We start from the raw sequence: 899,143 nt of genomic DNA on the forward strand, positions 1-899,143 counted from the left end.
AGGGCCGGCCGATCCCGCGCTCGCCGCCACCCGGGACGCCGCCCGCCGCGCCGGCCTGCGCCCCGGCGAGGCGGGGCGCCGCATCGGCCGGACCCTCGCCGTCGCCCTGCGCCGCATCCTGGACGAGGCGCGGCTGCCCCGCGTCGCGGTCGCGGGCGGCGACACCTCCGGCGAGGTGGCCGGCGGGCTCGGCCTCTTCGCTCTGACCGCCCTCGCCCCGCTCGCGCCGGGCTCCCCGCTCTGCCGCGCCTGGTCCGACGATCCCGGCCGCTCCGGCCTGGAGGTCGCGCTCAAGGGCGGGCAGGTGGGTCCGCCGTCCTTCTTCGGCGCCGTGAAGGCCGGCGCGCCCCTGACCTGACACGAGAGGAGAACCCCGTCCATGCAGAAGATCGCACTGCTCGGCGCCGGCGGGAAGATGGGAAGACGGCTCGCCACCAACCTGCGCGGCGGCCCCTGGCAGGTCGACCACGTCGAGGTGAACCCGACCGCCCGCGCGGCGGTCGAACGCGACCTCGGGGTCGCCTGCGTGCCCGCCGACAACGCCCTGGCGGACGCCGACGCCATCCTGATGGCCGTCCCGGACGCCCTCATCGGCAAGATCGCCAAGAGCTTCATCGAGCGGGTGAAGCCGGGCGGCGCCATCGTGATGCTCGACGCCGCCGCCCCGCATGCCGGCGAGCTGCCGAGGCGGGACGACGTCACCTACTTCGTCACCCATCCCTGCCACCCCTCGATCTTCAAGCACGAGCCGACCGCCGAGCGCCACGCCGACTATTTCGGCGGCATCGCCCCGCAGGCGATCGTCTGCGCCCTCATGCAGGGTCCGGAGGCGCACTACGCCGAGTGCGAGGCGATCGCCAGGGCGATCTATGCGCCGGTCACCGTTTCCCACCGCGTCACGGTCGAGCAGATGGCGATCCTGGAACCCGGCCTGTCGGAGACGATCGGCGCCACCCTGGTGACGGCCCTGCGCGAGGCGACCGACGCGGCGGTCAAGCGCGGCGTGCCGGCCGCGGCCGCCTTCGACTTCATGCTCGGCCACCTCGGCATCGAGCTCGCGCTCCTCTTCGACCAGTACCCCGGCCAGTTCTCGGACGGGGCGAAGCTCGCCATCGCCAAGGCCAAACCGCGGCTCCTGCGCGAGGACTGGCTGTCGGTGCTGGAACCGGCCGCCATCACGGACAGCGTCAAGGACATCTGCAATCCGGCCGGATGAGCCGGAAGCCTGAAGACAACCGGAGGAAACGCCATGTCGACGTCCTGGAACCGCCGCAGCTTCACCCTCGCTCTCGCCGGCGCCCTCGCGGCCGGCGTGCCGGTCCTCCCCGCCTCCGCCCAGACCGTGCCGTCCGGCAAGGTCACGGTCGAGCTCTTCGGCCTCGTGACCAACGGCTTCGACCCGGTCATCGAGGCCTTCCAGAAGGACTATCCGAACATCACCGTGAAGTGGACGAAGTTCGGCACCGACGAGTTCAAGCAGGCGCTGCGCGTCGGCGCCGCCTCCGGCAAGATGCCCGACCTGTGGTTCAACTGGGGCGGCAGCCTCGCCTACCCGTACAGCCGCGCCGGCCTCACCCTCGACCTCACCGGCCGCATCCAGGATCTGAAGCTCGACCAGACTCTGGTGCCGACCGCCATTGTGCTCGCCCAGGATCGCGGCAAGCTTTACGGCGTGCCGAACCGCATCGTGCCGATGACGATCGTCTACCGGAAGGAGATGTTCGAGAAGGCTGGCGTCAAGGTGCCGAACACCTTCGCGGAGCTCGAGGAGGCCTGCGCCAAGCTGAAGGCCGCCGGCATCACGCCCTTCTCGCTGGGCGGCAAGTTCAGCTGGATGACCATGCGCTTCACCGACTTCTTCATGGAGCACTACGCCGGTCCGAAGCTGCATGACCAGATCAAGGCCATGGAGGCGAGCTGGGACCAGGACGCGGTCGTGAAGTCCTTCGCCAAGCTCAAGGAATGGAACGACAAGGGCTGGTTCAACCAGGGCTTCCTGAACGTCGACCCGGCCACCAACATGCAGCTCGTCTACCAGGGCAAGGCCGCCATGGTGCTGGAGGTGCCCTCCATCGAGGTGACTCGCCTGAAGCGCGAGAACATCGACCCCTCGACCTACGGCACCTTCCTGATGCCGACCGACCAGACCCCGCGCCGCGTCTCCGGCTTCCAGCAGCAGCTGCAGGTCTCCGCCAAGGCGCCGAAGGACGTCCAGGACGCCGCCCTGCTCTTCGCCACCTACGTGGTGCGCCCGGACCTCGCGGCGAAGCACATGGCGAGCATCGGCGGGCCGAGCGCCGCCAGGGGCGTGGTGCCGGGCGCCGACTCCCCCCTCCAGGCCCAGTACGCCACCTGGCTGCAGGAGGGCCTGCAGCTCTTCCTGCCGGGCGACCAGGCGCTCCCGCAGGAGATGGTGGCCGCCTATTTCGAGGCCCAGGATTCGGTGATCCTCGGCGCCATGACGCCCGCCGAGGCCGCCAAGAGCGTCCAGCAGGCGATCACCGGCTTCAAGGCCCGCCAGCAGTGAGCCTCGGCGGGGCCGATACCGCGGCGGCGACGCCGGCGGCCGGGCGAGGGGGCTCCAACCCCCTCCGCACCGAGTGGCGGATCGGCGCGCTCTTCCTCGCGCCGGCCCTCCTCCTCTACGTGACCATCATCATCTACCCCCTGATCTATTCCTCCTGGCTGAGCCTCTTCGAATGGGACGGCATCAGCCCCACCCGGCGCTTCGTCGGCCTCGACAACTACGCGACGCTCTGGAGCCAGAACCGGGTCTTCTGGATCGCCTTGAAGAACAGCGCGCTCTGGACCGCCGTCGCCCTGGTGGTGCCGACGAGCATCGGCCTCGGCCTGGCGCTCCTCCTCAACCGCTCCTTCGCGGGCCGCGGCTTCTACCGGGGCCTCTTCTACTTCCCCGCCATCCTGTCGCTGAGCCTCTGCGGCCTGATCTGGACCTGGATCTACCACCCGACGCTCGGCTTCCTGAACCAGTTCCTCGGCTGGGTCGGCCTGGAGTCCCTGCACCGCGCCTGGCTGTCGGAGCCCTCCATCGCGCTCTTCGCCGTCATGGTGGCGGCCGGCTGGCACAACACCGGCCTGCCGATGCTGCTCTACCTCGCCGGCCTGCAGACCATCCCCAGGGAGGTGCTCGAGGCCGCCGAGGTCGACGGCGCCACGGCCTTCCAGCGCTTCCGGCACGTGACCTGGCCGATGCTGAAGGACACCACCTTCGTGGTTCTCGCCATCACCTTCATCAACTCCCTGAAGGTCTACGACGTCGTCTACGTGATGACCTTCGGCGGCCCCGCCAACCAGACCCAGGTGCTCGGCACCTGGATGTACTTCCTGACCTACAACTTCAACCGGATCGGCCTCGGCACCGCCATCGCGGTCGTGCTCTTCGGTCTGACCCTGATCTTCGCCATCCCGTACACCCGCAAGCTGGGACAGGAGTCATGAGCCTCGTGGTCGCCGGACGGGACTCGGGCTCCGCCGTCCTGCCCCATGCCGGCCGGGCCGCGATCCCGCGCATCGCCTTCTATGTCGGCCTCTCCCTCTTCGCCCTGGTCTGGATCGCGCCGGTCTTCATCCTGGTCTTCACGGCGCTGAAGTCCGCCTCCGACTTCGCCCACGGCGGCACCTTCGCGCTGCCGGAACGGATCGAATGGGCGAACTTCGCCAAGGCCTGGGACGTCGGCATCCGGACCTACTTCGCCAACTCGGCCCTGATGACCCTGGTCAAGGTCCCGGCCGGCGTGCTGATCGCCGCCATGGCGGCCTTCGCGCTGACCTTCCTGCGCCTGCCCGGCAGCCGCGCGCTCTTCACCTTCTTCATCGTCGGGCTGGTGGTGCCGATCCAGATGACGCTCGTGCCGCTGACGCTGCTGCTGCGCAACCTCGATCTCATCGACAGCCTCTTCGGCCTGTTCTGGCTCTACCTCGGCTTCGGCCTGCCCTTCGCCATCATGGTGATGCGCGGCTACATGCGGTCGATCCCGCGCGAACTGGTCGAAGCCGCGCTGATCGACGGCTGCTCCTGGTTCGGGGTCTTCCGGCGCATCGTGCTGCCCTTGTCCACGCCCGCCGTGGTGTCGCTCCTGATCTTCGACGGCATCGCCACCTGGAACGAGTTCATCCTCGCCCAGATCTTCCTGCGCCAGAACTCCAACCGCACCCTGCCGCTCGGCCTCGTCAACTTCCAGACCGAGTTCTCGACCGCCTACGAGCTCCTCGCGGCGGCCCAGTGCATCACCATCGTGCCGCTCGTCGTCGTCTACCTCTTCTTCCAGAGGTACTTCGTCGACGGCCTGTCCGGCTCGATCAAGTCATGATCCTCGGAGGGGACCCCGTCATGCCGCTGCCGCCCGAAAAGATGCACCGCGTCATCATCAACACCGACGCCAAGAACGAGGCCGACGACCAGTACGCCATCGTGCATGCCCTGCTGACCCCCTCCTTCGACCTGCACGGCATCGTGCCCGCCCACTTCGGCAGCGTGAAATCCAAGACCAGCCTGAAGGATTCCGCCGACGAGGTGGCCAGGATCCTCGACCTGATGGAGCTTTCCGGCCGCGTCCGCGTGGCCGACGGCGCCGCGGGGCCGATCCCCGACGAGGCGACCCCGGCGCCCTCGCCGGGCGCCGAGATGATCGTCCGCGAGGCCATGCGGGACGACCCGCGACCCCTCCACGTCGCCTTCCTGGGCCCGCTCACCGACATGGCCTCGGCGATCCTGATGGAGCCGCGGATCGTCCGGCGCAACGTTCGCGTGGTCTGGATCGGCGGCGGCCACTGGCCGGTCGGCGGCCGCGAGTACAACCTCTCCAACGACATCGCCGCCGCCAACGTGGTCATGCGTTCGGGCATCGAGGTCTGGCAGATCCCGATGACCGTCTACCGCCTGATGGCCGTCTCGTATGCCGAGCTCTACGAGCGGGTCTACGACAAGGGGGCGATCGGCCGCTATCTGGTCGAGCAACTGATCGACTGGAACAGCCGTATGGTCGCCGGCCCGATCGAGCACCGTTCGCTCGGCGACAGCCCGGCCATCGGCGTCATCATGTACCCGGACTGCGGCAAGTGGGAGTACCGACCCGGACCCGAGTGGAACGCCGTGATGAACTATGTGCACACCGGCCAGAACCGGCCCGTGAAGGTCTATGAAAACGTCGACCAGCGCTTTATCCAGGAGGACTTCTTCGCCAAGCTGGCACGCTTCGCCAGGGGCTTGCGCGAATTCGCCAAATTCGACGGATGACGCCATGCGGCCGGAGCCGATCCTTCGACGGAAGCTCTACCAGGAGGTTCTCGAGCGGCTTCTCGGCCGGATCGAGAGCGGCGAGATCGCGCCCGGCGATCCGCTGCCCTCCGAGCGCGAGCTGATGGAGGCCTACGGGGTCGGCCGGCCCGCGATCCGCGAGGCCCTGCAGTCGCTCGAGCGCTGGGGCATCGTCACCATCAGCCACGGCGAGCGGGCGCGCCTGGTCGTGCCCTCCGCCGACAACCTCATCGCGCAGATCCAGGAGGGCGCCCGCCACCTGCTGCGCTCGGAGCCGCATTCGCTCGGGCACCTGAAGGACGCCCGGCTGTTCCTGGAGACCGGCCTCGCCCGCCTGGCGGCCGAGCGCGCCGACGAGGCCGGCATCGCGGAGCTTCGCGCGCGCCTCGACGAGCACAAGGCGGCGCTGGCGCGCCTCGACGAGTTCATCGACCGCGACATGGCCTTCCACCGGCAGGTGGCCCGGCTGACCGGCAATCCGATCTTCCCGGCCATCATCGAGGCCATGTTCAGCTGGCTGGCCGCCTACTACCGCTCGCTCGTCCGCGCCCCCGGCGCCGAGATGCTGACCATCGCCGAGCACGAGCGCATCCTCGCGGCGATCGCGGCCCGCGATCCGGATGCCGCCGCGGCCGCCATGCACGATCACCTGAGCCGCGCCAACGCGCTCTACCGCCGCTTCGAGGCCGGCGGCGAGGACGCGGGCGAGGACGGCCGGGGCGGCGGCGGGCCGCCGTCGTGACGCCCGAGCGGCGCCTCGCGCTCTTCGGCACCGCCGAGCCCCCGCCGGCGACCCTGTCCCTGCAGGCCGGCGCGCTCACGCTCGATCTCGTCGACGGCGCCGTCGGGACCGTCACGCGGAACGGCGTCGAGATCCTGCGCGGCATCGCCTTCCTGATCCGCGACGAGGCCTGGGGGACGCCCGCCGCGGAGTTGGAGCCGCTCGCCGTCGAGACCCGCCCGGACGGGTTCCGGGTCGCGTGGCGCGGGCGCATCGCGGTCGCCGGCGCCGCCTTCGCCTTCACGGCCCGCCTCGAGGGCGACCCCGACGGGCACCTGCTCTTCGCCGTCGAGGGCGCCGCGGACGCCGACCTGAAGACCAACCGGGCCGGCTTCGTCCTCCTTCACCCGGCGGGCTTCGCCGGCCTCCCCGTCACCCTGCACACTGTCGACGGCGGCCGCACCGACGCGGTCTTCCCGACCGTGATCAGCCCCGGCCAGCCCTTCTTCGACCTGCGCGCCCTGGAGGTCCGGCTCGACGGCGTCGGCCGGGTGACCTGCCGGATGGAGGCCTCCCTCCCCGGAGACCCGCTCGGCCGCTTCGAAACCGAGGACCAGCGCAACTGGGGCGACGCCTCCTACAAGACCTACGTCGGCTCCCTCCTCGACCCCTGGCCCTACGTCCTGCAGGCCGGCCGCCCCCTGGCGCAGCGCATCGGGATCACCGTCGAGCCGGAGGCGCCGCAAGCGCGCGTCCGCTCCCGCTCCGCGCCGGCGGCCGCGGCGGTCCCTGCCCCCGTCCGCCTTCCGGTCTTCGGGCTCGGCGTTCCCCACGGCCTGGACCGGGCCGACCCCGCCGACCGCGATCGCGTGGCGGCCCTCGGGCTCCGCCGGCTTGTGGTCGAGGCGGACCTGCGGCGGCCCGGCGTCGAGGGTCACCTGCGCGCCGCGGCGGCCCTCGCGGCCCGGACCCGGGCCGACGTGCAGGTCGAACTGGTCACCCCCGCCGCGTCGCCGGCCCGCACGGAGCTCGAGGCCGCGGCCCGCCTGCTCGCTGCCGCCGGGCTCGCGCCGGAGTCCGTCCTGGTCTGCCCGGCGCCGCTCCTGAAGAGCTACCAGCCGGTCGGCCCCTGGCCCGACATCGAGCCGCTGGAGGCCTGGTACGCCGCCGCCCGGGCCGCCTTCCCGGGCGCGCGCCTCGGCGGCGGCATGCTGACGAACTTCACCGAGCTGAACCGGAAGCGCCCCGACCCTTCCGGCCTGGACTTCATCTCCCACACGACGACCGCCATCGTGCACGCCGCGGACGACCGCTCCGTGATGGAGACCCTCGAGACGCTGCCCCAGATCGCCGCCAGCGTCGCCGTGCTCTGGCCCGGCCTGCCCTACCGGCTCGGTCCCTCCTCGATCGCCATGCGGTCGAACCCCTACGGCGCTACCCTGCCTGAGAATCCGGGCTGGACGCGCATGCCGCTCGCCGACCGTGACCCGCGCCACCGCGCCCTCTTCGGCGCCGCCTGGACGGTCGGGTATGTGGCCGCGCTCGTTCCCTCGGCCCTGGAGGCGATCGCCCTCCATGCGAGCCACGGCCCCCTCGGCCTCGGCGAGGGCGCCCGCCTCTTCCCGGTCTTTCATGTGATGGCCGCCCTCGCGGAGGCGTCGGGCCGGGAGGCGGTCGCGTTGGACCTGCCGAAGTCGCTCGCCGGCCTCGCCTGGCGCGGGCCCGCCGGCACCACGGCGCTGGTCGCCAACCCGACCGCCGAGCCGGCGGACTGGCCCTTTGCGGCCCGGCCCGCCCGGGTCCTCGACGCCGCGAGCCTGGCGCCTGCGGGCGCGGACCCTGCCTGGATCCGGGCCGCGCCCACCCCCGCGCCCGCCCGCCTCGACGCCTTCGCGGTCGCGCTCGTGGCGATCGGCTAGAGCCTTCGGTCGCTCAGTCCCGTTCGGCGAGGACGAGGTAGTCGGCATTGAGCGCCGGCTGCAGGATCGTCGACGCTGCGCCGGGCAGGACCTCCGGCCAGAAGGCGGCCCGCGCCTCCAGGTCGATCGCCGTCACACGCCAGCCGGCGAGGTCGGCCGCGAGGACGAGGTCGGTCGGCGCGGGGCAGTAGACCGCGATCCGGCGGCCGTCCGCCGACGCCATGGCACGCGCCTCGGGACCGCCCGTCGTCAGGAGCCCGGTGGGGTCGAGGGCGAAGAGGGCGTGGGTCTCGAAGAGGTGCCGGGCGAAGCCCATGTCGACGGCCCCGGGAAGCTGCAGGGCGTCCTCCCAGTCGAAGGGCTCCAGCGAGCGCGCCCGGGCCAGGAAGTCGAAGCCGCGCCGGTGGAAGCTCCACACGCCGTGCGCCCCGTAGGCCACGCCCATCTTGGCACCCGACATCAGGCTCTGCCACGCGGCGCGCCGCACCTCGGCGCGCGACCAGCGGCTGCCGTCGGGCGCGATCCGCCCGTGGCCCTCGTAGCAGGGCTCGGAGTTCAGGACCGGGATCGGCTTCGGGTAGGCCCGGAACTTCTCGGCGAGCCGCCAGGCCCGGTCGGCGTGGGCCACGTGGTGCCCGGACTGGAAGGAGTAGAAGTCGACCGCCGTGTCGAAGGGCGGGGGAAGGTCGCCCTCCGGGTGCAGGTGCATGGAGATCGTCGCCTCCGGCCAGACGGCCCTTACGGCGTCGAGGGCGGCGCCGTAGTAGGGAGCCTCCATCTCGGACTCGAATCGGGTGTCGCCGCTGATCACCATCACGGGCTCGAAGCGCCGGAACCGCTCCGTCACGTGCCGCGCGTAGGGGGCGACGTTCGCCAGCGCCATCGCGGAGGCGATCGGGCTGCCGCGCGAGCAGCGGGTATCGGGCACGTAGCTGCACCACAGCACCGTGAGCACGGGGAGGAAGCCGGCCTCCACGGCCATGCCGACCATCCGCTCGGCGCGATCGAAATAGGCCGGGTTGGGCCTCGCGAAATCCCAGCGCCCGTCCGGGTGGAGTTCGAAGGGCGGGATCTCGCTCGGCGGCACGCTGCGGTCGTGGGTGATCGGCAGGATGCTGATCTGCAGCGCCGTGAAGCCCTGCCGCCTGCGCACCGCCAGGTAGCGCGCCCATTCGTCGTAGTCGACATTCGAGAAGGTCGCCCAGACGGTATCGGCCAGGTAGAAGAAGGCCTTGCCGTCCTTCAGGAAATGATCGCCGGTGGGCGCGCGCGTCAGACGAGCCATGGGGGCCTCCGGGCCGGACCGGTTGCGCCGACCTATCATGTCATCATACCAGCGCATGGGTCTATGTCCATGGCTGCCCGGAGCTCGGCGCAGCCCGGCGAGATCTCCAAAGGGAACGGGGGCGCTCCGAGCGAAATCGGACGAAGGGTCCCAATCGCTTTGAATCATCCCGAAGTTTTTACCTTAATTTCCGACCCGGTGCAGTCAGACGTGCTACGCCAAGTTGCTGGGGGTGGAACCTCTAGAACGACACCTAAATTCTGATATACTGGCGCAAAATGGCTCAGCTGCAGAATTCCGGTGAACATGGTACCCCGCCCCGTATCCGTGATCGTCCCTGCCTACAATGCATCCCAGTTTTTAGAGAGAACCCTGGACTCTGCGCTCAAGCAGACGATTTCTCCGGTCGAAATCCTTGTGGTCGACGATGGGTCGAAGGACCGGACACCGGAAATTGTTCGGCAATACGAGAAACGCGAGGCCCGTGTACGCCTGATCCAACAAACCAACGCGGGTGTCGCTGCGGCACGCAATACGGGTATACGGCTCAGCCAGGGGGAATACATCGCGCCCCTGGATGCGGACGACCTCTGGGCTCCCCACAAGCTGGAGCGGCAAGTGGCCCGGCTCGAGGCGGGCGGCGCGGACGTCGGGTACGTCTACACCCTGTATCGCCTTATCGAGGCCGACGACACGGTCGTGTTCGACCGCAAGCCCTACCGCCCGGAGGGCTGGGTCTTCCTCCAGCAGGCGATCCAGAACTTCATCGGCTGCGGCAGTTCGGTGCTGATGCGGCGCTCCGCCGTGTTCGAGATGGGCGGCTATTCGAGCCGCCTCCGCGAGGAGGGCCTGGAGGGCTGCGAGGACTTGTTTCTGCAACTCTCGATCGCGGCCAGCTACCGGGTACTCGCGGTGCCGGAGCATCTGCTGGGGTACCGGCGCACGCCCAACAACATGTCGAGCGATTGGTACCGCATGGCCCAGTCGCGCCGGGCCGTTCTGGAGAGCTTCCTCGCCCGGTCGTCCGGCGAGGTCGCCGAGGTTCTGCAGGACGCCCTGTTCCGGACCGACCTCAACGTGCTGCGCGTCGGGCTGAAGCGGATGAAGCTCGCCGCCGTCGCCCGGGTCGTGTCCGACCGCGCCCGGATCCACGACGTCCGCCTCGCCGAGTTCGCGGGTGAGTTGAAGAAGATGACCATGCGCCGGCTCGGCCGCGCCGTCCCGTCCGGGGATGCGGGCCGACCTCAGGGCCGCCGCTTCGAGGACTACGAGCCGGACGAACTGGTCGACGGCGGCCCCGATCCCGACCTCGCCGTCCTGATGGCGCGTGCCCGCGCGGTCGACGCCGTCCGTGGCGGCCGCTACCTGGACAGCCCGCCCGAGCTCGGGCACCTCGCGGCGGATCCGTCGTGAGCGCGAACCCCTCGAAGGTGCTCGTGGCCGGCGGGGCCGGCTTCATCGGCTCGCACCTGGTCGACCGCCTCCTCGGACGCCCCGACGTCGGCCGCCTCGTGGTGGTCGACAACCTCTGGACGGGCGCCCGGGAGAACCTGGCCCATGTCGACGACGGCCGCTTCGCGCTGGCGGTGACGGACGTCGAGCGCTTCGCCACCGAAGAGCGCTTCGACGAGATCTACCAGCTCGCCTCGCCGGCATCGCCGCAGTGGTACATGTCGGACCCGGTCCGCACCATCTCGGCCAACGTCATGGGGACGATGCGCCTCCTCGACCTGCTCGCGCCCGGGGGGCGGATCTGCTTCACGTCGACCTCCGAGGTCTACGGCGATCCGCTCGTCACACCGCAGCCGGAGAGCTACCGCGGGTCGGTCGACTGCACCGGTCCGCGCTCGTCCTATGACGAGGGCAAGCGCTGCACCGAGGCGCTCCTCTCCGAGGTCGCCCGCGTCCACGGCACCGATGTCCGCATCGCGCGCCTCTTCAACGTCTATGGCCCGCGCACCAAGCCGGACGACGGCCGGGCGATCTCGAACTTCATCACCAGCGCGCTCTCCGGGGAGCCCATCACGATCTACGGCGACGGCCTGCAGTCCCGCAGCTGGGGCTACGTGGACGACATCATCGACGGGCTGGAGAAGCTGTTCTGGTCGGTCCCGCACGGCTATGCCGGTCCAGTCAACATCGGCAACGACCGTGAGGTCCCGGTCCTGACCGTGGCCCAATATGTCGCGAGCCTGATCCCCGGCGCCCGCATCGTGCACGGCGAGCCCGCCCCGCAGGACCCGAGCAACCGCTGCCCCGACCTCACCCTCGCCCGTTCGCTCCTGCCCGGCTGGTCCTGCGAGATCCCCTACGAGGAGGGCGTGCGCAGGACCCTCGAGTGGTTCGCGGCCCGCCTGTCGCCCCCCGCGGCCGAGGGAGGCGCGACGCCGGACCCCGGGGCATGAGCGCAGCGGCCAACAGCGCGGCTGTGCCCCCCTGCACGGTGACGGTCGTCGTCGCGACCTACAACCATGTCCGGACCATCGGGGCGGCCATCGAGAGCGCCCTGGCGCAGCGTCTCGAAGAGCCCGTGGAGATCATCGTCAGCGAGGACCGGTCCACGGACGGGACCCGCGAAATCGTCGAGGCCATGGCGGCCCGGTCCCCCGACCGGATCCGCACCCTGCTCTCGACGGAGAACCTGCATTCCAACGAGGTGATCGCCCGGGCGCTGCGCGCCGCCCGCGGCCGTTATGTCGCCCTCCTGGACGGCGACGACCTGTGGACCGATCCCGACCGGCTCCGCCGCCAGGTGGCCTTCCTGGACGCGCATCCGGACTGCGCCGCCGTCTTCATGAACGCCCTCGTGGCGGAGGGCGACCGGGTCACCGACCGGCGCTGGACGCGCGCGGACCTGCCGCCCCGCTTCGGCCCGGACGAGATCTGGGCGGGCAACCCCTACGCCACCTGCGCCGGCCTGTTGCGCCGGTCGGCCCTCCTGCCCGTTCCCGACTGGTATGCCGGCTTCTTCCCGGTCACCGACTGGCCGCTCTATGTCCTCGCCGCCCGGCACGGCTGGCTCGCCTTCCTGGACGAGCCTGTCGGCGTCTACCGGCTCCACGCCGACGGGCTCTACTCGCGCCTCTCGGAAGACGCCAAGCTCACCGCGGTGGAGCGTTTCTACCGGCGCATGATCGCCGAGGCGGGGCCGGATTTCGCCGACCGGGCGCGACGGGGCGGGGCGCGCTTCTTCCTCGACTGGGCGGAAGCCTTCCTGGAGCGCGGCGAGCCGGCCCGCGCCTGGTCCTGTCTCGCCCGCTCGCTCCGCTTCGCCGTCGCCCGCGGCCGCCTGCCGTCGCGTCGGGCCTTCGGGCTCGGCCTCGACCTGGTCCGCCGGGCCGTGAGGTCCGCATGAGCGCGGCGGCGGGCCACCGTGATCCCGTTCCGCCGGTCGCGCCCGGCGTGCCGCGCCCGCGCTGGTCGGTGATGATCCCGGCCTACCGGAGCGCCCGCACGATCGGCGCCACGCTGGAGAGCGTCCTCGCCCAGGCGCCCGGGCCCGACGAGATGCAGATCGAGGTGGTCGACGACGGGTCCGGCGACGAGGCGGAGCGCATCGTCCGGGCCCTGGGGCGGGGCCGGGTCGGCTTCCGCGCCCATGACAGCAATCTCGGCCACATCCGGACCTTCCACGATTGCCTTCTCGCCGCGCGCGGCCAACTCGTGCATCTGCTCCATGCCGACGACCTCGTCCGGCCCGGATTCTACGCGGCTCTCGGCGCCGCCTTCGAGGCCTGCCCCGACCTTGGCGCCGCCTACTGCCGCGCCGTCTACGTCGACGAGGCCGGCCGGGAGCTCGGCATGGTCCCGGAAGCCTTCCCGGCCGCCGGGCCGATCCCGGACGCGGCCGCCTTCCTGGCCGCCGAACAGCGCATCATGACGCCCGCCATCGTGGTCCGCCGCGCCGCCTACGAGGCGCTCGGCGGCTTCGACCGGCGCTTCGACTGCGCCGAGGACTGGGAGATGTGGGTGCGCATCGCCGCGAGTTACCCGATCTGGTACGAGCCGCGGCCGCTCGCCCTGTACCGCATGCACCCGGACTCTAACACCGGCCGTCACGTCCGCTCGGCGGCCGATGCCGCGGCCAACCGGCTGGCCATCTCGGTGATCTCCGGCTATCTGCCGCCCGACCGCGCCGGCGCGGTCGCCCGGAGCGCCCGGCGCACCTACGCGTCGAGTGCGATCGACAGCGCGGCCGCCCTGCTGAGGGCGGGCGATCCCGGCGCCGCGCTGGCGCAGGCTCGCGAGGCGCTCCGCCTTTCGCCCGCCGCCGCGCTCCGCCGCGCCGTCCGCATCCTCGCATCCCGGGGGACCCCTGTTGCCAGACGCTCCTGACCGCCCGGCCGCCCCGCCTCGCCTCGCGCTTGCGGGCTGCGGGGCGGTCGCGCGCCTCTATGCCGGCCCGGCGCTCGCCCGCCTCGCCGGGCAAGGGGTGCTCGCGGTCTCCGCCCTCTACGACCCCGACCCGGCGGCGGTGGACGCCCTGAAGGCCCTGCTGCCGGGGGCCGAGGCCGTCCCGCGCTTCGATGCCCTGCTGCCGAAAGCCGACGTCGTCCTGCTGGCCGGACCGCCGCGGACCCGGGCCGAGCAGGGCCTGGCGGCCCTCGCGGCCGGCCGCGCCGTCTTCGCCGAGAAGCCGCTCGCCGCCGGCGCGACCGCCGCCCGCACCCTGGTCGAGGCGGCCGAAGCAGCCGGCGTGCCGCTGGGCGTCGGCCTCGTGCGCCGCTTCTTTCCCGCAACCGCCGCGGTCCGCTCCCTTCTCGCCGCCGGCGCGATCGGGACCGTCCGCCGCGTGACCTGGTTCGAGGGCGGCCCCTTCGCCTGGCCGGTCGCCTCGCCGGCCTACTTCTCGCGCAGCGCCTTCGGGGGCGGGGTGACGGAGGACATCGGCACCCATGTGGTCGACCTGCTCGCCTGGTGGCTGGGACCCCTGACGCTCGTCGACGCCGCCGACGACGCGATGGGCGGGGTCGACGCCAACGCCCGGATCCGCCTCGCCGCCGGGGAGGCCGCGATCGACGTCCGGCTCAGCCGCGACTGGGCCCGCCCGAACCGCGCCGTGCTGGAGGGGGATCGCGGACGGCTGGTCTGGGACACCGAGGACATCGGCGCGGTCGCCCTCGAGCCGCTGGACGGCCCGCCCGGGCGCCTCGTCCTCGACGGCGCGCCGGATTTCGTCGACGCCTACGCGGCCCAGATCGCCGACTTCGCCGCCGCCGCCCGTGCCGGCCGGCCGCCGCGCGTCCCGGCCCGGGCCGGGCTCGACGCCGCCCTCCTGGTCGAGGCGTGCCGGGCGCGTCGTCGGCTGATGGACATGGGATGGCTCACGGACGGTGAGCGCGCCGCCGCCGCGCGGCTCGCGGAGGCCGCGCCATGACGCGGACCGCGGTCCTGGGCGCGGCCGGGTTCATCGGCAGCCGTGCGGTCGAGATGCTGCATCTGGAGCGCCCGGGCTCGGTCGTGCCGATCGCCCGCCGTCCCGAGCGGCTCGCCGGCGCCGCCCGCTTCGCCCTCGACATGCGGGTCGCCGACGCGCGCGACGAGGGTGCCCTGACGGCCGCCTTCGCGGGGATCGATGCCGTCGTCCATGCGGTCGCGGGCGATCCGGCCACCATCCTGGGCGCGGTCGCGCCGGTCTACCGCGCCGCCGCCGCGGCCGGCGTCCGCCGCATCGCGGTCCTCAGCACCGCCTCGGTGCACGGCCAGGACCCCGAGCCGGGCACCGACGAGACGAGCCCGCTCTCCGACCGCCAGTCGATCCCCTACAACAACGCCAAGGTCCGCGCCGAACGCCTCTGGTTCGACCTCCGGCGCGGCGGGTCCGTGGAGGTCGTGCTTCTGCGCCCCGGCATCGTCCACGGGCCCCGCTCCTCCTGGATCGCCGGCTTCGCGGACGAATGCCTGGCCGGCACCGCCTATCTGGTGGACGGCGGGCGCGGCGTCTGCAACGCCGCCTATGTCGACAACGTCGTCCATGCCGTCCGGCTGGCCCTGGCGGTCCCGGAGGCGGACGGGCGCGCCTATATCGTCGGGGACGCCGAGCTCGTCACCTGGGCGGACCTGCTCTGCCCGGTCGCCGCCGCACTCGGCCGCGAGATCGACGAAATGTCGGTGTCCCTGGAGCAGGCCCGGGCCACCCTGCGCCGGCCGTCGCCCCGCGACGCCATCAGCGCGGCGCTTCACCGCCGCCTGCCCCGGCCGGTCGTCGCCGGCCTGAAGGCGGCCTACCGGGAATGGCGGGGCCGCCGCCCGGCCGCGTCCGGCCCCGGCCGGGAGATCACGGAGGAGCGCATCCTGCTGCACACCGCCCGCACCCGCCTCGGTTTCGACCGCGCCCGCCGCGAGCTCGGCTACGAGCCGCCCGTCGCCTTCGACGAGGCGACGCGGAGGACGCTCGCCTGGCTCGACTTCGCCGGGTATCCGGTCGTCCGAGACTTCGCCGGCTATCCGGTCGCGCTTCCCGGGAGGCGGCAGCCATGACGCGCGTCTCGGCGGTCGTCACCACCTACGACCACGCCCGCTTCCTGGGCGAGGCGATCGACAGCATCCTGGCCCAGACCCGCCCGGCCGACGAGATCATCGTGGTCGACGACGGCTCCGCCGACGACCCGGCTGCGGTGGTCGCCCGCTACGGTGCGCCCGTCCGTCTGATCCGCCAGGCGAATGCCGGCCTGTCGGCGGCCCGCAACACCGGGCTCGCGGCCGCGACGGGCGACATGATCCTGTTCCTCGACGCCGACGACCGGCTTCGCCCGGAGATGATCGCCCGGACGCTGGAGGCCCTCGCGGCCTGCCCGGACTGCGCCTTCGCGTACGGCGCCTATGCGTTCGTGGACGAGGCCGGCAACGACCTCGGCACGGTCCGCCTGAAGCCACCGGGCGACGATGCCTATGCCGACTTCGTCTCCGGCAACATCGTGGGCATGCACGGGACCGTCCTGTACCGGCGCGCCGCGGTGTTGGCCGCGGGCGGCTTCGACCCGAGCCTCAGGGCCTGCGAGGACTACGACCTCTACCTGCGCCTGGCGCGCTCGCATCCGGTCCGGGCCGTTGACGCCGTTCTGGCCGACTACCGCCGCCACGGGACAAACATGTCGCTCGGCATCCCGCGCATGCTGGACGCCGCCCTGACGGTCGTCGGCCGTCACCGGGAGCCGCCGCCGGGCCGCACCGGCTGGGCCGAGCGCCACGCCGCGTCGATTGCGGCCTGGAAGGCCTTCTACGCCGCCCAGCAGCTCGGCCAGCTCGCCGGGGCGCTGAAGCGCCGGAAGGGCGTCGCCGCCCAGCTCGCCGCCAGCGCCCGCATCGCCCGCATCGCGCCGGGCCAGGTCCTCCGCGACCTGCGGCGCCGGGCCGGCGGCCTCCGCCGCAAGCTGCGCCGGCGCCTCCCCGGCGCCCGCATCCGCTTCGGCGACCTCGCCCGGACCACACCGGTCAGCACCGCCTTCGGGTACGACCGCGGCAAGCCGCTCGACCGGCGCTACATCGAGGCCTTCCTGGCCGCCCACGCCGCCGATATCCGCGGCCGCGTCCTGGAGATCGGCGACGCCGCCTATTCGACCCGCTTCGGCGGACCGGCCGTCACACGGCAGGATGTGCTCAACCGCCATCCCGGCCACCCCGCGACGACCTTCGTGGGCGACCTCGCCGACGGCGCCGGCCTACCCGCCGACGCCTTCGACTGCATCGTCCTGACCCAGACCCTGCACCTCGTCTTCGACATGCCGGCCGCGGTCGCCACCCTGCACCGCAGCCTGAAGCCGGGCGGGGTCCTGCTGGCGACCGTGCCCTGGGCGAGCCCCATCGACCGCGGCGAATGGGGGGCGGAATGGTACTGGTCCGTCTCCCCCGCCGCGCTCCGCCGCCTGCTCTCCGGCCCCTTCGCGCCCGAACGGACCGAGGTGGTCCCCTACGGCAACGTCATGGCCGCCGCCGCCTTCCTGTACGGGCTCGCCGAGCACGAGCTCAGGCCGGATCAGCTCGACGTCCACGACCCGCACTGCCCGGTCGTCGTCGCGGGCCGCGCCGTCAAGACCGAGGTGTCGCGGTGAGCCTGCGCGGCAGGGCGGCGGCCTTGGCGCGCCGGATCCGGCTCCTGATCGGGGCGGAGCGACCGATCGTCCTGATGTACCACCGGGTCGAGACGCTGCAGGTCGACCCCTGGCGGCTCGCCGTCGCCCCGGACCGTTTCGCCCGCCAGATCGCGCTCCTCTCCCGCCGCCGCCGCGTCGTGCCGCTGTCCTGGCTGGCCGGCGAACTCGCGGCGGGCCGCCTGCCGCGCCACGTGGCGGCCGTCACCTTCGACGACGGCTATGCCGACCTTTACCGGAACGCCCTGCCGGTGCTGGCCGCGGCGCGCTGCCCCGCCACCGTCTTCGTTACCACGGGCGCGACCGACCGCCCCGACGGCTTCTGGTGGGACGCCCTCACCCGCCTGGTGCTGGAGACCCCGGTCCTGCCGCCCCGCCTCGACCTCGCCGCCGGCGGCCTGCGCGTCGCCGGCGCGGTGCCGGAAGATCCCGCCGGGCGCGGCGCCCTCCTGGCCGCGATCCACGGACCGTTACGTGTCGCCGGCGAGGCCGCCCGCCGCGATGCGATGGCGGCGCTCCACGACTGGGCCGGGCTCGCGCCGGAGCCCCGCCCGCGCGACCGCGCCATGACCTCGGCCGAGATCGCCGCCATGGCGGCGAGCGGCTGGGTCGAGATCGGGGGCCACACCGTCACCCATCCCTCCCTGCCGGCCCTGTCGCCGGAGGCGGCGGCGGCCGAGGTCCGCGAGGGCCGGGAGTGCTGCCGGGCCCTCTCCGGCCAGCCGGTCACCGGGTTCGCCTACCCGTTCGGTGACCAGGACCCCGCCGTGCGCGCGGCGGTGCGCGAGGCCGGCTTCGGCCATGCGGTCACCACCGTGGCCGCCCCCGCCCGTGCCGGCACGGATCCGCTGGCGATCCCCCGCCTCCTGGCCGCCGACTGGGACGAGGAGACCTTCGCGCAGGAGGTGCTCCGCCATGGCTGACCCCGCGGCCGCGCCGGCCGTCACAGCGGCGATCGTGGTGCTCGACGGCGAGCGTTTCATCGGCGAGGCGCTGGCGAGCATCCGCGACCAGACCTTCCGGGACTGGGAGCTCGTGGTGGTGGACGACGGCTCGACCGACCGCACCGCTTCGCTGGTGGAGGCCTTCGGGGCGGAGCGGCCCGGCCGCGTCTGCCTGCTCCGCCACCCGGGCGGCGGCAATCGCGGCATCGCGGCCTCCCGCAACCTCGCGATCGCCCGCGCCCGCGGTCGCTACGTCGCCTTCCTGGACGCCGACGACGTGTGGCTGCCGGAGAAGCTCGCCGAACAGGTCGCGATCCTGGATGCCGACCCGGAGCTCGGGCTCGTCTACGGCCGCAGCCTCATCTGGTACGGCTGGTCCCCCGCCGCGCCCCGCGCCGACCACTACTATCCCCTCGGCGTCGAGGCCGACCGCCGCCACGAGCCGCCGGTGCTGTTCGAGCTCCTGATGCGCAACGAGGCCCAGACGCCGACCACCTGCAACGCCATGATCCGCCGGAGCCTGTTCGACCGCCTCGGGCCGTTCGATCCGCGCTTCCGCACGATGTTCGAGGACCTGACCTTCTTCGCCAAGGCCCTCGCCACCACGCCCGCCTATGTGTCGGACCGGACCTGGGCGAAATACCGCCAGCATCCGGAGAGTTGCACGGCGGTCTCCGCCGCCCGCGGGGCCGACGACCTGCGGCGTCTGCGCTTTCTCCTCTGGCTCGGCCGCTCCCTCCCCCCGGAGGCCCGCGGGCCGCGCGTCCTGGCGGCGCTCGCCGCCGAACGACGCCGGGCCGCCCGAGCCGTGGCGCGGGGCTTCGGCAGGCGCCTGCGCCGGCGGCTCGCCGGCTGGATCCGGTGACGCCGATGCCCCGGGTGTCGATCGTCACGCCGTTCCTCGACGCCGAGCCGTTCCTGGCGCAGGCGATCGACAGCGTCCGGGCCCAGACCGTCCCCGACTGGGAGCTGCTGCTGGTCGACGACGGCGCGCGGGACGGCAGCCGCGCCGTCGCGGAGGCCGCCGCGGCCGAGGACCCTCGCATCCGCCTCCTGCCCGCGCCTGCCGGGCCGGAGGGCCCGGCGGCGGCCCGCAACCGCGGCCTCGCCGCGGCGGGTGGGGAGTTCGTGGCCTTCCTGGACGCGGACGACCGCCTCGAGCCGGCCATGCTGGCCGTCACCCTCGACGTCCTCGAGCGCCGTCCGGACGTCGCGATGGTGTACGGCCCGACCGTCTGGTGGCACCCGGACGACCCCGCCCGCGACTGGACCGAACCGATGGACGGACGCGCCGGACGGGTCTTCCCGCCGCCGCGCCTCCTCGTCGACGTCCTCCTGCTGCAGGACGGCCAGGTCCCCTGCATCGGCTCGGTCCTGGTCCGCCGCACGGCCCTGGAGGCGGTCGGCGGCTTCGAGGAGAGCCTGCGGCTCTACGAGGACCAGACCCTCTGGGTGAAGCTCTTCCTCCGCTTCCCCATCGCGGTCGTGGCCGAGCCGCTGTCGCGCTACCGCCAGCACCCGGCTTCCGCGTCGGCGGCGGCCGCCGCCGCGGGCCTCTACCGCCGGACGGGCGAGCACCCGGCCCGCGCCGCCTTCCTGGACTGGGTTGGCCGCCACCTGGAGGAAGCGGGGGACGTCGCCCCGGCGGTCCGCCGCGCCCTCGCCCTCGCCAGGTCCCCCTATCGCGAGGACGCGAGCCTCGCCGGCCGGCTGCTCCGGTTCCGGTTCCGGCTCCTGCGGGCGTGGCATCGGCGGCGGCGCCGGCTCCGCCGCCGCCTTGGCTTTGGCTGAGTCGGTCAGGCCCTCAGCGTCCAGACATGCGGGATCACGGCGGCGCCGAAGCCTGCGGCCGCCCTCACCGGCCGGTCCCCCACGTGCCCCTCGGCGATGTCGAGATAGGCCGCCGCCTCCACGTGGTCCTCCACCCCGTGGTCGGCGATGAGCGCCACGTCGAGGCGGTAGCGGCCCGGCCGGATCAGCAGCGCCGGCAGGTGCAGCGCGAATCCCGCCCCGCCGCGGTCGGCCTCCGAATGGTCCTGCGTGTCGAAGGTGACGGCCGGGTCGCCGTGGTCGTCGATCAGCGTCAGCTGGCAGCGGCAGGGGCCGCGCGGCCCCTCCGCCTCGACCCGGATCGTCGCCGGCGCCCCGGCGGCGAGCGGCGCGCCCGCCTCGCCGGACGCGTCGATCGCCCGTACCCGGAGCCTTCCCCGTCCCGCCCGATCCGTCCGCTCGCCCACCGGCGTGCCGGTCCGTGACTCCAGGCCGGCGAGGTAGCGCGCCACGATCTCGCCCGTCGCCCCGTCCGCCGTCAGCCGCCCGCCCTCCAGCAGGATCGCGCGACCGCAGACCCGCTGGACGAGCGACATCTGGTGGCTGACGAACAGGACCGTCCGCCCGCTCCGGGCGCTCTCCTCCGCCTTGGCGATGCACTTGCGCTGGAACGCCGCGTCGCCGACCGCCAGCACCTCGTCGATGATCAGGATGTCGGGATCGAGGTGCGCCGCCACCGCGAAGGCGAGGCGCAGATACATGCCGCTCGAGTAGCGCTTGACCGGCGTGTCCAGGAAGGCCCCGACCCCGGCGAAATCGACGATCTCGTCGAGCTTGGAGCGGATCTCGGCGCGGCCCATGCCCAGGATGGCGCCGTTCAGGAAGATGTTCTCCCGTCCCGTGAGTTCGCCGTGGAACCCGGTCCCGACCTCGATGAGCGCGCCGAGGCGCCCGTGGATCTCGGCCCGCCCGGTCGTGGGCTCGACGATGCGCGCCAGGATCTTGAGGAGCGTGCTCTTGCCCGCCCCGTTCGGCCCGATGATGCCGAGCACCTCGCCGGTGCCGACCTCGAAGGAGACGTCGCGGAGCGCCGTGAAGTCGAGCGGCGTCGCGGCGGGCGGCCTCGGCGACGGCCCGCGTCCGAGGAGGCGGCCGGGGAGGCCGGCGGCGAGCTCCCGCAGGCTTCCCGGGCCGGACCGGTCAACGCCCAGCCGGTAGGTCTTGCCGAGGCCCTCCGCCCGGATCGCGATCGCGCCCATGCTCAGACCACGTCCGCGAAGGTCTTCTCGGCGCGCGCGAAGACCGCGAGGCCGGCCGCCAGCAGGACGGCGCCGATCGCCGCCGAGCCGATCGCCAGCGCCGGGTCGAGCGGCGTGCCGAGGAGGCACCAGCGGAACCCCTCCACGACCCCGACCATCGGGTTGAGGCCGTAGACGAGCCGCCAGCTCGCTGGCAGCAGGCTGCCCGGATAGACCACCGGGGTCAGGAACAGCAGGATCTGCAGCCCCATCGGGACAAGGTGCCCGACGTCCCGGTATCGGGCGTTGACGGCCGCCAGGATCAGCCCCAGGCCGACCAGCACGGCCAGCAGCACGACGAGGACGACCGGCAGAAGCAGCACCTGCGCGGAAGGCGCATGGCCGGTCGCCAGGATCGCCAGCAGCACCAGGCCGAGGCCGACCGCGAGGTCGACCAGGCACGATCCGACCGCCGCCAGCGGGATGGCGAGGCGCGGGAAGTAGACCCGCTTGACCAGGTCCTGGCTGCTCACCAGGCTGCCGGTCATGTTGGTCAGCCCGCGCGCGAAGAAGGTCCAGGGAACGAGGCCGCAGAGCACGAAGAGCGCGTAGGGCGCGCCCTCCGACGGCACGCCGACCAGCCGGCCGAAGACGAGCGTGAAGACGGCGGTGCCGGCGAGCGGCTGCAGCACCGCCCAGGCGACGCCCAGGAGCGTCTGCCGGTACCGCACCTTGAGGTCGCGCCAGACCAGGAAGTAGAGGAGTTCGCGGTAGGCCCAGAGCTGGGCAAGGTCGATCACCGGGCGCGTGCTGGCTTCGATGACGTGGACCGGCCTCGGCGAGGCGGGCGCGCCGGTGTCGGACAGGCTGGACGGCAACGGGGATCTCCTCGGTCGCGGTGCCGCCACCCTAGACCATGCCGCTGCCCTGCGCACGCGTCTCGGGGACCGTCGTCCCTCGACCGGCCGGGCCGCCCTTGTTATGGGGAGGGCCCGCCGCTTCCCACCCGGCCCCGCGGCGGGACCCGATCCTCGATGCGCGAAGCCCGGTGACCCCCATGACCGACGCCAACCTGTTCTCCCGCCTCGCCGCCACGGTCCGCGAGCCGGGCCGGCCGGCGATCGAGCGCCCCGGCCGCCCTGCGATGACGTATGGCGACCTCCTCGACGGCACGGCGCGCCTCGCCAACCGGCTGGTGCGCCTCGGCCTCCGGCCCGGCGACCGGGTCGCGGTGCAGGCCGAGAAGTCCGTCGAGGCGCTCCTGCTCTATCTCGCGGTCGTCCGCGCCGGCGGCGTCTACCTGCCGCTCAACACCGCCTACACGCTGCCCGAACTCGCCTATTTCCTCGGCGACGCCGAACCCGGCATCGTCGTCTGCGATCCGGGGCGGCGCGACGGCGTCGCCGGAATCGCCGGTCCGGTCGGCGCCACGGTGGAGACGCTCGGGCCGGGCGGGGAGGGCAGCCTTCTCGACGGGCTCGACCGCGAGCCGGCCGATTTCGCGACCGTGCCGCGGGCCGGCGACGATCTCGCCGCGATCCTCTACACGTCCGGAACGACGGGCCGCTCGAAGGGCGCCATGCTGACCCACGACAATCTGGTGTCCAACGCCCTGACGCTGATCGACGTCTGGCGTTTCAACGCCGCCGACGTGCTGATCCACGCCCTGCCGATCTATCACACCCACGGCCTCTTCGTGGCCTCCAACGTGGTGCTCTTCGCCGGCGCGCGCATGATCTTCCCGGCCCGCTTCGACGCCGCCGAGGTGCTCGCCCTGATGGACCGCGCCACCACGCTGATGGGCGTGCCGACCTTCTACGTCCGCCTCCTGCAGCAGCCCGGGCTCGGCCGGGAGACCACCGCCGGCATGCGCCTCTTCGTCTCCGGGTCCGCGCCGCTACTCGCCGACACGCACCGCGAATGGCAGGCCCGCACCGGCCACGCCATCCTGGAGCGTTACGGCATGACCGAGACCGGCATGAACACGTCGAACCCCTACGAGGGCGACCGCGTGCCCGGCGCCGTGGGATTCCCGCTGCCCGGCGTGTCGCTGCGCATCGCCGACCCCGAGACCGGGGCCCCGCTCCCCTCCGGCGAGATCGGTATGATCGAGGTGAAGGGCCCGAACGTCTTCACGGGCTACTGGCGCATGCCTGAGAAGACCGCCGCCGAATTCCGTCCGGACGGCTACTTCGTCACCGGCGACCTCGGCCTCGTCGACGAGCGCGGCTACGTCCACATCGTCGGCCGCGGCAAGGACCTGATCATTACCGGTGGCTTCAACGTCTACCCCAAGGAGATCGAGGCGGAGATCGACGCGATCCCGGGGGTGGTCGAGAGCGCCGTCATCGGTGTGCCGCACGCCGACTTCGGCGAGGCCGTCACCGCCGTGGTGGTCCTCGCGCCCGGCGCGGCGGTCGACGAGGCGGCCGTGCTTGGCGCGCTGGCCGGCCGTCTGGCCCGCTTCAAGCAGCCGAAGCGGGTCGTGTTCGTCGACGACCTGCCGCGCAACACCATGGGCAAGGTGCAGAAGGCCGTGCTGCGCGACACCTGCGCGAGCCTCTACGGCGCGCCCGCGCCGCGCTGAGCGGGCCGCGCCGGAAGGGGCGGGCGGAGCCCCCCGAGGAGGCCCCGCCCGGTCTCTCGTCAGCCCGGAAGCCGCCGGTCGTACTCGGCCTGCAACCGCGCCCAGCCGTCCCAGAAGGGCTCGGTCCGCCCCTCCGACAGGCGGGCCGCCATGATGTCGAGATGCATGTGCCAGCCGGCCGCGATCTTGAGCATGTTGGGCCGGTCGGAGATCCGGCGGTGCGTCACGGTGAGCAGCACCTTGGCGCCGCGCGGCTCCAGCTCGAAGGAGACGCTGCCGCTCTCGCCCCACGTGAAGGCGAGCCTGCGGGGCGGGTCGAGATCGGTGATGCGGCTCATCATCCGGTGCTCGTCCGGGAAGCCGGCCGGCCGCCGGCCCGGCGGGTCGGTCAGCTCGTCGTTGCGCCAGACGAACTCGAACGGCGCCCCGACCCGCATCTCCATGTCACCCGCGGCGAGCCACTGGCGGCGCAGCTTGCCGTCCGTGAGGTAGGCCCAGACCCGCTCGGCGGGTCCCGGCAGCAGCCGCTGGATGGTGAGCGTGGCGGGCTCCGACAGGGTCCCGTAGGCGTCCAGCGTGGCGGTCTCGGTCATGGGTCGTCTCCTCTCTCGGGGTTGGTCGGTGGGCGCGCGTCCTCCTCGCGGAGCAGGCGCTCGAGCACGTCCAGACGCTCGGTCCAGAAGCGTTCGTAGAAGCTCAGCCAGTCATGTGCGCTGGCGAGCGGTCCGGGGTCGAGACGGCACAGGTGGGTGCGGCCCCGGACTTCGCGGCGGATCAGCCCGGCGCTCTCCAGCGCCTTGATGTGCTTGGAGGCGGCGGCGAGCGAGATCGCGAAGGGCTCCGCGAGCTGGCCCACGCTGCGTGCTCCGCCGGCGAGCTCGCGCAGCATCCGCCGCCGCGTGGCGTCGCCGAGGGCATGGAAGACGGCGTCGAGCTGGGGTGCGTGAAGTTCAACCATGTGGTTGAATATGCCCCGAGCCCGGCCGACTGTCAACCGATTGGTTGAATATTCGTCGAAGGGCCTGCCGACGTGCGCGAGGCCCGGGACGCGGAGCGCATCCCGGGCCTCGCGTGGTTCTGGAGCCGTCGGCCGGTCAGGCCTTGAGCTGGTCGCCGAGCGGCAGTCGGCGGATGCGCTTGCCGGTGGCCGCGAAGATCGCGTTCATCAGGGCCGGGGCGTAGGGCGGCACGCCCGGCTCCCCGATGCCGCCCGGCGGCACGTCGTAGTCGGCGGCCTTGAGATGGACCCGGATCTCGCGCGGCGCCTGGTCGATGCGCGGGATCAGGTAGCTGTCGAAGTTCGACTGCTTCGCGGCGCCTTTCTCGAAGGTGATCTCGCTCAGCGTCGCCAGCGCGTGCCCCATGATGCAGGCGCCTTCGATCTGCGAGCGGATCCGGTCAGGGTTGACCCAGGCCCCGCAGTCCACCGCCACGTCGACCCGCGGCACCGACAGGGAGCCGTCCTCCCCGATCTCGACCTCCACGACGGTCGCCACGTAGGTGACGAAGCTGCGATGCACCGCGAGACCCAGCGCCCGACCCTTCGGCCGCGGCCGACCCCAGCCGGCCTGCTCGGTGGCGACCTCGACGACGCCCCTGAGCCGGCCCGTGTCGATCGGGTAGATCGAGAGGTTCTCGCCGTAGTTCCAGATCGTCGACACGCCCGTGAGGTCGATGTGCCGGGGCGGGCCGATCAGGTCCAGCAGGTAGTCGCGGTGGTCCCGGCCCGCCGCCGCGGCGAGCTCGGCCGCGAAGCTCTGGATCGCGAAGGCGTGCGGGATGTTGGACACGGAGCGGAACCAGCCGATCCGCGTATGGGCGGCGGCCTCGCCGTTTTCGCATTGCAGGTCGGGGATCGCGAAGGGTACGTCGACGAAGCCCATGCCGAGCTCGAAGGGCGCCTCGTGCTTCTGGTCCGGGGCGAAGATCGACGCGATGGTGGGCGCTACGCTCCGGTGCCGCCAGGCCACGGCCTTGCCGGCCTGGTCGAGGCCGCCCTCCAGCCGCTCCACCGAATGGGTGTGGAAATAGGCGTGCCGGATGTCGTCCTCGCGCGTCCAGGTCACCTTCACAGGGGCGCCGTCCATGGCCTTCGACAGGAGCGCGGCCTCGTTGACGAAGTCCGGCTTCGACTTCCGCCCGAAGCCGCCGCCGAGCAGGGTCACGTGGACGGTCACGTTCTCGACCGGCATCTTCAACGTCGCCGCAACCTCGGTGCGGGCGAGCTGCGGCGCCTGGATCGGGCACCAGACCTCGCACTTGCCGTCCCGGATGACCGCGAGCGCCGAGGGCGGCTCCATCGGCGCCTGCGCGAGGTGGGGGATGACGTACTCCGCCTCGACCCGCTTCGCCGCCCGCGCCAGCGCGGCCTCCGCGTCGCCGTCCTTGCGGACGACGGTCCCGGGCTTGGCCGCGGTCCTGCGAAGCTCTTCCGTGTAGGCGGCGCTGTCGTAGCCGCCGTTCGGCCCGTCGGTCCAGACGATCCTCAGGGCGTCGCGCCCCTTGATGGCCGCCCAGGTGTTGCGGGCGATCACCCCGACCCCGCCGAGCGGCGCGAACTTGCTCGGGAGCGTCGGCACGGGCAGCGGCACCACCTTGACGACGCCCGGGACCTTCAGGGCCTCCCTGTCGTCGAGGCTCGCCACGGACCCGCCATAGACCGGCGGATGCGCCACCACCGCGAACAGCATGCCGTCGAGCCTGGCGTCAATGCCGTACTGGGCCCGTCCGGTCGTGATGTCGGCCCCGTCGACGAGCCCGAGCGGCTTGCCGATGTAGCGGAACTCGGCCGGGGATTTCAGTGCCAGCTTGTCCTTCGCGGGCGGCTCCAGGCGCGCCGCCTCAGCCGCCACATCGCCATAGGACAGGGTCCGCCCTGATCCGGCGTGGCTGAGGACGGAGTTCCGCGCCTCCACCTCGCCCTCCGGCACGCCCCAGCGCTTCGCCGCCGCCGCGACCAGCATCATCCGCGCAGCGGCGCCCGCCTCCCGCATCGGCTGCATGAAGTGCCGCGTGGAGCGCGAGCCGTCCGTGTCCTGGTTGCCGTAGCGCGCCTCGTCGCCGTCCGCCTGGACCACCCGCACCTTGGCCCAGTCGGCCTCCAGCTCGTCGGCGGCGCACATGGCGAGCCCGGTGCGCACGCCCTGGCCCATCTCGGCCCGGTGGCAGACGAACCGGACCGTCCCGTCCGGCTCGATGGCGATGAACACGCGCGGGTCGTTGATGACCCCGTGCGGCATCGCGGCCGCCCCGTAGGCGGCCGGCTTCTCCGGATCCTGCGCGAGCGCGGGGAGCCGGGCCGCGAGCACGAGGCTGCCGGCCGCGACGGTGCCGGCCAGGAAGGAACGGCGGGAGACGTTTTCGATGAGCGCGGTCATGGTCAGGCCTCCCCGGCGGCACGCTTGATGGCGGCGCGGATGCGCGGATAGGTCCCGCAACGGCACAGGTTGCCTGCCATGGCGGAGTCGATGTCCGCGTCGGTGGGCTTCGGCGTCGTCTGCAGGAAGGCGGCGGCCTGCATGATCTGGCCGACCTGGCAGTAGCCGCATTGCGGCACGTTCAGCTCCCGCCAGGCCCGCTGCACCGGGTGGTCGCCGGCCGGATCGAGCCCCTCGATCGTGGTGACTTCCTGGCCGGCGACGTCGCCGACCGACGTCTGGCAGGACCGCACGGCCATGCCGCCGACATGTACCGCGCAGGCCCCGCAGACCGCGATGCCGCAGCCGTACTTGGTCCCCGTCAGGCCGAGCTCGTCGCGCAGGTACCAGAGAAGGGGCATGGCGGGGTCGCCCGAAAAGTCGTGGTCGCGACCGTTGACGGTGATCTTGGGCATGGGCTGTCTCCAGGAAGGCGGATGCGGAGGCCGGGCGGCGGCGCTGAGCTCAGCCGGCGTTGCGGGGGGGCATGACCACGTAGACGATGTCCTTGACCGCCAGGTCGGCACCGTCGCGGCCGATGTCGCCGGAGTCCTCCCACTCGAACACGATCACCCGTCCGGCGAGGTTCTGCAGGTCCATCGGCTTGCCGGCCAGGGTGGGGCGGCGCACCGTCCGACCCATCTTCTCCTCGCTCGAGTAGAGGATCTCGATCATGCCGTCCGGCCGGGCGACGGCGATGCCGCAGCGTGCCGCCGGGCACCAGACCACCTTGGGGCAGGGCACCGAGTAGGTCCCCTGGGCGCAGACGGTCTCTTTGATGTCCTCGGCCAGGGCCGGCAGCGACAGGAGGAGGGCGGCCGCGGCACCGGCGGCGGCTATGAAGGTCCTGGTCATGGTCGTGGTCTCCCGGCCGTCTGCCATCGTGGCCCCGCCTAACGCCCCTGCCCGGCGCCGGTTCCGCAGCACACACGCCGCAGCCGCAACCCTGGCGGCCGTTCGGGCATTGGGACTAGGATGACCCCCCGGTCGCGGCGGCCGGTGCGAACGGGAGACGGCCGGTGAACGCGGACTGGGACGTGCCGATCGTCGGGGGCGGAGCGGCCGGGATCGGCGCCGCCCGGCGGCTCGCCGGGACCGCAGTCCGGGCACTCCTGGTGGAGGCGGGCCCCCGGCTCGGCGGGCGGGCCTGGACCGCGGAGCTCGCCGGCCTTCCCCTCGACCTCGGCTGCGGATGGCTGCACTCCGGCGAGCGCAACGCCTGGACGGCGGTCGCGGAGGCCTCCGGCGTGGCGGTCGAGCGCGGTCCGGCGGCCTGGCGCCAGCAATTCCGCGACCTGGGCTTCCCGCCCGACCAGCAGGACGCCGCCGACGAGGCCTTCGCGGCCTGGTACGAGCGCCTTCCGGTGGTGGCGCGGGCGGGCGACCGCGCCGCCGACGCGCTCGCGCCCGGCGGCGCCTGGAACGCCTACGTGCAGGCGATCGTCGGCTATATCAGCGGCGCCCGCCTCGACCGCCTGTCGGCCGCCGACTACGTCGCCTACGACTCGGCCTCGACCGAGCAGAACTGGCGGGTGCCGTCCGGCTACGGCGCCCTCGTGGCCGCGAGCGTGCCGGTCGGCTTTCCGGTGCGGCTCGCCACGCCGGTGCTGTCCCTCGATCTGGACGCCGGCGGCATCGCGGCGGCGACCCCGGCCGGAACCATCCGCGCCCGCGCCGCGATCCTCACCGTCTCGACCGCCGTCCTGGCGCGCGGCGCCCTGCGCCTGCCTGCCGCCCTGGAGCCCTGGCGCGAGGCCGCCGCCTGCCTGCCGCTCGGCGACAACGAGAAGCTCTTCCTCGAGATCGTCGGCCCGTCCCCGTTCGAGCCCGAGACCCACGTCATCGGCGACCCGCGCGACCCGGCGACCGGCAGCTACTACATCCGCCCCTTCGGCCGGCCGGTCGTGGAGGTCTTCCTGGGCGGGGAAGGCGGTCGGCTCGTCGCCGACCGGGGCCCCGCGGAGGCTTTCGCGTTCGCGCAAGACCAGCTGGCGACGCTCTTCGGCGCGCAGGTCCGCCGCAGCCTCCGGCCGCTCGCCGCCTCGTCCTGGTCGCGCACCACCCATGTGGGGGGCGGCTACAGCTACGCGGTGCCGGGGGAGGGCGCCGCGCGGCGGCGGCTCGCGGCGCCCTTCGACGACCGCGTCTTCTTCGCCGGCGAGGCGAGCCACGAGACCGACTTCTCGACCGCCCACGGCGCTCACGACACCGGCCTGCGCGCCGCCGAGGAGGCCGTCGCCGTACTCCGCGCCCGCCGCCCGGCCTGAGCGTCCGGCGCAGAGGCCGGCGCGGACACGGGATCGAAACCTTCTCGCGCTAAGAACGTTGGGAGACAAACGGGAGCATCGCCATGCGGTCGGAGATCGACGTCGTCAAGGGCCAGGAGAAATGGCTGATCCGCCTGGACGGCATACCCGTCCACCAGGCCGCCTCGCTCGACGAGGCCCAGCGCGCCGCCGCCAGCATCCTGCGCGTCGAGAAGCGCCGCGCGGCCGCCCTGCAGGACTATTTCGGCTGATCGGAACGCCGCGCAGCCCGGCGCCCTTCGGAAGGCGCTTGCGGCCCGCCCGCCCCTCGACATAGACCGTCGCGACATCCTGACGACGGCGGCCGTCCCCGGCCCCGGGGAGACCGCGACCTTGACCAACTCCGCTGCCGGCGCGCCCCCGCTGCCCATCGAGGCTGCGCTCCCGGAGCTCGCCGCCGCCCTGGAGCGCTCGGCGAACGCGGTGCTGGTGGCGCCGCCGGGTGCCGGCAAGACGACCCGCGTGCCGCTGGCCCTGCTCGACTCCTCATGGCGCGGCGACGGGCGCATCGTGGTCCTGGAGCCTCGCCGCATCGCCGCCCGCGCCGCGGCCGCGCGCATGGCCGCGACCCTCGGCGAGGACATCGGCCGCACCGTCGGCTTCCGGGTCCGCATGGAGGCCCGCGTCTCGGCCGCGACCCGCGTCGAGGTGGTCACCGAGGGCGTCTTCACCCGCATGATCCTGGACGACCCGGAGCTCTCCGGCGTCGCCGCCGTCCTGTTCGACGAGTTCCACGAGCGCAGCCTCGAGGGCGACCTCGGCCTCGCCCTGGCGCTCGATGTCCAGGCGGCGCTGCGGCCCGACCTGCGCCTCCTGGTCATGTCCGCCACCCTCGACGGCGCCCGCGTCGGCGCGGTCCTGGGCGACGCCCCGGTGGTGGTCAGCGAGGGCCGCGCCTATCCGGTCGACACGCGCTATCTGGGCCGCGCCGCCGGGGCCCGCATCGAGGCGGAGGTGGCGTCCGCCGTTCGCCGCGCGCTCGCCGAGGAGGACGGCTCCATCCTGGCCTTCCTGCCCGGCCAGGCCGAGATCCGCCGCGTGGCGGACGAACTCGCCGGCCGCGTCGGCGCGGATGTCGACCTCGCCCCCCTGTACGGCGCGCTGACGCCCCGCGAGCAGGACGCCGCCATCCGGCCGGCCGCCCCCGGGCGCCGCAAGGTGGTGATCGCGACCGCGATCGCCGAGACCTCGCTGACCATCGAGGGCGTCCGCATCGTGGTCGATTCCGGCCTCGCGCGCGTGCCCCGCTACGAGCCCGCGACGGGGCTGACGCGGCTGGAGACCGTGCGGGTGAGCCGCGCCTCCGCCGACCAGCGGCGCGGCCGTGCCGGCCGGACCGGCCCGGGGGTCTGCTACCGCCTTTGGGACGAACCCCAGACGGCGGCCCTGCGCCACTACGAGCGGCCCGAGATCCTGGAGGCCGACCTCTCCTCGCTGGTGCTCGACCTGGCGCTCTGGGGCGCGACCGACCCGTCCGGCCTGCGCTTCCTCGACACGCCGCCCGCCGCCGCGTGGGACGAGGCCGTGGTGCTTCTGAAGGCCATGGACGCGCTCGACGCGGAGGGTCGCATCACGGCCCGCGGCCGAATCCTGCAGCGGCTGCCGCTGCCGCCCCGCCTCGCCGCCATGGTGGCCGACGCGGCGGCGGGCGGCGGCGCCCGCCTCGCCGGCGAGATCGCGGCGGTGCTGACGGAGCGCGGACTCGGCGGGACATCCACCGACCTGGAGGAGCGCATCCGCCGTTTCCGCGCCGAACGGGGGCCGCGCGCCGACGCCGCCCGCCGCCTCGCCGCCGGATGGGCGCGCGCCGCGGGTCCGCCGTCGGGTCCGGCCCGCTATGCGGACGATCCCGCCGAGGCAGGCCGGATCCTCGCCCTCGGCTATCCCGACCGGGTCGCCGAGGCGCGCGGCCAGCCCGGCGCCTACCGCCTCGCCAACGGGCGAGGCGGCGCGCTGGAGGCGCACGATCCGCTGGCGCGCTCCCGCTATCTCGCCGTCGCGGAGCTCCAGGGCAGCGCCGGTAGCGCCCGCATCCTGCTTGCCGCCCCGCTCACCCGCGAGGACATCGAGGCCGACTTCGCCTCGCACATCGAGGAGGAGGTGCTGATCCGCTTCGACGAGGCGACCGACTCGGTCCGCGCCCGCAAGGTCCGCCGCTACGGCCCGGTCGTCCTCGCCGAGGCCCCCGCCGAGGCGCCGGACCCGGCCGCGGTGGCGGCTGCGCTGCTCGACGGCGTGCGCGGGCGCGGCCTCGCCTGTCTGCCCTGGTCGAAGGCCGCGCACCAGCTCCGCATGCGCGTCGGCTTCGCCCGCCGGGCCGAACCGGACGCCTGGCCCGACCTGTCGGACGATGCGCTCCTCGCAAGCCTCCCCGATTGGCTCGGCCCCGCCGTCGCGGGCCGCCGCTCGATCGGCGAGATCCGGCCCGAGGACCTCTCCGCCGGCCTCGACGGCCTCCTCGACTGGAATGCCCGGCGCGCGCTGGACCGCCTCGCCCCGACCCATTTCGTCGCCCCGACCGGCAACGCCGTGCCGATCGACTACGAGGCCGAGAATGGGCCGGTCCTGTCGATCCGCGTGCAGGAGCTGTTCGGGCTCGACGTCCACCCGGCCATCGCGGCCGGCAAGGTGCCGCTGCTCGTGGAACTGCTGTCGCCCGCCCACCGTCCGATCCAGCTCACCCGCGACCTGCCCGGCTTCTGGCGCGGCTCGTGGAAGGACGTGAAGGCCGACATGAAGGGCCGTTACCCGAAGCACGTCTGGCCGGACGACCCGCTCGCCGCCGCCCCGACCGCCCGCGCCAAGCCACGCGGCACCTGAGAGCCGGTGCAAGACGTCTCGCCCTCATGCGCGGTTTTCGTTCCCGCCATGCCCGGACTGGTCTCCGGCAGCCGAGGGAGGCGTTCGGACCGTCGATGGTCCGCTGTGCGCCTCAGCCGCCGAGGATGTCGGCGAGCCGCGTGTCCGGCCGCTCCGGCTCGACGAGGTCCAGGCCCTGCTCGATCTCGTCCAGATGCTCCACCATCAGCCGCGCCGCCGCCGGCCCGTCGCGCTCGGCGATGGCGGCCGCGATCGCCTCGTGATGGTCCGTGCCGCAGAAATGGGCACGCCGGCTGCGGTACAGGAGGATGATCAGCGACGACCGCGTGATCAGCTCGGCCAGGATGTCGGCATAGATGCCGTGCTGGGCGAGGCGCGCCACGAGCCCGTGGAATTCGCCGGAAAGACGGATCGCCGCCCGGTCGTCGCCCTCGGCCAGCGCCTTGCGCTCCTCCGCGAGGTGCAGGGCGAGGAGGCGGGACCAGTCCCCGGTGAAGCGCTCGGCGGCCCGCATCGCCACCGCCGGCTCGATCAGCCGGCGCGCCTCGAACACCTCGCGGGCCTCCGCGGGCGTCGGGCGGGCCACGAAGGCGCCCCGGTTCTTCTCGATGACCACGATGCCCTCGTGGGCGAGCGCCTGCAGGGCGGAGCGGACGATGGTGCGGCTGGCCCCGTAAATGGCCCCGATCTCGTCCTCCCCGAGCTTCGTGCCGGGGTGCAGGCGGTGCTCCAGGATGGCGGTCACGATCCCCTGGCGGATCTGCTGCCCCCGGTCCTGGGACTGGGCTTTCGCGGCTGCATCCCCGTCGATTGCGCTCATCGCGGCCCTCTCCCGACGCGCGGGGGGCCGCTCCGCCTCCCGCGCTCTCCGGGGCCGAGTATAGGGCGGACCGCCATTGCGCCCACGCCCAGATCGTATACGATCCTAGCGTAAATCGTGTCCATAATGCCTCTTTTTCAGGCACAGCGAGCGGCCTCCCGGCCGGCTCGCCGGGCCCGGCGCCCCGCAAGGCCCTGTAAACGCGAGGGCCGCGGCACTTGGCATGTCGCTTGCCAACCTTTCGGCTTCGCAGCGAGGAGTCTCCCGACGCATGAGCCACCCGGCGGCCCTGGAACTGGTGCGCGTGACAAAGCGCTACGGCGCGACCGTGGCGGTCGACGCCATCGACCTGAAGATCCCGGCTGGCACCTATTGCTGCCTCCTGGGCCCCTCGGGCTGCGGCAAGACGTCGACGCTCCGCATGATCGCCGGCCACGAGGCCGCGAGTGAGGGCGACATCATCCTCGGCCCCGCCAATGTGACGGACCTCGAGCCCGCCAAGCGCGGCACGGCCATGATGTTCCAATCCTACGCGCTGTTCCCGCACTTGTCCGTGCTCGACAACGTGGCCTTCGCGCTAAAGATGCGCGGCGTCGACCGGAAGACCCGTCATGCCCGCGCGATGGAACTGCTCGACCTCGTCGCCATGGCGTCCTTCGCGGAGCGCCTGCCCGCCCAACTCTCCGGCGGCCAGCAGCAGCGCGTCGCCCTCGCCCGCGCCCTGATCACCGAGCCGCAGATCCTGCTCCTCGACGAGCCGCTCTCCGCCCTCGACCCGTTCCTGCGGATCCGGATGCGGGCCGAACTGAAGAAGCTGCAGCGCGAGCTCGGCATCTCCTTCATCCACGTGACCCACGGCCAGGAGGAGGCGATGGCGCTCGCCGACCTGGTCGTGCTGATGAACCACGGCCGCATCGAGCAGCAGGGCAGCCCGCGCGACATCTTCAACCGCCCGCGCACCGAGTTCGTCGCCCGCTTCATCGGCGGCCACAACGTGGTGGCGGTCAATGGGGCGAAGTTCGCCGTCAGGGTCGACCGCCTGCGGCTCGCGCGCGCCGACCGGCCCGTGCTCGGACCCGCCGTGGCGGGCGTGGTCACGGAGGTCGAATACCAGGGCACCTACGTGCAGGTGACCGTGGGAACCGAGGGCGGCGGCGAGCTGACCGCCCAGATCGCGGAATCCGACTTCGACGCCGATCCTCGACAGGTGGGGGCGCCGGTCGTCGCCACCTGGGAGCCGGCGCTCGCGCATCCGATCGCGTGACCGGGATCCAGGACTGCGCCGGTCCCGACGGCCGGCGCCAAAACGGGGAGCATACCAGTATGAACGACAAGACGACTTCCGCCCTCAGCCGCCGTACTCTGCTCAAGGGCGCCGCCGGCGCCGCCGGCCTCGCCGCCGGCTCGGGCGCCATCACGGGATTTCCCTACGTGATGAGCCAGGAGCCGAAGGTGCTCCGCTACCTCGGCACCGCGGTGAACGAGGGCGACGACATCGCCAAGAAGTGCCTGGCCGACACGGGCATCAAAATCGAGTACATCACGGCGACCACCGACGACGTGACCAAGCGCGTCATCACCCAGCCGAACTCGTTCGACGTGCTCGACACCGAGTACTTCTCGCTGAAGAAGCTGGTTCCGTCGGGCAACATCCTGCCCCTCGACGCGAAGAAGATCAAGGAATTCGACAACATAACGCCCGTCTTCACCAAGGGCCAGTTGCCGAACGGCAAGAAAATCGGTGACCAGGGCACCGCGCCTTGGAAGGTCCTGTACCTCGAAGGCAAGGACTCGAAGGTCTTCTCGAAGACCCAGACCGAGTTCGTCACCCTGATCCCGACCGTGTACAACGCCGACACCCTCGGCATCCGTCCGGACCTGATCAAGCGTCCGATCAACTCCTGGGCCGAGCTGCTGAACCCCGAGTTCAAGGGCAAGGCCGCCATCCTCAACATCCCGTCGATCGGCATCATGGACGCCGCGATGGTCGTGGAAGCCACCGGCCAGTACAAGTATGGCGACAAGGGCAACATGACCAAGGCCGAGATCGACCTGACCATGAAGATCCTGACCGAGGCCAAGAAAGCCGGTCAGTTCCGCGCCTTCTGGAAGGACTTCAACGAGTCGGTCAACCTGATGGCCTCGGGCGAGACCGTCATCCAGTCGATGTGGTCGCCGGCCGTCACCAAGGTCCGCTCGCAGGGCATCCCCTGCATATTCCAGCCGCTCAAGGAAGGCTACCGCTCCTGGGCCTCGGGCTTCTGCGTCTCCAAGGGCGTCTCGGGCAAGAAGCTCGACTGGGCCTACGAGTTCGTGAACTGGTTCCTCTCGGGCTGGGCCGGCGCCTACCTGAACCGCCAGGGCTACTACTCGGCCGTCCTCTCCACCGCCAAGGCCAACATGGAGCCCTACGAGTGGGCCTACTGGATGGAGGGCAAGGCGGCCGAGAAGGACATCAAGGCGCCGGACGGCTCGCTCCTCGAGAAGGCCGGGGCGGTGCGCGACGGCGGCTCCTACGACGACCGCATGGGCTCGGTCGCCTGCTGGAACGCCGTCATGGACGAGAACGACTACATGGTCCGCAAGTGGAACGAGTTCATCGCGGCCTGACGCGCTGACCCCGCGGCGCGGCCCCGAGCGGGCCGCGCCGTCCTCCCGCCCACGCGAAAGATCGGGGAACCGGCCGGGACCGGCCCCGCCGACCTCCGCCCCTCCTGTCCGGAGCCCCCATGGCGCTCAGAGACCGCCCGTCCCAGTTCGTCGCGTGGCTCCAGGCCGGGCCGATGATGCTCGTCTTCCTGGCCTTCTTCCTGATCCCGCTCGCCTTCGTGGTGATGGTGAGCTTCTGGGACTACAACGAATACGAGATGATCCCGAGCTTCACGACGCGGGGCTATCATGAGACATTCGAGGGCTGCTGGGACAAGCTTCCGGAGCTCTGCACGATCCTGAAGACCTACATAAAGACCCTGAAGCTCTGCTTCCTGGTCTGGGCCATCACGCTCCTGATCGGCTTCACCATCGCGTATTTCCTGGCATTCCACGTGCGCAGCAAGACCTGGCAGATCGTCCTGTCGCTCCTCTGCACGATCCCGTTCTGGACCTCGAACGTCATCCGGATGATCGCCTGGATCCCGCTCCTTGGCCGCAACGGGCTCGTCAACACCGGCCTGATCGACCTGGGCCTGATCGACAAGCCGCTGGAATGGCTGCTCTTCTCCGAGTTCGCCGTGGTGCTGGCGCTCGTCCACCTGTTCACCTTCTTCATGGTCGTGCCGATCTTCAATTCCATGATCCGCATCGACAAGCGGCTGATCGAAGCCGCCTACGACGCCGGCGCCAGCGGCTTCCAGACGCTCGTCAACGTGGTCGTCCCGCTCGCCAAGCCGGGCATCGTCATCGGCTCGATCTTCGTCATCACCATCGTGATGGGCGACTTCGTCACCATCGGCGTCATGGGCGGCCAGCAGATCGCCGCGGCCGGCAAGATCATCGAGGTCCGCCTCAACGCCCTGCAGTTCCCCGCCGCCGCCGCCAACGCGGTGATCCTGCTCGGCGTCACCTTCATGATCATCGCGATGCTCTCCAAGCTCGTCGACGTGCGCAAGGAGCTCTGACATGCGCGAGGGCCGGCCGAAGTCCTTCTACGTCCTGGCGCTCGTCTTCGCGCTCTACGTCCTGTTCCTGTACGGGCCGATGATCGCCATCTACGTGCTCTCCTTCCAGGGCCCGCAGGGCGGCCTCACCTTCCCGATGGACGGCGTCTCGCTCTTCTGGTTCGGGAAGCTCTTCGGCGGCGGCGGCATCGTCGACATCGGCGCGGCCTTCTGGCGCTCGCTGAAGCTCGGCCTCGTGGTCATGCTCGTCACGGTGGTCCTGTCGGTCGCCGCCGGCATGGCCTTCCGCAAGCGCTTCGCCGGCTCCGCGCTGCTCTTCTACACGGCGATCGCCAGCCTGATCGTGCCCTCCATCATCACCTCGCTCGGCATCGCACTGGAGTTCCGCGTCCTCGACGACGCGATCAAGAAGCACGCGGGCGACTGGGGCTTCCAGGAGATCGCCGACGGCTGGACGACCGCCATGGGCCTCTTCACCTCCGGCCTCGGCGCGCACCTGACCTGGACGCTGCCCTTCGGCCTCCTCATCATGTTCGCCATCTTCAACCGCTTCGACCCGCGCCTCGAGGAGGCCGCGCGCGACCTCGGCGCCACCCCCTGGCAGACCTTCCGGCACGTGGTGCTGCCCATCATCCTGCCGAGCGTCGTCGGCATCGGCCTCTTCGGCTTCACCCTCTCGTGGGACGAACTCGCCCGCTCGTCCCAGGCGATCGGACCCGTCAACACCCTGCCGCTCGAACTGCAGGGCCTGACCACGACCGTCACCAAGCCGGACATCTATGCGCTGGGGACGGTGGTCAGCGCGGTGTCTTTCGTGGTCATCTTCGTCGCCCTGTTCGCCATCCGCATCCTGCAGAACCGGCAGGCCCGCTTCGGCTCCGACGCCGGCAAGGGAGTGTGACGTGCTGATCCACGTGGTCAATCCGAACACCACGCGATCGATGACCGACAAGATCGCGTCGGCCGCCCGCGCGGTGGCGGGCGGCACCGCCGAGATCCTCGCGACCCAGCCCGACATGGGGCCGGTCTCGATCGAGGGCTACTACGACGAAGCCTACGCCATCCCGGGCATGCTGCAGCGGATCCTGGAGGCCGAGGCGGCCGGCGCCCGGGCCCACGTCATCGCCTGCTTCGACGACACCGGCCTCGATGCCGCCCGCCAGGCCGTCGCCTCCCCGGTGGTCGGCATCGGCGAGGCCGCCTACCACGTGGCGAGCCTGGTGGCCGGCCGCTTCTCGGTCGTCACCACCCTGCCGGTCTCGATCCCGGTCATCGAGCACAACCTCGTCCGCTACGGCCTCGCCGCCCGCTGCGCCCGCGTGCGCGCCGCCGGCATCCCGGTCCTCGCCCTCGAGGATCCGGCCTCCGCCGGCCGCGCCCGCATCTCAGCCGAGATCGAGGCCGCCCTGCGGGACGATCACGCGGAGGCGATCGTGCTCGGTTGCGCCGGCATGGCCGACCTCGCCGCCGACCTCGCGGCCCGCCACGGCCTGCCGGTGATCGACGGCGTCGCGGCCGCGGTGGCGCTGGCCGGCGGCCTCGTCCGCCTCGGCGTCAGGACCTCCAAGCAGGGCGGCTACGCCCCGCCGCCGCCCAAGCCCTATGCCGGCAGCTTCGCCGCCTTCGCGTTCCCGCCCGCGCGCTGACGGGCGCGCCCGATCATTCCGAGGAGAGCCTGATGCCCGAGTTCGACCTGGTCATCCGCGGCGGCACGGTCGTGACCGCCTCCGACACGATGCGCGCCGACGTCGGCATCCGGGGCGGCAAGATCGTCGCGATCGCCGAGGCCCTGGCGGACGGCGCCCGCACCATCGACGCCGGCGGCCTGCTCGTCATGCCGGGCGGCATCGACAGCCACGTGCACCTCGCCCAGCCCGCCTTCGGCGGCCCGAAGATGGCCGACGGCTTCGAGACCGGCACCCGCTCGGCCATCGCTGGCGGCAACACCACGCTGATCCCCTTCGCGCTGCAGCCGCGCGGCGCCTCGCTCCGGGCCTCGGTGATGGACTATCACAAGGAGGCCGACGGCCAGTCCTACTGCGACTACGGCTTCCACCTGATCATCTCCGACCCGTCCCCGACCGTGCTGGGCCAGGAGCTGCCAGCCCTCGTGGAGGACGGCTACTCCTCCTTCAAGGTCTTCATGACCTACGACGACCTCGTGCTGAACGACCGCCAGCTTCTCGAGGTCTTCGACTGCGCGCGCGGCTGCGGCGCGCTCGTCATGGTCCACTGCGAGGGCTACGACTCCATCAAGTTCATGACCGAGAAGCTCGAGGCGGCTGGCAAGACGGCGCCCTACTACCACGCCGTCTCGCGTCCCCAGGTGGTCGAGCGCGAGGCGACCCACCGGGCGATCAGCCACGGCGAGCTACTCGACGTGCCTATCATGATCGTGCACGTCTCCGGCCGCGAGCCCATGGAGCAGATCCGCTGGGCGCAGCAGCGCGGCCTCAAGGTCTACGGCGAGACCTGCCCGCAATACGTCGCCCTAACGGCCGACGATCTGAAGGGCCTCAACATGGACGAGACGGGCGGCAAGTACGTCTGCTCGCCGCCGCCGCGCGACCAAGCCTCCTGGGACGCGATCTGGGAGGGCATCCGCGGCGGCGTCTTCCAGACCTTCTCGTCCGACCACTGCCCCTTCTTCTACGAAGGCAGCGAGGGCAAGCTGAACCCGAAGGCGCGGACCTCCTTCAAGTGGGTGCCGAACGGAATCCCGGGGGTCGAGACGCGCCTGCCGATCCTCTACTCCAAGGGCGTCGCCGAGGGCCGCATCACCGTCAACGAGTTCGTGGCGCTGACCTCGACCAACCACGCCAAGATCTACGGCCTCTATCCGGAGAAGGGGTCGATCGGCATCGGCTTCGATGCCGACATCGTGCTCTGGGATCCGAACCGCAAGGAGGTGATCCGCCAGGAGATCCTGCACCACGGCTCCGACTACACCCCCTACGAGGGCCTCGCCGTGACCGGCTGGCCGGTGATGACCATCCTGCGCGGCGAGCCCGTCTGCGAGGAGGGCCGCATTCTCGGCGCCCCGTCCGACGGCCGCTTCCTGAAGCGCAAGCTCTCCCCCTACGCGGTGCCGCGCGGCGGTCCCGGCCCGGCCTGACCGCCGCTCAGGCCCCGATCAGGTAGCGGGAAAACCCACCGAGAAGGCGCCGGCTCACGCCGATCACCGCCCAGCACGCCACCAGGGACAGACCGAACACGAGCGCGATGGCGAGCGGATCCGAGAGCGCGCCCGGCTCCGGCCGAAGACCCATGCGCAGGAGCGCGACGAACCCTCGCTCGATCGGAGCATGCAGGAAATAGAGCCCGAACGCGGTGGCACCGGCCCTGTCGAGAAGGGCGGCGGCGAACCGGTTGGGCGCGCGGTCTGCGTGGAAGGCCTGAAGCACCAGACAGCCGGCCGAGACCTTCTGGACGTAGAACAGCGCCTCGCGGATCGATACGGGCCCGAGATGATCGATGCCGTCCAGGTGCACGACGACGAGCGCGACGGTGGCGATCCCGGTACAGGCGAGGAGCCAGGTCCTCGCGTCCCGGACCCTGCCGATTTGGCCCTCGAGATCGGCCCCGATCCACAGCCCGAGGACATAGGGCCCGAGGAAATAGAAGAAGATCGGGACGCTCAGCTCGGTACCGGTGCGGGAGAACACCAGCGGCAGCGCGACCAGGGTGACCAGCACCAGGTTGCCCGCGCGGCGGACGAGATCGAGCAGGAGCGGGCTGAGCACGTAGAAGGCAAGGATCAGCGGAACATACCACAGCGTGTACCACGCCTCGCCGGTCGCGAGATTGACGGCAAGCTCCCGTGCCATGTCGCCGGGCGGCCGCCACGTCCCCGAGCGGAGCCGGTCCGCGATCCAGCCCCCGCCGGTGAGGACCACGCTGACGAAGACGTAGGGCGGAACCAGCCTCCCCACCCGCTGCCGGAGGAAGGTCCGATAGGGAAGGGGCGCGAAGAGGCGGGCGTACAGGACGCCGGAGATCAGCGTGAAGAAGATCGTCGCGCCGTGGAAGACAACGTCCAGCACGACCAGGCCGGCGTAGTCGGGTGCCGCCGGCGGAACCAGCCCGCGCAGCATGTAGGTTCGGCCCGCATGGTAGAGGACGATGCACAGGATCGAGAAACCGCGAAAGCGATGGATGTAGTCGAGATACGCCTTTCGCGTCTCCGGCCCGGGGGCTCGGACGGCGGAGGCGGCCGCGCCCCGGCCGGCATCGTGCATGGCGCTATGCCCCGGGACGGAGCATGAGGGCGATCGCGAGCATGACGGCGGCCGCCCGTGTCACGAGGAGGTCCAGCCATGGAAGCCGCCCCATGCGCCGGTCACCCGTACAGGCGGTGCATGAAGTCGGGCGCATCGCGGTCCTTCTCGGAGATGACCAGCGGCTCGAACGGCCATTCGATCGCGAAGAACGGATCGCAGTAGCGGACGACCTGTTCGAGGCTGGGCCGATACGGCCGGGAGGCGGTGTAGATGACCTCCGTGTCGGCCTCGAGCGTCATGTAGCCGTGGGCGCAGCCGGCGGGAACGTGGACCATGCGGCGGTCGGCCGCTGCGAGTTCGACCGCGACCCACCGGCCGAAGGTCGCAGATCGCGGTCGCAGGTCGGCCAGGACGTCGTAGACGCGTCCGCGGACGCACGAGATCGTCTTCGCTTCGGAAGCCGGGTGCCGTTGCAGATGCAGTCCCCGGAGGGTGCCCCGATCCGGCGAATGGGAGGCGTTCACCTGCGCGACGCGGGCGTCCAGACCATGCTCCAGGAAGTCCTCCGCCGAGAAGAGCTTGGTGAAGCTTCCCCGCGTGTCCGTCCGATGGTGGGGGGTGATGATCCAGGCGCCCTCGAGGGCCAGGGGCGTAAAATCCATAGGGTCCTCGATCGAGGGGATACGCGACAGCTCAGCCCAGGCGGGCTTCGGGGCCGGCCCTGTCACGCACCGTGCCCGCATCGCTGCAATCGAAAAACCCTTACAGGATTCCCGCGATCGCTCCTATATGCCGGGAGATAGAGGCAGTTCGCGCTGACCCGGCCGAAGCACGGTCCGGGGCTGTGAGGCCCCGTCGCTCGACAAGCCGGCGCGACCGCGGCCGTGTCGGCTCGGCCGCCTGCGTGGCCGCAAGGCCGCTGAGGGAAAATGGCTCGGCGGCCTCGGCACACCGCCCCTGTCCGCTGCCCGCATCGGCCGGGCGGTCAGAGGCGCAATCGCGAGACCGTGACCGAACAGGACGAGGGCTGAGGGCGTTGTAGCCCGGTGTGGGTGGGGCCTGTCCGGACGGGCCCCGAGGCCGGGGTTCCGATGCAGACCGAAAAGCGCAACGCCGCCGTCGACTTCTGGCGGGGCTTCGTGCTCATCTCCATTTTCATCAATCACATACCGGGCAACGTCCTCGGCTATGTGACGCCGCGCAACGTGGCCTTCTCGGATGCCGCCGAGGCCTTCGTGTTCCTGTCGGGCGTGTCGGTCAGCATGGCGTACGGCGCCCGCATCGCCGGCGCCCCCGGCCGGACCGCCGCGACCCTCTGGCGCAGGGCGGGCAAGCTCTACCTCGCCCACGTGGTGCTCACGCTGGTGGGGCTCGCGCTCTTCGGCCTCGCCTACGAGGCGACCCGCAACCTCGCCTTCCTGATCGACGACGGTCGCGACGTGGCCCTGATCGAGCCGGTGGTCGGCCTGGCCGGCGTGCTCTCGCTCGGCCACCAGATCGGCCACTACAACATCCTCCCGCTCTACGTGCTCCTGCTCGTCGCCGCGCCCGCCTTCCTGCTCGCGGCGACGCGCAGCCCCCTCGGCATGCTGCTCGCGTCCGTCGGCATCTATGCCGCGGCGCGCTGGTTCGCCCTCGCGCTGCCGTCCTGGCCGACGCCGGAGGGCGGGTTCTTCTTCAACCCCTTCGCGTGGCAGCTCGTCTTCGCCTTCGGGCTCTACGCCGGAAGCTGGATGCGCGCCCGCTCCATCCCGCTCGTCGGACCGGCCTACGCGGTCGCCTTCGCGGTCGTGCTCGTCTCCGCCGTGCTCAACTCCAACGTCTTCGGACTGCTGCCCGGGCTCGTCGACGCCGCGGGCCTCTATCTCGATTGGGACAAGACATGGCTCGGGACCGTTCGGCTTCTGAATTTCCTCTCCCTGGCCTACGTGCTATACCATTCGCCGATCACGGCCGCGCTCAGGGCCACGCCGGTCTTCGCACCGGTCGCCCTTCTCGGCCGCCACAGCCTGGAAGTCTTCTGCGCCGGAACGCTTCTGAGTTCGATCGGCCTTATTCTGACCGAAACTCTGCCGCGCTCGATCCTTTTCGACGTGGCCTACGTGGCGATCGGTATCGTCCTGCTTCACCAACTGGCCAGACGTCTCGAATGCTCCGATCAAGCGACCCGCTCCTCCGCGACCGCCGGCGCTCCCGGCTCCGCACCGGCCTCCGCGCGCTCCTGATCGCCGCCGCCGTGATGATCCGCCCGCCCCTGGCGGCCGCCGAAGGCCCGGACGGGTCGGCCGCCCCGCCCGCCGCCGCCCCGTTCAAGTGCGGCGAAGCGTCCGTCCGCCTGCCCCTCGACGGCGCACTGGCGCGCACCGGGCGCCTGCTCGCCGCCCATGCGCATGTCCAGGTCCTGGCGATCGGCTCGTCCTCGACGCAAGGGGTCGGCGCCTCCGCCCCCACCAAGGCCTATCCGGCCCAGCTGCAGGCCGAGCTCCGGCGCCGCTTCCCCGGCGCCGACATCGCGGTCCGCAACGCCGGCATCGGCGGCGAGACGATCGAGAGGACCTACGCGCGCCTGCTGGCCGAGCTCGACACCACGAAGCCCGACCTCGTCATCTGGCAGGTCGGCACCAACGACGCCCTGACTGCCGACGCCGCGGAGGACAAGTTCGCGGCCGTCCTGCAGGCCGGCCTGGACGCCATCCAGGAGCGCGGCATCGACATCGTCGTCGTCGACCAGCAGTTCTACAAGACCGTGCGCGACCCCGCCCGCTACGAGCGCTTCGTCCGCATGGTCGAGAAGGTCGCGGCCGACGAGAAGATCTGCCTCTTCCCCCGCTACCGCATCATGCGCAGCTGGGCGGCGGAGAGCAGCGGCCGCCTGGAGACCATGCTGGCCGCCGACGGCTTCCACATGAACGACAACGGCTACGCCTGCGTGGCCGATCTCCTCGCCGAGCAGATCTACCGGATCGTCAGCGAGAAGCGGTCCTGAGGCCCCGTGCGGCTCAGCGGTCCTTGTCGAGGTAGATCGCCCAGTAGCTGAGCGCCACGCCGCCCGCGCCGCCGACCAGGTTGCCGACCGACACGAGCGCCAGGTTCTCCAGGAACCCGCCTGCCGTCACCGCGCCCCCGGCGAGCCAGCCGGCCGGGATCAGGTACATGTTGGCGACCGAGTGCTCGAAGCCCATCGCCACGAAGCCGGTGATCGGCCAGAGGATCGCCAGAATCTTGCCGCCCACGTCGCGGGCCGCGAAGGTGAGCCAGACGGCGAGGCAGACGAGCGCGTTGCACAGGATCGCCCGCGCGAAGGCGGCTCCCGGCGCGAGCGCGACCTTGGCCTCCGCGATCTTCGCCGCCGTCCGGCCGACGCCGCCGCCGCCGAGCGCCGCGAAGTCGGCCATATGCGCCAGCATCACGACCCCGAGCGCGCCCGCCAGGTTGGCGACGAACACGATCCCCCAGTTGCGCAGGAGCGCCGCGGTCGTGACCTTGCGGTCGACCCAGGCCATGACGATCAGCGCGTTGCCGGTGAAGAGCTCCGCGCCGCCGACCACCACCAGGATCAGGCCGAGCGAAAAGGCCACCCCGCCGAGAAGGCGGACCGGACCGAAGCCGTCCCCGGCCCCGGTGGCGACCAGGGTATAGAACATCGCCCCGAAGGCGATGAAGGCCCCCGCCAGCGTGCCCAGCATGGCGAGCGCGCGGACCGGCAGCTTCGCCTTGGCGACCCCGGCGGCCTCGACCCGCTCCGCCATCTCGGCCGGCCGATAGGCCTCGATCCCGGTCGGCCCGAGCGGCAGGGGGCCGGGAGCGGCGGGGGAGGAGGGCAGGGGCGCGGGCCTGGCCGGCTTGTTCATGCGGGGCGTCTCCGGACGGAATGCGGCGTGAGCCTACCGGCCCGCGGAAGCCGGCCGCAACATGGGAGCCTTGCGGACGGGCGGGGTGCAGACCGCCCGGCCACGCAGGCCTCCCCACTGTTGGCCGCGGTCCGGAAGGCCTATATCGTCCGGACCGCGAGAGATCTGCCGGGAGGCTGCCATGGGCGACGCGCTGGACCTGACCGAGAAGGACGTGCTGGGGATCGCCGAGGGCTGGCGCCGCGACGGCCGTGCCGTGGCGCTCGCGACCGTGGTGGAGACCTGGGGCTCCGCCCCGCGGCCCGTCGGGTCGCATCTGGTGATCGACCGCGAGGGCAACTTCGAGGGCTCCGTGTCCGGTGGCTGCGTCGAGGGCGCGGTCGTCGGGGAGGCGCTCGAGGTGATCGAGGACGGCCGGCCCCGGCTCCTGGAATTCGGCGTCGCCGACGAGACCGCCTGGCGCGTCGGGCTCTCCTGCGGCGGCAAGATCGCCGTCTATGTCGAGCGCGTGAACTGAGGAGCGGGAGCCGCATGGACGCCGCCCTGCTCGCCGCCCTGAACGCCGAACGCCGCGCCCGCCGCGCGGTGATCCGGGTGACCGATATCGAGACCGGCGCCGAGCGGCTCGTGCGCGAGGCCGAGCTCGATCCCGCCGACCCGCTCTTCGCCGAACTCGAGACCCGCTTCCGGACGGCCAAGTCCGGCATGGCCGAGGGCCCCGACAACGTCCGGCGCTTCCTCACCGTCCACGTGCCGCCCCCGCGCCTCGTCGTCATCGGGGCGGTCCACATCTCCCAGGCGCTCGCCCCGATGGCGCGCCTCGCCGGCTTCGACGTCACCGTCATCGACCCGCGCACCGCCTTCGCCACCGAGTCCCGCTTCGAGGGCGTGAGCCTCTTGGCCGAGTGGCCCGAAGAGGTGATCCCGAGCCGCGTCGCGCTCGACGCCTACACGGGACTGGTCGCCGTCACGCACGACCCGAAGATCGACGACTGGCCGATCGCCGAGGCGCTGCGCGCCGGGGCCTTCTACGTCGGCGCGCTCGGCAGCCGGAAGACCCATGCCAAGCGCGTCGGCCGCCTCGGCGCCCTCGGCATCGCCGAGGACAGCATCGCCCGCATCGCCGCCCCGATCGGCCTCGACATCGGCGCCCAGTCGCCGGCCGAGATCGCCGTGGCGGTCCTCGCCCAGGCGATCGAGGCCCTGCGCCGCCGTCCCGCCCATCTCGCGCCGCGCCGGACCGCGGCGCCCGCGGACGTCACCCCGTGAGGTTCGGACCCGTCCCGGTCGACGAGGCGGCGGGGGCGGTCCTCGCCCACGCGGTCGCGGCCGGCGGCCGGACCCTGCGCAAGGGCCACGTGATCACGCCCGAGGACGTGGGGGCCTTCCGGGCCGCGGGCCTGGACAGCGTGGTGGCCGCCGTCATCGGCCCCGACGACCTCGACGAGGACACCGCCGCGGGCCGCATCGCCGCCGCCCTCGCCGGGCCGCATGTGACCGTCGAGGCGCCCGCCACCGGCCGCTCCAACCTCTTCGCCGAGGTCGCCGGCCTGCTCGTGGTCGACCGCGAGGGAATCGAGGCGCTGAACGCCCTCGACCCCGGCATCACCTTCGCGACGCTCCCCGACCATGCCCCGGCCGAGCCCGGCCGCATGGTCGCGACCGTGAAGATCATCCCCTTCGCGCTCTCCCGCATGCTCGTCGACCAGGCCGTCGCGGCGATCCGGGCACGCGGACCGCTCGTCCGCATCGCCCCCTTCGCGCCCAAGACCGTCGCGGTCGTCTCCACGCTGCTGCCGAGCCTCAAGGCCTCGGTGGTCGACAAGACCCTCCGCGTCATGGCCGACCGGCTGAAGCCCGCCGGCGCCCGCATCGTCTCCGACCGCCGCGTGCCCCACGCCGAGGCCCCCCTCGCCGAGGCCATCCGCGCCGGGATCGAGGAGGACCGGGCCGACCTCGTCGTCGTCTTCGGGGCCTCCGCGGTGGTGGACCGGCAGGACGTGATCCCCGCCGCCATCGAGCGGGCGGGCGGCACCGTCGACCATTTCGGCATGCCGGTCGATCCCGGCAACCTGCTCCTCGTCGGCCGGCTCGGCGGCCGGCCGGTGGTCGGCGCGCCCGGCTGCGCCCGCAGCCCGCGCGAGAACGGCTTCGACTGGATCCTGCAGCGCATGCTGGCCGACCTGCCGGTGGCCAGCCGCGACATCGTCGGCCTGGGCGTCGGCGGCCTCCTGATGGACATCGTCTCCCGCCCCGCCCCCCGTGCGGCACCGCAGGAGGCGGAGGCGCCGGCCGAGCGCCGGATTGCGGCCGTCGTGCTCGCCGCGGGCCGGTCGACCCGCATGGGCGGCCCTAACAAGCTGCTCGCCACGATCGACGGGAAGCCCCTCGTCCGCCGGGCCGCCGGGGCCGCCTGCGGCAGCCGCGCCGCCTCCGTCACGGTGGTGACCGGCCACATGGCCGAGGCGGTCGCCGCCGCGCTCGAGGGGCTCGACGTGACGATCGTCCACAATCCGGACTACGCCGAGGGCCTCTCGACCTCCATGAAGGCCGGCATCGCCGCGGTCCCGGCGGACGCGGAGGCCGCGGTCGTGCTCCTGGGCGACATGCCGCAGGTCACCGCCGCCATCGTGGACCGCCTGATCGCCGCCTACGACCCGGCCCGCGGCGCCCTGGCGGTCGTCGCGACCGCGGAGGGCCGGCGCGGCAACCCGACCCTGATCTCCCGCCGCTTTTTCCCCGACCTGATGGCCGTGTCCGGGGATGTGGGGGCCCGGCAGGTGCTGCAAGGCTACCCGGAAGCCGTCGTCGAGGTGGAACTGGGCGAGGCCGCGGGCCTGGATCTCGACACGCCCGAGGCCTTGCGGAGGGCGGGCGGCACGCTCGTCTGACCTGCATTGCGCGGGACTCTGCCACCCGGTCACGGGTTTGCCGCGACTTGGGCTGGAGAAAGCCTTCGTGTCCATGTATGAAGCCCGTCATGAAGATGACTGTTGACCTCGCGGACCGCCGCAAGAACGCCGCCGAAGCCAAGGCCCTGCTGCTCCAGAAGTTCAAGGCCGGCATAGACCCCAACGATCCCGCCGCCATCGCCCGCGCCGCCGAGCGCAAGGCCGTGGCCGAGGCCCGCGCCGTGCGCGAGGAAGCCCGCCGTCGCGAGCGCGAAGCCGCGGCGGCAGCCAAGGCCATCGCGGACGAGGAGGCCCGCAAGGCCGCCATCGCCGAAGCCGCCGCCGCGGAAGTCCGCCGCGAGGAGGCCGAGCGCCTGGCCGCCGAGGAGGCCGTCGCGGACGAGGCCCGCAAGAAGGCGGCCCGCGACGAACGCTACGCCGCCCGCAAACTGCGCAAGCAGCAGGGCGACCAGCACTACCAGCCGGGCCGCAAGTCCGGGCGGTACTGAGCGGGGCGGCTTTCGAGCCTTCCAGGGATTTCGATCGATAAGGGCCGGGGCCTGCTCCCGGCCCTCGTTGTCGTGCGGGCGCGCCTGGACGGCGCGAGGACCGCGCCTAAGCCTCCACCTTCAGCACCTGGATGAAGGCCTCCTGGGGGATCTCGACCTTGCCGAACTGGCGCATGCGCTTCTTGCCCTCCTTCTGCTTCTCGAGGAGCTTGCGCTTGCGGGTGGCGTCGCCGCCGTAGCACTTGGCGGTCACGTCCTTGCGGAGCGCCCGGATCGTCTCGCGGGCGACGATGCGGCCGCCGATCGCCGCCTGGATCGGGATCTGGAACATGTGCGGCGGGATCACGTCCTTCAGCTTCTCGCAGATCGCCCGGCCGCGGCTCTCCGCGCGCGTCCGGTGCACCAGCATGGCGAGCGCGTCGACGGGATCGCCGTTGACCAGGATCTGCAGCCGCACGAGGTCGGACGGGCGGTAGTCGGTGATCGTGTAGTCGAAGGAGGCGTAGCCCTTCGAGACCGACTTCAGCCGGTCGTAGAAGTCGAACACCACCTCGTTGAGCGGCAGGTCGTAGACCACCATGGCCCGGTTGCCGACGTAGGAAAGGTCCGCCTGGATGCCACGCTTGTCCTGGCATAGCTTCAGGACCGAGCCGAGATACTCGTCGGGGGTCAGGATCGTCGCCCGGATCCAGGGCTCCCGGATCTCCTCGATCTTGACCACGTCCGGCATGTCGGCCGGGTTGTGCATCTCCAGCTCGGTGCCGTCCGTCAGGGTCATCCGGTAGACGACCGACGGCGCCGTGGCGATCAGGTCGAGGTTGAACTCGCGCTCCAGCCGCTCCTGGATGATCTCCAGGTGCAGGAGGCCCAGGAACCCGCAGCGGAAGCCGAATCCGAGCGCCGCGCTGGTCTCCATCTCGTAGGTGAAGCTCGCGTCGTTGAGGCGGAGCTTGCCGACCGCCGTGCGCAGGTCCTCGAAGTCGGCCGCGTCGACGGGGAAGAGCCCGCAGAAGACGACCGGCTGCGCCGGCCGGAAGCCCTCGAGCGCCTCCGCGGTCGGCTTGCGGTCGTCCGTGATGGTGTCGCCGACGCGCGTGTCCGCGACCTCCTTGATGGAGGCGGTGATGAAGCCGACCTCGCCGGGGCCGAGCTCGCCCATGTCCTTGAGCTTGGGCGTGAAGACGCCGACCTTCTCGACGTCGTAGGTGGCCCCCGTGCCCATCATGCGGATCTTCTGGCCCTTCCTGAGGGTCCCGTCGATGACGCGGACGAGCACGACGACGCCCAGGTAGGTGTCGTACCAGCTGTCGACCAGCATGGCCTTGAGCGGCCCCCCGACGTCGCCCTTGGGCGGCGGCAGGCGCTTGACGATGGCCTCCAGGACGTCCGGGATGCCGAGGCCGGTCTTGGCCGAGATCGGGATCGCCTCGGAGGCGTCGATGCCGATGACCTCCTCGATCTGCTCCTTGACGCGGTCCACGTCCGCCGCCGGCAGGTCGACCTTGTTGAGGATCGGCACGATCTCGTGGTCGTTGTCGATCGCCTGGTAGACGTTGGCGAGCGTCTGCGCCTCGACGCCCTGGGAGGCGTCGACGACCAGGAGCGAGCCCTCGCAGGCCGCCAGCGACCGCGAGACCTCGTAGGCGAAGTCGACGTGGCCGGGCGTGTCCATCAGGTTCAGGACGTAGGTCTCGCCGTCCGCCGCCTTGTATTCGAGCCGGACCGTCTGCGCCTTGATGGTGATGCCGCGCTCGCGCTCGATGTCCATGCTGTCGAGCACCTGCTCGACCATCTCGCGGCTGTCGAGGCCGCCGCAGGACTGGATCAGCCGGTCGGCGAGCGTCGACTTCCCGTGATCGATATGGGCGATGATCGAGAAGTTGCGGATGTTCGCGAGCGGCGTGGTCATCGGGATCCGGTCTGGTCGTGGGGTCGGGCGGGTAGATAACACCGGAACCCCCCGAGGCAAAGCGTGGAAGCCCCGAATTCGGCCGCGCCCGGCCCGCTTCGGGGCTCCGGCCGCCGCCGTGGCGCCGGCGGAGCGCCGCCGCGACCGGCTAGCCCGTTGAGATCGCTCGCCGAACGGGATGGATCCGCCGCCGGCTCCGTGCCGCCGCCTCCGACGCCGTCGTCGCGCTGCCGGCCGGTGCCGTCGGGCGTCCCGCGCCGCGGTCCTGTCCGCCTCTCGATCCGGAATGTGCGCGACCCGCCCGCCCGCCTCGAGGGGCGCCGGGACGGAACCGACGGCGGCAGGGTCGGGGCCCTGTTCCGGTGACGGCCCGCTGGACGCCGCGGCCCGGGCGTGGAAGGATCGCGGCCCTTTCGAACGGAGGCGAACAGGCAATGAGCAAGGGCTACTGGATCGCGCGCGTCGACGTGACCGACGCGGAGGCCTACAAGCGCTACCTCGCCGCCAACGGGATCGCCTTCGCCAAGTATGGCGGGCGCTTCCTGGTCCGCGGCGGGCCCTTCGACAACCCCGTCGGCACCGCGCGCGAGCGCAACGTCGTGATCGAGTTCGACAGCCTCGAACAGGCCCGCGCCTGCTACGCCTCGCCCGAATACGCCGCCGCCATAGAGGCCCGCAGCGAGGGCGCGGTGGTCGACCTGATCATCATCGGCGGCTACGACGGCCCGCAGCCCGGCGCCTGACGGATTCCCGGATACAAACCCACGGATCCGCTTCGTCAGCGCCGCCCCGGGCCTTGCCAAGGTGGCCGTGACGATCCAAGTTTCGAAGTCCCGGTTCCCACACCTGGGACCGCCCACCCGACCGGCCGGAGACCTGCCCGGCCCAGCATCAGAGTCCGGAGATCATGAAAGTCACCGTCGAGCGGGCGCACCTCCTGAAATCGCTCAACCACGTCCACCGCGTCGTGGAGCGCCGCAACACGATCCCGATCCTCTCCAACGTGCTCCTGCGCGGGGAGGGCGGCGAGCTGAAGCTCAAGGCGACCGACCTCGACCTCGAAGTCTCCGAAGCGATCCCGGCTCTGGTGGCGGAGACCGGCGCCACCACGGTGCCGGCGCACATGCTCTACGACATCGTCCGCAAGCTGCCGGACGGCGCCCAGGTGGAGCTCGCCACCCGCAACGACGGCGCCACCCTGGACCTGAAGTCGGGCCGCTCGAAATTCTCGCTGCAGATGCTGCCCGAGCAGGATTTCCCGGACCTGACCGCCGGCACCTTCACGCACCGCTTCGCGCTGCCCGCCGCCGACCTCAAGCGGCTCGTCGACCGCACCCAGTTCGCGATCTCCACCGAGGAGACGCGCTACTACCTGAACGGCATATTCTTCCATGCGGTGGAACGCGGCGGCGACCTGCAGTTCCGTGCCGTCGCCACGGACGGCCACCGTCTGGCCCAGGCCGAGATCGTCGCCCCGCACGGCTGCGAGGGCATGCCGGGCATCATCGTGCCGCGCAAGACCGTCGGCGAGATCCAGAAGCTCGTCGAGGACCCGGACGCGCAGGTCGGCATCGAGCTCTCCGACACGAAGATCCGCTTCACCTTCGCGGGCAAGGGCGAGGGGGAGGCCGGCGCGGTGGTGCTCACCTCCAAGCTGATCGACGGCACCTTCCCGGAATACGGCCGCGTCATCCCGCAGGCCAACGACAAGGAGCTGAAGGTCGACCGCGACGAGTTCGCCGCCGCGGTGGACCGAGTGTCGACCATCTCGTCGGAACGGGGCCGCGCCGTGAAGCTGACCGTCGGCGACGGCCGGCTGGTGCTCTCCGTGGTCAACCCGGATTCCGGATCGGCCACCGAGGAACTCGGCGTCGAGTACGAGTCCGAGCCGCTCGACATCGGCTTCAACAGCCGATACCTCCTCGACATCGCCAGCCAGCTGGAGACCGGCACCGCCGTCTTCCGTCTCGCCGACCCGGGCTCCCCGACCCTCATCCACGACTTCGGCCAGACCAACGCCCTCTATGTGCTGATGCCCATGCGGGTGTGAGCCGAACGGGCTAGCGTGCCGGCCGCTCCGCCTCCCCGGCACGCCCCCGCAAGGACGCCAGGGCGGACTCCGCCGCCTCGGCGTTCGCCGGGCAGGCCAGGCGCCGGCGCATCTCCTCGACCTGCCGCAGGTTGCCGGCCCGCGCGGCATTGTCCAGGTCGCGGCGCTCCCGTTCGCAGGCCTCGGTCGTCACCCGCCGCTTGCCCTCCTCGCCGCGCAGCCGCTCCACCTCCCTGAGGCCGGTCTCCACCCGCCCGAGGCTCGCCGGACAGAGGATCTGGTTGCGCAGCGCCGCGAGCCCGGCGGCGTCGCGCGCCGCCACCAGGGCATCGATCCGTTCCGCCTCCGTGCCGCAGGCCCGGTCCTGCCGCGCCCGCACCTCCCGGTCCAGGACGTCGAGCCGGAAGCGCGCGTCGGCGGCGTAGTCGGAGCGCGGGAAGCGGGCAAGGAAGTCACGCAGGTCGTCGCTGCGGCTCGAGAAGCGCAGCCGTGCCCAGGCCGTCCCGTCCGTCTCCGCCGGGTTCAGCACGTAGGCGGCGTCGAGCGTCCCGGCGACATCGGGCACCTGCCGGCCGGCGGTCGCCTCCCGGACGTCGGCGGAAACCCGCCGGAAGAGGTCCGCGATCTCCAGATTGGGTTCGCGCAGGCGCTTGAGGAAGGCCCGGGTGAAGGGGCTGTTGCGGCTGCGCCCGTCCTCTGCGACATCGAGCGGCGCCGTCGCGTAGACGGTCAGCAGGCCGCGCGGCGCGGCGGCGCGCTGCAGCCCCCGCGGCACCGCCCCGGGTCTGGCCTCCGGGCGGGTCGACGGCGGCGGTCGACCTCCGAACGGATCGTTGCGGCAGGCATCGAAGATCATGATGCGCAGCCCGGGCACCCGGTCCTGCAGCAGCGCGCGGACGTCGTCGGCCGGCATGGCGTCGAAGCGGAGCGCGTCGGCGTCGTCGATCTTCACGTCGACGGGCATGAGGTAGTAGCGGCCCTCATGCTCGAGGGCATGCCCGGCATAGTAGACGAGGGCCACGTCGGCCCCGGCGGCCAGGCGCGAGAAGTCCCGGAGCACGTCGCGGGCGCCCGCCCGCTCCACGTCGAGGCGCGTCATCACCTCGAAGCCGAGGTCGCGCAGGGCCGCCGACACGTCCTCGGCGTCCGCGCGCGTATTCTTGAGCGCCACGATGGAACGGTAGGCGGCGTTGCCGATCACGAGCGCGACGCGGCGCTCGGACGCGGCCCAGGCGGCCGAGGACCACAGGCACGCCACGAGGGACAGGAGGACCGCGAGGGTCCGCAGAGGGCCGGGCCGGGGCCTCGGCGTCATTCACGCGACTCCGACGGAGAGGCCGCGATCCCGCGGCCGACCCTCAACCAATAGCCGGAGCCCCCGGCCGCATCAATCGCCGGGGTCGCTTGCGACGCCGGCGTGATCGCCCGGGGCGCCGGCGGGACGGTCAGGTGAAGACGAAGTCGGCCGCCGAGAAATTCGCCGCCGTGAGCGTGCCGTTCGGGTCGTCCACCAGGATGTTGATGACATGGCCGGCCGAATCGATCGCCTTGATCAGCACGTCCCCGTCCGCCCTGTTGGTCGCGAAGGCGGTCCCGGGCGCCCCCGAGCTCGAATAGCTGGTGATGCCGAGCTTCTCGAGCACGATCCGGTCGAGCCCGTCCTGCCAGTCCATGATCGTGTCCTGGCTGCCGAGTGCGCCCGCACCCTTGAACACGAACCAGTCCCCGTCGCCGCCGCCCCACAGGTTGTCGTTGCCGCCCTCGCCGAGCAGCCGGTCGAACCCGATTCCGCCATTGATGGTGTCGGCCCCATTGCCGCCGTAGAGGATGTCCCGGCCGTCCCCGCCCCACAGCTTGTCGTCGCCGTCCTCGCCGCTGATGAAGTCGTCGCCCGCATCCCCGTAGGCGAGATCCGCGCCCGAGCCGACGGAGATCCGGTCGTTGCCGTTGCCGCCGTGAGCCTCGTCCATCCCGTACTCGGAATCGAGGATGTCCGTGCCGTCGCCGCCGTCAAGGAAGTTGTTGCCGTCGCCGCCGTCGACGCTGTCGTCGCCGATGCCGCCATAGACTCGGTCGTTGCCGGACTGGCCCTTCAAGGCGTCGTTGCCGGCTTCGCCGTAGATCGTGTCGTTGCCGGCCCCCCCGCCGACCGCCTGCTGGGTGAGGACGCCGGTCGCCGGGTCGATGCGGTTGTTGAAGCCGTCGTTGCCGTCCCCGGCATAGATGAGGTCGTCCCCGTAGCCGCCGACGATGTAGTCCTCGCCGGCGCCGGCGCGAATGGTATCGTTGCCGGCCCCCGCCAGGATGTGGTCGTGGCCGTCCCCGGCGTCGATCAGGTCGAACCCGTCGTAGGTCACCAGGAGGTCGTTTCCGAGCCCGCCGTTGAGCTGGTTGTTGCCCGCGCCGCCGTCGAGCGTGTCGTTGCCGTCGAGGCCGAAGAGCGTGTCGTTGCCGTCGGACCCGGAGAGGCTGTCAGCCAGCAAGGTGCCCGTCAGGTAATCGTTCAGCAGCGTTCCCTTCAGGATCATCGAGTTCCCTCCCCCGTTCCAACCGGCGCCCGATGATCCGGCCAATTGAGGCTTCTTCGCGACCGTCCTGTGTAGTCCTGGTCGGGCCGCGGATCTGCTTTATCTGTCAAGCACGATGCCATTCTATTACCCGATTTCGACGAAGAGAACTGAAGCGGATCATCGACATCTGGACCGCTGCGCCGCGGGGGCGGCCGCTCGAACGGAGGTGATTCGGCTTCGGCCCCGTGGTGACGCCGGCCGGGATCTCCGGCGACCGGCCCCCTTGCCCGCGTCGCCGCGCCGGCCGCCGCGGCAGGTGGCGGGCAGCCCGTCGGGCGTCAGTCTATCGTCAGTCTAGACAGGCCGGCCGGCGCCGACCGACCCCTGTATTGCTCGTATTCTTGACTATCGCGGCGATCTCACTAAAATTTTTGATATGCACGATCTGTCTCGCGTTCTGCGCATCATCCGATTGAACCTGACGGCCGACCTCCGCCGTGCCTTGCGGTCCCTGCGCAGCTTGCGGCAGCCGCCGCCGCGACGGCGATACCGTTAGGGTTCGATCGGACAGAACCAGAGTCTTCCCGAAAACTCCTTACATCCGCTGGGCAACAGCGAGGTCAGGCGTTCCGTCTTGATCGGAACGTACGTCAGCCCCGACCCGCGGCGGTCGCATCCGGCCCGTAGGCTTCGCTCGCGGCCAGGAGTTCGCGCGCATAGTCGTGCCGCACGTCGCCGCTGCGCAGCGCATCCGCCGCGAAGGCGTCGACCACCTGCCCCTGCCGCATCACGGCGACCCGGTCGCACATGTGCGCCACCACGGCGAGGTCGTGGCTGACGAGCACGTAGGTGAGCCGCCGCTGCTCGCGCAGATCCGAAAGGAGATTCAGCACCTCGGCCTGCACGGAGACGTCGAGCGCCGAGGTCGGCTCGTCGAGCAGCAGCACCTCCGGCTCCAGCATCAGCGCCCGCGCGATGGCGACTCGCTGCCGCTGCCCGCCCGACAGCTGGTGCGGATAGCGGAAGCGGGCGGAGCGCGGCAGGCCGACCGCGTCGAGCGCCGCCTCCACGGCGCCGGGCGACCGGGCGAGGCCCTGGTTGTGAAGCGGCTCCAGGAGCTGCGCCTGGATGGTCTGGCGCGGATGCAGCGAGCCGTAGGGGTCCTGGAACACCATCTGGACCCGCTTGAAGAACCCGCGCGGCCGGTGCGGCGGCAGTGTCGTGCCGTCCAGCCGGATCTCCCCCGTGTAGTCGGGGTTGAGCCCCGCTAGCGCCCGCAGCACGGTGGACTTGCCGCTGCCGGACTCGCCCACGAGCCCGAAGGCGCTGCCGCCCTCGACCGTGAAGCTCACCCGGTCGACGGCCGCCGGCCCGTCCGGGGCGAAGCGGACCGTCAGGTCCCTGACCTCGATCACGGGCCCGCCTCCCCGCCGGTCAGCCAGGACGGGTCGCGGACCATCACCGGCAGGCGCCGCTGAGGGTGGCGGATCGACGGCAGCGACGCGAGGAGCGCGCGGGTATACGGATGCCCGGCCCGGTCCAGGTCGGCGGCGGCCAGCGTCTCCACGATGCGGCCGGCATACATGATGATCACCCGGTCGCAGAAGCGGCGCACCAGGTTGAGGTCGTGGCTGATGAAGATCAGCCCCATGCCGCGACTGGCGATCAGGTCGTCGAGCAGCGCCAGCACCTCCAGGCGCACCGTCACGTCGAGCGCCGAGGTGGGTTCGTCGGCGATCAGCAGGTCGGGCCCGGAGACCAGCATCATGGCGATCATGACGCGCTGCCCCATGCCGCCCGAGACCTCGTGCGGATAGAGGCCGGCCACGCGCGCCGGGTCGCGGATCTTCACCGCCTCCAGGATTGCCAGCGTCCGCTCCCGCGCCTCGCGCGCCGCGGCGCGCCCGGGATGGTGCAGCCGCCAGGACTCCGCGATTTGCTCGCCCACCGTCATGACCGGGTTCAGCGAGTATTTCGGATCCTGCATGATGAGCCCCATGCGGCGCCCGCGCAGGTCCATCATCTGCCGCTCGCTCGCCGCCACGAGGTCCACGTCCCGGAAGCGCAGCCGGTCGGCCGAGAGCTGCGCGGCCGGCGGCAGCAGGCGCATGACCGCGCGGCCGACGGTCGACTTGCCGGCCCCGGATTCGCCCACGATGGCGACCTTCTCGCGCCCGACCGTGAAGGACACGTCCCGCACCACCGGCACGGGGTTCGCGCCGCGCCCGAAGGCGATGCGCAGGTTGCGGGCCTCGACGAGCGGCGCCTCCGGCATCACGACCCCCGCGGGTCGAGGACGTCGCGCAGCGCGTCGCCGACCAGGTTGAAGGCGAGGCTCACGGCCGCGATCGCCAGGCCCGGGGCCATGACCACCCAGGGGCTGTCGATCATGAACTCCCGACCGGTGGAGACCATCGCGCCCCATTCCGGCATCGGCGGCTTGGCGCCCAGCCCCAGGAAGCCGAGCCCGGCCGCGGTCAGGATCACGCCCGCCATGCCGAGCGTGACGCGCACCACCACGGACGGCAGGCACATGGGCACGACGTGCCGGACGATGATGCGTGCCGGGCTCGCCCCCTGCAGCCGCACGGCGGCGATGAAGTCGGCCTGCCGGAGCCCGAGCGCCTCGGCGCGGGCGAGCCGCGCGATAGGCGGCCAGGCGGTGAGCGCGATCGCGATGATGGCATTGGTGATGCCGGCCCCGAGCGCGGCCGCGAAGCCGAGCGCCAGGACTAGGCCGGGCAGGGCGAGGAAGACGTCCGTGATGCGCATCAGGATCTCGTCGGCCCAGCCGCCGAGATAGCCGGCGCAGACGCCGACTACGAGCCCGATGGGGGCGACGATGACGGTGACGAGGACGATGATGGTGATCGTCGTGCGGGCCCCGTAGACGAGCCGGGCGAAGATGTCCCGGCCGAACTCATCGGTGCCGAGCCAGTGCGCCGCGGAGGGTGGCGCGAGCCGGCCCATCATGTCCTGGACGGCGGGATCGTAGGGGGTGAGCCAGGGCGCCGCCGCGGCGGCGAAGACCAGCAGCAGGATCACCGCCAGCCCGACGACCCCGAGCGGGTGCAGCGCGAACTGGACGGCGCCGCGCCAGGCCTGCTGGGCGGCGGCCTGCAGGACGCCGTCCGGCGTCTCCGACCGGAGCCAGGCCGAGAGCCCGGTGGGCGGCGGGGTGGCGTCGGTCAGCATCAGCGCGTCCTCGGGTCGAGGATCCGGTAGAGCCGGTCCGACACGATGTTGATGACGAGGACCAGGATGCCGGTGAGCAGGACCGAGCCCATGACCACGTTCATGTCGTTCATGGTGAGCCCGCGGGTGAGATACTGGCCGAGGCCCGGCCAGCCGAACACCGTCTCGATCAGCACCGCCCCCTCGATCAGCCCGCTGAAGGTCAGCGCCAGAACGGTCAGGAGCTGGACCCGGATGTTGCGGAAGGCGTGACCCCAGATCATGCCCCGCCGGGACACGCCCTTGGCCCGGGCGGCGACGATGTATTCCTGGCCGAGCTGCTCCAGCATGAAGCTGCGGGTCATCCGGCTGATATAGGCGACCGAATAGTAGCCCAGGATGGAGCCCGGCAGGACGATGTGCCCGAGCGCGTCCCGGAAGATCTCCCATTCGCGGGCGAGCGCGGTGTCGACCAGCAGCAGCCCCGTCACCGGCTCGACCAGGCCCTCGTTGAGGACGTCGATGCGGCCGGAGGCGGCGACCCACTGCAGCTTCGAATAGAAGACGAGGAGGCCGACGAGGCCGAGCCAGAAGATCGGCACCGAATGTCCGGCGAGCCCGACGACGCGCGCCACATGGTCGACGAGGCGGCCCCGGTTCGCCGCCGCCGCGACGCCCAGCGGCACGCCCAGGAGGGCTCCGACCGCGATCGCCACGAAGGCGAGCTCCAGCGTCGCCGGGAAGACCGCCATCAGGTCGGTCAGCACCGGACGGCCGGTCGTCAGCGAGTTGCCGAGATGCCCGGTCAGCACGTTGCCAACATAGGAGAAGAACTGCTGCCAGACCGGGCGGTCGAGGCCGAGCTGCTGGTAGACCCGGTCGTAGGTCGCCTTGTCGACCTCAGAGCCCGTCACGGCCAGCACCGGATCGGCCGGCAGGAGGCGGCCCATCAGGAAGGTCAGCAGCAGGAGCCCGGCGAGCGTGACGGCGACCGACGCCGCCTTGCCCGACAGGGCCCTGAGGCCGGGCGCACGCGCGGGGCCGGTGAGGGCCGTCGCCATGGTGAACCTCCCTGCGCGGGCCGCGTCAGTTCTTCTTCACGTCGAACCAGCGGGTCGACCAGGTCGGATGCCCGACGTAGCCGGTGACGCCCTTCTTCAGCACGTAGGGGTCGGTCCGCTGCATCACCACGATGATGGGCGGCTTCAGGGCCTTGAAGTCCGTGTCAATCTTCTCGAACAGGGCCTTGCGCTTCGCCGGGTCGGTTTCGCCCTTGCTCTGGTCGACCAGCTTGGTCAGCTCAGGCGCGTCGAAGGCGGAGCGCCAGAGATAGTAGCCACCGAGCTTCGCCTCGTCGCGGTTGTCCGGGTTGTAGGCATACTGGCTGAGCGTGCCGAACGGGTCCGGCAGCCGCGAGCCGGAGTTGCCGACCAGGACCTGGTACTTGCGGGCCCGGTAGTCCGGCACGTGCTCGCCGGGCACCACCTCGAAGTCGACGCCCGCCTTCCTGGCGCTCGCCTGCAGGGCCACCGCCATCTTGAGGAGCGGCTCGCCGGACGGGAACAGCACCTTCTTGAGGCCGTCCGGGTAGCCCGCCTGGGCCAGCAGGGCCCGGGCCTTCTCGGGGTCGTACTCGTAGCCGGCCGGCTCGCCCGCGGGCGCGCCCGGCATGCCCTTCGGGATGATCGACTGCCAGGGGAAGCCGTTGTACTTCATCGTGGTGGCGGTCAGCGCCTTCCAGTCCAGGATGTGCTGGAAGGCCTCGCGCACCAGCGGCTTTTGCAGGTCGGGGTCCTGCATGTTGAGCGCGATGTAGTAGAAGCCGAGGCCCGGGCCGGGATCGACGGTCGCGCCCTTCGCCTCCAGGGCCTCCACGTCGCCGCTCGCCACGTACTGGCCGACGTCGACGTCGCCGGCCTCGAGCTGCAGGCGCAGGTTGCCGGACTCCGGGATGTGGCGCATGACCACCCGCCGCATCGCCGGGGTCCCGCGCCAGTAGTCGGTGCGCGCGTCGCAGAGCAGGATGTCGTTCGGACGCCACTGGGTCAGCTTGTAGGGGCCGCTGCCCGCGCTGTTGCTCTTCAGCCAGTTCTGCGCCAGGTCGCCGTTGGTCTCGTTCTTGAGCGCCGTCTGCTTGTCGATGATGCCGAGCGAGGCGCCCGCCAGCGAGAAGAGGACGAGGTCGATCGCCACCGGCTGGGGCAGCTTGACCACCAAGGTCTGCGGGTCGGGCGCCTGCACCAAGCCCTCGACATTGTCCTTGGTGAAGCCCCAGAGCATGAAGTCGGCCGCCCCGACCCCGCCCATCCTGACGGCCCGCTGCAGCGTCCAGGCCGCGTCCTCGGCCGTCACCGGGTTGCCGGACGAGAAGGTCGCGCCCTTGCGCAGCTTGAAGGTGATCGTCCGCTTGTCGTCCGAGACCGCCCAGGACTCCGCCAGCATCGGCCGGATCTGCGTCAGGTCGCCGGGCGGCACCTCGACGAGGTTGTCGTAGAGGTTGGACAGCACCTCGGAGGGCGTGCGCGCATTGATGGCGGCGGGGTCGAGCGACGGGACCGCGCTGAGCGTCGTGCCGATCACCAGCGCGTTCGGGGGCGACGCCGCGGAGGCGGGCGACGCGGAAAGGAGCGCGGCCGCCGCCGCGCCGGCCAGGAAATGGATCTTCAAGGGGTATCCTCCCGATGCTCCGCCCCTCGGGCGTTGTTCGCGCCGGATCTCCGCCCGGCTCGACGGTACGGACCGGCCCAGCCGCTCCCCACCCGGGACAACTTTCCCGAACCCCGCAAAGCTGTCAATAGTTGACTGGCCTGTCAATTGACGCCGATACTCGATGAGATCAACAAAAACACCATAAAACAGATACTTAAGAGAATATCGAACCAGCCGCCAAGAACAGCTTATGACAAGTGAATGGCGCGGGTCGGCACCCGCCGCGGGTGGATCGGCCGGGTCCGGCGCACCGACGCCGCGCGGACCCGGCCTTTCGGCCTCAGCCCCAGACCTCCCGGGCGATCTCGACGATCATGGCGAGCTTCGCCCACTGCTCATCCTCGGCCAGCACGTTGCCCTCCTGGGTCGACGCGAAGCCGCACTGGGGCGACAGGCAAAGCTGGTCGAGGCCGACATACTTCGTCGCCTCCTCGATGCGGCGCTTCACGTCGTCCTTGTTCTCCAGCACGCCGGTCTTCGAGGTGACGAGGCCGAGCACGACCGTCTTGCCCTTCGGCAGGAACCGCAGGGGCTCGAAGCCGCCGGCGCGGTCGGTGTCCCACTCCATGAAGTAGCCGTCGACCGGCATGGTATTGAAGAGAATCTCGGCGACCGGTTCGTAGCCGCCCGACGCGATGAAGGTCGAACGGAAGTTGCCGCGGCAGAGATGCATGGTGATCGTCAGGTCGGCGGGCTTTTCCGCGAGCGCGGTCCGGACCATGCCGGCATAGATCTCCGGCTGGTGCTCCGGGTCGTCGCCGCGGGCGCGCAGCATCTCGCGCTGCTCGGGGTCGCAGAGATACGCGAAGGAGATGTCGTCGAGCTGCAGATAACGGCAGCCGGCGCCGTAGAAGTCCTTCACGGCCTTGGCGTAGGCGGCGCCGACGTCGCCGTAGAAGGCGTCCATCTCCTTGTAGACACCGGCGTTGATCATCTTCCGGCCGCCCCGGTAGTGCAGCATGCTCGGGCCCGGAATGGTCATCTTCGGCGTCGAGCCGGCCGAAACGTTGTCCTTCAGGAACCGGAAGTGCTCGATCATCGGATGGCCGGAATAGCCGACCTTGCCGGTGATGCGCAGGGCCTTGGGGACGCCGACGCCGCCCTTGAAGTTCATGCCGCTGTCGCCGTCGATGGAGACGACGCCGTCGAGCTGCTCGAGGAAGTCGAAATGCCAGTAGGCACGGCGGAACTCGCCGTCCGTGATGCCCTTCAGGCCGATCTCCTCCTGGCGGCGGATGATCTTGCGGATCTCCTCGTCCTCCACGGCCTTCAGCGCCGCGGCGTCAATCTGCCCGGCGGCGCGTTTCTCGCGCGCCTCCTTGAGCGGGGCGGTGCGCAAGAGACTGCCGACCATGTCGGCGCGGAACGGCGGGCGGGTGCGTTGCATCGGGTTTCCTCCCTCGATGGGTTCAATGGGCGGCGGCGCGGGCCGGCCCCTTGCGGGCCGCCACGCCGAGGTGCAGTTCCAAGGGCGCCGGATCCTCGATCAGGGCGCGGCTGGAGCTCGCGTGCACGATCGTCCCGCGGTCGAGGATGACGGCGTCGTCCGTGACCCCGAGGATCTTCTGCGCGTGCTGCTCGACGACGATGGCCGACAGCCCCTCGTCGCGGATGATCCGCTTCAGCGCCCCGAGCAACTCCTCCACGATGATCGGCGCGAGCCCCTCGGTCGGCTCGTCGAGCAGGATCAGCCGCGGGTTCAGCACCAGCGCCCGGGCTACCGCCAGCATCTGCTGCTCGCCGCCGGAGAGCTGGTTGCCCATGTTGCGCCGGCGCTGCTCGAGCCGGGGGAAGAGGCCGTAGACCCGCCGCACGTCCCACGGACCCGGCCGGGCGACCGCGGTCAGATTCTCCTCGACGGTCAGCGACTTGAAGATGTTGCGCTCCTGCGGCACCCAGCCGATGCCGGCCACGGCCCGCCGGTCCGGCCGGACGCCCGTGATGTCGCGGCCGTCGAGCGCGATCGTCCCGCCCCGGTGGCGCGTGACCCCGATGATGGTGTTGAGGAGCGTCGTCTTGCCGGTGCCGTTGCGGCCGAGGACGGCCAGCGACCGCCCCGGCGCGAGGGCGAGGTCGATGCCGGAGACGACCACCGCCTCGCCGTAGCCGGCCGAGACGCGCGAGAGCGTCAGGAGATCAGGCATCGACCGCCTCCCCGAGATAGACCGCCTTGACGCGCGGGTCGGTCGACACCGCCGCGACCGTGCCCTCCGTGAAGAGCCCGCCGTTGACCAGAACCGAGATCCGGTCCGCAAAGGAGAAGACCAGGTCCATGTCGTGCTCGATCAGGAGGACGGAGACGTCGCGCGGCAGCGCCGCGACGGTCGCCAGCAGCTCCTGCCGCTCCGCCTCCGGAACGCCCGCCGCGGGCTCGTCCAGGAGCAGCACGCGCGGCCGGCACGCGAAGGCGACTGCGATCTCCAGGAGCCGCTGCTTGCCGTACGCGAGCGTCTTCGTGGGCTCGTGCAGGACGTCGGTCAGCCGGAACCGTTCGGCGATCTCGACCACCTCCTCGGTGACGGCCCGCTTGGAGCCGATCACGCGCCACCAGTCCCGCCCGCTGCCGAGCCGCTCCGACACCGCGAGCCCGATCGTCTCGACCGGCGTGAAGGTGGGGAAGAGCTGGTTGATCTGGAAGGTGCGCGCGATCCCCCGGGCGACGCGCCGCTCCGGGCCGAGGCGCGTGATGACCTCGCCGTCGAGCAGGATCTGACCGGCGCTCGGGGCCAGCACGCCGGTCAGGAGGTTGATGAAGGTCGTCTTGCCGGCCCCGTTCGGACCGATCAGCGCATGCCGCGCGCCCGTCTCGAGGCGGAACGACACATTGTCCGTCGCCGTGATGCCGCCGAAGCGCTTGATCAGGCCGCGGGTCTCCAGGACGGTCGTCATGCCCGCGCCCTCTCGGGCTCGTCGGCGGCGGTCCGGCCGCGGCCGGTGCGAAGGCCGCCCGCCAGCCCCCGCAGCCTCTCGGTAATACCCTCCCGGCCGGCGAGCACCAGCACGACCAGGATCAGGCCTATCCAGAATTGCCAGTATTGCGGCGTCCAGCCCGACAGGACGTCCTGCAGCACCTTGAAGACGATCGCCCCGACGAGCCCGCCGTACAGATAGCCGACCCCGCCGATCACGAGCACCAGGAGCACGTCCGCCGACCGGTGGAACGCGAGAACGTCGAGGGACACGAAGGCCGTCGTCTGCGCCAGCAGGCCGCCCGCCACCCCCGCATAGGCGGCCGCCAGCGTGTAGACGGCGACGAGCCGCCGGTTCACCGGAATGCCGACCGCCCGGGCCCGCAGTGGATTGTCCCGGATGGCCCTGAGCGACAGCCCGAACGGGGACGCCACGATCCGCCGGGCGAGCACGAACAGCACGAAGGTGACCGTCAGGCTGTACGCGAACGCGACCGTGCCGAAGATGTCGAACTCGAAGCGGCCGAGGATCGGCCCCATGGCGATCCCCTGCAGCCCGTCCGCGCCGCCGGTCAGCCAGGACTCGCGGTTGGCGACCTCGGCGAGGATGAGCGCTACCCCGAGCGTGACCATCAGCTTGGTCAGGTCCGCCCCACGCAGCACCAGGAAGCTCGTCAGGAGCCCGAGCACGGCGGCCGCCGCCGCGGCGACCAGGAGCCCGACGACCGGTTCCCCCACCCCGTGCTTGGCGAGGAGCCCGGCCACGTAGGCGCCGAGCCCGAAGAAGGCCGCGTGGCCGAGCGACACGATCCCGGCGTAGCCGAGGATCAGGTCGAGCGACACCGCGAAGAGGCCGATGATGGCGATCTCGTTCAGGATCAGATGGCGGTCCGGGAGGAGCCACAGGGTCGAGGCGGCGGCGAGCCAGAAGAGGACCTCCAGCACGCCCCACCGGCCCCTGCGGGCGAGGGCGCGGCCGACGGCGGCGACGGTGTCGGAGGGCATGCGCGGTCCTCGGTCTAGCGGGCGCGGGCGAACAGGCCCTGCGGACGCAGGACCAGGACGACGATCATGAGCGAGTAGATGACGAAGCCGCCGAGGCCCGGCACGTAGTACTTGCCGGCGACGTCGGCGATGCCGAGCAGGAGCGAAGCCAGGAAGGGGCCCGTGATGCTGGTGGTCCCCCCGACCGTGACGACGATCAGGAAGTAGATCATGAACTTCAGCGGGAAGGTCGGGTCGAGCCCGAGGATCTCGGCCCCGAGGGCGCCGCCGAGGCCGGCGAGCCCGGACCCCACCGCGAAGGTGGTGGCGAAGATCATCGAGACGTTGATGCCCAGCCCGCGCGCGACCCGCGGGTCGTCGACGGCCGCCCGGAGCCGGCTGCCGAACCGGGTCTTCGACAGCACGAGCTGGAGGAGGACGACGAGCACGCCGCAGACCGCGATGATGAAGCTGCGGTAGAGCCCGACCTGGATGCCGAGCACCTCCACCCGGCCCTGGAGCCAGGACGGCAGGGTGATAAACTGCTGCTGCGATCCCATCGTCCAGTCGACCGCCGCGACCGCCATGAAAACGAGCCCGATCGAAAACAGCACCTGGTCGAGGTGGGTGCGGTTGTAGAGCCGCACGTAGAGCGTCCGCTCCAGCACGAGCCCGATCGCCGCCGGCACCAGGAACGCGAAAGGCAGGGTGGCGAGGAACGGCAGCCCGCCCCGGTTCATCAGGATCGCGGTCACGTAGCCGCCCGCCATCGCGAAGGCGCCGTGCGCGAGGTTGACGAAGTTCATGAGCCCGAGCGTCACCGCGAGCCCCGCCGCGAGCACGAAGAGCAGCATGCCGTAGGCCACGCCGTCGAACAGGATCGTGAGCACGCTCGGACCTTCCTTCTTTCCGCCCCGTCCCCGGCCGGGCCCGCCGGTCAGTTCGCCTTGGCGGCCTTGACCGGGTCCTTGACGTTCGGGATCGTCGCGAATTCGACGTTGAAGAGCTCGCCGCCGACCCGTTCCACCTTGCGCACGTAGATGTTCTGCACGATGTCGCGCGTCTGCGGGTCGATCGACACCGGCCCGCGCGGGCTCGTCCAGCTCATCCCCTTCATGGCCTCGACCAGCGCCTCCCCGCCGGCGCCGTTGGTCTTCTTCAGCCCCTCGTAGACGAGGTGCATGCCGTCGAAGCCGCCGACCGCCATGAAGTTCGGCCGGAACCCGGCCGCCTTCCGGAAGGCCTCCACGAAGGCCTTGTTCTCCGGGCTGTCATGGGCGGCGGAGTAGTGGTGGGTGGTGATCGCCCCGAGGGCCGCGTCGCCCATGCCGTTGAGGAGGTCGTCGTCGGTCACGTCGCCGGGGCCGATCAGGCGGATGCCCGACTTGTCGAGGCCGCGCTCGACGAACTGGCGCATGAACTGCGCGCCGACGCCGGAGGGCACGAAGACGAAGAGCGCGTCCGGCTTGGCGTCCGCCACCTTCTGGAGGAAGGGCGAGAAGTCCGGGTTGGCGAGCGGCACCCTCAGCGTCTCCACTTGGCCAGTCTTGCCGAAGCTCCCCACGAAGGCCTTCTCGGCGTCGATGCCCGGGCCGTAGTCGGAGACCAGCGTCACCACCTTCCTGATGCCGTTCTGCGCCGCCCATTCGGCCATCGGCTGGGTCGCCTGCGGCAGCGTGAAGCTCGTCCGCACGATGAAGGGCGAGGCCTCCGTGATGGTGGCGGTGGCGGCCGCCATGACGACCTGCGGCACCTTGGCCTGGGTGGCGAGCGGCGCGGTGGAGAGCGCCAGCGGGGTCAGGCCGAAGCCGGCCAGCACCGACACCTTGTCGTTGACGATCAGCTCCTGGGCGAGGCGCTTGGTGACGTCCGCCACCCCGGTGTCGTCTTTGACGATGAGCTGCACCTTGCGGCCCGCGACCGTGTCGCCCTTCTGCGCCATGTAGAGCTTGGCGGCTGCCTCGATCTGCCGGCCGGTCGACGCGAAGGGCCCGGTCATCGGCAGGATCAGGCCGATCTTCAGGGCGTCCTGCGCGGCCGCCGGGCCGGCGAGGCCCGCCACGAGCGCGGCGCCGGCCAGGGTCATCAGGGTCCTGCGGTCCATGGTCATTCCTCCCGTGCTGGTCGGCCCTCTCGCGTGGCCGTTTCGGATGCCCTTCAGCGCTCGGCCCCGCGCCGGATCAGCGCGGCGCCGGGGACGAGGTCGAGGGCGCCCTCGCTGGTGAGCGCCCGTTCGAGATTGCGATGCGCGATCCGCGCGTGCTCGCGCATGATCGCTTCCGCCCGCGTGCCCTCGCGCCGCTCGATGGCGGCGAGCACGGTGCGGTGCTGGTCCTGCGCCACGGTCAGGATGTGGTGCGATTCCGGCGAGCGCGTCTGCACTGGCACGAGAGCGCTCGGCGACGCGAAGGGGAGCGCCCCGGCGAGCTCGATCTCGCGGGCGAGCGTCCGGCTCTGCGCCATGGCGATCACGCCGGCATGGAAGCGGGCGTTGAGCTCGACGTAGCGCTGGATGTCGACGTCGACCGTCTCGCGGCGGACGACGCCGTCGATCTCGTCCAGCACCTCGCGCGCCCGGCGGATCTCGGCGGCCGGAACCCCCCGCTCGGCGGCGAAGCGGGCCGCGAGCCCCTCGAGCGTGCCGCGGATCTCGATCGCGACCATCACCTCGCGCTCCGAGAAGGCCTTGACGGCATAGCCGCCGGACGCGATCGCCTCGACGAGCCCCTCCTGTTCGAGCCGGACCAGCGCGGCGCGCACCGGCGTGCGCGACACCCCGAGCCGGTCGACCATCTGCAGCTCGGAGACGCGCTCGCCCGGCTTCAGCGCGCCCTTGACGATCAGGTCGCGCAGGAGGAGCAGCGTCTTCAGGGTCTGCGACGGCGATTTGTCGCCCGCAGGTACGGGGCGGGCCGTCGGGGCTTCGGCGACCGGCCGGCTCATGGCGCCGCCCTGTCGCCGGTGTCGAGCACGAGCGCGCCGCCCGAGGCCCGCGACACGCAGGTGCACAGCTTCCGGTTCTCGGCCTTCTCGGCCTCCGAGAAGAACACGTCGCGGTGGTCGACCCGGCCCTCGGCGGCGAGGATGGGCAGGGCGCAGAGCCCGCATTCGCCGCGGCGGCAGTCCGAGATCATCTCCACGCCGGCCGCCTCCAGGGCCTCCAGGAGCGTCCGGTTGGCGGGCACCAGGATCTCGCGGCCGAGCCGTGGGATGCGCACCGTAAAGGCCTCGGTGGCGTAGCGCCCGCTGTTGCCGAAGGTCTCGAAGCGGAGTTGGTCCGCCGGCCGGCCGCTCGCCGCCCAGGCCTGCTTGGCCGCCTCGAGGAGCCCGATCGGGCCGCAGACGTAGAACTCGCCCCCCGGCACGAGCCGCGCGATCTCGGCCGAAAGGTCGACCCGCCGCCCCTCCGCGTCCACGAAGGTCTCGAGGCGAGTCCCGATGCGGGCGCGCAGGTCGTCCGCGAAGGCGAGGTCGCGGTTGGCGCGCACCGCGTAGAGGAGGCGGAAGTCCGCGCCGGCTTCGGCGAGCGCGAGCGCCATCGAGTAGATCGGCGTGATGCCGATGCCGCCGGCGAGCAGCAGGTAGCCCGGCCGGTCGCGGCCGAGCTCGAAGTGGTTGCCGGGCGTCGAAACCGTCATCCGGGCGCCCGGTGCGAGGGTCCACATGTAGGCGGAGCCGCCGCGGCTCTCCGGCAGGCGCTTCACCGCGATGCGCCAGCGTCCGTCGCGGCAGGGCCCAACGGTGGAATAGGAGCGCATGTCGGCGCGCTCCCCGATCCTGACCGTCACATTGACGTGGCTGCCGGGGGTCGGCGCCACGAAGGGACCCGCCGGCTCGATTTCGAAGAGCCGGATGTCGGGGGTCAGGTCCCGTGTCGCGATCAGCCGCGCGTCGCGCCAGTCGAGCCGCTCCGCCATCGCCGCCTCACTCGGCCGCCTGGCTCGGCACCAGGGCCGGCCCGCCGCCCTCGCGCTCGAGCATCCGGTCGATCAGCCGCCGGGCCCAGAGCGCGCCCGCGTCGATGTTGAGGTTGTAGAAGGGCAGGCGCGGATTGCGGTCGATCGCCTTCTGCTGCGCCTCCAGCACCGTGAAGTCCTGGTCGTAGACGCCCTCGCCGTCGTTGACATGGGCGCGCTGGATGGCGCGGGTCAGCGCCTCGTCGTCCGTCCTGAAGGTACGCACGAAGTTCCAGAAATAGTGGCAGGTCGTCTCGGTCTCCGGCGTGATGGCGGCCAGGAACGTGCCGTTGACCCCCTGCGAGCGGTCGCCCTCCGGTGCGCCCGTGCCGGTGACCGCCACGCCGACGTCGCCGGCGATGACCGACGGGGCCTGGAAGTGGATGATCTGCCAGCGGTCCACCTTCGCGCCCGGCCGGTCGAGCTGCTTGGCCCAGAAGGGCGGCGGGTCGATGCCGATCATCCAGCGGGTGACCGTCGCGGTCCTCTCCGTGTGGGTCACCTCGAAGGGCGTGCCCGTGATCGCCTCGTCGCCGATGGAGCCGGCATGCACGTAGGTCTCGTGGGTCAGGTCCATCAGGTTGTCGACGACGAGCCGATAGTCGCATTTCAGCGAATAGGCGGTCCCGCCCTCGCCGACCCAGTCGGTGCCGTCGTTCCAGTGGAAGTCCGGGACCAGCGCCGGATCCGCCAGCGCCGGGTCGCCCGGCCAGATCCAGACGAGCCGGTGCCGCTCGACCACCGGGTAGGCGCGCACGCAGGCCGAGGGGTTGATGGTCTTCTGCGCCGGCATGTAGGTGCAGCGGCCGGCCGCGTTGAACACGAGCCCGTGGTAGCCGCAGACGACCTCGTCGCCCTGCAGATGGCCCATGGAGAGCGGCAGCAGCCGGTGCCAGCAGGCGTCCTCGAGGGCCGCCACGATGCCGTCCTGCCGGCGGTAGAGCACCACGTCCCGGCTGCACACGGTGCGGGCCGCGAGGCTCCGGCCGATCTCGTGCCCCCAGGCGGCGGCATACCAGGCGTTCAGCGGAAACGTCTTCGCGTCGGGCATGGGTGGATCCTCCTGGCCGGCAGGATGTATACAGGTCCGGGCCGTTTCAAGCCCCGTCTACGTGATTTTCGTGCTGCAGGGCAGCATGGAGCCGCACCGGCCACAAGGCTGTGTACAGCGACTGTCCGGTGCGGCACGCAAGCCAGAGGCCGCCGGGCCACGGGAGCCCGGCGCCGCGTCGTCATCAGCGCCCCCGGGGGAAACCGAGGTCCGGGCGTCAGTTCGCCTTGGCGGCCTTGGCCGGGTCCTTGACGTTGGGGGTGGTGGCGATCTCGACGTTCCAGAGTTCGCCGCCGACCCGCTCGACCTTGCGGATGTAGATGTTCTGGATCGGCTCGCGCGTCTGCGGGTCGATCGACATCGGCCCGCGCGGGCTCGTCCAGGCGAGGCCCTTCATGGCGTTGACGAGCGCCTCGCCGCCGGCGCCGTTGGTCTTCTTCAGCCCCTCGTAGATCACGTGCATGCCGTCGTAGCCGCCGGCCGCCATGAAGTTCGGCCGGAAGCCCGCCGCCTTCTTGAAGGCCTCTACAAAGGCCTTGTTCTCGGGGCTGTCGTGGGCGGCCGAGTAGTGGTGGGACGTGATGGTGCCGAGCGCCACGTCGCCGACGCCGTTGAGCAGGTCGTCGTCCGTGACGCTGCCTTCCGCGATCAGGCGGATGCCCGACTTGTCGAGGCCGCGCTCGACGAACTGGCGCATGAACTGCGCGCCCACGCCCGACGGCACGAAGGCGAGCAGCGCGTCCGGCTTGGCATCCGCGACCTTCTGCAGGAACGGCGCGAAGTCCGGGTTGGCGAGCGGCACGCGCAGGTTCTCGACCTTGCCGCCGGCCTTCGTGAAGGTCTCCGTGAAGGCCTTCTCGACGTCGATGCCCGGGCCGTAGTCGGACACGATGGTGACGACCCGCTTGATGTCGTTCTTCGCCGCCCACTCGGCGAGCGGCACGGTCGCCTGCGCGGCCGTGAAGCTCGTCCGCACGATGTAGGGCGAGGCCTCCGTGATGATGGACGTCGCCGCCGCCATCACCACCTGCGGGGTCTTGCCCTGGGTGGCGAGGGGCGCGGTGGCGAGCGCCAGCGGGGTCAGGCCGAAGCCCGCCAGCACCGTCACCTTGTCGTTGACGATCAGCTCCTGGGCGATGCGCTTGGTGACGTCGGCGGTGCCGGTGTCGTCCTTGACGATGAGCTGCACCTTCCGGCCCGCCACCGTGTCGCCGTTCTGCGCCATGTAGAGCTTGACGGCGGCCTCGATCTGGCGGCCCGTCGACGCGAAGGGCCCGGTGAGCGGCAGGACGAGGCCGATCTTGACGGCGTCCTGCGCGGCTGCCGGGCCGGCGCCGAGCGCGAGCGCGAGTGCGGCCATGCCGGCCTTCAGGGCTGTTCTGCGCTGCATGTTTCCTCCGTGTCGGTTCGTCTCTTCGGGGACGTCTAGGATGCGAATGGCGGCGTCATCGGGTCGATCCGATGCGCCTGGAACTGGGCCGGCAGCGCCGTGATCTCGATCGTCTCGACGAGGCCCGCGAGCGCGTAGGGGTCGGTCGCCGCGAAGGCCTCCACGGCCTCCCGGTTCGCGGCCTCCATGACGCCGAAGTTGCCGACCGGCGTGGTCCCGTCCTCCCCCACGAGCGCGCTGCCGATCAGCACGCGCGCCAGGCCGTTGCCGCCCGTCGCCACGTGCCGCCGATGCGCCTCGCGGTTCGCCTCGCGCACGTCCTGCAGGCCCGCCCGGTGCCGGCACACCATGAGGAAATGCGCCGTCATGCCGCCGCCCGCGCGGCGTCGGCGGCGTTCTCCATCACGATCATGCCGGCGCCCGTCATGGAGGCGGGGACGAAGTAGTGGGTGTGGCGGACGACCACGTCCCGGTCCATCGCGCCGCGCATGACGAGCCACATCATGAGCTCCGCGCCCTCGCTGCCGAAGGTCGCCACGTAGTCCTCGCGCGACAGGGCGGCGAGCCGGTCCGGGTCGGTGGCGATGTCCTTCAGGAAGGCCCGGTCGGCCTCCGGGTTGACGAAGCCGGCCCGCGCGCCCTGGAGCTGGTGGGAGAGGCCGCCGGTGCCGAGCACCACGACCCGCTCGTCGCCCGGGAAGCTGTCGATCGCCTTGCGCAGCACCCGGCCGAGTTCGTAGCAGCGGCTCGGCAGCGGGATCGGGTACTGGATGACGTTGACGAAGATCGGCACGACCTTCACGGGCCAGGCCTTCGGCCGGCCGAAGAAGAGCTCCATCGGCACCTGCAGGCCGTGGTCGACCTCGATCTCCTGGATGATGGTCGGGTCGAACCGGTTCTCCACCATGGTGTCGACGAGATGCCAGGAGAGGTCGGCGGCACCCTCGAAGGGCGGGATCGCACGCGGGCCCCAGCCCTCGTCGACCGGCCGGTACTCCTCGGCGCAGCCGACCGCGAAGGTCGGCACCCGGTCGAGGAAGAAGGAATTGCCGTGGTCGTTGAAGATCACGACCGCGATGTCGGGCCGCGCGGCCTTCATCCAGGCCTTGGCGGGAATGTAGCCGTCGAAGAAAGGCTTCCACGCCGGCGTCTCGGCGAGACCCTTGTCGATCGCCGCCGCGATGGAGGGCACGTGCGAGGTGCCGAGGCCGCCGATGAGCTTCGCCATGCGCTAGTTCTTCCCCAGTCGCTCGCGCAGGAACGCGTCGTGGTCCATGCCGGCCTGGTGCGCGCCGATCTCGGTGATGCGCACCGGGTCCACGGCCGAGATCTTCAGGATGAAGAAGAGGTTGCCGCCGAGCCGCACCATCTCGCGCCAGTCCCGGCCCATGACGGCCCGCTTCTCCTCGGCCGAGAGGCCGAAGCGGTCCAGATAGGCCTCCTCGTTCTGCAGGAACGCGGCCCGGTTCTCCGGCCGCGACAGGCCCATCGCCATCTTGTTGATGCGGTAGCCGCGGCGCGACCGCGCGCGGTCGAAGAGCGGCACGTCCGGGATCCGGTCCCGCTCGGCGAAGCCCAGGAAGCCGAGGAGCGCCGCCGTCACCTGCTCGGGGCGCTCGACCGGCGACATGTGGCCGCTGTCCTCGATCACCACGAGTTCGGCGCCCGGGATCGCGGCGGCCATCTCCTCGTGCTGGGCGAGCGGACTCCAGCGGTCCTGCCGGCCGACGGCGACGAGCGTCGGGCAGGTGATGGTCGGCAGCAGCGGGCGGGCGTCCGGCCGCTCCAGGAGCGCCTTGATCTGCCGGTGGTGCAGGGCGGGATCGGCGCGCATCACCATGGCGCGCAGCGGCGCCATCAGGGCCTCGTCCGCGACCCGGGCCTCGTGCACCATCGGGGGCAGCCACTTGTCGGCGAGCGCCGCCATGCCGTCCCGGTCGGCGAGGTCGAGCATGGCCTGCCGCCCGGCCGCCTCCCCGTCCCGCGCCGGATGCGCGCCCGTGTCCAGCACGGCGAGCCTGACGATCCGCTCGGGCGCCGCGCGGACCATCTCGAAGGCGACCCGGGCCCCCATCGAATGCCCGACCACCGCGATCGGTCCCGGCCGCAACGCCAGCGCGTCCCGGGCCATGGCGACGATCGAGTCCTGGGTCGTGCAGTCGGCCACCACCACGTCGTCATGCGGCCTCAGCGCGGCGATCTGGTGCGCCCAGACGCTCGCGTCGCAGAGGAGGCCTGGGATCAGGATGATCGGCAAGGTCGGGGCCCGTCGGTCTGGCGGCATGCGGTCCCCGTCAGATGTTCGTAAGCCCGTATGTGAAGCAAATGGTTTCTTTGTTGCCTTTCATGAATTAGTTTCATGCACCGAGGCCGCACCTGCCCGCGCCGGCCGATCAAGGACGCCCGCCTTGCGCATCGATTTCCTCGGTCTCCACGCCTTCGTGGCCATCGCCGAGCGCGGCAGCTTCCAGCAGGCCGCCGCGCACCTGAACCTGTCGCAGACCGCGCTCAGCCACCGGATGAAGAAGCTCGAGGACGACCTCGGCGTCCGCCTCCTGTCGCGGACCACCCGCGAGGTGGCCCTCACCCCCGCCGGCCTGGAGCTCCTGCCGAAGGTGAAGGGCATGATCGAGGGGCTCTCGGCCTCCCTGCAGGATCTCCGGCAGCACGGCAAGTTGCGCCAGGAACGGCTGGCGATCGGCTGCCTCCCGACCATCGCGGCCGGCCGGCTGCCGGGCGTGCTGGCGCGCTTCCGGGCCGCGCACCCGGACGTCACGATCCGGGTCTTCGACAATTCGGCGACCGAGATCGCCGACCTTGTCGACCAGGGGACGGCCGAGTTCGGCATCACGCTGCTCGCCGCCCACCGCTGGGACTTCGAGGTCGAGCTGCTCGCCCGCGAGCCCTTCGTGCTGGTCTGCCCCGCCGGCCACCCCATGGCGGCCGCCGCGGCCGCCGGCTGGGCGGAGCTCGAGGGTGTGCCGCTGATCCGCATCAGCCCGCACACCGGCAACCGCATGATGATCGACGACGCGCTCGGCAGCCGCCGCGAGCAGCTCTCCTGGCGCTACGAGGTCCAGCATGTCCACACCGCCGTCTCGCTCGTCCGCGCCGGCCTGGGCATGACGGTCGTCCCCCGGCTCGCCCTCGACACGGTGGAGCGCGAGGGCCTCGCGGTGCTGACCTTGCGCAACCCGCAGGTGGTCCGCCAGATCGGCATCGTGTCGAAGCGCAGCGCCCCCCTGTCGCCCCTCGCCGACGAGCTCCGCCGTCTGGTCATCCAGGCCTTCGCGGCCGCCGAGGTGGCTCATTCCTGAATGCGGCTCATGAAAGACGTCAAACAAAGCATTTGATGCATGGCGGCCGGCCGGTCAGAACTCGTACCCGACGAAAGACAGCCGAGACCGGGAGGCGAGCCATTCAACCGCGTGTCCCCTGCATGGTGCTCCGGGGCGGGACGTCCAAGGGCGCCTACTTCCTCGCCTCCGACCTGCCCGCCGACCCGGCCGCCCGCGACCGGCTGATCCTGTCCATCATGGGCTCGCCGGACGCCCGCCAGATCGACGGCATCGGCGGCGCGCACCCGCTGACCAGCAAGATCGCCATCGTGTCGCGCTCCGCGAAGCCGGGCAGCGACATCGACTTCCTGTTCGGCCAGGTGGTCCTCGCCGAGCCGCGCATCGACTACACGCCGAATTGCGGCAACATCCTCGCCGGAATCGGCCCCTTCGCGATCGAGCGTGGCCTCGTCGCCGCCGAGGACGGTGTGACCCGCGTGCGCGTCCACACCGTCAACACGGGCACGCTCGCCGAACTCGCCGTCGAGACCCCCGGCCGCCGCGTCCGCTACGGCGGCGACGCCCGCATCGACGGCGTGCCCGGCACCGCCGCCCCGATCGCCATCGACTTCATGGACGCCGAGGGCTCGGTTTGCGGCACTCTCCTGCCGACCGGCAACGCCGTCGACCGGGTGGCCGGCGTCGACGCGACGCTCATTGACAACGGCATGCCGGTCGTGGTCCTCGCCGCCGCGGACCTCGGCCGCACCGGGCGGGAGCCCCGCGACCAGCTCGACAAGGACACCGCCCTGAAGGCCCGCCTCGAGGAGATCCGCCTGGAGGCGGGCCGGCTGATGGGGCTCGGCGACGTGTCCGCCAAGGTCGTGCCGAAGATGTGCCTGGTCGCCCCGCCGGTCGCCGGCGGCACCCTGTGCACCCGCAGCTTCATCCCGCACGAGTGCCACGCCTCGATCGGGGTCTTCGCCGCCGTGACGGTCGCCACCGCCGCCATGCTGCCGGGCTCGCCCGCCGCCCGCGTCGCCGCGATCCCGCCGGGCCGGGACAAGACCCTGTCGATCGAGCATCCGACGGGTGAGTTCAGCGTCATCCTGCGGGTCGGGGGCACGCCGCAGGAGCCCGTCGTCGAGCGCGCCGGCCTCCTGCGGACCGCCCGGCTCCTGTTCGACGGCGTCGCCTTCGCCCGCGAGGACCTCGCCGAGGTGGCCGAAGCCGCGCGCGACGCCGCCTGACCCTTGAAGAACTCCCGAACCGCGAAGGTCGCGCCCATGTCATCCGGAAAGTCCGGTCTCGTCGTCACCGCCCACCCGGGCGACTTCGTCTGGCGCGCCGGGGGCGCCATCGCGCTGCACGCCCGGCGCGGCTACCGCATGAAGATCGTCTGCCTCTCCTACGGCGAGCGCGGCGAGAGCCAGTGGGCCTGGAAGAAGGGCGACATCGGCCTCGAGGAGGTGAAGGCGCAGCGCCGGGACGAGGCCGAGCGCGCCGCCGCGACGCTCGGCGCCGAGATCGAGTTCTTCGACGCCGGCGACTATCCCCTCCGGCCGACCGCCGAGATGCTCGACCGGCTGGTCGACGTCTACCGCGCGCTGAAGCCCGCCTTCGTGCTGACCCACTCGCTCGAGGACCCCTACAACGTCGACCACCCCGAGGCGACCCGCTTCGCCCAGGAGGCCCGCATCATCGCCCAGGCCGCCGGCCACAAGCCGAGCCCGGACCTCGCCTACGCGGCCCCGCCGGTCTTCCTGTTCGAGCCGCACCAGCCCGAGCAGTGCAATTACAAGCCCAACGTGATCCTCAACATCGACGAGGTCTGGGAGACGAAGCGCGCCGCGTTCGAGATCCTCGCCGCCCAGAAGCACCTCTGGGAGTACTACACCCGCGTGGCGCTGAACCGCGGGGTCCAGGGCGGCCGCAACTCCGGCAAGGCCATGACGTATGGCGAAGCCTACCAGCGCATCTTCCCCGAGATCGTCGAGGTCCTGGCATGAAGCCCGTCGTCGTCACCGGCTGCCCGCGCACCGAGGAGGACCTGGTTGCCCGCCTCGGCGCGCTCGGCGTGGCCACCGCCCACGAGGCGCTCGGCCGCTCCGGGCTGATGAAGCCCTACATGCGGCCCGTCTGGCCGGGCGCCGCGATCGCCGGCAACGCCGTCACGGTGCTCGCCCAGCCCGGCGATAACTGGATGATCCACGTGGCCGTCGAGCAGTGCCGCCCGGGCGACGTCATGGTGGTCGCCTGCACGGCCGACAACACGGACGGCATGTTCGGCGACCTGCTGGCGACCTCCCTGAAGGCCCGCGGCGTGGTCGGGCTCGTCATCGACGCCGGCTGCCGGGACGTGGCGACCCTGCGGGAGATGGGCTTCCCCGTCTGGTCCCGCGCCGTCTCCGCGAAGGGCACCGTCAAGGCGACGCTGGGCGCCGTCAACGTGCCCGTCGTTTGCGCGGGCGCCCTGGTGCGGCCCGGCGACGCGGTGGTGGCGGACGACGACGGCGTGCTGGTGGTGCCGCGCCGGGACGCCGCCGCGACCGTGCAGGCCGGCGAGGACCGGGTCGCCAACGAGGGCGCCAAGCGCGAGAAGCTCGCCGCCGGCGTCCTCGGCCTCGACCTCTACGGCATGCGCGAGCCGCTCGCCAGGGCGGGCCTCCGGTACGTGGCGTACACGGGCGAGGAGTGAGCGGACCGGCGCCCGCCGGTCCGGGAGGAGCGGGAATGACCCTGAGCATCGCCATCATCGGCTTCGGCGAGGTCGGCCAGCTGTTCGGCCGGCAGTTCCGCGAGCGAGGCGCCCGCGTCGCGGTCCACGACCGCCTCTTCGACGATCCCGGCCGTGGCCCCGCCCTGGCGGACCGTGCCGGCACCCTCGGGCTGCGGGCCGCGGCGAGCCACGGCGAGGCGGTCCGCGGGGCCGGGTTGGTGATCTCGGCGGTGACCGCCGACCAGGCCGTCGCGGCCGCGCAGCAATGCGCCCCGTACCTCGAGCAGGGGCAGGTCTACATCGACCTCAACTCGGTGTCGCCCGCCACCAAGGGCAGGGTCGCCGCCGCCCTGCCGCCGACCGGGGTGCACTTCGTCGAATGGGCCGTGATGGCCCCCGTCGCCGAGCCCGGCATCGCCGTGCCGATCCTGGCGGGCGGACCCCGGGCGGCGGCGCTCGCGGCCGACCTGAACCGGCTCGGCATGCGCATCGACCCGGTCGGCGAGGAGATCGGCATCGCCTCCGCCACCAAGCTCTGTCGCTCGATCGTCATCAAGGGCATGGAGGCGCTGATGGTCGACCTGTCGCTCGTCACCGCCCGGAACGGGGTCCTGCCCGCCGTGCTGAAGAGCCTGTCGGCCTCCTACCCGGGCATGGACTGGGCCGAGGTCGTCAAGGTGATGCCCGGCCGCGTGCGCCGGCATGGGCGGCGCCGGGCCGCGGAGATGCGCGAGTGCGCCGCGATGCTGCGCGAGGCGGGCCTGGCGGGCGACCTCGCCGAGGCCATCGCGGTGCGGCACGAGACCTTCGCGGGCGCCCCAGCCCCCGAAGGCAAAGCCTAAGCTGCTGACTTGAAAAAGTTTTCTACGCAATCGTCCGGATCGGCGGGTGCGTTTTCCGGGCGAATCGTGTGAGCCTCCGGGGCGTGCCAACCGGGAGTGCCGCCGTGGACCTCGCCCCTCCTCCGCCGGCCGTCGTGATCCAGATGGATCCGGGCGGCCGCATCGACTCGCGCATGCAGGAGATCGCCCGCCTGAGGGCCAACGGGACGAGGGTCGTCATCGACGGCTACTGCGCCTCGGCCTGCACCATGTACCTCATGCTGTCGGGCCAGATCTGCGCCACGAAGCGCGCCGTCCTCGCCTTCCACGCGCCCTATCGGTGCCGGACGGGGGGAGCGCCCTGCCCGGAAGACCTCAAGGTCTTCGATCCGGCCGTCACCTATGCGCAGCTGAGGTCCAGTCCGGCGCCGGTCCAGCGCTGGATCCTGGCCCGGGGCGGCCTCACCGCCCAGAACCTGACCATGCCGAACCGGGATGTCCTGCGCTTCGTTCCGCTCTGCGGGGCGTGACCGGCCGTCCCGCCCGGTCCGGGCTCAGTAGCCCGCCGCCAGCGTGCCGCGCTGGCGCGGGTCGGCGGCGCCGAGCAGGCCTTCCGGGGTCACGTGGATCGAGTTGGCCGAGCCCGAGGTGGTCCCGACCACGACCTTGTGGCCCCGTCCCTTCAGGATCTCGATCGTGTCGGGCGACAGCCCGGCCTCGGTCAGCAGCGCGTCCGGCCGCCACTGGTGGTGGACGCGCGGCGCCGCGACCGCCTCGGCGACGTTCATGCCGTTGTCGACGACGTTGACGATCACCTGCAGGGTCGTGGAGATGATCCGGCTCCCGCCCGGGCTGCCGGTCACCATGGCGAGCTTACCGTCGCGGAACAGGAAGGTCGGCGTCATCGAGGAGAGCGGGCGGGCGCCCGGAGCCACGCTGTTGGTGTCGCCGCCGACCAGCCCGTAGGCGTTCTGGGCGCCGGCCTTGGCCGAGAAGTCGTCCATCTCGTTGTTGAGCATCACCCCCGTGCCCTCCGCCACGAGCCCGAGCCCGTAGGTGAAGTTGAGCGTGTAGGTGTTCGCGACCGCGTTGCCGTCCCGGTCGACCACCGAGAAGTGGGTGGTCTGGTCGCTCTCGTACGGCAAAGGGTCGCCCGCCCGGATCGCGTCGGCGGGCCGCGCCGCGGCCGGGTCGATGGCGGCGCGCAGCTTGGCCGCATAGGCCTTCGAGGTCAGGCCCTTGACGGGAATCTTGACCCGGTCCGGGTCGCCCAGGAACTCGGCGCGGTCCGCGTAGGCCGGCTTCATCGCCTCCGCCAGCAGGTGGATCTGCTGGCCGCTGCCGGCCCCCGCCTTGGCGATGTCGAAGCCCTCCAGGATGTTGAGGATCTGGATCAGGTGGACGCCGCCCGAGGACGGCGGCGGCATGGAGACGACGTCGTAGCCGCGGTAGGTGCCGCGCACCGGCTGGCGCGTCACCACCTTGTAGCCGGCGAGGTCCTCGGCGGTCATCACGCCGCCCGCGCCCTTGACCGCGGCCGCGATCCTCTCGGCGACCGGTCCCTTGTAGAAGCCGTCCGGCCCCTGGGCGGCGATCGTCTTCAGCGTCGCGGCCAGGTCGGCCTGCACCAGCGTCTCGCCGCGGCCGAGCGGCTGGTCGCCCCGGTAGAAGATCGCCCGGGTCGACGGGTACTGCTTCAGCCGGGTGGCGGTCGGCAGCGAATCGGCGAGGTCCTCGGCGACCGGGATGCCGTCGGACGCGAGCGCCACCGCGGGCGCGATCAGGTCGGCGAGCGTGAACTTGCCCGAGCCGTAGCGCCGGTGCGCCTCGGCGAGGCCCGCGACCGTGCCGGGCACGCCGACCGCGAGGCCGGAGTCGCGCGACTTCTTGGGATCCGGCTCGCCCTTGGCGTCCAGGAACATGTCCCGGAAGGCGGCTGCCGGGGCGGTCTCGCGGTAGTCGATGGCGACGGTCTCGTTGCGGGACGCCATGTGGACCATCATGAAGCCGCCGCCGCCGAGGTTGCCGGCGCGCGGCAGCGTCACCGCGAGCGCGAAGCCGACCGCCACCGCCGCATCGACCGCGTTGCCGCCGCGCTTCAGGATCTCGACGCCGACCTTCGTGGCCGTGCCCTCCTGGGAGGCGACCATGCCCTTGGTGCCGATCACCGGCAGGAGCCGGCTCGCCGCGGACTGGATCGGCTGGCCGGGCTGGGGCATGCCGGGAGGCGCACCCTGAGCGAAAGCCGCATTCTGGAGCGAGAGGCACAGGGCCGCCGCGGCGGCGAGGCGGATCGGACGGGCGAGGCGTTGCGGCATGGGAGGCTCCTCCTGAGCCCGGCATGATGGCGCGGGACGCCGCTCCGCGCCAGCCCGCCGTCCTTCCTTGGCGTCAGCCGGGGGCTGGTCCGGGTTGCCGGGGAAATCTGCGGGAAAACACGCACTTACCGCAGTGCACCGCGTCCCACCAAAGTCGCACGACCAAGTACGGGGTCCAGCCGGCGGTCACGATCGGTTAAATCTGGCCTCCAGAGCGGCGGACCTCGGGCCCGCCGGTCGGGTCGGCGGGAGCGACACCCGGACAAGCGGAAGCGGCGATCGGCGTGCCGGCGGGCGGAGGGCCCGGGGCGCGAACGGGCCGTCGCGTGTCCGCTCGCCCGCCCCCGGCACCTGTCAGACGCGGGAGGTCGAACGTGCAAAGCGATGTGGTCGAACGGGTTCGCGCGAATCCGAAATTCCAGGAGCTCGTCTCCAAGCGCACCAGCTTCGGCTGGCAGCTGACGATCCTGATGCTGGTCATCTACTACGGGTTCATCCTCGTGGTGGCCTTCAAGAAGGAATGGCTCGCCGTGAAGCTCGGCGCCGGCGTCATGACCGTCGGCATCCCGGTGGGCGTCGCCGTCATCCTGTCGGCCTTCGTGCTGACCGGCATCTACGTGGCCCGGGCCAACCGGGACTACGACGCCCTGATCGCGTCCATCAAGGAGGAGGCCACGAAATGAGCCGCACCCAGACCATCCTCGCGGGCGGCCTCGGCCTCGCCCTCCTGTCCGGCGCCGCGCAGGCCGCGGGTCCGGACATCGGCGCCGTGCAGCAGCAGGCGACCAACTGGACCGCCATCGGCATGTTCCTGGCCTTCGTGCTCATGACGCTCGGCATCACCAAGTGGGCCGCCGCGCAGACCAAGTCGGCCGCCCAGTTCTACACCGCCGGCGGCGGCATCACCGGCTTCCAGAACGGCCTGGCCATCGCGGGCGACTACATGTCGGCCGCCTCCTTCCTGGGCATCTCGGGCCTCGTCTACACCTCCGGCTACGACGGCCTGATCTACTCGATCGGCTTCCTGGTCGGCTGGCCGATCATCATGTTCCTGCTCGCCGAACCCTTGCGGAACCTCGGCAAGTTCACCTTCGCGGACGTCGCCTCGTTCCGCCTCGGCCAGACCCAGATCCGCACGCTCGCGGCCTGCGGCTCGCTGGTCGTGGTCGCCTTCTACCTGATCGCCCAGATGGTCGGCGCCGGCAAGCTGATCCAGCTCCTGTTCGGCCTGCCCTACAGCTACGCGGTCGTGATGGTCGGCCTCCTGATGATCGTCTACGTCACCTTCGGCGGCATGGTGGCCACCACCTGGGTGCAGATCATCAAGGCGGTCCTGCTCCTCGCCGGCGCCTCCTTCATGGCCTTCATGGTCATGGCGCAGTTCAACTTCTCGCCCGAGGCCGTCTTCGCCAAGGCGGTCGAGGTCAAGAAGACCGACGCCATCATGGCTCCGGGCGGCATGGTCAAGGATCCGATCGAGGCGATCTCGCTCGGCATCGGCCTGATGTTCGGCACCGCCGGCCTGCCCCACATCCTGATGCGCTTCTTCACGGTCGCGGACGCCAAGGCGGCGCGGAAGTCCGTCTTCTACGCGACCGGCTTCATCGGCTACTTCTACATCCTGACCTTCATCATCGGCTTCGGCGCGATCGTGCTGGTCGCCACCAACCCGCAGTTCCTCGACGCCAAGGGCGCGATCATCGGCGGGACCAACATGGCGGCCATCCACCTCGCCAACGCGGTCGGCGGCAACCTCTTCCTGGGCTTCATCTCGGCGGTCGCCTTCGCGACGATCCTGGCGGTCGTCTCGGGCCTGGCGCTCGCCGGCGCCTCGGCGATCAGCCACGACCTCTACGCGTCGGTGCTCGCCAAGGGCAAGGTGAGCGAGGAGAAGGAGATCAAGGTCTCCAAGATCTCGACCATCTTCCTCGGCATCCTGGCCATCGGCCTCGGCATCGCCTTCGAGAACATGAACATCGCCTTCATGGTCGGCCTCGCCTTCGCGGTCGCGGCCTCCTGCAACTTCCCGGTCCTGCTGATGAGCATGTTCTGGAAGGGCACGACCACGACCGGCGCGCTCGTCGGCGGCTTCGTCGGCCTGATCGCCTCGGTCGCCATGGTGGTGATGGGCCCGGCCGTCTGGGAGGGCGTCCTCCTCAACCCGAAGGGCTCGGCGCCGATCGCCTACAACAACCCGGCGCTCTTCTCCATGACGCTCGCCTTCGCGATCATCTGGCTCGTCAGCCTGGTCGACCGGTCGCGCCAGGCGGCGGCCGAGAAGCAGGCCTTCGACGCCCAGTATGTCCGTTCGCAGACGGGCATCGGGGCGGCGGGCGCCAGCGCCCACTGATCCGGAGGGGCTCCGGCTCCAACCCCGAGGGCCGGGCCGCCGACGAGGTGGCCCGGCCCTTTCCCTGTCCGCTCCGCCGGCCCTTGATCGAGCGCATGGCGGCGCCGGTCCCCGCCGCCGAGGATGCCCCATGCCGAAGGCCTTCGACGCCCACAACCCGCCCTTCGACCGCCTCGCCCACGCCGAGGTGGAGGACCTGCGCGCCCGGCTCGACATCGGCTATGCCGGCCCGGGGACCACGATCGTGGCCGCCGGGAAGGCCTCCGAGAGCCTCCACGTTATCATCAAGGGCGCGGTCGAGGAGCGCGACCCGGCCGGCGAGCTCAGCGCCGTGCTGGGCCCCAAGGACAGCTTCGACGCCCGCGCGGTGGTGCACGGCGCTGCGGATTCCGACTTCGTCGCCGCCGAGGAGACGCTCTTCTACATGATCCCCCGCGAGGTCGTGCTCGACCTCGTCCGCCGCAACCGCGGCTTCGCGGCCTTCTTCTATTCGGAGATCTCCCGCAAGCTCGAGGCGATCGCCCGCGAGGAGAAGACCGGCGGCGTCGACGCGGTGCTGCGCGCCCGGGTCAGCGACGCCCGCCCGCGGCCCGCCGCCTTCATCGACGGGCAACGGACCATCGAGGAGGCCGGGCACCTGATGCGCGAGCGGGACGTCAACGCCCTCTTCGTGCGCGACGGCGACCGCACCGGCATCGTCACCGGCATGAACCTCTCCAAGGGCGTGGTGCTCGGCCGCCTGCCGCTGGAGACCCCGGTCCGCGAGGTCACCCGCTTCGACCTCGTCGCCGTCGAGGAGACGGACTTCGTCTTCGAGGCGCTGATGCGGATGACCAAGGCCAACAAGCGCCGGCTCGCCGTCACCCGCGGCGGCGAGATCGCCGGCGTCCTGGAGGACATCGACATCCTCGGCCTGTTCGCCGGCAACTCCCAGCTGATCCCCGGCCGGATCGACCGCGCCCACGGGCTCGACGACCTGCGCATCGCGGCGCGCGACATCCAGAGCCAGGTCGACCTGCTGCACCGCCAGGGGGTCAGGGTCGAGGACATCGCCGAGATGACCTCCGACCTCAACCGCCAGCTCTTCGCCCGCCTGTTCGACATGATCGCCCCGCCCTCGATCCGCGAGGCCGGCTGCCTGATGATCATGGGCTCGGAGGGCCGCGGCGAGCAGACCGTGCGGACCGACCAGGACAACGGCCTCATCCTCGCCAGGGCCGTGCCGGCCGACGACCTCGCCCGCTTCCGCCGTGACTTCTCCGGGGCGCTCGCCGACTTCGGCTTCCCGCCCTGCCCCGGCAACGTCATGGTGTCGAACCCGGTCTGGTCGCAGACCGTCGACGACTTCCTGGCCCAGATCCGCCAATGGGTCCTCGCGCCCGACGCCGAGAGCCCGATGAACCTCGGCATCTTCTTCGACGCGGTCGCGGTCGCCGGCGACGGGAGCCTGCTCGCCCGCGCCAAGGCGCAATTCGTCTCGCTGATGCGCGGCGAGACCGCCGCGATCGCCCATTTCGCCAAGGCCATCGACCAGTTCCCGGGACCCGGCGGCGTGATCGGCACCATCATGGCGACCGTCGGCCGCGAGGAGGTCATCGACATCAAGAAGTCCGGCACCTTCCCGATCGTGCACGGCATCCGCAGCCTCGCGATCGAGGAGGGGCTGACCGAGACCTCGACGGTGGAGCGGATCGCGCGCGTCCGCCAGACCGGCATCTTCGGCGAGGCGTTCGCCCGCGAGCTGGTCGGCGCCTTCCGGTACTTCTCCGAGCTGCGCCTGCGCGCGCAGCTGGACGCGGTGCGCCGCCGGGAACCGGAATCCGAGCGCCTGGTCCGGCCCTCGCAGCTCTCCTCCCTCGACCGCGACCTGCTGCGGGACGCGCTGCGGGTGGTCCGGCACTTCCGCGAGATCGTCCGCAACCACTACAAGCTGGGGCTCTTCTGATGGGGATCCTCGGCGCCGTCACCAAGCTCGTCGACCAGCAGCGGCTGTGGGACAAGCAGTGGCTCTGGATGTTCGAGCCGGACCGGACCGGCGAGGTCGTGTCGGTCGACTGCGAGACGACCGGCTTCGACACCCGCAAGGACGACGTCGTGTCGATCGCCGCCATCCCGATCCGCGGCAGCCGCATCCTCACCAGCGAGGCCTTCCGGGCGGTGATCCGGCCCGAGGCGGCCATGCGGGCGGAGGCCATGAAGGTGCACCGCCTGCGCGGCTCGGACGTGGCGGACGCCCGCGTCATCCGCGAGGTCCTGCCCGACTTCCTGAAGTTCGTCGGCACGCGGCCGCTGGTCGGCTACTGGATCGACTACGACGCCACGATGCTGAACCGCTACACCATCGAGTATTACGGCCTGAGGCTGCCCAACCGGCGCATCGAGGTCTCTCGGCTCTACTACGACCGGAAATACGCCAAGGCCCCGCAGGGGACCGAGGTCGACCTGCGCTTCGCCTCCATGATGGCGGATCTCGGCCTGCCCGAGCGCGAGGCCCACGATGCCTTCGAGGACGCGCTGGCGGCCGCCGAGATGTATGTCGTGCTGAAGGACATGATCGCCCGCGGCGCCTACATCCCGCGTCGCGACCGCGTCCGCGCCGAAGTGGCCGTCGGGGTGTGAACGCCCGGCCGCCCCGGTCTCACCACATGGCTCGCCCGTGCCGCCCGGGCGCCAGCCCCAGATGCGCCGCCAGCGTCTCGCCGACGTCCGCGAAGCCCCGCCCGCCCAGGGCGGCCGGCCCGAGGCCGGGGCCGAAGGCGAGGATCGGGACCTGCTCGCGGGTGTGGTCCGTGCCCCGCCAGGTCGGATCGCAGCCGTGGTCGGCGGTGATCAGTGCCAGGTCGCCCGGCCTGAGCCGCGCCTCGAGGTCCGGCAGGTCGCGGTCGAAGGCCTCCAGCGCCGCCGCGTAGCCGGGAACGTCCCGTCGGTGTCCGAAGAGCATGTCGAAGTCGACCAGGTTGGAGACCACCAGGTCGCCGTCCGGCGCCTCCGCGGCGGCCGCCAGCGTGGCGGCGAAGACCTCGGCGTTCGGGCCCGCCTTGACCTTCCGGGTCACCCCCGACCCCGCGAAGATGTCCGAGACCTTGCCGATCGCCGTGACGCCGCGTCCGGCAGCCTGGGCCCGGTCGAGCAGCGTCGGCTCGGGCGGCGGCACCGCGAAGTCTCGCCGGTTCGCCGTGCGCGCAAAGGCGCCGCGGCGCTCGCCCGTGAAGGGCCGGGCGATGACCCGGCCGATGTTGAGCGGATCGCACAGGGTCCGCGCCGCCTGGCACACCTGGTAGAGGCGCTCCAGGCCGAAGCGCGTCTCATGGGCGGCGATCTGCAGGACGGAATCCGCCGAGGTGTAGAGGATCGGCCGGCCGGTCGCCAGGTGCGCCTCGCCGAGCCGCTCGATGATCTCCGTGCCCGACGCGTGGCAGTCGCCGAGGATGCCGGGGATGCCGGTCCGCTCGACCAGGGCCGCGACCAGGTCCGGCGGGAAGGCCGGCACCGTCTGGGGAAAGTAGCCCCAATCGAACGGGACGGGCACGCCGGCGAGTTCCCAATGGCCGGACGGCGTGTCCTTGCCCTTCGAGCGCTCGATTCCGAAGCCCCAGCGCCCGCGTCCCGGCGCCGCAGCGAGCCCGGGCGGACGGCCGCCCGACGAGGCCGCGGCGGCGGCGCCGAGGCCGAGGCCGTCCAGATTCGGCAGGCGGAGCGGTCCCGACCGGAGGCCGGCCCGGTCCCCGGCGCCGGCCGCGCAGGCCTCGGCGATGTGGCCGAGCGTGTCCGCCCCGGCGTCGCCGTACTGGGCCGCGTCGGCGGCGCCGCCGATGCCGAAGGAGTCGAGGATGATCAGGAAGGCACGCGGCATCCGATGTCTCCCGATCAGCCGTCGACGCGGTCGAGCAGCGGCGAGGCCGGCGGCGGCGTCGGCGCGCCGGGTTCGGCGAGCATGTAGGCGCCGCGGATCCGCTCCGCCACTGCGGCGGCCGCGCCGGGGCTGCGCGCATGCACGAGGCAGAGCGGCGCATCCGGCCCGACCGCGGCCCCCAGGCCGGCGAGCGCCGTCAGCCCGACCGCGTGGTCGATCGGGTCGCTCGCCCGCGTCCGCCCGCCGCCGAGCTCGATCACCGCGACTCCGAGCGACCGGGTGTCGATGCCGGCGACCCGCCCGGCCCGGACGGGCAGGATCGGGACGGCGTGCGGTGCGGCCCCGAGATGGGTGCCCGCGCGCTCCACGAAGTCGGCCGGTCCGCCGAGCGCCGCGACCATGCGTCCGAAGATCTCCGCGGCCCGCCCCGAGGCGAGCGCCTCCCGCTGGGCCGCCCGTCCGGCGTCGAGATCCGGCGCGAGTCCGCCGATCACCAGCATCTCGGCGCCGAGCTCGACCGTCACCGCCTCGATGCGCCGGTTCTCCGGCCGGGCATGGCCGCCGGTCAGGAAGTCGACCGCATGCGCGACCTCCACGGCGTTGCCGGCCGCGGGGGCGAGGGGCTCGTTCATGTCCGTGACCAGGGCGCGCGTCGGCAGGCCGGCCCCGTTCGAGACCGAGACGAGGCTCTCCGCCAGCCCGCGCGCCGCCGCGAAGTCCGCCATGAAGGCGCCGTTGCCGCACTTGACGTCGAGGACCAGGCCGCCGAGCCCGGCGGCGAGCTTCTTCGACAGGATGGAGGCCGTGATGAGGTCGATGGACTCCACCGTCGCGGTCACGTCCCGGATCGCGTAGAAGCGCTTGTCGGCGGGCGCCAGGTCCGCGGTCTGGCCGATCACCGCGCAGCCGACCGATCGCACCACTGCGGCGAAGAGGTCGTTTTCGGGCTGGGTGCGGTAGCCGGGGATCGAGTCGAGCTTGTCGAGGGTGCCGCCCGTGTGCCCGAGGCCGCGACCCGAGATCATCGGCACGTAGCCGCCGCACGCGGCCACCATGGGTGCGAGCATCAGCGAGACGTTGTCGCCGACGCCGCCGGAGGAATGCTTGTCGAGCGCTGGCCCGGGCAGGTCCCAGCGCAGCACCGTGCCGGAATCCCGCATCGCCCTCGTCAGCGCCACCCGCTCGGCGAGGGTCATGCCCCGGAAGAACACCGCCATCGCGAAGGCGGCGACCTGGCCCTCCGTCACCGAGCCGTCGGTCAGGCCGCGCACCATGAAGGCGATCTCGGCCTCGCCGAGCTCGTTTCCCTCGCGCTTCCGGCGGATGATCTCCTGCGGCAGCATGGCGGTCCCTCAGTAGGCCAGCCGGGGCGCGGACGGGTCCGGCGCGCCGCCGTCGAGATGGGCGAGGAGGTCGGCGAGGAGCCCGCTGGCGCCGAACCGGAACGTCGCCGGGGTCGCCCAGCCCGCCCCGAGGATGCGGTCCGCCAGTCCGAGGTAGTGGCCCGCGTCCGCCGTCGTGCGGATGCCGCCCGCGGCCTTGAAGCCCGCCCGCCCTCCCGCGTCGCGGATGGCCTCCAGCATCAGGGTCGCCGCCTCCGGGGTCGCGTTGACCGGCACCTTGCCGGTCGAGGTCTTGATGAAGTCCGCCCCGGCCGCGAGCGCCAGGTCGGCGGCGCGGCGGATCGCGTCGGGGGCGGCGAGCCGGCCCGTCTCCAGGATGACCTTCAGCCGCACGGGCGCCGCGCAGGCCTCGCGCACTAGGCGGATCTGCGCGTCGGCCACCTCCGGCTGCCCCGCCAGGAAGGCCCGGTAGGGCATGACCAGGTCGATCTCGTCCGCCCCGTCGGCGATCGCCGCCCGGGTCTCGGCCAGCACCGCCGGCGTGTCGGTCCCGCCCGCCGGGAAGTTCACCACCGTGGCGACCCGGACCGGCGTGCCGGCGAGCCGCGCCTTGGCGAGCCGCACGAAGCGCGGCCACAGGCAGACCGCCGCCACCGGCCCGTGCGGCGTCACCGCGCGGGCGCAGAGGTCGGCGACTGCCGCCTCCTTGCAGTCGTCCGCGAGGTCGGTCAGGTCGAGGAGCGGCAGGGCGCGGGCCGCGGTTGCGCGGCGCGCCGCCTCGGCGAGGGGAAGCAGGGGGTCCGACATGGTGCTGGCTCTCACGCGTCGCCGATCTCGGCCAGGATGCCGAGCAGGAGGTCCCGGAAGCGGGCCGCACCCCGCGCCGCCTCGTCCTTGGTCTCCTGGTGGCTGAGGGGCCGGCCCGTCATGCCGGCGGCGAGGTTGGTGATCATCGACAGCGCCAGGACCCTGAGGCCGTGGTAGCGGGCGAGGATGACCTCCGGCACGGTCGACATGCCTACCGCGTCGGCGCCGAGGACGCGCGCCATGCGGATCTCCGCCGGCGTCTCGAAGGAGGGGCCCGAGAACCACATGTAGACGCCTTCCGGCAGCGCGATCCCGAGGTCCGCCGCCACGCCGCGCGCCACGGCGCGGAGCGCCGGGTCGTAGGCGTCCACCAGGTCGACGAAGCGCCCGTCGCCCTCCCGCCCGATCAGCGGGTTCATGCCCGACCCGTTGATGTGGTCGGCGATCAGCATCGGGCTCGCGGGCGGGACCTCCTCCCGCAGCGATCCGGCCGCGTTGGTGAGGACCAGGATTCCCGCGCCGAGGCCCTTCAGGGTCGCGATCGGCATCTCCATGGCGCGCGGGTCGCCGCGCTCGTAGGCATGCACGCGGCCGGCCATCACCGCCACCGGCGTGCCGGCCAGCCGGCCGAGCACCAGTTCGCCGCGATGGCCCGAGACGGCCGCCTGCGGGAAGCCGGGCAGGTCGGCATAGGGGATGCGCACGGCTTCGGCGACCTCGTCGGCGAGGCCGGAGAGGCCCGAGCCGAGCACGACGCCGACGCGCGGGGCCGGCGCGGCCGGCGCCCATTCGCGGATGACGGAGACGAGGTCCCGGACGCTCATGATGCTCCTTCGGGCGGTTCGGCGGCGATCTTAGCCGGTCCGGGGGGCACCGCGCCACAGGGGAGGGGCGGTCGCCGTCCGACCCGCCGTTCGTGCGGGCCGGCGCGGCTCCGCGCGCCGTTGACAGCGAGGCCGCGCCCGGTATGGTCCCGCGCGCCTCTCGTCAGCTTCCGGAGCCCGTCCATGTCCACGACCGCCGACCTCGCCCAGCTCGAACGCGTCATCGAGGCCGCCTTCGAGGCGCGGGCGACCGTGGACGTCTCGACCCGGGGCGAAATCCGCGACGCGGTCGAGACCGCCCTGGCGCTGCTCGACGCCGGCGAGGCGCGCGTCGCCGTGAAGGGCCCGGGCGGCTGGACCGTCAACCAGTGGCTCAAGAAGGCGGTGCTGCTCTCCTTCCGCCTGAACGACATGAGCCTCGTCCCGGGCGGCCCGAACGGCGCCCCGTGGTGGGACAAGGTGCCCTCCAAGTTCGAGGGCTGGGGCGAGAACCGCTTCCGCGCCGCCGGCTTCCGCGCCGTCCCGAACTGCGTCGTCCGCCGCTCCGCCTACATCGCGCCGGGCGTGGTCCTCATGCCCTCCTTCGTCAACCTCGGCGCCTATGTGGACAGCGGCACCATGGTGGACACCTGGGCGACGGTCGGCTCCTGCGCGCAGATCGGCAAGAACGTCCACCTCTCGGGCGGCGTCGGCATCGGCGGCGTGCTCGAGCCGCTGCAGGCCGGGCCGACCATCATCGAGGACAATTGCTTCATCGGCGCCCGCTCGGAGATCGTCGAGGGCGTCGTCGTCGGCGAGGGCTCGGTCGTCTCCATGGGCGTCTTCATCGGGGCCTCGACCAAGATCGTCGACCGCGAGACCGGCGAGATCCACATGGGCCGCGTGCCGCCCTATTCGGTCGTGGTCTCGGGCTCGATGCCCGGCAAGCCCTTCCCGAACGGCACGCCGGGTCCCAGCCTCTACTGCGCGGTCATCGTCAAGAAGGTCGACGAGAAGACGCGCTCGAAAACCTCCATTAACGAACTTCTGCGCGACTGACGCGCCGTTAAATCCACGGTAGGCGCTCCCCGGCGAGGCTCTTCGCGTCGCGCGACGGGCCCGGGAGCGCCGCCATGAACGTCTTCGACTACCTGTTCTCCTATGACGGCCGCATCGGCCGGCTGTCCTTCCTGGGCGGCACGATCGTGCTCGCGGCCGTGCAGGGCCTGATCACGGCCGCCGTCGATCCGGTGCTGGAGAGCGGCAGCGCGATCGGGATCGGCGGGCTGGTGGTCGGGGCGATCCTGGCCTTCTGGGCCAACCTCTGCCTCCAGGTGAAGCGCCTGCACGACCGCGACCAGTCCGGCTGGCGGCTGGTCGTCTCGGTCATCCCCCTGATCGGCTGGATCTATCTCCTCGTCGTCCTCTTCCTCCTCCGCGGCAGCGACGGCGCCAACCGCTACGGCGAGCCGGAGTCCGGCGGCCTCTTCGCGGGCGGTTTCGCGGCCGATCCGGGCGGCGAGGAGGCCTGGTCGAGCCGACTGGCGGAGCGCGTCGCGCCTCCCGCCGAGCCCGCCCCCACGGTGCTGCGCAAGCCGGCCGTCGACCGCCGGCCGTCCGGCCCGCGCGGGTTCGGGCGACGCGGCCAGGCCTGACGTCCCCCGCCCGTTGACCCGGCCTCGACCCTGCGGCACCCTGCCGCTCCGCCCGCGCTCTTCACCCCCGTGACCTGACCATGGCCGCCGAAACCCTCGATCCCGCGGCGCTGATCCGCACCGCCGAGCAACTCCGCGCCCGCATCGAGGCGCGCTTTCCCGGCGCGAGCCTTGCGGGAATCGCCGGCGAGGTCGTCGCCCTGATCCGGGAGACCGCCGAAAAGGCCGAACGCCTCGCCCGCCCGGACTGGGTGATCCGCCTTCTCGTCGCCGCGGTCCTGCTCGGCGGCGGCGCGCTCGCGGTGGCGGCCGCGCGGAGCGTCGACTACCAGGCCGAGACCAGCAACCTCTTCGCCCTGGTCCAGAGCATCGAGGCCATCTTCAACATCGTCATCCTCGGGGGCGCAGCCGTCGCCTCGCTGGTCACCGTGGAGGCCCGGCTGCGGCGCGGGCGCGTGCTGGCGGCCCTGCATCCCTTCCGGGCGGTCGTGCACGTCATCGACATGCACCAGCTCACGAAGGATCCCGCCATGGTCGGCGACGACGGGCACCGTACGCCGGTCTCCCCGAAGCGCGACATGTCGGCCTTCGAACTGTCGCGCTACCTCGACTACTGCTCCGAGCTCCTGTCGCTGACCGCCAAGGCCGCCGCCCTCTATGCGCTCGCGAGCCGCGACCCGGTGATCGCCACCAGCGTCGCCGAGGTCGAGCGCCTGACCGCCAACCTCAGCCAGAAGATCTGGCAGAAGATCATGATCGTGGAGGCCCGCCGGTCCGACACCGCGCTGGCCCAGGCCCTGGCGGCGGGCGGCCCGGCGCCGCTCCGCCCCGTGCCGCCCGCGCCCGCCGCACCCCCGACGAGCGTCGCCGTCGATTGACGTGGCCTCGGCCGGGACGCTAAACCCCGCTGATGGCCCGCTCCTCCGCTCCCGCAGACCCCGTCGCGATCGCCCGCGATCTCATCGCCTGCCCGTCCGTGACCCCGGATGCCGAGGGCGCGATCGACCGGCTGGCGGCGATCCTGGACGGCGCGGGCTTCGCGGCCGAGAAGATCGTCTTCTCGGAGCCCGGCACGCCCGATGTCGTCAACCTCTATGCCCGCATCGGCCAGGGTGCCCCGCACCTCACCTTCGCGGGTCATGTCGACGTGGTCCCTCCCGGCGATCCGGCGCGGTGGCGCCACCCACCCTTCGCCGCCGCGATCGAGGACGGGGAGCTTTACGGCCGCGGCGCCGTCGACATGAAGGGCGGCATCGCGGCCTTTACGGCCGCGGCCCTCGACCACCTGGCCGAGGGCGGCAACCGCGGCACGATCTCGTTCCTGATCACCGGGGACGAGGAGGGCCCGTCGATCAACGGCACCGTCAAGCTGCTGCGGTGGGCGCACGACCGCGGGGAGCGCTTCGACGCCTGCATCGTCGGCGAGCCGACCAATCCGGAGAGGCTCGGCGACGCGATCAAGGTCGGCCGCCGCGGCAGCCTGTCGGGCACCGTCACGGTGACCGGGCGGCAGGGCCACGTCGCCTATCCGCACCTCGCCGAGAACCCCGTCCCGGGGCTGGTCCGGCTGATCAGCCGCATCCTGGCCGAGCCGCTCGACGCCGGCAACGCGCGCTTCCAGCCGTCCAATCTCGAATTCGTCTCCGTCGACGTCGGCAACCCGGCCTGGAACGTCATCCCGGCCGAAGCGCGGGCGCGCTTCAACATCCGCTTCAACGACGGCTGGACGCGCGCGTCCCTGGAGGACTGGCTGCGCAGCCGGCTCGCCGAGGCCGCCGCCGGCGCGGTCTCCTGGCGGCTCGACCTGGAATCCCCGTCGAGCGATTCCTTCCTGACCGTCGACGAGGCCCTCGTCGGCACCCTCTCGGGGGCCATCGAGGCCGTCACGGGGCGCTGTCCGGAGCTCTCGACGAGCGGCGGCACCTCCGACGCGCGCTTCGTCAAGGACTATTGCCCGGTCGTCGAGTTCGGGCTGGTCGGCAGGACCATGCACCAGGTGGACGAGCGGGTGCCCCTGGAGGATCTCCGGACCCTGACGGCGATCTACCGGCGTTTCCTGGACGACTTCTTCGCCGGCGGGCGGCCCGCCGGATGATCAGCCTCGGCGAAATGCGCAACGGCTTCGCCGGCAGCTGGCGCATCCTCAAGGGCGACCCCCAGGGGATGCGCTACTTCGACGTCTCGGTGGACGGCTTCTGGCGCTCCTTCGGGCTGATCGTGCCGCTGCTCCTGCCCGTCCTGGTCGGCGTGGCGGCCGAACGCGCCCTGATCCTGTCCCGCACCGGCATGGACGCGCGCGATTTCCCCAATCTGCTCTTCATCCTGATGCAGATCCTGTCCTACGCGGGCGCCTGGTTCGGCTTCCCGCTGCTGCTCGCCGCGGTGGCCGGGCCGCTGGGCCTGGCGACCCGCTACTCGCCGCTCGTTGTGGTGCGCAACTGGTCGAGCCTGCTCGGCATGGTGCCCTTCTTCGTCTCGACGCTCCTCTACGCCGTCGGGCTCGTCTCCACCCAGGCGCTCGCCTTCCTGACGCTCGTCTCCCTGATCTTCAATCTCTACCTCGGCTATCAGGTGACCCGCATCGCCGCGCTGGTCCCGCCCGCCACCGCGGTCGGCATCGTGTTTATGGACCTCGTCTTCACGCTCCTGGTCGCCAACCTGTGCGACCGGCTGGTCGGCGTGTGACCGGCTCACTCGATCCGGAAGGGCAGCCGCGCGCTGGCGGTCTTGCCGGTCGAGACGTCGCGCAACTCGGCGACGAGCACGTAGTCGCCCGCCTGCAGCCCCTCCGGCGTGTAGGCGAAGTGCAGCATGAACTCCCGGTTCCGCCGCCGCGAGGTCAGCGACAGCGGCCCGGAGCGGGGCGGGATGATCTCCGCGCCGGCCGGGCTCGCCACCGACAGGCGGACCTCGAAGGCGATCCGGTTCAGATCGCCGTCCCGCCCGTAGCCGTACCCGAAGGGCTCGCCGTAGACGAGCAGGGTCTCGCCCGCCTTGAACACGTTCGAGGCGCGGGGCTGATAGACGCCGTAGCCCTGCGGCTCGCCGGCGACGAACAGCGTCTCGCGGATCTCGAGCGGCGCCACCGCCCAGACCGCGTCGGCCGCCCGGACCAGGATCTCCCAGGCGGAGCGGTTCTTCCCCGCCTCCGCGAGCCGCTCGGCCTCCGCCCCCGCCTCGGCGGTCGGCCCGGCGAGGGCCGGGCCTGCGGCGAGACCGGCGAGGATGGCGAGCGGGGCGGCGGACGAGCGGAGGCGGCGCATGATTCGGGAGCTCCTGGACCGTGAGCGAGGATAGGCCTCCGCCCGCCCCCGTCCAATCCGGCCCGCCGCCTGCCGGCTTCTTCGAGGCCGGCGCGGTCGCGGTGGCGCGCGCCCTGATCGGCGCCGTGCTGACCGTCGACGGTGTCGGCGGCGTGGTGGTCGAGACCGAGGCCTACGAAGCCGACGACCCCGCCTCGCACAGCTTCCCCGGCCCGACACCCCGCAACGCCGCCATGTTCGGCCCGCCCGGCTGCGCCTACGTGTACCGCTCCTACGGCATCCACTGGTGCCTCAACGTGGTCACCGGCCCGTCCGGCCACGGCGCCGCGGTCCTGATCCGGGCGATCGAGCCGACCCTCGGCCTCGACGCCATGCGGGCCCGGCGCGGCATCGGCGACCCGCGGCGGCTCTGCGCCGGCCCCGGTCGGCTCTGCCAGGCCCTCGGCATCACCCTGGCGCAAAACGGGCTGCCCCTCGACCGCCCTCCCTTCGCGCTCGACCTGCGTCCCGCCGGCGCCCCGGTCCTGGCCGGCCCCCGGATCGGCATCAGCAAGGCCGCCGAGCGGCCCTGGCGCTTCGGCCTCGCCGGCTCGCCCTACCTGAGCCGCCCCCTGCGGCCGGCCGCTCCCGCCTCCGTCGTCGGCCCGAATTGACGCGGGGCGGGCCGGCCGCCACCCTGCCGGCGTCGCCGCGCCGAGGTTTTCATGCGTGTTGTCCGCTGGCTCCTGATCGTCCTCCTCCTGGCCGGCGCCGCCGCGGGAGCCTGGATCTGGCACGACCGGCCGATCGCGGTCACCACAGTGGCGGTCCGCAAGGGGACGGCGGCCGAGGTCGTCTACGCGACGGGGGTCGTCGAGCCGCAGCGCTGGGCGAAGGTCCAGCCGGTCGTGCGCGGCCGGATCGTCGATCTCTGCCGCCATTGCGAGGGCGATACCGTCAAGGCCGGCGAGGTGATCGGCCGTCTCGACGACGGCGTGGCGCGGGCGAGCCTGAAGGAGCTGCAGGCCCGCGAGCAGTTCGCCCGCGGCGAGCTCGACCGAAGCGTCGAGCTCCTGGCCCGCAAGGTCGTCAGCCAGCAGGCCTACGACCGGGCCTCCAGTGAGCTCTCCGCCATCCAGGCCGCGATCGCGGCCCAGACCGCCCGGCTCGACGACTTCATCCTGCGCGCGCCCATGGACGGCACGATTCTGAGGCGCGACGGCGAGATCGGCGAGGTGGCGGACACCGGCACGGTGCTCTTCTGGATCGGCCTGGAGAAGCCACTGGAGGTGGTCGCGGAGGTGAATGAGGAGGACATCCCCCGGGTCGAGGCCGGCATGACGGCTCTGCTGCGCTCCGACGCCTTCCCGGGGCGCGGCATCGAGGGCACCGTGGCGCGGATCACCCCGAAGGGCGACCCGGTCGCCAAGACCTACAGAGTGCGCATCGGCCTGCCGGACGACACGCCGCTCAGGATCGGCATGACGGTCGACGTCAACGTGGTGGTCCGGCGCGTGGCCGACGCGGTGGTTCTGCCCCGCATCGCCCTCGACGGCGACCGCGTGTTCCTGGTCGGCGCCGACGGGCGGGCGGTGCTGCGGCCCGTGAAGGTCGGCATCCGCAGCGCGTCCGAGGTCGAGATCCTCGAAGGCGTCGGGCCCGGCGAGCGCGTCGTGGCGCCGGTGCCGGCCGGGCTCGCGGCCGGGCGGCGGGTCACCGCCGATGGGGGAGGCGGATCGTGAGGCTCCTGCTCGACATCGCCTATACGCACGTGGCCGGCCGCCTGCGGCAGACCCTCGTGTCGATCGCCGGGGTGGCCCTCGGGGTCGGCTTCTCGATCGCCATGGCGGCGCTCATGCAGGGCTCGCAGGAGGACTTCGTCACCCAGCTCATCGACGCGATGCCGCATGTCAGCGTCTCCGACGAGAGCCGCGAGCCGCCGCGCCAGCCGGCCGAAGACCGCTTCGACGTGGTCGAGATCCAGGGCCTCCGGCCCGAGGACGACCGGCGCGGCATCCGCAACCCGACGCTCGTCATGGCGGTGCTGAAGGCCCTCGTGCCCGGTCGGCTCGCCCCCGCGCTGACCGGCCAGGCCGTCGTCCGCTACGGCGGCGGCGATGTCGGGCTGGCGCTCTCTGGCGTCGATCCTTCCGCCGAGCCGCGCGTCTCCAAGATTGCCGAGGACATGCGCGAGGGCTCGCTGGAGGCGCTGCAGGCGGACCAGAACGGCATCCTGGTCGGCGACGGCGTCGCCAAAAAGCTCGGCGCCGGCCTCGGCGACCAGATCGCCGTGACCTCCAGCCGCGGCCTCCTGAAGCGCTTCAAGATCGTCGGCCTGTTCCATACCGGTGTCACCAGCCAGGACGACGCCTCCGGATTCGTGAACCTGAAGGCCGCCCAGATCCTGTTCGAGCGGCCGAACGTCATCAACCAGATCAGGATCCGCCTCGACGACGTCGACCAGGCCCGGGCCGTCGCGGCGCGGGTCGAGCGGGAGACCGGCTACAAGGCGGTCGCCTGGGAGGAGGCGCACGAGGGCCTTCTGGAGGCCTTCCGGGTCCGCAACGTCATCATGTTCACGGTCGTCGGCGCGATCCTGCTGGTCGCCGGCTTCGGCATCTACAACATCGTCTCCACCATCGTGCACGAGAAGGCGCGCGACATCGCGATCCTGAAGTCGCTCGGCTTCGCCGAGTCGGACATGCGGCGTATCTTCCTGCTGGAGGGCCTGATGATCGGGGTCGTCGGGTCCGTCGCCGGCTGGCTGCTCGGCTTCGGGCTGACCGAGCTGCTCGGCACGATCAAGTTCGAGTTCAAGGCCGGCGTCACGGAGGTCACCCACCTGCCCGTGGCCCGCGATCTCCGCCACTACCTCGTCGCGGCCGCCTTCGCGCTCGCCTCGGCGGGCGTCGCCGGCTACCTGCCGGCCCGCAAGGCCGCCAAGGTGAAGCCGGTCGACATCATCCGGGGGGCGACGTGAGCGCGGACGCCGGGCCGGCGCTGATCGAGGCGCGGCGGGTGACCCGCATCCTGCCGGGCGTTGTGCCGACCACGCTCGTGCGCGACATCGACCTGGCGATCGGGGAGGGCGAGTTCGTCGCCGTCACCGGGCCGTCCGGATCGGGGAAATCGTCGTTGCTCTACCTGCTCGGCCTGCTCGACCTGCCGACCGAGGGCGACGTCCTGATCCGCGGCCGGTCGACCCTCCTCATGGACGAGGCGGAGCGGGCCGCCACGCGGCTGTCCACCCTCGGCTTCGTGTTCCAGTTCCACTTCCTGTTGCCGGAGTTCACCGCGCTCGGCAACGTCATGATCCCCATGCGCAAGCTCGCGCGCCTCTCGGACCGCGCAATGCGCGAGCGCGCCGCCGAACTCCTCGAATCCCTCGGCCTCGCCGGGCAGCTCGGCAAACTGCCGGACCAGCTCTCCGGCGGTCAGCGGCAGCGGGTCGCGATCGCGCGGGCACTCGCCAACGATCCGCCGGTGGTGCTCGCCGACGAGCCGACCGGCAGCCTCGACACCAGGTCCTCCGCCCAGGTGCGCGAGATCCTGGCGCGTCTGGTCGCCGACCAGGGCCGCACCGTCGTGGCCGTGACGCATGACCTGACTTTCGCGGAGGCCATGCGCCGGCGCATCCACCTCGTCGATGGCCGGATCGTCTCCGACGAGCGCCGGGCCGCGGGCGCGCCCGTCAGCGTGACGAGCTGAGCGCCCGCGCCGGCCGGCTCACGCCGCCGCCGCCACGTCGTAGCCGGCGGCCTCGACCGCCGACACGACCGCGTCGCGGCCGAGCTTCGTGTCGACCTCGACCTTGCCGGTCTCCAGGTCGACCGAGACGGCCGCGGCCGGGTCGGCCGCCCCGATGGCGTTCTTGACGCTCTTGACGCAGCCCATGCAGGTCATGCCTTCCACCTTCAGCGTAATCATGTGCGGATCTCCGGTTCGCAGTCCCTGCCGGACGATATGGACCTTCCCCTCGGGGCAAGGTCAATGGGTCGCCGCCCCGGAAAATCACGGACCCGGTCGGGCCCGCGAAGGGCACCGGCCGGATGGCGCGGCGGGCCCAGATCGCGCATAGTCGGCGAGGTGATTCTCGAGGAGCCTGGCCAAAGGACCGCGCACCCACCGATGAGGCGCATCGCCGATCTCTACATCGCGGGCTGCATCGTGGCCGTCGCGCTCTCGGCCGGCGCGGTGATGCGCTTCCAGCTGGGTTTCGGCTGGGACACCACGGGGCTCCTGTCCCTCGGCCTGCTCCTCGCCCTCCTGATCCTGCAGATGCAGACCGGCCGCACGCGCGAGCGCGAACGGCTGTCGGCGGACCTCGCCCGCATCGGCGGCCAGCTCGGCCGGCTCGTCGAGGACCTTGCCAATCTCGACCGCCGGGTGTCCGGCCTGGAATCCGCCGGAGCCCGGCGGCCCGGCAGGGAGCTGGAGCCGGTCATCGCCGAGATCGAGGTGATCGGCACGCTGGTCCGGCAGGTCGTCGAGACGGTCGCCGACCTGGAGCAGCGCGCCGCCCAGGGCATGGCACCCCGGGCCTCGGCGATCCCGGCTGCGCCCCCGGCCCGGGTCGCGCCGCCGCCCGCCGCACCGCCCGCCCCGGAGCCGCCCCGCGCGCTCGACGAGAACCCGCTGGTGCCGAAGCGCTTCGCGCATCTCGGCGAGGCCGGCCTCGCCGAGGAGGTGCGCCGCGCCGTCGAGGCGGGCCGCATCGAGATCTATCTGCAGCCGGTCGTCACCCTGCCGCAGCGGCGGATCCGCTTCTACGAGGCGCTGACGCGCCTGCGCACCGAGGACGGCGAGACGCTCTATCCGGCCGACTACATCGGCATCGCCGAGAAGACCGGGGTCTTGGCCGTGCTCGACCAGGAGATCGTGGTCCGGGCGGTGCAGATCCTGCGCCGCCTCTCGGCCCGTTCGAAAGATGTCGGGCTGTTCTGCAACGTCTCGCTGGCGAGCTTCGCCGACGGGCGCTTCGCCCGCGAGCTGGTCGCCGTGCTGGAGGCCAACCGCGCGCTCGCCGACAGCCTCGTCCTGGAAGTCTCCCAGCGCGGCCTGAAGCAGGGCGGACCGATCGAGTTCGAGACCCTGCGCAGCCTGCAGGGGCTCGGCTACCGCTTCTCCATCGACCAGGTGACGGACCTCAAGTCCTCGTTCCAGCTCCTCGCCGATCGCGGCTTCCGCTTCGCGAAGATTTCCTGCGACCGCCTGCTGAACCGCATGGACGAACTGGCGACCGACATCCATCCGGCCGACCTCGCCAACTACTTCGCCCGCTTCGGAATCGAGCTCGTCATCGACCGCATCGAGACGGAACCGCAGGTGGTCGACGTCCTGGACTACGGGGTGCGCTACGGGCAGGGCTTCGTCTTCTCGCCGCCGCGCCCTGTGCGCAGCGAGGTCCTGCAGACCGCCGAGCCCGAGCCTGCCGCGGCCGCCCCGTCGCGGCCCGCCGCGGCGCCGGCCGGGCGGCCGGTCCCGCCGGGCGGGCGGGCCGGGGCGGGCGAGCCGCGTCCGGCCGAGCCGCGCAATCCGGCCGACCCGCGCCGCAGCGCGCTCGGCCGCGCGATCCTGCAGAGGCAGTAGGACCCGCCATCGAGTCCTAGGGCTCGCCTGCGGGTCGCTCCGTGCCCGAGGCCCCCGTTACGAGAACAGCTTGTCGATGTCGTCCTGGTCGGAGCTCGCGAAGAAGTCGTCGACCGCCGTCTGGCTGACGCCTTGGCCCTTGTGCTGGGGCCCGTGCAGGATGAGCTCGCGCATCCGCCGCTCGTCCTCGGTCTCCTCGATATCTTCCGCGGGCCCGTCCGCGATGTTCAGCTTGCGGCCGATGTTGGTGATGCGGCTCTCGATCCAGTTCAGGGTCTTGACCACCTTGCGGATGCGCTGCCCGGTCAGGTCCTGGAACGAGCAGGCCTCGAAGACCAGGATCATCTTCTCGTCGACCAGCGCCTTGTAGGCCTCCGGGTCGGACGCGTCCGCCCCCATGATGGCCTCGGCGGCCGACATGATGGTCTCGGTCGCCTCCTGGGTGGCTTCTACGACCGCGTCGAGCTCGCGCCCGGCCTCGGGGATGCGGTCGAAGCGGAACTGGTCCGGGCCGAGCTGGGCGACCTCGCGCTTCAGGGTCGAAATTTCGGCCAGGATGGCGCGGAATTCGCCGTACAGCATGGCGTCCGTGCCCGCGACCGCGTCGTCGAGCACCTGCGCCATCCTCTCAGCGAGATCGATGACGTCGTGCAGCCTGACGTCCTCGCGGCCCTTCTGCAGGAACTCGACGAGGCGTTCGATTTGGGCCGTCGCGGCCTCAGCCATGATGTGACTCCTCGCCCGACCGGCGGGTATGGCACCCGCCGCGGTCCCTCGCGCGCCCCGCAGGGTCGAGCTCGTCAGTCGTTGAAGACCGCTTCGATCTTGCCCTTCAGCGTCTGCGCGTTGAACGGCTTCACGATGTAGTTGTTGACGCCCGCCTTCTTGGCGGCGATCACGTTCTCGGTCTTGGATTCCGCCGTGACCATGATGAACGGCGTCTTGCCCAGCGACGTATCGGCGCGGACGTGCTTCAGGAGCTCGTATCCGGTCATCGGCTCCATGTTCCAGTCCGAGATGACGAGGCCGTAGCGGCGCTCCTTCATCTTGGCGAAAGCCTCGGTGCCGTCGGCGGCCTCGTCCACGTCCTCGAAGCCGAGCTGCTTCAGGAGGTTCCGGATAATCCGGATCATGGTTTTGTAATCGTCAACCACCAGGATCGGCATCGAAAGATCGAGCGCCATCTGCATACTCCACTCTTGGGCTTCGGAAATCCCCTTTACTCCGAAGTCCGGTCATTCAATCGGTCCTGGTCGAGGGCTCCTAGCGTGCCCCCTCCCTCTGCCCGCCGCCAACATACGACTGACCTTCAGAAAATTCCGTTAATAGGAGAAATGACGTTGGGTCATGAGAGAAAGCCGCGCGACCACGCGCCGCCGGGACACGACAATATGTCGACTTGCGCGGCCCCCACCCCGATCCTAGCCTCCGCGCCATCCCGGCCGAACGCGGACCCAAGGCGACATGACGATCCCCATCCTGAAGACCTATCATTTCGAGGACCTGAAGGTCGGCATGCGCGAAACCATCATGAAGACCGTGATGGACTCGGACGTCGTCGGCTTCGCCCAGATCTCCGGCGACGACAACCCGCTGCATCTCTCCGACGTCTATGCCTCGAAGACGCGCTTCGGCCAGCGCATCGCCCACGGGCTCTACACCGCGAGCCTGATCTCGGCGATCCTCGGCACCCGCCTGCCCGGGCCGGGCGCCGTCTACATGTCCCAGACCCTCAACTTCAAGGGCCCCGTCCGCATCGGCGACGTTGTGGTGGTCGACGTGGAGGTGATCGAACTCGTCGAGAAGGGCCGCCGTTGCCGGCTGCACTGCGAATGTTCGGTCGACGGCCAGGTGGTGCTCGAGGGCGAGGCGACCGTCATGGTGCCGAGCCGCCCGCAGGCGGCCTGACCGCCCTTCGCACGGCTTGACCGGAGAAACCCGGCGGGGCAGGGTCCGGCCGACCCGTTCGTCAGCCGGACAGCCGAAGCGACATGCATGATCCCGCCGCCGCGGACCGGCGCCCGTTCCATCTGGTCGAGACCCTGGACGCGATCCCGGCCGCGCTGACGGGCGGCGTCGTCGCCATCGGCAACTTCGACGGCGTCCATCGCGGCCACCAGGCGGTTCTCGCGGAGGCGCTGGATCGCGGGCAGGCCGCCGGCCGGCCGGTGCTGGCCATGACCTTCGAGCCGCATCCGCGCACCGTCTTCAGGCCCGACCAGCCCGTATTCCGGCTGACCCCGCCCGGCCCCAAGGCCCGCCTGATGCGGGCGCTGGGCCTCGACGGCCTCCTGGTCGTCCCCTTCGACCGCGCCTTCGCATCCATCGAGGCGGACGCCTTCGTGTCCGACATCCTGCTCGGCCGCCTGGGCATCACCGACGCGGTGGTCGGCTACGACTTTCACTTCGGCCGCGCCCGTGGCGGCTCGCCGGCCTTCCTGGCCGCGCGCGGCGCCCGGGACGGCTTCTCGGTGGAGATCGTCGAGGCCTTCGCGGACGAGGGCGCCGAGCCGGTCTCGTCGAGCCGCATCCGCGACGCGCTCGCGGCGGGCGATCTCGGCCTCGCCCAGGGCCTGCTCGGCTACCGCTGGTTCGTCGAGGCCGAGGTGGTGCACGGCGAGAAGCGCGGCCGCGAGCTCGGCTTCCCGACCGCCAACATGCGCCTCGGCCCGGACTGCCGCCTGCGCCACGGGATCTACGCCGTCACGGTCGCGGTCGGCGCCGCGGTCCACCAGGGCGTCGCCAGCTACGGCCGGCGGCCCCAGTTCGACAACGGCGCCCCGCTGCTCGAGACCTACCTCCTCGATTTCGCCGGCGACCTCTACGGCCGCACCGCGGTCGTCACCTTCGTGTCCTGGCTCCGGCCCGAGCAGCGCTTCGACGGCGTCGAGGCGCTCGTGGCACAGATGCACCGGGACACCGCCGAGGCGCGCGCGGTGCTCGGCGCCGTCGGCCCCGGCACGGCCCTCGACCGCGCCCTCGGCGAAGACCCGTGAGCCTCGCCGCCGCCGGCCCGGCGCGGGATGCGCAGACGCTCCGCGGCATGGGGCTGATGACCGCCGCGATGGTGATCGTGCCGGCCATGGACATCCTCGCCAAGCTGCTCGCCCAGCGCCTGCCGCCCCTGGAGGTCGCCTTCGGGCGCATGCTCGTCCAGATGCTGCTCGCCCTGGCCTTCGCGGCGGCCACCGGCGCGCTCCGCACGCTCCTGCCGCCCCGCTTCGGGGTCCACCTCATGCGCGGCTTCTGCCTCGCCGGGGCGACGCTCCTGTTCTTCACCGCGCTCCGCGTCATGCCGCTCACCGACGCCCTGGCGGTCTTCTTCGTCCAGCCCATGATCCTGACCGCCCTGTCGGCCCTGGTTCTCAAGGAGCGGGTCGACCGCCGCCGCTGGCTGGCCTGCGCGGTCGGCTTCCTGGGTGCGCTCGTCATCGTGCGCCCGAGCTGGCAGGTCTTCGGCATCCACGCGCTGATGCCGCTCGGCACCGCCTGCCTGTTCTCCGGCTACCTCCTGATCACCCGCATCCTGGCCGGCACCGGCACCCTGATGGCGACCCAGTTCGTCACCGGCCTCGGCGGCACGCTCCTGCTCGGCGCCGCGCTCGCGGTCGCGACCCTCCTCGGCCTCGAGGGCGCCGCGGCGCGCATGCCGGCCGGCTCCGACTGGCTGATGTTCCTCGGCATCGGCCTGATCTCGCTCGTCACCCACGGGCTCGTGGTCAAGGCCTTCGAGAGCGCGCCGGCCGCCGTGCTGGCGCCGCTCAACTACCTGGAGATCATCAGCGCCACGACCCTCGGCTTCCTGGTCTTCGGCGACTTCCCGGACGGGCCGACCTGGGCCGGCATCGTCCTGATCGTCGGCTCGGGCCTGGCGATCGTGCGGCGCGAGGCGGGCAAGGCCGCGTGACGAGGCGCGATCCGGGCTTCCCCAACCGCCCCGGCGCTGGTAGAACCGCCGCCATCCTTCGACCTCGGGAACGAGCACGCATGCGTCGGCTTCACGCGACCGGGCGGGACCTCCGCCGAATTACGGGCCCGGCCTCCTCCGGGCGCGCCTGATCGCGACCCGGTCGAGGTCCGGGACTTCCTAAGCCTCGCCCCGCGGCGCGGCCCCTCGAGGCCGCCGCCCCTGTCCCGTCCGATCCGAGTTGACCGATGAACGACACGTCCGCCTCCGCGACCCGAGACTATTCGGAGACGCTCTTCCTCCCCGTCACCGACTTCCCCATGCGCGCCGGCCTGCCCGAGAAGGAGCCGAAGATCCTGGAGCGCTGGCAGTCGACGGGCCTGTACCGCCGCCTGCGCGAGGCCGCCAAGGGCCGCCCCCTGTTCGTGCTGCACGACGGCCCGCCGTACGCCAACGGCAACCTCCACATCGGCCACGCGCTCAACAAGATCCTCAAGGACGTCATCACGCGCTTCAAGCAGATGGAGGGCTACGACTCCAACTACGTCCCCGGCTGGGACTGCCACGGCCTGCCCATCGAATGGAAGATCGAGGAGCAGTACCGCGCCAAGGGCCGCAACAAGGACGAGGTGCCGGCGGTCGAGTTCCGCAAGGAGTGCCGGCAGTTCGCCGAGCACTGGATCGGCGTGCAGGCGGCCGAGTTCAAGCGGCTCGGCGTCGAGGGCGACTTCGAAAACCCCTACCTGACCATGGCCTACGAGGCCGAGGCCGTGATCGCCACCGAGCTGCAGAAGTTCGCGGTCTCGGGCCAGCTCTACCGCGGCTCCAAGCCGGTCATGTGGTCGGTCGTCGAGAAGACCGCGCTCGCCGAGGCCGAGGTCGAGTACCAGGACTACCAGTCGGACACGATCTGGGTGAAGTTCCCGGTGGTGGTCGGCCCGGCCGCAGTGGCCGGCGCCTCGGTGGTCATCTGGACGACGACCCCCTGGACCATCCCGGGCAACCGCGCCATCGCGTATTCGTCCAAGGTCGCCTACGGGGTCTACGAGGTGACGGCCGCGCCGGAAGGCAATTGGGCGAAGGCCGGCGACCGCCTGATCCTCGCCGACCGGCTGGCCGAGGAGGTGATGCGCGCCGCGAAGGTGGACTCCTTCGAGAAGCGCGAGGCGCTCTCGGAGCATGATCTCGCCGGCATCGCCTGCAAGCACCCGCTCGCCGCTCTCGGCTACGGCTTCATGGTGCCCATGCTCGAGGGCGACCACGTCTCCGACGATGCGGGCACCGGCTTTGTCCACACCGCCCCGGGCCACGGCCGCGAGGACTTCGAGGCCTGGATGCACCATGCGCGGACCCTGCAGGCGCGCGGCATCGACCCGACGATCCCCTTCACGGTCGACGACGACGGCTATTTCACCGCCCAGGCCCCCGGCTTCGAGAACCGCCGGGTGATCACCGACAAGGGCGAGAAGGGCGACGCCAACGGGGCGGTCATCCAGGCGCTGGCGGACGCCGGCGCCCTGGTGGCGCGCGGCCGCCTGAAGCACCAGTACCCGCATTCCTGGCGGTCGAAGAAGCCGGTCATCTTCCGCAACACGCCGCAATGGTTCATCCACATGGACCGCGACATCGACGGCCAGGGCGACACGCTGCGCGCCCGGTCGCTCAAGGCCATCGCGGAGACCACCTTCTACCCGCCGCAGGGGCAGAACCGGCTGGAAGGCATGATCGCCGGCCGGCCGGACTGGGTCGTCTCGCGCCAGCGCGCCTGGGGCGTGCCGATCGCCGTGTTCCGCCACGAGGACACCGGCCGCCTCGCGCCGGGACCGGACTTCGCCCACAACGACGCGCTGACCCGCCGCGTCTACGACGCCTTCAAGGCCGAGGGCGCCGACGCCTGGTACGCCGAGGGCGCGGAGGAGCGCTTCCTCGGCGGGCTCGTGGACGACCTGCCGAAGTGGCGGAAGGTGAACGACATCCTGGACGTCTGGTTCGACAGTGGCTCCACCCACGCCTTCGTGCTGGAGAAGCGGCCGGACCTGAAGTGGCCGGCGGACATGTACCTGGAGGGCTCGGACCAGCACCGCGGCTGGTTCCACTCCTCGCTCCTGGAGAGCTGCGGCACCCGCGGCCGGGCCCCCTACGACTCGGTCCTGACCCACGGCTTCGTCATGGCCGAGGACGGCCGCAAGATGTCGAAGTCGCTCGGCAACATCGTCGCCCCGCAGGACGTCATCAAGACCTCCGGCGCCGACATCCTGCGGCTCTGGGTCGTCACCTCCGACTATGCGGACGACCTCCGCATCGGCCCAGAGATCATGAAGACCAACGCGGAGGCCTACCGCAAGCTGCGCAACACGCTGCGCTGGATGCTCGGCACCCTCGCCCACCACGAGCCCGGCGACGAGGTCCCGCTCGCCGAGATGCCGGAGCTCGAGCGCTTCATGCTGCACCGCCTCGCCGAGGTCGGCGACGAGGTGCGCGCCGGCTACGCGGCCTACGACTTCAAGCGCATCGTGCATGTGCTGATGAACTTCATGGTCGTCGACCTGTCGGCCTTCTACTTCGACATCCGCAAGGACGCGCTCTACTGCGACCCCTATTCCTCGGTCCGGCGGCGCGCGGCCCTGACGGTGGTCGACCGGCTCTTCGACGCGATCGTCACCTGGCTCGCCCCCATGCTGCCCTTCACCATGGAGGAGGCCTGGACGCTCCGGCACCGGTCGGAGGAGCGCTCCGTCCACCTGGAGCTCTTCCGCGAACTGCCCGCCGACTGGCGCGACGACGCGCTCGCCGCCAAGTGGGCGCGGGTCCGCCGGGTCCGGCGGGCCGTCACCGGCGCCCTCGAACTGGAGCGCGCCGCCAAGCGGATCGGCTCCTCCCTCGAGGCCGCCCCCGTCGTCTACGTCGCCGACGAGGCGCTGCGGACGGCGGCCTGTTCGGTCGACATGGCCGAGATCGCCATCACGAGCGGCCTCACCGTGCTGGCCGGCGAGGGGCCGGCCGACGCGATCCGGATCGACGAGGTCGCCGGCGTCGCGGTCGTGCCGAAGCCCGCCGAGGGCCGCAAGTGCGCCCGCTCCTGGAAGATCAGCACGGAGGTCGGCGCCGACCCGGCCTACCCGGACCTCACGCCCCGCGACGCCGCCGCGATGCGCGAGTGGGAAAGCCGCCGGGGACGCGCCGCGTGAGCGGGCGCTTCCGGCACGAGGGTCGGCCCGCGGGGCCCGGCCGATGACGCCCCGCGTCCTCGGCCTCCTCGTGGCCGCCGTCGGGCTGGCCCTCGACCAGGCCTCCAAGCTCTACGTCCTGCGCGTCGCCGATCTCGGCGAGACGGGCCCGGTCGCGATCGCCCCCTTCGCGGAGTTCCGCCTTGTCTGGAACTACGGCATCTCGTACGGGCTCCTCCGCCAGGAGGGCGACCTCGGCCGCTGGCTCCTGGTGGTGCTCTCGCTCGCCGCCTCGGTGCTGATCGTGGTCTGGCTCGGCCGCACCGAGCGGCGGCTCGAGGCGCTGTCGCTCGGGCTGATCCTCGGCGGCGCGGTCGGCAACGCCATCGACCGCTCCGCCTACGGCGCGGTCGTGGATTTCGTGCACCTGTTCCTGCCGGATCGGTCCCTGTCCTGGTACGTGTTCAACCTCGCCGACGTGTGGATCGTTGCCGGTGTGGCGGGTCTCCTGTATGAGATGGCCTTCTCCGGCCCCACGGGCGCCACAAAGTCGGGGTCTTCGTGACTTCGCAAGACTTCCGCCCCGATGCTGCCGAGACGGCGCGGCCTTGCTGATTCTCTGAGGCGGGCGCCCGGCCGCCGCGGCCCGAGCATGAGGTTTCCGGTGACGATGTCCGCCTGCCCCCGCCTACTTCGTCCGGCCATCCTGGTCCTGGCCCTCGGCCTCGCCGGTTGCGCCAGCTCCACGTCGGGCTTCGTCGACGAGGGACAGGAAGACGAGGCGATCGACAAGAATCTGATCAAGGGCCTGATGTCCAGCATGGGCGCGATCGACCCGAAGGAGCGGCCGATCGAGTACAAGCCGCGCGCCCCCCTGGTCGTCCCGCCGAAGCGCGAGCTGCCGGCCCCCCAGGACCCGAACGCGCTGACCGGTAATTTCCCGCGCAATCAGGAGGACGTCGACCTCGCCATGGCGAAGGCCGCCGAGAAGGGCCAGCCCGATCCGGGCCGCGCCTGGACCCCGGACGAGCTCGCCCGCTACAGGATCGAGGGCGCGGGCCGCACCCGCTACGACACGGACGACCGGGCCGCCGGGCGCCGGCTGACGCCGGAGGAGATGAGGGGCCAGTCCGTTCGCAACCAGGAGGCCCTCGCCCTCGCCAAGAACCCGGGGCCGCGCCGCTCGCTGGTCGAGCCGCCGGTCGAGTACCGCAAGCCGTCCCCGAACGCGCCGCTCGAGCCGGCCGAGGAGAAGTCCTCCTGGAAGCCGAGCTGGTGGCCGCTCTGAGGCGTGGCGTCTCCACATCCGGACTCACGCAAGCGTGACGGGCGCCACATGGGCGCCCGATTGACCGTCGCTATATGGTGTCGGCGATCGTTCCCGTCGTCCTGCCACGAGGATCCATGACCTTGCAGCGTCCGCAGCGGCCCCGTGCCCGGATATCCGCGTTCCTGCCGGCCTCCTCCGGGCTCCGCCCGGCCCTGGCCGCCCTCCTCCTCGCCGGCTCGCTCGGCCTCGCCGCGCCCGCCGGGGCCCAGACCGACCTGAAGGTGGCGAACCAGACGGCCGCCACCCTGCCGGCGGCGACCGACCCCCTCCCGCCTGCCCCCGTGATCGGCGGCAACGTGGCGACCTTCACGCTCGCCAACGGCCTGCAGGTGGTCGTCATCCCGGACGGCCGCGCGCCCGTCGTCACCCACATGGTCTGGTACAAGGTCGGCTCGGCCGACGAGCGTCCGGGGCAGTCGGGCATCGCCCACTACCTCGAGCACCTCATGTTCAAGGGCACGAAGGCCAATCCGGCCGGCGCCTTCTCGCGCACCGTGTCGACCCTGGGCGGCCAGGAGAACGCCTTCACGTCCAACGACTACACCGGCTACTTCCAGCGCGTCGCCAAGGAGCACCTGCCGCTGATGATGAAGCTGGAGGCCGACCGCATGGCGAACCTCGAGCTCGTCGAGGCGACCGCCAAGCCGGAGCTCCAGGTCGTCCTCGAGGAGCGCAGCCAGCGCACCGACAACGACCCGTCCGCCCAGCTCGGCGAGGCGATGGACGCCGCGCTCTATCGCTCGAGCCCGTACCGCATCCCGGTCATCGGCTGGCGGCACGAGATCGAGACGCTGACCGCCAAGGACGCGATCGACTTCTACAATCTCTGGTACACGCCCAACAACGCCATCCTGATCGTGGCGGGGGACGTGCAGCCGGCCGAGATCCGCAAGCTGGCCGAGGACACCTACGGCAAGGTTCCGCGCCGGGCCGAGCCGGGCGAGCGCGTCCGGCCCACGGAGCCGCCGTCGCTCGCGAGCCGCACGGTCACGCTCGCCGACGAACGCGTCACCCAGCCGAGCCTGCGCATGGGCTGGGTGGTGCCCTCCTACCGGACCGCCGAGAAGGGCGAGGCCGAGGCGATCGACGTGCTCGCCGAGATCATCGGTTCCGGCTCGACGAGCCGCCTCTATCGCGACCTGGTGGTCGGCAAGGGCCTCGCCTCCTCGGCGGGCGGCTACTACCAGTCGACCGCCTGGGACGACACCAAGCTGCTCTTCTACGCCACCCCGCGCGACGGCGTGACCCTGGATGCCCTCAAGGCCGCCCTCGACGAGGCTCTCGCCGCGGTCGTCCGCGACGGCGTCAACGAGGCGGAGCTGACGCGCGCCAAGCGCAAGATCGTCGCAACCGCCATCCACGCCCAGGACAGCCAGGCCTCGCTCGCCCGCATCTTCGGCACCGCGCTGACCACCGGCTCCACCGTCGAGGACGTCCAGAGGTGGCCGGGCCGGGTCTATGCGGTCACGGCCGCGGACGTGAAGAAGGTGGCCGAGAAGTATCTCGTGCCGGAAGGCAGCGTCACGGCCTACCTGCTCCCCGCCCCGCCGACCGGCAAGAGGCCGAGCGCGCGGGCGCAATGGCCGGTGGCCGGTCCGGGCGCCGGCGCGATCCGCTGAGCCCCGCAAGGGCGCCCGTCCCCGAGCGCCGGCCCGTTCCGCCGCCCCGGCGGCGGCATCCCGTTTCCGACCGATCAGGATGCGAATCCCCATGATGGCCGTTTTCCGCAGCCTCCGTCCCCTGGCCCTGGCGGCCGCCCTCGCCGTCGCACCCCTCCTCGGGGCCGCCCCCGCCGGCGCGGTCGAGATCCAGCGCGTCGTCAGCCCCGGCGGCATCGAGGCCTGGCTGGTCGAGGAGCACACGGTGCCGCTGGTGGCGGTGAACTTCGCCTTCCGCGGGGGCTCCGCGCAGGATCCGGCCGGCAAGGCCGGGCTCGCGAACCTGCTTTCGACCCTGCTCGACGAGGGCGCGGGCGAACTCGACAGCCAGCAGTTCCAGGAGCGCCTGTCCGACCTCTCCATCCGGCTCTCCTACGAGGACAGCCGGGACGCCTTCTTCGGCGAGATGAAGACCCTGTCGCAGAACCGCGACGCCGCCTTCGATCTCCTGCGCCTCTCGGTCTCGAAGCCCCGCTTCGACGCGGAGGCGGTGGAGCGCATGCGCGTCCAGGCGATCGCCGGGCTCCGGCGCGAGTTGCGCGATCCGGAATCCATCGCCGGGCGGGTCTGGGCGCGGACGCTCTTCCCCGACCATCCCTACGGTCGCCCCTCCAACGGCGACGAGGCGTCGGTGGCGGCCATCACGGCGTCCGACATCCGCGACTACCACGCCCGCGTCTTCGCCCGGGACAACCTCAAGATCGCGGTGGTCGGCGCCATCGACGCCAAGACGCTCGGCCCCCTGCTCGACCGCACCTTCGGCGACCTGCCCGCCACAGCCCGCCTCACGCCCGTTCCGGACGTCACCCCGCGCACCGGCGTGACCGTCGCCGAGAGCCTGCCGATCCCGCAGACGGTCATCCGGCTCGCCACCGAGGGCCTGAAGCGCAAGGACCCGGACTTCATCCCGGGCTTCGTGATGAACCATATCCTGGGCGGCGGTTCCTTCTCGTCCTGGCTCTACGAGGAGGTGCGCGAGAAGCGCGGCCTCGCCTACTCGGTCTTCACCGCGCTCGCCCCCTACGACCACGCCGGGCTCTTCTACGGCGGCCTCGGCACCCGCGCGGACCGCGCCGGGGAGAGCATCGAGGTGATCCGCCAGCAGATCCGCCGCATGGCCGAGGTCGGACCGACCGCCGCCGAGCTCGACAAGGCCAAGGCCTACCTGACCGGCTCCTACGCGCTCCGCTTCGACACCTCCGACAAGATCGCCGGCCAACTCCTCGCCATCCAGATGGACGACCTCGGCATCGACTACATCGACCGCCGCAACGCCCTGATCGACGCGGTTACGCTCGACGACGTCAAGCGGGTCGCCCGTCGGCTCCTGTCCAAGGACCTCACGGTCGTGACGGTGGGCCCGAGCGGCAGCTGATCCCAGGCTAATGGCGTCTCGACCCGTTGCCGGGACTTCGTTTCTGTCATGCCCGGGCATGTCCCGGGCATTCACGACGGGAGTTTCTTACTCGTGGAATGGATTGCCGGGACAAGCCCGGCAATGACAGATCGAAAGGTGGGCACTTCGCGCGACCGGTATGAGCCGCCCGCGCCCTATCGGCCGGACCGGATCGCCTCCAGGAAGCCGGAGAGGTGGTCGGTGACGAAGTCCACGTGCGGCGCGTCGCGGCCGTCCATCTCCCAGGCCTCGCGGAACACCTCCCGGGTCCGCTGCGGGACCACCAGCACGGTGCGCATGCCGAGCCCGTGCGGCACCGCGAGGTTGCGCGACAGGTCCTCGAACATGGCCGAGCGCTTCGGTTCGATGCCGTGCAGCTTCAGAAAGATGTCGTAGGCGTCCCGGTGCGGCTTCGGCAACAGGCCGGCCGCCACGATGTCGAACACGTCCTCGAAATGGTGCGCAATGCCGAGCGCGCGGGCGGTCTTCTCCGCGTGCTTGCGGCTGCCGTTGGTCATGATGAACTTGCGGCCGGGCAGGGCCTCGATGGCGTCGCCGAGGGCGGGGTCGGGGGCCAGGACCGAGTGGTCGATGTCGTGGACATATTCCAGGAAGGCGTCCGGCGAGATGCCGTGCTCGATCATCAGGCCGCGCAGCGTCGTGCCGTACTGCTGGTACCACCCGCGCTGGAGCCGCTGCGCCTCCTCCTCGTCGGTGTCGAGAAGCACGCGGACATAGTCGCGGATGCGCACGTCGACCTGGCCGAAGAGGTTGGAATGGGCCGGGTAGAGCGTGTTGTCCAGGTCGAAGACCCAGGTGTCGACATGTGCGAAGCGGGCCGCACGGTCCTCGGGCTTCGGGGCGGAGACGGGTGTTTCTGTGCTCAGCATCATGGGTCCGATGGCAGCACGGAACCGGTTAGGGTTCCGTTCGCGGGCGGCGAGGGGCCGCCCGCCGGGGTCGGACCATCCAATGTCGGCCTGTTCCGACCGTCCGGCAACCCCCGGGCGGCCGAAAAGACGCACTACTGCGTGATGAGCGTGCCGGCCCCGTGCTCGGTGAAGAGCTCGAGCAGGACCGCGTGCGGCACCTTGCCGTTCAGGATGACGACCGCCTCGACGCCGCGGTCGAGCGCCTCCAGGCAGGTCTCGACCTTCGGGATCATGCCGCCCGAGATCGTGCCGTCCTCGATCAGCCGCAGGGCGTCGGCGCGCGACAGCTCCTTGATGAGGTTCTTGTCGCGGTCCAGCACCCCGGGCACGTCGGTCAGGAACAGGAGGCGCGACGCCCCGAGCGCGCCCGCGATGGCGCCCGCGAAGGTGTCGGCGTTGACGTTGTAGGTCTCGCCGTCCTCGCCCGGGCAGACCGGGGCGAGGACCGGGATGATCTCCGAGCGCGCGAGCACCTGCAGGACGGCGGTGCGCACGGTCTTCGGGTCGCCCACGAAGCCGAGGTCGACCTCGGTCTCGGCACCGGTCTTCGGGTCGCGGACCGTGCGGGTCAGCTTGGTCGCCGTGACCATGTTGCCGTCCTTGCCGGTGAGGCCGATCGCGCGGCCGCCGGCCTGGCCGATCGACTGCACGATCTCCTTGTTGATCGAGCCGGCGAGGACCATCTCGACCACCTCGACGGTCGCCCGGTCGGTCACCCGCATGCCGCCGGCGAATTCCGACTTGATGCCGAGCCGGTCCAGCATGGCGTTGATCTGCGGCCCGCCGCCGTGCACCACGACCGGGTTCACGCCAGCGAGCTTGAGGAGCGTGATGTCCTCCGCGAAGGCGCGGCCGAGCGCCGGGTCGCCCATCGCATGCCCGCCGAACTTCACCACGACCGTCTTGTCGTCGTAGCGGAGCATGTAGGGCAGCGCCTTGGAGAGGATCCCGGCCTCGGCGACGAGTTCGGCCTCGGACTTCTCGGACAAGGTCTTGACGACGGTCATGGGCGGGCTCCGGCGGGAGGGGACGGAGGTCTCTTAAGCAAAGGTGCGCGCGGACACAACCGCCGGCCCGGCAGGGCTCCCCGCCGGCGGCGCGCCCCGCCGGCCCGGCGGCGCGATGTCACATGCCGGCGACCGCCGGCCGGTGCCGGGCGGCCTCGCCGTCGCGCACCCGCTCGCGGAACGGGCTCGCCCGGTAGACCCCGAGGATGCGGTACTGGGCGAAGAAGCCGAGCTCCTCCAGCGCCAGCGCCAGCGGCCGCTCCTCCGGATGGCCGTCGACGTCGGCCAGGAACTGGGTCGCCGTGAAGGTGCCGCCGACCATGTAGCTTTCCAGCCGGGTCATGTTGATGCCGTTCGTGGCGAAGCCGCCGAGCGCCTTGTAGAGCGCCGCCGGCACGTTGCGCACCTCGAACACGAAGGTCGTGACGATCGGCCCGATGCCGGGCGCCGCGCGCAGGTCCTGGCGCGACAGGATGATGAAGCGCGTGGTGTTGTGCGCCTCGTCCTCGATGTCGGACTTCAGGATGTCGAGCCCGTAGATATCCGCGGCGAGCCGCGACGCGATGGCGCCCTGGCTCGGATCGCCGCGCTCGGCGATCTCCCGGGCCGAGCCGGCGGTGTCGGCGCCGACGACCGCCGTCAGGCCCAGGCTCCGGAGCGCGTTGCGGCACTGGCCGAGCGCCTGCGGGTGGCTCTGTACCGTCTTGAGGTCGGCGAGCGCCGTCCCCTTCAGCGCCATGAGCTGGTGACGGATCGGCAGGAAGTACTCGCCGATGATGTGCAGGCTCGACTGCGGCAGGAGATGGTGAATGTCGGCGACCCGGCCCGCGATCGAGTTCTCGACCGGGATCATGCCGAGATCGGCGCTGCCGCCCTCGATCGCCGCGAAGCAGTCTTCGAAGGTCTGGCAGGGCACCGCCTCGTAGTCGGGATAGACCTCCCGGCAGGCGATGTGGGAATTCGCTCCGGGCTCGCCCTGGAAGACGATCTTCTTGCGGCCGATCATTCCGTGCTTCCTTCCTGCTTGCCCCGCGGCGTGCGCTTCAGCGCGCGAGCATGCGGCGGGCTTTTTCCAGATCCTCGGGCGTGTCGACCCCGAGCGGCACCGTGTCGACGATGCCGACGTCGATGCGCATGCCGTTCTCCAGCGCGCGCAGCTGCTCGAGCTTCTCGCGCGTCTCGAGCGGCGCCGGCGGCAGCGTGACGAAGCGCTCCAGGGCGGCGCGGCGATAGGCATAGAGGCCGATGTGGTGGTAGAGCGGCCCGGCGCCGGTGGGCGCCGTGGCGCGCGTGAAATAGAGGGCGCGCAGGCGGTCGGGTCCGATCGGGGTGCCGACCACCTTGACGACATTCGGGTTGGTGCGCTCCTCCTCGACGGCGATCTCGGCCGCGATGGTGGCGATGTCGACGCTCGCGTCGTCCAGAGGCGCGAAGGCGGCGCGCACCGCCGAGGCCTCGATGGTCGGCAGGTCGCCCTGCACGTTGACGACCACGTCGAAGCGGCCGTCGGGATCGTAGCGGCGCAGCGCCTCGAAGATGCGGTCGGACCCGGTCGGGTGCGCCGGGCTGGTCATGACGGCCTCGCCGCCGGCGGCCCGCACCGCCTCGGCGATGCGCTCGTCGTCGCAGGCGACCACCACGGGCCCGATGTCGGCCTCGCGGGCGCGCCGCCAGACATGGACGATCATGGGATCGCCCAGGATGTCGGCGAGCGGCTTGCCCGGCAGGCGCGTGGCGCTCAGGCGGGAGGGAATCAGCACCAGGGCGGACAGGGACATGGGCGGCCTTCTCGGGCGACGGGCACGGGACGGATTAGACGGAAGAGGGTCTGGTCTGGACCGGCGGCCGCTTTATACGTATGGACACGTGCGCTGGAAAGTGTAGTTTCCGCGCGCAACGCAGAACCCCAGGTCCCATCCGGGCTTTCCCGGACCGCGGCCGCGAGGGCCGGCCCCCGGCCCGGACGCGGATCCGCCGGCGGACCGCCAGACCGGATCACCGGAGCATCGACCCGATGGATTCCTTCGAACTGAACAAGATGGCCGGGGCCCTGCTCGGCGCCGGCGTCTTCGCGATGGGCATCGGCCTCCTCGCCGAGGCGATCTTCCATGTCGAGAAGCCCGCCCAGCCGGGCTACGTGGTGGCGGTCCAGGAAGGCGGCGCGGCAGCCGGCGGACAGGCCGCCTCGGGCGCCGCCGCGGCGGCCCCGATCGGCGAGCGGCTCAAGGTCGCGACCGCCGATGACGGCAAGAAGGTCTTCTCCAAGTGCAGCTCCTGCCACAACGTGGAGAAGGGCGGCAAGAACGGCACCGGCCCGAACCTCTGGGGCGTGGTCGGCGGTCCGCTCGCGCACGCCGACGGCTTCGCCTATTCGGGCGGCATGAAGGAAGGCGCATCCGCCGGCCAGAAGTGGGACTTCGACCACCTCGACAAGTTCCTCGAGAACCCGGCCGGCGTCGTGAAGGGCACCAAGATGTCCTTCAAGGGCCTGCCCAAGCCCGAGGAGCGCGCGGCCGTCATCGAGTTCCTGCGCAACCAGGCCGACAGCCCCCTGCCGAAGCCCTGACGGGCGCCGGCATCAGCGGATCTCCAGGCCGGGCCGTCGCGCCCGGCCTTTTCGCATGGGCCTCGTGCTTTCCGAGGCGCCGCGACGGGTCCCGGGAACGCGGCCCGACTATTTTCGTCATAATCTCGTGACCCATGTGGACATGCAGATCGGGCGGCTCATATCGTCGCCCGACTGACGACAGGACAGGAGTGACTCCGCCCGATGGTCCAGCCCGCCGCCCGCCCGCTCTTCGCCCTCGCCCTCGCGCTCCTGACGGCCGTGGCCCTGCCCGGTCGGAGCCATGCCGAGGAGCCGGCCTGGCGGCACGGCGCGTCCCTCATGGGGGACATCAAGTATCCGGCGGACTTCAAGCGCTTCGACTACGTCAACCCGAACGCCCCGAAGGGCGGCACGGTGCGGTTCGCCGCCCAGGGCACCTTCGACAACCTGAACATAGCGGTCACGCTGAAGGGCAATCTCGCGGCCGGCATCGGCAACCTCTACGACAGCCTGATGACGAGTTCGCTCGACGAGCCGTCCAGCCAGTACGGCGAGATCGCCGAGGCGCTGCGCTATCCCGCCGACTTCTCCTGGGTATCCTTCCGGCTCGACCCCAGGGCCAAGTGGCACGACGGCAAGCCGATCACGCCCGAGGACGTGCTCTGGTCTTACGAGATCCAGCGCGAGACCAACCCGAATTTCGCCAAGTACTACAATCACGTGAAGGAGGCGAAGGTCACCGGCGAGCGGGAGGTCACCTTCACGTTCGACCAGGCCGGGAACCGGGAACTGCCGCAGATCGTCGGCCAGATCACCGTGCTGCCGAAGCACTGGTGGGAGGGCAAGGGTCCCGACGGTCAGCCGCGCAACGTGCGCAACACCAGCCTGGAGGTCCCGCTCGGCAGCGGCCCCTACCGGGTCAAGTCCTTCGAGCCGGGCCGCACGATCGCGTACGAGCGCGTGAAGGACTACTGGGGCGAGGGCCTGCCGGCCAAGGTCGGGCAGAACAATTTCGACGAGATCCGCTACGACTACTACCGCGATCCGCAGGTCGCCCTTGAGGCCTTCAAGGGCGACAACTACGACTTCCGTGTCGAGACCTCGGCCAAGAACTGGGCGACGGCCTACGAGTTCCCGGCCAAGTCGGACGGGCGCGTCATCCTGGAGCGCTTCGAGCAGAAGAGCTCGGGCGGCATGCAGGCCTTCGTGGTCAACCTGCGCCGGGACAAGTTCAAGGACGTCCGCGTCCGCCGCGCCCTCAACCTCGCCTTCGACTTCGAGACGCTGAACCGCACCGCCTTCTACGACCAGTACCAGCGCACGAACAGCTACTTCGCCCCCATGGAGCTCGCCGCCACGGGCCTTCCCGGACCCGACGAGCTGAAGTTCCTGGAACCGCTCAAGGCCAAGATCCCGCCCGAGGTGTTCACGACCGAGTACAAGAACCCGGTCGGCGGCGACCAGACCGCGATGCGGGCGAACCTGCGCCAGGCCCTGACGCTCCTCAAGGAGGCGGGCTACGAGAATCAGGGCGGCCGGCTGGTCAAGACCGACACCAAGCAGCCGCTCACCATTGAGTTCCTGCTCGACGCGCCGACCTTCGAGCGCGTCGCGGTTCCCTATCGCGAAAGCCTGAAGCTGCTCGGCATCGACCTCGTGGTCCGCATCGTCGACGACGCCCAGTACGAGAACCGCACCCGGGCGCGCGACTTCGACATGATTATCAACTCCTTCGGCCAGTCGCTCTCGCCCGGCAACGAGCAGCTCTATTACTGGGGCTCGGAAGCCGCCGACATCCAGGGGTCCGCCAACGTGGCGGGCATCAAGAACGAGGCGGTCGACAGCCTGATCCGCTCGATCATCTACGCGCCGAACCGCGAGGACCTGGTGGCCGCCACCAAGGCCCTCGACCGCGTGCTGCTGTGGAACCAGTACATGATCCCGCAGTGGCACTACGGCTACCTGCGGACGGCCCGTTGGGACCGCTTCGGCAGGCCCGAGACCATGCCGGACTATTTCCCGCCCGGCTTCCCGACGACCTGGTGGTGGGACGCCGACAAGGCCGCCAAGGTGGGGACCCGCAAGTGAACGGCCCCCGGCTCGACCGCCGGCAGGTGACGGGCGGTCTCGCGGCCGCCCTCGCGCTGCCGGCCGGGGCCGCCCTGCTCGGGCCGATGCCGGCGGCCGCGCAGGGCGAGGGCGAGCGGCACGGGCTCTCCTATTTCGGCGACCTCAAGTACCCGGCCGACTTCCGCCATTTCGACTACGTGAACCCCGCGGCCCCGAAGGGCGGCCGGCTCGTCACCGTGCCCTCCCAGTGGGCCTTCAACCAGAACCCGAGCACCTTCAACTCGCTCAACACGCTGATCCTGCGCGGCGACGCGGCGGTCGGACTGGAAGGCACCTTCTCGGCCCTCATGGTGCGCGGCCTCGACGAGCCCGACGCGGTCTACGGCCTCGTGGCGCGCTCGGTCTCGATCCGTGACGGCGGCAACAGCTACGTGTTCCGGCTCAGGCCCGAGGCGCGGTTCCACGACGGCTCCCCGATCAGCGCCGAGGACGTCGCCTTCTCGCTCAACACCCTGAAGGAGAAGGGCCACCCCGCGATTTCGCTGACCATCCGCGAGATGGCCGGCGCCGAGGCGACCGGATGGGATACGGTGGTGGTCCGCTTCACGGGGCGGCAGTCGCGCGGCCTGCCGCTCGTGGTCGCGACGCTCCCGATCGTCTCGAAGGCCTACTACGCGACCCGGCCCTTCGACCAGACCACCATGGAGCCGCCGCTCGGCTCCGGACCCTACCGGGTCGGCCGCTTCGAGGCCGGGCGCTACATCGAGTACGAGCGGGTGGCGGACTGGTGGGGCCGGGACCTGCCGGTCTCGGTCGGCCAGAACAATTTCGACGTCATCCGCTACGAGATGTTCCGCGAGCGCAACGTCGCTTTCGAGGCCTTCAAGGCGGGGCAGTACCTGCTGCGCGAGGAGTTCACCTCGCTGACCTGGGCCACCCAGTACGACTTCCCGGCCATTGCCGAGAAGAAGGTGGTCCGCTTCGAACTGGAAGACCAGTCGCCCTCCGGCCGGCAGGGCTGGTACCTCAACACGCGGCGCGAGAAGTTCGCCGACCCGCGCGTGCGCGAAGCCCTCGGCCTCGCCTTCGACTTCGAGTGGACCAACAAGAACGTCTTCTTCGGCAGCTACACGCGCGTCCACTCCTTCTTCGTCAACACCGAGTACGAGGCGACCGGAACGCCGTCGTCGGCGGAGCTGGCGCTCCTGGAACCCTACCGTGGCAAGGTCTCCGACGAGGTCTTCGGCGAGGCCTGGCGGGCGCCCGTCTCCGACGGGTCCGGACGCGACCGTGCCACGCTCCGCCGCGCCAGCCAGCTTCTCGCCGAGGCGGGCTGGACCTTGCAGAACGGCGCCCTGCGGAACCGGCGCGGCGAGGCGCTGACCATGGAGTTCCTGGACAGCGACACGAGCTTCCAGCGCGTGGTCGGGCCGTTCCAGGAGAACCTGAAGCGGATCGGCGTCGACAGCACGAGCCGCATCGTCGACCCCTCGCAATACCAGAAGCGCATCGACGAGTTCGACTTCGACGTCGTCTCCCGCCGCACCTCGATGGCGCCGACGCCCGAGGAGAGCATGCGCGAGGCCTGGTCGAGCGCCACGGCCGACAAGCCCGGCTCCGCGAACCTGCCCGGCATCAAGGACCCGGTCGTCGACGCCCTGGTCGACAAGGCGCTCGCCGCGACCACCCGCGAGGATCTCGTCACGATCTGCCGCGCCCTCGACCGGGTGCTGCGGTCCGGGCGCTACTGGATCCCGCACTGGTACAAGGGGTCGCACTGGATCGCCATGTGGGACGTCTATGCGCGGCCCGCCGTGAAACCGCGCTATTCTCGCGGCATCCAGAACACCTGGTGGGTCGACCGCGACAAGGCGGCAGCCCTCGGCAAGGGACTCTGATGGGCGCCTACATCCTCCGCCGCATCCTGCTCATGATCCCGACCATGATCGGCATCATGGCGATCAGCTTCGCGGTCATCCAGTTCGCCCCCGGCGGGCCGGTCGAGCGCGTCATCGCCCAGCTGACCGGCACGGACTCGGGCGCGACCTCGCGCGTCTCCGGCGGCGGCGGCGACTTCGCCGGCCAGCAGCCGGGCGGCGCCCAGCAGGGCGGCGGCGACGTGAGCTCGAAGTACCGCGGCGCCCAGGGCCTCGACCCGGAGTTCATCAAGAAGCTCGAGAAGCAGTTCGGCTTCGACAAGCCCCCGCTCGAGCGCTTCCTCCTGATGATGAAGAGCTACCTGACCTTCGACTTCGGGCAGAGCTACTTCCGCGACGTGTCCGTCATGAAGCTGATCGCCGAGAAGATGCCGGTGTCGATCTCGCTCGGCCTGTGGATGACCCTGCTCACCTACCTGATCTCGATCCCGCTCGGCATCCGCAAGGCGGTCCAGGACGGCTCCCGCTTCGACGTCTGGACCAGTGGGGTGCTGGTCATCGGCTACGCCATCCCGAGCTTCCTCTTCGCCATCTTCCTGATCGTGCTCTTCGCCGGCGGCTCCTTCTGGTCGATCTTCCCGCTCCGCGGCCTGTGGTCGGACAACTGGGCCTCCCTCACCTGGGGCGAGAAGGTCGTGGACTACTTCTGGCACCTCGTCCTGCCGCTGACCGCCATGGCGCTCGGCGCCTTCACGTCCTCCGCCTTCCTGACCAAGAACTCGTTCCTGGACGAGATCCGCAAGCAGTACGTCATGACGGCGCGCATGAAGGGCCTCACCGAACGCCAGGTGCTCTACGGCCACGTCTTCCGCAACGCCATGCTGCTCGTCATCGCGGGCTTCCCCGGGGCCTTCATCGGCGCCTTCTTCGGCGGCTCGCTGCTGATCGAGACGATCTTCTCGCTCGACGGCCTCGGCCTGCTCGGCTTCGAGTCCGTCGTCAACCGCGACTACCCGGTCGTCTTCGCCACCCTCTACGTCTTCTCTCTCGTGGGCCTGGTGGTCGGTCTCGTCTCGGACTTGACCTACACGTGGATCGACCCGCGCATCGACTTCGAAAGCCGGGAGGTCTGACGTGGACGCCCGGACCCGCGATTCCATCGTGCGCAAGAGTCGCTTCGCCCTGTCGCCGCTGAACCAGCGGCGCCTGCGCAACTTCAAGGCCAACCGGCGCGGCTACGTCTCGCTGTGGGTCTTCATGATCCTCTTCGTCCTGTCGCTCTTCGCCGAGTTCCTCGCCAACGACCGGCCGATCCTGGTCGTCTACAAGGGCGAGTGGCTGACGCCGGTCTTCGTCGACTACCCGGAGGAGAAGTTCGGCGGCTTCCTGCCGCGCACGGACTTCCGCGACCCGGTGATCCGCGACGAGATCGCCGCCAACGGCTGGGCGCTCTGGCCGCCGATCCGCTACTCCTACAACACCGTCAACCGCGAGATTCCGGATCCGGCGCCCGCCAAGCCGTCCTGGCTCTACGACAAGGACAAGCGCTGCGAGCGCTACGCCAAGGGCGCCGACGACCCGGACTGCGTGGTCGGCAACTGGAACTGGCTCGGCACCGACGACCAGGCCCGGGACGTGGTGGCGCGGCTCATCTACGGCTTCCGCATCTCGGTCCTGTTCGGCCTGATCCTGACCATCATCTCGTCCGTGGTCGGCATCGCGGCGGGCGCCGTGCAGGGCTACTTCGGCGGCTGGACCGACCTCCTGTTCCAGCGCTTCATCGAGATCTGGACGTCGATCCCGTCCCTCTACCTGCTGCTGATCATCTCCTCCATCCTGGTGCCGAGCTTCTGGGTCCTGCTCGGGATCATGCTGCTCTTCTCCTGGGTCAGCCTGGTCGGCGTGGTCCGCGCCGAGTTCCTCAGGGCCCGCAACTTCGAATACGTGCGCGCCGCCCGCGCCCTCGGGGTCGGCAACCTGACGATCATGTGGCGCCACCTGCTGCCCAACGCCATGGTGGCGACCCTGACCTTCATGCCCTTCCTGCTGAACGGCTCGATCACCACCCTGACCTCGCTCGACTTCCTCGGCTTCGGCCTGCCGCCCGGCTCGCCGTCCCTCGGCGAGATGCTGGCCCAGGGCAAGAACAACCTCCAGGCGCCCTGGCTCGGCCTCTCGGGCTTTTTCGTCATCTCCATCATGCTGAGCCTGCTCGTCTTCGTCGGCGAGGCCGTCCGCGACGCCTTCGACCCGCGCAAGACCTTCTCGTGATAGGATTGGCGGAAAGGAGTTCGGCGATGAACGAGACGCTCAGAAAAGTGACGGTCGCGTCCGCGCTGCCGGACGATCTCAGAGGCAAAATCGAGCCCGGAAACGCAGTCCGGGTCACGGTCGAGGATCTCGGTCGGCCGCTGCTGCCCGTGGATCGTGTGCTCGCGCTGCAAGGCGCGGGCTCGTACATGAAGACCTCCATCGACCAGGCCGTGGCGCGAATCCGCAGCTTGCGGGATGACGACTGAAAAATGCGGATCTACCTCGATGCGAATTTCTTCATCGCCTATGTGGAGAACCCTGAGCTCGATCTGAGCCCGGTCGTCCGGTGGTGCGCTCGCGACGGTTGGCGGCTTGTCACGAGCGAGTTCACCTTGGCGGAGGTGCTAGTCCTGCCGCTGAAGATCGGAGATGCTTCGTTGGCACGATCCTACGAGGAACTGATGGCATCGGAGCAAGTGATCCAGGTCATGTCCGTGTCTCGGGCTGTGTTGATGAAGTGCGCCGAAGTCCGGGCCACGATCGGGAACCGGACGCCGGATGCCATTCACATCGCGACCGCGCTGTTGGCGGGATGCGATGTCTTTCTGTCGTCGGATCAGCGCATCCGACTGCCGGCTGGGCTGAGACGCGTTCCACTGGGCAACATCGCGGAACTGGACTCGAAATCGTGACCGACTCCGCGCCCCTCCTGTCCGTCCGCAACCTCGGCGTCGTGTTCCGGCAGAACGGCGAGGACAGCGTCGCCGCCCAGGGCGTCTCCTTCGACATCGCCAAGGGCGAGACCGTGGCGCTGGTCGGCGAGTCCGGCTCCGGCAAGTCCGTGACCGCCTTGTCGATCCCGCGGCTCCTGCCGCCGTCGGCCAGCCATCCTGCCGGCGAGGTCCTGTTCAAGGGCCGCGACCTCCTCAAGGCGAGCGAGGCCGAGCTGCGCGCCGTGCGCGGCGACGACATCACGATGGTGTTCCAGGAGCCGATGACCTCACTCAATCCGCTGCACGTCGTCGAGGACCAGGTTGCCGAGATCCTCAGGCTGCACCGGGGCATGGGCGAGCGGGAGGCCCGCGCCCGCGTCCTCGAGCTCCTGACGTCCGTCGGCATCACCGAGCCGGAGAAGCGGTTGCGCGCCTACCCGCACCAGCTCTCCGGCGGCCAGCGCCAGCGCGTGATGATCGCCATGGCGCTCGCCAACGAGCCCGACCTGCTCATCGCCGACGAGCCGACGACGGCGCTCGACGTCACCGTGCAGGCGCAGATCCTCAAGCTTCTCGACGACCTGAAGCGCGAGCACAGCATGGGCGTACTGCTCATCACCCACGACCTCGGGATTGTGCGGAAGTTCGCCCAGAAGGTCTGCGTGATGACCAAGGGGCGGGTCGTCGAGTCCGGGACCGTCGAGGAGGTCTTCGCCGCCCCCCAGCACCCCTACACGCGCCATCTGCTCGCCGCCGAGCCGCGCGGCAACCCGCCGACCGCCGACGCCGGCAAGCCGGTCATCGCCGCCGCCACCGACCTCAAGGTCTGGTTCCCCATCAAGCGCGGCTTCCTGAAGCGCACGGTCGGCTACATCAAGGCGGTCGACGGCGTCTCGGTGGCGGTCCGCGAGGGACAGACCGTCGGGGTCGTCGGCGAGTCGGGCTCCGGCAAGACCACCCTCGGCCTCGCCATCCTGCGGCTGATCTCCTCGGAGGGCCGGATTGTCGTCATGGGCCGGGACATCCAGGGCCTGCGCTTCGCCGAGACCCGGCCGCTCAGGCGCAACATGCAGGTCGTCTTCCAGGATCCCTTCGGGTCCCTGTCGCCCCGCATGTCCGTCGGCGACATCATCGGCGAGGGGCTCGGCGTGCACATGCCGCAACTCTCCGAGGAGGAGCGCGAGGCGCGGGTCACGGCCGTCCTCCAGGAGGTCGGCCTCGACCCGGAGACTCGCCACCGCTACCCGCACGAGTTCTCGGGCGGCCAGCGCCAGCGCATCTCCATCGCGCGCGCTCTCGTGCTGGAGCCGAAGTTCATCATGCTCGACGAGCCGACCTCGGCGCTCGACATGTCCGTCCAGGCCCAGGTGGTCGACCTCCTGCGCGACCTGCAGACCCGCCACGGCCTCGCCTACCTGTTCATCTCGCACGACCTCAAGGTCGTCCGCGCCCTCGCCAACGAGGTGATCGTGATGCGGGACGGCAAGGTGGTCGAGCAGGGGCCGTCCGAGAAGATCTTCTCCCGGCCTGAGACCGCCTACACCAAGGCCTTGATGGCGGCCGCCTTCAACCTCGAGGCCGTCGAGGGCGCCGTCCGGCAGTGACGGCCGCCCCGGCGCGCCAGCGGACGGTCGCGCCCCGCGCTTTTGCAGTGCGGAACCATCCCTGTCCTCACCGGTTCTGAGCCCCGACCGCCCCTGACCCGCGCGAGCGCCGGGGGCGGTCGCGGGTCCGGCGGATCGTCGCCGCCCGCCGTCGTCGGGCAGGACCGGGGCCGTCGCGTGTCAGATCGAGAAGCCAGCCCTCGCCGCCTCCAGGCCGGACCGGACCGCATGGGCGCCGCACCCCCGGTGGACTCCGACCTCCGCCTCGGCGTCACGCGCTTCGGCCCCCGCGTCCAGGCGGAGGGGACGCTGTTCCGGCTCTGGGCGCCCTCGGCCCCGGCCGTCGAGCTGGTGCTCGCGAACGGGACGCTCCCGATGGCGGCGCGGGGCGGCGGCTGGTTCGACGTCCTCGCCCCGGGCACCGGCCCCGGCGCGCGCTACCGCTTCCGTATCGGCGACCGCGACTGGCCCGACCCGGCCTCGCGCCTGCAGGAGGGCGGGCCGGACGGCTGGTCCGTCGTCCCCCATCCGTCCCTCGCCTGGCGCAGCCGGCGCCTCGGCCGGCCCTGGGCCGAGATGGTGATCTCGGAGCTGCATGTCGGCACCGCGACCCCCGAGGGGACCTTCCGGGCCCTGGCGAAGCGCCTCGGGCACTATGCGGAGGCCGGCGTGACGGCGATCCAGCTCATGCCCGTCGCCGAGTTCGCCGGCAGCCGCGGCTGGGGCTACGACGGGGTGCTGCCCTTCGCCGTCAAGGCCGACTACGGCCGCCCGGAGGATCTCGCGGAGCTCGTCCGCCGCGCCCACACGCTCGGCCTCTCGGTCTTCCTGGACGTGGTCTACAACCACTTCGGCCCGACCGGGAACGGGCTCGAGACCTACGCCCCCGAATTCTTCGCGGCCGGCGTCCTGACGCCCTGGGGCCCGGCGATCGATTTCGAGCGTCCGGAGGTCCGGCGCTTCTTCATCGAGAACGCCCGCGGCTGGGTCGAGAACTTCGGCATCGACGGCCTGCGCTTCGACGCCGTCCACGCCTTCCAGGGCCCGGCGCGGGCGGTCTTCCTGCGTGAACTGGCCGAGACGCTGAACGCCCTGGAGCCGCGGCCGCACCTGGTTCTGGAGAACGAGCACAACGAGGCCAGTCTCCTCGGTGGGGCGCACGACGTCGCCGCCCATCTCTACCGCGCCCAGTGGAACGACGACTTCCACCATGTCTTCCACGTCGCCGTCACGGGCGAATCGGATGGCTACTACGCCGCCTACGCGGAGGGCACCGCCGCACGGGTCGCCCGCGTGCTCCAGCAGGGCTTCGACTACCAGGGCGACCCGAACCCGCTGCGCGGCGGCGTCCCCCGGGGCGAAGTCTCCGCCGGCCTGCACCCGACCGCCTTCGTCAGCTTCCTGCAGAACCACGATCAGGTCGGCAACCGCGCCTTCGGGGAACGGCTCACTGATCTGGCTCCTCCGGAGGCCGTGCGCCTCCTGCGCTTCGCCCTCCTGCTCGCCCCGCAGGTGCCCATGCTGTTCATGGGCGAGGAATACGACGAGCGCCGGCCGTTCCGCTTCTTCTGCGATTTCGAGGGCGACCTCGCCGAGGCGGTGCGGTCCGGCCGCCGGGCGGAGTTCGCCCAGTTCGCCGCCTTTGCGGGCACCGAGATCCCCGACCCGCTCGATCCGGCCACCCGCGATGCCTGCCGGCTCGACTGGGCGCGCCTGGACACGCCCGAGGGCGCCGAGGCCTTCGCGTTCACCCGTCGCTGCCTGCAGTGGCGGCGCCGCTTCGTGACCCCGCTCCTCGGCTCGGCCTTCCGCGGCGCCGAAGCCGGCGCGGTCGGCCCCATCGTGGTGGCGCGCTGGGACTTCGAGGCCGGCAGCTACGGACTTGCCCTCAATCTCTCGCCCGCCACCCGCTTCGCCCGCGTCCCCGCGCCCCGCGCGGAGGCGGCGGCCGGCGAGGTCAGGCCAGGCTCGGGGCACTGGGTCTTCGAATCCTTCTCGGGGGCGCTATGGCTGCCGCAGTGATCCGCAACCGCCTCCGCGCGACCTATCGCCTCCAGTTCGAGAAGGACTTCACCTTCGCGGATGCGGAGCGCCTGGTACCCTACCTGGTCGACCTCGGCGTCTCGCATCTCTACGCCTCGCCCATCTTCCAGGCCCGGCCGGGCTCGCGGCACGGCTACGACATCGTCGACCACGCGGCCGTCAACCCGGAACTCGGCGGCGAGGCCGCCTTCCGCAGCTTCGCCCGCGCCTGCAAGGCCGCGGGCCTCGGCATCATGCTCGACATCGTCCCGAACCACGCCGGGATCGCCGGATCCGACAACGCTGCCTGGCTCGACGCCCTCGAGTTCGGCCCGCGCTCGCTCCTCGCGTCCCGCTTCGACATCGACTGGCGCCGCGGACCGGTGACGCTCGCGGTGCTCGACGCGCCGCTCGCCGACGTGGTCGCGGCGGGCCGGATCCGCGCCGAGGTCGACGCCCCCGCCGGGCGCATTCTGGCCGTTTGGCACGACACCCGCCTGCCGCTGAGGCCGGCGAGCTATGCCGGCCTCGCCGATCCCGGACAGGACGGGGAGGGCGCGGAGGCCTTCGCGGCCTGGGCGGCCACGGACGACCTCGCCCTGCCGGCCGAGGAGCGCGACCGCCTGCGCGACGGGCTCGCTGCGGCCCTCGCCGATCCGGTCTTCATGCGCGCCGTGCAAGCCCGCCTCGCCGACCCCGACCGGCTCGCCGACCTCCTCGGGCGGCAGAATTTCCGCCTCGTCCCCTGGCAGCTCGGCGCGGCCGCCCTGACCTACCGCCGCTTCTTCGACATCACCGACCTCGCCGGCCTCAGGGTCGAGGATCCCGACGTGTTCGAGGCGCTCCATCGCCTGCCGCTCGGCTTCGTGCGGGAGGGGCTCGTGGACGGGCTCCGCGTCGACCACGTCGACGGTCTCGCCGACCCGGAGGGTTACTGCCGCCGCCTGCGCGCGGCGGTCGGATCAGACGTCACCATCCACCTGGAGAAGATCCTCGGGCCCGACGAGGAGCTGCGCGACTGGCCGGTCGACGGCACCACCGGCTACGAGTACCTGAACCGCATCAACGGGCTCTTCGTCGACCCCGACGGCTACGCGCGCCTCGCCGGCTACGCGGGCTCCCTCGGCCTCCCCGGAACCCCGGAGGAGCGGGTCGCCGACGCCAAGCGCGAGATCCTGGCCACCGGACTTCGGGGCGAGCTGCGCACCCTGGCGGCGCTCGCGGCCGGGCTGGTCAAGGGCCGCGGTGCGGAGGACCTGCCCAGGGCCGCCCTGCGGCGTGCCCTCGTCGAACTGATCGCCGCGCTCCCGGTCTATCGGACCTACATCGCCGGCGAGGTCTCGGCCGAGGACCGCCGGCTGCTGGCGACCGCCGCCGAGGAGGCGGCCGCCCGGCTCGGGCCGATCGGCCGGCGCGCCCTGGAGGCGGTGCTGGGTCTCCTGCTGTTCGCGCCGGGCCGGCCCGGCCCCGACCGGTTCCGCCGTCGCTTCCAGCAGCTCTCCGGCCCCGCCATGGCCAAGGGCTACGAGGATACCGAGCTCTACCGCTTCCCCGGCCTCCTCTCGGTGAACGAGGTCGGCAGTCACCTGACCCATCCCGCCACGGCTCCCGAGGCCTTCCACGCCGCCGCCGCCCGCATCGCCGAACGCCACCCCGCCTGCCTGGTCGCGCTCTCCACCCACGACACCAAGCGCGGGTCGGACACGCGCGCCCGCCTCAACCTCCTCTCGGAGATGCCGGACGACTGGCTCGCCCTCTGCCGCGCCTGGTCGGAGCGGCACGCGCCCCTGCGGCGTCGGGTCGAGGGCGGGCCGGCGCCCGACGCCGTCGACGAGGCCTTCCTCTACCAGACCCTCTTCGGGGCCTGGCCCGTCTCGGCCGACCGCGTCGCGGAATACTGGACCAAGGCCCTGCGGGAGGCGAAGCGGCACACGGCCTGGGTCGGCGGCGACCCCGCCTACGAGGCGGCCGCGATGGACTTCGCGCGGGCCCTCCTCGAGGGGCCGGACGGCGAGGCCTTCCGGGCCGACATGGCCGGGCTCGTCGAAAGGACCTGCGTGGCGGGACGCCGGAACGGACTGTCCCAGACGGTCCTGCAGCTGACCATGCCGGGCGTGCCCGACGTCTACCGGGGCTCGGAGCGCTGGGACCCGGTCCTGGTCGACCCCGACAACCGCCGGCCGCTCGACTGGGAGGCGATCACCGCCGGCCTCGCCGCCGAGGTCCTCCCGGATCTCGAACGCGACCACGACGGGCTCGCCAAGCAGCGGGTCGTTGCGGACCTGCTCGCGCTGCGCGGGGCCTCCCCGCACCTCTTCGTCGGCGCACCGTACCAGCCGCTCGCGCCGGTCGGGGCGGGGGGCGTGGTCGCCTTCATGCGGCGGACCCGCGACGAGGCCCTCGTCGTCGCGGTCTCGACCCGGGCGCTGGCCCCCGGCGAGGACGTCGTCGCCGTGCCGGTGCCGCTGCAACGCTGGTCGCTGCGCCAGTCGATCGTCGGCGGACCCGCGGAGGTGGCCGATAACGCGCTACGCCTCCGCAGGTCGGCCCTGCCGCTCGCGGTCGTGCTCGATTGCCTGCCTGATTGACGTCGGCGGGAACCGGACGGCCGCGCTCACGATTGGTCTGCCGAGAAACCCAGAGTCAGGAGTCCGACCATGACCGCCGACATGACCGACCGTGTGGTGGCGAACACCACGCCCGACGTGAACGCCAAGATCCAGAAGCGCATGCGCCACAGCTTGCGCTATCACGCCAGGCACCCGCACAAGATCGAGCGCCGCCTCGTCGAGCTCGACCTCGAATGGGACATCGAGCGGGCGCTCGAGGCCAATGCGGCGACCGTGTCGCTCGCCGGCGTCGTCTTCGGCATCTTCGGGTCGCGCCGCTGGTTCGTGGTCCCCGGCGTCGTCGCCGGCTTCCTGCTGCAGCACGCGACCGAGGGATGGTGCCCGCCGCTCCCCGTCCTGCGCCGGCTCGGCTTCCGCACCGCGCGCGAAATCGAGATGGAGCGCACGGCGCTGAAGGCCTTGCGCGGCGACTTCGGCCCGCTTGAGACCGCTTCGGCGGAGGACAAGCCCGACCTCGCCCTCGCAGCCGCGCGTGTTTGACCGCGCGGCTCTCGACTGCGCCGTCGTGGGCGGCGGGCCGGCGGGGCTGACCGCCGCCCTCTACCTCGCCCGCTACCGCCGGCGCGTCGCCGTGTTTGACGGCGGCGCCAGCCGGGCCGCCTGGATCCCCTGCTCGCACAACATCGCCGGCTTCCCGGACGGCCTCTCCGGCCCGGACCTGATCGCCCGCATGCGCGACCATGCCGAGCGCTACGGGGCGGAGATCCGCTTCACGGCTGTCCGCGGCGTGCTGCGCGGGGACGGCGGGTTCGAGCTGCGGCTCGCCGGCGGGGACCGCGTGCGCGCCCGCACCCTGATGGTCGCGACGGGGGTCGTCGACCGCGAGCCGGACCTGCCCAACCTGGACCGCGCGGTCCGTCGCGGCCTCGTCCGGCAATGCCCCGTCTGCGACGGCTACGAGGCGATCGACCGGCGCCTGGCGGTGCTCGGTCCCGGCGACCACGGCGCCCGCGAGGCTCTCTTCCTGTCGCGCTTCTCCGGCGACGTCACCGTCATGACGCTCGGTGGGGCGGCCCCCGACCCAGGTCTCCTCGACGCCCTGGCGGCACGCCGCATCCCCGTTATATCGGCCCGGCCGGAGCGCATAGACCTCGCCGCGGACGGTCGGATCGCAGCGCTCGCCATGCCGGACGGCGGCCGGCTGGCCTTCGACCTCCTGTATTCCGCGCTGGGCGTCCGCCCCCGCAACCGCATTCTCGTCCGGCTGGGCGCGGCGCTTGCGGCGGACGGCCGGGTCCTCACGGACGATCACCAGCGGGCGTCCGTGCCGGGGGTCTACGCCGCGGGCGACATCGTCGCCGGACTGAACCAGGTGGCGGTCTCGACGGGCCAGGCCGCCATCGCCGCCACGGCGATCCACAACGACCTCGACTGAAGCGGAGCGGAACCGGGGCGCCCCCCGCCCGTTCTTGCCCGGATACCCGACCGAACGGACCCGAGGAGACGGCCCATGCTGCCGAGACTGAAGACGACGCTCGCCGCCGCGCTGCTGGCGACGTCCGCCGCGGCCCAGACCGCGGCCCCGCCCGCCGGGGCGCCCGCCACGCCCCCGCCCGCCGGCTCGCCGGAAAACCCGGCCGGGCTCATCGGCGACGCCATGTTCGTGCAGCGCCTGAAGGAGACCAACGAGTTCGAGATCGAGTCGAGCCGCCTCGCCATGGAGAAGGCCGCGACCGGGGCCGTCAAGGAATTCGCCCAGACCATGATCGTCGACCACACCCGTGCGGGGGAGCGGCTGCAGGCGATCCTCGACGATCCGAAGTGGAAGCTGCCCGAGACGCCCGTCAAGCCGAGCGACCGCAACGCCGACTATTCGAAGATGCTCGAGGAACTCGGCAGCCTCGCCGACACCGGCTTCGACCGGCGCTACGTCGCCGCCCAGACCCAGGTGCACGAGGAGGCGGTCGCCCTCATCCGCGACTACGCCGCGCGCGGGTCGGACGCGGCCCTGAAGGCCTTTGCGGCCGAGATCCTGCCCGAGATGGAGAAGCACCTGGAGGCGATCAAGCGGGTGCCGCTGCCGGCCTGAGCGATCGGGAGGTCGCGACGTCGCCAGTCCGGATGGGAGGCGGCCCCCTTGCGGGACGCTTCTCCTCCCGCATGCCGGCCGCAGCGAAGCGGGGCCCGAGCCGGCGTCATCCACCCGCCGCAGCACTGTGATCCGGCGCCCGCGCGCCTTCTCGGTGGGGCAGGGGGAAGGCACAGGAGATGGGAATGGGATTCGGGGAAAAGGGGGTGCCCCCGCGGGTCACCCCCTTATCCGTTCAGCGCCGCGGTCGCGGACTGACCGGGATCGGCCTCACGGCGAGCCGGCCCGGGCCGGCGCCCGGCCCGTCGTCCCGCAGGCTCATCACCGCGGTCGCGATCCCGAAAGTCGCGAAGCCCGCCGCGACGCCCAGCATCCAGAGCGCGCCCGCCGCGACCGGGCTCGCGTCGGCCGCCAGAAGGCTGCCGAGTCCGGCCCCGTCGCTCGCCAGGACGCCCGCGGCGAACAGGCTTCCGGCCAGGGCACCGCCGGCGCCGTTCGCCAGGATCAGGTCGATGCTGCGGCTCCTGGGCTTCCGTCCGTCTCGATGTGTGGGCATCTCGCACCTCCTCGTCGGTCAGGGCAACGCCGGCGCCGCGAGGCGGGTTCCGCGCGGCCGTCGCCGGCGGTCCGTGGAGGCGAAGAAGGCGATCTCGTCGAGGCTCGGCTCGTCGTCGCGCGCGACCGGCCGGCGCATGAACCAGGCGCGGTCGCGGTCGGTGCCGATGAAGCGGAGCACGGTGGGTCGGCCGCTCTCGTCGTAGCCGACGAGGGCGACCGCGGTGCCGTCGGTCGCGGAGGCCTGCGCGACGAGCTCGGCGTCCTCCCGGTCGATGAACCAGTAGGAGAGCGGCGGCGGGCTCGGTTCTGGGGCGGCGGGCGACAGGATCAGGACGCGGAAACGAATCGGGGACACGGGTCTGCCAGCCTCTTGTTGCGGCGCGGGCGGCGCGCCGGCCGGATCGGCATGACAAACGTCGGCGTCGCCGCCCTGGTTCCGGTCTTTCGGCGGGCGCGAAGGGCCCGTGCCTGACGGCCGTTAGGCCCGGCTTAACACCCGTGTCGTCATCATGGCGCGGGGCGCGGAATCCGGCCGGTTCAGGGCGAAGCTCGAGGCCGCCCGGCATGTCTCGTCTGCCGACTTGTCTGTATCGGCGCGGGCACGAATGTCGGACAACGTCCGGCATGCTTCGCCCGGGCCTCCCGCTCTCGATCGAGCGCGACGGTCCGACGCCGATTTTCAGGTCGAGAGAGTTGCCATGAGCCCGCCGCCCGCCGCGTCCGCGTCCCTGCAGCCTGCCGCCGACCTCGAGGGCCTCCTCGGGGCCCCGCGGCCGGGTGTCGCGAACCCTCCGGCGAGGACCGGCATGATCGAGAAGGACGGCCTCCTGTCCGCGGCCCCGAGCGTCGAGCGCCCGCTCCTCGGCATCGGCATGATCCTGCTCTCGACCCTGTTCTTCGCGGCCTCCGACGCCTTCGGCAAGATGCTGACCGCGACCCTGCCGGCCGTCGAAGTCGCCTGGATCCGCTACCTGGTCTTCGTCTCGCTGGTCGTCCCCGGCGCGCTCCTGTTGCGCGGCCCCGAGGTCTTCGCCGCCCGCCGGCCCGGGCTCCAGGTCGTGCGCGGCTTCGGCATGGTCGGCTCCTCGCTCCTCTTCATCCTCAGCCTGCGCCAGCTCCAGGTCGCCGACGCCACCGCCACGAACTTCGTCGCCCCGATCTTCATCACCGCCCTCTCGGTGCTGATCCTCGGCGAACGCGTCGGCGTGCGCCGCTGGACCGCCACCGCGGTCGGGCTCGTCGGCGTTCTCATCGTGGTCCGGCCGGGCGCCGACATCCTGCACTCGGCCGCGCTGCTGCCCATGGCCGCCGCCTTCATCTGGGCGCTCGCCGCCATCGCGACCCGCGTCATGGCGGGCAGCGACCGGCCCGAGACCACCCTCGTCTACTCGGCCATCGTCGGCTTCACGGTCCTCAGCGCCTTCATGCCGTCGACCTTCGTCATGCCGACCCGCACCGAGATGCTCGTCGGCGTGGTGTTCGGGGCCACGTCGACGATCGGCCACGTCTTCGTCGTGCAGGGGTTCCGGCACGGATCGGCCTCGGTGCTGGCGCCCTTCTCCTACGCCCAACTCGTCTGGGCGACCGCCTTCGGGTGGCTCCTCTTCGGCGTCTTCCCGACGATCTGGACCCTGGTCGGCGGCGCCATCATTGCGGCGAGCGGGCTCTACATCGCCCACCGCGAGCACGTCCGCGCCCGCGACGCCAAGGTGACGTCGGTCTGAGCCCTCAGGTCGCCGCGCCGATCTCCGCCACGATCGCCTCCGCGGCCGCGCGCCGGTCGGCGGCGCCGAGGATCGGGCGGCCGACCACCAGCAGGTCGGCGCCGGCCCGGATCGCATCCCCGGGCGTCATCACCCGCTTCTGGTCGCCCGCCGCCGATCCCACGGGCCGGACCCCCGGGGTGACCAGCAGCATGTCGGGCCCGACGATCGGCCTCAGCGCGGCCGCCTCCTCGGGCGAACAGACGAGCCCGTCCATGCCCGCCGCCCGCGCCTGCGCGGCGCGCGTGGCGACGAGGCCCTTGACAGTCCCCGCGTAGCCGGCTTCCGCAAGGTCGCCGTCGTCCATCGAGGTCAGCACCGTGACGCCGAGCAGCGCCGTCGAACCGCCCGCCTTGCGCTTGGCGGCCACCGCGGCCCGCATCGCCTTCGGGTAGGCGTGGAGGGTCACGAAGGCGGGGCCGAGCGCGGCGATCGACTCGATCCCGTGCGCGACCGTGTTGTCGATGTCGAGAAGCTTGACGTCCAGGAACACCTTCTCGCCCGAGGCCATCAGGCGCTCGGCGAGCGCGAGGCCCCCCGAGAAGACGAGCTGGTGGCCGATCTTGTAGACCCCGACGCTGCCCCGCGTCTCGGCCACGACCTGCTCGGCGTCCGCCACGGTCGGCACGTCCAGGGGCAGGATCAGGCGCTCGCGCGGGTGGTTCGGGGCGAAGGGCATGGCGGGCTCCGGTCGGATGGCACGCGCTGCATAGCCCCTGGGCCCGTCCCCCGCAACCGCCGCGCCTTGCGTTCCCGCGCCGGCCGGCCTACCGCATCCGATGATCGAGCCAGGAGCCACAGCCATGACGCCGCCCGTCGCCAGCACCCTCACCGTCGGGACCGGACCCGAGGCGCGCGACATCGCGATCCTGAAGCGCGGCGGGCGCGCGCCCGGCATCGTCTGGCTCGGCGGCTTCAAGTCGGACATGACCGGCACGAAGGCGGCCGCGCTCGACACCTGGGCACTGGAGACCGGCCGCGCCTTCACGCGCTTCGACTATTCCGGCCACGGCGCCTCGGGCGGGCGCTTCGACGACGGCACCATCTCGCGCTGGCTCGAGGAGAGCCTCGCGGTCTTCGAGCGCGAGACGGCGGGGGACCAGATCCTGGTCGGCTCCTCGATGGGCGGCTGGATCGCGCTCCTGCTCGCCCGCGCCGAGCGCGCGAAGGCCGGGGCGGCCTCCCGGGTCCGCGGCATGGTGCTGATCGCGCCGGCGCCCGACTTCACCGAGCGGCTGATGTGGGCCCGCTTCCCCGAGGCGGTCAGGGCCGAGATCCTGGACAAGGGCGTCTGGTCGCAGCCTTCTCCCTATGCGGACGAGCCCTACCGCATCACCCGCGCCCTCATCGAGGACGGCCGGCGGAACCTCCTCATGGACGGACCGATCGAGACGGGCTGCCCGGTGACGATCCTGCAGGGCGTGAAGGACGAGGACGTCCCCTGGCGCCACGCCGTCGACCTCGTCACCTGTCTGGCGCGCGACGACGTGGTGCTGACGCTCGTCAAGGACGGCGACCACCGCCTGTCCCGGCCGGAGGACCTGAAGCGTCTCCTGGACGCGGTCGAGGCCCTGGCCACGGGCGCCGAGGGCCTGCCTTCGCCGGCCGAGCGCCTGCCCTGACCGGGCCGGCCCTGTGCGGGAGCTCGGTTCAGGACCGGGCGACCACGGCCGCCGCTGCGCCCGCCATCATGGTCCCGGCCGCGCGGTCGAGCCAGCGCAACGTGCCGGGGCTGCGGAAGAGGTCCCGCGCCCGCGCCGCCGCGGCCGCATAGCCGCCGATCACCGCCAGGAGGACCACCACGACCACCCCGGCGAGCTCGGCGAAACCGGTCGTCGTCAGGGCGGGCAGGTCGACCAGGCTCGGCAGCAGGGCGAGGTAGAAGACCATCACCTTCGGGTTGCCGAGGGTGAGCGCGAGGCCGCCCAGGAAGGTGCGCATCGCGCCGGTCTCGCCCGCCGCCTCCAGCCGGGCCCCCGTGGGCGCCGCCGTCCAGAGCCGGACCGCCAGCCAGGCGAGATAGCCGGCGCCGACCCACTTCACCGCCAGGAAGACTGTGCCGAAGGTCTGCGCCAGGGCGGCGAGCCCGAAGGCCGCGAAGCTAAGGTAGGTCAGGTCGCCGAGGACGAGGCCGAGCACCATCGGCAGGGCGCCGCGGAATCCGGTTCCGAGCGCCTTGGCGACGACCGCCACGACGCCCGGCCCGGGCGAGGCCGCCGCCAGCGCGAGCGCGATCGTGAAGGCGACGAGGGTCGCGGGATCCATGGCGGGCCATCCTCCGGTCGGGACGGGGACCGTCGGCCGCGCGGGTCCGCCTGTCAAGCCGGCTTGTCAGCGGATGTAATGCAAGGTCCGGAACCGGCTCCGGAAGGCGGTCATGTCGGGCGCCACCCGCTCGGGGGCCTCCCCGTCGACCAGCACCCGGGCGATCAGCCGCCCGAGCGCCGGCATGTCGCCGGCGTCCATGCCCCAGCGGACGATCTCCGGCGTGCCGAGCCTGAGCCCCGGCAGGTCGTCGCCCACCGGCGCGATCGGCAGCCCGATCCCGCAGGCCAGCAGGTTCGCCCGCCGAAGCAGCTTGGAGACCGTCTGCCCGCCGCCCCAGCGCGCCGCCTCGACGGCGAACTGGTGCGAGGTCGTGAATCCGCGCCGGGCGGCGTGGACGGGGATCCCCTCGGCGTCGAGCGCCGCCGCGAGCGCCTTGGCGGTCCTCGCCATGGCGGCCCCGTAGGCTTCCCCGTGTACCTTCCAGTCGAGCAGCGCGACCGCCAGCGCCGCCGACTTGCCGGCGTCGAAGTTGGCCGTCAGGCCCGGGAACGCGATGCCGTCGAGCCGCTCGGCGAGATCGGCCTCGTCGGTCAGGATGAGCCCCGACGGCGGCCCGCCGAGGCTCTTGTAGGTGCTCATGGTCATGAGGTGGGCGCCCTCGGCCAGCGGCTGCTGCCAGGCCCGCCCGGCGATCATCCCCGACATGTGCGCGGCGTCGTACAGCACCTTGGCGCCGACCTCGTCGGCGATTCGGCGGATCTCCGGCACGGGATGCGGGAAGAGGTTGAGACTGCCGCCGATGGTGATGAGCTTCGGGCGGAGCGCCTGCGCCATCGCGCGCAGCCGGTCGAGGTCGACCGTGAAGCCGGCCGCGTCGACCGGCGCCTCGTGGATCTCGATGCCGTACCAGCCGGCCGCCCCGGCCCGGTGGTGCGTCACGTGTCCGCCGATCGCGGCCGGGGGTGCGATGATCCGGTCGCCCGGCCGGCAGGTGGCCATGAAGGCGTAGAGGTTGGCGAGCGCCCCCGAGCCGACGCGGATCTCGGCGTAGCGGGCGCCGAAGACCTCGGCGGCGAGCTCGGCCGCGATCACCTCGATCCGCTCGATCGCCTCCAGGCCCATCTCGTACTTGTCGCCCGGATAGCCCAGCGACGGGCGCGCGCCGATGCCGGCCGAAAGAAACGCCTCCGCGCGCGGGTTCATGGTGTTGGTCGCCGGGTTCAGGTTGACGCAATCGCGCTCGTGGATCTCGCGGTTCCAGGCCGCCAGCCGGCCGAGCTCCGCCTCGATCGCGGCCGGCTCGTCCTGCGCGGTGCGGTCGGCGATCCGGCCGACCAGATCTTCCGACGTCTCCGGCACCCAGCCGCGCCGCGCCAGCATCGCCATTCGCCTGTTCCCCTGCCGCGATCCCCGGGCCTGTCGCCCTTCGGGTACTTGACCGGAGCAGGCGTGCGATTGCAATCGCCGGCCGGTCCCGCCATGACCCGGACCAGGGAGGCACCGGCCCGGGAAGGCCGCATTTCCGACGCGGTCGGACGCCAGACAGGACCGGGGCCGTGCTCGCCGCCCGGCCGAGCCGCCCCGCCGTCCCACCACCAGGAGCCGAGACCCGTGAAATCGACCGCCGCCCTCGCCGCCCTCGCCCTTCTCGCCACCGCGTCCGCGGCCAGCGCCGCCGAGCCGCTCGGCTGCCGGACCGTCGGCCTCGACGTCGATCGCGACGTGATCGCGGTCGGCAAGCAGGAGGGACGCTGGACCGCCGTCAAGCTGACCGTCGCCGGCAACGACGTCGAAATCTATGATCTCAAGATCGTGTACGGCGGCGGCAAGGCCGAGGACTTCTCGGTGCGCAGCGTGATCCCGAAGAACGGCGAGACCCGCTGGATCGACCTCAAGGGCGACGGCAAGGCGATCCGCCAGATCGAGCTCGTCTACCGCTCGGTGAAGGAGCGGAAGGGCCAGGCCGTCATCTGCGCCTACGGCCGCTGAAGGCCGCGCCCATGGAGCCTTGGCGGGCCTGGCGCAAGGCTGAGCGCGAGCGGCTGCTGGCCGGCCGGGCCGCACTGTCGAGCGCGGAGCGCGAGGCCGCCACGGCCGCGATCGCGTCGGCGCTCGAGGGAGTCCTGCCGGAGGGGCCCGGGCGCGTGCTCGGGCTCTACTGGCCGATCAAGGGCGAGCTCGACCTGCGCGCCTGGGCGCTCGGGACGGCGGAGCGCCGCGGCTGGTCGCTGGCGCTGCCGGTCGTCGTCGAGCCGCGGACGCCGCTCGTCTACCGGCCCTGGAGCCGGGGCACCCCCATGGAGCGGGGCTTCTGGAACATCCTGGTGCCCGCCGGCTCCGAAACGGCGGTGCCCGACGTCGTGATCGCCCCGCTGGTCGGGTTCCGGGCCGACGGCCTCTGGCGCCTGGGCTACGGAGGCGGCTACTTCGACCGGACGCTCGCGAGCCTCTCGCCCCGCCCCCTCGCGATCGGCATCGGGCTCGCCGCCACCGAGGTCCCTGGCTACGCGCCGGAGCCGCACGACATCCCCATGGACGCGATCGTGACCGAGGCGGGCGTCCTCCGGCGCTGAGCGGCCTTGCGCCCCCGCCCCGGATCCGGGATAGCTCGCGCCTCGCGACGGGGGATGGCTTCATGGACGACGCGCGCGGCGAGGTTTGGGTGATCGGCGGCGGCCCTGCCGGCCTGATGGCGGCAGAAACCGCGGCCCGGGCGGGCGCGGCCGTGACCGTCGTCGAGCGCATGCCGTCGCCGGCCCGCAAGTTCCTGCTCGCCGGACGGGGCGGCCTGAACCTCACCCATTCCGAAGAGGCGGAGCGCTTTCTCGCCCGCTACGGCGACGCCGCCCCGCAGCTCCGCGCCGCTGTCGAGGCCTTCCCGCCCGAGCGGCTCCGGGCCTGGGCCGCGGATCTCGGCGAGGAGACCTTCGTGGGGTCCAGCGGCCGGGTCTTCCCGAAATCGTTCAAGGCGTCGCCCCTGCTGCGCGCCTGGCTGCGCCGGCTGGACGGCCTCGGCGTCCGGCTGCGCGCCAGGACCCTCTGGACCGGGTTCGCGGGCACGGACGGCCTTCGCCTGCAGGGCCCGGACGGCAGCGAGGCGGTCGTGACGCCCGGGGCCACCGTCCTGGCGCTCGGCGGCGCGAGCTGGGCCCGGCTCGGCTCCGACGGCCGCTGGGTGCCGGCCCTGGAGGCGGCGGGTGCGCCCGTGACGCCGCTCTCGGCTTCGAACTGCGGCTTCGAGATCGCCTGGTCGGACCACGTCCGCGACCGCTTCGAGGGCGAGCCGCTGAAGCGCGTCGCGCTCGCCTGCGGGGACCTCGCGGTGCGCGGCGAGGCGGTGATCACCCGCGAGGGGCTGGAGGGCGGCGCCGTCTACGCGCTGTCCGCGCCCTTGCGCGACGGCCTCGTCGCGGGGCCCGTGCGCGTCCTCGTCGATCTGAGGCCCGACCGGTCCGAGGCCGACCTCGCCGCCGCGCTCGCCCGCACCCGGCCGCGCGACAGCCTGTCGAACCGGCTGCGCAAGGGCGCGCAGCTCTCGCCCGCCGCCGTGGCGCTGCTGCGCGAGGGCCACGGCCGCGATCTGCCGTCCGACCCCGCCGCGCTCGCTGCCCTGATCAAGGCCGTGCCGCTCACCGTCACCGGCATGCGGCCGGTCGAGCGCGCGATCTCGACCGCCGGCGGCCTCGCCTTCGCGGGCCTCGACGACCGGCTCATGCTGCGCGCCCGCCCGGGCGTCTTCGCGGCCGGCGAGATGCTCGACTGGGACGCGCCGACGGGCGGCTACCTCCTGCAAGCCTCGATGGCGACCGGCTTCGTAGCCGGCCGGGCGGCGGCCGAATGGGCGATGCGGCACGCCGGCCACGCCACGCCGTGAATCGCCGGGGGCGAGTGGTGCCGCCGCGCCCGCCGCGTTAGCATTCACGGTTCGATATCTCAGGTGCCCCAGCGTGACCCGATCCCTCGCCCGCCCTCGCCTCGTGGCCGTCTTCGCTGCCGTCCTCCTTCTCGCGGGATGCGCCACCCGGCCCTTCGAGTCCGAGGAGGTCCGGACCGAGCTGCCGGTCGCCGCCGTGGCGCTGTTCGACGCCGACGGCAAGTCCGCCGCCGAGCCGATCCCGGCGATCGAGGCCGCCCGGACAGACTTCAACGTGCTGGCGCTCTCCGGCGGGGGCGCCGACGGGGCCTTCGGGGCCGGCGTGCTGGTCGGCTGGAGCGAGAGCGGCCGCCGTCCGCGCTTCGACGTCGTGACCGGCGTCTCGACCGGCGCGCTGGCCGCCACGCTCGCCTTCCTGGGGCCCGAATACGACGCGGTCCTGACCGACGCCTACACCAACACGCGCAACCGGGACGTCTTCATCCCGAAGGGCATCACGGGGCTCTTCTCCGACAGCGCGCTCGACTACACCCCGCTCAAGGAGCGCATCGACGGGATCGTCGACGAGGCGCTGCTCGACAAGGTCGCCGAGGAGCACCGGCGCGGCCGGCGCCTCTACGTCGCCACCACCAACCTCGACGCCGGCCAGCTGGTCGTCTGGGACATGGGGCGGATCGCGGCGAGCAACCATCCGGCGCGCGTGCCCGTCTACCGCAAGGTGCTCCGCGCCTCCGCGGCCGTCCCTGGCTTCTTCAAGCCGGTCTATATCCAGCCCTCCGACCAGACCACCGCGCGCCAGATGCACGTCGACGGCGGCGTCAAGGCGCCGATCCTGCTGCGCAGCTTCATGGTCGACAGCAGGGCCAGGCACCGCAACGTCTGGGTGCTGGTCAACGGCAAGCTGAAGCTCCAGGACGCCGATGCGGCCGTGAAGCCGGAGGTGCTGGACATCACCCGGAAATCGATCACCGAGCTCCTGCGCGGGCTCCTCTACAAGACCATCTACCAGGCCTACGTGACGACCCGGCAGTCCAAGGCCGGCTTCCACCTGATGGCGATCCCGGACGACGCGCCCACTCTCGGGGACGGGCTCACCTTCGACCCGGCCGCCATGTCGCGCCTCTACGAGGCCGGGCGGCAGATCGGGCGCGCCGGCACCTGGGCGAACGAGCCGCCCCGGCTCGAGACCTTCGAGCGCATCCGGAGCTGACGCTGCGCAACCGTGGCGCGCATGCCACGGTGCGGAAATCCTCCACACGAGCGGGAACTAATCCTTGCCCTGCCGCCGCCCCGATCGGATCCTCCGTTCGGTCGCACAGGAGGAGGTCGTCCGTGTTCGAGATCGTGCTTACCGTCTGCCTCGTCGCCGCGCCGGCCAAGTGCCACCAGGAACGCTACGGCGGCTACCAGTACGCCCGCTTCTGCTTCGACCTGCAGGTCGAGAAGGCGGTCGACTACATGCGCCGCAACCCGCACGCGACCGTCACCGAGTCCCAATGCCGGGCGGTGGTGACCGTCTGAGAACGGGCCAGGGAGCTTGGGAGGGAGGGCGCCAGGTCCGTCCCGGGAACGGGAGAGGCCGGGTGTCGCCCTCCGGCGCCCCTCACTTCATGGTCGGGATCGCGAACTCGGCGCCCGTGCGGATGCCCGAGGGCCAGCGCGACGTGACCGTCTTGGTCTTGGTGTAGAAGCGCACCGAGTCCGGGCCGTGCTGGTTCAGGTCGCCGAAGGCGGAGCGCTTCCAGCCGCCGAAGGTGTAGTAGGCGAGGGGCACCGGGATCGGCACGTTCACGCCCACCATGCCGACCTGGACCTTGGAGGCGAAGTCGCGGGCGGCGTCGCCGTCGCGGGTGTAGATCGCGACGCCGTTGCCGTACTCGTGGTCGTTGGCGAGCTGGATGCCCTCGTCGTAGCTCTTGGCGCGGACCACCGAGAGGACCGGCCCGAAGATCTCCTCCTTGTAGATCCGCATGTCCTTGGTCACGCGGTCGAACAGGCAGCCGCCCATGTAGAAGCCCTTCTCGTAGCCCTGCATGGTGAAGCCGCGCCCGTCGACCACGAGCTCCGCACCCTCCTTGACGCCGAGGTCGACGTAGCCGCGCACCTTGTCCAGGTGCGCCTTGGTGACGAGCGGGCCGAAGTCGGCGTCGGGCGCCGTCGAGGGGCCGATCTTCAGGCTCTCCACCCGCGGCACGAGCTTCTTCATCAGCGCGTCCGCGGTCGCCTCGCCGACCGGCACCGCCACCGAGATCGCCATGCAGCGTTCGCCCGCCGAGCCGTAGCCGGCCCCGATGAGCGCGTCGACCGCCTGGTCCATGTCGGCGTCGGGCATGATGATCATGTGGTTCTTGGCGCCGCCGAAGCACTGCACGCGCTTTCCGTGCGCGCAGCCGCGCGTGTAGACGTACTCGGCGATCGCCGTGGAGCCGACGAAGCCGACCGCCTGGATGTCCGGGTCGTCCAGGACCGCGTCGACCGCTTCCTTGTCGCCGTTGACGACGTTCAGGATGCCGGCCGGCAGCCCCGCTTCCAGGAAGAGCTCGGCGATCCGCATGGGCACGCCCGGGTCGCGCTCCGACGGCTTGAGGATGAAGGCGTTGCCGCACGCGATGGCGGGCGCGCATTTCCACAGCGGGATCATGGCCGGGAAGTTGAACGGGGTGATGCCGGCCACGACGCCGAGCGGCTGGCGCATGGAGAAGATGTCGATGCCCGGCCCCGCGCCGTCCGTGTACTCGCCCTTTATCAGGTGCGGAATGCCGGTCGCGAACTCGACCACCTCGAGCCCGCGCTGGATGTCGCCCTTGGCATCCACGATGGTCTTGCCGTGCTCGCGGGCGAGCAGCTCGGCGAGACTGTCGTAGTCGCGCGCCACCAGCTCCAGGAACTTCATGAGCACGCGCGCGCGGCGCTGCGGGTTGGTGGCCGCCCAGGCCGGCTGCGCCGCCTTGGCGTTCTCCACCGCGGCCCGCACCTCGGCGGCGCTGGCGAGCGCCACCTTGGCGACGACGTCGCCGGTCATCGGCTGGTAGACGTCCGCGCTGCGGCCCGAGGTGCCCTCCACGTGCTGGCCGCCGATGAAGTGTCCGATCATGCGCATCGCTGGTCCTCCGGTCGCGACGCCGAGGCGCCGCCGTCTTCTGTCGCAATGGGTTACCAGCCCGGGCGCCTCCGCGCTACTGCCCGCGCGGCCGAGCGAGCCGGGAGCTAACTCGATTGAGTTGCCCCATTTGTGAATAGCTCGTTAATAGTTTCGGCTTGCGATATGACCAGATAGCATAGCTGCGCTGTGGCGTAGCCGCTACCGCATTGCAACATGCAGGCCTACCTTCGCCTTCGTTGAATGTTGCAACGCGGCAAGTCCTTGACCTTCCTGACGGTCGGGCGTGCCGCCCATCACGGGGACCGATCATGACCAGCCTCACCGAGAAGCTCACCAAGTCCTACAAGCGCTATCGCGCCTATCGCGCGACTGTCTGGGAGCTGAACAGCCTCGACGACCGCGAGCTCGCCGACCTGGGCATCGCCCGCGCCGACATCGGCCGCCTGGCCCGCGAAGCCATCCGCTGAGCGCATCGCGGCCCGACCGCGCTGTTTTTCGAAGAGCCGCCCGCCCCCGGGCGGCTCTTCGCGTTTCGGGGGCGGCACGCCGTGTCCGATTCTCCGCTCACGCGGTCTTGAAACGTGGCCCGGCCGGGGCCACCTCGATGTCTGTGCCCAGGACGGGCCATCACGGGTCGGACACGCTGAGCGTGTGAGACCCGATACCGTCCCGGACGCCCCGGCAGGGTTCTGCAAGCCGGAACGGGTGGTCCGCGCCTTGCCGAATCCTGTCGGAGAACCCTTCGAGGAGCCGAAGCCATGCATTGCAACATCGCCACCCGCCCGGGTTTCACGCCGCTGACGATCGGCCTGATGGTGCTCGGGTTCATGATCGCCTGGCCGCTCGGCCTCGCGATGCTCGCCTACATCTTCTGGGGCCACCGCTTCCGCGGCTTCTACGAGGGCCTGAGGTCCGGCGTCGAGCGCGCCGGCTTCACGATGCCGGGGGCCTGGAACGGCCCGCAGCGCGCCCGCCCCTTCGCGTATCGGACCGGCAACTCGGCCTTCGACGAGTACCGCCGCCGCGAGATGGAGCGTCTCGACGAGGAGCGTCGCCGCCTCGACGAGGAGCGCCGCGAGTTCGAGGCCTATGTGCGCGATCTCCAGCGCGCCAAGGACCAGGAGGAGTTCGACCGCTTCATGGCCGAACGCCGCCGCCGCTCCGATGGACCGGCCACCGCCTGATCCGGCACGAACGATGACCGACGCGAGCGGGAAGCCCGGCTTCCCGCTCGTTTTTCGTTCGAGGCTTCTGCGCGCGCCTTCAGCGCATCAGCCCGAGCGCGACGATGACCAGGACGGCGAGCCCGGCGAGCCAGACCCAGCGCGGGACCTCCCGGCGCGGCGGCGGCAATCCCCCGACCGGCCCTTGCGCCGGCCTGACCGTACCCGGGGGCCTGACGGCGTCGACCGGCTCGGGGGCGAGCCGCGGGCCGGTTCCTCCCTGGTCGGCCGGGCCGCCCGGGATGGGCCTCGTCAACGGATCGGGCTCAGCTGCGGCCGCCATCGGAGCGGCCGTGATGTCGTCCGCCGGGGACGGCTCGAGGGCGACCACCGGCCGGTCGAGGATCGTCCCGGCCTCGGGCAGGGGCGGCGGCGCGGCGGCGAGCTCGCCCGCCACGTCCGGCCCGGGGCCGACCGGGAGCGGCGCGGCGGCAGCCGGCGCCTCGGCGCCCGCCAGGGCCGAGAAGCGGGAGAAGAACTGGTCGGCCATCATCTTGGCCGTGGAATCGACGAGCCGTGCGCCGAGCTGCGCCAGCTTGCCGCCGATCTGCGCCTTCGCCGTATAGGTGAGGAGCGTGCCGTCGCCGTCCTCGGCGAGGTGCACGTCCGCCCCGCCCTTGGCGAAGCCCGCGACCCCGCCCTGGCCCTCGCCGGCAATCCGGTAGCTCTCGGGCGGCACCATGTCCTCGAGCCGGACCCGGCCGTTGAACGTGGCCTTCACGGGGCCGATCTTGGCGACCACGCGGGCCGTCATCTCGTCCGGCCCCACCCGTTCCAGGGTCTCGCAGCCGGGGATCGAGGCTCGCAGGATCTCCGGATCGTTCAGCGCCGCCCAGACGCGCTCGCGCGGCGCCGGAATGCGGTATTGGCCGGTCATGTCCATGGGTGTCCCCCGTCTCGTCGCCGGCCCGCTCGGATCGGCGCTGACGGAAGAACCGCGACGGAGCGCAACCGTTCCGGTCGAGCTCGCGCTTTCGCGGGCGGTTGACCCGTTCCGCGCGATCCGCGATGACGGACGGCATGAAAGCCTCCGCGCCTCCCCGCCCCCGGCTGCAGCCGGCCCCGATCGTCCCGCTCATGCTGGAGACCCCGGGCTGGGCCGACTATGCCCTCCTGGACAGCGGCCACGGACGCAAGCTGGAGCGCTACGGGCGTGTGCGCCTGGTCCGGCCCGAGGAGCAGGCCCTGTGGACGCCGCGCCTCCCGGCCGAGGTCTGGGACGGCGCCGATGCCCACTTCACCGGCGACGTCGAGGAGGAGGGGGCCGGTCGCTGGCGCTTCCCCAAGCCGATCCCGGAGACTTGGCCCATGCGCTACGGCCCGGTCGCCTTCGGCTGCCGATTTACCGCCTTCCGCCACACCGGCGTCTTCCCCGAGCAGGCGGCCCACTGGGACTGGATGGCGGACGAGATCCGGGGCGCGGGGCGGCCGCTGAAGCTCCTCAACCTCTTCGGCTACACCGGCATCGCCTCGCTGGTGGCCGCCGAGGCGGGCGCCGCGGTCACCCATGTGGACGCCTCCCGCAAGGCGATCGCCTGGGCGCGGGAGAACCAGGCCGGGTCCGGGCTCGAAGCGCTGCCGATCCGCTGGATCTGCGAGGATGCCGGCAAGTTCGTCGCCCGCGAGGTCCGGCGCGGCAACCGCTACGACGCCATCGTCCTGGACCCGCCGAAATACGGCCGCGGACCCGCCGGCGAGGTCTGGCAGATCTTCGAGCACCTGCCCGAGATGCTGCGGCTCTGCGCGACTCTCCTCGCCGACAGGCCGCTCTTCCTGATCCTCACCGTCTACGCCATGCGGGCCTCCTTCGTGTCCTTCCACGAGCTCGCCGCCGAGATCCTGGCGCCGCGCGGCGGACGGCTGGAATCCGGCGAGCTGCTGCTGGTCGAGGAGGCGGGCGGGCGCCGGCTCGCCACCTCGCTTTTCGTGCGGTGGCGCCCGTGAGGGGGCGCTTCGACCGGCCCGCCCCGGGCCGCCGGTCCCCGCCGGGCCGCCGGCCTCTCCCGGGTGGCGGCGCGCCGCCCGCGCACCCGGCCGGCTCGGCCCCCGCCCCGCCGCGCGAGGGCGGCAACCGCGTCAAGGAGGTGACCAGCCTCGCCAACCCGGTCGTCAAGGACATCCGCGCCCTGCAGCTCAAGAAGGAGCGGGCGCGGACCGGCCTCTTCCTCGCCGAGGGGCTGAAGCTCGTCGCCGACGCCATCCAGGAGGGCTGGCCGCTCAAGGTCCTGGCCTTCGCCGCCAAGGTACGCCAGCAGCCGATGGTGCAGCGGACCGTGGAGGCGGCGCTCGCGGCGGGCGCGCTCGTCATCGAGGTGAACGAGGCGGTCCTGGAGAAGATCAGCCGCCGCGACAATCCGCAGATGGTGGTGGCCGTCTTCGAGCAGCGGACCTTGCCGCTCGACGCCGTCGACCTCGCGGGCACGACCGTCTGGGTCGCGCTGGAGACCGTGAAGGATCCCGGCAACCTCGGCACCATCATCCGGACGGTCGATTCGGTCGGCGGGGCGGGCGTGATCCTGGTCGGCGACACCACCGACCCCTTCGCGCTCGAGGCCGTGCGCGCCACCATGGGGTCGATCTTCCACGTGCCGCTCGCCGTCGCCGACAAGGCTGGCTTCCTGGCCTGGACGCGCCGGACCGGCGTATCGGTGGTCGGCACGCACCTGAAGGGCGCGGTCGACTATCGCTGCCCCGCCTATGCCGAACCGATGGTCCTGCTCATGGGCAACGAGCAATCCGGCCTGCCGGACGATCTCGCCGCGGCCTGCGCCACGCTCGTCAAGATCCCGATGGCCGGCCGCGCCGACAGCCTCAACCTGGCGGTCGCCACCGGGGTGATGCTCTACGAGATCCGCCGGTCGCGGCTCGGCTCCGCGCGCTGACCGGCCGGTCGCGCCGCCTCCGTCCCAAGTCGTCATGGACCGGGCGACCCGCAAGCGCTACGGTGCCGGCCGGAGGGGGCTGCGGCGGCCGCGAGGCGGCCGGCGATGGGGCACGACCTTGAAGCAAGACACCGCCAGCCTCCGACCCGCCCGGCGGCCCGCCAACTGGTCCCTCGTCCTGGCGCTCGCCGCCGCGATGTCGGCGCTCGCCTACTACCTGTGGCTGGAGCGCGTCGAGGCGCAGCTGCCCGACGGCATCGTGGTCTCCGACGGGATCCTCAACGCCACCGAGGTGCCGGTCGCGACCTCCGCGGCCGGAGAGATCGCCGCCCTGTCGGTCGAGCCCGGAACCACCGTCACGGCCGGCACCGCCTTGCTCCGCTTGCGCACGGCCGCGGGGGATACGATCGCGGTCGCGGCCCCGCGCGGCGGCCGCGTCGAGCGCCTGCAGGTGCGCGCCGGCGACAGGGTCGAGGCCGGACAGGTGGTCGCGGTGGTGACCGACCTCGCCGACCTGACCATGGTGGCGCCCTTCCCGGCGACGCTGGGCATCCCCGTCGGGGCCGAGGCACGGCTGAACTTCCGCGAATTCCGCGAGACGCCGATCCCGGCGCGCGTCACCACCGTGGCGCAGCCGGACGGCGGCACCGACCCGGCCGCGCAGGGCCGTACCGCCACCGTCACGGTCGAGGTCACCGACACCCGCAGCGCGCCGCTCAAGGCGGGCCTGCGCGGCCGCGTCTACCTGCGCCTGCGCGAGGGCGCGCCCTGGCCGCCGCGGATCCGGTGATCCGTCAGAGGTGCTGGCCGCCGTTGATGTGGATCTCCGCGCCCGTCACGTAGGAGCTCGAGTCCGAGCACAGGTAGTAGATGATGTCGGCGACCTCCTCGGGCCGGCCCAGGCGCCGCATCGGGATCTGCTCGACGATCTTCTCGGTTCCGGGCGACAGGATCGAGGTGTCGATCTCGCCCGGCGCGATGGCGTTCACGCGCACGCCGTGGGGGCCGAAATCATGCGCCATCTCGCGGGTGAGGCCGGCGAGCGCCGCCTTGGAGGTGGCGTAGGCGCTGCCCGCGAAGGGATGCACCCGGGTCCCGGCGATCGACGAGACGTTGACGATGGACCCCTGCGCCGTCTTGAGCTCCTTGAAGAGTCCGCGGGCGAGCAGGAGGGGCGCGTAGAAGTTGACGTGGAAGACCTTGTGCCAAAGGTCCACGGGCGTCTCGAGCGTGTCGAGCCGCAGGCGGTCCCTGTTCTTCGGGCTGATCGCCGCGTTGTTGACGAGCGCGGCCAGGCGCCCGCCGGAATCCTCCAGCCGCCGCCGCATCTCGACGATCGCCATCCCGACGTTGACCGGGTCGGCGAGATCGACCTGGATGTGGTCCTCCGGCCCCATCGGCCAGGGGCACTTGTCGGAGAAGGGCTGGCGCGAGCACGTGATGACGCGCCACCCGGCGGCGGAGAAGCGTTTCACGGTCGCGTGCCCGATGCCGCGGCTGGCCCCGGTCAGGATGAGGGCCTTGCGGTCGTCGAGCGTGGTCGTCGGCATGGGGGGTCCTTCCTGTCCGGCGTCCCGCCCCGGCATCGTCGGCGGGATGGGAGCCTCGGCAAGACCCTAGAGCATTTCGCGGCGAGGCGGAATGCTCGGCGGCGGCGACCCGCCTGCGCGTCAGGCGGCGACCCGCCTCAGGAAGTCCTCGACCGCGCGGCGGAGCGCGTCCGCCCGCGCCGCCGCCTCGGCCGACACGCCCGCGACCTCCTCGGCCGCCTGGCGGGTATCCAGCACGCTGCCGCCCATGCCGGCGACCGAGTGCGCCACCGCGGTCGCCCCGTCCGACGCGATCGAGATGCCGCGGCCGATCTCCGCGGTGGCGGCCGACTGCTGCTCGACTGCCGCCGCGATCGAGGCCGTAACCGCGTCGACCGCCGCCATGCGGTCCGCGATCGCCCGGATCGCCTCCACGGCCTCCGCTGTCGAGCCCTGGATGGCCGCCACCTGGTCGGCGATGTCGCGGGTCGCCCGGGACGTCTGCCCGGCCAGCGACTTGACCTCCGCGGCCACCACCGCGAAGCCGCGCCCGGCCTCCCCGGCGCGCGCCGCCTCGATGGTGGCGTTGAGGGCGAGGAGGTTGGTCTGCTCCGCGATCTCGCTGATCAGCCCCACCACCGCGCCGATCCGCTCGGCCTGGCCGGACAGGTCCGCCATGGTGGACCGGCTCGACGACGCCGCGGCCGCCACCTCGGCGACCGCCGCGGTCGCCTCCCGGACCTGCGCGGTCACCGCCGCGATCGTCACCGTCAGCTCCTCGGCCGCGCCCGCCACCGATCCCACGCTCGCGGAGGCCTCCTCGGACCCGGAGGTGATGCGCGTGGCCTGGTCCGCCGACAGGGCCGCGATCGCGGACAGGCGGTCGGAGGTCGCCTCCAGCCGCCGCATCCCGGACCCGACCGCGTCGAGGGCCGGCAGGCTTTCGGCCCGGAACGCCTCGATGAGCGCGGTGAGCTCGGACCGGCGCCGCGCCTCGGCCTCGAGCCGCCCGGTCTCGGCGGCCTCCGCGTCGCGACGGGCGAGCGCGTCCGACCGCCAGGCCGCGAGCGCATCCATCAGCGCGGCGATCTCGGCCGGGTGCCGGCCCTCGATCGGGTCCCCGTACTGGCCCCGCGCGAAGGAGCGGGCGACCTCGGCCGCGCGGCTGATCGGCCGGACCACCATCCGGCCGATCGCGACCTGCAGGATGACGACGAGGATCACGGCCAGGAAAGTGCCCGCCAGGGCCGTCGCCGTGGCGCGGGCGGCCTGGCCGGTGCTCTCCGCCTCCGCGGCTTTGGCGGCCTCGTCGATCGCGTCGGAGACCTCCGCCAGGCTGTCTTCCAACTCGGCGAAGCGGCTGTCGAAGGCGGCCAGCACCGCCTCCAGGCGGGCCGGGTCCTCGTAGGCGGCGCGTACCGCGGCGTGGGCCAGGTCCGCATAGGCACGGACGGGCTCCGCCAGCCGCCCCAGCCGCCGGCGGACGTCCTCGGCGAGCGGCAGGGCGCCGTTGGCGGCCATGCGCTTCAGGAACTCGTCCCGGTGGGCCGTCACGTCGCGCTCGATCTCGGCCCGGTCGGCGCCCGCGCTCCGGGCGTCGTTGAGGGCGCGGTAGACGTCGCCGCGCAGCGCGTCGTGCATCATGTCGGCGGCGCCCTGGTTGCGCTGGGCGGCGCCCGTCAGCACCAGGTCGTCGACGATGAGCTCGAACCGCGCGGCGGTCCAGAGCGACAGGGCGGCCCCGCCGGCCACCAGCACGAAGACGAACAAGCCCACCGCCGCGCAGCGCCTGCGCAGCGATCCCATCCCGATCATGTGTGATCTCCCCCTCGCCAAGGATGGCGCGAGGGCGAAAGTCACATGTAAATGCGAACAAATGCTCAATAAATAGCCGCGGGGTGAGTAGATACACCCATGTCACAATAAGCAGGGGCTATGAAGACAGCGTCGAGGACGGACATCAAAAGGTTTCGGATAGATGTCAAGGTCAGGGTGCCGGCTCGCTACAACGGAAGCGTGTCGGCGGCCTTGACCTCTTCCATCACCGCATAGGTGCGGGTCTCCCGCACCCCCGGCAGGGCCAGGATCACGTCGGCCAGGAAGCGACGGTAGGCGGCCATGTCGCGCACCCGCGACTTGATCAGGTAGTCGAAGCCGCCCGCCACCATGTGGCACTCCATGACCTCCGGCGCCCGCGCCACCGCGCCCGCGAAGGCGTCGAACACGTCGGGGCTCGTGCGGTCCAGCAGCACCTCGACGAAGACCAGGAGCCCGCGGCCGAGCTTCGCCGGGTCGAGCCGCGCCCGGTAGCCGAGGATGTAACCCTCGCGAGTCAGCCGCTTCAGGCGCTCCGAGACGGCCGTGGCCGAGAGGCCGACACGTTCGGAGAGCTCGGTCGTGGTAATGCGCCCGTCGGCCTGCAGGATGCCGAGGATCCTGCGGTCGATCCGGTCCAGTCCGTCGAGATCGCTATCCATGACCGAATCGGTAGCGGAAACATCGGGGCATGTCATCGATCTTTGGTGAGGATCGCGGCCGACCCTGGCGTATGATGCGATTGTCCTCGGTCGCCCCCTGCCGATCCCCTGGAGCCGCCGCCATGCCGAGCCCCGTCGCTGTTCCCCCGCCCTTCCGCGCGCCCTATGCGCCGGAGGACCGCACCCTGGTGTCCCGCCTGATCGCCGAAACCCGGCTCGCCGAATCCGCGGACGCGCGCATCGACGCCGAGGCGACCCGGCTGATCGAGACGATCCGCACGGACCGCAGCGCCTTCGGGGTCGAGGAGTTCCTCCGCGAGTACTCGCTGTCGACCAAGGAGGGGCTCGCCCTCATGGTGCTCGCCGAGGCCCTGCTGCGCGTGCCCGATCCGGAGACGACCGACCGGCTGATTGAGGACAAGCTCGCGCAGGCGAATTTCGAGGCGCACGAGCGCCGCTCCGACGGCTGGCTCGTCTCCGCCTCGACCTGGGCCATGGGCCTGACGGCCCGCATCATCCAGCCCGGGGAGACGCCGGAGGGCATCCTGGGCGGCCTCGTCAAACGCCTCGGGCAGCCCGCGGTGCGCACCGCCGCCCGGCAGGCGATGCGGGTCATGGGCCACCAGTTCGTGCTCGGCGAGACGATCGATGACGCGCTCGCGCGCGCCCGCGCGCTCGAGGCCCGCGGCTACCGTCACTCCTACGACATGCTCGGCGAGGGCGCCCGCACGGCCGCCGATGCGGAGCGCTACCTGGAGGCCTATGTGGGCGCCATCGAGCGCATCGGCCGCTCGGCCGGCGCGGGCGCCCTGCCGGCGCGGCCGGGGATCTCGGTCAAGCTCTCCGCCCTGCATCCCCGCTACGAGGCGGTGAACCAGGAGCGCGTCATGCGCGAGCTGGTACCCAAGCTGATCGACCTCTCCCGCGCCGCCAAGGCGCACGACCTCAACCTGACGGTCGACGCCGAGGAGGCGGACCGCCTGGAACTCTCGCTCGACGTCTTCGCGGCCGTGCTGGCCGATCCCTCGCTCGCCGGCTGGAACGGCTTCGGGCTCGCCGTGCAGGCCTACCAGAAGCGCGCCGTCGACGTGGTGGACTGGGTCGGCGACCTGGCGGAGGCGCGCGGGCGTCGCCTGATGGTGCGTCTCGTCAAGGGCGCCTACTGGGACACCGAGGTGAAGCGGGCGCAGGAGCGGGGCCTCGCCGGCTATCCGGTCTTCACCCGCAAGGCCGCCACCGACCTCTCCTACATGGCAGCCGCCCGCCGCCTGCTCTCCCGGCGGGAGCGGATCTACCCGCAATTCGCCACCCACAACGCCCTGACGGTCGCGGAGATCATGGAGCTCGGCGGCCACAACGCGCGCTCGGCCGGGCGGCCGGACCCGGCGGCACTCGGCTTCGAGTTCCAGCGGCTCCACGGCATGGGCGAGAGCCTCTACCGCGCGGTGACGGAGCAGGAGGGCATCCCCTGCCGCATCTACGCACCCGTGGGCGGCCACCGCGACCTCCTCGCCTACCTGGTCCGCCGCCTCCTCGAGAACGGCGCCAACTCGTCCTTCGTCTCCAAGGTCGGCGACACGGCCGTCCCGATCCGCACCCTGCTGACCCGCCCGGCCGAATGGCTGGAGGGCGGCGCCCGGGCGACCCACCCACGCATCCCGCTGCCCCGCGACCTCTACGGCCCTGCGCGCCGAAACTCGCGCGGGGTCGAGTTCGGCCACGCCTTCGAGCGCGACATGATGCTGAAGGACATCTGGGCCTTCCGGGGCGAGGAGATCGAGGCGGCGCCGATCGTCGACGGCAGGGCCCGCGCCGGGACCGCGCGGCCGGTGTTCTCGCCGGTCGACGGCAAGACCCGGGTCGGCAGCGTCGTGGAGGCGACGCCCGCGGTCGCCGCCGACGCCATGGCGGCCGCCGCGCGCGGCTTTCCGGCCTGGTCCGCGACCCCCGTCGAAATCCGCGCCGCCGCCCTGGAGCGCGCCGCCGACCTGCTCGAGGGCAACCGCGACCGGCTGATGGCCCTGCTCGCCCGCGAGGCCGGCAAGACCCTCGCGGACGGGCTCGCCGAGCTGCGCGAGGCGGCCGACTTCTGCCGCTACTACGCCGCCGAGGCGCGCCGGGTCTTCCGCGACGGCGGCACCGTGCTGGCCGGCCCGACCGGCGAGGAGAACCGGTTCCGCCACCGCGGCCGCGGCGTCTTCGTCACTATCGCGCCCTGGAACTTCCCGCTCGCCATCTTCCTCGGCCAGACCGCGGCCGCGCTGGTGGCCGGCAACAGCGTCGTGGCCAAGCCCGCCGAGCAGACCCCCCTCGTCGCCCACGAGGCGGTTCGGCTTCTCCATGCGGCCGGCATCCCCGATGGGGCGCTGCACCTCGTCCCCGGAGACGGCGCGGTCGGCGCCGCGCTGGTCGCCCATCCGGCGACCGCCGGCGTCGCCTTCACGGGGTCGACCGAGGTCGCCCGCCTGATCAACCGGGCGCTCGCCGCCAAGGACGGCCCGATCGTGCCGTTCATCGCCGAGACGGGCGGCATCAACGCCATGATCGTCGACGCGACCGCGCTGCCCGAGCAGGTCACCGACGACGTGGTGATGTCCGCGTTCCGGTCCGCCGGCCAGCGCTGCTCCGCCCTGCGCATCCTCTACCTGCAGGAGGACGTCGCGCCGCGCATGATCGAGATGATCGAGGGGGCGGCGCGCGAACTGGCGCTCGGCGACCCGTCGGATCCGGCGGTCGACGTCGGTCCGGTCATCGACGCCGAGGCGAAAGCCCGGCTCGACGCCCATGTGGACCGGATGCGGGCGGCGGGGCGCGTGCTCTTCGAGGGGCACCGCCCGCGCGGGGGGCTGGAGGGCGGGACCTGGGTGGCGCCGACCGTCATCCGTCTGGACCGTCCCGAAGAGCTCGCCGAGGAGGTCTTCGGCCCGGTCCTGCACGTGGTCACCTGGAAGGCCGGGGACCTCGAAACGGTGCTGGACCGCATCGCCGCCACGGGCTACGGCCTGACCTGCGGGGTCCACTCCCGCATCGACGCGACCCTGGCCCGGGTGGCCGAGCGGCTGTCGGTCGGCAATCTCTACTGCAACCGGAACATCATCGGCGCCGTCGTGGGCGTGCAGCCCTTCGGCGGCTCCGGGCTCTCGGGCACCGGCCCCAAGGCGGGCGGCCCCGACTACCTGCCCCGCTTCGCACTGGAGCAGACGATCTCGACCAACACCGCCGCGGCGGGCGGCAATGCGAGCCTCATTGCGATGGGAGAGGACTGACGCTCACCCCGAGGGCCGGCCCCGATGCCCCGACGTCCGATCGAAGCTCGGGCCCAGGTCCCGGCCGGGGGGGGGGGGGAGGGGGGACGGGCCGCGCTTGTCGGCCCGCCCTCCCGCCGCGGATGCCTCGCCGATGCGGGTCAGGCACTGCGGCGCCGGCGCCGGATCCGCCAGGCCAACGCCCCGCCCGCCACCGCCAGGAGCGGCAGCCCGGCGCCCGCCACGGGCCCGGGAACCGCCTCCATCGACGGGGTCTGGCCGGTCTCGCGGCCTCCGCCTCCGCCGGTGCCCGGATCGCCCGCGGCCAGGGCCGATGCCGAACCGATCACCGTCATGAGCGCTGCCGTCTGAACGAGCTTGAACATGCCACCTCCGTCTCGGATACCCCTGAGCCCCGGCGGCAGAACGAAGGGGGGCGCGGAGGGTTCCGGCTCGCCTGCCCGGATTTTCGGCAGTGCAGCACACAGGCCACGGCGGGCCTCCGCGTCTACGCGGCACCGACGCCGGGACGGACGGGCGAGGCCAGGGCGACCGGCCACACCGGATCGGCAGGGAGGATCCGGCGGGGAGGCGCCGCGTCTCGAGGACGTGAGACTCAAGCCGGCCGCGTGCCGCGTCGGGTTGCCCGGGGGCTGGGCGGTTGGCAGGCGGTCCAGTCCGGCATGAGGTCGAGGTCGATGCCGGTCGCCCCGCAGGTCGAGCAGGCGAGCTTGGGCTTGATCTTCACGAAAGCGGTGCGCCGCGGATAGTCCGCCAGGGCGACGACGGAGCGCCGCCCGCAGCGCACGCAACTGAGGCTCGCCTGGCGGATGCCGAGGCGGACGAGATCCGACACCTTGGCGAAGCCGCTCGCGGTGGTCTTCATCGCGCGACCGCCCGGTCAGGCGGTATGGCCGCTCCGGCGTACCGGTGCGCCAGAGTCGATCCCGCGTTGCCTTCGAGATGTCGAGGCGATGACGGCCAGAAGACCGTAGAGGTCCGACCGGAAGTCGACTTGTCCATCCGCCACATGCCTCCTTGCAGGCAGTGGCCTCCTCGCCGCTCGACTATCTTCCTTGTAAATTCGACTGAGCGCAACTGGTCCCACGCGAAGCCCACGGCCGAGCGTGGCGAGGAGTGATCCGCGCCCGGGCGGGCGCGTCAACCGGACGGCACCGCCACCGCGACCGGTACGGGCCGGGACGCCTCGCGGGCGGCGGCCATCGCGGCCGCCAGGTCCTCGATCCGGTAGGGCTTCGCCAGCACGGGCAGGTGGGGCGGCACGAGCTGCGGGAACCCGGAGACGACCAGCACGGGGACGGACGGCCGCGCCGACCTGAGCCGCCCGGCGAGGTCGACGCCGGAGAGGCCGGGGCCGAGCGCATGGTCGGTGATCACCAGGTCTGGGTCGGCCTCGGCGAGACGGTCGAGCGCCTCTTCGGCGGACGCCGCCGCCAGGACCGCATGGCCGAGCGAACGCAGGACGTCCGCCGTCGCGGCGCGCACCCGCGGCTCGTCCTCGACGAGCATCACCGAGAGCGCAGGGGAGCGGTCCGGAGCGGCCGCCGCCCCGGTCGGGCCCGCGGGGGCGGGCGGTTCGCTCGCCGGCAGTTCGATGACGATCGACGTGCCGCGGCCGGGCGCCGTCTCGACGTCGATGCGGCCTCCCGACTGGCGCACGAAGCCGTACACCATGGACAGCCCGAGCCCCGTCCCGCTGCCGCTCGGCTTGGTGGTGAAGAAGGGCTCGAAGATGCGCGCCAGCACCTCGGGCGCCATCCCGGACCCCGTGTCGGACACCTCCACCCGCACCTTCCCCTCCGGCCGGCGGCCCGTCGCCACCGTGATCCGGCCCGCCCCCCCGATGGCGTCGCGCGCATTGAAGACCAGGTTGATGAGCGCGTTCTCGAGCTGCCCCGGATCCACCATGGCGAAGACCGGCCGGCTCGGGTCCGCGGGCCGGTGCAGGAGCTCCACCCCTCCGACCGAGGAGGACAGGAGGTCGAGCACGCCGGCCACCAGGGCGTCGACGTCCGTCGGCTCCGGGGCGAGCGTCTGGCGGCGCGCGAAGGCGAGCAGGCGCTGCACCGTGGCGGTCCCGTGATCGACCGCGTCGAGCGCCCGCAGCGCCCTTGCCCGCGCCGGCGAGCCCGGGTCCGCGCCGTCGTGGATCAGCTGCACGTTCGAGGCGATCGCGGCCAGGAGATTGTTGAAGTCGTGCGCAATGCCCCCGGTCAGCTGGCCGATCGCCTCCATCTTCTGCGCCTGCCGGAGCTGCCGCTCCATGGTCTCCCGCTCGGCCGCCTGCGCCTTGAAGACCGCGAAGGAGCGGGCGAGCTCGCCGATCTCGTCGCGCCGCTCGCGCCCCGGCGCGTCGGCGGTCATGTCGCCCTCCGCGAGCCGCCGCAGGGCCGCGGTGGCGCCCTGCAGCTTCTCGCCGACATCGCGCATGAAGGCGTTGGCGAAGCCGAGCGCGGCCAAGAGCGCCAGGGTGCCGACGCCGAGGACCAGGACCTTGCCGGTCCGCAGCACCTCGGCGGTCGCCGCCGCCCGGTCGCGCCCGGCCCGCTCGACCGCTAGCGCATAGCTCTTCAGGAGCCCGGTCAGTTCGGTCGACGAGACCGCGATGGCGGCGAGCACGAAGCGCGAGCGGTTCTCGACCGAGACCGCCAGGATGCGCTCGTCGAACACGTTGGCGAGGAGCGCGATGCGCGTGTCGAGATCGCCCGGGACGCCCAGGTCCGCGCGGGTCGGGGTGCCGGTCGGGTAGGCCGCCCGCGCCGCCTCGACGGCGGGCACGCTCGACGCCGCCAGCGCGGAGCGCAGCGCCGCGGCCGCCTTCCAGGCCCGGTCGGGAGCCGCCGGGTCGCGCCGGAGGTCGGCCTCGAAGGCCTCCGCCCGGGCCGCCGCGGCCTCCAGCCGCGCGCGGGCCTCGATGGCCTCTGCGGTGATCGACACGAGCTTGCGCACCACCCCGTCGAGCCGCTCCGCGAGGCGTACGATCGAGGGCACCACCGTCGGCCCGACGAAGCGGTCGGGCAGCGGCGGCAGGTCGACGACGATCTCCGTCAGTTCCTCCAGGCGACCCTGGATCTCCCGCTCGGCCGCCTCGAGCTCGGCCGCGGTGGCGATGCCGGCGATCGCCGGGGCCGCGGCCGCCAGGCTGGCGGTCCGCTCGGCGAGCGTCATCACCCGGCGGACGTCCGCCAGCGTGGCCGTGAGCGTCGCCTCCAGGCGGTTCTCGGTCCGCGTCAGGCCGATCCACCCGATCCCTCCGGCCGCGAGCGTCAGAGCCGCCAGCACCCCGAGGGTGAGCATCAGGCGGGCACGGACGCTGGTCAGGGAAAGCATGGCGGAGGGCCCGTGGCGGATCTCGCGGCCAGTCTAGCGCAGGACGGGCCGCCCCGCTGGCCCGCCGAACCCACGTCAGCTGGCGCGGGGCACGACCGCCATGCCGTCCAGGTCGAGCCGCGCGAAGGCGGTCTCCCCGGCCCGGACCGGCTCCCCGGTGCCCGCGTCGACGACGAAGAGCTCGCCCGCCGCGCTGTCCAGGACATACTCCATGTGCGACCCGAGATAGGTCGCCTTGCGCACCGTCACCGGCAGCGCCGGCCCGTCGGCGGCTCGCGACAGCCGGATCGCCTGCGGGCGGATCGCGATCGTCACCTCGTCCTGGCCACGGCTGCGGTCGGGCAGGTCGAAGGCGATGTCGCCGACCTTGAGCGTCGAGCGCTCGCCGTCGCGCCCCACCACGATCGCGTCGACGAGGTTCGACGCCCCCATGAAGTCGGCCACGAAGCGGCTGACGGGCCGCTGGTAGAGGTCCGCCGGGCTGCCCTCCTGGGCGATCACCGAACGGTTCATGACGATGATCTTGTCGGAGACGGCGAGCGCCTCCTCCTGGTCGTGCGTCACGTACACGGAGGTCAGGCCGAGCTTCTGCTGCAGGTCGCGGATGTCGTCGCGCATGCGCCGGCGCAACTTGGCGTCCAGGTTGGAGAGCGGCTCGTCGAAGAGCAGCACCTCGGGCTCCAGGACCAGCGCGCGCGCGACCGCCACCCGCTGCTGCTGCCCGCCCGACAGCTCGCTCGGCAGCCGCCGCTCGTAGCCGGCGAGGCCGACGAGCGCGAGGCCCTCAGAGGCCCGCGCCTCCCGCTCCGCTCGCGCGACGCCGGACATGCGCAGACCGAACGCGACGTTGTCGAGCACGCTCATGTGCGGGAAGAGCGCGTAGCTCTGGAACACCATGGTGACGTTCCGGTCGGTCGCCGGCAGGAGCGTCACGTCCTTGCCGCCGATCAGGATCGTGCCCGCGGTGGCGCTCTCCAGGCCGGCGATCATGCGCAGCGTCGTGGTCTTGCCGCAGCCGGAGGGGCCGAGCAGGGTGACCAGCGTGCCGGGCTCCACCGTGAAGCTCACCTCGTTGACGGCCACGACGGAACCGTAGTGGCGCGAGACCTTGCGGAACTCGACGCCGCCGGCCTGGCGGGATGCGCGGGTCATGCGGGCACCTCTGCGGGCTTCAGCGGGGCGGCGGCGACGTCGCGGCGCGCGATGCGCCGCTCGCCGACCAGCCCCTGGATGAGGAGGATGCCGAGCCCCATCAGCACGATGAGGGCCGAGGCATACGCGATGGCGAGGCCGAAGTCGCCGACCTCGACCCGCCCGACGATGTAGGAGGTCGCCATGTCGTGCCGGGCGCTGACCAGGAAGATGACGGCCGAGACCGACGTGATCGCTCGCACGAAGGAATAGACGAGCGCCGCCACCACCGCCGGCCGCAGAAGCGGCAGGATCACGGTCCGGACTGTCTGGGCCGAGGAGGCCCCGAGGGTGAGCGCGCATTCGTCGAGGCTCTTGTCGATCTGGCTCATGGCCGCGACGCCCGCGCGGATCGACACCGGCATGTTGCGGAACACGAAGCAGATGACCAGGATCACGGCCGTCCCGGTCAGCTCCACCGGCGGCGTGTTGAAGGCCAGGATGTAGCTGACGCCGATCACAGTCCCGGGGATCGCGAAGGACAGCATGGTCATGAACTCGAAGGCCGACTGACCGACGAAGCGCTGCCGCACCAGGAGATAGGCGGTGAGCAGCCCGATCCCCGCTGTCAGGGGCGCCGAGGCGGCCGCGATCTCGAGCGTGGTGAAGAGCGAGTTCCAGGCCCGGCCCGCCCAGACCAGGCCGTGGTCGCCCCACTCGAGGCCGAAGGCCGTGATGTAGTGCTTGAGCGTCAGGCTGTTGTTGCGGCCCCAGTTCTCGACGAAGCCGCCGAACAGGATGAGGCCGTAGAGCACGAACGTGAAGGCCGCCCAGGGCAGCGCGATGCTGTAGGCGGCGATCTTCAGCCCCCGGGGCAGGGCGGCCGGTGTCCCGGCGAAGCCCTTGCCGCCGACCGTCGTATAGGATTTCTTGCCCACCCACAGCCGCTGCACCAGGAAGGCGCCGACGCACAGGCACAGCAGCACGATGCTGAGCGCCGCCGCCCGGCCGGGGTCGTTCTGGGCCCCCACGACCGCGAAGAAGATCTTCGTCGACAGCACCTCGTAGCCGCCCCCCATGACGAGCGGGTTGCCGAAGTCGGCCAGGCTCTCGATGAAGCCGACCAGGAAGGCGTTGGCGAGCCCGGGCCGCATCAGCGGCCAGGTGACATGCCGGAAGGTCTGCCAGCGCGAGGCACGCAGCGTCTGCGCCGCCTCCTCCATGGCCGGCGCGATGCCCTGCACGACCCCGATCAGCACCAGGAAGGCGATCGGCGTGAAGGCGAGCGTCTGGGTCAGCAGGATCCCGGGCAGGCCGTAGATGTAGCGCGTCGCGGTGAGGCCGAACTGGTCGGCGAGGAGCAGCGTGATCGTGCCGTTGCGCCCGAAGAGCAGGATCACGGCGAGGCCGATCACGAAGGGCGGCGTGATGATCGGCAGCACGGTGAGGAGGCGCAGCCCCGTCTTGAAGCGGAAGCCCGTGCGGGTCGCCACCAGTGCGAAGGCGAGGCCGAGGAGCGTCGTCAGGAGCCCCGCCAGGGTCGCCATCGTGATCGAGTTCCAGAAGACGCCGCAGCGCCCGGTCGCCATCACGCAGTTGAGCGACCAGATGTCCCGCGCCGTCAGCCGCGCCACGAAGGCGGCGAGGGCGGATTCGCCGGGATCGGCCACTCCGGCCTGCACGAGCACGATCGAGACCGGCCAGAACACGAAAACCGAGATGGCCGCCACCACGAGCCCGATCGCCCCGGTGGTGAAGCGGTCGCCCTTCATGGCCCCGCCCGACGCCAGGCCGATGGTGAGGAAAAACAGGAACGCCGCCGCGACCGCCAGGGCGCCGAGCCCCATGCCGCGCTGGCCCTTCTCGAGCGGGACAGCGAGGTCGGCGAGCCACGTCCAGGACCAGCCGCGCAGCCCGATGGCGAGCCCCTGCGCGATCAACCAGGCGAGGCCGGCCGCCCCGGCAACGAGCAGGACGCGGCCGGCTCGCGGCGACTGCAGCGCCAGGAACGGCAGCGGCAGGGCCAGGGCGAGCGCGAGCGGCAGGAGCCAGGGCGCCTCGCCGAGGGCGGCGCTGAGCCCGGTCGGCGGCCAGGCCGAGTTGCGGGCGGTCGAGAAGCCGTACCAGGGCAGGAACGCGAAGCCGACCCAGCCGATGCCGAGCCAGAAGAATGCGGAGCGGTTCATGGGCGGGAATCCAGGACGGCGGAGCAGAGAGAGGCCGGCGACCGCGGGGGCGGGCGCCGGCCCGCCGACGTTCGCCGCCGCCGTCGAGGGTCCCGGGCGCCCTTGCGGAGCGGCCCCGGGCCCGGACGGCTTCGGCGGGTCCGTCAGCGCTGGGAGCCGATCTCCTCGTCCCACTTGGCGAGGAGCCGCTTGCGCTCGGAGGACGAGCCGTACTTCTTGAAATCGTAGTCGATGAGCTTGACCTTATCCATCCGCGGCGACTGCTCGGGGAGCGGCGACTTGCTGTTGGACGGAACCTGATAGCTCTTGTTGTCGGCGCCGGTCTTCTGCGCCTCCACGGTCAGCGCGAATTCGTAGAAGGCCTGCGCGGCCTTCAGGTTCGGCGCGTTCTTGATGATCGACATGGAGCCGATCTCGTAGCCGGTGCCCTCGCAGGGGGCGACGACCTTGACCGGGAAGCCGTTGATGGCCTGGGTGACGCCGTCGTGCAGGAACACGATGCCGACGCCGGCCTCGCCGCGCCCGACCGCGACCGCCGGGGCCGCGCCCGACTTCGTGTACTGGCTGACGTTGACGTGCAGCGCCTTCATGTAGTCGAAGGCGGCCTTCTCGCCGAGGATCTGGATCAGGGACGCCATGGCGGTGTAGGCCGTGCCCGAGGAGTTCGGGTTGGCGATCTGGATCTCGCCCTTGAACTCCGGCTTCACGAGGTCGCTCCAGCAGGTAGGCTCCTTGATGCCCTTCTTGGCGAGGACCTCAGGGTTGTAGGCGAAGCCGAGGGCGCCCGCGTAGATGCCGACCGTCCGGTAGTTCGCCTCGGCGGCCTGCTTCTGTGCCCAGGGATGAAGCTCCGCGAACTGCGGCGACTTGTACTCCGCCGTCAGGCCCTCGCCCGCGGCCTGCAGGTGAGGGTCGCCCGTGCCGCCCCACCAGATGTCGCCCTTCGGGTTGGCGGCTTCGGCCTTGATCTGGGCGTAGGTCTCGCCGGAGGACTTGCGCGTCATGGCGACCGAGATGCCGGTCTTCTTGGTGAAGGCGTTGGCGATGCCCTGGCACCACTCCTCCTGCACGCTGCAATAGAGCGTCAGGTCCTGGGCGGCGGCCGGACGGGCGAAGGCGGCGACGCCGAGGGCGAAGGCGGCGAGCGCGACGCGGCGCGTGGGTGTCATGGTCGTTTCCTCTCAGTGCGGCGCCGGTCGCGGCCTCGGCCGGGGGCGCCTTGTCGTGGAGCGGAGCCTCTCCGGGCTCCTCGGGACCGGAGCCTCGCTGCGCCCGGTGAACCGCGGATGTCACGGTTTCCGGTGGCGGCTGAAATATTGTTAACCGGCGCCGCCGGTCGCCTCCCGGAAGAAGCCGGCAAGGCCGGGAGTCGCGGCCAGGATCTCGTTGCCCTTGGCGAGGCAGTCGCCGGAGAGGAAGCCGTTGACCCAGCCGCCGGCCTCCTCGACCAGACAGACCCCCGCCATGGCGTCCCAGGCATTGATGTGGCTTTCCCAGAAGCCGTCGAACCGCCCGGCCGCCACGTGTGCCAGCGCCAACGCGCCGGCACCGGGCATGCGGTAGACGCAGCCGCGCTCCAACACCCGCCGCAGCGTGTCGAGATGCAGGCCGATCGGCTTGCGGTAGCTGTAGCCGACGGCGAGCGTCGCTTCGGCCGGTTCGGCGGCGCCGGAGACCCGCATCGGCCGGCCGTTGACGGTCGCCCCGAGCCCTTCCGCGGCGGAGAAGATCTCGCCGGCGACCGGATCCACGATGACCCCGACCACGGACCGGCCATGGGCGTAGAGGCCGATCGAGACGCACCAGTAGGCGAGGCCGTGGATGTAGTTGGAGGTGCCGTCGATGGGGTCGACCACCCAGGCCACGTCCGCGGCCAGCCGATCCCCCTCCTCGCCTACGAAGCCGAAGTCGGGCGTGGCGGGGCGCAGGCGCTCCGCGATGATCGCCTCGCAATCCCGGTCGACCGCGCTGACGAAGTCCTGCGTGCCCTTGCTCTCGACCGAAAAGTCGCGGTCGCGGTAGCGCCTCAGCGCGACCTCGGCGGCCGCCAGCGCGGCCTCCTCGGCGAGACGGCGACAGGTCGCGAGCTGGTCGGGCGGCAGCGCAGGCATGGAGAATTCCCCCTTGGGTCTCGATCTCGCGCCAGTCTGGCGGGGCTCGATGAACGGCGGATTTCAAAGACGGCAGGTGCCGCCGGGCTCGCGTTGCAACGGTGACCGGCCCGTGAAAGAGTGGCGCGCCGGCCCGGCGGGCGCCGGCGGAAGCCAAGACCGGAGCGCCGGACCGGCCCGGACGGGCAGGGCGGCGCCAAGCCGGCCGTGCGGGAGGAAGCGGGTGCAGGGTGCGGAACGCCGCACGCGGATCGCGATCGTCGACGACGATCCGGCCTTGCGTGACGGCATCGCCGACATGGTGCGAACCGAAGGCTATGAGCCGCTGCCCTGCGGCTCGGCGGCGGCGCTTCTCGGCCTGATGGACGGCCCGCACGAGCCCGACCTCATCCTCCTCGACCTGCGGCTGCCCGACCGCGACGGCCTCGCGGTGGCGGGCGCAATCCGGTCCGCCAGCAGCGTGCCGATCATCATGCTGACCGGGCGCGGCGGCGACCTCGACCGCATCCTCGGCCTCGAGATCGGCGCCGACGACTACGTGGTGAAGCCCTTCAACAGCCGCGAGCTGCTCGCCCGCATCAAGGCGGTGCTGCGCCGCCTCGGCCGCGAAAGGCTCCCGGAGCGGCCGACCCCGGCGCTCCGCAACGGCTACCGCTTCGCTGGCCACGAGCTCGACCTCGACCGGCGCACCCTGACGGCTCCCACCGGCACGCCCGTGGCGCTGACGGTGGCGGAGTTCGACCTCCTCGCCGCCCTCCTCAAGGGCCACGGCCGGGTGCTGACCCGCGACCAGATCCTGGAGATGAGCCACCGCGGCAACGACGACGTCTTCGACCGTACCGTCGACGTGCTGGTGCTCCGCCTGCGCCGCAAGATCGAGCCGAACCCCGCGAGCCCGCGCTTCATCCGCACCGAGCGGGGCCTCGGCTACGTGTTCGACGGCGACGTCGAGGTCTTTCGCGCCCGGGAGTGAGCCCGGTCGCATCCCCGGCCCGGAACGGGCGCGGCCCGCGACGGCCCAGCCGGTTCACGTCCTCGTCAAATCGTCCGGGGTGGGCGGCAGGGTGATCTAGCTCAAGGCCGAGCGAGCCGGGGCCGCGGATGCTCGCCGGAATTGGAGTTCGGAATGTCTGAGGCCGTCGAGACCGCCAACGCCGCAGCCCGCGCGCCCCATCCGCTGCCGGCTGCTCACCATGTCGGGCGGACCGTCGCCTGGCTGATCCTCGCCCTGTCCTTCGCCGGCGCGGTCGGCCTCGGCGGCTATCGCCTGTACTACGGTCCGGAGGTCGCCGTTCAGGCTGCGCGGCGCGCGGATCTGGTGAAGACCGTGGTGGCGACGGGCCACGTCGAGACGCCCTACCGGGTCGAGATCGGCAGCCAGATCACCGGCGTGGTGGGTGCGGTCGCGGTCGAGGAGGGCGAGGCCGTCCGCAAGGGCGATCTCCTGGTGACGCTCGAGACGGACGAGCTCCGGGCCGTCCTCGCCCAGGCCGAGGCCGCGGTCGCGCAGGCGAGCGCGCGGCTCCGCCAGATCCGCGAGGTCTCACGGCCGGCGGCCGAGCAGGCCCTCCGCCTGGCGGATGCGAACCTGACCAACGCGCAGGCGGCCTTCGAGCGGGCCGACCAGCTCACCCGCAACGGCTTCGCGACCCGCTCGGCGCTCGACGAGGCGACCCGGGCGCTCGAAGTAGCGCGGGCCCAGAAGGCGACTGCCGACCTGCAGCTGCGCACCGTCCAGGACGACGGCAGCGACACGCTTCTCGCCGAGACGCTGCTCCGCCAGGCGGAGGCGAGCCGCCGGACGGCCGGCGCCCGCCTGGCCTATGCCGAGATCCGGGCGCCGCGCGACGGCGTCCTCATCAGCCGCAGCGTCGAGAACGGCATGGTGGTGCAGCCCGGCAAGGCCCTGCTCGTCCTCGCTCCGGCGGGCGAGACCCAGGTCGTGGTGCAGATCGACGAGAAGAACGTCGGCCTGCTCCGCGTCGGGCAGAGCGCGCTCGCCTCCGCGGACGCCTACCCGGACCGCCGCTTCCAGGCGACGGTGTCCTACATCAACCCGGCGATCGACCTCAACCGCGCGAGCGTCGAGGTGAAGCTGCGCATCCCGGACCCGCCGGCCGAGCTCCGCCAGGACATGACCGTGTCGGTCGACATCGAGGTCGCGCGCCGCGGCCAGACCGTGGTGATCCCCGCCCGCGTCCTGCACGACCCGAACACGGCCGCCCCCTACGTGCTGATGGTGGCCGACGGCCGCGCCGTCGCCCGGCCTGTCCGGCTGGGTCTGCGGGCCGGCGACACCGCCGAGGTGCTGGAGGGCGTCGCGCCGGGCGACCGCCTGGTCCCGCTCGCGGCAGGGATCCGCGCCGGCCAGCGGCTGAGGGCGGTCGGGCCATGAGGTTCTGGCGGAGCTTCGAGTGGATCACGGCGGTCCGCTTCCTGGTCCAGGGGAAGATGCAGACCGCCTTCATTCTCGGCGGCTGCGCGCTCGGGGTCGGGGTCATCGTCTTCATGTCGGCCATGCTGGCGGGGCTGCAGGCGAACTTCATCAGGCGCGTGCTCACCTCGCAGGCGCATATCCAGATCGTGCGCCCGGACGCCGTCGCCCGCCCGCTGCGCGCCGCCCCCGGCCTCGTGGAGGCCGCGATCGTGCAGCAGCCGACCCAGCGCACCCTCTCGCTCGACCAGTGGCAGTCGACGCTGGCCGCCCTGGAGGCGCGCGACGACATCGTGACGGCCTCGCCGACCGTCACCGGATCGGCTCTCGGCAGCCGCGGGGCGGTCACCAAGAGCCTGTCGGTCACCGGCGTCGACCCGGCCGTCCACTTCCGGATCGTGCGCATCCCCGACTACCTGGTCAGGGGCGAGGCCCGCCTCGGCAGCGACGACATCCTGATCGGCACGGATCTCGCCCGCGACCTCGGCATCGACGTCGGCGACAAGCTGACCGTCACGGTCTCGGGCGGCCGTGCCCGGGTGCAGACCATCACGGGCCTGTTCGACCTCGGCAACCGCGGCGCCAACCAGCGCACCGTCTTCGTGGCGCTGCGCACCGCCCAGAGCCTCTTCGGCATGCTCGGCGGCGCCTCGACGATCGACCTCGCGGTCCGCGACATCTACGCCGCCGAGACCATCGCGCGCGACATCGAGGCGACGCTGCCGGTCGAGGCCGACAGCTGGATCCGCACCAATGCCCAGTTCTTCACCGCCGTGCGCGCCCAGCGGAACTCGAACACCGTCATCCGCGTCTTCGTCGGCTTGTCGGTCGCCTTCGGGATCGCGGCGGTGCTGATCGTCTCGGTCATCCAGCGGGCCAAGGACATCGGCATCCTGCGCGCCATGGGCACCCGCAGGGGCCAGGTCATGCGCATCTTCCTGATCCAGGGGGCGCTGCTCGGCCTCGGCGGCTCGCTGGCCGGCTCCGCCCTCGGCGGGTTCGGCCTGATCCTCTGGCACGACCTCGCCCGGCAGGTCGACGGGTCGGAGCTCTTCCCGCTGATCCTGGAGCCGTCCCTGTTCGCCGCCGCCGCCGGGCTCGCCACCCTGACCGGTCTCGCCGCTGCGGTCGCCCCCGCGCTGCGGGCGGCCGGCATGGACCCCGTGGAGGCGATCCGTGGCTGACCTCCTGGCCGTCGAGGACCTGCGCAAATCCTACGACATCGGCACCCCGATCGAGACCGAGATCCTGCACGGCCTCTCCTTGCGGATCCGCCACGGCGAGTTCGTCGCCCTGATCGGCCCCTCGGGCTCGGGCAAGAGCACGCTCCTCAACATCATCGGCCTTCTCGACCGCCCGACCTCCGGCCGCCTGCTCATCGACGGCCGGGACGTCACCCGCATGGGCGACGCCGAACTGACGCGCCTGCGCGGCGAGACCATCGGTTTCGTGTTCCAGTATCACTACCTGATCACCGCCTTCACGGCGGCCGAGAACGTCATGATGCCGCTGCTGGTCGCCCGCGGCGGGCGGGACGACGCCATGGCGGCGCGCGCCGCCGAGCTCCTGGACTGGGTCGGCCTCGCCCGCTGGCGCGACAACCTCGCCTCGAACATGTCCGGCGGCCAGCAGCAGCGCGTCGCCGTCGCCCGCGCGCTCGCCATGAACCCGGCCCTCGTGCTCGCCGACGAGCCGACCGGCAACCTGGACAGCCGCTCCGCCGAGACGGTCTTCGCCCTGATGCGCGACATCAACCGCCGCAACGGCACCGCCTTCCTGTTCGTGACCCACAACATGGGCCTGGCGAAGCGCTGCGACCGCACCATCGAGGTGATCGACGGCCGCATCGCCGCCTGAACGCAAAGGCCCGCGACGCAGCCGCCCGCCGTCAGCCGAGGAGGTAGGGGTAGCGGGCGAGCGTCCGCTGCTCGAGCCGGCGGGCGTCGCCCCAGGCGGCGAGAACCACGCGGATGAAGGTCAGGATCATCATGGCCATGTCTCCGTCGCCGAAGCCATAGCACGGGATGGTGCAATGCAACATGTGCGACGCACAACGCCGCTATGCGGCGTCGCAGGCCGTGCAGATCGGTCCCGGCCGCCGCCCCCCGCCGGCCCTGGCCGGCTCCAGGGCCAGGAAGCCGAGCGCCGTGCGCCGGCAGTCGACCATCCTGAGATGGTGCCGCCACGGGATCGTGCCGCTCGTGAGCCCGAAGAAGACCGGCCAGAGCGCGTCGGGCACGCGTTCGCCCGGCCGTCCCGCCTCCACGGCCCGGGCCCGCGCCATCAGGACGTCGGCCTCGACCGGCACGGCCTCGCCCTCGTCCCCGTCCGTCTCCTCGGCGCAGTCGCACATGGTGGCTCTCCCCTCAGGCGTCGAAGCCGGCTTCCGTCGTCCGCGCCAGGACGCCGTTGCGCCGCCGCTCCCGGATCCACGGCAGGACCAGCGTGGCGATCACCATCACCCACAGGACGTTGCCGAGGGTCGAGGAGAACAGCACCGTGAGGTCGCCCTGGCCGACGCGCAGGGACCTCAGCAGGTACTGCTCGAAGAGCGGCCCCATGATCACCCCGACCAGGATCGCGGTCACCTCGTAGCCGGTCTTGCGCGCGATGTAGCCGATCACGCCGCAGAAGAGCGCCAGGCCCATGTCGAAGATGTATTCCCGCTCCGAGAAGGCCGCGATGGTGATCATCGACAGGATCAGGGGCACCAGGAACCGGTTCGGGATCCAGACCACCCGGCTCATGTAGCGCGCCAGCGGCAGGATCATGAGGATCATCAGGAGGTAGCAGACGAACATCTGCATGTAGATCGAGTAGACGAGATCCGCCCGTTCGATGAAGAGCCGTGGCCCGAGCAGGACGCCGTGGTAGGTCAGCACGATCATCATGATGGCGCCCGTCGTCCCGCCCGGGATGCCGAGCGCCAGGACCGGGATGAGGGTGCCCGAGGTGACCCCGTTGTTGGCCGATTCCGGGGCGATCACGCCCGGCGGATGGCCGGTGCCGTAGAGCTCCGGGGTTTTCGAGGAGATCTTGGAATAGTGGTAGGCCAGGAAGGCCGCGATGGTCGAGCCGGCGCCGGGCAGAATGCCGATGATCAGGCCGATGAGCGAGGTCCAGACCGTCTGCCACCAGTAGCGCCCGGTGATGACCAGCCCTTCCAGCGTGTCGGCCCAGCGCGCGTCCTTGGCGGCCGTCAGCTCGTCGGAGGAAACGATCGTCTCCGTCTCGATCATCACCAGGGCCTCCGAAATGGCGAAGAGCCCGATCAGGACCGGGATGAGCGGGACGCCGTCGTAGAGTTCGAGGAGCCCGAAGGTGGCCCGCCCCGTGCCGTAGATCGGGTCGGCCCCGATGCTGCCGATCATCAGCCCGAAGGCCCCGGCGATGAGCCCGCGCACCATGTCCTTGGCGGCGATCGCGGCGATGAGGGTCAGGCCGAAGACCATCACCACCACCATCTCGACCGAGCGGAAGTAGAAGCCGAGCTGGCCGAGGGCCGGCAGCATCACCATGGCCAGGATGGTGGTGAGCATGCCCCCGAAGGCCGAGGCCGCGAAGCAGAGCACGAGCGCCTGCTGGGCCTGCCCCTTCCGGGTCATCGGGTAGCCGTCCAGCGTCGTCGCCGCCGCCCCGCCCTCGCCCGGCATGTTGAACAGGATGGCCGGGATGCCGCCGCCGAGCTGCGTCGTGCAGTAGAGCGAGATCATGAAGGCCATGGCGGCCTCGATGCTCATCTCCAGGGTCAGCGGCAGGAGGATGATCAGCGTGTTCTGCGCCGAAAAGCCCGGCAGGATTCCGACGATGATCCCGAGCAGCATGCCGGGAACGATGACCCACCAGAGCGATAGGGACTGGAGGAAGATGTCCAGCATCGAGGCACTCGCTTCAGCGGGCCGGCCCGAGGGCCGCCGGGATTGTCCAGGGGAGGGCGGAGCCAGCCCGCGCCGGCAGCGCCCTCATGCGAGCGGCTCCAGGATGTCGAGGCCGTCGTTGCGGTCGATGACGTAGACGAGCCCGCGCTCGTCCACCGTGACGTCGTTGGACTGCGGGCTCTCCTGTCCGGGCGGGGGCTCGGGAATGTACCAGCCGATCTCCTCCGGCTCGGACGGGTCCGAGATGTCGAGCATCCGGAGCCCGCCCGAGAACCAGGTGCAGTAGAGCCGGTCGCCGGCGACGCGCTCCTGGAATTGGTGCGCCCCGAACCGGCCCTTGCCGCTGAAGGGCGAATCCCGCTCGCTCAGGTGGAACATGGCGAGCGGCCGGATGTCGGCACGGTCCTCCACGTCGAAGAACCACAGGCCGCCGTGGAGCTGGCCCTTGCGGTGCTCGTGCTCCTCGTCGACCGCCACGGCCACCTGCCGGCCCCGGTGGCGGACCGGCACGGGCGCGACCGTGTGGGTCGGCTCGGGAAAGGGGGGATGGTAGTTGTAGCTGCCGACCGTGCGCAGTCGGGTGATGTCGGAGGCGTCGATCACCCGCAGGCCCGCGTACCACACCGAGGCCCACAGCTCGTCGCCGAATCGCAGGGCGTGGTGGAGGCGGTGGCTCTGGCCCTTCCAGGTCGGGGTCTCGCCGCCCGCCACATGCTGTCCGGGCATCCACCAGCGCGACACCTCGGCGGGCCGGGCCGGGTCGCGGATGTCGTAGACCACCAGGATGTTGCCGACATAGCCGTCGAGCTCGGTCGAGATGTAGGCGTAGCGCGCGTCCATGTCGAAGCGGTGCACCCCGACCCCGCCGGTCCTGACCGTGGCGATCTCGCGCGGGCGGGTCCGGTCGGAGACGTCGAAGACCCGGAAGCCGCCGTCCCGGTATCCCTCCGCCAGGGTGTGGCGCAGCCGGGGCAGCAGGCCTTCCGGGACGTTCAGCGCCGCCCCGAGCTCCGCGTCGCTCGGCGGGCGCCCGAGTTCCGCGGCGAGCCGCGCCTCGACGGTCGGCAGGGTCGCGCCGCGCCGCAGGGCGTGGCGGTCGTTCTGCTCGACGTTGGCGATCATGATGTCGCCGCAGACCCTGACCTTGTGGGTGTGGGAAGCCTCCCCGGCAAGGTCGATGGCCGCGGCGAGGCGCGGGTTCGCGGGGTCGCGCACGTCGACGATGCTGGTGCCGTGCGGCGGCTTCATGTGCCCCACATAGGCGAAGCCGTCCTCGACCACGACCTGGCCGCCGCCCGGAATCCGGAGGTGGCCGACCCTTCTGAGATTGCGGGAGAGCGGAACGTCGGCCATCGGGGGCGGGCCTCGCGGGTGGACGGGAGCGGAGGACTCAGCTGCGGCCGAGGAGGGCGTCGATCGCGGTCTCGACCAGGCCGGCCGGAAGCCGCGACTGGAGGAGCAGCATGAACAGGACGTAGACGGTGGCGGCGACCGCGAAGGAGATGCCGACGAGCTGCGCGGGGCTGCGCACCCCGAGCACCCACATGGAGCTCGCCATGGCGAGGAAGAGGCCGAGCGTGGTGCCGACCCAGGGCATCGCCGCGATGAAGACGCCGAGGATGACCACGAGCGCGACCCGCTGGAACTGGAACACGGACCGGTCCGCGAGCGCCCCGAGGCCGAGCGTGGCGCGGCGGGCGGCCACGTCCCGCCCCACCCTGAAGACCTGGACGGCCACGAGCGCCAGCAGGACGACGCCGATGACGGTGCCGTTGGCGCGCGCCTCCCAGACGAGGCGGGAGGAATCCACCAGGAAGTAGATCGCCAGCGCGGCGCCGAGCACCGGGATGATCAGCACGGCGCCGAGCGCCGGCCGTTCCCGCTCGCGCACGACCCGAACGCCGTCCTCGGCCATTTCGTCTCTCCTCGAACCCGGGGAACTGGCCGGCGTCGCCGGACGGCGGCGCCGGCAGGCCGGCCTACTTGGCGGCGCTCAGGACCTTCTCGTAGCGCTGGGCGAGCTCCAGCATGCCGAGCGCGTAGTCCATGCAGACCTTGCGGTCGCCGTATTTGAGGGATTCCGCCGGGGAGCCGGCCTTCACGTAGGCGTCCCGGAAGGTCGGGTCGGCATGCGCCATCTCGGCCGTCTTCTGCAGGAAGTCGAATTCGGCCGGATTGGCGTCCGCCCACTCGGTGTGGACCGCCCAGGCGCGCGACGAATAGAGGTCCGGGATCTTGGTGCCGAACACCTGGTTCACCGTCGGGGCGTTCTCGGTGAGTTTGGCGAAGATGTTCTCGCCGCTGAACACGCCGAGCACCTTCAGCCGGTCCGTCATCGACAGCGTGCCGGCGATCGGCAGGGCGCCGATGTCGGCCTCGCCGTTCAGCACCGCGATGTAGGTCGGGTTGCCGCCGCCGTAGGGGATGAGGTTGAACTTCGCCCCGACCGCGTCGCCGAGCGCCAGGATGCCGATCGAGGCCGGGTGCGGGATGCGGCTGACCGCGACGTTGAGGGGCCGTTTCTTGGCGGCGTCGACGATGGACTGCAGGTCCTTCAGTGGCGAGTCCCGCTTGACGAAGATGCAGCTGTCGTCGATGTCCATCCGGCAGAAATAGGTGATATCCTGCGGGAACTTGAAGTCGGGCTTCTGGACCGCGTACATGATCATCTCCGGCCCCATGTTGCCGAAGAGCAGGTGGTGCCCGTCGCGCGGATTGCGCTTGACGAAGAGCTCGTAGCCGACCTGTCCGGCGGCGCCGGGATGGAACGTGTACTCGAACTGCTTCTTCAGGTGCTTCGACCAGGCGTCGTCGAAGGGCCGCGCCAGGCGCTCGGCGCCGCCGCCCTGGCCGGTCGGGATGATGACTTTGAAGTTGCGCTCCGGATAGGGCTTCGCCGCGAGGGCGGGTCCTGCCCCAGCGAACAATGCGCCCGCCCCGAGCGCGCCAAGGCCGAAGGCGCGCCGCGTGATCAGCGTCTCGGACATCGTTTCTCTCCCATGTGGGCGCCCCGGTTCTTCTGGCCGGAGCTTCGGATTTCCTGGATCGATCTCGTCTTCCTGGTCCCGTTCCCGACCGCCCGTGGCCGATCGGCCCTCCGCCGCCGCCTCCTGTCGGCCCGGATCCCGATCGCCGGACGGCCCGCGTCGACGGGCCGTCTCGACAGGCACCCTGGCTCGCGTCCAGTCTTCCGGCTGGGAAGGCTCCCGGTCCCGCGACGCGGTGTTGCAACCAATTCCAACTTGGTTACATTGATCCGCAGCGGTCCGGGGCTGTCAAGCCCATTGGTTACGGAAGCCTGATCGCATTAGAGCTTCCAGATATATGGACGGGCGCATGCAGGACGGCAGGGAGATCGGCGGCATCGGGGTTGTGATGCAGCTCCGTGCATACTTGGCGCAGGCCGCGCTGCCCGCCAACGGACGCCTACCCCCGGAGCGGGACTTGGCCTCCGAACTGGGGGTCAGCCGGGCGGAGCTCCGCAAGGCGCTGGCCGCCCTGGAGGCCGAGGGCAAGCTCTGGCGGCACGTCGGCAAGGGCACGTTCCTCGGCAACCGCCCCCTCGACGCCACCACGGACGTCGCCGGCCTCGTGCAGCGGACCAACCCCGCCGAGGTCGTCAAGGCGCGGCTGGCGCTGGAGCCCGAGATCGCCCGAATCGCCGCCGTCAGCGCGACCCCGGGCCAGATCGCCCAGATGCGCGAGTGCCTCGCCCGGGCCCGCGAGGCCGAGACCTGGCGCCAGTACGAGATGTGGGACAACCAGTTCCACCGCACGATCGGCGAGGCGACCCAGAACACGCTCCTCCTCGGCCTGCTCGACACCCTGAGCGCGGTCCGCCGCGCCGTCAGCTGGGGCCGCCTGCGCGGCGAGCGGCCCCGGCCGCCGCCCGACCACCACAGCTTCGCGGAGCACGAGGCGGTGGTCGCCGCCATCGAGGACCGCGACATGAACGGGGCCGCCGCCTCGATGCGCCTGCATCTCCTCGCGGTCGAGCGGAACCTGCTGGAGCGGCCCTACTTCGAGGACCAGCAGGCTTCCTCGATGCCCCGGACGCGGGCGGGCGGCTTCTGAGCCGGCCCCATGGGGCCGGAATCCATGAAAGAAGGGAGCGGGACCATGAAGAGACGCCGGCTGGGAGCCCTCGAGGTCTCCTCCATCGGGCTCGGCTGCATGAGCATGACGCCGGTCTACGGCGACCCGAGCGAGCCCGAGGCGATCGCCACCATCCGCCGGGCGGTCGAGCTCGGCGTCGACCTGATCGACACCTCCGACGCCTACGGCTTCGGCGCCAACGAGGAGCTGGTCGGCCGCGCCCTGAAGGGCATCCGCGACAAGGTCGTGCTCGCCACCAAGTTCGGCAACATCCGCAATCCGGACGGAAGCAATGCGGTGGACGGCCGGCCCGACTACGTCCGCCAGGCCTGCGAGGCGAGCCTGCGCCGGCTCGGGGTCGAGACCATCGACCTCTACTACGTCCACCGGATCGACCCGACCGTTCCCATCGAGGACACCGTCGGCGCCCTCGCGGATCTCGTCCGGCAGGGCAAGGTCCGCCATGTCGGCCTGTCGGAGGCCGGGCCGGACACCATCCGCCGCGCCCACGCCACCCACCCGATCGCGGCGCTGCAGACGGAATACTCCCTCTGGACCCGCGACCCCGAGTCGGAACTCCTGCCGCTCTGTCGCAGCCTCGGCATCGGCTGGGTCGCCTATTCGCCGCTCGGCCGCGGCTTCCTGACCGGCGCGGTGGAGAGCCTCGACGCCCTCGGCCCCAAGGACCGCCGCCGCGACATGCCGCGCTTCCAGGGCGAGAACCTGACCCGGAACCTGCGCCTGCTCGACGTCCTGCGCGCCGCCGCCGCCCGGGAGGGCTGCAGCCCGGCCCAGCTCGCGCTCGCCTGGCTCCTGACCCGGGGCGACGACGTCGTCCCGCTCCCGGGCACCAAGCAGCGCCGCTGGCTGGAGGAGAACGTGGCCGCGACGTCGCTCGCCGTTTCCCAAGCCACCCTGGACGACCTAGAGGCCGCCTTCGTCCCCGGCGCCGCGGCGGGGACCCGCTATCCGGAACCGCAGATGAAGCGCCTCGGGCTCTGACGGCGGCCATGACCCCCGAGCCCGTCCACCTCCTGATCGCCGGCGCCGCCAAGGCCGTCGTCCTCCAGCTCGCCGAAGCCCTTGCGGCGGAAGGGCATTTCCGGCTGGCGCCGGCCTTCGACACGGTCGGCGCCCTGCGCGACCGCGTGCTGGCCGGCGAGCCCGCCGCCGCCACGATCCTCAGCGACGAGGCCCTGGCGGCTGTCCGGGCCGCGGGCCTGGGGCGCGGCGAGATCCTCCCGCTCGGCCGAACCGGCATCGGCCTGGGGATGCGGCCCGGCCTCTCCCCGGCCCCCATCGACAGCCCCGAGGCTTTCCGGGCATTGCTCGGGTCCGGCCTGACGATCGGCTACGCCGACCCGTCGCGCGGGGCGACCGCCGGCCGCCATTTCCGCGCCCTCCTCGAGCGGACCGGCCTCGCCGACCCCCTCCGGGACCGCCTGAGGATGTTCCCCTTCGGCGTGGACGCCGTGGCGGCGCTCGCCCGCGGCGAGGTCGACCTGGCGGTCAGCCAGGCGACCGAGATCGTCACCGTGCCGCAGGTGACCTTCCTCGGCACCTTCCCGGAGCCCTACGCCCTGACCACCGGCTACGGGGCCCTGGCGCTCGACGAAAGCCCCGGCGCGGCGGTCTTCATGGCCTGCCTCGCCGCCCCGGAGACGGCCCCGATCCTGGCCCGTTCGGGCTTCTTCTGACGCGAGACGGCGGTCAGCCGGTCATCAGCGCATGGAGGCCCTGAGCCACGTAGACGGCCCCGAGCGCCAGCACCACGCGGCGGGTCCAGACCCGGAACTGCGCGTCCGTGATCCGGTCCAGCACCGCCCGGCTGAGGCTCGTCCCCGCGATCGCCGCCGCGACGGCGAGGCCGTAGACGAGCCCGCCGAGGTCCGCCTCCGGCCCCGCGACCCCGCCGAAATAGACGAGCCGGGACAGGTGCGTGACCACCTGGCAGGCCGCCTTGGTGGCCACCACGGCGCGCCGGTCGAGCGTCGTCCGCACGAAGAAGAGGTCGAGCGTGGGACCGGAAACGCCCGAGAGATACTGGAGCGCGCTGCAGATCAGCCCGCAGGCCTCCGCCCCGAACCGCCGGTCCGCCCGCACGGCGAGGCGCTCGGGCAGGGCCATGACCAGGAAGGGCGAGAGCCCCAGCACCAGGAGCACGACCGCCCGGTCGGGCACCAGGCGCACCAGCCAGAAGGCCGCCAGGGCGACGGCGAGGCCGACCGTGTAGCGGGCGAGGATGCCCCAGTCGACGTAGCGCCCCCAGAGCAGCGCCCGCCAGCCGTTGGAGCTCATCTGCGTGACCGCATGCAGCACCATGGCGGCCGGCACCGGCAGGACGACGAGGAGCACCCCCATCAGGATCATGCCGCCCGCCATGCCGAGCACCCCGGCCAGGAACGATGTGCCGAGCACGAGCAGGACGAGACCGGCGAGGAGCTGCGGGGTGATCATGGGCGGGAGCGGGTCGGGGTCCGAGGGAAGGGGGCGATGGGGCGGGGACGGTCTCCGGGAGACCTACCCGCTGGGCGCCGCCGCGCCAAGGAGCGTCCCTCCCCGGCGCGGCGGCGGGATCGGAATCGGCACCGGAATCAGACTTGGAATGGCTTGGAAGCCGGGCCGGAGACCGCCGATTCGCATCCCGGTGCGGTCGCGATTCCGATCTCCGGCCGGTGCCGCCGCCCACGGCGCAGCACCCCGCTCGCCTCGCGGAGGCCGTCGCCTCCAGCTTCGAACCCCGCTCGGCTTCCCTTCCGTGAGAGGTCCGGCCGGCATGGCACCCGTGCCTCGCGATCGTTGACAGGCTTCCGACAGCCTGCATACCATCCCGGAATTGGTCAACCAATCGGAGCCGACATGAAGGTCGCATGCTTCGCCCTGGACGGCGTCCGGGGCATCGGACTGGTGGACGAGGCCGCGGCGGCCGTGCGGCCGTTCGAGCCGCCCTTCGCCGACATGGTCGCCCTGATCGAACGCTTCGACGAGGTCCGTGACGGCCCGAGGACCGGGGCCCCGATCCCGCTCGCGCAAGTGAAGCTGCTGGCGCCGATCCCCGAGCCGCGCCGGAACATCTTCTGCGTCGGCAAGAACTACAGGGACCATGCCCGCGAGTTCGCCGGCAGCGGCTTCGAGGCCGGCGCCGTCAAGGGGCAGGAGATCGACGCCTACCCGGCCGTCTTCACCAAGCCGCCCTCCAGCGTGATCGGCCCCGGCGACACCGTCGACCTGCACGCGAACGTCACCCAGGCGGTCGACTACGAGGCCGAGCTGACGATCGTGATCGGCAAGGCCGGCCGCGACATCCCGGCCGAGCGCGCCTTCGAGCACATCTTCGGCTACACGATCATCAACGACGTGACGGCGCGCGACCGGCAGAAGAACCACAAGCAATGGTTCATGGGCAAGGCGCTCGACACCTTCTGCCCCATGGGCCCCTGGATCACGACCGCGGACGAGATCGACGCCGAGACTCTCCAGGTCATCTGCCGGGTCAACGGCGAACTCCGCCAGAACGCCAATACGCGCGACCTGATCTTCGGCATCCCGAGCCTGATCGCCACCATCTCGGGCGGGCTGACGCTCGTTCCCGGCGACCTGATCGCCACCGGCACGCCCGCCGGGGTCGGGATCGGCTTCAACCCGCCGAAGTTCCTCGAGGCGGGCGACGAGGTGGCGATCACGATCTCGGGCATCGGCACCCTGATGAACCGCTTCGCCTGAGCGGCCGGCCGGCGCGGCCGGCCCGAGCCGAGACACCGACCCCGAGGGAGACGCTGCCATGGAGACTGACACGGGCCCTCTGCCGGGCCGCGAGCACTGGACGCGCAAGGGCGACGTCCGCCTCTTCCTGTGGGAGAAGGCGGCCGTGCCGGGCCCGGAGCGCAAGGGCACGATCCTGTTCGTGCACGGCTCCTCCATGGCCTCGCAGCCGACCTTCGACCTGACCGTCCCGGGCCGGCCGGACTCCTCCGTGATGGACTGGTTCGCCCGCCGCGGCTTCGACACGTGGTCGGTCGACATGGAGGGCTATGGCCGCTCCGACAAGCACCGGGACATCAACGCCGACATCGCCAACGGCGCCGACGACCTGGAGGCCGCGTCCGAGTACATCCTGACGGCGCGTGGCTGCGGCCCGCTCCTCGTCTACGGCATCTCGTCCGGGGCGCTCAGGGCCGCCCTCTTCGCCGAGCGGTACCCGGACCGGGTGCGCCGGCTCGCCCTCGACGCCTTCGTGTGGACCGGCGAGGGGAGCCCGACCCTGACGGAGCGCGCCAAGCGCCTGCCCGAGTTCCTCGCCCGGAACCGTCGCCCGGTCGACCGGGCCTTCGTGCATTCGATCTTCAACCGCGACCATCCGGGCACCGCGGACACGGAGGTGGTCGAGGCCTTCGCGACCGCGATCCTGGCGCTCGACGACAGCCTGCCGACCGGCACCTACGTGGACATGTGCTCCAGGCTGCCGATCGTCGACCCGCGGCGCATCACGGTGCCGACCATCCTGATGCGCGGCGAATACGACGGCATCGCCAGCTTCGACGACCTGATCCGCTTCTTCACCCTGCTGCCCAATCCCGACAAGCAATTCGCCGTCATGCCCGGGATCGCGCACGCGTCCTTCCAGCAGAAGAACTACCGGACCGTCTACCACATCCTCCACGCCTTCTTTACCCAGCCCGACCCGGTCTACCGGGGCTGAAGCCGGCTAAGGACCTTCTCCATGCGCCAACGCCGGCTCGGAATCGACGGACCGCTCGTCTCCGCCATGGGGCTCGGTTGCTCCGGGATGAGCGCGGACTACGGGGTGCCGGACGACGTCGAGTCGGCGGCGACCATCCGCCGGGCCCTCGACCTCGGCGTCACGCTGTTCGACACCTCCGACGCCTACGGCGCTGGGCGGAACGAGGAGCTCGTCGGCCGCGCTCTCGCCGGGCGCCGGGCGGAGGCCTTCCTTTGCACGAAGTTCGGCAACATCCGGGGCCCCAACGGGGAGCGGGGCGGCGTGAACGGCCGTCCGGAATGGGTCCGCGCCGCCTGCGAGGCGAGCCTCCGGCGCCTCGGCGTCGACGCCGTCGACCTCTACTACCAGCACCGGGTCGACCCGGCCGTGCCCATCGAGGAGACGGTCGGCGCCATGGCGGAGCTCGTCCGGGCCGGCAAGGTCCGCCACCTCGGGCTCTGTGAGGCGGGGGCGGAGACCATCCGGCGCGCCCATGCGACCCATCGGCTCGCGGCCGTCCAGATGGAATACTCGCTCTGGACGCGGGATGCCGAGGCCGGGATCCTGCCCACCCTGCGGGCGCTCGGCATCGCCCTCGTCGCCTACAGCCCGCTCGGCCGCGGCTTCCTGACCGGTGCCTTCCGGAGCCGGGCGGACCTGATCCCGACCGACCGTCGCCATGCCCATCCCCGCTTCCAGGAGGGACATTTCGAGCGCAACCTCGACCTCCTCGGCGTCATCGAGAGCCGGGCGGCCGAGAAGGGCTGCCGGCCGTCCCAGCTCGCGCTGGCCTGGGTCCTGTCGCGTGGCGAGGACGTCGTGCCGATCCCCGGCACCAAGCGCCGCAGCTGGCTGGAGGAGAACGCCGCGGCCCTGTCGATCGAGCTGACCCGCGAGGACGAGCAGCGCCTCGAAGCCGTCTTCACGCCCGGCGCCGCCTCCGGCCCGCGCTACCCCGAGCGGCAGCTCAAGGGATTGGGCATCTGAGGGCCCGAACCTCGGGGCCTCCCCTCTCCCCGCACCCCCGGCCGCAGCGCTGCGAATGGCCGCCCGCGCTGGATCCCGGATCTGCGGCGCGTGCCGCGCCTTGTCCGGGAACGCGGGTGGAGCGGGTTAAGGTCCGACCTTCTCCTGTGTCCCTGAGACTCCGTGAGCCGGGTATCATAGGATCGTGGCGACCGGATCCCGAAAGGTCCGGCCCGCGTTTGGGAGAGACGAGACGCCGAAGGGGGCGTCGCCCCGCTGCGAGGAGGAAAGCCGGCCATGAGACCCGTTGCGCTCGCCCTCCTGCTCGTGGGTAGCCTGCCGGCTGCCGCCGCGCCCTTCGAGGGCACCTGGGCGCCGACCTTCCCGGCCTGCGCCGATCCGGACGCGGCCGTGAAGCTCTATGCCCACCGGATCGAACGGGCCGGCGGGTCCTGCGGGATCGGGCGGCTCCGGACGGAAGGCAACGCCTACGACGCCGTCGCCTGGTGCCGACGGGGGCTCGCCGAGACGCCGGAGCGGCTCCGCTTCGAGGTCCTGAACGGCGACCTGCGGATCACCTACCCGGACCGGGGCGACCGGGAGCGGCTGGTGCGCTGCTGAAGCGGGCCCCGCTCAGACCCCCATCGACGCCCTGAGCCGTTCCAGCCACGTCATGGCGAGCGCGCCGTCGGCGATCGTCGGGGCGGCGGACTGTTCGCCTTTGAGTGCCGCGACCGCGTCGGCCAGGAGGGCGTGGTAGCCCTTGTGGTCCTCGTTGGCGGCGGCGGTGAAGTTCGGCTTCCAGGTCAGGCTGTCGACCGCGTCGTCCAGGGTGGCGGCGGGGTCGTCGGTCTTGAAGGGCGGGTCCCGGTGGAACCGCACCTCGACCACGTCCTCGATCTCCAGGCGCCGGTGGTCGCCCATGATCTCGATCCGCTCGACCGGCGTCCCGCGCGACTGCACGGTTCCCATCACGATCGTCCCGACCGCCCCGCAGGCGAAGTCGACGGCCGCGTGGAAGAGGAGCCGCCCCGGCTTCGCCTCGATCTTGCGGGCCGAGAGGGCGGCGATCGGCGAGACGAGGTGCGCGGCGAGGTCCATGTAGTGCACGCAGTGGTGCAGGAAGAAGCCGGTGTAGTCGACGTTGCCGACGAAATAGCCCGGGGCCGTCATGTAGTGGCCCGTCAGGCCCAGAACGCGGCCGAACCGGCCCGACGCGATGATGTTGTGCGCGATCTTGTTGCCGACCGAGTAGCGCTTCATGAAGCCGACCACGACCGGCCGGCCGGCCGCCTCCGAGGCCGCCTGGAGCTCGCGGGCCCCCGCCGCCGTGGCGGCCGGCGGCTTCTCCATGAAGACGCCGAGCCCGCGGGCGAGCGCCGCCTTGCCGAAGGCGAGGTGCTGGTCGGGGCCGACCGCCATGCCGACCGCGTCGAGGCCCGGCGTGGCGATCAGGTCCGCCGCGTCCGTCGTGGTGCGGGCGACCCCGAACTGGCGGGCGGCGCGGGCGAGCCGCACCCCGTCGATGTCGCAGAGCGCGGCGATCTCCACGTCGTGGCGGAGGAGCTGTGGCAGCAGCATCTGGGTCGCGTGGGTGCCGCAGCCGATCCAGCCGATCTTCAGGGTCATCGCCGATGCCTCGCGAGGGTCAGGTGGGAGCGCAGGAACGCGACGCTGGCGGCGAGCCGGTCGTCCTCGTTTTCGTGCGGCGGGCGCCATTGGGCGAAGGGCACGCCGAAGCGGTCGTCGTTGCGGCGGAACGGCTCGAGCGAGATCGGCCCCGCGTAGCCGACCTCCACCAGCGCCCGGCAGACGGCGACCCAGTCGATCGAGCCCGTGCCGAGGAAGCCGCGGTGGTTCTCGTTGGCCTGGAAATGCACCGTCCGGGCGCCGGCCTCGCGGATCGCCTCCGCGATCGAGGCCTCCTCCATGGCCATGTGGAAGGTGTCGAGCATGATCCCGACCGCCGGATGCGCCACCGCGTCGACGAGCCCGATCGCCTGCCGGGTCGTCGACACGACGTCGGTCTCGAAGCGGTTGAGGGGCTCGACCGCCAGCGTCACCCCGGCCGCCGCCGCATGGTCGCCGGCCTCGCGCAGGCCCGCAAGGCAGCGCTCGAAGCGGGCGAGGCGCTCGGCCTCCTCCACGGGGGCCGGCGGCCGGCCGGCGAAGACGAGCGGGTTGCCGTAGAGCGGGCCGCCCACGATGGCGGCGCCGAGCCCCGCGGCGGCGTCGACCGCGTATTTCAGGTAGTCGATCCCGGCCCGGTGGGCCGAGGGCTCCGCGCTCGAAAGGTTCCGCTGCAGGTTGACCCGGGCGGCGAGCGCCACCGTAAGCCCGGCGTCCGCGATGGCGCGCCGCGCGGCGCCGAGGTCGAGCTCGCCGGGCTCCGGCACGAGCAGCTCGACGAAGTCGAAGCCGAGCCGCTTCATCCGGTCGAACAGGGGGAAGTGCTCGGCCGTGAAGGGCCGGGCGAACTGCATGGAGATGAGGCCGATGGGGTTCACGGGTGCTCGCAAGTTCGGGTCAGCCCTTGACGGCGCCCTGGGTGAGGCCGCCGACCAGGCGGCGCTGGACGAAGAGGAAGAGGACGGTCGCCGGCAGCGCGCCCACGATGCCGCCGGCGGAGAGCAGCCCCCACTCGATCTGGTACTCGCCGATGAGCGTCTGGATCGCGACCGTCATGGTCCGCGTGCTCCGGCCGCCGAGCGTCAGGGCGTAGAGATATTCGTTCCAGGCGGTGATGAAGATGTAGATGCCGGTCGACACGATCCCGGGCGCGAGCAGCGGCAGCACCACGCGCCGGAGCGCCGACAGCTGCGAGCAGCCGTCCGTCATGGCCGCCTCGTCGAGGCTCTTCGGGATGCCGTCCACGTAGCTCGTCAGCATCCAGACCGAGAACGGGATCGCTACCGTGGCGTTGGCGAGGATCAGGGCGAGGTGGGTGTCGAGGAGCCCGGCCTGCCGCATCAGGACGAAGAGCGGCAGGATCAGGAGCACGACCGGGAACATGTTGACGAGCAGGAACTGCAACATCAGCACGCGCCGGCCGGGGAAGCGGAAGCGCGAGATCGCGTAGGCGGCCGGGACGGAGACCGAGAGCCCGACCACCACGGTGCCGAGCGCGACGATCAGGCTGTGCCCCATGTTGGCCGCGAAGGAGGTGCGCGCGAAGAGCCGGACATAGTGCTCGACGGACCAGTCGAGCGGGTTCGCCGCCACCCCGGCCGCCGCGAGCCGGTCGCCGGGCGTCACCGAGGTGAGGAACATCCACGCGAAGGGCCCGAGCGCGACGAGCACGATGGCCGCCACGGGCAGGTCCGTGGTCAGGATGCGCCGCAGGGTGGACGGCCGCCGCCTCATCGCGCCCGCTCCCGCGCGGTCCGGGCGACATAGACGGCGACCACCCCGGCCAGCAGCAGGGTGAAGGTGACCGCGATCGCCGAGCCGTAGCCGAAGTCGAGGTTCTGGCGCGCCTTCACGAAGGCGTAGAGCGGCAGCGTGTAGGTGGCGTAGCCCGGACCGCCCCCGGTCATCACGAAGATGACGTCGATCGAGTTGGCGACCCAGATGATGCGCAGGAGCCCCGCGGTCGCCAGCACCCCGGCGATGCCCGGCAGGGTGATGTGCCGGAACTGCCGCCACGGGCTCGCCCCGTCGATCGCCGCGGCCTCGTAGTGGCTCTTGGGGATCGACTGCAGCCCGGCGAGGATCATGACGGCGAAGAAGGGAAAGCCCTGCCAGGTCAGCGTCGCCACGACGGCGTAGAGGGCGACGTCCGGGTCCGCGAGCCAGGGCACCGCGGCCTTGACGAGCCCGATGCGCAGCAGGAGCTCGTTGGCGATCCCGATCGTCGGGTCATAGATCCAGCGCCACATGAGCGCGATGACCACGCTCGGCAGCGCCCAGGGGACGATCACGAGCGCCCGGGCGAGCCCGCGCCAGGGGAACTCGCGGGCCAGCAGCAGCGCCGCGACGAGCCCGAGACCCATCTGCAGCGGCACCGTCAGGCCGATCCAGAGCGCTGTGTGGCCGAGCGCGATCCAGAAGACCGGATCCCCCCAGAGCTTGACGTAGTTGCCGAGCCCCACGAAGGCCGTCGCATTCGGCTTCCACAGGACGAGGTCGTAGAGGCTCATCGACGCGGCCTGCAGCATCGGCAGGAAGACGATCGCCACCGTGACGATCACGGCCGGGGACAGCATCGCGTAGGGCAGCAGCCGGAGCCGCCGTCGGGGAGCACCGTCCAGGAGGGCGAGGTCGGGGCTGGCGGCCGTCATTTGTCGGAGGCCTTGGGTCCTGGTGAAGCCGGGTCGGGGGACCGGGCCGGTCCCGAAGGTCCGGCCCGGCGGGGAAGGCGGGCACCCCACAGGGGGTGCCCGGAGGCGCTCACTTGTCGTAGAGCGCCTGGATCTCCTTCATCATCTGTTCCGACGTGATCTGCCCGGTCAGCGCGCGCTGCATGGCGGTCGGCCACACCGTATTGACGAAGTCGGCGGTCGCGGGCGTCTGCGGCAGCACCGCCGCGAAGGGCACCGAGGCGACGGTCGCGTCGACGAAGCGCTGCTCGTGCAGCTTCCAGTCCTTGGAACCCGACTTGGTCACGGTGAGCTGCCCCGTCGCCTGGTTGAAGCGCACGTTGTTCTGCCCCTCGGCCAGGAACGAGATCCACTTCCAGGCCGCGTCCTTGGCCTTGGAGGCGGAGAACACGGCGAGCGACTCGTCCCCGTAGGCCGTCCAGGCCTTCGGACCGCAGGAAGGCACGGGGGCGGCCGAGACCTTGTCGCCGAGCGCCTTGACCATGTCGTTCGACGACCCGATGTGGTGGATGGTCATGGCGGTCTTGCCGGACTTAAAGGCGCCGACCGTCTCCTGGAAGCCGTCGTTCGGGGCCGACGGCGGGAACACCTTGTGGACCCGGGCGAGGTCGATCACCCACTGGTTGGCCTTGATGGCGTCGGGCGTGGTGAGTCCGCCCTTCGCCAGGGTCACGCCGCGCGACAGCACGAAGGTCGCCCAGTGGTCGTGCCCGCCCTTGCCGCCCCGGAAGCCGAAGCCGTAGACGTCCGGCGTGCCGTCGCCGTTGGTGTCCTTGGTCATCGCCTTGGCGGCGGCCAGGAACTCGTCGCAGGTCTTCGGCGGCGCCAGGCCCGCTTCCTTGAACCAGTCGGCCCGATAATAGAGGTAGAGCACGACATACTGGATCGGCAGGTAGTACTGCTTGCCGTCCGGGCCCTTGTTGAGGTCGACGAGGCCGTCGAGCAGGTCGGCCTTGCCGGCCCAGCCGTCCAGGCGCGCCCCGATCGGCTCGAGCGCGCCCATCTCGACGAGGCGCGGCTGCGCGAAGAGCTTCACCATCGCGGCATCCGGTGCGTTGCCGCCGACGATCGCAGTATAGAGATTGTCGTAGTAGCTGTTCCAGGGAACGTTCTCGGCCTCGATCTTCACGCCCGGGTTCTTCGCCTCGAAGTCCTTGACGAGGCTCGACATCGGGTTGTCGGGGTTGTCGAAGTGGTACCAGAAGCGCACCGTCTGGGCCTGCGCGGCCGTGGCCATGAGGCCGGCCGCGAGGCTCGCGCCGGCGATGAGGGTCTTCAGCGACATCGTCTCCTCCCTTTTTCGTTCTGTCTTTCAGGCTTCGATCATGCGCCGGGCGGCCTGGCCCGCCTCGGCGATCGTGTCCCGGGCCGCCGCCAGCACGGTGGTGAGCTGCAGGAACCCGTGCGTGACCCCCGGTACGACCGTGCAGCTGTCGGAGCGTCCGAGCCCGCGGAGCCGGGCGGCGAGGCCGAGCGTGTCGGAGAGCAGCGGATCGACCCCGGCGGCCGACAGATGCAGCGGCGGCAGCGCCGACAGTGCCGCGTCGTCGGCCCGGATCGGCGCGGCCAGCGGGTCGTCCCGCCGCGCGGTCTCGGGCAGGTACCAGTCCCAGTAGCGCCGCATCTTCGGCCGCGTCAGGCCCGGGCCGGCGTCGAAGACCCGGTAGGACTCCGTCTCGAAGTCCGCGCCGAACACGCCGTAGAACAGGACCGCGCCGGCCGGCCCGGGCGCCGGGCGCCGCTGGTCCTGCAGGATGGCGCAGAGGCCCAGGTTGGCCCCGGCCGAATCGCCCGAGACGATCACGGGCCCCGGGTCGAGCCCGAAGCGCGGCGCGTCGTCGAGCACGGCCCGCAGCGCCGCGACGGTGTCGAGAAGGCCGGCCGGGTAGGGGTGCCGCGGCGACCGGCGGTAGTCGGGCAGGACCACGGCCATGCCCGAGGCGATCCCCTGCAGGGCCGCCGCCCGCTCGTGCGTCTCCGGGCTGCAGAAGGCGAAGCCGCCGCCGTGGACGAAGAACAGGATGCCGTCGACCCGGCCCTCCGGCACCAGGACGAGGCAGCGGACGTCCGCCGAGCCGAGCTCCGCGTCGGCCGGCACCGTCACCTCGGCGCGCCGGGCGAGCGGGGGCATGTCGACGTTCCAGCGCCGCGCCGCCTCCAGGGTCGACGCCTGGCCCTCGTCCGGATCCATCAGGGTCCCGTCGGGCGGCGCGAAGCCCTCGGCGGCGAGCCGGGCGTTGAGGGCCTGCAGTTCGTCCGACAGGACGGGAGAGAGGCGGAAAGGCAAGGTCATGGAGCCCCCGGCTGGTGCGGCCCGGCGTCGTCGAAGACCGCCGGCCCGAAATCCACGATGGTCGCGATGTGATGCCCGAGGGCGGCGACCGCCGCCGACGGGGTCCGCCGCTCGACCGCTTCCACGATCGGCAGGTGCCGTCGCGCCGTCGCCACGAGGTCGCGCGGCGCCTCCGAGCGGGAGATCTTGAAGCGGTGGTTGTGGATCAGGCAGCGGTGCAGGATGGGGTCGAGGGCCGGCAGGTCGGCCTCGCGCAGGATGCGCCGGTGGAACTCCCGGTCCACCTCGGCGAGCCCGTATTCGTCCTCCGCCCGGGCGAGCGCCTCCATGGCGTCGACCAGCGCTGCGAGATCCGCGGCGAGCCCGGGCGCGGCTGCGCGGCCGGCGCGCTGGATGGCGCGCGGCACCGTCCGGCACTCGATCGACTGGCGCAGGCGGAACATCTCCACCGCCTCCTCCGCCGTGCAGTCGGACACGCTCGTGCCCCGGTGGCCCTTGCGGATGACGAGCCCGTCCTGCTGGAGCGCCAGGAGCGCCTCGCGCACCGGTCCCTGGCTGCAGCCGAAGCGGGCCGCCAGGTCGAGCTCCGTCAGGGGCGTCCCCGGCCGCAGGTCGCCGAGCATGATCTCGCGCTTCAGCGCCTCGTAGACCCCGCCGCTGCGGGCAGGTCGGGCTGTGTCGCGGACGGGACTCGCGGTCGCGAGGGGCATGGGTCGGCCTTGCGCAGCATTATCGATATCAATAATGATAGGCGACGGCGGGCTGCGCAAGCCCGATTTTGCAGGCACCGGACGGGAGGACGGGATGGCGGCGATCACGCTCGAGCGCGTCTCGAAGCGCTTCGGGGATCATCACGTCCTGCAAGCCGTCGACCTCGCCGTCGAGGACGGCGAGTTCGTGGTCCTCGTCGGGCCGTCGGGCTGCGGCAAGTCCACGCTGCTTCGCATGATCGCGGGCCTGGAGGAGATCACGGCGGGCGTCCTGCGCATCGGCGGCAAAGTGGTCAACGAGGCCGCGCCGGCGGAGCGGGACATCGCCATGGTGTTCCAGGACTACGCCCTCTACCCGCACATGACCGTGGCGGAGAACATGGGCTTCGGCCTCGCCATGCGCGACCGGCCGGCCGCCGAGATCGCGGAGCGGGTCGCCGCGGCCGCCCGCGCGCTACGCATCGAGCCGCTGACCGGCCGCCGCCCGGCGGAACTGTCGGGAGGCCAGCGCCAGCGGGTCGCCATGGGCCGCGCCATCGTGCGCGCCCCGCAGGCCTTCCTGTTCGACGAACCCCTCTCCAACCTGGACGCGGCGCTGCGCGTGGAGATGCGGCTCGAGATGGCCCGGCTGCACCGCCGCATGAAGGCGACCACGGTCTACGTCACCCACGACCAGGTCGAGGCGATGACGCTCGCCGATCGCATCGTCGTCATGAACCAGGGCCGCATCGAGCAGGTCGGCGCGCCGCTCGACCTCTACCGCCGCCCGGCGACGCTCTTCGTCGGGACCTTCATCGGCAGCCCCGCCATGAACGCCCTGCCGGCCACGCTGCGCGACGGCGTCGCGGTCCCGGCCGGGTCGGCACGGGGGATCGCGTCCGGCGGCCGCCCGATCGCGACGCTGGGCATCCGCCCGGAGGCGCTCGCCCCGTCCTCCTCCGAGGCGGCCTGGTTCACCGGAGAGATCGCGGTCGTGGAGCGCCTCGGCAGCCTCACCTACGCGCATCTCGACCTCGGCGCCGCCGGCCTCCTCACGGTCGAATGGCCGCGCGGGCGCGACTGCGCGGTCGGCGCCGTGGTGTCGGTCGAGGCCGATGCCGGCGAGATCCACGCCTTCGATTCGTCCGGCCGGCGGGTCTAGCCTCGTTCGAGGGCGCCCGCCCGGGCGAGCGGGTTTTGGGGATCTTCGACCGCGCCGGCGTCGTAGCGCTTCTGCGCGGCAAGCACGCTCTCGATGTTGTCCTGCGCCCAGCGGCGGATCGCGTCCACGGTGCCGGTGAGGGTGCGGCCGAGCGGCGTGATCGCGTATTCGACCGAAACCGGAACCGTCGGGTAGACCCGGCGCTGCACCAGCCCGTCCCGCTCCAGGGCGCGCAGCGTCTGGGACAGCACCTTCTGCGAGATGCCGTCCACTTCGCGCCGGAGCGCATTGAAGCGCCGGGGCTCCTCCTCCAGGCGGAGCAGAATCAGAAGCGTCCACTTGTCTGCGATGCGGTCGAGGACCAAGCGGGTCGGGCAAGCCCGCTGGAAGACGTCGTACATCATGTCGGACTTCCGGACCGGAGCGGTTTCCCGCGGGTGACCACCTGAGCCGAAAGTGCCTTCTTCACAGGCCGATCGCTCTCGGTTATCGCTATCACATCGATACCTGGTTTCCAAACGAAACCGATTCAGGAGCCGCCCCCATGCCCGGCAAGATCCTCGTCCTCGGCGCCACCGGCACCATCGGCAGCCACCTCGTCCCCGACCTCGTCGCCCGCGGCGAAGCCGTTCGCGCCGCCTCGCGCACCGGCGCCGCCGTCGCCGGCGCCGAGGGCGTCCGCTTCGACCTGACCGCCCCGGAGACTTGGGACGCCGCCTTCGAGGGCGCCGACCGCGTCTTCGTGATCGCCCCGACCGGCACCGTCGATCCCCTCGCGACGCTCGGCCCCGTGGTCGAGCGGGCCGCCGCCCGCGGCCTCAAGATCGTTCTGATGACCGCCATGGGGGTCGATGCCTCCGACGAGATCCCTTACCGCAAGGTCGAGCTCGCGCTGATCCGTTCGGGCGCCCGGCACGTCATCGTCCGCCCGACCTGGTTCGCCGACAACTTCCACACCTTCTGGAGCGCGGGCGTGAAGGCCGGGGTCATCGCCCTGCCGGCCGGTGAGGGCCGGACGGCCTTCATCGACACGCGCGACATCGCCGCCTCGATAGCGGGCGCGCTGACGACCGACCGCTTCGACGGCCGGGCGATCGACCTGACCGGCCCGAAGTCGCTGACCTACACCGAGGCCGCCGCGATCCTGTCGCGCGTCGCTGGCCGGACGATCGCCTACCGGGCGACCACCGACGAGGCCTTCGTGGCCATGCTTACCGGCGCCGGTGTCTCCCCCGCCTACGCGGCCTTCCTGGCCGCCATCTTCCACCCGGTGCGCGAGGGCTGGGCCGACCGGGTCACCGACGGCGTCGAGCGCCTGTCCGGCCGCCCGCCGCGCTCGCTCGAGGCCTATGCGGCCGACCACGCGGCCGCGTTCCGGGCCTGAGCGGAGGGGCGCGAGGGCCCAGGCGGCCCTCGCGCCCCTCAGAGCCCGCCGGGCGCGTCCATGCCGCGCGTCGCCCAGCCGATCACCCGCCGCTCGATCAGCTCCGCGATGATGTAGAGCATGATGCCCATGACGGCGGTCACGATCAGGCCGGCGAACACGAGCGGCACCTCGAAGCGGGCCGACGCCGTCATCATCAGGGCGCCGATGCCCCGGTTCGCCGCCACCGTCTCGGACATGATCGAGCCCACGAACGCAACCGTGATGGCGACCTTCAGGGAGGCGAAGAAGTAGGGCATCGAACGCGGCAGGCCGACCTTCATGATGATCTGCCGGTTGGAGGCGCCGAGCGCCCGGAGCACGTCCTTCAGCTCCGGCTCCACCGTCGCGATGCCGGTCGCCACGTTGACCAGGATCGGGAAGAAGGAGATCAGGAACGCCGTGATGATCGCCGGCACCGTGCCGATGCCGAACCAGAGCACCAGGATCGGGATGATGGCGATCTTCGGGATGGCGTTGAAGCCGATGAGGAGCGGGTAGAAGCCGTTGTAGACGAGGGTCGACGAGCCGATCAGCACGCCGCCGACGAGGCCGAACACCACGGCGATCAGGAACCCGGCGGTGGTGGTGAAGAGCGTCTGCAGCGCGTTCTCGATTATCTGCGGCCACCACTCGACGATCGAGCGGAACACGACCGTGGGGGCGGGCAGGATGAAGGGCTTGATCGCGAACAGGACGACCGCCAGTTCCCAGAGCACCATGAAGGCGACGATCACGAGCCACGGCATGGCGCGCTCGATCGTCTTGGGATCGGCATAGAAGGGGCGGCGGATCGGCCGGTCCGCGTCGTCGGAGGCCTTGGACGTGTCGAGGGTCGACATGCGGGCCTCCTCAGGCGGCTTCCTGGCGGGCTTCCTGGATGAGCCCGCGCAGCATGTGGGTGATCTCGGTGAAGTCGGGCAGGTAGGTCGTCTCGAGCGTCCGCGGCCGCGGGAAGGGGACGTTGTACTCGGCGATCATGCGGCCCGGCCGGGCGCTCATGACGAAGATCCGGTCCGCGAGGTAGACCGCCTCGCGCAGGTCGTGCGTGACCAGGATCACGGTCGGCTTCTTGGTCATCCAGAGGTCCTGCAGGACCCCCCAGAGCTCCTCGCGGGTGAACATGTCGAGCGCCCCGAAGGGCTCGTCGAGCATCAGGAGCTTGGGCTCGTGGATCAGCGCGCGGCACAGCGAGGCGCGCTGCTGCATGCCGCCCGACAGCTGCCAGGGGAAGCGCTTCTCGAAGCCGGTCAGCCCGACGAGGCCCATCAGCTCGCGCGCCTTGGCGACGTAGTCGCCGCGGTTCGAGCCGAGCCGGGAGGCATGCGGCTCGACGATCTCGAGCGGCAGCATGATGTTGTCGAGCGTCGTCCGCCAGGGCAGCTGCACGGAGTTCTGGAACGCCATCCCGACGATCCCGAGCGGCCCGGAGACGGCCTTGCCGGCGACCTCGACGCGGCCCTTGGAGGGCGGCCAGAGCCCGGTCACGGCCTTCATGAGCGTGGACTTGCCGCAGCCCGACGGCCCGACCACCGCGACGAACTCGCCCTCGCGGACGGACATCGAGGCGTTCTTCAGCGCCAGCGTCCCGTCCGCCCCGCCGTAGCGGAGCCAGACGTCCTTCAGTTCGACGAACCCGGTCATCGGCCCTCTCCCGTCCGCCGGAGGCGATCCGGCCCGGCCGGATCAGCGAAGCAGACGCGATGTGTTTAAGCAAGGCATGGGCCAGCGTCCCGCGCCGGCTGTCCCCGGCCTCGTCGGGCCGCGGGCGCCCAAGGCACGGGCATGTGCCCGCCGCGGGGGCACCCGGGGCGGGTCACACGGTCCAGACGCGGCCTTCGAGCTCGATGGCGTAGCGCTGCGGCTTGCGCGCCAGCGCGGCGAGGCCGACCAGCGCGGACTGCGGGTGCTTCACCAGGTAGGTGGGGATGTTCGACACTAGCTCCTGGTGGGGCGCCTTGTCCTCGAAGGCGGACCGGAACGTGCCGTCGGTCAGCCAGTGCTCGATCTTCGGCGCCACCCCGCCCGCGATGTAGACGCCGCCGCGCGCCAGACTCGACAGGGCGAAGTCGCCCGCCAGCCGCCCGAGGCAGGCCGCGAAGATGCGGAGCGTCTCGACCGCGATCGGCTCGCCGGCGTCGGCCGCCGCCGTCACGGCCTCCGGCCCCGCGTGCGGGCAGGCCTTCCCGTCCGCCGCCGCCACCGCCCGCGCGAGCCGCAGGATGCCGGACCCCGACAGGATCGCCTCCGCGGTGACCCGCCCGCCGATCCGCTCCACGTGCCGCCAGATCGCGATCTCCCGCTCGGTCTCCGGCCCGAGGGTGACGTGCCCGCCCTCGCCCGGCACCGGCACCCAGCGCCCCATGGCGTGGACGAGGCTCGCCACGCCGAGCCCCGTGCCGGGTCCGATCACCACCTTGGCGGCATCCGGCCGCGGCTCGCCGCCGCCGATCCTGAGCAGGTCGCCCGCGCCCTCCTCCGGCAGCTTCAGGGCCGGCAGCGCCAGGGCCTGCGCCTCGAAGTCGTTGACGAGCGCCACCCGCCGGAAGCCGAGCCGGGCGATCATGCGCCGCGGCGCGATCGTCCAGGGGCAGTTGGTGAGCGTGATCTCGTCGGAGGTGACCGGCGCCGCGATGGCCATGATGGCGCTGCGCGGCGCCCGCGCCTCGTCGGAGAGGCCGAGGCTCTCGATCGCCAGGATGGGGTCCGCATAGGCCGCCGTCCGCCGGGGCGGCAGGAACTCCGGCTCCGCATGCGGGTCGGCGACGGTCGCGAAGCGGGCGTTGGTGCCGCCGATGTCGGCGATCAGGACGGGAAAGAGCGAGGCCGCGGCGTCGTTCGTGGCGTTCATGTCGGACCTTGGCGTGCCGCGAGGAGACTCCGGCCGGACCAGTTACACCGAAGCCGGTCGGCTTGCCTAGAGAGGGCGGCCGGCCGGTCCCCGGGGCACGCGGCCCGACCCGGGCGGCGGCCTAGTTCCGCATCCAGTCCATCCGCTCCTGCCACTGCCGCTCGCCCGCCATGCAGAGCGGATTGCGGGCGGTGGCCGCGGGGACGACGCGCGGACGCTCCTCGTAGTTCCCGGCGATCTCCATGATGAGCTTCATGCGGATCGCGGCGGCGAACTGCTCGCGCGACTTGATCGGCACCATGAAGGAGCCCTCGCCGCCGATCACGCACTCTTCGTAGTACTGGTCGAGGTTGGCCATGTCCATGCTGCCCGGCCGCTTGATCAGGATCGGCAGCCCGTTGATGACGATGCCCCGCTTCAGCACGTCCTCGCGGGCGTCCTCGACCGGGATGCCTTGGTTGTTCGCCCCGTCGCCCGAGATGTCGATCACCTGCCGCAGGCCCCGGTAGGGGTTGCGGTCGAAGAGCGGCGCCGAGAACAGCATGGCGCCCGAGATGGAGGTCCGGTAGGCGCGCCGGTAGGGCTGCTGCAGGAGCTTCTCGGCGAAGTCCCGGGCGGACTCGGGCCCGTCGATGATGGTCCAGTCCATCACCAGCTTCTGCTCGGCGGCGCCGGCCCATTCCACATACGAGACGGCGATCCGCCGGGTCGGCCCGCGTTGGATCGCGTTCATCGCCTCCGCCGAGGTGATCGCCTCCGCGTAGCCGTTCCGCTGGAGCCTCAGCTCGTCCTCGTCCATCGAGTAGGAGATGTCGACCGCCAGCACCAGCTCCACGTCCACCCTGTCCTCGGCTCTGGCCGTGCCGCCGGGTCCGGGAAGGAGGAGCGGGAGCAGGACCGCGACCGCACCGGCGAGGCAGGTCCGTGCCCGATCGAAAAGCGAGATGGCACGCGCCCTGCCGGGACCGAGGATCGTCACGGGGAAGCCTCCGCGTCACCGGTCCGGACGACCCCGGACCCGGGCGGAGTGTGCACGGAACCGGCGGATCAGGGAAGCGGCCCCGCGTCGGCTCGCGCGTCCGTGAAGCTCACTCGTAGTAGCGGCAGTTGGTGGTCGTCGCGGCGGCCGGGATCACCCGGGGGAGGTCGAGCGTCAGGCCGGCGATCTCGAGCACGAGCTTCATCTTCAGCGCCGTGCCGAAGTTCGCCATGCCCTTGACGGGAATCGCGAAGGAGCCCTCGCCGCCGATCACGCAGTCCTCGTAGTAGCGGTCGAGCTGCGGGATCGGGTTCCAGTCGAGATTGGTCTCCTTGATGACGATCGGCAGCCCGTTGATCGTCACGCCCTGGGAGACGAGCGCGTCGCGCGCCTCCGAGACGACCACGCCCTGGTTGTTGGGCCCGTCCCCGGAGATGTCGACCACCTTGCGGGTGGCGTTGACGCCCGAGCGGGTGAACAGCTCGCCCGCATACGTCATGGCGGCGCTGATCGAGGTCCGCTGCAGGTTGTTGAGCGGCGCCGAGCCGATCCTGGCCGCGAAGGCCTTGGCGGCGTCCGGCCCGTCGATGATCGTCCAGGGCGCGACCAGCACCTGCTGGTCCAGGCTGCCCCACTCGAAATAGGCCACCGCGATGCGCCGGTGGCGGCCGTACGAAATGGCGGTCAGCACCTCCTCGGAGGTGAGCGCGCCGACGTAGCCGTCGCGCTGCAGCGTCTGTTCCTCCTTGTCCATGCTCTGGGAGGCGTCGACGGCAAGGACCAGCGCGACGTCGACATTGGTCGGGGCCACGTTGGCGAAGCCCCGGGCCTGGGCGTCGGCGCCGGTCGGGATGAAGAGGGCTAGGAGCGCGAGGGTCGCCAGGAGGGCGTCGAGGGGACGGGAGAGAAGAGCATGCACGGCAAGCCTCCATCAGGCTGTCGAGGGCTCCCGGCCGTCTCTCTCCCCGGCTGCCCGGCCGTCCGCATCCTGCGTAGGCCGTGCCGCCGCTCGAGCCGTTCGTTGGACGGGCGGCTCAGGGCCGCTTGCCGTTCCAGAACGACTCACATCGTTGAGTGCCCAAGGTTTCCGCATGCCTTGTTTTTGCACAAGGCGCCAATCCGTCACATGTCGCCTCGATGAAGCTTGAGTGTTATTCGTGCAACATGTCTTAACGCTCACAATGCGGGCAGGCCGGCCGGGGTTCCCTGGTTCCTCGGGTGCGACGTCTCGACACGAGGGGGCTGGGCAAGCCCGCGTCCGTCGTGTCAATCTCGGCGACAGTCACGAGAGGTCAGCAAGGCCAGACCACGGCTGAACTGTGAGGGAGTTGAATATGTTGAAGAAAGGCACTCTGGGCGCGCTGGCCGGCATGGTCCTGCTGGCCGGTCCCGCCTTCGCGCAGTCCCAGCCCGCCGTCCTGTACGACCTCGGCGGAAAATTCGACAAGTCCTTCAACGAGGCGGCCTATGCGGGCGCCGAAAAGTTCAAGAAGGACAGCGGCACCGAGTACCGCGACTTCGAGATCCAAAACGACGCCCAGCGCGAGCAGGCCCTGCGCAACTTCGCCCGCCGCGGCCAGAGCCCGATCGTCGCCATCGGCTTCAGCCAGGCGCAGGCCGTCGAGAAGGTCGCCAAGGAATTCCCGGACATCAAGTTCGCCATCGTCGACATGGTGGTCGACCTGCCGAACGTCCGCTCGATCGTGTTCAAGGAGCACGAGGGCTCCTACCTGGTCGGCGTGATGGCCGCCATGGCGTCCAAGTCCGGCAAGGTCGGCTTCGTCGGCGGCATGGACATCCCGCTCATCCGCAAGTTCGCCTGCGGCTACGTTCAGGGCGTGAAGGCCGCCAACGGCAAGGCCGAGGTGTTCCAGAACATGACCGGCACGACCGGTGCCGCCTGGAACGACCCGGTCAAGGGCGGCGAACTCGCCAAGTCCCAGATCGACCGCGGCGCCGACGTCGTCTACCACGCCGCCGGCGGCACCGGCATCGGCGTCCTGCAGGCCGTCGCGGACGCAGGCAAGCTCGGCATCGGCGTCGATTCCAACCAGAACGGCCTGCATCCCGGCAAGGTCCTGACCTCGATGCTGAAGCGCGTCGACGTCGCCGTCTACGACGCCCTGAAGGACGCCAAGGACGGCAAGTTCACGGCCGGCCTCAAGGTGCTCGGCCTCGCCGAGGGGGGCATCGGCTACGCCCTCGACGACAACAACGCCAAGCTGGTCACCGCCGAGATGAAGGCTGCCGCCGACAAGGCGGCCAAGGACATCGTGGCCGGGACCGTGAAGGTCCACGACTACATGTCCGACAACAAGTGCCCGCTCTGACGGCTGAGCGCCGGGACGGCCCCGCCGGGTCGTCCCGCCCCTGAGGCCCGGGCGGCGTCCGCGGTGCCCCGAGGCGACCGGAATCGAGGGTCCATGCGTATCCACTTCGTCGGCACCGGGGACGCCTTCGGGACGGGCGGCCGCTTCAACACCTGCTTCCACCTCACGGCGGGCGGGACCAACATGCTGGTCGACTGCGGCGCCAGCGCCTTCTACGCCCTGAAGCAGACGGGCCTGGACCTGAATGCCATCTCGGCGATCCTGATCACCCACTTCCACGGCGACCACTTCGGCGGCCTGCCCTACTACTTCCTCGACGCCCAGTTCGTCTCGCTTCGCCGGGCCCCCCTCCTGGTGGCCGGCCCGCCCGGGGTCCGCGAAGCCTGCGACAGGCTGCTGGAGGCGAGCTATCCGGGCTTCTCCACGGTGCCGCGCGAATTCGAGGTCCTCTACCAGGAGATCGCCCCCGACGAGACCGCCGCGGTGGCGGGCGCGCAGGTGACGGCCCGCAAGGTCCAGCACGACCCGCACCTCTCCCATTGCTACGGCTACCGCATCGAAACCGGCGGCAAGGTCTTCGCCTATTCGGGCGACACCGCCTGGACCGAGACCCTCGTCCCGCTCGCCAGGGGCGCCGACCTCTTCGTCTGCGAGTGCTACGTGCGCTCCCGCAAGATCAAGGTCCACCTGGACTACGAGACCTTGAAGCAGCACCTGCCCGCCATCGCGGCCCGGCGCGTGCTCCTCACCCACATGAGCGCCGACATGCTCGACCACCTGGACGAGATCGCCGAAGAGACCGCCCGCGACGGCCTCGTCGTCGAGATCTGACGCCTGCGCCGACCGGAGGACCCCCGCCCGCCCATGCCCCCGTCCCGGTCCGCCCCGCCGCCGCTCGCCGCCGTGCCGAAGCCGCCGGCGATCGAACTCGTCGGCATCGACAAGCGCTTCGGCGCCGTCCACGCCAACCGCGACATCCACCTGTCGGTGGCCAAGGGCACCATCCACGGCATCGTGGGCGAGAACGGCGCCGGCAAGTCGACCCTCATGTCGATCCTGTACGGCTTCTACCACGCCGACCGCGGCCGCATTCTGGTCGACGGCCGCGAGGTCGCCATCCGGTCGAGCGCCGACGCCATCGCGGTCGGGATCGGCATGGTCCACCAGCAATTCATGCTGGTCGAGACCCTGACGGTGCTGGAGAACGTGATCCTTGGGGCGGAGGGCTCGCCCTTCCTCGCCAAGGCCGAGGCGCGCGCCCGGTCGCTTATCGCGCGGCTCGCCCGCGACTACGGCCTGACCGTCGACCCCGACCGTCTCTGCGGCGACCTCTCGGTCGGCGAGCAGCAGCGCGTCGAGATCCTGAAGGCGCTCTTCCGCGGCGCCGAGACCCTCATCCTCGACGAGCCGACCGCGGTGCTGACCCCCGCCGAGGCCGACCACCTTTTCCGCATCCTCGGGCAGCTCAAGGCCGAGGGGAAGACGGTCGTCATCATCACCCACAAGCTCCGGGAGATCATGGCCGTGACGGACGCCGTCTCGGTCATGCGCCGCGGCGAGATGGTCGCCACCTGGCCGACCGCCGAGACCACCATGGAGAAGCTCGCCGAAGCCATGGTGGGCCGGCGCGTCCTCCTGCGGGTCTCCAAGGGGGCGTCGGTCCCCGGCCGCGTCCTGCTCGCGCTCGACAACGTCACCGTGAAGTCCCCGCGGGGGACGCTCCTGGTCGACGACGTCTCGCTCCAGGTCCGCGCCGGCGAGATCCTGGGCATCGCCGGGGTGGCCGGCAACGGCCAGTCCGAACTCCTGGAGGCGATCGCCGGCATCCGCCGTCCGTCCGCGGGCCGCATCCGCATCGCCGACGCGGACGCGACCGGGCTCGATCCCGCCGCGATCCGCGAACGCGGCCTCGCCCACATCCCCGAGGACCGGCACCGCATGGGCCTGGTCCTTCCCTTCGAGGCGCGCGAGAACGCCATCCTGGGCTACCAGGACGACCCGCACTACGCCGCCGGCATCCTCTTCGACCCGGCCGCGATCCTCGACGTCGCCCGCCGTCTCGTCCGGGACTACGACGTCCGCCCGCCGAACCCGGGGCTGCGCACGGCCCTCTTCTCCGGCGGCAACCAGCAGAAGATCGTGGTCGGCCGCGAGATCGAGCGCGACCCCGCCGTGCTGCTCGTCGGTCAGCCGACCCGCGGGGTCGACATCGGCGCCATCGAGTTCATCCACCGCCGGCTCATCGAACTGCGCGACCGCGGCAAGGCGATCCTGCTCGTCTCCGCCGAGCTCGACGAGATCCGCAGCCTCTCCGACCGGGTGCTGTGCATGTGCGGCGGCCGGGTCGTCGGGGAGTGCCGGCCGGAGACGAGCGAGGCCGAGATCGGGCTCATGATGGCCGGGGTCGCCGCATGAGTGCGCGCCCCGGCGAGCTGCCCCGGTGGGTCGACTACGGGCTCCTGCCGGCGATCAACGTCACGGCCGCGTTCCTGGTGTCGGGCCTTGTGGTCCTCGCCATCGGCGAGAACCCGGTCGAGGCGGTCCGCATCATGCTCGCCGGCGCGCTCGGCTATGCCGAGGGGATCGGCTTCACCCTCTACTACACGACCAACTTCGTCTTCACCGGCCTGTCGGTCGCGGTCGCCTTCCGGGCGGGGCTCTTCAACATCGGTGCCGAGGGCCAGGCGATGGTCGCCGGCATCGGCGTTGCGCTTGTCTGCCTCGCCTTCGACGGCGCCCCCTGGTGGCTCGTCTTCCCCTTCGCCTTCGCGGCCTCGCTCCTCTTCGGCGCCGCCTGGGCCTTCGTGCCCGGCTGGGCGCAGGCGCGGCGCGGCAGCCACGTCGTCATCACGACGATCATGTTCAACTTCATCGCCTCCGTGCTGATGGTCTACCTCCTCGTCAACGTGATCGGAAAGCCGGGCGCCATGTCGCCCGAGACGCGGACCATCGCGGAGGCGACCCGGCTGCCGCTGATGCGCGACATGCTGAAGCCGCTCGGCATCGACATCGGCGCCTCGCCGCTCAACCCGACGTTCCTCATCGCCATCATGGCTTTGGTCCTGGTCTGGGTCATGATCTGGCGCACCCGGCTCGGCTACGAGATGCGCGCCGTCGGCATCAACCCGACCGCGGCCGTCTATGCCGGCATCGACCCGGGCCGCATCGTCATCGTCGCCATGCTGGTCTCCGGCGCGCTCGCGGGCCTCCTGGCCGTCAACGAGGTGATGGGCGTCCAGCACCGCCTGCTGCTCGAATTCACCGCAGGCGCCGGCTTCGTCGGCATCGCGGTGGCGCTGATGGGGCGGGCGCACCCGGCCGGGATCGCGCTCGCCGCCTTCCTGTTCGGCGTCCTCTACCAGGGCGGCGCGGAACTCGCCTTCGAGAAGCCGAAGATCACCCGCGACATGGTGGTGGTGATCCAGGGCCTGGTCATCCTCTTCGCCGGCGCGCTGGAACGCATGGTCCGCCCCGCGCTCGAACGCCTGTTCGCCCCGCGCGCCGCCGCCGCGGCGGCGGCCGAAAGCTGAGGGTCACGCGGATGGAGAGCCTCGACGCCATCGTGCCGGTCCTCGGCTCCGCGGTGCGGCTGTCGATCCCGCTGCTCTTCGCCTGCCTGGCCGGCCTCTGGTCCGAGCGCTCGGGAATCGTCGACATCGGCCTGGAGGGCAAGATGCTCGGCGCCGCCTTCGCGGCCGGCGCCGTCGCGTTTCTGACCGGGGAGGAGTGGCTCGCGCTCGCCGCCGCGGTGGCGGTCTCCGTCTCGCTCGGGCTCGTGCACGGCTTCGCGTCGATCACCCACCGGGGCAACCAGATCGTCTCCGGCGTCGCCATCAACTTCCTGGCCGCGGGACTGACGGTCCTGCTCGGCCAGGCCTGGTTCGGCGAGGGCGGGCGCACCCCCCAGCTCACCAACGAGGCCCGCTTCCGGCCCATCGTGCTGCCGGGCGCGGAGACGGCCCAGCAGCATTCGGGCTGGGGCAACTTTTACGCGGAGGTGATCTCCGGCCACAACGTGCTCGTCTATCTCGCCTTCCTGGCCGTGCCGCTGACCTGGTACGTGCTCGACCGCACCCGCTTCGGCCTGCGCCTGCGGGCCGTGGGCGAAAACCCGCACGCCGTCGACACGGCCGGCATCTCCGTCGCGCGGCTGCGCTATGCGGCGGTCGTCATCGCCGGAGTCCTGTGCGGCTTCGGGGGCGCCTACCTGGCGGTCGCCCAGTCGGCCGGCTTCATCCGCGACATGACCGCCGGCAAGGGCTTCATCGCCCTCGCGGCCCTGGTCTTCGCCAAGTGGAAGCCGGTCCCCGCCATGCTGACCTGCCTGCTCTTCGGCTTCCTCGACGCGGTCGCGATCCGCCTGCAGGGCACCCCGCTGCCGGTCGTCGGGCAGGTTCCCGTGCAGGTCTTCCAGGCGCTGCCCTATGTCTTGACCGTCGTCCTGCTGGCGGGCTTCATCGGCAGGGCCATCCCCCCGAAAGCCTCGGGCGTGCCCTACACGAAGGACCGCTAGGCATGAGCGCCCTCGACGACCTCTTCGCGGCCGCAGAGGCCGCCCGCCGCAGGGCCTACGCGCCCTATTCCCGGTTCCAGGTCGGCGCCGCGATCCGCGACCCGGACGGCCGCATCCACGCCGGCTGCAACGTCGAGAACGCCGCCTATCCGATCGGCACCTGCGCGGAGGCCGGCGCGCTCGCCGCCATGGTCCTGGCCGGCGCCGACCAGATCGCCGAGATCGCGGTCGTCGGCGGCCCGGAGCATGGCGCCGAGATCCTCTGTCCGCCCTGCGGCGGCTGCCGCCAGCGCATCCGCGAGTTCGGCGGCCTCACCGCCCGCGTCCACCTGCGCGAGCCCGACGGCACCGTCCGCACCCTGACCCTCGACGACCTCCTGCCCGTCAGCTTCGGGCCGGAGCATCTCTGAGGACGCCCTTGCGATATGGACAGTCTGCCCTGTGTCTTGCCCGGGCTTGTCAGACTTCGGGATATAACCCGTCAAACCACAAAGTATCGCCCCGCCTCATCCCGGCGAAGCCTGCCTTGGTTGATCAGACGACTCAGTGTTGACGGAACTGACTGAAGTCGTGTGCCAGGCGCATCGGCTTCTATCCAATCCCTTACTTCGGCTGAGGTCATGCCCTCGGAGGCGCTGGAAAGTGCCCTCAAGCACAGCTGGACGATCTGGCCGCGGCCCGCTCTAGTGCTACTATCCTCCAATCCAAGAAGTGCTTCTAAACTTTCCTTCTTCTGTTCCAGGCTTTCAATTTCTGCATTGATGCGTTCAAGCTCGGCTAGCGCGTCCTCGCGCATCGAGGCTTCCCCCCTGGCTAACCGGTCTCGCTCAGCCGCGATACGAGTAAGCTTGTCTTGAAAGGTGTCCATGACGCTGTGTATTCCTCCTGGCCTCATTCCGCTGCTATGGAATCGTTGTTCAAGCTCTCAATCCGACTACGGATCAGAAGTTCTCGCTGCCTGACGAATTCCGGCAGCATCGTCGGCGACCACAGATCTTGGTCAGTCGGTATCAGATGTCTGATCATGAAGCTCTGATCACGTGTCCTAATCCACTTATCAAAGCTTTCGTTGCTCTTAGATATGTTGTCACCCGCAGTGAGAAGTTGGAGATTTCCAATCCTGTCAACGTTGGCCATCACCCTTTCAACTACCGAAAAAGGGATGTTTTGCCCCATCAAAGCTCGCCGATTGACAGTCGAGGCAGGAAAAATGTGATCGACATGGTGAGGTACGCTGCCCCAATTCCTATCGTCATACAGAAGAGAAAGCACTAAAAACACTAGTTTTTGACCATAGCGGAACTGAAAAATCGCATCAATAGTCTCTCCGGTCAAGCCTGCCTGTCGTTTCAGATGACGTGTCAAGCTATTATTGAGTTCACCTAACGGAAATGACGGATTAGTCGTTAGGGAACTAGCAATAGTGCTGCGAGCGACGCCTAGAGTGCTGTCGGATTGTCCGCCAAATACGCGATTGAGGAGGGCGGATATCAGCCAGCGCCGAATCCTAGCTATATCGCGAATGTTTTCGGGCGTCTCCCGTTCAGTCAAGTCTCGCTCAGACTTGTGAAGAAAATAGGCTATCGGCATAAGGGCATTCAAACTGGTCAGGTTCTCTCGGTCGATGCCAAGCCGATTGATAAGGGTGAACGTTCGGATGAGAGTTCGCTTAACCGACCTCCAGCTCGCCCGCATGATGTCCAGGTTCTTGTTGTGGAAGTTTGCAATCTTGTAAACGTGATCAAGGTCATTCAGCAAAAGGCAGGATTTCATAATAAAGTCTTTACTCACGTCGTTCTTGCGTTCAAGTCCGCCATTAATTGTCTCTACAAGGCCGTATATTTCATCTCGAGCCGAAATATCGGACCATTTCGACGTAATTACTGAAAGCATAAGATCGGACTTGCTTAGTTTGGTTCCGCCATCGTTTGCGCGAACAAAGATCCCTAATACCCGATCGTAATCTTGGTCCTTTTCCGTGTAATAGCAAATAATCTCATCTTTCCAAACCATTCGATAGAGTCGGTCAATGTTCCGAGTCATCGTCCTCTCATCGGACCGAGTGAGCCGATCCGATATGCTATCGAGCAATGTGTCCTTGTATCGGTCGAACGCTTCCTCGCCTGGATAGTCAAGGATATCGCCAACCTTGATCCAAACACTGTTAGCGTTAGATCGGGGAGCCTTTTCGAGGAGTTGCAGGCCGTACCGACCTTCGATGTCGTCCTCACCGCTTGCAATCGGCACGGAAGGGTCGATGAGCAGGTCAAGGTACAAACGCTTCCTTTGCCACGCGTCGGGGTTTTCCCATCGCTTCCACTTCGACTTGACGGTGAATGAGCCGCGTAGCCCTATCAGGAGGGAAGTAAGTCTCTGTTGGCCGTCCAAGACAAGCGTAACGTCTCTGCCATCGGTCTCCGCAATTTCGTTGTGTATCTCTCCGAATCGAAAGTTCTCCGCAAACCGGTAGATCTGCCAATTCTGCCGGTTCTCACGTGCGATGTCCCAAAATAAGAATGAGCTGATTGGATATCCCTTCAGGAGGGAATCAAATAGCGCAACAACCTGTTCGGGATCCCAAACAAATGGCCTCTGAATGGCAGGTAAGAAATAGCTGCGGTTGATTTTCTCAACGACGTTCGAGATCGTCGTGGCTGTATAGGGCACCCGTAACTCCTCTGCCGGTGCAAACCGCTAGTCATCGAATAGAAAAGTATTGATATAATTAGGTATATATCATTAGGGGCCCCTTTCGATACGATGAATCCAGTCAGCTCGATATGTACCGTGCTATGCGTATTGGAACCTCAACTGATTCCTCAGTCAACCACATTCACAACACGATTTCAGAATCGTCCCCTGTGTCGAGCCTAATGCAGAGCGCCGCCGAGCGTCAGGACTACCCGGCAAAGACAAACAGGGAGGCCCGGCGCCACGTCAGCCCGGCCCGGTCCCGCCCTCACGCCTTCCGGTAGACCTCCCGCCCGGCCACGTAGGTCGCCGCCACGGCCCGGTCGTCGCCGAGCACCGCCAGGGCGAAGAGCCGGTCCTCGAGGCTCTCCGACAGGTCGTCGCGGGCCGCAAGCAGCGGCGTCGCGCGCGGGTCGAGGATCGTGAGGTCCGCCCATTTGCCCGCGTCGAGACTGCCGATCTCGGCCCCGAGATGCATCAGCCGGGCGTTGCCGAGGGTGGCGAGGTAGAAGGAGCGGGTGGCCGGGAGCCGCCGGCCCGCCAGCATGGCGACCTTGTGGGCCTCCCCCATGGTGGCGAGCATGGAGTAGCTGGTGCCGCCGCCGACGTCGGTGGCGAGCCCGAAGCCGACCGGCCGGTGCGGCGCCCCCACATGCGCGAGGTCGAACAGGCCCGAGCCCAGGAAGGTGTTGGAGGTCGGGCAGTGCACCACCGCCGAGCCGCTCTCCGACAGGCGCCGGCACTCGTCGTCGGAGAGGTGGATCCCATGCGCGAAGAGCGAGGTCGGGCCGAGGAGCCCGTGCCGCTCGTAGACGGCCGTGTAGTCCCGGTCGTTCGGGAAGAGCGCCGCCACCGTCTCGATCTCGCGCCGGCTCTCGGAGAGATGCGTCTGCATCAGGCAGTCCGGGTGGGCCTTCAGGAGCGCGCCCGACACCGCCAGCTGCGCCTCGCTCGACGTGATGGCGAAGCGCGGCGAGATCGCGTAGACGAGCCGCCCCCGCTTGTGCCAGTGCCCGATCAGCGCCTCGCTGTCGAGCCCGCCCGTCTCCGGATCGTCCGTGACGGCGGCGGGCGCGTTGCGGTCCATCATGGTCTTGCCGGTCGCCAGCGCCATCCCGCGCGCCTCCGCGGCGGCGAAGAGCGCCTCGGCCGCGACCTTGTGCACCGAGGAGAAGACCAGCGCCGCGGTGGTCCCGTGCGCCAGGAGCCGGTCGAGGAAGATCCCGGCGGCCACTTCGGCGTGAGCCTGCTCGGCGAAGCGGGCCTCCTCCGGGAAGGTGAAGCGCGCGAGCCAGTCGAGCAGGTCGCGCCCCGGCGCCGCCAGCATCCGGTACTGCGGGAAATGGATATGTGCGTCGACGAAGCCGGCCGTCAGGATCGCCTCGCCCCAGTCCTCCCGCGCCACCCCGGCGGCGGACGGGGGCAGCTCGCCCATCGGCCCGCTCCACGCGATCCGCCCGTCGTCGCCGATCAGCACGCCCCCGTGCTCCGCGTAGCGCACCGCCCCGTCGCCCTCGAGCGCGGGGTCGCCCGTGAAGTCGAGGACGCGGCCGGTCATGAGCTTCATGGCGGTTCGCGCTCCTTCAGGCCGCATGCCGGGCGGCCAGGTCCGCCACGAAGCGGACCATCGCCTCGACCGCGAGCCCCAGGTCCGCGACGCTCGTGAACTCGGCCGGGTTGTGGCTGATGCCGCCCCGCGAGCGGACGAACAGCATGGCGGACGGGAAGGCCCGCGCCATCGCCATGGCGTCGTGCCCGGCCCCCGAGGGAAGCCGCCGCGTGTTCTCGCCGAGCGAGGCGACCGCCCGCGCCAGCCCCTCCTGCAGGCTCTCGTCCATCGGGCAGGTGGGGGTGTCGGCGAAGCGCTCGAAGCGGATCTTCACCCCGCGCCGGTTGGCGATCTGGTCGGCCTCGTAGCGGATGCGCTCGATGGCGGCCAGCCGCGGCGCGTCGGCCCCCGCCCGGATGTCGAGCGTCGCCTCCACCTCGGAGGGGATCACGTTGACGGCGCCGGGCCGCACGTCCACGCGCCCGATCGTGGCGACGAGGCCGCCGGTCCCCTCCCGCCCGACCCGCTCGATGAAACCGGCGAGTTCGACCAGCGCCGCGAAGGCGTCGCGCCGGAGCGGCATCGGCACCGTGCCGGCATGGCCGGCCTCGCCCCCGATCGTGATGCGGAACCGCGACTGCCCGGCGATCGAGGTCACGACACCCAGCGGCTCGCCCTTGTGCTCCAGCACGGGCCCCTGCTCGATATGCAACTCCACATAGCCGATCACCGACCCGGGCGGGATCACGGCCTCGCGGATCCGCTTCGGGTCGCCGCCATAGGCCCGGATGGCGTCCGCCAGCGTCACCCCGCCGCGATCCGCCATCTCCAGCCATTCCGCCCGGTAGGTGCCCGAAACCGCGGCCGAGGACGACAGGGAGGTCGGAAACCGCACGCCCTCCTCGTCCCCGAACGCGAGCACCTCCAGCCCGAAGGGCAGCGCGATGCCGCGCGCCGCGAGCTCCTCGGCGACGAGCAGGCCGGCGACCACCCCGAGGTTGCCGTCGTACTTGCCGGCGTCGATCACCGTGTCGATGTGCGAGCCGATCAGGAGCCGGCGGTTCGCCTGCGGCCCCGCGGCGCTGGGCGCGCGGAAGCCGCGCAGGGTCCCGATCGCGTCCTCGCTGACCTCGAGCCCGCGCTCGCGCATCCACCCGGCCACCATGTCGGCGGCCCGGCGGTGCGCCGGCGAGAGGTAGAGCCGCGTGATGCGGCCGGGCTCGTCCGTCACCGCGGCGAGCCGGTCGAGCAGGTCGAGCGCCCGGGCGCCCAGGTCGTGGATGGCGAGCATGTCGGCCATGGGCTCAGCCGGGCAGGACCCGGTCCTCGATGCGGAAACGGAAGATGCGGCCGATCTGGCCGAGCGCGGTCTGGAACTCGACCTCGGGCGTGTTGCCGACCCGGGTCTCGAAGGCCTCCAGGATCTGCTCCTTGGTGGCGCCCTTGACGGCCAGGATGAAGGGGAAGCCGAAGGTCCGTCGATAGAGCCCGTTGAGCGCCGTGAAGCGTTCGAACTCCTCCGGGCTCAACCGGTCGAGCCCGGCACCCGCCTGCTCGCGCCGGGAGTCCTCGGCCATCTCGCCCGCCATGGCGGCCCGACCTGCCAGGTCGGGGTGGGCGCGGATCAGCGTGACCTGCATGTGCCGCGGCGCGCGGCGGACGGCCTGCGCGAAGGCGGCCACCATGGCGTCGCGCGACCGGTAGGGCCGCATCGCCGCCGCCGCCTCGGCGACCCAGGGGGAATTCTCGGCCACGTCGCCGAACCGGGCCACGAAGGCGTCGATCGACAGGGCGTTGACTTCGGCCAGAGACAGCATGGGACGGACCCGCTCAGACGCAAGTCCCTTCACCTCGCATCCTCGAACCGGCTGCGCAAGGCGGCACGCGTTCCCGGCGCCTCCGGAATATCCCGTATCCGCGACGATCCGTCCCCCCGGACGCGGCATCGTCACTGCCTCGCGATCCAGGCGCCGAGCAGGCGGCGCTCGTCGTCGGTGATGCCCGTCTCGTTGCCGAGCGGCATCGCGTCGGATTTCACCGCCTGCTGGTCGATCAGCTGCGCATAGCGACGGATGTCGTCGATGTGCTCGAGCGTGACGCCCTTGGGCGGCTCCGCGAAGCCTTCGTGGCGAGGCTTCGCCGCGTGGCAGGCGGTGCAGTGGGTCGCGGTGACGCGCAGCACGTCCGCGTCGCTCGCCCGGATCCCGGCGAGCGCCGGGTCGGTCCGGGGCGCGGTCAGGACCAGCGCCGCCGCGATTCCGACGGCCGCCACGCCGGGCGCCCAGGCGACCTTCGCGATCGGGTCACCCGCCTCGTGCCGCACGAAGAAATGGCGGACCGTGCCGCCGATGACCAGCACCAGCGCCACCAGCAGCCAGGACTGCGGGTGATTGGTCAGCATCGGATAGTGGTTTGACACCATCATGAGCAGCACCGGCAGCGTCAGGTAGGTGTTGTGCACCGACCGCTGCTTGCCGATCGCCCCGAGCCGCGGGTCCGGCGCCTCGCCCTTGAGCAGCGACGCGACGATCTTCCGCTGGTTCGGAATAATGATCATGAACACGTTGGCGGCCATGATGGTGCCCACGAAGGCGCCGACATGGATGAGCGCGCCGCGCCCGGAGAAGACCTTCGCGAAGAGGACCGCCGCCGCCACGATCATCAGGAAGACCAGCACGGCGAGCACCGTCGTGTTCTGCCCCAGCCGCGACCGGCAGAGCGCGTCGTAGCCGGCCCATCCAGCCGCCAGCCCGGCGATCGAGATCAGGATCGCCTGCCACGGCGCCAGGGCCAGGACCTTCGGGTCGATCAGGTAGGCCTTGGCGTTCCAGTAGTATTGCACCACCAGGAGCGCGAAGCCGCTGAGGAACGTGAGATAGGCCTCCCATTTGTACCAGATCAGGTCTTCGGGCAGCTGCTTCGGCGCGACCAGGTACTTCTCGACATGGTAGAAGCCGCCGCCATGGACCTCCCAGGCGGTGCCATAGACCCCCTCGTTCATCTGGGCCCGCTTGCGCAGCGAGACGTCGAGGCCGATGAAGTAGAAGGAGGCCCCGATCCAGCCGATGCCCACGACGAGGTGGAACCAGCGGATCAGGAGGTTGAGCCAGTCTGCGGCGAAGGCTTCCATGGAAGGTCCGTTCGAAAGGGCGGCGGCCGGGAGGCCGCTCGGCCCTTGCAAGTTCCGTGCAGAGGCCGGCGCCGGTCGGGATGGCGCGCCGGCGCCGGGGCAGGGCGATCATGTCGGGCGACGCCGGCGGCGGCCCGCCGCCGCCGGACTCGCGAGGCCGCGGCCCCTACTGGGGCAGCTTGTCGTCGATGCCCTTGACGTACCAGTTCATGCCCAGGATCGCCGGGTCGTCGAGCTCCTTGCCGGCCGGGATCACCTGGCTGCCGTCCTGCTTGAAGATCGGTCCCGCGAAGGGCTTGAGCGTCCCCGCCTTGATCTTGGCGGCGGTCTCGTCGGCCATCTTCTTGACGTCGTCCGGCACGTTCTGGATGGGCGGCAGGACCACCATGCCCTCCTTCATGCCCTCCCAGGTGTCCTCGGACTTCCAGGTCTTGTCCATCACGGCCTTGACGCGCCGGATGTAGTAGGGGTCCCAGTCGTCCGTGATCGCGGTGATCTGGGCCTTCGGGGCGAACTTGGCCATGTCGGAGGACTGCCCGAAGCCGAGGATGCCCTTCTCCTGCGCGACCTGCAGGGGCGCCGTGGAGTCCGTGTGCTGCGTCAGGATATCGGCTCCCTGCGAGATCAGCACCTTGGCGGCATCGGCTTCCTTGCCCGGATCATACCAGGAATTCACCCAGATGATCTTGACCTTGACGTTCGGGTTGACCGACTGTGCGCCGAGCATGAAGGCGTTGATGCCCGACACCACCTCGGGGATGGGGAACGAGACGATATAGCCGATCGTGTTCGACTTCGTCATCTTGCCGGCGATCTGCCCGATGACGTAGCGACCCTCGTAGAACCGCGCCGAGTAGGTCGAGACGTTCTTTTCGCGCTTGTAGCCGGTCGCATGCTCGAAGAAGATGTTCGGGTACTTCTTGGCGACCTTGATGGTCGGGTCCATGAAGCCGAAGGACGTGGTGAAGATGATCTTGTTGCCGTCGCGCGCGAGGCGCTCGATGGCACGCTCCGCGTCCGGGCCTTCCGGCACGTTCTCCACGAAGCTGGTCTGGACCTTGTCGCCGAAGGCCTTCTCGACCGCCTTGCGACCCTGGTCGTGCTGGTAGGAATAGCCGAAGTCGCCGACCGGTCCGACATAGACCCAGGCCGCCTTGAGCTTCTCCTGCGCGCTCGCCGCGCCGGCCGCGAGGCCGATCCCGAGCGCGGCGGCCGCCGCAATCCACTTCTTCATCGAGGTACCTCCGTGACGCCTGCGGTCCCTTGATCCGTTGGCTCGGCCTTTCCGCGCGGAACCGCAGGCGCGGGGGCCGTTTTCGGTGCCCTACCGATCCGGCACGAAGCTCTGGCCGAGGCAGGCGGGCGTGTTGGCGCGCATGACCAGCCGGTTCTTCGAGATGATCACGAGGGCGACGATGGTGACGAGGTAGGGCAGGGACGACAGGAACTGGGCCGGCACGCCGAGCCCGAAGCCCTGCGCCGCGAAGCCCAGGATGGTGACGGTGGCGAACAGGTAGGCGCCCACCATGGCGCGCAGCGGCAGCCAGGACGAGAAGACCACCAGCGCCAGCGCGATCCAGCCGCGCCCGGCCGTCATGTTCTCCACCCATTGCGGCGTGTAGGCGAGCGACAGGTAGCCCCCGCCGAGCCCCGAGCAGGCACCGCCGAACAGGATGGCGCCCGTCCTGACCGCCGTGACCCGGTAGCCGAGCGCATGCGCGGAGCCGTGGTTGTCGCCGACCGCCCGGATGACGAGCCCCGTCCGGGTGCGGAACAGCACGTGGCCGACCGCCAGCACGAGGGCGACCGAGAGATAGACGAGCAGGTCCTGCCCGAACAGGATCTTGCCGACGACCGGCAGGTCCGTCAGCCCCGGGATCGAGAGCTTCTCGAGCCTGACGCCCGGCTGGCCGACGAAGCGCTCGCCGACGAGCCCCGAGACCCCGATGCCGAAGAGCGTCAGCGCCAGCCCGCTCGCCACCTGGTTGGTCACCAGCGTCTGGGTCAGGAAGGCGAAGACGAGCGCCAGCCCCATTCCGGCGAGCGCCGCCGCGAGGATGCCGAGGAGCGGCGACCCGGTCGTCAACGCCGTGCCGAAGCCGGCGACCGCCCCCATCACCATCATGCCCTCCACCCCGAGGTTCAGCACCCCGGAGCGCTCGGTCACCAGTTCGCCGATCGCCGCGAAGAGGAGCGGCGTCGCGGCCGTGATGATGGTCAGGATGGTCGCCTCAAGCATGCGCGCGGCCCTCCGCGGGCGAGCGCCCGACGATCCGGATGCGGTAGAGGATCAGGGTGTCGCAGGCCAGGATGTAGAAGAGCAGGATCCCCTGGAACACCCGCGCGGTCTTGTCCGAGATCCCGAGCCCCACCTGCGCCGCCTCGCCGCCCAGGTAGCTGACCGCCAGCACCAGCCCGGCGAACACCACCCCGATCGGGTTGAGCCGGCCGAGGAACGCCACGATGATCGCCGTGAACCCGTAGCCCGGCGAGATGCCGGGCTGCAGCTGCCCGACCGTGCCGGCGAGCTCCATGATGCCGGCGAGCCCCGCGAGCCCGCCGGAGAGCAGGAAGGCGAAGAGCACCATCCGGTCCGACGAGAAGCCGGCGAAGCGGCCCGCCCGCGGCGCCTGGCCGAGCACGCGGACCTCGAAGCCCTTGAGCGTGCGGCTCATCACCACCCACAGGATCAGGGCGGCCGCGAGCGCCACCAGCGCGCCGATGTTGACCCGCCCCTCGCCGAGCAGCGGCATGGTCTGCCAGTCCTCGAAGCTGACCGACTTGGGGAAGTTGTAGCCCTTCGGGTCCCGCCAGGGCCCGCGCACCAGCCAGTCGAGCAGCAGGCCCGCCACGTAGACGAGCATCAGGCTCGTCAGGATCTCGTTGGCGCCCGTCTTCGTCTTGAGCAGCGCCGGGATCGCGCCCCACACCATGCCGCCGATCACGCCCAGCACCAGCATGGCGACGAGCGTCAGGGGCGTGTTCCAGGAGGTCGCCAGGATCGGCACCGCCGCCCCGAACACGGCCCCCATGGTGAACTGCCCTTCGGCCCCGATATTCCAGACGTTCGCCCGGTACGCCACCGAGAGCCCGACGCCGATCAGCACGAGCGGCGTCGCCTTGACGATCAGCTCCTCGATCGACCACAGGGTCGTGAACGGCTCCACGAAGAAGACGTAGAGCCCCAGGAGCGGGTTGACGCCCGCCAGCGCGAAGATGATGCCGCCGGTCACCACCGTCAGGGCGATCGCGATCAGGGGCGAGGCCCAGGCGAAGACGGCCGCGCGCTCCGGGCGTTTCTCGAGCTCAATGCGCATGGCCGTCGTGCTCCCTGAGCCTGCCCGCCTTGTCGACCGCGGCGGGGTCGCCGTGCGCCCCGCCCATCAGCAGTCCGAGCCGCTCCATCGTCATCAGGTGCGCGTCGTAGGCCGGCGACAGGTGCCCGCGCGACACGACGGCGATGCGGTCGGCGATCTCGAAGATCTCGTCGAGGTCCTGGCTGATGACGAGGACCCCGGCGCCGTCCGCCGCGAGGTCCAGGATCGCCTGGCGGATCAGCGCCGCGGCGCCCGCGTCCACCCCCCAGGTCGGCTGGTTGACGACGAAGACCCGGGGTTTGCGGTCGAGCTCGCGCCCCACCACGAACTTCTGCAGGTTGCCGCCCGACAGGGCCCGCGCCTCCGGGTCGGGCTTGCCCTTGCGCACGTCGAACGCCTCGCCGACCCGCTTGGCGGTCGCGGCGGCTTCGCCGTAGTCCAGGAAGACGCCGGACCGGCCGCCGCCCGCGCCCGTGGCGTGCCGCGTCAGGACCACGTTCTCCGACAGCCGGAACCCCGGCACCGCCCCGTGCCCGAGCCGCTCCTCCGGCACGAAGGCGGCCCCGAGGCCGCGCCGCGCCGTCACGCCGAGATGCCCGCAGGCGACGCCGTCGACCGTCACCGCGTCGGGCCGGTCGGCCGGCCGCTCGCCCGAGATCGCGTCGAAGAGCTCCGACTGCCCGTTCCCCGCCACGCCCGCGATCGCCACAACCTCGCCGGCCCGCACTTCCAGCGTCACCTTCGTCAGGGCGACCGCGAAGGGCCCGTTGGCCGGCAGGTCGAGCCTGTCGAGCCGCAGCCGCACCTTGCCGTCCGGGCGCCCGTGTGCCGGCTTCACCGAATGCACGTCGGCGCCGACCATCAGCTTCGCCAGGCTCGACGCCGTCTCCTTCGTCGGGTCGACCCGGGCCACCACCTTGCCGTGGCGCAGGATCGTGGAGGCGTGGCAGAGCCGCTTCACCTCTTCGAGCCGGTGCGAGATGTAGAGGATCGCGCAGCCTTCGCCGGCCAGCCGCTCCAGCGTGAGGAAGAGCTGGTCGGCCTCCTGCGGGGTCAGCACCGCAGTCGGTTCGTCCATGATGAGGAGCCTCGGCTCCTGCAGCAGGCAGCGCACGATCTCGATCCGCTGCCGCTCGCCGACCGACAGGTCCGCCACCACCGCGTCCGCCCGCAGCGGCAGCCCGTACTCCCGCGAGACGGTCTCGATCCGGCGCGACAACGCCGCCATCGGCGTCTTCGGCAGCGCCAGCGCGATGTTCTCCGCCACCGTCAGCGCCTCGAACAGCGAGAAGTGCTGGAACACCATGCCGATGCCGAGCTTCCGCGCGGCCGCCGGGTTGGCGATGGTGGCCGGCCGTCCCATCCAGCGGAACTCGCCCTCGTTCGGCTGCAGCGAGCCGTAGATCATCTTCACCAGCGTCGACTTGCCGGCCCCGTTCTCGCCGAGCAGCGCATGGATCTCCCCCGGCTTCAGGGCGAGGTCGACATGGTCGTTGGCGACGAGGGTCGAGAAGCGCTTGGTGATGCCGCGCGCCTCCAGGAGGAAGGGCCCCGGGCCGCCCGCCTCGGCTGTCGCAGCCGGCGCTTCGTCGACGATCGTCACCGCTCCCTCCCTCCGGCCGCCACCAGCCGCGGCCTGGCCCCGGCCGGGGCGGACGCCGCGCGCGCCGTCTCGTCGGCGACGATCAGTTCCACCGCGGTCGCCGCCGCGATCACGGCCGGATCCTTGGAGGCCGGTCCCGTCGCGCCGATCGGGCAGACGAGCCGCTCGATCGCCGCCCGGCCGTGCCCGAGCGCGGCGAGCCGGCTCTCGAAGCGCGCCCGCTTCGTGGCCGAGCCGATCACCCCCACATGGGCGAAGCGCTGGTCCCTGAGCGCCGCGTCCACGATGGCGAGGTCGAGCGCGTGGTCGTGCGTCATGACGAGGACGAAGGCCCCGTCCGGCGCCCCCGCGAGCGCCGCGACCGGGTCGTCGGGCCGCACGAGCGTCACGGTCCGCGGCACCGCGGGCGGGAAGGCGTCCGGCCGCGCGTCCACCCAGACCACGCGGAAGGCCAGCGGCGCCAGCGCCAGCACGAGGGCCCGCCCCACGTGCCCGGCCCCGAAGAGGTAGAGCACCCGCGCCGCCTCGCCGAAGGCTTCATGCAGTTCGCCCCCGACGAGCGCCGCTCCCGGTCCGTCGGCCGGCCCCGCGATGCGCCGCCGGACGCCGTCCGGCCCGATCGTGCCGACGGTCCGGAACGGGCCTGCCGCCTCCAGCGCCGCCAGCGCCGCCACCTCGGCCAGCCGGTCGCGCCCGAACAGCTCCACGGCGACCTCCACCCGGCCGCCGCAGCATTGCCCGAGCTCCGGCCCGAGCGCGTAGGGCAGGAGGGTGAAGGCGGCGGGGGACGTGTCCCGGGTCGCCAGCATGGCGCGCGCCGCTTCGATGACGCGGTATTCCAGCATCCCGCCGCCGATCGTGCCCGAGAAGGCGCCGTCCGCGAACACGACCATCCGCGCCCCGGCCTCGCGCGGGGTGGAGCCCTTCGGGCGCAGGACCGTGACCAGGGCCGCGCGGCCCCGCGTCTCCAGTCCCTTGCTGAGCGTGCTCCAGGCGAGCATTCAGCGGCTCCTCATCGCCTTGACGGCCGTCAGGATCGCCTCCGGGGTAGCCGGGGCGTCGAGCGGCGGCACCCGGCCCGGTGCGAGGCTCGCGACCGCGTCGGTGATCGCCGAGAAGACCGAGATCGCCAGCATCAGCGGCGGTTCCCCGACCGCCTTGGAGCGATGGATCGTGTCCGCCCGGCAGCCGCCCGACTCGAAGAGCCCCACCCGGAAGTCCGCCGGCACGTCCGAGGCCGTCGGGATCTTGTAGGTCGACGGCGCGTGGGTGCGCAGCCGTCCGGCGTCATCGTAGACCAGTTCCTCGGTGGTGAGCCACCCCATGCCTTGCACGAAGGCGCCCTCGATCTGCCCGATGTCGATCGCCGGATTGAGGCTATGCCCGACGTCGTGCAGGATGTCGGCCCGGTCGACCCGCATCTCGCCCGTCAGCGTGTCGATCGTGACCTCCGCGCAGGCCGCCCCGTAGGCGAAATAGAGGAAGGGCCGGCCGGTCGCGCTCGCCCGGTCCCAGGTGATCCCGGGGGTCCTGTAGAAGCCCGTCGAGGAGAGCTGCACCCGCGCGAGGTAGCAGGCCCGCGCCAGCTCCGGGAAGGTCATGGAGCGGTTGCCGCCGTAGACGTGCCCGTCGCGGAAACGGATCTCGGCCGCCGGGCATCCGAAGGCCTCCGCGGCCACCGCCGCCATCCGCCCGCGGATGGTCCCGGCCGCGATCTTCGCCGCCATGCCGTTCAGGTCCGACCCCGACGAGGCCGCCGTCGGCGACGTGTTGGGCACCTTGCCGGTCGTCGTCGCGGTGATCTTCACCCGGTCGAGCCCGACCCCCAGCTCCTCCGCCACCACCTGCGCGACCTTGAGGTAGAGCCCCTGGCCCATCTCGGTGCCGCCGTGGTTCACCTGGACCGAGCCGTCCGTGTAGACGTGCACGAGCGCGCCAGCCTGGTTCAGGTGCACGAGCGTGAAGGAGATGCCGAACTTCACCGGCGTCAGCGCCAGCCCCTTGCGCAGATACGGGCTCGCCGCATTGAAGGCGCGGATCGCCTCCCGGCGCGCCCGGTAGTCGGACGTCCGCTCCAGTTCGGCGACGAGTTCATGCGCGATGTTGTCGTCGACCGGCATGCCGTAGGGCGTCGTCCCGCCCTCGCGCGGGTAGAGGTTGCGCAGCCGGACGTCGAGCGGGTCGATGCCGAGCCGGATCGCCAGCGCGTCCATCATGCGCTCGGCGAACAGCATGCCCTGCGGGCCGCCGAAGCCCCGGAAGGCGGTGTTGGAGACCGTATCTGTGAGGAGCCGCCGCGAGTGGATGCGCGCCGCCGGGTACAGGTAGGCATTGTCGGCGTGGAACATGGTGCGGTCGTTGACGCCGAGCGACAGGTCCGCCGAGTAGCCGCAGCGCGCCAGGAACGACACGTCCACCGCCGTGATCCGCCCGTCCGCGTCGTGGCCGGCCCGCCAGTCGACCCGGAAGTCGTGGCGCTTGCCCGTCATGATCATGTCGTCGTCCCGGTCGAGCCGCAGCTTCGCGGCCCGCCCGGTCCGCCGCGCCACCAGCGCCGCGATGACCGCCCACTGGGTCGCCTGGCTCTCCTTGCCGCCGAAGCCCCCGCCCATGCGCCGGCACTCCGCCACCACGGCCGCGTCCGGGATCCCGAGCACCTTGGCGGTGATGTGCTGCACCTCGGTCGGATGCTGGGTCGAGGTCAGGACCCACATGTCCCCGTCCTCGCCCGGCACGGCGAGCGCCGCCTGGCCCTCCAGGTAGAAGTGCTCCTGCCCGCCGATCCGCATGGATCCGCCGATCGTAGCCGGGCTTGCGGCCAGCGCCGCCTCGACGTCGCCCTTCAGGAACCCGTAGGGCGGCAGCACGTCGGTGCCGCGGTCGAGGGCGTCCTCGACGGTCACGGCCGGCTTCTCCGCGTCGACCTCGATCACGGCCAGCCGGACCGCGCGCCGGGCCGCGTCGCGCGTTTCGGCGGCGACCGCGAAGACCACCTGGCCGTGGAACAGGATCTCGCCCGCCGCGAACACCGGATCCCCGCCGACCGACGGCGAGCAGTCGTTGACCCCCGGCACGTCCGCGGCGGTCAGCACCGCCGCCACGCCCGGGTAGGCCGCCACCGCCGACAGGTCCAGTCGCGTGATCCGCCCCTTCGCGGCCGAGCGGGCGTAGCCCGGCGCCACGTGCAGGCAGCGCGCCGGCTCCGGAACGTCGTCCACGTAGGCGGCGCTGCCCTGGACGTGCTTCTCGGCCGAATCATGCGCGATTGGCCGCCGCACCACGGCGAGCGGCTCGGCCGCGTCGAGAGCGGCCGGTTCAGGCGACGCGTTCATGAGCGGCCTCCCTCGATCCGATGATGCGGGTCGGCGCCGCCGGACCGGCGATCTCGATCAGCGCCTTCTCGACCAGCGCCGCGGCCACCTCGGCCCGGTACGCCGCCGAGGCGCGCATGTCCGAGAGCGGCGTGAAGTCCGACCGGACGGCCGACAGGGCCGGTGCCCAGGTGGCGGGATCCGCCAGGACGGCCCCGACCAGCGCGGCCTCCGTCCCCGCAGCCCGCTTCGGCGTCGCGGCCATGCCGCCGAACGCGACGCGCGCCTCGGCGATCCGGCCGTCCGCGACCGTCACGCGTAGCGCGCCCAGGACGGCCGAGATGTCCTGGTCGAAGCGCTTGGAGATCTTGTAGGCCCGGAAATGCTGCCCGGCCGCGAGCTTCGGCACCGTCACGCTCTCGACGAACTCGCCGGGCCGCCGATCCTGCCGCCCGTAGGCGAGGAAGAAGTCCTCGAGCGGCATCGTGCGGCGCTCCTCGCCGCGCCGGAGCGTGAGCGTCGCCCCGAGGGCGATGAGCGCGGGCGGGGTGTCGCCGATGGGCGAGCCGTTGGCGATGTTGCCGCCGACCGTGCCGGAGGCGCGCACCTGCTTCGACCCGATCCGGCGCCAGAGCTCGCCGAGGTCCGGGTCGATCGCCGCCAGGGCGGCCTCGGCCCGCGCGTAGGTCGCGGTGGCGCCGATCTCGATGCGATCGCCGTGGTCCGTGACCGCGTCGAGGCCGGCCACCCGGCCCAAGAGGATGATCTTGGGCAAGACCCGGAGCTGCTTGGTGATCCAGAGGCCGACGTCCGTCGCCCCGGCCACCAGGGTCGCGTCCGGATGCGCCAGGGCGAGCGCCGCGAGGCTCTCGAGGCTGGTCGGGGCGGCGATGAAGGATTCCTCCGAGCCGACCCTCAGATCCGCCCCGTCGCGGAGCGCGGCGAGCGCTGCCGCGGTCTCCGCCGCCCGCGCCCGGAACCGGTCCGCCGGCTCCTCGGCCGGCCGCGCCGCCGAAGCCGCCAGCGCGGCGTCCACGATCGGCCGGTATCCGGTGCAGCGGCACAGGTTGCCGGCGAGCTGGTCGGTCACGGCCTTGCGGGTGATCGCCGCCTCGCCCTGGTAGAGGCTGAAGAGGCTCATCACGATCCCGGGCGTGCAGAAGCCGCATTGCGACCCGTGGTGCTCCACCATCGCGGCCTGCAGCGGATGAAGCCCGCCCTCGGCGGTCGCCAGATCCTCGATGGTGACCAGTTCGCAGCCGTCGATCTGCCCAAGGAGCGCGATGCAGGCGTTGACGGGCTCGTAGACGACACGCTCCCCGACGAGATGTCCGATCGCGACCGTGCAGGCCCCGCAGTCGCCCTCCCCGCAGCCCTCCTTGGTGCCTGTGCGACCGCGGCCGAGCCGGATGTGATCGAGAAGCGTCGTCATCGGGTCGAACCCGGCAACCTCGACCACCTCGCCGCGCGAGAGGTATCGGATCCGGTCGCGGGGTGCCCGGTCGGTCATGTCAGCTTCCCCGGTAGGTCGAATAGCCGTAGGGCGAGACCAGCAGCGGCACGTGATAGTGACGCGACGGGTCGGCGATGCCGAACCGGATCGGGATGACGTCGAGGAAGGCGGGTTCGGGCAGCGCGGCGCCAGAGGCCCTCAGATAGTCTCCCGCATGGAAGCGCAGCTCGTAGACGCCCGCCCGGAACGCATCGCCCTCGAGCACCGGCCCGTCGATCCGGCCGTCGTCGTTGGTGGTCACGGTCCGGATCAGCGCCGGCGCCGGTCCCGCGGACCAGAGCTCCACCACGAGGCCGCGCGCCGGCAGACCGGTCGTCGTGTCGAGGACATGTGTGGTGAGCCGCCCCATGCCGTCTCCGCTCCCTCGGGGGTTCCAGGACCGACATCATCGCCGAGATTGACTGCTCTAAAAAGCGGTCATTTTAGTCTTCATCGCTCGCTTGGTTCGAACGGTCGTTCGAGGTTGCCGCCCGGAAATGCCGCTGCACAAAGTTGCGGCACGGCGCTGCGGCTCGACCGTGGAGTGTTGCCGGGCGGTGACAAGGGACGGTTGCCCGGGCCGATCGGCCGCATCCGTAACGTTGCAGCCGTTCCGCAGCGTTGCAAAGCGAAGTCTTTGCCCCTTCACTCGACTCCGGGGCCCGGGCCGCAGCGGCGCGGGAGGACGCCGAGGGGGTGAAATATGCTGAAAGAGTTCCGGGACTTCGCCATGAAGGGCAACGTCGTCGAACTGGCCGTCGCGGTCATCATCGGCGCGGCCTTCGGCAAGATCGTCGACAGCCTGGTCAACGACATCTTCATGCCGATCGTCGGCGCCGTGACGGGCGGCCTCGACTTCTCGAACTATTTCCTGCTCCTGAGCAGCCTCACCGGCGGAGCCGCCGCGCCGGCGACCTACGACAAGGCCAAGGAACTCGGCGCCACGATCGGCTATGGCCAGTTCATCACGGTGGCCATCAACTTCGTCATCGTCGCCTGGATCCTCTTCCTGGTCGTCAAGGGACTGAACCGGATGAAGGCGCGCGAGGCGGCCGCCCCCACGCCGCCGCCGGCTCCGCCAAGATCCGAGCTTCTCCTCGAGGAGATCCGCGACATCCTCGCGCGCAAGTGAGGCGGGCGGGCAGTCGTCCGCCGCGGCGGCGCGCCGCTTCGCGAACGGCGGAAGGGCGTCGGGTGATTCGCCGCGGCCGCGCAGGCCCGTCGACGGCGCGCAGGCCCGGCCGGAGATCCCCGGGCCGATCCGCGGAAATGTGAAGGCCGGGGAGCCCGGGACTTCGTCTTTTGGCTGTAACATCGCCTGCGCAAGGCGATATGAGTAGAATGACGTATCTGGAGGCGCTATAGAAGAATGAGAGGGGGCGTGGCGTTGGATCGGCCGGCCGGTGTTGGCCGAAGATCGGACGCGCAGTGCCTCGAGGTTGGCAGGGGTGGGCGACCCTGGCCGGATACCAACGGACTGGGACATGCGCGACGCATCATCCACCACGCCCGGACTGCATCCGACAGTCTCGGAAGCCCGCCTGCTGAGCGTCCTCGATACGGCCGCGGACGGCATCATCGTGATCGACGGCCGGGCGCGGATCCTGGTCTTCAACAAGGCCTGCGAGAACCTGTTCGGCTACGAGGCGCGGGATGTGCTCGGCCGGAACATCAAGATCCTCATGCCGCCCGAGTTCGCCGACCACCACGACGGCTATCTCAACCACTACATGAGCACCGGCGAGAAGCGGATCATCGGCATCGGCCGCGAGGTGCGCGGCCAGCACCGGGACGGCACGGTATTCCCTGTGGAACTGTCGGTCGGCGAGGCGGAGACGCCGGAGGGACGGCAGTTCATCGGCGTGATCCGCGACCTGCGCGCCCGCAAGGCCGTCGAACAGCGGCTGAACCAGCTCCAGGCCCAGCTCGTCAACCTCGCCCGCGTCAACGCCATGGACGAGATGGGGGCGGCGATCGCGCACGAGCTGAACCAGCCGCTGACCGCCGTCATGCTCTACCTGCAGGCGGTCCAGCGCAAGCACCGGGACGGCACCCTGCCGCCGGCCGCGCTCGGCGACATCCTGGGCAAGGCCCTGCGGGAGGCCGAGCGGGCCGGCAGCATCATCCAGCGCATGCGCCAGTTCGTCGAAAAGCGCGAGCCGGAACGCCAGAAGGTGGATCTCGAACTCCTCATCGACGAGGCGCTCGAACTGACGCTGCTCGGCACCGACGTGGCCGGCGTGGCGCTCCAGCGCGAGCGCGCGCCGGACCTGCCCACCGTCGAAGTCGACCCGGTCCAGGTCCAGCAGATCGTCTGCAACCTGGTGCGCAACGCCCTGGAGGCCATCAAGGCCCGCGATCCGCGCTGGGTCCGGGTCGCCACGCGCAACCTGGACGGCACGGTCCGGGTCGAGGTGCAGGATTCCGGCCCCGGCATCCCGAAGGACGTGGCGCAGAACCTGTTCCGCGCCTTTTCAACGTCGAAGCGGACCGGATTGGGTCTGGGACTTGCGATTTCCCGTACCATCGCTCAGAACCACGGGGGTGATCTCGTGGTCGATCCGGGTGGCGACGGGCGCGGGGCCACGTTCATCTTGACCTTGCCGTTGCTGAATGGCGGCCAGGGCGGGGGAGCAAAACTGTCGGCGTGAACGCCGCACTTCCACGAAGGCGTGATGGGGCGAGACATGAAGGGCGAGAATACGATCTACATCGTCGACGACGATCCTGCGGTGCGCGACGCCCTGACGGTCGTATTCGAGCTGGAAGGCTTTCAAGTCGCCTCCTACGACACGGGCGACGCCTTTCTCGAAGTCGCCCGGACGAAGCCCCCGGCCTGCGTGATCCTCGACGTTCACATGCCCGGCCGCTCCGGCCTCGACATCCTGAAGACACTGAACGCCGACCACTATCCGGCGCCGATCTTCATCATCTCCGGCCAGGGCGACATCCCGATGGCGGTGTCCGCGGTCAAGCACGGCGCCTTCGACTTCATCGAAAAGCCGTTCGACGCCGACACCGTCGTCCAGCGCGTGCGCGAGGCCCTCTCGGCCGCCGAGCGGCGCGGCAGCGAGGGTGACAAGGCCGGCACGATCGCCGCCTTCCCGGGGCGCGACCTGCTCACGCCGCGCGAGATCGAAGTCCTCGGCCAGATCACCGCGGGGGCCTCCAACAAGGAGGCGGGTCGCCATCTCGGGATCAGCCCGCGCACCATCGAGGTGCACCGGGCCCGGATCATGGAGAAACTCGGCGCCCGCAATGCCGCCGATCTCGTCCGCATCGTGCTCACGGGCGAACACCGCGACGGGGACCAGTAGAGCCGCCGAGGCGGTCCGGAAGTCTGTCGCGGTACTTTGCTGAAGCTCTAGGTTTGAACTTGGACGATGGTCTTCGATCGCGGACCCGGAGCCCCGGGTCTGCGGATACGAACCAGTGCGTATGGAATTGTTGATGCCGGCGCGCGATACTGAATAGCGTGCCCGGTGATGGATTCCCGAACCGGGACGGCAATGCAGGATGTTCCGTCGTGGCGGTTTCCATCGTGGAGGATGATCCGGGGGTTGCGGACTCCCTGCAGTTTCTATTGCAGGCGATGGGTCACGACGTCTCCGTCTACCCGGATGCCGAGACCTTCATGGCGGCCACGCGGCCCCGCGAGGACGACGTGGTGATCGTCGATCTCGGCCTTCCCGGGCGCAGCGGCGCCGAGGCGATCCGCTGGCTTCTCGAGTTCGACCAGCCGCCCCGGGTGATCTGCATCTCCGGCCAGGCGCAGAAGATCATCGACGAGTCTCTGCGCGGCCTCAGCTCCATGCAGGTGCTGCGAAAGCCCCTGTCCGGCGACCGAATCGCCTCCATGATCTGACATGCTTCCTGTCGTTTCTCGGGCCTGCGTGCGACTACGTAGGTCTCGTGATCGCTTAGGTACAAAGGCGTAAGTAACGGAACGAAATTGAGGCAGATCAATTCTGCCGCTAGCTTTTTCGACATCGGCGGGTCGTCGGACCGGGCGCAGAGCGGGAGAAAGGGTCCCGGATCTGCACCTCCGTCAAGAGGATCGCCGCCGATGTACGGAGCATCCTGCCTGCGGACGGACGTCGGCCCAGCCGACGCGCAGCCGGGAGGTTCCCCAGAGGAGGGAAATCCATGGCCTATTCCGAACGCGGCCTCGCGGCTGGCGGCAACGCGCGTCCGATCGTCTCCCCGACCTCCGACGAGGGCTGGACCGACTACGCCCGATCGCCGCGCGTCAAGACCAACCGCTACGAGCCCCATCAGGTCGTCTTCTACGAGGGCGACCAGGCCGACCGCATCTACGAGCTCCTCGAGGGCGCCGTGATGCTCTACAAGCTCCTCCCCGACGGCCGCCGCCAGGTCGTCGAGGTGCTCGGCGCGAACGACATGTTCGGCCTCCTGGCGAGCCGCGCCTACGATTGCAACGCCGAGACCCTGACGCCCTGCGTCATCCGCGTGCTCGACCGCAAGGACGCCGAGACCACGCCCGCCGCGCAGCGCCACATCACCCGCTGCCTGCTCGCCCAGATGGAGTCGATGCACGAACATGCGGTCCTGCTCGGCCGCAAGTCCGCCTTCGAGCGGGTCTCCTCCTTCCTGATGCGCTTCGTCCCCGGCCGCGGAATCGCGGACTGCCGTGGTCCGGCCGGCGCCGGGCGGGACGATGCGCTCATCGTGCTGACCATGACCCGCCAGGAGATCGCCGACTACCTCGGCCTCACCATCGAGACCGTCAGCCGGGTCATCTCGGACCTGAAGCGCCGCGGCCTGATCGCCATCGAGAAGCAGGACCGCATCCGCATCAACAATGTTTGCGGCATGTGCCACCAGACCGGCGCCCATTGATTGGCCTGCGACGAAATTGCCCGTCGCTTGGGCACGGGTAACGGGCTAACTCTGCTTTGACAGACCGAGAGGGGGAGTGACCAGCGAGATTCGACGCCTGCCAGGTCGGCTGAAGCCGATCGTCCAGGTCGTCGTGTCCCTATTTCCTCCCGAGCTATCTCCTCCTCTTGCTACCTTGCGCCGTGCCTCGTGCACGGCGCATTTTTTCGTGGCGCCGACTCGGGCCCGGCCCGGGCCGGCGGGCAAGCGTCCTGCCGGAGGGAGACTTGGCCGCCACCCCCGCGACGACCGTCCTGAAGGCGCAGCGGATCGCCTTCGAGCTCCTCGAATATGCCCACGACCCGCGCGCCGAGGCCTACGGCCTGGAGGCCGCCGAGAAGCTCGGCCTCGATCCCGGCTCCGTCTTTAAGACCCTCGTGGTGTCCGACGAGGCCAAGGCCCATGCCCTGGCGCTCGTCCCCTCCGCCGGCCGTCTCAGCTTTCCCGAGGCCGCGCGGGCGCTCGGCTGGAAGCGCGCCGCCATGGCCGACCCCGCGGCGGCCCAGCGCCTGACCGGCTACGTCCTCGGCGGCATCAGCCCCTTCGGGACCAGGCGGCCCCTCGCCGTGCTGGCCGACCGCTCGCTCCTCGATTGGCCCCGGGTCCACGTCAGCGGCGGTCGCCGCGGCCTGGAGATCCGGATCGCCCCGCAGGATCTCGTCGGCGTCCTGTCCGCCGTCGTCGCCCCGATCGCGATTCGCTGAGATCCGGCGCATGCTGGCCTGTGGACCGCGGCCGGCCAAGGCAGTATCGTCCGATACGGCTCTTTGGCCGCTTCCGGGGGGCACCGGAGGACGATCCTTGACACCCAGATCCCACGCCACCCGGCCGCTGAGGGCGGCGACTGCCGCCGGAACCCTCCTGCTCGGCCTCGCGCTCGCCGGCTGCGAGGAGCGGATCGGCGACGACCTCGCGTTTCCGACCCGCAAGCCCGAACGGGCCCGGCCCGCCGTGGTGGTGCCGCCGCCCGTGCATGCGCGTCCTGCCGTCGCACCGGGCGCCTCCTGGCTGATGCCCGACCGTTACCGCAGCAACTGCGCCCCGACCCGCTGCTGACCGGCCGCACCGCGGCCCCGGCCTGCTCGGTGGGCCGGCGGCCGCGTGATCACACCGCCATGGAGTGCCGCGCCGCCGCCCGCGCCAGATAGGCGTCGAAGGCTGCCGCCGCGAGCCGCACGAAGGGTCGCCCGCCCTCCGTCACCGAAACCACCGGTCCGTCCAGCCGCACGAGCCCGTCGCGCACCAGTTCGGCCAGCCGTTCGGTGCCGTCCGCGACCGCCGCCGGTGTCTCGCCGAAGGCGGCCGTCACGGCCGCGAGGTCGACCCGGTAGTCGCACATCAGCCGCTCGATGATGGCGCCGCGCAGCCGGTCGTCCGCGTCGAGCGCCTTGCCCTTGACGACCGGCAGCCGCCCGGCCGCGATCGCCCGGCCCCAGCGGCCGACGTCCGGGTCGTTCTGCACGAAGCCCTGCGGCATCCGTCCGATCGAGGAGGCGCCGAGGCCGATCAGGGTGTCGGCGGTGTCGGTCGTGTAGCCCTGGAAGTTGCGGCGCAGCGCCCCGGCCCGGTCGGCGACCGCCATCGCGTCGTCCGGCCGGGCGAAGTGGTCGAGCCCGATCGCCTGGAACCCGGTTGCCGCGAGGGCGTCCCGGGCGACCTGCTCCAGCTGGATCCTCTCGCTCGCGCCCGGCAGCGCCGCCTCGTCGATGAGGCGCTGGTGCTTCTTGAACCAGGGCACATGCGCGTAGCCGAAGAGCGCGATGCGCGAGGGCTCCAGGGACTGGGCAAGCGCCACGGTGGTCCGGATCGTCTCCGCCGTCTGGTGCGGCAGGCCGTACATGAGATCGAAGTTGATCGCCGTGATGCCGACGCCGCGCAGCGCCGCGACGGCGCGCTCGACCGTCTCGAAGGGCTGGATCCGCCCGATCGCCTCCTGCACGGTGCGGTCGAAGTCCTGCACGCCCAGGCTGGCCCGGGTCACGCCCGCCGCCGCGAGCGTCGCCGCGAGGGCCGGGGTGACGGTGCGCGGATCGAGCTCGATGGCATGCTCGGCATCCGGCAGCCAGTCGAAGCGCTCGCGCAGCGCCGCCACGATCTTCAGGAACGAGGCCGCAGGCAACAGGCTCGGCGTGCCCCCGCCCCAGTGCACATGCGCGACCGGCAGCCGCCGGCCGGCCGTGTCCGCCACCAGCCCGATCTCGGCGATCAGCCGCTCGGCATAGTCGATCACGGGCTCGTCACGCAGTGCCGCCTTCGTGTGGCAGCCGCAATAGTGGCAGATTGCCCTGCAATAGGGCACGTGGAGGTAGAGCGAGACCGGCCCGTCGCCGGGCAGCGCCCGGAGCCAGGCGGCGTAATCATCCGGCCCGATCGCGTCCGAGAAGTGCGGCGCGGTCGGGTAGCTCGTGTAGCGCGGCACGGTGCGTGCCGCATAGCGGGCCTGCAGGGTCGTGTTCATGCGACGAGACTAGTGACCGTCAAGCGCGCTCGCGTTGATTCTCGTCAAGTCGGCTTGTCGCTCGCAGACGGCCCAAGTCCTGCATGGCCCCCCGTCGGCCCGCCCGCTACCGCGGCCCCGCGGATTGGCCTAAGACCGGACCCGCGAGGGACGCCGCCCGGAGCCGAGGAGGCCCGTATGAGAGAGCCCCGACCCGCCGCGGTGGCCGGCTCAGGGACCGAGGACGATGCCGGCCCGACCGGGGGAACGAGACGCGCGATGACCTGGACCGAATGGCGCGCCGCCGCCGAGCGCAGCCTGCCGATCCTCGCCGGCTTCCTGATCGCCGGCGCCGGAGGCCTCGTCTTCGCCCTCCTGAACCTCCCGGCGCCCTGGATCGCGGGTTCGACCCTGGCGGTCTCGGTCGCGGCCCTGCTGCGCGTTCCGCTCGCCATGCCGAACCGCCTGCGCGACCTCCTCTTCATCCTGCTCGGCATCTCGATGGGGTCGGGTGTCTCGCCCGAGTCGGTCCACCGCTTCCCCCAGTGGCCGCTCAGCCTCGCCATCGTGGCCCTGAGCGTCGGCCTGATCACCGGCGTCGCCTATCTGTACTTCCGCCGGGTCGCCGGCTGGGACTGGCGTACCGCCTTCCTGGCCTCGGTCCCCGGCGCCCTGTCCTACGTGCTGGCGGTCGCGATCGGGACCGAGGCGGACATCCGCCGCGTCGTGATTTCGCAGTCGCTCCGCGTCCTCCTCCTGGTCGTGGTCCTCCCCTTCGGCATCGTCGGCCTCACCCCGCCCGCCCCCGGCGGTCCGCCCGTTCCCTTGCCGGCGAGTTGGACGGACCTCGCCCTGCTCCTCGCCGCCGGTGCCGCTTCGGGCCTCCTGGCCGAGCGGGCCGGCCTGCCCGCCGGCAGGCTCACCGGCGCCTTCGTGGCCAGCGCCGTCCTGCACGGGGCCGGGGTCGTCGAGGCGAACCTGCCCCCCTGGCTCCTGATCCCGAGCTTTCTCGGCATCTCCCTCATCGTCGGCGTCCGGTTCGCGGGCACGGACCTCGCCCTGCTGCGGTCCACCCTCGGCACCTCGCTCGCCGGCTTCCTGATCGGCGGGGCCTGCGCGGTCCTCTGCGCCTGGGGGACGGTGCTCCTGGTGTCGGTCGGCTGGGGGCCGTCCCTCCTCGCCTTCGCGCCCGGCGGGCTCGAGGCCATGACGGCGCTCTCCTTCACGCTGGGCCTCGACCCGGCCTTCGTGGCGACCCACCAGCTCTTCCGCTTCATGGGCATCGCCCTCTTCGTGCCCGCCGTCTTCGTCGCCCTCGACCGCCGCGCCGGACCGCCCCCGCCGCCGTGACGGCCACGCGGGACCCGGCGCCGGGCGCCCGGGACCCCGGCCAGGGGCATCCGGGCCCCCCCTACGAGAGTCCAATTCCCCAGGCGATCCGACCCCCCGTTGACCTGAATCAAAGCCCTTTTCGCCGTTCGCCGTAGGGTCCCGTCGCTACCTTCGGATGGTTCGCGGCTCGCCGACTCGTTCGTGTCGATACGTGGCCTCGGTCGAAGAACCGGCGGCTCTTCTCTCGCTCTCAAGGAGCCCGGGCCGAGCCGTCCGAAGACTACTGGGACTCGAAAAACGAGGCGAACAATGGCTCGGCCAGTCGCGAAAACCGGGATCACGACCGAGGAGATCGGCTACGCCGTCTTCCTCGGCCTCCTTCTCGCCGCCTGTCTTCTCATCGCCGGCAAGGCTTGGGACGCGGTGATGGCATTCCATGCCGGCATCGGCGCGCTCGTCGCGGCAGCCGGCATCTTCTTCATCTTCAAGGTCTCTTCCGACCGGACCGAGTTCGCGCCGCAGGAGATCGACGGGAAGCCGAACTACAACTTCGGCCCCGTGAAGTTCGCCTCCGTGGCGGCGATGTTCTGGGGCGTCGCGGGCTTCCTGGTGGGGCTCATCATCGCGCTGCAGCTCGCCTTTCCGGCGCTGAACTTCGACTTCCCGCTGACCAACTTCGGCCGCCTGAGGCCGCTGCACACCTCGGCGGTGATCTTCGCCTTCGGCGGCAACGTGCTGCTCGCGACCTCGTTCTACGTGGTCCAGCGCACCTGCCAGGCCCGCCTGCCCGGCATCGTCACGCCGTGGTTCGTGGTCCTCGGCTACAACGCCTTCATCGTCATCGCTGGCACGGGCTACCTGCTGGGCGTCACCCAGGGCAAGGAATACGCCGAGCCCGAGTGGTACGCCGACCTGTGGCTGACGGTCGTGTGGGTCGTCTACCTCTTCACCTTCCTGATTACCCTCTGGAAGCGCAAGGAACCCCACATCTACGTCGCCAACTGGTTCTACCTCGCCTTCCTGGTGACGGTGGCGATGCTCCACCTCGGCAACAACATGTCGGTGCCGATCTCGATCTACTCCTCGAAGTCGGTCCAGGTCTTCTCCGGCGTGCAGGACGCCATGGTGCAGTGGTGGTACGGCCACAACGCCGTCGGCTTCTTCCTGACCGCCGCGTTCCTGGCCATCATGTACTACTTCGTGCCGAAGCGCGCCGAGCGCCCGGTCTACAGCTACCGCCTGTCGATCGTGCACTTCTGGGCCCTGATCTTCCTCTACATCTGGGCCGGCCCGCATCACCTGCACTACACCGCCCTGCCCGAATGGGCCTCGACCCTGGGCGCCACCTTCTCGGTGATGCTGTGGATGCCTTCCTGGGGCGGCATGATCAACGGCCTGATGACGCTCTCGGGCGCCTGGGACAAGCTCCGCACCGACCCGGTCCTGCGCATGCTGGTCGTGTCGGTCGCCTTCTACGGCATGTCGACCTTCGAAGGCCCGCTGATGTCCGTGAAGGCCGTGAACTCGCTGTCGCACTACACCGACTGGACCATCGGGCACGTGCATTCGGGCGCCCTCGGCTGGGTCGGCTTCGTGTCCTTCGGCACGCTCTACTGCCTGTTCCCCTGGCTGTGGAACCGAAAGCAGCTCTGGTCGCTCAAGCTCGTCAACTGGCACTTCTGGCTCGCGACCCTCGGCATCGTCCTCTACATCTGCGCGATGTGGGTCTCCGGCATCATGCAGGGCCTGATGTGGCGCGCCTACGACAAGCTCGGCTTCCTGGAATACTCGTTCATCGAGACCGTGGCGGCCATGCATCCCTTCTACGTGATCCGTGCCATGGGCGGCGCCCTGTTCGTCGTCGGTGCCCTGATCATGGCCTTCAACCTGTACATGACCGTGATGTTCGGCGAGCGCGAAGAGCCCGCTGCCCGTCCGGTCCTGGCCCCCGCCGAGTGAGGGAGGGCTGACACATGTCTCTCTTCGACAAGCACGTCATCTTCGAGAAGAACTCGATCCTTCTTCTCGTCGGCATCCTGATCGCGGTCGCCATCGGCGGCCTGGTCGAGATCGTCCCGCTCTTCTACCTGAAGAGCACCATCGAGAAGGCGGAGGGGGTTCGGCCCTATTCGCCCCTCGAGCTCGCCGGCCGCAACATCTACATCCGCGAGGGCTGCTACAACTGCCACAGCCAGATGGTCCGTCCGCTGCGTGACGAGATCGAGCGCTACGGCCACTTCAGCCTCGCGGCGGAGTCCATGTACGACCATCCCTTCCAGTGGTCGTCCAAGCGCACCGGCCCGGATCTCGCCCGCGTCGGCGCCAAGTACTCCGACCAGTGGCACCGCGAGCACCTGACGAACCCGCGCTCGATCGTGCCGGACTCCATCATGCCCGGCTATCCCTTCCTGGCGAAGAACGAGCTCGAATACACCCACATCACCGAAGTGATGAAGACCAACCGTCTGGTCGGCGTGCCCTATACGGACGACCAGATCGCCAACGCGGCCGCGGACCTCAAGGCCCAGGCCAACCCCGACGACAAGACCGTGGACGCCATGCTGAAGCGGTACCCCAAGGCCGTCGCGCGCGACTTCGACGGAGACGTGACAAAGGTTTCGGAGATGGATGCCCTGGTGGCCTATCTCCAGATGCTCGGCACCCTCGTCGACTTCAAGCTCTACGACGACAAGGCCAACCTGCGCTGAGGAGATCGACATGACGACCTACACGCAAGCGGCCGAGTTCGCCCAGACCTGGGGTCTCGTCTACTTCTTCCTCATCTTCCTCGCCGTCCTCGTCTACGCGTGCTGGCCGTCCAACGGCAAGCGCTTCGACGAGGCCGCGCGGGTCCCCCTGCGGGAGGATTGATCCATGGCACACAAGGAAATCGACCGTCTGTCGGGGGTCGAGACCACCGGCCACGAGTGGGACGGCCTGAAGGAACTGAACAATCCGCTCCCGAAGTGGTGGCTCTACGTCTTCTACGCCTGCATCGGCTGGTCGCTGGTCTACTACGTCCTCTACCCGTCATGGCCGCTCGTCTCGGGCTACACGACGGGCGTCCTCGGCTACTCGCAGCGGCAGGCCGCGCTCGACGCGGTGGCGGCCGGTCAGGCCGCCCGCGCCGTGAACGGCAAGGCTCTGGCAGACGCCCCGCTCGCCAAGATCAAGGCGGACCCGAAGCTCCTCGAGTTCGCCATGGCGAACGGCAAGGCGGCCTTCGGCGACAACTGCTCGCCCTGCCACGGCACGGGCGCTACCGGCGGCCCGGGCTACCCGAGCCTGCAGGACGACGACTGGCTTTGGGGCGGCAAGCTCGAGGACATCCACCAGACCCTCCTGGTGGGCATCCGCTCGACGCATCCCGATACCCGCCAGAGCCAGATGCCCGCCTTCGGCAAGGACGGCGTCCTGAAGAAGGAGGAGATCTCCGACGTCGCGGACCACGTCCTGTCGCTCTCCGGCAAGGCGCCGGCCAACGCCAAGGGCAAGCAGCTCTTCGCCGACAACTGCGCCTCCTGCCACGGTGACGACGCCAAGGGCAACCTGGAGCTCGGCGCGCCGAACCTCTCGGACACGATCTGGCTCTACGGCGGCACCAAGGAGAAGGTGGTCGAGACGATCGCCAACTCCCGCCAGGGCGTCATGCCCACCTGGGAAGGCCGCCTGGACCCGGTAACCATCAAGTCGCTCGCCGTCTACGTCCACAGCCTGGGCGGCGGCAAGTGACTGCCTGAACGGGCGATCCGAGGCATGACGAGGCCGGCGGGGAGCGATCCCCGCCGGCCTTTGTCGTAGATTGGGCCCCCTTGACCGTTCCGGACGACCCCCATGCCGAACCTGCTCGCCGATCTCCCTAGCGCCGCCGGTGGCGAGGTCTTCACCGAGCTCCTCGCCCGCGGCGGCGTCCGCATCGAGCGCATCGTCTCCGAAGGCCAGTCCACCCCTGCCGACCAGCCCTACGACCAGGACCACGACGAGTGGGTCCTGCTCCTCGCCGGCGCCGCCGGCCTCTGGCTCGACGGCGAGGGCGAGACGACCCTGAAGCCCGGCGACCACGTCCTGATCCCCGCCCGGCGCCGCCACCGCGTCACCTGGACCGAGGCGGGTCGTCCGACGGTCTGGCTGGCGGTGCACGTCGCATAGAGCCCCGCAGCGACGGCCAACGGGCACGCGGGAAAGCCCCGCCCCGCTTGTCATCCCGGCCTTCGAGCCGGGACCTGATGGCGGATCGGCATGGCTCGGCCGTTACGGTTCCGCAGTGACTTGCAGCGGGGGGAAGGACCAAGGGGTCCCGGCGCGATGGCCGGGATGACACCCGTGGGGAGCTCCGGGTGGCCGTGCGCAGGCGCGCCGGCGGCGGGTGCAACAGTTCCATCCACCGTCATGGGCGGCGCACCGCACAACCGCTCCAAGGCAGCCGGCGAGCCTCTCCCGGGACCATGCGGGGACGGACCAATCCCGCCTGCCCCCTCACCCCCGGGCGATGCGCTCCAGCGCCGCCTTGGGGTCGAGCCGGCCGTCGTAGATCGCCCGACCCGAGATGGCCCCCTGCAGGATGCGGCAGTCGGGCTGCATCAGGCGCTCGATGTCCGCCATCGAGGCGAGGCCCCCGGAGGCGATGACGGGGATCGAGACGGCCCGGGCCAGGGCCAGCGTCGCCTCGAAATTGATGCCCTTCAGGATGCCGTCCCGGTCGATGTCCGTGTAGACGATCGCCGCCACGCCGGCGTCCTCGAACTTCCGGGCCAGATCGACGGCCCCGAGCTCCGACGCCTCCGCCCAGCCCTCGACCGCCACCTTGCCGCCCCGCGCGTCGATGCCGACCACGACCCGGCCGGGGAAGCGGGCGCAGGCCGCGCGCACGAGCGCGGGGTCGCGGACCGCCACGGTCCCGAGGATCACGCGCTCGATCCCGGCGGCGAGCCAGGCCTCGATCGCCGGCAGGTCCCGGATCCCGCCCCCGAGCTGAACCTTCATGCCCTCGACCGCGGTCAGGATCCGCTCGACCGCGCCGCGGTTGACCGCCCGCCCCTCGAAGGCACCGTTGAGGTCGACCACATGCAGCCAGTCGAAGCCGAGCGCGCGGAAGCTTCGCGCCTGCGCGGCGGGATCGTCGTTGTAGACGGTCGCCTGCCCCATGTCGCCGAGCTTCAGCCGGACGCACTGTCCGTCCTTGAGATCGATCGCGGGAAACAGGATCACGGCATCCACCTGAGGAAGTTGGCGAGCAGCGCCAGCCCGAGCCGCTGGCTCTTCTCCGGGTGGAACTGGGTCCCCACCACGTTGTCCCGGGCCACGATCGCCGTCCGCGGCCCGCCGTAGTCGGCGGTCGCCACCAGGTCCCCGTGGTGCCTCGTCGTGAACGCGTAGGAATGCAGGAAATAGGCGTGGAGCCCCGTCGGCCCGAGCGGGATGCCGTCGAGCACCGGGTGCGGGTTCACGAGGTCCATCGTGTTCCAGCCCATGTGCGGCACCTTGAGCCGGGGGTCGTCCGGCTCGATCGGCCCGACCTCGCCGTCGATCCAGCCGAAGCCGTCGACGATCTCGTGCTCGATGCCCCGCGTCGCGAGCAGCTGCATGCCGACGCAGATGCCGAGGAAGGGCCGCCCGCGGTGGACGACGAACTCCTCGAGGGCCGCGTCCATGCCCGGGATGGCCGACACCCCCCGACGGCAGAACGGGAAGGCCCCGTCCCCCGGCAGCACGACCCGCTCGGCGCTGCGCACGACCTCGGGGTCGCGCGTCAGCGCCACCGCGTGGCGATATCCGATCTCCCGCGCGACCCTCTCCAGCCCCTTTTCCGCAGACCGCAGGTTGCCGGCGCCGTAGTCGATGAGCGCGATAGTCACGTCCGCGCCTCCGGGAAGCCGACGACCGGGGGCAGGGCCCCGCCCGGGGGGACCAGGCGCGGGGGCCGCGCGGCGGGCGCAGCCGGCGGCGGGCTCGCCATCCGGCGCGTCATGTCGAGCGCCGCCCCGGCGAGCCGGTCGAACCAGCGCTTCTCCGCCTCGTCCGTGTTGGGGGCATGCACCACGCCCGCGAGCCCGAGGCCGCGCCGCTCCAGCGTCCACCGCCGCGCGTCGTTGGCGACGGTGGCGAACCAGACGAAGAACAGCATTTCGAGCACGGACCCGGACGCCGGGCTGAAGCGCGACACCGCCGCGATGGCCGCGAAGGCGGCGAGCCAGCCGGCGAGCACCCACCAGAGCCGGTGCCAGAGGATCCAGAAGACCTGGAAGATCAGCGCGGCCCAGCTGAAGCCCTCGCGCACCAGGACGGTCCGGTCGTGGACTTCCGGCCCGGTCGCCCCGGCGGGCGCATGCACCGTGTAGATCGGCATGTCAGCCCCCGAGGCTTCCCTTGGTGGACGGCACCTCGTGGGCGCGGCGAGGGTCGATGGCGACGGCCGTGCGGAGCGCACGCGCCAGCGCCTTGAAGCAGCTTTCGGCGATGTGGTGATTGTTCGAGCCGTAGAGGTTGGCGACGTGCAGCGTGATGCCGGCGTTCATCGCGAAGGCCCGGAACCATTCCTCGACCAGCTCGGTGTCGAAGTCGCCGATCTTCGGCCGCGAGAAATCGGCCTGGAAAACCAGGTAGGGCCGTCCCGAGATGTCGATCGCGCAGCGCGTCAGCGCCTCGTCCATGGGCAGGTGCACGTCGGCGTAGCGCGTGATGCCCCGCATGTCGCCGAGCGCCTTGCGGAACGCCTGCCCGAGCGCGATGCCGACGTCCTCGACCGTGTGATGCTGGTCGATGTGCAGGTCGCCCTCGGCCCGGATCTCCAGGTCGACCATGCCGTGCCGCGCCACCTGGTCGAGCATGTGGTCGAAGAAGCCGACGCCGGTGCGGATGTCGGACCGGCCGGTGCCGTCGAGATCCAGGGCCACGGTGATGTCGGTCTCGCGGGTCTTGCGCGTGACGGTGGCGCTGCGCATGGGTCGTCCTTCGCGACGGCCGGAATGGCCGGTCGGCGGCACTTCTAGCAGGCGAGGTGCGGGAAGGGAACGGGCGTCACGTGGCCAGGGGCCCCGCCCTCACTCCTCGTCGCGGTCGAGATCCGGATCCGCAAGTTCGTCGAGGTCGAGATCCGCGAGCCGGAGCGTCAGATCCGGCACGAGCCGGGGCACGATCAGGTCGCCCGCCGTCCGGGGCGTGACCGACCCGTACCCTTCCGGTCCCGGCTGCAGGTGAATGTGGACCACCAACCGCGCGGCGTCCACGACCCAGAGCTCGGGCACGCCGAACGCGGCGTAGACGGCCGCCTTACGGCCGAGGTCGTAGCCGAGGGACGAAACGCCGATCTCGACGGCGAGGAGGACCGAGGGCCCGTTGAGCCGTCCGAACCCAACCGATCGACGGAACAGCAGGATATCCGGCTCGAGATAGGTGTCGCCGGACAGCCGGAGCGTCGTTTCGACCGCGAGCAGCACGCTTTTCGGACGCCTGGGCACCCAGTCCATCAGGAGCGCCGTCTTCAGGATTTCGTGCCTGTTACCCTTGGGCGACATCGGGATCAGCTCCCCGTCGACGAGCTCGACCCGTTCGTCCTCCCCGATCACCCCGGCCTCGACCATGCGCTCCACGTCCGCGACCGTGAAGGCGCGGCGCGGCAGTCCGTCGGCGGCGATGATCGTGCGGGCGTTCATGGGAATGAGGATAGCATGGGGCGAAGGCCCGGCAAGGCGCCGCCGCCGCCCCGGGGGGCCTCCGCTCAGGCCTTCTCGAACTCCTTCCGGTGCAGCCAGTCGGCGTGCTTCGGCGCCTTCTTGGTCCGCGACCACTCCTCCAGCATGTCCCACTTCACCGCGTCGAGCCGCTTCAGCATCGCGTCTTCCTCAGGGTCCGGGCAGGCGAGCTCGATGCGGTGGCCGTTCGGGTCGAAGAAGTAGATGGAGTGGAAGATCGAGTGGTCCGTGACCCCGAGCACCGGGATCCCGTTCGCCTCGAGCCGCGCCTTGTAGGCGAGGAGCGTCTCGCGGTCCTTCACCTTGAAGGCGATGTGCTGCACCCAGGGCGGCGTGTTGGGGTCGCGCCCCATCTCGGGCTTTGTCGGCAGCTCGAAGAAGGCGAGCACGTTGCCGTTCCCGGCGTCCAGGAACACGTGCATGTAGGGGTCCGGCTCGTGCGTCGACGGCACCCGGTCCTCAGCGATCGCCAGCACGAAGTCCATGCCGAGGTTGTTCACGTACCAGTTCACCGTCTCCTTGGCGTCCTTGCAGCGATAGGCGACGTGGTGGATCTGCTCGATCTTCATGGCCGTCACTCCCTTGCGGTCTCGTTCTCGCGCCGTGTCCCGCACCCGGTCGCTCACGCGCTCAGTTTCCGGGCTGCCGCGGCCAGCGCCTCGCGCAAGACTTCGCGATCCCCGATGTGGTTGGCCATGAGCAGGATCAAGCGCGCGTTGAAGGCGTCGCTCTCGGCCTTGTCGAGGCCCTGGTGGGCCGCCAGCAGCTCAGCGTAGAAGTCGTCCGGACCGTCGATGTTGGGTGTGGTCACGAGCTTCGCCATGGCGCTCACCTCCCGATCGCGCGATGGAGCGCCGCCGCGACCGCGCCGGCCTCGTAGGTCTCCCAGCGGGCGGCCACGTGCTGGTCGGGCCGCATGAGGTAGACGGCCGAGTGGGCGAGGCCGAGATAGCGGGCGGCGAGGTGCCCGGCGGGATCGTCCGCGGCCGACAGGGCGAGCCGCTCGACCGCGATCCCGGCGATCTCCAGCCGCGCCGGCGCCTCCGCGTCGATGGTGACCAGCTGGAAGCGCCCGCCGAGCCGGTCGAGGAGCCAGCCCGATCCCACGGGCGCGTCGACGGCGGGCGATCCCGGGCGCGTCCGGGCCGGCATCAGCGGGCAGTCCGGTCCGTTGAGGGGGGATCCGTCATAGGTGCAGGGCACCGAAAGCCGGCCGGAGTTGACGAGCGGCCGGGTCGCCGGGAACTGCTCGGCGAGGTCGAGCACGGCGTCCCGGAAGAGCCGGCTCGTCTCCGACTTGGGCGTGATGAAGTCGGTCGCCCGGGTCGAGTTCAGGATGTTCTCGTCGGCCCCGTGGATGCGCTCGACATCGTAGGAGTCGAGCAGGCTCTCCGGGGCCGTCCCGTCGAGCACGAGCTTCAGCTTCCAGACGAGGTTGTCGGTGTCCTGGATGCCCGAGTTGGCCCCGCGCGCCCCGAAGGGCGAGACCTGATGGGCGCTGTCGCCCGCGAAGATCACCCGCCCGTGCCGGAACCGTTCCATGCGCCGGCACTGGAAGGTGTAGATCGACACCCACTCCAGTTCGAACGCCGCGTCCTCGCCCAGGAACGCCTTGAGCCGCGGGATGACCCTCTCCGGCTTCGCCTCCTCGCGCTTGTCGATCGCCCAGCCGAGCTGCAGGTCGATGCGCCAGACATTGTCAGGCTGCTTGTGCAGGAGAGCGGACTGGCCCGGGTTGAACGGCGGGTCGAACCAGAATCGCCGCTCGACGGGGAAGTCGGGGCTCTCCGCCATGACCACGTCGGCGATCAGGAAGTTGTCCTCGAAGACGCGGCCGACGAAGTCGAGGCCCATCATGGTGCGGATCGGCGAGCCGGCGCCGTCGCAGGCGATCAGCCAGTCGCAGTCGAGCTTGTAGGGCCCGTCCGGCGTGTCCACAGCCAGGTGCGCCCCGCGCTCGTCCGCGCGCACCATCAGGACCTGGTTGCCGCCGCGGATCTCGATCGGCTTGCCGGCCGCCTGCAGCGCCCGCACCCGGTCGACCAGATACTGTTCGAACCAGTATTGCTGCAGGTTGATGAAGGCCGGCCGCTTGTGGCCGTCCTCGGGCAGGAGGTTGAAGCTGTAGACCTGCCGGTCGCGGAAATAGACCTTGCCGAGGTTCCAGACCACGCCCTTGTCGACCATCGGGTCGCCGCAGCCGAGCCGGTCCAGGATTTCGAGCGGGCGCTTGGCGAAGCAGATCGCCCGCGAGCCCCAGCTCACCTTGTCGTTCTCGTCGAGGACCACCACCGGCACGTCGTGGAGCGCCAGGTCGATCGCGGCGCAGAGCCCGACGGGCCCGGCCCCGACCACCACCACCGGCCGGCGCACCGGCGATGCGGCGTCCTGGTCCGCCGACCGTCGGTAGGGATAGAGCGGGACTTCGAAGATCTTCGTCATGCGCGACCCTCCCTGCCTGTGCGCCGCCGTTGCTCGGCGGTCTCGTGTTGGCGGCGGCTGGTCCACCCGAGCCGCCTCGCTGCACTCCAACCCGATTCGCCGGACCGGCCAGTTCCGCAGGCCCAATCTCGCCGGAGACGACTGTCGAACCACAGGTGTCATCCCGGCCATCGAGCCGGGACCCATTGGCGAGCCGCAACCGAGGCCTGGAATGCTGCCCGTCGAGATCGCGACCCTGGCCTTTCATGTCCTCCAGATCGCACGCCGCGCAGTCACCGCAGTGCAGGGACGGCCCAGCAAAGGCTCCCGCATCACCCCTGCAGGGCCGCCCACATGGCGCGGTCGCGCTCGGCGGTCCAGATGCGCGGGGTGTCGATGCCGAGCGCCTCGTCGTAGGCGCGTGCCACGTTGAACGGCAGGCAGTGCTCGTAGATGGCGTAGGACGCGAACTTGGGGTCGCAGGCGGCGCGGCAGGCCGCCATCGCCTCCTTGAGCGAGCCCCCGCCGAGCGCCACCTCGGCGACCGGCCGGTAGGTGGAGGACAGGAAGTCGCGCGTCAGCTCGATCGCCTCCCTGACCTTGGCCTCGCCCACCAGCGCGTCGCCGCGGCCGGGCGAGAGCGCCTTCGGGGCGAAGCGCCCAATGGCGTCCAGCGTGCGGGGCCAATCCTGGAAGTGGCCGTCGCCGCAGTAGCAGGCGGAGCGGTATTCGACGATGTCGCCGGTGAACATCACGCCCTGGTCCGGCACCCAGGCGACGATGTCGCCCGCCGTGTGGGCGCGGCCGAGCCACTGCAGGATCACCCGGCGCCGGCCCATGTGGACCGTCATGCGGCGGCCGAAGGTGAGGGTCGGCCAGGTCAGGCCCGGGATCGACTCGTGCCCGCGGAAGAGCCGCGGGAAGCGGCCGAACTCGGAATCCCAGTCCTCCTGCCCGCGCTCCTGGATCATCGCCCGGCAGGTCTCCGAGGCGACGATCTCGGAGGCCCCATAGGCCGAGGCCCCGAGCACCCGCACCGCATGGTAGTGCGACAGCACCACGTACTTGATGGGCTTGTCGGTGACGGTCCGGATCTTCTCGATGACCTTCCGGGCCATCAGGGGCGTCGCCTGCGCGTCCACCACCATCACGCTGTCGTCGCCGACGATCACGCCCGTGTTCGGGTCGCCCTCCGCCGTGAAGGCGTAGAGGTCCCGGCCGACCTCCGTGAAGGAGATCGTCTTTTCGGCCATGTCGCCGGTCGACGCGAAGGCTTTTCCGCTCATGGTCTCACTCCGCGTCGGGTTGGTTCTCGGGGGCCGCGGCCACGAAGGCCGGCAGCGCCCGGGCGGCCTCGTCGGCCGCCACGATCCGGGGGAAGGGGGAGAGGTCGAACTCCCAGCGCCGGGCGTTGTAGACCTGCGGCACGAGGAAGATGTCGGCGAGCCCCGCCTCGTCGCCGACGCAGTGCCGGCCTGCCGAGCCGGCGAGCCGCGCCTCGACGGCCGCGAACCCGATGCCGATCCAGTGCCGGATCCACGCCGCCCGCGCGCCCGCGTCCGCGCCGAAGTCCTCGGTCAGCTTATCGAGAACGCGGAGATTGCCGAGCGGGTGGATGTCGCACGCGATGGTGAGCGCGATCTCGCGCGCGACCGCCCGATTGGCCGGACGCTCGGGCAGGAGCGGCGGCCCCGGATACTTTTCGTCCAGGTACTCGATGATGGCGAGCGACTGCGCCAGCGACAGGCCGTCGTCCTCCCACATGGGGACGAGCCCGGCCGGGTTGCGCGCCCGATAGTCGGCCCCGCGCTGCTCCCCCTTGCGCAGGTGCACATAGGCGTGGCGCGGCTCCAGCCCCTTGAGGGCGACCGCGATCCGCACCCGGTAGGCGGCCGACGAGCGCCAGTAGCCGATCAGCAGCGGATCGCTCATGCCTCGCCCTCCGCCGGATCGACGAGCGGCGACACCGTCTGCTCGATCGCCCCGAAGATCGAGTGCCCCTTCGCGTCCTTCATCTCGATCCGGACCGTGTCGCCGTAGCGCAGGAAGGGCGTCTTCGGCTGCCCGTCCCGGATCGTCTCCACGGTCCGGAGTTCGGCGAGGCACGAATAGCCGACGCCCCCCTCGGTGATCGGCTTGCCCGGCCCGCCGTCCGCGTCGCGGTTGGACACCGTGCCCGACCCGATGATCGATCCCGCGCCGAGCGCGCGGGTCTTCGCCGCGTGCGCGATCAGGGCCGGGAAGTCGAACGTCATGTCCACGCCCGCGTCGGCCCGACCGAACGGCTTGCCGTTCAGGCTGACGAGGAGCGGCAGCCGCACCTTGCCGCCGTCCCAGGCCGGGCCGAGCTCGTCCGGCGTCACGGCCGCCGGCGAGAAGGCGGAGGACGGCTTCGACTGGAAGAAGCCGAAGCCCTTGGCGAGCTCCGCCGGGATCAGGTTGCGCAAGGAGACGTCGTTGACCAGCATGACGAGCCGGATCGCGGCGGCCGCCTGCTCCCGCGTGGCGCCCTGCGGCACGTCGTCGGTGACGACCGCCACCTCGGCCTCCAGGTCGATGCCCCAGTCCTCTGAGCCGAGCCGGACAGGATCGCGCGGCCCGATGAACGTGTCGGAGCCGCCCTGGTAGACGAGCGGATCGGTCCAGAAGCTCTCCGGCATCTCGGCCCCGCGCGCCCGGCGCACCAGCGCCACGTGGTTCACATAGGCCGACCCGTCTGCCCACTGGTAGGCGCGCGGCAGCGGCGACAGCGCGTCGTGCTCGTGGAAGCGCTGGCTCGGCAGCGCCCCGAGTTCGAGGTCGTGGGCGAGATCGGCGAGCCGGGGTCCCACATGCGCCCAGTCGTCGAGCGCCGCCTGCAGCGTCGCGGCGATCGGCCGAGCCGAGACGCAGCGCGTCAGGTCCCGGGAGACCACGACCAGCTGGCCGTCGCGGGTGCGGTCCTTGAGGGTGGCGAGTTTCATGTCAGCGCGTCTCCGACGGGTCGGGCCAGACCGGGCGGTCGGCGCGGAAATTCTTGTCGAGGCCGGTCCAGCAGTCCGCGTAGTCGTCCTGCAGGCCCGGGAGGGTGGCGGCGAAGTCGGTCAGCTGCTGGGGGAAGCGCGTCTCGAACATGAACGCCATGGTGCCGGTCAGCTTTACGGGCTTCAGGTCCGCGTGGCTCGCCTTGTCGAAGGCCGACTTGTCGGGCCCGTGCGGCAGCATGCAGTTGTGCAGGCTCATGCCGCCCGGCACGAAACCGGTCTCCTTGGCGTCGTACTGGCCGTAGATGAGCCCCATGAACTCGCTCATGATGTTCATGTGGTACCAGGGCGGCCGGAACGAATGCTCGGCCACCATCCAGCGTTCCGGGAAGATGACGAAGTCGATATTCGCCGTCCCCGCCTCGCCCGAGGGCGCGGTCATCACCGTGAAGATCGACGGGTCCGGATGGTCGAACAGGATGGCGCCGACCGGCGAGAAGGTCCTGAGGTCGTACTTGTAGGGCGCGTAGTTGCCGTGCCAGGCGACCACGTCGAGCGGCGAGTGGCCGATCTCGCAGGCGTTGAACTGCCCGCACCACTTCACGATCACCCGGGTCGGCGTGTCCTTCTCCTCGTACCAGGCGACCGGGGTCTTGAAGTCGCGCGGGTTGGCGAGGCAGTTGGCCCCGATCGGCCCGCGATCCGGCAGGGTGAACTTGGCGCCGTAGTTCTCGCAGACATAGCCGCGCGACGGTCCGCCGACCGGCTCGGCCCGGAACTTCAGTCCCCGGGGCAGGACCGCGATCTCGCCCGGCCCGACCTCGATCCGCCCCAGCTCGGTGGCGAACAGGAGCCGGCCCGTCTCTGGCACCACAAGGAGCTCGCCGTCCGCCGAGAAGAACACCTCGTCGACCATCGGCGCGGTCGCGAGATAGACGTGCGCCGCCATGCCGACCTGGGTGTAGACGTCGCCCGCCGTCGTCATGGTGCGCATGCCGGTCACGAAGGTCAGGCTTTCGGCCGGGATCGGCACCGGATCCCAGCGCAGGGGCCCGAGCGGCAGCCCGTGGTCGACCACGTGGGGCGCCGTCTTCCAGAACGGCATCTCTATGCGGCGGAACCGGGACGTGTGCCGCACCGAGGGCCGCAACCGGTAGAGCCAGGAGCGCTCGTTGGTGCCGCGCGGCGCCGTGAAGGGGGAGCCGGAGAGCTGCTCCGCATAGAGCCCGTAGGCGCAGCGCTGCGGCGAGTTCTGGCCCTGGGGCAGGGCCCCGGGCAGGGCCTCGGTCTCGAAGTCGTTGCCGAAGCCCGGCATGTAGCCGAGTGTCATGGTGAGAGCCCTCCTCGCTCCCGATCCGTCCCGCTCCCGCGCGCCGTCCGCTTGCATGGAGCGAAAGGTCGTCTCATACTCGTCGAAACACGTATCATCTCAAATGAAACGAATGTCAACGCATGCCTGAACCCGCGCCCGCCCCGGCCCCGGGCCTCGATCTGGACAGCTTCCTTCCCTACCTCGTCAACGTGCTGGCGAGCCGGACGAGCCGCGAGCTCGCCGGCGTGTACGAGGCCCGCTTCGGCATCTCGATCCCCGAATGGCGCGTCATCGCCCACCTGGCGCAGAACCGGAACGTCTCCGTGCGCGAGATCCATGAGCGCGTCGACATGGACAAGTCCAAGGTCAGCCGCGCCGCCGCCCGCCTGGAGAGCGTCGGCCTGATCGAGAAGAAGGTCAACCCGGCCGACCGCCGCCTCGTCGAGCTGCGCCTCACCCGCAAGGGCCACAAGCTCTTCGCCGAGATCGTGCCGCTCGCACTCGACTACGAGGCGCGGCTCCTGTCGGCCCTGACCCCGGAGGACCGCGCCGCCTTCGTGCGCGCGGTCGGCATCCTGCTCGGCGACCGCCGGTAGTGCCCCGCGCCTTGCCGCCGAGGTCCCGCGTCGCTATCTGAGCGCCTCCGTCCCCCCGCGCCGGAGAGGCCCGAGCCCATGCTGATCCCCGCCGCCGCGCGGGCCTTCTCGGAGGCCTTCTCGCCGCCGTTCCGCACCGTGCTGCTGAAGTCGATCGGCATCACGCTCCTGGTGCTGGCGATCCTCTGGGCGGCCGGCACCCGTGCGCTCGCCGCGCTCGCCGCCTGGTTCGCGGCCGCCTACCCGGTCGACACCCCCTGGTACTACGACGCCTTCACGACGGCGGCCGGCATCCTGTCGGGCCTCCTGCTCTTCGTCGGCCTGTCGCTCCTGATCGCCCCCGTGACGTCCCTCGTCGCCGGCTTCTTCCTGGACGAGATCGCCGACACCGTCGAGCGCACCCGCTATCCCCAGGACCCGCCGGGCCGGCCCATGCCCCTCTGGCCGTCGATCGCCGGCACGCTGAGCTTCACGCTCGCCGTCGTCGCCGTGAACGTGCTGGCGCTCGTGCTGCTGCTCGTCCCCGGCGTGAACCTCGTCGCCTTCTTCGTCGGCAACGGCTACCTGCTCGGCCGGGAATACTTCCAGATGGCCGCGTCCCGCCTGATGCCCCCCGACGCCGCCCGCGCCCTGCGCGAGGAGAACGGCTTCACGGTCTTCCTCGGCGGCGTGGTGATCGCCGGCGTTCTGTCCGTGCCGGTGCTGAACTTCGTCACCCCGCTCTTCGCGACCGCCTTCATGGTCCATGTCGCCAAGGCGCTGACCGGCTCGCGGCCCGCGGCCTGAGCGGCGTGGGTCCTCCGAAAAGGAAACAGCCGCCCCTGGGGCGGCCGAGACCGATGGACACCCGCGAAGGGGCGGGGGAGGGCGCCTGCTCTCAGCCGCCCGAACGGGTGAGGGCGACGCGCGTGACCGGCACCTCGGGCTCCTCCGCGGAGGTCACCTGCGTCGGCCCCGACAGCGGCAGCCCGAGCGCCTTCCACACAGAAACGAGCGAATCCCGGAGCTTCGCGATCAGCACGTCGTCGTGGAACGGCGTCGGCGTGATCCGCAGGCGCTCCGTGCCGCGCGGCACGGTCGGATAGTTGATGGGCTGGATGTAGATGCCGTGCTCTTCGAGCAGCATGTCCGAGGCGCGCTTGCACAGGTCCGGGTCGGCAACGAGCACCGGCACGATGTGGGTCTCGCTCGGCATCACGGGCAGGCCGGCGGCGGCGAGCACCGCCTTGGCGCGGTTCGCCTGGCGCTGGTGCGCCTTGCGCTCGGCCGAGGAGGCCTTGAGGTGGCGGATCGAGGCGGTCGCGGCCGCTGCCACGGCGGGCGGCAGGGCGGTCGTGAAGATGAAGCCCGGCGCGTAGGAGCGCACGGCGTCGATCAGCGAGGCCTTGCCGGTGATGTAGCCGCCGAGCGCCCCGAAGGCCTTGGCGAGCGTGCCCTCGATCACGTCGATGCGGTGCATCAGCCCCTCGCGGTCGCAGATGCCGCCGCCGCGCGGGCCGTACATGCCGACCGCGTGCACCTCGTCGATGTAGGTGAGCGCGCCGTATTGGTCGGCGAGGTCCGCGATCGCGGCGATCGGGGCCACGTCGCCGTCCATCGAATAGACGGATTCGAAGGCGATCAGCTTCGCCCGGTCCTTGCCGGCCGCCGCCAGGATCTCCTCGAGATGCGCCAGGTCGTTGTGCCGGAAGACCTTCTTCTCGCAGCCGGAGCGCCGGATGCCCTCGATCATCGAGGCATGGTTCAGCTCGTCGGAAACGATGAGGCAGTTCGGCAGGATGCGGGCGATCGTCGAGATCGCCGCCTCGTTCGACACGAAGCCGGACGTAAAGGTGAGCGCCGCCTCCTTGCCGTGCAGGTCGGCGAGCTCGGCCTCGAGCTCCACGAGCGGGTGGTTCGTGCCCGAGATGTTGCGCGTGCCGCCCGCGCCGGCGCCCATCGTCTGCGCGGCCGCCACCATGGCGCCCACCACGGCCGGGTGCTGCCCCATGCCGAGATAGTCGTTCGAGCACCAGACGACGATGTCCCGGGCCTCGGCGCCGCGGCGCCAGATCGCGTGCGGGAACCGCCCGGCGATGCGCTCGAGATCGGCGAAGACCCGGTAGCGCTTCTCGGCCTTGAGGGCCGCAACGGCCGTCTCGAAGATCGCGTCGTAGTTCATGCGTCCGTCCTCGTGCGGGTCCGTCGCGGACCACTGTCCCGGCCGGTTCTCGACCCTGCGGGGATACCGCAGCGTCACCCCTCTCCGGCCACGCTACATTGTAAAGCCTTTAAAGAGTCTGGCGCGCATTGACCATGATCAAGTGGCGGTGTTGGGGCGGCTCCCAGGGCGAAGCGCCCATCCGCCGCAGCCGCGGCCCGGGCCCCCCGCGCCGCGCCCCGCACCCTGCGCCCGCAACCCATTCTTCACCCCTGTCCTTCACCATGCGGCCATGGAGGCCCGGACGTGAATCTCGACCTGTCGTCGCTCACCTTCCTCGTGGTGGAGGACAGCGCCTACATGCGCACGATCCTGCGCACCATGCTGCAGGGCTTCGGCGCGCGCCGGATCGTCGAGGCCGAGGACGGCGCGTCGGGCCTGGAGGCGATGGACCGCGCCAACCCGGACATCCTGATCCTCGACTGGGTGATGCCGATCCTGGACGGCGCCGACATGGTGCGCATGATCCGCAACCCGCAGAACCCCTTCGCGTACGTGCCCGTCATCATGGTCACGGCCCACACCGAGCGCAGCCGCATCCTGGAGGCCCGCAAGCTCGGCATCCACGAACTCCTGTGCAAGCCGATCTCCGCCAAGGCGCTCTACCAGCGCGTGGCGAGCGTCATCCTGCAGCCCCGCGAGTTCGTGAAGACCCCGACCTATTTCGGCCCCGCCCCCCGCAAGGTGCGCAACCGCCAGAAGATCTGGGAATCCAAGCCGGCCGGCCAGCGCGGCCCGTCCGTCGACCAGCAGGAGGTCGCGGCCTGAGACGGGCCGACGCCCTCGCGCGCCGTGCCGCCCCGCGCTACGCTGGCCTCCCATGCAGCGCGAGACCCAGATCCTCTCCTCCGCCTACCGCTACTTCGTCGCCGTGGCGGCGGCGGGCTCGATCCGCGGCGCCGCGCGCGAGCTGAACATCGTCGCCTCCGCGGTCAACCGGCAGATCCTCCTCCTGGAGGCCCAGCTCGGCCTCGAGCTCTTCGAGCGTGTCGGGCGCGGGCTGCGGCTCTCCGAGGCGGGGACCGTGCTGCTGCGCTCGCTCAACGAGATCGTCGGCAGCTACGAGGAGGTCGCCGCCGAGCTCGACGCCTTCCGGGGGCTGAAGCGCGGCCGGGTGCGCGTGGCCACGGTCGAGAGCGTCAGCGTCAACGTCCTGCCCGACATTCTCGCCCGCTTCTGGATCGAGTTTCCCGGCATCGAGATCGTCACCACGGTGGCCGGCTCGGAGGCGGTCACGCGCCTGGTCGCCGACGGCGACGCCGACGTCGCCTTCTCGTTCAACCCCGACCCGAGCCCCACCCTCAGGGTCCTCCACGAGGAGGCCTTCCGGATCGGCGCGCTGATGCGGCCGGACCATCCCCTGGCACGGCGCGCGAGCCTGACGATGGCGGAACTCGCCCGCGAGCCGCTCGCCCTGCCGAAGCGCGGGCTGAGCCTCAGGTCCGCCGTCGACCCGGCGCTCGCCCGCCTCGGCCGGGCCCTGCGTCCGCGGCTGGAGAGCGACTCGCTGCGCCACATGGCCGCCCTCGCGCGCCGGGGCCAGGTGGTCGCCTTCCAGACCCCCGTCGGCATCGAGGCGGAGCTGGCCGAGGGCAGCCTCGTGCTCGTGCCCCTGTCCGACCCGGACGTGGCGGTCGACCGGCTGGTGGTCATGGCCGGGGCCGGCCGGACGCCCAGCCTCGCCATGACGGTCTTCTCCGAGCACGCGAAGGCCGCCCTGGAGGCGCGCCGCACGGCCCTGCGCGAGCCGGCCTGACCCGGCGGCTGCATTTCCTGGCGGGATCGGCTAAAGGCAGGCCGTCCGCAGTCCAGGCGAGGTCGCCCCATGAGCCCCCGTTACACGCCGCTCGTCGCCGGCCTTCCCGCGACGGTGCCCTTCGTCGGCCCCGAGACCCAGGAGCGCCGCCGGGGTCGGCCCTTCCGGGCCCGCATCGGCGCCAACGAGAACGGCTTCGGCCCGTCCCCGCGCGCGGTCGCCGCCATGGCGGAGGCCGCCGCCGAGGGATGGAAGTACGGCGATCCCGAGAACCACGACCTGAAGGCCGCCCTGGCCCGCCACCACGGCGTGGCGCCGGAGAACGTCGTGGTCGGCGAGGGCATCGACGGGCTCCTCGGCCTCGCGGTCCGCCTCGTCGTGGAGCCCGGCGACGCGGTCGTCACCTCGCTCGGCGCCTACCCGACCTTCAACTTCCATGTGGCCGGCTTCGGCGGACGGCTCTGCACCGTGCCCTTCACTGGGGACCGGGAGGATCCCGAGGCGCTCCTCGCCGAGACCAGCCGGACCGGCGCGAAGCTCGTCTACCACTCGAACCCGAACAACCCCATGGGCTCCTGGTGGGACGCGGCCACCGTCCGGCGCATGATCGGCGGCGTGCCGGAAGGGGCGCTCCTGTGCCTCGACGAAGCCTACGGCGAGTTCGCCCCCGAGGGCACGCTGCCGCCGATCGACCCCGCCGACCCGAACGTCCTGCGCTTCCGCACCTTCTCGAAAGCATACGGGCTCGCCGGCCTGCGGGTCGCCTACGCGATCGGCGAGGCCGGGGTGATCCGCGCCTTCGACAAGATCCGCAACCATTTCGGGGTGAACCGGGTGGCCCAGGCCGGCGCCCTGGCGGCGCTGGCGGATGCCGGCCACCTCGCCTGGGTGCGGGCCGAAGTGGAGGCGGCCCGCTCGCGCATCGCCCGGATCGCCGCCGCCAGCGGGCTCGCGGCCCTGCCCTCGGCCACCAACTTCGTGGCGATCGACTGCGGCCGCGACGGCGAGTTCGCCCGCCGCGTCCTGGCCGCCCTCGTCGAGCGCGACGTCTTCGTCCGCATGCCCGCCGTCGCCCCGCAGAACCGCTGCATCCGCGTCGGCTGCGGCCCGGCCGCCGACCTCGACGTCTTCGAGGCGGAGCTGCCCGCCGCGCTCGCCGCCGCGCGCGGCTGAGCCGCGGCGGCGGTCAGCGCGGAACCGGGGCGTCCGCCCTGAGCAGCCCTTCGGCCTTGAGGTCGGCCCAGAGCGCGGCCGGGATCGAGACCCCGAGGGTGCGGACGTTGCGCGTCACCTCGTCGGGCGTCTGCGCCCCGGGGATCACCGACACGACAGCGGGATGGTGCAGCGGGAAGCGCAGGGCCGCCTCCGCGAGCCCGACCCCGTGCGCCCGGCACACGGCCTCGATCCGCCCGACCCGGTCGAGGATCGGCTGGGGCGCGGGATCGTAGTTGTAGAAGGCCCCGGGCCGCGGTCCCGTGGCCAGGATGCCGGAATTGTAGGGGCCGCCGAGCACGATCCCGATGCCGCGCTCCTCGCAGAGCGGCAGGAAGCTGTCGAGGCTCTCCTGTTCCAGGAGGGTGTAGCGGCCGGCGAGCAGGAACAGGTCGAAGTCGCCCTGCCGCGCCATCGCCTCCGCCACCTGCCATTCGTTGATCCCCGCGCCGATCGCCTTGACCACGCCCTCCTCGCGCAGCCTGAGGAGCGCCCGGTAGCCGCCCGCCATGAACTCCGCGATGCGCCGGTCGGAGGCCTCCTTGGATCCGTGCGTGAAGATGTCCACGTCGTGGCAGAACAGGATCTCGACCGAATCGATGCCGAGCCGCTCCAGGCTGTCCTCGAAGGAGCGGAGCACGCCGTCGTGCGAATAGTCGTAGATCTCGCGCCGCGACGGCGTGTCGAAGAACTTGCCCTGGCCGGTCCGCTCCGCCGGCGGACAGACCTTCAGCACCCGTCCGACCTTCGTGGAGACGACATAGTCCTGCCGGGCGCGCCCGCGCAGGAAATGATTGACCCGCGTCTCGGCGAGCCCGAGCCCGTAGAGCGGGGCGGTGTCGATGTAGCGGCAGCCGGCCTCCCAGGCGGCCCGCAAGGTCGCCTGCGCGGCCTCCTCGGACAGCGCGCGGTAGAGGTTGCCGAGCGGCGCCGTCCCGAAGCCGAGCTCCGGAAACGCGATGGTCGCGCCCGAGCGCGTCGTGAAGGTCCGGGTCTGCATCGATCTCCTCCCAGGGGTCTCGTTTCGTGTCGTTGCTCAGTCCGGGTCGACCACGCCGGGATGCCGTTCCCCGAAGCGGACGAGGTCGTCCACCACCCGGTCGAGATGCCGGCGCATCGCCGCGGCCGCGGCGGCGCCGTCGCCCGCCGTCAGCGCGGTCCAGATCGCCGCGTGCTCGTGCAGCACCTCCGGCAGCCGCGACGCGGTCGACAGCATGCGCCGCACCCGCTCGAGCCCGCCGCGCGCCGTCTCCACGAGGCCGGGCACGCGCGGAAAGCCGAGCGCGTCGATGAGCAGCGCGTGGAACTCCAGGTCGAGCCGGTGGAAGCCGCGGTGGTCCTGCGCCGCCACGGCGGTCTCCTGGTAGCGCAGGTTGCGGTCGATCTCCGCCCGCCGCTCGGCCCCGAGCCGGCCGGCCAGCACCCTGACGCCCTCCGTCTCGAGCGCCCTGCGGATGAACATCGCCTCGCGCACGTCGCGCAGCCGGATCCGGGTGACCCGCGTGCCGCGCTGGGGCAGGATCTCGACCAGCCCCTCCGCCTGCAGGCGCGCCAGGGCCTCCGAGACCGGGAAGCGCGAGACGCCCAGCCGCTCGCAGATGGCGTGCTTGTTGATCGACGCGCCCGGCGGCAGGTCGGAGGCGACGATCGCCTCCCGGAGCGCCGCCTGCACGCTGTCGGTGGTGCCGCCGCGTCCCGCGAGGCCGAGCGGGCCCAGGAACGGGTAGTCCGTCGTCCCCGCGACGTCGGCCGGCGGGTCGCCTTCCATGATTTGCATTGTAGCATGTTAGCCGGTCGTGGTAGCACGTCAACGGCCGGCAGGCCTCCGGCCCGGCCCCTTTTTCGGAACCTTCGAGGACGAATTCCATGTCGCGCCCGCTGACGACCCCGCGCTTCATCCGCCTTCAGCCGCAGGACACCGTGGTTGTCGCGGTCGACACGATCGAGACCGGCGCCGCCGTGGCCGGCGTGACCGCCCGGGCCCGCGTGCCGCGCGGACACAAGATGGCGACCGTGCCGATGCCGGCCGGCGCGCCCGTCGTCAAGTTCGGGCAGATCATCGCCTTCGCCACCGCCGACATCGCGCCCGGCGACCATGTTCATTCGCACAACTGTGCGTTCCAGGCCTTCGCGCGCGACTACGCCTTCGCGTCGGAGGCCCGCCCGGAGGAGATCCTGCCCGTCGAGGCCCGGGCCACCTTCGAGGGCTTCCGGCGGCCCGACGGCAAGGTGGGCACGCGCAACTACGTGGCGATCCTGTCGAGCGTGAACTGCTCCGCCCACGTCGCCCGCTACATGGCCGAGGCGATCAACCGGTCCGGGATTCTCGAGGAGTTCCCGAGCGTGGACGGGGTCGTCCCCTTCGTGCACGGCACCGGCTGCGGCATGGCGGCCTCCGGCGAGGGCTTCGAGGTGCTGAAGCGCACGCAGTGGGGCTACGCCTCCAATCCCAACGTGGCGGCCGTGCTCCTCGTCGGCCTCGGCTGCGAGGTCTTCCAGATCGGCCGCATGAAGCAGGAATACGGGATCGCCGAGGGCGACCACTTCCAGACCATGACCATCCAGGACACCGGCGGCACCCGCAAGACCATCGAGCAGGGCGTCGCCCGCATCCGCGAGATGCTGCCGGTCGCCGCCCGGGCGAAGCGCGAGACCGTGCCGGCGTCCGAACTGATGCTCGCCCTTCAGTGCGGCGGTTCGGACGGCTACTCCGGCATCACCGCCAACCCGGCGCTGGGCGCCGCCGCCGACCTGCTGGTCGCCCACGGCGGCACCGCCATCCTGTCCGAGACGCCCGAGATCTACGGCGCCGAACACCTGCTGACCCGCCGCGCCGCGACCCGCGAGGTCGGCGAGAAGCTGGTCGAGCGCATCCGCTGGTGGGAGGACTACACCGCCAAGGCCGGCGGGTCGATGGACAACAACCCCTCGCCCGGCAACAAGGCCGGCGGCCTGACCACCATCCTGGAGAAATCGCTCGGCGCCGCCGCCAAGGGCGGTACGACGACCCTCCGGAACGTCTACGAATATGCCGAGCGCGTCGACGCCAAGGGCTTCGTCTTCATGGACACGCCCGGCTACGACCCCGTGTCGGCGACCGGCCAGGTGGCCGGGGGCGCCAACATCCTGTGCTTCACCACCGGCCGTGGTTCCGCCTACGGCTGCAAGCCGACTCCGTCCATCAAGCTGGCGACCAACACGGACATCTATACCCGGATGATCGACGACATGGACATCAACTGCGGGGACATCCTCGACGGCGTGTCGATCGACGACAAGGGGCGCGAGATCTTCGACCGTGTCCTGGCGATCGCGTCGGGCGAGCGCTCCAAGTCGGAGGAACTGGGCTACGGCGACAACGAGTTCGTCCCGTGGCAGATCGGCGCGACCATGTGAATTTCATCATTGGTTAACCTATTCGCATCACGAGTCTCTCCTAGAGGAATGCTATCTGGAATATCAGAAATCCGAAGGATCTAACCAAGCGTAACTTCTGCAATACCGGAGACGTTGTGCGCTGCAAAAAACCGGCGTGCCGCGTTTAGTTCCCTACCGAAGCGGTAAACCCGAACGGATACGGAATGTTAATGTCGGTATATCACGATTGGGATAGACGAACCTCGCGTCTCTGGGGAGAATCTTGATGTTGGCTGGTTTCTGGAAGCAGGGTTCGGATGCCGCTTCCGATGCAGGGAACGCAGCTGCCTTGACGAAGCTCGCGGAATTACAGGAAGAATTGAAGAAGTCTTCCGGAGTATCTGCCGAGCTGTCGAGCGTGAAGGCGACGTTGGTCGAGTGGTTCGGCCGCGCGGTCGACCAGTCCGTCAGCTTGAGCGAACTGCTCTGCCTGATGGCGTGGTCCAACGGCAACGTCCGGAAGCTCTCGGGCGAGACCGTAGCGATCTCGGGTGCCGTCGAGGAGATGGCCCGGACCATCCAGAACATCGCGAGCCTGAGCGCCAACGCCTACGATCGGTCGGCCGAGGCCCACACGATCGTGGCCAACGGCGTCTCCCGGGCGGCCTCCGCCGGCCGTGCCATGGCGGACATCTCCGAGTCCTTCTCGGGGCTCGACCAGCGCATGCAGATGCTGGGCGGCGCCATCGCCAACATCGGCGGCTTCGCCAAGGAGATCGAGGGAATCTCGAGCCAGACCAAGCTGCTCGCCCTCAACGCCACCATCGAGGCGGCGCGCGCCGGCGAGGCGGGGCGCGGCTTCGGCGTCGTCGCCGCCGAGGTGAAGGCACTCTCGGAGGAGACCTCCAAGACGACGGAGCTGATCCGCGGGCAGCTCGCGACCCTGACCCAGGTCATGCAGGACATGCTGGCCGCCATGGCGCAGGGCGGTGCCAAGGTCAAGGACGGAACCGAAACGTTCAACCAGGTCGTCCAGGACATGCAGGGCATCCGCTCCTGCGTGGACGGGGTCAAGGAGGAGATCTCCTCCATCACCCACATGCTCACGGACCAGCAGTCGGCCACCGATTCGATCGCCCGGAACCTCACCGAGATCGCCCGGCTGGCCGCCCAGAACGAGACCGATTCGAAGTCGGCCGCCGAGTCGATCCGCAAGGCCGAGCATCTCATCTCCGGCCTGCTCTCGCAGGGCGAGGCCGCCGGCGTGCCCGACCACGCGGCCCGCCGCCTGCGCGCCGACCACATGCTCTGGAAGCAGCAACTCGCGGAGTGCCTGGTCGGGCTCGTCGCCGTCGACCCCCGCAGCTACGGGCAGCGCGTGCAGCCGTTCGGACCGGGCTTCGACACGCTCTCCGGACCGGCCGCCGACACCGAGGCCTTCCGGGCCTTGCGCAAGGATGCGGAAGTGCTGTCCCGCGAGGGCCTGCGCGTCGTCCAGTTCGCCGGCGCGGGCGACATCGGCAAGGCCATCGACTCCTACATGGCGATGGACGCCGCCTCCGCGACCGCGCTCCAGAACCTCGCGCAGATGGAGCGCATGCTCGCCTGATTCTTCGGGGTGCCGGGGGGCAACGGCCCGAATGATTGCACAATCGCGTGTCATCCACGGCTGATCGGGTCCCGGCCGCCTCGTGCGGCGGGATTCGGGGACAGGAACGGGAGTTGGATCATGATGGAGTTCAGGAAGGTCGTGGCCGGCGGCCTGATCGCCGCCACCGCGTTGGCCTTCGCCGGCACCGCTCCGGCCGAGGCCGGCTGTGGCCTCGGCTGCGGCCTCGGCATCGGTATCGTGGGTGGCGTCATCGCCGGGGCCGCCATCGCGGCCGCGCAGCCGGCCTACCCCCGCTACGCGCCGCCGCCGGGCGTCTACTACGCGCCGGGCGAGGTCTATTACCAGGGTCCGGTCTATCCGGGCTGCCGCGTCTACAAATGGCAGGACGAATGGGGCCGCGTCCACAAGGACAGGATCTGCGGCTGAGCGACGGCTCGCCGGAGGCTCATCCGCGGAAGGACCGGGCACACCCCGGTCCTTTTCGTTCGTGGCGGGCGGAAATCGAAATCCAGCTCTCGGTTTGACTGGCGTCGGGGAGCCGCGGACGCTATCGGTGGGGCGACGAGTCCGACCACAGAGGCCGCCATGACCTTACGGATCGCCAGGATCCTCGCCGTCCCCGCCCTCGTGCTCCTCGCCGCCGGAATGGCCACGCCGGCCGCCGCGGCAGGAGCCTACGAGATCCGGGGCGCCGATCTCTCGATCCTCTGGGCCGTCCCCTTCGTCGGCATCCTTCTCTCCATCGCGGTCATGCCGCTGGCCGCACCCGATTTCTGGCACCATCACTTCGGCAAGGTCGCCGCCGCCTGGGCGCTCGCCTTCGTGGTGCCCTACGGCCTCCTTCACGGCGCCCCGGCCTCCGGCTACCAGGTCGCCCACACGGCGCTGCTCGAGTACATCCCCTTCGTCATCCTCCTCGGGGCACTCTTCACCGTCTCGGGCGGCATCCTGGTCACCGGCAACCTGCACGGCAGCCCGGGCCTCAACACCGGCATCCTCGCCATCGGCACCCTTCTGGCGAGCCTGATCGGCACCACGGGGGCCTCCATGGTGCTGATCCGCCCCCTGCTGCGCGCCAACGACGAGCGGCGGCACAACGTCCACGTCGTCGTCTTCTTCATCTTCCTGGTCTCCAACATCGGCGGTTCGCTCACCCCGCTCGGCGACCCTCCGCTCTTCCTGGGCTACCTGAAGGGCGTCGGCTTCTTCTGGACCACCAGCCACATGGTCCACGAGATGGCCTTCTGCACCGTCATCCTGCTGGCGGTCTTCTACGCGCTCGACAGCTGGTTCTACCGCAAGGACCACGAGTTCCGGGCGCTGCGCGACCCCACCCCGGACACCAAGGGGATGGGCATCCAGGGCCAGGTCAACTTCGTGCTCCTGGCCGGGGTCGTCGGCGCGGTGCTTCTCTCCGGATCCTGGAAGCCGGGCGTCTCCTTCGACGTCTTCGGCACCCATGTGGAACTCCAGAACCTCGCCCGCGACGTGATCCTGGTCGGGCTCGCCCTCGTCTCCCTGGCCATCACGCCCCGGACGCTGCGCGAGGCGAACGGCTTCAACTGGGGCCCGATCCTGGAAGTCGCCAAGCTCTTCGCCGGCATCTTCGTCACCATCATCCCGGTGATCGCCATGCTGCGCGCCGGCCGGGACGGCGTCTTCGCGCCGCTGATCGCCTTGGTCACGCACCCGGACGGCAGCCCCGACAACGTCATGTACTTCTGGATGAGCGGCATCCTCTCGTCCTTCCTCGACAACGCGCCGACCTACCTGGTCTTCTTCAATCTCGCCGGCGGCGACGCCGAGACGCTGATGGGGCCGCTCGCCCTCACCCTGCTGGCGATCTCGTGCGGCTCGGTCTTCATGGGTGCCAACACCTACATCGGCAACGCGCCGAACTTCATGGTGAAGGCGATCGCCGAGGAGCGGGGCGTCAAGATGCCGAGCTTCTTCGGCTACATGGCGTGGTCGGGCGCCATCCTGGTGCCCCTCTTCGTGCTGGTCACGCTCGTCTTTTTCCGCTGATCGGGGGAACAAGGCCGGCCGGGTCGGGGTTCGGTGGCCCCGCCCGTCCGGAGCCCCCCATGACCGCCACGCCGATCGAGACGCACGTCCTGCCCAGGAACGGCGACATCCCGAACTCCGAACTTCCCCTGGTGCTCTACCGGAACATCCTCGCCGATCCGTCCGGCGACCTCGCCCGCGCTTTCGAGGACCGCTTCCGCCTTAACGGCTGGACCGGCAGCTGGCGCAACGGCATCCTCGCCTTTCACCATTTCCATGCCGGCGCCCACGAGGTTCTCGGGGTGGCGGCCGGCCGCGCCAGCGTCCAGTTCGGCGGCGAGGGCGGGGTCGTCGCCGAGGTCGCGGCCGGGGACGCCGTCGTGATCCCCGCCGGCGTCGGCCACAAGTGCCTGGAACGCGACGTCGACTTCCTGGTCGTCGGCGCCTACCCGCCGGGCCAGGACCCCGGGATCACGCGCGAAGGAGAGCCGGGGCCCCGCGAGGCCGGTGCGGACCGCCCGCCCTCCGACCCGATCTTCGGCCCCGACGGCCCGCTCGTCTCGGCCTGGACCGCCTGACCGCCAGTCCCCGGGCGCCCCCCGGGGTACCTGCCCTGTCTTGCCGCCCGGCGCGCGCCGGCGCACTCTGGACTGCATGACCGCGCTCCGACTCGCCGACATGCCCAGCCGCCCCGAGGAGACCCGCCTCGTCCTGCGCGGCGTCAAGCGACATCTGCGCCGGCTGGGCCTCGCCTGCGTGGAGGAACTGCCGCTCGCCTCCGGCCGCCGCGCCGACGTCGTCGCGCTCGGCGATGACGGCTCGATCCTGATCGTCGAGGTGAAGTCCTCGGTGGAGGACTTCCGGACGGATGCCAAGTGGCCCTTCTACCGGCTGCACGCCGACCGGCTCTACTTCGCCACCAGCCCGCGGGTCCCGCAGGAGATCTTCCCCGCCGACTGCGGCCTGATCGTCGCCGACGACTACGGCGCCGAGATCCTGCGGGAGGCGCCGGAGCACCGGCTGGCGGCCGCCACCCGCAAGGCCATGACGATCCGCATCGCGCGTGCCGCGGCGCTCCGCCTGCACGGCCTGGCCGATCCGGAGACGTTGGAGTGAGTACGGCGCCGGATCCCCCCTTCACGGTCCTGGCGGTCCGCGGCGGCGAGGATCTCGCCGCCGCCGTGGCCCTCTTCCGCGCCTATGCGGCCTCGCTGCCGATCGACCTCGGCTACCAGGGCTTCGAGGCCGAGATGGCCGGGATGCCGGGCAAGTACGCGCCCCCGGCGGGCGAACTCCTGCTCGCCCGCGGCCGCGACGGCGCGGCGCTCGGCTGCGTCGCGCTCCGCCCCTTCGCGCCGGACGGCACCTGCGAGATGAAGCGGCTCTACGTGGTCCCCGAAGCGCGCCGTCTCGGCGTCGGCGAGGCGCTCGTCGCCGCCGTGCTCGCTGCCGCCCGCCGGATCGGCTATCGCGCCATGCTGCTCGACACGCTGCCGAGCATGACCGGCGCGCTGGCGCTCTACGCGCGGCACGGGTTCACGACGACGGAGGCCTATTACGACACCCCCGTCGCCGGCACGATCTTCCTGGAGAAGGACCTCGCCGCCGGGGCGTGACCCCGGGGGCGTCTTCAGCGCACCAGGCTGATGGGCGGACGCCCGCCGCGCTTCGGCGGGGTCGGAGCCGCCGGGACTGCCTCCGGTGCGGCCTTCGCGGCGGGACGACCCGCCGGACGGGCCGCCTTCGCGCGCGCCTGGTGGTGCGTCAGCACGAAGTCCGTGATGCGCGGCGCGATCTCGGAGCGGAAGCGCGAGCCGTTGAAGACGCCGTAGTGGCCGACGCCCTGCTGGACGTAGTCGGCCCGCCGGTCGTCCGGAATGTTGCTGCAGAGCCGGTGGGCGGCCTGCGTCTGGCCCATCCCGGTGATGTCGTCCAACTCGCCTTCGACCGTGAGCAGAGCCACGTTTCGGATCGCCGACGGGTCCACGCGCTCGTGCCGGTGCATCATCTGGCCCTGCGGGAGCGCGTGCCGGATGAAGACGGTGTCGACGGTCTGCAGGTAGAACTCGGCGGTCAGGTCCATCACGGCGAGATACTCGTCGTAGAAGTCCCGGTGCTTCTCCGCCGAATCGCCGTCGCCCTTGATCAGATGCAGGTAGAAGTCCTTGTGGGCGGTCATGTGCCGGTCGAGGTTCATCGACATGAAGCCGCCGAGCTGCAGGAAGCCCGGGTAGACGGCCCGCATGAAGCCGGCATGCGGGAAGGGCACCTGCATGATGACGTTCCGGCGGAACCAGTCGAGGCCCTTCTCGGCCGCCAGGTTGTTGACCGCGGTCGGGGAGATGCGGGTGTCGATCGGCCCGCCCATCAGGATCATCGCCGGGGGAATGTAGGGGTCTTCCCGCTTCTCCATGACCGAGACGGCGGCCAGCACCGGCACGGACGGCTGGCAGACCGCGATCACGCTGGTCTCGCCGCCGAGCGCATGCATCATCGAGATGACGTAGTCGATGTAGTCGTCGAGGTCGAAGCTGCCCTCAGCCAAGGGCACCATGCGGGCGTCGACCCAGTCGGTGATGTAGACCTCGTGGCGGGGCAGCAGCGCATCCACGGTGCCGCGCAGCAGCGTCGCGTAGTGTCCCGACATCGGCGCGACGAGCAGGACCTTGGGGTCGCGGCGCCGGCCTTCCGGGATCGCGCGCTCGAAGTGGACGAGCCGGCAGAAGGGCCGCTCCCACACGACGCGTTCGGTGACCGGCACCCGCGTTCCGCCGACGAGCGTGGTCTTGATGCCGAAGTCCGGCTTGCCGTAGCGCCGCGTCGAGCGTTCGAAGAGCTCGCAGGCCGCCGCCATCGATCGACCGATGTGCGTGTGCGTGAAGGGATTGAGCGGGTTCTGGAAGTAGAGCTTGGTGACGTCGGCGGCCGCCCGGAAGGGGCCCAGGGCTGCGTGGTTCAGCTCGTAGAGGTGATAGAACACGGATCGTCCCTCACGCTGATGCCGGTCGCCCCTGACGGCAACCATGATGCGGCTGCATTCCTTAACCCGGGCTGTACGATGCAGAGTCATCGTACAATTCACAAGGTAGCTTAAGGTCGGGGTTAGCACCGACCCGGCATCCTGTGACTTCCGTGCCTGCCGCACCGCCGTCGGGCCCGCGCCGCCGCGACCGCGCGGGTAGGATAAACGTCGCAGGAAAGAAGCTGTTCCGCGGACGCGCAGGCCCGGGAACCCGGCACGGACGCTCGGTCGCGCCGGGCATTCATGGGAACAGCCGGCGAAAGACTTGTCCAGTCCGTATCTTGTGCGGTTGCGAGAATGTCACATGATTTTCCCCGAACGTATCGGGACGGTCACTCGCCGGTCTGCAGGAGCGAGCCGTTGGCGCGGGCGGAGTCGAGCAGCCGGTAGAAGGCGACCAGCGCCGCCGCGCCATACGCGACATTCATCGCGAAGGCCTCGATCATCAGGTCGGCCCGGAAGGTCCGGTCGATGACGATCGCCCGCATCCCCTCGAACACGTAGGTGGACGGCAGGGCCCAGGCGAGCGGTTGGACCCAGGCGGGCAGCGTGGTGACCGGGTAGTAGACGCAGGTGATCGGCATGACCAGGAACATCAGCGACCACGCGATGCTCTCCGCCCCCATGCCCTGGCGCAGCAGGAGCCCGCAGATGACGATGCCGAGCGACCAGCCCATGAGCATCAGGTTGGCGAAGAAGACCGCGAGCCCGAAGCCGAGCCCGAACAGGTTGTAGCCGAAGATCGGCATCGCGAGCAGCACGACCGGCACCATCCCGACCGCCAGGCGGATCAGGCTCGCCACCCCGAGCGAGACCAGGAACTCGGAGGGCCTGAGCGGGCTCATCAGCACGTTGCCGAGGTTCCGCGCCCACATCTCCTCGAGGAACGCGAAGGTGAACCCCTGCTGGCTGCGCAGCAGGATGTCCCAGAGCAGCAGCGCCCCGATGAAGGTGCCCGCCACCCCCGCGAAGAAGCTGGACTTCTGGCTGATGTAGCTCTGCACGAAGCCCCAGGTCAGCATCTGCACGGTCGGCCAGTAGACGAGCTCGATCGTGCGCGGCCAGGAGGAGCGCAGCAGGTACCAGTGGCGCAGCACCATGGCGCCGACCCGCGCCGGCGAGAAGCGGGCCGGGTCGCGGACGGCCGCGCGCCGCTCGAGGTCGCGGCCGGTCATGCCGGCTCCTCCGACCGGGCCCGGCCGCGGGCGACGTCCAGGAAGACCTCCTCGAGGTTCGTCCGCCCGTAGCGCGCGACGAGCTCCGCCGGCGGGCCGCGGTCGACGATCCGCCCGGCCCGCATGATCACGACCGTGTCGCACAGGCGCTCCACCTCCGGCATGTTGTGGGAGGCGAGCAGGATCGCGGCGCCGGTCTCGGCCCGGTAGGCCTCCAGGCGGCTGCGCACCCAGTCGGCGGTGTCCGGATCGAGCGAGGCGGTCGGCTCGTCGAGCAGGAGGACGTCGGGGCTGTTGATGAGCGCCTTGGCGAGCGCCACCCGCGTCTTCTGCCCGGCCGAGAGCTGCCCGGCCTTGCGGTCGACGAAGGACCCCAGGTCGAAGGCGGCGACCAGCTCGTCGATGCGGCGGGGCAGTGCGCTGACGGCGTAGAGGCGGCCGAAGACGGTGAGGTTCTCGCGCACCGTCAGCCGGTGCGGCATGTCCGCGTAGGGGCTCTCGAAGTTCATCCGCTCCAGCACCGCGTAGCGCTCCCGCGGCATGTCCCGGCCGAGCACCCGGATGCGGCCGCCGTCCGGCGACACGAGCCCCATGATCATGCCGATCGTGGTCGTCTTGCCGGCGCCGTTGCCGCCGAGCAGGCCCACCACGGCCCCCCGCGGGACCGAGAACGAGATGCCGTCCACGGCGCGCGTGGAGCGATAGACCTTGACCAGGTCGGTGACCTCGACGGCGGGGGACGTCATCGGCGCTTCCCGGTTCTCGGTGTTCGGGGACGGGCGGTTTGGTCGCGCGGGTCCGCCCTGGCACGGGCGCGGCGCCCCGGGCATATATACGGGCGCCCCCGCCCGCCGGAAACCCGTCGCGGACCCGGGCGGCCCCGAAGGCCCCCATGCACGTCACGCTCGCCGACCCGCGCGAATCGCCCGCCCGCAGCCTCAAGCTCGCGACGCTGGTGAAGCTGCGCTGGCTGGCCCTCGGCGGCCAGGCCGCCGCCATCCTGATCGTGCGCTACCTGCTCGAGTTCCAGCTGCCGCTCGCCTGGTGCTCCGCGCTGATCGCCGTCTCGGCTGTCCTCAACATCCTGCTGCGCGTCCTCTTCGATCCGACGCACCGGCTCGACGGCCCCTATGCGACCGGGTTGCTCGCCTACGACATCGTCCAGCTCTCCGGCCTGCTCTTCTTCACCGGCGGCCTCGCCAACCCCTTCGCGCTCCTCCTGCTCGCCCCGGTCATGGTCTCGGCCGCGACGCTCCCGCCGCGCTCCACCATGCTGCTCGGCGCCCTGGTCGCCGCCATGGCGACCGGCCTCGCCCTGGTCCACTGGCCGCTGCCCTGGGCGGGCGATCCCGTGCCGGTCCTGCCACCCCTCTATGTGGCGGGCCTCTGGTTCGCGCTCGTCTCCACCGTGGTCTTCTCCGGCAGCTACGCCTTCCGGGTCGCCGAGGAGGCCCGCCAGCTCGCCGAGGCCCTGTCGGCCGCCGAGCTCGTGCTGCAGCGGGAGAAGCACCTGACCGCGCTCGACGGCCTCGCCGCCGCCGCCGCCCACGAGCTGGGCACGCCACTCGGCACCATCGCGGTGGTCACCCGGGAGCTCGAGCGCGAGATCCCGCAGGGCTCGCCGATCGCCGACGACATCGCCCTCCTGCGCAGCCAGTCGGAGCGCTGCCGGGAGATCCTGCAGAAGCTGACCTCGCTCGCCACCGGCATGGACGCCTATTACGAGCGCATGCCGCTCTCGAGCCTGCTCGAGGAGGTGGTCTCGCCGCTCCGCGAGTTCGGCGTCGAGATCGTCGTCCGCCGCGTCGCCCGGGCCGGCGAGGAGCCGGTCGGCCGCCGCGATCCAGGCATCCTGTACGGCCTCGGCAACATCGTCGAGAATGCCGTCGACTTCGCGAAGGGCCGCGTCGAGATCACCGCCGAATGGGACGCCCGGGAGGTGGTGGTGACCATCGCGGACGACGGGCCCGGCTTCGCCCCCGGGGTCATCGACCGCATCGGCGAGCCCTACGTGACCACGCGCGACCGCTCCGCGCCCCGCGACCCCGACGAGGTCGGCGGCGGCCTCGGCCTCGGCTACTTCATCGCCAAGACGCTCCTGAAGCGCTCCGGGGCGCGCGTCGTCTGCGCCAACCGCAAGCCCCCGGAGTCCGGCGCCGTGATCCGCATCACCTGGCCGCGCGCCGCCATGGAGGTCGGGGAGGACGCGCCCTGACCGATCCGCGGCGCGGGGCCCCGCGTAAGCCATGACTTCACCGAACCGAACCATGAATCTTGCGACGGCTGTTCCGGATCTTCGATTGGGCCTATAAGGGAAGCAAGCAAGCGACCCTGTCGCCAATAAAGCGAAGGTGAGGAATGCCATGACCGAAGTGATGGCCGCGGGTGCCGCGGAAGCGGCGAAGACCCTGCTCATCGTCGACGACGACAAGCCCTTCCTGCAGCGCATTGCGCGCGCCATGGAATCCCGCGGATTCCTGGTCGAGACCGCGGATTCGATCGCCGAGGGCATGGCCAAGGTCGACGCCCGGCCGCCCCAGTACGCCGTGGTGGACATGCGCCTCGGCGACGGCAACGGGCTCGACGTGATCGAGCTCCTGCGCACCCGCCGGCCCGACGCCCGCGCCGTGATCCTGACCGGCTACGGCAACATCGCCACCGCGGTGACGGCCGTGAAGCTCGGCGCCATCGACTATCTGTCCAAGCCGTCCGACGCGGACGACATCCTGCGCGCCCTGACCCAGGAGCCGACCGACCGCGCGGCCCCGCCCGAGAACCCGATGTCGGCCGACCGGGTCCGCTGGGAGCACATCCAGCGCGTCTACGAGCTCTGCGAGCGCAACGTCTCCGAAACGGCACGCCGCCTCAACATGCATCGCCGGACGCTCCAGCGCATCCTCGCCAAGCGCGCCCCGCGCTGACCGCCCGCATGGACGGCCCCGCGGACGACGCGCTTCCGCCGGTCGCCCCCGGCATGCTGCGCTTCTACGAGGCGCTGTCGGCCCTCTCGCCGCCGGAGAGCACGGCCTGGCCGCTGCCGGAACAGCGCCGCGGCTGGGAGGAGGTCTGCCGCGCCTTCCAGGCGCCCCGCCCGCCCGGGATTGCGGTCGAGGATCTGGTCGTCCCGGGCCCCGGCGGTGCCGTGCCGGTGCGGCTCTACCGGCCCGCGGCGGCCGGGCCGCTCCCCGGCGTCCTCTACGGCCACGGCGGCGGCTGGGTGCTCGGCAGCCTCGAAACCCATGACGACATGTGCGCCGAACTGGCCGACGCGGCCGGGGTCGTGGTCGCGGCCGTCGACTACAGGCTCGCACCCGAGAACCGCCACCCGGCCCAGCTCGACGACATGCTGGCCGTCCTCGCCTGGCTGCGGGCCGAGGGCGCGCGCCACGGCATCGATCCCGGCCGCATCCTCGGCGCCGGCGACAGCGCGGGCGGCCAGCTCACCGCCGGCGCCGCCCTTGTGCTGCGCGACCGCGGCCTGCCGGCCTTCGTCGGCCAGGTCCTGATCTACCCGGTCCTTGGCGGCGACACGGACACGCCGTCCTACCGGCGCAACGCCCACGCGCCCTGCCTGACCCTGGAGGAGATGGATTATTTCCTGCAGGCTTTCCTGGGCCCGCCCGGCGCTCCCGCCTGGACCGACCCCACCGCGCTGCCGCTGCTCGCCGCCGACCTCGCGGGCCTGCCGCCCGCCTTCATCACCGTCGCGGGGCACGATCCCCTTCACGACGACGGCGTCCGCTTCCACGAGCGGCTCGGCGCCGCCGGAGTGCCTTCGAGGCTTCGCCGCGAACCGGAGCTCGCCCACAGCTACATGCGCGCGCGCCACCACAGCGGACCCGCCATGGCGGGCTTCCGGGCCATCGCCGAGGCCGTCCGCGTGCTCGCGCGCGAAGGCCGGCTCCCGCCGGCCTGATCTTCGGACAAGGGCCGGCTTCCGCCGGCCTGATCTTCGACGAGCGGCGCGGTCAGGCCGCGACCGGCGGGGCGACCCGGCCGAGCAGGCGCGAGATCACCTCCGGCCGCGCGGGCTTCGCCACGAAGACGTGCCGGATCTCGGCGAGGTCGGGATCGACCTCCGTCAGGCCCGACAGCACGATCACCCGGATGCCGCGCTCGGCCAGGTGCCGGGCGATCAGCGGCCCGGAACGGCCGTCGAGCAACGTCAGGTCGACGATCGCCACATCCACCGGCGTTCCGTCCACGATCTCCAGCGCGTCCACGAAGCGGCGCGCAGGGCCGACCGGCCGGTGGCCGGCTTCATAGATCAGGTCCTCCAGGAGAAGGGCCTGCACCGGGTCGTCTTCACAGATCAGCACGCGCAGGGACGTCACCGCAGGGCTCCTCGTCATGGCTGTCGAGACTGTGTTCATGGGTCAGCAGGCCACCAGGATGCGACGGCCGCGGCTGTCGAGCGCCCCGCCGACGCCGGCGCTCGAGCTCGTGGTGTTGCAACCCCCGAGGGCGAGGCACGCGACGATCGGGATCAGGATGGGGCGCATCGGCTGGACCTCCGGGGTTGGTTTCAGGCGGGGGTAAGAACCGGTCCCACGCGGGAATGTTCCGCCTCAGGCATTCCGGCCCGGCCCGAGCAGCCAGGCGATTCCGAGTACCGCCAGCGCGACGGCGGCGGCCCCTGCGGCGAGCCACGTCCCGAGCGCGGCGAGCGCCGCCGTGGCCGCCCAGGCGATCGACGAGAAGGCCTCCGCGAAGGTCGCCAGGCGCGAGGCCGTCTGGCGCCGCCGGAACTGGCTGCGCCGGGCCCGGGTGCGGAAGATGAACTGGATCAGCGTCGCCGCCCCCGCCGCCGCCGCGCATCCCGAAGCCGCCACCAGCGTGTGCCAGCCCGACACGGTCATCATGGCGACCAGGAAGGGGCCGACCACCGCCCCGACGGCGACCAGCACCGCCTCGACCTTGGCGAGGGTCACCCGACCCGCCGAGACCGGGGCGGTAGCGACCAGGTCCGGCGCGTCCTCGCCCGAGATCGTCAGCCAGGCGAGCCCCCCGGCGAGCTGCCCGGCCGCCATGACCAGCACCGGCACCAGGACCAGGAGGGCGCTGGAGCCCGACCCGAAGTTGCGCCAGAGCAGGAGGGCGGGAGGCACGAGGTAGAGGATCTGCATCAATGTCTGCGAGAGGAGCCAGGGGTCCCGTCCGATCAGCACCCACTCCTTCCGGCGCAGCGCCGCCGCGGGGGATCGCTGCGGCCGGAGCGGGCGCTCCCGCGCGACCGGGCCGGCGGACGCGGTCGCGCCCGCCGCCACCGCGTAGTCGCCGAACTTCGGCGCGAACAGCAGCACCGAGAGACAGAGGATCGCCAGGCCGGCCGCGACCACGGCCGCCAGCGGCAGCGGTTCTCCGGCCGCGGCCCGCACCGGCCACCAGAGCAGGCTGCCCGGATCCGGCGCCGCCGCGATCGTGTCGGACGACCGCAGCGCCGCGACCCGCGAGATCTGGCCGTAGAGGAGGATCGACGCGACCTGGATGATGATCACGAACGAGGCGCCCACGATGGCGGCGATCACCTGCGCGACCGTCCTCGTGCGCTTCGGCCCGATCAGGCGGAAGAGGCCGACCGTGACCCCGACCGCGATCCCCGTCGAGGCCGCCCCGAAGGCGAAGAGGACGAGGTAGGCGGACAGCCAGTGCGCCCCGTGGGTCCATGCCAGCGCGTCGATGAACGGCCCGGCCAGCAGGCCGGCCATCAGCGCGCCGGCAAGCGCCACCGCCCCGGTCCGGATCGCGAAGAGCGCGGCCGCGGGCGCCGGGGAGGCGAGGATCAGGTCGAGGTCAGCGCGCGCGTAGAAGGCGCGGGTGACGGACTCGAGCGCCTGGCTCAGCATCAGCGCCAGGATCATCGCGCCCGTCCCGCCGAACATCACCAGCGTCGCCTTGTCGCCGGTCGAGACCGGCCCGGAGCCGAGCATCGCCCCGTGCGCGACCAGGTGCAGGAAGGCCGCCAGCCCCAGCACCAGCACGGCGATGATCCGGGCGCGCGCGGGCCGCCCGGCCGAGACCATGCCGGCGAAATCGCGCCAGACGAGCCGGCACTCGTGGCGTGCGAACCAAGCGAGCGAGCCGGGCCCGGTCATTCCGCCGCCTCCGGCGCGGCCACGAGGTCCAGGAAGATGTCCTCCAGCGTGGCGTGGGTCGCGCCCGAGGCCGCGCGCAGGTCGGCGAGCGTGCCCTCCGCCACGAGCCGGCCCGCCGCGATGACGCCGATCCGCTCGGCCATGCGCTCGGCGACCTCCAGGATGTGGGTCGTCAGGATCACGGTCGCGCCGGCGCGCACCCGGGCGAGCAGCACGTCCTTCACCTGCCGGGCCGACCCGGCGTCGAGGCCGGTCAACGGCTCGTCCAGGATGATGAGGGCCGGATCGTGGATCAGCGCCCCGGCGAGCGCCACCTTCTGGCGCATGCCCTTGGAGAGGCCCTCGCAGCGGCGGCGCGCCTGCGCCTCCATGCCGAGCAGGGCAACGAGTTCGTCGGCCCGCCGCCCGGCCGCCGCGGCGCCGATGCCCCAGAGCCCGGCGACGAACTCCAGATACTCGAGCGGAGTCAGCTTGTCGTATATCATCGGCTCGTCGGACACCCAGGCGACCACCCGCTTGGCCGCGACCGGGTCGGCGAGCGCGTCGATGCCGAAGATCGAGATCGTGCCGGCGTCGGGCCTGAGGAGGCCGGCGACCATCCGGAGCGTGGTGGTCTTGCCCGCGCCGTTGGGCCCGAGCAGGGCGTAGAACTCGCCCGCCCGCACGGTCAGGTCGAGCCCGTCCACCGCCGGGCGGTCGAAGCGCTTCACGAGGTTTCGGACGGCCAGGGCAGGGGTTGCGTCGGGCATCGGCACTCGCGGCTCGGGGGCGGCGCTCCCCTCCGGAAGGCCGTCGCCACGATGGCACGGTCCCGGTTTCGGGCGGGTGAACGGAACCTCCCGGATCCGCCGCGACCCGGAACAATCCTGGGGCTTGGCCGTTCCCGCTCCGACCTTTCACGAGCGGCCGAGGAGCCTTCGCCATGACCGATCCCCAGACGCCCGACCCCCGCATCGGCCGGGTCGAGACCGACGGTCCGGTCGCCCGCGACCCGGACATCTCCGACCAGGACCGGATCGTCCGCATGCCCAATCAGGCCCGCCAGGGCAAGCCCGTCGGGTCCATGCGCTACGTGCTCGGCTTCGGCATCCTGCTCGTGGTCATCGGCTTCGTGATCTCCTACTTCGTCGGCCGAACCTGACGGCACGGCCGTCCGGCCGGGTTGCCCGCCCCGCCGTCGCGCGCTATCCGGGGCTCTGACCCGCCGTCGGGGGAGCCGGATGACAGCCGATGATAGCGCCGCCCCGCCCCGATCCGACACCGGTCCCGGCGCCGCGCGTCCGTCCGCCGCGGGCGCGGCCCCTGCGCGCACCGCCCCGCCGTCCGCCGCCACGCTCGCCCTGGCGGGCCTCGCCGTCCTCTTGATCGGCATCGGCTTCGGGCGCTTCGCCTATACCGCACTCGTCCCGGCGCTGATCGAGGCCGGCCGGCTGACCCCGTCGAGCGCCGGCTACGTGGCCGCCGCCAACTTCGCCGGCTACCTCTCGGGCGCGCTCCTCTCCGGCTGGGTCGCCCGGCTCGGGCGGCTCTCGGGCGTCGTCCGGCTGTCGCTCGCCGCCACTGCCCTGGCCTACGCCGCCTGCGCGGTCGATCTGGGACCCGTCTGGTTCGCCCTGTGGCGCTTCGTTCCCGGATTCACCGGCGCCACCCTGATGGTGCTCGTGCCCATGGCGATCCTCGCCGGCCTTCCGGCCGCCCGCCGCCCGGGCGCGGTCGGCCTGATGTTCACCGGGATCGGGCTCGGCATCATCTTCTCGGGCACCCTCGTCCCGGCCCTGGCGCGGCTCGGCGTCGCCTCCGCCTGGCTGGTGCTCGCCGCCCTGACCGTCCTGCTCTCCGCCCTCACCTGGAAACTGTGGACCTCGATCGCCCTGCCGGCTCCCGCGGCCCCGCCGGTCGGTGCCGCGAGCCCAAGGCGCCCCGGCGGGCCCGGGCCCGCCGTCGTGCTGGTCTTCGTCGCCTATGCGCTCGACGGCGCCGGCTTCGTCCCCCACACGGTCTACTGGGTCGAGTACGTGGCGCGTGCGCTCGGCCTGGGTTTCGGCGCCGGCGGCACCCACTGGATCCTCTTCGGGGTCGGCGCCATGGCGGGGCCGCTCCTGGTCGGCCGCCTCGCCGGCCGGTTCGGCTTCGGCCGCGCCTTCGTGGTCGCGCTTCTCCTCAAGGCGGCCGCGGTCGGCCTGCCCCTGGTCTCGTCCGCGACCCCGGCGCTGGTCGTCTCCTCCCTGGTGGTCGGCGCCCTGACGCCCGGCACCGCGACGCTGGCGGCCGGCCTCTCCGCCGAGATCGCCGGGGCGGCCCGCCAGCGGGCGCTCTGGGGATGGATGACCAGCGGCTTCGCGGCCACCCAGGCCCTGTCGGCCTCAGCCTTCGGTCACCTGCTGGGCGCCACCGGCTCCTACGCCCTCCTCTTTGCCACGGGAGCGATCCTCCTCGCCGCCGCCGCCGTGCTCGCCGAGGCCGGGCGCCGGCTGGCCCGTCCTGCCAGGGCCTGACGACGACGAGGATGGCGGCCGCCCCGATAACGTCCAGCTTTCGCTTCGGTTGCGTCAAGGTTCCACCATGCAGGTTGCCTAAAATTCGAGGACGACTGTCTCAAGGAGGATTGCACATGCGTCTACTCGGATATGCGCTGGCGGTCGCGGTCGCGGTCGCGGTCGCGGCTGGAGCGGCGGCGCCGGCCGCGGCCGCACCGACCGTTCCGCTGACCGGCCCGGCCCGGATCGCGGCCGGCGATGAAGCCCTGGTCACCCCGGTCCACGGCTCGCACTGCAGCCGCCAGTGGTCGAACCGCCTCGGCTGGCACAGCCACTGCGCCCGGCCGCGGGCCTACTACTACGGACCGCGCTACGGGGTCCGGCCCTACTACCGGCACCACCACTACTACCGCCACCACTGGCATCATCCCCATGTGCGCGTGAAGGTGCGCTGACCTCCGGCGGACGGCCCCGCCCCCTGCGGAAGGCCGTCCCCACCCCCGGGCAGTGGACAAGTCCCGCCGGCCGGGCCAATACGCTGGCTCGGGACTGATCCGGGCACGGGAGCCGGCATGGCCGCCAGGGCACTGATGATCCAGGGGACCGGCTCGGACGTGGGCAAGTCCGTCCTCGTCGCCGGGCTCGCCCGCGCCTTCGCGCTGCGCGGCCTCGCGGTACGGCCCTTCAAGCCGCAGAACATGTCGAACAACGCCGCCGTGACGGCCGACGGCGGCGAGATCGGCCGGGCCCAGGCCCTGCAGGCGCGCGCAGCCCGCGTGGCGCCGAGCGTGCACATGAACCCCGTGCTCCTGAAGCCCCAGAGCGAGGTCGGCTCCCAGGTCGTCGTCCAGGGCCGGATCCTGGGCAACGCGAAGGCGCGCGAGTACCAGGGCTGGAAGCCGCGCCTCATGGGGGCCGTGCGCGACAGCTTCGCGCGCCTCCTCGGCGAGGCGGACCTGGTCCTGGTCGAGGGCGCCGGCAGCGTCGCGGAGGTGAACCTGCGCGCCGGCGACATCGCCAACATGGGCTTCGCCCGGGCCGAGGACGTGCCCGTGGTCCTCGTCGGCGACATCGACCGCGGCGGCGTGATCGCCCAGATCGCCGGCACGAAGGTGGTCCTCGATCCCGACGACGCGGCCCTGGTGGCCGGTTTCGTGGTCAACAAGTTCCGCGGCGATCCCACCCTCTTCGCCGACGGCATGGCGCTGATCGAGCGCCACACGGGTTGGCCCGCCCTCGGCCTCGTGCCGCACTTCCCGGCCGCCGCCAGGCTGCCCGCCGAGGACGCCGTCGCGCTGTCCCGCCGCGAGCCCGCCGGCGACGGCCGCGTGACCGTCGCGGTGCCCGTCCTGCCCCACATCGCCAACTTCGACGACCTCGACCCGCTGAAGCGCGAACCCGGCCTCCGCGTGCTGCTCCTCCGCCCCGGGGAAGCCCTGCCGGCCGAAACCGACCTCGTGCTGCTGCCGGGCTCGAAGGCCACGATCGACGACCTCGCCCATTTCCGCAGGGCCGGCTGGGACGTCGATCTCGCCGCGCATGTCCGCCGGGGCGGGCGCGTCCTCGGCGTCTGCGGCGGCTACCAGATGCTCGGCCGCCTGGTCGCCGACCCGGACGGCATGGAGGGCCCCCCGGGGACCGTCGAGGGCCTCGGCCTGCTCGACGTCGAGACCGTGCTGACCGGCTCGAAGGCCCTGACGGCGGTCGCGGGCGTCACGGTCCGCGAGGGGGCGCCGGTCCGCGGCTACGAGATGCATGTCGGCCGGACGACCGGTCCGGACACCGCCCGCCCCCTCGTCCGCCTCGCCGACGGCCGGCCGGACGGCGCGGTGCGGTCCGATGGTCTCGTCGCCGGTACCTACCTGCATGGCCTCTTCGCCGACGACGAGGGCCGGTCCGCGTTCATGCGTTCCCTCGGCGCGGAGCCGTCCGGCCTCGCCTACGAGGCCGAGGTCGAGGCGACGCTCGACGCCCTGGCGCGGCACCTCGAGACGCACCTGGACCTCGACCGTCTCCTGGGCCTCGCCCGCGTTCCCCGGTCGGCGGGCGCGCCCGGCTTGTCGGACACGGGTCCGCATGCACATATTCAAGATCTACAGAGGATTGACCCATGAACCGACCCGCGATCAGCCGCCGTACCCTCCTCGCCGGATTGTCGACGCTCCCGCTCGTGGCGGCGGGCGGCGCATCGGCGGGGCCGCTCAGGATCCGCGGCATCGAGGTCGACACCCGCCCGCTCGCCGCCAAGGGCGTGCCGCGCTACGCGGCGTTGACCCGGGAGGTCGCGCTGCCCTACGCCCGCGCGGCTTTCGGGGGCGACGTGGTGAACGATCGCTCCGCCCCGTTGCTGGTGATCGAGATCTCGTCCATCCAGATGATCGCCTATGCGGGCGGCAGCCGCGCCCGCGACGACGACTACAGCCAGGACACGATCGTCGGCGCCGCCGTCCTGGTCGGCCCGGGCGGCCAGGTGCTGGCGCGCCGTCCCCTGCACGCCACCCGCGACCCGGCCGCAGGCGGTGCTTGGTTCCAGGTCGAGGAGAGTGAACGTCGTCGCCTGGCGAACCTTTGCGAGAGCCTCGTCTATTGGCTCCGTCGCGAGTTCTGAGCAGGGCTCCGCTTCGTAAGCTTGACGTCAGTCGTGATCGCGACATCGTGACCGGGTCGCGAGGTATTCGTCCGCGGAGCGCCAGAATCTCTCGCTAAGGCATGGCAGCCGCCAGGATTTTCTGGTTTAGTCCGATCATTCGGAAGAGGCGGTCGTCATGGCAGGTCGCCGGCCCGGTTGATCCGGGCGGGTGGCGGGCCCCGTATGGCTCCCGGTGGCGGGGCCGAAGCCGCCGGGAGAATGGGATGGCACGTTTTTTCAGTTGGCTCCTGGCGCTTGCCTGCCTGGCGGGGGTGATCGTCGCCACGGGCTTCTACAGACCGGAATATCTGCCGCGGCCGCTCTATGAAGCGCTCCTGAAGCAGGGCCTGGCGGCGCCGATGCCCGTGCAGGCCGGGGCCGCGACCAGCGGCGCGCCCGCGCCGGGCCGCCAGGGGGCCGCCGCGCCCGGCGGCGGCGGTCAGCAGCGTCCGACCGCCGTGGAGGCCCAGAAGGTCCGCATCGGCACCGTCAGCTCGACCCTCACCGCCGTCGGCACGCTCCGCGCCGACGAGACCATCACGGTCTCCGCCGAGATCGACGGCCGCATATCCGAGGTGGTCGTCCAGGAAGGCACCAAGGTGAAGGCCGGCGACGTCCTCTTCCGCCTCGACGACAGCATGCTGAAGGCCACGCTCGCCCAGGCCCGCGCCGAGCTTGCGCTCGCCGAGGCGAACTACGAGCGCGCCGACACGCTCTTCCGCCAGAAGTCCGGCACCGAGCGGACCCGCGACGAGAGCCGCTACACCCTGGACCGGACCCGCGCCAACGTGGACCTGGTCTCCAGCCAGCTCGACAAGGCCACCGTCCGCGCCTCCTTCGACGGGGTCGTGGGCCTGAGGAGCATCGGCCTCGGCGAATATGTCAACAAGGGCGAGCAGCTCATCGTGCTCAACAAGGTCGACCCCGTGAAGGTCGACTTCCGGCTTCCGGAGGTGGAGCTCGCCAACGTCAAGGTCGGCTCGAAGGTCAAGATCGAGATGGATGCCCTGCCGGGCCGCTTCTACGAGGGCGAGGTCTACGCCATCGACCCGCAGGTCGACATCAACGGCCGCTCGCTCCAACTGCGGGCCAAGGTCGCCAACACCTCCGGCGATCTGAAGCCCGGCCTCTTCGCCCGCGTCGAGATCACGACGGCCTCGCGCCCGAACGCCATCATCATTCCGGAATCCGCCGTCGTCAGCCAGGGCCGCGACCGGTTCGCCTACGTGGTGAAGGACAACAAGGCCACGCGCGTGAAGCTCGTCACGGGCATCCGCCAGCCGGGCAGCGTCGAGGTCATCCAGGGCATCGGCCGCGACGACACGGTCGTGGTGACCGGCCAGCAGCGCCTGCGCGACGGCCTCGCCGTCGAGGTGGTCGGCACCGGCCCGACCTCCTGACGCCGCGCGCCCGGGCCGGCCCCGGCCCCGGCCCCGAGCCCCATCCGGAAATCCCGATCGAGGTCGATCAATGTCTCTCTACGAGCTCTGCGTCCGCCGGCCGGTGTTCACCACCGTCATGACGCTGATGATGTGCCTGATCGGGGCGGTCTCCTACCAGCGCCTGTCCGTGCGCGAATACCCGAACATCGACGAGCCGGTGGTCTCCGTCACGACGCGCTACCCGGGCGCCTCGCCGGAGATCATGGAGAGCCAGATCACCCAGATCGTCGAGGGTGCGGTCGCGGGCATCGAGGGCATCGACGTCCTGACCTCGTCGAGCCGCTCGGAGACGAGCCGCATCACCCTCCGCTTCCGCTCCAGCGTGAACCCCTCCGAGGCCGCCGCCGACGTGCGCGACCGGGTGGGCCGCATCCGCGGCCGCCTGCCCGACGCCGTCGACGAGCCTGTCATCCAGAAGGTCGAGGCCGACGCCCAGCCGATCATCTACCTCGCCTTCTATTCCAACCGGATGTCCGCCCTCGAGACGACCGACTTTCTCGACCGCTTCGTCATCGACCGCCTGCGCAACGTCGACGGCGTCGCCGACGTGACCATCCTGGGCGAGCGCCGCTACGCCATGCGGATCTGGGTCGACGCCCAGCGCCTCGCCGCCTACCGGCTGACCATCCAGGATCTCGAGACCGCGCTCCGCGGCCAGAACGTCGAGGTGCCGACCGGCCGCATCGAGAGCCGCGACCGCGAGTTCACCGTCCTGTCCCGCACCGGCCTGACCACGCCGGAGGAGTTCGAGCGCATCGTCCTGCGCCAGACCGGCGGCACCCTGGTGCGCCTCGGCGACGTCGCCAAGGCCGAACTCGCCGCCGCCGACAACCGTCGCTTCAGCCGCTACAACGGCCAGGACGCGGTGACGCTCGGCATCGTCAAGCAGGCCGTCGCCAACCCGCTCGACGTCTCGTCCGGCATCAAGAAGCGCATGGACGAGATCACCCCGGACCTGCCCCAGGGCCTGACCGGCGAGGTCGCCTACGACACCTCGGTCTTCATCGACCGCTCCATCAAGGCGGTGTTCACGACCATCGGCGAGGCCGTGATCCTCGTCGTGCTGGTCATCTTCTTCTTCCTCCGTTCGATCCGCGCGACCCTCATCCCGCTCGTCACCATCCCGGTGTCGCTGATCACCACCTTCGCGCTGATGTTCGCGCTCGGCTTCACGGTCAACACCCTGACCCTGCTCGCCTTCGTGCTCGCCATCGGCCTCGTCGTCGACGACGCCATCGTGGTGCTGGAGAACATCCACCGCCGCATCGAGCACGGCGAGAAGCCGTTCAGGGCCTCCATCGAGGGCACGCGCGAGATCGCCTTCGCGGTCGTGGCGATGACCATTACGCTCGCCGCCGTCTACGCCCCGCTCGCCTTCTCGGAGGGCCGCACCGGCAAGCTCTTCATCGAGTTCGCCCTGACGCTCGCCTGCTCGGTGCTCGTCTCGGGCTTCATCGCCCTGACGCTCTCGCCGATGATGTGCTCGCGCATCCTCAAGGAGCACGAGAAGCACGGCTTCGTTTTCGGGCTCCTGGAGAAATTCTTCCACGGGGTCGAGAGCGGCTACCGCTGGCTCCTGCGCGGCGCCCTCGCCATCCGGCCCTTCGTGGTGATCGGCGCCGTGGTGGTCGCCGGCGTCGCCTGGCAGCTCGCCAGCACCATCAAGCAGGAGCTCTCGCCCGTCGAGGACCGCGGCGTCATCCAGGGCTTCGGCGTCGCCCCCGAGGGCTCGACCATCGACTTCGTCGAGCGCTACGCCAACCAGACCGAGGCCATCTACCAGAAGATCCCGGAGGTGAAGGGCATCGTCGTCTCGGGCGGCTTCCCGAACGTGACCAACGCCTTCGCGATCGCCCGGCTGGTCGACTGGGACCAGCGGACCCGCCGCCAGCAGGACATCGTCCCGACCCTCTTCCCGCAGTTCTCCCGCATCCCGGGCATGAACTTCTTTGCCAACAACCCGCCCTCGCTCGGCGGCAGCTTCAACGCGCGCCCGATCGAATACGTCATCCAGACCTCCGGCACCTACCAGGACCTTCAGGAGGCCGTCGACAAGATGCTGGCGAAGATCCGGACCTTCCCGGGCCTCGTCAACGTCGACACGGACCTGAAGCTGAACCAGCCCCAGGTCGAGGTGCGCCTCAACCGCGACAAGGTCCTCGACAGCGGCCTGCAGGTCGAGCAGGTCGGCCGCACGCTGGAGACCATGCTGGGCGGCCGCGTCGTCACCCGCTTCGAGCGCTCCGGCGAGCAGTACGACGTCATCGTCCAACTCGCCGCCGACAACCGCGCTACCCCCCAGGCGCTGTCCCAGCTCTACGTGCGCGGCCAGGACGGGGCGATGATCCAGCTCTCCAACGTGGTCGACCTCCGGGAGAACGCCGCCGCCAACTCCCTGAACCGCTTCAACCAGATGCGCGCCGCCACCATCACGGCCTCCCTCGGGTCGGGGGTGACCCAGGGCGAGGCGCTCGACTTCCTCGACAAGGCCGCCGAGGAGGTTCTGCCCGCCACGGCGCGCACCGACGTGGCCGGCCAGAGCCGCGAGTTCCGCAACTCCGCCTCCAGCCTGATCTTCGTCATGGCCCTGTCGGCGGTCTTCATCTTCCTGGTGCTCGCCGCCCAGTTCGAGAGCTTCGTCGACCCGCTCATCATCATGCTGTCGGTGCCACTGTCCATGGCCGGCGCCCTCTACGCACTCGACGCCTCGGGCGGGACCCTGAACGTCTATTCCAAGATCGGCCTCGTCACGCTGATCGGCCTGATCACCAAGCACGGCATCCTGATCGTGGAGTTCGCCAACCAGCTTCAGGAGAAGGGCCTGCCCAAGCGCCAGGCGGTCCTCGACGCCGCCACCTTGCGGCTTCGGCCGATCCTGATGACCACGGGGGCCATGGTGCTCGGCGCCATCCCGCTCGCGCTCGCCCACGGCGCCGGCGCCGAGAGCCGCCAGCAGATCGGCTGGGTCATCGTCGGCGGCATGAGCTTCGGCACGCTCCTGACCCTCTTCGTCGTCCCGACGGTCTACTTCATGATCGCCCGCGAGCACGCCCGCGACCGCCACGAGGACCTCGGCGGGCCGGCGGGCGGCCACGGCGCCCCCGCCCATGACCCCGACGCCCACGGCCACGTGCCGGCCGCCTCCGCCCCGATCCCCGCGCCCGCCCGGCGGGAAGCCGCGGAGGTCGCCCCCGCGGCGCCGGCGCCCGTCGCGGCCCCGGCTCCGGCCGCGGTCCCGGCCGCCGAGGCCGTCGCCGCCCCGGTCCCGGTGGCATCCCCTCCCGTCGCCCCGCCCGCGGCGGAGACTCCCACCGTGGTGGTGGTGCCGCCCCCCGCGGAGGCCGGAAGGCCGGCCGGCGGGATCCGCCCGGTGCCGCAGCCCATCTACGCCCACCCGCGCGGCAACCCCTTCCCGACCATGCGCGACCCCCGGCCCTCCGGTTCCGGCGCCTGACCGACCGGTTTCCTGACCTAAGGGTTCTTCCTGAGGTGTTTCGGTTGGTCCGGTACGATTGACCGTCCGAGCGGGGTTCCGAGGTAAGATCGACCACCGGACCGCCCCGCCACCCGCCACACTGGCATGATTTGCCTCCAGGAAAATTTTAAGCTCAAAGCATTCCCGGCGTGACCGCGGCCGGAGCGGCGGCGGCAGGCCCGGGCTTGCGGGAGCCCGCCATGTCCCCAGCGGCATCGATCCTCGGCCCTTCGGCCCATCTCGACAGCTTCGCGCGCGACAACCTGCCGGACCGGTCCCTCTGGCCGGACCTCCTCCTGGACCGCCCCGAATTCCGCTACCCGGCCCGCCTCAACGCCGCCGCGGAACTGGTCGACCGCCATGTCGCCGAGGGGCGCGGCACCCGTCCCGCCCTGCGCTTCGCGGCCGGCACCTGGACCTACGCGGAGCTGAAGGAGAAGATCGACCGCATCGCCGGCGTCCTCGCCCGAGACCTCGGCCTCGTCCCCGGTAACCGCGTCCTCCTGCGCGCCGCCAATACGCCCATGATGGTCGCCGTCTACCTGGCGGTGCTCAAGGCCGGCGGCGTCGTGGTCGCCACCATGCCGCTCCTGCGCGCCCGCGAGCTGGCCGTCATCATCGGGAAGGCCCGCATCAGCCACGCCCTCTGCGACGCGCGGCTCCTCGACGAGCTCGACAAGGCGCGCCCGTCCGCCCCGACCCTCGCCTCCGTGACGGCGTTCGGGGCCGGCGACGACACCGGCCTGGAGGCCCTGATGGCCGGGGCCGCCCCGACCTTCCAGGCCGTCGACACGTCGGCCGACGACGTCGCCCTGATCGCCTTCACGTCCGGCACCACCGGGGTGCCCAAGGGCACGATGCATTTCCACCGGGATCTCCTGGCCACCTGCGACGCCTATGCGGCCCATTGCCTGAAGCCGACCCCGGACGACCGCTTCATGGGCTCGCCGCCGCTCGCCTTCACGTTCGGCCTCGGCGGCCTCGTCCTTTTCCCCTTCCGGTTCGGCGCCTCCACCTGCCTGCCGGACAGGACGGCCCCGCTGGACCTCCTCGACGCCATCGACCGCTACCGGCCGACCGTGCTGTTCACCGCCCCGACGGCCTACCGCGCCATGCTGGCCGAGGCGGGACGCCACGACCTCTCCTCTCTCAGGATCTGCGTCTCGGCCGGCGAGGCCCTGCCGAGGCCCACCTGGGAGGCCTGGAAGGCCGCGACCGGCCTCTCGATCACGGAAGGCATCGGGGCGACCGAGATGCTGCACATCTTCATCGGCTCCACCCCCGAGGACGTCGTCCCCGGCGCGACCGGCCGTCCCGTCCCGGGCTACGAGGCCAAGGTGGTGGACGAGGACGGCAGCGAGGTCCCGGACGGCACGCCCGGCCGCCTCGCCGTGCGCGGCCCGACGGGCTGCCGCTACCTGGCGGACGACCGCCAGGCGGTCTACGTCCGCGACGGCTGGAACATCACCGGCGATACCTACGTGCGGGATGCCGACGGCCGCTTCTGGTACCAGGCGCGCTCGGACGACATGATCGTCTCGGCCGGCTACAACATCGCCGGCCCGGAGGTCGAAGCCGCGCTCCTGACCCACCCGGCGGTCGCCGAATGCGGGGTCGTCGGCGCCCCGGACGCCGACCGCGGCCAGGTCGTGAAGGCCTACGTGGTGCTGAAGCCCGGCGCGACGGCCTCCGCGTCCCTCGCCGAGGAGCTGAAGGCCCACGTCAAGGCGGAGATCTCGCCCTACAAGTACCCGCGTGTCGTCGAGTTCGTCGACAAGCTGCCGCGCACCGACACCGGCAAGCTGCAGCGCTTCGCCCTGCGCGCCCGCGCCGCCGAGGAGGCCGCCGGCGGCTCCGTGGCCGCCTGAGCGCGACCGCTGGCCCGGGCGGTCACGTGTATTTCAGCGTGATCCCCCCGTCGACGACGAGCTCGATCCCGGTCACGTATTTCGATTCGTCGGAGGCCAGGAACAGCGCCGCGTAGGCGACGTCCCACGCGTCCCCCATATGGCCCATCGGCACCTGGGAATCCCGCTTGCGCCACATCGCCTCGACGTCGCCGCCCGCATAGGCCTTGGCGAGCCCCGCCGCGTTCTCCACCATCGGGGTCTTCATCAGCCCCGGCGCGATGGCGTTCACCCGCACCTTCCGGGCGGCGTACTCCACGGCCGTCGTCCGGGTCAGGTGCGCGAGGGCGGCCTTGGTGGCCGAATAGGTGCAGTAGGGCACGCCCGTGTAGCGCAGGCCCGCGATCGACGTGATGTTGACGATCGACCCGCCGCCCTGCTCCACCATGGGCGGGATCGCGTGCTTCATCGCCAGGAAGGCGGTCTTCAGGTTGACGTCGAAGACCCGGTCCCACTCGGCCTCCGAGATCTCGACGACGCCCCCCACCTCGGCGATGCCGATGTTGTTGTCCAGGATGTCGATCCGTCCGTAGCGGGCGCGGGCCGCCTGGATCGCCGCCGCCACCTCCGCCTCCCGCGTCGCGTCGCAGGTGAGCGGGAGGGCGTCGCCCCCCTCCAGGCGGATGATCTCCGCGGTCTCCTCCGCGGCCGCCGCATTGCGGTCGACCGCCACCACCTTGGCGCCTTCGCGGGCGAAGAGCACGGCGGTGGCCTTGCCGTTGCCCCAGCCGGGTCCGCTCGACCCGGCGCCCATCACCATCGCCACCTTGTGCTTGAGCCGGCCATGCATGAGGCGTCCCCTGTCTCCTGCCCACCCCGTGCATCCCATGAGGCCTCGCCGCCGCGTGCCCGGCAAGGCCGCTCCCGGCATGGCTCCCGCGCGCGCCGCATCAGTGTGCTTCCGGACCACGCCGGCTGGCGGCTTGCGCTAGAATGTTAAATTCTACGACACAGCGGAGGCGCCGATGGCCGTAACGATGCAGGTCCTGGGGGCGGCCCGGACCGTGACCGGACTTCAGCTCCTCTTCGAGACCGGTCGCACCCGCGTCCTCGTCGACTGCGGCATGTTCCAGGGTCCGAAGAGCCTGAAGGCCCTCAACTACGAGCCCTTCCCCTACGATCCCGGCTCGATCGCCTGCCTGCTCCTGACCCATGCCCATGTCGACCACGCGGGCCTGATCCCGAAGCTCGTCAAGGCCGGCTTCCCCGGCCCGGTCTACGCCACCCGCGCCACCGTCGATCTCTGCTCCGCGCTGCTGCCGGACTCCGGCCATATCCAGGAGATGGAGGTGGAGGCCCTGAACCGGCGCAACGCCCGCCGCGGCCATGCGGAGGTCACCCCGATCTACACCGCCGAGGACGCCCGCGCGGCTCTGTCGAGCTTCCGGCCCGTCGATCCCGGCCAATGGCTCTCGCCCGCCCCCGGCGTGCGGGCCCGCTACTGGAACGCCGGCCACATCCTCGGGTCGGCGTCGATCGAACTGGAGCTGTCCGACGGCGGCGACGCCCCCGTCCGCGTCATGGTCTCCGGTGATATCGGCCCCGACGCCGCCGCCCTGCAGCGCGATCCGGAAGGGCCGTCCGGCTTCGACTGGGTGGTCCTGGAATCGACCTACGGCGACGAGGACCGTCCGGCGACCGACCGGGAGGCCCGCCGGGACCGTCTCGCCGCCATCGTCCGGGAGGCCTGGGGCGGCACCGGCGTTCTGTTGATCCCCGCCTTCGCGGTCGAGCGCACGCAGGAGATCGCCCTCGATCTCGTCGAGCTGATGCGCCGGCAGGCGATCCCGCGCTTCCCCGTCTTCGTGGACTCGCCGCTCGCCATCAGGGCGACCGAGGTCTTCCTGGCCCACGCCGCCGAGCTGGACGAGGGCATCGACCTCGCCGCCGCCTTCCGCACCCCCGAACTCCGCTTCACCGAGACCGCCGACGAGAGCAAGGCGATTGCCCGCATCGCCAGCTTCCATGCCGTCATCGCCGCCAGCGGCATGTGCGAGGCCGGCCGCATCCGCCACCACCTGAAGCGCTGGCTGCACCGGCGCGACGCCACGGTCCTCCTCGCCGGCTTCCAGGCCGAGGGCACCCTCGGGCGCCTGCTGCAGGACGGGGTCCGCGCGGTCCGCATCCAGGGCGAGGAGAGCCTCGTCCGCGCTCGCATCCGCCGCATCGACGACTATTCGGGCCACGCCGACGCGCCCGAGCTCCTCGCCTGGCTCGCCGCACGCGGGCCCGTCGCCCGCGGCGTGGCCCTTGTCCATGGCGAGCCGCCGGCCATCGATGCCCTGGCGGACCGCATCGAGGCAGCCGCCGCGGCCGGCACCATGCCCCCCGTCCGGATCCTGAAGCCCGCGCTCGACGAGCGCATCGACCTTCGCGACGGCCGCACGCTCGACGCGCCGCCGAACACGCGCCCGCGCGCCGACCCGGCCCGCATCGGTCGTCTCGACTGGCACAACGACCTGTCCCGGCTGCTCCTCGACATCTCCGAGGCGGTCGACCGGGCGGCCGACGAGAAGGCCAGGGGCGTCGTGATCCGGCGCCTGCGCCGGGCGCTCGAGGACGAGTGACGGCTCAGGCCTTCGCGGCGACCGCCGCGCCGACGAGCCGCTGCAGACGATCGGGCAGGGCGGGCACGAGGCCGAGGGCCAGGGCGTGCCCCGCATCGGACATCTTCACCCAGGTCTTGGCGACGATGTCGACGATCTTGTCGTCCTCGTGCCGGGCCGCGAAGGGGACGAACTCGTTCTCCAGGAAGACCAGGCAGGCGCAGTCCTCCAGCGCCTGCGCCTCCGGGTCGCGCTTCAGCCGCTCCTTGCGGACGATCGAGCGCGCCCGCGCGATCTCGTCCGGCCCGTAGCCCGCCTCCGCCATCAGGGCGGCCGTGAGGTCGGCGTGGTGGTCCTTCAGGCGGTTGCGCCAGGCGTGGTAGCCGGGCTTGTCCAGCGGGTAGGCGGACCGGGGAATGTCGAACCGGCGGATATGCTGCGCCCTGACCGCGATCCGCAGGGCATCCGACGCATCCGGGACGAGGCAGTCGAGCCAGTGCGACATGCGTTCGCCGTACAGGACCGCATAAGGCTTCGTCCCGCCCTCCGCCTCGACGAGGGTCGGGTCGGCCGCGTTGGCGGCGTCGATGGCCGCGTAGGCGCGGGCGAGGCGGTCGGTCGGGTCGGGCATGGGTCACTCCGGGGCGCGCCGGCGGCGCCGGCCTGTTCTCGCCGCTCCGCCGCCGCGGGGCAAGTCCTCGGCGCGCCGGTGTCTCTCAGGGCTTGACCAGGAGCAGCGGCTGACCGCCCTCCTTGGCCGCCTTGGCGTAGCTGCCGTCCTCCTGCGGGACGAAGGAGAGCGAAGCGCCGGTGGCACCGAGGAGGACCAGCTCGTTCCCCTGCCGGGCCCAGCCGCTGAGCTGCAGGCGGGTCACCGCTTGCGCGCAGCCGGGCGAGAGGGTCAGGGCCGAGGCGCCGGGCCGGGCCGGCGAGGCGCCCTCGTGGAGGCTCGCGCGGCACAGCACCTCGCCGGTCGGCCGCTTCATCACCCAGCGCGCCACCACCTTGCCGGCAGCCGCGGGTGCCTGTGCGGCGGGTGCTCCGGGCGCGGGCCCGACGCCCGCGGGCGCGGACGGCTGGAGGGACGGCGTGGCCGGCGCAGCGAAGGCCTGGACCGTGGCGGGCATGGCGGGCCCTGCCGCCGGGCCGACCCCGGGGGCCGCCGGCACGGCCGGCGAGAGCGGCGACGGGGATGCCGTCCCGGCACCCGGCACCGGCGCGGGAACCAGCGCGAGCGGAGCGTTGGCGGGAGGAACCGCGGCGGCCACCACCGGCGGCGGTTTCGGAACCGCAGGCTTGCGCGCCGGGATCGGGAATGCCACCGGGGCGGGGCGGGGGGCCTCCGGCGCCGCGGCAGGCTCCGGCTCGGCGCCGGGAAGATCGAGCGCCGCCACGACGGGCGGGCCGGGCGGCCGCGGCGGCACCCCCCGGGAGGGCAGCGCGGCGGCCTCCGGCGCCCCGGGAGGGGGCTCGGGCGCGGCGGCCGCGGCAATCGAACGGCCTTCGCCGCGCGCGGGAGTCCCGGCCGTGGCCGCGGCCCCCTTCGGCGCCGGCGAGGCCGTCTGCGTCGCGGTCGCCGGCTGACCCGGGCCCGCCGGCGGCGCCGGCACGGCGGCGGCCTGGGGTGCGGGAGCCGGCGTGGCCGGCTTCATCACCAGCGCGCGGCCCGGCGCCTCGTCTTCCCGGAAGATCGAATTCTCGAGCTTGGCAAGGGTGACGATGCGGTTCTGGCTCGCGTCGCGCAGGACGATCCGGCCGCTCTCGTCGAGCTCCCAGTGCGAGGCGCGGGACATGAGGGCGACCTCGCCCCGACAGCCTCCGGAGGTAACCTTCGCCGTGCCGTTCGCTTCGATGGAGAGATTGAGCACGCAGCCCGGACCGCCGGACTCCGGCGCGATCAGCCAGCGTCCCCGGGCCTCTTCCCGGGCGTCGGTCTCGACGGCGCACGACGGACTGGCCGCGGCGGCGAGGAACGTGAAACCTGCCGCGATGACGCCGAGTTTCCGATGAGATGCGCGATCCATCCTGGATCTCCGATCGAGTTCCCGCATGCGTCGCCGGCCCCCATCGCCGACGTCACCCCCAATATCGTGCTCCCCGCTTAACGGTTCGTCTGGTGCGCGGATGGAAAGTTGCGGACCGGACACGGCGCTTTACATGACCCCGCGCGCCGTCGAGGGCAAGCCGCATGACCTGCCGTCGCTGCGATCGGGAGGGGATCGTGACTTTTCCGCCGCGCTCCGGCGGGCGGCCGTCAGCCGAACAGCACGTGCAGCGCGAGGATCACGAGCGCACCCGCCCCGATCCAGAGCGGCACGTGCCCCCGGCGGTTCTCCCGCGCCTCGGCGCGCGCCAGGGCCCGGACGGTGTCGTCGTCCAGCCGGAGGCCGTGGCGCGCCATGTCGGCGAAGCCGGCCGCAATCGCTTCCGCCCGTCCGGCGAGCTTCGGCAGGTTCATCAGGGCGCCGCCGACCGCCCCCGCGCTCGCCGCCGCCTCGCCGAGCTTCGCGGCGGGCCCGAGATTCCGCTCGATCCAGTCCCGCACCACCGGTTCCGAGGTGGTCCAGATGTCGAGGTCCGGGTCGAGCGTGCGCGCCACGCCCTCCACCACCACCATGGTCTTCTGCAGGAGGATCAGCCGGGGCTGGGTCTTCATGTCGAAGACCTCGGTATACTCGAAGAGCTGGTTGAGCAGGTGCGCCATCGAGATCTCGCGCGCCGGGCGGTCGCGCAGCGGCTCGCCGATCGCCCTGAGCGCCTGGGCGAAGACTTCGACCTCCTGGCCCTCGGGCACGTAGCCCGCCTCGAAGTGGACCTCCGCGGTCCGAAGATAATCGCGCCGGATGAAGCCGAACAGGATCTCGGCGAGGAAGCGGCGCTCCGCCTCGTTGAGCCGCCCCATGATGCCGAAATCGACCGCCACCAGGGTGCCGTCCGGGTCGACGAACAGGTTGCCCTGGTGCATGTCCGCATGGAAGAAGCCGTCTCGCATGGCATGGCGCAGGAACGACTGGATGACCACCCGCGACAGCGCCACGAGGTCGATCCCCTGTGCCTCGAGCGCCGCCAGGTTCGCCACCTTGGTGCCGTCGATCCACGCCATGGTGAGGACCTGCTTGGCGGTCCGCTCCCAGTCCACCGCCGGCACGCGGAACGCCGGGTCCCCGCGGGTGTTCTCGGCCATCTCGGAGAGCGCCGCCGCCTCGAGCCGGAGGTCCATCTCCAGCCGGACCGACCGCGCCAGCGTGTCGGCCACGGCGAGCGGGCGCAGCCGCCGCGTCCAGGGCACCAGCCGCTCGATCAGGCGGGCCGCCAGGTAGAAGCTGTCCAAGTCCCGTCGGAACCGCGCCTCGACACCCGGCCGCAGCACCTTGACGGCGACGTCGCGCAGTTCGCCGTCGCGGTCGCGGACCGTCGCCTTGTGAACCTGTGCGATGGAGGCCGCGGCGACCGGCGGCCCGAGCTCGACGAACACTTCCTCGAGCGGCCGCTGCAGGGCACGCTCGATCGACGCCTTGGCGTCCTCGAGCGGGAAGGAGGCCAGGCGGTCCTGCAGGGCCTCCAGGTCGCGCGCCATGGCGCGGCCGACCACGTCCGGGCGCGTCGCCAGGAACTGTCCGAGCTTGACGTAGGAGGGGCCGAGCCGGTTCAGCGCCTCCGAGACCCGGTCGCCGCGGTCGACCTCGCCGAGCCCGCGACGTTCGACGAGCGAGGCGAGCGCCAGCAGCACCCGTCCGGCCGGCGGCGGGTCGGGCGGCGCCATGGCGCGCAGCACGCCCTCCCGCGCCAGCACGAAGCCGGCGCGCAGGAGCCTCAGCGTCGGTCCGACGATGCCCCCCGGCATCAGATCTTCCAGCCTCCGTGGATCGCCGCGATGCCGCCGGTGAGATTGGTGTAGTCCACGCGGGCGAAGCCGGCCTCCCGGATCATCTGCGCGAAGCGCTCCTGGGTCGGGAACTTGGCGATGGATTCGACGAGATAGCGGTAGGGGTCGTCGTCCCCGGCGATGATCCGGCCCATGAGGGGGATCACGCGGAACGAATAGGCCTCGTAGATCCGGTCGAGCAGAGGAACGTCCACCGCCGAGAATTCCAGGCAGAGGAACCGCCCGCCCGGCCGCAGCACCCGGTACGCCTCGGCGAGCGCCTTTTCGATCCGCGGCACGTTCCGGATGCCGAACGCGATCGTGTAGGCGTCGAAGCGGCCGCTCTCGAAGGGCAGGTCCTCCGCGTTCGCCTCCACGAAGTCGATCCGGTCACCGAAGGGCCGCGTCCCGGCCCTCTTGCGGCCGACCTCCAGCATGGAGCCGTTGATGTCCGCGACCGTCACCCGGGCGTGGCCGTCGGCCCGCTCGGCGATGCGGAACGCGATGTCGCCCGTCCCGCCCGCCACGTCCAGCACCGAGAAGGGCCGGCGGCCGCCGCGCGGCGGCGCGAGACGCGACACCATGGCGTCCTTCCACAGCCGGTGCAGGCCGCCCGACATGGCGTCGTTCATCACGTCGTAGCGGTCCGCGACCTTGTGGAAGACGTCGTCCACCATCTCCTGCTTGGCCCCGAGCGGCACCTCGCGGAAGCCGAAGCTCGCTGTCCGGCCCGCCTCGTTGCCCCCTACGGCCCCGATGGGAAGGGCTTCGGGGGTGGCGTTCGGCTCGGCGGATCGGTTCAGCGCCATGGCGGTCTCCTGGAGTCGGCCGGGACCATAACGGAAGCCGCCGTGCGATGCCATCGGCCGATGGCGGGTGGACGGCGCGCCGCTTTCGCCCCTAGATGCGGCCCTGAACCCGCCGTTGCGCCCGAGCCCGCCCATGCCCGAACTGCCCGAAGTCGAGACCGTCCGCCGGGGCCTCGCGCCCGTCATGGAGGGCGCGCGCTTCGTGTCCGTCGAGTGCCGACGCCCCGACCTGCGCTTTCCCCTGCCGGAACGCTTCGCCGAGCGGCTGGCCGGCCGGACCGTCGCGTCGCTCTCCCGGCGGGCCAAGTATCTGCTCGCCGACCTCGACGACGGCGCCGTCCTGATCATGCATCTCGGCATGTCCGGCTCCTTCCGCATCGCCCTGCCGGACGAGCCCGTGGCGACGCCGGGCGAGTTCCATCGGGAGCGCTCCAAGGACGCCCGCCACGACCATGTGGTCTTCCGGCTCTCGACCGGCGCCACCGTCACCTACAACGACCCCCGTCGCTTCGGCTTCATGACCCTGTCCGAGCGGGCCACCCTCGCTGAGCATCCGCTGATCCGCGGCATCGGCCTGGAGCCGCTCGGCAACGAGCTGACCGGCGAGGCGGTCGCGCGCCTCTTCGCCGGCAAGGCCGCACCCCTCAAGGCGGCGCTGATGGACCAGGGCCTGATCGCCGGCCTCGGCAACATCTACGTCTGCGAGGCCCTCTGGCGGGCGCGCCTGTCGCCGACCCGGGCGGCCGGCACCGTGGCGACCCCCAAGGGCCGGCCGAAGGCGGCGGCCCGCGACCTCGCCGACGCGATCCGCGCCGTCCTGACCGACGCGATCGCGGCCGGCGGTTCCTCGCTGCGCGACTACGTCAACGCCGAGGGCGGCCTCGGCTACTTCCAGCACGCCTTCTCGGTCTACGATCGTGAGGGCGAGCCCTGCCCGCGGCCGTCCTGCGCCGGCGTGGTCGCCCGCCTGGTCCAGTCGAACCGCTCCACCTTCTATTGTCCGGTCTGCCAGCGCTGACGCGGACCGGCCCCTCGTCCATGTTGAATCCGCCCGTCCCCTCCGGTAGCGGTCGAGGCTTGAGCGGCCCGCCGGGCGGGCCGGCGAGCGAGAAGGGGACACCGATGGCCTACGAGAACATCATCGTCGACCGTGAGGGGCGGGTCGGCATCGTGACCCTGAACCGGCCGAAGGCGCTGAACGCCCTGAACTCCGCCCTGATCCGCGAGCTGAACGCGGCGCTCGACGCCTTCGAGGCCGATCCGGAGATCGGCGCCGTCCTGCTGACCGGCTCCGAGAAGGCCTTCGCGGCCGGTGCCGACATCAAGGAGATGGCGACGCTCCAGTACCCCGCCACCTACGTGGACGATTTCATCACCGCCTGGGACCGGGTCTCCCGCTTCCGCAAGCCGATCCTGGCCGCGGTCGCCGGCTACGCGCTCGGCGGCGGCTGCGAGCTCGCCATGATGTGCGACTTCATCATCGCGGCCGACAACGCCCAGTTCGGCCAGCCGGAGATCAAGCTCGGCGTCATGCCGGGCGCCGGCGGCACCCAGCGCCTCGCCCACGCGGTCGGCAAGGCCAAGGCCATGGACCTGTGCCTGACCGGCCGCATGATGGGCGCCGAGGAGGCCGAGCGCGCCGGCCTCGTCGCCCGCGTGGTGCCGCTCGCCGACCTGGCCGCGACGGCCCTGAAGGCGGCGACCGACATCGCCGGCTACTCCCTGCCGGCCGCCATGATGGCCAAGGAGGCGGTCAACCGGGCCATGGAGACGACGCTCGCCGAGGGTCTGCGCTTCGAGCGCCGGGTGTTCCACGCCATGTTCGCCACCGCCGACCAGAAGGAGGGCATGGCCGCCTTCGCCGAGAAGCGCCCGCCGAAGTTCGGGCACCGCTGACCGGCACCGGACGCCCGCGGGCTCCGCGCGTCGTCGAAGGTGTGCCGCCTTCGGCTTTCCGCCGTTGACGCCCCGCCGGGACGTGGCTATAAGCACCGCCTGACCGGTGGCGGCCCGTCCGCCGCCGCTTTCGTTTGAACGGTCTCCGGCGCGTCCGGCCCGGCGGGAGTCGATCCCGTGCGGCGGCAGAGGCGGACGACCGGAGGTTCGGATCCAGGAAAGGCTCGTCCATGGCCAATACGCCGTCCGCCAAGAAGGCGGCCCGCAAGATCGCGCGTCGGACCGCGGTCAACAAGAACCGCCGCAGCCGCGTGCGGACCTACGTGCGCAAGGTCGAGGAGGCGATCGCCTCGGGCGACGCAGCGGCGGCCGCCGCTGCCCTGAAGGCCGCCCAGCCGGAGCTGCAGCGTGCCGCCTCCAAGGGCGTCATGCACCGGAACACCGCGTCCCGGAAGATCTCCCGCCTCGCTCAGAGGTTGAAGGGTCTCGGAGCCTGACGGTTCCGTTACGACGGCGCGAAGGGTCCGCCATCCGGGCCTGAAGCGCCCCGAACCAGCTCCAAGCCCGGGTCTCGCACCCGGGCTTTTTGTTTGCCGCGAAACCGGTGCGAAGGCCTCTTGGCAAGAATCCCGTAGCCTCGCGAAGGCCTCCGGCATGACAGGAATTCTTGAACCCGTTCAAGCGCTTGACGACATGTCCGGAACCCCCCTTCGGAATCGCCGGCATGACCGGGAGTCAAGGGGGAGCGCTTCATTTTTTTTCGTCGGCGAAGGGCCGACGCGCGAAACGAACGACCCTCTCGGGGAACCCCGTTGAGTCCGAAGGACTTGACGAACGGGGGCGAAGAACGCCTGCCATCCAGGGTGGGTCGTTCCGGCAACACTCCGTCCGACCGGCCCCCGATCGGAGTTGCAGGCCCCAAACCGCCTGTGTAAAGTTCAGGCCATGGAAGGCGACGCCTTCCGAAGTCAGCCGCGAATGAGTAGCTAGCAGGGGCTCCTGGAGAGCAATGGTCATGTTGTGCCAATCAAATGGTGCTCGTGATGATCTGTCGAGGGTGCATGATGCAGTATCTGCTCTAGGCGTGACTAGGGGTACGCAGCAGTTCGTCTTGTTCGCGTAACAGAATTCATAAAAAAGACTATCGGCAGCGAGCGGACAGAAGTCCGTCGTCGGGGGCATTGATGTCGACATCGAGAGGCAGCGCCTGTGCGGGCCATGAAGGTCCCGCAAAGGCCAGGATAGTTTTGTCCGCCGGCGGCCCATGGGGTCCGGCGGACGGGCGGACGACACCCGTTCGGAGCCGCCGCGGCCCTGCCGCCGGTCGGCCGCCCGCCGAGCGCCGCGGTGCGCTGACCCGCCCGGGAGGGCGATCACGAAGGGAACCCGGATCTGGCATGGCATTGTGGGATGCCGACCGGTTTTCGTGGGGCGGATGCTCGTCCCGTAACCGGGCGCCGCTGGCAGTCCGGCGCACCGGATGATCGGGCGAAACTGAAAAATTCGGCGATGGATGACCGCCCGGCCTCAGTGACGGCCGAGGGTTCCCCCTTGCCATGTGTTCGCGTCGGAACGCGCCGCGTAGTCGAGATGGAATGCCGGGACGACGACTTTGGCGGGTCGTCCGGACGGCGAGAGGCAGGAGGCACGGAAACGATGTCGGTCGGGCTGACGGGCCATGCGGAATGGGATCGCATCAAGAAGCGCCTCAGGGCGGAACTGGGCGAGGACGTATTCACGAGCTGGTTCGCCAGGGTCGACCTGGAGGCGCTCGGAGACGGCGTCGTGCACCTGTCGGTGCCGACCCGCTTTCTGAAGAACTGGCTGCAATCGCGCTATCGTGACCGGCTCATGGGCCTGTGCCAGGACGAATTCGGCGGCGTGCAGCAGATCGAATTCACCGTGCGCAGCGCCATCCGCCCGCGCGGCCCCGGCGCCCCCGAGGCCTGGACCTCGCCGGCGCCCCAGGGCGTCGCGGTCGACCACCGCCAGATCAAGGTGCCGCTCGCCCAGGCCGCCCGCCTCGTCCTCGACGGGCCGGCCCCGACGAGCGAGATCCGCCTCGACGACGCCCTCGTCGGCTCGCCGCTCGACCCGCGCTACACCTTCGCCAGCTTCGTCGAGGGCCGCTCCAACAGCTTCGCCCTCGCCGCAGCCCGCCGCGTCGCCGAGTCCCGCCCCGGAGAATCGGTCGGCTTCAACCCGCTCTTCGTCCATGCCGCCGTCGGCCTCGGCAAGACCCACCTTCTCCAGGCGATCGCCCGAGCGGCCAAGGACGCCGGCCGGCGCGTGCTCTACCTGACCGCAGAGCACTTCATGTACCGCTTCGTGTCGGCCCTCAAGGCGCAGTCGGCCATCGCATTCAAGGAGAACCTTCGCGGCATCGATCTCCTCCTGATCGACGACATGCAGTTCCTCCAGGGCCGCCAGATCCAGCAGGAATTCTGCCACACGCTGAACTCCCTGATCGACGGCTCCCGCCAGGTCGTGGTCGCCGCGGACCGCCCGCCGGTCGAGCTCGAGACGCTGGACGAACGCGTCCGCTCCCGCCTCGGTGGCGGGCTGCTCGTCGAGATCGCCGCCCCGGATTTCGACCTCCGCCGCGCGATCGTCTCCAACCGGGTCGTCGCCGCCCGCCGACTCTTCCCGACCCTCGCGGTCTCCGAGGCGGTGATCGACTTCGTCGCCGAGAACGTCACCTCGAGCGGCCGGGACCTGGACGGCGCGGTCAACCGGCTGGCCGCCCATGCCCAGTTCTCCGGCGAGCCGGTCGGCATAGAGACCGCCGAGACGGCCTTGCGCGACCTGCTGCGGGTCCGCGAGGCCCGGCGCGTGAAGATCGAGGACATCCAGCGCGCCGTCTGCAAGCAGTACAACGTCTCCAAGGCCGACCTCCTGTCGAGCCGCCGCACCCGCACGGTGGTCCGCCCCCGGCAGATCGCCATGTACCTGTCCAAGACCCTGACGCCCCGTTCGCTCCCCGAGATCGGCCGCCGCTTCGGCAACCGCGACCACACCACGGTCCTGCATGCCGTCCGCAAGATCGAGGACATGATCAAGACCGACCGGGGCTTCGCCGACGAGGTCGAGGTCCTGAAACGCCAGATCGACAGCTGACCGGCGCGCACCGGGCAGGGTTTCGAGGCCGCCGCCGGTCCGCCGGGGCGGCCTCTCGCGTTGCGGGGGCGGCCGGGCGCTCCTCCGAAGGTCAGGGGCGAGCGGCTGCCCCGGCCTGTTGCGCCGCCCCCTCCGCCTGCTATACCGCTGCCGGGCGGCCGCGGGCCGCGGCGCGCGGAGAAGCCGATGTCGGAGATGCGTCTGATCGTGGTCGGAGCCGCCGGCCGCATGGGCCAGGCGCTCGTTCGCGCCGTCGCCGCCGCCGAGGGCGTGACGCTGTCCGGCGCCGTCGAGCGGGCGGGCTCGCCCCATCTCGGTCGCGACGCCGGCGCGGTCGCCGGCCTGGAGCCGCTCGGCGTCCCGATCTCGGACGACCCCCTGCCGCTCTTCGCCGCCGCCGACGGCGTGCTCGACTTCACCAGCCCGGCCGCCACCGTCCAGTTCGCCGAGCTCGCCGCCCAGGCGCGCATCGTCCACGTGGTCGGCACCACCGGCTGCTCGGCCGACGACGAGGCGAAGATCCACGCCGCCGCCCGCCACGCGGTGGTGGTGAAGTCCGGCAACATGAGCCTCGGCGTCAACCTCCTCGCCCAACTGGTCCGTCAGGCCGCGCGCGCGCTCGACGCCGAGTTCGACATCGAGGTCGTCGAGATGCACCACCGCATGAAGGTGGACGCGCCCTCCGGCACCGCGCTCCTGCTCGGCGAGGCGGCCGCAGCGGGGCGCGGCGTCGACCTCGGCGCCCATTCGGCGCGCGGCCGCGACGGCCACACCGGCGCGCGCCGCACCGGCGATATCGGCTTCGCGTCGCTGCGCGGCGGCACGGTGGTGGGCGACCATACGGTCGTCTTCGCCGGACCCGGCGAGCGCATCGAGCTGTCGCACCGGGCCGAGGACCGGTCGCTCTTCGCCCGCGGTGCCCTGCGCGCCGCCCTGTGGGGCCGCGGGCGCAAGCCCGGCCTCTACACGATGGCCGACGTGCTCGGCTTTTCCGACTGAAGGACACGCGCGAGATGGAACGTCTTCTGGTCCTGTGCCGTCACGGCGAGAGCGAGTGGAACAGGCTCAACCTGTTCACCGGCTGGAAGGACCCGGACCTGACCGAGAAGGGCATCGCCGAGGCACGCGCCGCCGGCCGGAAGCTGAAGGCGCTCGGGCTCGACTTCGACGTTTGCTACACCTCGGCTCTGAAGCGGGCGCAGACCACCCTCGACCTCATGCTCGAGGAGCTCGGCCGGAAGGACCTGCCGATCATCCGCGACCAGGCTCTCAACGAGCGCGACTACGGCGAGCTTTCGGGGCTCAACAAGGACGACGCCCGCAAGCGCTGGGGCGCGGAGCAGGTCCATGTCTGGCGCCGCTCCTACGACGTGCCCCCGCCCGGCGGCGAAAGCCTCAAGGACACGGCCGACCGGGTGCTGCCCTATTTCGAGGCCCGCATCATGCCCGACGTCATGGCCGGCCGGCGCGTGCTCGTCTCCGCCCACGGCAACTCGCTGCGCGCCCTGATCATGAAGCTCGAGGGCCTGACCGGCGAGGAGATCGTCCGCCGCGAACTCGCCACCGGCGTCCCCATCGTCTACCGCTTCGCGGCCGACGGATCGGTCACGTCCAAGCAGGACCTCGCGGGCTGACGGGAAGCCTGGAGCCCGCCGGCGGCCCCTCTCCCCGGTCACAGGCACACCGCTCTCCGCCCGCATCCCCGGCCGGAGTGCAGCGGAAGGGACGGGGCCTAGCGCTCTCCACCGGCCGCAGCCCTGCGGTCGAGGCCTGCCCTGGGCCCCCAAATCTGCGGTGCTCGCGCGCCTTGTCCGGAGAAGCAGGGCCGGGGATTCGGGGGGCGGCAGGGGCCGGGACCGCGGTCGGAAGGTGGGCGGCGACCGCCCGGATCTCACTTGAAGGGGATTGTGAAGGTCGCCAGGCCGCCGTAGCCGACGCCGCCGCCCTGCTTCTCGCCGACATTGGCCTGCAGGCCGAAGACGCCGACATTGGTCTTGTAGGAGGCCTGCGCGGTGGCGCTGGCGAGGTTGTCCTTGTACATGGCACCGACGCCGACACTGAGCTGGCCGGCCTCGTAGTTGGCCTTGAGGCCGAGATTGACCAGGTGGGTCGCCGGCTTCGCGCTGCCGTCGAGCGTGATCTTGATCGGCCCGGACTTGACCGCCGCCTCGCCCTCGATCTGCTGGATCACCGGCCCTTCGGCGAGTACGCCGAGCTTCAGCTCGAGCTTGAGCTTCTGCCAGTTCGCGACGGTCGACACCTCGCCGCCGAGGAGCTGGGCGGTCGGATCGAAGCGCAGCTTGCCGACCGACAGCGAGAAGGCCCCGACCGTCAGAATCTTGAAGCTCTTGTCCTTGAGCGGGTCCGTCACCGCGTCGACGATGCCGCCGCCCGTCCGCGTCACGTACAGGACCGTCCCGGTCCCGACCACCAGCGCCGCACCGACGATGTAGAGGACGGTGCTGTTCTTGTCGACCCAGACCCCGAGGTTGGACGAGGCGGCCGCCTTCTTGAAGCTCTCGAGGCTCTTCTCCAGCCGCTTGTACTCGGCGGTCTCCTTGACCTGGTCGAGCACCTTCTTGCTGGCCGCGTCGTACACGCCCTTGCCGAGCGACTCGACCAGCTTCTGCGCGTCCTCGCCCGAAACCACGGTTTCGGCGGCGGTACCGCGCGACTTGGCGAAATCGAGCAGCGTCTTCTTGATGGCCGCCTGCGTCGCGGGATCGGTCAGCGCGGTGGCGACCTGCTGCGGAATGGCGGTCACCTCGGCGTCGAGCAGCCGGAAACTAAGCACGATGATCTCGTGGCCTGCGTCGATGACGTCGGTTTGCGGGTCGGCCATGATGCCGGAACCTCCGAATGTCGAACTGTGAAACGCGCCCGCCTGACGCGGGGCTCCGCCGGGCCAGGGGTCCCGGGGCGCACCGGATGCAGGCCGGAGAATACGATTAGAGCGTGCCAGCACCCGTGCTCACGGTCCAGTCAAGTCGGTTCACGAATGGCGAGACCCGCGCGTGAGCGCCCGGGCCGTCAGGCCGCCGCCACCCGGCCCGCCTCCCAGCCCAGGATGGCGCGCTTGCGCGTCAGGCCCCAGTGGTAACCGCAGAGGTCGCCGCCGCGCCCGAGCACCCGGTGGCACGGCACCACGAAGCTGATCGGATTGCGCCCGACCGCCGCCCCGACCGCCCGGCTCGCCTTCGGCGACCCGATGCCCGCGGCGATGTCCGAATAGGTGGTGGCCCGCCCCATCGGGATCTTGAGAAGCTTGCGCCAGACCCGGATCTCGAAGTCCGAACCGATCAGCACGACGTTGAGCGGCCGGTCCGCCTGCCACTCGGCCGGGTCGAACACGCGCCGGACGAAAGGCGCGGTCGCCTCCTGGTTCGCCACGAAGTCGGCCTCCGGCCAGCGCCGCGTCATGTCGGCGAGCGCCGCCGCCTCGCCGCCCTCCTCGGCAAAGCCGAGCCCGGCGAGCCCGTGCTCGGTCACCACCGCCAGCGCCGTGCCGAACGGGGAGGGGTGGAACCCGGTGCGCATCACGAGCCCGCGGCCGCGCGCCCGGTAGGCCCCGGGGGTCATGGCCTCGTGGGTGACGAAGAGGTCGTGCAGCCGTCCCGGGCCCGACAACCCGACCTCGTAGGTGGTGTCGAGCACGCTCGCGGAGGCCCGGAGCAGGTCCCGCGCCGCATCGAGCGTGATGGCCTGCAGGAAGGCCTTCGGGGTCAGCCCGGCCCAGCGCACGAGCAGCCGCTGCAGTTGCACGGGGGTCAGCCCCAGCCGGCGCGCCACCTCCTCCACGGTGGGCTGCGCGCGCCAGCGCTCGGACATGATCTCGATCGCGTCGCGGACGATCCGGTAGTCCCGCTCCGCCGCGCCGTCCTCGAGGTCGGTCGCGTGGTCCCGGTCCGCGGTCTCCGCCAGGGCGGTCTGAAGCGTCATGATGGGCCTCGTCGCAAGCTGGACCGTCCGGGGGCGGCCTTCGGACGGGACACTAGCGGCGCCGCGCCCCCCGGGACACCCGATTTCGGACGCTCAGGCCGGGTTGCCGACCGGGCCGCCGGAGCGCGCGGTGGCGAGCGCGGCCTTGAGGGCGCCCGCGAAGCTCGTCCGGTCGTCCGGGTTCAGGAAGGCGCCCACGTCGACCGCGCGCCCGCGCGAGAAGAGCGCGATGCGGGTGACGCCCTCGTCCTCGACATGGACCACCTCCAGCCGCACCCACACCGGGTTGAACCGGTATTCCGTGCGCCGTCCGCCGGGCGAGACCTTGCGCACCAGGATCTCCTGCGCCGAGACCTCCACCACCTCGAAGGCGCGGGCCGAGCGGTAGCTGAGCCGGAACGCCAGCCACATGACGGCGACGTCGAGCCCCAGGAAGCCGCTGATCGGCCAGGCCCCGATCTTCCAGAACAGGAGGCCGGTGGCGAAGCAGACGGCCGAGAGGCACGTCATCAGCACCACGAACCCGCGCGGGCCGAGGGACCGGTGGGGCGTCAGCACGGCGGAAAAGAACGGCCGCCCGGCGGCCTCGGCGTTGCTGTCCGTCATGGAGACCCAGTATAGAAAGCGGATGCGCGCACGTAAGCAGAATCCCGATCCCAAATCCGTGAAGGTTGCGAGCGTTCCGGAAAAGCCGGCGCGGCCCCCCGCCGCAACCGCGAAGCCGGGCGGCGCGAAGGCCCCGAGCGGACCCAAGGCCCCGAGCGGCCCCAAGGCCGCGGGCCGCGCCAAGGCCGCGGGCCCGGGAGGCCGGGCCGCCCAGGGCAAGGCGCCAGCGGCGGGATCGGCCTATACGGAGGCCGAGGTCCGGGCCATCTTCGAGCGCTTCCGGGCCGTGGAGCCGGAGCCCCGGGGCGAGCTCGCCCACGTCAACCCCTTCACGCTCCTGGTCGCCGTGGTGCTCTCCGCCCAGGCGACCGACGCGGGCGTCAACAAGGCCACCGCCGGGCTCTTCCGTCTCGCCGACACGCCCGCCAGGATGGTCGCCCTCGGCGAGGAGCGCGTCCGCGACCTCATCAAGACGATCGGCCTCTTCAACACCAAGGCGAAGAACACGATCCTGCTCTCGCAGGCGCTCCTCGACCGCTTCGGCGGCGAGGTGCCGCGCGACCGGGACGCCCTGACCACCCTGCCGGGCGTCGGCCGCAAGACCGCCAACGTCGTGCTGAACGGGGCCTTCGGGGAGCCGACCATCGCGGTCGACACCCACATCCTGCGCCTCGGCAACCGCCTGCACCTGGCGCCCGGGCGCAACCCCGACGAGGTCGAGGCGGAGCTGATGCGCATCGTGCCCGGCGAGTTCCTCCGGCACGCCCACCACTGGCTGATCCTGCATGGCCGCTACGTCTGCAAGGCCCGCCGACCCGAGTGCGAGCGCTGCGTGATCGCCGACCTGTGCCGCTACGAGGGCAAGACCAACGCGGTCCCGGTGCCCGTCGAGGTCGCCCGCGGCGAATATCCGAGCGGTCCCGTGGTCGGCTGAGCCGGCCGCCCGGTCAGGACGCCTCGAGCGACTGCCACTGCCCCGCCTCGATCTTGGAGGCGGCGATGACGGCCTGGGTCCGGCTCTCGACGCCGAGCTTCTGCAGGATGGCGGAGACGTGCGCCTTGACGGTCGCCTCCGAGACGCTGAGCTCGTAGGCGATCTGCTTGTTGAGCAGCCCTTCGCTGAGCATCATGAGCACGCGCACCTGCTGGGGCGTCAGCGTCGACAGCCGCTGCACGAGCTTCGCGGTCTCGTCGGGCGGGAGCGCGGCCAGGTCGACGTCCGGCGGCGTCCAGACGCCCCCGTCCATGACGGTCGTCAGGGCCGCGCGGATGGAGTCGGTGCCGAGCGACTTCGGCACGTAGCCGGCCGCACCGAACTCCATGCAGCGCCGGACGGTCGCCGGGTCCTCGTTGGCCGAGACGACGACGATCGGTACCTGCGAATACTGGGCCCGCAGGTACATGAGCCCCGAGAAGCCGCGCACGCCGGGCATATTGAGGTCGAGCAGCACGAGGTCGACCTCGCCGCCCTCCTCCAGGAGCTTCGAAACGGCGTCGAGCGACCCCGCCTCCGCGATCGAGACGCCGTCGAACATCGATTCGAGCGTCTGCCGCAGGGCACCCCGGAACAGCGGGTGGTCGTCCGCGATGATGAACTTGTAGCCCGTTGTCGGCGCCAAGGCGGCCCCCCCGGATTCTGCGTTGACCTCCCAGGTCCCCCCGCCGTCTTGGTGCGGCGGACGGGCCACGACCGGGCCGGCAGTGTCCCGTTTCCGATCGTATTCGGAATTATCGCGGGCGCGTTGACCAGGCGCAAGGGCGTAGAGCCCCGGAAGATGCCGTTCGGTCAAAGATTTGGACGGCCTGCGCGAACCCCGATCGAGCCGCCCGATCCCGATCCTGCACCCAGCCGCCCGGATCCCATCCCGCCGCGGAGTCGATCGCATAACCGAACGTTGACGCCAACCAATTCTGTGTAAAGCATGAGAACACGGTCGCGACTCCCCGATGCTGCGGACGGACCGCGGGACGCAGGCCGGCCCGCGGGGGAGCACCGGGGGGATGAGAGGCCGGCGGGCTCCTTTTCGGGGCCGGAACAGTCTTGACGAGGAGCCCCATCTTGGCCGAACGCCTTCCACTCTACCCGCCCCTCGAGCCTTATCGGACGGGCCGCATCCGCGTCTCCGAGATCCACGAGATCTACTACGAGGAATGCGGGAACCCCCAGGGCAAGCCGACCCTGCTGGTTCACGGCGGCCCCGGCGGCGGCTCGAACCCGACGATGCGCCGGCTGCACGACCCCGCCCACTACCGGATCGTCCTGTTCGACCAGCGCGGGTGCGGCCGATCCACCCCGCACGCCGAACTGCGCGAGAACACCACCTGGGACCTCGTGGCCGACATGGAGCGGCTGCGGGTCCACCTCGGAATACCCGTCTGGCAGGTCGTCGGCGGCTCCTGGGGCTCGACCCTGGCTCTCGCCTATGCGCAGACCCATCCGGGCCGTGTCACCGAACTGATCCTGCGCGGGATCTTCACGCTCCGCCGCAAGGAACTCCACTGGTTCTACCAGGAAGGGGCCGACCACATCTTCCCCGACCTCTTCGCGCCCTACCGGGCCCTGATCCCTCCGGACGAGCGCCACGACATGATCGCGGCCTACCATCGCCGCCTCGTCTCGGACGACCCCGCCCTGCGCCTCGCCGCGGCTCGCGCCTGGAGCACCTGGGAGGGCGGGGCGCTCTCCCTCCTGCCCGACCCGGGCCGGGTCGCGGCCTTCGCGGAGGACTCCTATGCGCTCGCCTTCGCCCGCATCGAATGCCACTACTTCGTCAACGGCGGCTTCTTCCGGTCCGACGGGCAGCTCCTCGAAGACGTGGACCGGATCAGGCACATCCCCGGCGTGATCGTCCACGGCCGCTACGACATGTGCACCCCGGTCTTCATCGCCTTCGACCTCGCCGACCGCTGGCCGGAGGCCGAACTCCGCATCGTTCCGGACGCCGGGCACGCCGTCACGGAGCCCGGGATCGTCCACGAACTCGTCACCGCCACGGACCGCTTCAGGGGGACCGCCTGAGCCGCGCGTGGAGCGTCGGCAGCCGCCAGGCCAGCCACGCCATGGTGACGATGTTGCCCAGCACCATCATCGCGGCGACGAGCAGTACGGCGACCCACCGGCGCTCCTCCGCCATGGCGATGACCAGGGCCGACACGGCGAATCCCGCATAGAGGTCCGCAAGGGTGACGAGGCCCCAGGGATCGGCGGTGATCCGCGCGAAGCTCTCCGAGAACGAGGCCGCCCCGGCCGCCCACAGGATCAGGGCCGCGAAGGCCGCGGCGGCGGCGAGGTACAGCACACGCACGATGGACAAGGCTTTCTCCGTCGGGGTGCGTCGGCGGCGGCCGCACGCCCGCGGTCTACGCATCCCGTCTCGGGACGGACCAGTGACGGCCCTCAGGTGCCGGCATAATGGATCGTGAGCGTACGCCGGTGCGGCGACGCCCGGTGCTCGACGACGTAGACCGCCTGCCAGGTGCCGAGGTCCATCCGGCCGGCCACCACCGGCACCGCGAGGCTCACGCCCGTGAGGCTCGCCTTCACGTGCGCCGGCATGTCGTCCGGGCCCTCCAGCGCGTGGCGCCAGCGGGCGTCCGCGGGCGCGAGCCGGTCGAGCGCGTCCGCGAGATCGGCGAGAACGTCCGGGTCGGTGTTCTCCTGGATCGTCAGCGACGCGGACGTGTGCCTCAAGAACAGCGTCACGAGCCCGGTTCCCGCCCGCGCGGCGGCCAGCCACCCGTCCACCGCCGCCGTGATCGGGACGAATCCGCGGCCCGCGGTCCCGACCACCAGGCGCGCCGCCAGCAACCGGCCCGGCCCCGTCGCCTCGTCGAGCGGCTCGATCCGCCAGCTGTTGCCGTCCCGGCTCTGTTCCATGCCTTTGTGCCTTCACACCGTGGTTATCCGGTCGCGATCCCGACCGAACGAGATTGAATCGTGACGCGCCGTCCGACATCATGAAACCATAGGAGAGGTTCGGAGAGCTCGCTTCATGCTGGATTGGATTGCGACCGCGGGCACCCAGTTGGCGGTCCTCGTCCTGATCGTCGTCGCCGTCGGCATCGGCATCGCCGCCACGGTCCGGCGCGAGCGCGAGGCCGCGGCCCTGCAGCGCGCCGCCGCGGCGGAGCGCGGATCCGCGCCGCAGCCGGTCATTACCCGCCAGCAGCCGCGCATCGCTCTCGCGGTCCTCGAGTTCGAGGACGATCCGGGCGTTGTCTCGATCGACCGTCCGCGGGTGACGATCGGCCGCCACTCCGACGACGACATCCGCGTCAAGGACGTGACCGTCTCGCGCCACCACGCCGTCCTGCAGCTCAACGCCGCCGGCCTCTTCGAGATCCACAACCAGACCGCCGACCGCGCCGAGCCCAACCCGATGTTGGTCAACGGCGTCTACCGCGAACACGCCGAGCTCGCCGACGGCGACCTCGTCACCATCGGCGGCGTCACCTTCCGCTTCCGCCGCGAATTGGCCCGGAGCGCCGCCTGACCGCGGCTCCTGAGAGATCAACGGGGATCGTCCGATGTCCAGACAGAACAACCCGGAGTCCGATGAGGAGGAACGCACCCAGTTCCTCGCGTCCCGCCCGGGTGAGGAGGACTCCGAGCGCGAGGAGGGGAGCCTCGACGACGTCGCGACCGCGATCGTCGGCCGCCGGTCCAACAACCCGGTGGCCCGCCTCGTCGTCATCGACGGCTTCGGGCTCGGAAACGCCAAGCCGATCTACCCGGGTACCAATTCGATCGGCCGTGACCGCCGCAACCGGGTGGCGCTCGATTTCGGCGACAACACCATCTCGCGCATCGACCACGCCATCATCGTCTGCGACGACCAGCAGCTAAGCTTCTGGATCTTCGACGGCGGCAAGACCAACCCGGTCCACGTCAACAGCGTCATGGTGACCGGCCAGCGCGAGCTGACGATCGGCGACGTCATCGAGATCGGCTCGACCCTTCTCCGCCTCGAGCCTGTCTGACCTTGTCGGAGGCCGCAGCCTTCGGCCCGGCCCCGCGCCCGGAGCGCGGTCGGACCGGCCGCGGCCGCGCCCAGCGAAGGATCCCATGAGCCTGACCATCGACCCGCAGGTCTTCGCCGAAGACGCCGTCTCCGAGGAGACGCGCCGTCTCAACGCCTGGATCCTCTCCACCATCGAGGCCCTGCCCGATACCTGGTCCGTGTCCCCGGCGGTGATCCGCGACCGCCGCGCCCGCGGCCTCGGACCGTTCCCCATGGAGCCGAAGTGCGAGCGCGCCGAGGTGATCGAGATCCCCGGCCCGCGCGGGCCGGTCGCCCTGCGCATCATCCGCCCCCTCGCGGCGGCGCGCGGCGTATACCTCCACCTCCACGGCGGCGGCTGGACCCTCAACGCCGCCGATCAGCAGGACGGGCGCCTGCAGCGCATCGCCGACCAGGCCGGCCTCGCCGTCGTCTCCGTGGATTACCGGCTCGCGCCCGAGCACCCCTACCCGCAGGGTCCGGACGACTGCGAGGCGGCCGCCCTCTGGCTCGTCCGAGAGGCGCGCGCCCTGTTCGGCACCGACGCGCTCGCGATCGGCGGCGAATCGGCCGGCGCCCATCTTTCCGTGGTCACGCTGCTGCGGCTCCGCGACCGCCACGGCCTGCTGCCTTTCCGCGCCGCCAATCTCGCCGCGGGCTGCTACGACCTGGCCCTGACCCCGAGCGCCCGCCGCTTCGGCACCGCCCGGCTGGTCCTCAACACGCGCGACATCGAGATGTTCGTACGGCATTTCCTTCTGCACGGGGGAGACCGCGCCGACACCGACGTCTCGCCCATCCACGCCGACCTCCGCGGCCTCCCGCGCGCGCTCTTCAGCGTGGGCACGCGGGACGCGCTCCTCGACGACAGCCTCTTCATGGCCGCGCGCTGGAGCGCGGCCGGCAACGCCGCCGACCTCGCCGTCTACCCCGGCGGCGTGCACGTCTTCCAGTCCTTCCCCTCCGCGCTCGCCGAAGCCTGCCTCGCCCGCATGGATGAGTTCCTGGCCGACGCCATGGCCTGACCCGGCGTGGCGCCCGCGCCACGGCTGGGGAAAACCGGCAGGGACGCGCGCGGGCGCCCACATGTCGCCGCAAAACCCGGCCACTCACGCCCGGCTGCCGCGCATGCGGATTTCCCCGTTGAACCCCCGGGGGGCGATGCGTTAAGAGGGGCCCGGTTCCGTCGTCGGGGCCGGCCGAGCGAGGGTCACGGACGCATGATGGTTTTCCTCAAGAATGCCCTGAAGCAGGCGGTCGTCACGGCGCTCACCGCTCTCATGTCGCTGGTGGGCATGGCGGTCGGCTCGGCGGTCGCCCAGGGCCAGAAGGGCCCCGAGGCCGTGTCCGCGGACACCTGGATCAAGATCTGCCAGACCGACGAAAAGACCAAGAAGGAGGTCTGCCAGACCGGCTACGACCTGCGCACCACCACGGGTCAGATCCTCGCCTCCTTCGTGCTCATGGAGATGACCGGCGAAACCCGCAAGATCGTCCGCATCGTCGTCCCCACCGGCCTCCTGCTGCAGCCGGGCCTGAAGGTCCAGGTCGACGACGGCAAGGCCGAGGACGGCAAGTTCGGCTTCTGCAGCGAGGCCGGCTGCTTCGTCCAGATGGTCGCCAGCGACCCCTTCGCGTCGGCGCTGAAGAAGGGTCGCGAGATCGTCGTGAGCGCGCAGAACCAGGCGGCTTCCGCGGTGACGTTCAACTTCCCGCTCGGCAGCTTCAAGGTGGCCAACGAGGGCAAGGCGATCGACGAGGAGACCTTCCGCAAACGGCAGGAGGCGATCCGCGCCCAGGTCGTCCAGAAGCAGCAGAGCTTCGAGGACCAGCTTCGCGAGGCCCAGCGCAAGGCCCAGCAGGGCCAGTGACCGGCGCGGTCAGCCCCTGGCCGACGTCATAGGACGGGTCCCACCAGGGGCCCGTTTGCGTATGGGACACAGCGCGTGCGCCGCCTCAGGTTCGGTCGGGGGGCGGATCCCACTCGTCCCGAAGCTCCTCGGCAAGTCCCTTGAAGCGCCTGAGCGCCTCGCCGGCCAGCCCCATGAATCGGTCGATCCGGGCCTGGTCCTCCGGCGAGAGCAACGGTTCGCGCGCCGACGGTGCCGCAGGCGCTCCGGGTGCGGCTCGGCGCTCGAGCTCCGCGACCCGATCCGCCAGCATCCTGTTGCGACGGGTCAGATCGTCGATCTCCGCCAAGAGGGCATCCCGGTCGTCGGGAACCAGCGTACAGACGAGACCGCCGGACTCGTCGCGGCACAGAGACATGCGGCCCGTGGCGCTGTCGAGCTTGACCAGGCCCGCCTGCGTCCGCATCACCTGCCAGCGTCCCGCGGGCGGTTCGGCGGCCTTCTCGGGCCCGGCCGCACCGGCCGGGCCGACCAGGCCACCGAGCAGCGCGGCAGCCGCGATCGCACTCCTCCACATCGGTAACCTCCCCACCCGCGGTTCCCACTGGAACCGCATCGGTGATTCGATATGGGAGCACGACAGGTCGGCGTAAAGGTCGCTGAACGAAAACCGGCCGGTCCTGAATCAGGCCGGCCGGTTAGAAACGTCGATTGATCTGGACATCGAGTTCCTTCCGGCGGCGTTGGCGGAAGGCTTGCCGTTCCCTCATTTCCTGACGTCGCGGGCCAGGCCCGCGCCGCGTGGGGTCAGCTCGCTTTCGCGGCCTCCCGCGACTTCAGCATCGAAGCCACCACGTCCACTGTCGTCTTGAGCTCGTCGAGCGCAAGCTCGCAATCGCGCTTCTGCGCTTCGAGGATGCCGATCTGCTCGTTGAACTTCTTGAGCGCGACCCGCAACTGCGTCATCTGCCCGTCCCGCAGATCGTAGAGATCGAGCATCTCCTTGATCTCGGTCAGCGAGAATCCTACGCGCTTGCCCATAAGCACGAGCTTGAGGCGTGCACGGTCACGTCGATTATAGATGCGGTTGAGACCTTCGCGGCGCGGGTTGAGAAGTCCCTTGTCCTCGTAGAATCGCAGGGTCCTGAGCGTTACGTCGAACTCTCTCGCAAGATCGCCGATCGTAAACCAAGCCTGCCTTGCTTCCTCCTTGCCGGAGGTTGCCAAGTCGACTTCTTCGGAAACCGTCTTCTCCGCAGTTCTCACATTGCCACCCATGGGAACATGCTCCTATCTCGATGTAGAGACACGAAGGAAGTTCCCCCGCCCCGATGTTGGTTTTTTTATATGCCACATCTCTGATATGCGCCTGATCACGCGAGGTCAAGACGTTCGGGCGGCTGACGTGAAGGAAACTGGCCATGGTGCGCCGGCGTACCATCGTGATCCGGCTGCCCCGCGTATCACGAGTTGGCGGAAACATCCGATATTCCACTTATTGACCGCGTTCACTTGGGGGCACCGGACGGCAACGGGATCTTAATTGTGGTTTCCCGATCGTTCACGCCCGCCCCGACCGTTAACGGATCGTTTACCCGAAGTGACCACAGTCCGTTAACCATTTCGACCGGTGCCGAGTCGCGGCTTCGCCGTGCCGGCCCGGCGTTTCAGGCAGGGGGCGCGGACCATGAGTTGGAGCGTTCGGGGCATCGACGACGAGGCGCGCGAGCGGGCGCTCGACGCTGCGCGCCGATCCGGAAAGCCTGTCGGCGAGTGGTTGAACACGCTGATCCGCGACGGCGCCGCACCGCCGGCGCGGGCCACCGGAGCCGCCGTGGCGCAGCCGCCGGACGGCACCGGGCTCGAGCGTCGCCTCGACGATCTGGGCGAACGCATCCGTCGCCTCACCGATACGGCCGCCCCGCCCCCGCGCGCGGACGGCGATCATCCGGCGGAGACCGAAGAGGGCGACCTGCGCATGCTGGCGGAAGCCGTCGGGCGGCTCGCCCGCGATTCGACCGACCGCCCCGCGCGCAATCCAAGGGGCCGCCGCGAGGGGGCCGCTGCGCCCCGGACCGGGCCGGGCGGCAACGACAACCGCGTGGACAGCCTGTTGGACACTCTCGACGGCCTGGACGAGCGCCTGCGCCGCATGCAGGGCCGCGCCGATCCGGCGCGGCCGGCCGCGCCCGCCGCAGCGCCCCGCGTCGCCGCCGAGACCTCGTCGCCCGTCGACACCGAGATGCTGGAAAAGGCCGTGGCCGAGATCAACCAACGCCGCCGCGAACTCTCCGCCGGCCCGGCTGCCGACGCCCGGGCCCCGGTCGCTCGTCTGCCGGAGCCCTACCGCGTCGCCGATCTGGAAGCCCAGATCCGGGCTCTCGGCGAGCGCATCGAGCAGTCCGTCTCGCGGGAGAGCACGGCCGGCGACGCCTTGCTGCGCGAGATCCGCGGCCTTCGCAAGGCCATGGAGGCCCGCGACGGCGCCGTTCTCACCGAATCCGATCTCGCCGACATCCGCGGCCTCGGCGACCGGCTCGACGACCTGGCGCGGCGCCAGCCGGACCGGTCCGTTCTCGATCCGATCGCGGCCGAGCTCGGCCGGCTTCGCGAGGCCGTCCAGCGCTCGAACCCCGAGGCGGCACTGCGGGCCCTCGCGGACGGCTACGACGGAATCGGCCGCCGGCTCGACGATCTCGGCCGGCGCATGCACGACGAGGGCTTCGCCGACCGCGTCGACGGGCGGCTGGCCGACATCCGCCAGTCGATTGCGGAGCTGCCCTCGGCGCTCCAGCTCGCCCGCCTGGGCGGCAGCCTCGAACTCCTCGCCGAACGAGTCGAGGAGGTCGCGGCGCGTCCCGAGCCGAGCCTGACCGTCGAACTCGAAGCCGACCTGCGCGAGATCCGCGCGGCGGTCGACCGTCACGATCCCGAACGCTTGACGGCGCTCTTCGACCAGAGGCTCCGGACCCTCACGGCCAAGCTCGACGGCCTCGAGCGCCTGGCCTCGGGCCCGATCGCGCCGGAACGCATGGACCAGATCCTGGACGAGATGCGCAGCATCGCGGCCGGCAGCCGACAGGTCGAGGAGCTGCGCGGGATCGAGCGGCGGATGGCCGAGGTCGCCAACCGCCTCGCCGTGATCGAGAGCCGCCCGGACCCCTCCGCGCTCCTGCGCGACCTGGCAGATCGCATCGAGGAGCTGACGGCCTCGGTCGATCGCGTGGGTGGACCCGACGCGATCGTGCGCGGCGACATCGAGCGCCTGCAGGCGGGCCTCGACGCCCTGATCGCCGCGTCGGCGCGCGACAGCGCCGGCGGCCGGGTCCGTCTCGACGACCTCGAAGCCGTGCTCCGGCTGGTCGAGCGCCGGCTCGAGCAGGACTCCGCCAAGCCCCACCTCGATGCCATGGAGGCTTTCGAGGCCCGCATCTCGCACCTGATCGACAAGCTCGACCGCCTCGAGCCGCGCTCGCCCGGCCGCGACGTCGAGGCGCTCGGCGCCGAGATCGCCGCCATGCGCAACGAACTGACACGCATGGCCGTGCCCCGGACCGACCCCGACGTGACGGCGCGGCTTGACGAGATCGCCCACAGCCTGCAGCGCCCGGTCGCCAGCGGGATCGAGGACGGCTTCGCCCTCCTGGCCCGGCGCCTGGAGGCTACGGAGAGCCGTTTCTCCGGTCTGGAGAGCATCGAGGACACGCTCGGCCGCCTGCACGACCGCCTGGCCGACCGCGACGACCGCATGGCGGACCTCGCCCGCGAGGCCGCCCGGGAGGCCCTCGCCGACTTCGCCCGGCTGACCCGCGACGAAGGAACCGCCGCGGCCCTGAAGGTCCTCCAGGAGGATCTCCGGGGCATGCAGCGCCAGGACGGGAACGGCGCCGGTGCTGCCGGCGAGACCTTCCGCTCCGTGCAGGAGGCGCTCTCGAGCGTCGTTGCGCGGCTCCAGTCCGCGGAGGCCGCGTCGGCCGCCGACGCCCCGACGCTCGACCTCGGCGGGCGCCGGCCGGACGGCGGCAAGGCGGACTTCGTCGATGCGCTCCGCGTCGGGACCGCCGCCTCCCGCGCCCGCGCGGCCGCCCATCCGGCCCCGCCCGCCGCGGAGGCCGCGAGGCCCGCTGCCCGGGCAGCGGCCGCCGCCGCGCATGCCGCGGCCCAGAAGGCTCAGCCCGCGCGCGCCCCGGTCCGCCCTGCGGAGACGCGAGCCGCCGAGCCGGCCGCCGACGACGCCCGCAAGGTGGACTTCATCGCCGCCGCCCGCCGCGCCGCCCAGGCTGCCCGGACGGCCGAGCCTCTGCAGACCCTGCAGCCCCTGCGGGGACAGGAGCCCGAGGACCGCTTCGCGACGGAGGAGCCCGCGGTCGCCGAGGGCCCGCTGGCGCGCCTCGGCAAGGTCATCAAGGGCCGGAGCCGTCCCCTCATGGTGGCCGCCGCGGCCGTGTTCCTCGCCGTGTTCGCCCTGCAATACATGCCGGCGGGCACCATGGACACCACCGACGCGGGGACGCCTGACGCCAACCTCGCGACCGCCGACGCGGCCCACAGCGCGGAGCCCCGGCCCGCCGACCCGAAAGCGGCGGATGCCGGCAAGTCGGCCCCCGCCTCGGTCCTCGCCCCGCCCGTGACCCCGCCGCGCACCTTCGCGGAGGCGCCCCGGGCGCCGTCCTCCGCCGGCTTCGGCCGCGACGGCGCCGACACGCCGCCCGCTGCCAAGCTCGTGCCCCTTGCGCCGCTCGTGCAACCGGCGCCCGTCGCCGAAACCGAAACGATCGATCCCGTCACCACGGCCTCGACCCGGCCCGCCGCCCTGTCGGGCGCCGGCGCCGCGTCGCCGCTGCCCCAGGTTCCCGACGCGATCGGCTCCGCCGCGCTCCGTCAGGCCGCCGCCTCGGGCGACGGACGTGCCCAGTTCGAGCTCGGTCTCCGCTTCGCCGAAGGCCGTGGCGTCTCGCCCGACCTGAAGGCCGCCTCGGCCTGGTACACGCTCGCCGCCGAGAAGGGCGTCGTGCCCGCCCAGTACCGCCTCGGCAGCGCCTGGGAGAAGGGCCACACGGGCACGCGCGACGTCGCCCAGGCCCGCCGCTGGTACAGCGAGGCCGCCGACAAGGGCAACGTCCGCGCGATGCACAATCTCGGCGTCCTCTACGCCAACGACCGCGACATGGCGAACGCCATCGCGTGGTTCCAGAAGGCGGCGGACCACGGGCTGCGCGACAGCCAGTTCAACCTCGGCATCGTCAACGTCCTGGGCTCCGGCGTGCCGCAGGATCTCGCCGCCGGCTACAAGTGGTTCGCGCTGGCCGCCGCCCAGGGCGACAAGGATGCGGAGAAGAAGCGCGACGACGTCGCCGCCCACCTCGACAAGGCGGCGCTCGCCGCCGCCAAGGCCTCCGTGCAGGCCTTCCGGCCGAAGCCGCTCGACCGGAACGCCAACGACGAGGCGATCGTCTGGGTCGAGCCGGGCTCCGCCGGCGCTTCCGCGACCGCCGCCCCGTCGACCGACGATGCGGTCCAGCGCGCCCAGACCCTGCTCCAGTCGCGCGGTGTCTACGCCGGGCCTGTCAACGGCGAGCTCACCTCGCAGACCCGCCACGCCCTCCGGCTGTTCCAGCGCCGCCAGGGCCTGAAGCCGACCGGCGAGCCCGACACCGCCACACTGCAGGCGCTCGAGGGCCGCACCGGCTGAGGCCCCCCGGCGTAGTGTTCGGCGCGGCCCCGGGCATCACGGGGCCGCGGCCGCCCCGAAGGTCTCTCGCGCCCTGCGCAGGCTGATCCAGCCGAGCGACAGCCCCCGGCAGCCGAGAAAGACGAGAAGGGCGACCCACAGACCGTCGTTTCCGAAGGCCGGCGTCAGCAGCGCCCAGGCGGCGAGATAGACGAGGAGCGACAGCAGCATCATGTTGCGCATGTCGCGCGACCAGGTCGCCCCGATGAAGACCCCGTCCATCTGGAAGGCGAGCACGCCCGCGAGCGGCGTCAGCGCGGCCCAGACGAGATAGGCGAGGGCCGTCGCCCTGACCGGCTCCGAGGTGGTCATCAGCGCCACGAGGCCGGGGCCGGCGGTGTAGAGGCCCGTCGCCACCGCCAGTGCCAGCACGAAGCCCCACATCGTGGTGAGCGCGATCGCCCGGTCGTAGACCGCCCGCCGCCGGGCGCCCACGGCCCGCCCGACGAAGGTTTCCGCGGCCGCCGCGAAGCCGTCCAGGAAATAGCCGCCGAACAGGAAGAACTTCTCCAGAATGGCGTTGGCAGCCAGCACCACATCCCCCTGGGCGGCGCTCTGCCGCGTGAAGAACGCGAAGGCGGCGAGCAGCACGAAGGAGCGGATCATGATGTCGCGGTTCATGGCGAGCATCGCCGTGAGGGCCTGCCGCTCGAACACGGCCCGCCGCTCCGGCCAGGGCCGCCGCGGCCTGCGGATCGCGCCGACGAGGATCAGCCCGGCCGCCAGCGCCACCGCGTCGGCCAGCACCGCGGCGACCGCCGCGCCCGCGACGCCCCATCCCGCCCCGATCACCAGCGCCACCGCTGCCGCCATGTTGACGCCGTTGAGGATCGTCTGCAGCAGGAGCCCGGCCCCCGCACGGCCGAGGCCGAGCAGCCAGCCGAAGATCGCGAAGTTGGTCAGCACCAGCGGCGCCCCGAGGAGCCGGATCAGCACGTAGGTCGACATCGCCTCCTGGACGGCCGCGCTGCCGCCGAACACCCGGGTGCCGGCCGAGACCGCCAGCGGCGCCGCCAGCATGGTGACGAGCCCCGTCGCGGCCGCGAGCACCAGCGCGCGCAACAGGGCCGCGTCGATCTCGGCCCGGTCGCCCCGCCCGACCGCCTGGGCGGTCAGCCCCGTCGTCCCCGAGCGCAAGAAGTTGAAGGTCGTGAAGACGACGTCGCAGATGACCGACCCGACCGCCACCCCGCCGATCAGGGCCGGATCGCCCAGCCGCCCGACCACGCCCATGTCGACGAGGCCGACGAGCGGCGTGGTCATGTAGCCGAGCGTCATCGGGATCGCGATGGCGAGCACGTCGCGGTGGCCGGGCGGGCGGATCGGGGAGGGGTCCTGCATGGTGCCCGGACCCTAGGGGATCGCCCGATCGCTCCGCAACGCCCGGCCGGCGAGGGGCCGCCGCGCTCCGGACGCGGGGGTGAGCCCCGTAGGCGAACCGCCCCGGCCACGCTATATCCCGACGGCCATGCCCCTGCCGATCGTCCACAACCCCCACTACGACGCCGACTTCCCGCTGGGCCACCGCTTCCCCATGGCCAAGTTCCGGCGCATCGCCGAGATCCTGGTCGAGGACGGCCTGGTCGCGCCCGGCGGCTTCGTCGTGCCCGCCGAGGCGCCCGCCGGCTGGATCGGCCTCGCCCACGAGGCGGCTTACGTGGATCAGGTCTTCGCCGCCGCCGTCCCGCCGGCGGTCGCCCGCGAGATCGGCTTCGACGTCTCCCCCCGCGTCGCCCGCCGCGCCCGGACCGCGTCCGCCGGCACGGTCCTGACCGCCCGCCTGGCGCTCGAGCACGGCCTCGCCTGCAACACCGCCGGCGGCAGCCACCATGCGCGCCGCGGCCAGGGCGCCGGCTTCTGCGTCTTCAACGACGTGGCGGTCGCCATCCGGGTGCTCCGCGCCGATCACCTGATCGAGCGCGCCCTGGTGGTCGACCTCGACGTCCACCAGGGCGACGGCACGGCCGACATCTTCGCGTCCGATCCGGCGGTCTTCACCTTTTCGATGCATGCGGAGCGCAACTTCCCGGCCCGCAAGATCCCCTCCGACCTCGACATCGGGCTCCCGGACGGGACCGGCGACGACGCCTACCTGGCGGTCCTGCGCGACACCCTGCCGGGCCTCTTGCGCGACCACCGTCCCGACATCGTGTTCCTGAACGCCGGCGTCGACCCGCACGCGGAGGATCGCCTCGGCCGCCTCGCCCTGACGGACGCCGGCCTGGAGGCGCGCGACCGCTTCGTGATCGGGACCGTCCGCGACGCGGGGCTCCCGCTCGCCGCCGTGCTGGGCGGCGGCTACATGGACGACATCGACCGCCTGGCGCGCCGGCACACCATCCTGCACAGGGTCGCCGCCACCTTCGTGTGAGCTCAGCCGCGCCGCACGGCCGCCCAGGCCGCGCCGAGCAGGCCCGCGAGCAACAGGCTCACCACCCCGATCCGGGTCCCGAGCGCGGCCCGCGCCGCGTCCACCGCCTGGCCGAGCCGATAGTAGCTCGCCGCCGGCAGCGCCAGCGTGAGTCGCCCGAGGTCGCCCGTCAGGTCGACGAGTTCGGACCCGTGCTGGCTGACGAGCCGCAGGGCGGCGAACAGCGCGATGATGGTGAACCAGCCCGGGCCGACGAACTTTCCCGGCGCGCCCGCCATGGCGGCCTCAGGACCGCCCGCGCCCGAGCGCCATGACGCGCAGGACGATCCACACCGGCACCACGATCACGGCCCCGTAGACCAGCCAGCGGCCCGCATGCAGGAAGATGCCGGAGCCGAGCGACAGGACGGCGTCGACGAGGCTGTCGAAGCCGCGCAGGACTCGCCTGACCAGCGTGAAGGGGTCCATCCCCATCGTGGCGAGCACGAAGCCGATCACCACCGACAGGAACGCGAGCCACACGATCGTCCTGACCGGGGGGCCGCCGAAGAATCGCTCGAGCGCGTTGCCCATCCGAAGAGCCTCCGGGTCCTCGATTACCACGAGGCTCCCGCCGCGGTCGAGGCGGTGGCCGGAATGCGAACGGCGCCGGAGGTCCTCCGGCGCCGTCTCGCGGATCGGACTTGGAACGGCTTATTCGACGTCCTGCATGGCCGACAGCACCCACGGCCCGGGCGCGCCGGTGCCGCGCTGGCGCCAGAAGGTCCAGACCTGCGTGATCTCGGTCGGCCGCTCCGGATCGCCGTCGACCACCCGGCCCGTGGCCGTCTCGCGGGTCGCGTCCACCATCTCGAACTGCATCGCGACGGTCGCGTACTCGCTCATGCCCTCGCGCCAGGCCTCCGCCAGATCGCCGCGCAGGAGCTTGACCCCCGAGATCTCGTTGACGAGACCCTGGCGCTTCATCTCGTCGAGCTGGCTCTCCAGCTCCTGGAAGACCTCGTGGGTGGTGTGCTCGCGAAGCGTCTCGAGATCACCACGCCCGAAGGCGGTCTGGATCTGGCCGAGCAACCGCTCGAAAGCCTCGAAGTCCGTGCCGTCCAGGCCGAGATCGTCGCTCGGCTCGAGCCGGGCCTGCCGGTTGCCGCCGAGCCCGCCGAGGCCGCCCAGCAATCCGCCGAGGCCGCCCGTCGCCGGCCGCTGGCCGGCGGGCGGGTCGTAGCCCGAGGGCGGGCCGTAGCCCGCCGGGGGCTGCCCGGCGCCGCCCGGGGCCGAGGGCCCGCGGTCGCCCGGCATGCCGCCGAGGCCGCCGCCGCCGAGGCCCGGCCCCGCGTCGCGGTTGAGCGGCCCGCCCGCGCCGGCCGCCGCCGGCTGCTGCCGGCTGCGGATGAGGCGCATGACCAGCCAGATGCCGCCCGCGATCAGGGCGACCTGAAGGATGAGGCCCAGGAACCCGGCGAAGCCGCCGAAGCCGCCGCCGAGCAGCGCGCCGATCAGGCCGCCGATCAAGAGGCCCTTCAGCATCGTGCCGCCGAACCCGTTCATGAAGCCGCCCGGCTGGGCGGTTCCGGTGGCGCCGGGCGTCGCCGGCTGGGCCGGCCGCTGCGCCTGCGTGCGCTCGATCGGCTGCGCGGTGCGCGGAGCCGTCTGGGTTTGGGGCGGCGCCTGGAAGGTGCGCGTACCGCGGTTGCCGAACCCGGCCTTCGGCGCGGCCTCGGCCGGAGCGAACGGCGCAACGGCGGCGACGCTGAGGACGGTGGCGACCGCCAGCGTGGCGGCCAGCCGGACGGTCCGGATCGCAAACGTCGATGCGGATGTGGTTTTCATGTCGGTCCTCGATATGGGCCTCGATGTCGGGCGCACGGAAGCGCGCACGTCCTACCATATGGTGTCAGGTTTTCGTCATGTCCAGAGCAAACTGACGCTTTGGTCAACCGACCCGCCGGACGGAGCGGAGCGGCGTGCCCGAAGCCTCGATGCGCGCCAGCGCCGCATCGGTCGCCTCGATGCCGACCATCATCTGGAACGCGTTCGCATGGAGAATGGTCCCGCCGTCGCGCACGAAGGCGACGTGGCCGGGCCAGAACAGGAGGTCTCCCCGCCGCCAGGCGGCAGGGTCGGTGCCGACCTCGATGCCCACCTCGGCCTCCTGCATGTCGGTGTCGCGCGGCACCCGGTGGCCGCAGGCCCTGAGCGCCGTCTGCACCAGGCCCGAACAGTCGAGGCCGAGGCTCGACTTTCCGCCCCACAGATAGGGCGCCCCGAGGAAGCGCTCCGCCACGGCGACCGGGTCGGGCTCGACGCTGCCGATCGTCGCCAGGTGCTGCATGACGATGCAGCCGCCGTTCGCTGTCACGCCGAAGCGCCGGCCGCGTTCCTCGATCTCGCGCCGGATCGCCACCTCGCTGCCGAGGCTGATCCAGGCGAGCGGCGGCTCCTTGATGGACGGCCCCGGGAACACGAAGCTGCGCAGGGCGGAGACCCGGTGGGTCGGGGCCGGCCGCTCGCCCTTGAGGAGCGCGCTCGACGGCAGGTAGCCGACGTAGCCGTCGCGCTCGAGCTGCACCCAGGCCCAGCCCTCCGCGTCCTCGTCGTAGACCGTGACTGCCTCCCCGAACAGCGCCTCGGTATCGAGGGCCGCATCCGGCCGCGGCTCGCGCCGGACCGGCGCCACCCCGTCGATGACATGCGCCCGCGCCCCCGCCACGTAGCGCTCCGCGGGGACGAGCCCGGCGAGATGCGCGGCGGCGAGGTCCGGGCGTGCCGGAGTCAAGCGGGGATGGTTCTGGGCCATGGCGGGTCCGGATTCGGTTGCGTCGGCCGCCAGGATAGCATGCGGGCGGGTTGCGCTACCGCTTCTTGAGCGCCGAAGGCTTGTGGGCCGCGATCCTGCCCGATCTGTCGCTGCGCACGACATATTCGGGATTGTCCTTCGAGGCGGCAACATGGTGCCCCTCGATGTCCATCGGGCTCGTCTGCCGCCGCACGACCTTGCCCACGCTTCGGCCGCCAGACGAGCTCCATTCGACCTTGTCGCCCGCCTTGAACTCCGGTGTGTCGCTCTTCGCCATGTGTGTCCTCCCGGCCCGGGAACGCGCCGGCGCCGCCTGCCGTTCCGCCGCTGCTGACACGTCCTGACAGCCCGGCGGGCTACACCGGGGCCGTTCCCGATCCCCCCGACGGAGACCCGCCATGACCGACGCCAGCCTCGTCATCCTCTACGTCGCCGACCCGCCCGCGAGCGCCGCCTTCTACCGCGACCTGCTCGGCAAGCCGCCGGTCGAATCCTCCCCGACCTTCGCGATGCTGCCCTTCCGGGACGGCCTCATGCTCGGCCTCTGGTCGCGCCGCACCGTGGAGCCGGCAGCCGAGGCCGCGGGCGGGGCAACCGAACTCGCCTTCACGGTCGCCGGCCCCGCCGAGGTCGATGCCGTCCACCGGGACTGGCGGTCGCGCGGCCTGCCGATCGCCCAGGCGCCCGCCGACATGGACTTCGGCCGCACCTTCGTGGCGCTCGACCCGGACGGCCACCGGCTCCGCGTCTTCGCCCCCGAGATGCCGTGAGGAGGGGACCGTGAGCGAACGAGCCTGGATCGCCGTCGCCTCCGCCGAGCACGTCCGCCGGGGCCGCGCGGAGGGCTTCATGCAGGTCTGCCACGGCAAGGGCGGGCCGCTCCGCCGCCTCGCCCCCAGCGACCGCGTCGCCTACTACTCGCCGACCGAGACTTTCGGCGGCGCGGACCGCCTGCAGGCCTTCACGGCGCTCGGCCGGGTCAGGCCCGGCCCGCCGTACCGAGCCGACATGGGTGGCGGCTTCCATCCGTTCCGCCGGGACGTGGACTGGGAGGACGCGGCCGAGGCGCCGATCCGCCCGCTGCTGCCGGAGCTCGGCTTCGCGCGCGGCGGAAACTGGGGCTACCGGCTCCGCTTCGGCCTCTTCGAGGTCGATCCGGCCGACATGGACGCGATCGCCCGGGCCATGCGGGTGCCGCTCGCCGCCTGACGCGACCGCTCGCCGCGTTCCGGACCGGCACCGGTCCGGAACCTTGCCCCGGGTCCGGCCATTGGACATGATCCCCCCGCTTCGGGCTCGGCCCCGGCGGCATCCCATGGCCCGGAGGCAGGTTTGAGCGTCGGACTGATCGCCCTTCTCGACGACGTCGCGGCCATCGCCAAGGCCGCGGCGGCCTCCATCGACGACGTCGTCCTGCAGGCCACCAAGGCCGGCACCAAGGCCGCCGGCGTGGTGATCGACGACGCCGCGGTGACGCCCCGCTTCGTCACCGGCCTGTCGCCCGCCCGCGAAGTGCCGATCATCGCCAAGATCGCGCTGGGGTCGCTCAAGAACAAGCTGGTCGTCCTGCTCCCGGCGGCGCTCCTCCTCAGCGTCTTCGCGCCCTGGGCCATCACCCCGCTCCTCATGATCGGCGGCGCCTACCTCTGCTACGAGGGCGTCGAGAAGCTTTGGGAGATTGTCCAGCCCCACGGCGCCCGGGCCCACGAAGCCGACCTCGAGCCCACCGCCCTCGACCCGGAGAGCGAGGAGGACCGCAAGGTCGCCGGCGCCATCAAGACCGACTTCATCCTCTCCGCCGAGATCATGACCATCACCCTCGCCGCCGTGCCGGGGGGCGGGCTCGCCATGCAGGCCGCGGTCCTCGCCGCGGTCGGGGTCGCCATCACGGCGCTGGTCTACGGCGGCGTCGCCCTCATCGTGAAGGCCGACGACTTCGGGCTGGCCCTCGCCCGGCGCCACCCGGGGGGCGGTCTACTCCACCGCTTCGGCTGCCTGCTGGTCCGGGCGATGCCGGTCTTCCTCGGATTCCTGAGCAAGCTCGGCACCACGGCCATGATCTGGGTCGGCGGCGGCATCCTGGTCCACGGGCTGGAGGAGTACGGCTTCCCCTGGTTCGCCGAGACCTTCCACCACCTCGCCGAGGCCGCCGCCCACGCCGTCCCCCCGCTCGGCGACGTGACGGCCTGGGTCGTCGAGGCCCTCGGGGCGATCCTGGTCGGCATCGCCGCCGGCGTGATGGCGATCCCGCTCGCCGGCTACGTCGTCTCCCCCGGCTGGCGGCGCGCCAAGGCGCTGCTCCGGCCCCGGCGCCCACGCGACGCCTGAGGGGTTTTGCGGACGGGCCGTCCTTATGGACAGGACCGGCCCGATGTGGTCCGATTTGCCGCAACGACAGAACAAGACGGCAGTCGGGAGCGGGACGGTGCAGCAGGGTTGGGTCGTCGTCGTCGTCGCGCTCGGGTATATCGGGCTGCTCTTCGCCGTCGCGCACTACGGCGACCGCACCGCTCATCGCCTGAGACCCGCCAACGGCCGACCGCTCATCTACGCCCTGTCGCTCGGCGTCTACTGCACGTCCTGGACCTTCTTCGGTTCCGTCGGACTGGCGGCGAACCGCGGCCTCGACTTCCTGACCATCTACGTCGGCCCGATGATCATGTTCCTGGCCTGCTATCCGCTCCTGCAGCGGGTGGTGAAGCTCGCCAAGGCCGAACGCATCACCTCGATCGCCGACTTCATCGCGGCCCGCTACGGCAAGAACCAGACCGTCGCGGCGGTCGTCACCGTGATCGCCTTCGTGGGCATCGTCCCCTACATCGCCCTGCAGCTCAAGGCCGTCTCCCTGTCCGTGGAGACCATCGTGACCCACTTCGAGATGGGCATCACGTTCCGCCGCAACGCCCCGGTCCTCTCCGACATCTCGCTCCTCGTCGCCCTCGCGATGGCGACCTTCGCGTGCCTGTTCGGCACCCGCCACATCGACGCCACCGAGCACCAGGAAGGCCTGATGCTCGCCATCGCGGCGGAATCGGTGGTGAAGCTCTTCGCCTTCTGCGCGGTCGGCCTCTACGTCCTCTTCGGCCTCTTCGACGGCCCCTCGGACTTCCTGGCCCGCACCGCCGACCTGCCGCGCGTCCAGGCCATGTTCGCCCGCGACCTCGCCGGCGGCAGCTGGATCGTGATGTCGCTCCTGTCCTTCATCGCGATCCTGCTCCTGCCGCGCATGTTCCACGTCGCCGTCGTGGAGAACAACGCCGAGGCGGAGCTGAAGCGCGCCCGCTGGATCTTCCCCGCCTATCTGATCGGCATCAACGTCTTCGTGCTGCCGATCGCGATCGGCGGCATCGCGCTGCTCGGACCCGGCGTCGACGCCGACAGCTACGTCCTGCGCCTGCCGCTGGAGGCCGGCTCGGGCGTCTTCACCGTGCTCGCCTTCATCGGCGGCCTCTCGGCCGCGACCGCCATGGTGATCGTCGCCTCGGTGGCGCTCGGCATCATGGTCTGCAACGAGCTGGTGGTCCCGATCCTGATCCGCCGCCGCGCACCGGTCGGCGCCGAGCCGGAGAACATGGGCTCGCGCCTGCTCATCGTCCGCCGCCTGGCCATCTTCGCCATCCTGCTCCTCGCCTACGCGTATTACCGCGCGGTCGCCGACGCCTCGGCGCTCGCCGAGATCGGCCTCCTCGCCTTCGCGGCCATCGCCCAGTTCGCCCCGGCCTTCTTCGGCGGCCTCCTGTGGCGGCGCGCCACCGCGCGCGGCGCCATCGCCGGCATGGCGACCGGCTTCGCGCTGTGGTTCTACACCCTGCTCCTGCCGGCCTTCGTGGACGCGGGCATCGGCCCGCACGGCATCCTGACCGACGGCCCCTTCGGCATCTGGCTGCTCCGCCCGCAGGCGCTCTTCGCCTTCGGCTTCGATCCCCTGACCCACGGCGTCTTTTGGAGCCTCTTCGGCAACATCGCCGCCTACGTGTCGGTCTCGCTGATGCGCCCGCCCGAGGCGATCGAGCGGCTCCAGGCCAACATCTTCGTGCCCGCCGACCGTACGCCGGCCCCCGCCTTCCGGCGCTGGCGCACCGCCGTCACCGTCGAGGACCTGCGCACGACCGTGTCGCGCTACCTCGGCGAGGACCGCACCGACCGCGCCTTCGAGGACCACGCCCGCGCCCGCAATCTGCAGCTCGCCCCCAACGCCCCGGCCGACGTCTACCTCCTGAAGCTCTCCGAGCAGCTGCTCGCCTCCGCGATCGGCGCCGCCTCCTCGCGGCTCGTGCTGTCGCTCCTGGTCAAGCGCCGCGACCCGTCCGCCAAGGCCGCCATGAAGCTCCTGGACGACGCCTCGGCGGCCATCCAGTACAACCGCGACCTTCTCCAGACGGCCCTCGACCAGGTCCGCCAGGGCATCTCGGTCTTCGACAAGGAGCTGCGCCTCATCTGCTGGAACCGCGAGTTCCGCCAGGTGCTCGAGATCGCCCCGGAGCTCGCCCAGGCGGGCACGCCGCTCTCCGTCATCGTCCGCGACCGGGCCGAGCGCGGCGAGTTCGGGCCGGGCAACCCGGAGAAGATCGTCAAGGACCGCATCGACCGCCTGGTCGGCCGGCTGGAGACCTTCCAGGAGAAGCTCGTCTCCTCCGGCCGCGTGCTCGAAATCCGGACGAGCCCCATGCCGGACGGCGGCATCGTCACCACCTGGACCGACATCACCGAGCGGGTCGCCCATGCCGAGGAGCTGGCGCGCGTCAACGAGAGCCTGGAGCGCCGCGTGCGCGAACGCACCGAGGAGCTGACCTGCCTCAACGACGCCCTGTCGCGCGCCAAGAGCGCCGCCGACGAGGCCAACCTCGGCAAGACCCGCTTCCTCGCCGCCGCCGGCCACGACATCCTGCAGCCGCTCAACGCCGCCCGCCTCTACTCCACCAGCCTCGTCGAGAAGGCGGAAGGCACCGGCTTCTCGCACCTCGCCTCCAACATCGAGCAGTCCCTCGACGCCGTCGAGGAGATCATCGGCGCGCTTCTCGACATCTCGCGCCTCGACGCGGGTGCCCTCAAGCCCGAGTTCGGCGTGTTCCGGCTGGACGAGATCCTGAAGCCGCTCAAGGTCGAGTTCGAGCCGATCGCCCGCGAGCGCGGCCTCGACTTCCGCGTCGTCCCCTCGTCCCTGAGCGTCCGTTCGGACCGGCGCCTCCTGCGCCGCCTTGTGCAGAACCTGGTCTCCAACGCCATCAAGTACACGCCCGAGGGGCGCGTGCTGGTCGGCTGCCGCCGCCGCAAGGGCAGGGTGGTGATCGAGGTCCTCGATTCCGGCCTCGGCATCCCGGATTCCAAGCGCAGGGTGATCTTCGAGGAGTTCCAGCGGCTGGAGGAGGGGGCCCGCGTCGCCCGCGGCCTCGGGCTCGGCCTCTCGATCGTCGAGCGCATCAGCCGTGTCCTCGGCCACCCCATCGGGCTGCACTCGGAGGACGGGCGCGGCTCGCGCTTCACGGTCGAGCTCCCCCTGGCCGCCCCGGTCCCGGCCGCGCCCCCCGAGGCCGGCCAGGTCCGCCCAGTGCCCGGCCGCTTCGACGGGCTCCTCGCCGTCTGCGTCGACAACGAGCAGGCCATCCTCGACGGCATGGCGACGCTGCTGACCGGCTGGGGCGCGGAGGTCGTCGCCGCCCGCGACCAGAAGGCGGCCGCCGCGCGCCTCAAGGAACTCGGCCGCGCCCCGGACGTGCTGCTGGTGGACTATCACCTCGACGAGGGAACCGGGATCGAGGCCGCCACCTACCTGCGCTGGCTCTTCGGCGCCGACCTGCCGGCCGTGCTCATCACCGCGGACCGGTCGCCGCAGGTCCGGGAAGCGGCCCGCCAAAAGGGGATGCAGGTCCTCAACAAGCCGCTCAAGCCCGCGCAACTCCGCGCCATCATCGGCCAGTCCCGCGTCCAACGCCTCGCCGCGGAGTGATGCGTCCGGGATGGCCGAGCCTGAATTAATTAGAATATCCTAATAGACCCTTGACTACGGACCCGGTTAGGCTTTGACCTCGATCAAGGCGACCCCGGCTGTCGGGGCGCATTGATCGGCGGGAACGGCAGGGTCCAGGACGGACCGGTCCCGGCCGGACGAGGAGCGACATCATGCGGGCCGAAACGGTGCCCGGCGGGGGATCCCCCGCCAATGACAGCCTTTACGAGGATCACAAGAAGGTCTACCCGGCCGCCGTCCAAGGCACCTTCCGCAAGATCAAGTGGGGCCTGCTGATCGCCTGCCTCGGCATCTACTACCTGCTCCCCTTCGTCCGCTGGGACCGCGGCCCCGGCCACCCGGACCAGGCCGTCCTGATCGACTTCCCCAACCGGCGCTTCTACTTCTTCTTCATCGAGATCTGGCCGCAGGAAGTCTACTACATCACCGGCCTCCTGATCCTGGCCGCGCTCGCGCTGTTTCTGATGAACGCGCTCGCCGGGCGCGTCTGGTGCGGCTACCTGTGCCCGCAGACGGTCTGGACCGATCTCTTCCTCGCCGTCGAGCGCTGGACCGAGGGCGACCGGCGCGACCGCATGAAGCTCGACCAGGCCCCCTGGACGGCCGACAAGGTTGGCCGCAAGGCCGCCAAGCACGCGCTCTGGCTCATGATCGCCTGGTGGACCGGCGGCGCCTGGGTGCTCTACTTCGCCGACGCCCCGACCCTCGTCCGCGACCTGCTGTTCTTCGACGCGCCACTGGTCGCCTACATCTGGATCGCCATCCTGACCGGCACGACCTACGTGCTCGCCGGCTTCGCGCGCGAGCAGGTCTGCATCTATATGTGCCCCTGGCCGCGCATCCAGGCCGCCCTGACCGACGAATGGGCCCTCAACGTCTCCTACCGGGTCGACCGCGGCGAGCCGCGCACCTCCATGAAGACGGCCGAGAAGCTGCGCGCCGCCGGCGAGGACGCCGGCGACTGCATCGACTGCCGCCAGTGCGTCGTCGTCTGCCCGACCGGCACGGATATCCGCGAAGGCATCCAGCTCTCCTGCATCCAGTGCGGCCTCTGCATCGACGCCTGCGACAACGTCATGGACAAGGTCGGCCGTCCGCGCGGGCTGATCGCCTACGACACCGACATCAACATCGAGCGTCGGGAGCAGGGCAAGCCGGAGATCTACCGCTTCGTCCGCCCCCGCACCGTCCTCTACGTCGCCGTGATCGCCATCGTGGCGGCCGTGATGGTCTTCGCGCTGACGACCCGCGCCACCGTCGGCGTCAACGTCCTGCACGACCGCAACCCCGTATTCGTGGTCAATTCCGACGGCTCCGTCCGCAACGGCTACACGGTGCGCATCCTCAACAAGGACCGCGAGGCGCGCGACTTCGTGCTCGCCGTGGAGGGCCTGCCGGCCGGCGCGCACCTGGACGTCAACGGCCCCGAGAAGATGGTCGACGGCAAGCCGGTCCTGAGCGTCGAGCCCGACCAGACCCGCGAGCTGCGCGTCACGGTGCTGACCCCGAAGGGCACGCCGCTGCCCACCTCGACCCCGGTCGTCTTCAGCGTCCGCGAAACCGTCACCGGCGAGACCGCGGCCGCCAAGGACTTCTTCAAGGCGCCGTGACGCGGCCGCCGGCCGATGACCGCAAGGTGATCGGCCGGCCCGGTCCCGGCGCCCTGTCGCGTGCTACGCTGGCGCGACCCGAGGAGGCCGCACCCATGCCCGACGCCGGAAAGCCGTCACGGAGACGTCTCGCGCGACCGGCTGCCGCGCTCGCCGGCGTCCTCGCCTGGTCCGGAGCCGCCATGACCGCGTCCGCGCTGACCCCGCTGCCCGATGCAACGCCCCTCTTTCGTGCCGCCGGAGCCGGCGACCTCCCCGCCGTCCGGGACCTCCTCGCCGGTGGCATGCCGGCCGACCCGCGCGACGGGTTCGGGCAGACGCCGCTCCTCCTCGCCGTCCAGGGCGGCCATGTGGAGGTCGCCGAGGCCCTCATGGCCGCCGGCGCCGACGTGAACGCCCAGGCCGGCAACCGGGACACCCCCTGGCTCCTCGCCGGCGCGCTGGGCCGGACCGCCATCCTCAAGGCCATGGTCCCGCGCGGGCCCGACCTGACCGTCCGCAACCGCTTCGGCGGCAACGCGCTCATCCCGGCCTGCGAGCGCGGCCATGTCGACGCGATCGCCTTCCTGCTGACGACCGGCATCGACGTCGACCACGTCAACGACCTCGGCTGGACCTGCCTCCTGGAGATCGTCATCCTAGGCGACGGCGGCCCGCGCCATGTCGAGGCCGCGCGCCTCGTCCTCGCCGCCGGCGCCGACCCGAACCTCGCCGACCGCGACGGCGTCACCCCGCTCGCGCATGCCCGGGCGCGCGGACAGACCCGGGTCGCCGCCCTGATCGAGGCCGCCGGCGGCCGCGTCGCGCGCTGACCGCGAAGCTGTCCGGCTTGCATGATTTCCCTCAAAGACCGGCCCTCCGCCACGCGCTAGAAGGGCACCATCCGCGGATCGTTCCCTCGAGGGGAGGGCAGGGTCCGCCTCGACCCGTGCGGAGGGGCATATGTCGATGACCACCGAAGACCCGAAGGGCTTCGTCCTGACCGGCCGGCACGTCCTGGCCATCACCGTCCTCTTCTTCCTGACGATCTTCGTCGCCAACGGCGCGATGCTCTACTACGCCGTGGGCAGCTTCCCCGGAACGGTGACGGATTCGTCCTACACGGCGAGCCAGCGCTACAACCGCGAGATCGCCGCCGCGGCGGCTCAGAATGCCCGCGGCTGGGTGGTCGACGCCTCGGCGCGCCGCGACGCCGACGGCCACGTGGCGGTCCGCGTGATGGCGAAGGATGCCGCCGGCCAGCCCGTCGCCGCCCCCGACTTCAGCGCCGTCCTGCAGCGTCCGACCAACCGGGCCGAGGATCATGCGGTCGCGCTCCGCCCCCTGGCCGGCGCCACCGGGGTCTTTTCCGGCGAGACGGACGGCGTCCAGGCGGGCCAGTGGGAACTCGTCATCGAGGCCAAGGGCGCCGAGGGCCGGCTCTTCCTGTCGCAGAGCCGCCTGATCCTGCGTTGAGCCGCGATGCCATGAACGCTCCCGTCCTCACGCCGGCCGACGCCGAGCCGCTCTCCCCGCATGTCCGCGACTGGAACGCCTTCGCGACCCCCCGGGCCGATGGTGCGCTCCACATGGATCTCGCCGTGGAGGGCATCACCTGCGCGGCCTGCATGTCGACCATCGAGCACGGCCTCGCCGCCCTGCCCGGCGTCCGGCATGCCCGCCTGAACCTCACCACCCATCGGCTCGCCGTCGACTGGACGGCCGGCGAGACCGACGCGGGCGCCGTCGTGCGGCGGCTGGAGAGCCTCGGCTACCGCGCCCACCCCTTCGACCCGGGCCGCAGGACCGCCGAGGAGGAGGCCGAGGCCAAGGCGCTCTTGCGCGCCCTGGCGGTCGCCGGCTTCTCGGCCATGAACATCATGCTCCTGTCGGTCTCCGTCTGGGCCGGCAACGTTTCCGACATCGAGCCAGTCACCCGCGACTTCTTCCACTGGCTCTCCGCCCTGATCGCGCTGCCGACCGTCGCCTATTCGGGCCGCCCCTTCTTCCGGTCCGCCTGGCGCGCGCTCCGCGTCGGCCGTACCAACATGGACGTGCCGATCTCGATCGGCATCACGCTGACGATCGGGCTCTCGCTCTGGCAGACGCTCCGCTCCGCCGAGCACGCCTACTACGACTCGGCCGTGATGCTGCTGTTCTTCCTGCTGCTCGGCCGCTTCCTCGACCACAACATGCGCCGCCGCACCCGCTCGGTCGCCGAGAATGTCGCCGCGCTGCGATCCGTCACGGCGGTCCGGCTCGGTCCGGACGGCGCCGCCAAGGAGGTGCCGGTCTCGCGCATCGACCCCGGCGACCTCGTCCTCGTCCGCCCCGGCGAGCGGGTCGCGGTCGACGGCCTGGTGGAGAGCGGTAGGTCCGGCATCGACCAGAGCCTCGTCACCGGCGAGACCACCGAGGTCGAGACGGGCCCCGGCGACCGCGTCTATGCCGGCACCCTGAACGTCACCGGCACCCTCCGGGTGCGCGTCACGGCCGCCAAGGAGGGGACGCTTCTCGACGAGGTCAACCGGCTGCTGGAGGCCGCCGCCCAGGCCAAGTCGCGCTACATGCGCCTCGCCGACCGCGTCGCCCGCGCCTATGCGCCGGTCGTCCATCTCACCGCGCTCCTCACCTTCGCGGGCTGGCTCCTCCTCGGACAGCCCGCCGACCACGCCCTGGTGGTCGCCGTCTCGGTCCTCATCATCACCTGCCCCTGCGCGCTGGCGCTCGCCATCCCGGCCGTCCAGGTCGTCTCCTCGGGCCTCCTCTTCCGCAAGGGCGTGCTGATCCATGCCGGCGACGCCATCGAGCGGCTCGCCTCGGCCGACACGGTCGTGTTCGACAAGACCGGCACGCTGACGCTGCCCGAGCCGCGCCTGCTCGACATGGCCGGGCTCGATCCGCTCCTGCTCGCCGATGCCGGCCGGCTCGCCGCCTCGAGCCGCCACCCGCTCGGCATCGCCCTCGCGGCGGCCGCCGGCGCCGGCAACCCGGTCGCCGAGTCGATCGAGGTGCCCGGGCAGGGCCTCGAGGCCGAGGTCGACGGCGCGGTCTGGCGCCTGGGCGCGCCCGACTTCTGCGGCGTCACCGCCGAGACCCTGGCGGCGACCCGCGCCCGCTGGCCCGAGGCCTCGCTGGTCGCATTCCGCAAGGGCTCCGTCGACACGGCCCTCTTCGCCTTCGCGCAAGGCCTGCGTCCCGACGCCGTCGCGGTGGTCGAGCGGCTGCGCGGCGCGGGCTACCGGCTGGAGATCCTCTCCGGCGACCGCGAGGAGGCCGTGCGGGCCGCCGCCGCCGCGCTCGGCATCGCCGACTGGTCCGCCGGCCTGAAGCCCGCCGGCAAGATCGCCCGGCTGGAGGCCCTGAAGGCGGAAGGCCGCGCCGTGCTGATGGTCGGCGACGGCCTCAACGACGCCCCGGCGCTGGCCGCCGCCCACGTCTCGCTCTCGCCCGTGACCGCCGTGCACCTCTCGCAGGCCGCCGCCGACGCCGTCTTCCTCGGCGACCGGCTCGCCCCCGTGGCCGACGCCCTGGCGATCGCCCGCAAGGCGCGCGCCGCCATGGTGCAGAACCTCTGGATCTCGATCCTCTACAATCTCGTCGCGGTCCCGGTCGCCATCGTCGGGCTGGTGACGCCCCTGGTCGCGGCCCTTGCCATGTCGGGCTCCTCGATCGTGGTCACCGTCAACGCCCTCCGGCTGCGCCTGGGCAGCGGAACCGCCGCGGCCCCGGGCGGATCCGCCCGGTGAGCAACCGCCTCCTCGCCCTCGGGATCCTGGTCGCCGTCGGGCTCGCCGCCGCCGAGGTCCTGTCCTGGGCGGGCGCGGCGCTCCTGGTTGCGCTGCTCGTGGTCCTGCACTACCTCGACTGGAGGCGCCGCCACCGTCCCGCCGCCCGCAAGTCGACGAACGACGACGACGGCTGGGACTCGGGATCGTCCTCGTCCGCCTCCGACGACGGCGGCGACCGCCGCCCGGCCCAGCGCAGCGACGGGGATGCCGCGATACCGGCCGCCTACGCCGCCCAGCCCGGTGCGGCTTCGGCCGGCTTCGCGGGCGGCTTCGGCGCCTGGGCGGGGGCCCTCCTCGGCGGCGAGGCATCCGCGGGCGGATCGGACGACGGCGGGGGCTCGGACGCCGCCGATTCGGGCGGCGGCGACTCGGGCAGCGGCGATTCCGGCGGCGGAAGCGAGTGAGGCACGGCCATGGACGTCCTGGTATTCCTGATCCCCGTCGCGCTCGCCCTCGGCTTCCTGGGGCTGGCGGCCTTCATGTGGAGCCTGCGGTCCGGCCAGTACGAGGACCTGGACGGGGCGGGCTGGCGGATCCTCTCCGACGACGACCTGCCCGACGACAAGCGGCCCAAGTAGCGCGACGGCGCCGCCGATGCGAACGCGATGGCGCCCGGGCCCGCGTTTCGGCTAAGACGGGCGGTGCCGGGGCGCGCCCGGCCGAGAAGCCGAGGGTCGCATGCTCAAGTCCCGCGTCATCCCCTGCCTGGACGTCAAGGACGGCCGTGTCGTCAAGGGCGTGAACTTCGTCGACCTGGTCGACGCCGGCGATCCGGTCCAGGCCGCCGAGGCCTATGATGCCGCCGGCGCGGACGAGCTGTGCTTCCTCGACATCACGGCCAGCCACGAGAACCGCGGCATCATCCTCGACGTGGTCCGGCGCACCGCCGAGGTCTGCTTCATGCCGGTGACCGTCGGCGGCGGCATCCGCACGCTCGACGACATCCGCAACCTGATGGAAGCCGGTGCCGACAAGGTCTCGATCAATTCCGCCGCAGTGCGCGACCGCCAGTTCGTCGCCGACGCGGTCCGACAGGTCGGCGGCCAGTCGATCGTCATCGCCATCGACGCCAAGCGGGTCTCCGATCCCGGCGCCCCGGCGCGCTGGGAGGTCTTCACCCATGGCGGCCGCAACCGGACCGGCATCGACGCGATCGGCTACGCCCGAGAGGTCGTCGCGCTGGGCGCCGGCGAACTGCTCCTGACCTCCATGGACCGCGACGGGACCAAGAGCGGCTTCGACCTGGAGCTCACGCGCGCGGTCTCCGATGCCGTGCCGGTGCCCGTCATCGCCTCGGGGGGCGTCGGAACGCTCGATCATCTGGTCGAGGGCATCCGCGACGGCGGGGCCAGCGCCGTGTTGGCCGCCTCGATCTTTCACTTCGGCACCTATACGATCCGACAGGCCAAGGATCACATGCTGGCATGTGGCATACCAGTCCGTCTGGACTCTTGATCCGCGAGGCCGTAAGAACGCGGGAACGCCAATCCCTTCCGGGGCAAACGCGACTTATGTCCGGCTTTACGCTCGACGATCTCGAGGCGATGATCGCCCGCCGCGCCACCTCCGACGCGGAGAACTCCTATACGCGTCAGCTCCTCGCGAAGGGCATGCCGCGCTGCGCCAAGAAGCTCGGCGAGGAGGCCGTCGAGGCGGCGCTGGCGGCCGTCTCGGGCGACCGCACGGACCTCGTGAAGGAATCCGCGGACGTGCTCTACCACCTCCTGGTGGTCCTCCGGGCGGCCGGAGTCCCGCTCGGCGAGGTCTATGCCGAACTCCAGTCCCGCACGGCGCGTTCGGGGCTGGACGAGAAGGCCTCCCGTCCCGCCGGATAGGGGCGGATCGGGACGGATCGAGCGCCGTGGCTCGCCGCGGCGGAGTCTGGAAAACGAGAGGCGCCGCGCGGGGGTCGTCCGCGGGGCGTCCTGAGGAGAGGAGCTCGGCCGTGGACCGAGGCTCGATGGTCGCATCCCTGGCCGCGGACATCCCGGCCCCCGCCCTCTCGGCCGAGGCGATCGAACGCCTCCGGGCGACGGACGCGAGCCCCTACCGCGTCTTCGACCGCACCGAATGGTCCAACCTGCGCGCCGACATGCCGCTGACCCTGACGGTCGAGGACCTGGAGCGCCTGCGCAGCCTCAACGACCCGATCTCGCTCGACGAGGTCATCGACATCTACCTGCCCCTCTCGCGCCTCCTCTCCATGTATGTCGAGGCGACCCAGGGCCTGTTCCAGGTGACGAGCCGATTCCTCGGCGTCCGCGACGGCAAGGTGCCCTTCGTCATCGGCATCGCCGGCTCGGTGGCGGTCGGCAAGTCGACCACCGCGCGCGTCCTCAAGGCGCTCCTGTCGCGCTGGTCGTCGAGCCCGAAGGTGGACCTGATCACCACGGACGGCTTCCTCTACCCCAACGCCGTGCTGGAGCGGGAAGGCCTGATGCGCCGCAAGGGCTTCCCAGAGAGCTACGACATCCCGACGCTGCTGAGGTTCCTGTCCGACATCAAGGCCGGCAAGGCGAATGTCTCGGCCCCCGTCTACTCCCACCTGGTCTACGACGTGGTGCCCGGCGAGACCGTGACGATCGACCGCCCCGACATCCTGATCCTGGAGGGGCTCAACGTCCTGCAGACCACCAGGCTGCCGCGCGACGGGACGGCGGTGCCCTTCGTGTCCGACTTCTTCGATTTCTCGATCTACCTGGATTCCGAGGAGCCGCTGCTGCACCAGTGGTACGTGGAACGCTTCATGCGGCTGCGCGAGACGGCCTTCAAAAGCCCGCAGAGCTACTTCCACCGCTACTCGAAGATCTCCGCCGACGAGGCGCTGGGCATCGCCAACGACCTCTGGACCAACATCAACCTGGTGAACTTGCGGGAGACCATCTTCCCGACCCGCCCCCGCGCCGACCTGATCCTGCACAAGGGCGGCCGCCACCAGATCGAGACCGTCCGCCTGCGCAAGCTCTGAGCCCGGACCCACGAGGGTCCGAGCTTAGGATTTTTCATGGCCGGGCTCGTCCCGGCAAAGCATGCCACGGAGACCGCGCGCCCGTCCTGGATGGCCGGGACAAGCCCGGCAGGACAAAAACCAAGACCGTTATACCGGTTGGACCTTCGTGAGCCGGGCAAGAGCCTGCGGGGGGGGGTCCCGCAGGTCGCGCCCGCGTGGGTCAGCGGTCGGGCCGGGTCAGCCGCTTCGCATTGGCCCGCACCGTTCGTCGTGCCGGCCCGGCCGCCGCCTCCGCGACCGCCAGCCAGCGGCTCGGCACGGCCTCGGGCCTGACCGCGCCGCTGGCCAGGGCGAAGCCGAAGCGCTGCCATTCCAGCCCCGCCTCGATGGCGCCGAGCCAGATCGCCGCGACCTTCTCGGTCATCGCGAGTTCCACCTCGGCGGCGGCCGCGGCGCCCGCGAAGGGCGCCATGGCCACGGCCGAGAAGGCGGGCAGCCGCTGCGTGATGGTCACGGCGGCGTGTACGCCGGCCGCCGCGTTGGCGGCCCCCGCACGAGCGAGATCCAGGGTAAACCGGAGATCGGCTTTCATTCAACGTGCTCCCGCTCGTCGCCGGCCGAAGGCCGGTGTTCCGAGGGGCAATGCTTCGGCCCCGCTCTCGGTTCCGTCGCCATCTCCTCGCGCACCTGCGCATAGGCGACGAGGGCGAAGAGCGCGGAGCCGCCCACGATGTTGCCGAGGAGCGTCGGCAGAAAGAAGCCGAACAGCGCGTGCCCGGCGGAGATCTCGCCGAGGAAGACCAGGTAGAACACGTCGACCGCGCCTGCGACGACATGCGTGACGCCGAGGAGCGCGATCAGATACGTGATGGCCGCGATCACGAAGAAGGCGGCGCTCTCCGACGAGGGGATGAGCCACACCACCGTCGCGATCAGCCAGCCGCTGACGATCGCCCGGAAGAAGAAGTCCGCCGAGCCCGCTTCCATGAGGTGCCGCGCCACCGCCAGGATGCCGGCGTCGAACTCGGCCGGCACGAAGCGTCCCCAGGCGAGCCCGGCCGCGAACACCGCCGTGCCCACCATGTTGGCGGCGAGCACGATGCCCCAGACCCTGGCGAGGCCGGTCGCGTGCGCCCGGCTCGGGTCGGCGAGCGCCGGCAGGACCGCCGTCAGCGTGCTCTCGGTGAAGAGTTGTTGGCGACCCAGGATCACGATCAGGAAACCGACCGTATAGCCCCAGCTCTCGACCAGGTGCCGCCAGGGCGCGTCCGGCAGCATCCCGTGCAGGACGCCCTCGGCGACGAGCGAGAACCCGATCGAGATGCCCGCGGCGATCCCGGACCACCACAGGCTGGAGGCCGGCCGCGCCAGCTCCTCCTCGCCCTCCTGACGCACGACCTCGTAGACCGCGACCGGCCGGAGCATCAGCCGATCTTCGATCGCCTGCGCCTCGCCCTCGCTGAGATGCGGTTCGTGGTGGAGACGCTCGCGCTCGCCCGCCATGGAATCTCCGTTCTGAGGGTCTTGGACGGGCGGCGCGGAAGGGTCAGCCGGCGAGGGTCGTGTCGGTCAGCCGGTCGAGCGACCGCTCGGTCGCCTCGACGCCGCCGAAGCGCTTGTCGCCCGGCCGGGCCTGGCCCGCCTCGCGCTCGCAGCGCCGCCGGATCTCCTCCAGCGCCTCCTCGGTCAGGTGCTCGATGCCGATGAAGTAGTTTCGGGCCTCCGTGACCCGGATCAACTCGTCGAGCTTGGTCTGGATGGCCGAGCCGTCGCGGTTCTGGCTGTTCTGGATCAGAAAGACCATCAGGAAGGTGATGATCGTCGTCCCGGTGTTGATGACCAGCTGCCACGTGTCCGAGAAGTGGAACATCGGGCCGGTGACGGCCCAGCCGATCACCAGGAGACAGCAGAGCGCGAAGGTGATCGGCCGTCCGGCCGCCCGCGCCACGGCATTGGCGAACTGGGTGAAGGCGAGTGAGATCGACATGGTGGTCTCCGCGTTCGGCCACTCGGCCTTGGCCTTAACGCGCGAGACCCCCGGAGAGTTGCCGCAGCGGGGTCGCAGCCCCGCCGGCGTCAGCGCAGCAGCCCGGACTGCCGGGCGAGGTCGGCGAGGTCCGCCTCCGGGCGGGCGCCCAGGTGGGAGATGATCTCCGCCGCCGCGAGCCCCCCGAACCGGGCGCAGGTCTCCATGTCGTAGCCACGGGCGAGGCCGAACAGGAACCCAGCCGCGTAGAGGTCGCCCGCCCCCGTCGTGTCCGCGACGGTCTCGACCGGATGGGCGTCGACCTGCACGGTCTCCTCCCGGGTGACCACCAGCGACCCAGCCTCCGACAGGGTCACGGCCGCGAGCTTCGCGTCCTGCCTGAGCCCCGCGAGCGCCGTCCCGAAGTCCGCCGTCTGGTAGAGCGAACGCACCTCGGCGGCGTTGGCGAACACGATGTCCACGGTCCCCGACCGGATCAGGTCCAGGAACTCCGGGCGGTAGCGGTCGACGCAGAAGGAATCCGACAGCGTCAGCGCGACCAGCCGGCCGCGCGCATGCGCGATCCCCGCCGCGACCCGGAACGCCTCCTTGGCGGCCTGCGGATCCCAGAGATAGCCTTCCAGGTAGGTGATGCCGGCCGCGCCGACGACCTCCGGGTCGATGTCGTCCGGGGTGAGGTGGGTGCAGGCGCCCAGATAGGTGTTCATGGTCCGCTCGCCGTCCGGCGTGACCAGGATCATCGACCGCGCGGTTGGCGCGCCGGCCTCGAGGACGGGCGTGTCGAAGTGGACCCCGATCGCCCGGATGTCGTGGCCGTAGGCGCGCCCGAGCTCGTCGGCTGCCACCTTGCCGATGAAGGCCGCCTTGCCGCCGAAGGACGCCACCCCCGCCATCGTGTTGCCGGCGCAGCCGCCGGACACCATGCGGGCCGGTCCCATGTGGCTGTAGAGCCGCTCGGCCTCCTCGGTATCGATCAGCCGCATGGAGCCCTTCGCGAGCCCCTCCCGGACCAGGAAGTCGTCGTCGGTGCGGGCGAGGATGTCCATGATGGCATTGCCGATGCCGAGGACGTCGAAGCTGTGGCCGGTCATGGGAAGCCTTGGGCGGGTGACGATCCCGGGCCATTAGAGGATTTGCCCCCCGAAGGCAAATCGGCAGGGCCGCAGCGCGCGGACGCCCTGCCTCGTACCGGGTCACCCGACGGCACCGCGCAGACAAAGCATCCGGCAAGGATTATCCTCCGCCCGGCGGCAGCCGATCGGGGCCAACGAAGCATGTCAGGATCGCTGACTAGAACAGGTTCCGTAACGGAGGCTGTCGCACAAGACTTCACGGGAGGATGAAAATGCTCGAGACGATGCGGCCGGACCCGACCTTCTATGCCTCTCCTCGGATCGCCATGGAGGCCCCGCCCGAGAAGGTGGCCTACACGCTCATGCTGAGCCCCGATTTCTCTCAGCCCGACGGACTGGCTGTGATCGACGTCGATCCTGCGTCCGCGCAATACGGCCGGATCGTCCACACCGTCACGATGCCCAACCGCGGCGACGAGTTCCACCACTTCGGCTGGAACGCCTGCTCGTCCGCCCTCTCTCCCATGAGCGGACACGCCTTCCTGGAACGCCGCTACCTGATCATCCCCGGCATCCGCTCCTCCCGCATCTACATCGTCGACACGAAGCCGGACCCCAGGCAGGCGAAGATCGTCAAGATCATCGAGCCCGAGGAGGTCTTCGCCAAGACCGGCTACTCCCGCCCCCACACGGTCCACTGCGGACCGGAGGGCATCTACGTCTCCACCCTCGGCGGCGCCGGGCCGGACGGCACGCAAGGTCCTCCGGGCGTCTTCATCATGGACTGCGAGACCTTCGAGGTCCGCGGCCGCTGGGAGATCGATCGCGGCCCGCAGAAGCTCCACTACGATTTCTGGTGGAACCTGCCCCGCGACTACATGGTGACCAGCGAGTGGGGCCTGCCGCCCCAGTTCGAGAACGGCATCGTCCCCGAGGACCTGCTGGCCAACCGCTACGGCCACCAGGTTCACTTCTGGGACCTGCGCGCCCGCCGAAACGTTCAGACCATCGACCTCGGCGCCAATCACCAGATGGCCCTTGAGGTCCGTCCCGCCCACGACCCGGTCAAGGAATACGGGTTCCTCGGCGTGGTGGTCGACACCACCAACCTGGAAGGGTCGATCTGGACATGGTGGCGCGAGGGCGGCCGCTTCCACATCGCCAAGACCGCCACGATCCCGCCCGAGGCCGCCGACGCCGACCTGCTGCCGCCGCTCCTGAAGGGCTTCGGCGCCGTGCCGCCGCTCGTCACCGACATCGACCTCTCGATGGACGACCGCTTCCTCTACGTCTCCTGCTGGGGCACCGGGGAACTGCGCCAGTACGACGTCTCCGATCCCATGAAGCCCCGCCACTCGGGCTCGGTCCGGATCGGCGGCATCGCCCGGCGCGCACCGCATCCGGACGGCCGGCCCTTCACGGGCGGCCCGCAGATGGTCGAGATCAGCCGCGACGGCCGGCGGGTCTACTTCACCAACTCGCTCTATTCCACCTGGGACCGGCAGTTCTATGTGGACGGCGTCCTGCCCGGCGCCGCCGTGATGGCCCGGGCCGGCGAGAACGGCGGGCTCGAGCTCGATCCCGACTTCCACGTCGAGTTCCCGGCGGGCTATGCGGCCCACCAGGTCCGGCTCGAAGGCGGCGACTGCTCGACCGACAGCTTCTGCTACCCGTCCGCGTGAGCGCGACGGCGACACTCTGGCTCCTGGTCGTCGCGAGCGGCCTCTATCACGGGCTGAACCCCGGGATGGGCTGGCCGCTCGCCCTGTCGGCGGGCCTCTGGGAACGGCGCGGCAGCGCGGTCTTCGCCGCGCTCGTGCCGCTGGCGGCCGGCCACCTCGCCGCCATGACGCTCGTGCTCCTGCCCTTCGCGGCGCTCGCCGTGGTGATGGACTGGAGCCGCGAGATCCGCGTCGGGGCCGGCCTGCTGGTCGTCGCCTTCGGGCTCTGGCGTCTCGTCGACCGCCGTCACCCGCGTTTCCTCGCCCGCATTCCGCCCGCCCGCATCGCGCTCTGGTCGTTCCTGGTGGCGCTGGCGCACGGCGCCGGGCTGATGCTGGTCCCCGTCGTGCTCGGCCTGTGCACCGCCGATCCGCAGGCCGGACCCGCCGCGGCCGCCGCCGGCAACGTCGCCGCCGCCCTCGGCGTCGCGGTCCTGCACAGTCTGGTGATGATCGCGGCTGGCGGCGCGCTCGCCTACGCGGTCTATCGCTGGCTCGGCCTGAAGGCGTTGAGCCGTACCTGGTTCGACCTCGACGCCGTCTGGGGCGCGAGCCTGGTCGTTTCCGGCGCCTTCGGGGTCTGGTCCGGCTGGCACTGAGGCTCAGCCGTAGGGCAGGAACCGCGCCGCCTCCGCCTCCACCCGGGCCGCGACGAAGTCAGCCGCATGGCGGACGCGTGCCACCCGCCGCGTATCCTCGTGCATCACGAGCCAGAAGGCGCGGCGCAGCCGGATCCGGTCGCCGAGCACCGGCCGGAGTTCAGGAAACTCCGCCGCGCAGAAGTCGGGCAGGACCGACAGGCCGGCCCCGGCGCGCGCGGCGTTGAGCTGGGTGATCAGGCTCGAGCTGGTGATGCGGGGTCGGAGCCCGCTGCCGACCTCGTCCAGATAGTCGATCTCCGGCATGAAGATCAGGTCCTGGATGTAGCCGATGCCGCGATGGCGGCGCAGCTCCTCGAGCCGCTCCGGCCGGCCCCGCTCGGCGAAATAGGCCTCCGTGGCGTAGAGCCCGAGTGTGTAGTCGGTGAGCCGGCGCGAGACGAGCCGCCCGCCCTCCGGCGACGACAATCCGATCGCGATGTCGGCTTCGCGCCGCGAAAGGCTGAAGGGCCGCGCGATCGGGATGATCTGCAGCTCCACGGCCGGATGCCGGCGGCAGAAGTCGCCGATCCGCGGCGCGAGGAAGAGCGTGCCGAACCCGTCCGGCGCGCCGATCCGCACCGTCCCGGTCAGGGTCGGGTCGCCCTCGCCGACCTCGCTCTCCGCCGCCCGGACCGCCGCCTCCATGGCCTCCGCCGAGGCGACCAGCCGCTCGCCCGCCCCGGTGAGCTGGTAGCCCCGCGGCGAGCGGTCGAACAGCCGTGCCTTGAGAGCCGCCTCCAGCGCCGCGATCCGGCGCCCGACGGTGGCGTGGTTGAGGCCGAGCTGCTGGCCCGCCCGGCTGATCTGCCCGCTGCGCGCCACCGCCAGGAAGATCTCGTAGTCGCTCCATCCCGTCCGCGGCATCGTCGCCTCTGTTGTGCAGTAACGCACAATGGATCGCGAATCATTCCGCTACAAGCGACAGAATTTCGATGCTACTAGCCCATTCGGGTCAATTCCGTGCTGCAGATGCGAAGGCGGCTAGGCTCGGCTTCGGCACTGCGGCGCCCACGGTGAACCCTCCAGAAGACGCCCAGGGAGACCGCCATGTCGCTGATCGAGACCGCGCTGATCGAGACCCCCCGCACCGAAGCCCCCCGCCTGCCGCTCGCCGCCGCCGCGAGCCCGCGCGACCCGCTCGCCGCCCTCACGGTCCAGCAGCGCAAGGTGATCGAACTGGTCGCCCAGGGCCTCCTCAACAAGCAGATCGCCCACCGGCTCGGCCTCAGCGCCTCGACCGTCAAGGCCCATATCAGCGCGGCCTACCGGGCGCTCGGCGTCACGAGCCGCGTCGGCGCCGTCCTGGCCCTCAGCGCCGCCGGCCAGATCCGCCAGGCCTGAGCCGGCGGAGACGGCCCCTCCCGGGGCCGTCCGGACGCGGTCGAAGGCAGGGCCGGCGACCGCCGGCCTGCTCTCTTGCGAACAAAGCAAGAATCACGAAGGATCGGCCCACCTCGAATCGTCCAGGGGCCGATGGCGCACGCGCATCTCGACAAGCTCAACCCGGACCAGCGCCTCGCCGTCGAGCACGGCGGCGCCGGGCCGGCCGAGCCCCTGCTGGTCATCGCCGGGGCGGGATCCGGCAAGACCAGCACGCTCGCCCACCGGGTCGCGCACCTGATCCTGCAGGGCGCCGACCCGCGCCGTCTCCTGCTCCTGACCTTCTCGCGCCGGGCTGCCGCCGAGATGGAGCGGCGGGTCGAGAAGATCGTCGCCGCCGTGATGGGACCGGCCGCCGCCAAGGCCGCCGAAGTGCCCTGGTCGGGCACCTTCCACGCCGTCGGCGCACGCATTCTGCGGGACTACGCCGAGGCGATCGGCCTCGATCCGGCCTTCACGATCCACGATCGGGAGGATTCCGCGGACCTGCTCAACCTCGTCCGCCACGACCTCGGGCTGCACGCCCGCGAGAGCCGCTTCCCCACCAAGCACACCTGCCTGGCCATCTACTCGCGCACCGTCAATGCCGAGGCCGAGCTCGCCCTCGTGCTTCGGCGCCAGTTCCCCTGGGCGGCGGAGTGGGAGGCGGACCTGAAGACCCTCTTCGCGGCCTACGTGGAGGCGAAGCAGCGCCAGAACGTCCTCGACTACGACGACCTCCTGCTCTATTGGGCCGGCCTCGCCGCCGAACCCTCCCTGGCCGGGCACCTCGCCGCCCGCTTCGACCACGTCCTCGTCGACGAGTACCAGGACACCAACAAGCTCCAGTCCTCGATCCTCCTCGCCCTGAAGCCGGATGGCCGCGGCCTGACGGTGGTCGGCGACGACGCCCAGTCGATCTACGCGTTCCGCGCCGCCACGGTGCGCAACATCCTGGACTTTCCCGGCCACTTCGACCCGCCCGCCCGCATTGTCACGCTGGCCCGCAACTACCGCTCGACCCAGGCGATCCTGTCCGCCTCCAACGCCGTCATCGACCTCGCCGCCGAGCGCTTCACCAAGAACCTCTGGTCCGACCGCGGCGAGGGCGCCAGGCCCGAACTCGTCACCGTGCGGGACGAGGCCGACCAGGCCCGCTTCGTCGTCGAGCGGGTGCTCGAGAACCGCGAGGCCGGCGACCGCCTGAAGGACCAGGCGGTGCTCTTCCGCGCCGCCCACCACTCCGGCCCGCTCGAGGTGGAACTGACCCGCCGCAACATCCCCTTCGTCAAGTTCGGCGGCCTGAAGTTCCTCGACGCCGCCCACGTCAAGGACGTGCTCGCGCTCCTGCGCTTCGTCGAGAACCCGCGCGATCGCGTCTCCGGCTTCCGGGTCGTCCAGATCCTGACCGGGGTCGGCCCCTCGACCGCCGGACGGGTGCTCGACGCCATGGCCGCGGCCGACGATCCCGCCGCCGCCTTCGCGGCCTTCGAGCCGCCGGCCCGCGCCGAGGGCTGGCCGGACCTCGCCGCCCTCCTCGCCGCGCTCGCCCGGCGGCGGACCGACTGGCCCGCCGAGCTCGACCTCGTCCGCCGCTGGTACGAGCCGCACCTGGAACGCCGCTACGAGGACTCGATCACGCGCAACCAGGATCTCGCGCAGCTCGAGCAGATCGCCGCCGGCTACCCGACGCGGGAACGCTTCATGACCGAGCTGACCCTCGACCCGCCCAACGCCACCAGCGACCAGGCCGGGCCGCCGCTCCTCGACGAGGACTACCTGATCCTGTCCACGATCCATTCCGCCAAGGGCCAGGAGTGGAAATCGGTCTTCGTCCTCAACGCCGTGGACGGCTGCATCCCCTCGGACATGGCCACCGGGACCTCCGACGAGATCGAGGAGGAGCGTCGCCTCCTCTACGTGGCAATGACGCGCGCCCGCGACCGGCTGTCCCTCGTCACCCCGCAGCGCTTCTACGTACACGGCCAGTCCGGCGACCGGCACGTCTACGCCAACCGCACCCGCTTCATCCCGGCCATGCTGCTGAGGCTCTTCGACGCCGTGTCGTGGCCGCCCGCGCACCGCCAGGCCCCCGGCGCCGCCCGGCCGATGCCCGGCGTGAGGATCGATGTTGGCGCCCGGCTGAAGGGGATGTGGCGCTGAGGCGAGTCCCCCCAATCGCCCCGTAGTTATGCAGAATCGTGAACGATTTTTGAACAGAATGCCCTTTGGCTATGCAATTGCGCATGGCTGAGGCTGCGCTGGCGGGGGTTTTGCCAAACGGTCAAACGGCCTATCTACGGACCATGCTGCAGCGCGCCAAAAGACGTGCTGCGATGCGGCAACCATCTGTTAACCTTAGGTGTCATCATGAGCATCGCCCATCTCGCCAACGAAGTCCGCCACTCCTGGGAGCGGTACCGGACCTACCGTGAAGCCGTCCGCCAGCTGAACGCTCTCGACGACCGTCAGCTCTCGGACATCGGCGTCGACCGCGGTCGCATCCAGGAGCTCGTCCGTCTCGGACGCTGATCCGGATCCCCGCCAGGATCGACCCCGTGGACGCCCCGTCCTCGCACCCGCGAGGCGGGGCGTCCCCGTTTTTCGGGTACCGCGCTTCGAAACGGGCCATGGCACATCGCGCGCGCCGCGCTAGACTGGGCTTCCCCAACCGGAGGAGCATTCGCTTGGCCAATCTCGACGTCGCCGGTCATGTCCGCGAGATCGATCTCGTCGTCTTCGACAAGGACGGCACCCTGATCGACTTCGACCACCTCTGGTCCGGCAAGGTGATGGCCGCCATCACCGCCACCATCGCCGAGGTCGACGGCTCGCCCGACCTCGCCGCGGACCTCTTCTCGACCCTCGGTGCCGACCCGGCGAGCCGCCGCGTCCTGCCCGAGAGCCCGCTCGCGGTCGCCTCGATCCCGAGCCTCGTCATCGTCTGCGCGACGGTCCTCTACCGCCACGGGCACCCATGGCACGAGGCCGAGAGCACGGCCCAGCGGGCGTTCCGGCCCGTCTTCCAGGATCCCCCGACGGCCGCCGAGCTGAAGCCGGTCGGCGACGTCGCCGGCCTGATGCGGCGCCTCGCCGCCGCCGGCGTGAAGACCTCGATCCTAACCACCGACGACCGCCTGGGCACGCTCGCCACCCTGCCGCTGATCGGCATCGAGCCGCTCGTCCACGCTCTGGTGTGCGGCGACGACCCGATCCCCTCCAAGCCCGAGCCCGACGGGCTCCTGCATCTCGCCGCCCTCGCCGGCGTGGCGCCGGCCCGCGTGCTGATGGTCGGGGATTCGGCGGGCGACATGGCCGCCGCCCGCAAGGCCGGCGCCGGGCTCGCGGTGGGCGTCCTGTCCGGCACCAGCCGCGCCGAGCACTTCGGCTCGCTCGCCCATGTGGTGGTGGACGACATCCACGCCATTCGGGTCCTCGAGCCGGCGCCTCAGGCCTTGCGGTAGCGCACCCGGGCACTGTGCTCGATCGCCGCCGTGTTCAGCCGCGACACCTCGAAGGCGTCCCGGAGCATCTCCATGAAGCGGAGTTCCTCCTGCTCGGCCACCACGTCCGCCGACGCCACCTCGACGGCCAGCGCGTAGGCGGTCTCCTGCAGGCGGGCCGGCAGCGCCGACTTCACTTCGTCCAGGATCGCCTCGAGCCCGTTCGCCTCCTGCAGCCGCCCGGCCACCCGGTCCGCGATGGCGCCTATCCGCGACCGGTCGAATCCGTCGAAGACCGGCAGGCGCGCGATCAGGGTCTCGATGGACGAGAGTTCCACGTTGGCCATGTCGTGGTCTGCGACGCACATGGTCACCATCACGGTGACGAGCGCGTCCTGGGAGCTTGCGGTATCGCTCAAAGACGGTCTCCTCGGTTCCCCGCCGGTCCGGCGGCGCCCGCAAGGTAGGTCCTCGCCGCCGATTGTCCAAGGGGAAGCAGGGTCGGGGGCGCGATTGACGGCCCGGGCCCCCCTGACTAGTGTCCGCGCGCCTGCCGCCCCGCCGGCCGGCCCTTCGCCCGCCACCCGACAGGGACTCCGCCCATGACCGCGCGCGCGCCGCTCGACCTCGCCTTCGACCCCGCCCTCGTCGAGGCCGCGGCCAAGGCGAAAGCCTGGCCGTTCGAGGAGGCCCGCAAGATCGTCGCGCGGCTTGAGAAGGCGCCCAAGGACGAGGTCCTGTTCGAGACCGGCTACGGACCCTCGGGCCTGCCCCATATCGGCACCTTCGGCGAGGTGGCCCGAACCACCATGGTCCGTCACGCCTTCCACGTCCTCACGAAGGGGCAGGTCAGGACGCGCCTGCTCTGCTTCTCCGACGACATGGACGGCATGCGCAAGGTCCCCGACAACGTTCCGAACCAGGACCTCCTGCGCCAAAACCTCGGCAAGCCGCTGACCCGCGTGCCAGACCCCTTCGGCACCCACGGCAGCTTCGGCCACCACAACAACGCGCGCCTGCGCGGCTTCCTGGACGCCTTCGGCTTCGAGTACGAGTTCGCCAGCGCGACCGACTACTACGCGGAGGGCCGCCTCGACGCGAAGCTCCTCGTCATGCTCGAGCGCTACGACGACGTCATGGCGATCATGCTGCCCACGCTCCGCGAGGAGCGCCGCAAGACCTATGCGCCCTTCCTGCCCGTCCATCCGAAGACCGGCGTCGTCATGCAGGTGCCGATCGAGGAGCGCAACCTCGCCCGCGGCACCATCGTGTGGACCGACCCGGACACCGGCGAGCGCTTCGAGACGCCGGTGACCGGTGGCGGCTGCAAGGCGCAGTGGAAGCCCGACTGGGCCCTGCGCTGGGCCGCCCTCGGGGTCGACTACGAGATGTCCGGCAAGGACCACATCGACAACGTCAAGATCTCCGGCCGGATCTGCCGCGTCCTTGGCGAGGCGCCGCCCGAGGGCTTCAACTACGAGCTCTTCCTGGACGACAAGGGCGAAAAGATATCCAAGTCCAAGGGCAACGGCCTCACTATCGACGAGTGGCTGACCTATGCCTCGCCCGAGAGCCTGTCGCTCTTCATGTTCCGCGAGCCGAAGGCCGCCAAGCGGCTCTACTTCGACGTGATCCCCAAGAACGTCGACGAGTACTACCAGTTCCTGGACGCCTACCGGCGCCAGCCGCTCGAACAGCAGCTCGGCAACCCGGTCTGGCACATCCATTCCGGCCGCCCGCCGGCCCCCGAGACGATCGGCGCCGCCGGCGGCAACGCGCCCGCGACCGCGGTCTCCTTCACGATGCTCCTCAACCTGGTCTCGGCCTCCAACGCCGAGGACCGCGCCGTGCTCTGGGGCTTCCTGTCCCGCTACGCCCCCGGCGCGAGCCCAGCCGCCAACCCCGAGCTCGACCGGATGGTCGGCTACGCCATCCGCTACTTCCACGACTTCGTGAAGCCCATGAAGGTCTTCCGCGCGCCCACCGAGGCCGAGCGCGCCGCCCTGGGGGACCTCGACGCCGCGCTCGCCGCGGTCGGGCAGGGCGCCGACGGGGACGCCATCCAGGCCGCCATCTACGATGTCGGCCGCAGCCACTTCCCCGACACGCGCAAGATCGGCCCCGACGGGCGGCCCGGCGTCGGCCAGGACTTCTTCGCCGCGCTCTACCAGGTCCTCATCGGCCAGGAGCGCGGGCCCCGCTTCGGTTCCTTCGTGGCCCTCTACGGCGTGGAGGAGACCCGCGCCCTGATCGCTCGCGCCCTCTCCGGCGAGCTCGCTGCCGGCAAGGCGGCCTGAGCCGTCCGGGCCGCCGGGGCCCCCTCGCCGGGGGCGCCCGTCGCGTGCGCCGGGGGGGTGGCTACCCATGGGTTAGGCCCTTATCGTGGCCTCGGCCTTAGCGCCGCGGCCGGCACGTTCGGCCGGCCGCCAGATCGGGAGCGGGGACAATCCATTAAGAAATACAGAGCGGAAGTGTTCGGCACGTTCGTGCTGGTTTTCATCGGTGTCGGATCCGTGGTCACGGGTGGGTTCGGAGGCGCACTGCCCATCGGCCAGATCGGCATCGGCCTCTCCTTCGGCCTCACCGTCACGGCCGCGGCCTATTCCATCGGCCCCGTGACTGGCGCCCACCTGAACCCGGCCGTCACGATCGGCGCCTTCCTGGCGGGCCGCCTCAGCGCCGCCCACGTGCTGCCCTACATGGTCGCCCAGGTGATCGGCGCGGTCCTCGCCACCCTGGTGCTGCTCGCCGTCACCGCCGGCAAGGTGAAGGGCTACGACATCGCCGCCTCCGGCTTCGGCCAGAACGGCTGGGACCCGGTCGCCGGCTTCTCGATGACCTCCGCTTTCGTGATCGAGGTGGTTGCCACCTTCGTGTTCGTGACCGTGATCCTCGGGGTCACCCATCCGAAGCATTCGACCCAGCTCGCCGGCCTCGTCATCGGCCTGACGCTCGCGATCCTGCACTTCGCCTTCATTCCCGTGTCGGGCAACTCGCTGAACCCGCCGCGCTCCATCGGTCCGGCCCTCTTCGCCGGAACCACCGCGCTCGGCCAGCTCTGGGTCTACATCGTCGCCCCGATGATCGGCGGCGCGCTGGCCGGCATGCTGTTGCGCACCGGCACGCTCGAGGCCGACTGATCGGGTCCCTGAGGCGCGGGGGCCCCGCCGCTCACTCCACCGGGGCCGGCTCGGCGAGCGTCGTGGCGGGGGTCTCCTGCCACATGCCCCGCTTCTCCTTGCGCGCCGCCGCTTCCGCCTCCGCGAGGTCGCGGCGGTCGGCCGCCGGCTTCGCCCAGCCCTGCCGGACGAGCCAGGTCGCCACGTCCGTCTTGCCGAGCCGGCAGGGAATGGCGAAGTTGCCCTCTTGCGCGTCGGCGGGGAGAAAGCACTGCACTCCGCGGCCGCCCGCGAAGGCGCGGAGCGCCGCCAGCGCCTGCGCCCCGCAGGGCCATTCGCGCCCGTCCCGGCCGCGGCACTGCGCGTCCACCCCCAGGGGCTCGATGTCCGGCAGCCGGATCCGGATCTCCCCCGCCCTGATGATGCCCGGCGTCTCCGCCATCACCGGCCGGAGCACCCGCACCTTCGGCGGTTGCGCCGGCGGCTTCGGCACCTCGCGCGCCGGGAGGCGTTCGAGCGGGCCGGTCACGGCCGGCGGCGGCGTCACGCCGGGCGGCGTCACCACCCGCACCTCGCCGGCCGGAGCCGGACGAGGCGGTGCAGATCCGGGGGCTGGGCCGCCGGGCAAGGCCGCGGCGCCCGGCTCCGACGGACCGGCCCCCGAGGTTCCGTCCGGCCTGCGTGGCGGCGCGGCGCCGGTGAGGCCCGAGGCTGTCGCCGCGACGGCCGGCCGGCTCTCGTCGGCTGCCGGCGCCGCTTCGGCCCGCGCCGCCGGGCCGCCGGCCGTTTCACTGTCCGGCGGCCTCGGTCCCGACAGGAGCGCCAGCGACGCCGCGGCGATCGCCGCACCGGCCACCGCGCCGGCGAGCACCATGCGGGCGGCCCGCGCCGCCTTCACTGGCTCGCCCAGACGATGCGCGCCATCCAGGCCACCTCGTCGCTCCTGAGCTTGTCGCGCCCGCCCGGCGGGGCGATGCGGTCGACCTCCACCGCGGTCGCGGTGCGTCTGACCATGATCCTGGCCGACAGGATGCCGTCTGTCGACCTGACGATCACCCGGTCCCCGCGGCGGATGTCCGCCGTGGCCGACACGATGATCACGTCTCCGTTCCGGTAGAGCGGCATCAGGTCGTCGCCGGTCACCTCCAGGGCGTAGAGGGCGTCCGCCGGATGTCCGGGAAAGACAACCGAATCCCATCGGGTCCGGACCGGCATGCCGATCGGGTCGAAGGAGCCCGGATCGCCGGCCTCCCTCAGGTCGAGGAACGGCACGCTCACCGCCGCCGGCAGGCTCCCCGCCGCGGCGGCCGGGTCCCGCTCGCCGAGCAGCGCCATGAACTCGTCGAGCCCCGTGCCGGTCGCCTCCAGGATCTTGGCGATGGACTCGGTCGACGGCCAGCGCGGGCGGCCGTCGCCGCTCCGCCGCTTGGACCTGTTGAAGGTGGTCGCGTCCAGCCCGGCTCGCCGCGCGAGCCCGGATGCGGTCAGCCCGTGCCGGGCCGCACAGGCGTCGATGGCGGCCCACAGGCGCTCGTGGCTGAACGTCGCTCCGCGATCTCCGGTCATCGCGAGCCTCTCCCGGCCATCGAGCGCGCTGTCCTGCCCCACCGATTAACCCCAGCTTCTCCGGCTGTCCAGTACGAAGCATGAACGCGTCCGGGCCGGCCCGCTCTCCCTTGCCCCCGACTGCCGCCCCCGCTACCGTTCGGGGACATGCTCGGAATCGTCGATGCCTGCTGACATCATATACAAGATTTGCCCACGAACGCTCTGGACCGCAGCGGAACGCACCGGCCGCTTCGCGGGAGCCCCGGTCGACGAGGCGGACGGCTACATCCACTTCTCGACGGCGGGGCAGGTGAGGGAGACCGCGGCGCGGCACTTCGCCGGCCAGCACGATCTCGTGCTCGTCGCGGTCGGCGTCGCCGCCCTGGGCGAGGCCCTGAAGTGGGAACCCTCGCGCGGCGGCGCCCTGTTCCCGCATCTCTACGGGGACCTGCCCCTGTCCGCGGTCCTGTGGGTTCGCCCCCTGCCGCTCGGGACCGACGGCCGGCACGACTTCGGAGACCTCGCCCCGTGAGCCTCTACGCGCTCGCCCGCGGCGGCCTGTTCGCGCTCGATGCCGAGACGGCCCACGGGATCACCCTGCGCGTCCTGGCGACCGGCCTCCTGCCGGCCTGTCCGCCCCCCGACCGACGCCTCGCGGTCCGCGCGATCGGCCTCGATTTCCCCGGCCCGGTCGGCGTCGCCGCCGGCCTCGACAAGAACGGCGAGGTGCCCGACGCACTGCTCGCGCTCGGCTGCGGCTTCGCGGAGGTCGGGACCGTCACGCCGCGCCCGCAGGGCGGCAATCCGCGCCCGCGCCTCTTCCGCCTGCCCGCCGACCGGGCGGTGATCAACCGGATGGGCTTCAACAACCAGGGCCACGCCGCCCTGCGCGGCCGCCTTCTCGCCCGCAAGGCGCGCGGCGGCATCGTCGGCGTCAACATCGGGGCCAACAAGGACACGGTCGACCGCCCGGCCGACTACGTCGCCGGCATCGAGGCCTTCGCGGACCTGGCGTCCTACTTCACCGTCAACGTCTCGTCCCCCAACACGCCCGGCCTGCGCGACCTGCAGGCCCGCGGCGCGCTCGCCGAGCTCCTGGTCCGCTGCCTGGAGGCGCGCGACCGCATGGCCGAGGCGCACGGGCGGCGCGTGCCCGTGCTCCTGAAGGTCGCGCCGGACATGGACCAGGGCGGCATCGAGGACGTCGCCGCCGAGGCCCTGGACAAGCGCATCGACGGCCTGATCCTGACCAACACCACGCTCGCCCGCGACGGCCTGAGGGATCCGGCGGCCCGCGAGGCGGGCGGCCTGTCCGGCCGGCCGCTCTTCGAGCGTTCGACCCGGGTGCTCGCCCGCATGCGCCGACTGGTCGGCCCGGACATGCTGCTCGTCGGCGTCGGCGGGATCGACTCGGGCGAGACCGCCCTCGCCAAGATCGAGGCTGGCGCCAACCTGATCCAGCTCTATTCCGGCCTCGTCTACGAGGGGCCGGGGCTGATCGGCCGGATCAACCGCGCCCTCGCCGCCACGCTCGACCGGGAGCGCCTGACCTCCCTCGCCCCGCTCGTCGGCCGCCGCGTCGCGGCCTGGACCTGACGCCGGGCGGTCCGCCTAGCGCCCCCTCACCGCGTCGAACAGCCGCCGGAACGGGCCTCTCCTCGCCTGCCGCTCCGCCTGGCGGCGCAGGCGGACGATCTTGGGGCGCAGGTCGTCGGCCTCGAACCGCCGGAGGACGGCGTCCACGAACGCCTCGCCCGCATCGCCGAGGGTTTCGGGCGACCGCTCGTTTCGGTGCCAGCGTCGACCGGCCTCCTGCCCGAACCGCGCGTCGAAGCCGCTCCCCCAATGACGCGCCGCGAAAGCCTCGTTGCTCGCCGCGAAGCGTTCCCCGAAGCGGCGCGCCCCGTCGTCGTCGAAGCCGTCGAACCGACCCGCGTCCCAGCCCCTGATCTGCACCTCGTCCAGGGCGATCTGCGCCAGCGCCCTGCGGGCGCCCGGAAGCAGGGAGGCGGCCCGGCGTGCGAGCAGGCGGCAGGCCGCGACACCCTCCGGGCCGAAGCTCACGTTGACCCGCTCCCCCGCCCCGAGCCCGACCGCGCGGATGCGGGCCTCGTCCACGCCGGCGGCCGCCAGCAGGTCCTCGGCGGGATTGAGGCCGTCCCGCGCGGGTCGATACGGCACGGCGACGAAGCGGATCTCCGGGCTGTCCGTCCAGGCCTGCAGGCGACGCCCGAGGTCCATTTCGTCATGCGCGACGAGTTCGGCCGCATAGGCCTCGAAGTCGAGGTCGCACTGCAGGGCCTTGACCTGCTCGACATAGAAGGAGGTCGCCAGGGCCGCCTGCGGCCGCACGAAAGCGACCGCCGTGACCGCGAAGCCGTGCCGGAGGAGCCGGTCCACCAACGGGCGCACCCGTTCCGCCGTGACCAGCGGCCCGCTCAGCGTCTCGCTCGACAGGACCAGCGTGTCCGCGCCGTCCTCCGCGAGAACCGCGTCGAGCTCCGCGAGACCGAACCGGTCCGGCTCGGGCTCGACCGGAAGTCCGAGGTCTTGGCTGAGCGCGTGGTGGGCGCGGGGCAGGGGGCGGCGGCCGGCCGGACCGGGATACGAGATCCCCTGGGCGGCCAGGGCGTCGCGCGCCTCGCTCAGCGCGCGCTGAATGGCCGAGGTGCCCGTCTTGTGGAGGCCGACATGGAGGATCGCGTGACGCATGCGCGGGTCCCTAGCACGGGAGGTCGCGGCCGATCCACGCGCTGTCGCGATTGACAGTTCGGCCGAGGGGCTTTCTCCTCACGACTCGCTCCGCGAGGTCGCCCCGCATGTTCCTGCCCTCTCCGCGCCAGACCCAGATCCTGACCCTCGCCCGCCAGGTCGGCCGCGTATCGGTGGACGACCTCGCCGAACGCTACGCCGTGACGCCCCAGACGATCCGCAAGGATCTGAACGAACTCTGCGACCAGGGCCTGCTGACGCGCACCCACGGGGGCGCGATCCTCTCCTCCGGCGTCGAGAATGTCGCCTACGAGGCCCGCCGCCAGCTCGCCAATGCCGAGAAGCGCGCCATCGGCCTGCGCGCCGCCGGGCTCATTCCGAACGATTCGTCGCTCTTCATCAACATCGGCACGACCACCGAGGAGGTCGCGCGCGCCCTCATCGCCCGCGAGGGACTGCTGGTCATCACCAACAACATCCACGTCGTGTCGATCCTGCTGCCCAGCCCGCGGGTCGAGGTGATCGTTGCAGGCGGGCTCGTCCGCCGCACCGACGGCGGCATCGTCGGGGAGGCGACCATCGACCTCGTCAGCCAGTTTCTGGTCGATTACGCCATCATCGGCGCCTCCGCGATCGGCGCCGACGGCGCGCTGCTCGACTTCGACTACCGCGAGGTCCGAGTCTCCCAGAAGATCATCGAGAACGCCCGGCGGGTCATCCTCGTCGCCGATTCGATGAAGTTCACCCGCTCCGCCCCCGTCCGCATCGGCCACATCAGCCAGTGCGACGTCTTCGTCACCGACCGCGACCCCCCGCCGGACTTCCTGGAGATCTGCCGGCGCGACGGCGTGGAGGTGCAAGTCGCCGAGGACAACCCGGCCGAACCCATTCGCGATTCGGGAATGTGAAGGTTCACGGCTTCGATTTTTTCGCTTGATTTTCGTTTTGCCACCGATCACCATCCAGGTCGAAAACGGGGCGGCTCGAACCCGCACCCGGTGAGCGTGCTCCGGTCTCAACGGAGCCGTGGGGAGGAGACAGCATGGGAGCCGATACCGGCCCCTACGACCTCGTGGTCGTGGGCGGAGGCGTGAACGGCTGTGGCATCGCACGCGATGCCACCGGACGCGGGCTGAAGGTCCTGCTCGCCGAGCAGGCCGATCTCGCCAGCGCGACCTCGTCCGCCTCCACCAAGCTCGTGCACGGCGGCCTGCGCTATCTCGAATACTACGAGTTCCGCCTCGTCCGCGAGGCGCTGATCGAGCGCGAGGTGCTGATGCGCGCCGCGCCCCATTTCATCTGGCCGCTGCGCTTCGTGCTGCCGCATCACCGCGGCCTGCGCCCGCGCTGGATGATCCGCCTCGGCCTGTTCCTTTACGACCACCTCGGCGGCCGCGAGATCCTGCCCGCCACGCGGGCGGTGGACTTCCGCAAGGATCCGACCGGCGCGCCCCTGAAGCCGGCCTTCACCCACGGCTTCGAATACTCGGACGGCTGGGTCGAGGACGCCCGCCTCGTCGTCATGAACGCCAAGGACGCGGCCGAGCGCGGCGCCGAGGTCCTGGTCCGCACCCGCGTCCGGCAGGCCCGGCGTGAGGGTGGGCTCTGGCGGGTGACGCTGGAGGATGTCGCCGCCGGGACGACCCGCGAGGTCACCGCCCGCGGGCTCGTCAACGCGGCCGGCCCCTGGGTCTCGCAGTTCCTCGCCGGCGCTGTCGGCCAGAACGATCCCGACCGGGTGCGCCTCGTCAAGGGCAGCCACATCGTCGTGCGCAAGCTCTACGACCACGACCGCTGCTACATCTTCCAGAACGCCGACGGCCGCATCTGCTTCGCGATTCCCTACGAGGATGACTTCACCCTGATCGGCACGACCGACCAGGATTTTCGTGGCGATCCCGCCGCGGTCCGCATCTCCGACGAGGAGGTCGCGTATCTCTGTCAGGCGGTGAGCGAGTATTTCGCCCGGCCGGTCGTGCCCGCCGACGTGGTCTGGACCTATTCGGGCGTCCGCCCCCTCTACGACGACGGCGCCTCCAAGGCCCAGGAGGCGACCCGCGACTACGTGCTCCGCCTCGAGGGCGGGGCGGGCGAGGCGCCGTTGCTCAACGTCTTCGGCGGCAAGATCACCACCTTCCGCAGGCTCGCCGAGGCCGCGCTCGAGAAGCTGGAGCCCTTCTTCCCGGCCATCGGCCGGCCCTGGACGGCCGGCGCGGCGCTTCCCGGCGGCGACCTGCCGGTGAGCGGCGTCGAGGCCGCGGTCGCCGACCTGCGCCGCCGCTACCCCTTCCTCGCCGAGCGCACCGCCCGGCGCCTCTTCCGCTACTATGGCACCCGCACCCCGCGGGTGCTGGGCGAGGCGCGCTCCATGGCCGACCTCGGCCGCCGCTTCGGCGCCGATCTGACTGAGGCGGAGGTCGTCTACCTGATGGCCGAGGAGTGGGCCCGCACGGCCGACGACGTGCTCTGGCGCCGGTCCAAGCTCGGCCTGCGCGTCACCCCCGAGGAGCAGCGGGCGCTGGACGATTTCATGACCCGCCGCCAGGGCGATGTCGGCGCTCCGGCACTGCGCCAGGGAGGCCGCCCGTGACCCTGCGGCTCGAGAACGTCTCCCGGGTGGTCGGCGCCGAGACCCACATCCATCCGACCACGCTGACCCTCGAGAAGGGCACCGTGAACCTGCTCCTCGGGCCGACCCTCTCCGGCAAGACCAGCCTGATGCGCCTGATGGCCGGCCTCGACCGCCCGACGACCGGGCGCATCCTGATGGACGGCGTCGACGTGACCGCCACGGCGGTCCGCGACCGCAACGTCGCCATGGTGTACCAGCAGTTCATCAACTACCCGTCCATGACCGTCTACGAGAACATCGCCTCCCCGCTCCGGGTGAAGGGCGCGTCCAAGGCCGAGGTCGAAGTCAAGGTGCGGGAGGCCGCCGGCCTCCTGAAGCTCGAGGCGCACCTCGACAAGACGCCGCTGCAACTGTCCGGCGGCCAGCAGCAGCGCACCGCCATCGCGCGCGCCATCGTCAAGGGCGCCGACCTCGTGCTGCTCGACGAGCCGCTCGCCAACCTCGACTACAAGCTCCGCGAGGAACTGCGCGTCGAACTGCCCCGGGTCTTCGAGAAGACCGGCGCCATATTCGTCTACGCCACCACCGAGCCCTCCGAGGCGCTGCTCCTCGGCGGCAACACCGCGACCCTCCGGCACGGCCGCATCACCCAGTTCGGCCCGACCATCGAGGTCTACCGCCGCCCGGCCGACCGGGTGACCGCCGAGACCTTCTCGGACCCGCCCATGAATTTCGCCCTCGTGGAGATCCGCGGCGGCCGGGTCGCCCTCGCCGAGGCCCCGCTCTTCGCCGCCGCCGGCCCGCTCGCGGGTCTCTCGGACGGGACCTACACGCTGGGCTTCCGCCCCCATCACGTCGCGCTCGCCCGGGAGGCCCGGGACACCGTCTCCCTCTCGGGCCGCGTGGCCGTCTCCGAGATCACCGGCTCGGAGAGCTTCGTCCACGTCGACGTCGGCGCCGACCGCTGGATCGCGCTGGTGCCCGGCGTCCTGAACCTCCGCCCCGGCGATCGGATCGACCTCCATCTCGACCCGGCCTCCTTCTTCGTCTTCGACGCCGACGGGCGGCTCGCCGCCGCGCCGGCCGGCCTTCTGGCCGCGTGAGGGGAGGGGACCATGGCCCGCATCGAACTCCGCAGCCTCGCCCACGCCTATCGGCCCAACCCGGTGAAGCCGTCCGACTTCGCCCTGAAGGAAATGACCCACACCTGGGAGCAGGGCGGCGCCTATGCGCTGCTCGGCCCCTCCGGCTGCGGCAAGACCACCCTCCTCAACATCATCTCGGGCCTCGTCCACCCCTCCCACGGCAAGGTCCTGTTCGACGGCCAGGACGTCACCGTCCTGCCGACCGAGAAGCGCAACATCGCGCAGGTGTTCCAGTTTCCGGTCATCTACGACACCATGACGGTGGCCCAGAACCTGGCGTTTCCGCTCCGCAACCGCGGCGTCGAGGAGCGCGTCATCCGCGCCCGGGTCGACGAGGTCGCCCGCATGCTGGGGCTGGAGCGCGAGCTCAACTGGCAGGCCCGCGGCCTCACCGCCGACATGAAGCAGAAGATCTCGCTCGGCCGCGGCCTGGTGCGCGCGGACGTCGGCGCGATCCTGTTCGACGAGCCGCTGACCGTCATCGACCCGCACATGAAGTGGCTCCTCCGCGCCCAGCTGAAGCGCGTCCACGAGGAATCCGACGTCACCATGATCTACGTGACGCACGACCAGACCGAGGCGCTGACCTTCGCCGACAAGGTCGTGGTCATGTACGACGGCGAGGTGGTCCAGCTCGGCACGCCCCAGGAGCTTTTCGAGAAGCCCGCCCACACCTTCGTCGGCTATTTCATCGGCTCGCCCGGCATGAACGTCCTGCCCGCCGAGGTCTCGGGCGACCGGGCCCGCATCGGCACCCGCGAGATCCACCTCGCCCGGCGCTACCCGAACCTGCCCGCCGGCGCCCGTATCGAGATCGGCGTGCGCCCCGAATACCTGAAGCCGTCCACCTGGGACCACGCCATCCCGGTCCGGGTGACCCGGGTCGAGGATGTCGGCCGCGCCAAGATCCTGCGCTGCGAGCTGGACGGCCTGCCGCTCGCGGTCGTCGCCCCCGAGGACACCCGCATCGACGGCGACACCGTCCGGCTGGTGCCCGACATGGCTCACGTCCACGTCTACGCGGACGGCCACCGGGTCGAGGGGATCTGACGATGGACAAGCCCATCAACCACCGTGCCTGGTTCCTGGTTCTGCCGGTCTTCGCCCTGGTCGCCTTCAATGCGGTCCTGCCGCTGATGACCGTCGTCAACTATTCGGTCCAGGACACCTTCGGCAACAACCAGTTCTTCTGGAACGGCGTCGGCTGGTACGTCGAGCTGCTCGACCCCTCGACCGAGCTCGGCGGGCGATTCTACGACAGCCTGGGCCGCAACGCGCTCTTCTCCGCGATCATCCTGGCGATCGAGATCCCGCTCGGCATCCTGGTCGCCCTGACCATGCCCAAGAAGGGCTGGGGCGTCGCCGTCACGCTGGTCCTGATGGCCCTGCCGCTACTCGTGCCGTGGAACGTGGTCGGCACCATCTGGCAGATCTTCGCGCGCACCGACATCGGCCTTCTCGGCTGGACGGTGAACCGGCTCGGCATCGACTACAACTACACCAACGACCCGCTCTCGGCCTGGTTCACCATCATCGTCATGGACGTCTGGCACTGGACGAGCCTCGTCGCGCTCCTCTGCTACGCGGGCCTCAAGTCGATCCCCGACGCCTACTACCAGGCCGCCCGCATCGACGGCGCCTCGCGGCTCGCCATCTTCCGCTGGATCGAGCTGCCGAAGATGAAGCGGGTGCTTCTGATCGCCGTCCTGCTCCGCTTCATGGACAGCTTCATGATCTACACCGAGCCCTTCGTGGTCACCGGCGGCGGTCCCGGCAACTCGACGACGGTGCTCTCCATCGACCTCGTCAAGATCGCGCTCGGCCAGTTCGACCTCGGCAAGGCCGCGGCCATGTCGATCGTCTACAACCTCATCATCCTGGCGGTCTCCTGGGTGTTCTACACCGTGATGACCTCCTCGGATGCCCAGGACAGGAAGGCGGCCTGACCATGCGCGTCAAGACCCTGATCCTGCTGCTCTACATCCTGTTCCTCATGCTGCCCATCTATTGGCTCGTCAACATGAGCTTCAAGACCAACACGGAGATCATCGGCGGCCTCGGACTCCTGCCCGAGAACCCGACGCTGGAGAACTACAGGACGATCTTCACCGATCCGTCCTGGTACAACGGCTACATCGACAGCCTGATCTACGTCTTGATGAACACCGTCATCTCGATCGCGGTCGCGCTGCCGGCCGCCTACGCCTTCTCGCGCTACCGCTTCATGGGCGACAAGCACCTGTTCTTCTGGCTGCTGACCAACCGCATGGCGCCGCCCGCCGTCTTCGCGCTGCCCTTCTTCAACCTCTATTCGGCGATCGGTCTCTTCGACACCCACTGGGCCGTCGCGCTGGCGCACACGATCTTCAACGTGCCCCTCGCGGTCTGGATCCTCGAGGGTTTCATGTCCGGCGTCCCGCGCGAGATCGACGAGACCGCCTACATCGACGGCTACTCGTTCCCGAAGTTCTTCGTGAAGATCTTCGTGCCGCTGATCGCCAACGGCATCGGCGTGGCCGCCTTCTTCTGCTTCATGTTCTCCTGGGTCGAGCTGCTGCTCGCCCGCACGCTCACCAACAACATGCCGATCTCCTCAATCATGACGCGCACCGCCTCGGCGGCCGGCATGGACTGGGGCCTGCTCGCCGCCGCCGGCACGCTGACCCTGATCCCCGGCGCGCTCGTGATCTGGTTCGTCCGCAACCACATCGCCAAGGGCTTCGCCCTGGGGAGGGTGTGATGGAGAGCATCGCCTGGATGGCCTGGACGCCCGCGACCGCCGCCTTCTTCGGCGTGATCGCGGCCCTCCTGGCGCTGATGACGCTCCTCGCCGTGAAGCGCCCGGAGACGCCCCGGGTGGGCGTCCTCGCCATTCCGACGACGCGCGGCGACCGGCTCTTCATCTCGCTCCTCGGTGCAGCATTTATACACCTCGCCTTCATCGCGCTCGCCGGCACCGCCCCGCTCGGGACGCTGCCGGTCGGCGAGGGGCTCGAGGTCTCGCGCCTCTGGATCGCGACAGGACTGTCCCTGCTCTGGGCCGCGGCGGTGTTCCGCTGGGTCTGAGAGGCAGAGGATCGACGGCGGTGGACCGGTTGCGGGGTCCGCCGCCGACAAGAAACGACCGCAAGACGAGAAGTGGGAGGAATGAATATGTCCCGCATGAAAGCGAAACTCGGCCTCGCCGGGCTGATGCTCGGCCTCGCGTCCACGACCGCCCTGGCGGGCATGGACGAGGCACGCCGCTGGGTCGACAGCGAGTTCCAGCCTTCGACGCTCTCCAAGGAAGAGCAGATGAAGGAGATGGAGTGGTTCGTCAATGCCGCCAAGCCCTTCGTCGGCATGGAGATCAACGTCGTCTCCGAGACGATCACCACCCACGAGTACGAGTCCAAGGTGCTCGCCAAGGCCTTCCAGGAAATCACCGGCATCAAGGTCAAGCATGACCTGATCCAGGAAGGCGACGTCGTCGAGAAGATCCAGACCCAGATGCAGTCGGGCCGGAACATCTACGACGCGTGGATCAACGATAGCGACCTGATCGGCACCCACTACCGCTATCAGCAGGTGGTGCCGCTCTCCGACTGGATGACCGGCGAGGGCAAGGACGTCACCCTGCCGACGCTCGACGTCGACGACTTCATCGGCAAGTCCTTCACGACCGGTCCGGACGGCAAGCTCTACCAGCTGCCGACCCAGCAGTTCGCCAACCTCTACTGGTTCCGCTACGACTGGTTCCAGAACCCAGACTACAAGGCCCGCTTCAAGGCCAAGTACGGCTATGACCTCGGTGTGCCGGTCAACTGGTCGGCCTACGAGGACATCGCCGAGTTCTTCACGAACGACGTGAAGGAAGTGAACGGCCAGAAGATCTACGGCCACATGGATTACGGCAAGAAGGACCCGTCGCTCGGCTGGCGCTTCACCGACGCCTGGCTCTCCATGGCCGGCAACGGCGACAAGGGCCTGCCGAACGGCAAGCCGGTCGACGAGTGGGGCATCCGCGTCGAGGGCTGCCGTCCGGCCGGCTCCTCGATCGAGCGCGGCGGCGACACCAACGGCCCGGCGGCCGTCTACTCGATCACCAAGTACATCGAGTGGCTGAAGAAATACGCCCCGCCGCAGGCGGCCGGCATGACCTTCTCCGAGTCCGGCCCGATCCCGAGCCAGGGCCAGATCGCCCAGCAGATCTTCTGGTACACCGCCTTCACGGCCGACATGGTCAAGGAAGGGCTGCCGGTCGTGAACCCGGACGGCACCCCGAAGTGGCGCATGGCCCCGTCGCCGAAGGGCTCCTACTGGAAGGACGGCATGAAGCTCGGCTACCAGGACGCCGGCTCCTGGACGCTCCTGAAGTCGACCCCGGTGGATCGCCGCAAGGCGGCCTGGCTCTACGCCCAGTTCACCGTGTCGAAGACCGTCTCGGCCAAGAAGAGCCACGTCGGCCTCACCTTCATCCGTGAGAGCGACATCTGGCACAAGTCCTTCACCGAGCGCGCCCCGAAGCTCGGCGGCCTGATCGAGTTCTACCGCTCGCCCGCGCGCGTGCAGTGGACCCCGACCGGCACCAACGTTCCGGACTATCCGAAGCTGGCCCAGCTCTGGTGGCAGAACATCGGCGACGCCTCGTCCGGTGCCAAGACCCCGCAGCAGGCCATGGACGCCCTCGCGGCGGCCCAGGATTCGGTGCTGGAGCGCCTGGAGCGCGCCAACGTGCAGGGCGAATGCGGTCCGAAGCTCAACAAGAAGGAGTCGGCCGAGTTCTGGTTCGCCAAGTCGGAGAAGGACGGCAACGTCGCCCCGCAGCGCAAGCTGGCGAACGAGAAGCCCAAGGGCGAGACCGTCGACTACGACGCGCTGATCAAGTCCTGGCCGGCTACCCCGCCGAAGCGGAGCTGATCGGCTGACGACGGGCGGGGGGCGGCCGGACGGCTCTCCCTCGCCCAACCCTCTCCGGATGCCGACCGCCCTCTCCCCTTGCCGGGGAGGGGGCGATCCGGCAAGGCTCCGGAGGCAACGACGCTCCGGAACCGGCCATGACCACCTACATCCTCGCCATCGACCAGGGCACCACCTCGACGCGCTCCATCCTGTTCCGGAAGGACCTGACGGTGGCGGCCGTGGCCCAGGAGGAGTTCCCGCAGCACTACCCCGCCTCCGGCTGGGTGGAGCACGACCCCGAGGACCTCTGGCGGACGACCGTCTCGACCATGCGGGCCGCCCTCGCCAAGGCCGGCGCGCGAGCCGCCGAGGTCGTCGCCATTGGCATCACCAACCAGCGCGAGACCACCCTCGTCTGGGACCGCGCGACTGGCGCCGCCATCCACAAGGCGATCGTCTGGCAGGACCGTCGCACCGCCGACGCCTGCGCGCGGCTCAAGGCCGAGGGCCACGAGCCGCTCGTCTCCGCCCGCACGGGTCTGCTGCTCGATCCCTATTTCTCCGGCACCAAGGTGGCCTGGCTGCTCGACAACGTGCCCGGCGCCCGCGAGCGCGCCGCCCGCGGCGAACTGGCCTTCGGCACCGTCGACAGTTTCCTGCTCTGGCGCCTGACCGGCGGCCGGGTGCACGCCACCGACGCCACCAACGCCTCCCGCACCCTGCTCTACGACATCCACCGGGGCCGCTGGGACGAGGAGCTCTGCAGGCTCCTCGACGTGCCCATGGCGATGCTGCCAGAGGTCTGCGACTCGGCCGCGCCGTTCGGCACCACCATTTCCGACATCCTCGACGCCCCCGTGCCGGTCTGCGGCATCGCCGGGGATCAGCAGGCCGCCACCGTCGGCCAGGCTTGTTTCGCGCCCGGCATGATGAAGTCGACCTACGGCACCGGCTGCTTCGCGCTCCTCAACACGGGCGAAAATCCCGTCACCTCCTGCAACCGCCTCCTCACCACCATCGCGTACCAGCTCGACGGCCGGCGCACCTACGCGCTCGAAGGCGCGATCTTCATCGCCGGCGCCGCCGTACAGTGGCTCAGGGACGGCCTCAAGGTCATCCGCTCGGCCGAGGAGACCGGCTCGCTGGCGGCGACCGCCGACCCGGCCCAGGACGTGATCCTCGTCCCCGCCTTCGTGGGCCTCGGCGCGCCCTACTGGGACGCCGACTGCCGCGGCGCGCTCTACGGCCTGACGCGCGGCACCTCGCCCCGCGAACTCGCCCGCGCCGCGCTGGAATCGGTCGGCTACCAGACCCGCGACCTGATCGAGGCCATGCGCGGGGACTGGGCCGGCGAGGCCGGGACGGTGCTGCGTGTCGACGGCGGCATGGTCGCCTCCGACTGGACCATGCAGTTCCTGGCCGACATCCTGGACGCGCCGGTCGATCGCCCGAAGGTCCTCGAGACCACGGCCCTCGGCGCCGCTTACCTCGCGGGCCTGCAGGCCGGGGTGCTGCCGCCGCCCGCCGACTTCGCGCGCACCTGGGCCCTGCAGCGCCGCTTCGCCCCCGTCATGGACGCGGACACGCGGAACCGGAAATATGCGGCCTGGCAGGACGCGGTCGCCCGGACCTTGAGCCGGCGCGGGTAGGCTGACCGCACGCCAACGCCGCGTTCAGGATCGATGCAGCCTCGGCCGCTCATGATGCGCGCCGGGGTTACGATCCGAACGAGGTTCTCTTCCATGCACAAGGCATTTCTGGCCGCCGCCGGGCTCGCCCTCGGCCTCGCCGCCGCGCCCGCGGAGGCGGGCTACTACGGCTACGGCCACGGGTACGGGTATGGCTACGGCCACGGGTACGGCTATGGTCACGGCTACGGCGGCTTCTACGCGCCGCGCCACTACGGCTACCGCACCCGGAGCTACGACGGACCGGTCTACCAGGCCTACCGCGGCTACGGTCAAGGCTATGCGGTCAGGCCCTGGGCCTATTCGGAGACGCCGCGGGGCACCCGGCCCGACCTGGCCGAGCGGTCGAAGCCCAAGCCCGCCGACGAGCCCGAGGACGCGGCCGTTGCCCGCGGCGACGACGCGCCCGTGCCGCCCCCTCCCCGGCCGGAGGCGAGGCCGCCCAAGGCGCCGCCCGCCGCCGCCGCCGCGGCCCCGCCGCGCCCGGGCGACTGCGTGGCGCCGAAGACGGGCGACGAGGCCGACGGCGTGACGGCGCCGGTCGTCGACGAGGAGGCCGGCCCCGCCCGCAAGGCCCCGACCTGCGGCTCCTGACCGCGTCCCTCGCCCGCCGGCCCCCGGTCCCTCGGGGTTGGGCCGGCCGGCGCCCCGAAGATCCGGCGTCCCCGACGCCTCCGCCCCTTGGCCGGCTCCCGCTCTCGCCCGATACTCCGGCGACGCACGAGAGGGAGCCGCCCGCATGTCCGCCACCGTCCTGGGTCTCGACATCGGCACCTCCGCCGTAAAGGCCGTGCTCGTCGACGGGCGCGGCGTGGCGGTCGCGGAGGCCTCCGCGCCGGTCGCGACGAGCCGCCCCCGTCCGCTCTGGTCCGAGCAGGACCCGGAGGACTGGTGGCGCGCCGTCGAGGCCGCGGTCGCCGACCTCGCCCGCGCCGCCCCGGACGCGTGGCGGGGCGTCGCCGCCATCGGTCTCTCCGGCCAGATGCACGGCGCCGTCCTGCTCGGTGCCGACGACCGGCCGCTCCGCCCGGTCATCCTGTGGAACGACGGCCGCGCCCACGCCGAATGCGCCGCCCTGACCCGCGACCACCCGGGTCTCGCCGCGATCGTCGGGGTGAAGCCCATGCCGGGCTTCACCGCCCCGAAGCTCGCCTGGCTCGCCCGTCACGAACCCGGGGTCTTCGCCGCGATCCGCTGCGTGCTCCTGCCCAAGGACTACGTCCGCCTGAAGCTCTCGGGCCTGCGCGCCACCGACATGTCGGACGCCGCCGGCAGCTGGCTCCTCGACGAGGCCCGCCGCGCCTGGTCGCCGCAGGCCGCCGCCGCCGTCGGCCTCGATCCGGCGACCCTGCCGGCGCTGGTCGAGGGGTCCGAGCCCGCCGGCACGCTCCGGGCCGCGGTCGCCGAGCGTTGGGGCCTCGCGCCCGGCATCCCCCTCGCGGGCGGCGCCGGCGACGCCGCGGCGGGGGCCGTCGGCATCGGCGCCGTCGCGCCCGGCGACGCCTTCGTGTCGCTCGGCACCTCCGGCCAGCTCTTCGCCGTCACCGACGGCTACCGGCCCGCGCCGGACTCGATGGTCCATGCCTTCGCGCATGCGCTGCCCGGCCTCTGGTACCAGATGGGCGCCATGCTGACCGGCGCCTCGGCGCTCGCCTGGGCCGCCGGCCTCCTCGGCCGCACCCCGGCCGGCCTCGCCTCGGAAGCCGAAGCCGTGCCGGAGGGCGCCTCCGACCTCCTGTTCCTCCCCTACCTGACCGGCGAGCGCACCCCCCACGACGACCCGGACGCTCGCGGCGTCCTCTTCGGCCTCGAGCCCGGCAGCGACGCCGGCCGGGTCGGCCGCGCCGTCATGGAGGGCGTCGCCTACACCTTCGCGGACGCGGCGGCTGCCCTCCGGTCGGCCGGAACCGAACCCGCCGCCTTCGGGTTCGTCGGCGGCGGGGCCCGCAGCGATTTCTGGGCGCGCCTGCTGGCCGCCGTCCTCGCCCGGCCGATGATCCGCTACCGCGGCGCCGACAAGGGCCCCGCCTTCGGGGCCGCCGCCCTGGCCCGCATGGCCCTGACCGGCGCGTCCCCCGGCGACATCGCCCGCAAGCCCCCGGTCGAGACCGTGTTCGAGCCCGACCCGCGCCTGATCGACCGCCACGCGCCCCGGGTCGAGCGCTTCCGGACGCTCTACCGGGCGCTCGCCCCCGAGTTCAAGGCGGCCCGCGCGTAGCCGTCCCTCTTGCAATCCGCCGCCAAGTCTGCGATTGAGTTATGCGCAAGATGCTTCAAAAAGAAATTTCTTGCATATTGAGCTGCTGGAGGTCTCCATGGTGAGCCGCATCATCTCGGTCGACCCGTTCGACTTCGTCGCCTTCGGCGGGACCGGCGACCTGGTCCGCCGCAAGCTCCTGCCGGCTCTCTACCAGCGCGACCGCGACGGCCAGATCGAGGATCCGACCCGGATCGTCGCCGTCGCCCGCTCGCCCATGACCCGGCAGGCCTACCGCGATTTCGCCCGCGAGGCCCTGATCGACCACATCGACCAGGACGAACGCGAACAGGCGACCCTCGACCGCTTCCTCGACCGCCTGCATTACGTAAAGGTCGACGCGACCGGCGATGCGGGCTGGGGCGACCTCGCCGCCGTGCTCGACGAGGCGCCGGACCGGATCCGCGTCTACTACCTGGCGACTAGCCCGGACCTCTTCGGCGAGATCTGCCGCCGCCTCGGCCAGGCCGGCCTCGTCACCGAGGCCTCGCGCGTGGTCGTCGAAAAGCCGGTCGGCAAGAACCTGGCGTCCGCCCGCACCGTGAACGACGCCGTCGGCTCCGTCTTCGACGAGCGCCGGATCTTCCGCATCGACCATTATCTCGGCAAGGAGACGGTGCAGAACCTGATGGCGCTGCGCTTCGCCAACAGCCTGTTCGAGCCGCTCTGGAACGCCGCCCACATCGACCACGTCCAGATCACCGTCGCCGAGACCCTCGGGGTCGAGGGCCGCGCCGGCTACTACGACACGGCCGGCGCCCTGCGCGACATGGTGCAGAACCACATGCTCCAGCTCCTCTGCCTCGTCGCCATGGAGCCGCCCGCCGCCTTCGAGGCGGACTCGGTGCGCGACGAGAAGCTGAAGGTGCTGAAGGCCCTGAAGCCGATTCGCGATGGCCAGGTCTCGGACCTGACGGTCCGCGGCCAGTACGAGGCGGGCGCCTCCGCGAACGGGCCGGTGAAGAGCTACGCCGAGGAACTCGGCCGGTCGGGCAGCCGCACCGAGACCTTCGTGGCCCTGAAGGCCGAGGTCGCCAACTGGCGCTGGGCCGGCACCCCCTTCTACCTGCGCACCGGCAAGCGCCTCGCCACCCGCTGCTCCGAGATCATCATTTCCTTCAAGTCGATCCCGCATTCGATCTTCGGCGGCGCCCGGGTCCAGCGCAACGAGCTGGTCATCCGCCTTCAGCCCGACGAGGGCGTGAAGCTCCACCTGATGATCAAGGATCCCGGCCCCGGCGGGATGCGGCTCCGGCGCGTGCCCCTCGACATGAGCTTCGCGGAGGCCTTCGGGGTGCGCAACCCCGACGCCTACGAGCGGTTGGTCATGGACGTGGTGCGCGGCAACCAGACCCTGTTCATGCGCCGCGACGAGGTCGAGGCGGCCTGGACCTGGATCGACCCGATCCTGGAGGCCTGGGGCCAGGCGGCCGACACGCCGCGGTCCTACCGGTCGGGCACCTGGGGCCCGTCCGCCGCCATCGCGCTCATCGAGCGCGACGGCCGCACCTGGCACGAGGACGGCGTCTGAAGCGACCCGCAGCGAGAGGAGGCGAGACGATGACCATCCAGGCCCGCATCGGCGAGATCACCGAGCGCATCGTCCGGCGCTCCCATGACGGCCGCAGCCGCTATCTCGACCGGCTCCGCGCCGCCGCCGAGAAGGGCAGGGTGCGCAACCGCATGGGCTGCGCCAACCTCGCCCACGGCTTCGCGGCCTGCGGCCCCGCCGACAAGTCCGCCCTGATGGCCGGGGAGGTGCCCAACATCGGCATCGTCACCGCCTACAACGATATGCTCTCCGCCCACCAGCCCTACGAGGGCTATCCCGAGCGCATCCGGCAGGCCGCGCGCGAGCGCGGTGCGGTCGCCCAGGTCGCCGGCGGCGTGCCGGCCATGTGCGACGGCGTCACGCAGGGCGAGGCCGGCATGGAGCTCTCCCTCTTCTCCCGCGACGTGATCGCGATGGGGACCGCGGTCGCGCTCTCCCACCAGATGTTCGACGCCGCCCTCTACCTCGGCATCTGCGACAAGATCGTGCCCGGCCTCGTCATCGGCGCGCTTTCCTTCGGCCACCTGCCCGGCGTCTTCGTGCCCGCCGGCCCGATGCCCTCCGGCATCTCCAACGACGAGAAGGCGCGCGTCCGCCAGCTCTACGCGGAAGGAAAGGTCGGCCGCGCCGAACTCCTCGATAGCGAGGCTCGCTCCTACCACGCCCCCGGCACCTGCACCTTTTACGGCACCGCCAACTCCAACCAGATGCTGATGGAACTGATGGGCCTGCACATCCCCGGCGCCACCTTCGTGAACCCGAACACGCCGCTCCGGGACGCCCTGACGGTGCTCGCGGTGGAGCGCGCGCTGGCCATCACGGCGTCCGGCAACGTCTTCGCGCCGATCGGCGAGATCCTGGACGAGCGCGCCTTCGTCAACGGCGTGGTCGGCCTGCACGCCACCGGCGGCTCGACCAACCACACCCTCCACCTCGTCGCCATGGCGCGGGCCGCCGGCATCGCCCTGAACTGGCAGGACTTCGCGGACCTTTCCGCCGTCGTCCCGTTGGTCGCCCGCGTCTACCCGAACGGCTCGGCGGACGTGAACCACTTCCGCGCGGCCGGCGGCCTGCAGTTCCTGATCCGCGAGTTCCTCGCCGCCGGGCTCCTGCATCGCGACGTCCGCACCGTCTGGGGCACGGGCCTCGAGGGCTACACGGTCGCCCCGACCCTCGGCGAGGACGGCCGCCTCGCCTTCGCGGAGAGCCCGGCCGAGTCCGGCGCCGACGCCGTGCTCCGCCCCGCATCCCGGCCGTTCCAGCCGACCGGCGGCCTCGCGGTCCTCGACGGCAATCTCGGCCGCGCCGTCATCAAGACCTCGGCGGTGAAGCCGGACCGCCACGTGATCGAGGCGCCCGCCCGCGTCTTCCACGATCAGGAGGAGCTGCAACGCGCCTTCAAGGCCGGCGAACTCGACGGCGACATGGTGGCGGTCGTCCGCTTCCAGGGCCCGAAGGCGAACGGCATGCCGGAACTCCACAAGCTGACCCCGCCGCTCGGTGTCCTTCAGGACCGCGGGTACCGGGTCGCCCTGGTCACCGACGGGCGCATGTCGGGCGCCTCCGGCAAGATCCCGGCCGCCATCCATGTCACCCCCGAGGCCGCCGAGGGCGGCCCGATCGCGCGCGTGCGCGACGGCGACCGGATCCGCGTCGATGCCCTGGCGGGGACGCTGGAGGTCCTGGTCGACCCCGCCGAATGGGCGACCCGGCTTCCCGCCGAGGCCGACCTGTCGACCAACGGCTGGGGCGTCGGGCGCGACCTCTTCGCCGGCTTCCGCCGGTCCGTCGGCCCCGCCGACCAGGGCGCCTCCGCGCTCTGAACGGGCGGCGCCGCATCGCCGCATTGACTTCGGTGGCGTGAGGCACCCGTAGTGCCTGTGGACGCGACGCGTTTCGTCGCGTATTTTGTCAGACAAATTTCCGACGGGCACGGCGGCGCGACAATGCAGAAACAACCCTCCTCCGGGCCACTCGCGCTCGGAACGTTCCCGCGCTCCAAGAACCTCGTCGGCATGCTGTCCGAGCACTTGGAGCGGGAGATCCGGGAGGGCCGCCTGGTCCCGGGCGACCGTCTGCCGACCGAGGCGGCGCTCGCCGCCTCCGCGGGCGTCAGCCGGACGGTGGTCCGTGAGGCGGTGGCGTCGCTGAAGGCCTCCGGACTCGTCGAGACCCGCCAAGGCGCCGGCGCCTTCGTGCGCCAGCCGCCGCCGGGTTTCGGCCCCGTGCCCGGGATCGAGCGCGCCACCGTCGACGACATCGTCTGGATCCTGGAACTGCGGCTCGCCGTCGAGGTCGAGGCCGCCGCGCTGGCCGCATCCCGGCGCAAGCCCGCGGACATCGAGGCCCTGGACGGCGCGCTCGCCGAAATGGCGCGCGCCCATGCGGTCGGCCAGGACGGCGTGGCCGCCGACCTCGCCTTCCACCGAGCGCTGGCGGCCGCGACCGGAAACCCCTACTTCGGCCGATTTCTCGACCAACTCGGCGAGCTGGCGCTGCCCCGCCGCCGCCTGACGCCGCACAAGACCTTCGGACCGGACTACCTGGATCTCGTCGAACGCGAGCACCGCGCCATCCGCGACGCGGTCGTGGCAGGCGACGCCGCCCTCGCCGCCGCCGCCATGCGCGGCCATCTCGCGGGCAGCCGCGCCCGCTACGCCGGCCTCGCCTGACCGGCTTCCCCGCCCCGTCCCCGGCCCGCTCCCCGACCCGCTCCGCGTGCGGCACGTGAAACGTGCCTTCGCGTTGAGCCGAAGCTTGACGCTGAAAGTTGTATGATGATAGGACGAATTTAGGGAAGCAAGCGGCGGAGGGTCAGGCCACGGGACCGGTCCCCCGCTGAACCGGCGCGCTGCGCCTCAGGGAGGAAAGCCATGTTCGACGTGTTTCGGAAGACCGCCGCCGCGCTCGCGCTCTCGGCCGGCATCCTGGCGGCCGGATCCGCCGGCGCCCAGGTGGTGCTCAGGTCCGCCGACATCCACCCCGACGGCTATCCGACCGTCGACGCCGTGAAGTACATGGGCCAGCTCGTCGAGGAGCGCACCAAGGGCCGCGTCAAGATCCAGGTCTTCAACAACCGCCAGCTCGGCGAGGAGAAGGATACGATCGAGCAGACCCGGTTCGGCGTCATCGACATGAACCGGATCAACACCGCGCCCTTCAACAACCTGGTGCCCGCCACCCAGGTCCTCGGCCTGCCCTTCCTGTTCCGTTCCACCGAGCACATGCACAAGGTGGTCGACGGCGAGATCGGCGACGCCATCCTGAAGGAGTTCGAGCCGCACGGCCTGGTCGCGCTCGCCTTCTACGACAGCGGCGCGCGGAACTTCTACACGACCAAGAAGCAGATCAAGTCGCTGGAAGACCTGAAGGGTATGAAGATCCGCGTGCAGCAGTCGGACCTGTGGATCGCCATGATGCAGGCCTTCGGGGCCAACGCGACCCCGATGCCCTTCGGCGAGGTCTATTCCGCCCTGCAGACCGGCGTCGTCGACGGGGCCGAGAACAACTGGCCGTCCTACGAGTCCTCGCGCCACTTCGAGGTCTCGAAGTTCTACACCCTGACCGAGCACTCCCTGACCCCGGAGGTGCTTGTCATGTCCAAGCGGAGCTTCGACAAGCTTTCGCCCGACGACCAGAAGATCGTCCGCGCCGCCGCCAAGGAGTCCGTCGCCAAGATGCGCGAACTCTGGGTCGCCCGCGAGAAGGTCTCCGAGGCCAAGGTCCGCGAGTCCGGCGCGGTCGTCGCCACTGTCGACAAGACGCCCTTCATCAACGCCATGAAGCCGGTCTACGACAAGTTCGTCACCGACGCGAAGATGAAGGACCTCGTCACCCGGATCCAGGCCGTCCGGTGAGGCACCTCGACTGCGGCCCTGCCGCAGCTCGACTGCGGCCCGGCCCTGCCGCCGGGCCCGCATTTTCTCCCGGTCCGGCGCCGTCGCGAGTCCGCCGGATCCGCCTCCGCTCGTCCCGGGTGCCACCAAGGAAACCCTCATGCCGCCGGTCTCGTCCGACCCCGCCCGCCTCCGCGAGGAGGCCGCTCCGCCGCCGGGGGCGCTCCGTCCCGTGCTCGGCGCCCTCGCGCGCCTGAACGGCGTCCTCGCGGTCGCCTGCCTGTGGCTCGCCGCCTTCGGCATCGTCGCCATGACGGTGGTGGTCGGCTGGCAGGTTTTCGGCCGTTACGTCCTCAACGACACGCCCACATGGGCCGAGCCCCTCACCCTCCAGCTGATGGGCTGGTTCATCATCCTCGGCTCCGCGGTCGGCGTGCGCGAGGCCTTCCACCTCGGCCTCGATCTCGTCCAGCACGTGGTGCCGCCGGTCGTCGCCAAGGTGATGGACGGCATCAGCTACGTTCTGATCGCCGCCTTCGGTCTCGCCATGACCTGGTACTCGTGGGAACTCGCCGAGGGCACCTGGGCCGCCACGCTGCCGGTCCTCGGCATCCCGGGCGGCTGGGACTTCATGCCCCAGGTCGTCGGCGGCGTCCTCCTCTTCCTCTTCGCCCTGGAGCGCCTGCTCGGGCTCGTCGCCGGTGTCGAGCACGAGGGCGTGGCCTTGCAGGAGCTCGCCTGATGGAACTCTGGATCCTGTTCGGCTCCTTCACGCTGCTGATGTTCCTCGGCACGCCGATCGCCTTCTGCCTCGGGCTGTCGTCGCTCGCCACCGTGATCTACATGGACCTGCCGCCGCTGGTGGTCTTCCAGCAGATCAACTCAGGCATGAACGCCTTCTCGATGATGGCGATCCCCTTCTTCATCTTCGCCGGCGACCTGATGATCCGCGGCGGCATCGCCGAGAAGCTGATCCAGTTCGCCGCCAGCCTGGTCGGGCACTTCCGTGGCGGGCTCGGTCAGGTGAACGTGGTCTCCTCGACCCTCTTCGGCGGCATCTCCGGCTCGGCCGTCGCCGACGCCTCGGCGATCGGCGGCCTGATGATCCCCCAGATGGCGGCGCGCGGCTACGACCGCGACTACGCGGTCAACGTGACGGTCAACTCGGCCATCATCGCGCTGCTGATCCCGCCCTCCCACAACATGATCATCTACTCGATCGCGGCGGGCGGCACGCTGTCGGTGGCCGACCTCTTCACGGCCGGCATCCTGCCGGGCCTGCTCCTCGCCGCCGCCCTGATGCTGGCCGCCTACTGGGTGGCCCGCACCCGCGGCTACCCGGCCGACCCCTTCCCGGGCTGGCGCGCGGTCGGCCGCTACCTTCTCGTCGCCTCCCCCGGCATCCTGCTCATCGGCATCATCTTCGGCGGCGTCCGCTCCGGCGTCTTCACCGCCACCGAGAGCTCCTGCATCGCCGTCATCTACGCCTTCCTGGTCGCGCTGCTCGTCTATCGCCAGCTCGACTGGGCGGCCTTCAAGGAGGCGACCTTCGGGGCCGTGCGCACGACCGCCATGGTGCTTCTGGTGATCGGCACCGCCGGCGCCTTCGGCTGGCTGATGGCGCTCCTGCAGGTCCCGGCCGCCACCGTGAAGCTCCTGCAGAGCGTCACCACCGATCCGATCGCGATCCTGCTGCTGGTCAACGCCATCCTGCTCTTCCTCGGCACCTTCATGGACATGGCGCCGATGATCATCATCCTGACCCCCGTGCTCCTGCCGGTGGTCATGAAGTTCGGCGTCGACCCGGTCCACTTCGGCGTGATCCTGATCCTCAACGCCGGCATCGGGCTGAACACGCCGCCGGTCGGCTCGGTCCTCTTCGTCGGCTGCGCTGTCGGCCGGATCACGATCCGGGAAGCCATGCGGACGATCTGGCCCTTCTTCGGCGCCTCGGTCGCGGTGCTGATGGCGGTCACCTACATCCCCGGGCTAAGCCTCTGGCTGCCCGCCTTCTTCCGCTGACCGGTCACTCGGTACAAGCCGCGCCGAGCACGGCCGCGATGGCCTCGCGCCCCTCCGGGAACAACGGGGCGTCCAAGGACAGGAACGACCGCCCCGGCCCGCCGGCCTGCTCCGGGTAGGCCGCCGCGAAGGACCGGGTGCCGCTTCGCCGGTCGAGGACCTCGACCGCGCCGCCCCGGACCGCGATACGCTCCCGGCCGAGCACCTCGGCCGGCTCGCCGGGATAGGGCGGATGCCCGTCCCAGACCCGCACGTCCACGCCGCCGACCCGGGCGGACCATTCCCGCACGATGAGGCCGGGAATGCCGAGCACGTCCGTGTGGCTCCGGGTCGCGACGGCGGGCGCGGCGGCGCCCTCCGGCAGGAAGACGGTCAGCCAGCCGATCAGCAGCGTCTTGCAGGCCATGCGTCCCTCCGCGTCGCACCCGATGCGCTGTCCCAAGGGAAGGCCGCGACCGTGGCGAAGCCGTGGCGGGGCGGTCCGCCCGGCATCGCGCCGTGCGGAGCCGGTCGGGGTCGAACGTCGCGAAACGCGGATCAGTCGGCGAGCAGGAAGCGGGAGGGGAAGGGGTAGACCCGGCCCTCGCCGAGAAGATGGGCGACGAGGCTCGTCCGCTCGAAGAGGCCCCGGTAGGCGCGGTCGAGCAGGTTGAGCCCGCCCGCATAGGCCCCGAAGGCCGGCAGGACGAGGCGCCGCCCGTCCGTCGCGAAGCAGCGCCGGCGCACCGACTTCGGCCTGAGCGCCACCCGGGCCGCTGGGTGCAGGTGCCCTGCCACCTCGCCCTCCGGCCCGTCCGGCGACGGTTCGTGCCGGAACACCAGCGGCCCGATCGCGAGCTCGGCCACCGTCCGCCCGCCGATGCAGCCGACGAGCCGGGCATCGTGATTGCCCGCGATCCAGATCCACTCGCGCCCGGCCTGCAGCGCCTCGATCCGGGCTCGGTCGGCGGGCTGCAGCCGCTCCAGCGCGAAGGGATCGTGGAAGGCGTCCCCGAGCGAGACGATCCGTCCGGGCGCGAACCGGACGACGACGCCCGCCAGCGCCGCCAGCGTCGCCGCGGTGTCGTAGGGCGGCAGGAGCGCGCCGCGCCGGGCCCCGGATGAGCCCTTCTCGAGATGCAGGTCGGCGACCACCAGCGTCGCTTCGGCCGGCCACCACAGGACCCCCTCGGGCAGCAGCACGAGATCGGCCCCGGCCAGGGACACGGCCGAACCCTCCGGGGGCCCGGGCCGGACCGCCCGGGGCACGCCGCCCGGGTCGCCGTCGGGGCTGTCGGTCCACGCGATTCGCATGACCGCAGTCTGCCAGACGGTGAAAAGCCCCGCACGCGGAAAATCCCGCTTTGTTCTCATGTCCCGACCGTCAGTTGATGATCCGTCCCTCGCCGGGCAGGTCGAGCGAGAAGGCCGGGATCTCGACGGTCAGCCGCTCGCCGCGACCGGTCTCCACCTGGTAGTGGCCGACCATGAAGCCGGACGGCGTCGTGAGCGGGCAGCCGGACGTGTATTCGTAGGAGTCGCCCGGCAGGATCACCGGCTCCTCGCCGACCACCCCGGGTCCGCGAACCTCCTGCTGCTTTCCGTTTCCGTCCACGATGCGCCAGTAGCGCGCGCGCAGCTGGATCGTCTCCTGGGACAGGTTGGTGATCTCAACCGTATAGGCCCAGAAGAACCGGGATTCGCCCGGATCGGACCGGTCCTCCAGGTACCGGGGCGCGACGACGACGCGGATGCCGTGGCTCACCGCCTCGTAGCGCCAGGCCTGTGACTTGGGGTCTTGCGCGCCCTTCGGCTGCATGGGCAGGATCCGGCACCACATTCTCGAATAAGCAGGATAGCGCTATTACGGGACGGTTGGGCAAGGGCCAAGCCCGCCCATCGCCGCATGGACTACCGGCCCCGGCGGCATAGATTGGCGCCGGTTGGTGCCGGGCGGGCGAGGGGGGGCTGGTCGAATATGCTGGACGGCATCATGCGGCGGCTCGTCGACGGGCCGCTCGACCGGGCCGGCGCCCGGCTCGCCGCCGCGGGCGTCGGCGCGGACGCCTTGACGGCCGCGGGCCTCGTGGTGGGCCTCGGCGCCGCGGCCGCGATCGCCGCCGGGGCGACGCTCCTCGGCCTTGTCCTGGTCCTCGCCAGCCGCCTCGCCGACGGCCTGGACGGCGCCGTCGCGCGGGCGACGCGCAAGACCGATCTCGGCGGCTTCCTCGACATCGTCTGCGACTTCGTCTTCTACGGCGCCGTGCCGCTCGCCTTCGCGGCCCTCGACCCCGCGCGCAACGCCCTGCCGGCCGCCTTCCTGCTGGTCACCTTCTACGTCAACGGGGCGAGCTTCCTCGGCTACGCGATCCTGGCCGCGAAGCACGGGATGGAGACGCGCGCCCGCGGCTCCAAGTCCCTCTACTTCACGACCGGTCTCGCGGAGGGCACCGAGACCATCGCGGTCTTCCTCGCCGCCTGCCTCTGGCCCGCCGCCTTCCCGGCGCTCGCGGTCGGCTTCGGGCTTCTCTGCCTGCTCACCACGGCCGCCCGGGTGCGCCTCGCCATGACGACCTTCCGGTCCTGACCCGTCACTCCGCCGCGGCGGCCGCCGGCCTGACCCGGTCGAGCGCGGCCGCCAGGTCCTCCACGAGGTCGTCCGGGTCCTCCAGGCCGACCGAGAGCCGGATCATGCCGTCCGAGATGCCGAGTTCGGCCCGCGCCTCCGGGGTCAGCCGCTGGTGCGTGGTGGTGGCGGGATGGGTGACGAGGCTCTTGGCGTCGCCGAGATTGTTGGAGATGCGGATGATCTCCAGCCCGTTCTCGACCGCGAAGGCCCCCGCCTTGCCGCCCGCGACCTCGAAGCAGATCAGGCTCGACCCGCCCTTCATCTGCCTGGCGACGGTCGCGGCCTGCGGATGGTCCGCCCGCCCCGGGTAGATGACGCGGGTGACGGCGGGATGGGCGGCGAGCACGTCGGCGAGCCGCGCCGCGGTCGCGCTCTGCCGCTCGACCCGGACCGGCAGGGTCTCCAGGCCCTTCAGCAGCACCCAGGCGTTGAACGGGCTGATCGAAGGCCCCGTCTGGCGGATGAAGACCTGCAGGTGCTTGTCCAGGAACGCCTTCGAACAGCAGACGACCCCGCCCAGGCAACGGCCCTGGCCGTCGATATGCTTGGTCGCCGAGTAGACGACCACGTCCGCCCCGAGTTCGAGCGGCGACTGGAAGATCGGCGTCGCGAACACGTTGTCGACCACCAGCCGCGCGCCCACCTCGTGGGCGATGTCGGCGATGGCGGCGATGTCGTAGACCTCGAGGGTCGGATTGGTCGGGCTCTCCAGGAAGAAGGCCCGGGTGTTCGGCCGCACCGCATCGCGCCACTGGTCGAGGTCGGCGCCGTCGACGAGGGTCGCCGCGATCCCGAAGCGCGGCGCCAGATCCTCGACGATGTAGCGGCAGGAGCCGAACAGCGCCTTCGCGGCCACCACGTGGTCGCCGGCCGAGAGCTGCGACAGGAGCGCGGCCGTGACGGCCGCCATGCCGGTCGCGGTGGCGCGCGCCACCTCGGAGCCCTCCAGGATCGCCATGCGCTCCTCGAACATGGTCACGGTCGGGTTCGAGAAGCGCGAGTACTGGTAGCCCGGCGAGAGGTTGAGGAACCGGGCCTCCGCCTCCTCGGCGGAGCCGTACACGAAGCCCTGCGTCAGGAAGAGGGCCTCGGACGTCTCGTTGAACTGCGAGCGGAGGGTGCCGCCGTGCACGAGTTCGGTGGCGGGGCGCCGGCGGCGCGGGGTGGGGCTGGTCATGCGGCTCGGCCTTCAGGAACGCGTGCGATGGGCACAAAAAATCCCGGCCGACAAAATGCGGGACCGGGCTCCATCGTTCCCCGGCCCTTTAGCGACTTGTTTAACGTGGCTGCAAGCCGGCCGGCTCAAATGACCACGGAGTGTGAAGGAGGGCATAGACCTTCGCCCGGCCCGCGTCAATCCACGCCGCGACCGCGCAGCGGCGGCGAACCCGCCGGCGAGCCTTTTGCGCTCGCCCCGATTGGACTAGAGAAGGAGCGTCGAAGGGGAACCGAAACACATGGCTGGACCAGTGACCGGAGCGGGCATCCTGGCCGCGCACCAGATCCGCGCGCTCGCGCAAGCCGGCGCGATCGCGGCCGGGCGCGCCTTCGACCCCGACCAGGTCCAGCCCGCCAGCCTGGACCTGCGCCTCGGAAGCGTCGCCTACCGGGTCCGCGCCAGCTTCCTGCCCGGCCGCGACACCCGCGTCGAGGACAAGATCGCGGACCTGCGGCTTCATGCGATCGACCTCGCCGGCGGCGCCGTGCTGGAGACCGGCTGCGTCTACATCGTGCCCTTGATGGAGAGCCTGGCGCTGCCCGACGCCATCGCGGCCTCGGCCAACCCGAAGAGCTCGACCGGCCGCCTGGACGTCTTCACTCGCGTCATCGTCGACGCCGCCCGCGCCTTCGACACCATCCCGGCCGGCTACCGCGGGCCGCTCTTCCTCGAGGTGAGCCCGCGCACCTTCCCGATCCTGGTCCGCGCCGGCTCGCGCCTGTCGCAGATCCGCTTCCGCTCGGGCGATGCCCGCCTCACCGATCCCGAGCTCCTCGACCTCCACCGCCGCGAGCGCATCGTCGACGACGCCGAGCCGCTCCTGCAGGGCGGCCTGTCGCTCTCCATCGACCTGGAGGGCCGGATCGGCGACGGCCTCCTCGGCTACCGTGCCCGCCGCCACAGCGCCGTCGTCGACGTCGACCGCAAGGGCGCCCTCGACGTGCTCGACTTCTGGGATCCGATCCACCGGCGCGGCCGCTCGAACCTCATCCTCGACCCCAACGAGTTCTACATCCTGGTCAGCCGCGAGGCGGTCCACGTGCCGCCCGACTTCGCCGCCGAAATGGTCCCCTACGACCCGCTCGTCGGCGAGTTCCGCGTCCACTACGCCGGCTTCTTCGACCCCGGTTTCGGGCACGCCGCCTCGGGCGGGGCGGGGGCGCGCGCGGTCCTGGAGGTGCGCAGCCACGAGGTCCCCTTCATCCTGGACCACGGCCAGACCATCGGCCGCCTCGTCTACGAGCGCATGGCCGAGCGTCCGGAGCGCGTCTACGGAGAGGGGATCGGCTCCAACTATCAGGCCCAGGGCCTCAAGCTTTCCAAGCATTTCCGCCCCTGAGGGCGCCCGGGGTCGCGCCTGCCCGCCAGGGCGCCGCCGAAATCTTTCGCGCATGGCTTCGCCCGATGTCACGATCGGGGTCGGTGATCTCGTCTTGGAGGCATTCCACCTCGAGACCTGGAGCCTCCGATGACCGCCCGCCTCGACAATACCGCCAAGCTCGCCCCCGCCGCCTTCAAGGCCATGCTCGGCCTCGAGGCGGCCCTGGCGGCGAGCGGCCTCGACCCCGTTCTCCTCGAACTGGTCAAGCTGCGCGCCTCGCAGATCAACGGCTGCGCCTTCTGCATTCACATGCATGTCGCCGACCTCAGGAAGCGGGGAGAGACGGAGATGCGCCTCCACATGCTCCCGGCCTGGCGCGAGTCGAGCCTCTTCACGCCCCGCGAGCGGGCGGCCCTGGGGTGGACCGAAGCGCTCACCGACCTCGCCGCGACCCGCGCGCCGGATGTCGACTACGAGGCCCTGAAGGCTGCCTTCACCGAGGCCGAGCAGGTCAACCTCACCTTCGCGATCGGGGCCATCAACGTCTGGAACCGCCTCAACGTCGGCTTCCGGGTCCCCCATCCGCCGCAGGAGCTCCGCGATGCGGCCTGAGGCGGTCTTCGAGGCGGAGCGGCCGCGGCTCCTCCGCCTCGCCTATCGCATGCTCGGCAGCCGCGCGGCGGCCGAGGACGTCGTGCAGGACGCCTGGCTGCGGTGGGGCGGCGCCGAACGGTCCGGCGTGCGCGACGCCGCCGCCTTCCTGTCGCGGACGGTGACCCGCCTCTGTCTCGACGAGATGAAGTCCGCCCGTGCCCGCCGGGAGAGCTATGTCGGGGCCTGGCTGCCCGAGCCCTTGCTGGAGAGCGCCGAGGAGCCCGTCGACAGCGACCGGATCACGCTCTCTCTCATGCTGGCTCTGGAGCGCCTGTCGCCGCTGGAGCGTGCCGCCTTCCTGCTGCACGACGTCTTCGGCCAGCCGCTCGACGAGGTGGCGGACGTCCTCGGCCGCGAGCCGGCCGCCCTGCGCCAGCTCGCGAGCCGCGCCCGCCGGCATGTCGAGGCCGCCCGCCCGCGCTATCCGGTTTCGCCCGAGGAGGGCGAGCGCATCGCCGGCGCCTTCTTCCGGGCCGCCCACACGGGCGACCTGGACGGGCTCCGCGCCATGCTGGCGGAGCGGGTCGTCCTGCGCTCGGACGGCGGTGGCAAGGTGCTGGCCTTCCGCAACCCGATCCTGGGCGCGGACCGGGTCCTCCGCCTCTACGCCGGCCTCCAGCGCAAGTTCGGACCGGACCACATGAGTCTGATCGCCCCCGCCCGCATCGACGGTCTGCCGGGCTACGTCAGCCGCGAGCGGGACGGCATCCTCCAGACCACCGCCCTCGAGATCGAGGACGGCAAGGTCGCGGCCATCTACATCGTCCGCAATCCCGACAAGCTGGCCCATGTCGCCGGCTGGCTGGAGCGCGGGCCCGACGGCCGCTGACCCGCCCGGGCCGACGTGACGTTGCGTGCCTTGATGCCGCCGGGATCGGTTCCCACGTCTTCTGCGTTGGGTCAGGTGGGCCCAGCGACGCGACGGGGAAGACGATGTCACCGGAAGAAGCCGAAATCATCCGAGACGTGTTCGAGCGGGTCCGCCGCATGGGCCCCGCCCCGCGCGATCCGGCCGCCGAGGCCGCGATCGAGCGCGAGCTGCGCGCCAATCCCGACAGCCTTGTCGGACTGGTCCGCGCCATCGTGGCCCTCGACCGCGAGCGCGCGCACCTCATCGAGGAGAACGATGCCCTGCGCGCCGAACTCCGGGGCGGGGGCGATTCGGGCGGCGGCGGGCTCTTCGGCGGCGGCCATCGCGAGGACCATGCCCCGGGCGACCGCCGCGATCCGTGGGGACGCGGCGGCGATCCCTACGGCAATGAACCCGGCCAGCCCGGACCCGGCCCCGAGCGCCCGCCTGAGCCGGCCCGCGAGCCTTGGGGCAGCCCGCCCTGGGGACGCTGGGGCCGTCCCTCCCAATCCATGCCCCCGGCCGACCAGGCCGGCGGCCCCTGGGGCAACCGCGCGCCCCAGTCGCCTCAGCCGCCCCAGCAGGGCGGCGGCGCGCTCCAGACCGTCGCCGGAGCCGCGGCCGGCATGGTCGGCGGCCTCTTCGCCTACGAGGCGCTCAAGGGGCTCTTCGGCGGCTCGGGCCACGACGGCGGGATGTTCGGTTCCGCGCACGCTTCCGAAAAGGGCGGGCAAGTCGCCTCCAATGATCATTTCGAAACCGGCGGCACCATGGACGACGGCGGCGACTTCTTCGGCGGGCTCGACGATTTCGACGTGACCTGAGCCGCATCAGCCGCTTGGCCCCTTGCCTTCGCGCGGACCTGCAGGCCGCCGGGACCATCCCGGCGGCCTTGTCGCGCATGGCCGGTCGCGCCATCACGAAGTCTTTCAAATCATGACAGCCCGGCTTGATCTTTCACGCGCCCGTGATGCTGCGCTGCAATGTAGTCGAAGGCAGAAATATACAGTAGCATCTCAGAATAAATTTGGCCGCAATTCTGAATTCGCGAGCCCTTCGAGGGCCACAATCCGGTTCTAGCTCTGTTGATGGGCCGGGGATCGCGTCGATTGTCTCCCTGTCCTGACCAACTATAACAGGAGGGACGGATGGCGACCGACTATACATTCGGGATCGAAGAGGAGTTTTTCGTCGTCGACGCCAGAACGCTGAACTCGGCGCGGAGTCTGCCGCCCCAGTTCCTGACCCGCTGCCGCGACCTGCTCGGCGATCGCGTCTCCCTCGAGCTGCTCCAGTCCCAGATCGAGACCCAGACCCAGCCGCACGGCGACGCCCGCGAGGCGCTCGCCGAGCTCCGGGTGCTGCGTGCCGGTGTGGCCGGGGTGGCGGAGGACTTCGGCACGACCCTGATCGCCGCCGGGACACATCCCTTCGCCGACTGGCAGGCCCAGCGCCATACCGAGCGGGCCCGCTACCGAATGGTGATGAACGACCTGCAGATGCTCGGCTACCGCAACCTCCTGTGCGGCCTCCACGTCCACGTCGGGGTCCCGGATCCCGGTCGCCGCGTCGAGCTGATGACGCGCGCCATGCCGTTCCTGCCGCTCTTCCTCGCCCTGTCGACCTCCTCGCCCTTCTGGCGCGGCCGTTCGACCGGTCTCCTCTCCTACCGGCCCGCCGCCTATGACGAACTGCCGCGCACGGGCCTGCCGCCCGTCTTCCGCCACGAGGCGGACTACGGCGCCTTCGTGGCCCAGCTGGTCGGCGCGGGCATCATCCCGGATGCGAGCTACGTCTGGTGGTCGATCCGCCCCTCGCTGGCCCACCCGACCCTGGAGCTCCGCATCGCCGACGCCTGCACGCGACCCGAGGATGCGGTCGCGGTGGCGATGCTCTTCCGGGCGCTCGTCCATCGCCTCGACCGCGACCCGGGCTACGGCGTGGCGGTCGACGCCGTGGTCCGGGCCGTGACGGAGGAGAACCGCTGGCGGGTGCAGCGCGCCGGGCTCGACGCCCGCATCGTCGACGTCCAGCGCGGCGGCGCCGTCACGGTCCGCACCGCGCTGCGCCGGCTCGTCAAGGAACTCGCCCCGGATGCCCGCGCCACCGGCCGGGCCTCCGACCTCGACGGCGTCAAGGCGATCCTCGATTTCGGCACCAGCGCCGACCGGCAGCTCGAGATTTTCGGGACCGCCCGCGACGGCGATCGCACCCGGCAGGACGCCCTCTACCGCGTGGCGAGCTGGCTCGCCCGGGAGACCGTGGAGACGACCGCCGCGCCCCGCGCCGCCGCCCGTCCCGAACTGCGCCTCGTCGCCCCCTGAGGCCGTCCGCAGACGACAAGAAGCCCCGTGCCGGTCCTCCCGGCACGGGGCTTTCTCTTCGGCCGATCCGCGCGAAACCGTGGCCTCGCGTCCGGATCGGACAATCGAAATTTTGGAGCGGGCGAAGGGATTCGAACCCTCGACCCACGGCTTGGGAAGCCGATGCTCTACCCCTGAGCTACACCCGCGTCGAACCAACAGATAGCGCCCCCGGGGGCGGCTCCGCAAGGGGGGTGTCGCGCTCGGCGAGGCCGTGCTCGGTCTTGTTCCAGCGGTGCGGCGCCCGCCCGAGTTCCCGGAACGCGGCGAGCACCGCCAGCATGAGCAGGGGCCAGTAGAGCGGCATCGTCAGGACGTCGAGCCACGAAGCCGGGCTCCGCATCCGGTCGCGGACCCGCGCGGCGAGCAGGACGGCCCCGGCGAGGCCGGTGGCATGGCCCACGAGGCAGAGGGCGAGCAGCAGGTCCGCCGCGAAGGACCGGTCCGCGAAGGTCGCCGAGGCGTCGGCCAGTGCCAGCGCCAGGGTGGCGAGGCCGACCGGATAGAGCAGGGCCGAGAGGATCTGCCCGGGAAGCAGCACCTGCAGCATCAGGAAGTCGCGCCAGCCGAGGTCCGCCCGGAGACGCCGCGGGTACCGCATGTGCACCAGCCAGGTCTGGATCCAGCCCTTCATCCACCGCGTCCGCTGCGCCATCCAGGCGCTGTGGTGCACCGGGGCCTCCTCGGCGGTCGACGACGCGATCACGCCGAGCCGCCCGCCCTCGCGCACCAGCCGGACCGCGATGTCGGCGTCCTCGGTCACGTTGTAGGGGTCCCAAGCCCCGGCCCGCGCCAGGGCCTCGCGCCGGAAATGATTCGAGGTCCCGCCGAGCAGGAAGAGCAGGCCCCGGCCGGCCAGGGCCGGCAGCAGCCCGTCGAACAACATGGCGTATTCGAGGGCGAACTGGCGGGCGAGCCAGGTCCGCGATGCCCCGGCGTTGTCGATCGCGAGCGCCGCCTGCACGCAGACGAGGTCGGCGGGTCCGGCCGCGAAGGCCGCGGCGGCCTTGCGCAACTGGTCCGGCTCCGGCTGGTCCTCCGCGTCGTAGACGGCGACGAGGTCGGCGTCCACGAGCGCCAGCGCGTAGTTCAGCGCCTTCGGCTTGGTGCGCGGCTTCGACGGCGGCACGACCACCCGCTCGATCGGCGTCCCCGCGATGGCCGCCTCGACGGCGGCCCGCGTCGGCCCGTCGTCGGCCTCCACGACGATCCGAATGGCGAGCTTCCCGGCCGGGTAGTCGAGCCGCAGGAGCCCCTGCACGAGCCGCGGCACCACCGCCACCTCCCGGTGGAGCGGCACCAGGACCGCATAGCGCGGCAGGTCCGCATCCGGCAGCGCGGGCGGTTCCGGATCGCGGGGCCGTTCACGCGCGGCGCCAAGGCGGACGACCCCTTGGGCCAGGAACGCGCATTCGAGGAGCCCGATCGCGAGGAGGAGCGGCGTCGACCCGCCGAGCGCCGCGACCGCCGTCGCCGTCAGGACGGCGACCGCCGCCGTCCACCCGCCCGGCAGCTTCGTCCGTGCCGCGGAGAGTGCCGGCCGGCGCTCGGCCAGGTGGCGCGTCGCCCGCCGCGTCAGCGCGGCCGCGTGATGCTCCGCGACGGCGGCACGGATGGTCTTCGGCGACGCGATGCGGATCCGGGCCGCCAGGCCCGGGTCCTGGGCGAGCCGTGCCGCCAGGTAGCCGATCTCGCGCCCGCGCGGCGCGAGCAGGAGCCGCGCCCGCCCGTCCGGCCCCGGCACCAGGATCTGCCGCGCGCGCATGAAGGCCTCCGGGGCCGGCAGGACCGCGTCGTCCTCGGCCGGAGGAACGGTCGGGGCCGCCTCGTAGGCGAGGCCGAGCGCGTCTGCGAGCGCGGGCCACCACACCTCGGCCGACAGGCGGCCGGTGTCGATCAGATGCTCCGCCCGCGAGGCCGACCCCGCCGCCCGCGCCTCCGTCCGCGCCCCCGGCGGCACGCCGAGCCGGGCGAGCAACCGGCCCTCCATGCCGTCAGGGGCCGTCGCAGGGGAGGCGTCCGGTGCCGTCGGCGCCGTCCGGGCCGGAGGGCTTGCGGCGACTGCGCCGGGACCTTGGCCATCCGGCGGGCCGCTCGGGCCGTCGAAAATGGTCTTTTCCTTTGCGGTGGCCTCGCCTAGACTCCGCCGGCCGGCGATCCGGCAGCCGGGCGGCCCGCCCGGGCTGAGGCGCGTGCCGTTCCGCTGCGCCACAGCCGCAGATGATTCCCTTGATCGGCTTGGTTGTCTTGCGAAAAGCGATGCTCGCGAAAAGAATTCCAATCCGATCAAGATCTTGGATGCGTGTGGCCGCCTTCCTGGCCGCGCTCGGCCTGTCGACGGCCGCGGCCCAGCAAGCGCCGGCTCCCGCGTCTCCCCCCGCCGCCGCCCCGCCGGCGCAGGCCGACCGCCAGGGCCTTATCTCTCCGGTCCCGAACTTCTGGGACCCGAAGAGCCGGCCCGAGAAGCCCGCCGGCGATCTCGGCCCGATCCGTTTCCTGACCAGCGGCGACTTCCCGCCCTTCAACTTCCTGGACACGGGGGGGCGGCTGACCGGCTTCAACGTGGATCTCGCACGCGCCGTCTGCGAGGAACTCGCCGCCGCCTGCACGATCCAGATGCGGCCCTTCGACGAACTCGTCCAGGCCCTCTCCGAGCGCCGCGGCGACGCCATCATCGCGGGCCTCTCGGTCGGACCGGAGCTGCGTGCCAAACTCGACACCTCCGACGTCTACCTGACCACCCCCGGCCGTTTCGTCGCCCCCAAGGGCTCGAATCTCACCGCCACGCCCGAGGGGCTGGACCTGCGCTGGATCTCCGTCGTCGCCGGCACCGCCCATGAGGCCTTCGTGCTCGACAACTTCCCCCGCTCGCGCGTGGTCGCCTACCCGAACGAGGCCGCCGCGCGCGACGCCCTGCGGGACGGCACGGTCGATGCCCATTTCGGCGATGCCATCGGGCTGAGCTTCTGGATCGCCGGCGAGGCGAGCCACGGCTGCTGCGCCTTCCGGGGCGAGCCCTATCTCGACCGCGGCTATTTCGGCGAGGGCTTCCGCATCGCCGTCGCCAAGGGCAACAAGCGCCTGAAGTCGGCGCTCGACTACGCCCTCCAGCGCCTGAGCGAGAACGGTACCGTGGCCGAGCTCTATTTCCGCTACTTCCCCCTCGGCTACTATTGAGCCGCCTTCCGTGCCGCCCCGTGCCGTGCCATGAACAGGCCGTCTTCGGCCCTTATCGGCGCTGAACCCGGCCGTCGGCCGGACAGCCGGAGCCAACCGTGACCGACCTCGTCTGGACCGCCGGGTCCGAGCCGCCCCGCTTCACGATCCTGCTCGCGCACGGCGCCGGCGCGGGCCACGACTCCGCCTTCATGCAGCGCATGGCCGAGGCGCTCGCCGCCGAGGGGGCGGCGGTCTGCCGCTTCGATTTCCCCTACATGGCCGAACGCCGGACGACCGGCCGCCGCCGGCCGCCGCCCAAGGCCGAAACCCTGGTCGACGCCTATGCGGCCGTCCTCGAGGCGGCGCTCGCCCGCCCGGAGGCCGCCGGCCCCGTCCTGGTCGCCGGCAAGTCCATGGGCGGGCGGGTCGCGGCCATGCTGGCCGGCCGCCCGCTCGACCCGCGCGTCGTCGGGGTCGCCTGCCTCGGCTACCCCTTCCACCCGCCCGGGCAGCCCGACGCCCTGCGCCTCGCTCCTCTCCGCGAGGCGCGTCTACCCGTGCTGGTCCTGCAGGGCGAGCGCGACGAGTTCGGCACCTACGCGGAGGCTGGGGCTATCGGGCTGCCCGCGGCGGTGCGCCTGGTCGCGGTGGAGGACGGCAGCCACGATTTCGGGCCGCGCGGCCAGTCGCCCGCGACCCTCAAGGGCAACATCCGCGCAGCCGCCGCCGAGATCGCCGCCTTCGCGGGCGCCCCGTCGCACGGCCCCGCCGCCAAAGCCGAGGATCCGACCGAGCCATGACCCCGCCCATTCCGGCCCCCACGCGGCGCCTCGTCCTCCGGGGCCTCAGCCTCGCCGGCGTCTCCACCGGCCTGTCCGCCTGCGGCATGCTGTCGGACATCACCGGGCCGAAGATCACGATCGACGCCTCCCGGCCCTACAAGCCGGTCGATCCGGAGCGCGCGGTGGCCACCATCAACGCCTACCGGGCGAAGAGCGGGGTCGGCCCCCTGGCGCACGACCCGAAGCTGACCGCGGCGGCCCGGACCTACGCGCGCCACATGGCCGAGGCCGACAAGATGTCCCATGCCCTCTCGCCCTGGGGCCCGCTCGACAAGCGCCTGCGCGACGCCGGCTACGCCTACGCCACCGCCGGCGAGAATCTCGGCGTCGGCTACCGGGACCTGGAGGACGCCTTCGAGGGTTGGCGCCGGTCTCCCGCCCACGACCGCGGCATGAAGGACCCCGACATGACCGTCATGGGCATCGCCTCGGAGTACCGCCCCGACAGCGGCTGGAAGACCTTCTGGTGCCTCATGTTCGCCCGGCCCCGGGAGGCCGGGGCCCCGGTCGCGCGCGGCGGGCCCTTCTCGATGGGGCTCTGAGCGGATTCACCCTCGCCAGAGCCGCCGCAAGGGCACCGCTTGAACTTCGCGCTGGCATGGGCGAGAAGCTGATCGGCCCTGTCGGGATTGCCGGCCGGGCCCGGGTCCGGCCTACCACGGAGACGCGGTGAACCTGTTCGGCATCGACCTGCTCTACTCGGCCTCGGGCCTCGCGGTTGGCATCCTGGTCGGCCTGACCGGGGTCGGCGGCGGCTCGCTCATGACGCCGCTCCTGGTGCTGCTGTTCGGCATCCACCCCGCAACGGCGGTCGGGACGGACCTGCTCTACGCCTCGATCACCAAGGCCGCCGGCACCGCGATGCATGGCTTCAACCGGACGGTCGATTGGCGCGTCACCGGCCAATTGGCGCTCGGCAGCCTGCCGGCCGCGCTCGCGACGCTGGCGATCCTCGCCTGGGTCGGGCAGAGCCGCGACACCTCCCGCATCATCTCGGTCGCCCTCGGCTACGCGCTGATCGCCACCGCCGCGAGCTTCCTCGGCCGCCGCTGGATCCTCGCCGCCGCGGAAGCGCGCCGGGCCAGCCGCGAGGATCCCTCCCGCACGGCCCTGCTGACGGTCGCGACCGGGGCGGCGATCGGCTGCATGGTCTCGCTCTCGTCGGTCGGCGCCGGCGCGCTCGGCATCACGGCGCTGATCCTGCTCTACCCGACCCTTCCGCTCGCCCGCATCGTCGGCTCCGACATCGCCCATGCGGTGCCGCTGACGCTCGCCGCCGGCATCGGCCACTGGGCGATCGGCGGGGTGGATTGGGCCCTGCTCGGCGCCCTGCTGACCGGCTCGATCCCCGGCATCCTGATCGGCAGCCACCTCGCCCCGCGCATGCCGGAGGCCGTCCTGCGCGGGACGCTCGCGACGGTGCTCGCCGTCGTCGGGGCGAAGCTGATCCTGAGCTGAGCCGCCGGCCGCTCAGTTCGGCTTGCCGCCGTTCCTCAGGCTGGCCGGATCGAAGTGGTACCGGGTGTTGCAGAACTCGCAGGTCACCACGATCTCGCCGTCGACCGTCATGTCGGCCACCTCCTCGGCGGTGAACTGGTCGAGCATGCCCGTGACGGCCTCCCGCGTGCAGCGGCAGCGATCCTGCAGCGGCTGCGGCTCGAAGACCCGCACCCCGCGCTCGTGGAAGAGCCGGTAGAGCAGCCGCTCCGAGGAGACCTCCGGGTCGATCAGCTCGACGTCCTCGACCGTCTCGGCGAGCGACCGGGCCTCCACCCAGGCGTCGTCGTCATCCGGCGCCTCCGGTCGGGACACGCCCTCCGGCACGTCGCCCGGATCGAGGTCGCGCCGGCGGATGCGGTCCTGCGAATCCGGCAGGAACTGCACGAGCAGGCCCCCGGCCCGCCAGGCGTGGCGGGGGCCGCGGCCCGGATCGCGCGTCAGGATCTCGGCCACCGCCAGCCGCACGCGGGTCGGTATCTGTTCCGACTGCGCGAAATAGGCGTGCGCGACCTCCTCGAGGCTCGACCCGTCGAGCGCGACCACGCCCTGGTAGCGGTTCATGTCCGGCCCCTGATCGACCGTCATGGCGAGGTGCCCGGTGCCGAGCAGCGCGGCCGTGCTGGCCCGGCCCGCCGCCTCGAGCGCCGCCACCTTTTCGGCGTCGAAGGTCGCGCAGGCGCGCACCCGGTCGGGCGTCATGTAGTCCACCACCAGCATCGAGACCGGCCCGTCCGTGCGCGTCTGCAGGATGAAGCGGCCTTCGAACTTCAGCGAGGAGCCGAGCAGGCAGGTGAGCGCGATCGCCTCGCCGAGGAGCTGCGAGACGGGCTTCGGATAGTCGTGCCGGTCCAGGATGGAATCGACCGCCGGACCGAGCCGGACGACGCGCCCGCGCACGTCCAGGGCCTGGACCGCGAAAGGCAGAACGGTGTCGTCCGAGCCCGCCTGCGGAGGGCGGGATGCGAGGGTCGCGTCGGTCATGGGTTTCGGCAATCCTGTCGCGAACCGGTGGCCCGCGCCGAAGGCGGTCCCGGTTCCGGGAAGACGGGCGGGCCGGCGCGCCGGCCCGCGGAAGACCGCTATATAGGGTGCCGGGCGCCGGATGGTAGTCCGGGCGGGGGTGGCCCGCGCCGCCCGGCTCGGCCGGTCAGCCGCCGATTCCGCCCATCACCCAGGCGAGAATGCCCTTCTGCGCGTGCAGGCGGTTCTCCGCCTCGTCGAAGACGACCGACTGCGGCCCGTCGATCACCTCCTCGGTGACCTCCTCGTCCCGATGCGCGGGCAGGCAATGCATGAAGATGGCGTCCGACCTCGCCGCCGCCATCAGGCGCCCGTTCACCTGGTAGGGCTTCAGCAGGTTGTGTCGGCGCTCGCTCTCGTCGTCGCCCATCGACACCCAGGTGTCGGTCACCACGCAGTCCGCCCCGTCCACGGCCTCGAAGGCGTCCGCGCTGAGGTGCACGCTGGCGCCGTTCTTGCGCGCCCAGTTGACGATCTCCATGCGCGGGGCGAGCTCGGGCGGCGTCGCGATGCGCAGGTTGAACTCGAAGCGCGCGGCCGCGTGGATCCACGACGCCAGCACGTTGTTGGTGTCCCCCGTCCAGGCCACGGTCCGGCCCTTGATCGGCCCGCGGTGCTCCTCGAAGGTCATCACGTCGGCCATCAGCTGGCACGGGTGGGAGACCTTGGTCAGGCCGTTGATCACCGGCACCGTCGCGTTCCGGGCGAGCTCGGTCAGCGCCTGGTGGTCGAGGATGCGGATCACGATGGCGTCCACGTAGCGCGACAGCACCTTGGCGGTGTCGCCGATCGTCTCGCCGCGGCCGAGCTGCATCTCCTCGCCCGTCAGCATGATGGTCTGCCCGCCGAGCTCGCGCATGCCCACGTCGAAGGATACGCGCGTGCGCGTCGACGGTCGCTCGAAGATCATGGCGAGGACCTTGCCGGCGAGCGGCCCGACGCCCGGATGAGCGCCGTTGCGCAAGGACTTGAGCCGCCGGCTCTCGTCCAGGATCGTCCGGAGATCCGCGGGGCTGACGTCGGTCAGGTCTAGGAAATCCCGCTTCTTGGTCGACGCGGTCACGCGGCGGCTCCCTTCTGCTCCTGGTCCCGGGCCACGAGGTCGGCCGCCGCGGCCTCCGCCCTGGCCACGGCTTCGTCGATCTCGGCCTCGGTGAGGGTGAGCGGCGGCAGGAACCGGACGACGTTGTCGCCCGCGCCGACGCAGAGAAGCTTGCGCGCGCGCATGGCCGCGACCAGGTCGCCCGCCGGCTTGCGGCACTTCAGGCCGATCATCAGCCCTTCGCCGCGCACCGTCTCGAAGACGGCCGGGTAGGTATCGACCAGGCGCGCGAGCTTCTGCTTGAGGCGCAGCCCCTTGTCGCGCACGGATTCCAGGAACGCCGGGTCGGCCACGATGTCGATCACCGTGCCGGCCGCCGCCATGGCGAGCAGGTTGCCGCCGAAGGTCGAGCCGTGGGTGCCGGCCGTCATGCCGCTCGCCGCATCCTCGGTCGCCAGGCAGGCGCCGAGCGGGAAACCGCCGCCGATGCCCTTGGCGAGCGCCATCACGTCGGGCGTGATACCCGCCCATTCGTGCGCGAAGAGCTTGCCGGTGCGGCCCATGCCGGTCTGCACCTCGTCGAAGATGAGGAGCAGGCCGTGCTCGTCGCAGAGCTCGCGCAGGCCGCGCAGGCACTGCGGCGGGATCGGCCGGACGCCGCTCTCCCCCTGGATCGGCTCGACCAGGATGGCGGCCGTCTCGGGGCCGATGGCGGCCTTCAGGGCCTCGTGGTCGCCGAACGGCACCTGGTCGAAGCCGCCCGCCTTCGGGCCGAAGCCCTCCAGGTACTTCTCCTGGCCGCCGGCCGCCAGCGTCGCCAGCGTCCGCCCGTGGAAGGCGCCCTCCACCGTGATGATGCGCACCCGCTCCGGCCGGCCCTTGACGAAATGCCACCGGCGCGCCGTCTTGATCGCGCACTCCATCGCCTCCGCGCCGGAGTTGCAGAAGAAGACGCGGTCCGCGAAGGACAGGTCGACCAGCTTCTGCGCGACCGCCTCCTGCTCCGGGATCTGGAAGATGTTGGAGACGTGCCAGAGCTTCTCGGCCTGCCGCTTCAAGGCCTCGACCAGCTTCGGATGCGCGTGCCCGAGCGCGTTCACCGCGACCCCGCCCATCAGGTCGAGGTAGGCCTCGCCCTCTCGGGTGTAGAGCCACGCGCCCTCGCCTCGCTCGAACGCCACGTCGGCCCGGGCGAAGGTGGCGTAGAGCGGGGAACCGGTCATGGCTCGATCCTCGGCTGGCGCGGGCGGGGCCGGAGGATCGGGTCCGACGGCCCACCGCGCGGGTTGACGCGACGGGGGCGCCCGGCGTGGCGGAAGCCGCCGCCCGGGCGGGGCGGCCACAACCGCCCCTGAAAACGAAACGTGCCGCCTCGGCGGGCGGCACGCTTGGTTTGACTCAATAATGGCGAATTCTGCCGCGATCTGTCAACGCGCCGGGCCGGGCCCGGGGCGGCGGGATTTGCGATTCCGTCATTGTGCATATGTGGCCGATCGGACTCAGCTGGGGAAAACATACCGTCGATCCCCGCTTGGAGTCCTCCAGCCCGTTGATGGCGAGTCTAGGGGTGGTGTAGGTTAATCATAGTTTAACACGATATCTCGCGCGGACAGACAAGGTCACGCCGAGAGTCTCCTGTCACAGCGTCTTTCGAACGGGCGCGGGCGAGAGCCCGAGGCCGAACGGATTCGCATTCCCCTGCGGCTCGAAACGAGATCGAGGAGCGGCGATGATTTCCTGGACGGACGAACGGGTCGAATTGCTGAAGAAGCTGTGGGCCGATGGGCTCAGCGCGAGCCAGATCGCGGCCGAGCTCGGCGGCGTGACCCGCAACGCCGTGATCGGCAAGGTGCACCGGCTCGGGCTTTCCGGCCGCGCCAAGGCTCCGGCCCCGCAGGCCGCCCAGCGTCCGAAGAAGGCGGTCCCGGCCGTCCCAGCCGCGCGTCCTCAGCGCCCCGCGGCCGGTCCGATCAGCATCGGCGCCACCGCGCTGAAGTCCGAGATCATGCCGGTCGCCCGCCCGCAGCCGGTCGCCGCGCCGCGGATCTTCACGCTCGCGGACGCCCCGCTCGTCGAGAACGCGTCGATCCTCCAGCTGACCGAGCAGACCTGCAAGTGGCCGGTCGGCGACCCCGGCCAGGACAGCTTCCACTTCTGCGCCCGCCGCTCCGAGGCCGGCATCCCCTACTGTGGCTACCACTCCCGGATCGCCTACCAGCCGGTCTCCGACCGCCGCCGCGACCGCCGGGTCGGCGTCGCCTGAGATCCCGGCCGGACCCGTCCGGGTTCGGCCGGTTCCCGCGTGTGTTGCGTCCGCGTTCCTCCCGAAACTCACGACTTCGGAGCCGCGTCCGCGATCGGATGCGGCTCCCTTTTGTCGAGGGCCTCGAGCCTCACCGTGAAGGTCGCGCCCTGGCCGAGCACGCTCGCGATGCCGAGCCGGCCGCGATGGCGGGCGAGGATGTGCTTGACGATGGCCAGGCCGAGCCCGGTCCCCTGCTTCTCGCGGCTCGATACGATGTCGGCCCGGTAGAAGCGCTCCGTCAACCGCGGCAGGTGCTCCGGCGCGATGCCCGGCCCGTGGTCCGCGACCGCCACTGTCCAGACGGGCGGCTCGTCCCCGGCCGGCCCCTCCCGCCCGCCGCGGACCTCGACCGTCTTGCCGGAGCCGCCGTACTTGATCGCGTTCTCGATCAGGTTCGAGAAGACCTGCACAAGCTCGTCACGGTCGCCCAGCGTCGGCATGGGCCGGTCGAGACCGTCGAACGCCAGCGTCACCCCCGTCTCCGCCGCGAGCGGGCCGAGGCTGTCCCCCACGTGGCGCACCAGCTCGCCGAGATCGACGGGCGTGTCCGGCCGCACATGCGCCTTCATCTCGATCCTGGACAACGACAGGAGATCGTCGATCAGCCGCCGCATGCGGCGCGCCTGCTCGGCCATCACGGCGAGAAAGCGCTCCCGCGCCGCCGGATCGTTGCGCGCCGGACCCTGCAGGGTCTCGATGAAGCCCGACAGCGCGGCGAGCGGGGTGCGCAGCTCGTGGCTCGCGTTGGCGACGAAGTCGACCCGCATCCGCTCCGCCCGCCGCCGCTCCGTCTCGTCCTCGATGACCACGAGCACGAAGTCCGGCGGCCGCCCGTCCTGCTCCGGGTCGGGCGGGTGCCGGATCGGGCTGAGATGCGCCTCGAGCCAGCGCTCGGTCGGGATGCGCTCCGACCAGGCGACGGAATCCGGCTCGCCGTCCGCGAGCGCCCGCGCGATCGCGTCGTTCAGCACGGTCACTCTCAGGAGGAACGACAGGGGATCGCCGGGCGGCAGGGTCCCGAACCGGGCGGCGGCGGCCCGGTTCATGAAGCGCACCCGGCTTTCGCGGTCGATCAGGAAGCAGGGGTCCGCCAGCCCCTCCGCGATCGCCCGCATGCCGGCGTCGGGCCATGGACCGCCGCGCCGCTCGGGCCGCGGACCGATCCGCGCGGTCTCCGGCCGGACGCCGCCTGCCCATGCGGCCAGGAGGATCGCGCCGCCGCCGATGACCGCCGCCCAGACCGGCACCGCGAAGCCGGCGACGAGCGCCGCCATGACCAGGACGGCCGCCGCCGCGATCAGGCTCAGGCCGGGCCACCGCGCCCCCGGTCGCTCCCTATGCTCCCCCGCCTGCTCGGACACCTGCGCCTCCGCTTCCCCGCGCCGTCGCGCCCCTGATAGCATGCACCGGATTCGGGAGGATCGGGCACGATGGGCAAGAACGGTTCCAAGAACAAGAAATCCAAGAACGACGACGATCGGAAGTCGGACGCCGGTCTCCCGGAGGCCGCGCCGGACGGCCCCTTCGATCTCGACGATCCCGTCCTGCCGCGCTGGGTCCAGGCCCGCTCCTTCCGGTCCGGCGGCTACCCCCATGCCGAGCCGCTCGACGACGACGACTACGAGGGGCCGCTGATCCGCCTGCAGATCGAGCTGGTCAAGCTGCAGCAATGGACCATCCGGGCGGGCGAGCGGGTGGTGATCGTGTTCGAGGGCCGCGACGCCGCCGGCAAGGGCGGTACCATCGGGGCGTTCCGCGAGTACATGAGCCCGCGCCAGACCCGCATCGTCGCGCTCCCCAAGCCCACCGAGGTCGAGAAGGGCCAGTGGTACTTCCAGCGCTACGTCGAGCACATGCCGACGCGCGGCGAGATCGTCATGTTCGACCGGTCCTGGTACAACCGCGCCGGGGTCGAGAAGGTGATGGGCTTTTGTACCCCCGAGCAGACTGAGCAGTTCCTCAAGGAGGTGCCGCGGTTCGAGGACATGCTGGTTGACGAAGGCATCAACCTCGTCAAGTTCTACATCGATGTCGGCTGGGAGATGCAGCTGAAGCGCTTCCACGACCGGCGCCACAACCCGCTCAAGGTCTGGAAGGTCTCACCCATCGACTACGCCGCCGTTCAGAAATACGACGAATACACCACCGCCCGAGACCGCATGCTGGAGATGACCCACAGCGACCACGCGCCCTGGACGGTCCTGCTCGGCAACGACAAGAAGCGCCTGCGCCTCAACGCGCTCCGCCACGTCCTCATGCGCTTCGACTATCCGGACAAGGACCGCAAGGCGATCGGCGACATCGACGAGAAGATCTGGGGCCACGGACCGGGCCTGCTGCACACGCTGGACACCCGCCCGGTCAACGGCGCGAGCCCCGGGACGGTTACAAAATCCGGTTGACGGGGTGCGGCGCGGGCGTCATCCCTCCGCTCGCGTCGTGATCCGGCCGGAGGTCCCATGAGCGTGGTTCCCGTCGACATCCTCGCCTTCGGCGAGCCGATGATCGAGTTCAACGACACCGGCAAGGATCGCCTGTGGCTCTCGGGCTTCGGCGGCGACACCTCCAACGCCGCCATCGCGGCCGCGCGGCTCGGCGCCCGCGTCGGCTACTTCACGGCGCTCGGCCCCGACGCCTTCGGGCAGGCCTTCCGCGATCTCTGGGCGCGCGAGGGCGTCGACGCCTCCACGGTGATCACCGACCCGGCCGCCCACACCGCCGTCTACTTCGTCACCCACGGCCCGGACGGCCATGCCTTCTCGTACCTGCGCGCCGGCTCCGCGGCGAGCCGGGTGAAGCCCGCCGACCTCCCCGCCGACGCGATCGCGGCAGCCAAGGTGCTGCACGTCTCCGCCATCAGCCAGGCCATCTCGCCGACTGCCTGCGACGCCGTCTTCGCGGCCATCCGCATCGCCCGCGAGGCCGGCGCGAAGGTCTCGTACGACACCAACCTGCGGCTCCGGCTCTGGCCGCTCGACCGGGCCCGCGCGGTGATCGAGGCGACCGCCGCGCTCTCCCACATCCTGCTGCCCGGACTCGACGACGCCCGGCTCCTGACCGGCCTCGAGGATCCCGACGCCATCTGCGACCACTATCTCGCCAAGGGCGTCGAGATCGTCGCCCTGACGCTCGGCAAGGACGGCTCGCTCGTCGCCACCCCCGAGCGGCGCGAGCGCATCCCGCCGATCGCCTGCCGGGCCGTCGACGCCACCGGCGCCGGCGACGCCTTCGACGGCGGCTTCCTGACCGAATGGCTGCAGTCCGGCGATCCCTTCCGGGCCGGACGCTTCGCCAACGTGGTCGCCGGCCTGTCGACCGAGGGCTACGGGGCCGTCGAGCCCCTCCCGCGCCGGGACGCCGCGCTCGCCCGCCTCGGCGGCTGAGCGCCCGTGCCGGCCGGCCGCCCGACCGTCTTCCTGGACGTCTCCCGGCTCCTGTCGCGCGCCGGCCGCGAGAACGCCACGGGCATCGACCGGGTCGAACTCGCCTATGTCCGCCGCCTCCTCGCCGCGGATCTCGACACCCGCCTGGTCGCCGTCGGCAGGACCGCCGTCCGGGTCGTCGACAAGGCCAGGGCCCTCGCCGCGATCGGGCGGCTCGACCGTCACTGGTCCGGAGTCCCGGCAGCCGATGCGCCCCTGGAGCCCCGCCTCGCCCGTTTCCTGGCCGGCGCTCCCGCCGAGCCCCACCTGCCGCCGCCCGCCCCGGGCCTCGCCCGCCGGCTTTGGACGGACCTCGCCCTGTCCGGCGCAGACCCCGACGCCGCCGCCATCCGGCGCGCCCTCGCCCTCGGGCGCGGTCCGACCGTGTCCGAGGCCGCCCGCGCCGCAGGGCCCGCCGTCTACCTCAACGTCTCGCACCACCACCTCGAGAAGCCCTGGGTCCTCCGGTCCCTGGGCGGCCTGCGGCGCACGGTCTTCGTCCACGACGTGATCCCCATCGATTTCCCCGAATTCTCCCGGGCCGGGGACGCCGACAAGCACCGGCGCCGCATGGCGAGCGTGGCGGCGGACGCCGACCTCGTCCTGGTCAACTCGGCGCACACCCGCGACCGGGTCGGCGCCGTCCTGTCCGGGCTCGGCCGCGCCGCGGGCGGGATCGCCGTCGCCCCGCTCGGGATCGACCTCGCCCCGCTCGCCGCAGCCGGGGTGCCCCCCACGGCCGCGCACCCCTACTTCCTCGCCGTCGGCACCATCGAGGCGCGCAAGAACCACCTGACCCTCCTCGCCGCCTGGCGCATGCTGGTCGCCCGTCACGGCCCCGCCGCCCCGCGCCTCGTCGTCGTGGGCCGCCGCGGCTGGGAGGTCGAGCAGGTAATCGACAGCCTGGAGCGCTCGGATCTGCTGCGGCCGGTCGTCTGCGAGGCGGGCCCCGTCGACGATGCCGCCCTGCGGCGACTGATCGCCGGCGCCCGCGCGCTCCTGATGCCGTCGCTGGCGGAAGGCTTCGGCCTGCCGGTCGCCGAGGCGCTCGCCGCCGGCGTCCCGGTCCTCGCCTCCGACATACCCGCCCACCGCGAGGTCGGAGCCGGGGTGCCGGACTTCCTCGACCCGCTGGACACCGCCGCCTGGGCGGGCGCGGTCGAGCTCTACGCGACGCCCGACGCCCCGGCGCGCCGCGCCCAGCTGTCCCGCCTCGCCGGCTGGCGGCCGCCGACCTGGGAGGCCCACTTCGCCGCGGTCGCATCCCTGTTGAAACTGCCGATCTGATGGGCGGATGCAGGGCTGCTGCCGCCTCTCTCGCCTTGCGGCCCTGCCGCCGCTCGGAATAATGGTGAGGAGGAGACGGCAGCCCCTTGGTCGACACGAATCTCACCATTCTGGTCATCGACGAGAACCCGGTCCGGAGCGCCATCCTGGAGGACGGGCTGCGCGAGGCCGGATACACGAACGTCGTGCGCCTGGACACCACGCAGGAACTGCTCCGCCGGGTCTTCGCCATCGACCCGGACGTGATCCTGATCGACCTCGCCAACCCGAGCCGGGACGTGCTGGAGCAGATGTTCCAGGTGTCCCGGACCGTGAAGCGGCCGGTGGCGATGTTCGTCGACCAGTCCGACACCGCCATGATCGAGGCCTCCGTGGACGCCGGCGTCTCGGCCTACATCGTCGACGGCCTGCGCAAGGAGCGGGTGAAGCCGATCCTCGACATGACCGTCTCGCGCTTCAACGCCTTCGACCGCCTCGCCCGCGAGCTGGAGGCCGCCCGCACGGAGCTGGCCGAGCGCAAGGTGATCGAGCGCGCCAAGGGCATCCTCATGAAGAACCGCGGCATTGCCGAGGAGGAGGCCTACGCGCTCCTCCGCAAGACCGCGATGAACGAGAAGAAGAAGCTCGTGGAGATCGCGCAGAGCGTGGTGACCGCCGCGCAGCTCCTCGGCTGACCGACATCGAAGGGACGAGCGTGCCGAACACCGGACTGGAGCGCGAAGCCGCCGCGGCGCTGATCGGCGGCGGGCCGACTGCGGGAGACCGGCTGAGGGTCGGCTTCATCCCGCTGGTCGACTGCGCGCCGCTGCTCGTCGCCCACGAACGCGGCTTCGCGGCCGCCGAGGGGCTGGACCTCGACCTCGTGCGCGAGACCTCCTGGGCCAATATCCGCGACCGCATCGTGCTCGGCCATTTCGACGCCGCCCACATGCTGGCGCCCATGACCATCGCGGCGAACCTGGCGCTCGGCCACCTGAAGGCGCCGGTCGTCACCCCCTTCGTGCTCAACCTCGGCGGCAACGCCGTGGCCGTCTCGACCGCCGTGCACACCCGCATGCGCGAGGGCGGCGGCGCCGTCTCGCTCGCCGACCCTGCCGCCACCGGGGCCGCGCTCGCCCGCGCCATCCGGGCCGGGGCGGCCCGGGGCGAGGCGCCCCTGACGCTGGCGATGGTGTATCCCTTCTCGGGCCAGAACTACGAGCTCCGCCACTGGCTCGCCGCCGCGGGCGTCGACCCCGACCGGGACGTTCGGCTCGTCGTCGTCCCGCCGCCCTTCATGGTGGATGCGCTGACGGCGGGCCAGGTCGACGGCTTCTGCGTCGGCGCGCCCTGGCCGAGCCTGTCGGTCGACGCCGGCGTCGGCTGTCTGGTCGCGACCAAGTCGGCGATCCTGCCGAAGAGCCCCGAGAAGGTGGTCGGCGTGCGCGAGAGCTGGGCCGAGCGCCACCCCGATCGCCTCGCCCGTCTCGTGCGCGCGCTCGACCGTGCCGCCGCCTGGTGCGACGACCCGGCGAACCACGAGGACCTCGCCGCCATCCTGGCGCGCCCCGGCTACCTGGGCGTTCCCGCCGAGATCGTGATGCGCAGCCTCTCGGGCCTCCTCAGGACAGAGCAGGGCGGAGCCGCCGTGCACGCCCCGGACTACATCATCTTCCACCGTGGCGGCGCCAACCGCCCCGAGGCCGCGCACGCGCTCTGGCTCGCCACCCAGATGCTGCGCTGGGGTCAGGCGGCCGACCCGGACGCCGCCTATGCGGCCGCCCGCCGGAGCTTCCGCGCGGACCTCTACGACGCCGCCCTGGGGCGCGGGGCCGCCGAGCCCGTCACCGGCCTCACCCCCTTCGACGGCCTCCGCTTCGACGCCGCCGACCCGGCCGCCTATCTCGCCGCCCTGCCGCGGCCGCCTGGACCCGCCGCCGCCCCCGGCGACGACTGACCTCCGCCGAAGGCCGGCCTTCCGGTACGGCGTCGCGCCGTGCTAAGCGGCCGTCAGCCTCGCGGGAATCGGCCCGCGGCCCTCGCCCGGTCCCGGACATGCTGCGCGCGCCCGCCCTCCTCCTCATCGCCCTCGCGGCGACCTTGCCGGCCCGCGCCGATGCGCCCGACGCCGAGCTGGCGCGCCTCTACCGCCTTGCGCTTTCGGCCGAGATGTGCGGATTCGCCGTCACGCCCAAGCAGGCCGAGGCGATCGGCAAAGCCATGGACAAGCGCATCGCCGCCCTGAAGCTCAGCGACGAGGCGGCCGACAAGCTTTACCAGGAGATCGAGGCGGGGATGGACGGGGAGGGCTGGGACGGCCTCTGCACCAAGGGCGGGGCCTGGGAGAAGACCTACCAGGCCGAAGTCCGCAAGTTCGGCAGGTAGCGCTCCTACGGCCTTGCTGCAGCGCGGCAAGGCCCGCATCCTCCGAGCCTGGAGGAGATCGATGCGACCGGGATTGGGAAAGTTCGCCATCGCGCTGGCGGTGGCCGGCGCGGCCGCGGCCGGCGGCTTCGCATGGTACCAGGCACGGCCGACCGCGCGCTCGCTGCCCGACACCGTGACGGTGGCCAACGGCCGCATCGAGGTCGAGCGGGTCGACGTGGCCACCAAGCTGCCGGGCCGCATCGCCGTCGTGGACGTCCGCGAGGGCGACAGGGTCGAGGCCGGCCAGGTGCTGGCCCGCGTCGACGAGACCGAGATGCGCGCCCAGCTCGCCGCCGCCAAGGCCTTCGTGCAGCGCGCCCAGCAGGGCATCGCCAAGGCGGAGGCCGAGACGGCGAGCCGAGAGGCGGACCTCGTGCTCGCCGAGGTGGAGCTGAAGCGGGCCGCCGACCTGCGCGACCGCGCGGTCACCTCCCAGGCCGACGCCGACCGGCGCCTCGCCCAGCGCAACGTCGCCGCCGCCGCCGTGCAGGCCGCCAAGGCCGCGGTGGGCGACGCCCGCGCGGCGCTCGCGGTCGCCGAGGCGCAGGCCGCCCAGGTCGAGGCCACCCTCGCCGACATGGTCCTGAAGGCCCCCGTGGCGGGCCGGGTCGAATACCGGATGGTCCAGCCCGGCGAGGTGGTCGGCGCCGGCGCCCGCGTGCTCACCCTTCTCGACCTCGGCGACGTCTACATGACCGTCTTCCTGCCCACCCGGTCGATCGGCCGGGTGCGGCTCGGCGCCGAGGCCCGCATCGTGCTCGACGCCGCCCCCGACTATGTCGTGCCCGCCCGCATCTCCTTCGTGGCCGCCGAGGCGCAGTTCACCCCGAAGTCGGTGGAGACAGCCGACGAGCGCGAGAAGCTCATGTACCGGGTCAAGGTGCAGGTGCCCACCGACGTGCTCGGCCGCTACCGCGACTACGTCAAGGCGGGATTGACCGGCAACGCCTATGTGCGGCTCGGCGAGGACGCGCCCTGGCCCGACTGGCTCGCGCCCCGGCTCCCCGATGTCTCCCGCTGAGCCCGCCGTCCGGGTCGAGGCCGTCTCCCACCGCTACGGCGCCGCCGTCGCGGCCGATGCGGTCTCGCTGACCCTGCCCGCCGGCTCCGCCACCGCGGTGGTCGGCCCGGACGGGGTCGGCAAGTCGACCCTGCTCGGCCTCGTCGCCGGCGTTCGCCGCCTCCAGGCCGGGTCCGTGACGGTGTTCGGCGGCCCGATGGCCGACCGCCGCCACCGCGACGCGGTCGCAGGCCGCATCGCCTACATGCCGCAGGGCCTCGGCCGCAATCTCTACCCGACCCTGACGGTCGCGGAGAACATCGACTTCCATGGCCGACTGTTCGGTCTCGACGCGGCCGAGCGCGGGCGGCGCCTTTCCGACCTGCTGGCGGCCACCGGCCTCGACCCCTTCCCCGACCGGCCCGCCGGCAAGCTTTCCGGGGGCATGAAGCAGAAGCTGTCGCTCTGCTGCGCCCTCGTGCACGACCCCGACCTGCTCGTGCTCGACGAGCCGACGACCGGAGTCGACCCGCTGTCGCGCCGGCAGTTCTGGGCCCTGATCGCCCGCATCCGCGCCGAGCGGCCGGGCATGACCGTCCTGGTCGCGACCGCCTACATGGAGGAGGCGGAGGCCTTCGAGCGCATCGTCGCCATGGACGCCGGCCGCGTCATCGCCGAAGGCCCGCTGCCGGAGGTGCTCGCCGCCGCGGGCGCGGCCAGCCTCGAGGAGGCCTACCGCCGGCTGCAGCCCGGCGGCGGCGCCGCCGAGGCCTTCGTGGTGCCGCCCCGCCCCGCCCTCGACGGCGAGCCGGCGATCGAGGCCGAGGGCCTCACCCGCCGCTTCGGCGACTTCACAGCGGTGGACCGCGTCAGCTTCCGCATCGGGCGCGGCGAGATCTTCGGCTTCCTCGGCTCGAACGGCTGCGGCAAGACCACCACCATGAAGATGCTGACCGGGCTCCTCGACGCCACCGAGGGCAGCGCCCGCCTGTTCGGCCGGCCGGTGGACCCGCGCGACATCGAGACGAGGCTGCGCGTCGGCTACATGTCGCAGGGCTTCTCCCTCTACGAGGAGCTGACGGTCCGCGCCAACCTGACCCTCCACGCCCGCCTCTACCGCATGGACGGCCCGACCGCCCGGGCCCGCATCGCCGCCGGCCTGGAGCGCTTCGACCTCGCCGCCTGGGCCGACCAGACTCCCGCCCGCCTGCCGCTCGGCGTCCGCCAGCGCCTGCAACTCGCCGCCGCCTGCCTGCACGAGCCCGAGGTGCTGCTCCTCGACGAGCCGACCTCCGGGGTCGACCCCGCGGCCCGGGACCTGTTCTGGCGCCATCTGGTCGGCCTGTCGCGCCGGCAGGGCGTGACCATCTTCGTCTCCACCCATTTCATGAACGAGGCGGCCCGCTGCGACCGGGTCTCGCTGATGCACCGGGGCCGGGTGCTGGCGGTCGGGACGCCCGCCGGCCTCGCCGAAGAGAAGGGCGGCGGCTCGCTCGAGGAGGCCTTCGTGGCCTTCCTGGCCGAGGCCGAGAACGAACCGCCGCCGGGCCCCCCGACCGCCCTGCGCGCCGCACCCGCTCCGACCTCCGCCGATCTCCCGCCGGACCCTGATCCCGTCTCGCCTCGGGCCTGGCCGGCCGCCGGCCCGCCCGGCCGCATCTGGGCCTTCGCACGGCGCGAGGCCCAGGAACTGCTGCGCGACCGGGTGCGCCTCACCTTCGCCCTGCTGATCCCGCTCCTCCTCCTGGCGATCTTCTCCTTCGGCATCTCCTTCGACGTGGAATCGCTCACCTACGCCGTCGAGGACCGGGACCGGTCGGTCGAGAGCCGCCGCCTCTTGTCGGATTTCGAAGGCTCCCGCTACTTCGAGGTGCGCCCGGATGTGGCGAGCGACGAGGAGGCCGACCGCCGCCTCGCCTCCGGCGAACTCCGTCTCGTCCTCGGCATCCCGCCGGGGTTCGGCCGCGACCTCCTCGCCGGCCGCCGTCCCGAGATCAGCGTCTGGATCGACGGCGCCAACACGTTCCGCGCCGAGACCGTGCGCTCCTACGTTCAGGGCCTGCTGGCCGGCTATGTCCGCGACCTCGCCCATCACGCCGGGATCGACGCCGTCCAGCCGGTCGAGGTCCGGCCCCGCTTCCTCTACAACCAGGCCTTCCGCTCCGTGAACGCCATGGCGCCCGGCGTGGTCATGCTGGTGCTGATGCTGATCACCGCCATGATGACCGCCCTCGGCGTCGTCCGGGAGCGGGAGATCGGCTCGATCGCGAACCTCCAGGCCTCGCCCGCCACGGTGCCCGAATTTCTGCTCGGCAAGCAGCTCGCCTATCTCGCCATCGGCTTCGTCGATCTCCTGACACTCACGGCCGCCGCGGTGCTCCTCTTCGGCGTCCCCTTCCACGGCTCCGTCCCGGCCCTGCTCCTCGGCGGCATCCTCTACGTGGCGGCGACGACCGGCTTCGGCCTCCTGGTCTCCACCATCGTGAGGACCCAGGTCGCCGCCACCTTCGCGACCGCGATCCTGACCGTGGTGCCGGCCGTCAATTTCTCGGGCCTCCTCTATCCGATCGCCTCCCTCGAGGGGCCCGGCCGGGTCGTCGGCCTGCTCTTCCCGTCCGCCTGGTTCCAGGCGATCTCGCTCGGCACCTTCGCCAAGGGGCTCGGTCCCGCGGACCTCGTCCCCGAATACGTCGCCCTGGCGGGCTTCGCCGTGGCCTACATGGCGGTCGCCTGCCTGGTCTGGCGCAAGCAGGAGCCCTGACGCCCATGCCGGCCGCCGCGCTCCGCTTCCTCAAGGACGTCTTCTTCCTCGGCCTGAAGGAATTCACCAGCCTCAGGGCCGATCGGGTGATGATCGTTCTGGTCGTCTACGCCCTCTCGGTCGCCGTCGTGATCGTCGGGCGCGGGGTCAAGCTCGAGGTCACCAACGCCGCCGTCGCCATCGTCGACCAGGACCGCTCCGACCTCGGCCACCGGCTCGCCGACGCCCTGCCGCGCCCCTACTTCCGCCGCCCCCTCCTGGTCGACGCGACTGCGATCGACCGGGCGGTCGATCGGGGCGACTTCACCTTCGTGGTCGAGATCCCGCCGGGCTTCGAGGCCGACGTCCTGGCCGGCCGGACACCCTCGGTGGCGATCCGGGTCGACGCGACCGCGGTCGCGCAGGCCGGCAACGGCGTCGCGTACCTGCAGGACATCATCGCCCGCGAGACGGCCGTCTGGCTCGGGCCCGCGGCCGAGCGCGCCGCCGCCCCGATCGGCGCCGCCATCCGGTTCCGCTTCAACCCGAACCTCGACGGCGTCCGCTACAACGGGGTCATGCAGGTGATCAACTCGATCACGCTCCTGTCCATCCTGCTCGTCGGCGCCGCCGTCATGCGCGAGCGCGAGCACGGCACCATCGAGCACCTGCTGGTCATGCCGGTCCGGCCCGCCGCCATCGCGCTGGCGAAGATCTGGGCCAACGGCCTCGTCATCCTGGTCGCGGTCTTCCTCTCGATCGAACTGGTCCTGCGCGGCTGGCTCGGCATCCCGATCGCGGGCTCCGTGCCGCTCTTCCTGGCCGGCACCGTCCTCTACCTCTTCGCCACCACGGCGCTGGGCATCCTGATCGCCACCATCGCGGCCTCCATGCCCCAGTTCGCCCTGCTGTCGATCCCGGTCTTCATCTCCATGATGCTGCTCTCCGGCACCATGACGCCGCTCGAGAGCATGCCCGCCTGGCTGCAGACCGCCATGCACGCCTCGCCCTCTGTCTATTTCGTCCAGTTCGCGCAGGCGATCCTGTATCGCGCGGCCGGCTTCGAGGTGGTCTGGCGCCCGATGCTGGTGATGACGGCCCTCGGCTGCGCCTTCCTGGCGCTCGCCCTCACCCGCTTCCGCGCGATGCTGGCGAAGGCCGGCTGACCGCCCCGCCGGCAGCCCTCAGGACGCGCCGGACGGCACCGGCTCGAGCGCCAGGAGCGCCGCCCGCAGGGCGGGGTCCCGGGTCGCCGCGAAGGCCCCGATGGTCCAGCGGCGCCGGGTCTCGACCGTCCCGGTCACGATCTCCGGCACGACGGCGCGCAACCCCGCCTCGCTGTAGTCCTCGACCACATGGGTCTCGAACGGGTTGCCCCCGACGGCCCCCTGCGGGAAGTGGCCGATCGGGACCGAGATGAAGAGCAGGCGGCAGCAGTCGAGGAGCCGGTCGGCCAGCGCGCGGGCGTCCGCCGTCGACATGTGCTCGAGCACGTCGCCCAGGAAACAGAGGTCGAACGGGCCGATCGCCCCATAGTCGACGCTCCGCGCGTCCGCGACGATCACCCGGTCGTAGAGCGCCGCCAGCCCGAACTCGGCCACATAGGGCTCCCACACCTCGACCCCCACCCAGGTGGCGGTCCGGAACCGCTCGCGCAGGAGCTGGCTGTAGGTGCCGCGGCCGACGCCGACATCGAGGATCCGCGTCACGGGCGCGGCGAGCGCGCAACGCGCCTCGATCCACGCCTTGCCCGCCTTCGAACTGCCCGGCATTCTGCCTCCAACGCCCGTTCGACTGGAATGTCAGATGGGGCATCCCTCATAGCCCACCACGGCACCACCGGTCGAGCACCGCCTGCCGTCACCGCCGAGGCATCGGCCCGCGTCGGCGCCCGGTGATTTCCCGAGAGCCGAGAGCCATGACGCTGCGCATCGACGGATCCACACGGCTCGTCCCCATCGTGGGCGACCCGATTGCCCAGGTGAGGTCCCCGGCGGGACTGAGCGAGGCCTTCTCGGCGGCCGGCCGCAACATGCTCGTGGTGCCGGCCCACGTGGCGCCGGCGGACCTGGAGGTCTGGTTCCGCGGCCAGGCGGTCGCGCGGAACGTGGACGGCATCGTGGTCACCATCCCTCACAAGTTCGCTGCCTTCCGGCTCTGCCGAACGGTGTCGCCGCGGGCTCGCCTCCTGGAGGCCGTCAATGCTCTCAGGCGCGATCCCGACGGCTCCTGGCACGGAGACATGTTCGACGGGCTCGCTTTCGTGACCGCGGCCCGCGCCGCCGGCTGCCGCTTCGAAGGCGCCCGGGTGCTCCTCGTCGGCGCCGGGGGCGCCGGCAGCGCCATCGCGGAGGCGGTGGCGGCCGAGAGGCCGCGCGTCCTGGCGATCCACGACGCCGATCCGCATCGGCGCGACCGCCTCATGGACCGGCTGGCGCCCCTCGGCGTCGCCCTGGCCGCCGGCTCGCCCGACCCCCGTGGCTTCGACGCGGTCCTCAATGCGACCCCGCTGGGCATGTGCCCGAGCGACCCTCTCCCCGTCGACCCGGACGGCCTCGACCCCGCGGCGTTCGTCGGCTGCGTGGTGACAGAGCCCGAGGTACCGCCGCTCCTGGCCGCAGCCCGTGCCCGCGGCTGCCGCACCGCGACCGGCGTCGACATGTTCCTGGCCGTCCGCGGCCTGATCGTCGACTTCCTGCTCGGAGCCGGCGGCCGGTTCCGCTGAGGGCGGGAAGGCACACCGGACCGTGCCGCGAGAGCCTCGGCCCCGCGCCGTTCAGGACAGCGGTCGCGCCCCGCAGATCGCGGCACCGTCCAACATGGCCAGGGCGCCGTTATCTCCGGGCGCGCAGCAGGGGTGGGCCGCCCCGAGCACCGCCGCCGCGGCCAGCGCCGCCGTGGTGGTCTTGGCGCCGAAGAGGCCCTTGAGCCAGCCCGCCTTGCGGGCGGGCGTGGCGTCCGCCCCGGCGGCCTCGGCCTCGGCCGGTTCGGGGCCGTCCGGCGCCGCGGCCTCGGCCGGTGACGGGCCGCCCACGGTCGCCGCGAAGGTCTCGAAGAATTCGCCGGCCAGCTTCTTGGCGGTGGAGTCGATCAGCCGCGCGCCGAGCTGGGCGAGCTTGCCGCCGATCTGCGCATCGACCGCATAGGTCAGCACCGTCGCATCCGGCCCGTCCTCGGCGAGCGTGACGGTCGCGCCGCCCTTGGCGAAGCCGGCCACGCCCCCCGAGCCTTCTCCCGAGATGCGGTAGCCGTTCGGCGGGTCGATGTCGGAGAGCGTCACCTTGCCCCCGAAGGTCGCCTTCACGGGGCCGACCTTGAGCGTCACCCGGGCCGTCATCTCGGTCGGCGACGTCATCTCCAGGCTTTCGCAGCCGGGAATGCAGGCGCGCAGCACCGCGGGATCGTTGAGCGCGGCCCAGACCGCCTGTCGGGGAGCCGGGATGCGCTGGCTGTCGTTCATCTGCATGGGACGATCCTTCAATCGGGAACGGCGGCGCGCTGGCCCTTCCGGCGCAGCGCGAGGATTTCGGCCAGGATGGAGAGGGCGATCTCCTCCGGCGTGATGGCACCGAGGTCGAGCCCGGCGGGTCCCTTGAGCCGATCGAAGCGCCCGGCCGGCACGCCGTCCCCGGTCAGGCTCTCCCTGAGCGCCGCGACCTTGCGGCGGCTGCCCACGAAGGCGACGTGATCCGCCTCCGCCGTCAGCGCCGCCTTCAGCGCCGCCTCGTCCCCGCGACCCTGCGTGGAGACGATCAGGTAGCGCGGCCCGCCGCTCGCCTCCGGGATGCCGTAGCCCTCGACCCGCTCGTCGGCCTGCGCGAACAGCCCCTGGTCCTCGGCCGGAGCCGCCACGACCACACGGTATCCGAAGCGCGGCCCCAGCTCGGCCAGCGCCAGCGCCACGGGGCTCGCGCCGAGCACGACGAGGTCCGGCTTCGGCAGCATGGGTTCGACGAACACGTCCATGGTCCCCCGGCTCGGGCACATGTTGCGGGCGAAGCGGACTCCGTCGCGCTCCTCGCCGGGCTTCAGCCCGAGGTCCGCCAGGATGTCCTTCGGCATCACCGAGACGAGCCGCGGCTGCCCGTCGGCCAGCGCCTCCCGGGCTGCCTTGAGGACGGCCGCGCGCGCGCAGCCGCCGCCGATCCACCCCTCCGAGATCCGACCGTCCGGACGGATCACCGCCTTGGCGCCCGCCTTGGCGGCGGTGACCGACACGGTACGCACCACGGTCGCGAGGCAGAAGGCCTCGCCTTTCGACTTCAGGTCGGCGACGAGGTCGAGAAGATCGGTCCGAGGCGGCATGGGCGGGCTCCTCAAATCCGGGCGAGGTAGGGTTCGAGCGCCATCAGGCTCTCGATTGTGTGGGCCGGGGCGAAGAGGTCGACATGGGGCAGGGCTGCGGCCATCCCGCGCGCGGACGGCTCGTAGCCCTCCCAGCCGAGGAGCGGGTTGAGCCACACGATGCGCCGGCAGCGGCGGCCGAGCGCCGCCATCTCGGCGCCGAGGATCTCCGGCGCGCCCGTGTCGTAGCCGTCCGAGAGGATCATCACGCAGGTCCGGGAGTGGACGACCCGCGCGGCGTGGTAGCGGTTGAAGGCCGCCAGGCTCTCGCCGATCCGCGTGCCTCCGCCGACACCCTCGGCCATCAGCCCGAGGCGGTCGAGCGCGCGGCCCGCGTCCTTCTCCTTCAGCGCGTCCGACACGTGGACGAGCCGCGTGTGGAACAGGAAGGCCTCCGCCTCGCGGAAGTGGTCGAGCACGCCGTGGACGAAGCGCAGGAAGACGGCCGTGTAGAGGCTCATCGACCCTGAGGCGTCGACGAGCACGACGAGGCGGAGCGGCTTCGTCCGTGGCCGGCGGTGCACGAGCGCGAGCGGGGTGCCGCCCGTCGCCAGGCTCGCCCGGATGGTGCGGCGAAGATCCAGGCGCGGCCCGCGACGGGCGGCCTTGTCGCGCCGGGTGAGGCGGACCCGCATGCGCCGCGCCAGGCGTTCGGCCAGCGCGTGCGCCTCGGCGAGGGCCTCCGGGTCGGCGATCTTGCGGAAATCGGTGCGGGCGAGGCTCTCCTGCCGGCTCGCCCCCTCGCGGCGTCCCGACGGATGGGCCTCGGTCTCCGGCCCGTCCCGGCCCCGCTCCAGGTCGGTCGGCAGCCCGGGCGCGCCGCCGGCCGAGCGGGCGTCCGCGAGCGACTTGATGGTCCGCTGGCTCACCTGGGCTGCCTGCCCCGACACCGCGACCCGCGTCTTGACCCGCGCGCCCGCCCAGAAGGCGTCGAACAACGCGTCGAACCGGTCCCAGTCGGACCGACGGCCGCACAGGAGCGCGCGGAGCGCGGGCCGGGCGGCGGCCGGCCGGTCCATGCCGGCTTCGGCGAGGATCCTCAGCGCGTCCCGGCTCTCCGCGAGGCCGACCGGATAGCCGTTGTCGCGCAGCGTCCGCAGGAAGCCGGCGAGCCGGCGCCGGACGGCCGGGCCGATATCGTCGCGGGTCGCCAGCCGGGCCGCCATGTCAGGCGACCTTGCCGATCAGCCGGTCGGCCACCTCGCGGGTGAGCCGGGCGCGATCTTCGCGGGTCTTCAGCACGCAGGAGAGCGTCTCGTAGACGGCTTCGCGGTCCGCATCGAGCCGCCCGACCCCGAGCCCCACCAGCGCCGCCGCCCAGTCCAGCGTCTCCGCCACGCCGGGGATCTTGGACAGCTCCTCCTTGCGGATCCGCTCCATCAGCCGGGCCACCTGCAGGGCGAGCCCAGTGTCGATGCCGGGCAGGCGGGCGAGCAGGATGCGGGCCTCGCGGTCCACGTCCGGGAAGTCGAGCGCGTGGTAGAGGCAGCGCCGGCGCAGGGCGTCGGAGAGCTCGCGCGTGCCGTTGGACGTCAGGATAACGCGCGGGATCGTGGTGGCGCGGATGGTGCCGAGTTCCGGGATGGTGACCTGGAAGTCCGACAGGATCTCCAGCAGGAAGGCCTCGAACGCCTCGTCGGCCCGATCGATCTCGTCGATCAGCAGGACCGGCGCGACCGGCTGCCGGATGGCGGCGAGCAGCGGCCGCTCCATCAGGTACTTCTCCGAGAAGACGTGCTCCTCCGTCTCCTCCGCGTCGAGTCCCTCGCGAGCCTTGATCGCGAGCAGCTGGCGCTGGTAGTTCCACTCGTAGAGCGCGTCCGAGCGGTCCAGCCCCTCGTGGCACTGCAGGCGGATGAGGCGGGTCTGGTGGACGCCCGCGAGCGCCTTGGCGACCTCCGTTTTGCCGACCCCCGCCTCGCCTTCCAGGAGCAGCGGCCGGTTGAGCATGTCCATGAGCGCGAGCGCCGTGGCGAGCGCCCCGTCGGCCACGTAGCCGACGGCGGCGAGGCGGTTCGCGATGGTCTGTCGATCGAGCATGGAAGTCTTCCGGTGAACCTCGGACAGGAACCCGCGGACCCGTGGGCCGGAGGGTCGAGGGGGCGCCCGTTCCGTAGGGTGGCGCCCCCTCCTGGTCAGCCGTGCAGGCCGAGTCTCCTGGCCGCCTCCCAGATCCGCCAGGCGTCGTGCGGCATCTGGATGTGCGTCGAGCCCAGGAACCCGAAGGCGTCGTTGACCGCGTTGGAGAAACACGGCACGCCGCCGACGTTCGGGCTCTCGCCCACGCCCTTGGCCCCGATCGGGTGATGCGGGGAGGGGGTGACCGTGTAGTCCGTCTCCCACTTCGGCGTCTCGACGGCGGTCGGCAGGAAGAAGTCCATGAAGGACGCCCCCATGACGTTGCCGGTCTCGTCGTACTTGATCTCCTGCCCCATCGCGATCGCGAAGGCCTCGGTCAGGCCCCCGTGCACCTGGCCCTCGATGATCATCGGGTTGATCCGGGTGCCGCAGTCGTCGAGTGCGTAGAAGCGCCGGATCTTGGCCACCCCCGTGTCGACGTCGATGTCCATTACGCAGAAATAGGCGCCGAACGGATAGGTCATGTTCGGCGGGTCGTAGTAGTTGACCGCCTCGAGCCCCGGCTCCAGACCGGGAGGCGGGCTGTTGTAGGCCGCCCAGGCGATCTCCTTCATGGTCTTCGCGCGCTCCGGATTGCCCTTCACGCGGAAGCCGTCGATGTCCCATTCGAGGTCGTATTCGGACACCTCGAGCAGGTGCGCGGCGATCATCTGCGCCTTGTTCTTGATCTTGCGCGCCGCCATCGCGATCGCGGCGCCGGCGACCGGGGTCGAGCGCGACCCGTAGGTGCCGAGGCCGTAGGGCGCCGTATCCGTGTTGCCCTCCTCGATCATGATGTCGTCGGCCGGAATGCCGAGCTCCGTGGCGATGATCTGCGCCCAGGTCGTCTCGTGGCCCTGCCCCTGGGACTTCGATCCCATGCGGGCGATGATCGAGCCGGTCGGATGGATGCGGATCTCGGCCGAATCGAACATGGCGACGCCGAGGATGTCGCAGTTCTTCGAGGGACCGGCGCCGACGATCTCGGTGAAGAAGGTCACGCCGATGCCCATGATCTCGCGCGTCTCGCCGCGTCTGAAGGCGTCCTGCCTGGCCTTCTGCTCAGCGCGCAACTCGCGATAGCCGATGGCGTCCATCGCCTTCTGCATGGCGAGGTGGTAGTCGCCCGAGTCGTATTCCCAGCCGAGCGCCGACTGGTAGGGGAACTGCTCGCGGCGGATGAAATTCTTCATCCGCAGGTCGGCCGGGTCCATGCCCAGCTTCTGCGCGAGGATGTCCATCCCCCGCTCGATGCAGTAGGCCGCCTCCGTGACCCGGAAGGAGCAGCGGTAGGCGACGCCGCCCGGCGCCTTGTTGGTGTAGACGCCGTCCACGGCGAGGTGGGCGACCGGGAAGTCGTACGACCCCGTGACGATGTTCATGAAACCGGCCGGCCACTTCGACGGGTCGGCGCAGGCGTCGAAGGCGCCGTGGTCGGCGAGCACGTGGACGCGCAGGCCCGTGACCTTGCCGTCCTTCGTGGCCGCGATCTCGGCGGTCATATGGTAGTCGCGGGCGAAGGACGTGGTGGAGAGGTTCTCCATCCGGTCCTCGACCCACTTCACCGGCAGGCCCGTGACGATCGAGGCGACGATCGCGCAGATGTAGCCCGAATAGGCCCCGACCTTGTTGCCGAAGCCGCCGCCGATGTCCGGCGCGATCACGTGGATCTTGTGCTCCGGGATCTTGGAGAGCAGCGACGCGACCGTGCGGATGACGTGCGGCGCCTGGAACGTGCCGTAGACCGTGAGTTCGCCCTTGATCTTGTCGAAGCTCGCCAGCGCCTGGCAGGTCTCCAGCGGCGAGGGATGGGTCCGATGGTAGGAGATCATCTCCTTCACGGTGACCTCGGCCGTGTTGAAGGCCTCGTCGGTCGCCGCCTTGTCGCCGATCGTCCACTCGAAGATGTGGTTGTGGTGCTTTCGCGGGCCGTGCGCGCCGACCGTCTTGCCGTCCAGGTCCGGCCGGAGGACCGGCGCGTCGGGCGCCATCGACCGGAACGGATCGACCACGACGGGCTGCTCCTCGTACTCGACTTCGACAAGCTGGATCGCGTCGTCCGTGATGTAGCGGTTCTCCGCCACCACGAAGGCGATCTCCTGGTTCTGGAACGACACCAGGCCGTCGGCGAGCACCGCCTGCACGTCGCCGGCGAGCGTCGGCATCCAGTGGAGGCCGAGGGGCTTCAGCTCCTCCGCGGTGATGACCGCGAGGACGCCCGGCAGGGCGAGCGCCTTGGAGGCGTCGATCCGCTTGATCTTCGCGTGGGCGTACTGGGAGCGCACGAAGTCGCCGTGCAGCATGCCGGGCAGCTTGATGTCGTCGACATACTGGCCCTTGCCCTGCGTGAAGCGGATGTCCTCGACCCGCTTCCGCTTGCAACCCATGCCTTCGAGGCGGGCCTCGCGCTGCTCGCGCGTCAGCGTCAAGTCGTTCATTCCGCGGCCTCCTGGAAGGTGCGGCCGGCGAGCTTCGCGGCCGCGTATTGGATCGCCTTGACGATGTTCTGGTAGCCCGTGCAGCGGCAGAGGTTGCCGGCGATGCCCGCGCGGATCTCCTCCTCGGTCGGGTCCGGGTTCTCGGAGAGCAGCACCTTGGCGCGCATCAGCATGCCCGGCGTGCAGAAGCCGCACTGGAGCCCGTGGCACTGCCGGAAGCCCTCCTGCAGCGCGTGAAGCGTGCCGTCCGGATGGGCGAGGCCCTCGACCGTGTTGACCGCCGTGCCGCCGGCCTGCAGGGCGAACATCGTGCAGGACTTCACCGACTGGCCGTCGATCTCGACCGTGCAGGCGCCGCAATGGCTGGTCTCGCAGCCGATGTGGGTGCCGGTCAGGTTCAGCTCCTCGCGGAGGAAGTGGACCAGCAGCGTCCGCGGCTCCACGAAGCGCTGCACCTTCTTGCCGTTGACCGTGAGGCTCACGGCGACGTTCTCGATCTCGCTCATCGTCAGGCTCCCTTGGCGCGGCTCGCCGCCGTCTTCAGCGCACGCGCGACCATCACGCCGGCCATCTCGCGGCGATAGTCGGCCGTGCCGCGGCCGTCGGTGGCCGGGTCCGTGATGGCCTTGGCGGCCGCCGCCGCGGCCTTGACGGCCTCGGCGTCGAGGGCGGTGCCGATCACCAGGCGGGCCGCCTCTTCGGCCAGGAGCGGGGTCGGCGCCACGTTGGTCAGCGCGATCGAGCAGGTCGCCACCCGGCCGCCGCTCGTCGTCAGCACCACGGCCGCGGCCGCGGTCGCGTAGTCCCCGACCTTCCGCTTCAGCTTCTCGTACGCGAAGCCGTGGCCGGCCGGCGGCACCGGGATGCGCACGGCGGTCAGGATCTCGCCCGGTTCCAGCGCTGTGAAATAGGCGCCCTGGTAGAAGTCGCGGGCCGCCACCGTCCGCTCGCCGGCCGGGCCGGCGAGCACATAGTCGGCCCCGAGGCACTGCATCAGGGCCGGCATGTCGTTGCCCGGATCCCCGTTGGCGCAATTGCCGCCGACCGTGCCCCTGGTGCGGATCTGCGGGTCCGCGATCAGGAGCGAGGTCTCCCTGAGGATCGGCAGGCGGGCCGCCAGCAGGTCGGATCGGATCACGTCGGCCTGCGTGGTGGTGGCGCCGATCGTGATCGTGGCGCCGTCGTCGCGGATGCCGCGGAGCTCGGCGAGCCCGCCGAGGTCGACCAGATGCTCCGGCGTCGCCATCCGGAGCTTCATCATGGGGATCAGGCTGTGGCCGCCGGCGAGCGCCCGCGCTTCCTCGCCGAGGCCGGCGAGCAGCCCCACGGCCTCCGCCACGCTCGACGGCCTATGATAGGTGAACTGTCCGGGGATCACCGCGCTCCTCCTTGGCTTCGATCCGGCGCGGGCTCCCGGCCTGCGCATCTAAATCGTTTCAAGGGTGGCCGACGACCCGCCGGTCCGGCAATCCGGGATGCACGACCGGCCGGAAAGGTTCACGGACGGGGCTGCGCCTGCACGAAATGCGACAGTATGACTGTCGCTCTTCCTGCGGGATTGCCCGCATTTCGTGCGGCCCTGCGCGGGCGGGACCGCGAGGGGCGGAAGATCCCCTCAGGAAGCCGCGACGAGCCGGCTCTGCAACTGGGTCTTGAGCCAGCGGGTCCGGGACCGCGCGACGGGGACACGGTAGGGCACGCGGGTCGCGAGGGACGCCTCGCCGGCGTCTCCGGAGCGTCGCAGGGTGGCGATTCGGTCGAGATGGACGATATGGCTGCGGTGAACCCGGGCGAACACGGCCGGATCGAGCCGGGCTTCCACCTCCGAGATGGTCAGCGGGCAGAACCACACCTCCTCGCCGTCGAAGAGCTGCGTGTAGTGGGCCTGGGCCTGGACGGCCACGAGGCGCGCGGTGTCGAGGCTGCGCTTCAGCCCCTCGCGCTCGACCGGCAGGGCCGCCGGGTAGCGCAGCGGTTGGGGCGCCGCGGCGGGGTCGGGCGCCGCGACCGGCTCGGCGGTGGTCTGGACCGCACCCGAGGGGGCGATCGCTTCGGGCTCCTCCGCGGGCGCCGTCCCGGCCGGCGCCGCTTCCGGCGGCATCGGGACGAGCGTCAGCAGGAACAGGCCGGACACCAGGAAGGCGACCACCGAGACGACGATCGCCAGGAGCCCGGGCGACAGCGCCGGCTGGCCGTCCGGCGCCGCCAGCTCGTGCATGTGGAAGGCGGTCCCGCTCATCGCCGTGTAGTGCATCGCCGAGATGCCGAAGGCGAGCAGGGCCGCGGAGCCGGGGACGGAGCGCGGCGCGCCGTCGCCGAAGCAGAGCCACAGCGCCATCCCGGCGGCCCCGACCCCGATGGCGGCGCTCGCGGCCGTCAGGGCCGCGTCGTGCGTCATGTGCATGCGGCTGTGCAGCGCCACCATCCCGAGATAGTGCATCGCCAGGATGCCGGCGCCCATGAAAAGGCCCGCGAGCAGGATCCGGTTCCGGCTCGGAGCCGCGGAGCCGACCACGAAGACCGCGACCCCGACGACCAGCACGCAGACCAGGAACGACAGGAGCGTCGGCAGGACCAGGTAGTCCGCTGCGTAGGGCAGGCCCACCGCCAGCATGCCGACGAAATGCATCGTCCAGATCGCGAGCGCGAGCGAGAAGGCCGAGGAGGCGATCAGCCGCCGGTGGCGGATCCCGCGCGCTTCCCCGATCTGGCGCGCCAGGTGGAGGCCCACATAGCTGCCCTGGAAGGCCATGAACAGGGACAGGGCGACCAGTGAGGCGTCGAGCTCGACGGTCATTCGGATCCTCCGCATGCGGCCGCCTTGTCGCCGGCTCTGTTTTCCCGACTACGCGGCATGCGGGCCCGGGCGTCAAGGGGACCGCGGTGGTCGAGGCCGGGCAGGACCGTCCGACCGCGACCGGGCCCCGCGGCCCGGCGGGGCCGCGACCGGCCGGACCCGGACCTCAGTCGATCCGACGCCCGGGCGTCGCCCGGTTCACGGCGCCGACGATCCCGTCAGCGTCGATCCCGAAATGGGCGTGGAGATCGGCGATCGTGCCCGTCTGGCCGAAATGCTCGACGCCGAGCGAGGAGACGGCCTGTCCGTGGACCGAGCCGAGCCAGCCCAGGGTCAACGGGTGTCCGTCGGTCACGGTCACGATCCGGCAGTGGCGCGGCAGCGGAGCGAGGAGACGTTCGACATGCGACCCGCCGCGCCCGCCCGATGCCGTCCAGCCCGCGTTGAGACGGTCGGCGGACGTGACGGCGAGGACGCCGACGTCCCGGCGGCCCTGGCCGATGCGGCCGGCGGCCTCGATCGCCTGCGGGGCGACGGCCCCCTGGTAGGCCAGCACCACCTCGGCGTTCGGGCCGGGCGGGCGGAGCCAGTAGGCGCCCTGGATGACGTCCTCCACGAAGGCCGGATCGTCGCGCCAGCCGATCTGCGCGACGGGTCGCGTCGAGAGCCGGAGGTAGATCGAGCCGCCCGCCTCGTCCCGGAGCCAGCCGTCGGAGGAGGGACGCTTGTCGCCCTCGCGCTGGAGGTAGTCGAAGCTCCAGCGCAGGATCGCCGCGAGCTCGTCGGCATAGGCCGGCTCGAAGCTCGCGAGCCCGTCCTGGCTGATCCCGATCAGCGGCGAGCCGATCGACTGGTGGGCCCCGCCTTCGGGCGCGAGCGTAACGCCCGAGGGCGTGCCCACGATGATGAAGCGGGCATCCATGTAGCAGGCGTAGTTCAGCGCATCGAGCCCGCGCGCCACGAAGGGGTCGTAGACGGTGCCAATGGGGAAGAGTCGCTCGCCGAACAGGCTGTGCGACAGGCCCGCCGCGCCCAGCAGCAGGAACAGGTTCATCTCCGCGATGCCGAGCTCGATATGCTGGCCCGTCGGCGCGAAGGCCCATTTCTGCGTGGAGGGAATGCGCTCGTCCCGGAAGGTGTCGCCGCGCGCGGCCCGCGCGAACAGCCCGCGCCGGTTGGCCCAGGCGGACAGGCCGGTCGACACCGTGACGTCGGGGGCGGTGGTCACGATCCGGTCGGCGGCGGGCCCGCCGGTGCGGCCGATCTCGTCCAGGATCTTGCCGAAGGCGACCTGGGTGGAGATCACCTTGTCGTCTAGCCGGACGGGCGCGGGCGGCGCGATCCGCGCGGAGCGGAAACGACGCGTGCCGCGGGCGAAGAAGGCCGCTTCCCGCGCCGCAGGCATCGTCGTTCCGGGCCGCCGCATGGCGCAGTCGGGCTCCCATTCGCGCCCCGCCGGGACGCCCATCTGGGACTGGAAGCCGGCGAACTGGGCCTGGTTCATCAGGCCCGAGTGGTTGTCCTTGTGGCCGGCGAGCGGCGTGCCCCAGCCCTTGATCGTGTAGGCGAGGAACACGGTCGGCCGGTCGTGCTCCACCGAGCGGAAGACGCGGCCGAGCGTCTCCGTGCAATGCCCGCCGAGGTTGGCCATCAGTTCGGCGAGCTCGTCGTCGCTGCGCCTGTCGAGGAGGGCCGTCACGTCGCCCTGGTCGCCGAGGTCTTCCAGGAGCCGCCGCCGCCAGGCGCCGCCGCCCTGGAAGGTCAGGGCCGAATAGAGCTGGTTCGGGCAGTCCTCGATCCAGCCCCGCAGCCTTGCGCCGCCGGGCTCCGCGAAGGCCGCCTCCTGAAGCGCGCCGTGGCGGATGATCCTCACGTCCCAGTCGAAGGCCCGGAAGATCGCCTCGATGCGCCGCCAGAGCCCCTCGTGGACCACCCCGTCCAGCGACTGCCTGTTGTAGTCGATGATCCACCAGACGTCCCTGAGGTCGTGCTTCCATCCCTCCTGGAGGCACTCGTAGATGTTGCCCTCGTCGAGCTCGGCATCGCCGACGAGGGCCACCATGCGGCCCCGTTTTGCGGCCCCGCCCCAGCCCTTCGCCTCGATATAGTCCTGCACGATCGAGGCGAAGGAGGTGACCGCGACCCCGAGCCCCACCGAACCGGTGGAGAAGTCCACATCGTCGGCGTCCTTGGTGCGGGACGGATAGGACTGCGCCCCGCCGTAGCCGCGGAAATTCTCGAGCTTCTCCCGGGTCTGGTTGCCCATGACGTACTGGATGGCATGGAACACCGGCCCGGCGTGCGGCTTGACCGCCACCCGGTCCTCGGGCCGCAGGACGTCGAAGTAGAGGGACGTCATGAGCGACACCATCGAGGCCGAACTGGCCTGGTGCCCGCCGACCTTCACGTCGCCCTCGCTCTTCGGGCGCAGGTTGTTGGCGTTGTGGATCGTCCAGCAGGCCGTCCACAGAACCTGGCGCTCGAGATCCTTCAGAACGTCGTCTTGCATAGGTCACACAGCCTGTCGGGCGCCGCCATCGCATGCGGGATGTTTTGCACGAGTGGTGTCCCGGAGCCTGTCACTGGAGCCGGGTAGCGAGCCGCCGGGTACGATGGAGGCGATCCGGCCCTCAGCAGCCTGCATCATGTCCGCCCGACGCTCCCTTGTCATGCCGGCTTCTGGGCCGGGCAGGACGTTCTGCCAGGAGGGTCCGGATCGACGCAGGGCGCCGAGGCCGGCGGACACACCGCGACGGAACGGGTGGGAGCGAACCGCGGGCAAAAATCATGCTTTAGTTCTGGATAGTGCCATGATTTTTTGAAGGATGATGACGCGGTTGAGTTGCTTGGAACGAGGCGACGAACGTCGCGCCCTGGGAGGAAGACCATCGTAGGCGCTGAGCGGATGTCTTATGCAAGAAAGAAATGGCGCACCCGGCGGGATGAAACTGGGCGCTGCTATACCATAGCAGTGTCCCGCCAAAGCCCAGTCAAGCCGCGGACCGCCAGAGCCCTGGCGACGTTCCGCTCCACCGGCGAAAGGCGTGCACGAAGGAACTTGGGGTCGAATAGGCGAGCGTCGCGGAAATGTCAGCGATGCTCAGATCGCCCAACCTCAGCAGTTCTCTCGCCACCACCTGACGCACCTCGTCCCTGATCGCCTCGAATGTGGTCCCTTCAGCGCGAAGCCGTCGCCTCATGGAGCGCGGCTGCATGCCGAGCCGCTGGGCCACGTCCGCCATTCTCGCATGGCCCATCAACAGGAAGGGGCGCAGCAGATGCCGAACATGCGCAGACAAGGTAAGCGGCGTCCCATGACGAACCGAAAGAAGCCTCGCGAGGGCGAGGTCACGCTGCGCCTTGTTGGCTGCCGGCAGCGGGAAGTGCAGCACCGACGCCCGTAGGAGCAAACCCGTCTGGTGCTGGCCAAAGCGGACTGGGCATCGCGCAAGTCGCATGTAGCGGGCTGGGTCGTGCGGTACCGACCTGGACAGCACGATTTCCTCAGGCGCGACCTGCCCACCGGTCAGTTCGGCAATCAGATTGCAGCCGACGGCGAGAACGAGATCGTAGATTTGGCTCGTGACCGGTGCCGACGCGTCGTAAACGCCATACCCCAATATGATATCCCGGTCCGCTTTCATGAGATAGACCGCCCCGCCCGTCGAATTGTTGATCTGCAAGGCGGCAAAATCGCCGATCGCCTCACCCAGGGTCGCAGCATGGCGCATAACGGTACCCAGAGTGCCAAGAGTGGCCAGAGTCTGGCGCTTCCCAAGCAGAATGCCGATATCGTCGCGGCCGGTCAGGCGACACGCATTGTCGAGGACCGAAAGAAAGGCCGCATAAGGAACAAAGGCATCCTGCCTGACCTCGTCGGCTAGAACGCCAGTCCCCTCGATCACGGATGCCAAGCTGACACCATGCTCTTCCAGCATGTGTGCCAAAGGGACCAAAGAGGCTGCGCGCTGCATCGGCATCTGCGTCATCGCTGTCCTCGAATCACAATTATCTGCGTGCGAGTCCTTCTAATATGTCAGCGGGAGCACCGGGAGGGACCTCATCATGACGAACAAGTTGCTGGCAGTCGCCGGAAGCATACTTCTATGCCTGTCGCTCGGAGGGGGTGCGCTGCCCGCTTGGGCCGACACTTTCAAGATGACGACCGAAATAGCTCCCGGTGTGGCCACGCCCGACGCACTCGACACGTCGATCGGCACGCTGAATCTGAACGACGGTTTTCCGACGCCGGAAACGAGTTCCAAGATCTGGGACAACCTCGATCGGTCGCGCGCACTTCAGGCCTACCTTCTGGCGATTCCGATCGTGAACCAGGCCGGCATGCGCGACTCGCTGCTCAAGTTCGGGCCGGTGAACCAGACCAACGTGATCTGGGAGAACCTTGTCGATTCGCGCACGGTAGAGCTGACGGCGAACGACAACACGATTTACAGCTTCATCTGGATCGACACCAAGGACAGCCCCATGGTGGTGGAGATTCCGCCCAAGGTACTGGGGACGATCAACGATTTCTGGTACAGATGGGTGGTGGACGTGGGCGTCACCGGCCCCGACAAGGGCGCGGGCGGGAAATACCTGATCCTGCCGCCGGGATACACCGGCGAGGTGCCCGAGGGCTTCATCGTGGTACGCCCTACGACCTATGGCATGTGGGTCGTCTTCCGGTCCTTCCTTGTGGACGGCAAGACAGCGCCGGGCGTACAGGGCGTGAAGGACCACCTGAAGATCTATCCGGTGGCCGAGAGGGGCAATCCGAGGCCCGCGACACTGGTCAATGCCTCGGGCATTCCGGCGAATTTCGTGATGCCGACCGATTATTCCTTCTGGGAACTCCTGAACAAGGTGATCCAGGAGGAACCGCCCGAGGGGTCCGACCCGACGACACTGGGGCTGTTCGCCTCGATCGGGATCGAGAAGGGCAAGCCCTTCGCGCCGGATGTGCGGATGAAGGCGATCCTGAAGGATACGGCGAATATTGGTGCGGTGACGGCACGGGCATTGGCGTTGAACATCCGCGGACGCGACGCCTTCTTCTACCCCGATAGCAAGAGTAACTGGCGGCTGCCCTTCTTCGGAGGCTACAAGTTCGAGTCGCAGCCCGGCGTGTCCAACCTCGACGGCGCGATCTTCTATTATATGTTCGCCACCGGCGTCACACCCGCGATGGAAGAGAAGATGGTGGGTCGGGGATCGCAGTACCCCTGGACGGCGCTGGATGCCCAGGGCAAGCCGTTCGACGGCGGCAAGACCTATCGGCTGATCTTGCCGAAGGATGTGCCGGTCAAGGATTTCTGGTCTGTCATCGTCTATGACGTGCAGACTCGGTCGATGCTGCAGACCGACCAGAAGGCACCGAGCGTGTCCAGCCAGAACCCGGACGTGAAGGTGAACGCCGACGGCTCGGTCCATGTATTCTTCGGGCCGAAAGCACCGAAGGGCATGCAGAACAACTGGGTGCAGACGATCCCCGGCAAGGGCTGGTTCATGATCCTGCGGCTCTACGGTCCCCTGGAGCCATGGTTCGACGGCGGCTGGAAGCCGGGCGAGATCACGCTTGTCGAATAACGATCGGCGTCTTTCGCTCCCCGGGTGCCGAACGTCCGTTCTGAGCCCGCTGGGGAAGGTTGTTCTGCGCGGCGAAACGGGTCAGAAGCCGACCTCTGTGCCGAGCTTCATTCTGCAACGGTCTAAAAATGGCGCGCCCGAAAGGATTCGAACCTCTGACCCCCAGATTCGTAGTCTGGTGCTCTATCCAGCTGAGCTACGGGCGCCTGCCGGTGGCGGGGCCGGGTGGGCCCGCCGCGGTGGGGGTGTACGTAATGGGAAATGCCGGCCCGCGCAAGAGGGGCCGGACGGCGGGAGGCAGGATTGTGGAAATCGCCCGGGACGCGTCCCGGGCGCCCCTGTAGCGCCCGGGGCGGACGGGATCGGCGCCCCTCAGGGCCGGGTTTGGTTCTTGCGCTGCGCCGCGCGCAGCTCGATGACCCGGTCCGGGATCGAGATCTCGAAGGTGGCGCCGGGCGCCCGGTCGAGCAGCTCGACCGTGCCGCCGTGCGCGCGCACCAGCTCCGCGCAGATCGCCAGGCCGAGCCCCGTTCCGCCCCGCCGGAACCCGCCCTGGAACGCCTTGAAGAGGTTTTCGCGGGCGCGCGGCGGCACGCCCGGGCCCGTGTCGGAGATGCGGATCACCACGACCGTGCCGCGCCGTTCGGCCGTCACCCCGATGCGCCGGACGATCGCCGGATCCAGGTCGCCGTCGAGCGCCTGCATGGCGTTGCGCATCAGGTTCATGAGCACGCGGAAGAGCTGGTCCGGGTCGGCGTCGATCTCCAGGTCGCGCGGCACCTGCGCGTCGAATCGGATCGTGCCGTGGCCGGCCAGGCCGAGCACCTCGGCGGTGTCCTCGACCAGCCGGCCGAGCGCGACGAGCCGCCGTTCCGGCGGCGCCTCCCGGGCCTTGCCGTAGGTGAGCACCGCCTGGCTGTAGCCGATCGCGCGGTCGAGCGCGCCCACGAGCTTCGGCACGAACCGTTGCACGGTCTGGTCCGGGATGGTCGACAGGCGATCGGTGAAGAGCTGCGCCGAGGCCAGCATGTTGCGCAGGTCGTGGTTGATCTTGGAGACCGCCAGGCCGAGGTCGGCGAGGTGGCTCTTCTGCTGCAGCGTGCCCAGCAGTTCCGCCTGCAGCTCGGCCAGATGCCGCTCCGCGTCGCCGATCTCGTCGCCCCGGCCGGACGGCACGATGACCCGCGAGGCGTCCTCCGGGTCCTCCCGGAACTCCGCCATGGCGCGGGTCAGCCGCTGCATGGGCCTGAGGAATAGGCCGCGCAGGGCCAGGTAGACGAGCGTGCCGGTGATGACCGAGATGACCAGCGACAGCCCCAGGATGTTGACCGAGAACTGCAGCATCGCCTGCCGGAGCGGCGTCTCCGACATCACCACCTCGATCACCCGCCCGCTCGAATAGGGCGGGCCGAGGACCCGGATGATCCGGCCGTCGCCGTGCACGAGCGTCCCGAAGGCGTCCACGATCGCGGTGAGCGGATCCTGCGCCGACATGTCGACGTGGTGCTGCACCTCGGGCGGGATCGCCGCCATGGCGACCAGCCGCCGGGCGTTGCCCTCGCGCGCCGCGATGGTGATCGCCCCCGTCACCTTGAGGAGCTTGTCCTGGGTCTGGCGGGGCACGTCGCCGGCTTCCGCCAGCGCGATCGCCGCCACGTTGGCGAGGCCCGTGCGGTCGCGCAGCCAGCCGAGGCGGTAGTTCGCGATGGAGGGAACGTAGACCAGGATCTCCGCCAGCATGACGAAGAGAACCGTCAGGGCGAGCAGCTTGGCGGAGAGCCCGAGGCCCGTGCGCGTCCGCTCCGGCTCGTCCTCCGTCGCGGACTCCATGCTGGGCGAGGCTCGCGCCGTCACCTGGTCCATCGCCGTCCCCGTGTCTCCCCCGGCCCGCGCCGTCTCTCACGTACGATCACGACCCGTCCCGCGCAATGTGCGGCCCCGCGAAAGATACCAGATCCGGCCGCGAACGGATGCACAATCCGCCGAACTCAGCCGAAGATCCGCAGCACCCGGATGACCCGTCTGAGCCACGGGGAGGCGAGGGTGGGGCGGTAGAACTCGATGGCGGCCCGGCGGGCGAGCTCGCCGACGGTCGGGTAGGGCGACACGAAGCCCGCCACCGGCCTCACCGTCAGCCCGGCCGCGAGCGCCAGCGACCACAGATTGACCAGCTCCCCGGCGTTCCGCCCCGCCGCGCCCGCCCCGAGGAGGCGCCCCTTGCCGGTCACCACCAGCTTGACGAGGCCGTCCGTCTCGCGCTCCGCCCGGGCCCGGTCGCTCGCCGCCATCGGCACCGTGAGGACGCGGATCCCGTCCCCGTGCCGTGCCCGCGCCTCGGCCTCCGTCAGGCCCACCTGGCCGACCTCGGGATCCGTGTAGGTGACGCGCGGCAGGAGATCCCGGTTCTCGCGGACCGGCAGGCGGAACAGGATCGAGCGCACGACCAGTCCGGCATGGTACCCCGCCACATGGGTGAACTGCAGCCCGCCGCGCCCCTCGACCGAGGCCACGTCCCCGATGGCGTAGACGCGGCGGTTCGTCGTCCTGAGCCCGCGGTCGACCGTGATGCCGCGACGGTCCTGCGCGATGCCGGCCCGCTCGAGGTCGAGGCCGGCGGTGGTCGGCGCCCGCCCGGCGGCGACCAGCAGATGGCTGCCCGCGATCCGCTCCGTGCCGTCCGGTCCGGCGACCGACAGCACGATCCCCTCCGGTCCGCGCTCCACCCGCTCGACCTTCGCGCCCTCGCGCAAGGAGACCCCGTCGCGGCGGATCCGCTCGAGCGCCACCCGGGCGAGGTCCGGATCCTCCCGGCCGAGGGCCCGCTCCGCCTCCAGGACCGTGACCTCCGACCCGAGCCGGCGGAAGGCCTGCGCCAGCTCGAGCCCGATCGGCCCGCCCCCGAGGACGAGGAGGCGCTCGGGCAGGGCGGTCAGGTCGAAGACGCTCTCGTTGGTGAGGACCGGGACATCGGCGAGGCCCGGGATCGGCGGCAGCACCGGCCCGGACCCGGTCGCCACCACGAAGCGCCGGGCGCGGATCTCGAAACCGCCCGCCGACACCGCCTCCGGTCCGGTGAAGCGTGCCTCCGCCCGGATCACCTTGACGCCCAGCCCCTCGAAGCGCTCCTGGGAATCATGCGGCGCGATGCCGTCGATGACGTCGCGCACATGCGCTCGCACCCGCGCGAAGTCGATGCGGACGGGCCCGGCCTCGACACCGAAGGCGGCCGCCTCGCGGATCGCCTCGGCGTGCCGCGCCGCCGCGATCAGCGCCTTCGAGGGCACGCAGCCGGTGTTCAGGCAGTCGCCCCCCATCGCGCCGCGCTCCACCAGCACCACCTCGACCCCAAAGGCCGCTGCCGCCGCCGCGACCGAGAGGCCGCCGGAGCCGGCGCCGATGACGCAGATGTCGGGAGTGAGGAGGGGCGGCATGGGAGTCCTTCGGGGATCAGCGGCCGCGGCGGGCGCGCCACGCCTTGAGGGCGAGAGGAAGGAGGGCGACGAGCCCGAGGGCACCGAGCCCGGCGAGCAGTTCGCGGGTGACGAGGCGCGACGGGTCGATCGACAGGCGGCACGGCGCCCCGCCCACACAGGCGGGGTTCGCGGCGATCTGCGCGTCGATGACGCTGTCGAGCCCCGAGCCCACCACCGAGAAGGCGATCGTGCCCGGCAGGATGCCGATCGCGGTGGCGAGCGCGAAGGGCGCGAGCCGCATGCCCAGGAGGGCGGGCGCCAGGTTGACGAGCCAGAAGGGGAAGACCGGCACGAGTCTGAGGAACAGGAGATAGTGGAAGGCGTCCTGCCGGAAGCCCTCGGCGACCCGGGCGAGGAAGGGGCCGGCCTTCCGCCTCAGGGTGTCGGCGAGCGCGGTGCGGGCGGCCAGGAAGACGAACACCGCCCCCGTGGTGGCGCCTACGAGCGTCCCGGCCGCGCCGAGCTTCCAGCCGAACAGGAATCCGCCGGCGAGGGTCAGCAGCGTCGCCCCGGGCAGCGACAACGCCACGGTCGCGACGTAGACGGCCACGAAGGCGAGGAGCGAGAGCAGCGGGGCCGCCTCGACGCGCGCCGCCAGCGCCGACCGGCTCTGCACGAGGCCGTCGAGCGACAGCGAGCGATGCAGGCCGAGCGCATAGGCCCCCGCCATGATTGCCAGGATGGCGACGAGGGGCAGGAAACGCAGGAGGCGCGCGCCGGCGCCGCCCGGATCGGCGGCGGTCATGGACGGCTCCGGCAGGGAAGGGGTGTCATCGATACGCTCGGCCCGGCTCTCCCGATCACTCTAGCGCAGCCGGGCGGGGCGCGGGGTCACGGTCGAGCGATCATGTCCGCGGGGCTCGCGCGTTGACTTCGCCGACCCGCGACCCTATAAGCCCCCACGACCGGGACGGCATGTCCTCCGGGAGCGCCTGCGCGCGTCCCGAGGCGGCGCGCTCGACGCCGGGCGGCCGGCTCTCCCGCTCGGGGAGCTCGCCCTCCCATCCGGACAATGAGACTGACGAGAAGGGGCCGCGCGAGCGGTCGGGAACGATGAAGCGGACCTATCAACCGTCCAAGCTCGTGCGCAAGCGCCGCCACGGCTTCCGCGCGCGCATGGCCACCGTCGGCGGCCGCCTGGTGATCGCTCGCCGGCGCGCACGCGGCCGCAAGCGCCTGTCGGCCTGATCCGGCGCGGCACCGTCGCCGCAGCCCCGGGGCCGAAGCGGATGGACCGTCTCCTGAAACGCGCCGAGTTCCTGGCCGCCGCAAAGGGCGCGCGGTCGGCTCGGCGCGGTTTCGTCGTGCAGGCCCTCCTGCGTCCCGACGGCGACGATCCCGGTCCCCCGCGGGTCGGCTTCACGGTGACGAAGAAGGTCGGCAACGCGCCGGAGCGCAACCGCATCCGGCGCCGCCTGCGCGAGGCCATGCGTCTCCATGGCGCCGAGGTCGCGCGCCCGGGAACCGATTACGTGCTGGTCGGCCGCCGCGAGGCGCTCGGCCTCGCCTTCGCGGATCTCGCGGCCGATCTCCGGGGCGCCCTGAAGCAGGTGCACCGCGACCCGCGCCCCGGCGGACCCGCCGGGGGCCGCCGCAAGCCGCCGGCCGTCTCCGGCCCGTCCGACGACCCGAGCCCCGGTGGGACACGATGATCGACACCAAGAACTACATCGTCGCGATCGCGCTCTCGATCGTGGTGCTGTTCGGATGGCAGTACTTCATCGCCGGCCCCAAGATGGAGGCCGAGCGCCTGCGCCGCGCCGCCGAGCAGGCCCAGGTCCAGCCGGCGCCTCAGCCCGCCCAGGCCCCCGCCCCGGGCGCGACCGCCCCGGTCCCGCAGGCCGGCGCCCCCACGGCCGTGCCGGTCCCCTCCGGCCCCGGCGTCCTCGCCCAGCTCAGCCGTGACGAGGCCCTCAAGGCCAGCCCGCGCGTGGCGATCGACACGCCCTCGCTCGCCGGCTCGATCGCCCTCAAGGGCGGCGTCATCGACGACGTGCGGCTGAAGAACTACCGCGAGACCGTCGACCCGAAGAGCCCGCACATCGTGCTCCTGTCGCCCGAAGGCGGGCCGCAGCCCTACTACGCCGAGTTCGGCTGGCTGCCGGACGCCGGGCAGACCGTCAAGGTGCCGGGCCCGCAGACGGTCTGGACCCAGGAGGGGACGGGCGCGCTCACCCCCGGCAGCGCCGTGACCCTGGCCTGGGACAACGGCGAGGGGCTCGTCTTCCGTCGCAAGATCACCGTCGACGCCAAGTACATGTTCACGGTCACCCAGGAGGTGGCCGCCGCCGGCGACACCAAGGCGCGGCTGGTGCCCTATTCGGCCGTCCGCCGCACCGGCACGCCGGCGACCGCCGGCTTCTACATTCTCCACGAGGGCCCGATCGGCGTCTTCGGCGACGAGGGCCTCAAGGAGCCGTCCTACAAGGAACTGGTCGAAAAGAAGAAGATCGAGCAGGCCAAGGTGGCCGGCTCCTGGATGGGCTTCGTCGACAAGTACTGGGCCGCGGCCCTGATCCCGGACGCCACCAAGGTGATGCAGCCGATCTTCGCCTCTCAGAAGGCCGGCGCCACCGACATCTACCAGACCTTCATGGTCGGCGAGCCGGTCGACATCGCCGCCGGGGCGACGGGCGCGCTCGCCACCCGGGTCTTCGCCGGCGCCAAGGAGGTGGCCACCGTCGACGGCTACGCCGACCAGTTCGGCATCGCGCGCTTCGACCGCCTGATCGACTGGGGCTGGTTCTACTTCCTGACCAAGCCGCTCTTCCATCTGATCGATTGGCTGTACAAGTTCCTCGGCAACTTCGGCCTCGCCATCCTGGCCGTCACGGTCATCCTGAAGCTCGTCTTCTTCCCGCTCGCGAACAAGTCCTACGAGTCGATGAGCAAGATGAAGAAGGTGCAGCCCGAGATGAAGGAGCTGCAGGAGCGCTTCAAGGACGACAAGGTGAAGCAGCAGCAGGCTCTCATGGAGCTGTACCGGCGCGAGAAGATCAACCCGCTGTCCGGCTGCCTGCCGATCCTGATCCAGATCCCGGTCTTCTTCGCGCTCTACAAGGTGCTGTTCGTCACCATCGAGATGCGGCAGGCGCCCTTCTACGGCTGGATCCGCGACCTCGCCGCCCCCGATCCGACCTCGGTCTTCAACCTGTTCGGGCTCCTGCCCTACGACGTGCCGCACGCGCTGGCGATCGGTGTCTGGCCGCTCATCATGGGCGTGACCATGTGGGTGCAGATGAAGCTCAACCCGGCGCCGCCGGACCCGACCCAGAAGATGATCTTCGACTGGATGCCGGTGATCTTCACCTTCATGCTCGGGTCGTTCCCGGCCGGGCTGGTGATCTACTGGGCCTGGAACAACACGCTCTCGATCCTCCAGCAGTCGCTGATCATGCGGAAGAACGGCGTCAAGATCGAGCTCTGGGACAACATCAAGTCGACCTTCAAGCGGTCGAAACCGGCCTCGGGCTGAGCCGATGGCGGAGCCCGGCGCCGGATCGGACGAGGGGCCGCCGGACCTGGCCGGCGACGACGAGGCCGCCGAACGCCGGAGGCTCCTCTTCGCCCGGCCCTGGGCCTTCGAGACCGGCGCCGCCGGGATGGACCAGCTGCCGCCCGGCGCGGGCGTCGAGATCGCCTTCGCGGGCCGCTCCAACGTGGGCAAGTCGAGCCTGATCAACGCGATCCTCGGCCAGCAGGGCCTCGCCCGCACCTCCAACACGCCCGGCCGCACCCAGCAGCTCAACTTCTTCGCCCCCGGCAAGCCGGACGAGCGCAGCAAGAAGACCGCCCGCCTCTCCTCCGGCGCGCCGAAGCGCCCGGTCGAGGAGGTCGCCCTCAAGATCGTCGACATGCCCGGCTACGGCTACGCGCAGGCGCCGAAGGCCGACGTCGAGGCCTGGACGGCCCTCGTCTTCGACTACCTGCGCGGCCGCGCGGGCCTGCGCCGCGTCTACGTCCTGGTCGACTCGCGCCACGGCCTCAAGCCCATCGACGAGGAGGCCCTCAAGATCCTCGACAAGGCGGCCGTCTCCTACCAGGTCGTCCTGACCAAGACCGACAAGATCGCCAAGACCCCCGACGGCGCCCCCGTGGCGAAGCTGATCGAGGCCACCGCCGCGCTCTTGCGCAAACGCCCCGCCGCCCATCCCGTGATCCTCGCGACCTCGAGCGACAAGGGCTGGGGGATCGAGGAGCTGCGGGCGGAGATCGCCGGGCTGGCGGAGTAGGCCCCGGTCGCGGCCCGACGCCTCCGAGCACTCGCCTTGGCGAAGACTCGCCGAGGGCAAGGCGATCGTTCCGAGCCATGAACGCTCTGCGCGTGTCATCCCGGCCATCGGGCCGGGATCCATTGGCCTTTCCTCCTGCAGAGCGGGTGCATCGTCGCACGCTCGTTCCGCGCCGAATCGTCAATAGGCCCCGGCTCGATGGCCGGGGTGACACGCGCGGGGAGGCCGCCGCGAGAACCGCACAGCCGCAGCAAGTGGGCCCGTAGAAGTCGGGCCGCCCATCAGGTGATCCGCACTGGCATACTCGGCACAAACAGGACGTGTGACCGGCTCGCCGTGCTCGAAGAGTAGGGTTACCGTCCTCCTGCGACCAAGGCGTGCTCGTCCTCCGTTGTTCGCGCTGAGCTTAGCTTCTAAGCTCAGCCTTGTTTGGTGGGCAGGCGAGCATGTATCGGTCGGCGGCGCTCAGACCCGGATCGAGAATTGGGCGGTACCGGGTCGAGAGCGTGATCGGCTCCGGCGGATTCGGAATCACGTACAAGGCACGGGCATTTCGCGATCCCGACGAGATCGTCGCCATCAAGGAATTCTTTCCGAGAGAGTACGCGACGCGCAGCAGTCGAAAGGTGGTCTTCAGCCCATCGGTACCACAATCGGAGTTCGTCGAGCTCGTCATGTCGTTCGTCGACGAAGGCATCAAGCTTCGGGACAAGATCAAGCACCCGAACATTGTCGACGTCTTGGACATCGTGCCCAAGAACGATACCTGCTACCTCGTGATGGAGTACATCGACGGCGTACCGCTCGAGAGAGCCTTGGCGGCGGGAAGGCTCAGTCCGACAGAAACATTCCAGATCCTGGAACAGGTATTCTCGGCCGTCGAGTTCCTCCATGCCCATGGCGAGATGCATCGCGACCTGTCGCCCAACAACATCATGGTGCGGTACGACTTCATCACGGACACTCATGTGCCGGTGCTGATCGATTTCGGGGCCAGTTCGAACGGATTGGGAGAGGAGCGCCGCGAGTCGTCGCTCGTCGTCGCCAACTTGCACTATGCTCCCCCCGAGCAATTGTCGAGCACGGGGCCACGCGTCCACGATCGCTACACGGACGTCTTCGCACTGGGCGGTATCATGTACCGCATCATCACGGGCCGCCGGCCGATCGACGCGATGACGCGCCTTGCCGCCCTCGCGAACGGAGGCCGGGATCCGCTCGGCGTTCCCGTTCCGGCTCACGACCCGCCCCTCTTCCGCCCAGCGTTCCTGAACACCGTCACGGACTGCCTCGCCCTGGACCCGGCACAACGACCCCAGTCCGTGGCCGAAGTTCTCCAGGAACTGCGATCGGAGCGCGATGCCGCCTACATCCGGCTGAACGGCATCCCTGTCTCGGGTTGAGGACAGCTGCCCTCCTCCCACCCCTACTCCGCCGGCTCCGCCACCACCGGCCCGCGCGGGTTCACCGCCATCGGGTTGTTCGGGTGCTCCAGCCAGGTCCGGTGTCCCCCGACCACCTGCCCGGTGCGCTTGTCGACCTCGCCCGGCTGCAGTTCGCGCAGCGTGATGCAGTCGTCGACCGGGCAGACGACCACGCAGAGGTTGCAGCCGACGCACTCCTCCTCGATGACCTCGAAGTGGCGGACGCCGTCCCGCTCCTTGAGGATGGCCTGGTGCGAGGTGTCCTCGCAGGCGATGTGGCAGCGCCCGCACTTGATGCAGAGGTCCTGGTCGATCTGCGCCTTGACGGCGTAGTCGAGGTTCAGGTGCTGCCAGTCGGTCAGCTTGGGCACCGCCGCGCCGACGAACTGGTCGACGGATGAATAGCCCTTCTCGTCCATCCAGTCCGACAGGCCGGTGATCATCTCCTCGACGATCTTGAAGCCGTAGGTCATCGCGGCCGTGCAGACCTGCACGGTGCCCGCCCCGAGCGTCATGAACTCCGCCGCGTCGCGCCAGGTCTCGATGCCGCCGATCGCCGAGATCGGCAGGCCGCGGGTCTCGGGATGGCGCGCGATCTCGCTCACCATGCTCATGGCGATCGGCTTCACGGCCGGGCCGCAATAGCCGCCGTGGGTCGCGAGGCCCCCGGTCGCCGGCCAGGGCGTCAGGCTGTCGAGGTCGACGCCCATGACCGAGTTGATCGTGTTGATCAGCGACACGGCGTCCGCCCCGCCGCGCCGCGCCGCCTCGGCGGGCTTGCGGATGTCGGCGATATTGGGCGTGAGCTTGACGATCACGGGCATGCGCGTGTGTTGCTTGCACCAGCGCGTGACCATCTCGACATAGTCCGGTACCTGCCCGACCGCCGAGCCCATGCCGCGCTCGCTCATCCCGTGCGGGCAGCCGAAATTCAGCTCGACGCCGTCCGCCCCGGTCTCCTCGACCCGCTTCAGGATCGCCTTCCAGCTCTCCTCCGTGCAGGGCACCATGAGGGAGACGAACAGCGCCCGGTCCGGCCAGTCGCGCTTCACCTCCTTGATTTCGCGGAGGTTCACCTCGAGCGGCCGGTCGGTGATGAGCTCGATGTTGTTGAAGCCGATCACCCGCCGGTCCTGGGCGTGGATCGCCCCGTAGCGCGGGCCCGACACGTTGACGATCGGCGGGCCGTCCTCGCCGAGCGTCTTCCAGACGACGCCGCCCCAGCCCGCCCGGAAGGCGCGCACCACGTTGATGGCCTTGTCGGTCGGCGGCGCGGAGGCGAGCCAGAACGGGTTCGGCGCCTTGACCCCGCAGAAGCGGACGCTCAGATCGGCCATGTCGTCCTCCCTCAGGCCACCCGGGCCACGATCTCCGAAAGCGCCCGGTCGATCGACAGGGCCGCCACCTTGCCGTCCTCGACGGCCGCGACCGTCAGGTCGTCCCCGCCGAACACGCAGTCTCCGCCGGCCCAGACCCCGGGCAGTGACGTCCGCCGCTCCCCGTCGACCTCGATCCGGCCGCCCTCCATCCGGATGAGGCCGGTGCCGAGGTCGTCCGCCACGAAGGTCTGCCCGATTGCCTTGAAGAGCTGGTCGCAGGGGAGCGTCAGCGTTTCGCCGGTGCCGACGAGCCGCCCGTCCGCCTCGCTCGTATACTCGAGCTCAACGCCCGCGAGCCGCCCGTCCTCGGCCAGCAGCCGCCGGGGCCTGAGCCAGTGCCGGATCAGCACGCCGTCGGTCTGCGCCACCATCTGCTCGTAGTTGCTGGCGTTCATCTGCTCCGGCCCGCGCCGGTAGACGATCGTGACGTCCTCGGCCCCGAGCCGCTTCGCTTGGGATGCGATGTCGATCGCCGTCATGCCGCCGCCGATCACCACGATGCGGCGCCCGACCGGATAGGCGGCGAGGTCCGTCGCCTGCCGCAGCCGCGCGATGGCGTCGACCGCATCCTCCACGCCCGGCAGGTCGTCGCCGAGCCCGAGGCCGTTGACCCCGCCGAGGCCCATCCCGAGGAAGACCGCGTCGAAATTGTCCTGCAATTCGGTGATGGTCACGTCCCGCCCGAGCCGCTTGCCCGTCTCGATCGTGATGCCGCCGACGCCGAGGATGTAGGCGACCTCGCATTCGGCGAAGCCGTTCGTCGCCTTGTAGGCCGCGATGCCGTATTCGTTGAGCCCGCCCGCCTTCTCGCGCGCCTCGAAGACGACCACCTCGTGCCCGAGCGTGGCGAGCTTGTGCGCGCAGGCGAGCCCGGCCGGCCCGGCCCCGACCACCGCGATGCGCCGGCCCGTGGGTGCGCCGCGCCGGTAGAGCTGCTTGCCCGCGGCGAAGAGCGTGTCGGTGGCGAAGCGCTGCAGGAGCCCGATCTCGACCGGCTTGCCCTCCGAGGCCTCGCGCACGCAGGCCTCCTCGCACAGTGTCTCGGTCGGGCAGACCCGGGCGCACATGCCGCCCATGATGTTGGAATCGAGGATCGTCCTGGCCGCCCCGATCGGGTTGCCCTTGGCGATCTGCCGGATGAAGAGCGGGATGTCGATCGAGGTCGGGCAGGCCTCCACGCAGGGCGCCTCGTAGCAGAAGAGGCAGCGCTCCGCCGCCACCCGCGCCTCGAAGCGGTCGAGCGGCCGGTGCAGGTCCGCGAAATTCTCGGCGATCTCCTCGGGCGAAAGCCGCCCCGCTCGGATGTCCGCGACAGCGCTCATGCGAGACCTCCCCTTCCCCCGGGGCGCCCCGCCGCACGGGCCGGACGCCTCGCCGCCAGCATGGCCCGGAACTCGAAAAGTTCCAAGATTTGACCAATTGATCAAACGTACGGGAAGGTGTCAATCGGGCGGGCTGCGCTTCAGCTCCGATCCTAGAAGCTCGGCGGGGTACACGCCGACACCACGACCAGCTCCCCCTCGCCGACGTTCTTGAAGGCGTGCGGCTTGCGGCTGTCGAAGAAGTAGGCGTCGCCGGGGCCGAGCTCGTAGCGGCGGGCGGCCACCTCGAGCTGCAGGCGGCCACGGATGACGATGCCGGCCTCCTCGCCCTGGTGGGACAGCATCTGCTTGCCCGAGTCCGCGCCCGGCTTGTAGCGCTCGTGCAGCATCTGCAGCGACCGCCCGGCGAGGTTCGCGCCGACCTGCCGGTAGCTGATCGGCCCGGAGCCGATCTCGGTCAGCTCCTCGAAGCGGAACACCACCTTCTCGGTCTCGGGCTCCCCGCCCGAGAAGAAGTCCGCGATCCCCATCGGGAAGCCGGAGAGGATCTGCTTCAGCGCCGCGATCGACGGGCTGACCCGGTTCGCCTCGACCATCGACACGGTCGCGTTCGAAACCCCCGCGCGCTTGGCCAAGGCCCGCTGCGACAGTCCGTGCGAGATCCTGAGCGCCCTGAGGCGCCGGCCGATGTCGATGTCGTTGCCGGCGGGCGGGGCCGGCGCATCCGGAGGCGGCGATTCGTTCATGTGTTCATGAAAACGAACGGCATGAACAGCGTCAAGCCGTGGACCCGCCTCGCCCCGGTGAGGTACTGTTCGGCATCGCGATCAGGCGGGCCGGGCAGGCCGTCGCCGCGGAGGAGACGTCCGATGAACTACCAGCACCGCACGAACGATCTCGAAGCCTTCTGGATGCCCTTCTCGGCGAACCGGCAGTTCAAGAAGGCGCCGCGCATGTTCGTCGCCGCCGATCGCATGCATTACACGACCGACGACGGCCGCAGGGTGCTGGACGGCACGGCGGGCCTGTGGTGCTGCAACGCGGGCCACAAGCGGCCGAAGATCGTCGAGGCGATCCAGCGCCAGGCCGCCGAGCTCGACTATGCCCCCGCGTTCCAGATGGGTCACCCGAAGGTCTTCGAGTTCGCCTCCCGGCTCGTCAACATCGCCCCGCCCGGCTTCGACCACGTCTTCTTCACGAACTCCGGCTCCGAGTCGGTGGAAACCGCCCTCAAGATGGCGATCGCCTATCACCGGGCGAAGGGCAACGGCTCGAAGTTCCGCCTGATCGGGCGCGAGCGCGGCTATCACGGCGTCAACTTCGGCGGCATCTCGGTCGGCGGCATCGTGTCGAACCGCAAGATGTTCGGCACGCTCCTGACCGGCGTCGACCACATGCGCCACACCCACGACCCCGCCCGCAACGCCTTCTCGCGCGGCGAGCCCGAGCACGGCGTCGAGTTCGCCGAGGATCTGGAGCGCATCGTCGCCCTTCACGACGCCTCCACGATCGCGGCCGTGATCGTCGAGCCGGTCGCCGGCTCCACGGGCGTGCTGATCCCGCCGAAGGGCTACCTGAAGCGCCTCCGCGAGATCTGCGACAAGCACGACATCCTGCTGATCTTCGACGAGGTCATCACCGGCTTCGGCCGCCTCGGCGCCCCCTTCGCGACCGACTACTTCGGCGTCTCGCCGGACATCATCACCACCGCCAAGGGCATCACCAACGGCGTCATCCCCATGGGCGGCGTCTTCGTGAAGGGCAAGATCCACGACGCCTTCATGAACGGCCCGGAGCACCTGATCGAGTTCTTCCACGGCTACACCTACTCGGGCAACCCGATCGCCTGCGCGGCCGGCCTCGGCACCCTCGAGACCTACCAGGAGGAGGGCCTGCTCACCCGCGCGGCCGAACTCGCCGACTACTGGGCGGACGGGCTCCATTCGCTGAAGGGCCTCCCGCACGTGATCGACATCCGCAACGTCGGCCTCATCGGCGCGATCGAGCTGGAGCCGATCGCCGGGGAGCCGACGAAGCGCGCCTTCTCGTGCTTCCTCGACGCCTTCCAGCGCGGGCTCCTCATCCGCACCACCGGCGACATCATCGCGCTGTCGCCGCCGCTGATCATCGAGAAGTCCGAGATCGACCAGCTCTTCGGCACCCTCGCCGACGTGCTGAAGAACGCGGCCTGAGGAGGCTCGGAGCCGGCGCATGACCCGCTTCTCCGCCCACGAACCGGCGACGTCGAGCCTGCTCGTCGACGACGACGCCGTCCGCGTCACGCGCTGGGACTTCGCGCCCGGCGCCGAGACCGGCTGGCACCGGCACGGCCTCGCCTACGTGGTCGTGGCCCTGACCGACTGCCCGTTCCTGGTCGTGTCGGAGGCCGGCGAGCAGCGCGTCGACGTGCCGGCCGGGACGGCCTACAGCCGCGACGCCGGCATCGAGCACAACGTCGTCAACGGCGGCGAGCGGCCCATGAGCTTCGTCGAGATCGAGCTGAAGCGCTGATGGACGGCGGCTCGCCGGGGGAGGGCGGGCGGATCGCCCGGAGGTTGCACTCTCGGGGTCGCCGCCGCTGTCGCTCCGTCCGGCAATCGCCGCAGGCACCGGAGCTTCGGTGGACCCGATCCCTCCCACGCGTGTCACCCCGGCCATCGCGCCGGGGCCCATTGGCCGGGCAGCCGGACCGGTGGTGCTCAAGTGCCGGGCCGTGCAATCGGGGCAGCCACTGGATCCCGGCGCGATGGCCGGGATGACACGTGCGGGGCGTTGCGGACCGGACCGAAGCGCATCGCCCGCGGGCACTGGCCCGCCCCGCCGCATGCCCCGCCTTCCGCCGGCCCTGGGTCCGGCGACAAAGAGAACACTGAGGAGGAAACGCCCATGCAGACCATTCCGAACGCGATCGGCGGCCGCAAGGTCGTCTCCAAGTCGGCCCGGACCACCCCCGTCTACGATCCCGCCACCGGCGAGCAGGCCGCCGTCCTGCCGCTCTCGACCTTCGACGAGGTGAACGCCGCCGTCGCGGCCGCCAAGGCCGCCGCCCCCGAATGGGGCCGCACGCCGCCCCTGAAGCGGATCCGGCCGATGTTCAAGTTCAAGGAACTGCTCGACCGCCACGTGGCCGACATCGCGCGGGCCATCTCGAAGGAACACGGCAAGACCCACGCGGACGCCCTCGGCGAGGTGGCGCGCGGCATCGAGGTGGTCGACTTCGCCTGCGGCATCCCCCATCTCCTGAAGGGCGAGTTCAGCCGCAACGTCGGGCCCGACGTGGATTCCTGGTCCGACCGCCAGCCCCTCGGCGTCGTCGCCGGCATCACGCCCTTCAACTTCCCCGCCATGGTGCCGCTGTGGATGTACCCGATCGCGGTCGCGGCCGGGAACACCTTCGTGCTGAAGCCCTCCGAGCGCGATCCGTCCGCGCCGCTTCTCGTCTGGGAGTTGTTCCAGGAGGCCGGATTCCCGGACGGGGTCCTCAACATCGTGCACGGCGACAAGGAGGCGGTCGATGCCCTGCTCGACCATCCGGACGTCAAGGCGGTGAGCTTCGTCGGCTCGACTCCCATCGCCGAGTACGTCTATGCGCGCGGGACGGCCAGGGGCAAGCGCGTGCAGGCCCTCGGCGGCGCCAAGAACCACATGGTGATCCTGCCCGACGCCGACATCGACAAGGCCGCCGACGCCCTGATGGGCGCGGGCTACGGCTCGGCCGGCGAGCGCTGCATGGCGGTCTCGGTGGCGGTCCCGGTCGGCGACAAGACCGCCGACGCCCTCGTCGAGGCCCTCGCCCCGCGCGTCCGCGCCCTGAAGATCGGCCCGGCTTCCGACCCGGAGGCCGAGATGGGCCCGCTGGTCACGCTCCAGCACCAGCGCAAGGTGCTCGGCTACATCGACAAGGGAGTCGAGGAGGGTGCCGACCTGGTCGTCGACGGCCGCGGCTTCCGGCTCCAGGGCTACGAGAACGGCTACTTCGTCGGCGGCACCCTGTTCGACCGCGTCCGCCCCGACATGGCGATCTACAGGGAGGAGATCTTCGGGCCGGTGCTCTCGGTCGTCCGCGCCGCCTCCTTCGAGGAGGCCGCCAGCCTGATCGAGCACCATGAATACGGCAACGGCACCGCCATCTTCACCCGCGACGGCGACGCCGCCCGCGCCTTCGCGGACCGCATCGAGGTCGGCATGGTCGGCATCAACGTGCCGATCCCGGTGCCGGTCGCCTACCACTCCTTCGGCGGCTGGAAGCGGTCCCTCTTCGGCGACCACTCGATCTACGGCATGGAGGGCGTCCGCTTCTACACGCGGCTGAAGACGGTCACGTCCCGCTGGCCGACCGGCATCCGCTCCGGCGCCGAGTTCAATTTCCCGAGCCTGAAGTGAATCCAGGCGTGGACGGGTAGAGAGCCGAGTTTCGAGGCTTCCAGAAGCATTTCACGAGCTTGGTTTCTGTCATGCCCGGGCTTGTCCCGGGCATCCACCTGCCGCGGTTGGTCTTCGTGGCACGGATTGCCGGGACGAGCCTGGCAATGACAGACCGAAAGGCTCGGAATTCGGGGACAGCCTCACGCCGTCAGGTCGAGCGTGCTCTTCATCATCTCATCGGCGACCTTCACCACCTTGAGCGCGGCCTCGTAGTCGAGCTTGGCGGTGAGTTGCGTGATCGCCTCGCCGGCGTAGTCGACCTCGGGCGCGCCCACCATCCCCCGCGCGTCCGCGTCCGGCGAGGTCGGGTCGTAGGCGAGGCCGACGCCGTTCGGGCGGGTCGTGACCGTCGTGGTGACGCCCCCGCCCGCGACCGCCTGCTGGCGGACGTCCTGTGGCCGGTAGGCGGTGGTGGCGCCGTTCGCGTCCGGCACCGTACCGGTGGTGCGGGCGTTGGCGACGTTCGAAGCGGAGACTTCCAGGCGGCGGGCGGCGGCATTCATGCCGGAGACGGCGGTCGCGATGGCGCTGAGGGACATTGGGCTCTGCCTCCTGCCCCAGGGGTAGCAGGCGCGCCTTGCCGGCCTCTTGCGGAAATCCAGACAAGTCTCATCACCCGTGCCGCCGTCCCGGCCGCAGCGGAACAGCCTCGGTGCGCCCGCGTTGCTCCCACGACAACCTCGAGGGAACGAGCCATGCAGACCGCCAACTTCGCTGACATTCTCTGGGCCGTAGCGGTGATCGGCGGGCCGATCCTGCTCGGCCTGATCCTGCTCGTCAGCATGCTGCGCCGGCGCCGCCGCGGCGCCGTGCTCCGCGACCGCGAGGGCAGCCCCGTCGCCGACCCTGCCGACGCCGTGAACCCGCGCGACATCGTCTCGCCGGACTACCGCGAGGTCCGCTGACGGGTCGGTCCCGCCCCCGGGGGCGGGCCCCGTCAACGCAGATGGCGGGCCGCCTCCTCGACGAGGCGGGTGACCATCGTCCGCAAGGTGGTGCTCATCGCCTCCTCCCGGAAGCCTCCCGCCTCGTTGAAGGCGTCGCCGGCGCGCATCACGACGGTCATCTCCGGGATGACCGTGGCACCGAGCCCCAGGCCGAGGGTCTGCCGCAACTGGATCAGACCCCGGTAGCCCCCGAAGTTGCCGCCCGAGGCGGCCCCGATCGCATAGGCCCGACCCTTCCACGGGGTGGGCTGCGTGCGGATCCGGCTCACCCAGTCGATGGCGTTCTTGAGGAGCGGTGTGACGCCCGCATTGTACTCCGGCGAGGCGATGAAGATGCCCTGGTGCTCCACCATCAGCCCATGCAGCCGCTTGGCGTTCTCGGGCACCCCGGACTGCGCCTCCAGGTCGCCGTCGTAGATCGGCAGCGGGTAGTCGGCGAGCGAGATCTGGGTGACCGGAACGTCGGCCAGCGCCAGTTCCTTCACGACCAGGGCGGTCAGCTTGGCGTTGATGGAGCCGGTCCGGATCGATCCGGCGAAGGCCAGGATGCGGGGTGACGTCATGCGGGAGATCCTCGGGTGTGGAACACCCGGGGAGTATAGGCCGCCGCCGCGATCCGGCGAGGCGGCGTCACGCCGCGACCGCCGCCCGCGCCGGCATCGCCTCGTAGGGCGCCCGCCAGCCGGGGAGCTCGGAGATCCGGTCCGCCCAGGCCGCGATCGCCGGATGGGTCGTGTCGAGGTCGTAGCCGGTTTCCTCGACGGGGTAGAACAGGTAGCCGGCGAGGGACAGGTCCGCGATGGTCGGCCTGTCGCCGAGCAGGAACGGCCGGTCCTTCAGGTGCCTCTCGACGATCCCGAGGTTGTTGCTGATGCGGCCGGCCAGGAAGGCCATGACCTCCGGGTGCCCCTTCGGCTCCGCGAATGTGCGAAGCCACCTGTGGGTCGCGAAGTAGCTCGTGAACTTGTGATTGTCGAACAGGATCCAGCGCCAGATCTCGCGCCGTTCCCGCGCGTCCCGACCGCCGAAGCGTCCGGTGATCTCCGCAAGGGCGTCGAGGATCATGCCCGACTGGGTCAGCCGCTCCCCGCGATGCTCCAGCACCGGGACCTCGCCCATCTCGCTGACCTCGGCGCGCCAGGCCGGATCGCGCGTCTGCCCGACGAAATAGTCGACGAAGACCGGCTCCCAGGCGGAGCCCGTCAGGTCGAGCATCATGGCGACCTTGTAGGCGTTACCCGATTGCGCGAAGCAGTGCAGCTTGAAGTCCGCCATGGTCCGTCCCTCCCGGCGCTTCGAATGTCGGCGGCGGGGAAGGTGGCGCGGCGCGCCGGGCGGGACAAGCCATTATTCGTGAAGTGATCCATCAGGAAGCCTGATCCCTCCCGGGCCGCTCTCGGCCCGGGAGGGACTCTGGCCCGGATCAGTGCCGGCCTTGCGAAGGCTGGTCGATTTCGCGCGCCGAGGCCCCCGTCGTCGACTTGGCGCCTCGCCCTCCGTCGGAAGCCTGGCCGCCCTTGCGCCCGGCCTCGGCCGCCAGTTCGCGGCTCCGGGAGAAGCTGCGCTTCTCGTCGGGAACGCTTTGGCCGCCCTTGCGCCCTGCCTTGGCGGCGAGCTCGTGGTTTTGCGAGAAGCTCCGCTTCTCGTGAGGCACGCTCTCGCCACCCTTTCGGGCTATCTCTCTCTGCTTGGCCGGATCCATCGCGGCGAAGCCACGGTTGGACTTGGCTCTCTCGCCAGCCATCGGTCTCTCCTCGGAAAATCCTGTTTCCAAACCCGAGCTGTCAACGAGCCGACATCGTCATTTGTTCCGGTCGGGTACGGTCAAGCTCAAGTGGCACAAAGGTTTTCCGAGGCTGGCGAACGGGTTCACCGGGGCCGGCGGGGCTTCCGCGTGGCGTCACCGTCGCCGTTCGCCGAGACCGGCACGGCGCTCGTCAGCCCGTCATTGTCGCGAATGGCGCGCGACTTGGCGAACTGTCCGGCGGCGTCCGCCTTCGGGTTGCCGGCCTTGGAGGCGGCGGGCGGGCGCCGGGGCGCGGCCGAGGGCGGCGTCTCCGGCCGGTCGTCCGCGTGCTCGGCGGCGACCCGCAGGTCCGGAGCCGCGACCTGCTCGCCCTGGTCGGCGAGGTCGGGGAACTCGCCCTGGTTCTCGATCGCGATGAAGGGTTCGACGGGTTCGCCCCCCTCCGTGGGCACCGGCCGGAGCGTGTCCTCGTAGCTGTCCTCGATGGCGACCATCTCGCGGGCCTGCTCCCAATGCAGGTCGTGGCGCCCGTGGGGGCGGCCCTCCGCCTCCCACAACTGATGCGCCTTTTCCCGGATGCGGCGCTCGGTGTCGTCCTCGGTTCCTGGCATTCCGCTTCTCCTTCGGGCGGGGTTGCGCGCCCGGTCGCAGGCCGGGCGGCCCCCTCGGCCGGCCCGGAGAATGGGTGGGGGGTGGGTCAGCCGCCGAGCCGCATGGTCCGGCGCGCGGACGCGAGGAGACGCTTCAGCTCCGCGTCGGCGGCGCTTTCGACCGCAAAGGCGAGGTCGGGTTCCGCGCCCGGGTCCTCGTGTGCGTCACGGTACTCCAGCTCCGCTTCGACGCGGTCCAGAAAGCCCGCGTCCCGCTCCGCCGCGGCAGCGAGCAGGGCGCTGAGAAGCTTGCGATGGATGGTCAGCACGCCCTCGATGTCGGGCGGCAGGGCGGATCGCGGTTCGGTCATGTCCCCTCCGGTCAGGTGCGGCCGGTGCGAGCCGCGGGTTCGAGCGGGCGCCGGAGGGAGGGGGGAGTCCGGTTTTCCCCCGCGATCCGACGCGGCTCGCACCGGCCTGGCGCACGAACGGCGCGTGCCCCGGATTGTTCCCCGCCATCGCGCCGCCGGGCTCCGGAACAAGCCCCCGTACGAAAGGGTTCACGTGCCGTATCCCGCAACACGCGCCACCGCGATAGGACCCGCCGGAATGATCGAGAGCCCGCGCCGCATGCCGATCGGGGCCGAACTCATGCCCGACCGGCGCGGGACGTCCTTCAGGGTCTGGGCGCCCGACCACGAGGCCGTCCGGGTCCGCGTCGACGGGGTGGACGTCCCGATGGACCCGGCCGGGGACGGACTGTTCGAGCGCGAGGTCCCGGCCGCGACGGTCGGCTCCCGCTACGGCTTCGTCCTGGGGGCCTCGGAGGCGCCCGTTCCCGACCCCGCCGCGCGCGCCCTGCCGGACGGGCCGCACGGCCTCGCCATGGTGGTCGACCCCGACGCCTTCGGCTGGACGGACGCGGACTGGCCCGGCCTCGGCCTCGACGGCCAGGTCCTGCAGGAGATCCACATCGGCACCTTCACGCCGGAGGGCACCTTCGAGGCCGCGGCCGACAAGCTGCCGCTGCTCGTTGCCGTGGGCATCAGCGTGATCGAGATGATGCCGGTCGCCACCTTCCCGGGCCGCTTCGGCTGGGGCTACGACGGCGTCGGGCTCTTCGCGCCGACCCCTCAATACGGCACCCCCGACGACCTCCGCCGCTTCATCGACCGCGCCCACGGGCTCGGCATGGGGGTCATTCTGGACGTCGTCTACAACCACCTCGGACCCGACGGCCAGTATCTGAGCCGCTGTGCCAGCGCCACCTTCAGCGACGTCTACGAGAACGAGTGGGGCGCCCCCCTGAACTTCGACGGGCCCGGGTCGGAGGGCGTGCGTCGCTTCTTCCGCGAGAACGCCGCCTACTGGATCCGCGAATTCCACTTCGACGGCCTGCGCTTCGACGCGACCCAGCAGGTCTACGACAGCACCGTCCCGCACATCGTCGCCGAGTGCGCAGCCGCCGCGCGCGCCGCGGCGGGCCCGCGCCGCCTTTTCCTGACGGCCGAGAACACCCCCCAGGACGTGCGGGTGGTGCGCCCGGCCGAGGCGGGCGGCTTCGCGCTCGACACGATCTGGAACGAGGATTTCCAGCGCGCCGCCCGCGTCGCGCTGACCGGCGAGCGCGTCGCCTACTACGCCGACCACGCCGGCAGCGCCCCCGAACTGGCCGCCGCCACGGTCTTCGGCTTCCTCTACCAGGGCCAGCGCTCCGGCTGGGAGCGGCAGCCGCGCGGCACGCCCGCTCTCGACCTGCCGATGAAGCGCTTCGTCACCTTCCTGGAGAACCACGACCAGGTCGCCAACTCGGCCCGCGCCGAGCGCCTCGTGCTGCTGGCCGACCCCGGGCTCCTGCGCGCGCTGACCGCGATGCTCCTGCTCGGGCCCCAGACCCCGCTCCTGTTCCAGGGCCAGGAATTCGGCTCGACCCGGCCCTTCCCGTATTTCGCCGACGTCACGGGCGACCTCGGCCGCGGCGTGCGCGAGGGCCGCGCCGGGTTCATGGCCCAGTTCCCCGACGCCCGGCCCGACGTGATCGCCGACCCGACCGACCCGGCGACCTTCGCGTCCGCGGTCCTGGAATGGGGCGAGCGCACCGACAACGCCCATTGGGTGGCGCTGCACCGCGACCTGATCCGGCTGCGCCGCACGGATCCCGTCATCGCCGACCAGGGCGGCCACGGCCTGGTGGCGACCACGCCCTTCCCGACGCTCGCCGCCATCCGCTTCCTCGCTCCCCAGGCGGGGACGGGCGACCGCCTGCTGCTCGTCAACCTCGGCGAGGATATCGAGGTGCCGACCGTGCCGGACCCGCTCTTCGCCACCGGCACCGGCGGGGAATGGGTCACGCTCTGGTCGAGCGAGGACGAGGCCTACCGGGGTCGCGGCGCGGAACCCGTTGCGCACGGCGAGGGCTGGTCGATCCCCGGCCGCGCGGCCGTGCTGCTCGCCCCCGGCCCCGAAGCCCAGGAGGGAGACGCCCGATGACCGAGTGGTGGAAGTCCAGCATCATCTACCAGGTCTACCCGCGCTCCTTTCAGGACACCGACGGCGACGGCGTCGGCGACCTCGAGGGCGTGCGCCGGCGGCTCGGCCACCTCGTCGACCTCGGTGTCGACGCGGTCTGGCTCTCCCCGATCTTCGTCTCGCCGATGCGCGATTTCGGCTACGACATCGCCGACTACACCGCGATCGACCGGGTCTTCGGCACCATGGAGGATTTCGACCGGCTCCTGGCGGACGCCCACGGCCGCGGCCTGAAGCTGATCCTCGACCTCGTGCCGAACCACACGTCGGATCGGCATCGCTGGTTCGGGGAGAGCCGGACCGGCCGCGACTCGCCCAAGCGCGACTGGTACATCTGGCGCGATCCGGCCCCGGACGGCGGGCCGCCGACCAACTGGATGTCGGAATTCGGCGGCAGCGCCTGGGAGTTCGACGACGCCACCGGGCAGTACTACTACCACGCCTTCCTGGCCTCCCAGCCGGACCTGAACTGGCGCAACCCGGAGGTCCGGGCCGCCATGCGCGACGTCATGCGCTTCTGGCTCGACCGGGGCGTCGACGGCTTCCGCATCGACGTGCTCTGGCATCTGATGAAGGACGACCAGTTCCGCGACAACCCGGAGAACCCCTACTGGCAGGAGGGGGACTCGCCGATCGCCCGGCTGATTCCGCTCTACACCACCGACCTGCCGGAGATGGAGGACATCGTCCGCGAGCTCCGCCGCACCGTGGCGGCCTATGACGACCGGGTCCTCATCGGCGAGATCTACCTGCCGCACGACCGGCTCGCCCGCTACTACGGCCACGAACTCGAGGGGATCCACCTCCCCTTCAACTTCGCCCTCATCGACGCCCCCTGGCATGCGCGCAAGATCGAGGCCCTGGTGGCCGACTACGAGGCGAGCCTGCCGGAGGGCGGCTGGCCGAACTGGGTCACCGGCAACCACGACAAGCCGCGCATCGCCACCCGCGTCGGCCCCGACCAGGCGCGCGTGGCCGCGATGCTACTTCTGACCCTGCGCGGTACGCCGACCGTCTACTACGGCGAGGAACTCGGCATGGAGAACGTGCCGATCGAGGACCGCGACGCGCTCGACCCTTTCGCCCGCCGCGTGCCCGGCCACGGCCATGGCCGCGACGGCGCCCGTACGCCCATGCGCTGGGAGGACGGGCCGAACGCCGGCTTCACCACGGGCCGGCCCTGGCTGCCCGTCGGCGAGCATCCGGTGACGGTCGCCATGCAGCGGGACGACCCGAAATCGATCCTGTCGCTCTACCGGCGCCTGATCGCCCTTCGGCGCGCCCATCCGGCCCTGTCCGTCGGCGGCTACCGGCCGCTCTTCGCGGAGGGCGACCTCCTGCTCTATGCCCGCGAGTCCGGCGAGGAGCGTTTCCTCGTCGCCCTCAACCTGGGCCCCGACCCGATCAGCGCGTCCCTCGAGGCGCTCGGCCTTTCGGGCACGCTGCGCGTCTCCGCCACCGGAGACCGGGAGAGCGAGCGCGTCGTGGACGTCGTGGACCTGAGGGGCGGGGAGGGTGTGGTGATCGAGCTCGACGGGCCGATCTGAGGGGGCCGGCGGCGGCCGACCGGCGGATCAGGCGATCGGGCCCTTGCGGGCGTCGCGCCGCTGGGCCGGGTCGCGCGGATCGGCGATCGCCGGGTCGCGATAGGTCTCCTCCTCCGCCGTGTAGGGCTTCGGAGACGCGTCGGCGCGGTCGTCGAGCTTGCGGTCGGACTCGTGCCGTCGGTGGTCCGGCTTGGCGCCGGGCGTCCCGGCCGGAGATGTCCGCGGGAGCGGGCCGTTGCGCGCCGCGTCCGCGCCGCCGTTTTCCGGGTTCGGTCGGGGACCGTCGCGCTCTGCCATGCCTCGAATCCTCGTAAACGCCTCGCCGCAGTAACGGCAAGCGGGGGCAATGGTTCCGATCGAAGTTCCGTCCTATCGGACGGAACCGATCACGTTGTCGAGCGTTGTAGCCCGAACCAATGGGGAAAATTCCCAACCCGAGGCCAAGTCCCGCTGGGGCACGACCTCCTCGAACCTGCTCGGGTACGCGTCATGACCATCGCGCCTCAAGGAATTCCCAAGGAAATCGCCGATCTGATCCCTGCTCTGCGAGCTTTTGCTAGAACTCTGGTACGCAATCCCTTCGATGCCGACGACCTCGTGCAGGAGACGTTGCTCAAGGGGATCGCCAACGCGCACCGGTTCACCCCCGGCACCAGCCTGAAGTCCTGGCTGTTCACCATCCTTCGCAACACGTTCTACACCTCGATCAAGATCACCAACCGCGAACATCCCGGCGTCACCGACTGCATCTCCGGCGACTGCGCCATCCTGCCCGGCCAGGAATGGACGATCCGCGGCAAGGAGCTGAAGAAGGCCCTCGAGCGGCTTCCGGCCGACCAGCGCGAGGTTCTGATCCTGATCGGCGTGCTCGGCGCCAGCTACGAGGAAGCCGCCGAGATCTGCGGCTGCGCCATGGGCACCATCAAGAGCCGCCTCAACCGCGCCCGCACCCGGATGCTCGAGTATCTCGAGGCGGACGACGTCAACGAGCTCCTGCAGGACGACGAGCCGCATCGCGGCGTGGCCGTCTAGGGTCCCCGAAGCCACCATCCGTCGCCTCCGTCCAAAGGGCCCGGCCTCCGCCGGGCCTTCACGCTTTCCCGTCACCGTCATCGGCCGGTTTCGTCCCCATCCCGATCTCGAGTCCGCGGAGAAGGACCAGCACCGCGAAGGCGAGGGCGAGCACCAGCGCGCCGAGCGCGAAGAAGCCGGCCCCGAAGGCGAGCCCGGTCACCCCGCAGATCCACAGGTTCGCGGCCGTGGTCAGTCCGCGCACCTGCCCGCCCGAGCGGATGATGATCCCGCCGCCGATGAAGCCGACGGCGGCCACCACCCCTTCGATGATCCGCATCGGGTCCGCGTTGACGCTCTGGTGCCGCGCATGGAGCGCGTCGCTGAGATCGAGCGCGAGCACCGCCGTGGCGGCGGCCGCCAGCGACACCAGCATGTGGGTGCGCAGGCCGGCGCTCCGCCCCATCTTCTCGCGGTCGAACCCGAGCACGAACCCTGCCGCGAGGGCCCCGATGAACTTGGCCAGCACCAGCCCCGGCCCGGTCCGGAGAAGCTCGGGCAGCCATTCGGGTCCCGTGTCTATCAACGGTCCCGGTCCTTGGCCGACCGGCGTCGCGCGGCCCCGGCCGCGGGGGCGCCCGTGATCGCCGCGTTGGCGGCCGCGTCGGCCCCCAGCGCCGGCAGGTCGGGGGCGGGGTCTTCCGGTTCGTCCTCCGGGAGCGGCCGTCCGGCCGCCGGATTGTGCCAGGTCGCCGCCTCCGCCTCGATCTGGCGCTGGGCTTCGCGCCAATGCGCCTCGGCGCGTCCCTCCGGCCGCCCCTCCTCGATCCAGATCCGGTGCGCCCTTTCGCGGATCCGCGCCTCGATGTCCTCCATGCCGCCCTCCGCTGCGCCGGCTCCGGTCAGATCATGGCCGAACCGCCGGCGCGGCTCCGCGGTTCCGGTCAGGAGCCCACGACCGTGCCGCCGTTCGGATGCAGCACCTGCCCACTCATGTAGGAGGCGTCGTCGCTCGCCAGGAAGACGTAGCAGGGGGCCACCTCGTTGGGCTGCCCGGCGCGCTCCATCTCCGAGCTCTTGCCGTGCTCCGCGGTCCGCGTCTCGTCGAAGGAGGCGGGAATGAGGGGCGTCCAGATCGGCCCCGGCGCGACCGCGTTGACCCGAATCTTGCGATCCGAGAGCGCGACCGCCATCGAGCGCGTGAAGGTCACGATGGCGCCCTTGGTGGCGGCGTAGTCGATCAGTTGCGGGTTGCCCTTGTAGGCGGTGATCGAGGTGGTGTTGATGATCGCCGCGCCCTCCTTGAGGTGGGGCAGGGCCGCCTTGGTCAGGAAGAACTGGCTGAAGAGGTTGGTCCGGAAGGTCCGCTCGAGCTGCTCCGCCGAGAGCTCCGTCAGGTCCTTCACCGTGTGCTGCTCCGCCGCGTTGTTGACGAGGACATCGAGCCGGCCGAAGCGCGACAGGGTCTTGGCGACAATCTCCCGGCACTGGTCCTCGGCCCCGACGTCGCCGGGAATGAGCAGGGCCTCGCTCCGCTCCGCCTCGACGGCGCGCTGTGTCTCCTCGGCGTCCTTGTGCTCGTCGAGGTAGGAAATCGCCACCCGGGCCCCCTCGCGCGCGAAGGCGACCGCCACGGCCCGCCCGATGCCGCTGTCGCCGCCGGTGATGATCGCGACCCGCCCGGCGAGCCGCCCCGACCCGGGATGGCGGGGCATGTAGTCCGGCCGCGGCGTCATTTCGGATTCGAAGCCGGGCTGGCGGTCCTGGGACTGCGGGGGCTGAGGCGTGTCGGACATGGCGGGGCGCTCCGGCTCGGGACTGGTGTCCTGTCGGAACGGCGGCCTGTCCGCCCATGTTCCGCCTCAATCGGCGTCCGGCGGCGTACGGTTCGGGTGCGGGGACCTGAACCCGTCGGCGGGCTCGGCGAGCTTGGCTTCGAGGAAGTCGGCGAGGCGTGCGAGATCCGGCGGCACGGGCTCGTCCAGGACGGGTTCGAACAGACGTCGCAGATCGCGCCCGAGATCAGCCTGGCGCGTGTCGAGCCGGACGACCGTAGGCGGGGGCAGATGATCGTCGTCGCTCATGGTCGGCCGATGCGGTCGTGGCGCATGCGGGCGCCGGGCGGGCTGAAGCACTATACGTGTCGCAAGCCGGCGCAGACGCCGCCTCGTCGCCGTTTCGGGGACCTGTCTGAAAGGGTACGGCCCTGCGTGGCGGCCCCTTCCGACCGTCCGGCACATCGGACAATCGATCTCTCCAGTCCCCGCCGCCGAAGCGGCCGAAAATGCCTTTTGTTCCTTGGGGGGAAAAGTCTTCTTCAGCTACGCCCGCGCTGCGGGTCCTGCTGCGGCCCGGCGCCCGGGCGCGGAGTCTCCGGGTCCACCCGGATCGCATCTCCGGGCAGGCTCTCGACCGCCCCCATCCCGAGCGTCCGCGCCATCCGCGCCTCGACGCTCGACACGATCTGCTCGACCCGCTCCGCTGAGACGCCGAGAATGGCGGCCGCCTCGTCCGGGCCGAACTGCTCCATGACGACGAGCAGGTAGGCCCGGCGCGCCAGCGGCTCCAGCCCGCGCAGTTGCGTCTCGTGGAAGCTGTTACCGTCCGCCGGCTGGCCGGTCCGGTCGGTGGGCCGGACGACAGAGCAGAAGGCCTGGAACAGCGCGGCCCTCAACGGCAGGTCCGGGTCGAGGCCGACGCGGCCGTCGATCAGGGCCTGGAGGACCAGGCCGATCTCGGCGTCGGCCGCCGACTTGGACCCCGCGAGGGCCCGGGCGAACCGGCGAAGATACGGGATGTGCCGCGCGATCTCGGTGCCCGACATCGGGGTTGACCCATCTTGCTCGCCGAAGGATCCGTCTGGTCCGGCGCGGGGGAGGCGTGCCCATCCGCCGCTGCCGTGGAGACGCCGACCACCGGGGTCTCCGACTCGGGCTCGACAAAGCCCGCGCCCCGAAACAACGGCAGTCGGTGCCGGCGGTTCCGGCCAAGGTCCCGGCGGAACGTACAAAGGCTCAGGTTTGTCTGGTTTCGTACACGCGCATCGACCGGCTCGGAACCGTGCAGGTCTCCCCCGGCGCGAGGGCTTCCGAGCGCTCGCCGTCTGCCGTGTCCAGCACGAGCGCCCAACCGGCGCTGCCCGGCGGCGCCGTGAAGATCACGTCGATCTCCGAGCCGTTCAGCATGACCGCCAGGACCGGCTCGCCGCGCCGGCTGGGCGAGAGGCGCACCGTCAGGCACTTCACATGCGGCATCGACCACTCCTCGGCGGTCATTCGCTCGCCCGTGGAGGCGAACCACGTGACGTCCGGCCGTCCGCGCTCGTCCCGCCGCCCGGTCAGAAATTCCGCCCGCGCCACGGAGGAGCGCTTCAGCCGGAGATCGGCGAGCCGGCGAATGAAGTCGACCAGGTCCGGGTCGGGCCTCGACCAGTCCACCCAGCCGATCTCGTTGTCCTGGCAATAGGCATTGTTGTTGCCGCCCTGGCTGTTGCCGGTCTCGTCGCCGGCGAGCAGCATCGGCACGCCCTGCGCGAGGAAGAGCGTCGCCAGGAGATTGCGGGTCTGGCGGCGCCGGAGCGCCAGGATGCCCTCTACCTCCGTCTCGCCCTCCGTGCCGCAGTTCCAGCTCCTGTTGTCGCTGTGACCGTCCCGGTTCTCCTCCCCGTTCGCCTGATTGTGCTTCTCGCTGTAGCTGACGAGGTCGTGGAGCGTGAAACCGTCATGCGCGGTGACGAAGTTGACGCTCGACCATGGCCGCCGGTGGCCGCCGCCGAAGAGATCGTGCGAGGCGGCGAAGCGGGTCGCGAAGGGGCCGAGCGTGCCCTCCCGGCTGGTCCAGAAGTCCCGCACCACGTCGCGGAAGTCGCCGTTCCACTCGGAGAAGCCGGCCGGGAAGTTGCCGAGCTGGTACCCGCCCGGACCGACGTCCCACGGCTCCGCCACGAGCTTCAGCCGCCCGAGTACGGGATCCTGCAGGATGGCCTGGAAGAAGGGGTGCCGCGGGTCGAAGCCGCCCGGCAGCCGCCCCAGCGTGGTGGCGAGGTCGAAGCGGAAGCCGTCGACGTGGTAGGCTTGGACCCAGTGGCGCAGGCTGTCCAGCACCATCTGCAGGACGCGCGGGTGGTTGGTGTCGAGGGCGTTCCCGCAGCCCGTCAGGTCGTCGTAGTAGCGCGGGTTGTCGGGCAGCGCCCGGTAGTAGCTGGCATTGTCGATGCCCCGCCACGACAGGGTCGGGCCGAGGTGGTTGCCCTCGCAGGTGTGGTTGTAGACCACGTCGAGGATCACCTCGATGCCGGCCTCGTGCAGGCGGTCGACCGTCTCGCGGATTTCGTCCCGGTCGCCGGCCGACAGGTAGCGAGGCTCGGGGGCGAAGTAGGAGAGCGTATTGTAGCCCCAGTAGTTGGTGAGGCCGCGGTCGACGAGATGCTGGTCCTGCAGGAAAGCCTGCACGGGCATCAGCTCCACGACGGTCACGCCGATGCGGTGCAGATGGTTGAGCAGCGCCGGCGACGACAGGGCCGCGAAGGTGCCGCGCTGGCGTTCGGGGATGTCCGGGTGCTGCATGGTCAGCCCGCGCACATGCGCCTCGTAGATGACCGCCTTGGGCCAGGGCACTCCCGGCCGGTTGACCGGCGACATCCGGTCGCTGACCACCCGGGCCTTCGGCATGAACGCGGCGCTGTCCCGCTCGTCCATGACCAGGTCGGCGTTTTCGCCGGCGCCGATCCTGTAGCCGAAGAGCGACTCGTCCCAGACGAGCGGTCCCGCCAGTTCCTTGGCGTAGGGGTCGAGCAGCAGCTTGTTGGCGTTGAAGCGGTGGCCCGCCTCCGGCGCCCAGGGTCCGTCGACCCGGTACCCGTAGAGCGCGCCCGCCTCGACCCCCGGCAGGAACCCGTGCCAGACCCCGTTGGTGCATTCGGTGAGGTCGATACGCTCGACCTCGCGCGCCCCGTCCTCCGAGAAGAGGCAGACCGTCACGCGCTCGGCGTTGTCGGAGAAGATCGCGAAGTTGGTCCCGTTCTCCAGCACGGTCGCGCCGAGCGGGAAGGGGTCGCCGGCGGTGGTGGCGCGCGCGGGCGCGAAGGCCGGCTCGGGCGGGCGCCGCCCGGCCTCCGGGGCGGTCGGCTCGGCCGGGGCGGGAGCGTCCGGGGCGGCGAGATCGGTCATGCGACGAGCCTTCCTTGGAGGGCTGGAACGGAGCGGGCGCGGCGAACCGGGCGGAAGCCGCGGATCTCGGCCGCCCGCGCCATCGCGGTCGCGTAGAGGTCCGCGTAGGCTTCCGCGGAGGCGGTCCAGCTGAAGTCGGCGTCGCGTGCCGCCCTCCGCATGTCCTCGAGCCGGTCGCGTTCCGCGTAGGCCGCGAAGGCCCGGTCGATGGCCCCGACGAGGTGCGGCGCCGCGTAGTCGCGATAGAGGAAGCCCGTGCGGCCGTCCCGGATCGTGTCGGCGAGCCCTCCGGTCGCGTGCGCGATCGGCAGCGAGCCGAGCCGCTGGGCGTACATCTGCGACAGCCCGCAGGGCTCGAAGCGCGAGGGCATCAGCATGAAGTCCGCCGCCGTCATGATCCGGCGGGCCAGCGGCTCGGCATAGTTGATCATCGCCCCGACCGCGCCCCGGTACAGCTTGGCGAGGTCGACCAGTTGCCGCTCGAGCGCCGGATGGCCCATGCCCAGGATGGCGAGCTGCCCGCCCCTTTGCACCACACGTCGCGCCCCTTCGATCAGGACGTCGATCCCCTTCTGCGGGTCGACCCGGGCCACGAACCCGAACAGCGGACCCTCCGAGGGCTCCAGGCAGAAGCCCGTCCGCACCTCGTCGGCCTTCCGCGAGTTGGCTGCCACTGCCGCCCCGGCGTCCGCGACCCAGTCCTCGTCTATGCCGTTGAGGATGCCGGTCAGGCGCCGTTCCTCGGCGAGCCCGGCCAGCAAGCCGTGCAGGCCGCAGCCGCTCGCCGCCGTCGTGATCTCCCGGGCGTAGGTCGGGCTGACGGTCGCCACGTGATCGGAGAAGAACAGCCCGGCCTTCAGGAACGAGATGCGGCCGTGGAACTCGATCCCGTGCATGGTGAAGGACTCGGCGGGGATGCCGAGCGGGCCCATACGGGCGGGATCGAAGACGCCCTGGTGCGCGAGATTGTGGACCGTCAGCACGGCCGGGGTGGCGAGGCCCGCCCAGCGCAGGTAGCCGGCGGCCAGCGAGGCCGGCCAGTCGTTCATGTGCACGAGGTCGACCGGCCAGGGAAACCCGCCCGCGCCCGCCGCGAGCTCGGCCACCGCCAGCCCGAGGCGGGCGAAGCGCAGGTCGTTGTCCGGCCAGTCGCCCCCCTCGGCGTCCGCGTAGGGCCCGCCGTCGCGATCGAACAGCGTCGGCGCGACCACCAGGTAGACGGTGCCGCCCGCGGCCCCGATCTCCTCGACAGTGCAGGGCGGAATCTCGCCGAGCCCGGGCAGGCGCGCGATGAGGCGCCGCTCCGGGTGATGCTCGAGGACCGTCCGGTAGCCCGGCATGATCGTGCGCACGTCGAGCCCGAGCGCACGCAACGCGGCGGGCAGGCTCGCGGAGACGTCGGCCAGCCCGCCGGTCTTGGCCAAGCCGGCGGACTCGCTCGTCGCGAAGAGAACATGCATGGAGACTGGCTTCCCGGTGGACCGCCACAGGAACGTTCGAGCTGCCGCCCCTGTTCCGCCACACCTTGCGCAAAGAAGCGCCTCGGAACCCTCCCGGCGTCCGGCCGTTCTCCCGCCGAGGAGACGACACCATGACCCATCTGTCCGAGACCCTGATCACCGACGCCATAGAACGCTGCGACGACGGTACCGCCGGCCGTCGGGAGCGCTCGATCGCCGCCGCCGCCATGGTCCGCCAGGCCTACGCCTATGCGGACATGGAGCCCGAGGCCTTCTCTCGCTGGCTCCGCCGGATCGCCGACGACTTCGTCCAGGACGAGCCGCTGCACTGAGAGGATGGGCCCGCGAAATTTTTTTCGACCGTCTCGGGAACCGCAACGACGCATCGGCGTTTCGCCTCCGGATCGGTCGCCAAGGCGGCCGTCCGACGCAGAGACGTTCCCCTTCCTGGCCTTGGCGGCCGGCCGTACAACACGGCCGGCCGCTTTTTTATCCCAAGACTATCCGAGCAAACCTAGAGCCGGGACCGCAGCCACGAAGGTAGAGCGGAACAATTGCCTCTCTGCTCGGTTGATCCGGGGCGGCTTCCCCCCGGCCATTCGACTGTTCAAATCAGGAGCACATCACATGATGAAGAAGCTCATCGTCATTTCGGCTCTCGCAGCGGTTCCGCTGACGGGTGCCTATGCACAGACCACTCCGTCGACGACGACGCCCCCTGCGGCGACCACGGATCCGTCCGTGACCGCGACGCCCCCGGGCACCACCGTGACCCCGATGCGGGACCCGGCGGCCAAGACCACGACCACCACCACGACGACCTCGACGAGCAACATCAATTACGTTGCCCAGCAGAGCGCCGACCAGATGCTCGCCTCCAAGCTGATCGGCACCACCGTGCGCGGCTCGGGCGACGAGAACATCGGCGAGATCAACGATCTGCTCGTCCAGAAGGACGGGAAGATCCACGCCGTCGTGATCGGTGTGGGCGGCTTCCTCGGCATCGGCGAGAAGAACGTCGCGGTGCCGTTCGAGTCGGTCCAGATGATGGCCGACGCGAACAACAGCAACACCATGCGGGTCACGATCGCGTCCACCAAGGACGCCCTGAAGCAGGCCCCCGAGTTCCGCCGCGTGAACGACAACCGGTCGGCCGGCGGCTCGACGACCTCCACGGGCGCGACCGGCTCCGGCACCACCCGTCCGGTCGCCCCGCAGTAGCCCTGCGCCGACGAACGATCGAAGAGGGACGGGCCCGGCGCATCGCGCCGGGCCCTTCTTCATGGTCGTCCGACCTTGTATTTCCGGGCGCGCGGGCGCGCACTCGCGCGAGCGCCGCGAAATGACCTGATTTTCCTGCAAGATTCCGCGCCGTCCGCGATGTTTGAACCGAGTGCGGTTGCCGCTATAAGAAGCGACCCCCGTGGCCCCTGACGGCGAGTGAACGATTCGATCATGACCGATGCCATCCCGAGCGGGACGTCGAAGAACGGTGCGGCCGAATACGGCGCCGAATCCATCCAGGTGCTGAAGGGGCTGGACGCCGTGCGCAAGCGGCCCGGCATGTACATCGGCGACACCGACGACGGGTCCGGCCTGCACCACATGGTCTACGAGGTGGTCGACAACGCCATCGACGAGGCGCTCGCCGGCTGGGCCGACGAGGTGGTCGTCCGCCTGAACGCCGACGGCTCCTGCACGGTGCGCGACAACGGCCGCGGCATCCCGACCGACATCCACCAGGGCGAGGGCGTCTCGGCCGCCGAGGTCATCATGACCCAGCTGCACGCCGGCGGGAAGTTCAACCAGAACGCCTACAAGGTCTCGGGCGGCCTGCACGGCGTCGGCGTCTCGGTCGTCAACGCACTCTCCACATGGCTCGACCTCAGAGTCTGGCGCGAGGGGCGCGAGCACCGGATGCGCTTCCGCCATGGCGTCGCCGAGGCGCCGCTCGCGGTCGTCGGCGACGCCGGGGGCCAGCGCGGCACGGAGGTCACCTTCCTGCCGAGCCCGGACACCTTCACCAAGGTCGAGTTCGACTACGCCACCCTGGAGCACCGCATCCGCGAACTCGCCTTCCTCAACTCCGGCGTCCGCATCACGCTGGAGGACCGGCGCGGGGTCGAGCCGAGGTCGGAGACCATGATGTACGAGGGCGGCCTGGAGGCCTTCGTCCGCTACCTGGACCGCGCCAAGCACCCGCTGATCGCCAAGCCGGTGACCATGAAGGCCGAGCGCGACGGCATCACGGTCGAGTGCGCGCTGTGGTGGAACGATTCCTACCACGAGCAGACGCTCTGCTTCACCAACAACATCCCGCAGCGCGACGGCGGCACCCACCTCGCCGGCTTCCGCGGCGCTCTGACCCGTCAGGTGGTCGGCTATGCGGACTCCTCGGGCCTGACCAAGAAGGAGAAGGTGGCGCTCTCCGGCGAAGACTGCCGCGAAGGCCTCACCTGCGTCCTCTCCGTGAAGGTGCCTGATCCGAAGTTCTCGTCTCAGACGAAGGACAAGCTCGTCTCCTCCGAGGTCCGCCCCGTGGTGGAGAGCCTCGTCGGCGAGGCGCTCGGCACCTGGTTCGAGGAACATCCCGCCGAGGCGAAGTCGATCGTCGGCAAGGTGGTCGAGGCCGCCGCCGCCCGCGAGGCCGCCCGCAAGGCCCGCGAGCTGACCCGCCGCAAGGGGGTGCTCGACGTCGCCTCGCTGCCCGGCAAGCTCGCCGACTGCCAGGAGAAGGATCCGGCCAAGTCGGAACTCTTCATCGTCGAGGGCGACTCCGCCGGCGGCTCCGCCAAGCAGGGCCGCAACCGCGAGAACCAGGCCGTTCTGCCGCTCCGCGGCAAGATCCTGAACGTTGAGCGCGCCCGCTTCGACAAGATGCTGTCGTCCGAGCAGATCGGCACGCTGATCACGGCGCTCGGCACCTCGATCGGCACCGACGAGTTCAACCTCGACAAGCTGCGCTACCACAAGATCATCATCATGACGGACGCCGACGTCGACGGCGCCCATATCCGCACCCTGCTCCTGACCTTCTTTTTCCGGCAGATGCCGGCGCTGATTGAGCGCGGCCACCTCTTCATCGCCCAGCCGCCGCTCTACAAGGTCGCGCGCGGCAAGTCGGAGCAGTACCTGAAGGACCAGAAAGCCTTCGAGGACTACCTCGTCGAACAGGGCCTCGACGAGGCCAGGCTGACCCTCGCCAACGGCGAGGAACGGTCCGGGCTCGACCTGCGCGGGGTCGTCGACGAGGCCCGCCTGATCGCGGGCATCCTGGACGGCCTGCACCACCGCTACGACCGGGACGTCGTCGAGCAGGCGGCGATCGCCGGGGCCCTCACCACCCAGGTACTGAACGACCAGGACAAGGCCCGCGAGGCCGCCGCCTACATCGCCCGCCGGCTCGACATCCTGGCCGACGAGTTCGAGAAGGGCTGGGAGGGCGAGGCCAAGCCGGACGGCAGCCTGCTCTTCCGCCGCACCCTGCGCGGCGTCCTGGAGGCCCGCTGGATCGACGCCGCCCTGCTGGCCTCCGCGGACGCCCGCAAGCTCGACGCCCACGCGGCGCACCTGCAGGAGGTCTACGGCAAGGCCGCCGAGCTCCGCCGCCGCGACAGCGGCACCGTCATCCGCGGGCCCCGCGCCCTCCTGGAGGCGGTGTTCGCCCAGGGCCGCAAGGGCATCTCCATGCAGCGCTACAAGGGCCTCGGCGAGATGAACCCGGACCAGCTCTGGGAGACGACCCTCGACCCGAACGCCCGCTCGCTCCTGCAGGTCCGGATCCGCGAGGCCGACGACGCCGACGGCGTCTTCACCCGCCTGATGGGCGACGAGGTCGAGCCCCGCCGCGAGTTCATCCAGGCGAACGCCCTGACGGCGAACCTGGACGCCTGAGCCGCCCGGGGCACCCCGGCCGGACCGCCTCGGCGCGCCCCTCTCACAGCAGGCGCCGCGCTTTCGTGACCGGGCCGCTGTCGAAGGCGAGCGTCGGCGCCGCGTCGAGCGCGTCGGCGAGGTCTCCCAGCACCGTGTTCCGGTGCTTGGAGCCCAGGATTCTGACCCACAGGATATTGAGGATGCGCCGCCGGCGGTCCCAGCCGGCCTGCATGGTCACCTCCGACTCCGGGATTCCGCACGCGACCAGGCGTTTCAGGATCGGGTCGAGCTCGACGACCGCATCCTTGGCCATGACCCGCGCGAGGGCGTCCTCGTCCTTGGTCAGGCCGTCCCACACGGCGCCGATCAGGCTGCGGTCGTAGGACGACGTCGCGATCCCGATGTTGGTCCGCCAATAGTTGATCGGCCGCGTCCGGGCCCACATGATCCAGAGCAGGATCTCGAAGACCGGCTGCAGCTGTGCCTCGGTGTAGAGTCGATCCCGATCGAGCGGCGCGTTGACGATGAAGGGATTGAGGAAATACGAGTTGACCGTATCCCGATACTTGTCGAGGTCGTTCGTGCGGCGGGCGAGGTCGACCGCGTAGTAGGCGTCTGTCGCGTAGTTGTTGACCATCGTGTTCAGCTGGACGAAGAATTTCGCAGGGTCCTCGCCGGCGTTCTTCCACTCGTCCCCGTAGGCCGGTTGCAGGCCCTGCAGCGCGCCCGTGACGGCGTTCTTGGTCAGGTCCTCGGCGGTGGTCGAGAAGCCGCCGTAGATGATGTCGTTCAGCGCCGCGTCGCGCTTCTGCGCGAGCGCGAGCAGCCGCTCGGACACCTGCCGGCCGGAGTTCGACACGATCGTGGCCATCACCCCGCCCGCCATGGCGGGCAGGATCGTGCCGAGGATCACGGTGACCAGGAACCGGTTCTGGTTGCGCAGGGCCTCGATGTTCTTGAGCGTGTTCAAGTGCATCGCGTGCGCGCCGAAATAGGCGAGCGAAAGGGTCCCGAAGTAGCCCTGCCAGGCCGTCACGCTGCGCTGGAGGAGGTCGTTGAGCCGCCGCTCCTGGGCCTGGGCGCGTTTTACCGGGTCGTGTGGAAATCCGACTTTGATGTTCATGGGACCGATCCCTGGGCCTGAGGGCGCCGTCGGCGCGAGGCTGCGGCCGGCCGGCCGAGCGAAGGCCAGGATCGCGCGCGGGCGTGGGAGCCCCCGTTGGATTGTCAATGGAAACCGGGCCGGCCCGCCCGCCGGCGCGGAAACATTGTTTCGTCCCGGACCGCCGCGTGGAAGCGGCTCAGTCCCGCCGGAAGATCACGCCGGCGAGCCACCCGGTGAACAGCGCGACCAGGACGGTGATGATCCCGTAGACGACCGGCTGGGTGAAGGCGAGGTCGTAGGTGAATTGCTCGAAGCCGGTCTTGGAGACCACCACGGAGGTCGCCTGCTCGGCCAGCGGCACGCCCTCCTGGAACAGCCTGACCTCGATCCGGTAGGTGCCGACCGGCACGTTGGCGGGGATCGGGATGGTGGCGCGGAAGAGGTTGCCCGTCAGGAACGACACCGCCCCGGGGAGCTCGTGATAGAGCCCCGTTCGGAGCTTCAGCCGCAGGAAGGCCGACCGGAAGCCCGCGTCGCCCGGCTCCGCCGGCGCGTCTCCGTCGAGCCGCTCCGGCAGCAGCAGGTGCTCGATGCCGACCTGGTAGCGCTTGAGGACCTCGGGCGTGGCGACCTGCGCGATCGGCACGTTGGTCAGCACCGCATAGAAGCTCGGCACGTCCACGTAGGTGCGGGCGCCGCGGTTGATCCACAGGCCGAAGGTCCGTTCCTTGCGGCGGGTCACCACCGTCTCGCGCGGCCCGAACATCATGACGGCCAGATGGTATTCCGAGGCCCGCGACACGGTCGCCCGGTCGCGCTCGATCGAGCCGAAGACCGTGATGTCGGTGCCGGCGAAGTTGGAGCTGATGTTGACCACCGACGTGGACGGCACCGCCACCAGCGTCTCCGCCCGGGCGGGAGACGGGACGGCGAGCGCCAGGGCCGCGAGGAGACCGAGGACGAGCCTCATGGCGTCGCCTCGAGGGCGGTGACCCACAGGGAGAAGGGTTCCTGCGGGGTCACCACCAGGTCGACCGCGAAGCGCAGGCCGACCGCCAGGATGAGGAGCCCGAGCAGGGCGCGGAGCTGCTCGCCCCTGAGCCGGGTCCCGACCTGCGCGCCGAACTGGGCCCCGATCACCCCGCCGACCATCAGCAGGAGCCCGAGCACCGCGTCGACCGAGTGGTTGGCGGCCGCCTGCAGAACCGTCGCCACCGCCATGGTGGCGAGGATCTGCACCAGCGAGGTTCCGATGACGACGGTGGTCGGCACCTTGAGCAGGTAGATGAGCGCCGGCACGATCAGGAAGCCGCCGCCGATGCCGAGCAGCGTCCCGAGGAAGCCGATTCCGACCCCGAGCGCCAGGATGGGCAGGGCCGAGATGTAAAGGCGCGACCGGTGGAACCGGACCTTGAAGGGCAGGCCGTGGATCCAGCCGTGCTGGCGCAGCTTCTGGGGCGCGGGCGGTTCCTCGCGGCGCGCGCGCAACATGGCCCGGACGCTCTCGATCACCATCAGGAGGCCGACGCCGCCGAGAAAGACGACGTAACAGACCCCGATCACCAGATCGAGCTGGCCCTTGGCGCGCAGGAGCCGGAAGGCCATGACGCCGAGGACGGTCCCCACGACGCCGCCGGCCGTCAGGAACCCGGCGAGCTTCCAGTCGATCGCCTTGCGCCGCCAGTAGGCGAGCGCGCCGGACGCCGAGGAGGCGACGATCTGGCTCGTCACCGTCGCGACCGCGACCGCGGGGGGGATGCCGGAGAAGACCAGGAGGGGCGTCAGCAGGAAGCCGCCGCCCACCCCGAAGAGCCCCGACAGGAAGCCGACGGCCGCGCCCATCCCGAAGATCAGGAAGATGTTCACCGACAGTTCGGCGATGGGCAGGTAGAGGAGCACGAGTCCGACCCCTTGGCGCACGGCGATACGGCGGATGTCGACGGTTCCGGGAGGAACCGCTCCGCTGATCCCCCGCCGGTCGGGCCGAAATGGGGCATGCCCGACGGGTTTCCGACGAAACCCATCAAAGCACGGAATCCTTGCGATAAGGTCACGACGCGCAACGTCGTGCGCGCCGGTCGCCTCACGCCGCCTTCGGGTGCCGCTGGCGCTCGTACAGGAAGCGCATCACGGCCGAGCGGCAGCGGATGTATTCCGGGTTCTCGGCGAGCTCCAGCCGGCGCCGAGGCCGCTCGAGCTTCACGTCGCAGATCTCGCCGATCGTGGCGGCCGGCCCGTTGGTCATCATCACGATGCGATCCGAGAGGAGCACCGCCTCGTCGACGTCGTGCGTGATGATGAGGACCGTGTTGCCGAGCTTCGCCTGGATGTCCATGAGCGTATCCTGCAGCGTCGCCCGGGTCAGCGCGTCGAGCGCGCCGAAGGGTTCGTCCATGAGCAGGATCTTGGGCTCCATGGCGAGAGCCCGCGCGATGCCGACGCGCTGCTTCATGCCGCCGGAGATCTCGTGCGGGCGCTTGTCCAGCGCATGCGCCATGCCGACGAGCTCGAGGTTGTGCACCGTCCAGTCGTGCCGCTGCTGCCGGCCCATGCGCTTGGACAGGACCTTGTCGACCGCGAGCCGGACGTTGTCGTAGACGGTCAGCCAGGGCAGGAGCGAGTGGTTCTGGAACACCACCGCCCGGTCCGGGCCGGGGCCGTCGATCTCCCGGCCGTCGAGCAGCAGCACGCCGGAACTGTGCGGCGTCAGCCCGGCCACGATGTTGAGCAGCGTGGACTTGCCGCAGCCGGAATGGCCGATGATGGAGATGACCTCGCCGCGCGCGACCTTGAGGTCGACGTCGACGAGCGCCGTGAAGGGTCCCTTGGCGGTCTCGAACACCATGCCGAGGTTTTCGATCTGCAGTGTCGGTCGGTTCATCGCCGCGCTCCTTCAGAAGGTGCCCGGGCCGCCGATGGCGCGGCCGAGGAGCGTAATGGCCCGGTCGAGAAGCAGTCCGACCACGCCGATGTAGACGAGCGCGAGGATGATCTCGCTGATCAGGGACGAGTTCCAGGAATCCCACAGGAAGAAGCCGATGCCGACTCCGCCGACCAGCATCTCGGCGGCCACGATCGCCAGCCAGGACAGACCGATGCCGATCTTCAGCCCCGTAAAGATGTAAGGCACCGTGGAGGGCAGGGTGATCTTCAGGAAGAACTCGAGCGGGTTCAGCTGCAGGACGCGCGCCACGTTGCGGTAGTCCTGCGGGATGTTCCGGATGCCGACGGCCGTGTTCATCATGATCGGCCAGACCGCCGTGATGGCGATGACGAAGATGGCGGCCGGCTGGCTCTCCCGGAACGCCGCGAGCGCGATCGGCAGCCAGGCGAGCGGCGGAACGGTGCGGAGCACCTGGAAGATCGGGTCGAGGCCACGGAAGGCCAGGGTCGACGAGCCGATCAGCACCCCGAGGAGGATGCCCGCCACTGCCGAGATCGAGAAGCCGACGGCGACCCGCTTCAGGCTCTCGAAGATGTGCAGCGCCAGTCCCTTGTCGAGCCCGCCGCGGTCGAAGAACGGATCGATGATCAGCTCCCAGGTGTCGGCCACGACCTTGCTGGGCGGCGGGATGGCGGCGCCCTTGCCCGAGAAGGCGAGTTGCCAGATGCCGAGCAGGATCGCGAGCGTCACGACCGGCGGCACCACCACCTTGGCGGTGTCGAGCGCGGCCTTCCAGGCCGCCGCGCCGAGGCCGGCGAGGCTCGGCAGTTTCATCAGCAGGCCCGTGCGTTCGGCGGGCATCGGTTCGGCTTCCACGGCCATGACGGCATCCTTGGCGGAGGGGAGGACGGGGCCGCCCGGGACCGGCCCGGGCGCCGGGCCGGCGTCAGCCGACGAGCTTCTTGATCTTGAGGCCCTCGAGATAGGCCATCGGGTTGGCGGGGTCGAACGTGACCCCGTCGAAGAAGGTCTCCTTGCCCCGGGACGGCGAGGCCGGCACGTCGGCCGCCGCCACGCCGATCGCCTTGGCGGCCTCGCGCCAGAGATCCTCGCGGTTGACCTTGCCGAGCAGGGCCTTGGTGTCGAGGGTGGTGGGCAGGTAGCCCCAGCGCATGTCCTCGACGAGGAACCAGAGGTCGTGGCTGACGAACGGGTAGGAGGCCGCGTCGCGCCAGTACTTCTGCATCAGGTCCTTGTTCTCGAAGGAGCGCACGCCGAGGTCGAACTTGCCCTTGGAGCGGTCGAGGATGTCCTCGACCGGCACCTTGAACCACTCGCGCTTGGCGAGGATGGCGCACATCTCGTCCTTGTTCTCGTCCCTGTCGCACCACTGGGCGGCTTCCAGGACGGCGGCGAGCAACGCGCCGGTCGCCTTCAGGTACTTCTCGACGAACTCGGTCCGCAGGGCGAAGGACTTCTCCGGGTGGTTCTTCCAGAGCTCGCCCGTGGTGATCGCGCAATAGCCGACGTCCTGGTTGACGGTCTGCAGCGGCCAGGGCTCGCCGACGCAGTAGGCCTCCATGTTGCCGACCTTGGCGTTGGCCACCATCTGGGGCGGCGGCACCACGATGGTCTGGCAGTCCTTGTCCGGGTCGACGCCGCCGGCCGCGAGCCAGTAGCGCATCCAGCAATCATGCGTGCCGCCCGGGAACGTGACCGCGACCTTGACCTCCTTGCCGCCCGCCTTGAGCTGGGCGAAGCGCTCCTTCAGGGGCGCGGTGTCAAGGCCGATCTTCAGGTCCTTGTGCGCCTTGGCGAGCATGATGCCCTGGCCCTGCGTGTTCAGGCGGCTCAGGATCGACATCGGCACGCCGCCCGGCGTCTTGGTGATCTTGCCGGTCGTCATCAGGTAGGGCATGGGCGTCAGGATATGCGCGCCGTCGATGCCGCCCCCGGCCGAACCGAGTTCCAGGTTGTCGCGCGTCGTGCCCCACGACGCCTGCTTCTGCACGTCGACCTCGGGCATGCCGTGCTTGGCGAAGAAGCCCTTCTCCCTGGCGACGATCAGCGGCGCCGCGTCGGTCAGCGCGATGTAGCCGAGGATCGCCTTCTTGACCTCCGGTCCGGCACCCTGGGCGAACACGCCGCGCGGCAGGACGGAGAGCAGGCCCGTGCCCGCCGCGCCGGCCAGGATCTGGCGGCGGCTGGGGCCGGAGAGGGGCATGTCGGACTGGCTCATGAATCTGCCCTTTCAGGTTCAGGCAAAAAAAAGACGTCCAGGGGCGGATCTCGGAATCCGATCGGCCCATGGACGTCATTGTCGGGTCAGGAACGGCCGCCATTGGCCGTCTGGGAGGATCGCGCCAACGCCGGCGCCATCGTTCACGAGCCTCGATGCAAGGCGCTTGCCAAGCTCGGGAAGAAAATAAAAGTCATGCTATGTCATAGGCCTAGCCGAATCGACGGGTCACCCCTCGAGGGGCGTCCTGCCGTTCCGCTGCGCAGATCGAGGGAAGAGCGGCTCAAGAACGCCGAATTCTTGTGCACTCGATGCCGATGCTTCGAAAAAGGGCAGGCATGAAGGATCGCCAGCGCTCTTCAATCGGTTCATCTGCGTCAATCTGTCGGCCGAACCCCGTCCTGACGGCCCGAAACGTGCCTCGGTTGCAGGCAGTGCCCATTGCGAGTGCGCCGTGCCTCCGGTCGCTGCGTGAAATCACGGCAAGGATCCGGCGCAGAACGGCCTCCGGCGCCATCCGGCCCCCATCGATGCTTGAAACCTAACGGCTTTCCAAGATCGCGCCCGCTTGGCACGCCGTTTGCTGCCCCTCCGCCAAGAGCCATCGCCGGCTCGACCATTGGCAGTGATCATTGCCTTGATACAGCGACGCCGCTGATCGGACGCTCTCGCCCCCCGAGAGCCTCCTGATCGGCGGCGTTTTTCGTTGTGTCCGGGCGACGAACCGGAGATCCGCGTGAGGATGGAGCGTCTCGTCGTCGTGGGCAACGGCATGGCCGGGGTCCGTTTCCTGGAGGCCCTGGCGGCCGAGCGCGGCGCCGGCCCGGCCGGGTCGGTCGTGGCGATCGGCGCGGAGCCGGTGCCGGGCTACAACCGTGTCCTGCTCTCCGCCGCCCTCGCGGGCGATACGGCCCGTGCCGACCTCGCCCTGAAGCCCGAGGCCTGGTACCGCGGGCAGGGCTTCGACCTGCGCCTCGGCGACCCCGTCGCGACGATCGACCCCGCCGCCGGCTCCGTGTCGCTCCGGTCGGGCGAGATCCTGCCCTTCGACCGGCTGGTGCTCGCCACCGGCTCCGCCCCGATCCGCCTGCCCCTGCCGGGGGCGGACCGGGAGGGCGTCGTCACCTTCCGCGACCTTGCCGATCTCGACCGCCTGGACGCCGCCTGCGCGGCCGGTGCCCCCGCGGTCGTCATCGGCGGCGGCCTCCTCGGCATCGAGGCGGCCTATGGCCTCGCCCGCCGGGGCCTGCCGGTGACCCTCGTCCATCTCGTCGACCGCCTGATGGAGCGCCAGCTCGACGCCCGGGCGGCCGACCTCGTCCGCCGCGCCCTCGAGCGCCTCGGCGTCCGGGTCCTGCTCGGCGCCGAGTCCGCGGCCGTGGAGGGTGGGGCGGCGGTCGAGGCCCTGCGGCTCGCCGACGGCCGCGCGCTGCCCTGCGGGCTCCTGGTCATGGCCGTCGGCATCCGCCCCGAAACCACGCTCGCCCGGACCGCCGGCCTGCAGGTCGGCCGCGGCATCCTGGTCGACGACGGGCTCGAGACCTCGGTGCCCGGCATCCACGCCATCGGCGAGTGCGCCGAGCACCGGGGCTCGGTCTACGGTCTCGTCGAGCCCGCCTACGCCCAGGCGCAAGTCCTCGCCGCCCGCCTCGCCGGCCGGCCGGCGGCCTATGCGGGCAGCCTGCTCGCCACCAACCTGAAGGTCTCCGGCCTGCCGGTCTTCTCGGCGGGCGACTTCGTGGGAGAGGCCGGGACGGACACGATCCACTTCGAGGACCGCCCCCTCGGCCACTACCGCAAGCTCGTCTTGCGCGGCGACCAGCTCGTCGGCGCCGTTCTGGTCGGCGACACCGCCGACGGCCCCTGGTACCAGGACCTGATCCGCGAGGGTCGGTCCGTCGCTCCCCTGCGCCGGGACCTCGTCTTCGGCCGCCCCTTCTGCGAGGCCGCCTGATGACCGCCGACTTCTCCGAGGACCAGAAGCGCTGGCTGGAGGGCTTCGTCTCCGGCGCGAGCGCCGCCCGCGCCGCCCGCGGCCTGCCCCCGCTCGCCGGGGCCGCCGGCCCGGCCGCCCCCTCCGGCCCCGACGCCCCGCACCTCGCCGCCCAGGCCCGCTTCGAGGCCGAGGGCCGCAAGCTCTCCCCCCAGGAGATCGCCAAGCGCGACGAGCACCCGCTCGATGCCTGGCCCCGCCTCGCCGCGGAGGCCCGGTCGGGCCGCTTCCCGAAGCCGCTCGACGACTTCCGCTGGCGGTTCCACGGCCTCTTCTACGTCGCCCCCGCGCAGGACAGCTTCATGTGCCGCCTGCGCATTCCAAACGGCATCCTGAGCCACTGGCAGTTCCGCGCGGTCGCCGACATGGCGGCGCGCTGGGGCGGCGGCTATGCCCATGTGACCACCCGCGCCAACCTGCAGATCCGCGAGATCGCCGCCGAGCACGGCCCCGCCCTGGTCGAGGCCCTCGCGATGGTCGGCCTCGCCCCGAAGGGCGCCGGCGCCGACAACATCCGCAACGTCACAGGTTCGCCGACCGCCGGCATCGACCCGGACGAGATCCTCGACACCCGCCCGGCCGCGCAGGCCTGGCACGTCCATGTCCTTAACAGCCGCCTGCTCGCCGGCCTGCCGCGCAAGTTCAACGTCGCCTTCGAGGGCGGCGGCCGGGTCCCCGTGCTCGAGGAGACGAACGACATCGCCTTCACGGCCGTCCGCGTGGCCGAGGGTTTCGGCGTCGAGCCGGGCGCCTGGTACCGCCTCGCCCTCGGCGGCATCACCGGCCACACGGACTTCGCCCGCGACACCGGCGTGGTGGTCGCGCCCGGCGACACGACCGCGGTGGCGGACGCGATCGTGCGCGTCTTCATCGACCTCGGCGATCGAACCGACCGCAAGAGGGCCCGCTTCAAGTATGTGCTCGACGCGCTCGGGCTCGACGAGGTCCTGCGCCGCGTCGAGGAGAAACTCGGCCGGCCGCTCGCCCGCGTTCCCGCCGGGGCCGTCCTGCCGCGCCGCCCCGCCGACCGCCTCGCCCATGTCGGCCTGCATCCGCAGAGGCAGCCGGGGCTGAACTGGCTCGGCGTGGTCCTGCCGGTCGGGCGCCTGACCGTCGCCGAGATGCAGGGCCTCGCCGATATCGCCCGGGACCTCGGCGACGGCGACGTCCGCCTGACCGTCTGGCAGAACCTGATCCTGTCCGGCATCCCGGACGAGCGGACCGCCGAGGCGACCGCCCGGCTCACCGCGCTCGGCCTCGGCCACGCGGCCTCCTCGATCCGCGCCGGCCTCGTCGCCTGCACGGGCAGCCGCGGCTGCAAGTTCGCCGCTGCCGACACCAAGGGCCACGCCCTGATGATCGCCGACGCCCTGGAGGGCCGCCTGACCGTCGACCGTCCCCTCAACATCCACCTGACCGGCTGCCACCACTCCTGCGCCCAGCACTACATCGGCGACATCGGCCTGATCGCCGCCCGCGTCCCGCTCGACGACACCGGCGAGGAGACCGCCGACGGCTATCACGTCCATGTCGGCGGCGGCTTCGGCACGGAGGCGGCCATCGCCCGCGAGATCTGGCCGAACACGCTCGCCGCCGACGTGCCCGCCCGCATCGAGGGCCTCCTGCGCGCCTGGACGGCCGGCCGGCTCTCGCCCGACGAAAGCTTCCACGCCTTCGCGGCCCGCCACGAGGTCGACGCGCTGCGCCGCGCCGCCGAGGCCGCCCTGCACCCCCCGCGCTTCAGCGAGGCCGCCGAATGACAGCCCCGACCCGCCCGCCCGCCATGGTGCCCCTGATCCCCGAAACCGCGCCCTTCTCGCCCGAGCAGCGCGCCTGGCTGAACGGCTTCTTCGCCGGCCTCGTCGGCTTCGACGCCGCCACCCCGGTCGCCGCCCCGGCCCTGCCCGGCGCCGCGCCCGCACCGGCCCCGGAGGACGACGGCGCCCCCTGGCACGATCCCGCCATGCCCATCGCCGATCGCATGAAGCTCGCCGAGGGCCGGCCGCTCCCGCGCCGCCTGATGGCCGCCATGGCCCAGCAGGACTGCGGCCAGTGCGGCTACCTCTGCGACACCTACGCCAAGGCCATCGCGGACGGCGCCGAGACGAAGCTGAACCTCTGCCAGCCCGGCGGCAAGGAGACGCTACGCATGCTCAAGGCGCTGGTCGAGGCCGACGGCGCCGCCGCGCGCCCCCTCCCGGCCCCCGCGTCACCGACGGCCGCCCCGCCCGCCCGCGCCGACGACCGCCGTCCGGGCTACGACCGCGCGGCGCCCGTCGAGGCGACCTTCGTGTCCGCCACCCGGCTGAACGGCCCCGGCTCCGCCAAGGAGACTTTGCACGTCGTCTGGCGCCTGCCCGAGGGATTGGACTACGCGCCGGGCGACAGCTTCGGCATCCTGCCGCGCAACGACCCGGCCCTGGTCGACGCGATCCTGGCCGCGCTCCACATGCCCGCCGACTTCCCCGTCGCCGGCAAGACGCTGCGGACCGCTCTCATCGAGGACTACGCGCTCGCGCCCGCCCCCGACATGCTGTTCCAACTCGTCTCCTACATCACGGGCGGCGAGACCCGGCTCAGGGCCAAGGCGCTCGCGGCCGGGGGCGACCCGTTCGGCGACGCCGACAGCCTGGACGTCCTCGCCGCCCTCGAGCACTTCCCCGGCATCCGGCCCGATCCCGAGGCCTTCCTGGAATGCCTGGAGCCGCTCCAGCCGCGCCTTTACTCCATCTCGTCGAGCCCCAGGGCCGCCCCCGGCGAACTGACCCTCACGGTCGACGTCGTCCGCTATCCCGTGGCGGGCCGCACCCGCCTCGGGGTCGCCTCGACCGGCATCGCCGACCGGCTGGCGCCCGGCGACACCGTCAAGGTCTTCGTCTCCCGCGCCCATGGCTTCGCCCTGCCGCGGGACGGGGCCACCCCGATCGTCATGATCGGCCCGGGCACCGGCATCGCCCCCTTCCGCGCCTTCCTGCAGGAGCGCCTGGCGACCGGGGCGCCCGGCCCCGCCTGGCTCTTCTTCGGCCACCAGCGCGAGGCGACCGACTTCCTCTACCGCGAGGAACTCGAGGGCCTCCTGGCCCACGGCACCCTGACGCGGCTGTCCACCGCCTGGTCGCGGGACGGCGACGCCAAGGTCTACGTCCAGGATCGCATGCGGGAGGCCGGCGCGGATCTCTTCGCCTGGCTCGAGCGAGGCGCCCACGTCTATGTCTGCGGCGACGCCAGGCGCATGGCGTCAGACGTCGACAAGGCCCTGCTCGACATTCTCGCGGAGCAGGGCGGGCTCGCGCCCGAGGCCGCCCGGGCCCGCCTGAAGGCCCTCGCCGAGGCAGGCCGCTACCAGCGCGACGTCTACTGACCCTCCGACACGAGGCTGCCCCCATGCCCGACGGCTCCGGTCCCGCGGTTCAGGTCCGCACCACCTGCCCCTATTGCGGCGTCGGCTGCGGCGTCCTCATGAAGCCGGACGGCGGCGCCCCGAGCGGCTGGCGGGCGACGGGCGACCCCGACCACCCGGCCAACTTCGGCCGCCTCTGCTCCAAGGGCTCCGCGCTCGGCGAGACGATCGGCCTCGACGGACGCCTGCTGCATCCCGAGATCGGCGGCCGCCGCGTCTCCTGGGACGAGGCCCTCGACGCCGTCGCGCGCGGCTTTGCCCGCTCCATCGAGCGGCACGGGCCGGACTCGGTCGCCCTCTACCTCTCCGGCCAGATCCTGACCGAGGACTACTACGTCGCCAACAAGCTCGCGAAGGGCTTCCTCGGAACCGCCAACGTCGACACCAACTCCCGCCTCTGCATGGCCTCCTCGGTCGCCGGGCACAAGCGCGCCTTCGGCGCCGACACCGTGCCGGGCTGCTACGAGGACCTGGACGAGGCCGACCTCCTGGTCCTGGTCGGGTCCAACGCCGCCTGGTGCCACCCGGTCCTGTGGCAGCGCATGCAGCGCAACCGGGAGACCCGCGGCGCCCGCATCGTGGTGATCGACCCGCGCGCGACCGCCACCGCCGACGGCATCGACCTGCATCTCGCCATCGCGCCCGGCATGGACGCCGCCCTCTTCGAGGGCCTGCTCGTCCACCTCGCCGAGACGGGCCGGGTCGACGAGGCCTATGTGGAGGCGCACACCGCCGGCTTCGGAGCCGCCCTCGCGGCCGCCGTCGCCCGCGTCCCGACCGTCGAGGCCGCGGCGGCCGCCACCGGCCTCGAGGCCGACGCGGTCGCGCTCTTCTTCGACCTCTGGGCCGGCACCGGAAAGGTCGTGACCCTCTACAGCCAGGGCGTCAACCAATCCGCCCAGGGCGTCGACAAGGTCGGCGCCATCCTGAACTGCCACCTCGCCGCCGGCCGCATCGGACGGCCCGGCACGGGGCCCTTCTCGCTCACCGGCCAGCCGAACGCGATGGGCGGCCGCGAGGTCGGCGGCCTCGCCAACCAGCTCGCCGCCCACATGGACTTCGCCCCGGCGGCGATCGACCGGGTCGCCCGCTTCTGGGGCGCGACCCGCATGGCCCGCGAGCCTGGCCTCAAGGCCGTCGACCTGTTCGACGCCGTCGAGGCCGGGCGCATCCGGGCGCTCTGGATCATCGGCACCAACCCCGCCGTCTCCCTGCCCGAGGCCGACCGTGTGCGGGCCGCGCTCGGGCGGCTCGACTGCCTGGTCGTCTCCGAGGTGGTCGCCTCCAACGACACGATCGGCCCCGCCCATGTCCGCCTGCCGGCCGCCGCCTGGGGCGAGAAGGGCGGGACGGTCACCAATTCCGAACGGCGGGTGTCGCGACAGCGGCCCTTCCTCGACCTTCCGGGCGAGGCGCGGCCGGACTGGTGGGCGCTCGCCGAAGTCGGCCGCCGTCTCGCGCCCGCCGACGCCTTCGCGTACGAGGACGCCGCCGCCGTCTACCGGGAGCACGCCGCCCTGTCGGCCTTCGAGAACGACGGGACGCGCGACTTCGATCTCGGCGCCCACGCGGCCATCGACCGCGCCGGCTACGACGCCCTGCCGCCCTTCCAGTGGCCGCTGCCGAAGGGGACCGCCACGGGTCGCTCCCGCTTCTTCGCCGAGGGCGGCTTCTACACCCCCGACCGCCGCGCCCGCTTCGTCGTGCCGGCCCCGCCTGCCCTCGCCGAGACGGCCCGCGAGCCGTTTCCGCTCGTCCTCAACACCGGCCGCGTCCGCGACCAGTGGCACACGATGACGCGCACGGGGAAGAGCCCCACTCTCGGCCAGCACCGGCCGGAGCCCCTGGTCGAAGTCCACCCCGATGATGCCGAACGGGCCGGCCTGACCGACGGCGGCCTCGCCCGGCTCCGCAATGCGCGCGGCACAGCCGTCCTGCGGGTCGCCGTGACGGAGGCGCAGCGGCGCGGGTCGGTCTTCGCCCCCATCCACTGGTCGGACGAGAATGCCTCGGCGGCGCGGATCGGCGCCCTGGTGGCGAGCCGGGTCGACCCGATCTCGGGCCAGCCCGAGGCGAAAGCGACCCCGGTGGCGATTGGTCCCGTCGAGGCCGGCCTGGAGGCGGTGCTGGTCACGCTCGACGCCCCGGCGCGCGCCCGGCTGGAGGCCTCCGGCGCCCTCTACTGGGCCCGCACCCGGATCGCCGGCGGCTGGGCGACCTTTCTCGCGCTCCCGGCCGCTGCCGCGGAGGACTGGCCCGCCCTGGCCGCCGGCCTCCTCGCCACGGTCCCGGACGACCTTGTCGCGGCGGGCGATCCCGCCGCGCGCCACTTCCGGGCCGCCCGCTACCGGGACGGCCGCCTCGCCGGCGCCCTGGTCCTCGCCCCCGCGCCGGAACGCCCGGCCTGGGCCCACCTGAAGGACCTGCTCGGCGCCGACCCCTCCGGCGCCCTGCGGCGCCGCGCCCCGCTCGCCAGCCGCTCCGCCGCCGGCGCGCCGGACCCCGGCCCGACCGTCTGCGCCTGCTTCGCCGTCGGCCGCAACGCCATCGAGGCGGCGGCTCGGAACGGCTGCGCCACGCCGGCCGCGATCGGCGAGACCCTCAAGGCCGGCACCAACTGCGGCTCCTGCCTGCCGGAGATCCGCCGGCTCCTGGAGACGGTCCGCGCGTGACCCGGGCGGGCTCAGCGCTCGAAGAGCACGACCGGCTTGCCCGCGTAGGCCGTCTGCGCGAAGGGCCGGAAGCCGAGCTTCTCGGCGACCCGGATGGACGCCCGGTGAGCGGGCTCGATCATCGCCGTGAACCGCTTGCCCGGCCAGGCCGCCGAGGCCCAGCCTATCGCCGCGTCCATCGCCTCGGTGGCGATCCCGCGGCCCCAGGCGGGGCTGACGAGGCTCCACCCCGCCTCGAGCGTCCCCTCGATCGAGGGCTCGATCGTCCGCTTCACGTCGTGGAATCCCGCCTCGCCCAGGAAAGCGCCCGTGACCCGGTCGAGGACGGCGAAATAGCCGAAGCCCAGGTGGTGCCAGACGCCGGCCTGGCGCAGGAACCGGCCCCAGGCCTCCTCGCGGGACAGCGGCGCCCCGCCGATGAAGCGCATCACCGCCGGGTCCGCCCGCATCGCCGCGTAGGCCGGGAAATCGTCCCGGCGGTAGGGCCTGAGCAGGAGGCGATCGGTTTCGAGAAAGGGCATCGCGGAGCTCCGACGCTCTGGGACAGGGCCGCGAGCCTAGCCGCTTCCTCCCCCGGCCTCCACATGCCCCCAGGGCAAGGCGTCGCGGCCGCGCTCGGCAGCCATGACTTGAACCCCGCCGCCCTTCTCTGCGAGGCTCGCCCATCCGCCGTACCGGGAGGCACGCATCCATGCGCAACGAAGCCCTGATCTGGGACCGCGTCGACGCCCACCGCGAGGATCTCGTCGGCCTCGCCGACCGGGTCTGGGGCACGCCCGAGACGCTCTACGCCGAATGGCGCTCCTCCGCCGAGCACGCCGCCATGTTGCGAGCCAAGGGCTTCCGGGTCACCGAGGAGGCCGCCGGCATCCCGACCGCCGTCGTCGGCGAGGCGGGGGAGGGCGGCCCGGTCATCGCCATCCTGGGCGAATACGATGCCCTGCCGGGCCTCAGCCAGGTCGCCGGCATCGCCGAGCCGAAGCCCGTCGAGGCCGGCGGCAACGGCCACGGCTGCGGCCACAACCTGCTCGGCGCCGCCGCGCTGCTGGCCGCCACCGCCCTCAAGGACTGGCTCGCCGAGACCGGCACGCCCGGCCGCGTCCGCTACTACGGCTGTCCGGCCGAGGAGGGCGGCGCCGCCAAGTCCTTCATGGTCCGCGCCGGGCTCTTCGACGACGTCGCCGCCGCCATCACCTGGCACCCGGCGGCCATGACCCGGGTCGACGAGGCCGAGAGCCTCGCCAACACCCGCATCGACTTCACCTTCACGGGCCGCGCCAGCCACGCCGCCGCCTCGCCCCATCTCGGCCGCAGCGCGCTCGATGCGGTCGAACTGATGTCGGTCGGCGTGAACTACCTGCGCGAGCACGTGCCGCAGGAGAGCCGCATCCACTACGCCTACCTGGACGCGGGCGGCATCGCCCCGAACGTGGTGCAGGCGCGCGCCAAGGTCCGCTATGCCGTGCGCTCCACGACACTCGACGGCATGCTGGCCCTCAACGAGCGGGTCCGGAAGGTCGCCCTCGGCGCCGCCATGATGACCGAGACCGACGTGGACGTGCGCATCGTCTCCGCTGTCTCCAACATGCTCGCCAACGAGCCGCTCCGCCGCGCCATGCAGGCGGCCTTCGACGCCCTCGGCGGGGTCGCGTTCGACGACGCCGACCGGGACTACGCGGGCCGCATCCAGGCGACGCTGACGGAGGCCGACATCCTCGCCGAGTACCGCGCGGCGGGTCTCGACCCCCGCAAGGGCGAGGTGCTCTGCGACTACGTGCTGCCGCTCGACCGCCGCGGCCAGAAGGCGCTCGCCTCCACGGACGTCGCCGACGTGAGCTGGAAGACCCCGACCGTCGAGGCGCGGGTGGCGACCCACGCGATCGGCACGCCGGGCCACTCCTGGCAGATCACCGCCCAGGGCAAGTCGCCCGCCGCCCACAAGGGCATGACCCACGCCGCCAAGGTCATGGCCCAGACCGCCACCATGCTGTTCGCCGACCCCGCGCTCCTCGACGAGGCCCGGCGCGACCACGCCCGCCGGCTCGCCGCGCGGCCCTACGTCTGCCCGATCCCGGACGACGTCGGCCCGCCGCTCCAGCCCCGGCCCTGAGGGATCAGTCGGCCGCCATCGCCTCCGCCACGATGGCGTCCGCGGCCTCGCGAAGCAGGCTTTCGTCCGCCTCGCCCGGCACGCGCTCCTTGCCGATCTCGATCATAATCGGCACGGCGAGCGGCGAGATCCGGTCGAGGCGCTTGAGGACGATGTGATCGCGGATGCGCGCCAGCATCGCGCCGATGCGGCCGATGTCGAGGAGGCCCGCCGAGGCGTCGGCCCAGGTGGCGCGGAGCAGGATGTGGTCCGGCTCGTGGCTCCTGAGCACGTCGTAGACGAGGTCGGTCGAGACGGTGACCTGCCGGCCCGACTTCTCTTGGCCGGGATGCCGCCGCTCGACCAGCCCGGCGATGACGGCGTTGTTGCGGAAGGTGCGCTTCAGGAGGTAGCTGTCGGCCATCCAGGCTTCCAGGTCGTCGCCCAGCATGTCCTCGTCGAACAGCGCCGGCAGCGACGGCCGGCCCTCGGCGAAGAGCCGGCCAAGATCCTCCACGGCCCAGATCCCGAGCGCATAGTCGGTCGCCACGAATCCGAGCGGCCGCGCCCGCGCCCGCTCCAGCCGCCGGGTGAGCAGCATGCCGAGCGTCTGGTGCGCGAGCCGGCCCTCGAACGGGTAGGCCACCATGTAATGCTTGGCGGCGCGCGGGAAGGTCTCGATCAGGAGTTCGTCGCGCTTCGGCAGGATGGAGCGGAGCCTCTGGATGCGCAGCCACTCGGCGACCTGCTCCGGCAGTGCGCCCCAGCTCTCCGGATCGGCCAGCATGCGCCGCACCTGGTCGGCGAGATACGTGGAGAGCGGGAACTTGCCGCCCATGTAGGAGGGGATGCGCGGGCTCTCGTCCTTGGTGCGGGTGACCAGCGCCTCGTTCTCGCGGATCGTCTCGAACCGTAGCACCTCGCCGCCGAACAGGAAGGTGTCGCCCCGGCTCATGGTCTCGAAGAAGAACTCCTCCATCTCGCCGAGCATCCGCCCGCCCCGCGCCGGCGTGCCGCCCGCCACCTTGGAGACGAGCCGGACCTTCAGCATCGGGCTCTCCACGATGGTCCCGACGTTGAGCCGGTAGGCCTGCGCGATCTGCGGGTTGGAGACGCGCCAGAGGCCGTCCTTCCGGCGTCGGATCCTGGCGTAGCGCTCGTAGGTCCTGAGCGCGTAGCCGCCCGTCGCCACGAAGTCGACCACCCGGTCGAAGGTCGCCCGGTCGAGCCCGCGGTAGGGGTAGGCCGACGTCACCTCGGCGAAGAGATCCTCGTCCGCGAAGGGCGCCGCCACCGCCATGCCGAGCACGTGCTGGGCGAGGACGTCGAGACCGCCGGGCCGGATCGGCGGCGTGTCCTGGTCGCCCAGGTAGTTGGCGTCGAGCGCCGCCCGGCACTCCATCACCTCGAACCGGTTGGCCGGGACCAGGATTGCCCGGCTCGGCTCGTCGAGCCGATGGTTGGCCCGCCCGATCCGCTGGGCGAGCCGGCTCGCCCCCTTGGGCGCGCCGACATGGACGACCAGGTCGACGTCGCCCCAGTCGATGCCCAGGTCGAGCGTCGAGGTCGCCACCACGGCGTCGAGCCCGCCGGTCGCCATCGCGGCCTCGACGCGGCGGCGCTGCGCCACGTCGAGGGAGCCGTGGTGCAGCGCGATCCTGAGATTGTCGTCGTTGATGGTCCAGAGCTCCTGGAACACCATCTCGGCCTGGCTGCGCGTGTTGACGAAGATCAGCGTCGTCTTCGCGGCTTTCAGCGCGGCGTAGACCTCCGCCATGGCGTAGCGGGCGGAATGTCCCGCCCAGGGGATCCGCTCCGCCGAGTCCAGGATCCGGATCTCCGGCTTGGCCCCGCCCGCGATCGCCACCACGTCGGCCGTGGCGCCGGCGCCCTCCTGGGGCACCAGCCAGGCGGCGAGTTCCTCCGGGTTGGAGACCGTCGCCGACAGGCCGACCGTCCTGAGCCCCGGCGCCAGCTTGCGCAGCCGCGAAAGTCCGAGCGCCAGGAGGTCGCCCCGCTTGGACGTGACGAGTGCGTGAAGCTCGTCGAACACCACTGTGCGGAGGTCGCCGAACAGCGTCTCGGCCTCCGACGAGGCGATCAGCAGCGCCACCTGCTCGGGCGTCGTCATGAGGATGTCGGGCGGTTCGGACTTCTGCCGCTGCCGCTTGTGCGCCGGCGTGTCGCCTGTCCGCGTCTCCACCCGGATCGGCAGACCCATCTCGGCGATCGGCGCTTCGACGTTGCGCGCGACGTCCACCGCGAGCGCCTTGAGGGGCGAGACGTAGAGCGTGTGGATGCCCCGGCGCGCCACCCCGCGCCCGGCCGCCACGAGCCGCGGCGGAGGCCGCTCCGAGAGGGCGACGAGGCTCGGCAGGAAGCCGGCGAGCGTCTTTCCGGCGCCCGTCGGTGCGATCAGCAGGGCCGACCGGCCCGCGGCGGCCTTCTGCAGGAGCTCGACCTGGTGCGGCCGCGGCGCCCAGCCGCGCGAGGCGAACCACGCCGCGAAACGGGCGGGGAGAAGCAGGGCGGGATCCTCGAAGCTCTGCGGCGCGCTCACGCCCAAGAGGTAGCGCCCGGCGCCGCCGAGCGGAAGCCGCCGCGGTCGCGAAAAAGGCCGGGATCGCTCGGAGCCCCGGCCTTCCATAAGGAAAGGGCCGGGATCGCTCCCGGCCCCGGATCGGTCTCGCGACCGATTACTGGCAGTCCTTCCACTCGTAGGGCTCGCCCTTGTAGTCGTAGCGCGTGGACGTCACGCAGCCGCGCTGCTTGACGATCCGGTCGCGATAGACGACCCGCGGCTGGGCCGGGACGGGGGCCTCGGAGTAGTAGGGGCCGGGCGCGTAATTGTAGTAGGGGCCCGGCGCGTAGTTGTAGTAGGGGCCCGGGGCATAGCCGTAGGGCCCGTAGCTGCTCGCAGCCGCCGCGCCGACGGCGCCGCCGACTATCAAGCCCGTCGCGAGACCCGCGCCGGCGCCCCAGCCCCAGCCGCCGTGATGGTGGTGGCGCGGTGCCGCGTCGGCCGTGCTGACGAAGGAAGTCGCGAGAAGGGCGGCGCCGATGGCCGCCACTGCGGTTTTCTTCATGTCTGATCTCCTGCTGCCTGAGGGGTCCGGCCAGGGGGCCCTGACCCGCGCATGGGCTCATGCCGGGTCAAGCGCCAGCAGGGAGATGCGTTTCATCACGAGCGCGTGAAAGGTGGCGGTCCGCACCGGCGGTTGCCGGCACCCGTTTCCGCCCTGGACGGTCAGTGGCAAACCTCGCTCCAGAAGAGCTCGCCCGTCGACGTCCAGGCCCGCCGCTTGTAGCACTGCTGCACGGTCACCTGCGCGCCGACGAGGCTGCGCTTGAAGTAGACCGGCGTGGTTTCCGGGACGACGACCACGTGCGGGGCCGGCTCGTAGATCGGCTGATAACCGCCGTAATGGGCCGGATTGGCCGCGGCCGTGCCGCCGACGGCGAGGCCCGCGGCAAGGGTGGCGGCGGCGAGGGTGCGGTTCGACATGGCTCTGCCCTTCTGTTGCGCACCCGTCGCGGGTGCCGCGTCATCGAATGGGCGGAGCTTGGCCTCGGCCGTGTGGACGGGCGCTGAGCATGACGTTCAGGAAAGATTCAGCGCCCGTGCGGCGCGATCACGTCCGCGTGATCGGGTCGGGGCCCGCCCGGCGCAGGACCGCCACGAGGCCGCCGACCGGCGCCCCGCGGTCCTCTCGGAGCGTCTCCGCCGCCAGCGACAGGACGTCGAAGCCTTGGTCGGCCGCGACCGCGCGGAGATAGGCCTGGCCGTGCCCGTACCGCAGGCTGTCCTTCAGGGCGAAGTCCGCGTCCCCGCCGGCGAGCTGCTCGACAGTGAAGGCCAGTAGGCCGCCCGGCCTGAGCGCCCGGGCCGCCGCGCCGAGTACGGGCGCCAGGTCCCCGAGATAGCAGAACACGTCCGCGGCAAGGACGAGGTCCAGGCTTCCGGGTGTCAGCGCCCGGAGATCAGCGACCGCCTCTCCGACGCGGATCCCGTCGTAGAGACCCTTGGCCTCCGCCTCCGCCGCCATGGCGACCGACAGGTCGACCCCGTCCAGCCGGTCGCAGCGCTCCCGGATCGCCGCCCCCATCAAGCCCGTCCCGCAGCCGAGATCGAGCGCCGCCGCGAAGCGCCGCCCCGGCGCGGCGGCGGCGAGGGCGGACGCGACGAGGCCCGGCGCCCGGTAGCCGAGCCGTCCGGTGAGGACCTTCTCGAAGGCGGGCGCGTAGGCGTCGAAGAGCGCCCGGACATAGCCGGCCGGCGGCGCCGGCGGGGTTGTCCCGGCGAGCCGGGCGGCGTGCAGCGACGCCCCGAGGCGATCGTCCGGATCCAGCCCGGCGGCCCTCCGGAAGGCCGCGAGCGCGCCGGCTCCCGCGCCGGCCGCCTCCCGCGCCACCCCCAGGGCGAACCAGCCGGGCACCCAGCCGGGCACCAGCTCCAGCGCCTGCTCGATGAGGTCGGCCGCCGCCGCCGGGTCCCCCGCCTCGGCGAGCGCGATCGCGTAGCCGTAGCGGCGGTCGGCGATCAGGTCGCCGGAGGAGTGGAAGGTCGGGAACATGGCGGAGCGCTCGCGGTTCGCCCTTCCATATCCGGTCCCTGCGAGGCTGACGAGCGCCTCGCGGCATCCTACAGTCCGGCCAGGATGAGCGTCGCCCCCGATCTACTGACCCTGACCCCTGCCGGCCTCTACTGCCCGCACGGCGGATTCCATATCGACCCCGTGCGCCCGGTCGAGCGCGCGCTGATCACGCACGGCCATTCCGACCACGCGCGCTCCGGCCACGGCGGCGTCATGGCCACGCCCGAGACCCTCGGCATCATGGCCGTCCGCTACGGCGAGGACTTCGCCGGCGTGACCGAGCCCGCCGCCCTCGGCCGCCCGATCCGGGTCGGCGACATTGAGGTCTGCTTCCACCCGGCCGGCCACGTGCTCGGCTCCGCCCAGATCTCGCTGACCCGCGGCGCCTGCCGGGTCGTCGTCTCCGGCGACTACAAGCGCCAGCTCGACCCGACCTGCATTCCCTTCGAGACGGTGCCCTGCGACGTCTTCGTCACCGAGGCCACCTTCGGCCTGCCGGTCTTCTGCCATCCGGACGCCCGCGGGGAGATCGGCAAGCTGCTGGAGTCGCTGAGCCTCTTCCCCGAGCGGCCGCATCTCGTCGGCGCCTATTCGCTCGGCAAGGCGCAGCGCGTCATCGCGCTCATCCGCGAGGCGGGCTACGACGATCCCGTCTTCCTGCACGGCGCCCTCGAACGTCTCTGCCGCTTCTACGAGAGCCGCGGCATCGATCTCGGCCTGCTCGAGCCCGTCCGCGGCCTGAAGCCGAAGGAACTCGCCGGCCGGATCGTGATCTGCCCCCCCGGTTCGATGGCGGACCTCTGGTCCCGCCGCCTCGGCGACCCCGTGACCGCCTTCGCGTCGGGCTGGATGCGGGTGCGCGCCCGCGCCCGCCAGCGCGGCGTCGAGCTGCCGCTGGTCATCTCCGACCATTCCGACTGGAACGACCTGCAGGCGACCATCGAGGAGACCGGGGCCGGCGAGGTCTGGGTGACGCATGGGGCCGAGGAGGCGCTCGTCCACTGGTGCCGGACCCGCGGCCTCGACGCCCGCCCGCTGCACATGCTCGGCTACGGCGACGAGGGCGAGGCGGAGCCGGACACGCCCGCCGCCGAGGCGCCGGCCGAGGACGGCGCGCCCTCATGAACCGCTTCGCCCGCCTGCTCGACCGCCTGGCCTACGAACCGCGCCGCAATGCCAAGATCGCCCTGATGGCGGACTATTTCCGCCATGTGCCGGACCCGGAGCGCGGCTGGGCGCTGGCCGCCCTGACCGGCCATCTCGGCTTCGCCGAGGCCAAGCCCGGGCTCGTGCGCGCGCTCATCGCCGAGCGGACGGACCCCGTCCTCTTCGCCCTGTCCTACGACTATGTCGGCGACCTCTCCGAGACCGTCGCGCTCATGTGGCCCGCCCCGGCCGCCCGGCCGAACCACGTGCCGACCCTCGCCGAGGTGGTCGAGACGCTCTCCTCCACGGCGAAGCGGGAGCTGCCCCAGATCCTCGCCCGCTGGCTCGACGCGCTCGACGAGGCCGGCCGCTGGGCCTGCCTCAAGCTCATCACCGGCTCGCTCCGCGTCGGCGTCTCCGCCCGCCTCGCCAAGACGGCGGTTGCCGAACTCGGCGGCATCGACCCCGACGACGTCGAGCACGTCTGGCCAACGCTCGAGCCGCCGTATCGGGAGCTCTTCGCCTGGGTGGAGGGGCGCGGCCCGAAGCCGGAGAGCGACGATCCTGCCCGGTTCCATAAGCCCATGCTGTCCCATGCCATCGAGGACGGCGACTTCGACAAGCTCGACCCCGCGGACTTCCTGGCCGAATGGAAATGGGACGGCATCCGCGTGCAGGCGGCCGCGGGTCGCGGGCCCTCCGGCCGGGAGCGCCGCCGGCTCTATTCCCGCACCGGCGAGGACGTCGGCGCCGCCTTTCCGGATGTCGTCGAGGCGCTCGACTTCGACGCCGCCATCGACGGCGAGCTTTTGGTCCTCATCGACGGCAAGGTCCAGAGCTTCAACGTCCTGCAGCAGCGGCTGAACCGGAAATCGGTGACCGCCCGCATGCTGGTCGATCACCCCGCCCATATCCGGGTCTACGACCTCATCGTCCACGAGGGCGAGGACCTGCGCGGGCTGCCCTTCGCGGAGCGGCGGACGCGCCTGGAATCCTTCGTGGCGCGGGCGAACAACCCGAAGCTCGACCTCTCGCCCCTGATCCCCTTCGACACCTGGGAGGCGCTGACCGAGGCCCGGGCGGATCCCGCCAAGGGCGGGGCCGGGGCGGATGCGGAAGCCGTCGAGGGCGTCATGCTGAAGCGCGCCGACAGCCCCTACCTGCCGGGTCGCCCCAAGGGCCTCTGGTACAAGTGGAAACGCGATCCGCGCATCGTCGATGCCGTGCTGATGTATGCCCAGCGGGGCCATGGCAAGCGCTCGTCCTTCTACTCGGACTTCACCTTCGGGGTCTGGCGCGGCCCCGAGGACGGCGGCGAACTGGTGCCGGTCGGGAAGGCCTATTTCGGCTTCACCGACGAGGAGCTGAAGGAGCTGGACCGCTTCGTGCGGAAACACACGGTCAACCGCTTCGGACCGGTCCGCGAGGTCCGCCACGACCGCACCACGGGCCTCGTCCTGGAGGTCGCCTTCGAGGGCCTCGCCCGCTCCGGCCGCCACAAGTCCGGCCTGGCCATGCGCTTTCCCCGCATCAGCCGCATCCGCTGGGACAAGCCCCCCGCCGAGGCCGACCGCATCGAGGTCCTGGAGGCCATGCTGGCGACCGGCGCGGAAGAGTAGACGGCAACGGCGGCCGCGCGGCCGATCGCCACCGATCGGTGCGCCTTTGAGTTGAATATGTCGTTGCGTCCCTCTCCCGCTGCGGGTAAGCAGAATCCCGTGGGACCGGGAGGACTCGATGCGGCACGGGTGGATCTGGAAGGCGTTGCTGTGCCTGATGCTTGCCGCCGGGCCGGCCCATGCGGCGGAACTGCGCATCGTGCTGCTGGGCGCCAGCAACGAGAACGGCAAGGGCGTCTCGCCCGCTGAAGCCTACCCGGCGAAGCTCGGCGAAATGCTGAAGGCGAAGGGGATCGTCGCAGACATCTCCATCACGGCCCGCAACGGTGAGAACAGCCGCAGCCTGCTGGCCCGGGCCGACGCCTCGGTCCCGGACGGCACCCGCCTCGTCCTTATCGGCAGCGTGCGGGCCAACGACCACCGCTCCGGCATCTCGCAAGCCGAGCACGACGCCAATCGGCGCGCCATCGCGGAAACGCTGGCGAAGCGGGGCATCCGGTCCATCGCGATGATGTACCGGCCCCTGCCGCCCGACGGCCTGCAGCCGGACGGCATCCACCTGACCCCGAGCGGCCACGCCGCCGTGGCGGCCCGTATCCTGCCCGAGGTCGTGGCGGTGCTGCGGGGCCGGTGACGCGGCCGTCTACTGCCAGCGCTTCTGGGCCTCGTCGCACGAGACCTTCAGGTGCACGTGGGCATCGATGTGGTCGATCCAGTCGCAGGGGATGAAATGGTGCTGCCCGTCCGGCGAGGAGTCGCGGGTCAGCTTGATGCGGTCCTGGCCCTCCATGTGGTCGACCAGACCGATCTGCCGGCCGTCGGACCCGATGACCGGCATGTGCTCGCGGATCATGTCCATGTTCTGCATTTCGCAAATCTCCCATGTTGAAGTGGTGAGGTCCGAACGTTCCGGTCCGCATCGCGGTTCGGGCGCCCGGCGCCAGTTGGAGAAAACGTGATGGGAGCGCAGGAGCGGGGACGACCGCGGGGCAGGGCGGCAGGACCGGCATCGGTCGGCGTCCTGCTGGCCTTCGTCCTGGCGGGCGTGCCGTCCGCGCCCACGGCCGCCCAGGAGGAGAAGGACGCCCCCGACGCGGCGCCGGCCGGTTCCGGCAAGGCCAGCGAGACGGTCGACGAGGCGATCTGCCGGCTGATCGAGTCCGCCGCCGAGGTCCGCAAGCTGCCGGTGCCCTTCTTCACCCGCCTCATCTGGCGGGAAAGCAGCTTCCGGCTGAACGTCGTGTCCCGCGCCGGCGCGCAAGGGGTCGCGCAGTTCATGCCCGGCACCGCCCGCGAGCGCGGTCTTGCCGACCCCTTCGATCCCGAGGCGGCGATCCCCGCCTCCGCCGCGCTGCTGGCGGACCTGCGCGCCCGCTTCGGCAACCTCGGCCTCGCCGCCGCGGCCTACAACGCCGGCCCGGAGCGCGTCCGCCAGTGGCTCGCCGGCGCCTCGGGCCTGCCGATGGAGACGGTGACCTATGTCGCCCGCATCACGGGCCTGCCGGCCGAGTCCTGGGCCGAGGCCGCCCGCCAGGGTACGGCCCTGCCGGATCCGGCGCCCGAAAAGTGCCTCGTGACGCTCGCCCGCTTCCGCAAGCCGGGCGGCGAGGACTACGTGGCCGGCGGCGCGGTCGCGTCGGTGTTCGCCCCCTGGGGCGTGCAGATCGCCGGCGACTTCTCGCGCGCCAAGGCGCTCGCCGCCTTCGACCGGGTCCGCCTGCGCTATGCCGCCGTGGTCGGAGAGGTGCGCCCCATGATCATCGGGACACGCTTCCGCAGCCGCGGCACGCGCCCCTTCTACCGCATCCGCCTGCCGGCCGAGTCGCGCAAGGCCGCCGACGACCTCTGCGCGAAGCTGCGTGCCGCCCAGGGCGCCTGCATCGTACTCAAGAGCTGATACGGTCGCACGAAGTCCGGCCGGGCTTGTCCCGGCAATCCGCTCCACGAAGACCAATCAAGGAGTTTAGACTTCAGGAGCCGGCCATGACGGCAGGCCGATCAGGCGTCGAACGGCGTCCAGCCCTGCAGCACCGCCCGGGTGTCGCGGTCGAAGGCGAAGCGGTTGCCGCCGCCCGGACCCTGATCGCGGCTGCGCGAGATGGGCAGACCGGCGAGCCGGCAGAGCAGCAGCGTCCCGACCCCGCCGTGCCCGACCAGCAGCAGGTCCCGATCCGCCCCGTCCTCGACCTCCTCGGCGAGCACCGCCTCAACCGCGGCGACGATCCGCGCCTGCGCGTCCACGGCGCGCTCCCAGCCCTCGGCGCTGACCTCCGGCTCGGCGAAGAACCGGTCCGCCATGGCCTCGAACTGCGGAGGCGGCAGGTAGCCGGTCGCACTGCGGTCGTTCTCGTGCATCCCCTCGCGGATCTGCGGCCTGATCCCGAGGCGGGCCCCGAAGATGCGCGCCGTCTCGATCGCCTTCACCTCGTCGGAGGAGACGATCCGGCCGATGCCCGCCGCCCAGGGCAGCCGCGCCGCCGCGACCGCGCGGGCCTCCCCGATCGGCGAGAGCCCCCACTTCGGCACCGGCACGTCCGGATCGATCTGCACCTGCGGATGGGTGAGGTAGTGGACGATGGCCATCGCGCGCCTCACGCCGGCCGGCGGTAGACCCACACACGCGCGGGCGGCAGGTTCATGACGACCCAGTTCGTCCGCTCGAGCTCGAAGGCTCCCGCGCCGTGCGGCACGGGCGGCACCAGCGCGTAGGAGAACTGGATGAAGGGCGCGCCGGGCGCCAGCATCGCGAAGGCCTCGTCGAGCAGCCGCACCCGTTGCGGCATCGGCCGGGTGAAGAGCGGCAGGCTGGAGACCACGGCGGAGAGCGGCTCCGGGAACGCCGCCTGGACGGCGTGCCGGGCGTTGTAGGCATCGCCGTGGATGAAGTGCACGCCCGGGAAGCGGTTGCGCAGGAGCTTGCAGAAGTCCTCGTTGTACTCGACGGAGACCACCCGGCCCGGCGCGACGCCCCGGTCGAGGATCGCCTTGGTGACCACGCCCGTGCCCGGCCCGAGCTCCAGGACGGCGCCCGTCGCGTGCGGATCGACGTAGCTCGCCATCAGCCGCGCGAGCTGAGGGCTCGACGGCGCCACCGCGCCGATCTGCAGGGGCTTTTCGACCCAGCTCCGGAGGAAGCGGATATCGTCGAGAACCCTGTGCTTGATCTCGCTCGGCGACGGACGCTTCTTGGCTTGTCCCATGAGGGGCTCCGGGTGGGGGTGGCGGGTCGGGCGAGGGGGCAGGATAGTCGGACGTGACGTTCTACGCGGCAACCGCACGCTAGTGCGACAAGATTTCCCGATGGTGTCGCAGCCGCGCTTCAGCTGCCGAGATTGTCGAAGAAATCCTTAACCTTGGCGAAGAATCCGGTCGAGTCCGGATGTGTGTCGCCCGACGCCGATTTCTCGAACTCCTCCAGCAGTTCCCGCTGCCGTCGTGTGAGGTTGCGCGGCGTCTCGACCACCACCTGTATGTACATGTCGCCTTGCGCGGTCGAGCGCATGACCGGCATGCCCTTGCCCTTCAGGCGGAACTGCTTGCCGGTCTGGGTGCCGTCCGGGACCTTCACCTTGGTCTTCTCGCCCGCGAGTGTCGGCACCTCGAACTGCCCGCCGAGCGCGGCGGTCGTCATCGAGACCGGCACGCGGCAGAAGATGTCCGCCCCGTCGCGCTGGAAGAAGGCGTGCGGCTTGATGCCGATGAAGATGTAGAGGTCGCCCGCCGGCCCGCCGCGCATGCCGGCCTCGCCCTCGCCGGCCAGCCGGATGCGGGTGCCGTCCTCGATGCCCGCCGGGATGTTGACGGTCAGCGTCTTCTCGGTGGTCGTCCGCCCGGTGCCGCCGCACTTGGCGCAGGGGTCGACGATCACCTGGCCGCGGCCCTGGCAGGTCGGGCAGGTGCGCTCGATGGTGAAGAAGCCCTGCATGGCGCGCACGCGCCCCTGGCCGCCGCAGGTCTTGCAGGTCTGCGGCGAGGTGCCCGGCTTGGCGCCCGATCCCGAGCAGGTCTCGCAGGTGATCGTGCTCGGCACGCGGATCTCGACGTGCTTGCCCTCGTAGGCCTCCTCGAGGCTGATCTCCATGTTGTAGCGCAGGTCCGCCCCGCGCTCGCGCCCGCCCCGGCCGCGCCGTTCGCCGCCGCCGAAGTCGCCCCCGAAGAAGCTCTCGAAGATGTCCGACATCGTCTGCGCGAAGTCGCCGTTGAAGCCCGGCCCGCCGGCCCCGCCGTTCTCGAAGGCGGCATGGCCGAAGCGGTCGAAGGCGGCGCGCTTCTGCGGGTCCTTGAGGACGTCGTAAGCCTCGTTGATCTCCTTGAACTTGGCCTCGGCCTCGTGGTCGCCCGGGTTCCGGTCCGGGTGAAACTGCATGGCGAGCTTGCGGAAGGCGCTCTTCAAGTCCTTCTCGTCGGCGGTCTTGGCAACGCCGAGGACCTCGTAGTAGTCGCGCTTGGCCATGGTCGGGTTCGTTCCCTCGGAGGGGCAGCCTCATACGAGACTGCCCGACGCGGGGGTGATCCACGCCGGGCAGCGTCGTGTGTGAACGGACTCTAGGCCCGGATCAAGCCGATTTCTTCTTGTCGTCGTCGCGGACTTCCTCGAAGTCCGCATCGACGGCGTCGTCCTTGTGGCCGCCGCCCGCCGCACCGGCGTCGCCGCCGCCGCCCTGGGTGTCGCGGTACATGGCCTCGCCGAGCTTCATCTGCGCTTCGGCGAGCTTGTTGGCCGCGGCCTTGATGGCCTCGACGTCCTCGCCGCCGAGCTTGGCCCGGGTGTCGGCGATCGCCGCCTCGATGACCGACCGGTCGGCCGCCGAGACCTTGTCGCCGTAGTCCTTGAGCGCCTTCTCGGCGGAGTGGACGAGCCCCTCGGCCTGATTGCGCGTCTCCACGAGCTCGCGCCGCTTCTTGTCCTCCGCGGCGTTCGCCTCGGCGTCCTTGACCATCTTCTCGATGTCGGCGTCCGAGAGGCCGCCCGAGGCCTGGATGCGGATCTGCTGCTCCTTGCCGGTGCCCTTGTCCTTGGCCGACACGTTGACGATGCCGTTCGCGTCGATGTCGAAGGTGACCTCGATCTGCGGCACGCCGCGCGGCGCCGGGGGAATGCCGACCAGGTCGAACTGGCCCAGCATCTTGTTGTCCGCCGCCATCTCGCGCTCGCCCTGGAAGACCCGGATGGTCACGGCCGTCTGGCCGTCCTCGGCGGTCGAGAAGACCTGGGACTTCTTGGTCGGGATCGTGGTGTTGCGGTCGATGAGGCGCGTGAACACGCCGCCGAGCGTCTCGATGCCGAGCGACAGCGGGGTCACGTCGAGGAGCAGCACGTCCTTGACGTCGCCCTGCAGCACGCCTGCCTGGATCGCGGCGCCGATGGCGACCACCTCGTCCGGGTTGACGCCCTTGTGGGGCTCACGGCCGAAGAAGGTCTTCACCACCTCCTGGATCTTCGGCATGCGCGTCATGCCGCCGACCAGCACCACCTCGTCGATCTGGCCCGCCGTCAGGCCCGCGTCGCGCAGCGCCGCCCGGCAGGGCTCGATCGTCTTCTGCACCAGGTCGTCGACCAGCGCCTCGAACTTGGCGCGGGTGAGCTTCATGGTGAGGTGCTTGGGACCGGACTGGTCCATGGTGATGAAGGGCAGGTTGATCTCGGTCTGCGTGGCGCTCGACAGCTCGATCTTGGCCTTCTCGGCCGCCTCCTTGAGGCGCTGCAGGGCGAGCTTGTCGTTCCGGAGATCGATGCCCTGTTCCTTCTTGAACTCGTCGGCCAGGTAGCCCACGAGCCGCATGTCGAAGTCCTCGCCGCCCAGGAACGTGTCGCCGTTCGTGGACTTCACCTCGAACACGCCGTCGCCGATCTCCAGGACCGAGACGTCGAAGGTGCCGCCGCCGAGGTCGTAGACCGCGATGGTGCCGGAGGCCTTCTTGTCGAGCCCGTAGGCGAGCGCGGCCGCGGTCGGCTCGTTGATGATGCGCAGCACCTCGAGGCCCGCGATCTTGCCGGCGTCCTTGGTCGCCTGGCGCTGGGCGTCGTTGAAGTAGGCCGGCACCGTGATGACCGCCTGCGTGACCGTCTGGCCCAGGAAGGACTCGGCCGTCTCCTTCATCTTGCCGAGGATGAAGGCGGAGATCTGCGACGGGGAATACTGCTTGCCGTCCGCCTCGACCCACGCATCGCCGTTGCCGGCGCGGGTGATCTTGTAGGGGACGAGCTTCTTGTCCTTCTCCACCATCGGGTCTTCGTAGCGCCGTCCGATCAGGCGCTTGACCGCGAAGACGGTGCGCTCCGGATTGGTGACGGCCTGGCGCTTGGCCGCGACGCCGACGAGCCGCTCGCCCTCATCCGTGAAGGCCACGATCGACGGGGTCGTGCGCGCCCCCTCGGCGTTCTCGATGACCTTGGTGTTCTTGCCGTCCATGACGGCGACGCAGGAATTCGTCGTGCCGAGGTCGATGCCGATGACTTTACCCATGGGTCCCTCTCTTTCCGGCAGATCGCCCGGACCCTCACGAGAGGCGTCCTCCAGGGGGGCTCGACGGCCCCGGGCAATCCCCAATTTCAGACCTGATTCGATGGTGTCTCAGATGTGGAGGCTGGTGGCGGAAACCGCAAGGTCCCTGCCGTTCGGGCGGTATATAGGAGGGCCGGAAAGGGGGTGCAAGGCTGCGCCTCACGACGCCGTGAGGCGTCCGGCCGGCCGAGGTCCGGTTGCCGGAGCCGGCCGGGACCCCGTCAGCCGCGTGCGATCGCGTGCAGGAAGCTCCCGGTCACCCGCCCGCGCCGGCTGCCGGCCGGAGCCGGCGCCGCGCCGTAGGCGTCCGTGACCGCCGCGAAAGGCTCGTCCGATCCGGCGTCCGCTACCGTCGCATAGTGGAACTCGTGCCCCTTCAGCACGGTCCCGGCCGGCCCCAGCGGGCCGTCGGCCAGAACCGTGGCGGTGCGGTAGCCGAGCGTCATCCGCCGCCTGGCGAAGCTGGTCGCCACGTCGAGCAGGCCTGCCATGGGATGCTCCACCCCGGCCGCGTCGGTGAGCGTCCGGCCCAGCACCATGTAGCCCCCGCATTCGCCGTGGACCGGCTTCGTCTCCGCGAACCGCCGCAGACCCGCCAGGAATTGCGAGGCGCCCGCCAGCGCCCCGGCATGGAGCTCCGGGTAGCCGCCGGGCAGCCAGCAGACGTCGCAGCCGGCGGGCGGCGGCTCGTCGGCCAGCGGCGCGAAGAAGACGAGCTCCGCCCCCGCTCGCCGCCACCCGAGCGCCAGGTGGGGATAGAGGAACGTGAAGGCCGCGTCGCGCGCCACCGCGATCCGCTGGCCCGGCGGCGGCAGGGCGGCCGCGAGTGACCCCGCATCGAGACGGGAGGCCGTTGCGGCGGCGACGATCCGGTCCAGGTCCGTGTTCGCCTCGACGAAATCCGCCATGCGCTCGAGGATGCCGTCGAGCCCGGACGTCTCGGCCGCCTGCACGAGCCCCAGGTGGCGTTCCGGCAGCGTCACCGCCTCGTCGCGCGGCAGGCTGCCGAGGACCGGGATGCCGAGCGCCTCGACGGCGTCGCCGACGAGCCGCCGGTGCCGGGGCGAGCCGACCCGGTTGAGGATCACGCCCGCGACCCGGATGCGCGGATCGTAGCGCGCGCAGCCGAGCACGAGCGCGGCGGCCGACTGGGACTGTCCGGAGACGTCCAGCACCAGCACCACCGGCCAGCCCGCCGCCGCCGCGATGTCGGCCGACGACCCGGACCGCCCGGGCGCCCCCGGGACCCCGTCGAACAGTCCCATCAGCCCCTCGGCGACCACCAGATCCGCGCCGTCCGCCGCCGCGCCGGCGAGCCCCGCCACGAGCGCGGGGGGCATCGCCCAGGCGTCGAGGTTGAGGCTCGGCCGGCCCGAGGCCGCCTCGTGGAAGGCCGGGTCGATGTAGTCCGGCCCGCATTTCGCGCCGGCGACCGCGAGGCCGCGCCGCCTCAAGGCGCGCAGGAGCCCGAGCGTCACCGTGGTCTTGCCGCTGCCCGACCGCGGCGCGGCGATCACCAGGCCCGGCACGCCGCCCGCCGCGCCGGTCACGACGCCCCCTCCGGACCCAGCGCGAAGGCCGCGAGCCTCTCCCGCAGGCCCACGATCGACCCGATCGCCACGATCGCCGGGGCCTTCAGTCCCTGTGCGGCCGCCTCGCGCGCGGCCCGGTCGAGTTGCGTCACCAGCACCCGTTGGCGCGGCGTGGTCGCGTCCGCCACGATCCCGACCGGCGTGTTCGCCCCCATGCCGGCCGCCATCAGCTGCGCCGCGATGGCGTCGAGATGCGTCATCGCCATGTAGAGGACGAGCGGGGCTCCCGTCGCCGCGAAGGCGGCCCAGTCCGCGTGGCTGGCCGCCGGTCCCTCCGTGCCCGCCGCCGGGTGGCCGGTCATCAGGATGACCGCATGGTTGGTGTCCCGCGTGGTCGCCGGGATGGCGGCCGCCGCCAGCCCGCCGAGGCCGGACGTGATGCCGGGCACGACCCGGAACCGGATGCCCGCCGCCGCCAGCGCCAGCACCTCCTCGCCGCCCCGCCCGAACACGAAGGGATCTCCCCCCTTCAGCCTGAGGACGCGCTTGCCGGCGCGCGCATGGGCGATCAGCCGCTCGGTGATGTCCTTCTGGGAATGCGAAGGTCGGCCGCCCCGCTTGCCCGCATAGTCCAGCTCGCTCGTCTCCGGCGCCAGCCCCATGATGGCGTCGCCCACCAGCGCGTCGTAGACGATCACGTCCGCCGACCGCATGGCGTGCAGGCCCGCGAGCGTGAAGAGGCCCGGGTCGCCCGGTCCCGCGCCGACGAGCCAGACCGTGCCCGGCACGAACTCCGGCAGCTGGGCGGCGATGGCGTCGGGGATGGGCATGTGCGACGGGCTTCCGGCTCGGCGGGCTTTGCCGCGGGACCGGCTTCTTATAGGACAGGGTGCGATGAGCGAAAGTCCGAAATCGGCGTCCGATGCCGCGGAACCGACCCCGCCCGGAGGCGCGGAGCCCGGTCGACCGCTCCGGCGTGGCTGGACCACCGGAGCCTGCGCCACCGCGGCCGCCAAGGCGGCCTACGAGGCCCTGCTGACCGGCGACTTTCCGGACCCGGTCGCGATCCGGCTGCCCGGCGGCGAGACCCCGGCCTTCGCGCTGGCGCTCCACGAGCAGGGACCCGGCTGGGCGCGGGCCGGCATCGTCAAGGACGCGGGCGACGATCCGGACGTCACCCACGGCGCCCTCGTGGTGGCGACCGTCCGCTTTGCCCCCGGCGGCGCGGGCGTGACCTTCCGGGCCGGGGAGGGGGTCGGCACTGTGACCCGCCCCGGCCTGCCGATCCCGCCCGGCGAACCGGCCATCAACCCCGTCCCGCGCCGCATGATGCGCGAGGCGATCGCCGAGGTCGCCGGCCGGCACGGGCGCTCCGGCGACGTCGAGATCGAGGTCTCGATCCCGGGCGGCGAAAGACTAGCCGAGCGCACCCTCAACGGCCGTCTCGGCATTGTGGGCGGACTGTCGGTCCTGGGTACGACCGGCATCGTCGTCCCCTTCTCCTGCGCGGCCTGGATCCATTCCATCCACCGCGGCATCGACGTCGCCCGCGCCATGGGCTTCGACCACGTGGCGGGCGCGACCGGCTCCACCTCGGAGGCTGCCGTCAAGGCGCTCCACGGGCTCGACGACGTCCAGCTGATCGACATGGGCGACTTCGTCGGCGGCATGCTCAAGTACCTGCGCGATCATCCGGTCCGGCGCGTCACCGTGGCGGGGGGCTTCGCCAAGTTGGTGAAGCTCGCGCAAGGGCTACTCGACCTGCATTCCAAGCGCGGCGCGGTCGACCTCGACTGGCTCGCCGCGCGCGTGCTGGAGGCCGGCGGCGGCGACGACCTCGCCGCCCGCGTGCGCGCCGCCAACTCCGCTCTCGAGGTGCTGGAGATCACCCGCGCGGCGGGGCTCGATGTCGGCCGGCTGGTCGCCGAGGCGGCCCGGCTGACCGCCGCGAAGCCCCTGCGGGACAGCGGCATCGCCGTCGAGGTCGTGGTCTTCGACCGCCAGGGCGGGTTGGTAGCGCGCGCGGGCTGAGGCCTGCGCGCGCCCGGAGCTCACAAGCCCTCCCGCCCCCGATATCGACGCTGATAGCCCGGGTCGTAGAGCGCGCTTTCCCTGAAGTCCCGCTCGCCCAGCACGGGGCCGACCAGGATGAGCGCGGTGCGTTCGATCGGGGCGGCGGCGACCAGGGCCTCGATCGTGGCGAGGGTGCCCCGGATCGCCCGCTCGTCGGGCCAGGACGCCCGATAGACGACCGCGGCCGGGCAGTCCGGGCCGTAGAGGGGCGCCAGTTCGGCCACGACGCGGTCGAGCACATGGATCGAGAGGTGGATCGCGAGCGTCGCCCCGGTCGCCCCGAAGGCCGCGAGCGTCTCGCGCGGGGGCATCGACGAGGCCCGCCCGGTGGTGCGGGTGAGCACCAGCGACTGTCCGACCTCCGGGAGCGTCAGTTCCTGCCGGAGCGCCGCGGCGGCCGCCGCGAAGGCCGGGACGCCGGGCGTGACCGTATAGGGGATGCCGAGGCGGTCGAGCCGCCGGAGCTGTTCGCCCATCGCGCTCCACACCGACAGGTCGCCGGAATGCAGCCTTGCGACGTCCTCGCCGGCCGCGTGGGCCCTGACGAACTCCGCCTCGATCTCGTCCAGCGACAGCGGCGCGGTGTCGACGATCCGGGCGCCCGCCGGGCAATGCGCCAGGATCGCGGCCGGGACCAGCGAGCCAGCGTATAGGCAGACCGGCGAGGCGGCGATCAGGTCGCGTCCGCGCAGCGTCAGGAGATCGGGTGCGCCGGGGCCGGCGCCGATGAAATGGACCGTCACGGAGCCTCTCCCGCCCTATCCGGCGCGCCCGCCGCCGGAAGCCGCGCGACCGCACAGGTGACCCCGTCGCCCGCGATACGGGGAACCACCAGTCTCGCCCCCGGCCCTGCTCCCGCCAGCGCCGCCGTCTCGGCCACCGAAGGCACGCCGAACAGGGCGACGACGCGCTCCGACCGGGTCTCCGCCCCCGCCGAGGCGGCTTCGAGGAGCGCGCGCGGCAGGAACACCAGCGGCAGGCCGAGCCGGACCGCCGCCTCGCCGAGGCCGGGCTCCTGGACCTTGTCCTGCACGGTGAAGAGTGCCACTCCCGCCCCGGCCGCCTCGGTTGCCCCGGCCGCCGAGAGGCAGCGCCGGACCAGATCGACGACCGCCTCCGGCCGCGCCCCTGTCCGGCAGCCGATGCCGACCGCGAGCCGTCCGCCGCCCGTCATGGCTTGATGGCCCGCCATTGCACCACCGGCATGGCCGGCTTCCAGCCCAGGAAGGAGCCGACCGGCACCGCCTTCGCGATGGCGATGGAGACGAGCTCGCCGCCGAACCGGCGGCACCAGTCGGTCACCTGCGCCTGGGTCTCGAGGGTCACCGCATTGACGACCAGTCGCCCACCAGAGGCCAGCCGCGCCCAGCCGGCGTCGACCACGCCCGGATCGCCCGCCCCGCCGCCGATGAAGACCGCGTCCGGGTCGGGGAGGTCCGCGAGCGCGGCCGGCGCCTCGCCCGGCACGATGACGAGGTCCGGGACCCCGAGCGCCGCGGCGTTGCGGGCGACCCGCGCGGCGCGGTCCGGTCGGGGTTCGATCGCGATGGTCCGGTTGGCGGGGTCGGCGAGCATCCACTCGATGCCGATCGAGCCGGACCCCGCCCCGATGTCCCACAGCCGCTCGCCCCGCCGCGGCGCGAGCGCCGAGAGCGTGACGGCGCGCAGCTCGCGCTTGGTGATCTGCCCGTCATGCTCGAAGGCGTCGTCCGGCAGTCCCGGGGTCAGCGGCAGGGTACGCGCGTCCGGCCCGGCCACCACCTCGACCGCGACGGTGTTGAGCGGATCGACATCCCCGAGATCGAAGGCCTCGGCCAGGGCGGAACGGATGCGCTCCCGCGGTCCCCCCATGGCCTCCAGGACGGTGAGCCGCGACCGTCCCATGCCGCGGGCCGTCAGCGTCGCCGCGAGGCGCCCGGGCGTGGTGCCGTCCCACGACAGCGCGAGGATGCGGGCGCGCGGTTGCAGATGCGGCAGCACCCGCTCGAACGCGCGGCCGTGGAGCGACAGGCGCGTCGTCTCCTGCTGGCTCCAGCCGAGCCGGCTCGCCGCCAGCGAGAAGGCCGAGGGCCCCGGAATGCACAGCATCTCGTCGGCCGGGATCCGGCCGGCGAGCGTCGTCCCGACCCCGTAGAAGAAGGGGTCGCCCGTCGCCAGCACGACGACCGGGCGGCCGCGCCGGGAAAGGAGAGCCGGCAAAGCATCCGTGAGCGGCGTCGGCCACCGGAACGTCTCGGGCGTGCCGGAAGCCCCTCCTCCGGCCAGCCCGGCGAGCGCGAGATGCCGCTCCCCGCCGACCACCAGCTCCGCGTCGGCGAGCAGGCGGCGCGCCGTCGGGGACAGCCCGTCGAGCCCGTCTTCGCCGATGCCGAGGATCGTCAGCCAACGCCCCGGCGTCATCGTCCCGCCCCGTAGGAGCGCGGCGTCAGGACCCAGTCCGGCAGGCCTCCGCCCCGCGGAATCAGCCGGGTTTCGCTGGATCCGACGAGCACGAGCGTCGCCATGTCGACCTGCCCGGGATCGACCGCCGCCAGGGTGGTGACGAGGATCCGCTCGTCCGGTCGCCCCACCGCGCGCGCGAGCGCAGTGACGGTCGCCCCGGCCTTCAGCCGCCGGAGCAGCGCGAAGGCCTCGTGGATCCGGTCGGGCCGCGCCCGGGACGCCGGATTGTAGATCGCGATCACGAAGTCCGCTTGCGCGGCAGCAGTGAGCCGGCTCAGGATCGTGGCCCAGGGCTTCAGGTTGTCGGACAGCGAGATCGCGCAGAAGTCGTGCCCGAGCATGGCCCCGAGCCGTGCCGAGGCCGCCTGCATGGCCGAGATCCCCGGCAGCACCGCGACGTCGAGCGCCCGCCAGGCCGCCGGGCCGGCTTCGATCGCCTCCAGGACGGCCGCCGCCATGGCGAAGATGCCCGGGTCGCCGCCCGAGACCACCGCCACGGCCCGCCCCGAGGCCGCCAGCGCCAGCGCCTCGCGCGCCCGCTCCACCTCGACCCGGTTGTCGCTCGCATGCCGGGTCAGCCCCGCCCGCTCCGGCACGCGCGCCACGTAGGGCCCGTAGCCGACGAGGTCGGTCGCCGCCGCGAGGACGTCGAGGGTCTCGGCGGTCAGGTAGCGCGGATCGCCGGGACCGAGCCCGACGACCCGGAGCCAGCCCGGACCCGTGCTCACGGCCGCCGCCCCCGCCCCGGCACCAGCACGATGGAGAAGTAGGGCGCCGCGTCGTCCGTCTTGTCCTTGAGCGGCAGCACCCGCTCCCCCGACATGGTGCCGCGCTCGACATAGATCGCGCCGTCGAGCAGCCCCGCGGCCGCCACGGCGGCCCGCACCTTGGGGAAGTTGGTGCCGAGCTTCATGATCACGGCCGCGTCGGTGCTTTTGAGCCGCTCGACCAGATCCTCGGACGGGAGCGTGCCCGGCAGCACGGTCAGGACGTCGTCGCCCCAGGTGATCGGCGCGCGCGCGGCCGTCCAGCAGCCCGACATGCCGGTCACGCCGGGCACGATCGAGACGCTGAAGCGCCCCTGCAGGCGCACGAAGAGATGCATGAAGGACCCGTAGAAGAGCGGGTCGCCCTCCGCGAGCAGGGCCACGTCCCGCCCGGACTCGAGCACCGCCCCGAGCCGCGCCGCGGCCTCCGCGTAGAAGCCGGAGAGCTCGCTGCGGTAGCCCTCCTCCGCGAAGGGGATCTCGGTCGTGACCGGATATTCGAGCGGCATCTCCTCGACGCCGGGCTTCAGCCATCCGTCCACGATGGACCGGGCGTTGCCGCGCCGGCCGCGCTTGGCGAAGTAGGCGACCACGGGGGCGGCCTGGATCAACCGCACGGCCTTGACGGTGAGGAGATCCGGGTCCCCCGGGCCGAGCCCGATGCCGTGCAGGGTTCCGACGGTCTGCGCCGGTCCGTCCTCGGCCTCCGGGCCGCGCGCCAGGGCGGGGTCGATCATGTTCATTCGCGTTCGCTCGCCACCGCGTTCACTGCCGCCGCCGTCATGGCGCTGCCGCCCTTGCGCCCGCGCACCACCAGCCAGGGCACCCGCCCGTCCGCCATCAGCGCCTCCTTCGATTCCGCGGCGCCCACGAAGCCGACCGGCATGCCGATCACGGCGGCCGGCGGCGCCACGCCCTCGTCGAGGAGTTCGAGAAGACGGAAGAGGGCCGTCGGCGCATTGCCGATCGCCACCACGGCGCCCCCGAGCCGGTCGCGCCAGAGTTCCATCGCGGCGGCGGTCCGGGTGTTCCCGATCCGACGCGCCAGGTCGGGCACGCGCGGGTCGTCGAGCGTGCAGAGGACCTCGTTGCCGGCCGGCAGCCGCGCCCGCGTCACCCCGTTGGCGACCATCTTGGCGTCGCACAGGATCGGCGCGCCGTCCCGGAGCGCGGCCTTCGCGGCGGCGACCGCGCCGGGCGAGAAGGCGATGTCGGCCGCCACCTCGACCATTCCGCAGGCATGGATGACGCGGACCGCGACCGGCTCCTCCTCGGGCGCGAAGCGCGCGAGGTCGGCCTCGGCGCGGATGATCGCGAAGGAGCGGTCGTAGATGGCCTGGCCGTCGCGGATGTAGGTCTCGCGGGTGGCGGGCGGCGGCGGGACGGGCGCGGGCATCGGCTCTCCGGTGGGTCGGCCCTTCTTGTCGGCCAAGGCGGCGAGCCACGCAAGCGCGGCCTCCGTCGAAAGCCCGCGCGCCTCGGGCGCGTCGCCGGTCCGGCCGGCGAGCACGACGTCGTAGCCGTCTCCGGTGCCGACCAGCGTGACGGCCGTCGCCTCCGGCCGCGCGCAGCCCTTCGGGCAGCCGGAGACGTGCAGGCGGACCCCGATCCCGGGAAGCCGTGCCGCCGCCTCGGCGAGCCGGACGGCATCCTCGCGCGCCGGCTGGGCGGCGCTGTCGCAGGCGGGCCGCCCCGCACAGGCGACGACCGCCAGCCGGGGATCGGCGGCATCGACGATCAGGCCGGCCTCTCGGCAGCCCTCCAGCGCGGCTTCGGCCTGGTGCGGCCCGACGCCTGGCACCAGCGCCATGCGCCAGGGCGTCAGTCGGATCTCGCCGACCCCGTGCCGGCGGGCGATCACGCCCAGCGCCGCCAGTTGCCCGCTCTCCCACCGCCCGAACGGAGCGGCCACGAGCAGAAAGCCGGGCAGTGCGGCCTCGCCCTCTCCGCGGGTGTCATTCCGGCCATCGAGCCGGGACCCATTGGCCTCACGGCTGGTTTCGGGACCCGTGGAAACGTTCCGGACCAGATCTTCCGAGCCGTACCCTGTTTCCGCGCCATTGGATCCCGGCTCGAAGGCCGGGATGACAACGGTGGAGGGGCTGAGGGTTCCCCGAGAGGCCGCAACGCGGTGAAAGCCCGGTCGCGGGCTCCCGCCCACTCCGCGGATGTCGTCCCGGCCATCGCGCCGGGATTGAATGGTATGCCCGTCGGCCCCGGCGCCCGGTGCGGCGCCCAAAGCCCACTCGGCGACGGCCTCGACCCCGAGCCGCGCCACGAGCGCCCGCATCCGCCGCTCGTTGGGCCGGCGCAGCGCCAGATAGGCTCTCGCGAACCGGATCGCCGTCTCGGCGGCCCCGGCCGGGTCCACCACGGCGGCGGGCTCGGCGTCCGCCGCGGCGCCGCCGAGCGCGATCAGGACCCGCCCGTCCGGCTGTCCGACCAGCCGGACATCCGTGCCCGTGTCGTCGAGCGGCAGGATGCCGCCCTCGTCGACCAGGAAGCCGAACTTGCCCGGCAACGCGCGCAGGTCGGGCTCCGCGACCAGCCGTCGCTCCAGCTCCGCCGCCAGCGCCCGTCCGTCGACCGGCGCGGTCGGGTCGTAGCCGGCGAGCGGACTCGGGACGACGTTTCGGATCGCCTCCGCGCCCGCGTCGGCGTCGAGGAGGCCGAGCTCCGCCAGCGCGTCGAGCAGAGCGGGAAGGGTCGCGTCCGAGACGCCGCGGATCTGGAGGTTGGCGCGCTGGCTCTGGTCGACGAGCCCGTTGCCGTGCCGCGCCGCCAGTCCGGCGATCGTCGTGAGCAGCCGGGCGGACACGGCGCCGCCCGGCAGCCGCAGCCGCACCAGCAGTCCGTCCCCCGTCCGCATCGGCCGGAGCGCGCCAGGGCACCAGCCCTTCACGCCGTGGGGTCGGGGCGCGTTCATGCGGCGTCTCCGAGACCCGCCAGGAAAGCCAGCGGCGCGTTGCGGCGGGTCTGCCAGTAGCCCCGCCGGTGCGCCTCCGAGAAGGTGCGCGCGGTGGCCCGCGCGGCCTCCGGGTTCGCGGCGAACAGGAACGCCCGGACGGTCTCGTCGCCGAGCGTGGCGTCGTACAGGAGGTCGAACTGCCGGCTCGTGACGGCCTGCGTGGTCGCCGCGAAGGCGAAGAGGTTGCCGACCGTCTCGGCGATCTCGGCGGCCCCCCGGTGGCCGTGCCGCATCTGCCCGGCGATCCAGCGCGGGTTCGTGGCGCGCCCGCGCAGGACGCGCGCGACCTGCTCGGCGAGCGTGCGGACCTTCGGCGACCCCGCCCCGCCGGGGCTCTCCGCATGATAGAGCGCCGGAGCCGCCCCGAGCGCCGCGGCGGCGGCCGCGAAGCCGCCGGTGTGGGTCGCGAAGGCATCGGAATCGAGGATGTCCTGGTGCGGATTGTCCTCGCCATGCACGAAGGCGTCCGCCCCGGCGACGCGCGCCCGGAACGCCGCTTCGGCGGCGGCGCCCTCGAGGCCCGCGCCATACGCGAAGCCGGAGGCGGCCAGGTAGGCCTCCCCCAGGTCGGCCGCCTCGGTGAAGCGACCCTCCGCGAGGATGTCGCCGAGCCCGGTGCCGTAGGCTCCCGGCGCGGCGCCGAAGACGCGCGGGCCCTCCGGGGCGGCACGCCGGGCCGCCGCGAGCGGATTGGTCTCGTCGTCCTCGTCCAGCGCCGCCACGGCGCGCGCCGCCTCGTCGAAGAGCGCCACCTGGGTCGGAAAGACGTCCCGGAAGAGCCCGGAGATCCTGAGCGTGACGTCGACGCGGGGCCGCTCCAGCCGCGCCGCCGGCAGGATCTCGAAGCCCGAGACGCGGGCCGACCCCGCATCGCGAACGGGCCGGACGCCCAGAAGGGCGAGCGCCTGCGCGAGATCGTCCCCGCCGGTGCGCATGGTGGCGGAACCCCATAGGTCGACGACGATCCGCTTCGGCCATTCGCCGTGGTCCTGCGCGTAGCGGTCCATCACGGCCGCCGCGGTGCGGGCCCCGATCGCCTCCGCGGTCGCGGTCGGGATCGCGCGCGGGTCGAGGGCCGTCAGGTTGCGGCCGGTGGGCAGGACGTCCAGGCGGCCCCTGACGGGGGCGCCCGCCGGCCCGGGCGGCACGAAGCGCCCGTCGAGGGCCGCGAGCAGGCCGTCGATCTCGGAAGACGCGGACAGGTCGAGAAGTACCGCGGCCGCCTCCGCCGCCGCACCAGCCGCCTCCGCCAGCACGGCGGCCGCCGCGGCCAGCCGGTCCGGCGCCGGCGCGCGTCCGAAGACATGCAGCCCGTCGCCGATGCGCATCTCCTTGAGGTCGCAGATCCAGGCGTCGATCGCCGCGAGCGCCGCGCCGGGCTCCGCTCCGCGCGGCAGTCCGCTCTCCGCGGCCAGGCCAGAGGCTTCCGCCTTCTCCAGGATGGCGTCGGCCAGGAGCCGGGCCCGGCGCGGGTCGAGCCCTTGCGCCTCGGCATACTCCTCCAGCAGCGCCTCGATCTCGGCCGCCGCGCCGTGGCTGCCGGCGGCGCCGAGCGGCGGCGTCATGTGGCCGATCGTGACCGCCCCGATCCGCCGCTTGGCCTGCCCGGCCTCACCCGGATTGTTGACGATGAAGGGATAGATGACCGGCACCGGCCCGGCGAGCAGCGACGGCGCACAGGTCTCCGAGGGCGCCACGGCCTTGCCGGGCAGCCACTCCAGGGTGCCGTGCGTCCCGAGGTGCACCATCGCGTCGAGCCGGAACACATGCCGGAGCCAGAGATGGAAGGCGACGTAGCCGTGGCGCGGCGGCAGGTTGGCATCGTGGTAGTCCGCCTTGCGGTCCCGGTCGCGGCCCCGGTCCGGCTGGATCGCCACCGCCAGCGCCCCGGCGGCCAGCACACGGAAGCGGAAGCCGCCGTCCTCGACGTCCGGATCCGTCACCGGGTCGCCCCACGCCGAGAGGACCGCCTCGCGGAACTCCGCCGGCAGCGCCCCGAAAAGGCGCGCGTAGCTCGCGAGGTCGAGGCTCGGCCCCGGGGCGCGGCGCGTCAGCGCGGCCATCAGCGCATCCCCGTCGGGCAGCGTCCCGACGCGGTAGCCAGCCGCCCGCAGCGCCTCGGCGATCGTGGCGACGCTCGCCGGCGTGTCGAGCCCGACCGCATAGCCCTCCCGGCCGCCCTTGGCCGGGTAGTCGGAGAGGACGAGCGCGAGGCGCCGTTCCCCTGCGGGCGTCCGCCGGAGCCGGGCCCACCCGGCCGCGAGCGCCGCGACCGCCTCGATCGCCTCCGCCTCGGGGCGGTGCCGGACCGCGGCGAACTGCAGGTCCGGGTCAACGGTCTCGGCCGCCTTGAACGAGATCGCCCGCGTCACGATGCGGCCGTCGAGCTCCGGGAGCACGACGTTCATGGCGAGGTCGGCGGCGCCGAGCCCGCGGGTCGAGGCCGCCCAGGCCTCCCGACGGGTGACCGGCAGCACCGCCTGCAGCACCGGCGCCCCCGCCCGATCGAGCACAGTGCCGCCGCCGTCTAGCCTCGCCGAGAAGGCGGTCGCGTTGACGATCACGTCCGGCCGCGCCGCCGCGATTGAGGCTTCCACCACTGCGACGGCGCGCGGGTCCTTGAGGCTGGTGACTGCCAGAGTCTCGACCGCGAGCCCGTGTCCCGCCAGCGCATCGGCGAGGGCCGTGACGGGCTCGGTGTCGGCCGCGAGCAGGAGCGACCGGTAGAAGATCACGAGCGCGCGCCCCGCCGCCCCGCCCGCCCGGCAGGCGGCCTCGAACCGGCCGGCCGCCGGCACCGGCGCGGGCTCCGTCCAGTGGCCGGCGAGCCCGGTGCGGGCGGACAGCCAGCCGACGAGCGAGGCCATGTTGTCCGGCCCGCCCTCCTGGAACCAGCCCCAGATGCGCCGCAGGTCCTCCACCGGCTCCGTGGAGGCGCGGTCGAGCCGGAGATCCTCCATGTGGTCGCCCGGCACGATCGCGAGCGCGATCCCGCGCGCCCGGGCGAGCGCCGCCAGTTCGTCCACGCCGTAGCGCCAGTAGTCCGCCCCGCCGAGGCAGCGGATCACGATCGCCCGGGCTCCCGCCGCGACCGTCTCCAGGTAGAGGTCGACCGAGTAGGGGTGCCGCAGTCGTGCCAGGTTGGCGAGGCGGAGCGAGGGAAGCGGCGTTCCCCGCCGCCGTTCGGTTCGCCAGGCGGCGGCGAGTGCCGAGAGGTCGGAATCGGAGAAGGACAGGCACAGGAGATCCGCCGGCGACTGGCCGAGATCCTCGGCGGCCTCGGCGGCGTCGAGCGTCCGGACGTCCTGCGGCAGGAGATGCAACGCCTCTCCCGATCCTCCCTGTGCCCGCGCCCGGGCCTCAGCCCGCGAGCGCCGCCGTGACCGCCGCGCGGTCGAGCCCCTTCTCACCGATCACCACGATCCGGCTGGTCCTGTCCTCGTCGGCCTTCCAGGCCCGGTCGAACTGCTGGCGGAAGCGAGTGCCGACGCCCTGCACCAGGAGCCGCATCGGCTTGCCCTCGACCGCCACGAAGCCCTTCATGCGCAGCACGTCGTGCTCGGCCGCGACGCGCCCGAGCCGCTCGACCAGCGCCGCGGCGTCCCGGACCGTGCCGATCTCGACCACGAAGCTGTCGAAGTCGTCGTGGTCGTGCCCCTCTTCCGTGTCGTGGTGCGACGGCCGGTTGGCGAGGTCGTCCTCGGCCGCCGCGGACAGGCCCAGCAGAACGGCAGGGTCGACGCGTCCCTCCGAGGTTTGCACGATCTTCACCGCGCGCGGCACCGTCGCGCCGATCTCGGCCGCGACGCGTCCCATCTCGGCGGCGTCCAGCAGGTCCGCCTTGTTGAGGATCACAAGGTCGGCGCAGAGGAGCTGGTCCTCGTAGACCTCCTCGAGCGGATTGTCGTGATCGACGGCGGCGTCCTCGGCGCGCTGGGCGAGCACCTCCTCCGGGTCGTCCGCGAAGCGCCCGGCCGCCACGGCCGCGCCGTCCACCACCGCGACGACCCCGTCGACCGTCAGCCTGGCCCTCACCGCCGGCCAGTCGAAGGCCTTGACGAGCGGCTTCGGCAGCGCCAGCCCGGACGTCTCGACGATGATGTGTTCCGGCCGGTTCGGGTGCGCCAGCAGGGCCTCGACGGCGGGAATGAAGTCGTCCGCCACCGTGCAGCAGAGGCAGCCGTTGGCGAGCTCGACGATGTTCTCCTCCGGGCAGCTCTCGATCCCGCAGGCGCGCAGGATCTCGCCGTCGACGCCGACGTCCCCGAACTCGTTGACGATCAGCGCGAGCCGCCGGCCCCGGGCCGTTTCCAGGATGTGCCGGATGAGCGTCGTCTTGCCGGCGCCGAGGAAGCCCGTCACCACCGTGACCGGGATCTTGGCGAGCGCGGGGGAGGGGGCGTTCATTCGGCGGCCTCGGCGAGGGTGGGAAGGGGCGGGATGCGCGCCACGACGCCCTTCTTCAGGGCGTCCGGACGTTCCTTCCAGGGGATGAGCCCGTCCGGCGCGGCGGCGTACTGGCCGGCGGCGGCGAGAATGCGGGAGGCCGCCTCCGGGCCGACCTCGGAAAAGTCGCCGTACACGTAGGTCCACTTGCCCGGCGCGGCGAAGCCGATCGTCACCGGCCGCTTGCAGACGCTGAGGCATTCGACCGGGACCACCTGGACGCCGGGCGCCTCGGCGGCAGCCGCGGCGAGGGCTTGGGCGAGCCGCGCGCCGGAGCGCTCCTCGCGCGGCTCGGACGGCTCCTCCGGCCTTCGGCAGGTCTTGCAGACGTAGAGGGTCACGGGAGACGTCATGTCGGTCATGTCCGTTCGGCCGTCGCCGCTCAGGCGGTCCGCCCGGTACGCTCCCAGAGGAGCGCGACCGAGGCCGCGACCAGGAGCCAGAGCACGGCATGGACGGCGAGCGACGTGGAGGCGAAATGGGCGGCGAGTTCTGCCGGGACAGTACTCTCGAAGGCGGCCGGCTTCGGCGCCCCGACGATGTGCGGCACCGCGATGAGGATCGCGCCGCCGGCCTTGGCCCCGACCGTGGCGAGCCGGAACAGCCCATAGAGCCCTGCGCCGGTCGCCACCGCGGTGACGATCCACCAGGTCTGGCGCGCCACCAGATCTCCCGCCGCGCTGCCCGGCAGCTCGGGCGCGAGCCCCAGTCCCGTGGCGAGCCCAGTCGCCGCGAACCCGGCCGCCCCCCAGGCAAGGGCCGAGCGCACCGTGATCGCGTCGCCGGCGACCAGCATGCCGGCGACCAGGATCAGGGCGTAGCCCATGGCGGTGAGCACCGTCGCGAGCGACGTGACTGCCGTGCGCTCGATCCCGTCCGCCGGCTTCCAGGAGGTCTCGGCCGGTGCCGGCGCCGAGGCGTCCGTCGCGGTGCCGCCGTGGCTGTGCGCGAGCCGCAGGACCCCGCCGTCCGGCAACGCGCCGTGATGGTGGCCCTGCGCCTCGTAGGCTTCGGCGGCGAGGATCAGCGGTGTGGTGGTGACGTGCTGGAGGGCCGCGACCGCAAGCCCCGCGACCAGGCCGGCCAGCAGGCCGACCCAGAGCACCCGTCCGATCATGGTCCCGCTGCCGTCAGTGGCAGGGGAAATTCATCGCGTGGCGCGAATCGTGCGCCGCGTTATGCAGGATCTCGGGATGGGCGAATCCGGTCGTGAAGACCAGCGCGATCCCGAAGAGCGCCGCGACGGCGGCGGCCTTGAGCACGTCGGCCCGGTCGATCCGGATGGCCGCGGGCGCCGTGTGGGTAAGGGTCGTCGAGTCCATGGTCCCTCCTCACCGCCCCTCCGGCGGGTCGTGGCTTTTCGGCGCGACGGCAGGTCTCCTGGCTCGCGGATCGGCGCCCCGTCGCCGCCTTCCCGGTCCCCCTGTGGACCAGTGGCTATTGGCGACGCGACTACCCGCTCACAGTTGCGGGGGCAGCTGCGGCATTCGCCCGGTCGCCCGGCCGGCACCGCATTCCCTCTTGTCCCTCGGCGAGGGACCGTCACCGGATGGTTATGAGGCCGCGACCCGGCGCCTGTCAATCGAGGTTGACGACGCGGGCCTCCCGCGCGCCTCCGGCCTTGCGGCGCCGGCCGGGACGTGGTGTCCATGCGGCCCGAGGAGACCGCCATGACCGAGACCCCCGACGACGAAGCCCGCCATCGGGCCAAGATGCAGAAGCGCAAGGCCGTCCAGGACGCCGAGGTGGCCGGCAAGACGATCGCCGAGAAGGGGCTCCTGATCGTCAACACCGGCCCCGGCAAGGGCAAGTCGACGGCAGCCTTCGGACTCGTCCTGCGCGCCCTCGGCCATGGCTGGCCGGTCGGCGTCGTGCAGTTCATCAAGGGCGCCTGGGAGACCGGCGAGCGCCGCGCCCTGGAGCGGTTCCCGGACCTAGTCCGCTGGCACACCATGGGCGAAGGCTTCACCTGGGAAACCCAGGACAAGGCCCGCGACATCGCCGCCGCCCGCCGGGCCTTCGACAAGGCCAAGGAACTGATGGCCGATCCGGCCCTGCGCCTCGTCGTCCTCGACGAGCTCAACATCGCGCTGCGCTACGACTACCTCCCTCTCGACGAGGTGGTCGAGACCCTGCGCGGCCGGCGTCCGGACCTGCACGTGGTCGTCACCGGGCGCAACGCGAAGCCGGAGCTGATTGAGGCCGCCGATCTCGTCACCGAGATGACCCTGGTCAAGCATCACTTCGCGGCCGGCGTGAAGGCGCAGCAGGGCATCGAGTTCTGATGTCCGCGGCCGGCCGGGGCGCGCCGATCCACCATGGCGGCAATCTCGATGCGGCCCGCGCCGCCTTCCCGGGCGCGCCCGAACCCTGGATCGACCTGTCGACCGGCATCAATCCGGTGCCCTATCCCATCCCGCCGATCCCGCCCGAGGCCTGGACGCGCCTGCCCGGCCGTGCCGGACTGGCGGCCCTGGAGGAGACCGCCCGCCGGGCCTACGGCGCCGACGCGGCGACCGCCGTGGTCGCCGGCCCGGGCACGCAGGCGCTCATCCAGCGCCTGCCCGAGCTCGTCCCGGGCCGCTCGGTCGCCGTCCTCGGGCCGACCTACCAGGAGCACGGGGCCGCCTGGCGTGCCGCCGGCCGCGCCGTCTCGACGGTGCGCGACCCCGACGCCCTGGCGGCGGCCGACGTAGCCGTCCTGGTCAACCCGAACAATCCGGACGGGCGCCTGCTCCCGCCCGCTATCCTGCAGGACCTCGCCGCCCGGCTCGCCGCCCGCGGCGGCCTCCTCGTCGTCGACGAGGCCTTCATGGACGTGGTCCGCCCCGCCGCGAGCCTCCTGCCCGGGCGGCCCGCCAACGCCCTCGTGCTGCGCTCTTTCGGCAAGGCCTACGGGCTCGCCGGCGTCCGGCTCGGCTTTGCGCTCGGCCCGGACGCCCTGGTCGAGGGGCTGCGCGCCGCCCTCGGCCCCTGGGCGGTGCCGGGACCCGCCATCGCGGTCGGCCGGGCCGCCCTGTCGGATTCGGCCTGGCTCGAGGCCGCCGTCTCCCGGCTCGCCCGGGATGCCGCGCGCCTGGACGCCCTGCTCGGCCCGGCAGGCTTCGAGGTCGTCGGCGGCTCCGCGCTCTACCGCCTGGCCCGCAGCCCGGATGCGCCCGCGCTGCGCGTGCGGCTCGGCGGCGCCGGCATCCTGGTCCGGCGCTTCGAGGACCCGTCCCTGCTGCGCTTCGGCATGCCGGGCGACGAGTCCGCCTGGACGCGCCTCGCCGCGGCGCTGAAAGGACCGCCAAGGACTGAAATTTCTTAACCCCCGCCATCTAGAATTTCAGCCGTCGAACTCCCCACCACGGAGCGGGCGGCGCCATGGCGGACGCGGCACCAGCGGTTTCGGATTCCAGGCCGGCGCGCCGCGCCGATCCGCTCTTCGTGGCCCTGCCGCTCGCCGCCACCGCGATCGGCCTGATGCTTCTCGCCACGCTCTGGCGGCTCGACCCGGACGGCTTCTCGCCCGCCGCCAACACGCTCCCGCAATGGGACTTCACCAATCTCTGGGCCGGAGGCACCCTGGCGGCCGAGGGCCGGATCGCGACCCTCTTCGACGTCGAGGCCTACCGGGCCGCTCTGCGCGAACTCTACCTCGCCCGCATCGGTAACCAGGAATGGAGCTACCCGCCCTCCATCCTGCTGCTTGCCGTGCCCCTCGCGGGCTTGCCGCTCGCCGAGAGCCACCTCGTGTTCACCCTGGGCGGACTGGCGCTCCTCGGCTGGGTCCTGCACCGGGCGGGGGCGCCGCCCTGGGTGATCGCGGTCGCACTCCTCGCCCCGGCGGTCTGGCGCAACGCCCTTCTCGGCCAGCACGGCGCCTGGACGGCCGCGCTCCTCCTCGGCGGCCTCCTCGCCGTCGAGCGCCGCCCGGTCCTCGCCGGCTGCCTCTTCGGCCTCCTGACCCTCAAGCCCCAGATGGGTCTCCTGGTCCCGATCTGTCTCCTGGCCGCCGGCCAGTGGCGCGCGATCCTGTCCGCGGGCCTGGTGGCCGCGGCCGTGGCGGTCCTGACCGCGATCCTCTTCGGCCTCGAGGCCTGGCACCTGTTCTGGATCGAGACTCGCCCGCTGATGACCGCCATCCTGGAGGCGCCCTACCCGCAGGGCTACCAGGTGAACTGCGTCACGGTCTTCATGATGGCCCGCTCGCTCGGCGCGGAGCTTTCGGCCGCCTGGGCCCTGCAGGGCCTCGCCGCCGCGATCTCGGCGGGTCTCGCCTGGCGGCTCTGGCGGGATCCCGCCGCCGATCCCCTGGCCCGCGCGGTCGCCACCGCTGGCCTCGGCCTCCTGGCGACCCCGTACGGATACCTCTACGACATGGTCGCCCTGTCGGCCGCCGTCACGCTGCTGGCCGCCCGACGCGGCCGTTTCGCGCTACCCCTCGCGGCCCTGTGGCTGTGGCCGGCGGTCTCGCCCGCCGTCGTCGCCCATGTCGGCCTCCTGGGACCGCTGGCGATCGCCGGGGCGGTCTGGTCCGCCCTCCGGGACGACCGCCCGGCCGCCCGCGACGGCGGTCAGCCTTCCGTCCGGTTCCCCCCGCCGAATCCCGGGAGCGTCCAGCCGAACGCCAGCGCCCCCGCCCTGACCGCGAAGGCCAACGCCGCCCCCGCGAGCGCCGGCACCGGCGAGGGCACGCCGGCGAGACCGAGGCCCACGTAGGTGGCGGCCCCCGTCAGGGCCGCGGTGGCATAGATCTCGCGCGTCAGCAGGATCGACGGCTCGCCCGCGATCACGTCGCGCACGATCCCCCCGAAGGTCGCCGTCATCACCCCCATGGTCAGGGCGACCAGCGGGGCGGCGCCGGCCGCGGTCGCTTTCGCGGCGCCCATCACGGCGTAGGCCGCGAGCCCGACCGCGTCGAGCCAGAGGAGCGCGGTGAGCCGCCAGGCCGGCCCCGTCCCGGTCAGCCACACCGCCAGCGCCGCCAGAAGCGAGACCGCGAGATAGCCCGAATCGCCGACCCAGAACACCGGGACGCCGAGGAGCAGGTCGCGCAGCGTGCCTCCGCCCACCCCCGTGACCGCGGCGAAGACCCCGAAGGTGACGATGTCGTGCCGCAACCGGGCGGCCGCGAGCGCGCCCGTGGCGGCGAAGAGCGCCACGCCGGCATAGTCGGCGAGCTGGAAGAGCGGGACGTCGAGGGTCGGGAGGTCGAGCGCCATGGGGGTCCGGTCCGGTGGTGCGGACCGGTGTCGCACGGCCCGGCGCGGCGCTCAATGCGCCGGCGAGGCCTCGCCGCGGGGCAGCAGGACCTCCGCCGTGAGCCCGCCCCCGGCCGTCTCCGACAAGGTGAGCCGCCCGCCGTAGCTGACCACCAGGTCGTCCACGATGGAGAGGCCGAGCCCCGAGCCCTGCACCGATTCGTCGAGCCGGATGCCGCGCATGAGCACGCTCTCGCGCCGCTCCTCCGGCACCCCGGGCCCGTCGTCGGCCACGACCAGCCGGACCTTGTCGCCGGCGAGCCCGGCCGTGACCTCGATGCGAGACTTCGCCCACTTGCGCGCGTTGTCGAGGAGATTGCCGAGGATCTCGTTGGCGTCCTCCGCGTGGACCGCCACGCTCAGGCCGGGCGGGACCTCGACGAGCCAGTCGATCTCGTCGCCGCGCGGCAGCCGCTGCATGGCGCCCACCATCCGGTCGAGGGCGCGCGACAGGTCGAGCCGCTGCAGGTAGGGCAGGGCGGCCGCGCGCGACCGGGCGAGCTCGCGCTCGACGAAGCGCGACATGCCGGTGATCTCCGCGTCGATCGCCTCGGCCGAGCCCATCTCGCCGCGCTCGCGCAAGGACCGCGACTCGGTCGCCAGCACGGCGAGCGGGGTCTTCAGGCCGTGGGCCAGATCGCCGGCCCGCGCCCGCGCCCGCTCGAGCGCCTGCTCCTGCGCGGCGATCAGGCCGTTGAGTTCGCCGACCAGCGGCGCCACTTCGTCCGGGAAGTCGCCGTCGAGCCGCCGGGCCCGGCCGCCGCGGACCTCCAGGACGAGATCGCGCAGGCCTTCCAGGGGCTTCAGCCCGATCGTGATGGTCAGCCACCCGGCAAGAGTCAGGAAGGCGATGAGGGCGAACAGGAAGGCCGACGCCTCCAGCGCGAAGGTCCGGACCAGCCCGTCGATCTCCGACTTGTCCTCCGCCACGAACAGGCGAAAATGGCGCAGGTCCGAGCCCGCCTCCGCCGCCATCGAGACCCGCCGCTCCAGCCCGAGCAGGACCTGGTCGCCGGGCCCGTCGACCGTCATCGGCACGTTCTGCGGCTGGTTCTCCGGCGGGATCGGCAGGACCTGGTCCCACAGCGACCGCGACCGCGCCTTCGCCTCGCCGTTCTCGACGATCTGCCAGTAGAGGCCGGAGAGCGGGCGGGTGAAGCGCGGGTCGGCGAGGTCGTCGATCACGATCGGACCGCTCTCGCCGACCCGGAGCAGGGCCGTGAGCTGGTCGAGATGCGCCGTGACTTCCTGGACCAGCCGGCGCTCGACGTGCCGCTCGGCCAGGACCACGAGCGCCACCCCGGCCGCCGCGACGGCGATGACCGTCGAGACTGCCGCCGACAGGATGAGGCGAAGACGGAGCGACCCGCGCGTCAAGGCCCGGGCTCAGTCCGAGGAGACGAGATAGCCGTGTCCCCGCCGGGTCTCGATCACGTCCGAGCCCACCTTGCGGCGGACGCGGCCGACCAGCACCTCGAGAGCGTTGGAATCCGGCTCGACGTCCTCATGGTAGATGTGCTCGACCAGTTCGGCCCGGCTGACCACCCGTCCGCGATGATGGAGCAGGTAGGAGAGGAGCCGGAACTCCAGGGGCGACAGCGGCACCGCTTGGCCGTCCACGGACGCGCGCGCCCGCCGGGTGTCGAGCGTGATGCCGCGCGCCGAGAGGACCGGGCTCGCCCGGCCCGCCGATCGGCGGATCAGCGCCCGCACCCGGGCCACGACCTCTTCCATCCGGAACGGCTTGACCAGGTAGTCGTCTGCTCCCGCGTCGATGCCTTCGACCCGGTCGGTCCAGCTGCCGCGCGCCGTCAGGATCAGGATCGGGACGTCGCGCCCGCTCTCCCGCCAGCGCTTGAGGACCTGCAGCCCGTCGAGCTTCGGCAGCCCGAGGTCGAGCACGATGGCGTCGAAGTCCTCCGTGTCGCCGCGGAACCATGCGGTCTCGCCGTCCGCCGCCTCTTCGACGACGTAGCCGGCATTCTTGAGTTGCACGGCCAGGTCCCGACGGATCCTGTCTTCGTCTTCCACCACCAGTACCCGCATCACTTCAGCTCTTCGTTCAGAACCTCAGCCGTGGCGGCGTCGACCGTGACCACCCGATAGCGCCCGCTCTCGGTCAGAAGTGTCATGGCGTAGACCCACCGTCCGTCGGCCCGGTCGAATCCGATCCCGATGAACGCATCGGTGCCGATTTTGACCGTGGCCAGGATTTCGTCCAGTGGCTTGACCTCGCCGCGGGCGAGTGCCGCGAGTGCGGCTTCGTGGTCGGCCACCGCGCTCTGTGCGGCGGCGGGTACGACGGCGGCGAGGAGGGCCGCCGCGCAGAGGAGGGACCGCGGGTCGGGGCGCATGGAAGGAGATCCTTGTCGCCGCGATAATAGGACATTGCGGCTGTCCGGTGACTGACCGAAGGGTCGGGCCGGCTTTTTTCGGCCCCTGCGTTCCGCGGTGGACGCGACGGCCTCGGCGTGCCAAGGATCCTCTCGCGAGACGAGAGCCGGACCCATGAGCCTCCTGGTCAAGATCTGCGGACTGAAGACGCCCGAGACCGTGGCCGCCGCCCTCGAGGCCGGCGCCGACATGGTCGGCTTCGTCTTCTTCCCGCGCAGCCCCCGCAACGTCTCGCTGACCGAGGCCGCCCTGCTGGCGGAGCCGGTGCGCGGCCGTGCCGGCATTGTGGCGCTGACCGTGGACGCGACCGACGACGATCTCGCCGCCATCGTCGACGTCCTCCGGCCCGACCTCCTGCAGTTGCACGGCGCCGAGACCCCGAAGCGGGCCGCCGCCGTCCGGGCCCGCTTCGGCGTGCCGGTCATGAAGGCCGTCCGGATCGCCGAGGCCGCCGACCTCGCCCCGGTGGCGGCCTTCGCGCCGCATGTCGACCGCTTCCTCTTCGACGCCAAGCCGCCGCCCGCGCTGGCGGGCGCGCTCCCGGGCGGCAACGGCCTCGCCTTCGACTGGCGCCTCGTCCGCGATCTTGACCCCGGCCGGCCCTATATGCTTTCCGGGGGCCTGGACCCCGCGAACGTCGCCCGCGCGATCGCGGTGACCCGGACCCCGGCCGTCGACGTATCATCGGGCGTGGAGAGCGCGCCGGGCGTCAAGGACCCCGACCGGATCCGCGCCTTCCTGCGCGAGGCGCGCGCCGGCGCGGCCGGTGCGGCCGGCGAAGCCGCCGCGTGAGCCCGCGCCGAGAATTTGCTTGAGGAAAGAGCCCGTGACCATCGCCCCGAACACCTTCCGCGCCGGCCCCGACGAGCGCGGCTTCTTCGGCCTCTACGGCGGCCGCTTCGTCGCCGAGACGCTGATGCCGCTGATCCTGGAGCTGGAGAAGGCCTACGAGGAGGCCCGCAACGACCCGGCCTTCCAGGCCGAGCTGAAGCACCTCGGCACCCACTACACCGGCCGCCCGAGCCCGCTCTACTTCGCCGAGCGGCTGACCGCGCATTTCGGCGGCGCCAAGATCTACTTCAAGCGCGACGAGCTGAACCACACCGGCAGCCACAAGATCAACAACTGCCTCGGCCAGATCCTGCTCGCCCGCCGCATGGGCAAGACCCGCATCATCGCCGAGACCGGCGCCGGCCAGCACGGCGTCGCCTCGGCCACCGTCTCGGCCCGCTTCGGCTATCCCTGCATCGTCTACATGGGCGCCACCGACGTCGAGCGCCAGGCGCCGAACGTCTTCCGCATGAAGCTGCTCGGCGCCACCGTGAACCCGGTCACCTCCGGCGCCGGCACCCTCAAGGACGCCATGAACGAGGCGCTCCGCGACTGGGTCACCAACGTCGAGGACACCTACTACATCATCGGCACGGCGGCCGGCCCGCACCCCTATCCGGCGATGGTGCGCGACTTCCAGTCGGTCATCGGCAACGAGGCCAAGGAGCAGATGCTGGGAATGGAGGGCCGCCTGCCCGACGCGCTCGTCGCGGCCGTCGGCGGCGGCTCCAACGCCATCGGCCTGTTCCATCCGTTCCTTGACGACAAGGACGTCGCCATCTACGGCGTCGAAGCCGGCGGCCACGGCATGGACGTGGAGAACGGCCATGCCGCCTCGATGAACGGCGGCCGCCCCGGCGTTCTGCACGGCAACCGCACCTACCTCTTGCAGGACGGCGACGGCCAGATCCTCGAGGGCCACTCGATCTCCGCCGGGCTCGACTACCCCGGCGTCGGCCCCGAGCACTCCTGGCTGCGCGACACCGGGCGCGTCACCTATGTGCCGGCGACCGACAAGGAGGCCCTCGAGGCCTTCCAGCTCTGCACCCGCCTCGAGGGCATCATCCCGGCGCTCGAGCCGAGCCACGCCCTCGCCCACGTCGCCAAGCTCGCCCCCACCATGCACAAGGACCAGATCATCCTCATGAACCTCTGCGGCCGCGGCGACAAGGACGTCTTCACCGTGGCGAAGCACCTGGGCGGGATGTGATCATGACCGAGAGCCGCATCACCCGCCGCTTCGCCGATCTCGCCGCTGAGGGCCGGCCGGCGCTCGTCACCTTTGTGACGGCCGGCGATCCCGACTACGCCACCTCGCTCGCCATCCTGAAGGCGCTGCCCGGAGCCGGCGCGGACGTGATCGAGATGGGCATGCCCTTCTCCGACCCGATGGCGGACGGGCCCGCCATCCAGGCCTCCGGGCGGCGGGCGCTGCTCGGCGGCCAGACCATGGTCCGCACGCTCCAGATGGTGCGCGAATTCCGCGAGACCGACCGGACCACGCCGATCGTGCTGATGGGCTACTACAACCCCATCTATTCCTGGGGACCGGAGGCCTTCCTGGACGCCGCCAAGGCGGCCGGCGTCGACGGCCTGATCATCGTCGACCTGCCGCCCGAGGCCGACGACGAGCTCTGCGTTCCCGCCATGGCGCGCGGCATCAACTTCATCCGGCTGGCGACCCCGACGACCGACGACCGGCGCCTGCCCGCCGTCCTCGCCAACACCTCCGGCTTCGTCTACTACGTCTCGATCCTCGGCATCACCGGCACGGCCTCGCCGGACGCCGTCCGCGTCGCCGGCGCGGTGGAGCGCATCAAGCGCCACACCCGGCTGCCCGTCGCGGTGGGCTTCGGCGTCAAGACAGCCGAACAGGCCCGCACGATCGGTCGCGACGCGGACGGCGTGGTCGTCGGCTCCGCGCTCGTCAATGCCCTCGCGGCGACCCTGGACGCCGAGGGCCGCGCCACCGGTGCGACCGTGCCGGCCGTGACCGCTTTCGTCGCCGATCTCGCCGCGGGCGTCCGCTCGGCCCGCCGGGAAACCGCTGCCTGACGGGTTCGGGCGACCCGATGTCGCCCGCAGGCCGCCGCGCGGCGGGTATCGCCGCTATGGCTCGGATGCAGGCGCGGCGATGCCTTGGCTCTGCCGGAAAGCCGGTGTAGGCACGTGAGAGCACGTGGGGCCCCGGGACTCGGGGCTCCCCAACCGGAGTGGACCCCCGTGAACTGGCTCACCAACGTCGTCCGGCCGAAGATCAAGAGCCTGCTGACGAAGCGCGAGACCCCCGACAATCTCTGGATCAAGTGTCCCGAGACCGGCGAGATGGTCTTCCACCGCGACCTGGAGGCGAACCAGTTCGTCATTCCGTCCTCCGGCTACCACATGCGCATGCCGGCCCGGCGCCGGCTCGAGGTCCTCTTCGACGGCGCCAAATACGAGACCATCCCGGTGCCGGGGGTTCCCGTCGACCCGCTCAAGTTCCGTGACGAGCGCCGCTACACCGACCGGCTGAAGGACGCCAAGGCGAAGACCGGCAACGAGGACGCGGTCCTGCTCGGCCACGGCACCCTCGATGGCCTGACCGTCGTCGCCGCCGTCCAGGACTTCGAGTTCATGGGCGGCTCCCTCGGCATGGCGGCCGGCGAGGCGATCATCGCCGGCATGATGACGGCGCGCGACAAGCTCGCTCCCTTCATCCTCTTCGCGGCCTCCGGCGGCGCGCGCATGCAGGAGGGCATCCTCTCCCTCATGCAGATGCCGCGCACGACGGTGGCCATCCAGGCGCTCCGCGAGGCCCGGCTGCCCTACATCGTCGTGCTCACCAACCCGACGACGGGCGGGGTCACCGCCTCCTACGCCATGCTGGGCGACGTGCACATCGCCGAACCCGGCGCGCTCATCGGCTTCGCCGGCCCGCGCGTGATCGAGCAGACCATCCGCGAGAAGCTGCCGGAAGGGTTCCAGCGCTCCGAGTACCTGCTCCAGCACGGCATGGTCGACATGGTGGTCGGCCGACTGGAGTTGCGCGCGACTTTGTCGCGCCTCTGCCACCTCCTCACCAAGACGCCGAAGGTGCAAGTCGAGGAGCCGGAGGCGGCCCCGACCGAGGCCGCGGCCTGACCCTGGACTTCCCGTCCGGGTCCCGTGACCCGCGTCCGGGTCCCCGACCCGCGTCCGGCCCCTCCCGGTCCGGCGCCAGAGGAGCCTTGAACACCCGATGTCCCCGTCTGCGCTCGACGCCCTGCTCGACCGGCTCACCATGGCGATCCCCGCCGGCTGGGATCTCGGCCTCGACCGCATCGAAAGGCTGCTCGCCACCCTGGGCGACCCCCACAGGCGCATCCCGCCGGTGATCCACATCGCCGGCACCAACGGAAAGGGCTCGGTCACCGCCTTCTCGCGCGCGATCCTGGAGGCGTCGGGCAAGACCTGCCACGTCTACACCTCGCCCCATCTCGTCCGTTTCAACGAGCGGATCCGCCTCGGCCGCCCCGGCGGCGGCAGGCTCGTCGAGGACGACGTCATGGCGGCCGCGATTCTGGAGGCCGAGCGGGCGAACGCCGGCGCGCCGATCACCTTCTTCGAACTGACCACGGTCGCCGCCTTCATGCTCTTCGCCGACAACCCGGCCGACTACACCCTCCTGGAGGTCGGCCTCGGCGGCCGGCTCGACGCCACCAACGTGGTGCCGGCGCCGCTCGTCTCGGCCATCACGTCGATCTCCCTCGACCACGAGAAGTTCCTCGGCGACACCATCGCCGGCATCGCCGAGCAGAAGGCCGGCATCATCAAGCGCGGCGCCGCCGCCGTCTCTTCGCCCCAGGTGCCCGAGGTCGAGGACGTGCTCCGCCGCCGTGCCGCCCGCGAGGGGGTGCGGCTGCGCCTCGGCGGCGAGGACTGGACCGCCGGCCAGGAGAACGGACGGCTCGTCTACCAGGACGAGGACGGGCTCCTCGATCTCTCCGCCCCGCGCCTCCTCGGCCGCCACCAGTACGTCAACGCCGGCACCGCCATCGCGGCCCTGCGCGCCGCCCGGGTCCCGCTGACCACTGATGCCGTCAGCCGCGGCCTGGAGACGGTGGAATGGCCGGCCCGCATGCAGCGGCTCGGCCCCGGGCCGCTCACGGCGCTCGCCCCCGCGGGCGCCGAGGTCTGGCTCGACGGCGGCCACAACCCCGGTGCCGGCGCGGTCCTCGCCGACGTGGTCGCCGACCTCGAGGAGCGCGTGCCGCGGCCCTTCTTCATCATCGCCGGCATGCTCAAGACCAAGGACCCGGTCGGCTTCTTCCGCCCCTTCAAGGGCCTCGTCCGGCATGTCTTCACGGTCCCGATCCACGGCGGCCACGAGACGCGCACGCCCGAGGACCTCGCCGAGGCCGCCGCCGCGGCCGGGCTCTCCACCGAGCCGGTGGAGAGCGTCGAGGCGGCGCTGCGGCTCCTCGGCGCCGACTGGCGCTTCGAGCCGGCACCGCGGATCCTGATCTGCGGCTCGCTCTACCTGGCCGGCGAGGTCCTGAAGGCCAACGGCGCCGTCCCCTCCTGACCGAGGGCGCCTTCAGGCCCCCATGGCGCGCGCGAGGACCGAAGGGATGCGCGGGTCCCCGCACTGGGCGACGTTGAAGCGCAGGAACCGTCCGGCATTCCCCGACAGGCTGAACGCATTGCCGGGCGCCAGCACGACGCCGTCGGCGAGCGCCCGCCGCGCGACCTCGCCGGCGTCGAGACCGTCCGGCAGGCTGCACCACAGGAAGAGGCCGCCGTTCGGCTCCGTCCAGGGGCGGATGCCGAGCCCCTCCAGGCGTCGCGCGGTCTCCGCCATGGCGCGGGCGAGCCGCTGCCGGACCCCCTCCATGTGCTTGCGGTAGCTGCCGTCGGTCAGCACGCCCTGCACGAAGGCGGCCGCGAAGCGCCCGCCCCCGAAGGCGGTCGCGATCCGTAGGTCGGCGAGCGCCTCGATCCAGTCCGGGCGCGCCGCCACGAAGCCGCAGCGCACGGAAGCCGACAGGGTCTTGGAGAAGCTGCCGATGTGCAGCACCCGGTCGAGCCCGTCGAAGGCGGCGAGCCGCGGGGTCGGCCGCTCCTCGAAGTCGGCGAAGATGTCGTCCTCCACGATCGTGAGGCCGGCCTCGGCGGCGAGCGTCAGGATGCGATGAGCGACGACCGGCGACAGCGTCGCGCCGGTCGGGTTGTGCAAGGTGGCGTTGGTCAGGTAGAGCCGCGGCCGGTGCTCCGCGAGCGCCGCCGCGAACCGCTCCACGTCCGGCCCCGTGGGGGTGAAGGGCACGCCGACGACGCGGGCGCGGTGCGCGCGCAGCAGCGCCAGGAAGTTGAAGTAGCAGGGGTCGTCGACCAGCACCGTGTCGCCCGGCTCGAGCAGGAAGCGGCAGACGAGGTCCAGCGCCTGGGTGCCGCTGTCGGTCAGCAGGATCTGGTCCGGCGTCGCCTCGACGGCCCGCTCGGCAAGGCGCCGGGAGAGGACCTGACGGAGCCCCGGATGGCCGAGCGGCGGACCATAGTCGGCGAGGACCGAATCGTCCCCGCGGGCGAGGCCGCGCAGGCACTTCCGCATCGCTGCCCCGGGCATCCACGAGGGCGGCAGCCAGCCGCAGCCGGGCTTCAGGATCGTGTCGCCCGCCTCGAGCGACTGGCGCGACACCCACAACGGATCCACCGCCCGGTCGAGCCGCGGCCCGATGTCGGCGAGTGACAGGGGTGGCAGGTGGCCGGCCACGAAGTATCCGGACCCCGGCCGCGACCGGATCACGCCCTCCGCCGCCAGCCGGTCGTAGGCCTCCACCACCGTGGACTTGGAGACCCCGAGGGCTTGCGCCTGGGCCCGGATCGAGGGGAGCCGCACGCCCGCCGCCGTCGCGCGCCGCGCAATCCGCTGCCGGACCTCCCGCATGACCTGCTCGACCAGCGTCCCGGCCGGTTCGGCCTGTGCCACCCGGTCGTCCATCCGTCCGCTCCTTTGCCCAGTACAGTTCAGAGAAACCGTACTGCACCGTCTCTGGAAGCGGGAGTCCATTTGTCCGATAGCGGGGTGCGAACCGAAACCGGAAGGACCGACACCATGGACCGCGGCGCGGACGGCTGGATCAGCGGCTTCGTCGGCATGCTCATCTTCAGCGGCTCGCTGCCCGCCACCCGGGTGGCGGTGGCCGACTTCGACCCCGTCTTCCTGACCCTCGCCCGGGCCGCCCTGGCGGGCCTCGCCGCCCTGCTCCTCCTAGTGGCCTTCCGCCAGCGCCGGCCGAAACGGCAGGACCTGCCCGGGCTCGCCGTCGTGGCGGCCGGGGTCGTGATCGCCTTCCCGCTCCTGACCGCCCTGGCGCTGCGCCATGTCACGGCGGCCCATGCGGTCGTCTTCATCGGCCTCCTGCCGCTCGCGACCGCCGCCTTCGGGGTCCTGCGCGGCGGCGAGCGGCCGCGCCCGGCCTTCTGGATCTTCTCCGGCCTCGGCAGCCTGCTCGTCGCCGGCTTCGCCCTGTCGCGCGGCCTCGACGGCGACCTCCTCGGCGACGGCCTCATGCTGGCCGCCATCGTCGGCTGCGGGCTCGGCTATGCAGAGGGCGCCGCCCTGTCGCGCGTCTACGGCGGCTGGCAGGTCATCTGCTGGGCCTTGGTCCTGTCCCTACCGGTGACGCTCGCCGCCGCCCTCGGGACCATGCCGGCGAGCTTCGATGGCGTCGGCGTCCCGGCCTGGATCGGCCTCGCCTACGTGTCCCTCTTCAGCATGCTGATCGGCTTCGTGTTCTGGTACCGCGGCCTGGCCCGGGGCGGCATCGCGGCGGTCGGGCAACTGCAACTGCTGCAGCCCTTCTTCGGCCTCGCGCTCGCCGCCCTGCTGCTCGGCGAGGCCGTCGGCCCCGCCACGATCCTGGTCGCCGCCTCGGTCGTCCTCTGCGTCGCGGGCGCGCGGCGCTTCGCCTGACGCCGCCGGTCAGGCCGCCGCCAGCGCCAAGGCCGCCACGGCGACGAACTGGATCGCCAGGGCCCGACGGTAGAGGCCGAGCGCGCGGCGGATGTCGGCGGCCGTGGCCTCCCGCCGCCCATCGCCCATGAAGGCGTCGTCGACGAGCGTGTCGCCGTAGACCCGCGGGCCGGCCAGCTTGAGCCCGAGGGCCCCCGCCATGGCGGCCTCCGGCCAGCCGGCATTCGGCGACCGGTGCCGCCCGGCGTCGCGCCGCACGGCCCGCACGGCTTCGCGCGCCGAAGCGCCCTCCGTGATCGCAGCGGCGACGACGAGCCACAGGGCCGCGAGCCGGGAGGCCGGCAGGTTGACCAGGTCGTCGAAGCGCGCGGCGGCCCAGCCGAACGCCGCGTGGCGCGGGGTCCGGTGCCCGATCATGCTGTCCGCCGTGTTGGCCGCCTTGTAGAGCGCCGCCCCCGGCAGCCCGCCCGCCGCCATCCAGAAGGCCGGGGCGACGATGCCGTCCGAGAAGTTCTCCGCGAGGCTTTCGATCGCGGCACGGGCCACCCCCGCCTCGTCCAGCACGGCCGGGTTCCGCCCGACGATCAGGGAGACCGCCGCCCGGCCCTCGTCGAGCGAACGCTCCAGCCCTGCCGCGACCGCCCGCACGTGGTCGTCGAGGCTGCGCTGAGCCAGGAGCGACGAGGCCGCGAGCGCGATCACCACGAGCCCGGGCAGACCGGGCGCCAGCGCCATGACGCCGCGTTCCACACCCGCCGCCACTCCGCCCGCCACACCGAGGACGACGGCGAGCGCCAGGACTCCGGCCGCGCGCCGGGCTGCCGGTCGCGAGGTCTCGCGGTTGAGGCTCCGGTCGAGCCGCGCGATGAGCGCCCCGATCCAAGTCACCGGGTGCCCGATGCGCGCGAAGAGGCCGCCCGGATAGCCGGCGGCCGCCTCGATGCCGAGCGCCAGCGCGGTCAGGACCAGTGTCGCGTCGAGCCCCATGCGCCCCCCGGGGCCGGCCGCGGCACGAGGCGCCGCGCTCCGATCCCTCCCGCCCGGCCGACGGGCCGGGCTCCGGGCGTCCGCATAGCAGAGGCCGCGCCGGCGGTCACCCGGCCCGCGCGGTTCCTGCCGTCGAGGCGAGAACGGCGAGCTCCACCTCGGCCGGCGGCCTGGGCACGAAGGTCACGGCGAATTCCGTCTCGCCGGCGATCGAGGAGACCTCCAGGCGCCCTTCGAGCTGCCGCATCATCGCGTTGACCATCTGCATGCCGAAGCCGCGCCGGTCGTCGGCGCGGAAGTCCGGCGGCAGGCTGCCCCGGTTGCGCACGGCGAGGCGGCAGCCCTCGGAGGACCGGCCCAGCTTGACCGTGATGGCCGACCCCGGCCCGCCGTGCTTGATCGCGTTGGTGACGAGCTCGTTGACCACGAGCGCCAGGGACATCGCCTGCTCGGGCACGAGCACGACCGGGTCCGCGTCGACGCGGCAGGTTTCGCCGTCCGGCATCAGCGAGCGCGACAGGTCCTGGCAGAGCTCGCGCACGAAGCCGGTGAAGTCGACCGTCTCGATGCCGCCGGCCGTGTGCATGCGCCGGTAGGCGAGCGCCACCGAGTTGATGCGCCCGACCGCCACGTCGAACTGCCGGCGCGCGGTCGGGTCGGTGACCGAGCGCGACTGTAGCTTGAACAGGCTCGCGATGGTCTGGAGGCTGTTCATGATGCGGTGGTTCAACTCGCGGAGGAGCACGTCCTTGTGCTCTAGGGCGGCCTGGAGGTCGTTCGCCAGCGCGTCGAAGGCGGCGCCGAGCTGCCCGAACTCGGTGTCCCCGCGCGCGCCGCTCCGCACCGAGAGGTCCCCGGCCCGCCACCGCTCGGTGAGCGCGATCAGGTCCGAGACCGGACGCCGGATCAGCCGCCGTCCGACGAACCAGGCGAAGAAGAGAGCCAGCAGCGTCGCGGCGGCCGCCGCCGCGATGTCCCGGAAGGTCGCCGCGTCCAGCGCCGCGAAGGCCGCCGAGCGGCTGTAGCCGACCCCCACGTAGAGGCCGCCCGGCCCGAGGCTCGGCGGCACGTAGCCGACGATCCGGCGGACGCCGTCGAGCGGCGAGACGGCGTCGAAGGTCCCCGGCTCCCGCGCCTCGTGGGTCGCCGCCCAAAGGTCGGCCGGGAACGGCTTGCCCACGAAGCGCTCCTGGTCGGGCAGGCGCACCAGCATGGTGCCGCCGGCATCCGCGATCGAGAAGGCCCTGTCGCTGTTCCAGGCCGGGCCGTCGAGCTGGCGCGCGAGCCAGTCGAGGCTGAGCGCGATGAAGACCACCCCGACCGTCTGTCCCTCGGCGTCCCGATAGGGATGCGCCATGTGGATCACGTGAGTCCGGGTCTGACGTCCATACGCGTAGGTCCCGACCGCGAAGTCCTGGCCCTCCAGCGCCCGGCGGAAGTAGCCCCGGTCCGAGATCGCCGGCAACTCCCCGTCCGCCGGCGTGCGGTGCGACGCGCAGGTCACCCGCCCGGTCTTGTCGGCCACCCCGATCGCCTCGAACCCGTCGTGGGCGGACCGCACGGCCGCAAGCGTCGACACGCAGGCGGCCGGTTCGCCGCTGCGGACCTCGTCGATCTCCGCGAGGGTCTTGAGCACGAGCCGGATGCCGTCGAACAGACGGGCCTGCTCGCCCGCGAGGCGCTCGGCCTGCTGCATGACGCTCGCCCTCACCTCGGCTTCCCGCGCGCGCCGCAGGTCAAACTGGTTCAGCGCCTGCATGCCCACCACCGGCAGAAGCGTCAGTCCGCCCAGCACCGCCAGGCGCACGCCGAGGCTCATGGCCTTCCCCCTCCGCCGGCCCGCCGCGCGCCGACCTCACATCCATTTTACAATATACAACCTGGAAGCCCTTCCGCGAATCCCCCTTGCCGTACCAACAGCCCTGCGGGGCGGGGATTTTTCTCAGTCGGGGAGCGGCCCGACGTAGCGGGCGCGCGGCCTGATCAGCGCCGCGTCCCCCGCCTGCTCGATCACGTGGCCGATCCACCCTGCCGTGCGGCCGATCGCGAACAGCGCGAGCGGCGCCGCGGCCGGCAGGCCCGCCGCCCGGGCGATCGTGACTAGGCCGAAATCGACGTTCGGGAAGAGCCCGGTCAGGCGCCGGGCGGAGGCGACCACGGCCTCGGCCAGCCGCACCGCGGGCGCATCGGGGGCGAGCCGCCGCGCGGCGCGGAGCAGCACGCCGGCCCGGGGATCCGCCTCGCGGTAGAGCGGATGGCCGAAGCCGTGCAGGTCCTCCCCGCGCCGCAGCCGAGCCGCGAGCGCCGCCTCGGCGTCCTCCGGTCCGGCGATGCCGTCCAGCATGGCCGCGACGCGCTCGGCCATCCCGCCGTGGCGGGGACCGTCCAGGCACGCGAGGCCGGCCGACACCGCCCGCCAGGGCGACGCCCCCGTCGAGGCCGCCACCCGCACCGCGAAGGTCGATGCGGCGAGCTCGTGGTCCGCGGTGGCGATCAGGGCCGCCCGGATCGCGGGCTCGGCCGAGACGCGCCCCCAACCCGCCGCCAGCCCCGCCGAGATCGAGCCCGGCGCCGCCACCGAGCCCGAGACCGTCGCGGTGAGCTGCCGCAGGATGCGCGCGCCGGTCCGCGCGATCGCGCCGGGACCTTTCGCGAAGCCGGCCGGATCGCGGTCGGAGGCGACCGTCAGGTCGACGATCAGCCGTGACGCCAGGCTCGCCTCCGGGGGCGCCGCGAGGACCGGCACGAACGCCGTGTCGGCGAACGGATCCGCATCACCGACGCCCCAGAGGAGGGCCGCGACCGTCTCGAAGCGCGCCTCGGCGGCCAGCCGCTCGAGGTCGATGCCGCGGTAGTGGAGCCGATCGGCCTGGATGAGGGTGAGGGCGGTCTCGATGGAGGGCGCTCCGGCCTCCCCGGCCGCGGGCCCCGCGGCGGCCCGTCCCCGGAGCGCCCGCACGTCGGCCGCGTCATAGCCCCGGAGCCGCGTCCCGGGCTGCGCCTGCGAACGGACGAGACCGCGGCTCACATAGGCGTAGAGCGACGCCACGCTGATCCCGAGTTCGGCCGCCGCCTCGCGGGCGGTGAGGAGCTGTCTCATCTTGACGATAGGAATCAAGATTGATCATGCCGTCAAGCCGTCCATCCTGGCTTCGTCCCGGTAGAGGAGGCCCGCCATGACGGACGAACGGATCCGGAAGGACTTCGAGGAACAGGCGGCCTGGTGCGACCGGCTCGGCTCGCCCTTCACGGCCGCGGTGATGCGTGCCGCCGCCGCAGCCCTGGACCGGTCGACCCAGACCGGCCGCGCCATCCTGGACTGGCCGGGGGCGGCCGGAGCCCTGGCGGACTCGGTGCCCCTCCGCCTCGGCGGCGCCCTGCACGGCCTCGTCCGTGCCGGCCGGCTGCCGCGCCTCGCCCCGCTCTACCCGCCGAACCCGATGCCCGATGCCGACGGCCTCGCCGCCGCCCTCGGGGCGACGCTCGCGGAGGCCGACGCCGAGATCCGCCCCTGGATCGACCGCCCGCCGCAGACCAACGAGGTCGGCCGCTCGGCCGCCCTTTATGCCGGCCTCGTCACGGTGGCGGGCCTGACCGGCCTGCCTCTCGCCGTCCACGAGGTCGGCGCCAGCGCGGGCCTCAACCTCAACCTCGACCGCTACGCCTACGACCTCGGCGGTCGTCTCTTCGGCGACCCCGCGTCGCCCGTGCGCCTCCGCCCCGAATGGCGGGGCGCCGCTCCCGAAGGCCCGGATCCCCTCGTCGTGAGCCGCCGCGGCTGCGACCTCACCCCCATCCGCATCGCCGATCCTGAGGAGCGCCGGCGCCTCGCCGCCTATGTCTGGCCCGACCAGCCCGAGCGCCTCGCCCGGCTCGAGGCCGCCCTCGCGGTCGCGGCCCGCCACCCGCCCGAGGTGGACGCCATGGATGCCGCCGCCTGGGTCCGGGCCCGTCTCGGGGCCGCCCCCCAGCCCGGCGTCGCCCGCGTCCTGCAGCACTCGATCGCCTTCCAGTATTTTCCGGCCGACGGGCAGGCGGCCATCACGGCCCACATGGAGGCGCTCGGCGCCTCTGCCCGTGCCGACACGCCGCTCGCCTGGATCGCCTACGAGATGGAGGAGGGCGTCCCCACCCTGACCTTGCGCCTCTGGCCGGGCGGGACCCTCCGCCGTCTGGCGGTCGGCAACGCCCATGTCAGCCGCCTCGACTGGCAGGGCTGAGGCCCGGGTGCCCGTCCCGCATTGACCGCGGCCCCGAACCGACCCACGCTGAGGGGTAGGGGAGGGGAGCGATGGACAGGGACTGGCGCGCGGAAATCCGGTCGGAACTCCGCCGGGAGAACTGGTCCTTGCGCGGCGTGAACCGGGTCGTGAAGGTCGTGCCGCTCGACCGCGGCCCGCAGGACGACGTCGGCGGCTACATCACGCTCGCCCGCTTCCTGTCCGGCCTCACGCCGGCCGAGATCGAGACGTCGTTGGGTCTCCCGGACCGTTTCCTGGCCAGCGGGGCCGCCCTCTACGGCCTGAGGCGCCTGCCCAACCCGACCGAGTACACTTACGAACTCACCGCGAAGCATCCCGATGGCCTCGCCTACAATCCCGCCCACGGCGATCCGCGCTACGGGCCCGGAAGCGACGCCATCCAGCAATGGCAGATCCGCGACGGGGCGCGCATCCCCTTCGACCCGACGTCCGTGGTGCGCCTGCTGCCGGGCCAGCGCTTCGTGCCCTGAGGCCTAGACGCCCTGCCGCCGGCGCACGACCCCATCGTGGCCCCACATGCAGAACATGGCGCCCTGGAAGTGGTCCTCGATGGCCGGCATCTCGCTCGCCCGCGGCTCCTGCGCGCCCGGGGCGGCGAAGTCGGCCGGCACGTCCTGCGGCCGGTAGCCGAGGCGCTCGGCCGTCGAGTTGTCGTACCAGGTCGTGCCGCTCGCGCCGATTCCCCACACGGTGTGGCAGTCGATCTCCGGGTGGTCGAGGCCGATGAAGACGAGCTGCGCGAGGTCGCGCGGGCTGATCCAGATCAGCAGGCTGCGCGGATTGGTCGGCCGCTCCTGCGCGTTGCCGATCCGGATGGCGAGCGTCCGGATCCCGCACTTCTCGAAATAGAGCCCGGCGGTCAGCTCGCCCCAGCACTTCGACAGGCCGTAGAGCCCGTCCGGCCGCATCGGATCCTCGGGCCGCACCGTCGCCGAGCGCGGGTAGAAGCCGGTGGCGTGATTGCTGGAGCCGTAGACCACGCGTTCCACGCCGGCCCGCCGAGCCGCCTCGTAGAGGTTGCTGGTGCCGACCACGTTGATCGCCAGAATGCTCTCGAATTCGCCGTCGCGCGGGAATCCCGCGAGGTGGATGACCGACCGCGCCCCCGCCAGGGCCGCTGTCAACGCCTCCAGGTCCGTGATGTCCGTCCTCGACCACCGCTCGCCGGGCCGAAGCTCGCCCGGGTCCGCCAGGTCGAGAAGGACGAGGTCGTCGATACCGCCCTTCACGAGTTCCGGACGCAGAGCGCGCGCCACGTTGCCCGCGCCGCCCGTCAGGACGACCCGGCCCCGGGCATTCCCCGGCTTGGTCATTCGTCGACTCCCTCGAACATCCGGCGCCGGGCGTTCAGCACATGGGTCTCCATGGCCCGGCGCGCGCCGTCCGCGTCGCGCCGCCGGATCGCCTCGTAGATCGCCACGTGCTCGTCCTGAACGGTGCGGATGCGCGCCTCGGTGCGCATCAGGCTCAGGTTCCGGGTGACGCTCATCCCGATCGCGATGTGAGGCCTCAGCGAGCGCTGCACCGAGACGTGGTACTGGTTGCGAGTCGCCTCCGCGATGGCCTCGTGGAAGCGGTTGTCCTCCTCCGCACCGAGCACGCCCCGCTGCAGGCAGTCCTCGAGCGAGTCCAGCGCACCCTTGACCGCGGCGAGGTGCTCGTCCTGCCAGCGGATGGCGGCGAGCGCGGCGGCCGCCGGCTCGAGGCCGGCCCGGAACTCGAAGCAGCGCTGCACGTCGGCGAGCGAGCCGACCGGCGTGAACTTCAGGACCGCCATGTCGGGGCGCCGCGTCACGTAGGAGCCCGAGCCCTTGCGTGAGACGATGACCCCGTCCTCGCGTAGCCGCGCCAGCGCCTCGCGCACCACCGGCCGCGACGCCCCGAAGCGGACCGACAGCTCCGCCTCAGAGGGCAGCCGGCTGTTCAGCGCGAAATCGCCATTGGCGATGAACTGCACGATGGCGTCGTAGACGGTGCCGGAGAGTCGCGCCGGCGCCCCGTCGTCCCGCGTCAGGATGTCGGCGACCTGGCTCATCGTCCCTCGTTCCCGTCTCAGCGTCCGCGCGCCGCCCGCCAGGCCGCGAATTCGGCCTTGGCCTCGGGTCCCGGCGGATAGATGCCGAAGATCCCGCGGCCGCCCATGACCTGCTCCTGCACGAAGTCCTCGAACACCGTCTGCTCGAAGGCCTCGTCGGCGACCGCCTCGGCGATCTCGCCCGGGACGATCACCACGCCCTCGCCGTCGCCGACGACGATGTCGCCCGGATAGACGGGAACGTCGCCGCAGCCGATCGGGACATTGAGGTCCATGGCGTGGTGACGGATCAGGTTCGTCGGGGCCGCCGGGGCGACATGGTAGACGGGAAAGGGCAGTTCCGCGATGTCGGGGCTGTCGCGGAAGCCGCCGTCGGAGACGATCCCCGCCACGCCGCGCTTGTACATGCGGGCGACCAGGATGCCGCCCGCCGACGCCGCCCGGTGGTCCTTGCGGCTGTCGATGACGAGCACATGCCCGGGCGGGCACTCCTCGACGGCGCGCCGCTGCGGGTGTCCGCGGTCCTCGAACACGCCGGGATGGTCGAGATCCTCGCGCGAGGGGATGTAGCGCAGCGTATAGGCCGGCCCGACGAGCCGCGGCGCGCCCGGGTTGATCAGCTTGAGGTCCGAGATGAACACATTGCGGAAGCCCCGCTTCAGGAGCACGGTCGTGAGCGTCGCGGTCGACACGGCGGCGAACTTGGCGCGGGTCTCTTCGGTGAACGGCATGCCGGTGCATCCCTCCAGGGCCGGTTGGTCCGGCGAGTTGTTCTGACCTGTCAGGCGCCCCGCCCGCACGAGCAGACCCCGAAGAGCCGGCGCGGCGGGCCGCGGCTCCTCGCTGCACTGCAAAGAAGCGCCTGAATTTCTTGTGCGTTGCGGCAATCCGGCCATGCCGGGACGCCGCAGACCCTCAGGGCCGCAGAAGGCCATTGCTGTCCGAACTTGTCAATACTTGTAATTCGCCGGCACGTGGTCTACAGCTTCCCCCCATGTCGCCGCGCCGGGCATCCAACGACCCGGCGACCGAACACACGCCCCGCTGATGGGAGGGAACCCATGCAGGAAGACATCATGCGCCGTCCCGGCCTCGTGCGCCGCTCGATCCTGAAAGGCATGGCCGGCATGGCCGCGCTGCCGCTCGCCGGTCGCGCCGCCTTCGCGCAGGCCGGCAAGGCCGAGGCGCCGGAACTGGCCAAGCTCGCGGCCGAAGGCAAGCTGCCGAAGCTGGCCGACCGCCTCCCGGCCAACCCGCTGGTCGTCGAGCCCTTCTCCAAGGTGGGCGCCTATGGCGGCTCGCTCCGGCGCGGCTTGCGCGGTTCGTCCGACCACAACGGCATCCTCCGCATGGTCGGCAACCAGGGCCTCGTGCGCTGGAACCTGCAGTTCACGGAAGTGCGCCCGAACGTTGCCGAGAAGTGGGACGTCAACGCCGATGCCACCGAGTTCACCTTCTACCTGCGCAAGGGCATGAAGTGGTCGGACGGCAAGCCCTTCACGGCCGACGACATCCTCTTCTCGATCAACGACTGCGTGCTCAACACGGACCTCTACAAGTCCGCGCCCTCCCAGCTCTCCATCGGCGGCGCGCCGGCGGTCGTCACCAAGGTCGACGACACCACCGTCAAGTTCACCTTCAAGCAGCCCTACGCGCTGTTCCTCGAGCAGCTCGCCACGCCGCTCGGCCAGCATCCGACCCTCTTCCCGAAGCACTACGGCATGCAGTTCGTGCCGAAGTACAACCCGAACGTCGCCGACCTCGTGAAGGCCGCGAACGTCTCCGGCTGGCCGGACCTCTTCCGCGCCAAGATGGGCGACATCGAGATCCCGTCGCGCTGGGGCAACCCGGACAAGCCGACCCTCGATCCCTGGGTCGTCACCGAGCCCTACGTGGGCGGCGCCACGCGCGTGGTGATGAAGCGCAACCCCTACTTCTGGCAGGTCGACACGGCGGGCAACCAGCTCCCCTACATCGATCAGCTCACCTTCGGCATCAGCCAGGACGTCGAATCCCTCATGCTGGACGTGGTCTCCGGCAAGATCGACATCCAGGACCGGCACGTGAACTCGCTGCCGAACAAGCCGACGCTGGCCAAGAACCGGGAGAAGGGCGGCTACCGCCTGCTCGAGCTGGAGCCCTCGGGCGCCCAGCAGTGCCAGATCTACCTGAACATGACCCACAAGGATCCCGCCATGCGGGCCATGTTCGCCAACAAGGAGTTCCGCAAGGCGCTCTCGCTCGGCATCGACCGCAAGGAGATCATCGAGCTCGTCTATCTCGGCCAGTCCGAGCCCTACCAGGCCGGTCCGCGCCCGAGCCATCCCTGGTACCACGAGAAGCTCGCCCGCCAGAACACCCAGCTCGACAAGGCCCAGGCGAACGCCATCCTGGACAAGATCGGCTACGACAAGAAGGGCGGCGACGGCTTCCGCCTGCGTCCGGACGGCCAGAAGGTCTTCTTCGCCATCGACGTCATCCCGACCCTCTACCCGGACCTGGTCGACACGCTCGAACTGGTCAAGCGCCACTGGGCGGCCATCGGCGTCGACGTGAAAGTCAACACGATCGAGCGGACCCTCTACTACACCCGCGGCGACGCCAACGATCACGACGCGGCCGTCTGGCCGGGCCCCGGCGGCCTCGACCCGATGTTCGACCCGCGCGACTTCTTCGCCCAGCACCCGCAGGGTTCGCGCTACGCGATCCCCTGGACGCTCTGGTACGTGTCGAACGGCAAGGACGGCCAGGAGCCGCCGGAAAGCCAGAAGAAGCGCATGAAGCTCTTCGACGACGCCCGCGCGACGGCCGACCTCGCCAAGCGCGGCGCGATCATGAAGCAGATCTTCGACATCTGCGCCGACGAGTTCGAGACCATCGGGGTCTGCCTGGCGGTCAACACCTTCGGGGTGGTCAAGAACAACCTGCAGAACGTGCCGCCGAAGACGCCGGACAGCTGGTCCTGGCCGAATCCCGGCCCGGCCATGCCGCAGCAGTTCTTCTTCACCTGATCCGAGGGTCGCTCCAGCGTGGGAGCCGGGAGGGCAGGCCCTCCCGCCCTTCTTCCGGCCGAGGCTGACCGCCCCGGCCGGACCGGGAGGCCCCGTGCCTTCCCCTTGCGGCGAGCCGCGCCCCCGACGGGGCCAGCCCTTCCCGTCGCGTCGCCGGCGCCGCGGTGCCGAGGCGAGCACGCCGGGACTTCGAACTGCCCACGCCGGGTCGGTGACCCGGCAACCGGACCCTTCGAGACCGCCTGAAGGCCCACGATGCTCAAGTTCATCCTCAAGCGCCTGGCCTGGATGATCCCGTCGCTGCTGGCGGTGTCCTTCCTGGCCTTCGTGCTCATCCAGCTGCCGCCCGGCGACTTCGTGACGAGCTACGTGGCGACCCTCGCGGCCTCCAACGAGATCGTCGACCAGAACACCGCCCGCGACCTGCGCGAGCGCTTCGGCCTCGACCAGCCGATGTTCGTCCAGTACGTCAAGTGGATCTGGGGCATCGTCACCCGCGGCGACTTCGGCATCTCTTTCGAGTGGCAGCAGCCCGTCTCCGGACTGATCTGGGAGCGCATGGCGCTGACCCTGATCCTCACCGTCTCGACCCTGATCGCGACCTGGGCCATCGCGCTGCCGATCGGCGTCTACTCGGCGGTCCGCAAGTATTCCATCGGCGACTATCTCTTCACCCTGCTGAGCTTCCTCGGCCTCGCCATCCCGTCCTTCCTGCTCGCGCTCGTGCTGATGTACGTCGCCGCCGTGCATTTCGGCCAGGACGTCGGCGGCCTCTTCTCCGAGGAGTTCCAGAACGCGCCCTGGTCCTGGGCGAAGACCGTCGACCTTATCCACCACCTCTGGATCCCGGTGATCATCCTGGCCGTCTCGGGCACCGCGAGCCTGATCCGCGTCATGCGCGCCAACATGCTGGACGAGATCCACAAGCCCTACGTGGTGACCGCCCGTGCCAAGGGCCTCTCCGAGTTCCGTCTCCTGGTGAAGTATCCGGTCCGCCTCGCCCTCAATCCCTTCATCTCGACCATCGCCTGGCTGCTGCCGAACCTCGTGTCCGGTTCCATCGTGGTCGCCATCGTCCTGAACCTGCCGACCGCAGCGCCGCTCCTGCTCCAGTCCCTGATGGCGCAGGACATGTACCTGGCCGGCGCCTTCGTGCTCCTGATCTGCGGCCTGACCCTCGTCGGCTCGCTCGTCAGCGACATCCTGCTCGCGCTCGTCGACCCGCGCATTCGGCTCGAGTGAGGAGGCCTCCATGACCGACGTCACCGTTGCCGAAGTCCCCGCCTCCCGCCTCGCGGTCGCCTCCCAGTGGTCGCTGATCTGGTGGGCCTTCCGCCGCCACAAGCTCGCGATGGTCGCCCTCTTCGTGACGATCGCGCTCTATATCGTTGCGGCCGTCCCGGGATTCTTCGCCATCAACGACCCGAACCAGCAGAACGCCCGCGCCGGCTACCAGCCGCCGCAGGCCATCCACTTCTTCCACGAGGGCAGCTTCGTCGGCCCCTACTTCCACCCCTCCAAGCTGACCCGCGACCCGGAGACGCTCGAGCCCATCTTCGTCGCCGACACGACGAGGCGCGTGCCGCTCGTCTTCTTCGGCGAAGGCTATACCTGGTCCTTCCTGGGCCTCTTCGCATCGAAGCTCCACCTGGTCGCCACCTCCGACGCCGCCTCGCCCTTCTTCCCGATCGGCACCGACCGGCTCGGCCGCTGCGTCTGGAGCCGCATCGCGCAAGGCGCGCAGATCTCGCTGTCCCTCGGCCTCGTCGGCGTGTTCCTGTCCCTGGCGATCGGCATCGTGCTCGGCGGCATCTCGGGCTACTACGGCGGCAAGACCGACTTCGCCATCCAGCGCGTGATCGAGTTCGTCCTCGCCCTGCCGACGATCCCGATCTGGCTCGCCATGGCGGCCGCCCTGCCCCAGGACTGGCCGGCCACTACCCAGTACCTCATGATCACCATCATCCTGTCGCTGACCGGCTGGGCCCAGCTCGCCCGCGTCGTGCGCGGCCGCTTCCTGTCGCTGAGGACCGAGGAGTTCGTCTCCGCCGCCCGGCTCGACGGTTGCTCGGAGGGGCGGATCATCTTCCGCCACATGCTGCCGAGCTTCGCGTCCCACATCATCGCGTCGATCACGCTCGCGATCCCGGCGATGATCCTGGCCGAGACCGCGCTCTCCTTCCTGGGCCTCGGGCTTCAGCCGCCGACCATTTCCTGGGGCGTGCTCCTGCGCGAGGCGCAGAACATCCGCTCGATCGCGACCGCTCCCTGGCTCTTCGCGCCCGGCGCCGCGGTGGTGGTCGCCGTCATGGCGTTGAACCTCCTCGGCGACGGCCTGCGCGACGCGGCCGACCCCTACAACAAGTGACGGGACGGGACCCATGCAGCAGCCGAAGCCCCGCCCGAACCTGACCGTCGCCAGCCCGCGCCCGGTCCTCGAGGTCAAGAACCTCGTCACCCACTTCGCCGTGCGCAACGGCACCGTGAAGGCCGTCGACGGCGTATCCTTCAAGGTCGAGCGCGGCAAGACCCTCTGCGTGGTTGGCGAGTCCGGTTCGGGCAAGAGCGTGACTGCCCGTTCCATCCTGCAGATCGTCGACGCCCCGGGCCGGATCGAGGACGGCGAGATCATCCTGTCCCGCGCCGACGGATCGAGCGTCGACCTCGCCCGGCTCGATCCGCGCGGGCGCGAGATCCGCGCCGTCCGTGGCCGGGACATCGCCATGATTTTCCAGGAGCCGATGTCGTCGCTGTCGCCCGTCCACACCGTCGGCGACCAGATCGTCGAGGTGCTGCGCCTCCACCTCGGCATGTCCAAGAAGGCCGCCCGCGAGCGCGCCGTCGACCTCCTGCGCCAGGTCGAGATTCCCAACCCCGACAAGGCCATCGACCGCTACACCTTCGAGTTTTCCGGCGGCATGCGCCAGCGCGCCATGATCGCCATGGCGCTTGCCTGCGAGCCGCTGCTCCTCATCGCCGACGAGCCGACCACAGCACTCGACGTGACGACCCAGGCCGAGATCCTCGACCTCATCAAGCGCCTGCAGAAGTCCCACGGCATGGCCGTGATGTTCATCACCCACGACATGGGCGTGGTCGCCGAGATCGCCGACGACGTGCTGGTCATGCACTACGGCAAGGTCAAGGAATATGCCGACGTGGAGACCATCTTCCACGCGCCGCAGGACCCCTACACGAAGATGCTGATCGGCTCGGTGCTGAAGCTCGAGTCGAAGGCAGAGATCCGCCTCGCCCGCCCGCCGATCCCGGCCGACCGCCCCCCCGTCATCGAGGTCCGCGACCTCGCCATGCATTTCGGCGCCACCAAGGCGGTCGACGGCGTCTCCCTGTCGGTCCGCCCCGGCGAGACCCTCGGCATCGTCGGCGAATCCGGGTCCGGCAAGACCACCATGGGCCGCTGCCTCGTCCGCCTCTACGACCCGACCGAGGGCGTCATCACGTATCGCCGCCCCGACGGCGCGCAGCTCGACCTCGCCAAGGCGACCGGCGAGGAGCTGAAGCAGATGCGCCGCGAGGTCCGGATGATCTTCCAGGACCCCTTCGGCTCGCTCAATCCGCGCATGACCGTCGCCCAGGTGATCGGTGAGCCGCTCCTCGTCAACGGCATCGCCAAGGGCCGCGAGCTCGACGACCGCGTCGCCCATCTGATGGAACAGGTCGGCCTCGACCCGTCCTGGCGCGAACGCTACCCGCACGCCTTCTCGGGCGGCCAGCGCCAGCGCATCGGAATCGCACGCGCCATCGCGCTGAAACCGCGCGTCATCGTCGCCGACGAAGCCACGTCGGCCCTCGACGTGTCACTGCGCTTCCAGGTCCTCGACCTGCTGATGAGGCTCCAGGACGAGCTGAACCTCGCCTATGTCTTCATCAGCCACGACATCGGCGTCATCCGCTACATGTGCGACCGCGTCGCCGTCATGTACCGGGGCCGCCTCGTCGAGGTCGGCGAGGCCGAGCAGGTCTGCGACCGCCCGGTCCACGACTACACCAAGGCCCTGATCTCCGCGATCCCACGCCCCGACCCCCGCCATCGCTCCATCCACGCCCGCGTCCGCTACACCGGCCCGGGCGCCGCGAAGAGCGCATGAGGTCCGCGATGCCGCGCGGTCCCGGCGAGACATCTTCCGGCGCCCGGCGTGCCCGGGGCCGGGCGGACGCCCGGACCTGGAACCCGGGCCGACCAGACCGTCGCCATGCCTGAGCCTTCGATCCTCCCCGGAGCGCCACGATGAAGATCACCGAGATCCGTACCTTCCTCATGCATGCCGGCCAGCCGGACCCCGAGAAGTGGGCCTCCGACGGCAATTCCGGCAACCGGACCGACCTCAACAAGCTGTCGGGCTACCGCAACTGGCTCTTCGTCAAGGTCTACACCGACGCCGGGATCACAGGCATCGGCGAGTGCTCCGGCTGGCCGCGCGTGATCGAGACGGCCGTGAAGGACATGAGCGCGATCCTGGTCGGCGAGGATCCGACCCACATCGAGCGGCTCTGGCAGAAGATGCAGATCGCCATGATGGGCCACGGCATGCTCGGCACGGTCGGGGCCGGCGCCATGACGGGCATCGACATGGCGCTCTGGGACATCAAGGGCAAGGCGCTCGGCACCCCCGTCTGGAACCTGCTCGGCGGCAAGGTGCGCGACAAGGTCCGCATCTACACCCACGCCAACTCCGCCCGCATCGCGCTCTCCGCCAAGGAGCGCGGCATCATGACCATCAAGTGCGGCGGCGTGTCCGACCCCGTCCGCAAGGTTGCGATGCTGCGCGAGGCGGTCGGCGACGAGATGGACATCGCCATCGACCTGCACGGGCCCCCGTGGATGACCCCAGCCGACGCCGCCCGCCTCGCCCGCGCCCTCGAGCCCTACAATCTCCTCTGGATCGAGGACCCGATCGCGCCCGAGAACCTCGACGGCTACCGCCGCATCCGCGACTCCGCCCACGTGCCGCTGGCCGCCGGTGAGCGTATGGCGACCATCTTCGGGGAGCGCGAACTGATCGAGAACGACCTCGTCGACGTGCTCCAGCCCGACACCGGCCGCGCCGGCGGCATCACCCAGATGAAGAAGATCGCCGCCATGGCGGAGGCCCATCACATCATGATGGCCCCCCATTCCGGCTCGCTCGGCCCGGTCGCCGAATACGCCGCCCTGCACCTGATGGCCTCGATCCCCAACGCCCTCATCCTGGAGCGCATCGAGGACGACTGGCCGGGCCGCTACGAGACGATCGTGCCCCATCCGAAACAGGAGAACGGCTGGATCACCGTCCCGGACGCCCCCGGCCTCGGCTGCGACATCGACGAGGCCTTCGTGGCCCGCTTCCCCTCCGAGGGCAACCTCATGGTGCCGGTGACCGAGAAGGGCCAGAGCTACGCGGCGGGCACCTTCCGCGAGCACGTCTACACCCAGACCCGCCTCCGCCGCGGGGTCTATTTCGATGCCTCCAAGTGAGCCGGTGACATGAAGATCGATCGCATGCGGGTCTACATGACCCGCGACAAGGACCGCCCGCGCGTCGTCGTGGCGCTCGACACCGACGACGGCCTGACCGGCTGGGGCGAGTGCTACAACCACGGCCCCGACAAGGCCCTGCCGCCGCTGCTCGACTACCTGATGGGCTTCATCCAGGGCCAGGACCCGACCCGCGTCGACTTCCTGGTCAACTTGATGGTCCAGCAGTGCCGCTTTCCGCCGGGCGCCCTCGGGCTCGCGGCGATCTCCGCCATCGACCACTGCCTCTGGGACATCTCCGCCAAGGCCCTCGGGGTCCCCGTCTACCGGCTCCTCGGCGGCGCCGTGCGCGACCGTGTCCGGGTCTATTCCGGCGTCTACACCGCGCCCGATCCCGACAAGGCCCGCGACGAACTCGACCGGCTCAACGCCGACTGGGGCGTCACCGCCTTCAAGCTCTCGCCCTGGCGCATCGACATCCACGCCCATCGCTGGGGTGAGGTGGTGCGCACCAGCGCGGAGTATTTCCGTCAGCTGCGCGAGACGATCCGCGCCGACTACGACATCGCCTTCGACGCCCATGCCAAGATCTTCGAGCCGATCCAGGCCGTCCAGCTCGGCAACGCGCTCGCCCCCTACGACCCCATGTTCTTCGAGGAACCGCTGCGGCCGGAGAACATCGAGGTCTGGGGCGACCTGAAGAAGCAGTTGGTTTGCCGGCTCGCGACCGGCGAATCCCTCTACAGCCGCTTCGAGTTCCTCCGGCTTCTAAATGCGCGAGGCGCCGACATCGTCCAGCCGGACATCTGCGTGGTCGGCGGCGTCACCGAGATGCGCCGGATCGCGGCGCTCGCCGAGGCCCACTATGTCTCCGTCGCCCCGCACAACCCGATGGGGCCGCTGGCGACGGCCGTGAACGTCCACTTCTCCGCGGCCCAGCAGAACTTCCTGGTGCTCGAGTACCGCCTGCCGACCGGCCCCGTCTACGCCTACGGCGGCAACGACCTCGTCGCCAAGATCGACGCGGCCAAGTACGTCGCCGACCCCTACCTGCCCAAGGACGGCTACCTCGACCTCCGGCCGGAGCGACCCGGCTGGGGCGTGGAGATGGACATGGAGGTCCTCGCGCGCGACGACTACGTGCACTGGCAGCGCCGGGTGCCGAAGCGCCCAGACGGTTCCTACGCCTTCGCCTAAGGGAGAGACCCGATGCCGCTCCGAGACGACGTGCAAGCGATGATGAGGGATATCGCCGCCTGGCAGCAGGCGAACGCCGTCCCGCCCCGGGCTGAGCAGACGGTCGCCGACATGCGGTCGATCTATTCGCGCCAGGCCGAACTCCGCGAGACCGACGCGGTCCCGACGGTCGCCGAGGAGCGCGACGCCACCGCCGAGACCCGAGCCGGCCACCGCCGCGTCCGGGTCTTCACGCCCGACGCTCCCGGGCCCCTGCCGGTGGTCGTCTACGTCCATGGCGGCGGCTACGTGATCGGCGGCATCGACGAGACGGCCGCAGAGGCCCGCCGGCTGGCCGCCGGCATCCCCGCCCAGGTCGTCTCGATCTCCTACCGCCTCGCGCCCGAGCATCCCTGGCCGGCGGCCATCGAGGACGTCGAGGACCAGATCTCCGACATCGCCGCGGGCTATGTGGACGGCGTACCCAGGGGGCCGCTGGCGGTGGCCGGAACCAGCGCGGGCGCCGGCCTGGCGGTCGCCGCCACGCTCCGCCTCATAGAGCGGAAGCGCTGCCCCGTGGCGCTCCTGGCACTGATGAGCCCCTGCCTGGACCTCACCCTGTCCAGCCCCTCCGTGGACCTCTACGGCACCGGCTACCAGCTCGAGCGCGCCTCCATGGAGCGCTTCGCCGAGCTCTACGTGCCCGCCGGCATGGACCGGGCCCACCCGGACCTGTCGCCCGCCCGGCACCCGGTGCCGGACCGCTTCCCGCCGACGATCCTCTTCGCCGCCGAATGTGATCCGCTCGCCGACGATGCCGCGCTCTTCGCCCGCCGGCTGGCCGAGGCCGGCATCCGCTACCGCCTGCGCCACGTCCAGGGGGTCACGCACGGCTTCAACAACTGGTTCGGCCGCCTGCCCTCGACCGCCGCCGACCTGGACCTGCTGCACAAGGCCATCGCCGAGGAGGCCGCGCGCTTCACCGGTCCCGAGGTCGGGTGATGGCGGGTCGGCACGGCCAGCCGGCGCTGACGCCCGCCCCCCGCCGCGCGGGGGCGGGAAGGGGGGCGTGCCGTCCCCCCTCAGAGCCCCGGCAGGCGCTCGCCGAAGCGCGCGATCGGCGCCCCCGCCACGTCGGACGCCAGCGCCACCAGCGTGCCCGCGACCTTGGTGCCGGTCCGGTCGGTCGTGAGGGACGTGACATAGAGCGTCTTCAGGTCCTTGCCGCCGAAGCAGGGCATGGTCGGCGCCGGCATCGGCATGACGAGCTTGCGCTCGAGCGTGCCGTCCGGCGCGATCCGGTTGAGGCAGCCCGCCGAGACCCCGGCCGACCAGTAGAAGCCCTCCGCGTCGCAGGCCGCTCCGTCCGGCCGCCCGTCCTCGTTTTCCAGCACGCAGACCTGGCGCCGGTTGGAGACGCCGCCGTTGGCGAGGTCGTACGCGAAGGTCTCGACCCACTTCTGGCTGGAGTCCGAGTGCCACAGGGTCCGCCCGTCCGGCGACCATGCGAGCCCGTTCGAAACCGTGAGCCCGTCCAGGATCTTCTGGAAACGGCCGTCGGCCTCCACCCGATACAGCGCCGCCATCGGCTGCCGCTCCGGGCGGTCGTCCATCGTCCCGACCCAGAAGCGTCCGTCCGGGGCGACCTTTCCGTCGTTGTAGCGGTTGGTCGGCCGGTCGGGCTCCGGGTGGCACAGGAGATCGAGGCTGCGCCGGGCGAAGTCGTAGATGTGGATCCCGTGCTTCAGCGCGACCACGGCCTTGCCGCCGGCCATCAGCCCGAAGCTGCCGATCGCGCTCGGCATGTCGTGCCGCTCGAGCTTCAGCGTGGCGGGGTCGAGCCGGAACAGCGCCGGCGCCGGGATGTCGACGAAGAGCAGCGTGCCCGTCTCCTCGTCCCAGGTCGGCCCCTCGCCGCAGCCGAGCGGCAGGTCGATCAGCGGCGTCACGGTCGGATGCTCGATCTTCATGGACTGCTCCTCGCAGGGCCCGCCCGGTCTTCGCGTCGCCGGCTCGCCCCCCGGCGGCCTAGCCGATTTCCAAAGCCGGGCCAAGGCCTGCGCCCGCCCCCTTTCGAGAAGGACCCGAGCCATGACCCCCGTTGAGATCCGCGCCGCCCTCGGCGGCATTTCCGGCGTGCACGTCACGCCCTACGACGCCGAGGGCGCCGTCGACCGGGCCCTGCTGGCGCGGGTGGTCGACCGCATCGCCGCCGGGGGGATCCACAATATCGTGTCGGCCGGCAACACCGGCGAGTTCTACGCCCTGACCCCCGACGAGGTCCGCCTCGTGCACGACGGCTGCATCGCCGCGAACGCCGGCCGCGCCATGGTCACCGCCGGGGTCGGCCGGTCGCTGAAGGAGGCCGTCGAACTCGGCCGCCGTGCGGCCGCCGGCGGCGCCGACGCCGTCATGGTCCACCAGCCGCTCGACCCCTTCGCGGCCCCGCAGTCCCAGGCGGCCTATTTTGAGGCGGTGGCCGACGCCCTGACGATCCCGGTCGTCGCCTACGTCCGCTCCGACGCCATGAGCCTGAAGCTCCTCGCCGGCCTCGCCGAGCACCCCAACATCGCCGCGGTTAAATTCGCCACGCCGAACCTCATGCTGCTGGCGGAATGCGTGCGGGCTGCATCCGAGACGTCGGCTCTCTGGGTCTGCGGCCTCGCCGAGGGCTGGGCCGGCCCGTTCTACGCGGTCGGCGCCCGCGGCTTCACCTCGGGGCTCGTCAATGTCGACCCGGCCCGCTCGCTCGCCATCTGGCGCGCGCTGGAGGAGGGCAGGGCGGCCAACGCGCGCGCCCTCGTCGACACCATCGCGCTCTTCGAGAGCCTGCGCACCCGCTATGGGAATGGCGCCAACGTCACGGTCGTCAAGGCCGCGCTGGAGCGGCAGGGCTACCCGGTCGGCCCCGTGCGCCTGCCCGGCCTGCCCCGCCTGGACCCGGCCGACGCCGACGCTCTCGCCACGATCCTGGACGCCTGGGCCCGCGACGGCCTGCGCACCGCCGCCTGAAGGACCCGAGCATGACCCGCAAGACCCCCGAGACCCTGCGCAGCCACCGTTGGTTCGGCGCCACCGACCTGCGCTCCTTCGGCCACCGCTCGCGCACCCTGCAGATGGGCTACCGATACGAGGACTTCGCCCGCAAGCCCGTCATCGCGCTGATCAACACCTGGAGCGACCTCAACCCCTGCCACACCCACCTGCGCACCCGCGCCGAAGAGGTCAAGCGCGGCATCTGGGCGGCGGGCGGCTTCCCCGTCGAACTGCCGGCGATCTCCCTCTCCGAGAGCATGGTCAAGCCGACCACCATGCTCTACCGCAACTTCCTCGCCATGGAGACCGAGGAACTGCTGCGCTCCCACCCGGTCGACGGGGCCGTCCTGCTCGGCGGCTGCGACAAGACCACGCCAGGCCTGCTGATGGGCGCGATCTCCATGGACCTGCCGGCGATCTTCCTGCCCGCCGGCCCGATGCTGCGCGGCAACTGGGGCGGCCGCGTCCTCGGCTCGGGCTCCGACGTCTGGAAATACTGGGCCGACAAGGAGGCCGGCACCATCACGGAGGCCGACTGGCGCGAGATGGAGTCCGGCATCGCCCGCTCCTTCGGCACCTGCATGACCATGGGCACCGCCTCCACGATGGCCGGCATCGTCGAGGCCATGGGCATGATGCTGCCCGGCGCCGGGTCGATCCCGGCCGCCGACAGCGCCCATTCCCGCATGGCGACCGCCTGCGGCGAGCGCATCGTCCAGATGGTCTGGGACGACCTGACCCCGAAGCGCATCCTCACCGCCGGCTCCTTCCACAACGCCATCGTGGCCCTGATGGCCATGGCCGGGTCGACCAACGGCATCGTCCACGTCCTCGCCATGGCGCGCCGCGCCGGCGTGGACCTGACGCTCGACGACTTCGAGCGCCTGTCGAACGCGGTCGGCGTCATCGCCAACCTGCGCCCCTCCGGCGAGTTCCTGATGGAGGACTTCCACTATGCGGGCGGCTTCGCGGCTTTCTTCAAGACCCTGGCGCCGGTCCTGAAGAACGGCGAGATGACCGTCACGGGCCGGACCCTCGGCGAGAATTTCGCCGACGCCAAGGTCTGGAACGACGACGTCATCCGCCCCCTCGACCGCCCGATCGCGGCCGGCGGCGGTATCGCGGTCCTGCGCGGCAACATCGCCCCGGACGGCTGCATCATCAAGCCGACCGCGGCCGAGCCGCGCCTCCTGAAGCACCGCGGTCCGGCGCTCGTCTTCGACAGCTACGACGAGATGCTGAAGGCCGTGAACGACGAGACCCTGGACTGCTCGCCCGACAGCGTGATGGTGCTCCGCAACGCCGGTCCGGTCGGCGGCCCCGGCATGCCCGAATGGGGCATGCTGCCTATCCCCAGGAAGCTCCTGAAGCAGGGCGTCCGCGACCTCGTGCGCATCTCCGACGCGCGCATGAGCGGCACCAGCTACGGCGCCTGCATCCTGCACGTTGCGCCCGAGGCCTATGTGGGCGGTCCGCTCGCCGCCGTCCGCACCGGCGACATCGTCGCGGTCGACGTCGAGGCCCGGTCCATCCGACTGGAGATCTCCGACGCGGAGCTCGCCGCGCGCCTCGCCGCCTACGTGCCGAAGACGCGGCCGGAGCCGCGTGGCTGGGTCCGGCTCCACGCCGCCCACGTCACCCAGGCCGACAAGGGCTGCGACTACGATTTCCTGGAAGGCACCGAGCCGCTGCCCGAACCGGAGATCCACTGACGTCCGGAACGCGCCGGCGCGGCCCTCACTCCGCCTCCGACGTCCAGCGGACCAGCTCCGTCGCCGCCTTGCCGAAGGCGGCGTCGAGCGCCCGGGCCGCGGAGGCGGAGTCCGCGCCCGCCACCGGGGCCGTTTGCTTGAAGAGGCGCGCGGCCTTGATCTTGCCGTCGGAATCGAGGAGCCGCGCCGCGAACTCCACCAGAGCCGTCTTGTCCGGCTGCGAGACCTGGAAGTTCCGGATGTCGAGCGAGAGCTGGACCTCCGCGGACCCGAGATCGCTCGGTCGCGAGACGCTGTCGATCTGGCCGGCGTTCTCGAAGCTCTGGATGACCTTCGCCTGCAGCATCTTGGGGATCGAGTCGCTCCACTGGCCCTCTTCCAGCGGCGTGCGCTCCCCGGCCTGCGGGCTGACCAGAACCTTCTGGGTGTCGAACACCACGAGCGCGGTCGGCTCGGCGACCGTCACCTTGCCGGCCGGCGCCTTGACGGGCGGATCGAAGGAGGCCGGGGCCGTCAGGTCGTAGACCACGGGCGGCTTCTTGGCGCTGCTGCCGACCATGCGCTCCAGGCCCGCCGCGATGTTGTCGAGCCGTTCCGAGTTGCGCGCGAGCGCCTCCGCGAAGGTGCCGAACTTGACGATGGCGTTGTTCAGTGGCTCAGCGTTCTCGGCCAGGATCAGGTCGAGCTTCTTGAGCGCGCTACCGGCCGACCGCGTCAGCGTCTCCGTGGCGTTCGGGTCGGCGTCGAGCAGCGGCGGCCGTCCGGCCTGCCCGACGGCGAGCGGGCCCGTGCCGCCGCTGAGCAGGATGGAGGGCGAGCCCATCAGCCCTTGCGTCTCCACCGCGATCTGCGTGTCGGTGTGGATCGGCGTCCCCCGGTTGACCGAGACCGTAGCCTGCACGCGCGAGCTGTCCTCCGGGACGAGGCTGAGATCGAGCACCTCGCCTACACGGATCCCGTTGAAGAGCACAGATGACCCCGGCCTGAGCCCCGAGACCGATCCGGCGAAGCGGATCTGGTAGACCGACTGTTCGCCCAGCCCGCCCGTCGTGTGCATCCAGAACACGAACAGGAAGGCCGCGCCAATGACTGCCAGCGTGAAGGCCCCGATGATCCCGTATCGCGCGTCCGTTTCCATCGTCGAGCCTCAGGCCGGCTGTGTTGCGTGGGGGCGCCCCAGGCCATGCGCCCGCTCACTGCGGAAGTAGGATCGAACCCAGGGATGCTCGCAGGCGAGCATGGTGTCCAGGGTTCCGATGGCCACGATCCGGCCGCCGGCCAGCGCCGCGATGCGGTCCGAGACCTTCGCGAGGCTGTCGAGATCGTGCGTCACCATGAAGACCGTCAGTCCCAGCGTCCGCTGGAGCTGCCGGATCAGCATGTCGAACTCCGTGGCGGCGATCGGGTCGAGCCCCGAGGTGGGCTCGTCCAGGAAGACGATCTCCGGGTCGAGCGCCAGCGCCCGCGCCAGGGCCACCCGCTTGATCATGCCGCCCGAGAGCTCGGACGGGAACTTGCCGGCATCGTCCGGACCGAGCCCGACCATCTCCAGCTTGGCGGAGGCCACCTCGCGCATGAGCCGGTCCGACAGGTCGAGATATTCGCGCATCGGAAACTGGATGTTCTCGAGCACGGTCAGCGACGAAAACAGCGCCCCGTGCTGGAACAGCACGCCCCAGCGCCGCTCCAGGGCCCTGTGCCCCTCCCTATCGGCGGCGTCGTCCACGTCGACGCCCAGGATCTCGATCCGCCCCTTCCGTTTCGGGACGAGGCCGATCATGGTCCTGAGCAGCACGGACTTGCCGCCGCCCGACGCGCCCACGAGCCCAAGGATCTCCCCGCGCCGGACCTCCAGGTCGAGCCCGTCGAGCACCGTGCGCGGTCCGAAGCCGACCGTCAGCCCTTCGACGCTGATCGCGAGTCCGTCGGTCCGGAGGGCCATGCCGGTCACATCCCGATCGAGGCGAAGAAGATCGCGAAGATGCCGTCGAGCACGATCACGAGGAAGATCGACTTGACGACGGAGGCGGTGGTCCGCAGGCCCAGGGACTCCGCGCTGCCCTTGACCTTGATGCCCTCGCTGCAGGCGACCGTGCCGATCACCAGCGCCATAAAGGGCGCCTTGATCATGCCGACGTTGAAATGCGTCAGCGAGATCGCCTCCTTGAGCCGCGCCACGAAGATCGTCTGGTCCATGCCGCCGTAGAACCAGGCGACCAGCAGGCCGCCGTAGAGGGCGGCCATGGAGCCTATGAAAGCCAGGATCGGCAGGCCGATGACCAGGGCCAGGACGCGCGGCAGGATCAGGATCTCGATCGGGTCGCGGCCCATCGTGCTGAGCGCGTCGATCTCCTCGCGCATCTTCATCGAGCCGAGCTCGGCCGTGTAGGAGCTTCCCGACCGCCCCGCCACCATGATGGCGACGATCAGCACGCCGATCTCGCGGAGCACCAGGATGCCGACCATGTCGACGACGTAGTCCTCGGCGCCGAACTTGCGGAAATGGAAGAAGCCCTGCTGGGCGATGATCCCGCCGATCAGGAAGGTGACCAGCACGATGATCGGAACGGCCTGCAGCGCCACCCGGTCGAGGTGATGGACGAGCGCGGTCAGCCGGAGTCGGGCCGGCCGGACGACGGCCTTGACGAACACGGTCGCGATCGCGCCCAGCATGGCCACGAACCCGCCGAGGTCGGTGCCCACCTCGGCCATGGAGAGCCCGACGCGTCCGAGCCACGCCAGCGGACCGCGGGCGGGCGGCGGCATGGTGCTCTGCCGGCGGTTCGCCTGCGCCACCTTTTCGTAGAGACCGCGGAAGTCGTCCTTCAGACCGCTGAGCTCCGCGCTCCCCGCGCTGCGGACGAGCCGCTCCACCAGCCAGGCCCCGAAGGTGTCGAGCTCGCCGATCCCGGCCACGTCGACCGCCAGGGCGCGCGCCCGGCGCGCCTCGACCCCGCCGACAAGCGGCTCGAGCACCGACGCGTTCGCCGCCGTCCAGGCGCCGCGCGCCCTGACGGCGATGCGGTCGCCCTCTGCGGTCCAGTCGAGAAGCCCTTCGGCCAAGTCCTGCTCCCTGCGGGGCCGACCCCCGCTCAGCCCTTCCGGTCGAGCGTGATGTTGACCTGCGTCAGCTCCGTCCCCGGCGACCGGATGGTCACGGCCTGCTTGTTCCCGCGCGTGGCGATCGAGATCGAGGCCGAGAAGTTCGGGCTCTGCACCGCGGCGCGGATTTCGCCCTTGTCGCGGATCTTGCCGGTGATCTTGCCCTCGAGGTTGCGCGTCACCTCCATCCAGGTGCCGGTGATGTTGCCGCCGTCATACTCGACGCCGCTGCGCAGCTCGAAATTGTAGTTGTCGCTGGTGCAGGCCAGGTTCTGCTGCAGGCTCGACCCGTCGCGGTCCACCTGGTAGGTCGCCCGGCAGCGCAGCCGCTCCGTGTTGCCGTTCTGCAGCGTGATCGTGCCGCTGCCCTGCCAGTTGCCCTTCAGGGCCGTGAACGGGCTCTCGCTCGCCTCGGCGGCCGCCTGGGCCGCGGCGCCGGACGCGGTCGCGAGGGCGAGGCCGCAGAGGACGGCCGCGGTCGCCGCAGGCCTCCCGAGGGCGTTGTGGAACGTCATGAAAAGCCTCCTCAAGTCTCTAGCCTTGCTGTCCGCCGGACCATGACCGCCCAAGCGGGCGGCACTGTGTCCTGGCCGTCGGATCCCGGGCCCGGGGCAGTCGTTCGGCGGTTGGCCGCGGGGCGGTTTCGAATGGGGTGGTCCTCGTAGGGGCGCTCGAACGACCGGTCCCGGGCTCGTCGAGTCCGTTCCGATCGCCTGCGCGGCCCCGTTTCAGACTGGCGAGCGCCGAAAGGCTAGTCAAATACCCGTGTATGGCCGGAAGTTCCTCATAACCGATTCGCGTAGCATGGAGCGACGCCGATATGACACGGTCCTGTCCCGGCTTGACCGCGACCGTCCGGATCGGCCTTCCTGGGCGCGGCGCAGGAAACGGAGGCGGGCGGCTTTCCATGGCGATCCACGATGCGGTCGTCGACGTGATGTCCGCCTACTGGCCGCACATCACCGGTGCTGTGGCGCTCGTCCTCGGTGCCGCGACCTCCGTCCACGCCATCATGACCAAGCAGGACGTGCGCGCCGCCACCGCCTGGACGGGCGTGATCCTGCTGTCCCCCATCCTGGGCGCGGTCGTCTACATCGTCTTCGGCGTGAACCGCGTCCGGCGGGAGACCCGCCTCAAGGGTCGCGAGGAGAGCCTGGAACGGATAGCGGCCGCCGGCGGCCGCCCGTCCGCGGCGGCCGGCACCGTGCCGGAGGGCCTGGCGCCCCTGCGCCGGCTCGGCGATACGGTTGCGGCCTTCCCGCTGCGCCCCGGCGTCGCCGTGGAGCCGCTCGCGACCGGAGACGACGCCTACGGCGCGATGCTCGCCGCCATCGACGGGGCGTCGTCCTGGGTCCTGCTGGAGACCTACATTTTCGACGACGACCGCATCGGAGCGCTCTTCGCCGAGACGCTCGGGGCGGCGGTCGCCCGCGGGGTCTCGGTCCGCGTCCTCGTCGACGCGATCGGGTCCCGCTATTCGCGCCCCCCGATCACGCGCCGCCTCGCCGACCTCGGGATCCGGCATGCGCTGTTCATGGACGGCATGCTCGGCCTGAGGCTCGCCTACGCCAACCTGCGCACCCACCGCAAGATCATGATCGTCGATGGCCGCGAGGCATTCATGGGCGGCATGAACATCCGCCAGTCCTTCTCCGCCCGGATCGCCGGGGAAGGGGCGGGTCGAGACGCCCATTTCCGCGTCGCCGGTCCGGTCGTCGAGGACCTCGGCACCGTCTTCGCGCAGGACTGGCTCTTCTCCACCGGCGAGGAACTGCCGCTCGACGCGATCTTCGCCGGCACGGCCGCCCACCGTCCCGGGTCAGCGCTCGCCCGGGCCGTCCCCTCCGGGCCGGACCAGCACCTCGAATGCACCCATCGCATGATCCTCGGGGCGCTCTCCGTGGCCCGCGAGCGGGTCCTTGTCGCCTCGCCCTACTTCCTCCCCGACCGGCGGCTGGTCGCCGCCTTCGCGATCGCGGCCGGGCGCGGGGTCCGGGTCGACATCGTCCTGCCCGGCGAGAACAACCTCCGCCTCGTCGACAGCGCCATGCAGGCCCAGCTCGACCAGATTCTCGCCGGTGGCTGCCGGGTCTGGCGGTCCACCGGCCGGTTCGACCATGCCAAGCTGATGGCCGTCGACGACGCCTGGGCCTATGTCGGTTCCTCCAACCTCGACCCCCGCAGCCTGCGCCTGAACTTCGAGATCGACCTGGAGGTCTACGATCCGGCCCTCGCCGCCTGGATCGCCCGCCATGTGCTCGACCGGATCGCCACGGCCGAAGAGATGACCCGCGAGGGGCTCGCGGCGCGGCCCTTCCTGCTCCGGCTGCGCGACCGGACCGTGTGGCTCGCCTCACCCTACCTCTGACAGTGGTAACGGTTCGTTAACCCTGCCTCCGTCACCCTGGCTCGGCCCGGACCCGAGGCCGGGCGGTTCGGGAGCCTCGCCGATGGCGGAAACGGTTTGGCGCATGGAGCGCAACGCCAAGGCGCGAGCGCGCCTCGAGCGCAGCCTTCCGGCGGTCTTCCCCGCGCGGGTGCTCGCCTTCGCCCTGTCCCGCCCCTTCGTGCCGCCGACCCCGCGGCTCGCCGTCGAATCCTACTGGCGCCACCATCCCCTGCGCGCCGACGCGCTGGCGCGCGCCCTGGCGGCTCGCACCGGCGCCCCCGAAGGCTGGACCTGGCGGATCGGCCTCGCGGGGCTGCCGGACACCTTCCGGGCCCCGCCCGCCCCCTGGCGCGAGCCCGCCCATGCGGTCGAGCCTGGCCGGTGCTGCGTCTGCGGGGCCGCGGTCTACCGCCTCGGCTGGCATCGCGACCTCTGGGGCGACGGACGCCTCAACCGCGTCGCCCGCTGGCACAGCTGCTGCGTCGCCGCCTGGAAGCTCTGGACCGCGCCCGTCGGGGCGCTCGACGCCCTCAAGCTGCGCCAGCGCCGGCGCTGCGCCGAGACCGGCGGCCGCCTCCTGCGCGGCGCCGAGGTCGACCACCGCGTCCCGCTCTTCGCGGTCTGGCGCGACCACCGCGACAAGCCCTGGCCGGACCTCCTCGACTATTGGGGCGTCCCCAACCTCGCGGTCGTCAACCGCACGGCCCATGCCGGCAAGACCGCCTCGGAGGCGACGCAGCGAGCCCTTCATCGGGGGTCCCGAAACGATACAACTCACGATTCGCAGGGCTGTCATGACACTGCCGTCACGAAACACCCGCGAAACAGACCTCCTTTATTAGCGGAAGCTTCGGAACTCGTTGCCGCAGTCGGCGCTCGGGGCAAAGGACATCATGATCGAATTCGCGAGCGGTGAAATCCTGCGCGGCCCTGCCGCGGTGCTCAGGAGCGCCCTCGCCAAGAACGGCAAGTGGGCCTCCGGCGTCGCCGCCGTGGCCGGCTTCGTGGCCGATGTCCTGCAGCCGGTCGCGCCCTTCGCCGCCTATGTGTTCCTGCTCGGCGCCGTGGCCTGCCTCGTCCTCGCGACCGTCCTGTTCGCGCGCCTCCTCGCGGCCGACCGGGCCGCCCCGGCCCTGGTCTTCGCCCTTTTCGTGACCGTCGTCTCGGGCGGCCTCTGGCAGATGCAGCGGGCCGAGGCGGCCGAGGACGGTGTGGTGGCCAGCGTGGTCCCTGCCGTCGCCGACCTGCAGCGCCGCCTCGGCCTCGTCGCCGCCGACGTGGCCTCCGTCAGGCAGACGGTCGAGGGCGTGGCGGAGCGCGTCGCCCGCATCGAGGAGGGCGTCGGCGCCGCCGCCGGCTCCGTCGAGGGCCTCAAGGCCTCCGCCGAGACCACCGGTCAGATCGTCCGCCACGCCGCTGCCGCGACCGATCGCGTCGAGACCCGGGTCGCGGCCGTCGCCGAGAGCCAGCGGCGGGTCGAGGAGACCGCCCGGTCGAGCGCCGAGCGCGCCGCCCGCAGCGCCGACAAGATCGCCTCGGTCGCCGACCGGCTGACCACCTCGATCGACGACATGACCCGCAGCTTCCAGGCGCTCTCCCAGGCCGGAGGCCTGGTCGCGGATCCGAAGACCGCCGCCGAGATCTACCATAACGCCCGGCTGACGGAGTCCCGCGGCGACGCGCTGGCGGCCCGCCGGGCCTACCTGCAGCTCGCCGCCCTCGACCTCGACGCCGTCGACACCTGGTCGCGCCTCGCCGCCCTCGTGCGCGTGCAGGACGGCCGTGCCGGCGCCCGCGAAGTCTTCGCGAATTTCGCCGGCCGCGCTGCCAGCCCCGCCTACGAACTCGTCTCCGCCTCGCTCTACGACGATGCCGAGCGCCGCCGCCGGGTCGAGATGTTCGTCGCGGCCCATCCGGACTACGGCCCGGGCTGGTACATGCTCGCCGACGAGGTGTCCGAGGCGCGCCTCGGCAGCCAGACCATCGCCGAGAAGCGCCGCGAGCGCGACAGCCTCGCCCGCTTCCTCGACGGCGACGAACGCGGCACGCTCGCCCGCCGGTTCCTCGACCGCACCATGCTGGCCGACTGGCTCGACTCCGCCCGGCGCCGCAAGCGCGCCCTCGACGCGCTCCTGGAAACCCAGCAGGTCGAGCCGCGCGCCATCTTCACCCGTAGCGGCAACGACTGGTCGGTCTATGTCCAGCTCCCCGAACCGGCAGTCGGCTTCGCGTACCGGCTCGGCGAGAGCGGCGCCTTCGTGCAGGCCGGCCCCGGCTTCGGCACGGATCCCCGCACCGGCCGGCCGATGCCGAACACCAACATCTCCATCGTCCCGGGCGCGGAGCCGAAGGCCATCGAGGTGACCTACCTCGACCTGCGCGGCCAGGAGGCCGGGCCGTTCCGGATCCCCTTCGATCCGATGGCGGCCCTGGTCGGCCAGCAGAAGCAGGCGCTCGAGATGACCAAGGGCTCCTGGATCGCCTTCCGCGACTACAACGGCCTGCTCGTCTATACGAGCCACCTCGTCAGCTACCGCTGCACCATCGCCAAGGCCACCTACGGGCTCGACAGCCAGCCCGTCGACAAGGCGATCGAACTGCCCCCCTGCGACCCGAAGGACCCCTTTTCGGTCCCCGCGCCCGAAAAGACCTACTTCAAGGTCCCTCCCGCAACCCGCTCCATGACCGTCCGCCTCCAGTTCCGCGACGGCTCCATCGCCGAGTCGACCATCGCGCGGCGCTGACGCGCCGCCTCAGTCCTCCGCCCGGAACGCGAAGCGCGCATAGCCCGCATACGTGAAGGCCATGGCGGCCAGCGAGCCCGCCACCAGCGCCGCCACCGGCGCGAGCCCGGGCACGGCCAGGAGCGCCGCCGCGTAGACGAGGTAGTTCAGCCCCGCGCCGGACGCCGCGACAATGCCGTAGCGGGCGCCCTCGCGCGCCAGCGCCGCCGCCCCCCGCGACGGGGCCCGGAACGTCAGGCTGCGGTTGAGGAGCCATGTGGCCGCGACGGCGATCGGGGCCGACAGCGCCCGCGCCGAGAAGGGGTCGAGCCCCGCCCGCGCGGTCAGCAGCCAGAGCAGGCCGGCATCGATCGCGAACCCTGCCCCGCCGGTCGCCCCGAAGGCCACGAGCCGCCGCAACGTCGGGCCGATCGGCCGGGATGCGGCCGGACTGTTGCTGACAGGTACCACCCGGGCCCCTCCACGTCTTCGGCACGCCCGCCGAGCCGGCCCGCGCCATTCCGGTTTACCCTATCTTCACGGCCTTAATGTCGAGTAACTCCAACACGTTCCGCCTGCCTCGCGAAGGGTCCCCATGGCCACGATCACGTCGAGTCCGGCCCGTCCGGTCGGCAGGGCGCGCGCCGACTACGGGCTCGCGCTCCTCGCCTGGCTGGCGATCGGCCTCGCCTTCGCGGTCCTGCGCCTGCCCGAACTCGCGCTGCGCGGCACGGCCGACACCGACAGCCTGATGCGCCTCGTCGAGGTGCGCGACTATCTCGCGGGCGCCGCCTGGACGGACCTGCGGCAGCCCCGGCTCGATCCGCCCGCGGGCGTCGAGATGCATTGGTCCCGCCTCGTCGACTGGCCGATCTCGCGCATGATCCTGATCGCCGAGCCCTGGGCCGGCCGCGCCGGGGCCGAGACGCTCGCGCTCGCGCTCTGGCCGGTGCTGGTGCTCGGGCCCTACCTCCTCGCCCTCGTCGCGCTCTGCCGCCGCCTGCTCGGGGCCGAGGCGACGCTGACCGCGCTCGCCTTCGGGATCTTCGCCGCGCCCGCGCTCGCCATGATGATGCCGGGCAACATCGACCATCACGGCGTCCAGCTCGCGCTGTCGGTCGCGCTCCTCGCCGCCGCGAGCCGGCTCGACCGGACGCCCGCGCTCGGCGCCGCCGCCGGCGCGATCGCGGCCGTCATGCTGGCGGTCGGGCTCGAGACCCTGCCGGTGGTGGCGGTGGCGGGCGCCGTCATCGCGCTCGCCTGGGCCCTCGAGCCGGCGCGCTTCGCGGAAGGCGCCCGGGGCTTCGGCCTCGCCTTCGCGGCCGGCATGGCCCTTCAGCGCATGACCGCCGCCCCGACCTCGGCCTGGCTCGCGACGGACTGCGACGTCGCCTCTCTGCCCTACGTCGCCGCCGCCCTGATCGCCGGCGCCGGGCTGGCGGGCCTCACCCTGATGGCCCCGCAGAGCCGCCTGTCCCTGCGCCTGGCCGCGCTCGGCGCGCTCGGCGCCGTGGCGCTCGCCGCCGTCATCGCCAGCGCCCCGGCCTGTCTCGCCGGCCCCTATGCGGAGGTCGACCCGCGCATCGTGCCGATCTGGCTCGACCTCGTCGCCGAGGCCCGCAACGTCCGCCAGCTCGCCGTCGAGGCGCCCGCCGAGCTCCTGCGCTACTTCGCGGTCCCGCTCCTGGCCCTCGCCGTGACGCTCCTCGCCTGGCGCCGGGCCGGCGCGCCGGACCGCTTCGCCTGGGCGCTCGTGGCGGCGGTGCTCGCCGTCTCGGTCGCCCTTTCGGCCTGGCAGGTGCGGGCGGCGATCTTCTCAGCCGCCTTCGCGGTGCCGGCCCTGGTGCTCCTCGTGCTCGCCGCCCGCCGCTTCGGCGAGGCGCGCGGGCCGGCGCTCGCCACCGGGATCCTGATCGCGGCCTACCTCGTGCCGAACCAATACCTGATCACGCTCGCCCCGGACGTCTACGCGGCCCTCCGGCAGCGCCTCGCCGGCGGCGATATGGCCCCGGCGCCGGTGTCCGCCCTCGCCAACGAGGGGCAGCGGCTCTGCGTCGATCGCCGGAGCTTCGCGACCCTGGCGGGATTGCCGAAGGGCGTGGTGCTCGCGCCCACGAACCTCGGCGCGGCCCTCCTGGTCCATACGAACCATGCCGCGGTCGCGGCCGCCTATCATCGGAATGCCGCCGGCATCCTGGACGCCTTCGCGGCCCTGGGCGGCACGCTGGAGGCCGCGAAGTCGATCGCGGCCCGCCGCCGGGTCGACTACCTGGCCGCCTGCCCGGACGACGACGAGACCGGCGTCATCCTGCGCCGCGACCCCGACGGCCTCCTCGCGCGGCTCATGCGGGGCGACGTCCCGCCCTGGCTGGAGCCGCTGCCCGGCGACGGACCGCTCCGGGTCTGGCGCGTGCGGGCCGAGCGCGCGGCCGTCCCGACCACACCCCCGGCGAGCCTGGCCGAGCTTCGGGGCACGCAGTAGACACGAAAAAGGGGCGGATCGCCCGCCCCCTCCGCCCTCCGGCCCGTCGGCCGTCAGGCCGTCTTGTCGACCGTCGCGCCGGGCTCGGCCGCCTCGGGGGCCGGAGCCGCGCCCTTGGGCCCGCCCTTGGATACGCCGACGAGCGCCGGGCGGAGCACCCGGTCGCCGATCACATAGCCCTCCTGCAGGACCTGCACGACCGTGCCGGATGGCACCTCGGCGTTGGGGATCTCGAACATGGCCTGGTGCAGGTGCGGGTCGAAGCGGCTGCCCATCGGGTCGAGCTTGCGCACCCCGTGCTTCTCCATGGTGCGCGTCAGCTCGCGGCCGGTCATATCGACGCCGTCGACGAGGGCCTTCAGCCCGCCTTCCGCGCCCTCGCGCAACTCGGCCGGCAGCGCCGCCAGGGCGCGGGCGAGATTGTCCGCCACGCCCAGGAGCTCGCGCGCGAAGCTGGTCACCGCGTAGTCTCGCGCGTCCTTGACCTCCTTCTCGGTCCGGCGTCGCAGGTTCTCCATCTCGGCGAGCGTGCGCAGCACCTTGTCCTTGAGTTCGGCATTCTCGGCGGCGAGCTGCCCGGCCGCATCCGCGCCGGCCTGCGCCTCGGCCTGGCCCGACGCGCTCGCGCCGGCCACCGCGTCCGCGCGGGCAGCCGCGGCGGCCTCCGCCTGCGCCGCGGCGGTGGAACGGGTCTCGTCAGTCATGGCGTCCTCGGATCATTGGGGAAGGTGGAACGGGTCGGCCTCGATTTGGCGGTTCCCGCGCCCGAAATCAAGCGCGCCGCGCGCCCCGCGCGCGGCGGAGACCGGGTCGCGCGAACGAAAACGCCCCGGCCGAGGGGCCGGGGCGTCCACCTGCCGAGCTGTCGGCACCGTCACGCGATGTTGTTCTTGATCCACTCGACCATCTTGCCCTTCGGGTAGGCGCCGACCAGGTTGGCGGCCGGCTTGCCGTCCCGGAACAGGATAAGGGTCGGAATCGAGCGCACCCCGTAGCGGACCGCCGTGTTCGGGTTGTCGTCGATGTTGAGCTTGGCGACCTTCAGGCTGCCCGCCATCTCGCCCGAGATCTCCTCGAGCGCGGGGGCGATCGTCCGGCACGGGCCGCACCACTCCGCCCAGAAGTCGACCAAGACCGGCTCGCCGGACTTCAGCACGTCGGACTCGAAGGAGGAATCGGTGGTCTTCTCGGTCGCCATGGGATTGCCTTTCCGGTCGGGGCCGTGGGCGCCCGTGTTGTCGGGGGAATGGCGCGAAGGTAGGAACGGCCGTCCGACCCGTCAAGGCAACAGCCCTGCCGCGCGGGCGGGACGGATCGTCACGAAACGGCGAGCTTGCCGAGCATTTCGGCGAGCTCGCCGGGCGGGATCTCGGTGAGGCGCGGCCCGGCCGTCCACAGGATCGCGGCGCGGATCCGCCGGCCGGGGAAGAGATCGGCGAGCAGCCGGCCGTAGACGGCCATCTGAGCCACATACTCGCGCGGAATTCCGGCCGAATCGGTCGGCGGCCGCCGGTTGGTCTTGAAGTCGACCACCAGCACCTCGCCGTCGTCGACCGCCAGCCGGTCGATCTGCCCGGAGACGGCGAGCGGCCCGTCGGGTCCCTGGACCGTCCCGACGATCGCCACCTCGGCGCGTGACCCCGGCCGGAACGCCGCCGCGAAGGCCGGCGCCTCCAGAACCGCCAGGACCTCCCCGGCCACCCCGGCGGCGCCGTCCTCGGCGAGTTCGGGCATGACGTACCGGACGAAGCGGACGGCCGCCGCCTGCCGTTCCGCCGGCGCCATGTCGGGCAGAACCTCCAGGAGCTTGTGGACCACCCGCCCGCGCCGCATCTCGGTCGATTCGGGAGCGAGCGCCGCCTCGAAGGCGCTGGTCGCCGGAAAGGCCGGCAGGCCGTCCTTCGCCTCGATCTCCGCGAGCGCCCTGGACGGCCGGAGCAGGCCGAGGCTCCGCTCCGGCGTCGCCGGCTCGTGGAGCCACGGCGGCACGAGCGGCAGGGCGGGAGCCTCGCCGGCCGCAGCCTCCGGTTCCGCGGCGACCGGCGGTCGCGTGCCGCTCCGCCAGCGTCGCGCGACGACCTGGCCCTCCGCCGCGACCGCCTCGGCCTCGTCCGCCAGGGCCCGCTCGATCGAGCGGTACCAGCAGGCCTCGTCGAGCGGCCGGCCGCCCTGATGGGCGGTCACGTAGAGCCGGTCCGCGGCCCGCGTCATGGCGACATAGAGGAGCCGCCGGTACTCCTCCTCGGCCTCCCGCCGCCACCCGTCCAGGGCCTCCAGGATCCGGCCCGACTTCGTCTGCCGCGAGGGACACCAGACCGGGACCGGCACCGCCCCGGGCACCCCCGGGATCGGCAGGGCCAGGATCTTGGGCTCGTGCCCGGAACTGACCGGCTTGGAGCCGCCGTCGACCAGGAAGACGACCGGCGCCTCCAGCCCCTTGGCGCCATGGACCGTCATGACGCGCACCTCGTCGCGCGCCTCGTCCATCTCGCGCTTGATCTCCGGCGGCGCCGCCTCCAGCGCATGCAGGAAGCCGGCGAGGCTCGGCGCCTCCACCCGGTCGTGGGCGAGCGCGGCGGCCAGGAACTCCTCGATCACGTCCTCCGCCTCCGGTCCGAGCCGCTCGACGAAGCGCCGCCGCGCCCCGTCGGCCGACAGGATGCCGGCGAAGAACTCGAAGGGCGGGACGAGGTCGGCCCGCCGCCGCCAGGCCTTCAGGCGTTCGGCCGTCTCGGCGAGGACCGTGTCCTCCGCGGCGAGCCGGAACAGAGCCTCCTGCAACCCCTCCCGCCGCTGCCGCGCGGCCGCCACCCGGTAGAGCCGCTCATCGTCCCACCCGAACAGAGGGCTCTTCAGCACCGCGGCCAGCGACAGGTCGTCCTGGGGCAGCAGCATCACCCGCCCGAGCGCCATCAGGTCCTCGACCGCGATATGCTCGGTGAGCACCAGCCGATCGGCCCCCGCGACCGGGATGCCGGCCTCCTTCAGCACCCGGTTCATGGCCTCCACGAAGGCCCCGCGCTTGCGCACGAGCACCAGGATGTCACGCGGGCGGACGCACCGGCCCGTGCCCTCCAGCCGAAAGTCCGGCGCCGTCAGGGCCGCGATCTCGTCGCGGATGCGCCGGGCCAGCCGCAGCGGCGGCGCCTCCACATGCATCAGGTCCATGGGCAGGGACCAGTCCTCGGGCTCCTCGACCCTGACCGGCTCGACCACCGGCCAGATCTCGACGAGCCCCGGGTCGTCGCGGCGCACCGCCACGTGGTCCTGCCAGCCGCCATCCTGGGTCACGCCGGCCCGCAGGGCGGGGCTCGCGAAGACGCGGTCCACCGCCGCCAGCACATCGGGGGTGGAGCGGAACGACAGGTCGAGCGTCACCGGCTCGAACGTGGCCGAGGCCGACCGCGCCCGTGCCAGGAAGAAGCTCCGGCTCTCGCCGAATTCCCGCGGCGAGGCGCCCTGGAACGAGTAGATCGACTGCTTCTCGTCGCCGACCGCGAAGATGGTGCGCCGGCGCGGCCGGGCGCCCTCGCCGGCGAAGAACTCGTCGGCGAGCTGGCGCACGATCCGCCACTGGCGCGGGCTCGTGTCCTGCGCCTCGTCGACCAGGATGTGGTCGATCCCCTGGTCGAGCTTGTACTGGACCCAGGCCGCCGCGTCGGAGCGCGCCAGGAGCCTGGCGGTCCGGCCGACGAGATCGTCGAAGTCGAGCGCGCCGCGCGCCTGCTTGGCCCGCTCGTAGTCGGCGATGACCGCGTTGCCGAGCACGATCAGCGCGCGCGAGGCCGCAAAGGCCCTGAGGCCGGCGGTCCGGTCCGCCAACCCCTCGAGCCGCGCGATCTCCCGCTCGAACATCTCCACGAGGCCCGGGATCGCCTGCTGCACCGCCTTGGCGGCGAGGCTCTTCGCCTGCCGCGGCTCGCCGTCCTTGCGGAAGAAGGCGTCGCGCCAGGCCGCCCGCCCGTCCGCGCTGTCGGGCGCCGCCGCGCCGGCCTCGAGCTTGTCGGCGAGGTCCTGGCACTTCGGTCCGCTCCGGCGCAGTTCCGTGACGAGCCTCGCCAGGACGCCGCCGGCGAGCTCCGGCGAGCGGGCGACCGCGGCGTCCACGGCCACGATGCTATCGCCCGGCGCCACGCCGAGCGCCCCGGCGACCGCGTCCTCCAACCTGCGGCCCGTCGATTCGGCGGCCAGCAGCGCCTCCTGCATCAGGTCGCGCCGGGCCACCACCTCGTCGAGGGCCGACAGGAACCCGTCCTCGCCGGCCGCTTCCATGGCCTGCGCGAAGGCGGCCGCCAGGGGGCTTCCCGGCGGCGCCTCCGCGGCGCGCACCAGCACGCCGTCCCGCGCCCTGCGCACGAGGTCGAGCGCCCCGCCCTCGTCGAGGATCTCGAACTGGCCGGCGAGGTCCGCCTCGAGCGGGAACTGCTGCAGGACGCGCTCGCAGAAGGCGTGGATGGTCTGGATCTTGAGCCCGCCCGGCGTCTCGATCGCCTCGGCGAAGAGCCGCCGCGCCCGCCGCCGCTCCGCCTCGTCCGGCACGACCCCGGTGACCGCCTCGATGGCCGGGCCGATCGCCTCGTCGGGTGCGGTGGCCCAGGCGGCGAGTTCCTGGAACACCCGGTTCGACATCGTCGCCGCCGCGGCCTTGGTGAAGGTCAGGCAGAGGATGCGCGAGGCCGGCGTCCCGGCGAGCAGGATCCGCATCACCCGGCGGCTCAGCACCCAGGTCTTGCCCGATCCGGCATTGGCCGAGACCCAGGCCGACGCGGACGGGTCCCCCGCGATCCGCTGGCGCCGCCGGGTATCCTCCGGCACCGCGACGATGCGCGCGCTCATTCCTCGCCTCCCTGGCCGGCCGCCCATTCCTTGACGCGGGCGAGGTGGTCGTAGGGTCCGTCGATCCGCCGCGAGAACTGGATCCGCGGCCGCGACGGATAGCCCTGGCCGGGCCTGCGGTAGAGCGCGACGAGGCCGATGAGCTTGGCGAGCGCCGCCTCGGCGAGCTCGTCGGGCGTCGGCGGCACCTCGCCCCTGGCCGGCTTCCCGGCCGCCAGCCGCGCTTCGCCGCCCTCGCCCGAGCCCGAGAGCTTGACGTAAAGCAGGTCCGACACCGTCCGGCCGGCGAGATCCGCCCCGAAGGCGCCGGCCCTCACCATCGCGGCCTCGAGCGGCAGCTGCGGCGCGAGCAGGACCTTCACCTGGCGGGTGCTCGGCAGGGTCCCGGTCTTGTAGTCCAGGACCGCCACGCTGCCGTCCGACATCACGTCGATCCGGTCCGCCCGGCCGGTCAGCGTGAAGGGGCCGCCAGGCAGGGCTAGCTCCATCGCCTGGCGCGACTCCAGGATGCGGGCCGCCACGTCCGGGTGCCGGCCGAGCTCGAAGGCATGGAACCATCGCCCGATCCGCGCCAGCCGCGGCCGCCACAGGGCGACCACCTCCGGAAAGGCGGAGTGCGGCGCGAGCGCGTCCTCGGCGAAGCTCAGGAAGCGCTCCAGCGCGGTCTCCGCCGGCTCCGGCCGCCAGCCCTCCACGAAGCGCTCCAGGATCGCGTGCACGATCGATCCCCGGTCGCCCGCGTCGGGCGCCGCCGCGAGCGCCTCGATCGGCTCCAGCTTCAGGATGCGGCGGGCATAGATGGCATAGGGGTCGCGGATCCAGGTCTCGATCTCGGTGACCGACAGCCGGTCCGGCCGGGCCTCGAGGGGCGGCACCGGCGCGGGCCGCGCCACCGGCCGCGGCCTCGTGACCGCCGGGCGGTCGAGATCGCGCGCGAGGCCGAGCAGCCGTTCGCCCCGCGCCCGCATGGCCGAAAGCGTCGCTCGGTCGACGACGGCGGTCAGCCGCTGCAGCCAGCGCGACGGCACGGTCGGCGCGCCGCCGGACCGCACGGCCCGGGCGAGAATTACCTCCCGGGCCCCGATTCCCTGGGCGAAGTCGTGGGCGGCGAGGCCGATCCGGCGCTCCGGCGGCTCCAGGCCGAGGTCGCCCTTCATGGGCCGGGACAGCCAGGGGTCGCTGCGCGCCGAGGCGGGCCAGGTGCCCTCGTCGAGCCCGGCGAGGATCAGACGGTCCACCGACTGCAGCCGCGCTTCGAGCGGCCCCCAGATGGCGAGCCGCGCATCCGCGCCCGCCCGCCGCCGGACCGGCTGCGGACCGATCAGGGCCTCGAAGACGGGCGGATAGTCGCGCCCGCCGATCTCCATCCGGTTCTCGGTGTCCCGGCACGCGGCGACGAGCCCGGCGAGCGCGGACGCGAGCGCCTCCCCGGCCTCGCCCTCGAAGAGCCGCGCGTCCGACCCCTCCTCGTCCGCAGCCGCGGCCCGGACGGCTTCGGCATGGGCGCCGGCGAAGTCCGCGAGCGGATTGAGGCCGGGCGCGAGCGCGAGGGCCTCGAGGCCACCGAGCGCGTCCGTGAGCCGGTCGAGCAGGTCCTCGGCCGCCGCCCAGTCGGCCTGCTGCAGGTTCAGGCGCGCGGCCGGCTGGCTGCGGACGCGTGCCCCCGCGTCGTGGCGCGCCTGGTCGAAGGCCTCCCGCAGGCCGGCCGAGCCCGAGCGGGGACGCGGGCCGCGCAGGCAGGCGAGCTCGAGCGCCCGTGCCGCCCCGCGCGCCGCGGCCCGCGGAAGGCCGAAGGCGGCCAGCGGATGCTGCAGCAAGGCCACCAGGGTGACGGGCGCGAAGCCGCCGGTCGCCGTCTCGGCGACGAGCCGCGCCAGTACGGTGGGCGGCGTCGACAGGAGCGGCACGCCCGCCGAATCGTCGACCGCGAGGCCCCAGCGTCCCAGTTCCGCCGAGACGCGGCGGGCGAGATCCCGGTCGGGCGTCACCAGCGCCGCGGTCCGGCCTTCATCGGCCAGCGCCTCCCGGAGCGCCACCGCGATCGCCAGGGCCTCCTCACTGTCCGATCGCGCCTCCACGAGCGACACGCCCTCGAAGGCCGCGCCGAGGCCCCCGGTCGGACGGACCTCCCGGGCGAAGTCCTTCCAGGTCTCCGTCGTCCCGGCCGGCTTCAGGGCCTCGGACACGGCGCGCGCCCGGAGCCGCAGGGCGGCGGACGGCTCGGGGTCGAGGTCGTCCACGCCGTCGCGGTCGATCCCGAGCCGCGCCAGCAGGAGCTTCAGGCCGTATTGCGGGTGTCCGGGCACCGGGCGACGCTCGGGGTCGTCCGGCGCCCCGATGGCGGCCCAGGACTCCGCGTCGAGGTCGCGGTCGAGGCCGGGCAGCACGACCGCACCCTGGGGTAGGCGGGCGATGGCGCGAATGAGGTCGGCGGTCGCAGGGATCGAGCCGGTCGAGCCGGCCACGATCATCGGTCCGGCCGGCGGATGCTCCGCGAGCCGGCGCGCCTCCTCGCGGATCAGGCGGTTGCGCCGCTTCGCCGGATCGACGAGGCCGCGCTCGGCCAGCACCGCCGGCCAGGTCTCGGAGACGATCTCCAGGAACCTCAGCGTCAGCGCCCAGAAGCCCGCGTGGTCCTCCGGCACGATCGACGAGAGCCGGCTCCAGTCGGCCGCCTCGGTCTCGACCTGGTCGAGGAGCGCCAGGAGCGCGCGGGCGAGATGGACGGCCTCCGCGGGCGAGGCCGGTAAGGTCGGGGAGGCCTCGGTCACCGGATTGACGAGCAGGCCCGCCACCTTCGACGACCAGGCGGCGACCAGCCGCGAGAGCCCGAGCAGGCGCGCCACGCCGTCCATCTCGGGCGTCAGGTCGCGCGCGAAGGCGGCCCGGTCGATGACGAGGCTGTCCTCGTCGAGATCGCCGAGCGGCTTGATCACCGGCAGGATTGCGGCCCGGCCGCCGAGCGCCTCCAGGAAGACCTCGCGCAGGGCCCGGGCGGCGCGACGGGTCGGCACCAGGATGGTCGCGTCGGCGAGCGCCAGCGGCCCGCTATCCCGGCCGAAGCCCGGGACGAGCCGCCCGTCCATGAGGGCCGCGACCAGGGTCGGCAGGAAGGGGCGCGACGGCGCGATGGTGAAGACGCGGGGTCTCGGGCTCGGGTCTGGCATTCGGTCTCCGCGGTCGGGCGCGATCGCGGAGGCTCCGCTCACGCCGCGCTGTGCCGGATGGCGTCCTCCGCCTCGCGGATCGCCTCGGGGGTGCCGACATGGAGCCAGATGCCGTCCATGTGCACGCCGTACAACCTGCCCGATTCGATCGCCCGGTCGAAGAGCACGTTCAGCGAGAATTTTCCCGCCGGACAGGCCTCGAACGCCGTCGGGCTCATGATCGCCACCCCGGCATAGACGTAGGGCGAGACCTGTCGTTCCAGCCGGCGTTCGAGACGGCCGAGCGGATCCATGATGAAATCCCCCGTCCCGTCGTACCCGACCGCGGTGACGGTCGGCGACAGCAGGAGCAGCATGTCCATCCGCGCCGGATCCCAGAAGTCGGCCAGGATGTCGAAATTGCTGGCCACGCCCTCGATCCAGAAGCTGTCGGAATTGTAGACGAAGAAGGGCTCGTTCCCGAGGAGAGGCAGCGCCTTGGCGATCCCGCCGCCGGTCTCCAGGAGCTTCTCGCGCTCGTCCGAGATGACGATCTCCGGCCTGCTGCGCTTGCAGACGTGCACCTCCACCAGGTCCGCGAGGTAGTGCACGTTGACCACCGCCTTCGTCACCCCGGCGGCCGCCAGCCGGTCGAGCCCGTGGTCGACCAGCGACTTGCCGGCCACCTCGATGAGCGGCTTCGGGGTGGTGGCCGTCAGCGGCCGCATGCGCTTGCCGATCCCGGCGGCGAGCACCATCGCGACGGTCGGGCGTTTCGGAGTGGTCACGGTCATGGGGATGGAAAGCGTCCTGGGCTTGGGGCGTCAGGCGCCGGGGCCCGATCGGGCGGCCTCCGGCACGCGGGCGTCATACCAGAGCTTCAACGGCCGCAAAACCTCCTCGCCGAGGATACGGCCGAGATACTCCCACAGCCTCGGGTAGTGCCGCATGTAGCCCGGCTTGCCGTCGCGCCTGAGCAGCCGCACGAACTGGCCGACCAGCCGCGTGCTGCGCTGTGCCGCCAGGATCATGTAGGCCCGCCGGAACGCGGCCGCGTCGAAGGCCGGATCCGCCGCCGCGCGCAGCGCCACGTAGTGGGCGAGCAGCTCGGCCTCGATCTCCGCCGGCACGGTGATGCGCGCGTCCTGCGCGAGCGAGGCGACGTCGTAGGCCGGGTGCCCGAGCGCCGCGTCCTGGAAGTCGAGGATCCCGAGCCGGCGCAGTCCCTCGCGCTCCGGCAGCCAGAGGATGTTGGGCGAGTGGTAGTCGCGCAGGCACCAAGTCGCCGGCCCGGCGAGGATCTCGTCGAAGAGCGGCTCCCAGACGGCGAGGAAGCTCTCCCGCTCCTCTCCCGTGGTCGGCCGGCCGAGCAGGTACGGGATGCCCCAGTCGAGCAGGATCGTCACCTCCGCGACGAGGTTTCGGCGCTCCAGCCGCGGAATCGCATAGGTGCCTCCGGTCCCGTCCGGCAGCACCGTCGGCAGGTCCATGCCATGCAGGGCCGCGAGCACTTCGACGGCCACGCGGTAGCGCTCCCGGACCGGCGCCGGCGGATCCCCTTCGATGCAGACCTCCCGCCCCAGATCCTCGATCAGCATGAAGCCGCGCTCGGGGTCGTGGGCGTGGATCTCCGGCACCGAAAAGCCGCAGGCCGCCAGCCCGAGCGCGAAGGCATGGAAGGGTCGCGTATCCTCGGCGAGCTTGGCGGCCCTGAGCGCCGCCACCCGCGACCGCCCGGCCTCGTCGTCCGCCTCGGCGGGCTGGTCCATCAGGATCCGCCCCGCCTCCCCGAGCCGGACCCGCTCATAGGCGCGCGTCGACGCGTCCCCCTGCAGGTAGCGCCGCGCCGCGCCGCCCCAGCCGGCCCCGGCGAGGAAGTCCCGGATCGCCGCCGAGCGCGCCAGCCGCTCCGAGAAGCGGCCTGCCGGCGCCGACAGGCGCGCCCTCCGTCCATCCGGCCCGGCGCCCTCCGAGAGATCCACCCTGAGCGCGTCGGCGGGCAGGAGGTCCCCGGCCTTGTCCGGCCATTCGACCAGCACGGCGCCGCTCCGGCACGCCTCGTCGAAGCCGATCTCGACCAGGTCCTCGGGGCTGCCGATACGATAGAGGTCGAAGTGGAAGACCGCGAAGCGCCGAAGCGGGTAGTCCTGCACCAGCGTGAAGGTCGGGCTCGGCACCTCGAGGTCAGGGTCGTCGGCGAGCGTGCGCAGGATCGCGCGGGCCAGGGTGGTCTTGCCGGCCCCCAGGTCGCCCGCCAGCGCCACCACGTCTCCGGCGCGCAGCGCCAGCGCGATGTCCTCGGCGAGGCGCCGCGTCGCGTCCTCGTCGCAGAGGTCGATGGCGAGGGCGAACCCCGTCCCCGATGCCGTCACGCCCGTCACTCCGCCGCGGTCAGGCCGCGGTCCGGCACCGTGCCGCCCTGCGGACGCTCCGGCAAGCGGCAGATCACGGACGTGCCGCGCCCCTCCTCGGACTCGATCGTCACGCTGCCCTCGTGCAGCTCGACGAAGCTCTTCACGATCGAGAGCCCGAGCCCGGCCCCGCCCCGATGCGGCCCCTGCCGGCGCGCGTGGAAGCGGCTGAACACCGACTTCAGCTCCGATTCCGGGATGCCGATGCCGTCGTCCTCGACGGTGATCACCAGCGCCCCGCGGTCGCGCTCGGCGCGCAGCCTCACCTCTCCGCCCTCCTCGGAGAAGCGGATCGCGTTGGACAGCAGGTTGAAGAGCACCTGCCGGATGCGCTTGCCGTCGCCCAGGAAGGTGCCGGCTTGCGCGTCGACACGGGTCGACAGGTGGATCGACTTGGCGTCGAGCCTGTCCTTCACGCCCTCGATCGCCTCGCCGATCGCACCCGCGATGTCGATCTCGACGAGATCGAGCTTCATGATGCCGGCGTCGATGGTCGCCAGGTCCAGGATGTCGTCGACGATCACCATGAGCGCCTGGCTCGACGTCATGATGTGGCCGGCGTAGTCGCGCTGCCGGTCGTTCAGCGACCCCGTCTTCTCGTCCGCGAGCAGGTGCGCGAAGCCGATGATGTTGGTGAGCGGCGAGCGGAGCTCGTAGGAGACGAGGCCGACGAAGTCGGTCTTGATCCGGTCCGCCTCCTCGAGCGCGTCGTTCTTCTCCATGAGCGCGCGCTCGACGTTGACCGTGTCGGTCACGTTGACGAAGGTGACCAGGGTGGCGCCGTCCGGCAGCGGAACGGTGCTGACGTCGAGCACGCTGCCGTCGCGCCGCTCCATGCGGCCTTCCAGCCGGGTGCGGTTCTCCGCCAGCCCCGCGACCGCGACCTTGATCCGGTCCCAGGTGGGAACGTCCGGATAGAGGGACGAGCAGGCCCGCACCACGTCCCCGATATGCGGCCGGTTGGCCAGCGCGGCGTCGTCGAGGTGCCAGAGCGCCGCGAAGCGCGGGTTCCAGAGCCGCAGGCGTCCGTCCGAGCCGAACACCGCGACGCCCTCGGTCAGATGGTCGAGCGTCTCCCCCTGCACGCGGACGAGCGCGTTGTGGCGCTTCTCCAGCTCCAGCCGCTCGGTCACGTTCTCGTACACGTAGGTGACGCCGCCCTGCGGGTGCGGGTTCGCGATCACGCGCAGGGTCTGCCCGTCCGGCAGGTGCCACCAGTGCTCGCGCGCCTCCAGCGACTGGTAGGCGCTCAGCATGTCCCGCTTCCAGAGCCGGAAGTCGGCCTGCTCCGGCAGCCTCCGCACGGCGCGCAGCTGGTCGAGGATCTGGCTGTCCTCCGGGCTGCTGTCGAGGAAGCCCGGGTCGAGGCCGAAGAGCGACCGGTAGGCGGCGTTATAGAATTGCAGCCGCCGGTCGGCGCCGAAGATGGCCACGGCGGTCGCCAGCTGGTCGAGTGTGCGGGCATGGAAGTCGATGGTGCGCCGAAGCTCGGCCTGTGTCCGCTCCAGGTCCGACACGTCCGTGGCGATGCCGGCCTGGCCGGCCTCGGAGGTGACGTCGACCACGTCGTAGATCCGCCGCGTCCCGGCGGAGACCACCGGAAGCCGGGCATGGACGGCCGCCTGCCCCTGCCGCATCCGGTCGACGGTGTCGAGGCCGGACCGGTCGAGCAGTTCGGCGTTCGCCTGCACGGCCTTGGCGGCGTCGGGTGACTCGACCGCGCGCGCATAGGCCGGATTGACCCAGACCAGCCGCCCGGCGCGATCCTTGACCCAGACCGGCATCGGCATGGCCTCGAGCAGCGCCCGCATGGCGGCGACGTCCTGGCCCAGCCGGCGGTGCCGGTCCTTCAGCTCCGCGAAAGCCAGCCGCTCGCCCGTCAGGTCGCGGAAGCGCACGAAGGGACGCCCGCCGCCGATCCGACCGGCCGCCTCCACGAAGGTGTGGGTCTTGGTCGCGAGCTCGATGGTGAAGAGCGTGCCGCGCTCGCGCAGCGCCGCGATGCGCCGGTCGAGCTCGGCGGCGGATTCGTGCGCCAGCCACGACCCGAAGGCGAGGAACTGCCCCCGCGCCTTCGGCGCGCCCGAGGCCGCCCCGAGGGCGCCGGTGACGAAGGGCGGCTCGTCCGGCCGGCCCCAGACCATCACCATCTGGTCCTCGGCGTCGAGCAGCGCCTCGGCGCGGTCGGCCTGGGCCTTGAGGTCGGCGTTCTCGGTCTTGAGGCGGGCGATCTCCTGCTCGGAGCGCGTCCGGGCCCGCATCATGCCGACCGCGCTCGCGACCGCGACCGTGAGCACCCCGGTCAGCGTCGCGACGAGGACGATCTCGTGCGAATAGCCGATCGCCAGCACCTCCGGCGCAGCGGCGGCCGGCGTGGCCGAGACGAGGAGGCCCGGGACCCCGAACCGGATCGCCGGATCAGAGGCAAGTCTCTGGACTGCCGTCCGAATCCGACATCGCCTCCGCGCCCGCATGCTGGAGCGTCCTCCGCGTCCGATCGACCGATGATGCTTGGGTTCCGACCCCGGGCGAAGAACCGACCGGCCCGGCAACTCGACGAATCACCGGAAGATACCGTGTCCCGGAACCCCTGGGGAGAGTGCGTCGGCCGCAAATGATGAAGCCGCGCGAGGGGATCGCGCGGCTTTCTATATTTTGTATTACCGGGATCGATCGATCAGTACCGGTAGTGTTCGGGCTTGAACGGACCCTGGTCGGTTACGCCGATATAGTCCGCCTGCTCCTTCGAGAGCTTGGTGAGCTTCACGCCGAGCTTCTCGAGGTGCAGCGCCGCAACCTTCTCGTCGAGCGTCTTCGGCAGGGTGTAGACCCGGTTCTCGTACTTGTCCGGGTTCGACCACAGCTCAACCTGCGCCAGCGTCTGGTTGGTGAAGCTCGCCGACATGACGAAGCTCGGATGGCCCGTGGCGTTGCCGAGGTTCACCAGCCGGCCCTCGGAGAGCAGGATGATCTTCTTGCCGTCCGGGAACTCGATGTGGTCCACCTGCGGCTTGATGTTGTCCCACTTGTAGTTGCGGAGCGCGCTCACCTGGATCTCGGCGTCGAAGTGGCCGATGTTGCAAACGATGGCGTTGTTCTTCATCGCCCGCATGTGCTCGATGGTGATGACGTCCTTGTTGCCCGTCGCCGTCACGAAGATGTCGGCTGCCGGCGCGACGTCCTCCATGGTCTGGACCTCGTAGCCCTCCATGGCGGCCTGCAGCGCGCAGATCGGGTCGATCTCGGTGACGATCACCCGGGCGCCGCCGTTGCGCAAGCTGGCGGCCGAGCCCTTGCCCACGTCGCCGTAACCGCACACCACCGCCACCTTGCCGGCCAGCATGACGTCCGTGCCGCGCCGGATGGCGTCGACCAGGGACTCGCGGCAGCCGTAGAGGTTGTCGAACTTCGACTTCGTGACGGAATCGTTGACGTTGATCGCCGGGAAGGGCAGGCGGCCCTGCTCGGTCAGCTGGTAGAGCCGGTGCACGCCCGTGGTGGTCTCCTCGGAGACGCCGCGGATCGCTTCGCGCACCTTCGAGAACCAGCCGGGCTGCGTCTTCAGCCGCTTCCAGATGGTCGCGAAGAAGGCGACCTCCTCCTCGTTGCTCGGATGGTCGAGGATCGAGGAGTTCTTCTCCGCCTCGGCGCCGAGGATGACGTACATGGTGGCGTCGCCGCCGTCGTCGAGGATCATGTTCGGCACGCCGCCGTCGTGCCAATCGAAGGTGCGGGCGACGAAGTCCCAGTACTCCTGCAGCGTCTCGCCCTTGTGGGCGAAGACGGGCGTGCCGGCGGCCGCGATGGCGGCCGCGGCGTGGTCCTGGGTGGAGAAGATGTTGCAGGACGACCAGCGCACCTCGGCGCCGAGCGCCTGCAGGGTTTCGATCAGCACGGCCGTCTGGATCGTCATGTGCAGGCAGCCGGCGATCCGGGCGCCCTTCAGCGGCTGCGCAGGGCCGTACTCGCGGCGCACGGACATGAGGCCGGGCATCTCGGTTTCCGCGATGGCGATCTCCTTGCGGCCGAACTCGGCGAGGCTCAGGTCGCGGACCGCGAAATCGTGGGTCTTCGTCATCAAAGGCTCCTTGGGCCGGAAAGGCCGGAAAATGGACGTCCCTGCGCGGGGCGGGGACCGTGCGGCGGCTTATACCCGAGGCGATCCGTGAAGGCAATAAGGACATAAACATTTCTTTATGTCCCGATCCGAGCCGAGTGCCGGGCCGCTCTGGCGCCCGCGTCGTTACCGGATCGAAACGCGGCCGTGCCTAAGCTCCCGGCGTTCGGCCGGCCAGGGAGCGCCCCATGATCCGCAGCGACTTCGTCACCACCGCCTTCGGCTTCCAGCGCTATCGCGTGGTGCGCGAGATCGGCATCGCGCACGGCATCGTGGTGCGCTCGCGCTCGATTATCGGCAACTTCCTGGGCTCCATCCAGACCATCTTCGGTGGCAACATCACCATCTACACCGAGCTCTGCGAACAGGCCCGCCGCCAGGCCTTCGAGAAGATGATGACGGACGCTGCCGGACTCGGCGCCAACGCCATCATCGGCTTCCGCTTCGAATCGACCGACATCGGCCAGGGCCTGACCGAGGTGCTGGCCTACGGCACGGCCGTCGAGGTGGCGCCGGTCTGAGCGGCGTCAGCCCGCCGACAGCCTTGCGGCAGCCGCATTCGCGCGGCAATCGCCAGCGCCTCGCAAGGGCAGGGGCGTGATCCGCATGGTGGACGCGACGACGGAATCCGCGGCGAGCCGCGACCGCTTCAACAGCATGATCGCCATCGCGGTGGCGCTCATCTCCGCCTTCATGGCGGTCTCGAAGGTCAAGGACGACAACATCGTCCAGGGCATGCAGCGCGCCCAGAGCGAGACGCTCGACTACTGGAACGAGTACCAGGCACGCCAGCAGCGCCGGGTCATCGTCGAGGCGACCATCCAGCAGACCAGGGCGTTAACGCCCGAACCCGTTCCCGACCAGGTCGCGAAGGCGCTCGCCGACTGGCAGAAGCTCGGCGACACGTTCAAGATCCGCTCCGAGGAGGCGGCCCAGAAGGCCAAGGCCCGCCAGGCCGACTACGACGCCCTGAACGAGCGTGACGACCTCTTCGACCTGTCGGACGCCATGATGTCGGTGTCCCTCGCGCTCTTCGCCATCACGGCCCTCGTCCGCATCCGCTGGCTCTTCGGGGCGGCGACCCTGCTCGGCCTGCTCGGCGCCTTCTTCGGCTTCGCGGGTTTCGCCGGCTGGACGCAGGTCCACCCGGGCTGGCTCGTGGCCCTGCTGAGTTGACCGGAGCCAAGGACGCGCCGCCGTGCTAAAGGGGCTTCCATGGCACGTCGGTTCCAGGACTCCGGCTCATGTATCGCCCGCCCCATTTCGCCGTCGACGACCTACCGCTCCAGCATGAGCTGATCCGGGCCCACCCGCTCGGCCTGCTCGTCGTCCACGGGTCCGCCGGCCTCACCGCCGACCCGGTCCCCTTCGTGCTCGACGCCGATCGCGGTCCGTTCGGCACCCTGCGCTGCCATGTGGCGCGGGCGAACCCCGTCTGGCGCGAGGCGGACGGAGCGCGGGAGGCGCTCGTGGTCTTCTCGGCGGTCGACCACTACGTCACGCCGTCCTGGTACGCGACCAAGCGGGAGACCGGCAAGGTCGTCCCGACCTGGAACTACGCGACGGTCCACGCCCACGGCCCCATGCGGGCGATCGAGGACCCGGCCTGGCTCGCCGCCCAGATCGCCGCGCTGACCGACATCCACGAGGGGCGCCGCGCGGCGCCCTGGTCGGTGGACGACGCGCCCGCACCCTTCATCGCCGCCCAGATGCGCGGCATCGTCGGCCTGGAGATCCCGATCGCCCGGATCGAAGGCAAGTGGAAGGTCAGCCAGAACCGCCCCGAGACCGACCGCCGCGGCGTCGACGAGGGCCTGCGGGCCGAGGGCGACGAGGAAGCCGCCGCGATGGCGGCGCTCGTCCGCCAGCACGGCGGCATCGAGGGCTGAGGACGCCGAGCGGCGGGGTGGGCTATTCCTCGTAGAACTTGGCTTCGACCAGCGTCGTGATGGCGTCCAGGACCTCGTTCGCCTGCCGTCCGCGAGCGGCGACGCGGATCGTGGTCCCGGGGCTCGCGGCGAGCATCATCAGCCCCATGATGGAGGTGCCGCCGACCGTCTGGCTGTCCTTCGAGACCGCCACTTCTGCATCGTAGCCTTCGACCAGCTGGACGAACTTCGCCGAGGCCCGGGCATGCAGGCCGCGCTTGTTGGTGATCAGAAGGTCGCGAACGATAGCGCCTTCGAGGACCTCTCCGCTGTCCATGCCCGGCCCCGTCTCCCCGTCTCGCCGCGGCCGCCCCGTCCGGCCGGCGCGCCGGTCTTCCCGCCGGCGCGGCGATTGTAGAGAGCAAAACGCGGCAAAGTCGATAAGCGCCTGTGACTTTCGGTCACGCCCCCGGCGGCGCAGCGGACCCCGTGGCCCTCAGCCGCCCTGGAGCACCTGGCTCGCCACGTTGATGTACTTGCGCCCCGCGTCCTTGGCGTCCGACACCGCGGTGATCAGCGGCTTCTCGGCACGGACCTTGGCGAGCTTGACGAGCAGGGGCAGGTTGACGCCGGCCACCACCTCGACGGTGCCGCCGTTCATCACCGAGATCGCGAGGTTCGACGGCGTGCCGCCGAACATGTCGGTCAGGATCGCCACGCCCGAGCCGTCGTTCACGCGCTCGACGGCGTCGAGGATGTCCTGCCGCCGGCGTTCCATGTCGTCCTCCGGCCCGATGCAGATCGCCTCGATCTGCTGCTGGGGGCCGACGACATGCTCGAGCGCCTTGACGAATTCCTTGGCGAGATCCCCGTGAGTCACGAGGACGAGACCGATCATGTGGTCATGCTCCACGAGGGGTACGCCGTGCCGCGCCGGTTGGATCCGACGTCTCGGGCGTGCCCCGATCCGAGGCCGGAAAAATGGTCGCCTCCGCGGGGAAGTTCAAGCGCGAAATTTTCTCGATTTCGCAGCGCAAGAGAAGTCCCGCTCATGCCGTGGCGTCCGTGACCGCCCGGAAGGCGGCGAGCGCGGCCCGCGGATCGAGGGCCCGCAGGGTGGTCGCCCGGACCGGAACGCCGGCCACGACGGCCCTGAGCGCCGCCGGTTCAGGCAGGCGCTCCGGCCCTTCCGGGACGAGGTCGATCACGTGGCGCACGACCGCCGCCGGCTCGTGCGACGCCGCCAGGATGCCCCGGCCCCGCTCCTCCACGAGCCCCGCGATGGCGGCCGGCGCGCGCGCCACGAGCCGCCCGCCCGCCGCCTGCAGATGCACCCGGTCGTCCGCCACCAGGGCCGCATTGAGGCCGCGCGTGCGGGCGAGGTCGACCAGATCGAGGGCGAGCGTCGACTTGCCCGCCCCGGAGGCGCCGCGGATCAGCACGCCGACGGTTCCGACGATCACCACGCAGCCGTGCTCGGCCGGGGTCATGACGCCGGCAGCCGGACGATGAAGCGGGCGCCGAGCACGGTCCCGTCCTCCTCGTCGGTCCGGTTCTCGGCCGTGATGGTGCCCTGGTGGGCCTCGACGATCTGCTTGGAGATGGCGAGGCCGAGGCCGGAGTTGTTGCCGAAGCCCTCCTGCTCGGGGCGGTCGGTGTAGAAGCGCTCGAAGATCCGCTCGACCGCGTCCGGCCGGATTCCGGGCCCGTCGTCGTCGACCAGGATCTCGACCATGTCCTCGTCGCGACGGACCGTCACCCGCACCTCCGCGTCCTCCGGCGAGAACGAACGCGCGTTGTCGACCAGGTTGGTGATCACCTGGCCGAGCCGGCTGTCGTGGCCGAGGACCCGGAACGGGCGGCGCTCCGGGTCGGGATCCACCGCGAGCCGCACCGACTGCCCGCGCTTCGTCGCGATCTCGTGCTGGACCGACACCACCGCCTCGGCGAGCCGGACGATGTCGACCTGCACGGCATCCTCGCGGGCGAGCTCGGCATCGAGCCGGGAGGCGTCCGAGATGTCGGAGATCAGGCGATCGAGCCGCCGCACGTCGTGCTGGATGACCTCGAGGAGCCGCGCCCGCGAGGCGTCCGTGCGGGCGAGCGGCAGGGTCTCGACCGCGCTCCGCAGCGAGGTCAGGGGGTTCTTCAGCTCGTGCGCGACGTCGGCCGCGAAATGCTCGATGGCGTCGAGACGCAGGTAGAGGGCGTTGGTCATGTCGCGGAAGGCGCGCGACAGGTGCCCGATCTCGTCCTCGCGGTCGGAAAAGTCCGGGATCTCCTCGCGCGCCTTGACGGAGCGCCGCACCCGGTCGGCCGCCGCCGCCAGGCGCCGGACCGGCCCCGCGATCGTCCCGGCGAGCAGCACCGACAGCAGGATCGTCACCCCGGCCGCCACCAGGAAGACCCGGATGATGGCGAGCCGCTCGGCGCGCACGATCGCGTCGATGTCGCCGCCCTGGGTGGAGAGGAGGAGGCTGCCGAACACCGTCCGCCCGCGCTGCACCGGCACCGCCACCGAGACGATGAGCTCGCCCCGCTCCGTCCGCCGCACGATCGATGCCGAGGCGCCCGTCAGCGCCTGGGCGACCTCCGGATAGTCCTTGCCGCCGGTCACCCCGTATTCCTTGTAGAGCGGCAGCTGGCGCCCGCTCATCCAGGCGGAGACCACCTCGGCGAAGCGGTCGAACCAGCGCACCTGGTCGGGCTGGTCCTCCGGCGACTGGCTCGGGGCGAAATCGCCGCGGCGGTAGAGGGCGCGCGAGTCGATGACCAGGAAGCCGTCCCGGTCGTAGATGCGGGCCCGCGTCTTGGTCGGCGACACGAGCCGCCGCAACACCGGCGCCACCCGCTCGGGGTTGATGGGGAAGTCCAGCGCCGCGAGGGCGTCGTCCGGGGGCGCCTCGGCCGGGTCCTGGCGCAGGAGCTCGTCGGGGTCGAGCGTGATCTGGTCGGTGTTGACGGTCGCCGACGCGGCGATCGCCGCCGCGATGATCTCGCCCTGCGTCATCAGGCTTTCGAGCCGGGCGTCGATCAGCCCGGCCCGGAACTGGTTCAGATAGAGGATGCCGGACAGGAGCGCGATCAGGGCGAAGAGGTTGAGGATGACGATGCGGCGGGTGAGGCTCGAGAAGATCGCTGTCCCGGCGTTGCGCCAGGCCCGCAGGATCCCCGCCCGCCAGGGACGCTTCCGCTTCTGCGCCCCGCGCGACTTGCCCGGTCGGACCTCGACCCGTTGATCCATGCCCGTCCGCTCAGGCCTCCTTGAAGCGGTAGCCCACGCCGTACAGCGTCTCGATCATCTCGAAGTCGTCGTCGACCGCCTTGAACTTCTTGCGCAGCCGCTTGATGTGGCTGTCGATCGTGCGGTCGTCCACGTAGACCTGGTCGTCGTAGGCCGCATCCATCAGGGCGTTGCGGCTCTTCACGACGCCGGGCCGCTGGGCGAGCGCGTAAAGGATCAGGAACTCGGTGACGGTCAGCGTCACCGGCTCCCCCTTCCAGGTGCAGGTGTGCCGCTCCTGGTCCATGGAGAGCTGCCCCCGCTCCAGGATCTTGGCCTGGTCGGTCGGCTTCACCGCCCCTTCCAGCCGGGGCGAGGCGCGCCGGAGCACGGCCTTGACGCGCTCGACCAGCAGCCGCTGCGAGAACGGCTTCCGGATGAAATCGTCGGCGCCCATCTTCAGGCCGAAGAGCTCGTCGATCTCGTCGTCCTTGGAGGTCAGGAAGATGACCGGCAGTTCCGACTTCTGCCGGAAGCGGCGCAGGAGCTCCATGCCGTCCATGCGCGGCATCTTGATGTCGAAGATGGCGAGGTCCGGTGGATTGGCCCTGAGGCCGTCGAGCGCGGAGGCGCCGTCCGTATAGGTCTGCACCCGATAGCCTTCCGCCTCGAGCGCGATGGAGACGGACGTCAGGATGTTCCGATCGTCGTCGACCAGAGCGATGGTGGGCATCGTCGATCTGTCCTCGTTCTTCTTGCCGGAGTGCGACGGGACGTGGCGCTCCGTACCGGCATTCGCGTGCGGCGACCCGTGTCGAACCGCGCGAATACGATCAAATCATGACGCGGGACCATACCCGACACGCGCCGCGCCGCCAAATCGCCCGCGCCGTCTCACGCCAGCCGCGCCAGCCGGCCGCGCGACACCCGGCTGAAGCGCGGCAGCAGGAAGGCGAGCGACGCGATCGTCCCGGCCAGGATTCCGCCGAGTAGGCCGACCGGACCCAACCCGAGCGCCGCCGAGAAGATCCACGCCACCGGCACGGCCACGATCCAGAAGGCGGACGCCTGCATGAGGGTCGGCACCCAGACGTCGCCGGTCCCCCGGAGCGCCCCCATGGCGACGCCCATCGCGGCGTCGAGCGACAGGAAGGTGGCGGCCACCAGGAAGGTCTGTCGCGTGATCGCCAGCACGGCCGGATCGTCCGTGTAGATGCGCGCGATCGCGTCCGGGACGGTCGCGAACAGGGCCGAGAAGGGCAGGGCCACCAGGGCGCCGAGCCCGATCCCCGTCCAGCCCGCCCGCGGCACGTCGGCCCGCGCCCCGGCGCCGACCGCCCGGCCGACCCGGATCGCCGTCGCGCCCCCCATCCCGACCGCGCCCATGAAGATGAGGCTGACGAGCGTCATGGTGATCTGGTGCGCGGCGAGCGCGGTGGTGCCGAGGAGGCCCGCGATGAAGACGATCGTCGCGAAGGCGGCGCTCTCGACGCCCTGCGCGAGGCCCATCGGAAGCCCGATCGCGCGCAGCCGGCGGCCAGCCTCCCCGCCGAGCGTCCCGGCCTCCGCCGCCCAGACCCGGGCCGGCACGATCAGCCGGCGCGGATCGCCCTTGCGGATCTCGTCCGCCAGGAGGAATCCGAGCGCCGCCAGGAACGAAGCCCAGCGCAGCACGGACGACACCGCGACCGCCCCGACCGCCCCCTTCGCCTCCACGAAGCCGCCCCAGCCGAGCGCCACGACCCCGTTCAGGGGGATGTTGAGGAGGTTGACGGCGATCAGGATCAGCATGCCGACCCGCGCCCGTCCGGTCGCCTCCAGGAAGAGGCTCGTCGCCGTGAAGGCCAGCATGCCCGGGATGCCGAACGCGAAGGCGGTGGTCACCCGCGCGGCCCCGGCCGCGAGCCCGGGCGCCTGCCCGGTCGCGAGAAAGAAGGCTTCCGAGAAGACCGACGCGGTCAGCACCAGGAACCCGAGGCCGAGCGCGTGCAGGAGGCCCGCCCGGAAGATCCGGCCGGTCCCCGTCGCGTCTCCCGCCCCCTGCGCCTGCGCGGTCATCACCACGACCGACTGCAGGGCCCCGATCGCCACCAGCATCAGCACCAGTTGCGGGGCGACGCCGAGCCCCATGAAGGCCAGCTGCTCGGCCCCCGCCCAGCCCGACATGATCGTGTCGACGACGAACATGATGAGGATCAGCGTGCGCGCCGCGATGATCGGCAACGCCAGGGTGACGGTCTCCTTGAGGTGCCGTGCCAGGGGCTGCGCCGGGGCCGGCGGCGCGGCCGCGCCGGCGGCGGTTTGGACGGGGACGATGCGCATGGTCTCCTGCCGGTTGGGTCCGGGGCCCTACGGATGTCGACCCGGCCCGGAAGGCGCTTGCATATAGACGATCGGCCGGCGCTTGCCCATGTCTTGGGCAGAGGATCAGCCCCACAGTCCGGGAGAGGGACCCCGCCCCATGACAGACAAGCCTGCCTTCTCGCCGGTGGCCGCCAGCCGCCGGCTCGTCCGCGAGGCCCGCGCGGCCGCGCTCGCGACCCTGACGTCGGGGACCGGCGCGCCCTTCGTCAGCCTCGTCACGGTCGCGACCGATACCGACGGCTCGCCGGTCCTGCTCCTCTCCGACCTCGCCGCCCATACCCGCAACCTCAAGTCCGACCCGCGCGCCTCGCTCCTCTTCGACGAGCGCGCGCCCGGCGCCGCCGCCTCCGGCGATCCGCTGACCGGCGCGCGCGTCACCCTGGCCGGCCGCCTCGAGCGCCTGGCCGAAGACGCGGTGCCGCGCCGCCGCTTCCTCGCGAAGCAGCCCGATGCCGCCGGCTACGCGACCTTCCGCGACTTCGCCTTCTACCGCCTGGTCGTCGAGGTCGGGCACCTCGTCGCCGGCTTCGGCCGCATCAACGACCTGAAGGCCTCCGACCTCCTGCTCGACCTCTCCGACGCCGGCGAGATCGTCGAGGGCGAGGCGGGCATCGTCGAGCACCTCAACGAGGACCACGCCGACACGCTCCGCCTCTATGCGACCCGTCTCCTCGGTGCGCCCGACGCGGCGTGGCGTGCGACCGGCTGCGATCCCGAGGGGCTCGACCTCGCCGCCGCCACGCCGGCCGGGGACATGACCCGCCGGCTGGTTTTTCCGGCCCCGGTGCGACATTCCGGACCGCTTCGTGCAACATTGAAGCATCTTGCGGATATGGCGCGCGGTTCTGAAGGTAACTAAAACGATTGAAAGTCGTACTCGTCCCTATCGACTTTCTTCTGCCTTGTTATTATGTCCTCACGTCAGTAACGTCAGGTCAGAACGGCGGCTCGAGTCCAGTATAAGACTGCGTCAAGGGCAATCGTCATGGCATGTCGTCGCAGAAACTTATTGCAGGCCGCCCCGGCCGTCTTAACCATGACGGCGGGGGGCGAGGCGGAGGAGTTCCCAAGTGAAACAGACCGGGACTTGGAATGAAGCGCAGGGCCTCGACGTCGTCGGCCTGAGGACCGCCGGGCAGGTGTTCTGGAACCTGTCTGAGCCGGAACTCTACGAGGAGGCGATCCGCCGCAACGAGGCCAAGATCGCCGCCGGCGGCGCGCTCGTCGCCTATACGGGCCAGCACACCGGCCGCTCGCCCAACGACAAGTTCATCGTCTGCGATGCGCTCACCGAGAACACCGTCTGGTGGGACAACAACAAGAAGTTCACGCCCGCCCAGTTCGAGCTTCTCTACCAGGACTTCGTTCGGCACGCCGAATCCATGGACCTCTTCGTCCAGGATCTCGAGGGCGGCGCCGACCCGAAGTACCGCCTGCCCGCCCGCGTGGTCACCGAATACGCGTGGCACTCCCTGTTCATCCGCCACATGCTGCGCCGCCCCGAGCGCGCCGCGCTCCGCCACTACGTGCCGGAGATGACCATCATCGACCTGCCGAGCTTCAAGGCCGACCCGGCCCGCCACGGCACGCGCACCGAGACGGTCATCGCCTGCGACTTCTCCCGCAAGATCGTGCTGATCGGCGGCTCGTCCTATGCGGGCGAGATGAAGAAGTCCGTCTTCACGATGCTGAACTTCCTGCTGCCCGCCCAGAACGTCATGCCGATGCACTGCTCGGCGAACGTCGGCGACGCCGGGGACGTGGCGATCTTCTTCGGCCTGTCCGGCACCGGCAAGACGACCCTCTCGGCCGATCCGACCCGGACCCTCCTCGGCGACGACGAGCACGGCTGGAGCGAGGACGGCGTCTTCAACTTCGAGGGCGGCTGCTACGCCAAGACCATCCGCCTGTCGCGCGAGGCCGAGCCCGAGATCTACGCCACCACCGAGCGCTTCGGCAGTGTGCTCGAGAACGTGCCGCTCGACCCCGCGACCCGCGTCCCGGATTTCGACGACGGCTCGCTGACCGAGAACACCCGCGTCGCCTACCCGCTCCACTTCATCCCGAACGCCTCGGCGACCGGGCGGGCCGGCATGCCGAAGAACATCATCATGCTGACGGCCGACGCCTTCGGGGTGATGCCGCCGATCGCCCGGCTCTCCCCCGAGCAGGCCATGTACCACTTCCTGTCCGGCTATACCGCCAAGGTCGCCGGCACCGAGAAGGGCGTGACCGAGCCGCAGGCGACCTTCTCGACCTGCTTCGGCGCCCCCTTCATGCCCCGTCATCCCGCCGAATACGGCGCCCTCCTGAAGCGCCTCATCGCCGAGCACGGCGTCGATTGCTGGCTGGTCAACACCGGTTGGACCGGCGGCGCCTACGGCACCGGCCGCCGCATGCCGATCAAGGTCACGCGCCGGCTGCTTGGCGCCGCCCTCGACGGCTCGCTCAAGACGGCCCGCTTCTACCGCGACCGCTACTTCGGCTTCGAAGTCCCGACCCAGGTCGCCGGCGTCGAGCCGCACGTCCTCTATCCGTCCAAGACCTGGGCCGACAAGCTCGGCTTCGAGCGCCAGGCCGCGAAGCTGGTCGACATGTTCGTCAAGAACTTCGAGAAGTTCGAGAAGCACGTGGACGGGGGTATCCGTGACGCGGCCCCGCGGATCAGGGACGCGGCGGAGTGAGGGCGCTGTTCTCTACTCGGCTCACGAAGTGGAGAATGCTCCCCCTTCTGTCATTGCCGGGCTCGACCCGGCAATCGAGACGGTCGGCTCCGGCTCCGTTGCCTGGATACTCGGGCCGAGCCTGGGCATGACCGAAGCGCTTCCCGGTCGAGTATCGGCCTGATTCGAGACTGGAGATTTGAGCGGGCCGTGCCGAGAGGCGCGGCCCGTTCGTCGTCTGGAGGGGCCGCAATCTCATACGACGAATAACTCCAGGTCATGCTCTCAATGAACGGGTGCAGGGAGTCGGAGAGTTTACTCATCTTTTATCGAATAAAATGAATTGTACTCATGGGACTCTGATAGGGGATTGCCATGGGATCTATAAGCTTTCATATCATCAAAATCGGTATTTTCGTTTTGATGACATTACAGGCAACTGTAATGTCGGAGGCCGCCGAACCCGCGAAATCGGCCTATAAACGACCTTCCGAGATCCCGTTTCCGATCGATAACCCTTACACGGCCGAGAAGGCGGCGCTCGGCAAGGCGCTATACTTCGAACCGCGCCTCTCCGGCGCCGAGAACATGACCTGCGCCTCCTGTCATAATCCCTCTTTCGGATGGGAAGTGCCCGTCAAGACTGCGGTCGGCGCACAGAACACGCGTCTCGGCCGGCAGGCGCCGACTGTGCTCAACATCGCCTGGGTGCATCCGCTGTTCTGGGACGGCCGTGCGAAGACAGCCGAGGACCAGGCCAAGGGACCGATCGAGGCGGCCGTCGAGATGAACCTGCCCCTTCCGGAGGCGGTGAAACGGCTCTCGGCAATCCCCAGCTACAAGGCGGCCTTCGACCGGGTGTTCCCCGGACAGGGGGTCACCCCGGACACGATCGTCAAAGCGATCGCCACCTTCGAGCGCACCGTCGTGGCGAGCTATGCCCCGTTCGATGCCTGGGTCGAAGGGGACGAGAAGGCAATCTCGCCGGCCGCGAAGCGCGGCTTCGACCTGTTCGTGGGCAAGGCCGGCTGCGCCCCCTGCCACACCGGCTGGAACTTCACCGACAACAAGTTCCACGACATCGGCACGACATCGACCGACGTCGGGCGGATCGCGTTCGAGCCGAACAATCCGAAGGCGCAGTTCGCCTTCAAGACACCGAGCCTGAGGGACATCGGCCAGCGCGCGCCCTACATGCACGACGGCTCGATCGAGACGCTCGAGGAGGCCTTGATGCACTATGTCCAAGGCGGCATCGACCGTCCGTCGCGGTCGCCCCTGATGCGGCCCGTCGCCCTCGACGCCTCCGAAATCGATGACCTGATCGCGTTTCTCCGGTCACTGACCGGATCGAAGCAGATCGTGACCCTTCCCGTCCTGCCCAACTGAGGAGGCCGCCATGCGTATCTTCCATCGCATCCTGGTCGCCTTCGCTCTCGTCATCGGGATCGGCATCGCGCAGAGCGCGATCACGATCTCGAAGGTGCGGACGCTCGATGACGATCTCCCCTCCGCCACCCGTCTGCCCATGCAGCAGGTCGGTGGCGCCAGGCAGGCGCAGACCTCCTTCGGCGCCGCCAAGGCCGTCCTCGCGGAGGTGGCCCGCGCCGTTTCGATCGAGCCGATGAGCGGTCTCGCCCGATCCTTCGAGGAACATGCGGCGCGCCTCGACGCCGCCCTGGCCCTTCTCGATGTCGGCGAGACGGCTTCCGAAACGGCCGAGAAGGTCCGCCGCTCCAGGACCCTGGTCTCGGAATGGACCGCGAAGGCCCTCGTGCTCGTTCGCAACGAACCGGCGCGGGGTGTTCCGGCGCCCCATGTGATGGAGAGCCTCGATACCCGCATCGAAGCCGAGCTGGACGCCCTGATCGCGAGCGTGCAGGCCAACGCGGAGACCGCGCGAGCCACCATCGAGTCCGAGGCGGCGTCGGTCCTTTTGTGGTCGCTCGCCTGCGCCGTCGTGGCGACGATGGCCGGTCTCGCCCTCGCCATCGCTTCCGCCCTGTCCCTGACCCGTCCCATGCGCCGCCTGGAAGCCGAGATGAACCGGATCGCGGGGGGCGATCTCGACGTGGTGATCGGTGATCGCGACCGGCGCGACGAGATCGGCTCGATGGCTCGGGCACTCGAGGTCTTCCGGGCGAACGCCGTCGAGGCGGCCCGCCTGATCCATGAGCGTCGCGCCCTCGACGCCGTGGCCTCGCAGGAAAAGCAGCAACTCGCCGCGAACATCGCCGACCAGTTCGGAACCCGGGTCGGCGACGTCATCCGAGAGGTGGAGGAAACCCTGCGGGATCTCAAGTCCTCGGCCGCCGGCATGGCCGAGACGGCTCGCGGTACCCGGAGCAAGGTCGGCGACGCGGTGCGCGAGGCTTCGACGGCCTCCACCAGCGTAACCGCCGTCGTCGCCTCCTCGAACGAGATGGCGACGTCCGCCGCCACGGTCGCCGACCGCAGCCTGCATACGAACCAGCTCGTGCGCAACGCCACCGATGTCGTGACCAGTTCGGAACAGGCCACCAACGTCCTCGTCCAGACCTCGTCCCGAATCGGCGAGATGGCCGGTCTGATCGGAGACATCGCCGACCAGACCAACCTGCTCGCCCTCAACGCGACCATCGAGGCAGCCCGCGCCGGCGAGGCCGGCCGCGGCTTCGCGGTCGTTGCGGCCGAGGTGAAACAGTTGGCGGACCAAACCCGCAAGGCCACGGAGTCGATCGGCGGCAGCATCACCCAGGTCAGGACCTCGACGCAGGACGTCGTCCGCGTGATCGGGGAACTGCGCGCGGCGATCGGCTCGATGGGGACGGCGTCCGAACAGGTCGCCGGGACGATGTCCGGGCAGCAGACGGCGGCCCGCGAGATCGCTTCGAGCATCAATCGCGCCTCTCAGGCGACCGAGAACGTGCGGCAGACGCTCATCGGCGTCGACGGCATATTCGACCAGGTCACGTCCGGCTCTATCGGGATCGTCGACCGGGTCTCGGCGCTCGATGGCCGCGTGATGCAGTTGAAGTCCGAAGCGGACACGTTCCTGAGGCAGGTCCGTATGGGTTGAGACGGGTCGTGGGGGCTTCTCGGAGAGAACCCGGATATGGGCCGCGCCGAAGGGTGCGGTCCGTTTTGATTGTTCTCCCGCAGGCGACTCACACGTTGACCTGCGCCCCGATCTCGACGACGCGGCCGGCCGGGATTCGGTAGTAGTCGGTCGCACCGGCCGAGTTCCGGGCGAGGTAGATGAAGAGCCGGGTCTGCCAGACAGGCATGCTGCTCGTCTCGGCCAGCCGGAACGACCGCCTCGAAACCAGGAACGAGGTGGACATGATGTCGAACTTCCACCCGAGTTTCCGGCAGAGGCCGAGACCGCGCGGGACGTTCGGCTCCTCCATGTAGCCGAACGTCATGATCACGCGCCGGAACCGCGGCGTGATCTCTTCCATGACGATGCGCTCCGCGTCGGCGACGCGCGGCACGTCCGCCGTCGCGATCGTGAGGATGACGTTCGACTCGTGCAAGCTCTTGAAATGCTTGAGGCTGTGCAGCAGGGCAAGCGGTGCGTAGTCCGGCTGTGCGGTCAGGAAGATCGCGGTCCCGGGCACGGTCACGGGCGGCCGGCGCTCCAATTGGGGCAGGAGACTCGAGAGCAGGATCTCGCTCTCCCGGTCCTTCAGGGCGAGGAGGCGGGTGCCCCTGACCCAGGTCAGCATGATCGAGACGATCGCGCCCGCGACGAGCAGCGGCACGTAGCCGCCTTCCAGCAGCTTCATGAGATTGGCCCCTAGGAAAACCAGTTCGATCCCGAGGAAGGGCAGCGTCAGCGCCAGCGCGAACGGCAGCGGCCATTGCCAGACGCGATGCACCACGACGGTGAGGAGGAGTGCGGTCACCACCATCGTTCCGGTGACCGCGATTCCGTAGGCGTGCGCGAGCCCGGATGACGAGCCGAAGGCGACGACCAGGACCAGCACGCCGACGAGCAGGAGCCCGTTGACGCCCGGCATGTAGATCTGACCCTCCTGTTCGGCGGAAGTGTGCAGCATGCGCATGCGCGGCAGGAGGCGGAGCTGGATCGCCTGCCGGGTCAGCGAGTAGGCGCCCGTGATGACGGCCTGACTCGCGATGATGGTCGCCATGGTGGCGAGCACCACGACCGGCGCGAGGGCCCAGTCGGGATAGAGAAGGAAGAACGGGTTATCGAGCGTGGCAGGCGTGTGGAGCACCAGGGCTCCCTGCCCGAGATAGTTGAGCGCCAGCGCCGGAAAAGCCACGAAGAGCCATGCGAACTGGATCGGCCGACGTCCGAAGTGTCCGAGGTCGGCGTAGAGGGCCTCGGCGCCGGTGACCGCCAGGAACACGGCCCCCAGCGCCGCGAGCGCGACCGAGCCGTTGTCCAGGCAGAAACGCACCCCGTACAGGGGGTTGGCGGCGAGGAGAATGCCCGGGTCGTCCGAGATATGGATCAGCCCGCCGATCGCCATCACGACGAACCAGACGAGCGTGATCGGCCCGAACCAGGCCGAGACGGCCGCCGTCCCCCGACTCTGCACGAGAAAGAGCGCGACGATGATCGTGATCGTGATCGGCAGCACGTAGGGGTCGAAGCGCGGGGTCACGAGCTTCAGCCCCTCGACAGCTGAGAGAACCGAGATGGCCGGCGTCAGGATGGCGTCGCCGTAGAAGAGGGCGCCGCCGAACGCGCCGAGGATCAGGATCACCGGGACCGATCGCCCGAGCGCCCGCTGGGCGAGGGCGAGCAGCGACAGGGTCCCGCCCTCGCCCTGGTTTTCGGCCCGGAGCAGGATCACGACGTACTTCAAGGTCACGATCACGACCAGCGCCCAGAGGATCAGGGAAACGACGCCGAGGACGTCGGCGCGATCGACCACCGCCCCATCGCCCCCGTGGGATCGGCTCGCGACCGTCATCGCTTCTCTGAAGGCGTAGAGCGGCGAGGTCCCGATATCGCCGTAGACGACGCCGATCGAACCGAGCGCCAGGGTCCAGAACCCGCTCCTGCCGGCGCCGTGACCGGTTGCGGAAATGAAGGCTGCCATGTCCGATCGACCTCGCTTCGGAGTGCCAGGCCCCTTCGCGAGGCCCGATGTCGGCGGCAGCCTGCCCATCTCCACATAAGGAAGCGATGCGGCGTCACGGGGCCATGCATAAAGATCGCGTAAAGAGGATGGACAGCGGCCCGACCGCGGCACAGAAATCGAGAATGAAAGTCGGTGTGCCGCTACTGCAAGAAACCGGCATGAAACTGTCGCGATGGCCGCGTCCCCCGGGGCTCGTCACGTCGGCCCTCGTGATCGCCGCGGCCGTACTCATGGCACGAGGCCTCGAGACCGTCCTGCCGCCTGCGACGCGCGCTCCGCTTTTCCTCGTCGCGGTCTTGGTCGTATCGGTCCGCTACGGCGTCTGGATGGGCATCGGCGCAGCTTCGGCGGCCTTCCTCGCCTACAACTTCTTCCTGATTGAACCGCGCTACACGTTCCGCGTCGCGCGCTTCGACGACATCGCGACCTTGACCGTTCTGCTCATCGCCGCCTCGACGACGGGGCTTCTCGCCGGGCGCCTGAAGGACGTGGCCGACGTGGCTCGCTCGCGAGCCTGGATGCTGGAGCAACTCGCCGAAGTGTCGCGCAGGTTGGGTCTCGCTGCGGATCGCGACTCCGTCGAGGCGGTCATGGTGGACCATCTCGCCGCTATCGACGGTGGCGACGCCGTGCTGCTCGTCCAAGAAGGCGGGCGGCTCGTCGTGAAGCGCGCACATCCCCCGAAGCTCGAACTCGGCCCACAGGACCTTCAGGCCGCGGAGCAAGCCGTCCGCCGTCGGATCGTCGTGATCGGGGCAGCGCCGGGCGAGGAGGGCAGCGGCTTCACCTTCCACCCCCTGACCGAAGGTGGCGCCGTCGTCGGCCGTCGGCGCGGAGCCATGCCGCCGCGTGTCAGAGCGCACGGCGATGCGCTGGCAGAAACCATCTTGCGACAGGGCCAGGCCGCCCTGGAGCGGCTCCGGCTCGCCCGCAACGCAGAGGAAGCCGGCATCAAGGCGGAGCGTGAGGCCCTGAGGGCCGCCCTTCTGTCCTCGCTCTCCCATGATCTTCGCACGCCGTTGGCCGCGATCCTGGGTGGCGTATCCAGTCTGAGGGAGTTCGGCGCAGAACTCGGCGCGGAAGCGCGGGCCGATCTTCTTCTCGGGGTGGAGGAGGAAACCCTTCGGCTGTCGCGCTATGTGGACAACCTCCTGCACCTGACGCGGCTCAAGGCCGGCGTGGAGCTTCGGCTGGACTGGGTCGATCCCAACGATCCGGTCCACGGGGCCGTCGAGCGCGCGCGCAGGGCATACCCGGGCCGCCCGATCGGCGTCGAACTCTCCGATTCGCGCGCCCTGATCCGGGCGGACGCGGTTCTCCTGGAGCAGGCCGTGTTCAACCTCGTCGACAATGCCGTGAAGTTCTCGGGCTCGGAGTCCCGCGTCTGCGTCAGTGTCGTCTCCGGGCCGGACGCGATCGTGGTCGATGTTTCGAATGAAGGACCGGGCATACCGGCGGACAAGCTCGCCCGGCTGTTCGAGCCGTTCGAGAGGAAGCGGGACGAGCGGGCCGACGGAGCCGGTCTCGGGCTTGCGATCACGGCAGGCATCGTGCAGGCGCTGGGCGGCACGATCAGCGCCGAAAGCCCGATCGCCGACGGAGGCGGCACCCGCATGACCGTGGTCCTGCCGATCGCGAAGCGGACGCCGGCATGAAGCAGCCCCCGACGATCCTCGTCGTCGACGACGAGCCCCAGATCCGGCGGTTCCTGCGCTACTCGCTCGAGGCCTCCGGGTATGCCGTCTCGCTCGCCGACTGCGGGGCCGCGGCGCTCAGGTTGGTCGCGGCCGGGGCGCCCGATCTGATGATCCTCGACCTCGGCCTGCCGGACCTCGACGGCAAGGTCGTGCTCGGCCAGGTCCGCCAGACGTCGGACATGCCGGTGATCGTTCTGTCCGCTCGAGCGGACGAAGACGAAAAGATCACCGCCCTCGACCTCGGCGCCGACGACTATGTCGCCAAGCCGTTCGGCATCCGGGAACTGCTCGCGAGGATTCGGGCCAACCTGAAACCGCAGCGGTCGACCGCGGGATCCCAGGAGCGTCTGACGCTCGGCGATCTCGTGATCGACATCGCGGCGCATAGGGTGGATCGGGGCGGGGAACCCATCCGCTTGACGCCGAAGGAATTCAGCCTGCTCGTCCTGCTCGCCGCGAACGCCGGACGCGTGCTCACCCATCGCCAGATCCTGATGCAGGTCTGGGGGGCCGCGCATGTCGAGGATGTCGCCTACCTGCGTGTCTTCATCGGCCAGCTGCGCCAAAAGATCCGGGACAATTCGGGCGGCCCCCGCCTCATCGTCACCGAGCCCGGGGTCGGATACCGGGCGATCGCCGACCGGTGAGCGGCCCCCGAACCTGCCTCGGCAGCCCGGTCCCGGCCGAGGTGCCGGGATCGGGCCGGAGGGCTGTGGCGGGGCGACTTGAAGCGTCCGTGCCATCCTCCCATATTGGTCGTTGCGGGCCTTGAGGTCCGCCCGGATGCCGACAGGGTCCGGTCGTACGTTCGGGTCGCTTTCTGGAGGACCTCGACCATGTCCCGTCTCACGGGCTTCTCTAGCCCGTTCCTGCTCGGTTTCGACGAGATCGAGCGCGTTCTCGACCGAGTTTCCAAGGCCGCCAACGACGGCTATCCGCCCTACAACATCGAGCGGATCATTCGCCCGGACGATCGGGGCGACGTCCTGCGGATCACCCTCGCGGTCGCCGGCTTCACCCGCGACCAGCTGGAGGTGACTCTGGAGGAGAAGCAGCTCGTCATCCGCGGCCGCCAGCAGGAAGACGACCGCGACCGCCACTTCCTGCATCGCGGCATCGCCGCGCGCCAGTTCCAGCGCAGCTTCGTGCTCGCCGAGGGCATCGAGGTGATCGGCGCGGAACTGAAGGACGGCCTGCTCGCCATCGACCTCGCCCGCCCCGAGCCCGAACGGATCATCCGCCGCATCGACATCGCGACGGCGGATTGATCGAACCCGGGACCGCACGAACGCGTTGGCCTCCCGAGGAGATCCGAGACGAACGACCGGCAGGGCCCGCGCCCAGGCGGAACGGGGATTGCATGCCGATCGAAGGACGACCCGGGACGCAGTCCGCCCCGGTTGCGCAAAGGACCGGCAGCTCGCCCTACGGTTGGTCGGGCGGCCGGATTGAGTGGACCACGAGGAGTGTACCCATGCCCCTGTCTCCCGCCCCCAAGACCGTGATGGCGCCGATCGAGTTCGCCCACCTGGGCGAAGGCGAGGTGGCCTATGTCCGCGAACTGATGTCCGAGGACGTCCAGGGCCTATTCCCCAATGCCCCGGAGATCCAGCCCGGCATCCGGCTCTGGGCCCTGATCAACGCCAACGGCGCACCGATCATGATCGCCGACTCCAGGGAAGTCGCGTTCGCCAGTGCGCTCGAGCACGAACTGACCACCCTCAGCCTGCACTGATTTGCGGCGCGCGGCCGCTCACGCCGCGTGCGAGGCGAGGGGCTGGGTCAGTACCGAATAGAGGGCCGCCGGGTCGCTGGCGGCCCTGAGCTTGGCCACGATGGCCGGATCGCGCAGCACGCGGGCGACGCGCGCGAGCGCCTTGAGGTGGTCGGCGCCGGCACCTTCCGGCGCGAGCAGCACGAAGATCAGGTCGACCGGCTGGTCGTCGAGCGCCTCGAAGTCGACCGGTCGATCCAGCTTCGCGAACAGCCCCACCAGCGCCGGCAGTCGCTCCAGCCTCCCGTGCGGGATGGCGATCCCGCGCCCCACCCCCGTGGAGCCCAGCCGCTCCCGCTGCAGGAGGGTGTCGAAGACGGCCCGTTCCGGGAGCCCCGTCACAATCGCCGCACGCGCCGCGATCTCCTGGAAAGCCTGCTTCTTGGATACCGCCTTGAGGCCGGTCATGACGGCCGGAAGGCTGAGGAGATCGCTGAGATCCATGGGAACGTCCGAAAGGGATGCGGGGTCCCCGCGGGCCCGCAAAAGGCCGCTCGCGAGGGACGGTTCCCCGGTCCGCCCGGGACCGGACGCGCGATCGGATCGCGCGCAGGCTGTGTCGACTACGGATCTCTACGAATCCACACTGCCTAATTTTTCGCCCTGCTTCAAGATGAGCTTCCGGGCAGCGTCGGGTCGATCCAGCCTATGTTTCCATCACGCCGGCGATAGACGACGTTCAGGTTGCCGCTGCCGGCATTGAGGAACACCACGAAAGGGGCCTGGCTCAGGTCGAGGTCCATGACCGCGCTGCCGACCGTCATGGTCTTCAGCGTCTTGGTCGCTTCGGCGATGACCACGGGATTGAAGTCGGCCGGAACCTCCTCCTCCTCGCCCGGCGCCTCCACCACCCGGTAGGCGCTCTCGACGGTCTCCGCCCTCGCGTTGCCGTTGTGGTAGTCGCGGAGCTTGCGCTTGTAGCGCCGGAGCTGCTTCTCGACCCGATCTGTCGCCTGGTCTACGCTCGGATAGGGATCCTGCGACTTGCCCTCGGCCTGGATGGTGATCCCGGTGCCGAGGTGGAGAGCGCATTCGGTCCGGAACCCGCCGCCGTCCTTCTCCACGGTGACGTGGCCGTTCCAGGCGCCGTTGAAGTACTTGTCCAGCGTCTCGGAGACCCGGGTGACGACGTGCGTGCGCAGGGCCTCGCCGATGTCGACGTTCTTGCCGGAAACCCTCAGGGACATCGTGACCTCCAGGGCGGGACCTCTCGGCCGCGCCTCGCTTCAGGGACCGGCCGCTCGCGACCGTCTCGCCGGCGCCCGCCGGACGGGGGCGATCTAAGGACCGGGGCTTGCGAAGTCAACCGCTCGCCGATCGGCATGTTAGCGGTTCGCAAGCGCCGCGGCGACCGCTTCGAGACGATTCCGCAGACCATCTTACCCGCCGAGCGCCTGCTTCTCCCGCCGCCGCTGCACCGAGGAGGGAATGTTCAGGGCCTCCCGGTACTTCGCCACCGTCCGCCGGGCGATGTCGATGCCGGCGTCCTTGAGTTGCTTGACGATCGTGTCGTCCGACAGAACGTCGTCTGCCCGCTCCGCGTCGATCATCTCCTTGATCCGATAGCGTACGGATTCCGACGAATGGGCTTCCCCGCCTTCCGACGAGGCGATCGAGGACGTGAAGAAGTACTTGAACTCGAAGATCCCGCGGGTGGTCGCCATGTACTTGTTCGACGTGACCCGGCTGACGGTCGACTCGTGCATCCCGATGGCGTCCGCGATCATCCTGAGGTTGAGCGGCCTCAGGTGCTGGACGCCGTAGGCCAGGAACGCATCCTGCTGCCGGACGATCTCGGAGGCGACCTTCAGGATGGTCTTCGCCCGCTGGTCGAGGCTCTTCACCAGCCAGTTGGCGCTCTGCAGGCAGTCCGCCAGATAGGCCTTGTCCTTATCGCCCTTCGCCACCTTGGTGACGGTCGCGTAGTAGGTCTGGTTGACCAGCACCTTCGGAAGCGTCTCGGTGTTGAGCTCGACGAGCCAGCCTCCGTCCGGCGCAGGCCGCACCAGCACGTCCGGCACCACCGGCTGCACGACGCCGCCCCCGAAGGCGTTGCCCGGCTTGGGGTTCAGCGCCTTGACCTCTGCCACCATGTCGGCGAGGTCCTCGTCGTCGCAACCGCAGATCCGGCGCAACGCCGCGAAGTCCCGGCGCGCCAGGAGCTCCAGGTTCTCGATCAGCCTCGCCATGCAGGGGTCGTAGCGGTCGCGCTCCTTCAGCTGCAGGGCGAGGCATTCCTTGAGGTCGCGCGCACACACCCCGGCGGGGTCGAAGCGCTGGAGCACGTCCAGCACCTCCTGGACCATCGCGACCGGGCAGCCGAGCTTCTCGGCGACGCTCTCCAGGTCGGTGCGCAGGTAGCCGCTCTCGTCCACGGCGTCGATGAGGTACTGCCCGACGAGCCGCCGTGCCGGGTCCGCCACCGCCAGCGCGAGCTGCTCGGAGAGATGGTCGGCAAGCGACGTCTCCGCCGCCACGAAGGCTTCGAGATTGTAGTCGTCGTCGGCGCCCCCGCCGCGCGAGCCGCCCGACTGCCACGAATCGCCGGCGAGCAGTCCGGCGTCGAGCTGCCGCTCGGCGGGCTCGTCCGGGAAGTCGTTGCTGAGGTCCGTGTCGAGCTTGTCCGTCATGGCGGAGGCGGCCTCGAAGCCGGGCTCCCCGACATCCGGCCCCTCCGCCGCCGGCGCTCCGCCCTCCGCGTCGAACTCCGCGGTGTCCGCAGCCGGCGCGGGACGGTCGGCTCCCTCGGCCGGCTCGCGGTCGGGCGAATCCCGGTCGCCCGCGCGCCGCTCCTCGTCGTCACGCTCGAGCAGCGGATTGCGCTCCAGTTCGCCTTCCACATAGGCGACGAGGTCGAGATTGCCGAGCTGAAGCAGCTTGATCGCCTGCATGAGCTGCGGCGTCATCACCAGCGACTGGCTTTGCTTCAGTTCCAGCTTTGGGGAAAGCGCCATCGCGTCTCGCGGAATCCCGATCTCGTGATCCGAGCCCGTTCCTGAACGGGGCGGATTGGTCCGAAAATTGCCTGTCCCCTGTTACCGTAGCTGGCGACGGTGTTCAAAGACTAAATTGTTCGCCGAGATAGAGGCGCCGGACATCGGGATTTTCCACGATCTCAAGCGGGCGACCTTCCGTCAGCACCGACCCGGCCGCGATGATATAGGCCCTGTCGATGAGCCCCAGCGTCTCGCGCACGTTGTGGTCGGTGATCAGGACGCCGATGCCACGCCGCGTCAGGTGGCGGACGAGCGTCTGGATCTCCCCGACCGCGATCGGGTCGACGCCCGCGAAGGGCTCGTCGAGCAGCATGAAGGAGGGCCGGCTCGCCAGCGCCCGGGCGATCTCGCAGCGCCGGCGCTCGCCGCCCGAGAGCGCGATCGACGGCGACCGCCTGAGATGCTCGATGCGGAACTCGTCCAGGAGCAGGTCGAGTTCCTCCGCCCGCCGGCGCCGGTCCGGCTCGACCATCTCCAGCACCGCCAGGATGTTCTCCTCGACCGTCAGTCCGCGGAAGATCGAGGCCTCCTGCGGCAGGTAGCCGATGCCGAGCCTCGCGCGCCGGTACATGGGCAGGTTCGTCACGTCGTAGCCGTCGAGCTGGATCGTGCCGCGGTCCGGCCGGATTAGCCCCGTGATCATGTAGAAGACGGTGGTCTTGCCGGCGCCGTTGGGTCCGAGCAGGCCGACCGCCTCGCCCCGGTGCACCTCCAGGCCGACGTCGAGCACCACCCGCCGCCGCTTGTAGCTCTTGGCGATGCCGGAGACCACGAGCCCTTCCCCCGCAGCCCCGGGACCGTCCTCGGGGGCCTGCGCTCCGGACGGATGCGCGGAAGCGGTTCGCGGAGAATGCAAGGGCGGCTCCGGTGCGGCTCGATGGGCGTCTTAGGCCGCCGCGGCGCGGCTGTCGAGCCCGCTGCCGCTCAAGGTTTGCCCTGTGTCGGCTCGATGACGATCTGCACTCGTCCCTTGCCCGGTGCGCCGCTGTCGAGGCGGTACTGGCCGCTCTTCAGGTCGATGGTCAGCTTCTCGCCCTTCGCGACGTTCTTGCCCTGCGTCAGTACCACGCCTCCGGTCAGCAGCGCCTGGTCGGCCCGCATGTCGAACCAGCCGCTGTCGCCCGCCACCGACTGGTCGCCCTGGGAGATCGACACCCGTCCCTCCGCCTCGAAGCGCCGGATCCGCTGGCTGGTGGTCGGCGACCCCTCGGCCGCCTTGCCTTCGTAGAAGACCCTGAGCCGTGCGGTGCGCAGCACCGTGTCCTTCTGGCGCACCTGAACGTTGCCGGAGAAGAGCGCGAAGGCCTCCCGGTCCCGGACCTCCAGGCTGTCGGCCTCGATCTGGATCGGGTCGCGCGTGTTGGAGCCGAAGCCCTTGAAGGCATCCGACATGGAGGCCTGCGCAGCGGCGTGGCCGGTGGCCGCCAGGCACAGGGCGGCGGCGAGGAGGAGCGGGCGAAACGATGGTGTCATGGCGTTTTCGGGGCGCTCCCGGTCGGCGGATCGGCGGCCGCGGCCGTGTCGGCGCGGCCTTCGAAGGTCATGCGGACGCCGCCGCTGAAGAGATAGCTGCGGCCCTGGTCGGCGACTTCGAGACGGCCCGCCTCGATGAGGCCCGCCGGGCCCTCGATGCGGATCGCGCTCTCGCTCGCCATGCGACCGCCGCGCAGGTCGAAGTCGGCCGCCGTCGTCGAGATCCGGTATCCTGTGGAGGTCGTGACCGCCACGCCCTCGTCGAGCCGCAGCCGTTCCGCCGAGCCGTCGTAGAGGCCGCTGCGCGCCTCCACCTTGGCCCACTGCTTGTCGGCGAGCTCGACGCGTCCGTCGAGCCGCTCCAGGCGGACCTTCTTGGGATCGTCGAGGCTCTGCACGGCCCGCGCCGCCGTCACTTCGTAGGCCCGCTCGCCCGAACGGCCGGAAAGCCGCGGCTCCACCATGGTCAGGCCGTCCTTCGAGAAGAGCACGGTCGGCAGCTTCAGTCCGGGCACTTGCGCGCCGAGCCAGGCCCGCCCGGCGAGCGCCCCGGCAGCCAGGACCGCCACGACCGGCAGCGCGACCTTGAGCGAGCGCACGACGACGCTGTGCCGCCGCGCCGAAGCCTGGGCGGCCCGGCGCGTCTCGGCTGCGCTGCGCGGCCGCCGGCCGGCGCTTGTGCTCGTCTCGATCCCGGTCGTCGCCTTCTCCTCCGATCTCGCCGCCGTTCGGCCTGTCCGCCGGACCCTCCGTGCCGGAGGATCGTGGAGCCAGTGGGGCGGCCGTGCGGGCCGGCCCCGTCAGGAATGGTCGAAGATGTCCGCCTCGTGCCAGCCGATCAGGTCGAGCCGAGCCTTGGTGGGCAGGAAATCGAAGCAGGCCTGGGCGATCTCCGTCCGTCCCTCGCGAGCCAGCAAAGAATCCAGCCGGTTCTTCAGCTGGTGCAGGTGCAGGACGTCCGACGCCGCATAGGCGAGCTGCGCCTCGGTCAGATCCTCCGCGCCCCAGTCCGAGCTCTGCTGCTGCTTGGACAGCTCGACCCCGATCAGGTCCCGGGTCAGGTCCTTGAGGCCGTGCCGGTCCGTGTAGGTGCGCACGAGCTTCGAGGCCACCTTCGTGCAGTAGACCGGCCCTGGCATGAAGCCGAAGGTGTGGTAGAGCACGGCGAGGTCGAAGCGCGCGTAGTGGAAGATCTTCAGGACGGACGCGTCGGCGAGCAGCGCCTCCAGGTTGGGTGCGCGCGTCTGGCCGAGGCGGATCTTGACCACATCCGCGCTGCCGTCGCCGGGGGAGAGCTGGACCACGCAGAGCCGGTCCCTGTAGGGGTTGAGCCCCATCGTTTCGGTGTCGATCGCGACGCTGCCGCGATAGAGGGACAGGCTCGGCAGGTCGCCGACGTGGTATCGTATGGTCATGGATTGGTCGGCCCGATCCCGAGGTCTCCGGACCGCGCGAGGTCCGGCGGACCGTGAGTAGCACGGCGCGGGCGGGCAGGCCAACCGTCCGGCCCCGAGCGGAACCTCGGCAGGTGCCCGGGCGTTCCTAACGGGTTCCGGCCGGGCTAGGCCAAAGATGCGAACGGAGACCGATGTCAGTTCCTTCCCGTGACAAGAGCGTCCTCGTGCTCGAGGACGAACCGATCGTCGCCATGCTGGTCGAGGACATGCTGAACGAGCTCGGCTACGAGAACGTCCTCTCGGTGGGCGATTCCGCGAGCGCGCTGGCGACGGCCGCCGACAACGACCTCGCCTTCGCGATCCTCGACGTCAACATCGCCGGGGCGCGCAGCTTCACGGTGGCGGACGAACTCACCCGGCGCGGCATCCCCTTCGTGTTCGCCACCGGCTACGGCCGCGGCTCCATCGAGGGCGACCACGGCAACGTGCCGACCCTGCAGAAGCCCTTCCTGCTGTCCGACCTCGAGACCATCATCGGCAAGCTCGCCTGATGCTGCGCCGGTCGGGCGATCGGCGCGTCCCCCTCCTCGTCCCCGTCCCGTGAACGAACCGCGCCCTCGCGGCGTTCGGAGGAGGCCGCCCCGATGCGCGGCGCGGCCGGATCCCGAGGAGGACGTCATGTACGCATTCATCGCCGGCGTGGTCTGCGCCGTCGCCCTGGCGGTCGGCGCCGGCTTCGTGGTCGACGGGACGTGGCAGCGCCGCGTCGACCAGCAGTTCTCGTCCAAGGAGAGCGCCCGCGTGTCCGACGAGGGGCCGGACACCAATCTCGTCGGCCGCGACTGGAAATCCCGCGGCGACCCGCGCTAGAGGCGCCGCCCGGCGAGCGGCGCCGTCGAAGAGCCTGCCCCCTCGCAGTCCCGGCCATCGCGGCCCGGACCCTGCCGTGGTCCTGGCGCCGGCGCCACCGCGTCGCGATCCGCTCGGAACTGCTTCCGTGTCGTCCTGCAAGGGGTCCGAACCTCCGCTCCGCGCGGCCGAAGCAGCGTGATGGTTGCGGAGTACCCTTGTGTACATCCGAAGAGAGCTTCGAACAAAGTTCTACGCTGCAGGGTTAGTCCCCGGGCTTCGAGGAATCGCGCCCATCAGGTCGGACGGCGAGAGGGGCGAGATGCGCGCGATTGCTTCGTTGGGTGGCATGTCGGGTCGAGACCACCAGGATATTCTGATCTGCTTTTCGCATCTTCGATGGAACTTCGTCTACCAGAGGCCGCAGCACCTGATGACACGGGCCGGTAGCCGCTATGAGGTCGTGTTCATCGAGGAACCCTTCTACGCGGACGTGCCCGACTCCTTCCTGGAGTCGACTTGCGAGGGCAAGGTCAACGTCCTGGTGCCGATGCTGCCGGAACGCCTCTATGGCGCCGACCCTGCCCCGACGCTCCGCCATCTGCTCGATGGCTGGCTGGCGCCGCGCCGGGCCGGCCGGACTCTGCTCTACTGGTATTACACCCCGGCGGCGCTCGCCTTCAGCGACCCGGAGGACGCCGACGCGGTCGTGTACGACAACATGGACGAGCTCAGCCAATTCAAGGGCGCCGACCCCGCACTGGTCGCCCTCGAGGACGAGCTCATCGCCAAGGCCGACCTCGTCTTCACGGGCGGACAGAGCCTCTACGACGCGAAGCGGCACCGGCACCCCTCGATCCACCTCTTCCCCTCCAGCATCGACCGGGACCACTTCGGCCGCGCGCTCGCCGGTCCGCCCGAGCCGGCGGACCTCGCCGGCCTTCCCCGGCCGCGCCTCGGCTTTTTCGGCGTCATCGACGAGCGGCTCGACCTGGATCTTCTGTCCGGCCTGGCCCTGGCGCGTCCGGACTGGACCTTCGTGATGATCGGCCCGGTCGTGAAGATCTCCGAGGCCGACCTGCCGGCCGCGCCCAACATCCGCTGGCTCGGCGCCCGGCCCTATGCCGACCTGCCCGCCTACCTGGGCCACATCGACGTCGGCATCATGCCCTTCGCGCTCAACGCCGCGACCGAGTTCATCAGCCCCACCAAGACCCCGGAGTTCCTGGCTGCCGGCCTTCCGGTCGTCTCCACGCCGATCCGCGACGTGGTCCGCCCCTATGGCGAGAAGGGGCTGGTCCGCATCGCCGGCGACCTCGCCGCCTTCACGGCCGAATGCGAGACGGCCGCCCGGACGCGGGACCCCGCCTGGCAGGAGGCCGTCCGGCGCCATCTGGCCGTGATGTCCTGGGACCGCACCTGGCGCGCCATGCAGGCGCTGATCGACGGCCTGCGCCGGACCGAGCCGGCGCGGGCCGAAGTCCGCCCCGGCCGGACGGGCGCCCACTATGTTTGACTGGCTCGTCGTCGGGGCGGGGTTCGCCGGCAGCGTCCTGGCCGAGCGCCTGGCCCGCGGACGGGGCGAGCGCGTCCTGGTGGTGGACAAGCGTTCCCATGTCGGCGGCAACGCCTATGACCGCCATGACGAGGCCGGCGTCCTGATCCACCAGTACGGCCCGCACATCTTCCACACCAACTCCGAGGCGATCTTCCGGTACCTGTCGAACTTCACTGACTGGCGCCCCTACGAGCACCGCGTTTTGGCCTCCGTCCGCGGCCGGCAGGTCCCCATCCCGATCAACCTGGACACCATCAACGCGCTCTACGGGCTCCACCTGACGCCGGACGAGCTGGAGGCCTGGTTCGCCGCGCGCGCCGAGCCTGTCGCCGAGATCCGCACCTCCGAGGACGTGGTCGTCTCCCGCGTCGGCCGCGAACTCTACGAGACCTTCTTCCGCGGCTACACGCGCAAGCAATGGGGCATCGACCCCGCCGATCTCGACAAGTCCGTGACCTCCCGCGTCCCGGTCCGCACCGATCGGGACCCGCGCTACTTCACGGACAGATTCCAGGCCATGCCGCTCCACGGCTACACCCGCATGTTCGAGGCGATGCTGTCGCACCCGAACATCCACCTGATGCTGAAGACGAGCTTCGAGCGGGCCGTTTCGGAGGTGAAGTTCAAGCGCCTGATCTTCACCGGCCCGATCGACGAGTATTTCGGCCACCGCTTCGGCCGGCTGCCCTACCGGTCCCTGGCCTTCGAGCACCTCACGCTGGACCGGGAGCGGTACCAGGACGTGGCCGTCGTCAACTATCCCGGTGACGAGCCCTACACCCGCATCACCGAGTACAAGCACCTGACCGGCCAGGTCCACCCGAAGACCAGCATCACCCGCGAGATCCCGCAGGCCGACGGCGACCCCTACTATCCGGTGCCGCGCGCCGAGAACCAGGAGCTCTACCGCCGCTACGAACGGCTCGCCGCCGCCGTCCGCAATGTCTGGTTCGTCGGCCGGCTGGCGACCTATCGCTACTACAACATGGACCAGGTCGTCGGCCAGGCGCTCGCCACCTACCGGCGGATCCAGGACACCGTCCCGGCCAAGGGGGCGCCGCGCCAGGCCCCCGCGAAGTCGGACGCGCTCGTGCCGGCGGCCGAGTGATCCCTCGCCCGCCGGGCGGGGTGCGGGACCGGCGGCCGGTCCGGACGCTCAGGGGGCGCCCCGGAAGGGCGTCCGGTCGAAGGCCTCCAGCACCTCCGCCACCAGAGAGTTCGGGAAGCGCCGGGACTGGACGACGGCGAAGAATCGCTCGGTCAGGTCCCGGACCCGGTAGCGCTCGACGAGCAGCCCGGCCTCCAGCTCGTCCCGGACCACGATGGCGGGGACCAGCGTTAGGGCATCGGTCTCGCGGGCGATCAGCCGGAGCATCGCCATGTCGTCGACCTCGGCGACGATGACCGGACGGATGCCGGCGAGCTCGAGGATGCGGTCGAAGCCGGCGCGGATCTCGCTCGCCAGGCTCGGCAGCACGACCGGCGTGCCGGCGAGATCCTCGGGGAAGCGGAGCGGCGCGGCGGACGCGGCCGGCCGCCCCACCAGGCTGACCGCCTGCTCGGCCAGGAGATGGCTGTGCAAGTCCGAATGCGCGTCCCGGCGCACGGCGGCGTTGGCCAGGACCACGTCGAGCATATGGGCCTCCAGATCGATCAGCAATTCGCGCAGGGATCCGGACCGGAGCACCAGCTCGGTGTCGGCGCGCCCGGCCAGCGGCCGCAGGAACTGCATCTGGAAGTTCCGCGACAGTGTCGGCAGGGCCCCGACCCTGAGGACGCGGCGGCGTGACGCAGGGCGCCCGCCCAGCGTGTCGAGCAGTTCCGCCCCCGCCGCGAAGACCGTGTCGGCGTAGTCGAGCGCGATCCGTCCCGCCTCCGTGAGCACGAGGCGCTTGCCTTGCCGCTCGAAGAGCGCGTGCCCGAGGCTCTCCTCCAGCTTCGCGAGCTGCACGGACAGCGCGGATTGGCTGAGGTTCAGCCGTTCGGCCGCGCGCGTCAGGCCGCCCTCGTGCGCGATCGTCCAGAACAGGCGCAGGTGATGGAAATTCAGGTGGCGCATCCGATCCATATACCAGAACGAACGTTTCCTTCCAATCTTTGTATTTTATCGATGCGTGCCCCGCAGCTAGGGTCCCGGCGCTTCACAGGAGGCCCCGCATGACCACCCCGCTCGTCTGGCTCGCCGCCCTCGGTCCCCTTCTCCTCGCCGGCTTCGGCCTCTGGCCTTCGTCCGCACCGGACCGCGCCACGCGCGACGCCGCACGATGGGCCTTCGCGGCGGCCGCCGCCACGCTCGGGCTCGCGGTCGCGGCTGCCCTGGCTGTCGCGGTCGTTGGCCCGATCTCGACCGGAACCCTCGGGGCGGGCGGCCTCGGGGTTTCGATCGCCCTCGATGCGGTCAGCGCCACGGTCTTCCTGCTGATCGCCCTGGTCGGCACCGTGGTGGTCCGCTACACGGCGAACTACCTCGATGGCGACCCCGGCCAGGGCCGCTTCCTGCGGTGGCTCACCCTGACGCTGGCCGCCGTCGTCGCCCTGGTCCTGGCCGGCAACCTGGTCCAGCTCATCCTCGCCTGGGTGGCGACCTCGCTCGCCCTAGACCGGCTGCTCCTCTTCTATCCGGAACGGCCCGCCGCCGTCCTGGCCGCGCGCAAGCACGCCCTGGCGAGCCGGCTCGCCGACCTCTGCCTGCTTGCCGCCGCCGTCCTCCTCTACGCCCGCTTCGGCACGCTCGACCTCGCCGCGATCTCGGCGGCGGCGCGCGACATGGCCGGAAGCGGAACCCCGACAAGCATCCACGCCGCGGCCTTCCTCCTGGTCGCCGCCGCGCTCCTGAAGTCGGCTCAGCTGCCCGTCCACGGCTGGCTGACGCAGGTCATGGAGACGCCGACCCCCGTCTCGGCGCTGCTGCATGCCGGCGTGATCAATGCGGGAGGCTATCTCCTGCTGCGCTTCGCCGATCTCCTGTCGCTCTCCGGCGCGAGCCTCGCGGCGCTGGCGGCCATCGGCGCCGTCACGGCCCTCGCCGCCTCGGTGGTCATGCTGACCCAGACCTCCGTCAAGCTGGCGCTCGCCTGGTCCACCATCGCCCAGATGGGCTTCATGATGCTGCAGATCGGGCTCGGTGCCTTCTCGTCGGCGCTGCTCCACCTGGTCGCCCACGCGCTCTACAAGGCCCACGCCTTCCTGTCCTCGGGCAGCGTCATCGACCTCGCCCGCGCCGCCTGGACCCCCGCCGACGCGCCGCCGGCGCGGCCCGGCCGGGTGGTCATGGCGGCCGGGCTGATGTTGGCGGGCGCGGCCGTGGTCGCCCTGGCGTCCGGGGCCGGCCGGGAGCCCGGCCTGGCGGCCCTCGGCGCCGTGATGGCGCTCGGCCTCCTGCCGCTGGCGCTCCGCGCCGCGGCCCGCCGCACCCCCGCGGCCGTGGCGGCCCGGGCGGCGGGTCTCGCGGTCGGCGTGTCGGTCGCCTACTTCGCCCTGCAGGCCGTGGCGGCGCACCTGACCGCCGGCGTCCTGCCGCCGCTCCAGCCGGCGGACGGCCCCGCCGCCTACCTGCTTCCCGCCCTCGTGGTCGCCGCCTTCGGGGCCGTCGCCGTGCTCCAGGCCCTCGTCCCGGGCCGCCTGGACGACCCGCGCTGGGTCGCCCTGCACGCCCACGCCCATGCCGGCTTTTACCTCGACACGGTCGCCAACCGGATGGCCATCCGGTTCTGGCCCGCCCCCGCTCCGCGCCCGCTCGGCGCCGCCCACCAGTCCTGACAGGAGACGTCCCATGTCCCTCGCCGTCACAGTGCAAGCGGCACCGCTCCCCGAGGTCGCTGCGGTCGCTCCGGTCCCGGCTCCCGCCGCCGACGTCGCCGAAATCGTCCCGACCGCGATCGCGGAAGCCTGCGGCCGCATCGCGCCGCTCTGGCCCCTGCGCAGCTTCGTCGCCGTCAACCCCTTCCTGGGCTTCGCCGGGCAGAGCTTCGAGGCGACCGCCGCCCGGCTGCAGCGGATCGCCCGCATCCGCATGCTGATGCCCCGGTCGTTCTACAGGCAGGCCTTCGAGGCCGGGGAGTTCGGCCACGAGGATCTGGCGGCCGCCCTCGCCCGGACGCCGCGCAGCCTGGCCGGGCCCGCCACCATCCAGGCCCTGAAGGACGCGCTCTGGGCCCCGCCGGCCCGTGGCCGGAAGCCGCGGGCGGTGGTCGCGACCGTGGCGGAGGTGCTCGACCGGCTCGCCGCCGGCGACCGGCACGCCTCCCGGACGGCCTTCATGATCGACGAGATCTCGCGCTGGTGCGCCGCCTACTTCGACGAGGGCCAGGCCGCCTGGCGGCTGCCCGGCCGCGACCGGACGCCTTACCGGGCGTGGCGGGAGACGATGAGGCACGACCGGAACGCCGAGGCAATGGGAATCACCGGCTTCCGCAAGGCCATCGCCGCCCTGCCGGACGATCCGGAGGCCGCCATCACGGAGGTGGTCCGCGACCTCGGCATCCCCCCGCGGGCGGTCGCCGACTACCTGACCCGGGCCTTCCTCGACATCGGCGGCTGGGCCGCCTACGCACGCCATCGGGCCTGGACGCGGAACCTCCGGGGCGAGGCCGACACCGTCATGGTCGACCTCCTGGCGATCCGGCTCGTCTGGGGCTACGCGCTCTTCCGCGAGCGGCAGGACCCGGAATTCCGGGCCGCCTGGATGGCCGCCATGGCGGAGGCCGCCGCCCTGCCGGGCGACGAGCAGCTCGGCGACGACCCCGATCTCGCGGTCGACCTGCTCCTACAGGCCGCCTACGAAAACAGCCGGCAAAGGAACCTGGTCGCCACGCTCGCGGCGGGCGCCGCCCGCCCGGTGGTGCCGGCCGCCCGGAAGTCCGTCCAGGCGGCCTTCTGCATCGACGTCCGCTCCGAACTCTACCGGCGGGCGATCGAGACCGTCGCGCCGGATCTCGACACCATCGGCTTCGCCGGCTTCTTCGGCTTCCCGATCGAGTACGTTCCGATCGGCCAGGAGCGCGGCCAGGCCCAGTGCCCGGTGCTCCTCGCCCCCGCCTTCACGGTCTGCGAGGCTGTCGTCGACGCCAGCCCCGCGGAGGAGACCGCCGTGCTCGACCTGAGGCGGATGCGGCGGCAGGTCGGTCATGCCTGGAAGGCCTTCAAGGCCTCCGCGGTGTCCTGCTTCGCCTACGTGGAGACGGCCGGGCTCGGCTTCGCCGCCAAGCTCGTCGGCGACGGCCTCGGCCTGACCCGGCCCGTGCCCCATCCCCTGCACGAAGGGTTGGACCGGTCGGTCCTCGCCCGCCTCGGCCCCTCCCTGGTGCCGGGCCAGGCGGGCGGACGGCGGACGGGCTTCGACGCCGACCAGCGGGTCGCGATGGCGGAGGCCGTGCTCAGGGCCATGTCCCTGACGGACGGCTTCGCCCGCCTCGTCCTCCTCGTCGGCCACGGCAGCACGTCCGTCAACAACCCGCACGCGGCCGGGCTCGATTGCGGCGCCTGCGGCGGCCATACGGGCGAGGCCAACGCGCGGGTCGCCGCCGGCATCCTCAACGATCCCGCCGTCCGGGCCGGCCTGGCCCGGCGCGGCATCGCGGTCCCCGCGGACACCTGGTTCGTGCCGGCGCTCCACGACACCACCACGGACGCCGTGACCCTGTTCGACCGGCAGGCGGTCCCCGCCTCGCACGGCGCGGAGCTCGCGCGGCTGGAGGGCTGGCTCGCCGAGGCCTCCGCGCTGGTGCGGCTCGAGCGGTCGGGCGCCCTGGGCGTGGGGCCGGACGAGGCCGACACCGCCCTGCCGGCCCGCGCGATGGACTGGTCGCAGGTCCGGCCGGAATGGGGCCTCGCCGGCAACGCCGCCTTCGTGGCCGCGCCGCGGCACCGCACCGCCGGCCTCCGGCTGGACGGCCGCGCCTTCCTGCACAGCTACGACTGGCGGGCGGACACGTCCGGATCGGTCCTGGAGCTGATCATGACCGCCCCCATGGTGGTCGCGAGCTGGATCAACCTCCAATACTTCGGCTCGACGGTGAACAATCGGGTCTTCGGCTCCGGCAACAAGGTCCTGCACAACGTCGTCGGCCAGCTCGGCGTCCTCGAGGGCAACGGCGGCGACCTGCGGGTCGGCCTGCCCTGGCAGTCGCTGCATGACGGCCGGAAGTTCGTCCACGAGCCTGTGCGCCTCTCCGTCTTCGTCGAGGCGCCCGAGGAGCGGATCGATGCCGTCCTGGTGAAGCATGCCGGCGTGCGCGAACTCGTGGAGAACGGCTGGCTGACGCTCTTCGCGATCGCCGACGACGGCGGGCTCCTGCGCCGCGCGCGGCGGGGCGGCTGGACCGCGGAGGTCCGCCCGTGAACGCCCCCGTCACGACGTCCCCGGCCGCCCTGTCCTCGCCGCAGCCGGAGGGCCCCGCCGACCCCGGCCGGGCCGTCCGGCTCGGGGGCAACCTCGGACGGCTCGAGAGCGAGGCGATCCACATCATCCGCGAGGCGCTGACCGAGGCGGACAACCCCGTGCTGCTGTTCTCGGGCGGCAAGGACTCGACCGTGCTGGCGGCGCTGGCGGCCCGGGCCTTCTGGCCCCAGCTGCCGCCGATGCCGCTGCTCCACGTCGACTCCACCTTCGAGTTCGACGAGACCATCGAGTTCCGCAACGCCTTCGCGGAGCGCCTCGGCTACCGCCTGATCGTCGAGGCCAACGAGGAGGGCCGGTTGCAGGGCATCAACCCCTTCACGCACGGCTCCGCCCTCTATACCGAGGTCATGCGCACGCAGGCCCTGAAGGCGGCGCTCGACCGGCATCGCTTCGACGTGGTCCTCGGCGGCGCGCGTCGTGACGAGGAGAAGACCCGCGCCAAGGAGCGTGTCTTCTCGATCCGGTCGGCCAACCACGGCTGGGACCCCCGCAACCAGCGCCCCGAGCTGTGGGCGCTCTACAACGGGCGCCTCGCCAAGGGCCAGACCGTCCGCGTCTTCCCCCTCTCCAATTGGACGGAGGCGGACATCTGGACCTACATCGCGGCCCGCGGCCTGCCGATCGCGCCTCTCTACTTCGCGGCCGAACGGGCCACCGTGGAGCACGAGGGGGCGCTCCTCGTCGTCAACGACGATCGCTATCCCTGGAAGCCCGGAGAGATCGCCGTACCGCGCCGCGTGCGCTTCCGGACCGTCGGCTGCTGGCCGGTGACGGGGGCCATTGCGTCCGAGGCCGACACGCTCGCCAAGGTCCTGGCCGAGACCCTCACCGCCTCCACCTCCGAGCGCCAGGGCCGTCTGATCGACCGCGACGACGGCGGCTCCCTGGAGCAGAAGAAGCGCGACGGCTACTTCTGACGCGCCGGGGCGCGGCCCGCCCGTGCCGCGCCTCGCTTCAGGGGCGATGGAAACGCTCCGCCAGGCGGGCCACCACGCTCCCGGCCCCGTCGCGCAGCACGAAGGCGATGTCGCCGGTCGGCCCGTCCGGGGCGAAGACGCTGACCCGGACCTTCTCCGTGTCGGACGGATCGGCCTTCAGCGGGAGCGCCCCGGCCTCGGACCCCGGTTCGGCGGAAACCGCCAGCGTGGCGCCCGGCCGGCCCTCGACCGTCAGCTGGATGGCGAGCGGCTCCCGGCCCGAATTGGTCAGCCGGAACTCGTAGCCGTTGCGGATCCGCCCGTCCGACAGCGCCACGCCGAGCGGGCTCTTGTCGTGGCTGACCGCGATCTCGTAGCCGGCGCGCGTCGATACCGACACCGCCAGGCCCGCCACGATCGCCGCAACGGCGGCCGCCAGCCCGAGCACCTTGGGCCGGAACGGCCGTGCCGGCTGCCGGGCCTCGCCGGTGCGCCCCCGCTCGATGTTGGTCCAGGTCTCGTAGTCGATCAGCCCGCGCGCGCGGCCGAGCTTCTCCATGGTGCCGTCGCAGGCGTCGACGCAGAGGCCACAGTTGATGCAGGCGATGTTCGGCCCCTGCCGGATGTCGATCCCCATCGGGCAGACGTTGACGCAGGCCGCGCAGTCCACGCAGTCACCGGCGGGCTTCCCGGCCGCCCGCGCGGCGGCCGCCTTCTTGACCGACATGCGCTCTTCGCCGCGATGGTCGCGGTAGTTCACCGTCAGCGCCTCCGGGTCCCAGATTGCGCCCTGCAGCCGCGGCCAGGGGCACATGTAGGTGCACACCTTCTCGCGGCCGAAGCCCGCGAGTGCGTAGGTCAGCCCCGTGAAGACCGCGATGATCATGACGGCGGCCGACGAGGCCGTGCCGGTGAGGAGCTCCCGGACGAGCGTCGGCGCGTCCGCGAAATAGAGCATGATCGCCCCGCCGGTCGCCGCCGCGATGATCAGCCAGAGCGCATGCTTCAGCGCGATCTCGCCGATCCGCCGCGCCGTCAGCGGCTGGCCGAGTTTCCGCAGCCGATCGCGGCGATCGCCTTCGATCCGGCGCTCCACCAGCATGAAGAGATCCGACCACACCGTCTGCGGGCAGAAGAAGCCGCACCAGACGCGGCCCGCGAGCGCATTGGCGAGGACCAGCACGACCGTGGCGAGGACGAGAAGGACCGTCAGGTAGTAAAGTTCCTGCGGCCGGATCTCGAGCCCGAAGAGGTGGAAGCGGGCATTGGCGAGGTCGAGCATGATCGCCTGCCCCGGCCGCCCGGGTCCCCGGTCCCAGCGCAGGAAGGGGAGTGCATAGTAGACCGCCAGGCACGCGCCGTGCAGGCCCCACTTGAGTCGGCGATAGGTCCCCATCACCGATTGCGGGACAACCGGGGAGGCGGGCAGGCCGAGCTTCAGGGTCGGGGCGTTGGACATGGACGTCTCCTCGGGACGCCCTGGGATGGCACGGGGCCGCGCCCCGCCGCTTGACGGCGGTCAAGCCCCACCGGCCAGCGGTGCCCGCCGCGGCCCCCGCGGCCCCCGCGGCCCCCGCGGCCCCCGCGGCCCCCGCGGCCCCCGCGGCCCCAGCGGGCCGTGCTCGCCGGGGTGGTTCCCAAAGCGAAGGTCTGCTTGTATATGCGCGGTATGCAGAAGGCCTGGTGCTCATGAGCGTCGAATCAGCCGACCAGGGTCCGGCCAACCTCTCCGGATTCGCCTACCGGGCGATCTCGGACATGATCCGTCGCCACGAGCTGAAGTCCGGCGACCCGATCGTCGAGGCGAAGCTCGCCGACGCGCTCGCCATCTCGCGCACGCCGATCCGCGAGGCGCTGCAGCGGCTCGAGGGCGAGGGCCTGATCGTCAAGGCGGCCGGCCGGTCTTTCATGGTGCGCCGCGTCACCCTTACCGAGTACCTGCAGAGCCTGAAGGTGCGCGAGATCCTGGAGGCGGAGGCCGCCGCGGCGGCGATCGGCCGCATCCCGGAGGCCGCCTTCGAGGAGGTCCGGCGGGACATCGAGGCGAGCACCTCCGGCGCCTACTCCCGCGACGCCCACTGGAACACCGACGCCAAGCTGCACAACCTCTTCATCGACGCCTGCGGCAACGAGATCATGGCCTCCATGATCCGCGCGCTCAGGGCGACCACGCATCTTTTCGAAATCGCGCGGCTCCAGGACCGCCTGAAGCCCGACAACACCGAGCACCTGGCGATCATCGACGCGATCCGGTCGGGCGACCCGAAGGCGGCGCGCCGGGCGACCCAGCAGCACATCCGCAGCCTCTATCGATTTGCCCTGGAAGTGATCAGCTAGCCCCGATCGTGAGCAGGCGCCGGGGCGTGTCGACCAGCATCCTGTCGATCTCCGCCTGCACGAAGCCGCGGTCGCGCATGAGCGGCACCGCATTCGACAGGATGTGGCCGTAGCCGTGCCCGCCGAGCGAGCGCAGGCGCGAGCGGGTGCAGATGTCGTGCGAAATGGCGACGCGGTCGCCGAGCCCGGCCTCGAACAGCGCCCGGATGGCGCGGATCCGCATCCAGTCGTTCGGGATGTCCAGGATGCCCAGCCAGTAGTTCGAGTGCTCGATCCCGAAGAAGTCGTACTCGACCACGGCCCCGCGGCGCGCCAGCGCGATCACGTCGGCGACGTCGAGCAGCGTGCGGTCCATGTGGCCGACGACCACGCGGCCCGGGTCGGCGCCCTCCGCCTCCAGGATGTCGAGGATCTCGAACGGTGCCACACGGTCGCGCCCCGGATGGATCGTGATCGCCGCGCCGGTCGCCGCCTGGGCGCGCGCCGCGGCCCTGAGCGAACGCGCCTCGAACGGGGTGAGCGGCCACGAGCAGCCGATCTCGCCGATGATGCCGCAGCGGACCGCCGTGCCCCAGGCGCCGCGCTCGACCTGCCCGACGACGATCTCGGTCAGCGCCTCGGTCGGCAGCGCCAGGGTCTCGGGGTCCAGGTAGGGCTCGGTGTAGAAGCCCGCGCCCATCACCACGTGGATGCCGCTCGCCTGCGCGATGGCGACGAGGCCCTGAGGGTCGGGGCGGATGCCGCCGGTCGTGACGTCCACGATCGTGCCGCCGCCCGCCTCCCGGAAGAGCGTGGCCTCGCGGGCCGCGCGGCCGACGTCCCGGAGCCGGTGGTTGCCGTGGTGATGGCCGGGCCGGTAGCCGAAGTCGAAGACGGTCTCGAGCGTGATCTCCGCCTGGGGAAGGTCCAGGTCGCGGGTGGCCGGGGGCGTCAGGTCGCAGAGCAGGTGCTCGTGCAGGAGCGTCGGCCCGAGCGCCGCCGGGGCCACGGGCCCGAGCACGGTGACGACATGGCCGCGCGCTTCGAGATCGCCCGTCTCAGCCATGTCGCGTTCCCCACCCAGTCCGGTCCCGACCCGCCGCCCCCTTGTGGGATGGCCCTCGATTTGCATACTGGTTGTATGCGGACAGCGGCGGTGAGACAAGCCGCAAGGGTCCGGGACAGGGGACAGCGATGACCAGGACGAGCGACCGAGACAGCATCCTCCATCCCCCGGCGGGCGGCATGGGCCGGCCGGACCGGCGCGGCTTCCTGGCCGGTGCCGGCGCGCTCGTCGGCGGCGCCGCGCTCGGCGTCCGCCCGGCGCGCGCCCAGGCGAAGCTCGCGCCCCCGAACATCATCAAGGCCGGGACGCTGGTCATGTCGATCAACCCGACCCTGCCGCCGCTGCAGTTCGTCGACGACAAGGGCGAGCTCCAGGGCATGCGCGTCGAACTCGGCAACGCCGTCGCCAAGAAGCTCGGCCTCACCCCCGAATACGTGCGGATCGAATTCGCCGCCATGGTGCCGGGCCTCGCCGCGAAGCGGTGGGACATGATCAACACCGGCATCTTCTGGACCGAGGAACGGTCCAAGCTGATGTACATGGTCCCCTACGAGCGGGCGGCGATCAGCTTCCTGGTCTCGCGCGGCAACCCGCTCGGCATCACCAAGTGGCAGGATCTCGCCGGCAAGGCCGTCTCGGTCGAGCTCGGCGGCATCGAGGAGCGCCGCACCCGCGAGGTCGACGCCATGCTGAAGAAGGAAGGCCTCGCCGGGCTCGACATCCGGACCTTCAACAATTTCGCCGAGTCCTTCCAGGCCTTGCGCGCCCGCCAGGTCGACGCCGCCACCTCCATCGACGCGACCGCCATGTTCTGGCAGGGCAGGGGCGACTTCACCCGCGCGGTCGCGGGCCTCTTCCCGCAGACCGCGACCTTCGCCTTCGCCGACAAGACCCTCGCGCTCGCGGTGGTCGACGCCCTCAACGCCCTGCGCAAGGAGGGCTATTACGACAGCCTCTTCGACCGCTACGGCGTGCTGAAGATCGAAAGCGACACCTTCGCGATCCAGGGCCCCGGGCCGGGCTGACCGGCTCCTCCCGCCGGACCGTCTCACCGGGCGCGGCGGCAAGGCCGCGCCCGCTCACGCGCGGGGCCGCGCTCGCGCCCCGTGCCGCGCGCCCTGGCCCTTCCGGGCGGGGCCGGCCGCTGGAGTCCCGATGAAGATCTGGAACTGGGAAGGCTTCTTCGGCTACTTCGTCAACACCTACCTGCTGACCGGCGCGCTGGTCACGCTGGCGCTGACGGCCGCCACCCTGGCGATCGGCTTCGTCCTCGGCATGGGGCTGGTGCTGTTCCGCCTGTCGGGCAACCCGATCCTCGCCGGCTACGCCCGCTTCCACGTCTGGCTCTTCCGCGGCACGCCACTGCTCGTCCAGCTGATCATCATCTACACCGGCCTGCCGCAGCTCGGCATCGCCCGCTTCACGGTGATCCAGTCGGCGCTGATCGGCCTCGCCCTCAATGAGGCCGCCTACCTCTCCGAGATCCTGCGCGGCGGCATCCTGTCGGTCCCGCAGGGCCAGCGCGACGCCGCCTACGCGCTCGGCCTCAACCGGTCCAAGACCTTCGTGTTCGTGATCCTGCCGCAGGCCCTGCGGGTCTCTATCCCCGCGCTCGGCAATTCGGTCAACGGGCTCCTGAAGACCACCTCGATCGCCTCCGTGATCTCCATGGAGGAACTGCTCCGCCGCGGGCAGATCCTCATGCAGCAGCGCTTCGAGGTTCTGGAGGTTTTCGTCTGCATCGCCATCCTGTACCTCGCCATGACGTCGATGTGGGAACTGGTCCAGCGGCGCATCGAGGCCCATTTCGGCCGCGCGCACGCCACCAAGGCGGTCGAGACCGAGGAGCTCGCCCGCGATGCCCGCTGAACCCGGGGCGGCGTCGCGCACCGGCTGCGCCATCCTCGGCCAGGGGCGCCTCGGGCGCCTGATCGCCGAGGCGCTGCTGGCCGACCCGGACGGCCCGGCGCTGGTCGGGACGCTCGGGCGGGGAGGGCGATCGGGGCCGGCCGCCGCCGCGAGCCTCGACGAGATCCTGGCGCGCCGTCCGGCCGTGGTGGTCGAATGCGCCTCCGCCGAAGCGCTGGCCGCGGCGGGTCCCTCGGTCCTCGCCGCCGGTGCCGTCCTTGTGCCCCTCTCGCTCGCCGCCTTCGCGGACGAGGACGCCGCGTCCCGCCTGACCGAGGCAGCCCGCCGAGGGCCCGGGCGCATCGAGATCCCGTCGGGCGCCGCCGGCGCCCTCCCGCTCGTCGCCGCGGCGCTGGTCGCCGGGCTCCGGTCGGTCGCCTTCCGCCAGGCCTACCCCGTCGCGGGCTGGCGCGGCACGGCGGCGGAAGGACTCGTCGATCTCGACGCCATCCGGGAGGCGACCACCGTCTTCCGCGGCAGCGCCCGCGAGGCCGCGCGCCTCTTTCCGCGCAATCTCAACGCCGCCACCGGCGTGGCGCTCGCCGGCCTCGGCCTCGACCGCACCCATGTCGAACTGCTCGCCGACCCGGGCCTGCCCGGCGTCCGCTACGACCTCGCCCTCGACGCGGAACCGGGACCGGTCCGGCTGACGATCGGGCCGCGCCCGGGCGGCAGCGGGCCGGACTACACCGCCTACACGGTCCTGGCCCACCTCCGGCGCCGCGTCGCCCGGATCGCGATCTGAACCCGGGAGGAGACGCGCCATGACCGACAGGCCCGATCCGCAGGACGCCCTCGACCGCATCCTGCGTGCCGCGCCGGGCCGGCGGGACGCGGCCGTCGCCCTCCTGCGCGCGCTCGTCGCCGCCCAGCGCGACGGCGAGACCGCCGTGCAGGCCCGGTTGGCCGAAGCCTTCGCGGCGGCGGGGGCGGCTGTCTCTGAGCACCGCTACGATCCCGCCGCGGTGCCGCTCGTCGGCGAGTTCGCCTCGGGCCGCGCCGCGACGCCGGGGCACCGGACCTGCCTCGTCGGACGGCTCCCAGGGACCGGCACGGGCCGCAGCCTCATCCTCTTCGCCCATCCCGACAGCGAGCCGGTCGCCGACGCGGACCGCTGGAGCCGCGACCCCTTTGCGGGCGTCGTCGACGGCGGCCGCCTTTACGGCTGGGGCGTGGCCGACGACCTCGCCGGGGTCGCCGCCATGGCGAGCGCCGTCGATCTCCTGCGCGCGGCGGGCTTACGGCCGGCCGGGGACGTGATCCTGGCCTCCACCCCGAGCAAGCGGGATGCGCGCGGCGTCGCCGCCCTGCTCCAGGCCGGCCTCGCCGCCGACGCGGCGGTCTACCTGCATCCGGCCGAATCGGGCGCGGGGCTGCGGGAGGTGAAGGCCTTCGCGTCCGGCCAGGTCGAGTTCCTGGTCACCGTCGCCGGCCGGGCTCCGGACACCACCGAGCCGCACCAGACCGGCTTCGCCCACCGGGCGGTCGATCCTGTCGCCAAGGCCATGCTGGTCGTCGACGCGTTGCGCCGGCTGGACGCCGAGCGGGCCGGGCGCATCCGCCACCCGCTGCTCCAGGCCGCGGTCGGCCGCTCCACCAACCTGCTGGTCTCCCACCTGTCGGCCGGGTCGGCGGACGCGCTCTCCCGCTGTCCGACCTCCTGCACCGTCGGCGGTGCCGTCTCGTTCCCCCCGCCCGAGACCCTCGACGACGTGCGCCGGGAGATCGAGGCGGCGATCCGGGCCGCCGCCGCGGGCGATCCCTGGCTCGCCGCGCATCCGCCCGAGGTCCAGTGGGTCGCGGGCGTGACCGGGGCCGAGACCCGCAGCGGCGACCTGCTCTTCCGGGCGGTCGCGGCGGCCGTCTCCGCCGTTACGGGCGCGGAGCCCTTCGTCAACCCCATGCACACGGCGAGCGACATCCGCAACCCGATCGTCCAGAAGGACATCCCGACCGTCGGCCTCGGCCCGCTCGGCGGCGACCTGACCCAGAACGGTCGCACCGACGAGTGGGTGGACCTGGAGGATCACTGTCGCATGGTCGTGGTGGCGGCCGGCATCGTCGCGCTCTGGTGCGGCGTGACCGAAGCGGCGGCGCCGTGAGGACGGGGCCGGGGGCGAGCGATGCCAGGGCGGGGCTTGCCTTCCGGGGCGGGACGAATTCGTATACAGATTGCATGCCGAACCGGCGGGACACGCGAGTCCCTGTCGGCCGGGCGCGACACGGAGGCAGCCAGGAATGAAGCCCTTCCGCGGAACCTACACCGTGATGGTCACCCCCTTCGACGCGGCGGGTGCGGTCGACATCGACGCGCTCCGCCGCTTCGTCGACTGGCAGATCGCGGAGGGCATCCACGGCCTGATCCCGCTCGGCTCGACCGGGGAGTTCCTGTCGCTCTCCAACGACGAGATCGCGGCCGTGGTGGAGACGACCGTGAAGACGGCGGCCGGCCGCGTGCCGGTCATCGTGGGGACGGGCGCGGAGGACACCCGCGAGGTCGTCCGCAAGAGCCGGGAGGCCGAGGCGCTCGGGGCCGACGGGGTGATGATCATCCCGCCCTTCTACTGCACGCCGAGCGAGGACGAACTCTTCCACCATTACAAGACGGTCGCCGCCGCGATCGACATTCCCATCATGGTCTACAACAACCCGGCGGTGACCAACGTCGACCTGACCCCGCGCATCCTCGCCCGCATCAGCGAGATCGACGGCTGCGACTACGTCAAGGAATCGACCCTCGAGGTGACCCGGGTGCGCGACATCATCCGGCTCTGCGGCGACCGGATGACGGTCTTCGGCGGCGTCCTCGGCTTCGAATCCTTCGTGGAGGGCGCCAGGGGCTGGGTCGCGGTCGCTTCGAACGTCGCGCCGAAGCCCATGGCGCGGCTCTTCGAACTCGTCGCCGACGAGGGCCGGATCGCCGAGGCGCATGCGCTCTACCTGCAATGGCTGCCGATTATCGAGGCGGTGTTCGGACCGCTCTTCGTCTCCGGCACGAAGTCGCTGCTGAACCACATGGGCTTCGGCGCCGGCCTGCCGCGGCCGCCCCGGCTGCCGCTGCCGGCCCCGCAGGACGCCGACATGGCGGGTCTGTGCGAGCGCTTCGGCCTGCGCTTCCCCGACGCCACGTCCTGAGGCGCCCGCCTTGCGCCTCGGCGACGGCCGCACCGACTGCACCATCCTGGTCGACGACCGGCCGCTCGCGGCGGTCGCCGGCGAGACGGTCGCCGCCACTCTGATGGCCCATGGTCTGGCGGAGCAGTCGGTCGGGCCCGGTGGCGAGCCGCGCGGGCTCTTCTGCGGCATGGGCGTCTGCCACGACTGCCTCGTCGCCATCGACGGCCGGGCCGGCCAGCGGTCCTGCCTCGTGACCGTGACGCCCGGCATGGTCGTCCGGCGCAAGACCTCCCCCCGGACCGACCTCGCCGGCCTCGCCGACCTCGCGCCCCTGCCGGCGGGACCGATTCCCCTGGAAACCGTGGGCCTCGCCGTGGTCGGCGCCGGGCCGGGCGGTCTCGCCGCCGCCATCGCGGCCGCGGAGGCGGGCGTCGCCGTCGTCGTCCTCGACGAGCGGCCGAAGCCGGGCGGCCAGTACTACAAGCAGCCCGCCGCCCGGCCCGCCCTCGCCGACGATGCCCAGTTCGCCGCCGGCCGGAGGCTGATCGAGCGCGCGCAGGCGGCCGGCGTGGTGTTCCGGTTGGGCACGCTCTGCTGGGGCGCGGTGCGCGGCGAGGATGGCGTCGAACTCGAGCTCTACGCCGAGGGTCGGTTCGTCCGGCTCCTCGCCGGCCGGCTCGTCGTCGCGACGGGCGCCTACGAGCGTTCGCAGGCCGTGCCCGGCTGGACGCTGCCGGGCGTCATGACCACGGGCGCCTGCCAGACGCTCGTGCGCAGCGGCGCCGTGGCGCCGGGCCGGCGCGTGCTCTTCGCCGGCAACGGGCCGCTCCACCTGCAGACCGCCACCGAGGTGATCGTGGCCGGCGGCACGGTGGCGGCGGTTGCGGAACTCGCCGCGCCCCTCGCCGCCCTCCGCGCCGGCCTCGCCATGGCGGCCGCCTCGCCCGGCCTCGCCGCGCGCGGCCTCGCCGGGATTGCCCGGCTGCGCGCCGCAGGCGTGCCCCTCCTCTGGCGCCACGGCTTGCGCCGGATCGAGGGGGAGGGCCGCGCCGAGCGGGCCGTCCTGGCCCCGCTCGGGCCGGACGGACGCTTCCTCGAAGGCCGGGACGTGACGATCGAGGCCGACGCGGTCTGCCTTGGCGTCGGCTTCGCGCCCTCCTCCGAACTGCCCCGCCTTCTCGGCTGCGCCCACGAGGTGCCGCCCGGCGGCACCCACGCGGAGGTTCGCCGGGGCGACGACGGCGGCACATCCCTGCCGGACGTCTGGGTGGTCGGCGAGGCGGGCGGCTTCGGCGGCGCCCAGATCGCCGAGGCGCAGGGACGCCTGGCGGGCCTCGCCGCGGCCCGCTCGCTGGGCCGGACCGCCCCGGCGGATCCGCGCGCGGTCGGGGCCCTCGCCCGAGCACGGCGGTTCCAGCATGCGCTCTGGCGCGCCTTCGCGGTGCCGCCCGCGCCCGTACCGGACGACGCCGTGGTGGCCTGCCGTTGCGAGGGCGCGACCTTCGGCCGGCTCCGGGCGGTCGCCCGGGACGAGGCCGTCCCCGACGTGGCGAGCCTCAAGCGCCTGACGCGCGCCGGCATGGGCCGTTGCCAGGGCCGCTACTGCGCCGCCCACCTCGCCGCCATCGTGCCGGACCGCCCCGCCGGAGAGGCGGACCTGACCGCGCCGCAGATGCCGCTGAAGCCGGTCCCTGTCGCCGCCCTCGCGGTGGAGAAGCCCGAATGGGGCGGACACCGGCGCGCCCTCCTGCCGCCCGACCGCGCCGGCGACGCCGAGCCTCTCCCCATATCCGAGGCCGACACGGTCGTCATCGGGGCGGGCGTCGCCGGCCTCTCGACGGCCTACTATCTCGCCAGGGCGGGCCGGGAGGTGGTCGTGCTCGACGCCGGCCGCCCCAACGCGATGGCGTCCGGCGGCAACGCCGGCAGCCTGCACGTCCAGCTCCTCTCCTTCGACTTCGGCGCCAAGGCGGAGGCCGGCGGCTCCCCGGCCCTGAGGACGCTGCCCCTGCAGCGCGACTCCGTCCGGCTCTGGCGGGACCTCGAGCGGGAGACCGGCCGCGACTTCGAGATCGCCGTCACGGGCGGGCTGATGGTCGCCGAGACCGAGGCGGACCTGCGCTTCCTGGAGGCCAAGACGGCGCTGGAACGCTCGGTCGGGATTGACAGCACGGTCATCGGTCCGGCCGACCTCGCCTGCCTGGAGCCCGGCATCGCCGACCGCTTCCTGGGCGCCGCCTGGTGCCCCGAGGAGGGCAAGATCAACCCGCTGGTCGCCACCCCCGGCATCCTGGCCGGGGCGCGCGCGGCCGGCGCCCGGGTCTTCGACAGAACGATCGTGCGGGCCCTGGAGCGGCACGGCCCGGGCTTTCTCGTGTCGACCAACCGAGGGACGATCCGGGCCGGCCGGGTCGTCAACGCCGCGGGCGCCTTCGCGTCGCGGATCGGCGCCATGCTGGGCCTCGACGTGCCCGTCTTCGGCGCGCCCCTGCAGATGATCGTCACCGAACCGGCGGCCCCGACCGTGAAGGCGCTGGTCGCCCATGCCGACCGGCACCTGACGCTGAAGCAGGCCTCCAACGGCAGCTTCATCATCGGCGGCGGCTGGACGGCCGGCCTCGACCCCGTCCACCACCGGCCGAGACCGCTGCGCGAAAGCCTCGAGGGCAATCTCTGGATCGCCCAGCACGTCGTGCCGTCCCTGCGCAAGCTGCACGTCCTGCGCAGCTGGGCGGCGATGAACATCAACATCGACGGCGCGCCCATCCTCGGCGAGCATCCCCTGGCGCCGGGCTTCTACCTGGCCGTCACCTCCAACGGCTACACCCTCGGGCCCATGGTCGGCGCCATCACGGCCGACCTCGTCGCGCGCGGCCGCACCGACCGCGACATCGCGCCCTTCGCGATTGAGCGATTCGCGGGCGCCTCTCCGACCTGACGATTGCCTGACCAACTGTGCCCGCGCGATGGGCAGGTCCCGACGAGGGGTCGCGTATCCGCTCGGACCCTACGTCAGGTCCTGCATCCAGGGCCTCGCGACTGCCCCGAAATTGGAGTTGCCAAGAGGCGTGATCGGGTCGATTGTATAACAATGGTATTCCAACGGTGTGCCAAGGAGGCCCCGGATGCGACTGTCCCGCTACGCTCCCTCTCGTCGTGAACTTCTCAGACAGGCAGGCGCGGCAGCCGCGCTGTCGCTCGCCGGCAGCTTCCCGGAGGCCCGGGCGCAGAGCCCCGTGACGCTCCGGGTCATGACGCTCCAGCGGGCCCCGCTCCAGTTGAAGGCCTACGAAGCCATGGTGCAGGGCTTCGAGGCGGCCAACCCCAACATCAAGGTCTCGATCCTGCCGGTCTCGCAGACGGACCTCTGGCCGAAGCTCGCGGCAGCCTACGCAGGCGGCGACGTGCCCGACCTCGTGCTGCAGATCACGTCCGAGAACGCGGTCTCGCTCTACGGCCAGGGGCTGATCCATCCGGTCGACGACGTCGTCAAGGCGATCGGCGAGAGCGATTTCGAGCCGGCCGCCCTCAACCTCTTCAAGGACAAGGGCTCCTATTTCGCGGTGCCCGCCTCCAACAACTGCGTGTCGCTGCTCTGGTACCGCACGGACCTCCTGCAGGAGGCCGGGCTCGAGCCGCCGAAGACCTGGGACCAGATGGTCGCTGTCGCCAAGAAGCTGACCAAAGGCGACCAGTACGGCGCGTCGCTGCCCTACGGCAAGACGGCGATGACCAACAGCATCACCTGGACGCTGATCTACCAGGCCGGGGGCCGTGTCATCGCCCCCGACAATTCGGTCGTCTTCAACTCGGACGCCACGGTGGCGATGCTCGAGTTCATGAAGGAGATGCACGAATACGTGCCGCCGGGCGCGAACCGCTACGACTTCTTCGACGTGCTCAACGCCTACGTGACCGGCACCTCGGCGACCTGCATGTACACCGGCCGGACGATCGTCAACGTCAACACCGAGAACCCCAAGCTCGCCGACAAGATCTCGGTCGTGCCCTTCCCGCTGCGCAGTCTCGACCGGCCGTGGTGGTCGGGCGCCTTCGAGTCCATCATTATCCCGAAGGCGGCCAAGAACGTCGCTGCCGCCCGGCTCTTCGCCGCCTGGAACTTCAAGAAGCAGACCTACATCGACTTCATCAACGCCACGCCGGGCCACCAGATTCCGATGCTGAAGTCCGTGCTCGGCTCCCCCGAATATCTCAGCCATCCGCTCCTGGTGAAGTACCGCAAGGAACTGGACACCACCATCGACACGCTCTCGAAAGCGCGCGCGACCTGCAAGCCGACCGCCGACTATCCCCTCATCACCCGCGCCGGCGAGATCCAGAACAGCGGCATCTTCGCCGAGACGATCCAGAAGGTCGTCATCGAAGGAGAGAACCCGAAGACGGCCGCCGCCTGGGGCCAGGACCGCCTCGCTCGCCTGATGAAGTCGTGAGGGCGGACGGGCAGGGCCCTCGGGCAGGGGCGTCGGCATGAACCAGCGCGACCTGGGTCTCGGCTACCTGCTCCTGTCGCCGACCGTCCTCCTGCTCTGCGGCCTGCTCGGCTGGCCGCTGATCCAGGCGGTCCTGCTCAGCTTCTACGACATGCACCCGCTGACCCGGAAATTCGTCTGGGTTGGCCTCGGCAACTACGAGGACCTCTTCCAGGACGACATGTTCTGGCGGGCTCTCGGCAACAACTTCATCTGGCTCGCCGGTTCGCTGCTCCTGCAGATCGGCGGCGGGGTCGCGATCGCGCTGCTGCTCAATCGGTCCTTCCCCGGCCGGGGCCTCGCGCGCTCCCTGATCCTCTTCCCCTACCTGATGCCGGTCCTCGTCGCCGCGCTGGTCTGGCAGTGGATGCTGCACGACCTGAACGGCATCGTGAACTACGCCCTGACGTCGCTCGGCTTCCGCCGCGTCGACTGGCTCGGCGCCATGCCCAACGCCATGGTGACTGTCATCGTGGTCGGCAGCTGGCGCGTCTTCCCCTTCGTGGTCATCGCCGTGCTGGCCCGCCTCCAGTCCATCCCGCAGCAGCTCTACGAGGCGGCCGAGATCGACGGCGCCTCGCGCGTCGCCCGCTTCTGGGACGTCACCGTACCCCAGCTCGCCAACGTGCTCTCGGTCGTGGTCCTGCTCCGGGCGATCTGGGACTTCCGCGAGTTCGACCTGATCTTCCTGATGACCGGTGGCGGCCCGGTGATCGGCACCACGACGCTGCCGCTCCTCGTCTACAAGGAGGCTTTCGAGCTCTTCAAGATGGGCAAGGCGCTCGCCATCGCGGTGGTGATGCTCGGCTGCATGCTGGTGCTGATCGCCGCCTATCTCTTCACCCTGCGCAAGGCCTCCACCTCCGAGGAGATGCAGTCGTGACCCGGGCGATCGACTGGGCCGGCCGGGCCCTCCTCACCGCGGCGACCTGGATCCTGGTCGCCGCCGTGACGTTCCCGCTCTTCTGGATGCTCGGCACCGCCTTCAAGAAGCCGGCGGAGCTCTTCGTCAAGCCGCCGACCTTCGTGCCGCGCGAGCCGACGCTCGAGAACTTCGCCAATGTGCTGACCCAGACGAAGTTCCTGACCTATGCCTCCAACAGCCTGACGGTCGCGGTCGTCACCACCGTCTTCGTGCTCGTGGTCTCCACCCTCGGCGCCCACGCGCTCGTCTCGTTCCGCCTGCGCGGCCGCACGGTCGTCGCCCGAGCCCTGCTCCTCGCCTACATGCTGCCGACCACCGCGGTACTGATCCCGATCTACCTGATGATCGCCGGCTTCGGCCTGACCAACACGCTGACCGGCCTGATCGTCGCCTATTCGAGTCTGGCGCTTCCCTTCGCGCTCTGGATGATGCGCGCCTTCTTCGTCGGCATCCCGCCCGAGATCGAGGCCGCCGCCACCATCGACGGCGCGAGCCGCCTGGAGGCCTTCTTCGACGTGGTCCTGCCCCAGGCCCTCCCCGGCATCATCACGACCGGCGTCTTCACCTTCCTGCTCTGCTGGAACGAGTATCTCTACAGCCTGGTGATGATCAACGACGACAGCCGGCGGACCCTGCCGACCGGCATCATGGGCACCCTCGTCACCGGACACACCATCGAGTGGGGCATGGTCATGGCCGCCGCCTCGATGATGAGCGTGCCGCTCCTGCTCATCTTTCTCCTGCTGCAGCGCTACGTGGTCCAGGGCTTCGGCGCCGGCGCCGTGAAAGGGTAGATCTTGGCCGACATCACGCTCCAGGCAGTCGAGAAGCGGTTCCCCGACGGGACCGTCGCCGTGCATGCCCTCGACCTCGCCATCGCGGACGGCGAGTTCCTGACCCTGCTCGGCCCCTCCGGCTGCGGCAAGACGACGACGTTGCGCATGATCGCCGGGCTGGAGACCCTGACGGCCGGCCAGATCCTCTTCGGCACCACCCGCATCGACCCGCTCGCCCCGGGCCGGCGCAACATCGCGATGGTGTTCCAGAACTACGCGCTCTACCCGCACCTGACCGTGCGCGGGAACCTCGAATATCCCTTGCGCAAGCGCGGCGTGCCGAAGGCCGAGCGCGCGCCGATGATCGAGCGCACCGCCCGCATGCTCCACATCGGCGAACTGCTCGACCGCCGCCCGCGCCAGCTCTCCGGCGGCCAGCAGCAGCGCGTCGCCCTCGGCCGCGCCATGATCCGCGACCCCGCCGTCTTCCTCTTCGACGAGCCCCTCTCCAACCTCGACGCGCAACTCCGCTCCGCCATGCGGGCCGAGCTGATCCGGCTGCACGCCCAGCTCGGCAAGACCATGGTGTATGTCACCCATGACCAGCTCGAGGCGATGACCATGTCGACCCGCATCGCGGTCATGTTCAAGGGCCGGCTGCAGCAGATCGGCACGCCCGCGGAGATCTACGGCCGCCCCGCCAATCGCTTCGTCGCCGGATTCGTCGGGACCCCGTCCATGAACTTCGTGGACGGCGAGGTCGCGGCCGGCCCTGCCGGGCCGGTGTTCCGGAGTGCCACCCTCGCCGACCTGCCCCTGACGGGTCTCCCGGCCGGGTCCGTCGCGGCGGGCGAGCCGGTCGCCGCCGGCTTCCGATCCGAGCACGTCGCCCTCGGGGCCGGCGCCGACGCCGCGACCGTCTCGGTCGTCGAGGCGCTCGGCCACGAGACGCTCGTCCTCCTCGCCGCGGGCGCGACCGAGATCGCGGTCCGGGCCAGCGCCGATGTCGGCCTGAAGGCCGGCGACCGTGTGCCCTTCGCGATCGCGCCCGAGCGCGTCCATCTCTTCCGCGTGTCCGACGGGACGCGCATTCCGAGGAGCGACCCATGACCGACCTCCTGCTCAAGAACCTCGCCCTGCTCGACGTCGAGGCCGGCGTGCTCCGGTCGGGGCGCCAGATCCTGGTCCGCGACGGCAAGATCGCGGCCGTCGAGGAGGGCCGCGTCGACGCGCCCGGCGCCGAGGAGGTGGACTGCGGCGGGCGGACCGTCATGCCCGGGCTGATCGACTGCCATGTCCACATCGCTCCCGGCGCGATCCTCAACCAGCCGAAGCTCCACGCCTCGCTGACGGCGGCCCGCGGCGTGATGTGGATGCGCCAGATGATCCAGCGTGGCTTCACCACGGCCCGCGATGCGGGTGGGGCGGACGCCGGGTTCCGCCAGGCGGTCGAGCGCGGCATCAGCCTCGGCCCGCGCCTCTTCGTCGCCGGCCGCGCGATCAGCCAGACCGGAGGCCACGGCGACAAGCGCTGGCCCTCGGAGGAGGCCTGCTCCTGCCACGCTTCCACGGCTTCCCTGGCGCGCGTCGCCGACGGCGTCGACGAGTGCCGGCGCGCCGTCCGCGACGAACTGCGGATGGGCGCCAACCACATCAAGGTGATGGCCGGCGGCGGCGTCAGCTCGCCCTCCGACTCCATCTTCCACCTGCAGTATTCCGACGAGGAGCTCCTGGCCCTGGTCGACGAGGCCCGCCGCCAGCACACCTACTGCATGGCGCATGTCTATTCCGCCGAGGGCATCCGCCGCGCCTCCGAACTCGGCATCCGCACCATCGAGCACGGCAATTTCCTGGACGAGGAGACCGCCAAGGTCATGGCCGCGCGCGGCACCTTCCTGGTCCCGACCCTGGTCACCTACCGGGTCGACGGCGCGAACGGCAAGGCGATCGGCTTCACCGACGAGGTGATCGCCAAGAACAGCCAGGTGCTGGAGGCAGGCACCCGCTCCCTCGAGATCGCGTCCGCCGCCGGCGTCAAGATCGCCTACGGGACGGACCTCGCCTATTCCTCCAAGGTGCACCAGCCCGAGGAATTCCTGGTCCGCGCGGAGGTGCAGAAGCCCGCCGACATCATTCGCAGCGCCACCGTGATCGGCGCCGAGGTGGTCGGCATGGTCGGCAAGATCGGCGTGGTCGCGCCCGGTGCCTACGCGGACCTGCTGGTCGTCTCGGGCAATCCCCTGGAGGACCTCGGCGTGCTCCAGAACGAAGGCGCCCAGATGGCCGCCATCCTGAAGGAAGGCCAGTTCGTCAAGCGGGCCCTCTGACCGGAGCCGGGCCGGCAGGTCCCGCCCGTGCGGGACCGCGGCCGGGGACAGCCGGGGCTGATTACTCTCGAACTTCCTCGGTCGTCACCTGGAAGTCGACGAGGGTGTTCGGACCGAACGTCGTCGTGATGGCGACGTCCGTCGCGTCCCGTCCTCGGGCGATCAGAATGCGTCCGATGCGCGGTACGTTGTTTCGCGCGTCGAAGGTGTGCCAGGTACCGCCGAGATAGACCTCGAACCAGCCGGCGAAGTCCATGGGGCCGGCTGCAGGCACGCCGATGTCACCGAGATAGCCTGTACAGTAGCGGGCCGGGATATTCAGGCACCTGCAGAACGCGATGGCGAGATGGGCATAGTCCCGGCACACGCCCTGGCGTTCGGTATAGGCCTCCCACGCGGTTTTCGTCGGCCGGGCGAACTCGTATCCGAAGCGGATGTGATCGTGGACGAAATCGCAGATCGCCTGGACCCGCGGCCAGCCAAGCGGCTCCTTCCCGAACAGGTTCCAGGCCGTGTCCGCCAGTTGTTCTGTTTCGCAGAACCGGCTCGACAAGAGAAAAACCAGCGCATCCGGCGGTAATTCCTCGATCGTGTGCTGACGGGCGTCGAGGACCACCGGATCGGGGCGCCCCTGATCGTTGACGAGGCCGGACCCGGAGATGACGAACCGGCCAGGGGGTGCGGTGAGGCGACTGCACCAGTTTCCGAACGAATCCCGGTAGGCGCCGATCGGCACACCCGGGTTCGTGGTCACATGGTCGACGACGATCATGTCGGCCGCCCGGCTGTAGTGCACGTTGAGCACCAGAAGCATGGGCGTCGGCTGCGGGAAGTCGTAGACGATCTGATACCCGATCTTGATCTTCATGGAGTCTCCATCCCGGCCCCGCCGGCGAGCCGTGGTCGCGCGTTTCGTCCGGGGTCGAGCGAAGGCTCTGCCGGCCATGCACATTGCAAGGTTCGAACGTGAAGGTGCAACGCCTGACCGCTCGAAACGTCCCCGCCGATCGCGGTCCGGACGGGGACGAGCCGGACGCCCGCGACCATGGCCAGGAGAAGAGAAGACCCTACACCCTCCGCAAGGCGGGATCCAGGCGAGCGCGGCGGCCCTGCCGCGAGCGCGGGCGGGCGGATGCCGATCGCCCGGGCACGCCGCAAGGCCGGAAATCTGCCGGGCACTGAACCTCGGGCTCTGCAACGCCTTAGCGATCAGTCGTCGTCCCGGAGGTCGCTGCCGCGGCCGTCTCCCTTGCGGCCGACCATGTCCAGGGTGGCGGGGTCGAAGTGTGCATCCATTCTTTGGCCGGAGGCGGTGACGGCTCGGACCCGGTAGCAGCCGTCATGCGCTCGGATCGTCTCGACGACCCACCCCTCCGCCTCCAGCTTCCGTTGCAGTGCATCCCGGGGTTGCCAATCGGCCAGCGGGGCGCGGCAGCGGGAGTCCGCCCGGGCGGAGCCCGGGTCGAACGCCAGCAGCAGCAGGACCGTCAGGATGGTGCTCTTCACGTGCGTGCCCCGGTGGCAGGATGTCGACGCATTAGAACACGGGCGACTGACGATCCGCTGAACGGCCCGCGGATTTTCCACGCTCCGGATCCCGCCCGAGCGCGCTAGGGTGGAGCCGACAGCGGAGCGAGGCATGCGGATTCTCCTCGTGGAAGACGATCGGGGCCTGGGCGCGGCGGTACGCGACCAACTCGCCGCCGACGGCCATTCGGTCGACTGGGTGACCAACCTCGCCGATGCGGGGGCCTCCATGCCGGCTGCCGTCTACGAACTGGTCCTCCTCGACCTGATGCTCCCGGACGGGCGCGGTCTCGACTTCCTGAAATCCCGCCGCGCCGCCGGGGACGTCACCCCGGTGGTCATCCTCACCGCCCGCGACCAGATCTCGGATCGGATCGCCGGCCTCAATGCGGGCGCCGACGACTACCTGGTCAAGCCCTTCGACCTCCACGAACTCTCCGCCCGCGTCCGCGCGGTCGGCCGCCGCTACGCCGGCAACCCGAACCCGCTCGTCACGGTCGGCGACCTCGACGTGGATCTCGCCGAGCGTACGGTTCGCCGCGGAGGCAAGCCGATCGCGCTCACCGGCCGGGAATGGGCTCTGTTCGAGGCCTTCGTGCAGAGGCCGAATGCGTTGCTCTCCAAGGGGCAGTTGGAGGAAAGGCTCTACGCCTTCGGCGCCGAAGTCGAGAGCAACACGATCGAGGTCTATATCGCAAGGCTGCGAAAGAAGGTCGGCGCCGAGGCGATCGCGACCGTGCGGGGTATGGGCTACCGCCTCGGCACGGCGGGCCGGCGGGAATGAGACCGGTGGCCCGGGCGGCGGGAAGGAGCCTCCTGCGCCGGCTCGCCCTCGGGGTCGGCGTCGGGATGGCCGTGCTTTGGATCGGCGCCGCCACGGTGGCCGGCCTCGTCCTGCGCCGCGAGATCGACGAGGTTTTCGACAGCGCACTGCAGGAGGTGGCCCAGCGCGTGCTGCCCCTGGCCTACGCGGAGGTGCTCGCGCGCGAAACGAACGAGCCGCAACGGCTGCCCCCGGTCGGCGGGCACCGCGAATACATCACATACGTGGTCCGGGACGCCGCCGGCACGGTCCTCCTGCAATCGAGCGACGCGGACCGGGTCGCCATTCCGCGGGATCTCGCACCGGGCTTCGCGACGAGCGCGGACCTGCGCACCTACACCGAGGCGGCGGTCCAGGGAACCATCCTGGTCACCACGGCCGAGGATCTCGATCATCGCGCCGCCGCCGTCCGGGGCGCCGTGATGGCCCTCTTCTGGCCGCTCGTCGCCCTCGTGCCGGTCGCGCTCGCCGGCGTGTGGATCTCGGTCCGGCTTTCGCTGAAGCCCATGCTTCAGTTCAGCGCGGCGATCGGCGAGCGCGGACGCGGCAATCTCTCCCTCGTCTCGACCGAGGGGCTGCCGGACGAGATCCTGCCGGTGGCGGCATCCGTCAACGCGCTGATCACCCGCCTCAGGAACGCGCTCGAGGCCGAGCGCGGCTTCACGGCCAACAGCGCGCACGAATTGCGGACACCCATCGCCGCTGCCCTCGCCCAGAGCCAGCGGCTTCTCGCGGAGCTCGGCGAGGAGGCGCCGCGCGAAAGGGCCCGCGCCATCGAGCAGTCGCTGCGCCGGCTGTCGCGGCTGTCCGAAAAGCTCCTGCAGCTCGCCAAGGCGGAGGGGGGCGGGCTCGTGGCGGAGCATGCCGCGCCGCTCGGGCCTGTTCTCCGCCTGGTGGTGGAGGAACTCGACCGGCAGCTCGATGTCTCCGATCGGCTCGAGCTTTCGCTCCCGGCAGACGGCGGGCCGCCGCTCGACCTCGATCCCGATGCCTTCGCGGTGCTGGCGCGCAATCTGGTCGAGAACGCGGTGCGGCACGGCGACCCCGAAGCGCCGATAACGGTCCTGCTCTCGGCGGACCGGCTGGAGGTGACCAACGGCGGCCCCCCCGTTCCGGCCGACCGGCTCGCCACCCTCACGCAACCCTTCCAACGGGGACCGACCCGGGTGGACGGCTCGGGGCTCGGCCTGGCGATCGCCGCGGCGATCTGCAAAGGCGCGGGTCTCGCCCTGGACCTCACCTCCCCGGTTCCGGGCCAGGCAGGCGGGTTCCGCGCGACGGTACACTTCGCCCCGACCCCTCCCTGACCCGCGCCCGATCCTGACGCCAGGCTGAACGGCAAACCGCCTGTCTTTCAGGTGGGCGTCAGGTGCAGGCGGGATCCTGCCTCCAGGACGCAATGAGCCTGGAGACATGATCATGACCAAGCGCACCCTCCTCCTGACCGCCCTGCTGGCCTGCACCGCCGGCGGCGCCGTGCTCGCGGCCGGACACCCCGCCCGCCATGACGGCGAAGACCGATCCGCCGCCTCGGCCTCGGGCGAGGCGCCCGGCCGGATCGTCATCGCCTCCGGCGACGATCGCCCCGGCCACCGCCGCCACGAACGCGCCGAGCGGCACGGCCGCGACGAGCGCTCCGCGCACGAGCGTCGCCATCACGACGACGACGATGACGACGACGGCAGGGATCGCGGCGGCGCGCGCCGCGGCGACCTCTCCCCGACCGGTCCCGCCGACCCGAACGCGCCCCTGCCGCAGAACGGCCTTTTCGGGGGCAAGAGCCGCCCGAAGGTCGAGGTCCAGTGACGGCCAGCCCGGAAGGAGATCCATCATGAGAGCCTATCTCGCCGCCCTCGCGGCCACCACCGCCCTGGTCGTGCCGAGCCTCGCCGAGGCCCGCCAGGTCACGTTCGAAACGCAGCTCAAGGCCCACGGCGGTCCAGGCGCCTATGTGGCCCTCTACGTCACCGACGCCGCGGGCAAGTACCAGGGCACGCTCTGGATCGCGGGGGGCGCCGCCAAATACTACCGCCATCTGTCGGACTGGCAGCGCCTGTCCGGCGGCGGCGCGGCCGAGATCGACGGCATCACGGGCGCCAGCATCGGGTCCGGCAAGACGCTCAAGATCACGGTCGACCTCGCCGACACGCTGATCGATGCCGGCTACCGGGTCCAGGTCGACACCGCGGTGGAGGACGGCCGCGACAATCCTTCCGAGATCGTCGCGCCGCTCGCCGCCGAGTCCTCGGGCAAGCCCTTCGCGGGCAAGGGCTACGTCAAGTCGTTCAAGATCACCTTCTGAAGGGGCAGCAACCATCATGTTCCGTCGTATGCACTCGCTGCCCGGCATCGCGTTCGCCGTCGTCCTCAGCGTGACGGCGATGACGGGCGCCATCCTGTCGGTCGAACCCGTGATCGACCGCCTGTCCAGCCCTAGTCTTCCGACGACCGCCAGCGTCGCCGACCTCGCTGCGGCCGTGTCGACCCGCCACCAGACGGTCGAACGCATCACCGTCCGCCCGACCGGCATCGTGACGGTCGCCTACACGGACCCCGAGGAGGCCGGCATCGAGCGCGTGGATCCTGCCACCGGCGCGTCGCTCGGGCCCTACCAGGCCTCGGGATTCTTCCGCTTCGTCACCGAGCTGCACCGCTCCTTCCTGTTCGGCGACGCCGGGCGGATGGCGGCGGGCGCGACGGCCTTCGTCATGCTGGCCATGTCGGTGTCCGGCCTCGCCCTGCTGGTCCGAGCGCTCGGCGGCTGGCGGGGGCTCTTCGGGGCCGCGCGCGGTCCGGTTCCGCAGCGCTGGCATGTGAAGGTCGGCCGCCTGGCCGTCGCCGGCCTGACCGTGACCTCGCTGACCGGGCTCTGGATGACGGCCGACACGTTCGGCTTCGTGCCGGCGCCCTCGGCGCCGCAATCGGCCGCTCCCGCGTCCGGGGGCGCGCCGGCTCCGGTCGAAACGCTCGAGGCCCTGCGGGCGATCCCGCTCGCCACCCTGGAACGCCTCGACTTCCCGGCCGCGGATGATCCGAGCGACGTCTTCACGGTGAAGACGGGTGCCGGCGAGGTGGTGGTGGACCCCGCGACGGGTCTGTCGCTGGGCTTCGCGCCGGCGAGCCTCCTGGATCGGGCCCAGTCGGTGATCCGCATGCTGCACACCGGGCGCGGCCTGTGGGCGCTCGGCCTCATCCTCGGACTCTCGGCCGCCGCCGTTCCCGTGCTCGCCGCGACCGGACTGGCGGCATGGTGGCGCCGCCGAAGCGGCTCCGCTGCCGCCGTGCCGGTGCCGGCGGGCAGGCCCGACACCGTCGTCCTGGTCGGCAGCGAGGGCAATGCCACCTGGGGCTTCGCCGAGACCTTGCGGAGCGCTCTCGCCCGGTCGGGTCACGTCGTGCACGTCGCGGCCATGAATGCCGTCGGCCCCGAGCATCTCGACGCCGAACGGCTCTTGATCCTGACCTCGACCTACGGCGACGGTGACCCGCCGGCCTCGGCGAGCCGCTTTCTCGCCCGCCTCGACAGGTTGGAGGGAGCCGTTCCGTACGCGGTGCTCGGCTTCGGCGACCGGCGCTTCCCGCAGTTCTGCGGCTACGCGTCCGCGGTCTCGGCCGCCATGGAGGCCAAGGGCTGGCCGTGCCTCATGGCGCTGAAGCGGGTCGACCGCCAGTCGGCGCAGGAATTCGCCCAGTGGGGCCACGATCTCGGACAGGTGCTGGGCAACCCCCTCGGCCTCGAGCACGTGGCCACCACGCCGGCGACCTCGGCGCTGGAACTGGTCGACCGCGAGGACTACGGCAAGGCGGTCGGGGCGCCGGTCTGCATCCTCCGCTTCCGCGCCCCGTCGGGCGGCGCCAGGCCCGGCCGGCTGCCGGCGTTTGAAGCCGGCGACCTCGTCGGCATCGTCCCGCCCGGCAGCGGCATGCCGCGCTTCTACTCGCTGGCCTCCTCGACCCGCGACGGCGTTCTGGAGATCTGCGTCCGGCTGCGCGAGGGCGGCCTCTGCTCGACCTTCCTGCATGGCCTGACCCCGGGCGACAGGGTCGAAGCCTTCATTCGCGACAACCCCGGCTTCCGGCCCGCCGTGGGCAGCGCGCCCCTGATCCTGATCGGCGCCGGCGCCGGGATCGGCCCGCTTGCGGGATTCGTGCGTGCAAACCGCCCGGGACGGCCGGTTCACCTCTATTGGGGCGGCCGCAGCCCGGCCTCGGACTTCCTTTACGAGCACGAGCTGGCCCAGCACCTGGCCGAGCGGCGGCTCACCTCGCTGGTAACCGCCTTCTCGCGCGGGCCGGGCAGCCCGGCCTACATCCAGGACCGCATCAGGGCCGACGCGCCGCGTCTGCGGGAGTTGATCCGCCACGGCGGCCAGGTCCTGGTCTGCGGCGGCCGCGACATGGCCCAGGCGGTCACCCAGGCGCTGGAGACCGTGGTTCGCCCGCTCGGCCTCGACCTCGCAACCCTGAAGTCCACGGGACGCTATGTGGAAGATGTCTACTGACCTCGCCGACCCGCCGGAGGTGCTCGTCCGGCACGCCCTCAACGGCCCCACCATGGGCGCACGCTGGACCGCCGTCCTGTATGCGCCGACTAACCTCGAGACCACGGGCCTGCGGGCCGCCCTGCAGGCCGCGGTCGACCGGGTGGACGACCAGATGTCGACCTGGAAGCCCCGCTCCGACCTTAGCCGGCTCAACGCCGCGCCGGTCGGGCGTTGGATCGACCTGCCGCAGGAGCTGGCGACCGTGCTCGATGCCGCCCTGGCGGTCGGGACCGCCTCGCAGGGGGCCTTCGACATCGGCGTCGGCGACCTCGTGAGGGCTTGGGGCTTCGGCGCCGGGGCCGGCGATCCGGACCCGATCGCCGCCGCGGAGGTCGCCCGCCGCCGCCCTGTCGCGGCCCCGCAGACGCTCGAGATCGACCGCACCCGTCGCCGCGCACGCAAGCATGCCCCGCTGCGGCTCGACCTGTCCGGCATCGCCAAGGGGTTCGGGGTCGACGAACTGGGGCGGGTCATGGCCGCGTCCGGCGCCGGTTCCTGGCTCGTCGGCATCGACGGCGAGATGCTGGCCCGCGGCACCAAGCCGAACGGGCGGCCCTGGGCCATCGCGCACGAAAGACCGCGCGAGGGCATCCGCGAGATCGCCGGCGTGCTCGATCTCGCCGACTGCGCGGTCGCGACGTCCGGCTCCTACCGGCACCTGCGCGAGACCGCAGCGGGCCGGATCGGACACACCATGGACCCGCGCAGCAACGCTCCGGCGGCATCCGACCTCGTTTCCGTGACCGTCCTCGCCCCCCGCTGCATGGACGCGGACGCCTGGGCCACGGCCATCCTCGTCTCCGGCAGCGCGGCCGGCGCCGCCCTCGTCCGGCGGCTCGGCCTCCGCGTCCTGGCCGTCGGCCGGGATGGCCAGGTGTCCTGGCTCGGGGAGCCCGAACACGGGGACGATGGACAGGCCCCAAGCAGCGGCCGTTAGGCCGGCCACGCCCCGGGGAACTCCGCCCCGACCGCGAGGCGGCCTGGGTCCGGATCTTCGCGGCTTCCCCGTGAAACAGGCGAGCCGCCGCGGGAGATCGGTCTCATGCTGATCCGAGATGCCATCCACCGCGGCCCGAAGGTCGCGCCGAACCGCTTCCGCACGGCGATCATCTCTCGCGCAGGCGTCGAGCGCAGCCTGGTTGCCTCGCGCCGGATGATGGCCGCTAAAGCCTGTACCCAGTAAAGGGGCGACATCGAGTTCGATCATGTATGAAGCTTGCAACGCCACTTTACTCTGGAAGACCACCGGCTCGTAAGGCATCGCCCAGAACTTGGGCAAGCTCCGGGGCACAATTTACGCCCGCGAATTGACGGCTGAACCGGAATGCGGGGTGGAGGTCCAGCACGCGCCTCGCGGCGATCTTCGCCTCCTGCAGTCGCCCCAGCTTGGCCAGCGCAGCAGTCAGTTGGACATAGGTGATGCTGTGTACCGGATTGGCCTGGACCGCCCTGCAGGCGGCACGACACGCGTCCTCGTATCGTCCGAGCAACAGATGGCTCATCGCCTGCGCATCGTAGGCTGCAAAGGCCCAGGGGTCGAAAGGACTGAGCCGCAGCCCTCGAGAACTCCATTCGATAGCCCGCTCCGCCTGCCCGCCCCAGCCGAGAAGCACGCTGCCAAGAATATGGGTCAGGGCCGACGATGGACTGAGCGCAAGCGCGGAATCCATCGCCGCAAAGGCCGCGTCCCTGTCGTGCCCGTCCATACCCAGTGAGAACCCCGCCAGCGTCAGGGCCGTGGCGTCGTCCGAGCCTTGCTGGATCGCACACCGCGCGTGGTGGATCGAAGCGACGCGGTTCTCCTCCCGCAGGCCGGCCCGCAGGAACAGGCAGTGATGGCACATGGCGGCATTGCCATGGGCCAGGGCGTAGGACGGGTCGAGAGCGATCGCGCGCTCGAGCAAGGACAAGGCGCGCGTGACCTGATCCGGCATTCCGGAGTCCACATCCGGTTGGGCGCGAAGCACGAGGTCATAGGCGTCCAGGTTTTCCGGGCGCTTGCGCTTCACGCGATCGATTTCAGCACGCCGAATGTTTGGCGCCATGGACCCGACGACCGACAGCGCGATCTCGTCCTGCAAACCGAAGAGATCGTCGGAGCTTCGGTCGTAGCGGTCGGCCCAGATCTGCGCCCGGGTCGACGCATCGACGAGCGAGACGGTCACCCGAACACGCCCGGCCTCCCTCCGCACGGCGCCTTCGAGCAGGTAGCGCACCCCGAGCTCGTGACCCACGCGTCTAAGGTCATCCACGCCGCTCCGATAGGTGAAGCTGGAGCCGCGCGCCGTCACGAACACCGAACGGATGCGGGACAGGCCGTTGATGATGTCGTCCACCATTCCATCCGCGAAATACCGATTCTCCGGGCTTCCACTCAGATCGGCGAACGGCAGGACCGCGACGGACGCCCTCTCGGGCAGAGGGGGACCTGCCTGTGCCTTGTCGGGGCTGCCGCGCGTCACAGCGGGACCGATGTAGCGATAGCCCCGGCGCGGCAGCGTTTCGATCCAGCTCTGATGGTCCGGACCCGTCACCAGGACGCGTCGAAGAGCGGCGATCTGGACGGTGAGGTTGTTTTCGGCAACGGCCAGCGAGCCCCAGCCGGCCTCGACGAGCGCGGCCTTCGAGACCGGCGCCCCGGCACTGTCGAGCAGTGCCTGCAGCAGCGCGACGGCCCGCCGGCCCAGCATGGTGGGCTCACCGGCGCGGAGCAGGATGCCTGTCTCCGGATGGAGGCAAAAGGGGCCGAAGAGATAGTTGAAGTCACCAGACGCCATGGGGAAATTTTAGCAAACTTTTGGCAGCGCTTTCAGGACTCGCGAGACCGTGAGGCTCATCGTCGTCCGAGTGCCGCGACACGCCGCGGCCAAGGAGGACGGCGATGAACTCCAAATCCGTGATCCGGATGGCGAACCAGGCCCCAGGCGTCGTGTTGCACGGCTACCCGATGGCCTTCCTCGTGACCGGCGAGAAAACCCGCTACACCAGCATGTTCGATTGGACGATCCCCGCGGGGTTCGCCACGGGGCTGCATATTCACCGAGTGCAGGAAGAAACCTTTTACGTCCTCGAGGGCGAGTGTGTCTGGCACGTGGGCGAAGACATAGTCCGGGCCACCCGCGGGACGTTCGTGTTCATTCCGCCGGGCGTCCCCCACAACATCACCAACGTGAGCGACACGCCCGCCCGGGTCCTGATGACGGTTTCCCCGCCCGGGCACGAGCACTATTTCGAAGAGCTGGCCGAGCTCGCCACCCATGGGGCGCCGGATCAGGACGCACTCTCCGCGCTACGCGACCGATACGATACCGACCAACTATCGACCTTGACGACACGGAGCTGATCTCTGCGCACCTTGCCCGCAGGGGGCAAGCGGCCGTGGCGTCGCGCGAGGGGCCGGGTGGTTTGCGGGCGTCATGCCCCTGAGTCCGGCCGCGTCGTCGCCGCGATCGGCACCGTCCCGACACGCCGGCCGCAACACTCGCTGAGCGCTCCACTGGACGGGCGGGGGATGGCCCCTTCCTGTGGCTGCGCCTTCAGAAGCGACCCAGGTCGAGGCCACGCCATGGAACCGACCCGAGACAGCCAAGTTCACTTGGCCAGGTCGAGACTTTCACGACATGGCGAATCTGCGGGTCATTCAATCGGACGAAAAGGCCGGGCCAGAGGCCCGGACCGGAGAAGGAGCGCCTGCGGCCCCGATCGAAATGAGGCCGGGGGCGCGAACGGGTGAGAACTCGATCGCTGCGAAACCGGCCGCGCCGCCCATGCCGGGGCCGATCCGCTTCACCGTCACACTGCCCCGCCCTCGCATTCCGCCCGGCACGGGCGACAAGGTCCGGTCGGCCTTCGCGACAGCAGGAGCTTGGCTGGCCAGCGGCGGCCGCTCGATATTGGTACCGCTGAAGCAGGTCCGGTTGTCCCCCATCCGCGTCCTCGTCGGCCTCGGCGCCGTCGCGGTCCTGACCCTCGTCGGTTTCCTGGTCTTCTGCCTCGCCACGCTGCCCCATGACGGCGGCCTGCGCGGCCAGTCGGCCGGATCGGCGGTCTTCGTTGCCGACGATGGCCGCGCCTTCGCGATGCGCGGGCAGATCAGGGGCGGCGTCGCTTCGCTGGCCGACTTGGGGCCGCATCTTCCGCGGGCGATCGTGGCCATCGAGGACCGTCGCTTCTACGAGCACCCGGGCTTCGACATCCGCGGCATGGCGCGCGCGCTGTGGCGCAACCTGTCGAGCGGCGGGACGGTCGAGGGCGCCAGCACGCTGACCCAGCAGCTCGCGCGCCTGCTCTACCTGTCGCCGGACCGCACCCTCCGGCGAAAGGTGCAGGAGGTCATGCTGGCGGTCTGGCTCGAACACCAGCTCGGGAAGGACGAGATCCTCGTTCGCTACCTGAACACGGCCTATTTCGGCGCCGGCACCTACGGGGTCGACGCCGCCGCCCGGCGCTATTTCGAGAAGGCCCCGAAGGACCTTTCCCTCGGCGAGGCGGCCATGCTGGCCGGCCTCGTGCGCGCCCCGACCCAACTCGCGCCGCACCGCAACCTCGACTCCGCCCGCGCCCGCGCCAGGACGGTCCTCGCCGCCATGCGGGACGCCGACATGATCACCGCCGCCGATGTCGAAGCCGCAGGGCTCGACCGCGTGGCGATCCGTTCATTGCATTTCCCAGCCTCGGACGGGGCGGGCTATTTCGTCGACATGGCCGCCGCGGAGCTGCGTGCCCTGTTCGGCGAGATGCCCGCCGATTTCATGGTCCGCACGACTCTCGATCCTGCCCTGCAGGCCCTCGCCGAGGAGGTGATCGAGGCCCGGCTCTCTGCCGAGGGAGGTGCCAAGCGTATCGGACAAGCCGCCCTGGTCGCGATCGGTCCCGATGGCGCCGTCAAGGCCGCGGTGGGCGGGCGCGACTATGCGGCCAGCCAGTTCAACCGGGTGACCCAGGCGCGCCGCCAACCCGGCTCGCTGTTCAAGCTGTTCGTCTATCTCGCGGCGCTGGAGCACGGGGCGGACCCGGATACCCGTGTGGTGGACCGACCGGTCAGGATCGGCGACTGGGAGCCGCAGAATTACGGCGGCGGCCATGCCGGCACGATGGACCTGCGCCAGGCCTTCGCCAAGTCGATCAACACGGTAGCGGTGCAGCTGTCCGAGGAGGTCGGCCGGGACCGGGTGATCGCGACGGCGCGACGCCTGGGCATTCGGTCCGAAATCCCGTCCGTGCCCAGCATAGCGCTCGGCACCGCCGAGGTGAGCCTCATGGAGATCACCGGTGCCTACGGCAGCATCGCGACCGGCCGCGAGCCCTTCGAGCCGTTCCTGGTGCAGACCGTCGAAGGCCCCGATCGTCGGCTCTATGACCGTGCTAGGGCGGCCCCCGCTGCCGCTCCCCCGTCCAATCCGGACCGCGCCGGCGCGCGCGAGGCCATGCGGGATCTCCTCGCCTCGGTGGTGCGGAGCGGGACCGGCCACGGCGCCGCCGTCGCCGGGACGGCCGTCGCCGGCAAGACCGGGACCACGCAGGACAACCGCGACGCCTGGTTCGTCGGCTACACGGACGCGTTGATCGTGGGCGTTTGGGTCGGCAACGACGACAATACGCCGATGCAGGGCGTCACCGGCGGGGATGTCCCGGCGGCGATCTGGCACGACTTCGTCGCCAAGGCGGTCGCGACCCGTCCGTCGCCCCCGCCCGCCATCCGTCGACCCGCCGACGGGGTCGCCGCGATGACCGGCGATCCCGATGCGAGAGCCGCACCCGGCCCGACCGGATCGGCGCCCGCTGACGCCGAAGTATCGGCGGATCAGGACCGCGAGGCCGTCAGCGGTCGTGCCAAGGTAATCGATACCGCAACCCTCGAGATCGACGGAACCGTGGTGCGCCTGAAGGGGATCGAACCCTCGCGCGGACGACCAGCCCGCTCGCTCGCCCGATTCATCCGCCGCAAGCCCCTGGACTGCCAGCGGATCGCAGACGGCTGGCACCGCTGCGAGGTCGGCGGACGCGACCTCGCCTGGATCATCCTCAGCGCCGGCGGCAGTTCCGCGAGCCCGGACGCCGACGATGCCCAACGGGAGGCCGAAGCCATCGCCCGCGAGCGGCGTCTTGGGATCTGGCGCCGTCGCTGACCGGTCGGTCTTCGAAACGCCTCCTTGCGGTTACGGCTGGTCGACGCAGGTGCGCGGCTCAGGCCCTTCCCGAGGAAGGCTTGTCTCGCTGCGGGCCCCAAGCCATGGCCCGTACGGCCTCGTCGATCAGGTTCGTGACCGTCTCCGACGCCGGCCGCACCTCTCTTACCAGACCAACCGACTGTCCTGCATAGACGGGAAAGTCATCGAGATCGCCTTGGGCGCCACTGAGCAGACTGGCGATCGAGTACCGCCGGATCGGCTGGCCCTCGGCTGTGCGGCCGATCTCATCACCTTCTCCGGGTCGAGATCCGGACCCTGGGCGGCCCGCCGCTTCCCAGGCCTCGACCGTACGGTTGCGCAACACGCGACTCGGTGCGTCCGGCCAACCGCCGTCGAAGAGCGTGGTCTCGATCGTATCGGTCGCAGCCGCTTCGACCAGACGGCGCTTGTAATCCGGGTGGCAGGCCGCTTCGGTCGAGGCGAGAAATCGCGTGCCCAGCCAGACACCCGAAGCTCCCAGCATCAGAGCCGCTGCGAGGCCGCGTCCATCGGCGATGCCGCCGGCGGCGAGGACCGGGACTCTCCCCGCAACGTCCGCCACAAGCGGCACCAGAACCATGGTGGAGAGCCGCCCCCACACGTGACCGCCGGCCTCGTTGCCCTGGGCGACCAAAACGTCCACCCCGAGATCGACGGCTCTTCGCGCCTCCTCGGGTGTCCCGACGGTGTGCAGGACCAGAGCCCCTGCGGCTTTTGCGCGATCCACATAGGGCGCGGGATCACCCCAGAAGAAGGACAAGATCCGGGCGCCGGCCGACAGCGCCGCCTCCATCCTCTCGTGCTGATCCCACTCGAGCGAGAAGTTGGCGACAAAGGGACCGTCGCGGGTGAGTTGCCGCATGGCCCTGACCAACTGTTCGACGTGATGCGGGCTGTCCCAACTGAAACCGATCGCCCCAACGCCACCGGCGTTGGTCACGGCTGCGGCAAGGTCCGGTCGGGAGAGACGCCCCATCGGCGCCGACACGATGGGATGGCGCGCTCCAACGAGGCGGGTGAACGGAGTCACGATAACCCCCGCGGCATCCATGAAGGTCTTTCCTTCTCTGCACGCTCCACATTCCGAACTCTAGCACATCGCTGGAATGCCGTGCCTTCGGTTTCGGCGGCTGCGGCGTCGGCATTCCACGCGCGCGACCGGTTGCGTGAACGCGATCAGGCGCTCTGAGGCTTGTCGGCAGTCCAGAACCCGGCATGAAGCGAAGAGGCCTCCTCCGCCAGGAGCGGTCCTTTGACGACGACCACGCGTTGGCCGTGCGCGAAGACCGTCCGGCAGGGCAGGTCGAGGGTGGGGTTCTCGGGATGGTCCCCGGTCACGGCCTTGACGTCCGTCTCGGCCTGACCGTAGACGACCCGGCCGATACCGGCCCAGTAGATCGCGCCCGAGCACATCGCGCAGGGTTCGGCCGAGCTGAACATGGTGCAACTGGCGAGGAAGTCCGGCGGCCAGCGCTTCGATGCCCGCGTGGCCAGCATGCGTTCGGCATGCGCCGTCATGTCCTGCCCTTCCGCGTTGTAGGCATTCGGCTGCTCCATGAGCACGGCCCCGTCGGGGCCGACCAGGATCGCGCCGAACGGGTGCTCGCCGCCCTCCCGTGCGGCACGGGCGACCGCAAAGGCGCGGCGAAGCATCGTCTCGTCGTTGGACTCGTCGAACACGGTCATGAGCTTACCTCTCGTCTGCCGGCATCGAACGACAAATGGGCATCCCCGCAGTCTCGCGGGCGGGTGCCACGGCCGGCGCCGCAAGGCCCAGAGGGCGGACGCCAGGGGAACCCGCCAGCCCTAAGCGTGTCTGCCCGCGCGCTCGCCGTGCGGTATCGGCGACTGGTTCTGCCCATGGCGCCACGGACGAGATCGGAAGGCCTCCCCGGACACAACCCTTCGCCATGTCGGCCCCCATGCGGAACCAGAGCGGCCCCGAACGCTACGCCGGATTCAATGACTTTGCGACCAGGGCCACGGCGTGCCGTCCGTTCGGTGTCGCCGAACTCCGGCGCGCTCCCCGCCGCGGACACTCTGCCTCCGAGCGCAACGCCGGAACCTGTGCGCCTGTGCTAAAGTCAGGCATGCGGAACCTGACCTACGCGGTGGCGCTTGGGATAGGGGTGCTGGCTCGGGCCGCTCCGGCGCACGAGGCCCCGTCCGGCTGGACGTATCCGCGCGCCTGCTGCTCCGGGCAGGACTGTTACGTGATTGACGCGCGCGACGTCGAAGTGTCCCCGTACGGCTACAGGATCCTGGCAACCGGGGAGGTGATCGCGTTCGACCGCGCGCGGTCCTCCCCTGATGGGCAGTTCCATCGCTGCTCGTTGGGCGGCAAACCGACGGCACCGACGACCTGCCTGTTCGTCCCGGCCGGAGCGTGAGCGAGGCACCTTGATGGGCGTGGCCGACTTCGAAGCGGACCCGGCGCGACGGGCGGCAGACGATCGAGACATCTGGGCGGAGGCGGGCGTGGCGCCGTTCTCCGACTCGATGCTGGCCGGCGACTTCGGACCGGCGATCACGGTGGCGATCGGAGATCGGGCGGGTGCCGTCGTGGCGACGGCGCACGCCAATCTGCCCCACAATGCCTAAAGGCCCCACCGCCGTCACGACTGGGTCGGACCGGTGGCGGTTGCGACATCCCGACGGGGTTGCGGGCTCGGCACCCTCGTGAATGCCATCCCGGTCGGCGGCGCGTGCCGGGACCTCGGGGCGACCCATATGTACGAACACGTCTCCACGACGAACCGGCCATCACGCCGCATGATCGCGGCTTGCGGGCTCGATCACGACGAGACGCGTGTCCGCGGGATCGCGACGAGGAACGAAAGCGCGGCGTTCACCCGTCGAGCCTTCCGAAGCCGGACCCTTGGAGGATCGGCCGCCCAACCGAAGGCCCGTTCGACGTGGCAGGCGAGGGGCCACCGGACGGCTTGGTCCCCGAGGCCTGAGACCGCCTCACACTCGCATTTGGCCGACCTGGTCGGGGGTCGGCGGCAGGGGGCGGTCCGGGGGCGCGTGGACGGTGTTGTCGAGCACGCCCTTGGCGGTGTCGATCGCCCCGGCATCGCCGCCTATGATGGCCAGGAGCAGGCCGCGAGCCGCATCGCTGCCGACGCCCGGACGTGTGAAGATCGGGTCGCCGATCGCGGTGGAGAGCTGCGGGCGGGCGCTCGGCACGGGATCGAGCAGGCTGTTCAGGAAGGCGTCGACGTCGTCGTCGCCGGTCGACTTCATGAGCGCGCCGCTCGGCAGATTGCCGTACATGTCCGGCTTGTCGACCGCGCGGTTGAAGGGATTCTTGCCGAAGGCCGCAAGGTCGTTCTCGACTTCGGACATGAATGAGGTCTCCTTGCCGAAATAGGTGCCGCGGAACAGGTCCATGGCGGCCTGCCCGAGGCTGAACGTATCGGCTCGCGCATCCAGGGTGTCGATGCCTTCGCGCTGCGCCTTCGCGCCCGCGCTCAACTCCGCCGAGCGCGCCTTCATGATGTCCCGGCCGAGCGCGGTGATGTCGCTCTTGCTGGCGGTTGGAAACAGCGCCTTCAGGTTCGACTCGACATACTTGGTCTCGTTGGTCTGGACCTTTCGCGCATCTTCGGTAATCGCCGCGAGCTTGCCTTTGGCGATGATGACTTCAGGGGCGAGCCAGGCCGGGTTGGCCGGCAGCTGGGCGGTTTCGGCGACGATCCCGGCGCCCGCCTCGGCATTGCCGAAGTCGGCCACCTTGACCCGGCCCTCCTCGTCGATGAGGCAGTTCGGCGACTTGAAGTCGAGATGCGCCATGCCCTGGGCATCCTGGAGATGCGCCAGGCCAGCCGCCATGTCTTGGATCAGGGTGAGGCGCAGCACGTTGGCCTGTTCCCCGGAAATCTTGCCCGGGCCGGTGCCGATCATGGCGTCCAGCTTCGCGGCGAAGTCGAACACCGTCCCGTTCGGCGCGGTCTCCATGGCGATGCCGAGGCGGCCGTCTGGCGTGCGGAGCATGCCCTTGAAGCCGATGATGTTCTCGTGGCCGGCGCCCTCGATGTCCATGTGATTGACGATCTCGCGGCCCTGCTCGGCCGTGATCTTGTCGCGCGCCTCGAGCTTGGCCCCCTCGGCGGGCGGGTTCATGATCTTGAAGGCGATGCGCTCCTCCGGGTTCTCCACGGACTGGTAGCCGTAGACCTTGGCGAAGCCGCCCTCGCCCAGGAAGCGCTCCGGCTTGTATTCCTTGCCGCCGATGGTGATGTGGGGGAGGTCGACTGGCTTGCCGCCCTGGCCCAGGATCGACGAGGTGGTCGCCAATTCGGCGTTCTGGGGCAGCATCTTCGATGCGGCGCGGTTGAACGCGGCGGCGAGCATGTCGTCGGTCCTCGGATCGTCCAGCCGGGCCTTGCCGTCGGGGCCGAGCGCCTGCTCCATCGCGGTCCGGAGTTCGGTCCGGAGCGTCTTGCCGTTGTCGGTGGCGAAGGCGAGGCGATCTTCGTCGGTGGCGTGGCCCGCGAGATAGCCCGTCGCGATGGTATCGCCGAGCCCGTCCGCGATGGCGTCCATGTCGCCATGGCCGGCAAACGCGCTGACGAGGGCGTCCGCCGCCTGTTTCACGGCCGTGCCGAGGGGGCCGAGATCGGCGAGCTTCGGCCCCTCGCCGGTCGCTTGCGGCTTCGGCGCCGAGATCGCCTTGGCGGCGGACAGGTAGGCGGAGGCGAGAGCGCCGAACTGGCTCGTCGTCATGCCGTGCTGGCCGGTCGAGGCGCGCAGTTTGGCGATGTCGGAGAGCAGCTTGTCGATCTGTTCGGCCTTGGCCTTGCTGAGCCCGTCCTTGGCGCCCGTGGCGGTTTGGGCGAGCGCCTGCTCGAAGGCGTTCTTGGCGTTCTCCTTGCGCTGCTGCGCCTTGCCGGTGACGGCGTCCTTCAGGGACGTCTTTCCGCCGACGTAGAGGATCGTGTTGCCGGTCGCCTTGTCGAGCTTGCCGAGGATCTTGTCGCCCGCTTTGGTGTTCTGGGCGAGGAAGTCGTCGATTTGCTTGAGCGTGGTCCCGTGGGTGACGGTGAACTGCGGTCCATGGATCGCCATCGGTGCCCCCTCAGATGCGGATCATCATGCCCGGCACGTCGACCGGTTCGGCCGCGCCGAGCCCCATCGCGGAGGCGAACATGGCGCGCCAGATCCGTGTGTTCTCGGCCATGTTGGTCACGACCGTGACGAGCCGGTCGACGCCCGCGCCCTCGCCCGGGACGGCGGCCATCTGGACGGCCTCGCCGCCCGGCGCGGTCATCGCCATGTGAACCCCGCCGGTCTCGCGCGCCAGGAACGAATAGGCGAGCAGCGCCTCCAGGATCTCCTCCCGCTTCTGCTGCGGGACCGGACCGATCACCGAGGCGAAGACCAGGCGGTCGCCGGCGGAGTCGTACTCGATCTCGACGTCGACATCCTCGAAACGGACCAGCCACGCGTTTGCGGCCGTCCGGAGCACGCCCGCGATGGCGTCGTCGCGTGCGCCGGCCTCGGCCAGCACACGCGTCAGGGTCTCAACGTCTGCCATGCCGCCCCCCATGAACCGCCGACGCGATCGCCCAGACGGGCGGCGCCGGGCTCGTCCCCAAGGCCCTCATACGCGATGGCGAGGAATGACGAAGTGACGTTCGTGACAAATGGAACGCGCGCTCCAACGGGCTATCAGCCCGTGTATGATCCCGTGAACCGGGACCGGAAAAGTGACGGTCGCCTCGATGCTGCGTTCCTCCGCGTTGCGGACGATACGCCGGGTGGAAACCAGCGCTAGAGCGCCTACGATGCGCACGTCATAGCGGGTTGAGACGAGCGGGCCGACGCCCCGCTGCCGGCGACGTAGGCGCCGGCGGTCCAGGCGGCGAAAGGGTCGGCGGACCTGACGGCTTCATCAATCACCATGGCCTCGATCCTTCTCCAAAACGGTCCGCAGGACCTCGGCGAGGCGCGGCACGAGGGGCTCGACATCGGCCCCGCTGCCGATCACCCGAGGCTCGACCATGAGGGTCAGTCCCGGCGCCAACGAGAACGGCACGGCCGTTCCCTCTTCGAGGAGCACCTTGATCGCGGACGGCGGCAGGCCTTTCGCACGCAGGTCGGTGTGGCGCCGGATGACCGCCACATGATCGTCGCCATAGTCGGCTCTCGCCCGGCCACCGCGCGGCGGGACAAAGCCCTCGGCGATCATGTAGCGGATCTGACGCTCGACGACCCGAGTTGCCGCTGCGAGCTCGCGAAATGTTAACGGCGCGCTCCTATCGACGGTTGTACTGTCGAAAGCGAGTGGCGGCGTCAATCTGTTTCGACACAAATTCTGTCAATGCCGGTGCCATGGCGGGTTACGGGGCGACTAGCCATGTACCCGATACAGGCTGCGTTGACCCGAAACCGTCGCTCAAGGTTGTCATCAGCACCAGCGCTACATCTTCGAGCGCTAGAAGAGTTCGGTCAAATTCTCATCCGGCCCAGCCTCGGGGCCGCCGTGATCACTTGCCCGTCATCCCCCACCACCAGATACGTCCCCAGCCGATCCGACAGGCGAGCGTAAGTCTTCCGCCCGAGGTCGCGTTCGGCGCGGCGGTGGGCGTCGCGATCCATGAAGCAGACGTCGGCGCCATGCCGGCGCTCGCGGCGGCCGTAGGCGAGCAGGGTGGCGACGACCTCGGGACGGATGCCTCGCTGCTGGCAGCGGATCTCGGCATGGCGGGTGAGCATGACGGTCTCCTTCCAATTCGGTAGAAGGAGAATGGCAGGCCGGGGTGACCGAACCGGACATCTGAACGAAACGTAAACGCGAGCGATCTTACGGCCACCCTTTTCGAGCGTAGGCGCGGACTGCGCAGAGGGCATTGACGAGACGCATTTCGTCGAGGCTCGCGCATGGCACGTCGAGGAGGCGTGGCGAGGCAACCACAACGGCAAGGGCCTGGGCGCGCGACAGGGCGACGTTGAGCCGCTCCAGGCTGAACAGGAAGCCGACGTCGCGCGGCATCTCCTCCGCGCTCGATGTTGCCATCGAGATCAGGCTGGCGGGTGCCTCCTGGCCCTGGAAGCGGTCGACCGTGCCGACGCGTGCCCCGTCCGGCAGGCGCTCCGTCAGGAGGTTCACCTGCGCATTGTAGGGGCTGACGACGAGGACGTCCTCGACGCCGAGCCGGCGCGTCCGGCCGTCCCGGTCGGTGAAGGAGGAGCCGAGGAGGGCTGCGTGAAGAGCGACGATCCGGTCGGCCTCCTCCTCGCTGGTCTGGGCGTTGCCGGCGTGGTCGATCTCCTCGAAGAGAACGCCGAAAGGCGGCAATCCCGGCGCGCCGTCGATCCGTTGGCGGGCGGCGCCATTGTCGCTCGACAGGCGCCCCTCGTAGACGAGCTCGCCGACGAGGCGGCAGACGGCCGGGTGCATGCGCCGGGAAACGGGAAGGAAGAGACCGCGGTCGGCCGCGATCGTGCACCGACCCTCCATCAGATAATCGAGCGTGGAGAGCCCGCTCCCGCCGGGGTGGATGCCCTGCACCGGCTGCGGCAACTGCATCTGGTCGCCGACGATGACGATGTTCTCGGCCGCACCGGCCATCGCCAGGAGGCTGGCGATCGAGACCTGGCCCGCCTCGTCGACGACAAGGTGGTCGAACATGCCGGCCATCTCCGGGCGGGCGAACAGGAAGGCGGTGCCGCCGACCACGTCCGCCTCGCTGAGGAGGGGGGCGTTGTTGTCCCTCGTCACGACGATCATCGGGTCGTCCGGTGCCTCGGAGGCGTCGGAGACCTTCTTGACGATGGCGACCGGCCGACCAGTGGCCCGCGCTTCGCCTGCCACGGCGAGAAGTAGATTGTCGATCGCCTTGTGGGCGTTGGAGGAGACCGCGACGCGGCGGCCGGACCGGACCAACGCGACGATCGCCTTCGCGCTGACATAGGTCTTGCCGGTACCTGGCGGCCCCTGAATCGGGAGATAGCTCTGGTGGAGGGCGCCGACAGCGGCGACTGCCGCCTCCACCACGTCGCCCGTCCGGGCGATCGCCTCGCCGGGTCGTAGGCCCAAGAGCCGTGGCGGCCGCCGATCGAGGAAGTCGCGGATTGCGCGAAGGCCGCCGCCGCCGTCGGCCAGGGCCGCCGCGTTCCGGGCGACCGCGGTGCGGAGCACGCCATTGTCGAGCGGCTTTGCCGGCAGGAGATCGAGCCGGTCAGGGAGCGGGCCGGTCGCTCTGGTGCCGGCGAGCGTCACCCGTCGCTGGCGGCGGTCGAGCGCGGCGATCGTCACGGCCTTGCCGAGCTCGCGGACGATGGGCTTGGCCTTCTCCCGCATCTTCGTCTCTTGGTGCGGATAGGTGTAGGTGCGGCTCGCACCATCAGACGGGCCGATCGCCCTCAGGTCGGCGAGACATTCGAGATCCTCGATCAGGTCCTCGGCGTCGCGGCCGAGCCGGTCGAAATGCGCCCACCAGGCGGGCTTGTCGGCGCGGCGGTGGAAGGATCCGAGTTCGAGGAGGAGGTCTGCCAGGGGATCGCCAAGCTGGGCCCGTGCGGCGTCGAGCCGGCGGCGGAGCGCGTCCCGCTCGGCGTCGACAAACTCCTCGGGCACAGTCGGATCCGCGGCGTGTTCGAACCACCCCATATCCGTCGGTCGGACGGAGAGGAGCCAGTCGCGCAGGCCCTTCGTCGAACGGCAGTCGACCTCGTTGTAGCGCTCGATCCCGTCGAGGATCGCCTGTTCGCCGGTCTCCAACCAGGTCTCGTAGGCGACGATGCTGTCCCCGGCGGTGGCGACCTCGCCGTCGCGCTTGGGGAGGTAGAAGGTTTCGAGATCCTTCAACGAATAGCCGGCCTCTGAGGCCTGCAGGCCCTGCTGGACGACGCGGTAGAGATCGACGAAGCGCTGGCTGCGAAGGAGGTGGTCGAGGACGGCTTCTCCGGTCCCATAGCGCTGGGTCAACCGCTTCAGCGCCGTCACCTCGTACTCGGCGTAGTGGTAGATGTGCGCCGCCGGGTCGGCTGCGAGGCGCTCGACGAAGAAGCCGAGGACGGCTCCGAGCGCCGCCTTCTCTGCGGGTTCGTCGTGCGCCCACCAGGCGTGGAAGCCGCCCTCTTCGTGGAAGACCCCGAAGAGGTATTCCCGCCCGCCTTCCACCAGCGGATCGCCTTCCATGTCGAAGAAGAGGTCACCCGGGGACGGCCGCGGAAGGCGCGCGAAGCCGCGGCCGGGTTCGAGGGCCTTGAGTTCCAGCGTGGGTGGACCGCCCGCGCGCCGGCCGAGTTGGAGCCTCGCCTGAGTTCGCAGTTTGCTCAGCGTCTCCGGTGCCATCCGGGGCACCGGCTCCGCCGACGAAGCGAGGGCGGTGAGCGTCGCGATCTCCGTCGTCTCCAGCCGCCGGCGTTGTTGCCGTGTGATGCCGGCCACCCGGACGAGGCTGTCTGTGGTATCGTAGTGGCTGTCGCAGTGCTCGCGCCAGCGGCAGAGCCTGCAGGACGGCGTCGGTTCCGGAACCGTCGCGTGGGGTGCGGCGACGAAAGCGACGAGGCGCTCGGCGAGCCGATCGACGGAGTGGCGCACGTCGGCGAGGTCGATGGTGATCCGCTCTCCCGATCCGATGACGACGTGCGCGCGGGAGGGCAGGCGGCCCTGGATCGCCGCGACGGCCTTCGAGTAGATCGCCAGCTGGATGGCGTGTTTCGGGTCGGCGCGGCGCTTCAGCTTGGTGTCGGCCACCTCGTAGGACCACGGGCCAAGGTCCGAGGGCTCCTCGACGCGCTCGATGAAGTCGGACCAGCCCTGCCAGGGGCCGAAGCCGAGCGCACCTTGGTAGATCACGGGTACACCTCGCCGCATCGCCGCGGTGGTCTCGGCCGCCGCCGTTGCGAAGTCGTCAGTCCGCGCGATCTCAACCAGTTCGGCAGCAGCCAGCCGTGCGAGATAGGCTGCCTCGTGGGCGTGACCCTTCTTCTGTAGCAGCGCGGCTTCTGCCCCGTCGTCGGCCGGTACAAGCGGCTCTCCCAGCGCCAAGCGGAGGTCGAGCGCCGTCGCGTGCCTGCAGCCCTGGAACCGCATGAGGTCGGATGGCGAGAGAATGATCGTGCCCTGGTCGTTTCGCATGTGCCCGCGACGCTCCATCGTCCACCGGCAAAGGCTCCCGGCGGGTCTCGATCAGTGGGCGCAGCACCGGTTCGGTCCCGCGCCCCAGGACCTGTTCAAATCGTGACGCGCTCCGAGCCCCCGTCCTCGTCCTCGTCCGGCGCGGCGATGAGGTCGCCGAAGAAGCCGTCCGGCACTTCTATCGTCTCGACGCTGCGGAGCTTGCGTTCGATAGCACGGGTCCGGCGGCCGGCCAGGGAGACGGTGTTCTGCGCTGTCTCCAGTTGCTTGCCGAGCTTGTCCCAGACCTCGCCGTACTTCTTGAACTCGGTTTTCGCCGCTGCCAGCACCTGCCAGACCTCGCTGGAGCGCTTCTCGATGGCGAGCGTTCGGAAGCCCATCTGCAGGCTGGTCAGGAGCGCCGACAACGTGGTCGGGCCGGTCAGCAGAATGCGGTGCGTGCTCTGGATGTCCGCGCAGAGGCCCGGCCGTCGGATGACCTCGGCGTATAGCCCTTCCGTCGGTAGGTACATGATCGCGAAGTCGGTCGAATGGGGCGGGTGGACGTACTTCTCGCAAATCGTGCGTGCCTGCAACCGGATCGCCCGTTCCAGGGCCGCGCCGGCCTTCTCCACCTCGTCCGCGAGACCGCCTTCCTGGGCGGCGAGGAGGCGTTCGTAGCCGTCCTGCGGGAACTTTGCGTCGATCGGCAGGAAGACCGGCTTGTCGTCCTCCTTGCCCGGAAGGCGGACTGCGAACTCCACGAGTTCCCCGCTCTCGGGCCGGATGCGGACGTTCCGGGCATACTGGTCCGGCGTCAGCATGTCCTCCAGCAGGACGCCCAGCTGGACCTCGCCCCAACCGCCGCGCGATTTCACATTGGTGAGCACGCGCTTGAGGTCCCCGACGCCGTTGGCGAGGGTCTGCATCTCGCCAAGGCCCTTGTGGACCTGCTCCAATCGTTCGCTCACCTGCTTGAAGGACTCGCCTAGTCTCGCTTCCAGCGTCCCTTGCAGCTTCTCGTCGACGGTGAGGCGCATCTGCTCCAGCTTGCCCTCGTTCTCCTTGCGGAGCTGGTCGAGACCGGCCGTCAATGCCGCGCGGAGCGCTTCCTGCTTGGCCTCGTTCTGCTCGATGAGGCCCTTCAGCTGGACGACCATGTCGGCGAGGCCGAGGCGCACCTGCTCGCGCGAGGCGGCAAGATCCTTGGTCGTCCGCTCCTCGAACTCCTTGATGGTCCGGCTGGCATCGGCGAGCCGCTGCGACTGCACCTCCGCAAAGCCGTCGGTCGCGAGTTTGATGCCGGCCTGAAGCGCGACGCCGCTCGCGGTCGCCTCCTGGCGCATCTGCCCGAGCTGGTCGGCGAGAACTTTGCCCGAGGTCGCGAGTCGCTCCTCGACCGTGCGCACCAGCATCTCGATCGCCGTCCGCTGAACCTCGCGAGCTTCCGCCTGCGCCTTCTCCAGGCGCTCGCCGTGCTCCCTCATCGTGAGGCGCATGTCATCGAGCCGGCGCGCCAAGCTGTCCGCGAAACCATCCGTTGCCGTCTTGAGGAAGGCTTGCAGATCCGTCCGGCCCTGGCCGGATTCGATGCGGAATTTGGAGAGCTGGTCCGCCTGCGACTGGCTAGCGGTCCCGAGGCGCGCCTCGAGCGCTTGCTGGTGCGCCGCGAGATTGTGGCGCTGCTCCTCGCGACCGATCCGCGACTCGCCCCGGAAGAGATCCGGCAGGCCCCGCAGCGTGGCGTTCGCCTCATCGAGCAGGCCAGCCAGGCCGCTCATGCTGACCAGGAGTGCCTTTTGTCTTCGGCTCTGCCCAGCAATCAGGAGAACGGCCAGGAGGGCCACGGCCGTCGCGGCGAGCGCGGCATAGGTGGCCGCCACAGGATACTGAAGGTAGATGTCCATGCTCAGCTCATTCAACTCAATTGTGACGAGGTCGATCGTCGCGACGAGTCGAGACCGAAGTCGGCTCGACGTTGTCGCAATGACCGGAATCTCGCCTAAGTGGATGACAAAGCGCGTCATCTGAACGAAAACAGAACAACCTTTGCCTGTAGCCGAGCTGACGCATAGATGGTTCGAATTTCCACCGCCGTGCGGCTGCGCATTATCTAACCTTCTGCAACCAAAGGAAACTTTCTCGGTTGCAGTTGAGGAGATCGTTCCATACACGCTGGACTCCCCCCTATCAATCGTTGCATAGGTTGTAGCGGGTGACAGATTCTGTCTTGGGGTGCTGCCATGTCGTTCGCGAAGGCGGATCAGTTGCTGGAGCTTGCGCGCATGGTCGGGGCCCACCGGATGGGCGTAACGCTCGACGATGTCATCGAGCGGTTCGGCTGCGTTCTCAGGACGGCGCAGCGGATGATGAGTGCCCTCGAAGCGGTATTCCCGGAGGTCGTGGCCTCCTTCGACGAGGATGGCCGAAAGCGCTGGCGCTTCGAGGGCGGGCAGGTCCGCGAGCTGATGTCACTGACGCCGGAGGAACTCGCCGCGCTGGACCTCGCCATCGCCGAACTGCGCCGGTCCGGATCGCCGATCGAAGCGCGCGTGCTGGTGCGCCTTCAGGACAAGATCCTGGCGCTCGTGCCGCCGAAGACCATGGCGCGGCTGGAGACCGACCACGAGGCACTTCTCGAAGCGCAGGGAATCATAGCGCGGCCGGGCCCTCGGCCGAGGATTGACGACGACGTCGCTGCCGCTGTGCTGGAGGCAGTGAAGCGCTGCGTCGTGCTGGAGATCGACTACCGCTCCCACGGCGATTCCTGGGCCAAGCCGCGCCGCGTCGTGCCCTACGGGATCCTCTCTGGCGCGCGCCGCTACCTCGTCGCGCGGCCGGTCGACGACCCTGACGGCCCGATCCGCACCTACCGTCTTGACGCCGTCGCGGTCGCGCGTGTCGGGGACGTCCCTTTCACGCGGCCCGAAGGCTTCGATCTCCAGGCCTTCGCCAACCGGGCCTTTGGCGTGTACCAGAACGAGGCCGAATACGGCCCTGTCGCCTGGCGCTTCCGGCCGGAAGCCGCCGACCAGGCCCGCGGCTATCTCTTTCACCCCGAGCAGGTCCTTGAGGACGAGCCTGACGGCTCCCTCGTCGTCCGCTTCCACGCGTCGGGGCATCTGGAGATGTGCTGGCACCTCTACGCCTGGGGCGACCGGGTCGAGGTGCTCGAACCCGCGGCCCTCCGCCGGATGGTGGATGGCTACCGACGCAGCGATTTTGCCGCAATGCCGTAAAGGAGGATCAACATGACCATTGGTTCCCGTCTCGATCGCCGCTTCTGGCTCGTCTCCGAGGATGGCGTGAAGCTCTATCCGGTGCGCATCCGGAACCGACTCACCGGCCGGTCGGCCTTCCGCATCTGCCCGGCTTCGACGAACATCACCTCGGAGCAGATAGAGGTCGACAACATCGATGAGGTCGAGCGCGCTGTCGTCGTGGAGGGGCACGGTATTCGGGTGGCACCGAACGAAGATGCCGCGGCCAATGTCCGTGCGCTCGGCGGCAGGATCCAGGGGGTCGGATACGTGGCAGATTGGTCGGGACCACGCCACGCGCGAGCCGAACGCGAAACGGCGGCCGAAGAAGGATGATAAATAGCTAATCCACCCGGCTAGGATCAAGACTTCATTCGAGGAATGCTTCGCGAGTGCAAGACTTATGATGATGGGCTGACTGTAAGCTGAAGGAGACTGACGGGAGAATTGATCACTATTCCCGATTGCTGGCTCCCGGCACCTCATGGCGGCTTCCGAGCCCGCCCGCCCGCCCGCCGGCGGCGAGGCCACCGATTCCCGTCGGACCCGGTCTGGGTCGCCGATATCGATGCGCGGGTGTTGCGAGCTGCGCAGACCCGGCGAACGGTCGGGCCATGGCGCACTTGCAAGCGAAATACCGAAAATCAAGTAAATCCTCCGGCGATCCGCCCTCTTGGCAGTCTCAATATCTCGCTGGTTGATCGAGCTGGCTGTCGACATAATCCGCAGGTTTTTCAGATCGACTTGGATCTGTCTTCCAATGCCGGTATGTTCTTGGTTGATGATTCTGGAGACGGGTAGAATTCTACAATCCAACCTTGTGCATCACGGCCCGGTCCATTCCCCCACACCGGCGCGTGTTCATTGGGGGAACTGGGTGGCCGGGCGCGCGGCGGCCTTTGCGGGGCCGTTCGGGCGCCCGGGAGTTCAGCAGGGCCTGCCTGGATCGCAGCGGATCGCCAGGGAGGCGTTGACGTCATCGCGGGCGTCGTAGTCGGGTCGGGCGTCGTAGGCGGGTTCGCCGCAGCAGGCGAAGGCGCGACGGCTGTGGACGATCCAGTAGTGCCCGAGAGTGCCGCTGGCGAGCTGCGTCTTGGCGATCCGCTCATCGTCCTCCGTCCAGGCGACCGACTGCTTATCGCCGTTCTTCTGGACGAGCACCAGCGAGAAGCCGTCCGGCCCGCGTTCGATGCGCGCTACGCATTGCGTGCCGCGATCGAGAAGCGCGACCAGTCGGGCGGGATACTCCTTCGCCAGGGCGGCCTTCTTGGCCCTCAAGGCGGCAGGAATGCGCGGATCGTCGGTACAAAAGTCGGGACCGCAACTGCATGCGGCCGCAACCGGTTGCATCGATGCGACCAGCAGCATGAGACTTGCCAAGGACCTGATCATGGTCATACCTCCTGTTCAGACCACCTTTTTACAGAGTTCGTTGCCGACCTGGACCGGGCCGGCGAACAATTTGAAGCAAACCGTCGTCGGATCGGCGATCCGGACGTCCAGCGTTATCTCGATGCTGCCGATCTTCTGCTTGAAGCTTGTATTTTGGAGCGTCTTGAACGGCGTTGCCAGAGGGACTTCGAAGAGCCCGGTGTCGATCGTGGCGACCAGCGTGCCGCTGACCCACCCCTGATCTATCTTGACGTCCGTGATGTCGAACCGGCTCTCCACGCGCGTCACCCGCCCGTCCTCCTGCCAGGGGCGGAGCGGCAGGGGCAAGGCGGTCGCCTGCGCGATAAGAAGGGCGAGCATGGCAATCGTAGCGGTTAATCGGCGTACCATCATGAAATCCTCCCAATCGATAATGGCCGGAGCGCACGCGTCCGGTTTCGCCCCCTTCGGGGTGCGAACGGAAAATCTGGCGGGCCGCTTGCGGCCCCTCATTGGCCCCTCGCCGCCACCCCTATCGGGGCGGCCCCGGGGGGACTGCAATCTCCAGCTCCGCCACAAAGCGCGGACCGGCTTCGCGGCGCAGATCGAGTTCGGGCGGTGGGGCGCCGCCGCCGGTGTCGGGCACGGGCTCGACGGGGTAGCGGGCGGGGCGCCAGCTCTCGTGTTCGTCGGCCTGCACGAAGTAGCGGGCGCCGGGTCGCGCGGGCTCGGGGGGCAGCGTCAGGGTCGCCGTCCAGACACCGGTCTGGTCACCCGCACCGTCGCACTCGATGAGCGTGTCGATCATCGGCAGTCCGGCCGGGGAGGTCTCACGCCGCACCAAGCGAAACCGGGCTGTGGGGCGCGGGCGGTCGTCCACGGCGCCGAAAGCGGGGGCGCGGCCGCCGAATGAGGCCTTGACGGCGCGCACGCCCGCGCACTCGGTCAGTTCGGCCGCCAAGATCCGCTCCGGCGCCACGATGCCCCAGGCGACGGCGGGCTCGGAGACGCGGAGATCCTTCGGCAGGGCCGGGTTGTAGCGGACGACGCCGAAGCGCACGAACGGATCGGCCATCGGCTGGCGGGCCAGCGTCACGTCCACGTACCAATGCTCCTCGGCCACATCGAAGCGCGGCTCGTGGAGCACAAGCGCGGCGCGGAAGGCGGCGTCGCGCGGCGCGGCTTTGGGGCCTTTCGGCAACGGTATGTCGACGCTGCGCACAATCCGGCTCTCGTCCACCCGGCCGCCCAGAAGGAGGTCGGGGAAGTCGGCCGGGGTCGGCAGGATGGCGCGCACCGCTGAGGCAGGGGGCCGGACCGGATCGGCGCCGATGCGGGTCACGAAAGCGCCGCCCGGTCCGATGTCGGCGTCGAAAAGTTCGGCGAGCGCCACCCGCTCGTCCAGGTGGCGGCGCGGCACCGTGTCCGCCGGCGGCAGCGGGGCGCCCGCGGCGGCGCCGAACAGGTCTGGCGGCCACACGACGATGCCGATCCGCTCGTGGGTGCCCGAGACCTTGAACGGCCGGGCGAGCGGGATGCGGATCGAGGCGCGGCGGCCCGTCGACCAGCGGCCGAGCAGCCGTGTGCCCGCCGGCCGCGGCCCATGCGCCGCCGGGGCATCCCCCTCGCCCGCTGTCCAGCCGAACACAGGGTAGCTCGATTGCGGGGCCGGCGCCGGCGGGCGCTCCAGGCCGGGCAGATCGAGGTCGACCACGAACGCGGCCGGCTTGTCGAAAACGTCGCGTAGGCCCGGGTCGGGCGCGCTTTGCAGGCGGTCGGGCAGCGGCGTCTCGGCGACGAACCGGCCGTTCACCAGCCTGGGCCGCGTGCGCATCAGGGGCGCGTGGCGGGAGATCGCGAGAGCCACGAGCCGCACCTCGCGGGACGCGAGGTCGGGGAACCGGTGCGGCAGGGCCACCCGCGCCGGACGCAGCACCTCCGGCAGATCGCACAGATCGAAGCGGGCCGCGGCCGCGATCGCCTCCGTGGTGGGGGCATCCGGGGCCCCTCCGGCAACGATGGCCTTCAGGTGGGCGGCATGCAGGTCGATGCGGGTCAGCCCGCTGACCTGGGACACGAACGCCGGCAGCTCCGAGATGCGCATCAGCGTCACCCACGAGCGTGGAAGGCTCACGCGATCGTAGCGATCCACCTCGAAGCCGAAGAGCTTGGAGGCCTTCAGGGGTTTCGGCTCGTGCCGCTCCGCCGGGAACGCCTCGTCGAACAGGCCGACGCGCTCCCCCGGCAGGCTCGGCCACGCCCCGTCGATGCGGTCGGCCCGCTCGCGCCGGCGGGCGGGATCGTCGAACTTGCCCGAATGGGGCGAGGCGCAGTACGCGCGGATCTCCAGCGAGGCCGTGGTGGCGAGGTCCACCTCCACCGAGCCGCCGAGCAGGTAGGTGGCGCTGGTCGGGTCCTCGAGCGGTCGGGTCACGAAGCCGTTCCGGTAGGCCTGCAAGGCCGCCTCGGGCGGCTCGCTCTCCGCGGTGGCGCGCACCAGCTTCAAGAGTTCTTCACAGGTGAGCGCGGCGCGGATCAGCCGCACCGGCAGGCGCCGGGCGGCGGGCTCGATCGGCTCCCGGGCGATCTTCGGTGCGGCCAGCGGGCGGTTCACCGCATGCGTGAGGCGCAGCCGGGCGGAGGAGACGAGGTCGGCCAACGGGCGATCGAGGAGCCCGGCGCGGATCGCCTCGGCGGTGCGCAGGCGGGCGGCCTGGTCGGGCAGCAGGGCCCCCGTGAAGCCCGCCAGCATCGGGCCGGTGCCGGGCTTCGCGGACGTGCGCTCCGCCTCCAGCACGGCGACGCTCTCCACCGCGGCGAACCAGCTTTCCAGCATGCCGGCGGTCGGCACGCACCAGGCGACCAACTCCACGTCCTCGCCGGGGGCGAGCGCCACCGTGACGGCCCGCACGGCCGCGGCCGCTCCAACCGGGCGGCGATCACGCAGGCGTTCGCGCTCGTCCAGCCAGACGGTCGGCCACGCGCCGACGCGGTCGAGCGGATAGGTCGGCCGCAACAGGCGGGCCTCCTCCCCGCAGGCGCAGGGGTCGCGCTGCTCCACGTCGACCACCACCGGCAGAACGTCCGGGTAGGTCACCGAAACCTTGCCCCGGTAGAGCGGCACGACGAGCGGCGGCGCCAGCCACGTCGCATCGGGCCCCGGCCGCTTCAGGGCGATCACCATCGCGTGGGCCGCGGGATCCGGGTAGTAGGGGCCGAGCTTATGGTCGGCGCCGGCCATGACATCGAACACCGCGTCTCCGGACGGGTCGACCGGATTGCCGGGCTCGATGCGTCCTTTCGGGTCGACCACCTTCACGCGTTCGACCACCTGCGCCCCGGCGACCTCGCGCATCAGCCGGCGGGCGACCGGGAAGCCGCCGCCTTGCACAGAATAGCGCACTCCGTCGAGGCCATCGGGGGCGCGGTCGCGGTCGTGGTGGCGGTCGAGCACGCCGTGCAGCAGGGCCTGGGTCAGCGGCACGGCGGGGGCGACGAGCACGCGGCGCGCCCGCACCGGCACCGCGATGTCGTCGCGGCCCATGTCCTTCGGCAGGCCGTCGGTGGTATCGAGACTGCGCAGCACCACGTCACGCGCGGTTTGCAGCTCCATCTGCCCGCTCGGGCCCCCCTCGACCGTCTCGATCGCGGCGGGCGGCATGGTGATCGTCGGTGCCGCGATGCGCTCGTGGCGCAGGAAACGGCGCGCCGGCAGGCTCTTCGGGCTTGGCTTTGTGCTCCCGGCAGGCTGCGGCACTGTGAGGCGGCCGCCGAAGGCCGTCTCGTAGCGCCTGGCCGCCTCGGCGGTCGCCATCGCGATACCGCCCACATAGACGGCCCGCATGCCGAACCGGTAGGCAGCCCCGAACCGGAGCCGCGGCGGGCGTGGATCGGACGGGGAGGATGGCAGATCATAGCGGCGGCTGATCGGCACCTGCCCGTCCAGGTCTGGCGACCGGCAGGCCGCCGCCCCCTCGAGCGCCGCCGGCACGGTGCCGTCCTGGCATTCGAGCCCGATCGGATCGCCCGACCACAGCGCCACGAGTTCCTCGCAGAACAGGTTCACTTCCTGATTGTCGCCGGCTTTGCGGGTGACCTCCCGGGCCGCCATGGAGAGAATGGCGGCGTCCAGCTCCGAGCGGGACAGGTCCGGCGCGTTCGGGACGATCCTGGACAGCGCGGCTTCCAGCCAGCCGGGCCGGAGGGCGTTCCAGGGATCGATGTAGTCGACCTTGCGGTTCATCAGACTGCGCCACTGCGGCAGCGCCCCGCCGGACCCATAGGCGCCCACGTCGACGCGGTAGCCGATGGTCAGCTCGTCCGCATCGAAGCGCAGATCGCACGGGTTGGACGGCTGCCGGTCCGCGGCGGCGAGCTGGTCGACGACATGGACGTGGCGCATGCGGTCGATCAGGGCGAGGCCGGCGGTGCGCATCTCCGGCCCCGCCTCGTCGTCGAAGCCGGATCCCGGGGGAAGGGCGCAGCCGGCGGCTACGGCGGCGAGGTCGGGCTGGGTCGCCTTTCCGTGCTGAAGGTCGTCTTCGGCGCGCACCGCCTTGGCTAGCTCCTGGTGTATGCCGGCCTGCATCGCCGAGACCACGTCGAGCGAGGAGACCGCGTAGCGCGCGCCCTCGAAGCCGGGTGCCGCCCCGGGGTCGAGCGCCTGCCCGAGCACCACGCAGCCTTCGAACTGCGATACCTCGGTGAGCGCATCGCCGGCACAGACGGCCTCGAATTCCTCGCGTTGCGCCGGCAGGAAGACGCCGTCGCCGATCGCGTCAGGGCCCGTGTCGAGCCGCAGTTTCGAGAGCGTCCACAGTCGGGGCGTCAGAGACGAACCATCGAGCGACGACACGCAGACGTCGACGAACTGGTCCGCGCCGCTTACCAGATCCGCCGGCACCTCGAACTCGACATCGACCACGAGGCCGAACAGGCGCGCCAGGACGGGCATGGTCTGCAGCCCGTAGAGCCGCGCCCCGGCGGCCTGGCGCGCCGCATCGGAAGAAGGCACATCTGTCGAGCGCGTGGAAGCGGCGATCTCGGTTTCGTGCGCCCGCGCGATCATCTCTTCGGTCGACGGCTTCGGGGGCACGCTCTTGCCGGCGCCGTCCGCTGCCGGCGGCCGGCACCCGGGGTCGGCCTTGCCGGGTGGGCTCGACTTCGCGGCATAGCGCTCGGCCGCGTAGGTCTGGATGTCCGGCAGCACAGCGGCGACGCCCGCCGCTCCCCCGTTTGCCAAGTCGCCGAATGTCTTGCCCTTGAGTTGATCGAGGCCCGGGCGCTTCAACTCGGCGGCATCGGGCGACGCGGCATCCCGCTGAGCGGCCGTGAGACGGGCAGCGGCGGCGATCCGGTCGGCACGCCGGCGCTCGTACACATAGGCGGCGGCGTTGCGGCCGCTCGGATAGACACCGGTCACCACGCGTGGACGCGGCGCTTCCGGAGCCGCCGGTGCGGCGCCGGTCGGGTCCGGCTGGCCGGTGCAGGTGATCCGGGTGGTCTGGTCGGCGGACTGCCTCGGCAGGGCCTCGACGATCTTGTCCCAGCCGAGGCCCCCGTGCCCCATCACGGCGCGCCAGAGATGATCGATGTCGGGGCTGTACGGATTGGCACCGCGCTTCAGCTCGATCGTGACGTGGTGGCCACCGTCCGCTCCGCAGCCCACGCGGAACTCGTCGTCGTTCGGGCTCGGCGAGGGGAGCAGGGACAGCGTCAGCTTGCGCAGGGAGCGGATCGCGTCCGGCCAGCGGGCGATCTCCACCTTGCCCCGTCCCGCTTGCGCCTCCGCAACCGGCGTGAGCACCAGCGCGGCGCGCAGCCAGCTCTTGCCGTTCTTCTTCCGGAAGAGGCCGGCCGGGACCACCTTGGCGAGGATGTCGACCCGGGGGGAGGGGGGCAGGATGGCTTCGAGGGTGGTGACCTCGCCGCTCTTGGGCGGTTCGACGAGCTTGTTCATCAGTCGATCGTCCCGATGGGTTGGCCGAGAGAGGCATCGAAGTAGCGGGCGTAGGTCGCGAAGTTCTTGGCGGGCGAGACGGCGGCGTTGACGAGCCGGCACCGGGCCGTCGTCGTCTCGCCTCGCGGCATCGGACCGGCCAGCTGGATTTGGTCGCCGGCGGGCAAACTGGCCCTATCGCCGCCGCCGCTGAAGTTCTGGCCCTCGGAGCGTTCCACCGAGACCGAGAACTTGAACTTGGCGAAGCCGATCGAGAACGCGTACGAGAAGGTGGCGATGCCGAACATGCCCTGGCCCCGGCTGCCGATCATGACCGACAGGGCCGCCGCCACGGAGAAGATCCACACCGAGGCCGAGCCGCCACAGAAGAACGTGCCGTAAATCTCGGTCTGGTTGACGTACTGGTCCGGATTATTTGCGCTCGGCACTCTGTATTTGCGGATGTAGAAGCCCGACATGACCCGGCCGACGCCGGTCAGCGGCCCGTACGTGTAGGCTGCCATGCCGCCGAATTCGAAAGCGGCTTCGAATTCGACGATCCGGCTCGAGTCCGCCGTGAGGCTGAAGAAGCCGCCGCCGCCGTAGGGCGCGTAGCTGATCAGGAATGGATCCCGGCGGGTGCCGAGCGAGATCTTGAACAGGGCCTCGCGGTTCGAGAACGGCAGCTCGATCGAGGTGTAGAGATTGATGTTGAGGAACGTGACGTTGCCGAGCGAGAAGCCGCCGAGATCGAGCTTGTAGCCGGCTTCGATGCCGGGCGCGCCGGACAGCGGCCTGAGGAAGAAGCCCGACCCCGCCTTGGGTGTCAGGATCGACTGCAAGCCTTGCAGAAAGGCGAGCTTGTCGCCGATCTCGAAGTCGCGATAGCGCACCTTGAACTCGGGCGATGCGCCGCGGTCCACCGTGCAGGTGGCGCCGTCAAACATGAGCCGCACCGCGTTGAAATCCGGCAAGAGTAGAATATCGAACGCCCCGACCTTCGCCTCCGCACTGGCATTCGAGCGGCTCGGCTCGAGCAGGTCCACGACGGTGCGCGTCCGGATCGTCAGCCGCGCACCCTTGGCGGGCTGGAAGACATTGACCTCCTTCATCGGCACGTCGAAGTCGTACGAAAGCGTCGCGCTGGTCGGCACCAGATACTTGATCTGCTCTTCGATCCTCTGCTTCAGCCCCTGCAGATCCACCAGCCCCGAGATATCACCCCGCAACAACCGCGATGCCGTGTCGAAGACCCGCTTCAGCAGCGTCACCGGCTTCGACAATTGAAGGTAGGGCGTCACATCCTCCGCCGGGGTGGCGGCCAGCACGGCGAGCACGTCCGCGCCCGGCTTGGAGAGGTCGTCCCAGAACTTGGTCTCGGCCGCAAGCTTGTCTTCCTTGAGGGATTTGGAGGGCTCCGGTGGGTCTACGAGAAGCTGATCGGTTTGCAGTGCTACGCGCAGATACGGATCGGACACGATCCTGTCGTAGGCGATGTTCCGCTTGGCCAATATGGCGTCATGGGCCGCTGCAATGGGCCCTGCGATGGCACGGAGGGCGGCGGCGGCCGGGGTGGAAACCGACGCCGGCACGAGCAGATGCGACAGTGTCTTCGCCAATGCGTCGGTTTGGGTGCTAACCGCCATGGCGAGCTTGCCGGGCGCCGATCCGAGGCCGTCGAAGGCGTCGGAGAGTTGCTGCAGCCGTTCCTTGTAGCCCTTCGCGGGCTTCTCTAAGGCCAGGATGGCGGCCGTGATCTGCGGGGCCGGGTTCACTGAACGGACGGCCGCCACCCACGCATTGAGATCAGTCACCAAAGCCGCGATGTCGGGCCGCGCCGCAGCCTCCATGCTACCGAGGGCGGCGTTAAGGTCGGCGATCGCTTCGTCCACATGGCGGATCGCCTCGTCCCGGAGGGCCAGCACAGCGACCTGCTGGGCATCTCGGAGCAGACCCAGGAACTCGGCCACGCAGGCTTCCACGAAGACGAGTGGGTCCGGCGCCAGGACGAGGCCCCTCCATTGTTCGAACAGTCCCCTCGCCGTCGCGGCGATCTCGGCGAACCGGTCGAGTGCGGAGCGGGCACGCGGCAGGATGCGCGCCATCGCGTCGACCAGCGTCAAGAGGTCGCCAGGCCCCGTGCAGCCGACGTTCGACAGGGTCTTGGCCAGGCGCGTTGCGTCGGCGAGGTCGGCGGCGAGCGCCGCCCCGGTCGTCTGGACCAGCTCGGCATAGGCGTTGAGCACCGGTATGGCGGGGGTGCCGGCGAGATCCACCTTGGCGGTGTCGATCGCCTTGAGGACCCGGTGGACCGCCGCGGCAAGCCGCGGGCCGGCCGTCTCGTCCGGGCGGATCAGGGCCGCGAGCGCCAGGCGAAGCTTGTCGATGGCCGGGCAGGCTTTGGCGACGAGCCCGCTGACGGCCCTGTCGGCATAGGCGCCCACCAACAGCCGGGCCCTTTCCTCCGCGAACGCACCCAACACCTTCACGACGCCGTCGGGCGTCAGCTTGCCGGCGAGATCCTGGATCTTCTCTGCGAGCTGGATGACCTCGCCGAGCGCCGGATCGGCCAGCAGGCCCTGCAAGGTCTCCTGCGTGATCTCCGCGGCGGCCTTCGTATAGGCCCTCAATTCGCGCTCGAAGCGCCGCCTTTCGTCCCCGACCGCTTTCTTCCCCAGCGCCTCGAGGTCCTTCACGTTGATCGGCAGCGAGTCGCGATAGGCCTTGACCATTCCCGCCAGGGTGCCTTCGCTGCGGGCCGCCTTGACCGCCGTGGCGTGCGCCTGCTCGAGCAACGTGCGCAAGTCCCGATCGATATCGGTATAGATGGCCGCAAAGGCCGGCAGGGGCGCCACGAAGCGCTCGGGCACCGTGTCGGCCACCGTCCGCAGGGCACCGATGAGCGCCGCGGTCACCTGCGTGCCGAGCGCCTTGAGGGCCTCCTTGACCTCCTTCACCAGATTGGCCGTGAACGTGTTCAGGGTTTGCGTGAGGTCCGCGAGGAGCGTCCCCGATACCTGGCGTGCGGCCCGGTCGAGGGCGGCCAGCGGATCGTCCGCAAAGGACTCGATCGTGGCGAGCAGGCCGCGTGCGGCATCGTGGACCGCCGACACAGCGGCGGCGACGCGGATCACGTCCGCTGCGGCAATCGCCTGTGCGAGTGCCAGAGACAGCCGTTCCAGCGCCGTGCCGACTTCCGGATAGAGCTCTGAGATCGAGATCGAATTGCGCGGCCCGCTCCCGGCGCCGACGTCGAGTTCGGCCGACTTCCAGGTCCGTTCGGCCTCGGCCACGACCTGCTGCAGCGGCACCAGCACGCCCCGGCGCAACACCTCGAGGGCGTTCTCGGCTTCGGACGCCACGCCGAAGCCGAGCGTCTCGACGAGCCGCGGGACCTGGTCTCCTGCGGGGTCCAGCAGGCCGGCAATCAGCTTCTTCAGCGAGACCAGGCCGAGCAGCTTGTAGTCGTCGCCGAAAATGAGGTCGTGCACGCTGTCCGCCGAGGGAGCGGCCGGGACGGCGGCGACGTCGGAGGCGCCCGCCTGGGCGAAGCGCACCGGCCGGCGGGCCGTGGGCATTCGGGCGTTCGTGTAGCGCCGGGCGAGCGCCGGAATGGTGCGGATGTGCGGCTCCTGGGCCAGGCCGAAGACCGCATCCTTCAGGTAGCCGCGGTTCGGATCACTGCCGCCCATCGGCCCGTTCAGCCGCGACAGAACGAAAACATACGAGTCCGGCCGGGCCAGGGCGCCGGCCCGGTCGCCCTGGTCGCCCATGGCGAGGCGGAACGTCTCCGCCACGTCGAGATAGATTTCGGGCGTCCCGGACCCGCCGGGGGGAGTCTTCGGGAAGCCGTCGCGCAGATAGTCCCCGTCGAAGCGCACGGTGGCGGCAGGGGCGGGGCGACCTGTGAAGCGCTCGACCTGAGAGATCTGGATCTGGGCTTCCACGAGCCGCGGATAGAAGGGCGGCTGGTCGGCACCCACCATCAGCGACGTGGGAGCGTAGAGATCGTTGACGCCCACGAAGCCGTCGTCGGTGAGCGCTTCGTCCGTGACCTTGGCGACCACCTGTTCCGGCGTCTGCCGCACGGTCCCGTGGACGCCGAGGAGCCAGTAGTTGGTCTTGAAGCTGGTGTCCCCGGACTTGCGCGCCTCGGCGTAGCGCCGGACCGCGCCACCGTGCTGGACGCGGCGGAAATCCTTGGGGCCGCCGAAGCGGTCCGGCAGGACTTTGGCAGCGTTCTCGTAGAAATGCGCCACCGCCGCCATGACGACCGGGTCGCCGGCCGCCACGTTGTCGACGAACAGGAGCGGCACCGACACCCGCCCGGCCTCGCCGGGCACGTCCAGCTCGAAGGCGAACGGTGCCTCCAGGATGCCCGTCTTCGGCCAGAACACCAGGCCGGTGCTGAGCTTGCCCCTGGCGAAGATCCGGGCGCGCTCGTTGAGTATCCACGGCGGTACGGGAGTGACGTCGGGCCGCTCGAGCGGGACGTCGGACGCGCTCATCATCGGGTCGATGATGTCCGGTGTGCGGGTTGTCAGGATGCGGAGCGCGCTCGGCGGCCACTGGCGCCCGCCGATCGGCTGTCCGACCGCCGGATAGCGCTTTTCCGGCACGCTCACCTTGATGAACATGCGCTGGATCAGCACGGCCGAAACCGGCCCGCCCGGCCGCGGCGTGACGAACTGGCGCTCGGTCAGCTTGACCAGGCTCGCCCGGTGGCCGAGCGGGAACAGGAAGCCCTTGTAGACCACTTCGACCGTGATATCCCGCCCGAGCAGCGTGGTCTGCCGCCAGCGCTCGATACTGAAGCTGTCGAACAGCGGCCGCTGGCCGTCACGGCTGTCGAGGAGCCGGGCCGCGTAGGGAGGCGAAAAGCTGGTGTCGAGCACGATCGAGCCGCCGAGCGCCGAAAGGCTTAGTTCCGACCAGTCCAGCGCACGCGGGCGGTAGATGGCGCTTTCGGCCTCGACGTCGTTCAGCTCGAAGCCGGGTGGCGGCTCGAACTGGTCGCCGGCCGGATCCAGCTTGCCGTCCTCACCGCGCCGGCCGATCACCGGCAGGCCGTATACGGAACTCGCTGCGACCAGTTCGTGACGGTCATACGCATCGAGCGGCAGGCGGTACGGTGGCGGCTCCGCCGCTCTGCCCCACACTTGCAGAAACCGCTTCCAGAACGGGATCTTGATTGGCTGGGCGCTGTCCGGCCTCCAGTGCCGTCCGTCGGAATCGAGCGGCCCGAGCGTCCACGGCGGCACCGGCCCACGCGGCGGCGACGTCAGCCCGGGCAGGCGCTCGCCATTCTGCGGCACCAGATCGCGCGATGCGGCAAGGAACACGCCGGGGCGGAAATCCGGCGAGGCCACCGCGCGCAGCCGCGCATCCGGGCCGGTGCGATCGAGCCGAGCGCGCCACAGCGGCACCGGCCGGGGCGACTCGCACGGCCCCCTGGCCTCGTCGTAGATCGCCTCGGGCACCCGCTCCGGGGTGATAAAGGTTGCGTCTTGGGCGGGCGACAGCTCGAGCCGGCTCGGCAGTTCGATGGCGGTTTCCAGGTCGTTCGGCGCCAGCCCGGCCAGCCGGTAGATGTCCGCGAGCCGTTGATGAGCCGAGCCGAAGCCGTCGCCGCCGAGCCCCTGGAAGCGCAGGATCTCGCCGACATCCTGCACCTCCCGCCGGTCGTGTCGACCCGGCTTGCGGCCGTCGTCGTAGCGCTCGAACAGCTTCTCGGCCCGGCGCACCACCGACAGGTCGAACCGCTGCCAGTCCGTCAGGGCGTCGAAATCGAACGCGACGGCGGCCTCCCCGTGACGGCGCTCCATCTCGGCCATGTCGACCCGGAAGGCCAGCCGGGTGCGCCCGGACAGCCGCGCCGGCGCCGGCAGATCGATCTGTTCGCCGCCCTCCGCCAGGAGCTTGCCGAACGAGGTGATCGCGGCCTCGATCGCCGCCGTGTACCCCGCCGCGTCGAGTTTCACCTTCGCCGCGTAGTTGGACGCGTCCGGGGCGGGTGACACGAACTCCTGGCTCGCGAACAGCGTCGCGGCCGTCCCGGTCGCGCCGCCGCCGCCGCTGGCGCGGAAATGCTCGCGCAACATGCCGTACATCGGATCCCGGGTCGCCTTGGCGCGCTCGCGGGCGATCACCTTTGCGAGGAATTCCGGATCGTTGACGTTGTCGGGCTCGTGTGCACCGAGTGCCTCAATGCGCTCGCGCAAGAGCTTGGTGGCGCGGTCGGCCCCGATCGCCTTCTGGGTGAGGCGCGCCACCACGGCCTCGTCGGGATCCATTTCCTCCGGGCCGATATAGACGGCGAGTTCCGGCGACAAGAGTCGCGGCCCCAGCGCCGGGGCGGCGATCTCGCCGAAGCGCTTCGCGAACTCCGCGAAGGTCGTGAGGCCGTCCAGCCTTTCGGTGTCGATCTTGAGCACCTGGCGCGCCAGGCGCGCGCACCGGCGCGCCTCGGGCGTCTCCGGCCGGATCTTGTCCAGGAATGCGCCGTCCGCGCCGCTCTGCTCCCCCTCGATCAGTACCTGAGGCAACTCGACATCCTGCCGAAAATAGGCGCGCTCGGCCAGATGCTGGGGCGGGAACTCCACCACCAGGATCGGCTTGGTCCCGTCGGCGGCCTCCGCGAAGCGGCGCGGCGCGGGCGGGCCGTCCGGCGTCCGCCCGTCCGCCTTCCCCTCGGCCTTGTTGCGCACCCAGTCGGCATGGGTCTTCTGGAAGGCGAGGTCTTCGGGCGAAACCTGCGGCCGGCGGTCGGCGATGCGGCCGGGCGACTGCACCACGCGTGTCCGCCCCTCTCCCGCCACGATATCGAGCGCGTGAAAACGGAATACCAGCGCGGCCAGGTCCGAGGCCCGCGAGGCCCGCAGGCGCGCCGTATCGAGCGGCAGGCGCAACCGATGAGATGCGAGCTTGGGTGGCACGCCCCCGGCGTCGTCGAGCCGCACCCACCCGGCCGTGCCCAGGTCGCGCGGGTCCGCCGCGCCGTAGACGAAGCGGCAGGGTTCGCCGTCGAAATCGAGGCGCGAATAGGTGGCGTTGGCGAGCGCGATCGACGCCGATGTCACCAGGAACGGCGCATCGAAAAGCTCCAGCCGGTCGTCCAGCGCGCGCGCCACCATGGGCGGGCGGAGCCGCGGGCGATCCTCCGTGGCACGGCCGACCGCGTAATGCGGGCGGATCGAGAACCGGCCGAGCGCGGTCTGAAGGCGCCGATCGGAGTCCCGATCCTCGGCCGCCCGCCCGCCGACCGTCGGGCGCCAGCCGGGCACGGCCATGAAGGTGGTGGCCAGCCCCTTGGCGCTGCGCCGCCGTTCGACCACGCCGTAGGCCGCGCCGAAATGGCTCTCGACCCCGCCGGCCTCGAAGGTTGTGCGCTCCAGGCCGGCCAGCAGGGCCGCGGGCGGCCGATTGTCCGTGTAGCTTTCGGCCGCGAACCAGACGGACCCGCCCGAGGCGATCACGCGCGCGCCGCGCGGGCCCCCGAGCCGCACCTCGGCCGGTCCGACGTCCGGGGTTTCGGCCACCACGGCGGCGAAGATCGGGCTCGTCCGCCCCGCATCGGCCCGCGCCGCCCCGACCTGATCGCCCGGCCGCGGCTCGATCACCGGCCCCGGCACCGTGCTCTCGGCCTGCGCGCCGTAGATCCGGCGAAGTTGCTCGGACGGGGCGGTTTCCGGGCGCACCCAGGCCATGCGGAGCGCGCCGAGCTTCATCTCGCCGAAGGCGGCGAACCGGTCGTTCTTGTGCTTCGGCCGAACCGTCCACGTGCCATCCTTGTCGATGGCGATGCAGGCGCGCCCGGCGGGCCTGATCACGCCGTCGAACACGCGATCGAAGAACCGCCCGAGTTCCGCTGCGCTCGCCTCGAATTCGAAGTTTGGGAAAGTCTCCGGCTTCAGTGCGGCGCGCCCGCGCTCCGCGAAAGTCGAGCAGGAGAACTCGGCCGTCCATCCTTGCTTGGCACGATAGAGCTCGACTGCGACGCGCTGGTCGTCGAGCCGGCCGAACGCCGCGGGCACGACCTCCAGCCGGTGGGCCGCCCCGTTGAGGCTGTAGACGATCCCGGCCCGCGGCCCGAACGCGCGCGCCTCCAGGGTGAGCACCGGGAAGACGCGGGTGGTGCGCACCTCCGCGCCGTTCTTCGTCGAGATCTCGACCCAACGCAGCGACGCGATCGCTACCGTCGGACTCTGGCGGTTCGGGAAAAATTCCACAGTCAGCTCGGCCTTGTCGGGCGCGATGATGGGCGCGGCGGCTGCCGCGATGGTCAGCCCCGGGGCGGCGACCGAGCCACCGAGGCCAGCCAGCAGGCTGCGGCGATCCAGCACCGCGGCGCGGGCAATTGCGCCGATCGGGTCGAAGCGAAAGAAAGTCATGGCATGACACTCCCGGCCCAACGTCGAGCGCAGGGGCAGTGAGGATACGGACGAATATCGCGCAAGACGAGACGCACCCTGCAGCGCAAAATGATCACACGCGCGGCGGTTTCGTCAGTATTCGCGGCGACTCTAGTCGTGGAGGGTGAGGAGGTAGGTGGATCGCGTCAAATCGAATGATGAAAATATAATCATAGCGCTCCTCCATACTTAACAAAAAAGTTCCACCGAACCGACAGCATCGGCCCTCAAGGGGTGGTCTATTCAATGTGTCGGGCAATCTCGCGATGACGATTTCGGCTCTATTGGCTGCACTTTCTCATCGGAGAAGGCCTGAGAACTTCTTTAATATCAATGTGCCGAGGATACACGAGCTCCTGCACTTGGCAAGGTCTTTTTTGCGACCCTGCGCACCCATTCTCCCCCGGCACAACTGCCGTGCTGGACCTTCTTCTCTCAACGGCCAAAGCCGGCACGGGTCGGCTCAATCCGAGTTATATAGTTTAAAAGCTCTTCAGAAAAAAAATTCCATTGGCGAGGTTAGTGCTGGCGCTGAGTTGAGTTACGTTCCTGACTATGGGTTGCTGCGTGAGTAACGCCCAATGACATGCGCCATGAACACGGCCTTGGCAACGATGACTTCGTGCGTCCCCGCAACCTTCCCAATCGCGCACGAGTATTCACAAAGCCTGTGCTTCGAAGAAGAGCTTCAGGACGAAGGACGACCGCGGGCCGGACGATCCGCCGACGCCTCGGGGCCGCAATGCGGAGGTCGACCATCGCAGCGAGAAGCGCTCGCACGGGACGCATTGCTCGACAACCAATCCCGATGCCCCGGCTTTACGACCCGGTCCTGGTCAGGAGGCCAAGGTCAGCTATCTCGGCCGCGGTTGATGGTGAACCGCTCCGGGTTGCTGGTCGACGCCTGGGTTGCGCGTGTCTCAGGCCATGCCGAGCGCGTCGCCGCTGGCCACGTCGAGGCCCATGCCGACCGACCTCGCTCCTCGGCGCCGACCGTGGTTACCATGCGGCCGACATCGTGAACGGACTCAGGTCCATGAACGTTCGGCCGCTGCCGCCCAGAACCTCACCGCCGCATGGGTCGCTGGCGATAGACGGCCGCACCACGCGCCACGTCGGCTGTGCCGTCAACCAGCGGATCCGTAGGCCCAATGAGGACAGCTTCGCCTGGAAATAAGATCATAGCCAGACTGGAACGACCCATGGTCCGCGGCGTCGGTAGGGCTTCCACCTTCGCCGCCGCGGCCTACAACTTGGTCCGGTTGCAATAATTCAACGCGGAGACGGCAAAGCGGACGTCTGCCGCCACGTCGCGGCAGTTGCAAACCGTTCTACTGGGGCCCCACGCCAGTCGGATCGGGACCAAGCGCACGCGGCCGAGTCCGGAACCTTTATCCCGTTGCCCGCGAACAGCAATCGGGAAATCGTTGGTGCCCAGGAGAGGACTGGCACGACCCTACTGTGATCTATTGAAAAATATAGGCTTTTCGAGCGTCTCTGAGCCGCATGTGTACCAGTTCGGTGCCCCGGTCGCAACCAAGATGGATTCGGCTCCGAGTGTGGGAATCATAGTGCCCAGCGTGATTTGTACTTCTTGTGCAATCCGAACACCTCTCGGAGGATGATCTCCGCCCATGAAGGAGGACCATCATGAAACGGTCTATCGTCGAAGTGGACGGCGTCCCGCCATTAGCGTCACCGACAAGCAACGCAGTGGTGGTCGGCAATCAATGCTGGATCAGCGGGCAACTGTCCATCGGTGACGATCGGGTCATTTGGCAGGTGCAGTGAGAGCGGAAGCTGAGCGCGCATTCCGACACGTATCTAGGATCGCGCAAGCGGCCGGATTCTCGCAATCGACATTGTATATGTCGACCAAACGATTTGCGAATCCCTCCCGATTCCATCAGGTCGGGTTCCGCTCCAAATAGCGCTGGCCGGCCCGCGCCGGAGACGTCCTCGCAAACGTGCCACCGCGTCCTACCACGGGTTTCACAACTCAGGCAGATCCCGGAAGGCGTCGATCAGGGGACCAGGCGCCTTCCGTATCCAATTCCAATCAAAGAATAAAATCACTCGCGGTGAATGCGAAAGAACCGCTTACCTTGATTTCAAAATCCGCCTGTCCGTCGCCATTGGTATCCGCCTCGACATGGCTCCAGCCAAAGACGGCGGCGTCGTATCTAAGTTCGCCCGCGGTGCCCGTGAAACCATTGGTCCCGATAAATGAGAAGGACTGATTTCCTTGTGTCCCAGCGTTCGCGTCGATGAGGGCCAGGTCGAAAACATCTCCCACTTCGTAATCAAAAATTTGGTCACCGCCGTCTGAGACCGCCATGTACCTGAAAATGTCCTCACCTGATCCACCCTTGAGTTGATCACTGCCGCCACCACCAATTATGAGATCTCGACCAGCATCGCCGTTGATGTTATCTCCACCGCCGCCTCCCAGGAGTGTATCCTTTCCTGCACCGCCATTGATAGTATCGTCGTAGATTGATCCCGTAACGCGGTCATCCCCCGAACTGGTGGTGATTGAAATCTGCTCTACATTCACAATTTTACTGTCGTAAGGTAGACGGACAGTCACATTCGGATTGCTGAAGTCAAGAGTAAGACCGCGCGGCTTGGTAGTCGCCTCGAGATTCCATCGACTGAAGTCCATCTCGGCGTAATCGATACCGGTGCCGCCGTCAATTACGCATCCCTTACGATCATCCGGGCCGTTGAAGAGGCGATCATCGCCGCTACCGCCCAAAAGCGTGTCCCGCCCATCGTCCCCGATGAGGGCGTCGCTTCCGGCTCCGCCGGATAGCAAATCCTTTCCCGCACCGCCCCACACGGCGTCGTCGTACGATCCTCCGGTGATGATGTCGTCTCCAGAGCCAGAAACGAAATAGATCGTTTCGACGTTCACGATACTGGTTCCATAAGCCAACGTCTGAACGGCGGTCGAATCGGTAAAATCAGCTTTGATCGAAGTGTTAGCGTCATTGAAATAAATCTCTACCTTATCTACACCCTCACCTCCGTCGATATAGTCGCGAACACCGTCGTCGGACCCGATATTCGTTCCTACCGACGCATCCGGCTTCAGGTAGTCGTCCCCGGCACCTCCCAAGAGCGTATCTGAGCCGGTATTACCGTCTATAAAGTCATCACCCGAGTCCCCGTTGAGCCAATCGTTGTCTTCCAATCCCAGCAGGGTATCAATTCCTTCTCCGCCTCTAATGCTGTCGTTTCCTGCGTTCCCAAATATCAAGTTACCTGCTTCTGCACCAAAAATCGTGTCATCGCCGGAACCCGACGCCAGTACGAGATATTCAATCCCGCGGACTCGCGTTCCATCCGGTAGCACGGTTGTCACCGTTGGCTTACCGAAGTCGGCATCAATAGCATCGCTGCACGCACTGTAGTTGAGGTAAGCAGTATCGTCCCCGGAGCCGCCTTCTACGGTGTCCGCCAAGTTGTCATAGTTAAGATAAAATTGATCGTTGCCACTTCCACCACTAAGGGAATCTCGCCCGCTACCAGCGCCCAGGACGTCGTCGAAATCGCCCCCGATTACAGTGTCGTTACCTGCCCCGCCATTGAATGTAATCTGTTCCACATGGACAAGGAAACTGCCATCAGCCAGAGTTTGAAAAACATCGGGGTCGGAAATGTCGATATGAAAATCGATATCGGAGAACTGCCGGTCAATGTAAGCAGTATCGAGTCCGTCCATGCCATCAATCAAATCAGCATCGATGCTTTCGAAATAGTCGTCACCCGAACCGCCTACCATCCCGTCGAATCCTGCACCTCCAATCAGCGCGTCGTTGCCGTCATCTCCCTGCAGCCAGTCACCACCATCGTCTCCGGACAGATAATCGTCCCCGCCGTTACCTCGCAGAATATCATCACTACCATTACCAATAAGTTCATCGTTAAAATCCCCGCCAGTAACAATATCTTCGTCAGCGCCACCGTAAAAGCTCAACCGTTCAACGTTGACAATCTCCGTGCCATCCATTAAAATGTTCAGTATAGTAGAGTCAAAAATGTTCAGATTATACGCGAAAGTTGATCCAGTTCGGTCTATGAGCGCGTAGTCGACACCGTTTCCCCCATCAATACTGTCAGCATCGTAGCTGTAAAGACTATCTTCGCCATCGCCACCCAGCAGTGTGTCGTATCCAAGCCGACCGTCGATAATATCATTACCAGCATAGCCGCTAATAAGGTCGGGGTCCGCAGTGCCGAAAAGAAAATCGTCCAGGTTCGAGCCATTGATGATAGCCATGATCATCCCCCCGCTTACTGCATAGCGTCAGAGTTCATCCTAGAGATCTCATTTATAGTTAATTTTAGCTGATCCTTAACAATTTCATATTGGGCGAAACACTTATGAGATTACTGGCTAGCCTGGTATACCCAAACGACTCGCGTCGGCGAGACACTTTCCGCGTCTCATATAGGTAGGACTGCGGAATCCGAGACGGCAATCTCTGAGGGTCGTAACCCATATGAGACAGCCGGAGCGGATCATGACCATGTTTGGGTATGCGAGGGTCAGTACCACCGATCAGGATCTCTCGGTGCAGCGTGCCGCATTGTCCAGTGTCGGTTGCTTGATCATCCGGGAAGAGAAGCGGAGCGGTGCGAGCCGGGAAGGCCGGACGGAATTGCAGACTGTGTTGGATTTCATTCGAGACGGAGACACCCTGGTGGTTACGCGAGTGGACCGCTTGGCCCGCTCTCTTGGTGACCTTCAGGACATTGTTCGTCTCCTGAAAGCGCGTGGCGCATTCCTTAAAGCGACCGAGCAGCCGATCGACACCGGGACCGCTGCGGGTAAGGCATTTCTCGACATGTTAGGGGTCTTCGCCGAGTTCGAAACCAATCTGCGCCGCGAAAGGCAGATGGAGGGGATCGCACGGGCGAAAGCCGCGGGCGTATATAAAGGCCGACCGGCCAAGATCAGTGCCGATCAGATCCGCTCGATGAAGGCGGATGGTATTTCACCGACCGTGATTGCCACGATGTTGAGCATCGGGCGAGCGACAGTATATCGAGCTCTCGCCGGCGCTCCCGCATCACGAGCCGCACCAAGCCCTGATCCGTGATTGCTTGGCGGCTGCGCCTGGCGCCCATGGCAGGGCGTGACCTTCCTGTATGAGTTGAAGGCCCACATCGTTCCCAGCGATGCGAACGCGGGCAAGTGTTCGGCCGAACCGATCTTTGCCTTCGCGGTCGATGTCGATCGGATACCCTCGGGCAATCTCAGCCAGCCGTCTTTTCGCAGCAAAGCCCTTCACCTGCTCAGCGGGACAATTGGGGCTGCTGATTTCGGGCGTGTCTATGTTGCTGATCCGGATCCGCTCGCCCGCAACCTCAATTGTGTCACCATCGATGACCGTTGCACCGCTGGAATGCAAAACGGGCTTCACGGCCTCCCAGTTGCGCCATACGAGCAGTCCGGAGCCTATCGTGACTCCAACTACCGCCGCGAACACGCAATCCCGCACCATTGCGGAATTGTGCCTCGTTTGCTTTGGGCGAATGGGGTTCGCACGCGCCTTCAGGCTCCTCATTTCAATAGATTGATAGAGCGCCGGGTTGCGAGTCAATCACGGCTCAGATTGAGGTGGAATCCGGCTTGGCGCATTTCAGGTCCGAAAGGTCTACCTTCAGAATCCTCGCGACAGTCGGCCCGCCTTGTGCCCCGCGTTCTGACCTATGGGGCAACCCCGAACTGGCTCCCGAGGAAGCGGGCTGACTCATTATAAATAAAATGCCGGGTCAGCCATGGAAACACAACCTTTGATTGACAAAATGGCCGGAATGGTGTACTCTTCACCTCTTCCATGATCCCACATGCGGCGTTGAGGGGACGGCTTCGGCCGGGGCCCTGGGGCTAACCGACAAGATCCCGACGAGGCACTCGACCTCGATGACACCTGGGCGCCGCGCGCGACCCGGGAAGTATCATTGTTGCCAAATGAGAAAGTCGATGTCGAACACGGAACGATCCGTGACCGATATCGTGTCCATCAGTCGCGATACCGATCGCCAATTGCGGCGACATGGAAATCAATGCCGGTCAACCGGCGATTACAAGAAACCAATTCATGAGGTGATTATGACTTTTCAATTCCGAAATTTCTTCGCCCCCTCCGAACGCGCGGCAGCGCGCGATACCGTCAACATGTACGTCCGCGCGTTCACGGCGGGTCTGAAAGCCACCCAGTTCGACTTCGTATGGGGAACTTGTCACATCCAACTCGACACAAAAGACGGACTGGATTTCCGCGATCGATCCCGAATGTCCGATGCCGCTATCGGCCGACACAAAGCGATGATGCACGCATTTGAGTCCATCGTCGCGCGAACTCGGGCCATCGTCGATCGAACCCATAGCGGATACGAGATCCGAATCGCCGTCTTCATCGACGACAAGCCCGGTTCAGCGCCGCACTTCCATTATGTCTCCGCGGTGCCACTCGGGACGGCAGCGGCGATCATGGCGGCGAGATGGGAGAGGCAGATCGGCGGCGCGCGCATGTACGACTTCAATTTGGTGGACCTTCGCGTCGAGGCCGACCAAAGGCGCAAGCGAAATGACATCTGCTACCGAACCGGCCAGCCAATTCGTCTCCGCGATGTGATCATCGAGAAGCTCGAATACGCGGCCGGGTTCGTCGAGACAGCAGTGAAGGCGGGACACCGACACGACCACCTAGTCCGCTTCTTTCCGCGACAGCTCTCGCCACTGGCAACGCCACATCGCCGTGCAAGGGGTCGAGATATTGCGAGACAGATTGAACCGACGGCGCGTATCGAACCGGTCGTGAAAACGATCAAGCTCGAAGGGCTCTCAAACCGCCAATTACGGGCCTACATCGAGAACTTGGAGCGAGACGGAAAAGACCACGGCGCGGAGATATCAGCGGCCCAGGCGCAACTGAGGGCGAACCGCCGCGCTGCTCTTCTGAACTCGCGAATGCCTTGAACCATTCCATCGGCCGCTGTCCTCCGGGCAGCGGCTTTTTTCATGTGCGCTCCGAACTGTGATGAGCTTTCGCTTCCTGGTCTGCCATTCTCCCTATGACCGGAACCGCCGCGTTGACGATATCCCGCCACGTGGCATGCTTACTGGGTTCAGTTTCAGGAGGGCTTTCGATGTCACTGGAACGCGCAATTCTTCTGGTGGTCGGTGTCGTGGTTGTCGGCTCCGTGCTTCTCGCCGTCTACGTCGACCTTCGGTGGCTCTGGCTGACAGGCATCATGGGTGCACACCTGATTCAAGCGTCTTTCACAGGTATGTGCCCGGTGGTTCGTGTCCTGAAAAGGATGGGAGTGCCGAGTCGAGCGGGTTTCGCCTGAAGCCCGCATGCAATAGAGGGCCACTCGTCGGACCCGATCCCCGCGCGAGGGGAATGGATGTAGCTAATCATGAGAAGAAGACGAATTTTACCTTTCGACCGGCAAGGTGCTGCGCTTTTGGTACTTTGCGTACTTGCGCTCACGATGGGCCAGACCCAATTCGCCAAAGGCGCGGACGAAGTCGAGACCACTCGCCGTGAAATTGCCGAGGCGTGTGCAGGTGAGCCAGGCACGATCGACCCGCAGTCGATCATTTCTCGGGATCTTACAGCGGACGGCACAGCTGACTTACTAATCCATCATGAGGGGATAAAATGTGGGGGCGGCCGCAGGAGCCTATACTGCGGAATGCAGGAATGCTCTCTACAAATCTACGTCCGTCGAAATGGCAATCTATTCTTGTCGGGCAGCTTTATGGGTGCAGCAAGTGTGAATGTCAGCAACGAACGCGTGCCGATCATTCACAGCTTCGCACACGGAGGGCGGCCAATCCAAATACGTTGGAATGGGACCGAGTTTAAAAACCAGTAGCACAATTCAATTTACGACCAGCACATCTCCCGTTTCGGTGTTCTTGCACATATTGTCCGTGATGTGGAACCACGGATAACTACACTCTGTCCTTCGATTGTTGTATTTTTTCGCAACCTCCGGATCATCTGGTAACAAGATCATCAATCCAAGCGTAAGCAATCCCGCAGCCATAAGGGCGTGACTGATCTCGCCTTTCGGTTCCGTTGCCTTCAACCGATGCACTGCAATCTGATTTCCCGCTTCCGCGGATTTTTTGTACCACTGCCGGGCAAGCTGCCGATTGGGCGGCATACCCACGCCCTGCATGATCAAATCCCCGAGCAAAACCTGTGAATCTGCGTAGCCCATGCGAGCTGCTTTGGCGACATATTCGAGGGCTTTCTTGCCGTCCTTTTCCACGCCCTTTCCATTCTTATGAAGCAGCCCGATCCGGGAGTAAGCCGGAGCGAAATCCTGGGCAGCTGCGAGTCGATACCACTTCACTGCCTCATCATGTTGATTGCGCGACTCGAGAAGCGAACCGTAGGCAATCTGGGCAGGGGCATATCCGGAAGTAGCCGCCTTCTTCATCCAGGTATCGGCAAGAGCCGGATCATGAACTTGAAATCGTGTATCAAGGTAAAGGTATGCCAAGCTCATTTGTGAGATCACATGCCCGGATTCGGCAGCCGCTTGGTAGTGGGAGGGTGTCAGAGATTTCTGGGCCATCGCCCGGTACCATTCAGCCCGGTCTGGCCCCAATTGGTCCTGGGCTCGTTTCGCCGTTCCCCAAACTTGCCGATACAATTGGAGAGCGTAGCCCACGTCCTGTTTCGGGCCGTCCGCCGTATAGGCTCGTGCCAGGCGATAGGTCGGGATCGGGTTCCATGGATCCTTCCGCGCAGCCTCCTCACAGACTGCGATGGCTGCCGAGGATAGCGATGCATCAATCTCAACCACGCCTTGGGTGGGCTTGTTTGGTTCGTCAGGTGAAGCGGCGAGTTTGCCGCACTCCATCTCGACGTTCACAGTGGTAGTGGCTGCCCCAGCGGAGCTGATCTGAAAGGCCAGAACTACGGCGCCCAAACGCGCAAGCGAGAACATGCAGAACCCCAGATAGCTTACATTGAGCTGACAAACAGGGATCCACTGTGATCAGAACGCAACTGAAAAATCCGTGAACGAGCCGGGACAATGTCTCATTTCGCGATGTGGATGATTGTTCTGATAAAATCTAAGCCCAGCACGGTGCCATGTAAGTACAAAATACGTTGTTCTCGTCTCTGCGAGATAGGTTCAACGCACGCTGACTACGCCTCTATCTAACCTCAAGATCCAAAACCGCCCGCCGGGCACCTCCCGCGTTCCTGATCACGACTACCCTGCGCAATCGTGGGAACTGCTGCGAAAAGTGCTCAAGCTTCCAGGCGCGAATTGCCTCATCCGTTATCGTTGCGCTCTCGCCTGCGCCGACCTCTATAAAGATTACCTTTGCCTGGCTTCCTGATTTGGATCCCACGTTATTTGAGATGATATTGTCTATATTTTTGCTGTTCGCAATGACGGCGTCCCCGGTCAGGTCTTCAATGGTATTAATGTTGTTCAGCTGCGCATTTGGCGTCTCAGACGTAAAGAGATGATAATCGGGATTGCGGACTCCTGGCCCGCCCGACTCCGGCATACCTCTTACGCGTTTGATCAGCCCCATTCGCCCCAACTGCGCTTCTTGGTCGAGCCAAGCTCCAAGTCCATTTTCAGCAGCTGTCGCCCCGGGGTTCAAATTCACATATGGCTCCGTGAGCCGGACTGGAACTCTGGTCGGTGCTGGCGGGGGCTTGTCGTAGTGTTGCTGTATTCTCTGGGGAAGCTTGTTCTTCGGAGTGGGACGTACTTGGGCCGGTTGTACGGGGGCCACGAGCGGATTGATTGTGAGTATGAAGAATATGCCGTCTCTCGCAACCTCCAGGAAGTCAGCATAGGCAACTGCCATGGCTTGAATTGCTTTCTGCTTCGCGGAATAGATACGCGGCGTCGACAGCGGATCCATTCGTGGAGGAAAGCGGCGGCCACCATCTCCTAGTGTCCCTTCTCCTGCGTTCGGCTTTGAAGGAGTGTCTGCGATATCATCGATATTAATGTCGATTGTCACGCTGTCTTTGTATTCCAGCGTGATAAACTTAGAGTAATTTCCTCCGACGGCTCTATGGCTCAATGAGTAGTAGGATCCAGCCCAATCGTCAACATAGACGGCACCAGAAATATTCGAGCCGACATGGACTTGAATAGATGTTGCTAGCGATCCACCCTTTTTCGCAATGAGTTCAGCGTTCCCTGGCTTCTGTGGCACTATATCGACGTACAAAAGATCTCTCGCATACCACCATGTAACTAATTTCGCTATTGTGTGATCATCAAGCTCGACCGTGCATCCTTCCGCGTTCTTCAAAGTGACGGTTGCACTGCTACCCAATTCGATATCCTGCCTCCATAGGTCGCCGGTGAACGTCAAGCCGGCCCCGGCCATTCCTGCGTCCGGGTCCTTGTAGAACTGAGGGTTTGCAGACTCAGCGACCTTGGTCGCAAGGAGTTGGCCTTTGCCGTATGTAGCGTCGACCCATCCTGGACTGTCCTTCGTTTTGACCGGGAACGTCCAGCTTTCCTTCGTTGTGGAGTTGAACCAGGAAAGGTGTACGAAGTTTCCTTGCACCTTCCATCGGCCTTGTCCGGTCATGCCATTCAGCGGGTCTTTCCATGTGACCTCACCCGTGGCTTTGAATACGTACAGCCACTTCCATTTCATGAAAGTAACTGTCCAGCGGCCAACCAAATCGTCAACATTGCCGGTCATGCCTGAGCTCCCCAGCAGGTTCAAAGATATGAACGAACATAACAAGCGAGAAGGATGACGTCACACGTCGTGCGCTTCAATCAGCAGAACATCAATTCATCGAGATCGCGACCGAAAGCTAGCCATCTGGACTTGCATTGCGAAGTTTGCGGACACATTTGCTGATTCAATGCCGAACATAATTCAGTGCTGGAAATCAGCGATAGATCAAACTTCAAGAGCGTCCTCGATACTCAACTGCTACGCAGGCGAGACCTTTCGGTCCCGATCGCCAGTTTCATATCCACTGTTCTCGTCCACTCACGAATGTTCGGAACACACTTCGGGCCGGCACTGGCCCAAAGCGTGTTTCGGTGTCTCACGACTGTCCCGTCGCACATTGGATCTCGATTAACCCGCCGGCGGGGAAGGGGCGGTTCTGCGGTCTCCCTTTTACAATCGGCTTCTCGATAGAGCGCCAGTCGCACGGGCCGATCCAACAACCTCGTGCTATCTCCGGGTCGTAAGTGTAAGCGTTGCCCGGTCGTGCCGGCGGCGATGCGCGCCGGCTTGAAATCATGATGTACTGCTTACCGCGTCCAAGGCGCCCTCGAGCACTCCTCTGAACCGCGGTGCCGCCCTCGCCCATGTTCGAAGGTGGGATCGGAATCCCGTCTTGTACGTACCTCCTGTGTTGGCACGCCCGGGCTATTCAATGACGCTGCCCGTTGCGTTCCGCGCGAAGCGGCATAAGTTTCAATTCCATGAATATTTATGTTCGCGCGAACGCACGTCGGACCTTTTCCGGACAAAGTTGTCGAGCCGTCATTTCGGACATCGCCGGAACTCCATGCGATGACCGCCCGGGAAGGTTCTCACATATCGATCCGGTCCCGACCACACGATCTGATCCGAGTACGATTTTCCTCGGACGACTTCCGTCAGACGATTGCCTTCGAGTCGCCAACGTCCCGTGGCGCCCGGTCCCGCATAAGTACCGTTTGCGGAGTACTGAACTGTTTCTCCGCTGTCGCAGCCTAATGGGAACTCGACACCGGGCTGGATGCCCAACCATCGACCTACAAGTGGGCTACCGGTTGCGCTCTGAATCAACATGATGGACGGCTGCGCGCCAAAAGAGTTTTCCTTAAACGGGGCATTCGCGGACGAATCCGGGAAGAGGGCAAATGTGAGCGTCACAATGCCCTGAGCTGCACTCATCATTGCTTGCCTCCCTGAATTGATAGGTAACGCCAGCTTCGCAGCTATAGGGCCGTGAAGGCCTGCCCCGCCTTCAGCTCCGTCAATGGTGATCCGATCAATCATCCGGTGTCGCGAACCACGGCCCGGTTACCGTCTTTCGTCAACTGGCGCATTGGTCTGCGCATCACATGACAAACTCGTCAGGAATGATACGCTGCCTTCGCGCTATTATCATTATCGCAAACGGAGGGCTCTCATGCGACGCTGGCACTTGGTCGTCTCGATTGCCGTCGTGCTCGCAAGCAACTCTGAAGCAACGGCCCAGGCCAAATCCGCGCAACCCGAGTACGTGGGGCGTTGGGCTCACAAGCCCGCATGGTGCAAAAACCGTCGAGGCACCTCGGATGAAATTCCACTGGCGTTTTCCCTCGGTGGATACCAGGGTCTGGACGAGGCCTGCCGGTTTGAAAAGATCGTGGGCGGATCCGGACGCTGGCAGATCTTCCAAGTTTGCTCGGGCGAGGGGGATAGCCACAGTGACCGGGTAGAGTTGGCCGTGAAGGGAAATAAGCTTACAATGAGCTATCAGAACGGGCAGAAGTTCCAGTTCACTCGGTGCCCGTGACCCCTTGATCGGAGAGCTGTCGAACACGCACCCGACACCTATGAGGCCATCCTAATAGGCGAGGTCCTCAGACGAAACTGTAGGCGGGATGGCTCATGCGGCCGAATCGGATTCAGGATTGCCCGATTACCCGTGTCATCGAATTCCGCGCACGCAACTTCGTTAACGAAGTTCCCTCTCGATATCAGCCAAAGCCAGCTCAGCTTCTCTGGCAAGGATAGCGGACTCTCTGCGACGATCCTTCACCGAATTCCGAGCGCTCTCCAAAAAGTCTGAGATGGTCTCGTCGTCGAGCTGGTTCTTATCAATGAGTCTCGTCATAGCGAGAAACACGTCGGTCTGAATGCTGCGGCCACGAACCGAATAGAATTCGACTTGATCACGGCAGAAGCGTCTGATTTTCAGTATAAGAGTATTGTTTTGGTCCATTGTAAGTTCTCCATGAATAATACACTGTGTATTTATACCGCGCGCATGGCAGTCCTAACGGAATCTCACAACGTGAATGTACAAAGGGATAAGTGGTATCCTTCTCATAAAAAACGGGGCCGTCTCCGGCCCCAGTTTAGGTAGATACTACTGCGTTGGCTCCGAAGGTACGAAGAGTTCTTCCCTGTCTCCGGCGTAGTTCTGGAGCCACTTCGGAGTCGGGCCTTTTTGCTTCCAAATCTTTGTCTCTTCCGGATCCGGATGCCGGTAGTGACCACTTCGTTTGGTTCTTTTCTCCGCGGTGGGTAACAACGCCTTTGGCTCGAGGTCAAGTTCAGCCGCCATTTCTGCCACCCTTCGTTTGTACTCCTCAATCTTTGTAGTCTGCTTGCGAGCGATCTCCATGTCGACGCGCTCGCGAATCTCTTTCAGCAGTGGGATATCGAGCATGGGGATGCGATCCAAGAACTGAGCTTGGTCCATTATTGTCTCCGTGTCGTTCGATGCTTGATGTGGGCTCGCCGCGAGAGTTTTGTACGCCATTTGAACATGAGTCGTCAATGAAGAATTTTAGAACAACACACAAATACTTTGTCTAATCGGAAAACCGATGACATATGATTGGAAGGCTGGTAGGCGATTACGATCAAAGAGGGAGGCGTCTCATGGGTTGGGTGATGAAGGGCTCTTCAACAAAGCATGGGCAGTGGGAAGGTGACTGCAATCTCGTGAACCTACTCACTTTTGCAGCAGTAGTATCGACGCATAGTTGCTCAAAAGCAGGTCGCTCAGATAATATTCAACAGCCAACAATCAGTACACGTATCTGGCAACTCGAAAATGCGACCGGACTTACACTGTTTCAAAAGGTAGGCAAGTCCGAGATGCATCTCACCGACGACGGGCGTGCTTATATTGAGCGAGCTTTGAATCTGTTGGATCAAGCAATGAACGAAATCGAGGATGCACGCCAAAAATTGCAATTGGCCCGCAACAATTCTGTTCAGCAACAAAAAGATCACAACATTGGCAAAATCGATGACCCGCAATGAACGATAAGCATACGCCCTCAACTCTGGCCGGATGCGGATCAGCTCTGCCCGGGAATGGGGATCTTTGATATCGCGTCAGCTTTCAGCGCCATGCTGATAGACCTGTACCTGCCTGCAACTCCCTTCGGCGAATGTCCTTGGATCGCATCGGCGATTGAGTCCGGGATGCCAAGCTCTGCGCACTTGGTCTTGAACCAGTGCCGGAGAGCGTGAGACGGCGCTTTGCGGGGATCAGTGAACCCTTGCTCGCGAATCCACGTGGCGAGATGGTTTGTTACCCCTTTGGATGCATGACGAGCTTCCGGGCGTCCCGAAGTGTGCGTGTAGAACAAGGAGCCATCGCCGCGTGCTCTAACGAATTCAATAAATCCAGCCTTGACCAGTGCCGGATGGATTGGGACTTCACGTTCTGATCCCGGGTTCTTCAAAGTGCCTCCGTCCTCGGCCGGAGTTATGAACATGGTCGAGTCGCTGATGTTTTTTCCATGGAGTTGGGCAAGCTCACCGATTCGAGCACCGGTGCATGCGGCGAGCAGCGGGAGCCAGCGGCGGGCGGCGTTGGTCTCGCGAGGACACATAGAAAGAAGTCGCGCGACCTCGTCGTCTGTGTAGCCAAGCATCTTTTCACCGGCTCGCTTTTTCACGACGATCCGGATGTCTTCGGCCGGGTTTCCGGCTAAAAGCCCGTTGTCTACCGCGAAGCGGAAAACCGCTTTTAATGCGGAGATCGGGCCGTCCAGCACTGCCTTTGCAGAGCGCCCGTTTGCAATCAAAGCGTCCTTAAAACGTATTACGTCGGCTCTCGTGACCCGCTTTGCATCATTGTGACCGATGTGCGCCTTGAGGGCACGAAACTCAGAACTCCACGTAGCGATCGTGCTTGCCGCCGGCTGTCGCTCTGCCTTCCACCGATCAAACAACTCGTCCAGAGTGAGGCTCGGCTTTGCCGCTTCGATCGGAGGGAACCGGTCAGCCTTGGGGTCGGGGGTGTAGTCGCCAGCGGCATTGCGCTTCAGTCGCCAAGCCGCGTCCGTGACTGCCTGATCGATCTGCACAATGAAGTTCGTCCGGCACTGCCGACTGATATGCAGTTGGTTGGCGTACAGCACCCAATCGGCGAGTTTGCCGTATCGAGCTTCGAGCACTTCGGGGCCCAGAGGCAGCGCGTTCAGTCCCGATGTTAGGTCGGGGCCAAATCGACCAACTGCAGACCGCTCGCGTTCGAGATTGTCGGGGTCTAACAATGGGACGTCGTTGACCCGTCCTTCACGGGCTGCCCGGTTGTTGGCCTTCACGCATGCCCATATATCGCACGAGCCGGGGTCGTCTTGGTACCGCGCAACGAGGAGTCGGTAAGCCTCGCCGGAAAGCGCGACAAGTTGCTTGTGAGTGAGTTTATTCGGCCCCTCCCGCAAGTTTTTAAAGCGCAGTTCGATTTGCGCATTGGCAGCAGCCGTTCGCGCCTTCGCCTCCGCGGGGTCGCGCGTCCGAAGCGAGAATTTGATCTCATTCCCGATCGTGACGCCGATCGGCTCGTCGATCCCGGGGATAGTTAGAATGAGCGCATCGCCGCGCGGAATGTTGTGCGGTACCCGCTTGCGAAACTGATGGTGGGAGCTGTCGGCGCGCTTCGTGGGTCTGGTCATGGCAAGCACCATGTGTACCGCTCCTGTGTACCGGTGAGCGGCCCGAAAACCCTAAAATATCAATGGATCAACAGGTTGGGAAGTGCTGGTGCCCAGGAGAGGACTCACTCATTTCCAACAAGTTGCTTCCATAATTGAACATTCATAGCGTCATGAAAGTTGAATACCAATAAGCATACCAACAAAACCTCGGCGTTCAGAAGGTTTTTTCGGCCGCGACCAGATCGACTCTACCCTCTAGTAAGATCGTTCGACGCGCGGAGAACGTTGACTTGGTAGCGGTTCCCGCCCCAAGCAGCCAATCCGAATAGGCACGTTGTTTTGCGGCACTAGCGCGATGTCGACGAACGGCGCTCATTTTCGCGAGTTCCGCTTTTCAGATCCGCCCCGGCGCTTGGTACTCGCGCCAGTCGGGCATGAGATCGAGTTCGATGCCCTTTGCGCCGCATCCCGAGCACACGAGCTTCGGCTTGATTGAGGTGAAGATCATCTCGGGCGGGTAGTCTGCAAGTTTGATCGGCGCACGCCGGCCGCACCGTATGCAGCATTCCTTGGCGATCGGAATGTGCGGCACCCAGCCGCCGATCAGCAGGCCTGGATGAAGAACAGCAGGGCGACGCCGACGCGCGCCGAACGGGGCGCGGCCGCTTCGGCCATCGAGAGGGTTTCGGCAGGATCGGAGGTCATCCCCGATCCTGTAGCCGATTCGGACCGAAGGCCAGCCGGCCACTCGTGCGGGACAGCCCCGCGGAAGCGACCAACGGGCGCGGTCGATCAGCCCTGCGGGCTCCGAGCCGCGCCGCTCCGCTCGACGAGCGCGAAGGCGACGACGGCCACCAGCGCCAGCAGACCGAACAGGGTGAGATCGGAGAGGCCGGTGAGCTCCGGCAAGCGCATCTTGCCCCACTGGGCGACCGAGATGACGTTGTCGCGCAGCCACGGGAAGGACAGGCCGTACAGGATTCCGCCCGCGATCATGCCGACGAAGCCGACCGCGGCGTGCAGGCTGCCTCCGCCCATGGCGGCGATCGCGGTGCCCGGGCAGTAGCCGTAGACGACCATGCCGATGCCGAAGATCGCGCCGCCGAGGGCGACGGCGAGCATGTTGGCGTCCTTGACATGGTACTTTGCCATGCCGACGTCGATGAGTGCGAGGACGCCGATGCCGCCGACCACGATCGCGGTCAGCATGATCTTCAGGACCGTAAAGTCGCGCAGGCGGAACTGGTTGACGATCGTGTCGTAGTCGGCGACGCGGCCGCGGTGCAGGAGCCAGCCGAATGCGAAGCCGAAGACGACCGCGAGCACGAAGGCGCCAGGGCCGGTGACGGGAAGGGTCATGACGGGTCCTCCTCAGGCCTTGCGGAACAGGATGGCGGCGGTCGCGAGGCCGGTCGCGAACATGGCGACGAGGAACGTCCAGCCGGAGACCGCGAGCTGGAGACCGCCGGAGATGCCGTTGCCGCTGGTGCAGCCGTTGGCGAGGCGCGCGCCGTACATGGCGATCAGACCACCCAGGAACGCAGCGACCATGCGGCGACCAGTCGAGGGCCCGAAGCGCTCGCGCCAGACGGAGGGCACCGTCTCGAAACGGAAGCGGCCCGCCGCGACCGCGGAGGCCGCGCCGCCCAGGAAGACGCCGACCAGGAAGAGCGTGCCGTAGTCCAGCACGAAGGGGTTCTTGGCCCAGTAGGCATTCTTGGCGACCGCCTCGGCGCCGATCAGCGGAATGGCGGCCCCGCCCGAAACCTGGGAAAGCGCGGTGGTGATTCCGAGCGGAGCGTTGACGACGGCAAAGACGACCCAGCTCAGGACGCCGATGCCGATCCCCACCATATAGGGAGACCAATCGATCCCCCCGCGGACGGCGGGCCGATCCGCGGTCGAGAGACTCGTCGCAGACATGAGGTTGCCTCCTCTTGCAGTATGGCTCAACCATAACATTAGATATAACTAATTTAAAGTGGGACAGTGCGCACGGGACCGCGTCGTGCAGGCTCAGCCCGGGGTCGGTGCCGCGCCGGTCGGGGCTACCGTGTCGGGTGCCGCGCGGTCGACGAGCCAGTCCGCCAGGCCCGCGCCGGCCCACATGGCCACGAGCGTCATCCAGGCGACGGACGCGAAGACGGCCGCGCCCGAGACGCCGCCCCGACCGCGCAGCCGCCGGCGAGCATACCGCCGAAGCCCATCATGACCGCGCCGGCGATGTAGCGGCGCATCGACTGGCCGTCCCGGAACCCCTCCAGCTTCAGGTCGCCACCGCGCCAGGCGCCCAGGAAGGCGCCGATGAAGACGCCCGGCACGAGGGCGGTGTCGAAGTCCAGGCGCGCGGTTGCCGAGCTCAGGACGAGCATCAGGGTATTGGCCGAGGGCCCCGTAAAGGAGAGGCTGCGGACCGGGGTGGGATCGAAGCTCGACGCAGCGAGCGCGTCGGTGAAGATCCAGCCGGCCGCGACCGCCGCGCCGACACCGAGGCCGCCGGCCCATTCGGTCGGGCGCATACGGCTTTTCACCGCTTAGACGATCCCGGCGACGAGCCAGACGTGGCCGACCAGGACGGCGCCGTCGCGATCGAACCCCGCGGCGGCTGAGATCGAGGAGCCGCGGGTCGTCCACAGTCCAGAGTGCGGCGAGCCGGTCGCGGACCGGCGAGAGGATCCCCCGGAGGGCGGCTTTTGAACGGATCATGAAGCATCCGCCCCGTTGACAGCTTTGTTGACCAATCTCGTCGAGCGGTCCCGCGCCGGAACCCGCCGTGCACGCCCGGATCCGGCTCTGTCGTGATCGTTGGCAGTCGACAAGGTCAGCCGGCGCGAGGCGCGCGGCTGGCCGCGGCCCTTTCCGGCACCGGGCAGCTGAACACCTCGTGACGCCGGCCGTGGTCCGAGTGCCGAAGCGGACGTCGGCGATCAATCGACCAGTTCGCCCGGTTCGGGTGAGCGAACGCAGTCGCGTAGGCGTCCAGCGCCTCGATCACGGCGATGCTGCCGCTGCCGTCTTCAAGGTCTGGCTTTCGTTTCGAGGTAGCATCGGACGGCGCGACGACCAGGTCGTCCTCGAACAGGTCCGGGACTTCATCCAGAGGCACATCCGCCGCGGCATCGTCGACCTCGAGCAGACGCGACCCACCCAGGGAGCCGCTGCAGTCGTCGGCTACCAGAAGGGCGAGTACGTCTATCTCGCCGCGGCAGGTTGGAATGTGGCGAATTCCGGATGCGGGCGTGACCATGCCGTGGGCCTACTGGTCGGTCGCGGGCTTCTGCTGCAGGGGCCTGGCGGGAAGTCGTCGACCACCCTCTCTCGTCGTGTCCGGTGACCGACGGGATCGTCCTGGCTCACGCCCGGATCACCGTCCGACCGTCCGAATTCCGTCCGAAACTAAGTTTGGCGGGGTCCGCCGACGCGCAGGACGGACCGCAAGTGATTGCATCAGCTGCTCCTAATGATTAAAGATTCAGGCAATGTAATCGGGATCAGGTCTCAATGAATCGGCGAGGTGCCGTCGTGATCGGGGTCGTGGGCGCGATCGCGGCTGCCGCGGCCATTGCCTATTGGAGTACGCGTCCCGCGCCGGTCACGGTCGTTGCCGCGGAGACCGCGGTATCCGTCGAGGTATTCGGGGTCGGCAGCATCGAAGCGCAGGTGCTATCGCGAGTCGGCTTTGAGGCGGGCGGCGTCCTCTCGGAACTTCTCGCCGACCAGGGGGACATGGTTCTGAAGGGTCAGGTCCTGGCGCGGCTGCGCGACGACGAGCATCGCGCGCGATTGGCCAAGGCGGATGCGGCGATCCGCCAGGCGGAGGCGAGCCGGGAGAAAGCGAGGGCCCAGTTGGAGCGCGCCCGGGTAGTGCTCGCCCAGAAAGCTCAGAGCAACGAGCGCCGCCAGACCCTTGTCGAGCGCGGGGCCGTCTCGCGGGAGGTTGCCGAGGACACTCAGGCGGCGGCCGACATCGCCAAGTCCGACGCCCAAGTGAGCGCCGCCGATCTCGCGGTTTCGGAAGCCGCGCTTGCCGACGCGACGTCGCAGAAGAAGCTCGAGCAGGTTCTGCTCGACCAGCATGTCCTAGCGGCGCCCTTCGATGCCCGCGTGATCGCTCGGCACAAGGAACTGGGCGTGGTCGCCAACGTTGGGGAAGCCGTTTTCACGCTGGTGGACCCGGCGACAGTCTGGGTGCGCGCCTACGTGGATGAAAGCGTTGCAGGCGATTTGGCCGTCGGCCAGCCGGCCACCGTGCGGCTTCGCTCGCTGCCGGACCGGGTTTTCCAGGGCGAGATCATCCGCATCGATCTGGAGAGTGATCGCGTCACCGAGGAGCGTCGCATCTACGTCCGCTGCAAGGCCCATACGGAGGACCTTTTTCTCGGGGAGCAGGCGGAGGTGACTGTCCGCAAGCGGGTCGCCGAACGCGCCATCCCGGTACCGCTGACCATGGTGGAAGGCTACGACGGCAGGTCGGGCACGGTCTGGACGGTGGAGGACGGGAAGCTGGCGCGTCGGTCGGTGGACTTTGCCGACAGGCTCCTCGACGGCCGGCTTCTGCTGCGCACCGAACTGCCGACCGGCGTCGCCGTGGTCGCCTCCGGCGAACGCCTCGTCGTGGGACGGCCCGTACAGATCCGGTGAGGCCGACATGAACCTGGCAGTCCGGGACATCCGCCACAATCTCGGCCGATTTCTGCTGACCTGCGTGGGGCTTTCGCTGCTCCTCGGCATCGTCCTGTCCATGATCGCCATCTATCGCGGACTGGTGGCCGAGGCATTGACCGTCTCGCGCGTGGCCGGTGCCGACGTATGGGTGGTCGAAGCGCGGACCCGGGGCCCCTTCGCCGAGTCCTCACGCCTGCCGGACGACACCCGCGCCGCGATCGCCTCCCTTTGGGGTGTCGCCGGCGCGGGCTCCGTCGTCTATCAAACGGTCGAAGCCACCCATGACGGCCGGACGCTGCGGCTGCAGGTCATCGGGATCGAGACCGACCGCCCGGGGCGCCCGCCCGCCGTCGTGGCCGGTCGGCCGATCATGCGTAGCCGCTATGAGGCCATCGCGGACCGGCGCACCGGCCTGGTGCTCGGAGAACGGATCACCCTCGGTCGCGACGTCTTCAGGGTCGTCGGACTGACCGACGGGATCGTCGCCTCCGGAGGCGATCCCGTCATCTTCATCACCTTGCGCGACGCCCAGGTCCTGCAATCCGAACTCGCCCCGCCGGCGGCGCGCCGCGAACTGGCCCGGGGAGCCGCAAGCGGCGCGACCGGGACCGTCAATGCCGTCGTGGTCGACCTCCAGGCCGGTGTATCGCCGGAGGCCTTCGCTTCCGAGGTCAGACGGTGGAAGCACCTCTCCGCGCTAACGCAGGCCGAACAGGAAACCGTCTTGACCCGATCCGTCGTCGAGCGCGCGCGTCGGCAGATCGGGCTTTTCACGGCCCTCTTGATGGTGGTGTCCACCGTCATCATCACCCTGATCATCTACACGCTGACCATCGACAAGAAGAAATCGATCGCCACCCTGAAGCTGATCGGTGCACCGGACACGACGATCGTGGGGCTCATCCTGCAGCAGGCGCTCGCCATGGGGGCGATCGGATTCGTTGCCGGCTCGCTTATGATTCACGCCGTCAAAGACTATTTCCCGAGACGGCTGGTGCTCGAGGCAGCCGACGCGGTGACACTGTTCGTGATCGTGATGCTCGCCTGCGTGCTCGCGAGCGGTCTCGGCATTCGGACCGCCCTGCGGATCGATCCTGCAACAGCGCTTGCCGGGTGATCCGATGAGCCAGTCTGCGGAAGCCCTTATCCAGGTCCAGGCCATCTCCAAGCACTTCGGAGAGGGCGAGGCGCGCGTCGACGCATTGCGCGCGGTGTCGATCGAGGTCATGCCTCGGTCCGTCGTCGGACTGCTCGGGCCGAGTGGCTCCGGCAAGAGCACGCTCTTGAACGTCATCGGATGCATCCTGGAGCCAAGCGAGGGCCGACTGAGGCTCGCGGGCGAGCTCGTGTACGACAACCGCTGGCTTCGATCAGACTTGCGGCGGCTCCGGCTCGAGAAGATCGGCTTCATCTTCCAGTCCCACAACCTACTGCCCTTCCTGAGTGCGGTCGAGAACGTGGCGGTGGTGCTCACGCTCGCGGGTGCGGGCGCGGTCGAGGCCCGGCGACGCGCCCGGGACTTGCTCGACTACCTCCAGGTCGGCCGGCGCGCGGACGCCATGCCCGGGCAGCTCTCTGGCGGAGAGGCCCAGCGTGTGGCGATCGCACGCGCCCTCGCCAACAATCCTGCCATCATCCTCGCCGACGAGCCGACGGCCGCGCTCGATTCCGAACGGGCCGGCATCGTCATCGATCTTCTGAAGACGGTCGCCCGGGACCGCAACGCCGCCGTGGTGGTGGTCAGCCACGATGAAAAGATCTACGGCCGTTTCGACCGGATTTTTTCGCTGCGCGACGGCTGCCTGGAACAGGTTCAGACCCCCGGCATCCACAACCCTGTATAGCAGTTTAGCAGACCGCCGCCTTCATTCGTGCAGATCAGATAGAGGCCGACTACCGAAAACAAAACCGCCGACCACGAAGGCCGGCGGGAAAAGTCGGTAGCAAGCTACTCAGCAGTCTATTTCTACTGCATTCCTCTGCAAGGAAGGCAAGCTTGGCTTTAAGGGCATGAGATGGCCATGTTAGAATGCAAATGCGCAGTTAAGTCCAAAGGAGGGAGGGCATGTCCGGGTACTTCGGAACAGAGGCGCAGCAGCGTCTACAGGCACTCGCGGAGCAGCGTAACGACATCATCAGCGCAACGCCCGGCGCTTGCCAGACCGCCCGCTTCATGAGTTGCGACGACTTGGACCGGTTCGGCTGGGACCGAATAGAAGCGTACCTCGACCAAGACGGCATCTGCGGGTTCCGCCTGCTCCCCGCCGATCGGGCCGAAGAGCTACGCTCACGGCTCGCCGCTCGCAATTTTCGCTTGGATACCTGGAACGTGTTTCTCGCCGACCGCGATGCCGCCCTGGCGGCCTCGGAGCCGATCGTCGCCCGCGGCCTGCCGGCGGGACTGGTCGACCTCGCGCGACCGACGGATCCTGAGGGCGAATACACGTCGCGCATCCAGGGCCTGATGGCCTCGGTGGGCGTCATGCCGTTCTCCGGCTCCTTCCTGGTCGGGGCGCTCGTCCCAGCGATAACGAGTGTCGTGGGTACCGAGGACGGAGAGGTCGTGGCAACCGCGCACGGCAGCATGGGCCACAACGCCGAAAGTCGATACGCTCGCTATGCCTGGGGCGGGCTCGCCGCGGTGGAGCCGTCTCGCCGGGGCACCGGTCTGGGGACCCTGATCAACGCCCGGATGGTCCACAGCGTCTTTCACGAGCTCGGCGCCACCCATGTCCACGAGTTCGTCTCCGCCTCCAACATCCCGTCGCGGCGCATGGTCGAAGCCTGCGGCCTGCGGCACACCCCCGAGCTGGTCAGTGGGATCGCGGTGCCAAACGAGAGCGCCCGCTTCACGCGATGACCCGTGCGAACGCTTCGGCCCTCACAGACCGGGAAACGGATTGCCGGCGGCTCAGAACCAATCTCTCGGCGGCTGGGCCCCTCGCACTGTCTCAGACAAGCTACGACTTGCCGCGCCTACGTGGGCCATCTTTATCCATCTCTTCTCACGCCCTACCCGTAAGCCTCCTCGTCCTCCGGCGCCCAGTTTTCCCGGTACCACTCCTCGTTCACCTACATGTACCATTCCGCGAGCTGCGGAAAGAACGCCGACGATGCCTTGGCAAAGTCGATCATCTCGGCCGGATCCGACCCGCCCTGCACATTGAGGTCGCGCCAGAAGCCGACAGGGCCGCCCGGGCACGACGCTGGCGATGAGGAGGATCAGCTACGGGAGAGGCGCGTCTTGATGATCACAGAACTGGAACTCCGGACGTCGAAAAGAGCCGGGGTCGCAGAATTCGCTGCGCAACAGCCCCGATCGCGGCAAGCCCGGCTTGCGATCGCCCGCCCAACAGCTACAAACTAGACCTGACGAGGCGGTCATCTGGTGGATGTCGGATTAGCCACGTACCGATTGGCACCGCTAGTTGAGCCGTGACTTCCTCCTCGACGGCCTCATCAAATTGAGGCGACTTGACATAGGGGACTGCGGGATGCGGTTAGCCATTGCTTCTCTCTGCCTCTTCGTCTCGATGACGGGGCACGTAGCTGCCGACACATCGAACAAGAGCGCTCGAATAGGGATGCTGTGCCCTTCCAAGTGTGTCGGGGCTGGGTACGTGGTCTTTGACGAAGAATTACGCAAATTGGGCTGGATCGAGGGCCGCAACCTAACAATCGAGCGAAGAGAAGCGGAAGGGCGGTACGAGCGTCTTCCGGGGCTAGCGGCAGAAATCGTCGGACTGAGACCGGACGTAATCGTAGGTCCGTCATCCACGGTAGCTCGGGCCGTGAAGGATGCGACATCAGAGATCCCGATCGTCTTTTCTTTCATCGCCGATCCTGTCGGGGCAGGCCTAGTACAAACCCTCGCACGGCCCGGTACAAACGTGACCGGCGTAACCGGTATCATCACGGGAGAGTACATCGTCAAGAATTTCCAAATTCTGCACGAGCTAGTACCTAGTGCGCGGAAATTTGGGGTCCTTACCAATGCTCTCAACGAGACGGCGAAGCGGAGGGTAGCGATCGAGGTGCCTGTCGCTTCCCAGCAACTCGACTTGAAGGTTGAGGTGGTCGAGGTCCAAGCGCCGGGCGATATACCCGGCGCAGTGGCGAAGCTCCGAGAGCTCAAAGTCGACGCGCTCGTCGTGGTCAGCGAGACAATCTTGAGCACCCCGGCTGACAGACTGCCGGATCTCATCGCGCAGGCAGGTATACCTGCAATCTATCAATCTCCGGAAGCGGTCAGGGCAGGAGGCCTAATTGCGTACAGTTGGGATACACTAGGCGTGAGCCGTCGTCACGCCCAGTACGTAGACAAGATTCTACGAGGTGCTAACCCTGCGGAAACGCCCGTGGAGCAGCCGACACGATACAATCTGTTGATCAATATGAAGACAGCAAAAACTTTGGGCCTGGTGGTGCCTAACTCTCTCCTCGTTGCCGCTGACGAACTGATCGAGTGAGTAGATGCTAAAAACCCGGCCCACTCAGTGTTGTCCCAAGGCCCGCCAATTTCTAACGAGCGCCTGGACGCTTGTCTGTGTCAGCGGCGAGATCGAGGGACCGCCTCCCAGGGTCCTCCGCCGGCACAGGGGCATTGACGAGAACCATGACTCCGTCGCCCGTGTAGCTCGCTAGCGTCGCCCCATGCGCCGCGATCGCGGCCGAGCGCCTCGTAGTAGTCCGATAGCACGCTCTTGACCTCCTCCGGCGGCGCCTTGGCCGAGAAGGCCGTGAAGCCTCGCAGGTCGCAGAATGGGGCGACGACGAGCGTACGCCGCGCGTCCAGCAAGGATCCGTCGCCGCTTCGATCGACGAGTTCAGCCACTTGCGGCGCCAGAAACCGCTTGAGCCGGTCGATGCGCTCCTGCCGTTCCAGCGAGAGCGCGAGACCTTTCGCCATGGCATTGAAGTTCTCCGGCAACCGCTGGCGTTAATCACTCGAGTCAATGTCGACAGGGCACCAGCGTCCTGTAGCCGTCGGAGGAGGGCCAGGATAACGTAGTTGGACACCAACCGAGCCCGGTAGGGGAGTGACCGCCGATCGGCATGTAGATGGCCTCCAGGAAATCCCTGGAGCATACGCCGTCTACCGCATGATGTCCGTGGACTTCCCATCCCTAAGTGCGTCAGCGACCGCGATCCACCGCGTGCTCGATCTCGCCGCGGGAGAGCCCCATGTCGCCAAGTAGGCGGTCGTCCATCGCCATCAACAGCTTCATGTCGTTGCGGTGCCGGAGGGACTTGCCCGGGACTTGCGCCCTTACCGTCCGATATCCATCCGAAACGAAAGTGTTGATATATCTGCGTGTTTCCGAAGCTGTGTGACCTTCGGACGGTACGGACGATAGCGCCCCAATAGTCCTCAGCGCCGCCACTTGGGCAGACCGTCACGACCTTCAGAGCTACTCGTGAGGGAACGGTCCAGCAAGGCCGCCCCAGTCGAAGCAACTGCCTTGCGCACGGGAATAGGAGAGGAACGCAGCGTGCGAGTGCACGGCAGGCAGATGTCTGCGGAAAGGGGTATAACGCTCACCGAAAGCAGAACCGCCGACCACGAGGGCCGGCGGGAAAGTCGATAGCAAGCTATTTAGCCCTCGAATAATACCTTACGCCGTTGTGCAATACCAGGGTCGCCATCACCAGATCCGTCGATGGTATACCGATACGACGGGCTCTGCTGGGTCGACCGCTACTGGACCGAGCGCGGCCGGGACGGCTTCCTGGTTTTATCTTCGTCGCCGTGACGGCCCGCATGACTTCGGACGACTGGCGCCATGTGGCGTGGCGGGCGACCGTCATCAGCACCTTGCCAATCCCGGATGTAGCGCCGCAGCACCGTCATCGAGCGGTGCCTGGTCACCTTGGCGATCTCGCGCTCCTCGAGGCCGCGCGCGGCCGCAGCCGTGGTCGAGAAGTCGCCCGCGCTGAGCCCGTGGCGGACGAGCGCGCGCCCGCACGATCCACCACGAACGCAAACGGGCGGATGACGCTCAGGCGGAGCTGCGGGCTATCATGGACCGGATGTTGAAGCTCCAGGAGGTCGCCGCGCGACACTGATGGCGACGACTCGCCGGATAGGCCCGGGCGAACAGATAGAGGGTCGGAGCGGGTCCCGGAAAGCAGGTAGATAAGTGGTGGTCATTCCCCCTTACAATCTTTCCCATCAGCCTACTCCTCCATATAGGGAGGGCACCGAAATTGAAGCCCTCTACTTAAGCGAAGCAGTTACATACCCGATCTGGAAAATGTGATCTGAGTCAACGCCCCGCCCATTCGCTATCTCAACAGTAACATGCTACTATATTTCGATAGTAACATATTAGTATATAATGCTACCAACGGAGGAGCTTATGCGTCCTGTTAATGGCTGCATTGCGTCAACCGTGCTCGCCGCAGGAGTGACCCTGTTCGCGTCCTCGCCCATCTGGGCGGCTCCCATCTCTGCTTTGAAGGGACCAAACCGCGCTGCCCACGCCTTGGCTTCCGAACCAGATGCTGGTTGCAGCCCCGCTAAGACGAGTGTGCCAAGCTGCGTAGAAACGGTGGGCCATAAGTATAAATACAGGTACCACGGAGGCTTCCGCGGATATCGAGCCCCCTACTATGGCTACTATGGTGCACCATACTATTACGGAATGCCGTACTATTACGGCACGCCGTACTACTATGGAGGATACTACCCATATCCCTATATTGGTGGTGACCGTGGTGCCTACTACGGAGGAGGTCGCTGATTGCCACAGTCATGTTGATCCAGGACAAGTTCGAGGCCAAGCAACTCCCCAGCTGTGGGTCGCGGCGTTTTTCGCGATCATGTTCGCTCTCAAGGCTCTGGCCTATGGGTTACCATACCCACCTTCGGTGTAGTTCGGCGCGCGGGCTCCAATAGCCCGAGTTCCCCAAAGGCTGCTGGAGAGCGCATTGAAACGCGTGTGAGCCACACCCTAGGACTGAAAAGCAGACCCTCTCCCGATGGGGACGATAACACTAGGATATTAGAACATACTGAATATTCTGCTCACCCCTTTGTACCGTCGGCGGCGGGGCGGCCCCGTTCTCCTGGGCGGGGCCTCGCGAACCTCCGGCATCGATGACCCCGTATAACGGTTTAGCAAACCGCCGCCCTACCGCCGCAGCACGGTCATCGACCGGTGCCGGGTCACCTTGGCGATCTCGCGCTCCTCGAGGCCGCGCGCGGCCGCAGCCGTGGTGAAGCCGGCGCGAAGGGAGTATCCGGAGAAGGCGGCCGGGTCGATGCCGGCGGCGCCAGCCGCCCCTGCACGACGCGGGCGACAGCGCGGTCGTTGAGGCTAGCCCCGAGCCGGCCGTGGCGGTCGACCGAGCAGAACACCGGGCCCTCCCTGATCTCGGCCTGGGCCAGCCAAGCCTCCGGGCGGCTCTAGTCGAATTTCCCGGGTGCCTAGCGCAGCCACTCCATCCATTGTCCATGGGGGGCTGTCCACGCCTTCGGCTCTCCGTTTACCGCGAGCAAGAACCGCCCCGGCTTCTGCACGGCCACCTTCTGGGCAATGGTGGGGAACACCTCGGGCATCTCGTTGCTAATCCAGATAGCTCCGAGGTCGCGAACCGTGCGGGCAAAGGCCTCCCTGACCACTAAGTCGGGAACGTAGGCGAGCACCGCGGTGTGGAATACGATTAGCGGCACGCCGGGCGGGGCCGCGGCGGCAAGGCGTGGAAGGTCTGAAGCGAGATCGCCACGTTCGATGCGGATCAGGTTGGATTTGGCTACCTCGATCGCGGCGTCTAGGCGAGCTTGGCGCTCAATCTGCTCGGGCCAGACGAGCGTCTTCAGCCACGCCATGTCCTCCGCGGACCATACGTCCAAGGGCTTGATGTCGAGGCCTGCCCGCCAGACGATCGAGGGAAGGCCGGTGGGCAGCGGTGTCGAGGGGGAGGCGTCGCAACGCAGCACGGGGGCTATGGAGCGGCAGGCCTCCGGGGCCTCGATGATCACCCGGCCGTAGTCGTAGCCGTAGAGGTCGGGGACCAGACACAAGCCGGCCGCGGCGCCGACCTCGATGATGGCGATGGGCTGCCGAAGTTGCGCCAGCAGCGGCAGGAGAACTGCGCATCGGCCACATTCGTTGGTCTGCGTCGTCCGGCTGCGCATCAAATCGGCAATGCTCTCGCTATGTGCAGATACCGCCGCTTCAAGCGCGTCCTGGTCGCGCGGAACGCCGGCGACCTGCCGCAGCGCCGCCAGGAAAAGGTTTGGTTGCTGCCGCTCCCGGGGGAGGGTGGCGATGAAATCCAGCACCGGATCGGACCGAGCGACGCAATAGCAGATCATCTCGTAGAGCGGGGAGTTTCCATGGACTTCGTCCTGGGCGAACCGGGCATACCGCTCGGCGAGTGCCTGATGACGCAATGCCTCGGACATGTCCGCCGCCGTGAGCCAATTGGATGGGGTGGCGAGGATAGCACCTTTAAGCCATCGGCCTAGACGGCGACGGCGCGGTCGTTGAGGCTCGCCCGCGGTCGAAGACCGATCAGGAAGGGCAGGGCGTGGAGATCGCGGTCCCGCACGGCCGCAGCATCCGCCCCGTCGACGCCGTCCGCGCGTGGCTGCAGGCCGCGGGCATCACGTCGGGGGCCGTGTTCCGCCCCATCACCAAGGCCGACACCGTCCGCCCCGAGCGCCTGACTGACAAGAGCGCCGCGGACTTGGTGAAGCTCTACGCCGCGAAGGCCGGGCATGACGCCGCCGAGTTCGGAGGCCATTCGCTCCAGGCCGGCTTCGTGACCTCGGCTGCCGACCGGGAGGTCGACGTGCTCCGGATCGCCGAGGTCTCGCGCCACAAGTCCATTGAGGTGCTGCGCGGCTACGTGCGGCGGGCGAACGCCTTCAAGGGCCATGCCGGGTCGGGATTCCTCCAACGGCATATGTGCCGAGACCGATCCCGCCACGCCGACCGCATGGCAGCGGGCGGACGTCCTGGCGGTCCTGAGAACCGTTGCGGAGAGGGGGGGATCTCGCGGTCTCCCGAGCCGGCGAGCGGATCTGGAAGATCGACCGAACAGGTGGCTTCATGGAGCTGCCGCAGCAAAAGGAGAGAGCATGATGGACCGTTCGACGAAGCTGATCCTGATCGCCATCGCCGCCGGCCTCTGGGCCAATGCCGCGGGTCAGTATATCCGGCCGGCTCTCGCTCAGGGCGACAACCTGAATTTGATGATCGATCCCGTCGTGATAATGGAGCGGACCATATCTTCCATTGCTCGGGGCTTATGCTCCAATCCGAAGATCTGCTGAATGAAGGCGCCGACCGTCATCAGCATGATCGGCGACCTGATCGACGCCCGCCACACCATGAACGCGCATTGCCGCGGGTGCGGGCGGACGTCGACGGTCGACCTGGAGGCGCTCCCGCGCCGGCTCGGCCTCGACTTCGTCTATGTGCGAGCCCGCATCCCGTTCTCGTGCGCGGTGTGCGGCTCGAAGGAGGTCTCGATCACCATCGGAGGTGGGCACGGGTTCTCCGGAGGGCAGGGGGAAAGACGATGACGAATGACGAGTGGGAGAAGTTCCTGGCCGAGCGGGATGACGGCGACCGATACGGCAAGGTGATGGCGAAGGCCGAGGCGGAGTGGAAGCAGATGGAGACCTGGACCTCCCGGATCGCGGGCGTGATCGGCTTCTGGCTCTCGGTCTATTTCGCCTGGTACGTGTGGAACTTCGTCCATACCCTGCTCGACTTCCTGGGCTTTGGGATCGTGGCCGAGGTGATCGCGTTCGCGTTGACGATCGTGCCCTACACGGTCGTCCTGGCCTGGGTCGCGGTCGACTGGCTCGATCGGCGCTACGGAGGCAAGCGATGATCTACCGGTGCAAGATCTGCGGGCGCTCGATCTCCGGCGAGCATCAGGGGATCATGTTCCAGCGGGGGCTCCTGCCGATCCTGCCCTACCTCTCGGTCGGGTGCCGGGAGCCGGCCTGCCCGGTGAAGAAGGCCATGCACGAGGACATCATCCGCGGCGCCGTCTTCCTCGTCCTGGGCCTGGCCGTCCTCTCCGCCCTCACCGAATTTTTCGGTATCCGGTAGGAACCCGTCGCCCGCTCACCTCATCCAGGACCTGGCCGGCGCCGACCCGCGCCAGCGGGAGGCCGTCGAGGTCAGCCCCAGTGGGCTCGGCCTCTACTTAAACGTCATCATGCTGATTTCCACGTTGGGCGGCATCGCCAGCTTATCGCAGCGGCGGCGCCCTTCGTCGAGCGCATCGGAGATGAAGCCGAACCACCAGCGATTGGTGACCTTGCCCCCATTTTGCCCTCCCGCAGCTCGGATTGGGGACGTCCGTCCTTCTCAAGCCGCACGATCAACCAACATCACACGTTGGCGCCCCGTCTGGCGCCGCTTTCGGCGGCCTTAGTGTTGGGACGGACCGGCCGAGAGCGGGTCGCCTCGCCTCTGCCGGGCGAACCTGACCTTCAGGGTACGTGGTCGATCGTGCCGGGGCCCGGTCGACCCAGGGATTCGCGTTCGTGATCGCGAGCCCGACCGGAGGTCGGCTGCAGGAGCGGAGCGGACGGAAAGAAGAGCTCCCAGACGGCCCACGAACATCGCGGCGATTACCGGTCCGAGGATGAACCCGTTCAAGCCGACGTCGAGAATGCGCGCCTGTAGTTCGGTCCTGCAAAGTGTGGATGCGTACACCGATGGGCATCTGCGTGTCTTTGCCGACCAGAAGAGGGCGCAGTATATTGTCGGTCGAGCCGATCACCAGCGCGCCGTACTGGATCAGGGTCACGCCCTGCCAGACCGATCCGGTCACGAGCAGGTACAGGGCAACCGGCAGCCAGACCAGGGCCGCACCGACGGCGGGCATCAGGGACAGGAATGCCATGAGGACGGCGCCCAACACCGGCGCATGAATTTCCAGGAACCAAAACATCAGTCCACCGAGCGCGCCCTGCAACGCGGCCACGAGAAGATCGCCCTTGACGGTCGCGCGGATGACGACGGTGAACTTGCCCAGCAGCTCCCGTTGATGCTCGGCACTGAGGGGCATCGCCCGCTGCACGCGACCTCGACGCGCCGCTTCTCACTAGAGGCAGCGACAAGCCTCGTGCATCTCACCGTCTTGCTTTGAGGGCTGCGGTCCTACCGTCAATGGCGAACTTGAAGTCAGGCCGTATCCTGATCGCTTCGTCGTAGTCCTGGATTGCCCGCGTGAGGTTGCCCGTCCTGACATAGGCGAGCCCTCTGTTGGCATAAGCTTCCGCGTAATTGTTCTTTGCCTTTATAGCAGCATCCAGGTCAGTTAAGGCTTTCCGATAGTCGTTCTTGGCAAGATGGACATTCGCCCGATTAAGGAGTGCCAGTGCGAAGTCGGGCTTGAGATCGATAGCTTTTGTATAGTCGCGCATAGCCTCGGTCGGCTTGTTCATCTTGGTGTTCAGGTATCCTCGGTCATTATAGGCTTCGGCAAAATCCGGCTTTAGTCTGATCGCTGTGTCATAATCGGCTCTCGCCTTGGCGAAATCCTGCGCCCGGGCATAGGCGGTTCCCCGGTCCTTGATGACGTCCGCACGGTCCGGCTGAAGCTTGATGACTTGGGTGAAATCCCGGATCGCTTTCGAGATGTCGTTCTGCTGATTGAAGAGATTTGCTCTGTTGATATAGGCCTGAACATATTCCGGATCCAAGCTTAGTGCCTGGTCATAATCGGCTTGCGCGCGCCGGATCTCGCCCAGCCTAAAATAAGAGTAGCCACGATTGCTGTAACCCTCCGCCATCTGCGGTTTCAGAGCGACGACCTTTTGAAAGTCGACCAGTGCATCTTTGTGCCTCCCCTGCATTCCCAACGCTATGCCACGGCTGGTGTAGGCATCTGCATAATCGGGTTTCAGAGCGATCGCCTTGTCATAATCGACAATAGCCCTGTCGTAGTCCCCTCGCTGAGCGTAGATCTTGCCTCGGTTTCGCAATGTAAGCGGTGAATCGGGGTTGATCTGCAAGACTCGATTGTAGTTCAGTAATGCCTCGTCCCAATTCTGCTTTTTGGCATACACATTCCCCCGATTGTTGATGGCCCAATCCAAGTTCGGGCTGAGGGCGATCGCCTTGTTCAAATCTGCTAGCGCGCTTTCAAAAAGGCCGAGCTCGAGTTTCGCCCAACCCCGGTTCCCCAATGCGGAGACGTGATCTGGCGTGATGGCGAGAGCACGATCGAAATCCAAGATGGCGAGCTTGTGATCCCCAAGCTTTTGATGAGCGATCGCCCGGTTGACGTAAGCGAGTGTAAAATTGCGGTCGAGATCGATGGCCTTGTCGTACTCCAGAATAGCCCGCACGTACTTCTCTTCCTTTGCGTACGTGAATCCGATGTTGTTGAATGCTGCTGCAAAATCGGGTTTCAGCAGAATGGCTTGGGAAAAATCGGATCTGGCCCGTTCCAAATCGCCCGATTGACCATAGGCCCGGCCTCTACTGTTGAACGCGGTCGCATTGCGCGGGTCCAGGTTGATCAGGTCGGTGAAGACCGCAATGGCGTCACCGTACTGCCTGCCAAGCAGCAGTGACGCGCCCTTTCTGTCGAGATCGGCGATATCGGGAGATATTGTGACAGATTTCACCGGTTCGGTGACGTCGGACGGCTGTTCGTCTTCGACGATCTTGCTCGTGGAATCATAACGGATGGAGGTCCGAAAATCGGCGATCGCAAGGTCGTACTTGGACTGAGCGTTGAGCGCCAAACCGCGCAAGAAATACGCGGTGCCCAAACTGAGGGAGGGCCGGCCTCCCGCGTCGATGACGGCCGTGCATCCCCGGATGGCAAGATCCACGTCGCGCGCTTGGCAATCCTCTGCGTCTTCGGCGAGAGCGGTCACGGCCGATAGCAGAAGACAGACCCATGCGGAGGCAATCAACGCGATTGATCGCAAGGGAACCTCCCCGCGAGCGGTCGATCTGATAAACGATGTTAGCACATTTGCTGCGCGGGAGGCCGACTGTGCAGATCACATGACTGTTCCCCAGGGCCCCCTGCTCTCTCCAGTGTCCAGGGTCATGGTCGCTAAGCGGACGGCTGCGGTGCTGGGTCGATCAGGCGGACGAAGGGGCGGGGTTCGATTTCCCGCGCCATGGTCGCTGCGAAGTCCGCCCTCACCGTGTGGAGCAGGGCCGCCAAGCCAGGATCGGCCGGCAGGAGCGTCGGCTGCAGTAGGAAGTACCCAGCGTCATGGCGCGTCACCGCCGGCCCGACTGGAACGAGCCGGCCCGCCTGCACGAGCCCGTCGACCAGGGGGCGCCAGCCGAGCGCGACGCCCTCCCCCGTCAGCGCCGCCTCGATCAGGAGCTGGTGATTGTTGAAGGCGAGGCCTGCGCCGGCGTCGGGCCGGGGGAGCCCAGCCCTCTCCGCGTAGGCAGGCCAGTCGAGCCAGGCACCGGTTTCGGTTTCCAGGTGCAGCAACTGGCCGAACCGCGGGGTGGAGGACGGCGCCCCGCCGAGGCCTTCGGAGAGCGTCGGGCTCGCGACCGGCACGACGGTCTCGGCGGCGAGCCGGATCGCCGCGCGCCCGAGCGAGGCCGTCGTGACGAAGACAATCCCGCAGTCAGAGGACCGAGGTAGGCGGCCGCGGCGGCGGTCTGGGCGGTCAAGATGCGGATCTCCGCGTCGAGCGCGATCGCGCGCAGGTCCTTGAGCCGGGGCATCAGACAGTGGGCCGCGACCGCGAAGTCGTGTGGATCGTGATGCGTCGGTGCGAGCGCCGCCGCATGGCGCCGCGAACCCCTCCGCGACGGCGGCGAAGCCCTTCTGCAACGCCGCCTCAAGGTTCTGTCCAGCCTGCGTCGGCACAATCCCTCGCCAGACCCGGTCGAACAGGTGCGTGCCGAGCGCCGCCTCGAGGTTCGCCACGTGGTGGGACACGGCCTACTGGGTCATCCCGAGTTCGCGGGCGGCCTTGCTGAAGCTCCGCGTCCGGGCCGCCACGGCGAACACAAAGAGCTCGTTGAGATGCGGGCGGAGCTGGCTGGATCGCATGAGTGGCCCTCATCGGACCCATGAAGGGATCGTATCTTTACGGACCCGTCGATCAGGCGAACGATCGGCCCGAAATGTCAAGCGATCGTGGGGTCTCCGGACCCACATGCGCCGCCGCCGCAATGGAACTGAGATGAACATCCTGATCGTCATGGCCGACCAGATGGCGGCCGCCGCGCTGCCAATTTACGCCAAGGCCCCGACCCGGGCCCCGCACCTCTCCGACCTGGCGGCGCGCGGCGTCGTGTTCGACAGCGCCTATTGCAACAGCCCGCTCTGCGCACCATCACGCGCCTCCCTGATGACCGGGCACCTGCCCTCCCGGATCGGCGCCTACGACAACGCGGCCGCCTTCGGGTCGGACGTGCCCACCGTCGCCCACTATCTGCGTGCCGAGGGTTACCGGACGGTCCTGTCGGGCAAGATGCACTTCAGCGGCCCCGACCAGTTGCACGGCTTCGAGGAACGGCTCACGACCGACATCTACCCGGCGGACTTCGGCTGGACTCCAGACTGGGACCGCCCCGACGACCGGCCGAGCTGGTACCACAACATGAGCTCGGTGACCGACGCCGGACGCTGCGTGCGTACCAACCAGATCGACTACAACGAGGAGGTCGTGCTCGCGGCCGAGCGCGCGATCTACGACCATGCCCGCGGCGACCGCTCGCGCCCCCTCTGCTTGGTCACATCCCTGACCCACCCGCACGACCCCTTCGCGATCCCGGACCCCTGGTGGAGCCATTACAGCCCCGAGGAGATCGAACTCCCGCGCCAAGAGCTCGACCCGGCCGCCATGACCCCTCACGAATGGCGCCTGCGGCGGGTCTGTGACATGGAAGGGGTTCACATCACTCCGGCGCACGTCCGGGACGCTCGCCGCGCCCATTATGCGGCAATCTGCTACGTGGACGGCCAGGTCGGCCGCCTCATGGGAACGCTGCGGGCCACAGGGCTCCAGGACGACACCGTCGTCGTCGTTACCAGCGACCACGGCGAAATGCTCGGCGAGCGCGGGCTCTGTACAAGATGAGCTTCTTCGAGGGCTCCGCGCGCGTGCCCCTCGTCATCTGCGCCCCCCGGCTCTTCGCGCCCCGGCGCGTTCCGCACTCGGTGTCGCTCGTCGACCTGCTGCCGACCCTCGTCGAACTCGCCGACGACGGTCGCCCGGGTGAATACGCCGGCGAAATCGACGGTCGCAGCCTGCTGCCGCACCTGGCCGGCACGGGCGGCCACGACGGGGTCGCGGCCGAGTACCTGGCCGAGGGCGCCATCGCCCCGATGGTGATGCTCCGCTGCGACCGCTGGAAGTTCGTCCTGAGCCCAGCCGACCCCGACCAGCTCTACGACCTCGCCGAGGACCCGGACGAACGCACGAACCGCGCGGAGGACCCCGACTCCTGCTGTTCAACAAGCTGACCGGGATCGCGCCGCGCGGGGTGGCCTACAAGTCATCGTCCGACGCACAGCTCAACATCGTGGCCGGACGGCTGCAGTCGATGATCGTCACGATCGCCTCAACCGCGGCTCAGATCGACGCCGGGCAGCTTCGGCTGGTCGCCTACACCAACGACAGTTTCTCGGCCTCCTCGCCGAAGGCGCCGACCATGGCGGAGGCGGGCCTGCCCGGAATGGAGGGGATGCGGAGCTGGTGAGGGATCTTCGCGCCAGTCGGGCTGCCGGCCGAGATCCTCGCCAAGATGCACGGCCTCATCAACGAGGCGATCGGCAGTGCCTCGTTCACAGCGCTGATGGCCCGCTCCGGGGCGACGCCGATGCCGATCTCCCAGCCGGAATTCGTGGCGATCGTCACGGAGGAGGTCGCGCTCCTTGACGCCTTCTTCAAGGAAAACAATGTCTGACCACGCCCCCACCGGGCCGACAGCCCGCGGTCGCTCCCGCGGCTCCGAGCGTCATCGGAGCTAGCCCTGGAGGGCGGCCACCGCGGACTTGCCGTCGAGGGTTTCGACGCTGTCTAACCAGTCCTTGAGGAAGTCTGGGCGCTTCTTCAGCTCGGGGCCGTCGCGGGGGGCGGCACCACTGTCGGTCGGGTCGCGGCCTGGCAGCCGCTCCTTAATCAGTCGAAGTCCGGATGCGCGATCTAATTTGCAGTACTAACATAAAATTTAAGTATTAAATGGAGGATGACATGAGCCGCGCGTTCCGCAGTGCCGGTCGTCTCGCCGCCCCGGTCGTCACCGGGACCAACGCTCCGGACTTCATCGATCTTCAGGCCCTTCGGCCGAACTCGGCCGTGGATGCGTATGGATTGGACGGAAACGACACCATTCTGGGCACGCTCAACCAGAACGTTCTCTGGGGCGACGATGGTGATGACGTCCTCGAGGGGCGGACGGGTTCTTACGGCGGCGGAACCAGCACCAAGAGCGCACTTGTTCGCGGGCAGGATACGATCTACGGCGGTCTCGGAAACGACATGCTCTTCGGCGACGAGGCCAACGCCGACCGGACGGCGAGCCTGCTTGGGCCGCTGGACGGCCGCGATCGAATCTCTGGTGGGGATGGGGATGACACGGCCTTCGGCGGCGGCGGCGATGACGGGATCCAGGGCGACTCCGGGCACGACCGCCTTTTCGGCGAGAACGGGCGGGACTCGCTTGCCGGCGGCACCGGAAATGACAGGCTCGACGGCGGCTCCGGAAACGACGGGCTGACCGGCGGAGACGGCGACGACACGATCCAGGGAGGTGACGGTAACGACTGGATCGAAGATGGTGCCGGGGCCGACCTCGTGGAGGGCGGAGCGGGCAACGACACGATCGTGAGCGGCGGCGGTCTTCTCGATACCCTGGACGGCGGCTACGGCAACGACCTCATCTACGGCGGGCCGGATAGCAACCTCATCGCGGGCGGAGCCGGAAACGACACGATCTACGGCGGTGATCTTGCCGACGAAATCACCGGCGGCTCAGGCAATGACCTGATATTCGGTCAAGGCGACTTCAACGAAATCTACGGCGGCGAGGGAAACGATACGCTCTCGTCCGGCCAAGGCGGGGAACTGTACGGAGGCGATGGACGGGATCGGCTACACGGCAGTGAATTTTTCGACGAACTTCACGGCGAAGCGGGCAACGACAGGCTGGATGCCGGAGCATCGTCTGACAGTCTTCTGGGGGGGGCCGGCGCGGACCGGCTCCTCGGTGGGGCGGACAACGATGTCATGTATGGGGAGAGCGACATCGGCTCCGGCCTCCAGCCCGGCAACGACACCCTCGATGGGGGTGCCGGCGACGACCTCATGACGGGCAACCAGGGGGCCGACACCTTCGTGTTCCGCTTCGCGGCCGATGCCGGAAACGACACGATCACCGACTTCACGTTCGTGGAGCACGACCGGTCGACCATCGACGTGCTCGACCCGGCGAAATTCGATACGTCATCTATCACCGTGGTCGACGACGGTAGCAATACGACCCTCAGCTGGGCGAGCCACACCATCGTGCTGGAAGGGGTGACCGGTGGCGCGCATCCGCTCCAGTCCATCGAGGATCTGAACGCGCTGAGCCGGGCGGCCGCCGGCTATGACGCGGTGCTGCTGGTCTGAAGCGAGGGCGGCCAATTGCCCGCACAGATGAAGGGATAGCGGATCAACTCATGTCGTTGACACTTTCCGCCTCCTCCTCATCCTCCGCCGCCCAGTTCTCCCGGAACCATTCGTCGTTCACCTGCCTGTACCATTCGGCAAGCTGCGGATAGTAGGCCGACGATGCCCTTGCGAAGTGGATCATTTCGGCCGGATCCGACCCGCCCTCCACGTTGAGGTCTCGCCAGAAGCCGACGAGGCCGCCGGGCAGGGCGCCGTCGATGAGGCGGATCAGTTCCCGCATGGTGAGTGGCAGCCGGGACGTTTTGGGCCGGACGGTGTAGCCGTCGCCCGCGCCCTGGTCGTCGTATTCGTCCCGGATCCGATAGGCGATGCGGTCCTTCAGGCGGCGGGCGCGGATCGAGAAGACATCCGTTGTCGTCGACTTGAGCGTGACGCGGGCGATCTCGATTTCGTTCGGGCGCAGCTTCGGCAGGTACTCGCCACCCATGAAGGCGGGATGGATGGCGGAGCGAAATGTCCTTTCCTGCTGGTCGAGCGAGGAGACCACCTCGGCCGGATCGAGCGGGGTGCCCTCGTCGGCTCCGACCAGGGCGCGCCGGCGTAGCTCACCGGTGATCCTGGCCTCGAAATGCGTCTTGAGCGACTGCGGTCCCCAATAGGAGCGAGGACGGAAGTCGAGGTCGAACCGGCTCACGTCGGGCATGATTGTCCTCCTCAGGCAAGAGCGGTTTCGACGACGGGAACGTGGGGGTCTGGGCTCGTTGGCGATGCTACTGCCGGAGCGAGCCGGTGCGGCGGCTCCCACCGGCACTCCACTCGGCCGATGCGTCCGGGACGCGCCTCAGAGAAAGCTTCCGAGGGAAAGGACCCTCGACGGACGGAAATCGACAACCGTGACGGCGGACATGGGTGTCGCTTCCTGGTGCCGAAGGACGCACCGAGGAGATCACGCGCAGTCTGGCTGGTCTGGACCCGTTTCGTTGCCATTCGGCCGCATCCCGCTCTCACGGACACCACCTTGCCCGGGTCGGGCAGGTTGGCGAGGGGGAGCCCCTCTTCTCGATGTGGTTCAATTCGTAGCACAATCTCCGGCGCAGTCCAAGCCGCATGGGGGCCGATCGAGCGCGCTGAGACCCCCGCACGCAGGCAGTACTCGATCGCCTGCGCCGGAGTGTTCGGGTAAGTGCGGACCAAGGTCCCGGCAGTCATTGCGCGGACGATCCGGCCACGGACGGCCCAAAGCCCATCTCAGCCGAGACCAGCGATGGCGAGTTCGATCGCCTCTTCATCGGCCCCAGCGAGAAGGCGCCGGGCGATCCGAGCAGCGAGGCGGGACCGGTCGGCCGACAAGCGCGCGAGGAGCCCCAGGGCGACACTCACCGGGTCTGCGCCGATCAACTTCGCTAGGTGCTGGACGGCCGGTTTCCTTGCGAGCTGGTGGACCTCGGCCAGAAGGGCCGGCTCGAGATATTCCGCCAGCCTGAAGGGGTCAGAAATCCGTCCCCATGGAACCCGGTTTGCGAGGTCAGATCCCGCAGATCGACTGGTGGGCGCATCGCGACCAGCCCCAGCACTGTTCCGGAGCTGATGTCGGTTCACGTCCATTGGATCGGGTGCCAACTGAGGCGAATAAAAGTCTGGCATTGAAATGCAGTACGCTATGTACACTGAGGAAGCAGCCAGCGCCACCTTGCGCGTGGCCGGCAGGCCTTCGCTGATTGCTCCAGCCTCGTCGACGAGCACGAGGCTGGTCAGGTGGGTGACGAGCCCGTGGCTGACCGCCAGTTCCGTTGCGCCCGCCTCGTCGAGGTGAGCCATGAATAGGGACGCGGCGTACGCCGCCACACCCTCTTGGGCCGCTGCGATGGTGCCCTCGGTTACCATCAGCTCGGCCCGGATCACCATGCCGGCGCGGCGGACGGTCAGCTGCTCCGGCATCGACCGACCGCGCGGCACGAGCTCGTCCATCGGGCTTCGCGCCGCCTCAATCGCCGCGGCGAGGATCCGCCCGGTGTCCTCCGTCGCAGCGACAAAGATCTCCCCACCGGTCAGCGCCGCGAGATGGCCGACATTGGCCTCCAGGCTGTCCTCGCCGACGAGCACGACAACGAAGCGACGGCCGGTTTGGGCGAGGGCCTGGACATCGAGCGCGTGGCTCTTGCCGTCCGTCACGACCACGATGGTCCGGGTCCCGTCGCAGCGCGCGACATCCGAGAGGGCCGCGCCGATCTCGGTGCCGCCACACGGGCCGGTGAGTTTGGTTGCCAGTGCGGAAAGGTCTCGCCCGGAATGGGCTTCTCCGATCAGGTGGTGGCTGCTGTCGAACTGCCAGAGCCTGACGACGTCGCCGGCACGGATCGCGCCCGCGGCCCGCTCGAGCCCGCCCATGACCGCCTGATGCTTCGTCCGGCCGGTCTGGTCCCGTTCATTCATCGACCCGGACTGGTCCACCAGGATGTCACAATCGAGCCTATGGTCTCCCGCGGACGCAGGGTCGATCGATAGCCTGACAACGCGACCGTCGCCGAAGGCTGCGGTCAGCGGCCGCGGCACGAGCCCCTCGATCCGAAGGTCGATTGGGCGGTTCAGCAGCACCGTCGCCCGTCCGGCGCCGACAAGCGACCCGCCGAGAAAGACGCGACCGCTGTCGGCCGAGACCGCGATCTCCGCCTCGGCGATCGGACCTCCGGTCAGGAGATCGTCGGAATCGGGCAGCGGCGATCGGCCGTAGACGTCGCCGACCGTAACCGGGATGCGCAGATGCCCGTCTTGCCCCAGCGCCGTGAGCGCGATGGCCCAGCTGTCCTCCACTGCAATCTCTGCGCCTGGCGGGACGTGACCAACGGAGAGCATGTGGATGCCGCGCAGGACCTCCTCGTGCAGGACCGCCGTGCGGCCGGTGTCGATCGCGGCCTCGTAGGTCTCCCGGGCGGCGGCTCGTGGCTGCGCCTTCGCGCTGACGGTCCGGCCGTCGATCATGGCGCGGAGCCCATGGAGCACGCCGTGAACCGGGACCGGGAAGGTGATCGTCGCCTCGATGCTCTCGGTCTCCGCATTGCGGAAGGTGCGCCGGGTGGTGACCAGCGCCAGGGCGCCGAGGATGTGCACGTCATAGCGGGTCGAGACGAGCGGGATCGGCGTCCCGCTGCCGCGGACCCGGCCGCCGGCGGTCCAGGCGGCGAGAGGATCGGAGGACACGACGGAGGCGTCAATCACCATGGCTGCGATCCTTCTCCATGACCGTCCGCACGACCTCGGCGAGGCGCGCGACGAGGGGCTCGATGTCGGCCCCGCTGCCGATGAGCCGGGGCTCGACCATCAGGGTCAGTCCCGGTGCGACCGGGAACGGCACGGCCGTTCCCTCTTCGAGAAGCACCTTGATCGCGGCTGGCGGCAGGCCCTTGGCCCTGAGGTCGGTGTAGCGCCGGATTGCCGCGACATGATCCTCGCCATAGTCGGCCTTCGCCCGCCCGCCGCGCGGCGGCGGCACGAAGCCCTCGGCGATCATGTACCGGATCTGCCGCTCGACGACCCCGGTCGCCGCGGCGAGTTCGCGAATGTTCAAGGGGATGCTCCTTTCGACAAACTATATGTCGCAATGGCGCAAGGCGGTCAAGGGCTTTTCACAAACGATTTGTCGATATGAGCAGAAGAGCACTGCGTTCTGGCAACTCGATCCCGGAAGCTTCCCGATGCCGCGCATGGTCCCGGCGGCTACTCCGCCTAAGGATCGCGTATGAGGGTCTTTTGATGTGGCATTGACAAGGGACGTGTGGACACCCGCTTCGAGCACTCAGCCTAGGCCGGCCCAGTACTAGCGAGGCCAGTCGGCCAGACTAGAAGATCGGTCTTAGGCCAGAGATCGCCGGTCGGACAGGAATGACCGTCCGTACCGTCCGGCTACCGTCCGAAGCTAAGTCTCTACATGATAGGCGACATTTGCAGTGTCCGCACGGCTTTCGGACGGTTCGGACGGTCGGAAGCGCGGTATCACCATGGTCTTACCCGCGTCATCCGCCACTGCATCACTGGTCCCGTACTGGCTGTCCGGCTCTGAGCTAGTTTGCGCATTCCGCCAGCGGGAAGAGATCGATAATGCGAGACACCGGTTATTGCGCCGTCCAAGCCGGTTCGGGTTTGGGGAGCGATCGGGCGTTGGAGTACACAACTTTCATTGCCCGCCCACGAAACTCGCTCCGGGTGCGGAACTCGCCGATGGCCCTGAAGCTGTAGACGATCACCGGAAGAGCGCCAAGGATGCGGGTTAGGAGAACTCAGCTCACGGCTTCCGTCTCAGCGGGGCGGCCTTAGGCGCGTTCGGCCTCCTCTTGCGTTGCACGCCGAAGCGCGCGCTCGATTGCGGCCATGATGGCGGCGTCCTCCACTGGGATCTGCACCGTCCGGTCCCGCCGGGTGCACATCGACGTATCGACCGTCCCTACCGTCCGAACCGTCCGACGGGGCCAAATTCAAGGGCTTGTCTCGGACGGTCGCATTCTCCTTCGACCCGCTACCGTCCGATTCTCGACCGACCGTCCAATCGGAGCCCAGGCGCAAACCGTTGATCCTTCGAAGATCAGGACCACCTTCGGACGGTTCGGACTGTACGGATGGTGTCTCGCCGGAGAAGCTGAGATCTTTAGTCCGTCTCCGAGCCGGCGTGTGCGATCGACCGAGCGAAACACTCGGTCGTGCTTGATCCCGGCCCGTGCCAACCATGCTCCAGGGCGGCGGCCGGGCAGATATCGCGGCCGGTCCGGTCAACGCCGATCCCCTGCCTTATCGGCCTTTCGAGCGGCGGAAGGTCACTCCCAGGCCTTCGGGCGAGACGGCGGGGCGTGATTGAGGGCCGTGAGCTCGGGTTGGTGGACCGCGCCGACAATGCCGAGGAGAAGCTAAACGAGGCAGGGCCAACGGCTCGGGGCTAGATGCCACATCGTGGATCATTATCGTTATCCTGGGTCGCAGCACGAGGGATGTGGCATTCCATTCTGCAGTTCGATTTGAGTATACCCCATGCGAACTGCCTGTATGCTGGTTCGATAATGGCGCTTGACGACCTATGTAGAACTTATATGGTGCGAACCACTCTAAACGAACCGGAGTGGCTCCCATGTTCGTCCGCACCTACCTGCGTGCCTCAACCAGCCAGCAGGATGCCGAGCGTGCCCGCGGCGACCTCGAGCGCTTCGCCCAGGAGCGCGGCTTGAAGGTGGCGGCCTGGTACATCGAGACCGAGAGCGGCACGTCGCTGAAGCGACCTGAGCTCCGCCGGCTCCTGGCGGACTGCCAGAAGGGCGACGTCTTGTTGATCGAACAGGTCGATCGCCTCACCCGCCTGACCGCCGAGGACTGGTCGGCGCTGAAGGCCAGCTTGTCGGAGCGGGGCGTACGTGTCGTCGCGCTGGACCTGCCGACGTCGTGGCTGATGATGACGGCGAGGGCGGACGACTTCACCGGCCGCATGTTCGAGGCGCTCAACGCAATGATGCTGGACGTGCTCGCCGCGGTCGCTCGTAAGGACTATGAGGATCGCCGCCGGCGGCAGCTCCAAGGCATCCGGAGAGCCCAGGCCGAGGGCCGGATGAGGGGCCGGCAAGAGGACGTGGAGCGCAACGCCGCCATTATCGGCATGTTGAAGTCCGGGCAGTCGTGGAACTCGATCGTGAAGGCGACTGGGTGCTCAAGGTCGACGCTGGCGAGGCTTGCAAAACGGGTATGATCAGACTCTAACCGAGGCAATGTCACGGGGGCGAACTGTGGTCCTTCAATCTGCCCGGGGGTCGCGCAGAGGTAAACGTCCGTACCGTCCGCCCACCGTCCGGAAGCGAAGTACCTGATGGTTCATAGGTTTTTCCGAAGCTACACGCCCTTCGGACGGTACGGACGTTAGCGGGCCAACAATCCTCAAGCACGCCACGTGGGAACACCACCAGGGTCACCATCGCCAGATCGGTCGATGGTAGGCGAGGCGATCTCGGCTGATCGGATGACGCCAGTCCCGAATAAGGTGCCACGACCCTCCGAAAATGGAAGAAGCGTTTCCGATCGCAATCCCGCCGTGGTCGAACAGGACGTGGTGGTTCAGGCAGAGGCAGAGGAGATTGCCGAGCTCAACCGGCCCATCATGAGGACGGCCTACAGGCGGATATGGGCAGCCTCCGCATAAGGCCCGCCCTGACCGAGACCCCTTGGACATGGCCCAGCCGGGCGATCCAAGGAAGGGGAGCAGCTCAAACCCCCTGGAAATGGCTCAGCCGGGCGGTCCAAGGAAGGGGAGCAGGTCACTCGTCGACGGATCCTAGCTTCTGAGCGAGGGCATTCCAGCAGGCATGGTAAGATCTGCCAAAAAATGGGGTTGTCTCTCGCCCGATAACAAACCCGACTATGCCGAACCTGGGTGCAGCCGACCTACTGAAGCTCTTCCCTGAAACTTCGGCTCCGGCCGGGGTATGGAGATGCCGGTCTTCGCAGAACTTCAAATTTACAGCCGCTGATGAGTTGAGAATACAGCAATACGGCGTATAATCCACTTTTTGAAATGTAATCAGGAGGGGAAAATGGCTATTCCAGTCCTTGAGATAAACTATAACACTCATCCAGATCTAGCGGATAATATATGGAACGCCCAAATGGCGGACCATCCTTCGGTCTTAACTTATGCGGGGCCCGATCTCACGGTGAGGCGGCAAACACGAAACGACGCGATGCACTTCAACGACGGCCCTTATGTAGGCGAAATACCACATATACTGAGCAGAGACGAATATCCATTTGCTTGTACCCAAGAAGGAGGTGGAGCATCTTTTGTGGGGCACATCCCTGGCCGACAGAATTCCTCGCAGGGTGGAATCATTGCGGCGTTCCTCGTGAAGCACGAGATCACACAGGGCAAGCAATTTGAGGTGCGCGTCATTAATCACCCTGACGGCGACGTGAAAACAATTAAGCAGAACAACTTGGGAGCGAGTGTAGCCTTACGCCGTGCCCAACGCCGCGCGAATAGCGGAGGTTTCGTTGATCTAGGTGGCAAGGGTGCTCCTCGCGGCTTCGCGGCAAACACCAAGAAATGGGACTCCGCTACGCACCAATTTGTTGGTGCCTCAATTGCCGGTGCGATCTCCGAGTTCAACAGGATTGTGACCCAATTGAGAATGCACAACGCCGCGGCGGCTGCATGGGAAGAGTACACAAATCGAGAGGGCGAGATAAGCCGAGTCCAATCCCAATTGCCGATGTACCCAATCGTAGTTCGGTTCTTTTTTAGGTATAGGCCAGGATTGACCGAAAACATGCCAGACGATTACATCTACGACGGAATGGCTTATCAATCGATGTCCAGCGGGTACAATGTTCCTGGCTTATCTCCCATGGGTAAACGCGATGCCCCGTTCTCGTTTCAGATTGTGCTGCCTGCTCGTGATGCAGTCGTCAATACTCCCAAGCCGGTGCAGCCACCAGCGCCGCAAAATAGCCCTGAGTGGATCAAGCGCTATGACATGATAGTTTCCAATCTTGAGAAGAACTCCTTGGAGATAACGATTGTTTTTCAAATTCTCAACGGCATGTGGATGGCCGACATGCTGAGGTTGCTCGCCAAGTTAGACAAAGAGACCAAATGGATGCGACTACTCGAAAATAAGGTACTGGAAGGAAACTACGGCGTCCATATCGAGCGAATTCGCGCCGCCTTTTGGGCCGTTCGCCTCGCGGGTAATGTTGTAAACGCTCACGGCTACTACAAACAATCCTGCAAAGAATACGCCAATCTTCCGGAAGACCAACGAAAAGAGATTGATGCGTTTTTTGGTGCCCCTGCGAGTGAAGCCGAGGGAAAAACGGAAACGTCCAAGGGTCCAGAATGGTTAGTGGGTTGGTGGACCGTATACGATGGGCAATACTACTACTATTATTTTTACGACAATTGGAGAACGTGTTATATAAAGAAGGCCCCGCAAAAGACGTGGGTTCCTCCGGAGGGCACGGGCAGTAGAGGAACCTATAAATTCGTGAAAGACGATATCACATTACGTGTTACCTGGGTCAAACTGGAAGCGGGAGAAGAGGCGACTGTCGAGAATTTCACCAGAGTGGGCTGGACTAGTAAGACAGAGATGAATGGAGATTCAAACAAATACTCACCGCTATTTGCCCGTAAAATGTAATGCCGTGTTTGGTAATAAGTTTAATCGACATTATCAAATCAAGAAGTGGCGATATATTGCGCAAGGTCAGAAACTGTCACCGGCCAGCAAGTGTGTTTGAGTGTTCAGGGCCATCGCTGTCCGGCGTCGTAAGGCAACTGGAGCTCTGCTGGCGGCACCTTCGCTTGCATGGCAGATAGCTCCCGGGTATGGAGTGCGCCAAGCAGAGGGCACTTGAAGATGCAAAGCAAGATACCCTGAAGGCGTTCAGGGGCGACAGCCCGTGACGACGGGCAACATAGCTGATCGACATGCCGGGCTGCATCGTCTCGGACACGATGGCGAGCTTCTGCTCGGTCGTGAACCGCCGACGACTGGCAACTCCGGTAATCACTTCCACCCTCGAGAAGGTCTCGGACATAGGCGTATGCCTAGGACTGCGCCTAGGTCCTCCGGCTGAAGCCGGTGTCCGGTCGAAACGGCGAGCACTTCAGAGGGGCCCTGGTGGAGCTACGTCCCGAAGGACGATAGGCTTGTACCTGGCCTGTCTTCGGACAGCAATTAGGCGTGTAGTTGCCGGAGCAGGGCCACTAGCATGTGGCCAGAGATCAGGCTGAGGCCGTAGGGGTGGCCGCGAATCGGCGTGTTTATGGCCGTCCAGGGAGAGGCCTGCAGCAACGAACGCTATCTACAATGCGACGTCCGCCGTACCGCATCATGTGAACGGCCGCGGTCCAACGTACGCGATCTCGCCCCGGGAAAGCCCCCTGTCGCTGAGCAACGTACGGCGCCCGAAACCGCTAGCAACGAACCAGTCCCATGGTCGGACCCGCTTGTCTCCGACATCCTCGACATTGTCCCAGATGTTCAGGACCGCCGGGACAGGCCGTACGCGATCAGCGCGCCGGCCACGGCCAAGGCGGGCAGGCTGGCCAGCTCGGAAACAAGGAAGGAATGCATCGCTCGGTCCCTCATGTCGTTGCGGACCGAGCAATGCATGCAGGTGACGATCGTTCCGTGACGGGCTATATCCGCCCCACCGCCTGGTACTCGGTCCAGTCGGGCATCAGGTCTAGGTCGAGCGCCTTGGCGCAAAGTCCCGAGCGTGCGAGCTGGATCACCTGGGGCGGCTTGCGCCTGCCATCCTGCTATATGCCCGGATGCACCACACGGATGCCCCTCGACGGCTCGCGCCTATGGGAAAGTGCTGCTTCTAACGTCAGTTCAATGCACGAACACACCAAATTGAGTTGTAGCAATAAAGAATAAGCGCACTATAACTTACATTCCTCGCTGAATGCTGGAGGATGGTATGTCTGTTGCTGTATGTTCATGACCAGTAGTGAGGACAAACCGAGGAGCTTTCATCGATAGGCTTGTGAACGGGTTTTGGAGGCTGGTATGCTCGTCACTCAGATGCTCGATGGTATGATATGGCGAGTTACTCTATCTGATGGCACTGTATTTCGGGTTAAGCTGCAACTTATCTCAGCTTTCGCCGGAACAGCTTCCATCCGCAAGACCAAACCAGGGAGAGATCGCGTCACACAGAAAATTCCCGTGGAGAAGCTCAAGGGACTATGGTCGTTCGTCAGGAGCACGCTTGTCGTGTCACTCATGTCTGGACCTGATCAATTGACGCTGCAGTTCAATTCGCCGCTGAAATGGGAGGGCAATTCGGGAACGGCTAGCTTTCTCGGAAAGACGGCCGGCGGAAGCTCGGACTTCACTGCGGACTGGATCAATCCTGTGATTGTGATTGACAAGCCCATCGTCATCATGTCGCAGCGGACATTCCATCGTGGGGTGAAAGAAGCGATTCGGAATGTTGATTCAGCCACCAACACGCTTGCCGCCTATGTTGCAAACTGCGCGAAGCCGTATAACGACGCCTACAAAGCGCATACGAAATTTGTCAACGATATCGAAAAGGACTCGCTGGGCGACAAGGTTCTATTCAGCATATTCGTAGTTGCTGTCGCAGGTTACGCGGGCTCGCTCATTGGGCAGATGGCGGAGAAAGCAGTGGCAGCCAACACTCTGGTCTCGCCTGTAAAAAACATCTTCGATCTGAACGCCAAAGGCGCCGGAGATGCAGCAAAGGACTTCATTAAATTCGTGATCAGGGAAGGAGCGACTGCGGCCGCATTTTCCGCAAGCGGGCCGAAGGTCGATATTGACCCATTTTCATTTTATATCGATCTAGATGCGCGTATTCGTTTCGAGATGGAAAAGTTCAAAAGTGAATTAAATCGGGCGGCAGATAAATCTGATCCAGACAAAGTATCCGAAGAGCAGTTTTATAAGAATTTTCCGGAATTGTTCAGCCCGGAGGAGGCTGTCGAACAGCTATTATATTATGATATTCCTCCTCTCACGCGTATCCGGGATATCAAAATACCTGATGCATCTCAACAGGCCGCTTGGCAGGCAGAGATGCAACGGAAATTCTTGCTGAAATGGCTCGAAAGCAAGCCTTTCAGCCTAATCCCGTCGACGCGCTGGAGGGAACGGAACCAGGTTCGTGCATACGGTAATTCTATCAACATGCCCAGGATCGACGAACTTCTTGATGAGTATGGCCCCGACTATTCGCTCGAGGCAAATCCTTACGGAGCGTGATCGGCACGGCAGTTCTTCCCAAAGGTCGTTCGGTCCGTGATGGCCTTGCCGGTCGGCTCCGCGGTGCTGGACGGCGAGGGCGTTGTGCTGCGGCCAGGCGGGTACAGCGACTTCGATGCGCTCCGCAGCAAGGATGGCGGCCGCCGGGCCGTGATGGTCACCTGGGATCTGCTGGAGCTCGACGGGATCGACTTCCGGCGAATGCCCCTCGAGCACCGGCGGGAGTGCCTTCGCGACATTGTCGGGGGCGCCGCGCCCGGCCTTCTGTTCAGCGAGAGCCTCGACGCGGAGGGACCCGAGGTGTTCGAGCACGCCTGCCGGCTTGGGCTGGAGGGCATCGTGTCGAAGAAGCGCGGGTCGGTGTACCGGTCGGGGTCGGTGAGGACCTGGATGAAGACGAAGCATCGGGCATTCGTCAGGAGCTAGGTGCTCGCCGGTACGCCGGCAGGGCCAGCCCCCTGTGGACCGGCGCAGGTGTGCCGGTATCTCGGGCATGTCGTCGACCATCTTCCGGTGCGCCGCCGACAGCCCGCCCGTCGCGGCCGCCGGGGAGTCCGCTGGCGGCAAGGGCGGCAGCGGGGTATCAACCCCAAGGCGCCCTCGCCGTGGCCGTCCTGGGGCGCCGCAGGCGGTTCTATGGGCGTGACCTGCTCGGAAGCCTCCGGCACCACATGCACGTCCGCTGCGGCGGCGTCGAGGGGAGCGGCATCGGTAGGGCTGTCGAGCGGGCGCCGGCGACGCTCGTCCCGCAGGTGCTTGAGTAGATCCCGGTAGTCGGAGTGGATGGCCACCAGAACTGCCAGAACCCTCAACTCCTTCCGTGCCCGGACGCTGTCCACCCCTTTTCATCGCTTCCGGCGCTTGATCAAATCGTCCAGGGTGTCGAGCTTCTCGCGGATGATGTCGTCCTGGTCATCGGGCGGCATCGCCTGCAGACCTTCGATGTTGTCCGCGAGGGTGGACTTGGGGGTCTTCGGTTCGGGCTTCGGCTTGTCGGCCTTCGGCTTGTCCGCGGCCAGCGCGCGGGTCACCGTGCTCTTGTTGAGGCCCATAGCTTTCGCGATCTCTAAGGGCGCCCCGATCTTGCCCCGCCCGCCTCTGTTGGAAACTGGTGCAAGGCTGCACCAGTTTCTCGGTGGACGAAGCGCGCTGCGCTTTCAGGATCTCGGCGTAGTCACGGATCAGACGGTCCCGCACCGCCTTGTCCAACTCGCGGCGGTGCACGTTCTCGGCGATCTCGACCAGGCGAGGATTACAGGTGTCCTGGTCCTCGAGGACGACGCAGTCGATCTCTGTCCATCCGAGCCGGCGCACGGCCTCCAATCGATGCCGTCCGGCTACCAGGCGACATTGGCTGCCCTGCCGGAGGACCGTGATCGGTTTGATCAGGCCGTTGACCCTGATGCTCTCCATGAGCTGAGGGATGAGTTCCTCTCGAACGGGCGGACGGTCTTCCGGGATAACGATCATCGCCGGGTTGCGAGGCTGGGTGGCCATGGTTCAGCCCTCCGCCTTGCGATCGAGCAACCTGTCGATCTCGTCCTTGCGCCATCGACTGCGGCCGCCAAGTCCAGGCACTCGAGGCGGCAAGATGCCGGCGGCCTCCACCTGCGGCGGGTGACCTTCGTGATGCCGAAGGTGATCTCGATATAGCGGCCGTCGACGAGCCGTTGTTCAGGTCGTACTTGCTGCAATTTGCACCCCCTTTTTTGGGAATGCTCCCGAACATACACACATGATTCCCGAGTTGCCAAGTACTCGCACTAATCGTTTGTTAACGCGGCTAACTGCCCGACTACGTGCCCTATGTCCAGAACATGTCCACGTTGGTCGCCTACCGGCGAAAGTTCTCGATCATCCGCCGATAGCGCTGAATCACAGTGTCTTTCCGGCTCCAAATACCGGTAAGCATGCGAGCTAACCAGGAGTCCGATAATGTCCACAGCTTGGGCCGCGCCTCATCAGCTATGAGGTCGAGGAGATGGTCACAACACTGGCGGAACTCTTGCAGCCTTTCGGGATAGCCGGAGTGCCCGGGAGCCTCGGCGCGATATCGTGCAAGCTGCAAGTCCGCAAGACGTCTGTCGACGTCGGAGAACTTCTCGGAAATCCGAGCAGGGAATAGAAATCTGGTTTCGCGCCAAAGATCCCTGAACATAGCGGTTTCTTCCGGGCTCAGCTGATCGTTGCGACATGCGCTCGCGAGCACAAGGACTAGTTTCGCGTAGAAGTCCATCCGCCGGCTCAGAAGGTCAACCTTCACCTTCTGATGTGCTGTGTGCCACTGTAGCCACGCAATGGTGACCCCGACGGCAGCTACTAGAACCCCCAGCCCTCCAACCGTTATGTCCATCAGTACGAATTCTCCGAGACCGTGGCGTGTGCAGCTTAGCCGTTCACGCGGCGCCGCGCGATGCCCGCCAGCCGCGCCACGAAGCCCGGATCATTGGCCAGGTCGGTGACGGCCAACAGCTCGACGACGCGCTCGCGCTCGGCCTTGGGAAAGCGCTCGATCACCGACTTCGCGTCCCGCACCATGGCGTCGGCCTTGTCGCCGTGCTGGGCGCTTAACTGCTGCCACGCGGCCTCGGGATCGCGGCCCGGCTTCCCGGCCGCCAGGTCCCGGTCGGCGATGCGGTCGGCTATCAAGACATAATCCAAGTCGGAATGGTTGAAGCCAAGCTGGTGGGCCAGACGGCCGAGCTCGCCGCGAGCGTCGTCGGAGATGGGCGCGACCGACGGTTCGTGCGGGAACGTGTAGGCGTCCGGCGAGGGCGGCGGCGCGGCGGCGGCCTCCATTGCCGCGGTGACCGGCGACGGGCTGGCGACCGACCCGTCGGGGCCCCGCTCCAGACCTTGCTTGCCCGAGCTCGCGAAGGCGGCCTGATTCGCCTTAGTCCAGATGTGCGATCTCCTCGGCGAGCTCGGGCACGAACTTGGTGGGGCGGGCCATGCCGGTCTGTCCTGCACAGAAATTCGAAGCGTCCTCATTCTACTCCAACACGGACCGGGTGTCCCGAGCGACGTCCGCTAGGGTATACCCCAACGAACGTTTCGGACGTGCCCGGAAAGGGTGTCCGTATGGGTTGACTTCGGCCTACGGACAGTCTATTCAACGAACGAGACCCATTCGTACAGGGATGGTCCGATGACCAAGACCGTTCTCTACGCCCGCGTCTCCACCGCCGATCAGACGCTCGACCACCAGAAGGCCCAGGCCGAGGCTGCGGGGTTCAAGGTGGACGAGGTCGTGGCCGACCATGGCGTCTCGGGGCTCTCCACGAGGCTCAAGGAGCGGGAGCAGGGTCGGCGGCTGTTCGACATCCTGAGGCGCGGGGACGTGCTCGTGGTCCGCTGGCTCGATCGCCTGGGCCGGAACTACGAGGACGTAAAGGGGACCGTCGAGGACCTGATGCGGCGGGGGGTGATCGTGCGGACGGTCATCAACGGAATGACATTCGACGGAGCCACCACCGACCCGATGCAGAAGGCCGTAACCAATGCCCTCCTGGGCTTCATGGCGGCGATGGGCGAGGCCCAGGCGGAGGCTACCAAGGCGGCCCAGAAGGCCGGCATCGCCCATGCCAGGGAGACTGATCCCAACAGCTACAAGGGGCGGAAGCCATCCTTTACCAGGGACCAGGTCGGGATCGTTCGGAACATGCTGGCTAGGGGGGATGGTGTCTCGCTGATCTCCGAGACCACCGGGCTGACCCGCCAGACCGTCTACCGCATCAAGGGTGACCCAGCAGGGGCCGAGGCGACTTTGGCAACATGGGGCCTTTGAAGCTCCTCTTTCCGGCGGGACCAGCCTCGCCTGAATGTCCTTCCAGTAGAGACACCGAGATGAGGCTACGCGATCCCGCCCGGCGGTGATCTTGAAGTCAGGACGACCGGCGAGATCAGGCCGATGCGGCCATGTTCTCGGACAAGTTGGTGATGGTCGCCTCGCTCTCGACCCAGTTCGCGTCTTCGACGATTTGGTCTAACGGTGCGTGGACTTGGGACGTGGCTTCTTCAGGTCGAAAGATCACCGTCATGGCGCGACCTCACAAGTGTTTGGTGGCCCGCGACTGTTGTCCACCGGATCTGCGGCTGGCTATACGATCCGGATCGTGCGGAGCACGTAGCGTTGCACGTCGACGAGGTGGGGCCAGACCCTCTCCTCCATTTCGTCGAACTTGCCGACCGCGTCGGGTGACCAGATCGGGTCATGGGCGCATTCGATCCGATAGCGGGTGGTCAGGGCGTCGCGATCGAAGACCAGGACCGACGGTCCTTCTTGCTGGGGATCCCTTCGATCCAGCCTAGCCCAGCGGCAGGCGAACGCGAGCGACCTGGTCAAGCACACCTTCCGAATGCCGGACGGAGCTAACCTGAGCTTGTTCTGCCTCATGATCTGGTCCGCGTAGCGGGTCCCGTGGAAGAGTAAGTTCTTCCGGCCCCATAGCCCGCTGAGGACAAACCTGGGGGCCCATGGCGACGCCAGGAGCTTCGCCTCAACGACGACTTCGGACGGGCTTCGGTCGGGTAGGACGAGCCGGTTCATGGCCAGGTGATCCCGATCTTCTCGCAGTCGCGGCGGAGGATCTCCTCGTCCACCTCGTCGTAGGCGGCCAGGAGGCGGTCGAAGGTCGACCAGTGCATGCCCTTGGGCTTGCGGATCTCCATCCCGGAGACCAGGTCCATGAGGCTCAGCAGCTGCCCCCGCCGCCATTCGAGCCGCCTCTCGGTCGGGATGTTGTGGGAGGCGTAGGCAAGGTCGTGGGCGTGGCGCGACAGGAACTTCTTCCCATCGACCGGCATGTAGAGGGCCGTCACCCGCTTCCCGGTCGCCGGGCAGATCGCGAAGGCCCTGAAGCCGCCGAGCGGCGCCGGGATGGCCTGCAGCTCGATCTCCTGCCAGTCGGCTCCGGGCTGCGGCAGGATCTTCAGGGTGCCCTTCAGGTCGGCCTCCATCGAGACCTGGACCCGGGTCATCCACTTGACCCGCTTGCCCTTGCGCTCCCTCGCCGAGGTGATGATGCGCCCGAGGTAATAGATCGGGAGCTGCCCGCCCGCTGCGGTGACCAGCCCCTGGACCCGGATCTCGTGGCAGTCTTCCAAGACGATCTTGGCCACCTCACCCTCCACAACGACTCTGAGAACCGCCAATCTTCTTCCGATCTGGTTGTATTACAACCGAAATTGGATCTAACATATCTTGGGTTGTGTCGCCGATCACGGTACACCGCCGACCCGCAAGCGCCGGAGAACCTGAGGATCGAGGCCGCCCTCTTCGAGGAGGTCTCGCACTTCCCGAACCGCTTCTTGGTGGCGTCCTCGCGACCACGTTGCGTGGCACTCCGGGTGCACCAGAACGTGTTCGCCGCTCCCGTCGAGGACGGGCAGCATCACCTCGCCGGCCCGCTTTCCGCACCCTGCACAGGCCGTCCCGCCGGCCTCGACCGCGGGGTAGCGCCAGAGCCACCTGCGGACGCAGCACTCGAAGGCCTGGCCCTCGGCAGCATGCGGGTCGAGGTCTCCCTCGAACCGCGCGACCCGGGCCCGCTCTTGGAAGTACGCCACCCAGTCTTCGGCGTCCCATTCATCCCGCCCCCGGAGCAGCGACAGGATCGCCCACTTGTGTTCGGTCAGGTCTTCGACGACGGGAGGCGGGGGCGGGAAGTCCGCCTCGACCACCAGTTCGTCCCCATCTGCCTGAACTGCCACGCCGACCTCGCGCGCGAGGCGCAGTGCACGCAACGCGCTCATATCCTGGTTCTCCACTTTGGAGAGGTCTCCGGGCGGTCTCCGAACGGATCGTCCGTACCGTCCGCACCGTCCGAAATGGCTCTTTTCAGCGGCTCATATCGGACGGTCTGCCCGGCTCGCATTTCGCGACCGTCCGACGTTTTCGCAACCGTCCGGTCCGGCCCCCCGTCCAGGTCGTTGGTGGAGTGGTGCGCGGACGGCACGGACGGGCCGGACGGTCCCATCCCTGAGGTCTCCGACGAGGACAGCCCAGCCGGCCGGATGCGGATGGTCCGCGTGCGCGCCCGGCCACTGTCCCGTTCGAACTCGACCTCGATCCCGAGCTTCCGCAGATAGGGTGCCGCGCGGCGAAGTCGCCCAGATAGGGCATTCGGCATTTTCGGCCACTCTCGCGAACCCACGATCCGCTGGTCGGTGATCCCGCCCAGGCGGGCGAGAAGGGTCGCCGCGGTGCCCTCCCAAGTCGGATTGAGATTGAAAAATTCCCGGAGAGCGATCGCGATCGGGTCGGCGTCCAGGACGTTCTCGACCGCCTCATCGCGGTTGCCGCGATACGCTGCCTCGAAAGTGCCCTCCGGCCAGAAGGCCGTCTCGCAGGCCGCCCCCCAGATCGCGAAGTCTGCCATCCGGGGCAGCTTCGAGAGCCTGGTATGGGGAAGCCTCCGGAGGCCGACGGCGACCGCGTCCAGCAGTGCGCCCAGAATGACGGGCCGCTCTACTTCGAACTCCTTCCGGAGTTCGGCTTCCAAGCGCCGTTTTCCCTCCTCGATGGGGTCGAGATGGAGAAACAAGGCCCGGTCCGCGAGATCTGGCCGGCCGACGACGTCCTCGATGCCGTTGAGGATGACCGGCCGGGCGGCCTCGAACAAAATTTCGTCCTGATCCGAGTAGAGCTGCCGGGTCGCGAAGGCTCCCCCGGTCGAGAGCCGGCACAGGGTGTCAGACATCCAGGGCGCCAGAACCGACACGTTGTCGAAGGCGAGCACATGACTGTTGTTCGCCGCGACGAAAAGGTCACGCTCTTCACGCGGGAGCGCGCGCAGGGGCGCAACATTGGGATCGACCAGGGCTCGCACGAGGTCGGAGAAGGTGGACTTCGCCGAGCCCTGCTCGCCCGACACGACGAGGAGCGGGTATGGCCCTCGACCACGCAGGGCCGCCAGGGTCCACGAGACGACCAGGACGAAGTCGGCATCCGAGCGCACGTTCAGGTACTGCCGGAGGCTCTCGATCGAGCCGCCCTGGACAGGAACAGGCAGCGCCTTCATGCCGGAAGCTCGGCGAAACCGCACAGGAGGGGCATCGACCATACGCCAGCCAGCCGCGTCGACTTCAACGGCTCGCCAGGTGTCGTCCCCGAGGTCGAGGTAGATGCGGCCTTCGAGCTCGCCGACACGCACGAAGACGCGGCGCTCGGGTCCGTCGTATCGCGCCTTCGCCTCGATGACCCCCAAGGCGGACTTCAGCGCTTCCGATCCCGGTGCGCTCCTGGTCCTTTCATAGTAGCCGCGACACAACCAGTCCTGGAAGTCACGCCCGGCCACCCTCAGGGTCTTACGCCGACCTGCGACCACAACATCCGCATAAGCGGAGTTGTTGGGGTCATGAAACAGATCGGCGCCTGCTGCCAGGTCGACCAGGACGTCTACTTGCTTCCGCTGAGCCGATTTCGCAGTGCCCTGGTCCGTCGCCGATGGCGTGACATCCGCCACTTCGGAGGCGGCGTCCACAAGCTGGGCGACGAGCTTTTCCTGGTCGGTGCTCATGCCGCCGCTCCTCTCATAGAGCCGGGGATCCCGAGAAGGACGTCGTTGAAGTCAGTGCCGGCCGGCGGACGCGCGATGCGGACGCGGCGGCCTTCGCGGGTCCAGCCCCGCCCCGCGGCCTCGGCGGCCGAGTATCCGACTTCGTCGCCGTCAGCGAGGACGATGACCTCGCGAACCGACGGGGGCAGGATCAGCGTCTTCAGCCCCGAGGCCGAGAGCGCGGCCCAGCCGGGCATCCCTGTGGCCTGCATTGCGGACAAGACGGTCTCGATGCCCTCCCCAACCATCAGACGCTCTGCCGACGGGGCGAGCCGGACGGCGCCACCGCGAACGGGGCCGAGCATCATCTTCGAGGGTGTGGTCGGCGCCTTGCCCAGCCCGCAGGCTGCGAGGAACGTCCGATGGATCGCGACCGGGTCGCCATCTCCCCCTCGGGTGACGAGGGCGACCATCGCGGGCCAGACGCCCCCTTTCGGGTGCTTCAAACCCGGATGGAAGCGCAGCGCAGCGGGGGCTGGCAGAGTGATGGAGCGGTTCTTCAGGTACTGCTCGACCGGCGATCTCTCTGCCGGCTGCGCATGATGCCAGATGGCCAGTGCCGCCTCGGTTCGCTTCGCGCCGTCCTGCAGGTCGTCGAAGTGGCTCGCCGGGGCCGCGTCGGCCCGGCGGCCCGAACCCGAAGATCCCGTCCACAAACCGCGCGCCTCCAGAGCCGCGACGACGTCCGCCTGAGTGCAGCCAGCATGGCAGTGGACCAGGACCTTGCCGCCCCTTCCTTCTCGGATCGAGAGGCTAGGGTCTCGGTCATCGTGAGCAGGGCAGCGGGCCAGGAAGCCGGAGCCAACCCGGTGGCCAGTCAGCATTTTGGCGAGCTGTTCAGCGCGCACGACGCGCGCCTCCCGCTACAGGGCTGGAGGCCTCCGCAGAGGCGCGCTCGATGAGGGAGTCCAGTTCGCGGCGCGGAACCAGGGTTCGACCGCCGATCCGCACCAGCTTCAAGACGCCTTCGGACGCGAGCTTGTAGAGGGTCGTCCGTCCGATGCCGAGCACCTTGCAGGCGTCAGCGACCGTATACGCAAGCCGTTCGGGAGCGGAGGACATCATCTACCTCGCGTTCGTGCACGTTCGGGTGCACCCATGCGTACCGAGGTAGCTTCCGTTTTGCGGGATTAAGTGTGGGGGGATAATCCCGCTACTTCGAGGGCCTTGAGAAGCTGCCCCCTCCCATGCTCGTCGGCTACTGCAACGCGCTGATCCTCAGGCAGCCCGGCGAGCTTTGCCATCATCATCTCCCGCATCTTACGGTAGGTACCAAGAGCCAGCTCATGCTTGACGTCGCCCGCCTCGAACTGTTTGTGCCAATCCGCCGAACTCGCACGGAGGTCCCTACTCCGACGCGAGGGGCGCAAGGCAAAATCAGAGAGCTCCGGGACCAGCTTCTGCACCTGGTCGCAGGCCGCGCGCTTCGACATCCCACCCTCGATCCACCACTGGATTGCCAACGCGGTGCAGGCCCTCGCCATCCAAATCTGACCAGGATCGATAGGGCGATTTCCCGGGTTCTCAGCTGCTAAGAACGGAGCGGTCCTCCCGTTGTCGAGATCTCGCAATGCGATAGTCAAATCCAGAATTCTCTTCGGCGCTGTCGAACTCTCAAACTCTTGCTCCAGGAAATCTACGATCAGCTCGAGAGCATTGATGTGGCGATGCCGATCAAGCTTGAACCTGTTAGAATAGTTGCGAGCAGGGTCCGTATAAGCCGCCTCGATCTGCCTCAAGAATTCCTGCAGCCTTGACGTTGTTTGGATGACATCTTTCGACATGAGCTGTTCCTACCGCTCGATTCGAAGTTGGTCCAACAAGTCCGCCCACCACTGCATCATTCGGACCCGCTCATCCCAGAATTCACCCCTCGCGTAGGCGCGGCGGATGGCGTTCTGCTCGACATGCGCCAGCTGACGCTCGATCGCATCCGCGTGCCAGAGGCCGGACTCGTTGGCAATGGTCGCGAAGGTCGCCCGGAAGCCGTGGCTCGTCATCTGGTCGGGGCCGAAGCCGATCCGGCGCAGCGCCTGGTTCAGAGTGTTCTCGCTGATCGGCTTCTGCGCGCTGGTGGTCCCGGCAAAGACCAGATCCGAGCGACGGGCGACCTCGCGGTACTCTTCCAGGATCTCGATGGCCTGCCTGGGTAGGGGGATCTTGTGCGGCCGCCGCATCTTGGTGCGCGCGGCCGGAATGCTCCAGACCTTGGCTTCCAGGTCGAACTCCTCCCACTTCGCCAGCCTGAGTTCGCCGGGGCGGGGCACGAGCAACGCCAGAAGCTGCAGGGCCACCTTGGTCGCCGGCTGGCCCTGGTACCCGTCGATGGCTTGCAGGAGCGGCCCCAGCCCCTTCGGGTCCGTAACCGCGGCCCGGTGCTTCACCCGAGGCGTAGTCAGAGCTCCTCGCAGTGCGCCAGTCGGGTCGTTCTCGGCGCGCCCGATCGCGATCGCATACCGGAAGACCGAACCGATAGCCGATCGAAGCCGGATTGCGGTCTCGTGAAAGCCCTTGCCCTCGACCTCGCGCAGAACCTCCAGGACCTCACGAGCCGAGATCTCGTGGATCGGCCGGGAGCCGAGGCGCGGTCGAACGAGCCGCATCAGCCACTCGCGCTTCGAGAGCGTCGCCTCGGCCCGGCCCTCCCGCTTCAGCTTCTCGAACAGCTCCCCGGCGATTGCCTCGAAGGAGTTGTCGACCGAGGCCGCCGCCTTGGCGGCCATCTTCTCGAAGGAGGGATCGGCTCCCGCGATCAGCTGCCGCCGCACATTGTCGCGGGCCTGTCGGGCAGCGGCTAACGAGACCAGGGGGTACGAGCCCAAGGCCAGAAGCTTCTGCCTGCCGTGCAGGCGATAGGCGAGCCGCCAGAGCTTCGATCCGGTCGGCATGAGCCACAGCTGGAGGCCGCCGCCGTCGGACAGCTTCTTCAGCTTGCCCTCGGGCTTCAGGTTTCGAATCGCGGTGTCGGTGAGGGGCATCGGCGCTCTCCTGGGGGAGACCAGGTACAAGCGCCAATGTAGGGGAGACCAACAGATCTACCAACAAAACGGCTGGCTGCAGGCAAACTTGCACAGACGGGTCTGGACACCTAGGAAGGCTAAGCTCCTGCCCGCTCTGGGATTTCTGGACAACTCCGGACAAATACGGACAAGCTTATGGTGCCCAGGAGAGGACTCGAACCTCCACGGCTTTCACCACTGGTACCTGAAACCAGCGCGTCTACCAATTCCGCCACCTGGGCAACGGCGGGGACGTTTAGGGGGTCTCGCGGGGCTTGTCAACGACCGTCGCCGGGGTGGCGCGCTGAGCCGCGGTTCGGTCGGGGAGGGCGCCGCGGAGCCTCGGGCGCGAGCGGCGTCTTAACCGGTTGGTCACCGCGAATCGGCTAGCTGGTGGGGTTGGGCGGGCCGCCCGGACGGCGCGTCGCTTGGGGACTTTCCGCATGGGACGGACGGCGCGGACGGCCATTGGAGCCGCCTTCTCCCTCATCCTGGCCGTGACGTCGGCCGCCGCCGGCCAGAACGGTCGCCGGCAGGACGTCGACGACCGGGTCGCGGCCCGGGTCCGCAGCGCCATCGGCCCGGCCGCCGACGGCATCGACGGCCAGCCCCGGATCATCGGCGGCACCAAGGCGCCACCCGCCTCCTGGCCCGCGGTCGTGGCGCTTGTCCGGGCCGGCGTCCCCGCCGACTACGACGCCCAGTTCTGCGGCGGCACGCTGGTCGGCCCGCGTTGGGTGCTCACGGCCGCCCATTGCGTCTTCGACATCACCGAATCCCAGCTGGAGATCCTGCAGGGCACCCAGATCCTCTCGACCACCGGCTCCCTCGGCACCCGCCACGCGGTCGCGGCCATCCACGTCCATCCCGACTGGGACAGCACGAGCTTCGAGAACGACGTCGCGCTCGTCGAACTGGCCGCCGACATCGCGGGCGCCCCCACGCTGCCGATGCTCGGCGGCGGACGTCCGGCCCGTCTCGCCCGCGCCGGCACCGGGGTCACGGCGATCGGCTGGGGTGCGACCGACAAGGCGGGCACCGTCTACCCGACCGAGCTCCGGCAGGTCTCGCTCGAGGTGGTCCGACGCGCCGAGTGCAATGAGAAGAAGTCCTACGACGGCGAGGTCGCCCGCACGATGCTGTGCGCCGCGAGCCCGAAGGCCGGCGCCCGCGACAGCTGCAACGGCGATTCCGGCGGCCCGCTCCTTGTCCGCGATCGCGACAACGGCGGCCAGTGGACGATCGCGGGCCTGGTCAGCTGGGGCAAGGCTTGCGCACTCAAGCGCTTCCCCGGCGTCTATACCCGCGTCGCCGCGGTCTCCCCCTGGGTGCGCACCACCATGGCGACGGTCTCGCCGTCGCCCGCCCCGGATCCCCGCCGCTGCCGCAAGCTCGACGGCGCCGACGCGCAGGCCTGCTGGAACGCGGTGATCGCCGCGGCGGAACGCCGGCTCGATCGCATGGTCGCCGAGGTCGGCGCGAGCCTCGGTCCCGACCGGCTGGCGGCGCTGCGCTCCGGCCAGGCCGCCTGGCGCTCCGCCCTGACCGGCCTGTGCCGCGCCGCCGAGACGATCGAGGGGACGTCGGCCGGCCGGGCCTGCATCGCCAAGGCGCTCGACCGCCGCATCGCCGACCTCGCCGCCCTGCCGGTCGAGACGGAGGACTGACGCCCGCGACCCCTTCGACCATCGGCGGCCTCGCGCGCCTCCGGCCGATTGCGTATCGGTACCCCCCGGTGCCTTCACAGGGTCGGCCCGACCCGGTATGAACGCGCCCGACGGCGCGCCGCCGCGACCGGCCGCGCCCCGCGAAACCGAGGGTAGGACCCGTCATGACCGCACCGCTCAACGGAAAACTCGTCACCGTCTTCGGCGGCTCCGGCTTCGTCGGCCGCTACGTGGTGCGCGCCTTCGCGCAGGCCGGCTGGCGCGTGCGCGCCGCCTGCCGCCGCCCGGACCTGGCGGGCCACCTGCAGCCCTACGGCGCGGTCGGCCAGATCCAGGCCGTGCAGGCGAACCTGCGCCCCGAGCACCGCTGGTCGGTGGACCGGGCCGTCCACGGCGCCGACGCGGTCGTCAACCTGGTCGGCATCCTGCACGCCTCCGGCCACCAGACCTTCGAGGCCGTGCAGGCGGAAGGCCCGGGCATCGTCGCCGAGGCCGCCCGGGCCGCCGGCATCGGCGCGGTCGTCCAGGTCTCCGCCATCGGGGCAGACGCCGAGTCGTCCTCCGTCTACGCCCGCAGCAAGGCTGCCGGCGAAGCCGCCGTGCTCGCGGCCGTCCCCGGCGCGGTAATCCTGCGCCCCTCGATCGTCTTCGGCCCCGAGGACGACTTCTTCAACCGCTTCGCCGGCATGGCGCGCCTGTCGCCCGTGCTGCCGCTGATCGGCGGTGGCGAGACCCGGTTCCAGCCCGTCTATGTGGGTGACGTCGCCGCCGCGGCCTTCACGGCGGCCACCGGCGGAGCGAAGCCGGGCACCGTCTACGAGCTCGGCGGCCCGGAGGTGAAGACCTTCCGCGCGCTCATGGAGGAGATGCTGGAGGTCGTCGGGCGCCGGCGCATCCTCCTGCCGATTCCCTTCGGCCTCGCGCGCCTCCAGGCGAAGGTCCTGCAGCTCCTCCCCAGCCCGCTCCTCACCGAGGACCAGGTCGAGGTCCTCAAGGTCGACAACGTCGTCTCCGAGGCGGCGATCCGGGACGGTCGGACCCTGAGCGGCCTCGGCATCGAGGCCCGCACGCTCGCCTCTATCCTGCCGAGCTACCTCTGGCGCTTCCGCCAGTCCGGCCAGTTCGATACCCGCCGGACCGCCTGACGCCGCCGGTTCCGCGCCGCCCCGATCCGCGCTAGCCTGCCGGCGACGAGCGCGGCGGAGGAGCCCTTGCGCACAGCCCTGACCCGACGGGCCCTGCTGGCCGGCGCCGCCCTCGGCCTCGCCGGCGGCCCGGGCGCGGGTGTCCCGGCCGGCGCCGACCCGGTCGGCCGGCGCGTCGCCCTGGTGGTCGGCAATGCCGCCTATGCCCGCTTCCCCGCCCTGAAGAACCCGCGTGCCGACGCCGAGGACGTGGCCGCGGCCCTGCGGGCGCTCGGGTTCGAAACCGCCGCGCTGACCGATCTCGACCGGGACGGCTTCGCGGCGGCGCTCGGCGCCTTCGCGTCGACCCTCGCCGGGGCCGACGTCGCCCTCTTCTTCTTCGCCGGCCATGCGATCGTCGACCGCGGCCGGCAATACTTGGTGCCGGTCGACGCGGCCTACGAGGACGATGCGGCGTCCCGGCGGGACTTCGTCGAGACCGACGCGGTGCGCGACCTGATGGCCGCCGTCCGCGGCGTCCGCATCCTGGTGCTCGACGCCTGCCGGAACGAGCCGCTGCGCCTGCGCGACGATCCCGGGGGCGGGCGGGCGGCCCCCCGGCCGGCATCGGGCCCGGACGCGCCGCGCGGCACCGTCACCCTCTACGCGACGGCGGGCCTCGACGTGGCGGAGGACGGAGACGCCCGCAACAGCCCCTTCACGGCCGCCTTCCTGGCGCGCCTGCCCGAGCCCGACCTGGAGATCCTGCCCTTCTTCCGGGCGGTCGGCCGGGACGTCACGGACCGGACGGGCGGCCGCCAGGTGCCCGAGCTCGCCTTCACGGTCGGGGATGCGGTCAGGCTCAATCCGTCGGGGTCCGACGCGGCCGGCTGGGCACGCGTCGGCGCCTCGGGCCGGGCCGCCGATCTCCGGGCCTTCCTGGCCCTCCACCCCGCCTCGCCCTTCGTGGACGCGGCGCGGCGCCGCCTCGCGGACCTGTCGGCCGGAAACTAGGGGAGGGCGCTCCGCTCCGCCGCCACCGGCGCCGCGAGGCCGGCCTGCTTGGTCGTCAGGTGGCCGGGCGGCACGAAGGCGATCATCACGAGGCCGAGCGCGCCGACCACGATGCGCCACCATGCGAAGGGCGCGAAGCCGTGGCGCGACACGATGTCGAGGAACAGCTTGACGACGATCAGCCCGGCCACGAAGGCCGCCGCGAAGCCGAGCGCGATGAACTGCACCTCGCCGAGGTCGAGCGTCGCGCGGTTCTTGTAGAGGTCGTACGTGAAGGCGCCGACCATCGTCGGCATGGCGAGGAAGAAGGAGAACTCCGCCGCCGAGCGCTTGTCGGTGCCCATCAGGAGCGCACCCGCGATGGTCGAGCCGGAGCGCGACACGCCCGGGATGAGTGCCAGGCACTGGCAGAGCCCGATGCGGAACGACAGCCCGAGCGGGTAGCTCATCACGTCGGTATAGCGCGGCTTCAGGTGCATCCGGTCGATCAGGAGCAGGATGATGCCGCCGACGATCAGCGCGATGCAGATCGTCGTGGGTGATTCGAACAGGATCGTCTTGATGAAGCCGTGCAGCCCCGCGCCGATCACGGCCGCCGGCAGAAAGGCGAGCAGGATGCCGATGACGAAGCGTCGCGCCCCCGGGTCGCTCGGCAGCGCCAGCGCGATGGCGAGGAGCTTGCGGAAGTAGACGAGCAGGATTGCCAGGATGGCGCCGAGCTGGATCAGGACCACGAAGGTCTTCCAGCTCGCGCCCTCGCCGTCCACGCCGAGAAAATGGCCGAGCAGCAGGAGATGGCCGGTCGAGGAGACGGGCAGGAACTCGGTGAGACCTTCCACGGCGCCGAACACCAGCGCCTCGACCACGCGATCGATATTCATTCAGGAAACCTCATCGGAAAAAGCGGAGCCGGCGGCGAAGCAGGGTTGTTCACGGCCCGCGCGGGCTCTATACCCGATCCCCGCCCGAATGGCCAAGTCGGCCGGTTCCCTCGCGGCCGGCGGGCGCGGCTCCGCCCGGCGCCGGGGCGGCCGAACCGTACGAACGTGGCGGTCCGCATGCTGAAAGTCTTCCATCATCCCTTCTCGGCGAGTTCGCGCTTCGTCCGCCTGATCACGGCCGAGTACGGGATCCAGTCCGAGTTCGTGGTCGAGCGCCCCTGGGAACGTCGCCGCGAGTTCCTGCTCATGAACCCGGCCGGCACGCTGCCCGTGCTCAGCGAGAACGGCGGCCCGCCAATCTGCGGCCCCGGCCCGATCATGGAGTACATCGACGAGACTCGCGGCTACGCCATGGCGGAGCGCCGGCTGATGCCCAACCATGCCGAGATCCGCGCCGAGGTGCGCCGGCTCGTCGAATGGTTCCTGGGCAAGTTCGAGGGCGAGGTGACCGGCTACCTGGTCAACGAGAAGATCTACAAGCTCGAGATGCCGCGCGACGCCGGCGGCGGCGCCCCGGATTCGGCCGTGCTGCGGGCCGCCCGCGCCAACATCAAGCATCATCTGAAATATGTCGGCTACCTCGCCGGCACGCGTGACTGGCTCGCCGGCCCGAAGCTCTCCTTCGCCGACCTCGCCGCCGCCGCGACGCTCTCCTGCGCCGACTACCTGGGCGAGGTCCCCTGGGAGGACGACGAGCAGGCCAAGCACTGGTACAGCCGCGTCAAGTCGCGCCCGTCCTTCCGGCCGATCCTCGCCGACCGGCTCCTCGCCATGCCGCCGGCCTCCCACTACGCCGACCTGGATTTCTGAGCCGATGGCCTCCGGCAAGCCCTTCGTCATCGCCATCGACGGCCCCGCCGCGGCCGGCAAGGGCACGCTCGCCGAGCGTCTTGCCGCCCATTACGGCCTCGCCTACCTCGATACCGGCCTCCTCTACCGCGCGATCGGCCGCCTGATGGCCGACCGCGGCTTCGACCTCGACGATCCGGTGATCGCCGGCCAGATCGCCGAGGCGCTCGACCCGGAGGACCTCACGCACCCGGGCCTGCGCGGCCGCGAGGCCGGCGAGTTCGCCTCCCGGGTCGCCGTGCACCCGTCGGTCCGCTCCGCCCTCGTCGCCTTCCAGCGCGGCTTCGCGGGCCGCGCACCCGGCGCGGTCCTGGACGGCCGCGACATCGGCACGGTCATCTGCCCGGACGCCGACGTGAAGATCTTCGTCACCGCCTCGCCGGAGGTCCGCGCCCGCCGCCGCACCGACGAACTCGCCGCCAAGGGCCGCGACGTCGACTACGAGCGCATCCTCGCCGAGGTCCGCGAGCGCGACGCCCGGGATTCGGGCCGCGCGACCGCGCCCCTCAAGGCCGCCGACGACGCCGTCATCCTCGATACCAGCGCCCTCGACCGGGAAGGCGCCTTCCGGGCCGCCGTGGCGATTGTCGACGCCCGCCGCTGACATCCCGCGCCGAGGATGGCGGCCCGTGGCGATCCTAGGCCGCGCCGCCTTGCCCCGTGGCCGCAAAGCCGCTATATCCCACCGCGTTTTCGAGCGGGCGCCCCGGCCGGGGCGTGTCCGTGCGCGCCGGGGCAACCGCGGGTCCGAACCCTGCTCCCCACGCGCGGATCCCTCGCAGAAGACGGGAAGTGTGGTCTCGACTGTCGTTCGCCAGCGCCGGCTCGCGGGAGCTTTCCCGCGGACGTTCCCTCCGTCCGGAGGGGCCGGGCGGCACCGGGGCCTTCGTCAACCCGAACCCGCCGGCGCATGCCGCGATCCGCGGCCCTAGGAGCGTTAATGTCTCAACTGAACCCCACCCGCGAGGATTTCGCGGCCCTTCTCGAAGAGTCCTACACCGGCGGCGAGCTGTTCGAAGGCACCGTCGTCAAGGGCACCATCGTGGCCATCGAGAAGGACCTCGCGGTCATCGACGTCGGCCTCAAGGTCGAGGGCCGCGTGGCCCTGAAGGAATTCGGCGTCCAGGCGCGCGACGGCGCCCTCAAGGTCGGCGACATCGTCGAGGTCTATCTCGACCGCGTCGAGAACGCGCTCGGCGAGGCTGTCATCAGCCGCGAGAAGGCGCGCCGCGAGGAGAGCTGGACCCGCCTCGAGGAGGCCTTCAACAAGAACGAGAAGGTCACCGGCATCATCTTCAACCAGGTCAAGGGCGGCTTCACGGTCGACCTCGACGGCGCCGTGGCGTTCCTGCCGCGCTCCCAGGTGGACATCCGCCCGGTCCGCGACGTCGGCCCGCTGATGCACATCCCGCAGCCCTTCCAGATCCTCAAGATGGACAAGCGCCGCGGCAACATCGTCGTGTCGCGCCGGACCGTCCTCGAGGAGACCCGCGCGGAGCAGCGCTCCGAGCTCGTCCAGAGCCTGCAGGAGGGCCAGATCGTCGACGGCGTGGTCAAGAACATCACCGACTACGGTGCGTTCGTGGACCTCGGCGGCATCGACGGCCTGCTGCACGTCACCGACATCGCCTGGCGCCGCATCAACCATCCGAGCGAGGTCCTCTCGATCGGCCAGACCGTGCGCGTCCAGATCATCCGCGTGAACCCCGAGACCCACCGCATCTCCCTCGGCATGAAGCAGCTCGAGGCGGATCCGTGGGAGGGCATCGCCGCCAAGTACCCGGTCGGCACCAAGTTCACCGGCCGCGTGACCAACATCACCGACTACGGCGCCTTCGTGGAGCTGGAGCCGGGGATCGAGGGCCTGATCCACGTCTCCGAGATGTCCTGGACCAAGAAGAACGTCCACCCGGGCAAGATCGTCTCCACCTCCCAGGAGGTCGAGGTGATGGTGCTCGAGGTCGATCCGGTCAAGCGCCGCATCTCGCTCGGCCTGAAGCAGACCCTGGCGAACCCCTGGGAGAGCTTCGTGGACAAGCACCCGATCGGGTCGGTGGTCGAGGGCGAGGTCAAGAACAAGACCGAGTTCGGCCTCTTCGTCGGCCTCGACGGCGACGTGGACGGCATGGTCCACCTCTCCGACCTCGACTGGAACCGTCCGGGCGAGCAGGTCATCGAGGAGTTCCGCCGCGGCGACAAGATCAAGGCCGTGGTCCTCGACGTCGATGTCGAGAAGGAGCGCATCTCCCTCGGCGTCAAGCAGCTCGCCGGCGACCCCTTCGAGAAGGCGGGCGACCTGCGCCGCGGCTCGATCGTCACCTGCGAGATCCTCGAGGTGAAGGACTCCGGCCTGGAGGTGAAGATCGTGGACACCGAGTTCACGACCTTCATCAAGCGGTCCGAGCTCAGCCGTGACCGCGGCGAGCAGCGTCCCGAGCGCTTCGCCGCCGGCGAGCGTGTCGACGCCCGCGTGGTCCAGTTCGACCGCAAGACCCGCAAGGTCCAGGTGTCGATCAAGGCCCTCGAAGTCGCGGAAGAGAAGGAGGCGATCGCCCAGTTCGGTTCGTCCGACTCGGGCGCCTCGCTCGGCGACATCCTCGGCGCGGCCCTCAAGGCCCGCCAGGACGGCGACAAGTAAGACCCGGGGACAAGCGCGAGGCCGCGGGCCTCACGCCGACTTCCCGCGACTGTGACCGGAGCGTGGCCCGACCGCCGCGCTCCGGTCTTTCGTTTTGTGGTCCCGTGCTGCCATGATGGCCCGATCGCCGCGCGCCCGTGAGGCGCGACCCGGTTTTCCCGGGGTCCGGCGGATTTGAGGAGGATGGCATGGGCGATCCGATAGCCCTCGACGGTCCCGTGGGCCTCCGCTTCCGCACCCAGAACGTCGCGAACACGAACATCGACCAGCAACGGGTGATCTACCTGCTGGCCTCGATCCCCTCCTCGGAGGGCGGCATGGGGGACGAGTGGGCCGTCCAGCCGCTCGCCGGGCCGGACCGCCAGTGCCCCAAGCACGTCGCCGACGCGATCTGGAAATTCCAGTCCTTCTGGAAGGCCAGGGGCGTCTTCCGGCACATCGACGGGGTCGTCGACCCGGGGATGAACACGCTCCGGCAGATGAACAAGCTCGCCGGCAACGCGGTCCCGCCGGGCCCCGCCCCGAACGCTCCCGATCCGAAGACGAGCGCCGAGGGCGCCAAGCCGCTGGCCGCCGCGCTCGTCGCCGACGCCGTCGGGGCCATCCTCCAATATGCCCTGTCGGCCATGAACGGGTTCGACATGCCCCGCTCCCCGCTGATCCGCACGGCCCTGGAGACGCATTTCCGCTTCGGCACGGACGGGGGCGGACGGGCGGAGAACGATCTCCTCGACGTGATCCTGGCCAACTACCGGGAGGTCCAGGGCGTCTTCCAGAACAGCGGGACGATCTGGCGGTCCGCCACCGAGAGCGAGTGGAAGGCCGACACCGGCAAGACCGACCCGGCGGGCATGGACCCGGCCTATGCGGTCCACCGCAGCTACATCAAGTTCACGCCGGCCTTCCGTCCCTGGGATCCCGACCGGCGTCAGGGCCAGGGCCCGCAGAGCGCCGCCGCCATCCTGATCCACGAGAGCATCCACTACGTCGACCGCGGCGCGCCGGACTTCGCCTACGAATGGCAGCCGAACTACGAGTTCCTGACCATCGACGAGGCCATCCACAACCCGTCGAGCTATGCGAGCTTCGCGGCCCACATCCGCCGAGGCTTCGACCGCCCGCGCCCCGGCGCCGGCAACCCGTCGCTCTGACCGTCGGTCCCGGCCGGCCCCCTGCGCGCTGCACCCTTGCCGCTCCTGCCCGCGGCTGCTACCCCTCGTGGCCCTGGAGGCCATGCATGTCACTCGATCCCGACGTCATTCTCGACCGGCGCCGCCTCAAGCGGAAGCTCGGCTTCTGGCGCATCGCGGCCTTCGTGGCCGTGGCCGTCGCCCTTGTCGTCGGCCTCGCGGAGTCGGGCACCCTGAAGGGCGTCTTCGAGCGGTCCGCCCCGCACGTCGCCCGCGTCACCATCTCGGGCTTCATCCGCCCGGACCGGAACTTCGACGAGATGCTGGAGCGCATCGCCAAGTCAAGCTCGGTCAAGGGCGTCATCGTCGAGATCAACAGTCCCGGCGGCGCGACCTCGGGCGGCGAGGCCCTCTACGAAGGCCTGCGCAAGCTGTCGGCCAAGAAGCCGGTCGTCACCCACGTCGACAGCCTGGCGGCCTCCGCGGGCTACATGGCCGCGCTCGGCACCGACCAGATCGTCGTCCGCCGCAGCGCCATCACGGGCTCGATCGGCGTGCTCGCCCAGTGGGCGGACGTGTCCGAACTGATGGGCCGCCTCGGCATCAAGCTGGAGGAGGTGAAGTCCTCGCCCCTGAAGGCCGAGCCGACCCCCTTCAAGCCGGCCTCGCCGGAGGCCAAGGCCGCCATCGAGTCCATGATCCGCGACAGCTACGGCTGGTTCGTCGGCCTGGTCGCCGAGCGCCGCGGCCTCTCCCCCGAGGCGGCCCGCGCGATCGGCGACGGCCGCGTCTTCACCGGCGCCCAGGCACTCGAGGCGAAGCTCGTCGACCAGCTCGGCGGTCCCGAGGTGGCGCAGCGCTGGCTCGAGACCGCCCGGGGCGTGCCGAAGGACCTCCCGGTCCGCGACTGGAAGCCGCGCGACGAAGGGGGCGTCTGGCCGCTGTCCCAATCCCTCGCCGCCTCCGCGACCCGCGGCGTCCTCTCGGCCCTCGGCCTCGACGGCCTGGCCGACCGTGCCCTCGCGCTTGACGGTCTGACCTCCGTTTGGCACCCTGCTCTTTCTGAAAAAACCAATGATTTCGGGGGGATTGGGCGATGATCAAATCGGAGCTCGTGCAGCGTCTGGCAGAACGGAACCCGCACCTCTACCAGAGGGACGTCGAGCACATCGTGAACGCCGTCCTCGACGAGGTCGGCAACGCGTTGATGCGCGGCGACCGGGTCGAATTGCGCGGCTTCGGTGCCTTCTCGGTCAAGAACCGCCCGTCTCGGACGGGGCGGAACCCCCGCACCGGCCAGAAGGTTGCCGTGACCGAGAAATATGTGCCCTTCTTCAAGACCGGCAAGGAAATGCGCGAGCGGCTGAACAACGGCGTCGATCTCGGCGATTGACCGGCGCCCGCAAGGAGATCCGAATGACTCGATTCCTCTGGTGGCTGATCGGCATCCCCGTGGGCATCATCCTCGTGACGCTCGCGGTCGCCAACCGCAAGTCCGTCACGGTGTCGCTCGACCCGTTCCAGCCCGACGCGCCGGCCCTCTCCTTCGCGCTCCCCCTGTTCCTGCTCTTCTTCAGCGTCCTGATGACCGGGGTCCTGCTCGGCGGCTGCGCCGTCTGGCTGAACCAGGGCCGCCATCGCAAGGCCGAGCGGCGCTGGCGCGAAGAGGCCGACCGCCTGCGCTGGGAGCGCGAGCGGACCATCGAGCGCGACCGCGAGACCCGCCGCGCGTCCCTGGCGGCGCTGCCGGCCCCGAGCGATCGCCGGGCGGCCTGAGCCCGCCGCCGGACGAACGCCCGGTCGTCGCCCCGTGTCGTCCGGCCGCCGAAGCACCGCTCGGGCGGGGCCGCGGCGTCGATCCCGAGCGAGGCCGGTCGCGGCCCGGAGCCAGCCATGCGCGTCGTCGATGCCGACCAGGTCGGCCAGCTTCTCGTCTATCCCGACCTCGTCGACGGGCTGGAGGCCGCCTTCCGCTCGCCCGTCGTGATCCCCGTGCGACACCACCACCCGGTGGCGCGCGGCGGCGAGGCGGAGGCCATCCTGCTCCTCATGCCCGCCTGGGACGACACCGCCGAGGCGGTCGCCGATGGCGCACTCATGGGCGTCAAGATCGTCACCGTCGTGCCCGGCAACGCGGCCCGCGGCAAGGCCAGCGTGGTCGGCGCCTACGTGCTCCTGTCGGGCGTGACGGGCGAGCCCCTCGCGGTCCTGGACGGCACCCGCCTGACGCTCCGCCGGACCGCCGCGGCCTCGGCGCTCGCCGCCCGCCACCTCGCCCGGCCCGACGCCTCGCGCCTCGTCATGGTCGGCGCCGGCGCGCTCGCCCCGCACCTGATCGAGGCCCATGCCAGCGTGCGGCCGATCCGCGAGGTCCTCGTCTGGAATCACAGGCCCGAGAAGGCCGAAGCCCTGGCCGCCCGCCTCGACGGTCGGCCCTGGCGCGTCACCGCCACCCGGGACCTGGCGGCCGCCGTCGCCGGCGCCGACATCGTCTCCGCCGCGACGCTGTCGGCCGAGCCGCTCGTCCGCGGCGCCTGGCTCCGGCCGGGCACCCACGTCGACCTCGTCGGCGGCTTCACCCCGGAGATGCGCGAGAGCGACGACGAGGCGGTCCGGCGCGCCCGCATTTTCGTCGACACCCGGGCGGGCGCCCTCAAGGAGGCCGGCGACATCGTCCGTCCCCTCGCGGCGGGCGTGATCGCGCCCGAGGCCGTCGAGGCCGACCTGTTCGACCTCTGCGCCGGCCGGCATCCGGGCCGGGGCAGCGCGGAGGAGATCACGCTCTTCAAGTCCGTCGGCACCGCGCTGGAGGATCTCGCCGCGGCCCGCATGGTCTGGAGCCGCCTCGGCGGCTGAGCCTCAGGCGTCCTGCGGCGCCGGGGTCATCCAGCCCATGGCGGCGCCGTTGCAATCGCGCACGATGACGATCCGGCCGACCCCGGGCACGTCCCAGGCGGGCCTCAGGACCGTGCCCCCGGCCGCCTCGACCCGTGCCGCCAGCGCGTCCACGTCCTCGACCGCCACATAGGGGAACCAGTGCTCGGGGATGCCGTCGAAGGCCGGCCCCGCCATGGTGAAGACGCCGGCGACCGGCGCCCCGTCCTGGCGCGCCACCCAGTAGGGCCCCTCCGGCATCGGCATCTCGTCGAAGGTCCAGCCCAAAAGCTCCCCGTAGAAGGCCCGGGCCGCGTCCGGGTTCCGGGTATTGAGCTCGTTCCACGTGAAGGTACCGTGCTTCCACATCGACTGCGTCCCCGCTCCTGCCCCCGGGCGAAGGTCGACGGCCTTCATGACCGCACGATGGCGGGGGGAGGGGATCGCAGGCTGGTCGGAAACAGGGTTACTGGATCGCTAACGGCGCCTGGGCCAGGTAGAGGATCCGCTTCTGCTCGACCCGGCCGCGCGCGACGGAATCGAGGATCAGCCCGCAGGCCGTGAACAGGAACGCGATCACCATCAGCCCCATGGCGAGCACCGCCGTCGGCAGCCGCGGCACGAGCCCTGTCTCCAGGAAGACCGCCAGCACGGGCGTGGCGAGGGCGAGCGAGAGCGCCCCGAATAGGCCGGCGAGGAGGCCGAAGAACACGGCCGGCCGGGTCTCCTTCATCAGCATCGCGATCATCATGAGGATCCGGAAGCCGTCCCGGAAGGTGGACAGCTTGGAGTGCGAGCCCTCCGGCCGGCGGCCGTAGTCGAGCTCGAGCTCGGCGGTCGGCATCTTCAGCTGGCTCGCGTGCACGCTCATCTCGGTCTCGATCTCGAAGCCGGACGAGACCGCCGGGAAGCTCTTGGCGAAGCGGCGCGTGAAGGCCCGGTAGCCCGAGAAGATGTCCGTGAAATCGCGGCCGAAGAGCCGGCCGTAGATCAGGTTGAACACCCGGTTGCCGAAGGCGTGCCCTTCGCGGCCCGCATCCTCGTGCACCCCCCGCCGGGTGCCGACCACCATGTCGGCGCGCTCCTCGATCAGCTTGGCGATCAGCGCCGGCGCCGCAGCCGCGTCGTAGGTGCCGTCGCCGTCCGCCATCACGTAGATGTCGGCGTCGATGTCGGCGAACATGCGCCGGACCACGTTGCCCTTGCCCTGCCGGCGCTCGCGCACCACCCGGGCCCCCGCCCGCGCGGCGATCGTCGCGGTGTCGTCGCTCGAATTGTTGTCGAATACGAAGATGCGCGCGCGCGGCAAGGTCCTGCGGAAGTCCCGGACCACCTCGGCGATCGTCAAGGCTTCGTTGTAGCAGGGAATCAGGATCGCGATGTCCAGGCCGTCGAAAGCATCCTGATCGGTCATGGTCGCCCGGTGCGCTCCAGTTGTTCAACTGGACTATGCGGGAACGGCCTTAAGCCCGCGTAAGGGGACGTGGTCAAACGGTCCTTAAGGCGAAACCTCGCATTCGACTCGAAGTCGCGGCCGAGCTTGCACGCGGCCGGCGGTCGCGCGAGTCTGCCGGAACCGTGAATCGCCGGCCGGCCGCCCGCGCCGGATCCGCCCGAGGGCCCGCATGAGACGTCTGCCGCTCCCCGTTCTCGCCGCCGCGCTCCTCTGGTCCGCGCCGCTCGCCGCCCAGTCGACCGGGGAGGAGGGGCAGTCCGAGATCGCCCGCGCCCGCGCCGAGCTTCCCAAGGACGCCGCCAAGGTCCTGTTCGGCGCCCAGACCCGGCCCGCCCCGTTGCCCGCCCGCTCCATCGGCGCCTATGCGCGCGGCTGCCTCGCCGGCGGCGTCGCGCTGCCCGTGAACGGCGCCGCTTGGCAGGTCATGCGCCTGTCGCGCAACCGAAACTGGGGCCACCCGGCGCTGATCGCCTACCTGGAGCGATTCGCCGTCGCCGCCCGCAAGGAGGGCTGGCCCGGCCTCCTCGTCGGCGACATGTCCCAGCCCCGCGGCGGCCCCATGCTGACCGGCCACGCCAGCCACCAGATCGGCCTCGACGCCGACGTCTGGCTCCGCCCCATGCCGGACCGCGAGTACGCGCCGGAGGAGCGCGAGTCGGTGAGCGCCATCTCCATGCTGAAGTCCGGCACCCGCGAGATCGACCCGGCGATCTGGACGGAGGCCCACGCCCGCCTGATCCGCCGCGCCGCCTCCGATCCCGAGGTGGCCCGCATCTTCGTGCATCCGGCGATCAAGAAGGCCCTGTGCGACTGGAGGCCCGCCGGCGAAGGCTCTCGCGCCTGGCTCACCAAGGTCCGCCCCTGGTACGGCCACAACTACCATTTCCACGTCCGCCTAGCCTGTCCGGCCGGCGCCGACTGCAAGGACCAGGACCCGCCGCCGACCGGCGACGGCTGCGGCGCGGATCTCGCCTGGTGGCTCGGGCCCGAGCCCTGGAAGCCCTCGCCCCCGAGCCCGCCGAAGCCGCCTCTCAGGCTGGCCGATCTCCCCGAGGCCTGCGCCCAGGTGCTGGCGAAATAGTCGCCGGAGGGGTCGGCGCGCCGCCTCACTTGCCGGCGCCGATCGTGCCTTCGTAGGAGGTCTGGCCGGACAGCTTGTCCATCAGCGCGAGCAGCACGCCCGTGATCACGAACACGAGGTGGATGATGGTCATCCACATGATCTCGCGCTCGGTGAATTTGGGCAGGCCCATGAACACCTTGAGGAGGTGGATCCCCGAGATCGCCACCATGGAGGCGATCAGCTTCATCTTGAGGGCGCCGAAGTCGACCTTCCCGTGCCAGTCCGGCCGGTCCTCGTGGTCGCCGATGTCGAACTTGGAGACGAAGTTCTCGTAGCCGGAGAAGATCACGATCAGCAGCAGGTTTCCGGCGAGCGACAGGTCGATGAGCGTCAGCACGCCGAGGACGACGTCCGATTCGCCCGCCGAGAAGACGGTCAGGACGAAATGGACGAGTTCCTGAACGAACTTGACGAGGAGGCCCGCCAGGGCGAGCACGAGCCCGACATAGAAGGGGGCGAGCAGCCAGCGGCTGGCGAAGAGGCCGCGTTCCAGATTCCGTTCGATCATGGCTCCGTGCGCCTCCCGCAAAGCACCCCACCTTGCGAATAGCCGCTTCCGTGGCGGAGGCCAAGCCGCAATGCGGACGTGCGGCGACGCGCTCAGTCGGGCTCGTGCCGGCGAAGCCTGTCCAGCCGCGCCATGAACGGCTCGGTCCTGCGCCCGTAGAGCGCCGCGCCGAGGTCGAGCGCCTTGTCGGCGAGCCGACGGCGCCGGGCCGCGACCGCCTTCGCCAGACGCCGCGCCGGCTGCGGGCCCCCGGCCGCATCGGGGTCGGTGTCCAGGCGGCGGGCGAGCAGCGCGAGGTCGTGCTCGTCGCCGAGAAGCTCGGCGAGGCGGTCGAGGTCGACCGCGATCCGCTTCGTGGTGGCCGGCGTCCGGCCCTCGACGAGCAGCGTCAGGTGCCAGCGGTCCTTCACGCGCTTTCGCCAGTCGTGCAGCAGGTCCTCGTCCTCCGCCCCGCCGTCCCGGGCGCGCTTCCAGTCCTTGCGGCCGCGCCGGTACGCGGCCCCGAAGGCGTCGACCAGGAGCTCGTCGCCCTTCTCGAGCACCGGCAGCGAGGCGGCGTCCGCCTCCGCGATCCTGAGGCAGGCCGCGGCGCGCTCGGTGTCGACCGTCCGCTCGTGCGCCGCCCGGGCCTCCGCGGCGAGCCGGTCGATCAGGGGGGCGGCGAGCGCCGGGTCCTTCAGCCGGCCCGCCAGGGCGCGCGCGGTCGCGACGGCGACGTCGGCGTCGCGTGCCTCCGAAAGCAGGTCCGCCGCCTCCTTGAGAACCGCCTTGCGCCGCTTGTGGTCGTCGCCGACCACCGGGCGGAACACGGCCGCGAGGCTTCGCGCCCGCTTGAGCGTCCGCCGCACCCGGTGGATGCGCCGCTCGGCCTCCTCCACGTCGTCGGCGAGCGTCGCCCTGGCGAGGGCGAGCTCGGCGAGGAGGATCCGCTTCAGCCCGGCGCCGGCCGGCTCAGCCCTGCCCAGACGAAACGACATCCCCCCTCCCGCGCGGCTCCGGTCAGCCTGCCGTGACGCCGACCCCGATCGGGCAGGAGACGCCCGTGCCGCCGATCCCGCAATAGCCGCCCGGATTTTTGGCGAGATACTGCTGATGATAGTCCTCGGCGTAGTAGAAGGGCGGCGCCGGCGCGACCTCGGTCGTGATCGAACCGTAGCCCTTCGCCTTCAGGGCCTCGCCGTAGGCCGCCTTCGACGCCGCCGCGGCGGCCGCCTGGGCCTCCGTGGTCGTGTAGATCGCCGACCGGTACTGCGTGCCCACGTCGTTCCCCTGCCGCATGCCCTGGGTCGGGTCGTGGCTCTCCCAGAAGACCTTGAGCAGGGCCTCGTAGGAGATCTTCGCGGGGTCGTAGACGACCTTGACGACCTCCGTGTGACCGGTCATGCCCGTGCAGGCCTCCCGGTAGGTCGGGTTCGGGGTGACGCCGCCCTGGTAGCCGACCGCGGTCGTCCAGACGCCGTCGCCGAGCTGCCAGAACTTGCGCTCCGCCCCCCAGAAGCAGCCGAGCGCGAAATACGCGACCTCGAGCCCCTCCGGGTAGGGACCGTGCAGCGATCGCCCGTTGACGAAATGCGTCTCGGCGGTCGGGATCGCGGTCGCGCGGCCCGGCAGGGCGTCAGCGGCGGTCGGCAGGTGCAGCTTCTTGTTGAACATGTCGATCAGGAACATGGGATCCTCCGGCGGCGGACCCGGGGCCCGCCCTCATGCGCCCAATATGGGGCGCGCCGCCCGTCCCGTCAGCCGGGCACAGCCCCGGCCACCGGAATGTGACCGCGCGGCGCGTCAGACCACGTAGGCGGCGTCGCGCTTCCGGCGCGAGCCGAGCGCCACCAGCATCGAGCCGATCACGAGCAGCACCGCCCAGGTCGGCAGGAGCAGGACGAACTGCGCCAGCGTGTCCCAGACGAGCGGATGGGTGTACTTGCCGACCGCCGCCTCCGCGGCCTGCAGGCTGGCGGGCGCCAGGTCCGACCACGTCCGCCGGAGCGGCGTCAGCACCGGCCGGCCCGCCGCGATGGACTTCATCCCGTCGACCACGATCGACGCGACCCCCGCGGCGACCATCCAGAGCCCGACGGTGCGGATCAGGAAGGTGAACATCGCTCCGCTCGCTCCTCGCCGGTCCGGTCGGGGCGACACCGGACCCGGCCCATTTTCGGATATCCGACTCTAGGCGCAAGATCCGCGGGGCGTTAAAAGCCGCCCTCCGACGCATCTCGATTCCGACTGCCGGGATCGCTAACTTCGACAGATACTTGGTCGCGGTCCCGCCCGCAACGGCGGCAGGGCCGGGGGAGGGGACGCCGATGACCGGGAATGACGAGAAATCCGCAGCCGCCGCCGCGTCCCGCCTCAGCGAGCTGGAGGAGGCCGCGCTCTTCTTCCACAAGAGCCCGCGCCCGGGAAAGCTGGAGATCCAGGCCACCAAGCCGCTCGGCAACCAGCGCGACCTCGCGCTCGCCTATTCGCCCGGCGTCGCCGCGCCCTGCCTCGCCATCTACGCGGACCCGGCGACCGCCTTCGACTACACGGCCCGCGGCAACCTCGTCGCCGTCGTGTCGAACGGCACCGCCGTCCTCGGCCTCGGCAACATCGGCCCGCTCGCCGCCAAGCCCGTGATGGAGGGCAAGGCCGTCCTCTTCAAGAAGTTCGCCGGCATCGACGTCTTCGACATCGAGGTCGCCGAGACCGAGATCGACCGGCTGGTCGACGTCGTCGCGGCCCTGGAGCCGACCTTCGGGGGCATCAACCTCGAGGACATCAAGGCGCCGGAATGCTTCGAGGTCGAGCGCCGCCTGCGCGAGCGGATGAACATCCCGGTCTTCCACGACGACCAGCACGGCACCGCCATCATCGTCGGCGCCGCCGTCCTGAACGGCCTGGAACTGGCCGGCAAATCCATCGAGACCGCCAAGATCGTCACCTCCGGGGCCGGCGCGGCGGCGCTCGCCTGCCTCAACATCCTGGTCTCGCTGGGGGCGAAGCGCGAGAACATCTGGGTCACCGACATCGAGGGCGTCGTCTACGAGGGCCGGACCACCCTCATGGACCCGCTCAAGGCGAACTATGCCCAGCCGACCGACAAGCGGACCCTCGGCGAGATCGTCGACGGCGCCGACGTCTTCCTCGGCCTCTCGGCCGGCGGCGTGTTGAAGCCCGACATGATCCAGCGCATGGCCGCGAAGCCGCTCGTCATGGCGCTCGCCAATCCCGTGCCCGAGATCATGCCCGACGAGGCACGGGCGGCGCGGCCGGACGCCATGATCTGCACCGGCCGGTCGGACTTCCCCAACCAGGTCAACAACGTCCTCTGCTTCCCCTACATCTTCCGCGGCGCCCTCGACGTCGGCGCGACCACCATCGACGAGACCATGAAGCTCGCCGCGGTCCGCGCCATCGCGGCGCTCGCCCGCGAGGAGCCCTCCGACGTCGCCGCTCGCGCCTACGGCGGCGAGAGCGAGACCTTCGGGCCGAACTACCTGATCCCCTCGCCCTTCGACCAGCGCCTCATCCTGCGCATCGCCCCGGCGGTCGCCCGGGCCGCCATGACGGCCGGGGTCGCCACGCGCCCGATCGCCGACTTCGACGCCTACCTGGACCGCCTCAACCGCTTCGTCTTCAAGTCCGGCCTGGTCATGAAGCCCATGACCACCGCCGCCAAGGCCGCTCCCGAGAAGGCGCGGGTCATCTACTCCGACGGCGAGGACGAGCGCGTGCTGCGCGCTGCCCAGGTGATTCTCGAGGAGGAGATCGCCACCCCGATCCTGATCGGCCGCCCCCAGGTGATCGAAAGCCGCCTGAAGCGCTACGGCTTGCGCATCCGCCAGGGCGTCGACTTCGCGGTCGTCAACCCCGCCGACGACCCGCGCTACAAGGACTATGTCGACCTCTACCTCGCCAAGGTCGGCCGCAAGGGCGTGACCCCGGAGGCCGCCAAGATCATCGTCCGCACCAACCAGTCGGTTATCGGCGCGCTCGCGGTCGAGCGGGGCGACGCGGATGCGCTGCTGTGCGGCATCGACGGGCGCTTCAACCGTCACCGCAAGGTCGTGCACGACGTGATCGGCGTCGCCCCCTCGCTCGCCGACGAGGATTTCGCAGCCCTGAGCCTGCTCCTCAACCAGCAGGGCGCCTATTTCCTGACCGATACCTACGTGTCCATCGACCCGAGCCCGCTCGAGATCGCCGAGACGACCATCCTGGCGGCCGACCACATCCGCCGCTTCGGCATCGTCCCCAAGGCGGCGCTGCTCTCCGCCTCGAACTTCGGATCGCGCGAGCTGGCCTCGGCCGAGAAGATGCGCAAGACCCTCGAGATCCTGCGCGAGAAGGCCCCCGACCTCGAGGTCGACGGCGAGATGCACGGCGACGCGGCGCTCTCCCAGGAGATGCGCGACCGCGTCAATCCGGCGAGCTACCTGAGCGGCGAGGCGAACCTCCTGGTCTTCCCGACCCTCGACAGCGCCAACATCGCCCTGAACCTCATCAAGGTGATGACCAACGCGCTCCATGTCGGCCCGATCCTCCTCGGCACCAACAAGACGGCCCACATCCTGACGCCCTCGGTGACCAGCCGCGGCGTCGTCAACATGTCGACGCTGGCCGCCGTCGACGCCCTGAACCGGCGGGGGGCGGCCTGAGGCGGGGGCCGTTTCGCGGGTCCCCCGCCCTGAACGACACATTCAGGATCGGTGCATCGACGTCTGTGGATACTCGATGGCAAGTGCCGGCACGGGCCGGCGTCAGCCGTCGAGGACAGCATGGCAAACTGGAGGACCGAATTCCGCAAGAAGCTCCGCCCTCGGGTGAGCGCGTCCGATTTCGATGACCTCGAGCACAACTTCGAGTGGGATCGCTCCTTCAAGATCGCGGAAAACCTCGAGATCCGCTACATCCCGTTCAGCGGCTGGATGGAGGTCTACGACAAGAAGGAGATCCGTCCCTTCGACGTCAACGTCCGCAGCTATCGTGTCCAGCGGAAGCTGCACTACGATTCCGTCGCCGACGCGGTCCGGCTCATGCTGAAATACGTAACCGGCCGCACCTTGCTGGCGGCCCTCGGAGACCAGGGCGAAACCGTCCGGGTGTTCCCCTATTTCGACTGGGGCAAGGACAACTTCAACGCCACCGCGTCCAAGAACGACCCGGCGGACGGCACTTGGGCCGGCGAGCCCCAGCGCGACTCCGACGGGCATCCGGTCAAGAACGGCTTTACCGGCACCGGCGTCGGGTCGGATGCCACCGTGCGCATCTCGACCTTCATGTGGGGCGAGCATGGCACCTCCGGCAAGAAGCATCCCGGCAGCACCGCCGACGAGGTCCTCTTCCACGAACTGGTGCATGCCTACCGCTACATGGACGGGGCCGGCGACCGCCGGAAGGTGACGGCGGGCTACCAGAACGAGGAGGAGTTCATGGCCGTGGTGGTCACCAACATCTACCTCTCGGAGAAGAAGCAACTGATCCTTCGCGGCGACCACGGCCACGGCGCGCGCTCCATGAGCTCCTCGCAGTTCCTCGACAACGTCCAGAACATCAACCCGCCGCCGCGCCAGATCCTGGACAGGTTCAAGAGCCGCCAGCCGCGCTTCTATCGCGACCTGGCCGCCATCCGCGGTCACATCGCGCCGTTCAATCCGATCCGGGTGCACCGGCACGAGGCCGGCTTCATCTGACCGGCCGGGCCCGGTCCGGGGAAGCGATCCGGCACGGGTCGTGCTAGGGGAGGGGCCGCACTGGCTGCCCGGACCCGCCCATGACCGCTCCCCTGCCGCTCCCCAATCCCTGGCTCGCCGCCACCGAGGCGCCGCCGATCCCGGTGGCGCAAGCTTGGACCGCCGCCTATGACGGCCGCGCCGGCCGGCTCCTGAACCTCAGCCAGGCCGCCCCCGGCGACCCGCCCCCGCCCGCGCTGCTCGAGCGCCTCGCCGCCGCCGCCGCCGATCCCGCGGTCGCCCGCTACGGGCCGATCGCCGGCGACGCCGCCCTGCGCGACGCGCTCGCCGCCGACATCGCCGCGCGCTACGGCGGGACGGTCGGCGCCGACGACATCGTCGTCACCTCCGGCTGCAACCAGGCCTTCTTCATCGCGCTCATGGCAGTCGCCCGCGCCGGCGACGAGGTCATCCTGCCGGCCCCCTGGTACTTCAATCACAAGATGATGCTCGACATGCTCGGCATCGCCGCCGTGCCACTCGTGCTCGACGCCGCCGCCGGCTTCGTGCCCGACCCGGCCGCCGCCCGCGCCCTGATCGGCCCCAGGACCCGGGCCATCGCGCTCGTCTCGCCGAACAACCCGACCGGTGCGACCTACCCCCCGGCGGTGCTCGACGCCTTCCTGGACCTCGCCGCCGAAACGGGCCTGCACCTCGTCCTGGACGAGACCTACCGCGACTTCCTGCCCCCCGGCCGCGACCGTCCCCACGGCCTCTTCGCCCGTCCGGACTGGGGCCGCAACCTCGTGCATCTCTACAGCTTCTCCAAGTCCTACGCCGTGCCCGGCCACCGCGTCGGCGCGCTCGTCGCCGGCCCCGCGTTGATGGGCGAGATGGCCAAGGTTCAGGACTGCATCCAGATCTGCGCCCCGCGCGCCGCCCAGGCTGCGCTCGCCTGGGCCATCCCGGGCATCGCCCCCTGGCGCGCGAACATGCGCGACCGCATCAACGCGCGGGCGGCGCGTTTCGCGGCCGGCATGGAGCGGCTCGGCCGCTGGAAGGTCGACCAGATCGGCGCCTACTTCGCCTTCGTGCGCCATCCTTTCGGGCAGGGCTCGGCGGCCGTCGCCGAACGCCTCTGCCGGGAGGCGGGCCTCCTGGTGCTCCCCGGCGCCTGGTTCGGTCCCGGCGGCGATGCCCATCTGCGCATCGCCTTCGCCAACGTCGAGGATGCCGACATGGACAACATCGTCGATCGGCTCGCCGGATTGGACTAAGACTGGTCCCGGCTCGCAGCCGCCGGGGGGGCACGGCCGCGGACGGGGAGGCCGCCTTGTACCGTTTCCTGATCGTCGACGATCATCCGCTCTTCCGGGACGCGCTCGAGGGTGCCATCCGCCACGCCTACCCGGACGCCGCGGTCGTCGAGGCGACCACCATCGCCGAGGCCCTGGAGGTCGCCGCCGACCCGGCCGGCTTCGACCTCGCGCTCCTCGATCTCAGCATGCCGGGCACCACCGGCTTCGACGGCGTCCTGCAGTTCCGCACCCGCTACCCGCGCCTGCCCGTCGTCGTCGTGTCCGGCCTCGAGGACCCGCGCATCGTCCGCGAGGCGCTCGCCTACGGGGTCTCGGGCTTCATCCCGAAATCCTCGCGCAAGGCGGAACTCGTCGACGCCATCACGGCCGTGATGAACGGCGGCGTGCATCTCCCCGCCGACCTGGAGCGCGGCGCCTTGCCCCTGCCCGAGCCGCAGGCGCGCGCGGGCGACCTCGTCCAGCGGCTCAAGTCCCTCACCCCCGCCCAACTCCGCGTCCTGCACATGCTCCGGCAGGGCCTCCTCAACAAGCAGATCGCCTATGAGCTGCAGGTCGGCGAAACGACCGTGAAGGCGCACGTCTCCGAGATACTCCGCAAACTGGGCGTCGTCTCCCGCACCCAGGCTGTCATAGAGGTCGCCAAGATCGACTTCGACCAGGTCGCCGAAGGAAGTGCGGACGATCGGTCGTGAGCCCTAGGACCGGACCCGCACCAGGGATCGGCCCGGCACCAGGTTGAGCTTGGCGAACCCGTCCTGGACGTCCTGCGGCCAGAACCAGAGCCGGTAGGGCTCCGGGATTGCCATGTAGCCCTCCGGTTCGTGGAGCTCGCGGGTCCGCACGTCGGCCGCATAGCGGCTGCGCCATTCGAAGCGCTGGGCGGTGGTCAGTTTCTCGCCGGCCTTCAGGCGCCGGGTGATGTCGAAGAGTTTCTCGCACATCCGGTACTCGTAGCCGGTCAGCGACAGCGGATCGGCCCACTGGCCGCGCTTCGCCTCGAAGGCTTCGACGGCCTTCGCGGTGAGGAGGGGATAGTCGAGTTCCCCGGGGATGTTCGGATAGAGCACGAACGGCGCTGCCTGGCCCGCCTCGACCAGCCCGAGATTGAAGGTGGCGCGCTCGGCGTGGGTCATGGTCGCGCGCTCCTGCGGACTGTAGTTCGGCGCGATGTAGGCCAGCAGGCGGCCGTAATTGTCGAAGGGGGCCTGCGAGACCCGCACGAAGAGTTTGCGCCGCGACCCGTCGGGCCGCGTGAGGCGGCGATCGATTTCCGCCTTGAACCAGTTGCTCGCGGCTTTTCCGTTCGTGAACTGCAGGGTTCCGGCCTGGCCGGTGGAAAGCTTCGGAAGGATGTAGGCGGCGAAGTCCGGGCTCGCGGGAGCCGATCCGGCACGGAGCCACTCGGCAAGCTGGGAGAACTGTTGATCGACCATCGCGGCGCCCTCCGCGGTCCGGGCCGTCACCTCCGGCGTGTCGACCGACAGCATGCGGATCGGCATCTCGATCTTCGGCGTGTCGCCGTCGGTCACGTCGACCAGGGCCTTGCTGCCGATGTCGGGGATGTTGACCCCGGCCGGGGTCCAGAAGACGGCGATCGGATCGGACATCGAAGTCTCCCGCTTCGATCGGGGTTTCGACGGGCCGGATCCTGGACGTCGCAGAAGGCGAATTGATGACGGCTGGTTACTGGAGGATGTGGGCCATCAGGGCCCGAAGCTCCGCTGGCTTCACGGGCTTGCGCATCAGTTCCGCGTTCGCCGCCGCGACCTCGCCCGCGACCGCGTCCGAATAGTCGGCGGTCACCACGACCGCCGGGATGGCGCGGCCGAACCGGCTCCTCAGCGCCCGGATGGCGTCGAGGCCGGTCCGCCCCTCGTCCAGGTGGTAGTCGGCGAGGATCAGGTCGGGCGCCTGCCCGGCGGCCTCTCCCGCCGCCGTCACGGCCGCGACCGAGCCCCCGGCCACCACCCGGCACGACCAGCGCTCGAGCAGCGTCGTCGTCGCCTCGCGCACCGCCTCGTCGTTCTCCACGACCGCGACCAGCGCGCCCGAGAGCCCGTAGCCCTGCAGCGACCGCGCCATCAGGGTCTCGAGCGCCACCGGGGCCACCGGCTCGGCGCGCGGCAGGAGCAGCGAGAAGGTGGTGCCACGCCCGACCGCCGAGTGCAGCGTGAGGTCGTGGCCGAGCGCGCCGACCAGGCGCCGCACGATCGACAGGCCGAGGCCGAGCGCGATCTCGCCGTCGCCGACCGCCGTGCCGCCCCGGTGGAACTCCTCGAAGATCACCTCGTGGCGTTCCGGCGGAATGCCGCTGCCGGTGTCGACCACGTCGATCCTGAGCCGGTCCGCGCCGCGCGGCCTGACCCCGACCAGGACCCCGCCCGCCTCCGTGTAGCGGATCGCGTTCGACACCAGGTTCTGCAGGATCCGGCGCAGCATCACCGGGTCCGTCACCGCGAAGACCGAGGTCGGCGCGATGACCAGCCGGAGCCCCTTGCGCAGGGCGACCGGCCGGAAGTCGGACTCGAGCGCCGACAGGACCTCGGCGACCGCCACGGCCCCGAGATTGGGCACCATCACGCCGGCGTCCAGCTTCGACATGTCGAGAAGCGTCCGCAGCAGCGTCTCGATCGTGCCGAGCGAGCGGTCGATCTGGCGGACGAGCCGCCCGCCCTCCTCGCCGACCCGCGTCTCGGCGAGAGCCGAGATCGACAGCCGTGCCGCGTTGACGGGCTGCAAGAGGTCGTGCCCCGCCGCCGCCAGGAAGCGCGTCTTCGACCGGTTCGCCTGCTCGGCCAGGTCCCGCGCGGTCGTCAGTTCGTCGTTGGCGCGTTCGAGCTTCCGCAGCGTGCGCGTCAGTTCGTCCGTCCGCTCGCGGATCTGGCGCTCCAGCCCGATCGCCGTCTGGAACAGCGAGAAGGCCGAGCCCTGGCTGTCCATCGACCGCTCGACCCGGTCTATCAGCACCGAGTTGATCTTCTCGAGCTTGGCGACGCGCGCCTCCAGGACCGCTATGCGCGCGTCCGGGTCCGACGGCTCGACCCGGTCGAGCCCCGCCAGCTTCCGCCGTTCCGTCACGCCGCGCTCTCCCGCCGGCCGATCGCGACGCCCGTGAAGGTCTGGTTCAGGTGCATGGTCCGGTACTGCTCGCCGTAGGTGTTGAAGCCGACCACCCGGTGGCGTCGGTAGAGATCCTCGACCTTGCGGAGCACCTGCCGGTTCTCCGCGTCGAGCCGGCGCAGCACGCAGTCGAAGCCGATCAGCGCCTCGATCCCGCCGACCGCCTTGTCGACGTCGTCGAGCGCCCGGCCGAGCGCCCCGACGAGGTCGACCGGCCGTGCCGCGGTCAGCACGACGCCGGTGTCGATGGCGCAGAAGAAGGAGAGGCTTCCGTCCGGGTTCACCTTCTGAATCGAGCGGGAATAATATTCGCCGCCGACGCGCACCAGCACCGGATGCGACGCGAAGCTGAGGGGGCCCAGGAAGTCGCCCTCGAGCCCGACCGCCGCCGCATAGGCCGCCGCCGCCGGCTCGGCGTTGATCTCCGAGACGGTCCGCGTCTCGCCGTCGCACTCGGTGACCACGAGCTTCACGTCCGTCGGCTCGAAATGCTCCGAGCGGACGAGCTCGAAGGGCCGCTCCGTATGGACCAGCACCAGCACGCCCGCGTTCGTCCAGGCCCGCCCGCCGTGGAACACGAAGGTGCGCGAGAAGTCGAGCCCGTCCCCGCAGGAGCCGCCCACGAGCGGCATGTTGTCCAGGCAGCGTTGCAGCCCCGCGACCACGACCTCCTCGCGCCGGCACATCCCGTCCAGGAACGTCACCGCGAAGCGCCCGCCCGGCGGCTCCGCCCCGAGGCGACGGGCGAGCCGGGCCTGCATCGGCCAGACCACGTCGGCCGCCTTCTCGACCGTGAAGTTCCGCAGGTCCGGCAGCAGGGCCGCCTCTACCGTGAAGCCCCCGCGGGGCAGGGCGGTGACGACGACGCTGCCCTCCTCGAGCCCGCCCGGCCCGATCTCGCCCGCGGTCGTGCCGCCCGCGAAGCCGACACCGGGGAAACGGTCCGCGAGCCCGGCCGCCAGGGCGTCGGCGTCGTAGCGGGGGCTCGCGAAGAGGAACAGGAACGCGGCCTCGCGCCCGTCCTCGCCGAGCGCCGTCGCGATCTCGTCGACCGCCGCCGCGGTGTCGGGGGCGCGCGACGAGGCGACCCGGATCTCGCCGGACCCGTCCCCGGGAGAGCTGCCCTCGGCCCGCGACGCCGCGCCTGCCATCCGTCCGTCCCTGCCTGCGGCCGTTCGCCGGCCTTGTCGTCGTTCCGTCATGGTCCGGGTGGACGCTACCAGACCGGAACCCAGCCGACTAGAAATGCGCGACCGAAAGTACAATTCCATAGATCGGAACCCCGGCTACGATCCGCCTCCGTCGCGAGGCCGGCCGTCGGGGGTCGGCGGGTCCGCAGCAAGACGGACGCGGCAGGGAGGGTGTCTCAGATGGAAATGACCGGCGAGTACCGGATACCGGCTCCGCGCGCCCAGGTCTGGGAGGCGCTGAACGATCCCGAGGTGCTCAAGGCCTGCATCCCGGGCTGCGAAACCCTGGACATGCAGTCGCCGACCGAGATGACCGCCAAGGTCGTCGCCAAGATCGGCCCCGTGAAGGCGACCTTCAACGGCAAGGTCCACCTCACCGACATCAACCCGCCCGAGAGCTACACGATCTCCGGCGAGGGCCAGGGCGGCGTCGCCGGCTTCGCCAAGGGCGGCGCCAGCGTGCACCTGGCCGAGGACGGCGCCGTCACGGTGCTGACCTATGCCGCCAAGGCGCAGATCGGCGGCAAGCTCGCCCAGCTCGGCGCGCGCCTGATCGACTCCACGGCCAAGATGATGGCCGACCAGTTCTTCGCCAAGTTCTCCGAGGTGGCGGCCGCGCGTTCCGGCGCCATGGCGCCCCCGGCCATTGCGGCTGTCGAGCCGGCCGCGACCGGCGCCTCCCTCGAGCAGCGCGTCGAGGACACCGTGGAAGCCGCGATCGAGCTCGCCGGCGATGCCGCGCGAGCTGTCTCGGGCGTGGCGGCGCGGGCCGCCGAGGGCCTGGACCGCTCCGCCGACCCGGTCGGCAAGGCGGCCGCCAACCTCGCCGGCCATGCCGACCGCGCGCTCGCTTCCGCTTCGTCAACGAGCGGCATTCCGAAGTGGGTTTGGATCGCGGGCGGGCTTGTGCTCGTCGTTATCCTGTTGAAACTTGTGTTCTGACGGACGGCCCCGGGCCGCCCCGACGAAAAAGGGTCAAGCCCCGGCCGAGACGGCCGGGAACTGGGAGGAAGAGCGAATGACGACCGTTTCCATGACGGTGAACGGGCGGCAGGTCTCGGCGGACGTCGAGGACCGCACGCTGCTCGTCGACTACCTGCGCAACGCTATCGGCCTGACGGGCACGCATGTCGGCTGCGACACCTCGCAGTGCGGCGCCTGCGTGGTCCATCTCGACGGCCGCGCCGTGAAGGCCTGCACCTGCCTCGCCGTCCAGGCGTCCGGATCGTCGGTGACGACCGTCGAGGGCCTCGCCAAGGGCGACGAGCTGCACCCCGTGCAGGCCGCGTTCCGCGAGCATCACGGCCTGCAGTGCGGCTTCTGCACCCCCGGCATGATCATGACGGCGGTGGACATGATCAACCGCCATGGCGGCAACCTCGACGAGGCGACGGTCCGCCACGAGCTCGAGGGCAACATCTGCCGCTGCACGGGCTACCACAACATCGTCAAGGCCATCCTGGACGCCGCGTCCAAGATGCGGATGCCTGCGGCCGCCGAATAAGGCGGACGCCCCGAGACGGACGGCGACCGGCCGAATCCGTGCGGCGTTCCGGGCCCACCCGTCCGCCTCGCGCCCATCCCGGGCGCGCGACGGAAGAGGGCTGGGAGACTCGTCCGTCCGACGCAGCCTGGGAGGGCGGCGGCGGGTGGGTCCCGGATCACCGTCGCGGCCGGGCGCCACGGCCAAGAGATCTGTTCCTGGGAGGGACATCATGGGTATGGAAGGCATCGGACAGCGCGTCGTCCGCAAGGAAGACAAGCGCTTCATCACCGGCAAGGGCAAGTACACCGACGACGTCAAGCTGCAGGGCATGACCCATGCGCATTTCGTCCGCTCGCCCCACGCCCACGCCCGCATCCGCTCGATCGACACGGCCGCCGCCGCCGCCATGCCGGGCGTCGTCGCGGTTCTGACCGGTGCCGAGCTGGTCGGCGACCGCATCGGCAACCTCATCTGCGGCTGGATGATCCACTCCAAGGACGGCAGCCCGATGAAGATGGGCGCCTACCCGGCGATGGCGCCCGAGACGGTGCGCTACGTCGGCCAGGCGGTCGCGGTCGTCGTCGCCGAGACCAAGAACCAGGCCCGCGACGCCGCCGAGGCGGTGGTCGTCGACTACGAGGAGCTTCCGGCCGTCACCACGGTCCTGGACGCCATCAAGGAGGGCGCCCCGCAGCTCCATCCCGAAGCCCCGGGCAACCGGGTCTACGAGTGGTCGCTCGGCGACAAGGCCGCTACCGACGCCGCCTTCGCGGGCGCGGCCCAGGTCGTCTCCATGGACATCCTGAACAACCGGCTGGTGCCGAACCCGATGGAGCCGCGCTCCGCGGTCGCCAACTACGACGCCGGCGACGACCAGCTCACGCTGTGGACCACCTCGCAGAACCCGCATGTCGCCCGGCTCGTGCTCTCGGCCTTCTACAACATCGCCCCCGAGCACAAGCTGCGCGTCATCGCCCCGGACGTCGGCGGCGGCTTCGGCTCGAAGATCTACATCTATCCCGAGGAGATCGTCTGCCTCTGGGCGTCCCGGAAGGCGAACCGCCCGATCAAGTGGACCTCGGACCGCACCGAGGCCTTCCTGACCGACGCGCACGGCCGCGACCACATCACCAAGGCCGAGATGGCCTTCGACGCGAACCACAAGATCCTCGGCCTGCGCGTCCACACCTACGCGAATTTCGGCGCCTACATGTCGCTGTTCTCGTCGTCGGTGCCGACCTACCTCTACGCCACCCTGCTCTCCGGCCAGTACGTCATCCCGGCGATCTACGCCGAGGTCGACGGCGTCTACACCAACACGGTGCCGGTCGACGCCTACCGCGGCGCGGGCCGCCCGGAGGCGACCTACGTGCTGGAGCGCATGATGGAGACGGCGGCGCGCCAGTTCGGCGTGGATCCGGCGGAACTCCGGCGGAAGAACTTCATCACGTCCTTCCCCTACCAGACCCCGGTCATCATGACCTACGACGCGGGCGACTATAACGCCTCGCTCGACGCGGCCCTGAAGGCGATCGACTACGCCGGCTTCCCGGCCCGCAAGGCGGAGGCCAAGGCCCGCGGCAAGCTGCGCGGCATCGGCCTTTCCTGCTACATCGAAGCCTGCGGCATCGCCCCGTCCAAGGCGGTCGGCTCCCTCGGCGCCGGCGTCGGCCTCTGGGAATCCGCCGAGGTCCGGGTGAACCCGGTCGGCACCGTCGAGGTCCTGACCGGCTCGCACAGCCACGGCCAGGGCCACGAGACGACCTTCGCGCAGCTCGTCTCCGAACGGCTCGGCATCGGCATCGACCAGGTCGCGATCGTCCACGGCGACACCGACAAGGTGCAGTTCGGCATGGGCACCTACGGCTCGCGCTCCGGCGCGGTCGGCATGTCGGCGATCCTGAAGGCGATGGAGAAGGTCGAAACCAAGGCCAAGAAGATCGCCGCGCACCTGATGGAGGCCGCCGAGGGCGACATCGTCATCGAGGGCGGCGAGTTCAAGGTTGCCGGTACCGACAAGAAGATGCCCTTCGCGCTGGTGGCGCTCGCCGCCTATACGGGCCACAACCTGCCGGACGGCATGGAGCCGGGCCTGAAGGAGGGCGCCTTCTACGACCCGACCAACTTCACCTTCCCGGCCGGCACCTACGTGTGCGAGGCCGAGATCGATCCGGACACGGGCAAGACCACGGTCGTCAACTTCGTCGCTGCCGACGATTTCGGCCGGATGATCAATCCGATGATCGTCGAGGGACAGGTCCACGGCGGCCTCGCCCAGGGCATCGGCCAGGCGCTCCTCGAAGGCACGGTCTACACGGACGACGGCCAGCTCATGACGGCGTCCTACATGGACTACGCCATGCCGCGCGCCGACGACCTGCCGTCCTTCGACCTTCACCACACCACGACCCTCTGCCCGGGCAACCCGCTCGGCATCAAGGGCTGTGGCGAGGCGGGTGCGATCGGCTCGCCCCCGGCGGTGATCAACGCCATCACGGACGCCCTCGGGGTCCGCGACATCGCCATGCCGGCGACCCCGGCTCGCGTCTGGAACGCCATCCACGGCCGCATGGCCGCGGAGTGATCGACACACCGGCCGCGGCCCGCTAGGCTCGCGGCCGGTCCCGCTTCAGTCGCCGTCCCGATCGCCCCAAGTCCCGAGAGGATCCGCGGGGGACGGACCAGAGCTCCGGAGGAGACGAACCCATGTACGCCACCAACTACGCCCGGGCGACCAGCCTGGCCGACGCCGCCGCCCGCATCGGCGCCGCGAGCGACGGCAAGTTCCTCGCCGGCGGCCAGACCCTGCTCGCCACCATGAAGCAGCGCCTCGCCGCCCCGACCGACCTCGTCGACGTGACCCGCATCCCGGACCTCTCCGGCATCAAGGTGACGGGCGACGCAGTCGTGATCGGCGCCGCCACCCGCCACTACGACGTCGCCACCTCGGCGGACGTGAAGGCCGCGCTTCCCGCGCTGGCGAGCCTCGCCGCCGGCATCGGCGACCCGGCCGTCCGCCACATGGGCACGATCGGGGGCTCCGTCGCCAACAACGACCCGGCCGCCGACTACCCGGCCGCGGTCCTGGCCCTCGGCGCCACGATCCACACGTCCAAGCGCAAGATCGCCGCGGCCGACTACTTCCAGGGCATGTTCACGACGGCTCTCGAGCCCGACGAGATCATCACCGCGATCTCCTTCCCGATCCCCGCCAAGGCGGCCTACGCCAAGTTCCCGAACCCGGCCTCGCGCTACGCGCTGACCGGCGTCTTCGTGGCGAAGATGAAGGACGGCTCGGCCCGCGTGGCGGTCACCGGCGCCGGCGAGGGCGGTGTCTTCCGCGCCTCGGCCCTGGAGCAGGCCCTGTCGTCGAACTGGTCCGCGGCAGCGCTGGCCGGCGCGAGCATCCCGGCCGACGGCCTCCTCTCAGACATCCACGGCACGGCCGAATACCGCGCCAACCTGATCGTCGTCATGGCCCGCCGCGCGGTCGCCGCCGCCGGCTGACCGATCCTTCGTGAAAGGCGAGGGCCCGCCGGCGGCGACGTCGGCGGGCCCTCTGCGTTCGGCCCGCGCTGCCGGCCCCGTCAGCCCAGCCGGTCCAGGTCCGGATCCCGCGCCACCGGTCCCTCCGCCGGCGTGGTCGGATCCATCGCCCCGGTCTGCGGCCCGGCGCCGCTTCGCGCCTGCGGGCCGGTCCCGTCCTCCGCCTCGATCTGACGGCGCGCCATGTCCCAATGGACGTGCTCGCGGCCATCGGGGCGGCCCTCCTCATTCCAGATCCTGTACGCCCGCTCGCGGATGCGGGTCTCGTCGGGCATGTCCATGCGGCTCCTCCGGCTCTCGGCTGCGACCGCCCGAACCGCGGCGGCGCCCCCGGCGTTCCGCGGCCTTCGGCCGCCGGGCGTTTACGTTAAACAATCGTGAACGGCGTCCTCCGTTGACCTCGGTCGTGATCCGTTTATGACTTCGGGCTATTGATGAGGTCGGATCCCCTGTCGGATCCGGTCGTGGTTGCGCGGGGTCCGACCCCGGATGTCGTTGCGAGGACAGGATTTGATGCAGTCGCGTCCGCCCGGGGCGGCCTTTGGGATCGACTGGCGGCGCCCGCTCGACGCCGTCGCGGCCGCCGTCGGCCTCATCGCCGCGCTGCCCTTCATGGCCCTGACCGCCCTGATCATCCGCATCCAACTCGGCAATCCGGTCTTCTTCCGCCAGCGCCGCGCCGGCCGGGGCGGGTCGACCTTCACGGTCCCGAAGTTCCGCACCATGCACGACACGCGCGACGCCTCCGGCGCGCTCCTGCCCGATGCCGAGCGCGAGACCCCCATCACCCGCTTCATCCGCCGCGTTCGCCTCGACGAGCTGCCCCAGCTCACAGCCATCCTGAAGGGCGACATGGCCCTGATCGGCCCGCGCCCGCTGCTCCCGGAGACCATCCAGGCCATGGGCGCCCAGGGCCGCCACCGCGGGCTCGTCCGTCCGGGCCTCACCGGCTGGGCGCAGGTCAGCGGCAACACCCGGCTGAACGACCGCCAGAAGATCGCCCTCGACATCTGGTACATCGACCACCGCGGACCCCTGCTCGACCTGCGCATCCTGGCCGAAACGGTCCTGGTCGTGCTGCTCGGCGAGCGGCTGCGCCCGGATCGCATCGCCGAGGCCGAGGCCTACCGCGACAGCCTCGGGCTGCCGGGCGTGCCGCCCGCGGGGGCGCCGGCATGAGGCTCGTCTTCGTCGGAGCCGTGGAGGGCTCGCTCGTCGCCCTGAACGCGCTGATCCGCGCCGGCCTCGCCCCGACGCTCGTCGTGACGCTGCCGGCCGCCAATGCCGGCCGCCATTCCGACTTCGCCGACCTGATCGGCCCGGCCCGCGCCGCCGGCAGCGCCGTCCACGAGACGACCGACATCAACGCTGAGGCGACCATCGCGGCGATCGCCGCGGTCGAGCCGGACGTCACCGCCGTGATCGGCTGGTCGCAGATCTGCCGCGCCCCGTTCCGGGCGGTCGCGCGCCTCGGCAGCATCGGCTTCCACCCCGCGCCCCTGCCGCGCTTTCGCGGCCGCGCCGTGATCCCCTGGACGATCCTGATGGGCGAGACGGAGTCCGGCTCCTCGCTCTTCTGGCTCGACGAGGGCGTCGACTCCGGCGACATCCTGCTGCAGCGCCGCTTCCCGCTCTCCCCGGACGAAACCGCCCGCAGCCTCTACGACCGCCATACCGCCAACCTCGCCGCCATGCTTCCCGAGGCGGTCGCCCGCATCCGCGACGGCCACGCCCCGCGCGAGCCGCAGGACCATGGGCAGGCGTCCTGGTGCGCCAAGCGCACCCCCGCCGACGGCCTGATCGACTGGCGCGACGACGCGGAAGCCATCCTGCGCCTCGTGCGCGCGGTGGGCGATCCCTATCCGGGCGCCTTCACGGCCCATGCCGGCGAGAAGATCGTGATCGACCGGGCGAGCCTCTTCCCCGGCGGCCGCCGCTACATCGGCATGGCCGGCCAGGTCCAGCTCTTCACCCCCGGCGGCTTCGTGGTCCGCTGCGGCGACGGGGAATGCATCGAAGTGACCGGCTGGCGTTCCGCCTCGGGCAAGCGCCCGAAGATGCACGCCCGGCTCGGCGGAGACATCGCATGATCGCCAGCATCCAATCCCTCGGGCGCACGCTCGTCATCGCGCCGCACCCCGACGACGAGATCCTCGGCTGCGGCGGCACCATGGCCCGCCTCGCCGAGGCCGGGCTGCCCGTCTACGTCGCGGTGGTGACCGAGGGCCGCGCCCCGGCCTTTCCGCCCGAGCAGGTGGCCCGCGTCAAGGCCGAGGCCGCGCGCGCCCATGCCCACCTCGGCGTGCGCGAGACGCTCTGGCTCGGCCAGCCCGCCGCCCAGCTCTCCGAGCACCCCCACGCCGCCCTCAACGCCGCGATCCGCAAGGCCGTCCTGGACGTCGCGCCCGACACCCTGCTGATCCCCCATCTCGGCGACATCCACATCGACCACCAGCTCGTCTTCCTCTCCTCCCTGGTCGCCGCGCGCCCGCACCAGGCCGAGTATCCGCCGCGGATCCTCGCCTACGAGACCATGTCGGAGACCAACTGGAACGCGCCCTACCTGACGCCGCCCTTCGTCCCGAACGTCTTCGTCGACATCGGCGCGCAGCTCGGCCGCAAGCTGGAGGCGATGGCGCTCTTCGAATCCCAGGTGAAGCAGCCGCCGCACGAGCGCTCGGTCGAGACGCTCCGCGCCCTCGCCACCCTCCGCGGCGCCACCGTGCACCGCACCGCCGCCGAAGGTTTCGTCCTGATCCGCAACGTGCTCTGATTGCCCCCTGACGGGAAACCCTCTTTTCGAGCGAGGACCGAAGTCATGAACCGCTGGCCGACCTACGACGAGGAACAGATCGCCGACGTCGTCGCCGTCCTCCGCTCCGGCGCCGTCAACGCCTGGACGGGCCCGCACGTGCGCGATTTCGAGGCCGCCTACGAGGCGCATCTCGGCCGTCGCCACTGCATCGCGCTCGCCAACGGCACGCTCGCCCTCGACTTGCCCCTGAGGCTCATGGACCTGCAGCCCGGCGACGAGGTGGTCGTCACGCCGCGCAGCTTCGTCGCCTCCGCCTCCTGCGTTCCGCTCGCCGGCGGCGTGCCCGTCTTCGCGGACGTCGATCCGGACACCCAGAACCTCTCGGCCGAGACCATCGCCAAGGTCCTGACGCCCCGCACCCGCGCCGTCATCGTCGTCCACCTGGCCGGCTGGCCGACCGACATGGCCCCCATCATGGACCTCTGCCGCCCGCGCGGCATCGCGGTGATCGAGGATTGCGCCCAGGCCCACGGCGCCGAGGTCGGCGGCCGCCCCGTCGGCAGCTTCGGCGACTTCGCCGCCTTCTCGTTCTGCCAGGACAAGATCATCACCACGGGCGGGGAGGGCGGTCTCCTCGCCCTCGACGACGATGCCCTGTGGCGCCGGGCCTGGAGCTTCAAGGACCACGGCAAGTCCTACAAGGCCGTCTTCGAGACACAGCATCCGCCCGGCTTCCGCTGGCTCCACGAGAGCTTCGGCACCAACTGGCGCATGACCTCGATCCAGGCCGTGCTCGGCTCCCGCCAGCTTCAGCGCCTGCCGGCCTGGACCGCGGCCCGCACCCGCAACGCCGGCATTCTCCTTGATGCGCTCGCCGACCTTCCCGCCCTGCGCACACCCGTGCCCCCGCCCGGCACGGTCCACGCCTGGTACCGCTTCTACACCTTCGTCCGCCCCGAGCGCCTGAAGTCCGGCTGGACGCGCGACCGGCTCCTCGCCGAGATCGCCGCGGCCGGCATCCAGGTCTTCACCGGCAGCTGCTCGGAGATCTACCTGGAGAAGGCCTTCCAGGACGCCGGCTACGTGCCGCCGGAGCGGCTGCCCGTGGCCCGGCTCCTCGGCGAGACCAGCCTCGCCTTCCTGGTCGACCCCGTCCAGGACGAGGCGGTGCTGGCCGACAACGCCCGCAAGATCCGCCGCATCGTCGAAGCCGCGACCCTCGCGGGCGCCGAAACGGCGGCCGCCTGAGATGGCACCCTTCCGGGTCCTGGTCTCCTCCGCCGGGCGGCGCGTCGAACTCGTCGAGTGCTTCCGCCGCGCCGCCGCCGACCTCGGCCGCGGCATCGAGATCCTGGCGAGCGACCTCGACCCGGACATGAGCGCCGCCTGCCGGATGGCCGACCGGCGCTTCGCGGTGCCGCGCTGCGACGATCCGCGCTTTACCGACGCAGTCGAGAAGATCGTCCGCGACAACGGCGTGGACCTCGTCGTCCCGACCATCGACACCGAACTCATCGCCATGGCGGACCTCGCCGAGCGGCTCGCCGGCACGGGGACCCGCGTCCAGGTCGGCAGCCGCGAGGCCGTCGCGGTCGCCCGCGACAAGCTCGAGACCGTGCGCGTGCTGGGCGGGGCCGGCATCCCGGTCCCCCTCACCGCCGACTGGGAGACCGTCTCGGCCCGCCCGGCCGCCCATCCCTGGCCGCTCTTCATGAAGCCCAAGGGCGGCAGCGCCAGTCGCGGCCTCGCCCGTCTGGACGGTCCCGCGGACCTGCCCGCGAGCGTGCCGGAGCCTATGATTCTGCAGGAGTTCCTGTCCGGCCCCGAGATGACCGTCAACGTCTTCGTCGACCGGTCGGGGACCTTGAGGACGGCCATCACCCACCGCCGCCTGCGCATCCGCGCCGGCGAGGTCGAGAAGGGCCGCACCGAGCGCCGCGACGACACCGCCGCGATCGCCCGCGCGATCCACCGGGCCCTGCCCGGGCTGACCGGCGTCTTCTGCTTCCAGGCCATCGCGGACCCGGAGCGGGGCACCAAGGTGATCGAGATCAACGCCCGCTTCGGCGGCGGCTACCCGCTCGCCGACCGCGCCGGCGCCACCTTCGCGCGCTGGCTCCTGGAGGAGGTCACGGGCCTGCCCTCGACCGCGAACGACGACTGGCGGGAGGGCGTTCTCATGCTCCGCTACGACGCCGCGGTCTTCGTCGAGTGAGCGGACCCGCCCCGACGACCGTCCTGGTTTTCGACCTGGACGATACCCTCTACCTCGAACGGGATTTCGCCCGGAGCGGTTTCGGCGCCTGCGGCCGCTGGCTGGAGGCCGAGCATGGGCTCTCCGGCTTCGCGGACCGCTGCGCCGCCCTGCTCGAGGCCGGCCGGCGCGGGACGATCTTCGACGAGGCCCTGGCCGCGCTCGGCCGCCCCGCCGACAAGGCGCTCGTCGCGAAGCTGGTGGAGGTCTACCGGGGCCACACCCCCGAGATCGCCCTCGCCGAGGACGCCCGGCGCTACTTCGCGCAGGCCCACCCCGGCCGCGCCCACGCCATCATCTCCGACGGCCCCCATCTCACCCAGGCCGGCAAGGTTCGCGCCCTCGGCCTCGACCGCCTCGTCGGCCTCGTCCTCCTGACCGACGCCTGGGGCCGGGACTACTGGAAGCCCCATCCGCGCGCCTTCGAAGCCGTCGAGGCCTGGTCCGGCCTGACCGGGCCTCGCCTCGCCTACGTGGCCGACAACCCGACCAAGGACTTCGTCACCCCAAAGGCCCGCGGCTGGCACACCATCCAGATCCTGCGCGGCGGGCGAGTTCATTCGGTGGAGGCGCCCGACGAATCCCACCAGGCCGAATCACTCGTGACGTCTCTCGACTCGATAGACCGAATTTTGACTGGTCTCGGCACGGAATGGGCGAACGAAGTCGGTGACTTGGACTGAGGTCGCGTAATCAGCCCACTGTAATCGGAGAGGGCTGGGGCGATCGATCACGAGTTCGAGCGCAGCGGAACAGGATTCGATTACCAAGCGTTTTCAGAGTGTTTGACCGGCCTTCACGTAGGGGCGGCTGACAGCATGCTGCGACGCAGCATAACCTATGGTAACGGTTGGTACGCAAAAATCGTCCTGAATCCACTTGGCGTGTGGAACAAAATGCACGTGACACCACGAGTCACGACCTCTAAACAGGATGGCGTGACCGTATCCGGAGGGGCGCATGGATGGTCTCTGGGGACTGGTGCTCGTCGTCGTCCTGTTCGTCTGGACGATCTACGCTCTCGCCCGACGCAGTCGGGTCGATGAAAGGGCGAGCGAAGCGGCCGTTTCGTACGGGCCGCCGTCCGGGTCCGATGCCGTGCCGGCCCGGTCGCCGGACCGGCTGACCGCGGCGACCGACGCCCTGATCGACGCCCTCGCGGGCTTTCGGATCGCCCACGACTTCGCCCTGGCGCGCTCCGGCGAGCAGGCCGAACGCCTGCGGCTCGAGTCGATCGAAGCCATCATCGAGGCCGGGGGCCTGGGCCGTGCCCTGGTGGTGCTCGCCGACGAGGTGACCGCCTGGGGACCCTCGGCCGACACGGCTAGAGCCCCCTGGTTTCCCGCCGAGGAGCGGGTGCGCGCCGCCTCGCCGGCCGATCCGAAAGCTTTCGGCTGGTCCTTCCGGTTCCATGGCGACACCTACACGGTGTCGATCCGCCCGCCGAGCGTGGCCCCGGCCCTGGACGGCATCCGCAGCCGCTCCGTGGAGCTCAGCTGGAGGGGCGAGCCCGTGCTGGCCGTCGAGGTCGAGCAATACCCGGACGTCGAGTTCGGCCCGCGCCGCTCCTTCCGCACGGCCCGGTTCGCGCCCGGACCCTGGATGGGTGGACTGGTCGCGATCGACTCGCACATCAACCTCGGCCGCGAGCGGGTGAAGCGTGCCGACCGCGGCGAGCGCCTGCGCGCCTGACCGGCCGGGCCCCCGGCCCGGCAGGCGGGCCCCTCAAGGGCTCGGCTTGTCCGGCATGTCGCCGGCTCGCACGGAAAGATATTCCTCCAGATTGGACCAGCCGTCTCCGTCCCGGTCCTTCCACCGGTCCGAGGCGTTCCGCGCGTCGAGCCCTCGGGCGCGCTCCCAGTCGTCCGGCATCCCGTCCCCATCGCTGTCCTGGGCGCCCCGCTCCACGGGGATCTCGGGCCATCCTCCGACCTGGTCGGGAGAATCGATGACGCGCCCGGTCCGCTCCCGGACCGACGCCACCAGGGCCTTCTGCAGCGAATCCTCCATGGTCCCGTTCGGCAGCCGCGCGCCGATCGTCGGCAGCAGCACGTCCGGGAGGGTCCGCGCATCGAGAAGCACGCCGTCCGGCTTCAGGTCGTCGGCCGGGATCATCTGGTCGGGCGAATTGAGCCGGATCTCCGCGGGCACGGGCGCCTTGTCCTTCCGGTGGACCATCAGGTTCCCGGCCGCCTGGACCTCCACGCGCGAATCCGGCCGCGTGTCGTAGGTCTCCAGGATCGGCGGCTCATTCGTCTTGCGCGTCGAGGGCCCCACCATGGCGAAGTTGTTCAGGTAGATCACCCGCGGATTGAGGTAGTGGTCGTAGGCCTCGCCGAACTGGCTGAAGGGATCGTACAGGATGTTGTTGATCACCTCGATCGGGCCGAGCGAGGACCCGTGCGTCTCGGGATTGCGGTCCCGGTTGTGCGCGAACAGGTTCTCCCGGATCGTCACCAGCCCGCAGCCGGGCCCGCTCTTGATGCCCGAACAGGTCAGCGAGCCCTTGGAATGCGGCCCCTTCAGGTGGTTCGACTTGTCGAGCCCGTAGGCCACGAGGCTGCGTTGCAGCGTGATGTCGCGCACGGCCGCCCGTTCGAAATGGACGCTGAAGTTCTGGTCGACCGCGAACTGGATGTCGCAATGGTCGACGATCACGGTCTGGCTGTCCTCGATCAGGATCGCGCTGATCGCATTGCTCGGCTCGCGCCCCGGGCCCGGCCTGAGCTTGAGGAAGCGCACCACCACGTCGTGGCTGTTCTTGATGATCAGCGGTGTGGCGAGCGCCGCTCCCAGCCGGAGCTGGATGCCCTGGCCCGGTGCGGTCTGTCCGGCGATGTAGACGTTCGACCCGACCATGATGGGCCGGTTCACCGTGATCGTGCCACTGACCGCGAAGACGCAGACGCGCGGCCCGCGCGCCTCCGCGCAGGCCCGAAGCGTGCCGGGACCCTCGTCGTCGAGCTTGTCGACGGTCATCACCGCCCCGCCGCGCCAGCCGGTGGCGAAGCGTCCGTAGCCGAGGGCGGTCGGGAAGGCGAGGGACTGGGGGCCGGCGGCCGGGGCGGGGGCCGGGAGCATGGGCGAGAGCGCGAGCGCGGCCGCCCCGAGAAGCGCCGCACGGCGGATGTGGACCGGGATCATGGGCTTGCGTGTCTCCGGGCGGTCGGGACCGCGGACCGCAGCGCGACCGAGGGGCTGATCGCGAGCAGCAGCGGCACGATCAGGAAGCGCGCATACATGTGCGGAAACGTGGCGGCAAGGACCGCGAAGACCCCGGTCGTCGAGAAGACGACCAGGAAATCGAGGCCGCGGTCCGGCCTGCGCCCCGCGCCGAGCGCGGCCACCAGGCCGCCGAGGAGGATCACCATCCAGCCGCAGATCGTGACGAGGCCCCCCTCCACCCCGAGCAGGAGATAGAGATTGTGAACCGGCGCCTTGTGCTCGCTGACCGTCCGGAACACGTCGGCCCCCATGCCGACCAGCAGGTTGTCGGGCAACATGCGGAAGGCCTCGACCATCAGCTCCCAACGCCCCTGGAAGGTACCGGCCTGGGTCAGGTCGCCGCTGCTCAGGGCCGGACCGACCCGGCGCAGGAAGACGCCGGGCAGGATGAATTCCGCGAACTGGACCAGGAGCCCCACCACGAGGAGGCCCGCGAAGGCGGTCTTGACGAAGGTCGCGATCTCGAGTCGGCCGATGGCGAGGATCACGAGGGCCGTCATGAACACGAGGAGCCCGGTGTTGGAGCTCGTCAGGATCACCGAATAGAGGAAGAACAGGATCAGCACGGCCCCGAACCATCGTGGCAAGGACTTCTTGCCGACCGAGTAGGCGAGCGCCGGCAGGGTCAGGCCGATCATCCCCGACAGCGTGTTGGCGTCGCCGACCAGCGACGTCAGGCGGCCGCTGCCCGACACCGCGTCGAGCTGCGGCGTGGTGGCATCGCCGAATTCGACGCCGGTGAAATACATGAACAGGCCGACGCCGCAGATCGCCACCATGGACCAGACGCCCATGCGCACCAGCTTGACCATCTGATCGTAGGGTCGCGCCAGGAGCGCGAAGGGCAGGACCAGGTATGCGAATCCGTACTGGATACCCACGATCAAGCCGCGGAACGGGTCGCCCCTGAGGACGCTGCTCATGGTGATCCCGCCGATCAGCATGGCGCAGCCGAGCACCCACACGGCCATCCCCGGCCCGAGCGGCCGGAGCGGCAAGGTGCCCGCCAGCACGCGCAGGACCAGCACGGCCATGAACAGCACGTCGCTCAGCGTGAGCAGGATTTCGGGCGGCCGGAACGCCTGGAAGGGCGCGAACAGGACCGCCAGCTGGACGAGGGCGAATTCCACGTTCGCTAAGGTGAGCCCGCGCGATCGGCCGGCAGGCAGGCTGCGGTCAGCGGTTCCGTAGACCATTCGATACGCGCCGATGCCCGAAGTGAGGAGGTTTGGACGAGGCGGCGGCCGTGGAACGTGTCCGGCCCCGAGCGTCAGGCTAGCGGGGGGACGTTAACATCGAATGGCGAAGCCCGGAAGACGGCGCCGCCCCACGACGGTCTGAACGCCCCTTGACTTCACGACACACCGTCGTGATTTACCAGTTTGGCGGGTTCATGCTTCACAAGGCCCCGATCTCGGGCAATAATTTGCATTATATGGATCTGAAGCGTGACATTATGACCGGCGCACCGGAAACGATCTGTTTTCCCTTTATCGGCGACGAGATCGGCGGCAGCCACATTTCGGCGATGAAGCTGATCAAGCACCTGGACCGGGACCGGTTCCGGCCGCTGATCGCGCTGCACGACGCCTCCTCCGCGCTCGCCGACCTCCTGCGCCGCAACGGCCTCGATTTCGTCGAGGCTCCCGCCGTCCCCTACCTGAAGGCCGGCGGATCGGCCGGCGCGCGCCTGCGCTCCGCGGCCGCGTTCCTGATGCGATCGGTCCCGCTCTGCCGCGCCTTCCTGAAGCGGCACGACGTCCGCATCGTCCACACCAACGACGGCCAGATGCACGCGACCTGGGGCCTGGCGGCCCGCGCCGCGGGCGCCTCGCTGCTCTGGCACCACCGCGGCGACCCGGATGCCCGCGGGGTCAACATGCTGGCCCCCATCCTCGCCAACCACATCGTGACCGTGTCCAAGTTCGCCCGACCCCAGAAGCCGGTGCTGGGCGTGGACGGGCGGCTCTCCGTCGTCCACAGCCCCTTCGATCACGCGGTCACCATCCCCGACCGGGCCCGCTCCCGCGCCATGATCGCGGACGCGATCGGCTGCGCCCCGGACACCCGCTTCCTCGGCTACTTCGGCCTCCTGATCGATCGCAAGCGCCCGGTCGCCTTCGTGGACGCGGTCCACGCGGTGATCCGCCGTCATCCCGAACTGCCGGTCGCCGGCCTCCTGTTCGGTGTGCCCGCCCTGGGCGGACCGGCGCTCGACGAGGCCGTCCGGGCCCGCGCCGAGGAACTCGGCATCGCCGACCGGATCCAACTGATGGGGTTCCGCCAGCCGGTCGACCCCTGGATGGGCGGCGTCGACGCGCTCCTGGTGCCCGCGGTGCGCGAGCCCTTCGGCCGCACGCTGATCGAGGCCATGCTGCTCGGCACCCCCGTCGTGGCCACCGACCACGGTGGCAACACGGAAGCCATCGACCACGGCCGCACGGGCTTCCTCGTCGCCGTCGACGACGCCGAGGCTTTCGTCGAACCCGTTCACGCCCTGCTCACGGATCCCGCGCTATGGTCGCGGATCAGCGAGACGGCGCAGCGCGAGGCCCTGTCCAGCTACAGCGTCGAGACGCACGTGTCGCGAATCAGCGAGATATACGCGCATCTCCTGGACGCCAAAACCGGGTGACGGCCAGCCGTCCACGGGCTAGTGTCCCGCGGGGCGCGCGCGTGGCACAACCGGGCAACCGGAATTCGATCGGAATACCCTGTCATTGCTGCAACCGGGACCAGAGATGAACAGTATCAGGCTTTCCGATCTGCGGGCGACTCCGCTTCCCCCGGACTTCGACCCGTCGTCCCCCCGGTCCGACAGCAAGGTTCTGAATTTCGCCGACCTGGTTTCGCTCGGCCGACGGCGCCTGAAGGCCATGGCGGCGGTGGTGATCTTGGTGACCGGGGCCGCCGCCGCGGCGTCCTTCCTCCTGCCGAAGGTCTACTCGGCGACCTCCACCATCGTGCTGGAGCGCACCGAGACCCGCCCCTACGACAACATCGGCGGAACCGCGCCGAAGGGCGTCGAACGCGACAAGACCGGCGCCGAGACCGAGATCGCGGTCATGAAGTCGCGCACCTTCCTGGCGCGCGTGGTCGACAGCTTCGGCCTCGTCGACGATCCCTGGTTCAACACCTACCTGCCCGAGCGCGAGAAGACGGCCGACGAGATGTCGCTCACCGAGCGCGCCGCGGGCCTTGCCCGCTGGCTCGCCACCACCGCGGTCGACCCCGTCCTGCAGACGCTCGGCGTCGGCCCCGGCGGTGTCCGCGAGCTGCCCAAGGTCGACGTCATGCGCGACCGGGCCATCACCACGCTCACCAACAACATCCAGATCGCCCGGAGCGGCGAGAGCCTCGCGATCACCATCCGGGTGACCGCCTGGTCGCCCGAACTCTCCGCCAAGCTCGCCAACGGTCTCGCCGACCAATACGTCTCGACCTCCGTCGAGGTGAAGAGCGAGGCCGGCGACGCGGTCGACCTGATCGAGGCGCGCTCCAACCAGTCCTTCCTGATCGCGCTGCGCAACGAGGAGGCCCGCCTCCTCCGCGAACGGGCCTCGCTCGCCGCGGGCTTCGACGCCCAGCATCCGAAGATCGTCAATGCCGACGCCTCGATCCAGAGCGTGCGGACCATGATCAACCGCGAGCTCGAGCGGCTCGCCCTCGATCTCCAGAACGAAGCCAAGAAGCCGGGCGCCCGCCTGGTGTCGCCCGCCACGGTGCCCGGCGAGCCGTCCTTCCCGCGGCCGTCCCTGATGATCAGCGCCGCCGCCATCGCCTCGATGTTCCTGGCAATCGGCGTCGCCATCATGCTGGAGGCCTCCGACCGGCGACTGCGCACCCGCGAGCAGACCATCCGCGCCTCGGGGCTCCCGCATGTCGGCTACATCCCGCGCATGCCGCGCGGCGGCCTGGGCCTCGCCCGCCGGACCTACGCCTACCTCCGGGACCGGCCGCGCTCCGCCTACGCCGAGGCGATGCGGTCCATCTTCATGGCCTGCCGCGTGCCCAACACGGATCGGCCCCACCAGGCGCTGATGGTCACCTCCTGCCTGCCCGACGAGGGCAAGACCTCGCTGGCGGTCGGCCTCGCCGTCATGGCCGCCGCGGATGACCGCCGGACCGTGCTCGTCGACCTCGACGTCCGCCGCCCCGGCATCTTCGAGACCATGGGCATCCGCGACGGCGGACGGGGGCTGGAGCGCGTCCTGCACCAGAACGCGACGCTCTCCGACGCGGTCTACCGCGTGCCCGACCTGCCCAACCTGCATGTGCTCGGGCTCGAGTCCGCGATGCTCGACTTCGACCGGATCAGCACCCAGCGCCTCAAGGCCCTGATGGCCGCGCTCCGGGCGGACTACGACGTCATCGTCTTCGATACTCCGCCGGTCCTGATCGTCGACGACGCCAACTGGCTGTCTCCCATGGTCGACGGCATCCTCATGGTGCTGCGCTGGGGCGAGACCCGGGAGGAGGCCCTGTCGGACGCGAGCCGCCATCTGGCGAACGCCGGCGGGCCGATCATCGGCACCGTGCTCAACGACGTCGATCCGAAGGTCCAGGCCAAGCACGGCTACGGCGGGATGCCGCAGTATTCGCGCCTGGCCAACCGCTACATCATCAACTGATCGGACGGCCCGGGTGGGCCGCCCGCCCGGTCGGCCCCGGCCAGGGCCCTCGCTGTCCGGGCCTCAGAGGTCGAAGGCCTTCAGCACGGAGGCCGCCACCGCCTTGGCCTCGTAGCGCTCCTCCGCGATGCGCCGGCTCTCCCGGCCCATCCGCGCCCGCAGCTCCGGATCGCGGATCAGCTTCGCCATCGCGTCCGTCAGGGCCGGCACGTCGCGGACCGGCACCATGAACCCGTTGACACCGTCAAGGATCGGCTCCCGGCAGCCCGGCGCGTCCGTCGTGATGATCGGCCGCCCCATCGACATCGCCTCCAGCACGGCGCGCGGGGTGCCCTCGCGATACGACGGCAGCACGAAGACGCTCGCGGCCGCGACCGCGGGGCGCACGTCGCGCGTCTCGCCCGGGTAGTCGATCACCCCGTCTGCCACGGCACTCTCCAGGAGGCCCTTGGGCAGGGTCGAGTGCCCGGTCTCGATCGGGCCGACGAGCTGGAACCGCGCCTCCGGATGAGCCGCCCGGATTGCCCGCGCCGCCTCGATGTACTCGACCACGCCCTTGTCGGCGATCACGCGCCCGACCATCACGAAGCGCGGCTCGGGGGGGAGGGGCGAGACCGCGAAGTGGTCCAGGTCCACCCCCGAGCCGTTGACGATGGTCGTCGGCAGATCGGGGTTCATGACCCCGAGACGGATCAGGTCCGCCGGGTCGTCGGGATTCTGGAACACGATCGCGTCGAGCCGGGCGAGCGCCGCCTTCAGGAGCCCGCTCGCGATCCGCCGCGCGAGCACGCGGCGCCAGCTCTGGCCGGCCTCCGTGAAGGCGAAGCCGAGGCCCGTGATCATCGCGTAGCGCCGCTTGACCCCGGTCAGCCGGGCCGCGAGCGTGCCGTACACCACCGGCTTCATCGTGTAGGCGAGCGTCGCGTCCGGCCGGATCCGTCGCATCACCGCCGCCATGGCGAGGAGCGTGGCGAGGTCCTGGTGGGGTGCCAGGCCCTGCCGGGCCATCGGGATCTCGTGGAACGGAATGGCCCGGGCCCCGAGCCAGGCGAGCGTCGCCGGGTCGCTGTCCGGCGCCATGGTGTGCACCTCGTGGCCGGCCTGCTGGAGCGCCTGCAGGAGCGGTCCCCGGAAGTTCACCAGCGAGGACGCGAGGCTCGCGATCACAAGAACTCTGGCCACGTCGATCGAACCTCTCCGTTGGCGACCGCGGGGGAGCCCTGGTCGCAGGTCGCGCGCCCTTGCTGAATCGGGCCGTCCGGCGGGTGCGGCCCCGACCCTAGCAAATCCCACTCACGAATTTATGAGTCGTGAAGGCTCCCATCGAATCGGAGACGCCGTTAGGCCTTCTCTCAACACGGGTCAGTATCGTCCCGCCGGAAGCGGATAATACCTTCGTATGGGGGAGGTCGGGTGAAATCGTGGTTAACGCATCGCGGGCGCACATCGCGGTAGAACGAGAGCGCCAAGCCTCGAATGCTGGCTGGTATACATTAACAGTTAATTGATGTTGCGCTGGCTTGCCCCTGCACTGGGTGTAATACTCCCTTTACCAAGAGTACGAAGCCGCCCGGCGCCGCGCGTCGGGATCGGCCCCGTGCCGAGGGCTTTCTCGGCGCAGGGTGAAGCGCTAGCTTGCGGAGGGTCGGATGGGTGCAGTCGAACAGGATGCGGGATCGGGTCTTGCCGGCCCGGCTTTCGCCTGCGCCTTTCCGGACGTTCGCGCAGGCCGGTTCGCCGGCTCCGCGCAGCGCCCATCGGCTGGACGGGTGTGCTGGACGCGGCAGTCGGACGTCGTGCAAGGGCCGGGCACTCGATGATTGTACACGTGATCACCAACTTCACCGCACGCAGCGGCGCAGAGGTCATGCTCTGCCGGCTGCTCAGGGTCGCCGGCCCCGAGCGCGTCGTGGTCGCCCCGGTGATGGAGGTCTCCGACGATCTGCGCGGGCTCGCCGGCAACCCGGCGGTCGTCTTCAGGCCGCAGCACGGACGGTCCGTGTTCGGCATGGTCCGCGCCGTCTTCGGCCTCGCCCGTCTGATCCGCGCCGAGAAGCCGGACGCCGTCGTCTGCTGGATGTACCACGCGATGGTGGTCGGCGGCCTCGCCACGCGCCTGGCCGGGCTCGGCACCCCGCTGGTCTGGAACGTCCGCCAGTCCCTGGACGACCGCGGCTCCCTCACCGTCAGCACTCGCGCCGCCGTATGGCTGACCCGCCTGCTCTCGCGCCTGCCGGACGGCATCATCTTCAACGCCCGCCGCGCCGAGGAACAGCACCGGACCTACGGCTATGCCGCCCGGCGGTCCGCCGTGATCCCGAACGGCTTCGACCTCCCCGAACTGCGCGAGAGGCCGGCCGCCCCCGCCCGCGTCTTCGGCATCGCCGGTCGCTTCCACCCGCAGAAGGATCACGAGACCTTCTTCCGCGCGGCCGGCTTGGCCTTCGCCCGCAACCCGGACCTGCGCTTCGCCGCGGCCGGCGCCGGGATGGACTGGTCGAACCCGGAAGTCGCCGCCCTGGTCGATGCCGCCGGCCTGCCGCGCGACCGCGTCGACCTCGCCGGCCCGGTGACCGACATGGCCGCCTGGTACCGCCGGATCGACGCCCTGGTCCTGTCCTCGCGCACCGAGGGCTTCCCGAACGTGGTCGCCGAGGCCATGAGCCACGGCCGCCCGGTCGTGGCCACCGACGTCGGCGACGCGGCGGCGATCGTGGGCGGGACCGGATTCGTCGTGGCCCCGCGCGACCCTGCGGCGCTGGCCGGCGCACTGGTCGAGATGGCCGCTCTGTCTCCCGCCGCCTACGCGGACAGGGCCGCCGCGGCGCGGCGTCGCATCGAGGACGAATACGCACTGCCGGCGATCGCGCGACGCTATGACGAATTTCTTCGCCAATGCCGTGCCGGCCGGGCCCCGGCGCCGCTGGCGACGCTTTCGGAAGGAAACGGGAAGCCGTGATGACCATCAGCGCGAGCAAATTCTATGCCCTCGACCGCGAGGGATGCGAGGCTCTCGAGACGGAGTTCTATGCGCGTCTGAAGATGCGCAACGGCACCTTCAAGCTCACCCGCCCGGCACGCTTCCGGGAGGTGGAGGAGGCCTTCGCGCCGGAGATTGCGGCCCGGTCGTCGCGCCTGCGCCAGGTGCTCGACGTCGGCGTCTCGACCGGCATCACCAGCCTGGATCTCGCCCGCTTCCTGGAAGAGGCCGGCGTCGATGCCGACATCACCGCGACCGACCTCTACATCGACGCGCAGATCGTCGACATCGCGCCCGGCGTCCGGGTGCTCGCCGACGCCGCGGGTTGGCCGCTCCAGTACGACGTGCTCGGCGTCGCGATCCGGCCCTGGACGCGCCGCCTCGACTACGTGACGCTCGCGGCCCTGCCCCTGGCCGCTGCCCGGGCCCTGGCGCTCAGGCTCGTCCCGCGCGCCGTCGCGGCGGGCCGCACGCGGCCGGTCCGCATGGTCACGCGCCGCGCCGAGCCGGCCGGGCGGATCCGCTTCGTCGAGAACGACATCTTCGCCGGAACGCCGGCCTTCGTCGGCCGGTTCGACCTCGTCCGGGCGGCCAACATCCTGAACCGGAACTATTTCGACGAACCCGCCCTGGTGCGGGCGATCGCCAACCTCAAGACCTACGCCCGCGGTCCGGGCGCGCTCTTCTGGGTGGCACGCACCGAGGAGGACGGGCGGAACACCGCCTCGCTCTTCGAACTCGGCCCCGACGGGCGCTTCACCGTGGTGGCCCGCGTCGGCGGCGGGTCGGAGGTCGAGGCCCTCGTCCTCGCGGCGGCATGACGGCCGGCGAGCGGAGACGATGACGATGCGCATGAACGAGATCGACTTTCTGATCATCGGGGCGGCCAAGAGCGCCACGACCTGGCTTCAGTATTCCCTGCAGCGCGATCCGGAGGTCTACATGCCGGATCCCGAACTGCACTATTTCAGCCGGGAGTTCGAGCGCGGCGACGACTGGTACCTGTCCCAGTTCTCGCCGGGGCCGGGTGTCCGGCTGATCGGCGAGAAGTCCAATTCCTACCTGGACATGCCCGAGGCGGCCGGCCGCATCCACGCGGCCCTGCCGGACATCAGGCTCGTCGCCCAGCTCCGCAATCCCATCGAGCGCGCCTATTCGGACTACTGCATGCTGTTCCGCCGCGGCACCGTCGACCGGAACATCGAGCAGTTCCTGTCCCCCCGCAAGGCCCAGGGCAACCGCTTCCTGGTGGGTGGCCTGTACGGGGAGCAGATCGCGCGCTTTCTCGACCACTTCCCGGCCGAGCGACTGAAGGTCGTGCTGTTCGAGGACACCCTGAGCCGGCCCGAGGCGATGCTGAACGAGGTCCGCGGCTTCCTGGGCCTGGGGCCCTTCATCGCCCCTCCGCTCGCCGAGAAGGTCAAGGACAAGGAGGCGCCGGTGCTGGACCCCTCCCTGCGCCGCTTGCTCAAGCCGTTCAAGTCGGCGGTCGCGCCGCTCCGCGGCACCCGGTTGTTCCAGACGCTGCGCGGCATGCTCGCGCGGCCGACCCGCTACGAGCCGTTGACCCCGAGCCTGCGGGCCGAGTTGCTCGACTACTATGCCGACGATACCGCGAGACTGGGCCGAATGATCGGCCGGGATCTGTCCAATTGGCTCCACGACCCGGCCGGGGAGGACGACCATGCGAATCGCCTAGGCGCGGCGTGAAGACGACGATTCGCTCCGGGGACGGGCCTTGCGGCGGCCGCCAAGTTCCTGGGCAGAATCAAACCAAGATTGCCTAACCGACCAGCAGTCAAATCGTTCCCGACCTAAAGGCAGTCAGGTGAAAATTCTGAATCCCACAAGTTGCAGCCTTGAGAACTTTTCCGATCGGCTTGAGGCACCGATGCGGAAGGCTCCGATTTTCGAGGAGTTACGGAATGGCGAATGCGCTTTCGATGGACCTGCGCCAGCGGGTTCTGGCCGCCATTGCCAGCGGTCTTTCGTGCCGGGAGGCCGCGGCCCGGTTCGGTGTCAGTCCGGCGAGCGCCATCCGGTGGCGCGCCCTCGAGCGGGCGACCGGCACGGTCGCGCCGAAACCGCAGGGCGGCGATCGCCGCTCGGCGCGCATCGAGGCCCACGCGGAGTTGATCCTGCGGATCGTCGAGGAGCGGCCGGGGATCACCCTGAACGCCCTCAAGGCGGAACTCGCCAAGTCGGGGATCCACGTCGGAATCGGAACGCTGTGGCGCTTCTTCGAGCGGCGCCGCCTGGCCGAGAAGAAGAACCGGCCGCTCAGGCCAAATCGCAGGCAACGCAAGCCGTGAACCGGTGCAGGACCCGGAGACGGCTGCGAGGAGATCGGAAAGCCATGCAATCGCAGCGAAGCGACCGAAGTAAACCGGCATCGCGTCGGGGGTCGAGTGTGAGGAACACGTACGCACAAAACCTCGTGAACGAGGAAAAAGCGTTGTTTTTGCACCGCACCGTGGTATCTAATGCCATCGTTCCGCTGAACGCTCCGATTTTGCGAAAAGAGGGCGCGGCGGACGGCCGGGAAGCCGGTGCGCGGACTTCGCCGCACGCCGGGTTTTCGCATGGTCCAGTCATGATCAATCGCCCGGAAAGTGGCGAAATGACCTCGGGTCTGCTCGTTCTGGAAGGATGGCACGGTCTCGCCGGTATTGCGCGCAGTACGGAGTTTGGAGGTATGCCATGAACAGACAGTCGCGGCCCTTGAAGACTTCGTCCATTGCCGATTCTCCCGTTCAGCACATCCAGTCCTTCCTCTCCAAGATCTTCAATTTCCTCGGCGACGCACTCTTCGGCCAGGGTCCGAAGCCCGCCCGGCGGTTGAGCCTGCGCTCGCGCGTCAGGGCCGCCGTCCGGGCTCCGCTGCGCTTTCCGGCGCTTTACGCCACCGACCTGGTTCTGAGCGGCGTCTCCCTCTTCCTCGCGACGGTGATGCGGCTCGGGCTCGACGCCGCCAACTCCGGCAGCGAGGCCTTCGGGGCCGTGGTGGTTGCCTGGCCGATGCACACGGCCATCTGCGCGATCGTCTTCCCCATGACGGGGCTCTACATGCGGACCTGGAAGTTCGCCTCGCTCGGCGACATCTTCCAGATCTTCAAGTCCGTCTTCCTGGCGTCCCTCATCTTCGTCGCGGTCATCTTCCTCTACTCTCGGTTGCAGGCGATCCCGCGTTCGGTGATCGCCATGAACGCCGTATTCCTGGTTTCGCTGATCACCCTGACGCGGCTCTCCTTCAAGCTCGACCGCATGGACGTGTTCGGCACCGGTGCGCGCACGCAGACCAGCTTCTCCGAGATGATCCCGGTCCTGCTGGTCGGGGCGGGCCATTCCGCCGACCTCTACCTGCGCGCCTTGCAGCGCGACCGCAACGCCCAGTACTGGCCGGTCGGTTTCCTGGACGTCGACAGCGCCCAGCGCGACCTGCTGCTGCGCGGCGTCCCGATCCTCGGCGGGGTCGACGAGTTCGATGCCGTGATGGAGGACCTCGTCGATCGCGGCCAGGCGCCGCGCCACATCATCTTCACCGAGAGCCCGGCCGTCTTCGGCGAGGGCAGCGCGGAGGCGCTCATCGAGCGCGCGGAGAGGATGGGGCTCACCGTCTCGCGCCTCGCGCCCGCCACCGAACTGCGCAGCCCGCGCGAGGAGAATCGCTTCCAGCTTCGTCCGATCGAACTCGCCGACCTGCTCGAGCGTCCGCAGATCACCCATGATCGCGAGCAGTTGAGCCGGCTTGTCCACGGCTGCCGCGTCCTGGTGACCGGCGCCGGCGGGTCGATCGGCAGCGAGCTCGTCCGTCAGGTCGCCTCGCTCGCTCCGGCCGAGGTCGTGCTGATCGACAATAGCGAGTTCAACCTCTACTCAATCGATCTGGAACTCGCCGAGAAGTTCCGCGACGTGCCGCGGGCCGCCTATCTCTGCAACGTCCGCGACGCCGCCCGTGTCGACGAGATCATGGATCGCCACCGGCCGGAGCTCGTCTTCCACGCCGCCGCCCTGAAGCATGTGCCCATGGTCGAGCTGAACCCCTGCGAGGGCGTGCTCACCAACGCGATCGGCACCATGAACGTCGCCGAGGCCACCCGGCGGATCGGCGCCCGCGCGATGGTCCAGGTCTCCACCGACAAGGTCGTCAACCCGACCAGCGTGATGGGCGCCACCAAGCGGCTGGCCGAACTCTACTGCCAGGCCCTCGAGCTGGACGACACCCGTCCGGCAACGCGCGGCGACACCACCCGCTTCATGACCGTCCGGTTCGGCAACGTGCTGGGCTCGAGCGGCTCCCTGATCCCGCTGTTCAAGCGCCAGCTGGCCCAGGGCGGCCCGCTGACCGTGACCGACCCGGAGATGAAGCGCTTCTTCATGACCATCCGCGAGGCCGTCGAGCTCACGCTCCAGGCCTCCGCGCACGGGCTCGAGAAGAAGGCCGGTCGCGGCGAGATCTTCGTGCTCGACATGGGCGAGCCGATCAAGATCATCGACATCGCGCGCCGGGTCATCAAGCTCGCCGGCTGCGTTCCGGACGACGACATCAAGATCGAGATCGTCGGCTGCCGTCCGGGCGAGAAGCTCTTCGAGGAGCTCTTCGACGACGACGAGAAGCGGGTCCGCAGCGCGGTCCCCGGCATTCTCGGCGCCGTCCCCGCCCCCGTCCCGCTCCCGACGCTGCGCGAAGCCTTCCAGCGGATCCGCCGGGCGGCCGAGAAGGGCGACGCACCCTCGGTGTTCGGCATCCTTCAGGACGTCCTGCCGGGCTATCGCCGCGGGTCCTCGACGCCCGCGCCGCGCCGCGCGGCCTCGAACACGCCCGTGTCCGGCCCCGCCGGCACCGCGCTCCCGGTCGAACGTCAGGCGCCTCTCGGTGCCACGGAGGAAATCCAGGCATGATGCAGTCCCTCAGCGGCGGGAGGGCTCTCGCCCGGGCCGCCCGTATCCTTGCGGCCGCCGCCTTCCTGGCCATGGCCGCGCGCCCCGCGCTGGCGACCCTCGACTACAATCTCGCGCCGGGTGACGTGGTCGAATTCGACTTCCTCGACGACGACGAGCTGCCCCGGCAGCTCACCGTGTCCGCCGACGGCAAGATACAGGTTCCCCTTCTCGGGGCGGTCGTGGTCGCGGGTGTCCCCGTCGGGGACGCCCAGAAGCTCCTCGAGCGGCAGTTCGTCGACCGCAAGTTCCTCCACGACCCGCGGCTCAGCCTGTCCGTGGTGAACTTCCGGCCGATCTTCGTGCTCGGCGACGTGCGCAACCCCGGTTCCTTCCCCTTCAAGCCGCTGCTCACCGTCGAGCAGGCGATCGGGCTGGCGGGCGGGCCGAGCGTGGCCGGCGCGCGTGCGGACGAGAGTCCGGTCGCTGCCAGCAAGATCCGCGGCGAGATCGCCGGCATCGACGCCGACATCGTCCGGGAGGCGATCGTCTCCGCGCGCCTCAGCGCCCTGCTCGGCGGCCGCACGACCATCGAGGTCGCGGACCTGCCCGAGTCGACGCGGCCCTACATCCGCAACTTCGAGCCCTTGAGGGCGGTCGCCAGCGACTATCTGGCGGCCGAGAACCAGCAGTTCGCCAAGCAGAAGCAGATCCTGGGCGAAAACATCGCCGAGACCTCGCGCGAGATGGCGCTCCTCGAAGAGCAGATCGTCAACCAGGCCAAGACCATCAAGTTCAGCCGCGAGGACGCGGAGCGCACCAGCGCACTCCTCAAGAACGGTCTGACACGCGCCAGCGAGATGTCCCGGGTCGAGCGCCAGTTGACCTCGGACGAGGGGCGAATGCTCTCCCTGCAGACCCAGGTCTCGCAGCTCAGGCGGAGCATCGGCGAGTTGAAGCGCGACCTGGCCCAGCTCGAGGACCAGCGCCGGAAGGAAGCCCTGCTGTCCCTGCAGGACCAGACGATCAAGCTCGACAAGCTCTTCGCGTTGCGGCGCGCGAGCGAGGATCAGCTCCTCGTCACGGCCAACTTCTCCGCCGAGGCGCTGCGGTCCGGCCAGTCCGTCATCGACTTCAAGATCCGGCGCCGCGTCAACGACAAGATCGAGAGCATGGCGGTCGACAACCTCGCCGATGTTCTGCCCGGCGACGTGGTGATGGCCGTCATCCGGCGTCCCGAACCGACGACGCTCGGCGCCGTGGTCCGGCCCGTCGCCGAGAACGGGGTCAAGGTCCCCTGAGCGACCGGGCCCGCGGACCGGGTCCACGTACAAGTCCAGGACGATTCTATGGCCGGAGGGGAACGCGACCCCTTCGGCCATTGTCGTTTTGATGGCGAGCCGCCGGCGCGATCGCACCCGATCCGATGTGACGAAGGCTTTTGTTGTACCGAGACGCGGCCGCTGGCGGCCGCAGGAACCGACTGTCTCTCGTCGCCCCGGGCCGCGACGGTCGTCCGCGACCGGGCGGGCCTTACCCCGGGGGGGGGGGGGACTCGCCTGGCAGGGCGGCAAGAACGGGCCGCAGGTCGCGAGAAGCGTCGGCCCTGCGGATTATTCGCCCGCCGGCGCCGGAACGGCCCCGGACGAAACGGCATCCGGCCCCGGGCCGCGCGTCAGCCCGTATCGGAACCGAAGCGCCATCCCGACCATGACGATGGTCCCGAGCACCAGGTGGGCGATGTTCGCCCCCATCGGCCCGAGCACCGGGATGAGGACCAGAGCCGTGGCGTGGAAGACCAGGGCGCCGCCGAGCACCAGCTTGAGGACGGCCTTCTGCCGGCCCATGGCGAACAGCGCGGAGCGCAGCGAAGCCGAGGTCAACGCGAGGGTCACGGCCAGCATCTGGATCACCAGCAGCGGCGCGGCGGCCACGAAGTCGTGGCCGGCGACGATCCTCAGGAGCGGTTCGCCGATCACCATCAGGACGGCGACCCCCACCAGGCCGAGGCCGAACAGGATCGCGGCCATCTGGACCACCGCACGCCGGAAGGCTTCGACCTGACCCGCGGCCCAGAACCGCGCCACCTCCGGATAGAGGACGGTCTGCACCTGGCTCCCGGCGAGTTCGGCCATCCGGCCGATCCGCTTCGCGATGTGGTAGAGGCCGGCCGCCGCCGGATCGGCCAGCCAGCCGACCAGCAGGGTGTCGAGCTCGTGGGTGCTCATCCGAATCGTGCTGGTCAGGTTGCTGGTCCAGGCGAAGTTCCAGATGTTCGGGAACCGCGCGCCGACGCCCCGGAGCGGCGCCCGCCAGAAGGACAGCGCCTCACGCCGCCGGAGCTCGAACATGGCGATCCCGAAGAGCGTCGCCGAGGAGACGACCTGCAGCAGGGTCCAGCCGACCACGAAGTAGAGGAGCCCGGCATCGAGCCAGTAGCCGACGACCGTGAAGACGAGCCGGATGACGGAGGAGCTGACCTGCGAATAGGCGATCAGCTTGAAGCGGCCGGCGAGCCGCACCACGGCGGTCGGCATGCCCGTGACGTTGAAGAGCAGCAGGCTGGCGTAGATCAGGAGCAGCTTGGAGGTGGCCTCCGACCACCCGAACAGCGGCCCCGCCAGCAACGCGATCCCGACCGCCACGCTCCACGCCGCCACCGATCCGGCGAGGTCGAGCATGAAGCCGTATTTCATCAGGACCTTGAAGTCCTCCCGCCGCTCCGGGGCGTCGAGCCCGGCGCCGTACTTGATGAGCGGCTGCCAGGACTGGAACGCGACCAGTCTCTCGACGGCACGCACATAGGTGTGGATCAGCGCCAGCACGCCGTAGTCGAAGGCGCCCAGGGTGCGGGCCGTCAGCGCGAAGGCGACGAGACCTAGGAGCGTGCCGGCGAAATTTCCCGACAGGACATGCGCGATGTTGACGAGCCGGCGCCCCAGCGCGCGGTCGACCGAGGCGCGCGCCGCCCGCTTCAGTCTCGCCGCGACACCCGTCTCCGGAGGCGTCCCGGAACCCTTCACGTCCGAATCGTCTTTGCTCGTCACGCTCACCTTCCACCGCGCGCGGCGCGGCCGGAAAATCCTCGCCGTGCAGGCAATCATATAACAGCCGCAACACCAAGACACGATCGGGAGATCGCAACCGATGGACGCTATGGTGAACCCGACGTCGTCATCCGGCCCCCGCCCGGTCCGCTGCGCCGCACGGACCGTCCTTGCAGCGTTGCTCATCGGATCGGTCGCGGTCCCCGCTGCCGCCGCCGCCGAGCCGGCCGTGCCCGACCGGACGGCCATGGTCGCCGCCATGGACCGGGCCGTCGCCTACGCGACAGGCCGGCTCTCCGCCGCCGGCACCTATGTCTGGTCCTGGTCGGAGGATCTCTCGCGCCGCCGGGGCGAGGGATCCGTCCCGCCCGGGACGGGCTGGATCCAGCCGCCGGGCACCCCTGCCTTCGGGGCGGCGTTCCTGGCCGTCCACCGGGCCACCGGCAGTCCCGCCGCATTGGAGGCCGCCCGCGACGTGGCGGAGGCCCTGGTCGACACACAGCTCCTGTCCGGGGGCTGGTCCAACCGGGTCGAGACCGATCCGGCCGCGAGGGGACGCTGGTGCTACCGCGTGCTGGTCGCCACGGACCGCGACTGCGCCGCGCTCGAGGTCGAGAAGGGCCGCAACCGCAGCCTTCTGGACGACGACACCACGCAGGCAGCGCTGGCCTTCCTGCTCGCCTACGACGAGCGCGTCGAAGGAGCCGATTCCCGCGTCCGCGAGGCGCTGCTCTACGGCCTGGACCGGATTCTCGACGGCCAGTACCGCAACGGCGCCTGGCCGAACACGCTCGAGCCGTCGAAGGCGCGCCGGGCCGCGGAAGCCCGGATTCAGCCCGCCGCGACGGCCCGCTACCCGGACGGCGACTGGCCGCGCACGTGGATGAAGCCCTCGGGCGGGGTCTATTTCATCCTCAACGACGACTCGATGCGCGACACCACCCGCCTCGTCCTCGCCGCCGGCCGCCGCTTCGGCGATCCGCGCTACCTCGAGGCGGCCCGCCGCGCGGCCGACTTCCTGGTGGCGGCTCGGCTCCCCGCGCCCCAGCGCGGCTGGGCCCAGACCTACGACGCCGGCATGGTCCCGGTATGGGGGCGGCGCTTCGAGCCCCCGGCCGCCGCCTCGCGCGAGACCGCCGGCGCCATCGAGACCCTGATCGAGGTCTTCGGCGCCACCGGCGACCGCCGCTATCTCGCCGCCGCCCGCGAGGGCGCCGACTGGCTTCGCTCGGTCAGGCTCGCGGACGGCCGCTGGTCGCGCTTCTACGAGCTCCGCACCGACCGGCCGCTCTACATGGACCAGGCGAACGCGCCGACCTACGAGGACCGCGATCTGCCCGGTCACTACACCTGGAAAAGCGACTTCGGCATTCCGGACCTGATGGAGCGGCTCGCAGCGGCCGAGCGCGGCGCGCCGGTGCCCCCTGTCGACCCTCTGCCGGATCCCTCAGCCGCCCTCCGCCCCGCCGACCTCGCCCGCGAGGCGGCACGCCTCGTCCGAAGCCAGGACGCGCAGGGGCGCTGGGTCCGCGGCGGCTGGATCCAGGCGGACGACATGGTGCGCGCTCTGCGGCTCCTCGCCCGCGCCGCCGACACGGCCCGCTGACGGGCCCGTGTCTCTGTCTCTCAGGGCCCGAACGTCTTGAAGAGCACGAGCCGCTGGCCGGCCTGGGACCGGCAATCGTCGGACGCTTCGCCCGAAGCGACGACCGCGAGCGCGCTGCGTTCGAGCGTCATGAGGAGCGAGGGCTTCGCATCGCCGCCCGCGGACTTGGCCCCGCGGCCGGCGGGCTCGACTTCCACCACGGCGTTCGGCTCGTCGGCGCGTCGCACCTGCGTCTGGAACCGGCATTCGGACGCGCCGTAGCGCAGCACCTCGAACTCGGCGGACCACACGCCGCTGGTCACGGGGGTGAGGTCCAGCCGCGCCTTGTAGTTCGCCCAGTGCCCCCCGAATCCCTCCACGGCCGCGCCGATCCGGCCGAGCCAGTTGGCCCGTTCCGAGATCGCCTGGGCGAGGTGTTCGATGCGCCGGTCGTTGGATGCGACGAGGCGGACCACGACGCCGTCGCTCGGGCCGGACTCCTTGGCGATGGCGCGCCGGAACCCGTCGTCGACCATGTCGAGGAAGGCCGCCTGGTCGGCCTCGAGGGCCTCGCGCGCCAGATCCCCGACCCGCCGCCGCGCCGTCCTGACCGCCGTCTCCATGATCTCGTGCGCCAGCGCCACGACCGGGCTGAGGCAGGCGGCCACTTCGCGCGGCTTCGTCCGCCCCGCCCCGCAATCCGTCGGCTTCGCCGCCTGCCCGAGGGCGGTGGACGGCAGCAGAGCCAGCAGGATGACGATGAAGAGTCTCATATTTTTCAATCCCGCGCGGCCCAAGAAGCAGGACGCGAGGATGACCCAACGGGCGCGCGAGGGCAATGTTCCGATTGTCGAAAGGACAACCTGCGGCACCCCGCCCCGCAAGCGCTCCACATCGGGCTCGGGACGGCGTGGGCCACTGACGGCAGAGCCGGAGCCTTTGCGTCCGGTCCGGCGAAGGCGCCGCGCGTCCCCTGCGAGCCGGCTACGTCGTAAGGCGGGGTGCCGATCCGATCAGCCGTTCGTACTCGGTTTCCGCTCCGCCGTAGGCGTCCATGGCAAACGCCTCCAGTCCTGCGCGATCCCGCACCCGCAGGGCCATTCGCTTGGCCCTGATGAAGCCGTAACCTTCGAGCGCGTGGGTCGCGACCGTCACGCCGGCCCGGCGCACGCCCAGCATCGATGCCAGGAACTGGTGTGTCATGTGGATCTCGTCCCCGTCGGTCCGGTCATGGGCCATGAGGATCCATCGCGCCAGCCGCTGCTCGAGTGTAAAGCGCGCGGCTGCGCGAGCATTGGCCGAGACCTGGACCAGGAAGGCGAAGCAGTATCGCCGGAGAACGGCCATATCCGCGTCTCGGCGCCCGAGTACGGCGAGCAGGACGTCCGCCGACACGCGAAGGACCCGCGCCGATTCTGACTGGACGAAGATCAGGAAAGGGCTCTGGCGCGAGTTCATGACCGCCGGGAGGCCGGAAAACCCCTCGAACCCGATCAGCCCGACTTCTAACTCGCGATGGCCGGTGCTCTGGACGACGGACAGGAGCCCGTCCTCGATGAAATGGACATAGGCCAGGTCGTCCCCGGGCCTGCAAATCCTGTCTCCGCGCGAGAGGCTCTGCTCGTCGCACTGGATCAGGAGCTGCTCGCGACCTTCCGTCGAGAAGGCCTGAAGCAATAGGTTGTTGATGTGGTGAGCCACGGCTCCCTCCGGCTTGGGGCGGGAGCACGTCGGCACTCTCAGCCGGCGCCGCCCGATATCCGTGGGTGCCGATAGAATAAGCATAGACCTGAACGGCGTTCGTCGAAAGTAACGTTTCCGAAATCTCTAGCAAAGCGCGCAATGATTTGAAATCTTGACCAAATCGAACCGCATCGCAAATCGCGCAACCCCGCAGTCTTTCATGAACTTGAGGTGCCGCTCGAGCTTGGAGGAACCCCTGCCGGCGGAGCCGCGTGGATCGTCGGGCTCGCCGTTTCGGTGACCGCTACGAACCGAGATCATGTGTCCGGATCGGGAAATCTGGAACTGGTGGAGCCAAGGGGAGTCGAACCCCTGACCTCTTGAATGCCATTCAAGCGCTCTCCCAACTGAGCTATGGCCCCACGTTCCGGTGCCGGGGTTTGGGAACTCCCGGCCGACGGCGGGCTGTGTAGGACGAACCCGCCGAGCGATCAAGTGCCTTTTTGGAGATCGCGCGATTTCGCCCGACCGCCTGTGGAGAACCCGTCCGGCGCGGCCGCCGGACGGGCGGGCGCGTCAGCGCTCCTCGTCCTCGCCGTCGACCTCGATGTCGATGCCGTCGATGTCGTCGTCCTCTTCCTCCTCCAGGAAGGTGTCGTCCTCGATGTCGTCCTCGATGGCCGGCAGTTCCTCGTCCTCGATGCCGGGCACCTCCTCGGCTGCACCGGCTTCGGCATCCGCTTCCTCCAGCGGGATGATCTCGACCGTCGAGGTCTCCTCGACCTCGTCCTCCTCCTCCTCCTCGACCGGCGCGGCCTTGACCCGCATGGTGGCGGCCGCGAGCGTGAAGGCCGTGCCGCATTTGGGGCACAGGATCGGATCACGGTTGAGGTCGTAGTACTTGGTGCCGCAGTTCGGGCAGAGCCGCTTGGTGCCGAGCTCGGGTTTGGCCACGGATCCTGTCTCCGGCTTTGTCGAGGGAAAATTCGGGTGCCCCGTTTAGTCCGAAGGCGACGCGCCGTCAAACCGGAAATCGCCGGAATCCGGGCGGCGGGCCGGCCGATTGCCGCGGCTTTGCGGCGTGACGCCCGCACGGCCCCGTGCTAGGAGGGCGCCGAGCCCACGACCCTTCGCGATCCCGGGGAAATCCCATGGCCCACGCCGCCGCCAAGACGCCTCTCGCCGCCGGCGCCGCCGGCCCGCTCGCCGGCCGGATCCGCGTGCCCGGCGACAAGTCGATCTCCCATCGCTCGCTCATGTTCGGCGCCGTCACGGTGGGCGAGACCCGGATCGAAGGGCTGCTCGAGGCCGAGGACGTGCTCGGCACGGCGGCCGCCATGCGGGCGCTCGGCGCCACCGTGACGCGCGACGGCGAGGGGCTCTGGCGCGTGTCCGGCCTCGGCGTCGGCGGCCTGCTGGAGCCCGAGACCGTGCTCGACTTCGGCAACGCCGGCACCGGCTCCCGCCTCACCATGGGCCTCGTCGGCGGCCACGCGATCGCGGCCACATTCGTGGGCGACGCCTCCCTGTCCCGCCGTCCCATGGGCCGCGTGCTCGATCCCCTCCGCCGCATGGGCGTCGAGGTCATCGCCCGCAAGGGCGACCGCATCCCCCTGACCTTGCGCGGTCCCGACGTGGTGGTGCCGATCACCTACCGCGTCCCCGTCCCCTCCGCGCAGGTGAAGTCGTCCGTGCTCCTCTGTGCGCTCAACTCGCCGGGCGTGTCGACCGTGATCGAGCCGGTCGCCACCCGTGACCACACCGAGCGCATGCTGCAGGGCTTCGGCGCCGCCATCGAGGTCGAGAAGGGTCCCGCCGGCGAGCGCGTCATCCGCCTCCAGGGCCGGCCGGACTTCAAGCCCCAGACCGTCACCGTGCCGGGCGATCCGTCCTCCGCCGCCTTCGCGATCGTCGCCGGCCTGATCGTCCCCGGCTCCGACGTGACCGTCGAGGCCGTGCTCCTGAACCCGCTCCGCACCGGCCTGTTCACCACCCTCCTGGAGATGGGCGCGGACCTCACCATCGAGAACGAGCGCCTGTCCGGCGGCGAGCGCATCGGCGACGTGCGGGTCCGGTCGAGCCGCCTGAAGGGCGTCCGGGTCCCGCCCGAGCGCGCCCCCTCGATGATCGACGAGTACCCGATCCTCTCGGTGGCCGCCGCCTTCGCGGAGGGCGAGACCTTCATGGAGGGCCTCGAGGAACTGCGCGTGAAGGAGAGCGACCGCCTCTCCGCCGTCGCGCATGGCCTGAAGGTCAACGGGGTGGAGGTCGAGGAGGGCGAGACCTCGCTGAAGGTCGTCGGCGGCGCCCGGCGCATCGGCGGCGGCACCGTGCCGACCCATCTCGATCACCGCATCGCCATGTCGTTCCTGGTCATGGGGATGGCCGGCCACGCCCCCGTGACGGTCGACGACACGGCCACCATCGCGACGAGCTTCCCGAGCTTCCTCGCCCTGATGACCGGCCTCGGCGCGGCCTTCCAGGAGGCCCGCGCGGCCGCGTGAGGGTGGGCATGGGGAGCGCGGACCGCCTCAAGGCCTTCCTGAAGGCCGAGGCCGCCCGCCTCGGCTTCGCCGACTGCCGCGTCTCCGCGCCCGATGCCATCCCCGAGGCCCCGGCCCGCCTGGCGGCCGCCCTCGCCGACGGCCACCACGCCACCATGGCCTGGATGGCGGAAACCGCGGCCCGCCGGGGCGACCCGCGCCTGCTCTGGCCGGACGTGCGCTCCATCGCGGTCCTCGCCATGAACTACGGTCCGGACGAGGATCCGCTGGCCGTCCTGGCCGAGCCGGACCGCGGCGGCATCTCGGTCTACGCCCGCCACCGCGACTACCACGACGTGGTCAAGGGCAAGCTGAAGGACCTCGCCACCCGCCTCGGCGCCGGTGCCCGCGCGCTCGGCGTCGCCGGCGACGCCAAGGTCTTCGTCGATACCGCCCCGGTCATGGAGAAGCCGCTCGCCGCCGCCGCCGGCCTCGGCTGGCAGGGCCGCCACACCAACCTCGTCTCGCGCCGCCACGGCTCCTGGCTGTTCCTCGGCGAGATCTTCCTCGGCTTCCCCCTCGCCCCCGACCCGCCCGAGGCGGACCATTGCGGCTCCTGCCGTGCCTGCCTGGACGCCTGCCCGACCGGGGCCTTCCCGGCCCCCTATCGGCTCGACGCGCGCCGCTGCCTCTCCTATCTGACCATCGAGCATGCCGGCCCGATCCCGCGCGAATTCCGGGCGCCGATGGGCAACCGCATCTACGGCTGCGACGACTGCCTCGCCGTCTGCCCCTGGAACAAGTTCGCGTCGGAAGCCGCCGAGATGAAGCTCCGGGCCCGTGACGACCTGCGCCGCCCCCGCCTCGCCGACCTGGCCGGCCTGGACGACGCGGGCTTCCGCGCCCTCTTCGCCGGCTCGCCCGTCAAGCGGATCGGTCGCGACCGCTTCCTGCGCAACGTCCTGACCGCGATCGGCAATGCGGGCGACCCCGGGCTCGCCGCCGTCGCGCGCGACCGCCTCGACGATGCCTCGGCCCTGGTCCGCGGCGCGGCCGTCTGGGCCCTGTCCCGCCTCCTGCCCTCCGAGGCCTTCGAGCGGCTCCGCGGCGAGCGCGCGCCCGCGGAGGCCGATCCGGACGTCAGGGCCGAGTGGGAGGCGGGCGCGGCGCCGGAGGTTGCCTCGTCGGCCCGCAGGCCCGGGTGACGCCCGCCGCCGGCGCTCCTATAGTGCGCGCGCGACCAAGAGGTTCCGAACGCCCCATGATCCCCGACACCCTGCGCGACCGGCGCATCCTCCTCGTCATCGGCGGCGGCATCGCCGCCTACAAGGCGCTCGACCTGATCCGCCGCCTGCGCGAGCGCGGCGCCCGGGTCCGCGTGGTGATGACCGAGGGCGCCCGGCGCTTCGTCACCGAACTCGCCGCCGGCGCCCTGTCCGAGGACCGCGTCTACACCGACCTCTTCGACCTCACGTCGGAGCACGAGATCGGCCACATCCGCCTCTCCCGCGAGGCCGACCTGCTGGTGGTCGCGCCGGCGACCGCCAACCTCCTCGCCCGCATGGCGAACGGCCTCTGCGACGACCTCGCCACCAACGTCCTGCTCGCCACCGACAAGCCGGTCCTGGCCGCCCCGGCCATGAACCCGCGCATGTGGTCCCATCCTGCCACGCGCCGCAACGTCGACCGGCTGATGGCCGACGGCATCGCCCTCGTGGGCCCGAACGTCGGCGCCATGGCCGAACGCGGCGAGGTCGGCCCCGGCCGGATGGCCGAGCCCCTGGAGATCGTCGCCGCCGTGGAGGCCATGCTGGCGCCCGCCGAGCCGAAGCGGCTGCCCGGGCAGGTGCTGCTCGCCGCCAACACCACGATCCCGGTCCCGCCCGGCCCGCTCGCCGGCCGCCACGTGCTCGTCACCTCCGGGCCGACCCACGAGCCGATCGACCCGGTCCGCTACATCGCCAACCGCTCCTCCGGCAAGCAGGGCCACGCCATCGCGGCCGCCGCCGCCGCCGCGGGCGCACGCGTGACCCTGGTCGCCGGCCCGGTCGCGATCCCCGACCCGCCCGGCGTGACGGTCGTCCACGTCGAGACCGCGCGCGAGATGCTGGCCGCCGTCGAGCGGGCGCTCCCCGCGGACGTCGCCGTCATGGCGGCGGCGGTCGCCGACTGGCGCGTGGCGAGCGAGGCCGGCGAGAAGATCAAGAAGGGCCCGGGCGGCGCCCCGGCCCTGAGCTTCGTCGAGAACCCCGACATCCTCGCCACCGTCGGCTGGCACCCCACCCACCGGCCGGCCCTCGTCGTCGGCTTCGCGGCCGAGACCGAGAACCTCATTGCCAACGCCGGCGCCAAGCTCGCCCGCAAGGGCGCGGACCTGATCGTCGCCAACGACGTCTCCCCCGCCACCGGCATCATGGGCGGCGACCGCAACACCGTCCGCATCGTCGCCAAGGAGGGGGTCACCGAATGGCCCGACATGCCCAAGGAGGCGGTCGCCGAGCGGCTGGTGGCGCTCGTCGCCGACAGGCTCCGCCTTGTCTGAAGCCTCCTTCGCGGCGGAGCGGCCGGCCGCCGTCGCCCGCGCCCTCGCGGTCCTGCACCGGCGCTCGCCGATTCGCGCCTGGTCGCTGATCGTCACCATCTTCGGCGACTGCATCTCGCCGCGCGGCGGGTCGATCGGCGTCGGCACCCTGCAGGAGATCGCCGCCGCCCTCGGCCTCGATCCCGGCGTGGTGCGCACCGCGCTGACGCGCCTCGCCGCCGACGGGCTGGTGGAGCGCGAGAAGGCCGGCCGCCACAGCTTCGCGCGCCTGAGCCCGGCCGCGGAGGCCGACACCCGCCGGGTCGCCCCGCAGATCTATCGCTTCGTCGAGCGCCCCTGGTCCGGCCGCTGGCGGCTGGCCTTCCTGGCGCCGGCCGGCGACGCCGCCCCGGAACTCCGCGCCGCGCTCCTGCGCGACGGCTTCGCCCCGGTCGCGCCGACGCTCGTGATGGCGCCGCTGGCCGACGACGGGGTGCTCTATTCCGGCCGCCGCCCCGACCTCGCGCGCGCCGCCGTGCTCGACGCCGCCGGGCCGCCCGCCGAAGCTCCCTCCTATGCCGCCGACCTCTGGCCCACGGCGGCGACCGGCGCCGCCTATGCGCGTTTCCTGGCCGACTTCGAGCCGGTGGCCGCCGCGCTGCGCACCCCGCCCGCCGCGGACCTGGACGCCCTGGCGATCCGCATCGCCCTGGTGCACGAGTTCCGCCGGATCGTGCTGCGCGACCCACTGCTGCCCGCCGATCTCCTGCCGCGGGACTGGCCCGGCCGCGAGGCCCGCGCGCTCGCCGGCCGGCTCTATGGGCTCGTCCTGCCCGCCGCCGAGCGCTGGCTCGACCGCGAGGCCCGCACCATCGACGGCCCGCTCCCCCCGCCCGACGACCGCCTCGGCCGCCGCTTCCCGGCCTGAACCTTCGGGAAGCTCCGACCTATCGATATGTCAATGCCGGGCTTATCCCGGCCATCCGCGCCATGTAGACCGCCCGCCCGTCCCGGATGCCGGGACGAGCCCGGGCAGGCAGAAACCAAACCAGTGCAAGGGGTTTCGCCTCGATGAGCCCGGGATGGCGGCGCCCCGCCGGTGGCCCTTGCCTCCGCCCAACGTGTTACAGAAAATCGCTTGAAATCTAAATTTTCGTGACATATACTTTTTCCATCGACCGCCGGACGGAAGGCGGCCGGGCCCGCGAGGGGCCCCCCGAGGAGGACGCCCGATGTACACCCAGGCGCTGAACGCCCTCGACACCCATGTCCCGGCCGGCGATGCCGAGCGGGAGGCCCGCTTCCAGGCGCGCATCGACGCCGAGGCGAAGATCGAGCCGAACGACTGGATGCCGGAAGGCTACCGCAGGACGCTCGTCCGCCAGATCTCCCAGCACGCCCATTCCGAGATCATCGGCATGCAGCCGGAGGGCAACTGGATCACCCGCGCCCCCTCGCTCCGCCGCAAGGCCGCGCTGCTCGCCAAGGTCCAGGACGAGGGCGGCCACGGCATGTACCTCTACGCCGCCGCCGAGACGCTCGGGGTCAGCCGCGAGGAACTCGTCGACCAGCTCCTGGCCGGCAAGGCCAAGTATTCCTCGATCTTCAACTACCCGACCCTGACCTGGGCCGACATGGGCGCGATCGGCTGGCTCGTCGACGGCGCCGCGATCATGAACCAGATCCCGCTCTGCCGCTGCTCCTACGGGCCCTATGCCCGCGCGATGATCCGCATCTGCAAGGAGGAGAGCTTCCATCAGCGCCAGGGCTACGAGCTGATGCTTAGCCTCTGCCGGGGCACCCCGGAGCAGAAGGCCATGGCGCAGGACGCCCTGAACCGCTGGTGGTGGCCGAGCCTGATGATGTTCGGCCCCTCCGACAAGGAATCGGTCCATTCGGCCCAGACCATGGCCTGGAAGATCAAGCGCTTCACCAATGACGAGCTGCGTCAGAAGTTCATCGACGCGACCGTCCCGCAGGGCCACTTCCTCGGCCTGACCTTCCCGGATCCGGATCTGACCTTCAACGAGGCCACGGGCCATTGGGAACACGGGCCGATCGATTGGAGCGAGTTCACCCGCGTCGTGGCCGGCGACGGCCCCTGCAATCGCCAGCGCATGGCCGCCAAGCGCAAGGCCGAGGCGGACGGCGCCTGGGTGCGCGAGGCCGCCCTCGCGTATGCGGAGAAGCGCCGCGCCCGCGCCGCCGAAGCCTACCGGGTCGCCGCCGAGTGAGACGGACGAGGGCCGCCGCGGCGGCCGGGAGGAACGCCATGACCGAGAAGAAGATGCCGCTCTGGGAAGTCTTCATCCGCAGCCGCAACGGGCTCGCCCACCAGCATTGCGGCTCGATCCACGCCGCCGACGCCGAGATGGCCCTGATCGCCGCCCGGGACGTCTACACCCGGCGCGGGGAGGGGCTCTCCATCTGGGTCGTGCCCTCGAGCGCCATCGTCGCCTCCGACCCGTCCGACAAGGACATGCTGTTCGAGCCGACGGCCACGAAGGTCTACCGCCACCCGACCTTCTACGAGATCCCCGACGAAGTCGGCCACATGTGACCGGCGGCCGCCCGCCCGTTCCTCGCGTCCGCGGGCGCCTCCTCGACCGTCGCCCCGACCCCTTCGCGACAGGACCACGACCCATGTCGACCCCGATCGTCGCCTACACGCTCCGCCTCGCCGACGACGCGCTCGTGCTCGGCCATCGGCTCTCCGAATGGACCTCCCGCGCCCCGACGCTCGAGGAGGAGATGGCGCTCGCCAACATCGCCCTCGACCTGATCGGCCAGGCCCGCGCGCTCTACACCTATGCCGGCGAGGCCGAAGGCCGCGGCCGGACCGAGGACGACCTCGCCTACTTCCGCGGCGAGGCCGAGTTCGGCAACCTGCTCCTCAACGAGCTCCCGAACGGCGACTTCGCCTTCACGATCGCCCGCCAGCTCCTCGTGTCGGCCTTCATGCTGCCCTTCTGGACCGCGCTGACCGGCTCGCGGGACGCCACCCTGGCGGCCATCGCCGCGAAGGCCGAGAAGGAGGTCGCCTACCACCTCCGCCACGCCGCCGAGTGGACCGTCCGCCTCGGCGACGGCACCGACGAGAGCCGTGTCCGCATGATCGCCGCCCTCGACGAGCTCTGGCCCTGGACCGGCGAGATGTTCGAGATGGATGGCCCCGAGCGCGCGCTCGTCGAGGCCGGGGTCGCGGTCGACCGCGAGCGGCTTCGGGACGAATGGTCCGCCACGGTCGGCGAGGCGCTCGCCGAGGCCGGCCTCGATCGCCCGCGCGACGGCTGGATGCAGACCGGCGGCCGCCGCGGCCTGCACACCGAGCATCTCGGCCACATGCTGGCCGTCATGCAGTCGCTCGCCCGCGCCCATCCCGGCGCGACCTGGTGACCGGGGAGGGGCCCATGCAGCCGTCCTCCGCCCCCCTCTCCGTCGCCCCGGCGCCCGCCGGCCCGCCGGAGACCGAGGCCGACCGCCTCGCCCGCGCCCGCGCCGCCGCCGCGACCGTCTGCGATCCCGAGATCCCGGTCCTCTCCATCGAAGACCTGGGGGTCCTGCGCGATGTCCGCTTCGACCCGGCCGGCCGGGTCGAGGTCACCATCACGCCGACCTATTCGGGCTGCCCGGCCATGAACATGATCGCGGTCGACATCGCGGTCGCGCTCGACCGGGCCGGCTTCCCGGACGCCCGCGTCGTCAGCGTCCTGACCCCCGCCTGGTCGACCGACCTGATGACCGAGCGCGGCCGCGACGAGCTCCGCCGCTACGGCATCGCCCCGCCGGTCGGCCGCGCCCGGACCGGCCGCCGCGCCCTCTTCGGCGAGACCGCGGTGGCCTGCCCGAAATGCGGCTCCCCGGACACCGAGCGGATCTCGGAGTTCGGCTCGACCGCCTGCAAGGCCCTCTACCGCTGCCGCGCCTGCCGCGAGCCCTTCGACTACTTCAAGTGCATCTGAGGTCCCGCCCATGACCCCGCGCTTCCATACGCTCACCGTCAAGGATGTCCGGCCGGAGACCCGGGACGCGGTCTCGATCGTGTTCGACGTGCCGGCCGAGCTGAAGGACGAGTATCGGTTCGCCCCCGGCCAGTACCTGACGCTCCGCGCCGACATCGGCGGCGAGGACATCCGCCGCTCCTACTCGATCTCCTCCGGCCTCGACGACGGCGAGATCCGGGTCGCGGTCAAGAAGGTCGACAGCGGCCGCTTCTCGGGCTTCGCCTGCGGCGATCTCAGGCCCGGCGACCGCCTCGAGGTGATGACGCCCTCCGGCCGCTTCACGGTCCCGCTCGACGCGGAAGCCGAGCGCACCTACCTGGCGGTCGCGGCCGGCTCGGGCATCACGCCCGTCCTGTCGCTGATGAAGTCGATCCTCGCCCGCGAGCCGAAGAGCCGCTTCATCCTGGTCGACGGCAACCGCACCGCCGCCGACATCCTCTACCTGACCGAGATCGAGGACCTGAAGGACCGCCATCTCGACCGGCTGACCGTCTTCCATGTGCTGTCCCGCGAGAGCGCCGACGTCGCGCTCCTCGCCGGCCGCATCGATGCGGCGAAGCTCTCCACCATCGTCGAGCGTGCCTGCCCCTTCGCGGGCATCGACCACGCCTTCCTGTGCGGCCCGCAGGGGCTCGTCGAGGAGGCGCGCGCCTGCCTGGAGGCGCTCGGCATCCCGCATGAGCGCATCCATGTCGAGCTCTTCACCCCGGCGGCCGATGCCCGGCCCGTGGCGACCCGCGTCTCCGCCCACGACGGCTCCGCCGAGGCCGCCGCCCCGGTGGCGGCCACCGCCGAGATCCGCCTCGACGGCCGCCGCTACCAGGTGCCGATCGCGCAAGGAGAGACCGTCATCGACGCCGCCCGCCGCGCCGGCCTGGAGGCGCCCTACAGCTGCAAGGGCGGCATGTGCTGCACCTGCCGCGCCAAGGTGCTGGAGGGCGCGGTCGAGATGGACGCCAACTGGTCACTGGAGCCCTGGGAGCTGGAGGCAGGGTTCGTCCTGACTTGCCAGTCGCACCCGACCACCGCCAAGCTCGTCGTGGACTACGACGCCATGTAGGCGACGTGGTCGCGGTCCAACGCTGTTTCCCTGGCCCGCCGGCCCGCCGGCGGGCCTTTCTTTTCCATCCGCCGGCCTGCCGGCGGGCCTTTTCTTTTTCGGCCTCCGCCGGCCCGCCGCCGAGCTTTTCCTTGGGATCCGCGGCCCCGCCCCGGCGGGCTGAACGCTCGCTGAACGACCGCTTCAGCCTCGGTTCGCGACCAAAGTCTTATTCCTCGCTCATCCCAAGCGGCGTCGGCGTGCGGGCCGGCCGCCAGAGACCAAGACGAGGAGACCACCATGTCCGCCACCACGATGACCTCGGGCCCGACCCGGTCCACGATCGCCACCCGCCTCTCCGGCATCGCCGCCCGCCTGGGCAAGGCCCGGCGCGACCGCGCCGACATGAAGCGCCTGATGGAGCTCGACGACCGGATGCTGTCCGACATGGGCATCTCGCGCAGCGAGATCGAGATGGCCATGAAGGGCCGCTACTACTGAGACCGGTCCCACGAAGTCCCGACCTTTCGATCTGTCATTGACGGGCTTGTCACGGCAATCCAAGCCACGCGGACCGAGCGCCCATCCTGGATGCCCGGGACAAGCCCGGGCACGACAGAGACGAAGGCCGTGCAAGGGGTCGAGACTTCGTGAGCCGGGTACGAGAGACACGCGCGGACGCCCTGGCCACGCCGACACAATGGCGTGATCGGGGCGTTTCGCCATGGAGTTGCTCGCTTCCTGCGGTCCGAAGGGGCTCCTTCGTTGTCGGACCGCCATGCTGTTCCTCGTCAAGAAACTCCTTCTCGGCTTCGTCCTTCTCTTCCTCCTGCCCCTGGCCGCGCACGCGCTCTGGACCTGGCACCGGGGCTGGGCGGGCGACTGGCGCGCGGCCGACTGGTCGAGCACCGGCACGCTTCCCCCCGCCACCGCCGATGCCCCGGCGGCGGTCCGCATCTTCGCGGCCCGCACCGGCCGCTGGCGCGGCATCTTCGCGGTCCACACCTGGATCGTGCTGAAGGACGCCGGCGGTCGCTGGGAGCGCTACGACAAGGTCGGCTGGGGCACGCCCATCCGCCGCAACGGCTACGCTCCCGACGGCCGCTGGTTCGGCCACGACCCGGAGGTGGTGTTCGCCGCCGACGGCGCCGGGGCCGAGGCGCTCATCCCGAGGATGCGCGCGGCCGTCGCCGCCTACGAGTACGGCAAGGCCGGCGACTACCGCGTCTGGCCCGGCCCCAACTCCAATACCTTCGTGGCCTCCGTGATGGCCGCCGTCCCGGAGATCCGGACCGCCCTGCCGCCGACCGCCATCGGCAAGGACTTTCCCCACGACGGCCGCTGGATCGGCCCGTCCCCCTCGAACACCGGCCTCCGCCTGACGCTGGCCGGCTACCTCGGCCTGACGGTCGGCTGGGTCGAGGGCCTGGAGCTCAATGTGCTGGGGGCCGTCGCAGGGCTGGACGTGAGGCGCCCGGCGATCAAGTTGCCGGGGTTCGGAAGAGTGGGGATGTGATCTCCACTCGAACCTTCGACCCGCCGGCCCGAGGCGGCGCACCCATGCCCCGTGCCCGGGTGCGGCCCGGAACCCCTCGACACGAGCAAGCGACTGACAGTCAGGCCGCTCTGAGGTTCTTGACGAACTCGGAAACCTGCTGCTGCAGCTCGACGGACTGGGTCTGAAGGTTCGAGGACAGATCCATCAGCTGGGTCGAGGCTGCTCCGGTCATCTCGGCGGACTGGCCGACCCCGGTGATGTTGCCCGTGACCCCGGCCGCGCCGGTGGCCGCACGTTGCGTGTTCGCCGCGATCTCTCCGGTGGCCGCTCCCTGCTCCTCGACCGCGGCCGCGATGGTCGACGCGACCTCCTGGATGGTGTTGATCGTCGTCACGATGCGATTGATGGCGCCGACGGTCTGCTCCGTCGCAGACTGGATCTCCCCGATCTTGGAGGCGATGTCGTCGGTGGCCTTCGCGGTCTGGGCCGCGAGCTGCTTCACCTCGGACGCGACCACCGCGAAGCCTCGCCCGGCCTCGCCGGCTCGCGCGGCCTCGATGGTTGCGTTCAGGGCGAGCAGGTTCGTCTGCCCCGCGATGTCCCGAATGAGATTGATGACGTCGCCTATGCGGACTGCCGCCTCGGTCAGCGCCCGCACGTTCGCTGCGGTCTCGGTGGCTTCGTTCGCGGCGCTGCCGGCGATCGCGGCCGACCTGTTCACCTGCACGGTGATTTCCCGGATCGAGGCCGACAGCTCCTCGGCGCCGGCGGCAACGGTCTGCACGTTGGTCGACGCCTCCTCGGCAGCGCCCGAAACGGCCTGTGCCTGTCGAGAGGTCTCTTCAGCCGTGGCCGAGAGGTTGCGGGCCGCAAGCGCGACCTCGCCGGAGGACTTGTTGAAGCGCTCGGCGAGGCTGCCCATGGTGGACTGGAACGTGTCGGCGAGGCGGTTGCGCTCCGATACGATCCGGGCCTGGACCACACGATCCTGGTCCGCCTTCTCTGCCCGCATGCGCTCGACCTCGGCCAGGCCGTCCGCGAAGACCGCCAGGGCCTGGGCGAGATGGCCGAGTTCGTTCGTCTGGCTTTTGAATGGGATCTCGGTCCGGTAGTCTCCACCGGCGACTTTCGACATGGCCGTCGTGATGCGACGGATCGGGCCGCTGACGCGGAACACGGCGAACAGTCCCTGCAGGACTGCGATAAGGGTCATGAAGCCGGTTCCGCCGACGACCAGCCACCAGGAGCGATCGAAGGTGGCGTCGTTGGCGGCATTGACGGCGTCGGCATCCTGGTTGTTCCGGTCCATGAGCTCGTCCAGAAGGGTGCCCACCGGTGCGTAGGCCTCGTCCATTTCGCCGAGGACCAAGGTGCGCGCATCTTCGATCTTGCCCGTGTTGACAAGGCCGATCATCTTCTGGGTGAGTTCATCATACCACCGGAACCCCGCGACGATCTGGTTCAACTGGGAAGTCTCCGCCCCTGGCGCCATGTGCTTGGCGTATTTGCCGGACCATTCGGTGAAGGCGGTGCGGGCGGCATCCATATCCTTCCTCTTCTCAAGTCGCGCCTGGTCCGACGCCGCCAGGACGAACTCCAGGCCCGCGATTCTGAGATCGCCGAGCGCGACATTCATCTCCTCGGCCTCCTGCATGCCGGGCAGTATGTCGTCGTAAAGGGTCTCGGCGCCGCCGTTCACGCGATCGAGACTGGTGGTCGAAACGACGCCGACAGCAAGGCTGAGGCCGACGCTGAGGATGGCGCCGAGCAGCAAACCAGCGCGGACGGAGATGGATTTCATCGTTCGAAGCCTTTTTTCCGGAGTGCTGACCTTACGGATCCGGGACCCGCTTCGATCCGTACCGTCTCTCACAACTGCCGACGGGTGCTGACGAGAGGGTCGCTCCCGCAACCTGCGCAGAGCATTCCCTAACGGAACAAGGATCGGTACAACTACTTAAGATTGAATGAAATTTCTATGTTTGAATCAATAATCGCATCCGGCGGTCAATGTGCCTCGTCCCAATTCTGAGCCGCCCTCGCATCCACCTGCAATGGCACGCCGAGCGTCACCGCCGGGTGGGGGGCGTCCTCCATCACGCGCCGGATGACCGGCAGGGTCGCGTCGATCTCACTCTCCGGCACCTCGAAGATGAGTTCGTCGTGCACCTGGAGCAGCATCTGCGCGTTGAGGCGGGCCTTGGCGAGGGCGGGCTCGATGCGGATCATGGCGCGCCGGATGATGTCGGCGGCGGAGCCCTGGATCGGGGCGTTGATCGAGGCCCGCTCGTTGAAGGCGCGCACGGACGGGTTCTTGGCGTTGATCTCCGGATAGTGCGCCCGCCGGCCGAAGATGGTCGTCACGTAGCCGTCGCGCCGGCACGCCGCCTTGGTGGCCTCCATGTAGTCGCGGATGCCGGGGAAGCGCTCGAAATACTTGCGGATATAGGCTCCCGCCTCCTCGCGCCCGATGCCGAGCTGGTTGGCGAGGCCGAAGGCCGAGATCCCGTAGATGATGCCGAAGTTGATCGCCTTGGCGCGCCGCCGCACCATCGGGTCCATGCCGGCGACCGGCACGCCGAACATCTCGGAGGCCGTCAGGGCGTGGATGTCGACCCCGTCCGCGAAGGCGCGCTTCAGGGCCGGGATGTCGGCGATATGGGCGAGGATCCGGAGCTCGATCTGGCTGTAGTCGGCGGAGACGAGCTGCGTCCCCGGCGCGGCCACGAAGGCCTTGCGGATCTTGCGCCCCTCCTCGGTGCGGATCGGGATGTTCTGCAGGTTGGGCTCCGATGAGGAGAGCCGCCCGGTCGTCGTCGAGGCGAGCGCGAAACAGGTGTGCACCCGCTTGGTCTCCGGGTTCACGAAGCCCGGCAGCGCGTCCGTGTAGGTCGACTTCAGCTTGGAGATCTGCCGCCAGTCCAGGATCTTGCGGGCGAGCTCCACCCCCTGGCCGGCCAGGTCCTCGAGCACGTCCGCTCCCGTCGCCCAGGCGCCGGTCGGCGTCTTCTTGGCCCCCGGCAGCCCCATCTTGCCGAAAAGGATGTCGCCGAGCTGCTTCGGCGAGCCGAGGTTGAACCGCTCCCCGGCGAGGTCGTGGATCTCCGCCTCGAGCCGCGCCATGCCCTGCGCGAAGTCGCCGGAGAGCCGCGACAGCATCTGCCGGTCGATCGAGATGCCGCGCATCTCCATCCGCTTCAGGACGTCGACGAGCGGCCGCTCCAGCGTCTCGTAGACGGTCGTCATGCCCTCGGCGACGAGCCGCGGCTTCAGGCAGCGCCAGAGCCGCAGCGTCACGTCCGCGTCCTCGGCCGCATAGGCGGTCGCCCGGTCGAGGGGGACGAGGTCGAAGGTGACCTGGTTCTTGCCGGTCCCGGTCACGTCCTTGTAGGCGATCGTCTTGTGGCCGAGGAGCCGCTCGGCGCACTCGTCCATGCCGTGCCCGTTCTTGCCCGCGTCGAGCACGTAGGAGATCAGCATCGTGTCGTCGGCGCCGACGACCGGCGCGCCGTGCCGCTCCAGCACCATGGCGTCGAACTTCAGGTTCTGCGCCACCTTCAGCACCGACCGGTCCGCCATCAGCGGCGCGATCACGGCGATCGCCTCGCCGGTCGGGATCTGGCCGGCCACGAGGCCGTCGTCGAAGAGCCCGGCGCCGCCCGCCCGGTGCAGGAGCGGCACGTAGCAGGCCTCCCCGGGCGCAACCGCCAGCGAGAAGCCGACGAGGTCGGCCCGCATGGCGTCGAGCGAGTTCGTCTCCGTGTCGACCGCAACGACGCCCGCCTCGCGCGCCCGCGCGACCCAGGCCTTCAGCCCGTCCAGCGACAGCACGCAGTCGTAGCGCGACGTGTCGAACTGGCCCCTGTTGCCCTCCGCCGCGCGCTCCGCCGCGAGGCCGAGCGGCGTCGGCCCGCCCGGCGGCTTCGGTTCCACGTCGGTCACCGCATGGAGCGCGATCGGCACCGCCGGCGTCTCTCCGGGTGCCGCCTCGGGCACGGGGCTGCTTTCGCCGGCGGGAGCCTCCGGCGCGCCCGGCGGCCAGAAGCGGATCCGCACTTCGGCGGGCGCGATGCCGGCCGGCTCGCAGCCGGTCGCCTCGGCCACCCGGCGGGTCAGCGTGGTGAACTCCATCGCCTTCAGGAAGGCGATCAGCTTCTGCCCGTTGACGGCCGCGACCGCCAGGTCCTCGATCGGATGGTCGAGCGGCACGGCGCCGTCGAGGGTGACGAGGGTCTTGGAGATGCGGGCCTTGTCGGCGTTGTTGACGAGGGCCTCGCGCCGTTTCGGCTGCTTGATCTCGCCCGCCCGGGCGAGCAGCGTCTCCAGGTCGCCGTATTCCTCGATGAGCTGCGCCGCCGTCTTGATGCCGATGCCCGGCACGCCCGGCACGTTGTCGACCGAGTCGCCCGCCAGCGACTGCACGTCGATCACCTTCTCGGGGGGCACGCCGAACTTCTCGATCACCTCGGCGCGGCCGATCCGCTTCTCCTTCATGGTGTCGTACATGGTGACCCGGTCGCCGACGAGCTGCATCAGGTCCTTGTCGGAGGCCACGATCGTCACGTCCGCCCCGCACGCGACCGCCTGCTTCGTGTAGGTCGCGATCAGGTCGTCGGCCTCGTAGCCGAGCTGCTCGATGGAGGCGACGTTGAAGGCCTCCACGGCCTGCCGGATCAGGCCGAACTGCGGCCGCAGGTCCTCCGGCGGCTCCGGCCGCTGCGCCTTGTACTGGTCGTAGAGGGCGTTGCGGAATGTCACCGCCGAGGCGTCGAACACCACCGCGATGTGGGTCGGCTTCACCCCGACCTCGGTCTTCTCCGCCTCCCGCAGGAGCCGCCAGAGCATGTTGCAGAAGCCCGAGACGGCGCCGATCGGCAAGCCGTCGGACTTGCGCGTCAGCGGCGGCAAGGCGTGGTAGGCGCGGAAGATGTAGGAGGAGCCGTCGACCAGGAAGACATGGTCGCCGGCCTTGACGGCGCAAGGCTCGGCGCCGTTCCGGAGGGCCTTGGGCAGGGCGGAGGCGGAGGCGGTGTCGGTCATGGCGGGCGATCATAGGCCGCCGAGCCAGGATTGGAACCCGGAACAGGCGAGTTCGCGAGCTGCACGAATTTCCGTAGAGGCAGTCAATGAAAATCGTCGAACGACGCTTGATCATGTACGTAATTTCGGGAAAAAATCAAAGTTGAAAAGCATAGAGGGGCGAAGTTGGAATTCCAGACCATGTAAACCGAAAGTACAGAACTGCCCGTTCTAATGGCGACATGTAACTCAGGGACGGGCTCCCGCATGTCGCGATCCCAGGATACTCGGCGGAGTGAGGATCGCAGGCGGCCCGTCCGGGGCGCGCTCGCGGGCGATCGGCGGCTCGCCGTCACCCGCATCGTCACGGCCCTTGCCGCCTTCTCGGCCATTCTGATCGCCCTGAGCCTTCCGCTCGCTTACGCCTACGCGGCCTACGGCCGGCTGGCCGGAGAACTGGAGATCGATGCCCGGCTTCACGCCGGCGAGGCCGCCGTCGAGGCGTCGCAGAATCCGGACTTCTGGAACGCCCTCGCGGGCGGGCCGCTGGTCGCCGGCGTCCAGGCCATCGGGCCGGATGCGCACCTCCACAAGGACCTTCGCCTGCGCTGCTTCGACAGCGAGGGTCGCGTGCTCCTCGAGATTGGGGCGGCGATCCCGACGCCGTGGCCATCCGTCTCTGCCTCGGCGTCCTTTTCGAACGGCCTCGGCCGGATCGAGGTCACGCGCTCGCTGCAGGGAACGATCGAGGCGACCGCCTTCGTCGCCTCGGGCTCGTTCCTTCTCGGCCTGGTGGTTCTCGTCGGCCTCCGCCTCGTGCCCCTCCGCATGCTGGACGAAGCCGTCGAGCGTGCGGCCTACCTGGCGGTGCATGACGTCCTGACCGGGCTGCCGAACCGATCTGTTCTGCAGGACGAGCTGGAGGCCGCGCTTGCCGAGGCCGCGCGGGGGACCACGTCCGTGGCGGTCCTCTACGTCGACCTCGATCACTTCAAGGACGTCAACGACACCTTCGGCCACGCGACGGGCGACGACCTCCTCAAGACGATCGCCGGGCGCCTGCGCGAATCGGTCGGGTACACCGACGTCCTCGCGCGGCTCGGCGGTGACGAGTTCGCCATCCTCCTGCCGGCGGCGGCGTCTCCGGACGTCGTCCGCGACCTCTGCGAGCGCCTGATCGGCCTGGTGAGCCGGCCCGTCCAGGTCAGCGCGCAGATGTGGGTGGACACGGGCCTGAGCATCGGGGTGAGCGTCAGCGAACCGGGGCGGCCGTACAGCGCGAGCGACATGCTCATGAACGCCGACGTGGCCCTCTATGAGGCCAAGGGAGCCGGGCGGGGCACGTACCGGATCTTCGACCCGGGCATGCATGCCGAGATCGCGGCCGAGCGCGCCCTCAAGGCCGACCTGGCGGTCGCCATCGCGGAACGGGAGCTCCAGCTGAGCTACCAGCCCCTGTTCGACCTGGCGACAGGCGCTCTGACCGGCGCCGAGGCCCTGTTGCGCTGGAACCGGCGCGGCCACGGCCCGGTGCCGCCCGACCGCTTCATCCCGCTCGCCGAGGATCTCGGCCTCATCCGCGAACTGGGCGCCACGGTGCTGTTGGACGCCTGCTGCGAGGCCGCCCGCTGGCCCGAGCGGATCGGGATCGCCGTCAACGTGTCCCCGGCCCAGTTCCGGGGCGAGAGCTTCGTCGAGAGCGTGGAGGCTGCGCTGGCGGAGTCGGGCCTCACGCCACAGCGCCTCGAACTGGAACTGACCGAGGGCCTCATCCTCCGCGACACGCGCGAAACCCTCGCCACGCTCGACCGCCTGCGCCGGCTCGGCGTCCGCATCGCCATGGACGACTTCGGGACCGGCTACTCGAGCCTCGGCTACCTGCGCCGATTCCGCTTCGACAAGGTCAAGATCGACCGGATGTTCGTCAGCCAGATCGAGACCGATCCGACATCGATCGCCATCGTCCGCGCGGTGCTCGATCTCTGCGCCGGGATGCGCATGCGCACGAACGCCGAGGGGATCGAGAACGCCCATCAGGCCGAGCTCCTTCGGGCCTGGGGCTGCAACGAGGGCCAGGGCTACCACCTCGGCCGTCCGGGCCCGGGCCAGCGGATCCGCGAGCTGGCGCTGCACGAGGCCAGAGGAGAAATCGTCGACATGAAGAGGAGAGCCTGATGCCCGTCCCCCATAGACGCCGGCTGCGGCGGGCCGCGGTCGCTGCCGCCGCCCTGGCCGCCGCCGTCCTGACCGGCGCCCCGGCCGCCACCGCCCAGACGATCGGGTTCGCCCAGGTCGGGTCGGAGAGCGAGTGGCGTACCACCTTCTCGAAGGACATGGTCCGCGAGGCCGAGAAGCGCCGCGTCACGCTGATCCTGGCCGATGCCCGTCAGAGCGCCGAGCGCCAGGTGGCGACGGTGCGGGAGTTCATCGCCGCCAGGGTCGATGCCATCGTCATCGCGCCCGTGGTCGTCACCGGCTGGGACGCGGTACTGGCCGAGGCCAAGGCCGCCGGCATCCCGGTCTTCATCGCCGACCGGGCGGTGGAATCCGATCCGTCGCTCTTCGTGGCCCGCATCGCGGCCAACTTCAACCTGGAGGGCAAGCTCGCCGGCGCCTGGCTGGCGCAGGCGAGCCGCGGCCGCTGCACCGTGCTGGAACTGCAGGGCACTCCCGGCTCCGCCCCCGCGCTCGAGCGCAAGCGCGGCTTCGAATCCGTGCTCGCCCAGTTCCCCGGCATGAAGATCGTCGCCTCGCAGACCGGCAACTTCACCCGCGAGGGCGGCAAGGCCGTGATGGAGAAGATGATCGCCGCCGGCCTCACCCGCAATCTCTGCGCGGTCTTCGCCCACAACGACGACATGATGATCGGCGCCATCGAGGCGATGCGGGCGCAAGGCCTGGAGCCGGGCCGCGCACCCCTGACGGTCTCGGTGGACGCGGTCACCGAGGCGTTCCGCGCCATGGCGCTCGGCCACCTCAACGCCACGGTCGAGCTCAAGGCGGAGATCGGCGCCTACATCTTCGACGTCGTCCTCGGCTATCTCGCCGGCCGGCGCGACTATCCGAAGTGGGTCCTCATCCCGAGCGACATTCATGCCGGGCCCAACCCTTCCCCGCGCGCAGGACCGGACACGGCGGACCCGGCCAGCCCGAAGAAGGCATCCTTAACCGTCCCTTAATTCGCCCCACTTACCGTTCATCCGGCCCCCACGAGGGACATCGGCGGACGGGGACGGCGGATGGGCGCGAGGCGGATCGAACGGACGTCCGAACCTGTCTTCGACGATCCGCCCTACGAGCCGGACCGGCTCGACCTGCATCTGTCGCCCGAGGACCGGCCGTCGTCCACGAGGCCGGGCCCGGCCCGCCGGCGCCCGCCCCGGGACGCCGGCCATGGCCGCCAGGAGCCGACGCTCTCGGCCTTCGACACCGACATCGTCGCCCGCCGCGAGGACGGCCGGCCGTCGCGTCCCCGCACTCCGGGGCGCGGCCGCTCGTCGGACGGGACCGGCGAGGCGCCCCCGCCGCGCCGGGGCGCGGGCGGAGGCTCCGGCGGGAGCGGACGTCCGGGCCGCCGCCGACGCGGCTTTGTCGGCAGCCTCGTCTACTGGGGCGTCGTCCTCGGCATCTGGAGCCTCGTCGCGGTCGGCGGCGTGATCGCCTACTACGGCTCGCGGCTGCCGCCCACCACCGAATGGGCCGTGCCGAAGCGCCCGCCCAACGTCCGCATCGTCTCGCTCGAAGGCAGCCTGATCGGCAACCGCGGCGACACCGGCGGCGAGGCCGTGAAGCTCAAGGACCTGCCCGCCTACCTCCCCGGCGCCGTGATGGCGATCGAGGACCGGCGCTTCTATTCCCACTGGGGCCTCGACCCCTGGGGCCTTGCCCGCGCGGTCGTCGTCAACGCCACCTCGCGCGGCGTCGCCCAGGGCGGCTCCACCCTGACCCAGCAGCTCGCCAAGAACCTCTTCCTCACGCCCGACCGCACCTTCGGCCGCAAGGTCCAGGAGGTGATCCTGTCGCTCTGGCTCGAGAAGGAATACTCGAAGGACGAGATCCTCGAGATGTACCTGAACCGGGTCTACATGGGCGCCGGCGCCTACGGGGTCGACGCCGCGGCGCGCCGCTACTTCGGCAAGCCCGCCCGCGAGGTGACCGTCATGGAGGCCGCCATGCTGGCCGGGCTCCTGAAGGCCCCGTCCCGCTACGCCCCCTCGCGCAACCCGGACCTCGCCCGCGCCCGCGCCGAGACCGTGCTCGCCAGCATGGTGGCGGCCGGCTTCCTGACCCAGAAGGAGCGCGAGGCGGCCCTCAAGGCCCCGCAGACCATCTTCGCCCGCCCGAACACCGGCAGCGAGAACTATGTCGCCGACTGGGTCATGGACCTGCTGCCCGCCTTCGTCGGCTCGATCGACCACGACATCGTCGTGGAGACCACCATCGACCCCAACCTGCAGCTCCTCGCCGAGGCCGCCCTGCAGGGCGGGCTCGCCCAGTACGGAGACGCGAAGGACGTCAGCCAGGGCGCGCTCGTCTCCATCGACCCCTCCGGGGCCGTCCGCGCGCTCGTCGGCGGCGTCGACTACGAGAAGAGCCAGTACAACCGCGCCGTCACGGCCCGCCGCCAGCCCGGCTCCTCCTTCAAGCCCTTCGTGTACCTCGCCGCGGTGGAATCCGGCCTCGGACCCGACACCGTCCGGGTCGACGAGCCGGTCACCTTCAAGGGCTGGAGCCCGAAGAACTACGAGAAGGGCTACAAGGGGGCGATGACGCTGCGCGACGCGCTCGCCCAGTCGATCAACACGATCGCGGTCAAGCTCGCCGTCGAGGTCGGCCCCCGCAAGGTCGTGTCGACCGCCGAACGCCTGGGCATCACCTCGCCCCTGCAGGCCACCGCCGCCATCGCGCTCGGCTCCTACGAGGTGACGCCGCTCGAGATCACCGGCGCCTACGTGCCCTTCTCGAACGGCGGCTTCGGCGTCGTGCCCCACGTGATCCGCCGCATCACCTCCGACGGCAAGGTCCTGTACGAGCGCCGCGGCACCGGCCCCGGCCGCGTCATCGACCCCGGCCCGCTCGCCGCCATGAACGTCATGCTGGCCGAAACGCTGATCTCCGGGACGGCGAAAAAGGCCCAGATCGGCGGCTGGCCGGCCGGCGGCAAGACCGGCACCAGCCAGGATTTCCGGGACGCCTGGTTCATCGGCTACACCGGCATGCTGACGACCGGCGTCTGGCTCGGCAACGACGACGGCTCGCCGACCAACAAGGCGACCGGCGGCTCCATCGCGGCGACCGTCTGGCAGCGCTACATGGTCGAGGCCCATCGCGGCAAGCCGGTGGTCGAGATCCCCGGCACCTGGCGCCGGCCCGATCCGGTGGCGACCGGCACCGTCCAGTCCGCCCAGCCGCCGAGCTCCGCCGCCTATGCCCAGCCGCTCCCCGGCCCGATCCCGCCCCAGGCGCTCCGCCCGCAACCCCAGCCGGCCCCGGCCGGCGGCGTCGACGGCTTCCTGAAGCGCCTGTTCGGCGGGTGAGGCGGCGAGCCTAGCGGATCCCCTTGCCGGCGATCATCCGGTCCGCCGCCAGCGCCGCGAGGCCCATCACGCAGACCGCCCCGGCGAGCGCCCAGGGCGAGCGGGACACGCCCGCGCCGACCGCGATGCCGACGAGGGCTCCGAAGCTCATCTGCAGGAAGCCGATGAGGGATGAGGCCGAGCCGGCCCGGTCCGGATAGGGCATCAGCGCCGCCGCTTGCGAGAGCGGGAAGGCGACGCCGAGGCCGACCATGTAGACCATCATGGGCAGGACCACCTCGAGCGCGTGCCGCGGCCCGACCACCTGGGCGAGCGCGATGGTGACCCCGCCGGCGGCGAGGAGCCCCGCCCCGGCCGCGATCGCCCGCCGCATGCCGATCCGCACGACGAGCCGCCGCCCGAGCACCGTGCCGCCCATATAGGCGAGCGCGCAACTTCCGAACGCGACCCCGTACGCCACGGTGCCGACGCCGTAATGCTCCTGCAGCACGAAAGAGGAGCCCGAGATGAAGGCGAAGAGGCCGCCGTAGGTGGCCGACACCAGCGCGGCGTGGAGGCGGAAGTATCGCTCGGCGAGCAGCCCCCGGTAGCCGCGCAGGATGTTGCCGATGGAGAGCGGGTCCTCCAGCCGGCGCGGCAGGGTCTCGGGAAGTCGCCGCATCACCAGCACGAAGGCCGCCGCCCCGAACAGGACCGCCCCCATGAAGGTCGCCCGCCACCCGAACGCGACTTCGAGCCCCGCGCCGATCACGGGGGCGACGGCCGGCACGATGCCCATGATCGTGCCCATGCGGGACAGCTCCTGCCCGGCCCGGTTCCCCTCGTAGAGGTCGCGCACCACCGCGCGCGCGAGCACCACCGGCCCCGCGGCCCCGATCGCCTGGATGAAGCGCGCCGCGATCAGTGTCTCGATCGACCAGGCCGCGGCGCACAGCGCCGAGCCGACGATGAAGAGGAGAAGCCCGGCGGCGAGTACCGTCTTGCGGTTCAGTCGGTCCGAGACCGGGCCGTAGAAGATCTGCCCGGTCGCGAAGCCGACGAGGAAGATCGACAGGGTGAGCTGCACCGCCGGGGTGTCGGCCCCGAGCACCCGCCCGATCGCCGGCAGCGACGGCAGATACATGTCGGTCGACATCGGCCCGAGCGACGTGAGAAGCCCGAGCAGGGCCGTGAGCGCGAGGGTGTTGGGCTTGAACAAGGCTCTCGTCCGCCGGCCGCCTCTGGGGAAAGCGGGCGGACCATGGGCGAGCGGACCCGGGATGGCAAGCCGGGCGCGCGCAGGGGAGCCCCTCAGAGATACGCGATGGCGCGGCCGGCCAGCAGCACGGCGACCCAGACCGCGAGCGACAGCCCGCCGTGCAGCCGGAGCCGCGCGGGGCCCGCGCGATGCGCGTAGGTCCGCCGCCGCCAGGCATGGTAGGCCGCCACGTTGGCGAGCCCCACGAGGATCAGGCCGAGCTTCGCCAGGAAGGCCGGGTTCCGCCCGACCGCGGTCGCCTCGGCCGCCAGGAGCACCACGCCGGTCGTGACCTGCAGGACGATGCCGAGGACCGCGAGCGGGATCGCGACCCGCCCCACCGCGTCCGCCGCCTCGGCCCGCCCGCGGATGAGCAGGATGTCCAGCACCGCCATGCCGCCGACCAGCAGCGCCGCCCCCAGCACGTGCAGGAGGTTCGCCGCCGGGTAGAGCCAGCGCGACGAGCGTGCCATCTGGCCGAGGCCGGACGCCTCGAGATCGGCGAGGAGGGCCGCGACCATCGGCGGGCCTCAGCGCAACTCGAAGGTCTTGCCGCCGACCGTGATGCGCTCCGCCCGCATCTCGCGTTCGGTCCGGGTCGACGGGTAGCCTTCGACCGACACCGTCGTGCCCGCCTTCAGCATCTCCGGCGAGAGCCCGCGCGCCTCCATCCGGAAGATGGGCGCGAGCGTCGCCTCCCAGGTGGCACTCTCATGTTTCACCATCAGGTGCACATGCGGGTTCTGCCAGTCCACGTGCTCGACGGGCGCCGTGATGGTGAACTTCTTGGCAGCGTCGTAGCTGCCCCAGCCGTGATGGGCCTGCGCGCCCCCGATCGCGAGGCCCACGCCCGAGAGCCCGAGGAACACCGCCCGCGTCAGCGTCTTCATGTCGAAACCTCCCTGAGGGTCAGAACTCGGTCGTCACCCGCGCCTCGACGGGCGGCGAGGCCGTGCCGTCGAGACGCAGCACCAGCGCCTCCCCGGACTCCGGCACCCGCCCCGTCAGCGCCGTGATGTTCACCTGATGGGTCACCAGCACGATCGGCCCGCCGTCGCGCGGAAGACCGGCCAGGAACGCGCCGAGCCGGTCCGTGGAGGATGCGCGGCGGCCGGGTTCGGCGAAAAAGGAATCGAGCGGTTCGAACGGCTCCGGCGTCCCCAGCCCCAGGAGGGCGGCGGTGTCCCGGGCCCGGCACCAGCGGCTGGTCAGCACCCGGGCCCGCGCCACGCCGGCGGCGCGGAGGCGCTCGCCGAGCCGTCGCGCCTGCGCCCGGCCGGCCTCGCTCAGATTGCGCTGGGTGCCGCAGTCCTCGAGCCGGAACCCCGGCGGGTCGCCGACCCCCGGCGCCAGGGCGTGCCGCATGAGCAGCACCCGGCCGCCGCGCGCGAAGGCCGCGAGCCCGTCCTCCGCCGCGCGCACCGCCGCGCCCGCGGCCAGCACCGCCGCGCCGCCCGCGCCGAGCACCGCCCGCCGGGTGATCCCCCTTGCGCCTGACATGAACCTGTCCATCCCGGGAGAAGCTAGCATCCGGGGCCCCGCCCGCCAGCCCCCGGGCCTTCACGTCCGCGTGCCCGCCATGCCGGGCGCCGTCCATCCGAAATGTTTCGGAGGCTCCCGCCCGGCGAAACGCGATCCTTGGCGGAAGCAATCGGCCGGTCACGCGGCCCCGCTACAACCCGGCCGTTCACCAGGTGGACCCGAGCGCCGATGCCAAGGACGTCGGCGGCGGATCGAGCATCCAATCGAGAAAGGAAAATACCATGAGCCCGGCCCTGACCACGACCTCCGCCCCCTTCGCGTCCGCTCCCGCCGCCGGCTTCTTCGGCCGCGTCGTCGCCGGACTGGCCAAGATCCGGCGCGTCTCGTCGAACCGCCGCCGGGTCAAGGCCCTGCTCGACCTCGACGACCACCTGCTGATGGACCTCGGCCTCACCCGCCGCGACATCGATGCCGCGCTCGCGACCCCCTGGGACGAGGACGCCAGCACGATCCTGGAGCGCCGCACCCGGCGCGCCTGACGGCGCCGAATCGGATCGGCCGCGCTATCCTGGCGCGGCCGGCCCCACGGGCGCCAAGACCCCGGGAGGATCGCTCCCGCCGGGCCGGGGAGGAGATCCCCATGCAGCCCGACCCCGCGCTCGCCGCCACCCTTTACACGGCCGTGCTCTCCGACGTCCTCGACGACCTCGGCTACCGCGACCAGGCCATGAAGCCCTTCGTGCGCCCCGCCGACGAGAGCCTCGTGCTCTTCGGCCGCGCCCGCACGGGCCTCTACGCGACCACCTACTCGGTCGAGCCCGGCGAGAACCCCTACGAACTCGAGATCGCCCTCGTCGACGACCTGAAGCCCGGCGAGGTCCCGGTGCTCGCCTGCGGCGGGCCGACCGACCGGATCGCCCCCTGGGGCGAACTCCTCACCACCGCGTCCAGGGCCCGCGGCGCCGTCGGCTGCGTCACGGACGGCCTCGTCCGCGACCTCCGCCAGATCCGCGCCTTGCGCTTCCCCGTGTTCCACGGCGGCATCGGGCCGCTCGACAGCAAGGGCCGCGCCCGCATGGTCGAGATGGACCGCCCGATCGTCTGCGGCGGTGTCCGCGTCCGCTCCGGCGACCTCGTGTTCGGCGACGTCGATGGCCTGGTCGTGATCCCCGCCGACATCGCCGGGGAGGCGATAGCCCGCGCCCTCGACAAGGTCTCGGCTGAGAACACCACCCGGGCCGAACTGGAACGGGGGGACCTCCTCGCCCACGTGTTCCGGCGCCACGGCGTCCTCTGAGGCGGGGGGAGGGCCCCCACCGGCCGTAAACCATGAGCCTCAACAATGAACGACGTTCAAAATAGGCCTTGAACGACGTTCATTACCGGGTTAGGATCCTGTTGTGAACATTGTTCATGAAGGAGATCGCCCATGTTGAAGGTGTTTCAGACCCTCGTCCGCGGCATGGCCGCGGCTGCCGAGGAGGAGGTGCGGGACCGCCATGCCCTGCCGCTCCTGGACCAGCAGATCCGCGAGGCCGCCGCCGGCATCGAGGCGGCGCGACGGGCCTACGCGCTGGCGACCGCCCAGGACGCCGCCGAGGCGAAGCGCCTCGAGACCGTCCTCGCCTGTCTGGCCGACCTGGAGACGCGGGCGCTCGCCGCGCTCGCCGCCGGCCGCGAGGACCTCGCCTCCGACGCCGCCGAGGCCATCGCCGAGCTCGAGGCCGACCGCGACGCCGGCCGGAAGGCGCGCGAGGCCTTCGCGGCCGAGATTGGCCGCATCCGCCGCCGCGTGCTGGAGGGGGAACGGCGCCTCGCCGCCCTGGAGCGCGGCCGGCGCATCGCCCGGGCCCGCGCCGCCGCCCGCCGCCTCGGCACCGGTGCAACGGCGCCGTCCGGCGAGGGGGCGCTCGCCGACGCGGAGGCGACCCTGCGGCGGCTTCAGGACACCCAGGGCGAGGCCGAGGCGGCCGAGGACGCGCTTGCGGCCCTCGACGCGGAGACCCGCGCCGCCGGCGTCGCCGAGACCCTCGCGCAGAACGGCTTCGGCCCGCCCGTCCGCCCCGGCCGTGCCGACGTCCTCGCCCGCCTGAAGGCCCGGCTCGCCGCCGAAGCCTCCTCCGATCTCCCGTCCTGACCGGTCCCGAAGGGAGCCAGCCCCATGTCCAATCCCGCCTCCGCCGAACACTCCTCCGCCTGGGTGAGCTTCACCTACGCCTCCTTCATCGGCTCGGTCGCCATGATGGTCGGCGGCATCCTCTACCTGCCCCTCGAGATCTGGGTGAAGGGCTACATGCTGATGGGCGTGATGATGCTCATCCAGTCCGCCATCACGGTGACGAAGACGGTCCGGGATGTCCACGAGAGCCGGAAGCTCCTCAACCGCATCGAGGATGCCAAGACCGAGCAGCTTCTCATGCGCATCGACACCGGAAAGTGAGCGATACCGCCGTCTAAACCCCTTGGTGACGCGCGATGCGTAATCTCCGTGTCCCGCGTCATCGCTCCGTCCTCCGGCTCAGCTTGATCGCGCGCCGGATCCAGGCACCCTATCCGTACCCCGAGCGGGCGAGTTCGCCCCGGAGGATCGCCCGATGTCCCGTTCCCTTCTCGCCGAGCGCCGTTTCGCGCCCCTGTTCGCCTGCCAGTTCTTCTCGGCGCTGAACGACAATTTCCTCAAGAACGCCCTGGTGTTCCTGATCCTCTACCACGTGTCGGCCAACTACTCCGCCGCGCTGGTCGCCATCGCGGGCGGCGTGCTGGTCGCGCCCTTCTTCTTCCTCTCCGGCCTCGGCGGCGAGATCGCCGACCGTTTCGACAAGGCGCGAGTCGCCGAGCGGCTGAAGTTCCTGGAGATGTTCGTCGCCGCCATCGCGGTCCTCGGCTTCGCGCTCGCTTCGATCCCGGTCCTCTTCGCCGCGCTCGCCGGCTTCGGCGTCATCGCCGCCCTGTTCGGGCCGGTGAAATACGGCATCCTGCCCGACCACCTCACCGAGGCGGAGCTTCCCGCCGGCAACGCCCTGATCGAGAGCGCCACCTTCATCGCGATCCTGACCGGCACGATCCTCGCCGGCCTGGCCGCGGCCAACGGCGGCGACCCGGCGATTCTCTCCGGCCTCATGCTCGTCTTCGCGGCCCTCTCCTGGGGCGCCGCGCGCCTGATCCCGCCGACCGCCGAGGGGGCTCCGGACCTGGAGATCCAGAGCAACATCCTGGCCTCGACCTTCGGGCTCCTGCGCGACCTGCGGACCGATGCCCGCCTCTGGTGGCTCGGCCTCGCCTCGAGCTGGTTCTGGCTCGTCGGTGCGGTCGTCCTGTCCCTGCTGCCGCCCATGGTGAAGACCTCGCTCGGCGGCTCGGAATCCGTCGTCACCGCCTTCCTCACCATCTTCTCGATCGCCATCGCGCTCGGCTCCGGCCTCGCCTCCTGGCTCTCCGCCCACCGCATCGTGCTGCTGCCCACCGCCATCGGCGCCGTGCTGATGGGCCTGTTCGCCCTCGACCTCGGCTTCGCCCTGACCGGCGTGGCGGCGACCGGGCCGGCCCGCGGCGCCATGGAGATCCTGGCGACCGGTAAGGGCATCCGCATCGCCGTCGACCTCTTCGGCCTCGCGGTGGCGGGCGGGCTCTACATCGTCCCGGCCTTCGCGGCCCTGCAGGCCTGGTCGGAAAAAACCCGCCGCGCCCGCGTCATCGCCGGCAACAACGTGCTGAACGCCGCCTTCATGACCGTCGGTGCCGTGGTGACCGCCGCCCTGCAGGCCGCCGGCCTCGGCGTCGGCGGCATGTTCCTGCTGCTCGGCCTCGCCACCCTGGCGGCCGGCGTCCTGATCTTCCGCACCCTGCCGACGAGCCCCTTCCGCGACCTCCTGTCGATCGTCTACCGCGCCATCTTCCGCCTGGAGGTGCGCGGCCTGGAGAACGTCGCCAAGGCCGGCCCGCGCGCCATCGTGGCGCTCAATCACGTGAGCTTCTTGGACGCCGGCCTCGCCCTCTCGCTCCTCGAGCAGGAGCCGGTCTTCGCCATCGATTCCGGCATCGCCCAGCGCTGGTGGGTGAAGCCCTTCCTGAAGATCACAAAGGCGATGCCGCTCGACCCGACGAAGCCGATGCAGACCCGCACGCTGATCCACGCGGTCAAGAACGGCGACACGCTGATCATCTTCCCCGAAGGCCGCCTGACCGTCACCGGCTCGCTCATGAAGGTCTACGACGGCGCCGGCCTGATCGCCGACAAGGCGGACGCCATGGTGGTCCCGGTCCGCATCGACGGCCTGGAGCGCACCCCCTTCACGCGTCTACAGCGCCACCAGATCCGCCGCCAGCTCTTCCCCAAGGTGGTGGTCACCGTCCTGGAGCCGGTCAAGCTCGATGTCGCGCCGGAGCTGAAGGGCAAGGTCCGCCGCCAGGCCGCCGGCGCGGCGCTCTACCAGGTCATGTCCGACCTCGTCTACCGGACCACCTCCATCGATCGGACGGTCTTCGCCGCGGTGGTCGAGGCCGCCACGCGCCAGGGCAAGGCCCGGGTCGCCGTCGACGACCCGCTGACCGGCTCGCTCTCCTACCGCAAGCTCCTGGCCGGCGCGCGCGTGCTCGGCGAGAAGCTGACGGCCTTCGCCCCCGAGGGCGCCAATGTCGGCGTCCTGCTGCCGAACGCCAACGCGACCGCTGTCGTCGTCCTCGGCCTCATGTCGGCCGCGCGCGTGCCCGCCATGCTCAACTTCTCGGCCGGCGTCACCAACGTGCTCGCCGCCTGCCGCGCCGCCAGGGTCGAGACCGTGGTCACCTCGCGCGCCTTCGTCGACAAGGGCCGCCTCCAGCCCCTCGCCGACGCGATCGGGGCCGCCGGCCTCCGGATCGTCTGGCTCGAGGACGTTCGTCCGACCGTCACCCTGCAGGACCGCCTGCGCGGCCTGTGGCGCTGGCAGGAGCCGCTCGCCGCCCGCCGCCCCGACGAGCCTGCCGCGATCCTCTTCACCTCGGGCTCGGAGGGGACCCCGAAGGGCGTCGTCCTGTCCAGCCGGAACATGCTGGCGAACGCCGCCCAGGCCGCCGCCCGCATCGACTTCGGCCGCACCGACAAGGTGTTCAACGTGCTGCCGCTCTTCCACTCCTTCGGCCTGACGGTCGGCCTGGTCCTGCCGCTGGTGTCCGGGGTGCCGGTCTACCTCTACCCCTCGCCGCTGCACTACCGGATCGTCCCGGAGCTGGTCTACGGCACCAACGCCACGATCCTGTTCGGCACCGACACCTTCCTGGCCGGCTACGCCCGCTCCGCCCACCCCTACGACTTCCGCTCGATCCGCTACGTCGTGGCCGGCGCGGAGCCGGTGAAGGACTCGACCCGCCGGATCTGGATGGAGAAGTTCGGCCTGCGCATCCTGGAGGGCTACGGCGTGACCGAGGCCGCCCCGGTGGTCGCCATCAACACGCCGATGTTCAATCGCTTCGGCACGGTCGGCCGCCTGCTGCCCGGCCTCGAGCACAGGCTCGAGCCCGTGCCGGGGGTCGAGGGCGCCGGGCGGCTCCTGATCCGCGGACCGAACATCATGCTGGGCTACCTCCGGGTCGAGAACCCGGGCGTGCTCGAGCCGCCCCACGAGGGCTGGTACGACACCGGCGACATCGTCGCCATCGACCGCGAGGGCTACGTCGCCATCAAGGGCCGTGCCAAGCGCTTCGCCAAGGTCGGCGGGGAGATGATCAGCCTGGCCGCGGTGGAGACGCTCGCCGCCGAACTCTGGCCCGACACGCTCTCGGCGGTCGCGACCGTGCCCGATCCGAAGAAGGGGGAGCGCCTCGTTTTGGTGACGACCCGCAAGGAGGCCGGGCGCGCCGAGTTCCAGGCCTACGCCAAGTCCAAGGGTGCCTCGGAACTGATGATCCCGTCCGAGTTCGTGGTCGTCGACAAGCTGCCGCTGCTCGGGTCCGGCAAGACGGATTTCGTCGCGGTGACCCGGATGGTGCGGGAGCGCGCCGCGCTCACCGAGGCGGCGGCGTGACGGTGGTCAGGCCTTGAAGGCACGGCGGGCGGCACCCGCCGCGGTCCGCTTCAGGGCATGCTCGGGGACCGCGCGGTCGAAGGCCTCGTGCGTCCCGCGCACGTGATAGCGGCGCAGGTCGTTCTCCTCGGGCAGGACCCTGATGATCTTGCACTCCATCGAGGTGCGCAGCATGTCGTTGCTGTAGACGACCGTTTCGCCGACGGCGTAGAGGGGGCTCATGGGGGGACTCCGGGTAAGAGGGGCCGGCGGAACCCGGCGCAGAAGGGCCCGGACACCGGCTCTGAAAAGAAAAAGGCCCCGCAGCCTTCGGGGCGCGGGGCCTTCAGCGTGTCTCGGGCAGTGGGCGCCGCACCGAGGGGCTCGAGGCACCCCGGCGCGACATCGCGATCAGCCCTGGACCTTGAGGTTGTCGGCAGAGGTCTTGCCGCTGCGACGGTCGGTGACCAGGTCGTAGTCGACCTTCTGGCCATCGCGGAGCTCGCGCAGGCCGGCGCGCTCCACCGCGCTGATGTGCACGAACGCGTCCTTACCGCCGTCGTCCGGCTGGATGAACCCGTAACCCTTATCGAAATTGAACCACTTCACAGTCCCCGAAGCCATGGGAACCTCCTTCGCTCGTCATGTGTGCTCGTCCGCAAGCGGACGGTCGAAAATCGCACTCTCAGTAGGCGATCGAGACTCAGCGCCACTGTTGAAGCGAAGAGCATAGATGCAGGCCAACCTATCGACGGGATTTACATGGACCCTTCCAGCTCGGAATACAAGGCGGCCGACCCAGAAATCGCGAAGGGGAGCGACCGCGCCCGATCGATAGGCCCGGTCGCGCGGCTCCGCCCGGGCGTCCTCAGCCCTTGAGCTTGGCCGCGATCTTCGTCACGTGCGCGCCCTGGTATCGCGCCCCCGCGAGCTCGATTTCGCTCGGCATGCGGCTGCCGTCGCCGCCCGTGATCGTCGAGGCGCCGTAGGGCGAGCCGCCCTTGATCTCGTCGAGACCGGTCTGCCCTGCGAAGGCGTAGGGCAGGCCGACCACCACCATCCCGTGATGCATCAGGGTCGGAATGAAGGTCAGGATTGTCGATTCCTGCCCGCCGTGCTGCGTCGCCGTGGAGGTGAATACCGAGCCGACCTTGCCGATCAGGGCGCCGTTCGCCCACAGGCCGCCGGTCTGGTCGAGGAAGTTCCGCATCTGGGCCGTCATGTTGCCGAATCGCGTGCCCGTCCCAAAGATGATGGCGTCGTACTGCGGCAGTTCGTCGACGGTCGCGATCGGGGCCGCCTGGTCGAGCTTGAAATGCGACTTCTGCGCAATCTCCAGCGGCACCAGCTCCGGCACCCGCTTGATCGTCGCCTCGCCGCCCGCCTCGCGGACGCCCTCCGCGACCGCCTGCGCCATCGCCTCGATATGTCCGTAAGACGAATAGTAGAGCACCAGAACCTGGGTCATCGCGTCTCTCCTCGGGGTCGTCGTCTATCGGTGAGGTCCGACCGGTCCCCGGCGATATGGCGCAGCACGAGCGGGGCGGGAACGCCCGGGCGGCTGGACGCATTGTTCGCAATTCCCCGACAATGGACCGGAACGCGGCACGGGCCTCCGGAACTGCGCCGCGGCGCCCGGTGTTCCGCCCGCGTTAACGCTCGCTGTTGCTGGAATGCCATAAGTTGGACGGATCGTGACTTCGCCGCATTTCCGCAAGGATCCGGACCAACCCTCATGGCGTTGTCACCGGTACCTGAGACACCAGGAAGGGGAAACAAGAATGTCCGGACGGTTCGGGATCTCGCGGCGTGTCTTCATCGCCGGCATGCCGCTGGCGCTCGCCGGCTGCCAGACGGCGCGCATGGAGGGTCGGCCCGTCGTCGCGGCGCTGCCGCATGTGGACCCCTACTATGCCGAGATGTACGGCCCCCTGGACGACGGCCGCTTCACCGTGGCGGCGATGGACGTCTCCAGGATCGACCGCGAGTGGCTGCGCCAGCGCGTCGACTATGACGGTCCGGAGCGCCCGGGCACCGTGGTCGTCGACCCGGACGGCCGCCACCTCTACCTCGTCGGCGACGACGGCACCGCCATGCGGTACGGCATCGGCGTCGGCCGCGAGGGCTTCGCCTGGTCGGGTTCGGCCGTCATCAGGCGCAAGGCCGTATGGCCCACCTGGACCCCGCCGGCCGCCATGGTGGCCCGCGACGAACGCGCCCGCGAGTGGGCCTCCGGCATGCCGGGCGGCCCGGAAAATCCGCTCGGCGCCCGCGCCCTCTACCTCTACCAGGGCGACCGCGACACCCTCTACCGCATCCACGGCACCTCCGAGCCCTGGAGCATCGGCCAGGCCGTCTCGTCCGGCTGCATCCGCCTTTTCAACCACGACATCATCGACCTGCACCGCCGCGTCCCGACCGGCACGCGCGTGGTGGTGATGCCGAGCACGGGCGTCTGACGGCGCCGCGCCGGGCCGGCGATCCGGCGGCCGGCGTCACGGCCGCCCGGCCGATCCCCGGGCAGCTCAGCCGAGGGGCGCCCGGTGCAGCCGCCCGGCCTCGACCTCGAAGGCCTCGGCCCGCTCGCCGAGCGGGGCGAACACGGAGAGGTCCGTGCCCGTCATCCAGCATTGGCCGCCGAGCCGGTCGAGGACCTCGAAGAGCGCCGCCCGCCGGCGCTGGTCCAGATGGGCGGCGATCTCGTCGAGGAGGATGACCGGCGCCCGCCCGAGGGTCGCCCCGACGAGGCGGGCATGGGCGAGCACCAGGCCGATCAGCAGGGCCTTCTGCTCGCCGGTCGACGAGAGTTCCGCCGGCATCGCCTTCGGCCCGTGCTGGACCCTGAGGTCCGCCCGGTGCGGCCCGTCGAGCGTGCGCCCGGAGGCCCGGTCGCGCGCCCGGCCCGCGGCCAGGATCTCCCGGTAGCGATCCTCGACGACCCCGGCCGGCCCGCCGGCCGCCGCCAGCGCCTCGAGTTCGCCTTCGAGCGCCAGCTCCGCATGCGGGAACGCGGCGGTCTCCTCCCGGGTCGCCGCGACGAGCCCGGCGAGGCACGACACCGTCTCCACCCGCGCCGCCGCGATGGCCGCGCCGAGCTCCGCCATCTGGGCCTCGACGGCCCCGATCCAGGCGACGTCCCAGGCCTCCTCCTCGAGCAGCCGGTTGCGCCCGCGCATCGCCCGCTCGAAGGCCGAGACGCGGGACCCGTGCCCCGGATCGAGCGCCAGCACGAGCCGGTCGAGGAAGCGCCGCCGGTCCGACGCGGGGCCGGTGAAGAGACCGTCGGAGGCCGGCGTCAGCCAGAGAACGCGCACATGGTCGAGCATCGCCTCGGCGCTCCGGGCCGGCTCGCCGTCGATGCGCACCTTGCGCGCCGCGCCGTCCTCGTCGGGCTCCGTCACCCCCGTCCCGATCCGGACCTCGCCGTCCGGCCCCTCGAGGGTCGCCGCGACCGCGAAGCCGCCCGGCCCGCCCGCCCGCGCCATCTCGGCCTGCGTCGCACGCCGGAATCCGCGCCCGGGCGACAGGAGCGAGACGGCCTCCATGAGGTTGGTCTTGCCGGCCCCGTTCTCGCCCGCCAGCACCACGTGGCGCCCGTCGAGGTCGAGCGCGAGCGTCGCATAGTTGCGGAAGTCGGTCAGCCGCAGCCCGGTCAGCGCCACGCGCGCCGGCCGCGGCTCCGCCTCCGGTCCCGTCCCCGCCGCGCCGCGCCGGACCGGCAGGGCCGTCATATCTTGAAGACCGAGTCCGCCGCGGACCGTGATTTCCGCCGCGCCTCGACGGCCGCCCTGAGCCGCGCGACCTCCGCCTCCAGGATCGCGATCCGCTCCTCCAGGTCCCCGACGGAGAGCAGCGACAGGTCCTGCCCGACCTCGTGCGCCGGCTTCTTCTTCGGCCTGTCGTCCTCCAGGAAAGCCATCCGCGTCGTCTCCGCCTCTCGTCCCCGTCCAAGATATACTGGCCGCCGCTTCGGGCCACAAATGGGCGGCCCGAAAGCCCGGCCCTTGGCGTCGCCGCGGCGGCTCGCCTATTTTCGTGCCATGCCCGAGGTGATTCTCTACATCGCGCATTCGGTCGACGGCTTCATCGCCGACCGCGACGGCGGCATCGGCTTCCTGAAGCCCTTCGACGGCTGGGACTTCGGCTACGACGCCTTCTACGGACGCGTCGACGCCCTGGTGATGGGCCGGAAGACCTACCAGGACTGCCGCACCTTCCCGGAGTGGCCCTACCGCGGCCGCCCGGTCGTGGTCATGACCAAGGGTCCGCCCCTCGACGGCGACGGCCTCGCCGTCTTCGACGATCGCACCCCGCAGGAGATCCTGATCGACCTGGAGCATGCCGGCCGCCGCCGCGTCTGGGTGGTCGGCGGCGGCGGACCGGTCCGCGCCTTCCTGGACGCCAAACTCCTGAAGCGGATCATCCTCTTCCAGATCCCGGTCATCCTCGGCAACGGCGCGCCGCTCTGGCCGCCGGGCCGGCGCAAGGTCGACCTGAAGCTCCGGCGTGCGACGACGCATCTGAACGGCGTGGTCGAAACCGAGTACGAAATCGGCTAGACCTCGGCTCCAACGCTTGTATGCCAGAGCCGGAGGACGCCCCATGACCTTGCCGACCACCATGACCGCCATCGGCATCAAGGCGCCCGGTGGCCCCGAGGTGCTGGTCCCCGAAACCCGCCCCGTCCCGCAGCCGGGGCCCGGCGAGATCCTCGTCAAGGTGGCGGCCGCCGGCGTGAACCGCCCGGACGTCCTTCAGCGCGAGGGCGGCTATCCGCCGCCCACGGGCGCCTCCGACATCCCCGGCCTGGAGATCGCCGGCGAGGTCGCGGCCCTCGGCGAGGGTGCCGCGCGCTTCGCCCCCGGTGACCGCGTCACGGCACTCGTCGCCGGCGGGGGATATGCGGAATACGCCGTGGTGCACGAGTCGAACGCGATGCCCGTGCCGAAGGGCCTCGGCCTCATCGAGGCCGCCGCCATTCCGGAGACCTTCTTCACCGTCTGGTCGAACGTCTTCGACCGGGCCGGCCTGAAGCCGGGCGAGGTGTTCATGGTCCATGGCGGCACCTCCGGCATCGGCACCACCGCCATCCAGCTCGCCAAGGCGTTCGGGGCGACCGTCATCGCCACCGCCGGCTCGCCCGAGAAGTGCCAGGCCTGCCTTGACCTCGGCGCGGACCTCGCGGTGGACTACCGCCAGGAGGACTTCGTCAAGGCGGCCAAGGACTTCACCGGCCAGAAGGGGGTCGACGTGATCCTCGACATGGTCGGCGGCGACTACATCGAGAAGAACCACGAGGCCGCCGCCGTGGAGGGCCGCATCGTCCAGATCGCCTTCCTCAAGGGGCCAAAGGTGACGGTCAACTTCACCCGCATCATGCTGAAGCGGCTCGTCCACACCGGCTCCACGCTGCGCGCCCGCGACGTCGCCTTCAAGGCCGGCATCGCCCGCGCCCTGGAGGCGAAGGTGTGGCCCCTGATCGAGGCCGGCCGCGTCAAGGTCGTGCTGGATTCGACCTTCCCGCTCGCCGACGCCGCCAAGGCCCATGCCCGCATGGAGACCAACGCCCATGTGGGCAAGATCGTGCTCACGGTCTGACGCGCGGCGCTCATTGCACCGATCGCGGCCAGCGCGTATATAGGCGGCGATCCCGTCATCACTGACGATTTCAGGCTTTGCCCGGCGGCCGACCGGGCGGAGCAGCAAGGAGGGTTTGCCCCGATGGCCACAGTGCCCAACACGCCGCTCATGCCGAAGGCCACCGCCGTTTGGCTGGTCGAGAATACCGGACTGAGCTTCGACCAGATCGCCGCCTTTTGCCGCCTGCACCCGCTCGAGGTGAAGGCCATCGCGGACGGCGAGGCGGCACAGGGCATCAAGGGCCTCGACCCGGTCATCACCGGCCAGCTGACCCGCGAGGAGATCGAGCGCGTGCAGCGCGATCCGGCCGCCCGCCTGAAGCTCGCCGAGCGCAAGGTGCGCGTGCCCGAGCAGAAGCGCCGCGGACCGCGCTATACCCCGGTCTCGCGCCGCCAGGACCGGCCGAACGCCATCCTGTGGCTGATGCGCAATCATGCTGAGCTGAAAGACGCGGCCATCATGCGCCTCGTCGGCACCACCAAGACCACCATCCAGCAGATCCGCGAGCGCACCCACTGGAACGCCGCCAACCTGACCCCGATGGACCCGGTGACGCTCGGTCTCTGCTCCCAGCTGGAACTCGACCTCGAAGTGGAGCGCGCCTCCAAGGGCGGCCCGCGCCGCGAGGAGGGCGATGCCGGCGCCCAGGTTCTGCTGCCCGTCGAGCAGACCACCGCCCCCGAGGCGCTCGAGGAGCAGGAGGAGAAGGAGCTCGATGCGGACAAGATCTTCGCCAAGCTGAAGAGCCTCAAGGGCCCCGCCGAGGCCGAGGAGGAGTGAGGCCGCCGGCCTCCCGGGAGGCCGCGACCCTCAGCGGCCGTCCGGGAAGAGCGACCGGATGCCCTCGGCGGTCGCCGGGGCGACGCCGCGTTCCGTGACGAGCGCCGTCACCAGCCGCGCCGGGGTGACGTCGAAGGCGTAGTTGGCGACCGGGGACCCGTCCGGCACCAGCTGTACGGTCTCGATCCGGTCGTCCGCGGTCCGCCCGGCGATGTGGCTGACCTCATGCCCGTGACGCTCCTCGATCGGGATCTCCTTCAAGCCGTCGGAGATGCGGAAGTCGATTGTCGGGGAGGGCAGGGCGACGTAGAAGGGCACGCCGTTGTCCTTGGCGGCGAGCGCCTTCAGGTAGGTGCCGATCTTGTTGGCGACGTCGCCCGCCGCGGTCGTCCGGTCGGTCCCGACGATGACCGCGTCCACCATCCCGTGCTGCATCAGGTGCCCGCCCGTGTTGTCCGCGATCACCGTATGGGGCACGCCGTGGTGGCCGAGCTCCCAGGCGGTCAGGAAGGCGCCCTGGTTGCGCGGCCGGGTCTCGTCGACCCACACATGGACCGGGATCCCGGCCTCGTGCGCCATGTAGATCGGCGCCGTCGCGGTCCCCCAGTCCACCGTCGCGAGCCAGCCGGCATTGCAATGGGTGAGGATGTTCAGCCGCTTGCCGCGCTTCGTCGCCGCGATCCGCCGGAACAGATCCAGCCCGTGCCGCCCGATCGCCGCGTTGATGGCGACGTCCTCGTCGGCGATCTCGGCCGCCGCCGCATAGGCCGCGTCGATGCGCGCCGACGGAGCCACGTCGCCCAGGATCTTGCGCACCTCGTCGAGCGCCCAGCGCAGGTTGACGGCCGTGGGCCGCGTCCGGATCAGCCGGTCGTAGGCCGCCCGCAACCCCTGCTCGTCGGCCCGCTCGCGCATGCCGAGCGCCATGCCGTAGGCCGCCGTGGCGCCGATCAGCGGCGCGCCGCGCACCACCATGGTTTCGATCGCCCGCGCCGCGTCCTCCAGCGTGTGCAGCGTCGCGATCTCGAAGCGGTGCGGCAGCTTGGTCTGGTCGATGACCGAGACGTCGCCCGCATGGGCCTTCGTCCAGATCGTCCGATAGGACCGGCCGTCGACCTTCATGCCACCCTCCCGCTCATCACCCCAGGCGGCGATCGTATTCGAGGACCGCGTTGAGGAGAACCTGTGCCCCGGCGGCACACTCGTCGAAGCTGGTCGATTCCGCCTCGTTGTGACTGATCCCACCCGCGCAAGGCACGAAGATCATCGTGGTCGGCGCCACCCGCGCCACGTAGGCCGCGTCGTGGCCTGCGCCCGACACCATGTCCCGGTGCGGGAAGCCCGCGCGCTCGGCGCCGATCCGGACGCAGTCGATCAGCGCCGGGGCGAAGCGGACGGCCGGCGAGTGCCAGATCCGCTTCTCCTCGTAGGCGAGCTTCAGCGGCGTCAGGATCTCCCCGAGCGCCTGCCGAAGCTTGCTCTCCATGACGTCCAGCACCGCGTCGTCCGGGTGCCGCAGGTCGACCGTGAAGAAGACCTCGCCGGGGATGACGTTGCGGCTGTTCGGCCGGTTCTCGATCAGCCCGACCGTCCCGACCGCGTTCGGCGCATGCTCCTGCGCGATGGCGTCGATGCGGTCGATCATGCGCGCGGCGCCGAGGAGCGCGTTCTTGCGCAGGTACATCGGCGTCGCGCCCGTGTGGGCGTCCTGGCCCGTGACGGTCACCTCGTACCAGCGCATGCCCTGGACGCCCTGCACGACGCCGATCATCCGGCCCTCGTCCTCCAGGATCGGGCCCTGCTCGATATGCAGCTCGAACATCGCGCCGAACTTGTGCGCCCCGGCCTTTTCGGGTCCGCGATAGCCGATCCGCTCCAGCTCGTCGCCGTACCGGATCCCCTGCCGGTCCTCGCGGCTGTAGGCGAAGTCGGGCGTGAAGACGCCGGCATAGACCCCCGAGGCCAGCATCGCGGGCGCGAAGCGCGAGCCCTCCTCGTTGGCCCAGTTGACGATCTCGAGCGGCGCGTTGGTCTCGTAGCCGAGGTCGACGAGCGTCCGCATGGCCTCGAGCGCCCCGAGCACGCCCAGCACGCCGTCGAACTTGCCCCCCGTCGGCTGGGTGTCGAGGTGCGATCCCATGGCGATCGGCAGGAGGTCGGCCCGCCTGCCGGGCCGGGTCGCGAACATGTTGCCGACCTCGTCGACCGTGACCCTGCAGCCGAGGGCCTCGGCCTCGGCCTTGAACCAGTCTCGGATCTGCTTGTCCTCGTCGGTGAGCGTCAGCCGCTTGATCCCGCCCTTCGGCGTGCCGCCGATCCGGGCCGTCTCCATCAGGCTGTCCCAGAGGCGTTGCGGGTTGATCTGGAGGTTCTGCATGGGAGGGCTCCATGGACGGAGGGGCGTGGCAGGGAAGGCCGGCGCGATCGCTCGACGGCAGGTCGCCGGACCAGGCTCACGGCCGAGACTCGTTACCCCGGGGAGTAACGTCCGGCGTCCTTCGCGCGCGAGAGGGCCGCCACCCCCGGCGGCCCGCCGCAGCCGCGGTCACGGCGTCACGTCCACCCGGGCCACCCCACGCGGCCGGTTCAGTTCCTTCCAGGTCGTGTTGGCGACGTGGATGGCCGGGAACGGGTCGCGCGCCACGTACTGGCCGTCGCCCTTCTCGGCCCGGAGGTCGCCCTCCTTCCAGGCGACGCGGCCGCCGGAGAGGACCACGACGGGCAGGCCCGTGCAGCGGTATCCCTCGAAGACGTTGTAGTCGATGCGGCTCACCTGCTTCGAGGCCGCGATGGTCTTCTCCGCCTTCGGGTCCCAGACCACCAGGTCCGCGTCGGACCCGACCGCCACCGCGCCCTTGCGCGGGTAGACGTTCAGGATGCGCGCGATGTTGGCTGACGTGACGGCGACGAACTCCTCCTTGGTCAGGCGGCCGGTATTGACGCCCGCCGTCCAGAGTACCGGCATGCGGTCCTCGAGCCCCCCCGTCCCGTTCGGGATCTTGCGGAAGTCGCCGAGCCCGATCCGCTTCTGCTCGGTGGTGAACGAACAATGGTCCGTCGCCACGACCTGCAGCGAGCCCGACATCAGGCCAGCCCACAGGCTGTCCTGGTGCCTCTTGTCGCGGAAGGGCGGCGACATCACCCGTCGGGCGGCGTAGTCCCAGTCCTTGTTCAGGTATTCCCGGTCGTCCAGGACGAGATGCTGGATCAGCGGCTCGCCGAAGACGCGCTTGCCGGCCTCGCGCGCCCGCTTGATCGCCTCGTGGCTGTCCCGGCAGGACGTGTGCACCACGTAGAGCGGCGCCCCCACCATGTCGGCAATCATGATCGCCCGGTTGGTGGCCTCGCCCTCGACCTCCGGCGGCCGCGAGAAGGCGTGGCCCTCCGGCCCGGTCACGCCGCGCGCCATGGTGTCCTCCTGCATGCGGAAGACCACGTCGCCGTTCTCCGCATGGACGAGCGGCATGGCGCCGAGCTGGGCGCAGCGGCTGAACGAGTGGTAGAGCTCGTCGTCGTTCACCATCAGGGCGCCCTTGTACGCCATGAAGTGCTTGAACGTGTTGATGCCGTAGGTCTTCACGACGGTTTCCATCTCGTCGAAGACCTGTTTGTCCCACCAGGTGACGGCCATGTGCAGGCCGTAGTCGGTCGCCGCCTTCTCGCCCTTGCGCCGCCAGTCCTGGTAGGCGGCGAGCATGGATTGGCCCGGGTTGGGGATGCAGAAGTCGACGATCATGGTCGTGCCGCCCGACACGGCCGCCTTGGTGCCCCACTCGAAGTCGTCGGCGGAGACCTGGCCCATGAAGGGCAGTTCCATGTGGGTGTGCGGGTCGATGCCGCCGGGCATCACGTAGCACCCGCCGGCGTCGATCACCTCCGCGCCCGCCGGGGCGTCGAGGCTCTCCCCGACGGCCACGATCGTCCCGCCCTCGACGAGCACGTCCGCCCGCCGGGAATGGTCATGGTTCACCACGGTACCGCCACGGATCAGGATGGTCATGTCGGGGCTCCCGGCATCTGTCAGGTTGTCGCGTTCGATGGACCTGCTTCGGCGAGCACTGTCGCCAGCAGCGGGTGCATGGGTACGAGGAAGGGATTGATGATGGTACAGCCGAAGCGCTCGAATCCGGCATGCCCGTCCTCGGAGAGGAGGATCCGGCATCCCGCCTGGACGGCGCCGGCAAAGATCACCGCATCGAAGATCTGGAAGCCGTGTCGATCCACCAGTTCGAGGCCGAGTTGGAGCGCCGTTGTGTCGATTGGTGCCACGTCGTAGATCCGCATGAAGCCGGCGACAGTACGGCTCGCATACGACTTGTCGCGAGTCTTGCGGGCAAGAACGTAGTGAAGCTCGCTGAACACCAGGGCCGAGACGACGCAATCCTGTTCAGTCAGTCGGAGCAGGAGTTCAGCCGAGGATTCCCTCCTGCGCAGGTCGTCCAGACCGGCCGCATAGACGAGAATGTTTGTATCGAGGCCGACCTTCACAACAGCCGCTCGTCGTGGAGCTTGGCGCGATCGAACTTGCCGAGACCGAGCGGCGGCTGCTGACGCATTTCCTCGATCAGATCGAGCAATGCCTGCCGACGCCCCTCCGGAGACGAAATCTTGGCAGGTGGCATGATCGTCGCCACGACCTCCGAGCCGTCGACGATCTGGATCGGGCCCTCCTTGCGAACGTCTGCGATCACGTCCGCGAAATTGCTGCCCGCTTCTTTGACGCTCATCCTACGCATTTGGTGGCTCCGATCCGACGAGGGGATCGGGTGTCCGGTCGTTCGGACACCCGACTTTGACTCTACTTGATCCCGGCCGCGTCCGTCACCGCCGCGGTCCACGCCCCCTTCGGCTCCTTGGTGATCACCGGGGCCTCGCCGCCGGCGGTCAGGAGGGTCTTGACGGTCACGGCGTAGTCGGCCGGGTCGAGCTTGCCGCTGGAGCCCTCGGTGAGCTTGTTGATCTCGCCCATCATGCGCACCTGGTGCTTCTCGGTCTGCGCGCCCGTCGTGTCGTTGTCGAGCACGATCTTGGCCGCCTCCTTCGGGTTGGCGCGGGCCCAGTCCCATCCCTTCATCGAAGCCTTGACGAACTTGCCCATCCGCTCGACGAACTTCGGGTCCTTGAGCTTCTCCTCGGAGGCGTAGAGGCCGTCTTCCATCGTGGCGACGCCCTGGTCGGCATACTTGAAGGTGACGAGGTCCTCGGCCTTGAGGCCCGCGTCGATGACCTGCCAGTATTCGTTGTAGGTCATCGTCGAGATGCATTCGGCCTGCTTCTGCAGGATCGGGTCGACGTTGAAGCCCTGCTTGACGACCTTCACGCCGCCCGCCGACCCGTCGGTCTTGATGCCGAGCCGGGCCATCCAGGCCATGAACGGATACTCGTTGCCGAAGAACCAGACACCCAGCGTCTTGCCCTTGAAGTCGTCCGGCGACTTGATGCCCGACTCCTTCCGGCAGGTCAGCATCATGCCGGACCGCTTGAACGGCTGCGCGATGTTGACGAGCGGCACGCCCTTCTCGCGCGCGGCGAGCGCGGCCGGCATCCACTCGACGATCACGTCCGCCCCGCCGCCGGCGAGCACCTGCGGGGGCGCGATGTCGGGGCCGCCCGGCTTGATGGTCACGTCGAGGCCGGCCTCCTTGTAGAAGCCCTTGTCCTTGGCGACGTAGTAGCCGGCGAACTGGGCCTGCGTGACCCACTTCAGCTGCAGCGTCACCTTCTCCTGTGCCCAGGCGGCGGACCCGCCGAGGCCCGTGGCGGCGAGGATTCCGAGGGTCACCAATGCTCTTTTCATGCGACGCACTCCTCTCCACGAAAGACGCGCCTGCCGGCCCTAGCGACGCCGGTAGGACGGATGCCAGAAGGTGACGGCCCGCTCGGCCAGGGCGAGGAGACCGTAGAAGAGCGATCCGGTGACCGCCGCGACGGCGATCTCGGCCCAGACCATGTCGAGACTCATACGCCCCACCTCGGTCGAGATGCGGAAGCCCATTCCGACCACCGGCGTGCCGAAGAACTCGGCCACGATGGCGCCGATCAGCGCCAGCGTCGAGTTGATCTTGAGGCCGTTGAAGACGAACGGCATGGCGGCGGGAAGCCGCAGCTTGAGGAGCGTCTGCAGGTAGCCGGCCCCGTAGGAGCGCATCAGGTCGAGCTCCAGCCGGCCCGCGGCCTGCAGGCCAGCCACCGTGTTCACCAGCGCCGGGAAGAAGGTCATGATCACCACGACGGCGACCTTGGACGGCCAGTCGAAGCCGAACCACATGACCATGATGGGCGCGATGCCGATCATCGGCAGCGCCGACACGAAGTTGCCGATCGGGATCAGCCCGCGCGCCAGGAACGGCACCCGGTCGCACAGAATCGCGATCAGGAACCCGGCCGCCGACCCGCAGATCCACCCGGGGATGACGGCCCTCAGCACGGTCTGGACGAAATCGTCCCTGAGCGTCGGCACGGCCTGGGCGATGCGGGCCCCGATGGCGGAGGGGGCCGGCATCAGCACGGACGGCACGCCCGCCCCGACGGTCACCACCTCCCACAGGAAGATCAGGAAGGCGCCGAACAGCACCGGCACGATCAGGTCCACGGCCCGCCGGCCGAAGGCGACCGGCGGCGCCGCCGCGGCGAAGCGCGCCGTGACCAGCCAGGCGAACAGCCACAGGCCGACGACCGCCCCCCAGAACCAGCCCGGTGCCGCGCCCGCCACGTCCGGCCGGTGCACGTAGTCGAGCGCCGCCGCACTCCCGACGAGGAGGAGGACCAGGCCGACCATGGCGCCCGGCAGGGCGTCGCCGCCCCTGAGCCCGCCCGAGGACGCGGTCACGGCCGGCCCCCCATGGCGCGCATCGTCAGCCGTTCGGCGAGCCCGACCGTCCCCACCGCCAGCGCCGCCAGGACCGCGGCGGCGAAGAGGGCGGCCCAGATCTGGACGGTCTGCCCGTAGTAGGAGCCGGTCAGCAGCCGCGCCCCGAGCCCCGCCTGGGCGCCCGTCGGCAGCTCGCCCACGATCGCCCCCACGAGGCTGATCGCCACCGCCACCTTCAGGCTCGCGAACAGGAACGGCAGCGAGGCCGGCCAGCGCAGCTTCCAGAAGGTTTGCGCCGTCGAGGCGTTGTAGGTCCGCATGAGGTCGAGGTCGATCACCGCCGGCGACGTCAGCCCCTTCACCATGCCGATGGTCACCGGGAAGAAGCAGAGATAGGCGGAGATGATCGACTTCGGGACGAGGCCCGTCACGCCGAGCGACCCGAGCACCACGATGACGATCGGCGCCACCGCCAGGATGGGCACCGTCTGGGACGCGATGATCCAGGGCAGCAGGCTCTTCTCGAGCGACCGGACGTGCACGATGAGGACGGCGAGCCCCGTTCCCAGCACGGCGCCGAGGAGGAAGCCGAGCAGCGTCGAGGAGAGCGTCGTCCAGGCGTGGAACAGCAGGTTGCGCGGCGTCCAGCGGATCTCGCAGGCGAAGAACGCCTCGAGGAGGGGCCGCTCCTCGTCGAGCCGCCCGCAGGTCGAGGTCCTGAGCTCCAGGGCGATCTGATGGGGCGAGGGGAGGACCGGCCGCTCCAGGCTCCAGGCGGCCTGGTAGCGCGCCAGGAGCGTGCCCTCCGTCGGCATCGCCGGCAGGCCGGCATTCATCGGCAGGCAGGCGACGTACCAGCCCGCCAGGATCAGGAGCACGACGGTCAGGACCGGGACGGTACTGCCGGGCGCGCGCGCCGCCGGGCGCGCCTTGGCCCGGCTCGCGTCCGGATCCGGCCCGGCGAGCGCCTCAGTCGTCATAGGAATGCCCGGCCCGCAGGCCCTCGCGCACCCGGTGCGCGACCTTGAGGAACGCCGGCGTCTCGCGGATGTCGAGCGTCCGCTCGCGCGGCAGCTCGGTGTCGATGACGTCGATGATGCGCCCCGGCCGCGGGCTCATCACCACGATCCGCGTCGACAGGAACACCGCCTCGGGGATCGAATGGGTCACGAACACGACCGTCTTGCGGGTCTCCCGCCACAGGCGGAGGAGCTGCTCGTTGAGCTTGTCGCGCACGATCTCGTCGAGCGCTCCGAAGGGTTCGTCCATGAGCAGGAGCCGCGGGTCGAACGACAGGGCACGGGCGATCGAGGCGCGCTGCTGCATCCCGCCGGAGAGCTGCCAGGGATACTTCTTCTCGAAGCCCTTGAGGTTGACGAGTTCGAGATTGCGCAGCGCCCGCGCCCGCCGCTCCGCCCGCGGCACGCCGAAGATCTCGAGCGGCAGCATCACGTTCTTCTCGACCGTGCGCCAGGGATAGAGGCCGGGGGCCTGGAACACGTAGCCGTACTGCCGCTTCTCCCGGGCCTCGCGCGGCGACCAGCCGTTCACCCGGACCTCGCCGGCGGTCGCCTGCTCGAGATCAGCGATGACGCGCAGGAGCGTGGTCTTGCCGCAGCCGGACGGGCCGATCAGCGACACGAATTCGCCCGGCATGATCTGGAGGTCGACGTCCTTCAGCGCGTAGACGGGCCCGTCCGCGGTGTCGAAGGTGAGCGACAGCCGCCGCGTGCCGACCGCCGGCGGAATGCCCCCCGGTGCCCGATCGCCCGCCGTCCGCTCCTCGACGCCCGCCATGCCATGCCGTCCCTGCCTCTAGGGGAGATTTGATCAAACGGACAAAAACGGTGCAAGCCGAAAAACCGGGCTCGCGGCGAAATCTAAGGCCGCCTGCGCGGCTTGTCGACGGAAGCTCGGGCGGACGCGCGGGAGCCTTGCGGAAATTGTGAAGCATCGTGCCCGAATTCAGGGCGGCGGCGTTGACTTCCGCCGGGAATGATCCGATTTTCTGCCGACCGGCAACCGTGCTGTTTTCAGTCGGATCGGCGGCCCCGGCGTATTCCGCGCGCGGGGCTTTCCGTGTCCTGGAACGCAGACTTGCCGGACCTTGCAATGTCGAGAGGAGTCAACGACCATTCGCCGACCGTTCCGCGCGCCCGTGCCCCCCAAAGAGGGGCCCCGTATCAACCGGGAAATCCGAGGGGTTCCCCAGGTTCAGCTCATCGACGACGAAGGCAAGAACCTCGGTGTGATCGCCTTCTTCGACGCCCTGACCATGGCCGAGGAGGCCGGCCTCGACCTCGTCGAGATCGCGCCCCAGTCCGTGCCGCCCGTCTGCAAGATCCTGGATTTCGGCCGCTACAAGTACCAGGCGCAGAAGAAGGCCGCCGAGGCGCGCAAGAACCAGAAGGTGGTCGAGATCAAGGAAATCAAGCTCCGCCCGAACATCGACGACCACGATTACGGCGTGAAGATGCGTCAGTCGCGCGGGTTCTTCGAGGAAGGCGACAAGGTCAAGATCACGCTCCGCTTCCGCGGCCGCGAGATGGCGCATCAGGAACTCGGCTTCCAGCTTCTCGACCGCGTCCGCGCCGACCTCGGCGACATCGCCAAGGTGGAATCGGAGCCGCGCTTCGAGGGGCGCCAGATGATCATGATCCTGACGCCCCGGTGAGCCGGAGCCTGTCGGGTCCCGGGCGGGGCGGCGGCCTCGCCCGTCCCCCTGCCGCCGGGTGCCGGGCCACGCGCCGGGCCCGTGGAGGCCACGCCCCATGACGGACCAGACCCGCGCGGTGCGCTGGCGGTCCCCCGACGGCGGCCTCGAGCACCTCAGCCTGAAGATCGCCGAGACCGGCGTCACCGCCGAGGGCGTCGTCATCGGCGGCGCCGGGGAGACCGCCTTCGGGCTCCGCTACCGGATCGTCTTCGACGCCGGCTGGGCTGCGGTGCGCAGCCTGCACCTCACCGTCCTGGGCGGCCCGACCCTGGCGCTGCGCCACGACGGCTACGGCGAATGGAGCGACCAGGAGGGCCGGAAGCGCAAGGAATTCTCCGGCCTCCTCGACATCGACGTCGCCGCCATCCCGCTCGGCTTCGTCGCGACCGTCGCCCGCCAGGCCTGGAAGGCCGGCAAGACGCAGGACGCCGAGGTGCTCCGGATCGCGGTCCCGAGTCTCGAGCCGACCCGCGCCCGGCTCCGTATCGCCTGCCGCGAGGCCGGCCGCGCCTACGAGCTGGACGGAGCCCCCGTGACCCTGGGCGAAGACGGCCTGGTGACCGCCTGGGCCGGCCGCTGCGAGCGCATCGAGGCCTGAGAGGCCGGTGGACAGCAACGGCCGCCTGGTCGTCAGAGGACGACGCTGACAGCGATCGCCACCGACCAGTAGATCAAAGAAGAAATGAAGATGATGACGAAGAGCGAATAGGTCGAGCGGTTGATCCCGGCCAGCTTCGCATCCCGCTGTTCTGTGGTCGCCTCGTGTGTGATTGCCTCCGTCGCCTCGCTGACCAGCCGGTGGGCGACGATGTAGAGGACCACGTTGACGACGATGCCGACCACGAAGAAGAACAGGCCCCAGCGAGAGGTCGCGCCGGCCAGGTTCTTGAGGATGACGCCGCAGACCGCGGCGAGAGCGATCACGATCGAGATCGCATACTTCGCGATCTCGATATAGACCTTGAAGCGTTCAACCTCGTCTCGGGATGCCAGGGTCCGATCAGGCATTCTGTGTCACGATGGTTTCGCTGTCCGACTTCCAGCAGGTCGCTGCCCGGTCGAAGACCCGGCAGAACGACCGCGAGGCCTTCAACAGGTCCAGGGCGAAGTCCCGGACTTTTTCCTCGCCGAACTCCGAGTTCCGCCGGACCCAACGCTCTGCCCGTCGCAGGATGGCGTTGAAGTTCCCTTGAAGGTCGTAGATGTTTCCCCTGAGCAACAGCGGTTCGGGACCGGTGAGAGCAGACGTGACATGGTCCGTCAGTAGGTTCCAGCGCACGGCCGCGGAGAGCGCTCGGGCGATCCTCAGGAAGACCTGACGTTTGGTATCCGTCAGCTTCGCCGCAATGCGGTCGATTTTCGCGGAAACGAGTCGTGCCATGTCGAGATGTTCGACGATATAGACCTTGTCGTCCTTTGCGTAACGCAGCATGCGAAACCTCGGCAACAGGCAGGGTTGCAGAGGCAGAATAGGCACGTTTCCGGAGAACTGCAAGGAAAGAGAGTAGTAACACAAAAATACAATCTTAAAATGTATCAAGTTGTGTTCCGATCGGTCGACCCGGCAGGGCCGGGTCGACACGCATCATGACCCCGCCGATCACTCGCTCGCCGCGGGCCTCGGCGGGTCGACGTCGGAGAAGCTGTAGGCGGTCTTCACGGTCGTGTAGAACTCGCGCGCGTAGGCACCCTGCTCGCGGGGGCCGTAGGAGGAGCCCTTCCGGCCGCCGAAGGGGACGTGATAGTCGACGCCGGCGGTCGGCAGGTTGACCATCACCATGCCGGCCTCGGCGTTGCGCTTGAAGTGCTGGGCGTATTTCAGGCTCGTCGTGCAGATGCCCGAGGACAGGCCGAACTCCGTGTCGTTCGCGATGGCGAGCGCCTCGTCGTAGCCCTTCGCCCGGATCACGGTGGCGACCGGCCCGAAGATCTCCTCGCGGGCGATCCGCATGCTGTTGTCGACGTCCGCGAAGAGCGCCGGGGCCATGTAGAAGCCCGGGCTCTCCCGGTTCAGCCGCTCCCCGCCGAGCACCAGCCGCGCGCCCTCGTCCTTGCCGATGGCGACGTATTTCATGTCCTGCTCGAGCTGCCCTTCGTCCACCACCGGGCCGATGTGGGTGCCGGCCTTGAGGGCGTCGTCGACGACGAGCCCGCGCAGGCGCTCGCTCATGGCGTCCAGGAACCGGTCGTGGATCCGCTCGGTCACGATCAGGCGCGAGGAGGCGGTGCAGCGCTGGCCGGTCGAGAAGAAGGCGCCGTTGACCGCGCATTCGACCGCGACCTTCAGGTCCGCGTCGTCGAGGATCACGAGCGGGTTCTTGCCGCCCATCTCCAGCTGGATCTTCTTCATCGGCGTGGACTCGATCGCCGCCTGCGCCACCTTGCGCCCCGTCGGCACCGACCCGGTGAAGGTCACGGCGTCGATCTTCGGCGAGCGCAGGATCGTCTCGCCGACCACCGAGCCGCGGCCCTGGACCAGGTTGAAGACCCCGGCCGGGATGCCGGAGCGGACGATGATCTCGGCGAGCGCGTGGGCGGTCGCCGGCACCAGCTCGGCCGGCTTGAACACGATGCAGTTGCCGTAGGCGAGCGCCGGGGCGATCTTCCAGGCCGGGATCGCGATCGGGAAGTTCCAGGGCGTGATCATGCCGACGACGCCGATCGGCTCGCGCGTGACCTCCACGCCCACCCCCGGCCGCACCGACGGGATCGCCTCGCCGCCGAGCCTCAGGCATTCGCCGGCGAAGAAGGCGAAGATCTGCCCGGCCCTGACCGTCTCGCCGACGCCCTCCGGCAGGGTCTTGCCCTCCTCTCGCGACAGGATGCGGCCGAGCTCGTCCTTGCGGGCCAGGATCTCGTCCGAGATCTTCTTCAGGATCTCGTAGCGCTCCTGCGGCGTCGTCCGCGACCACTTCGGAAACGCCGCGCGCGCCGCCTCGATGGCCCGCTCGGTGTCGGCCGCCGTGGCGCGCGGGAACTGGCCCACCACGTCGTTCGTGTTGGACGGGTTGACGTCCGGGTGGACCTCAGCGGCGGCGATCCATTCGCCGGCGATGAAGTTGCGGGCGGCCTCGGTCATGGCGTCGTCCTCTTCGCGTTCTGGCCGCCCGAGGGGCGGTCGTTCCGGTTATCGTTGGCGCGTATCCTCGGAGGAATGCGCGGGGTGTCAAGCCCGGCCGGCCTCGGATCCGCGCCGGTCCGTCATGCGGCCGTGAAGGTCCTCGTGAAGGCGGGAAGGCTGCGGCGCTCGACTGCCGCCCGGTCCCAGGCGATGCCGAGCCCCGGCGCGCTCGAAGGCACCGCCATCCCGTCCTCCACCCGCATCCCCTCGGTGGTCAGGTCCTCAAGCTGAGGGATGTATTCGACATACTTGCCGTTCGGCACGGCGCAGACCAGGCTCACGTGCAACTCCATGAGGAAGTGCGGCGAAACGGGAAGGTCGAAGGCCTCCGCCGCGTGCGCCACCTTGAGCCACGGCGTGATCCCGCCGATCCGCGCCACGTCGACCTGCACGACCGAGCAGGCCCCCCGCGCCATGTAGTCCCGGAAATGCCGGATCGAGTAGAGACTCTCCCCGACCGCGATCGGCGTCGCGGTCGACCGCGCCAGCCGCACGTGCCCTTCGACGTCGTCCGCCGGCAGCGGCTCCTCGATCCAGGCGAGGTCGAGCTCGCCGAAGCGGCCCGCCCGCCGGATCGCCTCGTCGACCAAGAATCCCTGGTTGGCGTCCGTCATGATCTCGAACCCGTCACCGACCGCCCGGCGCACCGCCGAGAGCCGCGCGAGGTCCTCCGACACGTGAGGCCGCCCGATCTTGATCTTCGAGCCGCGGAAGCCCGCGGACCGGGCCGCCAGCGCGTCGTCCACCAGGGCCTCCGGCTCGATGTGCAGCCAGCCGCCCTCGGTCGTGTAGAGCGGCGCCCGGTCCTTAGCCCCGCCTGCCAGCACCCAGAGCGGCAGGCCCTGCTTGCGCGCCCTGAGATCCCAGAGGGCCGTGTCGATCGCCGCGAGCGCGAGCGCCGTGATCGCCCCGATGGTGGTGGCGTGGGTGGCGTATTCGAGGTCGCGCCAGATCGCCTCCACCCGGTCGGCGTCTTGGCCGAGTATGCGGGGCACCAGGTGGTCGGAGAGGAGCCGCATCACCGACGATCCGCCGGTCCCGATCGTGTAGCTGTAGCCCGTCCCGCTGGCCCCGTCCGCGTCCGTGATGGTGACGATCGGCGTCTCCTGGCTGACGAAGCTCTGGATCGCATCCGTCCGCTTCACCTTCGGCGGAAGGTCGACCATGCGGATCTCGACGTGCTCGATGCGGGCCATGCCGCGTCCTCCCTGTCCTGAAGTGCCTAGCTGGCCGCCGACCGGCCCCGCATGGCGCCCAGGATGGCACGTGCGAGCGGGCCGTCGAAGAGCGACGTGACGTCGGGCTCCAGCCGGCGGCTCCAGTTGCTGCGCTCGCGATCGGTGCCCGGCAGGTTGACGGCCTCCGTCTCGCCCGCCAGGTCGTCGGCCTGGACCAGCGCGAGGAGGCTTGGCGTGCGGGCCACGAAGGCGTGCACGGCGGCGGCGAGCTCCGGACCGAAGTCGGCCCGGGAGGCAGCCTCGGGCTCGATCAGCCCCTCGGCGGCGAGCGCCCCGACGAGCACCGTGCGGTCGCGCGTCCGGGCCTCGCGGGCCCGGACGGCGCCGTCCGCGTCGAGCCGGCCGAGCTGCACATCCTCGTCGATGTCCGCCCCGCCCCACCATCCGGCGAGGGTCGCCAGGTCGTGGGTCGAGACGCAGGCGGCGGCCTTCCGGGGATACCGCTCCGGTGGCACGAAGCCGTCCTGGCGGCGTTCGAACCACAGCACCCGGTAGGACAGCAGCCCGGCCTCGTCGAGCCGTTCGCGGAAGCCCTCCGGAACCGTCCCGAGATCCTCCCCGACCACCAGCGTCTCCGCGCGCCGGCTCTCCAGCGCCACCTGCCCGACGAGGTCGTCGAACGGCATCGCCACATAGGCCCCCTCCGCCCCGGTCGCCCCGTCGGGCACCAGGAACAGGCGCTTCAGGCCCAGCACGTGATCGATCCGCAGCGCGCCGGCATGCGCCATGTTGGCCGCCAGCATGGCGCCGAAACCACGGAAGCCGTCCCGCGCCATCGCCCGCGGGTCCGGCGCGGGCAGGTTCCACACCTGTCCGGCGGCCGAGAAGGGATCGGGCGGCGCGCCGACCGAAACGCCCTGCGCCAGGCGGTCCTGCTCCGACCAGGCCTCGGCTCCGTCCGGCGCGCAGCCGACCGCGAGGTCGCGGTAGAAGCCGAGCCGCAGGCCGCCGTCGCGGGCGGCCCGGGCGGCGTCCCCGAGCTGCCGGTCCGCGAGGAACTGCAGGAACATCGAAAAGCGCACGCGGGTGGCGTGCCGGGTGGCGACGTCCGCGATTCCCGGCGCGGCCGGGTGGGCGAGCTCGGCCGGCCAGCGCCGCCAGTCCGTCTCGCGCCGCAGTTCCGCGATCGTCTCATAGAGGGCGAAGCGCCGCAGAGCCTCGCCGCCGCGCGCCACGAAGGCCTCGAAGGCGAGCGGCAGCGGCGGGGACTCCCCGTCGACCCGTCCGCGCTCGGCGCTGACCGTCTCGAAGATCATGAAGGCGTGCGACAGAACGCGCTTCTTGGCCGCCCAGACGGTCGGATAGTCGACCGCCCGGCCCGCGGACAAAGCCCGGAGCACAGGGTCCTCCACGGCCAGGGCGTGCTCCACGGCAGGGCCCATGGCGCCCCTCGGCAGGTCGGCGACGTCGATGTAGATCGGGTCGAGGAACCGCCGGTCGGACGGGCTGTAGGGGCTGGTGCGGGACCGGTCCTGGTCGAAGAGCGCGTGCATCGGGTTGAGCCCGGCCACCGCCGCCCCGGCCCGACCCGCCTCCCGGGCGAGCCGCGCGAGGGTGGTGAAGTCGCCGATGCCCTGATCGCCGGCGCGCCGCAGCGTGTAGAGATGCGCGGCGACGCCGAACAGCCGGCGTCCCTCCGCGAGGTCCTGCGGCAGCCAGCAGGTGGCGGGCGCGACGGTCACGTGCCCGGCCATGCCGGGGCTGTCGGCGAGGTGGATGCTGTGGCGCCCGGCGGGCAGCACCGGCAGGTCCACCGTCCGCACCCGCGTCGGCCTTCCGTCCGCCGCCGTCGTGGTCCCCTCCGCGCCCTCACCGGGCCGGATCCGCACCAGCCGCTGCTCCCCGTCCTCCAGTCCGACGACGAGGTCGACGGCCCGTCCCGCGAGCCCGGGCCCCAGGCGGAGCCGCGGCGCCACGCCCTCGCGGGCGAGCGTCGCATGGGGGAGGAGGCGCAGGTCGCGGTCCTCCGCGAGCGCGCGGAGGCTGTCACGCGCCTCGCCGCTGGTGCCGGCCGGAAGCCGCAGCGCCGCCAGCAGCGCCCGCTTGGTGTCGTCCGGGACACGGTGATTGTTGCCGTCGATGTCCCACCAGTCGAGCGCCAGGCCCCCCGCCGTGGCGAGCCGGTCGAGCGCGGCCGGATCGGCCGGCCCGCGGCCGCCCCCCGCCCCGCGCGCCGCCTCCTCCACGAAGGCGACGACCGAGCGGGCCTGCACGGGGGCCACTTCGGCCGTCATGTCCGCCGCGGCCCCGGCCTCCGTACCCCGGGTTTCCGGTCGCGCGCTGTCGAAGGCCCGCCGCCATCCCCGGCCGTCCCCGGGCTGAGGCAGCCGGACCGAGGTCGGGGTGCGCCCGGCATGGAGCACCACCACGGCCCGGCTCGCCGGTTCCTCGTCCGTCGCCGGCCGGTGGAGGGCGGCGATCAGGGTCCGGTTCTCCGGATCGTGCCAGTCCGCCGGGCGCATGGACGTGCCGGACGGCGTCAGCCAGTCCACGTCCGGAATGCCGCTTCCGTCGAGCGGCCCGCCCGTCAGCGGCCGCTCGTCCGTGAGCGCCGGCGTCTCGCGCCTGAGGCGCACGAGCGCGGCCACGGTGGCGGCGAGGTCGTGATCGGCCGACGCCCAGTCGAGCCACGAGACCGGATTGTCCTGCGCATAGGCGTTGTTGTTGCCGCCCTGGCTGCGCCCGAGCTCGTCGCCCATCGAAATCATCGGCGTCCCGCGCGACAGGAACAGCGTCGCCAGCAGGGCCCGCACGTCCGCCCCCCGGGCGGCGCGCACGGCCGGGTCGTCCGACGGGCCCTCCGCGCCGTTGTTCCAGGCGTAGTTCTCGTCCGTGCCGTCGCGGTTCTCCTCCCCGTTGCCGTGGTTGCGCTTGGAGGTGAAGGCGACGAGGTCGGCGAGCGTGAAACCGTCGTGGGCGGTGACGAAGTTGAGGCTCCGCGACACCGGCCGGTGCCGCGGCCCGAAGATGTCGGCCGAGCCCGCGAAGCGGGTCGCCATGTCGCCGATCCGGCCCGCATCGCCCCGCCAGAAGCGCCGGACCGTGTCCCGGAAGCGGTCGTTCCATTCGCCCCAGCCGGCCGGGAAGGCGCCGAGCCGGTGCCCTCCGGGGCCGATGTCCCAGGGCTCGGCGATATGGACGAGATCCCGCAGGACCGGATCCTGTCCGATCGCCGCGAAGAGCGGCGCCTCGGGGTCGAACCCATGCGCGCAGCGGCCGAGGGTGGCGGCAAGGTCGTACCGGAACCCGTCGACCCCGGCCCTCAGCGCCCACTGCCGAAGCGAGTCCATGGCGAGGCGGATGACCGTCGGCCGGTCCAGCGCCAGCACGTTGCCGCAGCCCGCGTCGTTGACATAGGCGGCGGGATCCGCCGGGTCGAGCCGGTACCAGGTGGCGTTGTCGAGCCCGCGGAACGAGACCGTCGGCCCCCAACGGTCGCTCTCGCCGGTATGGTTCAGCACCACGTCGACCAGGACCGCGATGCCGGCCGCCTGCAGCGCCGCGACCGCGCCGCGCACCTCGTCCCAGCCGCCGGGCGCGAGCCGCGGATCGGGGGCGAGGTAGGCGAGGGGGTTGTAGCCCCAGTAGTTGGCGAGCCCGAGCGGCGGCAGGTGCCGCTCGTCGATCCAGGCGTTGGCGGGCATGATCTCCACCGCCGTGACGCCGAGCCTGACCAGATGCTCGATCACGTCCGGATGGGCGAGCCCCGAGAAGGTGCCGCGCGCCTCGGGCGGAACCGCCGGATGGAGCTTGGTGAAGCCGCGCACGTGCAGCTCGTAGACGACCAGTCCCTCCCAGTGGAGCGCCGGGCGGACCGCGGCCGGACGATGCACCGGCGCCCCGACGAGGGCCTTCGGCACGGCCGGCGCGCTGTCGCGCTCGTCCTCGGTCGCGCCGGTCTCGCGACGGTCGAACAGGAGGTCGTCGAGCCGGAAGGGCCGGTCGAGCCGCGTCGCCCAGGGGTCGACCAGCAGCTTGGACGGGTTGAACCGGTGACCCTCGGCCGGGGCCCAGGGCCCCTCCACGCGCAGTCCGTAGCGTTGGCCCGCCGCGATCCCCGGCACGAAGCCGTGGTGGACGTCACCGGTCCGCTCGGGGAGCGGGATTCGGGCGGTCTCCCGGTCGCGCTCGTCGAAGAGGCAGAGCGTCACCCGGCTCCCATGGGCCGAGACCACGGCCACGTTCGCCCCACCCTCGCGCAGCGTGACGCCGAGGGGCTCAGGGGACGAGGGCGGCGGTCGGACCATGCGAAAGCTCCGTGGAGAGGCGGGCACGTACCGTGGGCAGGCCCGCGCGGGGCGCGGTTGGCGCCCCGCGACGGAGCGCGCTCGGCGCCCCTTCCGAACAGCCGGCCGAGCCGATCGATCCCGCGGCAGCGCTGCGTCGGCGTCTCCCCAGGGATGCGGCCGGGGCGGCGTTCCCGTGCGTCGGCAGCGGGCCTCGGGCGGAGGGCGCCTGTCAGGTGATGACGGACGGCTCCTGCCTGCCGGTGTGCTGCTCGATGAGGGCGAGCTGGCGCGACAGGGCGATCAGGTCGGCGAGCGCCGTGCCGGTCTCGAGCGTCTGCCGGGAGACCTCCGGCTCGAAGCGCTCGATATAGACCCGCAGCGTGGCCCCCGCCGTGCCCGTGCCGGACAGCCGATAGACGATGCGCGAGCCGTCCTCGAACATCACCCGGATGCCCTGGTTCTTCGAGTCCGAGCCGTCGACCGGGTCGTGGTAGGCGAAGTCGTCCGCCTCGGCGATCGTCAGCGCCCCGAAGCGCTGGCCGGGCAGCGTGCCGAGCGAGGCGCGCAGGTGCGCCATGAGGGCGTTCGCCCCTTCCGCCTCGACCTCCTCGTAGTCGTGCCGGGCATAGTAGTTGCGCCCGTAGGTCGCCCAGTGCTCGCGCACGATCTCGGCAACCGACTGGCGCCGCGCCGCGATGATGTCGAGCCACAGAAGCACGGCCCAGAGCCCGTCCTTCTCGCGCACGTGGTCGGACCCGGTGCCGGCGGATTCCTCGCCGCAGATCGTCACCATGCCGGCGTCGAGCAGGTTGCCGAAGAACTTCCAGCCCGTCGGCGTCTCGAAGACCGGCAGGCCCATCTTCTCCGCCACCCGGTCCGCCGCCCGGCTGGTCGGCATGGAGCGGGCGATGCCCGCGATCCCCTTGGCGTAGCCCGGCGCCAGGTGCGCGTTGGCGGCGAGGATCGCCAGGCTGTCGGACGGGGTCACGAAACGGCCGTGGCCGATGATCAGGTTGCGGTCGCCGTCGCCGTCCGAGGCCGCGCAGAAGTCCGGGCCGTCGTCCGCCATGGCCAGGTCGTAGATCGCCTTGGCGTGCACGAGGTTGGGGTCCGGATGGTGGCCGCCGAAGTCCGGCTCCGGCGTCCCGTTCAGCACCGTTCCCGCCGGCGCGCCGAGGGTGCGCTCCAGGATCGCCTGCGCGTAGGGCCCGGTGACGGCCGACATGGCGTCGAACTTCATGCGGAAGCCGGCCGCGAACAGGCCGCGGATCCGGTCGAAGTCGAAGAGCGTCTGCATGAGGGCCTGGTAGTCGGCGACCGGGTCGACGATCTCGACCTTGCAGTCGCCGACCTGGACCTCGCCGATCCGGTCGAGGTCGACGTCGGGCGCGTCGACCATCCGGATCTCGTCGATACTCTTCGTTCGCGCGAAGATCGCGTCCGTGACCTTCTCGGGCGCCGGCCCGCCGTTCGAGACGTTGTACTTGATGCCGAAGTCGCCGTCCGGGCCGCCCGGGTTGTGGCTCGCCGACAGCACGATCCCCCCGAAGGCCCCGCGCTTGCGGATCAGGTTGGAGGCCGCCGGGGTCGACAGGATGCCGCCGCGCCCGATCAGGATGCGCCCGAAGCCCGCCGCCGCCGCGATCCGGATGACGGCCTGGATCGCCTCGCGGTTGTAGTAGCGGCCGTCGCCGCCGACCACCAGGGTCTGGCCGGCCAGCCCCTCGAGGCTGTCCACGATCGACTGGACGAAGTTCTCCACGTAGTTCGGCTGCTGGAACACCGGCACCTTCTTGCGCAGACCGGAGGTGCCGGGCTTCTGCCCCTCGTAGGGCTTCGTCGGGATGCGGCGGATCATCGGGTGGAAACTCCGTCAGGACCGGGCCGCGACGAGGTCGCGGTAGAGCCGGGCATAATGCGCCGCCGGGCGGCGCCAGGAAACGTCGGTCTTCATGCCGTTCTTCACGAGCGCCTGCCAGGCCTCGCGGTCGCGATGCACCGCGGCGGCGCGCAGGATGGCGGCGGACAGCATGTCCGGGTTGACGGGCGAGAACTGGAATCCCGTGCCGGCTCCGGCCGCCCGCGCCATCTCGTTGGCGTCCACGATCGTGTCGGCGAGCCCGCCGACCCGCGCCACCACCGGCACCGCCCCGTAGCGCAGCGCGCAGAGCTGCGTCAGCCCGCAAGGCTCGAAGCGCGACGGCACCACGAGGGCGTCCGACCCGGCCTGGATCAGGTGCGCGAGCGCCTCGTCGTAGCCGATGCGGCAGCCGATGCGGTCCGGATGGGCGTCGGCCAGCGCCGCGAAGCCCTGCTCGAGCGCCGGCTCGCCCGTGCCGAGCACGACGAGTTGCCCGCCCGCCTGCAGGAGCGTTCCGGCGGACGCGAGCAGGATGTCGAGGCCCTTCTGCCAGGTGAGCCGGCTTATGACTCCGAACAGGATCGCGTCCGGATCCTTCGCGAGCCCGAAGCGCTCCTGCAGGGCGGCCTTGTCGAGCCGCCGCCGTGCCGGGCGGCGCGCGTCGTAGGTGGCCGGGATCAGGGGGTCGGTGGCCGGATCCCAGACCCGGTCGTCGATGCCGTTGAGGATGCCGTGCAACACCTCGGTGCGCGCCCGCAGCAGCCCGTCGAGGCCCATGCCGCCTTCCGCCGTGCGGATCTCGGCCGCGTAGCTCGGCGACACGGTGGTGATCCGGTCGGAAAGCTGCAGCCCGGCCTTCAGGTAGCCGATATGGCCGTAGTACTCGACCCCGTCGACGCTCCACGCCCGCTCGGGCAGTCCGAGCGGCTCCATCAGCGTCCGCGGATACTGCCCCTGGAAGGCGAGGTTGTGGACCGTGATGACGGTGCCGGGCCGAGGTCGGCCGTCATACGCGAGATAGGCCGCCGCGAGCCCCGCCTGCCAGTCGTGCGCGTGCACCACGTCGGGGCGGGCGCCCTCCGCCTCCCCGAGCCCGACGAGCGCCGCAGCGCGCGACAGGGCCGCGAACCGGACGGCGTTGTCGGGCCAGTCGCGCCCGTCCGCGCCGACGTAAGGGTTGCCCGGGCGGTCGTAGAGGTGCGGCGCGTCGAGGACCAGGAGGTCGAGGCCGGCGGCCGTGCCCGCCACCAGCCGGGCGGGGCCGCCGAAGAGGTCGGGGAGCGTCAGGACCGCGCGCCCGCCCTCGAGCGCCGCCGTCACCGCCGGGTAGCCCGGCACGAGGCTCGTCACCGCGACGCCCTCCGCCGCCAGGGCGAGCGGCAGCGCGCCCGCCACGTCGGCGAGCCCGCCGGTCTTCACGAGGGGATAGATCTCGGAGGCGACCGAGAGGACCTTCACCATGGCTCAGGCGTCCAGCCGGTCGATCATGGGCTGGGTGATGAGGCAGATCCCCTTCTCGGTGCGCCGGAACCGCTTGGCGTCGAGCTCCGGATCCTCGCCCACGACGAGGCCCTCCGGGATGACCACGCCGCGGTCGACCACCACGTTGGTCAGCCGCGACGAGCGGCCGACGTTCACATAGGGAAGGATCACGGCGTTCTCGACCGCCGAGTAGGAGTTGATCCGGACCCCCGTGAAGAGCAGAGACCGGCGCAGCGACGCGCCCGAGACGATGCAGCCGCCCGAGACGAGCGACGACACCGCCTGCCCGCGCCGTCCGTCCTCGTCATGCACGAATTTCGCCGGCGGCGTGATCTCGCCATAGGTCCAGATCGGCCAGCCGCTGTCGTAGAGGTCGAGGTCCGGCACCACGTCGGTGAGGTCGATGTTGGCCTCCCAATAGGCGTCGAGCGTGCCGACGTCGCGCCAATAGGGCTGCGCCTCCTTGGAGGAACGCACGCAGGACCGCGAGAAGTGGTGGGCGATCGCCTTCCCGTTCTTGACGATGTAGGGGACGATGTCCTTGCCGAAGTCGCGGCTCGACCCCGGCGTCGCCGCGTCCCGGCGCAACTGGTCGAACAGGAACTTGGTGTCGAACACGTAGATGCCCATGGAGGCGAGCGCCATGTCGGGCCGACCCGGCATGGCGGGCGGGTCCTTCGGCTTCTCCACGAAGTCGACGATGCGGTCGGTCTCGTCCACGTGCATGACGCCGAAGCCGGTCGCCTCCTTGCGCGGCACCTCCAGGCAGCCGACAGTGACGTCGGCCTCCTGCTCGCAGTGCTGCTGCAGCATCAGCTCGTAGTCCTGCTTGTAAACGTGGTCGCCGGCCAGGATGACGATGTGGCGAGGCTCGTAGTCCTGGATGATGTCGATGTTCTGGTAGACCGCGTCCGCGGTGCCCTCGTACCAGTGGTCCTCGGACACGCGCTGGCTCGCCGGCAGGATGTCGAAGCTTTCGTTGCGTTCGGGGCGGAAGAAGTTCCAGCCGCGCTGGAGGTGCCGGATCAGGCTGTGCGCCTTGTACTGGGTCGCGACCCCGATGCGGCGGATGCCCGAGTTGAGCGCGTTCGACAGGGCGAAATCGATGATGCGCGACTTGCCGCCGAAGTAGACCGCCGGCTTGGCCCGTCGGTCGGTCAGCTCGACCAGCCGGCTTCCGCGTCCTCCGGCGAGCACATACGCCATGGCGGTTCGCGACAGGGGACCCCCGGAACTCGGCTTCACCGACATGGCGTTCCTCCTTGCTCGTCTTGTCCCGGTCGTAACGCCGGATTGTACAGGCTGGTTCGAACTCTGCCTCGACTGTAGCCGGGGCATGTTCGCTTTGTCATGCCCGGCTTTGCGGCGTCAGCCCTCCGGGCAGAATTCGAAGTAGACGGTGGCGAGCGGCGGGGCGACGACCTCCGCCGAGGCCGGGAAGCCGTGCGAGGGAACCGGCTCGGCCACCACCCCGCCCTGGTTGCCCGTCCCCGAGCCGCCGTAGATCTCGGAATCGGTGTTCAGCACCTCCCGCCAGCGCCCCGGGAAGGGCAGGCCGATGCGGTAGCGCTCGCGCGGCACCGGCGTGAAGTTCGAAACGACCGCCACCGGGCAGTCGTGTCGGTCGCCGAGCCGGAGCCAGGCGTACACGGACTGGTCGCGGTCGTCGGCGACGATCCAGCGGAAGCCCGCCGGCTCGTTGTCGCGCGCGTGCAGGGCGGGGATCTCCCGGTAGGCCCGGTTCAGGTCGCGGATGAGCTGCAGGAGCCCGCGGTGCGGGGCATGGTCGAGCAGCCACCATTCGAGGCCGGCTTCGAAGTTCCACTCCCGCGTCTGGCCGAACTCCGAGCCCATGAAGAGGAGCTTCTTGCCCGGATGCGCCCACATGAAGCCGTAGTAGGCCCGCGCGTTGGCGAAGCGCTGCCACTCGTCGCCCGGCATCCGGCCGATGATCGACCGCTTCCCGTGCACCACCTCGTCGTGGCTGAGCGGCAGCACGAAGTTTTCCGAGAAGGCGTAGAGGAGGCCGAAGGTGAGCTTGTCGTGGTGCCAGCGGCGGTGCACCGGATCCTCGCTCATGTACGCGAGGGTGTCGTGCATCCACCCCATGTTCCACTTGAAGCCGAAGCCGAGGCCGCCCGCATAGGCCGGCGCGGAGACGCCCGACCACGCGGTCGATTCCTCCGCGATCGTCGCCGTCCCCGGATAGGTGCCGTAGACGAGTTCGTTGACCCGCCGCAGGAACGCGACCGCGTCCCGGTTGTCGTTGGACCCGTCCGGGTTGGGCAGCCATTCTCCGGCCCGACGCGAGTAGTCCAGGTAGAGCATGGACGCGACCGCGTCGACGCGCAGCCCGTCCACATGGAAGCGGTCGAGCCAGTAGAGCGCGTTGGCGGCCAGCACGTTGGCCACTTCGCGCCGCCCGAAGTCGTAGATCGCCGTGTTCCAGTCGGGGTGGAAGCCGCGCCGCGGGTCGGCATGCTCGTAGAGCGGCCCGCCGTCGAACTGCGCCAGCCCGTGCACGTCGGTCGGGAAATGCGCCGGCACCCAGTCGAGGATGATGCCGATACCGGCCGCATGCGCCCGGTCGACGAAGCGCGCGAAGCCGTCCGGCGTGCCGAAGCGGGCGGTCGGCGCGAAGAGCCCGATCGGCTGGTAGCCCCAGGACGCGTCGAGCGGGTGCTCGGAGACCGGCAGGAGCTCGATATGCGTGAACCCCAGCTCCGTCACATAAGGGACGAGGCGGTCCGCGATCTCGTCCCAGGAGAGGAACGAGCCATCCTCCCGCCGCTGCCAGGAGCCGAGATGCACCTCGTAGGCCGACATTGGCTTGCGCCGCGGGTCGCCCTGCGACCGTGCCTCCAGGTAGTCCCGGTCGGTCCACGGGAACGGGGCGGGGTCGGCGACCACCGAGGCGGTCGAGGGCCGCATCTCGCTGGCGAAGCCGAACGGGTCGGCCTTCAGCGGCAGAAGCGTGCCGTCCCGGCCGATGATCTCGTACTTGTAGTTGGTCCCGGGCCCGACCTCGGGGGCGAAAATCTCCCAGAGCCCGGAATCGACCCGCTTGCGCATCTGGTGCCGGCGGCCGTCCCAGCCGTTGAAGTCGCCCACCACCGAAACGCGCCGGGCGTTCGGCGCCCAGACGGCGAACTGCGTGCCGGCCGCCCCCTCGTGCTCCATCGGGTGCGCCCCGAGCCGCTCCCAAAGGCGGCGATGCGTGCCCTCCACGAGCAGATGGTCGTCGAGCGGCCCGAGCACCGGCCCGAATGCGTAGGGGTCGCGCAACTCCCAGGTCCCGCCCGGATTGGCGGCGCGCAGGCGGTAGCCGAAACGCCCCGTCGCCGCCGGGATGCCGCCCTCGAAGAACCCGGCCTCGTGCCGCCGCACCAACGACGTGACCGGCCCGCCGTCGTCGGGCACGACCGTCAGCGTCTCCGCATGGGGAACGAAGGCGCGCACCACGCTGCCCGCCGTGGTCCTGTGCAGCCCGAGCACGGCGAACGGGTCCGCATGGCGGGCCTCCACGATGGCTGTGACGTCGTCGGGGTCGGCCTGCCATGCCTGGGTCATGCGGTCCTCATGTCTGCTGGTCGAGTGCCACGTTCCAGATCTCGCGAGCGTACTCGGTGATCGCCCGGTCGGAGGAGAACCATCCCATGCGCGCCGTGTTGAGAAGACTTGCCCGCATCCAGGCCTCGCGGTTGCGCCAGAGCCGGTAGACGTTGCGCTGGGTCGCGTAGTAGGCGTCGAAGTCGGCCGACACCATGAAGTAGTCGTGGTACGTGATCGCGTCCACGAGCCCCCGGTATCGGTCGGGGTCGTCCGGTGAGAAGACGCCCGACGCGATGGCGTCGAGGATCTCCGGCAGCCGCGGCGATGCCTGGATGGCGGCCCGGCTGTCGATGCCCTGGCGCCGCCTCTGTTCCACCTCCTCGGCCGTCATGCCGAAGATGAAGATGTTCTCCGGCCCGACCCGCTCGCGGATCTCCACGTTGGCCCCGTCGAGCGTACCGATCGTCAGCGCCCCGTTGAGCGCGAGCTTCATGTTGCCCGTTCCCGAGGCCTCCATGCCGGCCGTCGAGATCTGCTCGGACAGGTCCGCCGCGGGGATGATCGTTTCCGCCAGGCTGACATTGTAGTTCGGCAGGAACGCCACCTTGAGGAGCCCGCGCACCGTCGGGTCGGCGTTCACCACCTTGGCGACGTCGTTGGCGAGCTTGATGATCAGCTTGGCCTGGTGGTAGCTCGCCGCCGCCTTGCCGGCGAAGATCTTCACCCTCGGGATCCAGTCGCGCATGGGCTGGGACCGGATCTCCTCGTAGACCGCGATGGTCTCCAGGATGTTGAGGAGCTGCCGCTTGTATTCGTGGATGCGCTTGATCTGCACGTCGAACAGCGCGTCCGGGTCGACCTTGATGCCGAGCTGCTCGGCGATCACCCGACCGAGCGCCACCTTGTTGGCCCGCTTCACCGCCGCGGCGCGGCGCTGGAACGTGCGGTCGTCCGCCAGGGCGGCGAGCTTTTCCAGGTCCTCCGTACGGTCGAGCACGCGCTCCCCGCAGGCCTCCACGATCAGATCGGTCAGCCCCGGATTGGCCTGGTAGAGCCAGCGCCGGAACGTGATGCCGTTGGTCTTGTTCACGATCCGCCCCGGATAGGCGCGGTTCAGCTCGCGGAACACGGTCGTGCGCATCAGGTCCGTGTGCAGGGCCGAGACCCCGTTGATCTTGTGCGAGCCGATGAAGGCGAGATGCCCCATGCGCACGCGCCGGCCGCTCTGCTCGTCGATGAGCGACAGGGACGACAGCACCTCGTTGGAGGTCTCACCGGCCTTCCTGAGCTTGTCGAGATGCAGCGCGTTGATCAGGTAGATGATCTGCATGTGGCGGGGCAGAAGCCGCTCCATCAGCGGCACCGGCCAGGTCTCGAGCGCCTCCGGCAGGAGCGTGTGGTTCGTGTACGAGAAGGTGCGCGACGTGATTCCCCACGCCTCCTCCCACTCCAGGTGATGCACGTCGACCAGCAGCCGCATCATCTCGGCGATGCCGATGGCCGGATGCGTGTCGTTGAGCTGGATCGCCGCCATGTCGGCGAGCGACCCCATGGCATCGTGCTGGCGCAGGTGGCGGTTGATGAGGTCCTGCAGCGAGGCCGAGACGAAGAAGTACTCCTGCCGCAGGCGCAGTTCGAGCCCCTCGGGCGTCGCGTCGCTCGGGTAGAGGATCTTCGAGATCGCCTCCGCCTTCACCTGGGCGGCAAGCGCGCCGACATGGTCCCCCCGGTTGAAGGCGTCGAGCCGCAGGGGGTCCGGGGCGCGCGCGCTCCAGAGCCGGAGCGTGTTGACGTGCCGCCCGCGCCAACCCGGGATGGGCGTGTCATACGCCATCGCCTCGACGGTCTCGGCCGGATGCCACACATGCCGGATCGTGCCGTCCGGCCGTTGGATCGCCTCCACGCGCCCGCCGAACCCGACCGAGTAGCTGGACTCGGGCCGCGGGAATTCCCAAGGGTTGCCGAAGGACAGCCAGGTCTCGGGATATTCGAGCTGCCAGCCGTCCTTGATCCGCTGGCGGAACAGCCCGTGGTCGTATCGGATGCCGTAGCCGTGGGCGGCGAGGCCGAGGCTCGACAGGCTTTCCATGAAGCAGGCCGCGAGCCGCCCGAGGCCGCCGTTGCCGAGCGCCGCGTCGGGCTCGATGTCGCGCAGCCGGTCGAGGTCGACGCCGAGGCCGGCCAGCGCCTCGCGCACCGGCTCGACCATGCAGAGATTGCTCATCGCGTCGAACAGGAGCCGACCGATCAGGAACTCGAGGCTGAGGTAGTAGACCCGCTTCGTGTGCTTGCGCCAGATCTCGTCCCGCGTCTCCGTCCAGCGATCGACCAGCCGGTCGCGGACCGCCGTGGCGGTCGCCACGAACCAGTCCCGATCGCTCGCGTGCTCGGCATGCTTGCCGACCACATAGGTCATCTTGTCGAGTATGGCGGCCCGCAGGGCCACCACGTCGGCCGTCTCTGCCGCTGCCGGAACCGCTGTTTCGGCAGGGTCCCGTTCCATGATCGTCGTCGTCGAGTCCGTCACGTCGCCCCTCCACGGCCGCCCGGAGCGCCGCCGGACGCCCGGCGGTCCCGCCCGCGCGGACCGGAAAGACGGCATTTGAGCCCTACCGGGGGAGCGGCGCAAGCCTTGGCGGCCGGTGAACGCGAGCGGGCGGACCCCCGGATGGGGATCCGCCCGCTCGTCTCGAGGCCTGGTGACCGCCGTCACGCGACGGTCCTGGCCGGGTTCGTCAGCGCACGCGCTCGACGCAGGTCACGCGGCCCGCCGGGTCCTGCACGCAGTCGCGATCGACCACGACGCCCGGCTGCGGGGCCACATAGACGCGGTTCGGCTCGGAGGCCGCGCCGGCCGCACCGCCGACCGTCCCGCCGATCACGGCGCCGGCCGCGGCACCGATCGGGCCGCCCACGATGGCGCCGCCGATCGCACCCGCGGTCGCACCGGCGGCCACGCCGCCGGCGGCGTTGTTCTGCATGTTCTGGGCCGACGCGATGGTCGGGAGGGCGAAGAGAGCGGCAGCCGAAACTGCGGCGATCATGAAGCTACGCATGGTGTGTCTCCCACGTTGTCCGGAATGCACCGACAACGTCTCGTTCCGGGAGTGGTTCCGCCCGATCGGTGAGTCGCCCGAAGATCCGCGGGTCTCCTTCAGCATAGCTCGGCTGTTCGACCGGATATCCGGCGCAGCGCCCTGTATAGGCGCGCACCGATCCGGGCGCAGTCCTTTATCGACGGGAAGAGGTTGGCTCGGGGGCCGCGAGCGATGTCGCGGTTCACCTGCGAAAGAGCGATCGTACGTCAAAGCGACTCTGACGCCCGTGCCCCGCGTGCAGGCGTAAACAGGACCGTCGCCATGGAACAACTGCAGGGGTTCGGGACTTTCACAAAGAGATCGGACTAGAGACCAAGGAGTAGAACCCATGCGTAATCTTCTTCTCGCCGCCGCCGTGCTGGTCGGTGCCGCCGCCGCGACCCCCGCGGGCGCCCTTCCGCTCGGCGGTAACCCGCTGGGCGCCGAAGCCGGCCAGGGTCGCGCCGAGTCGGTCGCGCTCTACTGCAACCGCCACGGCGACTGCGTCCGCATGAAGCGCCCCGGCTACGCGCTCCGCCCGGCCCCGGTCGTCCGCGCCTGCGGGGCCTACTCGCACTGGAACGGCTACAGCTGCGTCCGCCGCTCGGGCGTCGTCATCCGCGAGGGCTATCGGGACAGCCCGGACGTGAAGATCAAGATCCGCTGATCGGACCTGCTGAACGGACGAGAGGCGTCCCGAGGGGCGCCTCTCGTCGTTTGCCGATCACGCTACGCCGATCAGTCCGAACACGAGCGTAACGACGAACAGGACGATGAAGATCCCGAAGAGAATGCGTGCGATGCCCGCCGACGCGTTGGCGATGCCGCCGAAGCCGAGGGCGCCGGCGATGAGCGCGATGACGAGAAAGACGAGCGTCCAGTACAGCATGACGATCACTCCTCCATCCAGGGATGTGAAGTGAAAACGCTGAAGCCCGCGCTTTAGTTGCAGGGCGAAGGGGCAAGCTCGACCGGAACCTTGACGGCCCCGAGTGCGTTTCCCGTATCGACGCGAAGATCACCATCGGGGACGAAAGCCATGCTGCGCACCGGATCGAAGGCACTCGACTCGACGCTCGAAGACGAGATGAAGACCATCCGGGCGAGCCTCGCCCGCATCGCCGAGACGGCCGCCGACGCGGCGGGGTCGCGCCTCGGCGCGCCCATGGCCGAAGCCGAGCGCGGCCTCACGGCCCTCGGCGGGCTGGTCGACAGCTACCTGAACCGCGGCCGCAAGCAGGCCCGCCGCGCCTGGGCTGACGCCTCGGAGCGGGCCGAAAGCGGGGCGGGCGAAGTCGCCGACCGAGTCGCCCGCCATCCGATGGCGGCCATCGGCCTCGCGGCCCTGATCGGCTTTACCCTCGGCCTCGCCGTCGGACGCCCGGGCAGCCACCGCTGAGCCCGGGCCCCGGCGCCTCGCCCCAGGAGGGCACGATGGCTCCGCCCCCGGCCGACCAGCCCGCGGCCCGGGCCACCGTCCCTTCGTCCGGGGAGGCGGCCTCGCGCCGGATGGCCGTCCTGGTCAATCCGGAGGCCGGGACCGCCCGCACCTGGGACCCGGCCGCCCTTGAGACGCGCATCCGCGAAGCCCTGGCGCCGATCGGCACCGTGGTGCTCTTCGAGGCCGTCCAAGGTGCCGGCCTCGCGACCGCCGTGGAGCGGGTCTTCGACGATGCCGCCGTCGATCTCGTGGTGGTCGGGGGCGGGGACGGGACGGCGTCGACCGCCGCCAGCCACGCCATCCGAACCGGCAAGCCGGTCGCGGTTCTGCCGCTCGGAACCTTCAACCTCTTCGCCCGCCTCAACGGCTTCACGCCCACCCTCGACGGCACGCTCGACAGCCTCGCCACCGCCTCCGTCGAGGCGATCGATGTCGGCCGCATCGGCGACCGCTGGTTCCTGCACCACGTCACGATCGGCGCCCACCCGCGCATCATCCGCCTGCGCGAGGCGCACGACTACGGGAGCCGCTGGGGCAAGATGCTGGCCGGCGCGCGCGCCTTCGTGTCGGCCCTGTCGGACCCGCCCCAGGTGCGGCTCGCCATCCATGCCGACAGGGAGCGCCTGTCGGGCGCCTTTTCAAACGTCGCCGTCACCGTCAACGAACTCGCCGAGACCCCCGCGGTCGCCCCGGTCCCGGCCGACCCGCAGGGCGGACGCCTTGCCGTCTACGCCACCCGCAGCCGCCGGGCGACCGACTTCCTGATGTTCACCCTGCTGGCGCTGGCCGGCCGCTGGCGCTCGAACCCGTGGAACGGCTTTGCGCGCGCGCGCCGGGTGAGCATCATGGCCCACCGACCCGTGCTCCGCCTGTCGATCGACGGCGAGGCGGTGGACTGGTCCCTGCCGCTCGAGGTTGAGATCGTCCCCGGCGCGCTCAATGTGCTGCGCCCGTCCAAGAGCGCCTGAGGCGCCTCAGGCCCAGGCGCTCGCCGCGTCGAGCTCCGCGATGGACTCGGCGTCCAGCGCCAGCGCGGCGGCGCCCACCAGTTCGTCGAGCTGCGGGATCGAGGTGGCACTGGCGATCGGGGAGGTCACGCCCGGCCGCGCCATCAACCACGCAAGCGCGACCTGCGTCATCGTCCCGCCGCGCCGCCGCGCCACCGCGTCGAGCGCCGCGAGGATCCGCTTGCCGCGCGCGTCGAGATATTTCTTGACGATGTTCGGCCCGCGCGGGCTCAGGGACGCGTCCGCCTCGGAGCGGTATTTCCCGCTCAGGAACCCGCTCGCCAGGCTGAAGTAGCCGATGACGCCCACCTCCTGCTCCCGGCAGATCGGTTCCAGCGTCTCCTCGTAGCCCTGCCGGGCATAGAGGTTGTACTCCGGCTGCAGGCTCTCGTACCGCGGCAGGCCGGTGCCGTCCGCCAGCCGCAGGGCCTCGGTCAGCCGTTCCGCGGTGAAATTCGAGGCGCCGACGAACCGGACCTTGCCCTGCTCGATCAGTTTCGCGTAGGCCTCCAGCGTCGCCTCCTGGGGCGTCTCCAGATCGTCCCGGTGCGACTGGTAGAGGTCGATATGGTCGGTCTGCAGACGCCGGAGCGAATCCTCGACCGCCTGGCGGATATAGACCGGCTTCAGCCCCTTGCGCCCGCCGCCCATGTCCGAACCGACCTTGGTGGCGATCACGAGCCGGTCGCGCCCGCCGCGCTTCTTCAGCCACGTGCCGATGATGGTCTCCGATTCGCCGCCCTGGTTCCCCGGCACCCAGGTCGAGTAGACGTCCGCCGTGTCGATGAAGTTGCCGCCGAGCTCGACGAAGCGGTCGAGAAGCGAGAAGGACGTCGCCGCGTCCGCCGTCCAGCCGAACACGTTGCCCCCGAAACACAGCGGCGAGACCATCAGGTCCGACCGCCCCAGTCGCCGCATCTCCATGACGTCCCTCCGTGTCCATGCCGGGCCCGAAGGTAGACCCCCTGCGGGCGGGGGCAAGTCCGGCCCGCGCATTGCGCCTCCCCGTCCGATACAATCCTCGATCCGAATCGCCGCGACGGACCCCGCATGAATTTCACCTTCCTGCATGCCGCCGACCTCCATCTCGGCAGCCCCCTGACTGGGCTGGCGCTGAAGGACCCGGACGTGGCCCGGCGCGTCGCCCTCGCCGGACGCCAGGCCTTCACGGCCCTGGTCGACCGCGCCCTCGAAGAGCGCGTCGCCTTCGTGGTGATCGCCGGCGACGTCTACGACGGCGAGTGGAAGGACACCTCGATCGGTCTTTTCTTCAACGCCCAGGTCGCCCGCCTCGACCGGGCCGGGATCCCGGTCTTCCTGGTCAAGGGCAACCACGACGCCGACAGCGTCGTCACCAAGGCGATCACGCTGCCCGCTGGGGTGCGCGTGTTCGGCAGCGACACGCCGGAAACCGTGCGGCTCGACGGCCTCCGGGTCGCCCTGCACGGCCAGAGCTTCGCCGACCGCGCGGTCACCGACAACCTCGCGCGCGGCTATCCGGCCGCCGTGTCCGGCTGGTTCAACATCGGCCTCCTGCACACGGCCCTGGACCGCCAGAGCGCCGTTCACGCCCCCTACGCCCCTTGCAGTCTCGCCGACCTGTCAGCCGCCCGCTACGACTACTGGGCGCTCGGGCATCTGCACGAGTTCGAGATCGTCGCCACTCGGCCGCACGTGGTCTTTCCCGGCAACCTCCAGGGCCGCAGCGTGCGCGAATGCGGGCCGAAGGGCGCCGTGATGGTCGATGTGGTGGACGGGGCGGTGGCGGCGGTCCGGCCCTTCCACGTGGCCTCGGCGGTGTGGTCCGACATCGCGGTGGACCTCGCGGGGCAGGGCGACTATCACGAGGCGGTCCGGCTCATCGAGCGCGACCTCGCACGCGCGGCCGCGACGGCACCCGAAACCATGATCGCCGTGCGTGTGCGCCTGACCGGCGCGACGAGGCTGCACCGCGGCTTCGCATCCGACCGGGAGAGCCTCAGGGTCGAGATCCAGGCTGCGGGCCTGCGCTCCCATCCCGACCTGTGGATCGAGAAGGTCGTGCTGGCGACGACGGACGACGAGCCGGTTTGCCGTGACGGCCCCCTGGAGGCGCTCGATCTCGCTGCCCTGCTGGCCGGTGTCGAGGCCGACCCGGACCTGCGCGCCCAGTTGGAGGCGGAACTCCGGCCCATGGCGGCGCGGCTCGGCGAGATCGACCGGGACGAGCCGATCGCCGGGGACATCGATGCGATCCTCTCCGAGGCTCGGGCCCTGGTGCTCGGGCGCAGCGAGCAAGAGGGCTGACCCTTGCGCATCCTGCGCCTCGATCTCCTCCGCTACGGTCCTTTCACGGATCGCACCCTGACGTTCGATCCGGGCGCGCGCTGCCACGTGGTGTACGGCCGGAACGAGGCGGGCAAGAGCTGCGCGCTCGCCGCCGTGACGGATCTCCTCTTCGGCTTCGAGCACAAGACCGCCTACGATTTCCGTCATCCGCAGGAGACGCTCAGGATCGGCGCCGAGATCGTGGCGAGAGACGGACAGCGCCTCGCCTTTCGGCGTCGGAAGGGCCGGAAGGACACGCTGATCGGGGCCGACGAGTCGCCGCTCGGCGACCGCACGCTCCTGCCGTTCCTGGGTGGGCTCTCGCGGGAGGTCTTCTGCCACGCCTTCGGGCTCTCGACCGACGCGCTTCGCGCCGGCGGACGCGCGATGGAGGAGGCGGACGGCGACATCGGGGCGCAGCTGCTGGCCGCCGGCTCGGGCCTGCGGCATCTGGTCCGCCTTCGCAAGGCGCTCGACGGCGAGGCCGGCGCGATCTTCGCGCCGCAGGGGCGGCAACGGAAGCTCAACGAGATCATCAACCGCTGGGATCAGGCCAAGAAGGACAAGGCCGCGGCCGATCTGCTGCCGACCCGCTGGAAGACGATCAACGACACGGTCGCGAAACGGGAGGCCGAGTATCGGGAGGCCCGCATCGAACGCGACCGGTGCCGGCGCGAGGCCGACCGGCTCGATCACCTCGCGCGGCTCGCGCCGGTCGTCGAGGAGATCGATCGCCTGGCCTCGGCCCGCGCGGCGCTCGGCTCTCTCCCGCCGGTGGAGCGAGGCACCGCCGCACGGATCGAGCAGTTGCTGGCCAGGGCCGACACGGCCCGCATGCAGGAGCAGGACGCTGCGGACCGGGTTTCGGCCGCCGAGCGCGACCTGACGGCGCTCCAGGTCGATGACACCGTGCTCGCGGCCTCGGGGGCGATCGACGCCCTGGTGGCGCGGTCCGGCTCCTACGAACGCGCGAAGTCGCAGTTGCCGGGCGCCGAAGCCGAGCTCGCCGCAATCGTCCGGGCGCTTGCCGACCTCGCCGCACGGCTCGGCCTCGCCGATATAGCCGACATCGAATCCCGCCGCCCGTCGGACGGCGCCATCGTCCGGCTCGAGGACGCGGTGGCGGCCGGTCGCGAGCTGACCGAAAGGGAGCGCGGGCTCGCCGGGGCGATCGCGGCCGAACGCAACGTGCTCGCCGCGCGGGAGAAGCGGTCGGCGGGCGCCGAGGAGCAGCCGGACCCCGCGCCTCTCCTGGCGCGGCGTGCGACGCTTCAGCCGGCCGTGCAGTCGCTGGTGGAGCGGGACAAGCTCGCGCGGCGGATCGCGGAGGAGAAGTCCCGCCTGGACGGGCAGGCCGCCCGGCTCTCGCCCCCGTTGCCGAGCCTCGACGCCGTTGCGGCGGCGCCTCTTCCCCCGGAAGAGACTCAGCGGCGCTTCGCGGCGGAGATCGCGACCCTGCGCGAGGAGGGCAACGCGATTGCGAAGGCGCTGGAGGAGGCCGAAGCGGACTTGGCTCGGCTCGACCGCGAAATCCACGGCCTGGGCGCCGCCGGGCCGGTGGCGACGCGGGCCGACGTGGACGCGGCGCGCGCGGCGCGGGAGGCGAGCTGGTCGGGTCTCCGTGCGATCCTGTTCGGGGCCGCCGCCCGCCCCGCCGCGGACGCACTGGCGGGCGCGATCGCGGACCACGAGCGGCAGGTTGCCGAGGCCGACCGTCTCGCCGACGCGCTGGCGGGCGATGCCGCCCGGGCCGCCGCGTTCGCCCAGAAGAGGGCGATGCGCGCCGACGCGGATGCGCGGCGTGAGCGGGCCCTCGGCCTTCGCGCGGACCATGCGGGACGGTGGATCGAGACCCATGAGGCCTGGGCAGCCGTCTGGGCGGGCACGGGCGTGGCACCCTCGCGGCCGGACGAGATGGTCCTGTGGACCCAGCGCGTCACCGACCTTCTCCGCCGGCGCGACGAACTCCTGTCCGACGAGGCCTCATGGGTCGAGCTGGACGCCAATGTCGCGGCGGCCGAGCCGGACCTTCGCGCGCTCGCCGCCGCCGCCGCCGTCGGACTGGCCGACACGGGCCGGCTCGACCTCGTCGTCGCACGCCTGGACGAGCGCTTGGCCGAAATGCAGAGAGCGAAGCAGGAGGCCGGCGAATGGCGCGCCCGGGTCGCCGAACTGCGCGAGCGGATCGCGACGGCGGAGAGCGAAAGGGCGGCGGCCGCGGACGCGGTCTCCGCATGGCGTCCGGCCTTCGATGCCGCCGCGGCGGCTATCGGCGCCGACCCGGCGGCCGGGTTCGCCGCCGCCTCGACGGTTGTCGACCTCTGGCGGGCCGTGCCGGAAAGGCTCGTGGCGCGTGACAAGGCGCGTGAGCGGAGTGGCGAGATACGAAACGAGATCGCAGCCTTCGAATTGGCGGCGCAGGCCCTCGCCGACGCTCTCGCCCCCGGCCTCGCGGACCACCCGGCTACGGCGGTTTCGGATCTGCTGCGCGGGAGACTGGCGGAGGCGAGGGCGGCCTCGGCCCGGCGCGACGAGATCGAAAAGCGGCGACGCCAGGCCGAGCGGGCACGGGATGACGCCGTCGAAGCCCGTGAGAAGGCCGAAGCGGCCCTCGCGTCCGCCGCTCTGGCGACCGGTGTCACACCCGATGAGCTTGGACCGCTGTCCGTCCGTTTGGCCGAGGACGAGCGCCTCGCGGTTCGGCTCGAGGAACGCCGGATCGAACTCGGGAGGCTGGCCCCCGCTGGCGAGGAAGTCGAGATCCGAGCGGCGCTCGCCAGCTTCGACCCGGCCGAGACGGCCGAGACCTCCTTCCGGCTGAAGCAGAAAGCCGACGGCCTGGAGGACGAGGTGAACCGGCTGTACGCCGACTTCGAGACCGCGAAGGCCGAGCGCTCGAAGCAATGGAACGGGATCGGCGCGGATCTCGCGCAGCAGCAGCGCCTCGCGGCGGAGGCCGAGGCCCGCGCCGCCGCGCGCGACTGGGCGGTGCTGCGCGCCGCCTCGCTGATGATCGCCACGGCCATGGAACGCCAGCGTGCCGAGCGACAGAACCCGATCCTGAACCGCGCGGGATCGCTGTTCCGGATCATCACCGGCGGCGCCTTCTCGGGCTTGCGAGTCGACTACGACGAGAACGATGCCCCGCGCCTAGCCGGCATACGCACCGCCGACGGCACAGCCGTCCTGACCGGGAGGGGGCGCGGATCCGAACTTCGCGGAGCTCCGTTTGGACACAACGACCGCAGCCCGATGAGTGAGGGAACGCTGGACCAGCTCTACCTTGCCCTGAGGCTCGCCTACCTGGAGGACTTTGCTGCGAACGCGGAGCCGGCCCCATTCCTGGCCGACGACCTCTTCGCCACGTTCGACGAGGATCGGGTTGCGCAGGGCCTGGAGGTCCTCGCTGAGATCGGGACCGAAGTCCAGCCCATCCTCTTCACCCACCACCGCCACGTCGCCGCGATCGCGGCGGAGCGGCTGGGCCCCGCCGTCGACGTGATCGAACTCGGCTGAGCGACAACGGCCGGGTCAGGCCGCCACCGCCTCCGCTTCCCGCGCCTCCGCCTCGCGCGAGGAGATCTCCACCGACACCTCGATCCCCAGGAAGGCGCCGGTCGAGCCCGTGAAGGTGCCGGAGATCGGCGAGGCCAGCTCCGGCGTGCGCGCCACCGCCACCCGCAGGAGCGCGTGGCCGGCGACCAGCAGGTTCGTCGGGTCGTACTCCACCCAGCCCGTCTCGGGCACGTAGATCTCGGCCCAGGCATGTGTCGCCCCGCCGCCGACCAGCCCCCCGAGCGCGGCGTCCGTGGCCTGGTCGTAGAGGTATCCCGACACGAACCGGGCCGCGAAGCCCGCCCGCCGGGCGCATTCCACGAACAGCCAGGCCATGTCCCGGCACGACCCCGTGCCCCGTTCGACCGTGTCGACCGGGGCCTGCGTCCCCTCCTCGTCGCGGCGCGCGTAGGAGACGTGGCCGTGGACCTTCTCGTTGAGCCCGGCCAGGAAGTCGAGCCCGCTCTGGCCGGCCGCCGCCATCGGCTCCTGCATGAAGGCCTTGAGGACCAGGCTCGGGTCGTCCGTGGCCGGCGTGACGAAGGGGGTCAGCTCGGGCACCTCGGCGGCCCCGTAGACGATCGGGAAGGCGGTGGCGGCCGGGGGAGCGAAGGCCGGCTGGGTCGAGTCGAAGCGTTCGATCTCCAGCGTGCTGGTGATCTCCAGGAGATTGGTCGGTGCCCCGAAGGTGGCGATCGCGATGGCGTTGCCGAGCGGGTCGTGCATCCAGCGCAGGCTCGCCGGCGGCGTCGAGACCAGCTCCGCCCGGCGCAGCTGCATGTCGAAGCTGTCGCGCGGCCGGATCATCAGCCGGTGCGGCCCGAGCGTCACCAACTCGGCGTAGCGGTAGGCGGTGCGGTGGCGGATGGTGAAGATCATCGCGGTCGGCCTCGGGGCGACGGCCCGCGCCGGCGGACCTCGGACGAGAGAGCCCGCCCGGGCGCACGCCGGACGGGCTTGTTCAGGCTCGGAACGGCCCGTACTCCGGGCCGCTTCTCCGGTCAGCGCGCGGCGCCGGGGACGATGCGGCTCGGCGTGCCGGGCGTCTCGGACTTGTAGACGACGGAGCTGCACGCGGGCAGGCAGTCCTCGACGCCCCGCGCGACCGCCGGGGTCGCGCCGCGGTTGCCGGATTCGGCGATCGCGAAGGCGGTGCCGATGCGGTCGCGGGCATAGGCGGCGATGACGGTCTGGCTGTCCAGCCGGTCGGCCTTGTGGACCGACGTGGAGATCGCCTGCGCCGGCTTCGCGCCGCCCGCCGTCTCGCTGGCGACGAGCGCCCCGGCACTGCCGGCCGCGAGCGCGGTCAGAACCAGCGCCGCCTTGATCCCTTGCTCGATCATCCTGGCCTCCTCGAAATCTCGTGGCTGCCGGGTCAACGTCAGGCGACTCGCAAGGTTCCCTGCCGAATTCGCGGAGTTTTCGGGGCCGTTCCGTGGCGGCGGGCTCAGGCCCCGGCGCCCTCGGCATCCTCCGATTCGCGCCGCTCGCGGGCCGCCGAGGGCTCGCCCTCGACCGCTCCGGACGGCGTCTGGCTCTGCTCGAGGTCGTCGAGCAGCCGCAGGAACCGATCGGGAATCGGCTCGGCCACGATGCGGTCGAGGCTTTCGCGAAGCCTGCGCCCGATGGCATCCCGCGCAATCTCGGGAAGGCTCGGGCGCGGATCCTTCTTGTCCGTCATGATGAGGCCGACCGTCTGTCTTTCCTGGAACACTAGCATTGTCCGGCCGCCCCCGGACAGAGATCTCTTCGCAGGGGCTACGGGTCCTTCTTGTCGGCGAGACGCGCCAGCAGGTCCTCGAACCCCTCCGGCAACGGCTCCTCCGTCACGGGCCCGTACAGTGTCCGCAGGCGCTGCCCGAGCCGCGCCCGCGCCTCCTCGGCCAGCGGCACCGCCCCGCCCGCATCGCCGCGGCTATGTTCCTTGCGCATACTCCACTCGCCCCGGCGGACCCACCACTCCGGTCTGAAGAACGCGCGTCAAAGGGGAAAGTTCCGCGCCGAGGGAACCGTTCGCGTTTCCGTGCGTTGTCCGATTTCCGTGCGCGCACGGGAACTGGAGGCTTTCAAAGATGAACATAAAAGACCGGATCGGGGCGCACCTTCCGTATCTCAGGCGTTTCGCGCGCGCCTTGAGCGGCTCGCAGCAGAGCGGCGACGCCTTCGTGCTGGCGATGCTGGAATGCCTGGTCGAGGACCCCACCCTCCTGCGCAACGATCTCGACGACCGCGTCGCGGTCTACAACCTCTTCCTCCGGATCTGGGGGTCCGTGCAGACGAACGCCGGAACGGACGTCTCCGAGGATCATGTCGCGACCCTAGCCGCCCTGACGCCGCGGTCCCGCCAGGCCTTCCTGCTCATCACCCTGGAGGGCTTCTCGCCCGAAGACGCCGCGGAGATCATGGGGGTCGACCAGCAGACCTTCGGCCGCATGATCGAGGAGGCCGGCCGCGAGATCGCCGACCAGGTCGCGACCGACATCCTGATCATCGAGGACGAGCCGATCATCGCCATGGACCTCGAGGCGCTGGTCACCGAACTCGGCCATACGGTCATCGATGTCGCCCGGACCCGCCGGGAGGCGGTCGAGATCGTCGAGAAGCGCCGCCCCGGCCTCGTCCTCGCCGACATCCAGCTCGCCGACGGCAGCTCGGGTCTCGACGCGGTCAACGAGATCCTGGGCGAGATCGAAGTCCCGGTCATCTTCGTGACGGCCTATCCCGAGCGGCTGCTCACCGGCGCCAAGCCCGAGCCGACCTACCTGGTCACCAAGCCGTTCCGGCCCCAGAACCTGAAGGTGATCATCAGCCAGGCGCTGTTCTTCCGGGAGCGCGCCAGCCGCAAGGTGGCCGCCTGACAGGGCGCGCGAAAGCCGGGCGGCAAGGCCGCCCGGCTGGAACACTGCCGCGACAATGTGGAGAAGTCCCCGGTCGGGGCCGGATACGGCCTCAGCGGGGGCGTCTGGCCGCGAAGAAACCGGCCGCGAGCGCGACCGCCGTGCCGATCAGCCCGACCTTTCCGAGCTTGCCGGTGAACAGGGCGGCCGCCACCGGCGCCGCCGTTGCCAGCGCGCTCGTTCGGACCGCGTGGACGAACCGCCGCTGCGCCTTGCGGGCGTGGCGCGTCGCCGCGACCCCGGCCAGGATGCCGGTGAGCGCCGCCAAGCCTGCGACCGCCGCCGCGGAGCCGATCGGCCCGAGGCTCGGCTCCAGGGCTGCGTGAAGGGCGAGCGCCGCAAAAACGACGGCCACCATCCCGAGCCCGAGCGCGGCCCCGCCGAACAGGACCGCGCCCCGGACATGCCGGAGCGCGTGAATGTCGTCGAGACCGAGCGCGCGGCCGATCGGACCCATCAGTCGCGCTCCGGACGGGTCAGCAGGCCCACCAGGAGCCCGACACCGGCCGCGATCGCGATCGACCGGAGCGGGTTGCGCGCCACGGTCTCCGAGAGGCTCTGGGCCGCCTCGTCGATCCGCTCGCGCGCCGTGACGGTGAAATCCTCGAGGCTCTCGACCGCCGAGGCCTTGGCCTCGCGCGCGGCCTCGATCGCCGCCTCCGCCTGGTCGCCAGCCGCTTGTGCCACGCCGCGCGCCAGTTTCTCGACGGTCTCGCCCGCCCGCTCGGCGAGCGAGCCACCTCCCGCCGGCTGCGCCCCGCGGGCGGCCCCAGCGCCCCGCTGCGGCGTCTCCGACGCCCCGGCGGCAGCTTCGTTCAGGGTTGAACCGGCCATGTCGTCTTTCCTCCGCTCGATGGAATGTTCGTGGGGCCGGATCACCAGCCCATGAAGTACATGAGGATGAGGAGTGGGATCGGAACCCCGAGAAGCAGCATGATGAGCCAACGCATGTCGTCACCTCGAAGTCTGCGGGCGGGATTGCCCTTCTTCGTGGTTCCCAACGCTCCGGTGAAGGTTTGGTTCCTCAAGGAGAGTCGCCGCGCCGGGCGCCGGGGCCGTCAGATCAGCGGCCGGCGCTCCGGCCGGGTCGGGTCGACCTTGGCGATCCTGAGCAGGACCCGCTCGTCCTCGATGCGCAGCGTGCGCCCGACCAGCGTGATGCAGCCCGAGGTGCGGAGCCGCTGGAGCGTCTTGTTAAAGCTGACGAGCGACATGCCGAGCGTGTCGGCGAGATGCTGCTGGCGCATCGGCAGCTCGACCCCCGCCGAGGTGTCGAAGCCGGCTTCGCGGGCGCGGACCGCCAGGTGCCAGAGCAGATAGGCGATCCGCTCGGTCGCGGTCCGCCGGCCGACCGCCAGCAGATGGCTGTCCAGGAAGCGCTCCTCGCGGGCCGCCAGCCATGCGATGTCGAGCCCGAGCGTCGGCTGCGAGGCGAAGAGCTCGAACAGGCGGGCGCGGGAAAAGACGCAGAGCCGGAGAGAAGTCAGCGCCTCGACGCCGTGCTCCATCGACTTCGCCAGCGTGTTCTGCAGGCCGATGAAATCGCCCTGGAGGGCGTAGTTCAGGATCTGCCGGCGGCCGTCGGGCAGCGTCTTGTAGCGGAAGGCCCAGCCGTCCAGGATCGTGAACAGGTGCGGGGAATTGGCGCCCTCCTGATAGATGGTCGCGCCCGCGTTGGCGTTGAGCTCGCCGATCTTGAAGGACTGGATGAACGCAATCTCCTCCGGGCTGCCGTTCGAGAAGACGGGCAGGCGCCGGAGGGGGCACTCGAAGCAGGGGATCTGGCGAGAGGGCGGAACGACCGCCGACATGGAATTCGGCTCCGCTATGTCAAACTTTAATGCGCGCCCGGGTCCGAAGGAGCAAAGAGGACGGCCGAGGCCCGCCGCGCTGCGGACGGCCTCGATCCCCCATTGCCCGACCCCGGAGGACGCGACCCACCGTGCCGCCGCCACAGACCCCGTCCGGCCCCGAAGGCGCCTGGACCGCCCTGGTCGTCGAGGACGAGGCCATCATAGCCGCCGGGATCGAGGAGATCCTGCTGGAACTGGGAGCACGGCGCGTTCGCGTGGGGCGCAGCCCGGCGTCCGTCCTGCTCGACGAGGAGGTCCCCGACCTGGCGGTGATCGACTGGCGTCTTCGGACGGGCACGGCCGCGGATCTCGTTCCGCGGCTGCTCGAGGTGGGCACGTCCGTGGTGATCGTCACCGGTGCGCATCCCGACGATCTGGGGGACGTGGCGGCTCGGGGCATTCCGATCCTGTCGAAGCCGTTCCGGGACGACTTCCTGGCCGCCACGATCCGCGCGGTGCTGGAGCGCCGCCGCGAGGAGCGTAGGGCCGGGACGCCGGACCAGGCCTGATCCGGGCTCAGATGGTAGTCCAGGGCGTGCGCGTCCCGTTCTCGGCGCCGACCGCCTGCGACTGCCGCTCCGGCCCGAATTCCTCGGCCGAGTTGACGGCGAGCAGTTCGAGGAGGCGGTTGCGCGCGCGGTTGACGCGGCTCTTGATGGTGCCGACCGCACAACCGCAGATCTCCGCCGCCTCTTCGTACGAGAAGCCGGACGCGCCCACCAGCACCAGCGCCTCGCGCTGGTCCGGAGGAAGCTTTTCGAGGGCGGTGCGGAAGTCGTCGAAATCCATGCGCCAGGGCTGCTCCGGCTGGGACACCAGACGCGCCGCGGCCATGCCGTCGACGTCCTGGACCTCGCGCTTGCGCTTGCGGTACTGGGAGAAGAAGGCGTTGCGAAGGATGGTGAAGAGCCAGCCCCTGAGGCTCGTTCCCTCCGTGAAGGAATGGAACGCGGCCCAGGCCTTCACGAGCGTCTCCTGCACGAGATCGTCGGCCCGGTCCGCATCGCCGCAGAGCGAGATCGCGAAGGCGCGCAGCGACGGGATCTCGGCGATCAGCGCGTCCTTCTGGCTCTTGCCGGGCAGCGGCCGCGCCTCGGCGGCCTTCATGGGGGCCGTCATCGCGCGTTCCTTTCGAGGCCGCGCGCACTCGTGCCATGGGCCCGCGGGGTGTCGAACACGCCCGGGGGCGGGTCCAGGTTCCCGTCGTCGAGCGCGTCGATGAGAGCCTTGAACCGGTCGGGAATCGGCTCGGACAAGGTCTCGTCGTAGATCTTGCGGAGTTGGCGTCCGAGGTGCGCCTGCAGGTTCGCCTCGAGGGCGGCGGCCTGCCCCTTTTGTCGTCTTTGTGTGTCTTTCATGATGCTCGCGTCGATATCCCCGCTTCGAGTTCACCCGCCGGGCGCCCGACCATGCGGGTGTCAACGCGCCGGGTCCCGTTCGGTTCCCGTCCTCGCCGCGATCACCGCTGGATCGCTGGTACTGACCTGACCGGCATTATATATGAATGTGTCGAACTGGAGGGAACGACATGTCCATGGCCGCCCTGGTGGGCCCTCAAGTGCCGTTCCTGAGACGGTTCGCCCGCGCGCTCACCGGCAGCCAGGACCTCGGCGACCTGGCGGTCACGCGGCTGCTGGAGCGCCTGGCGGTCGAGCCGGGGCTCATAGACCGCGACCTGGAGCCCCGCGTCGCCGTCTACCGGGCTTTCGTGCGGCTGTGGAACGCGGCGCCCGGCCAGGTGGTCTCGCGGGCCGAGGCGGCCGGCTCGCTCGCCGACCACCGGCTCCGCGCCATGACCCCGCTGCCGCGCCAGGCCTTCCTGCTGACCGCCGTTGAGGGCTTCGACGAGGAGGATGCGGCCGAGATCCTCGGGCAGAGCCCGGCCGCCCTGGCCGAGCTGCTCGTGGAGGCCGGCCGCGAGATCGGCGCCCAGGTCGCCACCCGCGTGCTGGTGATCGAGGACGAGCCCATCATCGCCATGGAACTCGAGAGCCTCGTGGAATCGCTTGGCCACACGGTGATCGGGAACGCGCGCACGCACGCAGAGGCGCTGAGCCTCGTCCGGTCCGAGCATCCCGGGTTGATCCTCGCCGACATCCGCCTAGCGGACGGCAGCTCCGGCCTCGATGCGGTCAACGAGATCCTCCGGATCGCCGAGATGCCGGTCATCTTCATCACGGCCTTTCCCGAGTACCTGCTGACCGGCCGCCGGCCGGAGCCCGCCTTTCTCATCACCAAGCCGTTCCGGGGCGACATGGTGCGGGCCGTCATCAGCCAGGCTCTCTTCTTCGACACCCGTCCCCGTTCCGGCGCGACCTTGCCGGTCTGACCGGCGGAACCGGCTCGGCCCTGAGGTGTTGTAGGGTCGGGTCCGAGGCGCGCCGCGCCGGTCGGCTACCTCGTCGTCGCCCGCATGGGGGCGCAAGACGGGACCCCGTCCGGCTGCCGAACTTCGGCCCATCGCGCCGGCGCCGGCCCCGTTCGGCCTACCAGAGGTGATCGCGTTGCAGGCAGCCATCGACGTCCTGTTCGGATCGACGGCCATGTCTCCGCTCGGGGTGGCGCTGGCCTGGCGCAGCGAACCGATCGCCCTGATGATCCTCGGTGAACTCGCCCTTGCGGCCGCCCTGGTGACCGTTGCCGTGTTGGCCGCGCGCCGCCTGGGCGGACTCGAGTCTTCGTCCCTTCGCCGTCTCGTCCTGTTCGCCGCCGGCCTCGGTGTCCTCGCCCAGGCCGTCGCGATCGTCGTGTTCTGGCAGCCCGCCTACGGCGTGCTCGGACTCGCCCGCCTGGCTTTCGGGCTCCTGGCCGCTTTCGCCGCGGTGAGGTTTGCGTCGGGGCTCATGCGCCGCAGGGACAAGGACGCCTCTGATGGCCGCAGGCTCGCCCAGGAGGCCGACCGCGACCGGCGCCTCGTGCTCGAGCTCCGCGAGAGCAACGCCGAACTGGAACGCCACGTGGAGGCACGGACGCGGGAGCTCGTGGAGGCGAAGGATCGCTTCGAGGCCGCGCTGGCCGGCTCCCGGATCACCGTGGCGACCCAGGACCGGGACCTTCGCTACCGGTGGGTCCACAACCCCCCGCTCGGGCGCAACGCCGAGGACCTCCTCGGCCGCTCCGACGCCGACATCCTGCCCGACGATGCCGCCGCGCAACTGAACGCCGTCAAGTTCGGCGTGATGAACACGGGCCAGCCCGCATCCACGGAAATCGAGGCCTTCGACCCCGCACGCGGCCGCATCTGGCTGCGCGTCCACGTGTCGCCGCACACCGTTGCCGGCCAGGCGGTCGAGGGAGTGCATTCCGTGGTGATCGACGTCACGGACGAGCGCCGCCGCGCCGACATGCTCGAGCACGTGACCCAGGCGCTCGCCGAGGCGAACGCGCGCTTTGACACGGCTCTGGGCGGCTCCAACATCTCCATGTTCCGCCAGGACCGCGACCTCCGCTACACCTGGATCCACAACCCGCCCCCCGGGATCAGCGCCGAGGACTTCCTCGGCCGCGATGACGAAGCCTCGCTGCCGGAGCCCGCCGCCCGGGCCCTCGTGCCCGCCAAGCGCCGCGTCATGGAGACCGGGGCGCCCGACCGGCTCGAGTTCGCCCTGAGGGTCGGGGACGCGGTCCGCTGGTTCGACATGCGCATCGAGCCCCTCGCCGAGCGCCACCGCATCGTCGGCCTGATGTCCGTGGCGATCGACATCACCGACCAGAAGGAACACCAGCAGCAGATGAAGGTGGTCATGCGCGAGCTGACCCACCGCTCCAAGAACCTGCTCGCCGTCGTCCAGGGCATCGCCCGCCAGACGGCGCAGACCGTCGAGGACCTGCCGACCTTCGTGGACCGCTTCGGCGCCCGGCTGCAGGCGCTGGCCCGCGCCCACGACATCCTCGTCGACGAGTCCTGGCGTGGCGCATCGCTCGACGAGCTGATCGCGAGCCAGCTCGGCCACGTCATCGAGAAGGCCGACGATCGCCTCGACGACCGGGGCGAGCGCGTCATGCTGAAGCCGGAGGCGGCCCAGAACGTCGCGCTCGCGCTCCACGAACTGGCCACCAACGCGGCCAAGTACGGCGCCCTGTCCACCCCCGACGGGCGCATCGCCGTGCGCTGGGGCCTGCACGAGCCCGAGCCGGCCGACAGCGGCGCTGCACCCACCTTCGAGATCACCTGGCAGGAGCGCGGCGGCCCCCCGGTCGCCGAGCCGAAGCGCAAGGGCTTCGGCCGCCTGATGATCGAGCGGCTCGTGCCCCGCGCCATCGACGGCACCTCGGAACTCGTCTTCGACCCGCAGGGGATCCGCTGGACGCTGCGTTTCCCGACCGAATACCTCGCCGAGGTCACGCCGCGCCCGGACAGGGCGACCACGCCGGCCGTCTCGTAAACCCTACCGGTTACCATTAAGCGTCCGTTCTTCCCCCCTCCGTATTTCCTTCCATCCACTACACGTCTATTCAAGATTTCTGTTGCAATGTCGCCTTCCAGGCCGAAGACATTGGAGGCGACGGTCCATGTTCACGAGGTTGCTCGAGCTTGCGAGGGAGGGCTCGACCGAGAAGCGGCGGGAGCTGTTCGTCGCGGTCTCGGACCTGTTCGTGGAGGGCGTGGACCGTTACAGCGACCGCGAGGTGGTCCTCTTCGGCGAAGTCCTCGGGCGGCTCCTGGAAGCTGCGCCGATCGAGGACCGGATCGCCGTATCCCGGAAGGTCGCACCCATGTCCAAGACCCCGCGCGACTTCGTCCTGAGGCTCGCCGACGACGAGGCTCCGGTGGCCGAGCCCGTGCTCGAACGATCCCCCGTCCTGACGGTTGCCGACCTGATCGAGCTCGCCGGCCGCAAGAGCGACGATCATCGCGTCGCCATCGCGCGGCGCCCGGTGCTCCCCGAGGTCGTGACCGACATCCTCGTCGACCGCGGCGGCCCGATCGTGCTCGAGACCGTGACCGAGAACCAGGGCGCCCGCTTCTCCGGCCGCTCGCAGTCGCTGCTCGCCGAGCGCGCGGCCGCCAGCCGCCGCCTCGCCGAGGCCTTCGCACGCCGTACCGACTTTTCGCCGACCCTGATCGACGGGGTCGTCCGCATCCTGACACCGGCCGCCCGGCGCTCCCTCGGGGAGCGCGCCGATGTCGACGGTCTCGTCGACGACGCGGTGACCACGCTCGCCTTCGCCCGCGCCGAGGCGCAGCGGCAGCGCATGGAGGCCCGCGGCTTCGCCGCCGACATCCAGGACGGCCGCCGGGGGATCGACGAGATCCTGTCCCTGCTGGTCGGGCAGCGCCGCGTGCTCGACATCGCTTGCGTGCTGTCCGTGCTCGCCGAGGTGCCGGAGAGCCACGTCGCCAACGCCATGCAGAAGCCGAGCGGCACGGCCGTCGCGGTGATCTGCAAGCATCTCGACGTGTCGCCCGCCGTCTATGCGGAGTTGGCGCGTCTGCGCGGCGACCGCCTGTGCCTCAGCGAGGACGAGATCGACCTGATGCTGTTCGAGTACCGGGACATGACCCCCGGCACCGCCGACCGCGCCCTCAAGTTCCACCAGAAGCGGAATACAAGCCGGTACGGCCGGTCCTGATCCTGGCGGCGGCCCCGCCGCCTCGCCATATGCCCCGGAGGGCCGCAAGTTGCGCGGCCGCTGCCGGAGGCCGCCCCATGACCGACAAGCCCGCCCCCGCGACCCGCACCGAGACGGACACCATGGGGTCCGTCGACGTGCCCGCCGATCGCTACTGGGGGGCCCAGACCCAGCGCTCCATCGGAAACTTTCCGATCGGCACCGACCGTTTCCGCTGGGGCCGCCCTGTGATCCGCGCGCTCGGCATCCTGAAGCGCGCCGCCGCCGAGGCGAACGCGGAGCTCGGCGAACTCGACCGCACGAAGGCCGACCTGATCATCCGCGCCGCCGACGAGGTCATCGCCGGCGGCCTGGACGCGCATTTCCCGCTGGTCGTGTTCCAGACCGGCTCCGGCACCCAGTCCAACATGAACGCCAACGAGGTGATCTCCAACCGGGCGATCGAGCTCGCCGGCGGCCGCATGGGGTCGAAGGACCCCGTCCACCCCAACAACGACGTCAACCACGGCCAGTCCTCGAACGACACCTTCCCGACGGCCATGCACATCGCCGTGGTGGAGGAGCTGCACCGCCGCCTGTTCCCCGCCGTGGAACGGCTGCGCGACACGCTCGCCGCCAAGGCCGCCGCCTACGCCGACGTGGTCAAGACCGGCCGGACCCACCTCCAGGACGCCACCCCGATCACCCTCGGCCAGGAGATCGGCGCCTGGGTCGCCGGTCTCGACTTCGGCCTCGGGGCCGTCCGCCGCGCATTGCCGGGCCTCCACGACCTGGCGATCGGCGGCACGGCGGTCGGCACAGGCCTCAACGCCCACCCCCAATTCGGCGACCGCGCCGCCGCCCGGATCGCCGCCCTGACCGGCCACCCCTTCCGGTCCGCTCCCGACAAGTTCTTCGCGCTCGCCGCCCACGACGCCCTGGTGGACGTCTCGGCCGCGCTCCGGACCCTCGCCGGCAGCCTGATGAAGATGGCCAACGACGTGCGCTGGCTGGCGAGCGGCCCGCGCACCGGCATCGGCGAGATCCTGATTCCCGAGAACGAGCCCGGCTCGTCGATCATGCCCGGCAAGGTGAACCCGACCCAGTCCGAGGCCCTGACCATGGTCTGCGTGCAGGTCTTCGGCAACGACGTCGCCGTCGCCTTCGCGGGCACCCAGGGCAATTTCCAGCTCAACGTCTTCAAGCCGGTGATGGTCCACAACGTCCTGGAGAGCCTGGGGCTCCTCGCCGACGCGGCCCTCGCCTTCGAGGAGCACTGCGCGCGCGGCATCGAGCCGAACCGCGCCCGCATCGCCGAGAACCTGGAGAAGAACCTGATGCTGGTGACGGCGCTGAACCGCCATATCGGCTACGACGCCGCCGCCGCGATCGCCAAGGCGGCCCACAAGTCCGGCAGTACGCTGCGCGAGGCGGCCCTCGCCTCCGGCAAAGTCACGGCCGAGGATTTCGACCGCATCGTCGTGCCGCTCGAGATGACCCGGCCCTGATCGGGCCGGGCGGATAGCATCCACCGGCGAAGCATTCACCGAGTCATCAGCGCTTCTCTCTCTGTCATGCCCGGGCTTGTCCCGGGCATCCAGACCGCGCGCTCAGTCTTCGCGAGGTGCATTGCCGGGGCGAGCCCGGCAATGACAGATCGAAACGTCGGACCTTGTCGGGGCCGTTGGGGATAGGCCGCGGCCTCACCGGTCCTGCTGGTAGCCCTGGTTGGTCGTGTTCTGCTTAATGTTGCCCCAGCGGCCCTCTTCCTCGAGGTTGTCGGGCCGCTTCTCGACCGACGTGTCGGCCTCCGGGCGCTCGGCGTCGCCGGTGCCCTTGGGGCTGCGCTGGTCCTTCGGCACGGGGGGCATCTTGGCTGTCATGGCTGTCTCCCTTTCGGGAGCCAACGTCCCGGGCCGGAAGGCGGTTCCGGCCCGGTTCGGGGGGAGGGCAGGGGGGCGGGTCAGCCGCGCAGCACCGCCCCGGTCGCCTTCGCGGCGGCGGCCACCACCTTGGCGCCGAGCGCCTCGATCTCCTCGTCCGTCATGGTCTTGCCCTGCGGCTGCAGGACGACCTCGATGGCCACGGACTTCTTGCCCTCGCCGATCGCCGGACCGCGGAAGACGTCGAAGACGCCGACCTCCGTGATCAGGGTCTTGTCGGCCCCGCGCGCCGCCTTGACGAGCCTGTCAGCCTCCACCGCCTCGTCGACCACGAAGGCGAAGTCGCGCCGCACCGGCATCAGCTCGGAGACCGACAGCGCGCCCTTGGAGCGGGTCGGCCGGGCCTTCGGCTCCGGCACGGCCTCGAGCATCACCTCGAAGGCGACCAGCGGGCCGCCCACGTCGAGGGCCTCCAGGAGCCGCGGGTGCAACTCGCCGAAGACCGCCAGCACGTTCTGCGGCCCGAGCTGGAAGACGCCCGAGCGGCCCGGGTGGTACCAGGCCGGCGCGGTCCGCGCGAGCTGGACCCGGTCGACCGGCGCGCCGAGCGCCTCCAGGACCGCCAGCGCGTCCGCCTTCGCGTCCGCCCACGAGACCGTCGGCGCGCTGCCCGACCAGTGCCGTCCGGCCCCGGTCATCACCGCGGTGCCCCGCCTGACGCCGCTCGCATGGGTCTTCTGATCCTCCGGGCGATCGCCGCGGAACACCTGGCCGACCTCGAACAGGGCGACGTCGCCGAGGCCCCGGTCGGCGTTGCGCTGGGCCGCGCCGAGAAGGCCGGGCAGCAGGCTGGGCCGCATGTCGGAGAGGTCGGCGGCGATCGGGTTGGCGAGCGCCAGCGCCGGCTGCCCGCCGCCGAACTGCTCGGCCTCCGCCTTCGACACGAAGGACCAGGTCACCGCCTCCATCATGCCGCGCGCCGCCAGCGTCCGCCGCGCGCGCGACCGGCGCACCTGCAGGAGCGTCAGCACCTTCTCGCCGACCGAGCCCATGCGCTCGAGCGGCTTCAGCGGCACGTTCTTCAGGCCGTGGATGCGCACCACCTCCTCGACCAGGTCGGCCTTGCCGTGGATGTCGCCGCGCCAGGACGGCGGCGAGACGCGGAACTCGTCGGTCGCCGAGACGACGATGAATCCGAGCCGCTCCAGGATGTGCTTCACCTCGATCCAGTTGAGGTCGAGCCCCGAGAGGCGCTTCACCTCCGAGAGCGGGAAGGTGATGATCCGGTCCGGATCGGGCGCCGCCCCGACGCGCACCACCTCGGACGGCTCGCCGCCGCACAGGTCGAGCACCATCCGGGTCGCGAGCTCGATCCCGGGCCCCAGGAAGGCCGGGTCGACGCCGCGCTCGAAGCGGTAGCGCGCGTCCGATACGATGCCGGTCCGCCGGCCTGTCTCGGCGATCTTCAGCGGGTCGAAATAGGCGCACTCGATGAAGACGTTGCGCGTCTCCTCCGAGCAGCCCGTGTCCTCCCCGCCGATGATGCCGCCGAGCCCGAGCACAGCCCGGTCGTCGGCGATGACGCACATCCGCTCGTCGACCGCGTAGGTCTTGTTGTCGAGCGCCAGGAAGCTCTCCCCGGTCCGGCCCATGCGGGCCCGGATCGTGCCGGTGAGCTTGTCGGCGTCGTAGACGTGGAGCGGCCGCCCGCGGTCGAGCGAGATGTAGTTGGTGATGTCGACCAGCGCGTTGATGGGCCGTAGCCCGACCGCGCGCAACCGCTTCTGCACCCACTCCGGGCTCGGCCCGTTCCGGACCCCGCGGACATACCGGCCGAAGAAGGCCGAGCATGCGGCCGAATCCTCGGGCGCGAGCGCCAGTTCGACCTTCTGCGGGGAGGGGAAGAGCCCGTGGATGCCGCGCATCGGGTCCGGCTTCAGGGTGCCGAGGTCCGTCGCCGCGAGGTCCCGCGCGATGCCGCGCACGCCGGTGCAGTCCGCCCGGTTCGGCGTCAGCGAGACGTCGATGACCGGGTCGTCGAGCTCCGCATAGGCCACGTAGGAGAGGCCCACCGGCGCGTCCGACGGCAGTTCGATGATGCCCGTGTGGTCGTCGGAGAGCTGCAGTTCCGCCGCCGAGCAGAGCATGCCGCGGCTCTCCACCCCCCGGATCGTGCCGACCCCGAGTGTGATGTCCTTGCCCGGGATGTAGGTCCCGGGCGGCGAGAAGACGGACTTCATGCCGGTGCGGGCGTTCGGGGCGCCGCAGACGACCTGCACCGGCTCGCCGTGGCCGGTATCGACCATGCAGACGCGCAGCCGGTCCGCGTTCGGGTGCTGCTCGGCCGAGATCACATACGCGACCGTGAAGGGCCGGAGCGCCTTCGCCTTGTCGTCGACGCCCTCGACCTCCAGGCCGATCATCGTCAGCGTCTCGACGATCTCGTCGAGCGACGCGCTCGTGTCGAGGTGGTCCTTCAGCCAGGAAAGGGTGAACTTCATGGGATCTGTCCTCGGTGGACCGGACCGCCGGTCAGCGGACGAGCGCGGCGAGCGCCGCGACGAGGAGGATGGGGATGAAGCCGATGGTCGCCACCGTCGCGACCCGGAGCGCCTTCCGGTAGACGTTCTTCCGGACCGAGATCTGGTAGGTCATCCGGTCCAGGATCAGGTCGACCGTCAGCGTCTCGTCCATGCGGAAGTCGAGCGCACCGAACACCCGGGTGCAGCGCAGCAGCATCGCGGCGAGCGCCGCGAAGAGGCTCGCCAGCACGGCGGCCAGCAGCGCGATCAGGCGTGGCCCGAAGGTCGCGATCATGGCGCCCACCGCGATGAGCAGGCTGCAATGGACGAGCAGCATGGCAATCTTCTGGTCGATCGCCTCGAGCTGCTTCTCCAGGAAGGCGTCGCGCCGGGCGTATTCCGGGTGCGTCGCCATGATCTCGCGCACGCGGACATACGAACTCTCGTCGCGTTCGCCCGCAAAATCGAGCACGAACTCGTCGAGCTTGGCTACGATCGCATCCATCATCGGTCCCGTTCTCCCGGTCGCCGCGCTCATGCCGCGCTCAATCCCCCGAACAGCGTGGGAAGGTCGAGCGGCCTGAAGCCGTAGTGCTTGAGCCAGCGCGCGTCGGCGTCGAAGAAGGCTCGCAGGTCCGGCATGCCATACTTGAGCATGGCGATCCGGTCTATGCCCATGCCCCAGGCGAAGCCCTGGTACTCGTCCGGATCGATGCCGCCGAACTTCAGCACGTTCGGATGCACCATCCCGCAGCCGAGGATCTCCAGCCAGTCGTTCCCCTCGCCGAACTTGATCTCCGGTCCGGAGCGGTCGCAGCGGATGTCGACCTCCATGGACGGCTCCGTGAACGGAAAGAAGGACGGACGGAAGCGCATCTCGACGTGCTCGACCTCGAAGAAGGCCTTGCAGAACTCCTGCAGGACCCACTTCATCGTTCCGATGGTCGATGTCTTGTCGATGACGAGGCCCTCGACCTGATGGAACATCGGCGTGTGCGTCTGGTCGGAGTCGCACCGGTAGGTCCGCCCCGGGATGATCACGCGGATCGGCGGCTTCTCTCGCTCCATCGTGCGGATCTGCACCGGCGAGGTGTGGGTGCGCAGGAGCATCCGCTCGCCGTCCGTCTTCGGCTGGAAGAAGAACGTGTCGTGCATCTCGCGCGCCGGGTGCCCGACGGGGAAGTTGAGCGCCGTGAAGTTGTAGTAGTCGGTCTCGATGTCGGGCCCCTCGGCGATGCGGAAGCCCATGTCGGCGAAGATCGCCGTGAGTTCGTCGACCACCTGGCTGATCGGGTGGATGCGGCCTTCCGCCGCCGGGTTGGGGCGGAGCGGCAGGGTGACGTCGACCGTCTCCCGCGCCAGCCGCGCGTCCAGGGCCGCGGCTTTCAGGGTCTCCCGCCGGCGCGCGAGCGCCTCGGTGACGCGGTCCTTCACGGCGTTGATCGCCGCCCCGGCGGTCCGGCGCTCCTCCGGGGCCATGCCGCCGAGTGTCTTCATGCGTTCGGAGACGGACCCCTTCTTGCCGAGCGCCGCCACGCGCACGGTCTCCAGGGCCGCCTCGTCGGCCGCCGCCTCGATCTCGCCGAGGATGGTCCGTTCCAGGGTCTCGATGTCGCTCATGGGCGAAAATCCGGTCAGGGGATCGGGAGCGGGGGCTCGGAACACGCAAAAGCCCCGCCGGGGCGGGCGGGGCTCTCTTCGGGGTCCGGAGGACCCGGGGATCGATGATGAATGCCGATCCGGCGCGAGCGTCCCGCGATCAGGCCAGGGCGGCCTGAGCCTTGGCGACGAGGGCCTTGAACGCGTCCGGCTCGTGGATGGCGAGGTCCGACAGCATCTTGCGGTCGACCTCGACGCCGGCCTTGTTCAGGCCGTCGATAAATCGGCTGTAGTTCAGGTTCCAGTCGATGTCGCGCACGGCGGCGTTGATCCGCTGGATCCAGAGGGCGCGGAAGTTCCGCTTCTTTATCCGGCGGTCGCGGGTGGCGTACTGCATCGAGCGGTCGACGGCGGCCTTCGCCGTCCGGATGGTGTTCTTGCGGCGGCCATAGTAGCCCTTGGCGGCCTTCAGCACCTTCTTGTGCTTGGCGTGGGCGGTCACACCGCGCTTCACACGAGCCATGGTGGTTCTCCTATCGGGTCAAAGTCGTTCGTTGCGGATCGGGTTCACGCGTAGGGCATGAACTTGCGGATGATCCGCGCGTCGGGCTCGGCGAGCACGGTGGTGCCGCGGGCATTGCGCACGAACTTCGCCGTGCGCTTGATCATGCCGTGGCGCTTGCCGGCCTGCTGGACCTTGACCTTGCGGGTGGCCGTGAGCTTGAAGCGCTTCTTCGCGCCGCTCTTGGTCTTCATCTTGGGCATTTTGCTCTCTCTATGCCTTGCGGAGACGGTGGGGCGGCCCGAAGGCCACCCGAGCGCGCCGGCCGGTCGCCGGCGCGAGAACCCCCGTCATCCTGAGTTGATCTGGGTTCGAGCCTTCATGAACCGCCACGGCATGCCCTTACGCCGGTCGGTCCGAAAGACGGCCGGGTTATAGGATCATGGCGCGGGAAATGCAACGGGGCGGGCGTGCCTTCGCGCGGCGCCGCGCCGCCCCTTGAGTTGCCGGGCCCCTTCGAGAAGGATGGAGGCGTCGAACCCGGCTCCCTCGTGACGGATCAAGCCATGCCAGACCGCAAGATCGGCAGCGCCGCCGCCCGGCAGAAGCCGGCGAGGCCGGCCCGCGCCCCGGCCGAGGAGGCCCCGGACGGCCTCGGCCGGCAGGACCGCATCATCCTGCGCGCCCTGCAGGCCGATGCCCGGCTGACCACCGCCGAACTGGCCGAGAAGGCCGCCATGTCCACCTCTCCCTGCTGGCGCAAGGTGAAGCGCCTGGAGGAGGAGGGCTACATTACAGGCTACCACGCCACCGTCGACCCCAAGAAGCTCGGCTACGGCGTCCAGGCCTACGTGCTCGTCGGCACCGACACCACGGCCGAGGACCAGACCAACGCCTTCGAGGAGGCCGTCCGGGCCATGCCCGAGGTGCTCTTCTGCACGGGCGTGTCCGGCAGCGACGACTATATCCTCCATGTCGTCGCCCGCGACCTCGACGACTTCTACGAGAGCGTCTTCAACCGCATCCGCCGCCTGCCGCTCGTCCGCCGCACCCAGACCATGTTCGCCATGAAGTCGGTGAAGGCCTCCCTGGCCGTGCCGATCCCCTGAAGGAGGAGACCCGTGGCCGTCGATCCGCATTGGGAACGCGAGTTCAATCCCCGCCTGTCCGTCCCCGACGCCCCCGCCCTCTACGCCGACTGGCCGGTCCGCGCCGCCGGCACCCGCGCGCGGCGCCCTCCGGAGACCGTGGCGTATGGCACCCACCCGCGCGAGGCGATCGACATCTTTCGCGCCCCGGACGCCCGCGGCGCCCTCCTCTTCTTCCACGGCGGCTACTGGCGGGCCTTCTCCAAGGAGGACTTCTCCTGGGTCGCCGACGGCTTCGTCGACCAGGGCCTGACGGTTGCGGTCGCCGGCTACCCGCTCTGCCCGGACGTGACCCTCGCCCGCCTTTGCGAGTCGGCGCGCGCCGCCGCCGAGGCGCTCTGGCGCGACCACCTGTCCCCCTCCGAGCGCGCGCGCTTCGTCGTCAGTGGCCATTCGGCGGGCGGCTACCTGACCGCCCTGATGCTCGCCACCGACTGGACCGCCCGCGGCCTGCCCGTGAGCCCCTTCGCGGCCGCGCTTTCGGTCTCCGGCGTCTTCGACCTCACCCACTTCGTCGAGACCAGCATGAACGAGGTCGTCGGCCTGTCCCCGTCCGATGCCGCGGCCCTGAGCCTGACGACGTCGGCGGTGCGGGCCCCGTGCCGCCTCGTCCTCGCCGTCGGGGCCGAGGAATCGGCCGAGTTCCACCGCCAGAGCGAGGGCCTGGCGAGGGCCTGGGCGGACCTCGCGCCGGAGGTCGTCGACCTCGCCGGTCGCAATCACTTCACGATCCTGGAGGATCTCGTTTCGCCCGGGGGGCCGCTCAATCGTCGCGTGACGGCCGCCCCCTGAAGGGGATCAGTCGAGCACCCGGGGCCCGGCCTCGTCGATCCGGAGCACGGTGAGCCGGTTCGTCGCGTAGGCGCCGGTGTCGATGTTGATGCGGTTGGCCCGGAAGTCGACCGCGTTCACCGGCGTATGCCCGTGCACGACGATATGGCCGAAGTCGTGGTTTGACTTCAGGAACTCGCTGCGGATCCAGAACAGGTCGTCGGGCCGCTGGGCCTCCAGCGGGACGCCGGGCTTCAGTCCCGCATGGACGAACACGTAGGACCCGAAGCGCGCCCAGGAATGCGTCGCGCCGAGGAAGCGGAAGTGCGACTGCGGCAAGAGCGCCTTGAAGGCGCGCGCCAGGTCGGCCGCGTTCTGGCTGCCGGCCTGCACCATCCACGGCTCGACCCCGTAGGACAGGATGGTCGGCACCGCGCCCATGTCGAGCCAGTCGCCGAAGAGAGCGTCCTCCCCGAGGGCCTCGATGAGGGTGGCCTCGTGATTGCCCCTGAGGAACACGCAATCGACCGTCTCGGCCCGTCGGATCAGGCGCTCGACGACGCCCCGTGAGTCCGGCCCGCGGTCGATGTAGTCGCCCACGTAGATCTCGATCGGCTCCTCGCCCTCGAGCGTCGCCCGGTCCGCGTCGAGCCGTGCGAAGGCCAAGTCGAGCGCGTCCGAGCGGCCGTGCACGTCTCCGATGGCGTAGAGGACGCGCCCCGCCGGCGCCGGCGGGTAGGCCACCGGCTGGGCAGTCCGGAAACGACTGATCAAAGCCCCGAGCACCATGTCCTGTCCCTAACACTGTACCGGTCGGCCGTGATCCGGAAATGTCCGGATCCGGACGGGAGGACAAAGCAAGCAATAACGGTGCCGAGTGTCGCCGAGCAGCTCCGTAACTTCAATAGGCCTTGTCGTCGCGCCACACCTTCAGCGCGGTAAGGCCGAGGATCTTCACGTCGAGCCAGGGGGACCAGTTGTTGATGTACCAGAGATCGTGCTCGACGCGCGCCTCCATGTCGGCGATCTCCCGCGTCTCGCCGCGATGGCCGTTGACCTGTGCCCAGCCGGTGATGCCCGGCTTGACGTGCTGGCGGTACGCGTAGGTGGCGATCACGTCGTCATACTGGTCGTCGTGCGCGAGGGCGTGCGGGCGCGGGCCGACGATCGACATCTCGCCCTTCAGCACGTTGATGAGCTGCGGCAGCTCGTCGAGGCTCGTCTTGCGCAGCACGGCCCCGAGCGGCGTCACCCGCTTGTCGCCCTTCTGCGCCTGCGCGATGGCGGGCCCGTTCTCGGTCACCGTCATGCTGCGGAACTTGAGGATCCGGAACGGCTTGCCGCCGAAGCCGCGCCGGTCCTGTGCGAACAGGATGGGCCGGCCGGTCTCGACCAGGATGGCGAGCGCCACGGCGGCCAGCAGCGGCGAGATCATGACCAGGATGCCGCCGGCCACGACCGCGTCGAAGCCCCGCTTGACCAGCCGGTCCGTCATGGTGAGCGGTGCCCGCCGGATCTCGTAGCCGGTGATCGCCCCGTAGCGGACCTGCCGCCGGCCGAGCACCCGGTTGATCGCCGGGTCGGCCATCAGGATGACCGGCACGGGCAGGGGGGACAGCGCATTGACCAGTTCGTCGATCGCCCGTTCCTCGCGCCAGCGCCCGAAGACCAGCACCGAATCGCAGCGCCGTCCGGCGAGCACGGACCTGACGGTCTGCAGCGCGACCAGGCAGTCCCGCGCGAAGCCGCGCGAGCCCGGCGCCATGATGTGGCTCGCCAGGATGGCGACGCCGCGCTCGGCCAGGCGGTCGCGAATCGCGCCGTACTCGCCGGGATGGCCGAGCAGAATCACGACGACCGACTGGAGCGAAGCCCTGCGGGCCTTGAAGCGCCGGGAGAGCTGGGAGGCGAGGAACCCGTGGCCGAACGCCAGCAGCATGCCGGACTGCGCCAGGAACAGCGCGGTCCCCGGCGTCCGGTATGCCCCCTCGACCCGGAACAGGAAGGCCGAGGCGACCAGGATGGCGGCCACCGCCAGCCAGCTCGTCGCAACCAGAAGGAGCTGCTCCCTGACGACCCCGACCCGATCGCTGCCGTAGGCGCCCCGCAGCCCCATCAGGCCGGCGAACAGGATCGCGGCCAGAACGGAAACACGGGTGAGCCCGTCCTCCACGCCGGCCCCGGCGGGAGCCAGCCGCTGGGCGAGCATGCCGGTGCCGACGATCAGCGCGGCATCGAGGAGGACGAGGCAGAGCTGGAGGAGTTCCCGGGCGTGCCCGATCCTCGGGGAGCGCAGGGCGGGGCCGTGGGCCCACATCGAGTCCTGCTCGTCGTTCCAATCGGTGTGAACCATCCGGAGGTGTCCGCCTTGATTGGATTTGCTTAACCCTGACCCGTAGCGATAACCGATTTTTTGCGCTGCAGAAAGACACGGCACACATCACAGGATTGCAGAAATGCAAGAATCGTCGGCAGCGCGACCGCGACCCGGCGGGACGCGGACACCGTGACGCAGTTCGATATGTCTATACAATTGACAGCATCCGGACCTTCTGATGTGATCGGCCGCTGTCCCGTTGAGGAGGTCGACCCATGCCTGTTCGTGGTCTTCTTGCCGCCGCGGCTCTCGCCGCATTCGCCCTGTCGGGTCCCGCCGCGGCCCAGACGAAGATCGGCCTCGGGATCTCCGGCTGGACCGGGTTCGCCCCGCTGACCCTTGCCGACAAGGCCGGAATCTTCGCCAAGAACGGCCTCGACGTGTCCATCAAGAAGATCCCGCAGAAGGACCGCCACCTCGCCATCGCGTCGGGCGACATCCAGTGCGCCGCCACGACGGTCGAGACCTGGGTCGTATGGAACGCCGCCGGCATCGCCACCAAGCAGATCTTCCAACTGGACAAATCCTACGGCGCCGACGGCATGGTGGTCCGCAACGACCTCAAGTCGATCGCCGACCTCAAGGGCAAGACCGTGGCGGCCTCCGCCCCCGGCACCGCACCCTACTTCACGCTCGCCTGGTTCCTGCGCAAGAACGGCCTCTCGGTGAAGGACGTCAACGTCGTCAACATGGAGCCGGGCCCCGCCGCCCAGGCCTTCATAGCCGGCCAGAACGACGCGGCGATGACATACGAGCCCTATCTCTCCTCCGTCCGCGACAAGCCGGAAGCCGGCAAGATCATCGCCACCACCCTCGACTATCCGATGATCATGGACACGGTCGGCTGCACGCCGAAGTTCCTGGAGGAGAACCCGAAAGCCGCCAAGGCCCTCGCCGACAGCTACTTCGAGGCGCTCGACATGATCGCCAAGGAGCAGGCCAAGGCCTACGAGATTATGGGCGCCGACGTGAAGCAGACCGGCGACCAGTTCGGCGCCTCCGCCAAGTACCTGCGCTGGCAGGACAAGGCGGCCAACCAGAAATTCTTCGCCGACGAGATCTTCCGCTTCTCCGAGGAGGCGGCCGCCGTCCTCCTGGAGGTCGGCATCATCAAGTCGAAGCCGGACATCAAGACGCTGGTGGACGACCGCTTCATCAAGTGATCGCCGGCTCGGCGGGTCCCTGCCGCCTTGCAGTGTGGCCCGCCGTCCGGTCCGGGAGGCCCGCCCCCGGCCGGCCTTGCGGACGGGCGCATCCATGCCGGCGTCCGGACGTCCCCCGGCCTGTCTTGTCGCGGAGTGCTCATGAAGCCGCTGGAGCCGATCTCGCCCGCCGCCCGGACGATCCTCGGGATCCTGTTCTTCGTCCTGTTCTTCGCGGCCTGGGCCTACGCGACCCTCGGCGGCTTCGTCTCGCGGACCTTCCTGGCCGACCCGGTCACGATGGTCCGGGACGGCTGGTCGCTGCTGGTCGACTACGGCTTCCTGAAGGACATCGGCATGACGGTCTGGCGGGTCGTCGGCGGCTTCGTGCTCGCCGCGATCCTGGCCGTGCCGCTCGGCATCCTGATGGGCGCCTACAAGCCGGTGGAGGCCTTCTTCGAGCCCTTCGTCTCCTTCGCCCGCTACCTGCCCGCCTCCGCCTTCATCCCGCTGCTGATCCTTTGGGCAGGGATCGGCGAGTTCCAGAAGCTCCTCGTCATCTTCATCGGTTCGGTGTTCCAGCTCGTCCTCATGGTGGCGATCGCGGTCGGGTCGACCCGCCGCGACCTGGTGGAGGCCGCCTACACGCTCGGCAGTCGGGACGCCGGCATCGTCCGCCGGGTCATGATCCCCGCCAACGCCCCCGAGATCGCCGAGATCCTCCGGCTGGTGCTCGGCTGGGCCTGGACCTACGTGATCGTCGCCGAGCTGATCGGCTCCTCCTCGGGCATCGGCCACATGATCGTCGACAGCCAGGCGCTGCTCGCCACCGGTCAGATCATCTTCGGCATCATCGTCATCGGCGTCATCGGCCTCGTCTCGGACTTCCTGTTCAAGGCGATGAACCGCCGGCTCTTCCCCTGGACCTTCGCATGACGAAACTCGCCGTCGAGGGCGTCTCCCGCGTCTTCCCCGGCCGCCGCGGCGGCAAGCCCACGCGCGCGCTGGAGCCGACCGACCTGACGGTCGCTGCCAACGACTTCATCACCGTCCTCGGCCCCTCGGGCTGCGGCAAGTCCACGCTCCTGCGCATCGTCGCCGGCCTCGACCGGCCGACCGCCGGCCGCGTCCTCCTCGACGGGCGTCCGGTCACCGGGCCGGGCCCCGACCGGGGCATGGTGTTCCAGTCCTACACGCTCTTCCCCTGGCTGACGGTCGCCGAGAACATCGCCTTCGGGCTCGCCGAGAAGGGCATGCCGGCGGCCGAGCGTCGCGAGATCGTCGCCGCCTACATCGACAAGGTCGGCCTGCGCGGCTTCGAGCACCATTGGCCGAAGCAGCTCTCCGGCGGCATGCAGCAGCGCACCGCCATCGCCCGCGCGCTCGCCAACGATCCCGAGATCCTGCTCCTCGACGAGCCCTTCGGGGCCCTCGACAACCAGACCCGCGGCCTCATGCAGGAACTCCTGCTCGGCATCTGGGAGCGCGAGCGCAAGACCGTGCTGTTCGTCACCCACGACATCGAGGAGGCGATCTTCCTCGCCTCCCGCGTCGTCGTGATGACCGCGCGCCCCGGCCGCATCAAGGCCGACATCCCTGTCGATCTGCCCCATCCGCGCGACTATCGCCTGAAGACCACCCCCGACTTCTCCGCCCTCAAGGCCCGCCTCACCGAGGAGATCCGCGCCGAAGCCGTGCTCGCCGCCACGGAGCATTGAGTCGCGCGCGACGCCGCCGGCCTTCCCGCCGCCATGGCCCTCCCGCATCATCGCCTCGAGACCTGATTCGGGATGCCGATGTCCTTCTTCGCCCGCCGCCCCGTCCTGCCGGCCCATGTCGACCTGGACCTCGGGGACGGGCGCACCGCCCGTGTCGCGGTCCGGCAGGAGCCGCGCGCCCGCCGCTATTCGCTGCGCATCCCGACCGCCGGGGACGCCCCGGTCCTGACCTTGCCGCGCACCGGCCGGCTGCCCGAGGCGCTCGCCTTCCTGGAGCGCCACCGCGGCTGGCTCGCCGACCGCCTCGCCCGCCGTCCCGCCGCCATCGCGTTCGAGCACGGGGCCCTGCTGCCGCTGCGCGGGACGCCGCACCGGGTCTTCCATCGTCCGGACCTGCGCGGCACCGCTTGGGTCGAGACCCTCGGCGAACTCCCGCACATCATGGTCACCGGCGCCCGTGAGCACTTGCCCCGGCGCCTGACCGACTTCCTGAAGCGCGAGGCCCGGCGCGACATCGAGCCCGCCGTGGCGCTCCACGCCGGCCGCCTCGCCGTCCGCCCGACCGCCATCCGCCTCAAGGACACGCGGAGCCGCTGGGGCTCCTGCACGGCGACCGGGGAGCTCTCCTTCTCCTGGCGGGTGATCCTCGCCCCGCCCTTCGTGCTCGACTACCTGGTCGCCCACGAGGTCGCGCACCTGCGCGAGTTGAACCATTCCCACCGCTTCTGGCGCGCCGTCCGCGAGACATGCCCGGACATGGACCGTGGCCGGGTCTGGCTGAAGCGGCACGGCACGCTGCTCCACGCCTACGGCGCCTGACGGCCGGCCGCCTCCGCCAGGAAGGCCATGACGGCCTCGAGTTCGTGGAAGAGCGGCACGTCCGGCCGCGGCGGCGGAGCCACGAGAATGACCGGAAGCCCGAGCCGCCGCGCCGCCTCGATCTTCGGATAGGTGGCCGCGCCGCCCGCGTTCTTGGTCACCAGGACGTCGATGCGCCGGTCCTGGAGGAGCCGGATCTCCGCCGCGAGGTCGAAGGGCCCCCGGTCGAGGAGCAGGTCGGCCTGCGCCGGCATCTCGGCCGGGTCCGGCGCGTCGATCGTGCGGACCACGTAGTGATGCTGCCCGGCGGCCCGGAAGTCGGCGACCCCGAGCCGCCCGATGGTGAGGAGCACCCGCCGCGGCGCCGGCCCCAGCGCCGCCGCGGCCGCGGAATTGTCGGGCACTTCGGTCCACTGGTCACCGTCGACCGCCTGCCAGGGCACCCGCGAGAAGGCGGCGAGCGGCACCCGGGCCGCGCGGGCCGCCTCGGCGGCGTGGGCCGACATGCGCGCCGCGAAGGGATGGGTGGCATCGACCAGCGCGCCGATGCCCTCGGCGGCGAGATGGCGCGCCAGCCCTGCGGCGCCGCCGAATCCGCCGATCCGGACCGGCAGTGCCTGGGCGGCCGGCTCCCGCGTGCGGCCGGCGAGCGACAGGGTGGCGTCGAAGCGCGGGTCCCCCGCGAGCCGCCGGGCGAGCAGCCCCGCCTCCGTGGTCCCCCCGAGGACCAGCACCCGGAGGGGTTTCAAAGCTCCGTCCTCAGCGCCCAGAGTTCCGGGAACAGCACCACCCCCAGCATGCGCTTGAGGTAGTCCACCCCCGAGGTCCCGCCCGTCCCGCGCTTGAAGCCGATGACTCGCTCCACCGTCGTCACGTGGTTGAAACGCCAGCGCCGGAAATAGTCTTCGAAGTCCACCAGCTTCTCGGCGAGCTCGTAGAGCTTCCAATGGGTGCCCGTGTCCCGGTAGACCGCCGTCCAGGCCGCCTTCACGCTCTCGTCCGGCGCATAGGGCTGCGTCACGTCGCGGTCGAGGACGGCGGGGTCGACCGGCAGGCCCGACCGGGCGAGGAGCCGGATCGCCTCGTCGTAGAGGCTCGGCGCCGCGCGGATCGCTTCCAGCCGGGCGACGAGGTCCGGCCGGTGCTCGTGCGGCTTCAGCATCGCGGCGTTGCGGTTGCCGACGAGATACTCGATGGCGCGGTACTGGTAGGACTGGAAGCCTGAGGACTGGCCGAGCGCCGTCCGGAACGTGGTGTAGTCCGCCGGCGTCATGGTCCGCAGCACGTCCCAGGCGTTGTTCAGCTGCTCGAAGATCCGCGACACCCGCGACAGGATCTTGAAGGCGGGCTCCAGGTCGTCCCGCGCGACCGCCCGCATCGCCGCCGTGATCTCGTGGATGGCGAGCTTCATCCAGAGTTCCGACGTCTGGTGCTGGATGATGAAGAGCATCTCGTCATGCGCCGCGGTGAGCGGATGCTGGGCCGACAGGATCGGGTCGAGCGACAGATAGTCGCCGTAGGACATGCGCCCGGCGAAGCCCGTCACGGCCCCGTCCCGGGCCGGATCCTCCGGATCGCCGCTCATGTCACCTTGGCCCTCACCTTGAACTCCGGCCGGTCCCAGAGCCGGTCGCTCATGATCGCCGCGAGCGTCGCGGCGGCGTCGAGCACCTCGCCATGCGAAAGGTACAGCGGCGTGAAGCCGAAGCGGATGATGTCCGGTGCCCGGAAGTCCCCGATCACGCCGCGCGCGATCAGCGCCTGCATGACGGCGTAGCCCTCCGGCGTGCGGAACGAGATCTGGCTGCCGCGCACCGCCGGGTCGCGTGGGCTCGCCAGGACGAGATCCGGGCAGGTCGCCGCGACGGCCGCCACGAAGAGCGCCGCCAGCGAGGCCGACTTGGCGGCGAGCACCGCGAGGTCGACGCCCTCGAAGACGTCCAGCGCCGCATCGAGCGCCGAAAGGCCGATCACCGAGGGCGTGCCGGCGCGCAGCCGGTCGATGCCCGCCGCCGGCCGGTAGTCGAGATCGAACGCGAAGGGCGCCGCGTGGCCCATCCAGCCCGAGAGCGCCGGCTCGACCGCCTCCTGGTGGCGCGGCGCCACATACGCGAAGGCCGGCGCGCCCGGCCCCCCGTTCAGGTACTTGTAGCCGCAGCCGATCGCGAAGTCGGCGCCCGCCCCGGCGAGGTCGACCGGGAAGGCCCCCGCCGAATGCGCCAGGTCCCAGATGGTCAGCGCCCCGGCCGCCTGCGCCCGCGCGGTGAGGGCCGGCATGTCGTGCCGACGCCCGGTGCGGTAGTCGACCTCCGTCAGCATCAGGACCGCCAGGTCGTCCCCGATCGCGTCCGCGACCGCCTCCGGGGCGACCACGTCGAGACGGTGCCGGTCGCCGAGGAGGCGGATCAGGCCCTGCGCCATGTAGAGGTCCGTCGGGAAGTTCCCCCGGTCGGAGAGGATGCGGGTCCGCCCCGGCCTCAGCCGCAGCGCCGCGGAGAGCACCTTGAAGAGGTTGACCGATGTGGAGTCCGCCGCCGTCACGCTGCCCGGCTCCGCGCCGATCAGCCGCCCGATCTTGGCGCCGACCCGCGCCGGCAGGTCGATCCAGCCGGCGCTGTTCCAGCTCCGGATCAGCCCCTCGCCCCACTCCGTCTCGACCGTCCGGGCGACCCGCGCCGGCACGGCCTTCGGCATCACGCCGAGCGAATTGCCGTCCAGGTACACGATCCCGGGCGGGACGGCGAAGAGGTCCCGCCGGCCGGCAAGCGGATCCGCCGCGTCCCGCGCCGCCGCCTCGCGCCTCAGCGCTTCCGTGACCACGCGCGCCTCCTATTACTTTAAGTTTAAAGTAAACCCCCTCCGAATAGCCGTCAAGCGCTCGCAGACCACGTCCGCCGAACGAATTGCTTGAAACTCGGACCGTTCAGGGTTCAAACATTAGGCACGCGACCCGGGGGACGACATGGACGGCGACGATCAGATCGACATCGAGGCGATCGTCCGGCACGAGCCGGCCGGGCACAAGATCGAACTCCGGCTGTGGCTGCGGGTCCTGTCCTGCGCGAACATGATCTCGGACGAGATCCGCCGCCGCCTGCGCGCCGAGTTCGACGTGACCCTGCCGCGCTTCGACCTTCTCGCCCAACTCCGGCGGGAGCCCGAGGGCCTGCGGCTCGGCGAACTCTCCAAGCGCATGATGGTGACCAACGGCAACATCACCGGCCTCGTCGACCGGCTGGTCGAGGAGGGGCTCGTCCGTCGCGAGCCTGTGCCGGAGGACCGCCGGGCCGCCGTGGTGCGCATGACGCCGGACGGCGAGGCCGTGTTCGCCCGCATGGCGGCCGCGCACGAATCCTGGCTCGGCGAACTCTTCGGCGACGTCGAGCCGAAGCTGCTCGCCGAGCTCCTGAAGGATCTCGAGGTGCTCAAGGCTTCCGTGGTCCGCCGCCGCTCGGCTCCGGACTGAGGCGGCAGGCCGCCGGTACGCCGGTACGGCCTGCCGCGCAGGCCGCTCAATGCCCCATGTGCGCCTTCGGGTCGCCGGCCCCCGCGCCCATGTCCGCGTGGCCCGCGGGCATGGCCCCGATCGCCTCGACCTTGAACTCCACCGCGATGGTCCCGGCCTTCTCGAAGGTCAGGCTGCCCTTGACGCTCTCGCCGGCCGCCAGCGGCCGCTTGAGCTCCATGAACATGAGGTGGTAGCCGCCGGGTTTGAACTCGACCGTGGCGCCCGGGGCGATCTCCACGCCCTTCGGCATCTCGCGCATCCGCATCACGCCGTCGACCACCGACATCTCGTGAATCTCGACCCGTCCGGCGACCTCGCTCGTGCCGGACAGCAGGCGGTCGGGCGTGCTCCCGGAATTGGTGAGCTTCACGTAGCCGCCGCCGACCTGCGCCCCGGGCGGCGTCGCCCGCGCCCAGGGATGCCCGATGGCGATGTCACCGAGCGTGTAGCCGTGCGCCATGACGAGCGCGGACGAGAGGGCGAGCCCGAAGGCCGCCGCCGAAAGGGTGCGGAACATGAAGCAACTCCGATCAGGAACCGCTGCGGCGGGTTCGTCCGCGCCAGCCGGTCCCGGTATAGGGATAAGGGGTGAAATCCGGATCCGTCAGGCGGACAGGGGCGGGCCGCGCGAGGCCGGCGCATGGCGCGTCGCCGGCTCGGCGAGGCTCGCCGGGAGGGATCCGCCCAGGATCGCCTTCCCGTCGGGGGCGACGAGAGACGGTGCGGCCGGAGCCGGCAGGCCGGGAGCGCCGGCGATCAGGCAGGCGTCGCACATCGCCAGGACATGCGGGCCGGCCGGAGCCCCGTCGTCCACGGCGCAGATCGCCGGGACCGTTCCGTCCGGCAGCGCATAGGCCGCCAGGAGCGCGGGCGCGGGCCGGTCCGGCTGCAGCCCGAGGGGCCGGTGGGCCGTCCCGAACAGGACGGCGGCCAGCATCGCTAGCGCGGCGACGGTGGCGGCAAGGGTCCTGTGGCGCAGGGCGGCGAGCATGCCCGGCACCCTGCTGCCGGCGCCCGGCCTTGTCAATCGGCGCTGCTCCGGATGCGTGCGGCGCACCGGAGCACACGCCACCTACGGTCCTCCGCGCCGCACCCGCGGCTCGCGGCCGGCCCGGAAGGGCCGCTGCGGCGCCTGGCCCTTGGGATGGCCGGGCTCGGTCCGCCAGCCCACGCCGGCGACCACGACCGTGCGATTGCCGCGGAAGTCGGTCTCGGCGCGGATCAGGCCGCGCTCGCTCATGTAGCTGAGGAGCCAGCGGCCGCGCGAGGGCGAGTGGCTGCCGTAGGCGCGCGCCAGCGCCTCGTCGGCCGGGCAGGGCGCCTGTTCGTGCGCCGCGCGGGCGACCAGCAGGAAGACCCCCTGCATCTCCTCCGGCAGCACCTCCGCCATCGCGAGCACGGGCTGCCATGCCGGATCCTCGGCCTCTCCCGAGAGGCCGGCCCGGGCCAGGGCGAGGCGCCGCCGAAAGGCGCCGAGATCCTCCGCCGCGCCGTCCAGCCGGTGCACCCGGCAGTGGAACAGGAAGTCCTGGTAGACGAGCGGGACGGGCCGGAACCCGGTCTCCGGGTCGGCCAGGATGTCCCGGTAGATGCCGTCGAGGATCGCCTGCTTCTCCGCGGCGCTGCGCTGGTCCGCCGGTTCCTCGATCCGCTCGGGCACGCGCGGCGCGGCCGCCCGCGCCGACGCCACCTTGCCGAGGATCTCGGCGGTGCGCGGCGCCTTCGGCGCGACGGGGGCGGCAGGGGCGGGAAGGGGAGCCTGGCCGGGATCGAAGATCAGCGCCTCCAGGTCCGCCGGTGCCGTCTCGGGCATCGGCATCAGGGACGGGCGACCGCTCCGCGACGCGGTCTCCACAGGCCCGATCCGGACCTCCACCGGCCGCCGCGACAGGGCCGGCCCGAGCGCCACGAACTGGCCCGAGGACAGATCCCGGAAGGCCTCCGCCTGCCGCCGCTCCATGCCGAGGAGGTCGGCCGCCCGCGCCATGTCGATGTCCAGGAAGGTCCGCCCCATCAGGAAGTTGGACGCCTCCGCGGCGACGTTCTTGGCGAGCTTCGCGAGGCGCTGCGTGGCGATGATGCCCGCGAGGCCCCGCTTGCGGCCGCGGCACATGAGGTTGGTCATCGCCCCGAGCGAGGCCCGCCGCGCGTCGTCCGCCACCTCGCCGGCCGCCGCCGGCGCGAAGAGCTGCGCCTCGTCGACGGCGATCAGCATCGGGAACCAGGCCTCGCGCTCCGCGTCGAAGAGCCCGTTCAGGAAGGCCGCCGCGCAGCGCATCTGCTCCTCGGCGTCGAGGCCCTCGAGATCGAGCACCGCCGAGGCCCGGTGGCGCCGGATGTTGAGGGCGATTCGCGCGAGGTCCTCCGGGCTGCGCTCGGCGTCCACGATCACGTGGCCGTAGCGCTCCGCGAAGGTGACGAAATCCCCCTCCGGGTCGATGATCGCCTGCTGGACGTGGGGCGCGCTCTGCTCCAGGAGGCGGCGCAGAAGGTGCGATTTGCCCGAGCCGGAGTTCCCCTGGACCAGGAGGCGCGTCGACAGGAGTTCCTCGAGATCCATCAGCAGGCTCTCGCCCGTGCCGCACCGCCCGAGTTCGATTCCGATCCGCATCCCGCGACCCGAGTTCTCAAGGATTGTCCGGCCGGACCCTAGCACGCCGAACCCCCGCGCAATCGGCCAAGCCGCGGAACTCCACAGGAGATCGCACCCTGCCGCTGCCGCTTCGCGCCGTCATGGCGCCGGCGCCAGGAGGCGCGTCCTCCGCTAGAATGGCGCGGGGGCGCGCGCGGCGCCCGGAGATCCGCCATGACCGACCCTGCCGAACGGCCCAACACGATACCCTGGCCGCCGCTCATCCTCGTGGCCGCCGCCCTCCTCGCCTTCGGGCTCGGCCGGCTCGCGCCGCTGCCGCTCCCGGGCGGCCCGATTCGGGTCGGCGCCGGGGCCATCGCCTGCCTCGCCGCCCTCGGCCTCGACCTCGTCGCCATGACGGCGATGAGGCGGGCCCGCACCAACATCCTGCCGACGCGCCCGGCCCTGACGCTGCTGACGGACGGCGCCTTCGCGCTCTCGCGCAACCCCATCTACCTCGGCAACGCGCTCCTCCTCGCCGGCCTCGGGCTGGTCTTCGGGGAGGGCTGGTTCCTGGTCGCCGCGCTCGCGGCCTCGCTCCTTGTCGACCGCCTCGCCATCCGGCGCGAGGAGGCGCACCTGGCCGCCCGCTTCGGCGAGGCCTGGCGCGCCTACGCGGCCACGACCCCGCGCTGGATCGGCCCGATCGGCCGCCGGCCGGCCGGCCGCGATGGTGAACGCCCCGTCAACGCCGGAAGGTGATTCGCGCTACCGCTTTGAACGGAAAGGCAGGACGGGACGCGTATGGTGCTCCGTGACAGACATTCGAACGGAGCATCCCGATGCGCGGCTTCGTCTTCCACTCGCTCACGGCCCTCTCGCTCCTCGCCTTCGGCGCCGTCGAGGCCTCGGCCATGAACCTCGGCGGTTCGGCCGGGCAGGTCCGCAAGGCGCGGGCGTCCTTCATCAGCGAGCGCGGCCCCGTGCTCGCCCCCATGGGCCACGTCGCCTTCTGCCTGAAGATCCCGACCGAGTGCCGCAAGCCGGACGGCACCTCGGGGCCGGTCGATCTCACCGCCGACCGCCGCGCCGAACTGGTCGCCGTCAACGAGGCCGTCAACCGGACCATCGCGCCCCGCCACGACCGCTCCGGCCCGGGGGTGATCGACCAGTGGACCCTGGCGCCCCGCGCCGGCGACTGCGAGGATTACGCCATCACCAAGCGCAGCCGCCTGATCGAGCGCGGCTGGCCCGCCTCGGCTCTCCGCCTCGCCATCGGCCGCACTTCGGCCGGGGAGGGCCACGCCGTCCTGGTGATCCGGACCGCGTCCGGCGACCTCGTCCTGGACAACCGCACCGACGCGATCCTGCCCTGGTACGCCACCGACATCCGCTGGGTCTCGATGCAGTCGAGCGAGGATCCACGCTTCTGGCGCGAGATCTGAAGTCCGGCGCCGGTCGCGTCCGCCTTCGCGGTTCGGAAGGAACAGCGATGGGCCTAGGTGTCGGACGGCGCTTGGGGCCGCGACGACCGGGCCGATCCCGTCAGGACTCGTGCTGTTCGTAGTAGTTGTGCGCGTTCTTCTTGTCCTGCATATAGCCGGCGAAGGAATCGTAGCGCTTAAGCTTCTTCATCGCGACCTTCGAGAGCACGACGCCGAGGCACTTCTCGGCGATCCCCGTCTCGAGCGCCAGCGTGGACGCGGTCGACTCCTTCGGCGTCTTCCCCCATTCGATGACGAGCAGGAACCGGTCGATCGTGGGCGAGATCGCGCGGGCGTCGACCACCGCGCCGATCGGCGGCAGGTCCAGGATGACGTAGTCGTAGACCGCGGAGGCGTGTTCGAGGACGGCCCGCATCTTCGGCGAGGCGAGCAGTTCGCTCGTGTGCGCGACGCGGCGGTGGGTGGCTCCCGGCAGGAAGCTCAGCCCGCTGCGCTCCTCGACGATCAGGGCCTGCTCGAGTGGCACCGCGCCCGCCAGCACGTCCAGGATGCCGAGATGGGCCTGGGGCGCGATGTTGCGGGTGAGGTCGGGGTTGCGCAGGTCGGCGTCGATCAGCAGCGTCCGCGCGCCCTGGGTGGCGAAGAGCGACGCCATGTTCTTGGCGACGGTCGTCTTGCCCTCGCCCGGGAACATGGAGACGACCCCGATCACCACCGGCGAGCGCCGCGCGATCGACAGGTCCGACGCCACCTTGACCGAGCGCAGCGTCTCCGCGAAGGCGGTCAGCGGTGCGTCCAGCGTGTAGTTCATGATCGGGTTGACGGACGACACCCCGGTCGCGCCGGGCTTCCGGGCGTCCGGCCGCGCCGCCTTGGTCTTCGGCACCAGCGGCAGGTTGCCGAGGAAGCTCAGGCCCAGGATGTCGCGCACCTGATCGCCGTTGCGGAATCCCTGGTCGCGCAGTTCGCGCAGAAGGCCGATTCCGGTCCCGAAGCCGAGGCCGACCATCAGTGACGCGAGCACGATCAGGTTGGTCTTCGGCCAGCTCCGCAGCGAGGGCGCCGCGGCGGGCGTGATGATGCGCGCCTCCGTCACCGGGAACGACTGCTGCTGCATCGCGTCCTGGAACCGGGCCAGGTAGGTCTGGTAGAGGTTCTGGTAGGTCTGCGCATCGCGCTCCAGTTCGCCGAGACGGACCATCTGGGCGCTGTCGGCGACGTTGCCCGAGACGGCGGTCTTCAGCGAGGCCTCGAGCGACTTCTCGCGGTCGGCCGCGATCTGGTACTCGCTCCGCGCGTTCTCGAGCAGGCGTCCGAGCTCGTCGAGGATCAGCCGCTCGTACTCGCGCATCTCCTTGCGCATGTTGGAGGCCTGCAGGTGGTTCGCCCCGAGCCGTGACGAGATCTCGGACTCCTGCTTGGACACCTGCAGGTACTTCACCCGCAGCTCGTTGATCACGGGGCTGCCGAGCGATTCCGTCACGCTCGCGAAGGGCTGCTTGTCGTCGAGGATCTGCTGCAGGCGCTCATAGCGAGCCTGCAGGCGGGACGTCTCCGAGCGGGCCGCGATCAACTGGGTGTTGACCTCGGACAGCTGCTGCTCGTTGATCAGGCGTCCCGAGGCGGCCACGAGGTTGTTCTTGGCCTTGAACTGCTGGACGGTGTTGGCCGCTTCCAGCCACTTCGCCCGCAACTCCTCGATCCGGTCCTCCAGCCACACGCTGGCGCGCCGCGTTGCGTCGAAGCGCGAATCGAGCTGGTCGACCAGGTATTGCTGCGCGAACTCGTTGGCGATCTGGGCGGCCAGGTCCGGGCTCGTCGACGTATAGGAGACGTAGAGCACGTAGGTGCGGCCGAGACGCTGTGCCGAGACGTTCTTGCTCACGTAGGCGGCGGCGATCATCCGCAGAACGCCGGTCGGATAGTTGGGGTCCTTGATGGACGCCCGGATCATCTGCCCGAGATCGGCTTCCGGCTCCTCGGTCCCGAGCAGCGCGTTGACGTTGACCTTGCGGACCACCTTGTCGAGGAAGAGCTTGAAGGGCGAGGTCTCGCCGAGCATCAGCTCGCGATTCTGGTAAAGCTTCAGCTTGTCGACGACCGCATAGACGATCTTATCGGAGAGCAGGACCTGAACCTGGCTCTCGATGGCGCCGGATTCGAAGATGAGCGCGCCCTCGACCGCGTTCTGGGCGGCCATGCCGGCCTTGCGCGAGTCGATCAGGATCGTGGTGCTGGCCGTGTAGAGTGGCACGGCTGTGGTCGCGTAAGCGATGCCCAGGCCGAGGAACAGGATTCCGCAGGCGATGATGATCCTGGCCTGCCGCACGAACATGGCGACCAGCTGACGGATGTCCGGCGCGGAGGCTGCTGCAACGTGTTGGCTGACATTCGAGAACTGGATGACACCGTCGCTCGGGGTCCTCGTCAACATCCAGTTCGTCCTCCCAGCCGCGAATGATTCGCCCGATCGCAACCCATGCCGGGGAACTGTGTCGGCCTCAAGGCTGCCTCAGGGCTGGGCTTCCGAAGGGCTCCCGTTCCGCCGCGTCCGGATGGTCAGACCGCCGCCCCCGAAGCCGCTCGAGTTGACGCCCGCGTTCGGGCCGGTCGTCGACCGGAAGGTGCCTTCGGTCCACATCGTGGCGGGTCCCACCGATCCGGCCGCGATCGATGCGGCGCCCGGCCCGCGCGAGGCCGAGAAGGCGAGGGCGGCCGTGTCCAGTTCCTTGCCGCCCCGCAGGAAGGCCTCCGTGATCTCCGCGTCGCCGAGCTCGGCCACGAAGGTCTGAATGGCGAGCGCCGCCTCCGGGCTGATCGTGGTGCAGAGACGGGCGACCTCCATCAGGGCCCGGCCCACGATCCGCTTGTCGTTCGAGGGCAGCGTCTTGGCGTAGGCGCCGAGAGGCGCAAGGGTCTTGGTGTCGGACCCCACGAGCCGCCGGATCTGCCGGCCGACCGAGGCGGCGCGCCGATCGTCCCCTTCCGGCGCGTCCTTGAACAGGAGCGACGGGTCGCTGCTGTAGTGCTGCACTTCGGCAGCATCCATCTTCGCCGGCGGCAGCAGGCAGGCCGCCGCGACCGCGGGCTGCGAGCCGGACGGGCTGGCATTTTGCTGGGCTGCAGCCACAGTTGCAAAAGACGCGAAGGCGATCAGATACAGAGCACGCATACCGGACCTCGACTCCCCTTGCCATTTCGTAGCATGAGCCCCGCTCCTTTCCAAGACTTGCGGACAAATTGAGTTAACCTGTGTTCGGGAAGTGTTAGGCGCCGATCAGCGCCCCCGCTCGTAGAGGCGTCTCTGCAACAGGAGACGTCGTTCCGGCTCGGTGTTCTCGAATTTCTTCAACAGGAGCCCTCCCGAGGACGCGGGTATGTTCCCCATCAGGAACACCGCGTCCGGCACCGTCGCCTGGTTCGCCACATAGTCCAGGTCCCTGTCCAGCACCGCCCGCAGCGCCTCTCCCTTCGGCTGGATCTGGCCGAGGAAGGCGGCGCGGGCCATCACCACCTGGTATTCGGCCGGCGCGTATCGCTGCGACAGCACCGCGAGCGGCGCGAGATTTTCCGGGTCGGCCCCGGCGAGCGCCTGCACCATGGCGAGCCTCAGCCAGAAATTCCCCTCGGTGGGAAAGCAGGCGAGAGCCGCGGAGAGCAGCGCCTCGGCGCGAGCGAGGGCGGCGGCCCTGTCGGCCTCGAGGTCCGCCTGCTTCAGCGTGATCGTCACGGCCGCCCGCAGGCTGTCGGACCGGCAGCTGCGGGCCACGGCGGCGAGCCGCGCCGGCTCGAGGTAGGGCGCCACCGCCTGTGGATCGACCGGGTAGTTGCTTTCGATCTGCCCGGCGATCCGCAGGAGTTCCACGTCGGACAGGCTCTGCGACGCGGCATGCAGCGCCGGCTGGGCGAAGGCGACGCCGCCGGCGAGGAGTGCGGCTCTCACCAGCAGCATGGCGCCGTGGTCGACCAGGCGCGGACCGACGGTCGAGGGGCCGTTCCGCGGCGCCGGCAGGCACTGGGGCACGCCCGCCGCCAGCGCGGCCGCGAAGAACACCGCGAAGCCGTTGATCTGCATCGAGAAGTCGACCAGCCCGTGGACGGCCGCGACCAGAACCATGCCCAGGGTCGCGAGAGGCGCGAACCGGTACCGCTGCCTGACCGCGAAGCCGCGCGCGACCGTGACGGCCAGCACCAGGAGCCCGAGCCCGATGATCGCGGCCGCGGCCGGCCAGCCGAGCCCGAAGGCCGCCTCGAGATAGACGCTGTGTCCCCGGTCGAAGGCGCTGCCGGGCGCGCAGTCGGCCGCCCTGTAGGCCGGGAAGGCTTCGTAGAAGGTGCCGAACCCCGTGCCGCCCAGCGGATGCTCGTCGAGCCCCCGGGCGATCGCGTCGTAGAGGCACCAGCGGTCGTCGTCGAGCCCGCGCGTCACCGAGCGGAAGATGATCCGCTCGCCCGCCACCAGGACGAGTGCCGCAAAGCCGACCGCCAGTCCCAGTCCGGCCTTGATGCGCCCGCCGGGCCCGTCCTCGCGCCCGGCCTGGACCACGTAGAGGACGAGCGGGACCCAGCCGGCGACCGTCGCCGCCACGCCCATCCGGGAGGCGGTCAGGATCAGCGCGAAGAGCACCAGCACAAGCCCTCCGGCCCAGCGCAGCAGGCGCCGGCCCGCCGGATCGCTCCAGCCGAGCAGCGACCAGAAGGCCGGCAGCGTCGGCAGGTAGCCCCGGTCGACCAGCGCGCGCACCATGACGGCGAAGACCAGGAGCGACGACACGCCGAAGAAGGTCGCGGCGGTGTTCCGGTTGACGAAGGTACCGGTCAGCGAGGTGATGTAGGCGGTCTTGGTCTGGAACAGAAGCTGGCCTGGGTCGAACAGGAATTGCAGCACGCCGACCGCAGCCACCGCGATCCCGAGGAGCGCCAGCCACCGCCAGAGCCGTCCGGCTTCCCGGTCGCCGCCGAAGAGGACGAGCCCGGTGCCGAAGGCCAGGAAGGGACCCGCGATCGCCAGGAGCGAGGCGAGCGTCGCGGTCGGCGCGACCGAGATTGTGCCCGGCAGTTCGCGCCCGAGGGCTTCCGCGGCCTCCGCCCAGACCGGGTGCTCGAGCGCCCGCAGCACCTCCGGCCAGTCGTCGTCGATCGGGGTCGCCTGCAGCACGATCACCGCGCCGAGCAGCGCGAAGACCGCGATCGCCGCCACGCCGACGAGCGCGGCGCGCCGGGTCGGAACCGGGGCCAGCGCGGCGAGGCCGGCCAGGATCGACAGCAGCAGGGTGGACTGGGCGAGGTCGGAGCTGCGCACCGATCCGTAGGCCGCCACCGCGTAGGCGACCGCGAGGATGTAGGCGATCCGGAGAGCCGTCCGATAGACGTTCGCGACGCGGCCCCCGAGGCCCGGGGCCTCCTGCAGCGAATCCCCGGGCACGCCGTCGAGGGCGTCCCGGGGAGCCATGCCGCTACTTCTTGCCAAGGTCCCCGATGCTCTGCTTCGCCCTGGCAAGGCCCTGCGGCACGTTGCCGATCGTCGCCGAGGTGTTGTTGAGCAGGCCCAGGAACTTGTAGAGCTCCACCGAGTCGGCGTTCGAGACGTACAGGATGTCCTGGTTCTGCAGCGGGAACTGCTGGGCCAGGAAGAACATCGCCGGCTGCCGGAAGTTGGCCCTGAAGATGACCGGGATGTCGCCCTTGTCGGCCGGGAACTGGGTGAGGTCTACGCCGAGCTTGGCCAGGATCCGCCGGTCGACGATCCGGTACAGGAAGGCCTGGGCCGGATCGGCGCGGTCGTCGTTGAGCCCGCCGGCCTTGGCGACGCCCTCCGCCCAACTCACCCGCTCCGCCTCGAAGAAGAAGAGGCCGTTGCCGCCGGACGCGCCGAAGGCCAGGAACGAGCGCTGCTCGCGGTAGACGTAGATCGTGTCGCCGGGCGCCACGTAGATGTTCTCGCCCGGATTCTCGATCAGTTCCTTGAAGTAGACGGTCGACTTGCGCTTGCCGCGCTGCAGGGTCACGAAGGTCTCGTAGCCCGGGTAGCGGATGCCGCCCGCGCGCGAGATCAGGTCGAGGACCCGTTCGCCCGCCGGGTTCAGCGAAATCTTGTTCGGAGCGTTGACGTCGCCGACGACGGAGACGTCGGACGCCCGCTGCTGGATGAAGGAGACCACCGCCTGCGGCTCGATGGCCCGGTTGGCGAGCTTCAGCTCGATGTCGCGCTGGATCTCCTTGAGGGTCCGTCCCGCGGCCTGGATCTGCCCCGCGTAGGGGACCGAGACGCTGCCCGAACGGTCGACGAGCTGCGGCGGGAACGTCACGAAGTTGCCCGGGCGCGACCCCGCCTCGCGCGGGATGAAGAGGCCGCCGGCCTCCGACTCGAAGATCGTCACCTGGATGCTGTCGCCCGCACCGACCCGCAGTTCCGGCGCGCCGGCCCGGCCGGCCCCGAAGCTCGCCAGCAGCGAGCCCGACGGGGCCTGGATGACGTGCTCCAGCACGTCCCGCGACAGGTCGACGAGGGCGTAGTTGAGAACGGGTGTCGCCGGATTCTGCCCGACCGTGGCGGTCGCCTCGGAAACGATCGCCTGATCGTCCGGACCGTCGCGCGACAGGGTTGAGCAGCCGGCCAGAAGCGCTGCCGTTACCATCAGCACGAGAACTCGGAACAAGGTCGCCATCAAAGGTCGCTTCCTGGAGCACGGCCACAAGGGTACCAGTGGAACTTACAGGATACGTCGCCCGGCACCAGCAGAATATGGTTCACGGATCTCCATCGAACGTCGTTGTGTCGGTTATGCAACGACCGCGGCACCCGGGCTGGCTTTAGGGCAGTCTAACATCCGGCATCTAGAATACCATTGACGTTAACCATAACTGATGTCCGGGTCGCAGCGAGTAACGGGTGTTCCGACCAACTCGGATTTCCTTGCGTTTGCCCGGGGCGAGATCGGCCGCCGACTCGGCCTTGCCGGTGAAAGGACATGAACATGATGGGCATACGAAGCGACGGCCGGGCCTGCCGTGTCGGCCTGGGGCCGATCGCGCGCCGTGCGGCCGCCGGCGCGGCCCTCGTCGTCGCCTTGCTGGCCGGGCAGCCCGGCGCGCGCGCGCAGCTGCAATCGGACTCGGACGCCGTCCTGTCCGCCTGGACGAAGGTCGCCCAGCAGGCCGGCGCCACCGTCACCATCGGCCGGCGCGGCTATGATCGCGCGACCCGGACCCTCGACCTCGCCGACGTGGTGATCGCCGTCCCGGCCGCGCCCCCCCGGCCCGCCCTGCGGATCGAGGTCCCGGCCGTGACCCTGGTCGGGCTCGAGGAGCGCCGCGACGGCCTGGTCGCCGCGCAGCGCATCGCGGCTCCGGCGATCCGCATGACCAATGCCGCCGGCACCGAGACCGCCACCCTGGCCGACCTCGAGATCCGCCGGATGCGCGTGCCGAGCGTCCTCGGCGGCCTCGATCCCGCCCGGCCCTTCACCAGTCATCTCGCCCGCCTCCGGCAGCAGCTCGCCTTCGGGCTCGAGTCCCTGACGACCCGCAGCCTGCAACTGGAGCAGAAGACCGGCGACGGCCGCTACGGCCAGACGGTCTCCGTCGCCGGCCTCTCGATCGAGAACGCCGGCATCGGCAAGCTCACCCGCCTTCGCCTGGAGGCGCCCGCCCTGATCGTGGTGGCGGACGGGGAGACCCACACGACGGCCGCCGCCGCCCTCGAGGCGACCGCCCTCGACCTCGGCGCCTACCTCGCCGCCTTCGACGACGCCGAATACGCCCCGTCCGGCAGCGACCGCCGCTGGCGGACCCTGCTCGGCTCGCTCACCTTGGAGGGGGTCCGGCACACGGCCGGCAAGGCGAGCCTGACGCTCGACAAGGTCGAACTCGCCGATTTGCGCCTCCGTCAGGCCACGGCGCCCTTCGCGTCCCTCATGGACCTCGCCAACACCGACGCCGCGGCGCTCCAGCGCAAGCCGGACGAGATGGCCCGCCTCGCCGCCTCGCTGCTCGAAAGCATCGGCTTCGGGCGCCTTTCGGTCGCCGGCCTCGCGATCGGCGGCTATTCGCCCGCCACCGTCGCGCTCGACGAAGTCACGGCCACCAATGTCTCGATCGGGGATGTCGGCGAGATCTCGCTCGCCGGCGGCCGCCTGGCCGAACCCGGGGGACGTCTCGGCTTCAGGACCGTCGCGCTCGGCCGGATCGAGCTTCCGCCCCTCGCCGTCCTGTCGCGGGCCGCCGTGGCGGCGCGGGCGGGCGAGCCGGTCGACCGCTCGGCTCTCGTCCCGCGCCTGGGGTCGGCACGCTTCGAGGCCGTCGAGATCGCGCCGGCGGGCGCGGAGCCGCTGAGCCTCGGCCTGGTCTCTCTCGATGCCGCCAGCTTCTCGGGCCCGATTCCGGGCGACGTGCAGCTGAAGCTGCGCAAGGTGCGCCTCCCGCTCGGGTGGGTGGACGGGACCGGGCTCAAGCAGCTTCTCGTGACTCTCGGCTACAGCGTGGTCGACCTCGACGCGGACGTGAACTTCGTCTGGAACGAGGCGACCCGGGAGATGAAGCTCGATCCGCTGGACGTCAACATGGTCGAGGCGGGGCGCCTGGTTTTCAGCGCCTTCCTGACCGGGGTCGGGCGGGACGCCTTCGAGGGCGGGGCTGGGGCGGAGGCCCTGAGCAAGGCCGCCGTGAAGGGCATCCGCCTTGAGTATCGCGACGGCTCCTTCTTCGACCGCTTCGTCAACGCCTGGGCGGCCAACGCCGGTCAGCGCAGCGAGATCGTCAAGCGCAGCCTCATCGAGTCGGCCCAGAACCTCACCAGCGCCATTCCGGACCAGCCGATCCAGCGCCGCATCTTCGAGGCCCTGTCCGCCTTCATTCAGACACCGAAATCTCTCACCTTCACCTCCCAGGTCACCACGCCGGTCCCGCTCTCGGTCATCGCCTCGCTTGCCAGGTTGACGCCGGGCCAGATCCCGGTGCTTCTGAAGATCGACGGCGAGGCGAACCGGTGGGTCCCGTCCGTGCCGGGCGCGGTGCGCTGAGGAGGAACGGGCCAGACGTGGACATGACGGCGACATTCCGGCCGCGCGACAGGAGCCTGGAGGCGATCTGCCTCTATGCGATCTTCGCCGCGACGCTCTCCATCTTCCTCGACCTGTCGCTGAAGTCGGGGGTCCGCATCCGCCCCTTCGATCCGCTCGTGCTCGTGTCGGGCGCCATCCTGCTGGTCGCCGCGCGGGCGGGCCTGCGCGTCTCCACAGGCCTTCTCCTGTATGCGATCTACGCGGGCGTGAACGCGCTCTCCGCCTTCAAGGGCGGCACGGGCAACGGCCTGCGCGAGACCATCCAGTCGATGGAGATCGTCCTCTACGCGGCGATCATCGCCTCCTACCTCGACCAGATCGACTGGCGCAAGGCCGGCACCCTGTTCCTGGCCGGCCTGGTCGCCATCATGATCTACAACATCCTCTGGCACGTGAGCCACGGCTTCTATTCGGGCTGGAAGATGCTCAACGAGCCGAAGTTCACGTTCACCTACATCCAGGTCGCGCTGTTCATCTATCTCTACATCAGGAACCGGTCGCTCAGCCTGCTCGAGGCGGTGCTTCTCGGCGTGCTCTTCGTGATCCTGGTCCAGTCGGGCGAGCGCAAGGCCCTGCTCCTCTTCGTCGCCTATACGGGGCTCATGGTCCTGTTCGGACGGATCTCGTTCCTCCTCGTGGTCGCCGCCCTGCCGGCCGTCCTTCTGGTCGGCTCCATCCTGGCCTCGTCCGACGAGTATGTCGGGCGCCAGTTCAATTCGATAAAGGCCTACCTGACGACCGATCGCGAGACGATGAGCATCGACGAGTTCGTGGTCACAGGCGACGAGCAGACCCTCTCCAACGCGCAGCGGCTCTTCGCCAAGCGGCTGTCCGAGGAGATCTACGAGGACAAGTACTGGCTCGGAGTCGGCACGAACGGCTACCTGGACTACGTGACCGACCGTTTCTCGGACCTGCCGCCCTACCTCCTGGTCGGCATCCACAACGAGTTCCAGCGTGCCCGGACGGAGGGCGGCATGGTCGGCTACGTCGTCTTCCTGGTGCCCTGGCTGCGGGTCCTCGCCTTCATCGCGCTGCGCTTGTTCTCCCGAAATCCGAACGAACGCGATCAGGCCCATGTGGCCCTGCTGGCGATCCTGGGCCTTTTCGTCCATGCCCGCTTCGAGGGGTCGGGGCTTCACTCCCAGGTCAACATCGTCTTCGCCTTCCTGCTCCCGGAACTGGCCGCGCGGGTGCGGGTGCAGCATCCGGGGCTGCAAATCGCGGGACCCTTGCGCCCGGTCCTGCGGGGCCGGCCGGCGCCGGGAGGCAACGCCGGCTGACCGGGGGGCGGGGCCGTCGTCGGGCCGCCTCGCGGGCCCCCTTCAGCCCTTCCGGGCTGTCAACGCCTTCTGCTCCTCGTAGAACCGGATCGCGTCCGCCGGCCGGATCGATTGTTCCGACCGCTCGCCGTAGAAGTAGGTGCCGGAGGCCGCATCCGCGGCGAAGCGGCCCGGCGCCAGCAGGTCGAAGAAGCGCAGCCAGAAGAAGGCCGCCGCCACGGCCCGCCCCGCCCCGCTGCTGCGCGTCAGGGCGCGGGCGAGATAGCCGAGCAGCCACCGCGCCGACGTTCCCGGACCGCCCGTGTAGCCCGCGTCGATGAGGGTGAACCGGCGAAACAGCCAGCGGTGGCCGCTGAGGCTGAAGCGGCAGAAGTCGTACGGCCCCTCGTGCACAGGCTGCATGAAGGGCGTGTCGGCGAAGACGAGCCCCCCGGGCTTCAGGACCCGGTGAATCTCGGCCACCACGGTCTGCGGATCCAGCACGTGCTCGAGCACCGCCTGGATCCAGACCCCGTCGAAGGCGCCATCCAGGAAGGGGAGCTGGTGCCCGTCGGCCACCAGGGTCGTGTTCGCGGAGGCGTAGATGTCCGTGCCGACCAGGTCCACCTCGGCGGCCGCATAGAGCGCGCGGGCCCCCGAGCCGATCTCGCCGCCGCCGACCACCAGGATGCGCGGCCGTGCCGTCCGCGCCCCGAGGGCCCTCACCATCTCCACCGAGATGCGCTCCGCCGACTGGTTGGTCCCGAACAGGAACCGCTTGGCCCGGCTCGAGACCGTCTGCTGCGACGGGTCGCGCGGCAGGTCCGACCCGGCGGCATGCCGGAAGAAGACCTCCTCGTCGAGCACGCTCTCCCGGAAGTCGACCAGGATGGGGACCCCCTGCAAGACTTGGAACGGCCGCCCGTGCTGCTCGCAGTCCGGGTTGTCGCAGCGCAGCGTGGACGTCGCGTCGCGCGCCAGCTTCGTCCGGCAGCGCGGGCAGGCCAGGATGTCGGTGATTGCGGTGTAGTCTACAACCATGTCGCGTGCTCCCGCCCGCTTATCATCAAAGAGATCGGGGCGGCCGGGTCAGCGGCCGTCGGCCCGCCCGGCCTTGTCCCGCACGAGGTCGTCCGTTACCGCGGCGGTGAACCGGGCATAGGCCTCCCGCGAGAAGAGCTGCTCCATGCGAGCCCGCGCCCGGGTGCCCAGGCGCTGCCGCAGGCCGGCGTCGTCCATCACCCGCCGGAGGCTCCCGGCGACCTGCTCGGGGTCGAGCGAGGTCAGGATCGCCTCCTCGCCGTCCCGCGCATAGTCGGCGATGCCACCGACCGGGTTCATGACCGCCGGAAGCCCGACCATCAGGGCCTCCGCGGCGACGATGCAGAACCCCTCCTGGTCGCTGAGGTTCAGGAACACGTCGTGGTCTGCCGCCCGCCGCCACCAGTCCGGGACGAAGCCCTCGAACACGACCGCCGAGCGGATCCCGAGCCGATCGGCGAGCGCCTCCAGGTCCGGCCGGGTCGGCCCCGTGCCGACGATGTGGAGCGCCAGCCGCCGGCCCTCGCCGGTCAGGCGCGCGACGGCCGCGAGGGCGAGGTCGTGCCGCTTGCGCGGGATGAGCCGGCCGGCCATCACGATGCGCAGCGGGTCCGCGGCTCCGTAGCCGGCCTTGGCGAGCGCCTCGGGATCGGCGACGAACAGCGGAACGACCCGCTGGCGCCGCGGGCGCTCCCGGAAATATCGGCCGGTCTCTTCCAGGGTCGCCTGGCAGTCGGCCCAGATCTCGTCCACGCGCCCCGACAGGGCTTTCAGCAGGACCTCGTAGACGCCCGTGAGCCGGCCCTTCTCCAGGACGGCGATGTGCTCGAACGCCACGCAGCGGACGCGCGGGAAGGCCATCAGCACGGCCCGGCCGACGATGTTGGCCTGCTTGAGGGACAGCACGACCGAGGCCGGCCGCTCCCGCCGGATCAGGCGGAAGAGGACGACCGCCAGCTTCAGGAGGGCAACGATCGTGAGCTTGCGCGACCGCGTCGCCTCCACGATCCGTGCCTCCCCGACCGTCGCGGCGAAGTCGCGCCTGAGGTCCTCCGAGAGGGTGGCGGCCACGACGATCCGGTAGTCGGTGCCGGCCAGGAAGCCGTTGCGCACGAGCGTCAGGAGGCCGAGCTCGGCGCCGCCGTGCCAGAAGCCGTTGAGCACGTAGAGGACCTTCGCCGCCATCCGGACCTACCTCCCGGATCCGCCGCCGGCCGGGTCCTGCACCCCGAGTGCCTTGCGGCGGCCCGCCACCGACGCCATCCGGCCCACGATGGGCCGCATGACCGGCGCCGTGGCCACCCGCGAGAGCCAGGATCGGAGACTGAGCGGGTCGAGCCGCAGGGCCAGCCGCGCCAGCGCGACGGCCTCCTCGTAGTCCCCGGTCAGGAATCGGCTGTTGGCGAGCTTGCTGGCCCGTTCGGCCAGCCGCGCGGGAACGAGCGGCATCAGCCGCGGATCCGCGGCGGCCGCCCGGAACGCCACGAAGGCATGTTGCGCCATCAGGTCCCGGTTCGAGCCGGTGATGCTCGACCGCCGCACCCGCTTGTAGAGGAGCGGCTTCGGCGTGAAGGCGAACCGGCAGACCCGTGCGAGCCTGTTGAACAGGTCCGTATCCTCGAACACCTTGACGGACGGGTCGAAGCCGCCGACCTCGTCGAGGACGGCGCGGCGCAGGATGGTCGTCGACGGCACGATCGGCGGGTCGACCTGGAAATAGGCCTTCGCCAGGTCCGCCGCGCCTGTGATGTCCAGCGCCTTGGCGAGATGCGCGGAGGAGAGATCGCCGTCCGCGAAGAGGTAGAAGTCCGAGTAGACCAGCCCGACCTGCGGATCGGCCTCGATCAGCGGCAGTTCCGTCTCGATCTTGTCGGGCGTCCACAGGTCGTCGCCGTCCAGGATCGCGACGAACGGCGTCGAAGTCCGGGCGATGGCGAGGTTGCGCTGTCGCGAGATCCCGTTTCCGCCCGTCCCGTAGAGGACCTCGACGCGTCGGTCCGCCGCCTCCAGCTCCCTCAGCACCGCGATCGTCTCCGGCGCGGAGCCGTCGTCGGCGATCACGATCTTGTCGACGAGGTCGGCCCGCGTCTGATCCGTCACGGACCGGACCGCCGCGCCGATGAACGGCCCCTCGTTGTAGCAGGTCATCACCACCGAAACGCGCGGCGAGGTGCCGGCGACGGGTGCCGTCGTGCTCACGGGCCGCTCCTTTCGCGCTGGATGTCCGCGATGGTCGCGAGCGTGCGCTCGGCGACCGAGTCGATTCCGATGTGGGCCTCCGCGAAGCCCCGCGCCGCCCGGGCCATCGCGGCCCGGCGATCGGGATCGAGCCTGAGGGCCGCCCGCATGGCCGCCGCGAAGGCCTCCGGCGTGGATTCCGGGACCACGAAGCCGGTCTCGCCCTGCGTCACGATCTCGGCGACCCCGCTCGCCGCGTACACGATGGGCACGACGCCCGCCGACATGGCCTCGAGCAGGGCGTTGGACTGGCCCTCCCGCATGGATGCGGACACGAAGAAATCGGCGCCGAGAAGCTCCCCGTAGACGTCGGCCGTGTAGCCCGGATAGCGCACCGCCGCGGACCCGTCCTTCGCCAGCGTCGGCGCCAGCCGGTCCCGCTCCGGGCCTTCCCCGACGAGCCTGAGCTCGACCGCGTCGCCGCCTTGCTCGACCGCCAGGGCGGCCTCGTGCAGGACCGCGATGCGCTTGTCGGCGACGAGCCGGCCCGCATACACGAAGCGCCGCCCCGACCGGCCCGCCAGCGCCGCCTCGAGCCGCTCGGCGGGAGGCAGCACCACCCCGTTCGGGAAGCGCGCGATGCGCCGGTCCGGGATGCCGAGCGCGAGGAGTTCGTCTGCGATTTGGCCGCTGTTGGCCACGAAGCGGTCGACCCGCCGCCGCAGCAGGGCCTCGACCCAGTCCCCGTAGAAGAAGCGCTTCGCGCGCAGCGCCGCGAATTCGGACGCCTCGCCGCCGCCGCCGAGCTTGACGAGGAGCGGCGAGCCGCTGCGCATCGCAGCCAGCGCCGGTCCGGCCGCGTGCAGCCGCGCATGAAACACGTAGACGGGCACGCCCCGCCATGCCGCACCGCCGAAGCGGGCCGCGAACCAGGCGGTCCAGGCCAGGAACGAGGCGATCCGGCGTCCGCCGAGGTTCGGGTAGTGGCGGACCTTGCGCCGCACGATCCGCCCGAATGCGGTTTCCTCGACCTCCGGCACATCCGGCGCGACCGTCGGAGCGACCAGGGTGACGTCGACCCCGCGCCGGCCGAGCGCGTCGGCCAGGATCTGCGCCTGCCGCTCCGCCCCGCCGTAGCTGTCGGGGAAGAACGCGGCGACGACCAGGAGCAGGCGATCAGTCATGCACTCTCCGGCGGACGCCCGGGGGCGATCCCGACCCTGGGCTTACCTGTTCGACGGAGCCGCCGCAACCGACCCGTCGCCGCGGTGCAAAAAGCGAGAGGGGAGGCCGACGCGTCGCGCCGGCCTCCCCCCGCATTCTTCGAGCCGTCCTTCAAGCCGTGGCGGCCCGCGCCCGGCGCCGGCGCCAGGCCATGAAGCCGCCGAACCCGGCGAGCAGCGGCAGGGCCGCGCCCGCGACGGGCCCGGGGACCGATGCCGCGCTGAGCGAGAAGTTGTCGAACGACACCGACGAGGTCGGACCGCCGAAGCCGAACGCACCGGCGCTCAGCAGCACGGACTGGACGCCGTTGCTGTAGAAGGACCCGGAGTTGGTCCCCGAGCTCGGCGCGAACAGGGTGCCGCCGAAGTTGGCGAGCGTCGTGCCGCCGGCCGTCACGCCCCAGGTTCCGAGCGACGACCCGGTGACCTTGTAGTCGAACGAGACGTTGTACCAGCCCGCCGCCAGAGACAGCGCTTGCGAGAACAGGCCCGCGAAGCCGCCCGATCCCGAGTTGCCGATCGTGGCCCGGCCCGACGAGGCGTCGACGGTCCCGAAGTTGATCGTCCAGCCCGTCATGTCGTTGGTGGCGAAGTCGCCGTTGGTGACGCCGGCGGCCTGCACCGGAGCCGCCGCAAGCCCCGCAAGCGCCGTACACGCGAGGGCGCGTACAACCTTTAGTCGAAGTGATGTCATGTATGGCCTCCTGACCGACCTCGATAGTGATTCGAGGCCCCGCAACCATCTCTGATATCGCAGTTGCGAAATAGCCGTCAAGAAGGGGAGTCGAATCCGTTTAGGAAAATGATCCCGCTACTTTTTCAGGTACGTAGCCGCGAAAGCTGATCGTGGGGCGTTCATTACACTGGCCAGGCCCGATAACCATGTCAGGCCTGAGGGAAAAATTCTGCGGGTTACGGAAGGAACGTTTCAGAATAGCCTCGGTTCCAAACTTATGGCAAGAATATGGCAGCAGAAATCTATTGTTTGGCAACCGCCGAGATGATTGAATAGGATGTCGAAGCGTTCACCGGTCGGGCAGGGAGATACAATGGCAGGGTGTACCGTCGTCCACGTCATCACGCGCTTCATTCGCGGCGGTGCGGACGAGAACACTCTCATCACCTGCAACAGGCAGGCGCGCGCCGGCCTGGACGTGGTGCTCGTGGTCGGACGGGAGCATCATCCCGACATGGTCGCCAAGCTCGATCCCGCCGTGCGGCTGGAGGTCGTCAGCTCTCTCGTGCGCGAGGTGAACCCCTGGCACGATGGGGTCGCCCTGGCGACCCTGGTGGCGCTCCTGCGCCGCCTGCGCCCCGATGTCCTGCACACGCACGAAAGCAAGGCCGGCATCCTCGGCCGCTTCGCCGCCGCGATCGTCCGCGCCCCGCTTGTCGTCCACACGGTGCACATCCTGCCCTTCGTCAACGTCTCGCCGGCCAAGGCGAAGGTCTTCCTCGCCCTGGAGCGGCTGGCCGCCCGGGTGACGGACCAGTTCATCGACGTCAGCGAGGGCATGCGGGACGTCTGCATCGCCCACGGCCTCGGCACGGCCGAGACCCACGTGGTCGCCCCGAGCGGGATGAACGTGGCGCGCTTCCGCAACGCCACCGCTCCGGACCGCGCCGGCCTCTTCGGCGTCGACCCGTCATGGCTGACGACGCCGGCCGGACCGGCCGTCGTCGCGCTCGTCGCCGGCGCGCTGGAGCCGCGCAAGCGCGTAACCGAGCTCGTCGAGGAACTCGGTCGCCGCGGCATGCCGCCGGACCTGCGCCTCGTCGTCGTCGGCGATGGCCCCGAGCGGCCGGCGGTCGAGAAACGCGTCGCCGCCGGGGGGCTGGCCGACAAGGTCCTTCTCCTCGGCCACCGCGGCGACCTGGAACGCCTCATCGCGGCGGCGGATCTCTGCGTCCACGCCGCCTCCAACGAGGGCCTGCCCCGGGTCGTGCTGCAATACGTGATGGGAGGGCGGCCGGTGGTCGTGCCGGCCCTCGCCGGCATCGAGCGCGTGGTGGAGGACGGCCGTACCGGGGACGTCGTCGGCTTGGACGGGGTCGGTCCGGTGGTCGATGCGATGCTGGCGCTCGCCGCCGACCCGGACCGGCGCGCCCGCTACGCCGCCGGCGCCCGCGCGATGGACATGTCCGCCTGGGACGCCGACCACATGATGCGCCTGATCGGCGAGGCCTATGCCCGCGCCGCCGCCTCCCGCGGGCTGCCGGCCCCGATCGCGTCGGCCCTGGCCCGTTGAACCGGCCCCGGCCTCACAGGCCGTTGTAGCTCCGGTACCACTCCACGAAGGCCGGCACGCCGACGTCGACCGGCGTCGAAGGCCGGTAGCCGGTGAGCGCCTCGAGCAGGCGGTGGTCCGCGAAGGTCTCGCGCACGTCCCCCTTTTGGATCGGCAGCATGATCTTCTCGGCGGTCCGGCCGGTGGCCTGCTCGACGCAGGTCACGAAGTCCATCAGCTTGACGGGCGTGCCGCCCGCGATGTTGACCACCCGCCAGGGCGCCGCAGGCGACAGGGTGTCGACCACCCCGTCCGCCGAGACCGGATCCCCCTTGACGGGCGCATTGTCGACGAGCCGGACGATCGCCTCCACGAGGTCGTCGATGTAGGTGAAGTCGCGCTTCATCTCGCCCATGCCGTAGACCTCGATGGGCTCGCCGGCGAGGATCGACTTCACGAACTTGAAGAGCGCCATGTCGGGACGCCCCCACGGCCCGTAGACCGTGAAGAAGCGGAAGCACGTGGTCGGGATGCCCCACAGGTGGGAGTACGAATGGGCCATCTCCTCCATCGCCTTTTTTGAGGCCGCATAGAGCGTGATGGGCCAGTCGGCCTTGTGGGATTCGCGGAAGGGCATCTCCTCGTTCGCCCCGTAGACGGAGCTCGTCGAGGCGAGCAGCAGGTGCTTCGGCTGCAGCACGCGCGCCAGCTCCAGCACGTTGAACGAGCCGACCAGGTTGGCATCCACGTAGGTCCGCGGATGCTCGAGCGAGTAGCGCACGCCCGCCTGGGCGGCCAGATGCACGATCACGTCGGGCTCGGCGAGTTCGCCGGCCCTCGTGAGCGCCTCCATGTCCTCGAGCCGCGCCACCACCGCCCTGAAGCCGTTGGAACGGCCCAGGATGGCATGGCGGGCTTCCTTCAGCCGGCGGTCGTAATAGTCCGTCATGGCGTCGAAGCCAACGACGAAATGGCCGTCGTCGAGGAGCCGCTTGGCCAGATGGAAGCCGATGAAGCCGGCCGTTCCGGTGATCAGGAAACGCATGGAGTGACCTTCCGCCGAGTGGGCGCTTTCAGGCGCGGCCGATGCTGACATACGTGAAGCCGCGCCGGCGCACCTCGTCGGGCTTGTAGATGTTGCGCAGGTCGACCAGCACCGGCGCCTCCACGATCGCCTTGATCCGGTTGAGGTCGAGGGCCCGGAACTGGTCCCACTCGGTCACGATCGTGACCGCGCTCGCCCCTTCGGCCGCCTCGTAGGCGTTGTTGCAGAAGGTCACGTTGGAGAGGAGCGGCTTCGCCTGCTCGGTCCCCTCGGGGTCGTAGGCCCGGATGCTGGCGCCGGCGTCCTGCAGGGCCTGGATGACCGACAGGGCGGGGGAATCGCGCATGTCGTCGGTGTTCGGCTTGAAGGTGAGGCCCAGGATCGCGATCGTCTTGCCGCGCACCGAGCCCCCGCAGGCCTGGATGACCTTGCGGGCCATGGCGCGCTTGCGGGTGTCGTTGATGGCGACCGTAGCCTCGATCAGCCGGACCGGCGAATCATAGTCCTGCGCGGTCTTGACCAGCGCCAGCGTGTCCTTCGGGAAGCAGGATCCGCCGTAGCCCGGCCCGGCATGCAGGAACTTGGAGCCGATCCGGTTGTCGAGGCCGATGCCGCGCGCAACGTCCTGCACGTTGGCGCCGACCTTCTCGCAGAGGTCCGCCATCTCGTTGATGAAGGTGATCTTCATCGCCAGGAACGCGTTGGCGGCGTACTTGATGAGCTCGGACGTGCGCCGCTCCGTGAAGAGGATCGGCGACTGGTTGAGGTAGAGCGGCCGGTAGACCTCGGTCATCACCTCGCGGGCACGGTCGTCCGCGACGCCGACCACGATGCGGTCCGGCCGCTTGAAGTCCGAGATCGCCGCGCCTTCGCGCAGGAACTCCGGATTGGAGCAGACCGAGACGTCCGCCTGCGGGTTCTCCTCGCGGATGATCCGCTCGACCTCGTCGCCGGTGCCCACCGGCACGGTCGACTTCGTGACCACGACCGTGAAGCCCTTGACGGCCCGGGCGATCTCCTGGGCGACGCCGTGCACGTAGGAGAGGTCGGCATGGCCGTCGCCGCGCCGGGACGGGGTGCCCACCGCGATGAAGACGACGGCGGACTCCGCGACCGCGCTCTTCAGGTCGGTGGTGAAGGTGAGGCGCCCCGCCTTGACGTTGCTGGCCACGAGCGTGTCGAGGCCGGGCTCGAAAATCGGAATCCGCCCGTCCTTCAGGGCCGCGATCTTGTCCGGGTTGTTGTCGATGCAGACCACGTCATGGCCGAAATCCGCCAGGCAGGCTCCCGAAACCAATCCGACATAGCCCGATCCGATCATCGCGATGCGCATGCAGCTCTTACCTCTTTGGCTGTTGGGAGGCTTGTGCCGGCCCGCAGCCGGCGTACGGCCGCGCTCCGGCGCCGGGTCCGCCCGAGGGGTGGACAGGCCTCCGATACGTGCCCGGCAGGCCGGGCAACAGGCTGCACGTCTCCGCCGGAACGACGGTCACGGGCAGCGGCTCGAAACGCTCGCGAGCGATTGTGGATTCGGACCGGAGGAACTGGAATTCCTCGATGGCTGCAAGTCGATGCGGCCTTCCGTCACTCTCCGGACGAACCGGGGGGATCGATGGTTCCAGCAACACTTAACAGAATCGGTTCGACGTCTCACGATCGTCTCGCGTCTTGAAAACTATGCCCTGCGGTCTCGCCGCGGGAGCTTCCTGCCCCGGGCTATTGTGCGGCGCGATTACACCGGATTTCCCACCAAGCCGCAACCGCTTTCCGGACAATGTTGATTTTGGGTTAAGGCACGCCCCCGATCAGTCCTGCGGGTGGCCGGTGCAGTCCGGCCGATTCCGGCGGGAAAGGCGCGGCGCCGCCGCCCCGGGGGGCGGGGGCCTCACGTCAGGATTCGGACCAGGGCCAGCGCGAGTCCGCCCGCCAGGGTGAGATAGGCGGTGATCACCGCCGGCCGGTAGGTGATCGAGAAATACCGTTTTCCGATCAGGTGGGTCATGAACGCGAAAAAGGCGTTGACGATCACGTTGGCGTAGACCGCGAGCTGGAGCCCGCCATACCAGACGAACAAGACGCTCAGGACGACATTGAGGGCGAGCGCCGTGACGGAGATGGGGATGATCTTCTTGTTCTGGCGGGAGACGAAGAAGCCGATGCCGAAGATGTTGTTGTAGGACGTGAGCCAGGCCCCGACCACCACGGGCGCGATCGCGTCGTACAGCATCGCGTACTGGCCCGACTTGTCGATAAACGCGGCGATGCGATCATAGAAGACGATCATCACGAGATAGATCGCGAAGGACGACAGCATGTAGAAGATGGCCATCTGGCCGACCGATTTCTGGTCGTTCTTCGTCGCGGCCCGGAGAAGGGACGGAAGCCAGGCCTTCTGCAGCGGCATGGCGGCCAGTTTGGTGAGGTCGCCGAGGCGGGACAGGAAGGTATAGCCGCCGGCCGCGCCGAGGCCGAGCATGAACAGCACGACCCAGCGGCTCGCCATGCTGCTCAACTCCGTCATGGCCCTGTGGATGATGAGCGGCAGGGAGTAGCGGAGCAGGACGCCCATTTTGGAGAAGCCGAAGCCGTGCAGCGCGAACACGCGGTAGGTCGCCCAGAGGAACATGGGGGCCCAGCCGGCGATCTGCGAATAGCCCGTGACGACGAGGTCGCTGCTCTTCCGGTCGAGGAACAAGAACAGGACCACAACGTTGATCATCGACGGAATCGTCTCCAGAAACGCGTGGAGACCCGTGCGGCCGGTCATCCGGAAGATCTCGAACTCCATGTAGATGATCGGCCGGAACGCGAAGGACAGGATGTAAAGTCTGAGCGGAAACACGAGGTCCGCGTCGACGACCGTTTCCAGCACGCGCGTCGGCACGAGCAGGATCGCGGCCGCCAGCACGGCGAAGAACACGAAGCTGAAGGACGCGCCCGTGGCGGCGATGGCCCGGGAATCCTCCTCCGAGGTCGCGATGAAGCGGGGGACGCCGATCCGGGGGATGCCGAGCGTGCAGATGTCCACGACCAGGAATGCGACCAGCGCCATGGTGCCGACGAAACCGAGTTCATGCGGCGTCAGAGCGCGAGCAAGCAGGATGAAGGCCAAAAGGTCGAGACCCTTGAGGGCGACCTGGCCAAATCCGTAGAAGATCACGGACCGGACGAATCCCGCGTGGGATCGCAGGAGCTTCCGAATGCTATCGATCATAACACCGTCTTTCCCGGGAGGGCCTGCAAGCTCTCCAGAATCAACCTCGTAGACCCAATGTGTCCAACTGTGTACCAATTGAGGACAAAGCGACCGCGCATTTCCTCTTTTGACAAGAGCACCCATCCGAGCCCATTGTCGACCGGGCGATCTTGAGCAATGCAGCGCGCGACATCGTGGGTGTAGAGAAGACTACAACTTATGGGAAGTCTAGCGCTGAAAGATCGTTAAAACTAACAGGCATCGCTCGGCACGCCGGATATCCGATGGATCACCGGTGGCCGTGACGTATGCGCCACAGGAATTGGACGATTGCGTCGACGGAGGTCTGGCTCGGCAGGGCTGAGCCAAAGAGATGGGAATGTGCAGCATGAAGACAAAGACGGCGCTGATCACGCGTCTCAGTACGCAGAACGCCGGGAACGAGGCTCTGTCGACCGAGCTCATCAGGATGTTCCGGCAGAAGCCGGACCTCGAGACGCGGGTGCTCGACCGCTATCCGCGCAAGCTGGAGACGAGGTCCTTTGCGGAATTCGGTCCGGACCTCTCCGAAGCCGTCCCGACCTTCGAGCGCCTGACCGAGGCCGAACTCCCCCGGGAGCGGCCCGTGTCGAACCCGAGCCTCGCGCCGCTGGCCGACGAGAGTCTGGTCGCCCTGGATACAAGCGGCAAGGAACTGCCGGGCTGGGTGCGAAGCGTGAAGCGCCGCATCGGCGTGCGCCGCAACCTCGCCGCCCTCGGCCTGATCGGGCGCGAGGAGGCCAATACGACCCTCGATACCCTGAACTGGGCCGACCTGGTCATCTGGAATCCCGCCGGCGAATTCCACCCCACCGGCGACCCGGACCAGAATCTCAGGATCCTGATGCTGATGCGGGCCGCCCAGCGGGCCGGCAAGCGCACCGCGATCATCAACCACAGCCTCGAGATCGAGGAACCACGCCTGCGCGCCGTCGTGTCCCACGTCTATCGGCACTGCGACTTCCTGGCCGTCCGCGAGGAGCCGTCCGCCGATGCCGTGCGCGCCCTGGGCGTGACGCCGAACAGGATCCAGGTCGTACCGGACATCGTCTTCCGCGTCTCGCGCGAGCCCGGCCCGCTGCCCGCCGGGGCCATCGTTCCCGAGGGTGCCATCGGCTTCTCGATCAACGGTCTGGAGGCGGAATCCGGCCTCGACGAGTGGGACGCGCTGTTCTCGGCGTTGAAGGCCACGGGTAGGCCCTTCGTCTTCGTGTCGAACGCCGCCAACCACGATCTCGCCTTCGCCGAGCGCATGGCCCTGCGCTACGATGGCAAGGTGGTCGGCTGGCAGCCCAAATATCGCGACCTCCAGTCCATCATGTCCCGCCTCGCCGTCCTGGTGAGCAGCCGCCTGCACTCCAGCATCCTGGCCATGAGCGCCGGCACCCCGGTGGTCACCGTGGAACCCTCCGTCCACAAGCTGACCGGGATCATGCAGGAGATCCGCTATCCTCTCGCGACGAGACGATCGACCGATCCGGGTTGGTCGGAGCGCGTGGTCGCCGACGTGTCGCAGATCCTCGCCGACCGCCCCCGCTATGCCGCATTGTGCGCAGCCATCGTGGACGAGCAGGCCAGGCGGATCGACGACCTCTACGACAAAGCCTTGCAGGCCATGATGCAGCCCTGCTGACGGGCTCCTGCTCCCTTGCCGCCCCGACCGCGCGCCGGGCCGAGGCGAGGCCCGGCGGGTCGCAGGCAGCCGCGGCATTGCCTTCTCGCCTTCACAGTCTCGCCGCCTCCGCCTGCGATGACCGTCTGCCACGGCGGGAATCGCCGGAAAGGTTGACGTTTCCTGAAGGCTTCCGAGGGCCCGTCGTCTCGGTCGCCCCACCGGAGAATGCGCATGGATCACGAAGGCGAGAACTGGGCGTCGCTGCGAAAGACTTCACGACAGACCCGCAGGCCGAGGCTGATCTGTCCCGTATCTCACAGATCTCGCAAGATCGACTTCGGCTCCACCAGTCTCGGCCAACATGACCAGGGCCTGACCTTGGCGCTCATCTTGGCGAAGTCCTGCCCGGAGAATGCAAGCGCTGCGTGAAGTCCCCCGCGGCTCACGCGATCCCGACCACTCGACTAAAACCTCCGGGAAGCCGTTCGGGTCCCCATAACCATATGCCAACCCCATGAGTTTCAAGGCCAAATTGGTCACCGGCCCTTAAGGCGCCCGACCCCAGCATCGGTCCCGGAAAGCGCGAGAGGACATGTCCTTCGTCCTGCCCGGCGGCCCGCGGGGGATCCTCGACCTCCGCCGTCCGGCGCGAAGGCTCCGACGCCAAGGTCTGGTTGAAAGGTGAATGCGATGGTGGATACCCCGATCGATCCCCGGGTGACGCGAAGGGGCCTGCTCGGCGGCGCGGCCTGCCTGTTCATGGCAGGTCCGGCTTCCGCCCTCCCGTCGGGCTTGCAGAAGCTCGGCCGGGCCACGACCTCGACGGGCTCGCTGGCCTTCGTCAACGGCCGGCCGATCGCCCTGACCGATCCGGCCGGCACGCTGATCGGAGAGATCAGCGGCCTGTCGTCCACCTCCGGCGCAACCTTGGTCAGCCGCAGCCAGACCTACGAGGTCGGCGTCTCGGGCACCGGCGCGAACCTGAACCTGGGGCCCTCCCTGTTCCGGGAGCCCGGCCGATACCTGACCCGTCTGCATCGCAGCCTCACCGACACCACCCAGCCTGTCGTCGCCCAGACTCTCGTCCTCCGGCAGGGCATGTCGCCCGGCATGCCCTGGAGTCCCTACGTGAACGACCATCTGGTCGTGAACGGCTGGCACCAGGAGGACCTCGGCATCGGCCCCGTCTCCCAGTGGAAGGCGCGCGGCTGCCGGGCGGCGCTCGCCGCCCAGGCGGACCCGACCCTGCAGCCCGTCCGCACCGCCGACGGCAGGGGAGTCGAGTTCCCGGCCCGCGCCCCGAACCACCTCGTGTGGCCCAACGACGCGATGCGCCATCTGCTCGTCAGGGCCCACCTGACGATCCTGCGCATCGACCCGACGGCCGGCGCGGAGACCTTCGTGGTCGTGCCGCACGGCTACACGGGCAGCGCCAACAACCGCTGCGGCGCCGTCATCTACAACCCGACCCTGGGCAAGCTGCAGGTCCAGTGGAACGACTACACGGGCTATAATAGCCTTGTCGCGCCGACCAACGTGACGCCGAACAAGGAGACCTGGGCCTTCGTCCTGGGCTTCCGGGTGGACGGCAACTACTGCCTGAAGATCAACGGCGGCCCGATCATCCGCACCGGCAAGTACCACAATCCGGTCTACAACAACGGCTCGACCTCGACCTTCGGCTGCACGATCCACCGCCAGAACGTGGCCTTCGCGATCGACGCCCACCTCGACCTGCAAGGCGAACTTACCGATGCGGTCGTCGCCAAGCTGGAGTGGTGGGCCGCCCAGCGCGCCGGTATCGCGCTGCCGAGCGGCCATCGCTACGCCAATGCGGCCGCGGTGGTGGACGCCGACGACTTCCCCGTCTCCGAGGACAAGTTCGACAAGGGGGCTTGGGACCTCTACATCGCGGATTCGAAGAACACCGCCGTGACGGCCTCGAACCGGGGCAAGCCGGTTCCCTCGACGGTCGAGGGCGCCTTCAGCGAGCTCGTCTTCAACGACGACTTCCGGCGGGACAGCGTCGTCGACGGCCACAAGTCGGCGCCGGGCATCTGGTACAGCCAGGGCGGGCTCGCCCACAACACCGTCGGGGTGAACGCCGTGCTCGGGCACGCCTCCGACACGATCGACTGCTACCCCCACGATCCGGCCACCGGCACCCTATCGATCCGCCTCCAGTATGCGGGCGGCGCGTGGCGGACCGGTGCCATCAGCACCGTCAACCTGGCCAACCAGGGCATCACCTTCCAGGGCCCGATGGCCCGCGAGATCCGCTTCCGCTTCAAGATCCCCACCGGCCCCGTGGCGCGCGGCTATTTCCCGGCGCCGCTCTGGTCCTACGGCGTCAACCGGTCGAAGCTCTTCACCGGCATGGCCTGGGAATTCGACGACCTGGAGCTCGACGGCCGTGATCCGACCTACGTGAACGCGGGCTCCTCCCATTCGCACGAGGGCCTCATCGCGGGCTGGATGGGCCGGCGGACCCCCGACGAGGACAAGGACCGCGTCAAGCAGCTCGGGGCCCCGATGAACGGGCTGAACGGCTTCCCGAAGATCAACTTCTACGACGGCCAGTGGCACGTCCTGAAGACGATCGTGGACGACGAATTCACCTACATCGTGGTCGACGGGGTCGAGCTCAATCGGGTCCGCACGCCCCTGGAGCTCTTCCGTCGCATCCACCTCATCTCCAACTTCGCCATGGTCCTGTCCTATGGCGAACCCTCGCGCACCGCCCTGCACGACATGGAGATCGACTATGTCCGGGTCTGGAAGAAGACCCGCGACGTCGCCACCGTGGTGGCCCCCTTCTCGGCCCGTCCGCAGATCCTGGGCACCCCCGCGGTCGGCTCGACCTTGACGGTCGACGCGAAGCTCCCGGGCGTGACGACGGTCCGATACGAGTACTACCACGACGACGGCTACCCGCTGGCGACCGCCTCCGGCCCGACCTACGTGGTGCAATCCACCGACGCAGGGAAGCGCATCCGCGCCAAGGTGATCGCCATGTCGGCGACCGACCAGCCCGAGGCCTGGACCGAGTTCACCGCCGCGGTCCCGGGCGGCTCGCCCTCGGTGATCCCGTCGCCGATCTCCGGCAGCGGCTCCACCACGAGCGGCACCACCACCGGGACCGGAACGACCTCGACGGGCGGGTCCACATCGAAGAGGCCGAAGCGGTGACGGCTCTCGGAACCGGACGTCCGAAGCGGCGCCCGGTTCCGGACAAGATTGCGATGGAGAACACCCCCGGATCCTGTACAAGGCTCGGCGGGCGAGGCCGGGTCGCGGGGCAGGGGCGGATCACCGAGGGTGGGCATGGCTGACGTAGCGACCGATCTCCGGCCCACGGCGGCCTATCGCCCGGCGGGCAGCGCCGTCGACTTCGGCAGCCTCCTGGTGCCCTTCGTGCTGATCGGCTTCGCCAACGGCGACTACGCCAAGGTCGCCGCGTCCCTCGATACGCTGGGCCTCCTCGAATCCCTCTACGCCACGTTCCAGATCAGCATCGTGGTCTGGGTCGGCATGTGGCAGGTGCTCGATCTCCTGAGCCAGTCCACGCTCGGGCCGACCACCCGGCGCGATGGCGCCGTCCTGGCCCTGGTGGGTTTTCTGTTCCTGTGGCCGATCTCCAGCCTCGCCTGGGCCGGCCTCGCCCTCCTCGCGGTCTACCTGCTCCTGGTCCGGGCCACCGACGATGTCGGCCGGCGGGCCGCCTGGGTGATCCTCGCCCTCTCGGTCACGAGCCAGTGGGCGCCGATGGTCTTCAAGTTCCTGACCGACTGGATCCTGCTCGTCGACACCGTCCTGGTCGCCACCGTCAGCGGCAGCGACTATTCGGGCAACCTCGTCTTCGCCCGCGACGGCAAGACCGTCCTGAACGTGCTCGCCGGCTGCTCCTCCTTCGCCAACCTGTCCCTGGCCTTCCTGGGCTGGATCATGGCGCGCGCCCATTACGGCACCCGCGGCCTCGCCAGGTCCGTCCTGTTCCTCGCCCTGTCGGGGACGCTCGTCGTCGCCATCAACACGATCCGGATCGGGATCATCGCGCTCCGGCCCGACCTCTACGACCTGGCGCACGGCTCGGTCGGCGCGAACATCGCGAGCCTGCTGACCACCGCCTCGATCGCCGCCGTGTCCCTCTACGGGGCGCGCCGATGACGCTCACGCGGCCGCTCACGATGGCGTTCCTGGCCTTCGCCCTCCTCACCATCGGCCTGAAAGTCGCTTTCGAGAACCGGGTCGGCTACGCCCGCCTCAACCCGACCTTCCTGGCCGAGGCCGAAGCCGCGCTGCGCGGGCAGGGCTTCGAGATCCTGCGCAAGCCCGGCAACCTCGTCGTCGGCGGGGTCAAGGATGCCTGCCTGCTCTGGGTCGGGCCGGCCCGTCCGGAAGGCGGCGACGACGACTACCTGACCCTGACCTTGGGCAGCCTCGGCCGGATCGGCTACTGGTACCGCGGCACGGTCGCGGAGGAGCGGCCCGTCATCGGCCCGCTGCTGGACCGCTACAAGGCCCGCTTCCTCTCCGCCTTCGGCTCCACCATCGTGGCCCCGCCACTCTATTTCGTCGCCTACGCGAAGGAGTGCGCGCCCGAGACCGTCTCCGGCCTCGGCCTCCGCCGCGAGCCTGAAGCGGTCGACTAGAGTCCGGATTTGGAAGGCCGGACATCTCGCCTGGACAGACCGCGTGTAAAGACCGGTCAATCGCGCTCCGGTGACGGAAATGTGAGGCCCGGTTGTCGTTGAGTTTTGCAGGACGCGTCTGGTATCAAAGATCCTTGCGGGTTCTTTCCAGCGCGGATCGAGTTCATGAATCCCATTGACGTCGCCATAGGCTTCTGGGTCGACTACATCATGGCTCCCGATCCCGCAAAGGCAGCCGCCTGGAGCCGCCTCGTATACTTCCTGGCCGAAAACCCTGCCGCTTTTGAGGGCCTGTGCGGGGCGGGGTCTGTCCTTAACAAGGTCGCGGTCGACAACTTGCGCGCCGCGGTCCTGCGGGTCCTCGCGGCCCGGCTGGCGACCCGGCAACTGGCGGCAGCGGGCGCCGAGGCGCTCGTCACGGAGAGCGTGTCCGCCCGCTTCCTGATCATGCGCATGGCAACCGTCTACGGGCGCGTTCCCAAGCTTCCGACGCCGCCGCAGGTCCAGTTGGCGATCGGCCTGGCGATCATCATCGGCACGACCGGGCAGGCCTTTGCCGAGGGCAACGCCCGTAAGGCGAAGGCCGAGGCGTACCAGGAGTATATCGTCGACTATTTCCTCCACGTGGTGAAGATCGGCCAGATGCACCCGCGCGCGCTGCCCCGCATCGTCCCGCCGAAGACTTTCGACGAGTGGTACGCCGAGAACGCCTGAAGCGCCGTTGCGCTGACCGGTGCGCCGTGGCCGCTTCCGCGCGAGCCGTCGCCCGAGCCCCATCCGCCCACCATGGTCCGACCTTTCGATCCCTGATGGCCCGGCTCGTCCCGGCGATCCGCCCCCGCGACGACCGACCGCCCTCCCTGTAGGCCCGGGCCTGGCAGACATCGAGACCGTCAAGAGGGTCGAAGCCTCGCGGGCATGGCTTCAGTCCTCCACCCCCATCGCCCGCCGCCAGCGGCGCGCATAGGCTGCCAGACCCGGGAGCGGCAAGCGTGGCGCCGGCCGGTCGGGCGGCGCGGCCGGGCGGGCCGGTTCGGACCAACGGGCGAGCAGCGAGGCCCCGAAGGCGGTGCCGGCCGTGGTGGTGGCCGCCGTTATGCGCGCCTCGGGCAGCAGGCCCTGCAGCACGGCCAGGAAGGCGTCGTTGCCCGCGAAGGTGCCTTCGACGATCACCGGCCCGGTATCGGCGCCGAGCCGCTCCAGGCTGTCGGCGCTTTCGAGCGCCAGCGTCAGGCTCGCCAGAGCCGCGCGCCCGGCCGGAGTGGCGGGCGGCTCGCCCTCGAGGCGGCCCTGCCGGCCCGCGAAGGCGCCGCCCTCCTCGACGAAGGGCGGCAGCGCCAGCGTGCCCGTCGCGATCACGCCCGCCACGTCCGCGGGCCCGGCGGGCGGGGCGCCCGGTCCGGCGATCGCGGCATATTCCCGGCCGCCCATGAACCGCGCGCAGGGGACGGGGACGCCGCGCGCGTCGACGTTCGACAACATGTCGGCCGACGGGTCCAGCCGTCCCGGATCGCCCCCGACCGCCATGGGGATGACCCAGGTCCCCGTCGACAGGATCGCGAAGGGGGCCCGGCGGGCGAGCAGGTGCGGCACCAGCGAGGCGTTCGAATCGTGGATGCCGCACAGGACCGCGGTCTCCGGCGACAGGCCCGTCTCCGCCGCGACCTCCGGCCGGATCCGCCCGAGCACGTCGTAGGGCGCCCGGACCGGCGGGAAGAGCGCGCGGATCCCGAGCGCGTCCGTGAGCCGCGACAGGCGGCCGTTCGCCGGCTCCCACAGGTCCGCGTGGCAGGCGAGCGACGTGACCTCCGAGGCGAGCACGCCGGAAAGACGCCAGGCGAAATACTGCGGGTAGGTCAGGATCGCATCGGCCCGCCCGAAGGCCTCCGGGAACCGCCATTTCTGGTAGGCGAGCTGGCGCCCGACGGTCAGCCCGTGGGCCGCCGGCGGCGAGAAGGTCTCGGCGAAGGGCGGCCGGATCGGCGCGTAGTCCGCCTCGATCGCGTCCGGCCCGTCGAACTCGTAGTCGATCACCGGCAACGCGAGCCCGTCGCCGCCCCGTCTCGTGTCGACGACCGCCGCCGCTGCCCCGTGCGTGGTGACCACGACGGCGTCGACCGGCAGCCGCGCGGCCGCCTTCAGCCGGTCGACGGCGAAGCGCCAGACCGCGTCCGCGTCGGCATGCGGGTAGGGCGGCCCCGGCAGCACCCGGTTGGGCATCGAGGCCTCCGCCTCGACGGCGCCGCCAGCCGAGAAGACCATCAGCTTGACGTTGGTCTTGCCCACGTCGAGCACCGCGACGGATCGGACGGTCATGGGGCCCGCCTCACGCCAGGTGGAAGACTTCGTCGAGCGGCGCCGCCACCGGCGACCCGTCCGGGTTCGCCCGCATGATGTCCTTCATGTGGTCCCACCAGCGCCGCATGACCGGATGCGCGGGCAGCCCCGCCATGGCGTGGTCGTCGCGGCGCTCCAGGTAGCCGAACAGGATGTTCGTCTCCGCGTCGAGGTGGATCGAGTAGTTGGAGATGCCCGCGTCCTTGAGGAGGGCGGCGAGCTCCGGCCAGATCGCGTCGTGCCGGCGCTTGTATTCCTCCCGCATGCCTGGGTTCAGGAACATCTTGAAGGCGTGGCGCTGCATGGCGACTAGCTCCGTTGCGCGAGGCCGGGCATCAGCCGCCGGATCACGATCGGGGTGGCGATCGCGACGACGAGCAGGAGCCCGAGCGCGATGTTGATCACGATGCCCGGGACGTTGACCAGGGTGAGCCCGAAGGTGGCGAGCCCGAGCACGAACACGGCGAGCACGACCCCCAGGATCGAGCCCGACCCGCCCGCGATCGACACCCCGCCGAGCACCACCATGGTGACGATCTCGAGCTCCCAGCCGAGCGCGATGTTGGGCCGCGTCGACCCGATCCGCGCCGTCAGCAGCACGGACGCCAGCCCGGCCGCGAGGCCGGCCAGGAGGAAGAGCAGGAACCGGATCCGGTCGACCCGGATGCCCGAGAAGCGCGCCGCCACCGGGTTGTTGCCGATCGCGTAGAGCCGCCGCCCGAAGGGCGTCCGGGCGAGCACGACCCCGGTCACGGCGGCGATCCCCAGGAACAGCGCGAGCGAGACCGGCACCGGCGGCCAGTCGAGCACATAGCCCTGCCCGATCGCCTGGAAGGCGGGCGGGTAGCGGGTGATCGCCTGGTCGCCGAGGATCACCTGCGCGATGCCGCGGAAGAGCGACATGGTGCCGATCGTGACCACGATCGACGGCAGCCCGAAGCCGGTGACGAGCGCCCCGTTGACCGCCCCGCAGGCGAGCCCGACGCCGAGGCCGACCGCGACGAGCAGGGCCGGCGGCGCCCCGGCCTCAGCCGCGAAGCCCATGGCGAGCGAGGCGAGCGCCATCGTGGCGGCGACCGACAGGTCGATCTCCCGGACCAGGATCAGGAGCGCCATGGCGAGGGCCACGATCGCCTTCTCGGAGAAATTGAAGGTCGCGTCCGAAAGGTTGTAGACGTCCAGGAAGTAGGGCGACAGCGTCGCGTTGACCGCCACCACGGCGGCGAGCAGGAGCACCAGGATCGTGTTCCAGGCGAGCAGCCGCTCGCTCCAGCGTCCCGGGGCCCGGTCGGCGACCCGGTAGCGGGCCGCGTCGGCGGATGCCGGGGAGGGCGGGGCGACGCCGGCCGCCGGGCTCGAGGTCTCTGCCATGGTCACCCCCGCCCCGCCGCCGCGGCCCGCCGGGCCTCGGGCAGGATCAGCTTGCCGGTGCGGCGCTCCGCCCCGGCGTTGAGGATCACGGCGGCGAGGATGACCGCGCCCGAGATCGCCATCTGCCAGAAGGGCGAGACGTTGATGACCGGCAGGCCGTTCGCCACGATGCCGAGGAACAGCGCCCCGAGGAGCACCCCCGGCACGGTCCCGATCCCGCCCGCGATCGAGACCCCGCCGATCACGCAGGCGGCGATGACGGTGAGTTCGTACCCGATGGCGAGGTCCGCATATGCGATGCCGTAGCGCGACGCCCAGAGATAGCCCGCGAGCCCCGACATGGCGCCCGACAGCACGTAGACCAGGAAGGTCAGCCGTCCGGGTGCGATCCCGCAGAAGCGCGCCGCCACCGGGTTGCCCCCGATGGCGTAGAGCCCCCGGCCCGTCCGCGTCTGGGTGAGGAAGAGCCAGAACCCGGCCGTGACCGCCGCGGCGATCCAGACGAGGCTCGAGATCCCGAGGAATTTCGCCTTCGGGATCGCCAGGAAGGCCTCGCTCATGCCCTGGGACGTCACCCATTGCCCGCCTGCGACGACGAAGATCAGCCCCCGGTAGACCGCCATCGTGCCGAGCGTGACGACGATCGGCGGGATGCCGAGCCCGGCCACGAGGGCGCCGTTCACCGCCCCCAGCGCGGCGCCGACGAGGATGCCGAGGACGATCACGGCGAGGATCGGCGTGCCCGAGCTCCAGCGCGAGAAGAGCGCGACCAGCATGCCGGTCAGCGCCAGGTTGGCGGCGACCGACAGGTCGATGCCGCGCGTCAGGATCACCGCCGTCTGGGCGAGTGCCAGCATGGCGAGGATCGCGGTGTCGGTCAGCACCTCCGAGAGGCTCGCGGGCGTCAGGAACACCGGCGCGCGCAGCCCCACGCCGGCGACGATCAGGAGGTTGACGAGGAGAAGCGCGACCTCGCGCGACCGCAGGATCCCGGTCATGCCACCGCCCGCCGCTCGCGGTCGCCGCCGGTCGCCGCCGAGACCAGCGCCTCGGCCGACCACGCGCCCCTCTGGAACGCGCCCGCGACGCGTCCCTCGTGCATCACCAGGATGCGGTCCGCCATGCCCATCA

The 899,143-nt window shown here is 70.5% G+C and carries 824 protein-coding genes, 4 tRNA genes, 5 pseudogenes and 3 riboswitches (2 of these 836 cut by a window edge); of the genes and pseudogenes, 429 read left to right on the forward strand and 404 right to left on the reverse strand.

Going from position 1 to position 899,143, the window contains the following annotated elements; all coding sequences use genetic code 11:
• The 8 genes in view from WBG79_RS00495 to WBG79_RS00530 are tightly spaced (at most 33 nt apart) and all read left to right on the forward strand, a layout consistent with a single transcriptional unit that may run on beyond the window.
• Window positions 1–358: the 3' end of a four-carbon acid sugar kinase family protein gene (locus WBG79_RS00495; protein WP_337355148.1), read on the forward strand. The gene continues 1,025 nt to the left of window position 1, outside the view; 358 of the gene's 1,383 nt are visible here — the last part of the coding sequence; the start codon falls outside the window, past its left edge; its stop codon occupies window positions 356–358.
• A 21-nt stretch (window positions 359–379) separates the two neighbouring features.
• Window positions 380–1,216, forward strand: a complete 837-nt coding sequence (locus WBG79_RS00500; RefSeq protein ID WP_337355149.1) for a phosphogluconate dehydrogenase C-terminal domain-containing protein — start codon at window positions 380–382, stop codon at window positions 1,214–1,216.
• A gap of 33 nt (window positions 1,217–1,249) precedes the next feature.
• Complete coding sequence (locus WBG79_RS00505; protein WP_337355150.1) at window positions 1,250–2,527, forward strand: ABC transporter substrate-binding protein; 1,278 nt, start codon at window positions 1,250–1,252, stop codon at window positions 2,525–2,527.
• Window positions 2,524–3,459: a carbohydrate ABC transporter permease gene (locus tag WBG79_RS00510; protein WP_337355151.1), complete on the forward strand. Its 936-nt coding sequence runs from the start codon at window positions 2,524–2,526 to the stop codon at window positions 3,457–3,459. Before WBG79_RS00505 ends, WBG79_RS00510 begins: the two co-directional genes overlap by 4 nt.
• Entirely contained in the window at window positions 3,456–4,331 is an 876-nt protein-coding gene (locus WBG79_RS00515; protein WP_337355152.1) for a carbohydrate ABC transporter permease, read from the forward strand. Before WBG79_RS00510 ends, WBG79_RS00515 begins: the two co-directional genes overlap by 4 nt.
• Window positions 4,332–4,351: 20 nt before the next feature.
• Window positions 4,352–5,257, forward strand: a complete 906-nt coding sequence (locus WBG79_RS00520; RefSeq protein WP_337355153.1) for a nucleoside hydrolase — start codon at window positions 4,352–4,354, stop codon at window positions 5,255–5,257.
• 4 nt (window positions 5,258–5,261) lie between these two features.
• Complete coding sequence (gene nanR / locus WBG79_RS00525) at window positions 5,262–6,020, forward strand: transcriptional regulator NanR (protein WP_337355154.1); 759 nt, start codon at window positions 5,262–5,264, stop codon at window positions 6,018–6,020.
• Entirely contained in the window at window positions 6,017–7,918 is a 1,902-nt protein-coding gene (locus WBG79_RS00530; protein WP_337355155.1) for a hypothetical protein, read from the forward strand. Before nanR ends, WBG79_RS00530 begins: the two co-directional genes overlap by 4 nt.
• A 13-nt stretch (window positions 7,919–7,931) precedes the next feature.
• On the opposite strand, the gene WBG79_RS00535 is transcribed toward WBG79_RS00530, so the two are convergent.
• Window positions 7,932–9,203, reverse strand: a complete 1,272-nt coding sequence (locus tag WBG79_RS00535) for an apiosidase-like domain-containing protein (protein WP_337355156.1) — start codon at window positions 9,201–9,203, stop codon at window positions 7,932–7,934.
• Between the two features lie 306 nt (window positions 9,204–9,509).
• On the opposite strand from WBG79_RS00535, the gene WBG79_RS00540 reads away from it, so the two are divergent.
• From WBG79_RS00540 to WBG79_RS00585, 10 genes are read left to right on the forward strand one after another with little or no spacing between them, the layout of a single operon-like run.
• Window positions 9,510–10,616 carry a glycosyltransferase family 2 protein gene (locus WBG79_RS00540; protein WP_337355157.1) on the forward strand — a complete coding sequence of 369 codons (1,107 nt, stop codon included), beginning with the start codon at window positions 9,510–9,512 and terminating at the stop codon, window positions 10,614–10,616.
• Entirely contained in the window at window positions 10,613–11,608 is a 996-nt protein-coding gene (locus WBG79_RS00545; protein WP_337355158.1) for an NAD-dependent epimerase/dehydratase family protein, read from the forward strand. The genes WBG79_RS00540 and WBG79_RS00545 overlap by 4 nt, the downstream gene beginning before the upstream one ends.
• Entirely contained in the window at window positions 11,605–12,558 is a 954-nt protein-coding gene (locus WBG79_RS00550) for a glycosyltransferase (protein WP_337355159.1), read from the forward strand. The genes WBG79_RS00545 and WBG79_RS00550 overlap by 4 nt, the downstream gene beginning before the upstream one ends.
• A complete protein-coding gene (locus WBG79_RS00555; protein WP_337355160.1) occupies window positions 12,555–13,538 on the forward strand; it encodes a glycosyltransferase in 984 nt (327 codons plus the stop codon). Before WBG79_RS00550 ends, WBG79_RS00555 begins: the two co-directional genes overlap by 4 nt.
• On the forward strand, window positions 13,522–14,580 hold the full coding sequence (locus WBG79_RS00560; RefSeq protein WP_337355161.1) for a Gfo/Idh/MocA family protein: 1,059 nt from the start codon (window positions 13,522–13,524) through the stop codon (window positions 14,578–14,580). Before WBG79_RS00555 ends, WBG79_RS00560 begins: the two co-directional genes overlap by 17 nt.
• Window positions 14,577–15,683 carry an NAD-dependent epimerase/dehydratase family protein gene (locus WBG79_RS00565; RefSeq protein WP_337355162.1) on the forward strand — a complete coding sequence of 369 codons (1,107 nt, stop codon included), beginning with the start codon at window positions 14,577–14,579 and terminating at the stop codon, window positions 15,681–15,683. Before WBG79_RS00560 ends, WBG79_RS00565 begins: the two co-directional genes overlap by 4 nt.
• Complete coding sequence (locus WBG79_RS00570; protein ID WP_337355163.1) at window positions 15,680–17,254, forward strand: glycosyltransferase; 1,575 nt, start codon at window positions 15,680–15,682, stop codon at window positions 17,252–17,254. Before WBG79_RS00565 ends, WBG79_RS00570 begins: the two co-directional genes overlap by 4 nt.
• Window positions 17,251–18,216, forward strand: a complete 966-nt coding sequence (locus WBG79_RS00575; protein ID WP_337355164.1) for a polysaccharide deacetylase family protein — start codon at window positions 17,251–17,253, stop codon at window positions 18,214–18,216. Before WBG79_RS00570 ends, WBG79_RS00575 begins: the two co-directional genes overlap by 4 nt.
• Window positions 18,209–19,102, forward strand: a complete 894-nt coding sequence (locus WBG79_RS00580) for a glycosyltransferase family 2 protein (protein WP_337355165.1) — start codon at window positions 18,209–18,211, stop codon at window positions 19,100–19,102. The genes WBG79_RS00575 and WBG79_RS00580 overlap by 8 nt, the downstream gene beginning before the upstream one ends.
• A 5-nt stretch (window positions 19,103–19,107) precedes the next feature.
• Window positions 19,108–20,028, forward strand: a complete 921-nt coding sequence (locus WBG79_RS00585; protein ID WP_337355166.1) for a glycosyltransferase family 2 protein — start codon at window positions 19,108–19,110, stop codon at window positions 20,026–20,028.
• 5 nt (window positions 20,029–20,033) lie between these two features.
• On the opposite strand, the gene WBG79_RS00590 is transcribed toward WBG79_RS00585, so the two are convergent.
• Window positions 20,034–21,266 carry an ABC transporter ATP-binding protein gene (locus tag WBG79_RS00590; protein WP_337355167.1) on the reverse strand — a complete coding sequence of 411 codons (1,233 nt, stop codon included), beginning with the start codon at window positions 21,264–21,266 and terminating at the stop codon, window positions 20,034–20,036.
• Window positions 21,267–21,268: 2 nt separating this feature from the next.
• Window positions 21,269–22,123 carry an ABC transporter permease gene (locus tag WBG79_RS00595; protein WP_337355168.1) on the reverse strand — a complete coding sequence of 285 codons (855 nt, stop codon included), beginning with the start codon at window positions 22,121–22,123 and terminating at the stop codon, window positions 21,269–21,271.
• A gap of 179 nt (window positions 22,124–22,302) precedes the next feature.
• Between WBG79_RS00595 and WBG79_RS00600 the strand changes: the two genes are divergently transcribed.
• Window positions 22,303–23,832 (forward strand): malonate--CoA ligase, encoded by a 1,530-nt coding sequence (locus WBG79_RS00600; RefSeq protein ID WP_337355169.1) that lies wholly within the window; start codon window positions 22,303–22,305, stop codon window positions 23,830–23,832.
• 59 nt (window positions 23,833–23,891) lie between these two features.
• Here the strand turns inward: WBG79_RS00600 and WBG79_RS00605 are convergent, their stop codons facing one another.
• The 5 genes from WBG79_RS00605 to WBG79_RS00625 all read right to left on the reverse strand — a co-directional run bounded on the left by WBG79_RS00605 (window position 23,892) and on the right by WBG79_RS00625 (window position 28,103).
• Window positions 23,892–24,425, reverse strand: a complete 534-nt coding sequence (locus WBG79_RS00605) for an SRPBCC family protein (protein WP_337355170.1) — start codon at window positions 24,423–24,425, stop codon at window positions 23,892–23,894.
• Complete coding sequence (locus tag WBG79_RS00610; RefSeq protein ID WP_337355171.1) at window positions 24,422–24,790, reverse strand: ArsR/SmtB family transcription factor; 369 nt, start codon at window positions 24,788–24,790, stop codon at window positions 24,422–24,424. Before WBG79_RS00610 ends, WBG79_RS00605 begins: the two co-directional genes overlap by 4 nt.
• 136 nt (window positions 24,791–24,926) lie before the next feature.
• Window positions 24,927–27,209, reverse strand: a complete 2,283-nt coding sequence (locus WBG79_RS00615) for a xanthine dehydrogenase family protein molybdopterin-binding subunit (RefSeq protein WP_337355172.1) — start codon at window positions 27,207–27,209, stop codon at window positions 24,927–24,929.
• Between the two features lie 2 nt (window positions 27,210–27,211).
• Window positions 27,212–27,664 (reverse strand): (2Fe-2S)-binding protein, encoded by a 453-nt coding sequence (locus WBG79_RS00620; RefSeq protein ID WP_337355173.1) that lies wholly within the window; start codon window positions 27,662–27,664, stop codon window positions 27,212–27,214.
• 49 nt (window positions 27,665–27,713) lie between these two features.
• Window positions 27,714–28,103 carry a hypothetical protein gene (locus WBG79_RS00625; protein ID WP_337355174.1) on the reverse strand — a complete coding sequence of 130 codons (390 nt, stop codon included), beginning with the start codon at window positions 28,101–28,103 and terminating at the stop codon, window positions 27,714–27,716.
• A gap of 164 nt (window positions 28,104–28,267) precedes the next feature.
• Here WBG79_RS00625 and WBG79_RS00630 point away from each other — a divergent pair, with 164 nt between their 5' ends.
• From WBG79_RS00630 to hrpB, 3 genes are all read left to right on the forward strand, one after another.
• Entirely contained in the window at window positions 28,268–29,515 is a 1,248-nt protein-coding gene (locus tag WBG79_RS00630) for a flavin monoamine oxidase family protein (RefSeq protein ID WP_337355175.1), read from the forward strand.
• Between the two features lie 83 nt (window positions 29,516–29,598).
• Window positions 29,599–29,766: a hypothetical protein gene (locus WBG79_RS00635; RefSeq protein ID WP_337355176.1), complete on the forward strand. Its 168-nt coding sequence runs from the start codon at window positions 29,599–29,601 to the stop codon at window positions 29,764–29,766.
• A gap of 121 nt (window positions 29,767–29,887) precedes the next feature.
• Window positions 29,888–32,374 (forward strand): ATP-dependent helicase HrpB, encoded by a 2,487-nt coding sequence (hrpB, locus tag WBG79_RS00640; RefSeq protein WP_337355177.1) that lies wholly within the window; start codon window positions 29,888–29,890, stop codon window positions 32,372–32,374.
• A 112-nt stretch (window positions 32,375–32,486) separates the two neighbouring features.
• On the opposite strand, the gene WBG79_RS00645 is transcribed toward hrpB, so the two are convergent.
• Window positions 32,487–33,194: a GntR family transcriptional regulator gene (locus tag WBG79_RS00645; RefSeq protein ID WP_337355178.1), complete on the reverse strand. Its 708-nt coding sequence runs from the start codon at window positions 33,192–33,194 to the stop codon at window positions 32,487–32,489.
• 271 nt (window positions 33,195–33,465) lie between these two features.
• Here WBG79_RS00645 and WBG79_RS00650 point away from each other — a divergent pair, with 271 nt between their 5' ends.
• The 6 genes from WBG79_RS00650 to hydA (WBG79_RS00675) all read left to right on the forward strand — a co-directional run bounded on the left by WBG79_RS00650 (window position 33,466) and on the right by hydA (WBG79_RS00675) (window position 39,926).
• Window positions 33,466–34,458: an ABC transporter ATP-binding protein gene (locus WBG79_RS00650; protein ID WP_337355179.1), complete on the forward strand. Its 993-nt coding sequence runs from the start codon at window positions 33,466–33,468 to the stop codon at window positions 34,456–34,458.
• Between the two features lie 59 nt (window positions 34,459–34,517).
• Window positions 34,518–35,804, forward strand: coding sequence for an ABC transporter substrate-binding protein (locus WBG79_RS00655; protein WP_337355180.1), 1,287 nt, complete (start codon window positions 34,518–34,520; stop codon window positions 35,802–35,804).
• Window positions 35,805–35,923: 119 nt separating this feature from the next.
• On the forward strand, window positions 35,924–36,811 hold the full coding sequence (locus WBG79_RS00660) for an ABC transporter permease (RefSeq protein WP_337355181.1): 888 nt from the start codon (window positions 35,924–35,926) through the stop codon (window positions 36,809–36,811).
• A gap of 1 nt (window position 36,812) precedes the next feature.
• Complete coding sequence (locus WBG79_RS00665) at window positions 36,813–37,712, forward strand: ABC transporter permease (protein WP_337355182.1); 900 nt, start codon at window positions 36,813–36,815, stop codon at window positions 37,710–37,712.
• A 1-nt stretch (window position 37,713) separates the two neighbouring features.
• Window positions 37,714–38,457: an aspartate/glutamate racemase family protein gene (locus tag WBG79_RS00670; protein ID WP_337355183.1), complete on the forward strand. Its 744-nt coding sequence runs from the start codon at window positions 37,714–37,716 to the stop codon at window positions 38,455–38,457.
• A gap of 32 nt (window positions 38,458–38,489) precedes the next feature.
• Window positions 38,490–39,926, forward strand: a complete 1,437-nt coding sequence (gene hydA / locus WBG79_RS00675) for a dihydropyrimidinase (RefSeq protein WP_337355184.1) — start codon at window positions 38,490–38,492, stop codon at window positions 39,924–39,926.
• 7 nt (window positions 39,927–39,933) lie between these two features.
• Here hydA (WBG79_RS00675) and WBG79_RS00680 read toward each other — a convergent pair whose 3' ends face one another.
• A complete protein-coding gene (locus WBG79_RS00680) occupies window positions 39,934–41,049 on the reverse strand; it encodes an acyltransferase (RefSeq protein WP_337355185.1) in 1,116 nt (371 codons plus the stop codon).
• Window positions 41,050–41,150: 101 nt separating this feature from the next.
• Window positions 41,151–41,693 carry a dTDP-4-dehydrorhamnose 3,5-epimerase family protein gene (locus tag WBG79_RS00685; RefSeq protein ID WP_337355186.1) on the reverse strand — a complete coding sequence of 181 codons (543 nt, stop codon included), beginning with the start codon at window positions 41,691–41,693 and terminating at the stop codon, window positions 41,151–41,153.
• A 429-nt stretch (window positions 41,694–42,122) separates the two neighbouring features.
• On the opposite strand from WBG79_RS00685, the gene WBG79_RS00690 reads away from it, so the two are divergent.
• Both WBG79_RS00690 and WBG79_RS00695 read left to right on the forward strand, forming a co-directional pair.
• Window positions 42,123–43,256: an OpgC family protein gene (locus WBG79_RS00690; RefSeq protein WP_337355187.1), complete on the forward strand. Its 1,134-nt coding sequence runs from the start codon at window positions 42,123–42,125 to the stop codon at window positions 43,254–43,256.
• Window positions 43,181–44,017, forward strand: a complete 837-nt coding sequence (locus tag WBG79_RS00695) for an SGNH/GDSL hydrolase family protein (protein ID WP_337355188.1) — start codon at window positions 43,181–43,183, stop codon at window positions 44,015–44,017. The genes WBG79_RS00690 and WBG79_RS00695 overlap by 76 nt, the downstream gene beginning before the upstream one ends.
• Before the next feature lie 13 nt (window positions 44,018–44,030).
• Here WBG79_RS00695 and WBG79_RS00700 read toward each other — a convergent pair whose 3' ends face one another.
• Complete coding sequence (locus WBG79_RS00700) at window positions 44,031–44,882, reverse strand: formate/nitrite transporter family protein (RefSeq protein WP_337355189.1); 852 nt, start codon at window positions 44,880–44,882, stop codon at window positions 44,031–44,033.
• Window positions 44,883–45,063: 181 nt separating this feature from the next.
• Here WBG79_RS00700 and WBG79_RS00705 point away from each other — a divergent pair, with 181 nt between their 5' ends.
• From WBG79_RS00705 to WBG79_RS00720, 4 genes are all read left to right on the forward strand, one after another.
• The gene (locus tag WBG79_RS00705; protein ID WP_443147386.1) at window positions 45,064–45,399 is read left to right on the forward strand and encodes an XdhC family protein; all 336 of its coding nucleotides are present in this window, start codon (window positions 45,064–45,066) and stop codon (window positions 45,397–45,399) included.
• Window positions 45,400–45,413: 14 nt separating this feature from the next.
• A complete protein-coding gene (locus WBG79_RS00710; protein WP_337355190.1) occupies window positions 45,414–46,151 on the forward strand; it encodes an XdhC family protein in 738 nt (245 codons plus the stop codon).
• Window positions 46,148–47,773, forward strand: coding sequence for a molybdopterin-binding/glycosyltransferase family 2 protein (locus tag WBG79_RS00715; protein ID WP_337355191.1), 1,626 nt, complete (start codon window positions 46,148–46,150; stop codon window positions 47,771–47,773). Before WBG79_RS00710 ends, WBG79_RS00715 begins: the two co-directional genes overlap by 4 nt.
• An 89-nt stretch (window positions 47,774–47,862) precedes the next feature.
• Window positions 47,863–48,282 (forward strand): DUF6481 family protein, encoded by a 420-nt coding sequence (locus tag WBG79_RS00720; protein WP_337355192.1) that lies wholly within the window; start codon window positions 47,863–47,865, stop codon window positions 48,280–48,282.
• Window positions 48,283–48,388: 106 nt separating this feature from the next.
• On the opposite strand, the gene lepA is transcribed toward WBG79_RS00720, so the two are convergent.
• Window positions 48,389–50,191: a translation elongation factor 4 gene (gene lepA, locus WBG79_RS00725; protein WP_337355193.1), complete on the reverse strand. Its 1,803-nt coding sequence runs from the start codon at window positions 50,189–50,191 to the stop codon at window positions 48,389–48,391.
• Between the two features lie 434 nt (window positions 50,192–50,625).
• On the opposite strand from lepA, the gene WBG79_RS00730 reads away from it, so the two are divergent.
• A complete protein-coding gene (locus WBG79_RS00730) occupies window positions 50,626–50,934 on the forward strand; it encodes a DUF1330 domain-containing protein (RefSeq protein ID WP_337355194.1) in 309 nt (102 codons plus the stop codon).
• Window positions 50,935–51,098: 164 nt separating this feature from the next.
• Window positions 51,099–52,241: a DNA polymerase III subunit beta gene (gene dnaN, locus WBG79_RS00735; RefSeq protein ID WP_337355195.1), complete on the forward strand. Its 1,143-nt coding sequence runs from the start codon at window positions 51,099–51,101 to the stop codon at window positions 52,239–52,241.
• Window positions 52,242–52,251: 10 nt separating this feature from the next.
• On the opposite strand, the gene WBG79_RS00740 is transcribed toward dnaN, so the two are convergent.
• From WBG79_RS00740 to WBG79_RS00835, 20 genes are all read right to left on the reverse strand, one after another.
• Window positions 52,252–53,556, reverse strand: a complete 1,305-nt coding sequence (locus WBG79_RS00740) for a caspase family protein (RefSeq protein ID WP_337355196.1) — start codon at window positions 53,554–53,556, stop codon at window positions 52,252–52,254.
• Window positions 53,557–53,686: 130 nt separating this feature from the next.
• Window positions 53,687–54,769, reverse strand: coding sequence for a calcium-binding protein (locus tag WBG79_RS00745; protein ID WP_337355197.1), 1,083 nt, complete (start codon window positions 54,767–54,769; stop codon window positions 53,687–53,689).
• A 632-nt stretch (window positions 54,770–55,401) separates the two neighbouring features.
• On the reverse strand, window positions 55,402–56,166 hold the full coding sequence (locus WBG79_RS00750; RefSeq protein ID WP_443147387.1) for an ABC transporter ATP-binding protein: 765 nt from the start codon (window positions 56,164–56,166) through the stop codon (window positions 55,402–55,404).
• Entirely contained in the window at window positions 56,163–57,026 is an 864-nt protein-coding gene (locus tag WBG79_RS00755; protein WP_337355198.1) for an ABC transporter ATP-binding protein, read from the reverse strand. The genes WBG79_RS00750 and WBG79_RS00755 overlap by 4 nt, the downstream gene beginning before the upstream one ends.
• Window positions 57,026–57,946: an ABC transporter permease gene (locus WBG79_RS00760; RefSeq protein WP_337355199.1), complete on the reverse strand. Its 921-nt coding sequence runs from the start codon at window positions 57,944–57,946 to the stop codon at window positions 57,026–57,028. Before WBG79_RS00760 ends, WBG79_RS00755 begins: the two co-directional genes overlap by 1 nt.
• The gene (locus WBG79_RS00765) at window positions 57,946–58,986 is read right to left on the reverse strand and encodes an ABC transporter permease (RefSeq protein WP_337355200.1); all 1,041 of its coding nucleotides are present in this window, start codon (window positions 58,984–58,986) and stop codon (window positions 57,946–57,948) included. Before WBG79_RS00765 ends, WBG79_RS00760 begins: the two co-directional genes overlap by 1 nt.
• Before the next feature lie 25 nt (window positions 58,987–59,011).
• Entirely contained in the window at window positions 59,012–60,592 is a 1,581-nt protein-coding gene (locus WBG79_RS00770) for an ABC transporter substrate-binding protein (RefSeq protein ID WP_337355201.1), read from the reverse strand.
• A 322-nt stretch (window positions 60,593–60,914) separates the two neighbouring features.
• The gene (locus tag WBG79_RS00775) at window positions 60,915–62,021 is read right to left on the reverse strand and encodes a 5-methyltetrahydropteroyltriglutamate--homocysteine S-methyltransferase (protein ID WP_337355202.1); all 1,107 of its coding nucleotides are present in this window, start codon (window positions 62,019–62,021) and stop codon (window positions 60,915–60,917) included.
• Window positions 62,022–62,043: 22 nt separating this feature from the next.
• Window positions 62,044–62,778, reverse strand: coding sequence for an ABC transporter ATP-binding protein (locus WBG79_RS00780; RefSeq protein ID WP_337355203.1), 735 nt, complete (start codon window positions 62,776–62,778; stop codon window positions 62,044–62,046).
• Entirely contained in the window at window positions 62,771–63,523 is a 753-nt protein-coding gene (locus WBG79_RS00785) for an ABC transporter ATP-binding protein (RefSeq protein WP_337355204.1), read from the reverse strand. The genes WBG79_RS00780 and WBG79_RS00785 overlap by 8 nt, the downstream gene beginning before the upstream one ends.
• Window positions 63,520–64,548, reverse strand: a complete 1,029-nt coding sequence (locus tag WBG79_RS00790) for a branched-chain amino acid ABC transporter permease (RefSeq protein WP_337355205.1) — start codon at window positions 64,546–64,548, stop codon at window positions 63,520–63,522. Before WBG79_RS00790 ends, WBG79_RS00785 begins: the two co-directional genes overlap by 4 nt.
• A 14-nt stretch (window positions 64,549–64,562) precedes the next feature.
• On the reverse strand, window positions 64,563–65,417 hold the full coding sequence (locus tag WBG79_RS00795; RefSeq protein ID WP_337355206.1) for a branched-chain amino acid ABC transporter permease: 855 nt from the start codon (window positions 65,415–65,417) through the stop codon (window positions 64,563–64,565).
• A gap of 47 nt (window positions 65,418–65,464) precedes the next feature.
• A complete protein-coding gene (locus tag WBG79_RS00800; RefSeq protein ID WP_337355207.1) occupies window positions 65,465–66,637 on the reverse strand; it encodes an ABC transporter substrate-binding protein in 1,173 nt (390 codons plus the stop codon).
• 47 nt (window positions 66,638–66,684) lie between these two features.
• Entirely contained in the window at window positions 66,685–67,470 is a 786-nt protein-coding gene (locus tag WBG79_RS00805; RefSeq protein WP_337355208.1) for a GntR family transcriptional regulator, read from the reverse strand.
• Window positions 67,467–68,444, reverse strand: coding sequence for a PDR/VanB family oxidoreductase (locus tag WBG79_RS00810; protein ID WP_337355209.1), 978 nt, complete (start codon window positions 68,442–68,444; stop codon window positions 67,467–67,469). The genes WBG79_RS00805 and WBG79_RS00810 overlap by 4 nt, the downstream gene beginning before the upstream one ends.
• Before the next feature lie 7 nt (window positions 68,445–68,451).
• Complete coding sequence (locus tag WBG79_RS00815; RefSeq protein WP_337355210.1) at window positions 68,452–69,534, reverse strand: aromatic ring-hydroxylating dioxygenase subunit alpha; 1,083 nt, start codon at window positions 69,532–69,534, stop codon at window positions 68,452–68,454.
• 217 nt (window positions 69,535–69,751) lie between these two features.
• Window positions 69,752–70,924: an ABC transporter substrate-binding protein gene (locus WBG79_RS00820; protein WP_337355211.1), complete on the reverse strand. Its 1,173-nt coding sequence runs from the start codon at window positions 70,922–70,924 to the stop codon at window positions 69,752–69,754.
• 35 nt (window positions 70,925–70,959) lie between these two features.
• On the reverse strand, window positions 70,960–71,292 hold the full coding sequence (locus tag WBG79_RS00825) for a YciI family protein (RefSeq protein WP_337355212.1): 333 nt from the start codon (window positions 71,290–71,292) through the stop codon (window positions 70,960–70,962).
• On the reverse strand, window positions 71,289–72,152 hold the full coding sequence (locus WBG79_RS00830) for a class III extradiol dioxygenase family protein (protein ID WP_337355213.1): 864 nt from the start codon (window positions 72,150–72,152) through the stop codon (window positions 71,289–71,291). Before WBG79_RS00830 ends, WBG79_RS00825 begins: the two co-directional genes overlap by 4 nt.
• A 3-nt stretch (window positions 72,153–72,155) precedes the next feature.
• Complete coding sequence (locus tag WBG79_RS00835; protein WP_337355214.1) at window positions 72,156–73,208, reverse strand: alpha/beta fold hydrolase; 1,053 nt, start codon at window positions 73,206–73,208, stop codon at window positions 72,156–72,158.
• A gap of 124 nt (window positions 73,209–73,332) precedes the next feature.
• Between WBG79_RS00835 and WBG79_RS00840 the strand changes: the two genes are divergently transcribed.
• The 6 genes from WBG79_RS00840 (at window position 73,333) to WBG79_RS00865 (ending at window position 78,272) form a co-directional block, all read left to right on the forward strand.
• Window positions 73,333–74,241 carry a LysR family transcriptional regulator gene (locus tag WBG79_RS00840; RefSeq protein WP_337355215.1) on the forward strand — a complete coding sequence of 303 codons (909 nt, stop codon included), beginning with the start codon at window positions 73,333–73,335 and terminating at the stop codon, window positions 74,239–74,241.
• A 122-nt stretch (window positions 74,242–74,363) separates the two neighbouring features.
• Entirely contained in the window at window positions 74,364–75,452 is a 1,089-nt protein-coding gene (locus WBG79_RS00845) for a 4-oxalomesaconate tautomerase (RefSeq protein ID WP_443147388.1), read from the forward strand.
• 36 nt (window positions 75,453–75,488) lie between these two features.
• Window positions 75,489–76,211: a PIG-L deacetylase family protein gene (locus WBG79_RS00850; RefSeq protein WP_337355216.1), complete on the forward strand. Its 723-nt coding sequence runs from the start codon at window positions 75,489–75,491 to the stop codon at window positions 76,209–76,211.
• Window positions 76,208–76,900, forward strand: coding sequence for a 4-carboxy-4-hydroxy-2-oxoadipate aldolase/oxaloacetate decarboxylase (locus tag WBG79_RS00855; RefSeq protein ID WP_337355217.1), 693 nt, complete (start codon window positions 76,208–76,210; stop codon window positions 76,898–76,900). The genes WBG79_RS00850 and WBG79_RS00855 overlap by 4 nt, the downstream gene beginning before the upstream one ends.
• Before the next feature lie 35 nt (window positions 76,901–76,935).
• Window positions 76,936–77,763: a DUF1932 domain-containing protein gene (locus WBG79_RS00860; RefSeq protein WP_337355218.1), complete on the forward strand. Its 828-nt coding sequence runs from the start codon at window positions 76,936–76,938 to the stop codon at window positions 77,761–77,763.
• A gap of 104 nt (window positions 77,764–77,867) precedes the next feature.
• Complete coding sequence (locus WBG79_RS00865; RefSeq protein WP_337355219.1) at window positions 77,868–78,272, forward strand: hypothetical protein; 405 nt, start codon at window positions 77,868–77,870, stop codon at window positions 78,270–78,272.
• Window positions 78,273–78,296: 24 nt separating this feature from the next.
• Here WBG79_RS00865 and ggt read toward each other — a convergent pair whose 3' ends face one another.
• Window positions 78,297–80,060, reverse strand: coding sequence for a gamma-glutamyltransferase (gene ggt, locus WBG79_RS00870; RefSeq protein WP_337355220.1), 1,764 nt, complete (start codon window positions 80,058–80,060; stop codon window positions 78,297–78,299).
• A 374-nt stretch (window positions 80,061–80,434) separates the two neighbouring features.
• Here ggt and WBG79_RS00875 point away from each other — a divergent pair, with 374 nt between their 5' ends.
• The 4 genes from WBG79_RS00875 (at window position 80,435) to WBG79_RS00890 (ending at window position 85,029) form a co-directional block, all read left to right on the forward strand.
• Window positions 80,435–80,743, forward strand: a complete 309-nt coding sequence (locus WBG79_RS00875) for a DUF485 domain-containing protein (protein WP_337355221.1) — start codon at window positions 80,435–80,437, stop codon at window positions 80,741–80,743.
• Window positions 80,740–82,410, forward strand: coding sequence for a cation acetate symporter (locus tag WBG79_RS00880; protein WP_337355222.1), 1,671 nt, complete (start codon window positions 80,740–80,742; stop codon window positions 82,408–82,410). Before WBG79_RS00875 ends, WBG79_RS00880 begins: the two co-directional genes overlap by 4 nt.
• A gap of 130 nt (window positions 82,411–82,540) precedes the next feature.
• Window positions 82,541–84,355, forward strand: coding sequence for a DUF294 nucleotidyltransferase-like domain-containing protein (locus WBG79_RS00885; protein WP_337355223.1), 1,815 nt, complete (start codon window positions 82,541–82,543; stop codon window positions 84,353–84,355).
• The gene (locus WBG79_RS00890; RefSeq protein ID WP_337355224.1) at window positions 84,355–85,029 is read left to right on the forward strand and encodes a 3'-5' exonuclease; all 675 of its coding nucleotides are present in this window, start codon (window positions 84,355–84,357) and stop codon (window positions 85,027–85,029) included. The genes WBG79_RS00885 and WBG79_RS00890 overlap by 1 nt, the downstream gene beginning before the upstream one ends.
• A gap of 19 nt (window positions 85,030–85,048) precedes the next feature.
• On the opposite strand, the gene WBG79_RS00895 is transcribed toward WBG79_RS00890, so the two are convergent.
• Genes WBG79_RS00895 through WBG79_RS00910 form a run of 4 tightly spaced genes read right to left on the reverse strand, consistent with a single transcriptional unit; the run spans window position 85,049 to window position 89,237 of the window.
• A complete protein-coding gene (locus WBG79_RS00895) occupies window positions 85,049–86,263 on the reverse strand; it encodes a phosphopentomutase (RefSeq protein WP_337355225.1) in 1,215 nt (404 codons plus the stop codon).
• Window positions 86,264–86,277: 14 nt separating this feature from the next.
• On the reverse strand, window positions 86,278–87,606 hold the full coding sequence (gene deoA, locus WBG79_RS00900) for a thymidine phosphorylase (protein WP_337355226.1): 1,329 nt from the start codon (window positions 87,604–87,606) through the stop codon (window positions 86,278–86,280).
• 9 nt (window positions 87,607–87,615) lie between these two features.
• Window positions 87,616–88,413: a deoxyribose-phosphate aldolase gene (gene deoC, locus WBG79_RS00905; RefSeq protein WP_337355227.1), complete on the reverse strand. Its 798-nt coding sequence runs from the start codon at window positions 88,411–88,413 to the stop codon at window positions 87,616–87,618.
• Window positions 88,414–88,424: 11 nt separating this feature from the next.
• A complete protein-coding gene (locus tag WBG79_RS00910; protein WP_337355228.1) occupies window positions 88,425–89,237 on the reverse strand; it encodes a purine-nucleoside phosphorylase in 813 nt (270 codons plus the stop codon).
• A gap of 183 nt (window positions 89,238–89,420) precedes the next feature.
• Between WBG79_RS00910 and dapD the strand changes: the two genes are divergently transcribed.
• The 5 genes from dapD to WBG79_RS00935 all read left to right on the forward strand — a co-directional run bounded on the left by dapD (window position 89,421) and on the right by WBG79_RS00935 (window position 93,556).
• The gene (dapD, locus tag WBG79_RS00915; RefSeq protein WP_337355229.1) at window positions 89,421–90,275 is read left to right on the forward strand and encodes a 2,3,4,5-tetrahydropyridine-2,6-dicarboxylate N-succinyltransferase; all 855 of its coding nucleotides are present in this window, start codon (window positions 89,421–89,423) and stop codon (window positions 90,273–90,275) included.
• 74 nt (window positions 90,276–90,349) lie between these two features.
• Window positions 90,350–90,871, forward strand: coding sequence for a DUF805 domain-containing protein (locus tag WBG79_RS00920; RefSeq protein ID WP_337355230.1), 522 nt, complete (start codon window positions 90,350–90,352; stop codon window positions 90,869–90,871).
• 80 nt (window positions 90,872–90,951) lie between these two features.
• The gene (locus WBG79_RS00925) at window positions 90,952–91,749 is read left to right on the forward strand and encodes a hypothetical protein (RefSeq protein WP_337355231.1); all 798 of its coding nucleotides are present in this window, start codon (window positions 90,952–90,954) and stop codon (window positions 91,747–91,749) included.
• 32 nt (window positions 91,750–91,781) lie between these two features.
• The gene (gene dapE / locus WBG79_RS00930) at window positions 91,782–92,966 is read left to right on the forward strand and encodes a succinyl-diaminopimelate desuccinylase (protein ID WP_337355232.1); all 1,185 of its coding nucleotides are present in this window, start codon (window positions 91,782–91,784) and stop codon (window positions 92,964–92,966) included.
• The gene (locus WBG79_RS00935; protein WP_337355233.1) at window positions 92,963–93,556 is read left to right on the forward strand and encodes a hypothetical protein; all 594 of its coding nucleotides are present in this window, start codon (window positions 92,963–92,965) and stop codon (window positions 93,554–93,556) included. The genes dapE and WBG79_RS00935 overlap by 4 nt, the downstream gene beginning before the upstream one ends.
• 5 nt (window positions 93,557–93,561) lie before the next feature.
• Here WBG79_RS00935 and WBG79_RS00940 read toward each other — a convergent pair whose 3' ends face one another.
• A complete protein-coding gene (locus WBG79_RS00940) occupies window positions 93,562–94,134 on the reverse strand; it encodes a hypothetical protein (protein ID WP_337355234.1) in 573 nt (190 codons plus the stop codon).
• A gap of 20 nt (window positions 94,135–94,154) precedes the next feature.
• On the opposite strand from WBG79_RS00940, the gene WBG79_RS00945 reads away from it, so the two are divergent.
• Genes WBG79_RS00945 through WBG79_RS00960 form a run of 4 tightly spaced genes read left to right on the forward strand, consistent with a single transcriptional unit; the run spans window position 94,155 to window position 97,821 of the window.
• A complete protein-coding gene (locus WBG79_RS00945; RefSeq protein ID WP_337355235.1) occupies window positions 94,155–94,787 on the forward strand; it encodes a DNA-3-methyladenine glycosylase in 633 nt (210 codons plus the stop codon).
• A 51-nt stretch (window positions 94,788–94,838) separates the two neighbouring features.
• The gene (locus tag WBG79_RS00950) at window positions 94,839–95,855 is read left to right on the forward strand and encodes an efflux RND transporter periplasmic adaptor subunit (RefSeq protein WP_337355236.1); all 1,017 of its coding nucleotides are present in this window, start codon (window positions 94,839–94,841) and stop codon (window positions 95,853–95,855) included.
• The gene (locus tag WBG79_RS00955; RefSeq protein ID WP_337355237.1) at window positions 95,852–97,093 is read left to right on the forward strand and encodes an ABC transporter permease; all 1,242 of its coding nucleotides are present in this window, start codon (window positions 95,852–95,854) and stop codon (window positions 97,091–97,093) included. Before WBG79_RS00950 ends, WBG79_RS00955 begins: the two co-directional genes overlap by 4 nt.
• Window positions 97,090–97,821, forward strand: a complete 732-nt coding sequence (locus WBG79_RS00960) for an ABC transporter ATP-binding protein (RefSeq protein WP_337355238.1) — start codon at window positions 97,090–97,092, stop codon at window positions 97,819–97,821. The genes WBG79_RS00955 and WBG79_RS00960 overlap by 4 nt, the downstream gene beginning before the upstream one ends.
• A gap of 18 nt (window positions 97,822–97,839) precedes the next feature.
• Here the strand turns inward: WBG79_RS00960 and WBG79_RS00965 are convergent, their stop codons facing one another.
• A complete protein-coding gene (locus tag WBG79_RS00965) occupies window positions 97,840–98,040 on the reverse strand; it encodes a heavy-metal-associated domain-containing protein (protein ID WP_337355239.1) in 201 nt (66 codons plus the stop codon).
• A 201-nt stretch (window positions 98,041–98,241) separates the two neighbouring features.
• Between WBG79_RS00965 and WBG79_RS00970 the strand changes: the two genes are divergently transcribed.
• Entirely contained in the window at window positions 98,242–99,702 is a 1,461-nt protein-coding gene (locus tag WBG79_RS00970) for an EAL domain-containing protein (RefSeq protein WP_337355240.1), read from the forward strand.
• A 57-nt stretch (window positions 99,703–99,759) separates the two neighbouring features.
• Here WBG79_RS00970 and WBG79_RS00975 read toward each other — a convergent pair whose 3' ends face one another.
• Window positions 99,760–100,428, reverse strand: coding sequence for a protein phosphatase CheZ (locus tag WBG79_RS00975; RefSeq protein ID WP_337355241.1), 669 nt, complete (start codon window positions 100,426–100,428; stop codon window positions 99,760–99,762).
• Window positions 100,429–100,502: 74 nt separating this feature from the next.
• Window positions 100,503–100,886, reverse strand: coding sequence for a response regulator (locus WBG79_RS00980; protein ID WP_337355242.1), 384 nt, complete (start codon window positions 100,884–100,886; stop codon window positions 100,503–100,505).
• Between the two features lie 280 nt (window positions 100,887–101,166).
• Here WBG79_RS00980 and WBG79_RS00985 point away from each other — a divergent pair, with 280 nt between their 5' ends.
• The 8 genes from WBG79_RS00985 (at window position 101,167) to WBG79_RS01020 (ending at window position 111,139) form a co-directional block, all read left to right on the forward strand.
• Window positions 101,167–101,610, forward strand: a complete 444-nt coding sequence (locus tag WBG79_RS00985) for a MaoC family dehydratase (protein ID WP_337355243.1) — start codon at window positions 101,167–101,169, stop codon at window positions 101,608–101,610.
• Window positions 101,611–101,693: 83 nt separating this feature from the next.
• Complete coding sequence (locus tag WBG79_RS00990) at window positions 101,694–102,698, forward strand: bifunctional riboflavin kinase/FAD synthetase (RefSeq protein WP_337355244.1); 1,005 nt, start codon at window positions 101,694–101,696, stop codon at window positions 102,696–102,698.
• Complete coding sequence (locus WBG79_RS00995) at window positions 102,695–103,609, forward strand: DMT family transporter (RefSeq protein ID WP_337355245.1); 915 nt, start codon at window positions 102,695–102,697, stop codon at window positions 103,607–103,609. Before WBG79_RS00990 ends, WBG79_RS00995 begins: the two co-directional genes overlap by 4 nt.
• 248 nt (window positions 103,610–103,857) lie before the next feature.
• The gene (ileS, locus tag WBG79_RS01000) at window positions 103,858–106,797 is read left to right on the forward strand and encodes an isoleucine--tRNA ligase (RefSeq protein WP_337355246.1); all 2,940 of its coding nucleotides are present in this window, start codon (window positions 103,858–103,860) and stop codon (window positions 106,795–106,797) included.
• Between the two features lie 43 nt (window positions 106,798–106,840).
• A complete protein-coding gene (gene lspA, locus WBG79_RS01005) occupies window positions 106,841–107,341 on the forward strand; it encodes a signal peptidase II (RefSeq protein ID WP_337355247.1) in 501 nt (166 codons plus the stop codon).
• A 99-nt stretch (window positions 107,342–107,440) separates the two neighbouring features.
• A complete protein-coding gene (locus tag WBG79_RS01010; RefSeq protein ID WP_337355248.1) occupies window positions 107,441–108,064 on the forward strand; it encodes a hypothetical protein in 624 nt (207 codons plus the stop codon).
• Between the two features lie 116 nt (window positions 108,065–108,180).
• Entirely contained in the window at window positions 108,181–109,725 is a 1,545-nt protein-coding gene (locus WBG79_RS01015; RefSeq protein WP_337355249.1) for a M16 family metallopeptidase, read from the forward strand.
• A gap of 91 nt (window positions 109,726–109,816) precedes the next feature.
• On the forward strand, window positions 109,817–111,139 hold the full coding sequence (locus tag WBG79_RS01020; RefSeq protein WP_337355250.1) for a M16 family metallopeptidase: 1,323 nt from the start codon (window positions 109,817–109,819) through the stop codon (window positions 111,137–111,139).
• A 176-nt stretch (window positions 111,140–111,315) separates the two neighbouring features.
• Here the strand turns inward: WBG79_RS01020 and WBG79_RS01025 are convergent, their stop codons facing one another.
• The 4 genes from WBG79_RS01025 to WBG79_RS01040 form a co-directional block, all read right to left on the reverse strand.
• Window positions 111,316–112,050: a pyrimidine 5'-nucleotidase gene (locus tag WBG79_RS01025; RefSeq protein ID WP_337355251.1), complete on the reverse strand. Its 735-nt coding sequence runs from the start codon at window positions 112,048–112,050 to the stop codon at window positions 111,316–111,318.
• 134 nt (window positions 112,051–112,184) lie between these two features.
• The gene (gene argB / locus WBG79_RS01030) at window positions 112,185–113,099 is read right to left on the reverse strand and encodes an acetylglutamate kinase (RefSeq protein ID WP_337355252.1); all 915 of its coding nucleotides are present in this window, start codon (window positions 113,097–113,099) and stop codon (window positions 112,185–112,187) included.
• A 118-nt stretch (window positions 113,100–113,217) separates the two neighbouring features.
• Window positions 113,218–114,105, reverse strand: coding sequence for a prephenate dehydratase (locus WBG79_RS01035; RefSeq protein WP_337355253.1), 888 nt, complete (start codon window positions 114,103–114,105; stop codon window positions 113,218–113,220).
• Window positions 114,106–114,142: 37 nt separating this feature from the next.
• The gene (locus tag WBG79_RS01040; RefSeq protein WP_337355254.1) at window positions 114,143–114,877 is read right to left on the reverse strand and encodes a 3-deoxy-manno-octulosonate cytidylyltransferase; all 735 of its coding nucleotides are present in this window, start codon (window positions 114,875–114,877) and stop codon (window positions 114,143–114,145) included.
• A gap of 236 nt (window positions 114,878–115,113) precedes the next feature.
• On the opposite strand from WBG79_RS01040, the gene WBG79_RS01045 reads away from it, so the two are divergent.
• The 13 genes from WBG79_RS01045 (at window position 115,114) to WBG79_RS01105 (ending at window position 130,845) form a co-directional block, all read left to right on the forward strand.
• Window positions 115,114–115,665, forward strand: a complete 552-nt coding sequence (locus WBG79_RS01045; protein ID WP_337355255.1) for a c-type cytochrome — start codon at window positions 115,114–115,116, stop codon at window positions 115,663–115,665.
• A 204-nt stretch (window positions 115,666–115,869) separates the two neighbouring features.
• On the forward strand, window positions 115,870–117,735 hold the full coding sequence (locus WBG79_RS01050; protein WP_337355256.1) for an extracellular solute-binding protein: 1,866 nt from the start codon (window positions 115,870–115,872) through the stop codon (window positions 117,733–117,735).
• A gap of 86 nt (window positions 117,736–117,821) precedes the next feature.
• Window positions 117,822–119,615 (forward strand): extracellular solute-binding protein, encoded by a 1,794-nt coding sequence (locus WBG79_RS01055; RefSeq protein WP_443147438.1) that lies wholly within the window; start codon window positions 117,822–117,824, stop codon window positions 119,613–119,615.
• Window positions 119,615–120,727: a microcin C ABC transporter permease YejB gene (locus WBG79_RS01060; protein WP_337355258.1), complete on the forward strand. Its 1,113-nt coding sequence runs from the start codon at window positions 119,615–119,617 to the stop codon at window positions 120,725–120,727. Before WBG79_RS01055 ends, WBG79_RS01060 begins: the two co-directional genes overlap by 1 nt.
• A 1-nt stretch (window position 120,728) precedes the next feature.
• Window positions 120,729–121,865 (forward strand): ABC transporter permease, encoded by a 1,137-nt coding sequence (locus WBG79_RS01065; protein WP_337355259.1) that lies wholly within the window; start codon window positions 120,729–120,731, stop codon window positions 121,863–121,865.
• A 26-nt stretch (window positions 121,866–121,891) separates the two neighbouring features.
• Complete coding sequence (locus WBG79_RS01070; protein ID WP_337355260.1) at window positions 121,892–122,113, forward strand: hypothetical protein; 222 nt, start codon at window positions 121,892–121,894, stop codon at window positions 122,111–122,113.
• A gap of 3 nt (window positions 122,114–122,116) precedes the next feature.
• Window positions 122,117–122,539, forward strand: a complete 423-nt coding sequence (locus WBG79_RS01075; protein ID WP_337355261.1) for a type II toxin-antitoxin system VapC family toxin — start codon at window positions 122,117–122,119, stop codon at window positions 122,537–122,539.
• Window positions 122,536–124,164 (forward strand): ABC transporter ATP-binding protein, encoded by a 1,629-nt coding sequence (locus tag WBG79_RS01080; protein ID WP_337355262.1) that lies wholly within the window; start codon window positions 122,536–122,538, stop codon window positions 124,162–124,164. Before WBG79_RS01075 ends, WBG79_RS01080 begins: the two co-directional genes overlap by 4 nt.
• Window positions 124,165–124,392: 228 nt before the next feature.
• Window positions 124,393–126,186 (forward strand): malto-oligosyltrehalose trehalohydrolase, encoded by a 1,794-nt coding sequence (treZ, locus tag WBG79_RS01085; RefSeq protein WP_337355263.1) that lies wholly within the window; start codon window positions 124,393–124,395, stop codon window positions 126,184–126,186.
• Window positions 126,171–128,774 carry a malto-oligosyltrehalose synthase gene (gene treY, locus WBG79_RS01090; protein ID WP_337355264.1) on the forward strand — a complete coding sequence of 868 codons (2,604 nt, stop codon included), beginning with the start codon at window positions 126,171–126,173 and terminating at the stop codon, window positions 128,772–128,774. Before treZ (WBG79_RS01085) ends, treY begins: the two co-directional genes overlap by 16 nt.
• Before the next feature lie 69 nt (window positions 128,775–128,843).
• Window positions 128,844–129,296: a hypothetical protein gene (locus WBG79_RS01095; RefSeq protein ID WP_443147389.1), complete on the forward strand. Its 453-nt coding sequence runs from the start codon at window positions 128,844–128,846 to the stop codon at window positions 129,294–129,296.
• On the forward strand, window positions 129,289–130,191 hold the full coding sequence (locus tag WBG79_RS01100) for an NAD(P)/FAD-dependent oxidoreductase (protein ID WP_337355265.1): 903 nt from the start codon (window positions 129,289–129,291) through the stop codon (window positions 130,189–130,191). Before WBG79_RS01095 ends, WBG79_RS01100 begins: the two co-directional genes overlap by 8 nt.
• A 75-nt stretch (window positions 130,192–130,266) precedes the next feature.
• Window positions 130,267–130,845: a DUF4142 domain-containing protein gene (locus tag WBG79_RS01105; RefSeq protein WP_337355266.1), complete on the forward strand. Its 579-nt coding sequence runs from the start codon at window positions 130,267–130,269 to the stop codon at window positions 130,843–130,845.
• A 235-nt stretch (window positions 130,846–131,080) separates the two neighbouring features.
• On the opposite strand, the gene WBG79_RS01110 is transcribed toward WBG79_RS01105, so the two are convergent.
• A complete protein-coding gene (locus WBG79_RS01110) occupies window positions 131,081–131,401 on the reverse strand; it encodes a hypothetical protein (RefSeq protein WP_337355267.1) in 321 nt (106 codons plus the stop codon).
• Window positions 131,402–131,419: 18 nt separating this feature from the next.
• Window positions 131,420–131,758: a hypothetical protein gene (locus WBG79_RS01115; protein ID WP_337355268.1), complete on the reverse strand. Its 339-nt coding sequence runs from the start codon at window positions 131,756–131,758 to the stop codon at window positions 131,420–131,422.
• Between the two features lie 343 nt (window positions 131,759–132,101).
• Here WBG79_RS01115 and WBG79_RS01120 point away from each other — a divergent pair, with 343 nt between their 5' ends.
• Complete coding sequence (locus WBG79_RS01120) at window positions 132,102–133,127, forward strand: DMT family transporter (protein WP_337355269.1); 1,026 nt, start codon at window positions 132,102–132,104, stop codon at window positions 133,125–133,127.
• A 4-nt stretch (window positions 133,128–133,131) separates the two neighbouring features.
• On the opposite strand, the gene pyrF is transcribed toward WBG79_RS01120, so the two are convergent.
• Complete coding sequence (gene pyrF / locus WBG79_RS01125; RefSeq protein ID WP_337355270.1) at window positions 133,132–133,845, reverse strand: orotidine-5'-phosphate decarboxylase; 714 nt, start codon at window positions 133,843–133,845, stop codon at window positions 133,132–133,134.
• Window positions 133,846–133,969: 124 nt separating this feature from the next.
• On the opposite strand from pyrF, the gene WBG79_RS01130 reads away from it, so the two are divergent.
• Window positions 133,970–134,788 carry an alpha/beta hydrolase gene (locus WBG79_RS01130; protein WP_337355271.1) on the forward strand — a complete coding sequence of 273 codons (819 nt, stop codon included), beginning with the start codon at window positions 133,970–133,972 and terminating at the stop codon, window positions 134,786–134,788.
• A gap of 28 nt (window positions 134,789–134,816) precedes the next feature.
• Here WBG79_RS01130 and WBG79_RS01135 read toward each other — a convergent pair whose 3' ends face one another.
• Window positions 134,817–135,431 (reverse strand): LysE family translocator, encoded by a 615-nt coding sequence (locus tag WBG79_RS01135; protein ID WP_337355272.1) that lies wholly within the window; start codon window positions 135,429–135,431, stop codon window positions 134,817–134,819.
• A gap of 66 nt (window positions 135,432–135,497) precedes the next feature.
• Complete coding sequence (gene glyA, locus WBG79_RS01140) at window positions 135,498–136,820, reverse strand: serine hydroxymethyltransferase (protein WP_337355273.1); 1,323 nt, start codon at window positions 136,818–136,820, stop codon at window positions 135,498–135,500.
• 225 nt (window positions 136,821–137,045) lie between these two features.
• On the opposite strand from glyA, the gene WBG79_RS01145 reads away from it, so the two are divergent.
• From WBG79_RS01145 to WBG79_RS01165, 5 genes are all read left to right on the forward strand, one after another.
• Window positions 137,046–137,423: a hypothetical protein gene (locus WBG79_RS01145; RefSeq protein WP_337355274.1), complete on the forward strand. Its 378-nt coding sequence runs from the start codon at window positions 137,046–137,048 to the stop codon at window positions 137,421–137,423.
• An 11-nt stretch (window positions 137,424–137,434) separates the two neighbouring features.
• A complete protein-coding gene (locus WBG79_RS01150; protein WP_337355275.1) occupies window positions 137,435–138,007 on the forward strand; it encodes a 5-formyltetrahydrofolate cyclo-ligase in 573 nt (190 codons plus the stop codon).
• A gap of 62 nt (window positions 138,008–138,069) precedes the next feature.
• Window positions 138,070–139,308, forward strand: a complete 1,239-nt coding sequence (locus WBG79_RS01155) for an NAD(P)/FAD-dependent oxidoreductase (protein ID WP_337355276.1) — start codon at window positions 138,070–138,072, stop codon at window positions 139,306–139,308.
• Window positions 139,309–139,381: 73 nt separating this feature from the next.
• Entirely contained in the window at window positions 139,382–140,518 is a 1,137-nt protein-coding gene (locus tag WBG79_RS01160) for a patatin-like phospholipase family protein (protein WP_337355277.1), read from the forward strand.
• A 122-nt stretch (window positions 140,519–140,640) separates the two neighbouring features.
• Window positions 140,641–140,829: a hypothetical protein gene (locus WBG79_RS01165; protein ID WP_337355278.1), complete on the forward strand. Its 189-nt coding sequence runs from the start codon at window positions 140,641–140,643 to the stop codon at window positions 140,827–140,829.
• 82 nt (window positions 140,830–140,911) lie between these two features.
• Here WBG79_RS01165 and WBG79_RS01170 read toward each other — a convergent pair whose 3' ends face one another.
• Window positions 140,912–142,408, reverse strand: coding sequence for a CoA-acylating methylmalonate-semialdehyde dehydrogenase (locus WBG79_RS01170; RefSeq protein ID WP_337355279.1), 1,497 nt, complete (start codon window positions 142,406–142,408; stop codon window positions 140,912–140,914).
• A 311-nt stretch (window positions 142,409–142,719) separates the two neighbouring features.
• Between WBG79_RS01170 and WBG79_RS01175 the strand changes: the two genes are divergently transcribed.
• On the forward strand, window positions 142,720–142,878 hold the full coding sequence (locus tag WBG79_RS01175; RefSeq protein WP_337355280.1) for a DUF1127 domain-containing protein: 159 nt from the start codon (window positions 142,720–142,722) through the stop codon (window positions 142,876–142,878).
• Window positions 142,879–143,169: 291 nt separating this feature from the next.
• Entirely contained in the window at window positions 143,170–143,595 is a 426-nt protein-coding gene (locus tag WBG79_RS01180) for a DUF2852 domain-containing protein (RefSeq protein WP_337355281.1), read from the forward strand.
• Between the two features lie 79 nt (window positions 143,596–143,674).
• On the opposite strand, the gene WBG79_RS01185 is transcribed toward WBG79_RS01180, so the two are convergent.
• Complete coding sequence (locus WBG79_RS01185) at window positions 143,675–144,517, reverse strand: SRPBCC family protein (protein ID WP_337355282.1); 843 nt, start codon at window positions 144,515–144,517, stop codon at window positions 143,675–143,677.
• Window positions 144,518–144,654: 137 nt separating this feature from the next.
• On the opposite strand from WBG79_RS01185, the gene WBG79_RS01190 reads away from it, so the two are divergent.
• The 3 genes from WBG79_RS01190 (at window position 144,655) to WBG79_RS01200 (ending at window position 147,306) form a co-directional block, all read left to right on the forward strand.
• A complete protein-coding gene (locus WBG79_RS01190; protein ID WP_337355283.1) occupies window positions 144,655–145,578 on the forward strand; it encodes a class I SAM-dependent methyltransferase in 924 nt (307 codons plus the stop codon).
• A gap of 140 nt (window positions 145,579–145,718) precedes the next feature.
• Window positions 145,719–146,516, forward strand: a complete 798-nt coding sequence (locus WBG79_RS01195) for a TrmH family RNA methyltransferase (RefSeq protein WP_337357862.1) — start codon at window positions 145,719–145,721, stop codon at window positions 146,514–146,516.
• 118 nt (window positions 146,517–146,634) lie between these two features.
• Window positions 146,635–147,306, forward strand: a complete 672-nt coding sequence (locus tag WBG79_RS01200; protein WP_337355284.1) for an HlyD family efflux transporter periplasmic adaptor subunit — start codon at window positions 146,635–146,637, stop codon at window positions 147,304–147,306.
• 4 nt (window positions 147,307–147,310) lie between these two features.
• On the opposite strand, the gene WBG79_RS01205 is transcribed toward WBG79_RS01200, so the two are convergent.
• The 3 genes from WBG79_RS01205 to WBG79_RS01215 all read right to left on the reverse strand — a co-directional run bounded on the left by WBG79_RS01205 (window position 147,311) and on the right by WBG79_RS01215 (window position 150,522).
• On the reverse strand, window positions 147,311–148,066 hold the full coding sequence (locus tag WBG79_RS01205; protein WP_337355285.1) for an SDR family NAD(P)-dependent oxidoreductase: 756 nt from the start codon (window positions 148,064–148,066) through the stop codon (window positions 147,311–147,313).
• A gap of 120 nt (window positions 148,067–148,186) precedes the next feature.
• Window positions 148,187–149,860 carry a methyl-accepting chemotaxis protein gene (locus WBG79_RS01210; RefSeq protein WP_337355286.1) on the reverse strand — a complete coding sequence of 558 codons (1,674 nt, stop codon included), beginning with the start codon at window positions 149,858–149,860 and terminating at the stop codon, window positions 148,187–148,189.
• 188 nt (window positions 149,861–150,048) lie between these two features.
• Window positions 150,049–150,522, reverse strand: coding sequence for an Lrp/AsnC ligand binding domain-containing protein (locus tag WBG79_RS01215; protein ID WP_337355287.1), 474 nt, complete (start codon window positions 150,520–150,522; stop codon window positions 150,049–150,051).
• Window positions 150,523–150,644: 122 nt separating this feature from the next.
• On the opposite strand from WBG79_RS01215, the gene putA reads away from it, so the two are divergent.
• A complete protein-coding gene (putA, locus tag WBG79_RS01220; RefSeq protein ID WP_337355288.1) occupies window positions 150,645–153,788 on the forward strand; it encodes a bifunctional proline dehydrogenase/L-glutamate gamma-semialdehyde dehydrogenase PutA in 3,144 nt (1,047 codons plus the stop codon).
• 140 nt (window positions 153,789–153,928) lie between these two features.
• Here putA and WBG79_RS01225 read toward each other — a convergent pair whose 3' ends face one another.
• The 7 genes from WBG79_RS01225 to WBG79_RS01255 form a co-directional block, all read right to left on the reverse strand.
• Complete coding sequence (locus tag WBG79_RS01225; RefSeq protein WP_337355289.1) at window positions 153,929–154,153, reverse strand: hypothetical protein; 225 nt, start codon at window positions 154,151–154,153, stop codon at window positions 153,929–153,931.
• Window positions 154,154–154,383: 230 nt separating this feature from the next.
• Window positions 154,384–154,653, reverse strand: a complete 270-nt coding sequence (locus tag WBG79_RS01230) for a hypothetical protein (protein WP_337355290.1) — start codon at window positions 154,651–154,653, stop codon at window positions 154,384–154,386.
• 275 nt (window positions 154,654–154,928) lie between these two features.
• Window positions 154,929–157,118 carry an ATP-binding protein gene (locus tag WBG79_RS01235; protein ID WP_337355291.1) on the reverse strand — a complete coding sequence of 730 codons (2,190 nt, stop codon included), beginning with the start codon at window positions 157,116–157,118 and terminating at the stop codon, window positions 154,929–154,931.
• Window positions 157,119–157,193: 75 nt separating this feature from the next.
• Window positions 157,194–158,270: an ABC transporter ATP-binding protein gene (locus WBG79_RS01240; protein ID WP_337355292.1), complete on the reverse strand. Its 1,077-nt coding sequence runs from the start codon at window positions 158,268–158,270 to the stop codon at window positions 157,194–157,196.
• Complete coding sequence (locus tag WBG79_RS01245) at window positions 158,267–160,435, reverse strand: ABC transporter permease (RefSeq protein ID WP_337355293.1); 2,169 nt, start codon at window positions 160,433–160,435, stop codon at window positions 158,267–158,269. Before WBG79_RS01245 ends, WBG79_RS01240 begins: the two co-directional genes overlap by 4 nt.
• A gap of 143 nt (window positions 160,436–160,578) precedes the next feature.
• On the reverse strand, window positions 160,579–161,604 hold the full coding sequence (locus WBG79_RS01250) for an ABC transporter substrate-binding protein (RefSeq protein ID WP_337355294.1): 1,026 nt from the start codon (window positions 161,602–161,604) through the stop codon (window positions 160,579–160,581).
• A gap of 150 nt (window positions 161,605–161,754) precedes the next feature.
• Window positions 161,755–162,546 carry an inositol monophosphatase family protein gene (locus WBG79_RS01255; RefSeq protein WP_337355295.1) on the reverse strand — a complete coding sequence of 264 codons (792 nt, stop codon included), beginning with the start codon at window positions 162,544–162,546 and terminating at the stop codon, window positions 161,755–161,757.
• A gap of 223 nt (window positions 162,547–162,769) precedes the next feature.
• Between WBG79_RS01255 and WBG79_RS01260 the strand changes: the two genes are divergently transcribed.
• From WBG79_RS01260 to WBG79_RS01275, 4 genes are all read left to right on the forward strand, one after another.
• On the forward strand, window positions 162,770–163,519 hold the full coding sequence (locus tag WBG79_RS01260) for a response regulator transcription factor (protein ID WP_337355296.1): 750 nt from the start codon (window positions 162,770–162,772) through the stop codon (window positions 163,517–163,519).
• 153 nt (window positions 163,520–163,672) lie between these two features.
• On the forward strand, window positions 163,673–164,941 hold the full coding sequence (locus tag WBG79_RS01265) for an efflux RND transporter periplasmic adaptor subunit (RefSeq protein ID WP_337355297.1): 1,269 nt from the start codon (window positions 163,673–163,675) through the stop codon (window positions 164,939–164,941).
• Complete coding sequence (locus WBG79_RS01270; RefSeq protein WP_337355298.1) at window positions 164,938–166,164, forward strand: ABC transporter permease; 1,227 nt, start codon at window positions 164,938–164,940, stop codon at window positions 166,162–166,164. The genes WBG79_RS01265 and WBG79_RS01270 overlap by 4 nt, the downstream gene beginning before the upstream one ends.
• A complete protein-coding gene (locus WBG79_RS01275) occupies window positions 166,157–166,837 on the forward strand; it encodes an ABC transporter ATP-binding protein (RefSeq protein ID WP_337355299.1) in 681 nt (226 codons plus the stop codon). Before WBG79_RS01270 ends, WBG79_RS01275 begins: the two co-directional genes overlap by 8 nt.
• Window positions 166,838–167,039: 202 nt before the next feature.
• On the opposite strand, the gene WBG79_RS01280 is transcribed toward WBG79_RS01275, so the two are convergent.
• The 5 genes from WBG79_RS01280 to WBG79_RS01300 form a co-directional block, all read right to left on the reverse strand.
• Entirely contained in the window at window positions 167,040–167,333 is a 294-nt protein-coding gene (locus tag WBG79_RS01280; protein WP_337355300.1) for a hypothetical protein, read from the reverse strand.
• Window positions 167,334–167,346: 13 nt separating this feature from the next.
• Complete coding sequence (locus WBG79_RS01285; RefSeq protein ID WP_337355301.1) at window positions 167,347–168,858, reverse strand: tripartite tricarboxylate transporter permease; 1,512 nt, start codon at window positions 168,856–168,858, stop codon at window positions 167,347–167,349.
• Between the two features lie 84 nt (window positions 168,859–168,942).
• Entirely contained in the window at window positions 168,943–170,211 is a 1,269-nt protein-coding gene (locus tag WBG79_RS01290) for an LVIVD repeat-containing protein (protein WP_337355302.1), read from the reverse strand.
• 37 nt (window positions 170,212–170,248) lie between these two features.
• On the reverse strand, window positions 170,249–170,773 hold the full coding sequence (locus WBG79_RS01295; protein ID WP_337355303.1) for a hypothetical protein: 525 nt from the start codon (window positions 170,771–170,773) through the stop codon (window positions 170,249–170,251).
• 64 nt (window positions 170,774–170,837) lie between these two features.
• Window positions 170,838–171,845 (reverse strand): tripartite tricarboxylate transporter substrate-binding protein, encoded by a 1,008-nt coding sequence (locus WBG79_RS01300; RefSeq protein ID WP_337355304.1) that lies wholly within the window; start codon window positions 171,843–171,845, stop codon window positions 170,838–170,840.
• A gap of 349 nt (window positions 171,846–172,194) precedes the next feature.
• Between WBG79_RS01300 and WBG79_RS01305 the strand changes: the two genes are divergently transcribed.
• The 3 genes from WBG79_RS01305 to WBG79_RS01315 are packed head-to-tail and all read left to right on the forward strand — an operon-like array spanning window position 172,195 to window position 174,650.
• A complete protein-coding gene (locus tag WBG79_RS01305; protein ID WP_337355305.1) occupies window positions 172,195–172,932 on the forward strand; it encodes a FadR/GntR family transcriptional regulator in 738 nt (245 codons plus the stop codon).
• Between the two features lie 45 nt (window positions 172,933–172,977).
• Window positions 172,978–173,955, forward strand: coding sequence for an aldo/keto reductase (locus WBG79_RS01310; RefSeq protein WP_337355306.1), 978 nt, complete (start codon window positions 172,978–172,980; stop codon window positions 173,953–173,955).
• Window positions 173,956–173,963: 8 nt separating this feature from the next.
• Window positions 173,964–174,650 carry a molybdate ABC transporter substrate-binding protein gene (locus WBG79_RS01315; protein ID WP_337355307.1) on the forward strand — a complete coding sequence of 229 codons (687 nt, stop codon included), beginning with the start codon at window positions 173,964–173,966 and terminating at the stop codon, window positions 174,648–174,650.
• Window positions 174,651–174,663: 13 nt separating this feature from the next.
• Here WBG79_RS01315 and WBG79_RS01320 read toward each other — a convergent pair whose 3' ends face one another.
• Window positions 174,664–175,410 carry a TSUP family transporter gene (locus WBG79_RS01320; protein WP_337355308.1) on the reverse strand — a complete coding sequence of 249 codons (747 nt, stop codon included), beginning with the start codon at window positions 175,408–175,410 and terminating at the stop codon, window positions 174,664–174,666.
• 402 nt (window positions 175,411–175,812) lie between these two features.
• On the opposite strand from WBG79_RS01320, the gene WBG79_RS01325 reads away from it, so the two are divergent.
• The 4 genes from WBG79_RS01325 to WBG79_RS01340 all read left to right on the forward strand — a co-directional run bounded on the left by WBG79_RS01325 (window position 175,813) and on the right by WBG79_RS01340 (window position 179,260).
• On the forward strand, window positions 175,813–176,676 hold the full coding sequence (locus WBG79_RS01325) for a fumarylacetoacetate hydrolase family protein (protein WP_337355309.1): 864 nt from the start codon (window positions 175,813–175,815) through the stop codon (window positions 176,674–176,676).
• A gap of 58 nt (window positions 176,677–176,734) precedes the next feature.
• A complete protein-coding gene (locus WBG79_RS01330) occupies window positions 176,735–177,652 on the forward strand; it encodes an alpha/beta hydrolase (protein WP_337355310.1) in 918 nt (305 codons plus the stop codon).
• A 21-nt stretch (window positions 177,653–177,673) separates the two neighbouring features.
• Window positions 177,674–178,660: an aldo/keto reductase gene (locus WBG79_RS01335; protein ID WP_337355311.1), complete on the forward strand. Its 987-nt coding sequence runs from the start codon at window positions 177,674–177,676 to the stop codon at window positions 178,658–178,660.
• A 276-nt stretch (window positions 178,661–178,936) separates the two neighbouring features.
• A complete protein-coding gene (locus tag WBG79_RS01340) occupies window positions 178,937–179,260 on the forward strand; it encodes a hypothetical protein (protein WP_337355312.1) in 324 nt (107 codons plus the stop codon).
• 12 nt (window positions 179,261–179,272) lie between these two features.
• Here WBG79_RS01340 and WBG79_RS01345 read toward each other — a convergent pair whose 3' ends face one another.
• The 7 genes from WBG79_RS01345 to WBG79_RS01375 all read right to left on the reverse strand — a co-directional run bounded on the left by WBG79_RS01345 (window position 179,273) and on the right by WBG79_RS01375 (window position 185,961).
• Window positions 179,273–180,268, reverse strand: coding sequence for a Gfo/Idh/MocA family protein (locus WBG79_RS01345; protein ID WP_337355313.1), 996 nt, complete (start codon window positions 180,266–180,268; stop codon window positions 179,273–179,275).
• Entirely contained in the window at window positions 180,265–181,146 is an 882-nt protein-coding gene (locus WBG79_RS01350) for a sugar phosphate isomerase/epimerase family protein (RefSeq protein ID WP_337355314.1), read from the reverse strand. Before WBG79_RS01350 ends, WBG79_RS01345 begins: the two co-directional genes overlap by 4 nt.
• A 19-nt stretch (window positions 181,147–181,165) precedes the next feature.
• On the reverse strand, window positions 181,166–182,002 hold the full coding sequence (locus WBG79_RS01355; RefSeq protein WP_337355315.1) for a carbohydrate ABC transporter permease: 837 nt from the start codon (window positions 182,000–182,002) through the stop codon (window positions 181,166–181,168).
• Entirely contained in the window at window positions 181,999–182,919 is a 921-nt protein-coding gene (locus tag WBG79_RS01360; RefSeq protein WP_337355316.1) for a carbohydrate ABC transporter permease, read from the reverse strand. Before WBG79_RS01360 ends, WBG79_RS01355 begins: the two co-directional genes overlap by 4 nt.
• Before the next feature lie 109 nt (window positions 182,920–183,028).
• A complete protein-coding gene (locus WBG79_RS01365; RefSeq protein ID WP_337355317.1) occupies window positions 183,029–184,243 on the reverse strand; it encodes an ABC transporter substrate-binding protein in 1,215 nt (404 codons plus the stop codon).
• Between the two features lie 27 nt (window positions 184,244–184,270).
• Complete coding sequence (locus WBG79_RS01370; protein WP_337355318.1) at window positions 184,271–185,251, reverse strand: alpha/beta hydrolase; 981 nt, start codon at window positions 185,249–185,251, stop codon at window positions 184,271–184,273.
• On the reverse strand, window positions 185,248–185,961 hold the full coding sequence (locus tag WBG79_RS01375) for a GntR family transcriptional regulator (protein ID WP_337355319.1): 714 nt from the start codon (window positions 185,959–185,961) through the stop codon (window positions 185,248–185,250). Before WBG79_RS01375 ends, WBG79_RS01370 begins: the two co-directional genes overlap by 4 nt.
• A 94-nt stretch (window positions 185,962–186,055) precedes the next feature.
• Between WBG79_RS01375 and WBG79_RS01380 the strand changes: the two genes are divergently transcribed.
• On the forward strand, window positions 186,056–187,102 hold the full coding sequence (locus WBG79_RS01380) for an ABC transporter ATP-binding protein (RefSeq protein WP_337355320.1): 1,047 nt from the start codon (window positions 186,056–186,058) through the stop codon (window positions 187,100–187,102).
• Here the strand turns inward: WBG79_RS01380 and WBG79_RS01385 are convergent.
• The gene (locus WBG79_RS01385) at window positions 187,099–187,506 is read right to left on the reverse strand and encodes a winged helix-turn-helix transcriptional regulator (RefSeq protein ID WP_337355321.1); all 408 of its coding nucleotides are present in this window, start codon (window positions 187,504–187,506) and stop codon (window positions 187,099–187,101) included. The two genes, WBG79_RS01380 and WBG79_RS01385, sit on opposite strands and share 4 nt — an antisense overlap.
• Before the next feature lie 140 nt (window positions 187,507–187,646).
• On the opposite strand from WBG79_RS01385, the gene WBG79_RS01390 reads away from it, so the two are divergent.
• On the forward strand, window positions 187,647–188,486 hold the full coding sequence (locus WBG79_RS01390) for an SDR family oxidoreductase (RefSeq protein WP_337355322.1): 840 nt from the start codon (window positions 187,647–187,649) through the stop codon (window positions 188,484–188,486).
• 38 nt (window positions 188,487–188,524) lie between these two features.
• Here WBG79_RS01390 and WBG79_RS01395 read toward each other — a convergent pair whose 3' ends face one another.
• The 5 genes from WBG79_RS01395 to WBG79_RS01415 form a co-directional block, all read right to left on the reverse strand.
• Window positions 188,525–189,367 (reverse strand): ABC transporter permease, encoded by an 843-nt coding sequence (locus tag WBG79_RS01395; RefSeq protein ID WP_443147390.1) that lies wholly within the window; start codon window positions 189,365–189,367, stop codon window positions 188,525–188,527.
• A gap of 10 nt (window positions 189,368–189,377) precedes the next feature.
• The gene (locus WBG79_RS01400) at window positions 189,378–190,169 is read right to left on the reverse strand and encodes an ABC transporter ATP-binding protein (protein ID WP_337355323.1); all 792 of its coding nucleotides are present in this window, start codon (window positions 190,167–190,169) and stop codon (window positions 189,378–189,380) included.
• 172 nt (window positions 190,170–190,341) lie between these two features.
• Entirely contained in the window at window positions 190,342–191,376 is a 1,035-nt protein-coding gene (locus WBG79_RS01405; protein WP_337355324.1) for a glucokinase, read from the reverse strand.
• A gap of 121 nt (window positions 191,377–191,497) precedes the next feature.
• On the reverse strand, window positions 191,498–192,349 hold the full coding sequence (locus tag WBG79_RS01410; protein ID WP_443147439.1) for a DUF1194 domain-containing protein: 852 nt from the start codon (window positions 192,347–192,349) through the stop codon (window positions 191,498–191,500).
• A gap of 115 nt (window positions 192,350–192,464) precedes the next feature.
• A complete protein-coding gene (locus WBG79_RS01415) occupies window positions 192,465–193,274 on the reverse strand; it encodes a DUF1194 domain-containing protein (RefSeq protein WP_337355325.1) in 810 nt (269 codons plus the stop codon).
• Between the two features lie 418 nt (window positions 193,275–193,692).
• Between WBG79_RS01415 and WBG79_RS01420 the strand changes: the two genes are divergently transcribed.
• The 6 genes from WBG79_RS01420 to WBG79_RS01445 all read left to right on the forward strand — a co-directional run bounded on the left by WBG79_RS01420 (window position 193,693) and on the right by WBG79_RS01445 (window position 199,608).
• Window positions 193,693–194,685: a BMP family lipoprotein gene (locus WBG79_RS01420; protein ID WP_337357865.1), complete on the forward strand. Its 993-nt coding sequence runs from the start codon at window positions 193,693–193,695 to the stop codon at window positions 194,683–194,685.
• A 93-nt stretch (window positions 194,686–194,778) separates the two neighbouring features.
• Window positions 194,779–195,516, forward strand: a complete 738-nt coding sequence (locus tag WBG79_RS01425; RefSeq protein ID WP_337355326.1) for an MBL fold metallo-hydrolase — start codon at window positions 194,779–194,781, stop codon at window positions 195,514–195,516.
• Between the two features lie 72 nt (window positions 195,517–195,588).
• On the forward strand, window positions 195,589–197,100 hold the full coding sequence (locus WBG79_RS01430; protein ID WP_337357866.1) for an ABC transporter ATP-binding protein: 1,512 nt from the start codon (window positions 195,589–195,591) through the stop codon (window positions 197,098–197,100).
• On the forward strand, window positions 197,097–198,215 hold the full coding sequence (locus tag WBG79_RS01435) for an ABC transporter permease (RefSeq protein ID WP_337355327.1): 1,119 nt from the start codon (window positions 197,097–197,099) through the stop codon (window positions 198,213–198,215). Before WBG79_RS01430 ends, WBG79_RS01435 begins: the two co-directional genes overlap by 4 nt.
• 11 nt (window positions 198,216–198,226) lie before the next feature.
• Window positions 198,227–199,198, forward strand: coding sequence for an ABC transporter permease (locus WBG79_RS01440; RefSeq protein WP_337355328.1), 972 nt, complete (start codon window positions 198,227–198,229; stop codon window positions 199,196–199,198).
• 2 nt (window positions 199,199–199,200) lie between these two features.
• On the forward strand, window positions 199,201–199,608 hold the full coding sequence (locus tag WBG79_RS01445) for a cytidine deaminase (protein ID WP_337355329.1): 408 nt from the start codon (window positions 199,201–199,203) through the stop codon (window positions 199,606–199,608).
• Between the two features lie 71 nt (window positions 199,609–199,679).
• Here WBG79_RS01445 and WBG79_RS01450 read toward each other — a convergent pair whose 3' ends face one another.
• The 14 genes from WBG79_RS01450 to uraH form a co-directional block, all read right to left on the reverse strand.
• The gene (locus WBG79_RS01450) at window positions 199,680–200,066 is read right to left on the reverse strand and encodes a hypothetical protein (RefSeq protein WP_337355330.1); all 387 of its coding nucleotides are present in this window, start codon (window positions 200,064–200,066) and stop codon (window positions 199,680–199,682) included.
• A 23-nt stretch (window positions 200,067–200,089) separates the two neighbouring features.
• On the reverse strand, window positions 200,090–201,865 hold the full coding sequence (locus WBG79_RS01455; RefSeq protein ID WP_337355331.1) for a DUF262 domain-containing protein: 1,776 nt from the start codon (window positions 201,863–201,865) through the stop codon (window positions 200,090–200,092).
• Between the two features lie 292 nt (window positions 201,866–202,157).
• Entirely contained in the window at window positions 202,158–203,456 is a 1,299-nt protein-coding gene (gene guaD, locus WBG79_RS01460) for a guanine deaminase (protein ID WP_337355332.1), read from the reverse strand.
• A 16-nt stretch (window positions 203,457–203,472) separates the two neighbouring features.
• Entirely contained in the window at window positions 203,473–204,738 is a 1,266-nt protein-coding gene (locus WBG79_RS01465; protein ID WP_337355333.1) for an allantoate amidohydrolase, read from the reverse strand.
• 4 nt (window positions 204,739–204,742) lie between these two features.
• Window positions 204,743–205,255 carry a 2-oxo-4-hydroxy-4-carboxy-5-ureidoimidazoline decarboxylase gene (uraD, locus tag WBG79_RS01470; RefSeq protein ID WP_337355334.1) on the reverse strand — a complete coding sequence of 171 codons (513 nt, stop codon included), beginning with the start codon at window positions 205,253–205,255 and terminating at the stop codon, window positions 204,743–204,745.
• Between the two features lie 131 nt (window positions 205,256–205,386).
• On the reverse strand, window positions 205,387–206,568 hold the full coding sequence (locus WBG79_RS01475; protein ID WP_337355335.1) for a urate hydroxylase PuuD: 1,182 nt from the start codon (window positions 206,566–206,568) through the stop codon (window positions 205,387–205,389).
• 166 nt (window positions 206,569–206,734) lie between these two features.
• Window positions 206,735–207,802: a BMP family ABC transporter substrate-binding protein gene (locus WBG79_RS01480; protein ID WP_337355336.1), complete on the reverse strand. Its 1,068-nt coding sequence runs from the start codon at window positions 207,800–207,802 to the stop codon at window positions 206,735–206,737.
• A gap of 90 nt (window positions 207,803–207,892) precedes the next feature.
• Entirely contained in the window at window positions 207,893–208,807 is a 915-nt protein-coding gene (locus WBG79_RS01485) for an ABC transporter permease (protein ID WP_337355337.1), read from the reverse strand.
• Window positions 208,800–209,885 carry an ABC transporter permease gene (locus WBG79_RS01490; RefSeq protein WP_337355338.1) on the reverse strand — a complete coding sequence of 362 codons (1,086 nt, stop codon included), beginning with the start codon at window positions 209,883–209,885 and terminating at the stop codon, window positions 208,800–208,802. Before WBG79_RS01490 ends, WBG79_RS01485 begins: the two co-directional genes overlap by 8 nt.
• On the reverse strand, window positions 209,875–211,488 hold the full coding sequence (locus WBG79_RS01495; protein WP_337355339.1) for an ABC transporter ATP-binding protein: 1,614 nt from the start codon (window positions 211,486–211,488) through the stop codon (window positions 209,875–209,877). The genes WBG79_RS01490 and WBG79_RS01495 overlap by 11 nt, the downstream gene beginning before the upstream one ends.
• Window positions 211,485–212,489: a xanthine dehydrogenase accessory protein XdhC gene (gene xdhC, locus WBG79_RS01500; protein ID WP_337355340.1), complete on the reverse strand. Its 1,005-nt coding sequence runs from the start codon at window positions 212,487–212,489 to the stop codon at window positions 211,485–211,487. The genes WBG79_RS01495 and xdhC overlap by 4 nt, the downstream gene beginning before the upstream one ends.
• Complete coding sequence (gene xdhB, locus WBG79_RS01505) at window positions 212,490–214,820, reverse strand: xanthine dehydrogenase molybdopterin binding subunit (protein WP_337355341.1); 2,331 nt, start codon at window positions 214,818–214,820, stop codon at window positions 212,490–212,492.
• Complete coding sequence (gene xdhA, locus WBG79_RS01510; RefSeq protein ID WP_337355342.1) at window positions 214,804–216,309, reverse strand: xanthine dehydrogenase small subunit; 1,506 nt, start codon at window positions 216,307–216,309, stop codon at window positions 214,804–214,806. The genes xdhB and xdhA overlap by 17 nt, the downstream gene beginning before the upstream one ends.
• A gap of 1 nt (window position 216,310) precedes the next feature.
• A complete protein-coding gene (uraH, locus tag WBG79_RS01515; protein WP_337355343.1) occupies window positions 216,311–216,661 on the reverse strand; it encodes a hydroxyisourate hydrolase in 351 nt (116 codons plus the stop codon).
• A 333-nt stretch (window positions 216,662–216,994) separates the two neighbouring features.
• Here uraH and mscL point away from each other — a divergent pair, with 333 nt between their 5' ends.
• From mscL to WBG79_RS01550, 7 genes are all read left to right on the forward strand, one after another.
• Window positions 216,995–217,423: a large conductance mechanosensitive channel protein MscL gene (gene mscL / locus WBG79_RS01520; RefSeq protein ID WP_337355344.1), complete on the forward strand. Its 429-nt coding sequence runs from the start codon at window positions 216,995–216,997 to the stop codon at window positions 217,421–217,423.
• A gap of 352 nt (window positions 217,424–217,775) precedes the next feature.
• Complete coding sequence (locus tag WBG79_RS01525) at window positions 217,776–218,942, forward strand: two-component system sensor histidine kinase NtrB (RefSeq protein ID WP_337355345.1); 1,167 nt, start codon at window positions 217,776–217,778, stop codon at window positions 218,940–218,942.
• Window positions 218,943–218,978: 36 nt separating this feature from the next.
• Window positions 218,979–219,608, forward strand: coding sequence for a response regulator transcription factor (locus tag WBG79_RS01530; RefSeq protein WP_337355346.1), 630 nt, complete (start codon window positions 218,979–218,981; stop codon window positions 219,606–219,608).
• Window positions 219,609–219,817: 209 nt separating this feature from the next.
• Window positions 219,818–220,156 (forward strand): response regulator, encoded by a 339-nt coding sequence (locus WBG79_RS01535; RefSeq protein WP_337355347.1) that lies wholly within the window; start codon window positions 219,818–219,820, stop codon window positions 220,154–220,156.
• 281 nt (window positions 220,157–220,437) lie between these two features.
• A complete protein-coding gene (locus WBG79_RS01540) occupies window positions 220,438–221,151 on the forward strand; it encodes a Crp/Fnr family transcriptional regulator (protein ID WP_337355348.1) in 714 nt (237 codons plus the stop codon).
• Between the two features lie 266 nt (window positions 221,152–221,417).
• Entirely contained in the window at window positions 221,418–221,894 is a 477-nt protein-coding gene (gene ybaK / locus WBG79_RS01545; protein ID WP_337355349.1) for a Cys-tRNA(Pro) deacylase, read from the forward strand.
• A 97-nt stretch (window positions 221,895–221,991) separates the two neighbouring features.
• Window positions 221,992–222,246, forward strand: coding sequence for a hypothetical protein (locus WBG79_RS01550; RefSeq protein WP_337355350.1), 255 nt, complete (start codon window positions 221,992–221,994; stop codon window positions 222,244–222,246).
• Window positions 222,247–222,295: 49 nt separating this feature from the next.
• Here WBG79_RS01550 and hemN read toward each other — a convergent pair whose 3' ends face one another.
• Complete coding sequence (gene hemN / locus WBG79_RS01555) at window positions 222,296–223,648, reverse strand: oxygen-independent coproporphyrinogen III oxidase (protein WP_337355351.1); 1,353 nt, start codon at window positions 223,646–223,648, stop codon at window positions 222,296–222,298.
• Between the two features lie 258 nt (window positions 223,649–223,906).
• Here hemN and WBG79_RS01560 point away from each other — a divergent pair, with 258 nt between their 5' ends.
• From WBG79_RS01560 to WBG79_RS01585, 6 genes are all read left to right on the forward strand, one after another.
• The gene (locus WBG79_RS01560; RefSeq protein WP_337355352.1) at window positions 223,907–224,977 is read left to right on the forward strand and encodes an AbrB family transcriptional regulator; all 1,071 of its coding nucleotides are present in this window, start codon (window positions 223,907–223,909) and stop codon (window positions 224,975–224,977) included.
• A 291-nt stretch (window positions 224,978–225,268) separates the two neighbouring features.
• Window positions 225,269–226,918 (forward strand): cytochrome-c oxidase, cbb3-type subunit I, encoded by a 1,650-nt coding sequence (ccoN, locus tag WBG79_RS01565; protein WP_443147391.1) that lies wholly within the window; start codon window positions 225,269–225,271, stop codon window positions 226,916–226,918.
• A gap of 14 nt (window positions 226,919–226,932) precedes the next feature.
• Window positions 226,933–227,667, forward strand: a complete 735-nt coding sequence (gene ccoO / locus WBG79_RS01570) for a cytochrome-c oxidase, cbb3-type subunit II (RefSeq protein WP_337355353.1) — start codon at window positions 226,933–226,935, stop codon at window positions 227,665–227,667.
• Window positions 227,668–227,677: 10 nt separating this feature from the next.
• Window positions 227,678–227,830, forward strand: coding sequence for a cbb3-type cytochrome c oxidase subunit 3 (locus WBG79_RS01575; protein ID WP_337355354.1), 153 nt, complete (start codon window positions 227,678–227,680; stop codon window positions 227,828–227,830).
• A gap of 3 nt (window positions 227,831–227,833) precedes the next feature.
• Complete coding sequence (gene ccoP / locus WBG79_RS01580; protein WP_337355355.1) at window positions 227,834–228,691, forward strand: cytochrome-c oxidase, cbb3-type subunit III; 858 nt, start codon at window positions 227,834–227,836, stop codon at window positions 228,689–228,691.
• A gap of 102 nt (window positions 228,692–228,793) precedes the next feature.
• Window positions 228,794–229,108, forward strand: coding sequence for a cupin domain-containing protein (locus tag WBG79_RS01585; RefSeq protein ID WP_337355356.1), 315 nt, complete (start codon window positions 228,794–228,796; stop codon window positions 229,106–229,108).
• Between the two features lie 327 nt (window positions 229,109–229,435).
• On the opposite strand, the gene hisA is transcribed toward WBG79_RS01585, so the two are convergent.
• The 12 genes from hisA to hmgA all read right to left on the reverse strand — a co-directional run bounded on the left by hisA (window position 229,436) and on the right by hmgA (window position 239,364).
• Window positions 229,436–230,167 carry a 1-(5-phosphoribosyl)-5-[(5-phosphoribosylamino)methylideneamino]imidazole-4-carboxamide isomerase gene (hisA, locus tag WBG79_RS01590; protein ID WP_337355357.1) on the reverse strand — a complete coding sequence of 244 codons (732 nt, stop codon included), beginning with the start codon at window positions 230,165–230,167 and terminating at the stop codon, window positions 229,436–229,438.
• The gene (gene hisH / locus WBG79_RS01595; RefSeq protein WP_337355358.1) at window positions 230,164–230,814 is read right to left on the reverse strand and encodes an imidazole glycerol phosphate synthase subunit HisH; all 651 of its coding nucleotides are present in this window, start codon (window positions 230,812–230,814) and stop codon (window positions 230,164–230,166) included. Before hisH ends, hisA begins: the two co-directional genes overlap by 4 nt.
• Window positions 230,811–231,305, reverse strand: coding sequence for a DUF2628 domain-containing protein (locus WBG79_RS01600; protein WP_337355359.1), 495 nt, complete (start codon window positions 231,303–231,305; stop codon window positions 230,811–230,813). The genes hisH and WBG79_RS01600 overlap by 4 nt, the downstream gene beginning before the upstream one ends.
• 1 nt (window position 231,306) lies before the next feature.
• Complete coding sequence (gene hisB, locus WBG79_RS01605) at window positions 231,307–231,900, reverse strand: imidazoleglycerol-phosphate dehydratase HisB (RefSeq protein WP_337355360.1); 594 nt, start codon at window positions 231,898–231,900, stop codon at window positions 231,307–231,309.
• Between the two features lie 99 nt (window positions 231,901–231,999).
• Window positions 232,000–232,611 carry a Uma2 family endonuclease gene (locus WBG79_RS01610; protein WP_337355361.1) on the reverse strand — a complete coding sequence of 204 codons (612 nt, stop codon included), beginning with the start codon at window positions 232,609–232,611 and terminating at the stop codon, window positions 232,000–232,002.
• A gap of 65 nt (window positions 232,612–232,676) precedes the next feature.
• Complete coding sequence (locus WBG79_RS01615; RefSeq protein ID WP_337355362.1) at window positions 232,677–233,219, reverse strand: VOC family protein; 543 nt, start codon at window positions 233,217–233,219, stop codon at window positions 232,677–232,679.
• Between the two features lie 53 nt (window positions 233,220–233,272).
• Complete coding sequence (locus tag WBG79_RS01620; RefSeq protein WP_337355363.1) at window positions 233,273–233,473, reverse strand: DUF2783 domain-containing protein; 201 nt, start codon at window positions 233,471–233,473, stop codon at window positions 233,273–233,275.
• A 5-nt stretch (window positions 233,474–233,478) separates the two neighbouring features.
• A complete protein-coding gene (locus WBG79_RS01625; RefSeq protein ID WP_337355364.1) occupies window positions 233,479–235,092 on the reverse strand; it encodes an FAD-dependent oxidoreductase in 1,614 nt (537 codons plus the stop codon).
• 311 nt (window positions 235,093–235,403) lie between these two features.
• The gene (locus WBG79_RS01630; protein ID WP_337355365.1) at window positions 235,404–236,357 is read right to left on the reverse strand and encodes an MBL fold metallo-hydrolase; all 954 of its coding nucleotides are present in this window, start codon (window positions 236,355–236,357) and stop codon (window positions 235,404–235,406) included.
• A gap of 4 nt (window positions 236,358–236,361) precedes the next feature.
• The gene (maiA, locus tag WBG79_RS01635) at window positions 236,362–237,003 is read right to left on the reverse strand and encodes a maleylacetoacetate isomerase (protein ID WP_337355366.1); all 642 of its coding nucleotides are present in this window, start codon (window positions 237,001–237,003) and stop codon (window positions 236,362–236,364) included.
• Complete coding sequence (locus WBG79_RS01640; protein ID WP_337355367.1) at window positions 237,000–238,034, reverse strand: fumarylacetoacetate hydrolase family protein; 1,035 nt, start codon at window positions 238,032–238,034, stop codon at window positions 237,000–237,002. The genes maiA and WBG79_RS01640 overlap by 4 nt, the downstream gene beginning before the upstream one ends.
• 1 nt (window position 238,035) lies before the next feature.
• Window positions 238,036–239,364: a homogentisate 1,2-dioxygenase gene (gene hmgA, locus WBG79_RS01645; protein WP_337355368.1), complete on the reverse strand. Its 1,329-nt coding sequence runs from the start codon at window positions 239,362–239,364 to the stop codon at window positions 238,036–238,038.
• A gap of 122 nt (window positions 239,365–239,486) precedes the next feature.
• Between hmgA and WBG79_RS01650 the strand changes: the two genes are divergently transcribed.
• Both WBG79_RS01650 and WBG79_RS01655 read left to right on the forward strand, forming a co-directional pair.
• The gene (locus WBG79_RS01650; RefSeq protein ID WP_337355369.1) at window positions 239,487–239,942 is read left to right on the forward strand and encodes a MarR family winged helix-turn-helix transcriptional regulator; all 456 of its coding nucleotides are present in this window, start codon (window positions 239,487–239,489) and stop codon (window positions 239,940–239,942) included.
• 78 nt (window positions 239,943–240,020) lie between these two features.
• Window positions 240,021–240,728 (forward strand): sulfate transporter family protein, encoded by a 708-nt coding sequence (locus WBG79_RS01655; RefSeq protein ID WP_337355370.1) that lies wholly within the window; start codon window positions 240,021–240,023, stop codon window positions 240,726–240,728.
• Window positions 240,729–240,819: 91 nt separating this feature from the next.
• On the opposite strand, the gene hemA is transcribed toward WBG79_RS01655, so the two are convergent.
• Window positions 240,820–242,103, reverse strand: coding sequence for a 5-aminolevulinate synthase (gene hemA / locus WBG79_RS01660; RefSeq protein WP_337355371.1), 1,284 nt, complete (start codon window positions 242,101–242,103; stop codon window positions 240,820–240,822).
• A 285-nt stretch (window positions 242,104–242,388) separates the two neighbouring features.
• On the opposite strand from hemA, the gene WBG79_RS01665 reads away from it, so the two are divergent.
• The 3 genes from WBG79_RS01665 (at window position 242,389) to WBG79_RS01675 (ending at window position 245,071) form a co-directional block, all read left to right on the forward strand.
• Window positions 242,389–242,910 carry a response regulator gene (locus WBG79_RS01665; protein WP_337355372.1) on the forward strand — a complete coding sequence of 174 codons (522 nt, stop codon included), beginning with the start codon at window positions 242,389–242,391 and terminating at the stop codon, window positions 242,908–242,910.
• A 52-nt stretch (window positions 242,911–242,962) separates the two neighbouring features.
• The gene (locus WBG79_RS01670) at window positions 242,963–243,898 is read left to right on the forward strand and encodes a LysR family transcriptional regulator (RefSeq protein WP_337355373.1); all 936 of its coding nucleotides are present in this window, start codon (window positions 242,963–242,965) and stop codon (window positions 243,896–243,898) included.
• Between the two features lie 69 nt (window positions 243,899–243,967).
• Complete coding sequence (locus WBG79_RS01675; RefSeq protein WP_337355374.1) at window positions 243,968–245,071, forward strand: pyridoxal phosphate-dependent aminotransferase; 1,104 nt, start codon at window positions 243,968–243,970, stop codon at window positions 245,069–245,071.
• A 13-nt stretch (window positions 245,072–245,084) separates the two neighbouring features.
• On the opposite strand, the gene WBG79_RS01680 is transcribed toward WBG79_RS01675, so the two are convergent.
• Window positions 245,085–246,110, reverse strand: a complete 1,026-nt coding sequence (locus tag WBG79_RS01680; RefSeq protein WP_337355375.1) for an aldo/keto reductase — start codon at window positions 246,108–246,110, stop codon at window positions 245,085–245,087.
• A 36-nt stretch (window positions 246,111–246,146) separates the two neighbouring features.
• Window positions 246,147–246,878, reverse strand: coding sequence for a GntR family transcriptional regulator (locus WBG79_RS01685; RefSeq protein WP_337355376.1), 732 nt, complete (start codon window positions 246,876–246,878; stop codon window positions 246,147–246,149).
• 98 nt (window positions 246,879–246,976) lie between these two features.
• On the opposite strand from WBG79_RS01685, the gene WBG79_RS01690 reads away from it, so the two are divergent.
• The 7 genes from WBG79_RS01690 (at window position 246,977) to WBG79_RS01720 (ending at window position 253,699) form a co-directional block, all read left to right on the forward strand.
• The gene (locus WBG79_RS01690; protein WP_337355377.1) at window positions 246,977–248,506 is read left to right on the forward strand and encodes a UxaA family hydrolase; all 1,530 of its coding nucleotides are present in this window, start codon (window positions 246,977–246,979) and stop codon (window positions 248,504–248,506) included.
• Window positions 248,507–248,885: 379 nt separating this feature from the next.
• Complete coding sequence (locus WBG79_RS01695; RefSeq protein WP_337355378.1) at window positions 248,886–250,076, forward strand: methyl-accepting chemotaxis protein; 1,191 nt, start codon at window positions 248,886–248,888, stop codon at window positions 250,074–250,076.
• 120 nt (window positions 250,077–250,196) lie between these two features.
• Window positions 250,197–250,505 carry a hypothetical protein gene (locus WBG79_RS01700; protein WP_337355379.1) on the forward strand — a complete coding sequence of 103 codons (309 nt, stop codon included), beginning with the start codon at window positions 250,197–250,199 and terminating at the stop codon, window positions 250,503–250,505.
• A gap of 159 nt (window positions 250,506–250,664) precedes the next feature.
• Window positions 250,665–252,104 (forward strand): sodium:proton antiporter, encoded by a 1,440-nt coding sequence (locus tag WBG79_RS01705; RefSeq protein WP_337355380.1) that lies wholly within the window; start codon window positions 250,665–250,667, stop codon window positions 252,102–252,104.
• Window positions 252,105–252,163: 59 nt separating this feature from the next.
• Entirely contained in the window at window positions 252,164–252,661 is a 498-nt protein-coding gene (locus WBG79_RS01710) for a cupin (RefSeq protein ID WP_337355381.1), read from the forward strand.
• A gap of 76 nt (window positions 252,662–252,737) precedes the next feature.
• Window positions 252,738–253,199 (forward strand): MmcB family DNA repair protein, encoded by a 462-nt coding sequence (locus tag WBG79_RS01715; protein WP_337355382.1) that lies wholly within the window; start codon window positions 252,738–252,740, stop codon window positions 253,197–253,199.
• Entirely contained in the window at window positions 253,196–253,699 is a 504-nt protein-coding gene (locus tag WBG79_RS01720; RefSeq protein WP_337355383.1) for a GNAT family N-acetyltransferase, read from the forward strand. The genes WBG79_RS01715 and WBG79_RS01720 overlap by 4 nt, the downstream gene beginning before the upstream one ends.
• A 14-nt stretch (window positions 253,700–253,713) precedes the next feature.
• Here the strand turns inward: WBG79_RS01720 and WBG79_RS01725 are convergent, their stop codons facing one another.
• The 3 genes from WBG79_RS01725 to WBG79_RS01735 all read right to left on the reverse strand — a co-directional run bounded on the left by WBG79_RS01725 (window position 253,714) and on the right by WBG79_RS01735 (window position 257,026).
• Entirely contained in the window at window positions 253,714–255,063 is a 1,350-nt protein-coding gene (locus tag WBG79_RS01725) for a polyhydroxyalkanoate depolymerase (protein WP_337355384.1), read from the reverse strand.
• A 374-nt stretch (window positions 255,064–255,437) separates the two neighbouring features.
• On the reverse strand, window positions 255,438–256,280 hold the full coding sequence (locus WBG79_RS01730; protein WP_443147392.1) for an ABC transporter permease: 843 nt from the start codon (window positions 256,278–256,280) through the stop codon (window positions 255,438–255,440).
• On the reverse strand, window positions 256,277–257,026 hold the full coding sequence (locus tag WBG79_RS01735) for an ABC transporter ATP-binding protein (protein WP_337355385.1): 750 nt from the start codon (window positions 257,024–257,026) through the stop codon (window positions 256,277–256,279). Before WBG79_RS01735 ends, WBG79_RS01730 begins: the two co-directional genes overlap by 4 nt.
• A gap of 146 nt (window positions 257,027–257,172) precedes the next feature.
• Between WBG79_RS01735 and WBG79_RS01740 the strand changes: the two genes are divergently transcribed.
• The 3 genes from WBG79_RS01740 to WBG79_RS01750 all read left to right on the forward strand — a co-directional run bounded on the left by WBG79_RS01740 (window position 257,173) and on the right by WBG79_RS01750 (window position 260,196).
• Complete coding sequence (locus tag WBG79_RS01740) at window positions 257,173–258,495, forward strand: ActS/PrrB/RegB family redox-sensitive histidine kinase (protein WP_337355386.1); 1,323 nt, start codon at window positions 257,173–257,175, stop codon at window positions 258,493–258,495.
• 148 nt (window positions 258,496–258,643) lie between these two features.
• Complete coding sequence (locus WBG79_RS01745; protein WP_337355387.1) at window positions 258,644–259,201, forward strand: ActR/PrrA/RegA family redox response regulator transcription factor; 558 nt, start codon at window positions 258,644–258,646, stop codon at window positions 259,199–259,201.
• 8 nt (window positions 259,202–259,209) lie between these two features.
• Window positions 259,210–260,196 carry an alpha/beta hydrolase gene (locus tag WBG79_RS01750; protein ID WP_337355388.1) on the forward strand — a complete coding sequence of 329 codons (987 nt, stop codon included), beginning with the start codon at window positions 259,210–259,212 and terminating at the stop codon, window positions 260,194–260,196.
• A gap of 52 nt (window positions 260,197–260,248) precedes the next feature.
• On the opposite strand, the gene WBG79_RS01755 is transcribed toward WBG79_RS01750, so the two are convergent.
• From WBG79_RS01755 to WBG79_RS01770, 4 genes are all read right to left on the reverse strand, one after another.
• Window positions 260,249–260,614, reverse strand: coding sequence for a response regulator (locus WBG79_RS01755; protein WP_337355389.1), 366 nt, complete (start codon window positions 260,612–260,614; stop codon window positions 260,249–260,251).
• 42 nt (window positions 260,615–260,656) lie between these two features.
• Window positions 260,657–260,782: a hypothetical protein gene (locus WBG79_RS01760; protein ID WP_337355390.1), complete on the reverse strand. Its 126-nt coding sequence runs from the start codon at window positions 260,780–260,782 to the stop codon at window positions 260,657–260,659.
• A gap of 66 nt (window positions 260,783–260,848) precedes the next feature.
• Complete coding sequence (locus tag WBG79_RS01765) at window positions 260,849–262,375, reverse strand: permease (protein ID WP_337355391.1); 1,527 nt, start codon at window positions 262,373–262,375, stop codon at window positions 260,849–260,851.
• The gene (locus tag WBG79_RS01770; protein ID WP_337355392.1) at window positions 262,372–263,124 is read right to left on the reverse strand and encodes an ABC transporter ATP-binding protein; all 753 of its coding nucleotides are present in this window, start codon (window positions 263,122–263,124) and stop codon (window positions 262,372–262,374) included. Before WBG79_RS01770 ends, WBG79_RS01765 begins: the two co-directional genes overlap by 4 nt.
• A 173-nt stretch (window positions 263,125–263,297) precedes the next feature.
• Here WBG79_RS01770 and WBG79_RS01775 point away from each other — a divergent pair, with 173 nt between their 5' ends.
• The 8 genes from WBG79_RS01775 (at window position 263,298) to WBG79_RS01810 (ending at window position 274,266) form a co-directional block, all read left to right on the forward strand.
• Entirely contained in the window at window positions 263,298–263,516 is a 219-nt protein-coding gene (locus tag WBG79_RS01775) for a hypothetical protein (RefSeq protein ID WP_337355393.1), read from the forward strand.
• 79 nt (window positions 263,517–263,595) lie between these two features.
• Window positions 263,596–264,870, forward strand: a complete 1,275-nt coding sequence (locus WBG79_RS01780; RefSeq protein WP_337355394.1) for a YbfB/YjiJ family MFS transporter — start codon at window positions 263,596–263,598, stop codon at window positions 264,868–264,870.
• Between the two features lie 116 nt (window positions 264,871–264,986).
• Window positions 264,987–265,307 carry a hypothetical protein gene (locus WBG79_RS01785; RefSeq protein ID WP_337355395.1) on the forward strand — a complete coding sequence of 107 codons (321 nt, stop codon included), beginning with the start codon at window positions 264,987–264,989 and terminating at the stop codon, window positions 265,305–265,307.
• Window positions 265,308–265,424: 117 nt separating this feature from the next.
• Entirely contained in the window at window positions 265,425–266,966 is a 1,542-nt protein-coding gene (locus tag WBG79_RS01790) for a cobyric acid synthase (protein ID WP_337355396.1), read from the forward strand.
• The gene (locus WBG79_RS01795) at window positions 266,963–267,460 is read left to right on the forward strand and encodes a hypothetical protein (RefSeq protein ID WP_337355397.1); all 498 of its coding nucleotides are present in this window, start codon (window positions 266,963–266,965) and stop codon (window positions 267,458–267,460) included. Before WBG79_RS01790 ends, WBG79_RS01795 begins: the two co-directional genes overlap by 4 nt.
• Window positions 267,461–267,705: 245 nt before the next feature.
• On the forward strand, window positions 267,706–268,881 hold the full coding sequence (locus WBG79_RS01800) for an efflux RND transporter periplasmic adaptor subunit (RefSeq protein WP_337355398.1): 1,176 nt from the start codon (window positions 267,706–267,708) through the stop codon (window positions 268,879–268,881).
• A gap of 70 nt (window positions 268,882–268,951) precedes the next feature.
• Entirely contained in the window at window positions 268,952–272,377 is a 3,426-nt protein-coding gene (locus WBG79_RS01805) for an efflux RND transporter permease subunit (RefSeq protein WP_337355399.1), read from the forward strand.
• 221 nt (window positions 272,378–272,598) lie between these two features.
• Window positions 272,599–274,266 (forward strand): benzoate-CoA ligase family protein, encoded by a 1,668-nt coding sequence (locus tag WBG79_RS01810; RefSeq protein ID WP_337355400.1) that lies wholly within the window; start codon window positions 272,599–272,601, stop codon window positions 274,264–274,266.
• A 22-nt stretch (window positions 274,267–274,288) separates the two neighbouring features.
• Here WBG79_RS01810 and WBG79_RS01815 read toward each other — a convergent pair whose 3' ends face one another.
• Entirely contained in the window at window positions 274,289–275,095 is an 807-nt protein-coding gene (locus tag WBG79_RS01815; RefSeq protein WP_337355401.1) for an SDR family NAD(P)-dependent oxidoreductase, read from the reverse strand.
• 175 nt (window positions 275,096–275,270) lie between these two features.
• Between WBG79_RS01815 and WBG79_RS01820 the strand changes: the two genes are divergently transcribed.
• Window positions 275,271–276,872 (forward strand): MBL fold metallo-hydrolase, encoded by a 1,602-nt coding sequence (locus WBG79_RS01820; RefSeq protein WP_337355402.1) that lies wholly within the window; start codon window positions 275,271–275,273, stop codon window positions 276,870–276,872.
• A gap of 4 nt (window positions 276,873–276,876) precedes the next feature.
• On the opposite strand, the gene WBG79_RS01825 is transcribed toward WBG79_RS01820, so the two are convergent.
• The 4 genes from WBG79_RS01825 to ubiE all read right to left on the reverse strand — a co-directional run bounded on the left by WBG79_RS01825 (window position 276,877) and on the right by ubiE (window position 281,525).
• Complete coding sequence (locus WBG79_RS01825; RefSeq protein ID WP_337355403.1) at window positions 276,877–277,482, reverse strand: DUF4202 domain-containing protein; 606 nt, start codon at window positions 277,480–277,482, stop codon at window positions 276,877–276,879.
• Between the two features lie 85 nt (window positions 277,483–277,567).
• The gene (locus WBG79_RS01830) at window positions 277,568–278,875 is read right to left on the reverse strand and encodes an AprI/Inh family metalloprotease inhibitor (protein WP_337355404.1); all 1,308 of its coding nucleotides are present in this window, start codon (window positions 278,873–278,875) and stop codon (window positions 277,568–277,570) included.
• A 230-nt stretch (window positions 278,876–279,105) separates the two neighbouring features.
• The gene (ubiB, locus tag WBG79_RS01835; RefSeq protein ID WP_337355405.1) at window positions 279,106–280,695 is read right to left on the reverse strand and encodes a 2-polyprenylphenol 6-hydroxylase; all 1,590 of its coding nucleotides are present in this window, start codon (window positions 280,693–280,695) and stop codon (window positions 279,106–279,108) included.
• Window positions 280,695–281,525 (reverse strand): bifunctional demethylmenaquinone methyltransferase/2-methoxy-6-polyprenyl-1,4-benzoquinol methylase UbiE, encoded by an 831-nt coding sequence (gene ubiE / locus WBG79_RS01840; RefSeq protein WP_337355406.1) that lies wholly within the window; start codon window positions 281,523–281,525, stop codon window positions 280,695–280,697. The genes ubiB and ubiE overlap by 1 nt, the downstream gene beginning before the upstream one ends.
• Before the next feature lie 133 nt (window positions 281,526–281,658).
• Here ubiE and mutM point away from each other — a divergent pair, with 133 nt between their 5' ends.
• The 6 genes from mutM (at window position 281,659) to WBG79_RS01870 (ending at window position 288,172) form a co-directional block, all read left to right on the forward strand.
• Window positions 281,659–282,543: a bifunctional DNA-formamidopyrimidine glycosylase/DNA-(apurinic or apyrimidinic site) lyase gene (gene mutM, locus WBG79_RS01845; protein WP_337355407.1), complete on the forward strand. Its 885-nt coding sequence runs from the start codon at window positions 281,659–281,661 to the stop codon at window positions 282,541–282,543.
• Between the two features lie 104 nt (window positions 282,544–282,647).
• On the forward strand, window positions 282,648–283,421 hold the full coding sequence (locus tag WBG79_RS01850) for an enoyl-CoA hydratase (protein ID WP_337355408.1): 774 nt from the start codon (window positions 282,648–282,650) through the stop codon (window positions 283,419–283,421).
• Window positions 283,422–283,651: 230 nt separating this feature from the next.
• Window positions 283,652–283,918 carry a 30S ribosomal protein S20 gene (gene rpsT / locus WBG79_RS01855; RefSeq protein ID WP_337355409.1) on the forward strand — a complete coding sequence of 89 codons (267 nt, stop codon included), beginning with the start codon at window positions 283,652–283,654 and terminating at the stop codon, window positions 283,916–283,918.
• A gap of 1,159 nt (window positions 283,919–285,077) precedes the next feature.
• Entirely contained in the window at window positions 285,078–286,538 is a 1,461-nt protein-coding gene (dnaA, locus tag WBG79_RS01860; RefSeq protein WP_337355410.1) for a chromosomal replication initiator protein DnaA, read from the forward strand.
• 186 nt (window positions 286,539–286,724) lie between these two features.
• Window positions 286,725–287,537, forward strand: coding sequence for a 4-hydroxy-tetrahydrodipicolinate reductase (gene dapB / locus WBG79_RS01865; RefSeq protein ID WP_337355411.1), 813 nt, complete (start codon window positions 286,725–286,727; stop codon window positions 287,535–287,537).
• Between the two features lie 14 nt (window positions 287,538–287,551).
• A complete protein-coding gene (locus tag WBG79_RS01870) occupies window positions 287,552–288,172 on the forward strand; it encodes a 2,3-bisphosphoglycerate-dependent phosphoglycerate mutase (protein ID WP_337355412.1) in 621 nt (206 codons plus the stop codon).
• Window positions 288,173–288,429: 257 nt separating this feature from the next.
• On the opposite strand, the gene WBG79_RS01875 is transcribed toward WBG79_RS01870, so the two are convergent.
• The 3 genes from WBG79_RS01875 to WBG79_RS01885 all read right to left on the reverse strand — a co-directional run bounded on the left by WBG79_RS01875 (window position 288,430) and on the right by WBG79_RS01885 (window position 291,083).
• On the reverse strand, window positions 288,430–289,380 hold the full coding sequence (locus WBG79_RS01875; protein ID WP_337355413.1) for a hypothetical protein: 951 nt from the start codon (window positions 289,378–289,380) through the stop codon (window positions 288,430–288,432).
• A gap of 188 nt (window positions 289,381–289,568) precedes the next feature.
• Window positions 289,569–290,477, reverse strand: coding sequence for a bifunctional helix-turn-helix domain-containing protein/methylated-DNA--[protein]-cysteine S-methyltransferase (locus WBG79_RS01880; RefSeq protein WP_337355414.1), 909 nt, complete (start codon window positions 290,475–290,477; stop codon window positions 289,569–289,571).
• Between the two features lie 93 nt (window positions 290,478–290,570).
• A complete protein-coding gene (locus WBG79_RS01885; RefSeq protein ID WP_337355415.1) occupies window positions 290,571–291,083 on the reverse strand; it encodes a DUF2244 domain-containing protein in 513 nt (170 codons plus the stop codon).
• A gap of 22 nt (window positions 291,084–291,105) precedes the next feature.
• On the opposite strand from WBG79_RS01885, the gene nth reads away from it, so the two are divergent.
• Window positions 291,106–292,017, forward strand: a complete 912-nt coding sequence (gene nth / locus WBG79_RS01890; RefSeq protein ID WP_443147393.1) for an endonuclease III — start codon at window positions 291,106–291,108, stop codon at window positions 292,015–292,017.
• A gap of 13 nt (window positions 292,018–292,030) precedes the next feature.
• Here the strand turns inward: nth and WBG79_RS01895 are convergent, their stop codons facing one another.
• Window positions 292,031–292,702 carry a response regulator transcription factor gene (locus WBG79_RS01895; protein WP_337355417.1) on the reverse strand — a complete coding sequence of 224 codons (672 nt, stop codon included), beginning with the start codon at window positions 292,700–292,702 and terminating at the stop codon, window positions 292,031–292,033.
• Between the two features lie 440 nt (window positions 292,703–293,142).
• On the opposite strand from WBG79_RS01895, the gene pip reads away from it, so the two are divergent.
• On the forward strand, window positions 293,143–294,102 hold the full coding sequence (gene pip, locus WBG79_RS01900; RefSeq protein WP_337355418.1) for a prolyl aminopeptidase: 960 nt from the start codon (window positions 293,143–293,145) through the stop codon (window positions 294,100–294,102).
• Here the strand turns inward: pip and WBG79_RS01905 are convergent.
• Both WBG79_RS01905 and WBG79_RS01910 read right to left on the reverse strand, forming a co-directional pair.
• Window positions 294,086–294,397: a hypothetical protein gene (locus WBG79_RS01905; protein WP_337355419.1), complete on the reverse strand. Its 312-nt coding sequence runs from the start codon at window positions 294,395–294,397 to the stop codon at window positions 294,086–294,088. The two genes, pip and WBG79_RS01905, sit on opposite strands and share 17 nt — an antisense overlap.
• Before the next feature lie 83 nt (window positions 294,398–294,480).
• A complete protein-coding gene (locus WBG79_RS01910; RefSeq protein WP_337355420.1) occupies window positions 294,481–294,960 on the reverse strand; it encodes a secondary thiamine-phosphate synthase enzyme YjbQ in 480 nt (159 codons plus the stop codon).
• Window positions 294,961–295,075: 115 nt separating this feature from the next.
• Here WBG79_RS01910 and WBG79_RS01915 point away from each other — a divergent pair, with 115 nt between their 5' ends.
• The 4 genes from WBG79_RS01915 to WBG79_RS01930 all read left to right on the forward strand — a co-directional run bounded on the left by WBG79_RS01915 (window position 295,076) and on the right by WBG79_RS01930 (window position 297,954).
• Window positions 295,076–295,576 carry an FHA domain-containing protein gene (locus WBG79_RS01915; RefSeq protein WP_337355421.1) on the forward strand — a complete coding sequence of 167 codons (501 nt, stop codon included), beginning with the start codon at window positions 295,076–295,078 and terminating at the stop codon, window positions 295,574–295,576.
• Window positions 295,577–295,610: 34 nt separating this feature from the next.
• Window positions 295,611–296,063 carry an FHA domain-containing protein gene (locus WBG79_RS01920; RefSeq protein ID WP_337355422.1) on the forward strand — a complete coding sequence of 151 codons (453 nt, stop codon included), beginning with the start codon at window positions 295,611–295,613 and terminating at the stop codon, window positions 296,061–296,063.
• 85 nt (window positions 296,064–296,148) lie between these two features.
• Window positions 296,149–297,108, forward strand: a complete 960-nt coding sequence (locus WBG79_RS01925; protein ID WP_337355423.1) for an alpha/beta hydrolase — start codon at window positions 296,149–296,151, stop codon at window positions 297,106–297,108.
• 195 nt (window positions 297,109–297,303) lie between these two features.
• A complete protein-coding gene (locus WBG79_RS01930) occupies window positions 297,304–297,954 on the forward strand; it encodes an invasion associated locus B family protein (protein WP_337355424.1) in 651 nt (216 codons plus the stop codon).
• Window positions 297,955–298,039: 85 nt separating this feature from the next.
• Here WBG79_RS01930 and WBG79_RS01935 read toward each other — a convergent pair whose 3' ends face one another.
• The gene (locus tag WBG79_RS01935) at window positions 298,040–298,510 is read right to left on the reverse strand and encodes a hypothetical protein (protein WP_337355425.1); all 471 of its coding nucleotides are present in this window, start codon (window positions 298,508–298,510) and stop codon (window positions 298,040–298,042) included.
• A gap of 230 nt (window positions 298,511–298,740) precedes the next feature.
• Window positions 298,741–299,211, reverse strand: coding sequence for a MerR family transcriptional regulator (locus WBG79_RS01940; protein ID WP_337355426.1), 471 nt, complete (start codon window positions 299,209–299,211; stop codon window positions 298,741–298,743).
• Window positions 299,212–299,620: 409 nt separating this feature from the next.
• Here WBG79_RS01940 and WBG79_RS01945 point away from each other — a divergent pair, with 409 nt between their 5' ends.
• Window positions 299,621–303,625, forward strand: a complete 4,005-nt coding sequence (locus WBG79_RS01945) for a peptidoglycan-binding protein (protein ID WP_337355427.1) — start codon at window positions 299,621–299,623, stop codon at window positions 303,623–303,625.
• Between the two features lie 36 nt (window positions 303,626–303,661).
• On the opposite strand, the gene WBG79_RS01950 is transcribed toward WBG79_RS01945, so the two are convergent.
• Window positions 303,662–305,005 (reverse strand): MATE family efflux transporter, encoded by a 1,344-nt coding sequence (locus WBG79_RS01950; RefSeq protein WP_337355428.1) that lies wholly within the window; start codon window positions 305,003–305,005, stop codon window positions 303,662–303,664.
• A gap of 127 nt (window positions 305,006–305,132) precedes the next feature.
• On the opposite strand from WBG79_RS01950, the gene WBG79_RS01955 reads away from it, so the two are divergent.
• Complete coding sequence (locus tag WBG79_RS01955) at window positions 305,133–306,035, forward strand: histone deacetylase family protein (protein WP_337355429.1); 903 nt, start codon at window positions 305,133–305,135, stop codon at window positions 306,033–306,035.
• Between the two features lie 2 nt (window positions 306,036–306,037).
• On the opposite strand, the gene WBG79_RS01960 is transcribed toward WBG79_RS01955, so the two are convergent.
• The 5 genes from WBG79_RS01960 to WBG79_RS01980 form a co-directional block, all read right to left on the reverse strand.
• Window positions 306,038–306,313, reverse strand: a complete 276-nt coding sequence (locus tag WBG79_RS01960; protein ID WP_337355430.1) for a hypothetical protein — start codon at window positions 306,311–306,313, stop codon at window positions 306,038–306,040.
• Between the two features lie 7 nt (window positions 306,314–306,320).
• Window positions 306,321–306,608 (reverse strand): DUF6460 domain-containing protein, encoded by a 288-nt coding sequence (locus WBG79_RS01965; RefSeq protein WP_337355431.1) that lies wholly within the window; start codon window positions 306,606–306,608, stop codon window positions 306,321–306,323.
• A 120-nt stretch (window positions 306,609–306,728) separates the two neighbouring features.
• The gene (locus WBG79_RS01970) at window positions 306,729–307,862 is read right to left on the reverse strand and encodes a Tim44 domain-containing protein (protein ID WP_337355432.1); all 1,134 of its coding nucleotides are present in this window, start codon (window positions 307,860–307,862) and stop codon (window positions 306,729–306,731) included.
• 103 nt (window positions 307,863–307,965) lie between these two features.
• A complete protein-coding gene (locus tag WBG79_RS01975; RefSeq protein WP_337355433.1) occupies window positions 307,966–308,829 on the reverse strand; it encodes a C40 family peptidase in 864 nt (287 codons plus the stop codon).
• 55 nt (window positions 308,830–308,884) lie between these two features.
• Window positions 308,885–309,106 carry a DUF2945 domain-containing protein gene (locus WBG79_RS01980; protein ID WP_337355434.1) on the reverse strand — a complete coding sequence of 74 codons (222 nt, stop codon included), beginning with the start codon at window positions 309,104–309,106 and terminating at the stop codon, window positions 308,885–308,887.
• Window positions 309,107–309,227: 121 nt separating this feature from the next.
• Between WBG79_RS01980 and WBG79_RS01985 the strand changes: the two genes are divergently transcribed.
• The 13 genes from WBG79_RS01985 to coaA all read left to right on the forward strand — a co-directional run bounded on the left by WBG79_RS01985 (window position 309,228) and on the right by coaA (window position 323,145).
• Window positions 309,228–309,599, forward strand: a complete 372-nt coding sequence (locus WBG79_RS01985; protein ID WP_337355435.1) for a VOC family protein — start codon at window positions 309,228–309,230, stop codon at window positions 309,597–309,599.
• A gap of 10 nt (window positions 309,600–309,609) precedes the next feature.
• Window positions 309,610–310,038 carry an EVE domain-containing protein gene (locus tag WBG79_RS01990; protein ID WP_337355436.1) on the forward strand — a complete coding sequence of 143 codons (429 nt, stop codon included), beginning with the start codon at window positions 309,610–309,612 and terminating at the stop codon, window positions 310,036–310,038.
• 123 nt (window positions 310,039–310,161) lie between these two features.
• Window positions 310,162–311,157, forward strand: a complete 996-nt coding sequence (locus WBG79_RS01995; RefSeq protein WP_337355437.1) for a DUF808 domain-containing protein — start codon at window positions 310,162–310,164, stop codon at window positions 311,155–311,157.
• A 97-nt stretch (window positions 311,158–311,254) separates the two neighbouring features.
• Window positions 311,255–314,776, forward strand: coding sequence for a hybrid sensor histidine kinase/response regulator (locus WBG79_RS02000; protein ID WP_337355438.1), 3,522 nt, complete (start codon window positions 311,255–311,257; stop codon window positions 314,774–314,776).
• A gap of 173 nt (window positions 314,777–314,949) precedes the next feature.
• On the forward strand, window positions 314,950–316,407 hold the full coding sequence (ccoG, locus tag WBG79_RS02005; protein WP_337355439.1) for a cytochrome c oxidase accessory protein CcoG: 1,458 nt from the start codon (window positions 314,950–314,952) through the stop codon (window positions 316,405–316,407).
• Between the two features lie 95 nt (window positions 316,408–316,502).
• Complete coding sequence (locus WBG79_RS02010; RefSeq protein WP_337355440.1) at window positions 316,503–317,219, forward strand: ankyrin repeat domain-containing protein; 717 nt, start codon at window positions 316,503–316,505, stop codon at window positions 317,217–317,219.
• Between the two features lie 130 nt (window positions 317,220–317,349).
• On the forward strand, window positions 317,350–317,862 hold the full coding sequence (locus tag WBG79_RS02015) for a FixH family protein (RefSeq protein ID WP_337355441.1): 513 nt from the start codon (window positions 317,350–317,352) through the stop codon (window positions 317,860–317,862).
• A gap of 11 nt (window positions 317,863–317,873) precedes the next feature.
• Window positions 317,874–320,135, forward strand: a complete 2,262-nt coding sequence (locus tag WBG79_RS02020; protein ID WP_337355442.1) for a heavy metal translocating P-type ATPase — start codon at window positions 317,874–317,876, stop codon at window positions 320,133–320,135.
• Window positions 320,132–320,581: a hypothetical protein gene (locus WBG79_RS02025; protein WP_337355443.1), complete on the forward strand. Its 450-nt coding sequence runs from the start codon at window positions 320,132–320,134 to the stop codon at window positions 320,579–320,581. Before WBG79_RS02020 ends, WBG79_RS02025 begins: the two co-directional genes overlap by 4 nt.
• A 9-nt stretch (window positions 320,582–320,590) precedes the next feature.
• Complete coding sequence (ccoS, locus tag WBG79_RS02030; RefSeq protein WP_337355444.1) at window positions 320,591–320,755, forward strand: cbb3-type cytochrome oxidase assembly protein CcoS; 165 nt, start codon at window positions 320,591–320,593, stop codon at window positions 320,753–320,755.
• Window positions 320,756–320,855: 100 nt separating this feature from the next.
• Window positions 320,856–321,632, forward strand: coding sequence for an imidazole glycerol phosphate synthase subunit HisF (gene hisF / locus WBG79_RS02035; RefSeq protein ID WP_337355445.1), 777 nt, complete (start codon window positions 320,856–320,858; stop codon window positions 321,630–321,632).
• Between the two features lie 56 nt (window positions 321,633–321,688).
• Entirely contained in the window at window positions 321,689–322,012 is a 324-nt protein-coding gene (locus WBG79_RS02040; protein ID WP_337355446.1) for a phosphoribosyl-ATP diphosphatase, read from the forward strand.
• 125 nt (window positions 322,013–322,137) lie between these two features.
• Window positions 322,138–323,145 (forward strand): type I pantothenate kinase, encoded by a 1,008-nt coding sequence (coaA, locus tag WBG79_RS02045; RefSeq protein WP_443147394.1) that lies wholly within the window; start codon window positions 322,138–322,140, stop codon window positions 323,143–323,145.
• A 202-nt stretch (window positions 323,146–323,347) separates the two neighbouring features.
• Here the strand turns inward: coaA and WBG79_RS02050 are convergent, their stop codons facing one another.
• The 4 genes from WBG79_RS02050 to WBG79_RS02065 all read right to left on the reverse strand — a co-directional run bounded on the left by WBG79_RS02050 (window position 323,348) and on the right by WBG79_RS02065 (window position 326,205).
• Window positions 323,348–323,719, reverse strand: a complete 372-nt coding sequence (locus WBG79_RS02050; RefSeq protein WP_337355447.1) for a hypothetical protein — start codon at window positions 323,717–323,719, stop codon at window positions 323,348–323,350.
• Window positions 323,716–324,630 (reverse strand): formate/nitrite transporter family protein, encoded by a 915-nt coding sequence (locus tag WBG79_RS02055; RefSeq protein ID WP_337355448.1) that lies wholly within the window; start codon window positions 324,628–324,630, stop codon window positions 323,716–323,718. Before WBG79_RS02055 ends, WBG79_RS02050 begins: the two co-directional genes overlap by 4 nt.
• A gap of 43 nt (window positions 324,631–324,673) precedes the next feature.
• Window positions 324,674–325,114 (reverse strand): low affinity iron permease family protein, encoded by a 441-nt coding sequence (locus WBG79_RS02060; protein WP_337355449.1) that lies wholly within the window; start codon window positions 325,112–325,114, stop codon window positions 324,674–324,676.
• An 89-nt stretch (window positions 325,115–325,203) separates the two neighbouring features.
• Window positions 325,204–326,205 carry an adenosine kinase gene (locus WBG79_RS02065; RefSeq protein ID WP_337355450.1) on the reverse strand — a complete coding sequence of 334 codons (1,002 nt, stop codon included), beginning with the start codon at window positions 326,203–326,205 and terminating at the stop codon, window positions 325,204–325,206.
• A gap of 254 nt (window positions 326,206–326,459) precedes the next feature.
• Here WBG79_RS02065 and WBG79_RS02070 point away from each other — a divergent pair, with 254 nt between their 5' ends.
• Window positions 326,460–327,869, forward strand: a complete 1,410-nt coding sequence (locus WBG79_RS02070) for a selenium-binding protein SBP56-related protein (protein ID WP_337355451.1) — start codon at window positions 326,460–326,462, stop codon at window positions 327,867–327,869.
• The gene (locus WBG79_RS02075) at window positions 327,866–328,507 is read left to right on the forward strand and encodes a hypothetical protein (protein ID WP_337355452.1); all 642 of its coding nucleotides are present in this window, start codon (window positions 327,866–327,868) and stop codon (window positions 328,505–328,507) included. Before WBG79_RS02070 ends, WBG79_RS02075 begins: the two co-directional genes overlap by 4 nt.
• A 3-nt stretch (window positions 328,508–328,510) precedes the next feature.
• On the opposite strand, the gene WBG79_RS02080 is transcribed toward WBG79_RS02075, so the two are convergent.
• Window positions 328,511–329,413, reverse strand: coding sequence for a LysR family transcriptional regulator (locus WBG79_RS02080; RefSeq protein ID WP_337355453.1), 903 nt, complete (start codon window positions 329,411–329,413; stop codon window positions 328,511–328,513).
• Window positions 329,414–329,596: 183 nt separating this feature from the next.
• Between WBG79_RS02080 and WBG79_RS02085 the strand changes: the two genes are divergently transcribed.
• The 4 genes from WBG79_RS02085 to WBG79_RS02100 all read left to right on the forward strand — a co-directional run bounded on the left by WBG79_RS02085 (window position 329,597) and on the right by WBG79_RS02100 (window position 333,372).
• Window positions 329,597–329,890, forward strand: coding sequence for a response regulator transcription factor (locus tag WBG79_RS02085; RefSeq protein ID WP_337355454.1), 294 nt, complete (start codon window positions 329,597–329,599; stop codon window positions 329,888–329,890).
• 132 nt (window positions 329,891–330,022) lie between these two features.
• The gene (locus WBG79_RS02090; protein WP_337355455.1) at window positions 330,023–332,071 is read left to right on the forward strand and encodes an ATP-dependent helicase; all 2,049 of its coding nucleotides are present in this window, start codon (window positions 330,023–330,025) and stop codon (window positions 332,069–332,071) included.
• Between the two features lie 207 nt (window positions 332,072–332,278).
• Complete coding sequence (locus WBG79_RS02095) at window positions 332,279–332,440, forward strand: DUF1127 domain-containing protein (protein ID WP_337355456.1); 162 nt, start codon at window positions 332,279–332,281, stop codon at window positions 332,438–332,440.
• A gap of 155 nt (window positions 332,441–332,595) precedes the next feature.
• The gene (locus WBG79_RS02100; protein ID WP_337355457.1) at window positions 332,596–333,372 is read left to right on the forward strand and encodes an HAD family hydrolase; all 777 of its coding nucleotides are present in this window, start codon (window positions 332,596–332,598) and stop codon (window positions 333,370–333,372) included.
• Here WBG79_RS02100 and WBG79_RS02105 read toward each other — a convergent pair.
• A complete protein-coding gene (locus WBG79_RS02105; RefSeq protein WP_337355458.1) occupies window positions 333,357–333,770 on the reverse strand; it encodes a tellurite resistance TerB family protein in 414 nt (137 codons plus the stop codon). The two genes, WBG79_RS02100 and WBG79_RS02105, sit on opposite strands and share 16 nt — an antisense overlap.
• Window positions 333,771–333,953: 183 nt before the next feature.
• On the opposite strand from WBG79_RS02105, the gene WBG79_RS02110 reads away from it, so the two are divergent.
• Complete coding sequence (locus WBG79_RS02110) at window positions 333,954–335,648, forward strand: lysine--tRNA ligase (protein WP_337355459.1); 1,695 nt, start codon at window positions 333,954–333,956, stop codon at window positions 335,646–335,648.
• 153 nt (window positions 335,649–335,801) lie between these two features.
• The gene (locus WBG79_RS02115) at window positions 335,802–336,491 is read left to right on the forward strand and encodes an aquaporin (protein ID WP_337357870.1); all 690 of its coding nucleotides are present in this window, start codon (window positions 335,802–335,804) and stop codon (window positions 336,489–336,491) included.
• A gap of 31 nt (window positions 336,492–336,522) precedes the next feature.
• Here WBG79_RS02115 and WBG79_RS02120 read toward each other — a convergent pair whose 3' ends face one another.
• The gene (locus WBG79_RS02120) at window positions 336,523–337,368 is read right to left on the reverse strand and encodes a hypothetical protein (RefSeq protein WP_337355460.1); all 846 of its coding nucleotides are present in this window, start codon (window positions 337,366–337,368) and stop codon (window positions 336,523–336,525) included.
• Window positions 337,365–338,036 (reverse strand): S24 family peptidase, encoded by a 672-nt coding sequence (locus WBG79_RS02125; RefSeq protein WP_337355461.1) that lies wholly within the window; start codon window positions 338,034–338,036, stop codon window positions 337,365–337,367. The genes WBG79_RS02120 and WBG79_RS02125 overlap by 4 nt, the downstream gene beginning before the upstream one ends.
• Before the next feature lie 163 nt (window positions 338,037–338,199).
• On the opposite strand from WBG79_RS02125, the gene WBG79_RS02130 reads away from it, so the two are divergent.
• Together WBG79_RS02130 and WBG79_RS02135 are read left to right on the forward strand one after the other, a co-directional pair.
• The gene (locus WBG79_RS02130; RefSeq protein ID WP_337355462.1) at window positions 338,200–338,550 is read left to right on the forward strand and encodes a DUF952 domain-containing protein; all 351 of its coding nucleotides are present in this window, start codon (window positions 338,200–338,202) and stop codon (window positions 338,548–338,550) included.
• The gene (locus tag WBG79_RS02135; protein WP_337355463.1) at window positions 338,547–339,614 is read left to right on the forward strand and encodes a quinone-dependent dihydroorotate dehydrogenase; all 1,068 of its coding nucleotides are present in this window, start codon (window positions 338,547–338,549) and stop codon (window positions 339,612–339,614) included. The genes WBG79_RS02130 and WBG79_RS02135 overlap by 4 nt, the downstream gene beginning before the upstream one ends.
• A gap of 15 nt (window positions 339,615–339,629) precedes the next feature.
• Here the strand turns inward: WBG79_RS02135 and WBG79_RS02140 are convergent, their stop codons facing one another.
• Window positions 339,630–340,730: a hypothetical protein gene (locus tag WBG79_RS02140; protein WP_337355464.1), complete on the reverse strand. Its 1,101-nt coding sequence runs from the start codon at window positions 340,728–340,730 to the stop codon at window positions 339,630–339,632.
• Window positions 340,731–340,837: 107 nt separating this feature from the next.
• Here WBG79_RS02140 and WBG79_RS02145 point away from each other — a divergent pair, with 107 nt between their 5' ends.
• The 17 genes from WBG79_RS02145 (at window position 340,838) to WBG79_RS02225 (ending at window position 360,683) form a co-directional block, all read left to right on the forward strand.
• Window positions 340,838–341,638, forward strand: a complete 801-nt coding sequence (locus tag WBG79_RS02145; RefSeq protein ID WP_337355465.1) for a DeoR/GlpR family DNA-binding transcription regulator — start codon at window positions 340,838–340,840, stop codon at window positions 341,636–341,638.
• Window positions 341,639–341,772: 134 nt separating this feature from the next.
• Window positions 341,773–343,320, forward strand: a complete 1,548-nt coding sequence (glpD, locus tag WBG79_RS02150) for a glycerol-3-phosphate dehydrogenase (protein WP_337355466.1) — start codon at window positions 341,773–341,775, stop codon at window positions 343,318–343,320.
• Window positions 343,317–344,405: an ABC transporter ATP-binding protein gene (locus WBG79_RS02155; RefSeq protein ID WP_337355467.1), complete on the forward strand. Its 1,089-nt coding sequence runs from the start codon at window positions 343,317–343,319 to the stop codon at window positions 344,403–344,405. The genes glpD and WBG79_RS02155 overlap by 4 nt, the downstream gene beginning before the upstream one ends.
• A 12-nt stretch (window positions 344,406–344,417) precedes the next feature.
• Window positions 344,418–345,497, forward strand: a complete 1,080-nt coding sequence (locus WBG79_RS02160; protein WP_337355468.1) for an ABC transporter ATP-binding protein — start codon at window positions 344,418–344,420, stop codon at window positions 345,495–345,497.
• A gap of 2 nt (window positions 345,498–345,499) precedes the next feature.
• Complete coding sequence (locus tag WBG79_RS02165) at window positions 345,500–346,393, forward strand: carbohydrate ABC transporter permease (protein WP_337355469.1); 894 nt, start codon at window positions 345,500–345,502, stop codon at window positions 346,391–346,393.
• Window positions 346,394–346,395: 2 nt separating this feature from the next.
• On the forward strand, window positions 346,396–347,187 hold the full coding sequence (locus WBG79_RS02170) for a carbohydrate ABC transporter permease (RefSeq protein WP_337355470.1): 792 nt from the start codon (window positions 346,396–346,398) through the stop codon (window positions 347,185–347,187).
• On the forward strand, window positions 347,187–347,513 hold the full coding sequence (locus WBG79_RS02175; protein WP_337355471.1) for a DUF2160 domain-containing protein: 327 nt from the start codon (window positions 347,187–347,189) through the stop codon (window positions 347,511–347,513). Before WBG79_RS02170 ends, WBG79_RS02175 begins: the two co-directional genes overlap by 1 nt.
• Window positions 347,514–347,600: 87 nt before the next feature.
• Window positions 347,601–349,346: an ABC transporter substrate-binding protein gene (locus WBG79_RS02180; RefSeq protein WP_443147395.1), complete on the forward strand. Its 1,746-nt coding sequence runs from the start codon at window positions 347,601–347,603 to the stop codon at window positions 349,344–349,346.
• A 137-nt stretch (window positions 349,347–349,483) separates the two neighbouring features.
• Complete coding sequence (gene glpK / locus WBG79_RS02185; protein ID WP_337355472.1) at window positions 349,484–350,977, forward strand: glycerol kinase GlpK; 1,494 nt, start codon at window positions 349,484–349,486, stop codon at window positions 350,975–350,977.
• A 93-nt stretch (window positions 350,978–351,070) separates the two neighbouring features.
• The gene (locus WBG79_RS02190; RefSeq protein WP_337355473.1) at window positions 351,071–351,610 is read left to right on the forward strand and encodes a hypothetical protein; all 540 of its coding nucleotides are present in this window, start codon (window positions 351,071–351,073) and stop codon (window positions 351,608–351,610) included.
• Window positions 351,611–351,755: 145 nt separating this feature from the next.
• Entirely contained in the window at window positions 351,756–353,234 is a 1,479-nt protein-coding gene (xylB, locus tag WBG79_RS02195) for a xylulokinase (RefSeq protein WP_337355474.1), read from the forward strand.
• Between the two features lie 97 nt (window positions 353,235–353,331).
• Window positions 353,332–354,804 carry a glucose-6-phosphate dehydrogenase gene (gene zwf, locus WBG79_RS02200; protein ID WP_337355475.1) on the forward strand — a complete coding sequence of 491 codons (1,473 nt, stop codon included), beginning with the start codon at window positions 353,332–353,334 and terminating at the stop codon, window positions 354,802–354,804.
• A 29-nt stretch (window positions 354,805–354,833) separates the two neighbouring features.
• A complete protein-coding gene (gene edd / locus WBG79_RS02205) occupies window positions 354,834–356,648 on the forward strand; it encodes a phosphogluconate dehydratase (RefSeq protein WP_337355476.1) in 1,815 nt (604 codons plus the stop codon).
• Window positions 356,649–356,771: 123 nt separating this feature from the next.
• Complete coding sequence (locus WBG79_RS02210; protein ID WP_337355477.1) at window positions 356,772–357,497, forward strand: FadR/GntR family transcriptional regulator; 726 nt, start codon at window positions 356,772–356,774, stop codon at window positions 357,495–357,497.
• A 201-nt stretch (window positions 357,498–357,698) separates the two neighbouring features.
• On the forward strand, window positions 357,699–358,682 hold the full coding sequence (locus tag WBG79_RS02215; RefSeq protein ID WP_337355478.1) for a TRAP transporter substrate-binding protein: 984 nt from the start codon (window positions 357,699–357,701) through the stop codon (window positions 358,680–358,682).
• Between the two features lie 139 nt (window positions 358,683–358,821).
• Window positions 358,822–359,403: a TRAP transporter small permease gene (locus WBG79_RS02220; protein WP_337355479.1), complete on the forward strand. Its 582-nt coding sequence runs from the start codon at window positions 358,822–358,824 to the stop codon at window positions 359,401–359,403.
• Window positions 359,403–360,683 carry a TRAP transporter large permease gene (locus tag WBG79_RS02225; protein ID WP_337355480.1) on the forward strand — a complete coding sequence of 427 codons (1,281 nt, stop codon included), beginning with the start codon at window positions 359,403–359,405 and terminating at the stop codon, window positions 360,681–360,683. Before WBG79_RS02220 ends, WBG79_RS02225 begins: the two co-directional genes overlap by 1 nt.
• A gap of 4 nt (window positions 360,684–360,687) precedes the next feature.
• On the opposite strand, the gene WBG79_RS02230 is transcribed toward WBG79_RS02225, so the two are convergent.
• The 3 genes from WBG79_RS02230 to apaG all read right to left on the reverse strand — a co-directional run bounded on the left by WBG79_RS02230 (window position 360,688) and on the right by apaG (window position 362,481).
• Window positions 360,688–361,089 (reverse strand): hypothetical protein, encoded by a 402-nt coding sequence (locus WBG79_RS02230; RefSeq protein WP_337355481.1) that lies wholly within the window; start codon window positions 361,087–361,089, stop codon window positions 360,688–360,690.
• 131 nt (window positions 361,090–361,220) lie between these two features.
• On the reverse strand, window positions 361,221–361,889 hold the full coding sequence (pdeM, locus tag WBG79_RS02235) for a ligase-associated DNA damage response endonuclease PdeM (protein ID WP_337355482.1): 669 nt from the start codon (window positions 361,887–361,889) through the stop codon (window positions 361,221–361,223).
• A 157-nt stretch (window positions 361,890–362,046) separates the two neighbouring features.
• Complete coding sequence (gene apaG, locus WBG79_RS02240) at window positions 362,047–362,481, reverse strand: Co2+/Mg2+ efflux protein ApaG (RefSeq protein WP_337355483.1); 435 nt, start codon at window positions 362,479–362,481, stop codon at window positions 362,047–362,049.
• Between the two features lie 159 nt (window positions 362,482–362,640).
• Between apaG and WBG79_RS02245 the strand changes: the two genes are divergently transcribed.
• Window positions 362,641–363,249 (forward strand): CDP-alcohol phosphatidyltransferase family protein, encoded by a 609-nt coding sequence (locus WBG79_RS02245; protein WP_337355484.1) that lies wholly within the window; start codon window positions 362,641–362,643, stop codon window positions 363,247–363,249.
• 4 nt (window positions 363,250–363,253) lie between these two features.
• Here WBG79_RS02245 and WBG79_RS02250 read toward each other — a convergent pair whose 3' ends face one another.
• On the reverse strand, window positions 363,254–364,468 hold the full coding sequence (locus WBG79_RS02250) for an O-succinylhomoserine sulfhydrylase (RefSeq protein ID WP_337355485.1): 1,215 nt from the start codon (window positions 364,466–364,468) through the stop codon (window positions 363,254–363,256).
• A gap of 68 nt (window positions 364,469–364,536) precedes the next feature.
• A riboswitch (SAM riboswitch) is annotated at window positions 364,537–364,615 on the reverse strand.
• 133 nt (window positions 364,616–364,748) lie between these two features.
• On the opposite strand from WBG79_RS02250, the gene WBG79_RS02255 reads away from it, so the two are divergent.
• From WBG79_RS02255 to WBG79_RS02275, 5 genes are all read left to right on the forward strand, one after another.
• A complete protein-coding gene (locus WBG79_RS02255) occupies window positions 364,749–365,849 on the forward strand; it encodes a 2'-deoxycytidine 5'-triphosphate deaminase (protein WP_337355486.1) in 1,101 nt (366 codons plus the stop codon).
• A gap of 129 nt (window positions 365,850–365,978) precedes the next feature.
• The gene (locus WBG79_RS02260; RefSeq protein WP_337355487.1) at window positions 365,979–366,443 is read left to right on the forward strand and encodes a carboxymuconolactone decarboxylase family protein; all 465 of its coding nucleotides are present in this window, start codon (window positions 365,979–365,981) and stop codon (window positions 366,441–366,443) included.
• On the forward strand, window positions 366,433–367,314 hold the full coding sequence (locus tag WBG79_RS02265) for a sigma-70 family RNA polymerase sigma factor (protein WP_337355488.1): 882 nt from the start codon (window positions 366,433–366,435) through the stop codon (window positions 367,312–367,314). Before WBG79_RS02260 ends, WBG79_RS02265 begins: the two co-directional genes overlap by 11 nt.
• 104 nt (window positions 367,315–367,418) lie before the next feature.
• Entirely contained in the window at window positions 367,419–368,159 is a 741-nt protein-coding gene (locus WBG79_RS02270; protein ID WP_337355489.1) for a DUF2076 family protein, read from the forward strand.
• Window positions 368,160–368,483: 324 nt separating this feature from the next.
• Window positions 368,484–369,659 (forward strand): carboxylate-amine ligase, encoded by a 1,176-nt coding sequence (locus WBG79_RS02275; RefSeq protein ID WP_337355490.1) that lies wholly within the window; start codon window positions 368,484–368,486, stop codon window positions 369,657–369,659.
• Window positions 369,660–369,772: 113 nt separating this feature from the next.
• Here WBG79_RS02275 and WBG79_RS02280 read toward each other — a convergent pair.
• Window positions 369,773–369,847, reverse strand: a tRNA-Gly gene (locus WBG79_RS02280).
• The gene (locus tag WBG79_RS02285; protein WP_337355491.1) at window positions 369,838–371,676 is read right to left on the reverse strand and encodes a glycosyltransferase; all 1,839 of its coding nucleotides are present in this window, start codon (window positions 371,674–371,676) and stop codon (window positions 369,838–369,840) included. The genes WBG79_RS02280 and WBG79_RS02285 overlap by 10 nt, the downstream gene beginning before the upstream one ends.
• A 320-nt stretch (window positions 371,677–371,996) precedes the next feature.
• Between WBG79_RS02285 and WBG79_RS02290 the strand changes: the two genes are divergently transcribed.
• The 4 genes from WBG79_RS02290 (at window position 371,997) to WBG79_RS02305 (ending at window position 375,157) form a co-directional block, all read left to right on the forward strand.
• Window positions 371,997–372,875 carry a transporter substrate-binding domain-containing protein gene (locus WBG79_RS02290; protein ID WP_337355492.1) on the forward strand — a complete coding sequence of 293 codons (879 nt, stop codon included), beginning with the start codon at window positions 371,997–371,999 and terminating at the stop codon, window positions 372,873–372,875.
• 98 nt (window positions 372,876–372,973) lie between these two features.
• Window positions 372,974–373,657 (forward strand): alpha/beta fold hydrolase, encoded by a 684-nt coding sequence (locus WBG79_RS02295; protein WP_337355493.1) that lies wholly within the window; start codon window positions 372,974–372,976, stop codon window positions 373,655–373,657.
• On the forward strand, window positions 373,654–374,241 hold the full coding sequence (locus WBG79_RS02300) for a CAP domain-containing protein (protein WP_337355494.1): 588 nt from the start codon (window positions 373,654–373,656) through the stop codon (window positions 374,239–374,241). The genes WBG79_RS02295 and WBG79_RS02300 overlap by 4 nt, the downstream gene beginning before the upstream one ends.
• A gap of 127 nt (window positions 374,242–374,368) precedes the next feature.
• A complete protein-coding gene (locus tag WBG79_RS02305) occupies window positions 374,369–375,157 on the forward strand; it encodes a sulfite exporter TauE/SafE family protein (RefSeq protein WP_337355495.1) in 789 nt (262 codons plus the stop codon).
• 12 nt (window positions 375,158–375,169) lie between these two features.
• Here WBG79_RS02305 and WBG79_RS02310 read toward each other — a convergent pair whose 3' ends face one another.
• The 3 genes from WBG79_RS02310 to WBG79_RS02320 all read right to left on the reverse strand — a co-directional run bounded on the left by WBG79_RS02310 (window position 375,170) and on the right by WBG79_RS02320 (window position 378,484).
• Window positions 375,170–376,180: an Hsp33 family molecular chaperone gene (locus tag WBG79_RS02310; RefSeq protein WP_337355496.1), complete on the reverse strand. Its 1,011-nt coding sequence runs from the start codon at window positions 376,178–376,180 to the stop codon at window positions 375,170–375,172.
• A 166-nt stretch (window positions 376,181–376,346) separates the two neighbouring features.
• Window positions 376,347–377,282, reverse strand: coding sequence for an ornithine carbamoyltransferase (gene argF / locus WBG79_RS02315; RefSeq protein ID WP_337355497.1), 936 nt, complete (start codon window positions 377,280–377,282; stop codon window positions 376,347–376,349).
• On the reverse strand, window positions 377,279–378,484 hold the full coding sequence (locus WBG79_RS02320; protein WP_337355498.1) for an aspartate aminotransferase family protein: 1,206 nt from the start codon (window positions 378,482–378,484) through the stop codon (window positions 377,279–377,281). The genes argF and WBG79_RS02320 overlap by 4 nt, the downstream gene beginning before the upstream one ends.
• A gap of 509 nt (window positions 378,485–378,993) precedes the next feature.
• On the opposite strand from WBG79_RS02320, the gene WBG79_RS02325 reads away from it, so the two are divergent.
• Window positions 378,994–379,524: a GcrA family cell cycle regulator gene (locus WBG79_RS02325; protein ID WP_337357872.1), complete on the forward strand. Its 531-nt coding sequence runs from the start codon at window positions 378,994–378,996 to the stop codon at window positions 379,522–379,524.
• Between the two features lie 68 nt (window positions 379,525–379,592).
• Here the strand turns inward: WBG79_RS02325 and WBG79_RS02330 are convergent, their stop codons facing one another.
• Window positions 379,593–380,927, reverse strand: a complete 1,335-nt coding sequence (locus WBG79_RS02330) for an ATP-binding protein (protein WP_337355499.1) — start codon at window positions 380,925–380,927, stop codon at window positions 379,593–379,595.
• Window positions 380,928–380,996: 69 nt separating this feature from the next.
• Between WBG79_RS02330 and ppk2 the strand changes: the two genes are divergently transcribed.
• From ppk2 to WBG79_RS02375, 9 genes are all read left to right on the forward strand, one after another.
• Window positions 380,997–381,968, forward strand: coding sequence for a polyphosphate kinase 2 (gene ppk2, locus WBG79_RS02335; protein ID WP_337355500.1), 972 nt, complete (start codon window positions 380,997–380,999; stop codon window positions 381,966–381,968).
• A 57-nt stretch (window positions 381,969–382,025) separates the two neighbouring features.
• A complete protein-coding gene (locus WBG79_RS02340; protein WP_337355501.1) occupies window positions 382,026–382,949 on the forward strand; it encodes a sugar kinase in 924 nt (307 codons plus the stop codon).
• 6 nt (window positions 382,950–382,955) lie between these two features.
• Window positions 382,956–384,275, forward strand: a complete 1,320-nt coding sequence (locus WBG79_RS02345) for a glycosyltransferase family 4 protein (RefSeq protein ID WP_337355502.1) — start codon at window positions 382,956–382,958, stop codon at window positions 384,273–384,275.
• 86 nt (window positions 384,276–384,361) lie between these two features.
• Complete coding sequence (locus WBG79_RS02350; RefSeq protein WP_337355503.1) at window positions 384,362–384,949, forward strand: ANTAR domain-containing response regulator; 588 nt, start codon at window positions 384,362–384,364, stop codon at window positions 384,947–384,949.
• A gap of 20 nt (window positions 384,950–384,969) precedes the next feature.
• Window positions 384,970–386,211, forward strand: a complete 1,242-nt coding sequence (locus WBG79_RS02355; RefSeq protein ID WP_337355504.1) for a CmpA/NrtA family ABC transporter substrate-binding protein — start codon at window positions 384,970–384,972, stop codon at window positions 386,209–386,211.
• Window positions 386,212–386,309: 98 nt separating this feature from the next.
• On the forward strand, window positions 386,310–386,639 hold the full coding sequence (locus WBG79_RS02360; RefSeq protein WP_337355505.1) for a hypothetical protein: 330 nt from the start codon (window positions 386,310–386,312) through the stop codon (window positions 386,637–386,639).
• Window positions 386,640–386,700: 61 nt separating this feature from the next.
• Window positions 386,701–387,702: an HlyD family secretion protein gene (locus WBG79_RS02365; RefSeq protein ID WP_337355506.1), complete on the forward strand. Its 1,002-nt coding sequence runs from the start codon at window positions 386,701–386,703 to the stop codon at window positions 387,700–387,702.
• Window positions 387,689–390,442: a ribosome-associated ATPase/putative transporter RbbA gene (gene rbbA, locus WBG79_RS02370; RefSeq protein WP_337355507.1), complete on the forward strand. Its 2,754-nt coding sequence runs from the start codon at window positions 387,689–387,691 to the stop codon at window positions 390,440–390,442. Before WBG79_RS02365 ends, rbbA begins: the two co-directional genes overlap by 14 nt.
• A gap of 5 nt (window positions 390,443–390,447) precedes the next feature.
• Window positions 390,448–391,587, forward strand: a complete 1,140-nt coding sequence (locus tag WBG79_RS02375; RefSeq protein ID WP_337355508.1) for an ABC transporter permease — start codon at window positions 390,448–390,450, stop codon at window positions 391,585–391,587.
• An 18-nt stretch (window positions 391,588–391,605) separates the two neighbouring features.
• Here the strand turns inward: WBG79_RS02375 and WBG79_RS02380 are convergent, their stop codons facing one another.
• On the reverse strand, window positions 391,606–392,193 hold the full coding sequence (locus WBG79_RS02380; protein WP_337355509.1) for a class I SAM-dependent methyltransferase: 588 nt from the start codon (window positions 392,191–392,193) through the stop codon (window positions 391,606–391,608).
• A gap of 146 nt (window positions 392,194–392,339) precedes the next feature.
• Between WBG79_RS02380 and WBG79_RS02385 the strand changes: the two genes are divergently transcribed.
• Entirely contained in the window at window positions 392,340–393,146 is an 807-nt protein-coding gene (locus tag WBG79_RS02385) for a shikimate dehydrogenase family protein (RefSeq protein ID WP_337355510.1), read from the forward strand.
• Between the two features lie 51 nt (window positions 393,147–393,197).
• On the opposite strand, the gene WBG79_RS02390 is transcribed toward WBG79_RS02385, so the two are convergent.
• From WBG79_RS02390 to WBG79_RS02435, 10 genes are all read right to left on the reverse strand, one after another.
• A complete protein-coding gene (locus WBG79_RS02390) occupies window positions 393,198–393,887 on the reverse strand; it encodes an SRPBCC family protein (protein ID WP_337355511.1) in 690 nt (229 codons plus the stop codon).
• Between the two features lie 11 nt (window positions 393,888–393,898).
• A complete protein-coding gene (locus tag WBG79_RS02395) occupies window positions 393,899–394,726 on the reverse strand; it encodes an XdhC family protein (protein ID WP_337355512.1) in 828 nt (275 codons plus the stop codon).
• 11 nt (window positions 394,727–394,737) lie between these two features.
• Entirely contained in the window at window positions 394,738–395,931 is a 1,194-nt protein-coding gene (locus WBG79_RS02400; RefSeq protein ID WP_337355513.1) for a vWA domain-containing protein, read from the reverse strand.
• Window position 395,932: 1 nt separating this feature from the next.
• Entirely contained in the window at window positions 395,933–396,805 is an 873-nt protein-coding gene (locus tag WBG79_RS02405) for an AAA family ATPase (protein WP_337355514.1), read from the reverse strand.
• 95 nt (window positions 396,806–396,900) lie between these two features.
• Window positions 396,901–399,321 (reverse strand): aerobic carbon-monoxide dehydrogenase large subunit, encoded by a 2,421-nt coding sequence (locus WBG79_RS02410; protein WP_337355515.1) that lies wholly within the window; start codon window positions 399,319–399,321, stop codon window positions 396,901–396,903.
• Window positions 399,318–399,827 (reverse strand): (2Fe-2S)-binding protein, encoded by a 510-nt coding sequence (locus WBG79_RS02415; RefSeq protein ID WP_337355516.1) that lies wholly within the window; start codon window positions 399,825–399,827, stop codon window positions 399,318–399,320. The genes WBG79_RS02410 and WBG79_RS02415 overlap by 4 nt, the downstream gene beginning before the upstream one ends.
• Before the next feature lie 2 nt (window positions 399,828–399,829).
• The gene (locus tag WBG79_RS02420; protein ID WP_337355517.1) at window positions 399,830–400,699 is read right to left on the reverse strand and encodes an FAD binding domain-containing protein; all 870 of its coding nucleotides are present in this window, start codon (window positions 400,697–400,699) and stop codon (window positions 399,830–399,832) included.
• A 237-nt stretch (window positions 400,700–400,936) separates the two neighbouring features.
• Window positions 400,937–402,118, reverse strand: coding sequence for an MHYT domain-containing protein (locus tag WBG79_RS02425; RefSeq protein WP_337355518.1), 1,182 nt, complete (start codon window positions 402,116–402,118; stop codon window positions 400,937–400,939).
• 166 nt (window positions 402,119–402,284) lie between these two features.
• Complete coding sequence (locus WBG79_RS02430) at window positions 402,285–404,627, reverse strand: transketolase-like TK C-terminal-containing protein (protein ID WP_337355519.1); 2,343 nt, start codon at window positions 404,625–404,627, stop codon at window positions 402,285–402,287.
• A 481-nt stretch (window positions 404,628–405,108) separates the two neighbouring features.
• Window positions 405,109–406,107 (reverse strand): AraC family transcriptional regulator, encoded by a 999-nt coding sequence (locus tag WBG79_RS02435; RefSeq protein ID WP_337355520.1) that lies wholly within the window; start codon window positions 406,105–406,107, stop codon window positions 405,109–405,111.
• Between the two features lie 76 nt (window positions 406,108–406,183).
• Between WBG79_RS02435 and WBG79_RS02440 the strand changes: the two genes are divergently transcribed.
• Window positions 406,184–407,704 carry a DUF1254 domain-containing protein gene (locus WBG79_RS02440; RefSeq protein WP_337355521.1) on the forward strand — a complete coding sequence of 507 codons (1,521 nt, stop codon included), beginning with the start codon at window positions 406,184–406,186 and terminating at the stop codon, window positions 407,702–407,704.
• Window positions 407,705–407,833: 129 nt separating this feature from the next.
• Here WBG79_RS02440 and WBG79_RS02445 read toward each other — a convergent pair.
• The 4 genes from WBG79_RS02445 to WBG79_RS02460 all read right to left on the reverse strand — a co-directional run bounded on the left by WBG79_RS02445 (window position 407,834) and on the right by WBG79_RS02460 (window position 411,922).
• Window positions 407,834–407,910: transfer RNA gene (locus WBG79_RS02445), tRNA-Arg, on the reverse strand.
• A 166-nt stretch (window positions 407,911–408,076) separates the two neighbouring features.
• Window positions 408,077–409,534 carry a sensor histidine kinase gene (locus tag WBG79_RS02450; protein WP_337355522.1) on the reverse strand — a complete coding sequence of 486 codons (1,458 nt, stop codon included), beginning with the start codon at window positions 409,532–409,534 and terminating at the stop codon, window positions 408,077–408,079.
• Window positions 409,535–409,692: 158 nt separating this feature from the next.
• Complete coding sequence (locus WBG79_RS02455; protein ID WP_337355523.1) at window positions 409,693–411,135, reverse strand: dihydrolipoyl dehydrogenase family protein; 1,443 nt, start codon at window positions 411,133–411,135, stop codon at window positions 409,693–409,695.
• 16 nt (window positions 411,136–411,151) lie between these two features.
• Window positions 411,152–411,922 carry a TVP38/TMEM64 family protein gene (locus tag WBG79_RS02460; RefSeq protein ID WP_337355524.1) on the reverse strand — a complete coding sequence of 257 codons (771 nt, stop codon included), beginning with the start codon at window positions 411,920–411,922 and terminating at the stop codon, window positions 411,152–411,154.
• A gap of 308 nt (window positions 411,923–412,230) precedes the next feature.
• Here WBG79_RS02460 and rpmH point away from each other — a divergent pair, with 308 nt between their 5' ends.
• The 5 genes from rpmH (at window position 412,231) to WBG79_RS02485 (ending at window position 416,812) form a co-directional block, all read left to right on the forward strand.
• Window positions 412,231–412,365, forward strand: coding sequence for a 50S ribosomal protein L34 (gene rpmH, locus WBG79_RS02465; RefSeq protein ID WP_054359961.1), 135 nt, complete (start codon window positions 412,231–412,233; stop codon window positions 412,363–412,365).
• Between the two features lie 41 nt (window positions 412,366–412,406).
• On the forward strand, window positions 412,407–412,829 hold the full coding sequence (gene rnpA, locus WBG79_RS02470; protein ID WP_337355525.1) for a ribonuclease P protein component: 423 nt from the start codon (window positions 412,407–412,409) through the stop codon (window positions 412,827–412,829).
• Window positions 412,826–414,652 carry a membrane protein insertase YidC gene (gene yidC / locus WBG79_RS02475; RefSeq protein WP_337355526.1) on the forward strand — a complete coding sequence of 609 codons (1,827 nt, stop codon included), beginning with the start codon at window positions 412,826–412,828 and terminating at the stop codon, window positions 414,650–414,652. The genes rnpA and yidC overlap by 4 nt, the downstream gene beginning before the upstream one ends.
• Before the next feature lie 4 nt (window positions 414,653–414,656).
• Complete coding sequence (locus WBG79_RS02480) at window positions 414,657–415,409, forward strand: GTP-binding protein (RefSeq protein WP_337355527.1); 753 nt, start codon at window positions 414,657–414,659, stop codon at window positions 415,407–415,409.
• 446 nt (window positions 415,410–415,855) lie between these two features.
• Window positions 415,856–416,812 carry a serine/threonine-protein kinase gene (locus WBG79_RS02485; RefSeq protein ID WP_337355528.1) on the forward strand — a complete coding sequence of 319 codons (957 nt, stop codon included), beginning with the start codon at window positions 415,856–415,858 and terminating at the stop codon, window positions 416,810–416,812.
• 23 nt (window positions 416,813–416,835) lie between these two features.
• Here the strand turns inward: WBG79_RS02485 and preA are convergent, their stop codons facing one another.
• The 3 genes from preA to WBG79_RS02500 all read right to left on the reverse strand — a co-directional run bounded on the left by preA (window position 416,836) and on the right by WBG79_RS02500 (window position 420,280).
• Window positions 416,836–418,170, reverse strand: coding sequence for an NAD-dependent dihydropyrimidine dehydrogenase subunit PreA (gene preA, locus WBG79_RS02490; RefSeq protein ID WP_337355529.1), 1,335 nt, complete (start codon window positions 418,168–418,170; stop codon window positions 416,836–416,838).
• Between the two features lie 11 nt (window positions 418,171–418,181).
• Window positions 418,182–419,534: an NAD(P)-dependent oxidoreductase gene (locus WBG79_RS02495; protein WP_337355530.1), complete on the reverse strand. Its 1,353-nt coding sequence runs from the start codon at window positions 419,532–419,534 to the stop codon at window positions 418,182–418,184.
• Between the two features lie 152 nt (window positions 419,535–419,686).
• Window positions 419,687–420,280, reverse strand: a complete 594-nt coding sequence (locus WBG79_RS02500) for a cupin domain-containing protein (protein ID WP_337355531.1) — start codon at window positions 420,278–420,280, stop codon at window positions 419,687–419,689.
• Window positions 420,281–420,403: 123 nt separating this feature from the next.
• Between WBG79_RS02500 and WBG79_RS02505 the strand changes: the two genes are divergently transcribed.
• The 3 genes from WBG79_RS02505 (at window position 420,404) to WBG79_RS02515 (ending at window position 423,917) form a co-directional block, all read left to right on the forward strand.
• Window positions 420,404–421,726, forward strand: coding sequence for an aspartate aminotransferase family protein (locus tag WBG79_RS02505; RefSeq protein ID WP_337355532.1), 1,323 nt, complete (start codon window positions 420,404–420,406; stop codon window positions 421,724–421,726).
• Between the two features lie 19 nt (window positions 421,727–421,745).
• Window positions 421,746–422,045 carry a cupin domain-containing protein gene (locus tag WBG79_RS02510; RefSeq protein ID WP_337355533.1) on the forward strand — a complete coding sequence of 100 codons (300 nt, stop codon included), beginning with the start codon at window positions 421,746–421,748 and terminating at the stop codon, window positions 422,043–422,045.
• Window positions 422,046–422,420: 375 nt separating this feature from the next.
• Window positions 422,421–423,917, forward strand: coding sequence for a CoA-acylating methylmalonate-semialdehyde dehydrogenase (locus tag WBG79_RS02515; RefSeq protein ID WP_337355534.1), 1,497 nt, complete (start codon window positions 422,421–422,423; stop codon window positions 423,915–423,917).
• Between the two features lie 182 nt (window positions 423,918–424,099).
• Here WBG79_RS02515 and WBG79_RS02520 read toward each other — a convergent pair whose 3' ends face one another.
• Window positions 424,100–424,498 carry a flagellar basal body rod protein FlgC gene (locus tag WBG79_RS02520; protein WP_337355535.1) on the reverse strand — a complete coding sequence of 133 codons (399 nt, stop codon included), beginning with the start codon at window positions 424,496–424,498 and terminating at the stop codon, window positions 424,100–424,102.
• A gap of 156 nt (window positions 424,499–424,654) precedes the next feature.
• On the opposite strand from WBG79_RS02520, the gene WBG79_RS02525 reads away from it, so the two are divergent.
• On the forward strand, window positions 424,655–424,864 hold the full coding sequence (locus WBG79_RS02525; protein ID WP_337355536.1) for an MYXO-CTERM sorting domain-containing protein: 210 nt from the start codon (window positions 424,655–424,657) through the stop codon (window positions 424,862–424,864).
• A 32-nt stretch (window positions 424,865–424,896) separates the two neighbouring features.
• Here WBG79_RS02525 and WBG79_RS02530 read toward each other — a convergent pair whose 3' ends face one another.
• The 5 genes from WBG79_RS02530 to WBG79_RS02550 form a co-directional block, all read right to left on the reverse strand.
• Window positions 424,897–425,469 (reverse strand): NADPH-dependent FMN reductase, encoded by a 573-nt coding sequence (locus tag WBG79_RS02530; RefSeq protein ID WP_337355537.1) that lies wholly within the window; start codon window positions 425,467–425,469, stop codon window positions 424,897–424,899.
• A gap of 67 nt (window positions 425,470–425,536) precedes the next feature.
• On the reverse strand, window positions 425,537–426,181 hold the full coding sequence (locus tag WBG79_RS02535) for a glutathione S-transferase family protein (RefSeq protein ID WP_337355538.1): 645 nt from the start codon (window positions 426,179–426,181) through the stop codon (window positions 425,537–425,539).
• Window positions 426,182–426,329: 148 nt separating this feature from the next.
• Window positions 426,330–426,650: a general stress protein gene (locus WBG79_RS02540; protein ID WP_337355539.1), complete on the reverse strand. Its 321-nt coding sequence runs from the start codon at window positions 426,648–426,650 to the stop codon at window positions 426,330–426,332.
• A gap of 125 nt (window positions 426,651–426,775) precedes the next feature.
• Complete coding sequence (locus WBG79_RS02545) at window positions 426,776–427,264, reverse strand: DUF2934 domain-containing protein (protein WP_337355540.1); 489 nt, start codon at window positions 427,262–427,264, stop codon at window positions 426,776–426,778.
• 86 nt (window positions 427,265–427,350) lie between these two features.
• A complete protein-coding gene (locus WBG79_RS02550; RefSeq protein WP_337355541.1) occupies window positions 427,351–427,614 on the reverse strand; it encodes a hypothetical protein in 264 nt (87 codons plus the stop codon).
• A gap of 238 nt (window positions 427,615–427,852) precedes the next feature.
• Here WBG79_RS02550 and treZ (WBG79_RS02555) point away from each other — a divergent pair, with 238 nt between their 5' ends.
• Both treZ (WBG79_RS02555) and WBG79_RS02560 read left to right on the forward strand, forming a co-directional pair.
• Entirely contained in the window at window positions 427,853–429,733 is a 1,881-nt protein-coding gene (gene treZ, locus WBG79_RS02555; RefSeq protein ID WP_337355542.1) for a malto-oligosyltrehalose trehalohydrolase, read from the forward strand.
• Complete coding sequence (locus WBG79_RS02560; protein ID WP_337355543.1) at window positions 429,730–431,319, forward strand: alpha-amylase family glycosyl hydrolase; 1,590 nt, start codon at window positions 429,730–429,732, stop codon at window positions 431,317–431,319. The genes treZ (WBG79_RS02555) and WBG79_RS02560 overlap by 4 nt, the downstream gene beginning before the upstream one ends.
• A gap of 27 nt (window positions 431,320–431,346) precedes the next feature.
• Here WBG79_RS02560 and WBG79_RS02565 read toward each other — a convergent pair whose 3' ends face one another.
• Window positions 431,347–431,616 (reverse strand): hypothetical protein, encoded by a 270-nt coding sequence (locus WBG79_RS02565; RefSeq protein WP_337355544.1) that lies wholly within the window; start codon window positions 431,614–431,616, stop codon window positions 431,347–431,349.
• 192 nt (window positions 431,617–431,808) lie between these two features.
• Here WBG79_RS02565 and WBG79_RS02570 point away from each other — a divergent pair, with 192 nt between their 5' ends.
• Window positions 431,809–432,351, forward strand: coding sequence for a sigma-70 family RNA polymerase sigma factor (locus tag WBG79_RS02570; protein ID WP_337355545.1), 543 nt, complete (start codon window positions 431,809–431,811; stop codon window positions 432,349–432,351).
• 58 nt (window positions 432,352–432,409) lie between these two features.
• Here the strand turns inward: WBG79_RS02570 and WBG79_RS02575 are convergent, their stop codons facing one another.
• The 7 genes from WBG79_RS02575 to WBG79_RS02605 all read right to left on the reverse strand — a co-directional run bounded on the left by WBG79_RS02575 (window position 432,410) and on the right by WBG79_RS02605 (window position 438,958).
• Window positions 432,410–432,916 (reverse strand): MgtC/SapB family protein, encoded by a 507-nt coding sequence (locus WBG79_RS02575; protein WP_337355546.1) that lies wholly within the window; start codon window positions 432,914–432,916, stop codon window positions 432,410–432,412.
• A complete protein-coding gene (locus tag WBG79_RS02580; protein WP_337355547.1) occupies window positions 432,913–433,206 on the reverse strand; it encodes a DUF2934 domain-containing protein in 294 nt (97 codons plus the stop codon). Before WBG79_RS02580 ends, WBG79_RS02575 begins: the two co-directional genes overlap by 4 nt.
• A 68-nt stretch (window positions 433,207–433,274) precedes the next feature.
• On the reverse strand, window positions 433,275–434,126 hold the full coding sequence (locus WBG79_RS02585) for an SDR family oxidoreductase (RefSeq protein ID WP_337355548.1): 852 nt from the start codon (window positions 434,124–434,126) through the stop codon (window positions 433,275–433,277).
• Window positions 434,127–434,192: 66 nt separating this feature from the next.
• Window positions 434,193–434,414: a hypothetical protein gene (locus WBG79_RS02590; protein ID WP_337355549.1), complete on the reverse strand. Its 222-nt coding sequence runs from the start codon at window positions 434,412–434,414 to the stop codon at window positions 434,193–434,195.
• Window positions 434,415–434,647: 233 nt separating this feature from the next.
• Window positions 434,648–435,154 (reverse strand): hypothetical protein, encoded by a 507-nt coding sequence (locus tag WBG79_RS02595; RefSeq protein WP_337355550.1) that lies wholly within the window; start codon window positions 435,152–435,154, stop codon window positions 434,648–434,650.
• A 190-nt stretch (window positions 435,155–435,344) separates the two neighbouring features.
• Entirely contained in the window at window positions 435,345–437,498 is a 2,154-nt protein-coding gene (gene glgX, locus WBG79_RS02600; protein ID WP_337355551.1) for a glycogen debranching protein GlgX, read from the reverse strand.
• Window positions 437,495–438,958, reverse strand: a complete 1,464-nt coding sequence (locus WBG79_RS02605) for a glycogen synthase (protein WP_337355552.1) — start codon at window positions 438,956–438,958, stop codon at window positions 437,495–437,497. The genes glgX (WBG79_RS02600) and WBG79_RS02605 overlap by 4 nt, the downstream gene beginning before the upstream one ends.
• 131 nt (window positions 438,959–439,089) lie before the next feature.
• Between WBG79_RS02605 and WBG79_RS02610 the strand changes: the two genes are divergently transcribed.
• From WBG79_RS02610 to gyrB, 3 genes are all read left to right on the forward strand, one after another.
• The gene (locus WBG79_RS02610) at window positions 439,090–439,290 is read left to right on the forward strand and encodes a hypothetical protein (protein ID WP_337355553.1); all 201 of its coding nucleotides are present in this window, start codon (window positions 439,090–439,092) and stop codon (window positions 439,288–439,290) included.
• A gap of 295 nt (window positions 439,291–439,585) precedes the next feature.
• On the forward strand, window positions 439,586–440,179 hold the full coding sequence (locus tag WBG79_RS02615; protein ID WP_337355554.1) for a PRC-barrel domain-containing protein: 594 nt from the start codon (window positions 439,586–439,588) through the stop codon (window positions 440,177–440,179).
• 234 nt (window positions 440,180–440,413) lie between these two features.
• Window positions 440,414–442,852, forward strand: coding sequence for a DNA topoisomerase (ATP-hydrolyzing) subunit B (gene gyrB, locus WBG79_RS02620; protein WP_337355555.1), 2,439 nt, complete (start codon window positions 440,414–440,416; stop codon window positions 442,850–442,852).
• A 43-nt stretch (window positions 442,853–442,895) separates the two neighbouring features.
• On the opposite strand, the gene WBG79_RS02625 is transcribed toward gyrB, so the two are convergent.
• The 6 genes from WBG79_RS02625 to WBG79_RS02650 form a co-directional block, all read right to left on the reverse strand.
• A complete protein-coding gene (locus tag WBG79_RS02625) occupies window positions 442,896–443,957 on the reverse strand; it encodes a hypothetical protein (protein ID WP_337355556.1) in 1,062 nt (353 codons plus the stop codon).
• 178 nt (window positions 443,958–444,135) lie between these two features.
• A complete protein-coding gene (locus WBG79_RS02630; protein ID WP_337355557.1) occupies window positions 444,136–444,909 on the reverse strand; it encodes a TIGR02186 family protein in 774 nt (257 codons plus the stop codon).
• Window positions 444,906–445,838, reverse strand: a complete 933-nt coding sequence (locus WBG79_RS02635) for a sulfite exporter TauE/SafE family protein (RefSeq protein ID WP_337355558.1) — start codon at window positions 445,836–445,838, stop codon at window positions 444,906–444,908. Before WBG79_RS02635 ends, WBG79_RS02630 begins: the two co-directional genes overlap by 4 nt.
• 184 nt (window positions 445,839–446,022) lie before the next feature.
• A complete protein-coding gene (locus tag WBG79_RS02640) occupies window positions 446,023–446,820 on the reverse strand; it encodes an ABC transporter ATP-binding protein (RefSeq protein WP_443147396.1) in 798 nt (265 codons plus the stop codon).
• Window positions 446,821–446,832: 12 nt separating this feature from the next.
• Window positions 446,833–447,657, reverse strand: a complete 825-nt coding sequence (gene ntrB, locus WBG79_RS02645; protein ID WP_337357874.1) for a nitrate ABC transporter permease — start codon at window positions 447,655–447,657, stop codon at window positions 446,833–446,835.
• 112 nt (window positions 447,658–447,769) lie between these two features.
• The gene (locus tag WBG79_RS02650) at window positions 447,770–449,062 is read right to left on the reverse strand and encodes a CmpA/NrtA family ABC transporter substrate-binding protein (protein WP_337355559.1); all 1,293 of its coding nucleotides are present in this window, start codon (window positions 449,060–449,062) and stop codon (window positions 447,770–447,772) included.
• Between the two features lie 742 nt (window positions 449,063–449,804).
• Here WBG79_RS02650 and WBG79_RS02655 point away from each other — a divergent pair.
• Genes WBG79_RS02655 through WBG79_RS02670 form a run of 4 tightly spaced genes read left to right on the forward strand, consistent with a single transcriptional unit; the run spans window position 449,805 to window position 457,127 of the window.
• Window positions 449,805–451,016: an NAD(P)/FAD-dependent oxidoreductase gene (locus tag WBG79_RS02655; RefSeq protein ID WP_337357875.1), complete on the forward strand. Its 1,212-nt coding sequence runs from the start codon at window positions 449,805–449,807 to the stop codon at window positions 451,014–451,016.
• The gene (locus WBG79_RS02660) at window positions 451,016–452,815 is read left to right on the forward strand and encodes a NirA family protein (RefSeq protein ID WP_337355560.1); all 1,800 of its coding nucleotides are present in this window, start codon (window positions 451,016–451,018) and stop codon (window positions 452,813–452,815) included. The genes WBG79_RS02655 and WBG79_RS02660 overlap by 1 nt, the downstream gene beginning before the upstream one ends.
• Entirely contained in the window at window positions 452,812–454,416 is a 1,605-nt protein-coding gene (locus WBG79_RS02665; RefSeq protein ID WP_337355561.1) for a sulfite reductase subunit alpha, read from the forward strand. Before WBG79_RS02660 ends, WBG79_RS02665 begins: the two co-directional genes overlap by 4 nt.
• A gap of 23 nt (window positions 454,417–454,439) precedes the next feature.
• Window positions 454,440–457,127, forward strand: coding sequence for a nitrate reductase (locus tag WBG79_RS02670; protein ID WP_337355562.1), 2,688 nt, complete (start codon window positions 454,440–454,442; stop codon window positions 457,125–457,127).
• An 11-nt stretch (window positions 457,128–457,138) separates the two neighbouring features.
• Here WBG79_RS02670 and WBG79_RS02675 read toward each other — a convergent pair whose 3' ends face one another.
• Complete coding sequence (locus tag WBG79_RS02675) at window positions 457,139–457,648, reverse strand: GNAT family N-acetyltransferase (RefSeq protein ID WP_337355563.1); 510 nt, start codon at window positions 457,646–457,648, stop codon at window positions 457,139–457,141.
• A 170-nt stretch (window positions 457,649–457,818) separates the two neighbouring features.
• Between WBG79_RS02675 and WBG79_RS02680 the strand changes: the two genes are divergently transcribed.
• Window positions 457,819–459,237, forward strand: a complete 1,419-nt coding sequence (locus WBG79_RS02680) for an amidohydrolase (protein WP_337355564.1) — start codon at window positions 457,819–457,821, stop codon at window positions 459,235–459,237.
• A 4-nt stretch (window positions 459,238–459,241) separates the two neighbouring features.
• Here WBG79_RS02680 and WBG79_RS02685 read toward each other — a convergent pair whose 3' ends face one another.
• The 4 genes from WBG79_RS02685 to WBG79_RS02700 all read right to left on the reverse strand — a co-directional run bounded on the left by WBG79_RS02685 (window position 459,242) and on the right by WBG79_RS02700 (window position 463,790).
• Window positions 459,242–461,863 carry a ligase-associated DNA damage response DEXH box helicase gene (locus tag WBG79_RS02685; RefSeq protein WP_443147397.1) on the reverse strand — a complete coding sequence of 874 codons (2,622 nt, stop codon included), beginning with the start codon at window positions 461,861–461,863 and terminating at the stop codon, window positions 459,242–459,244.
• A gap of 49 nt (window positions 461,864–461,912) precedes the next feature.
• Window positions 461,913–462,302: a hypothetical protein gene (locus WBG79_RS02690; RefSeq protein WP_337355566.1), complete on the reverse strand. Its 390-nt coding sequence runs from the start codon at window positions 462,300–462,302 to the stop codon at window positions 461,913–461,915.
• Between the two features lie 161 nt (window positions 462,303–462,463).
• On the reverse strand, window positions 462,464–462,721 hold the full coding sequence (locus WBG79_RS02695; protein ID WP_337355567.1) for a hypothetical protein: 258 nt from the start codon (window positions 462,719–462,721) through the stop codon (window positions 462,464–462,466).
• 127 nt (window positions 462,722–462,848) lie between these two features.
• Window positions 462,849–463,790 carry a class I SAM-dependent DNA methyltransferase gene (locus WBG79_RS02700; RefSeq protein ID WP_337355568.1) on the reverse strand — a complete coding sequence of 314 codons (942 nt, stop codon included), beginning with the start codon at window positions 463,788–463,790 and terminating at the stop codon, window positions 462,849–462,851.
• Between the two features lie 84 nt (window positions 463,791–463,874).
• On the opposite strand from WBG79_RS02700, the gene WBG79_RS02705 reads away from it, so the two are divergent.
• The 3 genes from WBG79_RS02705 to WBG79_RS02715 all read left to right on the forward strand — a co-directional run bounded on the left by WBG79_RS02705 (window position 463,875) and on the right by WBG79_RS02715 (window position 467,210).
• On the forward strand, window positions 463,875–464,936 hold the full coding sequence (locus WBG79_RS02705) for a ligase-associated DNA damage response exonuclease (RefSeq protein WP_337355569.1): 1,062 nt from the start codon (window positions 463,875–463,877) through the stop codon (window positions 464,934–464,936).
• On the forward strand, window positions 464,933–466,576 hold the full coding sequence (locus tag WBG79_RS02710) for a cisplatin damage response ATP-dependent DNA ligase (protein ID WP_337355570.1): 1,644 nt from the start codon (window positions 464,933–464,935) through the stop codon (window positions 466,574–466,576). The genes WBG79_RS02705 and WBG79_RS02710 overlap by 4 nt, the downstream gene beginning before the upstream one ends.
• Window positions 466,577–466,694: 118 nt before the next feature.
• A complete protein-coding gene (locus tag WBG79_RS02715; protein WP_337355571.1) occupies window positions 466,695–467,210 on the forward strand; it encodes a hypothetical protein in 516 nt (171 codons plus the stop codon).
• Between the two features lie 9 nt (window positions 467,211–467,219).
• On the opposite strand, the gene WBG79_RS02720 is transcribed toward WBG79_RS02715, so the two are convergent.
• Complete coding sequence (locus WBG79_RS02720) at window positions 467,220–467,444, reverse strand: DUF2171 domain-containing protein (RefSeq protein ID WP_337355572.1); 225 nt, start codon at window positions 467,442–467,444, stop codon at window positions 467,220–467,222.
• A 90-nt stretch (window positions 467,445–467,534) separates the two neighbouring features.
• On the opposite strand from WBG79_RS02720, the gene WBG79_RS02725 reads away from it, so the two are divergent.
• Window positions 467,535–468,473, forward strand: a complete 939-nt coding sequence (locus WBG79_RS02725) for a lytic transglycosylase domain-containing protein (RefSeq protein WP_337355573.1) — start codon at window positions 467,535–467,537, stop codon at window positions 468,471–468,473.
• A 101-nt stretch (window positions 468,474–468,574) separates the two neighbouring features.
• Here the strand turns inward: WBG79_RS02725 and WBG79_RS02730 are convergent, their stop codons facing one another.
• The 6 genes from WBG79_RS02730 to cobA all read right to left on the reverse strand — a co-directional run bounded on the left by WBG79_RS02730 (window position 468,575) and on the right by cobA (window position 475,444).
• Window positions 468,575–469,159: a histidine phosphatase family protein gene (locus WBG79_RS02730; protein ID WP_337355574.1), complete on the reverse strand. Its 585-nt coding sequence runs from the start codon at window positions 469,157–469,159 to the stop codon at window positions 468,575–468,577.
• An 8-nt stretch (window positions 469,160–469,167) separates the two neighbouring features.
• Window positions 469,168–469,776, reverse strand: a complete 609-nt coding sequence (locus WBG79_RS02735) for a class I SAM-dependent methyltransferase (RefSeq protein ID WP_337355575.1) — start codon at window positions 469,774–469,776, stop codon at window positions 469,168–469,170.
• Between the two features lie 119 nt (window positions 469,777–469,895).
• Complete coding sequence (gene dnaJ / locus WBG79_RS02740; protein WP_337355576.1) at window positions 469,896–471,029, reverse strand: molecular chaperone DnaJ; 1,134 nt, start codon at window positions 471,027–471,029, stop codon at window positions 469,896–469,898.
• Between the two features lie 103 nt (window positions 471,030–471,132).
• Window positions 471,133–473,043, reverse strand: coding sequence for a molecular chaperone DnaK (gene dnaK / locus WBG79_RS02745; protein ID WP_337355577.1), 1,911 nt, complete (start codon window positions 473,041–473,043; stop codon window positions 471,133–471,135).
• Between the two features lie 260 nt (window positions 473,044–473,303).
• The gene (locus WBG79_RS02750) at window positions 473,304–474,632 is read right to left on the reverse strand and encodes a cobyrinate a,c-diamide synthase (RefSeq protein WP_337355578.1); all 1,329 of its coding nucleotides are present in this window, start codon (window positions 474,630–474,632) and stop codon (window positions 473,304–473,306) included.
• A complete protein-coding gene (gene cobA / locus WBG79_RS02755) occupies window positions 474,629–475,444 on the reverse strand; it encodes a uroporphyrinogen-III C-methyltransferase (RefSeq protein ID WP_337355579.1) in 816 nt (271 codons plus the stop codon). Before cobA ends, WBG79_RS02750 begins: the two co-directional genes overlap by 4 nt.
• Before the next feature lie 64 nt (window positions 475,445–475,508).
• Here cobA and WBG79_RS02760 point away from each other — a divergent pair, with 64 nt between their 5' ends.
• Entirely contained in the window at window positions 475,509–476,645 is a 1,137-nt protein-coding gene (locus WBG79_RS02760) for a cobalt-precorrin-5B (C(1))-methyltransferase (protein WP_337355580.1), read from the forward strand.
• A gap of 20 nt (window positions 476,646–476,665) precedes the next feature.
• On the opposite strand, the gene cobM is transcribed toward WBG79_RS02760, so the two are convergent.
• The 12 genes and pseudogenes from cobM to WBG79_RS02820 form a co-directional block, all read right to left on the reverse strand.
• On the reverse strand, window positions 476,666–477,430 hold the full coding sequence (cobM, locus tag WBG79_RS02765) for a precorrin-4 C(11)-methyltransferase (RefSeq protein WP_337355581.1): 765 nt from the start codon (window positions 477,428–477,430) through the stop codon (window positions 476,666–476,668).
• A complete protein-coding gene (locus WBG79_RS02770; protein ID WP_337355582.1) occupies window positions 477,427–477,879 on the reverse strand; it encodes a cobalamin biosynthesis protein in 453 nt (150 codons plus the stop codon). The genes cobM and WBG79_RS02770 overlap by 4 nt, the downstream gene beginning before the upstream one ends.
• On the reverse strand, window positions 477,858–479,087 hold the full coding sequence (cbiE, locus tag WBG79_RS02775; protein ID WP_337355583.1) for a precorrin-6y C5,15-methyltransferase (decarboxylating) subunit CbiE: 1,230 nt from the start codon (window positions 479,085–479,087) through the stop codon (window positions 477,858–477,860). Before cbiE ends, WBG79_RS02770 begins: the two co-directional genes overlap by 22 nt.
• Window positions 479,084–479,857, reverse strand: coding sequence for a precorrin-3B C(17)-methyltransferase (cobJ, locus tag WBG79_RS02780; protein WP_337355584.1), 774 nt, complete (start codon window positions 479,855–479,857; stop codon window positions 479,084–479,086). Before cobJ ends, cbiE begins: the two co-directional genes overlap by 4 nt.
• On the reverse strand, window positions 479,854–480,639 hold the full coding sequence (locus WBG79_RS02785) for a precorrin-2 C(20)-methyltransferase (RefSeq protein WP_443147398.1): 786 nt from the start codon (window positions 480,637–480,639) through the stop codon (window positions 479,854–479,856). The genes cobJ and WBG79_RS02785 overlap by 4 nt, the downstream gene beginning before the upstream one ends.
• On the reverse strand, window positions 480,636–481,292 hold the full coding sequence (locus WBG79_RS02790; protein WP_337357877.1) for a precorrin-8X methylmutase: 657 nt from the start codon (window positions 481,290–481,292) through the stop codon (window positions 480,636–480,638). Before WBG79_RS02790 ends, WBG79_RS02785 begins: the two co-directional genes overlap by 4 nt.
• A gap of 132 nt (window positions 481,293–481,424) precedes the next feature.
• A pseudogene (cobG, locus tag WBG79_RS02795) lies at window positions 481,425–482,822 on the reverse strand (precorrin-3B synthase); the annotation flags it as partial.
• Window positions 482,819–486,187 (reverse strand): cobaltochelatase subunit CobN, encoded by a 3,369-nt coding sequence (gene cobN, locus WBG79_RS02800; protein ID WP_337355585.1) that lies wholly within the window; start codon window positions 486,185–486,187, stop codon window positions 482,819–482,821. The pseudogene cobG and the gene cobN, both read right to left, overlap by 4 nt.
• 37 nt (window positions 486,188–486,224) lie before the next feature.
• Window positions 486,225–487,271, reverse strand: a complete 1,047-nt coding sequence (gene cobW, locus WBG79_RS02805) for a cobalamin biosynthesis protein CobW (protein WP_337355586.1) — start codon at window positions 487,269–487,271, stop codon at window positions 486,225–486,227.
• Entirely contained in the window at window positions 487,268–487,663 is a 396-nt protein-coding gene (locus WBG79_RS02810; RefSeq protein ID WP_337355587.1) for a DUF1636 domain-containing protein, read from the reverse strand. The genes cobW and WBG79_RS02810 overlap by 4 nt, the downstream gene beginning before the upstream one ends.
• A gap of 29 nt (window positions 487,664–487,692) precedes the next feature.
• Window positions 487,693–488,427, reverse strand: coding sequence for a CbtA family protein (locus WBG79_RS02815; protein WP_337355588.1), 735 nt, complete (start codon window positions 488,425–488,427; stop codon window positions 487,693–487,695).
• 13 nt (window positions 488,428–488,440) lie between these two features.
• Window positions 488,441–488,632 carry a CbtB domain-containing protein gene (locus WBG79_RS02820; protein ID WP_337355589.1) on the reverse strand — a complete coding sequence of 64 codons (192 nt, stop codon included), beginning with the start codon at window positions 488,630–488,632 and terminating at the stop codon, window positions 488,441–488,443.
• Between the two features lie 31 nt (window positions 488,633–488,663).
• Window positions 488,664–488,869: riboswitch (cobalamin riboswitch) on the reverse strand.
• Between the two features lie 111 nt (window positions 488,870–488,980).
• Between WBG79_RS02820 and cobO the strand changes: the two genes are divergently transcribed.
• From cobO to WBG79_RS02835, 3 genes and pseudogenes are all read left to right on the forward strand, one after another.
• Window positions 488,981–489,595, forward strand: a complete 615-nt coding sequence (gene cobO / locus WBG79_RS02825) for a cob(I)yrinic acid a,c-diamide adenosyltransferase (protein WP_337355590.1) — start codon at window positions 488,981–488,983, stop codon at window positions 489,593–489,595.
• Window positions 489,595–490,620 (forward strand): threonine-phosphate decarboxylase CobD, encoded by a 1,026-nt coding sequence (gene cobD / locus WBG79_RS02830; RefSeq protein ID WP_337355591.1) that lies wholly within the window; start codon window positions 489,595–489,597, stop codon window positions 490,618–490,620. The genes cobO and cobD overlap by 1 nt, the downstream gene beginning before the upstream one ends.
• A 155-nt stretch (window positions 490,621–490,775) precedes the next feature.
• Window positions 490,776–491,642: pseudogene (locus WBG79_RS02835) on the forward strand (glycosyltransferase family 87 protein); the annotation flags it as partial.
• Between the two features lie 227 nt (window positions 491,643–491,869).
• Here the strand turns inward: WBG79_RS02835 and WBG79_RS02840 are convergent.
• The 4 genes from WBG79_RS02840 to WBG79_RS02855 are packed head-to-tail and all read right to left on the reverse strand — an operon-like array spanning window position 491,870 to window position 494,910.
• Window positions 491,870–492,517: a trimeric intracellular cation channel family protein gene (locus tag WBG79_RS02840; RefSeq protein ID WP_337355592.1), complete on the reverse strand. Its 648-nt coding sequence runs from the start codon at window positions 492,515–492,517 to the stop codon at window positions 491,870–491,872.
• A gap of 51 nt (window positions 492,518–492,568) precedes the next feature.
• Window positions 492,569–493,933 (reverse strand): HAMP domain-containing sensor histidine kinase, encoded by a 1,365-nt coding sequence (locus tag WBG79_RS02845; RefSeq protein WP_337355593.1) that lies wholly within the window; start codon window positions 493,931–493,933, stop codon window positions 492,569–492,571.
• Between the two features lie 9 nt (window positions 493,934–493,942).
• Complete coding sequence (locus WBG79_RS02850; protein ID WP_337355594.1) at window positions 493,943–494,602, reverse strand: response regulator transcription factor; 660 nt, start codon at window positions 494,600–494,602, stop codon at window positions 493,943–493,945.
• On the reverse strand, window positions 494,602–494,910 hold the full coding sequence (locus WBG79_RS02855) for a PepSY domain-containing protein (RefSeq protein ID WP_337355595.1): 309 nt from the start codon (window positions 494,908–494,910) through the stop codon (window positions 494,602–494,604). The genes WBG79_RS02850 and WBG79_RS02855 overlap by 1 nt, the downstream gene beginning before the upstream one ends.
• Before the next feature lie 154 nt (window positions 494,911–495,064).
• On the opposite strand from WBG79_RS02855, the gene WBG79_RS02860 reads away from it, so the two are divergent.
• The 5 genes from WBG79_RS02860 (at window position 495,065) to WBG79_RS02880 (ending at window position 500,327) form a co-directional block, all read left to right on the forward strand.
• Window positions 495,065–495,742 (forward strand): phosphoribosylanthranilate isomerase, encoded by a 678-nt coding sequence (locus WBG79_RS02860; RefSeq protein ID WP_337355596.1) that lies wholly within the window; start codon window positions 495,065–495,067, stop codon window positions 495,740–495,742.
• Window positions 495,743–495,776: 34 nt separating this feature from the next.
• On the forward strand, window positions 495,777–496,991 hold the full coding sequence (gene trpB / locus WBG79_RS02865) for a tryptophan synthase subunit beta (RefSeq protein ID WP_337355597.1): 1,215 nt from the start codon (window positions 495,777–495,779) through the stop codon (window positions 496,989–496,991).
• Window positions 496,992–496,993: 2 nt separating this feature from the next.
• Complete coding sequence (trpA, locus tag WBG79_RS02870) at window positions 496,994–497,836, forward strand: tryptophan synthase subunit alpha (protein ID WP_337355598.1); 843 nt, start codon at window positions 496,994–496,996, stop codon at window positions 497,834–497,836.
• Between the two features lie 168 nt (window positions 497,837–498,004).
• The gene (accD, locus tag WBG79_RS02875) at window positions 498,005–498,904 is read left to right on the forward strand and encodes an acetyl-CoA carboxylase, carboxyltransferase subunit beta (protein ID WP_337355599.1); all 900 of its coding nucleotides are present in this window, start codon (window positions 498,005–498,007) and stop codon (window positions 498,902–498,904) included.
• A 97-nt stretch (window positions 498,905–499,001) separates the two neighbouring features.
• A complete protein-coding gene (locus tag WBG79_RS02880) occupies window positions 499,002–500,327 on the forward strand; it encodes a bifunctional folylpolyglutamate synthase/dihydrofolate synthase (RefSeq protein WP_337355600.1) in 1,326 nt (441 codons plus the stop codon).
• 12 nt (window positions 500,328–500,339) lie between these two features.
• Here the strand turns inward: WBG79_RS02880 and WBG79_RS02885 are convergent, their stop codons facing one another.
• Entirely contained in the window at window positions 500,340–501,743 is a 1,404-nt protein-coding gene (locus tag WBG79_RS02885; RefSeq protein WP_337355601.1) for an aminotransferase-like domain-containing protein, read from the reverse strand.
• A gap of 114 nt (window positions 501,744–501,857) precedes the next feature.
• Between WBG79_RS02885 and WBG79_RS02890 the strand changes: the two genes are divergently transcribed.
• Window positions 501,858–502,718 carry a DMT family transporter gene (locus WBG79_RS02890; RefSeq protein WP_337355602.1) on the forward strand — a complete coding sequence of 287 codons (861 nt, stop codon included), beginning with the start codon at window positions 501,858–501,860 and terminating at the stop codon, window positions 502,716–502,718.
• A 9-nt stretch (window positions 502,719–502,727) separates the two neighbouring features.
• Here the strand turns inward: WBG79_RS02890 and cbiB are convergent, their stop codons facing one another.
• The 3 genes from cbiB to WBG79_RS02905 all read right to left on the reverse strand — a co-directional run bounded on the left by cbiB (window position 502,728) and on the right by WBG79_RS02905 (window position 506,805).
• The gene (gene cbiB, locus WBG79_RS02895) at window positions 502,728–503,705 is read right to left on the reverse strand and encodes an adenosylcobinamide-phosphate synthase CbiB (RefSeq protein ID WP_337355603.1); all 978 of its coding nucleotides are present in this window, start codon (window positions 503,703–503,705) and stop codon (window positions 502,728–502,730) included.
• Window positions 503,706–503,811: 106 nt separating this feature from the next.
• Entirely contained in the window at window positions 503,812–505,524 is a 1,713-nt protein-coding gene (locus tag WBG79_RS02900; RefSeq protein WP_337355604.1) for a sensor histidine kinase, read from the reverse strand.
• Window positions 505,525–505,647: 123 nt separating this feature from the next.
• On the reverse strand, window positions 505,648–506,805 hold the full coding sequence (locus WBG79_RS02905; RefSeq protein ID WP_337355605.1) for a citrate synthase: 1,158 nt from the start codon (window positions 506,803–506,805) through the stop codon (window positions 505,648–505,650).
• A 76-nt stretch (window positions 506,806–506,881) separates the two neighbouring features.
• On the opposite strand from WBG79_RS02905, the gene WBG79_RS02910 reads away from it, so the two are divergent.
• Together WBG79_RS02910 and WBG79_RS02915 are read left to right on the forward strand one after the other, a co-directional pair.
• Window positions 506,882–507,925, forward strand: a complete 1,044-nt coding sequence (locus tag WBG79_RS02910) for a DUF2332 domain-containing protein (protein ID WP_337355606.1) — start codon at window positions 506,882–506,884, stop codon at window positions 507,923–507,925.
• A gap of 71 nt (window positions 507,926–507,996) precedes the next feature.
• Complete coding sequence (locus WBG79_RS02915; protein ID WP_337355607.1) at window positions 507,997–508,437, forward strand: hypothetical protein; 441 nt, start codon at window positions 507,997–507,999, stop codon at window positions 508,435–508,437.
• A 3-nt stretch (window positions 508,438–508,440) separates the two neighbouring features.
• Here WBG79_RS02915 and WBG79_RS02920 read toward each other — a convergent pair whose 3' ends face one another.
• Genes WBG79_RS02920 through WBG79_RS02930 form a run of 3 tightly spaced genes read right to left on the reverse strand, consistent with a single transcriptional unit; the run spans window position 508,441 to window position 510,733 of the window.
• The gene (locus tag WBG79_RS02920) at window positions 508,441–509,280 is read right to left on the reverse strand and encodes an NAD-dependent epimerase/dehydratase family protein (RefSeq protein WP_337355608.1); all 840 of its coding nucleotides are present in this window, start codon (window positions 509,278–509,280) and stop codon (window positions 508,441–508,443) included.
• On the reverse strand, window positions 509,277–510,002 hold the full coding sequence (locus tag WBG79_RS02925; RefSeq protein ID WP_337355609.1) for a FadR/GntR family transcriptional regulator: 726 nt from the start codon (window positions 510,000–510,002) through the stop codon (window positions 509,277–509,279). The genes WBG79_RS02920 and WBG79_RS02925 overlap by 4 nt, the downstream gene beginning before the upstream one ends.
• A 17-nt stretch (window positions 510,003–510,019) precedes the next feature.
• Entirely contained in the window at window positions 510,020–510,733 is a 714-nt protein-coding gene (locus WBG79_RS02930) for a ribonuclease activity regulator RraA (RefSeq protein WP_337355610.1), read from the reverse strand.
• A 330-nt stretch (window positions 510,734–511,063) separates the two neighbouring features.
• Here WBG79_RS02930 and WBG79_RS02935 point away from each other — a divergent pair, with 330 nt between their 5' ends.
• From WBG79_RS02935 to WBG79_RS02965, 7 genes are all read left to right on the forward strand, one after another.
• A complete protein-coding gene (locus WBG79_RS02935; protein ID WP_337355611.1) occupies window positions 511,064–513,013 on the forward strand; it encodes an ABC transporter substrate-binding protein in 1,950 nt (649 codons plus the stop codon).
• 255 nt (window positions 513,014–513,268) lie between these two features.
• A complete protein-coding gene (locus WBG79_RS02940) occupies window positions 513,269–514,255 on the forward strand; it encodes an ABC transporter permease (RefSeq protein WP_337355612.1) in 987 nt (328 codons plus the stop codon).
• Between the two features lie 10 nt (window positions 514,256–514,265).
• A complete protein-coding gene (locus tag WBG79_RS02945) occupies window positions 514,266–515,381 on the forward strand; it encodes an ABC transporter permease (protein WP_337355613.1) in 1,116 nt (371 codons plus the stop codon).
• Window positions 515,382–515,394: 13 nt separating this feature from the next.
• Window positions 515,395–517,122: an ABC transporter ATP-binding protein gene (locus WBG79_RS02950; protein ID WP_337355614.1), complete on the forward strand. Its 1,728-nt coding sequence runs from the start codon at window positions 515,395–515,397 to the stop codon at window positions 517,120–517,122.
• Window positions 517,123–517,262: 140 nt separating this feature from the next.
• Window positions 517,263–518,489 (forward strand): mandelate racemase/muconate lactonizing enzyme family protein, encoded by a 1,227-nt coding sequence (locus tag WBG79_RS02955; RefSeq protein WP_337355615.1) that lies wholly within the window; start codon window positions 517,263–517,265, stop codon window positions 518,487–518,489.
• Between the two features lie 9 nt (window positions 518,490–518,498).
• Window positions 518,499–519,686 carry a mandelate racemase/muconate lactonizing enzyme family protein gene (locus WBG79_RS02960; RefSeq protein WP_337355616.1) on the forward strand — a complete coding sequence of 396 codons (1,188 nt, stop codon included), beginning with the start codon at window positions 518,499–518,501 and terminating at the stop codon, window positions 519,684–519,686.
• Window positions 519,687–519,698: 12 nt separating this feature from the next.
• Window positions 519,699–520,667 carry an alpha/beta hydrolase gene (locus WBG79_RS02965; RefSeq protein WP_337355617.1) on the forward strand — a complete coding sequence of 323 codons (969 nt, stop codon included), beginning with the start codon at window positions 519,699–519,701 and terminating at the stop codon, window positions 520,665–520,667.
• A gap of 80 nt (window positions 520,668–520,747) precedes the next feature.
• Here the strand turns inward: WBG79_RS02965 and WBG79_RS02970 are convergent, their stop codons facing one another.
• Window positions 520,748–521,635, reverse strand: a complete 888-nt coding sequence (locus WBG79_RS02970; protein ID WP_337355618.1) for an SMP-30/gluconolactonase/LRE family protein — start codon at window positions 521,633–521,635, stop codon at window positions 520,748–520,750.
• Between the two features lie 121 nt (window positions 521,636–521,756).
• Here WBG79_RS02970 and WBG79_RS02975 point away from each other — a divergent pair, with 121 nt between their 5' ends.
• Both WBG79_RS02975 and araD read left to right on the forward strand, forming a co-directional pair.
• Window positions 521,757–522,677, forward strand: coding sequence for a dihydrodipicolinate synthase family protein (locus WBG79_RS02975; protein WP_337355619.1), 921 nt, complete (start codon window positions 521,757–521,759; stop codon window positions 522,675–522,677).
• A gap of 11 nt (window positions 522,678–522,688) precedes the next feature.
• Entirely contained in the window at window positions 522,689–524,413 is a 1,725-nt protein-coding gene (araD, locus tag WBG79_RS02980; RefSeq protein WP_337355620.1) for an L-arabinonate dehydratase, read from the forward strand.
• A gap of 25 nt (window positions 524,414–524,438) precedes the next feature.
• Here the strand turns inward: araD and WBG79_RS02985 are convergent, their stop codons facing one another.
• The 4 genes from WBG79_RS02985 to WBG79_RS03000 are packed head-to-tail and all read right to left on the reverse strand — an operon-like array spanning window position 524,439 to window position 528,030.
• Window positions 524,439–525,551 carry an ABC-type transport auxiliary lipoprotein family protein gene (locus tag WBG79_RS02985; protein WP_337355621.1) on the reverse strand — a complete coding sequence of 371 codons (1,113 nt, stop codon included), beginning with the start codon at window positions 525,549–525,551 and terminating at the stop codon, window positions 524,439–524,441.
• Window positions 525,552–525,560: 9 nt separating this feature from the next.
• Window positions 525,561–526,355: an ABC transporter ATP-binding protein gene (locus tag WBG79_RS02990; protein ID WP_337355622.1), complete on the reverse strand. Its 795-nt coding sequence runs from the start codon at window positions 526,353–526,355 to the stop codon at window positions 525,561–525,563.
• A 5-nt stretch (window positions 526,356–526,360) separates the two neighbouring features.
• Window positions 526,361–527,476, reverse strand: coding sequence for an MlaE family ABC transporter permease (locus WBG79_RS02995; protein ID WP_337355623.1), 1,116 nt, complete (start codon window positions 527,474–527,476; stop codon window positions 526,361–526,363).
• A 29-nt stretch (window positions 527,477–527,505) separates the two neighbouring features.
• Window positions 527,506–528,030 carry a hypothetical protein gene (locus WBG79_RS03000; RefSeq protein WP_337355624.1) on the reverse strand — a complete coding sequence of 175 codons (525 nt, stop codon included), beginning with the start codon at window positions 528,028–528,030 and terminating at the stop codon, window positions 527,506–527,508.
• Between the two features lie 392 nt (window positions 528,031–528,422).
• Here WBG79_RS03000 and WBG79_RS03005 point away from each other — a divergent pair, with 392 nt between their 5' ends.
• From WBG79_RS03005 to WBG79_RS03015, 3 genes are all read left to right on the forward strand, one after another.
• On the forward strand, window positions 528,423–529,883 hold the full coding sequence (locus tag WBG79_RS03005; RefSeq protein WP_337355625.1) for a phospholipase D-like domain-containing protein: 1,461 nt from the start codon (window positions 528,423–528,425) through the stop codon (window positions 529,881–529,883).
• Between the two features lie 82 nt (window positions 529,884–529,965).
• The gene (locus WBG79_RS03010) at window positions 529,966–530,820 is read left to right on the forward strand and encodes a hypothetical protein (RefSeq protein WP_337355626.1); all 855 of its coding nucleotides are present in this window, start codon (window positions 529,966–529,968) and stop codon (window positions 530,818–530,820) included.
• Window positions 530,798–532,648, forward strand: coding sequence for a methyl-accepting chemotaxis protein (locus WBG79_RS03015; RefSeq protein ID WP_337355627.1), 1,851 nt, complete (start codon window positions 530,798–530,800; stop codon window positions 532,646–532,648). Before WBG79_RS03010 ends, WBG79_RS03015 begins: the two co-directional genes overlap by 23 nt.
• A 9-nt stretch (window positions 532,649–532,657) precedes the next feature.
• Here WBG79_RS03015 and WBG79_RS03020 read toward each other — a convergent pair whose 3' ends face one another.
• Complete coding sequence (locus WBG79_RS03020) at window positions 532,658–533,098, reverse strand: GtrA family protein (RefSeq protein WP_337355628.1); 441 nt, start codon at window positions 533,096–533,098, stop codon at window positions 532,658–532,660.
• Window positions 533,099–533,222: 124 nt separating this feature from the next.
• Here WBG79_RS03020 and WBG79_RS03025 point away from each other — a divergent pair, with 124 nt between their 5' ends.
• A complete protein-coding gene (locus WBG79_RS03025; RefSeq protein ID WP_337355629.1) occupies window positions 533,223–535,109 on the forward strand; it encodes a hypothetical protein in 1,887 nt (628 codons plus the stop codon).
• A gap of 53 nt (window positions 535,110–535,162) precedes the next feature.
• On the opposite strand, the gene grpE is transcribed toward WBG79_RS03025, so the two are convergent.
• From grpE to ahcY, 8 genes are all read right to left on the reverse strand, one after another.
• Complete coding sequence (grpE, locus tag WBG79_RS03030) at window positions 535,163–535,813, reverse strand: nucleotide exchange factor GrpE (RefSeq protein ID WP_337355630.1); 651 nt, start codon at window positions 535,811–535,813, stop codon at window positions 535,163–535,165.
• A 170-nt stretch (window positions 535,814–535,983) separates the two neighbouring features.
• Window positions 535,984–536,307: a thioredoxin gene (gene trxA, locus WBG79_RS03035; RefSeq protein ID WP_337355631.1), complete on the reverse strand. Its 324-nt coding sequence runs from the start codon at window positions 536,305–536,307 to the stop codon at window positions 535,984–535,986.
• A 119-nt stretch (window positions 536,308–536,426) separates the two neighbouring features.
• Complete coding sequence (gene addA, locus WBG79_RS03040) at window positions 536,427–539,945, reverse strand: double-strand break repair helicase AddA (RefSeq protein WP_337355632.1); 3,519 nt, start codon at window positions 539,943–539,945, stop codon at window positions 536,427–536,429.
• Window positions 539,942–543,112 carry a double-strand break repair protein AddB gene (gene addB / locus WBG79_RS03045; RefSeq protein WP_337355633.1) on the reverse strand — a complete coding sequence of 1,057 codons (3,171 nt, stop codon included), beginning with the start codon at window positions 543,110–543,112 and terminating at the stop codon, window positions 539,942–539,944. Before addB ends, addA begins: the two co-directional genes overlap by 4 nt.
• A 38-nt stretch (window positions 543,113–543,150) precedes the next feature.
• The gene (locus WBG79_RS03050; RefSeq protein WP_337355634.1) at window positions 543,151–543,885 is read right to left on the reverse strand and encodes a nucleotidyltransferase family protein; all 735 of its coding nucleotides are present in this window, start codon (window positions 543,883–543,885) and stop codon (window positions 543,151–543,153) included.
• A 30-nt stretch (window positions 543,886–543,915) separates the two neighbouring features.
• On the reverse strand, window positions 543,916–545,463 hold the full coding sequence (tsaE, locus tag WBG79_RS03055) for a tRNA (adenosine(37)-N6)-threonylcarbamoyltransferase complex ATPase subunit type 1 TsaE (protein ID WP_337355635.1): 1,548 nt from the start codon (window positions 545,461–545,463) through the stop codon (window positions 543,916–543,918).
• A gap of 5 nt (window positions 545,464–545,468) precedes the next feature.
• Window positions 545,469–547,853, reverse strand: a complete 2,385-nt coding sequence (locus WBG79_RS03060) for a PAS domain-containing sensor histidine kinase (protein ID WP_337355636.1) — start codon at window positions 547,851–547,853, stop codon at window positions 545,469–545,471.
• Between the two features lie 326 nt (window positions 547,854–548,179).
• Window positions 548,180–549,580, reverse strand: coding sequence for an adenosylhomocysteinase (gene ahcY / locus WBG79_RS03065; RefSeq protein ID WP_337355637.1), 1,401 nt, complete (start codon window positions 549,578–549,580; stop codon window positions 548,180–548,182).
• Between the two features lie 227 nt (window positions 549,581–549,807).
• On the opposite strand from ahcY, the gene WBG79_RS03070 reads away from it, so the two are divergent.
• The 3 genes from WBG79_RS03070 to WBG79_RS03080 all read left to right on the forward strand — a co-directional run bounded on the left by WBG79_RS03070 (window position 549,808) and on the right by WBG79_RS03080 (window position 551,508).
• Window positions 549,808–550,140, forward strand: coding sequence for a YbjQ family protein (locus WBG79_RS03070; RefSeq protein WP_337355638.1), 333 nt, complete (start codon window positions 549,808–549,810; stop codon window positions 550,138–550,140).
• Between the two features lie 85 nt (window positions 550,141–550,225).
• A complete protein-coding gene (locus WBG79_RS03075; protein WP_337355639.1) occupies window positions 550,226–550,795 on the forward strand; it encodes a DUF4337 domain-containing protein in 570 nt (189 codons plus the stop codon).
• Window positions 550,796–550,863: 68 nt separating this feature from the next.
• A complete protein-coding gene (locus WBG79_RS03080; protein WP_337355640.1) occupies window positions 550,864–551,508 on the forward strand; it encodes an FMN-binding negative transcriptional regulator in 645 nt (214 codons plus the stop codon).
• A 22-nt stretch (window positions 551,509–551,530) separates the two neighbouring features.
• Here the strand turns inward: WBG79_RS03080 and WBG79_RS03085 are convergent, their stop codons facing one another.
• From WBG79_RS03085 to WBG79_RS03110, 6 genes are all read right to left on the reverse strand, one after another.
• Window positions 551,531–551,824, reverse strand: coding sequence for an HPr family phosphocarrier protein (locus tag WBG79_RS03085; RefSeq protein ID WP_337355641.1), 294 nt, complete (start codon window positions 551,822–551,824; stop codon window positions 551,531–551,533).
• A 159-nt stretch (window positions 551,825–551,983) separates the two neighbouring features.
• Window positions 551,984–552,385: a PTS sugar transporter subunit IIA gene (locus WBG79_RS03090; protein WP_337355642.1), complete on the reverse strand. Its 402-nt coding sequence runs from the start codon at window positions 552,383–552,385 to the stop codon at window positions 551,984–551,986.
• A 151-nt stretch (window positions 552,386–552,536) separates the two neighbouring features.
• The gene (locus WBG79_RS03095; protein ID WP_337355643.1) at window positions 552,537–552,977 is read right to left on the reverse strand and encodes an HPr kinase/phosphorylase; all 441 of its coding nucleotides are present in this window, start codon (window positions 552,975–552,977) and stop codon (window positions 552,537–552,539) included.
• Window positions 552,974–554,731 carry a sensor histidine kinase gene (locus WBG79_RS03100; RefSeq protein WP_337355644.1) on the reverse strand — a complete coding sequence of 586 codons (1,758 nt, stop codon included), beginning with the start codon at window positions 554,729–554,731 and terminating at the stop codon, window positions 552,974–552,976. Before WBG79_RS03100 ends, WBG79_RS03095 begins: the two co-directional genes overlap by 4 nt.
• Before the next feature lie 10 nt (window positions 554,732–554,741).
• Window positions 554,742–555,443: a response regulator transcription factor gene (locus WBG79_RS03105; RefSeq protein ID WP_337355645.1), complete on the reverse strand. Its 702-nt coding sequence runs from the start codon at window positions 555,441–555,443 to the stop codon at window positions 554,742–554,744.
• A gap of 161 nt (window positions 555,444–555,604) precedes the next feature.
• Window positions 555,605–557,032 (reverse strand): MATE family efflux transporter, encoded by a 1,428-nt coding sequence (locus WBG79_RS03110; protein ID WP_337355646.1) that lies wholly within the window; start codon window positions 557,030–557,032, stop codon window positions 555,605–555,607.
• A gap of 139 nt (window positions 557,033–557,171) precedes the next feature.
• Between WBG79_RS03110 and WBG79_RS03115 the strand changes: the two genes are divergently transcribed.
• The 4 genes from WBG79_RS03115 (at window position 557,172) to WBG79_RS03130 (ending at window position 562,795) form a co-directional block, all read left to right on the forward strand.
• Entirely contained in the window at window positions 557,172–557,933 is a 762-nt protein-coding gene (locus WBG79_RS03115; RefSeq protein WP_337355647.1) for a HugZ family pyridoxamine 5'-phosphate oxidase, read from the forward strand.
• Window positions 557,934–558,144: 211 nt separating this feature from the next.
• Complete coding sequence (locus tag WBG79_RS03120; protein WP_337355648.1) at window positions 558,145–559,758, forward strand: phosphoenolpyruvate carboxykinase; 1,614 nt, start codon at window positions 558,145–558,147, stop codon at window positions 559,756–559,758.
• A gap of 354 nt (window positions 559,759–560,112) precedes the next feature.
• On the forward strand, window positions 560,113–561,126 hold the full coding sequence (locus tag WBG79_RS03125; RefSeq protein ID WP_337355649.1) for a cytochrome-c peroxidase: 1,014 nt from the start codon (window positions 560,113–560,115) through the stop codon (window positions 561,124–561,126).
• A 10-nt stretch (window positions 561,127–561,136) separates the two neighbouring features.
• Window positions 561,137–562,795, forward strand: a complete 1,659-nt coding sequence (locus WBG79_RS03130; RefSeq protein ID WP_337355650.1) for a methyl-accepting chemotaxis protein — start codon at window positions 561,137–561,139, stop codon at window positions 562,793–562,795.
• Between the two features lie 88 nt (window positions 562,796–562,883).
• Here the strand turns inward: WBG79_RS03130 and WBG79_RS03135 are convergent, their stop codons facing one another.
• The gene (locus WBG79_RS03135) at window positions 562,884–564,791 is read right to left on the reverse strand and encodes a potassium transporter Kup (protein WP_337355651.1); all 1,908 of its coding nucleotides are present in this window, start codon (window positions 564,789–564,791) and stop codon (window positions 562,884–562,886) included.
• 164 nt (window positions 564,792–564,955) lie between these two features.
• Between WBG79_RS03135 and WBG79_RS03140 the strand changes: the two genes are divergently transcribed.
• The 4 genes from WBG79_RS03140 (at window position 564,956) to WBG79_RS03155 (ending at window position 568,265) form a co-directional block, all read left to right on the forward strand.
• Window positions 564,956–566,488, forward strand: coding sequence for an ATP-binding protein (locus WBG79_RS03140; protein ID WP_337355652.1), 1,533 nt, complete (start codon window positions 564,956–564,958; stop codon window positions 566,486–566,488).
• A complete protein-coding gene (locus WBG79_RS03145) occupies window positions 566,485–567,177 on the forward strand; it encodes a response regulator transcription factor (protein ID WP_337355653.1) in 693 nt (230 codons plus the stop codon). Before WBG79_RS03140 ends, WBG79_RS03145 begins: the two co-directional genes overlap by 4 nt.
• A gap of 189 nt (window positions 567,178–567,366) precedes the next feature.
• On the forward strand, window positions 567,367–567,798 hold the full coding sequence (locus WBG79_RS03150; protein WP_337355654.1) for an Hsp20 family protein: 432 nt from the start codon (window positions 567,367–567,369) through the stop codon (window positions 567,796–567,798).
• A gap of 206 nt (window positions 567,799–568,004) precedes the next feature.
• Window positions 568,005–568,265 (forward strand): DUF1150 domain-containing protein, encoded by a 261-nt coding sequence (locus WBG79_RS03155; protein WP_337355655.1) that lies wholly within the window; start codon window positions 568,005–568,007, stop codon window positions 568,263–568,265.
• An 18-nt stretch (window positions 568,266–568,283) separates the two neighbouring features.
• Here WBG79_RS03155 and ptsN read toward each other — a convergent pair whose 3' ends face one another.
• The 7 genes from ptsN to WBG79_RS03190 all read right to left on the reverse strand — a co-directional run bounded on the left by ptsN (window position 568,284) and on the right by WBG79_RS03190 (window position 574,188).
• A complete protein-coding gene (gene ptsN / locus WBG79_RS03160) occupies window positions 568,284–568,748 on the reverse strand; it encodes a PTS IIA-like nitrogen regulatory protein PtsN (protein ID WP_337355656.1) in 465 nt (154 codons plus the stop codon).
• A gap of 164 nt (window positions 568,749–568,912) precedes the next feature.
• Window positions 568,913–569,491, reverse strand: coding sequence for a ribosome hibernation-promoting factor, HPF/YfiA family (hpf, locus tag WBG79_RS03165; RefSeq protein ID WP_337355657.1), 579 nt, complete (start codon window positions 569,489–569,491; stop codon window positions 568,913–568,915).
• 192 nt (window positions 569,492–569,683) lie between these two features.
• Window positions 569,684–571,258: an RNA polymerase factor sigma-54 gene (rpoN, locus tag WBG79_RS03170; protein ID WP_337355658.1), complete on the reverse strand. Its 1,575-nt coding sequence runs from the start codon at window positions 571,256–571,258 to the stop codon at window positions 569,684–569,686.
• A 103-nt stretch (window positions 571,259–571,361) separates the two neighbouring features.
• A complete protein-coding gene (gene lptB / locus WBG79_RS03175) occupies window positions 571,362–572,156 on the reverse strand; it encodes an LPS export ABC transporter ATP-binding protein (RefSeq protein WP_337355659.1) in 795 nt (264 codons plus the stop codon).
• 68 nt (window positions 572,157–572,224) lie between these two features.
• A complete protein-coding gene (locus tag WBG79_RS03180; protein WP_337355660.1) occupies window positions 572,225–572,773 on the reverse strand; it encodes an LptA/OstA family protein in 549 nt (182 codons plus the stop codon).
• Window positions 572,770–573,372: an LPS export ABC transporter periplasmic protein LptC gene (lptC, locus tag WBG79_RS03185; RefSeq protein WP_337355661.1), complete on the reverse strand. Its 603-nt coding sequence runs from the start codon at window positions 573,370–573,372 to the stop codon at window positions 572,770–572,772. Before lptC ends, WBG79_RS03180 begins: the two co-directional genes overlap by 4 nt.
• A 201-nt stretch (window positions 573,373–573,573) precedes the next feature.
• Window positions 573,574–574,188, reverse strand: a complete 615-nt coding sequence (locus tag WBG79_RS03190; protein WP_337355662.1) for a ribonuclease D — start codon at window positions 574,186–574,188, stop codon at window positions 573,574–573,576.
• Between the two features lie 173 nt (window positions 574,189–574,361).
• Here WBG79_RS03190 and WBG79_RS03195 point away from each other — a divergent pair, with 173 nt between their 5' ends.
• The 4 genes from WBG79_RS03195 (at window position 574,362) to glf (ending at window position 577,685) form a co-directional block, all read left to right on the forward strand.
• Window positions 574,362–574,721: a response regulator gene (locus WBG79_RS03195; RefSeq protein ID WP_337355663.1), complete on the forward strand. Its 360-nt coding sequence runs from the start codon at window positions 574,362–574,364 to the stop codon at window positions 574,719–574,721.
• Window positions 574,722–574,848: 127 nt separating this feature from the next.
• Window positions 574,849–575,040, forward strand: coding sequence for a hypothetical protein (locus WBG79_RS03200; RefSeq protein ID WP_337355664.1), 192 nt, complete (start codon window positions 574,849–574,851; stop codon window positions 575,038–575,040).
• Window positions 575,041–575,452: 412 nt separating this feature from the next.
• Window positions 575,453–576,535, forward strand: coding sequence for a glycosyltransferase (locus WBG79_RS03205; protein ID WP_337355665.1), 1,083 nt, complete (start codon window positions 575,453–575,455; stop codon window positions 576,533–576,535).
• Complete coding sequence (gene glf, locus WBG79_RS03210; RefSeq protein WP_337355666.1) at window positions 576,528–577,685, forward strand: UDP-galactopyranose mutase; 1,158 nt, start codon at window positions 576,528–576,530, stop codon at window positions 577,683–577,685. Before WBG79_RS03205 ends, glf begins: the two co-directional genes overlap by 8 nt.
• A 48-nt stretch (window positions 577,686–577,733) precedes the next feature.
• On the opposite strand, the gene WBG79_RS03215 is transcribed toward glf, so the two are convergent.
• Window positions 577,734–578,636, reverse strand: a complete 903-nt coding sequence (locus WBG79_RS03215; protein WP_337355667.1) for a LysR family transcriptional regulator — start codon at window positions 578,634–578,636, stop codon at window positions 577,734–577,736.
• 98 nt (window positions 578,637–578,734) lie between these two features.
• Here WBG79_RS03215 and WBG79_RS03220 point away from each other — a divergent pair, with 98 nt between their 5' ends.
• The 3 genes from WBG79_RS03220 to cysD are packed head-to-tail and all read left to right on the forward strand — an operon-like array spanning window position 578,735 to window position 583,894.
• Window positions 578,735–580,336, forward strand: a complete 1,602-nt coding sequence (locus WBG79_RS03220; RefSeq protein WP_337355668.1) for an NADH-quinone oxidoreductase subunit L — start codon at window positions 578,735–578,737, stop codon at window positions 580,334–580,336.
• Window positions 580,337–580,349: 13 nt separating this feature from the next.
• Window positions 580,350–582,917 carry a YbcC family protein gene (locus tag WBG79_RS03225; protein ID WP_337355669.1) on the forward strand — a complete coding sequence of 856 codons (2,568 nt, stop codon included), beginning with the start codon at window positions 580,350–580,352 and terminating at the stop codon, window positions 582,915–582,917.
• A 29-nt stretch (window positions 582,918–582,946) separates the two neighbouring features.
• Window positions 582,947–583,894 (forward strand): sulfate adenylyltransferase subunit CysD, encoded by a 948-nt coding sequence (gene cysD, locus WBG79_RS03230; RefSeq protein ID WP_337357878.1) that lies wholly within the window; start codon window positions 582,947–582,949, stop codon window positions 583,892–583,894.
• A 37-nt stretch (window positions 583,895–583,931) separates the two neighbouring features.
• On the opposite strand, the gene ccoG (WBG79_RS03235) is transcribed toward cysD, so the two are convergent.
• Window positions 583,932–585,353: a cytochrome c oxidase accessory protein CcoG gene (gene ccoG, locus WBG79_RS03235; RefSeq protein ID WP_337355670.1), complete on the reverse strand. Its 1,422-nt coding sequence runs from the start codon at window positions 585,351–585,353 to the stop codon at window positions 583,932–583,934.
• Between the two features lie 230 nt (window positions 585,354–585,583).
• Between ccoG (WBG79_RS03235) and WBG79_RS03240 the strand changes: the two genes are divergently transcribed.
• Window positions 585,584–586,231, forward strand: coding sequence for a GntR family transcriptional regulator (locus tag WBG79_RS03240; protein WP_337355671.1), 648 nt, complete (start codon window positions 585,584–585,586; stop codon window positions 586,229–586,231).
• Here the strand turns inward: WBG79_RS03240 and WBG79_RS03245 are convergent.
• Complete coding sequence (locus WBG79_RS03245; protein WP_337355672.1) at window positions 586,224–587,276, reverse strand: phosphotriesterase family protein; 1,053 nt, start codon at window positions 587,274–587,276, stop codon at window positions 586,224–586,226. The two genes, WBG79_RS03240 and WBG79_RS03245, sit on opposite strands and share 8 nt — an antisense overlap.
• A 128-nt stretch (window positions 587,277–587,404) precedes the next feature.
• Between WBG79_RS03245 and WBG79_RS03250 the strand changes: the two genes are divergently transcribed.
• From WBG79_RS03250 to WBG79_RS03300, 11 genes are all read left to right on the forward strand, one after another.
• The gene (locus tag WBG79_RS03250) at window positions 587,405–588,301 is read left to right on the forward strand and encodes an ABC transporter substrate-binding protein (RefSeq protein ID WP_337355673.1); all 897 of its coding nucleotides are present in this window, start codon (window positions 587,405–587,407) and stop codon (window positions 588,299–588,301) included.
• A gap of 130 nt (window positions 588,302–588,431) precedes the next feature.
• Complete coding sequence (locus WBG79_RS03255; RefSeq protein WP_337355674.1) at window positions 588,432–589,145, forward strand: amino acid ABC transporter permease; 714 nt, start codon at window positions 588,432–588,434, stop codon at window positions 589,143–589,145.
• On the forward strand, window positions 589,135–589,929 hold the full coding sequence (locus tag WBG79_RS03260) for an aspartate dehydrogenase domain-containing protein (RefSeq protein WP_337355675.1): 795 nt from the start codon (window positions 589,135–589,137) through the stop codon (window positions 589,927–589,929). Before WBG79_RS03255 ends, WBG79_RS03260 begins: the two co-directional genes overlap by 11 nt.
• Window positions 589,930–589,948: 19 nt before the next feature.
• Window positions 589,949–591,286: a M20/M25/M40 family metallo-hydrolase gene (locus tag WBG79_RS03265; protein ID WP_337355676.1), complete on the forward strand. Its 1,338-nt coding sequence runs from the start codon at window positions 589,949–589,951 to the stop codon at window positions 591,284–591,286.
• A 136-nt stretch (window positions 591,287–591,422) separates the two neighbouring features.
• On the forward strand, window positions 591,423–592,319 hold the full coding sequence (gene dapA / locus WBG79_RS03270) for a 4-hydroxy-tetrahydrodipicolinate synthase (RefSeq protein WP_337355677.1): 897 nt from the start codon (window positions 591,423–591,425) through the stop codon (window positions 592,317–592,319).
• A 10-nt stretch (window positions 592,320–592,329) separates the two neighbouring features.
• Window positions 592,330–595,239: an FAD-dependent oxidoreductase gene (locus WBG79_RS03275; RefSeq protein ID WP_337355678.1), complete on the forward strand. Its 2,910-nt coding sequence runs from the start codon at window positions 592,330–592,332 to the stop codon at window positions 595,237–595,239.
• A 187-nt stretch (window positions 595,240–595,426) separates the two neighbouring features.
• A complete protein-coding gene (locus tag WBG79_RS03280; RefSeq protein ID WP_337355679.1) occupies window positions 595,427–596,752 on the forward strand; it encodes an ABC transporter substrate-binding protein in 1,326 nt (441 codons plus the stop codon).
• 37 nt (window positions 596,753–596,789) lie between these two features.
• On the forward strand, window positions 596,790–597,674 hold the full coding sequence (locus WBG79_RS03285) for a carbohydrate ABC transporter permease (RefSeq protein ID WP_337355680.1): 885 nt from the start codon (window positions 596,790–596,792) through the stop codon (window positions 597,672–597,674).
• Complete coding sequence (locus WBG79_RS03290) at window positions 597,671–598,510, forward strand: carbohydrate ABC transporter permease (RefSeq protein ID WP_337355681.1); 840 nt, start codon at window positions 597,671–597,673, stop codon at window positions 598,508–598,510. Before WBG79_RS03285 ends, WBG79_RS03290 begins: the two co-directional genes overlap by 4 nt.
• Window positions 598,511–598,513: 3 nt before the next feature.
• On the forward strand, window positions 598,514–599,602 hold the full coding sequence (locus WBG79_RS03295) for an ABC transporter ATP-binding protein (RefSeq protein WP_337355682.1): 1,089 nt from the start codon (window positions 598,514–598,516) through the stop codon (window positions 599,600–599,602).
• Entirely contained in the window at window positions 599,599–600,819 is a 1,221-nt protein-coding gene (locus tag WBG79_RS03300; RefSeq protein WP_337355683.1) for a metal-dependent hydrolase family protein, read from the forward strand. Before WBG79_RS03295 ends, WBG79_RS03300 begins: the two co-directional genes overlap by 4 nt.
• 61 nt (window positions 600,820–600,880) lie before the next feature.
• Here WBG79_RS03300 and WBG79_RS03305 read toward each other — a convergent pair whose 3' ends face one another.
• Window positions 600,881–601,687, reverse strand: a complete 807-nt coding sequence (locus WBG79_RS03305; RefSeq protein ID WP_337355684.1) for a transglutaminase-like domain-containing protein — start codon at window positions 601,685–601,687, stop codon at window positions 600,881–600,883.
• A 341-nt stretch (window positions 601,688–602,028) separates the two neighbouring features.
• Window positions 602,029–602,325, reverse strand: coding sequence for a PepSY domain-containing protein (locus tag WBG79_RS03310; protein WP_337355685.1), 297 nt, complete (start codon window positions 602,323–602,325; stop codon window positions 602,029–602,031).
• A gap of 133 nt (window positions 602,326–602,458) precedes the next feature.
• Here WBG79_RS03310 and WBG79_RS03315 point away from each other — a divergent pair, with 133 nt between their 5' ends.
• The 7 genes from WBG79_RS03315 (at window position 602,459) to WBG79_RS03345 (ending at window position 608,896) form a co-directional block, all read left to right on the forward strand.
• Entirely contained in the window at window positions 602,459–603,130 is a 672-nt protein-coding gene (locus WBG79_RS03315; protein WP_337355686.1) for a response regulator transcription factor, read from the forward strand.
• Complete coding sequence (locus WBG79_RS03320; protein WP_337355687.1) at window positions 603,127–604,476, forward strand: sensor histidine kinase; 1,350 nt, start codon at window positions 603,127–603,129, stop codon at window positions 604,474–604,476. Before WBG79_RS03315 ends, WBG79_RS03320 begins: the two co-directional genes overlap by 4 nt.
• Before the next feature lie 112 nt (window positions 604,477–604,588).
• Window positions 604,589–604,975 carry a hypothetical protein gene (locus WBG79_RS03325; protein ID WP_337355688.1) on the forward strand — a complete coding sequence of 129 codons (387 nt, stop codon included), beginning with the start codon at window positions 604,589–604,591 and terminating at the stop codon, window positions 604,973–604,975.
• 25 nt (window positions 604,976–605,000) lie between these two features.
• Window positions 605,001–605,471, forward strand: coding sequence for a DUF2271 domain-containing protein (locus WBG79_RS03330; RefSeq protein ID WP_337355689.1), 471 nt, complete (start codon window positions 605,001–605,003; stop codon window positions 605,469–605,471).
• Window positions 605,472–605,487: 16 nt separating this feature from the next.
• Window positions 605,488–607,671, forward strand: a complete 2,184-nt coding sequence (locus tag WBG79_RS03335) for a PepSY domain-containing protein (protein WP_337355690.1) — start codon at window positions 605,488–605,490, stop codon at window positions 607,669–607,671.
• Window positions 607,661–608,650: an FAD:protein FMN transferase gene (locus WBG79_RS03340; RefSeq protein WP_337355691.1), complete on the forward strand. Its 990-nt coding sequence runs from the start codon at window positions 607,661–607,663 to the stop codon at window positions 608,648–608,650. Before WBG79_RS03335 ends, WBG79_RS03340 begins: the two co-directional genes overlap by 11 nt.
• 105 nt (window positions 608,651–608,755) lie before the next feature.
• Window positions 608,756–608,896: a hypothetical protein gene (locus WBG79_RS03345; protein WP_337355692.1), complete on the forward strand. Its 141-nt coding sequence runs from the start codon at window positions 608,756–608,758 to the stop codon at window positions 608,894–608,896.
• A gap of 46 nt (window positions 608,897–608,942) precedes the next feature.
• On the opposite strand, the gene WBG79_RS03350 is transcribed toward WBG79_RS03345, so the two are convergent.
• Window positions 608,943–610,490 (reverse strand): winged helix-turn-helix domain-containing tetratricopeptide repeat protein, encoded by a 1,548-nt coding sequence (locus WBG79_RS03350; RefSeq protein ID WP_337355693.1) that lies wholly within the window; start codon window positions 610,488–610,490, stop codon window positions 608,943–608,945.
• Window positions 610,491–610,594: 104 nt separating this feature from the next.
• On the opposite strand from WBG79_RS03350, the gene WBG79_RS03355 reads away from it, so the two are divergent.
• Window positions 610,595–611,056: a cupin domain-containing protein gene (locus tag WBG79_RS03355; RefSeq protein WP_337355694.1), complete on the forward strand. Its 462-nt coding sequence runs from the start codon at window positions 610,595–610,597 to the stop codon at window positions 611,054–611,056.
• Between the two features lie 574 nt (window positions 611,057–611,630).
• A complete protein-coding gene (locus WBG79_RS03360) occupies window positions 611,631–613,841 on the forward strand; it encodes a PBP1A family penicillin-binding protein (protein ID WP_337355695.1) in 2,211 nt (736 codons plus the stop codon).
• A gap of 58 nt (window positions 613,842–613,899) precedes the next feature.
• Here WBG79_RS03360 and WBG79_RS03365 read toward each other — a convergent pair whose 3' ends face one another.
• Window positions 613,900–614,934 (reverse strand): NAD(P)H-dependent flavin oxidoreductase, encoded by a 1,035-nt coding sequence (locus WBG79_RS03365; protein WP_337355696.1) that lies wholly within the window; start codon window positions 614,932–614,934, stop codon window positions 613,900–613,902.
• Window positions 614,935–615,059: 125 nt separating this feature from the next.
• Window positions 615,060–615,569, reverse strand: coding sequence for a nucleoside deaminase (locus WBG79_RS03370; RefSeq protein WP_337355697.1), 510 nt, complete (start codon window positions 615,567–615,569; stop codon window positions 615,060–615,062).
• A 404-nt stretch (window positions 615,570–615,973) separates the two neighbouring features.
• Here WBG79_RS03370 and WBG79_RS03375 point away from each other — a divergent pair, with 404 nt between their 5' ends.
• A complete protein-coding gene (locus WBG79_RS03375; protein ID WP_337355698.1) occupies window positions 615,974–616,273 on the forward strand; it encodes a hypothetical protein in 300 nt (99 codons plus the stop codon).
• Window positions 616,274–616,286: 13 nt separating this feature from the next.
• The gene (locus WBG79_RS03380; protein WP_337355699.1) at window positions 616,287–616,484 is read left to right on the forward strand and encodes a hypothetical protein; all 198 of its coding nucleotides are present in this window, start codon (window positions 616,287–616,289) and stop codon (window positions 616,482–616,484) included.
• 366 nt (window positions 616,485–616,850) lie between these two features.
• Here the strand turns inward: WBG79_RS03380 and WBG79_RS03385 are convergent, their stop codons facing one another.
• The 6 genes from WBG79_RS03385 to rmuC form a co-directional block, all read right to left on the reverse strand.
• The gene (locus WBG79_RS03385; RefSeq protein WP_337355700.1) at window positions 616,851–618,953 is read right to left on the reverse strand and encodes a protein kinase domain-containing protein; all 2,103 of its coding nucleotides are present in this window, start codon (window positions 618,951–618,953) and stop codon (window positions 616,851–616,853) included.
• 10 nt (window positions 618,954–618,963) lie between these two features.
• Complete coding sequence (locus WBG79_RS03390) at window positions 618,964–619,422, reverse strand: type III secretion system chaperone (RefSeq protein WP_337355701.1); 459 nt, start codon at window positions 619,420–619,422, stop codon at window positions 618,964–618,966.
• Window positions 619,423–619,779: 357 nt separating this feature from the next.
• Window positions 619,780–620,199, reverse strand: a complete 420-nt coding sequence (locus WBG79_RS03395) for a helix-turn-helix domain-containing protein (protein ID WP_337355702.1) — start codon at window positions 620,197–620,199, stop codon at window positions 619,780–619,782.
• 137 nt (window positions 620,200–620,336) lie between these two features.
• Window positions 620,337–620,603, reverse strand: coding sequence for a hypothetical protein (locus tag WBG79_RS03400; protein WP_337355703.1), 267 nt, complete (start codon window positions 620,601–620,603; stop codon window positions 620,337–620,339).
• Window positions 620,604–620,691: 88 nt separating this feature from the next.
• The gene (locus WBG79_RS03405) at window positions 620,692–623,976 is read right to left on the reverse strand and encodes a TM0106 family RecB-like putative nuclease (protein WP_337355704.1); all 3,285 of its coding nucleotides are present in this window, start codon (window positions 623,974–623,976) and stop codon (window positions 620,692–620,694) included.
• 95 nt (window positions 623,977–624,071) lie between these two features.
• A complete protein-coding gene (gene rmuC / locus WBG79_RS03410; protein ID WP_337355705.1) occupies window positions 624,072–625,982 on the reverse strand; it encodes a DNA recombination protein RmuC in 1,911 nt (636 codons plus the stop codon).
• Window positions 625,983–626,198: 216 nt separating this feature from the next.
• Here rmuC and WBG79_RS03415 point away from each other — a divergent pair, with 216 nt between their 5' ends.
• A complete protein-coding gene (locus WBG79_RS03415; protein ID WP_337355706.1) occupies window positions 626,199–627,194 on the forward strand; it encodes a helix-turn-helix transcriptional regulator in 996 nt (331 codons plus the stop codon).
• A 12-nt stretch (window positions 627,195–627,206) separates the two neighbouring features.
• Complete coding sequence (locus tag WBG79_RS03420; protein ID WP_337355707.1) at window positions 627,207–627,551, forward strand: hypothetical protein; 345 nt, start codon at window positions 627,207–627,209, stop codon at window positions 627,549–627,551.
• 591 nt (window positions 627,552–628,142) lie between these two features.
• Here WBG79_RS03420 and WBG79_RS03425 read toward each other — a convergent pair.
• From WBG79_RS03425 to WBG79_RS03440, 4 genes are all read right to left on the reverse strand, one after another.
• Window positions 628,143–628,607 (reverse strand): hypothetical protein, encoded by a 465-nt coding sequence (locus tag WBG79_RS03425; protein ID WP_337355708.1) that lies wholly within the window; start codon window positions 628,605–628,607, stop codon window positions 628,143–628,145.
• A gap of 15 nt (window positions 628,608–628,622) precedes the next feature.
• Window positions 628,623–629,000 (reverse strand): hypothetical protein, encoded by a 378-nt coding sequence (locus WBG79_RS03430; RefSeq protein WP_337355709.1) that lies wholly within the window; start codon window positions 628,998–629,000, stop codon window positions 628,623–628,625.
• A 118-nt stretch (window positions 629,001–629,118) separates the two neighbouring features.
• The gene (locus tag WBG79_RS03435; protein WP_337355710.1) at window positions 629,119–634,545 is read right to left on the reverse strand and encodes a hypothetical protein; all 5,427 of its coding nucleotides are present in this window, start codon (window positions 634,543–634,545) and stop codon (window positions 629,119–629,121) included.
• Complete coding sequence (locus tag WBG79_RS03440) at window positions 634,545–642,914, reverse strand: hypothetical protein (RefSeq protein WP_337355711.1); 8,370 nt, start codon at window positions 642,912–642,914, stop codon at window positions 634,545–634,547. Before WBG79_RS03440 ends, WBG79_RS03435 begins: the two co-directional genes overlap by 1 nt.
• Window positions 642,915–644,585: 1,671 nt before the next feature.
• Here WBG79_RS03440 and WBG79_RS03450 point away from each other — a divergent pair.
• On the forward strand, window positions 644,586–644,726 hold the full coding sequence (locus WBG79_RS03450) for a hypothetical protein (RefSeq protein WP_337355712.1): 141 nt from the start codon (window positions 644,586–644,588) through the stop codon (window positions 644,724–644,726).
• Window positions 644,727–644,994: 268 nt separating this feature from the next.
• On the opposite strand, the gene WBG79_RS03455 is transcribed toward WBG79_RS03450, so the two are convergent.
• Window positions 644,995–647,220, reverse strand: coding sequence for a calcium-binding protein (locus tag WBG79_RS03455; protein ID WP_337355713.1), 2,226 nt, complete (start codon window positions 647,218–647,220; stop codon window positions 644,995–644,997).
• 244 nt (window positions 647,221–647,464) lie between these two features.
• On the opposite strand from WBG79_RS03455, the gene WBG79_RS03460 reads away from it, so the two are divergent.
• On the forward strand, window positions 647,465–648,043 hold the full coding sequence (locus tag WBG79_RS03460) for a recombinase family protein (protein WP_337355714.1): 579 nt from the start codon (window positions 647,465–647,467) through the stop codon (window positions 648,041–648,043).
• Here the strand turns inward: WBG79_RS03460 and WBG79_RS03465 are convergent.
• Window positions 648,014–648,547 (reverse strand): thermonuclease family protein, encoded by a 534-nt coding sequence (locus WBG79_RS03465; protein ID WP_337355715.1) that lies wholly within the window; start codon window positions 648,545–648,547, stop codon window positions 648,014–648,016. The two genes, WBG79_RS03460 and WBG79_RS03465, sit on opposite strands and share 30 nt — an antisense overlap.
• A gap of 404 nt (window positions 648,548–648,951) precedes the next feature.
• On the opposite strand from WBG79_RS03465, the gene WBG79_RS03470 reads away from it, so the two are divergent.
• Window positions 648,952–649,929: a hypothetical protein gene (locus WBG79_RS03470; RefSeq protein ID WP_337355716.1), complete on the forward strand. Its 978-nt coding sequence runs from the start codon at window positions 648,952–648,954 to the stop codon at window positions 649,927–649,929.
• A 170-nt stretch (window positions 649,930–650,099) separates the two neighbouring features.
• Window positions 650,100–650,303, forward strand: coding sequence for a YgaP-like transmembrane domain (locus WBG79_RS03475; RefSeq protein ID WP_337355717.1), 204 nt, complete (start codon window positions 650,100–650,102; stop codon window positions 650,301–650,303).
• A 537-nt stretch (window positions 650,304–650,840) separates the two neighbouring features.
• Here WBG79_RS03475 and WBG79_RS03480 read toward each other — a convergent pair.
• Both WBG79_RS03480 and WBG79_RS03485 read right to left on the reverse strand, forming a co-directional pair.
• Entirely contained in the window at window positions 650,841–651,920 is a 1,080-nt protein-coding gene (locus WBG79_RS03480; protein ID WP_337355718.1) for a tetratricopeptide repeat protein, read from the reverse strand.
• 214 nt (window positions 651,921–652,134) lie between these two features.
• Entirely contained in the window at window positions 652,135–653,664 is a 1,530-nt protein-coding gene (locus WBG79_RS03485; RefSeq protein WP_337355719.1) for a hypothetical protein, read from the reverse strand.
• 1,438 nt (window positions 653,665–655,102) lie between these two features.
• Here WBG79_RS03485 and WBG79_RS03490 point away from each other — a divergent pair.
• Window positions 655,103–655,471 (forward strand): hypothetical protein, encoded by a 369-nt coding sequence (locus WBG79_RS03490; protein WP_337355720.1) that lies wholly within the window; start codon window positions 655,103–655,105, stop codon window positions 655,469–655,471.
• A gap of 576 nt (window positions 655,472–656,047) precedes the next feature.
• Here WBG79_RS03490 and WBG79_RS03495 read toward each other — a convergent pair.
• On the reverse strand, window positions 656,048–656,383 hold the full coding sequence (locus tag WBG79_RS03495; RefSeq protein ID WP_337355721.1) for an H-NS family nucleoid-associated regulatory protein: 336 nt from the start codon (window positions 656,381–656,383) through the stop codon (window positions 656,048–656,050).
• 182 nt (window positions 656,384–656,565) lie between these two features.
• Between WBG79_RS03495 and WBG79_RS03500 the strand changes: the two genes are divergently transcribed.
• On the forward strand, window positions 656,566–656,952 hold the full coding sequence (locus tag WBG79_RS03500; RefSeq protein ID WP_337355722.1) for a LysR family transcriptional regulator: 387 nt from the start codon (window positions 656,566–656,568) through the stop codon (window positions 656,950–656,952).
• Window positions 656,953–656,990: 38 nt separating this feature from the next.
• On the opposite strand, the gene WBG79_RS03505 is transcribed toward WBG79_RS03500, so the two are convergent.
• The 5 genes from WBG79_RS03505 to WBG79_RS03525 form a co-directional block, all read right to left on the reverse strand.
• Window positions 656,991–658,610 carry a tyrosine-type recombinase/integrase gene (locus tag WBG79_RS03505; RefSeq protein WP_337355723.1) on the reverse strand — a complete coding sequence of 540 codons (1,620 nt, stop codon included), beginning with the start codon at window positions 658,608–658,610 and terminating at the stop codon, window positions 656,991–656,993.
• Between the two features lie 762 nt (window positions 658,611–659,372).
• A complete protein-coding gene (locus WBG79_RS03510; protein ID WP_337355724.1) occupies window positions 659,373–659,939 on the reverse strand; it encodes a YeeE/YedE thiosulfate transporter family protein in 567 nt (188 codons plus the stop codon).
• Between the two features lie 12 nt (window positions 659,940–659,951).
• Entirely contained in the window at window positions 659,952–660,503 is a 552-nt protein-coding gene (locus WBG79_RS03515) for a YeeE/YedE thiosulfate transporter family protein (protein WP_337355725.1), read from the reverse strand.
• 197 nt (window positions 660,504–660,700) lie between these two features.
• Window positions 660,701–661,099 carry a YeeE/YedE thiosulfate transporter family protein gene (locus tag WBG79_RS03520; RefSeq protein ID WP_337355726.1) on the reverse strand — a complete coding sequence of 133 codons (399 nt, stop codon included), beginning with the start codon at window positions 661,097–661,099 and terminating at the stop codon, window positions 660,701–660,703.
• A gap of 302 nt (window positions 661,100–661,401) precedes the next feature.
• Entirely contained in the window at window positions 661,402–661,827 is a 426-nt protein-coding gene (locus WBG79_RS03525) for a hypothetical protein (protein ID WP_337355727.1), read from the reverse strand.
• A gap of 275 nt (window positions 661,828–662,102) precedes the next feature.
• Here WBG79_RS03525 and WBG79_RS03530 point away from each other — a divergent pair, with 275 nt between their 5' ends.
• The 5 genes from WBG79_RS03530 (at window position 662,103) to WBG79_RS03550 (ending at window position 667,714) form a co-directional block, all read left to right on the forward strand.
• On the forward strand, window positions 662,103–663,221 hold the full coding sequence (locus tag WBG79_RS03530) for an efflux RND transporter periplasmic adaptor subunit (protein ID WP_337355728.1): 1,119 nt from the start codon (window positions 662,103–662,105) through the stop codon (window positions 663,219–663,221).
• A gap of 7 nt (window positions 663,222–663,228) precedes the next feature.
• Window positions 663,229–664,362 (forward strand): ABC transporter permease, encoded by a 1,134-nt coding sequence (locus WBG79_RS03535; RefSeq protein ID WP_337355729.1) that lies wholly within the window; start codon window positions 663,229–663,231, stop codon window positions 664,360–664,362.
• 4 nt (window positions 664,363–664,366) lie between these two features.
• A complete protein-coding gene (locus tag WBG79_RS03540; RefSeq protein ID WP_337355730.1) occupies window positions 664,367–665,089 on the forward strand; it encodes an ABC transporter ATP-binding protein in 723 nt (240 codons plus the stop codon).
• A gap of 221 nt (window positions 665,090–665,310) precedes the next feature.
• Window positions 665,311–666,105, forward strand: coding sequence for a GNAT family protein (locus tag WBG79_RS03545; protein ID WP_337355731.1), 795 nt, complete (start codon window positions 665,311–665,313; stop codon window positions 666,103–666,105).
• 568 nt (window positions 666,106–666,673) lie between these two features.
• Window positions 666,674–667,714 carry an ABC transporter substrate-binding protein gene (locus WBG79_RS03550; RefSeq protein WP_337355732.1) on the forward strand — a complete coding sequence of 347 codons (1,041 nt, stop codon included), beginning with the start codon at window positions 666,674–666,676 and terminating at the stop codon, window positions 667,712–667,714.
• Window positions 667,715–667,794: 80 nt separating this feature from the next.
• Here the strand turns inward: WBG79_RS03550 and WBG79_RS03555 are convergent, their stop codons facing one another.
• From WBG79_RS03555 to WBG79_RS03565, 4 genes are all read right to left on the reverse strand, one after another.
• The gene (locus WBG79_RS03555; RefSeq protein WP_337355733.1) at window positions 667,795–668,154 is read right to left on the reverse strand and encodes a hypothetical protein; all 360 of its coding nucleotides are present in this window, start codon (window positions 668,152–668,154) and stop codon (window positions 667,795–667,797) included.
• A gap of 226 nt (window positions 668,155–668,380) precedes the next feature.
• Window positions 668,381–668,473 (reverse strand): DUF1127 domain-containing protein, encoded by a 93-nt coding sequence (locus WBG79_RS27580; protein WP_443147399.1) that lies wholly within the window; start codon window positions 668,471–668,473, stop codon window positions 668,381–668,383.
• Between the two features lie 2,201 nt (window positions 668,474–670,674).
• Complete coding sequence (locus WBG79_RS03560) at window positions 670,675–671,655, reverse strand: DUF2332 domain-containing protein (protein WP_337355734.1); 981 nt, start codon at window positions 671,653–671,655, stop codon at window positions 670,675–670,677.
• Window positions 671,656–671,714: 59 nt separating this feature from the next.
• Window positions 671,715–672,131, reverse strand: coding sequence for a hypothetical protein (locus WBG79_RS03565; protein ID WP_337355735.1), 417 nt, complete (start codon window positions 672,129–672,131; stop codon window positions 671,715–671,717).
• A 205-nt stretch (window positions 672,132–672,336) separates the two neighbouring features.
• On the opposite strand from WBG79_RS03565, the gene WBG79_RS03570 reads away from it, so the two are divergent.
• Genes WBG79_RS03570 through WBG79_RS03585 form a run of 4 tightly spaced genes read left to right on the forward strand, consistent with a single transcriptional unit; the run spans window position 672,337 to window position 673,318 of the window.
• Entirely contained in the window at window positions 672,337–672,528 is a 192-nt protein-coding gene (locus WBG79_RS03570) for a hypothetical protein (protein WP_337355736.1), read from the forward strand.
• A complete protein-coding gene (locus WBG79_RS03575) occupies window positions 672,529–672,780 on the forward strand; it encodes a hypothetical protein (RefSeq protein WP_337355737.1) in 252 nt (83 codons plus the stop codon). It abuts the gene before it with no gap.
• Window positions 672,777–673,094, forward strand: a complete 318-nt coding sequence (locus WBG79_RS03580; RefSeq protein ID WP_337355738.1) for a TMEM43 family protein — start codon at window positions 672,777–672,779, stop codon at window positions 673,092–673,094. The genes WBG79_RS03575 and WBG79_RS03580 overlap by 4 nt, the downstream gene beginning before the upstream one ends.
• Window positions 673,091–673,318 carry a hypothetical protein gene (locus tag WBG79_RS03585; RefSeq protein WP_337355739.1) on the forward strand — a complete coding sequence of 76 codons (228 nt, stop codon included), beginning with the start codon at window positions 673,091–673,093 and terminating at the stop codon, window positions 673,316–673,318. Before WBG79_RS03580 ends, WBG79_RS03585 begins: the two co-directional genes overlap by 4 nt.
• 274 nt (window positions 673,319–673,592) lie before the next feature.
• Here the strand turns inward: WBG79_RS03585 and WBG79_RS03590 are convergent, their stop codons facing one another.
• The 4 genes and pseudogenes from WBG79_RS03590 to WBG79_RS03605 form a co-directional block, all read right to left on the reverse strand.
• Window positions 673,593–674,285, reverse strand: coding sequence for an AI-2E family transporter (locus tag WBG79_RS03590; protein WP_443147440.1), 693 nt, complete (start codon window positions 674,283–674,285; stop codon window positions 673,593–673,595).
• 64 nt (window positions 674,286–674,349) lie between these two features.
• On the reverse strand, window positions 674,350–676,161 hold the full coding sequence (locus tag WBG79_RS03595) for a tetratricopeptide repeat protein (protein WP_337355740.1): 1,812 nt from the start codon (window positions 676,159–676,161) through the stop codon (window positions 674,350–674,352).
• 131 nt (window positions 676,162–676,292) lie between these two features.
• Complete coding sequence (locus WBG79_RS03600; protein WP_337357879.1) at window positions 676,293–677,075, reverse strand: LysR substrate-binding domain-containing protein; 783 nt, start codon at window positions 677,073–677,075, stop codon at window positions 676,293–676,295.
• Window positions 677,067–677,261: pseudogene (locus WBG79_RS03605) on the reverse strand (helix-turn-helix domain-containing protein); the annotation flags it as partial. The pseudogene WBG79_RS03605 and the gene WBG79_RS03600, both read right to left, overlap by 9 nt.
• Window positions 677,262–677,394: 133 nt before the next feature.
• Between WBG79_RS03605 and betC the strand changes: the two are divergent.
• The 5 genes from betC (at window position 677,395) to WBG79_RS03630 (ending at window position 680,829) form a co-directional block, all read left to right on the forward strand.
• Window positions 677,395–678,294: a choline-sulfatase gene (betC, locus tag WBG79_RS03610; RefSeq protein WP_337355741.1), complete on the forward strand. Its 900-nt coding sequence runs from the start codon at window positions 677,395–677,397 to the stop codon at window positions 678,292–678,294.
• Window positions 678,291–678,680 carry a sulfatase/phosphatase domain-containing protein gene (locus WBG79_RS03615; RefSeq protein ID WP_337355742.1) on the forward strand — a complete coding sequence of 130 codons (390 nt, stop codon included), beginning with the start codon at window positions 678,291–678,293 and terminating at the stop codon, window positions 678,678–678,680. Before betC ends, WBG79_RS03615 begins: the two co-directional genes overlap by 4 nt.
• Window positions 678,681–678,685: 5 nt before the next feature.
• On the forward strand, window positions 678,686–678,916 hold the full coding sequence (locus WBG79_RS03620; protein ID WP_443147441.1) for a tripartite tricarboxylate transporter substrate-binding protein: 231 nt from the start codon (window positions 678,686–678,688) through the stop codon (window positions 678,914–678,916).
• A gap of 45 nt (window positions 678,917–678,961) precedes the next feature.
• Window positions 678,962–679,123, forward strand: a complete 162-nt coding sequence (locus WBG79_RS03625; protein ID WP_337355744.1) for a hypothetical protein — start codon at window positions 678,962–678,964, stop codon at window positions 679,121–679,123.
• A gap of 287 nt (window positions 679,124–679,410) precedes the next feature.
• Window positions 679,411–680,829, forward strand: a complete 1,419-nt coding sequence (locus WBG79_RS03630; RefSeq protein ID WP_337355745.1) for a calcium-binding protein — start codon at window positions 679,411–679,413, stop codon at window positions 680,827–680,829.
• 43 nt (window positions 680,830–680,872) lie between these two features.
• Here the strand turns inward: WBG79_RS03630 and WBG79_RS03635 are convergent, their stop codons facing one another.
• From WBG79_RS03635 to WBG79_RS03645, 3 genes are all read right to left on the reverse strand, one after another.
• Entirely contained in the window at window positions 680,873–681,535 is a 663-nt protein-coding gene (locus tag WBG79_RS03635; protein WP_337355746.1) for a hypothetical protein, read from the reverse strand.
• A gap of 263 nt (window positions 681,536–681,798) precedes the next feature.
• Window positions 681,799–681,903, reverse strand: a riboswitch (SAM-I-IV-variant riboswitch).
• Window positions 681,904–682,080: 177 nt separating this feature from the next.
• On the reverse strand, window positions 682,081–684,051 hold the full coding sequence (locus WBG79_RS03640) for a VIT domain-containing protein (RefSeq protein ID WP_337355747.1): 1,971 nt from the start codon (window positions 684,049–684,051) through the stop codon (window positions 682,081–682,083).
• Entirely contained in the window at window positions 684,041–684,397 is a 357-nt protein-coding gene (locus tag WBG79_RS03645; RefSeq protein ID WP_337355748.1) for a helix-turn-helix domain-containing protein, read from the reverse strand. The genes WBG79_RS03640 and WBG79_RS03645 overlap by 11 nt, the downstream gene beginning before the upstream one ends.
• A gap of 1,548 nt (window positions 684,398–685,945) precedes the next feature.
• Between WBG79_RS03645 and WBG79_RS03650 the strand changes: the two genes are divergently transcribed.
• A complete protein-coding gene (locus tag WBG79_RS03650; RefSeq protein ID WP_337355749.1) occupies window positions 685,946–686,554 on the forward strand; it encodes a recombinase family protein in 609 nt (202 codons plus the stop codon).
• Between the two features lie 216 nt (window positions 686,555–686,770).
• Here the strand turns inward: WBG79_RS03650 and WBG79_RS27585 are convergent, their stop codons facing one another.
• Window positions 686,771–687,031 (reverse strand): HNH endonuclease, encoded by a 261-nt coding sequence (locus WBG79_RS27585; RefSeq protein WP_443147400.1) that lies wholly within the window; start codon window positions 687,029–687,031, stop codon window positions 686,771–686,773.
• 361 nt (window positions 687,032–687,392) lie between these two features.
• Here WBG79_RS27585 and WBG79_RS03655 point away from each other — a divergent pair, with 361 nt between their 5' ends.
• Window positions 687,393–688,997, forward strand: a complete 1,605-nt coding sequence (locus WBG79_RS03655; protein WP_337355750.1) for a NucA/NucB deoxyribonuclease domain-containing protein — start codon at window positions 687,393–687,395, stop codon at window positions 688,995–688,997.
• A gap of 76 nt (window positions 688,998–689,073) precedes the next feature.
• On the opposite strand, the gene WBG79_RS27590 is transcribed toward WBG79_RS03655, so the two are convergent.
• Complete coding sequence (locus WBG79_RS27590) at window positions 689,074–689,397, reverse strand: transposase (protein ID WP_443147401.1); 324 nt, start codon at window positions 689,395–689,397, stop codon at window positions 689,074–689,076.
• 980 nt (window positions 689,398–690,377) lie between these two features.
• Between WBG79_RS27590 and WBG79_RS03665 the strand changes: the two genes are divergently transcribed.
• Together WBG79_RS03665 and WBG79_RS03670 are read left to right on the forward strand one after the other, a co-directional pair.
• Complete coding sequence (locus WBG79_RS03665; protein ID WP_337355751.1) at window positions 690,378–691,598, forward strand: hypothetical protein; 1,221 nt, start codon at window positions 690,378–690,380, stop codon at window positions 691,596–691,598.
• Window positions 691,599–691,637: 39 nt separating this feature from the next.
• On the forward strand, window positions 691,638–692,024 hold the full coding sequence (locus tag WBG79_RS03670; RefSeq protein ID WP_337355752.1) for an ATP-dependent DNA ligase: 387 nt from the start codon (window positions 691,638–691,640) through the stop codon (window positions 692,022–692,024).
• Between the two features lie 419 nt (window positions 692,025–692,443).
• Here the strand turns inward: WBG79_RS03670 and WBG79_RS03675 are convergent, their stop codons facing one another.
• From WBG79_RS03675 to WBG79_RS03685, 3 genes and pseudogenes are all read right to left on the reverse strand, one after another.
• Complete coding sequence (locus tag WBG79_RS03675; protein ID WP_337355753.1) at window positions 692,444–692,650, reverse strand: hypothetical protein; 207 nt, start codon at window positions 692,648–692,650, stop codon at window positions 692,444–692,446.
• Between the two features lie 229 nt (window positions 692,651–692,879).
• A pseudogene (locus tag WBG79_RS27595) lies at window positions 692,880–693,095 on the reverse strand (ParB N-terminal domain-containing protein); the annotation flags it as partial.
• 891 nt (window positions 693,096–693,986) lie between these two features.
• Window positions 693,987–694,397, reverse strand: coding sequence for a hypothetical protein (locus tag WBG79_RS03685; RefSeq protein ID WP_337355755.1), 411 nt, complete (start codon window positions 694,395–694,397; stop codon window positions 693,987–693,989).
• 349 nt (window positions 694,398–694,746) lie between these two features.
• Between WBG79_RS03685 and WBG79_RS03690 the strand changes: the two genes are divergently transcribed.
• Entirely contained in the window at window positions 694,747–695,385 is a 639-nt protein-coding gene (locus WBG79_RS03690; RefSeq protein WP_337355756.1) for a recombinase family protein, read from the forward strand.
• Between the two features lie 115 nt (window positions 695,386–695,500).
• Here the strand turns inward: WBG79_RS03690 and WBG79_RS03695 are convergent, their stop codons facing one another.
• The 10 genes from WBG79_RS03695 to WBG79_RS03740 all read right to left on the reverse strand — a co-directional run bounded on the left by WBG79_RS03695 (window position 695,501) and on the right by WBG79_RS03740 (window position 702,398).
• Complete coding sequence (locus WBG79_RS03695) at window positions 695,501–695,638, reverse strand: hypothetical protein (protein ID WP_337355757.1); 138 nt, start codon at window positions 695,636–695,638, stop codon at window positions 695,501–695,503.
• Window positions 695,639–695,697: 59 nt separating this feature from the next.
• On the reverse strand, window positions 695,698–695,943 hold the full coding sequence (locus tag WBG79_RS03700) for a hypothetical protein (protein WP_337355758.1): 246 nt from the start codon (window positions 695,941–695,943) through the stop codon (window positions 695,698–695,700).
• Between the two features lie 200 nt (window positions 695,944–696,143).
• Window positions 696,144–696,719, reverse strand: a complete 576-nt coding sequence (locus WBG79_RS03705) for a hypothetical protein (RefSeq protein WP_337355759.1) — start codon at window positions 696,717–696,719, stop codon at window positions 696,144–696,146.
• A 99-nt stretch (window positions 696,720–696,818) separates the two neighbouring features.
• Window positions 696,819–697,352, reverse strand: coding sequence for a hypothetical protein (locus WBG79_RS03710; RefSeq protein ID WP_337355760.1), 534 nt, complete (start codon window positions 697,350–697,352; stop codon window positions 696,819–696,821).
• Window positions 697,349–699,118, reverse strand: coding sequence for a hypothetical protein (locus tag WBG79_RS03715; protein ID WP_337355761.1), 1,770 nt, complete (start codon window positions 699,116–699,118; stop codon window positions 697,349–697,351). The genes WBG79_RS03710 and WBG79_RS03715 overlap by 4 nt, the downstream gene beginning before the upstream one ends.
• The gene (locus WBG79_RS03720; RefSeq protein WP_337355762.1) at window positions 699,115–700,005 is read right to left on the reverse strand and encodes a DUF7146 domain-containing protein; all 891 of its coding nucleotides are present in this window, start codon (window positions 700,003–700,005) and stop codon (window positions 699,115–699,117) included. Before WBG79_RS03720 ends, WBG79_RS03715 begins: the two co-directional genes overlap by 4 nt.
• Window positions 699,995–700,219, reverse strand: coding sequence for a helix-turn-helix domain-containing protein (locus WBG79_RS03725; RefSeq protein ID WP_337355763.1), 225 nt, complete (start codon window positions 700,217–700,219; stop codon window positions 699,995–699,997). Before WBG79_RS03725 ends, WBG79_RS03720 begins: the two co-directional genes overlap by 11 nt.
• 68 nt (window positions 700,220–700,287) lie before the next feature.
• On the reverse strand, window positions 700,288–700,941 hold the full coding sequence (locus WBG79_RS03730; protein WP_337355764.1) for a hypothetical protein: 654 nt from the start codon (window positions 700,939–700,941) through the stop codon (window positions 700,288–700,290).
• 9 nt (window positions 700,942–700,950) lie between these two features.
• Entirely contained in the window at window positions 700,951–702,135 is a 1,185-nt protein-coding gene (locus WBG79_RS03735) for a tyrosine-type recombinase/integrase (RefSeq protein WP_337355765.1), read from the reverse strand.
• 178 nt (window positions 702,136–702,313) lie between these two features.
• Window positions 702,314–702,398: transfer RNA gene (locus WBG79_RS03740), tRNA-Leu, on the reverse strand.
• A gap of 201 nt (window positions 702,399–702,599) precedes the next feature.
• Between WBG79_RS03740 and WBG79_RS03745 the strand changes: the two genes are divergently transcribed.
• The 3 genes from WBG79_RS03745 to WBG79_RS03755 all read left to right on the forward strand — a co-directional run bounded on the left by WBG79_RS03745 (window position 702,600) and on the right by WBG79_RS03755 (window position 705,961).
• A complete protein-coding gene (locus tag WBG79_RS03745) occupies window positions 702,600–703,823 on the forward strand; it encodes a serine protease (protein WP_337355766.1) in 1,224 nt (407 codons plus the stop codon).
• Window positions 703,824–703,987: 164 nt separating this feature from the next.
• On the forward strand, window positions 703,988–704,968 hold the full coding sequence (locus WBG79_RS03750; RefSeq protein WP_337355767.1) for a complex I NDUFA9 subunit family protein: 981 nt from the start codon (window positions 703,988–703,990) through the stop codon (window positions 704,966–704,968).
• 66 nt (window positions 704,969–705,034) lie between these two features.
• Complete coding sequence (locus tag WBG79_RS03755) at window positions 705,035–705,961, forward strand: caspase family protein (protein WP_337355768.1); 927 nt, start codon at window positions 705,035–705,037, stop codon at window positions 705,959–705,961.
• Here the strand turns inward: WBG79_RS03755 and WBG79_RS03760 are convergent.
• Window positions 705,958–706,842, reverse strand: a complete 885-nt coding sequence (locus tag WBG79_RS03760) for an undecaprenyl-diphosphate phosphatase (RefSeq protein WP_337355769.1) — start codon at window positions 706,840–706,842, stop codon at window positions 705,958–705,960. The two genes, WBG79_RS03755 and WBG79_RS03760, sit on opposite strands and share 4 nt — an antisense overlap.
• 177 nt (window positions 706,843–707,019) lie before the next feature.
• On the opposite strand from WBG79_RS03760, the gene WBG79_RS03765 reads away from it, so the two are divergent.
• The 8 genes from WBG79_RS03765 (at window position 707,020) to WBG79_RS03800 (ending at window position 714,375) form a co-directional block, all read left to right on the forward strand.
• Window positions 707,020–707,712 carry a glutathione S-transferase family protein gene (locus WBG79_RS03765; RefSeq protein ID WP_337355770.1) on the forward strand — a complete coding sequence of 231 codons (693 nt, stop codon included), beginning with the start codon at window positions 707,020–707,022 and terminating at the stop codon, window positions 707,710–707,712.
• Window positions 707,713–707,716: 4 nt separating this feature from the next.
• A complete protein-coding gene (gene cmk, locus WBG79_RS03770) occupies window positions 707,717–708,355 on the forward strand; it encodes a (d)CMP kinase (protein ID WP_337355771.1) in 639 nt (212 codons plus the stop codon).
• 336 nt (window positions 708,356–708,691) lie between these two features.
• Window positions 708,692–710,389, forward strand: a complete 1,698-nt coding sequence (gene rpsA / locus WBG79_RS03775; protein WP_337355772.1) for a 30S ribosomal protein S1 — start codon at window positions 708,692–708,694, stop codon at window positions 710,387–710,389.
• Window positions 710,390–710,577: 188 nt separating this feature from the next.
• Entirely contained in the window at window positions 710,578–711,540 is a 963-nt protein-coding gene (locus WBG79_RS03780) for a hypothetical protein (protein WP_337355773.1), read from the forward strand.
• An 86-nt stretch (window positions 711,541–711,626) separates the two neighbouring features.
• Window positions 711,627–712,619, forward strand: a complete 993-nt coding sequence (gene sppA, locus WBG79_RS03785) for a signal peptide peptidase SppA (RefSeq protein ID WP_337355774.1) — start codon at window positions 711,627–711,629, stop codon at window positions 712,617–712,619.
• The gene (locus WBG79_RS03790) at window positions 712,616–712,912 is read left to right on the forward strand and encodes an integration host factor subunit beta (protein WP_337355775.1); all 297 of its coding nucleotides are present in this window, start codon (window positions 712,616–712,618) and stop codon (window positions 712,910–712,912) included. Before sppA ends, WBG79_RS03790 begins: the two co-directional genes overlap by 4 nt.
• A gap of 23 nt (window positions 712,913–712,935) precedes the next feature.
• On the forward strand, window positions 712,936–713,295 hold the full coding sequence (locus tag WBG79_RS03795; RefSeq protein ID WP_337355776.1) for a lipopolysaccharide assembly protein LapA domain-containing protein: 360 nt from the start codon (window positions 712,936–712,938) through the stop codon (window positions 713,293–713,295).
• 117 nt (window positions 713,296–713,412) lie between these two features.
• The gene (locus WBG79_RS03800) at window positions 713,413–714,375 is read left to right on the forward strand and encodes an ornithine cyclodeaminase family protein (protein WP_337355777.1); all 963 of its coding nucleotides are present in this window, start codon (window positions 713,413–713,415) and stop codon (window positions 714,373–714,375) included.
• A 3-nt stretch (window positions 714,376–714,378) separates the two neighbouring features.
• Here the strand turns inward: WBG79_RS03800 and WBG79_RS03805 are convergent, their stop codons facing one another.
• Both WBG79_RS03805 and WBG79_RS03810 read right to left on the reverse strand, forming a co-directional pair.
• The gene (locus tag WBG79_RS03805) at window positions 714,379–714,762 is read right to left on the reverse strand and encodes a VOC family protein (RefSeq protein ID WP_337355778.1); all 384 of its coding nucleotides are present in this window, start codon (window positions 714,760–714,762) and stop codon (window positions 714,379–714,381) included.
• Between the two features lie 97 nt (window positions 714,763–714,859).
• Complete coding sequence (locus WBG79_RS03810) at window positions 714,860–715,807, reverse strand: glycosyltransferase (RefSeq protein WP_337355779.1); 948 nt, start codon at window positions 715,805–715,807, stop codon at window positions 714,860–714,862.
• Between the two features lie 211 nt (window positions 715,808–716,018).
• Here WBG79_RS03810 and mepA point away from each other — a divergent pair, with 211 nt between their 5' ends.
• On the forward strand, window positions 716,019–716,930 hold the full coding sequence (gene mepA, locus WBG79_RS03815) for a penicillin-insensitive murein endopeptidase (protein ID WP_337355780.1): 912 nt from the start codon (window positions 716,019–716,021) through the stop codon (window positions 716,928–716,930).
• Window positions 716,931–716,955: 25 nt separating this feature from the next.
• Here mepA and WBG79_RS03820 read toward each other — a convergent pair whose 3' ends face one another.
• The 4 genes from WBG79_RS03820 to WBG79_RS03835 form a co-directional block, all read right to left on the reverse strand.
• Window positions 716,956–717,480, reverse strand: a complete 525-nt coding sequence (locus WBG79_RS03820; RefSeq protein WP_337355781.1) for a TIGR00645 family protein — start codon at window positions 717,478–717,480, stop codon at window positions 716,956–716,958.
• A gap of 92 nt (window positions 717,481–717,572) precedes the next feature.
• Window positions 717,573–718,457: a CHAD domain-containing protein gene (locus WBG79_RS03825; RefSeq protein ID WP_337355782.1), complete on the reverse strand. Its 885-nt coding sequence runs from the start codon at window positions 718,455–718,457 to the stop codon at window positions 717,573–717,575.
• A gap of 22 nt (window positions 718,458–718,479) precedes the next feature.
• Entirely contained in the window at window positions 718,480–719,148 is a 669-nt protein-coding gene (msrA, locus tag WBG79_RS03830; RefSeq protein ID WP_443147402.1) for a peptide-methionine (S)-S-oxide reductase MsrA, read from the reverse strand.
• Window positions 719,149–719,262: 114 nt separating this feature from the next.
• A complete protein-coding gene (locus WBG79_RS03835) occupies window positions 719,263–719,580 on the reverse strand; it encodes a hypothetical protein (protein WP_337355783.1) in 318 nt (105 codons plus the stop codon).
• A gap of 206 nt (window positions 719,581–719,786) precedes the next feature.
• Between WBG79_RS03835 and WBG79_RS03840 the strand changes: the two genes are divergently transcribed.
• The 4 genes from WBG79_RS03840 (at window position 719,787) to WBG79_RS03855 (ending at window position 725,145) form a co-directional block, all read left to right on the forward strand.
• The gene (locus tag WBG79_RS03840; RefSeq protein ID WP_337355784.1) at window positions 719,787–722,120 is read left to right on the forward strand and encodes an NADP-dependent malic enzyme; all 2,334 of its coding nucleotides are present in this window, start codon (window positions 719,787–719,789) and stop codon (window positions 722,118–722,120) included.
• A gap of 120 nt (window positions 722,121–722,240) precedes the next feature.
• Window positions 722,241–723,155 (forward strand): M91 family zinc metallopeptidase, encoded by a 915-nt coding sequence (locus WBG79_RS03845; RefSeq protein WP_337355785.1) that lies wholly within the window; start codon window positions 722,241–722,243, stop codon window positions 723,153–723,155.
• Window positions 723,156–723,235: 80 nt separating this feature from the next.
• A complete protein-coding gene (locus WBG79_RS03850) occupies window positions 723,236–724,411 on the forward strand; it encodes an aminotransferase (RefSeq protein WP_337355786.1) in 1,176 nt (391 codons plus the stop codon).
• A gap of 56 nt (window positions 724,412–724,467) precedes the next feature.
• Window positions 724,468–725,145, forward strand: coding sequence for a response regulator transcription factor (locus WBG79_RS03855; RefSeq protein WP_337355787.1), 678 nt, complete (start codon window positions 724,468–724,470; stop codon window positions 725,143–725,145).
• Window positions 725,146–725,148: 3 nt separating this feature from the next.
• Here WBG79_RS03855 and WBG79_RS03860 read toward each other — a convergent pair whose 3' ends face one another.
• The 3 genes from WBG79_RS03860 to WBG79_RS03870 all read right to left on the reverse strand — a co-directional run bounded on the left by WBG79_RS03860 (window position 725,149) and on the right by WBG79_RS03870 (window position 728,724).
• Window positions 725,149–726,060 (reverse strand): hypothetical protein, encoded by a 912-nt coding sequence (locus WBG79_RS03860; protein WP_337355788.1) that lies wholly within the window; start codon window positions 726,058–726,060, stop codon window positions 725,149–725,151.
• Window positions 726,061–726,136: 76 nt separating this feature from the next.
• Window positions 726,137–727,468 carry an ATP-binding protein gene (locus WBG79_RS03865; protein WP_337357881.1) on the reverse strand — a complete coding sequence of 444 codons (1,332 nt, stop codon included), beginning with the start codon at window positions 727,466–727,468 and terminating at the stop codon, window positions 726,137–726,139.
• A gap of 59 nt (window positions 727,469–727,527) precedes the next feature.
• Entirely contained in the window at window positions 727,528–728,724 is a 1,197-nt protein-coding gene (locus tag WBG79_RS03870; protein WP_337355789.1) for an FIST N-terminal domain-containing protein, read from the reverse strand.
• Window positions 728,725–728,943: 219 nt separating this feature from the next.
• Here WBG79_RS03870 and WBG79_RS03875 point away from each other — a divergent pair, with 219 nt between their 5' ends.
• The 4 genes from WBG79_RS03875 to WBG79_RS03890 all read left to right on the forward strand — a co-directional run bounded on the left by WBG79_RS03875 (window position 728,944) and on the right by WBG79_RS03890 (window position 733,756).
• Window positions 728,944–729,705: an SRPBCC family protein gene (locus WBG79_RS03875; protein ID WP_337355790.1), complete on the forward strand. Its 762-nt coding sequence runs from the start codon at window positions 728,944–728,946 to the stop codon at window positions 729,703–729,705.
• Between the two features lie 76 nt (window positions 729,706–729,781).
• Complete coding sequence (locus tag WBG79_RS03880; protein ID WP_337355791.1) at window positions 729,782–730,267, forward strand: (2Fe-2S)-binding protein; 486 nt, start codon at window positions 729,782–729,784, stop codon at window positions 730,265–730,267.
• Window positions 730,268–730,478: 211 nt separating this feature from the next.
• On the forward strand, window positions 730,479–732,833 hold the full coding sequence (locus WBG79_RS03885) for a xanthine dehydrogenase family protein molybdopterin-binding subunit (RefSeq protein WP_337355792.1): 2,355 nt from the start codon (window positions 730,479–730,481) through the stop codon (window positions 732,831–732,833).
• 122 nt (window positions 732,834–732,955) lie between these two features.
• On the forward strand, window positions 732,956–733,756 hold the full coding sequence (locus WBG79_RS03890) for an FAD binding domain-containing protein (protein WP_337355793.1): 801 nt from the start codon (window positions 732,956–732,958) through the stop codon (window positions 733,754–733,756).
• A gap of 80 nt (window positions 733,757–733,836) precedes the next feature.
• Here the strand turns inward: WBG79_RS03890 and WBG79_RS03895 are convergent, their stop codons facing one another.
• Window positions 733,837–734,076 carry a DUF2934 domain-containing protein gene (locus WBG79_RS03895; RefSeq protein ID WP_337355794.1) on the reverse strand — a complete coding sequence of 80 codons (240 nt, stop codon included), beginning with the start codon at window positions 734,074–734,076 and terminating at the stop codon, window positions 733,837–733,839.
• 232 nt (window positions 734,077–734,308) lie between these two features.
• Here WBG79_RS03895 and WBG79_RS03900 point away from each other — a divergent pair, with 232 nt between their 5' ends.
• From WBG79_RS03900 to WBG79_RS03930, 7 genes are all read left to right on the forward strand, one after another.
• Entirely contained in the window at window positions 734,309–734,974 is a 666-nt protein-coding gene (locus WBG79_RS03900; RefSeq protein WP_337355795.1) for a sugar transferase, read from the forward strand.
• Window positions 734,971–735,885, forward strand: a complete 915-nt coding sequence (locus WBG79_RS03905) for a methionyl-tRNA formyltransferase (protein WP_337355796.1) — start codon at window positions 734,971–734,973, stop codon at window positions 735,883–735,885. The genes WBG79_RS03900 and WBG79_RS03905 overlap by 4 nt, the downstream gene beginning before the upstream one ends.
• Window positions 735,882–736,568, forward strand: a complete 687-nt coding sequence (locus WBG79_RS03910) for a PIG-L deacetylase family protein (RefSeq protein ID WP_337355797.1) — start codon at window positions 735,882–735,884, stop codon at window positions 736,566–736,568. Before WBG79_RS03905 ends, WBG79_RS03910 begins: the two co-directional genes overlap by 4 nt.
• A gap of 45 nt (window positions 736,569–736,613) precedes the next feature.
• A complete protein-coding gene (locus WBG79_RS03915) occupies window positions 736,614–737,798 on the forward strand; it encodes a DegT/DnrJ/EryC1/StrS family aminotransferase (protein ID WP_337355798.1) in 1,185 nt (394 codons plus the stop codon).
• 1 nt (window position 737,799) lies between these two features.
• On the forward strand, window positions 737,800–738,765 hold the full coding sequence (locus WBG79_RS03920; RefSeq protein WP_337355799.1) for an ATP-grasp domain-containing protein: 966 nt from the start codon (window positions 737,800–737,802) through the stop codon (window positions 738,763–738,765).
• A complete protein-coding gene (locus WBG79_RS03925; protein ID WP_337355800.1) occupies window positions 738,762–739,487 on the forward strand; it encodes an HAD family hydrolase in 726 nt (241 codons plus the stop codon). The genes WBG79_RS03920 and WBG79_RS03925 overlap by 4 nt, the downstream gene beginning before the upstream one ends.
• A 277-nt stretch (window positions 739,488–739,764) precedes the next feature.
• Window positions 739,765–740,496 carry a hypothetical protein gene (locus WBG79_RS03930; RefSeq protein ID WP_337355801.1) on the forward strand — a complete coding sequence of 244 codons (732 nt, stop codon included), beginning with the start codon at window positions 739,765–739,767 and terminating at the stop codon, window positions 740,494–740,496.
• Between the two features lie 33 nt (window positions 740,497–740,529).
• Here WBG79_RS03930 and WBG79_RS03935 read toward each other — a convergent pair whose 3' ends face one another.
• Together WBG79_RS03935 and WBG79_RS03940 are read right to left on the reverse strand one after the other, a co-directional pair.
• Window positions 740,530–741,948: a hypothetical protein gene (locus WBG79_RS03935; protein ID WP_337355802.1), complete on the reverse strand. Its 1,419-nt coding sequence runs from the start codon at window positions 741,946–741,948 to the stop codon at window positions 740,530–740,532.
• A complete protein-coding gene (locus tag WBG79_RS03940; protein WP_337355803.1) occupies window positions 741,945–743,225 on the reverse strand; it encodes an O-antigen ligase family protein in 1,281 nt (426 codons plus the stop codon). Before WBG79_RS03940 ends, WBG79_RS03935 begins: the two co-directional genes overlap by 4 nt.
• 260 nt (window positions 743,226–743,485) lie before the next feature.
• On the opposite strand from WBG79_RS03940, the gene WBG79_RS03945 reads away from it, so the two are divergent.
• Together WBG79_RS03945 and WBG79_RS03950 are read left to right on the forward strand one after the other, a co-directional pair.
• Window positions 743,486–744,664 carry a glycosyltransferase family 4 protein gene (locus WBG79_RS03945; RefSeq protein WP_337355804.1) on the forward strand — a complete coding sequence of 393 codons (1,179 nt, stop codon included), beginning with the start codon at window positions 743,486–743,488 and terminating at the stop codon, window positions 744,662–744,664.
• A 106-nt stretch (window positions 744,665–744,770) separates the two neighbouring features.
• Window positions 744,771–746,660, forward strand: coding sequence for a polysaccharide biosynthesis tyrosine autokinase (locus tag WBG79_RS03950; RefSeq protein ID WP_337355805.1), 1,890 nt, complete (start codon window positions 744,771–744,773; stop codon window positions 746,658–746,660).
• Window positions 746,661–746,723: 63 nt separating this feature from the next.
• On the opposite strand, the gene WBG79_RS03955 is transcribed toward WBG79_RS03950, so the two are convergent.
• A complete protein-coding gene (locus WBG79_RS03955) occupies window positions 746,724–747,842 on the reverse strand; it encodes a glycosyltransferase family 4 protein (RefSeq protein ID WP_337355806.1) in 1,119 nt (372 codons plus the stop codon).
• Between the two features lie 634 nt (window positions 747,843–748,476).
• On the opposite strand from WBG79_RS03955, the gene WBG79_RS03960 reads away from it, so the two are divergent.
• The 7 genes and pseudogenes from WBG79_RS03960 (at window position 748,477) to WBG79_RS03990 (ending at window position 755,822) form a co-directional block, all read left to right on the forward strand.
• Window positions 748,477–749,619: a glycosyltransferase gene (locus WBG79_RS03960; protein WP_337355807.1), complete on the forward strand. Its 1,143-nt coding sequence runs from the start codon at window positions 748,477–748,479 to the stop codon at window positions 749,617–749,619.
• A complete protein-coding gene (locus WBG79_RS03965; protein WP_337355808.1) occupies window positions 749,619–750,461 on the forward strand; it encodes an ATP-binding protein in 843 nt (280 codons plus the stop codon). Before WBG79_RS03960 ends, WBG79_RS03965 begins: the two co-directional genes overlap by 1 nt.
• 19 nt (window positions 750,462–750,480) lie before the next feature.
• Window positions 750,481–751,350 (forward strand): sulfotransferase family protein, encoded by an 870-nt coding sequence (locus tag WBG79_RS03970; protein ID WP_337355809.1) that lies wholly within the window; start codon window positions 750,481–750,483, stop codon window positions 751,348–751,350.
• Window positions 751,351–751,565: 215 nt separating this feature from the next.
• Window positions 751,566–751,910: pseudogene (locus WBG79_RS03975) on the forward strand (helix-turn-helix domain-containing protein); the annotation flags it as partial.
• Between the two features lie 140 nt (window positions 751,911–752,050).
• Window positions 752,051–752,344: a hypothetical protein gene (locus WBG79_RS03980; RefSeq protein WP_337355810.1), complete on the forward strand. Its 294-nt coding sequence runs from the start codon at window positions 752,051–752,053 to the stop codon at window positions 752,342–752,344.
• On the forward strand, window positions 752,341–754,542 hold the full coding sequence (locus WBG79_RS03985) for a nucleoside-diphosphate sugar epimerase/dehydratase (RefSeq protein ID WP_337355811.1): 2,202 nt from the start codon (window positions 752,341–752,343) through the stop codon (window positions 754,540–754,542). Before WBG79_RS03980 ends, WBG79_RS03985 begins: the two co-directional genes overlap by 4 nt.
• Window positions 754,539–755,822 carry a polysaccharide biosynthesis/export family protein gene (locus WBG79_RS03990; protein WP_337355812.1) on the forward strand — a complete coding sequence of 428 codons (1,284 nt, stop codon included), beginning with the start codon at window positions 754,539–754,541 and terminating at the stop codon, window positions 755,820–755,822. The genes WBG79_RS03985 and WBG79_RS03990 overlap by 4 nt, the downstream gene beginning before the upstream one ends.
• A 312-nt stretch (window positions 755,823–756,134) precedes the next feature.
• Here the strand turns inward: WBG79_RS03990 and WBG79_RS03995 are convergent, their stop codons facing one another.
• A complete protein-coding gene (locus WBG79_RS03995; protein ID WP_337355813.1) occupies window positions 756,135–757,568 on the reverse strand; it encodes a lipopolysaccharide biosynthesis protein in 1,434 nt (477 codons plus the stop codon).
• Window positions 757,569–757,797: 229 nt separating this feature from the next.
• Between WBG79_RS03995 and WBG79_RS04000 the strand changes: the two genes are divergently transcribed.
• Window positions 757,798–759,174 (forward strand): hypothetical protein, encoded by a 1,377-nt coding sequence (locus WBG79_RS04000; protein WP_337355814.1) that lies wholly within the window; start codon window positions 757,798–757,800, stop codon window positions 759,172–759,174.
• A 20-nt stretch (window positions 759,175–759,194) separates the two neighbouring features.
• Here WBG79_RS04000 and WBG79_RS04005 read toward each other — a convergent pair whose 3' ends face one another.
• From WBG79_RS04005 to WBG79_RS04020, 4 genes are all read right to left on the reverse strand, one after another.
• Window positions 759,195–759,926, reverse strand: coding sequence for a hypothetical protein (locus WBG79_RS04005; protein WP_337355815.1), 732 nt, complete (start codon window positions 759,924–759,926; stop codon window positions 759,195–759,197).
• A gap of 211 nt (window positions 759,927–760,137) precedes the next feature.
• A complete protein-coding gene (locus WBG79_RS04010; protein WP_337355816.1) occupies window positions 760,138–760,854 on the reverse strand; it encodes a Crp/Fnr family transcriptional regulator in 717 nt (238 codons plus the stop codon).
• Between the two features lie 328 nt (window positions 760,855–761,182).
• A tRNA-Ala gene (locus tag WBG79_RS04015) sits at window positions 761,183–761,258 on the reverse strand.
• A 154-nt stretch (window positions 761,259–761,412) separates the two neighbouring features.
• On the reverse strand, window positions 761,413–761,790 hold the full coding sequence (locus WBG79_RS04020; protein ID WP_337355817.1) for a TIGR02300 family protein: 378 nt from the start codon (window positions 761,788–761,790) through the stop codon (window positions 761,413–761,415).
• Between the two features lie 197 nt (window positions 761,791–761,987).
• Here WBG79_RS04020 and aroA point away from each other — a divergent pair, with 197 nt between their 5' ends.
• The 11 genes from aroA to WBG79_RS04075 all read left to right on the forward strand — a co-directional run bounded on the left by aroA (window position 761,988) and on the right by WBG79_RS04075 (window position 772,399).
• Window positions 761,988–763,340 (forward strand): 3-phosphoshikimate 1-carboxyvinyltransferase, encoded by a 1,353-nt coding sequence (aroA, locus tag WBG79_RS04025; protein ID WP_337355818.1) that lies wholly within the window; start codon window positions 761,988–761,990, stop codon window positions 763,338–763,340.
• Window positions 763,337–764,524 carry a tRNA epoxyqueuosine(34) reductase QueG gene (gene queG / locus WBG79_RS04030; RefSeq protein WP_443147403.1) on the forward strand — a complete coding sequence of 396 codons (1,188 nt, stop codon included), beginning with the start codon at window positions 763,337–763,339 and terminating at the stop codon, window positions 764,522–764,524. Before aroA ends, queG begins: the two co-directional genes overlap by 4 nt.
• A gap of 56 nt (window positions 764,525–764,580) precedes the next feature.
• Window positions 764,581–765,861 carry a bifunctional phosphopantothenoylcysteine decarboxylase/phosphopantothenate--cysteine ligase CoaBC gene (gene coaBC / locus WBG79_RS04035; RefSeq protein WP_337355820.1) on the forward strand — a complete coding sequence of 427 codons (1,281 nt, stop codon included), beginning with the start codon at window positions 764,581–764,583 and terminating at the stop codon, window positions 765,859–765,861.
• Window positions 765,854–766,768 carry a PaaX family transcriptional regulator C-terminal domain-containing protein gene (locus WBG79_RS04040; protein WP_337355821.1) on the forward strand — a complete coding sequence of 305 codons (915 nt, stop codon included), beginning with the start codon at window positions 765,854–765,856 and terminating at the stop codon, window positions 766,766–766,768. The genes coaBC and WBG79_RS04040 overlap by 8 nt, the downstream gene beginning before the upstream one ends.
• 304 nt (window positions 766,769–767,072) lie before the next feature.
• Window positions 767,073–768,074 (forward strand): 1,2-phenylacetyl-CoA epoxidase subunit PaaA, encoded by a 1,002-nt coding sequence (gene paaA / locus WBG79_RS04045; protein ID WP_337355822.1) that lies wholly within the window; start codon window positions 767,073–767,075, stop codon window positions 768,072–768,074.
• Between the two features lie 38 nt (window positions 768,075–768,112).
• A complete protein-coding gene (gene paaB / locus WBG79_RS04050) occupies window positions 768,113–768,400 on the forward strand; it encodes a 1,2-phenylacetyl-CoA epoxidase subunit PaaB (RefSeq protein WP_337355823.1) in 288 nt (95 codons plus the stop codon).
• 83 nt (window positions 768,401–768,483) lie between these two features.
• The gene (paaC, locus tag WBG79_RS04055) at window positions 768,484–769,236 is read left to right on the forward strand and encodes a 1,2-phenylacetyl-CoA epoxidase subunit PaaC (RefSeq protein WP_337355824.1); all 753 of its coding nucleotides are present in this window, start codon (window positions 768,484–768,486) and stop codon (window positions 769,234–769,236) included.
• Between the two features lie 14 nt (window positions 769,237–769,250).
• Entirely contained in the window at window positions 769,251–769,802 is a 552-nt protein-coding gene (paaD, locus tag WBG79_RS04060; protein WP_337355825.1) for a 1,2-phenylacetyl-CoA epoxidase subunit PaaD, read from the forward strand.
• 10 nt (window positions 769,803–769,812) lie between these two features.
• Complete coding sequence (gene paaE, locus WBG79_RS04065) at window positions 769,813–770,904, forward strand: 1,2-phenylacetyl-CoA epoxidase subunit PaaE (RefSeq protein WP_337355826.1); 1,092 nt, start codon at window positions 769,813–769,815, stop codon at window positions 770,902–770,904.
• 279 nt (window positions 770,905–771,183) lie between these two features.
• Entirely contained in the window at window positions 771,184–771,384 is a 201-nt protein-coding gene (locus WBG79_RS04070) for a DUF1127 domain-containing protein (RefSeq protein WP_337355827.1), read from the forward strand.
• 277 nt (window positions 771,385–771,661) lie between these two features.
• The gene (locus WBG79_RS04075; RefSeq protein ID WP_337355828.1) at window positions 771,662–772,399 is read left to right on the forward strand and encodes a DUF3750 domain-containing protein; all 738 of its coding nucleotides are present in this window, start codon (window positions 771,662–771,664) and stop codon (window positions 772,397–772,399) included.
• A 100-nt stretch (window positions 772,400–772,499) separates the two neighbouring features.
• On the opposite strand, the gene WBG79_RS04080 is transcribed toward WBG79_RS04075, so the two are convergent.
• Together WBG79_RS04080 and polA are read right to left on the reverse strand one after the other, a co-directional pair.
• Window positions 772,500–774,182 carry a methyl-accepting chemotaxis protein gene (locus tag WBG79_RS04080; protein ID WP_337355829.1) on the reverse strand — a complete coding sequence of 561 codons (1,683 nt, stop codon included), beginning with the start codon at window positions 774,180–774,182 and terminating at the stop codon, window positions 772,500–772,502.
• Window positions 774,183–774,388: 206 nt separating this feature from the next.
• The gene (polA, locus tag WBG79_RS04085) at window positions 774,389–777,421 is read right to left on the reverse strand and encodes a DNA polymerase I (RefSeq protein ID WP_337355830.1); all 3,033 of its coding nucleotides are present in this window, start codon (window positions 777,419–777,421) and stop codon (window positions 774,389–774,391) included.
• Window positions 777,422–777,667: 246 nt separating this feature from the next.
• On the opposite strand from polA, the gene WBG79_RS04090 reads away from it, so the two are divergent.
• Genes WBG79_RS04090 through WBG79_RS04100 form a run of 3 tightly spaced genes read left to right on the forward strand, consistent with a single transcriptional unit; the run spans window position 777,668 to window position 782,937 of the window.
• Window positions 777,668–779,575: a putative bifunctional diguanylate cyclase/phosphodiesterase gene (locus tag WBG79_RS04090; RefSeq protein WP_337355831.1), complete on the forward strand. Its 1,908-nt coding sequence runs from the start codon at window positions 777,668–777,670 to the stop codon at window positions 779,573–779,575.
• Window positions 779,575–780,579 carry an ABC transporter substrate-binding protein gene (locus tag WBG79_RS04095; RefSeq protein WP_337355832.1) on the forward strand — a complete coding sequence of 335 codons (1,005 nt, stop codon included), beginning with the start codon at window positions 779,575–779,577 and terminating at the stop codon, window positions 780,577–780,579. Before WBG79_RS04090 ends, WBG79_RS04095 begins: the two co-directional genes overlap by 1 nt.
• Window positions 780,580–780,639: 60 nt before the next feature.
• Window positions 780,640–782,937 carry a transglycosylase domain-containing protein gene (locus tag WBG79_RS04100; RefSeq protein ID WP_337355833.1) on the forward strand — a complete coding sequence of 766 codons (2,298 nt, stop codon included), beginning with the start codon at window positions 780,640–780,642 and terminating at the stop codon, window positions 782,935–782,937.
• A gap of 10 nt (window positions 782,938–782,947) precedes the next feature.
• Here the strand turns inward: WBG79_RS04100 and WBG79_RS04105 are convergent, their stop codons facing one another.
• The 4 genes from WBG79_RS04105 to WBG79_RS04120 form a co-directional block, all read right to left on the reverse strand.
• On the reverse strand, window positions 782,948–784,135 hold the full coding sequence (locus WBG79_RS04105) for a multidrug effflux MFS transporter (protein ID WP_337355834.1): 1,188 nt from the start codon (window positions 784,133–784,135) through the stop codon (window positions 782,948–782,950).
• A 92-nt stretch (window positions 784,136–784,227) separates the two neighbouring features.
• The gene (locus WBG79_RS04110) at window positions 784,228–784,695 is read right to left on the reverse strand and encodes a hypothetical protein (protein ID WP_337355835.1); all 468 of its coding nucleotides are present in this window, start codon (window positions 784,693–784,695) and stop codon (window positions 784,228–784,230) included.
• 9 nt (window positions 784,696–784,704) lie between these two features.
• On the reverse strand, window positions 784,705–785,064 hold the full coding sequence (locus tag WBG79_RS04115; RefSeq protein ID WP_337355836.1) for a DUF6152 family protein: 360 nt from the start codon (window positions 785,062–785,064) through the stop codon (window positions 784,705–784,707).
• 19 nt (window positions 785,065–785,083) lie between these two features.
• A complete protein-coding gene (locus tag WBG79_RS04120; RefSeq protein ID WP_337355837.1) occupies window positions 785,084–785,674 on the reverse strand; it encodes a histidine phosphatase family protein in 591 nt (196 codons plus the stop codon).
• Between the two features lie 263 nt (window positions 785,675–785,937).
• Between WBG79_RS04120 and WBG79_RS04125 the strand changes: the two genes are divergently transcribed.
• From WBG79_RS04125 to WBG79_RS04145, 5 genes are all read left to right on the forward strand, one after another.
• Entirely contained in the window at window positions 785,938–786,195 is a 258-nt protein-coding gene (locus WBG79_RS04125; protein WP_337355838.1) for a DUF1127 domain-containing protein, read from the forward strand.
• Window positions 786,196–786,296: 101 nt separating this feature from the next.
• Entirely contained in the window at window positions 786,297–786,953 is a 657-nt protein-coding gene (locus tag WBG79_RS04130; protein ID WP_337355839.1) for an RraA family protein, read from the forward strand.
• A gap of 132 nt (window positions 786,954–787,085) precedes the next feature.
• Complete coding sequence (locus tag WBG79_RS04135; RefSeq protein ID WP_337355840.1) at window positions 787,086–787,793, forward strand: PspA/IM30 family protein; 708 nt, start codon at window positions 787,086–787,088, stop codon at window positions 787,791–787,793.
• A 24-nt stretch (window positions 787,794–787,817) separates the two neighbouring features.
• Complete coding sequence (locus WBG79_RS04140; protein ID WP_337355841.1) at window positions 787,818–788,096, forward strand: YiaA/YiaB family inner membrane protein; 279 nt, start codon at window positions 787,818–787,820, stop codon at window positions 788,094–788,096.
• Between the two features lie 154 nt (window positions 788,097–788,250).
• The gene (locus WBG79_RS04145; protein ID WP_337355842.1) at window positions 788,251–791,658 is read left to right on the forward strand and encodes an acyl-[ACP]--phospholipid O-acyltransferase; all 3,408 of its coding nucleotides are present in this window, start codon (window positions 788,251–788,253) and stop codon (window positions 791,656–791,658) included.
• Between the two features lie 6 nt (window positions 791,659–791,664).
• Here the strand turns inward: WBG79_RS04145 and WBG79_RS04150 are convergent, their stop codons facing one another.
• The 3 genes from WBG79_RS04150 to wrbA form a co-directional block, all read right to left on the reverse strand.
• Window positions 791,665–791,880, reverse strand: a complete 216-nt coding sequence (locus tag WBG79_RS04150; RefSeq protein ID WP_337355843.1) for a hypothetical protein — start codon at window positions 791,878–791,880, stop codon at window positions 791,665–791,667.
• 168 nt (window positions 791,881–792,048) lie between these two features.
• Window positions 792,049–792,261: a cold-shock protein gene (locus tag WBG79_RS04155; protein ID WP_337355844.1), complete on the reverse strand. Its 213-nt coding sequence runs from the start codon at window positions 792,259–792,261 to the stop codon at window positions 792,049–792,051.
• A 244-nt stretch (window positions 792,262–792,505) separates the two neighbouring features.
• On the reverse strand, window positions 792,506–793,105 hold the full coding sequence (gene wrbA / locus WBG79_RS04160; protein WP_337355845.1) for an NAD(P)H:quinone oxidoreductase: 600 nt from the start codon (window positions 793,103–793,105) through the stop codon (window positions 792,506–792,508).
• Window positions 793,106–793,418: 313 nt separating this feature from the next.
• Between wrbA and WBG79_RS04165 the strand changes: the two genes are divergently transcribed.
• Complete coding sequence (locus tag WBG79_RS04165; protein WP_337355846.1) at window positions 793,419–794,096, forward strand: L,D-transpeptidase; 678 nt, start codon at window positions 793,419–793,421, stop codon at window positions 794,094–794,096.
• A 66-nt stretch (window positions 794,097–794,162) separates the two neighbouring features.
• On the opposite strand, the gene recF is transcribed toward WBG79_RS04165, so the two are convergent.
• Window positions 794,163–795,368 (reverse strand): DNA replication/repair protein RecF, encoded by a 1,206-nt coding sequence (gene recF, locus WBG79_RS04170; protein WP_337355847.1) that lies wholly within the window; start codon window positions 795,366–795,368, stop codon window positions 794,163–794,165.
• Window positions 795,365–795,556: a DUF1192 domain-containing protein gene (locus WBG79_RS04175; RefSeq protein ID WP_337355848.1), complete on the reverse strand. Its 192-nt coding sequence runs from the start codon at window positions 795,554–795,556 to the stop codon at window positions 795,365–795,367. Before WBG79_RS04175 ends, recF begins: the two co-directional genes overlap by 4 nt.
• Before the next feature lie 85 nt (window positions 795,557–795,641).
• Between WBG79_RS04175 and WBG79_RS04180 the strand changes: the two genes are divergently transcribed.
• From WBG79_RS04180 to WBG79_RS04190, 3 genes are all read left to right on the forward strand, one after another.
• A complete protein-coding gene (locus WBG79_RS04180; RefSeq protein WP_337355849.1) occupies window positions 795,642–796,196 on the forward strand; it encodes a dihydrofolate reductase family protein in 555 nt (184 codons plus the stop codon).
• A gap of 43 nt (window positions 796,197–796,239) precedes the next feature.
• Window positions 796,240–797,235: an NAD(P)H-quinone oxidoreductase gene (locus WBG79_RS04185; protein WP_337355850.1), complete on the forward strand. Its 996-nt coding sequence runs from the start codon at window positions 796,240–796,242 to the stop codon at window positions 797,233–797,235.
• A 123-nt stretch (window positions 797,236–797,358) separates the two neighbouring features.
• Entirely contained in the window at window positions 797,359–798,057 is a 699-nt protein-coding gene (locus tag WBG79_RS04190) for a DUF1013 domain-containing protein (RefSeq protein WP_337355851.1), read from the forward strand.
• A 30-nt stretch (window positions 798,058–798,087) separates the two neighbouring features.
• On the opposite strand, the gene mtnA is transcribed toward WBG79_RS04190, so the two are convergent.
• From mtnA to WBG79_RS04235, 9 genes are all read right to left on the reverse strand, one after another.
• Window positions 798,088–799,179, reverse strand: a complete 1,092-nt coding sequence (mtnA, locus tag WBG79_RS04195) for an S-methyl-5-thioribose-1-phosphate isomerase (RefSeq protein WP_337355852.1) — start codon at window positions 799,177–799,179, stop codon at window positions 798,088–798,090.
• A gap of 16 nt (window positions 799,180–799,195) precedes the next feature.
• The gene (locus tag WBG79_RS04200) at window positions 799,196–800,434 is read right to left on the reverse strand and encodes a Zn-dependent hydrolase (protein ID WP_337355853.1); all 1,239 of its coding nucleotides are present in this window, start codon (window positions 800,432–800,434) and stop codon (window positions 799,196–799,198) included.
• Between the two features lie 168 nt (window positions 800,435–800,602).
• Window positions 800,603–802,057 carry a dihydropyrimidinase gene (hydA, locus tag WBG79_RS04205; RefSeq protein ID WP_337355854.1) on the reverse strand — a complete coding sequence of 485 codons (1,455 nt, stop codon included), beginning with the start codon at window positions 802,055–802,057 and terminating at the stop codon, window positions 800,603–800,605.
• 20 nt (window positions 802,058–802,077) lie between these two features.
• Window positions 802,078–802,545 (reverse strand): PIN domain-containing protein, encoded by a 468-nt coding sequence (locus WBG79_RS04210; RefSeq protein ID WP_337355855.1) that lies wholly within the window; start codon window positions 802,543–802,545, stop codon window positions 802,078–802,080.
• A complete protein-coding gene (locus WBG79_RS04215; protein ID WP_337355856.1) occupies window positions 802,542–802,784 on the reverse strand; it encodes a hypothetical protein in 243 nt (80 codons plus the stop codon). The genes WBG79_RS04210 and WBG79_RS04215 overlap by 4 nt, the downstream gene beginning before the upstream one ends.
• Before the next feature lie 71 nt (window positions 802,785–802,855).
• On the reverse strand, window positions 802,856–803,854 hold the full coding sequence (locus WBG79_RS04220) for an ABC transporter substrate-binding protein (protein ID WP_337355857.1): 999 nt from the start codon (window positions 803,852–803,854) through the stop codon (window positions 802,856–802,858).
• A 39-nt stretch (window positions 803,855–803,893) separates the two neighbouring features.
• A complete protein-coding gene (locus WBG79_RS04225; RefSeq protein WP_337357882.1) occupies window positions 803,894–804,835 on the reverse strand; it encodes an ABC transporter permease in 942 nt (313 codons plus the stop codon).
• 47 nt (window positions 804,836–804,882) lie between these two features.
• Complete coding sequence (locus tag WBG79_RS04230; protein WP_337355858.1) at window positions 804,883–805,848, reverse strand: ABC transporter permease; 966 nt, start codon at window positions 805,846–805,848, stop codon at window positions 804,883–804,885.
• Window positions 805,838–806,665 carry an ABC transporter ATP-binding protein gene (locus tag WBG79_RS04235; RefSeq protein WP_337355859.1) on the reverse strand — a complete coding sequence of 276 codons (828 nt, stop codon included), beginning with the start codon at window positions 806,663–806,665 and terminating at the stop codon, window positions 805,838–805,840. The genes WBG79_RS04230 and WBG79_RS04235 overlap by 11 nt, the downstream gene beginning before the upstream one ends.
• 337 nt (window positions 806,666–807,002) lie before the next feature.
• Between WBG79_RS04235 and infC the strand changes: the two genes are divergently transcribed.
• A complete protein-coding gene (gene infC, locus WBG79_RS04240) occupies window positions 807,003–807,542 on the forward strand; it encodes a translation initiation factor IF-3 (RefSeq protein ID WP_337357883.1) in 540 nt (179 codons plus the stop codon).
• A 97-nt stretch (window positions 807,543–807,639) separates the two neighbouring features.
• Entirely contained in the window at window positions 807,640–808,182 is a 543-nt protein-coding gene (locus WBG79_RS04245; protein ID WP_337355860.1) for a putative glycolipid-binding domain-containing protein, read from the forward strand.
• Between the two features lie 32 nt (window positions 808,183–808,214).
• Here the strand turns inward: WBG79_RS04245 and WBG79_RS04250 are convergent, their stop codons facing one another.
• From WBG79_RS04250 to WBG79_RS04300, 11 genes are all read right to left on the reverse strand, one after another.
• On the reverse strand, window positions 808,215–808,592 hold the full coding sequence (locus tag WBG79_RS04250; RefSeq protein WP_337355861.1) for a hypothetical protein: 378 nt from the start codon (window positions 808,590–808,592) through the stop codon (window positions 808,215–808,217).
• Complete coding sequence (locus tag WBG79_RS04255; protein WP_337355862.1) at window positions 808,585–809,016, reverse strand: hypothetical protein; 432 nt, start codon at window positions 809,014–809,016, stop codon at window positions 808,585–808,587. Before WBG79_RS04255 ends, WBG79_RS04250 begins: the two co-directional genes overlap by 8 nt.
• Before the next feature lie 168 nt (window positions 809,017–809,184).
• Entirely contained in the window at window positions 809,185–810,663 is a 1,479-nt protein-coding gene (locus tag WBG79_RS04260; RefSeq protein ID WP_337355863.1) for an aldehyde dehydrogenase family protein, read from the reverse strand.
• 122 nt (window positions 810,664–810,785) lie between these two features.
• Window positions 810,786–811,901, reverse strand: a complete 1,116-nt coding sequence (locus WBG79_RS04265; RefSeq protein WP_337355864.1) for a mandelate racemase/muconate lactonizing enzyme family protein — start codon at window positions 811,899–811,901, stop codon at window positions 810,786–810,788.
• A 26-nt stretch (window positions 811,902–811,927) separates the two neighbouring features.
• The gene (gene glgX, locus WBG79_RS04270; RefSeq protein ID WP_337355865.1) at window positions 811,928–816,190 is read right to left on the reverse strand and encodes a glycogen debranching protein GlgX; all 4,263 of its coding nucleotides are present in this window, start codon (window positions 816,188–816,190) and stop codon (window positions 811,928–811,930) included.
• A 211-nt stretch (window positions 816,191–816,401) separates the two neighbouring features.
• The gene (locus WBG79_RS04275; RefSeq protein ID WP_337355866.1) at window positions 816,402–818,030 is read right to left on the reverse strand and encodes an alpha-D-glucose phosphate-specific phosphoglucomutase; all 1,629 of its coding nucleotides are present in this window, start codon (window positions 818,028–818,030) and stop codon (window positions 816,402–816,404) included.
• Between the two features lie 15 nt (window positions 818,031–818,045).
• A complete protein-coding gene (gene glgA, locus WBG79_RS04280) occupies window positions 818,046–819,494 on the reverse strand; it encodes a glycogen synthase GlgA (RefSeq protein ID WP_337355867.1) in 1,449 nt (482 codons plus the stop codon).
• Window positions 819,495–819,497: 3 nt separating this feature from the next.
• Window positions 819,498–820,766 carry a glucose-1-phosphate adenylyltransferase gene (gene glgC, locus WBG79_RS04285; RefSeq protein ID WP_337355868.1) on the reverse strand — a complete coding sequence of 423 codons (1,269 nt, stop codon included), beginning with the start codon at window positions 820,764–820,766 and terminating at the stop codon, window positions 819,498–819,500.
• 117 nt (window positions 820,767–820,883) lie between these two features.
• Complete coding sequence (glgB, locus tag WBG79_RS04290; RefSeq protein WP_337355869.1) at window positions 820,884–823,085, reverse strand: 1,4-alpha-glucan branching protein GlgB; 2,202 nt, start codon at window positions 823,083–823,085, stop codon at window positions 820,884–820,886.
• A 7-nt stretch (window positions 823,086–823,092) separates the two neighbouring features.
• The gene (locus tag WBG79_RS04295) at window positions 823,093–825,570 is read right to left on the reverse strand and encodes a glycogen/starch/alpha-glucan phosphorylase (RefSeq protein WP_337357884.1); all 2,478 of its coding nucleotides are present in this window, start codon (window positions 825,568–825,570) and stop codon (window positions 823,093–823,095) included.
• Between the two features lie 232 nt (window positions 825,571–825,802).
• Entirely contained in the window at window positions 825,803–826,123 is a 321-nt protein-coding gene (locus WBG79_RS04300; RefSeq protein ID WP_337355870.1) for a hypothetical protein, read from the reverse strand.
• Between the two features lie 370 nt (window positions 826,124–826,493).
• Between WBG79_RS04300 and WBG79_RS04305 the strand changes: the two genes are divergently transcribed.
• Window positions 826,494–826,811 carry a hypothetical protein gene (locus WBG79_RS04305; protein ID WP_337355871.1) on the forward strand — a complete coding sequence of 106 codons (318 nt, stop codon included), beginning with the start codon at window positions 826,494–826,496 and terminating at the stop codon, window positions 826,809–826,811.
• Between the two features lie 57 nt (window positions 826,812–826,868).
• On the opposite strand, the gene WBG79_RS04310 is transcribed toward WBG79_RS04305, so the two are convergent.
• Window positions 826,869–827,033, reverse strand: a complete 165-nt coding sequence (locus tag WBG79_RS04310; protein WP_337355872.1) for a DUF1328 domain-containing protein — start codon at window positions 827,031–827,033, stop codon at window positions 826,869–826,871.
• Window positions 827,034–827,183: 150 nt separating this feature from the next.
• Here WBG79_RS04310 and WBG79_RS04315 point away from each other — a divergent pair, with 150 nt between their 5' ends.
• Both WBG79_RS04315 and WBG79_RS04320 read left to right on the forward strand, forming a co-directional pair.
• Window positions 827,184–827,543: a hypothetical protein gene (locus tag WBG79_RS04315; RefSeq protein WP_337355873.1), complete on the forward strand. Its 360-nt coding sequence runs from the start codon at window positions 827,184–827,186 to the stop codon at window positions 827,541–827,543.
• 35 nt (window positions 827,544–827,578) lie between these two features.
• A complete protein-coding gene (locus WBG79_RS04320; protein WP_337355874.1) occupies window positions 827,579–828,553 on the forward strand; it encodes a diacylglycerol/lipid kinase family protein in 975 nt (324 codons plus the stop codon).
• A gap of 6 nt (window positions 828,554–828,559) precedes the next feature.
• Here the strand turns inward: WBG79_RS04320 and WBG79_RS04325 are convergent, their stop codons facing one another.
• Entirely contained in the window at window positions 828,560–829,516 is a 957-nt protein-coding gene (locus WBG79_RS04325) for an aldo/keto reductase (protein ID WP_337355875.1), read from the reverse strand.
• 126 nt (window positions 829,517–829,642) lie between these two features.
• Between WBG79_RS04325 and WBG79_RS04330 the strand changes: the two genes are divergently transcribed.
• Window positions 829,643–830,878: a metallophosphoesterase family protein gene (locus WBG79_RS04330; RefSeq protein ID WP_337355876.1), complete on the forward strand. Its 1,236-nt coding sequence runs from the start codon at window positions 829,643–829,645 to the stop codon at window positions 830,876–830,878.
• A 3-nt stretch (window positions 830,879–830,881) separates the two neighbouring features.
• Window positions 830,882–834,415, forward strand: a complete 3,534-nt coding sequence (locus tag WBG79_RS04335) for an ATP-binding protein (RefSeq protein ID WP_337355877.1) — start codon at window positions 830,882–830,884, stop codon at window positions 834,413–834,415.
• A 15-nt stretch (window positions 834,416–834,430) separates the two neighbouring features.
• Here WBG79_RS04335 and WBG79_RS04340 read toward each other — a convergent pair whose 3' ends face one another.
• From WBG79_RS04340 to WBG79_RS04355, 4 genes are all read right to left on the reverse strand, one after another.
• Entirely contained in the window at window positions 834,431–835,333 is a 903-nt protein-coding gene (locus WBG79_RS04340) for a transglutaminase family protein (protein ID WP_337355878.1), read from the reverse strand.
• A gap of 122 nt (window positions 835,334–835,455) precedes the next feature.
• Complete coding sequence (locus tag WBG79_RS04345; protein ID WP_337355879.1) at window positions 835,456–835,797, reverse strand: hypothetical protein; 342 nt, start codon at window positions 835,795–835,797, stop codon at window positions 835,456–835,458.
• A 104-nt stretch (window positions 835,798–835,901) separates the two neighbouring features.
• Window positions 835,902–836,168, reverse strand: a complete 267-nt coding sequence (locus WBG79_RS04350) for a NepR family anti-sigma factor (RefSeq protein ID WP_337355880.1) — start codon at window positions 836,166–836,168, stop codon at window positions 835,902–835,904.
• Window positions 836,169–836,212: 44 nt separating this feature from the next.
• The gene (locus WBG79_RS04355) at window positions 836,213–836,386 is read right to left on the reverse strand and encodes a NepR family anti-sigma factor (RefSeq protein ID WP_337355881.1); all 174 of its coding nucleotides are present in this window, start codon (window positions 836,384–836,386) and stop codon (window positions 836,213–836,215) included.
• Window positions 836,387–836,526: 140 nt separating this feature from the next.
• Between WBG79_RS04355 and WBG79_RS04360 the strand changes: the two genes are divergently transcribed.
• Window positions 836,527–837,312: a response regulator gene (locus tag WBG79_RS04360; protein ID WP_337355882.1), complete on the forward strand. Its 786-nt coding sequence runs from the start codon at window positions 836,527–836,529 to the stop codon at window positions 837,310–837,312.
• Between the two features lie 91 nt (window positions 837,313–837,403).
• Here the strand turns inward: WBG79_RS04360 and WBG79_RS04365 are convergent, their stop codons facing one another.
• From WBG79_RS04365 to WBG79_RS04375, 3 genes are all read right to left on the reverse strand, one after another.
• On the reverse strand, window positions 837,404–837,808 hold the full coding sequence (locus WBG79_RS04365; protein ID WP_337355883.1) for a hypothetical protein: 405 nt from the start codon (window positions 837,806–837,808) through the stop codon (window positions 837,404–837,406).
• Window positions 837,808–838,185 (reverse strand): glycine zipper domain-containing protein, encoded by a 378-nt coding sequence (locus WBG79_RS04370; RefSeq protein WP_337355884.1) that lies wholly within the window; start codon window positions 838,183–838,185, stop codon window positions 837,808–837,810. The genes WBG79_RS04365 and WBG79_RS04370 overlap by 1 nt, the downstream gene beginning before the upstream one ends.
• A 224-nt stretch (window positions 838,186–838,409) precedes the next feature.
• Entirely contained in the window at window positions 838,410–839,162 is a 753-nt protein-coding gene (locus WBG79_RS04375; protein ID WP_337355885.1) for a Crp/Fnr family transcriptional regulator, read from the reverse strand.
• 131 nt (window positions 839,163–839,293) lie between these two features.
• Between WBG79_RS04375 and WBG79_RS04380 the strand changes: the two genes are divergently transcribed.
• Entirely contained in the window at window positions 839,294–839,713 is a 420-nt protein-coding gene (locus WBG79_RS04380; RefSeq protein ID WP_337355886.1) for a response regulator, read from the forward strand.
• A gap of 7 nt (window positions 839,714–839,720) precedes the next feature.
• Here the strand turns inward: WBG79_RS04380 and WBG79_RS04385 are convergent, their stop codons facing one another.
• On the reverse strand, window positions 839,721–840,323 hold the full coding sequence (locus WBG79_RS04385; protein WP_443147404.1) for a sigma-70 family RNA polymerase sigma factor: 603 nt from the start codon (window positions 840,321–840,323) through the stop codon (window positions 839,721–839,723).
• On the reverse strand, window positions 840,320–840,562 hold the full coding sequence (locus WBG79_RS04390) for a NepR family anti-sigma factor (protein WP_337355887.1): 243 nt from the start codon (window positions 840,560–840,562) through the stop codon (window positions 840,320–840,322). Before WBG79_RS04390 ends, WBG79_RS04385 begins: the two co-directional genes overlap by 4 nt.
• A gap of 170 nt (window positions 840,563–840,732) precedes the next feature.
• Between WBG79_RS04390 and WBG79_RS04395 the strand changes: the two genes are divergently transcribed.
• The 4 genes from WBG79_RS04395 (at window position 840,733) to fumC (ending at window position 846,265) form a co-directional block, all read left to right on the forward strand.
• The gene (locus WBG79_RS04395; RefSeq protein ID WP_337355888.1) at window positions 840,733–841,533 is read left to right on the forward strand and encodes a response regulator; all 801 of its coding nucleotides are present in this window, start codon (window positions 840,733–840,735) and stop codon (window positions 841,531–841,533) included.
• A 175-nt stretch (window positions 841,534–841,708) separates the two neighbouring features.
• Window positions 841,709–843,589 (forward strand): sensor histidine kinase, encoded by a 1,881-nt coding sequence (locus WBG79_RS04400; RefSeq protein ID WP_337355889.1) that lies wholly within the window; start codon window positions 841,709–841,711, stop codon window positions 843,587–843,589.
• 127 nt (window positions 843,590–843,716) lie between these two features.
• A complete protein-coding gene (locus WBG79_RS04405; protein WP_337355890.1) occupies window positions 843,717–844,778 on the forward strand; it encodes a DUF2336 domain-containing protein in 1,062 nt (353 codons plus the stop codon).
• Between the two features lie 77 nt (window positions 844,779–844,855).
• Complete coding sequence (gene fumC, locus WBG79_RS04410; RefSeq protein WP_337355891.1) at window positions 844,856–846,265, forward strand: class II fumarate hydratase; 1,410 nt, start codon at window positions 844,856–844,858, stop codon at window positions 846,263–846,265.
• A 195-nt stretch (window positions 846,266–846,460) separates the two neighbouring features.
• Here fumC and WBG79_RS04415 read toward each other — a convergent pair whose 3' ends face one another.
• From WBG79_RS04415 to rpmI, 6 genes are all read right to left on the reverse strand, one after another.
• The gene (locus tag WBG79_RS04415) at window positions 846,461–846,640 is read right to left on the reverse strand and encodes a hypothetical protein (protein ID WP_337355892.1); all 180 of its coding nucleotides are present in this window, start codon (window positions 846,638–846,640) and stop codon (window positions 846,461–846,463) included.
• Window positions 846,641–846,720: 80 nt separating this feature from the next.
• Window positions 846,721–849,141, reverse strand: coding sequence for a phenylalanine--tRNA ligase subunit beta (pheT, locus tag WBG79_RS04420; protein ID WP_337355893.1), 2,421 nt, complete (start codon window positions 849,139–849,141; stop codon window positions 846,721–846,723).
• 31 nt (window positions 849,142–849,172) lie between these two features.
• Window positions 849,173–849,670 (reverse strand): hypothetical protein, encoded by a 498-nt coding sequence (locus tag WBG79_RS04425; protein ID WP_337355894.1) that lies wholly within the window; start codon window positions 849,668–849,670, stop codon window positions 849,173–849,175.
• Between the two features lie 26 nt (window positions 849,671–849,696).
• Complete coding sequence (gene pheS / locus WBG79_RS04430) at window positions 849,697–850,782, reverse strand: phenylalanine--tRNA ligase subunit alpha (protein ID WP_337355895.1); 1,086 nt, start codon at window positions 850,780–850,782, stop codon at window positions 849,697–849,699.
• 139 nt (window positions 850,783–850,921) lie between these two features.
• A complete protein-coding gene (gene rplT / locus WBG79_RS04435; RefSeq protein ID WP_337355896.1) occupies window positions 850,922–851,284 on the reverse strand; it encodes a 50S ribosomal protein L20 in 363 nt (120 codons plus the stop codon).
• A gap of 44 nt (window positions 851,285–851,328) precedes the next feature.
• The gene (gene rpmI, locus WBG79_RS04440) at window positions 851,329–851,526 is read right to left on the reverse strand and encodes a 50S ribosomal protein L35 (protein ID WP_337355897.1); all 198 of its coding nucleotides are present in this window, start codon (window positions 851,524–851,526) and stop codon (window positions 851,329–851,331) included.
• Between the two features lie 303 nt (window positions 851,527–851,829).
• On the opposite strand from rpmI, the gene WBG79_RS04445 reads away from it, so the two are divergent.
• A complete protein-coding gene (locus WBG79_RS04445) occupies window positions 851,830–852,372 on the forward strand; it encodes an Lrp/AsnC family transcriptional regulator (protein ID WP_337355898.1) in 543 nt (180 codons plus the stop codon).
• A gap of 12 nt (window positions 852,373–852,384) precedes the next feature.
• Window positions 852,385–853,203: an alpha/beta hydrolase gene (locus WBG79_RS04450; RefSeq protein ID WP_337355899.1), complete on the forward strand. Its 819-nt coding sequence runs from the start codon at window positions 852,385–852,387 to the stop codon at window positions 853,201–853,203.
• A gap of 6 nt (window positions 853,204–853,209) precedes the next feature.
• Here WBG79_RS04450 and WBG79_RS04455 read toward each other — a convergent pair whose 3' ends face one another.
• Together WBG79_RS04455 and WBG79_RS04460 are read right to left on the reverse strand one after the other, a co-directional pair.
• Window positions 853,210–853,926, reverse strand: a complete 717-nt coding sequence (locus WBG79_RS04455) for a metallophosphoesterase family protein (protein WP_337355900.1) — start codon at window positions 853,924–853,926, stop codon at window positions 853,210–853,212.
• 157 nt (window positions 853,927–854,083) lie between these two features.
• Window positions 854,084–855,535 carry an exopolysaccharide biosynthesis polyprenyl glycosylphosphotransferase gene (locus WBG79_RS04460; protein WP_337355901.1) on the reverse strand — a complete coding sequence of 484 codons (1,452 nt, stop codon included), beginning with the start codon at window positions 855,533–855,535 and terminating at the stop codon, window positions 854,084–854,086.
• A gap of 239 nt (window positions 855,536–855,774) precedes the next feature.
• On the opposite strand from WBG79_RS04460, the gene WBG79_RS04465 reads away from it, so the two are divergent.
• From WBG79_RS04465 to WBG79_RS04480, 4 genes are all read left to right on the forward strand, one after another.
• Window positions 855,775–856,722 carry an ABC transporter substrate-binding protein gene (locus WBG79_RS04465; protein ID WP_337355902.1) on the forward strand — a complete coding sequence of 316 codons (948 nt, stop codon included), beginning with the start codon at window positions 855,775–855,777 and terminating at the stop codon, window positions 856,720–856,722.
• A gap of 141 nt (window positions 856,723–856,863) precedes the next feature.
• Window positions 856,864–857,637, forward strand: coding sequence for an ABC transporter permease (locus tag WBG79_RS04470; RefSeq protein WP_337355903.1), 774 nt, complete (start codon window positions 856,864–856,866; stop codon window positions 857,635–857,637).
• Complete coding sequence (locus WBG79_RS04475) at window positions 857,634–858,419, forward strand: ABC transporter ATP-binding protein (protein WP_337355904.1); 786 nt, start codon at window positions 857,634–857,636, stop codon at window positions 858,417–858,419. Before WBG79_RS04470 ends, WBG79_RS04475 begins: the two co-directional genes overlap by 4 nt.
• A 72-nt stretch (window positions 858,420–858,491) precedes the next feature.
• Complete coding sequence (locus WBG79_RS04480) at window positions 858,492–859,238, forward strand: M48 family metallopeptidase (protein WP_337355905.1); 747 nt, start codon at window positions 858,492–858,494, stop codon at window positions 859,236–859,238.
• Here the strand turns inward: WBG79_RS04480 and WBG79_RS04485 are convergent.
• Genes WBG79_RS04485 through kynU form a run of 3 tightly spaced genes read right to left on the reverse strand, consistent with a single transcriptional unit; the run spans window position 859,226 to window position 862,043 of the window.
• Window positions 859,226–859,987: a cobalt-precorrin-6A reductase gene (locus tag WBG79_RS04485; protein ID WP_337355906.1), complete on the reverse strand. Its 762-nt coding sequence runs from the start codon at window positions 859,985–859,987 to the stop codon at window positions 859,226–859,228. The genes WBG79_RS04480 and WBG79_RS04485 overlap by 13 nt on opposite strands.
• On the reverse strand, window positions 859,984–860,823 hold the full coding sequence (gene kynA / locus WBG79_RS04490) for a tryptophan 2,3-dioxygenase (protein ID WP_337355907.1): 840 nt from the start codon (window positions 860,821–860,823) through the stop codon (window positions 859,984–859,986). Before kynA ends, WBG79_RS04485 begins: the two co-directional genes overlap by 4 nt.
• A complete protein-coding gene (kynU, locus tag WBG79_RS04495; protein ID WP_337357886.1) occupies window positions 860,820–862,043 on the reverse strand; it encodes a kynureninase in 1,224 nt (407 codons plus the stop codon). The genes kynA and kynU overlap by 4 nt, the downstream gene beginning before the upstream one ends.
• Window positions 862,044–862,200: 157 nt before the next feature.
• On the opposite strand from kynU, the gene WBG79_RS04500 reads away from it, so the two are divergent.
• The gene (locus WBG79_RS04500) at window positions 862,201–862,704 is read left to right on the forward strand and encodes a MarR family winged helix-turn-helix transcriptional regulator (protein WP_337355908.1); all 504 of its coding nucleotides are present in this window, start codon (window positions 862,201–862,203) and stop codon (window positions 862,702–862,704) included.
• 46 nt (window positions 862,705–862,750) lie between these two features.
• On the opposite strand, the gene WBG79_RS04505 is transcribed toward WBG79_RS04500, so the two are convergent.
• The 3 genes from WBG79_RS04505 to WBG79_RS04515 form a co-directional block, all read right to left on the reverse strand.
• The gene (locus WBG79_RS04505; protein WP_337355909.1) at window positions 862,751–863,263 is read right to left on the reverse strand and encodes a copper chaperone PCu(A)C; all 513 of its coding nucleotides are present in this window, start codon (window positions 863,261–863,263) and stop codon (window positions 862,751–862,753) included.
• 87 nt (window positions 863,264–863,350) lie between these two features.
• On the reverse strand, window positions 863,351–863,737 hold the full coding sequence (locus WBG79_RS04510; protein ID WP_337355910.1) for a hypothetical protein: 387 nt from the start codon (window positions 863,735–863,737) through the stop codon (window positions 863,351–863,353).
• 81 nt (window positions 863,738–863,818) lie between these two features.
• Window positions 863,819–865,357, reverse strand: coding sequence for an ATP-binding protein (locus WBG79_RS04515; RefSeq protein WP_337355911.1), 1,539 nt, complete (start codon window positions 865,355–865,357; stop codon window positions 863,819–863,821).
• A gap of 195 nt (window positions 865,358–865,552) precedes the next feature.
• On the opposite strand from WBG79_RS04515, the gene WBG79_RS04520 reads away from it, so the two are divergent.
• On the forward strand, window positions 865,553–866,080 hold the full coding sequence (locus tag WBG79_RS04520) for a methyltransferase family protein (protein WP_337355912.1): 528 nt from the start codon (window positions 865,553–865,555) through the stop codon (window positions 866,078–866,080).
• Window positions 866,081–866,160: 80 nt separating this feature from the next.
• Window positions 866,161–866,763: a transglutaminase-like cysteine peptidase gene (locus WBG79_RS04525; protein ID WP_337355913.1), complete on the forward strand. Its 603-nt coding sequence runs from the start codon at window positions 866,161–866,163 to the stop codon at window positions 866,761–866,763.
• 100 nt (window positions 866,764–866,863) lie between these two features.
• On the opposite strand, the gene WBG79_RS04530 is transcribed toward WBG79_RS04525, so the two are convergent.
• The 4 genes from WBG79_RS04530 to WBG79_RS04545 all read right to left on the reverse strand — a co-directional run bounded on the left by WBG79_RS04530 (window position 866,864) and on the right by WBG79_RS04545 (window position 873,431).
• Window positions 866,864–869,197, reverse strand: coding sequence for a polysaccharide biosynthesis tyrosine autokinase (locus WBG79_RS04530; RefSeq protein WP_337355914.1), 2,334 nt, complete (start codon window positions 869,195–869,197; stop codon window positions 866,864–866,866).
• Between the two features lie 78 nt (window positions 869,198–869,275).
• A complete protein-coding gene (locus WBG79_RS04535; RefSeq protein WP_337355915.1) occupies window positions 869,276–869,935 on the reverse strand; it encodes a hypothetical protein in 660 nt (219 codons plus the stop codon).
• 105 nt (window positions 869,936–870,040) lie between these two features.
• Complete coding sequence (locus WBG79_RS04540) at window positions 870,041–872,215, reverse strand: O-antigen ligase family protein (protein WP_337355916.1); 2,175 nt, start codon at window positions 872,213–872,215, stop codon at window positions 870,041–870,043.
• A 4-nt stretch (window positions 872,216–872,219) separates the two neighbouring features.
• Window positions 872,220–873,431: a polysaccharide biosynthesis/export family protein gene (locus WBG79_RS04545; protein ID WP_337355917.1), complete on the reverse strand. Its 1,212-nt coding sequence runs from the start codon at window positions 873,429–873,431 to the stop codon at window positions 872,220–872,222.
• 303 nt (window positions 873,432–873,734) lie between these two features.
• Between WBG79_RS04545 and WBG79_RS04550 the strand changes: the two genes are divergently transcribed.
• Together WBG79_RS04550 and WBG79_RS04555 are read left to right on the forward strand one after the other, a co-directional pair.
• Window positions 873,735–875,783: a hypothetical protein gene (locus WBG79_RS04550; protein WP_337355918.1), complete on the forward strand. Its 2,049-nt coding sequence runs from the start codon at window positions 873,735–873,737 to the stop codon at window positions 875,781–875,783.
• A gap of 23 nt (window positions 875,784–875,806) precedes the next feature.
• Window positions 875,807–877,108 carry a hypothetical protein gene (locus tag WBG79_RS04555; RefSeq protein ID WP_337355919.1) on the forward strand — a complete coding sequence of 434 codons (1,302 nt, stop codon included), beginning with the start codon at window positions 875,807–875,809 and terminating at the stop codon, window positions 877,106–877,108.
• Between the two features lie 42 nt (window positions 877,109–877,150).
• Here WBG79_RS04555 and WBG79_RS04560 read toward each other — a convergent pair whose 3' ends face one another.
• From WBG79_RS04560 to WBG79_RS04580, 5 genes are all read right to left on the reverse strand, one after another.
• Complete coding sequence (locus tag WBG79_RS04560; protein ID WP_337355920.1) at window positions 877,151–878,128, reverse strand: methyltransferase domain-containing protein; 978 nt, start codon at window positions 878,126–878,128, stop codon at window positions 877,151–877,153.
• Window positions 878,129–878,176: 48 nt separating this feature from the next.
• The gene (locus WBG79_RS04565; protein ID WP_337355921.1) at window positions 878,177–879,313 is read right to left on the reverse strand and encodes a glycosyltransferase; all 1,137 of its coding nucleotides are present in this window, start codon (window positions 879,311–879,313) and stop codon (window positions 878,177–878,179) included.
• Between the two features lie 6 nt (window positions 879,314–879,319).
• Window positions 879,320–880,327 (reverse strand): glycosyltransferase, encoded by a 1,008-nt coding sequence (locus tag WBG79_RS04570; RefSeq protein WP_337355922.1) that lies wholly within the window; start codon window positions 880,325–880,327, stop codon window positions 879,320–879,322.
• Window positions 880,324–881,490 (reverse strand): glycosyltransferase family 4 protein, encoded by a 1,167-nt coding sequence (locus tag WBG79_RS04575; RefSeq protein WP_337355923.1) that lies wholly within the window; start codon window positions 881,488–881,490, stop codon window positions 880,324–880,326. Before WBG79_RS04575 ends, WBG79_RS04570 begins: the two co-directional genes overlap by 4 nt.
• 151 nt (window positions 881,491–881,641) lie before the next feature.
• Complete coding sequence (locus WBG79_RS04580; protein ID WP_337355924.1) at window positions 881,642–882,223, reverse strand: hypothetical protein; 582 nt, start codon at window positions 882,221–882,223, stop codon at window positions 881,642–881,644.
• Between the two features lie 355 nt (window positions 882,224–882,578).
• Between WBG79_RS04580 and WBG79_RS04585 the strand changes: the two genes are divergently transcribed.
• Window positions 882,579–883,778 (forward strand): glycosyltransferase, encoded by a 1,200-nt coding sequence (locus WBG79_RS04585; protein WP_337355925.1) that lies wholly within the window; start codon window positions 882,579–882,581, stop codon window positions 883,776–883,778.
• A 13-nt stretch (window positions 883,779–883,791) separates the two neighbouring features.
• Here WBG79_RS04585 and WBG79_RS04590 read toward each other — a convergent pair whose 3' ends face one another.
• From WBG79_RS04590 to WBG79_RS04600, 3 genes are all read right to left on the reverse strand, one after another.
• The gene (locus WBG79_RS04590) at window positions 883,792–884,802 is read right to left on the reverse strand and encodes an NAD-dependent epimerase (protein ID WP_337355926.1); all 1,011 of its coding nucleotides are present in this window, start codon (window positions 884,800–884,802) and stop codon (window positions 883,792–883,794) included.
• Window positions 884,803–884,830: 28 nt separating this feature from the next.
• Window positions 884,831–886,135: a UDP-glucose dehydrogenase family protein gene (locus tag WBG79_RS04595; RefSeq protein WP_337355927.1), complete on the reverse strand. Its 1,305-nt coding sequence runs from the start codon at window positions 886,133–886,135 to the stop codon at window positions 884,831–884,833.
• A 552-nt stretch (window positions 886,136–886,687) separates the two neighbouring features.
• Window positions 886,688–888,016, reverse strand: a complete 1,329-nt coding sequence (locus WBG79_RS04600; protein WP_337355928.1) for a lipopolysaccharide biosynthesis protein — start codon at window positions 888,014–888,016, stop codon at window positions 886,688–886,690.
• A gap of 370 nt (window positions 888,017–888,386) precedes the next feature.
• Here WBG79_RS04600 and WBG79_RS04605 point away from each other — a divergent pair, with 370 nt between their 5' ends.
• The 5 genes from WBG79_RS04605 to WBG79_RS04625 all read left to right on the forward strand — a co-directional run bounded on the left by WBG79_RS04605 (window position 888,387) and on the right by WBG79_RS04625 (window position 895,018).
• The gene (locus WBG79_RS04605; RefSeq protein ID WP_337355929.1) at window positions 888,387–889,670 is read left to right on the forward strand and encodes a polysaccharide pyruvyl transferase family protein; all 1,284 of its coding nucleotides are present in this window, start codon (window positions 888,387–888,389) and stop codon (window positions 889,668–889,670) included.
• Between the two features lie 672 nt (window positions 889,671–890,342).
• On the forward strand, window positions 890,343–892,841 hold the full coding sequence (locus WBG79_RS04610) for a hypothetical protein (protein WP_337355930.1): 2,499 nt from the start codon (window positions 890,343–890,345) through the stop codon (window positions 892,839–892,841).
• 135 nt (window positions 892,842–892,976) lie between these two features.
• Window positions 892,977–893,819, forward strand: coding sequence for a hypothetical protein (locus WBG79_RS04615; protein ID WP_337355931.1), 843 nt, complete (start codon window positions 892,977–892,979; stop codon window positions 893,817–893,819).
• The gene (locus tag WBG79_RS04620) at window positions 893,816–894,304 is read left to right on the forward strand and encodes a hypothetical protein (protein ID WP_337355932.1); all 489 of its coding nucleotides are present in this window, start codon (window positions 893,816–893,818) and stop codon (window positions 894,302–894,304) included. The genes WBG79_RS04615 and WBG79_RS04620 overlap by 4 nt, the downstream gene beginning before the upstream one ends.
• Before the next feature lie 165 nt (window positions 894,305–894,469).
• Window positions 894,470–895,018, forward strand: coding sequence for a hypothetical protein (locus WBG79_RS04625; protein WP_337355933.1), 549 nt, complete (start codon window positions 894,470–894,472; stop codon window positions 895,016–895,018).
• Window positions 895,019–895,228: 210 nt separating this feature from the next.
• Here WBG79_RS04625 and WBG79_RS04630 read toward each other — a convergent pair whose 3' ends face one another.
• The 5 genes in view from WBG79_RS04630 to WBG79_RS04650 are tightly spaced (at most 10 nt apart) and all read right to left on the reverse strand, a layout consistent with a single transcriptional unit that may run on beyond the window.
• On the reverse strand, window positions 895,229–896,620 hold the full coding sequence (locus WBG79_RS04630) for an FGGY-family carbohydrate kinase (protein ID WP_337355934.1): 1,392 nt from the start codon (window positions 896,618–896,620) through the stop codon (window positions 895,229–895,231).
• Window positions 896,621–896,630: 10 nt separating this feature from the next.
• A complete protein-coding gene (gene rhaM / locus WBG79_RS04635; protein ID WP_337355935.1) occupies window positions 896,631–896,945 on the reverse strand; it encodes an L-rhamnose mutarotase in 315 nt (104 codons plus the stop codon).
• A gap of 5 nt (window positions 896,946–896,950) precedes the next feature.
• Window positions 896,951–898,012: an ABC transporter permease gene (locus tag WBG79_RS04640; RefSeq protein ID WP_337355936.1), complete on the reverse strand. Its 1,062-nt coding sequence runs from the start codon at window positions 898,010–898,012 to the stop codon at window positions 896,951–896,953.
• Between the two features lie 2 nt (window positions 898,013–898,014).
• A complete protein-coding gene (locus WBG79_RS04645) occupies window positions 898,015–899,010 on the reverse strand; it encodes an ABC transporter permease (RefSeq protein WP_337355937.1) in 996 nt (331 codons plus the stop codon).
• A protein-coding gene (locus WBG79_RS04650; protein ID WP_337355938.1) for a sugar ABC transporter ATP-binding protein crosses the window boundary here: on the reverse strand, window positions 899,007–899,143 show its 3' portion. 1,384 nt of this gene lie beyond the right edge of the window; the window shows 137 of its 1,521 coding nt (coding positions 1,385–1,521); the start codon falls outside the window, past its right edge; its stop codon occupies window positions 899,007–899,009. The genes WBG79_RS04645 and WBG79_RS04650 overlap by 4 nt, the downstream gene beginning before the upstream one ends.

It is taken from the genome of Prosthecomicrobium sp. N25 (assembly GCF_037203705.1).
Lineage (GTDB): Bacteria > Pseudomonadota > Alphaproteobacteria > Rhizobiales > Ancalomicrobiaceae > Prosthecodimorpha.

What these genes read in the sequence shown, in the direction of transcription:
- WBG79_RS00500 (WP_337355149.1), top strand. Translation starts at nt 380, where the DNA reads ATGCAGAAGATCGCACTGCTCGGCGCCGGCGGGAAGATGGGAAGACGG.
- WBG79_RS00505 (WP_337355150.1), top strand. Translation starts at nt 1,250, where the DNA reads ATGTCGACGTCCTGGAACCGCCGCAGCTTCACCCTCGCTCTCGCCGGC.
- WBG79_RS00515 (WP_337355152.1), top strand. Translation starts at nt 3,456, where the DNA reads ATGAGCCTCGTGGTCGCCGGACGGGACTCGGGCTCCGCCGTCCTGCCC.
- WBG79_RS00520 (WP_337355153.1), top strand. Translation starts at nt 4,352, where the DNA reads ATGCCGCTGCCGCCCGAAAAGATGCACCGCGTCATCATCAACACCGAC.
- nanR (WP_337355154.1), top strand. Translation starts at nt 5,262, where the DNA reads ATGCGGCCGGAGCCGATCCTTCGACGGAAGCTCTACCAGGAGGTTCTC.
- WBG79_RS00535 (WP_337355156.1), bottom strand. Translation starts at nt 9,203, where the DNA reads ATGGCTCGTCTGACGCGCGCGCCCACCGGCGATCATTTCCTGAAGGAC.
- WBG79_RS00540 (WP_337355157.1), top strand. Translation starts at nt 9,510, where the DNA reads ATGGTACCCCGCCCCGTATCCGTGATCGTCCCTGCCTACAATGCATCC.
- WBG79_RS00550 (WP_337355159.1), top strand. Translation starts at nt 11,605, where the DNA reads ATGAGCGCAGCGGCCAACAGCGCGGCTGTGCCCCCCTGCACGGTGACG.
- WBG79_RS00555 (WP_337355160.1), top strand. Translation starts at nt 12,555, where the DNA reads ATGAGCGCGGCGGCGGGCCACCGTGATCCCGTTCCGCCGGTCGCGCCC.
- WBG79_RS00565 (WP_337355162.1), top strand. Translation starts at nt 14,577, where the DNA reads ATGACGCGGACCGCGGTCCTGGGCGCGGCCGGGTTCATCGGCAGCCGT.
- WBG79_RS00570 (WP_337355163.1), top strand. Translation starts at nt 15,680, where the DNA reads ATGACGCGCGTCTCGGCGGTCGTCACCACCTACGACCACGCCCGCTTC.
- WBG79_RS00580 (WP_337355165.1), top strand. Translation starts at nt 18,209, where the DNA reads ATGGCTGACCCCGCGGCCGCGCCGGCCGTCACAGCGGCGATCGTGGTG.
- WBG79_RS00585 (WP_337355166.1), top strand. Translation starts at nt 19,108, where the DNA reads ATGCCCCGGGTGTCGATCGTCACGCCGTTCCTCGACGCCGAGCCGTTC.
- WBG79_RS00590 (WP_337355167.1), bottom strand. Translation starts at nt 21,266, where the DNA reads ATGGGCGCGATCGCGATCCGGGCGGAGGGCCTCGGCAAGACCTACCGG.
- WBG79_RS00600 (WP_337355169.1), top strand. Translation starts at nt 22,303, where the DNA reads ATGACCGACGCCAACCTGTTCTCCCGCCTCGCCGCCACGGTCCGCGAG.
- WBG79_RS00605 (WP_337355170.1), bottom strand. Translation starts at nt 24,425, where the DNA reads ATGACCGAGACCGCCACGCTGGACGCCTACGGGACCCTGTCGGAGCCC.
- WBG79_RS00610 (WP_337355171.1), bottom strand. Translation starts at nt 24,790, where the DNA reads ATGGTTGAACTTCACGCACCCCAGCTCGACGCCGTCTTCCATGCCCTC.
- WBG79_RS00615 (WP_337355172.1), bottom strand. Translation starts at nt 27,209, where the DNA reads ATGACCGCGCTCATCGAAAACGTCTCCCGCCGTTCCTTCCTGGCCGGC.
- WBG79_RS00620 (WP_337355173.1), bottom strand. Translation starts at nt 27,664, where the DNA reads ATGCCCAAGATCACCGTCAACGGTCGCGACCACGACTTTTCGGGCGAC.
- WBG79_RS00625 (WP_337355174.1), bottom strand. Translation starts at nt 28,103, where the DNA reads ATGACCAGGACCTTCATAGCCGCCGCCGGTGCCGCGGCCGCCCTCCTC.
- WBG79_RS00635 (WP_337355176.1), top strand. Translation starts at nt 29,599, where the DNA reads ATGCGGTCGGAGATCGACGTCGTCAAGGGCCAGGAGAAATGGCTGATC.
- WBG79_RS00645 (WP_337355178.1), bottom strand. Translation starts at nt 33,194, where the DNA reads ATGAGCGCAATCGACGGGGATGCAGCCGCGAAAGCCCAGTCCCAGGAC.
- WBG79_RS00650 (WP_337355179.1), top strand. Translation starts at nt 33,466, where the DNA reads ATGAGCCACCCGGCGGCCCTGGAACTGGTGCGCGTGACAAAGCGCTAC.
- WBG79_RS00655 (WP_337355180.1), top strand. Translation starts at nt 34,518, where the DNA reads ATGAACGACAAGACGACTTCCGCCCTCAGCCGCCGTACTCTGCTCAAG.
- WBG79_RS00660 (WP_337355181.1), top strand. Translation starts at nt 35,924, where the DNA reads ATGGCGCTCAGAGACCGCCCGTCCCAGTTCGTCGCGTGGCTCCAGGCC.
- WBG79_RS00665 (WP_337355182.1), top strand. Translation starts at nt 36,813, where the DNA reads ATGCGCGAGGGCCGGCCGAAGTCCTTCTACGTCCTGGCGCTCGTCTTC.
- hydA (WP_337355184.1), top strand. Translation starts at nt 38,490, where the DNA reads ATGCCCGAGTTCGACCTGGTCATCCGCGGCGGCACGGTCGTGACCGCC.
- WBG79_RS00680 (WP_337355185.1), bottom strand. Translation starts at nt 41,049, where the DNA reads ATGCACGATGCCGGCCGGGGCGCGGCCGCCTCCGCCGTCCGAGCCCCC.
- WBG79_RS00685 (WP_337355186.1), bottom strand. Translation starts at nt 41,693, where the DNA reads ATGGATTTTACGCCCCTGGCCCTCGAGGGCGCCTGGATCATCACCCCC.
- WBG79_RS00690 (WP_337355187.1), top strand. Translation starts at nt 42,123, where the DNA reads ATGCAGACCGAAAAGCGCAACGCCGCCGTCGACTTCTGGCGGGGCTTC.
- WBG79_RS00695 (WP_337355188.1), top strand. Translation starts at nt 43,181, where the DNA reads ATGCTCCGATCAAGCGACCCGCTCCTCCGCGACCGCCGGCGCTCCCGG.
- WBG79_RS00700 (WP_337355189.1), bottom strand. Translation starts at nt 44,882, where the DNA reads ATGAACAAGCCGGCCAGGCCCGCGCCCCTGCCCTCCTCCCCCGCCGCT.
- WBG79_RS00705 (WP_443147386.1), top strand. Translation starts at nt 45,064, where the DNA reads ATGGGCGACGCGCTGGACCTGACCGAGAAGGACGTGCTGGGGATCGCC.
- WBG79_RS00710 (WP_337355190.1), top strand. Translation starts at nt 45,414, where the DNA reads ATGGACGCCGCCCTGCTCGCCGCCCTGAACGCCGAACGCCGCGCCCGC.
- WBG79_RS00720 (WP_337355192.1), top strand. Translation starts at nt 47,863, where the DNA reads ATGAAGATGACTGTTGACCTCGCGGACCGCCGCAAGAACGCCGCCGAA.
- lepA (WP_337355193.1), bottom strand. Translation starts at nt 50,191, where the DNA reads ATGACCACGCCGCTCGCGAACATCCGCAACTTCTCGATCATCGCCCAT.
- WBG79_RS00730 (WP_337355194.1), top strand. Translation starts at nt 50,626, where the DNA reads ATGAGCAAGGGCTACTGGATCGCGCGCGTCGACGTGACCGACGCGGAG.
- dnaN (WP_337355195.1), top strand. Translation starts at nt 51,099, where the DNA reads ATGAAAGTCACCGTCGAGCGGGCGCACCTCCTGAAATCGCTCAACCAC.
- WBG79_RS00740 (WP_337355196.1), bottom strand. Translation starts at nt 53,556, where the DNA reads ATGACGCCGAGGCCCCGGCCCGGCCCTCTGCGGACCCTCGCGGTCCTC.
- WBG79_RS00745 (WP_337355197.1), bottom strand. Translation starts at nt 54,769, where the DNA reads ATGATCCTGAAGGGAACGCTGCTGAACGATTACCTGACGGGCACCTTG.
- WBG79_RS00755 (WP_337355198.1), bottom strand. Translation starts at nt 57,026, where the DNA reads ATGCCGGAGGCGCCGCTCGTCGAGGCCCGCAACCTGCGCATCGCCTTC.
- WBG79_RS00760 (WP_337355199.1), bottom strand. Translation starts at nt 57,946, where the DNA reads ATGCTGACCGACGCCACCCCGCCGCCCACCGGGCTCTCGGCCTGGCTC.
- WBG79_RS00765 (WP_337355200.1), bottom strand. Translation starts at nt 58,986, where the DNA reads ATGGCGACGGCCCTCACCGGCCCCGCGCGTGCGCCCGGCCTCAGGGCC.
- WBG79_RS00775 (WP_337355202.1), bottom strand. Translation starts at nt 62,021, where the DNA reads ATGCAACGCACCCGCCCGCCGTTCCGCGCCGACATGGTCGGCAGTCTC.
- WBG79_RS00780 (WP_337355203.1), bottom strand. Translation starts at nt 62,778, where the DNA reads ATGCCTGATCTCCTGACGCTCTCGCGCGTCTCGGCCGGCTACGGCGAG.
- WBG79_RS00785 (WP_337355204.1), bottom strand. Translation starts at nt 63,523, where the DNA reads ATGACGACCGTCCTGGAGACCCGCGGCCTGATCAAGCGCTTCGGCGGC.
- WBG79_RS00790 (WP_337355205.1), bottom strand. Translation starts at nt 64,548, where the DNA reads ATGCCCTCCGACACCGTCGCCGCCGTCGGCCGCGCCCTCGCCCGCAGG.
- WBG79_RS00800 (WP_337355207.1), bottom strand. Translation starts at nt 66,637, where the DNA reads ATGACCATGGACCGCAGGACCCTGATGACCCTGGCCGGCGCCGCGCTC.
- WBG79_RS00805 (WP_337355208.1), bottom strand. Translation starts at nt 67,470, where the DNA reads ATGAGCCGGCCGGTCGCCGAAGCCCCGACGGCCCGCCCCGTACCTGCG.
- WBG79_RS00810 (WP_337355209.1), bottom strand. Translation starts at nt 68,444, where the DNA reads ATGGCGGAGCGGCTCGACTGGCGCGACGCGCGGCTGATCGCGACACGG.
- WBG79_RS00815 (WP_337355210.1), bottom strand. Translation starts at nt 69,534, where the DNA reads ATGCCCGACGCGAAGACGTTTCCGCTGAACGCCTGGTATGCCGCCGCC.
- WBG79_RS00820 (WP_337355211.1), bottom strand. Translation starts at nt 70,924, where the DNA reads ATGCAGCGCAGAACAGCCCTGAAGGCCGGCATGGCCGCACTCGCGCTC.
- WBG79_RS00825 (WP_337355212.1), bottom strand. Translation starts at nt 71,292, where the DNA reads ATGACGGCGCATTTCCTCATGGTGTGCCGGCACCGGGCGGGCCTGCAG.
- WBG79_RS00830 (WP_337355213.1), bottom strand. Translation starts at nt 72,152, where the DNA reads ATGGCGAAGCTCATCGGCGGCCTCGGCACCTCGCACGTGCCCTCCATC.
- WBG79_RS00835 (WP_337355214.1), bottom strand. Translation starts at nt 73,208, where the DNA reads ATGCCGCCAGACCGACGGGCCCCGACCTTGCCGATCATCCTGATCCCA.
- WBG79_RS00845 (WP_443147388.1), top strand. Translation starts at nt 74,364, where the DNA reads ATGGTGCTCCGGGGCGGGACGTCCAAGGGCGCCTACTTCCTCGCCTCC.
- WBG79_RS00850 (WP_337355216.1), top strand. Translation starts at nt 75,489, where the DNA reads ATGTCATCCGGAAAGTCCGGTCTCGTCGTCACCGCCCACCCGGGCGAC.
- WBG79_RS00855 (WP_337355217.1), top strand. Translation starts at nt 76,208, where the DNA reads ATGAAGCCCGTCGTCGTCACCGGCTGCCCGCGCACCGAGGAGGACCTG.
- WBG79_RS00860 (WP_337355218.1), top strand. Translation starts at nt 76,936, where the DNA reads ATGACCCTGAGCATCGCCATCATCGGCTTCGGCGAGGTCGGCCAGCTG.
- ggt (WP_337355220.1), bottom strand. Translation starts at nt 80,060, where the DNA reads ATGCCGCAACGCCTCGCCCGTCCGATCCGCCTCGCCGCCGCGGCGGCC.
- WBG79_RS00880 (WP_337355222.1), top strand. Translation starts at nt 80,740, where the DNA reads ATGAGCCGCACCCAGACCATCCTCGCGGGCGGCCTCGGCCTCGCCCTC.
- WBG79_RS00885 (WP_337355223.1), top strand. Translation starts at nt 82,541, where the DNA reads ATGCCGAAGGCCTTCGACGCCCACAACCCGCCCTTCGACCGCCTCGCC.
- WBG79_RS00890 (WP_337355224.1), top strand. Translation starts at nt 84,355, where the DNA reads ATGGGGATCCTCGGCGCCGTCACCAAGCTCGTCGACCAGCAGCGGCTG.
- WBG79_RS00895 (WP_337355225.1), bottom strand. Translation starts at nt 86,263, where the DNA reads ATGCCGCGTGCCTTCCTGATCATCCTCGACTCCTTCGGCATCGGCGGC.
- deoA (WP_337355226.1), bottom strand. Translation starts at nt 87,606, where the DNA reads ATGCTGCCGCAGGAGATCATCCGCCGGAAGCGCGAGGGAAACGAGCTC.
- deoC (WP_337355227.1), bottom strand. Translation starts at nt 88,413, where the DNA reads ATGTCGGACCCCCTGCTTCCCCTCGCCGAGGCGGCGCGCCGCGCAACC.
- WBG79_RS00910 (WP_337355228.1), bottom strand. Translation starts at nt 89,237, where the DNA reads ATGAGCGTCCGGGACCTCGTCTCCGTCATCCGCGAATGGGCGCCGGCC.
- dapD (WP_337355229.1), top strand. Translation starts at nt 89,421, where the DNA reads ATGTCCACGACCGCCGACCTCGCCCAGCTCGAACGCGTCATCGAGGCC.
- WBG79_RS00920 (WP_337355230.1), top strand. Translation starts at nt 90,350, where the DNA reads ATGAACGTCTTCGACTACCTGTTCTCCTATGACGGCCGCATCGGCCGG.
- WBG79_RS00925 (WP_337355231.1), top strand. Translation starts at nt 90,952, where the DNA reads ATGGCCGCCGAAACCCTCGATCCCGCGGCGCTGATCCGCACCGCCGAG.
- dapE (WP_337355232.1), top strand. Translation starts at nt 91,782, where the DNA reads ATGGCCCGCTCCTCCGCTCCCGCAGACCCCGTCGCGATCGCCCGCGAT.
- WBG79_RS00935 (WP_337355233.1), top strand. Translation starts at nt 92,963, where the DNA reads ATGATCAGCCTCGGCGAAATGCGCAACGGCTTCGCCGGCAGCTGGCGC.
- WBG79_RS00940 (WP_337355234.1), bottom strand. Translation starts at nt 94,134, where the DNA reads ATGCGCCGCCTCCGCTCGTCCGCCGCCCCGCTCGCCATCCTCGCCGGT.
- WBG79_RS00950 (WP_337355236.1), top strand. Translation starts at nt 94,839, where the DNA reads ATGCGTGTTGTCCGCTGGCTCCTGATCGTCCTCCTCCTGGCCGGCGCC.
- WBG79_RS00965 (WP_337355239.1), bottom strand. Translation starts at nt 98,040, where the DNA reads ATGATTACGCTGAAGGTGGAAGGCATGACCTGCATGGGCTGCGTCAAG.
- WBG79_RS00970 (WP_337355240.1), top strand. Translation starts at nt 98,242, where the DNA reads ATGAGGCGCATCGCCGATCTCTACATCGCGGGCTGCATCGTGGCCGTC.
- WBG79_RS00975 (WP_337355241.1), bottom strand. Translation starts at nt 100,428, where the DNA reads ATGGCTGAGGCCGCGACGGCCCAAATCGAACGCCTCGTCGAGTTCCTG.
- WBG79_RS00980 (WP_337355242.1), bottom strand. Translation starts at nt 100,886, where the DNA reads ATGGCGCTCGATCTTTCGATGCCGATCCTGGTGGTTGACGATTACAAA.
- WBG79_RS00985 (WP_337355243.1), top strand. Translation starts at nt 101,167, where the DNA reads ATGACGATCCCCATCCTGAAGACCTATCATTTCGAGGACCTGAAGGTC.
- WBG79_RS00990 (WP_337355244.1), top strand. Translation starts at nt 101,694, where the DNA reads ATGCATGATCCCGCCGCCGCGGACCGGCGCCCGTTCCATCTGGTCGAG.
- ileS (WP_337355246.1), top strand. Translation starts at nt 103,858, where the DNA reads ATGAACGACACGTCCGCCTCCGCGACCCGAGACTATTCGGAGACGCTC.
- lspA (WP_337355247.1), top strand. Translation starts at nt 106,841, where the DNA reads ATGACGCCCCGCGTCCTCGGCCTCCTCGTGGCCGCCGTCGGGCTGGCC.
- WBG79_RS01015 (WP_337355249.1), top strand. Translation starts at nt 108,181, where the DNA reads ATGACCTTGCAGCGTCCGCAGCGGCCCCGTGCCCGGATATCCGCGTTC.
- WBG79_RS01020 (WP_337355250.1), top strand. Translation starts at nt 109,817, where the DNA reads ATGATGGCCGTTTTCCGCAGCCTCCGTCCCCTGGCCCTGGCGGCCGCC.
- WBG79_RS01025 (WP_337355251.1), bottom strand. Translation starts at nt 112,050, where the DNA reads ATGCTGAGCACAGAAACACCCGTCTCCGCCCCGAAGCCCGAGGACCGT.
- argB (WP_337355252.1), bottom strand. Translation starts at nt 113,099, where the DNA reads ATGACCGTCGTCAAGACCTTGTCCGAGAAGTCCGAGGCCGAACTCGTC.
- WBG79_RS01035 (WP_337355253.1), bottom strand. Translation starts at nt 114,105, where the DNA reads ATGATCGGCCGCAAGAAGATCGTCTTCCAGGGCGAGCCCGGAGCGAAT.
- WBG79_RS01040 (WP_337355254.1), bottom strand. Translation starts at nt 114,877, where the DNA reads ATGTCCCTGTCCGCCCTGGTGCTGATTCCCTCCCGCCTGAGCGCCACG.
- WBG79_RS01045 (WP_337355255.1), top strand. Translation starts at nt 115,114, where the DNA reads ATGGATTCCTTCGAACTGAACAAGATGGCCGGGGCCCTGCTCGGCGCC.
- WBG79_RS01050 (WP_337355256.1), top strand. Translation starts at nt 115,870, where the DNA reads ATGGTCCAGCCCGCCGCCCGCCCGCTCTTCGCCCTCGCCCTCGCGCTC.
- WBG79_RS01055 (WP_443147438.1), top strand. Translation starts at nt 117,822, where the DNA reads ATGCCGGCGGCCGCGCAGGGCGAGGGCGAGCGGCACGGGCTCTCCTAT.
- WBG79_RS01060 (WP_337355258.1), top strand. Translation starts at nt 119,615, where the DNA reads ATGGGCGCCTACATCCTCCGCCGCATCCTGCTCATGATCCCGACCATG.
- WBG79_RS01070 (WP_337355260.1), top strand. Translation starts at nt 121,892, where the DNA reads ATGAACGAGACGCTCAGAAAAGTGACGGTCGCGTCCGCGCTGCCGGAC.
- WBG79_RS01075 (WP_337355261.1), top strand. Translation starts at nt 122,117, where the DNA reads ATGCGGATCTACCTCGATGCGAATTTCTTCATCGCCTATGTGGAGAAC.
- treZ (WP_337355263.1), top strand. Translation starts at nt 124,393, where the DNA reads ATGGGCGCCGCACCCCCGGTGGACTCCGACCTCCGCCTCGGCGTCACG.
- treY (WP_337355264.1), top strand. Translation starts at nt 126,171, where the DNA reads ATGGCTGCCGCAGTGATCCGCAACCGCCTCCGCGCGACCTATCGCCTC.
- WBG79_RS01095 (WP_443147389.1), top strand. Translation starts at nt 128,844, where the DNA reads ATGACCGCCGACATGACCGACCGTGTGGTGGCGAACACCACGCCCGAC.
- WBG79_RS01105 (WP_337355266.1), top strand. Translation starts at nt 130,267, where the DNA reads ATGCTGCCGAGACTGAAGACGACGCTCGCCGCCGCGCTGCTGGCGACG.
- WBG79_RS01110 (WP_337355267.1), bottom strand. Translation starts at nt 131,401, where the DNA reads ATGCCCACACATCGAGACGGACGGAAGCCCAGGAGCCGCAGCATCGAC.
- WBG79_RS01120 (WP_337355269.1), top strand. Translation starts at nt 132,102, where the DNA reads ATGAGCCCGCCGCCCGCCGCGTCCGCGTCCCTGCAGCCTGCCGCCGAC.
- pyrF (WP_337355270.1), bottom strand. Translation starts at nt 133,845, where the DNA reads ATGCCCTTCGCCCCGAACCACCCGCGCGAGCGCCTGATCCTGCCCCTG.
- WBG79_RS01130 (WP_337355271.1), top strand. Translation starts at nt 133,970, where the DNA reads ATGACGCCGCCCGTCGCCAGCACCCTCACCGTCGGGACCGGACCCGAG.
- WBG79_RS01135 (WP_337355272.1), bottom strand. Translation starts at nt 135,431, where the DNA reads ATGGATCCCGCGACCCTCGTCGCCTTCACGATCGCGCTCGCGCTGGCG.
- glyA (WP_337355273.1), bottom strand. Translation starts at nt 136,820, where the DNA reads ATGGCGATGCTGGCGCGGCGCGGCTGGGTGCCGGAGACGTCGGAAGAT.
- WBG79_RS01150 (WP_337355275.1), top strand. Translation starts at nt 137,435, where the DNA reads ATGGAGCCTTGGCGGGCCTGGCGCAAGGCTGAGCGCGAGCGGCTGCTG.
- WBG79_RS01155 (WP_337355276.1), top strand. Translation starts at nt 138,070, where the DNA reads ATGGACGACGCGCGCGGCGAGGTTTGGGTGATCGGCGGCGGCCCTGCC.
- WBG79_RS01170 (WP_337355279.1), bottom strand. Translation starts at nt 142,408, where the DNA reads ATGCGCATGATCGGACACTTCATCGGCGGCCAGCACGTGGAGGGCACC.
- WBG79_RS01175 (WP_337355280.1), top strand. Translation starts at nt 142,720, where the DNA reads ATGACCAGCCTCACCGAGAAGCTCACCAAGTCCTACAAGCGCTATCGC.
- WBG79_RS01180 (WP_337355281.1), top strand. Translation starts at nt 143,170, where the DNA reads ATGCATTGCAACATCGCCACCCGCCCGGGTTTCACGCCGCTGACGATC.
- WBG79_RS01185 (WP_337355282.1), bottom strand. Translation starts at nt 144,517, where the DNA reads ATGGACATGACCGGCCAATACCGCATTCCGGCGCCGCGCGAGCGCGTC.
- WBG79_RS01190 (WP_337355283.1), top strand. Translation starts at nt 144,655, where the DNA reads ATGAAAGCCTCCGCGCCTCCCCGCCCCCGGCTGCAGCCGGCCCCGATC.
- WBG79_RS01205 (WP_337355285.1), bottom strand. Translation starts at nt 148,066, where the DNA reads ATGCCGACGACCACGCTCGACGACCGCAAGGCCCTCATCCTGACCGGG.
- WBG79_RS01210 (WP_337355286.1), bottom strand. Translation starts at nt 149,860, where the DNA reads ATGATCGGGATGGGATCGCTGCGCAGGCGCTGCGCGGCGGTGGGCTTG.
- WBG79_RS01215 (WP_337355287.1), bottom strand. Translation starts at nt 150,522, where the DNA reads ATGGATAGCGATCTCGACGGACTGGACCGGATCGACCGCAGGATCCTC.
- putA (WP_337355288.1), top strand. Translation starts at nt 150,645, where the DNA reads ATGCCGAGCCCCGTCGCTGTTCCCCCGCCCTTCCGCGCGCCCTATGCG.
- WBG79_RS01225 (WP_337355289.1), bottom strand. Translation starts at nt 154,153, where the DNA reads ATGTTCAAGCTCGTTCAGACGGCAGCGCTCATGACGGTGATCGGTTCG.
- WBG79_RS01230 (WP_337355290.1), bottom strand. Translation starts at nt 154,653, where the DNA reads ATGAAGACCACCGCGAGCGGCTTCGCCAAGGTGTCGGATCTCGTCCGC.
- WBG79_RS01235 (WP_337355291.1), bottom strand. Translation starts at nt 157,118, where the DNA reads ATGCTTTCCCTGACCAGCGTCCGTGCCCGCCTGATGCTCACCCTCGGG.
- WBG79_RS01240 (WP_337355292.1), bottom strand. Translation starts at nt 158,270, where the DNA reads ATGACCCGCGCATCCCGCCAGGCCGGCGGCGTCGAGTTCCGCAAGGTC.
- WBG79_RS01245 (WP_337355293.1), bottom strand. Translation starts at nt 160,435, where the DNA reads ATGAACCGCTCCGCATTCTTCTGGCTCGGCATCGGCTGGGTCGGCTTC.
- WBG79_RS01250 (WP_337355294.1), bottom strand. Translation starts at nt 161,604, where the DNA reads ATGACACCCACGCGCCGCGTCGCGCTCGCCGCCTTCGCCCTCGGCGTC.
- WBG79_RS01255 (WP_337355295.1), bottom strand. Translation starts at nt 162,546, where the DNA reads ATGCCTGCGCTGCCGCCCGACCAGCTCGCGACCTGTCGCCGTCTCGCC.
- WBG79_RS01265 (WP_337355297.1), top strand. Translation starts at nt 163,673, where the DNA reads ATGTCTGAGGCCGTCGAGACCGCCAACGCCGCAGCCCGCGCGCCCCAT.
- WBG79_RS01270 (WP_337355298.1), top strand. Translation starts at nt 164,938, where the DNA reads ATGAGGTTCTGGCGGAGCTTCGAGTGGATCACGGCGGTCCGCTTCCTG.
- WBG79_RS01280 (WP_337355300.1), bottom strand. Translation starts at nt 167,333, where the DNA reads ATGTGCGACTGCGCCGAGGAGACGGACGGGGACGAGGGCGAGGCCGTG.
- WBG79_RS01285 (WP_337355301.1), bottom strand. Translation starts at nt 168,858, where the DNA reads ATGCTGGACATCTTCCTCCAGTCCCTATCGCTCTGGTGGGTCATCGTT.
- WBG79_RS01290 (WP_337355302.1), bottom strand. Translation starts at nt 170,211, where the DNA reads ATGGCCGACGTTCCGCTCTCCCGCAATCTCAGAAGGGTCGGCCACCTC.
- WBG79_RS01295 (WP_337355303.1), bottom strand. Translation starts at nt 170,773, where the DNA reads ATGGCCGAGGACGGCGTTCGGGTCGTGCGCGAGCGGGAACGGCCGGCG.
- WBG79_RS01300 (WP_337355304.1), bottom strand. Translation starts at nt 171,845, where the DNA reads ATGTCCGAGACGCTGATCACGCGGCGCGCCTTCGGCCTTGGCGCGCTC.
- WBG79_RS01305 (WP_337355305.1), top strand. Translation starts at nt 172,195, where the DNA reads ATGCAGGACGGCAGGGAGATCGGCGGCATCGGGGTTGTGATGCAGCTC.
- WBG79_RS01310 (WP_337355306.1), top strand. Translation starts at nt 172,978, where the DNA reads ATGAAGAGACGCCGGCTGGGAGCCCTCGAGGTCTCCTCCATCGGGCTC.
- WBG79_RS01315 (WP_337355307.1), top strand. Translation starts at nt 173,964, where the DNA reads ATGACCCCCGAGCCCGTCCACCTCCTGATCGCCGGCGCCGCCAAGGCC.
- WBG79_RS01320 (WP_337355308.1), bottom strand. Translation starts at nt 175,410, where the DNA reads ATGATCACCCCGCAGCTCCTCGCCGGTCTCGTCCTGCTCGTGCTCGGC.
- WBG79_RS01325 (WP_337355309.1), top strand. Translation starts at nt 175,813, where the DNA reads ATGAAGGTCGCATGCTTCGCCCTGGACGGCGTCCGGGGCATCGGACTG.
- WBG79_RS01330 (WP_337355310.1), top strand. Translation starts at nt 176,735, where the DNA reads ATGGAGACTGACACGGGCCCTCTGCCGGGCCGCGAGCACTGGACGCGC.
- WBG79_RS01335 (WP_337355311.1), top strand. Translation starts at nt 177,674, where the DNA reads ATGCGCCAACGCCGGCTCGGAATCGACGGACCGCTCGTCTCCGCCATG.
- WBG79_RS01340 (WP_337355312.1), top strand. Translation starts at nt 178,937, where the DNA reads ATGAGACCCGTTGCGCTCGCCCTCCTGCTCGTGGGTAGCCTGCCGGCT.
- WBG79_RS01345 (WP_337355313.1), bottom strand. Translation starts at nt 180,268, where the DNA reads ATGACCCTGAAGATCGGCTGGATCGGCTGCGGCACCCACGCGACCCAG.
- WBG79_RS01355 (WP_337355315.1), bottom strand. Translation starts at nt 182,002, where the DNA reads ATGAGGCGGCGGCCGTCCACCCTGCGGCGCATCCTGACCACGGACCTG.
- WBG79_RS01360 (WP_337355316.1), bottom strand. Translation starts at nt 182,919, where the DNA reads ATGACGGCCGCCAGCCCCGACCTCGCCCTCCTGGACGGTGCTCCCCGA.
- WBG79_RS01365 (WP_337355317.1), bottom strand. Translation starts at nt 184,243, where the DNA reads ATGTCGCTGAAGACCCTCATCGCCGGCGCGAGCCTCGCGGCCGGCCTC.
- WBG79_RS01370 (WP_337355318.1), bottom strand. Translation starts at nt 185,251, where the DNA reads ATGACCTTGCCTTTCCGCCTCTCTCCCGTCCTGTCGGACGAACTGCAG.
- WBG79_RS01375 (WP_337355319.1), bottom strand. Translation starts at nt 185,961, where the DNA reads ATGCCCCTCGCGACCGCGAGTCCCGTCCGCGACACAGCCCGACCTGCC.
- WBG79_RS01380 (WP_337355320.1), top strand. Translation starts at nt 186,056, where the DNA reads ATGGCGGCGATCACGCTCGAGCGCGTCTCGAAGCGCTTCGGGGATCAT.
- WBG79_RS01385 (WP_337355321.1), bottom strand. Translation starts at nt 187,506, where the DNA reads ATGATGTACGACGTCTTCCAGCGGGCTTGCCCGACCCGCTTGGTCCTC.
- WBG79_RS01390 (WP_337355322.1), top strand. Translation starts at nt 187,647, where the DNA reads ATGCCCGGCAAGATCCTCGTCCTCGGCGCCACCGGCACCATCGGCAGC.
- WBG79_RS01395 (WP_443147390.1), bottom strand. Translation starts at nt 189,367, where the DNA reads ATGTCGACCCTCGACACGTCCAAGGCCTCCGACGACGCGGACCGGCCG.
- WBG79_RS01400 (WP_337355323.1), bottom strand. Translation starts at nt 190,169, where the DNA reads ATGACCGGGTTCGTCGAACTGAAGGACGTCTGGCTCCGCTACGGCGGG.
- WBG79_RS01405 (WP_337355324.1), bottom strand. Translation starts at nt 191,376, where the DNA reads ATGAACGCCACGAACGACGCCGCGGCCTCGCTCTTTCCCGTCCTGATC.
- WBG79_RS01425 (WP_337355326.1), top strand. Translation starts at nt 194,779, where the DNA reads ATGCGTATCCACTTCGTCGGCACCGGGGACGCCTTCGGGACGGGCGGC.
- WBG79_RS01435 (WP_337355327.1), top strand. Translation starts at nt 197,097, where the DNA reads ATGAGTGCGCGCCCCGGCGAGCTGCCCCGGTGGGTCGACTACGGGCTC.
- WBG79_RS01440 (WP_337355328.1), top strand. Translation starts at nt 198,227, where the DNA reads ATGGAGAGCCTCGACGCCATCGTGCCGGTCCTCGGCTCCGCGGTGCGG.
- WBG79_RS01445 (WP_337355329.1), top strand. Translation starts at nt 199,201, where the DNA reads ATGAGCGCCCTCGACGACCTCTTCGCGGCCGCAGAGGCCGCCCGCCGC.
- WBG79_RS01450 (WP_337355330.1), bottom strand. Translation starts at nt 200,066, where the DNA reads ATGGACACCTTTCAAGACAAGCTTACTCGTATCGCGGCTGAGCGAGAC.
- guaD (WP_337355332.1), bottom strand. Translation starts at nt 203,456, where the DNA reads ATGAAGCTCATGACCGGCCGCGTCCTCGACTTCACGGGCGACCCCGCG.
- WBG79_RS01465 (WP_337355333.1), bottom strand. Translation starts at nt 204,738, where the DNA reads ATGGCCGACATGCTCGCCATCCACGACCTGGGCGCCCGGGCGCTCGAC.
- uraD (WP_337355334.1), bottom strand. Translation starts at nt 205,255, where the DNA reads ATGCTGTCTCTGGCCGAAGTCAACGCCCTGTCGATCGACGCCTTCGTG.
- WBG79_RS01475 (WP_337355335.1), bottom strand. Translation starts at nt 206,568, where the DNA reads ATGGAAGCCTTCGCCGCAGACTGGCTCAACCTCCTGATCCGCTGGTTC.
- WBG79_RS01480 (WP_337355336.1), bottom strand. Translation starts at nt 207,802, where the DNA reads ATGAAGAAGTGGATTGCGGCGGCCGCCGCGCTCGGGATCGGCCTCGCG.
- WBG79_RS01485 (WP_337355337.1), bottom strand. Translation starts at nt 208,807, where the DNA reads ATGCTTGAGGCGACCATCCTGACCATCATCACGGCCGCGACGCCGCTC.
- WBG79_RS01490 (WP_337355338.1), bottom strand. Translation starts at nt 209,885, where the DNA reads ATGCGCATTGAGCTCGAGAAACGCCCGGAGCGCGCGGCCGTCTTCGCC.
- xdhC (WP_337355340.1), bottom strand. Translation starts at nt 212,489, where the DNA reads ATGCTCGCCTGGAGCACGCTCAGCAAGGGACTGGAGACGCGGGGCCGC.
- xdhB (WP_337355341.1), bottom strand. Translation starts at nt 214,820, where the DNA reads ATGAACGCGTCGCCTGAACCGGCCGCTCTCGACGCGGCCGAGCCGCTC.
- xdhA (WP_337355342.1), bottom strand. Translation starts at nt 216,309, where the DNA reads ATGACCGACCGGGCACCCCGCGACCGGATCCGATACCTCTCGCGCGGC.
- uraH (WP_337355343.1), bottom strand. Translation starts at nt 216,661, where the DNA reads ATGGGGCGGCTCACCACACATGTCCTCGACACGACGACCGGTCTGCCG.
- mscL (WP_337355344.1), top strand. Translation starts at nt 216,995, where the DNA reads ATGCTGAAAGAGTTCCGGGACTTCGCCATGAAGGGCAACGTCGTCGAA.
- WBG79_RS01525 (WP_337355345.1), top strand. Translation starts at nt 217,776, where the DNA reads ATGCGCGACGCATCATCCACCACGCCCGGACTGCATCCGACAGTCTCG.
- WBG79_RS01530 (WP_337355346.1), top strand. Translation starts at nt 218,979, where the DNA reads ATGAAGGGCGAGAATACGATCTACATCGTCGACGACGATCCTGCGGTG.
- WBG79_RS01540 (WP_337355348.1), top strand. Translation starts at nt 220,438, where the DNA reads ATGGCCTATTCCGAACGCGGCCTCGCGGCTGGCGGCAACGCGCGTCCG.
- hemN (WP_337355351.1), bottom strand. Translation starts at nt 223,648, where the DNA reads ATGAACACGACCCTGCAGGCCCGCTATGCGGCACGCACCGTGCCGCGC.
- WBG79_RS01560 (WP_337355352.1), top strand. Translation starts at nt 223,907, where the DNA reads ATGACCTGGACCGAATGGCGCGCCGCCGCCGAGCGCAGCCTGCCGATC.
- ccoN (WP_443147391.1), top strand. Translation starts at nt 225,269, where the DNA reads ATGGCTCGGCCAGTCGCGAAAACCGGGATCACGACCGAGGAGATCGGC.
- ccoO (WP_337355353.1), top strand. Translation starts at nt 226,933, where the DNA reads ATGTCTCTCTTCGACAAGCACGTCATCTTCGAGAAGAACTCGATCCTT.
- WBG79_RS01575 (WP_337355354.1), top strand. Translation starts at nt 227,678, where the DNA reads ATGACGACCTACACGCAAGCGGCCGAGTTCGCCCAGACCTGGGGTCTC.
- ccoP (WP_337355355.1), top strand. Translation starts at nt 227,834, where the DNA reads ATGGCACACAAGGAAATCGACCGTCTGTCGGGGGTCGAGACCACCGGC.
- WBG79_RS01585 (WP_337355356.1), top strand. Translation starts at nt 228,794, where the DNA reads ATGCCGAACCTGCTCGCCGATCTCCCTAGCGCCGCCGGTGGCGAGGTC.
- WBG79_RS01600 (WP_337355359.1), bottom strand. Translation starts at nt 231,305, where the DNA reads ATGCCGATCTACACGGTGCATGCGCCCGCCGGGGCGACCGGGCCGGAA.
- hisB (WP_337355360.1), bottom strand. Translation starts at nt 231,900, where the DNA reads ATGCGCAGCGCCACCGTCACGCGCAAGACCCGCGAGACCGACATCACC.
- WBG79_RS01610 (WP_337355361.1), bottom strand. Translation starts at nt 232,611, where the DNA reads ATGAACGCCCGCACGATCATCGCCGCCGACGGACTGCCGCGCCGCGCC.
- WBG79_RS01615 (WP_337355362.1), bottom strand. Translation starts at nt 233,219, where the DNA reads ATGAAGATCGAGCAGATCCACCACGTCGCCTATCGCTGCAAGGACGCC.
- WBG79_RS01620 (WP_337355363.1), bottom strand. Translation starts at nt 233,473, where the DNA reads ATGGCGAAGCTCGTGACCACACCCAACATCGACGGTCCGGACGACTTC.
- WBG79_RS01625 (WP_337355364.1), bottom strand. Translation starts at nt 235,092, where the DNA reads ATGACGAAGATCTTCGAAGTCCCGCTCTATCCCTACCGACGGTCGGCG.
- WBG79_RS01630 (WP_337355365.1), bottom strand. Translation starts at nt 236,357, where the DNA reads ATGAGCGGAAAAGCCTTCGCGTCGACCGGCGACATGGCCGAAAAGACG.
- maiA (WP_337355366.1), bottom strand. Translation starts at nt 237,003, where the DNA reads ATGAGCGATCCGCTGCTGATCGGCTACTGGCGCTCGTCGGCCGCCTAC.
- WBG79_RS01640 (WP_337355367.1), bottom strand. Translation starts at nt 238,034, where the DNA reads ATGAAACTCGCCACCCTCAAGGACCGCACCCGCGACGGCCAGCTGGTC.
- hmgA (WP_337355368.1), bottom strand. Translation starts at nt 239,364, where the DNA reads ATGACACTCGGCTACATGCCGGGCTTCGGCAACGACTTCGAGACCGAG.
- WBG79_RS01650 (WP_337355369.1), top strand. Translation starts at nt 239,487, where the DNA reads ATGCCTGAACCCGCGCCCGCCCCGGCCCCGGGCCTCGATCTGGACAGC.
- WBG79_RS01655 (WP_337355370.1), top strand. Translation starts at nt 240,021, where the DNA reads ATGCTGATCCCCGCCGCCGCGCGGGCCTTCTCGGAGGCCTTCTCGCCG.
- hemA (WP_337355371.1), bottom strand. Translation starts at nt 242,103, where the DNA reads ATGAACTACGACGCGATCTTCGAGACGGCCGTTGCGGCCCTCAAGGCC.
- WBG79_RS01670 (WP_337355373.1), top strand. Translation starts at nt 242,963, where the DNA reads ATGCAGCGCGAGACCCAGATCCTCTCCTCCGCCTACCGCTACTTCGTC.
- WBG79_RS01675 (WP_337355374.1), top strand. Translation starts at nt 243,968, where the DNA reads ATGAGCCCCCGTTACACGCCGCTCGTCGCCGGCCTTCCCGCGACGGTG.
- WBG79_RS01680 (WP_337355375.1), bottom strand. Translation starts at nt 246,110, where the DNA reads ATGCAGACCCGGACCTTCACGACGCGCTCGGGCGCGACCATCGCGTTT.
- WBG79_RS01685 (WP_337355376.1), bottom strand. Translation starts at nt 246,878, where the DNA reads ATGGAAGGCGACCCGCCGGCCGACGTCGCGGGGACGACGGACTACCCG.
- WBG79_RS01690 (WP_337355377.1), top strand. Translation starts at nt 246,977, where the DNA reads ATGTCGCGCCCGCTGACGACCCCGCGCTTCATCCGCCTTCAGCCGCAG.
- WBG79_RS01700 (WP_337355379.1), top strand. Translation starts at nt 250,197, where the DNA reads ATGATGGAGTTCAGGAAGGTCGTGGCCGGCGGCCTGATCGCCGCCACC.
- WBG79_RS01705 (WP_337355380.1), top strand. Translation starts at nt 250,665, where the DNA reads ATGACCTTACGGATCGCCAGGATCCTCGCCGTCCCCGCCCTCGTGCTC.
- WBG79_RS01710 (WP_337355381.1), top strand. Translation starts at nt 252,164, where the DNA reads ATGACCGCCACGCCGATCGAGACGCACGTCCTGCCCAGGAACGGCGAC.
- WBG79_RS01715 (WP_337355382.1), top strand. Translation starts at nt 252,738, where the DNA reads ATGACCGCGCTCCGACTCGCCGACATGCCCAGCCGCCCCGAGGAGACC.
- WBG79_RS01730 (WP_443147392.1), bottom strand. Translation starts at nt 256,280, where the DNA reads ATGACCGGCCGCGACCTCGAGCGGCGCGCGGCCGTCCGCGACCCGGCC.
- WBG79_RS01735 (WP_337355385.1), bottom strand. Translation starts at nt 257,026, where the DNA reads ATGACGTCCCCCGCCGTCGAGGTCACCGACCTGGTCAAGGTCTATCGC.
- WBG79_RS01740 (WP_337355386.1), top strand. Translation starts at nt 257,173, where the DNA reads ATGCACGTCACGCTCGCCGACCCGCGCGAATCGCCCGCCCGCAGCCTC.
- WBG79_RS01745 (WP_337355387.1), top strand. Translation starts at nt 258,644, where the DNA reads ATGACCGAAGTGATGGCCGCGGGTGCCGCGGAAGCGGCGAAGACCCTG.
- WBG79_RS01750 (WP_337355388.1), top strand. Translation starts at nt 259,210, where the DNA reads ATGGACGGCCCCGCGGACGACGCGCTTCCGCCGGTCGCCCCCGGCATG.
- WBG79_RS01760 (WP_337355390.1), bottom strand. Translation starts at nt 260,782, where the DNA reads ATGCGCCCCATCCTGATCCCGATCGTCGCGTGCCTCGCCCTCGGGGGT.
- WBG79_RS01765 (WP_337355391.1), bottom strand. Translation starts at nt 262,375, where the DNA reads ATGACCGGGCCCGGCTCGCTCGCTTGGTTCGCACGCCACGAGTGCCGG.
- WBG79_RS01770 (WP_337355392.1), bottom strand. Translation starts at nt 263,124, where the DNA reads ATGCCCGACGCAACCCCTGCCCTGGCCGTCCGAAACCTCGTGAAGCGC.
- WBG79_RS01775 (WP_337355393.1), top strand. Translation starts at nt 263,298, where the DNA reads ATGACCGATCCCCAGACGCCCGACCCCCGCATCGGCCGGGTCGAGACC.
- WBG79_RS01780 (WP_337355394.1), top strand. Translation starts at nt 263,596, where the DNA reads ATGACAGCCGATGATAGCGCCGCCCCGCCCCGATCCGACACCGGTCCC.
- WBG79_RS01785 (WP_337355395.1), top strand. Translation starts at nt 264,987, where the DNA reads ATGCGTCTACTCGGATATGCGCTGGCGGTCGCGGTCGCGGTCGCGGTC.
- WBG79_RS01790 (WP_337355396.1), top strand. Translation starts at nt 265,425, where the DNA reads ATGGCCGCCAGGGCACTGATGATCCAGGGGACCGGCTCGGACGTGGGC.
- WBG79_RS01795 (WP_337355397.1), top strand. Translation starts at nt 266,963, where the DNA reads ATGAACCGACCCGCGATCAGCCGCCGTACCCTCCTCGCCGGATTGTCG.
- WBG79_RS01800 (WP_337355398.1), top strand. Translation starts at nt 267,706, where the DNA reads ATGGCACGTTTTTTCAGTTGGCTCCTGGCGCTTGCCTGCCTGGCGGGG.
- WBG79_RS01805 (WP_337355399.1), top strand. Translation starts at nt 268,952, where the DNA reads ATGTCTCTCTACGAGCTCTGCGTCCGCCGGCCGGTGTTCACCACCGTC.
- WBG79_RS01810 (WP_337355400.1), top strand. Translation starts at nt 272,599, where the DNA reads ATGTCCCCAGCGGCATCGATCCTCGGCCCTTCGGCCCATCTCGACAGC.
- WBG79_RS01815 (WP_337355401.1), bottom strand. Translation starts at nt 275,095, where the DNA reads ATGCATGGCCGGCTCAAGCACAAGGTGGCGATGGTGATGGGCGCCGGG.
- WBG79_RS01820 (WP_337355402.1), top strand. Translation starts at nt 275,271, where the DNA reads ATGGCCGTAACGATGCAGGTCCTGGGGGCGGCCCGGACCGTGACCGGA.
- WBG79_RS01825 (WP_337355403.1), bottom strand. Translation starts at nt 277,482, where the DNA reads ATGCCCGACCCGACCGACCGCCTCGCCCGCGCCTACGCGGCCATCGAC.
- WBG79_RS01830 (WP_337355404.1), bottom strand. Translation starts at nt 278,875, where the DNA reads ATGGATCGCGCATCTCATCGGAAACTCGGCGTCATCGCGGCAGGTTTC.
- ubiB (WP_337355405.1), bottom strand. Translation starts at nt 280,695, where the DNA reads ATGCCGGGGGGCATCGTCGGACCGACGCTGAGGCTCCTGCGCGCCGGC.
- ubiE (WP_337355406.1), bottom strand. Translation starts at nt 281,525, where the DNA reads ATGGCGCTGAACCGATCCGCCGAGCCGAACGCCACCCCCGAAGCCCTT.
- mutM (WP_337355407.1), top strand. Translation starts at nt 281,659, where the DNA reads ATGCCCGAACTGCCCGAAGTCGAGACCGTCCGCCGGGGCCTCGCGCCC.
- WBG79_RS01850 (WP_337355408.1), top strand. Translation starts at nt 282,648, where the DNA reads ATGGCCTACGAGAACATCATCGTCGACCGTGAGGGGCGGGTCGGCATC.
- rpsT (WP_337355409.1), top strand. Translation starts at nt 283,652, where the DNA reads ATGGCCAATACGCCGTCCGCCAAGAAGGCGGCCCGCAAGATCGCGCGT.
- dnaA (WP_337355410.1), top strand. Translation starts at nt 285,078, where the DNA reads ATGTCGGTCGGGCTGACGGGCCATGCGGAATGGGATCGCATCAAGAAG.
- dapB (WP_337355411.1), top strand. Translation starts at nt 286,725, where the DNA reads ATGTCGGAGATGCGTCTGATCGTGGTCGGAGCCGCCGGCCGCATGGGC.
- WBG79_RS01870 (WP_337355412.1), top strand. Translation starts at nt 287,552, where the DNA reads ATGGAACGTCTTCTGGTCCTGTGCCGTCACGGCGAGAGCGAGTGGAAC.
- WBG79_RS01875 (WP_337355413.1), bottom strand. Translation starts at nt 289,380, where the DNA reads ATGGCCGACCCGCAAACCGACGTCATCGACGCAGGCCACGAGATCATC.
- WBG79_RS01880 (WP_337355414.1), bottom strand. Translation starts at nt 290,477, where the DNA reads ATGACGCTTCAGACCGCCCTGGCGGAGACCGCGGACCGGGACCACGCG.
- WBG79_RS01885 (WP_337355415.1), bottom strand. Translation starts at nt 291,083, where the DNA reads ATGACGGACAGCAACGCCGAGGCCGCCGGGCGGCCGTTCTTTTCCGCC.
- nth (WP_443147393.1), top strand. Translation starts at nt 291,106, where the DNA reads ATGCGCGCACGTAAGCAGAATCCCGATCCCAAATCCGTGAAGGTTGCG.
- WBG79_RS01910 (WP_337355420.1), bottom strand. Translation starts at nt 294,960, where the DNA reads ATGGAACAGAGCCGGGACGGCAACAGCTGGCGGATCGAGCCGCTCGAC.
- WBG79_RS01915 (WP_337355421.1), top strand. Translation starts at nt 295,076, where the DNA reads ATGCTGGATTGGATTGCGACCGCGGGCACCCAGTTGGCGGTCCTCGTC.
- WBG79_RS01920 (WP_337355422.1), top strand. Translation starts at nt 295,611, where the DNA reads ATGTCCAGACAGAACAACCCGGAGTCCGATGAGGAGGAACGCACCCAG.
- WBG79_RS01925 (WP_337355423.1), top strand. Translation starts at nt 296,149, where the DNA reads ATGAGCCTGACCATCGACCCGCAGGTCTTCGCCGAAGACGCCGTCTCC.
- WBG79_RS01930 (WP_337355424.1), top strand. Translation starts at nt 297,304, where the DNA reads ATGATGGTTTTCCTCAAGAATGCCCTGAAGCAGGCGGTCGTCACGGCG.
- WBG79_RS01935 (WP_337355425.1), bottom strand. Translation starts at nt 298,510, where the DNA reads ATGTGGAGGAGTGCGATCGCGGCTGCCGCGCTGCTCGGTGGCCTGGTC.
- WBG79_RS01940 (WP_337355426.1), bottom strand. Translation starts at nt 299,211, where the DNA reads ATGGGTGGCAATGTGAGAACTGCGGAGAAGACGGTTTCCGAAGAAGTC.
- WBG79_RS01945 (WP_337355427.1), top strand. Translation starts at nt 299,621, where the DNA reads ATGAGTTGGAGCGTTCGGGGCATCGACGACGAGGCGCGCGAGCGGGCG.
- WBG79_RS01950 (WP_337355428.1), bottom strand. Translation starts at nt 305,005, where the DNA reads ATGCAGGACCCCTCCCCGATCCGCCCGCCCGGCCACCGCGACGTGCTC.
- WBG79_RS01955 (WP_337355429.1), top strand. Translation starts at nt 305,133, where the DNA reads ATGCCCCTGCCGATCGTCCACAACCCCCACTACGACGCCGACTTCCCG.
- WBG79_RS01960 (WP_337355430.1), bottom strand. Translation starts at nt 306,313, where the DNA reads ATGGCGGGCGCGCCGGGAAAGTTCGTCGGCCCGGGCTGGTTCACCATC.
- WBG79_RS01965 (WP_337355431.1), bottom strand. Translation starts at nt 306,608, where the DNA reads ATGGGCAACGCGCTCGAGCGATTCTTCGGCGGCCCCCCGGTCAGGACG.
- WBG79_RS01970 (WP_337355432.1), bottom strand. Translation starts at nt 307,862, where the DNA reads ATGAAAACCACATCCGCATCGACGTTTGCGATCCGGACCGTCCGGCTG.
- WBG79_RS01975 (WP_337355433.1), bottom strand. Translation starts at nt 308,829, where the DNA reads ATGGCCCAGAACCATCCCCGCTTGACTCCGGCACGCCCGGACCTCGCC.
- WBG79_RS01980 (WP_337355434.1), bottom strand. Translation starts at nt 309,106, where the DNA reads ATGGCGAAGAGCGACACACCGGAGTTCAAGGCGGGCGACAAGGTCGAA.
- WBG79_RS01985 (WP_337355435.1), top strand. Translation starts at nt 309,228, where the DNA reads ATGACCGACGCCAGCCTCGTCATCCTCTACGTCGCCGACCCGCCCGCG.
- ccoG (WP_337355439.1), top strand. Translation starts at nt 314,950, where the DNA reads ATGCGGGCCGAAACGGTGCCCGGCGGGGGATCCCCCGCCAATGACAGC.
- WBG79_RS02010 (WP_337355440.1), top strand. Translation starts at nt 316,503, where the DNA reads ATGCCCGACGCCGGAAAGCCGTCACGGAGACGTCTCGCGCGACCGGCT.
- WBG79_RS02015 (WP_337355441.1), top strand. Translation starts at nt 317,350, where the DNA reads ATGTCGATGACCACCGAAGACCCGAAGGGCTTCGTCCTGACCGGCCGG.
- WBG79_RS02020 (WP_337355442.1), top strand. Translation starts at nt 317,874, where the DNA reads ATGAACGCTCCCGTCCTCACGCCGGCCGACGCCGAGCCGCTCTCCCCG.
- ccoS (WP_337355444.1), top strand. Translation starts at nt 320,591, where the DNA reads ATGGACGTCCTGGTATTCCTGATCCCCGTCGCGCTCGCCCTCGGCTTC.
- hisF (WP_337355445.1), top strand. Translation starts at nt 320,856, where the DNA reads ATGCTCAAGTCCCGCGTCATCCCCTGCCTGGACGTCAAGGACGGCCGT.
- WBG79_RS02040 (WP_337355446.1), top strand. Translation starts at nt 321,689, where the DNA reads ATGTCCGGCTTTACGCTCGACGATCTCGAGGCGATGATCGCCCGCCGC.
- coaA (WP_443147394.1), top strand. Translation starts at nt 322,138, where the DNA reads ATGGTCGCATCCCTGGCCGCGGACATCCCGGCCCCCGCCCTCTCGGCC.
- WBG79_RS02050 (WP_337355447.1), bottom strand. Translation starts at nt 323,719, where the DNA reads ATGAAAGCCGATCTCCGGTTTACCCTGGATCTCGCTCGTGCGGGGGCC.
- WBG79_RS02055 (WP_337355448.1), bottom strand. Translation starts at nt 324,630, where the DNA reads ATGGCGGGCGAGCGCGAGCGTCTCCACCACGAACCGCATCTCAGCGAG.
- WBG79_RS02060 (WP_337355449.1), bottom strand. Translation starts at nt 325,114, where the DNA reads ATGTCGATCTCACTCGCCTTCACCCAGTTCGCCAATGCCGTGGCGCGG.
- WBG79_RS02065 (WP_337355450.1), bottom strand. Translation starts at nt 326,205, where the DNA reads ATGACCGGCCACAGCTTCGACGTCCTCGGCATCGGCAATGCCATCATG.
- WBG79_RS02070 (WP_337355451.1), top strand. Translation starts at nt 326,460, where the DNA reads ATGCTCGAGACGATGCGGCCGGACCCGACCTTCTATGCCTCTCCTCGG.
- WBG79_RS02080 (WP_337355453.1), bottom strand. Translation starts at nt 329,413, where the DNA reads ATGCCGCGGACGGGATGGAGCGACTACGAGATCTTCCTGGCGGTGGCG.
- WBG79_RS02085 (WP_337355454.1), top strand. Translation starts at nt 329,597, where the DNA reads ATGTCGCTGATCGAGACCGCGCTGATCGAGACCCCCCGCACCGAAGCC.
- WBG79_RS02090 (WP_337355455.1), top strand. Translation starts at nt 330,023, where the DNA reads ATGGCGCACGCGCATCTCGACAAGCTCAACCCGGACCAGCGCCTCGCC.
- WBG79_RS02095 (WP_337355456.1), top strand. Translation starts at nt 332,279, where the DNA reads ATGAGCATCGCCCATCTCGCCAACGAAGTCCGCCACTCCTGGGAGCGG.
- WBG79_RS02110 (WP_337355459.1), top strand. Translation starts at nt 333,954, where the DNA reads ATGACCGCGCGCGCGCCGCTCGACCTCGCCTTCGACCCCGCCCTCGTC.
- WBG79_RS02125 (WP_337355461.1), bottom strand. Translation starts at nt 338,036, where the DNA reads ATGACCGGAGATCGCGGAGCGACGTTCAGCCACGAGCGCCTGTGGGCC.
- WBG79_RS02130 (WP_337355462.1), top strand. Translation starts at nt 338,200, where the DNA reads ATGCCTGCTGACATCATATACAAGATTTGCCCACGAACGCTCTGGACC.
- WBG79_RS02140 (WP_337355464.1), bottom strand. Translation starts at nt 340,730, where the DNA reads ATGCGTCACGCGATCCTCCATGTCGGCCTCCACAAGACGGGCACCTCG.
- WBG79_RS02145 (WP_337355465.1), top strand. Translation starts at nt 340,838, where the DNA reads ATGTTCCTGCCCTCTCCGCGCCAGACCCAGATCCTGACCCTCGCCCGC.
- glpD (WP_337355466.1), top strand. Translation starts at nt 341,773, where the DNA reads ATGGGAGCCGATACCGGCCCCTACGACCTCGTGGTCGTGGGCGGAGGC.
- WBG79_RS02160 (WP_337355468.1), top strand. Translation starts at nt 344,418, where the DNA reads ATGGCCCGCATCGAACTCCGCAGCCTCGCCCACGCCTATCGGCCCAAC.
- WBG79_RS02165 (WP_337355469.1), top strand. Translation starts at nt 345,500, where the DNA reads ATGGACAAGCCCATCAACCACCGTGCCTGGTTCCTGGTTCTGCCGGTC.
- WBG79_RS02170 (WP_337355470.1), top strand. Translation starts at nt 346,396, where the DNA reads ATGCGCGTCAAGACCCTGATCCTGCTGCTCTACATCCTGTTCCTCATG.
- WBG79_RS02175 (WP_337355471.1), top strand. Translation starts at nt 347,187, where the DNA reads ATGGAGAGCATCGCCTGGATGGCCTGGACGCCCGCGACCGCCGCCTTC.
- WBG79_RS02180 (WP_443147395.1), top strand. Translation starts at nt 347,601, where the DNA reads ATGTCCCGCATGAAAGCGAAACTCGGCCTCGCCGGGCTGATGCTCGGC.
- glpK (WP_337355472.1), top strand. Translation starts at nt 349,484, where the DNA reads ATGACCACCTACATCCTCGCCATCGACCAGGGCACCACCTCGACGCGC.
- WBG79_RS02190 (WP_337355473.1), top strand. Translation starts at nt 351,071, where the DNA reads ATGCACAAGGCATTTCTGGCCGCCGCCGGGCTCGCCCTCGGCCTCGCC.
- xylB (WP_337355474.1), top strand. Translation starts at nt 351,756, where the DNA reads ATGTCCGCCACCGTCCTGGGTCTCGACATCGGCACCTCCGCCGTAAAG.
- zwf (WP_337355475.1), top strand. Translation starts at nt 353,332, where the DNA reads ATGGTGAGCCGCATCATCTCGGTCGACCCGTTCGACTTCGTCGCCTTC.
- edd (WP_337355476.1), top strand. Translation starts at nt 354,834, where the DNA reads ATGACCATCCAGGCCCGCATCGGCGAGATCACCGAGCGCATCGTCCGG.
- WBG79_RS02210 (WP_337355477.1), top strand. Translation starts at nt 356,772, where the DNA reads ATGCAGAAACAACCCTCCTCCGGGCCACTCGCGCTCGGAACGTTCCCG.
- WBG79_RS02215 (WP_337355478.1), top strand. Translation starts at nt 357,699, where the DNA reads ATGTTCGACGTGTTTCGGAAGACCGCCGCCGCGCTCGCGCTCTCGGCC.
- WBG79_RS02220 (WP_337355479.1), top strand. Translation starts at nt 358,822, where the DNA reads ATGCCGCCGGTCTCGTCCGACCCCGCCCGCCTCCGCGAGGAGGCCGCT.
- WBG79_RS02225 (WP_337355480.1), top strand. Translation starts at nt 359,403, where the DNA reads ATGGAACTCTGGATCCTGTTCGGCTCCTTCACGCTGCTGATGTTCCTC.
- WBG79_RS02230 (WP_337355481.1), bottom strand. Translation starts at nt 361,089, where the DNA reads ATGGCCTGCAAGACGCTGCTGATCGGCTGGCTGACCGTCTTCCTGCCG.
- apaG (WP_337355483.1), bottom strand. Translation starts at nt 362,481, where the DNA reads ATGCAGCCGAAGGGCGCGCAAGACCCCAAGTCACAGGCCTGGCGCTAC.
- WBG79_RS02245 (WP_337355484.1), top strand. Translation starts at nt 362,641, where the DNA reads ATGCTGGACGGCATCATGCGGCGGCTCGTCGACGGGCCGCTCGACCGG.
- WBG79_RS02250 (WP_337355485.1), bottom strand. Translation starts at nt 364,468, where the DNA reads ATGACCAGCCCCACCCCGCGCCGCCGGCGCCCCGCCACCGAACTCGTG.
- WBG79_RS02255 (WP_337355486.1), top strand. Translation starts at nt 364,749, where the DNA reads ATGGCTGGACCAGTGACCGGAGCGGGCATCCTGGCCGCGCACCAGATC.
- WBG79_RS02260 (WP_337355487.1), top strand. Translation starts at nt 365,979, where the DNA reads ATGACCGCCCGCCTCGACAATACCGCCAAGCTCGCCCCCGCCGCCTTC.
- WBG79_RS02265 (WP_337355488.1), top strand. Translation starts at nt 366,433, where the DNA reads ATGCGGCCTGAGGCGGTCTTCGAGGCGGAGCGGCCGCGGCTCCTCCGC.
- WBG79_RS02270 (WP_337355489.1), top strand. Translation starts at nt 367,419, where the DNA reads ATGTCACCGGAAGAAGCCGAAATCATCCGAGACGTGTTCGAGCGGGTC.
- WBG79_RS02275 (WP_337355490.1), top strand. Translation starts at nt 368,484, where the DNA reads ATGGCGACCGACTATACATTCGGGATCGAAGAGGAGTTTTTCGTCGTC.
- WBG79_RS02290 (WP_337355492.1), top strand. Translation starts at nt 371,997, where the DNA reads ATGCGTGTGGCCGCCTTCCTGGCCGCGCTCGGCCTGTCGACGGCCGCG.
- WBG79_RS02300 (WP_337355494.1), top strand. Translation starts at nt 373,654, where the DNA reads ATGACCCCGCCCATTCCGGCCCCCACGCGGCGCCTCGTCCTCCGGGGC.
- WBG79_RS02310 (WP_337355496.1), bottom strand. Translation starts at nt 376,180, where the DNA reads ATGACCGACGCGACCCTCGCATCCCGCCCTCCGCAGGCGGGCTCGGAC.
- WBG79_RS02320 (WP_337355498.1), bottom strand. Translation starts at nt 378,484, where the DNA reads ATGACCGGTTCCCCGCTCTACGCCACCTTCGCCCGGGCCGACGTGGCG.
- ppk2 (WP_337355500.1), top strand. Translation starts at nt 380,997, where the DNA reads ATGGGCAAGAACGGTTCCAAGAACAAGAAATCCAAGAACGACGACGAT.
- WBG79_RS02340 (WP_337355501.1), top strand. Translation starts at nt 382,026, where the DNA reads ATGAGCGTGGTTCCCGTCGACATCCTCGCCTTCGGCGAGCCGATGATC.
- WBG79_RS02360 (WP_337355505.1), top strand. Translation starts at nt 386,310, where the DNA reads ATGCTGCGCGCGCCCGCCCTCCTCCTCATCGCCCTCGCGGCGACCTTG.
- WBG79_RS02365 (WP_337355506.1), top strand. Translation starts at nt 386,701, where the DNA reads ATGCGACCGGGATTGGGAAAGTTCGCCATCGCGCTGGCGGTGGCCGGC.
- rbbA (WP_337355507.1), top strand. Translation starts at nt 387,689, where the DNA reads ATGTCTCCCGCTGAGCCCGCCGTCCGGGTCGAGGCCGTCTCCCACCGC.
- WBG79_RS02375 (WP_337355508.1), top strand. Translation starts at nt 390,448, where the DNA reads ATGCCGGCCGCCGCGCTCCGCTTCCTCAAGGACGTCTTCTTCCTCGGC.
- WBG79_RS02380 (WP_337355509.1), bottom strand. Translation starts at nt 392,193, where the DNA reads ATGCCGGGCAGTTCGAAGGCGGGCAAGGCGTGGATCGAGGCGCGTTGC.
- WBG79_RS02385 (WP_337355510.1), top strand. Translation starts at nt 392,340, where the DNA reads ATGACGCTGCGCATCGACGGATCCACACGGCTCGTCCCCATCGTGGGC.
- WBG79_RS02390 (WP_337355511.1), bottom strand. Translation starts at nt 393,887, where the DNA reads ATGCAGATGAACGACAGCCAGCGCATCCCGGCTCCCCGACAGGCGGTC.
- WBG79_RS02395 (WP_337355512.1), bottom strand. Translation starts at nt 394,726, where the DNA reads ATGCCGCCTCGGACCGATCTTCTCGACCTCGTCGCCGACCTGAAGTCG.
- WBG79_RS02400 (WP_337355513.1), bottom strand. Translation starts at nt 395,931, where the DNA reads ATGGCGGCCCGGCTGGCGACCCGCGACGATATCGGCCCGGCCGTCCGG.
- WBG79_RS02405 (WP_337355514.1), bottom strand. Translation starts at nt 396,805, where the DNA reads ATGCTCGATCGACAGACCATCGCGAACCGCCTCGCCGCCGTCGGCTAC.
- WBG79_RS02410 (WP_337355515.1), bottom strand. Translation starts at nt 399,321, where the DNA reads ATGAACGACTTGACGCTGACGCGCGAGCAGCGCGAGGCCCGCCTCGAA.
- WBG79_RS02415 (WP_337355516.1), bottom strand. Translation starts at nt 399,827, where the DNA reads ATGAGCGAGATCGAGAACGTCGCCGTGAGCCTCACGGTCAACGGCAAG.
- WBG79_RS02425 (WP_337355518.1), bottom strand. Translation starts at nt 402,118, where the DNA reads ATGACCGTCGAGCTCGACGCCTCACTGGTCGCCCTGTCCCTGTTCATG.
- WBG79_RS02430 (WP_337355519.1), bottom strand. Translation starts at nt 404,627, where the DNA reads ATGCAAGACGACGTTCTGAAGGATCTCGAGCGCCAGGTTCTGTGGACG.
- WBG79_RS02435 (WP_337355520.1), bottom strand. Translation starts at nt 406,107, where the DNA reads ATGACGCAGATGCCGATGCAGCGCGCAGCCTCTTTGGTCCCTTTGGCA.
- WBG79_RS02440 (WP_337355521.1), top strand. Translation starts at nt 406,184, where the DNA reads ATGACGAACAAGTTGCTGGCAGTCGCCGGAAGCATACTTCTATGCCTG.
- WBG79_RS02450 (WP_337355522.1), bottom strand. Translation starts at nt 409,534, where the DNA reads ATGGAGTCCGCGACGGAGGACGAGCCGGAGCGGACGCGCACGGGCCTC.
- WBG79_RS02455 (WP_337355523.1), bottom strand. Translation starts at nt 411,135, where the DNA reads ATGCCGCCCCTCCTCACTCCCGACATCTGCGTCATCGGCGCCGGCTCC.
- WBG79_RS02460 (WP_337355524.1), bottom strand. Translation starts at nt 411,922, where the DNA reads ATGACCGCCGCCGATCCGGGCGGCGCCGGCGCGCGCCTCCTGCGTTTC.
- rpmH (WP_054359961.1), top strand. Translation starts at nt 412,231, where the DNA reads ATGAAGCGGACCTATCAACCGTCCAAGCTCGTGCGCAAGCGCCGCCAC.
- rnpA (WP_337355525.1), top strand. Translation starts at nt 412,407, where the DNA reads ATGGACCGTCTCCTGAAACGCGCCGAGTTCCTGGCCGCCGCAAAGGGC.
- yidC (WP_337355526.1), top strand. Translation starts at nt 412,826, where the DNA reads ATGATCGACACCAAGAACTACATCGTCGCGATCGCGCTCTCGATCGTG.
- WBG79_RS02480 (WP_337355527.1), top strand. Translation starts at nt 414,657, where the DNA reads ATGGCGGAGCCCGGCGCCGGATCGGACGAGGGGCCGCCGGACCTGGCC.
- WBG79_RS02485 (WP_337355528.1), top strand. Translation starts at nt 415,856, where the DNA reads ATGTATCGGTCGGCGGCGCTCAGACCCGGATCGAGAATTGGGCGGTAC.
- preA (WP_337355529.1), bottom strand. Translation starts at nt 418,170, where the DNA reads ATGGCCGATCTGAGCGTCCGCTTCTGCGGGGTCAAGGCGCCGAACCCG.
- WBG79_RS02495 (WP_337355530.1), bottom strand. Translation starts at nt 419,534, where the DNA reads ATGAGCGCTGTCGCGGACATCCGAGCGGGGCGGCTTTCGCCCGAGGAG.
- WBG79_RS02500 (WP_337355531.1), bottom strand. Translation starts at nt 420,280, where the DNA reads ATGAACGAATCGCCGCCTCCGGATGCGCCGGCCCCGCCCGCCGGCAAC.
- WBG79_RS02505 (WP_337355532.1), top strand. Translation starts at nt 420,404, where the DNA reads ATGAACTACCAGCACCGCACGAACGATCTCGAAGCCTTCTGGATGCCC.
- WBG79_RS02510 (WP_337355533.1), top strand. Translation starts at nt 421,746, where the DNA reads ATGACCCGCTTCTCCGCCCACGAACCGGCGACGTCGAGCCTGCTCGTC.
- WBG79_RS02515 (WP_337355534.1), top strand. Translation starts at nt 422,421, where the DNA reads ATGCAGACCATTCCGAACGCGATCGGCGGCCGCAAGGTCGTCTCCAAG.
- WBG79_RS02520 (WP_337355535.1), bottom strand. Translation starts at nt 424,498, where the DNA reads ATGTCCCTCAGCGCCATCGCGACCGCCGTCTCCGGCATGAATGCCGCC.
- WBG79_RS02525 (WP_337355536.1), top strand. Translation starts at nt 424,655, where the DNA reads ATGCAGACCGCCAACTTCGCTGACATTCTCTGGGCCGTAGCGGTGATC.
- WBG79_RS02530 (WP_337355537.1), bottom strand. Translation starts at nt 425,469, where the DNA reads ATGACGTCACCCCGCATCCTGGCCTTCGCCGGATCGATCCGGACCGGC.
- WBG79_RS02535 (WP_337355538.1), bottom strand. Translation starts at nt 426,181, where the DNA reads ATGGCGGACTTCAAGCTGCACTGCTTCGCGCAATCGGGTAACGCCTAC.
- WBG79_RS02540 (WP_337355539.1), bottom strand. Translation starts at nt 426,650, where the DNA reads ATGGCTGGCGAGAGAGCCAAGTCCAACCGTGGCTTCGCCGCGATGGAT.
- WBG79_RS02545 (WP_337355540.1), bottom strand. Translation starts at nt 427,264, where the DNA reads ATGCCAGGAACCGAGGACGACACCGAGCGCCGCATCCGGGAAAAGGCG.
- WBG79_RS02550 (WP_337355541.1), bottom strand. Translation starts at nt 427,614, where the DNA reads ATGACCGAACCGCGATCCGCCCTGCCGCCCGACATCGAGGGCGTGCTG.
- treZ (WP_337355542.1), top strand. Translation starts at nt 427,853, where the DNA reads ATGATCGAGAGCCCGCGCCGCATGCCGATCGGGGCCGAACTCATGCCC.
- WBG79_RS02560 (WP_337355543.1), top strand. Translation starts at nt 429,730, where the DNA reads ATGACCGAGTGGTGGAAGTCCAGCATCATCTACCAGGTCTACCCGCGC.
- WBG79_RS02565 (WP_337355544.1), bottom strand. Translation starts at nt 431,616, where the DNA reads ATGGCAGAGCGCGACGGTCCCCGACCGAACCCGGAAAACGGCGGCGCG.
- WBG79_RS02570 (WP_337355545.1), top strand. Translation starts at nt 431,809, where the DNA reads ATGACCATCGCGCCTCAAGGAATTCCCAAGGAAATCGCCGATCTGATC.
- WBG79_RS02580 (WP_337355547.1), bottom strand. Translation starts at nt 433,206, where the DNA reads ATGGAGGACATCGAGGCGCGGATCCGCGAAAGGGCGCACCGGATCTGG.
- WBG79_RS02585 (WP_337355548.1), bottom strand. Translation starts at nt 434,126, where the DNA reads ATGTCCGACACGCCTCAGCCCCCGCAGTCCCAGGACCGCCAGCCCGGC.
- WBG79_RS02590 (WP_337355549.1), bottom strand. Translation starts at nt 434,414, where the DNA reads ATGAGCGACGACGATCATCTGCCCCCGCCTACGGTCGTCCGGCTCGAC.
- WBG79_RS02595 (WP_337355550.1), bottom strand. Translation starts at nt 435,154, where the DNA reads ATGTCGGGCACCGAGATCGCGCGGCACATCCCGTATCTTCGCCGGTTC.
- glgX (WP_337355551.1), bottom strand. Translation starts at nt 437,498, where the DNA reads ATGACCGATCTCGCCGCCCCGGACGCTCCCGCCCCGGCCGAGCCGACC.
- WBG79_RS02605 (WP_337355552.1), bottom strand. Translation starts at nt 438,958, where the DNA reads ATGCATGTTCTCTTCGCGACGAGCGAGTCCGCCGGCTTGGCCAAGACC.
- WBG79_RS02610 (WP_337355553.1), top strand. Translation starts at nt 439,090, where the DNA reads ATGACCCATCTGTCCGAGACCCTGATCACCGACGCCATAGAACGCTGC.
- WBG79_RS02615 (WP_337355554.1), top strand. Translation starts at nt 439,586, where the DNA reads ATGATGAAGAAGCTCATCGTCATTTCGGCTCTCGCAGCGGTTCCGCTG.
- gyrB (WP_337355555.1), top strand. Translation starts at nt 440,414, where the DNA reads ATGACCGATGCCATCCCGAGCGGGACGTCGAAGAACGGTGCGGCCGAA.
- WBG79_RS02625 (WP_337355556.1), bottom strand. Translation starts at nt 443,957, where the DNA reads ATGAACATCAAAGTCGGATTTCCACACGACCCGGTAAAACGCGCCCAG.
- WBG79_RS02630 (WP_337355557.1), bottom strand. Translation starts at nt 444,909, where the DNA reads ATGAGGCTCGTCCTCGGTCTCCTCGCGGCCCTGGCGCTCGCCGTCCCG.
- WBG79_RS02640 (WP_443147396.1), bottom strand. Translation starts at nt 446,820, where the DNA reads ATGAACCGACCGACACTGCAGATCGAAAACCTCGGCATGGTGTTCGAG.
- ntrB (WP_337357874.1), bottom strand. Translation starts at nt 447,657, where the DNA reads ATGAAACTGCCGAGCCTCGCCGGCCTCGGCGCGGCGGCCTGGAAGGCC.
- WBG79_RS02650 (WP_337355559.1), bottom strand. Translation starts at nt 449,062, where the DNA reads ATGAGCCAGTCCGACATGCCCCTCTCCGGCCCCAGCCGCCGCCAGATC.
- WBG79_RS02655 (WP_337357875.1), top strand. Translation starts at nt 449,805, where the DNA reads ATGGAGCGTCTCGTCGTCGTGGGCAACGGCATGGCCGGGGTCCGTTTC.
- WBG79_RS02660 (WP_337355560.1), top strand. Translation starts at nt 451,016, where the DNA reads ATGACCGCCGACTTCTCCGAGGACCAGAAGCGCTGGCTGGAGGGCTTC.
- WBG79_RS02665 (WP_337355561.1), top strand. Translation starts at nt 452,812, where the DNA reads ATGACAGCCCCGACCCGCCCGCCCGCCATGGTGCCCCTGATCCCCGAA.
- WBG79_RS02670 (WP_337355562.1), top strand. Translation starts at nt 454,440, where the DNA reads ATGCCCGACGGCTCCGGTCCCGCGGTTCAGGTCCGCACCACCTGCCCC.
- WBG79_RS02675 (WP_337355563.1), bottom strand. Translation starts at nt 457,648, where the DNA reads ATGCCCTTTCTCGAAACCGATCGCCTCCTGCTCAGGCCCTACCGCCGG.
- WBG79_RS02680 (WP_337355564.1), top strand. Translation starts at nt 457,819, where the DNA reads ATGCGCAACGAAGCCCTGATCTGGGACCGCGTCGACGCCCACCGCGAG.
- WBG79_RS02685 (WP_443147397.1), bottom strand. Translation starts at nt 461,863, where the DNA reads ATGGAAGGCCGGGGCTCCGAGCGATCCCGGCCTTTTTCGCGACCGCGG.
- WBG79_RS02690 (WP_337355566.1), bottom strand. Translation starts at nt 462,302, where the DNA reads ATGAAGAAAACCGCAGTGGCGGCCATCGGCGCCGCCCTTCTCGCGACT.
- WBG79_RS02695 (WP_337355567.1), bottom strand. Translation starts at nt 462,721, where the DNA reads ATGTCGAACCGCACCCTCGCCGCCGCCACCCTTGCCGCGGGCCTCGCC.
- WBG79_RS02700 (WP_337355568.1), bottom strand. Translation starts at nt 463,790, where the DNA reads ATGTTCCCGACCTTCCACTCCTCCGGCGACCTGATCGCCGACCGCCGC.
- WBG79_RS02705 (WP_337355569.1), top strand. Translation starts at nt 463,875, where the DNA reads ATGAGCGTCGCCCCCGATCTACTGACCCTGACCCCTGCCGGCCTCTAC.
- WBG79_RS02710 (WP_337355570.1), top strand. Translation starts at nt 464,933, where the DNA reads ATGAACCGCTTCGCCCGCCTGCTCGACCGCCTGGCCTACGAACCGCGC.
- WBG79_RS02715 (WP_337355571.1), top strand. Translation starts at nt 466,695, where the DNA reads ATGCGGCACGGGTGGATCTGGAAGGCGTTGCTGTGCCTGATGCTTGCC.
- WBG79_RS02720 (WP_337355572.1), bottom strand. Translation starts at nt 467,444, where the DNA reads ATGCAGAACATGGACATGATCCGCGAGCACATGCCGGTCATCGGGTCC.
- WBG79_RS02725 (WP_337355573.1), top strand. Translation starts at nt 467,535, where the DNA reads ATGGGAGCGCAGGAGCGGGGACGACCGCGGGGCAGGGCGGCAGGACCG.
- WBG79_RS02730 (WP_337355574.1), bottom strand. Translation starts at nt 469,159, where the DNA reads ATGGCCATCGTCCACTACCTCACCCATCCGCAGGTGCAGATCGATCCG.
- WBG79_RS02735 (WP_337355575.1), bottom strand. Translation starts at nt 469,776, where the DNA reads ATGGGACAAGCCAAGAAGCGTCCGTCGCCGAGCGAGATCAAGCACAGG.
- dnaJ (WP_337355576.1), bottom strand. Translation starts at nt 471,029, where the DNA reads ATGGCCAAGCGCGACTACTACGAGGTCCTCGGCGTTGCCAAGACCGCC.
- dnaK (WP_337355577.1), bottom strand. Translation starts at nt 473,043, where the DNA reads ATGGGTAAAGTCATCGGCATCGACCTCGGCACGACGAATTCCTGCGTC.
- cobA (WP_337355579.1), bottom strand. Translation starts at nt 475,444, where the DNA reads ATGCCCATCCCCGACGCCATCGCCGCCCAGCTGCCGGAGTTCGTGCCG.
- WBG79_RS02760 (WP_337355580.1), top strand. Translation starts at nt 475,509, where the DNA reads ATGAGCGAAAGTCCGAAATCGGCGTCCGATGCCGCGGAACCGACCCCG.
- WBG79_RS02770 (WP_337355582.1), bottom strand. Translation starts at nt 477,879, where the DNA reads ATGGCGGGCCATCAAGCCATGACGGGCGGCGGACGGCTCGCGGTCGGC.
- cbiE (WP_337355583.1), bottom strand. Translation starts at nt 479,087, where the DNA reads ATGACGCCGGGGCGTTGGCTGACGATCCTCGGCATCGGCGAAGACGGG.
- WBG79_RS02785 (WP_443147398.1), bottom strand. Translation starts at nt 480,639, where the DNA reads ATGAACATGATCGACCCCGCCCTGGCGCGCGGCCCGGAGGCCGAGGAC.
- WBG79_RS02790 (WP_337357877.1), bottom strand. Translation starts at nt 481,292, where the DNA reads ATGCCCGCGCCCGTCCCGCCGCCGCCCGCCACCCGCGAGACCTACATC.
- cobW (WP_337355586.1), bottom strand. Translation starts at nt 487,271, where the DNA reads ATGAACGCCCCCTCCCCCGCGCTCGCCAAGATCCCGGTCACGGTGGTG.
- WBG79_RS02810 (WP_337355587.1), bottom strand. Translation starts at nt 487,663, where the DNA reads ATGACGTCTCCCGTGACCCTCTACGTCTGCAAGACCTGCCGAAGGCCG.
- WBG79_RS02815 (WP_337355588.1), bottom strand. Translation starts at nt 488,427, where the DNA reads ATGATCGGACGGGTGCTCTGGGTCGGCCTGCTGGCCGGCCTGGTCGCG.
- WBG79_RS02820 (WP_337355589.1), bottom strand. Translation starts at nt 488,632, where the DNA reads ATGGACTCGACGACCCTTACCCACACGGCGCCCGCGGCCATCCGGATC.
- cobO (WP_337355590.1), top strand. Translation starts at nt 488,981, where the DNA reads ATGACCGAGACCCCCGACGACGAAGCCCGCCATCGGGCCAAGATGCAG.
- cobD (WP_337355591.1), top strand. Translation starts at nt 489,595, where the DNA reads ATGTCCGCGGCCGGCCGGGGCGCGCCGATCCACCATGGCGGCAATCTC.
- WBG79_RS02840 (WP_337355592.1), bottom strand. Translation starts at nt 492,517, where the DNA reads ATGGCGCTCGACCTCCCGACCCTCGACGTCCCGCTCTTCCAGCTCGCC.
- WBG79_RS02850 (WP_337355594.1), bottom strand. Translation starts at nt 494,602, where the DNA reads ATGCGGGTACTGGTGGTGGAAGACGAAGACAGGATCCGTCGGGACCTG.
- WBG79_RS02855 (WP_337355595.1), bottom strand. Translation starts at nt 494,910, where the DNA reads ATGCGCCCCGACCCGCGGTCCCTCCTCTGCGCGGCGGCCCTCCTCGCC.
- WBG79_RS02860 (WP_337355596.1), top strand. Translation starts at nt 495,065, where the DNA reads ATGAGCCTCCTGGTCAAGATCTGCGGACTGAAGACGCCCGAGACCGTG.
- trpA (WP_337355598.1), top strand. Translation starts at nt 496,994, where the DNA reads ATGACCGAGAGCCGCATCACCCGCCGCTTCGCCGATCTCGCCGCTGAG.
- WBG79_RS02880 (WP_337355600.1), top strand. Translation starts at nt 499,002, where the DNA reads ATGTCCCCGTCTGCGCTCGACGCCCTGCTCGACCGGCTCACCATGGCG.
- WBG79_RS02885 (WP_337355601.1), bottom strand. Translation starts at nt 501,743, where the DNA reads ATGGACGACCGGGTGGCACAGGCCGAACCGGCCGGGACGCTGGTCGAG.
- WBG79_RS02890 (WP_337355602.1), top strand. Translation starts at nt 501,858, where the DNA reads ATGGACCGCGGCGCGGACGGCTGGATCAGCGGCTTCGTCGGCATGCTC.
- cbiB (WP_337355603.1), bottom strand. Translation starts at nt 503,705, where the DNA reads ATGGGGCTCGACGCGACACTGGTCCTGACCGCGCTGGCGCTCGGCATC.
- WBG79_RS02900 (WP_337355604.1), bottom strand. Translation starts at nt 505,524, where the DNA reads ATGAGCCTCGGCGTGCGCCTGGCGGTGCTGGGCGGACTGACGCTTCTG.
- WBG79_RS02905 (WP_337355605.1), bottom strand. Translation starts at nt 506,805, where the DNA reads ATGAGACAGCTCCTCACCGCCCGCGAGGCGGCGGCCGAACTCGGGATC.
- WBG79_RS02910 (WP_337355606.1), top strand. Translation starts at nt 506,882, where the DNA reads ATGACGGACGAACGGATCCGGAAGGACTTCGAGGAACAGGCGGCCTGG.
- WBG79_RS02915 (WP_337355607.1), top strand. Translation starts at nt 507,997, where the DNA reads ATGGACAGGGACTGGCGCGCGGAAATCCGGTCGGAACTCCGCCGGGAG.
- WBG79_RS02920 (WP_337355608.1), bottom strand. Translation starts at nt 509,280, where the DNA reads ATGACCAAGCCGGGGAATGCCCGGGGCCGGGTCGTCCTGACGGGCGGC.
- WBG79_RS02925 (WP_337355609.1), bottom strand. Translation starts at nt 510,002, where the DNA reads ATGAGCCAGGTCGCCGACATCCTGACGCGGGACGACGGGGCGCCGGCG.
- WBG79_RS02930 (WP_337355610.1), bottom strand. Translation starts at nt 510,733, where the DNA reads ATGCCGTTCACCGAAGAGACCCGCGCCAAGTTCGCCGCCGTGTCGACC.
- WBG79_RS02935 (WP_337355611.1), top strand. Translation starts at nt 511,064, where the DNA reads ATGCAGGAAGACATCATGCGCCGTCCCGGCCTCGTGCGCCGCTCGATC.
- WBG79_RS02940 (WP_337355612.1), top strand. Translation starts at nt 513,269, where the DNA reads ATGCTCAAGTTCATCCTCAAGCGCCTGGCCTGGATGATCCCGTCGCTG.
- WBG79_RS02945 (WP_337355613.1), top strand. Translation starts at nt 514,266, where the DNA reads ATGACCGACGTCACCGTTGCCGAAGTCCCCGCCTCCCGCCTCGCGGTC.
- WBG79_RS02950 (WP_337355614.1), top strand. Translation starts at nt 515,395, where the DNA reads ATGCAGCAGCCGAAGCCCCGCCCGAACCTGACCGTCGCCAGCCCGCGC.
- WBG79_RS02955 (WP_337355615.1), top strand. Translation starts at nt 517,263, where the DNA reads ATGAAGATCACCGAGATCCGTACCTTCCTCATGCATGCCGGCCAGCCG.
- WBG79_RS02960 (WP_337355616.1), top strand. Translation starts at nt 518,499, where the DNA reads ATGAAGATCGATCGCATGCGGGTCTACATGACCCGCGACAAGGACCGC.
- WBG79_RS02965 (WP_337355617.1), top strand. Translation starts at nt 519,699, where the DNA reads ATGCCGCTCCGAGACGACGTGCAAGCGATGATGAGGGATATCGCCGCC.
- WBG79_RS02970 (WP_337355618.1), bottom strand. Translation starts at nt 521,635, where the DNA reads ATGAAGATCGAGCATCCGACCGTGACGCCGCTGATCGACCTGCCGCTC.
- WBG79_RS02975 (WP_337355619.1), top strand. Translation starts at nt 521,757, where the DNA reads ATGACCCCCGTTGAGATCCGCGCCGCCCTCGGCGGCATTTCCGGCGTG.
- araD (WP_337355620.1), top strand. Translation starts at nt 522,689, where the DNA reads ATGACCCGCAAGACCCCCGAGACCCTGCGCAGCCACCGTTGGTTCGGC.
- WBG79_RS02985 (WP_337355621.1), bottom strand. Translation starts at nt 525,551, where the DNA reads ATGGAAACGGACGCGCGATACGGGATCATCGGGGCCTTCACGCTGGCA.
- WBG79_RS02990 (WP_337355622.1), bottom strand. Translation starts at nt 526,355, where the DNA reads ATGGCCCTCCGGACCGACGGACTCGCGATCAGCGTCGAAGGGCTGACG.
- WBG79_RS03000 (WP_337355624.1), bottom strand. Translation starts at nt 528,030, where the DNA reads ATGACGTTCCACAACGCCCTCGGGAGGCCTGCGGCGACCGCGGCCGTC.
- WBG79_RS03005 (WP_337355625.1), top strand. Translation starts at nt 528,423, where the DNA reads ATGGCGATCCACGATGCGGTCGTCGACGTGATGTCCGCCTACTGGCCG.
- WBG79_RS03010 (WP_337355626.1), top strand. Translation starts at nt 529,966, where the DNA reads ATGGCGGAAACGGTTTGGCGCATGGAGCGCAACGCCAAGGCGCGAGCG.
- WBG79_RS03015 (WP_337355627.1), top strand. Translation starts at nt 530,798, where the DNA reads ATGATCGAATTCGCGAGCGGTGAAATCCTGCGCGGCCCTGCCGCGGTG.
- WBG79_RS03025 (WP_337355629.1), top strand. Translation starts at nt 533,223, where the DNA reads ATGGCCACGATCACGTCGAGTCCGGCCCGTCCGGTCGGCAGGGCGCGC.
- grpE (WP_337355630.1), bottom strand. Translation starts at nt 535,813, where the DNA reads ATGACTGACGAGACCCGTTCCACCGCCGCGGCGCAGGCGGAGGCCGCC.
- trxA (WP_337355631.1), bottom strand. Translation starts at nt 536,307, where the DNA reads ATGGCGACCGAGAAGACCACCGATTCCTCCTTCGAGTCCGACGTGCTG.
- addA (WP_337355632.1), bottom strand. Translation starts at nt 539,945, where the DNA reads ATGAGCGCGCGCATCGTCGCGGTGCCGGAGGATACCCGGCGGCGCCAG.
- addB (WP_337355633.1), bottom strand. Translation starts at nt 543,112, where the DNA reads ATGCCAGACCCGAGCCCGAGACCCCGCGTCTTCACCATCGCGCCGTCG.
- WBG79_RS03050 (WP_337355634.1), bottom strand. Translation starts at nt 543,885, where the DNA reads ATGACCGTGACCACTCCGAAACGCCCGACCGTCGCGATGGTGCTCGCC.
- ahcY (WP_337355637.1), bottom strand. Translation starts at nt 549,580, where the DNA reads ATGACGAAGACCCACGATTTCGCGGTCCGCGACCTGAGCCTCGCCGAG.
- WBG79_RS03070 (WP_337355638.1), top strand. Translation starts at nt 549,808, where the DNA reads ATGATCCGCAGCGACTTCGTCACCACCGCCTTCGGCTTCCAGCGCTAT.
- WBG79_RS03075 (WP_337355639.1), top strand. Translation starts at nt 550,226, where the DNA reads ATGGTGGACGCGACGACGGAATCCGCGGCGAGCCGCGACCGCTTCAAC.
- WBG79_RS03080 (WP_337355640.1), top strand. Translation starts at nt 550,864, where the DNA reads ATGTATCGCCCGCCCCATTTCGCCGTCGACGACCTACCGCTCCAGCAT.
- WBG79_RS03085 (WP_337355641.1), bottom strand. Translation starts at nt 551,824, where the DNA reads ATGGACAGCGGAGAGGTCCTCGAAGGCGCTATCGTTCGCGACCTTCTG.
- WBG79_RS03090 (WP_337355642.1), bottom strand. Translation starts at nt 552,385, where the DNA reads ATGATCGGTCTCGTCCTCGTGACTCACGGGGATCTCGCCAAGGAATTC.
- WBG79_RS03095 (WP_337355643.1), bottom strand. Translation starts at nt 552,977, where the DNA reads ATGACCCCGGCCGAGCACGGCTGCGTGGTGATCGTCGGAACCGTCGGC.
- WBG79_RS03100 (WP_337355644.1), bottom strand. Translation starts at nt 554,731, where the DNA reads ATGGATCAACGGGTCGAGGTCCGACCGGGCAAGTCGCGCGGGGCGCAG.
- WBG79_RS03105 (WP_337355645.1), bottom strand. Translation starts at nt 555,443, where the DNA reads ATGCCCACCATCGCTCTGGTCGACGACGATCGGAACATCCTGACGTCC.
- WBG79_RS03110 (WP_337355646.1), bottom strand. Translation starts at nt 557,032, where the DNA reads ATGCGCATCGTCCCCGTCCAAACCGCCGCCGGCGCGGCCGCGCCGCCG.
- WBG79_RS03115 (WP_337355647.1), top strand. Translation starts at nt 557,172, where the DNA reads ATGACAGACAAGCCTGCCTTCTCGCCGGTGGCCGCCAGCCGCCGGCTC.
- WBG79_RS03125 (WP_337355649.1), top strand. Translation starts at nt 560,113, where the DNA reads ATGGGATCTATAAGCTTTCATATCATCAAAATCGGTATTTTCGTTTTG.
- WBG79_RS03130 (WP_337355650.1), top strand. Translation starts at nt 561,137, where the DNA reads ATGCGTATCTTCCATCGCATCCTGGTCGCCTTCGCTCTCGTCATCGGG.
- WBG79_RS03135 (WP_337355651.1), bottom strand. Translation starts at nt 564,791, where the DNA reads ATGGCAGCCTTCATTTCCGCAACCGGTCACGGCGCCGGCAGGAGCGGG.
- WBG79_RS03140 (WP_337355652.1), top strand. Translation starts at nt 564,956, where the DNA reads ATGAAAGTCGGTGTGCCGCTACTGCAAGAAACCGGCATGAAACTGTCG.
- WBG79_RS03145 (WP_337355653.1), top strand. Translation starts at nt 566,485, where the DNA reads ATGAAGCAGCCCCCGACGATCCTCGTCGTCGACGACGAGCCCCAGATC.
- WBG79_RS03150 (WP_337355654.1), top strand. Translation starts at nt 567,367, where the DNA reads ATGTCCCGTCTCACGGGCTTCTCTAGCCCGTTCCTGCTCGGTTTCGAC.
- WBG79_RS03155 (WP_337355655.1), top strand. Translation starts at nt 568,005, where the DNA reads ATGCCCCTGTCTCCCGCCCCCAAGACCGTGATGGCGCCGATCGAGTTC.
- ptsN (WP_337355656.1), bottom strand. Translation starts at nt 568,748, where the DNA reads ATGGATCTCAGCGATCTCCTCAGCCTTCCGGCCGTCATGACCGGCCTC.
- hpf (WP_337355657.1), bottom strand. Translation starts at nt 569,491, where the DNA reads ATGTCCCTGAGGGTTTCCGGCAAGAACGTCGACATCGGCGAGGCCCTG.
- rpoN (WP_337355658.1), bottom strand. Translation starts at nt 571,258, where the DNA reads ATGGCGCTTTCCCCAAAGCTGGAACTGAAGCAAAGCCAGTCGCTGGTG.
- WBG79_RS03180 (WP_337355660.1), bottom strand. Translation starts at nt 572,773, where the DNA reads ATGACACCATCGTTTCGCCCGCTCCTCCTCGCCGCCGCCCTGTGCCTG.
- WBG79_RS03190 (WP_337355662.1), bottom strand. Translation starts at nt 574,188, where the DNA reads ATGACCATACGATACCACGTCGGCGACCTGCCGAGCCTGTCCCTCTAT.
- WBG79_RS03195 (WP_337355663.1), top strand. Translation starts at nt 574,362, where the DNA reads ATGTCAGTTCCTTCCCGTGACAAGAGCGTCCTCGTGCTCGAGGACGAA.
- WBG79_RS03200 (WP_337355664.1), top strand. Translation starts at nt 574,849, where the DNA reads ATGTACGCATTCATCGCCGGCGTGGTCTGCGCCGTCGCCCTGGCGGTC.
- WBG79_RS03205 (WP_337355665.1), top strand. Translation starts at nt 575,453, where the DNA reads ATGACACGGGCCGGTAGCCGCTATGAGGTCGTGTTCATCGAGGAACCC.
- glf (WP_337355666.1), top strand. Translation starts at nt 576,528, where the DNA reads ATGTTTGACTGGCTCGTCGTCGGGGCGGGGTTCGCCGGCAGCGTCCTG.
- WBG79_RS03215 (WP_337355667.1), bottom strand. Translation starts at nt 578,636, where the DNA reads ATGCGCCACCTGAATTTCCATCACCTGCGCCTGTTCTGGACGATCGCG.
- WBG79_RS03220 (WP_337355668.1), top strand. Translation starts at nt 578,735, where the DNA reads ATGACCACCCCGCTCGTCTGGCTCGCCGCCCTCGGTCCCCTTCTCCTC.
- WBG79_RS03225 (WP_337355669.1), top strand. Translation starts at nt 580,350, where the DNA reads ATGTCCCTCGCCGTCACAGTGCAAGCGGCACCGCTCCCCGAGGTCGCT.
- ccoG (WP_337355670.1), bottom strand. Translation starts at nt 585,353, where the DNA reads ATGTCCAACGCCCCGACCCTGAAGCTCGGCCTGCCCGCCTCCCCGGTT.
- WBG79_RS03240 (WP_337355671.1), top strand. Translation starts at nt 585,584, where the DNA reads ATGAGCGTCGAATCAGCCGACCAGGGTCCGGCCAACCTCTCCGGATTC.
- WBG79_RS03245 (WP_337355672.1), bottom strand. Translation starts at nt 587,276, where the DNA reads ATGGCTGAGACGGGCGATCTCGAAGCGCGCGGCCATGTCGTCACCGTG.
- WBG79_RS03250 (WP_337355673.1), top strand. Translation starts at nt 587,405, where the DNA reads ATGACCAGGACGAGCGACCGAGACAGCATCCTCCATCCCCCGGCGGGC.
- WBG79_RS03255 (WP_337355674.1), top strand. Translation starts at nt 588,432, where the DNA reads ATGAAGATCTGGAACTGGGAAGGCTTCTTCGGCTACTTCGTCAACACC.
- WBG79_RS03260 (WP_337355675.1), top strand. Translation starts at nt 589,135, where the DNA reads ATGCCCGCTGAACCCGGGGCGGCGTCGCGCACCGGCTGCGCCATCCTC.
- WBG79_RS03265 (WP_337355676.1), top strand. Translation starts at nt 589,949, where the DNA reads ATGACCGACAGGCCCGATCCGCAGGACGCCCTCGACCGCATCCTGCGT.
- dapA (WP_337355677.1), top strand. Translation starts at nt 591,423, where the DNA reads ATGAAGCCCTTCCGCGGAACCTACACCGTGATGGTCACCCCCTTCGAC.
- WBG79_RS03280 (WP_337355679.1), top strand. Translation starts at nt 595,427, where the DNA reads ATGCGACTGTCCCGCTACGCTCCCTCTCGTCGTGAACTTCTCAGACAG.
- WBG79_RS03285 (WP_337355680.1), top strand. Translation starts at nt 596,790, where the DNA reads ATGAACCAGCGCGACCTGGGTCTCGGCTACCTGCTCCTGTCGCCGACC.
- WBG79_RS03300 (WP_337355683.1), top strand. Translation starts at nt 599,599, where the DNA reads ATGACCGACCTCCTGCTCAAGAACCTCGCCCTGCTCGACGTCGAGGCC.
- WBG79_RS03305 (WP_337355684.1), bottom strand. Translation starts at nt 601,687, where the DNA reads ATGAAGATCAAGATCGGGTATCAGATCGTCTACGACTTCCCGCAGCCG.
- WBG79_RS03315 (WP_337355686.1), top strand. Translation starts at nt 602,459, where the DNA reads ATGCGGATTCTCCTCGTGGAAGACGATCGGGGCCTGGGCGCGGCGGTA.
- WBG79_RS03320 (WP_337355687.1), top strand. Translation starts at nt 603,127, where the DNA reads ATGAGACCGGTGGCCCGGGCGGCGGGAAGGAGCCTCCTGCGCCGGCTC.
- WBG79_RS03325 (WP_337355688.1), top strand. Translation starts at nt 604,589, where the DNA reads ATGACCAAGCGCACCCTCCTCCTGACCGCCCTGCTGGCCTGCACCGCC.
- WBG79_RS03330 (WP_337355689.1), top strand. Translation starts at nt 605,001, where the DNA reads ATGAGAGCCTATCTCGCCGCCCTCGCGGCCACCACCGCCCTGGTCGTG.
- WBG79_RS03335 (WP_337355690.1), top strand. Translation starts at nt 605,488, where the DNA reads ATGTTCCGTCGTATGCACTCGCTGCCCGGCATCGCGTTCGCCGTCGTC.
- WBG79_RS03340 (WP_337355691.1), top strand. Translation starts at nt 607,661, where the DNA reads ATGTCTACTGACCTCGCCGACCCGCCGGAGGTGCTCGTCCGGCACGCC.
- WBG79_RS03345 (WP_337355692.1), top strand. Translation starts at nt 608,756, where the DNA reads ATGCTGATCCGAGATGCCATCCACCGCGGCCCGAAGGTCGCGCCGAAC.
- WBG79_RS03350 (WP_337355693.1), bottom strand. Translation starts at nt 610,490, where the DNA reads ATGGCGTCTGGTGACTTCAACTATCTCTTCGGCCCCTTTTGCCTCCAT.
- WBG79_RS03355 (WP_337355694.1), top strand. Translation starts at nt 610,595, where the DNA reads ATGAACTCCAAATCCGTGATCCGGATGGCGAACCAGGCCCCAGGCGTC.
- WBG79_RS03365 (WP_337355696.1), bottom strand. Translation starts at nt 614,934, where the DNA reads ATGGATGCCGCGGGGGTTATCGTGACTCCGTTCACCCGCCTCGTTGGA.
- WBG79_RS03370 (WP_337355697.1), bottom strand. Translation starts at nt 615,569, where the DNA reads ATGACCGTGTTCGACGAGTCCAACGACGAGACGATGCTTCGCCGCGCC.
- WBG79_RS03375 (WP_337355698.1), top strand. Translation starts at nt 615,974, where the DNA reads ATGCGGAACCTGACCTACGCGGTGGCGCTTGGGATAGGGGTGCTGGCT.
- WBG79_RS03380 (WP_337355699.1), top strand. Translation starts at nt 616,287, where the DNA reads ATGGGCGTGGCCGACTTCGAAGCGGACCCGGCGCGACGGGCGGCAGAC.
- WBG79_RS03385 (WP_337355700.1), bottom strand. Translation starts at nt 618,953, where the DNA reads ATGGCGATCCATGGACCGCAGTTCACCGTCACCCACGGGACCACGCTC.
- WBG79_RS03390 (WP_337355701.1), bottom strand. Translation starts at nt 619,422, where the DNA reads ATGGCAGACGTTGAGACCCTGACGCGTGTGCTGGCCGAGGCCGGCGCA.
- WBG79_RS03400 (WP_337355703.1), bottom strand. Translation starts at nt 620,603, where the DNA reads ATGCTCACCCGCCATGCCGAGATCCGCTGCCAGCAGCGAGGCATCCGT.
- WBG79_RS03405 (WP_337355704.1), bottom strand. Translation starts at nt 623,976, where the DNA reads ATGCGAAACGACCAGGGCACGATCATTCTCTCGCCATCCGACCTCATG.
- rmuC (WP_337355705.1), bottom strand. Translation starts at nt 625,982, where the DNA reads ATGACGCGCTTTGTCATCCACTTAGGCGAGATTCCGGTCATTGCGACA.
- WBG79_RS03415 (WP_337355706.1), top strand. Translation starts at nt 626,199, where the DNA reads ATGTCGTTCGCGAAGGCGGATCAGTTGCTGGAGCTTGCGCGCATGGTC.
- WBG79_RS03420 (WP_337355707.1), top strand. Translation starts at nt 627,207, where the DNA reads ATGACCATTGGTTCCCGTCTCGATCGCCGCTTCTGGCTCGTCTCCGAG.
- WBG79_RS03425 (WP_337355708.1), bottom strand. Translation starts at nt 628,607, where the DNA reads ATGATCAGGTCCTTGGCAAGTCTCATGCTGCTGGTCGCATCGATGCAA.
- WBG79_RS03430 (WP_337355709.1), bottom strand. Translation starts at nt 629,000, where the DNA reads ATGATGGTACGCCGATTAACCGCTACGATTGCCATGCTCGCCCTTCTT.
- WBG79_RS03435 (WP_337355710.1), bottom strand. Translation starts at nt 634,545, where the DNA reads ATGAACAAGCTCGTCGAACCGCCCAAGAGCGGCGAGGTCACCACCCTC.
- WBG79_RS03440 (WP_337355711.1), bottom strand. Translation starts at nt 642,914, where the DNA reads ATGACTTTCTTTCGCTTCGACCCGATCGGCGCAATTGCCCGCGCCGCG.
- WBG79_RS03450 (WP_337355712.1), top strand. Translation starts at nt 644,586, where the DNA reads ATGAAACGGTCTATCGTCGAAGTGGACGGCGTCCCGCCATTAGCGTCA.
- WBG79_RS03455 (WP_337355713.1), bottom strand. Translation starts at nt 647,220, where the DNA reads ATGGCTATCATCAATGGCTCGAACCTGGACGATTTTCTTTTCGGCACT.
- WBG79_RS03460 (WP_337355714.1), top strand. Translation starts at nt 647,465, where the DNA reads ATGACCATGTTTGGGTATGCGAGGGTCAGTACCACCGATCAGGATCTC.
- WBG79_RS03475 (WP_337355717.1), top strand. Translation starts at nt 650,100, where the DNA reads ATGTCACTGGAACGCGCAATTCTTCTGGTGGTCGGTGTCGTGGTTGTC.
- WBG79_RS03480 (WP_337355718.1), bottom strand. Translation starts at nt 651,920, where the DNA reads ATGTTCTCGCTTGCGCGTTTGGGCGCCGTAGTTCTGGCCTTTCAGATC.
- WBG79_RS03485 (WP_337355719.1), bottom strand. Translation starts at nt 653,664, where the DNA reads ATGACCGGCAATGTTGACGATTTGGTTGGCCGCTGGACAGTTACTTTC.
- WBG79_RS03490 (WP_337355720.1), top strand. Translation starts at nt 655,103, where the DNA reads ATGCGACGCTGGCACTTGGTCGTCTCGATTGCCGTCGTGCTCGCAAGC.
- WBG79_RS03495 (WP_337355721.1), bottom strand. Translation starts at nt 656,383, where the DNA reads ATGGACCAAGCTCAGTTCTTGGATCGCATCCCCATGCTCGATATCCCA.
- WBG79_RS03500 (WP_337355722.1), top strand. Translation starts at nt 656,566, where the DNA reads ATGGGTTGGGTGATGAAGGGCTCTTCAACAAAGCATGGGCAGTGGGAA.
- WBG79_RS03505 (WP_337355723.1), bottom strand. Translation starts at nt 658,610, where the DNA reads ATGGTGCTTGCCATGACCAGACCCACGAAGCGCGCCGACAGCTCCCAC.
- WBG79_RS03510 (WP_337355724.1), bottom strand. Translation starts at nt 659,939, where the DNA reads ATGACCCTTCCCGTCACCGGCCCTGGCGCCTTCGTGCTCGCGGTCGTC.
- WBG79_RS03515 (WP_337355725.1), bottom strand. Translation starts at nt 660,503, where the DNA reads ATGTCTGCGACGAGTCTCTCGACCGCGGATCGGCCCGCCGTCCGCGGG.
- WBG79_RS03520 (WP_337355726.1), bottom strand. Translation starts at nt 661,099, where the DNA reads ATGCGCCCGACCGAATGGGCCGGCGGCCTCGGTGTCGGCGCGGCGGTC.
- WBG79_RS03525 (WP_337355727.1), bottom strand. Translation starts at nt 661,827, where the DNA reads ATGGTCACGCCCGCATCCGGAATTCGCCACATTCCAACCTGCCGCGGC.
- WBG79_RS03535 (WP_337355729.1), top strand. Translation starts at nt 663,229, where the DNA reads ATGAACCTGGCAGTCCGGGACATCCGCCACAATCTCGGCCGATTTCTG.
- WBG79_RS03540 (WP_337355730.1), top strand. Translation starts at nt 664,367, where the DNA reads ATGAGCCAGTCTGCGGAAGCCCTTATCCAGGTCCAGGCCATCTCCAAG.
- WBG79_RS03545 (WP_337355731.1), top strand. Translation starts at nt 665,311, where the DNA reads ATGTCCGGGTACTTCGGAACAGAGGCGCAGCAGCGTCTACAGGCACTC.
- WBG79_RS03555 (WP_337355733.1), bottom strand. Translation starts at nt 668,154, where the DNA reads ATGGCGAAAGGTCTCGCGCTCTCGCTGGAACGGCAGGAGCGCATCGAC.
- WBG79_RS27580 (WP_443147399.1), bottom strand. Translation starts at nt 668,473, where the DNA reads ATGAAGCTGTTGATGGCGATGGACGACCGCCTACTTGGCGACATGGGG.
- WBG79_RS03560 (WP_337355734.1), bottom strand. Translation starts at nt 671,655, where the DNA reads ATGTCCGAGGCATTGCGTCATCAGGCACTCGCCGAGCGGTATGCCCGG.
- WBG79_RS03565 (WP_337355735.1), bottom strand. Translation starts at nt 672,131, where the DNA reads ATGGCCCTTGAAGGCGTTCGCCCGCCGCACGTAGCCGCGCAGCACCTC.
- WBG79_RS03570 (WP_337355736.1), top strand. Translation starts at nt 672,337, where the DNA reads ATGGACCGTTCGACGAAGCTGATCCTGATCGCCATCGCCGCCGGCCTC.
- WBG79_RS03575 (WP_337355737.1), top strand. Translation starts at nt 672,529, where the DNA reads ATGAAGGCGCCGACCGTCATCAGCATGATCGGCGACCTGATCGACGCC.
- WBG79_RS03580 (WP_337355738.1), top strand. Translation starts at nt 672,777, where the DNA reads ATGACGAATGACGAGTGGGAGAAGTTCCTGGCCGAGCGGGATGACGGC.
- WBG79_RS03585 (WP_337355739.1), top strand. Translation starts at nt 673,091, where the DNA reads ATGATCTACCGGTGCAAGATCTGCGGGCGCTCGATCTCCGGCGAGCAT.
- WBG79_RS03590 (WP_443147440.1), bottom strand. Translation starts at nt 674,285, where the DNA reads ATGCCCCTCAGTGCCGAGCATCAACGGGAGCTGCTGGGCAAGTTCACC.
- betC (WP_337355741.1), top strand. Translation starts at nt 677,395, where the DNA reads ATGAACATCCTGATCGTCATGGCCGACCAGATGGCGGCCGCCGCGCTG.
- WBG79_RS03615 (WP_337355742.1), top strand. Translation starts at nt 678,291, where the DNA reads ATGAGCTTCTTCGAGGGCTCCGCGCGCGTGCCCCTCGTCATCTGCGCC.
- WBG79_RS03625 (WP_337355744.1), top strand. Translation starts at nt 678,962, where the DNA reads ATGCACGGCCTCATCAACGAGGCGATCGGCAGTGCCTCGTTCACAGCG.
- WBG79_RS03630 (WP_337355745.1), top strand. Translation starts at nt 679,411, where the DNA reads ATGAGCCGCGCGTTCCGCAGTGCCGGTCGTCTCGCCGCCCCGGTCGTC.
- WBG79_RS03635 (WP_337355746.1), bottom strand. Translation starts at nt 681,535, where the DNA reads ATGCCCGACGTGAGCCGGTTCGACCTCGACTTCCGTCCTCGCTCCTAT.
- WBG79_RS03640 (WP_337355747.1), bottom strand. Translation starts at nt 684,051, where the DNA reads ATGGTGATTGACGCCTCCGTCGTGTCCTCCGATCCTCTCGCCGCCTGG.
- WBG79_RS03650 (WP_337355749.1), top strand. Translation starts at nt 685,946, where the DNA reads ATGTTCGTCCGCACCTACCTGCGTGCCTCAACCAGCCAGCAGGATGCC.
- WBG79_RS27585 (WP_443147400.1), bottom strand. Translation starts at nt 687,031, where the DNA reads ATGTCCAAGGGGTCTCGGTCAGGGCGGGCCTTATGCGGAGGCTGCCCA.
- WBG79_RS03655 (WP_337355750.1), top strand. Translation starts at nt 687,393, where the DNA reads ATGGCTATTCCAGTCCTTGAGATAAACTATAACACTCATCCAGATCTA.
- WBG79_RS27590 (WP_443147401.1), bottom strand. Translation starts at nt 689,397, where the DNA reads ATGTCCGAGACCTTCTCGAGGGTGGAAGTGATTACCGGAGTTGCCAGT.
- WBG79_RS03665 (WP_337355751.1), top strand. Translation starts at nt 690,378, where the DNA reads ATGCTCGTCACTCAGATGCTCGATGGTATGATATGGCGAGTTACTCTA.
- WBG79_RS03670 (WP_337355752.1), top strand. Translation starts at nt 691,638, where the DNA reads ATGGCCTTGCCGGTCGGCTCCGCGGTGCTGGACGGCGAGGGCGTTGTG.
- WBG79_RS03675 (WP_337355753.1), bottom strand. Translation starts at nt 692,650, where the DNA reads ATGGGCCTCAACAAGAGCACGGTGACCCGCGCGCTGGCCGCGGACAAG.
- WBG79_RS03685 (WP_337355755.1), bottom strand. Translation starts at nt 694,397, where the DNA reads ATGGAGGCCGCCGCCGCGCCGCCGCCCTCGCCGGACGCCTACACGTTC.
- WBG79_RS03690 (WP_337355756.1), top strand. Translation starts at nt 694,747, where the DNA reads ATGACCAAGACCGTTCTCTACGCCCGCGTCTCCACCGCCGATCAGACG.
- WBG79_RS03695 (WP_337355757.1), bottom strand. Translation starts at nt 695,638, where the DNA reads ATGACGGTGATCTTTCGACCTGAAGAAGCCACGTCCCAAGTCCACGCA.
- WBG79_RS03710 (WP_337355760.1), bottom strand. Translation starts at nt 697,352, where the DNA reads ATGAGCGCGTTGCGTGCACTGCGCCTCGCGCGCGAGGTCGGCGTGGCA.
- WBG79_RS03715 (WP_337355761.1), bottom strand. Translation starts at nt 699,118, where the DNA reads ATGAGCACCGACCAGGAAAAGCTCGTCGCCCAGCTTGTGGACGCCGCC.
- WBG79_RS03725 (WP_337355763.1), bottom strand. Translation starts at nt 700,219, where the DNA reads ATGTCCTCCGCTCCCGAACGGCTTGCGTATACGGTCGCTGACGCCTGC.
- WBG79_RS03730 (WP_337355764.1), bottom strand. Translation starts at nt 700,941, where the DNA reads ATGTCGAAAGATGTCATCCAAACAACGTCAAGGCTGCAGGAATTCTTG.
- WBG79_RS03735 (WP_337355765.1), bottom strand. Translation starts at nt 702,135, where the DNA reads ATGCCCCTCACCGACACCGCGATTCGAAACCTGAAGCCCGAGGGCAAG.
- WBG79_RS03745 (WP_337355766.1), top strand. Translation starts at nt 702,600, where the DNA reads ATGGGACGGACGGCGCGGACGGCCATTGGAGCCGCCTTCTCCCTCATC.
- WBG79_RS03750 (WP_337355767.1), top strand. Translation starts at nt 703,988, where the DNA reads ATGACCGCACCGCTCAACGGAAAACTCGTCACCGTCTTCGGCGGCTCC.
- WBG79_RS03760 (WP_337355769.1), bottom strand. Translation starts at nt 706,842, where the DNA reads ATGAATATCGATCGCGTGGTCGAGGCGCTGGTGTTCGGCGCCGTGGAA.
- WBG79_RS03765 (WP_337355770.1), top strand. Translation starts at nt 707,020, where the DNA reads ATGCTGAAAGTCTTCCATCATCCCTTCTCGGCGAGTTCGCGCTTCGTC.
- cmk (WP_337355771.1), top strand. Translation starts at nt 707,717, where the DNA reads ATGGCCTCCGGCAAGCCCTTCGTCATCGCCATCGACGGCCCCGCCGCG.
- rpsA (WP_337355772.1), top strand. Translation starts at nt 708,692, where the DNA reads ATGTCTCAACTGAACCCCACCCGCGAGGATTTCGCGGCCCTTCTCGAA.
- WBG79_RS03780 (WP_337355773.1), top strand. Translation starts at nt 710,578, where the DNA reads ATGGGCGATCCGATAGCCCTCGACGGTCCCGTGGGCCTCCGCTTCCGC.
- sppA (WP_337355774.1), top strand. Translation starts at nt 711,627, where the DNA reads ATGTCACTCGATCCCGACGTCATTCTCGACCGGCGCCGCCTCAAGCGG.
- WBG79_RS03790 (WP_337355775.1), top strand. Translation starts at nt 712,616, where the DNA reads ATGATCAAATCGGAGCTCGTGCAGCGTCTGGCAGAACGGAACCCGCAC.
- WBG79_RS03795 (WP_337355776.1), top strand. Translation starts at nt 712,936, where the DNA reads ATGACTCGATTCCTCTGGTGGCTGATCGGCATCCCCGTGGGCATCATC.
- WBG79_RS03800 (WP_337355777.1), top strand. Translation starts at nt 713,413, where the DNA reads ATGCGCGTCGTCGATGCCGACCAGGTCGGCCAGCTTCTCGTCTATCCC.
- WBG79_RS03805 (WP_337355778.1), bottom strand. Translation starts at nt 714,762, where the DNA reads ATGTGGAAGCACGGTACCTTCACGTGGAACGAGCTCAATACCCGGAAC.
- WBG79_RS03810 (WP_337355779.1), bottom strand. Translation starts at nt 715,807, where the DNA reads ATGACCGATCAGGATGCTTTCGACGGCCTGGACATCGCGATCCTGATT.
- mepA (WP_337355780.1), top strand. Translation starts at nt 716,019, where the DNA reads ATGAGACGTCTGCCGCTCCCCGTTCTCGCCGCCGCGCTCCTCTGGTCC.
- WBG79_RS03820 (WP_337355781.1), bottom strand. Translation starts at nt 717,480, where the DNA reads ATGATCGAACGGAATCTGGAACGCGGCCTCTTCGCCAGCCGCTGGCTG.
- WBG79_RS03825 (WP_337355782.1), bottom strand. Translation starts at nt 718,457, where the DNA reads ATGTCGTTTCGTCTGGGCAGGGCTGAGCCGGCCGGCGCCGGGCTGAAG.
- msrA (WP_443147402.1), bottom strand. Translation starts at nt 719,148, where the DNA reads ATGTTCCTGATCGACATGTTCAACAAGAAGCTGCACCTGCCGACCGCC.
- WBG79_RS03835 (WP_337355783.1), bottom strand. Translation starts at nt 719,580, where the DNA reads ATGTTCACCTTCCTGATCCGCACCGTCGGGCTCTGGATGGTCGCCGCG.
- WBG79_RS03840 (WP_337355784.1), top strand. Translation starts at nt 719,787, where the DNA reads ATGACCGGGAATGACGAGAAATCCGCAGCCGCCGCCGCGTCCCGCCTC.
- WBG79_RS03845 (WP_337355785.1), top strand. Translation starts at nt 722,241, where the DNA reads ATGGCAAACTGGAGGACCGAATTCCGCAAGAAGCTCCGCCCTCGGGTG.
- WBG79_RS03850 (WP_337355786.1), top strand. Translation starts at nt 723,236, where the DNA reads ATGACCGCTCCCCTGCCGCTCCCCAATCCCTGGCTCGCCGCCACCGAG.
- WBG79_RS03860 (WP_337355788.1), bottom strand. Translation starts at nt 726,060, where the DNA reads ATGTCCGATCCGATCGCCGTCTTCTGGACCCCGGCCGGGGTCAACATC.
- WBG79_RS03870 (WP_337355789.1), bottom strand. Translation starts at nt 728,724, where the DNA reads ATGGCAGGCGCGGCGTCGCGGGCCGAGGGCAGCTCTCCCGGGGACGGG.
- WBG79_RS03875 (WP_337355790.1), top strand. Translation starts at nt 728,944, where the DNA reads ATGGAAATGACCGGCGAGTACCGGATACCGGCTCCGCGCGCCCAGGTC.
- WBG79_RS03880 (WP_337355791.1), top strand. Translation starts at nt 729,782, where the DNA reads ATGACGACCGTTTCCATGACGGTGAACGGGCGGCAGGTCTCGGCGGAC.
- WBG79_RS03885 (WP_337355792.1), top strand. Translation starts at nt 730,479, where the DNA reads ATGGGTATGGAAGGCATCGGACAGCGCGTCGTCCGCAAGGAAGACAAG.
- WBG79_RS03890 (WP_337355793.1), top strand. Translation starts at nt 732,956, where the DNA reads ATGTACGCCACCAACTACGCCCGGGCGACCAGCCTGGCCGACGCCGCC.
- WBG79_RS03895 (WP_337355794.1), bottom strand. Translation starts at nt 734,076, where the DNA reads ATGGACATGCCCGACGAGACCCGCATCCGCGAGCGGGCGTACAGGATC.
- WBG79_RS03900 (WP_337355795.1), top strand. Translation starts at nt 734,309, where the DNA reads ATGCAGTCGCGTCCGCCCGGGGCGGCCTTTGGGATCGACTGGCGGCGC.
- WBG79_RS03905 (WP_337355796.1), top strand. Translation starts at nt 734,971, where the DNA reads ATGAGGCTCGTCTTCGTCGGAGCCGTGGAGGGCTCGCTCGTCGCCCTG.
- WBG79_RS03910 (WP_337355797.1), top strand. Translation starts at nt 735,882, where the DNA reads ATGATCGCCAGCATCCAATCCCTCGGGCGCACGCTCGTCATCGCGCCG.
- WBG79_RS03915 (WP_337355798.1), top strand. Translation starts at nt 736,614, where the DNA reads ATGAACCGCTGGCCGACCTACGACGAGGAACAGATCGCCGACGTCGTC.
- WBG79_RS03920 (WP_337355799.1), top strand. Translation starts at nt 737,800, where the DNA reads ATGGCACCCTTCCGGGTCCTGGTCTCCTCCGCCGGGCGGCGCGTCGAA.
- WBG79_RS03930 (WP_337355801.1), top strand. Translation starts at nt 739,765, where the DNA reads ATGGATGGTCTCTGGGGACTGGTGCTCGTCGTCGTCCTGTTCGTCTGG.
- WBG79_RS03935 (WP_337355802.1), bottom strand. Translation starts at nt 741,948, where the DNA reads ATGATCCCGGTCCACATCCGCCGTGCGGCGCTTCTCGGGGCGGCCGCG.
- WBG79_RS03940 (WP_337355803.1), bottom strand. Translation starts at nt 743,225, where the DNA reads ATGGTCTACGGAACCGCTGACCGCAGCCTGCCTGCCGGCCGATCGCGC.
- WBG79_RS03945 (WP_337355804.1), top strand. Translation starts at nt 743,486, where the DNA reads ATGACCGGCGCACCGGAAACGATCTGTTTTCCCTTTATCGGCGACGAG.
- WBG79_RS03950 (WP_337355805.1), top strand. Translation starts at nt 744,771, where the DNA reads ATGAACAGTATCAGGCTTTCCGATCTGCGGGCGACTCCGCTTCCCCCG.
- WBG79_RS03960 (WP_337355807.1), top strand. Translation starts at nt 748,477, where the DNA reads ATGATTGTACACGTGATCACCAACTTCACCGCACGCAGCGGCGCAGAG.
- WBG79_RS03965 (WP_337355808.1), top strand. Translation starts at nt 749,619, where the DNA reads ATGACCATCAGCGCGAGCAAATTCTATGCCCTCGACCGCGAGGGATGC.
- WBG79_RS03970 (WP_337355809.1), top strand. Translation starts at nt 750,481, where the DNA reads ATGACGATGCGCATGAACGAGATCGACTTTCTGATCATCGGGGCGGCC.
- WBG79_RS03985 (WP_337355811.1), top strand. Translation starts at nt 752,341, where the DNA reads ATGAACAGACAGTCGCGGCCCTTGAAGACTTCGTCCATTGCCGATTCT.
- WBG79_RS03990 (WP_337355812.1), top strand. Translation starts at nt 754,539, where the DNA reads ATGATGCAGTCCCTCAGCGGCGGGAGGGCTCTCGCCCGGGCCGCCCGT.
- WBG79_RS04005 (WP_337355815.1), bottom strand. Translation starts at nt 759,926, where the DNA reads ATGAGACTCTTCATCGTCATCCTGCTGGCTCTGCTGCCGTCCACCGCC.
- aroA (WP_337355818.1), top strand. Translation starts at nt 761,988, where the DNA reads ATGGCCCACGCCGCCGCCAAGACGCCTCTCGCCGCCGGCGCCGCCGGC.
- coaBC (WP_337355820.1), top strand. Translation starts at nt 764,581, where the DNA reads ATGATCCCCGACACCCTGCGCGACCGGCGCATCCTCCTCGTCATCGGC.
- paaA (WP_337355822.1), top strand. Translation starts at nt 767,073, where the DNA reads ATGTACACCCAGGCGCTGAACGCCCTCGACACCCATGTCCCGGCCGGC.
- paaB (WP_337355823.1), top strand. Translation starts at nt 768,113, where the DNA reads ATGACCGAGAAGAAGATGCCGCTCTGGGAAGTCTTCATCCGCAGCCGC.
- paaC (WP_337355824.1), top strand. Translation starts at nt 768,484, where the DNA reads ATGTCGACCCCGATCGTCGCCTACACGCTCCGCCTCGCCGACGACGCG.
- paaD (WP_337355825.1), top strand. Translation starts at nt 769,251, where the DNA reads ATGCAGCCGTCCTCCGCCCCCCTCTCCGTCGCCCCGGCGCCCGCCGGC.
- paaE (WP_337355826.1), top strand. Translation starts at nt 769,813, where the DNA reads ATGACCCCGCGCTTCCATACGCTCACCGTCAAGGATGTCCGGCCGGAG.
- WBG79_RS04070 (WP_337355827.1), top strand. Translation starts at nt 771,184, where the DNA reads ATGTCCGCCACCACGATGACCTCGGGCCCGACCCGGTCCACGATCGCC.
- WBG79_RS04075 (WP_337355828.1), top strand. Translation starts at nt 771,662, where the DNA reads ATGCTGTTCCTCGTCAAGAAACTCCTTCTCGGCTTCGTCCTTCTCTTC.
- WBG79_RS04080 (WP_337355829.1), bottom strand. Translation starts at nt 774,182, where the DNA reads ATGAAATCCATCTCCGTCCGCGCTGGTTTGCTGCTCGGCGCCATCCTC.
- polA (WP_337355830.1), bottom strand. Translation starts at nt 777,421, where the DNA reads ATGACCGACACCGCCTCCGCCTCCGCCCTGCCCAAGGCCCTCCGGAAC.
- WBG79_RS04090 (WP_337355831.1), top strand. Translation starts at nt 777,668, where the DNA reads ATGTCGCGATCCCAGGATACTCGGCGGAGTGAGGATCGCAGGCGGCCC.
- WBG79_RS04095 (WP_337355832.1), top strand. Translation starts at nt 779,575, where the DNA reads ATGCCCGTCCCCCATAGACGCCGGCTGCGGCGGGCCGCGGTCGCTGCC.
- WBG79_RS04100 (WP_337355833.1), top strand. Translation starts at nt 780,640, where the DNA reads ATGGGCGCGAGGCGGATCGAACGGACGTCCGAACCTGTCTTCGACGAT.
- WBG79_RS04110 (WP_337355835.1), bottom strand. Translation starts at nt 784,695, where the DNA reads ATGGTCGCGGCCCTCCTCGCCGATCTCGAGGCGTCCGGCCTCGGCCAG.
- WBG79_RS04115 (WP_337355836.1), bottom strand. Translation starts at nt 785,064, where the DNA reads ATGAAGACGCTGACGCGGGCGGTGTTCCTCGGGCTCTCGGGCGTGGGC.
- WBG79_RS04120 (WP_337355837.1), bottom strand. Translation starts at nt 785,674, where the DNA reads ATGTCAGGCGCAAGGGGGATCACCCGGCGGGCGGTGCTCGGCGCGGGC.
- WBG79_RS04125 (WP_337355838.1), top strand. Translation starts at nt 785,938, where the DNA reads ATGAGCCCGGCCCTGACCACGACCTCCGCCCCCTTCGCGTCCGCTCCC.
- WBG79_RS04130 (WP_337355839.1), top strand. Translation starts at nt 786,297, where the DNA reads ATGCAGCCCGACCCCGCGCTCGCCGCCACCCTTTACACGGCCGTGCTC.
- WBG79_RS04135 (WP_337355840.1), top strand. Translation starts at nt 787,086, where the DNA reads ATGTTGAAGGTGTTTCAGACCCTCGTCCGCGGCATGGCCGCGGCTGCC.
- WBG79_RS04140 (WP_337355841.1), top strand. Translation starts at nt 787,818, where the DNA reads ATGTCCAATCCCGCCTCCGCCGAACACTCCTCCGCCTGGGTGAGCTTC.
- WBG79_RS04145 (WP_337355842.1), top strand. Translation starts at nt 788,251, where the DNA reads ATGTCCCGTTCCCTTCTCGCCGAGCGCCGTTTCGCGCCCCTGTTCGCC.
- WBG79_RS04150 (WP_337355843.1), bottom strand. Translation starts at nt 791,880, where the DNA reads ATGAGCCCCCTCTACGCCGTCGGCGAAACGGTCGTCTACAGCAACGAC.
- WBG79_RS04155 (WP_337355844.1), bottom strand. Translation starts at nt 792,261, where the DNA reads ATGGCTTCGGGGACTGTGAAGTGGTTCAATTTCGATAAGGGTTACGGG.
- wrbA (WP_337355845.1), bottom strand. Translation starts at nt 793,105, where the DNA reads ATGACCCAGGTTCTGGTGCTCTACTATTCGTCTTACGGACATATCGAG.
- WBG79_RS04165 (WP_337355846.1), top strand. Translation starts at nt 793,419, where the DNA reads ATGTCCGGACGGTTCGGGATCTCGCGGCGTGTCTTCATCGCCGGCATG.
- recF (WP_337355847.1), bottom strand. Translation starts at nt 795,368, where the DNA reads ATGACGGCCCTGCCGGTCCGGCGCGGCGCGGCGGGGACGGGACCGGAG.
- WBG79_RS04175 (WP_337355848.1), bottom strand. Translation starts at nt 795,556, where the DNA reads ATGGCTTTCCTGGAGGACGACAGGCCGAAGAAGAAGCCGGCGCACGAG.
- WBG79_RS04185 (WP_337355850.1), top strand. Translation starts at nt 796,240, where the DNA reads ATGACCTTGCCGACCACCATGACCGCCATCGGCATCAAGGCGCCCGGT.
- WBG79_RS04190 (WP_337355851.1), top strand. Translation starts at nt 797,359, where the DNA reads ATGGCCACAGTGCCCAACACGCCGCTCATGCCGAAGGCCACCGCCGTT.
- mtnA (WP_337355852.1), bottom strand. Translation starts at nt 799,179, where the DNA reads ATGAAGGTCGACGGCCGGTCCTATCGGACGATCTGGACGAAGGCCCAT.
- WBG79_RS04200 (WP_337355853.1), bottom strand. Translation starts at nt 800,434, where the DNA reads ATGCAGAACCTCCAGATCAACCCGCAACGCCTCTGGGACAGCCTGATG.
- hydA (WP_337355854.1), bottom strand. Translation starts at nt 802,057, where the DNA reads ATGACCATCCTGATCCGTGGCGGTACCGTGGTGAACCATGACCATTCC.
- WBG79_RS04215 (WP_337355856.1), bottom strand. Translation starts at nt 802,784, where the DNA reads ATGAGCGTCAAAGAAGCGGGCAGCAATTTCGCGGACGTGATCGCAGAC.
- WBG79_RS04220 (WP_337355857.1), bottom strand. Translation starts at nt 803,854, where the DNA reads ATGAAAAGAGCATTGGTGACCCTCGGAATCCTCGCCGCCACGGGCCTC.
- WBG79_RS04225 (WP_337357882.1), bottom strand. Translation starts at nt 804,835, where the DNA reads ATGGTCGGCCTGGTCCTCCTCCTCGTCGGGAGTGCGGCGGCGCTCGAC.
- WBG79_RS04230 (WP_337355858.1), bottom strand. Translation starts at nt 805,848, where the DNA reads ATGACGACTGAGGCGCTCGCCGGGCCGGATCCGGACGCGAGCCGGGCC.
- WBG79_RS04235 (WP_337355859.1), bottom strand. Translation starts at nt 806,665, where the DNA reads ATGGCGGGCGTCGAGGAGCGGACGGCGGGCGATCGGGCACCGGGGGGC.
- WBG79_RS04245 (WP_337355860.1), top strand. Translation starts at nt 807,640, where the DNA reads ATGACGGACCAGACCCGCGCGGTGCGCTGGCGGTCCCCCGACGGCGGC.
- WBG79_RS04250 (WP_337355861.1), bottom strand. Translation starts at nt 808,592, where the DNA reads ATGCCTGATCGGACCCTGGCATCCCGAGACGAGGTTGAACGCTTCAAG.
- WBG79_RS04255 (WP_337355862.1), bottom strand. Translation starts at nt 809,016, where the DNA reads ATGCTGCGTTACGCAAAGGACGACAAGGTCTATATCGTCGAACATCTC.
- WBG79_RS04260 (WP_337355863.1), bottom strand. Translation starts at nt 810,663, where the DNA reads ATGACCGAGGCCGCCCGCAACTTCATCGCCGGCGAATGGATCGCCGCC.
- WBG79_RS04265 (WP_337355864.1), bottom strand. Translation starts at nt 811,901, where the DNA reads ATGGCCCGCATCGAGCACGTCGAGATCCGCATGGTCGACCTTCCGCCG.
- glgX (WP_337355865.1), bottom strand. Translation starts at nt 816,190, where the DNA reads ATGGTCCGACCGCCGCCCTCGTCCCCTGAGCCCCTCGGCGTCACGCTG.
- WBG79_RS04275 (WP_337355866.1), bottom strand. Translation starts at nt 818,030, where the DNA reads ATGATCCGCCGCATCCCGACGAAGCCCTACGAGGGGCAGAAGCCCGGC.
- glgA (WP_337355867.1), bottom strand. Translation starts at nt 819,494, where the DNA reads ATGGTGAAGGTCCTCTCGGTCGCCTCCGAGATCTATCCCCTCGTGAAG.
- glgC (WP_337355868.1), bottom strand. Translation starts at nt 820,766, where the DNA reads ATGTCGGTGAAGCCGAGTTCCGGGGGTCCCCTGTCGCGAACCGCCATG.
- glgB (WP_337355869.1), bottom strand. Translation starts at nt 823,085, where the DNA reads ATGACCCAGGCATGGCAGGCCGACCCCGACGACGTCACAGCCATCGTG.
- WBG79_RS04295 (WP_337357884.1), bottom strand. Translation starts at nt 825,570, where the DNA reads ATGGAACGGGACCCTGCCGAAACAGCGGTTCCGGCAGCGGCAGAGACG.
- WBG79_RS04300 (WP_337355870.1), bottom strand. Translation starts at nt 826,123, where the DNA reads ATGCGTAGCTTCATGATCGCCGCAGTTTCGGCTGCCGCTCTCTTCGCC.
- WBG79_RS04305 (WP_337355871.1), top strand. Translation starts at nt 826,494, where the DNA reads ATGCGTAATCTTCTTCTCGCCGCCGCCGTGCTGGTCGGTGCCGCCGCC.
- WBG79_RS04310 (WP_337355872.1), bottom strand. Translation starts at nt 827,033, where the DNA reads ATGCTGTACTGGACGCTCGTCTTTCTCGTCATCGCGCTCATCGCCGGC.
- WBG79_RS04315 (WP_337355873.1), top strand. Translation starts at nt 827,184, where the DNA reads ATGCTGCGCACCGGATCGAAGGCACTCGACTCGACGCTCGAAGACGAG.
- WBG79_RS04320 (WP_337355874.1), top strand. Translation starts at nt 827,579, where the DNA reads ATGGCTCCGCCCCCGGCCGACCAGCCCGCGGCCCGGGCCACCGTCCCT.
- WBG79_RS04325 (WP_337355875.1), bottom strand. Translation starts at nt 829,516, where the DNA reads ATGGAGATGCGGCGACTGGGGCGGTCGGACCTGATGGTCTCGCCGCTG.
- WBG79_RS04330 (WP_337355876.1), top strand. Translation starts at nt 829,643, where the DNA reads ATGAATTTCACCTTCCTGCATGCCGCCGACCTCCATCTCGGCAGCCCC.
- WBG79_RS04340 (WP_337355878.1), bottom strand. Translation starts at nt 835,333, where the DNA reads ATGATCTTCACCATCCGCCACCGCACCGCCTACCGCTACGCCGAGTTG.
- WBG79_RS04345 (WP_337355879.1), bottom strand. Translation starts at nt 835,797, where the DNA reads ATGATCGAGCAAGGGATCAAGGCGGCGCTGGTTCTGACCGCGCTCGCG.
- WBG79_RS04355 (WP_337355881.1), bottom strand. Translation starts at nt 836,386, where the DNA reads ATGCGCAAGGAACATAGCCGCGGCGATGCGGGCGGGGCGGTGCCGCTG.
- WBG79_RS04360 (WP_337355882.1), top strand. Translation starts at nt 836,527, where the DNA reads ATGAACATAAAAGACCGGATCGGGGCGCACCTTCCGTATCTCAGGCGT.
- WBG79_RS04365 (WP_337355883.1), bottom strand. Translation starts at nt 837,808, where the DNA reads ATGGGTCCGATCGGCCGCGCGCTCGGTCTCGACGACATTCACGCGCTC.
- WBG79_RS04370 (WP_337355884.1), bottom strand. Translation starts at nt 838,185, where the DNA reads ATGGCCGGTTCAACCCTGAACGAAGCTGCCGCCGGGGCGTCGGAGACG.
- WBG79_RS04375 (WP_337355885.1), bottom strand. Translation starts at nt 839,162, where the DNA reads ATGTCGGCGGTCGTTCCGCCCTCTCGCCAGATCCCCTGCTTCGAGTGC.
- WBG79_RS04385 (WP_443147404.1), bottom strand. Translation starts at nt 840,323, where the DNA reads ATGACGGCCCCCATGAAGGCCGCCGAGGCGCGGCCGCTGCCCGGCAAG.
- WBG79_RS04390 (WP_337355887.1), bottom strand. Translation starts at nt 840,562, where the DNA reads ATGAAAGACACACAAAGACGACAAAAGGGGCAGGCCGCCGCCCTCGAG.
- WBG79_RS04395 (WP_337355888.1), top strand. Translation starts at nt 840,733, where the DNA reads ATGTCCATGGCCGCCCTGGTGGGCCCTCAAGTGCCGTTCCTGAGACGG.
- WBG79_RS04405 (WP_337355890.1), top strand. Translation starts at nt 843,717, where the DNA reads ATGTTCACGAGGTTGCTCGAGCTTGCGAGGGAGGGCTCGACCGAGAAG.
- fumC (WP_337355891.1), top strand. Translation starts at nt 844,856, where the DNA reads ATGACCGACAAGCCCGCCCCCGCGACCCGCACCGAGACGGACACCATG.
- WBG79_RS04415 (WP_337355892.1), bottom strand. Translation starts at nt 846,640, where the DNA reads ATGACAGCCAAGATGCCCCCCGTGCCGAAGGACCAGCGCAGCCCCAAG.
- pheT (WP_337355893.1), bottom strand. Translation starts at nt 849,141, where the DNA reads ATGAAGTTCACCCTTTCCTGGCTGAAGGACCACCTCGACACGAGCGCG.
- WBG79_RS04425 (WP_337355894.1), bottom strand. Translation starts at nt 849,670, where the DNA reads ATGATGGATGCGATCGTAGCCAAGCTCGACGAGTTCGTGCTCGATTTT.
- pheS (WP_337355895.1), bottom strand. Translation starts at nt 850,782, where the DNA reads ATGAGCGACATCGAGACCCTGGAACGGACCATCCTCGGCGAGATCGAG.
- rplT (WP_337355896.1), bottom strand. Translation starts at nt 851,284, where the DNA reads ATGGCTCGTGTGAAGCGCGGTGTGACCGCCCACGCCAAGCACAAGAAG.
- rpmI (WP_337355897.1), bottom strand. Translation starts at nt 851,526, where the DNA reads ATGCCCAAGATGAAGACCAAGAGCGGCGCGAAGAAGCGCTTCAAGCTC.
- WBG79_RS04445 (WP_337355898.1), top strand. Translation starts at nt 851,830, where the DNA reads ATGCCAGACCGCAAGATCGGCAGCGCCGCCGCCCGGCAGAAGCCGGCG.
- WBG79_RS04460 (WP_337355901.1), bottom strand. Translation starts at nt 855,535, where the DNA reads ATGGTTCACACCGATTGGAACGACGAGCAGGACTCGATGTGGGCCCAC.
- WBG79_RS04465 (WP_337355902.1), top strand. Translation starts at nt 855,775, where the DNA reads ATGCCTGTTCGTGGTCTTCTTGCCGCCGCGGCTCTCGCCGCATTCGCC.
- WBG79_RS04470 (WP_337355903.1), top strand. Translation starts at nt 856,864, where the DNA reads ATGAAGCCGCTGGAGCCGATCTCGCCCGCCGCCCGGACGATCCTCGGG.
- WBG79_RS04475 (WP_337355904.1), top strand. Translation starts at nt 857,634, where the DNA reads ATGACGAAACTCGCCGTCGAGGGCGTCTCCCGCGTCTTCCCCGGCCGC.
- WBG79_RS04480 (WP_337355905.1), top strand. Translation starts at nt 858,492, where the DNA reads ATGCCGATGTCCTTCTTCGCCCGCCGCCCCGTCCTGCCGGCCCATGTC.
- kynA (WP_337355907.1), bottom strand. Translation starts at nt 860,823, where the DNA reads ATGAGCGGCGATCCGGAGGATCCGGCCCGGGACGGGGCCGTGACGGGC.
- WBG79_RS04500 (WP_337355908.1), top strand. Translation starts at nt 862,201, where the DNA reads ATGGACGGCGACGATCAGATCGACATCGAGGCGATCGTCCGGCACGAG.
- WBG79_RS04505 (WP_337355909.1), bottom strand. Translation starts at nt 863,263, where the DNA reads ATGTTCCGCACCCTTTCGGCGGCGGCCTTCGGGCTCGCCCTCTCGTCC.
- WBG79_RS04510 (WP_337355910.1), bottom strand. Translation starts at nt 863,737, where the DNA reads ATGCTCGCCGCCCTGCGCCACAGGACCCTTGCCGCCACCGTCGCCGCG.
- WBG79_RS04515 (WP_337355911.1), bottom strand. Translation starts at nt 865,357, where the DNA reads ATGCGGATCGGAATCGAACTCGGGCGGTGCGGCACGGGCGAGAGCCTG.
- WBG79_RS04520 (WP_337355912.1), top strand. Translation starts at nt 865,553, where the DNA reads ATGACCGACCCTGCCGAACGGCCCAACACGATACCCTGGCCGCCGCTC.
- WBG79_RS04525 (WP_337355913.1), top strand. Translation starts at nt 866,161, where the DNA reads ATGCGCGGCTTCGTCTTCCACTCGCTCACGGCCCTCTCGCTCCTCGCC.
- WBG79_RS04530 (WP_337355914.1), bottom strand. Translation starts at nt 869,197, where the DNA reads ATGTTGACGAGGACCCCGAGCGACGGTGTCATCCAGTTCTCGAATGTC.
- WBG79_RS04535 (WP_337355915.1), bottom strand. Translation starts at nt 869,935, where the DNA reads ATGCGTGCTCTGTATCTGATCGCCTTCGCGTCTTTTGCAACTGTGGCT.
- WBG79_RS04540 (WP_337355916.1), bottom strand. Translation starts at nt 872,215, where the DNA reads ATGGCTCCCCGGGACGCCCTCGACGGCGTGCCCGGGGATTCGCTGCAG.
- WBG79_RS04545 (WP_337355917.1), bottom strand. Translation starts at nt 873,431, where the DNA reads ATGGCGACCTTGTTCCGAGTTCTCGTGCTGATGGTAACGGCAGCGCTT.
- WBG79_RS04550 (WP_337355918.1), top strand. Translation starts at nt 873,735, where the DNA reads ATGAACATGATGGGCATACGAAGCGACGGCCGGGCCTGCCGTGTCGGC.
- WBG79_RS04555 (WP_337355919.1), top strand. Translation starts at nt 875,807, where the DNA reads ATGACGGCGACATTCCGGCCGCGCGACAGGAGCCTGGAGGCGATCTGC.
- WBG79_RS04560 (WP_337355920.1), bottom strand. Translation starts at nt 878,128, where the DNA reads ATGGTTGTAGACTACACCGCAATCACCGACATCCTGGCCTGCCCGCGC.
- WBG79_RS04565 (WP_337355921.1), bottom strand. Translation starts at nt 879,313, where the DNA reads ATGGCGGCGAAGGTCCTCTACGTGCTCAACGGCTTCTGGCACGGCGGC.
- WBG79_RS04575 (WP_337355923.1), bottom strand. Translation starts at nt 881,490, where the DNA reads ATGACTGATCGCCTGCTCCTGGTCGTCGCCGCGTTCTTCCCCGACAGC.
- WBG79_RS04580 (WP_337355924.1), bottom strand. Translation starts at nt 882,223, where the DNA reads ATGACATCACTTCGACTAAAGGTTGTACGCGCCCTCGCGTGTACGGCG.
- WBG79_RS04585 (WP_337355925.1), top strand. Translation starts at nt 882,579, where the DNA reads ATGGCAGGGTGTACCGTCGTCCACGTCATCACGCGCTTCATTCGCGGC.
- WBG79_RS04590 (WP_337355926.1), bottom strand. Translation starts at nt 884,802, where the DNA reads ATGCGTTTCCTGATCACCGGAACGGCCGGCTTCATCGGCTTCCATCTG.
- WBG79_RS04595 (WP_337355927.1), bottom strand. Translation starts at nt 886,135, where the DNA reads ATGCGCATCGCGATGATCGGATCGGGCTATGTCGGATTGGTTTCGGGA.
- WBG79_RS04600 (WP_337355928.1), bottom strand. Translation starts at nt 888,016, where the DNA reads ATGATCGATAGCATTCGGAAGCTCCTGCGATCCCACGCGGGATTCGTC.
- WBG79_RS04605 (WP_337355929.1), top strand. Translation starts at nt 888,387, where the DNA reads ATGAAGACAAAGACGGCGCTGATCACGCGTCTCAGTACGCAGAACGCC.
- WBG79_RS04610 (WP_337355930.1), top strand. Translation starts at nt 890,343, where the DNA reads ATGGTGGATACCCCGATCGATCCCCGGGTGACGCGAAGGGGCCTGCTC.
- WBG79_RS04615 (WP_337355931.1), top strand. Translation starts at nt 892,977, where the DNA reads ATGGCTGACGTAGCGACCGATCTCCGGCCCACGGCGGCCTATCGCCCG.
- WBG79_RS04620 (WP_337355932.1), top strand. Translation starts at nt 893,816, where the DNA reads ATGACGCTCACGCGGCCGCTCACGATGGCGTTCCTGGCCTTCGCCCTC.
- WBG79_RS04625 (WP_337355933.1), top strand. Translation starts at nt 894,470, where the DNA reads ATGAATCCCATTGACGTCGCCATAGGCTTCTGGGTCGACTACATCATG.
- WBG79_RS04630 (WP_337355934.1), bottom strand. Translation starts at nt 896,620, where the DNA reads ATGACCGTCCGATCCGTCGCGGTGCTCGACGTGGGCAAGACCAACGTC.
- rhaM (WP_337355935.1), bottom strand. Translation starts at nt 896,945, where the DNA reads ATGCAGCGCCACGCCTTCAAGATGTTCCTGAACCCAGGCATGCGGGAG.
- WBG79_RS04640 (WP_337355936.1), bottom strand. Translation starts at nt 898,012, where the DNA reads ATGGCAGAGACCTCGAGCCCGGCGGCCGGCGTCGCCCCGCCCTCCCCG.
- WBG79_RS04645 (WP_337355937.1), bottom strand. Translation starts at nt 899,010, where the DNA reads ATGACCGGGATCCTGCGGTCGCGCGAGGTCGCGCTTCTCCTCGTCAAC.